This window comes from Corynebacterium crudilactis (assembly GCF_001643015.1).
Classification (GTDB): domain Bacteria; phylum Actinomycetota; class Actinomycetes; order Mycobacteriales; family Mycobacteriaceae; genus Corynebacterium; species Corynebacterium crudilactis.
In genome coordinates, this window is sequence record NZ_CP015622.1 from 519,044 (window position 1) to 1,441,789 (window position 922,746).

Below are 922,746 nucleotides of genomic sequence, written 5' to 3' on the forward strand. Positions count from 1 at the left end.
GGACTTATATTTTCTGTTATTTGTTTGATTCCAGCAGTGGGATTGCTTTACGCAGGCGGCACTGTCATTGAGGCCTTTACGCTGATTACCACGGTATCTTCGGTGCTGTTCATGGTGGTGTGGTCCTATATTTTGGTGGCTTATATTGTGTACCGCCGCACCAAGCCTGAATTACACAAAACGTCCGCATTCAAGATGCCCGGTGGCATCACAATGGCGGTGGTGGTGTTGGTATTTTTCGCAGCCATGTTGGTAGTGCTGTCCCTGGAACCCGATACTCGCGCAGCGTTGATTGCAACACCAGTATGGTTTGTTATTTTGGGTGCGGGCTGGCTGGCCATTGGCGGCGCAAAGGGTGCACAACGTCGCAGTCAGATTAGTTCTGGCACCGCTGGCCAAGACTCCCACTAATGCCTTCTGTGGACACTGGGTTAGACTGAAGCGCGTGGCTAAGGCATCTTTGGATAAGGACCCCTTCGACGTAGCGTCAATGTTTGATGACGTCGGAAAGAACTACGATCTCACCAATACGGTGCTTTCTTTTGGTCAGGATCGTATGTGGCGAAAGCGCACGAGGCAGCGCTTGGACCTCAAACCAGGGGAGCGGGTCTTGGATCTTGCTGCTGGAACTGCAGTGTCTACTGAAGAGCTCGCAAAATCCGGTGCATGGTGTGTCGCGTGTGATTTCTCCCAGGGCATGCTGGCTGCCGGCAAAGACCGCGCAGTGCCAAAGGTTGTGGGCGATGGCATGAAACTGCCTTTCGCAGACAACAGCTTTGACGCCGTGACCATCTCTTATGGTCTGCGTAATATTCATGATTTCCGCGCTGGTCTGCGGGAAATGGCACGCGTGACCAAACCTGGCGGACGCCTGACCGTGGCGGAATTTTCGACCCCAGTGATTCCGGTATTTGGCACTGTGTACAAGGAATACTTGATGCGTTTGCTGCCACAGGTGGCGCGCGCAGTGTCCTCTAATCCGGAGGCTTATATTTACCTCGCCGATTCCATCCGTGCATGGCCTGGCCAGGCGGAACTTGCCCGCGAGATCAACCTCAACGGCTGGTCAGATTGTGGCTGGCAGAACCTGACCTTCGGCATCGTGGCTTTGCACTCTGCCATCAAGCCGGAGAACTAGAGAGTCGAATCCCATAGCGGGGAGCCTTTGCGCGCCCAGCTGATGGTGGAACCTGCCGCCTGCCAACTGCGGGCGAGCAGGTCTTTATCTTCCTCAGTGATGAGATTGCCCATCAAACGCGCAGCTGCAGGCATGATGGCCTTTTGTAATGGCCCCCGGAATGCAAGTGGCCCGGTCATTGGCAAAAACTGCGGATAGGTAAGCAGTCGCGCCGCGGTGCGCGCCAACATAAACGTCTCACCATAAGCCGCGCGTAAAGCATCTGGCCAGACCAGCGTCAGATCGAGCTTGGGGTTTTCCACGAGCTTTTCGACGGCCATCGCTGCGGTTTCCATGCCATAGTCGATGCCTTCACCGTTGAGCGGATTCACACAGGCGGCGGAATCACCGATCAGCATCCAGTTCGCACCGGCCACATTCGACACCGCGCCGCCCATCGGCAGCAGGGCAGAGGCAACGTCGCGCTCTGGCCCAAGTTGCCATGCTTCTCGACGTTGCTGCGCATAGAAACTCAACAGTTTCTTGGTATTGATCTTGGCAGGACGCTTATCTGTGGATAGTGCACCACAACCTACATTCACTGTGCCGTTACCCAATGGGAAGATCCAGCCATAACCAGGTTGAACAGTGCCTTCCTCATCGCGCAATTCCAGATGTGAATGAATCCACGGCTCATCGGACAGCGGAGTTTCACAGTAGGCACGCGCTGCGATTCCATAGACCTCATCACGATGCCACTGTCTGCCCAGTTTTTTACCAAACGGTGAGCGCACACCATCGGCAACAATCACGTGCGCAGCTTTCACGGTTTTTTCTTCACCGCCGTGATTAATCACCACAGCGTCGATAGAATTTCCGCTCAAAATTGGGTCTTGAGCAACTGCATTTTCCCAGGTGGTTACTTCCTCATGGGATTGCGCCAGTCGGAAGAGTAGATCATCAAACTCTATGCGCGCCATCGCGGAGCCCTTATTAGTGAAATATGTCTCCGGCCATGGAGCTTCCACAGAGCCACCAAAGCCATGGAGTTTCAAACCTTTATTGAAGTAACTTCCCGTGACTTGATCCGCAATACCCAGTAGTTCTAGCTGGTGAATTGCTCGGGGAGTGAGCCCATCGCCACAGGTTTTATCCCGCGGGAAGGAGGAGGCGTCGATAAGCAATGTTTGAAGCCCTGCCCTGGCCGCATGGACGGCAGCACTGGCTCCGGAAGGGCCAGCACCGATAATCAACACATCAAAAGTTGTAGACACGTACTCCATTGTCTCAGGATTAAGCCCCGGAAGACTAACCCAAGGTGCTTCAAGGGGCTTCCGTGGACTACGGTTAATTGAAAAGCTTTATGTCCATTTCACTGGATTCACTTCAATTGAATCCACACTCGATTACCAAAGGTAGCGATGAATGAGTAGCGGCCGAACCGTTCCAACCCGTTCCCACGGGCTCGGAAAAGAAGGTGTTTCCACCAAAGGAGCATCTCAGGGCGAGTTTGGTGACCCCGAGCTAACGGCCAGGATCAACGATGCAATGGTGCAGGTAGAAAACCAACTGCATGCCGAGCTTTCCTCTGGGGAAGACTTCCTCGTAGACAAGATCATGCATCTAACACGAGCTGGCGGCAAACGATTCCGCCCGATGTTCGCACTCCTGGCATCCCAGTTCGGTGAGAAACCACTTTCCGATCAAGTCATCAAAGCTGCAGTCGTAGTCGAGGTCACACACCTAGCGACGCTCTATCACGACGATGTTATGGATGAAGCCACCATGCGTCGAGGCGTACCAAGCGCCAACGCACGCTGGGACAACTCTGTTGCCATTCTTGCCGGCGATATCTTGCTGGCACGTGCATCCCGCATCATGAGTGAACTGGGCACTGAAACCGTTGCACATTTCGCGGAAACCTTCGAAGAGCTCGTCACCGGACAAATGCGCGAAACCGTAGGACCACGTGACTCCGATCCAATCGAGCACTACACCAACGTTATCCGCGAAAAAACCGGAGTCCTCATCGCTTCTGCCGGCTACTTGGGCTCCATGCATGCCGGGGCAGCACCAGAACACATTGCTGCTCTGAAAAACTTTGGCTCCGCAGTTGGCATGATCTTCCAGATCGTCGATGACATCATCGATATCTTCTCCGAAACCCACGAATCCGGTAAAACTCCCGGAACAGATCTCCGTGAAGGTGTATTCACCCTCCCCGTGCTCTACGCGCTTCGTGAAGACAACCCTGTGGGCGAAGAACTGCGTTCCATCCTCACTGGACCAATCGAAGACGACGATACCGTTAATCACGTCCTAGAACTCCTCTCACAGTCCGGTGGACGCGAAGCAGCCCTCAAGGACATTCATCACTATATGGACGTCGCCAACGCCGAACTCGACCGCCTCCCAGATAATTCCGCCAAGGAAGCCCTCCGGGAACTAGCCAAACTTTCTATCAAGCGCGTCGGTTAACCCCTCATTTCCACCACTTAACCTGCCGATTTGCATTGTAGGCAGGGGTTCATAGTAAAGTATGAGGCGCACCAAATGAGGTGCTCGCCAGATTGCCCGAGCGGCCAATGGGAGCGGACTGTAAATCCGTCGGCTTGCGCCTACGTAGGTTCGAATCCTACATCTGGCACAATCACCCGCTGAACTTTCTTCGGAAAGTTCAGCGGGTTTTTGCATTCCGCTTTCAAGAAGGTCTGGACTGGGAATTTTTGTGTGTGGGCTTTTTTTATCTGCGGAAGTGCGGGATCTTGGCCTTAAGGAGCGCTCCGAGGACAATTCAGGGTCTTAGGGTTCGACTTCACAAGGAAAATCTGGAAAATCATACTGAAGTCGAGCGTTAGGGCCGGTATGGGCCACCATATGAACCTTGGGGCTAGTTGAGGGGAGGTTGCATCACTTCAAGAGGGTTGAAAAGTAGGGTTTAACCTGCAATTTTGTGTTTTATAAAGTTCGGGCTATTCTACTTAAGACTTCAACGGAACACAGCCTGACTGTTTTCATTAGAGGTTGATGCCCCCTTAGCTCAGTCGGTAGAGCGTTTCCATGGTAAGGAAAAGGTCAACAGTTCGATTCTGTTAGGGGGCTCTTTTGCATTTCTGGACTATCTTCCAGACCTTTTTAAGATACAAGGGGCGAAAGTGCTGATCTTAAGGATTGGTGCAGGAACCTGGAATCTTGATGGGTAGATTGCTGATGCAAAGCATTCGGGAGGGTTTTAGCCCGGAAAACCTATGGCTTCCTGCAGATTTGTGTTGCGGTAGCGGTTCGGGTTAAAGTTCTAAAGGCTTCAACGGAACACAGCCTGGCTGTTTTCATTAGAGGTTGATGCCCCCTTAGCTCAGTCGGTAGAGCGTTTCCATGGTAAGGAAAAGGTCAACAGTTCGATTCTGTTAGGGGGCTCTGTTGCTTTTAATCTCGCAAGAGATGTTGAGCAATGTGGCGGTGTAGCTCAGTGGTAGAGCAAGCGACTCATAATCGCTGTGTCGCGAGTTCAATTCTCGCCATCGCTACCGCGGAAGGTCTCAGTACTGAGATGGAGCCGCTTCTAACTACAAATTATTGAAGCTAGAAGCGGTATTTTCGCAAATTTGCAGGTTGGTGGTAACATCTCCTGTGTTGCAGAGGGGCGTAGCTCAATTGGCAGAGCAACGGTCTCCAAAACCGTAGGTTGCAGGTTCGATTCCTGTCGCCCCTGCAAAATAATCACCCTTGACCTGATTGAATCAGGTCAAGGGTGATTTGTTTTCTTCAGAGTTATTCGCACTTTATTCCCACAATTGGGATGAGCGGATAAGTGGCGTGCGGATGGAAACCTGGAAAGATTTGAGCTGTGATATTCACCGATATGCGCCCGTGAAATCACAGTGCAGATGTTTGCTAGATATTGCGAGGGTTCGCGGAATTAATGTACTCTCAAAGGTTGAACACAGGGCTGCGATTGTGCTGGATCATATGTCTGCACGAAAAACTCTTATCGCCCCTGGATGAGAAGTGATTTTTGAGGAGTGCTGTGAGCGACGAGCAGAATTCTGGCGTAGGCGGAACATCTCGCCCAACTGGTAAGCGCCAGCTGTCGGGTGCAGCTACTACCTCTACCTCCTCGTACGAGGCTAAGCAGGTATCTTCGCCAAAGAAGTCGTCTGATTCAAGCGATTCAAAGCCTGGTGGGGGCGTTGTCTCGTTCTTGCCTGAGGTTGTAGGGGAAGTCCGTAAGGTTATCTGGCCTACCGCTCGTCAGATGGTTATTTACACCCTGGTTGTTTTGGGATTCTTGGTTATCCTGACTGCTTTGGTCTCGAGCGTGGATTTCGTGGCCGGCCTTGGAGTTGAGAAGATTCTTAGTCCGTAGGTAGGATGTGTAACATCTTTTAAAAGTCCCGCTGGTTCCCTTGAGGAACCGGCGGGATAATTTATTGCTCAGGTGGTCGGTTCGGGGTAGTGGATGTAATTGGTTGTTTGTCGCAGTAGCATGGGACAAAAGCTGTAGATGACATGTTGCATCCCCTGCGTTGGCTGATTTTTAAGCTGGGTTGAGGGTCGATATATAGGTTTGGAGAACACGCATTATGAGCGATGAGAACATCAACGAGTTTGATCTTGCAGAAGAGTTTGCGCAGGACGAAGATTTTGATATTGCTGCAGGCTTCAGCGATGAATTCGAAGACGCTGACTTGGAAGCTGGCGAAGAAGCACTAGCAGAAGCGCCAGAAGAAGCACTTGAAGAGTCACTGGAGGAAGCGCCAGCAGAAGCTCCGGCAGAAGCGCCAGAAGAAGATGTTGAGGCTGACAGCCTTGCTCAGGCTGCTGCGGCTCTTGGTGATACCGAAGAGCAGGATGCTGACGCGGAGTACAAGGCTCGTCTGCGTAAGTTCACTCGTGAGCTGAAGAAGCAGCCTGGTGCTTGGTACATCATTCAGTGCTACTCCGGCTACGAGAACAAGGTGAAGGCTAACCTTGATATGCGTGCTCAGACCCTTGAGGTTGAGGATGACATCTTCGAGGTTGTTGTTCCTATCGAACAGGTCACTGAGATTCGTGACGGTAAGCGCAAGCTCGTTAAGCGCAAGCTGCTGCCAGGCTATGTTCTCGTTCGCATGGAGATGAACGACCGCGTGTGGTCTGTTGTTCGCGATACTCCTGGTGTGACCAGCTTCGTGGGGAACGAAGGCAACGCAACTCCAGTGAAGCACCGCGATGTTGCTAAGTTCCTGATGCCTCAGGAGCAGGCTGTTGTTACCGGTGAAGCTGCGGCTGCTGCTAACGAAGGCGAGCAGGTTGTTGCAATGCCTACCGATAATAAGAAGCCACAGATTGCTGTTGACTTCCAGGTCGGCGAGGCTGTCACCATCTTGACCGGCGCATTCGCTTCCGTGTCTGCAACGATTTCCTCTATTGACCCAGAGACCCAGAAGATTGAAGCACTTGTTTCCATCTTCGGCCGTGAGACCCCGGTTGACCTTAGCTTTGATCAGGTTGAAAAGGTCAGCTAGTCCGCAGCTTGTACATCTTTTTCAAGCCCGCACTTCCATGCCTACTTTTAAGGCTTTGGATGTGCGGGTTTTTGCGTGTAGGGTAGATAACCGCGTGTTTTTAAAATACGCTCAAAAACATTCATCCCCGGTGGCCCGGTTACATAAAGATCAACTTCCTCCAATCGAGGTAGTTGTAGTGGGACCGAGCATCCGGACGGTTACATATGGGGTTTCATCGTCCCAGGCGTAATCGGTAACACGGAAGCAGGTTAAACGATGGCTCCTAAGAAGAAGAAGAAGGTCTCCGGCCTCATCAAGCTCCAGATCAACGCTGGACAGGCAAACCCTGCTCCTCCAGTTGGTCCAGCACTTGGTGCTCACGGCGTCAACATCATGGAGTTCTGCAAGGCTTACAACGCTGCGACTGAAAACCAGCGCGGCAACGTTGTTCCTGTTGAGATCACCGTCTACGAAGATCGTTCATTCGATTTCAAGCTGAAGACTCCTCCAGCTGCAAAGCTTCTGCTCAAGGCTGCTGGCCTGCAGAAGGGCTCCGGCGTTCCTCACACCGATAAGGTCGGCAAGGTTTCCATGGCTCAGGTTCGCGAGATCGCTGAGACCAAGAAGGAAGACCTGAACGCACGCGACATCGACGCAGCTGCGAAGATTATCGCTGGTACCGCTCGTTCCATGGGCATCACCGTCGAAGGCTAATTAGCCACCTGGCTAGTTTCATCAAAGTTTCACGTGGCAGGGCCAGCTCCGGCCCGTTAAACCACAAAATTCCATGAAAGGGAATTTCTAATGAGCAAGAACTCAAAGGCTTACCGCGCAGCGGCAGAGAAGATCGACGCTGGTCGCGTCTACTCCCCAATCGAGGCTGCTGGCCTTGTCAAGGAGACCTCCTCCAAGAACTACGACGCTTCCGTCGACGTAGCTATCCGCCTGGGCGTTGACCCACGTAAGGCTGATCAGCTTGTTCGTGGCACCGTCTCCCTGCCAAACGGCACCGGTAAGACCGTTCGCGTTGCTGTGTTCGCACAGGGCGAGAAGGCAACCGAGGCTGAGGCTGCTGGCGCTGACTTCGTTGGCACCGACGAGCTCGTCGAGAAGATCCAGGGTGGCTGGACCGACTTCGACGTTGCTATTGCAACCCCTGACCAGATGGCTAAGATCGGCCGCATCGCTCGTGTCCTGGGCCCACGTGGTCTGATGCCAAACCCTAAGACTGGCACCGTCACCAACGATGTTGCTAAGGCTATCGAAGAGGTCAAGGGCGGAAAGATCTCTTTCCGCGTTGATAAGGCTTCTAACCTGCACGCTGCTATTGGTAAGGCTTCCTTCGACGAGAAGGCTTTGGCTCAGAACTACGGTGCTCTCCTCGATGAGATCATCCGTATCAAGCCTTCTTCTTCCAAGGGCATCTACATCAAGCGCGTTACCCTGTCTTCCACCACCGGTCCTGGTGTTGAGGTCGACACTCACGTAACCAAGAACTACGCAGGCGAAGCATAAGCTTCTTCCTCCGTTTAAGGCTCCCAATGCTTTGCATTGGGAGCCTTTTCTTTTTGCTTTTCTACGCGCTCCCTTCGGCGTAGCACCAAGAGGAATAAGCACCCAAGCGCACCCTATCCTCACTGAGGAAAGCCTGTACATGCTGGTCAAGAACCTTTTGCGGGAGGATAATGGGGGTTATGGACGCAAAGCTCAAAGCCCCAAACCCATGGTTGTTATTTATCCGATCCACTGATGGCATGATTACTGTCGCAGCGCTCATTGCGATAGCGGTGCACCTTATTCTTTGGTTGGCGGTAGGCGCAGAAGAAATTGACAAGAACTGGCCGTTAATCGCAATTGTTGTCATTGGTGGCATCCCGTTGATGTGGGATGTTGTGAAATCAGCAATTAAAACTCGTGGTGGTGCAGACACTTTAGCTGCAGTATCGATTATTACTTCGGTGCTGTTGGGGGAGTGGCTGGTTGCCGCGATCATTGTGCTGATGCTTTCTGGTGGTGAAGCACTCGAAGGAGCTGCTTCGAGAAGAGCAAGTGGCACGTTGGATGCTTTGGCTAGGCGTGCTCCCAGTACAGCTCATCGTCTGTTAGGTTCTTCCCTCCTTGATGGCGGAATGGAAGAGATAGCCGTTGCAGATATTGCCATTGGTGATGTGATGGCAGTGCTTCCACATGAGTTATGTCCCGTGGATGGTGAAGTGGTTGAAGGACACGGAACCATGGATGAGTCCTATCTGACTGGTGAGCCATATGTGGTGAGCAAGTCTAAGGGATCGCAGGCAATGTCTGGAGCGGTCAATGGTGATACTCCGTTGACCATCGTGGCAACAAAGCGTGCGCATGATTCGCGTTATGCACAAATCGTTGGTGTCTTGCATGAGGCAGAGGATAATCGTCCGGAAATGCGCAGAATGGCGGATCGTCTCGGAGCTTGGTACACCGTTATCGCGCTGGCATTGGGTGGTGTCGGCTGGATTATTTCAGGTGATCCATTGCGCTTTTTGGCTGTTGTGGTTGTTGCTACTCCATGTCCACTGCTTATCGCTGTGCCGGTGGCAATTATTGGTGCGATCTCTTTGGCTGCTCGTCGGGGCATTATTGTGAAAAACCCTGGCATGCTGGAAAACGCTTCAGAGGTGAAGACAGTGATGTTTGATAAAACTGGAACCCTTACTTATGGCAGGCCAGTCATTACTGATATTCATACGGCACCAGGCTTTGAAGAAGATCAGGTGCTTGCACTCGCAGCTTCGGTGGAACGCTATTCCAGGCATCCACTCGCGGAGGCGATTCGCGAAGGGGCACAAACACGGGAGCTTAATCTCCCTGATGTGGTGGAAGTGTCTGAACGTCCAGGACAAGGTCTGACTGGCATGGTTGGTGGGCATTTGATTCGCATTACTAACCGACGCAGTGCACTGGAAATCGATCCTGATAGCGGGAACCATATTCCGGTGACAAGTTCTGGAATGGAATCAGTGGTGCTTGTCGATGGTAACTATGCAGCATTGATTCGTCTGCGTGATGAACCGCGTGCATCTGCGGGAGAATTTATTGCGCACTTGCCTCGCAAACACAAAGTGGACAAATTGATGATCATCTCTGGTGATCGTGGTTCTGAGGTGCGCTACCTGGCAGACAAAGTGGGCATCGATGAAGTACATGCTGAGGCCTCTCCAGAGAAAAAGCTGGAGATTGTGAAGAAACACAATGAGCGTGGAGCCACGATGTTTCTTGGCGATGGCATCAACGATGCACCAGCCATGGCAGTTGCAACTGTTGGTGTTGCCATGGGTGCGAACTCGGATGTCACTTCGGAGGCAGCGGATGCTGTTATCTTGGATTCCTCATTGGAGCGTCTTGATGATCTGATCCATATCAGTGCACGGATGCGTCGAATAGCTTTGCAATCAGCCGGCGGTGGAATGGTTTTGAGCATCATTGGCATGATTTTTGCGGTCTTTGGTGTGCTGACTCCACTGATGGGTGCCATTGTGCAAGAGGTGATTGATGTCTTAGCGATTCTTAACTCCGCGAGGGTGGCGTTACCTAAAGGATCAATCAGTGATTTTGATACTCCAAATAAATCCTCCTAGTACGAATTATTAAATGGAGGAATGTATTATGAGGGCGTGACATTTCGAGATGAAGCCACACGTCAAAATGAATCCAAGCATGCAGTAATTGTTGGTGCTGGACCCAACGGATTAACTACAGCAGCATTGCTTGCTCAAGCAGGGTGGCAGGTAGATGTCTATGAGGCAGCAGCCGCTCCGGGTGGGGCGGCGAGATCTGAAAGTGTCCTGGGGGAGGGGACTATTACCGATTTGGGTGCCGCAGGGCACCCTTTTGGTGTGGCAAGCCCAGCTTTTCATTATTTAGGCCTGGAAGATTATGGTCTGGAATGGGCGCATTCTCCCTATGCGATGGCACACCCACTAGATGATGGCCGTGCAGGGTTGCTGGAAACCTCGCTGGTTGGGACTGCTGAGCGGTTGGGCGCAGACGCTCGGCATTGGAAAGTGCTTCATCGCAACCTAACGAAGAATATTGATCAGCATTTAGAAAACTTATTGAGCCCGGTGTTGAAATGGCCAGCGCACCCTCTGCGGATGGCACAGTTTGGTCCCCCTGCCTTGCTCTCTGCGCGGTGTTTAGCGGATATGGCTTTTGAAACTGAAGAAGCACGATCCTTATTTATTGGTTCAGCTGTCCATTCGGTAGCGCCGCCAACGAAACCAATGACGGCTGCTTTTGGGTTGTTATTTGGAGCCTTGGGTATGTCTCGAGGATGGCCAGTTGCTGTTGGCGGAAGTGGCAGCATCGTTAATGCTCTGGTGCAAGTTATTCATAAGCACGGTGGCCGGATTCATTGTAATGAACCGATTGATTCGCTCACTCCTTTTCGTAGTGCTGATGCCATCATCTTGAACCAAACCCCTTCTCAAGCCTTGAAGCTGCACGGCGTAGAACTGGACGCGAGAGTAACGCAGCGCATGCAGAAGTGGACAACTGGCCCAGGCTCTTACAAAGTGGATTATCTTCTGGATGGCCCAATTCCGTGGACTAATCCTGAGGTTGGAAAAGCTACCACGGTGCATGTGTGTGGAAATTCTCAGGAAGTTGCCTTCGCCGAAGCTGAGATTGCTGCAGGTAGGATGCCTAAGCGGCCGTTTATTATTCTGTGCCAGCAGCAGGTGGCGGATCCATCTCGTGCCCGGGAGGGCCACCACGTTGTGTGGGCGTACGCGCATGTGCCGCGGGGGTTCGTCGAAAAGCGAACTGCGTTGGCAATCGCTGAGCAGATTGAACGCTTCGCGCCTGGATTTAGGGATCGCATTGTGCATTCGGTGGAGACGAATGCGGTGAAATTGGAAGCGTGGAACGCTAATTTGAACGGCGGGGATATCACCGCGGGCACGGCACTGATGCGACGGATGCCATCCAAAATTGGTGAGAAAACATATATGGCCTCCGCATCCAACGCCCCGGGTGGGGGAGTTCATGGCATGCCTGGATGGTGGGCGGCACAGGCTGTTTTGGCGGATCATAAGTAGGATCGGCAGGCATGGAATCCTCCGTTCAAGCTAGCGCACGCCACACCAGCAAAATCACTGCAGACAAGTGGCTCATTCGCCTTTCTGCAGAGGCCCACGCGCACCCCAACGACGCGTATGCGCGCCGAGCTGAGGCTATTTCCACGATTAGCAGTGTGCTTATCGACGTCCCCCTCCGGCACGAACACATCACCGAAAACGCTGCATATGATGGCCAAATCAGTGCAGCCTGGCATGGTGAAATAACAGGAAACGTGGAGGAACTGGAAGTTGCCCGCGAGATTATCTCGCGGTTGGCAGCCGTCCCAGATGTGCAAATCGATGGCCCCCACTGGTCTTTGAGTCCGGAAGCTTCGGCATCAGCAACGGAACAAGCGCTTCGTGGCGCATCCGCAACCGCCAAACGCACCGCCACCACAATTGCGGAATCGATGGATGGTCGCTTAGGAAAACTTCTGCTTGCTTCCACCGAATCCAGAAGCTCCACCCCGCAACCGGTGCGCGCCGAAATGATGGCTACCCGCAGTGCCGCGCCGCCACGCACACTTGATCTAGAACTGCGCCCAGCAGAAGTAGAAGTCTCCGAAAACATCTCCGTGACCTTTGAATTCCTTGCTAATTAAACTGCGATTTGGTGTTTTAATGAAAGGTGCTCTAAAGTAAAACACCGAAGTTTGAATAACCAGTTTTTCTGGTTGTACTCAAGGTTCACCGAAGACCGTAGGTTATCCGCATCGCGGATCGAAGGTTTCCTTTCCCAGGAACGGCCCACGCAGGAGACACTTGATCGCCTTAGGTTCCTGTTATGGAATATATTGCGCCCTGTGCTCTTGCACGGGGCTTTTTTCATGGGTTTTCCCGTGGGGAAGCTCCGAGGATCAGTAGATTACACATAAGAGGAAGGAGGCGAAGTAATGGCAAATCCAAAGAACGAAGCAGCTCTGGCAGAGCTTAAGGTACGCTTCGCTGAGACCGACGCTGTCGTTCTCACCGAATACCGTGGCCTGACCGTGGCTCAGACCACCGAACTGCGTAAGGCACTGGGACATGATGTCCAGTACTCCGTCGCCAAGAACACCCTTGTTAAGATCGCCGCTAATGAAGCTGGCGTCGAGGGCCTTGATGATCTCCTGACCGGTCCAACCGCTGTTGCCTTCATCAAGGGCGAAGCAGTTGACACCGCTAAGGTGCTGAAGAAATTCGGCGAAGAGAACAAGGCATTCGTAGTCAAGGGTGGCTACATGGATGGCAACGCGCTGACCGCTGAACAGGTCAACGCAATTGCTGAGCTGGACAACCGTGAGACTACTCTCGCGAAGCTTGCCGGCGCCATGAAGGGCAGCTTGGCAAAGGCCGCAGGCCTGTTCAACGCTCCTGCTTCTCAGGTCGCACGCCTTGCGGTTGCGCTCCAGGAGAAGAAGGAAGCTTAAGTCGCCATCAGGCGCAAAAGTTTTACCCCAAATTTTTCGAGTGTGTTAAACACTCAACAACAGGAAGGACGCCATCATGGCTAAGCTCACAAAAGACGAGCTCATCGAGGCTTTCAAGGAAATGACCCTCATCGAGCTCTCTGAGTTCGTTAAGGAATTCGAAGACGTCTTCGACGTAACCGCAGCTGCTCCAGTTGCTGTTGCTGCTGCAGGCGGCGAAGCTGCTGCTGCTGTTGAAGAGAAGGACGAGTTCGACGTCGTTCTTGAAGATGCAGGCGCAAAGAAGATCGGCGTCATCAAGGCTGTTCGCGAGCTCGTCTCCGGCCTGGGCCTGAAGGAAGCTAAGGAGCTCGTTGAGGGCGCACCTAAGGCTATCATCGAGGGCGCAAACAAGGACGACGCTGAGGCTGCTAAGGCTAAGCTCGAAGAGGCTGGCGCAAAGGTCACCCTTAAGTAAGAACTTTCTTACACCTTTTCAAAACCCCACATCCTGGACACGTTCCAGGGGTGGGGTTTTGTGCTGTCTTGGGGCGGTTTTCTGGTGGAGTGGGTTTTGGGGCTCTGCGGGGGCTTGGGGGCGTTAACTTCGATTTCACGGTTTCGATTTCTCATGCTCAATTTCAGTCGGTTTTTGGTGGTTTTCCTAGTGGTCTCGAAGATAAGAAATTGAGTGCAAGGTATCGAATGTGTGATATCGAACTTAAGAAGGGGACACTGCCGCCTAAATATAGCTTCAGAAATCCTACAGTTCGACTTCGCGACAACGACTTCTCATGCTCAACTTCTCAAGAACGACTTCACTATGGTTTTTCGAAAATCCCGACTGAAGTCGACGACGAGAAGTCGAACATAAGAAGTCGCACTTAAGGGAAACCAGGACGGCATTTATCGATATCCTGATCCTGATCGGGGCTATACACTGACGGTATGCAGGAAAAAACACGGCTTTCAGATGAAGATCTTGTTTAGATCTTTGATGCTGACGGGACTTATCTTTGAATTTATTATTGTGTTGGTGTCAGTTCGTGGGGGAGGGTTTCCACTCGGGGTAGTGGCTTTTCCTCTTGTTCTAATACTGGCTGCTTTGGGCCTCTTGTTCAGCGGAATGGAACAGTATGTGGTTCATGGGCGAGTTCTCTGAGTAAAACTGCGCATAGATTTGGTGTCCCTAGAGCTGCGTTAGTATTGCTGGTTTCAGAGTTTCAATTAATTGCTTCGTTAACGAGGATTTTTGGTCGAGCTAAATCGGAACCTGAAGCTGAGATCCATACTGGATATAAGAATCTTCGGACCGTGCTATTCGTAATTATCGGCCTGGGTTTTGTAGAAATAGTTGTTGTACATTTAGCCGTACCCAGCGAAATCTGGAGAATCATTCTATTTGTCTGCAGCCTGTATGCGCTGGTTATATTGCTAGGATTTTATACTTCAGTCCGCTCGAACCCCCATGTTATTGATAATGTCGGTCTGAAAATTAGACATGGAAATAGATTGTCTTGTGTCATTCCATGGGAGCAGGTTCGCTCGTTAAAGGGGATCGGAGCTGGACGGGGCGGCGACATCTTTGTCAATGAAGATGGTGAATTGCGGATTCCAGTGCTCAGTGAGGTGAATCTTCGGCTTGAGCTGCATTCGCCTGTTGTGATTGAAGACCTGCATTTCGGGAAGGCTGAAATTACTGCGATTGATTTTTATTGCGACGATAAGAAAGCTTTGTTGGATTCGGTAGACCAGGGATTCTAAACGCCGATACCAATGCCTGGCTGGTGCTCCGGTAACATCGTCCGCATGCTGCCTAAATCCAGGATTTTCTCCGCGCTCTTGCTCGGAATTGGTGTGGCACTTGTGGTCTGGGGTCTTATTGCTCCGCGCTTTGTGCACGCTGATGGCCGTTTACCTCTTGATTTGGAGGCAACGACTTATATTCTTCATGACCCAGATGCTCAGACCACTATTAATTCTGATCCGTTGGCGGGTGTGGTGACTACGCCGGTGACTCGTCAGTTGCATTTTGAGGTGATGGATCCGGCGAGTGCTGATGATGCCACTATTCGTATTGGTGATTCGATGTTGCGTGGTAATCCTGATACTCAGGGCTTTGAGCAGGAGCGTCTCTTGAGTGCGTCGGTGTCGAGTTTCCGCATTGATCGTACTTCCGGTGAGGTTTTGTCTGATATTGCGCTCACTAATCAGTTGGCGAGTCCTACTGTGCAGTATGGCGTGGATGGTATTTGGTTGAAGTTCCCAACTGATGCGCAGGAGACTACTTATAATGTGGTGGATCCTGTGCTGCGGAAGGCTCTGCCGGCGGATTTTGTGGAGTCCACTGAGATTGAGGGCCGTGAGGTGCTGCATTATCGTCAGGTGATTGAGAATGCGAATGTTGCGGAGTCTTTTGCGGATCCGAATAACACCACCACTCTCACAAAAGAGGATGGTGGCACGACAACTGGCTACCTGTATCACAATGTGACTCGTGATTTTTGGGTGGATCAGCGCACTGGTTTGCTTGTTGATATAGCTGAAAATATCGATGATTTTTATGGCGACCGCAGCGGACAGAAGTACGAACAGACATTGCTTTTCGACGCCTCCCTCGATGAAGCGGCAGTGTCTGCGCTGGTCGCGCAGGCCGAAAACATCCCTAATGGGGATGTGAGCAAAATCGCAAATACCGTGGGTACTGTGATCGGTTCAATCTTGGCTCTTGTGGGTCTGGCCGGGTGTTTTGGGGCGTTTGGGAAGAAGCGTCGTGAAGCTTAACCTGCTGTTCAGATAGATTTTTCTTGTTTCGAATTGCGGAACCCCCGGGGTTGTTTGCTAGGGTGCCGTGTAGAAGGGAACAAGAAGATTTTTGGGAAACACGCCTGTGCAGTTCGTCCTAATAGCACGCGGATCACCAGATGGAAAATCTCCCCTTTACTTTCGCGCTCGATTGGTATACTCTGAGTCGTTGCGTTGGAATTCGTGACTCTTTTTCGTTCCAGTGGCTTTAAGACCTTGATCAAGGTGGTTTGGAAAAACCGATTTGACAAGGTCATTCAGTGCTATCTGGAGTTAAATGGGGGAGCGCGTTCCTCAGCAGACCAAATTGCTCAAAAATACCAGCGGTGTTGATCTGCACTTAAGGCCTTGACCAGCCTTGTGCAATTACCCGCGTGAGGTGCTGGAAGGACCCATCTTGGCAGTCTCCCGCCAGACCAAGTCAGTCGTCGATATTCCCGGTGCACCGCAGCGTTATTCTTTCGCGAAGGTGTCCGCACCCATTGAGGTGCCCGGGCTACTAGATCTTCAATTGGATTCCTACTCCTGGTTGATTGGTACGCCTGAGTGGCGTGCTCGTCAGAAGGAAGAATTCGGTGAGGGAGCCCGCGTAACCAGCGGCCTTGAGAACATTCTCGAGGAGCTCTCCCCAATCCAGGATTACTCTGGAAACATGTCCCTGAGCCTTTCGGAGCCACGCTTCGAAGACGTTAAGAACACCATTGACGAGGCTAAAGAGAAGGACATCAACTACGCGGCACCACTGTATGTGACTGCGGAGTTCGTAAATAACACCACCGGTGAAATCAAGTCCCAGACTGTTTTCATCGGCGATTTCCCAATGATGACGAACAAGGGAACGTTCATCATCAACGGAACTGAGCGTGTTGTGGTCAGCCAGCTCGTCCGCTCCCCGGGCGTCTACTTTGACCAGACCATCGATAAGTCCACCGAGCGTCCATTGCACGCAGTGAAGGTTATTCCTTCTCGCGGTGCATGGCTCGAGTTCGACGTCGATAAGCGCGATTCGGTCGGTGTTCGTATTGACCGCAAGCGTCGTCAGCCAGTCACCGTACTGCTGAAGGCTCTTGGCTGGACCACTGAGCAGATCACCGAGCGTTTCGGTTTCTCTGAAATCATGATGTCCACCCTCGAGTCCGATGGTGTTGCAAACACCGATGAGGCTTTGCTGGAGATCTACCGCAAGCAGCGTCCAGGCGAGCAGCCTACCCGCGATCTTGCGCAGTCTCTCCTGGACAACAGCTTCTTCCGTGCGAAGCGCTATGACCTGGCTCGCGTTGGTCGTTACAAGATCAACCGCAAGCTCGGCCTTGGTGGCGACCACGATGGTTTGATGACTCTTACCGAAGAGGACATCGCAACCACCATCGAATACCTGGTACGTCTGCACGCAGGTGAGCGCGTCATGACCTCTCCAAACAATGAAGAGATCCCAGTCGAGACCGATGACATTGACCACTTTGGTAACCGTCGTCTTCGCACTGTTGGCGAACTGATCCAGAACCAGGTTCGTGTTGGTCTTTCCCGCATGGAGCGAGTTGTTCGTGAACGTATGACCACTCAGGATGCGGAGTCTATTACTCCTACCTCCCTGATCAACGTTCGTCCTGTCTCTGCAGCTATCCGTGAGTTCTTCGGAACTTCCCAGCTGTCTCAGTTTATGGACCAGAACAACTCTCTGTCTGGTTTGACTCATAAGCGTCGTTTGTCGGCTCTTGGCCCGGGTGGTCTGTCCCGTGAGCGCGCTGGCATCGAGGTTCGAGACGTTCACCCATCTCACTACGGACGTATGTGCCCAATTGAGACTCCCGAAGGTCCAAACATTGGCCTGATCGGTTCCTTGGCTTCTTATGCTCGAGTGAACCCATTCGGTTTCATCGAAACTCCTTACCGTCGCATCATCGATGGCAAGCTGACCGATGAGATCAGCTACCTCACCGCTGATGAAGAAGATCGCTTCGTTGTTGCGCAGGCAAATACGCACTATGACGAAGACGGTGTCATCACTGATGAGACTGTCACTGTTCGTCTGAAGGACGGCGATATCGCCATGGTTAGCCGCACCGCGGTTGACTACATGGACGTTTCCCCTCGTCAGATGGTTTCTGTTGGTACCGCGATGATTCCATTCCTGGAGCACGACGATGCTAACCGTGCACTGATGGGTGCGAACATGCAGAAGCAGGCTGTGCCACTGGTACGTGCCGAGGCTCCTTTCGTGGGCACCGGTATGGAACAGCGCGCTGCATATGATGCTGGCGACCTGGTAATCACTCCAGTTGCAGGTGTTGTAGAAAACGTTTCCGCTGATTTCATCACCATCATGGCTGATGACGGCAAGCGCGAGACCTACTTGCTGCGTAAGTTCCAGCGCACCAACCAGGGCACCAGCTACAACCAGAAGCCTTTGGTTAACTTGGGCGAGCGCGTTGAAGCTGGCCAGGTTCTTGCTGATGGTCCAGGTACCTTCAATGGTGAAATGTCCCTTGGTCGTAACCTTCTGGTTGCGTTCATGCCTTGGGAAGGCCACAACTACGAGGATGCGATCATCCTCAACCAGAACATCGTTGAGCAAGACATCTTGACCTCGATTCACATCGAGGAGCACGAGATCGATGCCCGCGACACCAAGCTTGGTGCCGAGGAAATCACCCGCGACATCCCTAACGTGTCTGAAGAAGTCCTTAAGGACCTCGATGACCGCGGTATTGTTCGCATCGGTGCTGACGTTCGTGACGGCGATATTCTGGTCGGTAAGGTCACCCCTAAGGGCGAGACCGAGCTCACCCCAGAAGAGCGCTTGCTGCGCGCTATCTTCGGTGAAAAGGCTCGCGAAGTTCGCGATACCTCCATGAAGGTGCCTCACGGCGAGACCGGCAAGGTCATCGGTGTGCGCCACTTCTCCCGCGAGGACGACGACGATCTGGCTCCTGGCGTCAACGAGATGATCCGTATCTACGTTGCTCAGAAGCGTAAGATCCAGGACGGCGATAAGCTCGCTGGCCGTCACGGTAACAAGGGCGTTGTTGGCAAGATTCTTCCTCAGGAAGATATGCCATTCCTTCCGGACGGCACTCCAGTGGACATCATCTTGAACACCCACGGTGTTCCACGTCGTATGAACATTGGTCAGGTCTTGGAGACTCACCTCGGTTGGCTAGCATCTGCTGGTTGGTCCGTGGACCCAGAGGATCCAAAGAACGCTGAACTGGTCGATATCCTGCCTAAGGACCTTCTTGAGGTTCCTGCTGGATCTTTGACCTCCACCCCAGTGTTCGACGGTGCTTCTAACGAAGAGCTCCTCGGCTTGCTCGCTAACTCTCGTCCAAACCGCGACGGCGACGTCATGGTTAACGAAGACGGCAAGGCAATGCTTATCGACGGACGTTCTGGTGAGCCTTACCCGTACCCAGTTTCCATTGGTTACATGTACATGCTGAAGCTGCACCACCTTGTTGACGAGAAGATCCACGCTCGTTCCACTGGTCCTTACTCCATGATTACTCAGCAGCCACTGGGCGGTAAAGCTCAGTTCGGTGGACAGCGATTCGGCGAAATGGAGGTGTGGGCAATGCAGGCATACGGCGCTGCGTACACACTCCAGGAGCTGTTGACCATCAAGTCTGATGACGTGGTTGGCCGTGTCAAGGTTTATGAAGCAATTGTTAAGGGCGAGAACATCCCGGATCCAGGTATTCCTGAGTCCTTCAAGGTTCTCCTCAAGGAGCTCCAGTCCTTGTGCCTGAACGTGGAGGTTCTCTCCGCAGACGGTACTCCAATGGAGCTCGCGGGCGACGACGACGAGTTCGACCAGGCTGGTGCCTCACTGGGCATCAACCTGTCTCGCAACGAGCGTTCCGACGCTGACACCGCATAGCAGATCAGAAAACAACCGCTAGAAATCAAGCCACACATCCCCCGGACACTGAAGAAATGTTCAGGGGGGAAAGGGAGTTTTACGTGCTCGACGTAAACGTCTTCGATGAGCTCCGCATCGGCCTGGCCACTGCTGACGACATTCGTCGTTGGTCAAAGGGCGAGGTTAAGAAGCCGGAGACCATCAACTACCGAACCCTCAAGCCTGAGAAGGACGGTCTGTTCTGCGAGCGTATTTTCGGTCCAACTCGCGACTGGGAGTGCGCCTGCGGTAAGTACAAGCGTGTCCGCTACAAGGGCATCATCTGTGAACGCTGTGGCGTTGAGGTCACCAAGTCCAAGGTGCGTCGTGAGCGCATGGGACACATTGAACTCGCTGCACCAGTAACCCACATTTGGTACTTCAAGGGTGTTCCATCCCGTCTGGGTTACCTTTTGGACCTTGCTCCAAAAGACCTCGACCTCATCATCTACTTCGGTGCAAACATCATCACCAGTGTTGATGACGAAGCTCGCCACAGCGACCAGACAACTCTCGAGGCAGAAATGCTTCTGGAGAAGAAGGACGTTGAGGCAGATGCAGAGTCTGATATCGCTGATCGTGCTGAGAAGCTCGAAGAGGATCTCGCTGAACTCGAAGCAGCTGGCGCTAAGGCCGATGCTCGCCGCAAGGTTCAGGCTGCAGCCGATAAGGAAATGCAGCACATCCGTGAGCGTGCACAGCGCGAAATCGATCGTCTAGATGAGGTCTGGCAGACCTTCATCAAGCTTGCTCCAAAGCAGATGATCCGCGATGAGAAGCTCTACGATGAACTGATCGACCGCTACGAGGATTACTTCACTGGTGGTATGGGTGCAGAGTCCATCGAGGCTTTGATCCACAACTTCGACCTCGATGCAGAGGCTGAAGAACTGCGCGACATCATCAACAATGGCAAGGGCCAGAAGAAGATGCGTGCGCTGAAGCGCCTGAAGGTTGTTGCAGCCTTCCAGCGTTCCGGCAACGATCCAGCCGGCATGGTTCTGAATGCGATCCCAGTGATCCCACCAGAGCTTCGCCCAATGGTTCAGCTTGACGGTGGACGCTTCGCGACCTCCGACTTGAACGACCTCTACCGTCGTGTAATCAACCGCAACAACCGCCTCAAGCGCATGATTGAACTCGGTGCACCTGAGATCATCGTGAACAACGAAAAGCGCATGCTGCAGGAATCTGTAGATGCACTGTTCGATAACGGTCGTCGCGGTCGCCCAGTTACCGGACCGGGTAACCGTCCGCTGAAGTCTCTCTCCGACTTGCTCAAGGGCAAGCAGGGTCGTTTCCGTCAGAACCTTCTGGGTAAGCGTGTTGACTATTCTGGTCGTTCCGTAATTATCGTTGGTCCTCAGCTGCGCCTCCACGAATGTGGTCTGCCTAAGCTGATGGCTCTCGAGCTCTTCAAGCCTTTCGTTATGAAGCGCCTTGTGGAGAACGAGTACGCACAGAACATCAAGTCTGCAAAGCGCATGGTTGAGCGCCAGCGCCCTGAGGTGTGGGACGTCCTCGAAGAGGCCATCTCTGAGCACCCAGTGATGCTGAACCGTGCACCAACCCTGCACCGCTTGGGCATTCAGGCTTTCGAGCCTGTCCTTGTTGAAGGTAAGGCTATTCAGCTGCACCCACTGGCTTGTGAAGCTTTCAACGCCGACTTCGATGGTGACCAGATGGCAGTTCACCTGCCACTGTCCGCTGAAGCTCAGGCTGAAGCCCGCGTGCTGATGCTTGCATCCAACAACATTTTGTCCCCAGCTTCAGGCAAGCCATTGGCTATGCCACGTCTGGACATGGTTACTGGCCTGTACTACCTAACTCTGGAGAAGTCTGCAGAAGAGTTCGGCGGACAGGGCGCTTATGCTCCTGCGGATGAGAATGGTCCTGAAAAGGGCATTTACTCCTCCTTGGCAGAAGCAATCATGGCTTATGACCGCGGTGTACTTGGCCTGCAGGCTATAGTGCGCATTCGCCTCAACCACCTTCGCCCACCAGCAGAGGTAGAGGCAGCGCAGTTCCCAGACGGATGGAACCAGGGTGAAACCTGGCTCGCACACACCAGCTTGGGCCGCGTTATGTTCAACGAGATCCTGCCTTGGAACTACCCATACCTTGAGGGCGTCATGGTCCGTAAGGGTGGCGGCTCCGACAAGATCATGCTTGGCGATGTGGTTAATGACCTCGCAGCTAAGTACCCAATGATCACTGTGGCTCAGACCATGGACAAGATGAAGGACGCTGGCTTCTACTGGTCAACCCGTTCCGGCGTCACCATTGCTATGTCTGACGTTCTGGTTCTTCCTAACAAGGAAGAAATGCTGGACCGCTACGAGGAATCTGCACGCCAGATCGAAGTTAAGTACAACCGCGGTAAGCTCACCGGTCGTGAACGCTACGATCGTCTGGTCGAACTGTGGAAGGACGCAACCGACGAGGTTGGACAGGCTGTCGAGGATCTGTACCCAGACGACAACCCAATTCCAATGATCGTGAAGTCCGGTGCTGCCGGTAACATGCGTCAGATCTGGACCCTTGCAGGCATGAAGGGCATGGTTGTGAACTCGAAGGGTGATTACATCACCCGTCCGATTAAGACTTCATTCCGTGAAGGCTTGACCGTTCTCGAGTACTTCAACAACTCACACGGTTCCCGTAAGGGACTTGCCGATACCGCGCTTCGTACCGCTGACTCCGGCTACCTGACCCGTCGTCTTGTCGACGTCGCTCAGGACGTCATCGTCCGCGTCGAGGATTGTGGAACCCGCCAGGGTGTTCGCGTTCCTGTTGCAGCTGAAATCTTGGATGCAACTGGCGCTGTCACCGGTTACACCGGCCATGACCTGATCGAGACTTCTGTCTCTGGTCGTGTTCTGGCTGGCGATGCAACCAACGCTGCAGGAGAAGTTCTTCTCACCGCTGGCACCGACCTGACCGAGCTCAACATTGAGCTTCTGGTTGAGGCTGGCGTCAAGGATGTCAAGGTCCGCTCCGTACTTACTTGCCAGACCCCAACTGGTGTTTGTGCTAAGTGCTACGGCAAGTCCATGGCTTCCGGACAGCAGGTTGATATCGGAGAGGCTGTCGGCATTGTTGCTGCACAGTCCATTGGTGAGCCTGGTACCCAGCTGACCATGCGTACCTTCCACCAAGGTGGTGTCGGTGGCGATATTACCGGCGGTCTGCCTCGTGTTCAGGAGCTTTTCGAAGCACGTGTTCCTAAGAACTGTGCTCCAATCGCTTCTGTTGAAGGCGTTATCCACCTTGAGGATGAAGGCAACTTCTACACTCTGACCATCGTTCCTGATGATGGCTCAGACAACGTTGTCTACGAGAAGCTGTCCAAGCGACAGGGTCTTGCATCCACTCGCGTGGCTATGGAGTCCAACGCTGGTGCGTTCATCGAGCGCACCCTGACCGAAGGTGACCGCGTCACCGTTGGCCAGCGTCTGCTCCGCGGTGCAGCTGATCCACATGACGTGCTCGAGATCCTCGGCCGCCGTGGTGTGGAACAGCACCTCATCGATGAGGTGCAGGCTGTTTACCGTGCACAGGGTGTGGCCATCCACGATAAGCACATCGAAATCATCATTCGACAGATGCTTCGTCGCGGAACCGTCATTGAGTCCGGTTCAACTGAGTTCCTTCCAGGTTCTTTGGTTGACCTCTCTGAGGCGAAGCTGGCTAACTCCGAAGCTATCGGTGCAGGCGGACAGCCTGCAGAGTTGCGCTCTGAGATCATGGGTATCACCAAGGCCTCGCTTGCAACTGAGTCTTGGCTGTCTGCAGCGTCCTTCCAGGAGACCACTCGTGTCCTGACTGATGCTGCCATCAACAAGCGCTCCGATAAGCTCATCGGCCTGAAGGAGAACGTGATCATCGGTAAGCTGATCCCAGCTGGTACCGGTATCTCTCGTTACCGCAACATCTCCATCAAGCCAACTGAGGCTGCCCGCAACGCTGCGTACTCGATCCCAACTTATGGTGAGTCGATCTACGGTGACGATGGATTCGGTGAATTCACCGGCGCGTCCGTCCCACTGGATGAAGCATTCTAGAGCAAGGAACGCCTCTTCCAGCACAGCAATAATTGGTCGCTGAAAAGTTAAGACCCCACCGAGAAATTTCTCGGTGGGGTCTTTCCTCTTTTCATGACAATGTAGAACTGCAACAGGGGGATGGCGCTCACATGAGTCAAGTCAGGGTTAATTATTTAACGATGTGGCTGTGTGCTGATTTAAAGGATTGAATATTTAGAATGGGCGTTCGTATAAAACAGTGCCTATCAGGCGTTTAGGCGGGCATCTAGAGGGGATTATTTTTGGGGCATATGAAACTATTGAGAATCCTGTGAGATTCTGGTGCATCCACCGATTGAATTCGCCAGCGATGTGGAACGAGAATTTGCATCTTAAGCAAGCCGGGGGCCTAGCTCGAGTGTTTAACCAACTCCTGCACTCTTTATGGTGGTTAGAAATATCTAAACATAGGAAACTCTCCGTAATGGCTTCTATCTCAGCGATAAAAGTGCTGGCTTGTTCGATGTAATGCATGTGGCGGGATGATCTATATGCGGGTAACCCCAATCGTGCTGCTTTCTGGACTGATTTGAGTCAAGTTTGCACACAGACGTGGGGAATAAAATCCTTAACCCTCAAATCTTTAGGAAAACCCCCAGATCAAACCTACTTTTATAGATATGTGGAAACTATCTATTGGGATTGCTATTGGTGCTGTGTTGTTAGCTCTAGGGCTGTGGGGCACACATGCTGAGAACTCGGGTATCGCGATTGCTGGCTGGGTTGGTTCTTTTGCTGCTTTTGCCGTGTGGTTTTGGGTTATCTGGCGGGCAGCAGTGGGCAATGTGAAAAGCCCGCTCTAAGATGGCGATTTATGGAGGAGCTGCTGAAACAGGAAGTCAAAGATTTCCTCACTACAAGACGCGCGCGGATTACTCCGGCAGCTGCGGGGATAGAAACATCGTCGTGGAGTGATCGTCGTGTGCCGGGGCTTCGTCGGGAAGAAGTCGCGGATCTTGCGGGTATTTCTTTGGAATACTACATCCGTTTTGAGCGTGGAAACCTCAAAGGTGCGTCGACTGAAATTTTGCAATCTTTGGCGAAGGCTCTGCAGTTAAGTCCGATTGAACAAGAGCACCTTTATAACTTGGCGTATCGCGCAGAGCTCCCGCAAAGTGCACCGGTGCAGGAGAATCCGAGAGCGCCTCTGCAGAGCATCGTTGATGCGATCACTGCCCACCCTGCATGGATTCGCAATGAGCAGATGGATATTCTAGCCACCAATCAGTTGTGTGCGGAGCTGTATGCTCCAATTTTTGAGGATGTGCCGCATCGTCCGAACACTGCGCTGCATTGTTTTACTGGCGCGCATGCTGCAAAGTTTTGGGTTGATCGGGAGCATTTCAGTGCGGAGTTCGCGGCTAAATTACGCCTCGAGTACGCTCGGCGCCCTAGTGCGCCCGGATTAAAAGAGCTTATCGACGAGCTCCACCAGTCGAGTTCCGTTTTTCGCGAGAATTGGGCGTCTGCTGATGTGACATCTTTCGGCGCTGGAATCAAACGTTTTAGGCACCCAACATTGGGTGAAGTCTCTTATAATTACGAGACATTTAATCTCAATAGTGCACCAGGCTATGTGCTTAGCGTGTACTTTTGAGCGCAGAGGGAGACGTCGAAAAGCGTTTTAGTCGCGCAGTTTCGTGGTCACACTGACCCCGCCCATAAACGCTATGCCCTGGATGTGGACGGTAGGCGCATTGTTGGGCAGGCGAGTGGGGGGAAGTGTGACGGCCTTATCGACAGACTGCTCGAAGCCGCCAAAAATGCCGATGCCATCACAAATCACAACAACTCCTTCAGGCACGATGATCTCAATGCCACCCATGAGGGTATAAGCATTGATCTCAATATGGTCGCTTTCAAAGAAAGCATCGCGTAAATCGATCTGATTGCCGCCCATCACGGCGATGGAGGTGTGCGTATTAGGCACCAACCAATCGCCTTTGCGTGCAGAAGCACCCATGATGGAAATTGATATTTTAGAACCATGGGGATTGCCTGTGATGCGCTGGCGGATTAATGAGACAGCATCAGAGATAGTCGGATTAGCGGGGAAGTGCGTGGCTGTAGGTGTCAAAGTAGCGCCAGGGAAGTGCTGGCCGAGAAGGCTCTGCGGGTTGTCATGGACATCAGAAATGAGCTCAATCAGTGCATCTACATGTCTCGCATTCCATGCTTTTGCAGAACGTTCCTCAAATTCCTGGAGTGTTAATTGGCCACGGGAAACGGCTGCAGAAAGCTCATCTACCACTTGATTTCGGTTGAGATCAGTGGCGAGCTTCTTGATAGGTTCACGTTCATTTGGCCCAGTCATGCATCCCAGTGTAGGCCGGGATTTGTAGAAAGTGTGCCTAGCTGATAATGTGAACGGCTGAGTCCCACTCTTGTAGTTGGGAACTGACGGCACCTCGCTAACACGCGCTGGTACCGCCCCTGGTTTTCCGGGACGCGGTGGCGCATGTAGGCATTTAATAGGTTGTTCGTGACATGTTTGGTCGGGCCCCAAAGAGAGCCCCCTTTTTTGCGTGTCTGGACACTTTTTAAATTCTCGCGCCATCGACAAAGCTCAGCTTTCGTGTTCGTCCCCCGGGCGTCACGTCAGAAGACAAAAAGAACAACTCCGAAATAAGGATGGTTCATGCCAACTATTCAGCAGCTGGTCCGTAAGGGCCGCCACGATAAGTCCGTTAAGGTGGCTACCGCGGCACTGAAGGGTTCCCCTCAGCGTCGTGGCGTATGCACCCGTGTGTACACCACCACTCCTAAGAAGCCTAACTCCGCTCTGCGTAAGGTTGCACGTGTGCGCCTTACCTCCGGCATCGAGGTTTCTGCTTACATTCCTGGTGAAGGCCACAACCTGCAGGAGCACTCCATGGTGCTCGTTCGCGGTGGTCGTGTTAAGGACCTCCCAGGTGTTCGTTACAAGATCGTTCGTGGCGCACTGGATACCCAGGGTGTTAAGGACCGCAAGCAGGCTCGTTCCCGCTACGGCGCGAAGAGGGGATAATTAAAAATGCGTAAATCAGCAGCTCCTAAGCGTCCAATTGTTCTGGATCCAGTATACAAGTCTGAGCTCGTTACTCAGCTCGTAAACAAGATCCTTATCGGTGGCAAGAAGTCCACCGCAGAGCGCATCGTCTACGGTGCCCTCGAGATCTGCCGCGAGAAGACCGGCACCGATCCAGTAGGAACCCTCGAGAAGGCTCTTGGCAACATCCGCCCAGACCTCGAAGTTCGTTCCCGCCGTGTTGGTGGCGCTACCTACCAGGTGCCAGTGGATGTTCGCCCAGAGCGCGCAACCACCCTTGCACTGCGTTGGTTGGTAACCTTCACCCGTCAGCGTCGTGAGAACACCATGATCGAGCGTCTTGCAAACGAACTTCTGGATGCAGCCAACGGCCTTGGTGCTTCCGTGAAGCGTCGTGAAGACACTCACAAGATGGCAGAGGCCAACCGCGCCTTCGCTCACTACCGCTGGTAGTACTAGCACGACATGAATGCCCAATCACTTTTAAGATCAACGCCTGCCGGCGCACTTCATATTTGAATATGCTGGCGGTCTGCGTTACTTCAAAGTGACTGGGCTTTTAGTCTCATTAGTGCAGTTCACAGCTGTGAACTAGATAAATTTAAACACTGTTTCGGCAGTATGTTGCTGAAAAATCCATGTCACTTGTGTGGAGCGTGCTGCTTCAAACGCAAGTTAGTGGCAAAATGTAACAAGAGAATTATCCGTAGGTGAAAAACTTTTAAATACTTGGGTATCTGTCATGGATGCCCAAGTGGCTAAAAGGGAATCATCGCAAACTATCAAGTTGGGGTACCACTGTGGCACAAGAAGTGCTTAAGGATCTAAACAAGGTCCGCAACATCGGCATCATGGCGCACATCGATGCTGGTAAGACCACGACCACCGAACGCATCCTCTTCTACACCGGCATTAACCGTAAGGTCGGAGAGACCCACGACGGTGGCGCAACCACCGACTGGATGGAGCAGGAGAAGGAACGCGGCATCACCATTACCTCCGCTGCGGTTACCTGTTTCTGGGATAACAACCAGGTCAACATCATTGACACCCCTGGTCACGTTGACTTCACCGTTGAGGTTGAGCGTTCCCTCCGCGTGCTTGACGGCGCAGTTGCTGTGTTCGACGGCAAGGAAGGCGTTGAGCCACAGTCCGAGCAGGTTTGGCGTCAGGCTACCAAGTACGACGTTCCACGTATCTGCTTCGTGAACAAGATGGATAAGCTCGGTGCTGATTTCTACTTCACCGTTGGTACCATCCAGGATCGTCTTGGTGCAAAGCCATTGATCATGCAGCTCCCAATCGGTGCTGAAGACAACTTCGACGGCGTCGTTGACCTTCTTGAAATGAAGGCTCTGACCTGGCGTGGAGTTACCCCAATTGGTACCGAAGCTACCGTTGAGGAAATCCCAGCTGATCTCGTTGAGCGTGCTGAAGAGTACCGCGAGAAGCTGCTCGAAACCGTTGCAGAATCTGATGAAGCTCTCATGGAGAAGTACTTCGGCGGCGAAGAACTGACCATCGCTGAGATCAAGGCAGCTATCCGCAAGATGGTTGTTAACTCTGAGATCTACCCTGTTTACTGTGGTACTGCATACAAGAACAAGGGCGTTCAGCCTTTGCTCGACGCAGTCATCGACTTCCTGCCATCCCCACTGGATGTTGGCGAGACCCAGGGCACCGACGTTAAGGATCCTGAGAAGGTTCTGACCCGTAAGCCTTCTGACACAGAGCCACTGTCTGCACTTGCATTCAAGATTGCAGCACACCCATTCTTCGGTAAGCTCACCTTCGTTCGTCTGTACTCCGGCAAGGTTGAGCCAGGCGAGCAGGTTCTTAACTCCACCAAGAACAAGAAGGAACGCGTCGGCAAGCTGTTCCAGATGCACGCCAACAAGGAAAACCCTGTTGAGATTGCACACGCTGGTAACATCTACGCATTCATCGGCCTGAAGGACACCACCACCGGTGACACCCTGTGTGATGCTGCTAACCCAATCATTCTTGAGTCCATGGACTTCCCGGATCCAGTTATCCAGGTTGCAATTGAGCCAAAGACCAAGTCTGACCAGGAAAAGCTCGGCCTAGCTATCCAGAAGCTTGCTGAAGAAGACCCAACCTTCACCGTTCACCTGGACGATGAGTCCGGCCAGACCGTCATCGGCGGCATGGGCGAGCTCCACTTGGACGTTCTTGTTGACCGCATGAAGCGCGAGTACAAGGTTGAGGCAAACATCGGTGACCCACAGGTTGCTTACCGTGAGACCATCCGCAAGGCGGTTGAGTCCCTCAGCTACACCCATAAGAAGCAGACCGGTGGTTCCGGTCAGTTCGCTAAGGTCATCATCTCCATCGAGCCTTACGCACCTACCGCAGATGAGCTTGAAGAGGGCGAGTCCGCAACCTACAAGTTCAACAACGCTGTCAGCGGTGGTCGTGTTCCTCGTGAATACATCCCATCTGTCGACGCTGGTATCCAGGATGCAATGCAGTACGGCTTCCTCGCTGGCTACCCACTGGTTAACGTCAAGGCAACCCTTGAAGACGGCGCTTACCACGACGTTGACTCCTCTGAAATGGCCTTCAAGCTCGCTGGTTCCCAGGCGTTCAAGGAAGCTGTTGCAAAGGCAAAGCCAGTTCTTCTGGAGCCAATCATGTCCGTTGAAATCACCACTCCTGAGGAGTACATGGGTGAAGTCATCGGTGACGTAAACTCCCGTCGTGGACAGATTGCTTCCATGGATGATCGTGCGGGTGCCAAGATCGTCAAGGCTAAGGTTCCACTGTCACAGATGTTCGGTTACGTCGGTGACCTGCGTTCCAAGACCCAGGGTCGTGCAAACTACTCCATGGTCTTCGATTCCTACGCAGAGGTCCCAGCCAACGTTGCAGCAGATGTTATTGCTGAGCGCAACGGCACCGCTTCCTAAGACCTCTTAGGTCCAAAAGAAGCAAGCGTCGAAAAGCATTTGCTTTTCGACGCACCCCTCACCACCCCGCGCGTTATAGCGTGTCAGTAGGCGCGTAAGGTGGAGTAGGGTAGCGGCTTGTTAAGTATTTTGAAATCGGCTATAAGGCAAGATTCCGATGTATTTAGCTGGCCGTTACCCTGCGAATATCCACAGGGTAGCTGGTAGTTTGAAAATCAACGCCGTTGCCCTTAGGATTCAGTAACTGGCACATTTTGTAATGCGCTAGATCTGTGTGTAAAGCCTTCCGGTGGATCATGACAGTGAAAGCAAACCAATATCGTGGCTGCGAAAGTCGTAGCCACCACGAAGTCCAGGAGGACATACAGTGGCAAAGGCGAAGTTCGAGCGTACCAAGCCCCACGTTAACATCGGCACCATCGGTCACGTTGACCATGGTAAGACCACCACCACCGCGGCTATCACCAAGGTTCTGGCTGACGCTTACCCTGAGCTCAACGAGGCTTTCGCCTTCGACTCCATCGATAAGGCTCCAGAGGAGAAGGAACGTGGCATCACGATCAACATCTCCCACGTTGAGTACCAGACCGAAAAGCGCCACTACGCACACGTTGACGCTCCAGGCCACGCCGACTACATCAAGAACATGATCACCGGCGCTGCTCAGATGGACGGCGCAATCCTCGTTGTTGCTGCTACCGACGGCCCAATGCCACAGACCCGTGAGCACGTTCTTCTTGCTCGCCAGGTTGGCGTTCCTTACATCCTCGTTGCTCTTAACAAGTGCGACATGGTTGACGATGAGGAAATCATCGAGCTCGTCGAGATGGAAGTTCGCGAACTTCTTGCTGAGCAGGACTACGACGAAGAGGCTCCAATTGTTCACATCTCCGCTCTGAAGGCTCTTGAGGGCGACGAGAAGTGGGGCAAGCAGATTCTTGAGCTCATGCAGGCTTGTGACGACAACGTCCCAGACCCAATCCGTGAGACCGAGAAGCCATTCCTCATGCCTATCGAGGATATCTTCACCATCACCGGTCGTGGCACCGTTGTTACCGGTCGTGTTGAGCGTGGCACCCTGAACGTTAACGATGACGTTGACATCATCGGCATCAAGGAAAAGTCCACCTCTACCACCGTTACCGGTATCGAGATGTTCCGTAAGCTTCTTGACTCCGCTGAAGCTGGCGACAACTGTGGTCTGCTTCTTCGCGGCATCAAGCGCGAAGACGTTGAGCGTGGCCAGGTTATCGTTAAGCCAGGCGCTTACACCCCTCACACCGAGTTCGAGGGCTCTGTCTACGTTCTTGCTAAGGATGAGGGCGGCCGCCACACCCCATTCTTCGACAACTACCGTCCTCAGTTCTACTTCCGCACCACCGACGTTACCGGTGTTGTGAAGCTGCCAGAGGGCACCGAGATGGTTATGCCTGGCGATAACGTCGACATGTCCGTCACCCTGATCCAGCCTGTCGCTATGGACGAGGGCCTGCGTTTCGCTATTCGCGAAGGCTCCCGCACCGTTGGCGCTGGCCGTGTCACCAAGATCATCAAGTAATTTGATGCTCTAACTGTTGAAGCTTTTTAGGCTTTGACAAACTTACAGCGGTCCCAGAGGATAATTCCTCTGGGACCGCTGTTTTTGTATTTCGAGGGCCATGGCCTCGGGAGAGCATCCTTGGGGAACTACAATCAAGAGCCATGAAGGATCCTTCTCGCATTCCCCAGGTTCTCGCCCAGCTACAACGAGTCTGGGAGGCACAGCCAGATCTCACGTTGCCAACACTTTTCGGCATGCTAGGTAATCGGGGCATCGGTTGGGGGAACACCGATGAAGATCTTGTGGAAGCACTTCTTACTCTCTATCGAGAGAATCCCGGTGAGGTGCGTGGTTATGCTGCAGCTTGTGCTCCAATGTCTGAAGAGGTAGTCCGGGGTCGTTTTCTCGTTGAAACAGAATCACCAGCTTTTCGAGTGACTGTAGATCCATATCGCGTCAGCGTGCGAAGAATAAACAGGGAACAGCCGGCACCTCAGCCCGGAGTATGGGAATTTGAAAAGCTTCGACGCTGTCGCTCAGGCGAACCGCTAGTTATTACGGATACCGAAGGTGTCGAGCACCGGTTTGGAGTAGTCGTGCGTATTACTTTGCTCAATGAAAATCCAACCGCTGAGATCGAGAGCTTGACTGGAGTGCGTCGCAGAAAGTTGGGGGATAAGACTTATCAGCTTATTTTTGATGATGGAGATACTGCGTTACTCAATCATGGGCTCGAACTTTATCAATCCTCGCGGCGAACTGTGGAGCAGCGCAGTGTGAAGTGGGATCAACTGATCAGTGCTACTCCGGGGCAGACATTTAAAGTACAGGAAACTGGCAGTGGGGCAGTGATGGAACTAGGGATGCTGGAAAAGATTATTCCTCTAGAGGGCTGAACCTCGTAGGGGCGGGTGGGTTCTAACAATAGAGTTTCTTTGGCTAAGTGTGAAACATTTCACTTTGAACTTTCTGCGTGAAAGAGGAAAGTTTCTGCAGATAGGGGTTGTACTCCAGGTGGCTTTATGGTTAACTACTTGAGTTGCCTTAACACGGTGCGAATTAAACGCACCAGTTGGTAAGGCAAACATGACACCTTCAATTGAGGTCGAGGAACATGCAAGTGTGATTCAACTTCAGGGGGTATCCACTGTAGCCGGGTAACTGGTGAAGGCGGAACCGGAGAAGGGGCATGGTAAATAAACAGCGGCAGTTACGTTAGGGCCTAGATCACGCATTTTGGTCCCTTCCGATTTTCCTGATTTATATCGGGTTCATCGTGGCGCGTTTTATTTGCACAGCGCCCGTGATCCAATGTCAGACACATGTGACAGGTCAGGTTAAACACTGGCGTTGCGCCCGAGCCCCTAGCCCGGACAACGTTATAGAGTAAAGAATTAAGCGAATTCCCACCGCTTTTCCAATTATGGAAGATGTGGGACTAGCGAGGAAGAGGATAAGCGTGGCGGGACAAAAGATCCGCATTAGGCTCAAGGCCTACGACCACGAAGCGATTGATGCGTCTGCACGCAAAATCGTTGAGACGGTCACCCGTACGGGTGCCCGAGTCGTTGGACCGGTGCCTTTGCCTACCGAAAAGAACGTATACGCCGTTATTCGTTCTCCACATAAGTACAAGGATTCTCGCGAGCACTTCGAGATGCGCACTCACAAGCGCCTGATCGACATCCTCGACCCGACGCCGAAGACTGTTGATGCACTTATGCGCATCGACCTTCCGGCCAGCGTCGACGTGAATATTCAGTGATCGACGGAATTTTTGGCAGCGGAGAATAAATAATGAGTGAAAACGAGATCAAGGGCATTCTGGGCACAAAGCTCGGCATGACTCAGATCTTCGACGAGGAAAACCGCGTTATTCCGGTTACCGTCGTTGAAGCGGGTCCATGCGTAGTTTCCCAGATTCGCACCGTTGAGACCGATGGCTACAACGCCATCCAAATTGCTTACGGCGAAATCGACCCACGCAAGGTGAACCAGCCTTTGACTGGTCACTACAACAAAGCAGGCGTTACCCCCCGCCGTCACGTCACCGAGATTCGTATGGACGATATCTCCGGTTACGAGCTCGGCCAGGATGTTACCGTGGAGATCTTCAACGACATTAAGTTCGTTGACGTCACCGGTACCTCCAAGGGTAAGGGCTTCGCCGGCGCTATGAAGCGTCACGGCTTTGCTGGCCAGGGTGCTGGCCACGGTAACCAGGCTGCACACCGCCGCGTTGGTGGCATTGGTGCAGCTGCTACCCCAGGTCGCATCTTCAAGGGCAAGCGTATGGCTGGCCGTATGGGTAATGACCGCGTCACCACCCAGAACCTCAAGGTTCAGAAGATTGACGCCGATGCCAACATCATCCTTATCAAGGGCGCAATCCCTGGTAACCGTGGTGGCATCGTTACCGTTAAGACCGCAGTGAAGGGCGGTGCACACGCATGACGAATCTGAAGCTGGATGTTCAGACCGCTGATGGAAACATCAACGGTTCTGTAGAACTCCCTGCAGAGATTTTTGACCGTGAGGTTTCCGTCGCACTGCTGCACCAGGTTGTCAACGCACAGCTTGCAGCAGCTCGACAGGGCACCCACTCCACCAAGACCCGTGCTGAAGTAAGTGGCGGTGGCCGTAAGCCATTCCGCCAGAAGGGAACCGGTCGCGCTCGTCAGGGCTCGATCCGTGCACCTCACTTCACCGGTGGTGGCATTTCCCACGGCCCTAAGCCACGCGACTACTCTCAGCGCACCCCTAAGAAGATGATCAAGGCTGCACTTTACGGTGCGCTTTCCGATCGTGCACGCACTGCACGCATCCACGTCATCTCCGAATTGGTGCCTGGCCAGAAGCCTTCGACCAAGTCTGCAAAGGCTTTCATCGAGCGTCTGACCGAGCGTAAGTCCGTACTGCTCGTACTGAGCCGTGAGGATCTTAACGCCCAGAGGAGTGCTAACAACCTGCCTGGCGTCCACATTCTGGCCGCTGATCAGCTGAACACCTACGACGTTCTCAAGTCTGACGACGTTGTGTTCTCCGTTGAGGCTCTCCACACCTTCATCAACCGCGCTTCTGGTGCGGCACAGGAGGAGCAGAACTAATGGCTACTATCGCCAACCCACGCGACATCATCATCGCACCGGTCGTTTCTGAGAAGTCTTACGGCCTCATGGAGCAGAACGTTTACACGTTCTTCGTCTCCACTGACGCTAACAAGACTCAGATTAAGATTGCCATCGAAGAGATCTTCGGCGTCAAGGTTGCATCTGTGAACACCCTTAACCGTGCAGGTAAGCGCAAGCGCTCCCGCTCCGGCTTCGGTACTCGCAAAGCCACCAAGCGCGCTTATGTGACTCTTCGCGAAGGCAGCGACTCCATCGACATCTTCAACGGCTCCGTCGCTTAAGACGTCGATAGAAAAGGACACATTATGGCTATTCGTAAGTACAAGCCGACAACCCCGGGTCGCCGTCAGAGCTCCGTTTCCATGTTCTCGGAGATCACCCGCTCGACCCCTGAGAAGTCACTTCTTCGCCCACTGAGCAAGACCGGCGGACGTAACTCTCACGGCCACATCACCACCCGTCACCGCGGTGGTGGACACAAGCGTCGTTTCCGCGTCATCGACTTCCGTCGTAATGACAAGGACGGCGTCCTGGCGAAGGTCGCTCACATCGAGTACGACCCGAACCGTACCGCTAACATTGCACTGCTTCACTACTTCGATGGCGAGAAGCGTTACATCCTCGCACCGAAGGGCCTGACCCAGGGCACCGTTATCGAGTCCGGCGCTGCTGCGGACATCAAGGTTGGCAACAACCTTCCACTTCGCAACATCCCAACTGGTACCACCATCCACAACGTGGAGTTGAAGCCAGGCGCAGGTGCTAAGCTGGCTCGTTCAGCTGGTACTTCCATTCAGCTTCTTGGTAAGGAAGGCGCTTACGCAGTTCTGCGTATGCCATCCACCGAGATCCGCCGCGTAGACATTCGCTGCCGCGCAACTGTTGGTGAGGTCGGCAACGCCGATCAGATCAACATTCGCTGGGGTAAAGCTGGTCGTATGCGTTGGAAGGGCTGGCGCCCATCCGTCCGAGGTGTCGTAATGAACCCGGTCGACCACCCACACGGTGGTGGTGAAGGTAAGACTTCTGGTGGACGTCACCCTGTCTCCCCATGGGGACAGAAGGAAGGCCGCACCCGCAGCCCTAAGCGCTACAGCGATGACATGATTGTCCGTCGCCGTCGTGCTAACAAGAACAAGAAGCGCTAAGAGGAGGTAACGAAGAATGCCACGCAGCCTTAAAAAGGGCCCTTTCGTCGATGAGCACCTCCTCAACAAGGTAGACGCTCAGAACGAAAAGGGAACCAAGCAGGTCATCAAGACCTGGTCCCGCCGTTCCACCATTCTCCCCGATTTCATCGGTCACACCTTTGCCGTCCATGATGGACGCAAGCATGTGCCTGTATTCGTGGATGATGCCATGGTTGGCCACAAGCTGGGCGAATTCGCCCCTACCAAGACCTTCAAGGGTCATATCAAGGACGACAAGAAGGGACGTCGATAAGCGATGAGTGACAACATCACCTCCGCACGCGCGACCGCTCGCTTCGTCCGCGTCAGCCCTATGAAGGCTCGTCGCGTGATTGACCTCGTTCGCGGCAAGACTGTCGTCGAAGCACTGTCTATCCTGAAGTACGCGCCACAGGCAGCAGCTGAGCCTGTAGCAAAGGTTGTTGCATCTGCAGCAGCTAACGCTGAGAACAACTTCGGCCTGGATCCACGCACCCTGGTTATCTCCGAGGCTTACGTCGACGAAGGTCCAACCATGAAGCGCTTCCAGCCACGTGCTCAGGGACGTGCTTTCCAGATCCGTAAGCGCAGCAGCCACATCACTGTGGTCGTTGACAGCCAGAAGGAAGGAGCCAACTAGTGGGCCAGAAGATCCATCCACACGGCCTCCGATTGGGCATCACTTCCGACTGGAAGTCCCATTGGTACGCCGATAAGTCTTACGCAGCTTACGTTGCTGAAGACATCAAGATTCGCGAATTCCTGTCCAAGGGCCTCGACCGCGCCGGCATCGCCGACGTTGTCATCGAGCGCACCCGCGACCGCGTTCGCGTTGACATCCACACCGCTCGCCCAGGCATCGTCATTGGTCGTCGTGGCGCTGAGGCTGACCGCATTCGTCGTGAGCTCGAGAAGCTTTCCGGCAAGCAGGTTGCCCTCAACATCCTCGAGGTCAAGAACGTCGATGCTAACGCTCAGCTGGTGGCTCAGTCCATCGCCGAGCAGCTGACCAACCGCGTGGCATTCCGTCGCGCAATGCGCAAGGCTATCCAGTCTGCAATGCGTCAGCCACAGGTTAAGGGCATCAAGGTTGTGTGTTCTGGTCGTCTCGGCGGTGCCGAGATGTCCCGTACCGAGCGTTACCATGAAGGCCGCGTTCCACTGCACACCCTTCGCGCTGAAATCGATTACGGCACCTACGAGGCTCACACCACTTTCGGACGCATCGGCGTCAAGGTGTGGATCTACAAGGGTGACGTCGTTGGTGGACGTCGCGAGAGCGAGATCAATGCACCCGCAGAGCGTCGCGGCCGCGGCGACCGCAACGCACGTCCGCGTCGTGGTGGCCAGCGTCGTCAGCGTGCTGAGCAGAAGCAGGAGGGCTAAACATGCTTATTCCTAAGCGCGTTAAGTACCGTCGCCAGCACCGCCCAACCCGTAGCGGTATCTCTAAGGGCGGCAACCGCGTCACTTTCGGTGAGTACGGCATCCAGGCTCTCGAGCCTGCCTACATCACCAACCGTCAGATTGAATCTGCACGTATCGCAATCAACCGCCACGTCAAGCGTGGTGGCAAGGTTTGGATCAACATCTTCCCAGATCGCCCACTGACCCAGAAGCCACTCGGCGTTCGTATGGGTTCCGGTAAGGGTCCTGTGGAGAAGTGGGTTGCAAACATCAAGCCGGGCCGTATTCTCTTCGAGATGAGCTACCCGGACGAAGCAACTGCTCTCGAGGCACTTCGCCGCGCAGGCCAGAAGCTTCCATGCAAGGTCCGTATCGTCAAGAGGGAGGATCAGCTCTAATGGCTATCGGTACCCCAGCACACGAGTTCCGTGAGCTCAACGAAGAAGAACTGGTCACCCGCCTCAACGAGGCTAAGGAAGAACTCTTCAACCTTCGCTTTCAGCTTGCCACTGGCCAGCTGACCAACAACCGCCGCCTGCGCACCGTCAAGCGCGACATCGCCCGCATTTACACCGTTATTCGCGAGCGTGAGCTGGGCTTGTCTGTGGTTCCGGGAGCTGAGGCTTAATTATGAGTGAGGCAAACGTGAACAACCAGGAAAAGAGCACCCGCAAGGTTCGCACCGGCTACGTGGTTTCTGACAAGATGCAGAAGACCATTGTTGTCGAGGTCGAAGACCGCAAGCAGCACGCTCTCTACGGCAAGATTCTTCGCTCCGCGAAGAAGGTTAAGGCTCATGATGAGGAGCAGATCGCCGGAATCGGTGACTTGGTTCGCATCGAAGAGACTCGTCCATTGTCCAAGGACAAGAACTTCCGCCTGATCGAGATCATCGAAAAGGCTAAGTAATCTGGGCGTCATCTCGAATGATGACCTCTTGCTATTCGCTTAACGCGAATGCTTAACACCCCTGATGGAATTCCATCAGGGGTGTTTTCTAATTTCTACCTGTGTTCTGGGAACTCAGCTATACGAGGGATAGTCGAAGATGCCCATCGATACCTTTGGGAAGATCTCCACGCCCAGAGAGAACTCCATTATCGATGAAGAACGTAAATGTGTACTTTTCTGTGACGCCTTCTGCAGTTGCTCCGCCAGCATGACCATAAATTACTTGAAGCTCTGAATCTGAAATCCGAGTGACAGATTCCACCTCTTTCATTTCAAAAGGTGCAGGATGAGTGACTAGTTGTCCATTATGAAATAGCACGAGGGCATCGGAGATAGCAGAGCCAGTACCGGCTGGACCTAGCGTGCCACCATTAGAACCATTGAGTACGACATAACTTAATTCCGCACATGAGTCATACCCGTTTTCTCCCATTTGAAAATGGTAAAACATGTCAGGGATCTGAAGAACGGAGTCTGGTGTGGCACCTAGTTCACCAACAGGAGTCCGAGATTGTGCAAGGAACTGACCAAAATCAGAGGTGCGTGGATCCACGTTGCATTGCACAGGTGTTGTGGAAGCTGCTGTGGAGGAAGCAACAGTTTCAGGTTCTGGTGTGGGTGTAGCGGTAACCGTAGAGGTGATTGTCGAAGCAGGTTTACTTGACGTGTCGGTGGAGCGATCCTCAAGAGCAACGCATCCGCTGAGCAATGCTGTAATGAGTAGAGCCCCGCTTCCTATACTTAATACTCGGAACATGGGCATGGCATTTACCCCCTAGATTTGGTGGCTATCTGTACCACAGAAGATACAGGTGCGGGGAGCTGACAGGTATATCGGAAACTAGACCTATAGTGTTGCTTATTGAAGTGCAACTGGGATTTGTACTCGGGGGTAGAGATATGGTTAGATATACAGGTTGTCTGTGTAGGTCGGGCTCATGGTGCTTTTCCGAGTCATGTGTCCGAGACCCCTCGACGTAGCTGCAAAGCCATAGTTCGTTGCCCACTTCTGTGGAGTATGTAGACATCTGTAGGACAAAAGACCACGCGTGTTTGGGACGGAAATCCAGCACGCATTAATCCAGGTCAGGAGACCAGTAGTGATTCAGCAAGAATCGCGTCTGAAGATCGCCGACAACACTGGTGCACGTGAAATTCTGTGCATCCGCGTTCTTGGTGGATCCACCCGACGTTTTGCTGGCATTGGTGACGTTATCGTCGCCACTGTCAAGGAAGCAACCCCAGGCGGCAATGTTAAGTCAGGCGAAATCGTCAAGGCTGTCATCGTTCGCACCAAGAAGGAGACCCGTCGTGCTGACGGTTCTTACATCTCCTTCGATGAGAACGCTGCCGTAATTATCAAGAACGACAACGAGCCACGCGGCACCCGTATCTTCGGACCAGTTGCTCGTGAGCTTCGTGAGAAGAAGTTCATGAAGATCGTTTCTCTCGCACCGGAGGTGATTTAGGAATGAAGATCCACAAGGGCGATATGGTTCTGGTCATTTCAGGTCCAGACAAGGGCGCTAAGGGACAGGTCATCGCGGCTTTCCCTAAGTCCGAAAAGGTTCTCGTCGAAGGCGTTAACCGTATCAAGAAGCACGTAGCTAACTCCGCACCAGAGCGTGGCGCTGAGTCCGGCGGAATCGTGACCCAAGAAGCTCCGATCCATGTCTCTAACGTCATGGTCATCGATTCAGAAGGTAACCCAACTCGCGTTGGTTACCGTATCGATGAAAACGGCAAGAAGGTTCGCGTTTCTCGCCGCAATGGGAAGGACATCTAATGACTGAGAATTACACCCCTCGTCTGAAGAGCCGCTACCAGGACGAAATCCGCAACGCACTGCAGGTTGAGTTCGAGTTCGAGAACGTTATGCAGATCCCAGGCGTCACCAAGGTTGTCGTCAACATGGGTGTCGGCGACGCAGCTCGTGACTCCAAGCTCATCAACGGCGCTATCGAGGACCTCACCGCAATCACCGGTCAGAAGCCACAGCTTCGCCGTGCGAAGAAGTCCATCGCTAACTTCAAGCTCCGTGAAGGCATGCCAATCGGCGCAAAGGTTACCCTGCGCGGCGATCGCATGTGGGAGTTCCTGGATCGTCTGCTGACCGTGGCTCTGCCACGTATCCGCGACTTCCGTGGACTTTCTGATCAGCAGTTCGACGGCCACGGTAACTACACCTTCGGCCTCACCGAGCAGACCATGTTCTACGAAATCGACGTCGACAAGGTCGACCGTCCTCGTGGTATGGACATCACCGTTGTCACCACCGCTGTGACTGACGCTGAAGGTCGCAAGCTGCTCAGCGAGCTCGGCTTCCCTTTCAAGGGTGAAGACGGCAACCGCCAGAAGTAATTTGCACCTCAACTAAGCACTTACCTTTTAAGGTAGGTGCTTTTTTGCATCCTCCAACGTTTAGAACACTTGATAGGATACTGCTATCTGCTCTGGGGATTTTTCAACTACCTGTTGGACTCCTGAAGCTAACTGAAGTGGAGTTCTAACTGTGGTACGAAGAAAATTCCTGAATGTAGTTGGGGCTGCGATAGTAGCTATTTTCCTAGCCACTGGTATCCTTCCAGTTGCGCAGGGCCAAAGTCTTGGAAGTAGTGCTGTACAGAAGGCTGACTTTTTGCGTGGAGTGACCTCTTCTGAAGGAATCCCTGATGCTCAAGCTTTTGCCGGCGGTGCCAAAGTAGTAGTTTTTGGTGATTCCCATGCTTCAGGAACCAATGCACCTTTTCGTGTTGATGAACGCGGTTGTTTAAAAGGCCACTTGTCGTGGCCTGCGCAGCTGCAGGCCACTCAAGGCTTAGCTCAGGGGGATCTTATTGATCTTTCATGTAATGGAGCTTCTATTAATTCGACTGGTTTCCATTTCTCTGATGAAGTTCGCCATGCAGAGGCACTAGGGGCTATTGGACCAAAAACAGAGAATATCTTTATTCAGTTTGGCAAGAATGATCAATGGGGGCACTCATCTATCAACCTGCGGTATTCCGTGATTAATTGTCTTTTTGATCTGGTCAACGGGTGTGGCGAGAGGGCAGTGGCTGCTGGAACGATGCAGGATCCCGCTGCAGTAACTGGCGAAAATTATGCTGAGCGCATGAAACCAGTGATTGATTATTTGAAGTACTATGCTCCGAATGCTCACATCACCTTGCTGGGTTATCAAGAATATATGCCACGAACAGGCAGTGAGATTTGTGTGCGAATTGGCGGAACTGAGATGAGGAAACCAGATGCTGTTAATTTGGTCTCTTATATGAACCAGCTCGAAGCCGCAATCCGTGATGCCTCAGAGATTTTAGAAGTCCAGCACGTTGATCTGCGTGAAGCTACTGCCGGCCACAGCAGCTGTTCAGCAGATCCTTGGGTTAATGGGGTTCTGGATATGAGAGTAAACGCCGTGGGTGGCACATGGCATCCATCTCCCAAAGGTGACGCTGTTACCGCTGGTATGCTCAGCGCTCAATTGTAGGTGTTAAAAAGTTCGAAATGTTGAGCTGAATCGTGCTCGATATTCGGTGGGCGACATATGAAAACTTCTGGAAAATGCTCTTCTAAGATTCTCATCGCTACCAAATCCTGAGTGTTGAGCTGTCGCGGAGATAGTAAAGCCATCAAGGATAAATTTCTGAGCTCGAGACAACCGCATGCGCTCGATCCAACGCGCTGGAGTAATACCAAGTTCCTGTTGAAAGAGCCTACTTAGGTGGCGAGTACTGACGGAAACTGCATGAGCAAGTGAAACTAGAGTGTGTTCTCCAGTTGGGTCAGCATCGAAGATAGATATGGCTTTTTGGACTATGGAATTACTAGCTGGTGAATAGCTATAAGCACCCGTAAATTGTGATTGTCCACCTGGACGGTGCATGAATACAACCATTTCCTGAGCAATTTCTCGGGCAGCTGAAGCGCCATGGTCTTCTTCCACAATGGATAAAGCAAGGTCAATACCTGCAGAAATGCCTGCTGAGGTGATGAATTGACCATCATGGACGTGCAAGATATCTGCATCAACTCGGATTTTGGGATATCTACGCGCGAGATCTTGGGCATTTTTCCAATGAGTAGTCGCATGGCGCCCGTTGAGTAACCCAAGCTCAGCAAGAATAAATGCTCCGGTGCACACGCTAGCTATACGGTGCGTGCCTGTAGTAAGTATTCGTGCAGCTTCTATAAGACCGTCTGGCCAGGGGGAGCCCGGAAGTGCATCGGAGCCCGCGATAATGAGTGTGTCTAGGCTTTTTGTCAGCTCAAGATCAGGAATCAACGTGCCGGAGACGGAAAGACCACTGTTTGAGGAAATAGAGCCTCCAGTAGGTGAAAAGTAGACGAGTTCATAGTCAGTAGCTCTGCTAAGAACTTCCGCAGGGCCTGAGACATCGAGCATCGTCACATCATCGAATACCAGAAATCCGACTTTTCTCATGTCTGTTTTTGAGGTTTTATTGGCTTGAAAGACATGGCTTAACCATAAGCTACTTCGGCACAATTGGACATTAAGGTAATTAATTCCGATGGAGGAGAGCTACATGGCTGAAACTATTTCAGGTATCACTATCCCAGATTCCACTTTGGCCCGAGAAGCTACTGAGCTGGTTCGAGAGTTTGCTTCACCCCTGATTTATAACCATTCGCGTCGTGTTTTTATTTTTGGTGCCCTACGCGGTACACAGGATCAGATTTCATTTGATCCAGAGCTGCTTTATGTAGGAGCTATGTTCCATGACCTTGGGCTGACTGAGAAGTTTCGTCGTGAAGACCAGCGCTTTGAAATCGATGGTGCTGATGAAGCTCGACGTTTCCTGTTTTCTCATGGAATTGCTGATGCCGAGGCAACTAAGGTCTGGAATGCTATTGCACTACACACAACCCCAGAAATTCCATTGCATATGGATGCTGAAGTAGCTTTGGTGACCCGTGGTGTTGAGCATGATGTGCTGGGCATTGGATACGACACCATCACCGAGGAACAACGAGCGGAGATCACGCAGCTCCACCCACGACCTGATTTCAAGAAGCAAATCTTGGCAGCATTTACTGATGGAATCAAAGACCGGCCAGAAACCACCTTTGGAAATGTGAAAGCGGATGTTTTAGAGCGGTTCGTTCCTGGATTTGTACGAGGAAATTTTGTCGAAGTAATTGAGAACAACAAGTGGGCTGAATAGCTCCTCTTTGTTGGTATCTTCCAAGAAAATACAGAAAGAGCACACAATGTCTTCTAGAATTTCGAACGCTCAACTGGCCGCGAAGGTCATGTCTTCAGATGATGCTGCACAGTTTGTGAACCATGGGGATAAAGTCGGAATGTCTGGCTTTACTGGCGCTGCTTACCCCAAAGCACTACCCACATCCATTGCAAATCGCGCCACACAGTTTCATGATCGCGGTAACCCTTTTGCGATTGACCTATTCACAGGAGCTTCAACAGCACCTGATTGTGATGGCGTTTTGGCAGAAGCAAATGCCATTAATTACCGCATGCCGTATCAATCAGATCCAGTAATTCGTAATCGAATCAACGCTGGTGAAACTAAATATCAAGATATTCACCTCTCTCATTCTGCGATGCAAGTAGAACAAGGGTTTTTCGGGCAGCTAGATATTGCGATCGTTGAAGTTACTCGCATTACTGAAGAAGGCCATTTAATTCCTTCTTCAGGTGTGGGAAATAACCTGGAATTCTTGGATTCTGCGAAGCAGGTTATCATCGAGGTGAATTCCTGGCAGTCCCTTGAGTTAGAAGGGATGGCTGATATCTACCGTGTGCCACTTTTGCCTAATCGCACGCCGATACCAATCACTAAAGTAGGGGACCGCATCGGAACACCCTATATTGAGATTGATCTTGAAAAAGTGGTTGCTGTGGTGGAAACTGATGCACCTGACCGCAATAGTCCGTTCAAGCCTTTTGATGAGGTATCACGCCAGATTGCGGGCAACTTCCTTGATTTTCTTGAGGGAGAAGTATCTGCAGGCCGACTAACTTATGACGGATATATTATGCAATCCGGCGTAGGAAATGTGCCTAATGCAGTGATGGCAGGCTTGTTGGATTCCAAATTTGAAAATATTCAAGCCTATACAGAAGTCGTTCAGGACGGCATGCTGGATTTGATTGATGCCGGAAAAATGACCGTAGCATCTGCGACATCATTTGCACTTTCGCCTGAATACGCAGAGAAGATGAACCGAGAGGCAGCCCGGTACCGTAAGCACCTGGTAACCCGCCCACTGCAGATTTCTAATAGCCCAGAAGTTATTCGACGAATGGGGCTGATCGCCTCTAACGGAATGATTGAGGCGGATATCTACGGCAATATTAACTCCACTCATGTTGGTGGAAGTCGCATTATGAATGGTATCGGTGGATCGGGCGATTTCACGCGAAATGCTTTTGTGTCTAGCTTCATCTCGCCTTCGGTAGCAAAGGGCGATGCAATCTCAGCAGTTGTTCCTTTCGCTTCCCATATTGATCACACCGAACATGATGCGATGGTGGTCATTACCGAATACGGATATGCGGATTTGCGTGGTCTTTCGCCTCGCGATCGAGTGAGCAAAATGATCGCCGTGGCACACCCAGAATATCGACCATTGTTGGAGGAATATGTGGAACGCGCGTCAAAGAATGCGTTCCAACATACCCCACATGATCTGAAAACAGCTTTTGATTTCCACATCAATTTGCAAGAAAAGGGCTCGATGAAGGGTTAAAACTCTTCATAAACGGCCGGATCCTGATTCTTGATCCGGCCGTTTTCCTTTCCGAGAGCAGTGATCGCCTGGACGTCTTCGTCGATAAGCGAAATCTTTAGTGCTTCTAAGTTGCTGCGCTGCCGGTCGCGGTTGGTGGAACGAGGAATCGGAACGATTCCGCGGGCATGATGCCATGCCAGCGCAACCTCACCGCCGCCGACGCCGTAGCGAGCGCCGATTTCTTTGAGCAAAGGCTCATCGACGAGACCGCGACCATTGCTCAGCGGGCTCCAGGCCTCGGTGATAATGCCCAGTTCATCGTGGAATTTAACCTGCTCTACCTGCGGGAAATAAGGGTGCAATTCAATTTGATTAACCGCCGGGAGTTCACCAGTTTCACGCTGTAAACGGTTGATGTGCTCGGGCAAGAAGTTGGAGACACCGATGTTTTTCACCAGGCCTGCATCGCGGACCTCAAGGAGAGTTTCCCAAGCTTCGACATAGAGATCTTTGCTGGGATTCGGCCAGTGAATGAGGAGCAGATCAATATAATCAAGGTCGAGACGGTAGAGGCTTTCTTCAATGCGCACACGGCCTAAATCGCGGGCATGAAAGCGCCCGGGCAGTTTACTAGTAACAATCAGTTCCTCACGTGGCACGCCAGATTCTTGGAGAGCTTTGCCAACGGTGCCTTCATTTTCATAGTTGTAAGCGGTATCGATGAGCCGATAACCAGCATCAATAGCCGAGGAAATGGCTTTAACACCTGGAGCTCCATCAAGATGGACAGTACCGAAACCAATGGGGGGAAGTTTTAAGGTCATGACTGCCAGGGTAGCGAAAATTTAATCAGGTATGAGAGCAGTGAGGAACTGGAGATTAGGTTTTTCTGAAAAGACCTCAAAGAGGCACCCCACGCGAAGATCCCCAGGAACCTGCCCACGATTGTATTTCTGCCAGTCCATTGCGGAACCTACACGATAATCGACGTAGTAAAACCAATCGTCCAACGCGTGCCAGAGACAATCGTGGATCTGCTGTTGATTCAGTTCATTCCAGTCCTTGGGGAAAGATAATTCCACACCTGGAAAGTGAAAACTTCCAGGTTTATGGGCTAAAAGATCCTCAATGAGGGATGCGCAATCCACATACAGAGGGACAATAAAATCTTTGTCATCATAAATGAAATGAAAATCTGGAAAAAACCACTGCCGCGAAGAAAACTTCATAACATCCCCAAGCACAAAATCACGGTGCTCTGCTGCAGCAGATAACCACTGCGGGAAGATACGAAGAAGCTCACCTCTAGGATCAGTGCCCATTAGCCAAGCTCACCCGCATAATGATTGAATTTATTGCCGCGCACAAAACCAGCAAGGAAAATGCCTGAGTCTTGAGCAGCCTCAATAGCCAAAGAGGTGGCAGCTCCAACTGCAATCACACCGGAGATACCAGCCATCGCAGCTTTTTGCACAAGCTCAAATGAAGCGCGGGAGCTCATCACCAAAATAGTATTTTCTAAAGGCAATTTTCCGGCCATGAGCATATTGCCAATGACTTTATCCGCGGCATTATGTCGGCCCACATCTTCGCGAACAAGCAACATCTCACCATCAAGAGTGGCAAGCCCCGCCGCATGTACGCCACCAGTTTTATCAAAGAGTTTTTGCTGAGCTTTTAATTTATCCGGCAAAGATACGATCACTCGTGGATCGGGTGTGATCGGAGTGATCGGCCATCCTTTTTTGTGCATCAACTGCTCAATGGAGGTAGTTCCACACACTCCACACGCAGAAGTAGTGAGCAGATTACGCTGCACAGATACTAGGTTGAGCTCACGCAATGGTTCTTTAGGAAAGACATCTAATTCAAGAACGTTATAAGTATTTTGATTATCGGGTCCTACAGCTCCGGCGCAGTAACGAGCAGTAGAAAGCTCTGAGGCATCGGTGATCAGTCCTTCGGCCAACAAGAGGCCATGCACTAACTCGATGTCATGGCCAGGTGTACGCATAGTGGTAGTCAAAGCTGTGCCATTAACTCGGATCTCTAGAGGTTCTTCCACCGCAACGGTATCCGGACGAGTATTGACAAAGATTTCGGACTCTGTGGAGACAACACGTGGGACTTGTAAGTTTTGAGTGATCCGACCCATGGTTAATTATCCTCCGGATAGTTCTGAGCAATGATTTCTTGCAGATGGCGAGCGTTGAGCAACGTGGATTCTGACCAATCCTCCGTGCTTATTCCAGATCGACCTGCAGCAAGACCTAATAAAAATGATGTCATTGGTGCTGCTGGGCGAGAAGGCCCATGTGCAATATCTCGGGTGAGGTTAAGTAGATGTGGCACTACCTCGGGCAAGATTTCTGCATCGATATCCAGCTCTGCGCACACAGTGTTTAACCACTGGTACATTCGTTGCATTTTTTCTGCTTCATTATTGGAAGCACCTGAAGTGCTTGCAGAACTGTCCTTTTTAGGAGTGCTCAGCGGCGGTAGTGGGGGAGTACTCAAATTTCTAACTCTTTTCTCATGACAACCAAACCTTAAAAACCCGCTTCTTCGTTTAGTTAAACAAGGAAGCGGGTTAAGAAAATTCCCTGAGCTAGGACGTTAAGATGCACTACGTCCTGTTGCTTCAAGACGTACCACAACAGATTTAGAAACTGGTGTGTTGGACTTTTCTGCAACAGAATCCAGCGGAACCAACACATTGGCTTCAGGGAAATAAGTAGTGACACAATCTTTCGCGGTGTCGTATTTAACTACACGGAAATTAGGTGCACGACGCTCACCATCATCAAATACTGAGACAATATCTACAATATCGCCGTCTTTGAGGCCACGTTCTTTACAGTCCTGTGGATTTACAAATACCACGCGACGACCATTGCGGATGCCGCGATAACGATCATCAAGACCATAGATCGTGGAATTGTATTGATCATGAGAACGCACAGTGTTCATCAGTAAATATCCCTCAGGCAACTCGAGCACATTGGTCTCATTTACGGTGAGCTGAGCTTTGCCATCAGAAGTATCGAAGATCCGCTCACGTGGACCATTGGGAAGCAAGAAGCCACCAGGATTATTGATGCGACGGTTGAAATCATGGAAACCTGGGATCGTTGCTTCGATGTGATCACGGACCACATCGTAGTTATCGATCATCGGCTGCCAGAATGCATCGCCAAATGTGGCTTTTCCGATGCTTCCGATAATATCGCATTCAGATTTCAGGCTGAGGTCTTTATTAGCAGTGCGCTTTCCTGTGGACGCATGAACTGCACCGGCAGAATCCTCAACGGTGACGCGTTGCACGCCAGACTTTTGGATATCTTTATCAGTACGAGCGATCACTGGAAGAATGAGCGATTGTTCTCCAGGCCAGGCATGGGAACCGTTGGGCTTGGTGGATAAATGCACGGTGAGTTCATTTGATTCCATGCCCTTTTCCACAACTGAAGTATCAGAAGATACACGCACCAAGTTGCCTCCGAGTGAGAGGAAGAACTTCGTCGTGCCATCGCGCATGGCACGCAGTGAATCCACAGTGTCATAACCGTGTTTACGGGGAACATCAAAGCCAAATTCTTCTTCAATGGCAGCGAGGAATGACTCTGGAGCTTTTTCCCAGATACCCATGGTGCGATCACCTTGCACATTGGAGTGTCCACGAAGTGGGGCAGTGCCAGCGCCGGGCTTGCCGATATTTCCTGTGAGCAACAAGAAATTCACCATTTCTCGGATGGTGTACACCGCGTTTTTATGCTGGGTAACGCCAAGAGTCCAGGAGACCACCACGGTGTCAGATTTTTCTACCATGTCTGCGGCTTTTTGAATATCGGCAGCACTGAGGCCGCAACCTTTAAGCAAGACTGCATCATCTAGGGAATTGAGGTGCTCAATGGTTTCTTCCACACCGGAGCAGAATTTGTCTAAGAAAGCGTGATCGAGGGCATCTCGGCGGATAAGTTCTTTGTTCAATGCCTGGAAGAATGCACGATCGCCATCGAGTCGGATCTGCAGGTATTCATCAGCAAGTTTTTCGGAGAGATTTAATGCACCCTTGACTGATTGAGGTTCACGGAATTTCATCAATCCAGTTTCTGGCAGGGGATTAAGCGCTAGAATCTTTCCGCCATTTTCCTTTAGCTGCTTAAAAGCCGTCAGCGCACGTGGGTGATTTGTGCCAGGATTTTGTCCCACAGAGATCAACAGGTCGGTGTTATAGAAATCCTCCATCACCACAGAGCCCTTACCTAGGCCAAGTGTTTCGCCGAGCGCAGAGCCCGTGGATTCGTGGCACATATTGCCACAATCAGGGAGATTATTGGTGCCTAAACGACGGGCAAGAAGTTGCAGCATATATGCAGGTTCATTTGGTGCTCGGCCAGAGGTGTAGAACACCGCTTCATCAGGTTCGATCTCACGAAGCTTGGACGCGATGATCTCAAAGGCACGCTCCCAGCTAATCGGACGGTAGTGCCCATCGCCAGAAGAGCGATCATAATAAAGCGGTTCGGTAATGCGACCGCGTTTGCCCAACCAATGATCTGTTTTTTCGCGGAGATCAGAAATTGAGTGTTGCGCCCAGAAATCTTCGCCGGCGCGATCCGGCGTGGTTTCTTCTGCCACAGCTTTAGCGCCATTTTCACAGAACTCTACGACGCCTAGGTTCGCTGTAGAAGGCTCCGGCCATGCGCAACCAGGGCAGTCAATACCACCTGGCTTGTTCATGGTGAGCAAAGGCAACAATGCGCGATGCGGTATCGCGTGTTGTAGCGCATGTAAAACACCTGGGATACCAGCTGCGGAAGTAATACGCCGTCCCACATCCGGATCATCAAATTCATTCGCGGTGGGATTCACGTTCGAAATCTCAGTTGGAGGGGTCGTCATAGGGCACAGTCTAGACCCCACATTCGAACCCATGCCGAAAAAAGAATTCTTCAATCTATATGGGGGTATGTGGAAAACCGAAAATCAAGAGAACTCGCAGCACATGCGATAAAATCTCACATGTCGTTTGATACTGCAAAGTACCGAATCGCACTGTTAGTTTTTCAAGGGAAGCCGGTTAACAATCCGGCGCTGACCCGCAACCGTAGATCACCTTCGCCTGGAGTTTTCACGCAAAGGGGACAAGCCGGATTACTTGGAAAACTGACATTGACTTAGAACCTTTTCGTCGTGGACTACGAAAAGCTTGCATCTTCAAATTCTGCGCACAAAGTGTTCTAAGACGACGTCTGCCCATCGGCGCTCTAATGCACATTACAGCGTTTACAGAATTGAAAATGAAAGGTTCAAAGCCTTGACCATTACTTTTAGCCGCGTTGCTCTGACCACCCTCGCAGTCACTGCAACCACTTTGTCCCTGAGCACTGCTGTCAATGCACAGTCTTCCTTGTTGGATAAGACTCTTGATGCCCGTCAATGCATCGATGCAGACAACGTCTGGGTCTCAGTTGACTATGGTGCAGATTCCGAAAAAGAACCAGAGGGCGCATGTGCCACCGAGTTCACTGATGGTGTTGTAGCTCTTGAATCTGCAGGATTTGAGCTGACTTTTGAAGATTCCGAGTTTGGCAAATATTTGACCGGTATCAACGGAGTTGTTCCTGATTGGGTTGAAACTGAAACTTACTGGAGTTACTACTCTGGTGAAGTCGCAGATGATTACAGCGTGGACTACACCTATTACCAGGTCGGTGCATCTGATTCTCGACCTGAAGGCGGAACTGTTGAGGCTTGGGTTGTTGGCACCGGCGAGGAAACACCAGCACTCGAGACTCTTCCTGAAACTCCAGCAGCAACCGGATCTTCTGAAGATGGCGGCTGGATTGCAGTCATCGCAGGTCTTCTCGCACTGATCGGTGGTGGAGTTGCAGCTTTGTACCAGGGCTTGATCACTATCCCAGGTCTGGTTTTGCCTAAGTTCTAAACAACTTGAACTTAAGTACTTAAACCTAAAGTGCCCACCGATCTTGAAGGATCGGTGGGCACTTTAGGTTTGCGCCACTAAGCAAGCCAACAAAATCTTTAGACCCGAGGCACCGTGGCCTCCCCGAAATCGCGCTCGACTCCGAAAGCGGCGCGGCGGCTGGCGCGTCGTAAAGCACCTAAAACGGGTTTGGCTGTGAGCAGTAATAGCACTGAGGTGAAGAAGTCGCGGCCGAGATCCCAACCCATGGATGTGGTGAGGCAGAACAGCGCAAAGGTGTGGAGGTTTTCCAGGACGGGCGCGCCGGGCGTGAAGGAAAGCCCGCTGGTGACACCGATGGCGTAGGGCCAGAAGCTCATGTTCATCATGGTTCCGTAGCCGAGTGAGGAGACGATGGCGTAGAGGACGATGATGAGCATTTCTTTTTTGCCGCGTACTTGGGGGAGTAGTCCAGCGCCGAAGCTGACCCAGGCGGCTGCGAGCATTTGGTAGGGGAGCCACGGTCCGATTCCTGCGGTGAGCAGCGCGGATGCGAACAGTCCGGTGTTGCCGAGGATGAATCCGAAGCCGGGGCCGAAGGCTCGTCCGCCGAGGATGAGGACAAAGAAGACTGCTTCGAAGCCTGCTGCGCCGGCACCGAATGGTCGGACTACGGCAACCATGGCGGTGAGGACGCCGAGCATGGCTACGGCTTTGACGTCGAATCCGTTTTCACTGATTTCGGCGATGACAGCGGCCAGCACGAGGGGAATGACGATCGCAATGTAGAGGGGCGCTTGGGCTTTGTCGGACAGGAAGGATTCCGGGTTGACGATCAGCGGCCAGAAGAAAATCACGATGCTCAAAACCGCAAGGAAGCTTAAGGTGAGGAAGGTTTTGGGCTTTAGTGTGATGGCGTTGATCATGAGATTTCACCATGCCCTAGCGCAGCTTTCACGGCCGAGACTGTGAGCCAGTGTGATTCCTCTTGGATGCCGGCGGTGATTTTTGCGACTTGTGGGGCGTAAGCCGGTGATGCGGGAAGGATTTCTACGGCTGTGCCATCGGAGATGATCTTTCCAGAGGCCATAAACAACACTCGGTCGGCGCACAGTGCAGAGAATTCCACGTCGTGGGTGACCACCAAAATGGCGTGGCCGTCGTCTGCGAGTTGTTGGAAGGAGCGGGCGAGGGATTTCTTGCCGTCGTAATCTAGGCCGCGGGTGGGTTCATCGAAAAATACCACGCGGGGTTTCGCAGCGAGTTGGATGGACAGTGCGAGGGAAAGCTTTTGGCCTTCTGATAGATCACGTGGGTGGAGGTGGTCCGGAATATTAGGTACTAGTGAATCCAAGATCTCCCGCGTGGTGCCGGCGGGTGCTGCGGCATCTTTATCAGAGCGTGCGAGCTCTGCATGCACGGTTGATTCATACAAAATATCAGTCGGTGTTTGCGGAACCATGGACACAAGATTGCGCCGCTTGGCGGGCTTTAAAGTTTTGGGGTCTGTCCACGAAAATCCCGCGGCCTCATCAAGCACCTGCACCGAGCCTTGGTTTCTGGTCCCTGAACCTTGCAACGCCCACAGCAGGGATGATTTTCCGCAGCCGTTTCGGCCCATGAGCACGGTAATTTCACCGGCGTTGAGGTTCAAGTTCACGCCGTCAACGGCACGGATTTCGGGGAAATCAACCACGATATCTTCGGCGATCAAAAGTGGCTGGACAGCGTGGTTGTGTAATTTGTTCACCACTAAACCACGCTGATACAGGCGTTTGCGCATGTCAGCGGAGTGTGCGCGAGCATCGCGGATCGACAGCGGTAGGGGAGCCCAGCCAGCCCAGCGTCCTAATTCCACAATGGGTGGTGCCACATCAGAATCAGCCATGATTTCTTCCGGCGTCCCAACGGTGATGTGCCCATCAGCGCCCACATGCGCCACGCGGTCCACGTACTGCAGTACGCGCTCGATGCGGTGTTCAGCAAGCACTACGGTCATCGCCAAGTCATGAGCCAGCTTGGTTACGGTTGCCAGCACATCCTCGGCACCATTAGGGTCCAAAGCGCTGGTTGGTTCATCCAAAATAATCAGCGCGGGGCGAGTGGTCAGCACAGCGCCAATAGCCACGCGTTGCTGCTCACCACCAGATAGTTCCGCCAATGGCACGTATCGCAGTTCGGCGATACCTAAAAGATCAAGGGTTTCCTCTACGCGCTTGCGCATGACCGCAGGTGGGAGCCCTAATTGCTCCATGCTGTAGGCAAGTTCTTCTTCAACCGTGTTGGTGATAAAACTCGCCGCCGGATCTTGCCCAACGACGCCGACCACGTCGGAAAGCATGCGTGGTGGGAAATCACGCGTATCCCGGCCGACCACGCGCACGCGTCCATCAAGTCGGCCGCCGGTCGCATGCGGCATCGCGCCGGACATGGCGTTCAGCAGCGTCGATTTGCCGGAGCCGGTGCGCCCCACAACCAGCAGGATTTCGCCTTCAAAAAGCGTCAGATTCACGTCGCTGATCTGCGGCGCCGCCAGCGTGCGCTCGTCGTCATAATACGAGGCAGCGACGCTTTCCAGTTCCAGCACGGGGTCCGTCGACCACGCAGTGCGCGCGCTAAAAGGAGCACTCATTAAACTTCGGCCCTTTCTGGGCTATTTATTGCTTTTCGACGCTTGACCCTCACTTTGTTCTTCGGCAAGCGGGGCGTCAAGAATCCTGGCATCGTCGCCACAACAAGTCCTGCCACAACGAGCAACGGAACGGTGTCTGGCATATGCAAAGGAACCCAGGTGGTGATCATGGAACCTGGATCAAGGTATCGTGTCAGCGCAGCCATGAGCAGCGGAATCACACCTGTGATGCACACAAGCCATTCCGCAGCACCCCAAGGCAACTGATCAAAAGTGGTGGATGTTTTTCTATGTGAAGCAACGACCAACGAAATGATCAAGAAGCCGACGCCGGTAATAAACACAGGAACGGCAACGAACATCGGTGATGATGCATCCAAGACCACAAACAGACCAACAGTCACACCGAGAATTCCCAACGCACCAAAAATAGAGCTCACACGCTGTTGGAATTTGGATACATGAGCCTGCCTGCCATAACCACGGGCATCCATGGAATTAGCCAAGGCCAAAGACCTATCCAAAGTGTCCTGGAAAACCGGCATCAAAATCCGCGCGAAACCACGAACACCTCTGGCATCATCACCACGCAAGGTTCGTGCACGATTAATGCGGAACGCCGACTCAGCCATCTGAGGTGCAATGGAAATACCGATGACCACCGCAGTTCCCAATTCACCCAACGCACCAGGCAACGATTTGAGCAGCTTCTTGGGATCCGCCAAAGAGTTCGCAGCACCCACCGCCACGATCATCGTTCCAAGCGTTAAGCCTTGCGTCGTCGCGATGATCAACCCCTCGAGATACACCGTGCCAAACACGTGGATACCCGCAGCCCACTCCGGCAACTGCACCGGCGGGATCCGAAACAGTTCAATGGTGCCAATTTTTGCTCCCACCACAATGTGCATGACCAACCGGTACACAACGAGCCAACCCGCGATCATCAAATAGATCGGGAAAGCACGCGACCACGGCGATGACCCACGACGGTTAAACACCACAAAACACAACGTGGCAAAAGTGAGCGCCAAAATATAAGGATTGTTGGTCATGCTGGCACAACCAGCAATACCCAACGCCCACACCCACCACGCCCAAGGATGCACCATCCGCCGGGACAGCACATATCGCTTAATCCATTTCACGAAGCTTTAACCCTGGACCTCTGAACGACGAATCGCCCACGCCGCCACAGCAGACGCTGAAACCAAGGAAATGACAGCCAGTGCGAGTCCAATGATCCATCCCTGAGCAGAAGAATCCACCGTGCCTGTGGCGTACATCTGCTGCGTCGAACCCTCAGCCATGACGTCTCCATCTTGGCCCGCAGGCGCCATAAGAACCTGCGTGGTCATCGGATCAACTTCAGGAGCTTCTGCCACCGCTGTTGCCTGCGGTTGCCTATTTGCTTCACCAGCCCCAGCTGGGGCTTGGACAGCAGCAGTGGTCTTAGCGGCTGCTGCAGCAACCAAGTTCTCGTACTGACCTTTAGTAATCGAGTTTCCTTCAGAATCCTGATACACCAATACCTCATTAGGGTTCTCAGGGTTTACCTCAGCAGTGGGTTCAGCTGCTTGTCCTCTTGCCGAACCAGCTCCAGCCCCTGCGATAGGAGCTTCAGTAGTTTCAGTGGGCTCTTCGTCATCCCCTAAATCGGCGATAGGGGACTCGGAGGTTGGGGTTGTGGTGATGAAATCATTTGGATCAAAATCAATTTTGTAATCTGGATCCTCGGAATCAAAGCCGAGTTCAGCCTGGGTTTTACTCACTGGGATCGCACCTGGACGATCAGTGTCTCCCCAGTACCACGCTTCTACTGTGCCAGCTGCGGGGTAATAGAGGAAAGCTCCGAGGTTGCTGTATTCCCATTCGTCTCCGCCGAGGGGTGCATGCCAATAAGACCAATAAGCTTCAGCAGGAGACGCGGTCATACAATCATCCACACTAGGACCTGGAAAGCTGTTGATACGGCATAGAAACTCTGGAGATCCTACAACGGTCTCCACATCGAAACCAGCATCGAGCAGTGTTTGGTAGCCATTTCCACCTGGGTCAGCGCAGCCGATGGTAAAGCCCTCAACCATCACTGTTACTTGGTCGTCTTCGCATGGCGTGGTCAAGGCGTGTGCAGAAGGAACCCACGGAGATATGGCGAGAACAATCCACAGTGCGACCGCAGCCGCAAAAACCTTCAGTGACAGGTGAAAAGTTGAGGTTCGTGACATGACTGTACTTCTCTCAGATGTTAGAACTGCAGGTTAGCCAGCATTGGTCCCATGACACCAGCGATAGCGGCAAGGACAGCCAAGATAGCGATGATAATTCCAGCGCCACCAATTCCAGCGGTGGATCCGTCCGAATCAGCTGGAGGAGTTGGAACCTCTGGATCTGGGATGATGATCAGTTCAGCGTTGGCGTAGTTGCCTCCCGCAAAACCCAAGGCAGCTTGACTAGTTGCGCGTCGAATCTGATCGCTGAGAACGGGGCTATTTTCCGTACCTTTAGCGTTGAATGCGAATGCACCTTGAATAGATGGGTCTGCATCTTCGCCGAACTGAACTGATGCCAGGTAGCCACGAGCTTTAAGGTAGTTTTGTTTATCACCCGCAAGGGCAAAAGCAGAGCTGACAACTCCCGTGGAGTTGGAATTCACACCAGTAAATATATTTTTGACACCACCGGTTTCATCCATGGTGGTGACGAGATAATTAAGAGTGGCTTGTGTGGTTGGATCCTGCGCACCATTAGCAAGTGTCAAGGCTTGTGCAACCATTGCAGTGACATCGGAATCTGTGATGTTACAAGTGGGCTCAATGGCTGAAGCTAATTGGACACCACCATCGGGGCACACTTGAGTTTCAAGGAAGTCTGTTGCGCGCTCGGCTGCTTCAGTTTCACCGACGCGGTGCAAGGCTAGAACACCCCAAGCCTGACTGAAGTTATTGATTGCTGAGCTTGCTTCACCATTGTTCAGGTTTTTGATCTGACCGTTTTCTTGAACAGTGCTGACTAGCTGCGCAATAAAATCAGAATCCCGAACACCCAGGCTGGCCTGAAAAGCAACAGTCTTAGCTAGACGGTCACTTGAGATGGAATCAGCATTAGAAAAATAACCTTCTAACTCCGGTGCGATGGCACGATATGCTGAATCAATCTCTAAGGAATCAGGATTAAGGGCATGTAGCGACATCAACAGATCTTGATTGAGCCCAATATCTGGTGTGCCTGCAGGCCCAGGGATAAGCCCATTCGCTGCTGCAAATTCCTTTTCGATGAATTGCGTAGCCAATTGAACTTCCGCTGGGGCATCCTGTGCAGAAACAACCTGGGGAGCCAAAAAGGAAACACCGGTTGCTAAAGCCACGGTTGCGGCAGACCAACGAATAGTCCTCGTCCCACGTAGATGAGCCATGAAAACATATCCTTAAAAATGAATTGGGGAAATGTTCTGACCCCGCTTTAAGGCACACATGACTGCACTTCATTACGGGCTTCAGAACCGTAATCCTCGACGGTTTGGAGCCAAACATTTCCTCCTCAGGCGGTCCGACTTAATGCAGTGCCTGATTAAAGCAAGTGCATAATACGGTTGCGGGTCAGCTTCGGATTCTCACCGAAATTTCCCTGAAGAAGAACAGATGGTGTCTTACACCATAAAATCACCACCGGTGCTGGTCAAATGATAGCCCCCGGCAGGGGTGGTAGATAAAAGGTAAGTTTTTGTGAAGAGTTTTTAAGAATTCGCAGCAATCCCAAAGCGTCGCATTCCGCGGATAGTGGAATCATAAATTCCAGCGTACTTTTCGATGACGTTTTGTGATGTCCCGTTATCTTCTGCCACACACAGTAAAACTCTATCGATGCCCAGGTGGTGAGCTTCACGAACGCCGAGTTTGAGCGCTGCGGTTACCGCTTCTTTTCTGCGCGCAGACGGCCGTACTCCGTAACCAATGTGGCCTGCGACTTCCAACAGCTGCTGTTTTAGCTTCGTGCTTCAGCGTTAAGAATCCGACAAGAGCATCATCAACGATCCAGAAATAACTACAGTGCACAAGTTCTTCCGATGGTGACGCTGCGGGGTCGGCTGCTTCTGTGCGCTCTTGGAGATCGTGCTGGAAAGTAATTTCCAAAGCTTCTTTCTCGCATCTGGTATCCAGCGGCATGGGGTGCAACTAGTTTGTGCCTCGCACCAGGTTAGCATCGCTAAGCGGGGCTACCGCTGGACTGGTTTGGGAAGGCTGGTGGAGGGCGGCGTCGATAAGCATGCTAGGGGGTTGTGTTTTATGTTTACCTCCTGTACTCTGTCCGTTTGGACTTTCCACTCGAAAACTCTATAGAGCGTGACGGTGTTTTAAGCTCCATGTAATCGTATAAACCTACTTTGTTGTAGGCCCCCCGCCATGAATGGCGATCCGTGTGGGAAATGGCAGCGAGCAATCCGACTATTGAGTTCGGGGAGCGTTAAGTGGCCAGAAAACACACGGTTAACGTCCAAGGTGGGTAGGGAACCCCAACGAGAAAGGCATCAGGTCGTCTCTAATGACAATGACTGATCCAATCGCCGACATGTTGTCGCGCGTGCGCAATGCTAGCAATGCGCACCACGATACCGTGTCCATGCCATCCTCCAAGATCAAGGCAAACATCGCCGAGATCCTGAAGCAGGAAGGCTACATCGCTAACTACACCGTCGAGGATGCCAAGGTCGGCAAGACCCTGTCCCTCGAGCTGAAGTACAGCAACACTCGCGTTCGCTCCATTGCTGGTCTGCGCCGCGTTTCCAAGCCAGGTCTGCGTGTCTACGCAAAGTCCACCAACCTGCCACAGGTTTTGGGCGGCCTCGGTGTGGCTATCATTTCCACATCACAGGGTCTGCTGACCGACCGTCAGGCTACCGAGAAGGGCGTAGGCGGAGAAGTTCTCGCCTACGTCTGGTAATAGGGAGGATTGACTAAATATGTCACGTATCGGAAAAGAACCGATCACCATCCCAGCTGGTGTCGAAACCAAGATTGACGGACAGCTCGTCGAGGTCAAGGGTCCTAAGGGAACCTTGAACTTCAACGTTCCTGCACCAATCGCCGTTGCAGTTGAAGACGGCCAGATTGTTGTTACTCGTCCGGATGATCACCGTACAAACCGTTCCCTTCACGGACTGTCCCGCTCCATGGTTAACAACCTGGTCGTCGGCGTCACCGAGGGATACACCATCAAGATGGAAATCTTCGGTGTCGGTTACCGTGTCGCGCTGAAGGGCAAGGACCTTGAGTTCTCCCTCGGCTACTCACACCCAGTTCTGATTGAAGCTGGCGAAGGCATCACTTTCGCAGTTGATGGCAACACCAAGCTTTCAGTTACTGGTATCGACAAGCAGAAGGTTGGACAGGTCGCAGCAGTGATCCGCCGCCTGCGTAAGGATGATCCTTACAAGGGTAAGGGCATCCGCTACGAGGGTGAGCAGATCCGCCGCAAGGTCGGAAAGACGGGTAAGTAAGCAATGAGCAACACTGAAAACAAGCAGAAGCGCGTTTCCGTTGGTAAGGACATCGCGACTCGTCGTCGCGTTGCCCGTGCACGCCGCCACTTCCGCATCCGCAAGAACCTGCGTGGCACCCCAGAGGCTCCACGTTTGGTTGTCCACCGTTCTTCTCGTCACATGCACGTGCAGATCATCGATGACGTTGCAGGCCACACCCTGGCTGCAGCTTCTTCCATCGAGGTCGAGGTTCGCGCAACTGAGGGCGACAAGAAGGCTAAGGGCGCAAAGGTCGGTCAGTTGATCGCCGAGCGTGCCAAGGCTGCTGGTATCGAGCAGGTCGTTTTCGACCGCGCTGGTTACAAGTACCACGGCCGCGTTGCAGCTCTTGCTGACGCCGCTCGTGAAGGTGGTCTGAAATTCTAATGATGACCATTTCTAAGAACATCAACGGAAGGACTGCGTAATGCCGGGACGTGAACGGCGTGACGGCGGACGATCCGCCGACGAGAACAACAACAACAAGCAGAACGATCGCAACGATCGTCGTGGCGGAGGCCGCCGCGATGACCGTCGCAATCAGCAGCAGGACGAGCGCTCACAGTACATTGAGCGCGTCGTAACCATCAACCGTGTGTCCAAGGTTGTCAAGGGTGGTCGTCGCTTCAGCTTCACCGCACTTGTCATCGTTGGCGACGGCAAGGGAATGGTCGGTGTCGGTTACGGCAAGGCCAAGGAAGTTCCTGCAGCAATCCAGAAGGGTGCAGAAGAGGCTCGCAAGAACTTCTTCCGCGTCCCAATGGTCAACGGAACCATCACTCACCCAGTTCAGGGCGAAAAGGCAGCCGGCATCGTTATGCTGAAGCCTGCTGCACCAGGTACCGGCGTTATCGCTGGTGGCGCAGCTCGTCCAGTTCTGGAATGTGCTGGTATCCAGGACATCCTGTCCAAGTCCCTTGGTTCTGACAACGCTATCAACGTCGTCCACGCTACCGTGGATGGCCTGAAGCAGCTGGTCCGCCCTGAAGAGGTTGCAGCCCGTCGTGGCAAGACTGTCGAAGAGGTCGCACCAGCACGTATTCTGCGTGCACGCGCAGGTCAGGAGGCGTAAGAAATGGCGCTGAAGATTACCCAGATCAAAGGTACTGTGGGCACCAAGCCTAAGCATCGCGAAAATCTTCGTTCCCTCGGTCTAAAGCGAATCCGCCACTCCGTGGTCCGTCCCGATACCCCTGAGGTTCGTGGCATGGTCCAGGCAGTTCGCCACCTGATCGTCGTCGAAGAAGTGGCGGGGGAGTAGAACAATGAGCGAACCAATTAAGCTCCACGATTTGCGCCCAGCACCGGGCTCAAACAAAGCTAAGACCCGCGTTGGTCGAGGCGAAGCATCCAAGGGTAAGACTGCAGGTCGCGGTACCAAGGGTACCAAGGCACGCAAGCAGGTCTCTGCTGCATTCGAAGGTGGCCAAATGCCACTGCAGATGCGTCTTCCTAAGCTGAAGGGCTTCAAGAACCCTAACAAGGTTGACTACCAGGTAGTTAACGTTTCTGATCTTGCAGAGAAGTTCCCACAGGGCGGCGACGTAGCTATTGCTGACATCGTTGCATCCGGACTTGTCCGTAAGAACGAGCTCGTTAAGGTTCTTGGCAACGGCGATATCAGCGTCAAGCTGAACATCACCGCTAACAAGTTCTCCGGCTCTGCCAAGGAAAAGATCGAAGCCGCTGGCGGCTCCGTAACCGTGGCATAAGTTCTTAAGAACTTTCAAAAGTAACCCCCAAGGGAAACCTTGGGGGTTACTTTTTTGTGTTTTTATTGGGGTTGGGTCGGCTGGTCTCAGGGGCTTGGGGATTTTCAGAGCTTTATGGACGTTTATGGAGTGTTTGGGTTGGGGTTTGAGCCTGAAAATCTTGATGGTAGCTCGGGAGATTGTCGGGGAGCTGTCGGGAGGATGAAAGTCAGACTGGGTGACCAAGAATTCAGAAACTGAGAGGATTTTGGTCACCTAGTCTGGTTGGGCTGAAATTTGCTCCTAAACGCCAGAAAAAGTGCCTTCTTAGAATCAGGCCTAAGCATCGGGTAGGGCCGCTCCCATAGATCCACTGATCCTGAAGTAATGAGCTCTAAAGTGAGCTCGCACCTGGAATGCTTTTGTCCCACTCTAAAAAAACAAAGCACCCAGCACTTTAAAAGTGCTAGGTGCTTTCCTTCAGTCTTATGATTAACGTAAGCGCTGCAAAAACCAAAAACCTAAATAGTCCGGTGAATGCTCTTATACGTCAGATAGGCACTGAGACCTTCGATGCCGTATTCCACTCCCATGCCAGATTCATGGCGGCCACCAAAAGGCGCGGAGTGGTTGGATCCGAAGAAGTTGATGCCCACGGAACCGGAATCTACTTGGCGCGCAACTTCCAGTGCGTGCTCTTCATCTGCACCAAAGACTAGTCCACCGAGTCCGAATTCAGTGTTGTTGGCTAGTTCGATTGCTTCGGAAACCCCATTAGTGTCATCGTATTTCAGGATTGAGAGCACAGGGCCGAAGATTTCTTCACGGGAGATACGCATGTCTGGGGTGACATCGGCAAACACGGTTGGTTGGATAAACTCACCTGATTCTAACCCCTCTGAAATGCCGATTGACCGCGCTCCACCAGCAACTACTCGCGCGCCTTCTTCTAATGCAGAATCAATATAAGACATGACTGTTGCATACTGAGCAGCACTGGCAACTGGTCCAAATACAGTTGATTCATCAAAGGGATCGCCTTGTCTACCTGCAGTGATGGTGTTTGCCACAGTCTGGACGACTTCTTCGTAGCGTGAGCTAGGAGCGATGATTCGGGTGCTGATATAACAAGTTTGACCTGTGTTGCGCATACATGATCGGATCAATCGTTCTGAGAGCACGGACATATCGGCATCTGGTAACACGATGGCAGAGGATTTTCCACCGAGTTCTAGAGTGACGGGGCGGAGTAGTTCTCCACAGGCTGCAGCGATCTTTTTGCCCACTGGTGTGGATCCCGTGAATGCTACTTTGTCTACTCCAGCGTGGCGGACTAGCTCATCACCAAAGCGTCCTGATCCGGTGAGCAGGTTCACGACGCCTGCAGGAACTCCGGCGGCCTCGATAGCTTCAATGATGAAACGAATGGAAAGTGGAGTAGGGGAAGCAGGTTTGATGATGGTGGTGCAGCCGGCAAGAAGTGCTGGGGCTAATTTAATGACCACGAGGTTGATGGGGAAATTCCAAGGCGCAATTAAGCCACAGACACCGATGGGGTCTTTGTCCACGATGGACTCTGCACCACCCGCAGGGAATTCACGGATGTCTTCACTATCTAACCAGGGTGCAAGGCCCGCGAAATAACGGAAGATTCCAGCGGCATTGGACGCGGCACCGCGGGTTTCGGAGATGGGAGAGCCATTTTCTCGAGTGTTGGTGAGCGCGAGAACCTCTGCGCGGGTTTCAATTTCCATTGCGATTTTGAGCAGATATTCAGCTCGTTCTGCGCCAGAGAGCGCACCCCAAGTTTGTAGTGCAGCCCGTGCAGCACCAACTGCTAGATCTAATTCTGCGCTCGTGGCTTCTGGGACTGATCCCCATTCTTGGCCAATAGCAGGATCGACTACCGGATTGCGTTTAGTACCTGTGGCTTTCACCCAGGTGCCGTTGATGTAGAAATCATCAACGTGAGTGTAAGGGAGATTTAACTCAGCACGCTTAGTTACAGCATTCATTATCGAATCGTATCCGTTCTTAGCAGGGCTTTGGCACGGGTGAGATCTGCGGTGGCCATTTCATAAGCTGCTTCGGTGATAAGCTCTGGCAGGATTTCTCGGTCTAGGCGGTCGACATAATCGGAGACCGGCATGCCGAACCAGGAGCTGGATGCCATGATTCCGGCGCGGTCGAAACGCCAGAGTCGATCGGAATCTCGAACTAGTGCATCTTCTAGAGAATAGGCCACTTGTCGGGTGTCGTGGCCGTCAATGATGTCGCAGACTTGCTCGATAAAATCGGCAGCATATCCCAGTCCTGGAAGTACCCGACGTGCGACAATGCAACCTTCGGATTCGTGTTCAAAGCGGATCGCAGCTTTACGCCAATTACCGGAGAACCCTTCAGAGATAATGCGGGTTTCATCAACGTGAGCCCATCCAGTGTCATGCAAAATTGCGGCAACGAGAACCACTTCTTTGTTGGCTGCAGGGTATGCAGCACAAAGACGTTCTGCATATGCGGCCACGAGTGGAAGATGCACATCATTTGCACGGGTGCGGGTTTCCGGTTCGATGGCTTTCCATAATTGTTCAAATCCACGGGATGGAGCTGAGCAAATAGATTCTGTCACAATGGGGCCCACAGCTGGGATGGGTCGAATGCCAAAATTTTCCACAAAAGTTACTGCCCGGGGATCAGAAGCGTGAACGCTGGGGTCTGCTTTTTCCCAAGCGGGTAAATTACTGCGATTCATCGGGTAACCTCCAGGTCAACGGCTAGTTTTTTCAACGGCTGCGAGATATCGCCAGCTTGGTCAGCGGGGATGTTTTGGTTTTTGGAAAGTGCACCGCGCACAGCCATGAAATCTAGGGGCGCGTTGACGCAATCGGCGGCGATGATTTGTCCATCTCGGTAGTAGAGCACCGAGAATTTCTTTTTCTCTGCGTCTTCACGAATCACTGTGCTGTCATATCCCACAGTTAAACCAGCGATTTGCAGCTTGAGGTCGCCTTGATTAGACCAAAACCAGGGAATTCCTGCATATGCTTCGGGCTGGCCTACGAGAGAATAAGCTGCGATTTTGGCGTGTTCGATCGCATTGTTCACGCTTTCCAGGCGGATGCGCTCATCTGTTGGGGAACCCGGAATGGGGTTGGGAATGTTGGCAACATCGCCAATGGCAATGGTGGTGCCATCTGAAGCAACAGCATGTTTATCTACCACGATGCCGTTGTTGATCTCTAGTCCCATATCGGCGGCTAGTTCTGTATTCGGGATGACGCCGATTCCCACGATGACTAGTTGGGCTGGGATTACCTGACCATTTTCTAGTTCGACACCGCTGAGCTTGCCATTGCTGCCCACAAATTGTTTGATGCGGGCATCGAGCACGATATTTACGCCACGGGAACGGTGTTGCTCTAAGAAAAATGATGCGGTTTCTTCACCCACGGCGCGCCCGATCAGACGTGAACCATGTTCCAATACTGTGACATTTTTGCCGAGGTCATGAAGAGAACACGCAGCTTCCAAACCGATGAAGCCACCGCCGACAACCACTGCATCGGTCACAGAACCAATCATTGCTTTCAGCGCTAGGGCATCATCCGCATTACGCAGGTAGGTAACACCCTCTAATGAGGCGCCCGGGAGGTCAAGGCGCCGAGGTCGGGCGCCGACAGCTAGAGCGAGACGTCGAAAAGCAAATTCTTGACCGGCACCACCATAGGCAACGCCAGAGCCGTCTTCGTTTTTCTCAATGCGCTCAATGCGCACGCCTTTAACCAGCTTGATATTGTTGTCTTCCCAATATTGATTGGAACGAAAAATCAGGCGCTCTTTATCAATTTTGTCCTGGAGAAATTCCTTGGACAGCGCGGGGCGTTGATAAGGGCGATGATCCTCTTCACCAAGCAAAGTGATTGACTCGGTGAAACCAGTGGCACGCAAGGAGATCGCGAGCTGCACGCCAGATTGGTTCGCACCAATGATTAAAATTCCAGTTTCAGCTGCAGTATTCATAGCCACAACCTCACACTTGTGTTTCTGGAGTGGTCACTGACAGATCCATGCCTTCGGTGACCTTGATCTGGCAAGACAAGCGAGAGCAATCTTCCCGGTCAACGGCCGCACCCCATAGCATTTCATCTTCCATTTCTTCCATGGGGGAAAGCTCCGCATATTGTGCAGGATCCACGAAGACATGGCAGGTTGCGCAGGACAGGGAACCACCGCACTCCGCAACGATGCCAGGGACACCGTTGCGCACAGCGGTTTCCATAACTGAATCGCCAACATTTGCTTCGACAGTGCGGGTTTCTCCTGCATGATCAGTGAAATGAACGGTAGACATGATGTTCTCCTTGCTTAACAGTGGGTTAGATGAACTGCCGGCCGCCATCAATGATGAGCGTTTGGCCGGTGATATATTCCGCTTCAGCGGAGGCTAGGAAGATGGTGGCGCCAACGATGTCTTCGGGTTGGCTTGCGCGTTTGATGGAGCCGCGGGCCACACCATAAGTTTCGGCGTTATCCATGAGTCCCAAGCTGGCTTCGGTCAGTGTGAAACCTGGGGCGACTGCGTTGACGGTAATGCCACGATCGCCGAGTTCTTTTGCCAGCACTCGAGTCAAAGCAATCACTCCGCCTTTGGACGCAACGTAGTGTGCCCAGTGTGCGGAACCGGAAAATACGGTCGCGCTAGATAAATTGACCACGCGCGCATTGTCCGACAAGTATGGGCTGAGTGATCGGGTGACCAACCAGGGGCCTTTGAGGTTCACGCCCATCACCAGATCCCATTCCGCAGGATCGATATCCTCAAATGGTGCGCGGGTGACTGTGGCATAAACCGCGGCGTTATTAATAAGGACATCAACCTGGCCGCCACCAAATTCGGCGGCCCCTGCTGCTAGCGCAGCAGTTGATTCGAGCGACGTGACATCTACTTCAAAGGCTGCGGCTTGCGCGCCGGCAGCTTTGAGCTTTTCGACGGTTTCCTGCGCGCCGGCTAAATTAATGTCTGCAACCGCGATGCGATCGCCTTTAGCTGCGAACCCTTCAGCAAACGCTCGACCCAAACCACCTGCAGCACCTGTGATTAATATAGTGCGTGGCTTAGACATGAGAGTCCACTCCATGATCATGGGAATGACTGTGCGCTCCGGGTCCTTCGGTGCGTAGAGCATCCGGATCAACGATAACAACCTTGCCCTTGGTGCCATCGACCTTGAGGTAATCACCATTCTTGATGGTGGTAGATGCTGATCCAGTACCAGTAACCGCTGGTAGACCATACTCGCGGCAGACAATCGCAGCGTGGCTCATCATGCCACCAATATCAGTGACCGTGGCCTTGATCTTGCCAAAGATCGGACCCCATGAAGGAGCAGTTACCGGAGCTACAAGGATCTCATCCTGCTGAATTTCTGAGAGATCATCAGCGCTCAAGATCACGCGTGCATAGCCTTCCACAACACCTGGAGAGGCAGCCATACCCTTGAGGGTTCCTTCTTCAGCATCTTCATCATTGCCCAACCAAGATTGGACCTGCTCAGTGGTGATGCCCCAGAGCATACGAGTGAAAGGTTCCGTGATGGACTCTGGCGGAGTATTCAGGGCAGGAGCCGGACGGGCAGTCTTGAGTGCTGTCACAATTGCCTTGCGGCGTGCAATTTCTTCCGGCCACACAACCTTGCCAATTGGGCCATCTGGTGCGCCAACACCCCAAGCGGTAGCGAGATCGAACAGGACATCGCGTACTTCAGTGCGGTTGAGGTAGAGCAGATCATCTTCCTCTTCCCAGAAGCCGTATCCCTGCAGAGTGCGGGAGAGTTCCCGTACCTTGCGCCAGAAGACAGACATGGTCCAGTGCTCAATGTAGAAATTATGGTTTTCTACGTATGGGTAGGCAGTGGCCGCAAGTCCACATTTAGCGTCGAACTGCTCCAGCTGTTCACCATCGAGTAGATCGCGGTATTCCTCCACGACACGTTCTTTTTCTGCAATGAGCTCATCTTTTGGACGTGAGATGGTCTGGCCTTCATCAAGGCGGCGAATATAGTCCGCAATATAGCCCAGTGGCAGTTCGAGGTGCTCGATCCAGTACTTATCGTGGCCGTAGAAACCATTGCCCACGGTGAAGTTGAACCATGGATCCTGGGCTTCTTCCCAGCGGGCAATCCAAGTGGAGCCACCTTCAGCAGCCGCAATCGCTGCCAGTGTCGCTGTTGGATCATCTGGATTGGCAAAGTGAGCTTGAAGGCCTAGATCCACAGCCAGCTGTGCCAATGTCTTGAGCTCATCATCAGGGCGGAAAAGCTCCATATCAACACCCTGAACCATCATGGAAATGGACTGATCAGGAATATCTGGGAACACTTCCTTGCAGAAATTAAAGAAGTCCAGGTAAGCGATATAGCCCAAGTTGAGGAACTCAAAGTGATACTGCCAGTTTTGGTAGGCAAGCTGAATAAGTCGATCAAAGTTCTCCATCAGCACTTCGGTGCCGTCTTTGGCCTTTCCAGAGAGGATATCTTCCATCGGAACATACTCAGGCAAAGGCTTGAACTCTAGAGTTTCCAGCTCATTGATGGTGCCTAGGACGCGCTGCTTCCAATCAGCCAACATGGTGTCCCAGTTTTGGAAATAGTGAGTGATGCGTTCCTGGAACATCGGCACACGATCTGCAATTTGATCTTCTGGAACTGGAATAGGGGACATGTAGAGATATCCCAAGTGCACGCGGAATTCGATGCCATTGGCATTCGGGATCATCAGGTGACGTGCATTGTATTGACCCAAACACTTCACCGCGAATTCGCCGCCGATAGTTTCAAAAGGCTTGAACACAGTTGGCCAGTGCTGCGAGTCGCAGAACCAGAACTTTTCATTCTCCTTATCTATGAGTTTGTCCTGGAAAACGAGATAATAAGGATAGAGATCTTCCCAACCTTCTGCACCCTGCGGAACAGGTAGGTCTGAGGGCTTGGGGAAAGATTTATTAGCCATGATGAGAAACTCCTTAAATGCTTGCTTGTCGACGAAAAGATTCAGGTGGTTTTATTTGGTGCCGGTCATAGCGGCGGTGATGGAGCTGAAATCAAAAGCTCCAGGTGTTTTAGCTGCCTGTGGAGTTGGGGTTTCCTTTTTCACCCCATTCGAGTGGATGGTTTCTGGTCTAGACTGCAAGAGCAGAAGATTCTCACCATCAGGAAGATCAGCGTCCAAAGCCCACTCAATATCTTGTGGACACTTGTAATGCTTTTCTGCGCGCTTAGCCATATTGGCCACTGCCAGCATTTCTTCATCAGTGAGGCTGCGAATTTCTGCCCGCGCCGGGTCAACTGGTTTTTCGATGAGGCTGCCGCTCGTAGCATCGGGTATGAGCTCAGCGTGTTTACTGCCGATGTGTTCAGAAACTACCTGCAGGGTAATTTTGTCCAGCACGATATTATCTGGGGTCACTTCGCCGGAGACCACCATTTCACCAACTCCCCAGGAGGAGTCAATGGTGATTTTGGAGCGATCGCCATTGGAGGGGTTCATCGTGATGGCAACGCCTGCGACACGTGAGTTGACCATCTTCTGTACCACCACAGCCATGGAGAGTCCCTCATTGGGAATGTTATTTTTCAGGCGGTAGATGATGGCGCGGGAGGTAAACAAAGATGCCCAGCATTTTCGGATGTGCTCGGTCACCGCGCCTAGTCCAACTTGCCACAGGTACGTATCTTGTTGTCCTGCAAAAGATGCATCTGGCAGATCTTCTGCAGTGGCGGAGGAACGTATAGCAACAGGTACTTCGCCACCACAGAGTTTCATGAGGTCGTGGAAAGCCTGGTGAACTGCAACACGAGGATTTTCAGGTACTTCGAGGCTGCATAGTTCATCGCGAATGATGGCAGAAACACGATCGACTTCCTTGATATCTTCTGCATCAAGATCACTCAGAAGCTGTTCGATATGTGCTGCCACTCCCGCTTCACGGATGAATTCATCAAAGCTCGCAGTGGTGACCACAAAACCTGGAGGCACTGGCATTCCCGCATCTGTCATCGTGACAAGTGATGCGCCCTTACCGCCGAGAACTTCCAACACTGGGTCGAGTCCTTCGTCGAAACGCTGCACAAAGGGAATATTCAAACTGTTAGTCATGGCTCTTTTCCTTAACTCTTGGAGAGATCATGTGGAAGGTTCTTAGCTATTCCAGGTCACGGGAACCGAAGTGGGAACGCGGAAAGAGAGGTTCTCTCGGAAGCCGATCGGGGAATCTTGAATAAGCTGCAACGATGGGGCCAATTTGGTGACCTCTTCGAGGCAAATCTTTGCTTGCAATTTGGCCAGCATGTTGCCGAGGCAATAGTGGATACCAAACCCAAAGGACAGATGTTCACGAGCATTGGTTCGAGCGATATCGAATTCTTCGCTGTTTTCAAAACGCTCTTCATCGCGGTTGGCGGAGCCCATGAGCAGCAGGACTCCGTCGCCTTCCTTAATGGAAACACCACCGATTTCAGTGTCTTTCAGTGCTTTTCGACGCCATCCGACGATCGAACCTGAGTACCGCAACACCTCATCGACAGCACCTGGAATCAACTTGGGATTTTCAGTGATTGCAGCCCACTGCTCAGGGTGATCAAGCAAAACGCGGAAGCAATTAGAAATCAGCGTTGTGGTGGTCTCATGTCCGGCGAAAAGAAGCGAATAAAGCAGTGAAGCAATTTCGTGGTCAGTAATTTCTTGACCAGACTCTTGAGCTCGCACGAGATCTGCGGTGAGGTTATCGCCGCCGTGTTCATGAGCATGTGCAACCATGCGTTGGCATTCTTGCCAGTACTCCACCAGATTGTGAGCATGGGGGATTTGTTCTTCATCTGAAAGATCTCCCCATGTCATCGCTGCTCGAGAATCGGACCACCGCTTATAGGTGTCAACCATGGAGATATCTGCGCCGATGAGCGTAAGAATGGTGATGGTTGGAATGTCATAAGCAAGATCTGTGAACATATCTCCCGTGCAATCTTGGCTTTGGAGCATTTTTTCCACACGATCGATAACCATTGCTCGGATATCTGGCTCAAGTGCTTTGTATCTACGCGGAGTAAATGCTTTTTGCGCAATCGCTCGGATACGGGTGTGCTCTGGCGGAATACGCGCGGAGAGACCGGAGTACGCAGTAAAACCGCCATCATTCATGATTTGGGTTGCTTGTGGTCCACGTCCGCGAACTGGCGCTTGAGCATTTTCAGAGGAGAATGTCTCCCAATCGTCAAAGGTGGCCTTGATATCGTCGTACTTTGTGACAACCCAGTATCCAATGCGTTCATCAAACATCACCGGTTCTTCGCGACGAAGTTCTTGGTACGCAGGGAAGGGGTTCTCCATTTGGAATGGCTGATAGCCGTGATATTGATCGGTATCAGAACTTGCCGTGTGCCCGAAAGGGCAGCCACCGGTATTTGCTGTAGTTGGGTTTGCTTGTTGGGAAGTCATCTCATCTCCTGTCACTCTGGCTTATTTGAAAGCCGGCCACATATTGAAGCTTGAATCACTTTCTAATCAGCTTCGTGATTGCAATCACTTTTGGTGTGATTCAAAGTGTGCTTAAAATGGAGAAGAGATACGAATTCATATTCCACTCAGTGGAATCGGTTTCGGTTTATGCAGGTTAAGTGGTCGGTTCAGTAGCGCCTTTTCGTGCTGCATTTCGATGTGAAGCTAGAAGCGTGTCCAACGGAATGAGTGCGGTGTCTTTGGTGATCCTTTGGCTAGTTGCTTGCAGGATTGGTAAAAAGCGTTCAAGGTTCGCAGCCTGGGTGGTGGGAACTACTAATCCAAGTGCTGCTCCAAGCTTTCCGGTATGCCATACGGGAACTGCGATGGATGCACCTCCAATTCGTTGTTCATCGTGCGTGATGGCAAAGCCTTGGGATCGGATCTGTTTTAGTTGTCGATCCAAGATTTCTGGATCAGTAATTGTTTTTGGGGTGGAGGAGGGGAGGGGCAATTTTAAATAGGACTGCCTGATCCAAGGCTCGTCAAAGGCGAGGAGGATTTTTCCTACGGCAGTGGAATTAAGTGGTAATCGTCCTCCGACTCGTGCTGAGCGGGGCACTTTTTTAGTTCCATAGGCACGGTCAATGACTAGTGCTTCATTTTTATCGCGCACAACCAATTGCGAGGTTTCAGAAGTTAAGGAATAAAGCTCTTGAATAAACGGGCGCGCAGTATCGCGTAATTGGCGGCCAGTATTTTGCGCAAGTTCCCAAATGCGGAGGCCTAGTTGATAGCGCCCATCTGATTTTCTGCTGAGTAAGCCGCCATCTGTCAGTTCAGTTACTAGGCGGTGAGTGGTACTGGGGGGCAGATCGGCCAGATCTGCAATCTCGGTGAGGCCAAGGGGCCGCATGCTGTGTTCAAAGGCACCGAGAACAGCAATCACTTTAGAAGTGACTGTTCTTCCAGGCTCTCGGTTTCCTCCGGCCATTTTCTGGTGCTCCTTTAATCTTTCTGGTCCCGCTCTGCGATCGGATGGTGGGCAGTGTTAGTTAAGCGTAGCGTCAGCATCTTTATCCGGGGTGGGCGAAAAGGTTTCTAATCTGATACTTAAGTAATGCCGTGAAGGGGTATTTGAGGGCTATGAAACGGCTAACAATAATGGGTTGCCATGCGGTTCTTGGGTGAATACTGGTAGGGTAGACAAGTCAATCGTGTCTGATTCTTAATCGGGCCAGGATCTAAAGAACACATCTCCCGCCACCTCATGGATATAAATTTGGTTTGAGGTGCTGTGGAGTCCAGGAGGATAAGTGTCCGCCATTATTCAGGCATTCAAGGACGCCGATCTGCGAAAGAAGATTTTCTTCACCATCGCGATGATCGTTCTATACCGCATCGGTGCGCAGATCCCTTCCCCGGGAGTTGACTATGCAACGATTAGTGGTCGTCTACGTGACTTGACGCAGGATCAATCTAGCGTTTATTCGCTGATTAACCTGTTCTCAGGTGGCGCGCTTTTGCAGCTGTCTATTTTTGCCATTGGTATCATGCCCTACATTACGGCGTCGATTATCGTGCAGCTGCTTACTGTCGTTATTCCGCACTTCGAGCAGTTGAAGAAGGAAGGTCAATCAGGCCAGGCGAAGATGATGCAGTACACCAGGTACCTCACGGTTGCTCTGGCGTTGCTTCAGTCTTCGGGCATTGTTGCTTTGGCAGACCGCGAACAGCTGCTTGGTGCAGGTATTCGTGTGCTGGCAGCGGACCGCAACTTCTTTGACCTCATCATCTTGGTGTTTACCATGACTGCTGGTGCTGTTTTGGTGATGTGGATGGGCGAACTCATCACTGAAAAGGGTGTGGGTAATGGCATGTCGCTGCTGATTTTTGCCGGCATTGCTACCCGCCTGCCAACTGATGGCATGAACATTTTGGGTAACTCCGGTGGAGTTGTCTTCGCTGTTGTGTTGGCTTCTGTGCTTATCCTGGTCATCGGTGTGGTCTTCGTGGAGCAAGGTCAGCGTCGTATCCCAGTGCAGTACGCAAAGCGCATGGTTGGTCGTCGCCAGTATGGTGGTTCTTCCACCTACTTGCCTTTGAAGGTGAATCAGGCTGGCGTTATTCCAGTCATCTTTGCGTCTTCTTTGATCTACATGCCAGTGCTGATTACCCAGATCGTGAACTCTGGTTCCGTGGAAGTTTCGGATAACTGGTGGCAGCGCAATATCATTGCACACCTGCAGACTCCGTCTTCTTGGCAGTATATTGTTTTGTACTTTGCACTGACTATTTTCTTCGCTTATTTCTATGTTTCCGTTCAGTATGATCCAGCTGAGCAGGCTGACAACATGAAGAAGTACGGCGGCTTTATTCCTGGTATCCGCCCTGGTCGTCCAACGGCTGAATACTTGGGATTTGTTATGAATCGACTGCTGTTCATTGGTTCCCTATACCTGGCGCTCATTGCAGTTCTGCCAAACATTATGCTGGATCTAGGCGTTGATGCCGGTTCAGCCGGAGCCACTCCATTCGGCGGCACCGCAATCCTAATTCTTGTCTCTGTTGCACTGACCACAGTGAAGCAGATTGAGAGCCAGCTCCTGCAAAGCAACTACGAAGGACTTCTAAAATAATGCGACTCGTACTCCTCGGACCTCCTGGTGCTGGTAAAGGCACCCAAGCTGTAATTCTCTCTGAGAAGCTTGGCATTCCGCATATCTCCACTGGTGATCTTTTCCGCGCGAACATCGGCGAAGGCACCCCATTGGGTGTTGAAGCTAAGCAGTACATTGATGCTGGCAAGCTTGTTCCAACTGACGTCACTGCGCGCATGGTGGCATCGCGCCTTGCTGAGTCTGATGCAGCAGAGGGTTTCTTGCTGGATGGCTTCCCACGCACTGTGGAGCAGGCTGGCATCTTGGCTGATCTGCTTTCTGAAGCTGGTCAGAGCCTTGATGGTGTTGTTAACTACCAGGTTTCTGAGGACGTCGTTGTAGAGCGCATGCTCTCCCGTGGTCGTGCAGATGACAACGAAGCGACCATCCGTACCCGTCTTGGCGTGTACCGCGATGAGACTGCACCGCTGATCGATCACTACGGTGACAAGATCATCAACATTCAAGCTGAGGGCGAAGTTGAGGAAATCAGCGCACGTACCCTTGAGGCACTGGGCAAATAAGATTTCTTCTTCCACGTTCACTGAATCTACGATGATCAAGTAGATAACAAGCAGTGGCCAGAAGCACTCACCCCTAGGTGGCCGGGAACCGCATGCATTGTGCGGTGCCGGCCACCTTTGGTTTTATAAAGTTCAAATAATGAAGAAAGTGAAGTGGAAGCATGGGTTTCCGTTCTAAGAAAAAAGTCATTGCTGCCAAGACTCCGGCTGAGCTTGATGCAATGCAGGCTGCGGGAGAAATCGTCGGCAAGGCACTGCAGGCTGTGCGCGCAGAAGCTAAAGCTGGCATGAGCACGTGGGATCTTAACCAGATCGCTGAGCAGGTTATCCGCGATGCGGGTGCGATTCCTACGTTCTTGGGCTACCAGGGATTCCCAGGATCTGTGTGTGCCTCTGTCAATGAAGTGATCGTCCACGGTATTCCGTCAAAGGAAGTCATTCTGGAAGAGGGCGACTTGGTCTCTATTGACTGTGGCGCAACCTTCAACGGCTGGGTTGGCGATTCCGCGTGGAGCTTCGGCATCGGTGAGATCGATGAAGATGTGCAGGCGCTGAACCTGGCAACTGAGTGGGTGCTGATGGAAGGCCTCAAGGCCATGGTCCCAGGCAACCGCTTGACTGATGTTTCTCATGCTTTGGAAGTAGCAACACGCAAGGCTGAAGCAAAGTTCGGTGCAGCGCTGGGCATCGTGGATGGCTATGGTGGACACGGCATTGGCCGCCATATGCATGAAGAGCCATACTTGGCTAATGAAGGAAAAGCTGGCAAGGGACCAATCATCCAGGAAGGTTCTGTGCTTGCCATTGAGCCAATGCTGACTCTGGGCACTGAAGATTCCGCCGTTTTGGAAGATGATTGGACTGTTGTCACCCTCGACGGTTCTTGGGCTTCCCACTGGGAGCACACAGTTGCAGCCACCAAGGGTGGCCCACGCATCCTTACCCCGCGCTTTTAAAACTGCTGCTTTTCGACGCATCCTGCCGCCGTCGGGGCTAAAGGTTGCCCGGTTGAGCAAAGGTTTGCATCCTCCCTGGCTACCCGCCAGGGGGAGGGATTTTAAAACTTTTGTGCATTTTGAATATCATAATCATAAAACAGCCTTATATACTTCAAGCTATGGCGAAGAATTCCCGTACCCGATACAGCGCGTCCATCAAGCGTGGCGCAGCTGCGATCCTCACTGCTGGCGCTACTTCTCTCGCATTGCTTGCGGTGCCAGCCACCGCATCTGCACAGGATTTTGCGACTGGAAGTTCACAGATTCAAGCAGATGCACGTGAAGGTGCATGGGCAACCCGCACTAACCTGCAAAATCAGCTTTCTACAATTGGGCCTGCAGCGCTTCCTGTAAGAGCAGCTGTCGATGATGCTATTAATGGCCTCTTCCCAGGTCTTATTGATGAGAAGGTTGCGGCAGAACAAGAAGTTGCGCGCGCACAGGCAGAACGCGAAGCGGCTGCTGCGCGTGAAGCAGAAGCAGCTCGCGTTGCCTCTGAAGAAGCCGCACGCTTCAACCGTGGTTCTTGCCCTGTAAGCGCAGATGTCTGCGTTGACATTGATGGCGGACGCTCCTGGTTGCAGGAAAACGGACAGGTCGTCTACGGTGCAGTCCCAGTATCCTCCGGTGGCGTGGGACAAGAAACCCCTCGTGGCACGTTCTACATCAACCGCAAGGTAAAAGATGAGATCTCCTATGAGTTCGGCAATGCCCCAATGCCTTATGCCATGTATTTCACCTACAACGGACATGCATTCCACCAGGGTAATGTCGCAACCACTTCTGCAGGTTGTGTTCGTCTGAACCAGCAGGATGCGATCCACTACTTCAATAATGTTGGCATCGGCGACATGGTCTACATCTACTAATATTTTTGGATTCATTCCAACAGTGCTCTTAGTTCCTCCGCTTTCTGGCGAAGGAACTAAGAGCATTTTTCTTTTATAAAAGCCCAAATTTTCTATATCGAAACTGCTAAAATTATGTGATCTTATGAAGTTTTTCTAGTGCTTATTCCAGTTTCAGTTTTGAATCTAGAGAGTGAGAATCACAATGAAAATCGCTGTCGCAGGTCTTGGCTTTGTGGGCTCTTCTAATGCCGCGCTGCTCTCTAAGAACCATGAAGTCGTTGCTATAGACATCAACCAGGTTCGAGTAGATGCTATAAACAATTACTCGTCGCCGGTTGAGGATATAGAGCTCGAACGATATCTGGCAACAAAACCAGAGTCATTGCGTGCAACCACAGATACCAAAGATGCTTATGCAGACGCAGTATTCGTTATTGTGGCAACACCAACGGATTATGATCCCGAGACAAATTTCTTCAATACCAAGTACGTAGAAAATGTTATTTCTGAAGTACTAAAGGTAAACCCCAAAGCCAATATTGTTATCAAATCAACGATTCCAGTCGGCTTCACGCTACGCATGCGCGCACAATATCCGAATGCCATGATCTTCCCATCACCAGAATTCCTGCGTGAAGGCAGCGCTTTTTACGATAACCTGCACCCCTCACGCATTGTGGTCGGCGATCGCTCAGAAGTAGGACAGCAATTTGCACTGCTTTTGAAAGAAGGGGCCATGGATGAGGCGACGCCAGTGCTTTTCACTGATCCGACCGAAGCAGAAGCCATCAAATTATTTGCGAATACATATTTGGCCATGCGTGTTGCGTATTTCAATGAGCTAGATACATATGCAGCTACGCAGAGCCTAAATTCCAAACAAATTATTGAGGGCGTGGGCCTTGACCCTCGCATTGGCAATCAATACAACAATCCGTCCTTCGGCTATGGCGGATACTGCCTACCGAAAGACACCAAACAGCTTTTGGCTAACTATCACAGCGTGCCTCAAAAGATGATTTCTGCGATTGTTGAATCAAATGCCGTACGTAAAGACTTTATCGCAGAAGACATCCTGAAGCTTGAACCCAAAAATGTTGGGGTGTATCGCCTTGTTATGAAAGCAGGATCAGATAATTTTAGATCCTCATCAGTACAAGGAATCATCAAACGAATCCAACAAGCTGGTGTTTCTGTAGTGATTTATGAACCAACTTTGGACGCAGACAGTTACTTTGATTCACGAGTAATGAAAGATCTTGAAGAGTTCAAACAAAGCTGTGATTTGATCATCTCGAACCGTCCCACACATGAACTCGATGACGTTACAGATCGCGTGTATTCCCGAGATATTTTTGAGCGAGACTAGCACCTAAATTGAGGTTTTTCGCATGAGTATGAAACGAGTCGGACCACATCCACAGCCTTCACCCGTAGAACTTGAGCCAGGTGACATTCTTGAAATTGATAATGATCTAACAGGGCTGCTCACTGTCATTGCACATGGTGATGCTGAAAACCGGGTGCTGATTCGTCCTGTGAACAAGGAAAACTCTCTCAAACTTGATGGCTTAGTTTTACTCAATCCTTGTCATGTCACCGTGAGTGATCTCAACATTGAGACAACAGACTCTCATGATGGAATTTTAGTGTGGGCAACTCAAGAGAGCAGAGACATTCGGCTGGAGAGGCTTGCTATTAAAGGAGCCAAAAATGGCATCGCGATCGGCACGGACCTCCCTGGAGGCCTCCGCGAGGTGGTTGTTGATTCGTGTCTCGTCCGAGATTGTTTTCTGCAGGGCATACTTTGTTTTGGACCACAGCACCCAAACCATGGCTTGCACGATGTGAAAATTACAAAATGCAGGGTAGAAGGCACACGCGGTGATCCGAGGTTGGCTGATCAGCATTCTGGCTCAGGAATTATTCTCGGATCTGTCGATGGGGGAGAAATTACCGAATGCCATGCTGAGGGAAATGGAGCTGGGTGTGTTGCAACCGAAGGCCCAGAGGGCATTTTTGTTTATGATTGCCGTCGAGTCCGAATCAGTAGGTGTGCGTCGAAAAGCAATCGTACCGGCGGCCCTGTGGACGGCGGAGGCTTCGGCATTGATATTCGATGTGAAGACTGCAGTATTGAAGACTGCGACGCCGTTGACAATGATGGCGCAGGCATCCTTGTGTGGAATCTGCCGGGGATGATTGGCGGGGGACACCTTCTCCGCGGAAATCGCTTAAGCAATAATTGTCAGCGCACGATCTGGCACGGAGAAATTACCGTGACACCCTCGGCGGGGCACGTGGAAATTTCCACAAACACTATTAAATCCAAAGCAAATATAGGCGGAATTCTGAGGGGGATCGGAGCTAAAAACACTAAACTCAAAAATAATGTTTATCTCCAGAGTGCTGCTCCAGAGATCACAGAATGCCAGATGCCCCAGCACTAGTGCTATTTGCAAGTGAGAGTTTATAAATGAAGCGAATTTCATGTTTGGTTTTTGCTCCGCTAGCAACAATTGCTGTGCTGGGATTAGTCAGCTGCAGCAATCCACCTGTATCAGCTGGACCATTTACCTATTACGTATCTGCGGATGGTGATGATTCTGCAACGGGTTTGAAACGTGAATCTGCGTGGAAGACCTTAGAACGAGCTTCCGAGCATCATCTTCAACCAGGCGATACCATCATGTTGATTGGAATGAAGCCTCTTATAGGTGAGCTCTCATTAGATTCTGCGGATGCAGGTGATCCCGCTAAACCAGTACGTGTCACAGCGGACAAGGATTTTCCAGGCATCGAAGCAGAAGGTCCTGCCGGAATTACGATTATCGATACCTCAGGTGTCATTGTGGAAGACATTTCCGTATCAGTTGCCCATGATCATTCCGAAATACCCACAGATGGCATCCTGTTGCATGCCACAGAAGGCTCTGGATCACATTCAGATATCACTGTTCAAAGAGTACGAATTACGGGCGCGTACAACGGAATCGCTGCTTCTTCTGGAGGGGCCGGCGATGGATTTGATGAAGTGACAATCCAGGATGCAGTGGTATCAGATTGCATTCGCAATGGAATCATCACATATGGCCCGAGTGCGCCGGACTACGGACATAAGAATATCCATATCTTGGATTCTGTGGTGTCAGGAACAAAAGGTATTAATGGTATTGATAAAAATTCTGGCAGCGGAATTGTCATCGGATCAGTTGCAGACGCAGTAATCGAAAGAAACGAAGCATACAACAATGGTGTGCTCTCTAATGCGGATGAGGGACCAATTGGAATTTGGACGCATGACGCAACCCGCATATTAGTTCGGGATAACAGGTCATACGATAATAGTTCCCAACACTCGGACGGCGGCGGGTTTGGATTAGATATTGCAACGACAAATTCCACTTTGGAAAGGAATTACAGCTACAACAACGCTGGACCAGGATTCTTACTTATTGCTCATCAGGGGGGAAGTAGTTCTGGCGAAAATATTGTTCGCTATAACACTAGTATTGGAGATTCTTGGCTTAATGCGTATCACGGCGGAATTAGCGTGATCGGAGGTTTTTCATCTGCAGCATCTGAACCTCGGATCGAAGATACAAAAATTCATCACAATACAGTTTTTCCAGCTCCATCTAGTGGTGCAGCAGCCTTAAAGCTGCGAGGCAATCTCAATGGTATCTCTGTCCACCATAATATTTTTGATACATCTGCTGGTTATGCTCCTGCGGTTGCTGCAATTGATGTGTCTGCTGACTCAAAAGTTTCTTTTATTGCGAATCAATTGGCAGTAAATACATTTACTAGTTTGCCGGTCTTCGATTGGAATGGAGAATATATGCAAACTCCAGATCATGCTGAAACATTGCTTCCAGATTCTTTTGACAACTTTGAATACGCACCTATTTACCCTGGCGGATATGAGATTTCCACTGTTTTAGACACCATTGCATGGACTAAGCCGGTAGCAGTTTCATCAGCAGTACCGGCGGATAGTTCTCCCGCAACATTAGATCTGGCAGGAAATGCTGTAGAAGAACCAAATCCCTATGTCGGAGCGATCAATCCTGTATCTTCTGATCAAAACGCCAGGCGTCAGAACACATTTCAAAAACGTTGAATTCTGGAACCCAACCCCATTCAGTAGCCACTCGCTGGGCATCGGCCACGAGGACAGAGACATCTCCTGCACGCCGGGCAGAAGTGTTGTATGGAATCTTTTGGCCACTTGCTTTTTCCATTGTCGTGATGAGTTCAAGCACGCTTGTACCTACACCAGTCCCGACATTGAACACTTTGGCTTGACCTGATGTGAAGTGTTCAAGTGCACGAACATGAACCCGAGCTACATCGACCACATGAAGATAATCTCGGATGCAGGTACCGTCTGGAGTTGGCCAATCATCTCCATAGACATCAAGAGATTCTTTACGCCCGGCTGCGACATCAAGGAGCCACGGCATAATATTGAGAGGCCGTCCTAGACCTGATTCGCCGAGAATTCCTGATGGATGAGCACCAATGGGGTTGAAATATCGCAGCGAAATTGCAGACCAAGAATCATCAGCTTCTACTAAGTGGGAAAGCATGCGTTCACCCGTGAGTTTTGTGAAGGCATATGGATTTGCAGGTTGAGTAGGGGAATCTTCATTAAGCGGGGATTGCGTGGTTTCTCCATGAACAGAGCAGGAAGAAGAAAAGATAATATTACGAATCCCTGCATCATGAAGCGCATCCAATAACGTAGCTGTGCCACCGATATTGATGTTGAAATACATTGTGGGTTGTTCGACTGATTCCCCGACAGCCTTTTTTGCTGCAAAGTGTATTGCAGCACGCGGCTTGTATTGCGCAATAACTGAATCAAGAAACTGGCGATCTCTAATATCACCGATTTCTAATGGTGGTTTATTAGCGCCGGTGATTGCGGCTATCGAAGACAACACATCAGTGGTGCTGTTGGAAAGATCATCAATGAGAACAACTTGCTCACCAGCATGGAGAAGCTCGACAACAGTGTGGCTACCGATGAAACCAGTGCCACCGGTGACAAGCACAGGACCATTTACCAGACCCATTGGTAACCTCCGAAGAAAATTGCAATGTATAAAACTAAGGCCACAAGAGAAACCAAAAACATCACGAGGCCTGTAAGAAGCGGAAGAGCCACGGCACGAAAACGTTCCCCCAGAGTGCTCTGTGCAGAGGGCAATTCATGGAAGTGCATCCAAGGAACAAAGAAGCACACGAATCCATAAATAAGACCACCGAGTAGCGTCAGGCCTGCATAACCTGGAGAACGGTCATCAATCACACCCCAGACTCCGATAGCAATCATGGCGATTGTGAGGAAATGGTAGGGCAGCATCACGCGGAGGGAGATAGGCTGTACTCCCAGATCGCCCTTAGGGGTGACTTGGAAGTGAACTTCGTTGCGGAAAATAACCTGACGGAGACCTGCAAAGAAGCCTCGGACAACATAAGGCCATCGAACAATCTGGAATAATCCGCTTTCCCAGTTAATGACGGGGACATCATTTGGTCGAAGCAGCCCGGCTCTCCTAAGAATCCACAACATACCGACAAGCGGGAGAGAAACAACGGTGGTGAAGACAATAAAATTGAGCAAACTCATTGACATCCACTGTTGATCAAAAATTACGGCAAGCGGGGCAATAAGAAATCCTGCTCCTGTCATTAGCCCCATCGCTGGCATGACTAAAAGAGCAAAGAGAAACCTGAATTTTAAACGGGGACGGTACACATGGAGCGTCCTACCAACCAAAGTAAACAGCAATACTGTCAGACTGCGACACCATTGAAACTCTTGTGTAATCATCGCAGCAAACGTTGAGGGGCCTTGGCCATGTGCTTTTGCATCAATAGCGAATGCCCCATCGGCACCTGTCAATCGAATGACATAAGATGTCGAAAAATCTTCGGCGAGTTCAGGTCCAATACCACCTGCTTTCGCAAGGTCTGCGGTGCGTACTGCGTAGTGAGATCCAATACAAGTAGGTGTTAGCCCACCGTTATGCGCTGATTGGTGAGGGCCATGAATCATTGCTTCTGCATATAACCTGCCCCGGGCTGACCAGGAGTCTTTTTGGTTTAAATCGCACATGCTCGGCGCTGCAACGTATCCGACATTAGGGTCACTAAAAGGACGAAGGATCGCTTCGAGATAGTCTGGCTCAGGAATATGGTCGCAATCGAATTGGCCGACTATGTCGTAGTTTTCATAACCGTAATTGTCGTAGAAGTACGCAAGATTTCCCTCTTTACATCGAGTTCTTCTTGGCCAACTTGAGCGGTGGTAGTCCTCTTCGTTATGGCGCGTTGATATGTGGACTCCGTTGGTAGCGCACCACTGATAGATTTCGTCTGGTGGTGCTTCATCGCAAAGCCATACATCGTAGTCAGCTTGATAATTTTGGCGCAGCATCGCTTCAAGAGTGGGCTGAACTTCAGAAAAAGGTTCGCTTGGAGCTCTGGTTGTGACAAGAGCAACGCGAGCATCAGGGAGAGGTATCTCAGGGTTGATACGTCGAATTGCATGAATCCGTGACACAAAAGCGATTGGAAGTAGGAGAAGAAAGGCAGCCACAGAGGTGTTGAGAATTAGTCCTGTGCGAGTACCAACATGATCTGGTGTGAACCACCACACGATAAAACAAAGAACCAGTACCACCCAGAGCAGGACTGCAAAGTTTAGCCATCGCTGGGAGGTACGAGTTAAGGCGGGCGTAAAGAGCTCGTCACTGGCCTCACGGATTACTCGAGGAGTATCTGCGTCCAAAACTGGACCGGTAGGCCGGATATCAGCGACCCAGCCGCTGCTCAAAGTCTGAATTTTCGCAGCTAACTCTGCTGAGCCGAGATTCAAAGACTTTTTATGCCGGGGGTTGTGTGACACCTTGAATTGGGTTTTTTCAGCCCGCCGAACAGTCACGATATCTGCTCCGAGTACGTCCTTTGCATCTCGATCTGCCAATTAATTACTTGGCTTAGACCCTCGCCGATTCTAATGAGAGGTTCCCATCCGAGCTCTTCTTTGGCTTTGGAAATATCAGGACGACGTCGTACAGGATCATCTGAAGGCAGCGGAAGGAAAGTTATCTCAGAGGAAGAGTTCGTAGATTCTCTAATCAGATGCGCCATGCTTAGTACTGATTGCTCAACTGGATTTCCAAGGTTGATGGGGCCGGAATGATCTGCATTTCCCATGAGCCATAGACCGCGGACTAAATCTGAGACATAACAGAAGCTGCGTGTTTGAGACCCATCGCCGAAAACTGTGAGTGGCTCATTGTTAAGTGCTTGCCTGACAAATCCAGAAATAACTCGACCATCATAAGGGTGCATGCGTGGACCATAGGTATTGAAGATTCGGATGATTCCGGCGTTGAGTCCACGTTCTAGACGCATGGCAGACAGGAGCGCTTCAGCGAAGCGCTTGCCTTCGTCGTAGCAACTGCGCTCTCCAATCGGGTTGACATTGCCCCAGTGGTGTTCCCTTTGCGGGTGGCTGAGAGGATCGCCGTACACTTCGCTGGTTGATGCCTGGACGAGTCGAGCACCTTTAGCTAGGGCAAATTCAGCTACTTGAAGGACAGCTTCTGAGTTAATAAGAAGGCAGTCGACTCGACGTTGAGTATAAACAGGCGGGGAAGCGGGGCTGGCAAGGTTGAAAACGATATCGACGGGGCCGTCAACTTCAAACTTATTTCTCACATTTACAGTTTTGATCTGCAACCGAGGATTGCTGATTTGATGCACCAGATTGCGGAGAGAGCCTGTGCTGAGATCGTCTAAGACCACGACTTCGTGACCTTCGCTGAGAATGAGGTCTGTCAGATGGCTTCCCAGAAATCCGGCGCCACCGGTAATAACACAACGCATGTCGAGATCCTTTCAGGGACGATAATCATATTCTTATGACGGCCTAAGGTATATCTTTGTTTTTTCTAAGAAATGTGGGTTTCTAGTTAAATTTTCATTTTCCGACCCGGGTAAATATTAGAATCTATTAAGAATTCCATTCGGAATATTTCGATGAAAATAACCTATCTGTACAGCATTTTTAATAAAATCCAGATTTCTAAACGTGAAGCATATCACCGTACATTTCCATATCGTCACCACTTTAAGAACGACCTATTAAAGGGGTATTTAAAATGTATATATTTGGTGTTACTTTCATTAATTTCACCCTATTGAGGGGGTGCTTGAAATTATGGGAAGTTATTTAGGGCTGAAGTTGAGTAAGGGATTCCGTTATTTATGTACCCCCTTCTCATGCGTGCTCGATGCTTGAGTCGGTCAAGAATATGGTTTCCGAAAACTCTCGGACTAGGGGTAAAGGTCGGGACCTATTGATGGTGTGATAAAGAAATTTGGTTCTTAGCTGGCTGGTGTGTAGTGTTAGACGACGGTGTATGTGCATCTTGCATATCGCCCACTTTTTGCAGTGGAAATTTTTAAGGGATTGGCCTACGCGCCCTTCCCGGGAATGTGGAGGATATGGCTAAGGAAGGCGCTATTGAAGTTGAGGGTCGCATTGTCGAACCTCTGCCGAATGCAATGTTCCGTGTCGAGCTCGACAACGGACACAAGGTTCTTGCCCACATCAGTGGAAAGATGCGCCAGCACTACATCCGTATCCTTCCTGAGGACCGCGTAGTTGTAGAGCTGTCGCCCTACGATCTGACCCGTGGTCGCATCGTTTACCGCTACAAATAAAAAGCTTTAAGCCTCCATATATCAGAGCCAGTCAGGGATATCCTGGCCGGTCGACACACCTTCAGGCAACGATGGCTGAAGCCCTGCGAATCACAATCCACCTCCCGGTTTCCGTCCGGGGAAAGTATTGCTTGGCAGGGGCGATTATGGGGAAAACCATCGCAAAAACCGGAAAGGTAACTGCCACATGGCACGTCTAGCTGGTGTTGACCTCCCACGCAACAAGCGTATGGAAGTCGCTCTCACCTACATTTACGGAATTGGCCCAGCCCGTTCCGCGCAGCTGCTCGAGGAGACTGGAATCTCCGCAGACCTGCGCACCGACAACCTCACTGATGAGCAGATTGCTGCTCTTCGTGACGTTATTGAAGGCACCTGGAAGGTCGAGGGTGACCTCCGCCGCCAGGTACAAGCTGACATCCGTCGCAAGATCGAAATCGGTTGCTACCAGGGCATTCGCCACCGCCGTGGCCTACCTGTTCGTGGTCAGCGCACCAAGACCAATGCGCGTACTCGCAAGGGTCCTAAGAAGACGATCGCCGGAAAGAAGAAGTAAACATGCCTCCTAAAGCACGCACTAACGCGCGCCGCACAGGCCGCCGCGTTGTAAAGAAGAACGTTGCTAACGGCAACGCTTACATCAAGTCCACCTTCAACAACACCATCGTGTCTATCACTGACACCAACGGTGCTGTTATCTCTTGGGCTTCCTCTGGACACGTCGGATTCAAGGGCTCACGTAAGTCCACTCCGTTCGCTGCTCAGATGGCTGCCGAGAACGCTGCCCGCAAGGCAATGGATCACGGTATGAAGAAGGTTGACGTTTTCGTTAAGGGCCCAGGCTCCGGACGCGAAACCGCAATCCGTTCCCTTCAGGCTGCAGGCCTGGAGATCGGTTCAATCTCCGACGTGACCCCACAGCCACACAACGGCTGCCGTCCACCAAAGCGCCGTCGCGTTTAATAGGGAAGAAAGGTAATACATAATGGCTCGTTATACCGGCCCAGCAACCCGTAAATCCCGTCGTCTGCGCGTCGACCTCATTGGTGGAGACATGGCGTTCGAGCGCCGTCCGTACCCTCCAGGACAGGCTGGCCGTGCACGCATCAAGGAGTCCGAGTACCTGCTGCAGCTCCAGGAGAAGCAGAAGGCTCGTTTCATCTACGGCGTCATGGAAAAGCAGTTCCGTCGTTACTACGCCGAGGCTAACCGTCGCCCAGGCAAGACTGGTGAAAACCTGGTTGTCTTGCTTGAGTCCCGCCTCGACAACGTCGTTTACCGCGCAGGTCTGGCACGCACCCGCCGCCAGGCTCGTCAGCTTGTCTCCCACGGTCACTTCAATGTGAACGGCAAGGCAATCGACGTACCATCTTTCCGCGTTTCTCAGTACGACATCATCAATGTTCGTGAGAAGTCACAGAAGATGAACTGGTTCGAAGAAGCACAAGACAACACTGTCGACGCTATCGTTCCAGCTTGGCTTCAGGTTGTTCCTGAGACCCTTCGCATCCTCGTGCACCAGCTCCCAGAGCGCGCACAGATCGATGTACCACTACAAGAGCAGCTCATCGTCGAGCTTTACTCGAAGTAGTTTCTGCTTACCCGGCTGCCCCGGGTGCACAGGAATCTTCCAAATTTTATAGCATCCTTTATGGCTTTAATTGCCTTTACCGACGTCAAATAGCGGTCGTCACTCAAGGAGAGTTCAATGCTTATTTCACAGCGCCCAACCATCACCGAGGAATTTGTCGATAGTGCACGTTCCCGGTTCGTTATCGAGCCACTGGAGCCAGGTTTTGGCTACACCCTCGGTAACTCCCTGCGCCGTACCCTGCTGTCCTCCATTCCTGGAGCAGCAGTAACCAGCGTCAAGATTGATGGTGTACTCCACGAGTTCACCACCATCAGCGGTGTGAAGGAAGATGTCTCTGACATCATCTTGAACATCAAGGGATTGGTTCTGTCTTCTGATTCCGATGAGCCAGTTGTTATGCAGCTGGTCAAGGAAGGCCCAGGAGTTGTAACTGCAGGTGACATTCAGCCACCAGCAGGCGTGGAGATCCATAACCCGGATCTGCACATTGCAACCCTGAACGAGACCGCGAAGATTGAGATTGAGCTCATCGTCGAGCGTGGACGTGGCTACGTCCCAGCAACGGTTACTGCAACCGGTGGAGAAATCGGCCGTATTCCGGTCGATCAGATCTACTCCCCAGTACTGAAGGTCAGCTACAAGGTCGAAGCTACTCGTGTTGAGCAGCGCACCGACTTTGACAAGCTGGTCATCGACGTTGAGACCAAGAACTCTATTACTGCACGTGACGCTCTTGCGTCGGCAGGCAAGACCCTGGTTGAGCTGTTCGGACTCGCTCGCGAGCTGAACATCGCAGCCGAAGGCATCGAGATCGGACCTTCTCCACAGGAGACCGAGTACATCGCTGCTTACAGCATGCCAATCGAGGATCTGGACTTCTCTGTCCGTTCCTACAACTGCCTCAAGCGCGAAGACATCCACACCGTAGGTGAACTCGCAGAGCGCGCTGAGTCCGATTTGCTAGATATCCGCAACTTCGGACAGAAGTCGATCAACGAGGTAAAGATCAAGCTTGCTGGCCTGGGTCTGACCCTGAAGGATGCTCCTGAAGACTTCGATCCTTCAACTCTTGAAGGTTATGACGCCGAAACTGGTGGCTACATCGATGTTGAGGCGGAAGATTCCGAGTAAGTCGCATGGCCTATTTCTGGGCCGCGCTAAATCAACGTACAAGGAGTACATCTTATGCCTACCCCTAAAAGAGGCACCCGTCTCGGCGGATCTGCAAGCCACCAGAAGAAGATCCTTTCTAACCTGGCTGCATCCCTGTTCGAGCATGGCGCAATCAAGACCACTGATGCCAAGGCAAAGACTCTGCGTCCATACGCAGAGAAGCTGATCACCAAGGCTAAGTCCGGCACCGTTGCAGATCGTCGTAACGTTGCTGCACTGATTCCTAACAAGGAAATCGTTGCTTACTTGTTCAACGAACTTGCTCCTAAGTTCGAGAACCGTGCAGGTGGTTACACCCGTATCATCAAGCTGGAGAACCGTAAGGGCGACAACGCTCCTATGTCCCAGATCTCTCTCGTTCTCGAGGAGACTGTCTCCACTGAGGCTGCTCGCGCAACCCGCGCAGCTGCTTCCAAGAAGGCTGCTGAAGAGACTGAGACCGCAGAGGTCGCAGAGGCTCCAGCAGAGGAGATCGCAACCGAAGAGGCTGCAGAAGAGAAGTAAATTCTCTTACTCCGCATAAAATGCCCGTAGCGAACATTGTTTGCTGCGGGTGTTTTGCGTTTCCGCTCACAAGCGCTGCGTGGCAGGCACGTGGGGCGGCGTCGATAAGCAAAAATGGAAGGCAAAAATGACGGAAAATTCAACGGTGCGTATCCGCCTGGATCTGGCTTATGATGGCACAGAATTTCATGGTTGGGCCAAGCAGGGTACGAGTGATCTGCGCACGGTGCAAAAAGTGTTGGAAGACAATTTGAGCATGGTGCTGCGCGAGCCCGTTGAATTAACCGTTGCTGGTCGGACAGATGCTGGGGTGCATGCTGCTGGACAGGTTGCTCATTTTGATATTCATGAAGAAGCGTTGGCGCAGCGTGGCATTGAGGGCGATCCGCAGAAACTTGTGCGGCGTCTGGCACGGCTAGTGCCTGATGATATCCGTGTGCATGGCGTACGGTTTGCCGAGCCCGGCTTTGATGCGCGCTTTTCCGCGATGCGGAGGAACTACATTTATCGCATTACGACGCATCCTGCCGGCGCTCTCCCTACCCGCCGACACGATACCGCGCACTGGCCTAAGCCTGTGGAGCTTGAACGCATGCAATTAGCTGCCGATGCGTTGTTGGGCCTGCATGATTTCGTGGCTTTTTGTAAAGCTAAGCCACACGCAACCACAGTGCGAGAACTACAAAAATTTGCATGGCACGATGTGTCAACTGAGATAGAACCTCAGGTCTATGAAGCTCATGTCGTTGCTGATGCTTTTTGCTGGTCCATGGTGCGATCCTTGGTCGGTTCGTGCATGGCTGTTGGCGAAGGCCGTAGAACTACCGGATTTACCGCAGAGCTACTTGATGCAACGCAGCGCAGCCCCATGGTTCCGGTGGCACCCGCAAAAGGCCTGAGCTTGGTTGGCGTAGATTATCCTGCCGCTGATAAATTACAAGAACGAGCCGAGGAAACCCGCGCAGTTCGTGAGTTTCCCGAGCCTCATCTGCGAGCCTAAAACTCGATGATCTCTAAAAACGGCTAGACTCATCTCGGTAACTTTCAGTCATTTAAGGCTGTTTAAGAGTGGTGCATGAGCTGCGTTGATCTGCACAAGCACAAGAAAGTGAAGTGGGAACCTACATGCTGACGACATTATGGATTGCGGTATTGGTTTTTACCGTTCCTGGATTAGTCGTCTCTTGGGTCTCTGGGCTGAAACTGCCTTGGGCTATGGCGGCCTCAATTCCTGCCACCTTTGGTATTTATGGTCTGGCAGCGTGGGTGCTCGGCATCTTGGAGATGCGTTTTGATCTCCAATCTGTAGTAATTTCCACACTCATTTTTGCTGCCGTGGCATTAGTCTGGCGGTTATTTTTCGTGGGTGGCTGGTTGCTAGGCCGCAGAAAAACACGTATCCGTAAACAATCATTGGCAGATGAAGACGCTTCTGCTGAGGATATTTCTGTAGCAGAAGACCCTGTGGAGGCACCACAGCCTCAAGGTTTTTGGCGTTCTGTATGGGACTATCTGCGCAATGGTGGCATCCTAGATCACCGTTGGCTATTACCTGCAGCAGGTGCTTTGACTGGTTCTTGGCTCATTATTGATCGTGCGTTAAAACTTCTCTTGAGCACCGAGCATGGCTTGGGCGATATTGTCCAAGGCTGGGATGTGCATTGGCATGCCTCCACGGTGCGTTTCATTGATGAAACTGGCATTGCGTCCTCCACCATGATGGGGCAGCTGCGCAATATTGAAACACAGCAGGAACTGTTCTATCCAAGTGCCTGGCATGCTGGTGCTTGGGTGCTGTCAGATGTTGCGAATCTTTCTATCGTAGAAGCGACCAACTTAACTGGCATTGTGTTATCTGGTCTGTTGCTGCCTCTCGCGGTTGCGCTTATTGCGTGGCGGTTGGTTAATAACCGTGGCTTGACTGCACAGATCGGTGCAGGTCTTGCTGGCCTTATTACCATTGCATCTCCTGTCCTGTTCTGGGTAGGAAATTATGTGGGCGCATGGCCTTATGTTGCAGCGATTGGTGCTGCCGGCGTAGTGCTTGCTCTGTTCATGTCTACCCCTGCGGTTCCAGTGCGTATTTTTGCCGCTGCTTTGGCCTTTATGGGTATGTTCCAGCTGCACCCAGCTCCGGCGACCATCGTGATCATGGTGCTGTTGTTCTGGTGGCTGCTCAAACTTATCTGGGTACCAAGCCGCAAGGTGAAGGGCTCTAAAGCGGGACTCGGCATTCGCGTGAAGGATGTTAGCATTCTTGCTCTCACCGGAATTATCGGTGTGGCACTGATGCTTCCTCAGGTGATTTCTGGTTCGGAACAAACTGAAGAGGTGCTGTCTTATTCCGCCGAAGAACAAGTAACACGCAGTGAATCGTGGTTGATATCGATCTTCATGGATACCCGGCATGTGGATTTCTTCGGCACTATCGATATTCTTCCTGTGCTCATCTTTGCAGCCATCGGCGGAGTTATCGCGCTGGTGTGGCGCGGCAACCTGTGGGCACTTGTGTTCTATGGAGCAAGCGTTGCGCTCACTGCGAACTCTCTCAAACCTTTTGGTGAGCCGTGGGGAGATTGGCTCAACATCATCGGTGGTTTACATTATTCCACTGGACACAGGCTTATCATGCCGGTTGCCCTGTTTACGTTTGCAGCTGCTGGCATCGGTGCAGCCGCGGCGATTCGTGTGATTTGCTTGGGGCCAATCAAGAAATTTGCGGCAGTATCTGGAGTGGTTTCTGTTGTCATGGCGCTTGTCATTGCCGTGCCACTGCAGACATGGGCAAAGGATTTCGTACAGGAAGGCTCCGAAACCACTATCTTGGCGCCTCATGATGATCGCATGGTCAATGATAACGACCTTGCTGCCTGGGACTGGCTGATTCAACAACCTCGTGCGGCAGAGATGAACATCATGGGCGATCCAGCAGATGGCAACGGTTGGATGTATGCCTACAATGGTTTGCATTCTGTATCGCGTCACTATGCATGGCCGGCTGCCGGTGAAGGTTCTGCTACTGCCATGCTGTTCTGGTGGCCGCAGCTTCTTGGCACCGGAACTGATGGAAATCCAGACCAGATCAATGATGTAGATCTGGCTGCTCGTGATCTTAATGTCGGATACTTCATGATCAGCCCATGGACTTTTTGGGATTTCCAGATTCCGAATTTCCGCCAGATCGATTTGCTATGGGAAACGCCTGGTGTGACCCCTGTGTATAAAAAGGGCGATTCGGTGATCTTTGCGATCAATGATCAGTTCACTGATGCGGAACTTGATCAGATGCGCAAACCTGGAAATTCCCCAGAACTTCTTCCAGAGCTGTTAACCAAGGGTGAACTTGGGTTGGCGAAGGATGAAGATGAATTGGATCAAAATTATTACCACCGTCCAAGCACCCCAGCCCGTACCGAAGCAGTGCCCGCCAGCCCAGTGCTTTATGCTCCTGATCCGACAAAACCACATACAGTGCCCAACTAGCCTTATAGTTAGACTGCAAAATACACTATTTGGTTCCCTCTCAAGCATATTTTGAGAGTCTTCCCACTCCCACGCGCTGTGCGTTGTTATCCGAACTAGGATGGCTTAAGCAAAGGGGCTTGAGGGGGAAACAAGTGGCTGAAGGCATGCTGATGCCCACGACATCGGCGCAGGTATCGGGGCATAAATTTCTAGTTCGACGTATTGAACACGGCTTGGTCATGGGCGATGTCCGAATGATTCATGATCCATTGGGGCGCCGGCGCAGAGCACTGATTTTTGGGGTGGTTGCGTGTGTGATGTTGGCGGTGGGATCTGTAGCATTAGCGATGTTTCGGCCTGCGATGGATCCCGCCGATGCGTCACTGATCCGCGCTGAATCCGGTGCCTTATTTGTGCGTTTGGATCAGGCCGTGCATCCGGTGGCAAATGTGGCCTCGGCACGATTAATTGTGGGCGAGCCTGTAGAACCAGTTAATGCCAGCGATGCGATTATTGCGGATATGCCGCGCGGAGTGCCGGTTGGTTTAGCGGATGCGCCGGGGATTTTCAGCTTGAACAACCCTGACTCGGAGTGGTTTGTGTGCCAGGATGTGGGCTCGGGTGAATTACATGTTTTAGCAACATCCGGCGAACAGCAACCCACCCTGCTTGGGGAGGGGAAGGGATGGCTGGGGGCGTCGAAAAGTGAATCCGGGGAGGTCAGCTGGCACCTGATCACTGCGGAGGGACGCCGTGTACTGCCTGCTGCAGAGAGCCCACAGGGGCGCATTATGCGCCGCCATCTGCGCATTGATGAGGATACCCCGCGCCTTTACCTCACCACCGAGCTGCTCAACACGATCCCGGAGCGCGAGGAAATTCGCTTCCCAGATCCACTTCCAGAGCTTGTTGATGCCACACCCCGCAGTTGGCTGCGCACCGAAGGCAAGCTCACCGAGATCACCCCGCTGCAACGTGGACTGCTTATCGACGCCGGCTCCGTTGCTTCCCCCGACGCTACCGCACCTCTAGGCGTACACGTGGAAGGAAACAACACATTAGCGTTGCCTAGCATGGCAGTGGAGTGGCACAACCTAAACGGCGGTTTTGCCTGCGCAGATGGACAAGGCAAGATAGGTTTCTTGGAATCCATAGACTCAGGGGTGGCATTATCTGGCGATTCCCGCGCAGTAACTTTCAGCACCCAAGCTGGCGGTGCTGTGGGTGTAGACAGTGGATTTGGCTACTATGTGATTTCTGAATATGGACTCATGCACCCCGTTTCAACTGGCGATACGCTCTTATCCTTAGGAATTACCGAGGTAGATCAGGTGCCCTGGAGCATCTTAAGGCTACTGCCACAGGGAAGTGAACTCAGCAGAGAGACCGCGCTTACCCCTGCATACTGAGGAATATAGGCGCGGGGAGCGAGTAAACTCGGTGCTGTTCTTATGTCCTCTGCTCTGCAGCCGTTCAATAGTTCCAGGATGCATCTGTACTCATGTTTATTTTTGCTGATTTTCCCTTTTCCCTATGGGGATGTTGGGCTAACCCATGAGCACGATGCGAGAAATGGTCAGCGACCGCATTGACCGGCTACAAGATGCCCATGCGCGTTCCAAGCAAAAGAAATTCGGGTTTTTAGTTCGCCCCGGCACCTTGGCCCTTGGTTGGTTAGTGACGATCATCGGATTAATCACCATCCCGCTGCCTGGTCAAGGTTGGCTCACCACCTTCATTGGCGTGGGTATTTTATCCCTGGAGCAAAAGTGGGCGAAGAACCTGCTGGGCTGGGGAGTACACCAATATGACCGCTTTTTCACCTGGTATGGCAAGAAATCATTCCGTTTCCGCATGAGCGTATTGGCATTGATGATCCTGCTCATTTGGGCTGTTTTTATCGTGACGTTTTGGGCCTTGTGGTACACCGGGACGATCTCTTGGGCGGATGAATTTTTCACCTATCTGGGACTGAGCCGCTAGAGCTTGATTTAAGACCTCCAAATTTCAGAATGAGTGTTCGTATGATTCGAGCTTTCCGAGGCGCTTAGGCGCAGTTCTGAGAAGGCGCTTTTTTCGGGCTTTGGGTGCAGTTTTTAGCCAAACCAGACAGGGCTGCCCACGAAGCTGAAAAATCGACTCCGTGGGCCTCTGTGACCGGTTTTGAAGCCGAATAACCAAACCAGGCTGCCCACGATGCGGTTTTTTAGGATCGGTGGGCACTGTGGTTTGGTTTTAAAAACCCCTGCGCTGGCGGTGTCTGATTCCCACCACGATTGCCAATAACCCAAGGGCGCCACAGATCATAACGAGCACCGCAAGGCTTCGTTGACGCGGTGACTGATCAGAAGTATCAGGAATGCTTAGAGCGATCTCATGAATTACGGGATCGGCAGGATATATCTCCTGAGTCAGAGCTAGATAGGGGTCTATGGCCCCTCGTGCTGGGTCGATGCTGTTGAAAATCCGCAGACGAATTTCCTGAGGGGTAGCAAAAGGAAAGTGCTGTCTTAAAAGGGCAGCAGTGGCACTGACTACCGGTGCGGCAAAACTTGTTCCGGCAAAAGGGCTATCGCCTGATGTGGTGATCATATGGCTGGCGAAGCCGTCTCCGCGTGGAGATAATCCAGCGGGGATCTGACTCGGAGCGGAAAGCAGTTGTTGGTCCCCAGGCATGGAATAGTCGGCGAGGGTGTGGGAATCGAAACGCGCAGATACTGAAAGCACAGTATCGGAATGTGCGGGATAGACGGTGGAATCAGCGGGACAGTTTTGGCCCAGATTTCCTGCGGCAGCCACCACAATGGTTCCGTGTAATTCTGCACGGTTGAGCGCATCGGTTAAAGGTTGAAATCCATTCACATCTTCTGGCACATCAGAGAGACACGACACCACAGAAATATTGATTACGTGTGCACCGGCATCAAGTGCGCGGTGAATGGAATCCGCCAAGGTGCTTAACGTGCCGATGGTGGAGTTTTCGTGGGTGCGTATATAAGAACTGGTTTGTTTGATGGAGATAATTCCAGCATCGGGAGCCACTCCAAGGTAGGAATCGGCGGTGCCATCATAAGGCCAGCCTGATCCGGAGTTGTTTTGGGCGGCAATGATTCCAGCAACGATTGTTCCGTGTCCATCGCAATCGATAAGTTCGCCGGGCATATCTGGGCTTTGATGAGCACCAACAAAATCTCCACCAGGAACCAAATGGGGGAGCCGTGGATGAGGAGATACTCCTGTATCAATAACTGCCACCATGGTTCCAGCTCCAGTGGCGATGCGGTGTGCTTGCTGCAAAGACTGCGTTAGATGTTCATCCATGGTGGCTATGGAAGAGTCTGCGATGGCGACATCGGGGCATGCTAAAGCTTCAACTTCTTGGGAAAACGCAGCTGGAGTAGTAGCGATCAGCGCACAGAGCGCCAGGCCGAAGGTAAGAATCCGGCGCATTTATCCACCAAATCCAATATCCAGGGCACGCAGCATTCCAAAAATATCAAGTAAATGCAACGCTAACGGTAGGCTTATGGCCAGGCATAATGATTCCAATCGTTCCAACCACACGATGGTGGTGGGCTCGAGTGTAGGAATCTTATGGATCCACAAGGCAACACTGAAAAGTACCATCATGATCAGAGCAGTGGCAATGAGCGCAGCCACGGAATGCTGCCGGACAGTGGAAAGCGCAAGAGCTAAGAAACTGATTGCGGAGAGTGCCATTAAAGACCACGTGGGGATGGGCGCTTGATGGCGGTTTGCATGAAGAAGTGAAGACACTGCAATGCATAATGCAAAGATGGTGGTGCTCCACGTTCCAGGCGTGACCGACAGCAGCATCAGTGGCCCGCTTAACACAGTGAGCCCAAGGGTCTGGGCGTCGAAAAGCGTCTTTGTTCTCTGGATCTTTATTTGAGGATCCGCCATGGTGAGGTCGCTGACGGAGAGATCTTCGCCGGCGGTGGGCAGCGTTGGGACCCGAAGGCCTGCTAGCTGCGCTGCAATTTTTGGGGCGAAACACATGGTGATGGTGGTGCAGGCCGCGACAGTTAGCGCTGCGGGGCCACTGAAGGCTGAGTTTTTATCCCAAAGTGCCGTTGCTGCTGCGAGCACCAATAACCCAAATCCTGATGTGGATAGCGCTGCCGTGGTTAAAAGTGCAGGCCGATAAATCACATGAACCAGCAGACACGCAGCAAGCATCGCGCATGCACCGGCCAGAATTATCCATGTCATCCCTGTGTCGGGGACCGAAACGGAACCGCCAGAAACTATTAAAGATGCGCAGGCCCCAGCTCCGAGGATGAGTGCCACCGGCAAAAGAACTTTGAGAATTGGTGCGCGCCCACCTGGCAACCACAATAAAAGTAGTGCGCATAAAGCAAGGAAAAGCCCGATGCGTCCGGGTATCGCAAGTGGTGAAGCCACAGGGCTGGCCAATAAAGTTGCCACACCGCCAAGACCGGCGATGGTCATCAACTCAACGAGGTGTCCAGCACGGTGCTCGGAGGAGAACTCCACCAAAGCCTCTGCAACATCGCGCATTACCGGTGCTTCTAGATCTCGTTCAGGCGACAGCACAATGACGCTGCCTTGTCCCACCTGAGTATGTGACAACGGAATGCCACAATCAATGGGACTTCCAGCAGCAGTGTGGGCCACCCAAGGCCGAGAGATCCGAGGCGCATCCGTGAGTTCTAATACCTCATCCAAAATATCCGCGAGGCTCGAACCTGCTGGTAGTGATACATCTGCCACAGCTGCTGGGGTGTCCCCAACGGTGAGATCAATGCGGATGCTTAAGCGCAGTGCATTATCGATTGTCACAAGTTATCCCCCGAAAACTTTCACAAAATGTTCCCCAACAATGTGTCCTTGAGTATGCCAGCAATCTCTACAGCTAGCAGGGTTGGTGAGAATTCCCCCAGTTTTTAAAAGGAGGGAACCTTTTGGTGAGTTTTCCAGTCAAACCCTTATTGACAGCCCTTTTTATTTTTTGGCGGGGGACAACTGCAGGGGGAGGACGTATTCATGACAACATCGATGGAACAACACCAGGTTGATCAAAGTTTTGGGTTTATTGTGGATCCGGTGACGTGGTCGGAGCGTGATCCGGCTCCGCCTTTGCCTACGGAGCCACTGATTGCAGAAGCTGTGCCACAGGCGGTACGTCCAGCGCCGAAACCGCTATTTAAAGTGCTCATGCCGGTAATCATGGTGGCGTTGGTACTGGCAATGGTGGGTTTGATGATTCTTACCTCTGGGCAGCTCAATCCCATGGTGCTGATTTTTCCTCTCATGATGGGGATGAGTGTGTTGATGATGTTCGCGCCACCGGAAGGCGATGACACGGATGAAATCCGACGAACCTATTTACGCCACTTGAGTGCACTGAGGGTGAAGGCAACAGATCATGCCACGATGCAACGCAGACACGAATGGCATCGGCATCCGGATCCGGTGACCTTGTGGTCCATGCTGGGGAGTCGGCGCATGTGGGAGCGTGCACAAGATGATCAAGACTGTTTGGAGATTCGTTTTGGGTTGGGTGTAACCAGGCTTGATCCTGCGATAACTGTGAGTGATTCGGGCGCTCCAGAAGATCTTGATCCCGTGTGCGCAGTGTCTTTGCGCCACGCCATTAGAGATGTGGGTTCGGTGCAGAGCATGCCCGTATCGGTGCAATTGCAGGCGTTTCGGTTCATTGGTCTTAATGGTTCTGGCGCGCATGATCTAGCGCGGGCGATTGTGTTGCAGTTGTTGTATCACCATGGCCCTGAAGTGGTGGGAATCAAAGCGCTTGGAAACAGTGAGTGGGAATGGCTGAAATGGGTGCCGCATACCCGCGATCTGGAGAAAGCCGCCTTTCGGATTTTGCTGGTGGATTCGGTGCTGACCAACGGCACAGAAAGCTATATTGATGATCCCCAGTGGACCACAATCATCAATATCGGTGCCCAGACCAGCACCGCATTGGGCCAGCTGGCGGAGGATGAAGGGCTGCTGTTGCACGTCGATAAGCATATTCATGTGGCAACGGCCCACGGTGCCGAGGAGCTGGGCGCGCCGGATGCGGTGGCACCTGAGCTTGCGGCTGTTTTTGGCCGCCGGATGACTGCTTTTCGACGCGCGACCACTGCGCACTCAGCGCAGTCCGGCGAGTTGCTCTCGCTGCTGGGTATCGATGATGTGGAGCAGTTAACGCCGGAAACGCTGTGGATAACTAAGCGGGCGCATCCGCGATCGCGGCTGGCTGTGCCCTTGGGTTTGGACGCAATGGGGCGTCCGATGGTGTTGGATTTGAAAGAATCTGCACACGGCGGAATGGGGCCACATGGGTTGTGCATCGGCGCAACGGGCAGCGGAAAATCCGAATTATTGAGAACCCTTGTGCTCGGTTTGACGATCACGCATTCACCAGAAGAATTAAACCTGGTGCTGGTGGACTTCAAAGGTGGTGCCACCTTCCTAGGCTTTGAACAACTGCCCCACACGTCCGCGGTAATCACCAACTTGGAGGAAGAATCCATGCTGGTAGAGCGCATGCACGATGCTATTTCGGGGGAGATGAATCGCCGTCAGGAAGTGCTCCGCCAAGCGGGAGGGTGTGCCAATGTCGATGAATATAACAAGCGCCCGGATCTCAAACCGATGCCCGCGCTGCTCATTGTTATTGATGAATTTTCGGAGCTACTTGGCCAGCACCCAGATTTCGCGGATCTTTTTGTCGCCGTGGGACGACTGGGGCGTTCCTTGCATATTCATTTGCTGCTTGCCAGCCAAAGATTAGAAGAAGGTCGCCTGCGAGGTTTAGATTCCCATTTGTCCTATCGCATTGGTTTGAAAACCTTCTCCGCCTCTGAATCACGCCAGGTCCTAGGCATTACTGATGCCTACCAACTGCCCAGCCAACCGGGCGCGGGGTTTTTAAAATCAGACGTGGGTACCGTCACTAGATTCCAAGCCAGCTATGTATCCGGCCCCGTGCTCATCCGCCAAAATACGAACCCGCAGCACATACAAGTACGCCTGTTTAACGGTTGGGAAGAAGACCCCGCAGAAGTACTCATAGAACAAGGCACGGAATCGCTTATCGACGCCGTGGTTGCGCGCGCCATTAGCGCCGCTGGGCAGCGGCACTTAAGCGCTCATCGCATCTGGCTGCCACCGCTCCCGAAAGAAGTATCCATTGGTGCACTAGCCGATGAGGTTGGTGAGCTCAACGCAGTTATCGGCATGATCGATAGACCATATCAACAACGCCAAGATCCGCTGCTGATTAATTTTTCACTCAGCGGTGGCAGCGGACACTGGGCTATTTGCGGTGGACCACAAACTGGAAAATCCACTGCTTTGCGCAGCATCGTGGTCTCTTTAGCAGCCACCCACAGCACACAAGCCATCCGTTTTTATGTTCTTGATCTTTCCGGCAGCTCCCTAGAAAACCTCTCCCGCTTACCTCATGTTGCAGGTGTCGCAGGGCGTAAAGATCCAGAACGAGTCCGCCGTGTAGTCGATGAAGTGCAAGGTTTAATCAACAACCCAGAACCACGACACACTTTCCTCATAGTTGATGGCTGGCACACCATCACCCAAGAATTCGATGAGCTTTTTGATGCCTTTGTGGATATCGCAGCCAACGGACTTGCCGCAAAAGTCCACTTGGTTTTAAGTACTCAACGCTGGAGTTCCATCCGCCCAGCAGTCAGAGACCTGGTCACCGGAAGAATCGAACTGAAATTAGGCGAGGCGATGGATTCCGTCATTGATCGCAAAGCTCAGTTGCGTATTCCTCCACAACCTGGCAGAGGATTAAACCTGGACAAAGAACACATACTGATTGCGCACACCTCAAGCCAAGACATCGCCCAAGTATGCGTCATGGCACAAAGCAACAACTGGATGCCCGTTCCACAACTTAATGTGTTGCCAGCCGAGATTGCTCTTCATGAACTCACCCCAACTTCCGCGCCGGGAATCCCACTCGCGCGAGGTGGCGCGGAACTAGCTACCGTGACCTGGGATCCGGAAACAAGCCGACATCTTTTGGCATTTGGTTCCCAAGGCTGCGGTAAATCCACACTGATCAGCACAATCGTGACTGGCCTGAGCATCGTGGGGCGAGACAAAGCACGCTTGGTATTTTTCGATCTCCGCAGAACCCACTTGGGATTAGTGCCTGAAGATATGTTGGCTGCCTATTGTGCGACATCAGCGGCGGTGCACGACACCGTGAAAGACATTGTCGCCACGTTGTCGGCCCGCTTGCCCGGCCCCGATATCACTGCTGCGCAATTACGTGAGCGTTCTTGGTGGCACGGCCCGGATATTTATCTCATCATTGATGATTATGATCTGCTTCCCGCCGGTACGTTGCACCCGCTGCGCGAGATAATCCCACATTCCAGAGATATCGGATTACACATCGTGCTGGCTCGCAAAGCTGGCGGAGCATCGCGTGCGCTCTACGATCCGGTGCTCGCAGAGATCAAAGATCAATCACCGCACGTAGTGCTTTTCGACGCCGACCGCGACGAAGGTGCCATCTTAGGCATTAAACCCACAGCCCAACCACCAGGGCGCGCGTCGATGGTCATCCGTGGAGAAAACATTGGCGTTGCACAGATGGCACGGATTGGTGATGGCTTGTGACACTGCAGAAAATAACCATCACTGTGCTAGAAACCGCAACGATTTTTGATGGGTCAGAAACCATCTATCGTTATGACCTTGCTGCCGGAAGCATTCTGGACGGATGGGCGCTGCCAGCCATTTTGGATCAAGCAAAACAGATTGCTGCGGAAAACTGGCCAGATGCGGAAATAATCATCGATGGCACAGAAGAAGTAATCGAAGCATTAACCACAATGTTTGTATCCAAAGGGGTGAAATCAGCTCCGGTAGAACAAGAAATGCCAGAAGTCGCAGAAAATGAAGAAGCCCCGAAAATTAAACGGCCAACCAGTGGGAAACAGGTACGACATTTCTACGGAATCAAACCCGCGCATGTACTCCTTGCCAGTGTTTTAGTGGGCTCAATTTCTGGAGTGTGGTTGATTTCAGGGTTCATGCGCCCAGTAGATGCTCCACGAGTAGAACAGGTGGTGGATAAATCGCCGGAGGGTGCGTCGACAAGCATGCAGCCGACACCTCAACCGACCGTGCTGGTCACTGAAGACCTGCTCATTGAGGCCCCGTTTGGTTTTGAGCTTAAGAGCGATGGCGATGGGCCGGCGCGTTATCTGGAAGGCCCGGATCCAAATCTGCGGATTCATGTGAATGCTGATCCACTCCACGGTGCGGATGCAGCGCTGGTTCGTGAAGAGTTACAGCGCCTTATCGCGCAAGATCCCGTTTTGGAAGAATTACCGGCAGGGGAGTGGGGCGAGAAAACAACTATTGATTACCGCGAAACTCCCGGGGATGGTTCCAGTGTTTTTTGGGTGACCTGGTTTGAATCCGACCGACAACTCAATGTGGGATGCCACAGTAAAACTGCAGAAACCCTCGCTCACAAGGCACAATGCCGCAGCATCATTGAGCATCTCACATTGAAATAAAAAACTTTTGAAAAATAGGGAACCTAAACGTGGTTTTCACAGTCCAATATAAGTAGGAGGAGCAAAAAGCTTCTTCCGGGGGAACACCAGAAAAACTGGTGAACTAAACATCATTTCGTTCGAGGAGGGTCGAACCCAATGTCACAGCTTTTTAGGACAGAATCCGACGTCATGCTGGCCACTGCAGGCCAGGTAGACGATACAAATGACCAAGTTCAAAGCGAACTCAGCAGACTGCGCGGAGTCGTAGATTCCGTACGCGGCAGCTGGGCTGGCCAAGCACAAGTCAGTTTCGATGCATTGATGAACCGCTGGAATTCATCCGCACGTCAACTGCAGGAAGCATTGGCATCAATTTCTGACAACATCAGGCACAACGCGCGCAGCTTCGAAAACACCGAAGCAGACAACTCCCAGGCTTTCAACGCCGTCGGAGCTGGCGACAGCGGTGCTGGACTGTCTCTTTAAAAACACTGATTTCTGAAAAAGGATAAGGAATTTAAAAATGGATATGATCCGCTATGAATTCGGTGCCATTCAAGGTGCCTCAACCGATATCAACTCCACCTCAGGTCGTATCAACTCACTTCTTGATGGCCTCAAATCCCAGCTCCAACCAATGGTGGCCAGCTGGGAAGGTGAATCCAGTGAAGCCTACAACGAGGCGCAGTTGAAATGGGATCGCGCAGCAGCAGAGCTCAACACCATCCTGGCAACCATCTCAAACACCGTTGCCCAAGGTGCAGAGCGCATGTCTGATGTAAACCGCCGTGCTGCAGCAAGCTGGGGTGCATAACCTGACAGATTTGAAGGCGCGTGTCGGAATGAATGAGAAAATAAATTTTACAAAGGCGAAAACACACCCCGAACTTGTAAAAATCTTTTGACACGTTGCCACCCATATAGCAAAGAAGGTCATCAGTCTTTTGGCTGGTCACCTTCTTTTTTGTTTTTTCGGCCAGAAAGAGTACACTTTTATCTTTGTGTGTGGAGTCAAGCACGTCTTTTAAGGCACGCTTGGCAGCAGAGCGAATTCGGGTCACCACCGGCCGCCGTTTTCAGAGCTTTTCCTTAACACGTTTCTGGCTGGCAGTTCTAGACAGACTTATTTAAGGAGTCATAGTGTCTACTTACCACCCGAAGAGCGGTGACATCACCCGTAAGTGGTACGTCATCGATGCTGCTGACGTGGTCCTGGGTCGCCTTGCAACCCACGCCGCTGACCTGCTTCGCGGCAAGGGCAAGCCTTTGTACGCACCTAACGTTGACTGCGGCGACCACGTTATCGTGATCAACGCTGACAAGGTTGCAGTTACCTCCAACAAGCGCGAGCGCGAAATGCGTTACCGCCACTCTGGTTACCCTGGTGGACTTAAGTCCATGACCCTGGGTCGTTCCCTGGATCTGCACCCAGAGCGTACCATCGAGGATTCCATTGTTGGCATGATGCCACACAACAAGCTCACTGCTGCTTCCGCTAAGAAGCTGCACGTTTTCTCCGGTTCCGAGCACCCATTCGCTGCTCAGAAGCCTGAGGCCTACGAGATCAAGAAGGTGGCCCAGTAATGTCCGAGCCTATCCAGAACGAGAACGTAGAGAGCAACGTCGCAGACGCTGCTGACATCGCTGCAGCAGCTGCTGCAACCGAGGAATTCACCAACACCATTGGTGATGCAATCGCTGTCTCCTCCGAAGAAGAGACCATTGAGGCTGCTCCAGTAGTCCTCGAAGGCCCAATCCAGACCGTTGGTCGTCGTAAGCGCGCTATCGTTCGTATCCGCGTTGTCGCAGGATCCGGCGAGTTCAAGTGCAACGGCCGCACCCTGGAAGAGTACTTCCCTAACAAGCTGCACCAGCAGCTTATCAAGGCTCCTCTGGTCCTTCTGGACCGCGAGAACCAGTTCGACATCGTTGCAACCCTGAAGGGTGGTGGCCCAACCGGACAGGCTGGCGCATTCCGCCTTGCAATTGCACGTGCACTGAACGCATACAACCCAGCAGAGCGCGGCGAGCTGAAGAAGGCTGGCTTCCTCACTCGTGACGCTCGTGCAGTTGAGCGTAAGAAGGCTGGTCTGCACAAGGCACGTCGTGCACCTCAGTACTCCAAGCGTTGATATTTACTCATCGTTTGCGTCAAACCCGTTTCACCGAATTTTTTCGGTGGGGCGGGTTTTCCGCTTCTTTCAGGTCTTTTAAGGTTGGAGCCAGGCATTAATGTCGGGATGCAACCACATAGAAATCTCTTTTGAGTAATCGAGGAGCTCTTCTAGATTATTTGGGGTGCGGACATCATGGAAGGTACTTCCCCAATGAATGGTGTGCGGGGCATCGAGATCAATTTTTGAAATGAAATGATCACCGGCGATCGAACCCGCGTACATTAATTCCACTGCGCCGAATTCAATACTGGCAGGATTGTATCTGGGGAAGATTTGTGAAAAATAGGCCATAAAAGTGCTCTTCTCTCGTACTTCTACCCGAAACACAATCAAGATCAGATCTTCCTGGAGCCATGCTGCTGTCGTAGTAAGAGTCGGCCAATAGGTTTTGTCGTACATGTCGCCGTATCCGAAAGAATTCTCGGAAGGAATAAGATCTTCCAAGTATTGTGACATTCGGAAAACTACTTTTTCAAAGTCAAGATCATCAACTGGTTGATCATTCATCAATGCGCTGCTTTCTGTGAAACTACCCTGGCCACTAAATAAAAGTGTTCTTTAGTTCACATTTAACCAGCTTAGGCAAAGAAACTTTGGTGAACGGAGTTTTACTACCCAGCGATCTTTGCCAAGCGGTGCATAATTAACTGCATGACTCGACTTTTTGGAACTGATGGCGTCCGCGGACTAGCCAATGAAGTACTCACCGCACCTCTGGCTCTGAAATTAGGAGCAGCAGCTGCCCATGTACTCACTGCTGAGAAGCGCGTAAACGGCCGCCGCCCAGTAGCGATTGTTGGTCGAGATCCACGTGTCTCCGGAGAAATGCTTGCAGCAGCACTCGCAGCAGGTATGGCCAGCCAGGGCGTTGATGTAATCCGCGTTGGTGTTATCCCAACTCCTGCAGTTGCTTTCCTCACCGATGATTATGGTGCAGACATGGGCGTGATGATTTCCGCGTCGCATAACCCAATGCCTGATAACGGCATCAAATTCTTCTCTGCAGGTGGACACAAGCTCCCAGACCATGTGGAAGATGAAATCGAACGGGTCATGGACAGCTTGCCAGCGGAAGGCCCAACCGGTCATGGTGTTGGTCGCGTGATCGAAGAATCCCCAGACGCACAAGACCGTTACTTAGAGCACCTCAAGGAAGCTGTACCAACCTCTCTTGAAGGCATCACTGTAGTTGTCGATGCAGCGAACGGCGCTGCCAGCGTTGTTGCGCCGAAAGCATATGAAGCAGCGGGAGCCACTGTCATTGCGATTCACAACAAGCCAGACTCCTACAACATCAACATGGACTGCGGTTCTACCCACATTGATCAGGTACAGGCCGCAGTGCTGAAGCATGGTGCTGATCTTGGTTTGGCTCATGATGGCGATGCCGATCGTTGCTTAGCAGTAGATAAAGACGGCAACCTCATCGACGGTGACCAGATCATGGCTCTTCTCGCAATTGCGATGAAGGAAAATGGTGAACTACGCAAGAACACCCTCGTGGGCACTGTGATGAGTAACCTTGGTCTAAAAATCGCTATGGATGAAGCCGGAATTACTCTGCGCACCACCAAAGTAGGCGACCGCTACGTGCTCGAAGACCTCAACGCAGGCGGATTCAGCCTCGGTGGCGAGCAGTCTGGACACATCGTGCTTCCTGATTACGGTACTACTGGTGATGGAACTCTGACTGGTTTGTCGATCATGGCTCGCATGGCAGAAACCGGCAAGAGCCTCGCTGAATTGGCTCAGGCCATGACAGTGCTGCCACAGCTGCTGATCAACGTCCCTGTCTCTGATAAATCCACTATCGTTTCACACCCAAGCGTGGTTGCAGCGATTGCGGAAGCTGAAGCTGAACTTGGATCTACCGGCCGTGTATTGCTTCGTGCATCAGGCACTGAAGAACTCTTCCGCGTAATGGTTGAAGCCGGCGATAAGGAACAAGCACGCCGCATCGCAGGACGACTTGCAGCGGTGGTTGCTGAAGTCTAGTTCTTCCCATTCGTAGGCAGGTGAGGATTCACCATTTTGGAGCGGGGAGCTCAACAAAATGGTGAATCCTCACCTTTTTAGTGTCTAAAAACGTGGGGATCCCATTTTTCGAGGAGGGGTTTCGATAAATGGTAGATTGGCACACTTTGTCGGATGCACCATTTGTAGCACCTACAAAAGACCTGGAAAATAAACAGTATTTAAGAAAATCCAGTTATATGGGAACCTAAATGCCTTTGAAACAGTCAAACCTTAGTGGAGGGCAAAATCTTTGCCACATTTTCACAAGGGGGATTTTTAGGTGCTTGGGTTTGAATTAAAAATTGCAGAATCATTGTCGGCACTGAGCGGTTTAATCGGGGAAACCGCGCAACAACAGAGTATTCATCGTCAACGACAGCCTCATTTTCCACCCGCGGCCGCTGGCCGGGGGTTTAGCGCGCACGGCCAAGCCTTGGCGGAGATGCTTGAGAGGCTGCACGGGGGCGTCGACAAGCGTATTAATGCTTTTGCCCAAACCACCCAAGCCGCAGAGCTAGAAGTTCAACGATTTGAAGAAACTGATCGGATTTTTGGTGCAGGTTTTGATGGGATTGAGCATAAATGAGCGATCCATTAGCTGGCTATGGCGCAGCGATTTCTGCCCTGCAGGCTACAAGTCGTAGCGTATACCGCGGGCCTGCCAAAACTGAAGAGTTCTTGCGCGGAATATACCAAAGCATCGAAGGCCTTAATACTGGATCATTACGGGAAGCCGCCAAAGCCGCAGCCGGTGAAACCAATGAAGCAAGAATCCAAGGCTGGGTCGGCCCATTGCTGAAATTCTTTGGAACCGTCGGCGGAGGAATGATCGCGACAGAACTTGCACAACGAGCTGTCGATTGGTTCAAAAACCGCAATGATGCTGAAGAAGTCAGCGAAGCCGCAGGTAAAGCAGCAGACACAATCGATACCACGGTGGATGAATCTGACCAAGGCATGGTGCAGATTGTTCAGCAATTACTAGATATCGTATCGACATTAACGCAGGTCTTAGCAGGTATTGATCAGAGTAAATACCCACAGGAATTTAGAGAATGCGTGCAAGCAGGATCAGATTTAATCGATCAAGCAGGAGAGATGATTTATAGTCTATGCGCAGATCGAGATGAGGTTATTTCACAATGCTTTTCCGCGTTGACAGATCACGGAAAACAAGTCTGCGAAGCGGAACAAAAACCACTGTGTAGTGCTGCTTCATCGGAAAGTTCAGGCGGCACAGCCAGCTCAGGTGGAGCATCTAGTTCAACAGGCGGTTCCGGTGGTGCGACTTCTTCATCGAGCAGTTCCAGTAGTTCTGCGTCTTCAGATTCCTGGACTTCTTCTGAGACAAGTGAAAAACAAGATAAAACTAAACCTGCTGCAGCAGAAGAAACTGATTGTGAAGAGAACCCCAAGCCAGCACCTGAACCTAAACCTGAAAAGTGTAAGCCTGAGCCTGAACCAGAGGATTGCGAGCCAACGCCTGAGCCGGAACCAAAGCCTGAGCCGGAGCCTGAACCTGCTGAATGCGAACCCGAAGAACCCGTGGAGTGCGAACCGGAAGAAACTCCAGAAGAACCTGATGTAATTGGAAAACTTATTAAGGGAGCTATTGGAATCGGGATTGTGGTTGTTGGTGTTGGTTTGCTGGTGAATTTCCTGGAACAGTGCGTGCCTGTTATTGAAGAACCTCCAGTACCTGAGCCAATGCCGGAACCACTGCCTGAACCTGAGCCGGTTCCTGCGCCAATTTCAGAGAAGCCACCAGAAGCTGATTTGGATAAGGTGCCTGAACCTGCGCCGAAGCCGATTCCTCAAGCTAATTACACTGCTGCAGCTGCGACTAACTATTCGGCTCCAGTAATAGCTGAGGTTCCTGCACCTGTCTTTGATTCGAGTCCGAGTGTGAATGTGCAGAAAGCAGGCGGGTGGTAGCGGTGGAGTATGCAGAGTTTCTTCAAAAATTTCGGGAGCGTACTGCGCAGCGGATGGAGGAGTTTGAAAAATCATTGGCGTCCACTCAGCAAAAAATTAGCAGTGCTGCGATGGCTGTGGAAGTAGAAGAAGCAGATAAGAAAAAGCGTGTGACGGTATCGGATGTATCGGATAAGCCTGTTTCGATGATTCGACGATCTACCCGTAGTCGAGGGCCTGTGAAATCAGTGCTACGAGATGCTTGAGGGGCAGATGCCGGAAGACGCGTTTTTAGGCTTCGAGTTTTTAGAATAGATGTTTGTATCCCCCGGGGGTTGGGAGGCCCTTAGGATCGATTCTGTGAGGGCACTTTTTTCGTGTTTTGGATTGCGTTTTCGCCAGACCAGACAGGGAGACCCAGATTCCGTATTCCCCACTAATTTTGGTCGCCTGGTCTGGTTCCGAAATCACCAAACCAGACCAGGCGACCAAACGGTCAAGATAAATTGAGGTTCTTGGTCTCCCTGTCTGGTTTCGCACAGTGTGACCACTCAGTGCAACTAAAAAGCATGCCAGAATGAGAAAACAGGCTGGAACCATCACATCCTGTGACAATTTCAGCCTGTTTAATGCCAGATTACTTCTCGTTTAGAAAAGCGAATGGGGAAGTGTCTTTAGGGAAGGCATGATCTTGCAATTCCTGGCCAAAATAGGAGATAACTTTCTTGGCTTCAGCGTCTGGTTCGGAGAATGCTTTGTATTTCTTCTCACCGGCAAGTTGGTGGAGGAGGAATCCGGTGAGCAGGCCGCGGACGGTTTCTTGTGCTCCGGTCTGTGGGCTGCCGATTCCTGCTACCAATTTGAACATGGTGTCTTCGGAGAAGCCCTGTTGGTTGCCTTTTTCTGATTCGCGGTAGCAGATATCGCCGGCCCAGTTGGCGGCTAGTTTTGCTGGTTCACCGGATTCAAAAAGTCCCAGGCTGGAGGAGCCAATGACAAGGCCGGGTGCTTTTACTGCGAAAGCAGCATCGAGTGCTGCTGGGGAAGTTTTTGCTGGGTAGATTGCACCAACTGCACGGACAAGATCACGGTTTGCTGCGGCAAGTACTGCGGCACCTCCACCCATGCCGTGACCGATAACGCCAAGGCGAGCAGGGTTGACGGTGACTTTTCCGGAGCCGAGTTTGACGCCGCCGAGGATTTGCATAGCGGAATCGAGATCAGAGGCGAAGCCTTTATGATCTGGCATGAAGCCGGTCTCTGTATCGGGAGCTGCTACGGCGATACCCCAGGATGCGAGGTGGCGCAAAGTTTGGTGGTAGTACTTGATGGATTTCATCCAGTCGTGGCCGAAAGCGACACCTGGAATGCCGTTGCCTTCTGCTGGCGTGTAGATTTTGCCTGGAATTCCGGCGTAGTTCATATCGCCAACCAACACGCGGTGGGGGCCACGCTTGGATAGTTTGGACAGGTGTTTGTTCAGATTCTCAGCCACGTACCCAAGGATAGTTGAAAGCGGCTGCCAATACTGGCACTAACCCCGCCAACCTCGGCACCAATCGCAATTCTATCTTCTTGTGGTGGCAGAATAAGTGAATATGAACTTGCTGACCACTAAAATTGATCTGAATGCCATCGCACATAATACGAGAGTGCTGAAACAAATGGCGGGGTCAGCGAAACTTATGGCTGTGGTGAAGGCGAATGCGTATAACCATGGCATTGAGGAAGTGGCGCCGGTTATCGCTGCTCATGGTGCGGATGCATTTGGTGTAGCCACGCTTGCGGAAGCGCATCAATTGCGTGATTTGGGCATTGAACAGGAAGTCTTGTGTTGGATTTGGACTCCGGAGCAGGATTTCCGTGCTGCGCTTGATCGTGGCATTGATTTGGGTGTGGTTTCGCCGAAGCATGCGCGTGCGGTGATTGCCACGGAGGCTGAACATATTCGGGTCACTGTGAAGGTGGAGACGGGGCTGCATCGTTCTGGTGTGGATGAGGACGAGTGGGCGGAGGTATTTAGTGCCTTGGCTGCCGCGCCTCACGTTGAGGTTACGGGGTTGTTTACGCATTTGTCGTGTGCGGATGATCCGGCAGATCCGGAGACTGATCGTCAAGTAGCTGCTTTTCGACGCGCCCTTGCGCTTGCTCGCGAGCTCGGTCTTGAGTGCCCGGTCAACCATGTATGTAACTCGCCGGCGTTTTTGACTCGTGCTGATCTACATATGGAGATGGTCCGACCAGGGTTGGCTTTTTATGGGTTGGAACCTGTGGATGGTCTGGATCATGGATTGCAGCCGGCGATGAGCTGGACGGCGAAGGTGAGCGTCGTGAAGCAAATTGAGGCCGGGCAAGGTACGTCCTATGGTTTGACGTGGCGCGCAGAAGACAGCGGTTATGTAGCTGTGGTGCCTGCGGGTTACGCCGATGGCCTGCCACGGTTTGCGCAGGAGAAATTCTCCGTCACGATTAATGGCGTGGATTATCCGCAGGTAGGACGCATTTGCATGGATCAGTTTGTCATCTTTTTGGGCGATAATCCGCATGGTGTGGAGGCTGGTGCCGAGGCTGTGATTTTCGGCGAAAATGGCCATGGTGCCACTGATTTTGCGCAGCGTTTGGGCACCATCAACTATGAAGTGGTGTGCCGTCCAACTGGTCGTACGGTCCGCGAATATATTTAAGGAGCAGCAACAATGAAATCTGAATTTCCGGCTTCCGGCACGAGGCGTTTTGAACATGCCACTGACACACAAAGCTTTGGTGAAGATTTAGGAAAGCATCTGCAAGCGGGCGATGTCGTTATTTTGGATGGTCCTTTGGGTGCTGGCAAGACGACGTTTACGCAAGGAATTGCGCGTGGATTGCAGGTGAAGGGGCGGGTGACATCGCCTACTTTTGTCATTGCCAGGGAACACCGTTCTGAGGTTGGCGGACCTGATCTGATTCATATGGATGCGTACCGTTTGCTGGGCGAGGATAGCGATGATGCCGATCCGATTGGTGCGTTGGATTCCTTGGATTTGGACACTGATTTGGATTTAGCTGTGGTTGTTGCCGAATGGGGTGGCGGTTTGGTGGAGCAGATTTCCGATTCTTATTTGCTGATCACCATTGATCGGGAGACTGCTGTGCAGGAAGATCCGGATTCTGAGGCAAGGATTTTCCATTGGCAATGGCGTGAAGGTCGCTAAAAGGTTTTCCTCAATGAAATAGTGTGATTCTGTCTGAATCTGTTGTTTTAGTTTTGGATCTGCGGGATCATGGGAAGTAGTGAAAAGTGAATTTTAGTTCTGTGCTTTCTCTGCCCTTAAAGTGAGTTCTCGTTGGCATAACACACTCCTGGGGCAAGAAACGTCCTTGGATAAAAGGGAAGTGATTGTGCGTGCTTGATTTCTTAGCTGCAAACCCCATGATCGCCTTGGTGGTCATTTTGGCCATCGGTTTAGCATTGGGCCAGATTAAATTTTTGGGATTATCGCTTGGAGCCGCAGCAGTGCTGTTTGTGGCTTTGGGTTTTGCTACTGCGAACCCGGAGATCTCCATACCTGCCATTGTGTATCAGCTGGGCTTGGCGATGTTCGTGTACGTTATCGGACTATCTGCCGGCCCCGCATTTTTTAGTGAGTTTGCGAAAAAGGGCTGGAAACTCACCATTTTCATGATCCTGCTGTTGCTGACGCTCATTGGTTTAGCGTGGGTGCTAATCAAAGGCCTCGGGCTCAATGCAGCCATTGGCACAGGCATGTTCACCGGCGCATTGACCTCGACACCAGGAATGGCAGCCGTGGTGGAATTAATCGAAGGCATTGATCCAAGCCTTGCCAGTGAACCTGTTATTGGATACTCCCTGGCTTATCCCGGTGCCGTCTTGGGCTCAATTTTAGTAGCGGCAGTTGGTGCAAAACTACTGAAAGTAAATCACCGTGAAGATGCCCGCGAAGAAGGCCTGATCACCGCACCGTTGGTCTGGAAAGGTGTGCAACTTAAAGCTGGAATTACCGGCCGTGTGGGGGATCTTCCTCGCTTGGCTGGACAAAGTATCATTGCCACCAGAATCGTGGACGATCCACATTCGCACCGCCTCGCTGATCCAGAGTTACCCATCACCGAAGGCATGGAACTACTGATCAACGGCACTGAAGAAGCCGTAGACAACGCGATTAAAGCCCTGGGTGAAGAACGCGAAACCAAAATTGAAGATACCGAACTGATCTATACCCGCCTGACCGTATCGAACCCAGACGTTGCTGGTCGAACCGTTGCAGAACTCGATACTGTTACCCACGGTTTTATGATTGCGCGTATCCGCCAAGGCGATTCTGAAGTAGTGCCGAAGCCGGACACCGTGCTTAATTATTCAGACCGCATCCGCGTGGTGTCCGCGCCGGGACGTGTTGCGGAGGTCCGAAAATTCCTTGGTGATTCTGAAAAGTCTCTTGCAGATGTCAATCTGCTTCCTTTTGCCATTGGTTTAGCGCTTGGCTTATTAGTTGGTGCGATTCCGATTCCACTTCCGGGAGGAACCACCATGTCGCTTGGTTTTGGTGGTGGCCCAATCATCGTTGGCCTTATTTTGGGCGCGCTCAAGCACAGCGGTCCTGTGACATGGCAGATGCCATTTCACGCTAACCGTACTATTTCCACCTTGGGTTTGGCGCTATTTTTGGCGGGTGTGGGTACCTCTGCCGGTGCAGGGTTTAGAGCTGCGCTGACGGATTCTTCATCATTTATTTATATGGGCGGTGGCCTGTTGATCACGCTTGTGTCTGCATTGTTGTGTGTCGCGATTGGTGTGTGGGTGCTGCATCTAAAATGGGATGAAGCAATGGGAGTGGCTGCTGGTGCAACAACTAATCCAGCGATCATTTCCTATCTCAACGGACAAACCGGAACTGATCTGGCAAGCAGAGGATATGCCACCGTGTATCCCACTGCGATGATCGGTAAAATATTGGGCGCCCAGATATTGTTCTTGCTGCTCTAGGCCTATATTTTAGGTGGGGTAGGGGTGGTGTCTACCCCTGCGCGTAACCTTGGGAGCATGACAACAACACTGGGTTCGCTACAGCTCGAAGAAATCACTTTAACCCTCCCGCTTGCTGCAGACGTTACAGATGCGCGCACCATTGATGTGTTTGCACGGATTGCTACCCGTGTCGGTGGCGAGGACCTGCCATATTTGGTGTTCCTGCAGGGTGGTCCAGGAAATGAATCACCTCGGCCAAGTTTGCATCCCTTAAACCCAAATTGGTTGGGTGTTGCGCTGGAAGAATATCGTGTGGTCATGCTGGATCAGCGTGGTACCGGCCGCTCCACTCCAGTGGGCAATGAGATTTTGGCGAAGCCTACAGAAGACGTAGTGGAGTACTTATCCCACCTTCGTGCAGACGGCATTGTGCGTGATGCGGAAGCACTCCGTGAGCACCTAGGTATTGCGCAGTGGAATCTTTTAGGCCAGTCCTTTGGTGGCTTTACCACCTTGCATTACCTCTCCCGTCACGCAGACGCTTTGGACAATGTCTTTATTACAGGTGGCCTCAGCGCTATTGACCGCCCATCTGAGGATGTTTATGCCAATTGCTATAACCGCATGCGCCGTAATTCGGAGGAATTCTACCGCCGGTTCCCACAGCTGCGTGATACCTTCCGGGGTTTAGTCGATCGTGCTCGTGCCGGAGAAATTATCCTGCCCACCGGCGAGGTTGTCTCCGAATCACGGCTGCGTTCCTTAGGGCACCTGCTGGGTAGCAACGACGGCTGGTTTGATCTCTACAACCTGCTGGAATTAGACCCAACATCCAATGCCTTCACCCATGATTTGGCTGGACTTTTGCCTTTCGGCAATCGCAATCCGATCTACTATGTGCTCCATGAATCCTCCTATGCAGATGGTGTAGTGACCAATTGGGCTGCAGAACGTGTAGTGCCAGAAGATTTCCGCGAAGATGCCACCTTGCTCACCGGTGAACATGTTTTCCAAGAATGGACAGACACCGTTCCATCGCTGAAACCATGGAAAGAGGTGGCTTTGGCCTTGGCACAACAGGAATGGCCAAAGCTCTACGATGCCGCTGCATTAGAAAACTCCCAGGCTAAAGGTGCGGCAGCTGTCTATGCCAATGATGTCTTCGTGCCGCTGGATTATTCCCTAGAAACTGCCCAGCACCTGCCCGGCGTTCATGTTTTTATCACCAGCCAACATGAACACAATGGTCTTCGTGCCAGCTCTGGCACCGTATTGAAGCACCTTTTCGATCTTGCCCACGGCCGAGAGGTACGCTGATTCCTCGTGTTAGTACTAGCCCTAGACACCTCAACCCCTGATCTCATCGTTGGAATCGTAGATTCTGCAACGGGACTCACGCGTGCCGAAACCATCATCGAAGATACTCGCGCACACAATGAGCAACTCACGCCCACCGTCCAAAAGACACTCTCAGATGCCTCGCTTAACTTTGCAGACCTTGATGCAGTAGTCGTTGGCTGTGGCCCCGGACCTTTTACCGGCCTTCGCGTGGGCATGGTATCCGCGGCATCCTTCGGCGATGCTCTCGGAGTCCCAGTCTTTGGAGTCTGCTCCCTGGATGCCATCGCGCACAATATTGGTGCAGAAAAGCTTGAGCATGCACTGGTGGCCACCGATGCGCGCCGCCGTGAAATCTACTGGGCAACCTACCGCTCCGGTCAGCGTGAACTTGGACCAGATGTGATTGCACCTGCAAGCATTGCCATTGATGGGGATTTAGATGCCATCTCTATTCCTGAGCACCTGATGGAAAAACTTCCTGAAGAACTCCACACCACCACCATGCTCAAGGGCAAACCTGCCCCAGCAAGCTTGGTCGCAGTCGCTGATTTCAGCACTGAACCACAACCCTTGGTTCCGCTGTATCTACGCCGACCAGATGCCAAAGAACCAAAGCCCAAGCCTAAATCCGCAGCTATCCCAGAAGTGGATCTTTCATGAGTGAACAATTCGAACTAAGAGAACTACGCAGAGAAGATGCCCAACGCTGCGCAGACCTCGAACAGATGCTCTTTCCTGGAGATAATCCCTGGCCAAGAGATGTCTTCGCCGTGGAATTCTCCCACCCCACCAATTTCTACATCGGCGCTTTCGATGACACGCTCTTGGTCGCCTACGCAGGTCTAGCCATGATGGGCCCTGTCGATGATCCAGAATTCGAAATCCACACCATCGGCGTTGACCCGGAATACCAGCGCAAAGGCCTCGGCCGTGTGCTCATGGATCAACTGATGCATGCCGCTGATAGCCACGACGGTCCAGTTTTTCTGGAAGTGCGAACCGACAACGTGCCGGCAATCTCCATGTATGAAGCATTTGAGTTCCAACAGTTGGGTATACGGAAAAACTACTACCGCCCTTCCGGTGCAGATGCCTACACCATGCAACGACCACGCCTGAGCGATAGAAGAAAAGACCACACCACTGATACCGAGGGGACATCAAGCTAAACCATGATTGTTTTAGGAATTGAAAGCTCCTGCGATGAAACCGGCGTAGGTGTCGTCAAACTAGATGAACAAGGAAATCTTGAAGTCCTTGCAGATTCTGTTGCCTCCTCCATGCAGGAACATGCCCGTTTCGGCGGCGTCGTGCCAGAAATCGCCTCCCGTGCGCACCTGGAATCTATGGTCCCCGTGATGCGTGCAGCGCTGAAACAGGCGGGCGTCGAGAAGCCAGATGCAGTAGCCGCAACAGTCGGCCCAGGTTTGGCAGGCGCACTGCTGGTTGGCGCCAGCGCTGCCAAAGCCTATGCCGCAGCATGGAACGTCCCGTTTTATGCCGTCAACCACCTGGGTGGACACGTCGCTGTGGCCAACCTCGAAGGCGAAACACTGCCACACTCTGTCGCACTGCTGGTCTCCGGCGGACACACACAACTCCTCGAAGTAGACGCCGTCGGCCTACCCATGAAGGAATTGGGCTCCACACTCGACGACGCCGCCGGCGAAGCGTATGACAAAGTCTCCCGACTCCTCGGACTTGGCTACCCAGGCGGCCCCGTGATCGATAAATTAGCGCGCCGGGGCAACTCAGAAGCAATTGCTTTCCCGCGTGGTTTGATGAAGCGCTCTGATTCTCGCCATGATTTCAGTTTCTCTGGCCTGAAAACTGCCGTGGCGCGTTATGTGGAAGCATCTGAGCGCAACGGAGAAGTCATCTCTGTGGAAGATGTATGTGCATCTTTCCAGGAAGCCGTATGCGATGTACTTACCCGTAAAGCGGTGCGCGCCTGTGGCGATGTGGGTGCAAAGGTACTGCTTTTGGGAGGTGGCGTGGCTGCGAATTCGCGTTTGCGTGAGCTAGCTCAAGAGCGATGCAAGAATGCAGGCATTGAATTGCGGGTGCCACGATTTAATTTATGCACCGACAACGGTGTCATGATTGCGGCGTTGGCAGCCCAAAGGATCCATGAAGGCGCACAAGAATCACCTATTTCGGTGGGAACTGATCCTTCTTTGTCCGTTGAGACTCCTCAGGTGTTTTAAACATTTAGTATTAAATGCATGAAATCAGTCTTCTCCGTTGACCAGATCCGACGCGCAGAAAACACCCTTTTTGAGTTTCAAACAGATTCGGATGAGCTGATGATCTCAGCGGCATCAGCCGTTGCAGATGTAGCACTAGCCATGCTCGCGGGTCCCGCGCCTTCGCCCTCAAGCGAAGAATCCATCCTGCTTTTAGTCGGTCCGGGTGGCAACGGTGGAGATGCCTTGTATGCGGGTGCATTCTTAGCGGAGGAAGGCCACCACGTTGATGCTTTGCTGTTGGGAAATGGCAAAGTACATCAATCGGCATTGTCTTATTTTGAGTCTTTGGGCGGACGCGTCATCGCAGATTTTCCACTCCATTACATGTACCGCTTGGTCATTGATGGTTTGTATGGCATCGGTGGTCGGGGAGGGCTTTCCGTCGAGCTGGCGTGTTTGGTGGAGTCTTTTTCCTCCTCCGGAATACCCATTTTGGCCATCGATGTTCCTTCTGGGGTGCACGCTGATACCGGAGAGATCCCACCTGGGGTGATGATCACCGTTGATGGTTTTGATCAAGATGCTCCAATGGCTCGCCAGAAGGTACCCGCTCATATCAACGCTGAGGTCACTATTACTTTTGGTGGTTTGCGTCGGGCTCATGCGGTAAGTCCTGCATGCGGTGAAGTGTTGCTTGCCGATATCAATATTGCAGGTGGCGGTGGAAAATCTTTATCGGCGGAGCTGCTGCACATCCAGAATATCGATGAGACACCGCAGATATTTGCCTCTGCGGCGTGGCCCAAGGAGCAGTCGCTTTTTGAGCGTGCCAAGTTTGCTGAAACTGCGCCGCATATTCAGAAAATCGGCCAACATTTCATGATTTTAAACATGGAGCCAAGTCCGGATCATGATAAATATAGTGGCGGAATTGTTGGCATTGTAGCTGGCAGTGATATTTATCCTGGGGCTGCAGTGCTGGCTGTAAAAGCTGCGGTACGTGCGACGAGTTCGATGGTTCGTTATGTCGGACCTGCGGTGAATTTTGTGTTGCATGCGCAGCCGGAGGTCGTCGCAACGCAGTCCTTGCAGGACACTGGCCGTGTGCAGGCGTGGGTGTATGGGCCCGGGCGTGGGCTGGCTGCCGAGCAGCAGGCGGAGCTTGCGGAATTGCTTAACCAGCCAGAGCCTTTGCTTATCGACGCCGACGGCCTGTCTTTACTTGAGCGCTCAGCGGAGCTTCGGCAGGCGCTCAAGCAGCGCAGTGCACGAACTGTGTTGACACCACACAAAGGCGAATTTGAGCGCGTTGCGGATAGCTTGCGTATCGAGGGCGTGGAGATACCCGAAGCACACAAAGATCCCATTGGTGCTGCGCAAGCTTTATCTACAGAATTGGATTGCTGCGTGCTGCTCAAAGGCCGCTTCACCGTGGTTGCCGCACATGATTTTGTACATGTGATTAATTCCGGGCATTCCTGGTTGGCAACACCTGGTTCTGGGGATGTGCTGGCAGGACTTATCGGTGCGCATTTGGCACAAAGCTATGCGGAATTAAATCGGTTGCCTGAGTTTTTCCCAGACCTCGTGCTGTCTGATTCCGCGATTTATACTCAGGTAGCTCCGGCAGTCACCATTCATTCAGTTGCTGCAGCATTGGCAGCGCGTACGGAATTTGGTGCTGCGCCCACCTCAGCAGGGTTCATTGCCGATGCTATTCCTGCGGCAACAGCTAAGGTGGATTTAAAACGAATTGGCTAGCGTGGGGTGAATTCCGTATGAATTCTTGTCTTTCAAGTGGCTGAGTTTTAAGACACCAGGTTAATTGAGAGATATGACTCATGGATTTCTCGTCAACCCAGATCTTACCCACCGCGCGATTGACTTTGATCTAGAAGGAGCAGCCAAGTTCCTCGGCGGCACTGATGACGGCCGCGTTGCTGTGGCATTTCAAGAAGACGGCACCTTGTATGCAGCGTTGTACAGCGCAGAAGCTAGAGCAGAAGGTGCCGCAGCAAACCCTGTGGCATCTCTTGGGCGTAATGCTGCTGCCACCGGTGACGGTTCTTTCTTTTCTGATCCATCCACGGCTATTTGTGGCCCAGTGATTTTCGTTGGAGCAGAAGGTGAAGATATCACTCTTGATGAGATTGAACGCATTAAGGACGGTATCCGTGCTTCACGTAACTACCGTGATGATTATCCAGAAGAGTTTCACCTGTGGCGCAACGCTGTATATAACCTGCGTACGCCTTAAAGTGTGACCGCCACGTGAATTTTTAGCACCCTCAACAGTTGAGTGCTGGCACTCTCGGGGGTAGAGTGCCAAATAGGTTGTTTGACACACAGTTGTTCACCCGCGACGACGGCTGTGCTGGAAGCCCACAACCGGCACACATAAAATTTTTCTCATGGAGGGATTCACCGTGGCAAACGTCAACATCAAGCCGCTTGAGGACAAGATCCTCGTTCAGATCAACGAAGCAGAAACCACCACCGCTTCCGGCCTGGTCATTCCAGATTCTGCTAAGGAAAAGCCACAAGAGGCAACCGTTATCGCTGTTGGCCCAGGCCGCTTCGATGACAAGGGTAACCGCATCCCACTAGACATCAACGAAGATGACGTTGTTATCTTCTCCCGTTACGGTGGCACCGAGATCAAGTTCGGTGGCGTGGAGTACTTGCTTCTCTCCGCTCGTGACATTCTCGCAATCGTCGAGAAGTAGGGGATAAGTTCATGGCAAAGCTCATTGCTTTTGACCAGGACGCCCGCGAAGGCATTCTCCGGGGCGTTGACGCCCTGGCAAACACTGTCAAGGTAACCCTCGGCCCACGTGGTCGCAATGTGGTTCTTGATAAGGCATTCGGCGGCCCTCTGGTCACCAACGACGGTGTCACCATTGCCCGCGACATCGATGTCGAGGATCCTTTTGAAAACCTTGGCGCACAGCTGGTGAAGTCAGTAGCAGTTAAGACTAATGACATCGCTGGCGATGGCACCACCACTGCAACCCTGCTTGCTCAGGCACTCATTGCTGAGGGCCTGCGCAACGTTACTGCTGGTGCAAACCCAATCGAGCTCAACAAGGGCATCGCTGCAGCCGCAGAGAAGACCTTGGAAGAGCTGAAGGCTCGCGCAACCGATGTGTCTGACACCAAGGAAATTGCGAACGTTGCTACTGTTTCATCCCGCGACGAAGTCGTCGGTGAGATCGTTGCTGCAGCGATGGAAAAGGTTGGAAAAGACGGTGTTGTCACCGTTGAGGAGTCCCAGTCCATCGAGACCGCTCTCGAGGTCACCGAAGGTATTTCCTTTGACAAGGGCTACCTTTCCCCTTATTTCATCAACGACAATGACACTCAGCAGGCTGTCCTAGAAAATCCTGCAGTGCTCCTTGTACGCAACAAGATTTCTTCCCTTCCAGACTTCCTCCCATTGCTGGAGAAGGTTGTGGAGTCCAACCGTCCTTTGCTGATCATCGCAGAAGACATCGAGGGCGAGCCTTTGCAGACCCTGGTTGTGAACTCCATCCGCAAGACCATCAAGGTCGTTGCAGTGAAGTCCCCATACTTCGGTGATCGTCGTAAGGCGTTCATGGATGACCTAGCTATTGTCACCAAGGCAACAGTTGTGGATCCAGAAGTTGGCGTCAACCTCAACGAAGCAGGCGAAGAAGTTTTCGGTACTGCACGTCGCATCACCGTTTCCAAGGACGAAACTATCATTGTTGATGGTGCAGGCTCTGCAGAAGAGGTGGAGGCACGTCGCGGACAGATCCGTCGCGAAATCGCCAACACTGATTCCACTTGGGACCGCGAAAAGTCTGAAGAGCGTTTGGCTAAGCTCTCCGGTGGCATTGCTGTTATCCGTGTCGGTGCAGCAACCGAAACTGAAGTCAACGACCGTAAGCTGCGCGTCGAAGATGCCATCAATGCTGCTCGTGCAGCTGCACAAGAAGGTGTTATCGCTGGTGGCGGTTCTGCTTTGGTGCAGATCGCGGAGACTCTGAAGGCTTATGCAGAAGAGTTCGAAGGCGACCAAAAAGTTGGCGTTCGCGCGCTAGCTACTGCTTTGAGCAAGCCAGCATTCTGGATTGCTGCAAATGCAGGCCTCGACGGTGCTGTTGTAGTGGCTCGTACCGCTGCGATGGAAAACGGCGAAGGCTTCAACGCTGCAACTCTGGAATACGGCAACCTGATCAACGACGGTGTCATTGACCCAGTCAAGGTCACTCATTCCGCAGTTGTGAACGCAACTTCTGTTGCACGCATGGTTCTGACCACTGAGGCTTCTGTTGTTGAGAAGCCAGCTGAGGCAGTATCCGGCGGACACGAAGGGCATCATCACCACTAAGTGATTGATTTCTTTAAAACACCGTGAAGCTTTGTGCTTTACGGTGTTTTTCTATTGTGCTTTTTTGATTCTGCAAAAATTAAAGACCCGGCCTGTTTTTTAAAGGACCGGGTCTGCTCTTTTTAAACTGCTACTGGCTGCTTACGCTCGTTGTTACGAAGGATAAGCAGACGCTCGGACTCTGAAAGTCCGCCCCATACTCCATAAGGCTCTGCAACAGATAGCGCATGTTTGCGGCAAGATTCCAATACCGGGCAAGCTGCACAAATAGCCTTTGCGCGAAGCTCACGGCGCTGACGAGCGCGTCCGCGCTCACCGTCCGGGTGATAGAACACGTCGGAGGTCTCGCCGCGGCACGATCCGTGCAGCTGCCAGTCCCAGAAGTCTGCATTTGGCCCTGGAAGCTGGTGAGGCAATGTCATCTTCAAATACTCCCTATTTTCAGCTATTTGTTTAGCTTTGATCGCGTTCTCTGATGTGGGGTGTTCGCCCGAGAAAACAGTCTTGACCGCAATAGTGAACAAATTGTGACTAGTTAGTAACGCAGAGCTGTCCAAATGGTCATATGGAGAAGAACTCTTGCCAGTACGACCGTTCTGACCTGGGCTTATGTGCCGAGGTGAATCTCCGGTGAATTTTTGTAGTTAGGTTGTTTTTGCAGGTCAGAGTAGGGGTAAATGCTTAGGTATTACCAGTTTCGTTATATTGAAAGCAGGGGATTAACCGTTCTAGTTGCTAGGATGAGGAAAACTCATGGGTAATAAGCTCATTGGCGATTCACCCCTGCAAAAGTGCATGAGGGTTTTATGCTTGTCTTTTTATTAACCTTTAATCTTTGACGCAGGAAGGTGCGAGACCGTGGCTGACACTGAGCGTGAACTCGCTGACCTGGTACCGCAGGCAACAGCGGGCGATCGTCGAGCATTGCAAAGAATCATGGAGATCATTCATCCGGTAGTTTTGCGCTATGCTCGCGCGCGCATCGGAGGTGGACGGCAACCGACTGCTGAAGATGTTGCTCAAGAAATCTGTCTTGCAGTAGCCACCTCTATTAAAAACTTCGTAGACCAGGGCAGACCCTTCATGGCGTTTGTTTATGGCATTGCTTCCAACAAAGTCGCTGATGCACATCGTGCAATGTCTAGAGATAAATCGACTCCGATTGAAGAAGTGCCAGAGACCTCTCCTGACACCTTCACTCCGGAAGAATTTGCGCTGGTCAGCGATGGAAGTAACAGAGTGAGGGAACTTCTCGATCTACTGAGTGAAAAGGCACGCGACATTCTTATCTTGAGAGTAATCGTTGGTCTTTCCGCAGAAGAAACTGCAGAGATGGTGGGCAGCACCCCGGGTGCTGTGCGAGTGGCTCAACACCGAGCGCTCACGACACTTCGAAGCACACTTGAGCAGCAGGAGAACAAGTAATGACTCGACGTCTAAATGGTGGTGACCAGGATGGCCAAGATCTCGTCAAGGGGCAGCTGAAACAGCTGTTTGATGATGACGCATTTTTGACTGACCTGTCCCGTGGCGTTGATCCCTCAGAGGGTACTGATATCTTCGCTGGCCTCCTCCTCGATTTAACCAAGGAAGCACAGGAACCGCCGGCTGCAATGCCAGATTGGTCCACCTTACTCCCGGGTATTTTGGATCAGGATTCGCCAGTGGAAGCTACCTCGGACACCACGGTTATGCAGGACATTAGCCCTACAACCCAAGAATTCGCACCTGTTTCTCTTTCAGCTACCCCTGAGCACAACGCAGATACTTCCGCTACGGTTGTTCCTCTTGCTGCACGTCGTGAAAAGCGTGCCAGGAAGAACGCTCGCGGTACACACGTAGTGGCTGGTACTACAGCTAATCGTAAATCTCACCCATTCCTTAATGGTTTGGTGGGAGCTGCAGCTGCAACTCTTGTCATTGCAGGTGGTGGAACAGCGGTATATAACGCTGATGAAACCTCTCTGTTGTATGGCATGAACCAGCAGCTGTTCGGTAATCAAGATTCTCCAAGCGTGGTGGAACTTGCGTCCACTTTGGAGGAAGTTGATAGCCGAACTGCCAGCGGGGATGTTGAAGGTGCGCGTGCTCTCTTAGAGCAGGCCCGCGCAATGCTAGATGGCATGGAAAATAGTCGAAAGGCGCCAGCAGAAACCGTTATCCCAACTGAATCTGCTCCGCGCACTGAGACTTTGACTGCAACGGTTACTGAATCCTCAATGCCGGAACCACCGGTTACGGAAACTCAGACTGTTACCTCCACAGAGGTGCATACAGTGACAACTACAGCAGTAGCTCCACCGGTCTGGACACCAAACCCTGAGCCAATTCCTTCGATTACACCACCTACGGGTGTAGATCCGGAGGGACCAAGCCAGGGCGAAGATTCTGGGCTTGTGCCACCTCAGACTCCTGGAAACTAGGTCTACTAACAAAACTGCTAGCAACACCCCAGTTGCTAGCAGTTTTTATTATTTAGCTTCCAATCCATCGAGATAACCGATGCAGTAGTCCCACGGAACATAAGCGTTGATATTTGGTTGTGCACTTGGTTCATGCACTGGGCTTAACTCACCATTTAATGTCGCATGCATATTAGCTGCCATGATGTCCCAGTCGTAATAATGGAATTCCTCGCAGTCCTCGCACATAAAAAAGACGCCTTCTATGCCACGCGGCCCCAGCGTTGTCTTAAATTCCATCACGAGGCGAAGATCTTGTTGCACATGGATGCGTTCTTCTTCGGAGATGGGCTCAGCGTGATCAAACGGGTCATCGTCGGTGATAAACAATGCCGGATCGTTTGGATCATCAGCAAAGGGGTCACGGGGCATCATGGCATCAAAATTCACCTTCACCACCCTATTGCTCTACTCGAGTAAAACCCAACACAAAGCTAATTTTCGGGGCTAGGAATACCATCTGAGCTGCATCGGTTATCCGAATTGAGTACAAGCTACTAAAGTCAAGATAATTGTGGACACAAAATGAGGAGGAGCTGTCGCATATGACCACCCAGAGCCGAGTTTCTACCGGAGGAGACGACCCTAATAAGGTTGCTCTCGTTGGATTAACCTTCGATGACGTACTTTTGCTTCCAGATGCGTCGGATATTGTCCCGTCAGAGGTAGATACCTCTACGCAGCTAACGCGCAATATTCGTCTGAATACCCCAATTCTTTCTGCCGCAATGGATACCGTTACTGAAGCCCGCATGGCTATCGGCATGGCACGCCAGGGCGGCATTGGTGTTTTACACCGTAACCTGTCGATCCAAGAGCAGGCGGAAAATGTTGAGCTGGTGAAGCGTTCCGAATCTGGAATGGTCACTGATCCTGTTACCTGTACTCCTGACATGAGCATCCAAGAAGTGGATGATTTGTGTGCACGTTTCCGCATTTCCGGTCTGCCTGTTGTTGATGAGGCCGGAAAGCTCGTTGGTATTTGCACCAACCGCGATATGCGCTTTGAAAGCGATATGTCTCGTCGTGTCGCTGAAGTTATGACTCCAATGCCTTTGGTTGTCGCTGAAGAAGGTGTAACCAAGGACCAGGCTCTTGCGCTGCTTTCTGCCAACAAGGTGGAGAAGCTTCCAATCTTGGCAAAGGACGGCAAGCTTGTCGGCCTGATCACGGTGAAGGATTTCGTTAAGACTGAGCAGCACCCGAACTCCTCCAAGGATGCATCAGGTCGTTTGCTGGTTGCTGCAGGCATCGGCACCGGCGAGGAATCATTCCAGCGAGCTGGAGCGCTTGCGGATGCTGGCGTTGACATTTTGGTTGTAGATTCCGCACACGCCCATAGCCGTGGCGTGCTGGACATGGTCTCCCGCGTGAAGAAAGCATTCCCCGGAGTTGACATCGTGGGCGGCAACCTTGCTACTCGTGAAGCAGCACAGGCAATGATCGACGCTGGCGCAGACGCAATCAAGGTCGGTATCGGTCCTGGTTCTATCTGTACTACTCGCGTTGTTGCAGGTGTTGGTGCTCCGCAGATCACTGCGATCATGGAAGCATCTGTTCCAGCTCACAAGGCTGGCATCCCAATCATCGCCGATGGTGGCATGCAGTTCTCCGGTGATATCGCTAAGGCACTTGCTGCTGGCGCTAACTCCGTGATGCTGGGATCTATGCTCGCTGGTACCGCTGAGGCACCTGGTGAGACCATCACCGTGAACGGTAAGCAGTACAAGCGTTACCGTGGCATGGGCTCCATGGGCGCTATGCAGGGTCGTGGACTAAGCGGCGAGAAGCGTTCCTACTCCAAGGACCGTTACTTCCAGGCAGACGTGAAGAGCGAAGATAAGCTGGTTCCAGAAGGAATCGAAGGTCGCGTGCCTTTCCGCGGTGCTATCGAGGACATCATTCACCAGCAGGTGGGTGGACTTCGTTCCGCAATGGGCTACACCGGCTCTGCCACCATTGAAGATCTTCATAACGCTCGTTTCGCGCAGATCACCAGTGCGGGTCTGAAGGAATCTCACCCGCACCACATTCAGCAGACTGTGGAAGCTCCTAACTACCACTAAAAACTGCTCTTAAACAGCCTGATTTCCGTATGGAAATCAGGCTGTTTCTGGTTGTGTCGCGGGTCTCGGGTAAAGTCTTCGACGTATACGACCTATTTAAGGGAGGCTCCGTCACAATGCGTGACCACGTTGAAATTGGCATCGGCCGTGAGGCACGACGCACCTACACTTTGGACGATATTTCTATCGTTTCCAGCCGCCGTACCCGTTCTTCTAAAGACGTTGACACCACCTGGCACATTGATGCCTACAAGTTTGATCTTCCATTCATGAATCACCCAAGTGATGCCTTGGCAAACCCTGAGTTTGTCATTGAGATGGGCAAGCAGGGTGGCCTTGGTGTGATCAACGCTGAAGGTCTGTGGGGCCGTCACGCAGATCTGGATGAAGCGGTGGCTAAGGTTATCGCAGCATATGAAGAAGGCGACCAGTCGGCAGCAACCCGCATGCTGCAGGAACTGCACGCAGCGCCTTTGGACGTTGATCTGTTGAGCGAGCGTATCTCACAGGTGCGTGATTCCGGCGAGATTGTGGCTGTGCGTGTATCACCACAAAACGCTCGTGAAATTGCCCCTACCGTGATTAAGGCTGGCGCAGATCTGCTGGTTATCCAGGGCACTCTGATTTCCGCTGAGCATGTCAACACTGGTGGCGAAGCCCTGAACCTGAAGGAATTCATTGGTTCTTTGGAAGTCCCAGTTATTGCTGGTGGCGTCAATGATTACACGACTGCGCTGCACATGATGCGCACCGGTGCAGTGGGCATCATCGTTGGTGGCGGAGAAAACACCAACAGCTTGGCAATGGGTATGGATGTATCCATGGCTACTGCAATCGCTGATGTCGCAGCAGCACGTCGCGATTACTTGGATGAAACCGGTGGGCGCTACGTTCACATCATCGCTGATGGCAGCATCGACACCTCTGGCGATGTCGTTAAGGCTATTGCCTGTGGCGCAGATGCTGTTGTTCTGGGTTCACCTTTGGCACGTGCCAAGGAAGCAGCAGGCAAGGGCTACTTTTGGCCATCCGTGGCAGCGCACCCTCGTTTCCCACGTGGTGTGGTGTTTGAATCTGTGGAATTGGATGATGCGACTCCAAGCCTGGAGCAGATCCTGCACGGTCCATCCACCATGCCATGGGGTGTGGAGAACTTCGAAGGCGGCTTGAAGCGCGCGTTGGCTAAGTGTGGCTACACGGATTTGAAGAGCTTCCAAAAGGTAAGCCTTCACGTTAACTAGGTGGTGCTCGCGCGCCCCTTGCCGTGACTTGCGGTGGAGGGGCGCGTCGAAAAGCCTCTTTTTAAAGCGTTAAAAGCCCTTAAAGCTTTTCGACGAGTGCCTGGCGGTGTGGCCAAAGAATCTTATTTACTGACTCGTCTAGTAGAGTGATTCCTTGTGAGCCTTCAGACAAATCATCGCCCAGTACTCGTCGTTGACTTCGGCGCACAGTACGCGCAGCTGATCGCACGTCGTGTGCGCGAAGCCGGCATCTACTCCGAAGTCATCCCGCACACCGCTACAGCAGCCGATGTGCGCGCTAAAAACGCCTCCGCCCTTATCCTTTCCGGCGGCCCATCCTCCGTCTACGCTGAGGGAGCTCCTTCCCTTGACGCAGAGATCCTTGAGCTCGGCTTGCCAGTATTTGGCATCTGCTACGGCTTCCAGGCTATGACCCACGCGCTCGGTGGCACTGTTGCCAACACCGGTAGCCGTGAATACGGACGCACCGACATTAATGTTGCCGGTGGCGTTCTTCACGAGGGTCTAGAAACCTGCCACAAGGTATGGATGAGCCACGGTGACGCTGTCTCTGAAGCCCCAGCAGGCTTCGAGGTCACTGCGTCTTCTCAGGGTGCACCAGTTGCAGCCTTTGAAAACAAGGACCGCAAAATGGCTGGCGTGCAGTACCACCCAGAGGTACTGCACTCCCCACACGGACAGCAAGTGCTAACCCGCTTCCTCACTGAGATCGCAGGCCTGAAGCAGGACTGGACCGCAGCAAATATTGCTGAGGAACTCATTGAGAAGGTCCGTGAGCAGATCGGCGAGACCGGTCGTGCAATTTGTGGCCTTTCCGGTGGTGTGGACTCTGCAGTTGCAGGTGCCCTCGTGCAGCGCGCAATCGGTGACCGCCTCACCTGTGTCTTCGTCGACCACGGTCTGCTTCGTGCCGGCGAGCGCGAGCAGGTTGAAAAGGACTTCGTCGCAGCAACCGGTGCAAAGCTGGTTACCGTTGATGAGCGTCAGGCATTCCTGACCAAGCTTGCAGGCGTTACCGATCCTGAAGCAAAGCGTAAAGCAATCGGCGCAGAATTCATCCGCTCCTTCGAGCGCGCTGTAACCGGCGTCCTTGAGGATGCTCCAGAAGGTTCCACCGTGGACTTCCTGGTTCAGGGCACCCTGTACCCAGACGTTGTCGAGTCCGGAGGCGGATCAGGTACCGCAAACATCAAGAGCCACCACAACGTTGGCGGACTGCCAGACGATGTGGAATTCAAGCTTGTTGAGCCACTGCGTGATCTCTTCAAGGACGAAGTTCGTGCCGTTGGCCGTGAACTTGGACTTCCTGAGGAAATCGTTGGCCGCCAGCCATTCCCAGGACCAGGACTTGGCATCCGCATCATCGGTGAAGTCACCGAAGAGCGCCTAGAGATCCTCCGCCACGCTGACCTGATCGCTCGTACTGAGCTGACCGCAGCTGGCCTGGACGGAATCATCTGGCAGTGCCCAGTGGTTCTGCTTGCTGATGTCCGTTCTGTTGGCGTCCAGGGCGATGGCCGTACCTATGGTCACCCAATCGTCTTGCGTCCAGTGTCTTCTGAAGATGCCATGACCGCTGACTGGACTCGTCTTCCTTATGAGGTGCTAGAGAAGATCTCCACCCGAATCACCAACGAAGTTCCAAATGTGAACCGCGTGGTGCTGGACGTGACCTCCAAGCCACCAGGAACCATCGAATGGGAGTAAGCCTAAAATAATAGTTTAGGTTTAAAGCGGCAATCACTTGTGTGATTGCCGCTTTCCGCTTTTTAGGGCATGTGTAAAAGCGTATGCTGGGAATCGTTCTTTTCATCACAACAGAGCAGGAGAGTCTTCGATGAGCGAAATCCTCGAGACCTATTGGGCACCACATTTCGGATCCACCGATGAGGCCAGCGCATTAGTGTCCTACCTGGCACAAGCAACGAGCGATCCCATTGAGGTACATGCGTTGTTTGCTGATCTGGGTCTAGATAGACTCTCTGGAAATTACACCGACACAGAGCTAGACGGTTTCGGTGATGCGTTTCTCGTGGTAGCAGCACTGTCTGTGCTCATTGCAGAAAATAAAGCTGCCGGAGCTATAGATTTGGGACAGCTCGGTGGTGCACAGAAGACAGTGCGCCTGCATATGGATTCCAAAGAAAACACCCAGATAAATACTGCGTTGAAGTATTTCGCACTTTCACCAGAAGACCACGCCGCAGCAGAGCGCTTTGATGAAGATGACCTCACAGAGCTTGCCGATCTTAGTGAACAGCTGCGTGGCCAGCTGGATTAATCCAGGGAAACTAATTAGTTATCTTGATCGGCGAATACGACATCGACATCGCCAATACCTGAGCTCACGAAGATATTGAGCATCGGGCCTTCCAAACCATCATTGTGTTCAGCAAGGTTTCCGACATCACAATGAGTGGTGCCCACACCAGCAGAACATGTCAGGTTGATGGGCACATTATCAGGCAAAGTTACTTTTACTTCGCCGATGCCAGAACTGATCTGGACATTGCGTACCCGATCAAGTTCAGTCAATTGGCTGAAATCAAGATCCATTTCGCCAACACCTGAAGAGTAGTTATCGGCTAAATCTCCATTGGTAGGGGAGAGATAGACATCCCCGATACCGGAGGTGTCTTCTTCAAAATGCCCTGGATCTATGCCCATGACAATAACACCAGCGCCCACTGTGAGAACCGCGCCGGTTCCTACTACGCCACCGACAATCCACGGCCACACGCGGTGCTTTTTTGCAGGTGTTGGGGGAGCGACCTGCATATCCCAGGAGTTGTACTGGTTGTGGGCAAGTGGATCCCACTGAGGAGCATCTGCAGATTGCTGTGCAAAAGGCGCATAATAACCATCGACTGGGGTGATTTCGCTGAGATCGGGTTGGGGTTGCGGGTATTGATCTTCGTTTTTCATGGTGGGATCATCCTCGGGAATGGTGAATTCAGTGGTTAAAAGTCCGCGGGGTGGAATGGGTTGTTTTTTGTGCAAGGCCCACCACATGGTTAAAAGTGCGAGATAAGTAATTGCGGAGGCTGGGCCGAATAATTTCGTAGCGCCAGAACCTAAAATTCCAGAAAAAATTAGGAATGCGATGAGCAGCCACCAGCCGTGATTTCGATCTTTGGTATGCCCTGGGGTCCACAAAGCCTCAACCGGGGAGACGGGGACGGAATAGCGTGGCATACACATCCATGCGAGGAGATAAGCTGCAATACCGGCTCCGAAGACACCCGAAACAACAAAAAATAGACGAATGAGTACTGGATCTATTTGATAGCGAATGCCAATGCCTTCACATACGCCGGCGACTTTGGCATTGCCACCTTGTTTAGAAGGTAAACGAACTGGTCGGGTCTGCCACATTTGTTGCATCACACTATCGGAAAGCGTTGGTGCAGGAGATTGAAAACTAGGTTGTGCAAAAGGAATAAAACCGTGGTGGTTCTGTGACTCCTCAAAAGTACTCATAGCTTCTATTGTGAAGCGTCTTGTTATAAAAGTGAATGGGGGAAAGCCCTGAAAAATGGGCCTTCAGGGTGTTCCCTGATGGATCCGTGTCGCAGGGCCATGACATGATCAAAGACATGAGTAATACACCGGCACCTTATACTTCGCAGCCAGCGGGAAACATGGTGCCTTTATATCCAGCTTTTACTAGATCAAGAGATGGCAGAGTTGTTGCGGGTGTAGCTGCCGGCCTTGCCAAACACCTCAATGTGTCTGTGTTGTGGGTGCGTGCGCTGCTAATTTTGGCAGCACTGCTCAGTGGCGCGGGCGTTTTTGCCTATGCCTTGATCTGGACTTTTACGCGCATTGAGAAAAAGGGCAGTGGGGAGGCGTCGAAAAGCAGCCGCTGGATGTCCTGGGGCATGGTACTGCTGGCAGTCGGTGGTGCGGCTGCTTCGTTGATGCTGAGCACCGGCTTTGCGCTGGGCACTCTGGTGCCTATTGGTGTGGTGGGTATTGGTCTGCTGATGGTCTGGCTGGCCTATGACCGCGGAATTGATTCTGGGCCGAATGTGCTGATCATCGCCACCGGCGGTGTGTTGATGCTGGCTGCGATCGTATTGATCGTGATGAATTGGGGTACTCAGGACGGCTTTTTGATGGCGCTGGCCGCAGTGGTGCTCACACTGATGGGCGTGGCGGCGCTCGGTGTGCCGTTGTGGGTACGGATGTGGGATCAGTTGGGCGAAGAACGCGCTGAAAAAGCTGCAGCTGCAGAGCGCGCAGACATTGCCTCCCGCCTGCATGATTCGGTGCTGCAAACCTTAGCGCTGATTCAAAAGCGTGCTGATGATCCAGCAGAAGTCGCGCGCCTTGCCCGTGGACAGGAACGCGAGCTGCGCCAATGGCTGTTTGATTCTCAAGATAAAACACCACAAACAACAGGCACGGTGTTTACCGCCTTGGAACGTGCTTGCGGTGAAGTAGAAGATATTTATGCCCTGCGCATCGTCCCTGTAACAGTGGGAACTGATGAAGCTTTGACGGAGCAAACGCAGGCAGCCGTGATGGCAGCCAGGGAAGCGCTGGTGAATGTGGCCAAGCATGCCGGTGTAGAAACCGCCGATGTGTATGCCGAAATTATGCTCGGGGAGCTCAGCATTTTCGTACGTGATCGTGGTACAGGATTTGATCCGGATAACATTCCGGATGGACACCATGGCCTTGCCGAATCCGTGCATGGCCGGGTGGAACGAGCAGGCGGAAAAGTACGGATTAAATCCACCATTGGTGAAGGCACCGAAGTAGCTATCACCATGGATGTCTAGCTAGTCGTACGCGCTCGGCAGTGTCGTTGTAACCTGAAAGACATGGTTGATGTGTTTTTGGTCGATGATCACTCCGTGTTTCGTTCCGGTGTCAAAGCAGAATTAGGCGACGCTGTCACAGTAGTCGGCGAAGCCGGAACGGTGGCTGATGCCGTAGCCGGCATCAAAGCAAGCAAACCGGAGGTGGTGCTTCTCGACGTCCACATGCCCGATGGCGGCGGCCTCGCAGTCCTCCAGCAGATCAACGAATCCGATGTAGAAACCATCTTTCTGGCGTTGAGCGTGTCCGATGCAGCTGAAGATGTTATCGCGATCATCCGCGGCGGTGCCAGGGGATATGTCACCAAATCGATCTCTGGCGAAGAACTCGTAGAAGCCATCAACCGCGTTAACTCCGGCGATGCTTTCTTCTCCCCACGCCTCGCAGGCTTTGTTCTCGACGCTTTCGCAGCACCCGATTCCACCGCAGGTGCAGGCATCGTGGACGCACCCGAAAAAGACGCAGCCGTAGAATCAGGCAAGATTCTCGACGACCCCGTAGTTGATGCCTTAACCCGCCGTGAATTGGAAGTATTACGCCTTTTAGCCCGTGGATACACCTACAAAGAAATCGGCAAAGAGCTGTTTATCTCTGTTAAAACAGTGGAAACCCATGCCTCTAATATCCTGCGGAAAACCCAACAATCCAACCGCCACGCGCTTACCCGCTGGGCTCATTCAAGGGATCTTGACTAATGGCATCATCTAAAAAGAAGGGCGCTGGTTCGTCGGGCTCGCGGGCTCGGGCTGGGCGTGGGGCTGGTGGCTCTGAGCAGATTGATCAAAGCCAAGCGAAATTTACCTTCCAACCCACCAGAACACTGCTGTTCAGCATTATTTTCACCGTTCTAGTGATGTGGCAATCAGGCTTTTCCCTCTGGTATGCCATCCCGATGTGGTTCTTCGTTTGGGCGATCTTTATTCTCGGCCACAGTTTTTATAACTGGGCGAACCTCAAACTAATCCAGATGGGACGCCGCAACAAACAAGTCTTAGAAGAACAAGAACAGCAGAAAAAGAAGCGAGGATTCTAGACTTTTCTTCGGCCCGTTTGAGTGGCGAGCTTAGGCGTGCTGTTTGGGAATTTTGTCTAGGTATTTTTGCGAGGCTCTTGCGCAAACGCCAGCTTTCGGCTGCCATCCACATGGGGGAATGTGAGATAGGTCCAGCCGGCAGCTGCAATAAATACTAAAATTGTTGCCCACAGTGGCGCACCTGAAATAAGCGGTGTGAGCATTAGCGCCAACCACGTGAAAAACAGCGGCATGACTTGCCCGATAGTGGGGACCGGCGAAATATTGTGCTGGAAACGGTACATTCTCATTTCCCCACGATAAGGATGAGCAAACGCGATCAGTAGCGCAAGTGCCAGACCAATACCAGTGATAGAGAACTTCACGGTTGGAGCCAGGTCAGTGGTCAGAGCTGCAAGAGCTGCACCTACCAAGAATGAACAACTAATCCTTACACTCACAGGTGTTGGAATTGGAGTGACATGGGATTTCATATTGGAGTAGCTGTTCATCGGATCCATAGGTCTAAGAGTATCGCCTTCCGAAATCCCATGCCGCAGGAGTGCACTCTTTGAATTTAGACTTATGGTCCATAGACCCATTGGCCACCTGAGCACATCATCATATTTCCCGATGCATCTTGTCCACCAGCTTCGTATCCTTCACATGTCCCACCTGGTGTAGCAGTCCCGACTCCGAGAGGTTCTGGACCGTAGACCCAGATTGGGTTGGGGGTTCCTGCGTAAATACAGACTAAGTTTGAACCATCTGCAGCTTGACTTGGCTGCTGGAGCATTGAGACAGGGCAAGAAGCACCATAAGCAGGTGCCGCAGGAGCTGGGGCTACAGAAGTTTCAACGGTGTTTTGTGAGATTACAGTTTCCTGTGCTGGAGCTTGCAGAGGGGTGCTCGGATCGATTGGTGTTTCTTCTCGTGGAGTAGTTATTCCAGTGGCTGGCTTCGAATTGCTCAAATCATTGAGCGCAATCCAAGTTAGTTTCCCAGCACCGAGCTCACTATGCGAGAAACCAAATTGCTCTGCAGTGGCATCTTGAGGGATTTGGAATACCCAGGTCATTGGCGCATCGAAACCTGATCCCAAATGATGGTTGCATTCCGGGTTGCCAGGAATTAGGAATAAATCCCGTATTGGTTGGTATACGGCCTCTTGATCAGTAGAGATTTCCGTGTAGACAGTTGAACCAGTGGCTGCACAGGTGAGGTCCATATCTGCTCCACTTTCATTCTTTATAGTTGTTTCGACTACGACGAAGATTCCGTCTTCTCTAGACATCTCGGGTTGGATATCGCCAGAAGGCCTGTCTAGAGATTCCATATCTATAGAGCCTGTTGTGAAGGCGGAATTGATAGTGATCGTCACGCCGTCAGCTGATACTGCGGAGTTCATTTCAGGCAGAGTCGAGGTTGTTTCCGACGCAACACTAGACACTGTTGTTTCAGATCCATCAGTGTCTGCCGTGGAGGAACAGGCGGATAATCCTAGGCCCAAGGCGATTAATGCTGTGGCGAAGGTACCGGAGCGTTTAAACATGATTCGACTTTTCCTCAGCCTTTATTTGATTTCGTTTCGAGTAAAAAAACTCAATCTAACAGGTTTTGCTTCCATTGATGTTGAAATGGTTTTTGAAAAGTAGATAAGGGGGTAAAGCTTCGCTTGGGCGATGTGATGACGCGAGTGATGGTCTTGTGGTTTCCCGATTAGCCGGTGCAGGCGGTGCATTTGGATGAGGATGTACCTGCTCACAATAAATCTGTGGCTATTGCTGCGTATTTTAGTATTCAGGTGTGTGGCTTGGCTGCTTGGAAGCATGGTGTGCGCCGGGGGATGAAAATCCGTCAGGCGCAGGCGCTATGCCCTGAGCTGGAGGTTGTCGATGCAGATGTGGATCGTTGCCTCGCTCGGTGAGGTTACAGCCAGCATCGAAGTGCTTCGTCCAGGCAGGGTAGTCATTGATGAGGGTGCTGCTGCGCATTATCACGGTTCAGAAGATAGAGCTGTAGAAATGATTATCGACACCGCCCTATGCCAGGGCATTGACCTCTACGCCGGCGTTGCTGATGAGATTACGACGGCCGTTATTGCAGCGAGGTCGAATGGGGGGGGGGCGTCGAAAAGCTTTTTACTCCAGCAAGCGCTGCTGAGTTCTTCTCCTTATACATTATCGTGGGGTGCCACTAAATATCTGATCACCGGATGGGCGAGGCCGTGGCCTGTGGATGATCGATGGTGGGAGAAAACCGGCACAAAATATGCCCGATTCCAAGTGGTGGAGGCGGGCAGTATCTGAAGAAAGGCAGTTATGCGTGTGGCTTTTAATATGGAGGGAAAATAAGTGGCGTATCGAGGCCACTTATTAACCGCAGTTACTTCGCTAAAACATCGACAACCAGGCGTGGTGGATCTTGGAGCACATTGACAGAATAAGGGTGCTTGCCGTTGAGTCCGATGACAAATTGGGAGCGACCCTCAAAGGTGCCTGCGCTGATAACTTGGGAGACGATGCTGCCGGAGCCGTCGACAGTGCCGATGGCTGGATCTTCAAGGCCTAAATCAAAAGGATAAACAGTGCCATCGATATTCACATTGAGTGCGGTATCACCAGTGAATTTGATGGGGTTTCCGCTGCCTTGTTGGGTGGGGTTGGAGGTGTAATCAATGAACCAACCTGGATCGCCTTGGCCGGTGAGATCAAAGACTACTCGGTCAAAACCACTGTGTGAGCCGATCCGAACGCCGGTGACCATGAGCTGTGCAGGTGCTTCAGGTCGAAGAGTTTTCATGGCAACGTCTGCTTCACCGAGCGCGGTTGGGCCGGTGGAAGCTTGGTTGGAGAGCTGTGCGCCATCGGCAGTGGCAGACATTGTTTGGGTGGCAGAGCCTGCAGGGGTGGAGGATGTGGATGTTCCGCAACCGGCAAGAGCTAAGGCGCTGGCACTGAGGATGGCCAGAACACTGAAGCGGGCACGATGCTTTGATAGAGAGGTTGGCTGCACAATCATGCCCACACACTAACCCCGTTCAGCTACGGAAACCTAAGCAAGAAGCACTATTTTGCCTAATCGTGAACGAATTGTTGTAAAACATGCATAAAACACCAGGATGCTTCAGAATCTCGTGCACGTAGAAATGGTGCGATGACAACAACACTAAGCTGGTTGGCATGACTCTTCGCTGTTCTGATATCAATGTTGAACCCCTTCCCGGCACTGCTAAAACAGGCGCTGGTTTTGTGTTATTGGAACATGCTGGCCCCTGGAGCCACGATATTTTAGATGGTGGAACCTTTGATCTTGAGTTGACTGCTGCGTTGAAGAAGCATTTGAAAGCGTCCAACATGGGGTTGCAGTTGTTGAGGAAGCCGGGGCGGGAGGGACGAAACGTCGAAAAGCATAATCTTTTTCTTGTTTTTTCTGAAGCCTCAATTATTGAGCACTTGGAGCTCGATGCGCCGGCCGATATTTTGGACCTTGATTTAAGTGGGCCGGGGAAAAATAATGCACAGCGTATGGATGAGCCGATGTTGCTGATTTGCACGCATTCGAAGCGCGATGTGTGTTGTGCGCTCAAGGGGCGTCCATTGGCGGCGGCCGTGGAACCACAGTTTGGGCCGTTGCATGTGTGGGAGGCTTCGCACACCAAAGGTCACCGTTTTGCGCCATCGATGCTGCTTATGCCATGGAACTACTCTTATGGCCAGCTTAATGAGGCAGAAACCGTGCAACTTTTTCAAGGCGCGCTGGCTAATAAACTCTTCTTGCCTGGAAACCGTGGTCGAGGAACCTACGATGCCCGAGGACAAGTAGCAGAAATCGCTGTGGCAGAAGCCTTCGGTGAAGCGGTCCAACCTGCAAGTTTGCAAGTTCAACTCGAAGAAAACTCTGTTGTAGTCACCCACCCTGAAGGACGATCGTGGAGTGTTGAACTAGATCGCATCGAAGTGGAAGGCGTGGTGTCATCCTGTGGTGATCAGCCAAAAACCGGAAAGGCGTGGGTAGCTAGGCAGGTTACAGAACTGAGCGGATAAAAGTAGGGTTATATCTGATGAATTGCCATTAGCAGTATCGTTATCACAGCACCAACAAAGTAATTCAGCCAGAGGAAAACCTTCCAGCTGCGATTAGCCTGTTCACAAGTTTCATTTGTGATATTCCAAAATCGTGCAGCGTTAAACACGTAAGTTAGTATCGCAAGCCCAACGATCCACGCCGGATTTGGCAAGGTAGTGGCTAAAACAGCGGCTAGTAGATAAAGTACTACCGAAAAACGAATAGCCCCACGAGCACCAATCACAGTGGCAATCGAACTCAGCTCAGCTTCCCGATCAGCATTAACATCTTGCACCGCTCCAAGTATCTGGCTGGCCATACCCCACAAGAAAAAAGATCCCAGTGCTATCCACATAGCTGTTGAAAGGTTTGCGCCAGTAATCGTTGCACCAACTAATGCTGGTGAAGTGAAGTGGGTCGAGGATGTCAGAGCATCTAGAAAAGGACGTTCCTTAAAACGTAACTTTGGCGCTGAATAAGCAATTACCGCTAGTGCTGAGATTGTCAGCCATGTAGCCGACATCCATGTGCCAAATATGAAAAGAATAACTAGGAAAGGAACTGTTGAGATAGCAGAAGCCCATAACAGTGTGCTGTGGGAACTTTTCGGTAGTACAGCTCCCTCGACCCCTCCTTTACGAGGATTACGTATATCAGATTCGTAATCAAAAACATCGTTGATGCCATACATAGCAATGTTGTAAGGAATGAGAAAAAATATAATGCCTAACCAAAATAGCCAATCGATATCTCCTCCATTGAGTAGGTACGCAAGACCAAAAGGGTAGGCAGTATTAACCCAGCTAATGGGACGAGAGGATAATAAAATTAATCTTATTTTTTCAATCATGACTACGGTTTTTCCTGCTCGGAGTGTGCTGTGGTCGCATTAGTTGTGCTTTGAGCAGTCATGTTTGGGGATGAACGGCTCGTACCGCTTTTAAAGCTGCTGAATATATTTCCGGGCAACCATATAGAGGGAATCAGGAGTACGGCAAAGAGCGGATAGAAAAGATCTTCAAGGGGGATCAAACCGAGCCAGATACCAAGATGCTGGGTATCGCCATAGCCGAAGAAATCGGCCCAGACCATGAGGTTATCAAATATGATAGTTAAGGTGCATAGTATCAGAGCACTCATAACGGTGATTAGTAAAAGTTTAGGTGTCCCAGACCGAAGCTTTAACAAAAATAGGATCATTGCGACTGCTAAAAAAGGGATACTCATAAAAACATAAGTCATGGCTCAACCTCCGGAGTGATAGTTGATTGGGGAGTAGCGCTCTGTGAGGAACGAGGAGACTTTTTTTCTGGCTTTTTGGGCAAGGGTACTTTAAGCAATAACGCCACTGCGGAGGTCAGGTTTAGCGTGATATAGCAGAGGAAGAACAGGAAAAATAGTTCTTCAATTGGCATATGGGGCGCAAGATTAATACCGGACATGAATGCAGAATCTCCGCGGTAGAAAGTGCCAGTAATAATGCCAAAAATATCCCACAACAGAAATCCACAATATGCAGCGCCTAGCGAGACGATGGCTCGCACTGGATGACGGAAAAATGCAAGTTTCCAGCGGTGATCGCAAATTGCCATACAGCCGATGAGAACGAGTACCGAACCTAGATAAATAAAGGACATGAAAATATCGCTATCCTGCTTACTCTTTTGAAATATCAATGATTGGGATCAGAATTAATGATCGTATGAGGTTCTTTGAGAGGGCTTGGTCTTGTATGGCAAGGGCTCAGGCAGCGGTCCTGCAGTGGTATCTGCATGTAAACGTTTAATAATATTCTCGGCAGAAATTAAACACATGGGTATTCCTACGCCTGGGACGGTGGTAGCGCCAGCGTAAAAAAGGTTGTTTACCTTGCGTGAGCTATTACGTCCTCTTAAGAAGGCAGACTGCATGAGAGTGTGTGCTGGACCAAGCGCGCTTCCTACCCATGAATGGTAGCGGCGTTCAAAATCAGCAGGGCCAATTGTGCGTTTAACTACGATTCGGTCAGCCAGGTCAGCAATGCCAGCTTGCTTAGCGATTTGGTTGATAGCATATGACGCGATTGTTTCCACTGGCGATGAAGCCGCCTGCAGATAAGCATCACCGTGGCCTATGCTGCTGGAAGCCTTGGTTGGAATCAAAATGAAAAGATTCTCAAATCCAGCAGGTGCAACACCATCTTCCGAAGTGGAAGGCTTAGAGACATAAATGGAATTTGACGCATTGTTGGGACGGGTAGATTGAGGACCATCGAAGACAACAGCAAAATCATCTGTCCAGTCCTCGCTGAAGAAAAGATTATGGTGATCGAGCTGGGGTAAGTCACCTCTCACACCCAGCAGGATTAATACAGCTCCGATTCCAGGATTACGATTAGACCAGTATCGTTCGGGATAGGTCCGAAGTTTCCGGGGCAGTAGATTATTTTCTGTATGGTGTAAATCGCCTGCTGAAACCACAAGATCTGCATCTAGATTGTCTACTTGGCCATTGTGCAGCATGCTGACACCGGTGGCGGTAGTGCTGCCATGGACCGCGGCAGTGTTGATGGAAGTGACCTCAGTATCAAACTGAAACTTGACCCCGTTTTCCAGCGCCAGCCGATGCAATGCATTGACCACTGCGGTGAACCCACCTACAGGGTATTTAACTCCCTGCACCAAATCGGTATGGCTCATTAAGTGATACATCGATGGGGTAGTAGTAGGACGCGAAGAAAGAAATACTGCCGGATAGGTAAGGATTTGACGCAATACCAGACTGGTGAACTGACTATTGACGTAAGTTTCTAAAGAACGGGTCAGTAAGGAAACTAGCCGGCCAGCACGGGTGAGCACGTCATAATGCAGAAAAGGGCCTAGACTGGAGAAATTATTATAGAGAAATCTATCAATTGCGATGTTATAAGCATCGGCAGCACCGTCAAGATAATCTGATAGTTTTGCGCCCGCACCGGATTCGATGGATTCGAATAAAGCGATTGCTTTGTCACGTCCGGTGGATACATCCACAGGGTTTAGATCACCGGAAAAAACTCGGTAGCCAGGGGTTAAATCTACCAAATCGAAATAATCGGAGGTGCGGGCATCAAAGAGAGCAAAGAAGTGGTCAAAGGCCTCAGGCATGAGATACCAGGATGGGCCGGTATCCCACCGGAAACCGGCAAAACCTGCTATTTCGAGTGACCCGGCCCGACCACCGACATCACTGTTTTTTTCCAGCACAGTTACTTGCCAACCATCGCGAGCTAATAGCGCAGAGGTGGCTAGACCGGCAACACCTGCGCCGATGACTACTGCTGTACCTGGGGAATGTTGAGTTTTACTTTGCGCTGTCATCGAGATTTCTTTCTGTAGATACTCAAAGATAAGCCCTTCATTGTGGCGCTGGTGAGTATGCAGAGTTTGGTCTGCAGTGGAACTCTGATTCGTTTGTGCAACAGATCGGAGGCTGGTGTGACCTGAATGCGGTCGGTGAGTTTTTGAAAGAGCAAAGAAGCAGAGATTACTCCGATTCGAGCCTGTAGTGGTATCTCGGGAAATGCAGCATGTGCAGTTCCTAGATCTTGACGAATATCAGCGATGAGATAGTTTTTTTGTTCTTCGGTGAAAGTTCCCGGGGTGGTGTCAGGGAAATAAAAACGGCCCAAATTTTGCTGATCTTCTGCTAGATCACGGAGGAAGTTGATTTTCTGGAATGCTGCTCCCAATGCGCGTGCTCCGTTTTGCATAAGCTCTAGCCGTTCGGCGCTAATCGCCCTACCTTGATTGAAAACGCTTAGGCATAGCAGACCTATGACCTCGGAGGATCCGTAGACATACGTTGCGAAGCTATCTGAATCGTGCGTGTCAGCTATGAGGTCCTTGCGCATTGATGCAAAGAAGGCCACTATATGTTCCTGATCGAAGTCACAGCGCCGGGCGGTCTCACCATAGGCTTGCAAAATGAGATCTGTGTTGAAGCGTTGTTGTGGTGCTGTGAGAACGGCAACTTCATAAGTATCAAGGATTTCTTCAATTTTGGCAGTGGAATAACCAGCGGCATATGCAGTTCCATCGACAATCTCATCGGCGATACGAACCACCGCATAGAGATTGCGTATGTCTTTTCGTATGTGCGGTGATAGTAACCACGTAGACATACTGAAGCTTGTGGAGTATTTTTCAATCACTTTGTGTGAAGCCTTGAACGCTACCCGGTTGTAAAGTTGCAATGCGCGACTAAGAAAAATAGGTGAACGTTGGTGTGTCATAGCTCTAGCTGCTTCTGGTCTTTCTGCGTGGTCAGCTTCGAAGGCCACCAGATTTTTGGTCCGATGTCATAAAACAGCGCAGGTACTAAGAAGGCACGCACGAGCAAGGTATCAATAAGCACCCCGAAGGCGACGATAAAGGCAATTTGCGCTAGGAATAGAATTGGGATCACATAGAGTGCTGCGAAAGTTGCAGCGAGAACTACCCCAGCTGAGGTGATTACTCCACCTGTGACTGTCAAACCTCGAAGGATTCCCTGTCTTGTGCCGTGTGCTTTTGTTTCTTCACGGATTCGCGTGACTAAGAAAATGTTGTAGTCGATGCCCAAGGCCACCAAGAATACAAATCCATATAGAGGAACGGCGGGGTCTGCTCCGGGGAAGTTGAATACATGATTGAATAGCAAAGCAGCCACACCCAAAGCTGTAGCAAAAGACACCACAGTGGTGATGATCAGCAAAATTGGGGCGACAATGGAACGTAACAACAGTATGAGAATAACCAAAATCACCAGCAATACGATTGGGATGATCAGGTTACGGTCATGAAGAGAAGCATCGTTAGTATCTACGGAAGTGGCAGTGACACCGCCTACTAGTGCTGTTATATTTTCATCTGCTAATGCTTGACGGACTCTACGAATAGCATTTTGAGCTTCTTCGGAATCTGGTGCTTCAATTAGCGTTGCTTGTAATAGGACTTGTCCATCTACAACTATGGGGTTTGGTGCAGTGCCAGAACTCAATGGCATGATGCCATCAGCAGTAATTGGAGCTGAGCCAGACGGAGAGTCAGCACTGGATACAGTAACACCATCAAAATCGTCATTGTTGAGCACTACATCAGCAACCCGTGGTGCCTCTGTTTCATCAACGATGATATAAGCAGGGCTTCCGGAGCCGCCGGGGAAGTGTTCGCCTAAAGCTTGTTGGCCATCACGTGCTTCGGAGGCGCCTAGAATTAGGTCGGATTGGGAGACACCATCAGCATTCATCGTGGGGACAAAAGCCACACCCATTAGCAGCACGATAAGTGTGGATATCCAAATGGCACGAGGATGGTGCTTAACAAGGCGAGCTACTTTTGACCAGATTCCAGTGGCAGGGATGCCATTTTCAGCACGGACTACTTCAGGTTCATATTTTGGTCGCTTGGGCCAAAAGGCTACCCGACCGAATACAAACAACAGTGCTGGTAGGAGGGTAAGAGCAGAAAGCATAGCAAAGATGATGCCCACTGAAGCTACCGGGCCCAGGGTGGAGTTAGATTTCAAATCACTAAACAGTAGGCAGAGGAGACCGGCAATAACAGTGCTGCCCGAGGCAAGGATTGGTTCCACAGATGCCCGGATGGCTTTACCTGTGGCTAGTGCTTTGTCTTGGTGTACGCGAAGCTCTTCGCGGAAACGTGCAACGTATAGCAGTGAATAGTCGGTGGCAGCACCAATAACTAGGATGAACAAAATGCCTTGAGTCTGACCCGAAAGCAGCAGGATGTCCCACTTAGCTAGCCACCACACCACCAATAGAGCTACAGTCAGCGCAAACAAACTGGTGGCAAGCACGGCGATGGGCAGAATGAAGGAGCGATAGACGATGACAAGAATGACAAGGACGGCAGCCAAGGCGACTGCTAGGAGTAGCCCATCAATACCCGCGAAAGCTGCGCTGAGATCAGCGGTAAACCCAGCCGGTCCGGTCACATAGGTGCTCACATAGTCCGGCGTTTGCTGGGTCAAGGTCTCAGAGAGCTTCTCGACGCTTTCCGTCAGCTCCGCTGATGGATTGAGGGGGACAAACACTTGGACAGCTCTGCCGTCCTCGGATGGAATAGCAGGGGAGACTTCATCGGAAACTATGTCTAATTCTGAAAGCCCAGCAACAACTTCATTGAGTTGTGTGATGTCTTGCTGTGTTAAGGGTTCATCGCTGACCATTACGACAATGGCTGGGATGGATTCAGAATCAGTAAAATCTCCCAACTGTTCCTGTACTTGAGTGGCATCGGCAGATTCTGGCAGATATGTGGTCTGGCTGTTGGAGGAGACCTCACTAACCTTGCCAAAATAAGGACCGCCGACTCCAGCTCCTACAAGCCAAACTAAAATTAGCAAGGCGGGCAGAAAGATTCTCATCAAGCGAGGAGGACCAGATTTCTTCTTGTTCTCTGTTGTGATGCTAGTAGACATCAAATTCACTTCCGTTAAAGGCGTAAAGGTTAGTTCTAAGATTTGCGGCTGGCTAGTTGCTCAACTTGTTTAAGTAATAAATTTTGAGCCTTGGGATCTACCTGGCTGCTTAGTGTTTTGATCATCGAACGGCAGATATTTAAGTGGTTGGAGATGGCATTCAAGGAGTGATTCTTTGCTCCACACTGTATGAGAAGATGTTGAATTCGCTCTGCCTGAGAGGTGCTCAGATCTGCGGAGCCGAAGTTGTCTTGAATATCAGTCCATTTAGCAGTATCTCGAGCGAAGGCGATAATTGTAGTTTCTTTTCCTTCTCGAAGGTCAGAAAAGGCATCTTTGCCGTGTTCGGCTGCGTCACCAAAAGTAGATAAGTAATCGTCCTGCAATTGATAAGCGATGCCCAAGTTTGTGCCTATCTCACCTATCTTTGTTTCAATCTCCTGAGGTAGTTCCGCGAGAATTGCCGCTGCTCTCATTGGAAGTTCAAAAGTGTATGTGGCTGTTTTTAGCCGACTCATTTCTAGAGCAATGTCCATATTGGGGCTGATGGCTTTGCTGCTTAATCCCACATCAAGAAACTCACCCACAATAGTGTCATTTATCGTGTGGTTGAGTAAATCTAAAAGTCGAACCCGTTGGTGATGTGGAAGGTCAAGGCGCGCGAAGATTTGATGGGTGGCAGCAAGAAAAAGATTTCCCATAAGCAGTCCATTAGATTGTGCCCAATCTAGATGCTCTGGATCGCGCTGGATTTGTGCAAAACTTTCAGGTGTGCGATGCATGAGAATCTGCCCAATAAAATTAAGTTTGCCTCGGCGATAGAGGTCTCCGTCAATAACATCGTCATGAACCAAAAGGGAAAAATGCAGTAGTTCTAGAGCTACTGCTACCTGTAAAACGGTGTTGAGATTGACCTCAATGTCATCGTCTACAAGCGTGTTGTATAGCCCCAGTAGCATCCGAGGACGGATTAACTTGCCACCTCGCAAAGCTTGGAAAGCAGCATCTAGGCAGGTACGGAACTCTGGTTGATATGTGCTGCACTGTTGAGATAGCGAAGCGCAGATGCGGTTTAGTTCCCGATAAATCTCATCATTGAAATCAAGATCAGGATGAGTTGAATGTTCTGTGGTGATTGTCATGCCATTGTCCATTCGAATATCACACGGCCAGTTGTGTCACAAAAATTCCCGATCGTTGTATATGGCGCTTTATTTTAATGAAGTACGGAAAGTGTGAAATCGGGTTCAGAAAAATAATGTGCCTACAAGAAATTTATAGTATCCCATGAGTTAATATTTTTAAAAATAAACTTTATCTGACTTTGTAAAAGAATATGATTAATATACTGAATATGCAGGAACCAGATAAAATCCATGCGACAGAATCTACACTTCGTAATATTTATGACGTGAAAACTAGTGATCCCAGAAGTGAATTAGTTGATCGTTCTGGCATGTCGGAAGAAGACATTGCACAAATTGGGCGGCTAATGAAATCACTGGCGGGTCTTCGCGATGTGGAGCGTGGTATTGGTGAAGCATCGGCACGTTATATGGAGCTAAGTACCGTTGATATGCGAGCCTTGCACTATTTAATTGTGGCGGGCAATGCGGGCGAAGTGGTGACTCCGGGAATGCTTGGAGCTCACCTTAAGCTTTCCCCGGCATCTGTAACAAAGACGCTTAATAGGCTAGAAAAAGGTGGACATATTGTTCGTAATGTGCACCCCGTCGACCGCAGGGCTTTCGCCCTCACGGTGACTGATGCCACCCGTGGAGAGGCGATGCGGACGCTTGGTAAGCATCAGGCGCGTCGTTTTGATGCTGCTAAACGATTGACTCCACAAGAGCGTGAGGTGGTTATCCGATTCCTTCAGGACATGGCCCAGGAGTTATCCCTTAATAATGCACCATGGCTCAACGGGGAATAGATGACCATCTACGTTAATTAAAGTATGCAGAGCGGAGTGGCGGTGTTTAAGCCGCCTGTTGCTGGGACTGTAATGAATGCGCATGGCCACCATCCACGGTTTTCCGTGATGTTACGAATGTGAGACCATTGTTCACTGCTGAGGGTCGGTGTACGGGAAAGTATGAATCCTGAGGAGCGGCTTGGGCTGCCGACGATCGCCAGTGAATAGTCATCTTCGATATAGGTCACGCGGTAGTTTGCCTGATTGTCTTCACTCTGAAATGGAACGCCGGGGAAACTAACCTTTAGTGAAGCATTGGAAACTACTTTAGCGCTGCCTTCAATGACTGACGGTCCAAAAAGGGTGCCACAGCTGTTAGTCACGGAGATTGTACTTGAGTCGATCATGCCATATTCGGCGGTAGTGTCATGGGAGCACTGTAGTGAGTATGGCTGGGGAATGGCTGCTATTTGGTACCACGTGCCTTGGTAGCGTTCGAGGTCAATGCTGTTCTCAACTTCAGGCAGGGCTTGGTTTTCGGGTACTGAACTTAGGTTAGATACCTGCGAGGAGCCACCTGCAAGTCGTCCACCATCAAAAATGTCTTGGGCGTGTGCCGTGGCTATTCCGAAAATTGAAATGGCTGAGAGTAGTGCTGTGGTGACAAGTTTGCTTGAAATGCGCATAAACTAAATCCTTTCTTTATGTTTATATTAACTCAAGAGTTACTACTGCTAAAAGTATAGTACGTAGTTGTAGATGAGTGAAGAATTTCATAGAAATCGCAATTGATTCCCGAAAGACCCAAGAGAAAAATCGCACGATTTGCCTATACTTGCGCTCATGGATAATCAACTTCGCCCCACTTTGCATTATCAAGCTAAAAACCCGCACCAGCGAGTACTGGTCACCGGTGCGACAGGCTACATTGGCGGCAGGTTGATTACTGAATTACTTGCTGCCGGTTTCCAAGTTCGAGCCACCTCCAGGAAAAAAACAAGTCTTCAGCGCTTTGACTGGTACCAGGACGTCGAGGCAGTGGAAGCTGATCTGACTGACTCGACTGAGTTAGGTACCTTACTTAAGGATGTAGACGTTGTTTTCTATCTAGTGCATTCCATGGGAGGTAAGAATGTTGATTTTGAAGAGCAAGAGCAACGCACTGCTGAAAATGTAATCCAAGCTGCTGATCAAGCCGGGATAAAACAGATTGTCTACCTTTCCGGCTTACACCCGCGTAATCGAAAAATAGAAGAATTATCTAAGCATATGCGCTCGCGGGAGAAAGTTGCCCAGATCTTGCTGGCTGGCCAGACACCAGCATTAATTTTAAGGGCGGCCACCATCATTGGTTCCGGTTCTGCATCTTTTGAAATAATTCGTCATCTCACGGAGCGTTTGCCTAGGATGATTGCGCCTCAGTGGATCACTAACCAGATTGAACCTCTAGCGATACGTGATGTCCTGCATTACTTGATCTCGGCGGTCGATTTAGCAAATCCAGTCAACCACTCCTGCGATATCGGGTGTGGTAAATCCTATGAATTTGCGGAACTATTGCGTATCTATGCTGATGTCCGAGGGCTGAAACGTCATGTGAATTCAGTTCCCCTCAACCTGCCTATGGATAAGCTGTCTGGCCTGTGGATTAGTTTAGTTACACCTGTTCCATATCAACTGTCTTTTCCATTGGCGCAATCAATGGCAGAAGATGCCGTCACCGAAGAGCACAGCATCAAAGATATTATTCCAGATCCACCCGATGGATTTATTGAGTATCGGGAAGCAGTAGAACTGGCGTTAGCTGCGGAATCTGACCGTGGAGTCCCAACGTCCTGGGACCGTAGTTGGACCATACAACAGCCGTGGGCCAGCCAGCCGACTGATCCAGAGTGGGCAGGTAAATCAGTTTATGAAGATGTCCGCACGGAAGATACTGATCTTCAAGCAGCTCAAGTCTGGCCGATTATTGAAGGTTTGGGTGGCGCTAACGGCTGGCATTCTGCACCATTGCTATGGCGACTAAGAGGTATCGCTGACCGACTCATTGGTGGCCCAGGCCTGGGCGGACGGCGGGATCCCCGGCATTTGAAACTTGGTGATCGCATCGATTGGTGGCGTGTCACTGAAATCGATCCACCGAATAGATTAGTGCTCACCGCAGAGATGAAAGTAGATGGCGACGCTTGGCTTATCCTTGAAGTCAAGGACAATGAAGGCGGCGGATGTACTTATACCCAGCGCGCAGTGTTCGAACCAAAGGGGCTGCCCGGTTACCTCTATTGGTGGGTTGTCTCACCTTTCCATGCGATTATATTTCCTTATATGCGTTCGAATATTTTGAAAGCTGCGCATAAACTTATTTAATTGCCGTGTAGGCGTCTAAGGCGATTTGACGGGACTCTTTCAGATCTACGATGGGATCCGGATAGGCCGGTGTTCCATATTCGGGTATCCAGCGACGAATATAGGTTTCATCTGGATCAAATTTTTTCGCTTGGGTGGCAGGATTAAAAATACGGAAATAAGGAGAAGCATCATCTCCGCTGCCAGCGGCCCATTGCCAGTTAAAAGCATTAGAAGCAGGATCAGCATCTACTAGAGTTTCCCAAAACCATTCTTCGCCATGACGCCAATGGATCTGGAGATTCTTGGTTAAAAAACTAGCTACTACCATTCTGGCGCGATTGTGCATTGATCCGGTGGACCACAATTCTCGCATGCCCGCATCGACTAGCGGAATTCCTGTTTTTCCTGCACGCCATGCTGCTAAATCCTCATGGAATTGGTCAGCCTTGGTGGAAGTAAGAGGGGTGGATGGAGTGTTAAGTTTATCTTTTTCACTCGGGTCCCAGGACCATCCGAAACGATTAAATTGCGTACGAACGTTTTGCGTGTCCATGTGCGGCAGGGCGTAAAGTCGATGCCACGCAAAATCTCTCCAGAGAAGTTCTTTAAGAAATAACTCAGTTCCTTCAGAGTCTATTGCTGCAGTCTCTGCCCACACGCGGTGGATGCTGATCTCACCAAATCTTAGATGAGCAGATAATTTACTCGTAGCGGATCGAGCTAAGCTGTCTCGAGCTTGCGGGTAGTCCTGTAGATGTTCCAAAAAATCAAAGAGTTTTTCCGAAGCATTTTTTTCACCGGGAGCACAGTCCTTAACTAACTTTGTCGCCCAAAAAGGTTGCTCTATTTCTGGAATGCTTGGCAGCTCTACATGCTCTGGCCCTGTTAAGTGAGAGGGGACAGACACATTGTTTGTAGCAGTTTCATAGGCATTTGCTCTGGCTACTTCCCATGCTGCTTTAGAAAAAGGGGTATATACCTTGTAGGGAGTTCCAGTAGCGGTGCTGACTTCCCAAGGTTCAGTGAGTAAAAAACCTGGGTGGCTATGCACTTCAAGCCCCTGCTCGCGGAGATTTTTTTTGAGAGTGGCATCTACTTCACACAACGGTTGATGATAGCGTCGATTCCATGTGACGGCTTTGACTTCTATCTCGGATACTATTTTCGGCAGTATTTCAAGCGGGTTACCGATACGTCGTAGCAAAGGTACTCCGTAAGAAGAAAGATCTTGGGCTAAAGCATTAAGGCTTTGTTCCCGCCACCATCGTGCTGCGGCCCCAATGCTGCGATTGATGGTTTCGTCAATGAAGAGTCCAATAACAGGGCCATGATCAGCAGCCCATTTTAAGGCAGCATTATCACTTAGTCGGAGGTCATCGCGGAACCATAGAAGGGTGGGAGAGCTTTGTGGATCATGTATAGCTAATGAGTTTAAAATAAACACGCTTGCGTTTGCATTCATCCAACTGTGGAGAAAGCCAGATTTATGACAACCTCAATCCAACGCAGTATCAGTATCGTAATTCCATGTCTAAATGATGCGGTACTTCTAGAACAGTGCTTAAGCTCAATTGTTGCGCAGACTCTTCAACCTGAGGAAGTCATCGTCGTGGATAACGGTAGCACTGATAACTCAGTTGAAGTGGCAAATCGGATGGGAGCTCGAGTGGTTCATGAGCCACTTCAAGGCATCACTTGGGCTAGTGCCGCTGGATATAATTCTGCACGTGGAGATCTAATTGTCCGTTTCGACGCAGATTGTGTGATTGCTCCTGATTATCTAAGCCAAGTCAATGCCATTTGGAATCGTACAGAGGAGACACCTGGCCGCACTGTAGTTGCACTAACAGGTACCGGAAGTTTTGATATTCCTGGACGTATGGGAGAGTGGTTGGCTGCATGCTACCTAGGTGCCTACCGATGGTCCACGAAACAAGCACTAGGACACTATCCGATTTTTGGTTCGAATTCCGTTATTAGCAGGCAATGGTGGGAGGATGTAAAAGACCAAATTACGTTATCAGAAACTTTTGTGCATGAGGATATGTACTTTTCCTTCTTTGTCCGCCCACATGAGACAGTCTGGTTCCAAAAAAATTTAAAACTCATCATGCATCCACGTGCTTTGATGGGAGTCCGGCAGTCCTTTATCCGATTGGTGCGAGGATTTTATACTATTAAAATTGCTTGGAAAAGAGAACCAGTCCATCAGCGACTGGAATCTAGAAGAGATTGGACCTGACTTTTCTTTTTTTAGATTCCTAACATCCCCAACAATCTGGGGTTGGTAGCTCATCTGTTTATGGTGGTTAATCACAACACATCTCAGGGGATTAATTGCGTCTGAATCGATCAGAAAGCGCTGTAGCTCGATTCCTAGCCTATGCAAAAAGATTCAGCACAGAATTTTAGCGGCTTATAAACCCTGGTGCCTATGACTATTAGGGCTGTAGTAAGAAACATGGAAAGTCTAAGCCTAAAAGGAACTACATTGCGTCAGTATTGACCTGCGCTTTCTTTAGAAACCGAAGATCTTATGAAGCGGTACCGCAGATCCGATACGCAGAAAAGCGGTACTAAATAGCCGAACGCGTCAAAGTATTTGCTTTGCTTATGATCGTGTCCCTTGCGATTTTTGGCTTCATTGTTTTGCACAATAACCTTTTTTGGAGCACCCTGGTGGGTTTTCTGGTCTGGTATTGGTCTTGGGGCTGTATTAGTCGTAATCGGAATTTATGAGGTCATTGTCTAACCAGAACCTATGCTACTTATATTCCTTATTCCACTTGGCTTTGGATTCTGCTTAGGCGGTTTGGGAAATATTGCAAACTGGTTCTGGTTCGAAAAAGCCCAGGTAAATAGTTGAATTTATGAATTTTATAATCAAGCCATCCGACGCCGTTTGTTCGCCAGCACGATGAGCGCACACAGCACGGATCCAGCCACCATCGCGAGAACCGTTCCGCAGGAAATATCGCCTTGCAGTGGAGCCAATGCAGAGGTACTAGTGGCGGAACTGGCAACGAATCCTCCCAAGAATCCTCCCGAAACCGCACCGATAATGGCGGCGGGCAATGAGAGCGCGATCATTTCGATAGCCATCACAAGAATCTGGCCAGTTGATGTCAGACCGATGGTGCGCAGCAAATAGCGATCGCGGGCACGTTCAGAAATGGTGAGCGCTACTGTGTTGATCAAACCAACGGCGGCGATCGCTAAGGCCACAATGGCAAGCAGCGTGGACATCGTGGTGATGCGCGAAACCAGTTCGAAAGTGTTTTGGCGGGCGGAGAAGCCCTCGGTGATGGAGTATCGTCCGTCGAAAAGCGAAATAGTCTTGCGTACCGCTTGCGCCGTGGCGTTGTCGGGGGCCTGGTTGGCGTCGCCGTCGAGCAGGATTAGTACGTTGCGTGTGGTGCTGGGGCCGGTGGCGAGTGCTGGGTCGATCATGGAGAAGTAGTTGTCGCTGTGGAAGAGCTCGGCCTGTGTCGGGGTGTCCGCGACAGTGATGTCTGCAGCCTGGCCGGCCGGGTAAGCATCCTGGTCAGGGGCGTTTCTGCCCAAAACAAGGCCACCGATTGGTGCGCCAGTATCGCCTGCGCGCATCACGGAGACGCCGTCTTCTTCAGCGAGCATAAGCACAGAGAAGTTGCCGGAATCTTCCAACTCCACTGCTGTGGTGGCTGGCGCGATGGCGGTTTTCACGCCGTCGATGCCAGAAATTTCCTCCAACATTCCGGCCGGTATTTCCCCGTCGAGCGCGGTGACCATCAAATCGGTGCCGCCCATGCCTTTAGCCACGGACACCAAATGCGTGCCGATATGCGCTTGGCCATGCAGAACTGCGGAGCTTAATGCGGAACCGGCAAGAATCACAGCGATCAGTGCCGCCGAACGAGATTTCTGCTTTGCTGCAAACCCCAATCCCAACTGAATAGTGGGGACGGTGCCACCCAGAATCCTGGAGATTACGTGCAATAACCAGGGCACGAGCACCGCCGTGGCAATCAGTAACGCACACACCAAAGCGCCTGAACCGGCGATGGATAAAGCCACCGAACGCATGCCGCGGTAGTTCGAAGTTGCCCCATAAGCCCACATTCCGCCGGCGCTCACAATGCCCGCGAGCAGCAACCACAATGCGCCGAACCAGGGGGAAGTCCGTGAAATAGCAGGCGTACTCAGTGATTCCACCGCAGTTTTTCTGCACACGCTGTATACCGCCGGCAACGCAGCAATCACGGACATTACGACGCCGACGCCCGCGATGAGCCACATGGTGTTACTTGGTAGATCAATCACATCAATGGGCACGCGAATACCAAAACGTGTGGCATTATCCGCCAATAAACGCGCCGCCATCAACCCGGTGGGCGCACCAAAACCAGCAGCGACTACACCCAGTACACCAGCCTCAAAAATTACTGACCCTAAAATCTGCGGCGTCGATGCACCCACGGAACGAATCAGCCCAAACTCCCGAACCCGCTCACCAGTGAGCACCGAATATGCAGAAAACACCACCAAAAACGCCACGGCAGCAGCCACCGCCACAAACGCTGCGAGCAGCAAGAAATAGCGATCGCGCTGGCCTAAATAAGAATCAGCAAGCTTATCGACGTGCCCCTCCGCCGAAGCAACCACCACCGTAGCGTCGCTAAAGCTCGCAGCCTCTAGCGAGGCAGAGTCGGTTGTGGCGACCCGAAATTCGCCCCGCACGCTGGAAGAATTCCATTGTGTCAGTGCATCTGGTGAGGCCACAATGACAGGCGCGCCACCTAAAGTTTCTTGTGCCGCAGGCTCCACCACACCGACCACAAGGACATCAGTATCCTCAGTGTTTTGGGACAGCCGAATGGATACGTGCTCACCAACTTCAGGCGCATCAGGGGCGGTTGTTACTGCAATTTCACCAGGTCCTTGAGGCAATCGGCCTTCTATGATTGGCCGCCATTGCAGTGGACCTTCCGAAATTGATTGTACTGAAGTGCTGGCGTAAATCCCGTCTGATTGTTTTACAGAGGCTGCAAAATTTTGATCAAAAACCAGAGCTTCAACACCCGGTGTCGTAGCTAATTGTTGCTCAAAAGCGGCAAAAGAATCTTCGTTTTTCGCAGACACGGTAACCACAAGATCGGCGTTGTCATAGGGCTTAGCAAAAAGATCATTGACACTGGACACCAAAGAATTTGTCAATGCAGTGGTGCTAACAGTCAACGCAACCGAAGCGAAAATCGCGAAAAACAACGAAAAATAGCGCCCACCTCGTCGCCGAAGTTGAGCAAAAGCAAGCCTGAACATTAACGGCCCACCCGCAGATCTGAGGTTCCTATGATCTTGCCATCACGCATCGTGATCAACACGTCACCGCGGTGAGCTGCATCTTTATCGTGGGTAACAAACACAAGTGACTGTCCAAAATCATCAACAATGCTGCGGAACAAATTCAACACGGCATCGCTGGTAACGGAATCCAAACTTCCTGTTGGCTCATCCGCAATGACAATATCGGGCCTAGACATCAAAGCCCTGGCAATCGCAGCACGCTGCTGCTGACCACCCGATAGTTCGCTAGGCAAATGGCGCAAACGGTTATCAATTTTCAGCACACTGGTGATGTGTTCAAACCACTGCTTATCCACCTTTTGGTGAGCAAGCCGCAGCGGCAACAAAATGTTGTCCTTTACCGACAAAATGGGCACCAAGTTGAAATCCTGAAACACCATGCTGATGTGCGTGCGACGCAGCTTGGCGCGTTTATTCTCTGACAAGGAACTCAACGTGATGTTGTCTTTGCTCAGCGTCACAGTGCCCGAAGTTGGCTGCGCCAAACCTGAAATACACTGCAGCAACGTTGTTTTTCCTGAGCCTGATTGTCCCATGATCGAGGTCCATTGACCCGATTGAATCTGCACAGAAATGCCATCGAGAGCCCGAACTTCCGTTGAGCCCTTCCCGTAGATCATTGTTAAATCCTGAGCTGAGAGCACGGGTGGGGCATTGTCTGTGGCAGCGGTCAAGAGCATTCCTTTGGGCTTATCTATGGGGGGGGTGGACTAACAAGTCCACACTATATGGGCAGAGAAAAACCCGCGCTGTCTACTATCCAGTAGACAGCGCGGGTTTCTTACGCCAGCGAGTTTAGCGGCGCATGATCTTCTTGGACAGCCAGTTGCCCAGCAGCTGAGCAGCCTGAACAATGATGACGATAACCAGAACGGCAACGTACATGACTTCATTATCAAAGGCGCGGTAGCCATAAACAATGGCGAAGTCACCAAGGCCGCCGCCACCGATGTAGCCGACCATCGCAGACATATCCACGATCGCAATGAACAGGAAGGTGTAGCCAAGAACCAAAGGTCCGAGTGCTTCTGGGATGATCACAGTGCGAATTATGGTCAATGGTGCTGCACCCATGGAACGGGCAGCCTCAATGACACCTGGATCAATTGCCACAAGGTTTTGTTCCACGATGCGGGCAACAGAAAATGTTGCTGCGACCACCATGACAAAGATGCCGGCGTCTCGGCCAATGGAAGTACCCATCACCGATACGGTCAGTGGTTTCATTGCCGCGATCAAAATAATGAAGGGGATCGGACGAACAAAGTTCACCAGCAGGTTCAAAATGCCGTAGATGACTTTGTTCTTGAGGATTCCGCCTTCACGGGTGGTGTACAGCAACATGCCGACAGCCAAACCCAAGATGCCAGAAACGACCATGGTGATGCTGACCATCAGCAAGGTGTCGAGGATGGCGGTGGTGAATGTTGGTCCCAAACGACCCCAGTCAGCTGCGAGAATCATCTCGTTCATCGGGTGATCTCCTTGATGGTCGTAGTGGTGGACAAGGTGTTATAGAACTCTTCAATTGCAGCGGGACTGCCAGTGAGTCGGACAGTCATTTTGCCGAATGATTGGCGCTGCAAAGTGGTGACACCACCGTGCACAATGTTGATCTGTACACCTTGTTCAGCAGCTTTTGCGGAAGCAGTGAAGAATCCAGAAGTTTCGGTGAGATCAATGGTGAATAGGCGTCCCTCATGGCTGAGGAGATCTTCAGCTTCGACCTGATCTGGGGTGTTGCGCAAAGCGGTTGCCACAAAGCGTTGTGCAACGGGTGTTTGTGGATGAGAGAAAACGTCATAGACACTGCCGTATTCCACGACCTTGCCTGCTTCCATCACTGCCACTTTGTCAGCGATGGAGCGTACAACTTCCATCTCGTGGGTGATCACGACGATGGTGATGCCCAGTTCGCGGTTTACTTTTCGCAGTAGTTCCAATACCTCATGGGTGGTTTCTGGGTCTAGAGCTGAGGTGGACTCGTCGGCAAGCAAAAGCGTTGGGTTGGTGGCCAGCGCACGGGCGATGCCGACGCGCTGCTTTTGGCCGCCTGACAGCTGCTCTGGGTAGTTCTTACCCTTATCGCCCAGGCCAACAAACTCGAGCATTTCCTGCACGCGTGCTTTGCGTGCGGACTTGCTCATTTTGGCCAGTTCCAGCGGGTATTCAATGTTTCTCGCCGCGGTGCGGGATTGGAACAGGTTGAATTGCTGGAAAATCATGCCGATATTGCTGCGTAGTTTGCGCAGCTGAGATTCTGGCATGCCAACGATATCGGTGCCATCAAGCAGCAAAGATCCGCTGGTGGGGGAGTCAAGGCCGTTGATCATGCGGACCAGAGTTGATTTTCCGGCGCCGGAATAACCGATGATGCCAATTACTTCACCAGGTTCAACGGTGAGGCTGACTTCATCGAGAGCTGTAGTTTTAGCATTTTTGTTATTGCTAAAAACTTTGGTTACTCCGCGGAACTCCACGCGAGTGCCCGGGGTATGTGAGCGGTGCGTGGAGTTTTCCTCTGGCGTCGGGGTAGACGCGGTGTGTGACACAGCGGTGTCCTCAATTCAGGAAAGGGTCAGGGGACAAAAGTTGCAGACAAATAGTTTAACGCCCCGAGGAAGCGTATGCGACGTGGTGTTCGTCTAAAGATTCCATGCGGGGCGTTAAACATCACAACCAGGTATGAAACTGGGTTATGAAAAAGGGGGTTAAGCCTTCTGATCTGCTTCGAGGCGATCAAGGATTGCCTGAAGGTCAGCTGCTGGGCGATCAACTGGGACGGAGGTGCCCTTAGAGTCGCGGTCTACTGCATCGAGAACCTCTGGCGACTGCCAGATCTCAACGAGGCGAGCGATGTTTGCATCGTCCTTGTCTTCAGCCTTGGTGACGAAAACGTTGATGTATGGCTCTGCTTCTTCAGACTCTGGGTTGTCTTCGAAAACTGCCAGGTTCGGATCGATACCTGCGCGGTCAAGGAAAGAGTTGTTGATGATCGCAGGGCGACCTTCTTGGTATGCAGTTGGGGACTGAGCTGCATCAACCGGAATAACGGAAACCTTGGACTTCTCTGTATCGATATCAACAGGTGAAGGAGTGACCATGCCTGGAGTCTTTAGGGTAATAAGATCTGCCTGGACGAGAACGTTGATCGCACGGCCCTGGTTGGAAGGGTCGTTAGGGATAGCAACCTCTTCGCCTTCGATGCCATCGAGGGAATCGTGGTCCTTCCAGAACAATGCCAGTGGCACGATCTCGCTTGAGCCGATAGGGGTGAGTTCTGCGCCGGAGCCAACGTTGTACTCAGCGAGGAACTTGAGGTGCTGGAAGAGGTTAACGTCCAGCTGGTCCTGTGCGAGTGCTTCGTTTGGGGTGGAGTAATCAGAGAAAGGAACGATGTCTAGGGTGATGCCCTCTTCAGCGGCCTTATCCTCGAATACTTCCCAGGCTTCCTTGGCTGCATCGGTGGTACCGATGCGGATGGTGACGCCGTCGGTGCCTTCAGCAACGGTGGTGCTGCTTCCATCGGAATCGGAACCACAAGCAACAAGTGCGGTAGCTGCGAAGAGGCCAACGATAGCAGTGGTGGTAATGCGACGAAGTTTCATCTTTAAATACGTCCTTATTGGTGAATGGTCACTTAAGTAATTAGGAGATTAGCACTCTAGACCGCAATCTGTACAGCTTGGTCTATTTGCTTGTTTAAATGATGTTGAAAAAGTATTGGCAAATATGTTCTAAAAATGTATGACGGCCACCAGGTGAGGTGAGGTTTTAATAGCAGGTAGGGGTGGGGAAATGGTGCTTATAGGAAAGTGTTCCAGTCGGTGGCTAGTGGAGCTTCTTTGCATGTAGTTTGAGGTCGTTGCTCGGGGGAGTTTTACAGCCGAAGTACGCGGGATGATAGATAGTTTGGCAAAATAGATACCATGAGAAATAACCACGGACGTAACCCAGAACCACATGAGGGTATGAACCCCGTGTCGCCAAAATTGACTACAGCCCGGTATCTTGCACGCCTTCCATGGTTGGCGGTATCAGCTATTGTGTTCGGTGTCCTTGGATTTTTTGTATCTTCATGGTTTTACGCTGGTGTGGCTGTAATGGTTGTCCTGACAGCGTGGCAGATCTGGTTAATTCCGCAGCAAGTTAAACGTTTAGGCTGGTTAGAAACCTCAGATGAACTCCTGATTACTAAAGGAAAGCTCTGGCATAGTTTCACCGTTGTGCCGTATGGGCGTATCCAATTCGTCGATGTCACAGCAGGTCCCCTTGACCGTATTTTTGGTATGAAAAAAGTACAGTTGCACACCGCTTCTGCCTCCTCGGATTCCACCATTGAAGGCTTGCCCGCCTTGGAAGCTGATACTTTGCGTGAGCGTTTGGCAGAAAAGGCCCGTGAGAGGATGAGCGGACTGTGAGTGAAGTGCAATTTCGAAAAGTTCACCGCGCCACACCGTTGTTGCGTATCTGGACATTGCTCCTGGCCGTGCTGGCTGCATTCATTCTGAACGTTAATGCTTCTGCCGTTGCCTTCGTCTGGGGATTAATCAACGGCGAGCATACACTTGCGCTGGTTCCGATGCTGTTGACAATCGGCGGTGTCCTGCTCGCCGGAGTATTGATCTGGGGTTTAACTAAAATCTGGTGGAACGCCGTTGGTTTCCGCATCACAGCTGAAGAGGTGCAGCTCAAACGCGGAGTGGTCAGCAAAGACCTTCGCACCGCACGTTTTGATCGAATTCAAGCTGTTGACCTGGTGGAATCTTTTATTGCAAGAATTTTCCGCCTTGCAGAAGTGCGCGTGGAAACAGCCGGCGGTAGTGATTCGGCCATCAATATCGGGTTCTTAAAAAAGCACGAGGCTGAAGCCTTAAAAAGGGAGCTTCTCGACGCCTCCCAGTACCCCTCCCGCACGCCCGCGCAAGGACTGCGGGAGGAGGAGGCGGTGGAGGACGACGTCGATAAGCAATTCCTGGTTCCTAAAATCCCCGTGCAGCGCACCATCGCCAGTACACTGCTCTCGCTGACAACAATTGTTGCAGTCCTGGGCGCGATCATATTTTTCTTTACCCCATTGGGTATAAGTGCTGCGCTGCCATTTTTGGTTGGCATTGTGCCACCAGTGTGGAATCTGATTGATAAGTCATGGCAGTTCAACGCAGAGCTACACGACGATAGACTCAATGTCAGTTATGGACTGGCCAATCGACGCAAGCAGGCAATCCCGCTAGAGCGAATTCATGCCGTGAAACTGAAACAACCTTTGTTGTGGCGGCTTGTCGGATGGTGGACCGTCACCGTGACTGTGGTTGGTTATGGCGACACCACTCAAGGTGGCACCTCGAAGATCTTGCCGGTGGGTTCTAAAGAACTGGCCTTAAAAGTACTGGAAGCAGTAAGCCCTCTCAGCCGTGAAGATATTGCTACAGCAGCAGACCCAGCGCGTATAAGTCAGCCGAACTATGCTCCGCCTGAGGCCGCAAGATTTCTCACGCCAGTGGATCGCACTCGCCAAGGTGTCACCTTAATTGGTGCACAACCACATGCAGTGGTTCTTCATGAAGGTCGATTTGTGCCACGCATGGCAGTTATTGAAACTTCTCATATTCAAGAACTCACCCTCAAACACGGCCCCATTCAAAGAACACTGGGTTTATCCACAGTGGTACTCGACTTGGTTGCCGGACCAGTATCAATGTCGGCCTCTGATCTTGGCGCTGCCGATGGAAAAGAGCTTTTAGATATCCTTCGCCGCCGCCAGTTACCAGCATTGGAATCAACACCACTGGAGCAAAATAGCCTGGACTAAGGTGTAGGTCATGCACATCTCAGATCTTCCCGATAGATCCCAGGACTACCTGAAGACAATCTGGGACATCACTGAACTCCTCGATAATCAACCAGCAGCACTGGGAGATATCGCCGAAAAAATGAGTCAGAAAACCCCCACGGCCTCTGAAGCAATCAAAAAACTTGCAGCAAGAGGCCTCGTGCATCATGAAAAATATGCTGGAGTCACCCTCACCGAACAGGGCAAAGCATTAGCAATTGAAATGGTGCGCCGCCACCGACTCTTGGAAACATTCCTCCATGATGTCTTGGGCTATACCTGGGATGAAGTACATTCTGATGCTGACCTGTTAGAACACGCGGCATCAGATCAACTCATTGAGCGCATCGATGCGCATTTGGGGAGGCCTCGTAAAGATCCTCATGGGGATCCCATCCCCACCGCAGAAGGCATTATCGAGGAAGTCCCACGAACTACGCTCGCCGCAATCGGGGCAGGGGAGACCGTCACAATCTCTCGGGTGCAAGACATCGACCCAGAACTTTTGCGCTATCTCGCGCAATTTAAAGTGGCACCAGGCAGCAGGATCACTGTAGATTCCGGACCGCTAGCCGGCATGGTGCACGTGACGGTAGAAGAAACTCAAACTAAATTTCCACTTGCAGAAACCCAGTTGTCTTTAATTACCGTCCAAGACTAAGTAAATCCATCATGATGGCGCTCATATTTCCAGATGCCACCAAACCGATCTGAATAATCACCGCCACGGAGAAGACGAATAATAAAAACTTATCCGCAGGACCATCTGCACGAATGCTCAAAGCCTTAGGCAATTTTAGGTTCCACCAGCGTTTTCCCTTGAGGGGGACCAACGGTGCAAATGCTGGAATACCTGCCTTGGTAGCCATATCACCAGCCAAGTGAGTGAGACTACCGACCGTGATGGCAGAGCCTAAAATAATGCCGAAAGAACTTTCGGGAGCATAATTCCACACTCCCAATGCCAAGGCCGCCGAAGCACCAGTAACAAGAAGCCAATCTGCGTTCTTTGACCACTCCGGCAATAGGCCACGGATAGCAAGCCCTAGGAAGAAAAACAGCAAAGCAATTACTGCAGGTTTTCCAAAATAACTGATCAAAGCAGTAGCGCCTGCTCCTGAAGCAAGCGCACTCCACACAGTGTGTGTAAGCGTGCGGTGACCATTGTTGCACCGTTTATCTTTACGCCCTCTGGTCATGTTGACAAAGGCCTGGCACGTATTTTCCGTAAACCGTGAAATTGCCTGCGTAAAGGGGCCAAAAGAACGAGACACCGTGGCTGAAGGTGAATCAAGATCCGGAAGCAGAGCAGCACCTGCGGCAAGACCAGCATAGACAAAAGCTTCCGTTGAGGTAGTCACCCCGCCCCACTCTGCCGGCAGAATTTGAGCGACAGCAAGCCCCACGGCTGCTCCGCTCATAGCGTGGGTTGGCCCCATAACCACTTGTGCATCAACTACTTTCAAAAATAAAAAGGTTTGGCTTTAAGAATAAACTAAAGGCCGGACACTTATTCGAACGGGTGCTTGATTTTTATGAGTTGAGTTAAACCCTGCCATTTGACCAGAAATCGGGCTAGTTTTGAAGATATGAGCGAACGTCAGCTGGAAAAGTCTATTGAGCACGCCGTCGAATTAGCCCGTGAAGCCCGCAACATAGAAGTGTTTACCGGCGCTGGAATGAGCGCCGATTCTGGGCTCGACACATATCGCGATGAAAAAACTGGTGTGTGGAGCAACGTGGATCCACAAGCCATGGCAAGCCTCGAGGCCTGGCACAAAGATCCCGAACCCATGTGGGCCTGGTATCGCTGGCGCGCCGGGGTAGCAGCGCGTGCAGAACCTAATGCTGGTCACAAAGCCATTGCTTATTGGGAAGGCAGTGACACTGTAGAACACGTGCATATCACTACCCAAAATATCGATAACCTGCATGAACGTGCAGGATCGAGTGATGTGACACATCTGCACGGAAGCCTTTTTGATTACCGCTGCACTGATTGTGCACAGCCTTGGGAAGATGATAAAAACTATCCAATAGAACCCATTGAGCGGCTTAGCCCACCTCAATGCGTTAAATGCGGTGGGCTGATTCGGCCAGGTGTGGTGTGGTTTGGTGAAAACCTGCCGATGGATAAATGGGATATTGCCGAACAACGCATCGCTGAGGCAGATCTGATGATTATCGTGGGAACTTCGGGGATTGTGCACCCGGCAGCAGCATTGCCACAGCTTGCACAACAACGAGGTATCCCCATCGTGGAGATCTCACCAACTAGAACTGAGCTCAGCCGGATTGCTGATTTTACCTGGACATCCACAGCAGCTCAAGCTTTACCAGCATTGATGAGGGGATTGAGCGCCTAAGATGACCGAAGACGATTTAGATCTCCTGCACCGCACTGTAGAACTAGCTACTGAAGCATTGACATTAGGAAATAGCCCTTATGGTTCCCTATTAGTTGATCCGCACGGTGCTGTTGTCTTTGAAGATCACAACCGCGACGCCGATGGAGACCTAACCAGGCACCCTGAGTTTGCCATTGCTAAATACGCGATTGCGCATTACAGCCCTGAAGAACGAGCTGCCTGCACGGTGTATACCTCCACAGAACATTGCGCGATGTGTGCAGGAGGCCACGCTTGGGCTGGGCTAGGTAAAATTTACTGCGCCACAACTGGTGCTCAAACAGCTCAGTGGTATGCAAAGTGGGGAGCAGAAGCTGGACCATTAACGCCACTTTCTGCTGCCGAAGTGAGCCCGAATATTCAGATTGAAGGGCCCGCACCACGATTTGAAGAAGTGCTCTATGACTTGCATCGGTGGTTTTATTTAGGGGAACAGCAGAGTCAGTGATGCAAGGATCTGCCGCTTAAAAAGATCGAAAAGTTGCATCCTCATCTGCTCTGTCACACGCAGCGAAGGGACCTAGCTATGCTTTGCGGCTAGAAAATACGCTGGGCGGCAGGAAAGAGACGTCGAAAAGCAATATTTTTAAGCCCCGCCGATAAACCCGAGCTGGCGCCATGCCTCATAGGTGGCAACCGCTGCGGCGTTTGACAGATTCATCGAGCGGCGGCCCTCCAACATCGGGATGCGCAGCTCTGAGGTGATGCGGGCATGACCGATATGTTCTTGGGGAAGACCTGTGGGTTCGGTGCCGAAAAGCAAGGCATCGCCGGGCTCAAAAGCGATATCTGTGAAGCGCGTGGTTGCGGTAGTAGTAAAGGCAAATACGCGTCCGGGGACAGCTTTCATTGCTTCATCAAAGGTTGGATGCACTGTGACATCTGCCAAGTCATGGTAATCAAGGCCAGCTCGACGCAAGTGTTTTTCCGTCAGCTCAAAACCCAGCGGTTCAACAAGGTGCAGGTGAGCGCCTGTTCCAGCACACATACGGATGGCATTTCCGGTGTTTGGAGGGATAACAGGATTGTCAAAGATAACATGAAGTGGATGTTCCGGCATATGTTTGATTGTAAGGCCTTGGAAAAGGGTGGAATAATGACGGGTGTGACTGCAATCAAACTTGATGGAAACTTGTACCGCGGGGAAATCTTCGCCGACCTAGAACAGCGCGTCGCCGTGCTGAAGGAGAAAGGGATTGTGCCGGGCCTTGCCACTGTACTGGTGGGCGATGATCCAGCAAGCCACTCTTATGTGAAGATGAAGCACCGTGACTGTGAACAGATCGGTGTGAACTCAATCCGCAAAGACCTGCCTGCGGATGTCACCCAGGAAGAATTGTTCGCTGTCATCGATGAGCTGAACAACGATGATTCCTGCACCGGCTACATCGTCCAGCTGCCACTGCCTAAGCACCTCGATGAAAACGCTGTGCTTGAGCGCATCGATCCTGCCAAAGACGCCGATGGCCTGCACCCAGTAAACCTGGGCAAGCTTGTGCTCAATGAGCCAGCTCCACTTCCTTGTACCCCAAATGGTTCAATCAGCTTGCTGCGCCGTTTTGGCATTGAACTCAACGGTGCAAAGGTCGTTGTCATTGGCCGTGGCGTTACCGTTGGTCGTCCAATTGGTCTGATGCTGACCCGTCGTTCTGAGAACTCCACCGTCACCCTGTGCCACACCGGCACCAAGGATTTGGCTGCAGAAACTCGCGCGGCTGATGTCATCGTCGCAGCTGCTGGCCAGCCACATATGCTGACCGCAGATATGATCAAGCCAGGTGCTGCAGTGCTTGACGTCGGCGTTTCTCGCAAGGACGGCAAGTTGCTTGGCGACGTTCACCCCGATGTCTGGGAGGTTGCTGGCGCAGTGTCACCAAACCCAGGCGGCGTAGGCCCACTGACCCGTGCATTCCTAGTGCACAATGTTGTCGAGCGTGCAGAAAAGCTAGCTGGACTGTAAAACACATGACCAACCCCGGCCACGGCAAACAAGGCATTAGTGAAGAGCAACTTCTAGCAAATCCCCACGATGGCGGATTAGCCGCCTCGACGCTACCTCACAATGTGCAAAAAGCCGGGGTTATTTTCTTTGTGATCGCGGTAGTGGTCGCCACTATTTTTGCGCTCACAGAACACTGGCGCCGAGCCACGTTCACTTTAGGCGTATCGCTGCTGTATCTTGCTGTGCTGCGACTGACCTGTGATTCTAAGATCCTCGGCGTCTTATCTGTCCGCTCTAGGCGTTTTGATGCCATATACACCACAGTCCTTGGCGGACTGATGGTGTTTTTAGCGGCCTCAGTGGATTCTTTGGGAAGCTAATTATCCTGAACTGGGTTTCCTGAAGCTGGGTTTTCTGGCGCGGAAGAAGGAGCAACAGCGGAGTCGGCAGCGGAGAACGCTTCGCCGAAGGCCGTTCCTTGAGCTGTTCCGGTTACCCGTCCCTGGATGATTTCTGCCAGGTCAAGGCCAGTGGTTTGTTTGACGGATTCGATAATCGATTTCAAACCGAGCGCTTGTTCACCTGCGAAACGTGCTCCCACTGCATCGGCAGAACTATCTCCACCGGAGAGCACTGTCATGGATCCAATATTTGCGTAGCCAGCTGCAAAGTTACTCATAAGCTCCGGCAAGATTTCCATTGCTTGCTGCGCCAGCAGAGCGTCTTGGTTTTCGCGATAAGCTTCAGCCTTTGCCTTGATGGCATCAGCTTCTGCTTGTCCCTTCAAGCGCACAGCTTCGGATTCAGCCATGGCACGAACCTTTGCTGCGGTGGCTTCTGCCTCAGCGATTTCTACCTGAGCCTGTGCGCGTCGGGTTTGTTCGAAAGTATCTGCCTCTACTTGCTGCTTACGGCGGTAGCGCTCTGCATCGGCGACTTTGTTTACTTCGGCTTCAAGCTCAATCTGCTTGTTTTCAGCCTGCTGGCGGAGGACTTCTTGGCGAGCTTTTTCATCTGCGAGGCGTTCTGCTTGCATCGCTTGAGCGCGAGCTTCACCAACGCGGGCATCAGCGTCAGCCTTGTTTGAATCAAGCTGAGTCTGTTCAATAAGATCAGCTTCTTGATTCGCGATACGGGACTTAGCGATGGCGCGAGCTGCTTCAGTTTCTGCGATTTCTGCAGCTTGCTTCTTAGCCTGGATTTCTGGCGCACCCAAGGATTTGATGTATCCCACATCATCCGTGATGCCACGAATTTGGAAGGAATCTAGAATCAAACCTTGCTTTTCCAGCTCTGGAATAACAGTTTCCGCGATTTGCTCAGAGAACTTCTTGCGTTCACGCATCAAAGAAGTAACTGTCTGCTGCGCAACCACACCGCGGAGCACACCTTCCAATTGGTCCTGGGTGAACTGCGCGATTTCTTTGTCGTTTGAGGCAAAGCGCTGAGCAGCACGACGAATAAACGCAGATTCCGAACCGATCTTTACCAAAGCGACAGCTTCGACGTTGAGCGTGACATTATCATCGCTTTGCGCCGTGACCTGCATATTGACCTGGCGGGAACGCAAAGATATTTTCTGGTGCGTCTGCGTAATCGGCATCACCACGGCTTTGCCATGGACAATGACCTGAGATTCACCCTTCTTCTTCGCAGAGACAATGAGTGCTTCATCTGCAGCCGCGACCTTGATCCACGCGCGGGAAGTCAGGAAGAAAATACCTGCGACGACTGCCGCTGCGACCAGAATTATGACAACAACGATAATGAGGGCAAAAGCTTCCATATGTGGTTACTTGCTTTCTATACTGTTGGTTTTAATCAAAGGATTTAAATATAAGGACAGCTTTACTGTTTAAGAGCAAAATTTTTTCAGCGCAGACTCTCAGCCACTAGCTGGTGCAGGCAAACCATAGCGCGCGCAACCGCGTACTGAGAGAATATCCAAATATCCGGTATTAATTTTACCTAAGAATGTATTTTCGTGGAGCGTAAAACGGCTGCATAACTATAAAAGCGCAGATTTAAAGGCTTGTGAGCCGTGCATAAAAACTATGATTTGCAGTATCTTTGCGCAGGAAGCGGACTATAAAACCTTGATGGCATGAGCCATTTTTTGTAGTGAATTTAACTGGTGGATGCCCTTTAAGCCTTGAACGTTAGATTGACACCCCCCGGAAAATCTAAGGCTGCGCTATTTAAGGGATCTGGAATGACGTCTGGATATTTGGCACGCCTAGAGCAGAAAGCTCTTCGCCTTCAGGAAGGGTTTCTTCATATTTATATACCACTTCTGGGCCTTTAACCTGGAAGAAGGTGGAACCGTCAGGTTTTTCATCCCAGATGATGTAGGTGTCGTTGATGGTGTCGGTGATATCTTCTTGTTGGACAGATCCTGAATCGCCGCCTGCAGGAGCGATCCAGTTGGTAGTCATCTGGATGAAGAGACGTTTTTGTTCATCATTGAGTTGTGAACCACGCAGCCCAGAACCTCGCAGTGCAGATTGCTGAATATCATTCAAGCTGACTAGTAATTGTTCTGCAGATTTTTTAATTGGCGATTCTGTATAAGACAGATCCAAAGTTTCTGAAATACTCGCTACCTGTGCAGAAGTTAAGCCAACACGGGAGTCTTCGAAGGAGATTTGTCCATCGGGATCAAATTTCGCTTTTATCTCAACGGTGGGGCCCTCTAGTGTCATTTCCCAAGAATGTTCGGTGGAAGGTTCTGGGGAAAATTTGAGGAAATGGTGCAGATTATCGCCAGGTTCTTGTGCCACATGTTGAATCACGGCTGCCACCAATTGAAATGCATTCTCGTTAAAGAGTGATTCTAAAACACGCAACGCTGTTACCTGGTTTGCCCAGGACAGTGTGCTGATATCGAGGCCATCACCGAGCAACGCGGCGCGTTGCTCTTCATCAAGGTAATTCAAAAAGCCCAGCGCCGTCAGCGTTGTTTCGCGTGCTGCGTTGAAGTCGATGTCATTGCTTATCGACGTTTCCTTTGTTGTTGTCTGCATAGCGGCAGCAACTCTCGCCGGCGGTTCAGAAGAGCTTGTGGCACTGGGGGCAACGGAAGCACATCCGCCTAGTCCTAAAGTGCCAGCTACTAGCGTGGTGGCAAAGGCGCCAGCTGCTCGACGAGAATTCAACAAAGTCACAACTATTAATGTAGAGCTAGATTTTCTATTTATCCGGAAGATTGCCTGTGAATTCTTTAGTGATCTCTCATGATCTGTCGGATATACCTATTAGATGAAGAATTCGATGTAGGTGGAGGGATTATCTTCATCAGGGGAGATGAGGCTGAAGAAATTTCTGATGATGCGATCCATTTGACGGCTTTCGGTAAGGAACGCATCGTGGCCTACTGGTGAAACAATTTTAGCCATCGCAAGGAGGTTGCCCAGGTTTCGAGAGAGGTGTTCTTGTTGGTGGTAAGGGTACAAAATATCAGTATCTACACCGGCAACAAGCACTGGAACTTTAATGGCTTCAAGCGCCTTGTTTAGGCCACCTCGATCACGTCCAATATCGTGCCGGTTCAAGGCATCGGTGAGGATGACATAAGAACCAGCATCGAAACGTTTGACTAGCTTATCTGCTTGATAATCCAAATAGGATTCCACAGCGAAACGCTGGTCTGGGCTGCGATAAGCACCAAGGGGATTTTCATTCTTTTGGGCTTTGGTGCCAAAACGTTCATCAATTTCTAATTCACCACGGTAAGTAAGGTGGGCGATCCGACGCGCAGCGCTGAGGCCTGTGTCAGGGCTGCATCCGGATTCGTAATAATTTCCTTCATGCCAGTGGTGATCATTTTCAATGGCTTTGATCTGTGCTGATTGGATGCCAATCTGCCATGCGCTGGCACGTGCAGAAACTGCTAATACGGCGGCAGCTCCCACAACTTCTGGGTACATTGCAGCCCACTCCAGGGTGCGGGCACCTCCCATGGAACCGCCGAGTACAGCTGTGATTGTGGTGATTCCTAAAGAGTCGAGAAATTGCTTTTCAGCATTTACTTGATCGCGGATTGAGGTGGCGGGGAAGCGGTTACCCCAGAAATTTCCATCGGGGTGTGTGGAACCTGGCCCTGTGGAACCATTGCAGCCGCCGATGACGTTGGTGCAGATAACACAGTAAATATCAGTATTGATGGCTTTTCCTGGCCCTAAGAGGTCCGCCCACCATTCAGCGGCGTTGGAGTCGCCGGTTAAAGCATGTTCGATTAAGACAACATTGCTGCGCCCTTCGCTGTTAACGCGGTATTCTCCCCAGCGGTGATAGCCGATTACCGCATTGGCGATTGTTGTTCCGGCTTCGGTATGCACATCACCAATTGCTTGGATTGCACGTTGACCTATGGGGGCGAGGGTTGGCATTGGTTAAGACCGCCTGTTCTGGGTGGACAAGACTGAAACTTCGTACAGTGTATCTGGACAGCTCTGTCTAGTCTAGTTTGGATTCTTACTATTTTGGAAACACAAAACCCCAGTGCATGAGCACTGGGGTTGGTTGTGGAAAAACTTAGATGGCAGCGAAGCCAGCTTCGAGGTCTGCGATAATATCGGCGATGGTTTCAATGCCCACGGACAGACGGATGGTGGACTGGGTGATGCCTGCGCGTGCCAGACCAGCTTCATCGGACTGCGAGTGGGTGGTGGTTGCTGGGTGGACAACCAGGGAGCGAACATCACCAATATTGGCAAGGTTGGAGTGTAGCTTCAAGGCATCGATAAATGCCCATGCTTCACTCTGGCCACCATTGATTTCAAAGGTGAGTACGGAGCCGGTGTACTTGAGACCGAGCTTTTCCTTGGTTGCGTACCAAGGGGAGTCCTTCAGTCCTGCGAAGTTGACCTTTGCCACCTTGTCGTGGTTGTTGAGGAACTCTGCAACCTTGATGGCGTTTTCATTGTGGCGCTCGATGCGCAGAGGCAGGGTATCAATGCCCTGAACTGCAGCCCATGCGTTGAATGCGGAAAGGGTAGAGCCGGTGTCGCGCAGTAGACCGACGCGAACCTTGAGGCCGAATGCAGGAGCGCCAAGGTCTGCGTACTTCAAGCCGTGGTACGCAGCATCTGGGGTGACGAAATAAGGGAATACTGGCTTTCCATCGCGCTCGACGGTCCAATCGAACTTTCCGCCGTCGACAAGCACGCCGCCCAGGCCGGAGCCGTTGCCGGTGTAGAACTTGGTCAGGGAAGCAACAACGACGTCGGCGCCAAGCTCAAGTGGGCGCACTAGCGCTGCGGTGGCAATGGTGTTGTCGATAATTAGTGGCACGTTGTTGCGGTGTGCAACTTCTGCCACTGCAGGGATGTCGAGAACATCAGCCTGTGGGTTGGCGAAAGTCTCACCGAAGAAAGCTTTAGTGTTTGGCTTAACCGCTGCCTGCCAAGACTCTGGATCGTCTGGGTTTTCCACGAAGTCAACGTCGATACCCAGACGGTTAAGGGTAATGAGGAAAAGGGTTTCGGTACCACCGTAAAGGCGGGGAGAGGTAACGATGTGATCGCCCGCGCCTGCCAGGTTCAGGATGGCGTTGGTGGTTGCAGCCTGTCCGGAGGAAAAAGCTACGGCGTGGACGCCACCTTCCAGAGAGGCAATGCGGTTTTCTAGAGCCTCAACGGTGGGGTTGGTGAGGCGGGAGTAAACGGGTCCTAGATCTTCGAGTGCGAAGCGCTGCTTAGCGTGTTCTGCGGAATCAAAAACGAATGCAGTGGACTGGTAAATGGGGAGGTTGCGGGCACTGGCCTGTGTATCAACTGGCTGGCCGGCATGGATGGAACGGGTTTCAAAGCCCCACTGATCAGCGTTGGAATTATCGTACTTTGCCATGATTATTGTCCTTTAATTGATGCGTGAAAATGTTCTTTAAAGCACCCTACTGAACAGCTTTGTCTATTGCAATAGACTGTGCGGTATAAATTTATTCTTAGGGTTAATTTATGTTGCCCACTGAGGGAATCGTGGAATCGATTGCATGCAGTTAAGAGCATATATTCAAGAATGGGGGTGTGACTAGCCCCGCAGTTAATTGTTGTGGTGGTATAAAACATGTTCGAGTGTTACTTTTCCACTGTTAGAAAATTAAAAATCTCGGTCAATTTTCGCACACCTAGCCGTTAATGCTCCGAGAATCGGCACACAGAACCACCCTTATCTGGCCGGACTTTCCCTTTTTCTGTCGATAGAGAAAGCGTCCACGATCGTGACCATAAAACAGACTGACAACACCAATGATGATTTGGTGTATAGCAGTGCCACCGACCTTCCGGTTGGTGTGAAAAAGTCCCCGAAAATGTCTCCGACCGCTCGTGTCGGACTCCTCGTATTTGGCGTCATCGCAGCCGTTGGTTGGGGCGCAATTGCGTTTTCTCGCGGTGAAACCATTAACTCCGTGTGGCTAGTTTTAGCGGCGGTAGGTTCTTATATCATCGCCTTTACTTTGTACGCGCGTTTGATTGAATACAAGGTTGTTAAGTCTAAAGATCAGCGTGCAACCCCGGCTGAGTATGTCAATGATGGAAAAGACTTCGTTCCAACAGATCGCCGTGTTCTTTTCGGCCATCACTTTGCAGCAATCGCAGGTGCAGGTCCGTTGGTTGGTCCTGTTATGGCAGCTCAGATGGGCTATCTTCCAGGAACCCTGTGGATTATCCTCGGCGTAATTTTCGCGGGTGCAGTCCAGGATTACCTGGTGCTGTGGGTCTCTACTCGCCGCCGTGGCCGTTCACTGGGCCAGATGGTTCGCGATGAAATGGGTACTGTCGGTGGCGCTGCGGGTATCTTGGCCACCATCTCCATCATGATCATCATCATTGCTGTGCTGGCACTGATTGTGGTTAATGCTTTGGCCGATTCTCCATGGGGCGTTTTCTCCATCACCATGACCATCCCAATCGCACTATTTATGGGTGTCTACCTGCGTTACCTGCGTCCAGGTCGTGTGACAGAAGTATCCATCATCGGTGTCTTCCTGTTGTTGCTGGCTATCGTTGCAGGTGGTTGGGTTGCAGATACTTCATGGGGCGTTGAATGGTTCACCTGGTCCAAGACCACCTTGGCGTTGGCACTCATTGGTTATGGCATTATGGCCGCTATTTTGCCAGTGTGGCTGCTGCTCGCACCGCGTGATTACCTGTCTACTTTCATGAAGATTGGTGTCATTGGTCTGTTGGCAGTGGGCATCTTGTTTGCTCGCCCAGAAGTACAAATGCCATCTGTAACCTCCTTCGCGATGGAGGGCAACGGTCCAGTATTCTCCGGTAGCCTGTTCCCATTCTTGTTCATCACCATTGCTTGTGGTGCGCTGTCTGGTTTCCATGCGTTGATTTCTTCTGGCACCACGCCAAAGCTCGTGGAGAAGGAATCCCAGATGCGCATGATGGGCTACGGCGGCATGCTGATGGAATCTTTCGTGGCCATGATGGCGCTGATTACTGCTGTGATTTTGGATCGTCACCTGTACTTCTCCATGAATGCGCCACTGGCACTGACCGGTGGAGATCCAGAAACGGCAGCTGCGTGGGTTAACTCCATTGGTCTCACTGGCGCAGATATCACTCCAGAGCAGCTTGCTGCAGCAGCTGAAGGAGTAGGAGAATCCACTGTGATTTCCCGTACCGGTGGTGCACCTACCTTGGCTTTCGGTATGTCTGAGATTCTCTCCGGATTTATTGGTGGCGCTGGAATGAAGGCGTTCTGGTACCACTTTGCCATCATGTTTGAGGCACTGTTCATCCTCACCACCGTGGATGCCGGTACTCGTGTGGCTCGTTTCATGATGACCGATACTTTGGGCAATGTTCCAGGTCTGCGTCGTTTCAAGGATCCTAATTGGACCCTGGGTAACTGGATTTCCACAGTGTTTGTGTGTGCGCTGTGGGGTGCAATTTTGCTCATGGGTGTGACCGATCCACTGGGTGGCATTAACGTGCTGTTCCCACTGTTCGGTATCGCTAACCAGTTGCTTGCCGCAATCGCGCTGTCGCTTGTGCTCGTGGTTGTTGTGAAGAAGGGCCTGTACAAGTGGGCATGGATTCCAGGTGTGCCATTGGCATGGGATCTTATTGTCACGATGACTGCGTCGTGGCAGAAGATTTTCCACTCTGATCCGGCTATTGGCTACTGGGCGCAGAATGCGAACTTCCGCGATGCCAAGGCGCAGGGCCTGACTGAGTTTGGTGCAGCAAAAACACCAGAGGCCATCGATGCGGTTATTCGAAACACCACCATCCAGGGCATCTTATCGATTCTGTTTGCTGTGCTGGTGTTGGTTGTGGTCGGTTCTGCCATCGTGGTGTGCATTAAGGCTATTCAGGCGCGCTCTGCCGGTACTCCGCTGGAGACCACTGAAGAACCAGCCACGGAGTCTGCGTACTTTGCTCCAACTGGTTTCCTTGCTACAGCTCGCGACAAGGAAGTCCAAGAAATGTGGGATGAGCGTTACCCGGGTGGCGCACCGATTTCTTCGGGATCGCACTAAAAATGGCAACGCTTGCTGGTGCATTGTGGAAAATTCCACGAGCTGTGTGGTGGTACCTCACTGAGCTGATGGGGGATACCGCATATGCTAAATATGTTGTGCACCTGAAACACCACCACCCGGAGGCAGCCGTTCCCACGGAACGGGAGTATTGGCGGGCACGGTACGCGGAGCAGGATGCAAATCCTGGGGCTCGCTGCTGCTAGCTAAAAATAAAGGCGCGCTGATTCTTAAGAGGAGTCAGCGCGCCTTTGGGCGTCGAAAAGCAAAAGCTTGCTTCTCGACGCCTTCCTACTGCCCGTGCCTTGAGGTTTTGCGCGAGTTGCTCCAGGCTCTAATGCCTAGCACAATTACTGCCAAAGCCACCGCACCGCCGAGCAAAATATATTGCAACGGGAGCGGGCGCGCATCATCGATAGCATCAATGCAATGTTGAAAATCTTCCTGAAGCGCAACCTGGGATTCGTTATATTTTTGGGTGTGCTCAGCAAAAAACTCTGCTCGGATCTCCGCGGTGCGCGTGCCTGTGGATGCTGCTTGTTGTAATTGGTTCAACACATCTGCAGCAGGGTCTTGAGAAAAACCACTGACAATATTTGTGGCTTCATCATAGGTATATTCGGTTTGAAAACTGCCCTCAATATTTGGATCTGCCAGTGTGGGATCATCCGGCAGCAGCATCGCTAGGCCTTCGCCTGACTGCACTGCGTCAAGTCGAACCTGTAGCTCAGCAGCTGAAGGGGCTTCGGGGTCTTGGTTGATATAGCTTTCAATCGCGGTTTTAAGGCCAGGATCTTGGGTATCGAGCTCAGCAAGGCGTTGATTATGAACAGCATCCTCGATGAAATTCCAAAAAGATACCACCGCAGAATCATCAGTGTTGCTGGCGATGCATAATTCTTTGTCTGTATCAGCCGTTAGCGTTGCAGCAGATGCCGTGGGCATGCTCACAGCGGAGGCAAGAAGAAGTGCGGGAAGAACTCGAGAAAAACGCATATGCCCATTATTGCAATAAAAATATGAAAAGCGCTGTACTTCCATGTGAGGAAGCACAGCGCTTAACTGTGAAGTGATTACTTCTTCAGTGCGTCAACGATCTCGTTGAATTGCGCAACTGGGCGCATAACTGCAGAGGTCTTCTCTTCGTTTGGTGCGTAGTAGCCACCAAGATCAACAGCGTTACCCTGAGCTGCGATGAATGCAGCGTCGATTGCTGCTGCGTTTTCGTCCAGTGCAGAAGCAACTGGTGCGAAGGTAGCAGCAAGATCTGCATCCTCGGTCTGCGCAGCAAGTTCATCTGCCCAGAACTTGGTCAGCCAGAAGTGGGAGCCACGGTTGTCGATTTCGCCAACCTTGCGGGATGGGGACTTCTCTTCGTTTAGCAGCTTCTCAGCAGCCTTATCCAGAGAGTCAGCCAGCACGCCAGCCTTAGCGTTGCCGTTGTTGTTCAGCTCATGGCGGAAGGACTCGGACAGAGCCAAGAACTCACCAAGGGAATCCCAACGAAGGTGGTTTTCTTCAACAACCTGCTGGACGTGCTTTGGTGCGGATCCACCAGCGCCGGTCTCGAACAGTCCGCCACCAGCCATCAAAGGAACGACAGACAGCATCTTTGCAGAGGTGCCCAGTTCCAGAATAGGGAAGAGGTCGGTGTTGTAGTCACGCAGAACGTTACCGGTGACAGAGATGGTGTCCTCGCCACGACGGATACGGTCGATGGAGAGCTGAGTTGCCTCGACAGGGGAGAGGATCTGGATGTCCAGGCCTTCGGTGTCGTGGTCGCCCAGGTACTTCTCCACAAGGGTGATCAGGTTGCGGTCGTGTGCGCGCTCTGGATCCAACCAGAACACTGCAGGCATGCCGGAGAGACGGGAGCGGGTGACAGCAAGCTTTACCCAGTCCTGGATTGGGGCATCCTTGACCTGGCATGCACGCCAGATGTCGTTTTCCTCAACGTCGTGCTCGATGAGAACGTCGCCGTTGGAAGCAACAACCTGAACCTTGCCGTCAGCTGCGATGCGGAAGGTCTTGTCGTGGGAGCCGTATTCTTCAGCCTTCTGCGCCATCAGACCAACGTTAGGGACGGTACCCATGGTGGTTGGATCGAATGCGCCGTTCTTGCGGCAGTCATCGATAACAGTCTGGTAGACACCAGCGTAAGAGGAATCAGGAATGATTGCCAGGGTGTCCTGCTCCTGGTCATCCTTGTTCCACATGTGGCCGGAGGTACGGATCATTGCTGGCATGGAAGCGTCAACAATAACGTCAGAAGGAACGTGCAGGTTGGTGATGCCCTTTGCGGAGTTCACCATTGCAAGCTCTGGGCCTTCTGCCAGTCCCTTGTCGAAGGCAGCCTTGATCTCTGCGCCGTTGTCCAGGGAATCCAGACCGGTGTAAATTGCAGCCAGGCCGTTTTCGCCGTTGAGGCCAGCAGCCAAGAGCTGGTCACCGTACTGTGCGAAGACATCAGCGAAGTATGCGCGGACAACGTGGCCGAAGATGATTGGGTCGGAGACCTTCATCATGGTGGCCTTCAGGTGTGCGGAGAAGAGGATACCCTCTGCCTTTGCGCGAGCAACCTGCTCAAGAAGGAAAGCGTCCAGTGCCTTTGCGGACAAAACGGTGCCGTCTAGAACTTCACCCTGCTGCAGCTTGAGGCTGTCTTTGAGGATGGTTTCGGTGCCGTCAGCTGCGATGTGCTTAATCTGAACATTATCAGCTGCATCAAGGATGATGGACTTCTCGTTGTGGCGGAAGTCGTTTGCATCCATGGTTGCAACGTTGGTCTTGGAATCTGCAGACCAGACGCCCATGCGGTGAGGGAACTTCTTCACGAAGTTCTTCACTGCGATTGGTGCGCGACGGTCAGAGTTGCCTTCACGCAGCACTGGGTTCACAGCGGAGCCCTTGACAGTGTTGTAACGAGCGAGGGTGTCTTTTTCCTCGTCAGTGGTGGCGTTATCTGGCAGATCTGGGATGTTATAGCCCTGATCCTGCAGTTCCTTAATAACAGCCTTAAGCTGTGGAACAGATGCGGAGATGTTTGGAAGCTTAATGATGTTAGCTTCAGGGGTCTTAGCAAGCTCGCCGAGTTCTGCGAGTGCGTCGCCTACCTTCTGCTCTTCGGTGAGGCGATCCGGGAACTGGGCGAGGACGCGTCCAGCAAGAGAAATATCCCGGGTCTCGACCTCAATGCCCGCGGTAGCAGCAAATGCCTCGACGACCGGCTTCAGCGAGTAGGTCGCGAGCAGCGGTGCTTCGTCGGTGCGGGTCCAGATGATCTTAGCCATGAGTCTCCTTGGTTGATGGGCTCTTTTGTTCAGGTACCTAGAATACAGTGTTCTAACATTTGCTGAAGCCTATGGTGGCGGTTTTAACCCCGCATGGAAACACCGTGTTTCCAATAGCCCATAAATGCAACCTGAGAACGGGCTACACCTCTCTCTTTTATCAGGGAGCGACGAATATTGGTAACAACCCCACTTTCGCCCGCAATCCAGTAATAATCATCGTTTTTCGCGTGTATGTTTTGAAGGTTTTCACCTGCAGCAGAAAACGTAGGAGTTTCCCACACCATGTCTTCGGATATCACGGTTTCGCAATGATGAAGTGCGAGTTTTTCCATTAGGAGTTCGCCGTGTTTCCGGCCATTTCGAGGAAGCCAGGACACCTCTACCGAGGCGGGATTTTTGATCGGGAGCGCATCTTTAGAGGAGGGGATTTCAATCAGAGCTTTACCATGAATATCAGTATCTGCCAGGTCTTCTAGGATGCGCGCAATCGCAGGAGCCGCAGTTTCATCACCGACGAGGACAATGTTGGTGGCAGTGCCTGGATCAAATTCGATGCCTCCCATGGGTTCGGCATCTAGCCGTGGTGCGACAATCAAGATCTCAGCACCCGCAGTTGCAGCGGCAGCCCAGGTGGATGCAGGTCCAGTGCACCCCGGCGCGGTGTGGAGAACAAAATCGACGGTGAGTCGGGTGGCTTGTTCATCGCGTTCTAAAGATCGGATGGAATAGGTGCGCATTGTTCCGCGGGATGTGTCATGTAGCTGGGACCAGTGGTGGTACCAATTCACCCCTGGTGGGAAAACTGGAAGGGGGTTGCCTGGGGTGGGGAAGATTAATTTAATGCGTTGATCATAAAGGGGAGTGGTACTGCCCACCAGGTTAAGTTCGGGTCCGGAAAAGACAATCCTGATGAAATTGGGGCTGATCTGCGATACGGATTCAACGATGGCGGTGACTGGTGCAGGCATGTGGATCTCCTAATGAAGTGTGGCGATGTGGTGACGTCCCATGGGCATGACCAACGGTGCGCCTGAGACTGGATCTGACATGATGTGGGCATCGGTGGCGAAGACTTCGCGCATCATGGTTTCGGTAATGACTTCTTCGGGTGTTCCTTGGGAGTAGATGTGGCCGGTGTTCATAGTGATGAGGTGGTCGGAGTAGCGGGAGGCTAGTCCTAACTCGTGGAGCACCATCACAATGGTGGTGCCGTGTGTGCGATTGAGGTCAGTGAGTAGATCGAGTACTTCGAGTTGGTTGGCGATATCTAGGTAGGTGGTGGGTTCATCAAGAAGCAGGATGTCTGTTTCTTGGGCAAGTGCCATGGCTATCCACACGCGTTGGCGTTGGCCGCCTGATAGCTCATCAATGGGACGATTCGCCAGTTCAGTGGTGTTGGTCATCTCGAGTGCGTGGGCAACTACGTCATAGTCACGTGCAGACCAGCGACCCATGATTCCTTGGTGCGGGTGGCGGCCACGGCCCACTAAATCTGCCACGACGATGCCTTCTGGGGCGGTGGGAGATTGCGGTAACAATCCCAAGGTGCGGGCTAGTTCTTTGCCGGGCAGTAAACGCAAGGGGGAGGCGTCGAGAAGCGCTTGCCCGGAGCTGGGTTTAAGTAGGCGCGCAAAGGCGCGTAGCAACGTTGATTTGCCGCATCCGTTGGGCCCTACGATGGAGGTGATTTTGCCTGGGAGGATTTCGAGGCTGAGCGCATCGATGATGGTGCGCTCGCCATAGGACAGCGAAATTTCTTCGGCGGTGAGTTGATGATTGATGGTCATGAGTGCGCCCCCGCACGATTAGAATGGATGAGGAGATAGATAAGGAATGGGGCTCCGAACACACCGGTGACCACGCCAACGGGGTAGCGGGTGCCCAGAAAGTATTGGCCAATCAGATCAGCGGATAACACGAGCAATCCGCCAACACATGCGGAAGGGATGATTAACGATCCGCCAGTGCCGACAAGCCGTGTGGCAATAGGACCTGCAACAAAGGCCACAAAAGCGATCGGACCACAGGCTGCTGTCGCAACCGCAATGAGCGCGACTGCAGAAATAATGACGATGATGCGTGTGCGATTAGTAGCAACGCCCAAGCTCACTGCAGTATCCGCACCCAAACGCATAAGATCCACATTGCGCGCATTGGCAAGCAATATCGGAAACAGCACAATCGTGGTGAGCAGCAACGGCGAAGCCCTCTCCCACGTCGCACCATTGAGCGACCCCGTCAGCCACCGCGTCGCCGTGGGCAAATCCCAAGAATCAGCCTTCGACAGGGAATACGACACCACAGAATTCAGCATTGCCGCAATACCAATGCCCGTGAGAATCAACCGCGTGGCAGAAAAACCACCGCGATACGCCACCACATAAATCAACAACGCCACTAACAACGCAGCACACAACGCAACAGCTGAAACTGCAGACTGCGACATCTCAAAAAATACAATGCAGATAACACCCGCAGCTGACGCACCAGAAGAAATACCGATGATATCGGGAGAGGCCAATTGATTACGCAACAACGTCTGAAAAATCACGCCCGCCGCACCAAACGCCATTCCCGCGGCAAGACCCAGCACTGCCCGCGGCAAACGCAACACGCCGACGGTATAACTCGCGCCGGGCACCTGCTGGCCCGTGAGCACCTGAAACACCTGCGCAGGGCTATAAAATACCTCGCCCCACATCAATGAAAAAGCAAAAATACCTAGCGTGACGACGCCCAATGCCGCAACAATCAGCGCCCTGCGGGAGTTGCGCGCCCCACGCTGGCGCTTGAGTTGATCACTGATACTCATAGCTCTGCGACTTTCTGACGACGAATAATCCAGATAAACAGTGGCGCACCAATAATCGGCATGATGATGCCCACCGCAATTTCACTCGGGCGGGTCAGCACACGCCCACACGTATCAGCAGCAACGATCAGCACCGCGCCCGCCAATGCGGAAGATGGCACCAACCAGCGATGATCAGTGCCCACAACCAGGCGGGTTAGATGCGGCACTACCAGCCCAACGAAGGCGATGGGTCCGGCCAACGCGGTTGCCACGCCGCACAAAATAACAGCGCCTATCGACGCCACGATCCGTGTTCGAGGCACATGCTCGCCCAAACTGGTGGCTACATCATCGCCCAAAGCCAGTGCATTAAGCCCAGTGGACATAAGCAAACACAGTAAAAACCCGGTGGCGAGAAATGGAACAGCCAGCATCATGTGCTCCCATTCCGCACCACCTACGCCGCCGATCTGCCAAAAGCGGAATTTATCCATGACATCGATACGAGGCAATAACACAGCACTGACCAAGGAGGACAGCGCTGCCGTGGTGGCTGCACCCGCAAGAGCAAGCTTGAGTGGGGTGGCACCGCCACGTCCCAAAGATCCCACGCTGTACACAAACACAGCAGCAGCTGCAGCACCCAACACCGCCACGATCATCGTGGGAACTGCAGCCGACATTCCGAAAAATGACATACCAATAACAACAGCCAAGGATGCGCCGGATAACACACCAAAGATGCCTGGATCAGCCAGCGGATTCCTAGTCACAGCCTGCATGGTGGTTCCAGCAACTGCCAGTGCAGCTCCAATGATCAGCCCCAAGACCGTGCGTGGAATTCTTTTCAACGCAGCAGCTTGTTCCGTTGTATCAGCATGTCCCAGTAGTGCCTGAATCGCATCATGCGTACTGATGGAGCGCACTCCGAATTTCACAGAGCACACGCACACGAGAACCAACAGCATCAGCATGCTGCTGAGAAACACAATTTTTTTAGTCAGTGACATCAAGAACTTATTTCAAATTTATTTCAACGGCTCGGCAATTTTTGCCACATATTCGTCAATACCCCAAGGAATAGACAGCGGGGACTGATTAGCTGATGCCGCCAATGGGTTTGCACCTAAGAAAACCACCTTGCCATCAGCAATAGCCGGGATACGGGATAACAACGGATCGGACTGCATTTTAGACAGCAACTGCGCGTTGGCAGCAGCATCGTCCGTGCCATAAGTGATGATGACATCGACATCGCTGAAGGTCTCAGGAGTTTCTGCGGAAACTTGCTCAAAGAAACTTTTCGATCCAGCAAAACCCTTCAACACATCAGCTTCCTGCACGCCTGCATCAAGCAAGAACCTCATTCGAGGGTCAATGCTGGTGTACACACCAATCTGTGAGAAATCGCTTTCATCAAAGAACGCGAATAGTGGTTTAGCCTCCTTTAACTCCGGATTTGCGTCCATTGCAGTAGCAACTTGGGCATCAAGATCTGCACTGAGTTCTTTGCCCTCTTGTTCCAAACCAAGAGCTGTTGAATTCATACGGATCATCTCATCTAAAGAGGTTCCCCACGCCAGTTCTGGATAGGCCACCACTGGTGCGATACGGGAAAGCTGATCGTAATCTTCCTGAGTAATGCCGGAATAAGACGCTAAAATGATATCTGGCGCAGTGTTTGCGATTTCTTCAAACGGAATGGCATCGGTGGCATCAAAAAGAATCGGAGCATCTCCGCCGAGCTCATGCAAAGACTCTTCAACCCAGGGGAGTAAACCGTTGTTGTCATCATCGCCCCATGTGACTTTTTCAAAGCCGACTGGTTTTTCTCCCAGGGCCAGTGCCACTTCATGGTTAGACCAGCCGATGGTGGCGATGCGTTCAGGCTTGGACTCAATGGTGGTTTCACCAAACGCATGCTTGATGGTGACCGGGAACGCCTCGTTGGAGGTCTCAGCATCATGATCGCTAGAACTGGACGCGGATGGTGATGATGCTTGCGCCGGGGAGGTGTCCGCACTTGGAGAGCACGCTGCAAGGGAAACCGCGAGAGAGGCTGCCATCAGTCCGGCTAAAACGCGAGTGGTGCGCATATAAGATCCACTTTCTCAATATGGTTAGGTAAGGCTGGCCAATATGCTAGCACTGGATTTCTAATCTGGAAAATGTCTTAGGTCACAGTCTTTGATCTGATGGCTAAGTAGGCACATTTATTGTCTGTAATAGTGCTGGTGAGGGGCCTGTCCGATACTGTGGGCTTCCATGCGCGAATCTGGAAAATCCCCCGTAGAGCTTGTCGAGGCTTCAGCACCCCGAAGCCAAAGCGGACATTTAAAACGCCGTCAAATCCCTCGACAAACGGAAATTTCCGAGGTTCGTCGATATATCGTCATGACAGCCCTGGCATTAGGTGGCTTTGCCATTGGTGTTACGGAGTTTGTCTCCATGGGTCTGCTCAGTGCAATTGCTTCTGATTTTGCGATCTCTGAAGATCAAGCCGGGCTGATCATCACCATCTACGCATTGGGAGTTGTGGTGGGCGCTCCACTCATCACAGCATTCACTGGCAAGATTCCTCGTCGCCGATTGCTGCTCATCTTGGTGGCGTTCTTCGTTATCGGTAATGCACTTTCCGCTCTCAATACGTCCTATGAAGTGTTGCTGGCCGCTCGTTTCATCGCAGGCCTTCCGCACGGTGCGTATTTCTCCGTTGCGGGACTTTCTGCTGCATCCATGGCCCCAACCGGCCAGCGTGGACGCGCAATTGCCTATGTTGGAATGGGTCTTTCTGTAGGTACCGTTGCTGGTGTTCCAGCAGCCCAAGCACTGGGTGATGCATACGGCTGGTCCACGGCCTATGTCCTGGTTACCGTACTTGGCACCATGACTTTGCTCGCCTTGTGGTTCCTCATGCCACACATGACAGAGATGAAACCAACCAGCCCGCTGACTGAATTAAGCGCACTGAAAAACTCTCAGGTGTGGTTGACCCTGGGCATCGGTTCCATCGGATTCGGCGGCATGTTCGCTGTATACACCTACATTTCTTGGACCATGACCGAACAAGCTGGCATGCCAAGCTCCTTGATCTGGATCGTCCTGATGGCCTACGGCATCGGCATGATCGGTGGAAATTACGCTGGCGGACGCATCGCAGACTGGAACGTAGACCGAGGAATTCTCCTCGCACTCATCTGCATTGTGTTCACCTTGATCGGTTTCTATTTCACCTCTAACCACGCAATCTTGGGCATCATTAACTTTGGCCTCATCGGCTTCTTTGGTTCCACTCTGATTCCTTCACTGCAGATCCGACTCATGGACGTTGCTGGACGCGCGCAAACATTGGCCGCATCCCTCAATCAATCTGCACTCAACATTGGAAACGCACTGGGCGCTGCAATCGGTGGCGTTGTTATCGGTGCAGGTTATTCCTACAGCACTCCAGCACTAGCCGGTGCAGGTCTGGCATTCCTTGCCATCTTGGTGTGGTTCCCAATGGTCGGGCTGCGCAAAGAAAAGTAGAAACTTAAAGCCACATTGCCAACGAAGTCGGAGTTTCTGGCATCGTTGGCTTTTCGCTGTGCTGCACATGAGCATAAAAATTAGCCCTGTTTGGTGCTGGCTGGAATGGAGGATTACCTCAAAGAAGCACTAGTCTGACAAGCATGAGTTTTCACATCACAACCGTCAATGTCAATGGCATTAGGGCAGCTGTCAAAGAGCGAAGCGAGGAAAACCGAGGGTTTTTCCCGTGGCTGGAAGAGTCTCGCCCAGATGTTGTCCTCCTGCAAGAAGTTCGAGCAAGTGAGAAAGATACCGACAAAGCTTTGCAGCCTGCTTTTGATGCAGGATGGCACTATGTGGGAGCTCCAGCTGTAGCAAAGGGACGGGCAGGTGTGGGCATTTTGTCCCGGCACCCACTAGATGATGTAAAGATTGGTTTTGGTTCCTTCCTGGATTCGGGACGCTATATTGAAGCCACCATTAAGGACACCTCATTGGATGTTCCTGTCACTGTTGCTTCCCTCTACCTTCCGTCCGGATCTGCAGATACTGACAAACAAGATGAGAAGTACCGCTTCCTTGATGAATTTGAAGGGTTCTTAAGCGATAGTGCGAAAGAGCGCTCACACATGGTTATCGGTGGCGATTGGAATATTTGCCACCGCCGTGAAGATCTCAAAAATTGGAAAACCAACCAGAAGAAATCAGGTTTCTTGCCTGATGAGCGTGCCTTTATGGACGCCGTGTTTGGTACCTTCCCTGAGGACATCACTCAGGTTGCCGGCGCCGGTGACTTTATGGGCGCGGTGGACTATGACGGCAAGGGGAAGCGTCGAGAAGCAGCTGCAGATCCAGCGTGGTTTGACGTGGCACGTCGCCTACAGCCTGAAGGCGATGGCCCATACACCTGGTGGACCTACCGCGGCCAAGCTTTTGATACCAACGCAGGATGGCGCATCGATTATCAAGCGGCAACAGCCAGCATGCTCGAACGCGCTGAGCGCTCCTGGGTAGACAAAGACGCTGCCTACAATTTGCGCTGGTCAGACCATGCTCCTTTGAATGTGGTCTACTCCTAAGATGCTGCTCACAATTCTATGGGCTATCGGCATTACTGCCGAAGGCATGACAGGTGCGTTGGCGGCCGGCCGACAAAAGATGGACCTTTTTGGTGTATCCGTCATTGCGTGTGTCACCGCTATTGGTGGTGGCTCGATTCGCGATATGTTGCTTGGACACTATCCGCTGGTCTGGGTAGAAAAGCCACAGTTTCTTTTGCTCATCATCGGCGCTGCGATTTTAACCGTATCGATTTCCTTCCTCATGCAGCACTTTCGCGTGTTGTTCCTCGTGCTTGATGCGGTGGGCTTATCGGCATTTGCGGTGATTGGTACACAGATCGCACTCGAAATGGGCTATGGATTTATCATCGCGGTGGTGGCAGCCGTACTCACTGGTGTCTTCGGTGGCGTGATGCGTGATCTACTCTGTGACCGGATTCCATTAGTGTTCCAAAAAGAGCTTTATGCATCGATCGCATTCCTCGCGACCTGTGTGTATTTCGTCATGATGTACTTGGGAGCATCGGAAAACGTCACAGTCATTGTCTCCGTACTGGTGGCATTTGTCGTGCGACTTCTATCCATTTGGCGAGGTTGGAGTCTTCCTGTATTCGATTATCAAGAACGCGAATACAAAAGGGATCCAAAGCTACGGTTGTGGAGAATGTTCCGCAAATAGTAGGCTTGCCGAATATTTCTCCCCCTAATTGGGGAAGTTGCTTAAAAAACAGGTAAAGTCATTTCAGAAACTTTAATGAGGATGTATCAACTGTTTTGGTTGATATGAAACGTAAGGATTGCACATGGGTAAGGCATTCGCCCTTCTTGTTCTCGGCGCTATCGCCTTGGCTGCTGGTGTCTGGTACACCAATGAGGTTGGGCACTCTGTGATGGCTATTGTTGCTGGGCTGATCATGGCTGCTGGTGGTGGCATCATCACTTGGGGTCTTGCAGTTGCTGCAGATGTGCACTCTCCAACATCACGTAAGCTTTAACGCTTAAGAAGGCGCGTATCTACTTCATCTGCCATTGTGCAGGGGGAGTAGATACGCGCCTTTTGTTTATTTCGGGTGCTGCATAAGCCACAGCCGGACACAGCGACCAAACTTTCGAAATGTGGCGGGAACTTTGGTCACCTGGTCTGGTCCCGACTTTGCTTAACCAGACAGCGCGACCAAACGCTGCTCAGAAATCCAGATCTTGGTCGCTGTGTCCGGCGCAGCTGAAACTGGCTGAAAATCTCACCATAACTGTGGAAAAAGAGGGCCTTCAGAATCGATTTTAAGGGCCTCTCCGCACTCAGGTCATGCAAACACTCATTCTAAAAATATGCCCTCTTAAATCAGCGCTGAGGGCAGTTGTGCACAATAACTTTAGCTGATCATTTCTGCGACTTGCTGCAGGCCAGTAGTGATATCGGTTCCAGCGGTGACCCCAGTGGTGACAGTGTCTGCATAGAAAACTTTTCCATTAGCAATGGCTGGAACGCTAGCGAGTGCTGGGTTGGAAAGGAAATCGGCGAAGTCTTCGCGGCCTTTTCCTTGGAAATCTTGAATGATGATAATTTCTGGAGCCATGGCAACTACCTGCTCTGGGTCTGCAGTGATGGTGCCGGTTGCGCCGAGGGAATCTACAACTGGGGTGCCGCCGGCTTCGCGGATGAGTCCGTTAATCATTGAGGTTTCAGGCATCACCATTTGGCGTGGTCCGCGCTGCATCAAGGTCAATACCGTAGGAGATATTGCTGGTTTAGCGATTTCTACGCGGTTGGCATCGATTTCTGCGATGGCTTCAGCTGCTTTGTCTTCTTCGCCTACAAGCTCGCCGACGATATCTAGGTGTTTGGTGATGGCATCAATATCTGCCCATGCATCAGCATCGAAGTTGACCACAGGGACGTTAAGGCCTTCGAGAATGTCGATGGTTCCTTGTTCCGTGGCAAAGCGCGCGCTGACAATCACGAGGTCTGGATCAGCTGCGATTACTTGTTCTGGGTCGAGGCTGCCACCATTTTTGATTTGGTATTCCACTTGGGAAGCCAGCGCCGCAGTTTCTGCATCGGCGGTATCCATCTCAGCGGTCATGATGACACGTTCAGCTCCGGCGATAGGCAGTACCAGGGAGGCTGCTTCTGGGGTGAGGACTGCGATGCGCTCCGGCTTGGTTTCTAAAGTGATGGAAGAATCTTCCAACTCGATGGTGCGTGGGTACTCGCCGGTGGCTGGAGTCGCGCTGGTTTCAGTTGTCGGTAGGGCAGTTTCTGAAGTTTCCGAGGAGCAACCGCTCAAGACTAACGCGCAGGCAACAACGGCGATGAGAGACTTTTTCATGATGTTTCTTTCGTGGAGTTCAATGTGGAATATTAAGAAAGTGGATGCGGAATCACTCGAAGTGATTCAGTATCAGGATCATCCCGAACCGCAATGGGGAGTCCATAGACCCGTGACAAGGTGGATGGTTCCAAGACATTTGACACAGGTCCTTGGGAGACCACTTCGCCATTGGCCATCAGTACCGCATGATCGCACCATCTGGCCACATGGTTGAGGTCATGGAGCACCACGATCACGGTGGTGCCGGTATTTGCTCGGTCACGTAACAGCTGCAGCACGTCGACTTGATGGCGAAGGTCAAGGGCAGAGACGGGTTCGTCGAGAAGCACAACGGCAGTATCTTGGGCAAGTGCTCGGCCGATATGAATAAGCTGCTGTTGGCCGCCGGAAAGTTCGTTGACTGGTTGCTCTGCGATGTCTTGCGCATTGATGGCGCGCAGCGCGTCATCGGTGGCGCGGCGATCGGCGTCAGTTTCCACCGCGAAGCGTCCGCGGTGCGGATATCTGCCCATTGCGACGACGTCGCGGGCACTAAAACCAATGCGCAGCTCAGTGTTTTGCGGCACGAGTGAGAGGAGCTGGGCGCGGTTTTTAGCGCTTATCGACACCACCTCACGTCCGCCCACCACAACCTGGCCTGTGGAGGCCACAAGTCCTGCGATAGCTGAGAGAGCTGTACTTTTACCTGCGCCATTGGGGCCAATTAGCGCGGTTACTTGTCCAGCCGGTGCGCTAAAAGAGACATCTTTTACTGCATATTTTGTCGGGAATTCCACGTTGAGATTCCGCACTTCAACACGTTGAGGCATAGCTATTTCTACAGCCCCAATCCGCGTCGTTTGCGCATACTGAGCAGCAAATACAAAAAGATTGGTGAGCCAATAAACGCTACAACCACACCAGTTTGCAACACAATGGGGGAGAAGATCATGCGTGCCACAGTGTCGGCCACGATCACAAAAGTTGCACCCAAAATCGCAGCAGCAGGCAATAATGCTCGGTGATCTGCGCCCAACACAATGCGCACCAGGTGGGGAACCACCAAACCCACAAAGGAAATCGTGCCCGATACCGCAACCGCAGTGGCTGTTAGCAGCGCAGCTAAAGCCAACAAGATGATGCGTGCACGGTTGACATTGAGTCCGGAAGTTTGTGCCGTCGAATCGCCCAACAACAGCAAGTTCAGATCGCGGGAGCCACCGATCGCCAGGACCAATCCCACAATGATCGGCACAATTGCCACACCCACATGCTCCCAAGTGCGAGAGACTAGATCGCCGTTGAGCCAAAAAGTAACTGAACGCAGCTCTGAATCCTGGGGCGCATTGGCCGTTGCGCTGGCAATAATGGCACCCAAAAATGCGGTGATTGCCATGCCCACCAGGACTAAGGTGGCAGGATCTGCTCCGCGACCATCCATGGCTCGAGAGCTTGCGATCAAATAGACCACGGCAACAGTAACTAATGCGCCAACGAATGCAGCAAAAGGAACCGTCCACTGACCAAAGAAGCTCGCACCTGTGACAATCGCCAGTACTGCCGCGACAGCAGCACCCGAAGACACACCCACGATGCCTGGATCAGCAAGCGGATTATGGAACACCGTTTGCATGATTGCACCAGCAACCGCTAGTGCAGCTCCCACTAGAGCAGCGATGATGATGCGGGGCGTACGAATTTCGGTGACAATAGGATTGCTAGCTAGTTCATTAAAAGGGACTGTAACCGGACCCATCATGAGTGAGGCAATGAACGCAACAATCAACATGATGAGGGCGCCAATGATGACAACAGGAGCGGTGAGCTGTGGTTTTTTCTGGACACCGGTGCGCGACAAAACAACCCTTAATGAAAATTTCTATGGCTTAACTTACCCGTGTAATCCTAATCAACAGATTGAACAAAACCCTAAACTTTCGGCCGATAGTAGCCCCATAAGTTTTTGGGCTGTGATTTGATAATCGTTCCCTTACAGGAAAAGCTTCTTCTCAGGTGACTACACTGATACAGCATGACGACGCAGGATATTGATCTCACCGCACAAACCGCTTCCAGAGTTCTTTCTGGAATTCAGCCCACCGCCGATTCTTATCATCTAGGTAACTACCTCGGAGCGGTCAAGCAGTGGATTGACCTGCAGGAATCCTATGATGCTTTCTATTTCATCCCGGATCTCCACGCAATCACTGTTGATCAGGATCCAGAAGAACTCCGCAACCGCACTATTTCTGGCGCAGCCCAGCTCTTGGCACTGGGCATTGATCCAGAACGCTCCACTTTGTTCGTGCAGTCTCATGTTCCGGCACACGCAGAATTGTCTTGGGTGCTCACGTGCCTCACCGGTTTCGGTGAAGCATCCCGCATGACTCAGTTCAAGGATAAGTCTTCTAAGCGTGGCGCTGATCGCACCTCTGCTGGCCTGTTTACTTATCCAATGCTGATGGCAGCCGATATTTTATTGTACCGCCCACATCTCGTGCCAGTCGGCGAAGACCAGCGCCAGCACCTAGAGCTGACCCGCACACTCGCAGAACGTGTGAACAATCGTTTTGGCAAGGTTTTCGAAGTTCCAGAAGGCTTCATTCCACAGGGCGCATCCAAGATCTACGATCTGCAAAACCCAACTGCCAAGATGTCCAAGTCCGGTGATAACCCTAAGGGCATCATCAACCTGCTTGATGAGCCTAAGGTGTCTGTCAAACGCATCAAGTCTGCCGTGACTGATAACGATGGCGTGATTGCTTATGATCCTGAAAATAAGCCAGGCGTATCCAACTTGCTGGTCATCCAGTCTGCGCTGACCGGCACTTCCGTTGATGCGCTTGTCGACGGCTACCAGGGCGCTGGTTACGGTGCACTGAAGGGTGACACCGCCGAAGCACTTGAGGCATTTACTACTCCGCTGAAGGCTAAGTACGACGAGTACATGAATGATCGTGCGGAACTTGAGCGCGTCTTAGCAATTGGTGCTGAGCGTGCAAATGCCATTGCTAATGAAACTTTGGCAGATGTTTACGACAAGATCGGATTCTTGGCGCCTCGCCGCTAAAAAGCCTGCTCGATTATTACAATCCGGCTACCAAAGCAACATTGGTGGCCGGATTTTTCTATTCTGGTAGGTATTAATTATTTTCTAGGTTCGGAGGATTGCGCATGTCTACAAGAACGACACCCCAAGACCGACATACAGATGAATACGGTATTGAACGTATTAATCAAGACGAACCTGGGATGGTTGAAAAGCTGAGGGAAAAGCATAGCTGGTTTGATCACCTCATGCGGATGAACGAACGCTTTGGTGCGAAAGGCGGAAACCAACTCTCCGCCGGAATTACTTATTTTTCCGTGCTGTCTATTTTCCCGCTGGCAATGCTAGTTTTCGGTATCGCTGGTGTTATCCTCGCTGGAAACCCGGAAATTTTGGCAGATATCCAAGATCGGATTAATGGATCTGTAGACGGCGAAATTGGAAATACGATCAACGGAATCATCGATACGGCCATTGCTCAGCGTGGCGCTGTCTTAGGTATTGGTGGTTTAACCGCGCTGTGGTCCGGTTTGGGCTGGATGTCGAACTTACGTTTCGGTGTTTCTCGGATGTGGGCTATCGATCCGACAGAGGGCAATTTCCTGAAAAATAAGCTCACAGACCTCGTTGCTCTCATCGTGCTGATTCTGGCTTTGGGTGTGGCTTTTGGCGTTACTGCCATCGGTGCATCGGGACTTACCCAGAACCTTCTTGAGTTGGTTGGTCTGGGAGATTTCCCAGGCATTAGCTACATCACGTGGTTCGTGGCAGTGGTTGTTGGTGTGCTGGCCAACTTCTTAGTGTTTGGGTGGTTAATCTTTTCTCTTCCTCGTACCAAAGTCCCACTGCGCCCAGGTTTACAAGCCGCCTTGGTGGGCGCGATCGGTTTCGAAGTAGTAAAACAGGCTGGATCGCAGTTGGCTTCTAATGCGCTCGGAAACCCAGCCGGTGCTGCGTTCGGTCCGATCATCGGCATCATGGTTGTGCTGTATTTGAGTTGGCGCATCCTCATGTACTGCTCTGCGTGGGCAGCTACTAGTGAAGAATCATTGCGTTTGGCTGCTGTTCCGGCGCCAGAACCAGCAGTGATCAGAATTCGCCATGAAATTGATCCAAGCGGTGAAGTTTCGCAGTCAGCTCGAAAAGTAGGCATTGGAGTTGCCGTGGGTGCAGCGGTCGCAGGTGCATTTACTTTGCTGCGGAAAAAATAACGTACCCTGACTGCACTTTTAAGGGCATACCCCGATTCCATAGTGCCGATGCATTGTTTATGGTGGAGATATGAACACGAACCTACCCGATCTATACAATGCCTTTGGCCTAGATCGAAGCGAAACTTCTGAAGCTTTAGGCATTTCCCTTTCTGCGCGCGACCTTCGCCTAGAGCAAATGGGTATTCCGCAAGAAGATCCTCGCAGAGCCCAAACTGTGCAAGCGTTTGCGGTGCTGGCCGATCCTGCCAAGCGAGCTACCTATGATGCCCAATTGGCAACCGGCGTTCCGTTGACCTGGGCGCAGATCCAGCATTTGGGAAATTTCGGCACGCTGCCTAACTCACAGCCGTTTGCCTCACCGCAACCGCCACAACCAGCTGCAGAACCACAGCAACAGTGGAACAGTGGACAAACCTATGCTTACGGTGATCCGACCATGGATTACAACGCACAGCACAGCTACAACCCACTGCAGGATCAAACGCAGGCTTCCATGTATGGTCAGCAGCCGTTTTCTAGCGTGCCAGCGCAGCAGATGTATGGTGCGCAGACTTTTAATCGACCAACAGCAAGCACGCGGTTGTGGATGGCTATCGTGGACGGCATCATCGCTAGTATTGCGGGTTCAATTGTCGCGGGTATTTTTGGTTTTGGCTCAGAATTCTTAACAGCCATCATTGTGGCGCTGTTTACCATCTTCTACATTGTGGGTAGTGAATCTCTTCTGGGAGCCACCCCTGTGAAGAAGATCATGGGCTATGAAACCCGCGATGTGGATACTCATGCACGTTTGTCAGCCGGAGCAGCAGCAAAGCGAAATTGGTGGAAGCTGATTAGCGTCACTGGTATCGGTACCGTGGTGTCATTCATCATGGCTGCTGTCTATGGTTCTTCAATTAATGAAAACAACCAGATGCGCGGTGCACACGACCGTCTGGCAAACGCAGAAGTAGTGAAGAAGAACGCTTAATTTCGGCGTCTAAATGTCCATGCCAGTGCAGCAATTAAAAGCACTGCGATGACACCGAGCGCTACAATGATTTTGAGCATGGTGTCCTCAGATCCACCAATATCCTGGGTAGGGGTGTCGGTGGATTCTGGCATTTCTGGGACCGTAGTCGGCAGCTCTGCTGGCACGTTGCTGCCGAGCTGGCCCACACCGGACCCTGGAGGGGTGCGGAGGGAGGCGTCGATAAGCAAGCGTGCTTGTTCCCACGGACGAATATCTGTGACCGTGGAATCCAAGATCACGGCGGCCAGGCGCCTGCCACCTCGATCAAGGCCACCCACAAACGTGTGGTTGGCATCGTCGGTATAGCCAGTTTTGCCACCGATGCCATCGGGATCATTCATAAACAAAGCATTGTCATTCCAGACCTCAAAACCCTCATTATCGCCCCAACCTGGGAACGCAATGTGATCAGTGCCGATGATGGCCTTAAATGTAGGGTTTTGCCAAGCGTGCTGGTAGATCAAGGACATGTCATACGCAGAGGTAGACATACCTGGCGCATCCAAACCGGAATAAGTAGCAGCAAAGGTGTCTTGAGCACCGAGCTGCTTAGCCAGAGCATTGACCTTTTCCAACGCGATCTGATCCCCGCCAAGTTCTTGAGCCAACAGATACGCCGCATCATTTCCACTGGCTAACAGCAAACCGTGGAGTAATTGATCAACGGTATATTGTCCACCTTCGCCAACCCCCACGCGGGAACCTTCGATATCGGCAGCGTCGGCAGTGCCTGTCACGACAGCGAGGGGATCGAGTTCCTCCATGGCAACGAGACTCAACAACACTTTAATGATGGACGCCGGACGGTATCTGCCGTGAGGATCTTTGGCCGCCAGGATTTCGCCGGAATCGATATCAAACACCATCCACGCAGAAGCCGTGAGTTCTTTATCCGCCTGCGGTGGAAGCTCAAAGACGTCAGGAGCGATGACACCGCAGGCCGCCATCTGTTCGCCACCTGCCGGGACAGCGGGAACGGGTATTGCAACAGGTGTCTCCATACCCGGCGCGACTACTTCTGAGGTGGTGCGCGCCGGGGCAGGGGTGTGTTTATTGGGGCAGAGATCGGTGTTGGGTGCTGCTTCGCGCGTGGTGGGAAGGGCGCTGTCCTCGATGATGTCTTCGATCGATTCGGCATTATCGGCTGTGACTTCTGCTTCGATTGGCTCTTGTGCCAGGGCTGCTGTGGGTAGTAGTAGCGCCCATGCAGTTAGAAGTGCGGTGCAGCTGTGGCGAAGCGTTTTCCTCATGGGTTGGTCATAGTACCGACTGAAGTATTCTAGGAAAAACATCGGCAGGTGCTTAGAACAGGTTCTATTCAGGTTGCATGATGCCTACGGTGCGTTGGGCAGTGCGGTTTTATAGCTTGGGGTTGAATTTTCTCAAATGAGTGCCGAAAGTAACACGATTAATGAGGCGCAAAGATCACTATCTCGCCACATTGATGTGAATTACAGGGAGTAGATTGATCGCAGCTACCCACCTGATACTGAAAAATGAGGACCAACCATGCTCTCAAGGGGTTTAGCTACTTTTACTGGCTTGAACCGTGCAGGAGTTGGTGACGCATTCGAGCTAAGCCACAGGCGCGCTAAAGATGCAAATTCTCGTTCCAAATCGCTATTTTTTGCGAAAATGGGACAGATTTTTGCACCCACAGACCAGTGTTATGCAAATACTCGTTCGATTTACCAAGTTTCCGGCGGGATGGAACGGATCCTTGTATCGGAATCTCACAGGATTCCCAATAGTCCCATATGTATCAAAAATAACCTCTCTCAGACGTCCATCTAAGCGCCTGATAAGCACTGTTTGATACGAACACCCATTCTGGATATTCAATCCCTTAAATCAGTGCACAGCCACATCGGCAATATAATTACCCCTGACTTGGCTCCCATGAGTGCCGGAAAATTACCACTGGTCACACTAGTCAGCAAGTAAACACCGCACTGTCCATGTTTTTTTGGGCAGTGCGGTGTTGTAGTTTGTGCGAGGGAGTTTAGAACTTGCTGAAGCGCTTGGTCAGCATCTCTTCCAATTCACGCCAGCTGTCGGAGTGATCGTTAAATGGTGCGTGGGGGACGTATCCGGAAGTGTCGCCGCCACCGAGCATGTAGGAGATGTAGTCCTGCATGCGTGGGTTGGCAAGGAAGTAGGAGTTCATGGAGTCATCTCCAGCCCAGTCGGCGGTATCAGCCATGAGTTCGTAGGCGCGGCCCATTTGCTTGGTGTCTACGGCATCTACGGAGGTGTTGATGTCTTTGACGAGTCCGTTGAAGGAGTAGACGTTGTCGCTGTGGACGAGGAGTTCAGTTTCGCCAGCGTTGATACCCAGCATGAGATCGCTCCAGGTGGATGCGCGTGCGAGATCGTGGTCGTCGTGTTCAACGAGCCAGCGCAGGAGTGATTTTTGGCTGTTGAAGGTGAAGATTTCGCCGAATTTTCCAAGGAAGACTGGTTGTCCGCCGAGGTAGGTGCGTAGGGTGTAGACGGTGCGGCCATCGATGGATACCTTGATCGGATCAATGCCTGCGGCAGCCCATGGGGAGTTGTCATAAGGATCAACCTTGTCGGCTTCTTCCTTGGCAACCTGCTCTTCGGCTTCGCGAGCTGCCTGTACAGCTGCCTGTGCTTCCTGGATGCGGGTAGCAGCATCCTCGGTGAACAAGGTGTTTACTTCCTTGACTGTGATGACTTCATCAAGGGAGTCAACAACACCATTCCAGTTGGTGGCTACTGCGCGTCCAACTGAGGTCCATTCGCCCAGGCCATTAGGTCCGGAGTAGTGCTCAGAACCGCGATCAACATTGCTGAGAACAGAGTGGGTGGAGAAGAACACAGTTACTGGGGTAGCAGCGGTGACGTTGCCGAGGCTGCGCATGGCAGCGAAAATACGGGAGAGGGTTTTGACGTTGGCGTAGGAAGGTCGTTCTGCCAATAATGCTGGAGCGCCTACGATATCGAGCTCTGCATTGCTGCTTGGCACTACGCGTGCAGCATCGCCGGAGTTGAATTTCTTCCACTCTGGGTGGGAGGTGAGATCATGCTTATCCTCGGATTCGAGGAAGACGAGCAGTTCTTCCACAGAGTTGAAGACATAAAGGTCATCGTTCGCACCGAGAAACGCTTGCCATTCGTTGCCGCCTTCTCGCCAGCGTGGTGCCCACAGGGTATAGAAGTCACCTTCAGTGAGCGAGAGTTTAACGGGAACAATTCCTTTTTCAGCCATGGTGATAAATCCTAGCCGGTAGGGGTTTTCTTCGTCAGCCTGTGGGCCGAAAATAGCCGTGAAAAGACATTCCCATATTGGATGTGCGCACCGGATTCAGCTGGACGGGATCGCCGGCTTCGATAATTTGCCCGCTACCGGCATACATTGCGACATGTCCATCCCAGACCAAAAGATCACCTTCTTGCAGCTCATCATAGGTAACTTGCCTGCCTACTGCTTGCTGGTCGGCAATGCGTGGGATCTCCACACCGGCTTGTCTCCAGGCCCATTGGGTAAGGCCACTGCAATCAAAGCCCGATAACGTGGTGCCACCCCAAGAATAGGGCGTACCCAGGGCACCTTTTGCTGAGGCAACAGCTTGTTTGCCCACCTCGGCGCTGGCACTTGGCGGTTCAGCCACAGCCATATAGGCAGGTGTCGGCGTAGCTTCTGGGGTAGGGACAGAGGCAGAAGCAGGGCTGAGTTCTTCCACCTGAGCTAGCTTGTCGACGATCGGTTGTACCTGGCGCGCCATCTCTTCCAAACGTTGGGCAGCTTCGGCAAACAACATTCCAGGAAGAGACAGTAATTGTGTACGGGCGGAAAATGCTTCCGCAGGATTCACTGAGAAACTGCGGATGGCTAAGCCTGCGGCCTGGTGGAGATACTGCTGCGCAGTGGTGGCGATATCGTTCCGAGCTGAATTGATGATCGGTGCCGCTTCATTGAGGGAAGTGATCAGGAGGTGATGTTGATGTGAGGTGGCGTCGAAAAGCGATAACAGGGTGGTGGGATTGGTGCTGAGCTCGCGCCCGAGCGCGATGGCTGCGGAAATATCAGGCGCTGCAGGAATAGCTAAGTGCGGCAGTTGTGCAGGCTCTTGCGTGGCAAGGCGGGTGAGCGCGTTGAGTAATCCGATCACGTCAATTGCTCCAATGAACGTGCCAGTTGCGCATCGGTGTCCTCGATATCACTAAGGCTGTTCAATGTGCTGTGCCCTAAGGTTTCGGCTGTGTTTGCGAGCGCGGTGAGATTACGCCCATAGGTGGATAATGCGGTGGAAATAGCGTGGTGAATATCGAAATTAGTGCCATCTGGCATGGACAACGATGGGACGTCAGGCGTAGGCAGGTTGCAGAGCTCATGAGCGAGCTCTTTGGCATGGGGGAGATTTATCCTCATAACTGGTTGGACTGTAAAAGTGGCCATTTGGTTCCCACAATGCGCAAAATAGCTGGCGTGAATTTCTTTCAGGCCGGAATGATTTAACATGTGATGCTATGGACATCACCATCGTCAACCACCCACTCGTTGCTAGCCGCCTAACCTTGTTGCGTGACGAGCGCAGCGACAACGCTGCTTTCCGCGCAGCAGCCAATGACCTCGGCGCCATGCTGATCTATGAAGCATCCCGCGACCTTGAGATCGAACACTTCGACACCAAAACCCCCGTGGCCATCGCTGAAGGAACTCGCCTGAAGCAACCACCAATCATCGTTCCTATCATCCGTGCAGGTCTTGGCATGATTGACCCAGCTCTTTCCATGATTCCGGATGCTCAGGTTGGTTTCATCGGCCTTGCCCGCGATGAGGAAACCCACGAGCCTGTGCCATACCTGGAAGCACTGCCAAATGATCTGAGCAACCAGCCAGTATTCCTGGTTGATCCAATGCTGGCCACCGGCGGATCCCTGCTGCACGCCATCCGTTTGCTTGCTGCGCGCGGAGCTACCGATATCACCGCAATCTGCATGGTTTCTGCACAGCCTGGCGTAGACGCTTTGGAGCGCTCCGGTCTGCCAGTACGCCTGGTTACAGCAACAATTGATCCAGAGCTCAACGAAGACGCCTACATCGTTCCAGGTCTTGGAGATGCCGGCGATCGCCTCTACGGTCCACGTAACATCGACCTCTAAGGTAAAATTCTTGCCCACTATAGTGGGCGGTGGTTGGGCAAATTCATCGGCACAGTTGTCTGTGTGTCGAAGAGAATGTCGGATAAGCGCTGGTCAAGTTTCGGCCACGCTTTTTCGACCCGCCTGAAAAAACTCCGCACCCTGCGTGGTTTAAGCCAAGAAGAACTTTCCGATATCTCAGGCATCTCTCGAAACACCATCTCAAATTACGAACGCAACGAGAACAACAGCGGAAAATCAGTAGATCCAAAGCTCTCCAATATCTACAGGCTCGCGCAGGCGCTCGACGTGCCACCCATGGCGTTGCTGCCCGCCGGATCTGAGTCAGTCGCTGAAATCTGCGTTGATAAAACCGTTGCGATCGACGTCCGTTGGCCGTCCGAAAAAGATCCATTGCTTTTCGACGCTGACCTCCGGCTCACCCGCCACCGCGAGGAGCCGGGCAACTAGGCCTTTTACAGTCTTCCTAACCAGCCCTGGACTTCCTCTTCCAACTGGCTCAACAACTGCGCTGCCTCATCATGAGAGCTCGCCTGGCCTACCTCCAAATACAGTTTGGCTTTAGCCTCAGTGCCGGACACACGCGCAATCGCACGAATATGCACAGGACCCACCTGACCATGCAACGCAATACCCTGATTTTCAGGAAGCGTAAGGGGCAAGACAGCCACACCAATCAGCTCACTCGGAGGATGCGCAATCCAATTACCCACCAACTCCCGTGGATTAGTCGTGCGTACTGCAATCTGCGAAGACGCAAAATAGCCATAACGGCGATACAGCTCATGAAGTTTGTCCTGCAGGCTAGTGCCTTGAGATTTCAGCTCTGCCGCCCAAGCTGCCATGAAAAGAGCAGTAGCAATACCATCTTTGTCCGGCACCATATCAGGAGCAGGACACGTACCCACTGCTTCCTCATAAGCAAAACTTAACGGCCCGACATGCTCATCAGCAGCACGTGATAAGTTCTTAAACCCCGTGAGCGTCTCAGAATAATCCCAGCCCTTATCCTCCGCAATGATGCTGAGCAGCTGCGAAGACACCACAGTGGTGGCTACCACCGGACGCGGACCCACACCGGAGTATTCCGACACCAAACGCGTAGCCAACAATGTGCCCACCTCATCACCCGATAACATACGGTGACCACCATCGGCAGTGCGGATACCCACAGCACAACGATCAGCATCAGGATCAAGCGCAAATAAAATATCCGCGTTCTTTTCCCTAGCCCGCTCCAACAACAACTTAATAGCAGAAGGCTCTTCAGGATTCGGAAAAGGCACCGTAGGAAACGTCGGATCCGGATGCTGCTGAGCTTTCACCGAATGCGTATGTGGGAAACCCGCAAATTGGAAAGCATTCGACATCGCACGACCACCAACACCATGCATAGCGGTATAGACCACTCGCAAATTCCCACGCTCAGAATTCACCCGCAACAAATCAGCCTGATCCGGAGTCACCAACGACACCAACTCATCAACATAACGACGCAATTGATCCGCAGTTGGACGCACCGTCACCCGAGGCACTCGAATCGGATCTTCCACCGCATCGATATGTGCCTCAAGACCTTCCTCCAACTCGGAATACAACTGACGACCATTCGACAAAAACACCTTGTAGCCATTATCCGCAGCACCATTATGCGAAGCCGTAATCTGCACCCCCGCATCCAAACCATGCTTGTTCACCAACCATGGAATAAGCGGCGTCGGACTTGGCGTAGGCAACAACGTGACCTCAAACCCGGCCCCCGCAAAAACCTCCGCAGTAGTAGCCGCAAAAGTATGCGAACCATAACGAGCGTCATAGCCCACCACAACCCGCAACGGGCCATCCTGGGGGTACAAAGTCCTGCCGATTCCAGTCTCATCCTCAGGGACCAAATGCGGCACCGGATTAAGCGCAGCACGCTCCGCTAACCAACTAGCAAGACCTGCCGTAGTCCGAGTTACCTGCAAAACATTCATCTGATGGCGTGCTGGGCCAACAGGTGCACGCAAACCTGCAGTGCCAAAACTAAGCTGACGAGACTCGTCCATGAACACCCCGATCCTTTGTTTTTGTGGGATCACTATTAGACTTGACTCTACCGCGCTGTAGGTATTCCTGATATGCCTGCGGAAAAACAGAAAGGTATTTCACGTGATGGAAATTGGTGAGCAGGTTGTCGCATGGATGGACCGCCACCATGACGAGGTCATAGAGTGGCGTAGACATCTACACAGTCACCCTGAGCTTTCTCATATGGAATACCGCACCACTGAGTATTTGGCTTCAGTACTTAAAGCACATGGCCTCGATCCACACTTGTTCCCAGGCACCGGCCTGATGGTCGATATTGGGCCAGAGGGGGATTCCCGCCTGGCTTTCCGCGCAGATATTGATGCGTTGCCATTGGTTGAATCAACAGAGCTTCCCTTTGCCTCTCAAACCACCGGAGTAGCGCACGCCTGCGGACATGATGTGCATACCGTGATTGCGTTGGCACTTGCGTGTGCGCTCAGCACCATCGAGTTGCCCATTGGTATTCGCGTGATTTTCCAGCCTGCCGAAGAAGTAATGACCGGTGGTGCCACCGACGTTATTGCTCATGGAGGTTTGGATGGCGTCGACGCCATTTATGCCATCCATGTGGAACCTAAATTGAAGGTTGGACGCGTCGGAATTCGCGCCGGAGCGATCACTTCTGCCTCCGATGTGATTGAAATCAGAGTCAAGGGTGAAGGGGGACACAGCGCACGTCCTCACTTATCCGCTGATGTGGTCTACGCATTGAGCAAATTGGTAGTGGATCTTCCCGGACTTTTATCTAGGCGAATCGATCCGCGTACCGGAACTGTCTTGGTTTTCGGCACCATCAATGCGGGCTATGCGCCAAACGCAATTCCTGATTCCGGCAGTGTGTCCGGAACCTTGCGCACCGCCGATATTTCCACCTGGCGAGATATGCGTCCACTAGTCGCTGAGCTGGTAGAACAGGTGTTAGCACCCACTGGAGTTAACCATGAACTGATCTATAATCCAGGTGTTCCACCAGTGCTTAATGATGATGTAGCCACCGCTTTATTGGCCAGTGCCGCCCGCGATATGGACACCCAATCAGTGGTTCAAGCCCCTCAATCATCAGGTGGCGAAGACTTCTCTTGGTACCTCGAACACGTGCCTGGATCGATGGCTCGACTGGGGTGCTGGCCCGGATATGGACCACGCCAAGACCTGCATCAGAGTGATCTTGTGGTGGATGAACGGGCCATCGGGGTGGGTGTCAGACTGTTTGGATCACTGGTGCAGCAGTACAGCAGTCGGTCCGAAGCTTTCTTAAAGCCTTAATGGGGGTAGTGTGTAGGGCTGGCTCTAAAACGCTGACATGTCACCCAGGCCAAGTCAGTACTAATCATTTAGACTTGAAACCGCGCATCAGAGGTTTCAACTAGCATTCGCCCAGCTCACACGTGTGGAGGTGCCTTAATGGCAAAGAGGATCGTAATTATCGGCGGTGGACCTGCAGGCTATGAAGCCGCACTCGCAGGCGCTAAGTATGGTGCGGAAGTTACCGTTATTGAAGATATTGGAGTAGGCGGCTCTGCCGTCACCATGGACTGCGTGCCATCCAAATCCTTCATTGCGGGTACCGGAATCAAAACCGACCTCCGCCGTGCCGATGACATGGGACTAAACCGTGGTCTTGGCAAAGCTCACCTTGAGATCGATGCACTGAATTACCGCGTGAAGGCTCTGGCAAAGGCGCAGTCTGAGGATATTCTGGGACAGTTGCAGCGCTCAGATGTCCGCATGATTAATGGTGTTGGACGCTTCGACGATTACAACGTCAAGCAGACCACCCACTACATCAAGGTCACCCACAACGATGGCAGCGAAGAAACCATTGAGTGCGACCTTGTTCTGGTAGCAACCGGTGCAACACCTCGCATCCTGAAGGGCGCAGAGCCTGATGGAGAGCGTATCCTCACCTGGCGTCAGGTCTATGACATTGATGAACTTCCAACCCACCTCATCGTGGTTGGCTCCGGTGTGACCGGTGCTGAGTTTGTCTCTGCTTTTGCTGAGCTCGGCGTCAAGGTCACCATGGTTGCTTCCCGTGACCGCATTTTGCCTCACGATGATGCTGATGCAGCAGACGTGTTGGAAACTGTTCTGGCTGAGCGTGGTGTTTCTTTGGAAAAGCACGCTCGCGTTGAATCTGTCACCCGCACCGAAGATGGTGGTGTGTGTGTGCGCACCTCTGACGGCCGTGAAATCTTTGGCTCTCACGCACTGATGACCGTTGGTTCCATCCCTAATACCGCCGATCTGGGCATGGATAATATCGGTGTTGAGCTGGCACCATCCGGCCATATCAAGGTGGATCGTGTTTCTCGCACGAACATCCCTGGCGTTTATGCTGCAGGCGACTGCACAGATTTGTTCCCACTCGCTTCTGTTGCTGCAATGCAGGGCCGTATCGCCATGTACCACGCACTCGGTGAAGGCGTAAGCCCCATCCGTTTGAAGACTGTGGCAACGGCTGTGTTTACCCGCCCAGAAATTGCTGCTGTGGGTATTACTCATGCTCAGGTTGATTCTGGTGAAGTATCAGCTCGCGTGGTTGTACTGCCATTGGCTACTAACCCACGTGCCAAGATGCGTTCCTTGCGCCACGGTTTCGTGAAGCTATTCTGCCGTCGCAACTCTGGTTTGATCGTGGGCGGCGTGGTTGTGGCTCCAACTGCATCTGAATTGATTCTTCCGATTGCCGTCGCGGTTACCAACCAATTGACGGTCGCTGATCTGGCAGAAACTTTCGCAGTGTACCCATCCCTCTCTGGTTCTATTACAGAAGCAGCCCGCCAGCTGGTTCAGCACGACGATTTGGGATAAGTTCTGCCCTATTTATCGGACATTAACCCCGGGAACGCTTCATGCGTTCCCGGGGTTTTCTTGTGAAGACAGCCCCGAGGGAGTGAAATCTTGCAAAGTTTGCAAATGACTTCGGATGTCAGATGTCTGCAGGTGGGGTGTGTGAACGTGTCAAAGTTGGCCAAGTTTTAAGGTATTGCACGGGTCCAAAAGTGTAACGGGGCTAACTGTTGGGGGGTTTTATTTCACGCGTTACATTAAGCCCTTTCGCAGGTCAGCGGATTCTTGGTGGGAAACCTGAATTGGAAAGCAAAATGCGATGTCTGATTGAGTGGATTGGGGGTTACGATACTTGAATGAAGTGACTGCCATCACCCTTGGTGGTCTCTTGTTGAAAGGAACAATAACTCTCGTGTCGACTAACACATCCTCCACGCTTCCAGCATTCAAAAAGATCTTGGTTGCTAACCGCGGTGAAATCGCGGTTCGTGCATTCCGTGCAGCACTTGAAACTGGTGCAGCCACCGTCTCAATTTATCCTCGTGAAGATCGTGGATCATTCCACCGTTCTTTCGCTTCTGAAGCTGTTCTCATTGGTAAAGAAGGTTCGCCAGTTAAGGCGTACCTGGACATCGATGAAATTATCGGTGCAGCTAAAAAAGTTAAAGCAGATGCCATCTACCCGGGCTATGGCTTCTTGTCTGAAAATGCCCAGCTTGCGCGTGAATGTGCCGAAAATGGCATTACTTTTATCGGCCCCACTCCAGAAGTTCTAGATCTCACGGGAGATAAGTCCCGAGCGGTTACTGCTGCAAAAAAAGCGGGACTGCCTGTGTTGGCAGAGTCCACTCCGAGCAAAAATATTGACGACATTGTCAAGAGTGCGGAGGGGCAGACTTACCCGATTTTCGTGAAGGCAGTTGCTGGCGGCGGCGGACGTGGCATGCGTTTTGTTCCTAGCCCGGAAGAATTGCGTAAATTAGCTACCGAAGCGTCCCGTGAAGCTGAAGCTGCATTTGGCGATGGTGCTGTGTACGTTGAGCGAGCTGTGTTAAACCCGCAGCACATTGAAGTGCAGATCCTGGGCGATCACACTGGCGATGTCGTGCACCTTTATGAACGTGACTGCTCTGTGCAGCGCCGACACCAAAAAGTTGTAGAAATTGCACCAGCACAGCACCTGGATCCAGCGTTACGCGAGCGCATCTGTGCTGATGCGGTGAAGTTTTGCCGTTCGATTGGCTACCAAGGCGCAGGCACTGTGGAATTCTTGGTTGATGAACAGGGAAACCATGTGTTCATTGAGATGAACCCACGTATTCAGGTTGAGCACACTGTCACTGAGGAAGTGACCGAAGTCGACCTGGTGAAGGCTCAGATGCGTTTGGCAGCTGGCGCTACCTTGAAGGAATTGGGACTTACCCAAGACAAGATTCATACCCATGGTGCCGCACTGCAATGCCGTATCACCACTGAGGATCCTAACAATGGATTCCGCCCAGATACCGGAACTATCACCTCTTACCGATCCCCAGGCGGAGCTGGCGTTCGTCTTGATGGTGCAGCTCAGTTGGGTGGAGAAATCACCGCGCACTTTGATTCCATGCTGGTGAAGATGACCTGTCGTGGCTCCGATTTTGCAACTGCAGTAGCTCGCGCACAGCGTGCCTTAGCTGAATTCAATGTTTCTGGTGTGGCTACCAATATTGGCTTCTTGCGTGCACTTCTTCGTGAAGAAGACTTTACTTCCAAGCGCATTGCTACTGGTTTCATTGCTGATCACCCACATCTTTTGCAGGCGCCACCTGCTGATGATGAGCAGGGAAGGATCCTTGATTACCTGGCGGATATCACCGTGAATAAGCCTCATGGTGTGAGGCCAGTTGATGTGGCAGCGCCTATCGATAAGCTGCCAAATATCAAGGACCTGGCACTGCCACGCGGTTCCCGTGACCGTCTCAAGCAGCTTGGACCTGCAGCGTTTGCCCGCGATCTGCGCGAGCAAGATGCACTAGCAGTTACCGATACTACGTTCCGTGATGCCCATCAGTCGTTGCTGGCAACTCGTGTCCGCGCGTTTGCATTGATCCCTGCGGCAGAGGCCGTCGCAAAGCTGACTCCTGAGCTGTTATCCGTGGAAGCTTGGGGCGGTGCCACCTACGATGTGGCCATGCGTTTCCTCTTTGAGGATCCATGGGCAAGGCTCGACGAGCTGCGCGAGGCGATGCCGAATGTCAATATTCAGATGTTGCTTCGCGGACGCAACACTGTTGGCTACACTCCGTACCCAGATTCCGTTTGCCGTGCATTTGTGAAGGAAGCCGCCAACTCTGGTGTGGATATTTTCCGTATCTTCGATGCGCTCAACGATGTTTCTCAGATGCGCCCAGCAATCGACGCGGTGCTAGAAACCAACACGGCTGTGGCAGAAGTTGCGATGGCTTATTCTGGTGATCTTTCCGATCCAAATGAAAAGCTGTACACGCTGGATTACTACCTGAAGATGGCAGAAGAGATCGTCAAGTCTGGCGCTCATATTCTTGCGATTAAGGATATGGCCGGATTGCTCCGCCCAGCTGCGGCAACCAAGTTGGTCACTGCGCTGCGCCGTGAATTTGAGCTACCAGTGCACGTGCACACCCATGACACTGCCGGCGGACAGCTAGCCACCTACTTCGCTGCAGCTCAAGCCGGTGCAGATGCTGTGGATGGTGCTTCCGCGCCACTGTCTGGCACCACCTCACAGCCTTCACTATCTGCAATTGTGGCAGCCTTCGCACACACCCGTCGCGATACCGGACTGAGCCTTGATGCGGTGTCTGACCTTGAGCCATACTGGGAAGCTGTTCGTGGCCTCTACCTGCCATTTGAATCCGGTACCCCAGGTCCAACCGGGCGCGTTTACCGCCATGAAATCCCAGGTGGACAGCTCTCCAACTTGCGTGCACAGGCCACTGCGCTGGGACTTGCAGATCGTTTTGAACTGATCGAAGACAACTACTCAGCCGTGAATGAGATGCTGGGACGACCAACCAAGGTCACTCCATCATCTAAGGTCGTTGGCGATCTTGCGCTCCATCTTGTGGGCGCAGGTGTTGATCCAGCAGACTTTGCTGCCGATCCACAAAAGTACGATATTCCAGATTCTGTCATCGCATTCTTGCGTGGTGAACTTGGCAACCCTCCAGGAGGCTGGCCAGAGCCGCTGCGTACCCGCGCTCTGGAAGGTCGCTCTGAAGGCAAGGCACCGTTGACTGAGGTTCCTGCTGAGGAACAAAAACACCTTGATTCCGATGATTCTGCGGAGCGACGCAGCAGCCTCAACCGACTGCTCTTCCCGAAGCCAACTGAAGAATTCCTCGAGCACCGCCGACGCTTTGGCAACACCTCAGCGCTGGATGATCGTGAATTCTTCTACGGATTAGTAGAGGGCCGAGAGACTATTATTCGCTTGCCAGAAGTAAGCACCCCATTGCTGGTTCGTCTCGATGCGATTTCCGAGCCTGATGATAAGGGCATGCGCAACGTGGTCACCAACGTCAATGGCCAGATCCGCCCAATGCGTGTGCGTGATCATTCCGTTGAATCTGTCACTGCAACCGCAGAAAAGGCTGATACCTCCAATATGGGTCATGTTGCCGCACCATTTGCTGGCGTTGTCACCGTGACTGTCGCAGAAGGCGATGAGGTTAAGGCTGGAGATGCAGTTGCAATCATCGAAGCTATGAAGATGGAAGCAACGATCACAGCTTCCAGCGATGGCACGATCGAGCGCGTTGTTGTTCCTGCTGCAACAAAGGTGGAAGGCGGCGATTTGATCGTCGTAGTTTCTTAAGCGCCTGTTCTTAAAAGCTCCCGCTCTTCTTATGTGGAAAGAGAGCGGGAGCTTTTTCGTCTGTTTAAGGGGATGAAATTTTAGAATGAGTAAATTTGTGTGGGCGTGGCCTTATGAAGCGCTGAGGATCGATTCTGGGAAGGCGCTTTTTCAGGGACTCAAATGCAGTTTTTTGGCGGGCCTGGACAGGACGACCAAGGTCTGAGCAGGCATCATAAATCTTGGTCGCTTTGTCTGGTTTTGTTGTTGGAAGGCTATGGTGGCCTGTGTATATGACGAGATGGGCACGCAAAGTGGACCAATTAATGAAAAAGACTTTCAATAAAGCGTTGATCGGTGTATTCTCGTGATTCCCATCAAGTAGTTTTCGACTTTTAAGAGGAGTCCCTCGCATGTCACCCCTGCCAACTTCATCCAAATCCTCAGATCACATCATCGATGTAGCCATTGTCGGTGCTGGCCCGGCTGGGCTTGCTGCAGCAGTTGCTCTCGGCCGTTCTTTGCGCAGTGTAACCATCATCGACGCAGGTCAACCGCGAAACCGCTATGCTCATGCAGCGCACAATACGCTCGGCCAAGAGGGAATTTCCCCTGCTGAACTCCTCGAAAAGGGCCGCGCCGAAGCGCGTTCCTATGGCGTGAACATTAACTCCGGGCGTGTGGAAAAGGTGCAGCGTGGCAGCGACTCCTTCGCCATAACGCTTGACGACGCCTCCCTCCTTCACGCCCGGCGCATCATCTTGGCACACGGTGCCGTTGATGAATTACCAGAGATTGACGGTCTGATGGAGCTGTGGGGAACCAAGGTTTTGCACTGCCCTTATTGCCACGGATTTGAGGCTCGTGGCGCGGAGATCGTGGTGTTGAATACTTCGTCGATGTCTGGACATCAGGCTTTGATGTTTTCGCAGCTGTCACAGAAAGTGACGTTGGTGGGCATCATAGATCTTGAGGAGCACACCAGGGCGCTGCTTGAAAAAGCTGGTGTCAAGGTGGTTCGGGATGATGTTGTCAGCGTTGCTGCGGTAGGAGACGGCGTGGATATGACGCTCGCATCCGGTGACAGTATGCAGAGCGATTTCATTGTGGTTGCCACCCGTCCGATGGCAGATGACAGCTTGTATTCCCAATTGGGTGGAGAGATGGAAGAGGGGCCAATGGGGCGCTCGATTCCATCGTCACCAAGCGGTCGCACTCCAATTGAAGGAGTGTGGGCAGCTGGAAATGCTCAGGCAGCCAACTCGATGGTTTATGCTTCTGCGGCTCAAGGTGTGATGGCTGGTGCTGAGATTAACTTTGATCTGATTTTGGCAGATATCGCCGATGCGGATTCTCAGTAAGAAAATTGTGGCTTGGGGCACACAATCGGCCTAGGGTGGAGGTATCGAAGAATTATCGAGCAACCTGAGGAGCCCCTCGATGCGTATTCATGATGTTCGTAGTTATTTATCGGCGGAGAATTTTCCCAAATCAGAGCATCTTGCGTGGAAATTTGCGGAACTTGCCACTGATCCAGTGGAGGTAACGCCGGAAGTTTCGGAGATGATCATCAATCGGATCATCGACAACGCGGCAGTGTCTGCAGCCTCGGTGTTACGCAGACCTGTGAGCGTGGCAAGGCAACAAGCGCAAGCTCATCCCCGAGATAAAGGCGGGCAAGTTTTTGGAATTAAAGGCAGCTACTCAGCAGAGTGGGCTGCCTTTGCTAATGGGACGGCTGTGCGGGAACTTGATTTCCATGACACGTTCCTCGCTGCAGACTATTCGCATCCTGGCGATAATATTCCTCCCCTGGTGGCCGTTGCCCAGGCACAAAAAAGTTCAGGCCGTGATTTACTCCGAGGCATTGCCACGGCTTATGAAGTGCAGGTGGATTTAGTGAAGGGGATATGCCTGCATGAGCACAAAATTGATCATGTAGCGCACCTTGGTCCAAGTGTTGCTGCAGGTTTGGGCACGTTGTTGCGTGTGGACGAGGAGACCATCTATCAGGCAATTGGCCAGGCTTTGCACACCACGACGGCCACGAGGCAATCGCGAAAAGGTGAGATTTCCAGCTGGAAGGCGTTCGCACCAGCATTTGCCGGAAAGATGGCTATTGAGGCGATGGATCGAGCGATGCGTGGGGAAGGATCGCCAGCTCCGATCTGGGAGGGCGAAGATGGTGTTATCGCGTGGCTGCTATCGGGTAAAGATCATGTTTATCATGTGCCATTGCCGGAACGTGGTGAGCCCAAGCTGGCGATTTTAGAGACCTACACCAAGCAACATTCAGCGGAATATCAATCACAAGCACCGATTGATCTGGCGCGAAGGATGAAGCCTGCCGTTGATGCTGCAGGTGGAACGGAACACATCGCTGAGATCGTGCTGCACACCAGCCACCACACCCACTTCGTGATTGGTACTGGGGCGAACGATCCACAAAAGATGGATCCGCAAGCATCGCGCGAAACGCTGGATCATTCCATCATGTATATTTTCGCCGTTGCGCTGCAAGATGGCATGTGGCACCACGAATATTCCTATACGCGCAAACGTTCCACCCGCCCAGAGACCGTGGCATTGTGGCAGAAGGTGCGCACCGTAGAAGATCCAGAATGGACTCGTCGATATCATGCGCAAGATCCAGCAGAAAAGGCCTTCGGGGCAAAAGCTGTGATCACTATGGTAGACGGCACCGTCATCGAAGATGAATTAGCCGTTGCAGATGCGCACCCTCTAGGAAGCCAGCCTTTTGAGCGGGAAAATTATATCGGTAAGTTTCGTACGCTTGCGAAAAATACCGTGGCAGAAGCAGAACAGGAACGCTTCTTAAATGCTGTGCAAAGTTTGCCTGAGCTGGATGATTTGAGCGAACTGAACATTGAAGTGGACTTAAGCAAGCAAGCAGAGACAAAGGTAGGGTTGCTATGAATCTGTTCTCGAATGGCCAAGATGTGGGGAAGCGTCGAGAAGCGTTTAAAGTGGCACTGGCCGCACCTGAAATCGCACGCCTGCCCGGCGCATTCTCCCCGTTGATTGCGCGCTCCATCGAAGAAGCCGGCTTCGAAGGAGTCTACGTCTCCGGCGCCGTTGTCGCCGCTGATCTGGCACTTCCAGATATCGGCTTAACGACGCTGACCGAAGTCGCCTACCGCGCGCGGCAGATTGCGCGCGTCACGGAACTAGGCGTGCTTGTCGACGCCGACACCGGCTTTGGCGAACCCATGTCAGCAGCGCGAACAGTCTCCGAATTAGAAGACGCCGGTGTGGCAGGCTGCCATCTAGAAGACCAAGTAAACCCCAAACGCTGCGGACATTTGGACGGCAAAGAAGTAGTACCCACTGAGCTGATGGTGCGCAGAATCCGTGCCGCAGTCTCCGCACGACGCGACCCCAACTTTGTCATCTGTGCGCGCACAGATGCCGCAGGAATCGAAGGCATCGACGCCGCCATCGAGCGCGCACGCGCCTATCTTCATGCTGGCGCCGACATGATTTTCCCCGAAGCCCTGCACACAGAGGAAGATTTCCGTTATTTCCGCGCAGCCCTGCCCGAAGCCTGGCTACTGGCAAATATGACGGAATTCGGAAAAACCACGCTGCTCTCCGCCGAGCTTCTAGAAGACATTGGATACAACGCCGTGATCTATCCCGTAACCACACTGCGCATCGCGATGGGACAAGTGGAACAAGCACTTGCCGAAATCAAAGAACACGGCACCCAGGAAGGATGGCTCGACCGCATGCAACACCGCAGCAGGCTCTATGAACTCCTGCGATACGAAGACTACAACGTCTTTGACCAGAACATCTTCACCTACAAGAAAGGAGCAGACGATGCCTAAAAGGGAAGTCCACAAGGGCTTAAATGGTGTCATATCCGATTACACAAGCATCTCCAAAGTAATGCCAGAAAGTAACTCGTTGACCTACCGAGGCTACCGCGTCCAAGACTTGGTAGATACCTGCAGCTTTGAGGAAGTGATCTACCTATTGTGGTTTGGAGAGTTGCCCACTGTGGAGCAACTGCGCTCATTTAATAAATGCGGCCGCAGCTACCGATCCCTCGATGCTGGGCTGATTTCTTTGATCCACTCCCTGCCCACTGATTGTCACCCCATGGATGTGCTGCGCACCGCGGTGTCTTATATGGGAACGTTTGACCCTGATCCATTCACTCGCGATGCCGATCATATCCGCAACATCGGCCATAACCTGATGGCGCAACTTCCCATGGTGGTGGCCATGGATATCCGCCGGCGCAGTGGGGAAGAGATCCTTGCACCAGATCACAACAAAGGGATCGCCGAGAATTTTCTGTCCATGGTATTTGGCACCTCCGATGGTGGATCAGTGGCCAATTCAGCTGAAGACATTCGAGATTTTGAACGCTCCCTGATTTTGTACGCAGAACACTCTTTCAACGCCTCCACATTTTCTGCCCGCGTGATTTCATCGACAAGATCGGATGCGTACTCGGCGATCACGGGTGCGATCGGTGCTCTCAAAGGCCCACTTCATGGTGGCGCTAATGAATTTGTCATGCACACCATGCTTGAGATCGACGATCCTGCCCAAGCCGCAGACTGGATGGGTCGAGCGCTAGATCGTAAAGAACGCATCATGGGGTTTGGCCACCGCGTATACAAAAATGGTGATTCTCGAGTGCCATCAATGGAGAAATCTATGCGAGCACTTGCGATTAGACACAGAGGTCAAAAATGGGTGCACATGTATGAATCCATGCAAGAGGTGATGGATACCCGCACCGGCATCAAACCAAACCTTGATTTTCCTGCCGGACCTGCGTATTACATGCTCGGATTCCCCGTAGATTTCTTTACCCCACTATTTGTATTGGCACGGTTATCTGGTTGGACGGCGCACATCGTGGAGCAATTTGAAAACAACGCCTTGATTCGCCCACTATCTGCTTATTCTGGCGTGGAGGAAAGGGAAATCGTGCCAATTGAGCAGCGCTGATGGTTGTTGTGGCGCGAAAAACCTGACTTGGTTCTTTTGGTTTTTTGAGCAGCATGATCAGTGGTAATTTTTCGGCACTCATGGGAGCCAAGTCAGGAGTAATTATATTGCTGATGTGGCTGTGTGCTGATTTAAGGGATTGAATATCTGGAACAGGCTTTCGTGTCAACCAGCACCCATCAAGCGCTTAGATCGGCACCTGGGAGAGGTGATTTTCGGGACAGGTGAGGCTATTGGGAATCCTGTGAGATTCCAGTGCAAGGATCCGTCCCACCTCGCTGGAAACTTAGTAAATCGAACGAATACTTGCATAACATTGCCCTGTGGGTGCAAAAATCTGTTCCATTTTCGAAAAAATTAGCGATTTAGAACGAGAATTTGCATCTTCAGTGAGCCTGGGGCTTAGCTCGAGCGTGTAACCAACTTCTGCACGATTCAAGCCAGCAAAAGTAGCTAACCCCTTGATGGCATGGTTGATCCTCATTTTTCAGCACTAAGTGAGTAATTGCCGGTGATAAATTCCGCAGTCCCCTCGATTCGGAGGGAACTGTTCCGGCTCAGTTCTAAAAGTGAAAAACCCTCGGGCCGCCGCCTGAAAATCAGACAGTGCCCGAGGGAATTTTAGTGAAGTCAGAGACTACTTAATCTCGAGGAGAACAACGCCCTTGTTCACGCCTTCGCCTGCAGTGACAGCAAGACCAGTGACGGTACCGGACTTGTGAGCCTTTACAGGATTTTCCATCTTCATAGCTTCGAGGACAACGACGGTATCGCCTTCGTTGACTTCTGCGCCTTCTTCGACGTTGACCTTGATGACAGTGCCCTGCATTGGAGCTGCAACTGCATCGCCGGAAACGCCAGACTTAGCGCCACCTGCACGACGCTTCTTAGCCTTCTTCTTAGGGCCAGCGGAGCCACCCAGTGCAAGATCGCCTGGGAGTGCAACCTCAACACGACGGCCGTTGATCTCAACGATGACCTTCTGTGCTGGGGTGTTGTCTTCTTCATCGTCGAGCTCAGTGGTATCGAGATAAGGAGCGATTGGGTTATCCCATACTTCTTCGATCCACTTGGTGTAGATTTCGAAGCTTTCGCCGTTGCCAACGAATGATGGGTTTTCCACGATATGCTGGTGGAAAGGGATAACGGTTGGCATGCCCTCAACGATGTATTCGGAAAGTGCACGGCGGGAGCGCTGGAGAGCCTGCTCGCGAGTGTCGCCCCAAACGATCAGCTTAGCCAGCATGGAGTCGAACTGTCCGGAGATTTCGGATCCTTCAACAACACCGGAGTCCATGCGGACGCCTGGGCCCTGTGGCTCGCGGTAGCTGGTGATCTTGCCTGGTGCAGGCATGAAGTTGGATCCTGCATCTTCGCCGTTGATACGGAACTCGAATGCGTGGCCGCGTGGGGTTGGGTCTTCCTTGATGGAAAGCTCGTGGCCCTCAGCAATGCGGAACATTTCGCGGACCAGGTCGAGGCCGGTGGTCTCTTCGGTGACTGGGTGTTCCACCTGGAGACGGGTGTTGACCTCGAGGAAGGAGATTAGTCCGTCAGAGCCAACGAGATACTCCACGGTGCCTGCACCGTAGTAGCCAGCTTCCTTACAGATGGCCTTTGCGGAGGAGTGTAGACGCTCGCGCTGGTCATCGGTGAGGAATGGTGCTGGTGCTTCTTCAACAAGCTTCTGGAAACGACGCTGCAGGGAACAGTCACGAGTACCAGCGACAACAACGTTGCCGTGCTTATCGGCGATGACCTGGCACTCTACGTGGCGTGCCTTGTCTAGGTAGCGCTCAACGAAGCACTCGCCGCGACCGAAAGCAGAGGTTGCTTCACGGGTTGCAGACTCGAAGAGGTCAGCGACTTCTTCCATCTTGTAGGCAACCTTCATGCCGCGTCCGCCGCCACCGAATGCTGCCTTGATGGCGATTGGGAGACCGAATTCTTCAGCGAAAGCCACAACTTCTGCTGCGTCCTTCACTGGCTCCTTGGTGCCAGGTGTCATTGGCGCATTTGCAGTGTCTGCAATGTGGCGTGCGGTGACCTTGTCACCAAGGGAACGGATGGATTCAGGTGATGGTCCAATCCAGATGAGGCCTTCGTTGATTACTGCTTCTGCGAAGTCAGCGTTTTCAGCGAGGAAGCCGTAGCCTGGGTGAATGGCGTCTGCACCGGACTTGCGGGCAGCATCGAGGATCTTGTCAATGACGAGGTAAGACTCGGCGGATGTGTTGCCACCGAGAGCAAAAGCCTCATCAGCGTAGGTAACGAAAGGCGCGTCTGCATCTGGCTCTGCGTAGACAGCGACAGATCCGATGCCTTCATCCCGAGCTGCACGGAACACGCGAATTGCAATCTCACCGCGGTTAGCAACAAGAACCTTGGTGATCTTCCTAGTCTCGACTGACACTAAATACTCCTGATTTGAATTGATGGCTCAGTGGGTAGGCACATACTTGCCTGACCAATACTGATTATTCTTGCACACTCACCCGCGAAGAACTCAACCAGATATGAGGATTTACTCATATTCTGCAGATTTTCTTCTCGTTTAAGCAGCTAATCAAGTAATTGATCAGGCAAAAGAGGATATGCACATTCTAGGCACCGAATTGTTATTTTTTGGTGTTTTCGCCAGTTTTGATCGGCATGCGAACCATATTTCCCCATTCGGCCCAAGATCCGTCGTAATTTCGGACGTTTTCGAATCCGAGCAAGTACTTCATGACGAACCAAGTGTGGGCTGCACGATCGCCAACTTGGCAGTAGACAACAGTGTCGTCCTTTGGATTGAGCTCGGCGTAGATCTTGTCGAGCTCTGCTCGGGTGCGGAAATTGCCATTTGGTAGAACTGCTGCAGACCAATCCAAGTTGACGGCGCCTGGGATGTGGCCGCCGCGAAGCACACCGTTTCCGGCAGCTGGGATACCGTATTCATTGAGGCCGGAGAACTCCGCAGGGGTGCGGACGTCGACAAGCTTCATGCTACCGGCTGGGGTGAGCGAGCTGAGGACCTCAGCGACGAAGGCGCGCTGGCCTTCGTCGACACGCTCGACAACAGGGTAGTTGGCGGAAGGGTACTCAGGAACGACATAAGAAGTATCGCGTTCCTCAGCCATCCACGCATCGCGGCCGCCGTTGAGGAGGCGCACATCGGAGTGGCCGAAAAGTTCAAACACCCAAAGGGTGAACGCAGCCCACCAGTTGGACTTATCTCCATAAATAACGACGGTGTCATCGCGTGCAATGCCCTTGCGGTTCATTAATTCGGCGAAAGCTTCGCCGTCGATGAAATCACGAGTGAACGGATCGTTGAGGTCTTTTGACCAGTCAATACGGACTGCGCCCGGGAGGTGTCCGATGTCGTAGAGGAGGGAGTCTTCATTGGACTCGACGACCTTGAGGCCTGGGGAGCCTAGACGTGCGGAAAGCCAGGATGCAGAGACGATCCTTTCAGGGTGTGCGTATTCCTCAAAGGCGGGAAATGGGTCGAATGGTGCTGCCATGTGGGGGTCGCTGCCTTCCATAAATGTGTGAAAATCTAATACTGTATCCCAGCATATTGGTTTAAGGCCTTTGTGTCCTTAATTACTACTGGCTGGGTTGATCAGCATAGAACATGAATTGTGCTTTATTGTCTATCTTGTCAACGTGAAAATGCCCAATGTTTAAGTTCACTTTTTGGTGTTTTGAGATTAAAGGGTTTCCCACGTTGTACTTGTAAAAACGTGTTGAAAAGTTCAGTTTTTTAACGCTGCTGATCACCTCTTGAAGCGATCCACCTAACACGCTTCAAGTTATGAGAAAGTGAAATCCACCACCCATGAACAAAAGCATTGTTGTTTTTGAAGTCGAAGGCGGCTCTGACAAGCATTTCGATGGTCACCGTAAAGACACCATGCCCATCGTAAACTCAATTAAAGATGCCGGTTGGCACGCCGAGGTTGTGTACTACCGCCCCGAGTGGACCGAAAATCTTTTTGAGTATATTTCTGAAAAATTCGACGGATATATCTCACGCGTAAATCCTGGAAATATTCCTGGCGGCGAGCGCGGCTATTTCGATTTGCTCACGCGGTTGTCTGAAGCCGGCCTGGTCGGCATGTCCACACCAGAGGAAATGATGGCTTATGGCGCGAAAGATGCGCTGGTTAAGCTCTCAACAACTGATCTGGTGCCAACTGATACTCAGGCGTATTACGATGTGGAGACTTTCCACGAGGTATTCCCAGCTTCTTTGTCTTATGGTGAGCGCGTGCTTAAGCAAAATCGCGGTTCTACCGGTTCCGGTATTTGGCGCGTGCAGCTTGTTGATAAAGAGCTAGCTGCATCCATTGAGCCTGGCACCACATTGCCTTTGGATACTGAAATCAAATGTACTGAAGCCGTAGATAACCACACGGAGATTCGTCAGCTCGGCGAGTTCATGGATTTCTGCGATCAATACATCATCGGCGATAACGGCATGTTGGTTGATATGCGTTTCATGCCACGTATCATCGAAGGCGAAATCCGTATTTTGTTGGTTGGTCCGCATCCTGTATTTGTGGTGCATAAGAAGCCAGCCGAAGGCGGCGACAATTTCTCCGCCACCCTGTTTTCTGGTGCGAAGTACACCTATGACAAGCCAGAGCAGTGGCAGGAATTGGTTGACCTGTTTGCGAACGCGCGTCCGGTCATCGCAGAAAAACTTGGCGGCGATAATATCCCACTGATCTGGACTGCCGATTTCATGCTCGGCGATGTCGTTGACGGCCAGGACACCTACGTGTTGGGCGAGATTAACTGCTCCTGTGTTGGCTTCACTTCGGAGCTGGATATGGGTATCCAGCAGCTCGTCGCGTCCGAGGCGATCAAGCGCATTACTGCATAAAAAAATTCTGCTTATCGACGTCTCCCTCCCACACCTTGCTTGGCAAGGCGCGGGAGGGAGCTCGTTTTTTCTACTTGTCTAACAAAATTGCTACAGATGCTGGATCAGCATCCGAGAGCATCTGACGGCAACGATCGTACTCATTGTTCTCGCCGATCAGTTTCGCTGCGAGAGCCAGCGAAGCAATGGCTCTTAGAACACCTTGATTAGGTTCATGGGAGTAAGGGACTGGGCCCCAACCCTTCCAACCATTTGCACGCAAACGGTCAAGGCTACGATGATATCCCGTACGTGCAAATGCGTAGGCTTGGATTTTTTCTTCATCAGTTGATGCGGAATTAAGGAGATCCTCTGCACGGCATACCCACACCAAAGGGCTATCGGGATGAGCAATCGCTGTAGAGGTCAACGTTGGATCTGCGCCCTGTGCAGGATCCTCTGGAAGCTTCACTGGGGGAGGGGCAAGCATGTCATTGATTTGTACCATGCCCCAATCCTAACTTTAATGATCCATGTGAGAAGATCATTAGGCTATACAGGAAATTGAAAGAGGTTTTTAGTGGTATCGGCGAGGGGACTTTCTGAAGTTCTAAAAGAAGGACTTCAACGTGGCAAAGCCACTTCGCCTACCCAAAAAGTTCCGAGGTCTGGCTATCGCTATGACCTCGATGGACTCCGAGGAATCGCGATTGCTTTCGTGGTGCTCTTCCATGTTTTTGTTGGAAAAGTATCCGGTGGCGTCGATGTTTTCCTCCTCCTTTCTGGCTATTTTTTCCTTGGGTCGCAGCTGCGCTATGCAGACCGCCCCGACTCTTCTATTAACCCGTGGTGGCCTTTTTGGCGCACACTGCGGCGGTTGCTTCCCGCATTGGTGGTCGTCCTTGGCGTATCCATGGCCATCATTATGGCCTGGATACCACGCTTGCAAAGAATAGAAATAGCCAACCAAGCAGTAGCCAGCCTGTTTTATACCCAGAACTGGGAACTAGCAGCTCAGGGCGCCTCCTATGAGGCCGCATCCGCAGAAGTTAGTCCTTTCCAACATCTGTGGTCTATGGCTGTACAAGGACAGTTTTATCTGTTCGCCATTGCCTTGAGCATGGTGATCATCCTGATCCGCCGCTATCGCCCAGAATATGCGGCTCTCCAACTAGCCACACCTGTGCTGGCAGTACTCACCTCAGTGTCATTTTTCAGCGCAGTGGTTTGGCACTTTGTGGACCAATCCGTGAACTATTATTCCACGTTCACGAGGTTCTGGGAGCTGGGATTAGGCGCACTACTAGCTCTACATGCACCTCGGATTTTGCTGTCTGAAAAGACCAAATCAATCCTTGCAGCCGTGGGCTTATTCATGGTGCTATCCACTGGTTTCATCATGGATGGTGCGCAGACTTTCCCTGGAGCTCCAGCGCTGTATCCAATTCTGGGTGCCTGCCTGATCATTCTTGGCGACGGTAAAGTATCTGTATTCCTGTCCCGAAAGTGGATGCGCTGGCTTGGCGATATCGCTTATCCGTTGTATCTCTGGCACTGGCCTTTGCTGATCATGCTGACCGCTTATTTCAATCAAACTGAGCCCTCGATATGGCTAGGCATTGCAGTTATCGTGCTGTCTGTTGGCCTTGCACAGTTGACTAATAAATACATCGAAAAGCCCATGCAACAGCAAGGCAAGCGTCCCGTTTTTAGGGAATCACGCAGCGCGGAAGCTTTAAAGAAACTACGTTCTTCACGTCCCGCTCAATTGCGTGCTGTCGCAGGCATCGCTGTGGTTGTAGTCGGCATGTCAGTGAGTTCTTCTCCACAGGTGCTGTACCAACGCGTAGTGGATGCCCAAGCCACTAGTTTAGATCCTTCAATCTACCCTGGTGCACTGTCCTTGGCAGGTATGAGCTTCCCAGAAGCCGATCCCGAACCAAATCCTTATGTCCTTGCAGATACCGTCTCACCTGCGTGGGCGAAGGGCTGCATGTCAGTATTTGGCGATGATCCTTCTGAATTGGCGCCAGATAGATACGACCCAGAATTTTGTACCTTCGGAAATCCTGAATCTTCTGTAGAGGTATACCTGGTAGGCGGATCACACGCCGAGCAGTGGATCTCCCCACTAGATACCTTGGGGCAGCAGAACAATTTCAAAGTGATCCCACTGGTTCGCCAATCGTGCCCCACCTTTGTGGAAGATTTAGATGGTATCTTCAGCGAAGATTGCGCAGAGTTCAATGAGTATGTGATTGAACGTCTCGCAGAGGTCAAACCAGATCTAGTTGTGTCTAATTCCACGCGCCCGCTCTTAGAAAAGGGCCGTGGCATCGACGAGGTCCCAGAATCATATATCACGCTGTGGGACTTCCTTGAAGCAGAAAACATTCCGTTCCTGGGTCTGCGTGACAACCCATGGTTCATTCAGCCCAGCGGCGAAGGCTGGTTGGTATCACAATGCTATGAGGAAGAACGTTCCTTGGAGGATTGCTCAATCACCAGAGATAACTTCTATGCACTTGTTGATCCAGCAGCTGAAGAACTAGCAAGCCGACCTAATATGCTTGCCGTTGATACTTCCGCGTGGTTCTGCCCAGACGACATCTGCGTTCCAGTGATCGGAAATGTCTACGTCTACCGCGATGGCAACCATATGTCGGATGAATATGCGCAGTCTCTGACTCCACTGGTGTGGGGGAGCATGCGCAAGCTGCTGGGGCGCTAACCAATCCGATAGGGCTGCCAAGATTTAAAGAGAAACTACAACCTGACTTGGCTCAAGTTAGCGCCGAAATTAGCACGATTAATGAGGCTCAAAGATCTCTATCTCGCCACATTAACGTGAATTACATCGAGTCATTTGGCCCTAAATCTCCACCTTTATAATTGGGGTAGAAGTTATTTCGGAATACTCTCTCCGAACCTACCCACTTGATACCGAAAAACTACAACCAATCACTGATGATCAATATGCCATCAAAGACTTAGCTACTTTAGGGATTTCTAACTGGTTTGAAGAGCGCGATGGTTGGTTTAGGGGTGTGAGCTATGCGTCCGGCTTAAGGTGCAAATATCCACCACAACTCTGAACTCGCCATCCCGATCAAGTCGGTCAACAAGCCAAAATAGGCCAGGTTAGGTACTGAGGCGCTAGTAAACTAGCAGAGTGCGGGATTAGCTCCAAAAATCGCTGGCGTTAAAGCCCAGTTGATAAAGCGCGCGTCGTACAACAGGTAGCGACAACCCGATCACCGAAGAAGGATCGCCTTCGATAGAATCAATGAACCACCCACCGAGCGCTTCCAGAGTGAAAGCACCAGCGCATTCTAAAGGCTCGCCAGTAGCGGCGTATCGCTCGATGTCGATATCACTTGCTTCGGCGAAATGAATGGTAGTGGAGGAAGCCTCAACAATCACTTTGTCGCCGAAGATGATGGCGTGTCCAGTGATCAGTTTGGCCTGTTTGCCACGCTGTTGTTTCCATCTTTCGATGGTGGCTTCGCGGGTATGCGGCTTGCCCTGGAGGGTGGCGTCGATAAGCAGCATGGAATCGCCACCAATGATTACGTCGTCTGGGTAAGACGGCGCAATCACTTGTGCTTTAGCCAGCGCAAGCTGGCATACGATTTCCTCCGGCGCAGCTCCGTCAAGAGCGCGGATGAGTGCATCCTCATCGACATCAGCTGGACAAATGATGGGCTCAACGCCCGCCGAATTCAAAATTTGTCGGCGGGACGGAGACTGCGAAGCGAGAACGATGTGCATAGATTTTAAAAGAAATTCACATTCTGAAATGCACTGGGGTTGAACGTGGTGGGGCGACTCAGACGCTCCGTCAGGTTGCCCCATTGGTTGCGGTCATAGCTTGTCGACGCCTGCTGTGCTGCAGCAGACTTGGCCAAACCTGCAAACACCATGGTCAGGGCCGCAACCTCTTGATCAGATGGGTTGCCAGACACGATTTGCAGAAATGGCTTCGCTGCGGCCTTGGTGCCCTGGTTGGTCTCTTCAGACATGGTTCTCCTTGAAAAATCAGTGTTTATAGTGGAATGTTGCCGTGCTTTTTAGCAGGAACATTAACAACCTTGCGATCCAGCAGGCGCAGACCCTCAATGATCTGGCCACGGGTTTCAGAAGGTGGAATAACAGCGTCAACGAGGCCACGCTCTGCAGCGACATAAGGATTGACCAGAGTCTCTTCGTACTCGCGCTCGTAATCCTTCGCCACCTCAGCAACGTTCTTGCCTTCGGTAGCAGCCTGCTTGAGTTCCTTGCGGTAAATAAATCCAACAGCACCTGATGCACCCATGACGGCGATCTGCGCGGTAGGCCATGCGAATACGAGGTCAGCGCCCATATCCTTAGAGCCCATAACGCAGTATGCTCCGCCGTAAGACTTACGGGTGATCACAGTGATCTTGCCGACGGTTGCTTCAGCGTATGCATAGAGTAACTTAGCGCCACGACGGATGATGCCATCGAATTCCTGGTTGGTGCCAGGCAAGAAGCCAGGAACGTCCACGAACTCAACGATTGGGACGTTGAACGCATCGCATGTACGGATGAAGCGTGCTGCCTTCTCGGAAGCCTTGATATCCAAGCAACCTGCGTACTGAGTTGGCTGGTTGGCCACGATGCCGACGGAACGTCCCTCAACGCGGGCGAAACCACAGAGAATGTTCTCTGCGAAGCCTTCCTGGATTTCGAAGAACTCGCCCTCATCGACAATGCGGGAAATAACTTCCTTCATGTCATAAGGCTGGTTCGGGGAATCAGGAATGATGGTGTCCAATTCCAGATCCGTCGCATTGACGTTTTCCTTGATGGAACCGACCATGATGTCAGCTTCCTGGCGTGGAGCTTCCGCACGGTTGTTGGAAGGAAGGAACGTGGTAAGTTCGCGAACCCAATCCAGTGCATCTGCATCATCAGATGCGGTGTAGTGAGAAGTACCAGAAGTAGCCATGTGGGTGTGTGCACCGCCAAGCTCTTCCTGTGTGACATCTTCACCGGTGACGGTCTTGATGACATCAGGGCCGGTGATAAACATCTTGGAGGACTGATCCACCATGACGATGAAGTCGGTCAGAGCAGGGGAGTACACGTGTCCACCAGCACAAGCGCCCATGATCAGGGAGATCTGTGGGATCACGCCGGAAGCCTGGGTGTTGCGGTAGAAGATCTGTGAGTACAGACCCAAGGAGACAACGCCTTCTTGGATACGAGCGCCTGCGCCCTCGTTAATACCGATCAAAGGAACACCAGTCTTGATGGCAAGATCCATGACCTTGACGATCTTCTCACCATAAACTTCGCCCAAAGCGCCACCGAAAACAGCGCCATCCTGAGAAAAGACACAGACCTTGCGGCCATCGATGGTGCCGTAACCGGTGACAACGCCATCGGTGACAGGACGCTTAGCATCCAAACCAAAGTTCTTGGAACGGTGACGAGCGAGGGCATCGATCTCTACGAAAGAGCCTTCGTCGAGCAAGTACTCGATGCGTTCACGGGCAGTCTTCTTGCCAGCTTTGTGAGCTTTTTCTACATAAGCCTCGCCCATTGGAGCTTGAGCTTCTGCAAGACGGGAGCGAAGATCGGAGAGCTTGCCGGCCGTCGTGGTGAGGTCAGGTGTGGTCTGTGCTGCAGTCATAGTTTCTTAGTCTAAATCCTGAGGGGTGTGAGTGGATAATACGCATGGTCATGGCCAGTGAGCTTTCAAACATTAAACGAAGTCCGGAATGAACTTGTCTATGAAGAAAATCGACGCACTAAATGATTTAATCCCCTGGATGGGGATTAATTGATCTACTAACCGGTCATGTTAGTCGAGGGCCACCCTCATGTCTCAAAGTTTGGGTGTAAAGAGCTGCCAATTTATTTTGGAACCTCTTTACACCCAAATCTTTTACTGCTGACTGTTTTTACAGTGGCATGTTGCCATGCTTGCGGGCAGGGCGAGTGACATTCTTGTGCTTGAGGAGACGCAGGTTACGGGCAACCTGTCCGCGAGTTTCGCTTGGCAGGATCACAGCGTCAATCAGACCGCGCTCTGCAGCGAGATAAGGATTGAGCATCTGGTCTTCGTATTCGCGCTCGAAGGACTTAGCCAATGCGACAGTATCCAAGCCCTTGGCTCCAGCGGCCATGAGCTCCTTGCGGTAGATGAATCCGACTGCACCAGCAGCGCCCATGACGGCGATCTGAGCGGTTGGCCATGCAAGGTTCACGTCTGAGCCCAAGCCCTTGGAACCCATCACGCAATATGCTCCGCCGTAAGCCTTACGCATGGTGACGGTGATCTTTGGAACAGTTGCTTCGCCGTATGCATAAAGCAGCTTTGCGCCGCGACGTAGGATGCCACCGTATTCCTGGCCTGCACCTGGGAGGAAGCCGGGGACGTCGACAAGCATGACGATTGGGATGTTGAATGCATCGCAGGTGCGGACGAAGCGCGCAGCCTTCTCAGAGGAATCGATGTCGAGGCAGCCAGCAAACTGGGTTGGCTGGTTAGCAACGAAGCCCACAGACTGGCCCTCAATGCGACCGAATGCGATAACGACGTTTTCTGCGCGGTCTGCCTGGATTTCCAGGTATTCGCCATCGTCGGTGAGGCATTCGATGACGCTGCGGACATCATAAGGAACCGTTGCAGAATCAGGGATGATCTCATCGAGCTTGAGGTCATCAGCGGTGAGGTTTGCCTCAACGCCGCCCTCTTCTTCGTCGAAATCTTCTGCTGGCGCATAAGAGCGGTTGTTGGATGGGAGGAAAGAAACTAGATCCTGAACCCAATCAAGGGCTTCCTCATCGTTGGCAGCGGTGTAGTGGGAGTTACCAGCGGTAACCATGTGAGTGGTTGCGCCGCCGAGCTCTTCCTGGGTAATTTCCTCGCCGGTGACGGTCTTGATCACGTCTGGGCCGGTAACGAACATCTTGGAAGTCTTATCAACCATGACCACAAAGTCAGTCAGGGCAGGGCCGTAAGCATTGCCACCGGCACAAGCGCCCATGATGACAGAGATCTGAGGGATAACACCAGATGCCTGAATGTTTTGGTAGAAGGTCTGGGAAATGAAGTCCAGGGAGACCGCACCGTCTTGGATACGAGCGCCAGCACCTTCATAAAGACCGATCAATGGGCGACCGGTGTCGATTGCCAGTTCCATGATCTTGATCATTTTTTCGCCATAAACCTCACCAAGCGCACCACCGAATACGGTGCCGTCCTGGGAGAAGATACACACTTCGCGTCCATCAATGGTGCCCCAGCCGGTAACGATACCGTCTGTTGCAGGACGCTTGGCTCCGAGTCCGAACGCGGTGGTGCGGTGGCGTGCTAGTTGATCGGTTTCGATGAAGGAGCCTTCATCGAGGAGGTAATCGAGGCGCTCACGGGCAGTGAGGCGGCCAGCTGCGTGGACTTTCTCTACTGCCTTTTCACCCATCGGAAAGTGGGCTTCCGCGCGGCGAGCCTTTAGGTCGGCGATTTTGCCAGCAGTGGTGTTGATGTCTGGAAGGTTGGCGACGTCAATCAAAGGTGAGGAAATGGTCATGTTTTGGAATCGTAGCCGTAGGCGGGGGTAACGTCCACAATCTTTTCCCGGTGATTTACATCACTAAAAGGGTTTGTGCTGCTTGGGGGTGGTTTTGAAAGGTAAAACTTTTTGGGCGTGTCGCGCCGAAGGCACGCTTTTCGACGCGACCCCACTACATTGGCTTCCATGAACGTTGACATTTCACGATCCAGAGAGCCGCTAAACGTTGAGCTCCTGAGGGAAAAATTGCTCCAAAACGGTGACTTTGGCCAGGTCATTTACGAAAAAGTGACAGGCTCCACTAATGCTGACTTGCTGGCACTTGCAGGTTCTGGCGCTCCAAACTGGACGGTGAAAACTGTCGAGTTTCAAGATCATGCGCGTGGGCGACTCGGCCGCCCGTGGTCTGCCCCTGAAGGTTCCCAAACAATCGTGTCTGTGCTCGTTCAAATATCTACTGATCAATTGGATCGTATTGGCACCATTCCACTCGCGGCAGGTCTTGCTGTCATGGACGCATTGAATGACCTAGGTGTGGAAGGTGCCGGATTGAAATGGCCCAACGACGTTCAAATCCACGGCAAGAAACTCTGCGGCATCCTGGTGGAAGCCACCGGCTTTGATTCCACCCCAACAGTTGTCATCGGTTGGGGCACTAATATCAGCCTGACTAAAGAGGAGCTTCCTGTTCCTCATGCAACTTCCCTCGCATTGGAAGGTGTTGAAGTCGACAGAACCACATTCCTTATTAATATGCTCACACATCTGCATACTCGACTGGACCAGTGGCAGGGTCCAAGTGTGGATTGGCTCGATGATTACCGTGCGGTATGTTCCAGTATTGGCCAAGATGTTCGAGTGCTTCTACCTGGGGATAAAGAACTCTTAGGGGAAGCGATCGGTGTCGCGACTGGCGGAGAAATCCGCGTTCGTGATGCTTTGGACACTGTTCATACCCTGAATGCCGGTGAAATTACGCACCTTCGCCTGCAGTAAGGTGACCGTATGGGGAATTCACTTGAGAAACATATTGCAGAGGGAGACCGGATCCACGTCGATCTGACATCTCCTCTATCCGCAATGTTGTTCCCCATTTTTGAACTCATTGTGATTACTGGAATCTGTTGGATGGGCATCGGCTTTTTGGATCAGCTTCCAGGAATCGATGGCACCAACCCCGCCGATAGCTTCCCCGAAGGCACCCGCAACTTTCTCGTAGGTGTGTGGGCAGTACTTGCTGCATGGCGTTTCGGTCTGCCTTTAATAAGGCAACGTCGTTTCCGCGTGATCTTGAGCGACCGCAAACTGCTGGTCCGACGCGCGGGACTGCGCACCGGGTTTGATTCCATTCCACTGAGCTACATTCAGCGAGTCCAACGCCGGCGAAACACCCTGGTCTTAGGTGTTGGTGGACACCACAGACCCTACGTAATCAACCAGGTTCCCAAGGCTCGAAAAGTGGAAGCGCTGCTCAAAGATCTTACATTTTGGTGAAGGCGTTATAGTTAGGACTTGTGACTTCTACAGGAAACCAAGCCCACGCTCCAGGAATGCCCATCGTCGCAGTAATTGGTGACGGCCAATTAGCCCGCATGATGCAGACCTCCGCCATCGAACTCGGACAATCACTGCGAGTTCTAGCTGGAGCGCCGGATTCCTCCGCAGCTCAAGTAGCTGCTGATGTTGTTCTCGGCGATTACACCAACATTGATGATCTGCGCGTCGCCATCGAAGGCGCCGATGTGATGACCTTCGACCACGAGCACGTCCCCAACGAACACCTGCACCAGCTCATCGCAGAAGGCGTCAACGTGCAGCCACGCCCAGAAGCACTGGTCAACGCCCAAGACAAACTTGTCATGCGCAAGCGTCTACGTGAACTCGGCGCACCAGTCCCACCATTTGCTGCCATTGAATCAGTCGAAGATGCAGTGGGATTCTTCGAAGCAGTCGATGGCCAGGTTTGCCTCAAAGCACGCCGTGGCGGATACGACGGCAAGGGCGTATGGTTCCCGGCCGATGTAGCAGAACTTCAATCGCTTGTGGCAGAGCTTCTCGACGGCGGCACCCCACTCATGGCAGAAAAGAAAGTTGCCCTCAACAGGGAACTGTCCGCCATGGTTGCCCGCACCCCAAGTGGAGAAACCAAAGCGTGGCCAGTCGTAGAATCCGTGCAGAAGAACGGTGTGTGTGCAGAAGCAATCGCTCCCGCACCTGAACTATCCGCAGAACTGCAGGAATCCACCAGAGGATTGGCCCAGAAGATCGCCACGGAACTCGGCGTCACTGGTGTCTTGGCAGTCGAGCTTTTTGAAACCCTCGACCAAAACGGCCAGCCAGAGATCTTTGTCAACGAGCTCGCCATGCGTCCACACAACACCGGCCACTGGACTCAAGATGGCTGCGTGACCAGCCAATTCGAGCAGCACCTCCGCGCAGTCCTCGACTACCCACTGGGTGCCACCGACACTTTGGCTGATTACACCGTGATGGCCAACGTGCTCGGTGCCGACACCGACCCAGAGATGCCCATGGCAACCCGCATGGTGGAAGTATGGCGCAAATACCCAGATGCCAAGATCCACCTTTACGGCAAGGGACATCGACCGGGACGAAAGATCGGCCACGTCAACATGGTCGGATCCGACCTTGAAAAGACCCGAACCGAAGCCCTGGCCTGCGCATACTTCCTTGTCAACGCTCGCTGGGATTAGGTCTTTTCTGAGCGCTAGCATTTCTCCACTCAAAGGAGCATGCTTAACCGCATGAAAAGTGCGCGGCCAAAATCAGTCGCTCCAAAATCCGGACAAGCTTTACTCACTCTCGGTGCCCTAGGTGTTGTGTTCGGCGACATCGGCACCAGCCCCCTGTACTCACTTCACACTGCATTCAGCATGCAGCACAACAAAGTCGAAGTCACCCCGGAAAATGTGTACGGGATCATCTCCATGGTGCTGTGGACAATCACCTTGATCGTCACCGTCAAATACGTCATGCTGGTCACTCGAGCTGACAACCAAGGGCAAGGCGGCATTCTGGCGCTCGTTGCTTTGCTGAAAAACCGTGGGCACTGGGGAAAATTCGTAGCAGTAGCCGGCATGTTGGGTGCCGCATTGTTTTATGGCGATGTGGTGATCACCCCGGCGATCTCTGTTCTCAGCGCAACAGAAGGCTTGACGGTTATCTCCCCAAGCTTTGAGCGCTTCATTCTGCCCGTATCTCTCGCAGTTCTGATCGCTATTTTTGCAATCCAACCGCTCGGTACAGAAAAAGTCGGTAAAGCCTTCGGCCCCATCATGTTGCTGTGGTTTGTCACCCTTGCAGGATTGGGAATTCCGCAAATCATCGTACATCCAGAAATCTTGCAGAGCTTGTCTCCACATTGGGCACTGGGGTTGATTGTGGCTGAGCCTTTCCAAGCATTTGTGCTGCTTGGTGCCGTTGTCCTGACAGTAACGGGTGCGGAAGCGCTCTACGCTGATATGGGCCATTTTGGGGCGAGGCCAATTAGAGTGGCGTGGTTTTGCGTCGTCATGCCTGCTTTAATCTTGACGTATTTGGGGCAGGGCGCCTTGGTGATTAACCAGCCTGAAGCGGTGCGCAACCCCATGTTTTATCTCGCGCCGGAAGGTCTACGGATTCCGTTGGTTATTTTGGCGACCATCGCCACGGTGATCGCATCGCAGGCCGTGATTTCCGGAGCGTATTCATTGACCAAACAGGCCGTGAATTTGAAACTGCTGCCACGCATGGTGATCCGGCATACTTCCCGAAAAGAGGAAGGCCAGATCTATATGCCACTGGTAAATGGTTTGCTGTTTGTATCCGTGATGGTTGTGGTGCTGGTATTCCGATCCTCTGAAAGCCTCGCCAGCGCGTATGGACTTGCCGTGACCGGAACCTTGGTGTTAGTCAGCGTCTTGTATCTGATCTATGTTCACACCACCTGGTGGAAAACAGCGTTGTTCATTGTGTTCATCGGTATTCCAGAAGTACTTCTATTCGCCTCGAACACCACGAAAATTCACGACGGTGGCTGGCTTCCACTACTTATTGCGGCCGTGCTCATCGTGGTGATGAGGACCTGGGAGTGGGGAAGTGACCGCGTCAATCAGGAACGCGCAGAGCTGGAACTTCCCATGGATAAGTTCTTGGAGAAACTTGATCAGCCACACAATATTGGTCTGCGTAAAGTCGCCGAAGTGGCAGTTTTTCCACATGGCACCAGCGATACTGTGCCGTTGTCCTTGGTTCGGTGTGTGAAAGACCTTAAGCTTTTATACCGAGAGATCGTGATCGTTCAAATCGTCCAAGAACACGTTCCGCACGTGCCGCCAGCGGAACGCGCAGAAATGGAAGTGCTCCACCACGCCCCGATCAGGGTGGTTCGAGTAGATCTGCACCTTGGTTATTTTGATGAACAGAATCTGCCCGAAAATCTCCACGCCATTGACCCAACATGGGATAACGCCACCTACTTCCTGTCTGCACTGACTCTTCGGAGCAGGTTGCCTGGAAAGATCGCTGGATGGCGCGATCGTTTGTATCTTTCGATGGAACGTAATCAGGCATCTCGAACTGAGTCTTTCAAACTGCAACCAAGCAAAACCATCACGGTTGGAACAGAGCTGCACCTTTAATCAGGCAGTTGCTGGCCAACTGAGTTAGCCTAAAACGATGAAGAAAAATCCTTTGGTTGAATGGGTCTGGGTTATGGATGAACTCGGAGTTGGCTGGTGCCAATGCGAGAAAGATCCCATTACCGGAAAAGCACCACATCCCGTGAACAAACCACTGGTCACCAAATCAATCATCAGCGCTCTTGGTGATATCCCAGATGTAATGAGCAACCAGGACATCAGCCTTGTGGTGGTGGATTTGTGGAAATTCGATACCATTACTCCTCCAATCGCAGAATCTCTCATGCGTTCCGTAAAAGCTGTCAACGGCGAGATGCACCCGCAGTATCCCACCGCGACAGCAATGGCTGCGATCAAGCATTTCTCCAACACTTTTGATGGACAGATTAACGCTTAAAAGGCCTGTTATAGACTAATAAACCGATACGTAACTTTTAAGCTAAGGAGAATTTCAGTGGGTCCTCTAGTTGGTTTGATCATGGGTTCGGATTCGGATTGGGATACTGTAGCGCCAGCTGCAGAGGTACTCGCTGAGTTTGGCATTCCTTTTGAGGTCGGCGTTGTCTCTGCACACCGCACCCCAGAGAAGATGCTCAACTACGCAAAGACTGCGCATGAGCGCGGCATCAAGACGATCATCGCGTGTGCTGGCGGCGCTGCACACCTGCCAGGCATGGTCGCTGCAGCAACTCCACTTCCAGTCATCGGTGTTCCACGCGCATTGAAGGATCTTGATGGCTTGGATTCTTTGCTGTCGATCGTCCAGATGCCAGGAGGCGTTCCAGTTGCCACTGTCTCCATCGGTGGCGCGAAGAATGCAGGCCTCCTTGCCGTTCGTATTCTCGGTGCTGGTGATCCTTCTTTGGTCACGAAGATGGCTGATTACCAAGAGAATATGGCGAAGGAAGTTGAAGCCAAGGACGAAGCATTGAAGAAGCGCTTGCTCGGCTAATGAATCCGATTGTGGTGCTGGGATCCAAAGTTGTTGATGGTCAAGTCACTGACCTGTTGGCTTCAAGGCTGGAAAAGGCCATTGAGGTCTCATCTTTGACCCCAGAAGCACCCGTTGTGGTCAGCGGTTTCGGTGAAGCCACGGCCATGGCAGATTATTTACGCGCCCGTGGAGTAACCAACATTGTGGAAGAACCATGGGCCACCAGCACCAATGAGAATTTAGAAAACGCCCACGCATTATTTCCGGACACACTACAGTGGACTGTTGTGACCAGTGGCTTTCATGCCTGGCGCACCTATTTATGGGCTTGGCATTTGGGGATTCCCATCAAGGTGGTCACTGCTCGTACACCTTCAGCCGAGCGCCTAGGTATGGCTATTAGAGAGTGTTTTGCTCTGCCGCATTCCACACTTCGAGTGCTGTGGCGAAAACTCCGAGCCCCCAAGAACTAGTCCCAAGAACTAGCCTCCCAAAATTACTGATAGTAAGGTTTTCGCATGTCAACTGCATATTTTATTGCGTACGGAAATGATACGTACCGCCCAACGGAGCATTCCAGTGGTGCGTGGCGCGATGATGAACTCCACCTTGCACCGGTTGCCGGTTTGGTGATTCACCATATGGAACGCTGGCGCAGGGAAGTCGTCGGCGATGCTTTTGTGTTTAGCCGTTTCAGTTTGGAGGTCTTGGGCCAGATCGCTCGGGATGATGTCACCTTGAGAACAGAGATCGTTCGTCCCGGGCGCACCATTGAACTTATTGAGACGGTCGCTGAGATCAACGGCAGAGTGACGATTCGTGCACGCGCCTGGTTGCTGAAGACCTCTGATCTTGCCCATATTTCTGGCGATACTTTTGAAGCGTTGCCGTCAATGACTGAACTGGCAGATGTTCAGTCAGCTTTCCAGTGGTCTGGTGGCTTTATGGACAGCATTGTCTTTGTCGAGGATGCAGAGAAAATTCCGGGCAAAAACCGTGCGTGGATTACCGGCGATGTGCAGTTGGTCGAGGGCGAAGATTCTGAGCCCTTGGCAGAGTTTTCCAAATTCTTGGATGTGGCCAATGGCGTGGCGGTTCGAGAAGATCCAAAGACGTGGATGTTCCCGAATGTGGATCTTACTTTCCATCTGTTCCGCCAGCCGGTGGGCACCAAGGTGGGTTTTGATACCCGCGCGGCGTTCGGACCCAACGGCATCGGTTTGACCACTTCGGTGATTCACGATGCCGAAGGTCCTGTGGGCACGCTTAATCAATCATTGACAGTGCGCCCAATTGCTGAGTTAAACAAGTGACCTAGTTAAACAAGTGACCGCGCAGCGTAGTGTGGCTGTATTCTGTGCGGAATCGACCACGTCGCTGCAGCTCAGGGACTACTAAGTCAACAAAGTCGTCCAAACTGTGGGGGAGCATCGGTGGCATGAGGTTGAAGCCATCGGCACCGCCCTCGTCGATCCAGCGCTCGATTTCATCAGCGATGCTTTCCGGTGTGCCGATGAATGTGGCGTGCCCACCACCTGCTGCGAGGTAGCCCAGAAGTTCACGGACGGTTGGTGATTTAGATTCGATGATCCGCAGCACCGTTTCGTACCTGCCTTTAGGACCGGAAAACTCTTCTAGCGGTGGCAGTGGTGGGGGAGGTGCATCCAAATCCCACGTCGAGCAATCTTGCCCCACAAAGAAACTCAACTGATTTAGTGAGTCTTTGACCGGCAACAACGCGTTGAGAGCCTGCTGTTTTGCACGCGCTTCTTCCACGGTCGTGCCAACAAAGGTCACCAAACCAGGCAGCACCGGCATGGGTTCGCGACCCTGGGCAGTGGCACGAGCATGAATATCAGAGCGATAATCTTGTGCTTGCTCCAAATCCCAGGCCACGGAGTAAATCGCCTCGGCATACCGTGCAGCGATCTCCCGTCCCTGCGGTGAGGATCCCGCTTGGAAAATAACTGGCCTGCCCTGCGGAGTAGTGGGAATATTCAGCGGACCAGCGACTTGGAAGAACTCACCATCATGATGGATAGATTCAATGAGTGAGGAGTCCGCAAATTTTCCAGCACGATCCATCACCAAACTTTCCGCGGGCCACGAATTCCACAGCGCAGTGATGGTTTCAATAAATTCCGCAGCGCGCGCATAGCGAACATCATGACCCGGCAACGCATCCATCCCGTGGTTACGCGCCTCCGCATCAGTCATCGAAGTCACCACATTGATTCCAGCACGCCCACCTGAAATATGATCCAAGCTGGCGATCATCCGCGCTGCATGAAACGGCTGCCAAAACGTACTGGAAATCGTGCTGATCAACCCAATATTGTTCGTCGCCCGCGCCATCGCAGTCAACGCGGTCACCGGCTCCAAAAACCAGCCCGGCCCATTCTCCAGACCGACGGGATTAATCGCCTGCCCATCCGCCAAAAAGACCGCATCCAGCTTGCCCCGCTCAGCGGTGCGCGCGAGTTCCTCCCACCAGGAAATTAAACCCAGCTTTTCGACGCTTCCCTCCACCGCTCGCCACGCCGCCGCGTGGTGCCCGGCACCGAAAGCAAAAAGGTTGAGGTGTATTTCTTTCGGTGTCATTAGTTGAAAACCAGTCCTCCGTCGACGACCAAGTTTTGGCCTGTAACCGCGCGCGACCAGGGGGATGCGAAGAAGAGGGAGGCGTCGGCAAGCTCTTGCGGCGTGGTGACGGACCCCAGTGGGGTGCCGGCGGCGATGAAATCAAAGACTTCCTCGGGCGTGGCGGCGCTGGCGCCGGTGGTGCGCAGCAGGCCGCCGCTGACCATGTTGACCGTGATGTGGCGTGGGCCCAAATCCTTGGCAAACGTGCGAGTCAAGGACAGCAGCGCAGCCTTCGCAGCGGTGTAATCGTGGTAGGGGACCGTCGGATTCTGGAAAAGATTCGTGCCGATGTTAATCACACGACCACTTCCCACCTCCTCAAAACCAGGTAAAGCCTCCTGGATGGTGTTTAGCGCGCCCGCGATTGCGCTGGTGTACTGCTGGTTAAATCGCTCAATGGTGATGTCCTCCGCCTTGGGACGCGCATCGCCATCAAAGCTGAAATCCGCCAAAGCGCTGTTGACCACAGTGGTGATCGGGCTGCCGAAATGTTCCTTGGCCTGCGCAAACATGCTTTTCACCTGTTCGCGATCACGAACATCAGCCTGAATCGCCACCGCCTTTTCACCAGCCAACTCTGCGGCAGCATCAGCCGAACGGTGATAGTTCACCACAACACGAGCGCCCTCGCGCAAAAATGATTCAGACAATGCGCGACCAAGTCCGCGTGCACCGCCGGTGACCAAAACAATTTGCTCAGAAATATCAAGCATGAAAAAACGCCCTTCTTGGGTTGGGGCGAAGGGCAGAGGGACCTATCCCTTGGGAGGATGGGTCCAATGCGACAGTCCCTTCGCCAGTACTAACTGGATCAGGTTCGACGGGTGTAATCTCAGCGAAAGCTTTGTGAAAGTGCTTTTGCACCCCGTGTCACTAGTAGCCGAGGGTATCAGTTTGTGAGCGCGTGTGGGGCGAGTTGGTACAGAAGAGCAATTCAGGCCGACACCACAAACTTCGATCTAACAAAGTTTTGCGCTGCCGACTCTGGAGTTTGTCTCCTAGATAGACCGCTTGTAAAAGTATTACAGGTGGATACTGGTCTGCAGAAACGTTATACATATAACAAATCTGTAATCCCCTAAGGAGCACGATGAAAGATTGGTCTAGGCTTGCGGCCAAAAAGAATTATCCTGCTCGAGTATTTGTTTTACTTTTTCTCTTGTCTCTCGTAGTCGGGTGGATATTTGCTCTTGGGACTCCCTATCTAGGAGTAACTGCTCTAGGACTAACCGCTGGTTCAATTTTTGTTGGAGTTAGTTTTGCTGTAGCTGCAGTGGCTTGTGCCCTAACAAGAAGAGCTCCCTTGTGGCTTTTGGGGGTTTTAGGTGGTGTAGGAATCGTTCTTGTCTTGATGGGAATCTATTTCAGGGTAACTCAGCCTGATGGAATCCTAACTGGATATTTAATACCGATTGGTTTTGGATTTTTTCTCGCAGAAGCAGCTGTGGCAATAGAGCGTTATTGGCATCGTCGTCACTACGCACTGCGTTCTTAAAGGAAGAGCTTTCTGTCCAAAAAGCCGCAAATTAAACCCCTTAAATCGTCTCCAGAGTGATCTCGGTGAACTGCCCAACTTCGCGGACATTTACGGTGCGGAGCCGATCACTTTCGATCCGGCGAGGCATCGCTGGCTGCCCTTCATCGAGAAACACTGGCGCCATGGTCAAGATGATCCTATCGAGTGCACCCGCGTCAAAGAATTGACCCGCCAAATCGCCACCACCGACGATCCAAATATCAGTGTTCTCTGGATTCACTTCCAGTATGGCGGGGAGAACATCAGAGACATCTCCATTTACTACTTTGACGGGTTTTCCTTCTGGGGTTTCCAAGTTTCTGCTGCTGAATACCCATGTGGGGCGATCGCCATACACATCAGTCCACTTCTGGGGATCGCTGATGAAATCCAGATCCTTGAGCAGCCATTCATAGGTGGTGGATCCCATTACGATGGTGCCGACTTTTGAAAGGAAAGTACCAAAATCTTCAGAGGCACTGTCGCTGCCGGGGACATCGAAAAGCCATTGCAGGGAAGTGTCTTTGTCTGCGATGAATCCGTTGAGCGTGCTGGATGTGTTGTAGATGATCGCCATCACACGATGCTACCTACGATGGGGATCATGGGAATTAAACGTTTGGACAACGTGGCGATTGTGGTGGAATCGTTGGATGAAGCAGTCGGTTTCTTTGAGAAATTAGGGATGTCTCTAGATGGTCGAACACTGGTCCAAGGGGATTTTGCTGATCGGACCGTTGGTCTCAGCGGGATCAGATCAGAGATCGCGGTGCTGAACACTCCCGATGGGCATTCTCGGGTGGAGCTTACTCAATATCTACAACCGGAACCGATTGCAACCGCTCCATCTGCACCTAACCAGATTGGGATGCACCGGTTGATGTTTGCGGTGGATGATATTGAGGAAACGATCGCACATATCGGTGCGGAACCACTAGATGGGATCGCAAACTATGAGGACGTATTTCTGCTGTGTTATCTGCGCGGGCCGTCTGGAATTATCGTGGCGTTGGCGCAGGAACTTTAATTAAGGCGGCGCTTCCGCCAAGCCCGCCATACTGAGACGGTGGCGATTACCAAAACGAGCGCGAGAAGTGCTGGCCACACGGCAGGTTCGGGGCGTAACACGTTGATGATTGCCTGGATGACGGCGAGGAATGAGAAAAATCCCAGGAATCCGAGCAGCGCTTCGAGCTGAAGCCCTTTGCGTTGCGATTCGGATTGATCCTGGGATTTATCGGCACTCATGATTATCTAGTCTAGGCTTTCACGCCACCTGCGGTGAGTCCGGAGACGATGCGGCGTTGGAAGATGAGAACCATGATGATCAGTGGGATGGTCACCAATGCGCCGGCCGCCATGACCGAGGCGTAGGGGTATTCGAAGGAGCTTGGTCCGGTAAACCTGGCGATCGCAACGGTTACTGGCTCTGTGGAGGTGTTGGATAGTTGGCGGGCCAGCATGAATTCGTTCCACGTTGCGATGAATGCGAGGATCGCGGTGGTAAATAGTGCAGGCGCTGCTAGAGGAAGCAGGATCATCCGGAAGGCTTGGCCACGGGTGGCGCCGTCGACGCGTGCTGATTCTTCGAGTTCCCAGGGCAGTTGTCTGAAGAAGGACACGAGTGTGTAGATCGTCAGAGGTAGTGCGAAGGAAATGTTCGGGATAATCAGCGCTTGGTAGGTGCCGATCCAATTGAGGTCACCGAAGAGCTGGAACAAAGGCGTGACCAGGGCGATGCCGGGGAACATGGAGGCTGCCAAGATGATGCCGGTGACAATGCCTTTGCCGGGGAATTCCAGTCGGGCTAGAGCGTAGGCGGTGAACACTCCCACGAGAACAGCGATCGCTGTTGTCGTGACACTGATGATCAGCGAGTTGCCAATGGCTGCGAGGAAGTTATTGCCTTTGTCGGTGGCCAGCGCGTCACGGAAGTTATCCAAAGTGACGTGCGTTGGCCAAGGAGTGGTGTCAAAGGTGTGCTTGGAATCGCGTAGTGCGGTGATCACCATCCAGTAGAAGGGGGCTAGACCCCAGAACAGGATGAATACCACTCCGGCGTAGTTGAGGATAAGTCCTTTTGTTCGTTTAGTCATGGCTTAGCCACTTCCTTCACAGCAGAATCGGCCTTTACAACAGCATCCTTAGCGGTGGGTTTCTCATACTTGGTTCCGCCCAGTTTCTTTTTCTTCATCCCTCGTTGGCCCGAAACGTCTGCTCCGAGGAACCGGATCATGATGAACGCCACGAAGAAGATCAGTAGGAAGATCAGCGTAGAGAGTGCGGATGCGGAGTTGAAGTTGTTTTGGCGCATGTCTTCCACAACCAGCTGGGAGATAACAGCGGTGGGGGAGTTGGAGGAACTGGAGATCATGATGACGGGGAGGTCGTACATGCGTAGTGCATCGAGGGTACGGAAGAGTACTGCCACCATCAAAGCTGGGCGCACCAGCGGGAGGGTGATCTTGGTGAATTGCTGCCACGCGGTTGCGCCATCGACGCGGGCTGCTTCGTAGGTTTCCTTCGGGATCATTTGCAGACCGGCGAGGATAAGTAGCGCCATGAATGGTGTGGTTTTCCAGACGTCGGCCAAAATGACGGCGGCTCTGGCGGCCCACGGATCGGTTGTCCAACTGATACTAAGCCCAAACATGGAGTTGATGATGCCTTGTGGCGCGAAGATGAACTGCCACAGTTTTGCGGTGACTGCGGTGGGGATTGCCCAAGGGATAAGAATCGCTGCGCGAACAAGTGCGCGGCCGCGGAATTCTTTGTTCATGATCAGTGCCATGGCGGTGCCGAGGATGGTTTCCAAGCCGACGGTGACCACGGTGAAGAACAACGTGATGCGTAGTGCTGGCCAGAAGTCGGTGGCGAGTGTGCCGGGTGGGCAGGTACGGATGGTGCCGTCTGAACCCATGCATCGTTGGGTGAGCCAGTAAAGGTAGTTGTCTAGTCCTGCGAAGCCACCGTCGGTGAAGAGTCCTGTGGTGGGGTCGAGGCCTTTGTCGGCCTGGAAGGATAGCCAAATTGCTCGGACGATGGGATATCCGATCACCACTGCAAGGACCACCAGCGCAGGTGCGATCAGCCAGGCAGCGCTTCTGGCCTGTTTGAATGTGGCCATGTGTCGTCGCTCCTTTTGTCAGGTCAAAATAAGTTGATTGTCAGTTCTGTGAAACTGCACAGTCTTGTTACATGGATCATAATCCGCCGCGGAGAGTGATGGATACATTGGCTATTGCTTATAAAACCCGTCGCGGAGGTTCACTCCGTATTCCAGCCACGCTTTTAATGCAGAGAGCATGCCGGTCCATCCCATTTGGCTGCCTAGGGCCTCTTGGGCTCCCGCGGGGGTGAGTGGCCAGCTACCTTCGGTGATGGTGAGTTTTGTGCGGGTGAAATCTCTAAAAGGTTCGAATTCGAAATTGACGGAACGCAGCTCATTTGCTTGTCCCCAGCGGATTTCAATTTGTTTGGCTTGGGTAGCGGAGACAACTTGGACGGGAAACGCGCCGGGAAAATCAGCGAAGTCCCAATAGACAGTCGATCCGGTTTCGAGTCGGCCAGATACCCCGCCGGTGGCGAAGTAGCGTTCTAGTTGTCGGGGATCTGCGATTGCTTCGTAGACCTGCACGGGGCAGCGGGAAATGTAGCCAAATGTGGAAACTTGAAGATCTTTGCTGGAAGCCATCCGGACTCCTTTCACACAAGTTCAATTACACCCAACAATAGGACAAAACTCCGGCCACCTCGCGGGAATCCGAACAGGATTTCAAGAAGGTGGCCGGAGCGCAAACCTAAAGCATAAACCTTAAAGCCGAACTAGCTGGAAGCGTTTTCGATCGCTGCCTTCATGTCGGTGGTTGCCTGGTCAACATCGACGTTGCCGTTAAGGGCTGCGTAAGCGTTGTCCTGGATTGCCTTGGAGATGGCTGGATAGAAAGGAGACACTGGGCGTGGTGCTGCGTTTTCCAGGGATTCCTTCAGTGCTGGCAGGTATGGGTACTGCTCAACCAGTGATGCGTCATCGTAGATGGATGCGAGCACTGGTGGGAAGGAGTTGTCTGCGAACCAGGTCTGGTTTTCTTCGTTGATGATGAATTCAATGAAGTCGCGGGCGGTTGCCTTGTTTTCGGAGTTGACGTTGATGCCGTTGTTGTAGCCACCGAGGGTGGATACGCCGACGCCGTCTTTACCTACGAGTGGCTGTACTTCGAATTTGCCTGCGGTTGCTTCGGCTTCTTCGGAGTTGGTGTACATGTATGGCCAGTTGATGGCGTAGGCGGTTTGGCCTTCGGTGAAGGCGAGGTTGGTTTCTTCCTCGGTCGCTGCAAGCGATGCCTGGGAGATGGTGCCGTCGTCGAAGCCGTCGACCATTGCCTGGATGCCGGCCTTGGAATCGTCGCTGTCGACGGTGACGTTGCCGGAATCGTCTAGGACGCTGCCGCCCCAGCCTTCGATGAAGCCAATGGTGTTAACGGAAAGGCCTTCGTACTGCTTGAGCTGCGTAGTCAGGCAGTCAACGCCGGCTTCCTCAGCAAGCGTGCAGGAATCAACGAGGTCAGCCCAGTTTGCGGGTGCTTCTGGGATGATTTCGGTGTTGCGGAACAGCAGCTGGCCGTTGGTGTTCTGAGGCAGTGCGTAGAGGGTGCCGTTGTAAGTTGCGGAATCCACGGTGGATTGCAGCAGTCCGGAGGTGTCTACCTCGAGGTCGCCTTCAAGTGGTGCGAGCCATTGGTTTGCCGCGAAGTCTGCGGTCCAGATGACGTCGAGCGCCATGACGTCGTAGTCAGAGTTGCCGGCCTGCAGGGATTGCACGAGGGTTTCGCGCTGTGCGTCGGCTTCACCGGCGAGTTCGTTGAGCGTGACCTGCTCATCGGGGTGGGCTTCGTTCCAGCGGTCGATGATCGGAATGACTTTGTCGGTGTCGTTTTTGCCCATCGCAAAAGTGATGGGGCCGCGGCTGTCTGCGCCTTCGCTGGCGGTGGAATCTGTGGAGTCGGAGCTTGAGTCTGAACTACAACCGGCCAGTGCGATCGCTGCCAACAGTGTGGTGGCTGCAAGCGACGCGCCGGTCTTGCGGGAAATCGAGGACATAGGAAGTCACCTTTCTTAACAACAGATGACTCTTAATCTAATGACTTTGCCCACTTTTGTGCATAATTTTGCCTTAAATCACCCCCGTTAAGCGTCGAAAAGCATGCTTCTCGACGCCTCCCTCCACAACTCGGGGCTAAGCGATGCGGTTGCCGGTGTTTAGATCAAAGCGATGTGCTTGCGCAGGATCGTAGGAAAAGACCACCGGGGTGCCAGGAGAAGGCACCGGGCCTTCGATCCAACGAGCCACCAGGCGATGGCCTTCCCAAGTGGCATAAACATAGGACTCAGAGCCGAGCTCCTCGACGATATCCACCACAGCATCAATGGTCGCGAAACCTTCAGGGGTTTCATTGACCAGCATCTTCTCCGGGCGTATACCCATGGTGTAGCCATCGGTGGGGAAGAGATTCATGGACGGTGAACCAATGAAACCGGCAACGAAATCGTTGACGGGGGCGTCGTAAAGCTCCCTGGGCGGTGCTACCTGCTGCAGCAACCCGTCCTTTAATACTGCAACCCGATCGCCCATGGTCATCGCTTCGACCTGGTCGTGGGTGACATACACCGTCGTGGTGCCCAGGCGGCGCTGCAAAGCAGCGACCTCAGCACGAGTTTGCACGCGCAATTTCGCATCCAGGTTGGACAAAGGCTCATCCATGAGGAACACCTTCGGATCGCGCACCAGCGCACGCCCCATCGCCACGCGCTGACGCTGACCACCGGACAAATCCTTCGGCTTGCGATCCAAAAACTCCGTGAGCCCCAGGATCTCCGCAGCCTGATTCACCTTGGCATCAATTTCTGCCTGCGGCAGCTTCGCCAACTTTAACGCGAAGCCCATATTCTTCGCCACCGTCATATGCGGATACAACGCGTAGTTCTGGAACACCATTGCAATATCGCGATCCGCCGGCTCCTGACCAGTGACATCTTTGCCATCAATTTTGATCGACCCAGATTCCACACCCTCCAGGCCTGCCAAAGCGCGCAGCGTGGTGGATTTACCGCAGCCCGAAGGGCCGACGAGTACCAAGAACTCGCCATCTGCGATATCTAAATCAAGCTCATGAACTGTTGCACGTTCCGCGCCGGGGTATCGGATTGTGACCTTGTCGAATGTGACCGTTGCCATGTTTTATTAAATTACCAGCAGGCGTGCACAAAGTGGATTTAATGGGGCTAGATTGGGCTATCTATTACAGAGGTGATTTGAGGAAAGAAGCATCATCATGGCAGTCATTAAAGTGCATGATCGGTGGGAACAGCTCTTTTGGATTGGCATTATTCTAAAAGGGCTCAACGGTTTATTAGAACTAATCGGCGGAGGGCTGTTACTGCTTGTCAATCCTGAGCACCTACATCGGTGGGTGGTGGCACTTACCCAAAGCGAACTCAATGAGGATCCCAACGATGTCATCGCGAGTTTTTTGGTGCACAGCAGCGATTCAATAACCGGCCATGCCATGCTGTTTAGCGCTATATATCTCTTGGCACACGGCATTGTGAAAGTCGTGTTGGTTGGGGCAGTGCTCAAAAATAAGCTGTGGGCTTATCCTTGGATGATCGTGGTGCTCCTGGTATTCATCGGATATCAGCTCTACCAAATCGCACTTCAAGCCAGTGTTGGAATGATTGCGCTAACAATCTTTGACGCCTTCATCGTGGCGTTGACCTGGCGTGAGTACAGGATGAAGAAGGGTTAGAAGTCACTTATGTTTCCAGAGGAGAAAGTGATCTCCAATGATGATTGCCGACACACCCGATTAATAAGATCTACTGCCTGCACCAATCGCAAGCCTTTCGGAAGCTTCAGCACATGAATGTCGCCCAGAGCATCAAGTGCTTGCGTGCTGTCCATCTCAACGGTTTCCAAAGCTGCTAGGGCGCCCAATGCCTCCACGTTATAAAGCTTTTCGACGTTTTCCACCGTGATCATTCTCAATGTAGGATGCCCTGCAAGCGGTGCCAAATCAGCTTCTTTGAGATCAAGAAGTCGAAGCGATTGCAATGGAAGAAATTCGATTCCACTGAGATCGACAGCAGCAATATTGCGAAGGATCAGTGCTTTAAGTGGAAGATCATGCACCGCGGAAATCGCAAAATACTCTAGATTAAACAATCTTAAAGATTCAGTTTCTTCAGGAACTTCTGCGCGAATAAAAGGTTGTGGCGTCCCCGGGGGAATCACGTGATCAAGATAGGGAGCAGGCCAGTCATAGCGACGCTGCGCAAGATAATCAACTAAAGAATCCGCATGCCTAACTGGACCATCAACGAGATCGCGTCCATATTCAATGATCTGACCCGCGATACCGTGTGGTCCGGGTACCAGATCAATCCCCAAACAATTTCCTCCATGATCATGCGCGAAAGGGATCCATCCAGGATGCAGAAGACGTAGTTGGACCACACCAGGGATTCCTTGGTCAAAAGCTTCGCCAGTATAAGGACCATTAGCTGCAAGTTCTGCCCACTGTTTATGCCTTTGCATAATCTCTGCAGAGGAGAGAAAGGACCACCCTGCTGTGAGAGTTCCTTCTTCCACCTCAGCATCAAATTTCGCACCGTCGCTTAGCCTTAACAGTGCTTTCAATTGGGGAGGAATGGGAATCCCTAAATAAACAGCTAGTTTCTCCGCAGCATCAGCTGTCATTGGTGCTTGAACAGCGTAGCCACCAGATCCTTGCGCCCACAGCTGTGCTATTTCAGCTTCTTCTGCTGGCGTGATCGGAGGAAGCTGTATCCAAGGAGCATCGAATACTAGAGGATGTACAACTATCTGATCAAGGGTTGAAGTAACCTCCCTAGCCTCCCAAGTACCGGCAGGATTAAGAGAAATTTCGATGCTCAGTACCGGATCAATTTGCTCAGACTGCAAGGCATTGACTGCGTCATCAACAAGATCGAATGCCTCAAATCCAGTATCAACTCTTTCGCCATCTTTATCGAAACAATTGACCTGCATTGAACTAGATCCAGGTTCAAACGTGCAGCTTAAAATGGCGATTTGGGTTTCAGGAAATTCTTTTAAAACAGTTGCCAGAGAGTCGACTGCAAAGTGGATGGACGCCTGTGAAGAAGTCATACCCCTAATTATTACGATCAACACTCATATGTGCAGCAAAAACTTAGATCCGGTGAGTCACCTTTTCATTAGCAGCGATGTGCTCCAGGCGCTCTTGATCGGTGAGACCTGCAACGATCACAGCCGAACCACCAACGGAAAGTGGCTCCAACACTTGTTGTTTAAAGCCTTCAAAATCTGACCAGCCAGTGGCAAGGATGCGTGCTCCAGCAGGAATGGCTGAAGAAGTAACAATCTCTGGAAGGGCACGGGTGGGGTTGAAGAATTGATCTCCGTAGAAACGCACCGTGGGACCAAAATCGATCGCGCCTTGAGGTAAATCACCACCGCTTTCCACGATGCCACGACCAAAAGGATCTTCGCTGACAAGCAACACATCGCTATGTTCCTCATAAGACTTATAACGATCCAGGGAAGTAAACACCGCATCTGCTTCCGTGGTAATTCCGTTGGTAAATTCCACCTCAACTCCAGCAGCCAATGCGCCAAGCACAATGACTGAAGCTTGCCAGCTCACAGGAAGATCAACCGCGATGGTGGAGCCTTCTTCTAGATCGAGCTCATCAAGCAACATATTGCCTACTTTGGAGGCCCAATTGTCCAAAGTAATTGCCGAGAAATCTAAACGAGCACCCGTAGTTTCGTTATAGACAGTGAGTCGGGGAGTAGCTGGATCTAGCGCGAACAAATGAGAAAGAAGTTCCATAGCTCCCAAGAGTAATAAAACTGAAAGTTTTAGGTTTTTTTCTTATAAAACCAGCAACCCTCCGCGTACCTGAAAGGAATGCGGAGGGAGGCGTCGAAAAGCGAAAATCTTTTAGTTCACGCAGCGCGGACCGTCGCCGCCGGCATCGAACTCTGGGCTCTCGATCGGTGCGCCGATATCAGCGCCCGGCTGGCCAACAGTGCTAGACGTTACCGCATTGGACTCGGCGGTTGGGCCAGCGTAATCGCCGGAGGATACAACGATGACAGTATTAGCATCCAGGGAAGAATTCACCATGATCGGCAATCCGCCCAGCGCTTCAGAGATCGCTTCTGCCTGCTTGCTGTTGGCATCGCCAGCAAGGACCTGGGACTCGTAGTAGAGGCCTTCGGCTGCATTGCCGGTCTCCGCAATGGTGTAACCCATTTCCTGGAGGTGTGCTGCAATGCCGTTGGCTAGACCTTCTGTATAAGAAGCGTTGAGGACATGGACCTCAACCTCGCTGAGATCAGGACCTTGATCCTCGGCTGGTTGCTCATCGGAACCCGCTTCCACGGCAGGCTCAGATCCACCGAGGGCGTCATTGAAAAAGGTATGTACCTGGTTGACATCGACGGTGACCACGGACTCGCCATAATCGCCGGTGCCGTCGATAGAAGTAACTGGAATGGTGCCGAAAGTAACGTTGCCACCAGCGAGATTCTGCAGCTGGGTGGCAAAGCCCATGACATCCCAACCTTCATCGATAATGACAGAGCGAGTGACAGCATCAGCAAGTGCGCTGAGCTTTGAAGGATTAGTCAGTGTGCCAGAAGAAAGCACCTGGTTGACCAAAGAAGCCATGAAAGATTGCTGGCGAACGATACGGTCAAGATCGCCACGGGGGAGATCATGGCGCTGACGCACATAAGACAACGCATCCGGGCCACCCAAGAATTGGCGACCAGCCGGGAAGTTTGCACCAGACAGCGGCTCATCCACTGCATTATTAAGGCAGACCTCAACGCCACCGACAGCATCCGTGAGTAACACGAACCCTAAAAGACCAATTTCTGCATAGTGATCAACAGTGACACCAGTGAGATCAGAAACAGCACCAATCAGGCCCTCACGGCCAGATTCCTTGGCACGCTTTTCCAATTCAGATTCATTGGTGAAGCCCTGATTCATGAGCTCCCCGCGTCGGGCATCCTTGTGCGCGCCGTAGACACCGTTGATTTTCATATTTCCGTAGTCGGAATCATGAACATAAGTATCACGCGGAATAGACACCGCAGTGGCAGAAGAACCATCGTTCGGAATTCGAATCACCATGATGGTATCGGTGTTATCGTTTTCCTCATCGCCTGCGCGGAGCAGCGCCAACTCTTCCTCAGTCAGGGAATTACCCTGCGCATCGGAACGGGAATCAGAACCCACCAACAAAATATCGGTAGCACCGTCTTCCGCCTGGCCATCCAAAACACCCTTGCCACCACCGAGCGTGAGGTTACCGGCGTTTGCTACATCGCCGACCTTTCCCACGGCGAAATAACCGAGCCCGGAAACCAACAGCACCAACACCGAAACAAAAGCAATAACGCTTCGAAATATTGGGTGGCCTGCTTGTTTAATTGATTGCATTGCTGCCGGAGCAGGCTTAATGTCACGGACGGGGCGATACTTTTCAGTCACGTGCTGTTAACCCTTCGCGGATTGTGGTGGGTAATAATGGACAAGGAATGTGAAGCGAGCCGGGAACACACTTTAAAGAAGATTTAAAGAAAATACTGCTTCAAGTTTTATTTCTACTTCCTTGAAATTATGGAAAACCATACGTCCTGGACAATTCTAAGCCATGCATTGGAGTTTTCCTCAACGCTTGTCGGGAGTGGCGGATTCTTCTTGCAAACTTAAACCACTAAGCTTTCGCATCGTGAGTACTTTGAATTTCCCCATCGCTGTGATTACGGTGACCTATTCGCCAGGCAAGTACTTGGCGTCGTTCCTGGATTCGTTGCCAGGTGCGACTTCACAGGGCACCCACGTTGTGATGGCAGACAATGGATCTGTAGATGGCGTTCCTGAGCAGGCAACGAAGGAACGAAGCAATGTGGAGTTCTTATCCACAGGCGGCAACTTAGGTTATGGCACCGCAATTAATATTGCAGCAAAGTCTTTGCGTGCGCGCCGGGATGCAGGGGAGATCGACGGAGAGTTTTTCCTCGTCTCTAATCCTGATGTTGTGTTTGATGAAGATTCCATCGATCAATTAGTGGAATGTGCGAAACGTCACCCAAATGCTGGTGCTGTTGGGCCGCTGATTCGGGAAGCTGATGGTTCGGCGTATCCATCGGCTCGTGCAGTTCCCACATTGGCAAACGGCATCGGACACGCTTTGCTTGGCTCCGTGTGGAAATCCAATCCATGGTCTGCTGCATATCGTGATGATGATGACATGGAAACTGAACGCACCGCAGGTTGGCTGTCTGGATCGTGCCTTCTACTCCGATGGTCTGCTTTTGAGCAGATTGGTGGTTTTGATGAGCGCTACTTCATGTATATGGAAGACGTTGATCTTGGCGATCGTCTCACACGCGCAGGCTTTGACAATGTTTTTTGCCCAAGCGCGCAGATCACGCATGCAAAGGGACACGTTGCAGGTAAAAATCCAGAACATATGTTGCCCGCACATCATGAAAGTGCCTACCGTTTCCAAGCGGACCGATTGGCAAAACCATGGCAGGCACCTCTGCGTTTAGCCCTGCGCATCGGCTTGAAAGTACGCGCTGGAGTAGCAGTGGCGCTGTCAAAGGCTAAATCTAAAAGCTAAACCGCACTGAGACCTGAATGCAGACGAATGTAAAGTATGTCTAAACAATGGTCTTGAATAATAGCGGGGAATATCGTTTCAGCAGACGTTATCGCATCTGATGAAATCTGCTTAAACCTGATGAAATCTGCAAGCCCTAAATCGAGTGAAACAGGAACACATGACTTTTTCTGACAACAGCACAAACGTAGATGCTGTCATCTTGGTCGGTGGCAAAGGCACCCGACTTCGCCCACTGACCGTCAACACGCCAAAGCCAATGTTGCCAACTGCTGGTCATCCTTTCTTGACCCACCTCCTTGCGCGCATTAAGGCAGCAGGCATCACCCATGTCGTATTGGGCACCTCTTTCAAGGCCGAAGTGTTTGAAGAACACTTCGGCGATGGTTCCGACATGGGCCTGGAAATTGAATATGTTGTGGAAGATCAGCCACTGGGCACTGGTGGTGGTATCCGTAACGTTTACGACAAGCTGCGTCACGATACCGCGATTGTGTTCAACGGCGATGTGCTTTCCGGTGCTGACCTCAACAGCATCTTGGACACCCACCGTGAAAAGGAAGCGGATCTGACCATGCACCTGGTGCGTGTGGCTAACCCGCGTGCTTTCGGTTGCGTGCCTACCGATGCTGAAGGTCGTGTGAGTGAATTCCTAGAGAAGACGGAAGATCCACCAACCGATCAGATCAACGCGGGCTGCTATGTGTTCAAGAAAGAACTCATCGAGCAGATCCCAGCGGGTCGAGCTGTTTCCGTTGAGCGTGAAACTTTCCCTCAGCTACTGGAAGAAGATAAGCGAGTCTTCGGCCATGTGGATACTTCTTATTGGCGCGATATGGGTACCCCAAGCGATTTTGTTCGCGGCTCCGCTGACCTTGTGCGCGGAATTGCATATTCTCCCCTGCTTGAAGGCAAAACAGGAGAGTCGCTTGTCGACGCCTCCGCCGGCGTTCGCGACGGCGTTTTGCTGCTGGGCGGCACCGTAGTCGGCCGCGGCACCGAGATCGGTGCCGGCTGCCGCTTGGACAACACTGTTGTCTTCGATGGCGTGACCATTGAACCAGGTGCGGTTATTGAAAACTCCATCATTTCTTCGGGAGCTCGCATCGGGGCAAATGCGCATATCTCTGGCTGCGTGATCGGTGAGGGCGCACAAATCGGTGCACGATGTGAGCTGACTTCTGGGATGCGCGTTTTCCCAGGCGTGGTTATTCCAGACAGTGGAATTCGTTTTTCTTCTGACCAATAAGAGATGCTTTGGTGTCCAAACAGTTAATTAATTTAACTTTCTGTCCGGGCATTAATTTATTTCCGTTTTTGTGGCATTTGATGGTGAAAAGTAGTGTCCGCACTTGTGTCACGTGCTGATATTGTGGCAAAATCTGCTTTTATAAGATTCATGCCACAATATGTAGTACCCCTGTAAAAGACCCCCGGCAACGGGGTTTTGTGACTGATGTGAATATTGTGAATTAACCAGAGGAAGAATTGCACATTTTTTCCAGAACGGTTGACGGCGATATACAGGCACGTGTGTAATCACTTGAGAGCAAGGAAACTTTTCAGGAACCTGCTTGGGAATTAAATTATTCCAAATACGAACAGATATAACACGGCTTTGAAAGTGAGTAAGGGGGGCGAGAGATGGAAGATTCAGCAGGGGATGCATCTGCAAACAAGCACGCAGACCACACTCGCACCGCACTGGAGATGACATTGGATGATCTGTTCGGCGCGGTTGAACAAGAATGGCAGGAACAGGCACTGTGTGCACAAACTGATCCTGAAGCATTCTTTCCAGAAAAAGGCGGTTCAACCCGTGAAGCCAAGAGAATCTGCCAGGGTTGCCCAGTTCGGGATGACTGCCTGGAGTTTGCGCTTGAGCATGATGAACGCTTTGGCATTTGGGGCGGACTCTCAGAACGTGAACGCCGTCGTTTAAAGCGCGAGATTTCTTAAACCACACAACACAGTCAAGCGAACTCTTTAGAGTTCGCTTTTGTGCTTTCTAGAGGTCCTGGAATCCTGGATCGATATCTCGTGGATCAATATTGAGATAATTCGCCACCAACGAAGTCAGTACATGCGTGAGAAGTTCATGGCGTTCCACCGAGCTGGTTATTCTTTGTTCGATGGGCATCCGGAAAATAACGATGCGTGCTCTCGTAGGGTTTCCCTTGGTATCAATCGCTGGAGGGATAACACGGCCTAGGGGGACTGGGCCATCTGCGGTGATCTCGTCTGGAAGAACTGCGAGGTCTGCACTGAGACGCATGCGCGGGATAGTATCCACTGCGATATCCAGGTTTTTTAGTTCTTTTTGGTAGATCCCATACAAAGGGGAGTAGGCCTCAAGAACTGCGCGGTCGAATATTTTCCTTCGGGACGCATGGCGGGGAACTCCAGTTGGCAAAAGAGGTCCGCGGAGACCACGGCCGTGTCGATTGCGGAAAGTTCTCGTGTGCATGAAAAGAAATTCTAGGTGTGTTGAGCTGCAAAAAGGTATTGGCGCGCCGAGTGCGACTGTCAAAACCTCAACCAAAGGTCTAAACTTTGGGCTCGTGAGTCAGTTTCGTCGTTGTTCCCGCCCCGGTTGTGGCAAGCCCGCCGTTGCCACCCTCACCTATGCCTACTCGGATTCCACTGCGGTGGTCGGTCCGTTGGCGCCTGCTGCAGAACCACATAGCTGGGATCTGTGCGAGCACCATGCAGAGCGCATCACAGCGCCTCTTGGTTGGGAGATGCTGCGCGTCAATGGCATCCCAGTTGAAGATGATGAAGATCTCACCGCGCTTGCTCAAGCTGTTCGAGAAGCAGGACGCACTGTTAGTGGTCTCGTCTCTGAAGATGAAGTGGGGGGTAACCACCCAGTTAATCGGAGCGCACGGATCTCGGAACGCAAGATCCACCGCAAGGGCCACCTCTACGTTGTGCCTGATAGGGACGATTCCGAGGAATAGGCATTCGGAGTGGATGCGTTGTGAGGGTAGTATTGCATAAGTTATTTTTGTTGCCTACACCCTTCGAGGATTTATGCGTACCCGTGAATCTGTCACAGCTGTAATCAAGGCCTATGACGTCCGAGGCGTCGTCGGCGTCGATATTGATGCCGATTTCATTGCTGAGACTGGTGCTGCCTTTGGTCGACTCATGCGTGGTGAAGGTGAAACCACCGTTGCCATCGGCCACGATATGCGCGACTCTTCCCCAGAACTTGCCCAGGCTTTCGCAGCTGGTGTGACTGCCCAGGGGCTTGATGTTGTCCTTTTGGGACTCACTTCCACCGATGAGCTGTATTTCGCTTCTGGCACATTGAAGTGTGCGGGTGCAATGTTCACCGCTTCGCACAACCCTGCTGAGTACAACGGCATCAAGCTGTGCCGTACCGGTGCTCGCCCAGTCGGCCAGGATTCCGGTCTTGCCAACATCATTGATGATCTCGTTGAGGGCGTTCCGGCATTCGATGGAGAGCATGGCTCCGTCACCGAGCAGGATCTGCTGAGCGCATATGCTGCGTACTTGAACGAGCTGGTTGATCTCAACGGTATTCGTCCGTTGAAGGTTGCTGTGGATGCAGCAAACGGTATGGGCGGATTCACAGTTCCTGAGGTATTCAAGGGACTTCCACTTGATGTCGCACCATTGTATTTCGAACTTGATGGCAACTTCCCCAATCATGAGGCCAATCCTTTGGAGCCTGCGAACTTGGTTGATCTGCAGAAGTTCACCGTAGAAACCGGATCCGATATTGGCTTGGCTTTCGACGGTGACGCCGATCGTTGCTTCGTTGTTGATGAAAAAGGACAGCCAGTAAGCCCTTCCGCGATCTGTGCAATCGTGGCAGAGCGCTACCTGGCAAAGCTGCCGGGCTCAACCATTATTCACAACCTGATCACCTCGAAGGCTGTCCCTGAGATCATCGCGGAAAATGGTGGCACTGCAGTGCGTACCCGTGTGGGCCACTCCTTCATTAAGGCGATGATGGCAGAAACTGGCGCGGCATTTGGTGGCGAGCACTCTGCGCATTACTACTTCACTGAGTTCTTCAATGCAGATTCCGGCATTTTGGCTGCGATGCACGTGCTTGCGGCTTTGGGCGGACAAGATGAGCCATTGAGCGAGATGATGGCTAAATACAACCGATACGTTGCTTCAGGCGAGTTGAACTCTCGTTTGGCTGATGCACAAGCTCAGCAGGAACGTACTCAGGCAGTGTTGGATGCCTTTGCTGATCGCACCGCATCAGTGGATAACCTTGATGGCGTGACCGTGCAGCTTGAGGGAACTTCTGCATGGTTTAACGTTCGTGCTTCCAACACTGAGCCGCTACTGCGTCTGAACGTGGAAGCTGCGACCACTGAAGAAGTTGATGCTTTGGTTGCTGAGATCCTGGGAATTATTCGGGCGTAAGCGTATTTTCCAACAGGCAGCACGGGTTTTCCTTATCCTTAGAGGTTAACGCAAGGAAAGGACAATAATTCTCGTGGTGCAAGTGGACAATACCTTTTATGATGGTTCCTCCTATGACCCCGAAACCGTAAGGTTTTTTGATGTCGCGCAGGAAGGCGCACAGGTTCGTCTCATCGGCGGACTTGTTGCCCAAGGTGCGTTAAAAGCTTTTGAGGGGTTGCGTCCACGCAGCGTGGTCGTGATGGTTGAGGGGCAAATCAACCGCAGCTGTGTGAATTTGGTCGAGGTGCTACATTCGCCCATGCGACAACCACTGGTGATTACATCGACGCTGCCGCACTATATTGGCGCGCTCGATGTGCTCATCGTGATCACCGAAAATGGTGCAGATGACAAAGCGCTCAAGGCTTTGCTCACGGCAGCGCAGCGGGGCGTGGCCACGCTGCTGTTAGGCCCGAGTGCGGGCCCGCTTATCGACGAAGCCCCCAAGGACACCTTCGTCCTGCCAACCTTGCCTACCGCTGCTGGCTTGTCACCCGCCCGCATCGTGGCGTCGATAAGCACGCTTCTAGATCTTTTCGAATCAGATCCAAGTATCATTGCGGATCGTTTACAACACCTTTCTGATTGCATTGATGAAGAGGTGGAATCTTTATCGCCGGAACGTGATGAGCTGGTGAATCCAGGGCGAAAATTGCGCAGTTATGTGGAAAATTCTCGCATTGTTCATACCGGTAGAAGCGATATGGGACTGGCAATAGCCAATGTCATCGCGCCGCTATGGACTCGACGCGGTTTGGTATCGACTGTTCTAGATTATCCAGAGCTGATGGAGTCACTTCCAGAGTTACGCGGACCTGCTCCAATTGCTGATGATATTTTCCATGACCCATTCCTTGATGAGAGCCCAATGATGGTACCGTTTAGGGCTGTTGTCTGGGCCGAAGAGGAACCCGGAGTCCCCGATGCCATGGCGCAAAGCTGCGACGGACCTAGCAAAGGGGCGCTGACACAAGCACTGCGATTACTGGTGCGAGGCCAGTCAGCCACGACCTATTCCATTGAAGAAAAGGATTTGTAAATGGAGCTACTGGAAGGCTCATTGCGCACCTACCCTTGGGGTTCAAGGACGCTGATCGCTGAGCTCAAAGGCGAACAAACTCCTTCGGCTCGCCCAGAGGCAGAGCTTTGGTTTGGCGCCCACCCAGGATCCCCGTCAGCTGTTGGCGGGAGCGCACTCAACGATGTTATTGCAGCTGACCCTGAAGCCGCTTTGGGCTCTCGGGTTGCAACAGAGTTTGATAATGAACTTCCATTCCTCCTCAAGATTCTTGCGGCAGGAGCACCACTTTCTTTGCAAGCGCATCCATCTTTGGAGCAGGCTCGTGAAGGATTCGCCCGTGAAAATGCTGCGGGCATCAACGTAGCTGCATCGAATCGCAACTACCGCGATCCGAACCACAAACCAGAGTTGATCGTTGCTCTTACGGAATTCGTTGCGATGGCAGGTTTCCGTCCGCTGCACAAGACTCTGACCATCTTTGATGTCTTGGCGTGTGAACCTCTTGATCGCTACCGCAGCATGCTGACAGTTGATAATGAGAAAGAATCGCTGCGCGCACTATTTACCACCTGGATCACCATCCCGATTGGTAAGCGCCACGAACTCATTGATGCCCTCATCGCCGCAGCGCATGCATACCTTGAGACAAACGATCGGGATGAAGAGATCGCCTTCGTCTTGTCTAATGTCATCGAACTCAACGAACAATACCCAGGCGATGTCGGAGTTTTGGGCGCACTGCTCTTGAACTTCTACAAACTTGCCCCAGGCGAAGCACTGTATCTTGATGCAGCAAATCTGCACGCGTACATCAGCGGACTCGGCGTAGAAATCATGGCTAACTCCGATAACGTCCTTCGTGGTGGCCTGACCTCAAAATACGTCGATGTCCCAGAGCTTGTTCGCGTCTTGGACTTCAACTCCTTGTCCGATGCACGCGTGAACGCAGCTGTTGATGGTGTGAAAACTCACTACCCAGTGCCGATCAATGAATTCCAACTTGATCGCGTATCCGTACAAGGCACAGAACAAGCTGAACATGATGGTCCGATGATCATTTTGTGCACGAGAGGCACACTCACCTTGTCCGTAGGGGAGAAGACTGTAGAGATTTCTGCCGGCCATGCCGCCTGGGTCCCTGCGAGCGACCCGGCAATTGAGATGCGTTCTGATAATGCAGAGGCCTTCTTAGCGCGAGTATAAGATTCACGGCCTTCAAACACATTGTGCCTCACCTGAGATTTCAGGTGAGGCACAATGTGTTTAATTAGTTAAGTGCAGGTTCTAGTGAAGCTATAGACGGCTGATCTGGATTCAGCGGAGCTGTGGGTTCCTCGATGAAATCTGTTGGTGGAGCTTCAGGTTCTTCTGTCGGAGGAGTGCCTGTCGGTAGCTCGCTCGAAGGCTCTTCACTAGATGGCGTAGACGGAATTATTGGTGGGTTCGTTGATTCCGGAATGCTCGGATCGGTCGACTCTATAGGTTCTTCAGATTCTGATGGTTCTGAAGGCTCAGTAGTATCTGATGGCTCAGATGTGCCCGGCAGGGACACCGTCACAGGCGGGTTTCCGGAGTTGTCAGAAGTGTTGGGAACCGATGAGACATCGGTGTTGTTGTTGCCACCGGATTTCGTGGTGGTACTCTCTGCTGGTTCAGAAGGAACAAAAGATTGCGTTGTTGTAGTCGGAGAACCTAGTGAAATAGTTGGGCTGGAGGCAGCAGTGGTGCCTGGGCGGCGACCATTTCCTGGACGCACATAAGCATTTGGCGGAAGATAAGGATCTTCAGTGTTGATCGGTGCCAAAGTCTGGTTTTCTACGTCAGGTTCAACGGAAGTTGGCTCTGTATTACCTGGGTAAACATAGCTAGCCTGGGTTTGGGTGGTAGACGTAGTATTAGACATGGCAATATCAGAGGTGGTGGGTCTAGTTGGACTGGACATCTGCCAGACAATAAAACCTAAAGCGGCGGCGGCTAAGCAGCCAACCACGATAAAAGTAAGTGCTCGTTGAGTTTCTGTTTTCATCGTGGTTCACCTCCGAAGTGTAGTAATTGATTCAACGCTGGAAAATAACAAGTCAATAACAAACGATATCATGTCTTGGCTTCTATGAATAGGAAGAAAAGTAAAAATGCAGGTAAAGTCCTGTCTTTTAGATTTTCAACTGTGCTTTTTATTTATGAAGTCGTGTTGTGAATTGTTATAAACCAGATGTTTAACAAATTTTAAACTGGAATTAGAAAGGCTTTAAGAACATGGGCGCATGGGACGATACAATTTTGACTGAGGAAGTCAACATTGATTTTCTCGATGAAATCTCAGAACTGGATTCTCAGGACATCCTCGAAGCGTTGGAAGACGCATGTTTGCTGGTCGTAAATCAGGCAAACGCTACAGAAGATGAGCACCTGAACGGTCAGGCTGCTGCAACAATCGCTGCCATCATGTTCGGCGCACCTTATTCTGCAGGCCAGGTGCTGGAGAATTACCCATTTATCAGGGAACTAATTGGTGAAGGCTCTGAAGCTCTTCGCGGTGCCGCTGCACAGGTTTTGGAAGAGGCAGATGTGGAATATGACCTCGAGGCGTATTTAGAGGCGCTTAACTAAAAGATTCAATATTTTCGGTGCTTACGCCAGCAGGTAGAGTGGTGCGCGTCGAAAAAGTTTTCCTCATTTTTAACTTCTCATAAGGAGCTCGCCAAAATATGGCTCAGGTTACGGACTTCAAGGTTGCCGATCTTTCACTAGCAGAAGCAGGACGCCACCAGATTCGTCTTGCAGAATATGAGATGCCAGGTCTCATGCAGCTGCGCAAGGAATACGCAGAGGAGCAGCCACTGAAGGGCGCCCGCATTGCTGGTTCCATCCACATGACGGTCCAGACCGCCGTTCTTATTGAAACTCTCACCGCTTTGGGTGCTGAGGTTCGTTGGGCTTCTTGCAATATTTTCTCCACCCAGGATGAAGCTGCAGCTGCAATTGTCGTAGGCAATGGCACTGTAGAAGAGCCAACCGGTGTTCCAGTATTTGCTTGGAAGGGCGAATCCCTGGAGGAATACTGGTGGTGCATCAACCAGATCTTCAGCTGGGGCGAAGAGCTGCCAAACATGATTCTTGATGATGGCGGCGACGCAACCATGGCTGTTATTCGTGGACGCGAATACGAGCAGGCTGGTGTTGTCCCACCAGTTGAGGCGAATGACTCTGATGAGCACATCGCATTCCTCGGCATGCTGCGCGAAGTATTTGCAACTGAAGGTAGCAAGTGGGAAAAGATCGCTGAAGCTGTGCAGGGTGTTACTGAAGAAACCACCACTGGTGTCCACCGCCTGTACCACTTTGCTGAAGAAGGCGTTTTGCCTTTCCCAGCGATGAACGTCAACGATGCCGTGACCAAATCCAAGTTTGATAACAAGTACGGCACCCGCCACTCCCTGATTGATGGCATCAACCGCGCAACCGACATGCTCATGGGCGGCAAGAACGTGCTTGTCTGTGGCTACGGCGATGTTGGCAAGGGCTGTGCAGAAGCATTCGACGGCCAGGGCGCTCGCGTTAAGGTCACCGAAGCGGACCCAATCAACGCGTTGCAGGCGCTCATGGATGGCTACTCCGTGGTCACCGTTGATGAAGCTATTGAAGAAGCCGATATCGTGATCACCGCGACCGGCAACAAGGACATCATCTCCTTCGAGCAGATGCTCAAGATGAAGGATCATGCGCTGCTGGGCAACATCGGTCACTTCGATAACGAGATCGATATGCACTCCCTGCTGCACCGCGATGATGTCACCCGCACCACCATCAAGCCACAGGTTGATGAGTTCACTTTTTCTAACGGTCGTTCCATCATCGTACTTTCCGAAGGCCGTCTGCTTAACCTCGGCAACGCCACCGGACACCCATCATTTGTGATGTCTACTTCCTTTGCCGACCAGACCATCGCGCAGATTGAACTGTTCCAAAATGATGGACAGTATAAGAACGAGGTCTACCGTCTGCCTAAGGTTCTGGACGAAAAGGTGGCACTCATCCACGTTGAAGCACTCGGCGGAAACCTCACTGAGCTGACCAAGGAGCAGGCTGAATACATCGGCGTTGACGTTGCCGGCCCATTCAAGCCGGAGCACTACCGCTACTAATGATTGTCAGTATTGAGGGAATCGATGGCGCCGGCAAAAACACCCTGGTTTCGGCTTTAACGCAGGTCATTGATGTAAAAGTCCTTGCTTTCCCACGTTATGAAACCTCGATTCATGCCCAGCTCGCCGCGGAAGCCTTGCACGGCCGGATGGGCGACCTCACCGATAGTGCCTACGGCATGGCTACGCTTTTTGCCCTCGATCGCCATTTCGCGATCGAGGAATTAAACGCGCCTGGCGTGGTGCTGCTCGACCGGTACGTCGCCTCCAACGCGGCTTATACTGCCGCACGTTTGCTTGACGACGACGCCCCACAGTGGGTATCAGATCTAGAATTTGGACGACTCGGCATTCCGCGCCCTACGCTTCAAGTTTTGTTGGATACCCCCGCGGAGGTAGCGCAGGATAGAGCAAAACGTCGAGAAGCGCTTGACGCCTCGCGCACCAGGGACCGCTATGAATCGGATTCGGGGCTGCAGGAACGCACAGCTCAGCAGTATCGCCGCTTAGCTGCGCAAAACTGGGAATCACCGTGGATAGTGGCTGCCCCCGACGAAGATCCCGGCCACGTTGCGCAGAGAATCGCAGAATTCCTGGGTACTATTAATTAACCCCAACTAGCAGGAAGGATTCTCATGTCGCAGAAAATTCTCGTCGTTGATGATGATCCCGCAATCTCCGAGATGCTCACCATTGTGCTCAGCGCAGAAGGCTTTGACACCGTAGCTGTCACTGACGGAGCCCTCGCCGTGGAAACCGCTTCCCGGGAACAACCGGATCTGATTTTGCTTGACTTGATGCTTCCAGGCATGAATGGCATCGACATCTGTCGCGCAATTCGCCAAGAATCCGCCGTACCAATCATCATGCTCACCGCCAAGACCGACACCGTAGATGTGGTGCTCGGCTTGGAATCCGGTGCTGATGATTATGTGAACAAGCCTTTCAAAGCGAAAGAGCTTGTCGCGCGCATCAGAGCTCGCCTCCGCGCCACCGTTGAGGGGCCAAGCGAAATCATCGAGGTGGGCGATCTATCCATCGATGTTCCAGCACACACCGTCAAACGCGGCGGCGCTGAGATTTCCTTGACCCCACTGGAGTTCGATCTGTTGCTCGAACTCGCCCGCAAACCACAGCAGGTATTTACCCGCGAAGAATTGCTGGGCAAAGTGTGGGGCTACCGCCACGCATCCGATACTCGACTAGTAAATGTTCACGTTCAGCGTCTGCGCGCCAAGATCGAAAAAGATCCAGAAAACCCGCAGATCGTCCTCACCGTTCGCGGCGTCGGCTACAAAACTGGACTCAACGACTAAAACTAGTTCTTAAAAAAGGGGCAGTTTCTCATTCTTGCCTGGCTCAAGCGACTTCAACATCGCATTGTAGATAAATGGCGCACGTCACTGCAGGTTCGTGTGCTCGGCTCCATCTTCACAGCATCCGCCATCGTGATGCTGCTGCTGGGGCTGGGCATGTTGACCGTATTCACACAGCGATTAGTGGATCAAAAAATCGATATCGCAAGCTCTGAGATCGATCGAGCGCGAGTAATTGTCGAAGATCAGATCGCCGCATCCGGTGCCTCTACATCTGTGCAATCGCGAGTCAATTCAGCCCGTGCAGCCCTATCTAGTTTGGGCACCAGCGGTGGCACGGAAGCCAATGCCGCGTATGACCCCGTGGTGCTGATCAACAACGATGAAGTCGTGGTCTCGCCAGAAGGCTTTCAAATCCCGGAACGGCTGCGCTATTTCGTTTCGGAAAACCAAGTCTCATACCAATTTTCCAATATTGATCAAGGCGACGGATCGTCCTATCACGCGTTGATTATCGGTACGCCAACCGAAAGTGATATCCCAAACCTCCAGGTCTACCTGGTGTTTTCTATGGAAAGCGATGAAGCCTCCCTTGCTTTGATGCGAGGATTGCTCTCTGCGGCACTTCTTATCGTGGTGGTGCTTCTAGTCGGCATCGCGTGGTTGGCTACCCAACAAGTCACGGCTCCGGTGAGATCGGCGAGCCGGATTGCCGAGCGCTTTGCTCAAGGAAAACTCCGTGAACGCATGGTTGTTGAAGGCGAAGATGAGATGGCCCGATTAGCTGTGTCCTTCAATGCGATGGCTGAATCCTTATCTGCACAGATCGCGCAGTTGGAAGAATATGGCAATCTGCAAAGGCAGTTCACTTCCGATGTTTCGCATGAGCTGCGTACTCCACTGACAACGGTGCGTATGGCAGCAGATCTTATTGCCGACAGCGAAGATGAGCTATCTCCAGGCGCTCGACGCGCCAGCCAGTTGATGAATAGGGAATTGGATCGCTTTGAATCTTTGCTGAGTGATCTGTTGGAGATTTCTCGACATGATGCAGGCGTAGCGGAGCTCTCTGCTGCGAAACACGATGTGCGCATTCCAGTGCGTTCCGCATTGGAACAAGTCCAGCATTTGGCCACTGAGCTAGATGTCGAATTAGTGTTGGATATGCCAGAGGAATCCGTTTATATCCATGGAGATTCCCGGCGCATTGAAAGAATCATCCGCAATTTGCTGGCGAATGCGATCGACCACTCTAAAGGCCTACCAGTTGAGCTGAAGGTAGCTGTCAATGATGAAGCTATTGCGATCGCTGTTACCGATCATGGTGTGGGACTTAAACCAGGACAAGACGAATTAGTGTTTAACCGTTTCTGGCGAGCAGATCCTTCTAGAGTTCGACATTCTGGTGGCACCGGATTAGGTTTGGCAATCTCTCGGGAGGATGCTGTGCTACACGGCGGAAATCTCGATGCCGCCGGCACCATAGGTGTGGGATCAATCTTCAGGTTGGTGTTGCCGGTGCAGCCACATGGAAATTATCGTGCATCTCCAATCCCGTTAACCGCACCAGAAAAACCATGGGAAGGCGAGCAGCAATGAAGCGTAAATCTCTGACCGCAGTGCTTATGTCCATGACCCTGCTTGCAGGATGCTCGACGTTGCCTCAGAACACGGATCCGCAAGTACTGCGCTCGTTTGTCCCAAGCCAAAATATTCAAGAGATCGCAGGACCGACACCTAATCAGGACCCCGATCTGTTGCTGCGTGGATTTTTCAGTGCTGGAGCGTATCCAACACAACAGTATGAGGCAGCCAAGGCATATCTGACTGAGGATGCTCGAAACGAGTGGAACCCCACGGCGGAGATTCGCATTGTGGATCGTGTGGATTTGAATACGCTGCCTGGGTCAACGGACGAGGAACGCAATATTGCGATCCGCGGAACCCAAGTGGGATCCTTGGGCAGTGGTGGTGTCTATCAGCCCGATAACACTGAATATGAAGCAGCGATTACGATGCGCCGAGAGAACGGGGAGTGGCGTATCGATGCTCTTCCTGAAGGTATCGTGCTTGAGAGAAATGATCTGCGAAATCATTACTCTCCCCACGAGGTGTATTTCTTTGATCCTTCAGGCCAAGTGCTGGTGGGGGATCGCCGCTGGCTTTTTAATGAAGCGCAATCAATTTCTACTGTGCTGATGTCTTTGCTAGTCAATGGACCATCGTCTCCTATCGCACCAGGTGTGGTGAATCAGTTGTCTTCGGACGCTACTTTCGTTGGTTTTAATGAAGGCGAATATCAGTTCACCGGGTTGGGTAATTTGGATGATGGCGCACGGTTGCGTTTTGCTGCTCAGGTGGTGTGGACATTGGCCAAAGCAGATATTGCTGGCCCTTATTCACTGGTAGCTGATGGTGCGCCGTTGCTTGCCGAGTTTCCTACGTTAACCACAGATGATGTGGCTGAGTACAACCCCGAGGCATATACCAACACCGTATCGACGCTTTTTGCGTTGCAGGATGGATCTGTATCAAGGGTGAGCTCTGGTGCGCTCACCCCGCTACCGGCGGCCTGGAGTTCAGGCGATATTGATTCCATAGCGGTGTCTTCTTCCGCAAATGTTGTAGCTGCGGTGCGTCATAGGGGCGAAAATGTGGAGATGGCGGTGGGTTCCTTAGAGGGCGCCTCTACAGATGTGCTGTCTGGTGAAACAATTACCCGACCAACTTTTGAATATGCAGCCAATGGTTTGTGGGTCGTGCTGGATGGCGATACGCCGGTGCGCATTGCACGCTCTTCAACTACTGGCGAGTTGGTGCAGACGGAATCGGAAATTGTGCTTCCAAAGGATGTGACGGGTCCGATTTCGGAATTCCAACTGTCACGTACGGGGGTGCGGGCCGCGATGATCATTGATGGACGGGTGTATGTCGGCGTCGTAACGCGTCCTGGTCCGGGGGAGCGCCGCATCACAAATATCATGGAAGTGGCGCCGAGCTTGGGCGAGGCTGCGTTGTCGATCAATTGGCGTCCCGATGGCATTTTGCTGGTGGGCACATCCATTCCGGAGACACCGCTGTGGCGCGTCGAACAAGACGGATCGGCGATCGCGTCAATGCCGAGCGGGAATCTCAATGCGCCGGTGGTGGCGGTGGCAAGTTCGGCAACGACGATTTATGTCACCGATGCGCACGCCATGTTGCAGCTGCCGACTTCCGATAATGATATTTGGCGCGAGGTTCCAGGATTGTTGGGCACACGCGCCGCGCCGGTGGTTGCTTACTGATATGGAACTTTTCCTCCCGCGCGCATGCGGTGGTTGTGGGGCGCCGGGGGCGTCGCTGTGCACTGCGTGCCAACGCGTGTGGAGGGCTCCGCCTAAATTGGCGCGGCTGAATGTGGCTCTGCCGGTCTGGACGCTGGCGCCCTATGACGGGCCACATCGCAATGTGTTGATTGCGATGAAGGAGCGCGGCCGTGCGGACCTTGCGGACTTTGTGGCGGCGGCGGTCGGGGCGTCGATAAGCTATTTGGCTGCGCAGGGCGAAGTGGAACACGATATCACGCTGGTGCCCGCGCCCACGCGTGCAGTTTCTCAGCGCCGGCGAGGCGGCGATCCGGTGGAGCGTGTGTGCAGAAAAACACGCTTATCGACGTTTCCCTGCCTTCGAATTTCCTCCAGCACGCCTGACTCTGTTGGTCAGTCCGCACAACAACGCCGACTTAATATGCGGGTGGAATTATTACGTCAGCCTCAGACTCCAGTGCTGATAATCGACGATGTGGTGACAACGGGGGCAACCATTTCCGCATCAGCAAACGTTCTCCGCGCGGCAGGTGTGCAGGTCAGGGGAGCTTTGACCTATTGCCAGGCATAAAACTTGCATTAAAAGGGGGCCCTATTGGCAATGCGGTTATGACCAGAAGTAGTATAAGAAGTGAAGTTGATCGCGTCACCGTAGTAAGAGTAATTCCGCTCACACGCCAACGCGGTGACCACAATTTGGGAGGAGATGTAGCACGTGACTACACCTGCTGAGAACAACACCCTGAGCCCCGAGACCAAAGTAAGCATCACTGGTCGAAATGTTGAGGTTCCTGATCACTTTGCGGAACGAGTTAACACAAAGCTTGCAAAGATTGAACGCCTCGACCCAACGCTGACCTTCTTCCATGTTGAGCTGCAACACGAGCCAAACCCTCGTCGCGCAGAGCAAAGTGATCGTATTCAGATCACTGCCACCGGTAAGGGACACATCGCACGAGCAGAAGCCAAGGAAGACAGCTTCTACGCTGCGCTGGAAACTGCACTGGCAAAGATGGAGCGCTCCCTGCGCAAGGTCAAGGCACGTCGTAGCATTTCCCGCTCCGGCCACCGTGCACCACTAAGCACTGGCGAAGTTGGCGCACAGCTGGTTGCTGAATCCCAAGAGGCACGCGGTGCAGATGATTTGGGCAAATACGATGTTGATCCGTATGCGGACAAGATCGATGACGTCATGCCAGGCCAGGTTGTTCGAACCAAGGAACACCCAGCTACCCCAATGAGCGTCGATGATGCACTCTCCGAGATGGAGCTGGTAGGACACGATTTCTACCTCTTCGTAAATGAAGAAACCAACCAGCCATCAGTGGTTTATCGCCGACACGCATTCGACTACGGAATTATTTCACTGTCTGATGCATAAGTAATTAGTCTCTAAGTACCCGCTGCCCTCGTGGCAGCGGGTACTGTGTTTTAGGAACCCGTGCGTAGAGTATAGGTTCGTTATCAAATTTCCGTTTCGCTATTTTATAAGGACGACTACTCGTGTTTGGATTGTCCAAGGTGCTCCGCGTCGGCGAAGGCCGCGCCGTGAAGCGACTGCAGAAGATCGCTGATCAAGTCATCGCGCTGGAAGATCAGTATGCCAACCTGACCGATGAAGAGCTCAAGGCCAAAACAGCCGAGTTCAAAGAGCGCCTCGCTGGCGGCGAAGGCCTCGATGAGATCTTCTTCCATGCTTTTGCTACCGCTCGTGAAGCTTCATGGCGTGTCCTCGGACAGAAGCACTACCCAGTGCAGATCATGGGTGGCGCTGCACTTCACTTCGGCAACGTCGCTGAAATGCGCACCGGTGAAGGTAAGACCCTGACCTGTGTGCTTCCTGCATACCTCAACGCACTCGAAGGCAAGGGCGTTCACGTAGTGACCGTCAATGATTACTTGGCTAAGCGCGATGCCGAGATGGTAGGCCGTGTCCACCGTTACTTGGGCCTAGAAGTTGGCGTTATCTTATCTGAGATGCGCCCAGATGAGCGTCGCAAAGCATATACCGCCGACATCACCTATGGCACCAACAACGAACTAGGCTTCGACTACCTGCGCGATAACATGGCACGCTCCCTGAGCGACCTTGTCCAGCGCGGACACAACTACGCCATCGTCGATGAGGTTGACTCCATCCTCATCGATGAAGCCCGTACGCCACTGATCATTTCCGGTCCAGTAGACGGCACATCGCAGTTCTACAATGTCTTCGCACAGATCGTGCCACGCATGACCAAGGACGTTCACTACGAAGTAGACGAACGCAAAAAGACCGTCGGCGTTAAAGAAGAAGGCGTCGAATACGTCGAAGACCAGCTGGGCATCGATAACCTCTACGCACCAGAACACTCACAGCTCGTGAGCTACCTGAACAACGCCATCAAGGCTCAGGAACTATTTACCCGCGACAAGGACTACATCGTCCGCAACGGCGAAGTCATGATCGTAGACGGCTTCACCGGACGTGTCCTCTCCGGCCGCCGCTACAACGAAGGCATGCACCAAGCCATCGAAGCGAAAGAACGGGTGGAGATCAAAAACGAGAACCAAACCTTGGCTACCGTTACTCTCCAGAACTACTTCCGCCTCTACAGCAAGCTTTCCGGCATGACCGGTACCGCAGAAACCGAAGCAGCCGAGCTGAACCAGATCTACAAACTCGACGTCATTGCGATTCCTACCAACCGCAAAAACCAGCGCGAAGACCTCACCGACTTGGTCTACAAAACCCAAGAGGCAAAGTTCGCAGCAGTCGTAGACGATATCGCAGAGCGCATTGCCAACGGCCAACCAATTCTGGTCGGTACTGTCTCTGTTGAACGATCCGAGTACCTCGCTCAGCTTCTCACCAAACGAGGCATTAAACACAATGTCCTCAACGCAAAGCACCACGAGCAGGAAGCACAGATCGTGGCACAGGCAGGACTGCCAAGTGCAGTCACCGTTGCAACTAACATGGCGGGCCGCGGAACTGACATTGTGCTCGGCGGCAACCCTGAAATCCTCCTGGACATCAAACTTCGCGAACGCGGACTGGATCCTTTCGAAGATGAAGAAAGCTACCAGGAAGCATGGGACACCGAACTTCCTGCAATGAAGGAACGATGCGAGGAACGCGGCGATAAGGTACGCGAAGCCGGCGGACTCTACGTCCTTGGCACCGAACGCCATGAGTCCCGACGCATCGATAATCAGCTTCGTGGACGCTCAGCACGCCAGGGCGACCCAGGAGCTACCCGCTTCTACCTCTCCATGCGCGATGACCTGATGGTACGTTTCGTCGGCCCAGCCATGGAAAACATGATGAACCGACTCAACGTCCCAGACGATGTGCCAATCGAATCAAAGACCGTCACAAACTCCATCAAGGGCGCCCAAGCTCAGGTAGAGAACCAAAACTTCGAAATGCGTAAAAACGTATTGAAGTACGACGAAGTCATGAACGAACAGCGCAAGGTCATCTACGGCGAACGCCGCGAGATTCTCGAATCTGCAGATATCTCCCGCTACATCCACAACATGATCGAAGAAACCGTCAGCGCCTACGTCGATGGCGCTACCGCCAACGGCTACGTCGAAGACTGGGATCTGGAAAAACTGTGGAATGCCCTCGAAGCGCTCTACAATCCATCCATCGCTTGGACAGATCTTGTCGAAGGCAGCGAATACGGCAAACCAGGCGAGCTCTCCTCTGAACAGCTCCGTACTGCACTAGTTGAGGATGCGAAGAGCGAATACGCACGACTAGAAGAAGCCGTCTCCGCAATTGGTGGCGAAGCACAGATGCGCAACATCGAACGCATGGTGCTCATGCCAGTTATCGACACCAAATGGCGCGAACACCTCTACGAGATGGACTACCTCAAGGAAGGCATCGGCCTCCGCGCAATGGCACAGCGCGACCCACTGGTGGAATACCAAAAAGAGGGCGGCGACATGTTCAACGGCATGAAGGATGGCATCAAGGAAGAAACCGTTCGCCAGCTCTTCCTCCTACGCAAGCAGTTCATCAAGGAAGAAGCAGAAGTCGCTGAATAGAAAGTTCTGATTAGCTCAGAACTCTGAAGTTCAACATCCGCCATATGCCGCCCGATTCAACCAATCGGGCGGCATATGCAGTTCTCCTTAAACCCACAGAAATACTTCCGCACACCTCCGCAGTTTGCTCCCCAAGTTGGACATGGCAAGATAACAGATCCGCAGTCTGCGTAAAACCTTGCTTGCGGCGGGCGGAAACGTGGGCGCGGACGGCAGCGTCGAAAAGCTTCGGGTTTAAATGCGTTATCGGCCGCAGGCCGAACGCTGAATCTAAAGCTACTCTGATCAGCACTGATACCTCGCGCGGCACTTCCGTGCGTGCCTGGATTGCCCGAGGCAACGGATCGGGCACAAGATATAACAAATGTGCGAAACCAGGAATTGGAACAAGCACAACAAAACTCCTTGAGACAAAAACTCAAGGCAAAAAACAAGCCACCCCAATCTGTGCGACAATCAAACCACAGACTTAGGACTATTATGTCACGAGAGAACCAAAGAAAGGGATAAAATGCGCGGACTAATTGTTGACTACGCCGGAGTACTAGACGGAACTGATGAGGACCAACGCCGCTGGCGCAACCTGCTGGCTGCAGCGAAGAAAAATGGTGTCGGAACAGCCGTCCTCAGCAACGATCCAGGTGGAATCGGCGCAGCGCCGATCCGAGATCTCGAGAAAAACGGGGTAGTTGACAAGGTCTTGCTCTCAGGCGAAATTGGCGTCGAAAAGCCAGAAGAAGGTGCTTTCCAGGCCGCCGCAGACGCAATCGACCTGCCTATGCGCGACTGCGTGCTTGTCGACGATTCGATCCTCAACGTACGCGGCGCCGTCGAATCCGGACTCGTAGGTGTCTACTACCAGCAATTTGATCGCGCAGTCGTGGAAATCGTTGGCCTCTTCGGACTCGAAGGAGAATTCTAATCTTGCGAGTCTACATCCCAGCCACCTTCGCAACACTTCGCGGACTCAACGAATCACGAGTCATCACCGCACGCTCCGGATACGGCTTCGCCGTCACCCCAGCACTCCTCGACTTCTACGTTGACGGTGACGAAGAAGAAATCGCCCACGCCGCATTCCAAGACGCAGCAGAAGCATCCATTCGACTACTCGCCATCGGTGATGAGGAATCTTTCCCATACCGCCGAGTCGTTATCTCAGCAGATATCGATGAATCCGTGATCACCTACCAGCCTGAAAACGGCGAATCCGTGGTCAAACTCAGCCCCGCGCAGATCAATCTCATCGATATCGCCGCCATCCACATCGACGTCGAAGCCTCAGAAGCAGATACCAAAAAAGCCATCGAAGTCATCGACGAATCCGATCTCGGCGAAGAAGACGCCGAACTCACCGTCGGAGACGCACAAGACAACTTCATGGCCTGGTATGACCCAGAAGAGCTGCCGTTCCTAATCGAGCTCCTCTAAGCTCACATATCCCACGCGTCGTTGCTTCTCAGCGCAACCAACAACGCACGAACAGCCTCGACGCGACGAGCACTCGCACCCTCCAGCTGATCCAACGCACAACCAGGATCCGCTGGAGGACCCAGATGCGCACATCCACGAGGACAATCCTCAACAGCAACCGCCAAATCGTCGAACACACCAACAACAGTGTCAGCATCGACATGCGCCAAACCAAACGAACGAATACCAGGCGTATCAATAATCCAGCCATTATCAATGGCCAAGGCAACCGACTGAGTCGACGTATGCCGACCTTTACCCACACCTGAAACGACGCCAGTCTCACGATCAGCATCCGGCACCAAACGATTCACCAACGTGGACTTACCCACACCAGAGTGCCCAATCAACGCCGTGATATGCCCCTCAACGACATCCAACACAGGATCGAGAGGATCATCAACACCACACACCACAACTGGAACTTCAAGAGCCGCAAACTCTGCCGCAAACTCCGAAGGATCAGCCAAATCAGACTTCGTCAAACACAAAATTGGCTGCAGATTACCAACAAACGCAGCGATCAGAGCGCGTTCCACAAAACCCGCCCGAGGCGGCGGATCGGCGACAGCTGAAACAATAAGCAACTGATCAGCATTAGCAACGACAATTCGTTCAAACGGATCCGTGTCATCTGCCGTTCGGCGCAACACACTTGTACGCTCTTCCAAACGAACAATACGAGCCAATGAACCCGGACGACCAGACGTATCGCCAACGACACTAACTCGATCGCCCACCTCAATCGGCGTACGCCCCAACTCACGCGCACGCATCGTCACGATTGCTTTTTTTTGGCCGTCTAGAACTACACCCCAACGACCTCGATCCTTAGTGACGACCATTCCCACTAAAGCATCCTCATGGGAAGGCCTATCCTTTGTTCGAGGACGAGTGCCCCTACCAGGACGAACTCGAACATCGGATTCGTCATAACTTCTTTTAGCCAACCATTGCCTCCCAAATATTTTCAAAACCAGGGAAAGTCTTGGAAGTTGTTTGAATATCTTCAACCTGGACACCATCGACAACAAGACCGATGATTGCGCCAGCAGTAGCCATGCGATGATCCGCATAGGATTGCCACACAGCACCATGAAGGGAAGCAGGCTCGATACGAAGACCATCCTTAAGCTCGGTGCACTTTCCACCCAACTTGTTGATCTCTGAAGTCAACGCAGCCAAACGATCCGTTTCATGACCACGCAAATGGGCAATACCAGTCAACTTAGACTCGGTAGAAGACAAGGCAGCGAGCGCAGCGACCGTAGGTGTGAGCTCTCCGATATCAGACATATCGATCTCAATGCCCTTAAGCGACACTGGACCAGTCACTGACAGATCGTAGCTATCCCCACGCGCAATCAACTCAACTTCGCAACCCATACGCTCCAGAATCGAACGAATCGCATCGCCCGGCTGAGTGGTTTTAATCGGCCAATGCTTAATCTGAATCGTGCCACCAGTAACTGCTGCAGCTGCAAGGAACGGAGTCGCATTTGAAAGATCCGGTTCAATACGCCAGGTTTTACCGCGGATCTCTCCTGGATGAACTACCCACTGGTTTTCAGATTCATCAATGGTGATTCCTGCACTTCGGAGCATCTCAACAGTCATCTCGATATGCGGCATACTCGGCAGACGGCCACCGACGTGCTTTACCGTAACGCCATTTTTGAAGCGTGGAGCAGAAAGCAAAAGACCCGAAACGAACTGTGAAGATCCGGATGCATCGATCTCAACGATTCCACCTTCTGGAATTGCACCAGCTTTGACAGTAAAAGGAAGACTGTCATTATCTACATCAACTCCGAGAGTCCGCAGCGCATCCAAAATACTGGTCATCGGGCGAACTCGAGCTTGCGGATCTCCATCGAAATGGACTGAACCATCAGCGAAAGCGGCGACGGGAGGCAAGAATCGCATCACCGTACCAGCGAGGCCACATTCTACGGAACCAGCAGATATCTGCGCAGGCTCGACGTAGTATCGGTCTACCGCTTCTTCAGTAATAGCAATACCAAGACTGCGTAATCCTTCTGCCATGAGGTCGGTATCGCGACTGCGAAGGACATCAATAATGGTGGATGGAGTTGACGCAAGCGCAGCCAAAATGAGAGCGCGATTGGTAATTGACTTGGAACCAGGGATTGCCAGGTCCGAGACTATGGGGCCGCGAGCGCGCGGGGCATCCCAAATGGGCAAAGATGTAGACGAATCAGACACAAAGACCATAATAGATGGTATGTGTGGAAGATTTGTTTTGTTCACCACCGGTGATTCTCTAATCGAAGCTACCGAGACTGCGCTGGGACGATCCGTCGTGGCTCCACAGGGCACTCCAGAACCTCGCTATAACCTTGCTCCGACACAGATAATACCGATCGTCCGTCTCGGAGAAGAGATGCTTTTGGAGCCTGCGAGGTGGGGTTTGTTTCCGCATTGGAAGAAGGATGATTCGGGTCCTCCACTTTTTAATGCTCGTGGAGAGACTGTTGCAGAGAAGCCATCGTTCCGAGATGCTTTTAAACAGCAGCGTTGTTTGATTCCTTTGGATGGATATTATGAGTGGCATGAAAAGAAGCCGTATTTTGTATCTTTAGGTGACGGTTTGATGTGGGCTGCAGGGTTGTGGTCGACGGGGCTGGATCAACTGTCAACGACGATGGTTACTACAGAATCAGTGGAGCCTATAGCGTGGTTGCATAATCGACTGCCACGGTTCTTGGAGCAAGGCGAAATTGATCAATGGTTGTTTGGTTCTCCTGAAGATGCCAAGGAGTTGTTACATCCTGTTTCTCAAGAATGGGTGAAACGCTTGAGTGTTCGGGAAGTGTCTTCAGATGTAGGAAACGTACGCAACGATCATGTTGGTTTGTTGGATTAAGCGGCGATCTTGCGGTCCATGTATTTTCCAAATTTTGTTCCCCAGGTTTTATTCGATTGTGATAGGGGACCGTTTGGAACAGAGATAACGGGCAAGCCATCTATGAGGAAAAGAACGGTGCCATCAGGCAGCGGATAGCATTGTAATCTTCCCTCAGTTTTCTGGATGTGGTGGAAGATGCACAGCGGATGGAGATTCCAAGGCGTTGTAGGCCCGCCTTCGTCCCAGGGGATGATGTGGTCAAGTTGGCAGTTATCGGCATTCACACAGCAACCAGGGACGCTACAGGTAGTACGTAGACCTTTTACGTAGATTCTCATTTCTTTGGTCGGTTGATAAGCAGTTGTATAAGCAAATTGTGCGGCATCCATATCGCGTTCTGAGGTGACTCGGGTTTTCCAGAAGTCCGTCTGTTTCTTTGATAGCCAGGTTCCTCCTTCCAGATACTCTGGGCCGTCTGGTGAACCGTATGTGTTTAAGACGACTTTGGTGGGCAAGCCTCGAATGATGTGGAGGAGGGAAGTGCCAGGAGTGCAATCTTTGTCTTTGGACATTTGTTCCAGAGCAGCTTTGACTTCTGTTCCTTCGCTGGCGGTGCAATCGACGGTGATGCTGATGCCACCTTTTCTATTCCTGCGGTAGCGCATTGATTCTTCGGCTGTGACAGATGATGTTTCATCATCGGGACAATGTCTTGCTATAAATTTCCGCATCATTGCGGATATAGAGCTTGCTTGGGGCAAGCATTGTGCCTCCGCTTGAGGCGTCAGGTAATCGACGAGGTAGGCGTCGAAAAGCTCCCTTTTCTCGGTGGGTATTTTCGCGCCAGCTCTAGTGATGGCGTTGATGCGGGCCATATCGAGATGTCCAAGCTTTTCGACGAGTTTGTGGAAGTGCGGCAAATGGGGAAGAAAGCAAATGCTGAATAAGCAGGCAGCGATGAGTTTGCGGGATAAACCAGTACGTGTGCATATTTTGTTGACGGAAGTTGCTAGATCTTCATCATCATCTGGGCGAAGGCGCTGCCAAAATGCGAGGTCGCGCCTATTAGTTTCAATTATTTCAGTGCTTATGGGATCGTTTGGATTGCTGACTGTGAAATAAAACATTGTTTCCCCCTGGTTTTGAAGTGATACATATGTTCTAAACGATGGGGACGACACGCGGGGGTGGCGTAAAGTTTAAGCGACAGTTCAGGTACCTTTGCAGCTACCCCCGAAGGGTCAGTTTTACATCCGAAGTAGAATAGGCAACACGCATTTTCGAAAGGGGCCACATGGCTGAAAACCGAACCGGCACAGTCGATGAAGACGCGTTGGCTGCCCGCTTTGAAGAGGAAGCATTGCCACTCCTTGACCAGCTTTATGGCGGTGCCTTGCGCATGACTAGAAACCCCGCAGATGCGGAAGATCTCGTGCAAGATACTTACGTCAAGGCATTCCAGGCATTCGCTAGTTTTAGGCCAGGCACAAATCTTAAAGCATGGCTCTATCGGATCATGACGAATACCTACATCAACATGTACCGAAAGAAACAGAGACAACCATCGCAAACTTCGGCTGATGAAATCACCGATTACCAACTCGTTGAATCGCAATCGCATACTTCAACCGGATTGGAATCTGCCGAGGTTGCAGCATTGAAAAACCTGCCAGATGGGAAAATTGGGGATGCAATGAACCAACTCAGCCCGGAATACCGCATGGTGGTTTATTATGCCGATGTAGAGGATCTCGCCTACAAGGAAATCGCTGAAATCATGGATGTTCCACTCGGCACTGTCATGTCACGACTCCATCGTGGAAGAAAACAGCTCCGAGGAATGTTAAAGGAAGTAGCGAAGGAACAAGGCATTGGTCTTGAACATCCCGACATGAAGAAAAATTCGGAGGCATAACGATGACGAATCTCAACCGCAGCGACTCACAAGGTGATTGTGGCTGCCCTGAATTCTTCGACGACATGCATCAGCTACTCGACGATCAACTCGGTGAAGCTGCCTGCGAGCGATTAAGGATTCACGCTTCAGGCTGCCCTAAATGTAGGCAGTTGTTAGAAGCCGAATCGGAGTTTCGCAGTTTGTTACGCAAGTGCTGCTGTGAGTCGGCTCCTGTAGAGCTTAGGCAGCGGATCTCTTATCGCATTCGTGTGGAATATCGACAAGAATAGAAAAAACCGCCAGGAAGAAAAATTCTTCCTGGCGGTTACTCTTATTTAAGAGTTAGGGCGGCGTCCGTGGTTCGCGCCTTTCTTGCGGCGATCCTTACGCTTGCGTCCTCGCTTGCTCATGAGAGTCCTCCTTATAGTTCAAATGTTGATCAACTGTAGATACTTTAGCGGGTGCTCATCAGCGGTACAAAGATGAGGTTGCGCAGCGGGGGATATGTAGTTGTTAATGCAGCTTAAACAGCGATGCGTGCACGACCGCGGCCGCGGTTCTTGCGACGCTTCAGAGCGCGACGCTCGTCTTCGCTCATTCCACCCCAAACACCAGCATCCTGACCTGTCTCAAGGGCCCATGCAAGGCACTGTGAGGTAACTGGGCAGCGGTTGCAGACCATCTTTGCGGATGCGATCTGCGCGAGAGCCGGGCCGGAGTTGCCGACTGGGAAGAACAGTTCAGGATCCTCTTCGCGGCAGATTGCCTCGTGGCGCCAATCCATTTCGATAACTCCTTTTCGTAAAAGCCTGTTGTTGTCATAAGTCCGGGCGCGCAGGAAAATGAGACCATTAGATGGTCCGGAGAGTGGATGTCACAGCCCGCGATCGACAAAAACAGACGCATTTTGCGTCCTGTTATTTACCTGGGGTTCATCTTGCGCTGCACCGGTGTTAAGAATCAGTTTTTCCTGAGTTCTTTTTGGTACTTGGAAATAGTCTCATGTACACCCACTATTGGCTAGACCTAAGCCCCTTTTTGTGATGTAATTCACATATTTATGTCGAATTTAAGTCGACAATTGACCATTCCTTGTGGGGTGGAACACATTGAATTGTCTTTTGGGGCGTGTTAAAAGGCAGGCTACCTGTAGTTTCTTGAATCTGGAATGAAGCGCACTCGCATACCAAGTGTCAAATTTCTCACAAAACTTTCGTCGGCAAGTATTGTCATCTGGTGCAATCTGAAAGTTAACCAACAAGTCACCCAAAATGTTATTAAAGCCAGCTTCTCAAAGTTAACAGCTAGAATCATGCTCGTGACTTCTCCACATATGCCTGCATCAATCCGCTGGGGTGGCATTGTCGCCCTCATTCAATCCACCATCGGCCTCGGATACGCCTTTTTCCTCATTTACCGAGAGGCCACGGGCGAAACCGATTCAAGCATCGTCTATGAAACCGGCGATGCCAATACTTGGGTCGGTTACGGCACCGCGGTCTTTTTTATTATTGTATTTGGCACTGTTGCTGCAGGCGCCATAAACATGATGCGTGGGCACCGCTGGGGACGCGGAGCGGTTGTCATGCTCAACATCATTTTGGTGCCAGCAGCGTATTACATGTTCATCGAGGATCGGTTCTCCTGGGCTGTAATCACTGGAATTTCGGCTTTTTTCGTCTTGGGAGCACTGTTTAATAAGCGTGCTATCCATTGGGCTAATACCGAAATTTAACCAAGCGCGACAATCTGAGAACCCCGCTTTTCGACGAACACCTGCCCCACAACGCCGAGCGAAACTTCACCCTTGTAATCAGCTCGATCCACCGGGATGGTGCGAAGCACTTCCCCGGTGTTCCAATTAGCCACTGCGATTCCTTCTATAGTGGGGTAAAGCAATTTACCGTCTACGGCAATGCCGGTGCCTAAGGCATCGTTAAAGCTCTGTCTCACGTTGAGCTGCGAGGGAGACAACAGCACAAGACTCTTGCCATTAAACCAACTCATATGGTGTGGAAGGTCTGCAGTGTGGAGCTGGAAGGGCGCATCTGGAAACCCAACAGCCTCCACTGCATGTTCGCCAATCAATTCGCCATCGTCGTTGTATGAAAGGATTTTGGGCGAGGGTTCATTGACATATATTGCGGCTGCGGATTGGCCGATGGCAACGATCGTGCCATCGGCTATTTGTATGTCTTGGGTGATTTCAGGAGCTCGGGAATCCTCTGGCGTTGTATCCATAAATCGTAGGAACGCAGATCCATCAGGGCAGGTCTCAGTGATCGCCAGAAGCTCCTTTCGCGTCATCGCAGAGGTGATGGAGCATTCAGGGTGTGGTTGCTGCCCAGATTCTTGTGGAGCTTCCACATCGCCGTATTCGATGGTTCTCACTAAGTCGGATCGCCATAGTTCGACTCGTTCGTCTCCGAGAACACCGATCCGATCATTCGATATGATCGGTGCAACTTGATCGCTGGATATTGCGCTGCGGGTGGCTTTGTAGGTGCCGTCGTTGGCATTGATTGAAGTTACGTCGCCGCAGCCGATTCCGGTTTTGTATGTGGCGATGACAGCGTCAACACCTGAGGAGAAGGAGCAGAGCTCTTTGTCGCGTTTGTAGCTCCATAGTAGCGATCCGTCGGGGGTGTAGGTGTTGATGGTATTTCCATCAGCTGTGGAGATAACGCCACCGGTGATTGCTGGTTTATGGTTGTTTGAGGTATCGGTGATACGCCATTGTTCGTGGAGCTGGTTGGGGATGTGGTCGGTGGTTGCAGCTGCGACAAAGGGTTCTTGGGCTGGTGAGAGCTCAGTTCCGCGGATCGGTGCAGTTGCCCACACCGTGCCGATGCCGATAACTGCGAGTGCAGCTATGACACCGGTTGCGATGAAATCTTTTTTGGTGCGTCTAAGTGGAAGCTTTGAAACCATGGGTTATTTCCGGGGACGACGTGGTGGCCTAGGGGTTGTTCCACCGAGAACTTTGGTTGGGGGTCCGACGCGTTCGCTTGCACCTTCGGGGATTTCGAGTGCTTCGAGGAACTCAGGTGAGGTAGAGAACCACTGTGGTGGATTCGGTTGGCCGAGTTCGAGTTCGCTGTCGATGACGGTCCATTTTAAGGTTTCGTCGTAGCCGACAAGGGTAATGGCGGTTCCGTTGTGGCCTGCGCGTCCGGTGCGTCCAATACGGTGGACGTAGGTCATCGGATCGTCGGGGGTTTGGTAGTTGATGACGTGGGTGACGTCATTGACATCGATGCCTCGGGCTGCAACGTCGGTGGCTACAAGGATGTCGATTTTCCCGGTGCGGAATGCGTTGAGAGATTTCTCGCGGGCGGGTTGCCCCATGTCGCCGTGCACGGATCCGACGGAGAATCCTCGGGATGCGAGGTCTTCTGCAACTTGAGCGGCGGTGCGCTTGGTGCGGGTGAAGATGATTGTTTTGCCACGATCCTTCGTTTGGAGGATTTTCGCAGTGATGGCTTCTTTGTCCATTTTGTGCGCTTGGAAAACGATCTGTCGGGTTGTTTTGTGCGTTGCTGAGGAGTCTGATGTTTCGGCACGGATGTGTACTGGTTTGTTCAGGAAGCTGCGCGCAAGGGTAAGGATTGCGCCGGGCATGGTTGCTGAGAACAGCATGGTTTGGTGTTTGTGAGTGAGCGCTCGAAGTATTTTTTCGATGTCTGGCAGGAAGCCAAGATCGAGCATTTCGTCTGCTTCATCGAGGACTAGAATGGCTACGTTTTCAAGCGAGAGCGCGCCTCGTTTGTGTAGGTCCAGCAAGCGTCCAGGGGTTCCTACTACGACATCGACGCCTACTTTGAGCGCATCGATCTGTTCTTCGTAAGGAGTTCCACCGTAGAAGGTGAAAATTTTGAGAGGTAGGTTGGTGGAGGCTCTTTGGAGGTCATCGCCAACTTGGACCGCGAGTTCGCGGGTTGGCACGATGACGAGGGCGCGGGGAGTGCCGTCGAGTTCTGCGATGTCTGCGGAATCGAATACTCGATCAAGCAGGGGAACGCCGAATCCGTAGGTTTTTCCCATGCCGGTGCGGGCTTGGCCGATGAAGTCGAGGCCGTCGAGCGCGATGGGAAGTGTGTACTCCTGGATCGCGAAAGTTCGGGTGATGCCGAGGGCTTCGAGGGCGTCGGTAATTTCAACCGCAACGCCGAGCTCTGTGAACGTAGGTCGGGGGCTTTCAGAAGACACAACTTAGATACTATCGTTGCGCGGTTACAATAGGGTCATTCCACTACAACGATTCTTTTAGGAGAAGCATGGATATCAAGATCGGATTCGCCGATACTGCCCGTGAACTGGTTATTTCTTCTGCATTGCAGCAGGATGAGGCATCTGCGAAGGTTTCAGAGGCTTTGGCCAATGATTCTGGAGTTTTAGATTTGAGCGATGAAAAGGGTCGTCGCTACATTATTCGTAATAGCCGCATCGCGTATGTCGAGGTTGGCACGAGCACTCCTCGTACTGTCGGCTTCGCTGGCGCATAGGGGCATTTAGGTCAGTGTCGTCACAGGAACCTTTTTTGGTCCGCTTCGCGCGGGATTATGGTTGGCGTGCGTACGCCATCCCGGTGTTAACAGTCATTACTGTTTGGGTGCTTTTCGACGTATTCTCCGCCGATCAGCCAGCTAACGGGGCGAGTGAGGAGACGTCGAAAAGCTTATCGACGCCAATTTCCTCGCACCGCGCCGGCCCCGACCCCGCGCAGGCCGAACCGCAAAACGTTCCGCTGACGGAACTGCCGTCTGGCGGCGACTACACCGAACACGGTGCCGGCACCTTCCGTGAGGTTGGCGCTGCGCTGCCTCGCGTTGGCGTGGGGCACGAACAAACTTTTACTTATGTGATCGAAATTGAGGACGGCGTAAACACCGCAGCCTATGGCGGCGATGATGCCTTCGTGGCAGCAGTGGATGCGATCTTGTCTGATCCCAAAGGCTGGACCGCTGATCCTGCTTACGCCTTCGAGCATGTTTCGGGACAAGAGAACCCAGATCTGCGTATTCAGCTAACCTCGCTGAACACCACTCATGAACTGTGCGGCAATGACATTGAGATGGAAACGAGCTGTTTTTATGGCGATGGCGGTCGCGTGATGATCAATGAATCTCGGTGGATCCGCGGAGCTGCACCTTTTAAAGGCGATCTGGGTTCATATCGGCAGTACCTCATCAACCACGAAGTTGGACACGGACTCGGCTATGCCGCTCACGATTCCTGCGCTGCTCCCGGCGAGCTTGCCCCGATCATGATGCAGCAAACATTAAGCCTGAATAATTCAGAGCTCTACCGCATAGACCCCGGCGAGGTTTACCCTGATGACAACGCCACCTGCGAATTCAACTCATGGCCATATCCTCGCGGATTCTAGGAGAAACATGTCAAATCAACTGCCCGACCACGTCCGCGATGCTTTTCAAGTAGGAGCTGGACCTGCCGAACAACTCGGACAAGCATGGGATTACGGATTCCGCGTAGGTAATACCGTTTTTTCTAAAGTCATGGCTCCTGAAACTTCTGGTTGGTCATCGAAAACTCGCGAAACCCTCAAACCAGAAGGCGTACGAGTCGTACGACCGATCCGTTCCACCGACGGTCGCTTTGTGGTTGCTGGATGGCGCGCATCGGTGTTCTCTACAGGAATAATCAGTAAGAGGGTGGATGAAACAGTCGTCGCGGCACTTCGTCTTGCTGATGCCTTAATCGATGCGCATGCACCAGAGCCTGTGGACAATGTGTTCCACCGTGCCGATATTCAAGCGTGGGGCGAACAGCCAGGACGCATCGGAGAACTACTGCATACAATCGATCGTGTGAACCAGGTCGGCCATGCCGATATGTTGGCTACCACATTGTATTCAGGAACCCAGCCACCAGCTGTAACTGATCTGGTTCCAGTGCTGCGTCCACATGGATTTACTGCAGCGTTGGTCATTATCGATGGATTGCTTCTTGGCGCTGTCGACGAAGGAATCTTGCGGAGGTTTTCACATTTGCCAGATATTGAGCAGCTTGTCCTTCGTGCCTTTTTGTTCCGGCGTAACCTGCAGGAATTTTCTGAGAACAACGATCCGAATATTATTTCGAACCTAAACAGGGTGGAAATGGCACTCGTGTCATATGTTTCTGACAAACTTTGAGGTATGTCTGATTACAAACCACCAATTCCATCGGATCCACAAGTTCGGCTGATTAAGCCAACTTCGAAGCTTCGCCCTCGTTCTTGGGAGGGCGAAGCTTCGCATTTAGTTACTCAAGGCACCGGTTTATGGCGGGTGACTGGTGCGGCTGGCTCGGGGGTGAGCTCAGTTGTTGTCGATACTGTCATTGAGCGGATTCGCCAGGGGTGGGAACCATCATCGATGTTGGTTATTGCGACGTCGAAAGAATCCGCCAGCAGACTGAGACAAGAGATCTCAGAATATGTCTCCAAGATGGATTATGTGTCGGAAGGTCCGTTGGTGCGATCGGTGCACTCATTGGCCTTTGCTCTTATTCGTGATGCTTCTGATGAAGATATTCGGTTGATTACCGGTGCCGAGCAAGATGCGGTTATTAGAGAATTGTTACGCGGCCAAGCAGAAGACGGTCATGGCGGGTGGCCGCCAGAACAACGTGAAGGCCTTCGCATGGTGGGCTTTGCCAGGCAGCTGCGCGATTTTCTCCTGCGAGCGGTGGAACGTGGCGTCGGCCCGGATGAATTAGTGGCATTGGGCGAGCAATATGAGCACGCTAATTGGACGGCTGCGGGCAATTTTCTCCGGGAGTATAAGCAAGTGATGAGCCTTGCTGGTTCGCATAGTTTCTCTGCATCGGAGTTGGTTACCGAAGCGCTGCGAGGTCCGGAGCCAGCGGTGAAATACCGGGGCGTTTTTATTGATGATGCGCAGCATTTGGATCCGAAATCCGCCGAACTTATATCGAGGTTTTTCCCCGAAGCAGAGTTGGCTGTGGTGGCAGGAGATGCCGAGCAGTCGGTGTTTAGGTTCCGTGGTGCAAATCCGGATTTCCTCAACAAGTTGAATGCGGATCACGAATTGGTGTTGGAGTCGAAGAGGGAGGCGTCGACAAGCGTCGTCGTGGCAGAAACCGAATCGGCGCATGCGGACCTGATTGCTGACACGGTGCGCCGCGCACATCTGATTGATGGGCGCAGCTGGTCGGAGATCGCGGTGGTGGTGCGCTCTGCCGGCATGATTGCGCCGATCCGCCGCACCCTGCTTGCCGCGGGCGTGCCCGTGCACATCAACCCGACTGACGTGGTGCTGTCCGAACAACGCATTGTTGCCGCGATGATTTTGGGGCTACGCGCACTGACCGAATTGCTCAACCCAATCGAGCTGGAAGATCTACTCTTAGGGCCGATCGGTGGCGCCGATCCGGTGACTCTGCGCCGCCTGCTGCGTGGTTTGCGCCAGGCAGAGATGAAGATGGGCGGGCAGAGACGAGCGATCGTTGTTCTCGGAGACCTCCTTGAGGAAACTGATGCGGAAATGCTCGGATTTTTGACTGAGCGTGAGCTGAATTTGTTGGATCGGGTGCGTTCGGTGCTTGATTCAGGTCGCCAGGCGTTGGCGGATAAAGGCAGCATCGAAGAGGTGTTGTGGGCGCTGTGGTCGGCGACCGATCTGTCGAACTCCTTGTCAGCGATCAGCCTGCGAGGTGGCGCATCGGGTTCCCAAGCCGATCGCGATTTGGATGCAATGATGGCGCTTTTCGACGCCGCCGGCGACTACGTGGAGCGACGCCCCAGCGCGGGCGTGCGGAGTTTCATCCTCCATATTTCGGAGCAGGAACTGCCCACCGGCATGCGTGAGCGTCGTGGCGCGATTCCCGAAGCAGTGGAGGTGCTCACCGCGCACGGTACGACAGGGCGTGAATGGAAGCGCGTGATCGTGGCCGGTGTGCAGGAGGGAAGTTGGCCTTCACTGGGTGAAACCGGCACGTTGTTGGGGCAGGAAGAATTTGTGGATCTGGTCGATGAAGGCATCGATCCGGACATTATTATTTCTCGTTCCGTTGAACGTTTGGCTGAAGAGCGCCGCCTATTTTACCTTGCCACCACAAGAGCAACAGAAACACTGCTGGTGACAGCGGTAAATTCCCCAGACTCCGATGAAGTCCGCGAACCTTCGAGGTTTTTGGATTCGTTGAGACAACCGATCGTTGTTTTCGAGGGAGAAGAGACCAACCAGATCGCAGAGCCGGAAGAGCTTGGGAATCGGTTGTTGTCGATTCCTGCGATGGTTGCTGAGTTGCGGCGTGTGGTGAACGATCCGAGGGATCCGCGTCGCAAGCAAGCAGCGCGTCAGTTATCAAGGCTTGCTGAGGCGGAGATTCCGGGGGCGGATCCAAGTCAGTGGATGAGTCTGCGTGAGCCTTCGACTGAGGAGGTTTTGGTTGAGGGGCGTATTTTTCTGTCTCCGTCGAGGATCGAGAAATTGCTGAATTGTCCATTGCGTGCAGTGCTTGATCGTTTGGATAGCGAGGAGGAAACACCGATCGCGATGCTCAAGGGAACCTTGGTGCACGCGTACGCCGAAGCTGTCGCCGGCGGCGTGGATCCGAGCATCGCTGAAGAGAAGGTAACCAGCGCATACATGCAGCTGGCCAATGTGCCGGGCTGGTCGCACGAAAGCGCCGAAATCGCTTTTCGACGCATCCTCACCCGTACTCATACCTGGCTGCAGAATTCTCGTGCAGATTTCACGGAAGTCGGAACAGAGATGGACGTATCGGTCACCATCGATGACACCGTGTCGATCCGTGGGCGCATGGACCGCTTGGAACGCAATCGCTCTGAGGAGTTAGTGGTTGTCGATTTTAAAACTGGCAAAACTCAGATCGCAGTGAAAGACATGGCTGATCATCCGCAGCTCTCCGCATACCAATTAGCACTTTCCAGAGGTGTGCTGCGAAATGGCAAGATCAGCGATCCGGACGTTGGCGAGACCCCAGACCCAGTAGGTGGCGGATTGCTTGTTTACCCAGCCATCGATGCCAAGGCAGTGGGACAGAGGATGCAGGATCCGAAAACTCAAGAAGATCTTGATGAGTTTGCAGCTATGCTCCCCGGTTTGGCAGAGCATCTGCGTGGTCCTAATCTACTAGCCCGGGTTAATCCCACTTGTTCCAATTGTCCCGTTCGTAGTCTGTGCCCAGTTCAACCTGAAGGACGTGTGATCCATGCCTAAGATTTCTCCTCGCCTCCTCTCTCAATATTTGGGGCAAGAGCATGCACCGACTGAGCAACAGGCAGCGATCATCGGATCACAACCTGGTCCGCTTCTTGTTGTTGCGGGTGCCGGTGCGGGTAAAACTGAAACGATGGCTGCTCGTGTGGTGTGGCTTGTCGCAAACGGATTTGTGGCGCCCGATCAGGTGCTGGGCCTGACCTTTACCCGAAAAGCTGCGCAGCAGCTATCACAGCGTATCCGCCAACGTTTGGAAACACTCGCTGGTGTGCCGAGGCTGAAAGATATTGATCCGACCGGAAAACTAGAGCACAATCTCCAAGCAATTACTCCCACAGTGTCCACCTATGACTCTTATGCAGGCACCCTAATTAGAGAATACGGATTGCTGCTTCCTGTAGAGCCTTCTGCGCGATTGATTACGCAGACTGAGCTTTATCATATCGCCAGAAGCGTGGTGAACAATTACGAAGGAGAGCTCACCGCTACGCAAACTCCTGCGACAGTAACGGAATACCTGCTCAAATTGGTCTCCGAAATGGATAATCACATGGTCAGTGCCGAGGATATCCGCGAGGAATCGGATCCGTTCATTCAGCTTTTCGACGAGCTCCCCAAGGGCAAGGGACAACGCGATAACCTCAATGCCGAAATGACAAAGTGGCGGGATACTCAGATCGCTCGTCTCCAGTACTTGCCACTTGTGCAGGCGTTGAAAGAGGAATTACATCATCAATCGGTGGTGACTTTCGGTGAGCAGATGTCTAAGGCCGCGAAGCTTACATCGACGCATCCTCAAGTGGGCTATTCGCAAAGACGCAGGTTCCGCGTCGTGATGCTTGATGAGTACCAAGACACAAGCCACTCGCAGCGCGTGTTGTTGAGCAGTCTTTTTGGAGGGATCGATCCCGGATTAACAGTGAATGCTGTCGGCGATCCAATGCAAGCGATTTATGGATGGCGCGGAGCAACCGCTGCGAACTTGGAGAATTTTGTCGATGATTTCCCTCTCATTAACCTTGATGGCAAAACTCGTGCGCCGAAAAATGAGCTGACCACAAGTTGGCGAAATCCGCCCGAGGTACTAACCCTTGCCAACGCCATCTCGCGCGAAGTACTTGGATCGCCAGATTCGCCGACCCGAACTGTGCAACCGCTGCAGCCTCGTGAAGGTGCCCCAACTGGAGAGGTTTCTCTTGGGTGGTTTGGTACAGCAGCTGAGGAACGTACCTTTGTCGCTGACACTATGGAGAGGCATTGGAAAGCTCGTGAGGAAGCCGGGAAGTTTACTGCTGCGGTATTGGTGCGTAAGAAGCGACATTCTGCGCCGATGGCAGAAGAGCTGACTAAGCGCGGTATTCCGGTAGAGATCGTCGGTTTATCCGGATTGTTGGATATTCCTGAGATTGCGGATCTGATTTCTCTAGCAACCATGCTGGTGCGGCCTCAGGATAATAGGGCTGCATTGCGTATTTTGGCGGGGCCTCATGTGGGGTTGAGCGTTGCGGATTTGGAGCGCTTGCAAAGACGTGCGCGAAATATTGCTGGCCGTGTGTCGAGAGGCCACCGTGATAGATATGAAGATCCGATGACTGAGTTGGATGCGATTATTGAAGAAGCTACTGCGATTGAACCTGAAGCTGTGGTTGGTTTGGCTGATGCGGTATCGGATTTGGGTGAAGGCGATCGCTTCAGTGAGGAGGGCTTGAGCCGTTTGAGACGATTGGCCGGTCAGTTGAGGTATTTGCGCAAATATAGTTTGGGCCGATCGGTGGCAGATATTTTTGCTGATATTGAGACGGTGTTTAATATCCGTACTGAGGTGTTGGCTCGGCAGAATCCTTATGACGATGGTGCCGTGGGTACGGTGCATTTGGATAAATTCGCTGAAGAGGTGGCAAGCCATGGTGGTATTGGATTGCCGGAGCTCTTGGATTATTTTGAGCTCGCCAGAGAACAAGAGGAAGGACTGGAGCCAGGCGAGGTGACGGTGCGCAGCGATCGCGTCCAGATCTTGACTGTCCACAAGGCGAAGGGTTTGGAATGGGACATTGTGTCGGTGCTCCATGCCGATGCGTCGACTTATGATGCGAAGGCTTCGACGTGGCTGAAAAATGTCACGATGATCCCCTCGTCTCTTCGCGGCGATGCGGGTACCGGTGCGCCAGAGTTGGATACCTCTGGGGCGGAGGATCGTAAAGCTCTAGAAGATGCTGGCAAGGAGTACACCAATGAGGTGCGCGAGGGATTGAAAGAGGAGAACTCTCGGCTGTTTTATGTCGGCATCACCCGCAGCGAACGTGTGCTGATGGTTACCGGATCGGCGTTTGATGAAAGCGGCACCAAAGCAAAAGACCCCTATGGTCATTTGGAGATTTTGCGGGATAAAGCACCCGAGTCTGTTGTGGCGTGGTGGGAAGGTGAAGAGGGAGACGTCGAGAAGCAGAAACCTGCGGAAGGCATCTTCCCGCAGCTGAGCTCGGCAGACCGTTCCGGTGCGGATCTGGTGCGCGGCCCGCGCGCGGAAGCAAACAACGAGGGCGGGCTGGAAAGCCTGTGGGAAAAAGAGGTCAGCGCGCTTATCGACGAGCACCGCCGCCTGTCCAACCCCACCTTGGAGGTGGAAATTTCCCGCGAGCTCACCGCGACTGATCTGGTGTCTATGAAAAACAACCCAGAACAATTCGCACGACGGATGCGTCGCCCGGTACCGTTTAAACCCAACACCTACGCAAAACGCGGAACGATGTTCCACCAATGGCTCGAAGACCGCTTCGGAAAAACTGCGCTACTCGACGAATTTGAGCTCCCCGGCATCGACGAGGACTACTCAGACGATGCGTTCATCGAACTCCGCGATGCGTTCTTAGGCTCCGATTGGGAAAACCGCACACCAGAATTTGTGGAGCACCCTTTTGAAGTCACCATCGGCGAACACGTGATCCGCGGAAGAATGGACGCCGTTTTCCGCACCGATGGCACCTGGATGGTCATCGACTGGAAAACCGGCCGCACCCCAACCGGGCCAGAAATGAACGCAGCGATCATTCAGCTCGCCGTCTACCGACTCGCCTGGGCTAGGCTGCAAAACCTCAACCCCACAGAAGTACGTGCAGCTTTCCACTACGTCGCACACGACCACACCTTTGAGCCGACCGATCTGCCGACTCAAGAAGAACTGGCCCGGCTGCTGAGTCAGGAATAATGCGCCTATGATCAATCAAGAATGAAAGGACGGTGAACAATGGGCCGAACGAAAAACGACGGCGAGCTAGCCGATCTGCCGGATCATGCACTCTTAAGCATCATTCGCATCCCGCAAGCCGCCAAAAAAAGTCCCTGGGCACTGATCCTTCGACGAGTCATCTATGCGATGGTGTTGCTGATCTTAGTCACTTTGGTCGTCTATTTTGACCGCGATGGGTATTCCGAAGATCTCACCTTCATCGATGCGATGTACTATTCCACCGTCTCATTGACCACGGTGGGCTACGGCGATATCACCCCAGTGACACAATCGGCCCGCCTCATCAACATCATCGTCCTCACACCAGCACGCATCGGCTTCCTGATCTTGCTGGTCGGCACCACCTTGTCTGTGCTCACCGAAGAATCGCGCCGGGCACTGCAAATTCAACGTTGGAGAAAACGCATGCGCAACCACACCGTCGTTGTCGGATACGGCACAAAAGGGCGCTCCGCAGTCGCTGCACTGCTTGCCGATGGCGTGCCAGCCAATCAGATCGTTGTCATCGACACCGACCAAGTATCCCTCGATGCGGCCAACAACAGCGGACTTGTCACAGTGAAAGGCTCCGCCACAAAAGCAGATGTGTTGCGTCTCGCCGGTGTCGCCAGAGCGCGCGCTGTTGTAGTCGCACCAAACCTAGACGACACCGCAGTTCTGGTGACGCTTTCTGTCCGAGAAATCGCACCGCAAGCAATGATCGTTGCCAGCGTCCGCGAATCAGAGAACCAACATCTACTGGAACAATCCGGTGCGGACTCGGTAGTTATTTCCTCCGAAACCGCAGGACGAATGCTCGGACTCGCAACAGTTACTCCATCGGTTGTAGAGATGATGGAAGATCTGTTGTCCCCAGACGAAGGCTTCTCCGTTGCAGAACGCGCAGTCGGCGAAGACGAAATCGGATCAAACCCCCGACACTTGGCAGATATCGTCTTGGGCGTTGTCCGCTCCGGTGAGCTCTACCGCATCGATTCCCCAGAAGCAGAAACCGTGGAACCTGGCGATCGTCTGCTCTATGTCCGCCGAGTATTCAGCGAAGAGGTACAAGACAAATGAGAATTCTCCCTGTAGGCCCCAAAGACGAAATCGCAGTCAACGGAGCAATCGTTTTTCTTCCCACGCACCACGGAGACGTCGTATCGGTTTCCTCAAACCTGGGCACAGTGCGAGTAACTCTTGAAGAGATCACTGCACTGGGCACACCAACAGCACCCAGAGATCTCAGCTCTAGAGAAGTAGATGCCTGTGTATCGTTGCTGAGGAACCGTGAGTTAGTGCGATTCGACCCCCTCGATGGCAGCGAATTGACCTATCACGAACACAGCGTTGCCTATGGGGCGAGCGGCAAGCCACTGTTCCCACGATTGGATCCAGCGGTGATCGGCATCGTGGAGCTCCGTGGGGCAGATCGTTTGCTTCTAGGTATGAACGCACAAAAACGCCAACGCTATTCACTCATCGCAGGATATGTCTCTCATGGCGAATCGCTCGAAGATGCCTTTGCCCGGGAAGTATTTGAGGAAGCAGCGCGCCGGGTTTCTGAGATTTCCTATGTGGCGTCTCAACCGTGGCCGATCTCTGGTTCTTTGATGCTTGGCATGCAAGGCTATACCGAAGATGAAACACCGCAAGGGGAAACCGATGGGGAACTCGCGGAGACGATTTGGGCCTCGCCACTAGACATTATCGATCGCAAAATTCCGATCGCACCACCAGGATCAATCGCATACGACATGATTAATGCCTGGGCACGACATAAACAGAATTAAGGGAGCTTTTCACAGTGATCAATTTGCAGGACCTCGATGAGGATCAACGCATCGCCGCAACTGCACCTCGCGGACCAGTGTGTATTCTCGCCGGAGCCGGCACGGGTAAAACTCGAACGATTACTTATCGCATTGCACATCTGATTGATCAAGGTTTTGTGAGCCCGAACCGTGTGCTTGCGGTAACTTTTACATCTCGCGCAGCAGGTGAGATGCGACATCGCCTCAATCTCATGGGTATCGGCGGAGTGCAAGCGCGAACATTCCACGCGGCAGCGAGAAAGCAGCTGTTGTATTTTTGGCCGCAGGTTGCCGGTAATCTGCCGTGGCGGTTATTGGATAATAAATTCCAGCTGGTTGGTCGAGCGGTGCGTGGTGCGCACTTGGAATCGCAAACGGAAAAAGTTCGAGATATTTTGAGTGAAATCGAATGGGCGAAAGCCTCGTTGATCACTCCCGAACAGTATCCAGCAAGCCTCGGTACGCGTACTCCGCCAGCTCCAGCGGAGAAAATCGCTGAGGTATATCAGCGATACGAAAACATGAAGACAACGCCTGAGGGGATGTTGTTGGATTTCGACGATCTGTTGCTTCATACAGCTGGTGCGTTGGAGAACTCTCCGGCGGTGGCTGAAGAATTTCGACAGCAGTATCGCAGCTTCGTGGTCGATGAGTACCAGGACGTCACACCACTGCAACAGCGAGTGTTGGACGCATGGCTGGGAGAGCGCAATGATCTAACCGTGGTTGGTGATGCCAATCAGACGATTTATTCCTTTACTGGTGCAACACCGGACTATCTACTCAATTTCTCGCGGAAATACCCGGAGGGAACCGTCGTTAAGCTGCAGCGCGATTACCGCTCCACGCCGCAGGTCACCGGATTGGCAAATACCGTCATTGGCCAGGCACGGGGGCGCGTAGCAGGCACACGCCTGGAGCTTGAAGGTATGCGTCCAACCGGCCCGGAGCCGGAGTTTCGCGCCTACGACGATGAACCCACCGAAGCACGCCAAGTTGCGGGCAGTATTTTAACGCTGCTGAAAAAAGGCGTGCCGGCCTCCGAGATCGCTGTTCTCTACCGCATTAACGCGCAGTCAGCGGTTTTTGAGCAAGCGCTTGCCGACGCCGGGATCGTCTATCAAGTTCGAGGCGGCGAAGGGTTTTTCACCCGACCTGAAATTAGACAGGCCTTGAGTCAACTGATCCGCACCTCCCAACGAGACGTCGATGAAAGCGATCTGGTGCGTCTGACACAACGCACTTTGGTTCCCCTGGGATTAAGTTCTGAAGAACCAAGCGGTGCCCAAGAACGCGAACGCTGGCAATCGTTGAACGCATTGGTCGATCTTGTGAAAGATTTGGTCAAAGCCACACCCGATCTAGATTTCACTGGCCTGCTGCTCAAACTGCGTGAGCGCCAAGAAGCAAAGCACCCGCCGACTGTAGAGGGTGTCACCTTAGCCTCATTGCATGCTGCGAAAGGCTTGGAATGGGATGCCGTATTTTTAGTCGGCTTGGTTGATTCCACCCTCCCCATCAGTCATGCGATCAAAACCGGCGATGACGCGATCGAAGAGGAACGTCGACTGTTTTATGTCGGTGTGACGCGTGCGCGTGAACACCTCCACTGCAGCTGGGCATTAGCTAGGCAAGAAGGCGGAAGGAAATCCCGGAAGAGAAGCCGCTTCTTAGATGGCATTGTCATCGATACGACTTCCGAGTCTGGGACTCCACGCAGCAATCGCCCGCGCAACTGCCGAGTATGCGGATCGGTGCTCTCAAGCGCTTCGGAGAAATCCGTCGGCCGATGTGATAGCTGTCCGATCCAAGCGGAAGAGCATGTTTTCGAAGCATTGCGCACCTGGCGCAACGACACCGCGAAACGTGAAAACAAGGCTGCCTACATGGTGTTTAGCAACGCTACGTTGATGGCGATCGCTGAAATGAATCCCACCAACGAAAATGAGCTGCTGAGTGTGCCGGGCGTAGGACCGATGAAAATCGAGAATTATGGTGATGATGTGCTCGCTGTATTGGGCGCTCGTTAGTCACATCGGGTTCCAACACAACGGACATTTCGGGTGCACAGAAAATGTGTGCACCGAATTTGTCCGATCGTGCGGATTAACTTCTTCCACTGAACCAGACAGCCAAGAATCGGCAGTGACCCATGCAACCAACCGAGCCGCGGTAGCCATCTCTGTGACAGGATCAGGAAAAGACGGACCATTGGGTTGTTGATTCACGATCGCCAACCAATGCGGATCGATATCGCAACGGTGGAGATCGATGCACATGAGGCAAGGACCGACTCCATTACGGCGCCCCGGGCCAATGACACCTCGGCTATCAATGATTGAGGCACAAAGATATGTGGGCACTGCTTGATTGAGTAATGGTGCTAACCGTCGGGAATGTGCCAGGCGGTTCAGAATCAGTACATGTGAGGAGGGGAGTTCAAAAAATTCTCGGGCAGGTTCATTATTCATATGCGGGCGAGGAATAAAGCCAGAAGTTTCGAGAAGGAAGGCGGTGACGTCGACAAGTGAACCGTCCCCGAAGAGCAATACTTGCTCGCCTGCCGATTCGCGCACCACGCCAAATTCTAAAAGGTCTTCCAAAAGGCTCTGCGCAGCAGTCGGCGCAAGCCCCACAGAACCCAGATCGCGTACGACATCAACGATCGACCGTGCAGTGCGCAGATTACGCAGAATTGGCACCACCTGGGATGACAGTGCTGGGTCGATGTTTAACACCCCAGCGCGAGTGGCATCGACGCCAAATTGGATAGCTGAGTCTGGTCGAATGAGAACTTGAGCAGAGTTGGTTAAAGCGATTTGTGTCATCGAAAATTTCCCCCAAAACTTAAATCGACACCCCGATGCCACCATTTCAACACAGATACAATCTTCTGTCATGCAGGAAATCGAAGTTATTCGTTCACAACGACGCACCAAGACAGTTCAAGCACGCATCGTGGATGGAAAAATTCAGGTAAGAATTCCCGCGAGGATGACCAAAGCAGAAGAAGCAAAAGTGGTGGGGGAGGTCGTTGCAAAACTGGAACGACGCACCCGATCGTCTGTCTCAAGTGATGCCGACCTGATGTCTCGGGCACATCGGCTGAACACGATGGTGCTGGAGGGCAAAGCACGGGTGGAAAATATTCGGTGGGTGAGTAATCAGAACAGTCGGTGGGGATCATGCACGGTGGTGACTGCGGAGATTCGGATTTCGGATCGTTTAAAAAATGTGCCTGATTATGTGTTGGATTCGGTGTTGGTGCATGAGTTGGTACACACGTTTATTCCGGGGCATTCTGCGCAGTTTTGGGAGTGGGCAAACAAAACGCCCCTGGCAGAGAGGGCCAAGGGCTATTTGGAGGCGTATCAGCGGTGGGGCTGAGCCGTCTTATTTTTCAGTATCTGGCTCATCAGCATCTGGCTCTTCAGAGTCAGAATCATCTGAGTTCTTCTTTTCTGCTTCTTCTGCGAGTAGCTTTTCGAGAGCGTTGATTTCCGCGATTGGGTCGAAATCTTCACCGTCGGATTCACCGAGTAGTGCGTCGATGAATTCAGCTGGCTTGTCGATATCTTCGGCGGTTGGGAGGAAATCTGGGTGATCCCATACTGCGTCGCGACGTTCGACGCCCACGGCGTTTTCCACTCGACGCCACAGCTCGGCTGCTTCGGATACCTTTGGCGCACCGAGTTCAATGCCGACGACCTGTGAGAAGGCTTGTTCTGCGGATCCGCCAGTTACACGTCGGCGCTTCCAGGCTTCGTTCAGGGAGTTGGTGGATGGAATACGTTGGCTGAGTGCTTCGGTGACAACGATATCGACCCAGCCCTCTACCAGTGCGAGGAGGGTTTCCAAACGAGATACTGCGTTAGCGTTGCGGGAGCTGATGCGTGGAGAAAGATCCATGCCCTGCATCTCGCTCATCATTTCTTGCAGACGCTCAGGATCTGGGTTGTCCATCTGGAAGTTACCCATGGCTTCTTGGATGTGGGAAGTATCAATTTCCAGGCCGATGGCGTATTCCTCAACGGAGGAAACGATGCGTTCAACCAGCCAAGGCACATGCTTGAACAGACGCTGGCGGGCAGCTTCGCGGGCGCAGATATAAACAAGCATTTCTTGAGGCGCTACATCGAGGCCTTTAGAGATCTCCGCAAGGTTGCTTGGTAGGACTGCAGAAATACCGACGGGGGAGATTGGGAGTCCGAAATCAGAACCAGTCAGGGTCTGCTTGGCTAGATCTCCCAGTGCGTTGCCTAATTGAACTCCGAAGTTCATTGATGACATGGAGTTCATTAAAGAAGACATCGGTCCGAGCATCTCGCGGGCTTCCTCAGGAAGATTATCTAATTGAGCTTTATTCATCTGCTCAGCAACTGGGGAAACCAGACGCTTCCACACTGGAAGGGTGTTGTCTAGCCAATTTTCTGGGTTCCATGCTTCGACGCGGTGTCCGGAAGTAGGAAGCTGGGTGGCGTTATCTAGCCATAGCTCAGCGAGTCGAAGGGATTCTTCGACGGCTTCTTTTTCAGAAGCTTTAATTGGGGCAACGCGACCAATCTGCTGGCGTGCGATGCGTGCAGCTAAATCATAATTAACCGGCCCCGATGCCTCGGGGGAGTTCATGGAATCTCCCATGCCGGACAGCATCTGGCCAAATTGGTTCAAAATATCGCCTAATCCACCAGCTCCACCAGCTCCACCAGCACCGCCTGGGCCACCGAAGCCGAAGTTGCCACCGAAGAGGCCGAAGGGATCATTGTTACGATTTTTGTCGTCGTCATCATCGTTATTGCCGAATGAGAAACCAAAGCCATTAGAATTCATATTTACCAATCTACAAGGCACCTATTTCTTATTGCTATGATCCGAACAACGCTGATAGCGAACACAGGTTGTAGGGTGGATATTCGTGAACCGCCGAATCAAGACTCTGACATGGGGTGCTATCCCTTTGGTGCTGTTGGCATCATTGGTAAGCATTGACCGTATTCCGGGAACGAACATCAACTTGAGCGTGCCTTATGCAGCTGAAGGGCCGGGGCCAACGATCAATACTCTTGGTCAGGTTGATGGCGAGGATGTGATATCCATCCGCGGAGCGGACTTAGATGAGGCTGAAGGCAACCTCAATATGACAACGGTGTCGGTGCGCACTGGCATGACGTTGTCGCAGGTACTTTCGCGGTGGTTGTTTACCGATGACACGATTATTCCGATTGAACAAGTATTTCCTCCTGGCCAAAGTGCGGAGGAAGTAGAGGAATCTAACCGTTCTGCGTTCGTGTCTTCGGAGTCTTCCGCAACGATCGCTGCAATGAACTATCTCGACATTCCTGTTGAAGTTGAAGTAGTTGAAGTGCTCAAGGACAGCGCAGCAACGGGAGTATTTGAGGCCGGCGATAAGTTGCTCGACATCGATGGCACCGCGATTTCCACTCCAGGAGATGCACAAAAGATCGTGCGCTCAAAAGCACCTGGCGATGCCATCACGATTGGCTATGAGAGAAACGATCGGAAATCTCAAGAAACCATCACCTTGAGGGAACACCCGAGTGATCCTGCTGTGGCGTTGTTGGGTATTTCGATGATGTCTGTGCCGATGAGTGATATTGAAGTGGATTACAACTTGGAAGACATTGGTGGCCCAAGCGCTGGCATGATGTTTTCGTTAGCGGTCGTCGATAAGCTGTCGCCTGGTGCGCTCAACGGCGGCAAGTTTGTCGCTGGCACCGGAACTATCGCAGAGGACGGATCGGTTGGCCCGATCGGCGGTATTGCGCACAAGGTGCGCGCGGCGGAGGATGCTGGCGCGGAGGTGTTCTTAAGCCCGGCTGCGAACTGCGCTGAGGCGATGAGCGCGAAGCCGGAGAGCATAACGGTGCTCAAGGTGGATTCGTTGTCTCAAGCGATTGATCAGATGGCTGCGTACAACCAGGGTGCGGATTACCAAACCTGTAGCTAGTTTTTAGATGCGGTGGAAGTCTCTGTAGAGGTTTTCACCGTTTCTTCTTCTGGATCTTCCTTTGGCGTGGAGAGCCCGAGTTCGTAGATGCGTTCTTCCGGATCGATCTTGTCCGAGGAAACCATTTGTTGAAGCACCAGGCCTTCGTCGTTATCTACGACCGTGATGATGGACATGGTGCCAATCGTGGTCCAGCCCACCACCTTTGATCCGGAATCCTCAACCACCCGAGAGCTGCGTAATTCGGTGAGCAGCTGCGTGGTGCTTGTGGCCTTTGATGGATTATCAAAGAATTGGAACTGGCCCACTTCTAGGCCGGTGCAGGCATAGGAATCTTCGATGCCTGAGGGATCGCAGGTATCGAATTGCTCAAAAAGCTCGACCGGCGCGAGCGAGGCGAAAACTTTATAGGCGGCTTCAACGCCGTTGCCCATGCGAGGTTTGCTTGTCGACGTCTCCCCACTCTCTTCCGGCGATGTCTCGGAAGTCCTGGACTCTGTCGTTGGAGTCGTGGTGGGGGATGACGAAGAAGCTGTGGAGGTCACGGAGCTTGTTGTGCTCGTAGTACTCTCCGTAGCCTCTGTAGATTCGCCGCCTGAACATGCAGCTAAAAGAGGAATGAGCGCCACGAATCCCAGTGCAACGCGGACATGCTTGTATGGGGTGGTCGCCACAGTGAGAACTCCTCAGTAAAATTTTGGGCGGGGTTAACTTAATTTATCCTAGCGAAGACAAGTAAAAAGTCAGTTTTACATATCTTCTGGGTCTGCTTCGAGGGTGTAGCGCAGTGCTGCGATCACGCCAGGAGCAACGCCTGGGCCGCCACGAAGTTCGATTTCATCTTCCGCGAATGGACCGCGCTCGGCCAATTCTTCTTCAGTAGGGCGCAGCTGCAGCAAAGTGAGTTCAGTTTCTCCGCGCACAACACCGGAAAAAAGACGTGCAGGCTGAGGAGTTGCTCCTTGTACGGCCGAATCAGTGAACATGATTTCCTGGGCAAGGATGGCACCGGCGATCTCTGCAGGCCATGCCAAGCGGGAGACGTAATCTCCCAAGGCTTCGGATCCTGGAAGCAGGTTGTCCGGCAGGTTGTCTTGAACCACCAGTGTCAGTGGAGAATCGTCCTCAGCTGCATCATTGAGGGTATCTACCAACATTGCAGTGGGCACCAACGCGAACAAAGTAGGGCCAGCATCCCAGCCTTCAGCGTGGATAAATTCGACAGCTTCGAGCATCGCTTTGTTCAGGGCTTGGGGGCTGAAAATAGAATCGTTCATAATTTTTTCCTTTTGTACACGTACTTGTTGGCCTTTATAGGTGATTAAACCGTAGAGTAGGGGAGAAACGCAGAATCACGTAAAAAATAAGGATATTGTCTTGTCGACTGGTCTCACACCTCCGCCCCAACCGATAAAGCGACCTCCAAAGGCGGTGACGTGGATCTTCGCCATTATCGCGTTGATCATCCTTGTCGCCCCTATGAGCGTTGGCTTCTATACCGACTGGCTGTGGTTCGGTGAAGTAGACTTCCGAGGCGTATTCAGCAAGGTCATCGTCACTCGCATTGTATTGTTTGTGATTTTTGCCCTCATCGCCGCTTTTGTTGCATGGCTTGCTGGCTATTTTGTGACAAAGCTTCGCCCAGATGCGATGTCGGCTTTTGACACCGATTCACCGGTGTACCAATACCGCCAAATGATCGAAAACAGCCTTCGCCGTGTGATGGTTATCATTCCAATCTTCGTCGGTTTGATGGCTGGTCTCATCGGTCAGCGTTCATGGCGAACTGTTCAATTGTGGATGAATGGCCAAAGCTTCGGTGTTTCCGATCAACAATTTGGTCATGATTATGGCTTCTATGCTTTTGATCTTCCAATGCTGCGCTTGGTCGCTGACTCCCTGTCATTGTTCCTCATCGTTGCTTTCCTGATCGCTCTTGTGGGCCATTATCTGATGGGCGGCATTCGTGCAGGAAACCAGATGACTGGTCAAAAGTCCTTCGTCTCTCGCGGTGCACGTGCACAACTTGCTGTGACCGCTGGACTATGGATGCTTGTCAAGGTTGCAGGTTATTGGCTAGATCGTTTTGATCTGTTGACTAAGGAAAACTCCACTTTTACTGGTGCGAGCTACACCGATATCAACGCGCAGCTGCCTGCGAAGATCATCCTCATGGTCATCGCACTATTTGTTGCGATCGCCTTCTTCTCTGCCATCTTCCTCAAGGATCTTCGTATCCCAGGTCTAGCTGTGGTGCTTATGCTACTCAGCTCTGTGATCATTGGCGCTGCTTGGCCTTTGATGCTTGAGCGTTTCTCTGTGCAGCCAAACCGTGCAGAAAAAGAAGCCGAGTATATTTCCCGCAATATTGAATCAACACGGTATGCCTACGGAATTACCGATGATGATGTTACCTATGAAGAAAACTGGGGAGCAGGCGAGACCAGCAACGAAGAGGTCGCTGCCGATTCCGCAACGATTTCTAATATTCGTCTGCTGGATCCTCAGATCCTTTCTCCTACCTTCACCCAGCAACAGCAGCTGCGAAACTTCTATGGTTTCCCAGAACAGTTGGCAATGGATCGCTTTGAGGTAGACGGCGAGCTCCGCGACTTCGTCGTGGCAGCACGTGAACTTGATCCGAATGCTCTGCAGCAAAACCAGCAGGACTGGATTAACCGCCACACCGTATACACCCATGGCAATGGTTTCATTGCCGCACAGGCGAACCAAGTGGATGAAGTCGCCCGCGACGTCGGATCTACTCGTGGTGGCTACCCTGTGTACACCGTCTCTGATCTGCAATCCAATGCTCGTGCTGCGGAAAGCGACGATGCTGAAGAATTAGGCATCAAGGTCGATGAACCACGCGTGTACTACGGACCACTGATTGCTTCTGCCGCTGATGGCGCAGATTATGCAATTGTTGGCGATACCGGTGACGGCCCAGTTGAGTACGACACCGATAATTCGAGCTACACCTATGAAGGTGCTGGCGGAGTTGGCATCGGAAACATGTTCAACCGCGCTGCATTTGCTTTGCGCTACCAAGAAATGAACATGATCTTGTCTGATCGTGTCGGCTCAGAATCTAAGATTCTTTTCGAACGCGATCCACGTTCCCGTGTGGAAAAGGTAGCTCCTTGGTTGACCACTGATTCCAAGACTTACCCAACAGTTATCGATGGTCGCATCAAGTGGATCGTCGATGGCTACACCACCTTGAACAGCCTGCCTTATGCAACCCGTTCTTCACTGACGGAAGCTACTCAGGATGCTGTGATGCCAGATGGCACTCCACAGCCACTGATCACCGATCGCGTCGGCTACATCCGCAACTCCGTCAAGGCTGTTGTCGATGCTTATGACGGCAGCGTTGAGCTCTACGAATTCGATACCGAAGATCCGGTGCTCAAAGCATGGCGTGGCGTGTTCCCAGATACTGTGAAGCCTGAATCTGAGATCTCTGATGCATTGCGTGCGCACCTGCGCTACCCAGAAGACCTGTTCAAGGTACAGCGCGACATGCTGGCTAAGTACCACGTTGATGATTCTGGAACCTTCTTCACCAACGATGCTTTCTGGTCTGTCCCAGGGGATCCAACTGCAGCTGAAGGCCGCCAAGAGCTCAAGCAGCCTCCTTATTACGTTGTTGCAGCTGACCCAGAAACTGGTGAATCTAGCTTCCAGCTGATCACCCCGTTCCGTGGTCTCCAGCGTGAGTACTTGTCTGCGCATATGTCTGCATCTTCTGATCCAGATCACTATGGTGAAATCACCGTTCGCGTCTTGCCAACAGATGCTGTTACTCAGGGTCCAAAGCAGGCTCAGGATGCCATGATGTCTTCTGACCAGGTGGCACAGGATCAAACCTTGTGGCGTGGATCGAATGATCTGCACAACGGTAACCTGCTGACCTTGCCAGTCGGTGGCGGAGAAATCCTCTACGTTGAGCCGATTTACTCGCAGCGTAAGGATCAGGCTTCAGCCTTCCCGAAGCTGCTGCGCGTACTTGTCTTCTACAAGGGTCAGGTTGGTTACGCACCAACGATCGCTGAGGCACTGTCTCAAGTGGGTATTGATCCTAAGGCCGCTCAGGATTTGGAAGAAGTCGAAGGTGCTAAACCAGCACCAGAGACTCCTGAAACCGATCAGCCTGCAGAGCAAACCCCAACTGCTCCAGTGAGTGAAGCTGAAGGTATCGATGCCATTAACCAGGCACTGACCAACCTTGAGTCCGCTCGCGGCGGTTCCTTCGAAGAGTATGGTCGTGCACTCGATGCACTTGACCGTGCTGTCGAAAGCTACCAGTCTGCACCGTAGCGATTAACTAGATTTAAGCCCAGGAGTAATTCTCCTGGGCTTTTTTATTGAGACACCGCATCGGAAATTTCGGCAAGGATCCATTCCAGGGTGTCTTCATCGTGGGAGCCAAATCCGAAGACGATGCCGTTGTCTGCGCCATCGCCGCCCCAATAGTGGGAGAGTGCTGTGACGGAAAGGCCTCGTGAGGTAAGGGTTGCTGTGATTTCTTCTTGGGGTTTTTCGCAGATGAGTACTGCGTGGAGGCCGCCGTTGATGGGGCGTAGTTGTGCGGTGGGCAGATCTCCGAGGGTTTTTTGGACGATGGAGCGGCGGTGTCGGTAGAGGCGTCGCAAACGTTGGGTGCGGCGTCGTAAAGCTCCTGAGGCGAGGTAGGTGGCGAGCGCGTGTTGGGTGATGGCGCCGACTGGCTGGCCGAGAATCCCGCGAAGCTCGGTGAGCTGCTGCGCCAGCGCAGTTGGAGCGATGAGGTATCCGCATGCGACTTGCGGGGTGAGCACCGAGGAAAAAGTGCCGAGCAGGATGGTGCGATCGGGGGCGAGCGCACGCAGCGGTGGCAGTGGCATGCCGATATAGCGCAGTTCGGAGTCGAAATCGTCTTCAATCAGCAGCACATCGTGTGTCTCTGCCCAAGTAACCAGCGCGGTGCGGCGATCCGCCGGCAGCGAACCGCCGTAGGGATATTGGTGGCTAGGTGTGATCAGTAGTGCGTGCAGATTGCTGGGTAGGTCGCTGGGTAGGTCGCTGGGCACCAGGCCGGATTCGTCGGTGCGCACATCGATGGTCTCATGGCCAAGCACTTGCGGAATGCGCCGCAAGCTAGGGTACCCGGGAGATTCAACGCCGAGTTTTACGGGAAAATGATCCATCGCGCGCAGCAGCAAGCTGAGGCCTTCGCGCGCGCCTGCTGTGACGATGATTTGCTCCGGTTCGACCATGAGGCCACGCATCTGGCGTAGGTGGTCGGCGATCTCGACCCGGAGCTGTAAAAGACCCTGCGCAGGCATGCGAGTGGGGGGATTTGCGCAGGCCTCGCGCCACGCACTGCGCCACGCGGAATCTGCTAGCGTCGCCGTATCCGGGAGGCCGGGCCTCAGGTCAAGCAGTGGGGGAGGAGTGCTTATCGACGCCCCCTTCCTTTCACTTTTCACCGGTTTGAGCACATGCAGATCTGGGTTGACCGTGGTTCCTGATCCGTGCGCCGTACTGAGATAACCTTCGCCTGCTAATTGGTCATAAGCCGTCACGATACTTCCGCGCGATACCCCCAATTGGGTGGCAAGAGCTCTGGTGCTGGGTAGCGGATCCCCCGGAGTGAGTATGCCGCGAGTAATCAGACGGCGGATCTGATCGGTGAGCTGCGCGGGGATAGATGTGTGCGTATCGGAATTGAGCGTGATGGGAAGATCGGCGAGCATGGTCTCATCGTGCTCAAAAAAGTGGTCTAGTGCAAGTGTGTCAAAGTGGATCTATCTATAGTCCACTTTATGGCGTTTGATGATCACTCATGACCGAAAATCAAGAAACTTTCCAAGCCACCACTCGTGTAAAGCGCGGACTCGCAGACATGCTTAAAGGTGGTGTGATCATGGATGTGGTCACGCCAGAACAAGCGCGCATCGCCGAGGATGCCGGCGCCACTGCTGTCATGGCGCTTGAACGCGTGCCCGCAGATATCCGTTCTCAAGGTGGCGTTGCCCGCATGAGTGATCCGGATCTGATCGAAGGCATCGTCAACGCGGTATCCATCCCAGTCATGGCGAAAGCACGCATCGGCCATTTCGTAGAGGCGCAGGTTCTGGAAGCACTTGGCGTGGACTTTATTGATGAATCCGAAGTCTTAAGCCCAGCCGATTACACCCACCACATCAACAAGTGGAAGTTCGACGTACCGTTCGTCTGCGGTGCAACCAACCTCGGTGAAGCTTTGCGGCGCATTACCGAAGGTGCTGCCATGATCCGTTCCAAGGGTGAAGCAGGCACCGGTGATGTTTCCGAAGCTGTGCGCCACCTGCGCACCATTCGCGGTGATATCAACCGCCTGCGCTCCCTTGATGAAGATGAACTATTTGTCGCCGCTAAGGAATTCCAAGCGCCATACGATCTGGTCCGTGAAGTCGCTACCACTGGCAAGCTTCCCGTTGTCACTTTCGTCGCCGGCGGTGTGGCCACTCCAGCGGATGCCGCACTAGTGCGCCAAATGGGCGCCGAAGGCGTATTCGTCGGCTCAGGAATTTTCAAATCCGGCAATCCAGCCGCGCGCGCCACCGCGATCGTCAAAGCTGCAACGCTTTTCGACGATCCCTCCGTCATCGCCGAAGTCTCCCGCGGCCTAGGCGAAGCCATGGTCGGCATCAACGTCACCGATGTTCCAGCACCACACCGCCTGTCTGAACGCGGCTGGTGACAATTATTGGTGTCCTAGCTCTTCAAGGCGGTGTGGACGAACACCTCATTGCCTTGGAAACTCTGGGCGCACAGGCACGAAAAGTGCGTGTGCCCAGGGACTTAGAGGGACTGGACGGGATTGTTATCCCTGGCGGTGAATCTACCGTGCTGGATAAACTCGCTCGCGCATTTAACCTAGCGGAACCTCTGGCTGCTCTCATTCGCGAAGGCCTACCAATATTAGCCACCTGCGCCGGATTAATTTATCTGGCCAAGCATGTGGACAACCCAGCTAGAGGCCAGTGCACGCTTGAGACACTCGATGCGACGGTGCGTCGAAACGCATTCGGAACTCAACGCGCATCCTTCGACACCACCGTCGATGTGGGGTGGGGCAGTGCTGTATTTACGGGAGTACAAGCATCTTTTATCCGAGCCCCCATCGTCACTGAGGTTGGGTCTGCGGTGCAAGCGATCGCTGTTCTCAAGAGCGGGGAAGTCGTGGGCGTGCGCCAGGACAATATCATCGCGCTGTCTTTCCACCCAGAAGAAACCGGCGATTATCGCATCCACCAAGCCTGGCTCAATCTTATAAAGAACCATGCTGAACAGGTGATTTGATGTTTTCGGATGCGCTCTGTATAGTTTCTACTCGTTGCACAGAGCGCGAAAGCAATCAATGCAATAGATTAGATGGTTTATCAATCATCGCGTCGCGGGGTGGAGCAGCTCGGTAGCTCGCTGGGCTCATAACCCAGAGGTCGTAGGTTCGAATCCTGCCCCCGCTACTAAGTTCAAAAATCCCCCTCAACTTCGGTTGGCGGGGATTTTTGCGTTTCTAGGTTTGCGTATGCTGGGAGTACTTGTCGGCAGTGCTAATCGTGGGGAAGGAAACGATGGATAAAACTAAGCTCTATCGTTCTGTCGATAACTCTAATATCGTTGGAGTATGTGCCGGGGTGGCGAAATATTACGATCTCAAGAAGGAACAAAAGTAAAATCACTTGCGGCTAGTGGGTAAAATCTTTATAAGATTTTATTTCGATCGAGCTATTCGAGCATGAGATGCTTTGGTGATCGTAAATTTAGGAGTGCGCTCAGGGGAGAACGCTTGTGGTACCAGTTTTGTTAAATATTACATAGCGGCTTTGGCGGCTTTATTGGCAGCTTTGACAGCAAAGAGCAGGACTATAATTTCCACGGCCATCCCAGCTAGGGCGGTGAGAATTCCCCAGGGCTCACTGAAAGCTATCTGAGCAACTATTGCTAGAAGGACAGTGATTGCCGCTACCCATGCAATGTTGTTTACTAGCGGTAATGCTGCAGCATGCCCATCTTGCCAGGCAGCGTCGGAAGCCTGGGTGCGTCGGGTGCGAATTCCTACTGAGCTATTGCGGTCAATTTTTCCTTGAGCAGCCATGCAGGTGATTGCAACGCAGACTACCGCTACGAGTACTACTGAAAACAGCAACATGGCAACGCTGCTAGCACTTGAATCCATGGAATGCCTTTCTAGTTCACTGAGGTCTGTAAAGGCCTGCGCATAAGTTGTGAAGAATGTATTTTTCATAGATTGCTGAGCTAAGGGACAAAGTTAAAAGCTTCCTGCGATAGCAGCACCGTGAAACAGATAAGCATGGATAGCTTTGTTAACTGGGAAGACTACCCATTATTGGTGTGAACTCTTATCTAAGATAATTATGTTTCTCGTATTGCTTAACGAGTAAAAATCCACAGCATTATTTGTTGGAGTAAGCGTATTTCAGATAGCTTTACCAACCCTTTTGAGTCGGAGACAATTTTTACTCTTCCTGGTATTTTGAGTGCGGTAGTTAATTTTTTTAATTTTAAGTTCTAATTAATAGGAGAATTGCAGTGGGAACACCTTTTTATTCGCCGGAAAATGGTGCAGACGGCATGAATAATGATCCGAATCAGTATCCACAGTGGAATCAAGGACAGAAGCAAGGGGATCAGTCTCCTTATGGAGTTCAACCGGCCGCATCCTATGCTCCCGCACAGTTTGCTCAACAGCACCCGCAGCACTTCCAGCAGTATCCAGTCCAGCAAAAGAGCAAGGTTCTTGCTGCGCTCTTGGCATTTTTCCTCGGAACTTTGGGCGTTCATAACTTTTATTTGGGTTATACCAAGGCTGGCATTGCACAGCTCGCATTGACGGTTCTAGGTTATATTTTGACACTTGTCATCGTAGGAATTGGGCTGCTCTTTGTCGTCGGCGTGTGGGTTTTTATTGAGTTCATTCTGATTTTGGTGGGCAATGGCAAATACGCTGTTGATTCACAGGGAATCCCGTTGAAATAAGATTTCTCAAGCATTATTAAAACCGTGGAGTGCTGGTGCTTATTTACCAGCGCTCCACGGTTTTAATAATGCGTAAATGTTGACCTGTTCTGGCATGGAGTGCTCTCACACTGTTGAATATAGACATAACACCAATAAGTAATCACCCCTAAATGGGGGGTTGTGGAAAATTTAAACTCCGCCACCACTGGGTCCTAGGGGAGAATTAAAAACTAAAGTTTCCCCTGTTCACAACTTTAAATAAAGGGAAATTTCCAGAATTTCACAGGTCTTTTTAAACGTAGCGCTTAAGCGTCCCCCGTGAAAGTAAGTGAAATTTTCCAGGGCGAGAATTGCCTAGGTCACACTTGGATTTTATGCACGCCAAAGTTACCTCGCGCATGGCACTATGTAGTGCATTGCCCTTTTGCTGTTATGAAAGTGAACTAAAGATACTTATGCGCACATCGGTTTCACGCCGCGCCGTTTTTGCAACGTCCATTGTGGTGGCGGGGGTGAGCATCATGTCTCCTGCCGCTCATGCAGCAACAGCCCCGCAGTGGGTGGATACGACAGCGATCGTAGATCAAGCGAATGCTCAGCTTTCCCAGTTTGGCGTGAATATTGACCGGAGTGCTGCAGAAGTATTCGATGAACAAGCCAACACTCAGATCGATGCAGCTCTTGCTCCGTATGCAAATACGAAGGCAACTTCTGGGGGGCAGGTAGTAGAGCAAACTCTTCAGGTCGTGGAGCAAGAAGTCCAAAAAGCATTGCCTAATTATGAGGTGCGCACGGACATTCAGTCCCAGGTCATGGGCGCAACCTTGGGTGATGTTTTGCACCGAGTTCCCGGATCCTGGTTTGATGCACCAGCTGTGCCTGAAGAATCCCGGATTGTGGAAGAACAGGGTAAATCACTGTACGGACCGGGTACTCCGATCTATCTCAACGGTAATTCCATGTGCACTCTTGCGGTGACTGGAACGGATGCTGATGGCCGCAAGGTTGGCATTACTGCTGGTCACTGTGGTGACTCTGGCGATACGGTACGATCGGCTGATTCTTTCTGGGTGGGCGATTCTGGAACGGTTGTGTACAACGCACCGAATGCTGATTATTCCATCATTGAGTTTGGCTCCAATGCGGAATTGAGCAATTCCTACAATGGTGTCACCGCAAATGCTGTCGGTGGTGGCGTGGCCAATGGTCAGGAAGTGTGTAAGTCTGGCGTCGCTACTGGTTACACCTGCGGTTTGGTCTGGACTGCCGATGAGCGGATGACCATGTCTCAGGTGTGTGCAGGTCGTGGTGATTCCGGTGCGCCGTTGATTGCAGATGGTCGTGTGGTGGGTCTTGTTTCTGGAGGTGTGATTCCTGATTACAACTTGGCATGCACCACTCCTCTTCAGGGGCCGCTCTTTATGCCAACGCTGTCTGTGAATATGGATAGCATCATCACGGATCTGGATTCTCAGAATCTTCCTGGCCGTGGTTTCCAGCCAACAGCTGGATAGAAGCTAAAGATCCGCCGTTCCTATCAAGGAGCGGCGGATCTTTTGTGCCTGAGCACTAGGAAGCCTTTTAAGAGGCTGAAGTTTTCGGATGTGTATTTGTCTGGTCTCAGGGCTTTTGGGCGCTTCTGAGGGGTTAGTTTTTGGGCACGGACTTTAAGTTTTTGTGGGGTTTCAAGAAGGACCAGACTGTGCGACCAAAACCATCCAAAACTGCAGCTCTTTGGTCGCTGGGTTTGGTTTCGAAATCGCTAAACCAAACCCAGCGACCAAGAACCTCCGAAATATCGGTCGCTTTGGTCACTCGGTCTGGTTTTCTAAAACTTCCCTAGTCAGATCCTCAAAATCGACTGCCCACGGACGTAATCAAAAGAAAGATCCGCCGTTCCTCAACAAAGAACGCCGGATTTCTTAAATACAAAACATTAAACGCCAAAGACATCCAGAACTTCGTCGTGGAGGATTGAGTTGGTGGCAACGGCATCGCCGCCGTGTGGTCCATCAACTCCGGCAAGGGAAGTGAACTTTCCGCCGGCTTCGGTGATCAGGATGGAGAGGGGAGCTAAATCCCAGAGGCTTACTTCTGGTTCTGCTGCGATATCAACGGCACCTTCGGCGACGAGACAGTAGGAGAAGAAATCGCCGTAACCGCGTAGGCGCCAGGTGGTGTCGGAGAGGGAGACGAACTTGTCGCGCAAATCTCGTTCGGCCCATCCGGAGAGGGAGGAGAAGGAGAGGGAGGCGTCGGTAAGCTTGGATACCTGGGATACGGAGAGCTTGCGTGGGGAGCTGCCGTTGAAGGTGCGCCATGCGCCGGATCCTTCAGATGCCCACCAGCGGCGTGCGAGTGCTGGTGCGGAAATGACACCGGCGACTGGTTTGCCATCATCAAGAAGTGCGATCAGGGTGGCCCATACTGGGACGCCGCGGACGAAGTTTTTGGTGCCGTCGATGGGATCAATAACCCATTGGCGGCCGCTGAATTCTACGTCTCCGCCGAATTCCTCGCCCAAAACAGCGTCGGCTGGCCGTGAGATGGCGATCTTTTCACGCAGTGCTGTTTCAGTGGTGAGATCGGCATCGCTGACAGGTGTCATATCTGGCTTGGAGGAAACCTCCAGGTCAGTGGCCTCAAAGCGGTCGAGAGTGATGGAATCGGCCAGTTCGGCGAGTTCGAGGGCGAGGGCTAAATCATCGGCATAATTACTCATGGGTGTTTAGTCTAGTGCGCTTAAAGTTTCGGAGATCTCACTAACCGTCTGTGCGTTTCCTGCAACACACCATTCCACGCCGCCGGCAGCGACCTTGATGCAAGCTCCGCCGACGCCTTCGATGAGTGCACGGCCTGGCAGCCAGTCCCAATCGGCCACGCTGTGTTGTACCCAAGCGCCGACGCTTCCGTCAGCGATAGTGGCCAGATCGATGGAGCCGGCACCGAACATGCGCAGGGTGGCAGGTTTGGTGGCAACGCGCAGCCATGCAGCTCGGATTGCGTCTTCTTCCAACCGGGTGGGGTGGATGTAGGTGGCGAGAGAAACCTGATCGAGGGGGGCGTCGACAAGCATCTTGAGGTCCTGGCCGTCGCGCGTGGTCCGGATTCCCGGGCCACCGAACCAGGTATAACCCATGGCCGGGCGGTGCACGGCGCCGAAGTGCAGACGCGAAGGCGCCGCTGGATTGCCCTCTACCAGCGCAATCGCGGAGCACCAATAATCAGAGCCCTTGGTGAAGTTGTAGGTGCCATCGACCGGGTCAATGACCCAGGTTTTTCCGCTTATCGACGCACGGTTCGCGCCTTCCTCACCAAGCAGGCCATCTTCAGGTCGCAGCGCTTCAAGAACGCCTGCAACAAAAGCCTCCGCCGCACGATCCGCATCGGTGACCACATCTGACACGGAAGTTTTGTAATCCGTATCCACACCATTTTCGCGCATACGCCACGCCAAACGGCCAGCGTTGTATACAAGCGCCTGCGCAAGGTGCTCATCGGAATCTTGTTCATGGGCAATCACGAAAGTTTTGGTGATTGTTTTAATCATGTCTTCAAGGCTTGCTGCCGGATGTGTCTGCTGTGGATTACTCATGCCATCTATTGTGCATTGCTGAAGCTTCGTGTGCTGAATAAGGTCTCGTTCTAAGATTCGCTATTAATACGGGTAACATGTGCAAACATGCGTCCCGAATTTTCTGCAGAACTCTCCGAGCTAGACAGCACGCTTACCACCATTGAAAAAGTGCTGAACCCGGAAGAGATGTCTGACCGCGTCCGAGAACTGGAAGCTCAGGCAGCGGATCCTTCTCTCTGGGATGACCCCGATCATGCACAAAAAGTCACCTCTGAGCTGTCCCATGTGCAGGCAGAGCTGCGTAAAATCACTGATCTGCGCCAACGCATCGAAGATCTGCCCATCATGGTGGAGCTTGCGGAGGAAGAAGACGACAGTGATTTTTCCATCGCCGATGAAGAGCTTGCAGAGCTACGTACTCTGATTGACGCTTTGGAAGTAAAGACCATGCTTTCCGGCGAATACGATGCCCGTGAAGCTGTGATCAATATTCGTTCTGGTGCTGGCGGCATCGATGCTGCGGACTGGGCAGAAATGCTCATGCGCATGTACACCCGCTGGGCAGAAAAGAATGGTCACAAGGTAGATGTCTATGACATTTCCTATGCGGAAGAAGCCGGCATCAAATCGGCCACCTTCGTGGTGCACGGTGACTACATGTACGGCCAGCTTTCTGTCGAACAAGGCGCGCACCGCCTCGTTCGCATCAGTCCTTTTGATAACCAGGGCCGACGCCAAACCTCCTTTGCTGAGGTTGAGGTGTTGCCAGTGGTAGAAACAACTGACTCCATCGATATCACAGACAATGAAGTGCGCGTTGATGTGTACCGTTCTTCCGGCCCTGGTGGACAGTCTGTGAACACCACTGACTCCGCAGTGCGACTTACCCATATCCCAACCGGCATCGTGGTCACCTGTCAGAATGAGAAATCTCAGATCCAGAACAAGGCATCAGCGATGCGAGTTCTCCAGGCAAAGCTGTTGGAACGCAAGCGTCAGGAAGAACGCGCAGAGATGGATGCGCTTGGCGCTGGCGGCAATGCGTCTTGGGGAAACCAGATGCGTTCCTACGTTTTGCACCCGTATCAAATGGTGAAGGATCTTCGTACCAACTTTGAAGTTAATGATCCACAAAAGGTGCTGGACGGCGATATCGATGGCCTTCTGGAAGCTGGTATTCGCTGGCGCATGGCTGAAAGCCAAGTAGCGGAATAACTTTTTCTCGGGTGCAGTGATCGACGGCAGCGGGTGCAGCTAGCCGTTGCCCGAAACGCTGTCTGGGCGGTTGTCTGGGAAAATCCGGCGAGATTGCGGATAAGGTCCGACTAATTGGTCACTTCCGTTTCTCTAGCCACAGGAGTTTAGATAGAGTGTGAGCCGTGATTACCTTTGAGAATGTCACCAAGAACTACAAGACCTCAACCCGCCCGGCATTAGACAATGTGTCTTTACATATTGATAAAGGCGAGTTCGTCTTCCTCATCGGACCATCCGGCTCAGGAAAATCAACTTTCCTGCGTCTTATGACGCGAGAAGAAAAACTCAGCTCCGGTTCGTTGATGTTGGCAGATTTTCAGGTGAACAAACTCCGTGGAACGCAAGTAAATAAACTACGCCAACGCATTGGTTATGTGTTCCAGGATTTCCGACTTCTCAAAAACAAAAATGTCTACGATAACGTGGCATTTGCTTTGGAAGTCATCGGAAAGAATAAGGACAGGATCTCAGAACTTGTCCCAGAAACACTCGAAATGGTTGGTCTAGCTGGAAAAGCTAACCGCATGCCCAATGAACTTTCTGGTGGTGAGCAACAGCGTGTGGCCATCGCCCGCGCATTCGTGAACCGTCCTTTGGTGCTGCTTGCAGATGAACCTACCGGCAACCTCGATCCAGATACTTCCGATGAGATCATGATCCTTCTCAATCGTATTAACCGACTTGGTACTACCGTGATCATGTCCACCCATAATGCTCGTACCGTTGATGACATGCGTAAGCGCGTTATCGAATTGCATCTTGGCAAATTAGTCCGCGATGATGCCCACGGCGTCTACGGCGAAATGCGATAGGGGAGTAGCACTGATGGCATTTGGATATGTATTGCGCGAAGCCCTGCGAGGCATGGGCCGCAACCTCACGATGACGATGGCATTGATCATCACCACCGCTATTTCCTTGGCGCTTTTGGCTACGGGATTTTTAGTCACCAATATGACCGATCGCACCAAAGATATCTATCTGGATCGCGTGGAAGTAATGATCCAGCTGGATCAAGATACTTCTGCCAACGATCCAGAATGCACCGCCGAAGCTTGCCTCGAAGTTCGCGATACTTTGGAAGGTATTGATGGTATTGATTCCATCACCTATCGTTCCCGCGAAGCATCCTATGAACGGTTCGTAGAAGTATTCAAAGATACAGATCCTGTACTGGTTACAGAGACTTCTCCCGATGCACTACCCGCAGCATTTCACGTTCGGCTCGAAGATCCTCTAGCAGTAGAGATCCTCGATCCGGTCCGAGACCTTCCTCAGGTAAGTAATGTGATCGACCAAGTTGATGATCTGCGCGGAGCGACCGAGAACCTCGATTCCATCCGCAACGCCACCTTCCTGATTGCTGCAGTTCAGGTGATTGCTTCGATCTTCCTGATTGCCAATATGGTGCAGATCGCTGCGTTTAACCGCCGTGAAGAAACCGAAATTATGCGTATCGTTGGCGCATCGCGATTCTATACACAGGGCCCTTTCGTCCTGGAGGCGATTTTATCCACCCTGGTTGGTGCTGTTTTGGCCATCGGAGGACTTTTCCTGGGTAAGGAATTGGTTATCGATAAAGCACTCCGCGGCCTCTATGATTCCCAGCTCATTGCTCCAGTTACCACCACAGATATTTGGTTAGTCGCACCGATCATCTCAGGAATTGGCATTGTTGTTGCCGGACTTATTGCCCAGCTGACACTGCGCTATTACGTCCGGAAATAGACTCTTGTTCCTTGTGCCGTAGACTTGGAAAGACTATGGCCAAGAAGAAAAAGAAAGTCGACGACAACAACTCAGTTCTCGCGACCAATCGCAAGGCCCGCCATGACTACAACATCATTGATACGTGGGAGGCGGGCGTGGTGCTGTTAGGCACCGAAATTAAGTCCCTGCGCGAAGGAAAAGTATCCCTCGTGGATTCTTTCGCCACGATTGATAATGGAGAGATCTGGCTTCAGCATCTCCACATTCCGCAGTACTCCATGGGTTCCTGGACAAACCATACGCCTAAACGAACCCGTAAACTTTTGCTGCACCGCAATGAAATTGACTCGCTGATGGGTAAAGTCCGCGACGGCAACCGCACCTTGGTTCCGCTCAAGCTTTATATCAAAAACGGTCGCGTCAAGCTCGAACTCGGACTTGCTCAAGGTAAGCAGGATTACGATAAGCGCCAAGACATCAAGCGCCGCACCGAAGAACGCGAAGTTACCCGTGAACTGGGCCGTCGTATCAAGGGCATTAACGCTTAGATGGCTATTCATACCGCGAAAGTCCACGATGTCCTCAACGGGGCACGGACTTATGGCACCACCGTTTTAGTCGATCGGTTGTGGCCACGCGGTGTGAAAAAAGATGACCTTAAGCCAGAGCTCTGGCTCAAAGGCGTCGCACCAACTCCTGACTTACGGAAATGGTTCGGCCATGAGCCGGCTAAATTCGAGGAATTCCGCAAGCGCTATATCGCCGAGCTTGACGCCAGCGAAGAAAAAGATTTAACGCTGCTTCTCGACGCCTCCTCCCGCACCCCAGTCACCTTGCTTTACGGTGCTGCCGATCGCGACCACAATCACGCGATCGTTTTAGCGGAGTGGCTCGAGAAATAACTTCTTGCTTTTGTGTTCGTTTTTGAGCTATCATGAACCATCTTGTGGAACTCGCACGAGCCCACCGCAAGACATCAATGGGGCTGACATGGTTTCGACTACGTTGATTTAGCCAGGGGAAGCGTGCCGGTGAAGGCTGGAGACCACCGTGAGCGTCGCAGCAAACCAATAAGCGCCGAGAAGTCTCAGCGCGACTACGCCCTCGCTGCATAAGCAAGCGACCGCGTGTCTGTCAGCCTAGGGGAGTCCCTGACCTAGATCCTGGCATCGACTAAGGGACTTGCTGTTCAATCGCGTCAGCGGGGTTGAATGGGACTTTTACTGCTGACTGGGCTCATCATCCGGAAGTGTTCGTCCTAGCCGGAGGGCCGAGTAGAGATCCTTGCGCGGACTGCGCACGGAGAAGCCCTGGCGAGGTAACGTAGGACCCGGGTTCAATTCCCGGCAGCTCCACAGAAGGTAAAACCCCCGGTCATCACTGACCGGGGGTTTTGCTATATCCGTGCTGGTAGTGACCATGTTACTATGTTGCCTACAGTGGCCACAAGGGGCCATGAAGTGAAGTAGTTACGGGAAAGATACGGGAAGCAATTCCCGTTCCCGTCCAAGGTGGGAGGGCAACCCCATGGCAGGCAAACGACGTACCCGGCGCGCCTTTGGGACAGTGCGCGCTAAAGGCAAGCGGTTCTACGCGGAATACACCGGGCCCGATGGAGCTCAACACACCCCCGGGCATTCTTTTGCCAGTAGGACAGATGCTGATGGATGGTTAGCGACAGAACGCCGCCTCATCGACCTGGAGACCTGGAGTCCACCAGCTGTTCGGAAAGATAAGGCGGAGCAGGATACCACTACTGTGGGGCAGTGGTTGGAGCAGTACCACGTCAACCTGGAACATAGGCCGAAACCTCCGCGCCTGTCAACGATGCAGAACTACCGCCGTGTGACCACCAATCGGATCACCAACCCCTTATCGCCGGGGGATGTCATGCTGGATATCACCCGGTTAGCCTCCCTGCCCCTGGTGAAGCTGACCAAAGGGGATGTGTACCGCTGGTGGGATGGAGTGCAGCGTGCCTACCCCGATGCCCACACCATTAACCAGCAGGCCTTTAAACGCCTACGGGCAGCGTGTGAAGAGGCTACGCGCCGGGAAATGATTCCCACCAACCCTGTGGATGTGCCCGAGGCAGGCAAACGGGTGCAGACCAAGGAAAAGTACTTACCCGAGGATGGGGAACTTCATGCAATCCTGGAGGCCATGCCCGCGCAATACCGGGTGCTCACCTCATTGATGCTGTTTCACGGCCTGCGCATTGGTGAGGCCCTGGCTCTGGAGCAGAGGCACGTGCAGGTGGAGTACCTACCTGCCCCGTGGATGCCGCGGGTAGTGGTGAGGGTGGAGCAGAACGCCCAACGCCTTGGGGGAGATGATGGACGAACATTTATGTTTATCCAGCCGCCTAAGTCAGATGCTGGGTACAGGGAGGTTCCCATCATGGCTAGTCATGTGCCGTTGTTCCTGAAGCACCGCGCCCTGCACTTACCCGGCGCGCCCACGCTGGTGGAGACTTGGCAGGGCGCCCGGCGTGTGTCCTTGTTGACCGCTACGCGTACCGGGGGGTTGATGATGGACACTAGCTATAGAAGTGTGCTCAACCGGGCTAAGGAACGCGCCGGGGTGTCTATGGAGATTGACCCGCATTGTGGACGTAACTGGTTGATTACCCGCCTGGCAGAGCAAGGGGCGCACTTGAAAGAGATTGGTCGGTTACTCGGGCAGGAGGATGTGGCGACTATTTTGGATGTGTATATGAAAGTGCGAACAGGCCGTACGGCGACGTTAATGGAGAAAGTGAATTCAACATTGGAGTTTAAGAAGTGAGCAAGTTCAAGGATTTAGGTCTTCCCCGCACCGTTTATAACGGTATCCCCGATCCAGAGAAGTCCCTGGTAGAGCTTTTGATGCAAGATAAGCAGCGCTTTAAAAGAACCGCTCAGGTTGTTTACCGTTGCAAGAAGTGTGGCAAAAATCTGGGATTTGTCTATCCGGTCGTGATGCAAAATCCAGATGAGCCCGTGGAGTTTGGACAGCTCAACGATGAGGGGCACTTGGTGGTAAATGCGCCAGTATGTAGGACGGGAGATGGTGGGCATGTAATTCCGGAGCGTCCAACACCATTTGGGCCTTGGGTGGTCTGCAAGCCAGTGCCACCCGGTTACAGCATACGGACTTGGTGGTTATTCACCTATCGCAATATCGATCCCGAGTTTGTATTTGTGGACGATGCAACAGGTGATATTGCTTTTGCTCCCACGGGTGGGGTGAAGGGGCACCGTCCGGGTGAATCTGCGTCGGATGAAATTCACGCTGTGTCTTCGCCGGGAGAGATTACTGTGGCAGGCCAACGTGATGTCTGGGAAGTAACCGACCGCAATATATGGAGACAGGAGGAGAAAAATCCACCAGTGTTCTCCTTAGATAATCCCAGCGGTTTAATCATCTGTAGGGACTATGAGCAGGTGTTAACCTTTGCACAAGTAGAGGCAGATATCGCAAATTATGTGCCTGGACGACCGGTAAACCTCGATCCACCGATGTGCCCTCGGTGATGTCCTGATCCCGGTTCCGGGCGGGTCCGGAATTTTCGGGTAGGGGTGATCGCCAGATCACGTCTTGTTCTGGTTGTTCCACGAATTGTTGTCATCTCACGCCGAAAGCTCGGCTGGGTGGTCAGGGAGCTACCGGTTACGGTGGTGAATGGCCGTGATCAAACAGTTTCTGCCACTGTGGTTGCCACGTCCACCCCTCGGGAAGGTGGAGCACCAGTCGGCGGGACCTGCGGGCGACCCGGGCTGGAACGGCCATCAGTGTCCGCCGGATCGTCGCGGTGGTGGCCTTGGCCATCCCGCCTGCAGCGATAACCCCGGTGGCACGGGTGAGATTAAACGCCATGACCGCGCATACGAGCCAGGCACTGTTGGCGGTGAACGTCCCCGACGGCAGATGCGCCAACGCGCTTGCCTTCAAGTCTGCGTTGACCTGTTCAATGATCGCGTGCTGACGGTGGGTTTTATCCGCAGCAACAGTATCCAGCACGCCTGGGTCGGCGGTGGTGAAGACCGCATGGAAGCGGTGAAGATCAAACAAGCCCGGCTGATACACATCCTTCTTATTCAGCTCAGGAATCCGGCGTACCACCAAGCGTCCGGGAACATGGTCGGCCTTCTTCCGGGAGGTAAACGCGGTGAAAGGCACTTCGGCGACCTGGGCTAAGGAGATCCACGATTGTGATGCCTCATCGAAGATCGCATCGGTGTACTGAATCGTCTGCCACGCATCTTCCGGGATCGCGACGATCGCTTTCTTGACGTTCGGGGTCATCCGCACCGTGACGGACACATCCGCACCGGACCTTAGGGCCACACTGACACTGGGATGACCATAATACGCCGAATCTGCCCGGACGAGGATTTTCTTATCCTCCATCCCGGGCAGGCGCCTGGTGGTGGTCATCGCATCGGCGATCAGGCGGTGGGCCCCTCGTGGGGAACCACACGATCCTTTCCGCAATCGTTGGCCCACAATGATGGGGGCGGACTGTGCGGTGGTGACCGTGGCCAGCAAGGCGTTGAGTCCACGGATACCGGAGTAACCAAAGCCGGCACCTTGTTTGGTGTGGCCGTGGACTTCAATGATGGTGTCATCAACATCAACGAACACATACCCGTTACCGCCACTGCCTGCCGGTGGTGGTGGCACCAGGTGTGGTGCCTGCCTGGCCAGGTTGACCAAGAATCGGGAGGCCACAGCATCGAGTTGGCGTACGTGGCCGAAAGTGAAGGCCCGCAGAAAAGACCCCAATGTGGATGGGGCGTAGATCCGGTCGAAAAGTCGGCGCATACCTCCGTGGCGGAGTACATCCATGTCATCGATGGAATCAGCACCGGCGACCATGCCCGCGACTAGGGAGGCGATCTTCGCACCAGCATTGGCACCTTTATCACCGGTGATGCTCAACCGGTCCTGGGCCAAGGTGGACAGGCTGGCAGCATCGGCTAAGTGCATGGTTGGAACCAGTCCAGCAAGCGAGATGAGGTTGGGGTCATCAAAGGATGCGGACATCGCTGTGGGGTTGTGTAATAATTGCACCTGTGAGGTGCCTTTCTGGCAGGTGAATCAGGACTCTAAGCAAGCTTGATTCTTCCAGTTCAGGAGGGCATTTCCTATTTTCCCACGCCGTTACACCTGAATCACATCGGTGGATCCAGGGTAAATCTACCTCGATAAAATTAAATTGGCAGCGCCGGGCATGTCGGGTACAGTTGAGGCAACGCTGTCGGTTGATACCGTAGACCCAAACCTTGTCAAAGTGAGCGGCTGAGACACAACTCCGATTTATAAGGAGGTGTGTCTGTCGTGTCTAAGACAGCACCCATTTCCCGCCATGCGCGGATGATCACAATTCAGCAAGCTGCCGCCGAGTGGCAATTAGGTGAAAGAACATTGCGCCGGCACATTGCAGAGGGCAGGCTGACTGCATACCGTGCCGGACGTGTAATCCGGTTAAAACCCGAGGATGTAGACGCTCTTTTCACCCCTACCAACAAATGGGATGGGGGAGTAGCGTAATGCCTGCGAATTACACCGCCGTGGATGCATTAACCCACGCACGGGAATCATTGAAAAACACCCTGGATTGGGTACGTGAAGACCTGGCAGCTCACTACGGCCTGGAGTGGATCGATGGGGAGGAAAACCTACCCGGGCCCCTGAACGAGGTCATGGCAGCCCTGTACAGCATCACCGATGATGTGACAGATATGGCTGTGGACACCGGGGTCTATCACCGCAATAGTGATGGTGCCCTCATGCGCCCTGTCTACTACTCCAACCACCGTCCCGTGTACTCCCAGCGACTTACCGGGCCCGTGGGAGAGCAGATTGAATGCATCTACCTAGAGCACCCCAACGGCCAACCACACCCCGTGGTGGAGGCAGAGACCCGGCGCGCCGGGCTGCATGTTGAAGGCCGTGGCAGCAATGAATAAAGCCCCTACGGTGCAGGCAGGGGCAGTATCCGGAGTGGTCGATCATCTCCAGTGTAGCAAGCTTGCGGGTCGGAGTATCCCACTGGCGATTGATGGAACACCCGAGACCACGCCCCTCGAACTGTGGTTACCCACCGCTGCACAGCGGTATGCCCGACTCGGATTCAAGATAGGCCCGTTGAACGGAAAAGTGCCCATGACCCCCAACGGGTTCAAGGACTTCACCACCAACCTGGAGCAAATCACCACCTGGTGGGAGAAACACCCCGGCGCGAATATTGGTGCCACCCCACCACCCGGCATGGTGGTGCTCGATATTGATCCCCGTAACGGCGGGTGGGACACCTGGCAACGCCTTAATGCAGACCACCACGTACCGGATACGTTGATGATGCTCACCGGTTCTCATGGTCTGCACTACTGGTTCACGCTCCCTTATGCCGGTGATTTACGCGGTGTAGCTGGGGAGGGCGTGGATGTAAAGACTCACACCGGGTATCTGGTGATGCCCCCGAGTGTGCACCCCATCACCGGGTGGCATTATCTCATAGCGCATTGGTGTACCCCGGTGGAACTCCCCACCTGGTTACGTGCCCACGTTTACAAGCCTGTTCCTAAGCCGGCACTACCGCGCCGGGTAGTTCCTGGGGATAGTCCCGGCGCGGGGCTGGTGGCCACGGTGGAACAGGCAGGGGAGGGGCAGCGTAACAATGTGCTGCATTGGGCAGTGTGCCGGGCCCTGGAGGATGGGTTAGACCTCACAGCAGAGCTCACCACCGCTGCACAGTCCATCGGGCTAACTGACATGGAGATACAGCGCACGTTGACCAGTGCCGCCAACACCGTGGGGAGGGCAGCCTAGTGGCATTCATGCCGGAAAAGATTGACCTGAAACCAGCACCACCGGTGGCAGAGCGTATGGCCAACGGGGAAATTCAAGTACCCCCAGACCTCACACCACCCGCCGATACCATTGATGAAGAGGGAAACCTCGTGCCCCATGAGTGGGAAACCACCATGGATAACAGGGCACTACTGGCCATCTTCGCCAACCCTGCACTACGAGGCCTTGCCTACAATCAACTCGCAGAACGCCTAGATATCAAGCCCGGCGCGACACTGCCCTGGGCAGGTGGAAAAACGGTTAATTCTGCCACACGGGCAACGCTACGAATTTATCTGGGGTCTACTGCAGGAATCAGCAGTGCACGAATGGTTGATGAAGCATTGGCAGCGCTCCCCACATTCCGTTCCTTTCACCCTGTGCGCGACTACCTGGATAACCTACCCGCGTGGGATGGAGTGCAACGTCTGGACACCATGTTGGTGGACTACCTGGGGGCAGAAGATACCGCCTATACCCGTGCAGTGACCCGTAAGACGTTCATAGCAGCCATTAGGCGCGCTTACACCCCTGGTTGCAAGCATGACACCATGTTGGTGCTGTCCGGTCCCCAAGGACTAGGCAAATCAGAGTTAGTGCGCCGGGTGGCTAACGGCTGGTTCACCGACCAGTTGGGTATCTCCGATATGGATGATCCGAAAAAGGCGGCGGAAATAACCCTGGGTTCTTGGTTTGTGGAAGTGCCGGAACTGGTAGGGATGAACAAGACGGAAACCAATGCAGTGAAAGGATTCATCACCACGCAGGTTGATCGCTACCGGGCAGCGTATGCCGTGGATGCTACCGATCACCCGCGTGGCTATGTGCTCGTTGGCACCACCAACGATGATGAATATTTACGGGATGTGACGGGTAACCGTCGTTTCTGGCCGGTGAAATGCTCCCCCACGCGTCAACACAGCCCGTTCAGTCTCACCACGGAACACGTTGCCCTGGTGTGGGCAGAGGCCCTGCATTATCACCATGCGGGGGAGCCAACCTATCTCACTGATGAGTTGGTGGAGGTTGCCGAGCAGCGGCAGGGAGAGGCGCGACAGGTTGATGACTGGGAGGGCACCATAGGCCAATGGCTGGATAGGCCTGTATCCGAGGGGTGGGATGATATGCAGGAAAGTGAGCGTGACAGTTTCCGACAGCCCCCCGGTGCGACGGGCCGGCGACACAGGGTATGCGCCATGGAAGTGTGGCTAGAGTGCCTAGGCGGAAGTAAGGACAGCTACAGTCAGTACCGTCAGGGTAAGAGGATTACCAGCGCGTTGCAGGCCCTGGGGTGGGTTAAGCCCGATGGGGCTACCCGTGGCGCATACGGGGTTCAAAAGTATTGGCACCGCCCGAGCATGACCAAGTGACAGGGGCTGTAACCACTGGGAGCAGTCGGTTACACACCGGTTACACCCATCGGTTACAGCCCATAACCCCAGCTCAATACCTATATTTACCTTCATTGTAACCAATGTAACTAGTAAATCTTCAAAAGGTAATTAGATAGCTTATATAGAAAAACTGGTTTCAACGGTTACAAAAACACTGACAAATTCCCATTGACCTGCATAAACGAGGTGTAACCGACTAGGTGCACGTGCACGGTTACACAGCTATCGCCGGCCCTTCACCACCCGGCACGCCCTGGTGCTCGTGCACCTAGTCGCGCCGGGTGACCGATCACACCAACGATTGGGAGGCACCACCGCTGTGGACTTCACCACGCCCAGCCCCCGGGTACTGCAACACCCCCAAGGAATGATTAACTGCGTTCCTAGTGGGGGATCGACAACGGCACTACCCCAACCATGAAGGCAAGCTGATGCCGTACCCCACCCGCGTGGAGGAACCTCATATATGGCTGGCGACGTTCTACCGCATTGGTTACCGCAATGCCGCTGGCGCCGGCTTGACCGCCCCGACCAGATCATTTTTGTATCGTGGTGCCAGCATCCGTTTCCACCATGAAAATATATGTGGGAGCGGTATTGTTAACAGACCCGCCTCGCGCACGTAGAGGGTACTTAACGCACATCCGCGTGCCAACATAGAGATCATCAGATTGACTTTGAAAGACCGTCAACAACACCCACAGGATAACCTTAACTAGGTAATAATTGTTCGACAATGCATGCTGACTGGGGCCACGCCCTATGTGGGGTACGCATTTGTGAGACCATGAGTTAAGAAAACTATCGCTAGTGCCCGAGGATTACATCACCATGCAGACCCCGCTTGATCGTGCCGATATTAAACGTTACCTAGATGATTTCAGTTATGCATGGAGGACCCGGATCAACGGGTGGCGAGAAAGCGGACAAAAACACACAGAGAAGTCTTTTGCCCAGCAATATTGGTCAGATTTGTTGAAGTGTTTTGGTGTGATCCCGGAACGCATCGATTTGTTTGAACGTGACGCAGACCGAGCTAGCACAGGGAACACCGGTTACATGGATCTGTTTTGGTCTGGTGTGGTCTTGGGTGAAGCTAAAAGCCTCGGCGCTGACCTGAAAAAGGCTCACGACCAAGCCCTCGATTACCTATCCGGTGGTTCTATTGGACAACATGAGTTCCCTAAGTTCGTGCTCGTCTCTGACTTTGAAACCCTACGGTTAACCCAGCTGGGGGACGAAGCATGGACCCTAGAGTTCACGGTAGATGATCTAACAGATTACGTGGATCAACTGATGTTTTTAGCGGGCCATGAGACCGTTACCAAACAGGAAGAACGGGAAGCGTCTATCCATGCGTCCCGGCTTATGGCAAACCTATTTAATGCCATGCTGGGGGAGAATATAGATGAAGGGGTGGGGGAGGAAGCCCCGACCGACCCAGAGGAAGAAGATGAACGGGTACAGCGCACGTCTATGTGGATGACACGTTTGCTGTTTGTCATGTTCGGTGATGATGCAGGTCTCTGGGAAGAGGATCTATTTTACCGGTTCGTCCTATACGACACCACACCCGCTAACCTGGGTTCCCAGCTTAACGCGTTATTCCAAGTGCTGAACACCCCAGAAAACCAGCGTCGCCGCGTCCCAGCGTCTATGGAGAAGTTTCCTTACGTTAACGGCTCTGTATTCAGTGACCCGCTCCCCTTAGAGTTCTTTGATGAAGGCATGCGTGATGCCCTTCTCGCTGCGTGTCGTTTCCACTGGACACGTATTAGCCCCGCCGTCTTTGGTGCCATGTTCCAACTGGTGAAGTCCAAAGAAGCCCGGCGCGCTGATGGGGAACACTACACCTCTGAGACCAACATCTTAAAAGTCATTGAACCCCTGTTCTTAGATGAACTGCGTAAAGAAGCCAACCGGCTTATCGGCAATAAATCCACCCAGTCCAAGAGCTACGAAAATTCCGGGACAACCTGGCAGACATGGCTTTCTGCGACCCGGCCTGTGGCTGTGGAAACTTCCTCGTCGTGGCGTACCGGGAACTACGCACCATTGAAACTGATGTGATCGTGGCCCTACGTGAAAAAGAAGGACTCACCACAGCGTCCCTAGACGTGTCATTGGACCAGAAGTTACGCATTAGCCAGTTCCACGGATTTGAACTCAACTGGTGGCCTGCAAAGATCGCAGAGACCGCCATGTTCCTCGTGGACCACCAAGCCAACCGAGAACTAGCGCGACGGGTAGGTGATGCTCCCAACCGCCTACCAATTAAGGTCACCGCCAACATTGTCCACGGTAACGCTCTCCAACTGGATTGGCAGGAAGAAATACCGCCAGTGAAGGGGCAGACCTACATCTTTGGTAACCCGCCGTTTATCGGCCAATACACCAAGACAGAGGAACAAACCGCTGATATGCGGGCTGTGTGGGGGAAGGACTATGACGGGTATTTGGATTACGTCACCGGGTGGCATGCCAAGACTATGCAGTTACTTGCATCCCGGCGCGGTGAGTTTGCCTATGTGACCACTAACTCTATTACTCAAGGTCAGCCTGTTCCTGGTCTATTTGGTCCTCTTATCCGGGAGGGGTGGCGGATTAAGTTTGCCCACCGGACTTTCGCATGGGATTCAGAAGCACCGGGCAAAGCAGCTGTACACTGTGTCATCGTTGGTTTCACCCGCGACAGGGGAGTGAAGCAACGCCTATGGGATTACGAACATGTCAATGGTCCTGCTCATGAGATAACAGTGCGTACAGGAGTGAACGCCTATCTCGTAGATGGCGCAAATCTACTCGTAACGAAACGATCTAAACCGCTGTCCCCGGTTCTCTTACCCGTTATCTATGGGTCAAAACCTACAGATGGGGGTTTCTTAGTTCCTAAGGCAGGGACACCACTCCCAGAGTCAGACCCGACCGCAATGAAATATGTGCGTAGATTCGTTGGAGCAAAAGAACTTCTACAAGACACGTCACGGTGGTGTCTATGGATGAAGGTGGAAAACTTTGATCCTGCCGATGTTTCTAAGTCGCAATTCCTGAAAGAAAGAATTGAAAGCGTAAAAACCTTACGGGCGGAAAGCGGCAAAAAAGCTACCCGTGAAGCTGCGCATACACCCCATTTGTTTACAGAATTACGGCAGCCTGAGGTGGCTTATCTCTGCATTCCCAGCCATGTAAGCGAAACGCGCAGATATTGGACAGCACAGCGTTTTGGTGAGGATGTCATTTGTGGTAATGCGAACTTCCTAACGCCGGATCCTGATGGCTTTCAGTTCTCTTTAATTTCTTCCTCCATGTTCCTTGCATGGCAAAGGGCTATCGGCGGGCGTATTAAGTCAGATCTGCGATTTGCCAATACACTGACCTGGAATACTTTCCCAGTGCCAGAAGTAAATGATAAAACGCGTGCCGGGATCATTAAAGCCGGACGGGGAGTACTTGAAGTACGTGCGCATCATCCAGAGCGTTCTCTAGCAGATCAGTACAACCCTCTTGCTATGGACCCTGAATTGGTGAAGGCACACGATAAGCTGGACCGGGCTGTAGATGTTGCCTTTGGTGCGCCCCGTAAATTGACCACCGAAGAACAACGGTTAGAAATTCTGTTTGCTTGTTATTCTGCCCTGATTTAGAAACCCCCATATGCATCGTTTTCACCCACCCTATGTACGTGCCACCCTGTCCAAAGACCTCGGCATAAAATAATGATGTGAGCCAGTGCGATTGGGGTGCAGCAGCTATTTTTCGTGGTTGGATGAAAGCTATTAAAAGGAGCTACGGGAAAGTTACGGGAATGGCTCACCTTCCATCATAAAAAACCATGCCCTGAACAGGCATTATGGCGTGATCGGGGTGAGTCCCCGGCAGCTCCACCAAAACGAAGTTTCCCCACACCAAATGGCGTGGGGAAACTTCGTTTTTCTTTACTAGCAGCCGTATTTTTAAGGAATGGCCAGTTAAAATTTTAGTTTAATCTAATCCACTCGGGGGGAACTATTTAAATATGTGGAAAAGTTGTGAGTTTTATGTAAACATCCTTGGTATGAGAATTTTACGCAAATTTACAGCAGCCGTAATTGCTGCAACTATAACTTTTTCAGGAATTACTGTTGCTAACGCTCAGTCTTTCTCTAGTGGTAGTAGTGGCTCATCTTTTCTTGTTGATGATTCCCGTTACAGTGCTGAAGGGTTTTTGGCTGATTATAAGCAGCTTTATCTTGCTAAGGGATATACCTTCATTGATGCTCCTGAATTGATCGCAGAGTATTCAAGCAAAGCTCTGAATGAAAGGTATGTTTCTTACCTTCCTAACGGTAACGGTATCTTTGATGATTCTTTCGGACATATTTTTGAGGGGTACTCGCCGAAAGTTCAACGAATTAAGCATCATGGGCACAACATTCAGTTTGACCGTGAAAGTACAGTCCTTTCTCCTGCTGGCGAAGGGGAACGTGTAGCGATCGATATCATCAGTGACGATGTTTACTATTATATTGTGAGCATTGTGTTTAATGAGCGTTACCAGGGGTAAGGCTGGTTCATGGAGCCCTCAACTTATATGGTTGGGGGTTTTCTTTCGGGAATTGCCCCCGGGGTCTTTAAGCCAATAGCCCTGGGAATTTTCCAATAATTGGTAAAAAATAATAATGGGTGTACAGTGATCATCGAAGCAAACAGCGCAAGCATGTGGTTTCAAATATGTAGCAATACATAGCGTCGCGGGGTGGAGCAGCTCGGTAGCTCGCTGGGCTCATAACCCAGAGGTCGTAGGTTCGAATCCTGCCCCCGCTACTAAGTTCCAAGGATCCCCCTCAACTTCGGTTGAGGGGGATCCTTGCGTTTCTACATTTGGTTAGGCTGAGGCTACTCGTCGGCAGTGCTGACTTAAAGAAAATGCGTGTGAATAAACCACCAATCCACCACTATGGGCCCTTGTTTAGGGTTTATAAAAGCCTCGGAGCCGAGTTGCGATTATTTCTACATCTGGGTGGTTCTCGGCAATATCTATCACAAGATCAAACCAGTCATCATCGGTGATCAGACGATCGTCTATCCGTAGGCTCGTAGCAGCAATGAGCACAGCAGCACTCGGAGCCGTTTATTTCCGTCCAGAAGTGGATGGTTGGCTTCGATGCTGTCTAGCAGTGCTCCAGTTTTATTCCATACATCTGGGTAGAGATCATTGCCTCCGAATGTGGCCCAAGGGCGCTCCAGGGCGGAAGATAGTAGACCCCAATCACGGGAATGAAATCCATGTTCTTCCAGCCATGGACGTAGAACTTCAAGTTGGAAGAGTACTCGTGGGTTACTCATGCGTCTTTGAGTCGATCCATCAGTGAGCTTCTACTAGAGAAAATTTCATCCAAGGCGTGAGTTGCAGATTCTCGTGTCTGGGTGCGTTCCCATTGTTGCTGGATAAGTGCGGTAATTACTTGCTACTTTGACCGTCCTTCGAAAGATGCGAGGTCGGAAAGCTGTTGAGACTCTTCTGGTGTTAATCGGAGGTTGATAGCCATACTTAGTAGTACCGTTTTAGTACCACTAGTGTATAGGGAGATCGGATCTCTCCGTATGGGAGTCAAATCGTCATGACTATTTGACGCATGATCGGTGAAAGAAACAGTGCTCAAGAAGGTACAGAATTTCGCAGGTATAGACCCATAGCCCAGAGGCTGTAGGTCTTGGCTTAAGTGGGGACTCCCCGCGGGTGGAGGGGAGCGTCGAAAAGCAAAAAACCGGCACAACCGCAAAGGTTGCACCGGCGTGGATCGCTGGAATTCCTAGAACATGAAGCGGAATGACCACACTGCAGCGACTGCGAAAAGCAGTAGCCAGACAATTGCGATTGCCCACTTGTATTTATAAAGCGCGTTGACGAAAGCGCTATTGGAGCCGCTGAAAGTTTTCACGTTCCATGCGGTGACCACTGTAAATAGGATGATGCTTACTGTCCAAACGCCCATGCAATAAGGGCAGAGTGAGCGAATTATTGACATGGACTGGTAAGCCAGCCAGTGGCAGAACATCATCGCAAAAGTGAGCCCGATCTGTGTGCAGAACCAGAACCAGCCCCGGAAACGGCCACCGGCTAGAATTCCCGCGCCGATAATGGCAACTGCAGGAAAGCCGGCAATGCCGATGAGTGGATTCGGGATTCCGAAGGCGTTTGCTTGCCCAGATCGCATCACATTGCCACAGGCGAGAACCTCATTGAAATCGCAACTGGTGATGTGATCCGGGTTCTCTAGGATAAGCAGCTTTTCGGCCATGATGATGACCGACAAAATGAGACCGATGATTCCACCGATAAGTAACAACCAACCAAGCCACGTGGGAGCCTTGGGCGGAGCGATTTGGGTTTCGGTTGACACGAGGAGACCTCCGGAAAGAAAGCAATTGTTATTTGAGATCTAATCCTAATTCTATTCCTGGAAAATCTTGTGCTGTGAGCTGAAGTTCACAGGCTACCTATGTAGCTGGAGGGAGAATGTACAGGAATCTCGAAGAAATATGGTAACGGGCTTCACAATTGTAGGCCAGGGGTGATTGGGGGCTATTTTTGGAGGTGAATTTCCCTGGGATTGTTGCGATTCAAGTCACAAAGGTTTGGCTTAGTTAACTCGCTGTGTTAACTTTCTTCTTTAGGTAACCTAACCTCACTAAAACGGTGAAAGCACACTGGTGTGCACCTGAGGTTTTGGTGGAATATTGTATGAACTTTCAAAGGATGACATAGTGAAAACCCGATTCAAGCTAGTTTCAATCGCAACTGTTGCTGCCCTGGCACTGGTTGGCTGCTCTTCCACCGACAGCACTTCAACTGATGCTTCCGCTACTGACACTGCGGCTTCCGAAAGCGTCCTTACTGTTGAAGACAACCACGGCGCCGAAGAGATTTCACTGCCAATCGGAAGTGTTGCAGCAACTGATAACCGTGCATTCGAACTACTTGATCGTTGGGGAGTGGACCTTGTTGCCGCCCCTATCCAGCTCGTTCCATTCACCGTCGAGGGTTACAAGAACAATGAGGACATTGCGGACCTGGGCACTCACCGCGAGCCAAACCTCGAGGCATTAGCTGCGGCTCAGCCATCTTTGATCATTAACGGTCAGCGTTTTGCCCAGTATTACGATGATATTGCAGCTCTGAACCCTGATGCGACCGTGGTTGAGCTGGATCCTCGCGATGGCGAGCCTTTGGACCAGGAGCTCATTCGCCAGGCAGAAGTCCTTGGTGAGATCTTCGGTGAAGAAGAAGACGCAGCTCAGATCGTTGCAGATTTCAACTCTGCACTTGAGCGCGCAAAGACCGCATATGAAGCCATTTCCGATAAGAGCGTCATGGCAGTCAACGTCTCCGGCGGAAATATCGGCTACATTGCACCTTCTGTTGGGCGTACCTTCGGACCTATCTTTGACCTTGTTGGACTGAAGCCAGCGCTTGAGGTTTCAAATACATCTAGCGATCATGAGGGCGACGACATCAACGTCGAAGCAATCGCAGCTGCAAATCCAGATCTCGTGTTGGTTCTTGACCGCGATGGCGGCACCACCGCTCGTTCTGAAGCTGATTACCTTCCAGCGGAGCAGATCATTTCTGACAATGAGGCACTAGCTAATGTTGCTGCTATTACTGCCGGTTCTGTTTACTACGCACCTGCAGATACCTACACCAACGAAAACATCATCACCTACACCGAGATCCTCAACGGCATGGCAGATATGTTCGAGAAAGCCGCTAAATAGGGGATAGAATCCGAAATAAACTAACCCTTCAAAATTTCTTAGGTAAGGCTTTAGTATGAAAGGCTGTCTTGTAAGAACAGGGCAGCCTTTTCTCTTGTCTAAAACAAATAGGCAATTTAAGTAATAGGAATAGATCTAGTGGCCAGGTTTTTAGGTTATGAGACCTTGGCTTTAAAAAATTGTAGGAACCAGGTTTCGCGCATGTCACTCACTCGGTTGAATCAGGAAGGGGAGCAGCTCTGATGTCTTCGATGTCTACACCAACGTCGGCTCCTATTTCTGAACCACGTCTTAAACGCACCAGAGCAAAGCTTTTTGACTGGAAGCTTCTCATTGGCTTCCTTGTTGTGGCTGGACTCGTTGTGCTCTCGCTATTTACTGGTCAATATGACATTTTTGGTGGCGACGATGGTCAGCTGATGTTTGAGGCTGTTCGTATTCCACGAACAGTCTCGCTTGTCCTGTCCGGAGCTGCGATGGCGATGTGTGGTTTGGTCATGCAGCTGTTGACTCAAAATAAATTTGTGGAACCGAGCACTACTGGAACAACTGAGTGGGCCGGCCTAGGTCTGCTCTTTGTCCTTTACTTCATTCCAGCAGCAACTGTTTTGGATCGAATGATTGGTGCCGTGGTGTTTTCCTTCATCGGAACCATGGTGTTTTTCCTTTTCTTAAAGCGGGTCACACTGCGATCATCTTTGATCGTTCCGATCATCGGCATCATGCTGGGCGCAGTGGTTTCCTCTATCTCGAGCTTTTTTGCACTGCAATTCGATATGCTGCAGCAATTAGGCGTGTGGTTCGCAGGATCATTTAATACTGTTTTCCGAGGACAGTATGAAGTGCTGTGGATCGTGGTCATCGTCGTGATCGCAGTGTTCTTCTTCGCAGACCGGCTGACCGTAGCCGGGTTGGGCGAAGAAATTGCCACAAACGTTGGCCTTAACTACAACCGCATGGTCCTCATCGGAACTGGCCTCATCGCCATCGCAACTGGTGTGGTGACTGTCGTTGTTGGCAGCTTGCCGTTCCTTGGCCTTATCGTGCCAAACATCGTATCGATGTTCCGCGGCGATGATTTGCGCTCCAACCTTCCGTGGGTATGCCTCACTGGCATTGCCATTGTCACCATCTGTGATCTCATTAGCCGCACGATTATCGCTCCTTTTGAAATCCCAGTGTCTGTGATCCTGGGAATTGTTGGTGCAGTGGTATTTGTGATCATGATTGTGAGGCAACGTGGCCGTGGATAAAGATATTGAAAACCGTACTTCCGACCTATCCCGCTGGGAAACCATGCAAGAATCAGCATCAGTTGAAGGGCATGTTGATGTTGAACTAGCCCAAGCACCAAACACGCGACGTACGTCCGGTGCTTTCCAGACCGCACGTGCAAAACGCCGCTACTGGATCATCATGGCGGCCCTGATCGTTACCGCACTTGCCTTCACTTGGGGGCTCATCTGGTACAAAAACCCGATGCCCATTGGGCATCCATCATTCGCGCTTATCGCTGAGCGTCGCATGGAATCGGTTTTTGTCATGCTCATCGTTGCTGTTTGCCAAGGCTTTGCGACGGTAGCTTTCCAAACCGTCACCAATAACCGCATTATCACCCCATCAATCATGGGCTTTGAATCTTTGTACACATTGATTCATACCTCGACAATGTTCTTCTTTGGAGCCACTGCTTTATTAGCAACGAGAAACCTAGAGATGTTTGTCGGACAGCTCGTAGTGATGATCCTTTTAACGCTGGTCCTTTATACCTGGCTGCTTTCAGGAAAACGTGGCGATATGCACGCCATGCTGCTTGTCGGCATCATCATTGGTGGCGGACTCGGATCGATTTCTACATTTATGCAGCGCATCCTGACTCCATCGGATTTCGATATTCTTTCCGCGCGCCTATTTGGCTCAGTTAATAACGCAGAGACCGAATACTTCCCAGTTGCAGTTCCATTGGTAGTCGTTGCATCTGTTCTGTTGCTTTTAAGCTCCCGCAAGCTCAACGTCGTGAGCTTAGGTAAAGACGCAGCAACAAATTTGGGTATTAATCACCGACGCGCATCGATCTACACACTTATTTTGGTGTCTACTTTGATGGCAGTGTCTACAGCTCTGGTTGGCCCAATGACCTTCCTCGGATTCCTCGTGGCAACCTTGGCCTACCAGTTTGCTGATACCTATGATCACCGATACATCTTCCCGATGTCTGCACTCATCGGATTCGTTGTACTTTCTGGTGCCTACTTCGTCATGAACCATGTGTTCCGTGCACAAGGTGTTGTGTCCATCATTATTGAGATGGTCGGTGGCACCGTCTTCCTCATTGTCATCCTCAGAAAGGGCAGACTGTGATTACGTTAACCAACGTCCGCAAGGAATACTCCAGCGACGTAGCAATTGGCCCCGTCAACCTAGAAATCCCAGCCGGTGGAATCACTGCTTTGGTTGGCCCAAACGGAGCAGGCAAGTCAACTTTGTTGACCATGGTTGGCCGACTCTTGGGGATTGATGAAGGAAACATCACTGTTGCTTCCTATGATGTCACTTCTACTGCATCCAAAGATCTAGCAAAGATCATTTCGATCCTGCGCCAGGAGAACCACTTCGTCACGAAGCTCACTGTTCGACAGCTCGTTGGTTTTGGACGTTTTCCATACAGCAAGGGCCGATTGACTGAAGAAGATGAAGTAATCATCTCTCGTTATATCGACTTCCTGAATCTCACGGAACTCGAAGATCGCTATCTCGATCAGCTATCCGGCGGCCAGCGCCAGCGCGCTTATGTTGCGATGGTGCTGTGCCAAGAGACGGACTACGTGCTTCTCGACGAACCCCTTAACAATCTTGATATCGCGCACTCGGTAGAGATGATGAAACATCTTGAAAATGCTGCGGCCCAATTCGGACGCACCATCATTGTGGTTCTTCACGACATCAACTTCGCTGCTCGTTACGCCGACTACATCGTGGCGGTAAAGCACGGAAAGATTGAAAAAGAGGGAACACCCGAAGAAATCATGAAAGATGACATTCTCTCTGAAATCTTCAATACACCGATCGAGGTTATAGAAGGTCCATACGGAAAGATTGCTTGTTATCACTAGTAAATAAAGAAAAGCCGACAGTAACTGTCGGCTTTTCTTTATTTACTCATCAGTGAAAGCGCTGCGAAACTCTTAAAAGTGTGCAGACCTGGGGATTTGTAGAAAATCTAGGAGTGAAGTACATTTAAACGCACACCAGCAACGTGGCCAAGAGGTTACAAGCTGGTGAAGACATACAGAACGGTTCGAAAAGAGTTTTTGACTTTCTTAAAACCGCTGTGTAATGTTGATCAAGCTGCCAGGGGAGCAAGAACAAACATTGTATCTTGTTTTTCGGTGTGCGTATGTTGTTTGAGAACTCAATAGTGTGCCATTTATTTTATTTGTCACTACAACCAGGAACAGTGTTTTTGGTTGTGGGTCATGCCGGGTGGTGGATTGCCAATTGTATCCATCACTGTAAATAAAGCATAGTCATCATTTCGGTGGTGGGTGTGTAAATTTTGTTGGCATGATTATTTTTTGTGGGTCTTCTTGTTCCCCGTCAAGGGAAGAGGCCCATATATCTTCCATGCCCACGTTGTGGGTGTGGGTAATCATTAATTTTTTGATGAAATGTCAGCTACAACTAGTCGCACTGTGTGTGGGTGGTTGTTGTTGTTTTTTGTCAGGTTTGGGCTTTTCACGGCCTAAAAATGTTTTTCATTTTTGTGGAGAGTTTGATCCTGGCTCAGGACGAACGCTGGCGGCGTGCTTAACACATGCAAGTCGAACGCTGAAACTGGAGCTTGCTTCGGTGGATGAGTGGCGAACGGGTGAGTAACACGTGGGTGATCTGCCCTGCACTTTGGGATAAGCCTGGGAAACTGGGTCTAATACCGAATATTCACATCTTCGTAGGGAAGGTGTGGAAAGCTTTTGCGGTGTGGGATGAGCCTGCGGCCTATCAGCTTGTTGGTGGGGTAATGGCCTACCAAGGCGTCGACGGGTAGCCGGCCTGAGAGGGTGTACGGCCACATTGGGACTGAGACACGGCCCAGACTCCTACGGGAGGCAGCAGTGGGGAATCTTGCACAATGGGCGAAAGCCTGATGCAGCGACGCCGCGTGGGGGATGAAGGCCTTCGGGTTGTAAACTCCTTTCGCTAGGGACGAAGATGTATTTTGACGGTACCTGGAGAAGAAGCACCGGCTAACTACGTGCCAGCAGCCGCGGTAATACGTAGGGTGCGAGCGTTGTCCGGAATTACTGGGCGTAAAGAGCTCGTAGGTGGTTTGTCACGTCGTCTGTGAAATCCCGAGGCTTAACTTCGGGCGTGCAGGCGATACGGGCATAACTTGAGTGCTGTAGGGGAGACTGGAATTCCTGGTGTAGCGGTGAAATGCGCAGATATCAGGAGGAACACCAATGGCGAAGGCAGGTCTCTGGGCAGTAACTGACGCTGAGGAGCGAAAGCATGGGTAGCGAACAGGATTAGATACCCTGGTAGTCCATGCCGTAAACGGTGGGCGCTAGGTGTAGGGGACTTCCACGTCTTCTGTGCCGCAGCTAACGCATTAAGCGCCCCGCCTGGGGAGTACGGCCGCAAGGCTAAAACTCAAAGGAATTGACGGGGGCCCGCACAAGCGGCGGAGCATGTGGATTAATTCGATGCAACGCGAAGAACCTTACCTGGGCTTGACATGGACCGGATCGGCGTAGAGATACGTTTTCCCTTGTGGTCGGTTCACAGGTGGTGCATGGTTGTCGTCAGCTCGTGTCGTGAGATGTTGGGTTAAGTCCCGCAACGAGCGCAACCCTTGTCTTATGTTGCCAGCACGTTATGGTGGGTACTCATGAGAGACTGCCGGGGTTAACTCGGAGGAAGGTGGGGATGACGTCAAATCATCATGCCCCTTATGTCCAGGGCTTCACACATGCTACAATGGTCGGTACAGCGAGTTGCCACACCGTAAGGTGGAGCTAATCTCTTAAAGCCGGCCTCAGTTCGGATTGGGGTCTGCAACTCGACCCCATGAAGTCGGAGTCGCTAGTAATCGCAGATCAGCAACGCTGCGGTGAATACGTTCCCGGGCCTTGTACACACCGCCCGTCACGTCATGAAAGTTGGTAACACCCGAAGCCAGTGGCCCAACCCTTGTGGGGGGAGCTGTCGAAGGTGGGATCGGCGATTGGGACGAAGTCGTAACAAGGTAGCCGTACCGGAAGGTGCGGCTGGATCACCTCCTTTCTAAGGAGCTTTATTAACCACCGGCAACACTGTGTGTTGTGTGTGTGGTTGTTGGTGTTGGAACCCGTTCGTGGTTGCCATCAACACACTATTAATCGGGTGGAGATGACCCCTAGGGTGACAAAAGCTAAGACAACAGAGTTTTAGGTAATAGGTGGCATGCTGTTGGGTGTCTGGAATGACATCGCAAACATTACGGTAAGTAGTGTGTGTGGGTTGTTTCTACATCGAATACGATCAGCAAGAAATATGAGATACACAGTGTGTATTGATGTTTGTTGGTGGTGGTGTTGTGTTGTGTGAGAACTGTATAGTGGACGCGAGCATCTTTATTTTTTTGTTTTTTTGTTGTGTAACCGAACGCGCCAATCGCACTGTGTGTGGTTGGTAGTTTTTTGTGTTGTGTGTGTTGTTTTTTAGGGCACACGGTGGATGCCTTGGCATATCAAGCCGATGAAGGACGTGAGAGGCTGCGTTATGCCTCGGGGAGCTGCCAACTAAGCGTTGATCCGAGGATGTCCGAATGGGGAAACCCAGCTGCAGTAATGTGTGGTTACCTGCTGGTGAATATATAGCCAGTGTGGAGGTTTACACGGGGAAGTGAAACATCTCAGTACCCGTAGGAGAAGAAAACAATTGTGATTCCGTTAGTAGTGGCGAGCGAACGTGGATGATGGCTAAAACTTATGTGTGTGATACCCGGCAGGGGTTGCATGTAGGTGGTTGTGGGGCAATGGCGTTAACATTCTGCCGGATGTTGGCATGTGCTGCGTGATTAGTGGAAGTGGTGTGGAAACGCCTACCGGAGTAGGTGAGAGTCCTGTACACGAAGATCATGGTGGTGTGTGTGGTTGTTGATACCCCGAGTAGCAGCGGGCTCGTGGAATCTGCTGTGAATTAGCCGGGACCACCCGGTAAGCCTGAATACTTGATATGACCGATAGCGGATTAGTACCGTGAGGGAATGGTGAAAAGTACCCCGGGAGGGGAGTGAAATAGTACCTGAAACCGTGTGCTAACAAACCGTCAGAGCATCCTTGTGGTGTGATGGCGTGCCTTTTGAAGAATGAGCCTGCGAGTCAGCGGCATGTCGCGAGGTTAACCCGTGTGGGGTAGCCGTAGGGAAACCGAATCCTAACTAGGGTGAATTAGTGGCATGTCTTGGACCCGAAGCGGAGTGATCTACCCATGGCCAGTGTGAAGCAGCTGTAAGAGGTTGTGGAGGCGCGAACCCACTTAGGTTGAAAACTGAGGGGATGAGTTGTGGGTAGGGGTGAAAGGCCAATCAAACTCCGTGATAGCTGGTTCTCCCCGAAATGCATTTAGGTGCAGCGTCGTGTGTTTCTTGCCGGAGGTAGAGCTACTGGATGGTTTAGCGGGACTACAATCTTAGCGACATCAGCCAAACTCCGAATGCCGGTAAGTTAGAGCACGGCAGTGAGACTGCGGGGGATAAGCTTCGTAGTCGAGAGGGAAACAGCCCAGATCGCCGGCTAAGGCCCCTAAGGGTGTGCTAAGTGGAAAAGGAGGTGGGGTCGCGAAGACAGCCAGGAGGTTGGCTTAGAAGCAGCCATCCTTGAAAGAGTGCGTAATAGCTCACTGGTCGAGTGATTCCGCGCCGACAATGTAGTGGGGCTTAAGTACACCGCCGAAGCCGCGGCAATGATCTTTTTGAAGATTGTTGGGTAGGGGAGCGTCGTGCACGCGTTGAAGCAGTCTGGTGACGGGGTGTGGAGTGTGTGCGAGTGAGAATGCAGGCATGAGTAACGATTGATACGTGAGAAACGTATCCGCCGGATGACTAAGGGTTCCTGGGTCAAGTTAATCTTCCCAGGGTGAGTCGGGGCCTAAGGCGAGGCCGACAGGCGTAGTCGATGGATAACGGGTTGATATTCCCGTACCCGAGTATTGGCGACCATGGTGAATCAGTGATACTAACCGCCCATAAGCACCCATAGATGATCTTTGATTGTCGTGGTGTGTGGTTGCGTGGGACCTGATCTGGTAGTAGCTAAGTGATGGGGTGACGCAGTGAGGTAGCTTGGCCACTTATTGGATTGTGGTGTAAGCGTGTGGCACGACTGGTTGGTAAATCCGCCGGTTTTTTGTGTGAGGCGTGATGCGGAGCCCTTCGTGGGTGAAGTGAGTGATCCTGTACTGTCGAGAAAAGCCTCTAGCGATGTTGATATTCGGCCCGTACCCTAAACCGACACAGGTAGTCAGGTAGAGAATACTAAGGCGTTCGGGTGAACTGTGGTTAAGGAACTCGGCAAAATGCCCCCGTAACTTCGGGAGAAGGGGGGCCATGATATGTGAACAACTTTTCGTTGGGAGCGTGTTGTGGTCGCAGAGAATAGAGGGAAGCGACTGTTTACTAAAAACACAGGTCCGTGCGAAGACGTTTAAGTTGATGTATACGGACTGACGCCTGCCCGGTGCTGGAAGGTTAAGAGGACCGGTTAGCCGTAAGGCGAAGCTGAGAATTTAAGCCCCAGTAAACGGCGGTGGTAACTATAACCATCCTAAGGTAGCGAAATTCCTTGTCGGGTAAGTTCCGACCTGCACGAATGGCGTAACGACTTCCCTGCTGTCTCAACCACAGGCCCGGTGAAATTGCAGTACGAGTAAAGATGCTCGTTACGCGCGGCAGGACGAAAAGACCCCGGGACCTTCACTATAGCTTGGTATTGGTGTTTGATTCGGTTTGTGTAGGATAGGTGGGAGACTGTGATCATGTGACGCTAGTTGTGTGTGAGTCGTTGGTGAAATACCACTCTGATCGGATTGAATGTCTAACCTTGGCCCATGATCTGGGTTGGGGACAGTGCCTGGTGGGTAGTTTAACTGGGGCGGTTGCCTCCCAAAATGTAACGGAGGCGCCCAAAGGTTTCCTCAGCTTGGTTGGTAATCAGGTGGTGAGTGTAAGTGCACAAGGGAGCTTGACTGTGAGAGTGACAGCTCGAGCAGGGACGAAAGTCGGGACTAGTGATCCGGCACCAACTTGTGGTTGTGGTGTCGCTCAACGGATAAAAGGTACCCCGGGGATAACAGGCTGATCTTCCCCAAGAGTCCATATCGACGGGATGGTTTGGCACCTCGATGTCGGCTCGTCGCATCCTGGGGCTGGAGTAGGTCCCAAGGGTTGGGCTGTTCGCCCATTAAAGCGGCACGCGAGCTGGGTTTAGAACGTCGTGAGACAGTTCGGTCTCTATCCGCCGCGCGCGTTGAAACTTGAAGGAAGGCTGTCCCTAGTACGAGAGGACCGGGACGGACGTACCTCTGGTGTGCCAGTTGTTCCGCCAGGAGCAGGGCTGGTTGGCTACGTACGGAAGGGATAACCGCTGAAAGCATCTAAGCGGGAAGCCTGTTTCGAGATGAGGTTTCTTTTGAGGTTCCCTAGAGATTATGGGGTTGATAGGCCAGATCTGGAAGCACTGTAAGGTGTGGAGGTGACTGGTACTAATTTACCGATAACAACACCCACAACACGATTAGTGTGTGGTGTAACGCAACGTAACAAAGAGCAAATGAATATAAGCTCGCGTCCATTATGCAGTATCTGACACAACACAACCAACCTTATTGGTTGGTGTTTGGTGTGACACAAGGTGTGTCGGTGGTGATAGTAGCAGGGAAACGCCCGGTCCCATTTCGAACCCGGAAGCTAAGCCTGGTTACGCTGATGGTACTGCACTCGGGAGGGTGTGGGAGAGTAGGTTACCGCCGACCTAAAACTTAAAAAACAAGAAAGCAGCGAGAACAACCCAGGTTGTTCTCGCTACTTTCTTTGTTGTTATCTATGGGTAAGCGAGTGGGGGGATCACCTGTAACGGGTGGTGCTCCCACTCGCTTTTTTATGCCTAAAATAAATCTCCTAGCCCCGCACTGCTACTTTTGGGTCCTTCTGTCACCCAGTAAACGTGGATCAAATATAGTAGCTGCATGAGTAATGATTTCGTCGTTTCCCGGCTGCAGTCTTTTGGAGAAACGATCTTTGCCACCATGACCCAACGAGCTGTTGAAGCAGGTGCAATTAATCTTGGGCAAGGTTTTCCGGATGAGGATGGGCCTCGTCGGATGCTGGAGGTTGCTTCGGAGCAGATCCTCGGGGGAAATAATCAGTATTCGGCAGGGCGTGGGGATGCGTTGCTGCGGAGCGTGGTAGCGAAGGATCATCTGACTCGTTTTGGTTTGGCGTACAACCCAAATACAGAAGTGCTCATTACTGTGGGTGCCACTGAGGCTATTACTGCGACTGTGCTGGGGTTGGTGGAGCCAGGCGATGAGGTTATCGTTCTGGAGCCTTATTATGATGCTTATGCAGCTGCCATTGCTCTGGCTGGTGCTACACGTGTAGCGGTGCCTTTGGCGGAGGTAGATAACTCGTGGGATGTGGATGTAGAAAAGCTGCATCAGGCGGTGACGAAGAAGACGAAGATGATTATCGTGAATTCGCCGCATAATCCTACGGGTTCGGTTTTTTCTAAGAAGGCTTTGAAGGAAGTCGCTGGCATTGCTCGGGCGTATGACTTGTTGGTGCTTTCCGATGAAGTGTATGAGCACTTGGTGTTTGACGGTAGGAAGCACGTAAGCGTCGCAAAGCTGCCTGGTATGTGGGATCGAACCATAACGGTGTCTTCGGCGGCTAAGTCTTTTAATGTCACCGGTTGGAAGACGGGGTGGGCGTTGGCGCCTGAGCCTTTATTGGAGGCGGTGCTGAAGGCTAAGCAGTTTATGTCTTATGTTGGTGCGACGCCGTTTCAACCTGCGGTGGCGCATGCGGTTGAGCATGAGCAGCAGTGGGTGGAGCAGATGCGTGCCGGCATGGAGGTTAAGCGCGATATTTTGCGTACTGCCCTGGATGCGGCAGGTCTGCATACTCATGAGAGTAGGGGTACGTATTTCATCGTTGCAGATATTGGTGATCGTGATGGCGCTGAGTTTTGCTTTGATTTGATTGACAAAGTGGGCGTTGCTGCAATTCCGGTGCAGTCTTTTGTGGATAATCAAAGCGAGTGGTCATCGAAGGTACGTTTTGCTTTTTGTAAAAAAGAAGAGACGCTCCGCGAAGCCGCGAAACGTCTCAAGGGTTTGAAGGATTTATAGTTTGAACAAGTTGTTGGGGGTTTTCTTAACTTCATCCAACTTGTTGCGGTTTTTTTCTAGTTTTGCCCAGAGCTCGTGAGGGATTGTTTTCTCTGCGCTGCGGATGACGTCTTTGTCGGTGGTTCCCCAGGTGATGGGCATTGGGCTGATTTCATCCCAGTGGTTCTGGTCTTTGACGGTGCGTCGGCCAGTAACTGCTACTGAGGGGATTCTTTCACCGAGGCGTCGTTGGTGTGCTCCAACTCGGACGATGGTGCGGGTAGCTAGTGCCCATTCGGGTTTCATAGATGGGTCTGCGCTGCGGTTTACTAGTGCCAAGAGGAGGACATCGCGGGGATTAACTTCGGCGATGATCGCTGGGGCGAGTTCGTAGTTGTCATAGAGTGTTTGTGCATTGCCCATTTGACGGGGGATGACGGGGATCATGATGAAGCTGAGTAATGCGAGGAACACCATGACGATGGCGATCATCCACATCCAGACGGCACCATTGGAGAAGAGGTAAAGAGCTACGGCTCCTGCCACGAGAATTAAACCGAGGCACAGCGCGGAGATCTGTAGCCTTTTGGCGTCGCGGAGGATTTCGTTGTTCTTCTTGGCGTAGGATTCGTCTACGTCAAAGGAGAAGTTGTGCACGTTAGAGTTCTTCTTTCTTGGGTAGGGGGAAGAGGAGATCGTCTGCATCCATGATGCGGTAGGCATAGCCTTGTTCAGCGAGGAAGCGTTGACGGTGCGCCGCATAGTCAGTATCGAGGGTATCGCGGCTGACGATGGAGTAGAAGTGGGCTTCGCTGCCATCGTGTTTCGGGCGGAGCAGTCGGCCTAATCGTTGAGCTTCTTCTTGTCTGCTGCCAAAGGTGCCAGAAACTTGGATGGCAACGGAAGCTTCGGGCAGATCGATGGAAAAGTTAGCCACTTTGGAGACCACCAGCACGGAGAGTTCTCCGGCACGGAATTGATCAAAGAGTATTTCACGTTTTTTGTTGGGTGTTTTGCCGTCGATGACAGGTGCATCGAATTCTTTGCCCAGCTCTTCTAGTTGATCTAGATAAGCACCGATGATCAGAGTTGGTTTGCCCACGTGCTGTTCCAGGACTTTGCGTACCACTGCAACTTTTGTGTGGGCAGAAGCTGCCAGGCGATAGCGATCTGCTGACTCAGCAGTGGCGTACACCATTCTTTCGGCATCAGTCATGGTAGAGCGAATTTCCACGCAATCAGCGGTGGCGATGAACCCTTGAGATTCTAGATCTTTCCAAGGCGCATCGTAGCGTTTAGGGCCGATGAGGCTGAATACATCACCTTCGCGGCCATCTTCACGCACCAATGTTGCGGTGAGGCCAAGACGGCGTCGTGATTGCAGATCAGAGGTCATGCGGAACACTGGTGCGGGGAGGAGATGGACTTCGTCGTAGATGATCAGACCCCAGTCACGGGAATCAAAAAGCTCGAGGGCTTTGTATTCACCTTTGGTGCGTCTGGTTACCACTTGGTAGGTGGCGATGGTGACGGGGCGGATTTCTTTGCGTTCACCGGAGTACTCACCGATTTCTTCTTCGGTGAGTGTGGTGCGACGCAGCAGTTCATCTTTCCATTGCCTGCCGGCCACCGTGTTGGTGACAAGGATCAGCGTGGTTGCTTGTGCTTTTGCCATGGAGGCAGCACCAACCATGGTTTTTCCTGCACCGCAGGGCAGAACCACGACGCCGGATCCGCCTTCCCAGAAGGAATCTGCGGCCATTTGCTGATAATCGCGCAGTGACCACTCCTCCAATTCGGTGGAGAGCCCGATGGGGTGGGATTCACCGTCGACGTATCCAGCGAGATCTTCTGCCGGCCAACCGATTTTGAGTAGCTCTTGTTTGAGTCGCCCACGCTCTGATGGGTGCACGATGACAGTTTCTGCATCTACTTTTGCGCCCAGCATGGGTGTGATCTTTTTGTGTCTGGAGATTTCCACCAAGATGGCTGGTTCTGCGGATTCCAGGATCAAACCATGAGCTGGGTGGCGGTGGAGACGGACGCGACCATAGCGAGACATGGTTTCTGCGATGTCAATGAGCAATGCCTGCGGAACTGGGAAGCGTGAAAAACGCTCCAGCATATCCACCACTTGCTCAGCGTCATGGCCTGCGGCGCGCGCATTCCATAACGCTAGGGGAGTGATGCGGTAGGTGTGGATATGTTCAGGTGCACGCTCGAGCTCTGCAAAAGGTGCGAGTGCGATGCGTGCTTCACCTGCCAACGGGTGATCAATTTCTAGCAGGACAGTTTTATCGGATTGGACGATTAAGGGTCCATCGCCAAAAGCCACGAAATGCTTCTCCTAACGAAGTATAAACGTCCATTATGTCACCCTTTTCCTAGTTATCCACTATTACTTCTGTGATTCTGTGCAACATGAAACGATGCACGGCTCCGGTGGTTTCGTCTACGGCATCTACCTGTCCGGCATTGACAGTGAGTGGTTTAACAACGCGGTGTACAGCGATTCCTTGTTTATCTACAAATCCTAGGGTCACTGTTTTTTGTCCTCTTACGGCAGCTTGTAGTACTGCGAGTGTTGGTTGCTCAGAAACAGTTCCTTGGGCTGCGGAGTTTTCGCGTTTGATTGCTTTCACCGCTGCCTGTACTCGGCCTTCATCTAATACTGTTGGCTTTGGCGTAGGTGCAGCTGCTGGAATACGGGCTGGCGCTGGAGCGACATTAAGGCTTGCACCTTCGCCATCTTCGGCAACAGGCTGGAACCCTGCTTTGCGCAGCACCGTGATTACCTGCAGCAAGGGAGCTTGTGCGATGGCCACTGTTGGGGCGATCTGGCGTAGAGCCACATCAACGCCGGCTTCGACAGCGGAATGCAGCAAGGCAGGATCATCACTGCGGATATAAGACAACGCTGGGCCACCACGCAAAGTGCCGTGTTTTCTTGCGATATCACTGAGTAGATAGCCCACAGATTGTGGGAGCTCTGTGAGTGAATGTGTGCTCAGAAACTCAAGAATTTCAGGAGTCGTGAGACCAAGATCCAAAGCGTGCCGGATAGATTTTTCACTGAGGCGATACACGGAAGCTAAGCCAGAAGATTCCAAGAAGGCAATGGAATCCATGGTCTTTTGCATGGCTGGTGTCAGCGGGCCTGGAACCATAATGGTGAAATCGCCTTGCACGATGAAATTTTCCACTGGTGCAGGTGCAGTGATCACTTCCGCTGGATCGTCGCCAGCAACCAGAGCCTGGCCAGCCGTGGTTACGCCTTGTGCAAAAGCACCAATCCAGCTGGCCTCCTCAAGAACGTGGGCAATGGTGTCTGGGTTCATTCGGCTTGCCGCGAGCGGATAATGAAAGGCTAAATCTGCATGCAGCTCATCGGGGGAGACACGAGTGAGCGAGCTCAGAATCTTTGCTCGTGTATCAGGTAGAGATTCGATGATGCTTGATTTACTCAATACATGGATTGGTTTGTCTTTTTCATCAGCTTCTCCCACACGCCAGGAAGCGAAATTCTGCTTCCACCAACCGGCCATCAATGTGCCTAATTGCGCAGCGAGATCAGCTTCCATCCAATCATCAGCGATTGGCGTGGGAGCAATATAATCTCCGCCTTCATCATCGGTTGGCAAAGGATCTGGGACACCGCGTCGAAGCAACCCGCTTGCGACACCTAAACCACAGAGGCGCGCCACATCGTGCTCGTTCAGATCAAGCTCTTTGCTTAAACGAGAGATTACACGCACGCCGAGAGCGCCCACTTTTAATGTGGGTGCCGGAAGGTGGCTTAGGGCGTCGATAAGCAAGCGCATGTGCCGCACGACCTCTAAGCCGGCTGCAATGCCGGTGTCATCGGCACCTGGATCCGCGGAATAGGGAATCGGGCGTACCTGGGCGGGGAGTTGCTCCCGGCCTTCGATGACGCGCCGTACCAGCGCAGGTAAGCGCACCGTCTGCTCATCCACACGCGCCAAAAGACCCGCAGCAAGCAACTGCGGGATCGGACGCGTCGGATCAGCATCAATCGCCGCATCGCGCGTCAGACCGAAGCCGCCTGAAGCAGCCAGCGTGCCCAGCAGTTTGCGGTGTCGCTCAGAGAGCTTGTCGACGCTTTCCCTCACGTGTTCTTCACTAAGGCCATGATCGTTTAGTTCAGGAAGCAGCGTCCAATGAACAGGCAACGCCGACATTGTTTCTTGTGCAATCATGAGCTGCTCATCGCCATACAACAACGCATAGTTTTTGAGAGTGCTAATCGCGTTGAGGCAATCTTGAGATGAGGGAGTCTGCTCACCGAAAGCATTCTGCACATGTTCCACCACTTCGGGGGCAGCTACCGGGTGGAGCTCAGCGCCGATCTTGGCAGCTGCCTCCAATACCGCAAGCTCTAGTGCATTGAGTTTTAGCACAGCCCGAACCACCGAGGCTCGCAACTGCAAACGCGCAGCCAGAGACCCCAAATTGGGTGGTAATGGGAGGACTGTATCAGGTCGATTTTTTAAGATTATGGATAGCTGATCATCACTTTGAGTATCCAACCAACCCTTGAGGGTGGGGATGGGGGAGTCTATTTTCATGATGTTCTTAAGTTTAAGCCCTGTTGAGGTGACTTTTGTTCCCAGAGTTTGAAAGAATATAGAACATGGCAAACGTAGAGAAGAAGCACTTCGTCGATCCGGCTTGGCCGGAGCACAATCCAGCTGACGGTCACGTCGTTACTGAAATCATCTCCAAGCTCGCAGGCGCATCCAGCCCTTGGGGCGATGAGAAGGAATTCCCAGTTTCTGCTGTAGAGACCGGATACGTACACCCGTACACCCGCATCAACCGCTAAGCAGTTTTTAAAAGAGGCAGCCTCTCCGTGAAATACCGGGGGAGGCTGCTTCTTTTTGCGCGTATAAGAAAAATATCTCGGGCGGGAACCATGTGGTTCCCGCCCGAGATATTTTTGCGTTGTAGCTAGTGCTTAACCAACGATGGAGTTGTAATAAGCCTCAACTTCAGCTGGGACTGCAATGCCGTACTGAGACAAGGTACCGGTGACTGCACCGTAGGTAGCGTTGATGGTCTCCAGATCGGTGGAGCCGATAGCAATGTTGGCTGCTGGAGCATTGTATGCCGCGACAGGGGCAGCTGGAGCAGCAGATGCTGGAGCTGGTGCGGAAAGATTACGCTGGGTTGGAGCTGAGTTCAGTCCAAGGCTAGCGGAGCACGCAGGCCATGCGCCCCAGCCCTGGCCAGCCAAGGTGCGCTCTGCAACAGCGATCTGCTGGGCGCGGGTTGCCTGGTAAGCGTAAGTAGCGAATTCCTGTCCACCGTAGGCAGCCCAGGTGCCAGCGGAGAACTGCAATCCACCGTGGTAGCCGTTGCCCGTGTTGATTGCCCAGTTTCCACCGGACTCGCACTGCGCCAGGCGATCCCAATCGGAATCTGGTGCAGCGGAGGCGGAAGGAGCCATGATGGTTGCAGCAGCACCGAAAGCGATGGTGGAAGCTGCGATCTTGGTTAGTGCTGAGCTGGTCTTAACTGAGTGACGTCCCATGATGAAAAAGTTTCCTCTCATTTGTCGCCGTCGAGGTTAGCTGTCGGGTTAGAGCGTGAGGAGTTGCTCTGCCAGTGGATTCCTGGCTTCACCCCAAGGAGTTGGCCTCCGTGCCTTCTTAACTAAAAGATGGCGGGTGGTTTCCCCGTCCCTGTCTGCAATATGTCCCGCACAAGTGCGGGTGTTTGTGGTTTTTAAGTTCAATGCACCAAGCGGGTTGTTCTGCCTCCGACCCCAGACAGGGTTTGGCGATGAGCCGGATATATGGATGAACTGTTGCGGTGCCTGAGGTACACGGTAACTCGAAGGTCACGATTGTGTCACGTTATTTATGAAATCTATATGAATCCCAACTTGTGCTACCACTAAAATCGCAGGTCACCCCGGCGGAATTTGCGGGTGTGATTTGTGTTACATTTTGGTATATTTGGCGTTGTGATGTAACTTTCCGACAAGTTTTAGCAGCGATGTTCGCGGTGTATAATAACCTCTTCTGGTCAAAAACTAGTGATTGATCCAAATCAGCGAATGAAAGTGGTGAGGACAAGTGCCTGTCGGAACGGTTAAGTGGTACGACGCAGAGCGTGGTTTCGGCTTTGTCTCCAATCCAGGTGGTGAAGATTGCTTCGTTGGCAAGCAAGTTCTTCCCAAAGGAGTCACCGAATTAAGCAAGGGACAACGGATCGATTTTGATTTTGTTGCAGGCCGTAAAGGCCCCCAAGCACTTCGAGTGAGGGTTCTTGAAACTCCACGCAGGCGTCCACAGCGTAAATACAAGCCAGAAGAGCTCAATGGAATGATCTCGGACCTCATCACGCTTCTTGAAAGCGGTGTGCAACCGGGGCTAGCTAATGGGCAATACCCAGAACATAAATCTGGAGCACAGGTAGCAGAAATTCTTCGCGTTGTTGCGAAAGAGCTCGAATCCTAAAACAGTTAAGGAGAGGATCCACCATATTCGGATCCTCTCCTTAACTATTTGTCTAAGTGACTAGTTTTCAGGTTCACTCATCGTTGATAGAGACCACGTCACGGTGTAGGGAGCTTCTTCACCATTTTCATCTTGACCAATCATCACAGAAGAAATCTCCACGACTACTAGACGAGGACGTTCCCCACCTTCCTGGGTTGGATCAACTGATCCGGGCACAGTAGCTTCGGTAGCGTCATAGCTGGTGTGATAGAACTCATCATTGGCTGTAGGGTCATCGTAGATCGTCAGCAGATACCAATCATGATCGTGGATTGTTTCCGGAATGCTTAAATGCAGTTCTTCATCAGCACCGACGTCAAGCGTAGGTATGTCGTTCTCTTCACATTCCACGCCTGGCTCGCACAAGCTGAAAGGGAACACCTCCACTTCACCAGCTGGAGCACTTGCTGCGATGGAGATGTTCTGGGGGAGCGGCTCGGGGCGATTGTTCCACCATTGCTGGAACATCACCGAGACAATCACCACCAACACCACTGCAACAATGAGGCTGAGAATCTGAATGAGATTTTTACGCTTGGTCTTCCGGCTTGCCATGAGTCTTGAGTCTAGTCAGCCGGAACGAATCTGACCTCATAGAGGTCTGGCCAACGCTTGCCGGTGATATAAAAACGATCCGAATCTGGGATATGCGCAATACCGTTGAGCACATTATTTGTATCCGGGGCAGCATTATTATCAATTCCTGAGGCATCAATCACTGCGGTGACTTCTCCCCGTGAGGGGTCGATACGCATGATGTCTGTTTCGAGGAAAATATTTGCGTAGACTGCATCATCTACGCATTCGAGTTCATTCAAGGCCTGTACCGGTGTGCCTTCAAGAGTGACTTCGACAGATCCGGTTTCTGCAAATGTTTCCGGATCTCTAAACGTCAAGGTGGAACTGCCATCTGAAGTAATAAGGGAATCTTGAGTAGAGCAGATGCCCCAGCCTTCACCTTCGTAGCTGACCCGATCTAATTCTTCTAGAGTCTGTGCATCGCGTTTGAAAGCAATGCCTTCATTCCAGGTCAATTGCCACACCACAGCATTGTGTTTTGTGATGCCCTCTCCGAAAAACTCTGGATCAAGCGGTCGAGAGGTGGTTTCTTGGCCATCGATGGAACTGCGGTAGATGCGCGAGCCACCGTATTGTCCAGTTCCGATAATGAGCTCATCGCCATCTAGCTCTAATCCTTGAGTAAAGGACGTGGCATCAAAAGCATGAGTGGAAATAATTTCTGGGACTAGCCGTTCGACTGCCGCATCAGATGCAGTATCGGGAGCAGTACAGGAAGAGAGCGCAGCGCTGGAGAGGAGGGTTAAAGTAGCAAGCTTTTTCACAGTTTCGACAATAACAGTGCAGCCTTTTAGATTTGTTGTGCGTTCTTCCAGAGGTGGTCATTGACTTCGGAAAAAGTCGGTACGAATGATGCAACTGGACGTATTTCTGACACTGGGAACTTGGAGCCGTATTCCACCCAAGCGACAACTTGGCGGATTCCCGACAGGGAATCAACCAGCCATACTTCGGAAGAACGCAGATCATTGATATTAAATCCCTGTGGGCGAGGCTTGGCATGGCAGCCTTGGGCCTGCAAATATTCCACAACAGGTGCTTCTAGCACCGAAGGTAAAGAGCGGGGATGTGTGGAATGAAACACGGTGTCTCCCTTGATTGCCAAAAGGGAAGCGCCGATTGCCATGATCACCTGGCCGGATTCGTCGACAAGCAAGCCATCATCTGCGCCCTGGCGGCGGCTGTTTGCGGTGGCGGTGTTCTGCCACGCATGATCTAGGCCTTTAATATTTGGGTGCCGGCGTTCATCGCGGTGCCCGTGGGCATCGACAGTGACGTGCGCATTGAGCTTGCGAGGCGGGCGCAGCTCGACGTTATAGTGATTGTTTTCAATCGTGACGGAAGCCTGCACACTGCCTGGAGCTTCCCGTAATTGTGCGATGATGCGCTCGCGGAATTGCGGTGCTGTGGGGGCCGCCTTTTCGAGGCGATCAATGTGGCCCTGGAGGTTGCGGATATTACCGTCAACCATGAGAAAACTTGTGGTCACCACGATGTGCAGCCGGACCTTCCGAAGTCGTAACAACTATTGTTCTTGCCTTTAAATTGAGGTTATCACCCGAGTAATCAAACTGAGGATTCGAGGTGTCGCACCTTTGAGTTAGAGTGTGGGCATATAAAGAACTTGGTTTAGGCCACTGGGGTGGAAAAATGGTGGGTTCATCACTTTTGGCTGGTGGACTTGCCTCATCTGCTAGACAGGTGGAAAAATTCTGTTGCGCTAAAGGTTTCAGCTAAAAGGTGAATCCTTGATAGTGGAATGAGCTGACTTTTCCACGAGTTTTTCAGCTTTCTCACAACTTGAATAGAAAATAAGGTATCCGGCTATGACGACAGGGAATTCAACGAATACTAGGGGAGCCCTAGACCGATATTTCAAAATCTCGGAGCGTGGATCAAGCATTGGCACAGAAATCCGTGCAGGTGTGGTCACATTCTTTGCAATGGCCTACATCATCATTCTTAATCCTTTGATCCTTGGTACAACCCCTGACGTTGAGGGAAATACTCTAGGAATCGCACAGGTTGCAGCAGCTACAGCTCTTGCTGCTGGTGTTATGACTATCGCGTTTGGTCTGATCGCACGCTATCCATTTGGCATTGCTGCCGGTCTTGGATTGAACACCATGGTTGCCGTCACGCTGGTCTCTGGTGAAGGTCTGACTTGGCCAGAAGCGATGGGGCTTGTGGTTTTGGACGGTATCGTCATCGTCATTTTGGCGGTTTCAGGCTTCCGTGTTGCAGTATTCCGTGCGATTCCTACATCCATGAAAGCTGCGATCAGCGTGGGCATTGGCTTGTTCATCGCCATGATTGGCCTGGTTGATGCAGGTTTTGTGCGCCGCATTCCTGATGCTGCCGGCACCACCGTGCCAGTAACCCTGGGCATTGATGGATCGATCGCTTCTTGGCCAACTTTAGTGTTCGTGGTTGGCGTCTTGCTCTGTGGCATTTTGGTTGTGCGTAAAGTGCGCGGTGGTCTTTTCCTTGGCATCCTGGGAACCACCATTTTGGCAATTATCGCAGAGGCAGTCTTTGGCTCTGGAGCATCTTTCGAAAACGGCGAAGCAAATGCGGAGGGCTGGTCACTGGCTGTTCCTGCTCTGCCTGACTCCTTTGGTGGCATGCCAGATCTTTCCATTGTTGGTGCCGTAGATCTGATTGGCGCATTCAGTCGCATTGGCGTCATCGCTGCCACCCTGCTGGTCTTTACCCTCGTGTTGGCTAACTTCTTTGATGCCATGGGCACCATGACTGCACTCGGCAAGCAGGGCAACCTGGCTGATGCAGAAGGTAACCTGCCAGATATCAAGAAGGCATTGGTTGTTGAAGGCGCAGGTGCCATCGTCGGTGGCGCATTCTCCGCTTCTTCCAACACTGTTTTCGCAGACTCTTCTGCAGGTGTTGCCGATGGCGCTCGCACCGGTCTTGCCAACGTGGTCACCGGCTCCCTGTTCCTCGCAGCAATGTTTTTGACCCCGCTGTACGAAATCGTGCCAATCGAGGCTGCTGCACCAGTTCTCGTTGTGGTTGGTGCAATGATGATGGGGCAGGTCAGCGAGATTGATTTCTCCAAGTTCTACATCGCTTTCCCAGCTTTCCTGACCATCGTGGTTATGCCGTTTACCTACTCGATCGCCAACGGCATTGGTGTTGGATTCATCATGTACGCAGTCATGGCTGCAGCTGCCGGCAAGGCGAAGGAAGTGCACTGGCTCATGTGGCTGGTTGCAGGACTATTTGTGGTCTTCTTTGCCATCGATCCGATCATGGGCGCAGTCAGCTAATGTCCCAACGCATCGTAATTTCAGATTCTGCTGATCCACGGTTAGATGATGTCCGTGACCTCAACCATTCAGATTCTCGTCCGGATCTTCCCGGCGGCAAGGGTTTGGTTGTCGCCGAGGGCCCGTTGGTTGTCGGCAGGCTTTTGGAATCTCGTTACCCAGTGCGCGCAATCGTGGGCTTTGGCAACAAATTGGATTCCTTCTTCGAAAGCATTGATCCAGCCTTGGTTGCAGGCATCCCCGTGTATGAAGTAACCCGTGAGCTCCTCGCTGAGGTTGCTGGTTTTGACATGCACAGAGGGCTTCTCGCAACAGCTGATCGCACCGAAGAAGCATCGATTTCCGAAGTGCTGGAAAATGCACGCACCGTTGTTGTTCTGGAAGGCGTTGGCGATCATGAGAACATTGGTTCCATGTTCCGCAATGCCGCCGGAATGAGTGTGGATGCCATTCTATTTGGTAACGGCTGCGCTGATCCTTTGTATCGCCGCGTTGTCCGCGTCTCCATGGGTCATGTGCTGCGCCTCCCATTCGCGCATTTGGAAGGCACCTACACCACCTGGCAGCGCAGCCTGGAACAGCTGAAAGAAGCTGGTTTCCATTTGGTCTCGCTGACCCCTGATCCAGCAGCGGAACACCTCGAGGATGCACTTGCAGGCAAAGAAAAAGTTGCCCTGCTCGTAGGCGCAGAAGGCCCAGGCCTTACAGAACATGCGATGCGCGCAACCGATGTTCGCGCTCGCATTCCCATGGCACCTGGAACTGACAGCCTGAATCTGGCTACCTCAGCAGCCATTGCTTTCTACGAGCGAGATCGTTCACAACGATCCTAACGATCTGTATGGCGGAGTTTTTCCGCCATATTCGCTCCAAATTCGCGGCCGGCTCTCCACAAAGATGTACCCATCTTTTGTGCAGAGGTAGCCGCTTTTTTCACATTTTCGGTTACCCGTTTAGAAACAACGCGATCCGGCGCCTCATATTCCTCATAGTCGTCATAATCCGAGGATTCTCTAAAACCGAGCTTTTCGACGGCCGCTCGCGTCACTTCCTCTGAGCTAATGTGGCGGGGTGCCGCGATGCGCGGCTCCGGGCGTCCATCAATGGCGTAGGCGACGACATTGATATCAGGGGAGGTGGTGGCATCAAAGCCCAGCCACGCACGCTGTGCTTCGTGAACCAATTCGATGGGGTTAAAAGGCAAAGAAAGGGTAGTTTTGCGAGTGCCCTTTTTACCAGCCCAATACGGTGTCTCAAAACCACCTGGAATTCCATCATCTTCAAAGATGCGGTCTTCATAGGCGATGAAAGATCGTTTGATGGTGCCGTTTTCAATATGTGCGAAACCACCCAACGTGGTGCCCTCATTAACTGCAAAAATATAGACGTCAGAGGCTGGCACACTGCGTAGCAAGCGTGGGTTTAATTTGGAGAGAGAAGTGACATCTTCCAGCACTGTCTGAATGATGGTGATACCAGGGAAACCTGCGATATAAAACTCATTAGCACTGGCTGGAACTGACCTATTGAGGGCGAATTGGCCAATGGGAGTAATTGGCCATGAAGGGTTGAGCTGAGCTAATAGTTTTCGACCATAGCCACGATCCGCTCGAGGCTCTGAGCGGATGATGGATTGGGGGTCGGATGCGCTTACGAACCAGATGCTTACGATCGCCGCGTTTTCTCCCAAGTGACTTGGCATCAGCACTTCCTATTTCTTTGGGCGCTTTGTATTGGCGCGAACTCCTAAAAGAACATCCTCCCAGTGGGGAGTTACTGCTTTACGGCGCCTATTGCGTGGACCTTCGGCATTCTTATTTTCAGGAGTATCATCATTGGTCAGTTCGGAAGGGTCCTGGGGAGTTTTCTTCTCAGCAGTAGTGCGATCCTGAACTTCGTGGACGGAGTCAAAGATATCGGTCTCGTCTTCGTAGCGATCTTGAGGAGAACCAATGGAGGTTAAGGTACGAATCGGCTGAATGAACTCAGGATCGATAAGATCCGCGGCAACTGGGGTGCGTGGGTCTGAAGTAGGATTGCTGGTGTTGTGCATATTCAGTGTCCACTCTGCGTAGTTATCGCTGAGTCCAGCTTTCCAATCAACCCGGACAATCCACTGGTTTGTGGCGTCTTTGTAGGCATCCCATGTCGCAGTGGTGAGATCATGTCCGCGGGTAGCGAAAGCGGTGGCAAGGATCTCCCACAGAGTGAGTTTGGCAGGGCCATTTTCTCTGATGGGATGTGATTGTTTCGCGAGATCTGCAATGCGCGCACGCTCTAGTAATACGGGGTGGGCATAAGGTTCGATGCGAGCCTCAGTTACGCCGTTTTCTTCAGCGAGTTCTTCAATGGAAGCACCCGCGCGAACCCGAACTTGGATTTCGCGGGGGGACATCGTGAGGGGAGCACTGATCCGGGGATCTAGTTCTTTTTCCTCACGGGGTTCTTTGAGCTCAGCTACTGGTTCCAGTGCGACAGGTGTTTCCTTGGGAGAGGATTGAGACGCAGGAACGCTCTCAATTCTGGCTTTACCTGCAAGAATGGCGTGGAGTTCATCTGTAACCGCAATGAAAAATTCCTCAGCGCCATCCTGCTCGGAGGTCTTGAAAACCAAGGATGATTCGGTGGAATCACCGCTGACCAGGAATATTTCCTGCATGTTGACTCCTTCTGGCTGGGTTGATGATCACCTAAGCTTAACCAAAAAACACCCTGTACCGGTGTAAGGGTACAGGGTGTTTTTTAAAGCGGGGGTATTACTTCTTAGCAAAGCCGCCATCGAGGATGAAGTCGATTGCGCCGGTGAGCTTCTCAACATCGGTGGATTCGATAGCTGGGAACATGCCGATGCGCAGCTGGTTGCGACCCAGCTTGCGGTAAGGCTCGGTGTCCAGGATGCCGTTTGCGCGCAGGATCTTTGCGATCACTGCAGCATCGATCGAATCATCAAAGTCGATGGTGCCAACCACGAGGGAGCGCTTTGCAGCGTCTGCAACGTAAGGGGAAGCCTCTTCGCGCGCTTCAGCCCAGTTGTACAGTGCAGAGGAGCTTGCAGTGGTGCGAGCAACCATTCCGTCGAGGCCACCGTTGGAGTTCATCCAGTTGACCTGGTTCTCCAGCATTAGCAGGGTGGAAACAGCTGGGGTGTTGTAAGTCTGGTTCTTCAGGGAGTTATCTACTGCGGTCTGCAGGTTGAGAAACTCAGGGATGAAGCGATCGGAAGCGTTGATCTTCTCGATGCGCTCGAGAGCTGCTGGGCTCATAGCTGCAAGCCAGAGGCCACCATCGGAAGCGAAGCACTTCTGTGGGGAGAAGTAGTAAACATCGGAGTTGGTGATGTCTACAGGAAGTCCGCCAGCGCCGGAGGTTGCGTCGATGGCAACCAGGGAGCCTTCAGAACCTTCTGGGCGCAGGACTGGAACCATTGCGCCGGTGGAGGTTTCGTTGTGTGCCCATGCAATAACATCGGCGCCTTCGAAAGCTTGTGGTGCTGGAGCGTCGCCGGTTGCTGCGGTAACGATCTCTGGTTCATCTAGCCAAGGTGCAAGCTTGGAAGCCTTAGCGAACTTGGAGGAGAACTCACCAAAGGAAAGGTGGCCGGACTTCTTCTCGATGAGTCCGAAGGTTGCAGCATCCCAGAATGCGGTAGCGCCGCCGAGGGATAGGATAATCTCGTAGCCTTCTGGCAGGGAGAAGAGGTCGGAGAGACCTTCGCGGATTGATCCCACGACATTTTTTACTGCCGGCTGGCGGTGTGAGGTGCCGATGACGGAAGCTGATCCGTCGACAATAGCCTGAATCTGTTCCGGACGAACCTTGGAAGGTCCACAGCCGAAGCGGCCGTCGGTAGGGAGGAATTCAGCGGGCAGGGTGGGGAAGTCGGTCATGTCTTCGGGCAACTTTCTGCGCTTGGAAGTAAAAGGGCCAGGGATCTTTAACGATCTGACCCAACAACTATAACCCTGATGCTGTTAGTTCCTATCACCCCAGTTTCTGTAAGGAACGAAAATTATTGGCTTTATCGTTGGAGCTGCATGAGGGGATAGGTGAAAATAGTTGACCAGTCACCAATATGGGGGTGGTTTAAAGTTTTGCAAAGTTTTCAGTTTCATGATTGTTAATATCCCCTGAGGTTGCGTTATGGAGTGGGTGTTTACGTGGGAAGGTGTGCCACCCACCCGCGCTTGTCGTGTGCATCACAAACTTTGCTAAACTGTGCACTGCTCCACTATTCGTGGGATTTTTATTGGCTTAACCGGCGGTATTTTCACCCTCAGGTGGGGTCAAATCATGTCTGGTTGGGTATAGAACTAAATAGCAGCGCATCGGCACATTCAACAGAGTTCTTTAGGCGTGACCGCATCTACTGATTACGGTGGCTGTGGGTGGCCACCGAATGATGTGACCAACGTGAATGTGGGGGAAATGGCTCTCACGTCGGATATGGCTAAACTGCATTTATCGGTATAGCGTGTTAACCGGACCTAATTGGGAAAGAAATGTGTCGAGAAGTTAAAACTGACATGCGATCGGCGCATCCCAGTTGGTAAGAATATTAACGGGACTACTTCCGTAATCCGGAAGAGTTTTTCCGAACAAATAAGTTTGAAAGGGATATCGTGGCTACTGATAACAACAAGGCTGTCCTGCACTACCCCGGTGGCGAGTTCGAAATGGACCTCATCGAGGCCTCTGAGGGTAACAACGGTGTTGTCCTGGGCAAGATGCTGTCCGAAACCGGACTGATCACTTTTGATCCAGGCTATGTGAGCACCGGCTCTACCGAGTCGAAGATCACCTACATCGATGGCGATGAAGGAATCCTGCGTTACCGCGGCTATGACATCGCTGATCTGGCTGAAAACGCCACCTTCAACGAGGTGTCCTACCTACTTATCAACGGTGAGCTACCTACCCCAGAAGAGCTCCACAAGTTTAACGATGAGATTCGTCACCACACCCTTCTGGACGAGGACTTCAAGTCCCAGTTCAACGTGTTCCCACGCGATGCTCACCCAATGGCAACCCTGGCTTCCTCAGTAAACATTTTGTCTACCTACTACCAGGATCAGCTGAACCCACTGGATGAGGCACAGCTGCACAAGGCAACCGTTCGCCTGATGGCTAAGGTTCCAATGCTGGCTGCGTACGCACACCGTGCACGCAAGGGCGCGCCTTATATGTACCCAGACAACTCCCTGAATGCGCGCGAGAACTTCCTGCGCATGATGTTCGGTTACCCAACCGAGGCATACGAAGTTGACCCAATTATGGTTAAGGCTCTGGACAAGCTGCTTATTCTGCACGCTGACCACGAGCAGAACTGCTCCACCTCCACCGTTCGTATGATCGGTTCTGCACAGGCAAACATGTTTGTCTCTATTGCTGGTGGCATCAACGCACTGTCCGGTCCATTGCACGGTGGCGCAAACCAGGCTGTTCTCGAGATGCTCGAAGACATCAAGAACAACCACGATGGCGACGCAACCGAGTTCATGAACAAGGTCAAGAACAAGGAAGACGGCGTCCGCCTCATGGGCTTCGGACACCGCGTCTACAAGAACTACGACCCACGTGCGGCTATCGTTAAGGATCTTGCACACGAGGTTCTTGAGCACCTCGGTGGCGACGATCTTCTGGATCTGGCTATCAAGCTGGAAGAGATTGCACTGGCTGATGATTACTTCATCTCCCGCAAGCTCTACCCGAACGTAGACTTCTACACCGGCCTGATCTACCGCGCAATGGGCTTCCCAACCGACTTCTTCACCGTATTGTTCGCAATCGGTCGTCTTCCAGGCTGGATCGCTCACTACCGCGAGCAGCTCGGCGCACCAGGTGCAAAGATCAACCGCCCTCGCCAGGTCTACACCGGCGAAGTTGCGCGTAAGTTTGTGCCACGCGAAGAGCGCTAAAATATAACAACATTTCGTTGTTCAACTTCGGTCGAAGCCACTAAGTCTGCCATAATGGCAGAGATGGTTTCGGCCGTTTTTGCGTGAAACCAAAAAATACGATTTTCAAGGAGCATGTACAGCACATGGAAAAGCCACAGATTGAGCAACAGGTCGGTTCAGCGCCAGAAGATCTCGTAATCCTGGACATCATCGTCGGTGAAGGTGCAGAAGCACGCCCAGGCGGAGAAGTTGAGGTCCATTATGTGGGCGCTGATTTCGAAACTGGTGAAGAATTTGACTCTTCCTGGGATCGTGGAGAGACCAGCCAGTTCCCTCTCAACGGCCTCATTGCAGGTTGGCAAGAAGGAATCCCAGGCATGAAGGTTGGCGGACGCCGTCAGCTGACCATTCCTCCAGAGGCTGCTTATGGCCCAGAAGGATCCGGCCATCCACTGTCCGGCCGTACCTTGGTCTTCATCATTGATCTGATCAGCGCTTAAGCTTTATCGAGCTAAACGTTCAAAGCGTTTAAAGCGACTTTCACGTCCCGCCCTCTCTGGATTGCTAGCCAATTCGGAGAGGGCGTTGCTGATGGTGCCAAGTACTTCCTCCACAAAGGGGACAGCTTCAGAGATGATGCCGTCGATAAGCCCCTGCGATAAAAGCGTTTGCGCTTGCACGCCTTGTCGCTCCATGATTTCCGCAGCATGATCGGTGCTGCGGAATAAAATGGCAGAAGCGCCTTCCGGGGGAAGCGCGGAAAGCCATGCATTTTCGGCCGCATAGACCTTGTCTGCGGGCAGCATAGCCAGCGCACCACCGCCAACGCCCTGCCCAAGAATGACCGACACGGTGGGCAGGGGAGCGTCGATAAGCTTGGCTAGGGTACGCGCAATCGAGCTTGCAATGCCGAGCTCCTCGGCATCCTGCGACAGCTCCGCCCCAGAAGTATCGATGATGGATACGATGGGCAGATTGAGCTCACGCGCCAGGGAAATACCGCGCCGGGCAAAGCTTAAATCCTGCGGCCCTAGAGCAAAGTGGCGATCCTGCCCGATCAATACCACTGGGCGCCCAGCAAGCCGCGCTAAACCAACCCGGACAGCGCGCATTGCGGTGCCACGACGCGCGCCAGAGAGCTTTACGACGTCTTCCCCCAATGTTTCTATAATCTCCCCGATACCAGGTCTGCGTGGATCTCTAGAACGGGCAATCGCCTCCATTACCGGCAGCCCACTACCTGGTGCAGTGGTGGGGAAGTGTGCTCCAAGTACAGCTGGCTGAAGAACCTTCACAGTCTTAGATACCGCTGCGCGTAATTGCATTGGAGACACTATCCCATCAATGACGCCACGTGCCACCAAATTTTCCGCCTGCTGCACGCCCTCCGGCAGCGGCTTTCCAGTGCTTAACTCCACTACGCGAGGGCCTAAAAAGCCGATTTGCGCGCCGGGTTCGGCAAAAGTGATATGTCCTGAAGAGCCCCAAGATGCCATCGCTCCACCCATTGTTGGGTTGCGTAGATACACCAAGAACGGCAAATGAGCTTCGCGGTGACGCTGCACAGCGGCAGTAATGGAGACCATTATGACAAAAGCACGATTATCTTCCTGCATGCGCGCACCTCCCGAAGCCGGAGAGACGAGCAGCGGCATTTTTCTTTCAGTTGCGCGGTGAATTGCGTTCATAATGCGCATGGAGGCCACGGTGCCCAAAGATCCGCCGAGGAAGGAAAAATCGGACAAAATAACGGCTACCGCAATGCCGTCTACGGTGCCTTCGCCGGTGATGATTGATTCATTGCATTCAGATTTACTCCGAGCTTTGGCAAGAGTTTCGGCATACTTCGGATCAATATTTCCGTATCGGGGTGGTGTATCCCAGGAAGCAAAGCTGTCAGAATCAAGGACGGTATCAATGAGTGAGAGAGCTGAAGTATATGCCATGGCTCACACCATAGTTCGAAAACTTGGGTAATGGATGTTTGTGTGTGGTAGCCAGAAACCAAGGTGTTTTATTGAACTTTCTTATCCATTATCTCGCACTTTCAGATGATGCGATATCGATCGTTTAGGTTATCGATTGCGTAGCGGATCTGTGGCAGATGTTTTGGGGTATGAAAGTAGAAAAGCCCAAAAGTTCCGAAGATAGCGCAAAGTTGGAGTAAATGGCGGTCTGTGAAGCCCGTTAACTATTGCAGTTAGCTATTTGCAATCTTTGCAAAAGGGGTAGTTGATGGGATTGAGGGGGTAGATCGGGAACTTTTATAAATGCAGTATATAGATGGTTTCTTGGCAGATTTTAAGATATTGGGGGGAGAGAGTTTTTCTAATCGCTATCGCATTGCAATGTGAGTTAGGTAACTTCACATTCACACGTTTAGCTGTGATCGACAACATACTTCGCGGTCGTCGGCGAGATGTTGTGCAGAACATTCGGTTGCCAGGGAAGCCGGCACTTCCTTATGTAACCGGTTACCAACTCCCTGCTCGAGGGATATGAAAGCGAGATGAATTTCCAGTGAGTGCAGAACCTACTACCCAGGGGCGTCGACAGCCGACAGCTCAAGAATTCCGGGAAATGCAAGCAAGTCCGGAATTCGGAGAACTCCGTAGCAAATTCCGTTCCTTTGCCTTCCCTATGACTGTTGCCTTCTTCGTGTGGTACATCGTCTACGTTCTGGTTGCGACTTTCGCATCAGAGTGGATGGCTACCCCAGTATTTGGAACCATCAACATTGGCCTGATCTTTGGCCTACTTCAGTTCGTTACCACATTTGCAATTACCTATATTTACATCATATTTGCGAACAAGAACCTGGAACCACGTCAGGTTGCTATTCGTAAGAAGATGGAAGGTTAAACACCCATGAATTCCACTATTCTCCTCGCGCAGGACACTGTCCACGAGGGCGTCGGTAACCCGATTCTTAATATCGCTGTCTTCGTTGTCTTTATTCTTGTCACCATGACTGTGGTGCTTCGCGTTGGTAAGACCACCAGCGAATCCACTGACTTCTACACCGGTGGTGCTTCCTTCTCCGGTACTCAGAACGGTCTCGCCATTGCCGGTGACTACCTGTCTGCGGCATCATTCCTCGGCATTGTCGGTGCGATTGCACTGAATGGTTATGACGGATTCTTGTACTCCATCGGCTTCTTCGTTGCATGGCTGGTAGCTCTGCTTCTCGTTGCTGAGCCACTGCGTAACGTTGGCCGCTTCACCATGGCGGACGTGCTGTCCTTCCGCCTGCGTCAGAAGCCAGTTCGCGTTGCTGCAGCCTGCGGTACCCTCGCTGTGACCTTGTTTTACCTCATCGCGCAGATGGCCGGTGCGGGTTCCCTCGTGTCCGTTCTGCTTAACATCCACGAGTTCAAGTGGCAGGCGCTTGTCGTCGGCATCGTTGGTATCGTCATGATCGCCTACGTTCTTCTCGGTGGCATGAAGGGCACCACTTATGTCCAGATGATCAAGGCTGTTCTGCTTGTCGGCGGCGTTGGCATCATGACTGTCCTGACCTTCATCAAGGTCTCTGGTGGTATGAGCACCCTGCTGGATGCGGCTGTGGAAACCCACGCTGGCTCCCAGAACCTGATCGATAAGGGCTACGAAGCAACTCAGATCCTTGAGCCTGGCCTGCAGTACGGTGCAACCCTGACCACCCAGCTGGACTTCATCTCCTTGGCTATCGCCCTGGTTCTTGGTACCGCTGGTCTGCCACACGTTCTCATGCGCTTCTACACCGTGCCAACCGCACGTGAAGCACGTAAGTCCGTTACCTGGGCAATTATCCTCATTGGTGCTTTCTACCTGATGACCCTGATCCTCGGTTACGGTGCAGCGGCACTGGTTGGTCCAGACCGTATCCTCGCGGCTCCAGGTGCAGCTAACGCTGCAGCTCCTCTGCTTGCTTTCGAGCTCGGCGGCTCCATCTTCATGGCGCTGATCTCCGCAGTTGCTTTCGCTACTGTTCTTGCCGTGGTTGCAGGTCTTGCTATCACCGCTTCTGCAGCTGTCGGCCACGATATCTACAACGCTGTTATCCGCAACGGCGAGTCCACTGAGGCTGAGCAGGTTCGCGTTTCCCGCATCACCGTTATCGTCATCGGCCTGATCTCCATTGTCCTGGGTATTCTTGCTATGACCCAGAACGTTGCCTTCCTGGTGGCTCTGGCCTTCGCAGTTGCTGCATCTGCCAACCTGCCTACCATCCTGTACTCCCTGTACTGGAAGAAGTTCAACACCACTGGTGCAGTTGCCGCTATCTACACCGGCTTGATCTCTGCACTGCTTCTGATCTTCCTGTCTCCAGCAGTCTCCGGTAACCCAGGAGCCATGGTTCCAGGCGCTGACTGGGCTATCTTCCCACTGAAGAACCCAGGCCTCGTTTCTATCCCATTGGCATTCCTTGCTGGTTGGATTGGCACTATGGTTGGTAAGCCAGACAACATGGATGATCTTGCAGCGGAAATGGAAGTTCGTTCCCTCACCGGCGTCGGCGTCGAGAAGGCTGTCGATCACTAAGATTCACCCATATTTTTAAGCTAACCGCCTATTCTCGAGCTAGAGGGTAGGCGGTTTTCTTATGCAGTACTATTAGTGGACGTGTCAAGAACTTTGAAGGTTCACCCGGGATGGCGGGTGTCCACGATCCTGCTGCTCGGAGCGGTTATCACAGGCGGAGTCTTTGTCGTTGCCCCAAACAATGACAATTCTTCTGCTGTTCCTCCGGCTCAGGCAACTACATCGACTACTTCTGCGCCTCGTCCAACGATGGCGCTAGAAGATAGTCCGTTCGCTGAGTTTATTGAGAACTCCACGGGCTCCCAGGTGTCATTTATGAGCCTTGAAGATGGATTCCACACTGGAACTTCAACAGAGCGGTTTGCGCGACCAGCGCTGAGTCTATCGAAGCTCTATATAGCGGAGTACGTCTTAGAAAACGGCACCGCCAATGAAAAAAAGCTTGCTTTAGAAATGATCCGAGATTCCTCTGATGTTTCTGCAGAGATTCTTTATGAAACTTATCCGGATTCCATTGAGGAAATTGCTGATGAATTCGGCCTATTATCCACTAAAGGGGATGCGCACTGGGGATACTCAGTGACTTCCACCTATGATCTCGTGAAATTCATCGCGACACTTCTTACTGAGGAACCGGAATCGCCAATTCTAGAAGCAATGCGTGACGCTAATCCGATTGCTGCTGACGGTTATCCGCAAGACTGGGGGACAGCGGTGCTTGATGGGGCGGAAGGGTCCAAATGGGGATGGTCCGATGATCTCATGCTGCACTCCTCTGTAACCTTTGGTGAAGACTACGTTGTCGCAGCTGCCGTGACGGGGTCAAAAGAAGACCTCACCCAATTGGTGGAAAACCAATTGGGTGAGGTTGTGAGTCAGCACGGCTAGTTTAGCTAGATAGGGTGCCAAGAATCTTGATTACTTGGTTGATGGTGTCAGCATCAATTCCGGTGTCAGTTCCTGTGTTGGAGTTTCCGGGGATGGTGGGGATGACATTGTCAACCGCATTGCCTGGGGTCCACTGACCCCAGTCGTCTGCATAGACATTGTTCATGTCGATGCCGACTCCGTCGAGGGTGTCCGTATCAGTGCGGATCTGGTGGATGGTGGTGCGTGGGTGGATCTTTCCTTCTGATCCCCAGTTGTGCATCCAGAAGAATTCTCCAAGGCCGTCGGCGATAGCCCAATCAATGACGTTGTAGTTGCCGTAGACACCTAACTGGTAGCCGGCAGCAGACAGCGCAACATTGAATGCCTGGAGGTAGGGGCGAATCTGATTGGTGTATTCAGACCAGCTTGGGTTGTCGTCGATCGCCACGTAGATGGGGCGATTTTTAGGGCCACCAGCTGCCACGTGAAGCGCAATTGCCTGTGGAGCATGGGTTGCCGCTCCTGCGGCGCCGTTCTTCCAATCGGCGGTCTCTTCCTTTCCGTATTGATAGACGGATGCGGTTTTGAGGCCGTTTTGTTCAAAAGCTCGGGTTTCTGCCAGTGTGACTGGCTTGCCGATCATCCAGGATTCAGTGCCGGGGCGTCGCTGTGACACGTAACGGACAGCTCCAAGGTGCCCTGCATTTTTAATGGATGCTGCGCTGGGGACGCCTGCTGCGTAGTCGATGACGGTGCCCTTGATTGCTCCAAGGGCGTTGGCCTTTGGCATAAACATGCTGGCAGCGCCGATAGTGGCAAGTCCTGCGGTGGCTTTTAAGAAGCCTCGGCGGTTTATTTGCATGTCCAAAAGTTCTCCCAAAAATAAGTATTAATCCCACCAGTAACAGTGGTTAACAATAACAACACTCATTTAAAAGGGCTAGGGGTGGGATTTTTCGACCTGTAGCGACACCGTTATCTTGTGATGTTGCTCACGGTGAAAGGTTTGTTTCCTGCAAAAACAAGAAATTGCCAGAAAAACATGAGGGTTTAGTCATCTATTTCGGCTACGCTCACGTAACCTACGCATTCGTAAGTGGTCATGGGTCCTATGAACCCATTCCAAGACTTAGGAGCTTTATTTCGTGAGTATTTCTTCACTGACACCGCTGCATTCTTTCAAAGAACCAGCAATTCTGTACGCCGGTCAGGCTTCCGCCTGGCAGCAGGTGATCGCTGATTCCAGCGAAGACCACATCACCGCTACGCATTTGCGTGAGCTTTTGTCTCGCTCACGTGCAAAGACTGCGCCTTTTGCACGCCAAATCACCTCCATCGTGCCTGGTTCCCTTGCACGCCTTGAGGAACTTACTCGTGAAGATGCACAAATCGGTGCAGATATCGATGCTCAGCCAGCAGTATCCATCCCAGGCATCCTGCTTGGACAGATCGCCGCTACTCGTCAGCTGCGCGACCTTGGACTTGATGTCACCGCCGCTACTCGCCTTGGGCACTCCCAGGGCATTTTGGGCGTTGAAGCAGTAGACAATGAAGAAGACGTTCTAGCTTTCGCTATCCTGCTCGGCGCGGCTGCATCCCAGTTCGCTGGCAAGGGTGCACACATGCTCTCTGTTCGTGGACTTTCCCGCGACATCATCGAAGCCACCATCGCTGGTGTCGATGGGGTAGAGGTTTCCCTGCGCAATGCTCGCGCACACTTCGTTGTTTCCGGTAAGCCAGAAGCACTGAAAAAGGCTGCTGCTGCACTTCAGCACGCAGCTGATGCTTACAACGAAGACATCAATGAAAAGCGCAAGGGTGGATCCCTGGCAGAGCCTAAGTTTGATTACTTGGACGTTGCTATCCCATTCCACCATTCCTCCATGCAGGAAGCAGCCGACCTGGCTGTGGAATGGTCCACCACGTGTGGTCTTAACGTAGATGCTCGCGCACTTGCTGATGCAATTTTGGTCAACTCAGGTGACTGGGTTGAGCAGATCGCAAACCTCAAGGCAGATTATGTTCTCTCCCTTGACGCTGGCGTTAGCCGCTTCACTGCTCCTTTGCTTGATGGCCGTGGAGTTTCCCTCGTCCCAGCATTTTCTGCTGCAGAGCGCGATAACTTGGCTCGCCCAGGTTTCCAGGTCCCGACCGCAGAAGACTGGTCGGAGTTCGCTCCTAAGCTAGTTAAGCTTCCTACCGGCGAGCTCAAGGTTCTGACCGGATTCTCCCGCCTGACTGGTTATTCCCCAATCGTGCTGGCTGGTATGACCCCAACCACCGTGGATCCTGAAATCGTTGCAGCTGCTGCGAACGCTGGATACTGGGCGGAAATGGCCGGTGGCGGACAGTACTCCGAAGAGGTCTTCACCAAGAACAAGGAAAAGCTTGTTTCCTTGCTGAACGTTGGACGTTCCGCACAGTTCAACTCCATGTTCTTCGACCGTTACATGTGGAACCTTCAGTTCGGTGCACAGCGCATCGTTTCTAAGGCACGTGCAACCGGTACTTCCATCAACGGTGTTGTCGTCTCCGCTGGTATCCCAGAGGTAGAAGAAGCAACCGAGCTGATCCGCGATCTCAATGCAGATGGCTTCCCATACATTGCATTCAAGCCAGGCACCGTGGACCAGATCCGTGCAACCCTGAAGATTGCTGATGCAAACACTCAGACCAAGATCATCATCCAGATCGAAGATGGCCACGCAGGTGGACACCACTCTTGGGTCAACCTGGACGATCTGCTGCTGACCACCTATGCAGAACTGCGTGCACGCAAGAACGTTATCGTCATGATCGGTGGCGGCATTGGCACCCCTGCTAAGGCTGCTTACTACCTGACCGGTGAATGGGCTAAGGATCTGGGCTTCCCAGCAATGCCTGTGGACGGCATCCTTGTTGGTACTGCTGCAATGGCAACCAAGGAAGCAACCACCTCACCTCAGGTCAAGCAGGCTCTTGTGGATACCCCAGGTGTGGATCCTCAGGATGCTGGCGGCTGGGTTGGCCGTGGCGATGCCCGCGGTGGCGTGACCTCTGGTCTGTCTCACCTACATGCTGACATGTACGAGATGGACAATGATTCCGCTGCAGCTTCCCGTCTGATCTCTTCCATCGATTCTGATGATTACGCAGATCACCGCGAAGAACTGATCGAGGCTATCAACAAGACCGCTAAGCCTTTCTACGGCGAGGTCGAAGAAATGACCTACGCAGAGTGGATCGAGCGCTGGGTTGAACTTGCATACCCAACTCAGGATCCAACCTGGGATGATCGTTTCCTCGACTTGGTTCACCGCATCGAGGCTCGCCTCAACAATGCTGAGCACGGTGCTATCACCACGCTGTTCCCAGATCTTGCATCTGTAGCAAACGAAGAGGAAGCCGTCGAAAAGCTTCTTGCTGCCTACCCACAAGCCCGCGAGATCAAGGTTTCCGCGCGCGATGCTGCGTGGTTTATTGGTCTGTGCCGTAAGCATCACAAGCCAATGCCGTGGGTACCTGCAATTGATGCAGACCTGGCTCGCTGGTGGGGTCTTGACACCCTGTGGCAGTCCCAGAACGAGCGCTACGCTGCAAGCTCCGTTCGCGTTATCCCAGGACCAGTGTCCGTTGCGGGCATCGACCGTGTTGATGAGCCAGTTGCAGAACTGCTCGGCCGCTTCGAAGCTGCATGTACTGAAGCTCTTGATGGTGATGCAGAAGCAATCTTCGCTCGCCTCAACGAGTCCAAGGACGAGCGCGAATTCCTGCTTGCTACTCCACACATCGTGTGGCACGGCAACCTGATCGACAACCCAGCTCACGTCCTTAACGAAGGTGCTTTCGAGCTCATCGAAAAGGACGGCTACTGGATCATTCGCATCCTCGCTGATTCCTACTTCGATGAAATCCCAGTAGAGCAGCGCCCATACTTGGTGCAGCAGGTTGATATCCCAGTTGAACTCGGCGATGCTGTGGCAACTGGTGGCTCTCCAGTAGTTTCCCGCGAGAAGCTGCCTGAGTCTGTCTTCGCACTGCTTGCAGGCGTTGCCGGTGTTGGTTCTGTCTCCGCTGCAGGCGATGAGATCAAGGCACTTCCAGAGGCAGTCCAGGATGGCACCCCATTTGGCACTGTCCGCGATTCCTTCACCTTCCCTGCATCCCTGCTGACCGCGCACACCGCAGTCAGTGGCGCAGCACTGGAAGAGCACAACCTTGGCACCCCTGACGTCCTCATGGGCGCTTGCTGGCCAGCAATTTACGCTGCACTGGGCACCGGTACCCTCAGCGATGGCTACCCAGTCATCGAAGGCCTGCTCAACGCTGTCCACCTGGATCACCTCTTGGATCTGCGTATCCCACTCGAGGAGCTGGCTAATGGCCGCACCATCGACGTGGAAGCACGCACCGATTCCATCGAAGAGTCCGCATCCGGACGCATTGTTACCGTTCGTATCGTGTTGACCACCGAAGGCGAAGTAGCTGCGAAGCTGGTTACCCGTTTCGCAATCCGTGGACGCATCACCACCAACGAGATGGCTGCACCTGCAGATGCTTATGGCGCACGCGATGAAGTTATCGAGGCAACCCCACGTTCCTTCGTTCGCCAGGCAACTGTTTCTGCACCTGCAGATATGACCCCATTCGCCATGGTTTCCGGCGACTACAACCCAATTCACACCTCTGACAACGCTGCAAAGCTTGTCGGCCTGGACGCAGCACTTGTGCACGGCATGTGGCTGTCCGCCACTGCACAGCACCTTGCTGGCGTCGGTTCTGAGGTCATCGGTTGGACCTACTCCATGTACGGAATGGTTCAGCTCAACGATGTTGTGGATATCACCGTCGAGCGCATTGGCCGTGCAGGTCTGAAGCCTGCATACGAGGTCACCTGCCGCATTGATGGCAATGTTGTCTCCCGCGGTCAGGCGCTGCTGAAGGCTCCTTCCACCGCTTATGTGTACCCAGGCCAGGGCATCCAGGCTCAGGGCATGGGCCAGGGCGATCGCACTGCAAGCGCTGAGGCACGTGCAGTCTGGGAGCGTGCAGATGCACACACCCGTGCTAACCTTGGTTTCTCCATCCAGCAGGTTATTGATGAAAACCCAGTGGAGCTCAAGGTCGGCGAGACCACCTTCGTGCACCCAGCAGGCGTACTGAACCTCACCCAGTTCACCCAGGTGGCACTCGCTGTGGTTGCTTATGCTCAGACCGCACGTCTTGAGGCTGCAAACGCAATTGTCGAGGGCTCCCTCTACGCAGGACACTCCCTCGGCGAGTACACCGCACTGGCATCCCTTGGCAACATCTTCGAACTCGAAGGTGTCATCGATGTCGTGTTCTCCCGTGGCTCTGCAATGCACTCCCTGGTCCCTCGCGATGAGAAGGGTCGTTCCAACTACGGCCTGGCAGCATTCCGTCCGAACATGATCAACGTCGAAGCCACTGAGGTAGAGAACTGGGTTGACCGTGTCGCTGCTGAATCCGGCGAATTCCTGCAGATCGTTAACTACAACGTTGACGGCCAGCAGTACGCAGTCGCAGGTACTTTGAAGGGCCTGAAGGCTCTCAAGGCTTCCGCATCTGCAAACCCACGTGCATACGTGAACATCCCAGGCATTGACGTGCCATTCCACTCCAGCGTGCTGCGCCCAGGCGTTCCTGCTTTCGCAGACAAGCTGGATGAGCTGCTTCCAGAGATCATCGATATCGATGCACTCCGCGGCCGCTACATTCCAAACCTGGTTGCTCGCCCATTCGAGCTCACCCAGGACTTCGTGGATTCCATCCTCGCAGTGGTTCCATCTGAGCGTCTGAAGGACGTCAAGGTAGACAACACTGATGAGAACACCCTGGCACGCCTGCTGCTCATCGAGTTGCTGTCTTGGCAGTTCGCTTCTCCTGTGCGTTGGATTGAAACCCAGGCATTGGTCATCGACTCTGTCGATCAGATCATCGAGGTCGGCTTGGCAGCATCGCCAACCCTGACCAACCTGGCACTGCGCACCATGGATGTCATCGGTCAGTCCCGCCCAGTATTCAACGTTGAGCGCGATCAAGACACCGTTATGCTCAACGATGTTCGCCAGGCACCAGTTGCTGAGGTTGAAGAAGACGCACCAGCAGAATCTGCAGCAGCACCAGCAGCTACTCCTGAGCCAGCTGCGGCGGCACCAGTTGCAGCAGCTCCAGCGGCAGCGCCTGCACCAGTTGGCAACGCACCTGAACTGAAGTTCAACGCTGCTAACGCCATCATGGTTCTCTTCGCGGTACAGAACAAGATCAACATTGATCAGATCACCGCAGCAGATACCTCTGAAACTCTGACCAACGGTGTTTCTTCTCGCCGTAACCAGATGCTCATGGACATGTCCACCGAGCTTTCCGTCCCAACCATTGACGGTGCAGCAGACGCTGACGTGGCTACCCTGCAGGGACGCGTTGTTACTGCAGCTCCTGGCTACAAGCCTTTCGGACCAGTTCTGTCCGAGTCCGTGCGAGCACGTCTGCGAGCACTGACTGGTGCAGCAGGTCTAAAGACCTCCTACATCGGCGATCGTGTCACCGGCACCTGGGGTCTTCCAGAAAGCTGGATCGCACACGTTGAGGTTGAATTGCTGCTCGGCACCCGCGAAGGCGAGTCCGTCCGCGGTGGCAACCTCGGCAGCCTGCCTGCCAACGCGTCCAGCAAGGGCGATGTCGATGCGCTTATCGACGGCGCCGTGCAGAACGTTGCAGCAGCCAATGGCACCAACGTCTCTATGTCTTCCGGTGGCGCAGCCGCAGGTGGCGGAGTTGTTGACTCTGCAGCACTTGATGCTTATGCCTCCACTGTCACCGGTGAAGAAGGTGTCCTAGCAAATGTTGCTCGTGGCATCCTGAGCCAGCTTGGTCTAGATACCAAGAATGACGTCGAAGGCGCAGAGATCGATACCGAACTCTACGACGCTGTCGAAGCAGAGCTTGGCACCGGTTGGTTGAAGCTGGTCACTCCAGTATTCTCCGCTGATCGTGCCATCTTGTTCGATGACCGTTGGGCTTCTGCTCGTGAAGATCTGGCACGTCTGGCCAACGGCGAGGATATTGCCGTCGAGCGCTTTGCTGGAACGGGGGAGACCGTCGTTAAGCAAGCTGCTTGGTGGGCTGACCACGTTGAAGACGCCGACCTCGCTGCAACCTTGAAGCAGGTCGCGGATGTAGCTGCGAAGCCAGCTACCGAAATCCACGCAGACGATGTTGCGCTGGTTACCGGTGCAGCTCCTGAGTCCATCGCCGGTGCTGTTGCAGCTCGCCTGCTGTCCCAGGGCGCGACTGTCATCATGACCGCATCGAATGTGTCCCAGGCACGTAAGGAATATGCACGCAAGCTCTACGCTGAAAATGCATCCCCTAACGCAAAGCTGTGGATCGTTCCTGCGAACATGTCCTCCTACCGCGATGTCGATGCAGTCATCGATTGGATCGGCAACGAGCAGCGCGTCACCGTTGGCAGCACCGTCACCGTGACCAAGCCAGCTCTCACTCCAACCCTTGCGTACCCATTCGCAGCACCTTCTGTCTCCGGCACCTTGGCGGATGCAGGCCCACAGGCGGAAAACCAGGCACGTTTGCTGCTCTGGTCCGTGGAACGCACCATCGCAGGTCTGGCAGATCTGTCTTCCCGTGGTGTTGACGGTCGCGTTCACATCGTGCTGCCAGGTTCCCCGAACCGCGGCATGTTCGGTGGCGATGGCGCTTACGGCGAAGTCAAGGCTGCATTCGACGCAATCCTTGCCAAGTGGGGTTCAGAGACCGGCTGGCCACAGTTCGTTTCCCTCGCACAGGCTCGCATTGGTTGGGTTGCAGGAACCGGCCTCATGGGCCGCAACGACGTGCTGATCCCAGCAGCTGAAAAGCTCGGCATCCACGTATACACCCCTGAAGAGATCTCTTCTGAACTGCTGGGACTTGCATCTGCAGAATCCCGCGTGAAGGCTCTGGAAGCACCGATCGATTATGATCTGACCGGTGGACTTTCCGGTGGCGTTTCCATCGCAGCACTGGCAGCTTCCCTGGAGAACGATGCAGCAGAGACCACCTCTGCAGTAGCGGACACCATCAAGGCGCTTCCTTCACCGAAGCACCCTGAACAGGCAGTTGGCGCTCCAGTCGGCGATGTCAAGACCGATATCGAAGACATGGTTGTTGTCGTTGGTGTAGGCGAAGTTTCCTCATGGGGCTCCGGACGTACCCGCTTCGAAGCTGAGTACGGCATCCAACGCGATGGCTCCGTCGATCTCACCGCCGCTGGCGTGCTTGAGCTCGCATGGATGATGGGTCTTATCTCCTGGAGCGAAGATCCAAAGCCAGCTTGGTACGACGCTGATGGCACCGAGGTTCCTGAAGAGGAAATCTACGAGCGCTTCCGCGATGAAGTCATTGCACGCTGTGGCGTCCGTGAGCTTGTCGACGACGCATTCCTCGTCGATGGCGGATCCCTTGACGCAGCAGAAGTCTTCCTTGATCGCGATATCTCCTTCACCGTTACCTCTGCAGAAGATGCACAGTCCTACGTTGATGCAGATGCAAGCGTGACCGTTGAAGAAGTTGACGGCGAATGGATCGTGACCAAGAAGAAGGGCTCCACCTCCTTCGTGCCACGCAAGGCAACCCTGACCCGCTCTGTTGCCGGCCAGCTGCCAACCGATTTCGACCCAGCCAAGTGGGGCATCCCAGCCTCCATGATCGATGCGCTCGACAACATCGCAGCATGGAACCTGGTCACTGCCGTGGACGCATTCCTGTCCTCCGGCTTCAGCCCAGCAGAACTTCTACAGTCCATCCACCCAGCTGATGTGTCCTCCACCCAGGGCACCGGCATCGGCGGCATGCAGTCCCTGCGCAAGCTGTTCGTGAACCGCTTCCTCGGCCAGGATCGTCCATCCGACATCCTCCAGGAGACCCTGCCAAACGTTGTGGCTGCACACACCATGCAGTCCTACGTCGGTGGCTACGGCCAGATGATCCACCCAGTGGCAGCATGTGCAACCGCAGCTGTTTCCGTGGAAGAAGGCGTAGACAAGATCCGTCTGCACAAGGCTGATTTCGTTGTCGCCGGTGGTATCGATGACATCCAGGTTGAATCCCTGACCGGCTTCGGCGACATGAACGCTACTGCTGATACTCAGGCAATGCTGGACAAGGGCATCGACCCTCGCTTCATCTCCCGCGCAAACGATCGTCGTCGCGCAGGCTTCCTTGAAGCAGCAGGTGGCGGTACTGTTCTCCTGGCTCGCGCATCCGTTGCTGCGGAACTGGGACTTCCAGTTCTGGCAGTTGTTGCACACGCACAGTCCTACGCCGATGGTGCTCACACCTCCATCCCAGCACCAGGACTTGGCGCACTGGGTGCCGCACGCGGTGGTAAGAAGTCCGTCTTGGCTCGCGAGCTGACTAACCTGGGTCTGACTCCAGATGATGTTCGCGTAGTGTCCAAGCACGACACCTCCACCAACGCTAACGATCCAAACGAGTCTGAGCTGCACAACCTGCTGTGGAAGACCATTGGCCGCGAGACCGACAACCCAATGTTCATCGTCTCCCAGAAGTCTTTGACCGGACACTCAAAGGGTGGCGCAGCGCTCTTCCAGATCGGTGGACTTGTCTCCATTCTGGAAACCGGCAAGCTGCCACAGAACGCATCCCTTGACTGTGTTGACCCAGAGATGGAAGCAAAGGGCGAGAACTTCGTTTGGCTGCGTAAGCCACTCGACCTCGGTGCAGGCTCCATCAAGGCTGGCGTACTGACTTCCCTCGGCTTCGGCCACGTGGCAGCAGTCGTCGTTCTCGCAACCAGCGGTATCTTCGAGCAGGCAATGCGTAATGCAGGCCTCGACGTTGATGCATGGCGTACACGCGCAACCCAGCGCCTGCGCACCGGTGCAAACCGTCTGGAAGCTGGCATGGTTGGCCGAGCACCACTGTTCGAGCAGATCGACGGACGTCGCCTGCCAGAGCACGGCGCTCACCAGGCAGAGATCAACCTGCTTATCGACGCTGACGCTCGCCTCAGTGCTGACGGCACTTACCAGAGCTAAAGCTTCATAGCTTGAAAAAAATTGCCCTCCCAAATACTTGGGAGGGCAATTTTTCTTTCTCCTGCAAAGTTAATCTCCATGTGTTTTACTTAAATGCAATTTAAGTCGACCATGGGAGATTCGTTGAAACTTTTTAAGTATGTCGCAGCTGGAACCTTCGCATGTGCCCTTGTGGGCTGTTCACAAACTGATTCACTAGTTGCCACAACTGAGGTCGCGCCTGTTGACGCCGCAGTTGCTGAAACTTCAGTTGTTGAAACTGAAGCTAATCAGACATCTGCTTTCGCACTGTCCGTAGGCGAATGCTTTAACGACACCGCAGACGCAGAGATCGCTGATGTACCTGTCGTAGAGTGCGCAACGCCTCACGACAATGAAATTTTCCACCTCTTTGACCTGCAAGGCGATTACCCAGCCGATGTCACTCAAGCAGGCTTTGACGGATGCCTTGCTGAATTTGAAAATTTTGTGGGTGGACCATTTGAAACCTCTATCTATCAGGTATATCCCATGACCCCAACCGAAGGATCGTGGGCAAACGGAGACCGTGAAGTCGTGTGCTCTGTGTGGATTGATGGAGAGAAGATGACAGGATCTGCTGCAGGCACTGCACAGTAGGAGTGCTGTTTGGAGTTCTGTGCTAGATTGTCGGCAGGTAGTCTGAAACTGCCACTCTCCGAGCTTGATTTCCCACGTAAATGACAGCACTGAGGACAACCGCCGGTGCGGATTTCTCCACCTGAGTGCTGATTTTTCTATCTCTATATATCAGAGCAGGTAGGCGTGGGCTGCTGTGCTCGGAATATGAGTTAGACATGCCGAACCGTGTCTTGAATAGCCTTTATCCGCGGAATCCAATAGCGCCAGCGCAAGCATATAAACCATCACGTGCACAGCAACAAGACGCACGGGAATGGGCAAAATTAACCGGTATCAATTACACCGCTGCGTTGCACCAAATGATGTCACCACGAGCACAGGGATTCTTGGGGCCGCGCATTAGAGTTCGTGACCTCATCAGTGCTCTCAACAATGACAAACTCATTGGCCTAGGACTAAGCGATCTCACCGGAGCTGAGCCGGGCTGTAATGAATACGGTAAACCCCGCGGAAAGCTGGAGAACCCATGGGAATTTAACGGAAAAAACGATTATGTACAGCTCGCACTCATAGTAGATTTCCTGCGTATGTTCACCGTGGTGGAAAAACGCGAAGAAGCAGAAGTACACAGTGGGCATTTACGCGCTGCCGCTGCAAACCTTATTATGGGACAGGAATGCCGTTCCACCTCGCGTGGCAAAATCTTGTGGGCTGCGGCAGCACTGGGATTGCCTTTGTGGGCTGCCACCGGAGACGATCCTCTGAATGTGCTGATTGGTGTGTCAGTTCACGAATATAACTACATCGCGCACATGGTAAATTCCGGGAATGCAGCACCTCGAGTAGACCATTCACAGCCTTCTGTAAACGATGCCAGGCCCGCAGCATATGACTATCTCATGCACGCACAAACACGTGCTTTGAGAGGTGAAATGATCACTGATAGGTGGCAGCCTAAGCTCACAGCGCCGACAAAAGACCTGAGACCATTTCATGATTGGCTCTTGACTCAGACAGTAGGGGAGTCGGTCATCAGTACGTTTGCTCGCCGTTATGAGCACGATGTGTTCACTGGCATTTATGGGGCTGCAGCACAAGCACGAGACCTGCTGGATGCATTCCGCGAACTTGCTTCATACCGTGTGGTGGTAGAAGCGATTCGGCAATTTTATATGGATCATCCTGATGCTGAACCTATCCGCACACATCTTTTACACACCCGCATTGAACAAGATGGTGGCACCGAATTAGATATTTATAGCTGCCCGTGTGGGCACAGTGAGATTCTAGAGACGGTTTATACCAGTTCCGCTTCGGATAGGGCACCGTTGGTGATTAACTGCGATACCTGCAGTAAAGATTGGGAGATCACTGTTCTACGTAAGGATTCAGTGTGGGCACTGGTCCCGAGTGGGGCGCAGCTGTAGTTTTCTAGAGCGTGGAATCTAATTGATGAATTCCCAGACGTTGTTCTTCGAGTTGAAGTTGAATTTGAACGCAGCGTCCGTGGAGCGAAAGGATATATCGTAGTTCGATGTTGCAGGACACAGATCCACGACTTTGGTTCTGCTGAACCTGATCCAGGTGGTGTCAGTATTAGTGGATTTTAGAACTAACATGCTTTGGCTCTCATCAAGGCCAAATTTAGGTATAGGCGCGTCCTCTAAATAAAGCTCTGCCTCAACAGTGTCTTTTGGTGCATACGGGCAGACAATAGCGAATTCAGCCCATTCATCGCCGTAAATATTTTGAAGACTTAGGGACTCATAAGATGAGGGGTCTGCTGAGCTTAGATAGCTCTCCAAAGTATTACTCTCGCTACAACTAGCGAGAGTAAGAGCTGTTAAGGGGATGAATGCTAGTCGCTTATTTAGCATTAAAGGGCCTCTTGCTTATTTTAGAGTGTCTCTAGTCTGCCTAGATTTGTCCAGATTACATACCCCTGGCGCTTAACCCGGATTGCAGAAACGTTTAAACCCCATCGACACAGGTCAATGGGGTTTATTAGTGCCCTGAACAGGAATCGAACCTGCGACACCCGCTTTAGGAGAGCGGTGCTCTATCCACTGAGCTACCAAGGCGTACCGAACTAGATTACAACATGTATAGCTGGGAAGAAAAAGTGGGGCAGTTTTTACGTCGAGAATTATTTTCCATGGGTAAGGTGGAATGTAATACTTCCCGACCTTAAGGAGTGGAAATGACCAGGTATAAGCCTTCATTCCATGATGTGCAGCGTCGCCCAATTGTGGTTCATCAGATCACGAAAGATAATGTTCCAGTGCTGGCAGTTGATGAGATCCAAGATGATGGAACTCCTCGTCGTATTTTGCTGCTGAACAAATATGATGCCAAGCAGTTAAGCGCTGCGTGTGATCATTATCTGCAGGAGATTTTCTCGGCCACATTTGCGGGAGTCAATACGGATTTGTCTCCTGAAGATATGGCGAAACTGTTTGATGAGGAATAAGTAAAAAAGAGCCTTTCGGCTCTTTTTCTTATTTCTAGGCTAGAGCATCCATCTTTGCGATGACGTCTGCAGCTGGGGGATTAGTTGCATGGGTGCCATCTGAATAACGGACCGTAGGGACGATGCGATTGCCATCGTTTACTGATTTAACCCACTCGCCGGCTTCTTCATCCTGATCGACATCGATGAGGTCATATTCTTGGCCTTCGAGACCTTTGAGGAGGGATCGGCAATAAGGGCACCAGTCGGTGGCATAAATGGTTACGTTGCTCATGTTCTTGCTCCTTAAACCTTTGTGTAGCGCTGGAACTTATAACGGTACTCGCCTGAGGTCATCCATTCGGATTCTTCATCGAGGCGGAAGTTCTGCGGAATTTCGGGTGCGTAGACGGGAGTAGGAACGTCGAAGGTGGCGTCGATAAGCGTTATCTCTAAGACGTTGGCGCTGCCGACGGTGGCCTTGTAGACTTCGCCGCCACCCATGATCCAGCCGCTTTTAGGTATTTCGGTGATAACAGTGGCGCCGTTAGACCAGTCGCCGGGCTCGCGGGAGGATAAGACGAAGTTCTCGCGGCCAGGCAGTGGCTTGAATGGCAAGGATTCCCAGGTGCGACGACCCATGATGACCGGCTGGCCCATGGTGATTGCTTTGAAATGCTTGAGATCTTCCGGGATATGCCACGGCATATCGGAGCCGTCACCAATCACACCATTAAGCGATTGCGCCCAGATTGCACCGATCATACGGCGACCTTGCCACGGATTAGTGGGTGTGGATCGTAGCCAGAGACAGCGATGTCCTCGAAGTCATACTCAAACATGGACGCAGCCTTGTTGAGCTCCAACGTAGGATAAGCGCGAGCCTCGCGGCCCAGCTGCTCTGCGACCTGCTCCTTGTGATTGTCATAGATGTGGCAATCGCCGCCGGTCCACACGAACTCGCCAACTTCTAGGCCTGCCTGCTGCGCAAACATGTGGGTGAGCAGAGCATAAGAAGCAATGTTGAATGGCACACCGAGGAACATATCGGCAGAACGTTGGTAGAGCTGGCAGGAGAGCTTTCCATCAGCTACATACAGCTGGAAAAGCAGGTGGCACGGTGGAAGGGCCATGTTTTCCAGCTCGGAAACATTCCACGCCGAGACAATATTACGGCGGGAATTAGGGTTGTTGTGCAAAGTCTCTAAAGCGCCAGCGATCTGGTCAATGTGGCGGCCGTCAGGGGTTGGCCAAGAACGCCATTGCACGCCATAAACAGGGCCGAGCTCACCATCTTCATCAGCCCATTCATTCCAGATGCGGATGTTGTTATCCTGCAGCCACTTCACGTTGGAATCGCCGCGCAGGAACCATAAAAGTTCACCTACGACGGAGTGGAAATGGACCTTTTTGGTGGTTAGTAGCGGGAAACCCTCGTTGAGATCAAAGCGGATTTGTTGTCCAAACAACGAGGTAGTGCCGGTGCCGGTACGGTCGTCCTTGTGGGACCCTTCTTCAACAATCTTCCGAAGAAGGTCTTCATATGGCGTTGGAACAGTCATGCCCACTATCTTAAGGATCGACCTTAATAAGTGCCATTCTCAGCGTAGAACGCAGCGCACATCGCTAGAATTTCCTCTGCAAGCTCGGGGCGGCAGATCAAAATATCGGGCAGATAGGTGTCTTTTTTGTTGTAGATGAGCTCAGAACCATCAAGTCTAGAGCAGTGCAGTCCGGCAGCTTTACAGACACCAACAGGTGCGGCAGAATCCCATTCGTACTGGCCGCCAGCATGAATATAGGCATCATAATCTCCCAAAAGAACATGCATGGCTTTCGCCCCAGCAGAGCCAAGGGCTTTGGTTTCGAAGCCGAGTTGTTCTGCGCATTGCATCGCAACCTTTGGCGGGCGGTTATGCGAAATAGCAATGACCTTAGAATATGGGCCAGTTACTGCACGAGCATCAGAAGAATGGAACACCACGCCTAAGTCTGGGAGACCAACTGCTGCATGTGTGGGAACCCCGTTTTCTACCAGAGCGATATGTACGGCCCAGTCCTGGCGACCTGTGGCAAACTCGCGGGTGCCGTCTAGTGGGTCGATGATCCACACGCGGTCTTTTGTCAGACGATCTGGGTTATCGGCTGCTTCTTCAGATAAGACACCATCTTCAGGGCGGTGTTGCTCTAGAACTCGGGAGATCCAGCTTTGTGCAAGTTCGTCGCCGGCATCACCGAGACTACGACCTCTTAAGACTCCAACGTTGCGGACACCTTTAAGGATTTCTCCTGTGCCTTGGGCGAGACGATGGGTGAGGATCGAATCATCAATCTGAGCAGTCATACCTTCAACTCTAGATGTTTGGTTACATTGGGGCATGGCTAAAAGCATTCTTTCCCGATTTCGTCCACAAGTAGCGGAGTGGTTCCGGGATGTCTTCGCAGCACCAACCCCAGTTCAGGAAGGAACTTGGGAGGCGATTTCTGAGGGAAAAAATGCTTTAGTTGTCGCACCGACCGGTAGCGGAAAGACCTTGGCTGCTTTCTTGTGGGCATTGAATTCGCTCACCGAACAATCAGGTCAAACAGTTTTAGACACTGGTACACCGGTTGCTGTTCGCGGTGGAAAAGTAAAAGTGCTCTATATTTCACCGCTCAAAGCACTCGGCGTGGATGTGGAAAATAACCTGCGTGCACCATTGACTGGAATCGCCCGCACAGCAGTGAAAATGGGCTTGGATGTGCCCAATATCACGGTGGCAGTTCGCTCAGGTGATACCCCTCCAGCAGAGCGTGCGCGGCAGGTGCGTAAGCCACCAGAAATTTTGATCACCACCCCGGAATCAGCGTATTTGATGCTTACCTCTAAAGCCGGGGCGATCTTGTCAGATGTTGATGTGGTGATCATCGATGAAATTCATGCCATGGCGGGGACGAAAAGGGGAGTCCATCTGGCACTGACCTTGGAAAGATTAGAACAGCTGGTTGGTCGGTCTGTACAGCGAGTTGGGCTTTCTGCCACTGTGCGTCCGCTAGAAACCGTAGCTGGATTCTTAGGTGGAGGTCGTCCGGTAACAATCGTGGCGCCGCCTGCTGAGAAGAAGTGGGAACTTACCGTCACTGTGCCGGTGGAAGACATGTCTGATTTGCCGGTACAAGAACCGGGTTCCACGATCGGGGAATTAGTCATTGATGATCCGTTGGGGATCACTGGTGAATCTGCACTACCTGCACAAGGTTCTATTTGGCCACATATTGAGCAGCAGGTGTACAACCAAGTGATATCGGCGAAATCGACTATTGTCTTTGTGAATTCGCGGCGCTCTGCAGAACGATTAACCAGCCGCCTCAACGAGATCTGGGCTCTGGAACATGATCCGGAGTCCTTGTCCCCTGAACTGCGCAGAAATCCGGCACAGATAATGGCGTCATCGGATGTCTCAGGAAAAGCTCCCCAAGTAATTGCCCGTGCACACCATGGTTCCGTCTCTAAAGATGAACGTGCGATCACAGAAACAATGCTGAAAGAGGGGCGTCTGCGTGCAGTAATTTCTACCTCTTCACTGGAATTGGGCATCGATATGGGTGCCGTTGATCTGGTGATTCAAGTGGAATCACCGCCGTCCGTGGCAAGTGGGCTGCAGCGCGTGGGGCGTGCGGGGCACACGGTGGGGGCGACGTCGATAGGCTCTTTCTATCCCAAGCACCGCTCTGATCTGGTGCAAACTGCAGTGACCGTGCAGCGGATGAAAGAAGGGCTGATCGAAGAGATCCATGTGCCTAAAAACGCGCTTGATGTATTAGCACAGCAGACCATAGCTGCCGTATCGATCAAAGATGTCTCGGTCGAAGAGTGGTACGAGACCGTACGCAAGGCCTATCCATATCGAGAATTAGCCCGGGAAGTATTTGATTCCGTTATTGATCTCGTCAGCGGCGTTTATCCTTCAACCGATTTCGCAGAGCTTAAACCACGAGTGGTCTTTGACCGAGTCTCCGGAATACTAGAAGGGCGACCCGGCGCGCAGCGTGTTGCAGTAACCAGCGGTGGCACCATTCCCGATCGAGGAATGTTCGGAGTATTCCTCATCGGTGATGGGCCTAGGAGAGTTGGTGAACTAGATGAGGAGATGGTGTACGAATCCCGCGTTGGCGATGTGTTTACCCTCGGCGCCTCAAGCTGGAGGATTGAAGAAATCACCCGCGACCAAGTTATCGTGACACCCGCGCCGGGACATACTGGAAGGCTGCCCTTTTGGACAGGCGACTCTGCAGGAAGGCCTGCAGAATTAGGCAAAGCACTCGGCGCATTTAGGCGCACCACGCTGAGTGATCCCAGCAGTTCTGGACTAGAGAGCTGGGCTCATGACAACCTCATTGCCTTTTTGACAGAACAAGAAGAAGCCACCGGAGTGCTTCCCGATGAGAAAACATTGGTGCTAGAACGCTTCAAAGATGAGCTGGGTGATTGGCGTATTGTGCTGCACACCCCATTTGGGCGCGGAGTAAATGCTGCCTGGGCATTAGCCGTTGGTGCGAAAATCGCTGAAGAAACCGGCATGGATGCACAAGCCGTAGCTGGCGATGATGGCATTGTGCTGCGGTTACCGGAAGGCGATGAAGATCCAAGCGCAGCGCTGTTCATATTCGACGCGGAAGAAATCGACACGATCGTGACACAACAAGTGGGCAATTCTGCATTATTTGCCAGTCGCTTCCGCGAGTGCGCGGCACGTGCATTACTCTTGCCACGGCGCAACCCAGGTAAACGCGCACCACTGTGGCAACAACGACAACGCGCAGCACAATTACTAGATGTCGCACGGAAATATCCCAGCTTCCCCATCATCTTGGAAACCGTGCGCGAATGCCTCCAAGACGTTTATGATCTTCCCGCGCTTAAATCAGTGATTGAAGATCTTCACTTAAGAAAAGTGCGGATCGCAGAAGTCACCACCCAACAACCCAGCCCTTTTGCCTCCGCACTGCTGTTTAACTACACCGGCGCATTCATGTACGAAGGCGATAGCCCACTCGCTGAAAAACGCGCTGCAGCACTGGCCCTAGATCCCACACTGCTAGCCAAACTGCTGGGAGAAGTTGAACTCCGCCAGCTCCTAGATCCCGACATCATCGCAGAAGTGCATGAACAATTACGCCGACAAGGAGATCGCGCAGCCAGAAACAACGAAGAATTAGCTGACTCTTTGCGCATCCTCGGCCCGATTCCATTGGAGGAACTCGGCCAGCACATCACCTTTGAGAACCCCGATCTGGGAGATCGCGCCATGCGGGTGCGTATCAATGGATATGAACATATCGCCCAAACACTTGATGCACCGCTGCTGCGTGACGCACTGGGCGTACCAGTACCGCCGGGAGTACCGGCACAAGTCGAAACAATCACGGATGCATTAGAACAATTAGTCAACAGATGGGTACGCACGAGAGGCCCCTTCACCGCTGTTGAACTAGCCGAAGCCTTCGGCCTGGGCATCTCCACAGCGCTCACTGCACTACAGAGCGCACCAGTAACTGAAGGACGCTACCGCCAAGGAATCGACGCTCAGGAATACTGCGCCACCGACGTACTCTCCATCATTCGACGCCGCAGCTTAGCCGCCGCCAGAAAACAAACACGCCCAGTATCCCAATCCGCCTATGCACGCTTCCTCATGGACTGGCAACAAATCGCGCCAGTTGGTTCCGCGCCCAAACAGCGCGGAGTGGATGGCACCTACGCTGTCATTGAACAACTCGCCGGCGTGCGACTCCCCGCCAGTGCATGGGAAGACCTCGTGTTGCCGCGCCGGGTTGATTATTCACCACTCCATTTGGATGAACTGACCGCTAATGGTGAAGTCCTCATCGTGGGTGCTGGCCAAGCTGGAAGTCGCGATCCGTGGATTAGTCTGCTGCCCGTAGATTATGCGGCGCAGTTGGTGGGGGAGGCGTCGACAAGCATGAGCCCGTTGCAGGACGCGGTGCTGGAACAATTGCGGGCGGGTGGCGCCTATCTCTTTTCCGATATTCTCGCAGAGAATTTTGGCTATACCGCAGCTCAGCTGCAAGAAGCGATGTGGGGTTTGGTGGAAGCCGGGTTGGTCAGCCCTGATAGTTTCGCGCCGATCCGCGCGCGTTTGGCCTCAGGAACCACCGCGCATCGAGCGAAACGTCGACCAGCAAGATCTAGGCTGCGCACCCGCACCAGCTTCAGCAGCGATGTGCCACCTGATATGCGCGGACGGTGGACGCTATCTGTGCAACCCGCCGATGCCACCAGCCGCTCAGTCGCACACGGCGAGGCCTGGCTGGATCGCTACGGCGTCCTGACCCGAGGCAGCGTGGTCGCCGAATACATCGTCGGTGGTTTCGCGCTTGCCTACAAAGTCCTCTCCGGCTTCGAAGAAGGCGGCAAAGCGATGCGTGGCTACTTCATCGACGGCCTCGGCGCCGCGCAATTCTCCACGCCTGCGATTATCGACCGCCTGCGTGGACACGACGACTCACCAGACGTCGAAGGCTGGCCCTCAGGTGACACCGACCCAGAAATCTTCCTGCTCGCCGCAGCCGACCCCGCCAACCCCTACGGCGCAGCGCTTCCCTGGCCAGCGCAGGGGCCCAGCAGAGCGGCAGGAGCCATGGTCGTGCTTTGCGACGGCCTCCTCCTCGCTCACCTCACCCGCGGCGGGCGCACCCTCACCGTATTCCACGACATCCCTCGGATCGTCACAGCACTGACCACCTACGACCGTCTCACAGTGGAGAAAATCAACGGAGAAAGCGTTTTCGACTCCCCGCTACTTGAAGAATTCCGCAAACACGGCGCCACTATCACTCCGAAGGGAATGCGATTCAAACCACCAATAACACGCGAAACCTCAACCCCAGATATTCCCACCAGGCCATTTCGTGGTGGCTTTGGTCGGCGTTAATCTAGAGCTATGCCAGAAGGTGATTCCGTATTCCAGCTCTCCCGCAGACTCCAGTTCATGCGGGGAAGAGAAGTGCTGGAAACTTCATTACGTGTGCCATCTGTGGCACTTTATGATTTCACTGGCCAAACCGTACACAGAGTATGGCCCTATGGAAAACACCTCTTTATGCAATTCGGTGAAGAAATCCTGCACACCCACCTCAAAATGGAAGGGACATGGGCAGTCCACCGCAAAGGTGACCGCTGGAGAAAACCAGGTCACACCGCACGCGTGGTGTTGGTGCTATCGGAAAATATCGAAGTGGTGGGGCATTCCCTCGGCTTCGTGAGAGTATTTCCCGCAGCGAATTACCTGGAAGAAATTGCCCACCTCGGCCCCGATGTTTTAGCCGAACAATTTGATATTGATACAGCTCGGAACAATATTGCTGCGCAGCCTTCACGAAGCATCGGAGAGGCACTGTTAGATCAATCCAACCTCGCGGGAGTGGGAAATGAATACCGAGCTGAAATTTGCTTCCTATTGGGTGTTCATCCGGCCACGCCAGTAGCCGCTGTCGACCTTGAAAAGGCCCTGAAGATTACTCGAAGACTCATGTGGGAAAATCGCAATTCTCCCATCCGAGTTACTACCGGAGTACGTAGAGCAGGGGAATCCACCTATGTTTTTGGACGTAACCACAAGCCCTGTCGCAGGTGTCGGACCACAATTGTCAAAGCTGAGCTGGGTGAGCGAATCATCTGGTGGTGCCCTTCCTGCCAGCCACTAAGCTCTTAAACTATGAGACTTCTACTCAATCTAATTTGGTTATTTTTCGGTGGGATTTGGCTAGCGCTGGGATACGTATTCTTCGGTATTATTGCCTGCATTTTCATCATCACAATTCCTGCAGGTATCGCCAGTTTCCGGATGGCTAATTACGCCCTGTGGCCTTTCGGAAGAACAGTTGTCCGCACCCCGAAAACCGGAGGATTTTCCACCTTTAATAACGCAGTATGGTTCGTAATCGCCGGATTGTGGCTAGCCATTGGACACATCACTACTGCAGCAGCTCAAGCAATTACCATCATTGGAATTCCACTTGCTATCGCCAACGTCCGCATGATTCCCGTGACGTGCTTCCCGTTTGGAAAAGAAATCGTGGATAGCAACAATATCCCTTATGGCTATGAACCGATGGTTAAGTTCTAATTCGACGACGAATCAAAAAGAACAGAACATAAGCCAAAATCAAGGCGATGACCGCGTAAATCACTGTGGAATAGCGTTCAAACCACAGTGACACGGTCTCCCATTCTGCGCCCAGCATTACGCCGGACCAGATGAGGATTGAGTTCCAAATTGTGCTGCCCACTGCGGTGAGAGCTCCGAAGAGCAGGGGATTCATCTTATCGACACCCGCAGGGATCGAAATAAGACTTCGGACACCTGGAACCAACCGCCCGAAAAACACGGAATACTTACCATATTTATCAAACCAAGCTAGGGATTTGTCTACATCGGAGGCGTCGACAAGCCACATCTTGTCGGCGATCTGCCGCAATCTGGCAGCACCGATGACGCGCCCCAGCCCATAAAGTAAATAAGCACCCGTGACCGAACCGATCACCGAGCAAATAAGCGCCGCCCACACATTGAGATCACCCTGTGTAGTGGTGAAACCCGCGAGGGGGAGTACCACTTCGCTGGGAATTGGTGGGAAGACGTTTTCCAAAAATACGGCAACACCCACGCCGAAAGCCCCGAGCGCTTCCATCATAGAGATGATCCAATTCATGATCATCGGCGCACCTGCTCAACTTGAGCAACCGCTGCCCGCATAATCATCGGGAACAATACGAATAACGCCCAGGCCCATTCGATATGAAAAACCCAATTTGCTATCGCAAGCGCCGATAGAAAGAGCAAGATTGCAATAATGCTGATGGCATCAGCACTCCAGAGAAGGGGTTTTTGCTGCATGCGACCATCCTAGCTACGCAAAAGCTTTTCGACGTACACCGGCCGCGTAGCAAAGTAGCCACCGCCAATCACAAAGAGTGTTGCTATTGCGAAAAGTATAGATATACTGCGGAAACTTCCAGTTTCATCCACAATAAAACCTGTTAATAGTGGCCCAAAACACGCAATGGTATAACCCAAACCTTGGCCAAAAGAGCTCAGTGCAGCAGCACCTTCACTGGTTTGAGCCCGAATATTAATCAAGGTCAAGGCCATCGGGAAAGCCAGTGGCCCAAGCCCTGACATCGTTGCCCATAACCAAGGTGCCGCACCTGGAGCCACACAGAGCCCAGCGTTACCAATGAAGAATACGATGCCTGCGATGACAACCATTGGGAAACAATTTTGGAAACGTGCAACCAGCCACGGTCCTAAAATATTAAGTGGCAAGCCCAGGATTGACCACCAGCCTAACAGCACCGCTCCGAACTGAGCATCACCCACCATTTGTGGCATGAAACCCATGAGGATATACGTGGCAAAGGAAGAAAAACCGAACATTAATCCCAAACCAACGCCGACGGAAGTCTTCCATACAGGTAAAGAGATCTGAACAGTCGGTGAGGCTACTCGGGCACCCTGCTTACTAAAGAGCGGAATCCACGCAATAGCTGCAGCCAGACCTAAAAGTGCCCATGTACCAAGCGATACGCGCCACCCAGTTAATCCCATATGCGCAGCCCACTGAGAAATCGGCACAGCCAACATTGGTGAAATAGCCTGAACCATTTGGGAAGATACCAAATAAGTTGTCGACATCCCTGCCAAATGCCTCGGGAAGTATTCTCGGACTGCGAGAGGCATCAAAGCATTGGTGATGCCAATGGCGAACAACGCGAAAATAGAACCAATCGGCAAGAACAGTGTCGGCCCAACCACTCGAAGAATCTGCCCGGCAGCAGTGAGCAGCATGGCGAACATCAGCAACTGGGAAGTGCTGAATTTACGTTTAAGTGTGGGCAGCGTAAAAGCTGCTATTGCAAACATGGCGGTGGGGATCATGCCCAGCAAGCCAATGAAAGAAGCACTGACTCCCAAGTCATCCTGGATCTCGGATACCAGCGGAGCCAAAGCTGTAATGGCTGTGCGCAGATTGAAGGAGGTCAGAATAATAGCAGTCAGTGCTATAAGGCGAGGATGTTTCACGCCCCAATCATATAGAGCTATGTATTACCTATTTTCGCGGTACCACTTAATCAACTCATCAGTCGAAGAATCTCCGGAAGCAACAGGGACTTCACCAGAGACAGCAGGAACCAGATCAGTGGCCTGTTGTTTGCCTAGCTCAACGCCCCACTGGTCAAAAGAGTTGATATCCCAAATGACACCCTGAACCATCACGATGTGTTCGTACAAAGCGATCAAGGCTCCGAGAATTGAAGGGGTGAGTTCCTCAGCCAAAATGGTGGTAGTTGGACGGTTTCCTGGCATGACCTTGTGGTTTACCAATTCAGGCGCAACATCTTCTGCAGCGATTTCTTCAGCATTCTTACCAAAAGCAAGCACCTTGGTTTGTGCGAAGAAGTTACTCATCAGAAGATCATGCATGGTGCGTTCGCCGGCAGGGAGATCCTGCTTTGGACGTGCAAAACCGATGAAGTCTGCAGGAACGAGGCGAGTGCCCTGGTGGATCAGCTGGAAAAACGCGTGTTGACCGTTGGTACCAGGTTCACCCCAGTAGATTTCGCCGGTACCAGTGGAAACAGGGGAACCATCACGGTGCACAGACTTGCCATTGGATTCCATGGTCAGCTGCTGCAGGTAAGCAGCGAAACGGCTGAGATCTTCGGAATATGGAAGTACTGCGTGGGTTTCTGCACCGTAGAAATCGGAATACCAGACACCGAGCAGCGCCATGAGAACAGGAACGTTTTCTTCGAACTTTGCGGTGCGGAAGTGTTCATCCATTGCGTGGAAACCACCGAGGAAGCGCATAAAGTCACGTGGACCGATCACTGCCATGAGGGAAAGTCCCACTGCGGAATCAACGGAATAACGGCCACCGACCCAATCCCAGAAGCCGAACATGTTCGAGGTGTCAATGCCGAATTCTGCGACCTTTTCCGCATTGGTAGACACAGCGACGAAGTGCTTTGAGACAGCTTCTTCACCCAGCTTTTCTACCAACCACGTACGAGCAGCATGAGCATTGGACAAAGTCTCTTGGGTGGTGAAAGTCTTCGAAGCAATCACGAACAAGGTGGATTCTGCATCAAGGTTTTCCAACACAGAAACGAGATCTGCTGGATCAACATTGGAGACGAATTCAGCAGTAATACCAGCGGTAGCGTATGCACGAAGAGCCTTCGTTGCCATAGCTGGACCAAGATCAGAGCCACCGATGCCAATGTTGACGATTTTCTTAATGGTGCGGCCAGTATGACCCAACCAGTTGCCAGAGCGCAGGGCAGTGGCAAAATCTCGCATGCGCCCCAGGACTTCGTGGACATCCGCTGCAATGTCTTGGCCGTCTACTTCCAAATGACCCTCGGCAGGCAAACGCAGAGCGGTGTGCAGGACGGCGCGATCCTCAGTGTTATTGAGGTGCTCGCCAGCAAACATGGCGTCGATACGCTCGCGTAACCCAGATTCTTCGGTGAGGGCGAGGAGGCGCTGGAGGGTGGCGTCGTCAAGCAAATTCTTTGACAGATCGACGCGCAGACCCGCAGCGGAGAAAGTGAGTTGCTGCGCGCGGTTGGTGTCTTTAAACAAGTCACGCAGGGTTGTGGATTTGAAGTTTGAATAATGATCGGTCAGGTCTTGCCAAGCCTGGGTAGTCGAAATGTCCGCCATGAAAACTCCTTCAGTGTCGTTAAATAACATCTTCAGGTTAGCCTGCTTTTGTGGCCAAGTGCACCGAAGTAGGGGCATAGTGGGAAACATGACAGATTTACGTGAATTTATTGCATCGGTTCCGAAGGGAATCTTCTTCGGAGGCCAATTCCACGATCGGGAAGAAACCTTCGACGTGATCAACCCTTCCGATGGAAGTGTGCTCGCGAAAGTGGCGTCGGCAAGCGAAGAAGACGCTGCAGAAGCGCTAAATTTAAGCGTCGGCACCCAAGCTGCGTGGGCAGCCACGCCGGCACGCGAGCGCGGGGAGATCCTACGCAGGGCGTTCGAGCTGCTTATCGACGCCACCCCTCATCTCACCCTCCTCATGTCCGCAGAACTGGGCCGTGCGCTCCCGGACTCACGAGCAGAAGTCACCTATGGCGCGGAATTCTTCCGTTGGTTTTCCGAAGAAGCTGTTCGCATCCGAGGCGATTACCGACACAACCCTGCAGGCAACGCCCGCACCATCGAAATCAAACAGCCCGTTGGCCCCAGCTTGGCTATTACTCCCTGGAATTTCCCACTCGCAATGGGCGCCCGAAAAATTGCTCCAGCATTAGCAGCCGGCTGCACCATTATTGTGAAACCAGCGTCGAAGACTCCGCTGACCATGTTGTACTTAGCGAAGATTCTTCAAGAAGCGGGCCTACCTGAAGGAGTTCTCGCAGTACTTCCAACGGCGAAGTCTTCGAGGATTTCTGCACTTCTTGATGATCCTCGCCTCCGTAAATTTACATTCACTGGATCCACCGAAGTCGGACAAGCTCTGGCAGCTCAAGCGGCGGGACACTCACTCAAAACCAGCCTGGAACTTGGTGGAAACGCACCTTATATTGTGTTGGAAGATGCGGATCTTCCCACAGCCATCGATGCCATGGTGACAGCCAAAATGCGTGGAGCCGGACAAGTATGTATCGCAGCGAATCGATTCTTGGTGCATTCTTCAATCAAAGATGAGTTCATCGCCGGATGTGTGGAGAAGCTCAAAGAATTCACAATCGGAAATGCCACTGAAGAAGGCGTGACAGTAGGACCACTTTCTGGTGAAGATCAGCTCGAGATTGTGAACACTCTTGTCTCAGATGCCGTAGCAAAGGGCGCCACGAAACACTTCGGTGAACTTCCCGAAGGCCTTGAGCCGGGGTTCTACTATCCACCATCTGTGCTATCCGATATCCCGGCAGAAGCAGCTATTGCTTCTAGTGAAATCTTCGGACCTGTCATCGCCGTGACGACTTTTGATACGGATGAAGAAGCTATCCGGATGGCCAATGACACCCCATTCGGATTGGCTGCTTATGTATTCTCGGAAAATCTCACTCGAGCGCTATCCACTGCTGAAGCAATCGAAGCAGGCATGGTTGCTATCAACAAGGGTGCATTATCTGACCCGGCGGCGCCTTTTGGCGGAGTGAAAGAATCTGGCCTTGGGCGAGAAGGTGGATTCCAAGGTATTGAAGAGTTCTTGGAGACGAAGTTTATTTCGCTTCCTCTTTAGTCCAACGCTTATGGTGGCGCGCACGATGCTGCGCCACTGTTTGCGCCCATCTTGCATTTTTGGGTGTGAGCGGACCCGAGGGTTCTGAGACTGCCCATGTTCCATCTCCCATGAGCCACACGATGATTCCGGAGAATGGATCGAGAAGATAAGTGACCCTGCCATCTGTTTTCATGTTGTGGTGGTGTTGGCAGAGACATCCGAGTCCTCCGAGGCAGGTTATTCCGCCTTCTTCGTAGGGGATGCGGTGGTCGGCTTGAGTTTTTAGCGCAGGGACAGAACAGCCTGGGAATCGGCAGGTGCCGTCGCGACCAATGAGGGCGGTACGAAGGGGATGCGGTGGATCGTGTTTCTGCGTGTTGATTTTTACTGCCTCATCCATGTCTTGTTCTGTTGTGGCTTTTTTTGACCAGAAGGAACCTGTTTTTGCATCCAACCAGCCGATTCCGCTGGCCCATACTGGAGCATTAGCGAGGTCTTTGGCGGAATAGAGGTTGAGGATGACTTTGACTTGGATGTTGTTGCGCATGATGTCACTGAACGCTTCGCCGTAGGTGAGGTCATTTTTCTTCGCGTGTTGGGTCACTGCGTCGTTGATGATGTGTCCGTCTACTGCATCGACAGAGGCACCGATTTCGGCTGTGCCATCAGGGTTGAAAGACACCCCAAAGCTGGAGTCATCTTGGGAGCCCCTGGAACCGGTAGCTCGGGCGTCGTCAAGCAGGTCTCTGATCTCTTTAATCTTGCGTCCAATGGATGCTGGGCTTGGCAGGACCTGATTGGGGCTGGTGGCCGTGAGATATTCGGTGAGGAGTCCGTCGGCGTCTTCGAGATGATCTGGGTTGATGCCTGCGATCTCGTTGCTGATGGTGATGAGACGGGAGAGATCGAGGTGATGCAGACTGTGCTGCAGTGCGCTTAGAAGCGGGAGATCTGCGAGGGTTGCAAAGGCGATGGAGATCCGAGAAACCTGCGCTTTGCTCAAACCTGTGGCGATAGCCAAAGCAGAAATATGGCTCGAATGATCATCGTCGTCTTTGGGAAGGTGTGTGTGCCAGAAGTGATGCTCCAGCTGTCGAAGCTTAGTTTTTTGGACGGCTAACGGACTATTCGGGTTGTTGACTGCGAAAAAATTGCTGAACATGGGCACCTCCAATCAGGGATTCTGCCCTGAAACTTATCCGCAATTCCTGAGTTAGGAAATCAACCCACTCTCACATCTGTGGATAACTTAGCCACCGCAATGGGAAAACCCTGACCAAAACTAAACGCCCTGGTCAGGGTAGGTGAATTTATTTTTACCTGTGGATAACTTAACCGAGTTTTCCTCGGCCCATGCGGAGAAGAATGCCGGCCAACGCAGGGCCTTCTTCGCCGATTTCTTCGCGGAACTGGTTGATAATTGCTACTTCGCGAGTATGCACCAGACGTGTTCCACCTGAGCTCATGCGTGTTTTTCCGATGGTTTGTGAAATCTTCGTGCGGCGCTTGATGGCGTCGATGATTTCACGGTCTAGGCGGTTGATCTCCTCGCGATACTTTTGGATCTCCGCATCGGACAAAGGGTCATCCGTGCCTGAAGGCATCCTGATCTCGAAGCTGTCACCTGCATTAGTCATGTATCTATTCTGCCATGCGGAGCTTGGCACTATGTGTGTCCGCCCCACCTAGTAGGTTAGTGGGGTAATGAATACTTCTCCTTTTACCCCAAGTTCCCCAGATTTAACCCACAATTCCACCTCAGATCTAGCCACCAATGAGTTCACCAATGGTCTTAATGAGCAGCAGCGGGCTGCGGTTGAGCATATTGGTTCTCCGTTGTTGATTGTTGCCGGTGCTGGTTCAGGCAAGACCGCTGTGTTGACCAGGCGTATTGCTTATTTGATGCGTTTTCGTGGTGTGCATCCGCAGCAGGTTTTGGCTATTACTTTTACCAATAAGGCTGCCGCGGAGATGCGTGAGCGTGTGAGTCAGTTGGTTGGTCCTGTGGCGGAGCGCATGTGGGTGGCTACGTTCCACTCGGTGTGTGTGCGTATTTTGCGTCAGCAGGCGCAGTTGGTGAAGGGGCTGAATACGAACTTCACCATTTATGATTCTGATGATTCCAGGCGTTTGCTCACGATGATTGCGAAGGATCTGGATTTAGATATTAAGAAGTTCTCTGCGCGTACGTTGTTGGGGTCTATTTCTAATTTGAAAAATGAGCTTGTTACTCCGCAGGAAGCTCTCGCGGAGGCGGAGCGTACGCATAATCCTTATGAGACTGTTATCGCCAGGGCGTTTGTGGAGTATCAGAGCAGGCTGCGTCGGGCTAATGCGGTTGATTTTGATGATCTTATTGGGGAGACTGTTCGGATTTTCCGGGAGCATCCTCCTGTTGCGGAGTATTACCGCAGGCGTTTCCGCCACGTGTTGATTGATGAGTATCAGGACACGAACCATGCTCAGTATGAGCTTATTTCTACTTTGGTCGGAACACCTGAGCAAGATCCTGCAGAGTTGTGTGTTGTGGGTGATTCAGATCAGTCGATTTACGCTTTCCGTGGCGCGACGATCCGCAATATTGAAGAGTTTGAGCGTGATTTCTCTAATGCGCGCACTATTTTGTTGGAGCAGAATTATCGTTCCACTCAGACCATTTTGTCTGCAGCTAATGCGGTGATTTCGCAGAATGAGAATCGTCGTCCGAAGAATTTGTGGACTGCGTTGGGTGAGGGCGAGCAGATCATTGGTTATGTCGCGGACAATGAGCACGATGAGGCTCGTTTTATTGCGAGCGAAATCGATACTCTTGTTGATCACGGCATGAATTATTCAGAGATTGCGATTATGTATCGTACGAATAATGCTTCGCGTGCTCTGGAAGATGTCTTCATGCGTACTGGTGTGCCTTATAAAGTGGTCGGCGGCACGAAGTTCTATGAGCGCAAAGAAATTCGCGATATCATCGCTTATCTGCGTGTGTTGGAAAACCCGGATGATACGGTCAACCTTCGCCGTATTATCAATACCCCAAAGCGCGGTATCGGCGATCGCGCACAGGGTTTCATCGCGTTGCACAGCGAGAACCAGCAAATCAGCTTCGGGCAGGCGCTTATCGACGCCGGCGCCGGCAAAGTGGACCTGCTGGGCACGCGCGGCAAGAACGCGGTGCTCAAGTTCAATGAGCTTTTCGACGCCCTCCGCCACGAAGTTCCTACCATGATCAACGAGGTCACAGGTCTTCTTGATATCGGCCAAGTGATCAGCCGCATTCTGGATATCACCGGCTATAAGGAAGAACTGGAAGCTTCCAATGATCCTCAAGATGGTGCACGCTTGGATAACTTGAACGAGCTCGTGTCTGTGGCCCGTGAGTTTTCTTCCGATGCAGCTAACCGCATGGTGGAGGAGATCGCAGAAGGTGAAGCGCAGCCAGGAAGTTTGCAGGCATTCTTGGAGCGTGTGTCGCTTGTTGCCGATGCAGATCAGATCCCAGATTCCGAAAACGGTGTGGTTACTCTCATGACCTTGCACACCGCAAAGGGACTGGAATTTCCTGTGGTGTTCTTAACCGGTTGGGAAGATGGACAGTTCCCGCATCTGCGTTCTTTGGGAGACACACAGCAACTCGCAGAGGAACGCCGTCTGGCCTACGTTGGCATTACTCGTGCGAGGAAGCGTCTCTACATGACTCGGGCGATGCTGCGTAGTTCTTGGGGCAACCCGGTAACCAACCCGCCGTCACGGTTCCTTCAGGAAGTGCCGCAAGAGCTCATTGAGTGGCGTCGCGAGGAACCACAGATGTCTTCTGCATGGGCTCCTCGACCTACTTCCCGAACCCTCCCAACCAAAACTCGCAGTAACAATAAACAGCTGGAGCTTTCGGTGGGAGACCGCGTCAATCACGATAAGTACGGGCTGGGCACGGTGTTGTCTTCGGATGGCAGCGGCCCTCGCGCCACTGTCACCATCGACTTTGGTTCCTCCGGCAAGGTTAGGCTGATGCTTCTTGGTGGCGTTCCAATGGAGAAGCTATAGCCCCAATCACCGCGCACACTAGTGGGGCAACTATGAGTAGTCCCACCAGTGTGGTCCAGGGCAGCATCATGTGTTCAAGCGTGCCGTATTTCAAGATTGTTCCATCAACAATCTCATCTGTTGTGCCGGAGAATAGTACTGCGATCCATCCGGAAACAATGCCCATGATTCCTCCGACGAGGGCAAGCAGCGCCGCATTGAGTGCGTTGACTTTGCGGATTGTTCGTGGTGCTGCACCGATCGCATGCAGGGTGGCATGTTGGCGTCTCCGGTTGGATAGCATCAGCACGAGAGCAACCACCACGATTGTCACCACAACGAGCATGGAGCCGTAAGGCGGAAGCGGATTGTCGCTCCTGAATGGGCTCAGCTCTGCATCTTCAGATTGCTTAATTTTCTGAATAGTTTTTTCATCTAGCTCATCAGGAAGCACGATTGTTCCGAGAAATTCTTCGTCCCCGCCTAGTGCCGTAAATGTTTCCGGGCTGAGGAGAAAATGGGGGTATAAGGCAGGAAGTACCGTGACGGTGTCAATCCTGTGGGTGTTGTTGTCTGGATATGTCATATACTCGCGCAGCCCTGGAGTATAGGACGAAGGGGCATAAATATCAGCTTCTTCGGTTATTTCAAACATCTCTAAAATTTCAGGCGTTGCGATGATAGTTTTTGCTTCGAAAAGTGATGTTAGTGGTGGTGCAGTTTGTTCTAGATGGTAGTTTTCATCCATTAGGTACAGATCAAGTGTTTTGCTACCCATAACATCAATTTTCTGCCCCATCAACCCTGGTATCTGAGTATCACTACGAACAAATACAGCTTCAGAATATACCGATGCGTAGGCTTCTTGATTGCTGATTCGTTTCGCCTGGTCTGTTGTTTGAATGAAAGTACCAAGCATGATGACGGCAGCCAGGGCACCAATTGCTGGAACTGAGTGCATTGAGCGGCGCAGCATATCGCGCGTTGCGAGCTTAAATATTAAGCCTGGCAGGCGCCCAAGCGCCCACAACACCGCAGGTACGGAGGGTGTCAGGGCAAGAACAGCAACCAGGAAACATAATTGCTTTACGACGTCTCCCCACTCTCCATCACCCGCCAGGAAAGCTGCCACCACAGCTAAGATGAGCACTATCGGACCGATGAGCATCAAGGGGGTCCAGCGAATAATTTTATCTGAGACACCTCCGTGAATGCCATTGATGATGCTGGATCTACTCGCAAATATTGCAGGTAAGAATGCTGCCGCTGTGGAGGCAAGAACAGCCATTACCCAAAAACTGGCAAGGGTTATCCATGGAACAACGAGTGGGAACTCCGGATAAGAATATGTCCACCAGCTAATTATGCTGATGAGCCCCAGCACGAAGCCAAGAGCTGCACCGATCAGCCCTGCAAAAGCTCCGTAGACTAATACTGCCCACCGAATATGCCGCGGTGTTGCGCCTTGTGAAGCTAGTAGCGCAAAGTTCCTGGTTTGTCGTGAAGCTGCGATGGTGAACACCGGTGAGATCAACATCAAGGCCACAACCGCCAGGATGGTCAGCGAGAGAATGCCCATCAAATACCCCGGAACTGCACTCAGTGTAAATGCGGAGGAACCGGTGTCGAAGCCATAGACTTCAAAACCCACAGCCTCTAAATCTTTGGCATCTTGTTCAGTGAATTCACGCGGTCCAGAAAATGTCCACGTGCCGAAGAATGTGTCATCTTCACTAAAATTTTCTGGGTCAAATAGTGTTCCTTCAGGCAGCATGATGTCTGAAGGAGACAATGCTTGAATCTGCACAGGTATGCCCTGAATGAAAATAGTGTCACCGATATCTGCATTCAGTTCAGATAACACTGCGCGCGGTACTGCCACTTGTTGAGCACGGGGAGATTGCATAACAAAAGTATGTGCTGTCTTAGCACCATGAGAAATATCTGTAATACCAATTACTGTGAGCTCAGCGTGAATACCTTCATGCAGAGTTTCTTCCAGCAGCTCGTAGGCATTTTCTCCTGAATAGTGCGCTTGGATTGGAGCAGTTGGAGAATAGGACGCGTTACTACGTGACTCATTCTCAGTGAGGAAGAAACTCACCAAAAACATCGGTACAGCCACCAATAAGATGGCAGCTAAGGAACGACCAGGGCGTTGAATAGCATCGCGCCGGGTAGGGCGGGTTGCTGCAAGCAGTGTGATCATTGGATTTCACCGTCTCTCAGCATGATAGTGCGGTCGGCCCAGGCGGCGAAGCGTGGTTCGTGGGTAACAAGGAGGCCAGCAGCGCCGGTATCGATTCTTTGGCGTAGTACGCGGAGTACCGCATCACCCGTGGAGGTGTCGAGGGCGCCGGTGGGTTCGTCGGCAAGCAAGATTTTTCGGGGCCCGATGAGTGCGCGGGCTATGGCTACTCGCTGGGCTTGGCCACCGGAGATTTCTTCGGGGAAGCGGTCTTCGAAGTCTTCGAGACCAACTTCGGCTAGGGCGATGGAGATGGCTTGGTGGTCTGTTTTGCCGTCTAGCTCTAGGGGTAAACCAACATTCTCACCCACGGTGAGGGTGGGGATGAGGTTGTAGTTTTGGAAGACTACGCCGATGTGGCGGCGTCGTGTTTGGGCCGCGCGCTTGGGGTTGAGATCTGAGGCGTTGGCGCCGTCGATAAGCACTCTGCCAGAACTGGGACGCTGCAGGAGTCCGGCGACGTTGAGTAAGGTGGATTTTCCGGAGCCGGATGGTCCCATGATAGCGACGAGTTCGCCGGGTTTGATGGCGAGGGAGACATCGTTTAGAGCGGCGACGCGACGTGCTCCTTCACCGAATGCGCAGGAGATATTGTGGAGTTCGAGGGGGAGGGGCGAGTGTGTCATATTATTTGTCCAATGCTTCGATTCGGTCGAGCCAGCGGGCTTGGGCTTCTAGTTCAAAAATTCGCTTTTCTACGAGTAATCGCTGAGTGTTTCGGTTTTGGGGGAGGTCACGGCTGGATTTGTTGAGCGTGCGTAGCTCAGCCATGACGGTGTTGCGTTGGGTATCGAGGAGGGGGATTACATCGATGCCGCGGGCCTCTGCGATGGCTATTTTGGTAACCAGCTCATCGCGTTCGGACAGTGTGATGGTGACGGGGCTGTTAAACCACGTGGTTATTTCTTCGCGTCCGGCCGGAGTGAGTTGGAAGGTGTCTACTGTGCGGCCGTTGGAACTGATGGCGGTGCCTGCGGTTTCGACGAGACCATCGCGTTGCAGGCGTTGGATGGTTTGGGTGACTTGGCCGATGTTGAGCTGCCAAATTCCTATGGTTTCTTCGAACTTGGTTTGCAGCTGGCTTGCCGAGCTCGGTTCATCCAGCATGAGTACGAGGAGTGCGTGTTTTATGGACATGGTTCCCCTTAATTAGGAGTTCATTACCCAGTAACATACTGGGTATGTAACTAAACCGCAAGAGGGCGACCCCTGAAGGTCGCCCAAAAAAGAATTACTTAAAGAGTGATGCCACGTTCTGCAAGCCAAGGTGCTGGGTCAACAGCTCCGCCGCCAGCTGGGTAAACCTCAAAGTGAAGGTGGGAGCCGGTGGAGAAGCCACGGTTTCCCATACCTGCAATGCGTTCGCCAGCCTTGACGATCTGACCCACTGCAACCTCAACGGTTTCCATGTGTCCGTAAACAGTGATGGTGCCGTCTGCATGCTGCAGGCGTACCCAGTTTCCAAAGCCGGAAGCGGGACCCGCATCAATAACGGTGCCATCCATGGCTGCAAGGATCGGGGTGCCAATTGCATTAGCGATATCTACACCGTTGTGGTTGGTGCCCCAACGGGCGCCGAAACCGGAAGTGTAAGAGCCCTCAGCAGGGCGAACGATAGATGGTCCACGTGCGTCCAAATCAGCCTGAATGCGATCAGCATTATACTGAATGGTCTTGGCGATCTGATCGCCCAGGTTCACAACTGGCTTGAATTCAGCGATGGAAAGAATCTGCGGGGCAGAGCTTCCAGTGATCAAGTCAGTGGCTGCATTTGCGGTAAGTTCGTAATCAACCTCAACTGGCTGATTGGAAGCCTGTGCGGCAACTGCTCCACCTGCGCCTGCGGTAGACACTGCTCCAGTAGCTACGGCAACGAAAGCGACACCACCCTTAGTTACTGGGGAGGTAGTCTGCTTGCGGTGCTTGCCACCCCGAGTGTGCTTCTGCAATTTCGCCTGCTTCCAATTTTTGCCACATCACTTTTCGAAGCAGCTACATTACGCTATCGAAGTTTAATTGTGACCATCTTGTTATCTACCGGAAGTAACACTAGCCGGATAATCTCGATCGGGCAAGCGAAAAGCCAAAATTTGATAACTTTTTAGCTAAGTGTGCAAAAAGTAACACTTTGCTCTAAGCGTTAGGTCTTCGACGTGCCATCGACAAAAGTGTCGCAATTAGTGGCACAGTTGTTTATTGATGAGCAAGAAAAATAGTTCGCAGACACGACCCGGGCAAATCCGACGTCGCCGGCCAAAACCGCAGGAACCTGCGCAAACGCCGAAGAAAGAAGTTCAGCAATCCCGTTTGCTGCGCTTCCTTCCAACCGTGTTGATTCCACATGCAGTAGCGCTGCTGTTGGTGATAATCCTTGCGGTTGCTTCATTAATGTTCACAAATTCTTCGATGGTGAATCTTTCGGCAACGATTGCACAGCTCTGGTTATCGCTGAATCTCGGAGCGATTTCCGGCAGCGGGGAAGTGATCTCGGTGTTACCGACACTCCCGAGCTTCATTTTCCTATGGGCCATTGCCCTACGCGTGCACCGTGTTGTGAAAGATCGCGTCAGCATTGCAGATCTCGGCGCCCTCACGGGGCTTATTGTCGGTATCCCGCTTGTGCTCACCGGCATCGCAGCATTCATGCTTTTCGACGCCGCCAGCGTCCTTAGCGTCAACGTCCCGCCAGTAGTGCTCCTGCTGCGCATTGTGTTGTTCCACTTGAGCGCGCTCTTTCTAGGCATGGGGCCACGGCTGTGGCAAGCGTTGGCGCGCCGCTACGGCGCTCCAGAATGGCTTATCGACGCCATCACCCAAGCTTTCCGATTCCTTATCGCTTTTGCCTTAGTCGCGTTGCTTGTCGTGCTTGTGTTGATCGCTGTCAATTACAGCGTCTTTACCGCAACGTTGTCTGGCTACGAGGATCAGAGCTCCGCTGTCGCCTTGATCGTGATGAGCCTTTTGTATCTTCCCACCATGACAATCTTCGCGATGGGCAACCTCGTGGGCGCACCCTTGTACTTTGGTGAAGCCTCTATCAGCGTCTTCAGTGTGCATTCGGTTCCGCTACCACCGTTGCCTATCTTGGCAGCATTACCCAGCGAAGCACCTGCATGGGCTGTGGCATTCCTGGTTATTCCCGCGATCATCGCCACGTGGGTGTGTGTGAGAAACCCCATGCGACTTGCCGTAAATGTTTCGGCTGCGGCTCTTTCTGCGCTGTGTTTCCTTGTGTTGGCAGTTTTTGCTGGTGGAACTTTAGGCGTATATAACTACGTCGGTCTGAACCTGCTTGCCACTACAGGGCTGGTATTTGCGCACGTTGTTATCGTGGCGCTGTTGGTTGCCGGAATCGATAAGCTACGCAACCCAGTTGTGGTGAAACCAGTGCCTGAACCAGCGGCTGTTGTTCCGGAAGAACCTGCCGATAACGAAGAAGAACCTCAAGAAAATGAAGATATTGAGGATATTGAGGAAGAAGTAGATACCCCAGAAGCTGAAGAAGAAACTGATGCTGACACTGATATCGAAACCGAAGAAGTAGTTTCGGAAGAAGAACCAGACGGGGGTACAGAAGTTTCAGAAGAAGAAACTGAACAGGAAGAATCTGCAGAAATAACTGAGCCTGAGGAAACCAATGATGGTTCCAAGGCCGAAGACCGTTAACATGTCTTTTGTGAATTCTGACTCTACGACCACCATTGTCGTGCTTGCTTCCGGAACAGGTACTCTCCTTCAATCACTCATTGAAGCCCAAGGTACTTATTCAATTGTGGGCGTCGTTTCTGATGTTGAATGCCCAGCACTTGCAAAAGCTACTGAAGCTGGAATTAACACTCATATCGTTCCACTTAGCCAAGATCGGGGACAGTGGAACATTGAGCTCGCTGATGCAGTTGCAGCAAGCGATCCAGACCTGGTGGTCTCTGCAGGATTCATGAAAATATTGGGCGAAGGTTTCCTCTCAAGGTTCCCATCCCGAATCATCAACACCCACCCAGCTCTGCTGCCATCTTTCCCTGGAGCACACGCTGTGCGAGATGCTTTGGCATACGGTGTGAAAATTTCAGGGTCAACAGTGCATCTTGTAGACGCTGGTGTGGATACTGGGCCAATTATTGCTCAACGAGCAGTCTCAGTAGAAGTGAATGATGATGAATCTAGCCTGCATGAAAGAATCAAGCAGGTGGAGCGTAAACTCATTGTAGAAGTCCTGAACAGCGTCGAATTTTCGCGTCAGGGTGGCGTACAACTCAACTGGAGAGGCTAATCCTTCATGAGCGATGATCGTAAGGCAATTAAACGCGCACTAATTAGCGTGTATGACAAGACTGGCCTGGAGGATCTAGCCCAGGCACTTCACCGCGCAAATGTGGAAATTGTTTCCACCGGTTCCACTGCGGCGAAGATTGCTGAGCTTGGTATTCCTGTTACCCCGGTTGAAGAGCTCACCGGTTTCCCTGAGTGCCTTGAAGGCCGTGTGAAGACACTGCACCCTAAGGTTCACGCAGGAATTTTGGCGGATACCCGTAAAGAAGACCACTTACGCCAGCTGCAGGAGCTAGAGGTTGCTCCATTCCAGCTTGTTGTAGTGAACCTGTACCCATTTGCGGAGACAGTTGCTTCCGGTGCAGATTTCGATGCGTGCGTTGAGCAGATCGATATCGGAGGACCTTCCATGGTTCGTGCCGCTGCTAAGAACCACCCATCTGTTGCAGTCGTGGTTTCTCCAAACCGTTACGAAGATGTGCAAGAAGTACTCAACACGGGTGGATTCTCCCGTGCAGAGCGCACCAAGTTGGCTGCGGAGGCTTTCCGCCACACTGCAACCTACGATGTCACCGTAGCGACCTGGATGAGCGAGCAGCTTGCTGCAGATGATTCCGAGACTGAGTTCCCAGGTTGGATCGGTACCACCAACACCTTGTCCCGCAGCCTGCGTTATGGCGAGAACCCTCACCAGTCTGCAGCTTTGTACGTTGGTAACACTCGTGGTCTTGCACAGGCTAAGCAGTTCCACGGCAAGGAAATGAGCTACAACAACTACACCGATTCTGATGCTGCATGGCGTGCCGCTTGGGATCATGAGCGTCCTTGTGTAGCTATCATCAAGCACGCGAACCCTTGTGGCATCGCTGTGTCCGATGAGTCCATTGCTGCTGCACACCGTGAAGCACATGCTTGTGACTCTGTTTCTGCATTCGGTGGCGTTATTGCTTCTAACCGCGAAGTTAGCATCGAGATGGCTAACCAGGTTGCAGAAATCTTCACTGAGGTTATCATTGCTCCTTCTTATGAAGAAGGTGCTGTAGAGATCTTGAGCCAGAAGAAGAATATTCGTATTCTCGAAGCTGAAGCTCCAGTGCGCAAGGGCTTTGAGTCTCGTGAGATCTCTGGTGGTCTACTGGTTCAGGAACGCGATCTGATTCACGCTGAAGGCGACAACTCCGCAAACTGGACCCTTGCTGCAGGCGAGGCTGTTTCCCCAGAGCTGTTGAAGGATCTTGAATTCGCATGGACTGCAGTTCGTTCTGTGAAGTCCAATGCAATCCTATTGGCTAAGGACGGCGCGACAGTTGGCGTAGGCATGGGCCAGGTCAACCGTGTTGATTCTGCTCGTTTGGCTGTTGACCGTGCGGGTACAGAGCGCGCTACTGGTTCTGTTGCTGCATCCGATGCTTTCTTCCCATTCGCTGATGGCTTTGAGGTCTTGGCAGAAGCCGGTATCACTGCTGTTGTTCAGCCTGGCGGATCCATTCGCGATAACGAGGTCATTGAGGCTGCCAACAAGGCTGGCGTCACCATGTACCTGACTGGTGCGCGACACTTCGCTCACTAATCTTTTTTAAAAAACGTACGAAGGCAGACCACAAGGTCTGCCTTTTCGCGTATGAATGAGTACATGTCTGAACTTATTTATGGACCGGCTATTCTCTTTGCACCTGCAGGACGCGCAGAGATCATTCCAAAGGCTGCACAGCGCGCCGATATGGTCATTGTGGACCTTGAGGATGGAGCGGGGGATGTAGACCGGGAATTGGCCTACAAGAATATTAGAGAGTCTGGTCTTGACCCACAGCGCACCATCGTGCGTGTTGTCGGACCGAGTGACCCTAACTTCTGTGCAGATGTGGAGATGGTGAAATCCACTCCGTTCACACTCGTCATGGTGCCCAAAGTTTTAGATAGCGTGCCAGAGATTCTGGATGGGCTAGATATCATTGCGATGATTGAAACCCCACAAGCAGTGATCAATATTCCACAGATCGCGGCTGATCCGAAAGTCGTAGGCATGTTTTGGGGAGCAGAAGATTTAACTCACTTGTTGGGTGGCACTCACTCCAGATTTCTCAAGGATGAAACCAAAGAAGGATCGTACCGGGATACAATGCGGCTCACACGAGCACTCATGCATATTCATGCGGCAGCGAACGGAAAATTTACTATCGATGCTATTCATGCTGATTTCCATGATGAAGCAGGACTTTATGGTGAAGCTGTGGACGCCGCACACATGGGCTTTGCTGGCACAGCATGTATTCACCCAAAACAGGTGGATACTGTGCGACGCGCATATCAGCCAGAGTCTGCGCAATTGGAGTGGGCGCAGCGCGTAGTAGAGGAAGCAAAAAACCATCCAGGTGCGTTCAAACTGGATGGTCAGATGATCGATGCGCCGCTGATTTCTCAGGCGCAAATGATTATTTCTCGTCAGCCTGCTTGATCAACTCAAGGGTCTTTTCTACGCGGTCTTGGGGCAGTGGCGCGCCCAGAACGGCGAGGGAGGCGTCGGCAAGCATGATTGCGGTGTCCGGCAGGCTATCAGCCGTCAGTGGATTGGGAACGTGGCCGTCGTTGCGGCGCATCTCAATCACCGACATGGTGATGTGGAAGGGAAGCTCAGCGCGGGGGTCATTGCCAACAATCTCTGTGGCTAAGCCGCGGAAGATATTGGTGAGGGCTTCGCGCTGTGAATGATATTCGGCGAATTCTTCAGACCCCACAATGGGGAGTTGGTACAGGCGGCCGACATTCCACTTGGTGGACAGCAACAATCGTACTTCTGAAGCAACGATTGCCCAGAGGCGAAGTTCTGGTCCAGCATCAAGCGAGCTGAGGTCTTCTGCAAGCACCATGGAGGGCTCTACTGTGGACTTCAGCAAGGTAAGGAAGATTTCTGTCTTGGACGGGAAGTGGTAGTACAGCGAAGCCTGACGGATTCCTACCGCATCAGCAATTTGATGCGTGGAGGTAGTTGCAAAGCCTTGACGGGTAAAAAGCTCAGCAGAGGCGTCAAGAATCTCTTCACGAGGGTTCTTGCCTGCCCGTCGCGGAGCGGATCTCCGGGGGCGTCCCACTGCTCCTGCCATAGCGTAATTCTACTTCCTTATGTTTTTCGGCCAATGATCTCAAAAGATTGTAGCCAGTAACTGTACAGAGTTCCTATTTGGTCGTTATTTCGCGTGCTTCAATGGAGCTTAAGACTTCAGAAAGCAATCTGGCGGAAGCCCCAAAAGTGGCGCGTTGCAGCGCGGGGAGCTCCCAAGCAGTGGTTTCTTGGTCATGGATATGATCCATCCAGCGCTTGGATTGCAAACTCAGTGCGGAAGTCCACACTTGCGTAAGAGCATCGGCTTCGTCATTGCTGAGCACACCTCTGGCATCAATGAGACGCTGCGCGGTAGTAGGCGCTAGCGATCCAGCTTTGTGTGCTGCCCACCGCGCAATTTTCACCGTGGGGATCATGAGGTTTTTACGGATATTAACCACCATGTCCAAAGAAGGCAGCCCCTCATAAGTTTCCACAGCTGGTGGACGTGAGGCTAGTGCATCACGAAGCAGAGCTTGCTCATCTACTTGCGCGATGGCTGCCACCCAGGTGCCTGCATCTAAAAATGTGGCAGGGTCTTCGCCAGCGCGAGCTTGTGCTTCCCACTGCGCGCGCGTAGCCGCACCAATAGGTTTTGCGATGAAACCAGTTTCGGTCAACAGTGCGGTGATCTCCGCATTGGGATCTTCTTGGCTATCGACGACCGCTAGCCATCTCACAGGTGAGGTCGGTAGTGCGTCTCCACGCCCCACGGGGCCAGTGAGCACCACATGAGCATCAAGGCCAGGGGAGTGCAACGCATCCGTAATAATCTTGGAAAGCCATCCTGCCAGCTCTGCTGGATCTTCACCGTGGTCCAAAGCATTGCCGAGCAGTTCAAGTGATTCCTTCAGCACACCGCGAACAGTGGCAAGGTCCTGTGCATGAGGAGCGTTTTGTGCAAGCTCATTCAGTGAGGGGTGAAGCACGAGTGAGTTCCTTCCGATTTACTAATACTTCTAAAAATACACCGAAGGGGTGACATAGAAAGAACCACCCACACTCAAAAAGATTTGAGTGCAGGTGGTTCTTAAGAAGTCGCTGTTACGTTATTCCCAGTCTTAGCGGCTGGTGAACGGCAGGAGAGCCATTTCGCGTGCGTTCTTCACGGCGGTTGCAACCTCGCGCTGCTGCTGCGGGGTCAGACCGGTGACACGACGTGAACGGATCTTGTGGCGGTCGGAGATGAACTGACGAAGGGTGTTGATGTCCTTGTAGTCCACCTTCTCGATGCCCGCTGCCTTCAGCGGGTTCTTCTTTGGGCGGCGAGTCTGCTCAAGGCGGACGCGCTTAGCGTTGTTACGCTGCTTCATTGGTAAAAACTCCCTTACCAGCTGGACTTACGAACGCCCGGAAGCTCACCACGGTGAGCCATCTCGCGCATACGGACACGGGAAAGACCGAACTTACGAAGGTAGCCGCGTGGGCGACCATCGTGTGAGTCGCGGTTACGAACGCGAATAGCAGCAGCATCACGTGGCTGGCTGTTCAGTTCGAACTGTGCATCCAGACGATCCTCGTCAGAGGTGTTTGGGTTACTGATAATAGCCTTGAGCTCAGCGCGACGCTCCGCGTAGCGGGCGACGATTTCCTTGCGCTTCTCATTCTTGGCGATCTTTGACTTCTTAGCCATTGATTATCGCTCCTCGCGGAATTCGACGTGCTTACGGACTACCGGATCGTACTTCATAAGAGAAATGCGGTCTGGATTGTTGCGCTTGTTCTTACGGGTGACATAGGTGTAACCAGTGCCAGCAGTAGACTTCAGCTTGATAATTGGACGGATATCATTACGTGCCATCTTTAGATCTTCTCCCCACGTGCGCGGATCTGTGCAACAACAGCTTCGATGCCGTCGCGGTCGATGACCTTAAGACCCTTGGTGGAAACGGTCAGAGTGATGGTACGGCCCTCGGAAGGGACATAGAACTTACGACGCTGCACGTTGGGATTCCAACGGCGGGAAGTGCGTCGGTGCGAGTGTGAGACCGTCTTGCCGAAACTCGGCTTACGTCCCGTTACTTGGCAATGTGCCGACATAACTTACTTTCTCCTAGCCGCCCACATTCAGTTAGAAGACGCGCCGCACCGGGTGACCGGGGCGCGAGCATGCCAGCTGACGGGGCGATAACGAATATTTACGACAACAGCAAGGGACAAGTTTACATAGCTTGCCCCAAAACACCTAATCGCCTATTCAGTGCGGGTTTCGAATGGCCGGAAAGTATCAACTTTTATCGATTTTAACGTGTTTTCGCGCATGTTCAACCGCAAGAGGCATGTTTTCGAAAAGGTGGTTTTCGTGTCTCAATGATCTGATTGCGCCCAGCACGCCAAGCACATGGATATGCTCTTTTTGGATGCCCTTAATTAGTACAGTGACATTTTTTCGCTCTAGTGCATTGACAAGTTCCGTGAGTTGGTGTGCTCCCGTGGCGTCGATCATCTGGATGTGGGAGAGGCGAAGGATCACGACTTCAAGGTCGTCATAATCAAGAATTTGTTGCAGTAGTTGCTCTGCTGCACCAAAAAACAATGCGCCCTCGATACGGAAAAGGCCGATCTTTTCGTCGTTAAGCGTGGCCGGTTCGGGCAAGGTTTCGCGGTAGACGCCGGCGTTCATGCTCATGCGTCGCAGGATGAAAAACGCCGCCACGGCGATGCCGATGCCGACTGCAATCACGAGGTCAACGCTGATGGTCACGATCGCTGTGATGATAAACACGATTGCATCAGAGCGAGTGGAGCGCAGGACGCGCGAAATCACTTCAAATGACACCATGCGGGCAGCGGTCACCATGAGCACGCCAGAGAGCGCTGCAAGTGGAATGACAGCTACGATGCTCGCGGCTACATAGACAACGCCAAGTAGTACAAGGGCATGCACAATCGAGGCCATTCGTGTGCGCCCACCGGAGCGGACATTTACCGCAGTGCGCGCGATGGCGCCCGTTGCTGGCATGCCACCAAAAAAGCCGGCGCTTATCGACGCCAACCCCTGGCCGATCAGTTCCCGGTCTGCGTTATACGGCCCAGTATCTGCCATTGAGGCGGCTACTCGAGCTGAGAGTAATGACTCAATCGCAGCCAGCGCAGCCACTGCGAACGCTGGCCCCAATAGGCTTGTGAACAGTTCCCATGTGACATCTGGAAGGTGGGGAGCCGGTAGGGAATTGGGTAATGCGCCGATAAGATCAACCGGAAGTTTCAGTACAGCAACACCAATTGATACGACAAGAATTGCGATAAAGCTTGCTGGTAATTTCGGCGCGAACTTGCCCAAAAGGATCATGATGGATGCAGTGACCGCGATGATAAGCAGCGGTAGAAATGCATCTTTGGTGGCATGGGAAACGGTATGAATCGCAGCGAGTAGCGCGCTAGTGGGCAATTGTCCGGTGTAACCAAAAGCGGCGGGGACTTGTTGAAGGAAGATGATCACGCCGATACCCGCAGTGAATCCTTCGATCACCGGCCAGGGGATAAAGCTCACGGTGCGTCCAAGTCGGAGCATTCCGGCAACAAGAACGATAGCTCCAGCCATGAGACTGAGAAGGGCCACAGCGCCGACTCCGTATTGCATGACGATGGGGGCGAGGACAACGACCATGGCTCCGGTAGGGCCAGACACTTGGACATTCGATCCGCCGAAGATCGCTGCGACTAATCCAGCAATGATTGCTGTGACAATTCCGGCTTCTGCACCGACGCCTGAGCTCACGCCAAAAGCTAGCGCAAGTGGTAGTGCAACAATGCCCACGGTGATGCCCGCAGCGAAATCCATCTTCCACGTGACTCGCAGGAGCCGGTAATCATCCATGGAAGGAAGAAGGTCACGCATGTTCGCCCGCCATCCGATTGAGTAGTGAACGGCTAACGAGGAGGAAATCGGCCACTTCGGGGAAAGCGAGTCGGTATAAGACTGTCAAGCCTTCGCGCTGGGAAGAGACTAAACCAAATTTTCTTAAGACCTTAAGGTGTTGCGATACGTGAGATGCCTCTAGATCCATCTCTTTAACTATTTGCCCTGCAGAAACTTCGCCATGAGTATCAATTATTTCCAAGGCTCTAATGCGGTAGGGGTGTGCCAATCCTTTAAAAAGGTCAGCTTTGCGCTGATAGATTGGCAGGTCGGTGGTGCTCAACATTTTCCCTCCATGACTAGGTTAGATGATGAATCCATCATATAGTTTTTGGGGGAATTTGACTTAAGTTGAAGAGATTCCATAGTGAATTTTTAGTTCAGGCGCAACAGGTGTAAGGTATTGGAGGTTCATTGCCAAATCATGGCAATGCATACTTACCGAACCCAACTCGGGCACGATCCACATCTAATGAGGAACCGACCTGAAGTTTCAATCCTGAGGGAATCGAGAGTAAATGAAAAAGGATATTCACCCTGGCTACCATGCGGTAGTCTTCCAGGACGCAGGCACTGGCTTCCAGTTCCTGACCAAGTCCACTGCTTCCAGCGACCGCACCGTGGCCTGGGAAGATGGTAACGAGTACCCACTGATCGTCGTTGACGTTACAAGTGAGTCTCACCCATTCTGGACCGGCGCTCAGCGTGTCATGGACACCGCTGGTCGTGTTGAGAAGTTCGAGCGTCGCTTCGGTGGCATGGCTCGTCGCAAGAAGAAGGCATAGGAGGGAAACCCATGGCAGTTCCAAAGCGCCGTATGTCCCGCGCAAACACCCGCACCCGTCGTTCCCAGTGGAAGGCTGACAATGTCGCCCTTCAAGAGGTCAAGATCGACGGTCAGACCGTTCGCATCCCACGCCGTCTGGTTAAGGCAGCTCAGCTCGGTCTAGTAGACGTAGAGCAGTTCTAAACCCCGAATTCTTAACCTGCACTTAAGTGTAGGTTAAGAGTTTATTAAGAGCCGGTTATCTTCCTTTAAATAGGGGAGGTAACCGGTTTCTTTGTGCGATAAAGGTGTTAGCATAATCGAAACAAGTTTCTACGTGTAGGATTTTCTAATGTAGAAAAGACTGTCACGCCCTGATGAAGCGAAAAGGGTATAGATGAAAATTTTGGTTGTGGATGATGAGCAAGCAGTACGTGACTCACTGCGTCGCTCTCTCGCGTTCAACGGATATACCGTAGTTCTGGCGGAAGATGGTATTCAGGCTCTCGAAATGATTGAGCGTGAGCAGCCAATCTTGGTGATCCTTGATGTCATGATGCCTCGCATGGATGGGCTTGAAGTATGTCGTCATCTTCGTAGCGAAGGCGATGACCGCCCTATACTTATCCTCACGGCCAGGGATAACGTCTCGGATCGCGTGGGCGGATTAGATGCAGGAGCTGATGATTATTTAGCAAAGCCTTTTGCACTCGAAGAGTTGCTTGCACGTGTGCGTTCTTTAGTTCGACGTGCTGCTGCCGAGGCAAACCAGATTTCTCACTCTGATCGCTCGGAGCTGTCCTGTGGAGATTTGACGCTGAATCCTGAGACACGCGATGTGAGCCGAAGCGGCCGTTATATCAGTCTTACTCGAACTGAGTTTTCACTGTTGCAGCTGCTCTTGAAAAACCAGCGAAAAGTACTGACCCGAGCCCAGATCCTTGAAGAGGTATGGGGCTATGATTTCCCAACCTCTGGAAATGCGTTGGAAGTCTACATTGGCTATCTTCGACGTAAAACTGAGCAGGAAGGGGGAATCGCCTGATTCACACGGTTCGCGGCGTTGGATACGTCCTGCGAGAGACTGCCCCGTGACATTAAGGCGGATTAGCTCCGGGACTAATAACCGGAGCCCGCGCACGACAATTGACGGCATGGAAGATGGCTCCATGTCCTTGCGTTGGCGGCTTGCACTGCTGAGCGCAACTTTGGTGGCCTTTGCCGTGGGAGTTATTACTGTTGCTGCTTATTGGTCGGTTTCTAATTATATAACGACCTCTATCGACCGTAATCTCGAGGATCATGCAGATGTGATGCTCGAGCGTGCGAGTGCGCCAGGTTTTTATGCCAGTGCTGAAGCTGAGATTGACGTCTTGAGTGATTATTTCCAAGATGTTCGCATCGCTTTGAAGCCACCGGGCTGGGAATACGTGGTCGGGGAGAGTGTTGCTTTGCCGAGATCAGATTTTTTCAATCAAGGTGGTGTCGGCTCTGAAATAATAAGCGCCAACTCTGAAAAAATCCTGATTAAGCGTGATCACACTGGGGCTATTGTCATATTGGTAAAAGACATGGTCATGACTGAAAAACAGCTCACCGGCCTTGGCGTAATTCTTCTGTTGATCGGTGGCTGTGGTGTGTTGGCTGCGATTCTTCTGGGATTTTTCATTGCTAATGAAGGGCTTAAACCTCTAGCTCGGTTGCAGCGGGCAGTGGAAGATATTGTGCGCACTGATGAGCTTCGTTCTATTCCAGTCATGGGTAATGATGAATTTGCTAAATTGACTCGAAGCTTCAACGATATGTTGAAAGCATTGCGTGAATCGCGTGCTAGACAGTCTCAATTAGTCGCTGATGCAGGGCATGAGTTAAAAACTCCATTGACTTCTATGCGCACAAACATTGAACTGTTATTGATGACGTCCAAAAATGGAAATCACAGCATTCCGGAAGAAGAACTAGACGGGCTTCGTGAGGATGTCTTGGCTCAGATGTCTGAATTGTCAGACCTAATTGGTGATCTGGTTGATTTGGCTCGTGAAGAAAGTACAGAAGTTTCTGAAACAGTAAACTTGAATCAAGTTCTTGAGATTGCGCTGAGTCGAATTGAAAGCCGACGTTTAACCGTGGACTTGGATGTCTCTGAGGAAGTTGAATGGCAACTTCAAGGTGATGATTTTTCACTTACTCGAGCGTTGGTTAATGTGCTGGATAATGCCATAAAATGGTCACCAGAAAATGGCACAGTTATGGTGTCTATAGCCCAACACAACAATGAAACTGTTCGTATTGTTATTGAAGATTCCGGCCCAGGTATCGCTGAAGCCGAAAGAGCATTAGTCCTCGAGAGGTTTTATCGTTCTGTTAATTCACGTTCTATGCCGGGATCTGGCCTTGGCTTAGCTATTGTGCACCAAGTGGTGAAACGGCATGGAGGGGAATTAGTGGTGGATGAATCAGACGATGGAGGGACTAGGATCATCATGGACCTACCAGGAGAGCCCATTGTCAGTGGGTTCAAAAATGTAGCTGATTAAACCACTAATCAGCTCACAGCAAGTGTTCAGATTTCTTAAAGTAGCCCGCCAGCCAGGGAGTTCATAATCGAATCATGACAAATCAATTCCCCACACACAACGGTGAGAATCCAGATCGCTCATCTGAGAACCCAGTAGAACCAAATTCCTTTGAACAAGTGCGCAGTTCATATCCGCAGTGGGGTGCTAGTACCTCAAACCAAAACCCTTATCCAAATGCCACTTTTAATAGCGAGCAACGTAGTGAACAACCAGCACCAACGTGGACTAGTTGGGACAGCGAGCCATTAAGCACTGATGTAAAACCTGCTAAAGAAAAACGAAAAGTAGGAATTGGCACTGCACTCGCATTAATGCTGGTTGGCTCAATTGCTACAGGCAGCGTTGTTGGTATTGCCACAACCCAATTAGGTTCAGATTCTTCCAGCCCTCTTAATGCGCTTGAACAACCAAGTGTCCAGCGCACTACGAATGCCGAAGCAGGATCTGCCGAACAGGTTGCTGCTGCTGTATTGCCTTCCGTGGTTTCAATTCAGGCTATTACACAGACCTCTGCTTCTGAAGGATCTGGCTCAATCATTTCTTCTGACGGCTATGTGATGACCAACAATCACGTTGTTGCAGGCATTGAGCAAAGTGGTGTTCTTGAAGTGAGTTTTTCTGATGGCACTACAGCAAAAGCTGATTTTATAGCGGGAGATCCTTCTACAGATATCGCTGTGATCAAGATTAGGGATGCCCATGATCTGCCAGTTATCCAGTTTGGTGATTCAGATACATTAGGTGTGGGACAGGACGTTATGGCAGTGGGCTCACCATTAGGTCTGAGCTCTACCGTAACTACCGGCATCGTATCGGCAATGAACCGTCCGGTGCGTGCCTCTGGTGATGGTGGAGAGTCTTCTCTTATTGATGCTATTCAGACTGATGCTGCGATTAACCCCGGAAACTCAGGCGGTCCGTTGGTAGATATGGAAGGGCGCCTGATCGGTATGAATTCCGTGATTGCTTCCATTTCTAGTGGTAGCGATTCCGCTGGTTCTATTGGGTTGGGCTTCGCTATTCCTTCTAATTTTGCCAAGCGTGTGGCTGATCAACTGATTACTAGCGGCAAAGTGTCTCAGCCAATGCTTGGAGTCCAGGTTGGCATGGATAATTCCGTGGCGGGTGCAGTTATTGCAAGCGTTCAGGATGGTGGTCCCGGAGCTGAAGCAGGATTGCAGCCAGGAAATATCGTGACCAAGCTGAATGATCGAATCATCGATAGCCCCGATTCTTTGATTGCTGCTGTGCGCTCTCATGATTTCGGAGAGACAGTGACTCTGACAATTACTCAGCCAGATACCTCGCAGACGAGAGAAGTAGAGGTTACTCTGACGAGTGAGTAAGTTTTAAAAGAAGTAAAAGAATCATTAACAGTAGCTAAGCATGAGTGAGGAACTATGAGCAAGGATCCGTTGGGAAGTCTTACCGAGGTTGTAGATACACGAGTTCCGCTTCCGGATGTTGAGCCGGATGCTGAATTTTTGATGGCTACAGAGCAAGAGTTCTCGATGTCCACTCAAAAGCGAGCGCTTGTAGTTTTGGTCGGCGATCATGTTACTGATGCCGAGAGCACTGGCCGTTTGGTGACAGAGTTGCTTTTAGAAGCTGGTTTCAATGTGGACGCCGTTGTTGGTGTGCGCTCTAAGAAATCACAGATTAGACAAGCCATTGAAACTGCCGTTGTTGGTGGCGCAGACCTCGTGCTGACTATCGGCGGCGTGGGCGTAGGTCCGAGGGATAAAACCCCTGAGGCAACCCGCGCAGTATTAGACCAAGATGTTCTGGGCATTGCCCAAGCTCTTCGTTCTTCTGGCTTGGCTTGTGGCGCAATAGATGCCGGTGTTTCCCGTGGAGTAGCAGGTATCTCTGGTTCCACAGTAGTGGTCAATCTTGCGCATTCTCGTTCGGCAATTCGCGATGGAATGGCAACTCTTGTTCCACTAGTTGATTTCGTTGTGGATCAGCTTCGAACTTCTGTGGTTTAAGAGAAGCAACGTGAGTAGACAACGAAGGAGAGCTTTTCGGGCTTCCGATGCTGTGGATTATGACAGGACAGCGGATCAACCGGTAGCAACCTCAACGAATGATGAGAGTCGCGAAGTATCCTTAGATCCTGAACAAGATGACCTGCCAACTGGCATGGAATTTTGGAAAGAACAACAGCCACCGCACCACGGTTAAGTTTGTGGCAATAAAAATGCGTCTGAGAGTAAAACTCAGACGCATTTTTATATGTGCACAGATACTTATTGCTGGAGGCGCTTCTGCTCCTGCAGGAGGTCACGGATCTCAGTGAGAAGTTCAGCTTCGATGGAAGCTGGTGCTTCTTCTTCCTCTTCAACGCCCTTGCGCTTTGCTAGTGCTTCGTTCAGCTTGTTCATTGGAGCAACAAGAATGAAGTAAACGATGCCAGCAACGATGAGGAAGTTGATTGCTGCAGTGATGACTGCACCGAAATCAACAAAGGTTGCTTCATTGCCAGAGCGGATGTAGAAGCCGAGGCCTTCTACGTCAGTGCTGCCAATAGAGGCGATGAGGGGGTTGATGATGGAGTCGGAAAATGCAGTCACGATTGCAGTGAAAGCGGTACCGATGACCACAGCAACTGCGAGCTCGATGACATTACCGCGGAGGATGAAATCTCTAAAACCTTTAAGCATGGTTGTTACTCCTGACAATATTGTGGACAGTGTGATCGACAAATGCACCTTAGCGGAAAGTTCACTTTTTTGAACAGGGAACTATTCTTCGGCTATGTTATTGTGCGCGCGATCCCCAGTGAGAACTACTGCGAGGGGAGTGTTGAGCGACCTAGCTGCAACGTTTTCTGCGATTGTTTTTGGAAGCGCTATCAAGATAGTTGAAGGGTCGTCTCCTCCTGCCAGAATTACCTTTCCACCTGCAGCGATAGTCTCTGGGAGACCGCTGTCTGAGTCTTGGGAGACAACAGAGATTGTGTCTCCATGCTGAAGGAGCGGGATGACAGAGGGTTCCGCCAAAGTGAGTGGAACCATGTTAATTTCCTCGGACAAAGAATCTTCAGTGACGTTAGACACAACTGAGTTTATCAATTCTGTTCCTACGAATCGAGGTTTCGTGGCGATTTCCCCGGAACTCAGCGTAGAGGCTGCAACTAAGCCAATCACGTCATCTTCTGTAGTGAAAGCATTTTTGGGTAAGTGGGGGCTCGGGATCTCGCGTAGCCCTATATCGGTTGCTTCCACTTTTGACCCCGCAGCAATATCTTGTAAAACCACTACTACCTGCGGGTCTTGTTTTATTAAGGAATGCACGAACATGAGTGCAGCAATTCCGAGCAGGATGCTTGCGATAATTCTTCTTAAAACGAGAGTTCGGTGCCAGCTTGGGGTGGTGAGAGTCTTTTTTAAGTCCATACTTAGTTGGACTGATTTTTAGGCTCCGAGGTTCCGTACTCCTGCGGGGGTGATGATGGCATTGACAGGGAGATCGTGTTCTTCGGTGGAAATATCATCTCGAATTTCACCATTGAACAACAAAGTAACTATGTCAGCCTTGACTCCTGTGGCGAGTGCACGATCGTAGAAGCCGCCGCCTTTTCCTAAACGAACTCCATCGGGGGTGCAGGCTAATGCTGGGGCGATGACGAGATCGCAAAAATTGAGGGCTTCTGGCCCAAGTCTGGTTCCGCTTGGCTCTTGGATGCCAAAAGCACCTGGAATTAAGCTGGTAGGGCCTTCATAAAGCGCCCAGTCCAGCCGACGATCTTCGAGCGAGACTGGCAGGATGAGCGCGGGCGTTGCGGCGTGGAGGGCGTCGAGAAGCAATCTGCCGCCTGGTTCGGTACGAACCGGCACATAAGCAGCAATCCTTTTGGGCTGTTTTGAGCGGATGTAATAAGAAACATTGGCAATGATGGCTGCGTTTTCCCGTGAGCGGGTGACTTCGTCCATATTGGCGCGAGCATCAAGGAGCTTGACGCGCAGTTCCTGCTTAGTTTGGCTCATAAATATAAGGATAACCGTTATTTTCGGAGGGGCACGATGTTTGGTGATTCATTGGCGGGTAATGTTGTCTGCATGAGTTTGCCTATCGATGAGCACGTGAACGCGGTAAAAACCGTTGTGGTGCCTGCTGCAGGAATGGGAACCCGATTCCTTCCAGCCACGAAGACCGTACCCAAGGAGCTTCTTCCAGTGGTAGATACCCCTGGTATTGAGCTAATTGCTGCTGAAGCTGCTGACCTTGGTGCAACCCGCTTGGCTATAATCACCGCGCCGAATAAGGCGGGTGTACTTGCACACTTTGAGCGTTTTCTGGAATTAGAGGAAACTCTTACAGAGCGTGGCAAGACTGAGCAGGTGGCAAAGATTCGTCGCGCTGCTGATTTAATTGATGCTGTTCCAGTGACTCAGGAGAAGCCTTTGGGCTTGGGTCATGCTGTTGGCTTGGCGGAATCTGTGCTGGATGATGATGAAGATGTCGTCGCAGTCATGCTGCCAGATGATCTTGTGCTGCCAACTGGTGTGATGGAACGCATGGCGGAAGTGCGCGCTAAATTGGGCGGTTCTGTGCTGTGCGCCGTTGAGGTTGCAGAGGAAGATGTCTCCAAATACGGCATTTTCGAAATCGAAGCGGATACCGCAGATGATGATGTGAAAAAGGTCAATGGCATGGTGGAAAAGCCTGCCACCGCTGATGCGCCGTCCCGCTTTGCTGCAACTGGTCGCTACCTGCTTGACCGCAAGATCTTTGATGCGCTGCGTCGCATTACTCCAGGTGCTGGCGGCGAGCTGCAGCTCACCGATGCAATTGATTTGCTTATCGACGAGGGCCATCCGGTTCATATCGTGATTCACAAGGGCAAGCGCCACGATCTTGGCAACCCTGGTGGATACATTCCAGCTTGTGTTGATTTTGGGTTGTCTCACCCTGTTTATGGACCTCAGCTCAAGCGCGCCATTAAGCAAATTTTGGCTGAGCATGAGGCTCTTGACGATTCTCAAGTAAAGTAGCTGCCTGGTTCCGATTAGGAGGTCCGTAGTGCGATCAGTCGAACAACAGCTATCCCTTGTCACTCAGGCAGCGGTAGCTCCCGAACCAGTACGCATCGCTATTGCTGAAGCGCTCGGTTTGATGTGCGCGGAAGAGGTTCAAGCCACTCGAGCTTTGCCCGGTTTCGCGCAAGCAGCGATTGATGGTTACGCGGTACGAGCGGTTGATGTCGGGGGCGAGAAATCGCTGAGTCAGCAGCTGCCCGTTGCTCCTCCGGAGAAATCTTTGCCTGTGGTGGGTGAAGTAGCTGCAGGTTCTCAGCAACCTTTACGTTTGCAGCCAAAGCAGGCAGTGATGGTTCATACTGGTGCGCCATTGCCAATGCTTGCTGATGCGGTTTTACCGATGGCATGGTCAGATCGTGGTCGAAAGCGTGTGACCGCGCAGCGTCCTGTTCGTTCCGGCGAATTCGTGCGTAAAGAGGGCGATGATATCCAGCCTGGAGACATCGCAGTCAGCGCTGGAGCCGTGCTAGGACCCGCTCAAATTGGGTTGCTTGCTGCTGTCGGCCGCTCCAAAGTACTGGTTTATCCACGTCCGCGGATGTCAGTGATTTCAGTTGGCGCAGAATTAGTTGATATCGATCGCCAGCCAGGCCTTGGCCAAGTATTTGATGTGAATTCTTATTCTTTAGCTGCTGCCGGTAGGGAAGCTGGAGCGGATGTCTATCGCTACGGCATCGCTGCTGGTGAACCTCGGCGTATCAAAGAGATCATTGAATCTCAGATGCTGCGTTCTGAAATCATTGTGATCACTGGGGCAGTCGGTGGTTCTGGTTCTGCAGATGTGCGCCAAGTTCTCAGCGAACTTGGCGAGATCGATACGGAACGGGTAGCAATGCACCCTGGGTCGGTTCAAGGTTTCGGGCTTTTGGGTGAGAACAAGACACCATGTTTCTTGTTGCCATCTAATCCTTTGGCCTCCCTGGTTATTTTTGAAACTTTTGTCCGCCCGTTGGTTCGGATGAGCCTGGGCAAGAGCAATGCAGCACGCCGAGTGGTGCGTGCTCGTGCTCTCAACCATGTGGTGTCTGTCGCTGGGCGAAAAGGTTTTATTCGATCTCGTCTTATGCGCGATGCAGAAACTCAGGATTACCTGGTGGAAGCATTGGGAGGTGCCACAGGTGCTCCTTCCCATCTTTTAGCTGGACTTTCTGAGGCGAACGGCATGATTCGTATTCCAGAAGATGTTACGGAAATCCGACCAGGCGATGTTGTAGACGTGATCTTCCTTGCCCAAGGCAGATAGTTTAATGCGTAATGCCCCGTCTGTGCCGACGCATTTTCGCCACCCCGGATGGCCAGAATCAACCCCCACTGTCACGTTGCCAGATGGGGGAGTGCTCCGGTTACGGCCTTTGAAGCGCCGTGATTTCCGCGCCTGGTCAGATTTGCGCATGCGGGATAAGGAATTTCTGAAACCCGTGGAACCGACAGTTCCCACCTCGTGGCGCGAGGCTCATTCGCGTTTAGCCTGGTGGGATAACGTGAGTTATCTCTTGAAAGCGGCGCGCCAAGGCACCGTAGTTCCGTTGGTCATTGAGCTGGATGGTCGCTTTGTTGGGCAATTAACAATCGGAAATATCCAACACGGTGGCATCTCAGATGCCTGGATTGGTTATTGGGTATCGAGCACGGTGACGGGGCGGGGTATCGCCACCGCCGCCTGCGCGCTCGGCGTTGATCATGCTTTTCGACGCATCGGTCTGCATCGTTTAACCGCGACCTATTTGCCCAGCAACCCAGCTTCCGGAAAAGTACTAGCTCATAGCGGTTTCCGGGAAGAAGGATATCTCATCCGTAATTTGCATATCGATGGAAAATGGATGGACCATCATTTCGTAGCGGTGCTGGCAGATGAGTATTCCATTACTGCAGTGGAGCGTTTAACACGTGAAGGCAGACTACGCCGTTGACTTTTAATGCAGTTAGTTTTTCGGCGTGGCACTCAGTGTGCTATTAAGTTTGCCGATACCCTCGAGATCAGTTTTAAAATTTGCACCCATACGGGAAGGTTAGGTGCTCCACGTGTCCGGATTCCTTGTGATCGGCCTGATTGTGGTGGTGTGGCTTGTAGTGCTCGCACCACTGCTTCTTCGTGGCCAAAAGCCAATTGTTAAGGCTGGCGAAGCCTTCGATGACACTCGTGTCATTTCTGAAGGTGGAAGCAATATTCCTGCGCCTCGACGTCTCGGCGTCAGCCCTGATCACGCAGATGAAGATGAAGAATCAGATGAACTTGTAGATGACTACGAGATCGTCGATTCTCCAAGTATTTTCCGTCCGCGTAAAGAAGAGCGCTTCGAAGAAGACCTCGATGCGGATATGGAAATGGATGACGATATTGAAGTCTCCCTTGAAGACGAAGAATATGTTGAGCCAGCTCCCGTTGTAGAAGTATCTCAGGAATGGAACGTGGAAGAGCATTATGACTTGGATGATGCTCACACCACTCCACTTGATCAGCTACACCCTGCAGCTCGAGCACGTGCCTATGAAGACTATCGCTCAGAAGAACAAGCACAACCAGTCGCTGAAGAATACGAAAGCGATTCGGAACTGACTGAGGAAGACGTTGCTTTTGCAGCACGTCGCCGTGGTCGTGGCTATTACGACCCAGAAGCCGATCGAGAGTTTGCTGCCTCGCAGTACATCCGTCGCCAGCGCACATTGCTGGGGCTTGTCGCAGCCGTGGTTATCACTGTCATTTTAGGATTCGTCTTCGGCGGTGGAGTATGGGCACTGACAGCGATTGCCGCTGCATCTACAGTCGTGTACCTGATGGCATTGCGCAGCCAGGTGCGTGCAGAAAATGAATTGCGTGCACGTCGTATTCGTAGACTACGTCGTTCCAGGATGGGTGTTCGTAGCCCTGAAGATCTGCCGTCACGGCTGCGTCGTCCGGGTGCTGTGGTCTTGGAAATTGATGATGAATCACCAGACTTCGAAGGCCTTGCTACCGTATCTTTGGCAGAAGAAACTCATTACCAAGAGCCAGGCCGCAACGTTCGACACCTAGGTCAACGTCGAGTGAGCTAAGTTCAGGGTAAGGTTGCGGGCTATGCCCAGAACTGCAACCAAGCTTAAAGTTTTTACCTTTTTAGCTGTCCTTGTGGCAGCTTTTAATTTACGCTCTGCCATTGTCTCTGTGGGCGCAGTTCTTGATGAGCTGGTCCAAGCCTTTGATGCATCCGGTGCTATCGCCGGAATTATTACAGCCATACCAGGAATTGCCTTTGGCATTTTTGGTGTGGCTGCTGTGCCTTTAGCCAAGAAAATTGGCCTCAGTGGTGCCCTTACATCCGGCATGGTGGTGGGGTTGATAGGCCTTGCGATCCGTCCTTGGGTGGGCGATATTTGGGCGTTTATTTTCCTGACTGGTTTCGTGGTCATGGGCATAGCTATCGCAAATATTTTGCTTCCTGCATGGATTAAACTGCATGGTGGGAAAAACACAGTTGCCCTCATGACTGTCTACACCACGGTGCTGGGCGTGGGTTCTACATTGGGGCCATTGTCCACTTTGTTGTTTAACGGTTCGGATGCGTGGCGCTGGGCCATTTTCATCTGGGTTATACCAGCTGCATTGCAAGTGGTTATTTGGCTGCCCATGTGGTGGAACAAGAAATATGATTTTCCTGCTCAAACTGTCACAATAGGATCAGTAGCTAAGATTTGGACATCTCCCACAGCCTTTTTCATCATGCTGTTTTTCGGTTTGCAATCCATGAATGCTTATATCCAAATGGGATGGCTGCCAAAGATCTTCATCGATGCAGGTGTCAGCCCAGCTCATGCATCCATCGGGTTATCCATCGTGGGCATCATGGGCATTGTCGGTGGTATCACGATGCCATTTGCTATTGCGCGAACACGAAATAAAAACTTGGTGTGGTTCCCCGTAGTCTTCGGGATTTCGATGTTCTTGGGCTACGTAGGCACCTGGTTATGGCCAGCACAGGGCTGGTTCTTATGGTCTTTCTTCTTAGGCTTTGGAGGTTTGTGCTTCCCAATGGCTATTGCCTTGATCCCAGCACGGACACGAGACCCGAGAATCACTGCAAGTTTGTCCGGTTTTGCACAGCCAGTGGGATATATTCTTGCCGCCCTGGGACCTTTGGCCGTGGGAGCTATTTATCAAGCACTTGGATCATGGTCTGAAATCCTTATTGGCCTAGCATTAGGAACTATTGTGCTGTCCATTGTGGGCTTTAGAGCAGCACGAAATCTGATGGTCGATGATGAACTAGCGATCCCAAATTAAGCGTCAAGATAAGAATGAGAGTCAAGGCTGATGTACGCTGTCAACCATGGATAAACCGGTCGTGAGGGATGCAGCCCTGCTGATTTTCCGTGCTGTGATTGGTGTGATTTTTGTGGCGCACGGGTGGGAAAAGCTATTTATTTCTGGAGTGACGCAAGCAACAGGGCAGTTTTCGGCCTGGGGTGTGCCTCAGCCCAAGTTGTCAGTATGGATTGCCTCCATTGCTGAACTGCTGGGAGGAGCTTTCCTCGTGGTAGGTCTGCTCACCACATTTGTTGCTGGAGCCTTGGCTCTACTTATCGCAGCTGCCATCTATTTCGTGCATTTAAGCTCAGGATTTTTCACCGTAGATAACGGCATTGAATTCCCCTTGCTCATCATCGTGTCTTTGCTCATGATTGTGGTGTTCGGATCTGGCAGAGCAAGTGTTGACGGGGTGCTCACGCGTGGTTGACTGTAGTGCCATTCAAGCTGCTTTATCGGCAAAATTGGATGGGGAGCCTCCTGGCCTGGAGGACACCGTAATCGAAGCACACTTAGCTAATTGCGAGGAGTGCCGAAATTACTACAACCGTGCCGCCGAGTTGAACAGAATGCTCAACTTTTGTGTTGCCGAACCACGGACATTAACTCCACCGGATCTCTCTGCGATTATTTTGGCAGAGGTGGAGCCGGAGTGGCGTAAGCATGCCAATGCCAGAGTCATTGGGGCCATGTTGTCTCGAGTGGTGCTGGTAATTTTAGGCGTGGCATATTTGGCGTGGGGAGTAATCCAGCTGGGGGACACGACGTCGATAAGCGTGCAAGAAGACCCGCTTACCTCGCGGCTTGTCGCAGAGGCCGTGGCCTTCCGCTTTGGTCTTGCTGTCGGCCTGTTTTTCGCGGCGTGGAAGCCTAGAATTATTGCTGGCTTGCTGCCTGTTTTTGCCACGATGTGGACATTTAGTGCTGGTTTTGCAGCCCGTGATCTGGTGTTTGGTGTGGCGGATTCGCAGACTGGATGGTCGCTTGCGCTGCTTCTTATTTCTACCGTTGTACTGGCATTGGCCTGGGTGAACAGTTTTGGAACAGGCGTTTTCCGTCGCACATGGAATTCATTAAACGCCACACCCGCCTAAGCTGGGGGCCATGAGTTTTGCTGAACACGCAATCATTTGGCAGGTCTACCCATTAGGAGCCTTGGGTGCTCCGATTAGGCCTGAAGCCCCAGAACCTGTCACGCACCGCTTACCCAATCTCGCTAGCTGGCTGGACTACCTCGTGGGCTTGGGGTGCAACGCGTTGATGCTGGGGCCCGTGTTCGCCTCCGTAAGCCACGGCTATGACACGCAAGATTTCTACCGCGTGGATCCACGGCTGGGCACCGAAGCTGACATGGATGAATTACTGGCTGCTGCGCAAAGCCGTGGCATCGGGGTCATTTTAGATGGCGTGTTCAACCATGTATCCAACACCTCAAAATACGAAGCTTTAACCACCGGATCTTCCTTTGAAGGCCACGATATTTTAGCGGAGCTAGACCATAACAATCCGGCTGTAGTTGCTCTCGTAGTCGATGTGATGAATTACTGGCTGGATCGTGGCATTGCTGGTTGGCGGCTCGATGCGGTGTATGCCGTTGCTCCCGAATTTTGGGCGAAGGTGTTGCCACAGGTGAGACAACAGCACCCAGATTCCTGGATCTTAGGCGAGATGATCCACGGCGATTATGCGGAATATGTGCAATCTTCAGGCATTGACTCAGTGACTGAATATGAACTGTGGAAGGCAATCTGGAGCAGCATTAAAGAAAGCAATTTCTTTGAATTGGAATGGACTCTAGGAAGGCACAATGAGTTCTTAGAGACCTTTGTGCCACAGACATTTATCGGCAATCATGATGTCACCCGTATTGCCACCCAAATTGGCCAAGAAAAAGCGATTCTTGCTGCAGTAATCCTCTTTACCGTAGGTGGCGTTCCAAGCATTTATTATGGCGATGAACAAGGGTTTACCGGCCTCAAGGAAGAAAATATTGCTGGCGATGATGCCATCAGGCCACCTCTGCCAGCAGAGTTTTCTCCCTTGGGAAAGTGGATCGAGAATATTTATAAAGCCTTGATTGCCATTCGTAGGCAGCACCCTTGGCTGCATCAGGCGCACACCGAGGTCGTAGAGATTGAAAATGAATCCTTGACTTATAAAGCTGTGGGAGCAGAAGGCCAGGAACTGCTGGTGCAGCTAGATCTCCAAGCTGTCTCCGCACGCATTTCTGAAGGAGAGACGGAGCTGTTTAGTTACACAGCTTCTTAGCCGGATAGAGCCATACCGCAGATAGGGTTCATCATTTTTTGGGAGACGGAATTCCTGGCCATTTAAAGGCCTTATATTTCCCAAGGCCTAAAAAATATGTCAGGGGAGCTTAGTTAAGCGCTTAAATGGCGTTCTACGGAGGGGTGTTTTTGGGAGATTGGTGCCTGCTTTTAACGTTTTGTGAGGATTTACCATTTCTTCAGGGGTTGCCCGAAGAAATGGTAAATCCTAACGCGCTACAACAAACGTGCATAAAGCGGCCTGAAAAGTGAGGCTCTGTGTAGCGATTTCAGGAGATAGCAGCTATCGCCAGCTTGGGAACCACATCAGTGAATCGTAGACATAATCGGGAATGACAAAGCCATAAAACAGTGGTGAGAAGGCAATGAACATCATGACCACCACAGAAACATAAATAACTACTGCCATGGAGCCGCGGCTGAGTCCTGTCTTGGTTATTTTTCCGCGTCCCCATAATTCACCACAGGCAAGTGCCAGCATGATGATCGTAAAAGGTACCAACGCAGTGGCGTAGAAGAAGTACATTTGGCGGTCATAAGCAGCAAGCCATGGTAAGAATCCGGCAGCAAAAGCCACCAACGGCACCATATAGGAACGATGCTTGCGGATAAACAGTGACCACAAAGCCCACAAAATAACGGGGACGGTGAGCCACCAGATGGCAGGGGTTCCGAAGAGATAGATCATGCGTCGGCAGGTGCCGCCGATCTCGCAGGAGATGTCTGTGGAGGAGAAATACAGGATGGGTCGGCCGGATACGAGCCATGACCAGGGTTTGGAATCCCAGGGGTGGCTGTGACCACCAGAAGTAGTTAAAGAGCCGTGGAATTCCAACACACTTAGGTGATAGTGCAACCAGCCGGCAATGGATTCTGGAAGTAATTGGAGGGCAGAATCTTCGGGGATGGTGCCATCGGATTGGGCGTGGCGGTAGACGGATGTTTCCGAGGCGAACCATGCGCGCCAGCTCCAGATATAGAGCAGCGCTGGGATCACCACTAAGGATCCAAGAGCTGGGAAAGCATCAAATTTTAAGGTGCCTGCAATATAGCGGCGTACGCCGTAGCGTTTGCGTAGCCAGAGGTCTAAAAATACGCTGGTGAGGCCGAAAAACGCGATGTAGTACAGCCCTGACCATTTCACTGAAAGCGCAAGGCCCAAGAAGATACCAGTGGTGAAACGCCACCAGCGGAAACCGAACCGGGGGCCAAAATCATCGGTGATGTGGCCTATTTCCAAGAGATGATCGTTGAACCGGCGGTGCATTTGTTGGTGGTCTCGGATCAGCGCCCATGCAGCTGCGGTGATGAAGAAGACTTGGAAGATATCCAGCATGCCAAAACGTGCGGAAACCAATAAGACACCGTCGGAAAGCGCGAGGATACCCGCGATGAACGTGACCACGGTGGATCCGCTGAGACGGCGAGTGATCGCCATGATGGCAAAAATGGTCAAGGTGCCAAAGATCGCGGTCATGATGCGCCAGCCCAGGGGAGTGTAGCCAAAGACCCATTCGCCGAGTGCTTCAATTTGTTTGGCCAGTGGTGGGTGGACCACTAATCCATAGCCGGGGTTGGATTCGATACCGCCGGTGATGGGGTTAATCCACGAGCGCACCATGTCCCAGGCTTGGGGAACATAGTGTTTTTCATCAAATACGGGTGTTCCTGATGCAGTTGCGCTGCTCAGGCCAGTAAATCGTGTGACTAAGGCAAATAATGCAATGATCGCCCAGGTATAGGTATCTAGGCGAGTCCACGAAAATTTAGGCGGTGCAGGCGGGAGGGTACCAGCGAACATTCCCTGGTCCCGCCCCTGATCACGAACAGGTAGGGCTTGGCTCACTTGGTTGATTGTAGAGCCTTGGTGGAGTTTTGTGGGAAGCTATATGCATGCATGTTGCTGAATTATCTTTGCCCACTGGAATTATTATCGCGGCTACCCCGCTCGGCAACATTGGAGATGCCTCCCCGCGCCTGGTAGAAGCCCTTGCGAATGCGACTGTTGTGGCGGCGGAGGATACTCGCCGTACGGCTTCTTTGGCGTCTGCCCTGGGAGTGGAAATTAAGGGACAATTGGTCTCCAACTTTGACCATAATGAGCAGTCACGCGTCGGCAAGCTTATTGAAGCCGCGCGCACTGGCACGGTGCTGGTGGTCAGCGATGCCGGTATGCCTGTGGTGTCTGATCCAGGTTTTGCGCTCATTGATGCGGCACATGACGCCGATATCCCGGTAACGTGTTTCCCTGGGCCTTCAGCAGTGCCAACGGCATTGGCCCTGTCTGGGCTGCACGTTGGACGTTTCGCTTTCGATGGGTTTGCGCCACGCAAGCACGGCGCGCGCATCACGTGGCTGGAATCCTTGAAAACCGAAAAGCGCGCAGTCTGCTTCTTCGAATCCCCACACCGCATTGTCGATACGCTTGCCGATGCCGCCGAGGTCCTTGGCGATCGCCGCGCAGCAGTGTGCCGCGAGTTGTCCAAAACCTATGAGCAGGTCAAGCGTGGCACGCTGCCTGAATTGGCAGAATGGGCTAAAGACGGTGTGCGCGGAGAGATCACCGTTGTCATCGAAGGTGCGGGCGATATCGCAGCCGATGTTGATTCGCTTATCGACGCCGCCCAGCAGCGCGTCGATGCCGGCGAGCGACTCAAGGCAGTATGCGCTGATCTCGCGAAAATTCATGGAGTGAGCAAAAACGAACTCTATGATGCGGTTATTTCTGCACGAGAAAACTAATCGTTACACCATTGTGATTGAGCTGTGCACTTAGTACAGGCTTACTGCATTATCTCAAGTAACAGTCTTATAAAAGCCCAGGTGGCCACTGGGCGTTTTGAAGGCTTAAGGCATTTCTCAGTTTGCTTTCCAGGTTTCCCCAAGCAAAGGTGAGTTTTATGACTACATCTGACCCAAATTCGAAACCGATAGTGGAGGATGCTCAGCCAGAGCAGATCACCGCAACCGAAGAACTGGCGGGTTTGCTGGAGAACCCAGATTCCTTGGAAGACCAACTGGCTGCAGCACAAGAGGACATCGTCCTTGAAGGTGAAGAGGACAATAACTCTCTGAACTGGACAGTCATTATCCCAGCACTGGTGGTTGTGTTAGCCACAGTAGTCTGGGGTATTGGATTTAAAGACAGTTTTACTAATTTTGCAAGCTCAGCCCTGTCAACAGTCGTTGACAATCTTGGCTGGGCTTTTGTTCTTTTTGGCACAATATTTGTGTTCTTTGCCGTGGTTATCGCTGTCAGTAAATTCGGTACGATTCGCTTAGGCCGCATTGATGAAGCACCAGAGTTTCGCACGGTGTCATGGATTTCCATGATGTTTGCTGCAGGTATGGGTATTGGTTTGATGTTCTACGGAACCACAGAACCTTTAACCTTCTACCGCAATGGTGTACCTGGACATGATGAACACAATGTTGGCGTTGCTATGTCCTCGACAATGTTCCACTGGACCTTGCATCCATGGGCTATCTACGCAATTGTGGGCCTAGCCATTGCCTATTCGACCTTCCGAGTGGGCCGTAAACAGCTTCTAAGCTCTGCATTCGTGCCACTCATTGGTGAAAAAGGTGCAGAAGGATGGTTGGGCAAGCTCATCGACATCCTGGCGATTATCGCCACAGTATTCGGCACCGCATGTTCCCTTGGCCTGGGTGCGCTGCAGATCGGTGCAGGACTTTCCGCAGCCAACATCATTGAAGATCCAAGCGATTGGACCATCATCGGCATTGTGTCCGTGTTGACCCTGGCCTTCATTCTGTCTGCTATTTCTGGTGTGGGCAAGGGAATCCAGTACCTCTCCAACGCCAACATGGTTCTGGCAGCTCTGCTCGCGATTTTCGTGTTCGTTGTCGGACCAACCGTGTCGATTTTGAACCTGCTGCCAGGTTCTATTGGCAACTACCTGTCCAACTTCTTCCAAATGGCAGGCCGCACTGCCATGAGTGCCGACGGCACAGCAGGTGAGTGGCTAGGTAGCTGGACCATCTTCTACTGGGCATGGTGGATCTCTTGGTCACCATTCGTAGGAATGTTCTTGGCACGTATTTCCCGTGGCCGCTCCATCCGTGAGTTCATCCTGGGCGTGTTGCTCGTCCCAGCAGGTGTGTCCACCGTATGGTTCTCCATTTTTGGTGGCACCGCAATCGTATTTGAACAAAACGGCCAGTCCATCTGGGGTGAGGGTGCTGCTGAAGAGCAGCTCTTTGGATTGCTTCATGCACTTCCAGGTGGGCAAATCATGGGCATCATCGCCATGATTTTGCTGGGTACTTTCTTCATTACCTCTGCTGACTCTGCTTCCACCGTCATGGGCACCATGAGTCAGCACGGCCAGCTGGACGCCAACAAGTGGGTGACAGCTGCCTGGGGTGTTGCTACCGCAGCAATTGGTCTGACTCTGCTGCTCTCTGGTGGAGATAACGCCTTGAGTAACCTACAAAATGTCACCATCGTGGCTGCAACACCATTCCTTTTTGTGGTGATTGGCTTGATGTTTGCTTTGGTGAAAGACCTGAGCAACGATGTGATTTACCTGGAATACCGCGAACAGCAGAAGTTCAATGCACGCTTGGCTCGTGAGCGTCGTGTGCACAATGAACACCGCAAGCGCGAATTGGCAGCAAAGCGTCGCAAGGAGCGGAAAGCGAGCGCGGTGGGGAAGCGTCGATAAGCATTTTCAACCCCTGATACCTCCTTTAGGCCAGGCATAAATTAAGGTGGTACGCATGACGAAGAACGTGCTCGTATCTGTTGCCTGGCCGTATGCCAACGGACCCCGTCACATTGGACATGTGGCGGGGTTTGGTGTCCCCTCTGATGTATTCGCAAGGTTCCAGCGAATGTCTGGCAACAACGTGCTCATGGTGTCTGGCACCGATGAGCACGGCACGCCACTTCTTGTGCAAGCCGACAAAGAAGGTGTCACTGTCCAAGACCTGGCAGATAAGTACAACCGCCAGATCGTGGAAGACCTCACCGGCCTAGGCCTGTCCTATGACCTATTCACCCGCACCACCACCTCCAACCACTACGCAGTCGTGCAGGAGCTGTTCCGCGGGCTGTACGACAATGGTTACATGATCAAGGAAACCACCCTCGGTGCGATTTCCCCATCTACCGGACGTACCCTTCCAGACCGTTATATTGAAGGCACCTGCCCAATCTGTCACGCAGATGGCGCGCGTGGCGATCAATGTGACAACTGTGGCAACCAGCTTGATCCAGCAGACCTGATCAACCCAGTGTCCAAGATCAACGGTGAAACCCCGAACTTTGTAGAAACCGAGCACTTCCTGCTCGATCTGCCAGCTCTGGCTGAATCACTCACTGAGTGGCTTAAGGGCCGCGAAGACTGGCGTCCAAATGTGTTGAAGTTCTCCCTCAACCTGCTCGATGATATTCGCCCTCGCGCTATGTCTCGCGATATCGACTGGGGTATCCCAATCCCAGTTGAAGGTTGGCAGGACAACAACGCCAAGAAGCTCTACGTCTGGTTCGACGCTGTTGTGGGTTACCTCTCTGCATCCATCGAGTGGGCATACCGCAACGGTGACCCAGAAGCATGGCGTACCTTCTGGAATGATCCAGAAACCAAGTCCTACTATTTCATGGGCAAAGACAACATCACCTTCCACTCCCAGATCTGGCCAGCGGAACTGCTCGGCTATGCCGGCGAAGGCTCTAAGGGTGGAGAAACTGGCGATCTCGGCGTGCTGAACCTGCCTACCGAGGTTGTCTCCTCAGAGTTCCTCACCATGTCAGGCTCTAAGTTCTCCTCCTCTAAGGGCGTTGTCATCTACGTCAAGGACTTCCTCAAGGAATTCGGACCAGATGCACTGCGCTATTTCATCGCTGTTGCAGGCCCAGAAAACAATGACACTGACTTCACCTGGGATGAATTTGTCCGCCGCGTAAACAACGAGCTGGCAAACGGCTGGGGCAACCTAGTCAACCGCACCGTCTCCATGGCGCACAAGAACTTCGGTGAAGTTCCAGTACCTGGCGCATTGGAAGAATCCGACAAGAAGATCCTTGATCTTGCTACCTCTACCTTTGATTCCGTGGCAGCGAACCTGGATCAGTCCAAGTTCAAGGCCGGCATCACTGAGATCATGCATGTCGTCGGTGAAGCTAATGCGTACATCGCTGAGCAGGAACCTTGGAAGCTTGCCAAGGATGACACCAAGCGCGAGCGTCTTGCTACCGTCTTGTGGACCGCACTGCAGGTTGTCTCTGACTGCAACACCATGCTGACCCCATACCTGCCACACACCGCGCAGAAGGTCCATGAGACCTTGGGTCGTGATGGCATCTGGGCAGCTTCTCCTCAGATCGTGGAAGTAACCAATGATTCCCCACGTCAGCCAATCGGTGTGGGTCTGCCTGATCCAGCACACACCTACCCAGTGATCATGGGAGATTACAAGACCCAGCTGGCTAAGTGGCAGCGCATTGATGTTATTCCAGGAACCAACTTGGAAAAGCCAGCACCGCTGATTGCCAAGCTGGATCCTGAACTGGGCGAGACTGGCCCAGAATGGGCACCAGTGCAGAAATAACAGCACTTTTAGTGTTGCTTTGAGTGCTGCTTAAAGTGTTGCTTTTAGTATGGCGGGCAGGTTGATCAGAAAACTCTGATTGACCTGCTCTTTTCCTTTCGTGGGGGTGGTGCGGGGGAGAGCGTGTCGTGGCAGTGGTGTTAGGTGGAGGACATGAACGCAACAAGAGAAGAAGCCAACGAACTATTAGCTGGTATTGCAGGTCCTGGCGCACAGCTACGCGATGACCAATGGATTGCCATTGATGAATTAGTTAATCAACGCAAACGCATGCTGGTGGTGCAAAGAACCGGTTGGGGTAAATCAGCTGTCTATTTCATCGCGGCAAAACTCCTGCGTGCTCGCGGTGCAGGTGCTGCCGTTATTATTTCTCCCTTGCTTGCACTGATGCGAAACCAGGTTGCTTCAGCAGAACGCGCAGGTATTAAAGCCGCAACGCTCAATAGCGCCAACATGACCGAATGGGATGCCATCCAAGAACAGGTTGTATCCGGTGGCGCAGACGTGTTGTTGATTTCACCAGAGCGCCTTAATAATCCCGATTTTAGGGACACCATTTTGCCCCGACTGGCTGCGGAAACCGGTCTGGTGGTAGTTGATGAAGCCCACTGTATTTCAGACTGGGGCCATGATTTCCGCCCAGATTACCGCCGTATCCGGGATCTGCTTGCCGGACTATCCCCAAATATTCCAGTGTTGGCAACTACCGCAACAGCCAATGACCGCGTTGTCGAAGATGTACGAGCTCAATTAGGCGAGGGTACCGGTCTGTTGCGAGGTGGACTAGACCGCGAGTCTTTGCACCTATCCGTGATGAACCTGCCGAACCCTACGCAGCGTCCTGCATGGTTGGCCACGCACCTGAAAGAATTAACTGGATCTGGCATTATCTATTGCCTCACGGTATCTGCTGCCCATGATCTAGCTGATGCATTGAATTCCATTGGGTGGAATGTAGCAGCGTACACCGGCAGAACCGAAGCAGGGGAGCGCGAACGCCTAGAACACGCACTGATCAATAATGAGATCAAAGCCTTGGTGGCCACCTCTGCACTAGGCATGGGCTTTGATAAACCCGACCTTGGATTTGTTGTGCACATGGGCAGCCCCAGCTCACCAGTGTCCTACTATCAGCAAATCGGCCGTGCTGGCCGTGGCACTGACCGCGCTGATGTCATTTTGCTGCCAGGAACCGAAGACAAAGAAATCTGGGAATACTTCGCATCAGTATCCTTCCCACAAGAAGGCGTAGTCCGACAACTGCTTGCTGTCTTAACCGATGAGGCACAATCCACCGTCAAACTAGAATCCCAGGTGGATCTCTCCCGATCACGCCTAGAACAAGTACTCAAAGTGCTCGATGTAGATGGCGCCGTGAAACGAGTCCGTGGCGGATGGATTACCACCGGACAAGAATGGTTCTACGACGCAGCACGCTACGCAGGCCTCGAACGGGCGCGGGAAATTGAACAGCAAAGCATGATGGACTACCAAAACACCACCGAATGCAGAATGCTGTACCTCCGCAAAGAACTCGATGACGTGGAAGCAACCACACCGTGCGGACGCTGCGATAACTGCACCGGCAAAACCTGGAGCATGGACACAGACGCTTCAGTTGCCTTGAAGGTAGATGAGCAGCTCCAAACACCTGGGGTAAAAATTGCCCCACGCAAAATGTGGCCCAGCGGAATCAGCATCCGAGGAAAAATCACTGGCATGGAAGAAGGCCGCTCACTTGGCCGACTCAACGACATCGCTCGAGGTCCAGCACTAAAGAACCTGTTAGACAGTGGAACTTACTCCGAGAACACATGGATGCCACACATCATCGAAGTACTAAAAAACTGGGACTGGGAAAACCGACCAGCCAACGTAGTAGCACTTGGCAACACCAATGCAGCATCAACCGAAATGATCATGAACGTAGCGCAATCAATCGCAGCTGTCGGACGAATGAACTTCGCCGGCCTACTCCCCGCCGCGCCGGGTGCCGAAGAAGTAATGGCTCAGAACTCCGCCTACCGAGTAGAAGCTCTACTGAAACAATGGGATTGGTCCCAAGGGCTGCAATTAGTTCCGGGACCGATTTTGCTGGTGACCGATCTGATTGATACTGGCTGGTCCGTAACAGTGGCCGGAAATGGCATTGCTCAGAGAACCTCAGAAAACGTACTGCCATTTGCCCTAGCTAGCAGGGGATAAGTCCTCTGGAACCAAAGCAATCGGGCGCACTGGAAAACTAGCCCCGCCTTTTGGAATAGGCCAGGGACAAGCGATCATTGCGCCAGTAGCAGGAACCTTATCTAAGTTAGTGAGGTTTTCAATCTGCCAATGGTCATGGCACAGCCACCAACGCTGTGCCTCCAATGACGGATCAGTATCGGGCAGGTCATGGCCAATGGCGATTACTCCACGATCATGAAGAATTTCCAAAGCTTCAATAGACCAACCTGGGGCAACGCCTTGCCTGCCCCACACCCAACCGGTATGGAGCGCCACAAAAGATCCCGGGAGGATTTGGCCGTGTGCATGTTCAAAAGCTGCTATATCAGCAGCTGTGCATAGGTCTGGGCGTGAAAATCTCAGGCAGTAGAGGGACAGATAAGTTTCCTCAACTGGGATTTGATCAAGCGTGTGTCCTTGAGGGGCGAAATGCGCAGGTGCATCCACATGAGTTCCCCACGGACCCACTAGTTTGTATTGATGCATCAAGAAGCCATCATGTTCAATCGTTGAGATCTGTTTAATTTCTTGATCTGGATCGCCAGAGAAGTGGGGTTGTCCGGGCGCGAACGCATGAGAGAGATCAATGATCTGCATGAATTAAAGGTATCGGAAATTTGTCGAATTCTAGTGTGGTGACGCTTCAAGCAGTCGAGGCTTCCTAAGTATGACGGAGGTGACCATGTGAGCACAATGTTGAAATGGATCTGTCATTTGGTTCGCTATCAGCACCAACGTGAACAAGATTAATCACTGACACTGCTGCTGTTAGGCGCTCTGCGTGGTGGGATAGGTGTGAAGAGAGCGTGTCATGTCTACTATTTTTGTTGATCATCAGGTGCTGTTGCAAAGTTGGGCGGAGAGCAGCGAAGACTCAGTTTCTCATTCCCTGATGGCCGCTGCGTGTGGGCGTTCTCAGGCCGTCTCGAAGACCCGGTTGACGATCACCGCGTCCGGGTTCGGTTGCCCGTGAGGTCAACATCGTGCCTTGCCCTTTCCGCAATGAGTGCATCGCCTCCATCTCTTTCAACGTCCGATATGCAGATGTCCGGTTCTTAAACGCGCCTTTCGGCCCGAGGATCCGCTTCAGCCGACCATGGTCGCCTTCCAGGATGTTGTTAAGGTATTTCACCTGCCGGTGTTCCACTGTTGGCGGGCAGATTCCCTCTGACTTCAACTCGGCGATTGCCCTGGCTAGGGAGGGTGCTTTATCGGTGTTGATCACTCTGGGATACCCGGCTGACGCATTGGATTTGAGGGCCTTGGCCAGGAAACGCTTCGCTGCGGCGACGTTACGCTTTGGGGACAGGTAAAAATCCAGGGTATGCCCGCCCGCGGTGATCGCCAGATCAGAGGTAGCACCACCTGCCGCCGACCCGGATATAGGTCTCATCCACCCGCCAGGAACTGGCCTGCCAGTCAGGTACCTGCCGGTACCACCGTGCTTGCTTGTCCAGCTCAGGGGCGTATTTCTGGACCCAGCGGTGAGAATCGTGGTGTGATCGACCGGCACGCCCCGCTGAAGTCATCATTTCCTCCAAGTCGCGGTAGCTCACCCCGTAGCGGCAGTACCACCGGACCGCCCACAGGATGATTTCACGGGGGAAATGACGACCGGAGAAGATACCCATGGCTGTGATTATTTCACGCAGGTCTTCCTGTCGCCCGAACTTTGCAACAGCACCCCTCAGAGTGTGTTGACGCCTCCGGACCGGTGCTCGAAGGTGTGGAAGGATGCAGCTCGTGGACCCCCAACTGTTGTCTCCCAAAGCGGTGGCGGCTCTGCGCGACGCAGCCTTCACGTACGGCAACGTTGGCGGCACAGGCACGTTCGGCTCCGGGCCTCCGAGCGGGTACACGCATCTCCTACGGCAGACCGAACTGGGGAGCGGGGCCTCGCGATTAGATGAGGCCGTCCAGACTTTGCTGGGTTGGGACATGCAGCGGCGCGCGGGCCTCAACGTGCAGGCATCTGACCCGACGGTGGTCGATGGGGCGGTCGCGATTTTGCGGCTCGGGATCGGAAGGCTGAGCGTCCCAGCTCCTGTCCGGGTCGTGTACGTCGTCGATGAGCCGCTTCGGAAGGGATTCGCCTACGGCACCCTTCCCGGGCACCCTGAGAGCGGCGAGGAGTTGTTCGTCCTGGAGCTCCACAACGGGGGTGAAGTCACCTTCACCATCAGCGCGTTCTCCCGCCCGAACTCCCTCCTCGCCCGCATCGGAGGCCCCCTAACCCGCGCCGTTCAGTCGTCAATCACGAGCCGCTACTTGCGCTCGGTCTGACGGAGAGACGCACTGCAGAAAACACGGACTCGCCATCTCGAACATCCCGTCATGCCGCATCAACGGCCTTGGGTCAGATCTGTCCGACTCAGCCGTTGGGCATCTCCTCGGCTAGCCACGCGGAAACGAGCGTGCGGGCCAACTCGACGCCGACCACCTTCGCGCCCATGCACAGCACCTGGGCCCGGTTGTTGGAGATCGACGTCTGCACGGAAAAGATGTCGTCCGCAGTCACGGCGGCAACTGTCTCGACCGAGTTCGCTGCGATGGCGACCCCGAGTCCGTTGCCGCAGAACGCCAGGCCACGGTCGGCCATGCCGGCAGCGACGTGGTTGGCGACCTGGACGGCCACACCGACATGGTCGTTGGAGGTGTCGCCGGGACTGTTGACGCCCACGTCGAGCGTCTCATCGACCAAGGGGCTCTCGTGGAGCAGGTCAACGATGGCTGATTTCAACTGGAAGGCGCCCTGATCTGCGCCGATGGCAATACGAAGACCCATGTTTCTGAACTCCTGGATACGGGTGCGGGTGGGAGCCGGAGCGGTGCGTTGCTGGCACCGCTCCGGTGTTGGCGATGACGTCAGGCTACGACGAGTGCTTCCGTCTCGCGGCGCAGCTTGATGGCGGTCTCCAGCTGGGGATTGATCTCGATGTCGTCCCAGCTGACGATGTCACCCTGCTTGACGCTGTTCTTCAGCTTCACCGAGTGGGCTAGCGCGACCGGTAGCGCGTTCAGCTGACGCGAGTAGCCGGCCGAGACCAGCTTGCCCCAGACTGCGTAGCCGCCCTCACCGTCGAGGACCTCACCCTCTGCGAGGTCCTTCTTTGCGGTGGCTACCACGTCGGCGTAGAAGCCGGTCGGGTGTCCGGTCGAGATCCCGCGGAGAACGGCGTTGGCGATCGACACATTCAGCTCGAGGCCGATGTAGTGGTAGGGGCGGTAGAGCGCGGCGTAGCGACCCGTCGGGTCCGTGTGCCAGGGGTACTCCTGGAAGCAGGACGCGACGTAGTCGTTGGTCGCCTCGACGACCACGAAGACACCCTCTTGGGTGTTGTTGGGGATCCAGTCGCCCTCGCGCGTCACGCTCGACATGACGTCGACCGACCCGTTATTGGCAAGCACGCCACCGATGCTCCCGGGACGGCAGATCGTCGCGATCTCCGTGACGTCACCAGGAGTGAAGGTCAGCCCGTCGTCCGAGGGCGTCAGCCCGGCTGCGTTGGCAACAGCTGCCATCTCGATGGCCGCCTTGGTGCCGTCACGGAAGGAGGTGTGCATGCGTGGATTGAGCTGCCCGGAGTCGGTGAGCTCCTTGGAGAACTCCCAGAACTCCCAGACGTTGTCGGGATTCATCTGGTGGTAGGTCGGGAGGTACTTCGCTCCCTTGCCCGCGCACACGACCTTGAAGCCGGAGGTACGCGCCCAATCGACAAGCTCCCAGATCAGCGCAGGCTGGTCGCCGTACGCCATGGAGAATACGACGCCCGCTGCCTCCGCACGCTTCTGCAATGCGGGTCCAGCCAGCGCGTCGGCCTCGACCGTAACCATGATGACGTGCTTCTTCGTCTCGATAGCCTTGAGTGCGTGGTCGATGCCGGCAATCGGGTTCCCGGTGGCCTCGACGATGACGTCGATGTCGGCGTTGAGCAGCTCGTAGGCATCGGTCACCAACGCGGTCTTGCCGGACGTGAGCGCCTCGTCGACCGAGTCGACGACGCGGTCAGCCGGCCAATCGACCAGCCTCAGCGCGTCCTGCGCGCGCTTCTTGTTGAGGTCGGCGATTCCGACGACGTGGACGCCGGGGATGTTGTTTGCCTGGGCCATGTACATGGTCCCGTAGCGGCCTGCGCCGATGAGGCCGACCTTGATCTTCTTGCCATCGGATTCCCGCTGTTTCAGCAGTTCGTGGAGGTTCATCTTGGGTTGGTCCTTTCAAGGGTTCTAAGGTTTGGTGGGTTCTGGAATCAGCCGAGGGCGATGACGTCAGGCTACGACGAGTGCTTCCGTCTCGCGGCGCAGCTTGATGGCGGTCTCCAGCTGGGGATTGATCTCGATGTCGTCCCAGCTGACGATGTCACCCTGCTTGACGCTGTTCTTCAGCTTCACCGAGTGGGCTAGCGCGACCGGTAGCGCGTTCAGCTGACGCGAGTAGCCGGCCGAGACCAGCTTGCCCCAGACTGCGTAGCCGCCCTCACCGTCGAGGACCTCACCCTCTGCGAGGTCCTTCTTTGCGGTGGCTACCACGTCGGCGTAGAAGCCGGTCGGGTGTCCGGTCGAGATCCCGCGGAGAACGGCGTTGGCGATCGACACATTCAGCTCGAGGCCGATGTAGTGGTAGGGGCGGTAGAGCGCGGCGTAGCGACCCGTCGGGTCCGTGTGCCAGGGGTACTCCTGGAAGCAGGACGCGACGTAGTCGTTGGTCGCCTCGACGACCACGAAGACACCCTCTTGGGTGTTGTTGGGGATCCAGTCGCCCTCGCGCGTCACGCTCGACATGACGTCGACCGACCCGTTATTGGCAAGCACGCCACCGATGCTCCCGGGACGGCAGATCGTCGCGATCTCCGTGACGTCACCAGGAGTGAAGGTCAGCCCGTCGTCCGAGGGCGTCAGCCCGGCTGCGTTGGCAACAGCTGCCATCTCGATGGCCGCCTTGGTGCCGTCACGGAAGGAGGTGTGCATGCGTGGATTGAGCTGCCCGGAGTCGGTGAGCTCCTTGGAGAACTCCCAGAACTCCCAGACGTTGTCGGGATTCATCTGGTGGTAGGTCGGGAGGTACTTCGCTCCCTTGCCCGCGCACACGACCTTGAAGCCGGAGGTACGCGCCCAATCGACAAGCTCCCAGATCAGCGCAGGCTGGTCGCCGTACGCCATGGAGAATACGACGCCCGCTGCCTCCGCACGCTTCTGCAATGCGGGTCCAGCCAGCGCGTCGGCCTCGACCGTAACCATGATGACGTGCTTCTTCGTCTCGATAGCCTTGAGTGCGTGGTCGATGCCGGCAATCGGGTTCCCGGTGGCCTCGACGATGACGTCGATGTCGGCGTTGAGCAGCTCGTAGGCATCGGTCACCAACGCGGTCTTGCCGGACGTGAGCGCCTCGTCGACCGAGTCGACGACGCGGTCAGCCGGCCAATCGACCAGCCTCAGCGCGTCCTGCGCGCGCTTCTTGTTGAGGTCGGCGATTCCGACGACGTGGACGCCGGGGATGTTGTTTGCCTGGGCCATGTACATGGTCCCGTAGCGGCCTGCGCCGATGAGGCCGACCTTGATCTTCTTGCCATCGGATTCCCGCTGTTTCAGCAGTTCGTGGAGGTTCATCTTGGGTTGGTCCTTTCAAGGGTTCTAAGGTTTGGTGGGTTCTGGAATCAGCCGAGGGCGACGATGTCTTTGACCCAGGTCTGGACCCGCTCAGGCATGGACTTGATGACAGGCTGAGTGGCCTCGACCCATGCGTCGCGGTCGGAGAGCTCGTGGAAGGTGGCGCCGTCGGCCTCCATCTGGGCCCGGTAGTCGGCCTGGTCCTCCTGGATCGCCTCGGTGTATTCCTGGCCGACGATGGTCGCTGCATCGAGCACCGCTTCACGATCCGCCTCGTCGAGATCCTGGAGTGCTTCTTCCCACATGATGAAGTGGAAGTTCGCGTAGACGTGCGAGGTCATCGTGATCTCCGGGGCCACCTCGTGGATCGAGGCGAAGAGGATCGAGCTGAACGGGTTCTCCTGACCGTCGAGGACTCCTTGCTCCAGCGCCGAGTAGACCTCGTCCCAGGGCATCGCTTCGGCGCGGGCGCCGAGCGCCTCCCAGGTGGCGAGCATCGTCGGCGCAGAGGGCGTCCGGATCGTCAGACCCGACAGGTCGTCGATGCTGGTCACGGGAGTGTTGGTCGAGAGTTCACGAGCGCCCCGGAACATGTTTCCTGCGAGCGTGAAGCCGGTGTCCTCGGTGATCGCGTCGCGGATCTCCTTGCCAATCTCACCCTCCCAGACGGTGGTGAAGTGCTCGACGTCGGTGTAGATGAACGGTGCGGTCTCGATACCTGCGAGGGGCGAGTAGGACTCGAGGGTCAGGAGCGACTCGATGACGATGTCAGTAGATCCGAACTGCAGGCCCTCAATCATCTGCTCCCAGTTGCCGAGGGTCCCGTTGGGGTGGATCTCGATCGTGATTCGGCCCTCTGTCTCGTCCTCGACGAGTTCCTTCAACCGCAGGGCGGCGGTCTGGCGGGGGTCTTCCTCGTTGCCCTCGTGGCCGAGGATGAGGGTGGTCATGGCGGCGTCGTTGGCTTCGCCGTTGCTGGCGTCGTCAGTGGACGCTCCGCCACAGGCGGAGAGCGCCAGGGCCAGCACAGCAGCGGTGCCCAGCACGGTCGTTCGCTTGAAGATGGACATGGTTTCCTCCAGGGTTTCGGGTGTGTCTTTTTCGGGGAATGGGGTTGCGCTACATCAGTAGCTGCGGGAGCCACAACGAGATGGCGGGGACGTAGGTGATCAGCATCAGGAAGGCGATGATCGCGATCATGAACGGCAGCAGCGTCTTGAGCGTCTGCAGGACGTTCATCCCCGCGATCTCCGCCGACAGCAGCAGCGTCAGGCCCACCGGCGGGGTCACCAGGCCGATTCCGAGGTTGACGACGATGATGATGCCGAGGTGGACAGGGTCGACGCCCAGGTCGAGCGCGATGGGCAGCAGGATCGGCACCAGGATGATCAACGCCGCATTGGCCTCGATGAACATGCCGACGAAGAGCAGCAGCAGGTTGATCAGCAGTAGGAGGAGGACCGTGTTGCTGGTGAGGTCGAGCATCCCTTGTGCCAGTGCTTGGGGGATGCGCTCCGAGGTGAGCGCCCACGAGTAGAGCTGTGCCGCGGACATGACGAGCATGATCAGGCCAACCAGCTGGACGGTGCTCTTCAGCGACTCGATGAGCCTCTCGAGGTTCAGCTCGCGGTACAGGAGGAAGCCGCAGACTAGCGAGTAGACGACCGCCATCGCCGCTGCCTCGGTGGGGGTGAAATACCCGCCGCGGATGCCGACCAGGATGAGGATCGGCAGCATCAGTGCGGGCAACGAGGAGAACAGGGACCGCCAGAATGGCGGGACCTTACGCTCTGCGAGAACCGGATCTTCCTGTCCAGCGGCCGGCTGGACGAAGCCGATGCGGTTAACTGTCAGGTGCACGGTCGCCATCAGGACGGCGACGAATACGAACGCCGGGATGATCCCTGCAAAGAACAGCTCACCGATCGAGGTGCCCGTGACCACTCCGTAGAGGATCAAGGTGATGCTGGGCGGCAGGATGGGGGTGATGATCGCGGTAACGGCCGTCACAACAGCGGAGTAGGCCGCCGTGTAGTTGCGTTCCTTCATTGCCGGGATCAGGATCCGGCCCAGGCTTGATACGTCGGCGACTGCCGAGCCGGAAAGCCCGCCGAAGAAGAGCGATGCGAGGACATTCGTCTGTGCCAGGCCGCCTCGGACCCTGCCGACGATGGACTCGGCGAGGTCCAGCAGCCGACGGCTGATACCGCCGTAGGTCATGAGCGCGCCAGCCAGCACGAACAGCGGGATGGCGAGAATCGGGAACGGCGTGATGCCCGCCACAATGCGTTGCGGTGCGATGTTCAGCGGGACGTCCGTGAAGAGGAGGAGTCCGATGATCGAGGCCAGCGCTAGGGCGTAGCCGATCGGGATCCGGGCGATGACGCCGCCGATGAATCCTCCGAGCAGTGTTCCACCCATGTCAGCGCACCTCGCCATCGTTGACGTCGGCAGTTTCCTCGAGGATGAGCTGGACCTCGCTCTTCGTGTTGGCGCCGTCACGCGAGAAGACGCTGCGCGCCCAGTTCTCGATGCCGAAGACCATGCAGAGGGCAAACCCGACGGGGACAGCGAGGAACATCCAGCCGGTCTCGATTCCCAGCGCCGGGAATACCCGACGGAAGCTGATCGACAGCGAGTCGTAGCCGTACCAGGCCAACACTCCGCTGACGCCGACAACCGCGATGGCAGCGACCGTGTCGAGGATGACGTGGAGTCCGCGGCTCTTTACGCTGCTGAAGGCGTCTACAACCATGTGCCGGCCCTCCCGAACACCAGCCGCGATGGCGAAGATCGCGGTCCAAACGAAGGCCAGCTGTGCGACTTCGGGCGCCCAGGAGGCTGATGTTCCCGCGACGTAGCGCGAGAACACCTGCCAGGAGACAACGACCACAATCACGCTCAAACCAAGCATTGCCACCGCGACTGTGGCTTTGAAGAGCGCTTCGAGCGCTCCATTCACCAAACGTAAGGGACCAGACGAACTGACTGTCATTGTTTTCGGACTCCGATCTCGGATCGCCCTCGGCTGCGAGGGGTGGTTGCTGAGCCGCATCTGTCAAAGCGATGCAGATGAATTGAGACGTCGCCGACTTTGCGACGTTCGGTGTGAGCGAACCCACATGAGGAGCAAACCACGGAAACGAGCAGTTGTCAACCGCTGACGCCGCCGGTCGGAGGTGAACCGTCGACCGTCACCTGTCGACCTTTCAGCGCAGTATGTGCTTTAATAGATGCATGACAACGACGCACCAAGCGAATGTGGCCCCCTTGGCCGCTCTCGAATTCACCAACCGACGCGAGGTAGTCCTGAAGGCACTGCGGGACGGCATCGTGATTGGAAGCCTTCCGCAGGGAATGGTTCTGGTCGAAACTCGGCTGGCCGAACAACTCCAGGTCAGCCGTGGCACTGTGCGGGAAGCGCTGCTCGAACTGCAGCAGGAACAGTTGGTGTCGAACGGCCCCACCGGGCGCCCGCAAGTCCGTACCCTTGATTCCAAGACCGTGCTGGACCTCTTCCAGGTCCGAGCCTCGCTGGAGAGCCTGGCCGTCCAGCTCATCGCGGCCAGCCCGGAAGCCGAGGACAAGAGGGAACAGTTACGAGAGCTGCTCATCCCCCTCGGCGACGACGCCGGCGCGGTGCTCGTGGACCGGGTCGACGCGGACATGACTTTCCATCGCACCCTGTGCGAACTCTCGGGCAATGAGGTGCTGCTCAACACCTGGGCTTCGATAGAGGGTCCGGTTCGGATGGCGATCATGCACGCAGGCAAAGACATCGCGTTGTCCAACATGACCGCCCATTCGCACGAGCCCTACATCGCCGCGCTCGACCCCGATTGCGATGACCCGGGTGCCCTGATCTTCGCGACCCTCGTCACCACGGCCTCGGACCTACTGGCCGCGACCGAGCATCCCCAGCAGGACAAGAAGTGACCCCGGTGGATCGGCAGGCCATTGGACTGATCGGCAGTGGATCCATGGGGGTCCCGATGGCGCGGCGATTGCTCGAAGCTGGTTGCGATGTCGCCATCCACTCCCGCTCGAAGCGCAAGGAGCTCACCGATCTCGGCGTCGCCTATGTGGCTACGCCTCTGGAGCTGGCGCAACAGGCCAGCCGAATCCTCGTCATGCTGCCGGATCTGCCACAGCTCGAGCCGATGCTCGAGGGGCCCGACTCCCTGCTGGCTGCCGGCCAGGAACTGCTGATCATGGTGGGATCGACCTCGTCAGCCGTGCGTCTTCGCGCGCTGGCGGACGGCGTGGTCAAAGCCAGCGACGGCCTCGTCGAGATCATCGACTGCCCTGTGTCCGGCGGGGTGGAGGGAGCCCGGCGAGGGACCCTGTCCATCATGGTTGGCGGACGCGACGACCAGTACGCAAGGGCACAGTCCGCGCTCTCACCCTGCGGAACCGTGCACCATCTGGGCCCCCTGGGAGCTGGAGAAGTGACGAAGGCGTGCAATCAGATGATCGTTTCGGCAACGATGCTGGCCCTCGGGGAAGCGACCGTACTCGCAGAGCGCTCCGGCATTGAGCCGGCGAAGCTCCTGGAGGTGCTGGCGGGGGGATACGCCGGCTCCACGCTGCTGGATTCCAAGAAGGACAAGCTGATCGCAGACTCGTACGAACCAGGCGGCATCGCGGCGTACATGGTCAAGGACCTCGGGTTCGCCGCCGACATCGCCGAAGCGACCGACACCGTCACCGTGTTGCTGCCTCAGCTGCAGGCCGCCTATACGGAACTCGTCGATGCCGGGATGGGAGACGAGGACCTCGCCGTGGTCCGCAAGTTCATCTCCCGGAGGGCAACCTGACGAGGCAAGAGCACCGGGCTCACCGCTGGGCCAGGTTCAAATCCTGTCAGCCCGACGAGTGAAGGTCCTTGTCACACTGCAAATGGTCGAGATCGTCGGGGGTCTCGTGCCAGATTTGTGCCAGATGCTGTGGGCCTTCCTGCTGTCGGCGGGGAAGGCACTCAGGCAGTGGCTGCGGTAGTTGGACCGATGGGGCTGGACTGGGTTAGGGAGTGGTCCAACCGGTCCAATTAGTCCAACCCAGGTCAGGGGGTGTTTTCGGTGGTCCAAAAGTGGTCCAACTCAGGTCCAACAACGGGCTAACTGGCTCTTCACGATTTAGAGTGCGTTGATCTTCCCCTGCAGCTGCCCGGAGTGGATCAGTGACCGCAAGATGTAGTGGTTGAGGTTCCGGAACCCCAGCGCGATGCCGCGTAGGTGCTCAAGCCGTCCGTTGATGGCTTCGACCGGGCCGTTGGACGCCCCGATATCGAAGTAGGCGAGCACGTCCTCACGCCGGCGCCACAAGGTGCGCCCCAGTTGGGCGAGCTCCTCCAAGCCTTTCGGTAAGCCCTTGCGCAGGGTGTTGATGATCCGGTCCATCAGCTTCTTCCCCTCCGATTTCTTCGGATGCCCGTACGCCGCAATCATGTCCTGGTAAAAAAGCCACGTCACCTCGAGTGCCACGTAGTCATCGTCGGTGGCCCACAACAGGTCCAGCCACCTGTTCTGCCGCGTCGTGAGGTAGTTCCTCCTGGTCAGCAAGGTGCGTCGGTACTTGTACAACGGATCATCCTTACGCCCACGCCGCCCCGAGGTTTCACGTTGCAGGCGTTGCCGACAGCAGGTCGAGCTTGTCCGCGGCCAGGTGCACGACATGGAAGGGATTCATGACCTTTCTCGCCTGAGGGAGCGCCTGGTCCACCGCGGTGGCGTAGCCGGCGAAGCCATCCATGGTCACTACCTGCACTTTCTCCTGAACTCAGGGCTGCGTTCCTGCAGCCAGGAGCTCAGTACCTGCGCACTGCGTCCCGGGCGCATGTCCAGCAACCGGGCAGGACCTGCCCCGGTGACCAGGGGTGTGAGGTCCACCAGGACCGTCACAAACGACGATGGCTGGCCCGGGCGGCGGGTGTGCTTCCAGACATGCTCGTCCACACCGAGGATGCGCACCCCTCCAGGTGGGAGGGGTTGTCGTAGACCAGCTTGCGGCAGGCGTCGACGGCAACCTGGTTGACCAGCTCCCAGCCCACCCCGAGTGCTTTCGCCGTGGCGGACACACTCATGCGGTCGACTGCCAGGCGCTGGAGGACCCAGCGGGTGACCCGGTGGGTCAGCTTCGCACCATCATCGGCGCAGGTCAGGGAGGTCTGGAAGATCTTCCTGCCGCAGGCTGGATAGCTGCAGGTGAACCTCGGGACACGGACATGAAGGCGGGTGGGGAACCCCACGACGGGAAGGTCGACCAGTGTCCGGACGATGTGGTCCCGTAGCTTTCCGGGATTTCCGCACTCGGGGCAGAGTCCGTCCACGGTCACGGGTGCGGCGTCGATGATGGTGAGGGTGCGGCGTCGATGATGGTGAGGGTGCCGGCGTCGGCGGCACCGGTGATCGTCAGTCCGATTTCCGCGGTACGGCAGATGGTGTCGGCCACGAGGTTGCCAGTAGTAGGCTGCACAGTAGGGTCCTGGTTCGGTCAGATGGAAGCTTCGCAACTCTCATCTTGTACCGGCCAGGACCCCTATATGTTGTGCCACCCCGAACTCCACCCTGGGCTCACCTACGCACTCCGAAACGCGAAGAGCCGATTTAGCCTGTTGGAATAAGACTGCGCCAATTCCAGTAGTAAGTGCCCCTAAGGATCCTGATGTAATTCCAATGGAAATAGCGCCGAATAATGTGCCGATGACGGCTCCAAATATCACCAGGAGCCCTACCACAATTGCGACAAGTGAAATGATTCGGTGATGGTGTGTCTGACGCTGACCTCCCTTTATGTGTTCTACATAGAAATTAAGCTGGTCTGTAAGGAGGGCATCAATCTCACTGTTGAAGCTAGCTGCGAGTTCATGAGTGGGGTCTACCCATACTGAGTTGCCATCCTGATCCGATTCTTTCCCTGGGCTGCTTGAATTAAGATCATCACTTTTCCCTGATGATTCTTCTAGGGAAGTGCTAATTTTAAGTAAATTTTCCTTTTCCCGTTCACGCCGGCTCTCAAGCTTGGACACCATATCTTCGATGGCATGAACTTCCCTCTTGCGCTGTTTTTGGAGTGCTCTTGAGGCTGATGTGGCAACTCCAGCTGCAGCGAGAGCTGTCGATAAAACAGCGAGGGGGAGGGCAATTTCTTCTGGGAACTGGAAAGCGGATTGAGCAAGGATAAAAGAGGGGTTCATAAATAGATCTTCCTATGCAAATGCATAATTTACTGATTCATCAGGGATAAGAAGAAAACGCTATGGGCGCCTAGATATTTTTCCATCTGATGTCTCGGCGTTAGCCCTAAGGCCTGATCTGGTTCAAATAATTTAACAAATGCAACTGTCTCAGTAGGGTATACCCTATGGAGCCACTATTATTTGCGTCATTTTCGCTGTCTCACTAAGTCTAAATCCTTAGTTTTGATTCACTGTGCGTAAGAACTAATAACCCTATTAAGACAGTATGCGGATGCGTCGTCACGCTATGACACCCTCCTCGGTCTCCATGACAAACTGATGGGTGGTGTCATCATTGTGTGTAAAAGCTTAAACACCATTCGCATGAAAATTTCCTACCTGGATCAGCCGGGTTTTATTCCTTATGGGGTACGTGTCCAAATAGATAGCTAACAGACCATCGATCTGTAGTGCAGCATTCTCTTGGATACCTAAAGCGAAGCCAAACTAAAAACACCGAGTCCAAGCCTGTTTGAAGTTGATTCAAGCCACGCTTCGATAGTTTCACCTCAGTACCGTTAGACCACGGCTAGAATATGAAACCTATGTCTAAGAAAAAGCCACGCCCAATTCCTGTTCCTGCTCAATTTATCCCTGGTCTCATTGATGCTCATACACATTTGGCATCGTGTGGGGGAGATCTCGCTGAGTTGGTGGGGAGGGCGAAAGGGGCGGGCGTCGAAAAGCTATGTACCGTCGGCGATGGTTTGGCTGAAGCGGAGCTGGCGCTGGAGGCGGCGCAGGAGTTTGGCAATGTTTTTGCTGCGTGCGCGATTCACCCCACTAAGGCTGATCAGTTGGATGGGGCTGCGCGTGAGCGGTTGACGCAGATGGCTGCAGATCCCAATTGTGTGGCCATTGGTGAGACTGGTTTGGATACGTATTGGATCAAGCATGATCCGGAGAATACTGCTTCTTTGGAGGTTCAGGAAGAGGCGTTGCGGTGGCATATTGATTTAGCGATCAGTGTGAACAAGCCGTTGATGATTCACAATCGGGAAGCGGATGCGGATTTGATGCGGGTGTTGGCGGATGCTCCGGCACCACAAGATACGATTTTGCATTGTTTTTCTTCGCCGTTGGATGTGGCTAAGGAAGCATTGGATCGCGGTTATATATTGAGTTTTGCGGGCAATGTGACTTTTAAGCGGAATGAGGAGTTGCGGGAGGCTGCTCGTCTTGCGCCGATTTCCCAGATCCTGATTGAAACCGATGCGCCGTATATGACACCGGAGCCGTTCCGTGGTGGGCGAAATGAACCGTCGTTGATTGGTCATACTGCGCTCTGCATCGCTGAGGCGAAGGGGATGGCTGTGGAAGAGTTGGCCCAGGCGTTGAATGAGAATTTTGATCGGGTTTATGGGATCGCAAACTAATAATGTGAGGTAGCTCTCATTTGATCTGTTGTTCGTGGTCAGTGGTGAGAGCTGGGGTGGGTGTGGCTGGAGTTTATGAAGTTGCATACCACGGCGTTTTGGTGGTGGACGGGGGTGGTTTGTTACCGTATTGTGACTAATTGTTAATTTCCCCGAGAGTTAAGAAGTTTTACATGGCGCCCCATCAAAAGTCACGGATCAACCAGATCAACAGCACCCGCTCGGTGCCGTTGCGGTTGGCAACCGGTGGCGTGCTTGCCACCTTGCTCATCGGAGGCGTCACCGCCGCTGCCACTAAAAAAGATGTCATTGTGGATGTCAATGGTGAGCAGATGTCCTTGGTGACAATGTCTGGCACTGTTGAATCCGTGCTGGCACAAGCAGGCGTTGAGCTTGGCGATCAAGACATCGTGACCCCTGCGCTGGATTCCGCTATTAGTGATGAAGAAACCGTCACGGTGCGCACTGCAAAGCAGGTTGCGCTCGTCGTGGAAGGCCAGACCCAAAATCTGACCACCACTGCGGTATCTGTGGAGGATCTTCTTCAGGAAGTTGATGGGATCACCCGCGCAGATGCTGTTGATTTGGATCTTTCGGAAGCTATCCCAGCATCCGGTCTGGAAGTAAAGATCACTAAGCCAAAGATCGTTTCCATCAATGATGGCGGCAAGGTCACCTATGTTTCTGTGGCTGCACAGACCGTGGAAGAAGCTCTCCAGCTGCGAGATATTGAGGTTGGTTTCCAAGACCGCCTGAACGTTGCTTTTGATGAGAAGCTGAAAAATAATGCTCAGATCCAGATTGATCGAGTAGAAAATCAGGATGTCACCGAAACTGTGCCATTCGATGCAGAACCAACTTATGTGGATGATCCTGAGGCACCAGCAGGGGATGAAACAGTTGTGGAAGAGGGCGCGCCGGGAACCAAGGAAGTTACCCGCACGGTGACCCTGGTTAATGGACATGAAGAAGCATCCACTGTGATCAATGAAGTTGAGGTCACTGCGGCGAAGCCTGCAACGATTAGCCGTGGTACCAAGACTGTTGCTGCGAATTCTGTTTGGGATCAGCTGGCACAGTGTGAAGCTGGCGGAAACTGGGCAATTAATACTGGTAACGGTTTCTCTGGTGGCCTGCAGTTCCACCCACAAACCTGGCTTGCATACGGTGGCGGAGCGTTTTCTGGACAAGCTTCAGGAGCAAGCCGTGAGCAGCAAATTTCCATCGCAGAAAAGGTTCAGGCGGCACAGGGCTGGGGAGCATGGCCTGCCTGCACCGCCAGCTTGGGCATCCGATAGTAGAAATCTGGCATCCAATAGGTAGATTGGGATGCTATGGAAGAACCTTCAGGTGCACAGCTGCTCGGCCCGGTAGAAATCCGTGCGCTGGCAGAAAAGCTCGATGTCACACCAACGAAGAAGTTGGGGCAAAACTTTGTTCATGACCCCAACACAGTCCGCCGCATTGTTGCCGCGGCAGAATTGACCCCCGATGATCACGTTGTAGAGGTCGGACCAGGGCTGGGTTCCTTGACCCTTGCTCTGGTGGAATCTGCAGCAACGGTTACTGCAGTGGAAATTGATCCACGCCTGGCGGCAGAACTGCCGGAGACATTTCAGTGGCGTGCTCCCGCACTTGCTCACAAATTGAGCATTGTGTTGAAAGATGCCCTCAAGGTGCAGCAATCCGATATGGCAGTACAGCCAACCGCGTTGGTTGCTAACTTGCCGTACAACGTATCTGTGCCAGTGCTGCTTCATATGATGGAAGAATTCCCGACCATCAACAAGGTCTTGGTGATGGTTCAGGCGGAAGTTGCTGATCGTTTGGCAGCAGACCCAGGCTCCAAGATCTATGGCGTGCCAAGCGTGAAAGCCTCCTTCTACGGACCTGTTACCCGCGCGGGTTCCATTGGCAAGAATGTATTTTGGCCTGCTCCGAAGATTGAATCCGGATTGGTCAAGATCGTTCGTGAAGATACGCCGTGGGCACAAGATGATGAGACCCGCAAGAAGGTGTGGCCTGTGATTGATGCTGCGTTCTTGCAGCGTCGTAAAACCCTCAGGGCTGCGCTTTCTGGACATTATGGATCGGCTCCAGCTGCCGAAGAAGCATTGCGCGCTGCTGATATTGACCCAACACTTCGTGGCGAAAAGCTCGATGTGACTGATTATGTGCGCCTTGCCGGGGTGTTGCAGAACAAGGATCAGCAGTGAGAATAACGGCCAAGGCGTGGGCGAAAACTAACCTGCATTTAGGGGTTGGGCCGGCTCGTGAAGATGGTTTTCATGAGCTCATGACGGTGTTTCAGACAATTGATTTATCTGACACCGTTACCTTGACTACCCACGATGAAGAGTTGGTGGAGCAGGGGAGCGTCGTTAAGCAATTATCTGTGACCGGGGCACGCGGTGTGCCTGAAGACGCCAGCAATCTTGCGTGGCGCGCAGTTGATGCGTTGGTGGCGCGGTGTCCGGAAAAGTTGCCGCTTCCGGCTGTTTCTGTGCACATTCAAAAAGGCATTCCCGTTGCTGGCGGCATGGCGGGCGGCTCTGCGGATGCGGCAGCCACCTTGCGTGCGGTCGATGCGTGGATCGGCCCTTTTGGCGAAGATACACTGCTAGAGGTTGCTGCAGAGCTTGGCTCTGATGTGCCGTTTTGCCTGCTTGGTGGCACCATGCGTGGCACTGGCCGGGGCGAGGTGCTGGTAGATATGCTCACTCGCGGGAAATTGCATTGGGTGGTTGCCGCGATGGCGCATGGTTTGTCCACGCCTGAGGTTTTCCGCAAGCATGATGAGCTGAATCCACCATCACATATGGATATCAGTGCGCTCAGCGAGGCCCTGTTGTCTGGCAACTCGCACGAAGTCGGGCAGCAGCTGCACAATGATCTCAGCGGCGCGGCCTTTAGTTTACGCCCGGAGCTGCGTAGCGTGATCCAAGAAGGAATGCACGCTGGTGCGCAGGCTGGAATCGTATCCGGCTCTGGCCCCACGACGGTATTCTTGTGCGATAATGCGCAACAAGCTCAAGACATTAAAGATGCGCTTCTCGACGCCGGCCAGGTGTACGCTGCTTACACAGCCACCGGACCTGCAGCATCGTCCGCTGAGCAACGTGGCGCACATATTTTGACAATAGAAAAATAAGAATCGGAGTCGAAGAAAAAGCACAATGGCCAATCTGATTAATCTCGAGAACGTCTCCAAGACTTGGGGATTAAAAACGCTTCTCGACGGTGTCTCCTTAGGTGTTCAAACCGGCGACCGCATCGGCGTCGTCGGACTCAACGGTGGTGGCAAAACCACCTTGCTAGAAGTTCTCACCGGCATCGAGCCACCGGATCAAGGCCGTGTATCTCACAACTCTGACCTGCGCATGGCTGTGGTAACCCAGCGTGCAGAACTCAATGATGACGACACCGTTGCCGATGTGGTGCTTGGACCTTTGGGTCTAGAAGTCTTTGAGTGGGCTTCCAATGCCACCGTTCGTGATGTCTTGGGCGGCCTGGGCATTGTTGATCTTGGATTGGATACCAAGGTGGGCAACCTTTCCGGTGGCGAGCGCCGACGTACCAACCTGGCGGCGGCACTTGTCCGCGATCTTGACCTGATCGTGCTGGACGAGCCAACCAACCACCTTGACGTTGAAGGTGTGCAATGGCTGGCGTCTTATCTGCTCTCACGTCGCATTGCCATCGTGGTTGTCACACACGACCGTTGGTTCCTCGATACCATTGCTACTACCACTTGGGAAGTCCACGATGGTGTAGTTGATGCTTATGAAGGTGGCTACAACGATTGGACCTTTGCCCGCGCAGAGCGTACACGCCAATCTGATGCCATTGAGCAACGCCGACAAAACCTGGCCCGCAAGGAGCTCGCATGGCTGCGTCGTGGAGCACCAGCGCGTACCTCGAAGCCGAAGTACCGCATCGAAGCCGCAGAAGCTTTGATTTCAAATGTCCCAGAACCACGTGACAAAGTGGAGCTCATGGCATTTTCTAAGTCACGCCAGGGACGTGTGGTTATTGAATTAGAAGATGCCACCGTTGCCACTCCTGATGATCGCATCTTGGTCGAAGACCTCACCTGGCGCTTGGCACCAGGCGAGCGCATCGGTCTGGTCGGCGTTAATGGTTCCGGTAAAACTACGTTGCTGCGCACTCTGGCAGGCGAGCACCCACTGACCGCCGGCAAACGCATTGAAGGCCAAACCGTAAAGCTTGGCTGGTTGCGCCAGGAACTTGATGATCTAGATCTCAAGCGCCGCCTGATCGATTGTGTGGAAGACGTTGCTTCCTATGTAATGATGGGTGACAAGCAAGTATCCGCATCTCAGCTGGCTGAGCGTCTGGGCTTCTCACCTAAAAGGCAGCGCACTCCAGTGGGAGATCTTTCCGGTGGCGAGCGCCGCCGACTCCAGCTCACTCGCGTACTAATGGCTGAGCCAAATGTGTTGCTGCTCGATGAGCCAACAAACGACCTCGACATCGATACCCTGCAAGAGCTGGAATCTTTGCTTGACGGCTGGCCTGGCACCATGGTGGTTATTTCCCACGACCGTTACCTCATCGAACGCGTCACGGATTCCACCTGGGCACTATTCGGCGATGGCAAACTCACCAACCTGGTCGGTGGCATCGAAGAATACTTGCAGCGCCGTGCAGCACAAGCAGCAGCTGCCGATAATGGTGTGCTGAACTTGGGCATGGCGAATGAGATGTTCGCTGCAGAAGAAGTCATAGAAGCAGCACCGGCTATTTCTGCCCAGGAACGCCACCGCATCACCAAAGAAATGAACGCGCTTGAGCGGAAGATGGGCAAGCTTGACCAACAAGTGGAAAAGCTCAACAAGCAACTCGCTGATGCTGCAGAAGCTATGGATACTGTAAAACTCGCGGAACTAGATACCAAGCTCCGCGCAGTGCAGGATGAACACAGCGAATTAGAAATGCAGTGGATGGAGCTCGGCGAGGAAATCGAAGGCTAGCTGAACATGGCTGTCGGGGAAATTATGGACCAACGCGGCGAATTAGAGTTTGACCAGCGCCGCGCTGATGTCGTGATGATCGGCAGCCAGGTGGTTTATGGCTCAATAGGGCTGAGCGCCGCTGTTCCAGTGATGCACAAAGAAGACCTCCGCGTGATCACTATTCCGACTGTGCTCTTAAGTTCGATGCCGCGCTACGCCAGTTCGCACCGTCAGCCAATGTCAGATCAGTGGCTTGCTCAGTCGCTTATAGATCTGGTGGATCTGGGCATCATTGATGAAGTCTCCACAATTTCTACCGGCTACTTTGCCTCAGCCTCCCAGGTTCAATTAGTAGCTACATGGCTGCGGGGAATCCGCGAAACCCATCCGCATGTGCGCATCGTGGTGGATCCCATCATGGGAGATAGCGATGTCGGAATTTATGTCGCTGCAGAGATCGCCACCGCAATTTACCAGCAGTTATGCCCACTTGCTACCGGAATTATTCCGAATGGTTTTGAGCTTTCCCATATGGTTGGTAGCGAGGATGCGCGTTCTTTGCTGGGGGAATACGGTGAATGGATTATTGTCACCAGCGCTGCAGAAACTGCTGACACGACGGTCAACCGCCTGATCACTCGTGACGATGTGCAAGAAATCTCCTCCGCCACGGTCGAAACTCACGTCAAAGGCGCAGGCGATGTTTTCGCTGCAACATTAATCGCCGCACTGCATAAAGATTTTCCGCTTATCGACGCCGTCACCCACGCCTCCAACGCCGTCCGCGCCGGACTGCAGACCAAAGCGCTCTAGGCGGGTTCTGAAAGCAAACTTCCCAGCAACAACCCCAATACGAAATCATCGACTTGGCCAAATTGCACCTGGCGGATGCGACCTTTCCGGTCCGCCAAAATAATGCTGGGAGTGCCTTCTAGACGGTATTTCTTCATGGTTGAAGGAATCCGTTGGCCTTCCCGTGGCTGATCAATTGCCACCGGAAACTTGATCCCGAACTCACTAATAAACACCTTTAAAGCTTCCGGTGTCATTACGTCATGATGCTCGAAAACGCTATGCAATCCAATGACTTGCACCTGGGATTGGTCAATCATGCGGTGAATTTTCTGTGCCTGCGGAACTCCGTGATTAACACATCCAGGGCAAAGCATTTGAAAAACTTCAACCAGCACAACTTTTCCACGTAGATCTTCAGTGCTTAAACCTTCGTGGTTTACCCATTCTTGAATATCTAATTCCAGCAATGGGGCATTATCGAGCGAACTCATTGTGGCACTCCCATCAACAGTACTAGTGCCAGCCTAGTTGATAAGTGACTGTACAATCGGGATCGTGATTTTGATTAACGTGAAATTCAAGCCATTGCCAGAGTACGTTGCCACTTTCCGTGAAGAGGTTGCAGAGTTCACAGAAAAGACCCGTGCAGAAGAAGGAAACATCTTCTTCGATTGGTCCATCAACACCGATAACCCTAATGAATTCATCCTTCTTGAAGCGTTCCAAGACGATGCTGCAGAAGCACACGTCAACAGTGATCACTTCAAGGCTGCATGCGAGATGTTCCCAAAGATTCTGTCTGAAACCCCAGAGATCATTAACACTCTCATTGAGGGCAAGACCGAATGGGATCGCATGGCTGAATTCGCAGTCAACTAAGTAACACCTTTGCTGGTTGGCCAATTTTCATTCGCAGTTTTGTGAAACAAAGTAAGCTTGAAGTATGCATATCGTCAATATTCGCTTCAAGCCCAAGGCCAAGTACGTGGATACTTTCCGCTACACAGTCGATAAATTCACTGAGTCAACCAGGACAGAGGAAGGCTGCCTGTATTTTGATTGGTTCCGCAACACTGATTATCCGGGTGAATACCTAGTAATCGGCGTATGGACAGATGATGGCGCGAAGGAACATATTAAGAGCGAGCATTATCTGCGCGCTCAAGAAACTCTTCCGCCGTTGTTGCAACAAACTCCGCAGATTATTCAGAGTGAGTTTGCCAAGAAAAAGGGATGGGAACGCTTCAGCGATTTCACCGTCTACTAATCCAGCCCAACTGGCTTTGCTGCTCGGAAATTTTCCAGGCAGCAAAGCTTTTTGTCTGCACAAGGTCAAAAGAAATTAGAAATTTTAGATAATCCAAGCCCATAGACCTTGTACGCTTAAATCATGGGAAAGAAAACTGCAGACAAAGACCTTCCAGATTTCCGGAAGAACCCGCCAAAGTTGGATAAAAAAGCTTATGAAAAAGAATTAAAAAGGCTTCAAGCCGAACTTGTTGATTTGCAGCAGTGGGTTGTAGAAACCGGTGCCCGCGTGGTCATCGTCATGGAAGGCCGCGATGCCGCTGGTAAAGGTTCTGCCATCAAGCGCATTACCCAGTATCTCAACCCACGATCCGCACGGATCGAAGCGCTGCCCACCCCAAGCTCAAGGGAAAAAGGGCAGTGGTACTTCCAGCGTTATATTGAAAAACTTCCTACCGCGGGCGAAATCGTCATTTTTGACCGCTCCTGGTACAACCGTGCAGGCGTGGAACGCGTCATGGGCTTTTGCACCTCGCAGGAGTACCGTCGATTCCTTCACCAGGCGCCTATCTTTGAGCGCCTTCTTGTAGAAGATGGTATTCACCTGCGCAAATACTGGTTCTCTGTATCCGATGATGAGCAGATTGAGCGCTTTGAAGATCGTTTGAGCGATCCGTTGCGTCGTTGGAAGCTCTCTCCAATGGATTTGCAGTCCATCACTAAGTGGGAAGATTATTCTCGCGCCAAAGACGAGATGTTTATCCACACCGATATCCCTTCAGCGCCATGGTATACCGTGGAATCTGAAGACAAGAAGCGTTCTCGCATCAACGTGATCTCACATCTGTTGTCGACGATTCCTTATGAGAAAATCGACCGCGCATTGCCAGAGATCCCGGAGCGTCCAGATTCTGAATCTGATTATCAGCGTCCGCCTCGTGATGAATTCCGTTATGTACCAGATATCGCGGCGCATCTGGAAGAAGATCGCATTAAGGCCAAGAAGGATAAGAAAGACAAGAAGAAAAAGAAGTCCAAGAAGTAGATTGGACGCCCTCGGCTGCTAGAGGCCGGGGAAACCAAACCAGCGTGCCCATGAACTCCGAATTTGCGGTTCGTGGGCACTCTCATTTGGTATTGAAGCCTTGAAACCGGTCACAGAGACCCACGGAGTAGATTTTTCAGCTTCGTGGGCATACCTGTCTGGTCGGGTGAATAAAACTATATAAAGCCTGAAAAGGTACCCCTCTAAAATCGCTTTTAAGCGCCTTTCGGGGCGACATCCCTACAAATAGGCATTCGGGAATTTGGTGCCGTTAAACAGGCTTTAATTCGACCCGAGAAGTTTTGCCAATACAGTAATCACGCCTTCTTCTTTATTCGAAGGAGCGATCTCATCGGCGATGGCCAAAATATCTGGGTGCGCATTAGACATGGCATAAGACTTGCCCGCAGCTTGGATTAATTCGGTGTCATTGAGGTAATCACCGAACACTAGAGTCTCGGATTCTTCCAACCCTAGGGCATCGCGAAGTTTTGCTAATGCCTGCCCCTTATTTGCTGCAGGATCCATGACATCAACCCAGTGTTGTCCGGATACCACAACATTAGCGTTGGGTGAGGCTGCGCGAATGATGGGAGCGCAGTCTTTTTCAGCGTCCTGGAAGGTGAAAATAGCGACCTTGATAACCTCGCCGTTGACTACCTCGTGGAGGTCGGTTACTTCCTTCAAAGAGACATAGTATTTAAGTCCCTCGGTGCGGAAAGCTTCGTCATTGCGTTCTACATAAGCGCATTCTGGGCGGCAGACAACAACTCCCATATCGATATCTGAAGCACGTACGGTATCGATGATGGAGTGCACGATATCACTATCAATGGTGGTCAGAGAGATGATTTCGCCATTGTGGACTACCACGGTGCCGTTTTCTGCAATGAAAGAAATAGGTTCGCCGGCGCGCTCAAATTGCTTTTGCAGTGTGGCTAACTGTCGGCCACTGGCTGGTGCGAATGCAATGTTTTTGGCGCGCATGTGTTCGAGGAGGTCCCAAAACTTCTCTGGTACTTCGTGGTGGGAATTGAGCAGAGTGCCGTCCATGTCGGTTGCGACGAGGCGAAAGTCCATTTAGGTGGATTCCTTTCCGTTTATGTCTTGATCGTCCATTCTGTCATATGCAAGTTTGTTAAACACCCGCACAAGATTGCTGTGATGTGCCACACTGGTTTTCATGTCTCATGTAGTTAATACTTTCATTCAACATTCCACCGGAGTGGTTGAGCTCAATCGCCCCAAAGCGCTGAATTCTCTGAATCAAGAGATGATCGATATCGTCCGGGCTGCACTTGATTCGTGGATTGATGATGATCGAGTGGAACAGGTGCTTATTTATTCCACGTCGGATCGTGGTTTTTGCGCAGGTGGTGATGTTCGTGCGGTGCGGGAAAGCGTGCTGGCGGGGGATGTTGCGGCGGGGGATCGTTATTTCACTGAAGAGTTTGAGATGAATGACGCGTTGGGGAATTACCCAAAGCCGATTATTTCTGTCATCAATGGTGTGGTCATGGGTGGTGGTTTGGGAATTTCGATGCATGGTTCGCATCGCGTTATTACGGAAAAAGCTTTTGCCTCAATGCCTGAGATGGCTATTGGTTATGTGCCTGATGTGGGCTTTACTTATTTTGGGCAGCGGGCATCTTCGCTGGCTATCGCTACTTTCCTTGCGGTTACTGGATGGCGCATGAGTCCTGCAGATATGTTGTGGGCAGGGGTGGCTACACATGTCATTGATTCTGAAAACTTAGAGGATTTCACCGCAGAAATCCTCAATGGCACCTTGGCGGCGGCGTTGGAAAAATTTGCTACGCAACCCACAAGCAGCAGCGAGCTGGCCGGCCTTGCCAGCCAGATTGAGGAGACCTTTGGGCACAGCTCTTGGGAGCTTATCGACGCTTCCCTCCGGTCTCACCCTGATACTTCATTTGTCTCTAAAACTCGTGAGTTGATGTTTTTGGCTGCCCCAGCGTCGGTTGTTGCAACTGTAGAGCTCATGCATTCAAATAGTGAAGCCACCACCCTTCGGGAAGGGCTGGACAATGAATTGGTGATGTCGCTTTATATGATCCGCCAACCGGATTTCGCAGAAGGCGTGCGAGCAGTTTTAGTGGATAAAGACCGGCAGGCGTCATTTTCACCGGCCACTTTTGAGGAGGTTGATGAATCTCGTTATGCGGCTTTGCTTCGTCGCAGTTAATAAAGTGCCAACCTTTTTGATAGCGTAAGCATGGCCCTTTCGTTGGATAGGGTCGTGTTGTATGAAGCTTGAGGAAGGGTAGGCCGTGAAGCCGCTAGGCAAGATCGCCGTTCCCTGGGCATGGCACCTGGGAATTGTTGGGATCATCATCTTTGACGTGGTTGCTGCAATCACGATGCTGACATTGATGCCAAACAGCATGCCGGCACGAGTCAACAGCGGGCTGGTGGCGTTGGGTGGTTCTTATGCGCCACCCATGAGCCAGGAAAGTTTAATCGCTAAAGTGATCGCTGGAGCAGTGCTGATCCTCGTGATTTCGGTGGGCATCTCAATGCTGATCTCTGAGCAGTCGAAAAGTCTTGCCGCAGATCATCCAGAAGCATCAGCCGTCCAAATCGCAAGACGCTGGGCTTCACTGAACAATATTCAAAGCTGCATTGGCTGGTTCAGTTTCTTCCTCGCAGCAATTTTGAGCATTTCTTCACTGCGGCTGAATAGCCCAGGTATGACTAGTAATTTTGAAATGGCCGCGTACGTCATTGCCGTCATAGTCCTAGCCTGGACACTGATGGTTTCTCTGCGGCGTGGTCAGCTGATTATCGATCGCGCCATTCCCGTTGGTGAAGATGATTCAGAACTGAAATGGGGCATTATCTATCACGATGCTTCTGATAAACGTATTTTTGTTGAATTAGATGATGGATACACAACCGTTGTCAACATGGCACGCGGGGGAGCGTGGGTGCTCCTCGCCGTTATGGTTTTGCCTGCGATTGCGATTGTGGGTTGGGTACTGCTGGAAAGCTAGTGCACTTTGGTGATGCGATCGCCATCAAATTCCACGTTGACATGCTTGCCATCCACCGTGAGTGCGAAGCCATCAAAGGGCACATTGCGGTGCGCTGCATAGGACACCACCGCACGACGAGCATCAATATCGCGAGACAACTGATGGTAGAGGGTCGCTTCCACAGCCAGATGCGAAGCAGGTGGTAGCTGCAAGCGTGGATGATCAAGCAACACCACCACCGCAGAACCATCCTCTTGCCTGATGATCGCATGCGTCCATATGTTGAGTACCTGTTTAGCGATATCAATTAAATCAAAGGATTGAGCTTCTTCGACTGTAATTTCAGCGTTGGTCAGAAGTAATAACCCATTATCGAAACCAAAGCGGGCAAGACCTTCGGTTGCTTGTCCATTGAGCTCTCTTAAAGACCATGTCCATACCCAGCGGGATCCATCGATAACCGCTAGTGGAATGGCGCGCACTTGGTGTTCATTTTCTACAGTTGCAGTGTTGAGCTGAGGATTAAACGTGACGTTGTGCGACGGGGAGAGAGCGTCGAAAAGCAATTGGTGCTCAGCGGACATGAACGCTGCATCCGCGCGTACATCGCGCAGGCTCAGACCACCTGCGATTTCGATTGCGCGATCGTTGCGGAGCAACAGGGAAGTGCCGTCGCTGAAAGCAATGCGATTGCTGTCGAAGCGAATGCCCAGATCGCGGAATGCTGCAAAAGAGCTCAGCGCCCGTTTAAAATCGGTGCCGGGAAGCATATTCGGCAGCCCCTCGATGAGACTGTGGCGGACGTCGATAAGTTGTGGCATGTGATGAAGCGCAACTAAAGCCTTGCGTCCATCGACAAGTGGAGCGATGAATGCCGGCGCATTGTTGTAGAGAGTGCGAGCCGCCGTGATGAGATCATCACTGAGCGGCTGAGTGCCCTGCAATACTTCAATATCGAGGTCTTGTCCACGCGTGCTCACCCACTCGAATTCCTGATTATTGATCCACGCGATAATTTCTCCCGCAGTATCAAAAGGGCTTCCTGAGGCACGATTAATGCGCACGTTGACTGCGGTGGTGTCTTCAGAAAGGTTGAATTCCACCCCAGTAACACGCCCTAATTGGGCAGCAAACGCCTGGTCAACACAAGCTTGGCCCAAGATGCCATCGGTGATTACATCAAACAGGGATGAGGGACGCGGGATTTCCATACCCCTAAGGATATTCATTGAGGAAAGTTTTGGGGATTTTAGGGCAGCTTGTTACAAATTCACTTATCTGTGACGATAGGAGATATGCATGTGGAAAATTATGCATATCGAACAGGAAGAGTTAACAGTGCGTAAAGGAATATCCAGCATCCTCACGGTTGCGGTTGCTTGCTCAATTGGATTCGGAACTGCCTTCACTGGCACCAGCATCGCAGTGGCTCAAGATTCTGCTTATGACTACGGCATGGATCCAAATCAACGATACAACCCGATCGACGATATTAAAGATCGTCCAGAAGGGCTATCAAACCTTCCATACTTTGGAAGCAAACTAACTTCCTGGGGTTCTTCGGATGCAACCGCTTCATCCGGAATCGTGACTTCTGGGCGTCCGCAGTACACCGACCCACGGTACCCAAACGGTAAAGACAACTTGCCTAAAGCAACCATCGATATGAATCCAGAGGTTCTCACACGCCTCGAGCGTTTCGTCGGCGTAGATGGGGACCGCATCCGCCAGATCAACGCGTATTCTCCTTCGATGGAACGCACCATTCCACTGATCTGGGTTGTCCCTGAGGACAATTCAGTACCAGGACCAACCGTATATGCCCTAGGCGGCGGTGACGGTGGACAAGGCGGAGAAAACTGGGTTACCCGCACTGACCTCGATGAGTTGACGAGCGAAAATAACATCAACCTCATCATGCCAATGCTTGGCGCCTACAGCTTCTACGCCGACTGGGCGGGAGAAAGCGAAGACATGGGAGGCAAGCAGCAGTGGGAAACCTTCCTCATGCACGAACTTCCTGAGCCACTCGAAGCAGCAATCGGTGCTGATGGACAGCGCAGCATCCTGGGTATGTCCATGTCCGGCGGTTCTGTTCTCAACATGGCATCACACGACCCTAACTTTTACTCCTCTGTTGGTTCCTTCTCCGGATGCGCAGAGACCAACTCTTGGATGGGACGTCGCGGTATCGCCGCCACCGTATTCAACGGCAACGTCGTGCCAGAACAAATTTTTGGTGATGTAGACAGCGACTACTCTCGCTACAACGATCCTTTGCTCAATGCTGAAAAGCTCGGTGAACAGGACAACCTCTATATCTTTGCGGGTTCAGGAGTGTTCTCTGAACTCGATGTTATCGGTGAGAATGCCCCACTCGATGAAGACGCCTTCAAAAACCGCGTCCTCGTTGGTTTCGAAATCGAAGCAATGTCCAATACTTGCACTCACAACCTCAAGGCTGCAACGGACCAAAAGGGCATCGATACCATCAACTATGATTTCCGAGCCACTGGCACTCACGCTTGGGATTATTGGAATGAAGCCCTGCACCGCTTCTATCCTTTGATGATGCAAGGCTTTGGCCTAGATGGTGGACCGATTCCGATCTATAACCCCAACGGGGTCTCCTCAAGTGAAAGCTCATCCGAGCTGTCCTCTGATGTGAGCCTCGGTACTGTAGTTGGTAGCGTGACAGGCAGCACCGGAAGCGGAAGCAGCGCCGTGCGTGAATTCATCGCAGGCAGCTCCGGTTCCAGTGAATCTGCTGGTAGCTTCTACGGATAAGAAAAATATGGTGTGTTTCAACTGATTGCTTAGTTGAAACACACCATATTTTTATTTTGCTAGAGCCTGATTAACTACAGCTTAATTAAGCGACAGGCTCGTTTAACCATGGAAACCGCAATTTCTACATCACGAGGCTCAGGCATCTTGTAATAGGTCTGCAAAGAGATCGCGATAGCAGCGGCATGCAAATGAATGAACACCATCGCTTCAAATTTTTCCAGATTCGGATCTCGATCCATGAGGAATTGGAGCATCGGAGTAATGATCACATCTGCATCGATCGCACAGGACGGGGCACCGAGAGTGCTTAAAATCTCCCCAATGCGAAACATTGCGCTGAATGAATCCAGCTCATCGTCGCCCTCTCTTAAATGATTGATCACCATTTCTTCGATGGCAACCCGGTGATCAATATCTTGTGGCAATTCGTTTAACTGCGCAGAGAGCTCCTGAACACGAATGTTCATGAATTCAAACAACGCGTCTTCCCTAGACGGGAAGTAGTTATGGAAAGTTCTAGCCGAAACCCCGGCTGCCGCTGCAACAGTAGCAACCGTAAGAGCTTCTGGCCCATCCGTTAAAGCAATTTGTGCTGCAGCACGGGACAATGCTGTTCGCGTAGCTGCTTTCTTAGTTTCTCGAAGCCCCGACACTAGCTTTTTCCTTCAGCTCCTGGGTGCGAGTCTCATCTAAATCGCTAAGACCTTCACCTTCGACATCAACGTTTGGAAGAATCTTATCCAACCACTTAGGTAGCCACCAAGCTTTGTCATCCAGCAAGAACATCGTTGCAGGAATAATCATCATGCGCACAAAGAAAGCATCGAAGAAGACAGCAACTGCCAAGGCGAAGCCCATGGTCTTAATGAAGGCCATGTCTTGAGCCATGAATGCTGCAAAAACGGACACCATGATCAAAGCGGCAGCTGTGACCACACGAGCGCCATGTTTGAAGCCGTTTGAGGTTGCATTTCCAGCAGTTTTACCCTTTGTGAAACCTTCACGCATGCGTGTGACCAGGAAGATTTGGTAGTCCATGGCAAGTCCGAAGACCAAACCAATGAGCATGATTGGGAGGAAGGACAGCAATGGCTGAGGATCCTCGATGATGCCAAATGCGCCTTCTTGGAAGATGGCCACTGTGGCACCGAAAGTTGCGAGAACAGACAAACCGAAGCCTAGAGCGGCAATAAGCGGCACCCAAATGGAACGGAAGACGAGCAATAGAACGAGGAACGCTAGCAACAAAACAATAAGGACATAAGGCACAAGTACATCGCCGAGGCGCTCAGAAATGTCATCGTAAATTGGAGTGACACCAGTGATACCGTATGTCGCACCAGTCTCATCAGCGAAAGACGCAGCATCTGCGCGGAGGGAAGACAACGTATCGGATGTCCGCTCATCGATTGCATCAAACTCAGGCGTGATGAGAATCTGTGCCGTATCGAAGTTTTCAGTGGTTTGCGTGATCTGAGCGTTCTGCACACCGTCAGTGCCCAAGAACTGCTCTACTGCTTGGCCGTAGACCAGCGGGCGTTCCTGCTCCGGCACCTCGGTGGCGTCGATAAGCGCAATCATAGGAGCATTGCGGCCTGGCCCGAACGCATCCGCCGTCATATCGTAGGCCGTGCGTGGGGCAGTACCCAGGGCAGATGTGCCGTCCGTCGGCATAGCAAGGCGCATATTGGTCGCAGGAATTGCGATAGCACCGAGCAAGACGACGCCCACCAACAGGTAAGCAATCGGCATCTTGCGGACCAAACGGACCCACTTGAGACCCATGGTTGGCTTTTCATCCTCTGGGTCCGGAACCTTTGGTCCAGGAGCACGAGCAGCAAAGATACGAGTGCCGAGCAGCCCGAGAAGTGCAGGCAGGAAGGTCAACGCAACAAGAACTGCAATTGCAACGGTAATTGCAGCAGCAATAGCCATCACGGTGAGGAATGGAATATTGATAATTGACAGAGCCACGAGCGCAATAAGCACTGTGGTGCCTGCGAAAACAACCGCAGAACCAGCAGTACCCACAGCCATACCCATTGCATGCGCACGCGTTGCCATCGGCATTGTGCGCAGTCGCTGAGCTAGCTCCTTAGGCTCTAGGTCGTTAGAACCAGTCTGGGAAATAAGCTCATTTCGGAAGCGTGACACAATAAACAGGGCGTAGTCGATGCCAACTGCCAGACCGATCATGGATGCCAGTGCAGGTGTCATGTCATTGACCGAATCAGAAAACGCAGTGGCCAATTGAATACCCATGATGCCGATGCCGACACCAATAATTGCAGAGATCAATGGCATACCAGCTGCAATGAAAGAACCAAAGGTCACAATGAGCACAACAGCTGCGACAAGAAGTCCGATAACTTCCGAGGTCATGTTCAAGCTTGTTGCAGCAGCGCCAAAGACGTTGCCGTTATAAACAACTGTGAGATCGCCAGCGTCATATTCATCGAGAATATTAGTGACCTTTTCGCGATCTTCTGCAGAAACATCCATGGCAGAGCTCACATCAAAAGTCATGGAGATAATGCCCGTGGTCTCATCAGCACTTAGTGGGCTGACAGAAGCAATATCGGCTGCGATTTTCTCGGCAGGAACACCCTGAGCCTCGAGCGCGGGGGACATCTGTGCAGTTAGCCCTTGGGATGCCATAACTGGATCCACGAGAGTTTCGGGATCCTTCAGAACACCAGTTGCTTTAATATCTTCGAGCATTTGGTTGACTTCAGCTGCAATGTCAGAATCAGCGAGAGTCGCACCTTCTGGAGCCTGGATAACAACTGAACCGGAAGGGGTAGATGTTGCATCTTCGGAACCAGGGAATCGTTCCTGCATCTTTTCCATCGTGGTGACGGAATCTAGGCCAGGGATGGAGAAACTACTAGAAGTTGGCTTGGAGTACAGACCTGCCAGTGTAGTTATTCCGATGAGGATAATAAGCCAGACCGCAAGAAACGGCCATTTCTTTTGATAGGCCGTTGAGCCTAATTTGTAGAGGAACTTTGCCACGATTGTCCTTAAATGATTGATAAAACAAGACAAATCTCTACTGCTAATTCAGGTATTTAACTAAAAGCAGTGAAGATTTTTCACATGGAGGGCAATTTTGCACAACGTGTGCAAGTTTAACTTTCTTGGAGCTGCAGTTTGAAGTTTGCGGGTTTGAATGTGAGTAACTCGATAATCCTGTGAGCATGTGGGTCGCATCTCTTGAATTTCCTGCAAAAGCGGGACAATCGTACTGGTGGAGTTCTATGCTGTGGACATGACCCAAAATTTCCCACAATTTATTGCCACGGCAGATCTTGTCGACATTATCGGTGAAGATGCACAATCTTGCGATAGTCAATTTCGAAACTTTGGAGGGCTTATTGATTTCCATGGTCCGATCACGACAGTGAAATGTTTTCAGGACAATGCGCTTTTAAAATCCATTTTAAGTGAAGATAGTGAAGGTGGAGTGCTGGTCATCGATGGTGCAGGATCAATCCATACCGCGTTGGTCGGTGACATAATTGCAGGGCTCGGAAAAGATCATGGATGGTCTGGGGTCATCGTCAACGGTGCAATTCGTGATTCTGCAGTGATCGGAACCATGGACTTTGGCTGTAAAGCGTTAGGGAGTAATCCACGCAAATCTACCAAGACTGGTGCGGGGGAGCGGGATGTAGTTGTGACGATCGGCGGCATTGATTTCACTCCTGGACATTATGCCTATGCAGACTCTGACGGAATTATTGTTGTGGAATCCCCCGTGCAACAGTAACGAATTTAGGGATTGTGGCCGATTCTTCATGCAAGGGTAATGTCGAAATATCTAGGCAACCTGATATGTAGTTCCTTGCTTATTTTGAAAATCGCTGTCGATCAAAGGTGTTCCAATTGCTTCATGCCGTGAGTTTTGCATTACTGGACTCTGTAAATGTCCTGCTCATTGGCATTATTGTTGCAATTGCAGCGTTATTGCCCAGGAATGGAAAATTCAGTCGAATCGCCACGCTTTTGATCGCGGGCGATTGGTTGGGTGTTTTCATACTCAGTATCTTCGTCATGCTTATTTTTGATGGCGTTGAAGATGTCGTGCAATCCTTTTTGCATTCAATTTGGTTTGGCATCATCTTGATTGCAACGGGCGTGGTTTCATTTCTGGCAACGCTGCTATCTAAGTCTGATGGTGGAACTCGAAAAATAGATGGCTTTCTCACTCCTGTGAAAAACCCCAGCTGGAAAACTGTCGGAGCTGGTTTGATCTTGGGAATTGTGCAGTCTGCAACGTCAGTCCCGTTTTTTGCTGGACTGGGCTACCTGAGCATTGGAAATTTTGGTCCTGTCATTAGCTATGGCGGATTGGTTGTGTACGCGACCTTGGCACTGAGCTTGCCGATTATTGTTGCCTTCCTGGTAGGGATGGTTCGTAGATATCCGGAAAGCCCAGTTGGCCGGTTGTTTGAACTAATTGGGGAAAATAAAGAAAAAGTGACGAAGTGGTCTGGCTACCTCGTCGCTGTAATTTTGTGCATTATCGGTATTAGCACGCTTCTATAAGTCTCTATTAGTGGAAATGTCCATGCGTTGCGAGCATCCAACTATTGATCCTTAAATCGGCCTCTTTCGAAGAGATGCCGTTTGTATAGTCCTGAAATATGGTTGTTTCCTCTTCGAGTGGCTGAAAATGTGGGTGCATATCTTCGTGTTTCACTGTTAGTAAAACTGGTGTTCCATAAGCATCCTCGAGGCCAGGAAATTTACTAGCTAGAAGTCCAGGTATGCGAACTTTTCTCATGTGATTCCGATAATTCAGATATGTGATCAGATCAGAATGCGTAACTTCTACCCAGCCTCCATAGTCAAGTTTTTTCCTGCCCGCATCAATGGAGATTTCAATATTTGATTTGATGAAATGGCGTTTCGGCTTGGGATAGAGGATTTGGCACACTGATGATCCTGTAGAAACTCGATAACCACACGCTTGTGCCTCAATTATCGGATCGGGGAGTTTCAGATTGAGGGCAGGTGCTCCGAAATGTGCAACGCCACAGTGTTCGCAGTGAAAATGGCCAGGTTTCATGATTTCTCCTTAAATTTAGAGTCTGAGACACCCATAGGTTAGGAGGAAATAGGGGGAATGGTGTTTTTGGGGCGGCTGATGTTGTGGACAACTATTTTGACGAATGGAATACCTGTGGATAACTCTGCTTGACCTGGCAGATTGGAAGGATTTGGGGGAGTATTGGGCGTAACTCTGACCTGACCTACTATCGAGTAAGTGTTTTAATAACACCCTTGTATTCGAATGTGTGAGCGAGTAGTGTGGGTGGTGACAACACGGGGACTGAAACGGAAAAAAAGGGGGGGGAGGCACTATGAGTATCACTACACACGTTCAGGAACTCACCGCAGCACTCCATGCCATCGATAACCGCCTCACCGGCATGCTCGCTGGTCCCGCTGCGGTCACCCCTGCCGAGTACACAGCACTCGAACCCGACCTCATCGCCCTCGAAAAAGCCATCAATCACCACGCCACCATCGCAGCCCAAGCTGCTGCCCTGGCAGAGCGAACCAATGCCGCCCACACTATCGGTTCCACACACCTCATCGACTACCTCACCACCACCTTCGGTCTCTCCAAAGCACGCGCCCACCACCGCATCACCCTCGCACACTCCCTCTATCCCAAACCGACCACGCCTAGCCCTGGCAGTAACGGTGATAAGTCAAATGGCGGACCTGACGGTAGCTCAAATGATGATGACTCGGGTGATGATGACCCCGACCCAGAACCCGAAGCTGAACCCGGACAGGAGCCTGCATCAGGGTCTGAACCTGGAACTTCTGGTGGCGCTGGTACTCCTGAGCCCACTCACCCCGGTGGAGCACATATCAGCGCCGAAAAACACGCCATCATCACCGACGAACTCACACACCTCAACCCCAACACCACACCCAGTTATAAGGACCTACGCGACCAAGCGCTGGGCCAAGCCATCTGGCGCACCCCAGAAGACCTCCGCACCTGGCTGCGCCACCAAATCACCACAGCCAACACTGTCTACCCCAACCCCATCACCGCCATGGGCAAACGCTACCTCGCCCTGAGCAAACCCGATGCCAACAACATGGTCCGCATCCACGGACTCATCCCAGCAAGCACCGCAGCACTAATCACTGCGAACACTGCACCGCTGACCAAACGTGGTGACCTGGTCGATATCCCCGCAAGTGATGACACCCGTAACCGAGGGCAACGCTACGCCGATGCACTGCACCACATCATGGACACCTACAACCACGGCATTGTCACCCCAGCACGCGGAGGCACAGCCAGCATTATCATCTCCATGACCACTGATGATATTGATGACATCAACCACAGTGATGACTCTCGTAAAGGTGATACCAGCCCGTTGAACACGCTCTACCCCACCAACACCGGCTACTCCTTGAACCTAGCAGAGATCATGAACCTCATCGCCGCGAAATACGACTTCGCTGTATTACTGGACGGGGCTACCGGGCAGCCACTTAATGTCCACCGAATGCAACGCAATGCGAACCTGACCCAACGCATCGCCGTGTTCGCCTCAGAACTAGTGTGTTCTGCACCGAACTGTGACAGACCTCAGTTAGAGTGCGAGATCCATCATCTTGATCCCTGGATTCGAGGTGGGCTAACCAACCTAGTCAACCTGACGCAGCAGTGTTTTAACCATCATCCGCGCAATGATGACACGCGCAGTGGAGTCAATGGCAAGGGATTTATGGATCGTGATCCTGTGACTGGTCGAGTAGGGCATTATCCACCCGGTGGGGATAATGGTCCGGTGTTTAATCGCTCGGCGGCCGCTGATGCATCGGGTGGTGCGTGGGCGAGACACAAACACCACGGACCGCCAAATCAACCACCACCAAAACCGCCGGATACATCCAGCCCACCACTGCATGGGCCACTGAGATCTGAACCGAGTCTGGCTGATGATGATCGGCTGTTCTAGCCACGCCTCATGTCTACCTTCGAAATGCTGTTGTGCCTGTTGTCAGTTGCCCCGGTGTATCCGATACCGGGCACACACCCATGCACACAGCGGCACACCAGTGAACTGGCCCGCCAGAGCCACCAGGAACCTGACGTCGACAAGTAAACAGCTCTTCGGCTACCAACTCAAGCAGCCGAACAGTCTAGAAAACTACTCAGCTACCAAAGAATCCAGTACGAAATCTGGGTGTTCCTTCTCGATGAAGGACAGGCGCCACTTATCACTGAACAGAGCAATTAGCTCGCCATCGGTGCGGGTGAAGATTTCTACGCCACGCTGCTTTGCTAGTTCTGAAGCGGATTCCGCAGTGGTACGGCGTGCCACGGAGTATGGAATTGGATCGGCGATGGTTTCCACGTTGTATTCGACTTCCATGCGGGCTTGCATGACTTCGAACTGCATTGGTCCGACTGCAGCCATGACTGGGTTAGCATCGCCACGAATATCGTTTTTGAGGATCTGGACAACGCCTTCGGAATCCAGCTGCTCCAGAGCCTTGCGGAATTGTTTGTATTTGCCCAGGGACTTGGCGCGCAGGATGCGGAAGTGTTCTGGTGCGAATTTTGGCATTGGTGCGTACTGGACTTTGCGGCCTTCGAAGATGGTGTCGCCTGGGGCGAGGGAACCAGCGTTCACGAGGCCAACGATATCGCCAGGGAAGGCGGTTTCCACGGTGGAGCGGGTACGGCCGAAGACAGTCAGGGCGTATTTGGTGGAGAAGCTACGGCCTGATTGAGAGTGTGTGATCTGCATGCCACGGTCGAATTCACCGGAGACAACGCGCATGAATGCTAGGGTGTCGCGGTGGTTTTTATCCATGCCGGCTTGCACCTTGAAGACAACTCCGGAGAAGTCATCGGTGGTGTCGCGGTGGTCATCCATTGCGGAGGTTGCTGCTTCGAGTGCCTTTGGATCGGCGTTGCGTCCGGCTGGAGCTGGTGCGAGTTGGCACAGGGTATCCAGGATTTGGTGGACGCCGAAGTTCAGCATGGCAGAGGCGAAGATGAGTGGGGAAGTGGTGCAGTTGAGGAAGAGTTCCTGGTCGTGGACTGCGCCATCGGCAGCAAGAAGTTCGGCTTCTTCTGTTGCGTTTTCCCAGACGTCACCTTCGCGAGCAGCGGCTTCTTCAGGGGTGTAGAAATCTTCTGGTGCGATGGTGGAACCACCGGCGGTGCGGGTGAAGTGGATGTATTCGTCGGCTTCGCCGTCGTTGTTGATGCGGGCTAGGCCGCGGAAGTCGCCGGCTTCACCAACTGGCCAGAACAGTGGGGTCGGTTGGAGTTCGATTTCTTTGACGATTTCGTCGACGAGCTCGAGTGGGGTGCGGCCGACGCGGTCCCATTTGTTGATCACGGTGATGATTGGCAGGCCGCGGGCTTTGCAGACGCGGAAGAGCTGGAGGGTTTGGGGTTCGAGGCCTTTGGCGGCGTCGATAAGCATGACTGCTGCGTCGACAGCCATGAGGACGCGGTAGGTGTCTTCGGAGAAGTCGGCGTGGCCTGGGGTGTCCACGAGGTTGATCATGAAGGGTTCGCCTTCGTGGCCTTCTGGTGCGTACTCGAATTGGAGTGCGGAGGAGGCGATGGAGATGCCGCGGTCTTTTTCCATTTCCATCCAGTCGGAAACGGTGGCTTTGCGGCCTGCTTTGCCGTGGGTGGCGCCGGCTTCGGAGATGATGTGTGCATGCAGCGCCAATGCCTCGGTGAGGGTGGATTTACCGGCGTCGGGGTGTGCGATTACGGCGAATGTTCTGCGGCGATGTGCCTCGGCGGCGGTGGTGTCGGGATTGGCGTTGCTCATGGGTATTAAGAATAGCGGGTTGTGGGCGCTGGGCCATAGTCGCCCCAGCTCAGCGAAGTTGTACGCCGGCGTTGCCTGCTTGTCGACGTTTTTTGCCACTTCCCTTAATTCGGGGGTGGCTGAAATGTAAGACACGTCACTACATTTAAGCTCAAAAACAATTACCTATAGGCTGACAGAAACTCTAAAAACTATAGAGCTATAGAAACCTTAACTTCGGAGGTATTCATGTCCCGTCCAATCGTTAAACAAGCATTCACCGTCACCGCAGTCACCGCGATGGCTTTTGCCCTGGCATCATGCACCCGCGCAGTGGATGCAACCTCCGCAGATGGAACCGCGAGCAACACCGCAGCTTCCTGTGTGGATACATCCGGCGACACCATCAAAATCGGCTTCATCAACTCCCTGTCCGGCACGATGGCTATCTCTGAAACCACGGTGAACCAATCCCTGCACATGGCAGCCGATGAAATCAACGCAGCCGGCGGCGTTTTGGGCAAGCAGTTGGAGATCTCTGAAGAAGACGGCGCCAGTGAACCCGCCACCTTCGCCGAGCGCTCCCAGCGCCTCATCCAGCAGGAATGCGTTGCAGCCGTGTTTGGTGGATGGACCTCCGCCTCCCGCAAAGCAATGCTTCCCGTCTTTGAGGGCAATAACTCCCTGCTGTTCTACCCGGTGCAGTACGAGGGCATGGAATCCTCGCCGAATATTTTCTATACCGGCGCCACCACCAACCAGCAGATCATCCCGGCTCTTGATTACCTGCGTGAAAACGGCCTGAACCGCCTTTTCCTTGTCGGTTCCGATTATGTTTTCCCACGCACTGCAAATTCCATCATCAAGGACTACGCCGAAGCCAATGGTATGGAAATCGTCGGCGAAGACTACGCGCCGTTGGGATCCACCGACTTCACCACCATCGCCAACCGCATGCGTGATTCCAACGCAGATGCCGTGTTTAACACTTTGAATGGCGATTCCAACGTGGCGTTCTTCCGCCAGTACAACAGCCTCGGCTTCAATGCAGACACCCTTCCGGTGATGTCAGTATCCATTGCGGAAGAAGAAGTCGGAGGCATCGGCACCGCAAATATTGAGGGCCAGCTGGTGGCGTGGGACTACTACCAAACCATTGACACCCCAGAAAACGAGACCTTCGTGGAGAATTTCAAGGACCTCTACGGCCAGGACAAAGTGACCTCTGACCCGATGGAAGCTGCTTACACTAGCCTCTACCTCTGGAAAGAAATGGTAGAGAAGGCCGATTCCTTTGATGTCGCCGCAATTCAAGCAGCCGCCGACGGAACCACTTTTGATGCACCAGAAGGAACCGTGGTGGTTGACGGCGATAACCACCACATCTCCAAAACACCGCGCATCGGTCGAATCCGCCCGGATGGATTGATCGACACCATTTGGGAAACCGATTCCCCAGTTGATCCGGACCCATACCTGTCTTCCTATGACTGGGCCAAGACCACCGCTGCGACTTCCTAAGAGATAAAAATCATGGACATTTTGCTCAATCAGCTCGTAGCCGGGCTTTCAGTTGGATCGGTCCTTCTATTGGTCGCAGTGGGATTGTCACTGACCTTTGGACAGATGGGCGTTATTAATATGGCGCACGGAGAGTTCATCATGGTCGGCGCATACACCGCATATGTGGTGCAGCTGGTCGTCGGTTCTGCCGGTTTATCCCTACTGATCAGCATTCCGCTGGCGTTTACTATCGGTGGGCTTTTCGGAGTTCTCCTCGAACAATTCCTGCTGAAGTATCTTTATCACAGGCCACTAGACACGCTGCTGGCCACATTCGGTGTCGGTTTGATTCTTCAGCAGCTGGCCCGAAACATTTTCGGAGCTCCCGCAGTGGATGTCAGGGCACCGGAATTTCTCCGCGGAAACGTCGAAGTTCTAGGCGTCTTGGTGCCGACCGCGCGACTATTCATCCTGGCGCTGGCCATCGCATCAGTGACTGCACTAGCTGTGTTCCTAAATCGCACTGCCTGGGGCCGACGCATCCGCGCCGTGGTTCTGAACCGCGACCTCGCGGAAACCGCAGGTATTGATACCCGAGCTACTGACCGAATGACGTTCTTTGTGGGCTCCGGTCTTGCCGGAATCGCCGGGGTAGCTATCACATTGATTGGCGCGACCGGCCCCACCATCGGTCAGAACTACATCGTGGATGCCTTCCTTGTTGTTGCCGCCGGTGGCATCGGCCGGGTGAAGGGCGCTGTGATCATGGCTTTCGTGCTGGGAATTACTCAAGCATTCGTGGAATATACGACAGGTGCGAGCATCGCGAAGTTCATCGTGCTCATCGCTGTTGTTGCCTTCCTGCAGTTTAGGCCTCAAGGACTCTTCCAAACCCAAACTAGGAGCCTCGTATGAGCACTCAACTCAAGCTGAAGAAGCCCGCAAAGAAGAAAACTACGCCGAAACTTAGCGTCGTAAATGCTCCCACGCTGCGCACTGCGGCGTTGGGCCTGGCCGCGCTTGCTGCGGTATTGCTGTGCGCCCCGCTCTTTTTATCCACATTCCAGCTGACGTTGATGTCGCGCTTGGTGTGTTATGCGATCGTCGCAGTCGGCATCGGGCTGGCGTGGGGCAGAGGCGGCATGCTCACGCTGGGGCAGGGCGTGTTCTTTGGCATCGGCGCGTACATCATGGCCATGCATATGCTGTACAGCGATTCGCAGATTTTTGGGACTACAGTTCCGCAATGGTGGTCCATTTTTGCCAACCCGGCAGTCGCACTCATCGCAGTTGTGGCGCTTCCCGGCATCGTGGCTTTTGTGCTCGGCTTCTCCATTTTCAAACGACGCATCAAAGGCGCCTACTTTGCCATCGTGAACCAAGCGCTCGCCGCAGCTGTCGTGGTGTTGCTGGTCGGACAACAAGATTCCCTTGGAGGTTCCAATGGTCTTTCCGGATTTCGATCGTTCATGGGTTTTGCCGTCTACGACCCCATCAACCGCATCATGTTTTACTTCACCGCAGTGGGAGTTCTCTTGGCTTTGGTGGCTATCTCATATTGGCTCATGCGCAGCCGCTATGGAGAACTGCTCGTGGCCACCAGAGATGCAGAAGAACGCGTCCGATTCCTCGGATATGATCCCGCATTGATCAAAACCGCCGCATATGTCATTGCTGCGATGATTGCCGGAATCGCCGGAGCGCTGTTCGTGCCGATCGTGGGCATCATTTCACCCGCAGAAATCGGCGTGGTGCCATCAATCGTGTTCGTGATCGCCGTCGCCGCTGGTGGCAGGGCATCCCTATTCGGTCCCGTAGTTGGCGCGCTGGTGCTGGGCTGGGTGGAATCCACACTTGCTCAAACTTTCCCCAGCATGTGGTCCTATTTCCAGGGTGCGATCCTGGTTCTCGTGATCGTGTTGCTGCCGGGCGGAATTGCTTCAATTAAACTTTCCGCGCTCAAAAATAAAGCCAGGAAGGCCAGAAAGGCCACCTCATGAGCCTTAAAATCACCAACCTCAAAGTCGCTTTCGGGTCGTTCATCGCCGTGAATGAGATTAGTTTTCAGGTGCTGCCCGGTGACGTCCACTTCCTCATCGGTGCCAACGGTGCAGGTAAAACCACCTGCATTGACGCGATCAGCGGGTTGGCGCCGGGGCAGGGATCAGTGCAGTTGGATGGCACTGAGATTCTAGGAACCCCTGTGCACCGCATTGCTCGGATGGGTGTGGGGCGAACGTTTCAGACCGCCAGCGTGTTTGAAGAATTGTCTGTGTTGCAGAATCTGGATATTGCGTGCGGGATTCATCGTCCGTTGCGGGCACTTCTCGGGGTGCGTCATCGGATTGATCCCCGAATTGAACACGCCCTGGAGGTCACGGGTCTTGCTGATCTGGTGAATGCTCAGGCGGGAACCTTGTCGCATGGGCAGAAACAGTGGCTGGAAATTTCAATGTTGCTGGTGCAGGATGCGCAGGTGCTCATGCTTGATGAGCCGGTGGCGGGCATGAGTGAGGAGGAGCGTGTCGCAACGGGTGAGCTTTTGCAGAGGGTTGCGCGGGGACGGGTGGTGTTGGTGGTGGAGCACGATATGGAGTTCATGCGTCGTTTTGCCACTCGCGTCACTGTGATGAATCGCGGCACGATCTTGTGTGAGGGGTCGGTCGATGAGATTCAGGCGAATCCGGATGTGCAGTCCATTTATTTAGGTACGGCAGGGAAGTGAGTTAGTCATGTTGGAAATCACTAATTTGTGTGCAGGTTATGGCCGCACGCAGGTACTTCATTCTCTTTCAATCTTCACGAGCAGCAACGGCATCCTGTCGATCCTTGGCCACAATGGCGCTGGTAAATCTACATTGCTGCGAACCGCAGTGGGCCTGATTAAGCCGACTTCGGGAACGGTCAAACTTTTTGGACAGGATGTCACCTCGTTGTCCACGCATGAGCGAGTAAAGCGCGGGATGGCTTATGTGCCGCAGGGCCAGCAGTCTTTTACGCAGCTTAGTTGCATGGAAAATTTGCAGGTGGTGGCGGATCTGCAGGGTCGTGTGGGCAAGGCACGCATCGCGGAGGCGCTTGATCGCTTTCCGGCGCTGACCCAGGTGCTGGACCGCCAAGCCGGCCTGTTGTCGGGTGGTCAGCGTCAGCAGCTTGCCATCGCCCGCGCGCTGATCACGGCGCCAAAGCTGTTGCTTCTCGACGAACCCACCGAGGGTATTCAACCTTCGGTGGTCGCTGAAATTCAGCAGACCATCATCGATTTGGCTAAGGACGGCATGAGCATTGTCCTGGTGGAGCAAAACATTGGTTTTGCATTGGATGCTGCAACAAGCTACGCCATTGTGGCGCGTGGCCAGATAGTGGAATCGGGGCAAGGCGCTGAAACTACCGCGGAGAAGCAGAATAAGGTGCGAGAATCCTTGGCAATTTAGCGGCTGTGAATGGTGTTTTGGGCAGCGGATAGTCCTTCGGCCAGCAGCAAATCCACTGCCTCGGCGGCCAGCTCAATGCCTGGCTGGTCGTGATCGACTGGTTCTAAAACATAGTCGGGCACGGCCATCCCTGCTGGAGGTCGTGAAATTCCGATGCGAACCCGCAGGTAATCTCTGGTGCCAAGTTCTTCCGTGAGGGATTTCAGGCCGTTGTGACCGTTTTCGTTTCCGCCCTTTTTCAGGCGTACTTTTCCAGCGGGCAGATCGAGCTCGTCGTGGATCACGATGATGCGCTCTGCCGGGATACCCAACGCTGCGGCGATCGGCGCGACACCTTGGCCGGAGTGGTTCATAAAAGTGGTGGATCGAACGGCGAGCACCCCTGGTGCGAGCTGCGTTGTTAGGGCCTTGTAGCCCGTGGCGGGGGTAAGGGGCTGCTGCTGGTGGGCGTCGATAAGCATGTCTTGGCACATGTAACCGACGTTGTGCCGGGTGGATTCGTACTTGGCGCCGGGGTTGCCCAGGCCCACGACCAGCCATTTGGCGGCGGGAAGTTCAGGCTTGGGGGCAAACAGTGCTTGGATTTTAGACAAAAAACTCACGGAAGTCATCCTATGGCAGGCGCGCCTAGGATGGTGCCATGAGCATCCTTGACACGTTGAAAACTCCCGTGATTGTCGCCCCGATGGCTGGCGGCCCGTCCACTCCCGCGTTGGTCAATGCAGCAGCAGAGGCAGGTTCCCTCGGGTTCTTGGCTGGTGGCGTCATGCCTCTTGAGCAGCTGAAACAGGAATTGTCAGAGGTAAAAGGCGTCTTTGGTGTCAACCTGTTTCGCCCGCAGACGGATGCGCCTAAGCCTTCAGACATTGATGAGCTGGCGGGATTGTTGTCCTCGGCGTTTCGGCAATTTGGCCTCGATGAGCCGACGGTGCCTACGCCGGATTTGAGCAATGGATGGGACGCTAAATTTGAGGCAGTTCTCGCCGCTAAACCCGCCGTTTTCTCCTGCACCTTCGGTATTTTTAGCGCTGAAGAATTTGCCCGGATCAAGGCCGCCGGAATCGAGGCGTGGGTGACGGTGACCAATCCGGAGGACGCGCTGGCTGCGCAGAAAGCTGGCGCCAACGCGCTTGTCGTGCAAGGCCCCGAGGCGGGTGGGCACCGCTCTACCTGGTCCATTGAAGTGGAGCCGGACGAGCGCGATCTGAAAACCCTCCTCGCAGCTGTCAAACAAGCAGGCGTTTACCTCCCGCTCATCGCAGCCGGCGGCCTTTCAACCTCCGCCGACGTGGCAGAAATTTTGGAGGCCGGCGCCAGCGCTGCATCCTGTGGTTCCGCCTTTTTGCTTAGCGACGAAGCCGGCACCAGCTCACTTAACCGCGAGATCTTGGACGCCGCCCCAGCGCTTGGTTTGGAATCGGTGTCCTCTCGCGCATTTTCGGGCCGTTATGCAAGGGGAGTGGAAACCAGGTTCACCCGTTCGAACGAGGGGTTACCCCCGTTGTACCCATACCTCAACCCAATGATCACATCTTTACGTAAGGCGGCGGGAAGTGCAGGGAACTGGGATTACGCCTACTGCCTGGTAGGAGTAGGACTGGAATCGATTGCGAAGGGTAGTGCAAAGCAGATACTGGAATCATTAACACCTTCTGCTTTGGGCTAATGTTGGGGGGAGTGCTTTCAACTATCCACGAGAGCTGCCCAGTGATAAACCCCGGGTTAACCCCACGCCTAAGTCAGTGAAGGACTTTTTATGACGCACAACCACAAGGACTGGAACGATCGCATTGCAGTTGCGGAGGAAATGGTTCCCCTCATCGGGCGCCTGCACCGCAACAACAACGTGGTGGTTTCCGTATTCGGTCGTCTCCTTGTGAATGTCTCAGATATCGATATCATCAAGTCTCACCGCTATGCTCGCCACATCATCTCCAAGGAACTTCCACTGGAAAGCTCCTTGGCTATTTTGCGTGAGCTAGTTGAACTGAACCTTGGTACTGCATCGATTGACCTGGGACAGCTGGCCTATAATTTTGAACAGTCCGAAAGCACTGATCTGCGTGCGTTCTTGGAAGAATCTCTGACCCCAATCATTGGCGCAGAAACTGAAAGCAAACCAACAGATATCGTACTGTACGGCTTTGGTCGTATTGGTCGTCTGCTTGCACGCATCCTGATCTCCCGCGAAGCTCTTTATGATGGTGCTCGTCTGCGCGCCATTGTGGTTCGCAAGAACGGTGAAGAAGATCTGGTCAAGCGCGCTTCCTTGCTGCGCCGCGATTCTGTCCACGGGGGCTTTGATGGCACCATCACCACTGATCATGACAACAACATCATCTGGGCAAATGGCACCCCAATTCAGGTGATTTACTCCAATGATCCAGCAACCGTTGATTACACCGAGTATGGCATCAATGACGCAGTTGTTGTGGATAATACCGGACGCTGGCGTGACCGTGAGGGCCTGTCCCAGCACCTGCAGGCCAAGGGTGTGGCCAAGGTTGTGCTCACCGCACCTGGCAAGGGTGATCTGAAGAATATCGTTTACGGCATCAACCACACTGATATCACCGCTGATGATCAGATTGTTTCTGCAGCATCATGCACCACCAACGCAATTACTCCTGTGCTTAAGGTGATCAACGATCGTTATGGCGTTGAATTCGGCCATGTGGAAACCGTGCACTCCTTCACCAATGACCAGAACCTGATCGATAACTTCCACAAGGGTTCCCGTCGTGGACGCGCAGCAGGCCTTAACATGGTTTTGACCGAAACTGGTGCAGCAAAGGCAGTGTCCAAGGCGCTTCCAGAGCTGGAAGGCAAGCTCACCGGCAATGCGATTCGCGTTCCGACCCCAGATGTTTCCATGGCAGTGCTCAACCTGACCCTTGATAAGGAAGTCGACCGCGATGAGGTCAACGACTACCTACGTCGCGTGTCTTTGCACTCCGACCTGCGCCAGCAGATTGATTGGATCCGTTCCCCAGAAGTTGTGTCCACTGACTTCGTGGGTACTACTCACTCAGGTATCGTCGACGGCCTTGCTACCATCGCTACCGGCCGCCACCTGGTGCTTTATGTCTGGTACGACAACGAATTCGGCTACTCCAACCAGGTAATTCGCATCGTTGAAGAAATCGCAGGCGTACGCCCCCGAGTTTACCCAGAGCGCAAGCAGTCCGACGCGTTGTAAATTGCTCTACTTAGGCTTGGGGAGTTACTGCCAGTATGCGGAAAATGGTAGGTAAACCAAGCCTAATACCGTACGATTAGATATATGAGCAAGCGTAAATCACGGGTTAAGGTCACCCACAATCCGCTGGGCATGAAAATTAAGTCCACCTGCTGCCGCAAAACTCCGCGCTGCGTCGGCTGCCCTGTGGTTTACACTCGCTTGCTCAAATCTGGCGCCCTAGAAAGCGATGACGCTGATCTGCCGCGTCGCCTCAAAGAGGCACGCCGTAAGTAGCTAGCCCTGCAGATGCTTTTCGACGAGATCTGCAGCGTCCGCAGCCATGATTGGGATATCAGCTAGTTCCTGTTTGCCAAAAGGCTTCAACACAAAAGTAGCTGGATCCATGCGTCCCGGTGGTCGACCAATGCCCACACTTAGCTTCCAATAATCCTTGGTGCCCAAAGACTTGGATATGGATTTCAATCCATTATGTCCATGATCACCGCCACCTTGACGAAGCTTGATAGAGCCGAAATCAAGATCCAATTCATCGTGGACAACGAGGACATTAGCCGGAGCAATTTTAAAGAAATCACACAGCGCCCGAATGGGAGTTCCCGAAAGATTCATAAAACTCCGCGGCTTAGCCACAATTAAACCAGGCAATTGCGCAATTTCAGTGTTGGAGCGTTTATGCACACTGAAGGAAGCAAAGTTGCGTGAGGCTAATTCTTCTGCAACCTCGAAGCCAATATTGTGGCGTGTGCCAACGTATTTCGGGCCGGGATTTCCCAGGCCAACAACTAAAAGAGGAGAGTTATTCACATTCTCATCCAACCATGAGATGTGGGTAAGCAAAAACGGGCCCTCCGTCTCCAGCGCGGTAGGCGATGATCGTGCACTTCATCACCTTCCACACTGGAAGCGGGGAACCCGTTTAAAAAGTATGCTTTTTAAAAAAGCTTACTCAGCTGCTTCTTCAGCATTCTCATCGGTCTCTTCTGCTTCAACTGCAGGAAGAACGATGTTGACGATGAGGGTCTCAGGATCCTCGATCAGGGTGGTATCTGCATCAAGAGCAACGTCAGCAGCGGTGATCTGTGCACCGAGCTCGAGGCCTTCGATGGAAACCTTGAACTCTTCAGGGATGGAGAGAACGTCAGCCTCAACCTTGATGGTGTCAGCATCCTGAACAGCCATGGTACCTGGAGCGGACTCGCCCTCAACGATGACTGGAACGTCAACCTCAACCTTTTCGCCGCGCTTGATAGCAAGCAGGTCGAGGTGGTCGATGTTGAAGGTCAGAACGTTCTGATCAATGTGCTTGATCATGGTGAGCTGCTTCTGGCCCTCGATGTCAAGCTCAACAACAGCGTTGACGCCCTCGTTGCGGACTAGGCCAGCAAAGGTGCGGTGGTCAACGGTGACGTGCAGGTTGGTCTCAACGTCTGCGCCGTAGATAACAGCAGGGATCTGGCCAGCGACGCGTGCGCGACGTGCGGAACCCTTGCCGAACTCGGAGCGGACAGCAGCCTCAATGGTTTGGTACTTTGCCATAGTGAATTCTCCTCATGGATAAAGATGGACACTCGGCCGCGAAAATAAAAAATGCCCGCGACCGACTCGAATGTCTTGGTCGAGTCTTCGCAGGCAGTACACAAAAAGTGCACTAAAGAAGTCTGGATCGCGTCGATAACGGTGAAGCACAATTGGCTTTACCCTCGCCGAGACTCAACCATGCTAGCACGCAGCTGTACTCAGATTCAAAACTTCTCTCTGAAAAAAGGAGCATACTGGGGGAGGACCGCATAACAGAGAATCTGGAAGAAAGCGAAATAACTATGGCACGCCTGCAACATGACATGATTTTTATCAATTTGCCAGTTACTGATCTGGCCACCTCGAAGCGTTTCTATGCTGGTTTGGGTTTCAAAGAAAATGAGATCTTCCGCGATGAGCACACTGCATCTTTTGAAGTCAGTGATGTCATTGTGGTGATGCTTTTGGAAACAGAACGCTTTAACAGTTTCACCAAACGCCCTGCGGTGGAAAGCAACGGTTCTCGAGAGGTACTCAATTGCCTTTCTGTCTGTTCTACTGAGGATGCGGATGAATTGGTACGGCGTGCTCAAGAATTCGGTGGCGTGGTCACCAGAGAACTTGCTGCTGAGGGGCCAATGTATGGTGGCGCTTTTGATGATCCAGATGGCCACGGCTGGGAATTGATGTATTTCGATCCAGAGGCATTGGCCCAGCTTCAGGCGGAATAAGACTTAAGCTTAAACGCTTAAGTTTTTGAGAGCTTCCCGGCGGCTTAGTGGTGCAAGATCTGTGGCATCCACAAAGGCTCGGACCCAGCTGGGGTCATGTCGGGCGAAATCCCGCAAGGCCCAACCGATGGCTTTGTTGATGAAAAATTCGGAAGATCCAAGGTTATGCTCGATGATCCAGGCCAGTAGGGCAGCGTCAGTGTTCTTTTTACGCCCCAATTGGTGAATGATCGCGATGCGTCGCACCCAGAAGTCTTCATCCAATGCCCAGTCTCGCATGAGAGCATCGTTGTGGTTAGCGCCGATGGGTTTCGCCAGTGAATCAACAGTGTCCCACCAGGATTTGGTTTGGACTAAAGCTTTAGCAAACCCTAGATCGGTAATGCCAACACGTTTGATGTGATCGCAGGCCACGTATTGGTATTCCCGTTCTGTGGCGTGGAAACAAGCAGAGACAAAGTCTGTGTCCAACTCTTTGAGCGCATACAGCACAGGTTTGCAGGCATCCTGGCGCGGTGTTGCAGGGATACCTAGAAAAGAAAACTGATCCCGCATGTAGCCAGCCATTCCGGTGGCACGTGCGGGATCAGCGAGAGGCTCCAATGCACACCGGACGCGGTTAAATGCGTCCGATACGATCATGGGGTTTTATGCCTCGCCCTCAAACAGGGTGGTTACTGAGCCGTTTTCGAAGATCTCGTTAATGGTGCGAGCCAGCAGTGGCGCGATCGACAAGACAGTCAGGTTGCTCCAGCCCTCAGTGGACTGTGGCAGGGTGTCGGTGGTGATAACTTCTTCAGCACCGCAATCGGACAGGCGCTCGCGAGCTGGGTCGGAGAACACACCGTGGGTACAAGCGATAACGACTGACTTTGCGCCAGCTTCCTTCAGGACACCCACTGCACCGGCGATGGTTCCGCCAGTGTCGATCATGTCGTCGAGAAGCACGCAATCCTTGCCGTCGACGTCGCCGACGACGCGGTTGGCAACAACCTCGTTGGCAACCTCAGCGGAGCGGGTCTTGTGGACGAATGCCATTGGAGCATCGCCAAGGGTGTTTGCCCACTTTTCTGCAACCTTGACGCGGCCAGCGTCAGGGGAGACAACGCAGATGTTGTCGAGGTTGTAGTTCTGCTTGATGTGATCGGTCAGGATCGGCATCGCATGCATATGGTCGACTGGGCCGTCGAAGAAGCCCTGGATCTGATCGGTGTGCAGATCCACAGAAACGATGCGGTCTGCGCCAGCGGTTAGCATCAGGTCAGCGATGAGGCGAGCTGAAATTGGTTCACGTCCACGGTGCTTCTTGTCCTGGCGCGCGTATGGGTAGAACGGCAGGATCGCGGTGATGCGCTTTGCAGATCCACGCTTCAATGCGTCAATCATGAGCAGCTGTTCCATCAACCACTTGTTCAATGGCTGGGTATGGGACTGCAACACAAAGCAGTCGGAGCCACGAACTGATTCTTCAAAGCGGACGTAGATTTCACCGTTGGCGAAATCGCGTGCCGTCATTGGGGTTACCTCGACACCGAGCTCTTTAGCTACAGTTTCGGCTAGTTCTGGGTGCGCACGACCCGAAAAAAGCATGAGGTTTTTTTGGTTTTGTTTCCAGTGAGCAGTCATGTGAAGTCTGCTTAGCCTTCCTGGTTGAGGACGTTTTGGGCTGCTTCTGCGGCTTGCGCTGCAGGGGTTCCCGGGCGCTTGTTTTGCACCCAGCCTTCGATGTTTCGTTGGCGTCCACCGGACACGGCAAGGGCTCCTGGCGGAACATCGTCTTTGATTACTGTACCGGCTCCGGAATATGCTCCATCACCCACGGTCACTGGAGCGATAAACATGGTGTCAGAACCAGTGCGAACGTGGTCTCCGATGGTGGTGTGATGCTTGTTCACGCCGTCATAATTAACGAAGACAGAAGAGGCACCAATATTGGTGTCTTCGCCGATTGTTGCGTCACCAACGTAGGTGAGGTGTGGCACCTTGGAGCCACGTCCGATGGTGGCTTTTTTGGTTTCTACGAAGCCACCGAGCTTTCCTTCTGCGCCCAGTGTGGTTCCTGGACGAATGTAGGTGAAGGGTCCAACGGTGGCATTTTCACCGATGGTAGATTCTGAGCCGTGGGTGCGGATCACGGATGCACCATTACCAATGACCATATCGGTCAAGGTGGTGTCAGGACCAAGCTCAACACGATCACCGATGACGGTTTCGCCCTTGAGCTGAGTGCCTGGGTTGATGATGACATCACGACCGATGGTGACCTCAACGTCGATCCAGGTAGTTGCAGGGTCCACGATGGTGGCGCCACCGCGCATAGCAGCGATAACGGTACGGCGGTTTAACTCAGCGCCAGCTTCAGCCAATTGCACGCGGTCATTTACACCAGCAAGTTCTCGGGCATCAGCAGCAGTGTAGGCGCGAACTGGGTGGCCTTCATTGCGTGCGATTCCCAAGACATCAGTCAGGTAGAGCTCACCCTGGGCATTGTCTGATTTGAGTTCGGACAATGCAGAACGCAGGATGGCAGCGTCAAAAGCGAAAACGCCAGAGTTCACTTCGTCGATGGCACGGATGTCTTCGGAAGCATCCTTTTGCTCCACGATTGCTGTGACTTCGCCTTCTTCGTTGCGCACGATGCGGCCATAACCGGTTGGGTCATCAAGTCGCATGGTCAACACAGTTACTGCGGTAGGAACCGTGGTGTGTGCTTCTAAAAGAGCAGACAAGGTATCTGCAGTCAGCAGCGGAACATCGCCATTGGTGACAATGATGGTGCCCTCGAAGCCTTCCAACTGATCCATTGCGCATTGCACAGCGTGTCCGGTGCCGTTTTGTTCTTCCTGGATAGCGGTGAGAACTTCGCGGTCCAATTTATTGGCAACCTCTACAACAGCAGGGCCTACCTGATCGCGTCCATGCCCAATTACTGCAACGATGTGCTGAGGATCTAGTCCAGCAGCAGCATGCAGGCTATGGGAGATGAGGCTGCGTCCACCGATACTATGCAAGGTCTTTTGTAAATCAGATTTCATTCGGGTTCCGGCGCCAGCTGCCAAAACGACAACTGCGCTGGAGAAATCGCTTGCGGTCAAGATGATCTCAAATCCTTAAAAGTTTTTGCGGGGCACTTATACCAAAGCAAGCATAATGCCCGTGGGCACAAAACCTGCGCATTTGGGTAGAAAATTTATGGGACTAGCCCGCGGATACCTCTTTCAGGCCTCGTGCACTTACCGTGCCAAGCAGGCCGATTGCCGCTAAAAAGAGCAAGGCTACTTCATTGCCGAAGATGGAGATCAGGCCAGAGAGCGCACCGACAATCAGCAAAACCACACCCATTAGTGTGTTGGCATCTGCAACATAGCGGGTGCGTAGATCTCCCTCCGCCATATCCATCACATATGTTTTACGCGCCACACGGATAGCAGTATGGGCGAGGTTAATGAGGAAAAAGCTTAGGGGAAAAACCACCGTATTAAGCGCATTGGAAGAAAACGTGGAACTTAAGACCACCAGAATCAGCACCATGGAGCCTAAAAATGAGCCTGCTGCCATGACATTTTTAGAGGAGCGGTCAGACCAGATTCCTGAAATTCTTCCACCGAGAATGGACGCTAAGCCGGATGCAATGAGAAAGAAGCCCAAGGATTGAATACTTTGTCCTGCTTGTGCAGAGAGCGCCACAATAAATGACGTAGACAGTGCAGTCACCAGCATCATAGAACGAACAGTGACGAAGCGTCGAAAAGCTTTATCTTCTTTTAGCGCGGTGAGGCAACGCCGAACCCAGGCATTATCGGTGGGCGCAGGCTGCGGGCTTTTAGTCTCGGGGAGCTCTATCCGCGCGAAGACCAATGATGCCAGCAGCCAGCTCAAAGAACTCACAGTCACAATTGCGGCGAGCAACCACGTGGGGGAATCCGCGCTTAAAAATACTGCGATCATAAGGCCCGCCAGCAGACCCATGACTCCGCCAATAACTGTGGCCCGGCCGGTTACCATCCCTCGTTTGCCTTTAGAAATAGCCTGGCCTTGCACATCTTTTGACGCAATCGAACACATGGAACGAAAGAGAGACAACGCTGCCAACAACACAATAATCGTGATGCCGAGCGCCCAACCACGTAAAAACAATGCAGCAATTCCCATGGCAGCCGCCGAAAGGAACTGGCCGTTGGAACCAATCACCCATACTTTGCTTCTCGACGTTTGCCTCAACACCCACCCGGTGATGGCAGCTTGCGGCAGCATCGATCCCGCTTCGCGGATCGGCACCAACAGAGCAAGCAAGAACCCCGGCGCGCCGCCTGCCTGGAGTAACCAGGGCAGCACCGTTTTGGCAGCGACGATTTGGTCGCCGATATTTTGCAGCCCGTTGGCCCAAATTAAACGCCGTGCATTGCGTTGTTCTGTGGGATTAGTCATGGAGTAAAGCTTAGAAGAGCATATGATGATGGGTGAATTTAATATCTTGATTGAGGAGTGAGTGCATCAATGGTGGGCCTGCCGGAGTTGAATCGTCGAACTTTTTTCAAAGGGGCTGGAGCGCTGGCAGCAACTGCGGTGGGTGCGCAGTTGCTTGTGGGCTGTAATGCTTCGAAAGTTCGGGGATATGGGGGTTCACCTCGAGCGTTGCCTATTCCGCCTGTAGAGCTGGGTGTTCGGGAGGGGAACAAAGTTCATTTCACCTTGGTGGCTCAGGCTGGCGATACGCAGATTTTGCCCGATGTGACAACTCACACCTGGGGTTTTAACGGCACGCATTTGGGCCCAACATTGGTGATGAAATCCGGCGATGAGGTCAGTGTTGATGTCACAAATGGTTTAGATGAGATGACCACTGTGCATTGGCATGGCATGAAGCTGCCAGCAGTTGCTGATGGTGGCCCGCATTCTCCCATTGGGGCTGGTCAGGTGTGGTCGCCGGAGTGGACTGTGGCTAATGAGGCCGCTACCTTGTGGTATCACCCGCACACTCATGGACTCACTGGATTACATGCATATCGGGGTTTGGCGGGCATGATTATTGTGGAAGATGAGGCAGCGACAGCGCTTGATCTGCCACAAGACTATGGCGTGGATGATATTCCCTTGGTGCTGATGGACCATCGCTTCTTAGAAGATGGATCACTTGATGAAGAAGATCTGCCAGATCTAGGCCTGCTGGGTGATACCCCTACGGTTAACGGCATCACGAATGCCCATTTTGCAGCAAGCACGCGCCGGGTGCGGTTTCGTCTGCTTAATGGTTCCAATATGCGATTTTTCAATATGGCGTTTTCTGATGGCAGGCAATTCCAGGTGATTGCTAGTGATACAGGATTGCTTGATTCGCCCTATGAGATGAGCAACTTGGCAATTGGTCCTGGTGAGCGGTGGGAAATTCTGGTGGATCTGGAACCAGGGGAGGACGTCACTCTAGAGTCTGTGGGTTTTGCAGATAATTTTGGTGTGCCAGATGATGAATTTGTGCCTGATTTTGGCATGGGGGATTCTTTCCAGCTGCTCACCATCACAGGTCCTGCAGAAGATGCTGCGACAGCGCCGGCGCTGCCAGGGCTATTGGTGAAATCCACTGTGCCGGACATTATCGATGCGCCGGAACGTTCCTTTGTGCTCAATACTTTTTCTATTAATGACCAACAGATGGATATGCAACGAGTAGATGTGATCATTGATCATGCTGAGCCGGAAATCTGGAAGGTGACCAATGATAATTCTGATTGGCCACATAATTTCCATATCCACGATGCTCGTTTCAAAGTGGTGAGCTTTGAAGGCACGGATGTGGAGCTATTCAATGAAGGTTGGAAAGATACGGTGGGTCTGCCTCCTGGAGCAACAGCAACGCTGGCAGTAGAATTTGGGCACTACCCAGATCCCACATGGCCGTATATGTATCACTGCCATATGCTCTACCACGAGGATCAGGGCATGATGGGACAATTTGTCATCGTTAATCCGGGCGATAAGCCCGCTGTACACTTGGGTTCTGGTGCTGCCGCTGCAGGGCACGAACACTGACATCGTGGGTGGCGCGTCGATAAGCATCATGACATTTGTCATTAAAAATATGTGAAGAGTGCAGAAAAACTCCTGACATATGGCTCTACCAGCGGGAACCTGAAATAGGCAGACTAGTACCTATGACAACGACACCCGCTATTGAAGTAACAGATCTGACAAGAACCTACGGCGATTACCACGCAGTCAAGGGTTTGAACTTTCACGTAAACCGCGGCGAAGTATTCGGATTGCTGGGCACTAATGGCGCTGGCAAGACCTCCACGCTGGAAGTCATCGAAGGGCTCGCTGCGCCAAGTGCTGGCACCGTGCGCATCTCTGGCCTGGACCCAGTTGCAGATCGCAGCATCCTGCGCCCAGAACTGGGCATCATGCTGCAATCCGGTGGGCTGCCCTCACAGCTCACCGTCGCCGAAACCATGGCTATGTGGCACGGCACCTGCGCGTACCCGCGCGATATTAAAGAAGTGCTTGCCGACGTCGACCTCCTGCACCGCGAAGACGTCAAGGTAGGCGCGCTTTCAGGTGGCGAACAACGTCGACTTGATCTTGCATGTGCGCTGCTGGGCGATCCTTCGATTCTTTTCCTCGATGAACCCACCACCGGCCTTGACCCAGAATCACGACGCCACACCTGGCAGCTACTGCTCGAATTGAAACAACGTGGCGTGACCATGATGCTGACCACTCACTATTTGGAAGAAGCCGAATTCCTCTGTGATCGCATCGCCATCATGAATGCTGGTGAAATTGCAGTGGAAGGCACCCTCGAAGAACTGGTGACACGCGAGAAATCCCTCATCAGCTTCGTGTTACCTGCAGAGGTGGAACTACCAATCCTTGTTGGCGCGGAGATCGTGCGCGATAACAATCACGTTCGTATTGCTACCTCCACCCTGCAGCAACACACCTTGGAAGTGCTCAACTGGGCTAATGAAGCTGGTGTGCACTTAGAAAACTTTGCCGCCAAACCAGCAACCTTGGAATCCGTTTTCATGGAGCTTGCAACACTGCAAAACGCAGGAACTATTTAAATCGCCTTTTAAGCCGCTGAAATCTTATTGAAGGAGTCTTCCATGACTATCTCTGCCTCCGCCGCATCCGACAACATCCGCGCTACTGTGAAGCGACGCAAATCTTCGATGCTTAAAACATCATTATTTAAAGCCGAATGGCTCCAATTCCGCAGAAACAAAACACTGTTGTTCATGGCCACAGTTTTCCCAGTCGGAATTCCGCTGCTGCTATTTCTCATCGGTTCAGGAACCGCAACACAATCTGCGAATTCCTTTGACTACTTTGTCTTGTACACACTGCTGTTTGTGCAGTTCTACACCGTGCTATCCATGGCAACAACGCGACGTGATGAACGAGTTCTGAAACGACTCCGCACCGGTGAAGCACGTGATATCGATATTGTGGGCGCAATCTGTTTCCCTGGCGCGCTGCTGACCATCATTTTTACTGTTGCCATCATTCCGCTGTTGATGGTTCTTGGCGCACCCGCACCAGTGAATCTGATTCCGATGGTGCTGGCCGTGCTCATTGGTTTGGTGCTGTGTAGTGCTCTGGCCTTTTTAACAAGTGGCTTCACCAAGAATGCAGAAGCAGCGCAGCTGACCTCAATGCCAGTGTTTATTCTCGCGATGGGTGGACTGGGATCAATGCGACCAATTTTCGGAGACAGCATTATCGCCGATATTATTGCCTTCACTCCCTTCGCCGCGATTAGCGATTTGGTGCAACTAGGTTGGGCTGGACTGACATTTACGGATGCGCTCAATGGTGATGAGGCTGCTAACTTTGCAGGAGTTTTGCAAGACATGCTCCCTCCATTGGGAATTTTGGCAGCCTGGACAGTGCTGGCTCTGTGGGCTGCGAACCGCTACATGCGATGGGATTCCTACCGCTAGCATTGGATAACAATGACTAAAAAATCTGGGCTTTCATTTTTGGCAACTCCCGTTATGGTTCCTTTCAAGACCTGGCGGGGGTTGCCTAGTCTTGCTAAATACACGCTTTACACAAGGGTCTCGTTGCAATCGACTCCCGTTGTGTTGTTGTGTGCTTATTTTTTTGCTGTTGCTGCTAACACCGGCGGGTTTAACCTGTCATTTTGGGTGATGTTCCTTGGTGCAGTGGTTATGTTGGTTTTTGCGGTGTTGGTGTATGAATTTCATCCTTCGCTTAACTCCCGTCCGCGAAGAAATGTGCAACCGTTTTTTATCACTGGTTTAGTGCTCACTCTTTTAGGCCTTGTTAGCTACCTGGTGATGCTGCTCCCAGCGCTTAATGGCTATATTTCAGAAAGTATGCGGCCGATAGTGCTGGTATTTGCTGTCTCCTGTGTTTTATTATTAGCAATTGCTTATGTGCCGTGGATGAATTATCGCTGGCTATGGGTGATTGCACTGTCTGCATTGTCGTTATGTGCCAGCACATTGTTTGTGATCATGCCAGTGCTCATGGTTGGAACAGTCCGCCTTTCTGTGTGGACCATTGATGTGATGAAAGAAGTTGAGCGTTCTCGCGAATTAGAGGCGTCACTGCGTGTTACTGAAGAGCGTTTACGTTTTGCTCAAGAACTCCATGACACCCTCGGTCAACATTTGGCTGCCATGTCAGTGAAATCTGAATTGGCCATCGCATTAGCCAAACGCGGTGATGATCGCTTGGAAAATGAACTCAGAGAACTGCAAAAACTCACCCGTACCTCCATGTCGGAAATGCGTGAGGTGGTGTCCGGCTACAGGTCTATCAACCTAGCCACGGAAATCGAAGGGGCAAGAAGCTTGCTTGCCGACGCCCGCATCCAACTTTCTGTCAACGGCACATCTACGGGCATCTCACCCGCGGACCGGGAAATGTGCGCATGGCTGGTCCGCGAAGCCACCACAAATATTTTGCGACACTCCGATGCAACCACCGCCACCCTCACCTTAAATAGTAAGGAAGTGCGCATGGACAATAATGGAGTACACCAAGACATCGGCAAACTATCCGGATTGAGCGCATTGCGAGCTCGTGCCGAAGCAGCAGGAATGACCTTGATGGTCTCCCGAAATGGCACACAGTTCAGCGTCACCATGCTCTTGAACCACGCCGGAGAAGAATAGAGATGACTCATATGATCAGCATTACAATCGCAGACGATGAAGCCTTGATCGCCAGCTCACTGTCCACTTTGCTGAACCTGGAAGAAGACCTAGATGTGCGCCATGTGGCAGGATCTGGGGAAGAAATCTTGGAATGGTGGCAGAGCCCTGAACACCGAACAGACGTCTGCGTTCTTGATCTCCAGCTTGGTGGCATCGATGGCATTGATACTGCAGCAAAGCTTATGCAACAGACTCCGAACTTGGCTGTACTTATCGTGACAAGCCACGCCATGCCTCGACAACTGAAACGTGCACTCAGTGCCGACATCTTAGGCTTTTTGCCTAAAACCTCCACCGCAGATGAATTCGCTACAGCAATTCGAACCGTGCATGCAGGCAGGCGCTTTATTGACCCAGAACTTGCTGCACTCACCATCAGCGCAGGGGAATCACCACTGAGTAACCGAGAAGAAGAAGTCCTAGAACTTGCCGGACAAGGCCTAAGCGCAGAAGAAATAGCGGTTGCTGCACATCTCGCACCGGGGACGACTCGAAATTATCTCTCCCAGGCTATGGCAAAAGTAGGCGCGCAGAACCGCTTTGAAGCGTTCACGCGCGCCAGGGAAATGGGCTGGTTGTAGGGGGATTAGAACGATAGCACCGCCAAGATGGTGGATCCGACGAATGCTGGCACGAAGGTCTCTCTGCCGAGGCCTGTCATGTTTACCCAGTTGGTGGTGCTCCACTCGAACCAGTGGTTGACGATTGAAACGATATCCATGAGCACTGCTTCCTTTGCGTGACGTGCGAACGGTTCTAAACTTTCCGCCCACAATTGATGGTGACTTAGCTCATATTGTAGAGAAAAGTAATTACTCTATGACGGAATTATTCATAACTGTTGTTATTTTGTAACTATTCGACACGATATTTTCCTCCAGCTTTTGCAGCCTCGTGTGTCATGATAAATGCGTGGTACAGCCCCAGGAACACCTCGACGCAACATTGATTGCCGCAGATACGCATGGAGATCTTGATGATGGATCCCGTGATCAGCGGCAGCCTCTTGGCGTACAAGGTTGGAAATATGCGCTCAAACGCGCTATCGGAGATATTTTTCCAGATAGTTTGCTTGATTTAGCAGCGCTTTTAACTTTCTTCTCAATTTTATCGCTCGCTCCGGCGTTGCTGCTGGGCTATTCCGTGATCACGCTGTTCTTGGCCAATGATTCCATTGAGATTCTCGGACGCGTGAGGGAATTGGTTCCGCAGTATTTCCCAGAAGAACAAGCCCATGTTGTTTTAGGGGTTATTGATTCGGTAGCTGGCTCTTCGACTGGCGGCCGGGTTGGTGTTGCAGTGGGTGTGCTTGTTGCGCTGTGGACATCATCGGCTTATGTTCGAGCATTTTCCCGCTGCGCCAATGCTGTTTATGGACGAAGCGAGGGAAGAACCTTATTGAAGCAGTGGGGAATGATGCTTCTGCTGAACTTTGGATTGCTCCTTGGCATTGTGATTATTTTGGTCTCTTGGGTGCTCAATGAAACCCTTGTTATGGGGCTGCTTGCGCCAATCGCAGAGCCTTTGCACTTGGCGGAGGAGCTCAGTTTCCTCACCGATAAGTTCATGCCTATTTGGAATTGGGTGCGGTGGCCAGTGATTGTGGTTGCGCTCATTGTGTTTGTGGCGACCCTTTATCACTGGGCGCCTAACGCTCGTCCGTGGAAATTCCGCTGGTTAAGTTTTGGTGCTTTCCTGGCCATCGTGGGCATTATTCTTGCGGGAATGGCGCTGAACCTGTATTTCTCATTGTTCGCTACTTTTAATTCTTATGGTGCCGTGGGGTCGATCATTGCGGTGATCGTGGCATTATGGATTTTCAATATGTGCCTGGTCATGGGGCTGAAATTTGATGTAGAGATCAGCCGGGTGCGCCAATTGCAGGCCGGCATGCCTGCCGAGGACTACAGCCTGGTGCCGCCTCGGTCTATTACCGCGGTGGCGAAAATGAAGCAGCGTCAGCTAAGCCTTGCCGAGCAGGCGCGGGCGTTTAGAGGCGAAGATTAAAAGATTGCTTTTCGACGCCCACTCAAGGATTTTCCCATTAGGTGTAACGTGAGGGTTATCACAAAATTAGGAAAGGTTGAACAATGAAGATTCGTCAGCGTGCGCTCATTGCATGTCTCGCAGCGGTTTCATTAGTAGGAGCCCCTGGTGTGATAGCTACTGCCAAGTCGCAAGATTTGACCCAAGCATCCGTTTCGTCATCCTATGACTTGCTCCAGAATCCCATCACCGCTCCGATCGGATTGGTAGTGACTTTGTCATCGATGAGTCTGCACTATTTGATGTGGTGTCCATTTGCGAAAAGCGTGGGCTGGATTGAGCCTGGGGCACAGCAGTGTGTTTTCTAGGGTTAGTGCATTTGGGAACTAATCCTTCTTGCCGCCTGGAGTACTAGGGATTGGTGCTCGAGGATGGCGTCACCGTTGATGATGCCGTCGTGTCCAGCGATGGTGAGTGATGCAATAACATCATCGTGGCCATTTCTGATGGGGGCAGTCATGCTCACTGTTCCACGGCTGCGCTCTGAAGTACTGATAAAAAGGCCATCTGTCCGGATATTTTCCAGATCCTTTTTGAGCGATTCTGATGATTGTATGCGTCCATCGGCTAGGTCGATGGATGCATATTCGTTGACTATTGCGTCTTGGGAATCTGTGTCCATGTAGGCCAGTAGTACCTTTCCTCCGCCGAGAGTTAAGGACAGTATTTGGCCAATGGGGAATTGGTAACCAAGGGCGTTGGGGGCTTCGACTCTGGAGATAAGTACTCTCTGGTCATTTGAGGCAACGAATACGGAGGAGGTGAGGGAGGAGATTGTTGCTACCTCCCTCAAGATGGGAGGTGAAATTAGCGCGAGACGATCTTGTAGTTGAAATGCGTGGGCATGGGGGAGCACTCGGGGGCCAAGTGTGTATCCGGTGGGGGAAGCCTTTAGGTAATCACGTTTTTCAAGTGTGCCAAGAATGCGTTTTGTTGTGGCGATGTGTAAACCTGTCGCCCTAGAGATCTGTGTGAGGGTGAGTGGATCGGTGGAAGTGGATACACTTTCGATGACATCGAGTGCTCGCTCTAGTGTTCGACCTTGATTTCCTTCAGAAATTTTATGCCTCCTTTAAGCGTGGACGTGTTCTAAGTATGATCCACTTCCCTGTGCGAAACAAGGTCTCACTAAAAGATAAAAGATTTCAGAATTTCCATTGACAATCCCTTGAGTCCTACGTCACAATGTCATACATCACTTCGTTAAGTGATAGTAATTATCATCTAGTGATAGAGGGGTTATGAAAGTAGCAGTTTTAGGCCTGGGAGAAGCTGGAATCATGTACTCGAGTGCTTTTGCACAAGCAGGGTGTGAAGTCCAAGGATTTGATATTCGGGAAGTTCCGGTACCTGAAGGAGTTGTTTTTGCATCTTCTGTGGAGGAGGCAGTGCAGGATGCTGAGCTTATTTTGAGCTTGGTAACATCCCGTGGAGCTGTTGCTGTGGCGGAAAAAACACAGGGTAAAGCAAATGATGGGGCAGTGTATATTGATCTAAATTCGGCATCGCCAGCCAAAAAGAATGAGGTCAAGGATGCACTCGGTGAAAAAATTAAAATGGTTGATGGCGCAGTCATCGGGTCTGTCATGCAATTTGGTGCGAAAGTTCATCTTCTGCTTGCCGGTAGTTATGCAACCGACGCTGCTGAAGCTTTGTCTGTAATTGGGGCGAAGACTGAGCCAATTGGAGGGGAAATCGGTGACGCTTCCCAGCGTAAGTTGCTTCGTAGCGTGTTCATGAAAGGGCTCGGAGCATTGATCTCAGAGTCCATGCAGGCTGGCGAGCAAACCCACCAGGTGGAATGGATGCGTGCACAAATTGCTAATGAACTTGCTCATGGTGAAGATGCATTAGATCGACTAAACGATGGCACCAAGCTGCATGCTTTGCGACGTTCCAATGAGTTGCAAGACAGCCTGGAGCAACTTCAGCATAAGGCGGATTCTGCACTTAATTGGCCAGTTACTCGAGGCGCGGTCGATGTGCATAAATACTGGGCACGTTCCCGTGAACTCACTATTACAGAGCAACTAGCGCAGGTTCCCACTGCAGCTCTTGGAGATGGCGGAGATCGTCTTGGACTTGTGCATTCTTCCATTAAGCAAACATGGAAATCACAGGCTATAGCAGGCAAGGCGTTTACCGTGTACACCAGGGAAGGAGATAACCAAGCTATCCACCGAGCGCTTAAAGAAGCAGCTCCCGGCGATATTTTAGTAATTTCCGGAGGTGGTTTTACCGAGCGTGCTCTGATGGGAGAGCTCATTGCACAGCGGGCGCAAAATGCAGGAATCAGCGGAATGGTCATTGACGGAGCTGTGCGAGACGTTGATGAGCTTCAGAAGCTTGATTTTCCAGTTTGGGCTGCAGGCGTTTCGCCGGCAGGTCCTTATAAGCATGGTCCAGGACGATTAGGCGTTCCAGTATCTATTGGTGGAGTGGTTTGCCAGCATCGAGACTTTATTGTGGCGGATGCAGATGGAGTTGTCGTTATTCCTGGCGAGAGTGCTGAACAACATTTGCAAGCTGGATTGGCCGTGGTAGCTGATGAAGCATCCCGCCGTGAACAAATCCAGGCAACTGTTCCGATTACCTAAATCCCCAAGAACGAAAGGAGGAAACCCATGCCTATTGCGCTGATTGCTCTTGCTGTATTTATCGCTGTCATTGTTGTGTGGAATGTTGTCTTTAAACGCAACATGGCAGAAGCAATGATTGTTGGATTTCTCGCCACTTTATTATTTGCAGGCGTTGATGCCCCACGGTTCGTTGTTGATGCACTGTCGGATGCAATTGAAAATGAAGTTCTTTTTGCCGCAGCAGCTTTTGTTTTCATGACATATTTTGTTCAAAAAACAGGGGTCATGGACCGTTTGGTGGGGATCCTCAGTTCCCTTCTGGGGCGTCTCCCAGGTGGCCCTGCGTTGGTTGATACCGTGGCTTCTGGCGCAATGGGCGCATTGGCAGGAGGATCAAACACCGGTAATGCCGCAGCTAGTGGATCAATCACTGGACCGTGGATGGTAAAAACTGGTTGGACTCCGCATCGTGCAGCCACGGTCATTGCTGGAAATGCAGGTCTTGGGGCAGCGTTGCCACCCAGCGCTTCAATGATTATCATGATCGGTTTTGCTGGAACATTAGTCACAACAAGCCAGGTCTATATGGCTTTGTTGGTAGCTGGTCTTTACCAAGTGGTCTATCGTATTTTTCTCACTGGTTGGTTTGTGTACCGTGATGGCATCAAAGCTGAACAAGGAGGAGATCATGTTCCTCTTCGTCAGTCATGGAAACAGGGTTGGCCCTCTACTTTGATTTTCATTGGTGCTGTTCTTCCAATTCTTTTAACTGTTGGTCCGTTAGCTAATTTCCTCGAATCAACTAAGATCGGCGAAGCCATGGGGGATATTTCGTTGATCATGTGGATTCCACTGCTTATTATCTTTATTTCTGGAGCAGTGGCCTGGCGGCAGTTACCGAAAACTCCTAAAGCCTGGTGGACATTTATGGGCGATGGAGTGCCTCAGTTCTACACCATTGGCACAATTTTGTTCTTCGCCATCATGGCCAGTGAAATTCTTGCTTCTTTAGGGTTAGATCGTGATGTCAATATGGTTTTGGAAGGGCTTAGCCTTCCCCTTTGGCTACTTGTTGTTTTGGTCGGCATGTTGGTTGTTCTCGTTGCGGGACCGCTGTCTTCATCTGCAACACTGAGTGCAGTTGGCCAGGTATCTTTGTTCGCCTTGGTTGGAGCTGGAGTGGAACCAATCCTGGCTTTGATTGCTATTTTGGTTTTTGCATCAACAGAAGGTGCGTCTCCTCCGGCCTCAGGATCGATTTTCGTTGCTTGTGGTATCACTGGAGCGAAACCCGAAAAGACATTTATTCCGCTTGTTATTTACTACGTTATTCCGTTCTTTTTCCTCGGTACGTTTATTGCCCTGGGAATAATTCCCGTGCCAACAGGAGGCTAGGCCATGAAAAAGTCAGTTAATAGCGCAACTAAATTCTTATTTACACTCTCAATCAGTATTTTCTTTGTGTTGGGCTTCTTGATCGTTGGTGGGCAGGCACTGGGTCTGATTATTCAGAATTCAGACCTCATTTCTAGTTCCTATGCTCTGTTGGCCAAACCATCTATTGCCATGGCAGTCATTGCTGGCTTGATGGGATATATCAATTACAACACCATTGATAAGTCTGGCTTTAAAGAGGAAGACGACGATTAACAGCTGTCGTGGCGCAGTGCTGAAGAAAAAATAGACGACCGCTAATCAGAGGAAACGAACTCCTCTGATTAGCGGTCTGTTGTTTTCCGCGGTGGTATTTTAGCCGCCTAGAACCACACCTTCTCGGCGTGGATCTGCGCCACCAATAATGGTGTCGCCGTTTTTCACTAGGGCGGATAGTCCACTTGATTGCTCAGCCACATTAACTTCGTGACCCTTGTCTTCAAGGTTGGATACTAGCGCATCGGAGTTATTGGCGATCAGTGGATGCTCGCTGCCGATTCCTGTTTTGGGCTGGTTCATTGCACCGAAATTGGGTGCTGAAACTGCTTGCTGTGGATCCATGTCCCAATCGATGATATTGACCAAAGTCTTCACCACAAATTGAATAATCAGGGAGCCGCCAGGGGAGCCGAGCACCATATTGAGATCTGAGATCTCTCCGGTGTCATTGGCATTAAAGACCAACATTGGAGACATCGATGAACGTGGGCGTTTTGCCGATTCCACTCGGTTGGCCACTGGCTCGCCCTCGTCATTTAGTGGCTCTGCAGAGAAGTCAGTGAGCTGATTATTCAAAATGAAACCGCGAGTGAAATGGAATGAACCAAAAGCAGCCTCCACACTAGTGGTCAGTGATGCGGCATTGCCGTAGGAATCGATGATGGAAATATGGCTGGTGCCGTTTTCTGGCAGGGGAGCCATGGCAGGTGCGCCAGTGAGTCCAGCTTGAGCTTCACCCATGGAGTTTTCAGGATCGATCAGGCTAGCACGTTGCTGTGTGTAGTCCTCACTGATGAGTTCATTTACGCCGCCACCAGGAACATCGACGAACGCAGGATCACCGATATAGGCATCGCGGTCTGCATAGGCAAGACGCTCTGCCTCTGAAATTAGATGAATTGCTTCTGGATCGGGAAGTCCACCGTCAAGACCCACTTCAGTTGGCGGATATTGGGAAAGGTCAAAGGTGTCCAAGATACCTAGTGTTTCCATCACTGTGACGCCACCGGAAGAAGAAGGTGGCATGCCGCACACAACCTTGTCACGATATGGAGCGCACAAAGCTTCGCGAGTTTCTGGGGTATAAGCAGCCAGATCAGCAGTGCTCATGAGGGATGGAGTGAATCCATCTACCTCCCGGGTTGCGCGTTCAACGATGTCTGCTGCGATCTCGCCTGTGTAAAACGCATCTGGTCCGCCCTCTGAAATAAGACGAAGAGTTTCTGCGTAGTCAGGATTTTGGAGAAGAGTTCCAGGGGATTTCGCTTCGCCTTCGGTGTTAAGGAAATATGCTGAAGCTTCTGGGTCATGGGAAAGATCTTCGGCGGAATTAGCAATAGAAGCGGACATGCGTGGGCTGATCGCAAAACCTTCGGTGGCTAATTGCTGGGGACTGGCCAAAACGTCTTGCCAGGAGGTTTGTCCGAAAGAATCATGCAATTGTCCGAGTGCTGCAACGATACCGGGGACTCCGATTGATCTGCCGGAACGTCGGGTATCGGGAGTTGGAGTGGATTGATCTTCTGCAGAAACATGGATGAGGTAGTTTTCATCTGCTGCGACTGGTGCAGTTTCGCGCCCATCAATGGCAGTTACGGCATTAGATTCTGCGTCATAGTACAGAATGTAGCCACCGCCACCGATTCCTGAGGATTGTGGTTCTGTCAGACCTAGAACGAATTGGGCGGTGACCAGGGCATCAGCGGCAGTTCCACCCTCGCGAAGAATGGTACAAGCGGCTTCTGAGGCCAGGGGATTGGCAGTTGCTACTGCATAGCCTTGGGTTTGTACGGGTGTCATTCCTTCGCGGAAGCCGGTGGCAATTTCGGGCGCGACGGAAATGTCTTCACCTGTATGGGTTCCTTCGACAGCTTTGTCGGAGGTCGCCTCTGCAGGTAATTCGCAGGGAGCAAGTGGAGCAGGGGCTTCGGATGTTGTTGCAGTTTCGGAAGCACTTGTTGAAGTGTCTTCATCGGTGGAACAGGAAGCAATGGTCAGGGTCAAGGCTGCCACAGTGAACGTAGCCATCGGTTTAAAGATTGTGCTTTGGGTCACTTTCATTTCTTGAGCCTATCAGGGAATTTTTATGTCCGGCGATATTTTTCCCAAAGAAAATTAATTGGTAATGACCAATGATTGATGACTTGCAATTACTTTCTAATTCATCTAAGGTTAATTCTTGGTTAACAAAAAGAGTTCTAAAGGTGAACTCAAGCGATCGGGTGGGGAATTCATCCACGAGTTACCGAAACTCCTTCGAGGGCAAGCCTGAAGGGACACTTCTTGCGAGAAGGAAAGGAAGAAACACTGTGAAAAGCATTCATCAGGAAATTAGCCGTATTGAGCGCAGCCACGATTATCTGTGGAGCGTTCGCGAAGACCTACATGCACGATTCGACTCCAAGCTAAAGTCACACATCGTTGACAGTGTCCTGGATAGTGTCGCAGAAGGTTACGAGGGACGTATTAATCGTTTCCGCAAAATCTTTATTGAAATGAAAGCGGTCGAAGAGCTACGTACTTTCGAAGCCTCCCGCCCAAGCCATCTGATGGCTGCATAAAAAACCTAAAAATAAAGACGTTGGACAGCATTGGGAAATGCTGTCCAACGTCTTTTGGTGTTTTTAGTGGTTATTCGCAGGCCACTCCGTCTCCGTCGCGGTCAAGCTTGGAGCTGTATCCAGGTGAGCCTCTATAGAGAGGTGCTGCTCCTGCTGCGCGAACTGCTGCACAGTTGGCGTAGGAAGCCTGGGCAGGAGCAGGAGCAGGAGCAGGGGCCGGTGCCGGAATCGCGGCAAATCCACGTGGGGTGTTGATGTTGTTATCGGGTTCTGAATGGCTTTCGGCAGCTGCAGGCTCCACAGCTTCCTGAACAGGTTCTTCCTCGGTGGAGGACTCGGTAACTGTTTCGGTAATGGTAGTGGCTTTTTCCGTGGTTGTCATAGTTGAGGTAACCGTTTGAGTAACAGTTGGTCCTGGCACCTCGACCTCAACGGTGTCTGCCCCGCAGGAGGTAACAAGTCCCATAAAGATAAGGAAGGAGGAGCCAAGAATTGCCCCCCATTTTATACAGCCCGAGCCGCGCTTAGCAGGCGTTTCGGGATGGGACGGGGAGGAGCTGTCATAGGGGAGAGTCATGGCGCCTTAGTGTGTAGAAGATTTTATATACGCTCATGAGCTAATACTAGATTTTCGATAGGAAAGACCATTGTGAGCAGCGACTCCTGGGAGGTACCCCTTTAAGGGGTTTTAAAGGATGGGCCTCAATGCAAGAGTTCACACTTATTGCAGAGGTGTATTCTTTGGCTCACTTCAATATTGGACGTGGCAGGAACATGCAGGTCAAAGCAGTGTGAGAAAATACGAAAACACCCGCTGATTAGCATTAAAAACGCTGGTCAACGGGTGTTTCTTCGTGCTTCCCCACCAGGACTCGAACCTAGAATGACGGTACCAAAAACCGTAGTGTTGCCTATTACACCATGGGGAACTGCAGTAATTAGCTGCACTGACAAAGTTTACATCATTGTCTTAAAAAACCAATTATTGGGGTCCGGTTAGCTGAGATAGTGTTGTTGACATGGTGCGACAGCGGATGACCGGCAAAGAACGTCGGCAGCAATTAATCTCTATTGGGCGTGCGGTTTTCGCTGAACGCGGGTTTGATGGTGCCAGTGTGGAGGAGATCGCCGCGCGGGCGAATGTGTCCAAGCCGGTGGTCTATGAACATTTTGGCGGCAAAGAAGGCCTGTATGCCGTTGTGATTGATCGGGAGATGATCAAACTTGAGGCAATGATTACGCAATCGTTGCAGCATGGCCGTTCGCGGTATCGCATTGAACGGGCGGTGCTTGCGCTGTTGACGTACGTGGAGGATGAAACGGACGGGTTTCTTATTCTGGTCCGCGATATGCGGCCTGGCGAGAGTCGTTCTTATGGCACTTTGCTTAACGACGCCACGACGCAGGTCTCGCACATCCTGGGCAATGCCTTTACCCGCTCGGGGCTGGATGATGAGTACGCAAACCTTTATGGTCAGGCTCTGGTGGGCATGGTCTCGATGACGGCACAATGGTGGTTGGATGAGCGTACTCCGCCGAAGGAAGAAGTGGCTGCGCATATTGTTAACCTCTGTTGGAATGGTCTAACAGGGATGGAAGCTGAGCCGAAGTTGACTCCTTTTAGTGCTACTGAGGGAGCTATTTTTGGTCAGGATAAAGAAGCTGATAAGGAGATTGGCGCGTGACACCGATGCTCGCAGGATTGTTGAAAATTGCTGCAACTGACCCTAAATTGAAGGGGCTCATATCGAATGTGGGGCAGCAGCACCTGCATATTACTGGCATCGATCAGGCACGCCCCTGGGTATTGGGGGCGCTTGCACATCACGCACCGGTACTCGTGGTTACTGCGACGGGGCGTGAGGCTGAAGATCTCACTGCTGAATTGAAAGCGATGATGGGGGATAAAGTCGCGTGGCTTCCATCCTGGGAGACTTTGCCCCATGAGCGTTTGAGTCCTGGCGTGGATATTGTGGGTAAGCGTGCTCAAGTACTCAATCACTTGGGGGATCTGAGCATTGTTGTCGCTGCTGCCCGAGCTTTTTGCCAGCCGGTGCTTAAAGATGCAGAAGGTCGTGCTCCTTTAGTTCTTGCAGAAGGCGCAGAGTTTGATTTCTCCTCTTTGACCAATGAACTGGTATTTCGTGCGTATAAGCATGTAGATATGGTGGCTAAGCGAGGAGAGTTTGCTACTCGCGGTGGCATTTTGGATATTTTCCCCACCACGTTGGATTATCCAGTGCGTGTGGAGTTCTGGGGCGATGAAGTTTCTGATATCCGACAGTTTTCGGTAGCCGATCAGCGCACCATCCCAGAAATTACTATTCAGCGCATTGAGATCTTCCCGGCGCGTGAACTGCTTATTACTGAAGATGTTGCAGCCCGTGCAGAAGCACTCATGGTGAAACACCCTGGTAATCCCACGTTGGTGGAGATGCTGTCTCGTATTGCTGATTCCCAAGATGTGGATGGCATGGAAGCGCTGATTCCAGCGTTGACGGATACTCCGATGATCCCGATGCTGGAGCTGATGCCACCACATACGCATGTTGTGGTGATTGCTCCAGAAAAGGTACGCAGGCGCATTGCTGATTTAGAGGCAACTGATGCTGAGTTCTTAATGGCAGGGTGGGAAGCTGCTGCCATGGGTGCTGATGGTCCGATAGCTGCAGAGGGCTTGGACTTGGAAGCTTCTAGCTATCGCAGTTATGAAAGTTTGGGGGTCTCTGCGTCGAAAAGCGATATGCGCTGGTGGACTTTCGCGCCTCCGGGCATGTTTGAGGCGTCGGAGGATGCGACGCTGCCGCTAGAGTTTGAACCTGGACCTGCGCCGCGCGGTGAGCTGCCGAAAATCGACGAGATGATGGCTCAGCTGCTCGCGCACACTTTGGCTGGTGGTCGTGCGGCTTTTATTGCGCCGACGCAGGGCGCAATCAAGCGCATGGTGGAACGCTTCGCAGAGAAGGGAATTCCCACTCATGTGGCGACTCCTGGCTGGGAGCCGACGCCTGGTCAGGTGACGCTTTATCATGCGCTGAGCCATGGCGGATTGGTGCTTCCTAAAGTGCGCAAACACCGTGATGGTGCCGCGATGCCACTGGTGATTATTACAGAAACTGATCTCACTGGTAACCGCGTGGGCGATATTGCGGGTGCGAAACGCCGACCTGCAAAGCGCCGCAACAAGGTTGATCCGCTGGCGCTGGAACCTGGTGATTTGGTTGTTCATGAAACCCACGGCATTGGTCGTTTTGTGAAAATGACAGAACGCACCATTTCCGCAGGTGATGAAACCTCAAGGCGCGAATATATCGTGTTGGAATACGCGCCATCCAAGCGCGGGCAGCCTGGAGATCAGCTCTACGTTCCGATGGATGCGCTGGATATGTTGAGCCGCTATGTCGGTGGCGAAAAGCCCACCCTATCCAAAATGGGTGGCTCTGATTGGAAGAACGCCAAAACCAAAGCACGTGCTGCGGTGCGCGAAATCGCAGGTGAATTGGTGGAGCTCTATGCCAAGCGCCAATCCGCGCCGGGTCATCCTTTTGCGCCGGATACTCCGTGGCAAAAAGAGATGGAAGATAACTTCCCCTACGTGGAAACTGAAGATCAGATGCTGGCGATCGATGCGGTGAAGGAGGACATGGAAAAAAGTGTTCCTATGGACCGCGTGATCATTGGTGATGTTGGCTACGGAAAAACTGAAGTGGCGGTGCGTGCAGCATTCAAAGCTGTACAAGATGGAAAACAGGTGGCAGTTCTCGTACCAACCACTTTGCTTGCGCAGCAGCACCACTCCACTTTTGAAGAGCGCATGGCGGGTTTCCCGATCACTATTAAGGGCTTGTCGCGCTTTACATCGACGGCAGATTCTAAGGAAGTCCTGGCAGGACTTGCAGCGGGATCCGTGGATATTGTCATTGGTACGCACCGCTTGCTGCAAACTGGTGTGCAGTGGAAAAACTTAGGCCTTGTCATCGTGGATGAGGAGCAGCGTTTTGGAGTGGAGCACAAAGAACATATCAAGGCATTGCGCACCCACGTGGATGTGTTGACTATGTCTGCAACTCCGATTCCGCGCACCTTGGAAATGTCTATGGCGGGTATCCGTGAAATGACCACGATGCTGACCCCGCCTGAGGATAGGCATCCGATTTTGACCTATGTCGGCCCTTATGAAGATAAGCAGGTTGCAGCATCGATTCGCCGTGAATTGCTGCGCGATGGCCAGGTCTTTTTCATTCACAACAAGGTTGCCGATATTGAGAAGAAGGCGCGCGAGATCCGTGACCTTGTTCCAGAAGCCCGCGTGGTGGTTGCTCATGGACAGATGAATGAAGATTTGCTTGAGCAAACTGTTCAAGGGTTCTGGGATCGTGAATATGATGTGCTGGTGTGTACAACAATTGTGGAAACTGGTTTGGATATCGCCAATGCCAATACCTTGATTGTGGAAAATGCACACCACATGGGCTTGTCCCAGCTGCACCAGTTGCGAGGACGTGTGGGCCGTTCCCGCGAGCGTGGCTATGCCTATTTCTTGTATCCAAAGGGTGCTACGTTGACGGAAACTTCTTATGATCGATTGGCAACCATTGCGCAGAACAATGATTTGGGTGCCGGCATGGCAGTGGCCATGAAGGATCTGGAAATGCGCGGTGCCGGCAATGTCTTAGGTGCTGAACAATCAGGACATATCGCGGGCGTTGGTTTTGATCTCTATGTTCGCCTCGTCGGTGAAGCCGTTGAAGCATATCGCGCGCTTGCTGATGGAAAAGCAGTGGATGGCACAGTGAAGGGGCCAAAGGAAATCCGCGTGGATCTTCCCGTGGATGCGCATATTCCGGAAAAGTACATCAACGCCGAACGTTTGCGCCTAGAGATCTATCGCAAGCTTGCACAGTCTGAATCTGAAGTAGATTTGCGCCTTGCAGTCGAAGAAATGGAAGACCGCTACGGTCCAATCCCTGAAGAAGTCTCACGCTTGCTGTCTGTGTCGCGCTTGCGCCATCTCATGCGGGAAGCACACTTGACAGATATTGCCGTGCAAGGAACCCGCATCAAGGTCCACCCTGTGGATCTGGCGGATTCCCAGCAAGTTCGCCTCAAGCGCCTGTTCCCAGGCGCCACCTACCGGGCTGCAGCTAAAGCTATCCAGCTGTCTTTCCCGAAGGCAGGCAAGAAGGTGACAGATCCTTTGCTTCGCGACGTCGACCTGCTCCAGTGGGTCGCGGACTTTATTTCCAACATGTTTAATTTGGAAGAAATCGATGTCCGCGGACCACAACCTGGAAAGCCTAAGAAGAAATCAACGGTGATCTCCGTCAGTACTTAAATCTGACTCAATGATGGAGGGGGCGTTGAATTGGGAGTTGTATAACGTCCAATACGCCCCCTTCTTCGCCATCAATTCACGATGATTTCCCTGCTCCACGATCTCTCCGTCTTTCATCATCAAAATGAGATTGGCATCGCGGATAGTGGACAGTCGGTGTGCGATAACAAAAGCAGTGCGGTCTTGGCGCAATTTCGACATGGCGCGCTGAATCAATAATTCTGTACGCGTATCTACTGACGAGGTTGCCTCATCCAAGATCAACAACCGCGGGTTTGCCAAGAATGCGCGAGCAATGGTGACCAACTGACGTTCTCCTACAGACAGGTTCACTGCTTCATCATCTAATACAGTGTCGTAGCCATCGGGGAGTGAACGCACAAAACGATCCACATAAGCAGCCTTGGACGCATTAAGCATCTCGTTCTCGGTTGCTTCCGGCCGGCCATAAAGGATATTTTCCCTAATCGTTCCAGCAAACAACCACGTATCTTGGAGCACCATACCGGTGCGTGAACGCAGATCCTCGCGGGTCATATCCTGAATATCAACGGCCGTATCTGCGGTGCGGCCCAAAGTAATGGAACCACTGTTGAGGTCATAGAAACGCATGATCAGGTTCACCAGCGTGGTTTTACCAGCACCAGTAGGGCCCACGATGGCAATCGTACTGCCGGAGCGAACTTCGAGATCTAGATTATTGATCAACGGGCGCTCTTCTGTGTAGCCGAAGGTGACGTTCTTAAATTCCAAACGATTGGCATCATCTGCAACAGTTTCAGGCTGCGCAGGATCACTGTCCTGTTCCTTTTCGTCGAGAAGCTCAAACACGCGCTCGGCGCTGGCCACGCCGGACTGCAGCAGATTGGCCATGGAACCTAATTGCGACAGCGGTTGGGTAAATTGGCGGGAATATTGGATGAAGGATTGCACGCCACCGATAGACAAAGAACCAGAAGCAACTTGCAAACCACCCACCACAGCGATGGCCACATAGCTTAAATTACCCACGAACATCATGGTGGGCATGATGATACCGGAAATAAATTGAGCTCCGAAGCTGGCTTTATAAACAGCCTGGTTTTCTTCTTCAAAAGCTTTTTGCGCTTCCTTTTGGTGCCCAAAAACCTTTACCACCGCATGGCCGGAATAGGTTTCCTCCACGCGTGCATTCAAGATTCCTGTTTGTTTCCATTGCTCCGCAAACAGCTTTTGCGAGCGGCTCGCTACTAAAACAGTGACTAGGACAGTAACCGGAATAGATACCAGCGCAACCAAAGCAAGCAACGGGGAGATGATAAACATCATCACCAACACGCCCACGACTGTGAGTAGGGAAGTGATTGCCTGCGACAACGTCTGTTGCAAGGACTGCCCAATATTATCTACGTCATTGGTAACACGGCTGAGCAAATCACCACGTTTGATGGAGTCAAAATAGCTCAATGGCAAACGGTGAATCTTTTCCTCCACCTCCATGCGCAGGCGGTGCATTGCTCCTTGCACAATGCGGTTTAAGATACGAGCCTGGAATAATGCCAGCACGCTACCGAAAAGATAAGCGGCTATCACGAATCCCAAAATCATGGCTAATTTATCAAAATCAATGCCTGACCCTGGAACAATATGCATATCTTCCAGCATGGATGCCTGATTATGCTCACCGGCAGCTTCCAACTGTGCAATTACTTGCTCTTTGGAACTACCGAGGGGCAAGCGCTTGGACAGGAAGCCTTCAAAGACTACGTTGGTGGCTTTACCTAATAGCCATGGACCCAACACCGTGAGACCAACGCTAAGAATTGCCAGAATAAGCACAAAGATCAACGTGTTTCGGTCTTGGCTGAGCAATCCAAAAAGCCTTTTTGCGGAAGGCTTAAAATTCTGTGCCTTTTGATTCGGTGCAGTTTCACTGCTTCTGGAACGTCCATGGTGACTCATGATTGGGCCTGCGCAGTCTCTTGAGAATCCACAATTTCTTTATAGGTGGTGCACGTTTTTAATAAGTTCTCGTGATTGCCAATCCCTGCGATTTCTCCATTCTCAAGCACCACAATTTGATCAGCATCTCGGATGGTACTGACACGTTGCGCCACAATCAGCTTGGTGGCATTCGGCAAATGAGTACTCAAAGCTCTACGAAGTGCTGCGTCAGTGCTGACGTCCAATGCAGAGAAAGAATCATCAAAGATATAGATCTCAGGCTGCTTCAATAATGCTCGAGCGATTGCTAAGCGTTGTCGTTGTCCACCGGAGACATTGGTGCCACCCTGCGCGATCTCGGAATCAAGCCCATCAGGTAACTCACGAACGAAATCTGTTGCCTGGGCAATAGCGAGAGCTTCCCAGAGCTGCGCGTCGGTTGCTTCTTCATTGCCGTAGCGCAGGTTGCTGGCGATCGTTCCAGAAAAGAGGAAAGACTTCTGCGGAACCAAACCAATTCGTGACCATAGCTCCAGTGGCTCAAAATCACGCACATTGGTGCCATCGACAGTGATAACGCCTTCGGTGGCGTCGAAAAGCCGCGGTACCAGGCCGATCAGCGTTGACTTGCCCGCACCCGTGGAACCAATGATTGCTGTGGTGCTGCCAGGTTTCACCTGGAAGCTGACACTGTTGAGTACTGGTTCATCAGCGCCGGGGAAAGCGAAAGTAGCTTTGTTAAAGACAATCTCTCCGGTGCTTTTTGCTGGTGTAATTGGTTTCTCAGGTGCTTTGACAGACAGCGTGGCATGAAGCACTTCACCAACACGATCAGCTGATACAGCAGCGCGGGGCACCATGACAAACATGAAGGCCGCCATCATCACACCCATGAGAATCTGCATGATGTACTGCAAAAAGGCGAAAAGCGTGCCAATTTGCGTTTCGCCGGATTCCACTTGGAAAGCGCCAAACCAAATAACGGCAACTGCCGAAAGGTTCATCACCAGCATCACTGCGGGAAACATCAATGCCATGAGATTACCGGTGCGAAGACCAATCTCCGCGACGTTCTTACTCGCGGTAGTAAAACGCTCATGCTCTTCATCCTCACGGACAAAAGCACGGATCACACGGATACCAGTGAGCTGCTCTCGCATGATCTGATTAATACGGTCGATGCGCTTTTGCATAAGTTGGAACATGGGCACCATGCGCACAATAATCAGCGACACAATGATGATGAGCGCTGGAATACTGACCACCATGAGCCACGACAAACCCAGATCTTGGCGAACAGCCATGATAATGCCGCCGATAGCCAGCATCGGTGCAGAAATCATCAAGGTGGATGTCATCTGAACCAACATCTGGATTTGCTGGACATCGTTGGTATTGCGGGTGATCAGTGATGGAGCACCAAATTGACCCATCTCGCGTTCGGAGAAGTTCACCACTTTGTCAAAGATTGCCGCACGCAGATCGCGGCCCACACTCATGGCGAGCTTGGAACCGAAATAAACACCGGCAATGGCGCAGGCAACTTGAATTAAAGTAAGTGCCAGCATGATGCCACCAGTGCGCCAAATATATCCGATATCGCCTGTGACCACACCATTGTCAATGATGTCTGCGTTGAGCGTTGGCAACCACAGTGAGGTAATTGATTGCGCTAATTGAAAAATAATGACCGCTAAAATTAACGGCCATGCGGGTTTAAGAAACCTCACTAATAAAGACCACAGCATGAATGAATTCCTTATGGGTGAGAGGCTGGATATTCACTGACATTCCAGTCAATGGTTTCTCACCTAGGTTACGCGTTTATTCAGCTGTGGATTGTGGCTCGAGTTGTTGTCTTTTTCAACCAGCTTGGTAGGGGAAATTCATTGAGATAACATGCAGCAACACCAAGCCCAATTCCAGGCAACGCTAGTTCATCTCGGTAACACAGATACCAACCGTGGTGTTCGGGGTGAAACTTATTTTTGGACGCTGCTAAGGAACGGAAACCATAAAACGGCTCCATTGCTCGGCCCAAGAGCTCTAGAATGGCGCTGATGGTGCCACCACCATCATCTTCCACACCTTTAGGCGTGCTTAACGGCGCACCCGATAGGGACATCCATTCCAGATCATGATCTCTGGCGAACACTACAGCCTCGGAAATCAAGAATTCAATGACAGATTTGAAGCCTTGTGGATCTCTGCGCATTACATCGAGTGTGTAACCAACAATGCGGCCGCTTTCATATACCGGCAACCAACTGGTCACACCGTGGAGATAGCCTTCGTCATCGATTGCGAGAAGAAGATAAGTATCTGGATCGGATAGCTCATTGACAGTTCCAAGCGTAAAACCCATTTCCGGCAAAGCCTTCTCAGACACCCATTCTTCAGAAAGAGCAATGATCTTGTGCTGCATTTCTACACCGAGTTCATCCCATGATGACCACGTAGATGTCACTCCAGCTTTGGCAGCACGGTTGCGAGCGGTACGCACATTTTGAAAGTTTTTTCCTTTAAAGTCCGCATTGGCAGAACTTAAAACAGCTTCCTCAGCAACCCTAAGTCTATGATGCCCTGCTGTTACTCGATTTTCTGCGAATTTTTCACCCACCGAATACCATGCGACTACCCAGCCTTGGCTGTAGGCGAAGTCTTCAAAAAGAGAAGCGAGCTCATCCTGAGAGCCCGAAACCCTACCTGCCATAACAGGTTCACCAAGGGTAATCGCTACTCCTTGTTTCACTCTATAAGCAACATAACCTGAGTCTTCTGGCGCCCACCAATAGGTATTTCCACTCCAGATAGTCATCCAGGAGAGATGATCTCCACTGCCGGAACGTAGTACAGATGCCGCTTTTATCTGATCTTGCTGTGCTTTCAGATTAGGCACACCCATGAGTAAGTGATAGAGCACTGCAGCTGTGACTAGCCAAAATAGAGTCCCGGTCCATTCAAACACTGCCCATCCTGCAGGGCTTTTAGGAAAGAGCTGGTGGTTGAGCACCGTGTCGATAGTGGGTGGTAAATAACGAAATGGCAGTTCTTTGAATGCAAGACTGAACGTGGGGTGTGGATGGAACGCATGGGGGAGAAATAGCGTGGCAAGAAGCCAGAACACGGCGGTAAGAACCCAAGTGGAAATAAGAACAAACACTGACTTGGAAATCCTTGTGGTGTCAATTTTTACTTTGAATGCCGGGCGTGAAATAAGCAAGATAAAAAGCGCAAACAGCCATGGAATAATCACACTGAAAACATTGACTGACCACAATAGATCCGTTGTATCTGCTGAGAGCTTAGTAAGTTGGAAAACCAACACTGCAATTGACAGGATTTGAGCAAGTACTGCCAAAATCCAGGCTGCTCGACGTCCCTTACTTAAACCCAACGCAAGAATTACAGTAAGAATTAGAGGAATGAGGTTCGCTACCGAAGGGCCAAAGCCATGTTGCTGAAGCTGAATGAGTGCATTTTGGCACGCATCAGAATTCGCATCAGCATGACAGAGGTGATGCATATTCTCTTCAGTTACTAGAGGCTGCCAAATTAATTCCGTTGACATGGAAAAAGGCCCATGCGTTAGTGGATTTAATGCTGCCAAAACAGGTCCAGCTGCCACAATAGTAATCAAAATAGCTGTCAGGATGCGCGCTTCGCGCACTGTAAAGGATCCCGGCAACCAGGTTGCGGAAGTTAAGCGATGCCGGCGTATTTCTCCTGCAATGCTGCCGATGATGGTGGCGGTGAGCATCGTGACGTCGGCAAGCGTGCCAGTGTAAAGCAATAAGGTCAGCCCAACGCTAAAGAGCACTAGCCGTGTGCGCCGGCGCCATAAAAGTGGCATAGAGCCAGAAGCGAAAGCTGCAACGCCAAATACCCAGAAATCTGGGGTGAGCAAAACATCTGATAGGAGATCATTACCCCAGCGATTGAGATCGGCCTCTTCAATGAGATGCGCGATACCGATCCCCAGTGGTATTGAGCTTAAATGCACCACAATTACAGCGCAGAAAAAGCGAAGGCTGCCAAGGACTCTTTCAGAAGGAACTGCCAGCACCAATATCCATAAAGTAGACATTAACGCCGATGTTGTAGTGGCTGAGCTTAAACTTGCAGTGAAAAACCGAGGATCATTCAGAGCCCAAGGCAGAGTGAGACCCAGGTGCTCCACCATCGAATGATTGGTGGGATCTTCTGCACCAAAAACTACCCGTAATCCCCACATCAAGGCGATTAAGAGGAGGCTAATGGGCGCAAAGCGGAGAGACTTGCCCAGCCAATTAATAACAAACAGAAGGTATGCCTGTGCGGCCGTTGTTGAATTTTTCATTTCACACCGGCAGTCCGCCACGCTGTGCAACCCAATCAAAAGTGTTAGCTAATGCAACTCTCCACACCTGGAAAGAGTGCCCTCCAGTGACCGTATCAAAGGTGGTGGACATGCCTGCCTGGTTACTTAAATCATTGAGATGAGTCAGCGCACGCACTGCATTCTTGTCAGAACCTCCGGCGATAAATTTTCCAGCAATCCCGCTAAAAGTAGTTGCCTTAGAATCAATAGCCTGGTTGAGGAGATCTTCTGGATTGACGGCTTTAAATGCTTCTTCATCGCCGCCGAAAAGCTGATTAACGGTGTCTTGGTGCTTACCTAAGGTGGGCTCTTCTTGACCGGAGAAATTGAGAAATGATCCATAAGATTCTGGATGGTTAGTCATAATCTGCAAAGCACATGTTCCGCCGTAGCTTAAACCACCAATTGTCCAGGCACGTTGATCAGGATTTACTCGAAATTTCTCTTTGATCAACATTGGGACATCTTGAGAGAGATAACTCATAACAAGCTGAGCATCCGAATCCACACAGGCTGGGTTTCCGCTAAAAGAGCCAGTTCCATCAACGCTGATAACAATTGGACTGATTCCGTCATGGGTAGCTTGAAAATCATCTGCAATCTGTCCAGCATTTCCACTGCTAAACCATTGGTCGGGTTGCCCTGGATTTCCGGGAAGCAAAACTAACACGGGAAGTTGCGAGTTGGGGTTATTCCAATAAGCAGGTGGAATATATGCGTAGGCATCGCGGGCATTAAAATCTGATACTGAATTATCAGTTGTCCCAGCCATGGGAACCTGTACGAGAGCTCTAACTTCACGATTATCTAATGTCGGTGCAGTTTTCTGTGCTTGAAAATCTGCGTAAGTCATGGGCACTGTGGTCGGGGCTGCATTGAAAGAACCCACAGTGGGGTAAGGCTGGTAAATCATATTGACCACTAGCGCAGTGTTGAGCAAGGCAATGACAGTGAGTACCAGCATCACAACTTTTGTTCGACCCTGGCGGAAAAAGATGCTCAAAAGGGAAAATACTGCGATGCCACCAGCAGCATAAATTGTCCACGGGTTAGCATCAGGAAACGGCTTCCAGAGCTTTTCAATAAAGAGCCACACACCACCAGTGAACACGATGGATAGCAGCAAGGACCACAGCGTGCGCTTGCGGGAGTGAGCAGAAAACACTCCAAGCAAAGCCACGATGAGAGTGAGAGCTGCTATACAAATAATCACGGCCAGAGCAGTGCTATCTATAAGCGATATCGTTCGCCATTCATTCACACAGTTATTATTCTCTTCTAATTTCCAAGAAAGAGAGGGAAAACTGACGAGGTAACAGTTAATTAGTTGTAAGAACTACGTGGAATTGCTGTAAAAACAGCAGGCACATTTTTAGAGCGACAGCGTGCCGTTGGCCAAACCAATAGCTCCTGCGCTGGCTGCAATAACGAGAACAACCACTACGCCTACCTCAAAGCGGTTAAAAACTTGTTCGCGGCGATAAAGGCGGGTCCAGACATAAGGGATCAAACCAGTCAGCATAGCCATCGCACCAAAGAGCACATACTGCGGTTCAGCGGCATAAAACAGCCATACTGAATAAACTAGAGCCACGATACCCACAATTAAGTGTTTGCGGTTTTCCTGACTAGAAATCTCTGGGCCGGAATCATTAAAACGAGTACCAGCATGTGGATGCGTAATGCCTTTTCCGCGAGTAGCAAGCAGAACTAGATAGATCGCAGAGAACAGATAAGGCACAAGATAAAGATTTGTGGCCAACTGAACCATAGAGACATAGGTGGTCTCGTTGAAGAAGAACACAATGACAACGATCTGGATAACGATGGTCGAAATCAGTTGAGCCATCCATGCTGCACCACGGCGATTAATAGCACCGATTTTCTTTGGAATTAGCCCATCCATTGCCATCAATGCAAGCGGTTCCGCACACAGCATCTGCCAGGACACATATGCACCCAGCACAGAAAGGCAGAGGCCGAGAGAAATCAACGCTGCACCCCAAGGGCCAACCACAGCTTCTAGGACAGAGGCCATGGAATTATCTGGCAGTGCTGCCAATTCAGCTTGAGTAAGAACACCGAAGCTCAACGAAGAAATAGACACCAATAACAGCAAGACCGCAACAAAACCAATGATGGTTGAGCGACTGACATCGCTGCGGGAGCGTGCTTGTCGGGAATAGACCGATGCACCTTCAATACCAATAAAGACCCACACGGTATACACCATGATGCCCTTGACCTGATCAAAAATACTGCCCACATCGCCGTCACGTGCCCAAAAATCAAGCGTGAACTTTTCCCAGCTAAAGCCTAAGAAAGCCACCAAAATGATAAAGCACAGCAGTGGAAGGATCTTGGCCACTGTTGTAACAGTGGTTAAGAATGCTGCCTGGCTAATTCCCCTAGACACCACTCCGAAAACCAACCATGTCAAAGCACTCACTGCGAGCGCTGAGATAAAAGGGTGATCCGAGGAAAACAGCGGCACATAATGGCCGACCGTAGAGAAAAACAATGTGGCATAGCCGACCTGCGCGATGACAGAACCAAGCCAATATCCCCACGCAGAGGAAAAACCTACGTAATCACCTAAGCCCACACGCGCATATGCGTACACGCCGGAATCTAAATGAGGTTTCCTTCGCGCAAGGACGTGGAACACGAAGGCAACGGAAAGCATACCCACGCCTGCGATTAGCCAGCCGATCAGCATCGCGCCGGGTCCGGCAACTGATCCAATATTTTGGGGGATGGAGAAAATTCCAGCGCCGACAGTTGATCCAATGATCAGCGCGATAAGGGTTCTGATAGATACAGTGCGGCTTGTGGCCGCTGCTTCGCTAGAACTAACAGCATTTTGTTGATTATGCACTCATTTAAGGTAGTTGACCTTTAACGTTTGCGCGAAACTTCGAGTACCCTCGGCCTTGCAAAATAGTGGCAGGTGAACTGCTAAAGAAAGGTAGGAGACCTCTCATGGGTATCTTCGATAATGTTACAAATAAAGCAAATGACTTCCTCAATTCCGAGGCTGGCGAGAAGAAAACAGATGAGATCTTGGACAAGATCTCAGATGCTGCTCGTGGTCGCCTTGGCGAGGATAAAGCCGATCAGATCAACAAGGTTCGCGATGCAGTAGATGAGCGCATTGGAAAGACCGATAGTAACTAGAATAAGGCGTTATGCGCGTTATTTTTGTTGATCCGAAGCACCCCGTCTTGCCGGTTCCTTTTGTGGAAGCTGTGTTCGGACGGGGTGAATCTGTTTTTGTAGACCCAGATTTTCCGGTCGATATTGAAAAATGGGGGATTGAAGCGTCGACAAGCGCTCAGTGGCTGGTTACCGCAAACCCGAGCCTGACAAGCATGCTTATCGACGCGCCCCTTGATCCTTTGCTTGAGGCAGTCGGCGTGATGCAGGCGGCTGTGAGCCGCGGTGAATGGGAGCGGGAACAAACCCATGAGAGCTTGATTCCGTATTTGGAAGAGGAATCGCAAGAGTTTATTGAAGCGATTGAGATAGGCAACGACAAAGAAATGAAAAATGAGCTTGGGGATGTGCTGCTCCAGGTCCTTTTTCATGCAGAAATCGCCGCCCGTCAAGGTCGATTCGATATTTTTGACGTGGCGGCGAGTTTCGTTGCGAAAATGAAATCGCGTTCACCGTACTTGTTCGATGGTTCTACTGGGATTGTGGATTCCGAAGAGCAAGAACGGCTCTGGGCTATGGGGAAAGCCCAGGAAAAATTAGGAAGATAGGTTAGAAGAGAACTGCTGCAGCTGAGCCATGAAGTCCTGTGGGTCTTCCTTGACAATGCCACAGGTCAAAGCGCGGTTTGCGATGCGCTCGGAATAAGCAGTGGCGACAAGGTTCAAAGGAATCTCTAGCTGGCTGACTGCTGCGGAATTACGGAGGTTGGCTGCAAGTTCAGCACGGGTGGAATTCTCGTGTGCAAGACCTGTGGTGTAGACCGTGGTGCGCAGTACACCACAATCGAAGTTGTCGATGATGGCGCCAAAATCCTGTGCTGAAGCAGAGGGGGTAAGGCCAGCAGCAAGCGCGACAGTAGCGGCAGCAATGGTTACAAGACGCAGTTTCTTCATGGGTTTTCCTTAAGTGAGAGATGTTAAATACATAGAAAAAGTCACAACAGTTCAGATCATACGTTAATGAAGTGACTGTTGTGACTAGTGTTACTAATGGGGTTGCCCCCGGGATTACTTAAGAGGAGAAGTTAGCGGAGAACTCAGAAAGGTAGGTATCAGCCTTTACGAGGCCACAAGCCTGCGCGCGGTCAGCAAGGGATGCTGCCTGGCCAGCATTCCACTCGCCAACCTGTGGGAACTGCTGGGTCAATCCACTTTCACCCTTTGCGGTAATAGCTTCAGCGAGCTCACGGTTGTACTGGCCCTCTTCCAAAACATCAGCAGAGTTGAGCCCAATTTCGAGTACGCCGCAAGGCATCCAGTCGTACTGGGTAGATAGTTCCTTGTTGATGGAGGAAAGGCTTGCGAAATCAGATGCAGATGCTGGTGCTGCCAAAGCTGCAACAGCAACGCCAGCGGTGGCGCCAATGATGGCAATACGGCGTGAAAGCTTCATGGGTCTAGATCTCCTTTGGTTGGGAAATTGCTCTGCCTACAGGAAAAGTTGGCAGAACTTTCCTTAAATTGTAGTTTTGTGACTAATTTCATCGAATTCGCTACCATTCGATGGGACTCTTTGAAACAGTAGGAAACATTGCCTTGACACTGTCTATGTGAATGCTCTGCCAATTGAATTGGAACTTGAATTAGTCTGAATTTCTTATGTATTTCTGCACTTTAAAGAAATATTTTCAAGGGAAAATCTTTTCATTATCGGCAGGGTTTTTCTTTAAAATGCTGGAGTTTGGGGCCTAGCCGGTACTATCGACCCCCATGAGTTCAGGGGTTAAAAAAGCGTTCGGATGTGGCTGCGGTTCGGTGTTGGCCGTAGTCATGGTGGTCTCATTTGTTGGTTGGGCGCTGAGCTTCATGGATGGAACGGCTCCTATTCGCCAGCTTCAGCCAATCCCTGATGATGTTCCCCCTGTACATGGTGAAATGGTTCCGCAGATTGATACTGGGGCTGAGGGGCGCACATCGGATCAATTGCGTTTTTGGGCTGAACCTTTAGCTCAAGACATCGGTGTCTCAGTTCAGGCAGTTGCCGCTTATGGCAATGCGGAGCTTATTGCTGCACTCGCGTGGCCTGGGTGCAATCTTTCATGGAATACATTGGCCGGTATTGGTCAGATTGAAACACGGCACGGAACATACAACGGCAAGATGTTTGGTGGCAGCTCATTAGATGAAAATGGTGTTGCAACTCCGCCGATTATTGGCGTGCCTTTGGATGGTTCTCCAGGATTTGCGGAGATTCCGGATACAGATAACGGTGAGCTAGACGGTGATACGGAATATGACCGGGCAGTAGGACCAATGCAGTTTATTCCAGATACCTGGCGTCGATTGGGCTTGGATGCCAATGGTGATGGGGTAGCGGATCCGAATCAAATTGATGATGCGGCCTTAAGTGCTGCGCATCTTTTGTGTTCCTATGAACGTGACCTGGCAACTCCTGAAGGGTGGACTCAAGCAGTGCACTCTTACAATATGTCCAATCAGTACCTCAAGGATGTTCGAGATGCCGCAGCTTCCTATGCTTTGCGACAGCCAGCGATCTAAAACCCAACATCGGAACCTCCGAATTTATGGCAATGTGTCTGATCAAACACGCTCGGGCTGGGGGTTTAAGTAGTGTTAGCCACAAATTTGAACTGATTGCTTCATCGAAACAAGATTCATGCAACAATTGGTCTTAGACGTGATCGAAAACATTTTATTGCTTTTCGATTGCGTGAATAATTCTGGTTAGCTCCCAAGTTGGCATAGGAGGCCATAGTGGCTGAAATCATGCACGTATTCGCTCGCGAAATTCTCGATTCCCGCGGTAACCCAACCGTAGAGGCAGAGGTTTTCCTGGATGACGGTTCCCACGGTGTCGCGGGTGTTCCATCAGGCGCATCTACCGGTGTCCACGAAGCTCACGAGCTGCGTGACGGTGGCGATCGCTACCTGGGCAAGGGCGTTTTGAAGGCTGTTGAAAACGTCAACGAAGAAATCAGCGACGAACTTGCAGGCCTTGAGGCTGATGATCAGCGCCTCATCGACGAAGCAATGATCAAGCTTGATGGCACTGCAAACAAGTCCCGCCTCGGCGCAAACGCCATCCTTGGTGTATCCATGGCTGTTGCAAAGGCTGCTGCGGATTCCGCAGGTCTGCCACTGTTCCGCTATATCGGTGGACCAAACGCACACGTTCTTCCAGTTCCAATGATGAACATCATCAACGGTGGCGCACACGCTGACTCCGGCGTTGACGTCCAGGAGTTCATGATCGCTCCAATCGGTGCAGAGAGCTTCTCCGAGGCACTTCGCCAGGGCGCAGAGGTTTACCACGCACTGAAGTCCGTCATTAAGGCTAAGGGCCTATCCACCGGACTTGGCGACGAGGGTGGATTCGCTCCTTCCGTGCCATCCACTCGTGATGCACTTGACCTGATCGTTGAGGCTATCGAAAAGGCCGGATTTGCCCCAGGCAAGGACATCGCTCTTGCTCTAGACGTTGCATCTTCTGAGTTCTTCAAGGATGGTGTCTACCACTTCGAGGGTGGACAGCACTCCGCAGATGAGATGGCAAATGTTTACGCTGAGCTCGTCGAGGCGTACCCAATTGTGTCCATCGAGGATCCACTGCAGGAAGACGATTGGGAGGGTTACACCAACCTGACCGCCAAGATCGGCGACAAGGTTCAGATCGTTGGCGATGATTTCTTCGTCACCAATCCTGAGCGTTTGAAGGAGGGTATTGCCAAGAAGGCTGCCAACTCCATCCTAGTCAAGGTCAACCAGATCGGTACCCTCACCGAGACTTTCGATGCTGTGGATATGGCTCACCGTGCAGGCTACACCTCCATGATGTCCCACCGTTCCGGCGAGACCGAGGACACCACCATCGCTGACCTCGCAGTTGCACTTAACTGTGGTCAGATCAAGACTGGTGCACCAGCACGTTCCGATCGTGTTGCAAAGTACAACCAGCTTCTCCGTATTGAGCAGCTCCTTGGCGACGCAGGCGTTTACGCAGGTCGCAGCGCATTCCCACGTTTTCAGGGCTAAATAATTGCGCTTTTCGACGCCCGGTAGCCGCAAGGTTGCCGGGCGTCGTTGCCTTCTTACTGTTACTGGTGTGACTATGATCGAGGATTATGGCAAAGCAGAAGAAAACTCATAAAGGCATCGTTCCTGTCTCAAGTAGGGAACGCGCTTCAGAGTCAGTTTCTGCCACCCGTGCCCCTTTCCAATTGGGCGCGGTAGGAATTGGTGCGATTGCACTTGTCATCCTTTTAATTTTATTTGTTATCGCCATACCAGTGCGAAACTATTTCCAATTGCGTTCTGATATCGCCCAAACTGAAGCCTCAATTTCTGCTAAAGAAAAGCAGATCGATCAACTCGAATCGGACCTTACTAGGTACCAATCCGAGGCATACATCCGAGAACAAGCACGACTGCGTCTCGGCGTAATTGAGCCAGGCGAAACGGCTTTCAGAATTGTAGATCCAGCCTTGCGCACAGATACCTCTGTTACCTCAGATGGCACTGAGGTTGAGCCTCTTGATCCTTGGTATGAAAATCTATGGAATTCCGTCACCGAACCAGAAGCACTTGGTGAGGGAGAATTAGAACCACCAGTTCTTGAAGGAGAAGTGCCAACTATTGCGCCAATAGAGGAAGAACCTGTGCAATAGCGCTTCAGGCGCAGACTCATGACAGAATAGAAACCATGAGTGTGAATGATGCAGATCTGAAAGCTGTCGAAGAGCAATTGGGAAGGGCTCCACGTGGAGTCCTCGAGATCTCCTACCATAGCCCCGATGGGGTACCGGGTGTTGTGATGACCACCCCAAAGCTTGATGATGGCACCCCATTCCCAACCCTGTATTACTTAACTGATCCACGCCTGACCACCGAAGCATCTCGTTTGGAAGTTGCTTTGATCATGAAGTGGATGACAGAGCGCCTTGCTACCGATGAAGAACTCCGTGCGGATTACCAGCGCGCCCACGAGCACTTTCTTGCTAAGCGCAATGCTATCGAAGACTTGGGTACCGATTTCTCTGGCGGTGGCATGCCTGATCGCGTGAAGTGCCTCCACGTCCTCATTGCCTACGCATTGGCCGAAGGTCCAGAGCATTTCCGTCTCGGTACTGAAGCTGTCGCAATGGCTGCAGAACACGGCAACCTGCGCGGAACCGCCATCCCAGAGGATTGGCCAACTGTGCAGGAACTCGGCATCAACATGGAGGACTTCGATTTCTCCCGAGCAGGTGGCGCTTAATGACCCGCTACGCGGCTATTGATTGCGGAACAAACTCTATCCGCCTGCTGATAACTGAAGTTACCCCTGAAGGTTTCAAAGAAATCACTCGCGAAAACATCATTGTTCGACTTGGCAAAGGTGTAGACGCCACAGGACAGCTAGATCCCGAAGCAATTAAGCGCACTCGCGTAGCGCTGGAAACTTATGTCGAGCTCATGGAAAAGCATGAGGTAGAAACCGTCCGGATGGTTGCGACTTCCGCAACGCGTGACGCCTCCAACCGTGAACTGTTCTTTTCCATGACTCGTCAGCTGCTCTCCCGAATTCGTCCGGGGTATCAAGCTGAAGTAATTTCTGGTGAAGAAGAAGCCCTCTTGTCCTTCCGAGGTGCAATTGTGGATCTCCCTGCAGATCAAGGACCTTTTTGTGTCATTGATCTTGGTGGCGGATCCACAGAATTTATCGTAGGCACCTACGAAGGCGAAATTCTGGGATCACATTCCACGCAAATGGGATGTGTCCGCCTGACCGAAAGGATCATGCGGAGCGATCCACCTACCCCTACTGAGGTAGAAATCGCTCGGGACTATGTTGCTGAGCGTATTCAGGATGTTAAAGCCATCGTTCCAATTTCAAAGGCAAAAACCTTTGTTGGATGCGCGGGTACTTTCACCACCATCTCTGCATGGGTACAAGGCCTAGAAAGCTATGATCGCGCTGCGATTCACCTTTCTGCGCTCAATTTCGATGCATTGCGTGTTGTTACAAATGAGATCATTTCAGAATCAGCTGCCCAACGCGTGAGCAATCCGGTTGTAGACGCCGGCCGTGCTGATGTCATTGGTGGCGGATCTGTAGTTGTGCAAGCAGCCATTGACCTTGCTGAGTCAGAAGCTGGTGTTGATTACATCATCATTTCGGAAAAAGATATTCTCGACGGCCTCATTCTTGGCCTGGTAGAAGCTAGTTCTTAAGTGAATTGAGACCCTATTTTAAATGTCTAGGGCATCATGTTCTATGATGTTTAAGCAGCAAGAAAATAGCATTGAAAGAATACATATGTATCCTTACAATGCGGCTTGCCCCCATAGCCCAATCGGCAGAGGCGGTTGACTTAAAATCAATACAGTGTGGGTTCGAGTCCCACTGGGGGCACCATAAGGCCAGGTCAGAGAATTTCTGACCTGGCCTTTTTGCATGAACCCTACAAAAACCCCACAGAAAATAAATGGAACAGTTCTGATCGTTGCAGGTCAGGTCTATCGAAATTTTTACGTTAAGGGCTGTTTTCTCTGGTTTGGATATTATTTGGACATCATTGATTGCTCTACTGGACGGAAGTGTGGGAGTAAAAAATTCTGCTCTCCAGAAAGTCTCCATAAAAGAAATCCTCCATCGTTGTAAAGGCGGTGGAGGATTTCTTCATGCCGATAAATCCGGAGATGAATTAGTCTCTTGCAATACCTTGCTAGGGGACTGTAACATCACACCAGAAGATAAGGTAAGCGTAGCCTAAATTAACAATTTTTGGTGAGGGTGCAATATGAAGTCTGCCAGCTTGTTGTGGTGTCATTCCGGAGTAGCGACAGTTCATTTAGATAAGATGATTTTCACTCTTGTTGCAGGTGATTTACTGTTTGCGCCAGAAGCAGCATTCATTGATGATGATTCTCAAGGTCTTGTACTAGATATTTGCTTTGAGAAATTAGCAATAACTGGTCCAGCGCGTCGAATCCATCTTGGACAGACCTGGAATGACCGTTTGACCTTTGAGTACAGCCGTTCTCTTTTGGGTAAAGATACGCTATCGGCAGATATCGTCAAGCTTTTTACTGACCGTGTGCCGACCCCGCCGCTTCCATCTCCTCGGAAAGCTCGCGCTGTGGCACAGGTTTTGGTGTCTAATCCAGCTGATCAAACTAGTTTGGATGAGTTTGCGGTACTACATCAGATTTCGGGGCGCACGCTGCAGCGTCAATTCCTCAAATCCACAGGGTATACGTTCAGTGAGTGGCGTGCTGCCCAGCGTGTATGCGTCGCAGCGAGCCTGCTGGCTCATGACTTCAGCATTTCAGTGGTTGCGAACCTCGTCGGGTTCGCCGCAACGAGCAGCTTGACCAGAGCTTTTCGACGCCACACTGGTGCAACTCCCTCCGCCTTTACTAATGGGCAGATCGGCATGGGCACTGTAGGCCAACCATCACTTATTCCAGCGACAACAACTTTTGCCCAATTAGCCCAGGACCAACAGTTGTGGATTTACAGTGGCACTGCAACGGTGACGACGCCAGGATATTGTAGGTTCTTAGGCCAAGGCGATATGGTCACGATTCCAGCTGCAACTCATACTCGTATTGATATCGCAGCTGGATCTATCGCGCTCCCTGTACCTGTTGGATTTGATGAGCGGGAGATGGAACTCCCGCGTGTGGTGGCTGCTCATAATCAGCACCGGAAACCTTTGCGAGTCCTTGAGGAATCTGAATGGAAACAGCTAAGTGAGGAACTTCTTAATACTCCAGTACCTGTGCAGATCTAAGAGGTAGTAAACAGATAAAAATAGTTCTTAACGTGGGGAACTATACTGATCCTTGATGCGTTATTTGATTGAATAGCGAAAATCTAACTGAAAGGATCGGGGACCCCGTGCGAAGCAGCAATCCCGTTTTTAGTTCCCTTACGGAAACCAAACGTCCACAAGGCCAGAACCCATACGGTGGTTACGACAACTTCGGTGGTGCCTACCAGCAAAACGTAGCTCCGCAGAAGGCGGAGCGCCCAATGACCGTCGATGATGTGATCACCAAAACTGGTATCACTCTCGCGGTTATTATTGTTTTTGCCCTCGTCACCGCCGGCACATGGCTGTTTATTAGTCCTGGTCTCGGTATGATCCTGACGATTGTCGGTGCTATCGGCGGATTTATCACTGTTTTGGTCAGTACTTTTGGTAAGAAGTATGGATCTGCAGCCGTCACCTTGATTTACGCTGTGTTTGAAGGCCTTTTTGTTGGTGGCATTTCACTGTTGCTTTCTGGTTTCACCGTTGGCAATTCTAATGCTGGTGGACTCATCGGGCAGGCAGTTCTTGGCACTATCGGTGTGTTCATCGGAATGCTCTTTGTGTACAAGACTGGTGCCATCAAGGTCACCCCTAAGTTCAACCGCATCATGACTGGCATGATGGTCGGCGTTTTGGTGCTTGTCTTGGGTAATGTTGTCTGGGCATTGTTCACTGGTGGTGCAAGCCCACTGCGTGATGGCGGAGTAATCGCGATTGTTTTCTCCCTCTTCTGCATCGGCCTGGCAGCGTTTAGCTTCCTTTCTGATTTTGATGCAGCTGACCGTCTCGTACGTGAAGGTGCACCAGCAAAGATGGCTTGGGGCGTTGCGCTCGGCCTGGCCGTGACCTTGGTGTGGTTGTACACCGAGATCCTGCGTCTGCTGAGCTATTTCCAGAACCGCTAAATACTGAAAAACAATAATGGCTCCGACTTGAAAAAGTCGGAGCCATTATTGTTTGTCTTTATTTAAAGAAAGACAACCTGTCCATCTACAGTGACCTGGGTAAATACTAGGCCTTGGGAAGACTGGGTAGGGAAGGAGAGCTTAACCGCAACGTCTTCAGTTTCGGTCTCTTCACCAGTGTCTGAAACTACTACGCGGGTACCGGTTCCAGTTGCAGAATCAGCAGTCCACGCACTCCAAGAAATATCAGTCAGCTGGTCAATGTCCATGGCGCAGTTGAGGGAGATTTCAGAAGGCTGCTGAGTAGGTGCAGCCACGCAATCGATGTAGCCTGGTGCATCCGTTGCTGCTGCAGTGGAAGTGCTCTTTGCTGGGGCTTTGACACCAGTTGCGGTTGCAACCTTCAGATCAGAGTCATTCTGATTTGGTGGGGTACATGCAACGAGAGCGATTGCAGCCAGAGCGGTGGCGCCAGTGGCGAAGAACTTACGAGAAAGAGTAGTCATTTTTAAACTATGAATCCTTGGTTAGTTATTGCTGCGCAGTGCAGCTGCCTTTGCAGAGTTGTATGGTTCTGCAGACACGACGGTCACAGAGATTACGGAACCATTTGGTGAGTTGTACTGGCGAGTTTCGCCTTCCTGAGCGCCGAGAATGGCAGCACCTAGTGGAGACTGCTCAGAGTAGGTCTCAAGATCTGGGTTCTCAGATGCGCCAGCGCGGGTACCGATGAGGAAGGTTTCCTTATCGCTGTGGTCACCGTCGTAGTAGACGTGAACAACGGAACCTACGTGTGCAACACCTTCGATGATGCCTTCACGCTCAGTGGTGGCGTTTGCAAGCAATTCAGAGATCTGCTTGATGCGAGCCTCTTCTTGGTCCTGCATTTCACGAGCTGCATCGTAGCCAGCGTTTTCTTTGAGGTCGCCCTCTTCGCGGCGCTCATTGATTTCTGCAGCAACTGCAGGGCGGTTTGCGATGAGAGCGTTGAGCTCTTCCTCTAGCTTGGCCTTGGTTTCTGGTGTGATGTATTGCTTGCTTACACTTGCCATAATTACTTACCCTCCTGGGGAACAGTAGAGGTGGATCATCGGAAAAACAGAGAATAAAATCATAAGATTGGCCCCGGCTGTCCGGGGCCAATAGGCTTAACTTTTACGGTAACTATTTACCGACGATGTCAACGTACGTTTCTGCTGCAAATTTTAGCACAGCAAATTTTTCTAGTTTTTGAGGTTCATATGAGACGGGATGACGGAGGAACAACCGTAGACACCACCGGAAACTGCTGGTTCACGAGTGGGGATCAATGTGGAGATACGTACCGTTGAATGCTCGCTCGGCTCCACGAGAACTTCTCGGCGCCCAACCTCAGCGTGTGAGTAGTCTTTCGCGGTGACAATGCAATAAGCGACTTGGCTTGGATCATCACGGGAGACATCGACCTCGAAACGCAATGTGTCATCGTCGATACGCTCGAAAGCTCCCATTTGACCCGATACGGTCTGGGCTTCACGATTTTTCAAGAAGTTTGCGCCGACAATCACAATAGCGATTACCAACAACACTCCTACGACAGCAATGATTTTTCCGCTGATGTTTCTTCCAGCAGCAGCCTCTGGTCGACGAGCATTGTATCGATCAGCAGGGCGTTGGGTGTTTGGAATGTTCGATGAACTTGAAGTGTTGGATGGAGAGTTGGAATTAGTGCTCATGATGGAAGTGTGTCTACATCCTCTTCAAAGGCCGAATCGAGTTGGTCCTTATACATCTTAGTCAATGTAGGAAAAACTGTTAACCGAGGTCTATGCGTGCGAAATGAGGCATGGGATTGGAAACGACTATCATGAATGCAATACACATCAACTAAACCCTGTAGAAGCATTTGGTGCTTCAAGGAAGGATGAGACACGTGAGTGGTTTACGCCTACTGGCGATCCACGCCCACCCTGACGATGAGTCGAGCAAGGGGGCAGCAACCATGGCGCAGTACGCCGCTGAAGGTAACCGAGTAATGGTTGTGACCTGCACAGGTGGAGAGCGTGGAGACATTCTCAACCCTGCAATGGATAAGCCTGGAATCTTAGATAATATTTCTGCGGTTCGTCAGGAAGAGATGGCTAAAGCGATGGAAATCCTTGGCACCGAGCACAAGTGGCTGGGTTATGAGGATTCCGGATTACCCCAAGGTGATCCTTTGCCACCTCTACCAGAGGGCTGCTTTGCACTAGAGGACTCGGAGAAAGTTACCCGAGATCTAGTGAAAATTCTTCGTGAGTTCCGCCCGCACGTCATTATTACTTATGACGAAAACGGTGGATATCCGCACCCAGATCACCTCAAGGTGCATGAGGTTTCTATGCTTGCCTGGGAAAAATCAGGGGATGCGGCTTTTGCCCCAGAGCTTGGTGCTGCATGGGAACCATTGAAGTTGTACTACACCCATGGCTTTATCCGCCAGCGCATGGAGATGTTCCATAATTTGTTGCTGGAGCAGGGAAAGCCAAGTCCATATACTCCGATGCTGGAGAGGTGGCGGGCTAATCAGGCTGACATCATGGCTAGGGTAACTACTCAAGTTCCAAGTGAACGCTTCTTTGATCAGCGTGATGATGCACTCCGTGCGCATGCAACACAGATCGATCCAGCAGGTGCTTTCTTTGGCACTCCAGTTGAAGTGCAGCGTCGACTGTGGCCAACTGAGGAGTTCGAATTAGCCAAGACTCGGGTGAAAACTTCGATCCCTGAAGATGACCTGTTTGCCGGAATCGCACCCGATACAGAATAATGCAGTTAGACCACATCCTTTAGGAAGGACCTTTTCGGCGTGATTGACCTTAGCTCTGTATTCACTACAGCTGCCGGCATGTATAACGACACCACCATGACTATCTTGGCTCAACAGCAGCAAGGTGGACCGCTTGGACCAGAATTCGGAAAGGCCTCGCCGGTTGGTTTATTGCTAATTATCGCGATGCTGGTTGCCGTGCTTGTTCTGGGCTGGGCATTCCATCGACGCTGGTCTCGTATGAATCGTCGGCGTATCTTCGCAGAGCGTAATGGGCTTGATCCATTTGATATCGAGGGCGTGCGTATTGCCATGGCAGAAGCAGGCTTGAATGAAAATTCCAAAAAGGGCTTCCTTTAAAAAGAAACTGTGTTAAGGTCGGAAACTATGTTCGCAGCACGATTTTATTTTATGACCGGCTCCGGGGCCTCCCCGCGCAAGCTGGCCATTAATTGTGCCAGCTAAAACGCGAACAACATCCGGAGTCGAGCAGCACCTCCCCGCAAGGGTAGAGGGGCTGCTTTTTTGTTACCTAGATAAATTAAGTCCCTTAAGAAAGACATACACCATGAGTTCTCCAGTATCACTTGAAAATGCGGCGTCAACCAGTAATAAGCGCGTCGTTGCGTTCCATGAGTTGCCTAGCCCGACAGCTCTGATTTCTGCTAATCCATTGACTCCGAAGCAAGCAACCAAGGTAGAAAAGGATCGTCAGGACATCGCCGATATTTTCGCTGGCGATGATGACCGCCTTGTCGTTGTTGTGGGGCCGTGTTCTGTGCACGATCCAGAAGCTGCGATCGATTACGCAAACCGCCTGGCTCCATTGGCTAAACGCCTGGATCAGGATCTGAAAATTGTGATGCGCGTGTACTTCGAGAAGCCACGCACTACCGTGGGCTGGAAGGGCTTGATCAACGATCCTCACCTCAACGAAACTTACGATATTCCTGAGGGCCTGCGCTTAGCGCGCAAAGTGCTTATCGACGTTGTGAACCTGGATCTTCCAGTCGGCTGCGAATTCCTCGAACCTAATAGCCCTCAGTACTACGCAGATACCGTGGCGTGGGGCGCAATCGGCGCTCGCACCACTGAATCGCAGGTGCACCGCCAGCTGGCTTCAGGAATGTCCATGCCAATTGGATTCAAAAACGGCACTGACGGCAATACTCAGGTGGCAATTGATGCTGTGGAAGCAGCGAAGAACCCACACTTCTTCTTCGGCACCTCTGATGACGGCGCGCTCAGCGTCGTGGAAACCGCTGGCAACAGTAACTCGCACATCATTTTGCGCGGCGGTACCTCCGGCCCGAATCATGATGCTGCTTCGGTGGAGGCCGTCGTCGAAAAGCTGGGTGACAATGCTCGTCTCATGATTGATGCTTCTCACGCTAACTCTGGCAAAGACCATATCCGCCAGGCGGAAGTTGTGCGTGAAATTGCCGCACAAATCGCGGGTGGATCCGATGCTGTGGCTGGCATCATGATTGAGTCTTTCCTCGTGGGTGGCGCGCAGAACTTGGATCCTGCAAAACTGCGCATTAATGGAGGCGAAGGTTTGGTCTACGGCCAGTCTGTAACCGATAAGTGCATTGACATTAATACCTCAATTGATTTGCTGGCAGAGTTGGCGGCAGCAGTAAGGGAGCGTCGAACAACAGCTCAGTAAGCAAGGGCGCTAGACTAATAGATGTGTTAAACCTGCCCAGATTGCTGTACCCGGTTTATGAGCGTCGTCTCCTAAAAGAACTAGACGGCGCTAAACAGCCCGGTCATGTTGCCATTATGTGTGATGGCAACAGACGTTGGGCCAGAGAAGCAGGATTTACAGATGTCAGTCATGGGCACCGCGTCGGCGCTAAGAAAATCGGTGAAATGGTACGCTGGTGTGACGATGTCGATGTCAACCTAGTGACCGTCTATTTGTTGTCGATGGAAAATCTTGGACGTTCCTCAGAAGAACTACAATTGCTTTTCGATATCATCGCTGATGTCGCGGACGAACTCGCACGACCTGAAACCAATTGTCGGGTTCGTCTCGTTGGGCACCTAGATCTCCTCCCGGATGCTGTTGCTTGCAGGTTGCGAACAGCCGAGGAAGCCACTGCAGAACACACAGGTATCGCAGTGAATATGGCTGTTGGCTACGGCGGACGTCAAGAAATCGTGGACGCAGTGCAAAAGCTGTTGACCATGGGAAAAAATAACGGTTTGGGTGTTGATGAACTCATCGAATCCGTCGCAGTAGATGCGATCTCCACCCATCTGTACACCTCTGGCCAGCCGGATCCAGATCTTGTTATCCGAACTTCTGGCGAACAGCGGCTCTCTGGATTTATGCTGTGGCAGTCAGCGTATTCAGAAATCTGGTTCACCGATACTTATTGGCCAGCTTTCCGACGCATCGACTTCCTCCGCGCCCTCCGTGACTATTCTCAGCGCAGCAGAAGATTCGGAAAATAATTATTCTCAAGGAGAAACATGTCTGACTTCATCGTTGCATTTGAATCTGCGTATGGTTCCACACAGCAATATGCCGAAGCACTGGCGAAACGCTTCGGAGTAAAAGCTCTGAGCCTTGACCAAGCACGAGCTGAACTTGTTGGGAAAACAGATGCACGTGTTGTTGTATTGAGCTTTGTTCACGGGCCATTAAATCCAGGTGCAAAATTCATCGTGGATACCGAACTTTCCGGACATCGCGTAGCACTATGCACAGTCGGCATGACCTTGGATGATGTTGCGCAAAAGAAAGACGGGGTAGCGAAATCTTTGGGCCGTAAAGCTGATCAAGTCACGCGTTTCTACCTACCCGGCCGACTTAATTACTCAGAGCTTTCCACCGCGCACCGCAGCACCATGTGGACCATTGTCAACATGCTGAAAGCTAAGCCTTTTAAAAACGACAATGAAAAAATGATGATCGACACTTTTGATAAAGATGTGGACCGCGTGGATCTGAGTAACTTAGATGCTGTAGAAAAGTGGGCGCGCAGCTAGTTTTTGCATACTGGGGGCTTGCTTCTGGTGCTGTTTCAGTGCTTGATGGTGAGGGGCCAAACCACAGTGCCCACGAGTCAGGTTTTATGGTGTGGTGGGCATCCCTGTGTGGTCTGGTGGAAAGTCGCTTTCAATGCCCAGAAAAAGTGCCCTTCCAGAATCGTTTTTAAGCGCCTCTGGACACCTTCTCCATACAAACCTCATTTTAAAATCTGAGGGCTGTTAAACAGGCTTTTGCACTAGCTCGCAAGCCGCAGTTAAATTTTGCGCATCCGCACCCGCTCCACGAGGTGATCACTGCCTTTTTTGAGCACCAAAGACGCTCGAACTCTGGTGGGGAGAATATTTTCTACCAAGTTGGGCAGGTTGATGGATTGCCATAATTCACGTGCAACTTTTGAGGATTCTTCATCAGCCATATCGGCATAGTGGGAGAAGTGCGCGCCAGGCCGACGGAATGCAGTATCGCGTAGTTGAAGGAAGCGGTCGATGTACCATTTTTCGATGTCTTCGGTGCGGGCATCTACGTAGACGCTGAAATCGAAAAGGTCACTGACCATCAACGTTGGGCCGGTTTGTAGAACGTTAAGGCCTTCTACGATGAGAATGTCTGGCTGTCGGACGGTAGTGAACTCACCGGGGACGCGGTCATAGGCAGTGTGGGAATATACCGGAGCATCAACGGCGAGTTTTCCAGATTTTACGTCGGTGACAAATCGAAGGAGAGCTCGTTGGTCGTAGCTTTCTGGAAAACCTTTTCGGGCCATCAAACCACGACGGGTTAATTCTGTGGCGGGGTAGAGGAATCCATCGGTGGTGACTAGATCAACCCGGGGGTGGGAATTCCAGCGCTGTAAAAGTACCTGTAGCAAACGCGCGGTGGTGGATTTTCCAACAGCAACAGAACCTGCCACACCAATGACAAATGGGACAGATGCGGATGGGGAAGTGCCAAGGAAGGTTTCGGTGGCTGCGGTAAGTTTCTGCCGGGCTGCGACCTGTAGGTGGATTAGACGAGAGAGTGGAAGATAGACTTCGGCTACTTCTTCCAGATCAATATTTTCACCGATTCCGCGCAGCTCAATGACCTCTTTTTGGGTCAACACCTGAGGCATTGAGTTTCGAAGCTCACGCCATTGTGCGCGATCGAAATCAAGATAGGGGCTGAAATCTGGGGTGCGCGGTGAGTTTTTTACACCATGTGTTCCTGCAGCAATTCGCTCTGCCATGAATCCATTGTGCACCGTGGCTACTTAGAAAGTGTGATCGGGGTTAATTTTTCACTTTGAGAGATAGCTAAATGGCAAGGAAAGAGGAGGCTTTTAAGCTGAGTTTAAGCCCACACTTTTCTATCTGGGTGCCAGAGGTCTATGCTTGGGGGCGTACCTGTCCCGCGAGTGAGGTCTTACGCGCGGGATTCGTCTTGTGAAAGGTTAGCTGACCTGATGACCGATGCCCACCAAGCGGACGATGTCCGTTACCAGCCACTAAGCGTGCTTGATCCTGAGGTGGCTGCTGCCATCGCTGGGGAACTTGCCCGCCAGCGCGATACTCTTGAGATGATCGCGTCTGAGAACTTTGTTCCCCGTTCTGTTTTGCAGGCGCAGGGTTCAGTTCTTACCAACAAGTATGCCGAGGGTTACCCCGGTCGCCGCTACTACGGTGGTTGCGAACAAGTAGACATCATTGAGGATCTTGCACGTGATCGTGCGAAGTCACTTTTTGGTGCTGATTTTGCTAACGTTCAGCCTCACTCAGGTGCGCAGGCTAATGCTGCTGTCCTGATGACCTTGGCTGATCCAGGCGACAAGATCATGGGCCTATCTTTGGCTCATGGTGGTCACCTGACTCACGGAATGAAGTTGAACTTCTCCGGAAAGCTGTACGAAGTTGTAGCTTACGGTGTTGATCCTGAGACCATGCGTATCGATATGGATCAGGTTCGTGAGACTGCTCTGAAGGAACGGCCAAAGGTTATTATCGCTGGCTGGTCTGCGTACCCTCGTCACCTCGATTTCGAGGCGTTCCAGGCAATCGCACAAGAAGTTGGAGCGAAGCTGTGGGTTGATATGGCTCACTTCGCTGGTCTTGTTGCAGCTGGTCTGCACCCAAGCCCAATTCCTTACGCTGATGTTGTTTCCTCCACTGTTCATAAGACTTTGGGTGGACCTCGTTCCGGAATTATCCTGGCTAAGCAGGAGTACGCGAAGAAGCTGAACTCTTCTGTATTCCCAGGTCAGCAGGGTGGTCCTTTGATGCATGCGATTGCTGCGAAGGCTACTTCTTTGAAGATTGCCGGCACTGAGCAGTTCCGCGATCGTCAGGAGCGCACTTTGGAAGGTGCTCGCATTCTTGCTGAGCGTCTGACTGCTTCTGATGCTAAGGCAGCTGGCGTGGATGTCTTGACTGGTGGCACTGATGTGCACCTAGTTTTGGCTGATCTGCGTAATTCCCAGATGGATGGCCAGCAGGCGGAAGATCTGCTGCACGAGGTTGGCATCACTGTTAACCGCAATGCAGTTCCTTTCGATCCTCGTCCACCAATGGTTACTTCCGGTCTGCGTATCGGTACTCCTGCGTTGGCTACCCGTGGTTTCGATGCAGCTGGATTCACTGAAGTCGCTGATATCATCGGTATTGCATTGGCTAATGGTAAGTCCGCAGATGTGGAAGCACTGCGTGGCCGTGTAGCAAAGCTTGCTGCAGATTACCCACTTTATGAAGGCCTGGAAGACTGGACAATCGTCTAAGTTTTCTTAAGTTTTACAAGAAGGCATCGTCGGCTTCGGCCGGGCGGTGCCTTTCTCGTTGTCGGAGGATGTTTCTCATGCGTGTTTTAATAATCGATAATTATGATTCTTTCACTTTTAATCTGGCCACTTATGTGGAAGAAATAACTGGTCAGGCGCCTACTGTGGTGCGCAATGACGAACGCATAGATGAGACGCTTTTCGACGCCGTCATCCTCTCACCCGGTCCTGGCCACGCCGGAGTTGCGGCAGATTTTGGTATCTGTGCAGGGATTATTGAGCGCGCCCTCGTGCCGATTCTTGGGGTGTGTTTGGGCCATCAGGGTATTGCGTTGGCACATGGTGGAACTGTGGGGTTAGCACCTCGTCCGGTGCATGGTGAAGCATCAGAAATCACGCATAGTGGAGCTGCGCTTTTTGCAGATATTCCGACACATTTTCAGGCGGTGCGCTATCACTCCATGGTGGCCACGCAAATACCAGATTCGATTACAGTGACAGCCACCAGTGAAGATGGTCTAGTGATGGCGTTAGAACATAAATCTTTGCCACAGTGGGGAGTCCAATTCCATCCAGAATCCATCGGTGGGCAGTTCGGGCATCAGATCATTAGAAATTTCCTTAATTTAGCACGCAATTATACGTGGGAAATTTCAGAGAAAACCATCAGCCTCAAGGTTGATCCTGCGGCAGTGTTTGAAACATTGTTTGCAAATTCTACACATGCATTTTGGCTTGATGGTGCAACCGGAACTAGCTATCTTGGCGATGCCAGTGGACCATTGTCACGGATAAAAACCCACCATGTTGGAGATGATGATTTCTTTACCTGGCTCAAGGACGATCTTGCCGCAAATGCTGTGTCTCCTGGGCAAGGTTTTCGTTTGGGGTGGGTAGGCTACCTCGGCTATGAAATGAAGGCGGAAAGTGGCGCAGCGGTGCACCATAAATCTTCCTTGCCTGATGCACATTTCATTTTTGCAGATCGTGCTATTGCGGTGGAATCAGATCATGTTCGACTCATGGCGATCGGGGAGCAGGAGCAGTGGTTTGCAGAAACTATTGAGCAGCTCCAAGCGCTGAAGGCTCCACGCAGTCCTTATGCCGGCGAGATTGATTTAAAAGTGCGGGATTCAGAATCAGATTATCTTGCTAAAATCCGGCGTGCACAAGAACTCATTACTCATGGTGAATCCTATGAGATCTGCTTGACAACACAGCTAAGTGGTACCACTGACGCAGATCCTTTAGCTGCATATCTGGCGTTAAGGAAAGCGAATCCCACCGCATATGGCGCCTTCCTTCAACTCGGTGACGTGGTTGTTTTAAGTTCTTCTCCTGAAAGATTTATCACCATCGATGCTGCAGGGCACGTGGAATCTAAGCCGATTAAAGGCACTCGACCACGCGGACACAGCGCAGCAGAAGATCAAGCAATCATCGCTGAGCTGCGTGCGAATCCTAAAGACCGCGCAGAAAACCTGATGATCGTTGATCTTGTGCGAAATGATTTAGCACGAGGCGCGCAGCCTAGCAGCGTTAAAACTTCAAAGCTTTTCGACGTCGAAACCTACGCCACTGTCCATCAGCTAGTGAGCACTGTTTCTGCAGAGCTGGGTCATAAAAACGCTATTGATTGCGTGCGTGCAGCTTTTCCAGGCGGTTCGATGACTGGAGCTCCAAAACTGCGCACGATGGAAATTATCGATGAGCTAGAAACTGGACCGCGAGGTATTTACTCAGGAGGCCTGGGGTATTTTTCTCTGGATGGTTCTGTTGATTTATCCATGGTGATTAGAACTCTTGTTATGCACAATAATCATGTGGAATATGGCGTTGGAGGTGCGATTCTTGCGCTGTCTGATCCTCAAGCGGAGTGGGAAGAAATCCGCGTAAAGTCTAGGCCGTTGCTCAACCTGTTTGGAGCTAAGTTCCCATGACTTATTTGCTGTGGGATGGAGATACCCTGTATAAAGGCGCATCGCAGAGATCGCCTCAAGTTGTAGATTCCTATTTGGTTCAGGATAAACACGTGGTGCGTTGGGATCTTCATGAAAAAAGATTTGCCGCAAGCAGCACTCCAGAAGCGTGGCCATTTTTAAGTGAAGTGCGTAAAGCAATTCCAGAAAAAGGAGCATGGTTTCCTCGTGTTGAGTGGCATGGTGCCGATAATTTTGCCGTCGCTCTTCGACCCGCTCCGCCATTGCGTAAAACAAGTTCCCTGTGGCTTCCAGAATCACCTGACCCACGCACATTCCCCACGATTAAAGGACCAGACCTCAAAGTTTTAGCCTGGTTGCGGAGTCGAGCTCATGATAATGGTTTCGATGATGCGCTTTTAATAAGCCCTGATGGCACCATCATGGAAGCTGCTAACGCCGCAGTAGTTTTTTGGGCAGATAAGAAGACTGTGATCTTGCCTAAGCAAGAGGTGTTGCCGTCCATAACGGTTGCAGCCACATTGCCGCTGTGGGAAAAGGACGGCATTACCATCATCAGAGAAGATATCCGGCGCATTGATATTCCTGCGTGGTGTGGAAGTTCTCTTCATGGCTGGACGCCTGTGGTGAGTTGGGGCAGAGGTTTAGGCAGAATTGCTGCTGCCCAAGCTCCGTCGGTAAAGCCATGGAATACACAACTGCGCCCGTTCCTTTAAGGAATCGAGCGCAGTAGGGGAATTAAGCTTCGGTGGTTTCTTCAGTTTCTTTAGTTGCGGTGTCGCGACCTTCAGCAAGCTGAGTGCGTGCAGCGCGCAACCATTCTGGCTGATTTTCCAGAAGTGCCTTGATATCGGCGGTGGTTAGCGGTTTGTCCAATTCGTTCTTTTTTAGAGCCGCGATGGTGATGCCCAATTTTTGAGCTACCACTGGACGAGGGTGTGGACCTTCGCGACGTAGTGTTTGGAGCCACTCCGGTGGATTTTCCTGCAGGTTTTTGAACTCTTGATGAGTTACTGCACCTGTTTGGAACTCCTCTGGCGTGGCGGGCAAAAACAGACCGAGCTTCTTAGCGGCAGTCTGTGGCTTCATAGCCCGGCCCGATGGCTGGCGTACAGATTCTTCGTTCACGCCCATAACGGTAGCATTGTTTTCATGCTGACCTTAAGTTTCATCACTGGCACCGAGCCAGGAAAGTGGTTTACCCGTTTCCGGGATCGGACACATCATGGTCGATTTGAGACGATTGATTCGGATGATGCACTTGGTGAGATGCTTGCTGGCCAGGCACAACTCGCATTAAGTCGGCTCCCAGACGCGCGTATCGACGACTCCCTTCACGTGGTTAAACTGTATGAAGAAAGTCCCGGTATCGCTTTTCCCAAAGACTTCTTTTTAAGTGCTGAAGAAGGTGCCGTGGACCCGGCTGAATTAGATGGGGAGATCATTAACTGGCAGATGCCAGACTCCGGAGAAGTTGATACTGCAGCCGTGCGGGATGCCCTCCAAATCGTTGCGGCAAACGTTGGTGTCGTTATTGCTCCACGTCCGTTGCTGAAAGTGTTGAGCAAGAAATTAGTTGAACACAGAGAGCTCAAAGGCGGGATAGAAACAACCATCGCGTTGGTATGGAAAAAAGACGAGGATTCTGAGGAAATTCAGGACTTCGTGGGAATCGCTCGCGGTCGAACCCGTAATTCCAGCAGGAAACCTACGGTAAAGCTCAGCGCTCGTGAGAAATCTCTGGCAAAACAGGCCCGCAGACAGGGGGAGAAACCAAAAACCCAAAAACGGACTCCACCTAGAAAACGGCCTCAAAAACGGCGATAAGGTTCACCCATTCTTTTCCGGTTGCCGATTGAAGTAATTATCTGGACAATTGCGGGCATGGTTGAAAAAGACTTCACTATCCGACCAATCCGCGAGGGTGATTTCCCTCAGGTGAGGGACATCTACGAATTGGGACTGGAAACGGGACATGCGTCTTATGAGACTTCTGGTCCCACGTGGGAGCAGTTCACCCAAATGAAAATTATGGATACCGTTATGGTCGCGGTAGAAAACAATGACCCCAACTTCATTCTTGGATGGGTATCTGCAGCACCGATTTCAACAAGGCAGGTTTTTCACGGAGTGGTGGAGGATTCTATCTATATCCACCCTCAAGGCCAGGGGCGCGGTGTCGGAGGCGCTTTGCTTAATGCACTGATTGAGTTGTGTGAAACCAGCGGAGTGTGGTCTATCCACTCGTGGATTTTCCCCGAAAATTCAGGCTCTGCGAAGCTTCATGAATCTCGGGGGTTTGTGAAAGTAGGCACCATGCATCAAATGGCTCGTATGCCTTATGGCGAAATGGAAGGACAATGGCGCGATTGCGATCTGTGGGAACGCCTCTTGTCCGTTCCAGCGCAGGTTTAAGCCAAAGTAAATCTAACTCGGTCGCCTGGTAAAAGTTGTGCAGACCTATCGCAAGATTCGGAAGTTAACACGGCAATGACTGGGTAACCACCAGTCACAGGGTGATCGGGGCCAAACACCACGGGGTTTCCGCCAGGAGGGACTTGGATGGAACCCCGAACCATTCCTTCACTTTTTAATTCTCCTCTCATCCGTCGCTCCAGCGGTATTGCGGAATTCAACCGCAAACCAATGCGATTGGAATCATTACTCACGGTGAAAATTTGAGTGAAGAAGCTATCCAAGGATTCCGGTGTAAACCATTTATCACGTGGACCACGAATGACATTGAGTGTTTCTATATGCCGCTGTTGCCAAGCCACAGGAAGCTGGCGCAGCTTGGGCCACCACTGAGAATCAGCAATGTCGGTGGCAAGGGAGATAACATCATCTATTTCAAGCGGTGGTGGTCCCATGCGTGAAATCAGATCTGTGGAGGCAGACCCTAAAGTTTTCTCTACGGCAAACCCACCTCTTGCTGCGAAATAGGCACGCATACCTAAAGCAGCAGGCTCGAGTCGAATGCAATCGCCAGGTGCCACATCAATGATGGTGTTGGTGGTTGCATTTTTAGAGTGGCCCGCAGCTGTTCGTACAGAAACGGCAGCCTCTGTTCCGGTAAAAATAATTGAGGTGATGGCTTGTGCTTCTATCTCAAACCCGCCGAGCAAAATTTCTACGACGGTTGCATTGGGATCGTTGCCCACGGCGTGGTTAGCGCGAGCTGCAGAGAGCCGATCAAAGGAACCAGAAGTACCTACACCCGAGCTGGCAAACCCAAAGCGACCGCGATCTTGAAAGATTGCCTGGGGGCCAGTGGATATTACTTTGAAACTCATTTTTTCACCTGCACAAATTTGACAGAATCACCGGGTTTGAGAAGCGAGGGCTGCCACCGATCGACATCCCACATGGGGATTTTCGTGGTGCCAAGGAGCTGCCAACCGCCAGGAGATTGCTGTGGGTACACCGCGCTGAACTCACCTGCCACGGCGACGGAACCCGCCGGAATTTTGGTGCGAGGTGATTCTAATCGTGGAATATCCCACAGTGGGCTCTGGGGGATTAAGTAGTAGAAACCGGGAGCGAATCCGCCAAAAGCAGCAGTCCATAGAGTGTTTGAGTGCTGTTCAATAACTTGTTCAACGCTTAATCCGGTGTGTTTTGCTACTGCCTCTAAATCCGGACCATCATAAACAACTGGTATTTCCACAGTTTCAGATGCCTTTTCCGCGGCCCCTGAAGGAGTCAACCGAATGGAATCGACGATCTCCGCGAATCTGCTCGGAGTGATCTGCGTGGTATCGAAAGTAACCAAGAGCGTTTGGGCAGCGGGAACCGTATCAATAATTCCCGGCACTTGCATGCCAACCAAGGATCGATTAAGCGCCAAAACAGCATCTAAGACACTTCCTCTAACAGCAGTAGCATCTTCTGTAAGGAAATCAATGATGACAGCCTGATCGCCACACGGTCTAATGAGCATAGGAAACCTGCACATCATGTGCGCTTAGCGAAGACACGATTTTTTGAACCAAGGCTAAAGCCTGCGGGTTGTCACCATGCACACAGATGGAGTCGGCGTCGACAAGCACGCTTTCACCGGTGATTGCAGTGATGGGGCGGCCGGTCGCAAACGCCAAGGCCTGCGTGGCTGCGGTTTGTGGGTCGTGGTGCACCGCGCCGGGCAGCTTGCGGGAAACCAGCTGGCCGTCGGCGGTATACGCGCGGTCGGCGAAGGTTTCTTGTTCCACCTGAAGGCCGGCGACACGCGCTTGTGCGACAATCTGTGAACCTGCCAATGCCATCAGCGTTAATGAAGGATCAACCAATAGGATGCCTTCAATGACAGCGGCAGCCTGGGCTTCATTAACCGCAATGGTGTTGTACAAAGCGCCGTGGGGTTTTACATAGTCCACGGTTGCACCGCTTGCTGTCGCTGCCGCCTTGATAGCTCCAATTTGATAGATGGTTTCAGCAACCAGGTCATCGTGGGCGTAATCGATGTTCCGGCGCCCAAAACCTGCAATGTCGTTGTAACCAATGTGGGCGCCAATGCGCACCCCGCGAGCATGTGCCGCGCGCACTGTTTTCAGCAATACTGTGGCATCACCTGCGTGGAAACCGCACGCAATATTTGCGCTGGAGACAAGGTCAAGAACGGCTTCGTCGTTGCCCATGATCCAGTTGCCGTAGCTTTCGCCGAGGTCGCTGTTGAGATCGATGGTGGTCATGAAAATTGTCCTTTCAAAACTTTTAACTACTGAGCAGATCGAAAACTCCACCGAAGGAGATATACGCCAGGAACCACGCGATGATCAGGCCAATCACACCGACAATAATGAGCCATAAGGGGTATTTATAACCCTTGAGGAGATCTTTTTGTCGGAAGATCGCCACATAGACCATGAGGGTGAATCCGATGGGGAGCACGAGGCCGTTAAACGCTCCGGCGAAGACCAAGAGGGTTGCTGGGGCAGTGCCGAGGAAGATGAAAACGGAGCAAGAAATAAGGATGAATGCGATGGTTACCCAGTTTTGCAGACGCTGTTTTTCTGGCTTGTTTTCCACCAGGAAGGTTGCTGAGGTGTAGCTGGCGCCGATCACTGAGGAGATGGAAGCAGCCCACAAAACAGCACCAAAGATGCGGAGTCCGATATCACCGGCAGCGTGCTGGAATGCTTCTGCAGCTGGGTTTCCATCGGTGGATAGGGTTACGCCACCAGCGACAACGCCAAGTACGGCGAGGAACAGAACAACGCGCATGAGACCGGTGATCAAGATTCCGGTGATAGAAGAGTTAGACACAGATTTAACATGATCGGGACCAGTCAGGCCGGAATCAAGCATGCGGTGGGCACCAGCGTAAGTGATATAACCGCCAACAGTGCCGCCGACAAGGGTGGTGATAACTAGCCAGTTGATGGTGTCGGGAAGAACTGCATTTTTCAGTGCCAAACCAACAGGAGGCTGGGAGACAAAGGCAACGTAGATGGTCAGTGCGATCATGACGACGCCGAGAACGACGAGGAATTTATCCAGTGCTGCACCGAGTCGTTTGAATAAGAAGATGGCAATGGCGATGGCTGCGGTGATGACACCGCCGACTTTCACATCCCAACCCAGTAGGGCGTTCAGACCTAAGCCGCCACCGGCGATGTTGCCGATATTAAAGACTGCGCCACCGATGCAGACCAGCACCGCCAAGACCCAGCCCAAGCCAGGAACAACAGTGTTGCCCAGTTCTTGTGCGCGCATGCCGGAAATTCCGATGATGCGCCACACATTTAACTGCACGGCGATATCAATGAGGATGGAAATAAGGATGGCGAAAGCAAAGGCGGCGCCGAGCTGATTTGTGAATACTGCAGTTTGAGTGAGGAAGCCCGGGCCGATTGCAGAGGTTGCCATCAAGAAGATGGCACCCATCAGTGCACTGCGGCCGGAGGCGCTTACTGCGGCTTGTTTCAGAGACGGTGCATTCGCTTTGGCGATTGCTTGGGCATCGTGTTGTTCATGGGAAGAATCCACTATCGCACTCCTTTCATCCAGGGGAAGATTGTTGAACAATCTTGGTGAGCTGAGGATGAGTTTAGACTGAATGTGTTGTGCCACACAATCTTTTTGTTCAATATTGAGGTGCGGATCAAGCCCAACCACCCCCGCTGATAGTTGATCTACTAAAATCAGCGACATGACGCAGGCAATTGCAGTATCTCTGGATTTGGCGGCGCGCATCACTGCAAAGATTGACCGGGGAGAACTCACCCCAGGTACCCGGCTTTCAGAAGTTGCGCTGGCGGAGGAACTAGGTGTTTCTAGAAATACCCTGCGGGAAGCATTCCGAGTGTTGATGCGGGATGGATTGGTTGATCACATCCCTAACCGTGGTGTTTTTGTCCATACTTTTACACGGGCAGATGTTGAAGATCTGTATGCCTATCGCATGTTTATAGAGATCTCTGCAATTCGTGCAGCGCGCCACAAGTCTGAGATCCTTGAGAAATCATTGGATACAATGCGGGAAGCTTATGAGCGGGGTGCAGCAGCAAATGCTGTGGGGGATTGGCAGACTGTTGGGTCCGCTAATAGTGCATTTCACCTGGCCATTGTGGATTTGGCGGGGGTGGCACGTTTATCTGCAGATGCCCGAAAAGTGTTGGCGCTTGCACGCATTGGCTTCATGGCTACCTACAATGTGGAAACTTTTCACAGCATCTATGTGGAAATGAATCATCAGATCTTGAAGTATCTGGTTGCCAAGGAATTTGAGGAGGCGGAAAAGTACGTGGAAAAATACTTTGAATACTCACGCCGTGATCTTTTTGAGCATCTACCAGAAAATTAGAATTACGCTAGGATAGGTGCCTTAAGTGTCACAACCAGCGAGATCTTGGTTGTAGCGCCAGGGAAGGAGGCTCACCCCATGGCATTTGGATTTTTTGGTCGTAAAAAGGAAAGAAAAGATCGTCATAGTGGCGATCCAGAACGGGATTCTAAAAGTCGGCTTACTTCAGCAGATTTATTGCCGGATACAGATCTGCCACAGTTGAATCGTTCACGCGCAAATATGTTGCGCCAAGAATTGGAATACCGCTTTGCGCTGCAGGATGCACACATTAATATCGATGGTCATTCCGCAATGGTGCAGCGTGCTGATGGTGGGGCAGCGCATGTTTCATTGCGTACGCTCGCAATGAATGCGGCTGGGCTGGAAAATTTTGATCAATTGCCTGAGCTGGTGGAGAATTTCGTTCACGGCACCCTTGCTGATGCGACGTTGAAGGATCTTTCCACGGCGGACCTTTATAAGGCACTGCGCCTTCGGTTGTTGCCAACACCAAGTGAAAATGATGAGCTGGCGGAGTATGGCTTAACTATTGAGAGCAAAATCCGCGATGACTCCATTTTGCGTACTTTCACTTCTGATATGTCGATTGCGCTGGTGCTCGATACTGAGCATGCTATTCGCATCCAGCCGCTCAAAGAGCTCGAGCGCTTTGATGACCTCGGCGCCCTAGAGCGGGCTGCGGATCGCAATACTTGGCAGGAGCTTTACGACGCGTCCGTGGACGTTACCTTCGTCGACGCCGAATCAGACAGCGAAGGTTCATCATTTTGGACCTTTGAATCCAACTCGTATTACCTCGGTAGTGCTCCGTTGTTCCTTGGCGATCTGCTCGCTAAGTGGGCACCAGATTTGGATCAGAGCGATGGGGTGATTTTTGCTGTTCCAGATCGTGACCTGTTAATCGCACGGCCTATTTCCACTGGTGAAAACCTGATGAATGGCATCACTGCGATGGTAAGAACTGCGATGCGCTTTGGCCTCGGGAACCCGACGTCGATAAGCCCGCGCTTGCACATGCTGCATGACAATCAGGTGATTACCTTTACCGACTACCGCATCGTCTCTCCTGAAATGGAGGCGGAGTGGGAAGAAAATTCTTTCGACGCGCCACCTGCTGGTGCCATCGGCATCGAAGTCCGCCCAGACCCCTACTTGATGGAGAGACTCCAACAGGGCGGGTTTGGGGATTTCGGTGATTTCGGAAAACCGCGCGATTTAGGGATGTAAAAAAAGGGAGGAGACTTAAAGTCTCCTCCCTTTTTACAAACTAGAAGTTGTTCTTGCGCTCGGTGTGAGCCATAGCGAGAACGTCGAGGCGCTTGTCCAGCTCTTCCTCCGTAAGCTTCACGCCATCAACCAAGCCCATATCAATGACAGTCTGGCGGATGGTCTTGCCCTCTGCCAGAGCGGTTTTAGCGACCTTCGCAGCAGCTTCGTAGCCGATTGCGGAGTTCAGTGGGGTGACGATGGAAGGTGAAGACTCAGCGAGCTGCTTCATGTGCTCTTCGTTTGGCTCGATGCCATCTACAAGGCGGGTAGCGAACACGCGGGAGGTATTAGCCAGCAGGCGAGCAGACTCAAGCACGTTGCGAGCCATCACTGGGATGAACACGTTGAGCTCGAACTGGCCCTGGGTACCGGAGAATGCAACAGCTGCATCGTTGCCGATAACCTGAGCGGAAACCTGGGTAGCGGTTTCGCACAGAACTGGGTTGACCTTGCCTGGCATGATGGAAGAACCTGGCTGCAGATCTGGAAGACGAATCTCGCCAAGACCGGTCAGTGGGCCAGAGCCCATCAGACGGATATCATTAGCGATCTTGTACAGGGAAACAGCGATAACACGCATTGCGCCGGAGAACTCAACAAGAGCATCGCGAGCAGCCTGAGCCTCGAAGTGGTTCTCAGCCTCCTTGAGCTCCTTGACCTCAGTGAGGTTGATGAGCTCAGCAACGACCTTGCCGCCGAAATCAGCGGAGGTGTTGATACCGGTACCAGCAGCGGTGCCACCGATTGCCAGCTCGCCCAAGCGAGGAAGAGTTGCCTCAACGCGCTCGATACCAAGCTGAATCTGGCGAGCGTAACCACCGAATTCCTGGCCTAGGGTAACTGGAACAGCATCCATGAGGTGGGTACGGCCGGATTTTACAACCTCAGCCCACTCATTCGCCTTCTTAGCCAAGGACTCGTGCAAGACCTTCAGGCCTGGAATGAGGTCATTGACAGCAGCTTCGGTTGCAGCAACGTGAGTTGCAGTTGGGAAGGTGTCATTGGAGGACTGGCCCATGTTCACGTGGTCATTAGGGTGAACCTCAACGCCGTTAGCCTTCGCGATGGAAGCGATAACCTCATTGGTGTTCATGTTGGAGGAAGTACCGGAACCAGTCTGGAACACATCAATTGGGAACTCTGCATCGTGCTTACCGGATGCGATTTCCTTGCCTGCTGCGATGATGGCATCTGCCTTATCGCCATCCAGCGCACCAGAATCCTTGTTTACCTGTGCACATGCTGCCTTCAGCAGGCCCATTGCACGGATCTGTGCAGATTCCAGACCGCGACCAGAGATCGGGAAGTTCTCCACTGCACGCTGAGTCTGTGCTTGCCACAGAGCCTTTGCTGGGACCTTCACTTCACCCATGGTGTCGTGTTCAATACGGAATTCCTGCTCGGTCATGAAATCACTCATTTCTTACTGAGAATTAAATCGGCTGTCACAAGCTTACCTTCCTCGTAAGTGATAAACACCAGGGTACCCACCAAAAGTGGGGTAGCTCCCTAAAGAGAGGTCTTAAATACTTCGTAGCTAAACTGAGTTAGAGTGTTCTTTCCTTATATTTTGCAACAAACTCAACCAAAAAAAGGGGTCATAATGCATGATTCTGAAGATCTTTCGGGCGCAGTGTCTTTGACTAATAATGCTGCGAATCAGGAACTATTCCGTGACAATATGCGCGCTTTGTTGGTTCGTAGTTTGGGAGTGCGAGATCGTGAAGATTCTCTCGTCGCTCAAATCGCCGGAGACGTCGGTATGCGGATCATTGAAGGTGAACTCTTGCCTGGTGATGAAGTGAATTCTGTTGGATTAGCAAAGCAATTTGGCACCAGTAGAACTCCCGTCCGTGAGGCATTATTGCTTTTGGAAAAGCACCGGATGGTGGAAGTTCCCGCGCGCCGTCGGCCACGGGTCTCTGAAGTCCATGATGTTTCAATTAAAGAGCTCTATCACGCGCGAGCATTGCTCACTGGTTATATGTCTGCGGCAGTGTGTAATAACTGGTCAGGTAATGATTTAGAGCCAGTGCGGGAAAAGATCTCGCAAATGGTTCAAGCTTGTGAAGCCAACGATGTAAATGCGTTTTTCTGGGCGAATATCACCATGGGAGAAATTGCTACGAACATTGCTGGCAATAGTATTGTTGCTGGATTTATTGATTCTGTTGGCTTATCTAGCCTGCGTTTACGTCGAAAGTCAATGACATTACCTGGAAGGATGCAGGAATCTACGCGAGATCATGAGCGCTTGTTGCTTGCTTTTGAGCGCCGTGACGGACAGCTAGCTAAGGCTTTATCCATGGGGATTATCCGAGATGCGTATCTCGCTCTGACTAAAGATGATCCGCGGAATTGGAATATGTCTTAAGGCATGAGAAAAGGTGGCAGGGAAGTATCCCTGCCACCTTTTTAGTCTTCTAGTCCACCGAAACCTTTTGCAGTGGCGCTGTCACGATGCCTGCGGAAAGTAGGTTATCGATTTCCTCGGGGGTTTTGCCCAGCACAGTCTGCAAGATGTCGGCAGTGTGCTCACCGAGAGCTGGTGGGAAGGTATCCGAACCGCGAGGAGCACGAGATAGCTTAATTGGGTTGCCGAGGGTCTTCACGGAAGTTCCGTTGTCATCTGCAAGTTCAACAACCATGTCGCGGTGCAAGACTTGTGGGGAAGTCAAAGCTAGGTCAAGGGTATTAACCATTCCTACTGGGATGCCAGCTTCGTTGAAAAGTCGGACCCATTCTGCGGCTTCTTTGGTAAGGAATGCCGGTTCGATAATGCTCCACAGTGCTTCTTTGTTTTTCAGTCGATCGCGGTTGAGTGTGAAGCGAGGGTCTTCAAGAAGCTCTGGGTGTCCCAGCACCTCTGCCATGGCCTTCCACATACGCTCGGTGTTAGCGGTGGTGACAATGTCGCGCCCATCGCCGGCGGTGAACTGGCGGTAAGTAGGAATCGCATCGTGTCCGCTACCTTGGAGTCCCGGTACAGCGCCAGATTCTAGGTAGTAAGTGCCCTGGTAGGACAGCATTGTCACCAGGCAGTCGAGCATGGAGATGTCGATGAATTCTCCTTGGCCGGTTTCTTTGACGTTGTGCAGTGCTGCCAAAATGCCGATGACGGCGTGCAGTCCTGCAGCCAGGTCGCCGACAGGGATGCCGGTGCGCACTGGGTGTCCGCCGCGTTCGCCTGTCTACGTCTAGCGCATTCAGTGTAGGGAGCATCACAGGAACACTGAGCAGCATCAGTGAGATGGGGTCCATAAACATGCCAAGCACGATCATGATGATGAGAGCTGCGATGACGAACTGGGTACTGGATAGTCCCATGGATTCGATCCACTCGGTGAACAGGAATGGGATGCCACTTAACGCCAGCATTCGGGTGACAAATGCTGCACCAATCAGGAGGAAGAACACGCCGCCGGTGGCATAAACGGTTCCGGCAAGAGCGCTACCGATGGTGGATAGGAACTCGCGGCCTTTGTACGCCATAGCAATCAGTATGGCACCGATACAGCCGACTGCTGCAGCTTCTGTGGCGGTAAAGAAGCCGCCATACATGCCACCAAGGATGATTGTGACCAGAATTGGCAAAGGCCAGACCTGGCCAAGTGATACCCAACGTGCTTTCCATCCAACAGCAGGTAATTTTTCTCCAGCAACTGATGGAAATGCAATGGCCAAGATGATGATAGCTGCGTTAACTACTAGGGCCAGGAGGATTCCGGGAATAACACCGGCGAGCAACTGTGGGCCAACCGGAAGGTTTGCAATTCCGGCATAAACTACCAGTAAGAGGCTAGGTGGGATCAGCTGACCAGGAAGGCCTGCCATGATCACAGAACCCAGGGCCAGGCGCTTGTCGTATCCAGATTTCAACATTTCAGGGATACCAATTCGGCTAATCGCATAAGCAATGCCAATGGTAGATCCACTGGCAGCGGCCAAACCTGCACCGGCCATATTGGTGGTAACTGCAAGTCCACCCGGCAGCCAATTTAGCCAGGCACGTGCAGCATCGAAAATGCGTGTTGTGGCTCCACTTTTCCATAGCAGCAGACCCATGAAAATGAACATGGGAATGACTGAAAGTGACCAGCTTGCTCCATTGGCTGCAGGGAGATCGACCAGGCTGCGTTCTACTACTGATGATCCACTAATGCGCCAGATACCGAGGATTCCAGCGATGCCCATGGCGACGGCGATAGGAACTTTCCAGGCCATCAGGGTGAGGAGCAAAACTAGGCAAACACCGGCTACTTGATATTTTGTGGTCAAAAGACCTGAGAAAATCAGCCCTACTTCTCCGAGGAGAATGACGGCCATGATGGTTAGCGTGATTGACGTAGGTTTGCTGGACTTTTTAAGAGAGCCTAAAGCTGCATTTTCGACGCTAGGTGTCGGTTTTGTTTGCACTGCTAAAGTCATTTGTTTGTGCTCCTTTCAGAAGAGTCTTCTGCCACCAGTTGTGTTTCTAGATCTGCCAATACATCAGCTTCTTCACCAGTAGCGTCCATTTCAGCGGAAAGTACGGCGTCTTTATTGACTAATAATTGGATGATGTTGGCGACGACGACGAGGAAGAAAGCGAGGCAGGCTAGTGGGATCGCAAAGCGAGGAGGCCACACGGTGACACCGGTGGAGGAGTCATACTCTCCCACAGACATCTGTTCGAGAGCATTGTTGAAACCAGCCCAACCGATCATTAATACGAAAATGCCGGTGAATGTTAATGCCACGATGGACATAATTTGCTGTCCGCGAGGAGTGAGACGCTCGTAGACGAGTGGGAGATCGGTATGCTCACCGTAGTGTTGTGCTGCTGCAATCCCAAAGAAGACGAGTGGAAGCATCCACCAGAAGGAAACAAACTGGTTGGTGCCTTGAATTGGCATGTTGAGGCCGAACCGTAATGCCACATCCAAAAACACATTTATAACCATTCCAAAGGCTGCCACCGCACCTAAGACAATGGAAAGACGGATGAGGATTTTGACCGATAGATCAATTCCACGGATCAAAGAACTTGGTTGCTCTGCCTGAGTCTTAAGTGTGCTACTCATGTCTATCCTTTAATGGTTGCGGGATTAGGAGAGTGTGTTGAAGATTTCTTCATCGAGCTTGTCTGCCCATGGCTGGAGATCTACAGAATCTGTGCCAAGGGATGTTGCCCAATCCTGGTGATTGGCGTATCCGCCGTCGTAGCCAAGGTCTTCGACGATGCCGACCCACTTTTCACGGAGCTGCTCGTATTCGGTGACTGCCGCATTGGAATCAGAGACTGCTGCTGGTGGGTTATCAATCATGTCCTGGCGAACTTGTGCGAAGTGGGAATCTAACGCTTGCTGTAGATCTGCCGCTGGCTCGTGGTAATTCAGTGCCATGGCATCCTGCTCTTGGTGGAAACGCTTCTGTTCATCGAAGTAACCGGTGTAGTAGATCTTGAGGAATTCAGCGCGGTTATCGTCGAAAGCAGCTTTTTGCTCTGCGGTCAGGGAATCCATGAAGTTATTGGAGGAAGCTAGGGAGATAGAACTCCAACCAGGGAAATCGACCTTGGTGAAGTTCTTTCCAATTTCCCAGAGGCCAAGGCCAGTCATGTCGGGTTCTGCGCCAACGAAGCAGTCGACGACTCCACGTTCAAAGCCTTCATAAATTTCTGCGCCGGACAGGGTTACGGGAGTCATTCCTAGAGCGGTGACTGCCTTGGAGTACATTTCGCCACCGACACGGACTCGTTTACCGCGTGTATCTTCGAGAGATTCCACGGGCTCTTTGCAAAGCATCTGGTAGTTATCATGATTTTGGAAACGTGGGATAAGCGGATAAATACCCTGGTCACTTAGTTCGTTAGATACCTCAGGGTGGTTATATGCCCATTCAATGGCAGCAGCGGCATTGGCCAGGAGACCCACGACAGGTCGATCATCGCCGCCGTATCCAAGCTGGGCTGCCCAAGCATCAATTGGGAAAGACGCGGGAGTGTAGGCCATTCCTAGATAGCCAAGATCGATGATTCCACCGGTGATGCTGGTGGCAACCTCAGGTTGTTTGACGAGGGAATCGGCGAAGTAATGCTCGAATGTCAGCTCACCATTGGATGCTTCAGAGACGACATCGCCGAACTGTGTCATAGCCGTGCTCATCATATGATCGGGACCATATGGTGGGTTTGCCTTAACCACTACGTTGGCGCCGGGGTCTGCGGATCCTTCAGCAGCTAGACCGCCACCACCACAAGCTGTAAGAGCCAATGCGGAGACAAGCGCAGTTGTGGATAAAAAGCCACGCTTAATACAGCGGGAGTGGAGCGCTGACGTAAAACCAGAAACCATGTGATTCCCCTTTGGGTTGTAAACCAAAACTATTATGTGTCGACAGTTTAAGTTTGACCCAATATTAAGACAAGTGTTTCTCCTCACTTTATTTGAATCATGTTACCCCCATCTCTTAATATTTTTGCTGCTAAATTCAGGGAATAAAAACGGGGAGTAGTCTTTTATTTAAGCTAAAGAAGCTTCAACCTTGGTGTATGGGAATATTCATTGTGTGTACTCCCAACTTTTAAAGACTGGGAGTTTGTATAAATTCTGGGGGTAATGAGTGATGTTGGAAGTTGGGCGACTATCCCTTAAAGTCGACACAATTCTATATTGGTAACTTTTAAGAACGCATAAAAATAACCCCCTGTCACCTCATGAAAAGGTAACAGGGGGCTCTAAAACCCTGGAAAGGTTTAGGTAGTAGTGGTGTAATCCACTACGGAGTATTCCTGGAGCTTAGCGAGCTGGTGCACAGACTCAATGTGGCGGATGGTTCCAGACTTGGAACGCATAACCAATGAGCGAGTGGTGGCGCCGTTAGCGCGGTAGGAGACACCACGAAGCATGTCACCGTTGGTGACACCGGTTGCTACGAAGTAGCAGTTGTCGGAGCTGACGAGGTCATTGGTATGCAAGACTTTGTTGAGCTCGAGGCCTGCATCGGCTGCCTTCTGGCGTTCGAAGTCATTCATTGGCGCCAGGATTCCCTGGATTTCGCCACCCATGCACTTCATTGCACAAGCGGTGATGATGCCTTCTGGGGTACCACCAGTGCCCATCATCATGTCTACAGAGTTGGAAGCCTGTGCTGCTGCAACTGCACCTGCAACGTCGCCGTCAGAGATGAGACGAACCTTTGCTCCTGCACGGCGAATGTCAGAGATCAATTCGATGTGGCGAGGGCGGTCAAGGACAATAACGGTGACATCGGAAGCATTGATGCCCTTGGCTTTTGCCACTGCGTTGATGTTGTGTGCAACTGGAGCTTCAATATCAACCTTTCCAGCAGCTTCAGGTCCAACGGCCAGCTTTTTCATGTAGAAAACTGCGGAAGGATCGTACATGGAGCCACGCTCGGCAGCTGCAAGTACGGAAATTGCGTTGGGACGGCCTTCGGCCATCAAGGTTGTTCCATCAACTGGGTCAACTGCGATGTCTACTTCAGCGCCAAAGCCGGTTCCGACCTCTTCGCCGTTATACAGCATTGGAGCTTCGTCTTTTTCGCCTTCACCGATGACAACGACGCCGCGCATGGCTACAGAGTTGATGAGTTGACGCATGGCATCGACAGCGGCACCGTCACCTTCGTTTTTCATACCGCGTCCAACCCAGCGTCCGGAAGCCAAGGCTGCAGCTTCCGTAACTCGCACCAGTTCCATTGCGAGGTTACGGTCCGGCATTTCGGCGTTAAGGTTCATGTGAAGGGCCTCCTGGGGGCACTTGATCCGACCTAGGGTAACTAGGCGCGTTATTGAAGTATCGACGCTTGGGTGTTTCACCCGCACTTTATCCATTGTTGCACTTTTGTGTCCGTAGTTTTGGTTTCTGGACACCCAAAAGGGGGACTGGGGGCAAAGTCATGCCATACTATGCGAGTGGCTGAGAAACGACCGAAAATATTTGATGGCAGTCGAGACATGATTATCTCGCTCGTGGTGTCCGCAATCATCATGTTGTTAGCGGTGGGTTTTACGGGAATGTGTTCATTCAACACCGGAACCCCAGAAAATGGGCAAGTACCGTCAGTTGATGCTTCTACTTTTATGTCCATGGAAGCTCGCGCGATGGCTGATGATCATGCCACCCGTTTGCCAGAAACTCCTGAAGGCTGGACTACAAATTCAGCTCGACGCACCATGGTGGATGATTCCCCTGCGTCAGTAATTGGATATGTCACCGCGCAGGAAGGCTATATTCAGCTGACCCAAACTGGTGAAAACATTGAAGATTCAGTTGTTGGATATGACTCTCGTTGGCGTGATCTTTCTGATTCTTATGATCTTGATGGGCATCCAGTGGGTATTTATACCTCTCAAGAATCTGATGTGCGTGATCTGCGGGTGATGGATCTGGGCGATGCTCGCGTGATGGTTTCTGGAGCAGCAACAGATGAGGAGTTCAATGAACTTCTGAGTGCTGTTGCCGCTACGCAGCCACTGCCAACCAACTAATTTAGAGATGCTTTTCGACGCAAACCCAAGGCGATAATCGCCAGGATTAAGCCGAATGAAGTCATGAGGCCTCCAACTATTCCAACGGATGCGAGTCCTAAGGAAGTGGAAATAGTCGCACCGGCTAACCAGGCAGCGATCGCGTTTCCTAAGTTGAACGCTCCAATGTTGAGTGAAGACGCCAGCGTTGGGGCGCCGGAGGCATATTCGAGGACCACTGATTGTAGGGGTGCAATGGTGGCCATGCCGAAGAATCCTATAAAGAAGACTGTGGCTAGCGACAGTAAAGAACTATGGGCAGTGAATGTCAGTGCGAATAGTGAGATTGCTAGAAGAAGCAGCATTCCGAGCACTGTGTGCATTAGTGAGCGATCTATGAGCTTTCCACCTGTCCAGTTTCCTGTGAACATGCCAATTCCGACGATGATCAAAATCCAGCTCATGGAGTTTTCGGAGAAGCCGGCTACCTCGGTCATGATGGGGGTGAGGAAGGTGAGTGCTGCAAAGACGCCACCAAATCCGAATAAGGTCATTAGTAAGGCAAGAATTACTTGTGGGTGACGCAGTGCCTTGATTTCTCGCTTGATGTTGACATCTTTGGGCGAGTGTAGATGTGGAATGAATAAGGCGATCGCCGCGGTTGTGAACGCGCTAAGGGCTGCGATAATAAGGAATGTAGTGCGCCAATTTGTTACTGTGCCGATCCATGTTCCGATTGGGACACCGATGAGGTTGGCCAGGGAAATTCCGCTGAACATATAGGCTACGGCGGCGCCTCGTTGGCCAGGTGCTGCGAGCTCCGCGGCTACAACGGTGCCGATTCCGAAGAATGCGCCGTGGGTGAACGAAGTGATGACGCGTCCCAGGATAAGAAGGGCGAAGTTGGGTGCTAGGGCGGAGAGGAGGTTGCCGGCAATAAGCAGCATCGTTAAAAAGAGCAGCATCTGCTTTCGGGGGCGCCTGATGCTGAGCAGTGTCATGATTGGGGCGCCTATCGTGGCTCCGGCTGCGTAGGAAGAAATTACCCAACCAGTAACGGGGATGGAGGTTTCAAAGGTGTGCGCAATTTGGGGGAGGAGTCCGACTGGAACGAATTCAGTGACCCCTACAGCGAATACGCCTAATGCTAGAGCGGTGAGTTGAATGGATTTACTTGCAGGCGCGTTATATTCGCTCATGCAAGGAGAATTTAGTTGCAGGCGCGTGATATTGCAAGTGTTAGTATTATTGAAGAAGATTTGAGGAGGTGAGCCATGACAAAGATGGAAACCGGACTTGCGCAACGGTGGTGTGCGCTCAAAGTTATCCATGACCGGATTGAGACTCATGTAGAAAAGGATTTACAGGCACACCACGGAATCAGTGTGCGGGAGTTCTCATTGCTCAGAGTGTTGAGCCGGCAACATGATGGGGAAGATGGTCACCTCACCATGGCGGCACTTGCTAAGTCTGTGGCACTAAGTCAAAGTGCAACGACTCGGTTGGTCTCGCGATTAGAGGAGCGCGGACTGCTCACAAGGTATATTTGCGCGACGGATCGTCGCGGAATCTATACCGATATCACCACTTTTGGCAGTGAATTGCTGGAGGACGCAACACCAACAAATGATGCGTCCTTGGAAGTAGTGTTAAATATTTTGCGCGATGAACCCGAATTAACACCGTTCATCGCGGTTATGGAGTCCTAAAAGGAGCCGTCGATAAGCGTTATTCTGCGGTCTTTAAGGCTTGCTCGACGCGCGCTGAGGCGCCGGCGAGATGCTCTTCGCAGCGCTTGGCTAGGGCTTCGCCACGCTCCCAGTATTTGAGAGATTCATCGAGGCCCATTTGGCCGAGCTCCAAAATTTTAACAATTTCCACGAGCTCATCGCGGGCGCGTTCGTAGGAAAGCTGTGCAACAGATTCAAAAGAGTCGTTGCCGCTGCCGGAACCAATAATATCTGGATTGGTCATTTTAATATCTCCTAAATTATTAGTTTGCTTGCTGGACGCCCATGGACGCTGCGGTGATGGAGCCGTCTGCAACGCGGATGCGTAGCTGGCTGCCGGGAGGGGACTGCTCAATAGTGGTCACAACTTCAGCTGGACTACCGTCGCGGGGCAGTACCTGAACCACGGAATAGCCGCGGGCCAATGTTGCTGAAGGTCCCAGCGCAGCAACCTGGGCGCGCAAGGAGGTAACCATGGCTTGTTCGGTGCGCACAAGATGCGTGACATCGCGCCTAATCAAGTTCACGGCCTGGTTTATTTCTTCACGTCGGCGATTAATCGGAGTCATCGGATCAGAAAGTACGGGCCGAGACCGGATCGCGGTGAGCGCTTGCTGCTCTCGCTGCACCCAACCACGCAATGCAGCAGCACTTCGGCCACGAAGCTGTGCGATCAGCAGGCGTTCTTCTGCAACATCAGGGACTACCCGTTTCGCAGCATCCGTAGGAGTGGCAGCGCGCAGATCCGCCACATTATCTAGCACTGGCGTATCAGGTTCATGACCAATGGCGGATACCACTGGAGTCTGGGTTGCCGCTACGGCACGCTGCAGAGCTTCCTCAGAGAAAGGAAGTAGATCCTCCACAGAACCACCACCACGGGCAATGATGATGACATCAACGCGCGGATCTTGATCCAGGATGCGTAGCGCATCGATAATTTCCGGAACAGCAGATGCACCTTGGACCGCAGTGTTGATGACCTCAAATTGGACCTCAGGCCAACGATCCTGCGCCACACTCAATACATCGCGCTCTGCAGCAGAACCACGGCCAGTGATCAGACCAACACGATTGGGAAGGAAAGGTAAGCGCTTTTTGCGAGAAGGATCAAATAGTCCCTCTGCAGCAAGTTTCTTACGCAGCTCTTCAATACGTGCAAGCAGCTCACCGATACCCACTGGGCGGATATCGGTTACCCAGAGAGAAAAGGTGCCACGGCCAGCAAAAAATGCTGGTTTGCCGTACACAATTACTCGATCGCCATCTTTTAGCGGGGTAGGACGATTGCGGATGATATCGGTTGGGCACGTCAGCTGCACGGAAACTTCTTGTTCAACATCACGCAAAGTGAGATAAGAAAGCTTCCAATTCGGCTTGACATTGATTTGAGCTAATTGTCCTTCCACCCAGAGGTGGCCCAGCCGTTCAATCCATTGTTTAACTTGGGTATTTACTTCCCGTACTGGCCAGGGGGCTTCGGGGGTTGATTTCGCAGACGGCACAGGCGTGTGATTCTCCTTCTTCCAAGCGGTTGCTTTCCCCAGTCTAGGTGTTTGCCCTCAAGGTTGGATACGCTGGGAGGCATGAGCTCACCAGTTATTAGCCCTAAAATTAAAACCGGAAAGAAGATCCTGCTTGCAGCCCCTCGCGGATACTGCGCCGGCGTGGACCGCGCAGTGGAAACCGTAGAGCGCGCATTGGAAGAATACGGTGCACCAATCTATGTCCGTAAAGAAATTGTGCACAACCGCTACGTTGTAGATACCTTGGCGGAAAAGGGCGCAATCTTTGTCAATGAAGCATCTGAAGCTCCAGAAGGTGCCAACATGGTATTTTCTGCGCACGGCGTGAGCCCAATGGTCCACGAAGAAGCAGCTGCCAAAAATATCAAGGCGATCGACGCAGCGTGCCCGCTGGTAACTAAGGTGCATAAGGAAGTGCAGCGCTTTGATAAGCAGGGCTTCCACATTCTTTTCATCGGCCATGAAGGCCATGAAGAGGTAGAAGGCACCATGGGCCATTCTGTAGAGAAGACCCACTTGGTTGATGGCGTTGCAGGTATCGCATCTTTGCCGGAGTTCTTGGCAGATGAGCTGAACCTGATTTGGTTGTCCCAGACCACGCTGTCAGTGGATGAGACGATGGAGATCGTCCGCGAGCTCAAGGCCAAGTACCCGCAGCTGCAGGATCCACCATCAGATGATATTTGCTATGCCACCCAGAACCGCCAGGTTGCAGTCAAGGCCATTGCAGAACGTTGTGAGCTGATGATTGTGGTGGGTTCACAGAACTCCTCCAACTCAGTTCGCCTGGTAGAAGTTGCTAAACAAAGCGGTGCAGACAACGCCTACTTGGTGGATTATGCTCGCGAAATTGATCCAGCGTGGTTTGAAGGCGTAGAAACTATCGGCATTTCCTCTGGCGCTTCTGTTCCAGAAATTCTCGTGCAGGGAGTCGTTGAGCGTTTGGCGCAATACGGCTTCGACGATGTTGAGGAAGTTACCTCGGCCGCAGAGAAGATCGTGTTCGCGCTGCCTCGCGTGCTGCGCCACAAGAACTAAAAAAATCCCCGCCAATGAGCGGGGATTTTTTAGCTATAAAGGTCATCGTCCAGCGAGCTGCGGCGGCGAGGCGCTTGTCGACGCTCGGTCGCTTCAGGCGCCCTCGGGCGTGGCTTGGGTGGCGGCACAACAGGATGACGTTGCCCAACGTGCTGACGGCGCTCTTGGCTCCTCTTGATCAACTCATCAACAGTTACCTGTGAACCTTCACCAGCAGGCTGTGCACGGCGACTTCGCACCTTGGTGGATTGTGCACGAGCACGACGCGCTGCCGCTTGATTAGCTTGTTCAGCTTCACGTTGCGCACGCCTCGTGCGTTCTCCAGAAACTTGTTGAGTCTCCTGATTCCTCCGTAGCAAAATGATTCTGATGACTGCGATCAGCGCCGCCACGAGTGTCACCATGATCAATGTGGGGAAGAGCTGCGCCAACGGGTAGATAGCCGTGAGGATTTCTGTGGCAGAAACTCCGGGGGAGGCACTAGATACAGAGCCTTTTTGGGATACAAACCACGCAGTAAGCGGTGTGAAAATGCCAAATAGGAGTGGAATAGACGCGACTGTTAAAAAGAGTCCGCGGGCTTCAACCAACAATGTCACGCCGAGCGTGGCAATGATGAAAACCAGCTGGAAGGGCAGTCCAATCACACCCATCAACAAGCTGATAAGCATTCCCGTAATAAGGGACGCGAAAACAACTGAAGGGCCAGACCATGTGGGCAAACCTATGAATGCAGTTTGCTGTGATGGCTTGGAGCTTCTCCTCGACGATGCTGATCCATGTGACACGTGTGATTACTTTACCGGTCTAATAGCTATTTACTAATTAAGTCGACTTGAATATCTAGTTCTTTTTGCGCATTTTATCTAATGTCTGCCGTGCAGAGGTGAATCTTCGTTTTAATTCTCTGCGCCGGACCTCATTAGGATCCAAGGACTCAGGATCTACATCCACAAAATCCGGAAGATTGAGGTCATTGCCCTCCGCATCGCCAAGGAGATTCTGGTAGTAGCGTTTGCGGAACAACTCTCCATCGGCTTCCATGGCATGCCCCGCTGCCTCGCCATAAGTGCTCGCGAATGTCATATCAGCTGCCATTTTTTCACCGGCACGCAAAGAAGTCATGTCCTGGAAATAACGGAAGACCACAGCAATCATCGCAGCTACTGGCACTGCGAGGAAGGCGCCAATAATATTAAAGAGTGTGCCGCCAACGGTGACTGACAATAAGACCAGAACGGGGTGCAAATTCATCGCCTTGGATTGCAACAGCGGAGACAAAATATTGCCTTCCAATTGCTGTACGGCAACAACAATGACCAAAACAATGACAGCTTCGGTGAATCCTAAGGAAACTAAAGCAACTAAAACTGCGAGAGCTCCTGCGGTGAATGCTCCAATGATGGGGATAAAACCAGCAACGAAGGTAATCACTGCGAGAGCCAACGCCATAGGCACTCCGACAATTAATAAGCCGATGCCAATGAAAACCGCATCAACCGCAGAAACTACAGCTTGGGCTCGAATGAAACCCGACAGGGTAGTCCAGGCACGAGTGAGCAATTCAGTGGCGTGCCAACCGGAATTTTCGCCACCAATCTTACGGACCCAGGGTAAGAAACGGTGCCCATCTTTAAGGAAGAAGAACGTCAGCACCAACACCACACCAAGGGTGATGATGACGCTGGTTGCAGCACCCAAGCCTGAGAAGATCTCACCAGCAATCGTGCCAGCCTGGTTTTGCAACCACGCCGCAGCCTCATTGAAATAGCTATTGAGATCTTCTGAATCTAGGTTCAGTGGGGGACCTTGGAGCCATAACTGAATGCTCAAGATACCTTCAAAAGCTTGGAAATATAACACCTGAGACTGCTGCGCGATACTTGGCGCAATCACCCACATGACAGCACCCATGATGGCGAAAAAGGTGCCAATGGTAATTAATGCCGCCAGTGCGCTCGGTACTCCGTGCCTACGCAGCCAAGAGTTCGGAGAAGACAACACCGTGCAAATGATAATCGCGAGAGTAACCGGCAAAATACCTTGCCAAAATCTTCCAATTACCCACCACACAACGAAAGCTGCTGCAGCTACGAAAACCAAGCGCAAGCTCCACATGGAGATGCTTTTGAAATAATCGCTAATAACAACAGCACGGTCAATGCGGTCTATGCGACTGCCTGATTGCGCTTTCTCGGTTGATTCACCGGTTGAGCTGTCAGGGTCTTGAGTGAAGTCATCCATTGTTGCCACGATTATCTATTTTGCATGGTTATTGTCTTTAAAGCACGAAACACTCTTAAAGGAGTGCTTTTAAACGTTTGATGGGCGTTCAAATTCTTGTTCAATAAGAACCGTGTCGGTGGCATAAGGAGAAGCTCCAAACAAGCCGACCTTCTCATCAGGGGAGCGGCGCAGTGCCAACGTGCTGTACACCAGGCCACCCCAAATGATGACTATGAACAACACCATCATGATGATTGCAGTAGTACTCATTATGACTCCTTAGCTTCAGGGTTAGTGACTGCAATGGTAGGGAAGCGGGAAGCGTCTTCTGTGGCATCGAAGGGCACGATCGGATCCGTAGACGCCCAACGGCGAGGTCGGTGCAATGAACGCTTGAACTCCGGCAGGACGCCAAAATCGGAGCCAGGTGGGCCGTCGACAAGCGTGCCCTTTGGCCAAGCCACTAATGGGAGCAGGAATGCTGCCACCAAGATCACTCCGAGCACACCCCAGCCAAACAGGCCATTTTGTAGCACCGTATAACCGCCGTAAGGCTCATTGATAAGAGAGATGAGCTCAAGTGCCAGGGTAGAGCCCAGAACCAACGTGGTGATGTTGACTACAGAAATGCGCCAAATTGTGTTCACCTTGAATGCTGAGATCGCATTGAGGTGCGTGGAGAATTCATCGATGCGACGCAGCACCCAGTCAATGGTGACCACAGCGATTAAAGCCACCGCCACGATGCCGATATTGTTGGTGAATTTATCCATGATGTCGAGTGTCGCCAAACCAGAGGTAGTGGAGAACAGTGCGAGAGACAAAATGGCCATGAAGATACCCACACCAATAGCTGCAGTTTTACGCGGCAACCCAAATTTATCCTTGACCGCAGAGACCACAACTTCCAACAGTGAGAATAGGGAAGTAAAGCCAGCAATGGTCAGCGAGCTGAAGAACAAGAAACCAAACAGCGCACCAAAAGGCATCTCATTGATGATGGCCGGGAAAGCTACGAAGGCAAGACCAATACCCGAAGTAGCAACCTCATCCACACCTACGCCAGCATTAGCAGCCATAAAACCAAGTGCTGCGAAAACACCGATACCGGCAAGAACCTCAAAAGAAGAGTTAGCAAAACCAGTAACAAGGCCTGTGCTGGTGAGATTTGTACGTGGCTTGAGATAAGAGGAATAGGTGAGCATGATGCCGAAACCAACAGACAAGGAGAAGAAAATCTGCCCATACGCAGCAATCCACACCGTTGGATTCTTCAGCGCTTCCCAGTTAGGGGTAAACAGCGCATCCAAACCAACCTCCGCGCCGGGGAGTAAAACAGCCTGAACGACCACGATGATGAAGATAATGACCAGCAGAGGCATGAAGACCATGTTGACTCGGCCAATGCCCTTATCCACACCAATGGCAAGAACCACAACGGCCGCGATCCATACGACAAACAGCGCGATTGCGATCTGCGGAACAATATCGAGAGACACCACAGCAGCGGAATCAAACTTCAAGAAGTCGGCGAAGAAATAAGTATCGGGATCATCTCCCCATGCTTTATTCAATGATTTGAAAGCATAAAGCCCAGCCCAACCGATGATCGCTGCGTAATAAATGGTGATAAAGAATGCGATTCCGACCTGGATCCAACCGATGGTTTCGGTTTGCTTTTTAAAACGTCGAAAAGCAAGGGGCGCTGAGCCCCTATAACGGTGACCGAGTGCGAAATCTAAGAACAACAGCGGGATACCCGCAGTGAGCAGGGCGATGGCATAAGGGATGAGGAAGGCACCGCCACCATTGTCATAAGCGACATAAGGGAAACGCCAAATATTGCCCAGACCGACCGCAGAGCCAATCGCAGCAAGGATAAACACAGAACGGGAAGAAAATACTTCGCGGCGCTCGCCTTTTGGGGCAGTTGTTGAGGCCGCATGTTGTGGAGTTGACATATTTAAGAGCGTCTCCAGTCATGCATGAAGGATTAATAAGAATGCCCCAAGCATCAGAACAGTCCTGTGTGTGGTCCGAACCTAACGCTCTCCTCGTTCTACGCCTGGTGTGGCCGTTGTCTGGAAAATCGGGGGTGATCAAAATTAAGCTGAAATTATCTTAACAGTGCAACAGGTAGAAGTTCTCAAAAGTTTGCTACCTAATTTTCTACCGCGTTATTTAGGTTCCCTCAAGAGGATTGATAGGATATGTGCCTGTGACCCTTACTCTTGGAATTGTCGGACTGCCCAACGTTGGCAAGTCCACCCTGTTCAATGCACTGACCCGCAACGATGTGCTTGCAGCGAATTACCCATTCGCCACCATCGAGCCAAACGTGGGACTCGTTGAGCTCCCTGACTCCCGCTTGAACCGTCTTGCGGAAATCTTTGGCTCCGAGCGCATTCTGCCCGCAACCGTGTCTTTCGTGGATATCGCAGGCATCGTCAAGGGTGCTTCCGAGGGGGAAGGAATGGGTAACGCCTTCCTCGCTAATATCCGCGAAGCTGACGCCATCTGCCAAGTTGTGCGCGCTTTCTCTGACGAAAACGTTATCCACGTTGACGGTGAAGTTAACCCGGCAACCGATATTGCGGTGATTAACACCGAGCTGATCCTCGCGGATCTACAGACGGTGGAAAAGGCGCTGCCACGCCTTGAGAAGGATGCGCGCAAGGATAAGGCGCTTCTCGACGTCGTCTCGGAGACAAAGAAAGCTCTCGATATCTTGAGCGATGATCGCACCCTGTTCTCTGCAGAAAAGAGCGGTGACATCGATCTTGCACTGCTCCGCGACCTGCACCTGATGACTGCGAAGCCCTTCCTGTACGTCTTCAACTCCGATGAGGGAGTACTGACCGATGATGCGAAGAAGGATGAACTCCGCGCATTGGTTGCACCAGCTGACTGTGTCTTCCTTGACGCTCAGACTGAGACTGAACTTCTTGAACTCGAAGAAGATGAAGCTGCTGAACTTCTAGAAGGCGTTGGCCAGACTGAGCCAGGACTGCACTCTCTCGCACGCGCAGGCTTTGAGACCCTAGGGCTGCAGACCTACCTCACCGCCGGTCCTAAGGAAACACGCGCATGGACCATCAACAAGGGTGATACCGCTCCTCAGGCTGCAGGCGTTATTCACTCTGATTTTGAGCGTGGCTTCATCAAGGCAGAAATCGTGTCCTTCACAGACCTCGACGCTGCTGGCTCCATGGCTGACGCTAAGTCACAGGGCAAGGTCCGCCAAGAAGGCAAGGACTACGTTATGGCCGATGGTGACATCGTAGACTTTAAATTCAACGTCTAGGAACAAAAACCAAGAGTTTTTATTGACTCTCTGACCCACACTTATTTTCAAGTGTGGGTCATTTTTGTGTAAAAATTATGTTTTTAGCACCCCTTAGTGGAGGGCTACTTATTTCTGTGTTTTTCAGGATGGTTTAGTGCATGAGTAATTGTAGATATCTTGCTTGTAATGCTCTGAGCTGTTCAAAGAATGTACTGTGGGCTGCAGGTTTCACTCGAATTGTGATTGTGCAATTAGGTATGACCTTGTAATTCTGTTCTGTACCCTTGTGCATTGGGGCGTTGTGTGCCTACCATGCTGTGGTTGGCTCTGCAATCCGCTCGACTTTGAGACCTGCATATTCTGTGGCACACTAGATGGTGGTCGCGGTTTCTGTGCGCAGTGTCTAGTCGCTCGCGGGAGATGCATACGCGTGCGCCTAGTTTTCCTCATCTGTGCAGTAACTGCAGAAGTTGATGGTCGACGAGGAGTTCCAACGACCCGGACGCTAGTGAACTATGCTGGTGGCCGTACATGATCTCATTAGAAAAAGGTAATACATATGGCACAGGGAACTGTTAAGTGGTTCAACGGCGAAAAGGGCTTCGGCTTCATCGCTCCAGCTGACGGATCTGCTGATCTTTTCGTTCACTACTCTGAGATCCAGGGTGGCGGCTTCCGCACCCTCGAAGAGAACCAGCCGGTTGAGTTCGAGGTCGGCGAGGGCGCTAAGGGTCCTCAGGCTCAGCAGGTTCGTGCGCTCTAAGCCACTAGCTTGTAAAGAATAACCGCCACACCGTGAGGTGCGGCGGTTTTTTCATGCCTTGAGGCTTTGCTCTGGGCTAGTTTTATACATTGAGCCATAACTCTTCGTAGTATTTAAGCCGCTCTTGGGGAAACGCAATGAGATATCTGCCCTCAGGAACCCGCTTACGAAATCCTGTGACCAGAAAGCCGAGCTTCGGGAATAATACGCCGGTGTTGCCTATACCTTCTGTGGTTTGCTCCCGTTCACACAGCAACTCGAACCCATCTTTATCGAGGATCTCGATCTCATCGTGAAATACTGGCACATAGGGTACTTTTCCTAGCTGTTCACGGATAGCCTTTCCGCGGCCTGGCTTGTACACCAAAATGGCAATGAGCGTGCCAGTGTCATCATCGAACTTAAACTCAGAGGCACCGTATTGTGCAAAGGTCAGATTAACGATGTCCTCGTGTCGTACTTGGTCTGGTGTGCCGAGCACCTGTGTGACTTGTTCAAGCGTCATACCGAATCGAATATCATCGATACCTTTGTACGGAATGAGTAGATGTTGTGCACTCATAATCTCGCCTTACTGTGGTGTTTTTTGACACAATATCACCCAGCTAGATATGACGCTTGATGACTATTTCGAGCTGATTCCGAAGGCCTTGTGCACGATTATGGGATCGCTCAACACCTGAAGCATGAATGCGGCTAGATCATGGCGTGAAATTGATCCATTAAGCCGGCCTGCTTCTCCAACTTCTAAAGCTATCCAGCTGCCAGTGCCAGGTTTATTGTTTAGACCAGTGCGTCGAACGATATTCCACTCTAAGCCAGATGCTTGTACGAGCTCTTCTTGAGCAATGTGATCTGTGAGAGGCTTGGCGAGCAGTACCTTTGTTATGAATCCGATAGCGCCTGGTAGCTGACTGATGGAATCACCAGCCCCCAGGGAAGACTGCACCGATGACAGTTTCAGTGACGTGTGAGCGAGCATTCTTCACCCCTTTAGAGCCACCCACAGTGATGGCTACCGCATCGGCACCGTGAATCGCTGAAGTGATGAAGCCCGGATCAGAAGCATCGCCGTTGAGCTGTTTAATGCGTGGGTCTGCAGTGGTTGATCCGCTGCGCGAAACAACAGTCACCTCATGTGATTGTGCGAGAGCAGCTTCTGCAAGCAGGGCGCCCGTACCACTGTTTCCGCCAATAATTAAAAGTTTCATGTATTCCTTTGAACAGATTGTTGCTTGATCTTATGGACATCTAGCCAGGGCTTGCTAAATGATCCTATAAATTTGCTCTGGAATGTTTACGCAGGATGAATACACCGACTAGGGGAGACGTCGACAAGCAATTAGCTTCGTGCCTGTGGCACGCTCAGTGGTCTAACCTGAACAAATGAGTTTTAATGCGTTTGAGGAATATGCAGCCCACATCGGAATGATGGCTGAGGTGATGTCGGAAACGCAAAATAGTGATTATGAATCAGGCATCGCCAAGTTCGGAAATGAAATGTGGCATATTCGCACGTCGAGAAATACTCCAACTAAACCCGGTGCCTTTGTGGCCTTCTGGACACGGGAGCAAAGTGGAGACACCGGACCGTTTAACAGCGAGAATGTGCACGCAGGACTGTTTGTATTTGTAGAACAATTGGGCAAGCGTGGAGTTTTTCGCTTTACCGCGAAGCACTTGGATCAGCTGGGAATTATTTCGGGGCAACGTTCCGGCAAGCGAGGTTTTCGTGTTTATCCCAGCTGGTGTGTCCAACTGAATCCGCAAGCACAAGCTACTCAAAAAGCTCAGGCTCCTGCCTTTCAGGAGTACTGATTAAAGTTGCAGGTGGGAAATATTCGGCATGAATAGAGGAGTGAGACACAATGGCATCGCCTGAAAATATCTTGCTGTATCTTGATCCTGCAGAGGAGAAATATATACGAGAAATTTTCGATCGTTTGGAAGAGCGTGGTTTTCCTCGGCAGAATCAAACACCTCATATCACCATCACATTTTCACCAATGATGCCAGCAGATGTTGTGCAGCGCGCAGCCACGTTGCTTCCTTCTGAGATTCCAGCCCGCTTTGCGCGGGTCGGGACTGTGGTCTTCGGGACCAAAAGAAAACAGACGGTTGCATGGTTGCTTGAAGCTTCTGAAGAGCTGGAAGCTGCTGCTAGGGAACTTAGCGGTCTTAATCCGGATGGTCGAGGCAGACGGTGGACACCTCATTTGACCATGGGACTGCGGCTGCCAAAAGAGATTGTTCCAGAGTACCTTTATGCATTGAATGAGGTAACATCGACGCATTTCAAAGAGATTACGGCTGTCACCGCAGCTTATTGGAAACCTCAAACCCAGGAACTCAGGGTTTTTAGCGATTCAGAGGTGTCTTGAAAGAATTGATTTTAGCTTCTTAAAACACCTTTTGACGTGAGTTTTCTAGGTACGTTATAGAGCATGAAGGAGAAGCTAGGTCGTATTTTTCCAGGGGTTACCGCTTTGCGAGAATATCAACGTTCCTGGTTTAAAGGTGATGTCATTGCCGGCTTAACAGTGGCGGCTTATCTCATTCCGCAGGTGATGGCTTATGCCGTTATTGCAGGTCTTCCTCCCGTTGTTGGGCTCTGGGCAGTTCTCATGCCGATGATTGTGTACTTTTTTCTGGGTACCTCGAGAAAACTATCCATCGGGCCGGAATCCACCACTGCACTGATGGCAGCAGCAGGCGTTGGCGCATTAGTTGGTGCTGCAGGTGGACCAGAAAGATATGCGGAAGTAGCTGCAATCATGGCGATTGCAGTGGGAATAGTCTGTATCGTAGGTTTTGTTAGTCGTCTGGGATTTTTAACCAGATTGTTGTCTCGACCAGTGCTGATTGGTTATCTCATTGGCATTGCACTGTTGATGATCGTCAGTCAATTGTCCAAAGTGACACAAGTTGACGTATTAGGGGACAATACGTGGCAAGAGTTGCGTTCATTTTTCCAACAGGTGCACTTAGTTCATATTCCGACATTAGTCATGGCTGGCGCAGTTTTAATCATGCTGTATGCCGCGAAGTGGAAATTTCCCAAAGCCCCGACCTCGTTATTTGCGCTGCTTTTAGCAGCCGGGGCAGTGGCTATTTTCGGGTTAGACAAGTTCGGTTTGGATGTTATCGGGGAAGTGCCTCGAGGGTTGCCTACATTAAGAGTCCCCAATTTCGGTGATGTAGAGATCTGGTCTTTGTTGCCTTATGCGATTGGTATTGCCGTGGTGGGATTCTCAGATAATATTTTGACCGCCAGAGCATTTGCTTCTGGTAAGGGGGAGGTCATTGATTCCAATCAAGAGTTATTGGCTTTAGGCGCTGCCAATATTGCCAATGGCTTCTTTCAGGGATTTCCGGTCTCTTCTAGCGGTTCGCGCACCGTGTTAGGAGATACTGCTGGCGCACGCACACAAATTCATTCTTGCGTGGTGATCATGCTGGTGGTGATGGTTCTAGTATTTGCGGGACCGATCTTAGAAACTTTTCCAGTTGCGGCGTTGGGTGCATTAGTGATTTATGCTGCTACGCAACTTATTGATGTGGCAGAAGTTAGAAGAATTGCACATTTCCGGAAAAGTGAGTTGATCATTACTGCTGGTACTGCGGTTGCAGTAGTGTTTTTTGGCGTTTTGGCTGGTATCGGAGTGGCAGTGGCGATTTCCATTTTGGATCTCATTCGAAGGATTACAAAACCCTATGCTGATGTATTGGGGTATGCACCTGGAATAGCTGGAATGCATAGCTTGCAGGATTATTCTGATTCCATTCCAGTCGAAGGGTTAGTGGTGTTTAGATATGATTCGCCACTATTTTTTGCCAATGCTGATGATTTCTTTGCACGTGCAATTGAGGCAGTAGATAACTCTGAACAGCCTGTGCACTGGTTTTTATTGAATGCTGAGGCAAATACTGAAGTTGATCTCACCGCTGTAGATGCTTTAGAAAAATTGCGCTCAACTTTTGCAGATCAAGGAATTAGATTTGCTATGGCACGTGTGAAACAAGATCTGCAAAGAAGTTTAGATCCAACAAAGTTTACTGACAGGGTTGGGGAACAGTTTATTTTCGCAACGCTGCCCACTGCAGTACAGGCCTATGTTCAGGAGTTTCGATCCAAGGAAGGACGAAATCCAGAAGGTGTGCCAGAAGAAATTTTGGATGCTTGAAATCCAGACCACATCAGCCATATTAAGAGGATCACTTCGCCGATAAAGGTGAACTCAGACAAGGTGATGGTCTCAATATTGAGAAACACCATCAGTGCATCAAAAGCATATCCGCCGCCGGCTAACACTAATAAGATGCCAATTGGTGTGGGGAGGTTAGGTGAGCGCCAGAGCGCGATGCCACAGAGGAGTAAATGTAGACCAAAGATTCCTAAGATGCGGTCCCAGAGGAATATAAACTGCCCGCCATCAGAACTAGCAATCAAAATGATTGTGGCTATGTAGAGACCGATTGAATAGATGATTCTCAATAAGGAAATGACTATTGAGAGTAGGAAACCCCCGCTTTTGAGAATCGGGAACAGCAATAATGCGACGGCAATGTCTAAGGTAGCAACGATAAAACCGACAATAGCTGTGAGACTAAAAAGGCCTTGTGGCAAGGCAACAAGGAAGCCGATGGGAGAAATAATTGCCATGGTGAGAAGAGAAAAACCTGCAGCAAGACGGAAAGCCGACTGATGGGTATCCATGACTAACCAGCGTTGTGATCTGGCTGGTGGATTCCAAAAACATTTCCATCTAAGTCAAGGAAATATCCTTGCCAAGCCATTCCAGGGAGTGCGTATTTTTCTAGTGCTACAGTTCCACCAGCAGTGAGGATTTTTTCTGCGCAGGCATCAAAATCTTCAACTCCCATGGTTAATACAGCACCATTTATGGGTCCGCCGGCCGCTGCAGCTGTGCCTTTTCTTTGCGTAAGAGCACCATTTATTCCGGGCTCATTTTCAGATCCTGTGAGGATTCCGAAATAAGGCATTCCAGCAAAAGCAGAATAGTCTTCGTATGTCCAACCAAATATATCTGCATAGAATGTGGCTGCTTTGGGAACATCGTTGGAATGGATTTCAAAGTGGATTGGTCTAGACATTATCCCTCATTATCAACGGCGGAATTCCACACCATTATGACAGTAAACCGAGATTAGTGCCTGTAATGCAGGTATTCCTCCACTACGGCGGCACCTAAACCATCTAGATCAGGTGCTACTACTCGGCCAGCTACGCGGTCTGCTAATTGATTGAGGAATTTCTGCAGACCGTAATCATGGCCCAATCTGAAAAAAGTCGTGCGAGTGCCACGTTTGGTCACTTTATCTAATTGGGTGATCGTAGTGGATAGAGTCTCTTGATCAGTTGGCCAATTAAACCATGCGTGTCCATCGGGTTGTAGGAAAGCTGTGGGTTCGCCGTCTGTGACAATCAGCAGTGTGGGTTGCATAGACGGGTGTCGTGCAAAAAACCTTTCAGCCAAGAGCAATCCATGATGAAGATTGGTGCCTTGTTCATGAACTGGGGGAAGGACAGTGAGCTGATTAATATCGGTGGTTAGCGCATGTCTGCCGAAAGTGATCAGGGCTAGTTCATCATTGCGGAATCGAGTGCTGATCAGATGATGCAATGCTAGAGCAGTTTGTTTCATGGGAACCCAGCGACCTTCGGCCGCCATGGAATAGCTGGTATCTACTAGTAACGCGACTGCATTTTGGGTGCGTTGCTCAGTTTCTACGACTTCGATGTCGTTGAGGTGAATCTTTAAGGCTTCATTAGTGTCTGCGCTAGCCGTTCTAGTTATTGCGTTGGTGATTGTGCGTGTGACATCCCACGGCTGGGTATCACCAAATTCATAGGGGCGTGAGCTGCCTGTTTGTTCTCCACTGGTACCGGTGATGCGGGAATCGCGGGCTCCGGAGCGGGAGGAAAGCTGTTCTGTAGCGCTATCTAAAAGTGCTTTTCCAAGGCGACGCATGGCTTGTGGACTTAGTTTTAAGGAGCCGTCAGGGGAGCGTCCCAACAGTCCGCTGTCTTGCAGTGCTTTATCAATGCTGTTGAGCAGCTCTGCGGAAACTGCTGCCTCTTGGCCAAGCTGACGTTTTACTGCATCAAGATCGAGATCAGTATGTGAATGGCGCAGCTGTTCCGCGAGGTTATCTAGCTCAGCTAAATCTTGCATCGCACCGGTGCCATCACCAAGTCCCATTCCTTGGTCACCGGAGAACTCTTCAGAGCTATTCCAATCGAGTTCTGGGCGCAGCCCTTGGAGATTTCCAGCCAGATCTCCGAGTAGTTCCTGGAGCTGTGGGCTGCCAAAAGCTTCGGCAGAAAGCTCTAAGAGTTCTCTGCGTTGTTCTTCCGACATGGAGTTAAGCATGCGTTGAGCCGCGGCAGATCTCGCAGCCAAGGTATCAATGAGTTCGTCTATAGTGCGCGGATTCTCCGGGAAGTGTGCACCATGTGCAGCCATGAAATTGGCGAAATCAGTGGGTGTGTCTGTGCCTGCTCGGTGTTTATTAAGGAGAGCATTAAGGTCGTGCAGCATCTGTGCAATTGCTGCTTTATCTTCTTCGGTGGCTCCTTCCAGTGCCTGTTTCATTCCAGAGAATTGTTGGTCCAGCATTTCACGGCCAAGTAAGTCTCGGATCTGCTCAAATTTCTGGCGAGCTTGCTCCGATTGCCAGTCGTAGGAGTTCAGTTCAGATACTGCTGCTGGGGTGGACTCTGGGAGGTTGCTGATCTGCATTTCTTTGAATGCGCGGTCAGTGTCATCGAGGTCGATGTCTCTGGCAAGTTGTGCACGTTCCAGCTTCAGGGCGTCGTCAAGCAAAGCTTTGACCTCGCGCAAGGTGCCGCCAAGATTATTGCGCTGCAGCAATTCTTGGCGTTTTTGTGCAGCTTGCCACGCGAGCTCATCAAACCCATCAGACCCCTTGGTACCTCGCCGCAGATATTCGCGTAGAGCCTGCTCAGGGGAGTATCCAGCCATGACATCCTCTGCAATTTCACGCAGCGCATCGCTGAGATCTACCGGTGGGGCGAGTGGATCTGGGCCACCGGTGTATCTGCTATACCGGCTTCTACGGGGACCTAGGGGGTGGGTCATGGGAAAACTCCTTAGCCGTAAATGGTTTCGCCTTCGCCAGAATCCTTGGCAATTTTCCTAGAGAGGAACAACCCTTCTAAAGCCAGCTCGATGGCGTTGGCGCGGGCACCTTCGGAGATTGCACCAAAGGCGGTGGCGATGTCATCATAGAGCGTGGTTTCGCCGAGATCTGGCAGGCCATTGAGGAACTCTTCGGCTGAGACATTCGCGCCGGTTGATACCGTGATACTGCCGTCAAGCGCTGCGATAAGCGGATTAAGATCCAGGGAACGGAGTGTCGATCGTAGCGCTTCAGCAGTGGAGGTGCGAAGGACATAATCCAGGATTTCCCATTCGCGGCCTTCCTCACCGGATTCAAACTCAATTTTTCCGCCGAGAACTTCTACGGCTGATTCCACATCAACAAGTCGGGCAACAGCTTCTGATTCACCACGAATACTTGCGCGGTGCAGGGCAGCAGCTGCAATAGTTTCTGCTCCAGCGATGGCAAAACGAGCAGAAACACCAGAGCGTTGGTTAACTGCAGGGGATTGCCTCAACGACCGGGTATAGCGTGCCAGGATCTCTAAGAGCACCTTTGGCACATCAGCTACCAAATGGGCTTCCTGGGAGATAACCGCAATTTCATCTTCTAATTCAAGTGGATAATGCGTGCGGATTTCTGCACCGAAGCGATCTTTCAACGGAGTGATAATGCGGCCTCGGTTGGTATAATCTTCTGGGTTTGCGGAGGCAACAACCAGCACATCAAGTGGTAGACGCAGCATATAGCCACGAATTTGGATGTCGCGTTCTTCCATGACATTGAGCATGGATACCTGGATTCTTTCAGCCAGGTCAGGTAGCTCATTGATCGCAACGATGCCTCGATTAGAACGTGGGATCAGACCAAAGTGGATGGTGTCAGGATCACCAAGGCGTCGGCCTTCGGCCACACGCATGGGATCTACATCTCCGATTAAGTCAGCCACTGAAGTATCTGGAGTAGCAAGCTTTTCGGAGTAGCGATCATCGCGGTGAATCCAGGTGATGAGGTGGTCATCGGTGATCTCAGTCTGTGTAACGGGTGCCAAAGGATCTTCGCGCAATTCGGAATCAGCCAAGGCGGGGATCCACTCGTCGAGAAGCGAAGTAATCGCGCGGAGCAGCCGCGTTTTACCCTGGCCGCGCTCGCCGAGCAGCACAATATCGTGCCCGGCTATCAGCGCGCGTTCTACCTGCGGGATAACCGTGTGCTGCAATCCGTGGAGGCCAGGCCAGGGATCTTCGCCGTTTCGGAGTTTGCTCAGCAGGTTTTCGCGGATTTCCACGCGCAGAGGGCGGTATTGGTAGCCGGCGGCCTTCAGCTCACCGACAGTGGAGACATTTGGGGACACATTAGGCAGGAGGCTCACACCTTTACAGCCTAATCATTTATGTGAGCTGGGGTATGCTGGCGAGGCATGACGCAGGCTGAAGAAGCGCAGAAAAGCACCATTGTCTTGCTCATCCGCCATGGGCAAACTCCAACCACCGGACAGGTATTGCCCGGCCGGACTCCTGGGTTGCACCTTTCTGATCAGGGACATGCTCAGGCGACAGATGTTTCAGGCAGATTGGCCGGGCTTGAGCTAGCTGCTTTGTATGCATCTCCGATGGAACGTGCTCAAGAAACTGCAGCTCCCACAAGCAAGTCGCATAATCTTGAGATCTTGACTGAGCAAGGCCTTGTGGAATGCGATTTTGGGCAGTGGACTGGGCAGAAACTACTCGATCTCAACAAATTGGAAGAGTGGAAAGAAGTCCAAAAATCTCCATCTACCTTCAGGTTTCCTGAAGGTGAAAGCTTTGTAGAGATGCAAAACCGCATGGTTACAACAGTCGAACAGCTTGCGCACCGCCATGAAGGCGAAGTGATTGCAGCCTTCAGTCACGCAGATACGATCAAAGCCGCCGTGGCATATTTTGTGGGCACGCCCTTAGACTTATTTCAGAAGATCCATATTGATACGGCATCAATATCTGCCGTGGAATTCCAGAGCACGGGCACTCGGATGCTTGTCACGAATTCCCGCACTGGGTCTTTGGAATATTTGAGGCCACAGCAGTGATTACTTCACCTTTTGAGCGTGAGCTGAAATTGCTGAGAGAAGGCGATTTAGGCATTGTTGAGCAATTAGTGGAGTCCAGCAACGTTGGTTTTATTGTTGATCTGGAATTAGCCGATGATTATGCGTGGGCTGTCTATAAACCTGAATTGGGTGAGCAACCGCTATGGGATTTTCCTCCGGGACTTTATCGACGGGAACGCGCTGCCTTTGTGCTCAGTGAGTTTTTAGGCTGGCATCTTGTGCCACCAACCATCATTGTGGAGGATGCCCCCGCTGGGGTGGGCTCCATGCAGTGGTTTGTGCATAACAATGGGGAGCATTATTTCCAGCTTTTTGATACCCGCCCAGATCTGCATCAACAGTTTGTGCGCATGGCTGTGTTTGATTTGTTGTGTAACAACACTGATCGAAAATCAGGGCATGTGCTGTTGGAAGAAGATCATATTTGGGGCATTGATCATGGATTGTGTTTTTCAGTAGAGCCTAAATTACGCACGGTGATATGGGATTTCGCGGGCTGCACAATTTCAGATGAATTGATTACAGCGGTGGAGCCGTTGCTTGATGAGGTTCCTGCAGAATTAGGAGAACTTTTACATCCAGTAGAAATTGAAGCTTTGCAGCGGAGAGCGTCAAGGATTCAGCGATTGCCATTTTTGCCTCAGGCGAGATCGCATCGTCAGTTCCCGTGGCCGCTTGTTTGAGTAGGGTGGCAGTTATACGCATTGCCACAAGCCAAAACTTTTAAGGAGCACGATATGTCTCATCTTCAAACATTGGCGGCTGATTTTGCCAAAGCCCACGAATCCGGAAAATTACTCGTCCTGCCCACTGCTTGGGATACCTGGAGTGCAGGGGTTGCGGAGGAAGCAGGTTTCCCCGGTCTGACAGTGGGCAGTCATCCAGTGGCAGACGCAATCGGCAGTTCAGATGGCGAAAATATGGATTTTGTGGAGTACCTCAACGTGGTCAAAAAGATCACTTCTGCGGTAGCTCTCCCAGTGAGCGTTGATGTGGAATCCGGTTATGGTCTTGATCCTGCGGAGCTGATTGAGCGACTTCTTGAAGCTGGCGCAGTTGGTGCGAATATCGAAGATGTTGTGCACCGCGAGGACAAACGAGTCCGTGAGGCCCAAGAACATGCAGATTATATTGCGGCTGCGCGAGAAGCTGCAGATACTGCTGGTGTGGAGTTTGTGATCAACGGCCGAACTGATGCGGTAAAACTTGGGTCAGAGGTATTCGATGATCCGATGGTGGAAGCTATCAAGCGCATCAAGTTGATGGAACAGGCAGGCGCCCGCTCGGTATATCCGGTGGGGTTGACTACTGCAGATCAAATAGAACGCCTGGTCGCGGCAGTATCGGTGCCTGTTAATGTTACTGCTCACCCCGTCGATGGACACGGCGCGGGAGGGCTAGCTACGCTTGCCGGGCTCGGCGTGCGCCGCGTGACCTTCGGCCCGCTCTGGCAAAAATGGCTGAGCGCCACCTCGGCGCAGCAGTTCAAGGCATGGGCTTAATAAATTGCTTATCGACGCCTAGTGTCACAATAGATCCATGACTGAAACCCTTGTGGTGCAAAACCTCTCCGGTGGCTACGGACACCGCACACTCTTTAACAACGTGAACCTCACCGTTGCCGCCGGAGATATCGTTGGCGTGGTGGGTGTAAACGGCGCAGGTAAATCTACTTTTTTGAAGATCCTCGCCGGTGTGGAAAACCCACAGGCTGGATCCATTGCGCTGTCACCTCCTGATGCATTTGTGGGTTACCTTCCACAGGAACACAGTCGCCGTGCTGATGAAACAATCGCAGACTATATTGCACGACGCACAGGATGCGCCGCAGCAACTACTGCCATGGATGACACGGCTGAAGCATTTGGCGTTGATCCAGAAAACACAAAGCTTGCCGATGATTACGCCGAAGCTCTTGATCGTTGGATGGCCAGTGGCGCAGCAGACCTCGAAGATCGTATTCCTCAGGTGCTTGCAGAACTTGGTTTCGAGCTCCCCATTGACACCATGATGGCAGGGCTATCTGGTGGACAAGCCGCCCGAGTAGGCTTAGCCGCACTCTTGCTGTCGCGGTTCGACATTGTGCTTCTTGATGAACCCACCAACGACCTTGACCTTGATGGCCTAGAAAAATTGGAGAACTTTGTCCAAGGCCTGCGTGGGGGAGTAGTACTGGTCAGCCACGACCGTGAGTTTCTCTCCCGCTGTGTCACCACCGTGCTGGAACTTGATCTGTACCAAAACTCCCACCAAGTCTATGGCGGTGGATACGATTCTTATTTGGAAGAACGCGCAGTACTTCGCCAACACGCCCGCGATCAATATGAAGAATTCGCTGACAAGAAAAAAGACCTTGTCGCACGCGCAAGAACACAACGCGAATGGTCTAGCCAAGGTGTGCGCAATGCCATCAAAAAGGCGCCAGACAACGATAAAATCCGCCGCAAAGCAGCCACCGAATCCAGCGAAAAGCAGGCTCAAAAAGTCCGCCAAATGGAAAGCCGTATTGCTCGCCTAGAAGAAGTGGAAGAGCCACGCAAAGAATGGAAACTCCAATTCAGCGTAGGTAAAGCACCACGATCTAGCTCCGTTGTTGCCACACTCAACAACGCAAGCTTTACCCAAGATGATTTCACTTTGGGTCCAGTCTCCATCCAAGTAAATGCTGGCGATCGCATTGGCATTACCGGACCCAACGGCGCTGGAAAATCTACACTGCTGCGAGGCCTTTTAGGCCACCAAGAACCAACAAGCGGTAGCTCCACCATGGGTACCAGCGTGGCAATTGGTGAAATTGATCAGGCCCGCGCATTGCTAGATCCACAATCACCACTGCTTGACGCATTTGAAAAGTATGTTCCAGACCTTCCTATCAGCGAGGTCCGCACACTCCTGGCAAAATTTGGGCTCAATGATAACCATGTGGAACGAGACGTCGAAAAGCTTTCTCCAGGCGAGCGCACGCGCGCCGGGCTTGCGCTGCTGCAGGTCCGCGGTGTCAACGTGCTTGTTCTTGATGAGCCCACCAACCACCTGGATCTGGAAGCGATCGAGCAACTAGAGCAGGCCTTGGAATCCTATGATGGGGTATTGCTGCTGGTTACCCATGACAGGCGGATGCTGGATGCGGTGCAGACCAACCGCCGTTGGCATGTGGAAGCCGGAACAGTTAAGGAACTATAACTGTCTGAGTGTTAATGCCGTTGTGAATTGACCGTTTGATGGCACATAAACGGTCAATTTTCTTTGCCGTGCTTGCCAGGAGTTTGTCTTGGGCAGCGGGGTCTAGGCCTTGTAGATCAACCTGTAGCTGAAACAATAAATCAGTAATCAATCCTGCCGACTCGGTGGAATCAACAGTGGCGGTTGCTTGAAAATCTGGCCCCAAATGGTGCGCAAGCTGAGCTTCTGCAGATAAAGAAGCACAACCTGCAACTGCAGCTTGTAATAGTTCAGCAGGGGAGAAGGTTCCTGGAACACCAGGTGTACTGATGTGTAACTGCGCGCCAGAATCATTAACCACAGTATAAGTATTAGGGCTTGTGCGAGTGGCTTTAATCGAAGTCATGCTCGCAGGCTAACAGAAAGAGTGCTTTTTGTGCTGTGACCAGTAAGATCAGCTAGAATCCTATATTTATGTCTGACAATCAATTAGCCCCTTGCCCTGAGTGCAGCAGTGAATACACCTACGAAAATGGCGGCGTCCTTGTTTGCCCAATGTGTGCCCATGAATGGGTAGAAGGCGAAACCGTCGAAGAAACCGCAGCAGTTATCAAAGACTCTGTAGGAAACGTCCTGGTCGATGGCGATGCCGTGTCCATCGTGAAAAGCCTGAAAGTTAAAGGTGGCGGTGCCATCAAGATCGGTACCAAGGTAAGCGGCATTCGCCTTTTGGAAGAGCCAGTTGACGGCCACGATATCGAAGCCAAGGTTCCAGGATTTGGTCAAATGCGACTCAAGTCCAGCGTGGTGAAAAAGGCTTAAGCCCTTTATTCCGTCTCGAAGGAATCTGTACTAGCGACCACCAGGGTTAATGCCGAAAGGGCTAAAAGCGCTGCAAGTGTCGTTGGTGCGGCTTTCATTAAAGTCCCCCTTGCCAAATAATTAAGGTTTTCTTAATAGATCTTTTATATCATTGGGGAATGAAGAGTGGAAGTAATGTAGTCACATAACTTCTACAGGGTTAAGGACGTGGCCACTTCAGGTCAAGATAGTTCTCTAGGCTCTCGTTGTGCTTGCGCATGAACTCGGTATGAAGTTTGATGTCTTCTGGATCCCAACCCTCAAGGATTCTGGAAAGATCCTGCTGACGCGCCTGTAGCTCTTGTTGGAGCTTTTCTTTTCCTAAAGTTGTGGGGCGATGCAACTTTGCAGGTGATGCGGGATCTTCCACGACCTCGATGAGACCATTGGTGATCGCAGCTTTAAGCTGTCGATGAATGGTTGACACATTGAGTCCGAATCCTTCTGCCAACTCATTTACTGTCATAGGTCCCTGGGCATCCAAACGGGCAAGCAGAATAAGGGCACTGCGATCCATGATGGCTTCACGGTTTCTTGTTGGAGTATTTTGCACTCCATATCGGGTGAGCAAAATGATCTCATAGGTGAGTTGATCGAGGGCGTCGTTATTGTCGAACTCTGCTGGATCTGCGTGCACTATGGTAATTCGCTCCCTTGGGTGGATTCTTAAGTGAAATCAAAGAATTAATTCATTCTAGCAGGGCAGTTGCATAGTGCAATATACATGGTAGTTTTATTGAGTAATTAGAATTGCATAATGCAAAAGTGTTTTTAAAGGAGAATAGTGCCCGTAACTGAAGATGGGAAACTCTTTACACCAACATTTGTTATGGGTTGGATCGCCAACTTTTTACAATTTCTGGTGTTCTACTTCCTCATCACAACCATGGCTCTTTACGCAATCAAAGAGTTTCAAGCCTCTGAAACGGCAGCAGGTTTTGCCACCAGTTCGATTGTGATTGGTGCAGTGTTCTCCCGATTCTTCTCTGGCTATATTATTGACCGCTTTGGCCGCCGCAAGATCGTCCTCATCTCTGTTATTGTCACCACGATTACCTGCGCGCTGTACATCCCCATTGATTCTTTGCCACTGCTGTACGTGAATAGGTTTATTCACGGCGTGGGATATGCATTCGCCGCGACAGCAATTATGGCGATGGTTCAAGAACTGATCCCAGCTGCACGACGTTCAGAAGGCACCGGCTACCTTGCGTTAGGAACCACTGTTTCTGCAGCATTGGGACCTGCACTTGCGTTGTTTGTTATTGGAACCTTCGACTATGGCATGTTGTTCATCGTTGTTTTCGCAACGGCGATTCTGTGCCTGATTTCTACTGTGCTCATGTACTTCAAAACAACAGACCCGGAACCAACTGGCGAACGTGCAAAATTCAGCTTTAAATCAATCCTCAATCCGAAAATTGTCCCAATCGGATTCTTTATCCTCTTGATCTGTTTCGCCTATTCAGGTGTGATTTCATATATCAACGCCTTTGCGGAAGAACGAGATTTGATCACCGGTGCAGGACTGTTCTTCATCGCCTACGCGGTCTCGATGTTTGTGATGCGCAGTTACCTTGGCAAACTACAGGACCGTCGTGGCGATAATATTGTGGTCTATTTTGGTGTGTTCTTTTTCGTTATCTCGTTGATTATTTTGTCCTTGGCTACTGCAAATTGGCACGTTGTTGTCTCTGGCATCATTGCAGGTCTTGGCTATGGAACCCTTATGCCGGCAGTGCAATCCATTGCAGTTGGTGTAGTGGATAAGGCCGAATTTGGCACCGCCTTTTCCACGCTTTTCCTCTTCGTAGATCTTGGTTTCGGCTTTGGACCAATTATTCTTGGTGCCGTATCGGCCATGATTGGTTTCGGGCCAATGTATGCAGTGCTTGCAGGCCTTGGCGTAGTTGCCGGAATCTTCTACCTCTTTACCCACGCTCGTACTGATCGGGCTACAAAGGGATTTGCGCAGGCCTAAAGCTTCTTTTTAATTTCTAGTGTAAGTGCCGGATTCAGTAATGAATCCGGCACTTTTGTTTGTGGTGCGTGATTTTAGGTATTCACTGGCTTAAAAATAACTTGGTTGTTAATACGTTTTTACGTACTATCGTAGGTATGGGTGATGAAACAGTACTGAACGAACTTCGGCAAGAGATCCGAGACCTCGCGATAAGAGTGGCCTCATTGGAAAGTACAACTGCAAAAGAGCAGCCCGATCAGGCTGATTCAGAGTCATCTATACCACAAACAAATGATGATTTTTGGGCTCTGTCGGGATTGCGGTCCAGGTTGGGGGAGCACGCATCAACAGAACAAGGGGCGGTGACGCTGGTGGGTGCGGTAACACTCCCAACTGGCGCTCCGGTCTCCTGGCAACAAACAGCAGGAACTACTGGTCTCTTCGAAATAGAGTGGGAAGAGCGTGCAACAGCATTTGCTGCGCTGGGTCATCCAATGCGCCTGGAGCTCTTGCGACATATTCTTTCTGGTATTCACTCCACAGCAGAACTCACATCAATTGAATCTTTAGGTACGACGGGGCAGCTTCATCATCACCTCCGGCAGTTGTTATCGAGTGGGTGGCTTAAACAGAGCGGCCGGGGCAGTTATGAAGTCCCACCGGCTCGGGTAGTGCCTTTGTTAGCCTGCATTGTTGCTTCGGACCACTGATGAATTTTCTTATAAGGCTTTACCGCGTGCGAGGAGTTATTCTTTTCGTCGCCATTGTGCTGTGTCTGCTTGGAGCATTTCGCCGATTTATCCCTCAGTCAGAGGCGCTTGACATGATCTTTCTGGGGCTACCGTGGCTGGGTATTACTGGCATGCTCATTGCTATGCTCGTGGCCGTGCTGGTGCCGAAGTGGCTACCAGTAAGCGAAACAATCAGTATCGTTCCTCCTGTGGATGGGCGGTGGCTAGGTATGAATAGCCCCGTCAATAAGGTGCCCAGTCACGGAGTTCGCGCTTATGGACAGTCCTATGCAATTGACCTGGTTTATGAGCCAGTAGATCAGAAACGGCCAACGTTTGGGGTCGGTCCAGTTATGAGACGCCCCGAGGACTATCCCGCATTTGGTCAGCCTGTTCGTGCAATGATCGATGGTCAGGTTGTTAGTGTGTTGGACGCGCTGCGTGATCATCGGGCACGTTCAGGTACTCTCAGCGTCTTGTACATGCTGGTCGAAGGTGCGCTTCGTGAGTTGGCTGGGCCCAAGTTCATCATCGGCAACCATGTGACTATCCGCAGCGATGATGGTGTTTTTGCTGTAGTTGCACATCTTAAAAGTGGATCAGCGCTTGTTGCCGTAGGAGATAGAGTTCATGCGGGCCAAGTGATTGCCGAATGCGGAAATTCAGGTAACAGTAGTGAGCCCCATGTGCATGTGCAGTTGATGGATCGACGTTCGTTCTGGACTGGGCAGGGAGTGCCTTTTGTCTTCGCAGATGTGCAGATTGGTGATGCTGATCTGCTGCAAAATGCGCTCCCTGGCAACCTTCAACATGTGAAAATATTAGCTCTGCAGCAACCTTCTAAGAATTCAAAGGAATAGATAATGGATCCAGTATCGTTAATCTTTGGTGCAGCTATTGCGTCTGTTGCATGGATATGTCTTTTACCGCGAACCCGAAAAAAATGTTCGAAATGCGGTTCGACCGATCTCTGCTAAAAGCAGCCGAATGCATGTCTTCTTCCATTTTCTCTTTGCCTAGTACTGGCTGTCTCGACATGATCTTAAGTACGTGAAATAACCGCAACTGCCTCCGCTAGTGCGGCAGCCGCAATGCGTGCATCTTCTTCGTTGTGGTTCGTGTTGAAAGTACAGCGCACAGCAGTTCTTGCGGTGTCTTCATCAAAACCTAAGGCCAAGAGCACATGGGAGACTTCGCCGGATCCACAAGCTGAACCAGGGGAGCAGACAATGCCGTGGCGTTCTAATTCGAGCAGGACTGTTTCTGAGCCGATGCCTTCAAAAAGAAATGAGGCATGTCCGGCTAGTCGATGTGTGGGATGTCCTGTCAAACTTGCTCCGGGAATCTCTAATACTGAAGAAATGAATTCACTGAGGTCTAGGTAGCTTTCTTGGCGTGCTATTTCTAAAGCTGTGGCAAAAGCTACAGCGCCTGCAACGTTCTCTGTGCCGCTGCGTTTGCCGTTTTCTTGTCCACCGCCATGGACGAGGGGTTCGAGGGGAAGTTTTGACCATAAGACACCGATGCCTTTGGGGGCTCCGAATTTATGGCCGGACAAACTCAATGCATCTATACCTAGGTCAAAGGGGAGGTGAGCTGCTTGAACAGCATCAGTATGAAATGGTGCTGTGCTGGTTCGAGCTAATTCAACGAGTGGTTGGATGGTGCCTATCTCATTGTTGGCATAACCGATGCTGACCAAGGTGGTGTCTGGTCTGAGTGTGGCTGCAAGATCCTGCGGGGAGATTAATCCGCTACGATCTGGGCGGAGATAGGTGATCTCGAAAGCATGGAAGCGTTCTAGATATTGCGCTGCGTTGAGGATGCTGTCGTGTTCAATGGTGGTTGTGATGAGGTGTCGGCCCTTGGGGTTGGCTAGGCAGATGCCCTTGATGGCTAGATTGTTGGCTTCAGTTCCACCTGAGGTGAAGATGATCTGTGAGGGCCGTCCCCAGATAATGCGTGCCACTCTGTTTCGAGCATCTTCTAATCCAGCAGCAGCAAGTTTTCCTGGTTCATGTGGGCTAGAAGGATTGCCAAAAGCTCCAGTGAGATAGGGCCACATGGCTTCGAGTGCTTCTTTGCGTACGGGGGAGGTGGCAGCATTATCGAGGTAGAGCATTAGTAGATATCCAGTCCTAGATCTAGGGCTCGCACAGAGTGGGTGAGTGCGCCGACGGAAATGATATCTACGCCGGTTGAGGCGATTTTTCCGACAGTGTTGAGATTGACGCCACCAGAAGCTTCAATGAGTGCGCGTCCGGCAATGAGTTCTACGCCTTCGATGAGCTGGTCGATGGTGAAATTATCTAACATGATGGTGTCTACGCCAGCTGCAAGGACGGGTTCGATTTGTTCAATGCGATCAACTTCCACTTCCACGTGGGTGGTGTGAGGAAGCTTCGCTTTCATCGAAAGTAGCGCTTCAGTGATTGAGAGACCTTGGGAGGCAATTGCTGAGAGGTGGTTATCTTTCACCATGACAGCATCGGACAGGGTAGCGCGGTGGTTGAATCCGCCACCGTCGCGTACTGCTTGGCGCTCAATAATTCTTAAACCCGGGGTGGTTTTGCGGGTATCCACAATGCGAGCTTTAGTACCGGTTACTTCTGCCACATAGCGTGAGGTTAACGTGGCGATACCTGAAGTTCTTTGCACAAAGTTCAGAGCAATGCGTTCGGAACGAAGAATGCTTCTGGAATTTCCGGCGACGGTTCCCAAGACATCGCCTGCATCAAAACGTTCGCCATCAGAGACCTCCAGCACAACCTTCACAGAAGGATCAACCAGATGGAAGGAAACGTCGAAAAGCGCCTGCCCGCTAAAGATGCCCGGTTCTCGGGCAACAACCTGTGCGCTCAGCTGCGCGTGGCCGGGGATAAATATCTCTGAGGTGGTATCGCCCCAGGGTGCGTCTTCGGCAAGGGCTGCGCTGACGATACGGTCAATTGGAGTGAGCATTTTAAGCTTTCTTGGTTGAAGGAACAACAGAGAGCATGCGTTCAAGAGCAACGCGCGCAGGCGAAGCCACAGCCTGAGAGACGGAAATCTGGTTGATCACATTGCCTGCGACCAACTCTTCTAACACCCAGGCGAGGTAGCCAGGGTGGATGCGATACATCGTGGAACACGGGCAGATAACCGGATCAAGGCAGAAAATGGTGTGCTGCGGATATTGCGCGGCCAGGCGCTGCACCAAATTGATCTCAGTTCCGATAGCAAAAGTAGAACCAGCAGGCGCTGCCTGAATCGCCTTGACGATGAAATCGGTGGAACCGGAAGAATCTGCGGCATCCACAACTGCCATGGGGGATTCTGGATGCACAATCACGTGCACATCAGGGAATTCTGCGCGAGCCTTGTCGATTTGTGCGACACTAAAGCGCTTATGCACGGAACAAAAACCATGCCAGAGCAGCACTTTCGCATTCTCTAGCTCTGCTACAGTATTTCCGCCGAGAGGCTTATTCGGATTCCACAAGGGCATCTGATCAAGGCTAATACCCATGGCTTTTGCCGTATTTCGGCCTAGATGTTGATCAGGGAAGAACAGCACGCGCTGACCACGCTCAAAAGCCCACTCCAGCACGGCGCGCGCATTAGAAGAGGTGCAAACAATGCCACCGTGCTCTCCGACGAATCCCTTAAGCGCCGCGGAGGAATTCATATATGTCACGGGGATGATGGTTTCATCGCCATAAATTGCAGTGAGTTGCTCCCAGCAATCCTCCACAGAATCAAGATCAGCCATATCCGCCATGGAACAACCGGCAGCCAGATTCGGAAGAATCACTGATTGCTCAGCAGTGGATAACAGATCAGCGGTTTCTGCCATAAAATGCACACCGCAGAACACAATGGCCTCTGCCTGGGGTTTAGTTTTGGCAGCGCGGGCAAGCTGAAAAGAATCTCCCACAAAATCCGCATGCTGGATTACTTCATCGCGCTGGTAGAAGTGTCCAAGAATAACCACGCGGTCACCCAGCGTAGCTTTTGCCGCGCGGATCTTTTCGTGTAGTTCTTCATCGCTGGCGCGTTGATAGCGCTCGGGCAGGACTTGCTGGCGCGGCGTCTGCGCTGGAATGAGATCGCTTTGCGACGCGCCGGGCCCGTAGGTATCCGGCATCTCAGGAAGATCAAGCAGCCAGGGGCCCTGCTGAAGTTCGCTATTGCAGCTTTGCGTATTTTGCAGGGCGAGGTTTACTGAGGGAGTAATTGACGTAGTCATGGTGTGGTCCTTTTATGGCGATTAGCGCTGGAATCGGAATAGTTTTGGTGGCCGGTGCGGGGTTCCCGCGAGCACTTCGCCAGTGTCGATGAGATCGGGTGAGGTGGCCACGGATCTTCGAAAATTGGCGGCATCGAGTTTTTGGCCCAGCACTGCTTCATGCACGGAACGCAGCTGTGCGATGGTGAATTTCTCTCCGAGGAAAGAGTGCGCGATCTCTGCGTATTCCACCTTGGTGCGCAGGCGTTCCAGCGCATAGTTGACGATGTCATTGTGGTCGAAAGCCAGCTCTGGAAGGTGATCAGCGGGAAACCACTGCACATTTTCACCTGGTATTGCTTTAAGTGCTTCATCGGCGCGCACCAAAGCCCAATACACCACGGAAATAACTCTTCCGGTGGGGGAGCGGTCTACACCACCAAAGGTATAGAGCTGCTCTAAATAGCTGGGGTGTAGGCCGGTGGTTTCTGCCAAGGTGCGTGCTGCGGCATCTTCTAGTTCTTCATGTGGTGGTAGCCAACCGCCAGGCAGTGCCCATTTGTTTAAATGTGGCTCTCTGGTGCGTGGGACAAAAGGGGTCCACAAGCTGGGAAGATCTTGTGGGCCTGGGCGCAGCGCAAAGATGATCGTGGACACGGCCACCTGGATTTCCGGTGAAGCGGGCAAAGAACCACCTTAAGGTCAATCTGACTTTAACTTGGAGGCTATCTTATAGTCATTTTGACTTTAAGGGAAGAGTTTCACAGGTTCTGTCAGCGGTCTACTATGGCTCAAGGTTTTAAAATAATTGCGTTGGAGAGGCGAGAAACTCATGCTTGCAGTGCTATTCGGAGTGATGGCCGGAGCCATTATGCCTTTCCAAACGTCAGTGAATAATAGGTTGCGCCAGTCTGTGGGAGCGCCACTCCTGGCATCATTTATCTCCTTTGTGGTGGGCACATTTTCACTCATCATTGCCACCTGGATAACCAGCGGACAGCCCTATCCTTCCTTGGGAAACACTTCAGATGAACCGTGGTGGATTTTTACCGGTGGCATGTTGGGCGTGGTGCTCTTAACCGGAAATATCTTATTATTCCCGCGGGTAGGAAGCGTCCAGACTGTTATTCTGCCGATCACTGGGCAAATCCTCATGGGCCTGATTATTGATTCTTTCGGCGTGGCCTATGCTCCCCAAACTCCTTTGACGCTGGTGCGAATCTTAGGTGCACTAGCTGTGCTTTTCGGCGCGCTTGCCGTTGTGGGAGTGTTCTCTAAAACCACCACTGGCCAGGGACAAGCTCAAGGAGCATCGGTTTGGCTCTGGAGACTTCTCGGTGTGGTGATGGGCATGTGCCAAGCCACGCAGGTGGCAGTCAACGGTTATTTGGGCACAGTGCTGGGATCTGCCATTGAATCAGCCTTGGTATCTTTTACTGTTGGAACCACAGTGCTTTTTGTCTTACTTGTGCTCACTCGAACCAAATGGCGCGGAATCAATGGCGCTGGCGAGAAAAACCCATGGTGGATGTGGCTTGGTGGTGTCATTGGCGCAACGGTTATTTTCAGCACCGCCTACTTAGGACCTGTTATCGGTACTGGCGTAACAGTGGTGGTCATGCTGTTGGGCATGATGCTTGCCAGCCTGCTGATCGATATCTTTGGATTTTTGGGCAGCCCACGCCGTCGCATTCACCTTGCGCAGCTCATTGGCCTGTTGGTAATTATCGCGGGTGTGGCGCTGATCAGAATCTAGAGCAGAATCTAGATTTCTACCGATTCTCCCTCACCTAGTGCTAAATATTGCGAACCATAAGCCTCAGCGAGTGCGGTGAGGAACTTCTTATTAATCGCCAAGCCACGTTCATTCATGATGCCGTCATGGATACCAATGAAACGCTGCGGCGGAAATTTCCTTAAATAGTCCTCTACATCCAGCATTTTTACCCAAGGACCATTGACCGGCAGCAGGCTTAATTCTACCTTTTTCAACGGCTGAAAAGCATCGCCAGGATGGAGAACTCGGCCGTTGATCAAGTACCCAACATTTTCAGCTACGGCAAGCGCATGGCTGATCAACGCATGTTCGGAACCTAGAACTTCCACGTTTAGGGAACCAACTGTGAAATTTCGGCCGTGCTCCACGATGTGGCATTCCACCGGAATGGCGTGAGCTACGGAGCGAGGTGCATAAATCGACATCCCAGGTTTGAGCACTGCGGGATCAACATGGTCTGGATGATTATGGGTAATCAAAATTGTGGCACCCTCAAGATTCGGGGCGCCAAAAGTGCCGGGATCAATGATGATGCGATTACCGTGATCTTCGATTTCCACACAGGCATGAATATGTCGAGTGATTTTCATGCCATCCATTGTGCGCTACATCAAGGTCGTTTGGAGGCCGGCAAACTAGAAACCACCAATTGATAGGACTCTTCCACTAGTCCTTCTATCAAATCTTCTGTGATTCTTTCCCCCGCACTCACACTGATCCAATGCACTTTATTCATGTGATAACCGGGCACAATAGTGGGAAAAGTAGTTCTTAATGATGCCCCAATTTCTGGGTCAGATTTCAGCGTGATGATGGCTTCACCGCGCAGCACAGTGAGCAGCAGGAACACCTTGCCGCGAATTTTATAGACTTCGTGTTCCGGACCAAAGGGGAATTCTTTGGTGCTCAATGGCAAGGTTTGTGCATGTTCGGAGGCGACGTGATGAAGATCCATGGACATCTACTGAACTCTCTTTGTCCATTCTTCGGTGGCGTATTTGGTTTTCACCAGTTCGTGAACCACAGCAAAATCTTCGTCACTGAGTTCAGCGTCGGTGGCGCCATAGCGATTAGCGAAGGTGGTTTTGAGGGTATCGATAATTTGTTCACGGGAGGCACCAGTTTGGCGGCGCAGCGGATCCACGCGCTTCTTTGCGCTGCGCAAACCCTTATCGGAGATCTTGACCTTGCCGATGCGCAGCACCTGAGTCATCATATCGGCATCGATGTCATAAGACATGGTCACATGGTGAAGCACTGCACCGCTGCGACGTTTTTGGGCTGCGCCACCAATTTTTCCGCCGGTTGAGGTGATGTCATTGATCGGTACGTACCACGCATCCACGCCGTGTTCTTTCAGCGCTGCGAGCACCCATCGATCCAGATATTCATAGGATTGTTCATAACTTAAACCAGACACCAGAGATTCCGGCGCGTAGAGGGAATAGGTGATGCAGTTGCCACCTTCCATAAACATTGCGCCACCACCGGACATGCGGCGGACAACGGTGACACCATGTTCATCGACGCCTTCTTGGTTGATTTCATTGACATAAGACTGAAAGCTGCCAATGACGGTGGCGCGATCGTCCCAATCCCAAATGCGCATGGTTGGTCCACGTTGGCCTTTGGCTACTTGGTCCAGAATAAGTTCATCTAAAGCGACATTTACCGGAGTAGGCAGGATTCCTGGATGTAGAATCTCCCAGTCAAAATCGGTGAAATCTTGTGCACCAGTAACAGCTCGACGCACTGCTAAAGCGATGTCGGCAGTGCTAAAACCTTGCAGCTCCACATCATCGAATTCCGCTAAAGCCGCATCCATTTTTGCCTTCAGACGGTCAGTTGTATCACCAACTGACGCGCCTTGAAGGGCACGGCCAAGGGCGAAAAATGCCTCATCAGGTTCAATGAAGAAATCGCCGGAAATCTTCACATCTGCGATGGCATCCAAATCTGTGGAGACATCAACTACGACAAGTTTTCCGCCGGGGACTTTGAGTTCAAAGTGATTATTCATTGCCCCACAGTAACTGAGATGCTTGTCGACGCGCCCCGCCACCTCGCACTTGCCACCGTGGGCGGGCGTGCTTAAAGCACGTAGAATCGACCATAAGGAAAATTCCGAACCTTGCTCTAGGGAGAAAAACATGGCTGGCACTATTTCCACCTACGTTACTTTCAATGGATATACCTCTGAAGCACTCACGCATTGGCAAGAAATTTTTGGCGGTGACCTCAACCTTCTGACTTATGGTCAAACCCAGATGGAAGGCATGCCGTTTGAACCCCCAGCTGATGCCTTGGCTCATGGCGTGCTCACTTTTCCTGGTGGCGCCCTGATTTCTGGTGGTGACTCAATAGGAGAGGAACTCCCCATCAAAGACACTGCATATTCCATGTTGTACAACGCGGAATCGGTGGAAGATGGACGCGAGAAGATCGATAAAATTGTCGCAGCTGGTGGCGCAGAAACCATGAAATTTGAAACTGCTCCGTGGGGTGGATCCTATGGGCAGGTCTTTGATAAATATGGTGTGATGTGGAGTATTTCTGCAGAATAACCACAAGGTGGCGATGATCTCAGAAAGATCATCGTCACCTTTAATGTGGAAGCCTAAACCTCAAAACGTGGGAGATCGAGTCCAACGTATTGTTCTGCGAGGTAGCGCTGTCCAGACTGGGAATCCAGGACGGAACGCAGTTCCGCGAATCGGCGCTGGGTAGCAAAGTGATCTTCACCAGGGACAGCGTGCAGCATGGAGCTCATCCAATAAGAGAAATGCTGTGCCTTCCAAACGCGGGGAACTGCAAGGGAAGTGTAGCTATCTAGTAGTCCGGTGTCCTTCTTTTTCAGTGCGCGCACAATGCCTGGTGCAAGAACGGACACATCGGCGACTGCCAAGTTGAGACCCTTTGCACCAGTTGGTGGCACGGTATGTGCAGCATCGCCAGCGAGAAATAGTCGGCCCTTTTGCATTGGTTCAGTTACAGCAGAGCGGAAGCGGAGCACGGCTTTGTCAAAGATGCGTCCTTCAGAAACCGTGATTCCTGGGGAGTCTGCGCGCAGATGTAGCTGATCCCAAATGCGATCATCGGACCACATATCTGGGGTATCTTCAGGATTACACTGCAGGTAGTAGCGCTGAATTTCATCAGTGCGGGTAGAAATCAGAGCAAAGCCCTCAGGGTGGGTGGCGTAGATGAGCTCTTTTTGGGTTTTTGGTGCTTCCACCAAAATGCCGAACCATGCATAAGGGTATTCATGGCGGGCGCGGACACCACCATCTTCGGTAATCAGCTTGCGGTATGGCGAATTGGAGCCATCGGCTGCAATGACATAGTCGGTAGTAATGGTGGTGGAAGAGCCATCTGCTTCGGTGTAGGTGACCTTTGCCAGATCGCCTTCGTAGTTTTCTACTGAATCTACGGTGGTGCTAAATAGTAATGCGCCACCATCTTCAATGCGCTTGGCAATGAAGTCCTTGAGGTATTCATGCTGTGGGTAGATGGCGACTTTGTGGCCAGTGAGCTCAGTCAGTGGAATACGGGTGCGTTCATTGTTGATAGAGATATCGATTGCTTCATCGTGATCGGCTTCTGCTTCCATGCGCGCGCCGACTCCAGTTTCCCGCATTAAGTTCAGGGTGCCTTGTTCAAGTATTCCTGCTCGAACTGTTTCTTCTACTTCTTTGCGAGTGCGGGATTCAAAGACAATTGATTCCACTCCCTGCAGGTGGAGGAGGTGTGCGAGGGTAAGGCCTGCTGGGCCGGCACCGATGATTGCGACTGGCACGTGATTCATGGAAAAGCTCCTTTTAACTCTCAACGGAAGATGAACTTCGTCAAATATTTCACATATAGTGATTTGGGCCTCAATCTAAGGGAAAGTATGTCCCGCCACAACCTGTTCGCAGTGTGAACGTGGTTTAAGTTGAAGTCGGGCTCACAGCCAGCAGGAAAGTCATTTAATTCAGATTACAAGGGTGTGGCTAGGGGTGTGATTCAGGGGTTCTGAGTTACGTAGAAGTAGAAACTAGTGCTTTCTTTTTCGCGATACTATGTTTTCCCTATTGATTAAGCTAAGGTGAACGCGTACTTAACTTGATATGCACGGGTGCTCGGTGAAAAACCGGGCTGAGATCTGGCAGAGCCACGACCGTAGAACCTGATCCGGATAATGCCGGCGATAGGGAGGAAAAATATGGCAAATCTCGCCATGCAAAAAAATACTCAGCAATCTTCTTGGCGTGTGATTGATATTGTCATCGCATCTGTTTTGGGTGTTGCCTGCGGATTAATTTTCATCGTATGGAATTCCATCGGATACGCCTGGACTACTGCTTTTCATGCACTAACTCCAGGCCTTGGTGGCGTGGCCATCGGAATCTGGTTGTTGGGCGGCGTGCTCGGCGGGCTTGTGATTCGTAAACCAGGTGCTGCACTCTTTGTAGAAGTTGTTGCTGCATGTGTGTCCGCAGCGTTGGCTTCTCAGTTTGGTATTTCCACTATTTATTCCGGTCTTGTCCAAGGGCTTGGCGCAGAAATCATCTTTGCATTGTTCCTTTACCGTCGCTTCAACCTGCCCATCGCCATGCTTGCCGGGGCCGGTGCTGCTGTGGGTGGCATTATTCTTGAGCTGTTCTTCTATGGAAATCTCGCGAAGACGCTCTCCTTCAACATTATTTATTCCACTACTTCGGTGATTTCTGGCATGATTTTGGCAGGATTACTCAGTTGGTTCTTGGTTCGCGCTTTGGCACGAACTGGCGCCCTGGATCGTTTTGCTGCTGGTCGGGAAATGAAATGACCACAGCTTTAGGCACGCGCGTTGTTGCGCGTAATTTTGGTTACCGGCATGCATCGCGGGAAAATCCTGCGTTAGAAAATATTAACTTTGAGATCGCACCAGGTGAGCGCATCTTGCTCACCGGCGCCTCAGGCGCAGGAAAATCTACGCTGCTCGCCGCACTCGCCGGCGTTCTAGGCGGTCCAGATGAGGGCGTGAGTACTGGCGAATTGCTTGTCGACGCCCCCTCCATTGGCCTTGTTCTCCAGGATCCAGATTCACAGGTTATTGCTTCCCGCATCGGCGATGATGTGGCATTTGGTTGCGAAAACCTCAAAGTTCCTCGCGCAGAGATTTGGCCACGAGTGGAGAGGGCCCTGCAACTTGTGGGGCTAGAGCTGCCACTGCACCATCCCACGAAGTATCTTTCTGGCGGTCAAAAACAACGTCTGGCTTTGGCTGGTGTCATTGCGATGGGTGCACGTTTAATTTTGCTCGATGAGCCAACCGCAAATTTAGATCCCCAAGGACAACGAGATGTCGTTGCAGCTGTGGATCGGGTAGTCCGTGAAACTGGTGCTACACTTATCGTTGTGGAACACCGCCATGAGCTGTGGTTAGACACCATTGATCGCATCATCAGCATTACTGATGGATGTGATGTTTTACCGGAAGAATTATTAAAAGTGGGCCAGTTGCCTGTGGCGCAGCCGTCGATAAGCAAGCCAATCTTGTGGGCTGACAACCTGTTGTGCAGCTGGGGTGCCGTGCGTAGTTTTGTGGTGCCTGAAGGTGCTTCGACGGTGATTACTGGCCCGAATGGTGCTGGAAAATCTACACTTGCGCTGACCATGGGTGGCTTGATTCCACCTAAAAAGGGGCGCCTGGAATTATCTGAAGCAGTGCGCGGTGGTTTGAACTCGCCGCCGCACAAGTGGCGTTCTGCGGAACTTGCTGCACGAATCGGCACTGTGTTTCAGGATCCTGAGCATCAATTTGTGGCGCGCACCGTGCGTGATGAGCTGGAGATCGGCCCGAAAATCATGAAAGTTCACGCACAAGATCGCGTTGAGGAACTTTTAGATCGCTTAAGGTTGCGGCATTTAGAGCACGCTAATCCTTTTACGTTAAGCGGGGGAGAAAAGCGTCGACTTTCTGTGGCAACAGCGTTGGTTGCAGCGCCTAAATTAGTGATTTTGGACGAACCAACATTTGGGCAAGATCCAGAAACCTTTACTGAACTAATCTTATTGCTACGCGAACTGACTGAAGCTGGAATTAGCGTTGTCTCAGTCACCCATGATCCAGATTTCATCGCAGCACTTGGTGATCATCACATCGAGGTAAACCCACGATGATGACAGTGAATCTTTTAAGCACAATCAACCCCGTCACCCGCATTATCGCGCTCATGGTGTTGACCACGCCTTTATTACTGAGCGTGGATGTGATGTCAGCGGCAATCGCGCTGGCAGCAACCATTATCTTGTCTCCTTTTGCTGGTGTGAGCTGGAAAATGTTGCTGAAACGTGGCTGGCCTTTGCTACTCATGGCACCGATAGCTGCACTTTCTATGGCGTTATATGGCCGGCCGGAAGGCACTGAATATTTTAGCTTCCTGCTCATCCATGTCACAGATAATTCCCTTGCTCTAGCTGCTGCCATTGGGCTGCGCGTCTTGGCTATCGGCATGCCAGTGGTGGTGTTGATTGCACGGATTGATCCCACTGATTTGGGTGATGGGTTAGCTCAGATTCTGAAACTTCCTGAGCGTTTTGTTATTGGAGCAGTAGCGGGAAGCCGGCTTATGACATTGTTCCGCGAGGACTGGTATTCCATGTCCAGAGCGCGGCGTGCGCGCGGCATCGCAGACCAGGGCAGGATTAAGCATTTTTTCACCATGACTTTTGGTCTTTTAGTCCTCTCACTACGCCGTGGTTCCAAGTTGGCAACCGCCATGGAAGCTCGTGGTTTTGGGCGCTCGCCAGATGGTCGAACGTGGGCACGTGAATCTAGTGTAGGTATTCGCGATGTCCTGCTCATTGTGGTGTGCGCAGCTATTTCAGCCTTAGCCATCGTGGTGTCCATTCAGACTGGTTTCTTCAGGTTTTTGGGCACATGAAAATTGTGTTGATCGATGGGCAATCTGGTGCAGGTAAAACCACCCTGGCAGAAGACTTGAGCTCCTATACCGGGTTTGATGTGGTGCACTTGGATGATTTCTATCCAGGATGGACCGGACTTGCACAAGCCTCTGAGATTGTTGCCCGCGATATTTTGGTGGCAGATAATCCGGGATATTTTTCTTGGGATTGGCACGAAAATTGCCGCGGGGAATGGGTGTCGCTTGAACCCGGAAAAAGCCTGATCATTGAAGGCTCTGGTGTAATAACGGCCGAGACCATTCAACGCGCCACTACCCTGGGTGATGTAGTGACCGTTCGTTTAACCGCACCGGAGTCTTTAAGAAAACAACGCGCCTTAGATAGAGATCCGGACTATGCACCATTTTGGGAGTTGTGGGCTGCGCAAGAACGAGTGCACTTTGCCCAGGGCATTGAGGCAGATCATGAGATTGTGCTAGGTTCGAATGAAGCTGCGGGACGACCCGTCGCACTCTATGACAGTCTGGGAACGGCCCAGAGTTCTTAAGAAAGTTTGACCAGAGAACATGCCGTTTTCTTTGTTAAAGCCAATTGATTACGCCCGCATCATTATCGGATGGGCGTCCATAGTTATTCTTCCTCTCTTGGCCCTGCCGTCGATTATCCAACTTGGCTTGATTATCGCCATCATTTTGTTCTGTGCGTTTGGCGTGGTCAAAATGGCAGAGCGCTTAGCCCATATTTTGGGTGATCCTTTTGGCTCTCTCATCCTCACGCTGTCCATTGTGATCATTGAAGTCATTTTGATTTGTGCAGTGATGTTGGGGCCAGCAGAAAGTGCCACCGCTGGCAGGGATTCTGTGATGGCTGTATCCATGATCATCATGGGCTTAGTGGTGGGATTATGTCTGCTTATCGGTGGACTAAGGCATGGCAGCATGCCACACAATGGCCTGGGTACTCCTACCTATTTGGTACTGATTGCAACTTTTTCAGCAGTCGCTTTTGCCGTACCGGCACTTTTAGGGGAGTACAGCACCGGACAAGCCATTGTTATTGCCACGTTGACAGCAGTTGTTTATGGATTCTTCCTTTACCGACAAATGGGTGCACAAGCACAAGAATTTCAAGAAGTAGAAGTAGCGGAAAAAGCCGGAAATGCTGCGCGGTGGGAGGTTCCTTTTCGCGGGGCAGTGTTGATCGTGACTGTTCTACCTATTGTCTTGCTTTCCCACGATATGGCTACGGTGATGGATGAGGTGCTTGCATCACTTGGTGCACCGGTAGCGATGGCAGGATTAATCATTGCCACGATTGTCTTCTTGCCAGAAACAATTACATCCTTGAAAGCTGCCTGGACTGGGGAAATCCAACGAGTGAGCAATCTGGCACATGGTGCTCAGGTATCCACCGTAGGACTGACCATTCCAGCTGTTCTCATCATTGGCATTATCACCGGACAAGACGTGCAATTAGGCGAGACCCCCATCAATTTATTGCTGCTTGGAACCACGATTGCAGTTACTGCCATTGCGTTTAGCTCTAAAAAAGTAAATGCAGTGCATGGATCCGTGTTGTTGATGCTGTTTGTCGTCTACATGATGAGCATGTTTGGCTGATTTGGGTAGCCTGGTGGGCATGAATGCATTAGAGACTTTGCAATGGCAAGACTGGTCAAGCGTTTTAGTTGTTGTAGCCCACCCGGATGATCCAGAATATGGGCTTTCCGCAGCGGTGAAAGAATGGACGGATGCTGGGGTAGAAGTATCCTATTTGCTTCTGACTCACGGTGAAGCAGGAATTCAAGGACTAGACCCGGCAGAAACTGGACCGCTTCGTGCCGCAGAACAAAGGGCTGCCTGTGATCAGGTGGGCGTGAAAAACCTCACCATCCTTAATCACCCAGATTCCATGCTTGTTTATAACCTGGAGCTGCGTAAAGATATTGCCCGAGAGATTCGGGTGCGGAAACCAAATGCCGTGGTTGTTACCAACTTTGAGGTGGAAGCATACGGTGGACTAAACCAAGCAGACCACCGAGTTGTTGGTCTAGCAGGTGTTGATGCCACCCGTGATGCTGCTAATCCTTGGGCACAGACAGAGCTTTTGGAAGAAGGCCACCAGTCGTGGGGTGCTGATGTTATCGTGATTGCAGGACATCCAGAGCCAACGCACACCATGGAAGTATCTCAGGAATCTGTCGATGCCGGTGTAGCTTCTCTGCAAGCACATAAAAAATATTTAGAAGCATTGCCAGATCACCCTAAGCCAGAAGAATTTATTCCGGAAACATTGGCAGTTGATGGTGGTTATGCTGCATCTTTCCGGGTCTTTGGACGGTAAGAAACCGGTATTTTATTGATCAGATAAGACCATAGCGTCCACGTGACAGAGAGAATCAGTACTTCCGCGACAATATAAAATGGCCATCCTCCTAGCAGCGCCAGAATTGATGTTGATTCTGGCTCTGTAGAGAGATAACCGTAGTTGGTGCCCAACAATGTGTTGATGACAAGACACAAGATTCCCCAGCTAATCGTCACCGTGAAAGCTACTACGACGCCGGAGGAACCAGGTTTTTCTCCGAAGCTAAATACCAGCATAATTGCGGCAATAAAGACTGCGATATGTAAGAACCAATACATCAAAAATTCAAGCCGCGGGATCTGTTCATACTGTAGATCTGGGGTAATCAGTGACATTACGTTGATAGTGGTGCCCCATAAAATGGTCACCGATACTGCCCAGCGTGCACGGGTTATTAGAGCGATGGCAGCAATGACACGAAGTGCATCTGAGAAATGGAATGGCCAGGAACCTTCCACGCTGTAGTTACCAGGTAAAAATCCCCATACCATCCAGAATATTGCAGCGCTAAGTAACACCCATCCAAAAGCTGATGCGAAATTATATCGGCGAGCAAGTGGAACCACGGCTATCGACAAAACAAGAACGGCGATGAGCATTGAAATATGCTCGACTCCATACTGGGGCATGGCGCCGAGGTCAATGGTGTTATCCATAAATACTTAATTTACATAACTTTTTAAGTGATTACCTGTAAAAGTATTAGTTTTGCTGAGATCAGTCGGAGTTCCTTCAAAAACAACTCGACCACCATCTGAGCCCGCACCAGGGCCGATATCAATGATGTGATCCGCGTGCGCGAGTACTCCCAAATGGTGTTCAATGACGATGACGGATTTTCCTGCATCAACAAGCTGGTCGAAAAGGTTGAGCAAAGTTTTTATGTCCGCCAAGTGCAAACCAGTCGTGGGCTCATCCAAAATAAAGGTGGTGGCCTTGTCAGCCATGTGGGTCGCTAGCTTCAAACGCTGACGTTCACCGCCCGACAATGTAGTTAGTGGCTGGCCGAGAGTGATATAACCGAGGCCGACGTCGACAAGCCGTTGTGCGATCTTTGCCGCAGGCAAAATCTTGGAATCTGGAGCAGAGAAGTACTCATGCGCTTGGACTGCCGATAACCCCAGCACTTCTGCGATATTCTTGCCACCAAAGTGATAGTCCAAAACAGACTCATCAAAACGCTTGCCTTCACACACCTCACACGGTGAAGAAACCCCAGCCATCATGCCCAAATCCACATAGACAGATCCCGCGCCCTTACAGTTCGGGCATGCTCCTTCTGAATTTGGGGAAAATAGCGCAGGTTTAACCTCATTAGCCTTGGCAAAAGCTTTGCGAATGGAATCTAACATGCCTGTATAGGTAGCAGGGTTGGAACGGTTTGAACCGTGAATCGCTGTTTGATCAACGAACACTACTGATTCATCGCGCGGAATTTCGTGAATTAACGAGGATTTTCCAGAACCAGCCACGCCTGAAATCGCGGTGAGCACACCTAATGGAATGTCCACATCGACATTGTTCAAATTATTTCGGTTGGCCCCGCGAACCTCCAGCGCGCCTTGTGGCGCACGCACAGATTCCTTCAATGACGCACGGTCAGCAAAATGGCGGCCGGTCACGGTGTCGCTGTCTTTAAGCTTTTCGACGCTTCCCTCAAATTTGATCTCACCACCGGCTGAACCAGCTCCCGGACCGAGATCAATAACATGATCTGCGATAGCAATAGTTTCTGGCTTATGCTCCACGACGAGCACAGTATTGCCCTTATCTCGCAGATTGAGCAGCAGCTTATTCATGCGTTCAATATCGTATGCATGCAAACCAGCGGTGGGTTCATCAAAGACATAAGTGACATCGGTGAGCGCTGACCCCAAATGGCGAATCATCTTTGTGCGTTGCGCTTCGCCACCAGACAAAGTGCCTGCAGGGCGATCAAGTTGGATATAGCCCAAACCAATCTCGACGAAATTATCAAGCGTTTCAGTCAAGGCTGTGAGAAGCGGAGCAACGGATGGGGCTTCGACAGTTTTCATCCACTGTGCTAAATCACGAACTTCCATGGCGCACAGTTCCGCAATATTTTTGCCATTGATCTTAGAATCCAAAGCATGTTGCGCCAGGCGAGTGCCACCACACGCTGGACAGGGAATAAAGGTAACTGCACGATCCACGAAGGTGCGGATATGTTTTTGCATTCCTTCGCGGTCTTTAGACAGCATTGATTTTTGAATACGAGGGATCAAACCCTCATAAGTCATATTGATGCCCGCGATTTTCATCTTGGTGGGTTCAAGATAAAGGAAGTTGTGGCGTTCCTCATCAGTGAAATCTTTGATGGGTTTTGTTGGGTCGAAGAGCCCTGATTCGGAATACATGCGATAATTCCATCCGCCCGGTGTATAGCCGGGGATGGTGAGGGCGTCTTCGTTGAGGGAGAGGGAGGCGTCGAAAAGCTCGTTGAGGTCGATGTCTGAGGCCCGGCCCATGCCTTCGCACGCCGGACACATGCCACCGGTGCGTTTGAAGTTAGCCTTTTCTCGTTTGGATTTTCCAGCCTTTTCAACTGTGATGGCGCCAGCTGCAGATACCGAAGGAACGTTGAAAGAATACGCACCAGGGCCACCGGCGTTTGGTGCGGCGATACGAGAGAACAAAATGCGCAACATAGCTGTTGCATCTGTAGCCGTTCCAACCGTGGACCTAGGATTAGCGCCCATCTGTTCTTGATCCACGATGATCGCGGTGGTGATGCCTTCCAGATGATCCACATCGGGACGTGCCATCGAGGGCATGAAGCCCTGCACGAAAGTACTATAGGTTTCATTAATCAACCGGCGTGATTCCGCAGCGATGGTGCCAAAAACAAGGGAAGATTTACCCGAACCTGACACACCAGTGAACACCGTCAGGCGCCTTTTTGGGATGCGAACAGACACATTTTTTAGATTGTTTTCATTGGCCCCATGGACTGTAATCCAATCGTGGGAATCAGCTTTTTGCATGTGCTCTAGAGTACCAATTTCTGGCAGGTTACAGCTTTTCTAGCACCAAAACAAAAGTCTCCCTAGTATGGGATCCATGGCAAAAACACATTTTCAAGGAAACGAAACTTCTACCTCCGGCGAACTGCCACAGGTAGGCGATAATTTGGCAGACTTCACTCTGGTTAACACCGATCTCGGAGAGGTCTCTGCACAGGACTTCCAGGGTCGTAAGCTTGTTTTGAACATCTTCCCATCAGTAGATACTGGCGTTTGTGCAGCATCTGTCCGCAAGTTCAATGAAGAAGCAGCAAGCCTAGAAAACACAACTGTGCTGTGTGTGTCCAAGGACCTTCCATTCGCACTGGGTCGTTTTTGCTCTGCAGAAGGCATCGAAAACGTCACTGCAGCATCCGCATTCCGTTCCACCTTCGGTGAGGACAACGGCATTGTGCTCGAAGAATCTCCACTAAAGGGCCTTTTGGCTCGCACCGTCATTGTTGCTGATGAAAACGGCAAGGTTGTTTATACTCAGCTGGTTGATGAAATCACCACTGAACCTGATTACGATGCAGCACTTGCTGCGCTGAACTAAATTACGTTCAAAGAAGGGCTACAGACAGCTACTGCTGTTTGTAGCCCTTCTTTTCTTATCTAACCCAGATGAAAATCTCTTGGCTAGTAACCTCTTCAGAATTTTCTACAGGATTACCTGAGGGTTCTTGCGGTTCTGTGCTGGACTTAGAGTCAGTTTTTTGAGGAGCGAAATTCGAGGTTGTCGAAGGCTCCGCGGACATATCAGAGGGATCTATGCTCTCTGGAGGTTTTTGGTTCTGTGGGCTCTGGAGATTTTCCTACATGGTCCCCGTCTAGAGGTGGTGGAGGCGGTGCCTTAATGAAGGTAGGGGGAGATAGCAGCGGTGGGGGTGTGGCAACCAGAGTTGGGGCTTCTTCGGGAGAGAAGTCATTTCTCTCATTGTTATCATTACCTCCAACAGTAGCCTCGCTGGTGGGGGGAATCTGTGATGGAGCAGGCGACAAGAATTCTGGGGGAGCGCTAGATACTGACGTTATGGGTGCGCTGATCTGAAGCTCTACAGAAGGAACGCGTGTGGAGTCTACCGGAGGATTTCGGTTCTCGAAGGCAAAAACTTTTGCTCCAGTCTCACCTTGTAACCCAGTACTTCCCAGAGAATCTGGAACGGAAGCCGGAGTAGTGGGAATATCACTAGGTGTCAAAGGTGCATTCGCTAAAGTAGTAAATATTGTAGATTCTTCAGTATTAATGACTACATCAGCAGAGCCCAGATAGTTATTTGCGGACACGAAGATAAAAGCTGGTAGTGAGGCCATTAATCCAACGGAAGAAAATAGATTCCAGAATTGGGAATGTCCAGTCAGATTCTTCGCGAATAAAACCACTGTGGTAAGAGCAGCCAGAATCAATCCAATGATGAAATAGGACAGTCTGCTTTGACTGATAAAAGCTGAAGCTACAAGGCTTGTACCTCCAGCAGCCAGAGTCACATAGGGGCTGTACTTTAAGGCTTTGTCTGCAAAGCTAAGTGCTTTTTTCTTTTTTGAACACTCAAAAAGAGCTTGGGAGAGGCGTCGAGTTCCTTCACGATAGCTTTCCGGATGCTGGTGGTATGAGACAAGCGTTGGAATCTCTAAAAGTTGCAGTCGCCGTTGCTTTTTGGACCATAACTCAAGAGGTAGAGCATCAATTTCTATAGAGACACTAGCGTCAGTGCGCGTTACGTAGCCACGGACTAGGGGATGGACTCCTCGGTCATAGGAATAACGCACTGCAGATGAAAGCGCGTCGGCGGTTTCGATATCTAGCACTCCGCATTCCGTGCCGTTGTAGAACACAGTGAGGACAGATTGCATTTCATGGAGTTCTAGGATGACCGCGGATCGAGGCAAAAAATTCTTAAATGGAGAATTAGCTGTTGGTTCAACTTGCCACGTTGTGCCACCAGCTAAAAGGCTACTGGTGGAATGCGGAACTTTATTCATGATCACTGCGAAATCAAGATCAGGCAACATGATTGAGGCTAGAACTCCACGGCTGGGGGTTAAATGGAGTTTGCAGCCGATGAGATGGCCAGAGGCAAAAATCCGCAGTAATTGAGAATTCAGCAGAATCTCGGGATGCTTAATTGTGCCGATATAGGTTTTTTGTGTCCACACACCTAGTTGCGTTCCAGAGTTCAGCGGAGCAAGAACTGCTTCAACAAAACGTTCTTGGTGCTCTGGATTGATCAAGGTCGCCAAGGCTGATCGATCGACGTTTTCTAAGTCGAAGTGATGAGTGGGGAAAGTTGAGGATGTTGCATGCAGATAGTAGATTTCTCCCTCGAAACTAAGCTGAGGAAAATCTGAGCGGAGGATTGGTGTGTTGATTTTGTTAGCCCCCTTTCCTTACTAACCTCTTATCATATACGGTAGTAGAGGCGATATCTGCGAATTTCAACAATCGTAGCCTTAAGGAATCATAATAGCTACGTAAAATTATTTATGTGCCCTGAATCTCAAAAGTGGTTATATTTTCTAATTCTTTTTTGAAAAGATCCTCTTAGCTGTGAGGATAATAGTTGTAATGATGGCGCCCCACGCTAGACCGAAAACTAGGGATCCAAAAGTATTACCAAACCATCCTAGAGTGCTACCTCCAATGCCCTGGGCCCAGGTCTCTAAATCGTGAACAAGATGATAAGGAAGAGTCCAGCCGAGCTCTTCTGTACCCACGACCATGATGTGACCACCGACCCACAACATGGCAAAAACGCCAAGAACAGAAATGACTTGAAGAACAATAGGCATGGCTTTGACAAGTCCACGACCAAATTTTTGAGCAGCAGAAGAATTACGTTGAGTTAATGCCAGGCCAGCATCATCCATCTTCACCAGAATGCCCACAACACCGTACACCAGCGCGGTAATGCCAACACCAACGATGAACAGCACACCAGCCCGCATCCATATGGTTTGATCAGAAATTTCATTAAGTGAAATCACCATGATCTCTGCGGACAAAATTAAGTCAGTTGTAATGGCACTTTTGACCAACTGATCTTCGGACTTGGGGCTCTCCTGAGATTTTGGAGTGGTGCTGTGTTCTTCGCCTTTGATCCTTTGATGAATGGAATGCCAGATTTTCTCTGCACCCTCAAAGCACAAATAGGTACCACCAAGCATGAGAATGGGGGTAAGAGCCCACGGGGCGAATGTAGAAAGGAGTAGGGCGATGGGCAAAATGATGATGATCTTGTTTACCAGCGAGCCCTTGGCAATGCGCCAGATCATCGGTAATTCTCTGGCAGGTTTAACACCCTGAACGTATTGCGGAGTAACTGCAGCGTCATCGACAACTACACCTGCTGCTTTGATGCTGGTTTTTCCAGCCATTGCAGTGACATCATCGAGACTGGCGGCAGCCGCTCGAGTAATGGCTGCAACATCATCCAACAGTGCTGCTAATCCACCAGCCATGGGAAGCTCCTTAAAATGTGAGGGGTAATGATCATAAATTTTAACTGCATTAAGGCAAGATGGCTGTTATGAAAATAGCTATCGTTGGTGTTGGTGCAGTGGGCGGGTATTTCGGGGCATTGCTTCAGGAATCTGGAGCTGATGTCACACTTGTCGCACGAGGTAGAACATTAGAATCTTTGAAGTCTAAAGGCATACGGGTTAAAGACGCCAATGGGGAACGCATTGTTTTTGTTCCTGCAGTTGCTCACGTGCAAGATCTGCAGGACGTGGATGTGGTGATGATTGCGACGAAAGCGCTGTCTGGGGCTGTAGATCCGCGTGAAATGTTGCGTGGCCTACCTGAAAAAGCTGTTGTTGCAATAACTCAAAACTCGGTTGAATCGGCGGGTATTGTGGCGGAAATCTTAGGGCAGGATCGAGTGTGGCCTGGGGTCATTCGAGGATTTTTTGTTCACGATGGCCCCGCGCAGGTGTCTTATCATGGTGGGCCGCTGTCTTATACGTTTGGTGATACCGGAGAGCTGTCACAGAGTTTTGCACAAACACTTGAACGCGCTGGCATTGATGGTGTTTTGCATCCCGATATTTTGGTCGATGTCTGGGAGAAAGCTATGTTCGTGGAAACATTCGGCGGGTTGGGGGCTTTCGTCGAAAAGCAATTAGGTGTCTTACGCACGCATTTTAGGGCTTCCCTGGAAGCTTTGATGGAAGAAGTCGCAGCGGTGGCTCGTGCCACTGGTGTTGATTTGCCTAGAGATTCGGTTGAACGGACGATAGCTTTTGCAGATCGGATGCCGGCGGAATCAACTAGTTCCATGCAGCGCGATATTGCGGCGGGCATAGACAGTGAACTCGAGGCACAGACCGGTGCAATTGTGCGTGCTGCACGTAAAGCGGGAGTGGAAACCCCACTTCATGATCTCATCTATGCAGGTCTACGACTGAAAGAAGAGGATTAGCCGCTTTGGCGATAGAATCAGGATCCATGATCGTTACCTCTACCGCGCGCGTCAAATCTGATCGCCCCTCTCGTTACGCAAAACAGCTAACCAATCACCTGGGTGAAAAGCTAAGCACAACGTGGGATCCTGAAGAGAAACGAGGCTCTGTTGTTTTGCTGGGTAAAGGTGTTGACCATGAAGATCAGCGTTTTGCTTTTGATGGTTCGGCCACCTGTGACCTTATCGCAGGCGATGGCGTGTTGCTGCTTCATATTGAGTCCCCAGCTGAGCTGATTGAGCGCTTTGAGCAAGTTCTTGGCGGGCACCTTGTCGGTTTCGCGAGTCGGGAAGAGATGAAGATTGCTTTTCGACGCGGCGATGGATCAGAAGGGCTCTACTTTGAGTCCGTCTAGCGCAATTCGTATCGCAGCGGTGGTTTTCCAGAATGAAAACTATGAAGTTCTTAGTGTGCGTAAAGCAGGAACCTCAGCGTTTATGCTTCCCGGTGGAAAATTAGAACTCGGAGAATTACCTCAAGCTGCAGCCATCCGAGAAGTCGCAGAAGAGCTACACATTGCGCTTGAACCTGCCTCATTGAGTCATCTTGGTAGGTTTCAAGCACAGGCAGCAAATGAAGCTGGCCGAGATGTTGATTGCGATGTTTTCATTGCAGATATACAGCTCCATGGCATTCCGCCAGTGTATGAAGAAATCGTTGAGGCAGCGTATTTCCCTCTTGACTCGCATTCCCCAAAGCTTGCACCCTTGAGCTTGCAGATTTTCCCACAGCTTTAGCGCCGGAAATTAAGCAACAAAAAAGAGCAGCGGAACAGCCATGCACACCATGAGGCCACCTATTAACACGAGGAATATCCTCAAGGTGGCATCTCTGCGGGCAGTGAGTCGCCTGACCTGAGTGGAATCATCCTTGTTTACGAGCAAAGGCATTTTCACGCCTTTTGTGGTAATCGGTTTAGGGCTGGATTTAGGCAAGACTCCAAATACGTCATGATGATCCCACTCAAATCTGTATTGCATCAAAAAGCGACCATCTTCTACTTCTAGAAAACCAGTCACTTCAGCATCAACCTCGATGGCGTTGGCTTTAAAACGTCGGTCTCGGTAGATGAAATAGACTCCTGTGTAGATGTAGACTACTCCCAGAATAAGGACTACCAACAGGGGAATCAGCATATTTTAGAAGCTGCTTACAGCCCACACATTGTCAGAAGATGTTGGTGCGTGCAGCTGCGGAGCTGGAATGAACGTAGGGTGCGCAGTGGCATCAACAAGTGGTGCTGGGGCGCTAACTATTGGCGGGATTGGCTTGCCGGTGTGGCGCGCAATCCAATCAGCGTGTTCTGCAACTGGAATATACCAACCAACAGTTCCAGCTTGGGAAGCGTTGTGCTCATCAGCTGTAGACATGCTCAAAACGCCGGCTAGCTGCCCATTGATATACAAAGGCCCACCGGAATCACCAGGCATGAGGCGTCCATTGGCAACGGTTCCTTCCAGCATGACAGCACCACGGTCTGGGCTTGGAACATTAGTTACGCGACGCTGGACCTGGACATCTGCAGCTTGTACAACCTGCTGTCCGAGCGCAGAGTATCCGCCCCAACCTGAAGCCTGACCTCTTTCACCAGGTTGTACATGAGCGCCGTAGAGATCGACGGTGCTGGCATTTATTTGGTTTGGTAGCTGAACAAGAGCTAAGTCTGCAGTGGGGTGAATGATGGCCTGAGCCACTGGCTGTAATGGGCTCAATGTGCTGGAACCAACAGCGGCACCCGCATTGCCAGATTCTGGGATGCAGTGGCGTGCAGTGAGCGCCCACGATGAAGTGATCATGGTTGCTGAACATGCAGTCTGCCCAATCTGAAGTCGCACCATGGCATCAGAGGTTGCGCTAGATCCAGTGGCGTTGCGTGCGTTCGCCAAAGCCTGTGCTGGTGCTGCTGCCACTAACGCAGAAGAGGCAAGAGCAAAAGCAGTGAGCACGGACAAAGCTTTGGTGGTAAATGACGCAGGAGACATAAAGGACAGTCTAGATGGTTGCTCTATAAAATGCTGTCAACCACATCGATTGTTGGGCGCGCAATGCGCGCTCCTTTGGCCGTCACCACAATGGGACGCTGAAGAAGCTTGGGATGGGCGAGGATGGCGTCGATAAGCTCAGGCTCTGGCATTTCGGCGGAAAGACCTAGTTCCTTATACTCGGCCTCGCGTGTTCTGATGCCGTCATGGACGGGGATGCCAAGCGTAGTGAATAATTCTCGGAGTTCTTCCGCAGTGGGGGTGTCTTTCAAATACTGAATAACTTCCGGCTCAATGCCCTTTTCGCGGAGATAAGTGAGGGTATTTCTGGAGGTGGAACAACGCGGATTATGGAATAAAGTGACGGTCATAAAGATCAGCCTACTAAGGTTTGTTCCATGATTATTCAAATCCTAAGAGTGGCATTTGCCTTCGTCGGTATCATTATCGGCGCAGGTTTCGCATCAGGTCAAGAGGTGATGCAGTATTTTGTTTCCTTTGGCGTGGATGGAATATGGGGCGTTATTGTCTCTGCAGTCATCATGGCCGTGATGGCGCTGATTATTTTGCAGCTGGGTAGCTATTTCAACGCAGGAGAGCACGGCGAGGTTTTTCGCCGGGTAAGTCATCCGGTCTTTTCTAAAATTTTGGATATCGGTGTCGTGGTGACACTGTTCTCTACTGGTTTCGTGATGTTTGCTGGTGCAGGATCCAACCTGAATCAGCAGTGGGGCCTTCCATTATGGATCGGCTCAGTGTTGATGGTGTTCCTCGTAATAGCAGCTGGCATGCTCGACGTGGATAAGGTCACCACTGTTATTGGTGCAATTACCCCGTTCATCATTGTATTTCTCACTATCGCATCGATTTATACCTTGATGAAGGGTGATTTCAGCCCAGTTGAGCAACTGGATGCTGCGGCTCTAGCTGTGGGCACAACGTTGCCCCATTGGGCGGTTGCTGCAGTTAACTATGTGGGCTTTAACTTGATGGTTGCTGTCTCCATGGCAGTTGTGATCGGCGGATCTATGTTTAACCCACGAGTTGCTGGCCGAGGTGGCTTAGTCGGCGGAGTAATTCTAGGATTCCTGATCATCATCAGCGCTTTGACGCTGTTTGCTGCAGTGGAAGAAGTTGGGCAAGACGATATGCCTATGCTGACGATTATTAACAATTTGAGTCCAGTAGCAGGCCAGGTAATGGCAGTTGTTATCTATGGAATGATTTTCAATACTGCACTGGGCATGTTCTATGCTTTGGGCCGCCGATTGACCGCGAAGAACCCTGAGCGATTCCGCTTGGTTTATGTCATCACGGTAGTAGTTGGATTCGTGTTGAGCTTTGTGGGCTTCAAGAATTTGGTTGGCTATGTGTATCCAGTACTCGGTTACATTGGCCTGCTGCTTATTGCCGTCATGATGGTGGCATGGGTCCGCGGTCGAGTTCGCATTTACAACGAATCTGACCGCCGTATGCGCATTGCGGATCTGCTGCAGATCGGACACGACGGCGCATTGAGCGAAGCCGAGCAGGCAGTGTTGCGTCAAGAAATCCAAGATTCAAACTTGGATGAGGAGCAGATTAAGGCTGCTGTTAAGAAATAACAGCTTATTCTGCTTATTCTGCAGGGACGAGCTCTACTTGGCTGGCGTCAGCCCAGGTGAGTTCGATCCCTTTGGAACGTAGCCATTGCATCGGGTCATCGCCGTGACGAGTGATTCCTTCGACTGCATTCAATGTTGCATCAATGGCGCGTTCTGCATCATCTGCAGTGATCAAACCTGCAGAGGTGGCAGCAGCCAATTCATCGATGTCCATGACGGTCACAGGCTCACCGCATACGGAGACAAGATCAACGTAGAGATCTCGCGTGGTCCAAATATTATCTTCGACCATGATTTCAGCGACATCAATGTAGAAATCTTGGCGTTCGTTGACACCTTTGCGGAAGTGGAAAATATTGGCACGTAGGCCAAGATCGGGGAGGAGCCAGCTTTCCAAATATCCAAACTTTGGGTGGTTGGCACCGCGTGCCATGTAGAGGCCAAAATCGGTTACTTTAAAAATATCGACTTCGCGGAGGAAACCTTTAGGATCGGTGTTTACGGATTCCTCAGTGTTGAAGATCTCTTGTTTGACAGGATGTAGATCAACCATGATTTCTTTACCTCACATCGAATACGACAGCAGTCGGGATGAAATTGCAGTTTGCGGAGCCGGTGTCCGTGGATGTGGTGAGACCGCCGGACAAAAGCGCAACGATGATGCCTCGTCCGGTATCTGCCACACCTGAAATCGTTGAAGGACCATCATGATTGATGCCCGTATTGCTCAACGTTGTGGTGCCATGGGTGAAGTTGCTGAGGTTTGCCCACTGAACAGTCATCGCGGTGTTTTGCTGTTCTGCAAGTGGCCCAGTGCCGAGTGCTGTAAACACAAAAGAAGATTGGCCTTCGCGTGCACCAGGGAGGGGGAGGCCTGCAGGTCCTGGGACTGCGAATGCGGATCCTAGGGCTGCTGAATTTCCGTTGATGCAGTTTTCTGCGCGGGTAGGCCAGAAGAACTGGGCGATGCGTGGTGCATCTGCAGGAACTTCAATGTCTCCGCCCTGGCTGCCATCACCGGTAATAAAGCCCATGGCTTGGGAAACGATGTTTTTGATTTCTTGCGGTACCCAAGGCTGATTTATTGCCAGTTCAATTTGTTGGCGCAATTGCTCATTAGGGCGGCCCCATTGATCGACGGGAAGTCCACTAGAAAGATTCGAAGATGTGTTGAAGGCCTGCTCCACGGGAGTGACAGCCGAAGCTACCGGGACCGGAGTAGCCGGAATTGCTACGGCGAGAGCTGCAGCGACTGCAAAGAGTCGGGGGAGTGTCTTTGTCACTTGAGTTTTACGTACCTTTCAACGAGACAACGGGAGGAAATAACATTAGTCACATTAGCAACTTCAGTTAACAACTTTTCCTCCTGTCACATTAATCGCAGAATATTTGCTGTCAATAAGAATCAAAGTGAATTCCTGGGTTTATTTGAAAGAAACGGCCAGAAACACGCCCATAGAATCAAAATCGAACATCGTTTACTTCTTTAACTTGTCGTGAGTTGATATGGATTCGTTACAAAAATTGCTGAAGAATAGTAAAAAATCTTGAGATTTGTCTCACAATGTGCGGAACGGGCGCTAAAGCGAGTACAGTGATACCGTTCTAAAACAATGGACTCGTCAAACAAGTCCTCCATATTCTTTATCCGGCAGGAGAATGCCCGCAGTGACCCACCCAGAGTTTCGTAACGTAGCGATTGTCGCGCACGTTGACCACGGTAAGACCACACTTGTTAATGCCATGCTTGAACAGTCTGGTGTATTCAGTGACCACGGTGAAGTAGCCGACCGTGTGATGGACTCCGGTGACCTGGAAAGGGAAAAGGGCATCACCATCCTGGCTAAGAACACCGCTATCCGCCGTAAGGGCGCTGGCAAGGGCGGCAATGACTTGATCATCAACGTCATTGATACCCCAGGCCACGCTGACTTCGGTGGCGAAGTTGAGCGCGCTCTTTCCATGGTTGACGGCGTTGTTCTTCTCGTTGACGCATCTGAAGGACCACTGCCTCAGACCCGTTTCGTTCTTGGCAAAGCACTCGCTGCCAAGATGCCAGTCATCATTGCAGTAAACAAGACTGACCGCGCTGACGCTCGTATCGCAGAGGTCGTCGAAGAAGCTCAGGACCTGCTCCTCGAGCTCGCATCTGCACTTGATGATGAAGAGGCAGCACAGGCTGCTGAGCAGCTTCTTGATCTGCCAGTTCTGTACACCTCTGGCCGTGAAGGCAAAGCATCTACAGAGAACCCAGGTAACGGCAATGTTCCTGACTCTGAAGACCTCATGCCTTTGTTCGACACCCTCTACGATGTCCTCCCAGAGCCAAATGCTGATGTTGATGGCCCTCTGCAGGCTCACGTCACCAACCTTGATTCCTCAAGCTTCCTTGGTCGTATCGGCCTGGTTCGCGTGCACGCAGGTACCTTGCGTAAGGGTCAGCAGGTTGCATGGATCCACTATGACGAAGATGGCAATGAGCACACCAAGACTGTAAAGATTGCAGAGCTGCTAGCTACCGTTGGTGTTGCACGTGTTCCAGCAACTGAGGTTGTCGCAGGCGACATCGCTGCTATCTCCGGCATTGAAGACGTCATGATCGGCGATACCCTTGCCGATCCTGCCAACCCTGTGGCATTGCCACGTATCACCGTTGATGAGCCAGCACTGTCCATGACCATCGGTGTGAACACCTCACCAATGGCTGGCCGTGGTGGCGGAGACAAGCTGACCGCACGTGTGGTTAAGGCTCGTCTTGAGCATGAGTTGATCGGTAACGTTTCCCTCAAGGTCAACCCAACTGAGCGCCCAGATACCTGGGAAGTTCAGGGTCGTGGCGAAATGGCACTGTCCATCCTCGTTGAGACCATGCGCCGCGAAGGCTTCGAGCTGACCGTTGGTAAGCCACAGGTTGTTACCCAGACCATCGATGGCAAGCTGCACGAGCCATACGAGATCATCGTCATTGATGTTCCTTCCGAGTACCAGGGCAACGTTACCCAGCTGCTAGCAACCCGCAAGGGCCTCATGCAGGCTATGGCAACCACCCCAGGTTCTGACTGGATTCGTATGGAATTCCGTATCCCAGCTCGTGGCCTGATTGGTTTCCGTACTCAGTTCATGACTGAGACCCGCGGTACCGGTATCGCTAACTCTTACTCTGATGGCCTGGATGCATGGGCTGGCGAAATCAAGGGCCGTGCACACGGTTCTTTGGTTGCTGACCGCTCTGGCAAGATCACCGCTTTTGCGTTGACCCAGCTGGCAGACCGCGGTACCTTCTTCGTTGAGCCAGGCACCGAGACCTATGAAGGTGTCGTTGTCGGTTTGAACAACCGCGAAGAAGACATGGACATCAACCCAACCAAGGAAAAGAAGCTCACTAACATGCGTGCAGCTTCTGCGGATACCACCGTTACCCTTGCAAAGGCTCAGAGCCTCTCCCTGGATGAGGCCCTGGAGTTCTGTGGTGTTGACGAGTGCGTCGAGGTTACCCCAGACGTTTTGCGTATCCGTAAGCTGATTCTGAACGCTACTGATCGTGGTCGTGCACGTTCCCGCGCGAAGAGCCTGAACAAGTAATTTTCTTGTAATAGGAGTTGCTCTGGCCCGCTGTATCCCTTGGATGCAGCGGGCCAGTAGTATTTTGAGGGTGAGAATAAGGTTTGGAATTCTAAGCGTCGTCGCCTGCACTGTCTCCTTGGTGGCTTGTCAGGCTAATCCGGGTCCTGCACCTGTTGAGGAGCCCACTCAATCCACCACGGTAACTGCGACTACGACAACGACCGTAGAAGAAGAAACCCCGAAACAGGATCGAGAGACCATCAGTATTGGCATTGATCCGATTCGCAATGGGTTTAACCCCCATTTGTTGGCTGATGATTCGCCGTTGGTGCGTGATATTGCATCGCTAGTATTGCCCAGCGCTTTTGAAGACAATCAGTTGAATTATGATTTGCTGGATAATGTTGAGCAGCTTGATGAACATACGATTAGATACACCATCGCTCAAGAGGCTCAGTGGAGTGACGGCACGCCTATTACTGGTTCTGATTTTGAGTACTTGCGGAAATCCGTCGTGTCAGCTGCAGGTGCATTGAATGAATCTGGGTATGCGGCGATTACGCAGATCAAAACATCCGGTGGTGGAAAAACCGTTGAGGTAATTTTTGACAAGCCGATCGCTGATTGGCATCTGCTTTTCCAAAATCTCTTACCCAGCCACTTAATTACAGGTAATGCGACGTTCAAGACGGCGTTCTATGATTCAATTCCGGCTTCTGCTGGCCGTTATATGGTTCGTTCCATTGATCGCCAACGCGGGGTTATTACCTTGTCGCGCAATGATCGTTTCTGGGGTGAAAACCCAGCTCATGTGGAGATGTTGCAGTTTAATACGGTGGCATCAGCATCGCGGGCAGGGGAGTACCTGCGTACTGGTCAGAGTTCTTTTATGAACCTGAATCCGCAGGAAACTTTGGTGGATACGTTGAGTCTTGTTCCAGATACTGAGGTAAGAGTTTCTGATACTTCGCGCACGCTGGAGCTGGTATTTAACGCCGAAGTGCTGGCACCACAGCAGCGTGCGTATTTAACTTCGCTTATCGACGTCCCCCTCACCGCTCGGTTAGCAGGTGGACGCAGTGCAAACTTGGGTGTGCCCGAAGTGATGGATGTAAGCGTCGAGAAGCAAGAAATCCCTGAGCTGCGCCTGGCGGCGGATCCCGCCGACGATGCTGGATTGGCTGCGGCAAGGGCGATCGTCGATATGCTGGCTGCGGCAGGCGTGAAAGCTCAGGTGGTGACAACTGATTTGGCATCGGCAATCGATGGTGATTTTGATGCGGTTGTGGCGTGGACGCGAAACGCTGCGGATTCTGTGGCGCTGGCGGACCGCTTTAGCTGTGGTGTGAACTTGGCAAAATGGTGTGCGGAGGGCAGTAGTGAGTACATCAACGGCGTTTTAGCTGGTGATATCGCTTTTGATCCGGCCTGGGAGAAGCAATTTAATGCGGAGAATCATCTTCGAGTGCCGCTGTTGAGGGAAACTCGGGTAGAGGCGAAAAATAACGGTATTCTCGGGGTCGCAGATGGCTGGCCGGGAGGAATTTCAAGTGCGGCAAGTTGGAGGAAAAACGATGTTGCAGAATAACAATGAGCTATCCGGAGCTCGCGTCGTAGCAGTACATGCGCACCCTGATGATGAGGCGATCACCACCGGTGGTGTGCTGGCCGATTTGGCCGCTCGCGGAGCTGATGTCACGGTCATTACCTGTACTTTAGGTGAGCAAGGTGAGGTCATCGGTGATACCTTTGCCCAGCTTGTCAATGGTGATGCAGATCAGCTTGGTGGGTTTAGAATCCATGAACTTTATGCCTCTTTGGAAATCCTCGGCGCGCGTGGCATTCACCTCGGTGGCGCTGGTTGCTGGAGGGATTCTGGCATGGTGGGAGATCCAGCGAATGAGCATCCACGTGCTTTTATTCACTCTGCTGACCGCGCAGTAGAACAATTGACTGCTTTGCTGCAGGAGTTGCGCCCACACGTTTTGCTTACTTATGGCCCAGACGGTGGCTATGGGCATCCCGACCATATTCGCGCGCATGAAATTACTCATGCAGCAGCGGCAGAGGTTGGGGTTGAGAGGATTTTGTGGGCTGTCAGCGACCGTGAAGAGCTTGAAGAAGGCCAGCGCAGCATCACCCAGCTTCCGCGGGGCTGGAGCCACGGGGAGTTGGCAGCAGTTGATGCTGTGGACTTGGCCGTTGAACTATCCGATGAGGCTTATGCCACAAAGGTGGAATCCATGCGTGCCCATGCGACCCAATTATGGATTGCTGATGGCTCTGTATCGCGCACCAACCCAGCAGCAGCATATGCGGTGACCATTCAGGCTGATGTGAAAGTGTGGGCGCTATCGAACCTGATTGCACAGCCGATTATGCGCAGAGAGCATTACCAATTGGGCTTTGGCGCACCATTGCCCGCAGATGCTTCTGGTGTTCTTGACGGCGTGGAGTTCTGACACAAGTCATGGCAGAATCACAGCGCATTCAAAACAAGAGTTTCATTCACCAAAACCTTGGAACTGGGGAGGTGATTGGAGGTCTGTTTTGGCTGAGCCTTGGGGCATTAATTTCAGTGCTTTTAGAGGTAATATATCTAGGGGCTCGGGCTACTTTACCTGGTGGTGCTTCCATTGCAATTCCTTATACAATTATCATTGCATTCTTGTTCAATATGGTTTTGACCAGGACTTCTATGCTGTGGACTAATCATTGGCTTGCCAAATTTACATCACTGATTGTGTGGGCTTTAGGCTTTATGGCATTGCTGGTGTGGTCGGTGGCGGTAGGGGATCAATTGGTCCCGAATAATATCCGTACAGTACTGCTACTTTTTGCTGGTTGTGCAGGCGGAATTTGGCCAGCCGTTAAGGGGAAGTAGCATAATAAACCTAGAGCTTTCCTATATTTACCCTAAATCTATTAGCTTTCTATGTTCACAGGAGTAAACGAAATCCCATGACCTACACAATCGCACAGCCCTGCGTTGACGTCTTGGATCGTGCCTGCGTTGAAGAATGCCCAGTTGACTGCATCTATGAAGGCAAGCGCATGCTGTACATCCACCCGGATGAGTGCGTTGACTGTGGTGCATGTGAACCGGCTTGCCCTGTTGAGGCAATCTTCTACGAAGACGACGTCCCAGACGAGTGGATTGATTACAACGATGCCAACGCCGCATTCTTCGACGATCTGGGTTCTCCAGGTGGCGCTGCACGGCTTGGTGCGCAAGATTTTGATCACCCATTGATCGCTGCGTTGCCACCTCAGGCATAATTTAAGGCATGACAACCTCTCGTACCCCGCTTGTTTCTGTTCTTCCTGATTTTCCATGGGATTCGCTTGCTTCTGCAAAAGCTAAAGCTGCGTCTCACCCGGATGGGATTGTAAATCTTTCTGTTGGCACTCCGGTTGATCCGGTTGCACCCAGCATTCAGATTGCATTGGCAGAAGCAGCGGGGTTTCCGGGTTATCCGCAAACCGTAGGCACCCCAGAACTCCGCGCAGCCATTAAGGGCGCGCTTGAGCGCCGCTACAACATGACCAAGCTTGTCGACGCCTCCCTCCTCCCTGTCGTGGGAACCAAGGAGGCCATCGCGTTGCTTCCGTTCGCTTTGGGAATCACCGGCACAGTTGTTATCCCAGAGCTTGCCTACCCAACGTATGAGGTAGCTGCCGTGGCCGCAGGATGCACCGTGATGCGTTCTGATTCGCTGTTTAAGCTCGGTCCGCAGATTCCATCAATGATGTTTATCAACTCACCTTCCAACCCCACTGGCAAGGTGCTGGGCATCCCACATCTACGCAAGGTCGTGAAGTGGGCACAGGAAAACAACGTCATTTTGGCAGCAGATGAATGCTACTTAGGGCTTGGTTGGGATGATGAAAACCCACCGATCTCAATTTTGGATCCACGTGTGTGTGATGGTGATCATACCAACCTGATTGCGATCCATTCTTTGTCCAAGACATCCAACCTTGCTTCCTACCGCGCAGGTTACCTTGCTGGCGATCCTGCTCTGATTGGTGAACTCACTGAGGTCCGTAAAAACTTAGGCCTCATGGTTCCATTCCCAATTCAGCAGGCAATGATTGCAGCGCTGAATGATGATGATCAAGAAGCAGGGCAGAAGCTTATCTATGCACTGCGTCGCGCTAAGTTGATGCGTGCGCTTTTGGAATCCGGTTTCCAGGTAGATAATTCTGAAGCCGGACTTTACCTCTGGGCAACGCGTGAAGAACCATGCCGCGATACTGTCGATTGGTTTGCTGAGCGTGGAATTCTGGTAGCGCCAGGAGACTTTTATGGCCCTCGTGGCGCACAATATGTGCGTGTAGCAATGACTGAAACAGATGAGCGCATTAGCGCCTTTGTTTCTCGCCTGAGCTAAACACGACTAAGCTTATTTTGTTTAATCTTGTCCGTTGTTGAAAGAGGCCATTTGAGTTCCGAGCAAAAAACCTGGGGTAGTCGATTCCTTCACACCTCTCGGCAGTTCATCAAGTTCGGAATCGTCGGAGGCTCTGGAACCTTGGTCAACTTGGCAGTGGCTGCACTGTCCAAGAAGATTGCCGGATGGACGGCAGGGATCCATGAGAGCGATGCGTTCATGAACCTTCTAGGCTCCGCGTTTCATATCCGCTGGTTTCACGTCTTTATGACCATTGCATTCCTTGTGGCGAATATCTGGAACTATCAGCTCAACCGAATGTGGACTTTCAAGACGGCAACAATTGTTTCCTGGTGGAGGGGCTTTTTCCCATTCTTGGCTACAGGACTCGTTGCGTTTATCGTGAGCCAGGTGGTGGCAACGCTGCTCATGAACGAGACTTCTCCGATTGCTTTGTCCTCTGAAATTTTTGATGACTCCTCGGGCTTCCGGACCAAGTTCTACTGGGCACTGGTAATTTCCATCTTGGTTTCAATGCCGGTGAACTACATTGTGAACAAGTACTGGACCTTCAAGAAGCCTAAAACACGGGTTATTCTGGAGACCGAACCTTCTTAAAGTAAATTCCCCATATTCAGAGCCGTATTACCGTGTTCTGGTGTGGGGTTTTTATTACCCACATGTTCGAACACCTGTGTGAATATATTGTTGTGCGTGTCCCACGGTCGCTGCATAATGGTGGGTAGACAACATGATCACTCCAGGGGGAATTATGATCACTGACATCTACTTCAGTCACAACAACCCACACGACCCATACACCCACCACACCACCGAACTCAACCGAGATACCCACCAACTCTGGGTCATCCTCACCACCGACTCCGATGACTTTGACTCGGATTCTTTTATCACTGAAGCCATCCGTATCACCGGCTACTCCCGCCACGAAGTCAACAACGGCCTACATGCAATGGCTGCTATGACTAACCTCCCGCATCTACGCGCGATTCAAGAGCGCTATTACTTCCTGGGTATCCGCTATCTGGCCTCCATTATGATTGCGGTGGCTAAAGCAGATCCCGCCCTGTGGGAGGAGCTTGATCTGCGCATTACAGACGCGTTGACTCCAGTTACTGATGGGGAAGTTATGATCCAATCCTCCACTCTGGCTAAGCGTATTGCCATGTGGATTAAAGAACTCGATCCTGCCCCTGCCTCTGATCCATCATCCCAACAGGATTATGTCCAGGTCCACACCACTGATGAGGCCACCTATGTGCGTATCAAAATCAGCGGCTCCAACCGACACCTACTCAATGATATTTTCACCCAGCTCGCTGAGGTTGATACTGGTTTGCCTGAAGCGTTGATGGCGTTGTTGGCGGAGAAAACCACGGTGAAGGTCACTAAGTATCTTTATTCCCCGCATCATCATCCTGAGCAGTTATGGTCGCCTGATGATGGTGATATTGATCCTGATGCCTATGCCAATTGCGTGGTGGAGTGCGTGAAGGATCTTGATGGGGTTGCTGAGACCACGGAGAAGAGCTACACCCCGAGTGAGAAGATGAAAGCACTGATCCGGGCGAGGGATGGGCATTGTCGTTTTCCGGGGTGTTGTGTGAAGGCGAGTAAGTGCCAGGTGGATCATATTATTCCGTGGGATCAGGGTGGTCCGACTGCTGCGTGGAATCTGCAGTTGTTGTGTCAGCGGCATCATAATATGAAAACTGATGGTCGTTATGTGGCGGAGGCCAATGGGATGGCGGAGGTTCGCTGGGTTGGGCCGATGGATGTGCCGGCGGTGACGCGGCCGTCGGGTCCGTTGGTGAAGGAGATGCCGCGGGGTGTGTGGGGGCAGTTGTTGCGTAATCGGTTGCAGGCCCGTTTTGAACGGATCCGCGACCGAGCCCTCAATAAAGAAGACTAGTTGGAGTGCAAATCAGTGTTAAGCGCCACCACCTTGGTGTTGGTGACTGCGACAACTTGGCCACTGACTGAATCGCGCCTAAATACCAAGCTGTTTGTCCCTGCGAGGGCGGATGCTTTGACGAGGGATCCGTCGATAAGCACTTTGGTGCCTGCGGTGATGTAGAGGCCGGCTTCAATGATGCAGTCATCGCCGAGCGGTATGCCGCAACCGGAATTTGCGCCGAGCAGGCAGCGCTTGCCGAGCGAAATGACGTGTTGGCCACCGCCGGACAAAGTGCCCATGATGGATGCGCCACCACCAACATCTGTGCCGTCATCGACGGTAACACCTGCCGAGATGCGGCCTTCGACCATGGAAGCGCCCAATGTGCCTGCGTTGAAATTCACGAAACCTTCGTGCATGACAGTGGTGCCTTCCGCAAGGTATGCGCCGAGTCGGACGCGGTCGGCATCGCCAATGCGCACGCCCGAGGGAATCACGTAATCCACCATGCGTGGAAATTTATCGACGCTAAACACTGTCACCTGGCCACGACGTGACAGGCGGGCTTTGGTGAGTGCGAAGCCTTCTACAGCACAAGGTCCAAAATTGGTCCACACGACGTTGTTTAAGAGTCCGAAGAGTCCATCGAGATTAATTGTGTGCGGGCGGAAAGTTCGATAGGAGAGGAGGTGAAGGCGAAGCCATGCATCGTAGGAATCGACAGGGGGAATGTCGGTTTCGATGGTGGTATTCACGATCTTGCGAGTGACACCGCGATCTTCATCAACACCTTCAAGTGGGGTGAGCGCGGAGTGATCGGTGGTACCGATTTCGGGGTACCACACGTCAAGGACAGCACCAGTGGAGGACAGGGTTGCAATTCCGGTTGCGGAAGCAGTAGTCATGACCTCCAGAATAATTTCTATAGGGCTATCAGTTCAAGTCGGAAGTTTTACGTCCACCTCTAAAAGGGCTATTCACCGTGGCAAAAGACAGCAAAATTAGGAAGCCGTAGACGATAGCAACAGAGTAAACCTGGCCGCGAGAAGCAGTATCGCCGAGCATGAGGAGAACCAAACCTGTGAGCAATACCAACGTAATGATGCCTAACCAAGGGTGTGCCCACATACGCACTGTGGAAATCTCGCTGTTTGCTTCAAGCACTTTACGTAATTTCAGCTGTGACAACGCGATCATTGCCCAGACGACAATCAAACAGCCACCCACAGCGTTGAGGAGAAAATCAAGGAGTCCAGCTGGATTCCAGTATTGGAGACCGACAGAGACGAAAGCGAAGAACATGGACAGCAGCACAGCATTGGTAGGAACGCTGCTGGAACTCAGCTTGCCGAATACGCGAGGGGCATCCTTCCGGTTAGCCATGGAAAATACCAGGCGGGAGGTTGCGTAAATCTGAGCGTTGAATGCAGACAGCAATGCGAGGACAATGATTGCTTCCATGAAGCCCACCGCACCTGGAATATTAGCCATTGCCAAAATCTGAGTGAATGGGGAATCCGCAGCAGTGTCTGCGCCATTGATGGATTCGAAGGGCATGAGGAAAGTAATCACCAAAACAGAACCCAAATAGAAGACTGAAATGCGCCAGATCACTGCACGTACCGCGAGGGAAATTGCTTCGCGTGGCTTATCAGATTCCGCAGCAGCGATGGTGACAATTTCTATGCCGCCGAAGGCGAATGCCACAGCCAAAAGACCAGCAGCAACACCAGGAATACCATTCGGCATGAAACCATGATCGCCGATAAAGTTCGAAGTTCCCACAAACGTAGTGCCGGGCAGCAGTCCGAAGATCAAAGCGATGCCAATGAGCAGGAAGACCGCAATCACAGCAACTTTGATGAAGGCGAACCAGTATTCGAATTCACCAAAACCACGAACTGCAGCGAGATTTACTACGGCAAAAAATACAACACACACCAGAGATGGAATCCAAGGAGCAATTCCAAACCAGGCTCCCATGATTGCAGCGGCACCGGTCATTTCTGCACCCATCACCATGATGAGCATGAACCAGTACAACCAACCAAGGGAGAAGCCAGCCCAGTGTCCGAAGGCATCTTCGCCATAGCGGGAAAAGGATCCGGAGGCAGGACGTGCTGCGGCCATTTCGCCGAGCATCTGCATGACAAGGACAACGATTACTCCAGCGATGATGTACGCCAAGAGCACAGCAGCACCGGCGGCGCGGATGCCGACGCCGGTGCCAAGGAACAGTCCGGCGCCGATTGCGGAGCCGAGTCCCATCATTGTCAGGTGGCGGGTCCGTAGTCCGGTTCCCAGCCCTTCATTAGTTTTAGATGAAGCAGTTTTGGTGGAAGCCATGAATTAACCGTAAACCCACATGCCACTAGTTATGAAAAGCGGTCAGGATTTTTGACGTGCAACAGGCTCGTGGTATCCAATTTCGCGCCTGATTGACCAGTTATCTTGGCCTTCGATTGAATTCACTGTGCGGAATTCTTCATCGGCTGCAAACCAAATGGGGGTATCGGAGTCTAAGACGATGTTGTTTCCAATATCGCAGTTGTCTCCGAGGCTGACTCCCACGACTCCGGAGCTCACACCAAAGTGGCAGTTCTTTCCGATACTCAGCGGCAACCGTCGTTGTTTTTCATCACGAGGTGACATGACGATGGAAGATAATCCGATGTCAGAGTTTTCACCAATAACTACTCCGGAACTGAGTCGGCCTTCAATTTTGGCTGCACCGAGGGTGCCTGAGTTAAAGGAGACAAAGCCTTCGCGCAGCACAGAGGTACCCGGCGCGAGATAAGCGCCCAAACGTACTCGTTCTGCTTCGGAGATGCGGACTCCTGCAGGGACGACATAATCGACCATGCGGGGGAGGCGGTCCACGCAGTAAACGTGGATTAAGCCGCGGGAGCGCAAGGCACCGCGGACCCATTCAAAGTTTTCTGGCAAGCAGGGGCCTTTGTTTGTCCACACAACGTTGGAGAGTAGCTCTAGGCAGTTGCTCATGTGTAATTCGTGTGGGCGGACAAGTCGGTGTGACAGCAAATGGAGACGCAGGTATACATCGTGGGCGTCAATCGGTGGTTGTGAAAGGTCTGGGATGATTGTGCGAACCGCAACTTGTTCCACGAGGCGGTCTTGATCAAGTTTGACCAATTGCAGCATGCGTGGGGTTAATTCATTTGCGCCTAGGCGGGTGGTGCCAACTTCCAGGGGATAGCGTTCTGCCCATTGTTCTGGGTTGAACTTCTGCGGGTCTGGGTACCAGGTGTCCAAAACGGTTCCGTCCATTGCGATATTGGCAATGCCGATCGCTTGGGCTCCGCGAATGTTCTCACTCAATTTTTCTTGACCGCTTTCAGGGTGCGTTAAAAAGACTTGTGTAGAAAAAGGTTTGTAGGCTTGCACCTGTGAATCATCAACATCTCAACTCTGAACATGCGCCAGAGCTAGATCTTTTCGGCGACCCAATTATCCTTACTCAACGCCTGGTAGATATACCGAGCCCTTCGGGTGAGGAGAAACAGATCGCAGATGCAATCGAAGGTGCCCTTCGAAAACTAAATCTACCTGGTGTGGAGGTGCTTCGCTTCAATAACAACGTTCTTGCGCGAACCTCTCGAAATTTGTCTTCGCGGGTGGTGTTGGCAGGTCATATTGATACGGTGCCTATCGCGGATAATCTTCCTAGCCGGTTGGAAGATGGAATCATGTATGGCTGCGGCACTGTGGACATGAAATCAGGCTTGGCTGTCTATTTGCATACTTTTGCCACGTTGGCGGTTTCTCCAGAGCTTCGCCATGACCTCACTTTGATTGCTTATGAATGTGAGGAGGTTGCGGATCACCTTAATGGGCTTGGTCATATTCAGGCTGCGCACCCAGGTTGGTTGGAGGCGGATTTGGCTTTGCTGGGTGAGCCTACCGGGGGTTGGATCGAGGCGGGGTGTCAGGGCAATCTGCGGATCAAAGCTACTGCGCATGGTGTACGTGCGCACTCTGCCAGAAGCTGGTTGGGGGATAATGCGATGCATAAACTAGCTCCGCTTATCTCTGAGATCGCGGCGTATGAACCAATCAATGTCAACATTGATGGCTTGACTTATCGAGAGGGAATGAACATCGTTTTTTGCGAATCTGGTGTGGCCAACAACGTTATTCCAGATCTTGCCTGGATAAATATTAATTTCCGTTTCGCACCAAACCGGACTCTCGATGAAGCGATTGCACACGTAGCCCAGGCGCTTGACCTTGATGGCTATGAAGGCATCGAATGGGCGGTGGAGGACGGCGCGGGTGGTGCCCTTCCGGGCTTGGGCAAGCAGGTGACAAGCGGGCTTATCGACGTTGTTGGTCACGGAAAAATTCGCGCAAAATTTGGCTGGACCGATGTGTCACGATTTTCTGCCATGGGAGTGCCAGCGCTTAACTTTGGTGCAGGTGATCCAAGCTTCGCACACAAGCGCGATGAGCAATGCCCAGTGGAGCAAATTACTGAGGTAGCAGCAATGTTGAAGCATTACCTGAGCGCGTAACAACTTTCGGGGCTATCGTGGGGCTTTATAAAAATATGTCACTTACCGGGAGGAAACACGATGGCTCCTAAGCAAACCCCTAGCCCTGAGAAAAATCGCAACCTGGTGGGACCAGTGTTGCAGCGCCGGCAGTCTGAAGGAACTTTTGATCAGCGCTTGCTGGAAATGCGTTCAGATCACGATTGGAAGCATGCAGATCCTTGGCGCGTACTGCGTATCCAATCTGAATTCGTTGCCGGATTTGATGCCCTCCATGAGATGCCAAAAGCCGTCACTGTTTTTGGGTCTGCACGCATCCAAGAAGGACATCCTTATTATCAAAAGGGTGTGGAACTCGGCGTGAAGTTGGCTGAAGCTGACTACGCAGTTGTCACCGGAGGGGGCCCAGGGCTTATGGAAGCACCCAACCGTGGTGCTGTTGAAGCGCAGGGGCTTTCGGTCGGGTTGGGCATTGAGCTTCCTCATGAGCAGCACCTGAACCCTTATGTCGATTTGGGTCTCAACTTCCGGTACTTCTTTGCCCGCAAGACAATGTTTTTGAAGTATTCCCAGGCATTTGTGTGCTTACCTGGTGGTTTCGGAACACTAGATGAGCTGTTCGAAGTCTTGTGCATGGTCCAAACCGGCAAAGTAACCAATTTCCCGATTGTGTTGATCGGCACGGAATTTTGGGCTGGGTTGGTCGATTGGATTCGTACCCGTTTGGTGGACGAAGGCATGATCGATGTGAAAGATGTGGACCGCGTCTTGGTTACCGATGACCTCGATAGCGCGGTTAATTTCATCATTGATGCGCACAGTGGACTGGACGTAGCGCGCCGTCACGATTAAGCAGTGGCTACATTAGTGTCATGAGTTCTTTGCCGGTCATCATGGCCATCGTCAATCGCACCCCAGATTCTTTCTATGACAAGGGTGCGACATTTGAGGATACTGCTGCTCTTAATCGGGTCGCGGAAGTTATCACACAAGGTGCTGGCATTGTAGATATCGGTGGTGTGAAAGCTGGTCCCGGTGACTTTGTGTCAGCGAAAGAAGAAATCGATCGCGTGGTCCCCATCATTGCTGCGGTGCGTGAACGATTCCCCGATATTGATATTTCCGTGGATACCTGGCGCGCATCGGTGGCAGATGTGGCAGTTGCGCATGGAGCAACCTTGATTAATGACACCTGGGCAGGCCACGATCCAGAATTGCTGGAAGTCGCAGGCGCCCACAAGGTGGGATATGTGTGTTCGCATACCGGGGGAGTCATTCCACGAACAAGGCCGTTTCGTGTCCATTTTGATGATGTCGTGGCAGATATGATCGCAGAGACCACCAAATTGGCGGAGCGGGCTGTGTATGCCGGGGTTCCGGAAGAGCGGGTGTTTATTGATCCGACGCATGATTTTGGAAAGAATACGTTCCATGGGCTCGAATTGTTGCGTCGCATTGATGAAGTAGTTGCAACGGGGTGGCCTGTGTTGATGGCCTTGAGTAATAAGGATTTTATTGGGGAAACGCTGGATAGGGGCGTCGATAAGCGGGTCTCTGGCACGCTTGCGGCCACTGCTTGGGCTGCGGCGCGCGGCGTGGCGGCTTTTCGCGTCCATGAAGTCGAGGAAACCTTTGATGTTTTGCAGATGACCGCGGCCATCATGGGCGATGCGGCACCGCTTAATACTGTGCGGGGGCTGGTGTGAATTCGGTAAGCGTGGTGATCCCTGCGCTTAATGAAGCCCCAACCGTGGCACAAGTAGTGGAGGCGGCGCTCGCTGACGGCCCTTTGGAAGTGTTGGTCATCGATGCTGATTCCACAGATGCCACAGCCAAAGAAGCGGCAGCAGCAGGCGCAACTGTGCTGAATTGGCGGGAGATCCTTGAGATAGATCCCATTGCTGGCAAGGGAGAATCCCTATGGCGAGGCGTTGCTGCAGCGCGCGGCGATATCGTGGTGTTTGTAGACGCCGATCTCACGAGTTTTCGCTCAGGCATGGTGAACCAACTCGTTGCACCTTTTGACAATGATGAGATTCACCTGGTCAAAGCGGATTATGTGCGGACCTTTGGGGATCATACAACTGGCGGTGGGCGCGTCACGGAACTCACCGCAAAACCACTCCTGCGCGTGCTTTTCCCCGGCCTGAGCCATATCCGCCAGCCACTAGGCGGCGAATACGCCATCCGCCGAACCACCGCGCGTGCCCTGCCATTTGTCTCCGGGTACGGCGTTGAAGTGGGGCTGCTTATCGACGTCGCCTCTCAGTTTGGCATTTCGTCCATTGCTCAAATAGACCTTGGAAGCAGAAGCCATAACCACCAATCTTTGGAAGCTCTTGGATCCATGGCTGATATTGTGGCTTCAACTATTTTGCAGCGTCACGGCCATGATATTCCGCTGCTGCAACGAGAGCCATTGGACATCTACTAGACTAGGAAACCATGCTGACCTGGATAATCATGATCATTGTGTTGCTCGCGCTCATCGTGATTTTCACATGGGTGTTTGCCAAACTTTTTGGTCGGGGAGAAGAGACCCAACCGTTGCCTGCAAGCAATGAGATTGTGGAGCACAACCGGCAGGCTGTCGGTGATGGAAACATCGATAACATCATGTTTGATACTGTGATGCGTGGCTACCGCCAAGACCAGGTTGATGATGTGATTGCTCATCTAAAGTGGCAGGTTGATTCCCTAAATGCTCAGCTTGATCAAGTACGCTCACGGGCAGGAAATTTCGAAACCAGGTAAAATGGGATGTTAGCCGCGTTTAGTCGCGGATTTTATCGTTGTGAGGAGATGGAATCAATATGGCAGCAATGAAACCTAGGACCGGAAGCGGACCAATGGAAGCGGTTGAGGAAAGTCGCAAGATTGTCATGAGGATTCCATCAGACGGTGGCGGTCGCCTGGTAGTGGAACTCAATAAAGAAGAAGCAGCCGAGCTTGGAGCTTTACTATTGGAGGCATCCGAATAGTCCCTGTGTGAATGCACTGGGTAGTATTTGTTTAACCATCCACCGCAAGGAGTAATACGCACGTGCTTTCCCACATCATTGATGTCCTAGCAGACCCGATCGATGGCACCCCACTTGTAGGCGCCGATGATTTTTCAAGGCTGATGTCTGAATCTGGGCATTCCTACGATGTTGCTCGTCAAGGGTATGTCACCCTGGCTGGTGGCGCTGGACTGCGCTACTCCGGCGATGACGCACAGATGATCGCTGACCGAGAGACATTCCTAGCTGGTGGACATTTCGCCCCCTTCGTAGAAGCTGTCTCTGACCATGTTCACGATGTCGTTGAGCAATCAGATCTGAGCGATGAAGCACAGCCAGTTATCTGTGAAATCGGAGCGGGAACCGGCTATTACTTGTCTCATACACTCGATTCTGTTGCAGAATCACGAGGCATTGGCATTGACGTATCTGTCCACGCAGCAAAGCACTTAGCAAAGTGCCACCCTCGTGTTGGTGCAGTAATCGCTGATGCGTGGGCGCGCCTACCTATTGTGGATAGCTCTGTGGACGCTATTACTGTCATTTTCGCACCACGCAATGCTGCAGAATTCGCACGTATTTTGAAGCCAAAGGGTCAAGTGATCGTGCTGACAGCAGACACTGGACACCTAGCTGAACTGCGCGAGCCACTGGGCATCATTGATGTAGAATCCGGCAAAGTTGATCGAATGATCGAACAAGCTGCAGGTCATCTCAAACCAGTGGGAGAGAGTGATCTGGTGGAGTTTGAGATGGTTTTGGATCAACAGTCCATTGCAACTCAGATTGGTATGAGTCCTTCTGCGCGCCACATTAAGCCTGAAGCTTTGGCAGAGCGCATCGCCGCTCTTCCAGAACAAATGAAGGTGACAGCCCGAGCAAAGATCACCAGGCTGGAACGCATCTAGTTTCTGTAGTTAAAACTAGTGTGCCCTGACCTCAGTAAAAGCTGAGGCCAGGGCATACTAGTTTTTTTACCTTACTGGGCCTTCGTGAGGTTCGTCCTCATTGAACTCAGTGAGATCATCGATATCTAAGGCTACTGAACTGAAATCATCCGGAAAATGATTTTCCTGGCGGACAATGCTCGCGCCACCTGTTGTTGTGACCTCGAAGTTACTGAACGGGCCGTTGTTGAAATAGACCCGGCTGGCCATAGAGACGTAGCCGCCATCAGCAAAGACCTCAACTGTTGAGCCATCAACGACAATGAAAAGTGAATCGGTGTCATCATCAGTCAAAGGCGCAATCGCATGAGGATCACCAGCATGGTTGGGGTTCATGGAACGATCAATAACTAGCTGATTGTGTCGGTGTGTGATGGTCGCAGCGATTTCTCCTGCTTGATCCTTCAAGGCTACTTCTACTGCACTATTTGATGGGATCTCACACAGTCCGGTCCATCCTGCAGCAGCGTCTGATTCATGGATGGCATCCAACAGTCCTTCTGGTGGGGTTTGGAAGACAGTGCCATCCTGCAGGGTCACGACGCGTGGGAAAGAAATCGCGTTGGCCCAGCCTTCCGCTGTCCAGCTGAGATGCTCAGTAGGAGAGTCGAGGCGACCCACACCATTCATAAGCCCGAAGATATGCGCGGAATCATAATCAATGGTTTCTTCCGCATAGTTGGTGTTGCGGGGGCGAGAGAAATCATGACCGAAGTCAATACGAGTAAATGGAGTTTTCACATCAAACTCATGACCATTGAGCTGCCCGACTAGGTATCCAGAGATATCAATGCCATCTTGTTCAATGGTGACAATAACGACATCGTAGATTTCATGGTCAACTTCATCGCGCAGACGAATCATACGAGGCGCAACGAGAACTTCATCTGCTTCTAATCCAGACAGGCTGTTGAATGTTAAAGGACCTTTGATGGACCACTCGCGGCCATCAGCGGAATCTAAGACCACAACAGTAGGTGCTTCCACAGAGCCCGTGACTGCGAGCATAAGCCAACCTGAGTGGCCTTCATCCCGGTTTCCTTGATTCTCCCAACCAGGAATGACACACGGGGAACGGAATTTAACGTAGCCGTCAGTATCTCCAACTACTTCACCAATGCGTGAGATATCAGGATCTAATTCGAGCTCATCCTCATTGATCAACTCGATGGTTCCGCGAATGTTATTGATGTGCGCAAGCTGAATGGTGGATGTAGCTCCGACAACGGAAGTGAAATAAAGATCCACACCGCCATTATTGGACACAACAGAACCTGCACGAACCTGGGTTTCATCGCCTTCAGGGGCTAGTACATCATCGCAAATATCCCACACAAAAGGGGTACGCTCTGCGAATTGATGCGCCCAGCGTGGGCCATGATCCGGGGAAGGGCGATACTGGTGGAAGAAATGCCACGTCCCACTGTCCAGGAGGACTCCTGCGGGTGCAAACAAAACTCCATTTTCAGCGGTGATGTGTAGCTCTGGCCGATGATGCCCGGAAACGTTCGCCATCTCTATTATGTCCTGCCTTCATTCAAACGTTGGTGTCTTTGATTCAGGGTAGCGATTCCACCGCGTACAGGTGAGTAACCCCAGGTGAAGGCAGGTTAACCCCGATAAGAAAAGCCGGGGTGATGTTCCCCGGCTTAGTTACTACATCAAGGATTTATACACATCAACGGTCTGCTGAGCGATGGTTGCCCAGGAGAAATCATTGATTGCGCGGTTTCGTCCAGCGAGACCAAATTTAGCTGCAGCTTGACGGTCTGCGACCATCTTATTCACTGCTTCTGCGATATCACGCTCGAAGGTTTCCACATCATTTTCGTCGTAGTGCACCAGGGCACCTGTGGAGCCATCGACAACAACCTCAGGGATGCCTCCGACATCAGAAGCAACCACAGCCGTATTACATGCCATAGCTTCCAAGTTCACGATGCCCAAAGGCTCATAAATAGATGGGCAGACGAAGGTATCAGCAGCAGTCAGGATCTCTTGAATCTTGTCTTTGCCAAGCATGTCCTGCACCCAGAAGATGCCTTCGCGTTTTGCTTGCAATTCCTCGACGAGAGCCGTGGTACGAGTTGCAATTTCTGGAGTATCTGGCGCGCCGGCACAGAGTACAAGCTGCACGTCCTCGTCGAAAAGCGCTGCTGCCTTGATGAGGTGCTCGACGCCTTTTTGGCGGGTGATGCGTCCGACGAACGCAACAATAGGCCGTGCCGGATCAACGCCGAGCTTGCGCAGGACTGAATCTTCCGCATCATCGAAAGTTGGGCGAGGCTGCCAGAGCTCGGTATCGATACCATTGAGCACCACACGAACATTATCTGGCTCGATGCGTGGATATGCCGCGAGGATGGAATCTTTCATCCGCGCCGACACAGCGATGACTGCATCTGCGTTTTCCATGGCATTTTTTTCAGACCAAGAAGAGACATCATAACCGCCGCTCAGCTGTTCGCGCTTCCAAGGGCGATCAGGCTCTAAAGAGTGCGCTGTAGCGATATGCGGGATGCCGTGAAGCTTGCCCGCAAGATGCCCACCCAGACCGGCGTACCAGGTGTGGGAATGCACGACATCCACGTTATTAGCAGCCTCAGCCATGCGAAGCCCAGTGGATAGTGTCTTAATCGCAGGATTTGCGTTTTCCAAGGCAGGATCGATGCCGTGAACAAAAACGCCTTCCATATCTCGAGGTGCACCCATGCAGTGGACATCTACTTCAGTGATATCGCGCATGAAACGGGTGAGTTCGGTGACGTGAACTCCGGCGCCACCGTAAACCTCTGGCGGATACTCTCTTGTCATCATTCCAACTCTCATAATTCAAAAGATTAGCCATCTAAAAACAGTTGTGCAGCGATACTGAAGTGGGGGCAACAAAAGGGGCTATTAAAAGGCCTAGGACAAGGGCTTGGACAATTTGTTACCTTGCTTTCATGCGGGAGAGTAATTTTGCCTTTATGGTTGAGGGTGTGAAGGGTAGACCAAATGTTTTAGCAATCGTTCTCGCAGGTGGCGAGGGCAAACGACTTTTTCCGTTGACGGAGGACCGAGCTAAGCCTGCGGTGCCGTTCGGCGGAACTTACAGATTGATCGACTTTGTTTTGTCGAACCTGGTGAATGCCGGATTCCTCAAGATCGCTGTGTTGACGCAGTACAAGTCGCATTCATTGGATAAACATATTTCGCTGTCGTGGAATGTGTCTGGTCCAACAGGGCAGTACATTGCTTCCGTTCCTGCGCAGCAGCGCTTGGGCAAGCGGTGGTTTACTGGTTCTGCGGATGCAATTTTGCAGTCACTCAACCTGATCTCTGATGAGAAGCCGGATTATGTCATCGTCTTCGGCGCGGACCACGTGTACCGCATGGATCCGAGCCAGATGCTGGATGCGCACATTGCATCCGGTCGCTCTGTGTCCGTGGCAGGTATTCGCGTTCCACGCGTGGAAGCAACTGCGTTTGGTTGCATCCAGTCTGATGATCAGGGCAACATCACTGAGTTCTTAGAAAAGCCAGCGGATCCTCCGTCCACTCCGGATGATCCAGACGTAACCTTTGCATCAATGGGTAACTATATTTTCACCACTGAAGCGCTCATCAAGGCGCTGAAGGATGATGAAAATGATGAAAATAGCGACCATGACATGGGCGGAGATATTATTCCATACTTTGTCTCCCGCAAGGATGCGCATGTTTATGATTTCTCCGGAAACATCGTCCCTGGTGCTACAGACCGTGACAAGGGCTACTGGCGTGACGTCGGTACCATCGATGCGTTCTACGAGTGCCACATGGATCTGATTTCTGTGCATCCGATTTTTAACCTGTACAACGCGGAATGGCCAATTCACACTACTTCTGAGGGCAACTTGCCACCAGCAAAGTTTGTTCGTGGTGGCATTGCGCAGTCTTCCATGGTGTCTTCCGGCTCCATTATTTCTGCAGGTACTGTCCGCAACTCTGTGCTTTCTAACGATGTCATCGTGGAAGAGGGGGCAACGGTTGAAGGTGCAGTGCTGATGCCAGGTGTACGTATCGGTAAGGGCGCTGTGGTCAGGCATGCAATCTTGGACAAGAACGTTATTGTCCGTGATGGTGAGCTTATCGGTGTCGATCCAGAGCGCGATGCTCAGCGCTTTAAGGTAAGCGCTGGCGGCGTGGTTACCGTAGGTAAAAACAAAGTAGTTTAGCGGAGCTGAGTTACAAATAAGAAAGGGACCTTAAAAGGTCCCTTTTTTCTCTTTTCGACGCCAACCTTAGGCTATTTTTGTCACCAAGGTGAGGCCAGCACCAAGAGGTAAACGCGCAATGTGTGCGCCTTCGATGGAACGAATGTATTCGTCAGCTTCACGTGCTGCAGCGGTGTCGCGGTCTTTGCGAGTTAGATCGGCGATGGTGCCGTCTAAAAGCGCATCGGCGAGCACCAGCGTGCCGCCAGGTCGCAGGAGAGGCCAAGCGGCGTCGACAAGTGCCTTCAGATCCATGGGGGAGACCTGGCCGAAGACGAGCTGATAGCTGTCATTAGCTAGCCTGCTCATGACATCGAGTGGGCGAGACAGCAAGAAACGAACGCGACTAGGGGAATATCCAGCCTCGCGGAAAAGCGCCTTCGCTTGGCGTTGATGCTCGGATTCTGGATCAATGCACGTTAGCGTAGTGTCATCGTTTAGCCCGCGCAGAATGTAAAGACCGACCAACCCGGCTGCGGGTGTAATGACAATAGCGCCGGTTGATCCTGCGCTGTTTGTGGTTGTGGCCAGGGTTGTTAGAAGCTGGCCAGTCATCTCATCCGGGGCGGGGAGGCTGAATTCTGCGGCGTCTTCACGAGCGCGCGCTATAGTTGCGTCGGTTTCAGTAGTGGACTCGACATAGGTGCGAAGATACTCGAAGGCGTTACTCACGCGTTACAGTTTAGGGCCAGCTGGCTTAATGTGAAGTACCTACACGCAATAAGTGTGAATGAATTCGCAATTCCCAGAAGATGCACAGCATGTAATCTAGCTTTCCCAAGTTCAGTGGGGCAAAATAAGTTATATGAAAAAGCAGTCCCGAGATAACGCACCCGCCGTAATCGACACCTTTCAAGCAGAACATGCTGAAGAACTCACGGGCACCGCAGCATTTGATGCTGGCCAAGCTGAAATGCCAACGTGGGGTGAACTTGTAGCAGAACATGCAGACAGTGTTTACCGCCTTGCGTATCGCCTTTCCGGAAACCAGCACGATGCAGAAGACCTCACTCAAGAGACATTTATGCGTGTCTTCCGCTCCCTGAAGAATTATCAACCAGGAACCTTTGAAGGTTGGCTGCACCGCATCACCACGAACCTTTTCCTTGATTTAGTTCGCCACCGCGGAAAAATTCGCATGGAGGCGCTACCGGAGGATTATGAGCGTGTTCCAGGAAATGATGTCACCCCAGAGGAGGCATACACCGAGGCCAATCTTGATCCAGCACTTCAAGCTGCATTGGATGAATTGAGTCCAGATTTCCGTGTGGCAGTTATTCTTTGTGATGTTGTAGGTATGAGCTACGACGAAATCGCAGAGACTCTAGGAGTGAAGATGGGCACGGTTCGTTCCCGTATCCACCGTGGTCGTAGTCAGCTGCGCGCAAGCCTTGAAGCTGCTGCAATGACCAGCGAGGAAGTTTCTTTGCTCGTTCCAACCCATTAGTGTTGGTGTGTTTTCTGACACGGTGACTAGTTGTCTGATGTCATTGTTGCAGTTCAATTTAGTGTTTTCGCAAACTTCATGGGATTTAAGGCGGTCTGGGAACTTATTGCAGGCGACATCCGTTTTGAGTAGTAGGTATCTTGGATAACAGTTATCTACATCCTTAAAGTCGAGACACAGGAGGTTACCGGAACTATGTTCAATTCCGACACCACCGCGAATCTCCAGGCAAGAAGTCGAGATCGTGCAGGATCTAAAGCAAAGCGCAGCAAGCCGATTTTTGATTCAGTAGCTCGGGATGTTTTGGAGGCACGGGTAAAGCTTCAGCAAAAGTCCCAGGCTAAAACTGCGAAAATTAAAAATAAGGCTAAAGAGTTTTCCTCTGTAGACCATCTGTCTGTAGATGCTGCAGCTATGTTTGTGGACAATGAGCTATCCCGTGGTGCAATGCACCGTGCCCGGTTGCACATTATTCATTGTGCTGAATGCCGGGATGAGATTAATCGTCAACGTGAAACGGTTAATTATCTCCGTAAGGAATGTACGAATAAAGAAGTTTCTGCACCGATGGATCTCAAAGCCAGGTTGGCAAGTTTAGCCACTGAGTGCGTCCCAGGTCCAGGAGCTGAAGACTTAGCAATGCAACGCCCAGAGTCTTTTGTGGCTAAAGTTGAATCCGTGGTGCGAGCGGTTCGCAAGAACCAAGGCCGCTAAGAGTTTTATTCGTTTTTCCTACATTATCGAAAGACCGGTTTAATGTTTTCTAGCGTGGGTTGGGGAGAGATCCTCCTTTTAGTCATTGTGGGCCTTGTCGTTATTGGCCCAGAACGGTTACCTCGTTTGATTCAAGATGCTCGCGCAGCGCTATTTGCGGCCCGTACGGCTATAGATAATGCAAAACAAACGTTAGATAATGATTTCGGCTCGGAATTCGATGAGATCCGCAAGCCACTTTCTCAGGTAGCTCAATACAGCCGCCTGAGTCCTAAGACTGCGTTGACCAAAGCACTCTTTGATAATGATTCTGCGTTCCTCGATGATTTTGATCCGAAGAAGATCATGGCAGAAGGCACTGAGGGTGAAGCTCAGCGTAAAAATCAGGCACCTGAAAACAACGCCAATGTGGTGGAGCGTCCAAAGCAAAACGATCCAAAAGACGGCCCGAATTACTCAGGCGGTGTCTCTTGGACCGATATTATTTAAGAGCTTTTATTTAACGCCAAGCCCTAGTGTTTTACCGACGATTGATACCTTGCGCTTAGCAAGGTGATCAGCGATTTCATTGATTGCTGCAGCAGTCGGGGAGTTAGGCTCAGATACTGCAATTGGGTTGCCGAGGTCTCCACCAATGCGCAGGTTTGGATCTAGTGGCACAGAGCCAATAACCTTGACTTCTTCACCAGTAACAGCAGTCAGACGGTCAGCGATCTTTTGTCCACCGCCAGAGCCGAAGACATCCATGGTAGATCCATCCGGAAGAACCATGGCTGACATGTTCTCAATGACGCCGGCTACCTTTTGGTTAGTCTGCACGGAAATGGTTCCGGCACGTTCTGCAACCTCGGCAGCAGCAGCCTGTGGGGTAGTGACAATCAGCAACTCAGCATTAGGGATGAGCTGGGCAACTGTGATCGCAATATCGCCAGTTCCTGGAGGAAGATCCAGCAGCAAGATATCTAGGTTGCCCCAGAAAACATCAGTGAGGAACTGTTGAATAGCACGGTGCAGCATTGGTCCACGCCAGACAACTGGAGCATTGCCCTCGGTGAAGTGAGCGATGGAAATCATCTTCACACCATGTGCTTGTGGAGGCATGATCATGTCATCAACCTGGTGTGGTCGCTGATCAGAACCCAGCATGCCAGGCACGGAGTGTCCGTAAATATCAGCGTCCAAAATGCCCACAGACAAGCCACGCTTAGCCAGTGCAGCAGCAAGGTTCACAGTCATAGACGATTTGCCCACGCCGCCCTTGCCGGAAGCAACCGCATAAACCCGGGTTGTGGAACCTGGCTGAGCAAAAGGAATGACTGGCTCTGAGGTGTCGCCACGAAGGGAAACGCGCAGTGCGCGGCGCTGTTCATCGCTCATCACATCGGTGGAGACATGGACGTTGCCAACGCCTTCAATATCCTTGATGGCTGCTTCAGTGTTGGTGACGATGGTGGTTTTCATCGGGCAAGCCGCGATCGTCAGGTAGATCTCCACCTGAACATCAGCGCCGTCAATGGTCACAGATTTGACCATGCCGAGCTCTGTGATGGGCTTACCGATCTCTGGATCCTCTACGCGGGATAGCGCGCTGCGGACAGCGGATTCGGTTACTTGAGACATCACCTAAAGATAATAGTCCCAAGATATGCGAGTCCCTAAAAATCCTCCGCTACATCACCCTGAGTGGGGTCAGAAAGATCAGCGGCACCAGATCCGCGCTGTTCATGACGCTCTGCAATACGAGATGCGGATTCATCATCGAGTTTGGCTTCAATGCGTTCTAGAAGACCACGGAGGTCTTCTAATTCATGACGTAGATAGTCACGTGTGACGGTATCTCCCAGCGCTAGACGCACACCAGCTAGTTCTCGAGCTAGGAATTCTGTATCCGCCTTGGTTTCTTCAGAGCGCCTTCGATCGGACAAAATGGTGTGCTTATCGCGGTCTTCTTGGCGGTTTTGGGCAAGCAGGATCAGCGGAGCCGCGTAGGCGGCCTGGGTGGAAAATGCGAGGTTAAGCAGAATGAAAGGGTAGGGATCCCAGCTCCACCACGCCCAGCCGCCAATATTGAGAAAAATCCACACAATCACGAAGATGGTCTGCCAGAACAAATATTGGCCAGTGCCGAAGAAGCGCGCGACTTTTTCGGCATAGGCACCGATTGCATCATCATCAAATTTGAAGCGCTTGCGGGTGCCAAAGAGCGGGCTGTCTAATTCTGAACGGTTAAAATCAGCCATGGGTGGTCTCCTTTACTGGCCGGATTCCAGCATCACGCCAGTCTTCTGGAAGCATATGGTCAATCAAGTCATCGACAGCAACGGCACCGATCAAATGGCGGTTTTCATCTAATACGGGGCCACACACCAAGTTGTATGTAGCAAAAAAGCGTGCCGCAGTTTCCTGAGAATCATTGGCATACAACGGTGGTAGATCTGGGTCCAAGATGCCACCAATCAAACTTGAGGGAGGCTCCCGAAGGAGTTTTTGCAAGTGCACGCAGCCCAAATATTTACCCGTGGGAGTCGCGGTAGGTGGCCGCACCACAAAAATTAGTGATGCCAGTGATGTTGGTAAATCCGGGTTGCGTGCCATCGCCAATGCCTCCGCCACAGTGGTGGCTGGATCCATGATCAATGGCTCCGGGGTCATCAACGCACCAACGGTGTCAGGAGAAAACACCATGAGACGGCGAACCGGTGCGGATTCTTCTGGATCCATAAGTTCCAGCAAGACATCTGCTTTATCGTCAGGAAGTTCTCCCAACAAGTCAGCGGCATCATCTGGATCCATTTCTTCCAAAATATCGGCAGCGCGCTCAATATCTAATTCTTCAATCAATTCGGCTTGGCGGTCCTCGGACAATTCCTGGAGGATATCTGCCAGCTTTTCGTCGTCAAGCTCTTCGGTGACTTCGGTGCGCTGCGCTGTAGGCAGCTGATAGAGCTGCTTTGCGACGTCCGCAGGCCTCATATCCTCAAACCCTGCGATAAGTTCAGCGGTGTGATTGGATCCGCCGACACCACCTGCGGTGATGCCGTGGATATGGTTCCACGGAATAGCATGCAGCACAGGACGACGACCAAACTTTGGGCGTTCGCCTATAACTGCCACTCGAGTGATAACCCAGTCGCGGGTACGGGACAACTCCAATTCCACATCCGCGATTTCCACGGCACGACCGTGAAATTTATCTAATTCAGGATCATCGGTGTGTACTTTTGCACCCACAATATCGCCCATTACCTGCAGCTCGCCAGTGCGAACACGGAAGGATCGAAGGGACACTGAACCAGTGACTAGGGTGATATCTTTTGGTTCAATTGCAGCGATGCGAAGCATAGGGACAAAAATACGACGTTTATTATTTATGAGTTCAATAATTAAACCCAACGCGCGGGAATCGTGACCATTCGGTCGAATATTAACCACAACATCACGGACGCGGCCAATTGCATCCGTATCAGGTCCTCGAACCACCATGCCAGCGAGGCGTCCCACATAAAAACGGGTAATTCCACTCATGAACGCCCAGTTTACGGGAACCATTTGCGCAGCGTGAACGTTAGAAAACCTGAACGTAAAAAATAATTAAAGGAAGCTGATAAAGATGTCTGAACCACGGCCTGACACCAAAGCTGTGTCGCTGGAAAAGAAACGCCCAGAAGGATGGCCGGTGGGAAGTTTTCAAACTTATTCAGAAGCCCAAGCAGCGGTAGATCTGTTGAGTGATAATAAATTCCCAGTCACAGACATCACTATTGTGGGCGTGGATCTGATTGAAGTGGAACGCGTGACAGGCCGACTTACCTGGGGTCGAGTGATTGCTGGTGGTGCTGCTTCTGGTGCTTGGTTGGGTCTTTTCTTTGGCATTCTCATGGCGTTGATGTCTGCGACGTGGTTCCAGTCCATCGTGGCAGGTATCCTCATGGGCTTGGTGTTTGGCATCGTGGGCGTGGCTGTTCCTTATGCGGCGTCTCGTGGAAAGCGTGATTTTACTTCTTCGACCCAAATTGTGGCTGGACGCTACGATGTCATCTGTACACCGGAACGAGCTCGAGAGGCACGTGACATGATTGCCCTGAAGGCTCGGAATTTTGCATCGTAAGTTAGACTGGCAGCCATGAAAAATGTGGGGAAGCAGGTTTTTATCCTTGCACTTGTAGGTAGCTTATTGGCGGGATGTTCTTCGCTTTCTCAAGAACCTGCCCCACCGGTTCCTTTGGGAAATATGGATACTGTCCAGATCATTTCTCCCAGTGGAAATGCTGAAGCTTTCTTTTTGGGCAAGTTGTATGAAACGGCACTTGTGGATCGTGGTCGATCAGCTACGTTGCAATTAGTTGATGGCGGCACACTGGATATGCAATTAACTCGGCTGCGTGAGGATAGCACTGACCTTGTTATTGCCTGCTCCGGAGAGCTGTTGGAGTATTACAATCCTGATTTAGCTCAGGAATTGAAAGCTGAGTACGCCACTTTGAAATTAGTTGATAAAAACTCCGGGGAGTGGCGCGAAAAGATCTATGATGCAGTGCAAGGATCGCTGCCTAATTCTTTGGTAGCTACGGATCCATCAAATGCAGTTGGTTGTGAAAACAATGAATCACTGCCGCAAAATATTGTGCCGATTTACCGGAAACCTAATTTAGCACGTGGTGATCGGGAAACTCTCAACTTAGTCAGCGGTGCGTTAAGCACTGAGGATCTAAAAACTCTGGTGGAAGAAACTCGGAGCTCAGGAGTTACCTCTGAATCTTCTCTGGCGTTTTTGCGTTCTAAAGGTTTTTAAAACAAACGCGTGGTGGTGATGCAGGTGGGGGCATCACTGTCAGTGGAAATAGGCTGAGTAGCTGTCAATCCTTCATACTCAATGGTGAGGGTGCCGTGTAGATTTCGGGGCAGCCACATGCCGATGAAGCCATTATCAAAAGTAGTGGTGGATTTATCGATGATTGTGTCACCACTATCGGAAATAATTGTGACCGTGATTGGAGCATTGGATAGTTCACCTGTGCATGTGGTCAGGCTGTGATAAAAGCAGTCATGGGTTTGTGAAGTATAGGGAGCCACAGAAACATAGAATTTGTCTGCTGGCATCTCGATACTGATTTGTTCAGACTGATCAGACAAGATGAGTTCATCAGCGTGAATTGATGCTCTGAAGGTTGTTGCTCGCTCCGTAACAGGGGTCTGATCTAGTTCTTCGATAATTTCTTCTGCAGAACGCCCGTCAAAAGCAGCCAACCCGTTTGCCGTGGATGAACATGCACTGGTGAACAGGGCAGTAGCCATCAGCAATACCGAGGAAGCAACACGAAGTTTCATAAGTTTAACCTTAAACAGGTTAGAGCAATAAGAAGTGCCTTTGCAATGTGATACACATTGCAAAGGCACTTCTTTAGGTTAAAAGTTTAGCTTATGAGTTGAAAGCCTCGTCGATAAGCTGCTTCTCCTCCAACTGGTGCACCTTGGCGATACCAGTTGCGGTGGAGGACTGAGCGCGGCGGGAAACGCGACGCATGGTTGGCATGTTCGGAATCAAGGTAGGCAGGTGCTCTTGGTAGAACGGCCATGGGCCCTGGTTTGCTGGCTCATCCTGAACAAAGAGGACTTCCTCAGCGTTAGGGTAGCCGGCAAGAGCATCCGAGATGCGGTTGAACGGAATTGGGTGGAGCATTTCGATACGAACGATCGCGATGTCATCGCGGCCATCCTTCTCCTTGCGCTTAGCCAATTCGTAGTACAGCTTGCCGGAGACCAGCATGACCTGCTTGACCTTAGCTGCATCAGCAACGTTTGGATCGTTGATCACGGACTGGAACTTGGTGGTCTCAGTGAAGTCTTCTGGTGCAGAGGCAGCAGCCTTGTTGCGCAGCATGGACTTTGGAGTGAAGACAACCAAAGGACGCTTCAGATCGGACAGAGCGTGACGACGCAGCAAGTGGAAGTGGTTTGCTGGGGTAGATGGCTGTGCAACAGTCATGGAACCCTCAGCACACAGCTGCAGGAAGCGCTCGATACGTGCGGAAGAGTGGTCTGGGCCTTGTCCTTCGTAGCCGTGTGGCAGAAGGAGAACAAGCTTGGAGGTCTGGCCCCACTTAGCTTCACCGGAGGAAAGGTACTCATCGATGATGGTCTGTGCGCCGTTGGCGAAGTCGCCGAACTGTGCTTCCCAAGCAACGACAGAATCTTCGTTGCCCACGGAGTAGCCGTACTCGAAGCCCATGCCTGCATACTCAGTTAGAGCGGAGTTGTAGACAAGGAACTTACCGTTGTTGCCCTTGGACTGTGCAAGCTCGTGAAGTGGGTTGAACTCTTCAGCAGTGCTTGGGTCGATGGACACAGCGTGGCGCTGGGTGAAGGTACCACGACGGGAATCCTCACCTGCAAGGCGAACCAAGCGGCCGGAGTTTGCCAGAGAACCGAAAGCAAGGAGCTCGCCCCATGCCCAGTCGATGCCACCTTCAGTGACAGATGCGATGCGCTTCTTAGCAACTGGTGCCACACGTGGGTGGTAGTTGAAGCCTTCTGGAGTGTTGGCAAATGCCTGACCCAGTTCGAGGAGCTCTTCGCGGGAGATGTTGGTGTTCAGACCGTGTGGAAGCTTCTGGGAGCCGGTGATGCCAGTCTGTGCTTCAGCCTGCTTCTTGCCGCCTTCCTTGACTTCGTTGAAGACAGATTCCATCTGATCGTGGAAGTCGCGGACGACTGCTTCTGCATCTTCAGAGGAGAGGTCTCCACGGCCGAGCAGATCCTCGGTGTACTGCGCACGAACGGTCTCGCGACCGGTGATGAGCTCGTACATCTTTGGCTGGGTCATGGAAGGGTCATCAGCTTCGTTGTGGCCGCGCAGGCGGTAGCACACGAGGTCAATGAAAACGTCCTTGCCGAAGCGACGACGGTACTCGGTTGCCAGCTGACCAACCCAGACAACTGCCTCTGGGTCATCACCGTTGACGTGGAAGACTGGGCAGCCGAACGCCTTGGCGTAGTCGGTTGCGTAGTGCATGGAACGGCTGGAATCTGGGGTAGTGGTGAAGCCGATCTGGTTGTTCACCACGATGTGGATGGTGCCTCCGACATCGAAGCCACGCAGGGAAGCAAGGTTGATGGTTTCTGGAACAATGCCCAGGCCAGCGAATGCTGCGTCACCGTGAAGGAGCAGTGGCACGACAGTCTTGCCGTCTACGCCCTTGTCCAGGATGTCCTGCTTAGCGCGGACGATACCTTCCATGACTGGGTTAACAGCTTCGAGGTGAGATGGGTTTGCGGTCAGGGAAACCTTGATTTCGCCGTCGCCGAACATCTGAATGTGCTCGCCTTCGGAACCCAGGTGGTACTTCACGTCACCGGAGCCACCGATTTGGCCCTGCTCCATTTGGCCTTCAAACTCGTTGAAGATGGATGCTAGTGGCTTGCCCACGATGTTGAACAAGACGTTGAGGCGACCACGGTGAGGCATGCCGATGACAACTTCGTCGAGGCCTTGGCCTGCCGCGGTGTCGATTGCGGAGTCCATCAGTGGGATAAGTGCTTCTGCACCCTCAAGGGAGAAGCGCTTCTGGCCGACGTACTTGGTCTGCAGGAAGTTCTCGAATGCCTCAGCAGCATTCAGCTTCTGCAGGATGTACTTTTGCTCAGCCTGGGTTGGCTTTGGCATACCTGCTTCGAGGCGATCCTGAAGCCAGGTGCGCTCGTCGCGGTCCAGAATGTGGGTGTACTCGGAGCCAACCTTGAGTGTGTACGCAGCACGCAGGCGGGAAAGAACCTCGCGCAGAGTCATGGACTCCTTGCCACCGAAGCCACCGACGCTGAAAGTACGGTCCAGATCCCAGATGGTCAGGCCGTGAGTCTCGATGTCGAGGTCGCGGTGATCTGGAACTGGCATACCTGGCTGTACCCATGCGAGTGGGTTGGTATCAGCGATGAGGTGTCCACGGGAACGGTAAGCCTCGATGAGCTGCATAACGCGGGTGTTCTTATCAACACCGGTGTTTGGAACGTCCTGTGCCCAACGCATTGGGGTGTAAGGAACGTTCATTGCTTCGAAGATTTCATCCCAGAAGGAATCATCGGTAAGCAGCTTGGACATGGTGCGCAGGAACTCGCCGGACACAGCACCCTGGATCACGCGGTGATCGTAGGTGGAGGTGATAGTGACGAGCTTGCCAACGCCGAGTTCTGCGAGGCGATCTTCAGAAGCGCCCTGGAACTCTGCTGGGTAATCCATGGAACCGACACCGATGATGGTGCCTTGGCCCTTGGTGAGACGTGGAACAGAGTGGCGAGTACCAATGCCACCTGGGTTGGTCAGGGAAACCGTGACGCCCTGGTAGTCATCCATGGTCAGCTTGCCCTTGCGGGAGCGAGCCACGATGTCTTCGTAAGCTGCGAGGAAATCGGAGAAGTCCATGTTCTCGGTTTCCTTGATGGCTGCTACAACGAGGGCGCGGGAGCCATCTTTTTGTGGCAGATCGATTGCGAGGCCAAGGTTGACGTGCTCAGGCACGATCAGGGTTGGCTTGCCGTCGATGACATCGTAAGAGTTGTTCATGTCCGGGTGGGCTACAACTGCCTTCACCATGGCGTAGCCAATGATGTGTGTGAAGGAAATCTTGCCACCACGGGTGCGCTTCAGCTGATCATTGACCATCGCGCGGTTTTCGAACATGAGGCGAGCTGGCATATCACGGACCGAAGTTGCGGTCGGGATTTCCAGGGAGAGATCCATGTTCTTCGCGATGGACTTGAAAATACCCCTGATTGGGGTTTGTCCTGGCTCTGGAAGCTTAGGTTGCTGTGGCACTGAGGACTCCTTGGCCTTAGGGGCGGCCTTAGCGACCGGCTTTGTTTCTACGCGAGGTGCTGCCTTCGCTGCAGGGGCAGCCTTAGGCGCTGGTTTCGCAGTCTCTTTCGGTGCGGAAGCCTTCGCTTCAGCGGTAGCGGGGGTAGCCTCAGGGGCCCCCTGCGCCTCAAAGAGTTCTCTCCATTCCTTGTCCACGGACTTGGGGTCCTGTTGGAACTGCTGGAACATCTGGTCTACCAGCCACGCATTCTGGCCGAAAGTACTAGCGCTGCTCACGGCAGGTACTCGCCTCTTTTCCTTGCTTCTTGAGGGTTTTATTGAGCTTGTTTTATCTACTGTAACGCTGGTTGTTGGCTATTGACGCCTAGCATCCCAGTTGTAGCATTAATTTGTTGACAGTTCTCCTAAAAATAACGTGTCACGCCATTAAATGCCACATGCGGGCGTAGATGTCATTAACAGACAACAACGCATCATGAGATCCGTCCTCAATGATACGTCCTTGGTCAACAACAAGAATACGGTCAGCCCTCTTAGCGGTTGCTAATCGGTGTGCCACAATTATGCTTGTGCGTCCTTTGGTCACTCGATCGGATGCATTGAGGATCACGGCTTCGGTCGCTGGATCAAGCGTGGAGGTCGCTTCATCGAGCAACATGATGGCCGGCTCGATGAGCTCAGCACGAGCCAGGGCGATCAGTTGTCGCTGTCCGGAGGACAGATTGCGCCCGCGTTCACCGACTTGATGGTTGAAACCATCAGGGATGGCCGCGATAGCGTTTAGGGCACCGACGCGGCGCGCTGCAGCTTCAATAGTGCTTGTCGACGCATCCCTGCATCCGTAGCCAATGTTTTCTGCAATCGTGCCACTAAACAAATGCGCTTCTTGCGGAACATGACCAATCATGCGGCGCCAATCTTTGGTGGGGAAGTCTTTAATATCAATCCCGCCAGCTTGTACGGACCCTTCACTTGGGTCGTAGAGACGAGACAGTAGCTTCACCACGGTGGATTTTCCAGCGCCAGTAGGGCCGACAATAGCGACAGTTGTGCCAGGCTCAATCTGCACGGAGACATGTTCCAGAATCGGGGTGTCGGTGTAGCCGAAGGTGACGTCGTTAAGCATTAAAGGCTGCCGTGCAGCCAGCTTGGCCTGCCTGTTGACGCCGAGATCTGGGACGCTGGGCTGTGTCGACAATAATTCTGTGATGCGACGGAAGCCCACGGCGGCTTGTTGATAGGAATCGAAGATTTGGCTGAGCTGTTGGATAGGGCCGAACATCAAACCCATGTACAACACGAATGCGACAAGCACGCCGGTGGAAATATCTCCACGGGTAACTTGCATTGCACCGAAGCCTAATACGAGGGCTTGCGCGATTTCAGAGAGGGCACCAAGGCCGGGGAAGTAGATCGCGATGGCTGTTTGTGATTTCACGCGAAGGCGTCGGTATTCCTCTGCTTCCATGGCGTAGCTGCTATAAACATCATCTTCCATGCGGTGCATTTGCGATGTGCGCAATCCTGCGATGGCTTCATGGAACACCGCATTAACCTGACTGGATTGCTCGCGGGCTTCGGTATAAAGCCGGGAACTGATGCGTCGGAAAATTAAGGTGAGCACGATGATGATAGGGACAACAGACAACGCCACCAATGCTAATTGGGCATCGGTGATCAGCAGCATAGTGATCACACCGATGAGCGTCCCAGCCGAGACAACAGTTTGTGCAAGCCCCGTTTGGAGGAATGAGGAGAGGTTATCGATATCTGTGGTCATACGCGTCATGATGCGACCGGACATGGTGCGTTCGAAATAGCTCATGGACAGTCGCAACAAGTGCACAAAGGACCTCAACCGCAGGCCATAGAGCAGACGTTCACCCGTGCGTGCAGTGATGATGGTATTGAGTGCTGCGGCTGCCCAAGATACTAAAACAACGACACCGCCGAGGATGGCAATCCACCATAATGTGGTGGTGGATTGTGCCTGTACACCGTTATCGATGGCTGTGCGCATCAGCGTTGGAAACGCGAGATCGGCTGCCACACCAACTAAAAGCAGTGCGATAACCCCTGCGATCAGCCAGCGCACCTGTTTGAACAGGCTGAGTAATTTAAACCCATCTGTGGTGGTGCGTAAGCGATCTACATCAACGCGTGGCGTTTCTGTTGCAGCAGGCAGTGCCTCAATTTGTGCAAGTAATTCAGGTGTTGCAGGCATAGACATGCCACGTCCGCGACCTTGTCCAGGAGCCAGGATTTTATACTGCTTTTCTGTCTCAATATCTGGCCATAATTGCTCATGGGAAGGCACCGCATTGCCATTATCTAAAGTGAATTCTGGGCTTGTTGCTTCCTGGAAATCTAAAGCCATGAGATGGGAAAAACGAGCATTGTCACGCATCTGAGGCAATGAGCCCAGCGCGGTTACCGTGCCGTTTTCCACCAGACCTACGCGATCACCCAGCTCTAATGTGGAATGGCGGTGCGCGATGATCAACAGGGTGACATCGTGCAAGGCCTCACGCAGTGCCTGGAAGATCCGGTCTTCTGTAGAAGCATCAATAGCAGAGGTAGCATCATCTAGAACTAATACCTTCGGGTGTGCCAGGAATGCGCGTGCCAGGGCGATTCTTTGGCGTTGTCCACCAGAAAGAGTGAGTCCGCGTTCGCCAATTACTTCGCCGTAGTGGTTGGGGAGCTGGCTAATAAACTCATGTGCCTGCGCTAATTTCGCGGCATCTTCTACCTGCGCATCTGTGACATCCAAGCCCATCGCGATATTGTCGCGGATGGATGTGGAGTAGAGGAAAGGTTCATCGAAAACTGCCACTACATTGGCGCGGATATCACTGTGGGTGAGATCAGCAAAGTCAGTTTTATCGCCATTATGAATAAAAGAAATCTGGCCTTGTTCCGGCTGATAAAAGCTGCCAGCAAGTTGTACTGCCATGGTTTTTCCAGCACCCGGTGGGCCGACTAAAACAACAGTTTCCCCAGGTTCAACCTCAAGATCAAAATTGTTGAGAATGCCACGGAAATCAACATGATCGAAAGCCAATCCGAGAGGCGTGTTGGGGAGTTTCTTTGGACGCTGTGGATCTTGGTGGTGTGGAGCAAGATCAATGACTTCAAAAATGCGCTCCACCGAAGACAATGCGAGTTGGATCCGCATTAGCATTCCAGATAGAGACCTAGCCACTGCAGAAAGGCTGGTCAGATAAGCAGAAAACGCCACAAACGTACCCACGGTGATTTGCCCAGTCATAGCCAGATAACCACCGCCGACGATATTGATCACCAAGGCCAACTGCGGTAATTGTTCCACCATGGGGATGAACTTGGCGGTCAATTTTGCAGTGCGCATGCGCTGGGCAAAAAGCTCCCGGGCAGTGAGATCAAGTTTGTCAGTTTCGCGATCTTCTTGTGCAAAGGCTTTCACCACGCGAATACCGGTGACCGTTTCTTCCACATGTGTGGTGAGGTCTGCGGCTTTTTGCTGAGCTGACCAGGTCGATGCAAAGAGTGCTTTTCTGGAATAGGCCACAGCCCACAACAGCAATGGCACCAGCACTGCAGCGATGATGGTCAGCGGTGGGGAAATCGCCAGCATGATCACGAGCGTGAGCACCAGCTTGACCACATTTCCGATCAGCATGGGCAACATCGCGATAATGCCTTGCACCATGTTGATATCGGAGATAGACCGGCTTACTACCTGGCCTGTGCGGATGGAATCTTGGCCAGGGCCATCAAGTTTTTGCAAAGAGTGCATCGTTTGCAGGCGAATATCATGCTGCACCCCGATGCTGAGCTTGCCGGCGGTATAGCGTCTGCCAAATTGGCTGGCATAGCGAAAGAGCGCAAGGATCACGATAAGAGCGATAACACTTGTCAGGACACTGATTCCGCTGGGACTAAAACGATCTAGCAAATCAGTAGTCAAGGTATCGCCGGTGTTGCCAAGTGCAATATCGATGGCGCCACCGGTTAGAAGGGGGAGAGTGAGCTCAAACAGTGTGGCAGCTAAAGCTGTCAGGACTGTGAGCGAAGTAAGCCAAGGTCGTTGCCACGCCACCTGAACTAATTGACGGATACGACGTGGCTTTTGAGGTTGCTCGGAGTTCATGGAGAGGAGCCTTTCAGTTTTTAATGATGAGCCTGTTGGAGGATTAATCCTTTCTGTGAGTTTTTATGAGTAGAGGCAGATGTGTTTAAAAGTGGGTGGGGAGTGGGCCTAAAGAATCGTGTGCGTTGCCGACGGTCTTCTTGGCGATTTTGCGGTTCGCCATTGTGCCCAGAACAGCACCAATGCCAAAGGGGAGAATTTTGCCGATCCATGCAGTGCGGAAGCGTTTGTTTACTTCCTTGACTGCGAATTTCAAGAGCTGGCCGTTGATTTCCATCAGATGGCCGATACTGAACCTGGAAATTGCGACTCCAGGCACGCGGTTTTTGCGTGAAAGATCGCCCACGCCGGCATCGACAATCGCTTTACCAGCGGTGCCGAGCAAGACCACCAAGATTAAGCCGCGCCTGCGCTCTGGATGGCGAATATCAATGCCACGCAAATGAGCTGAAGCCATGGTGTAAAAAGCAGCAGCATCCAAAAACACTAAAGATTCAGCGCCCACGGCAAGAGCACCCGTGACAAAACCGATACCTGGTACAGCAGCAGCCAAGCCGACTCCTGCACCGGTGCCAGTAGCAAGGCGCATAAAATGCTTGTCGATAAGTACCTGCAGCTGCGCTGGAGACCTATCCGGGTGCTGTTTCCGCAGCCACGAAACATATCCCTCGATGGCACCAGTTTGCATATGAACGGCCTTGTCCAACGCCTTGATGAGGTACTTTCCGCTCATCCCAGCGTTATCTTCCAATACCGCAGGATCTGAATGCACTGCGTCGGTAATGATGGTGGTGTTCATGTTTGTAGCCATGTGGTGCCTCCTTGAAATAAGGGGAGTTGTTTATTTAGAGAACTCTTCCGCGGCAATGATCTGCTCGCTGGTTGGTCGGACTCCGGTGTAAAGATGGAACTGTTCTGCTGCCTGAAGGGCGGCAACTTCTCCACCGTCGATGGTGTGCTTGCCCTTAAGCTTGGACAATTTGATCAGAGGTGTCTCGACGGGAAAAGCAACGCAATCAAAAACTACGTCGGCTCGGTCTACTTCATCCTCACCAAAAGATACAACGTCTTCATCAGGTCCATTCATTCCCATTGGCGTCACATTCACCAAAATTTTTGTATTTTCCGGCACAGTTGCGGAGTAATCCCAGTTGTATCGGGACGCTAGCGCAGAGCCTGTGGTGTGGTTGCGGGCAACCACGGTGCCGTGCAAGCCATAATCTGCGAGAGCTGCGACAACCGCATTAGCCATGCCGCCTGAACCCTTGATGGCAACAGGTGCGTTTGGATCCACGCGGTGTGCTTCCAACAGGTTGAAAACGGCGGTGTAATCAGTGTTGTAACCAGTTAAATGTCCGTCATTGTTCACGATGGTATTGACTGAACGAATGCGCTCTGCAGAAGGATCAAGCTCATCAATCAACGGAATGACATCACCTTTATAAGGCATAGATACACCCGCTCCGCGGATATCTAAACCGCGAATTCCCGCCACTGCTGCCGTGATATCAGTAGGAGCGACAGCCTTGTATAGATAATTCAGACCAAGCTCAGCGTAAAGCCAGTTGTGGAAACGGACTCCATGGTTGGATGGGCGAGCTGCGAGAGAAATGCACAGGGTTGTTTCCCTGTCGACGTGATTAACCATGGGAGCAATTTTATACTCTTCCAGGATAAATATTGGGGATGATGTCTGATTGCGTGGGTTAGTGTTGGAATTTTTGCGTAGATCTCACCATAACCGCAGCGCACTTGTTTTGGAGTTAGAGGAATGTATCAATTTTGTGTCCGTATTGATATAGATTTAATACAGTACTCAAGCACACATTGTCCTTTAAAGATCCTCTCGAGCGTTGCCGGTGGGAAGCTTCGTGCCTAGCCTGGGGGTATGAACGGTTCGACGTGGACTCCGCGAAATTCCCTGCAGATGGCCAATAGCGCTGCAGGCTCGGTGTTGGCGGATGAGATGGTGGTACCGACCGCCTCTGGCTTTGTTAAAGGTGTCAAAGGGCCAGGACTTAAAACCTGGCGCGGGATTCCCTATGGCCGAAACACCGGAGGCAAGTACAGGTTTCGTGCACCTAGACCTGCAAAAAAGTGGGACGGCGTGCGTGATTGTTCCATGTTCGGCGAGGTCGCTTCACAGCCAACCTATTCCTGGACTGACAAAATCCGTGGTTCCGAAGACTGCCTTAACTTGGACGTAGTGCGACCCGACTCTGAAGAAAAGCTACCCGTGGTGGTGTACCTCCACGGCGGGTCCTACATCATGGGATCCTCCAGCGAAAAAGCACTGCGCGGATACAACTTAGTCAAGAACATGAACGTGGTTTATGTCTCCGTAAATTTTCGGCTCGGAGCACTGGGATACCTAGATCTACGAACCGTGGGAGAAGATTGCGTAGCCAACCCCGCGCTGCATGATCAGCTCCTTGCCCTGCAATGGGTCAATCGAAACATCGAAGCATTCGGCGGAGACCCACACAATGTCACATTGATGGGCGAATCCGCAGGAGCTGCAGCCGTAGTGGCCTTAATGTGTGTTCCCGCAGCCGGAGGGCTCTTCCACCGAGCTATCGCACAGTCCGCTCCGGTGATCTCTGTGCATTCCTCAACACAAGCCAAATTTTGGGCACGCGAATTGATCTACCGCATGGCACTGCCCAGAGAAACCACACTTGATGAATTACGCCAAGAATCAGCCGATGATTTAGTGCGCGCCGGGCAGTCCATGATGTGGCGTTCTGGTGAGCTGATTCAGTTGAACTCGTGTTATGGCCCAACCGTTGATGGATCTTTGCTACCAGACCATCCGTTGACCATGTTTGAACAAGGACGACAACACCGTGTCCCGCTGATGATCGGCACCAATGACGGCGAAACCTCTTTTTCCAAGGCATTTTATTTGAGGAGCTCAGCCAGGCGACGGTCAGCGCTGCGTATGCTGTCTGTGTTTGATCCAGAGAATGCGCCTCAAGTAGTTGGCGCTTATGGGGGAGCAGAGGCACGAACTGATTTCTCCGAGTTGCTTGCGGATGCGCTGTTTTGGGCGCCTTCGATCCGCTTGGCACAGTCACATGCCCGAAATGATGAAGATACGTGGATGTATCGCTTCGATTATGCGCCGCAGTCGATGCGAAAATTAGGTTTGGGCGCGATCCATTCCTTTGAGCTCAATGCAGTATTTGGCGATCACGAATCTTCCCGGTCGATGAATATCGCAAAAATGGCCGGAGGCATGGATCATTTGGAACAGGTCACAGAGCTTGTTCAAGAGCATTGGCGCCATTTTATTTATCACGGCCGACCAGGCGATGAATGGAAGGCTTACCGCGGAAGAAGCGATACAGAACCGGGCAGGGCCACATTTGTTATTGATACTAATTCCCGAATTGCCTGGGATCCTCGGCAAAACAAACGCATGGCATGGGAGAATTACGACATGTTGGAATGGGGGACAGGTCGCCCTGATCTAGCTAATGAGCTTGATTTCATAGAGCCCGATGATGTGGAAGATGTAGCTCAGCTGAAGTGGATGGGCCTGATGCAATTTTTTGGGAGTAGATAAATGAGTGTTTGGAATCGCCTTCTTGTGCGATACCCGCGCTTCGCCGACACCTTGGTGTGTGGCCCGCATGCAGAAGTAATCACGCTTGAGCAGCTGGCTAATCCTGGACTGCTCCGCGAAGCAATTGTTAAAGGCCAGGAAATCTTTGGCATTGAGCAGCAAAAACATGCCGGCCAGTTGTGGTTTCATTCCTTATGCACCGCGGTGGTTGGTCCGGCAGTTACTGCGATGGTGGAATTTGATGTCACACCAAGCCTCGACTTGCGCCGAGGTCAGCTGCACAGCATCGACGGTTATTGGTTTGGCTTCAGGCCTCAGGAGTTGCTTGTCGACGCCACCCTGCAGGCGTCGGGTACTCAATTCGGCGAGTCCATTCGTCCGGTGATTGATGCGCTGTGCCTGGCCACTGATCTTCGACCCGCACCATTGTGGGCAGTTGCTTCAGATGCGCTTGGTATTGCCGCAAGTGGAGCTGGTGTGGAAGCTTTTGAAGAGGAGCGCGCTCGCGAGGTGGCCGAAGGTTTAATTGAGGGCATGGCCAATGTTTATGCTGTTCCTTCTCCACGGTTTAATGAGGATGATTATTTCCACAGGGCTGGGTGTTGCATGATTTTTCATTCACCGCGGGCTGACTTTTGTACTTCCTGCCCTCAAAAGAGGTGAAATGTTAGGCACGAAAACGTTGTGGACGCTAGGCTTGTCGGCAGTGTCTGAGGGGACGTCCCCAGCACAAACCAGATGGAAGGTCATCAGAACATGAGCTTTTTTGAGGACATCGCGGCCGGACTTGATAACGACGGTATCGAGTCTCGTGTTAACGGCGATACAATGTTCGTTCCGATCACCTCTGACTTGGAAATCCAGTTCGTGGAGATCGATTCCCTCCTACCTGCAGCGAACGTTTATATCGCTGCAGCAAATGTTGATGAAGATGATGAAGATTTCGAGGCTGTTTTAGTTTCGGTGGTCTTCTCTGTTGAGGATGCTGTCACAGCTGTTGCTAAACACGTTGCTACTGATCAGGTAGTGACTGTGCTGCGTGACCTCCTTGAGGGAACTGATGAACGCATTCAGGATTTAGAATTTTACCAAGATGCCGTAAATGCAAATTTGGTTCGTGCAGAAGTCGGACAAAACTCTGAGCTACAGGTTTTGGTCGAAGTAGAAGATGGCGTCCCAACCGCTACAGTGAACTTCATTGCGATCGGCGAGTCTTTTGAAGATTTGATTGATCAGGCAATTGAAGAGCTGTGGGAATCAGACGGAGATGCAGTGCTATCCGATGAGGATCGTCAGCGCATGTTTACCGATTTGACCTCTGAGCTGGAGTTTATCACTGATGAAGTGCTTGATCTGGGCACCTTCACAGATTTTGACCGCCTTTTCGATATTCTCTCTTTGGCTGATGATCAGGCAGAAGATTGGGAAGCTCAGCTGGTTCCTTTTGATGATGAGGAATTCGACGAGCCAGACGTTTATGATCTTTTCGTTGATGATTCAGATGACGATGAATCAGACGAAGACGATGATCTAGATGATGATGACCTAGACGGGGATGATGATGACTTTGATGAGGAAGACAAAGACAATTAGCGTGTAGATCTTGTGTTAAGCCCTGGATAGTTTATCCAGGGCTTTCTTCATAATTATGCGGCGTTTTTGTTGGAGTATTCGAAAAGGCTGGAGGGGGAAGGCACCGGATCAAAGTGGGCGTCGATAAGCCAGCAGAAGGTCGGCGTAGGCTCATCGGTGAGCTGGTGCACGGTGCTGCTTTTAGTGGACCCAAGTATGGCCCGGACCCAGCCTTCTGCAATGCGGTTGGATACCTTGTATCCCATTGGGTTGGTGATCCGCACCGTGATCAAATACGCCGGTTGGCGGTTTTCACCGAATTCTCGGACGATTTTGCGGGCAGCGGGTCCTGCACGGTGGCGGGACAATGTCAGCACGAGGGGATCTTCACCTGGTGGGGGAGGCAATTGGATGCTGGGAGGACGCCACGTGGGGATTGATCTGGCTAGTGAACGCGGATGGCGCATCATGGAGGCAATATCTGTGAGTGCAGTGGGGAAGACACTGGTGAAGTGGGCTGCGTAACGGTGCGCGGGGAAAATGGAAGACATTAGGCGGCTGCGGTGTTTGATCATAATAAGCAGTGTAGAACATCTGAGCGACATTGTTCGACTATATGTTCTAAAAAATGGTGTTAATCCTGGTCAGCTAGATATAAAAAGGGTACAGGGCTAGCCTGGGTGTGAAATGTTAAATAAAAAAACAGAATCAGAGGCTAAACCAAAGATCCCGGAAGAAATCTGGGTTTTGGTTGTTGCCGCATTTATTATTGCGCTGGGTTATGGCCTGATCGCGCCGATTTTGCCACAGTTTGTGGTGGGTTTTGATGTAAGTTTTGCAGCTGCCAGCGCAGTGGTGTCCATTTTTGCGGGAGCCAGATTAGTTTTTGCGCCGATGTCGGGAAGTTTGATCGATAAGATCGGCTCGCGGCGGGTGTATTTAACTGGGTTGATTACCGTGGCGATCACCACGGGCTTGGTTGCGTTAGCGCAGGAATACTGGCAAATTTTGCTGCTGCGTGGCATCGCGGGCATTGGTTCGACGATGTTCACGGTCTCTGCGATGGGGCTGATTGTGAAGATGGCTCCAGCCGAGATCCGTGGCAGGTGCTCCTCTGTATATGCCAGCTCATTTTTGTTTGGCAATATTATCGGCCCAGTAGTGGGTGCTGCATTATCGGGACTTGGGATGCGGTGGCCTTTCGCCATTTATGGAGCATCAGTGGGTTTGGCAGCTTTCGTGGTGTGGTGGCGGATGCCAAAGATTAATGATTCGCTGCGCAACTCGGGTAGCAATAGTATCCCTCCGTTGAGATTTGCAGAGGCCATCAAGGATTCTGCATATAGATCAGCTCTCATTGGTGCTTTTGCCAATGGTTGGACAAACTTTGGTGTGCGTGTGGCAACATTGCCACTTTTTGCTGCTGCGGTATTTAGCAATGGTGGTGCAGCAGCAGGTTTCGCCATGGCGGCTTTTGCTGCAGGAAATGCTTTGTGTCTGCAGTTTTCCGGTGATTTATCAGATCGAGTTGGGCGCAAACCGATGATCATTGCGGGTTTGATTGTCAATGCAATTTTCACCTCCTTGATTGGTTTCGGGCAAGAACTGTGGATTCTTATTGTCGTATCGGCCCTGGCTGGTGCAGGAGCTGGATTATTAAACCCAAGCCAGCAAGCAGTGTTGGCTGATGTGATTGATTCGCGTCCGGGTGGAAAGGTGCTTGCTAATTTCCAAATGGCGCAGGATTTCGGTGCGATTGTGGGTCCGATTATTGTCGGTATGATCGCTCAGCAGATGGGCTTCCACTATGGATTTATGCTGTGTGGTGTCATCAGTTTATTGGCTGCCGCTGCGTGGCTGTTTGGCCGCGAAACACTTCCAACTGCAAAGGTTGAACAAGTTTAAATGGTGACAATTGCAGAAAATAGGGCGTGGAAAGCTCTAGGTGCGTTGAGCGTAGGGCTGTTTTTAACTCTTCTGGACCAATCTTTGGTGGCGGTGGCGCTGCCGAAGATTCGAGAAGATCTGGGCGCAAGCCTTAACCAAGCGGTGTGGGTGTCTGCGATTTATCTGCTTACTTTTGCAGTTCCTTTGCTAATCACCGGACGCCTTGGGGATCGTTATGGGCAAAGAAATATCTACCTCGTCGGTATGGCTGTATTTACTTTTGCAGCTTTGGCTTGTGTGTTTGCCCCAAGTATTGAATGGCTCATTGCAGCTCGTGCTGTTCAAGGCGTGGGCGGAGCACTGCTCAATCCTCAGCCGCTGAGTATTATTCACCGGATTTTTGCCCATAATAGAAGGGGAGTGGCAACCGGAGTGTGGAGTGCGGTTGCCTCGTCCGCAGGACTGTTTGGGCCTGTGGTGGGTGGCGTTCTTGTCGGGTGGATTAGCTGGCGAGCAGTTTTTGTGGTCTATGTTCCACTTGGCTTAATTTCACTTTTCATGGTCGCGCGTTATGTGCCCAAACTCCCCACTGGAACTGTCAAAATTGATTGGCTTTCTGGTTTTGTGTCCCTGGTTGCAGTGCTGGGAATCGTGCTGGCACTGCAACAAGGGCCAGAACTTGGCTGGAGTAGCTTGATTTGGGTATCACTTGGCGCAGGAATCGCTGCAGCGGTGCTCTTTATTTGGATGCAAACTAAATCTCGCGCTCCGTTGATGCCTCTGAGATTGTTTCACACACGCAATTTCTCCATTGGTGCTTTTTCTATTTTCAGCCTCGGCTTCACGGTGTATTCCGTTAATTTACCGATTATGCTTTATCTGCAATCAGGCCAGGGGCTCTCTTCGTAGCTTGCCGGGCTGATGCTGGTGCCAATGGGCATTATTTCTGTGGTGATGTCACCGATTATTGGTCGCTTGGTGGATAAGCTGGCACCTGGCATGATCTCCAAGATCGGATTTTCTTCGCTGATCTTCTCGATGCTGTTGATGGCTATCTTTATGCTTGCCAACGTGTCGCCGTGGTGGCTGCTGCTTCCCATTATTTTATTTGGCGTAGCTAATGCCATGAGTTTTGCACCGAACTCTGCGATCGCTTTGCGTGATGTGCCGCAAGATTTGGTGGGTTCTGCTTCTGGTTTCTACAACACATCGAGGCAGGTGGGTGCGGTGCTGGGCGCCGCTACTTTAGGTGCGGTTATGCAAATGGGTGTGGGCACGGTGTCCTTTGGAGTTGCCATGGGTTTGGCAATCCTGGTGACACTCGTGCCCCTGACCTTCGGTTTTATTGCGGTGACAAGGTTTAGATAGACGCTGCCAGGTGCGCGCGGGCCTGGTGGGCAGCACTCACAAGCACCTTTAGTGCTGCTTCAACTTCTGGCCAGCCACGGGTTTTCAGACCACAGTCTGGGTTTACCCACAGCTGACGAGGCGACACTGAGCGCAACGCTGCATCCAACAATCCGGACACTTCTTGTGCTGAAGGAACGCGAGGGGAGTGGATATCCCACACACCCGGTCCAACGCCCAACTCAAATCCAGAGGACTTTAGTGCGGACAGGACATTCATATCTGAGCGCGCAGCCTCGATGGTGGTGACGTCGGCATCCAGCGCAATCACCGATGAGATCACCTCATTGAACTCGGAATAGCACATGTGGGTGTGGATTTGAACGTCGTCGGGCGCGCCGGCAGTCGCTAGGCGGAAGGCATCCACGGACCACTGCAGATAAGCATGCTTATCGACGTCTCGTAGCGGCAACAATTCACGAATCGCAGGCTCATCTACCTGGATGATCTGCGCGCCAGCGTCGATGAGATCCGAGATTTCATCGCGAAGCGCCAATGCAACTTGGTCAGCGGTGGTAGCCAGTGGCTGATCATCACGAACGAAGGACCATGCGAGGATGGTGACTGGTCCGGTGAGCATGCCCTTAACGTGCTTCTGGGTCAGGCTCTGTGCGTACTGGAACCACTTGACAGTCATTGGTGCTGGACGGGAAACGTTTCCAAAGAGCACTGGTGGACGGACACAGCGGGAACCATAGCTTTGTACCCAACCATTGGCTGTGGATAAGAAACCATCCAGCAGCTCTGAGAAGTACTGCACCATGTCATTGCGCTCTGGTTCACCGTGCACCAACACATCAAGACCAAGCTCTTCCTGTTTGGTGATGACAAGATCGATCTCTTCACGCATTGCAGCCTCGTACTGCTCCAGCGTGATAGATCCCTTGCGAAGCTGAGCACGTGCAGCACGAATCGATGGAGTTTGAGGGAATGAACCAATCGTGGTGGTGGGCAGGGCTGGAAGCTCCAGTGCCTTCTCCTGCAGCGCAACACGAGTGTCGAAGGATCCGCGACTACGGCCAGGGAGTTCCTGCGTGGTGGGTTTGGTTCGTGGGGAGGTGCGCCTGGAAGCAATCGCTATGGACGCCGCATCGAACGCAGCCGCGTCGATATCGCCGGCGAGGGCGTCGGCAAGCAGCTTGACCTCGGTGATTTTCTCCGAGCCGAAGGCGAGCCACTCACGGACCTCGGGATCGATATTTTCAGCGTCAAGAGAATAAGGAACGTGTAGCAGTGAACAAGAAGTAGACACTGCAATTGGGCCACGAGCCGCCAGGCGCTTTAAGGATGCAAGAGCAGCGCAGAGATCGGTGCGCCAAATGTTACGACCATCAACGATGCCCGCAACTAGTAGCTCCTCACCCTTCCACGCAGCCAGTTCAGTGACACCATGGGTGACCAAATCAACGCCAATCGCGCCAAGACCAATTCCAGCCAGTGTGTGCACAGCCTGATCGCCTGAACCGAAATACGTATTGACAAATACACCCCCACGCGCTGCTAATGTGCCATAACCAGCGCGAACCTGAGCCAACACCTCCGGAGCGACATCCGCGACCAAAGCAGGCTCATCGAGCTGCACCCACTCAGCATCAATCGACTTGAGGAGGCGCTCATACACCGCAAACAGCGTTGGCAAATGATCCAAGGGATCAGAACCATCAACCGTGCGGGCAAGAGACAGGAACGTTAACGGTCCAACCAACACCGGACGCGCATTTATGCCACGAACCTGCTGGCAGTGCAGATCCTGCAACAACGAAGATGCATTCAACACGAAACGAGTATCCGCAGACAACTCCGGAACAAGATAATGATAATTAGTATCAAACCACTTGGTCATTGCCTGCGCGGGGAGTTTCTCTGTACCGCGAGCCGCCGCGAAATAACGATCAATCCACAGTGGAAGACCATCGTTTTCATGATCAGCGATCTCATCAAAACGTGCAGGCAGCACACCCAAAACAGCTGCCGTATCCAGCATTGCATCATAATAAGAACGACCTGCAAACGGAACAGAATCCAATCCCGACACAGAATCCGATGCAGTATTAACCAATTGGCGGGCAGTCTGCGCCAATGCGCGACCTTCAATTGATCCGTCCCAATAGCCTTCGAGCGCGAATTTCAGTTCACGCTTCGCTCCAATACGAGGAAGACCAGCGACAGTGGAAGAAAAATTAGAAGTCATGTGAAAAGACTTTCTGCTTGAGCCGAACGTGCGGATCCCGGCTAGGACGCACGGCAATCTTCTGACGATGTTTAAGGTTCGTGAAATCGCCGGGTATGCAGAAAGCTGCCCCGGGGTTTCCTCGCCTTTGTGTTATCGAGGTCGTCCCACCTAACGCGCGCTATTTCTGTGAAAGATTTCGCGGGCGTTCCTCATCATCCGGGGCTCCAGGGAGAGGATTAAAAGTGAACCGATTGCATTTTCAACCAAACCCTAGACTGCTTGGTCTGTCAAGAGATTTTGGGAGATTAAATTCATAGTGCTGCTTTGGCCGGATTCCGACCGTGTGGATGATGGTTGGCTCTTAAAGGTGGCCAAACTCATAGTCAAGTCACAATGGGTATCGAAGTCGCAGTTTACCCCCGTAACTGCGGTATAAATCTAATTCACCTGGTCTTTTGCAATGTGCAAGGTGGTGACGTGAAATTACACCCACCAAGGCTTGGGTGGTGGGTCACAGTTGAAAAAATGCCGTTGAGGATTACGGCAAAATTGAATTGAAAGTACCTAAAGAACATGTCACCCTAGGAAGCGTGATAATCATTGCTAGCGTTGTTTTCCTCCTCGTTGGCGCATTGTTGGCGAATGTTGCCGCTGCGCTCTTCAGTGGCAGCGAACCATTCGGACGCATTACTTACCTCATTGGCCTTCCCGAAGAAGACGATTTTGTAGCGTATTCACTTCGCTTCATTTCCTTCTTCCCACTCATGCTTTCCTCCGCCATGGCAGCATCTTTCTTTGGTGTATGGGCAGTGCTGCTCATCCCATTCGGATACTTCCCATCCATGATGATGGTGCGTAAGCATAATAAGCAGGTGCAGAACGCGTGGGATTCCATCTCTGTCGCTGACTTCTACGAAGATTCTTCCCGTCTGGTTTAATTTTCCAGAGTTTATTTTTCTGGATGTAATTTGCCGCTTTTCACCCGTATTTTTTGGGGTGGGGAGCGGTTTTTTGTTGCCCTTTTTGGTTCGGGGATGGGAATTTGCTAGTGGGATCCGAAAAATAGGGGGTTGGGCTCCCCTTGTGGCGGTTTGGGCTTGGGGCAAGCGGGGGATCAGACTAGGTGACCAAAACTTGGGTGAGAAGCGCTGTCTTTGGTCACCTGGTCTGATTTAAAAAATTCACACCAGACCAGGTGACCGAAATAGTGGAAAATGATCTCTGCTTGGTCGCTCTGTCTGGTTGGGGTTAAGGGGATGGAAAAGTTAACCCACCGCTTTGAAAAAGACCCTGCCTAGAATCGATTTTAAAGGCCTATTTAAGCCTTATTGATGGGGGAGCTGCCTATTTGAAAAACTAGGCCTCTTAAATTGCCTTGTAGAGCTTTTCTGAAATCTTCTCAATCTGCCACATATCAGTGGTTGACCCCATGCAATCAATAAAGAGTAAAAACTTATTTAGTTTCATGCTAAAAGTATCAAACCCAAGCATTCACCTGCGCTTTTAATGACAAACCCCACACTGTTTAACTCAATTAAATAGGTAATAAATATAAAAAACTAGCCAGTCCTGAATTAATCTGTTAAAGTTCTACCTGGACTTCCGGGAAAATTAACCGGAGTTTTTCAAAATTTTTGAGTAGTCCGAGTACGCCATCATCCAGGTGGCGCCCCGAGTTGGATTTGTAGTGAATCCTTAATCGAGTGAGGCCCTGATCTATTCGGATAGAGGATATCGCGTGGTTTTGGCACGTGATTTTTAAGTACGTGGTCTGTGGCTTGCAAAGCATTACGGCTCAACGTGATGTGAAGCGATTTTGCCCTGCCATGCTGGTGTTTATGGCTGCCGCCTTTTGCGGATGAATGGGTATTGGAGGCATTCTCATGGAGTTGGTTATGAAGAAGAAGCGCGTTGCGATTATTGGTGCAGGCCCAAGTGGAATTGCCCAGTTGAGAGCTTTCGAATCTGCGGAGAAGCAGGGACACGAGATTCCTGAGTTGGTGTGCTTTGAAAAGCAGGATAATTGGGGAGGTCAGTGGAACTATTCTTGGCGTACTGGAACAGATTCCTATGGTGAGCCGGTGCATTCAAGTATGTACCGAAACCTGTGGTCAAATGGGCCAAAGGAAGTTCTAGAGTTTGCTGAGTACAGTTTCGATGAGCACTTCGGAAAGCCTATTTCTTCCTACCCTCCACGTGAAGTGCTGTGGGATTACATCGCAGGTCGTGCAAAGAAGTCGAATATAGAAAAGTACATCAAGTTTGCCCATGTGGTGCGTTGGGTTAATTATGACGAAGAGACTCAGCTCTTTACTGTAACCGTAGAAAATCTCCGCACAGGAGAAACCAGCAGCGAAACTTATGACAACGTGATTGTTGGCGCTGGACACTTTAGTTTCCCAAATGTCCCAGATTTCAAGGGTGTGGAGACTTTCCCAGGTCAGATCATGCATGCTCATGAGTTCCGTGGTGCTGAGATGGTAGCGGGTAAGGATATTTTGCTGATTGGCGCGAGCTATTCTGCAGAAGATATTGGTACTCAGGCTTATAAGATGGGTGCTCGTTCGGTTACGTTCTCTTATCGTTCAAATCCAATGGGTTATGAGTGGCCTGAGGAGATGACTGAACTTCCTTTGGTTGAGCGTTTCGATGGCTCTGACGTGCACTTTGTGAATGGGGAGAAGCGCACGGTAGATATTGTCGTGTTCTGCACGGGCTACCTCCACCATTATCCGTTTATGCCTTCTGAGCTGTCTTTGAGCTCACCGAATAACTTGTACCCGGATACTTTGTACCGTGGTGTGGTTTCAGAAGCGAATAATCAGTTGTTCTGGTTGGGATCTCAGGATCAGTGGTTGACCTTTAATATGTTCGATGCTCAGGCTTGGTATGTGCGTGACATTATTTTAGGGCGCATCGCACTTCCGTCAGTGGTTGAGCAGCGCAAGCATATGGATCAGTGGCTGTCACGTTTTGAAGGTGTGAAGTCGGAAAATGATCAGATCGATTTCCAATGTGACTATGTTGAGGATCTGATCGAGCAAACTGATTATCCTTCATTCGATTTGAAGGAAGTCGCCACCATCTTGAAGGGCTGGGTGAAGTCTAAGGAGGAAGATATCCTCAACTACCGTGATTACACCTACACCTCAGTGATGACGGGAACTACCTCCGTTGAGCACCACACTCCGTGGATGATTGAGCTTGACGATTCCCTGGAGCGTTACCTCAGTGAGCCTGAGGAAGATGAGGCACGTGAAGTTTATCGAGGCAAGCAAGTGCGCGATAAGGCATAAATTAGCCATTGCGTCACATAGCGATGTGCTGCCAGAATTAGCACATGACAATCATCGCGAGCGTTGTGTTCCTTGTTATCGGAACAATTCTCGCAGCCATCGCTACCGCTCGGTGGAGTGTGCTTGAGCCGTATGGGCTCATTCCGCATTTCATTGGGCAAGACATTGATTTTGAGCGCGAGGGCCAGTTTGCAGTCTATTTTCTCCGGGCTGCAGGCTTTTTCGTCCTTTTCATTGCCGCCTCTTTTGCCCAACCTTTCTTTGGTTTGTGGGCATTGTTGCTCCTTGTTGTCGGTGGTTTTCCGTCGAGCATGATGGTGCGTCAGCATAATCAGCGAGTGCGCATCATGTGGAGGCCCAGAGAAATTTAAAGCGACTAGGATTGAGTTCATGCCACAAATTCCTGCCCAAAATTTTGATGATGTTGCTTTGATCATTGAGGGCGGTGGTACTCGAAATTCTTATACTGCAGCGTTGATTGATCAGCTGATCGCGCACAATATTCATTTCGGTTGGGTCGGGGGAGTCTCCGCTGGAGCTTCGCACACTGTTAATTATCTTTCTGCGGACCGCTTCCGCACGACATCATGCTTTGTGGACTTTGCTGCCGATCGCCGTTATTCAGGAATCCCGCATCTGATCAGGGGCAGGGGTTATTTCAATGCGGTAGATCTTTATGAGACCTCCACGCGGGCTGATCAGGAATTCCCTTTTGATTTCGCTAGTTTTTCAGCGAACCCCACGCCATTTCTACTCTCTGCGGTGCGTGCCGATACTGGTGAAACGAAGTATTGGGGCAGGGAAGATACTCCTGATTTAAGTTCTTTGATGAAGCGGGTGCGGGCATCCTCTACGATGCCTGGTTTCATGCCCATTACCTATATTGATGGGCATCCTTATGTCGATGGCGCAGTCGGGGAGACCGGTGGGCTGATCCTGCAGCCGGCGATTGATGCGGGCTTCACCCGCTTTATGGTCATCGCCTCCCGCCCGCGCGATTATTGGCGCAAAGAGATTACGCGCCCGGGTTTTATCAAAGCTGCTTTACGACGCTTCCCTGCAGTCGCCGACCTCACCATCGCGCGTCCTACACTGTATAACTCCGTCAAACAGCAGATCCTTGACCTAGAGAAACAGGGCAGTGCCTATGTGTTTTTCGCGGATAATATGAACATCCAGAACACGGAAACCAATCTGAAGAAACTCCGCGCTTCTTTTGATGCTGGTATGCAACAAACTCAGAAGGACTGGCCGGGGATTATGGAGTTTCTCAAGCAGAGCAAATAACCAGACGGCCATTTAAGAGGTCAGATTTTTCTGATGTGTATTTGTCTGAACGCGGGGCTTTGAGTCGCTTAGAGACGATTCTGAGAGGCTACTTTTTCAGCCGCTGACTTTAAATTTTACAGTATCTCTTGGTAGACCAGACCAGGCGACCAAGCGCATCTCTTTTTGCTGACCATTTGGTTAAATACGAGGTTAACTCAGTTCAATGACCAGACCAGGCGACCAAGAACCTCCAAAATATCGGTGTCTTTGGTCGCCTGGTCAAGTTTCGAGAGACTGCCCGAGCCAGATCGAAAATTACCTCACATGTCTCACGATCACCACAGTTCGCTGTGTGCGTTTACCTGGTAGTTCATCCGAGGCAAGTAGAGACAAAATCTCGGAAGAACCTGCCGAGTCGAGATGTTCCGTGGGTTCGTCGAGAAACAGAATCGGTGCGTCGCTGAGTAACACGCGGGCTAGAAGAAGTCGGCGGCGTTGGCCTCCCGAGAGACTACCTGCACCTGAATCAAGCACGGTTCCTAAGCCTTCGGGTAATTCTGCGACCCACTTAGCCAACCCAACTTCCCGGAGAATTAACATCATTTCCGCATCTGTTGCATCCGGTGCGCCGAGTGCGAGATTATCCCGCACGGTGGTGGCAAAGATGTGGGCGTCTTCTGGGCTAAATAGCACGGCTTTTTTCAGTAGGGAAGGATCGACACCATCAATGAGAACCTGTCCTCCACGAGGCTCCACAAGCCCTGCAAGTGTGAGCAACAGGGTAGTTTTACCAGTTCCAGACGGCGCGCTGATTTCATGTCGAGCCCCAAACGGTAGCTCTAGATTGCTTAGACCAAGGTCACTGTCCCACCCATAAACTAAGTTGTCTGCACGCAATACCGGCTGCTCAGAAACTTCAATTAGTTCATCAGGAGAAGCCTCTGGCAGAGCAGAAATTTCCGCAAGCCTTTTGGCCGCCCCAGCAGCACGAGTGTGTGCAATTGCAGCATCAGGAAGAACGCTTACTGACTCAAATGCTGCTAGTGAAAGCAGCACCAACACACCAAACCACTGTGGTGAATGACCACCATCGGCATACAAAGACGCAGCTACGATGAGCACACCGATGACAGTAAAACCATGAATCCATAATGAGCTCGCTGCACCACTTGCAGTATCTTTCGCACCAGTTTCCAAAGCAGAGGAATAGGAACGTGCAGCCTCATTGGCCTGGGATAGCGCACCTGGCATATCACCTCGTACACGTAGTGCAGCTTGATCAGAGAGCACCAGATCCAAGACGCTCATGTAGGTTTCGCTTGATTCCGCGCGCCGGGCTTCGGCAACTTTGACCCCTCGGGCGGCAAGTAGGGGAGGGATAATGGCTGCTGCGATCAAACCGACTGCCAGTACAAGTGCCGTTTTAGGGCTAAGAATTGCGGTGAAGATGATTGCGAAGAGGCCGGTGAATAGCGCGACTCCGGCGGGGATGATGGCTCGTACGATGACATCGGAAACGGAATCAATATCGGCACCAAGCCGACTTAACAGCTCTCCGCGGCGCATTGATAAGACAGATGTGGGAGATGATGCTAAGCGTTGATATGCAGTTGAGCGCGCTCGGCTGGCAGCTTTAAGCGCTAGATCATGCGAGACAATTCTTTCCATATATCGGAACACTGCACGGCTAATGCCTAAAGCACGCACTGCAGTTACTGCTACGGTCAGATCCATCACGGGTGGCATTTCCCAAGCTTTGGTGATCAGCCACGCAGATACCACAGTAAGAGTGATGGAGGCGATCATGGTGACGCTACCTGCAACAACGGCAGGAATTAGTTCCCGGATGCGAAGTTGTACCAGGGTGTTCATTTAACCTCCACCACTTCATCAGCAGCCGCGCGTAGCAGGGGATCATGCGATACTGCGAGTACTGTGGTGCCCAGGCGGGCTTCTGCCTGCAATTGCTCAATCATAATCTGGGCGTTGTCAGGATCCAGGTGCGCAGTGGGTTCATCAAGCAGTAACAGCTGTGCCCTGCCAAGCTCACGTTTCAACGCAAGCCGTTGTCGCTGGCCAAGCGAAAGGGCAGCAAAATCAGTGACACTTTCGGCATCAAGTACCGGGCGCTGTGGCAAATATGCGCAATACTCCCACAACGAGCTGCCTTGAAAGTGCTGGCCGGAAGCATCGCGAATGGAAATCTCACCCGAGATTCCTTCCGTGGCCAATCCCAATACTGCAAGCAATGCAGTAGATTTACCGCTACCATTTGGTCCCCATAGCACAGTCAACTGCCCAGGTTGGGCGGTGAACGATAACTCAGCAGGCCGCGGGCCATCGCGTCCATCAGCACGAAGCTTTTCGACGTTCACCTCCAGCCCGCCTGCAACGCTGCGGGGTGAGAGGGAGGGCGCGTCGATAAGCGGAGAAGCACTGAGTAATTTTAAAACCTCATCAGTGGCAACCAGCCCGTCTTGGGCGTCGTGGAAGCGGGTGCCGACGTCGCGGATCGGTGCGTAGACCTCCGGGATAATGATCAGAACGGTCAGACCGATGGCGAGGGTGAGATCGCCTGCGAGCAGCCGAAATCCGATGCTGACCGCGACCAATGCGACTGATAGCGTGGCTAAAAATTCCAACACGAAGCTGGAGAGAAATGCGATTTTCAGCACGCTTAATGTCGAACTGGCGTGTTGGGAAGACAATCGCGTGACTTGGGCAGCCATATCTTGGTGTCGTCTGAACGCGCGCAAGGTGGGTAGACCTGCAATGAGATCAAGCAGCTGAGCACCCAAAATCGCGAGATCGCTCAGGCGTTGTTCCGTGCGCCCGGCAGTAAGCGTGCCGACAAGCCACATGAACACCGGAATCAGCGGCAGCGTGATAATCGCGATGACCATGGATCCCACATCAAGCCAACCAACTACCGCGAGCATCACAGGAGTGGCAATGATCGTAGAAGCCAGCGCCGGTAAAAATCCAGTGAGATACGGCCCCAAACCATCAAGACCTGAGGTGAGACGAGTGCGCCAGAGTGCTTGATCGATAGTTCGCGGATCGCTATGTGCCAGGTGACGTAGCGTTTTCTCTCTTAAATCAATAATCACCTGGCTTGATGCACGCTCTGCGAATCGAGCCTGCGCCCATGCCAGAAGTCCGCGCACACCCACCGTGACAGCCAACGCGATGAGCTCAGCGCGAGGTAAAGAACTTCCTGGAACCTCAATAATTCCCGCAGCCATGTGGCCAATGAGCAAGCCCATTGCCACTGTTGCGAGAGTTTTTAGCGCGGTGAGAAATCCGGCGAGCAGTACCCACTGGCGAGTAGCAGGGGAAAGGCGCAATAATCGCGGATCAATGGGACCGGTGCGTTTGATAGTCATAATTGTGCAGCGTTGTTAGAAGCTGTGGCAAGCGGTTCTGCGTGCAGCCTCTTGCGAAACACCCAGTAAGTCCAGCCTTGATACAGAACAACCAGCGGTGCAATGACTGCGGCACTCCAAGTCAAAATGTTTAAGGCATAAGGACTTGCTGCTGCATTCCATATATCGAGGCTTGTGCCATCTGCCAATGTTGTGGGCATGACATTGGGAAATAGCGAACTAAACAGCAGTGCAACTACACCGATAACAGCAAGGGACGTGGATAAGAAACTCAGTCCATCGCGGTTTTTGAGCAGCGCAAAAGCTCCGCCAAGAACTGCAGCGATGATAAGCGCTGCAAGGACCCAGGACCAGGATCGACCGTAGGAGAACGCTGCCCACAGCACGAAAGGACCTCCGGTGAGGGCAGCAAGAAGTGTGACGACTGGAGCTACTTTCGCAGCATCCTTACGCACCCGACCAGCAGTTTTCAACCGGATAAATGCTAAACCGTGGAGAGCGAACAGTGCAGTGAAGGCCAGCGCGCCAAGAATAGCAAAGCCGTTGAATAATCCTGGTAGGGCAGCAGCTGCATCAATGGTGTGATCCGCTTTAATGGGCAGACCCCGCAGGATATTGGCAAAAATGAATCCCCACACCAGCGGTGGAGTCCACGATCCAATAGCGATTGCCTTATCGGACCATGTCAGCCACCGCGGATCATCAACTTTCTTGCGCCATTCAAGGCCAACCACCCGGATGATAAGCGCCACTAGAACGAAGAACAGCGGCAAGTACATTCCAGAGAACATGGTGGCGTACCACTCAGGGAACGCCGCAAAAAGTGCGCCACCAGCAACAATCAGCCACACCTCATTGCCATCCCACACAGGGCCAATGGTGCGGACAATCGTATTTTTAGCTGCCACATCCTTTCCAATAATCGGTGCGAGGATACCCACTCCGAAATCAAAGCCTTCAAGAAGAAAATAGCCGGCGAACAAAAACGCGATGACAAGAAACCAAAAGGTATTAAGATCCATGGCTATTCCTTCTCAGCGGTCGTTGTCGCAGTGAACTGCAGGGGTTTCATGGGCATATCCGATCCAATCGGTGTCGATGGTCCAGTCTTTGCCTCCGCTGATGGAGCGCCTTCTTCTGGAGGTCCGAGCAAAACTGCACGACGAATCAGCCACACCCACACCACAAACAGCACCAAATAAAGAATCGTGAAACCAACAAGCGTCAGCAACACTTGCCATGGCGCATGTTCAGAAACTCCCATATCAACAGTCATCCGGATCATCTCTGTTCGGGAATCACCTGCAGATTCAGGATTTGGATGCACCACCCACGGCTGACGACCCATCTCAGTGAAGATCCAACCAGCGGAATTAGCCAAGAATGGGAACGGAATTGCCACGAGGCTACCGATTTGGAACAGACGAGCAATTTTTCCAGTGGGGGTGCGCTTTTTACGCAGCAAGAACCACGAAATCGCAGCGATGGCCAAAGATCCAAGCATCAGGCCAATCATGGCGCGGAATGACCAATAGGTAACAAACAAGTTAGGGGAGTAATTACCTGGACCATATGCCTGCTCTGCGGCAGCTTGCAGTTGATTAACTCCCTGCAAAGTCACCCCGGAGAATTTTCCTTCAGCCAAAAACGGAAGCACAAACGGCACATCAATCAGGTGAGTTACCGCATCACAGTTGTTGTGTGTACCGATGGTCAGAATTGAGAAATTCGGATCGGTGGTCGTTTCACACAGCGACTCGGCCGAAGCCATCTTCATCGGTTGCTGCTGAAACATTAACTTTGCCTGGATATCGCCAGTGATAAACAAGCCGATTGATGCAACAACAGTAGTCCACCAACCGACCCACAGTGCAGGCCTGTGCATTGAATGCCGTGGCTCGATCTCGGTGCCAGCTTTCTTTGCCTGACGGTGCGCACGAATAAGCCACCAGCCGGAGATACCAAGAACAAACGTGCCAGCTGTTAAAAAACCACCGGCAACTGCATGAGGAAAAGCAGCCAGCGCGGTGGAATTAGTCAGCAAAGCCCAGAAATCAGTGAGCTCCGCACGTCCCGTCTCCGGGTTGTACTCAGCACCCACGGGATGCTGCATAAATGAGTTGGCCACGATGATGAAATAGGCAGAAATATTCGTCGCAATAGCCACGATCCAGATAGACGCTGTGTGCAACCATCCAGGGATTTTCCCCCATCCAAAAATCCACAGCCCAAGGAACACAGACTCTAAGAAGAACGCGATAAGCCCTTCCAAAGCCAGCGGTCCACCGAAAACATCACCAATGAAACGTGAATATTCCGACCAGTTCATACCAAACTGGAATTCCTGGACAATGCCTGTGGCCACACCAACCGCAAAGTTGATGAGCAACACAGTGCCAAAAAATCTAGTGGCCCGATACCAGTGCTCTTTGCCGGTAACTTGCCAAAAAGTCTGCATAATTGCGACCAAAGGAGCTAAACCAATGGTCAGTGGGACAAAAATGAAGTGATAGACGGTGGTAATTCCGAATTGCCACCGTGCGATGTCGACGACATCCACGCAAAACACTTCCTCTTCCATAGCCGGTTAACAGGAACAGCATTATTGGAATGGATTAATGATCATATTTAACTATCCAAATCTTAAAACCAATAAGTGCTTCTTAAGGTTTGTCGCAGTAGCTATGTCCAAAGTTCCCGCTCACAGGGGAACTTTATAAAGATCAACCCCCGTTTTAGGTCGATCTTTTCCTGTGAGGAGGGGGTTTTAAAAGGCACAAAGCGCCAAAAGCAATTGCTTTTCGACGCTTGGTTGCGGTGGTTATTTCTTTGCAGAGAGGTCTGTACTCAGGTACTCAAACAGACTTTGTTCGACAGGAGTGTCGAATTGCAAGTCCATGGTGACAACAGGCTGCTCAACGCCTTTGTTTCCAGGCATTGATGACTGCGTGCTGTTTTCAGAGTGCGCTTGACCAAGATAAAAGAAGTCAAGGCCTTCAGCATCGTCTTTTTTCACAAAAACATGAAGGTCAACAGCATTCTCAGCGATAGGCTTGATTTCGTTCGATGTGATCTTTCGATTGCCACGGGAATACCAATGAAGCGTATTCGGATCGACTAGTTCATCCTGGTAGCGAGTACTTTCGGAAACATCATCAGCCTTATGATAAGTCACAAAGATGGGGCAAGTGGAGGTGAAACTATCCACTTTATATCCATAAATAGTGCTCTCGTTGTTTCGTTCCCAATTGAGAATCCGGCAGACATCTCGTCTGGAATAGCGCTCACCGACAACGAGGTTTCCTTGCCAGAATCCACTATGCCTGGCGATAAACAATCCAGCATCAATGATGTCTTGGACATGAGACCTAAAATTCTGTGCCGCATCATGTCGGTTGGATGCTGCTGGACTTAGGTCGAGAGCATTACGGAAGGCAGGAGTAAATGAGTAAACGCCATCTTGTATAGAGAGAATCGGATGCTCGCCAAACTTCTTCCTGTTTGGCGCTGTATAGAATTCTTGACTCAAGATTCTTTCAACCGAATTGATTGTTTGCTCGTCTGAACTCGTTGCTTGAGCTTCTAAAAGTATACGGAACTCATTAGCTGAAGTCTCAGGCTTTTTCAGCAGCTCTTTAATCAACAAAAGCTCGTGAGGGCGCTTGCCATTGAGCAGCTCGCCGGAAAGGAAATCAAGAAATTGCTTTTCTGATTCAGTAGGAGACTTTTTGACAAATTTCAATGATTTAAGCAGCGACCAATAGTTACCAGAATATGTGGCAAGGATAAACGGATCAACAGTATTGAATCGAGCAAAATCCAAGAGCGCTGGTATCTGATTCAGACGGTCTTGGAGTTGAACAATATCTTGCTTGAACTGTGCTCTCGAATCCAATTTCGCGGCTTTCAGAGCCGCGAAAATTCTCTCCTGAGCAATGGGGTCGAAGTTCACACTAGAAACCCCAGAGATCGTTCCATCAATGTCGTTCTCGATCAGGCGGCGTCTGATGCTGTTCTTATTGCGAGAATTATCGCCAAATAAGGCAATGGGAATGAGATAGTTGTTCGCATAATTTCCAATGAAATCGATAACACGAAGGTGGTCTTTGCCAGCTGCTTTGCGCAGACCTCGGCCGAGCTGCTGAGTAAACACAATGCTTGATTGTGTACTGCGGATCATCACGATCTGATTGACCGAAGGAATATCAATTCCTTCATTAAAGATATCGACCGTCAAAATATAGTCCAGCTCGCCGGACTCCAACTCAGCAACAACCTCTTCACGGTGGGGAATCGAGTCTTTTGCCGAAAGCGCTTTGGTTTTCAGGAGCTTCCCATTGAAGAACGATTTATTGAGCAGCCTTGATAATTCTTCTGCTTCTTCAGTTTTAGAGCAGAAAATAAGGCCACGAACATTTTCTGGGTGCCCATAAGTTTTAAGAGCCTCCAATATGTGATGGACTCTTTCTTTACTCACCAATGAACTCAATTGGGAGGCATCGGTGATGGTTGTTTTAGAATCAAGCGTGAAATCTGTGACACCGTAATAATGAAATGGCACAAGCATGTTGGATTCTAAAGCTGCTTGCAGTCGGATTTCATAGGGAACGTTAAAATCGAATAACTCATAAATATTGAATCCATCAGTACGCTCTGGGGTAGCAGTCAAGCCCAGCAAGAACTTCGGCTGAAGATGATCAAGCAAGGTGAGATAAGATTCCGCGCCAGCTCGATGGACTTCATCCACAATGACTAAATCAAAGTCAGTAGGGGAGATCTGAGAAAGCGTAGCTTCCTTAGTCAGTGTTTGGATTGTGCCGAACACAAACGGCTTATCCAGTTCCTTGGTCGATCCAGACATCTTTCCGAAGTCTTCCACCGGGCGTTCTAAAACTTTGATGAACTCGGATCTCGCCTTATCTAGAATTTGTTCGCGGTGCACGACGAATAAGACTCGTTCTGGCTTAAGCATCCTGGTAGCCAGCGCCGCCAGAATAGTCTTTCCTGTTCCCGTGGCGGAAATAATAACGCCACGTTTTTCACCCTTCTCCGTTAATGAGAGCAAAGCCGCGAGGGCTTCTTCCTGCATAGCATTTGGAATGATTCGCCCAGCATCACTTTGATCTTCCAACGGAATATTCTGAGACACCAAACGTTCAGGAACTCGTCTAGTTGCCTCGTACTCTGTGATCCACTCAGCAGTTAGTGGAATAGACCGCTCAAGCTGGCAATTAATTGCATCATTAAGTTGAAAAGCAATATCGCCATTTGGGCTGGCAGAGAACTTTAAGTTCCATTCACGATTAACCAACAGCGCATTATCTGTGAGGTTCGAACTACCCACCACCGCGGTGATCCCAACATCGTGCTGGAAAACGTAACCCTTGGAGTGGAATCCTTCGCCTTGATGGATGAGGACTTCTACACCTTCCAAGGTGAGAAGCTCACGAAACATCGTTGGATCGTTGAAATCAAGGTAGCGGGACGTAATAATTCGTCCTTTACCTTTAAAATCCAACAATGCTTGCTTTAGCAAAGCTATGCCTTTGCTGGAGATGAAAGCGACTGAAAAAGTAAATGAACTTGCGGTGCGAAGCTCCAACTTGATCGCTTGCAACATCGTGTGCTGATCCTCATTGGAGATCAACATAGGATTTAGCAGTTGCTGAGAAGCAGTCGCCTTATTAAGGAACCCAAAGTGAGTATCACGACCAAGCTTGGAATCGAACGGGCTCATTAAGCAAGCTGCTCAACAAGAAGTCTCACTGCAGGAATATCAGCAGGAGCCCACTCCAATGATTCCAATTCATGCGGTGCCACCCAGCGAATTTCGGCATGCTCTGTGAGCTGTGGTTCCATGTCATTTAATGTGCAGAAATAGGTGGAAAGCACGACGATTCCGAAGTCGTATTCATGCTCTGTAGTGGTGAGATGTTCGCCAACAGTAGCGTCGCAAAGCAATTCTTCTTGGAGCTCTCTTGCAAGGGATGCTTCTGGAGTTTCACCTTGCTCAATTTTTCCTCCCGGAAACTCCCAGTATCCAGGAAGTGACATCTCTGGACCACGTTGTGCTGCAAGGATTAAGTTTTCCTTGACTAAGACGGCGCCGGTTACATTGATGCGTTTCTTCACGATTCTCCTCAGAAGTACTGGTCAGAAACTTAATGCTAACAGCAAAGCGTTAGCGCAAAGAGTTAGACCTAACGGGTAGGAGAAAGCCTAAGTGTTTCTTGGTGTCTGTAAGTTATAAATCATACTTTTTGAATTATGAGGGATGGGGACTAAAGAATGTCACTTAGGAAGAGCGTAAGTGTAATTGGAATCGTGGTTGCAATTAGTTTAATTGTTTACATTATTTGGGGGTTCTTAGGTTCAAATAATGATGTCTCAAATGAGTCTCAAAATATATCGATGAGGGATGCATCCGGCGATATGGGTTCAGATAGTGAGGAGGCTGTTTCTAGTGCAGATGGTGCACAGGTTGAAATTGTTGATTCAGGGTTTGGTCAGGACTCGAATTCAGCAAGGGCAGTTGTTATTGCTAAATCTTCTGGTGGAAGCCTTACCGGAGAGTTTGTTACAGCGACGGTGAATTTCCTCGATGAAAGTGGTGCTATTTTAGCGACTGAAGAGCGAGTAGAAGGGCTCGATTGGGAAGGCCAAGAATTGGCATTGCCAGTGTTTCATTACAAGGAAGATCCAAATAGCCCAGAAATTGCAAGTATTGAGGCTTTTCTCTCAGTAAGTGATTTCGGCTTAAGTCAGTCAGATAAAACGGTATTGCCAGTCTTGGAAACTACCGAAATTTCTAATCCATATATTGACAGTTATACCGCGTCATTTGGATTCAAAAATGATTCTGCAGAAGACTTTAAAAACTTGAGAGTTAGCGTTGCGTGTTACAACGAGCACGCTGACATTATTGGTGGTGGTGACGTATACCCAACGCTAGTTCCTGCTGGTGGGAGTATTCGAATGGATGTTATCGTGACTGTCTCCGAAATGCCTGCTTCTTGTAAGGCTTATGTGGGCCATTAGTAGAAACCTAAAAGGCGGTACCACTTCCAAAACTGGAAGTGGTACCGCCTTTATTAGTGGGAGTTTAGATTAGTCACGCCGTGGATCTAGTTCTTCATAATTGATCGGCGCGATAGCCTTTGGTCGACCAGTGGCGTAGTACAGGATCGTCATGATGACGAGGAATCCAATGCCGACGGCTAGTGGGAGATGGTAGTTGTCGTACCAGACCATGATTCCGAAGGTGAAGGCGATGAAGAGGATCGCGAAGTACTGTCCGAAGGGATAGAAGGGAACAGGGAACTTCAGTGATTTGGTCTCTTCAGCAGACATCTTTCGTCGGGAGCTGACCTGTGCGAGCAGGATCATCAGCCAGACGTAGACAGTGGCGAAGGTCGCAAGGGATGCAACGATCTCGAAGACGCGCTCTGGAAGGAGTGCGTTGAGGATAATGCCGAAGGCCAGCACGACAAGCATGATGGCGGTGGTCATTACTGGTACACCGTTTTTGGCGACCTTGCCCATTGCTTGAGGTGCAAGGTTTTCCTTGGCTAGGCCAGTGAGGACTCGGCCGGCACCGAAGAGGTCAGCGTTGATAGCAGACAGTGCTGCGGTGATGACCACAGCGTTAAGAAGGCCAGCAGCCCAGTTGACTCCGAGGGTGTCGAAGATCTGGACAAATGGAGACTCTTCGCCAGTGATGGATGGCCATGGGTTGAGTGCCAAGATCACGAGGATGGCACCAACATAGAAGAGCAAGATGCGAAGCGGGACAGTATTAACTGCCTTCGGAATCGATTTTTCTGGATCTTCAGCTTCAGAACCTGCAACACCGATGATCTCAGTGCCACCGAAGGCAAAGAGAACGAGGATGAACGCTGCGATCATGCCCTCAACACCGTTGGGGAAGAACCCGCCGTGCTCCCACAGGTTGGAGACACCCGCAACCTCAGGGCCTGAGCCAAGTCCGAATGCGAGGATTGCTGCGCCACCGACGATCATGGCAATAACAGCAGTCACCTTAATAATGGTGAAAACGAATTCAAGTTCACCAAACCAACGCACGGAAGCGAGGTTGGCGCCGCCGACAATTAAGAGTGTGGCAACAACCCACGTCCATTGTGGAGTGTCTGGGAACCAGAAACTCATATAAATGCCAATGGCAGTGAGGTCGGCAAGACAGACGATGAGCATCTCAAAGGCGAACATCCAGCCCGTGATGTAGCCAGCCCAGCCGCCAAGGTGGGCGCGGGTATAAACAGCGAAGGAGCCGCGGACGGGATGATGGACTGCCATCTCTCCGAGTGCGCGCAGCATGAAATACACCACGGCTCCGCCGAGAATGTAGACCAAGAGTACAGATGGACCAGCTGCTTGGATCGCGCCAGCAGAGCCATAGAAGAGGCCGGTGCCAATTGCAGAACCCAGTGCGATGAAGTGAATGTGTCGCGCCCGCAATCCTTTAAAAGATCGGGTTGGGGCAGGGGAGGCATTCATCGAGATGCTGACCTCGTTTCGGGTGATTAATGGACATTTTTTAACGCAGATCACCTTACTCTGGCATGAGAGAAAACTATGTGTCGGTGCACTTTTGTATAAGTTTGGTTGCGGAGTTTAAAGACTCAAAGTGGCTTATTGGTGTCTTGCATCACTGGAATCGGGGCGGAATGGTACGAAAGTGGGCGTCGAGAAGCATTTTTTGAGACATTTATGTGAGGAAAGTCCCATTTTCCCAGTTCACACGCTCGGGCTCGGCGATAAAAGCGGAATCGCATATGGAGTTTCGGGAAAATTTAGCGTAGCTTAAAGGAACAATGAGTAATACCGAGAACGTCAACGGCGACGTAGAACAGCCGGATAACGTAATTTTGTCGGAATCTCAGGAAACCCCGCAGGGTGACTCAGCATCAGCTGACTTCGCTCTCGAGACCCCATCCAATGAGGGTAGCGAAGAGATCACCAGGGACGCGGATACTTCTGAGGACGCCGACTCTGCAGATGCAGACAACGCGAGCAATGTAATCAATGAGAATGAGGACTCCTCGGAAGGCGCTAACCAGCCTTCAACCGAGTCATCCTCTACGGAAGCCAAGTCCGGCTTCGATGCACTCGGACTGCCAGAGCGTGTTCTTGACGCTGTGCGCAAGGTGGGTTACGAAACTCCTTCCCCTATTCAGGCACAAACTATCCCAATCCTCATGGAGGGTCAGGATGTTGTTGGTCTAGCACAGACCGGTACCGGTAAGACCGCAGCTTTCGCGCTGCCAATTCTTTCCCGTATTGACAAGTCCGTGCGCAGCCCACAGGCACTTGTGCTTGCCCCTACCCGTGAGCTGGCACTTCAGGTTGCTGACTCCTTCCAATCTTTCGCTGACCACGTCGGTGGCCTGAACGTTCTGCCAATCTATGGTGGACAGGCTTACGGCATTCAGCTTTCCGGTCTGCGCCGTGGCGCTCACATCGTTGTGGGTACCCCAGGTCGTATCATTGATCACCTGCAGAAGGGCTCACTGGATATTTCCGGTCTGCGCTTCCTCGTGCTCGATGAGGCTGATGAGATGCTGAACATGGGCTTCCAGGAAGACGTCGAGCGTATCCTCGAGGACACCCCAGAGAACAAGCAGGTTGCACTGTTCTCCGCAACCATGCCAAACGGCATTCGTCGCCTTTCCAAGCAGTACCTAAACAACCCTGCTGAAATCACCGTTAAGTCCGAAACCAGGACTAACACCAACATCACCCAGCGTTTCATCTCCGTTGCACACCGCAACAAAATGGATGCGCTTACCCGCATCCTCGAGGTAACCGAGTTCGAAGCAATCATCATGTTCGTGCGCACCAAGCACGAAACTGAAGAAGTTGCTGAGAAGCTTCGTGCACGCGGATTCTCCGCAGCAGCTATCAATGGTGACATTGCTCAGGCACAGCGTGAGCGCACCGTCGACCAGCTCAAGGATGGCCGCCTGGACATCCTCGTTGCGACTGACGTTGCAGCACGTGGCCTGGACGTTGAGCGTATTTCCCACGTGGTTAACTACGACATTCCAAATGACACCGAGTCTTACGTTCACCGCATTGGCCGTACCGGCCGTGCAGGACGTACCGGCGAGGCAATCTTGTTTGTCACCCCACGTGAGCGTCGTATGCTCCGTTCCATCGAGCGTGCAACCAACGCACCGCTCAACGAGATGGAACTGCCTACCGTTGATCAGGTCAACGAATTCCGCAAGGTTAAGTTCGCTGGCTCCATCACCAAGTCTCTTGAGAACAAGCAGATGGATATGTTCCGCACCTTGGTGAAGGAATACTCCGAAGCTAATGATGTTCCTCTCGAGGACGTTGCAGCTGCACTTGCAACTCAGGCACACACCGGCGACTTCCTGCTCAAGGAGCTCCCACCAGAGCGCCGTGAGCGCAGCGATCGCCGTCGTGACTTCGATGATCGTGGCGACCGCGGTGGACGTGGACGTGACCGTGATCGTGGCGACCGCGGAGATCGTGGAGATCGTGGCTCCCGCTTCGATCGCGATGATGAGAACCTGGCAACCTACCGCCTCGCAGTGGGCAAGCGCCAGCACATCCGCCCAGGTGCAATCGTTGGTGCACTTGCTAACGAAGGTGGCTTGAACTCCAAGGACTTCGGACGCATCACCATTGCAGCCGATCACACCCTTGTTGAACTGCCAAAGGACCTCCCACAGAGCGTTCTTGACAACCTGAGCGACACTCGTATCTCCGGTCAGCTGATCAACATTGAGCGCGATGCAGGTGGACGCCCACCACGTCGCTTCGAGCGCGATGATCGTGGTGGACGCGGACGCGAAGACCGTGATGGTGGCGATCGTGGTGGACGCGGTGGATTCCGCGGAGACCGTGACCGCGGTGGCGATCGTGGAGGCCGTGGAGGCTTCCGCGGTGGACGCGAAGACCGTGGCGGCGATCGTGGTGGACGCGGTGGATTCCGCGGAGACCGTGACCGCGGTGGCGATCGTGGAGGCCGTGGAGGCTTCCGCGGTGGACGCGACTAGTCTGTCACAGGAACTTTAAGTTCTGAATAAAAATCCGTTGTTCTCTCTGATGAGAGGGCAACGGATTTTTTGTGCTTTCTGGGGGAGGTTTGATGGGAGAGCAGGGGATTTCTAGAAAGGACACAACGGGGCGCGAGGTAGTGGACTATAAAGGTTGGTGTCTCTCATTGCTATATCTTGATCCTCTAGGAGAAACTGATGTCTTTAAAATTTTCTCATGAAACTCTCGGACAGCGAGTACTTTTTGGTACAAAGCAGGCATCTCAGTATCTCATTGCAGAAATTATGCGATTAGAAGCCCAAAATGTCATGGTGATTGCCAGCAATTCGGGCCTTTTCTCGGCCCAGGAGATTGCTGCTGATATTGATGTCAAAGTGTGGCACTCTAATGTCAAAATGCATGTTCCAATGGAAACTGCAATAGAAGCACGAGCTATAGCGGTTGACAATGATATTGATGTCATTGTTTCTGTGGGCGGTGGATCCGCAGTTGGTTTAGCTAAAGCAATCGCTCTGACCACATCCATACCTATCATCGCTATTCCGACTACTTATGCGGGCTCAGAAGCTACCAATGTATGGGGTATCACAGAATCAGCACGTAAAACTACTGGTGTTGATAACAAAGTAGTGCCAACAACGGTTATTTATGATTCATCTTTAACCATGTCGCTACCAGTAGAGATGTCTGTGGCTTCAGGTCTTAACGGCATGGCTCACTGTATTGATTCTTTGTGGGCACCGCATGCTGATCCGATTAATGCTCTGATGGCTGCAGAAGGTATTCGTGCGCTTTCTGCAGGTTTGCCAAAAATTGTTGCAGACCCTCAAGATATCAGCGGTCGTGATGAGGTTCTTTATGGAGCCTATTTTGCTGCAGTATCCTTTGCCTCTGCAGGATCGGGTTTACACCATAAAATCTGCCATGTTTTAGGCGGAACTTTTAATCTTCCTCATGCTCAAACACATGCAACGGTGCTGCCTTATGTGCTTGCTTTCAATGCGCCTTTTGCTCCAGACGCAGAACAGAGAACTGCAGCGGCTTTTGGGACAGACACCGCGCTAGAGGGACTGCAGAAACTGCGAGCTCAGGTAGGTGCTCCACAGCGATTGTCGGATTATGGATTTACTGAGGAAGGAATTCCTGAAGCAGTATCGATTATTTTAGAAAAGCTTCCGGCACATAATCCACGAGAAATAACTGAAGAGAACCTCACCGCGTTGTTGGTGGCAGCTCTCAACGGTAACGATCCAGCAACTCTGAATTAGAAGGACACAAGATGGCAATTTCAGCACAACAACAAGCAGTGGAAGAAGAACTCGTTCAGCGCGTCCTGAGTTCCTATGGCAACTGTGAAGATCCTCGGCTCAAGCAGATTATGCAGTCTCTAACTGTCCATCTCCATGATTTCATTCGGGATGTTCGGCTCACGGAAAAAGAGTGGGATTATGCGATAGATTTCTTAACCAAAGTTGGTCATATTACTGATGATAAACGTCAGGAGTTCGTGCTACTTTCTGATACTTTGGGTGCATCTATGCAGACTATTGCTGTTAATAATGAAGCGTATGAAAATGCTACTGAAGCAACAGTTTTTGGTCCGTTCTTTGTTGAGGATGCACCATTAGTGCAAAACGGTGAAGATATTGCTTTTGGGGCACCTGGGCAGCCTGCTTGGATTGAAGGAACCGTCAAAGATACTGATGGAAACCCAATTCCACATGCTCGCATTGAAGTATGGGAATGCGATGAAGATGGCCTTTATGATGTGCAATATGGAGATGAACGCAATGCTGGCCGAGCACATCTCTATTCAGACGAAAACGGAGAATATAGATTCTGGGGTCTAACTCCTGTGCCGTATCCGATTCCTCATGATGGTCCAGTAGGGCAGATGCTCCAGGCTGTGGGGCGTTCGCCGGTACGCTGCGCACACCTTCACTTTATGGTGACAGCGCCGGAGAAAAGGCCGTTAGTAACCCATATTTTTGCTAAAGGAGATCCTCAGCTTGGCATCGGTGATTCGGTGTTTGGTGTGAAGGATTCATTAATTAAGGAATTTTCAGAACAACCTGCAGGAAGCACGACTCCAGATGGACGAGACCTCGGCGATAAGACCTGGTCGCGTGCTCGATTTGATATTGTTGTCGCTCCAGATAACGCCTGAAAAATAGAGCAGGGGTTTAGAGGGAATTAAAAAACCCACCAAGAAAACTCTTGGTGGGTTTTAGCTATATCTAGGTTCTAGATGAACATCAGTACTGCGATGATGACCCAGAGAAGAGCCCAGATGCCAGCGAACATAGACAGCTGGCCCTTTGCCTTGTTCCAATCGGCGATTTCGTAGGACTGTGCAGCCTGCTCATCGGACTCCAAGAGACCAAGAGCACCCATCATCTTCTTCTGGCGTGGGAAGATGACGAAGAGAAGCAGAGCCCAGGTGATTACGCTGAGTGCGATTGCTGCGTGGAACTGGCCTTGGGACTTGTAGGTGGACCAATCAAGAAGCATGATTGCGATACCCAGCAAAGGCACGATCAGGGAGAGTAGGCCGTAGGACTGAGAAATTTTGAAAAGTGTCTTTGCGGAGCCAGCGGCTTGAGCATTGCCGTTGTGAGCGTCCAACGCGCGGACGTGGAACTGAGAGTTAGCAACCGTTGCTGGTCCTAGGAAAAGGATTGCTGCGATAGCGTGAATTGCGATCATGATGGTGGTCACGGGCTGGTGGACCTTTCAATTATTGTTGGGCAAAAAGAAAAATGCTTAATATATACACTAACTAGATCACCAGAGTTTGGCGAACCCACACTGTTTTCTACTCACCCGGATATCCTCTTCTGGCAAGGGCAGCTCATAGGCGTTGGCCACGGAAAATAATCGGGAAACATACCAACAGCGCACACTGCGATCAGAGGGGAGCCATTGGCTGGGGAGTTGGTCAGATTTTTCTTGGTTTTCAGCCCGAGAGACCAGCACAAGGTTTAAAGGATCATTGGCAAACTGGATTCTTTCGCCAGCGCTCCAGCTGTGTGCTCCCAAATCCCATGCCGCGCTGAGCGGGAAAATATGGTCTACTTCAGCATCCGAGATATCTAAAGCATCGCCGGCATAGGGGTCTATGTCATCTGCTTCGGCCACGATTGCTTCTCGCACACCACCTAGCCAGCCGCCGAACATGGAGGCTCTGTCATAGCCCAAGACTGTGGCTCTTTGCGGTACTGCTGTGACTGGGGCAAGGCTTTTTTGTTCTTGGCTGAGGTAAGGAATTGCGGTGTAAATGCAGAGAAAAACACTAAAGGCGATGAGCATCCGAATAAAGATCTTCATACTCGGGTTAGACTCATCGCCTAAGCATTTGGTTCCCTAAAGCAGTTAATTTTCTTTTGAAATCTTCTTAGCTGCTTCTGCGAAGTCCACATCTTCGTTGTTATCAACTGCGGAAGCAAGCTTCTTGGCAGTTTCAAATTCATTGAGGATTTCTTGGGATGGTTCCTTTGTCATCAAGGAGACTGCGAACATCACGATGGTGGCGAGGGCGAAGCCTGGGATGATTTCGTAGAGAACATCTCCAAGAGGGGACATACCCCACGCGATAGAGACCACAGCGCCAGTGATCATGCCGGCGATAGCACCTGTCGCATTCAATCGCTTCCAGTAGAGGGATGCCAGCACGATTGGGCCGAATGCGGATCCGAATCCTGCCCAGGCAAAGCCCACGAGACCAAGGATGGAATCAGATGGGTTAATAGCCATTGCTGCTGCAATGATGGCCAAGACGATGACCGTGCCACGAGAGAGCATGATCAAGGTGCGCTCGCTCAGGGATTCCTTCTTGGCGACCTTGAGCAGATCCTCAATCAGAGAAGACGCGGTGACCAGCAGCTGTGAAGACATCGTGGACATGATGGCTGCAAGTACGGCAGTCAGGATCAGGCCAGCGATCAGTGGGTGGAAGAGCACACGCGCAAGGTCGAGGAAGATGGACTCATAAGCCCTGGTGTCAGTGATGCTGTATTGGGTGTTTTGTGCGAAGAACACGGTCGAGATGATTGCTGTCAGTGTTGCGCCGATCAAACAGAAGACCATCCAGGAGATGCCGATGCGGCGACCTTGTTTTGCTTCAGCAGGTGTACGCAAAGCCATGAAGCGAACCACGATGTGTGGCTGTCCGAAGTAGCCAAGTCCCCAGCCCAAGTTGCCAATGATGGCAGCTGCGGACACTCCACTGATCAGTGAGAAATACGTGGGGTTACCGATGCCATCGGTGTGTGGGCCGTAATCATTAGAGGTGGCAAAGCTCCAGATATCTGCAGGATTAGACAGTGTGAAATAAGCCATGACAGGGACGATGATCAGTGAGAAGAACATGATCGAACCCTGGACAACGTCGGTGTAGGACACTGCGAGGAAGCCACCAATGAAGGTGTAGAGCACGGTTACTCCGGCAACCACTGCCATGCCGAGAAGGTAGTCGCCGCCGAAGGTGGATTCCCAGTACACGCCACCGGCAACCATGCCAGAGGAGATGTAGAAGGTGAAGAACACAATGATGATCAGTGCTGCAACAATGCGGAGGATGCGGGATTTATCGCGAAGTCGGTTTTCAAAGAAGGATGGCAGCGTGATGGAATCGCTAGATACTTCAGTATAAGAACGTAGGCGCGGGGCGACCCACATCCAGTTGGCCCAAGCGCCGATGGTGAGGCCGACGGCGATCCAGAGCTCGGACATGCCTGTGACAAACAGTGCGCCAGGCAAGCCCATGAGCAGCCAACCGGACATATCTGATGCGCCTGCAGACATTGCGGCAACAAAAGGGTTAAGCCCGCGGCCTGCGAGCATGTAGTCGTCGTATTTTTCAGTCTTCCGGTAGCTCCAGTAGCCGATGAGCACCATGATCAACATGTAGATAACGATGGCTATGATAAACCATGTGTTATCGCTCATGAGGTTCTCCTTTTGGGTTGTGGACAAATGTGCAAGTAATAAGTGTTGTGAATTACAACACTAATGGATTCAGCATCACTTATATACATAGGCATTCAAAAGCACCCCTATCTGCGCAGGCAATCCAGCATCGCAGCGCCTGTGCCTGGCGGAGGAGGGTGGCGTCGATAAGCAATATTTTTTAATCTGTGGTGAATTGGAAAATAACCGGTAGGCTGGAGTACTTGTCCAATGGTTTCGCACAAGGTTACGAGAAACCACTCTTCAACATAGGTGAAATGAGTTCATGACTTCTCACTTGCTTCACGGTCTCTGGATCAAAGATCGCGGTCTGCAATTGTGGATTGAACAGGTCGAAGGCCACCGAATTGTGCTTCCTGAGGTTGTAGAAAGCGGTACATTCCCGCCGGTGGTGGATCAGATTCTGCAAGGAAAAACGTTCCGGCCACGCATGAATGTGCATTTGCGCACGCCGAAAGGCCGCCATGTTGAGCTGCCTACTCCGACTGCAGCTTTTACCCCTGAAGAGGCGGTGACGGTTTTCTCGCAGTTGAGTTTTTTGAAGGCGGAAACTCCAGCAGCCACTCGCGCTCAACGGGCATCCATTGCGCCTGATTTGTGGTGGCTGATTTCCATGTATCAAGGCCTGGCGAGGTTTGTGCAGGCCGGCCGTGTCACGCTGCGCACAGTGATGATTGATAATGCCTGGTGGCCGCAGTGGCAGCTGTCTGCAAGTTTGTCTGAGCGCGGCTGGCTTGCGGAAATGAACCACGCAGCACCGGGAATCTTGCGGATTAATGGTGGCCGTGATTTGGCGGGAAGCATGTCTAATGAACTGCCGCATTGGATCGCTAATGCAATTTTGCGTGATTATCGCGATGAAACTATGCCTTATGCGCGCCATGAGTTCATTGATTCTTTGCTGTATAACCATTCTTTGCGCAAGGGTTCCACGATGCTCACGCATGCGCTTAATCAGTGGAAAAACACCATCACTTCGGCTTCGTTACAATTGGTGATTTTGGTGGAGGAACCACCTGCAGAATCAGATTATGAAGATCCAATGGATTCTGTGTGGCCGGTGCGCTTGATGGTGCGTACCGGAGTGGATGCGCCACAGGCCATTCAAAAGGGCTCGATTGATAGTGGCGGAATGGAGCAGCTTCGTTCACAATATGAATCTGCCAAGACCACATCATTTTTGCTTGATCCCGCTCGCGATGACGCCATGTTAGGGCATATGGTCGATATCGCCCAAAACGGTGATTGGGATATTTTCTTAACCACAGAAGAAATAGTCAGCTTTATTTCTCATGACGTAGCAAAACTCCGCAAAGCTGGCATCCCGGTCATGCTGCCCAAGGCGTGGAGTACCTATGAAACGCGCGCACAGGTAGAAGCACGCACTCCTGGCGATGGTGCAGATTCAACGACGAAGGCGATTATTGGCCTTGACCAGCTGGTTGAGTACAACTGGCGCATCAGCGTCGGCGATATCACGCTCTCAGATGAAGAGATGCGGGAACTCATCGATTCCAAAACAGGCCTCATCCGCCTGCGCGGCGACTGGGTCATGGCCGACCAAGATGCTTTACGACGGATCACCAGTTACATGGATGAGCTGTCGAAGTCCTCAGAAAAGCGTGCTCGCACTGAGATGGAAAAAGTGGCCATGGAAGCCAAACTTGCAGAAGCAAGTGGGGCAGAAGGCTGGCAATTGCTGGCTGCCAAAGCAGAAACGCTCCGTAAAGAATTTAATGAGAAGTTCAGCGGCGATGGTCATGGCGAAGTAACTCTTGCTGAACTGCGTGAAATCGCATTGAAAGCAGCAGAAAATGAGCCAGTAGAATTTACTGGATCGCAGTGGTTTAACTCTTTGCTGGGTGGCACTGAAACTCCTGCTCCAGTCCGAGTTGATATCCCTGACACTGTGCATGCAGAGCTGCGCGAATACCAGCATCGCGGAGTCGATTGGCTGTACTGGATGTCGGAAAACAACCTCGGTGCTGTCTTGGCTGATGATATGGGATTGGGCAAGACACTCCAGCTGTTATCCCTGTTGGCTGTCGAACGCGCCAAAGCACCTGATGTGGTCCGCAGCCCAACGCTTGTGGTGTGCCCGACCTCTGTGGTGGGTAACTGGGCAGCTGAAGCGCAGAAGTTTGTGCCTTCGCTCAAAGTCTTGATGCACCATGGCCCACAGCGGTTAAATGATGAAGAGTTCTTGATTAAAGCCAAGGGCATGGACTTGATTGTCACCTCTTATGGCGTGGTTACCCGCGATTTCAAACTCATAGGAGAAGTTGGTTTTGAACGCATTGTGCTTGATGAAGCCCAAGCGATTAAGAACTCTTCTACCAGAGTGTCTAAAGCAGTGCGCTCGCTGCCGTCACGCCACCGAGTTGCTCTGACCGGTACCCCAGTGGAAAACCGTTTGTCTGAAATGCGCTCCATCCTAGATTTCTGTAACCCAGGAGTTTTAGGTTCCGCATCGTTTTTCCGTAATCACTTTGCCAAGGCAATTGAACGCGAACAAGACGACACCATGACAGAGCGTCTACGCCAGCTCACCGCACCGTTTATTTTGCGCCGCCTGAAAACAGATCCATCCATCATTGATGACCTACCGGAGAAAACCGAGAAGATCATCCGCGTAGATATGAGCACCGAACAGGCTTCCTTGTACAAAGCCTTGGTGGAAGATGTGCAAAAACAGCTGGATGAGCGCCAAGGGATGTCGCGTAAAGGCCTCGTGCTTGCCACCATCACACGCATTAAACAGATCTGTAATCACCCGGCACACTTCTTGGGTGATGGTTCTGATGTGACCTTGAAGGGCAAACATCGATCCGGCAAGGTAGAAGCGCTGATGGAATTGATTGATGCAGCGGTGAAAGAAGAGCGTCGCATGTTGATTTTCACCCAATATGCAGCATTTGGACGTATTCTTTCACCTTATTTGTCTGATCGATTGGGCACCACTATTCCGTTTCTCCACGGTGGCGTGACCAAACCTGGACGTGACCGCATGGTGGCAGACTTCCAATCAGAAGATGGCCCACCAGCGATGATTTTGTCATTGAAGGCCGGCGGTACTGGCCTCAACCTCACTGCTGCATCGATTGTGGTTCATATGGATCGCTGGTGGAATCCTGCCGTGGAAAACCAAGCCACTGACCGCGCTTTCCGCATTGGTCAGCAAAAAAATGTTGATGTGTACAAAATGATCACAGCAGGCACCATGGAGGAATCTATTCAAGATATTCTCGATGGAAAAATGCATCTGGCCAGTGCCATCGTTGGTGAGGGCGAAGGTTGGATCACAGAGCTTAACCCTGAAGAATTGGCTATGCTGATGAGCTACCGCGAAAGGGAGGGCGCAGATGACTGAATCACGCCGCGTGAAAATGGATAACGTGATTTATGCCAATTTTGGCAATAAGAAACGCGTATCCACGCCCGAAGATCGCGTTCAAGTGATCAATAAATCGCGCGATAAACAGTTCAGCCCTGCCGGTCACCGTACCGTGATGTTGACGGAGAAAAACGCAGATAGCGGTAGGCGTTCCCGCGGTGAACAGTATTACCGCAACGGAAATGTCACGGGTATCACCGTGATGGAAGGCCGAGTGGAGTGCACCGTGGCAGGCTCTCAAAATGAGCCGTTTACCACCACTGTGACTTTTCCCTATAGAAGCTCGGATAAGTTGCGAGAAGCCTATGCAGCCATTGCGGATACTCCCAATGGCCTGCGTTTAGTACGCGAGGGGCATTTGACCTCATCCATGCTGGATCATCTGGTGGGTAATCCAGAGGAATCAATTTATTTTGATTGCACCTGCCCGGATCGTTCCTTGGTGTGTAAACATGCCGTAGCAAGCGCATATTATGTGGCTGAGAAAATGACCTCTAATCCTGCGTTGATCCTCGATATCAGGGGCCAAGGATTGGCAGGTTTAGAAGCGCTGATCCGGACTTATCACACCAAGGTGGATACGGAACCGGAAGATAATGACAGCTTCTGGAACGGCAAGGAACTACCAAGCTTGCCTGATCCAAAGATCGCTTCTGCCATAGATGATTCCGATATTAACTATCTGCACAAGGCCTTGCGTCTGATTTCCTATACCTCGCTTGAGCAGTTGCGCGCAGTGAGCGATATCGAAGATATGTATGAAATTTTGGTGTCTAATCACCCTGATAATCAACGGGTGTATGAGGAAGAAGATACGGATTAAACTGGTGTTTTAGGCATTGATTACCCCCACAGGGGAAGTCTGTGTCGACCGTGCATGATGAGATGAGCGCTATGAATACAACAGTTAAGTTTTTACACTCTTCAGATCTTCAAATAGGAATGACGCGGTGGTTCTTATCCGATGAAGCCCAAGCGCGTTTTGATGATGATCGCATTAGGGCCATCGAAAAGATGGGCAGGGTAGCGCGTGAGTATGCTTGCGAGTTCATTGTGCTTGCAGGCGATGTCTTTGAGCACAATTCTTTAGAGCAACGCACTACAGGCCGTGCGTTAGAGGCATTGCGTTCACTCAAAATGCCGGTGTATTTGCTGCCAGGAAACCATGATCCGCTGACCGCAGATTCACTGTTTTATCGGGCTAAAGATATTGCTGGCGTGACCATTTTGGCAGATACTCAAACCCATCAGATCAGCCCAGGCGTAGAAATTATTGGTGCGCCGCTACAACATAAAATTGCTACTTCTGATCTTGTCGCAGATGCCTTAAAAGATTTAGAACCTACCGATAGTATCCGTATCGCAGTGGGGCATGGGCAGGCAGAAGCTCGCACAACGCACCACCGCGCAGATTTGATAGATCTGCACAATGTGGAAGCAAAATTGGCTGAGGGCATCATTGATTACCTTGCGCTTGGTGATACCCACTCGGCACAGCCCGTGGGAACAAGTGGCAAAGTGTGGTTTTCTGGTGCTCCGGAGACCACGGATTTTCACGATTTAGACCCAGAGCGTGTGGGCGGTGAAGTTAATTCCGGCAAAGTATTAGTAGTGACAGCCTCCAAAGAAGCGGTGGAGGTGGAAGAAATTGAAATAGGGAAGTGGACTTTCCAGGCCTTTTCTCGAGATATTTCTTCCACGGAGGATGTACAAGAATTTTTGGATACTTTGCGTGCTTACCCGGATAAATCGCGCACAGTTATTAAATATGGCTTGCGCGGAACTATTACTTTGGAACAAAACAGGCTGTTGGAAGAAGGCATTGCAGAGCTAGAAGATGTTTTTGCCTCGTTGAAACCTCGAGAACGCACCACGGATCTTGTGTTGGAACCTGGGGAAGAGGAACTAGCCAATTTAGATGCCACAGGTTATGCCGCCGAAGTATTGCGAGAGCTAGCGGATTCCGTGGTTAATGGTGCAGCTCCTGAGGAAGATAGAGATGCCTTGAACCTACTGTTCCGCCTGAGCCGGGAGGTTTAACAGATGCGTATACATGAAATAATTATTGAGAATTTCCGAGCACTTGAGCATTTAGAATTGCGTGATATTCCTGATCGCGGTGTCATTGTCATCCACGGTGACAATGAGCAGGGAAAGTCTTCCATCCTTGAAGCCATCAATCTTCTTCTGAGCACCAAGAGCACAAGTAGAAGCGGAAAAATTAAAGTTACCCAACCTGTGGATCGGGATGTTCCGGTCAGCATCACCCTTGAGGCAACGGTGGGTACTGTCAGGTTTCGGATTCTGAAACGCTATCTCAAAACGCCTGCCACTGAACTGCAGATTATGGAGCCGCGTCCGTCGAACCACCGTGGTGAAGATGCAGAGACGAAGTTTGCAGAGGTCTTGGAAAGCCACCTCGATACCACGTTGTTGGATACCTTGTTTATGAAGCAGGGTGAGGTCCAAGCGGGTATTAATGCTGTGGGAATTCCTGCATTGACCAGCGCGCTTAATGCCCAAAATGGCAATACCGAGGATGCAGCTGAGGACACGGAACTCATGGCTGCGGTGGAGAAAGAATACGCAAAGTTCTACACCACTACTGGAAAAGCCAATAGTCGTTTTGCTCAGTTCACTAAACAGGTGGATGGGCTGCGCGCGGATCTTGATGATGCCAGCGCGGAGGTTGCGAAACTCTCCTCTCATGTTGATCGGGTATCTCGCTTGGAGCGCGACCGGGATCAAGCTCATACCAAGCTGCCACAGGCAGAAGAGGAGCTTGCTTCTCGACGCTTCGAGCTAGACGCCGCGCTCAAGGTAAAGACCGAAGCTGAAGAAGTCCGTGCACAGTTTGCCCGTGCACGGGAACAACTAGAACACGCCGAAGCTACGCAGCACCAACGTGGAGAACTTCAGCGCAGGGTGGAATCAGCACACCACACTGTGGAACAAGCTGTTGTAGGACAAAAAACTGCACAGGAAGCGGCAGACCGTGAAGAGGAAGAGCTCCAGATTTTAACGGAGCGTTTAAAAGCTACTCGGCGAAGTGAAACCACAGCAATTGAGACGGTTAAGCAAGCCCGCCAAGCTGTAGCCAGCATAAAAAACCGTGAACGCAAAGATGATCTCACAGCGCTTCTTGCTGAGCTGGAGGGCATTGGAGAAAACCTCCATGCATTACGGACCGCTCAAAGTACTCTGGCGCGGGTAACTCAGCGTGATATTGATGCACTGCAAAAGGCCAGTACAGAAGTTGATATTCAGAAGAAACTCGTGGAAACGCGGCAGGGAAGCATCACTCTGAGTGCTTCTGTGCCGACCGATATCCGCGTGGGCGAAGAGTCCATTTCAGCTTCAGCTGATGAGGAAAGCTTTAGTCTTGATCGAGAGCTGTCCATAGTTATTGGTGATGTCACACTGGTGATCAACCCAGGTAAAACAGCTGCGGAAAGCCGTACTGATCTGGAATCTGCGGAAGCCGCTTTGGCGGAACTTTTAGATCATCTTGATGTCGTAGATATCGAGCAGCTGCGAGAGCGTTTCAACACCCAGGAAAAACGTGCTGCTGATATTGCTGCTTTGTTAAAAGAAGAGCAAAGAATCAGCGGGGGAACAGAGATCGCTGTACTGCGAGCTGAGCTAGATGGGTTACAGATCGCAGAAGAGTTTGATCCTGACTTAAGTCTTGAAGATGCTCAAGTGGCTTTGGATGAGGCGGAGGATTTACGTGAACAAGCTGGCGAGGCACAAAAATTGGCCGCTGCTGCTCTGGATGGAGTGAGTGCGCGCCCAGCGGATACAGCGCTGACCATTCTTAATGCTCGGTTAGGAGAGCTCAACAGCAATGTAGTTGCTGCCCAAACAGAGCTTGATGCTGCACTGGCAGAAACATCCACTGAGGATATAGATGCATTAGTTTTACAACGCGTGGAAGCTCTGGCTGCTGTTGCTCTCCAAAAAAAGCAGGTAGAGGAAGCTCTAGCGCAGACCAACCCAGATATGGCAGCACGGCTTCATGATGCGGCAGAAGCTAATCTGAAGTCCTATAAGTCTGCGATTTCAGAGGCGAATACTGAACTCGTGCGCCTTGAAGGGCTTATTGGCGTTGCTGCTGGTGCGAAAGAGCGTTTCGATAAAGTACAGGCAGCGTTAAAAGGTGCAGAAAATAGGCTGGAATCAGAACAGCGTCGAGCTCATGCTGCACGCAGGCTTCATGAGCTCATGGTCTTTTACCGAGATGAATCCCGAAAACGATACGCAGCTCCATTCGCCGATAAACTATCTCGGCTGGCAGCATCTGTATTTGGGGAAAACACAGACTTTGATCTTGATGATCAGCTCTCGATTGCGAGTAGATCAATTGGTCCTCGAACTGTCGATATTGATCATTTATCCGGTGGTGCGCAAGAACAGCTTGCGATTTTAACTCGGTTTGCCATTGCAGAGCTGGTGGCAGAATCTTCGGCGCAGGGAGCTGTGCCGGTATTTATTGATGATGCCCTGGGCAGCACTGACCCGGAACGATTAACACGTATTTCCACGCTGTTTAGCGATGCCGGAAAAGAATCCCAAGTGTTTGTCTTGACCTGTGTGCCAGATAGATACAACTATGTGGAAGTAACACAAAAGCGCAGCATTGAATCGTTGAAAACTACCAACGTTTTGCTTTAAATAAATGGAGGGGTCTCCCTAATGAGTGTGCATCCAGAGGCGCAGAATTTTCTCGTACTTACAGCTCAGGCTCCTGAGCTAGATACACGCACACCTGCAGAAAACCGGGCAGCTAATGAAGCTAGCCAGCATCTCATGGGGGAGCAGACTCCAGTGGCAGTAGTCAAAGATGTGCTCATCAGGGATGTTCCAGTCCGCATCTATAATCCCTACCCTGGTCGTGATAGGCAGCCAGTATTCCTTTATTTCCACGGTGGAGGATGGGTTTTAGGAGATCTTGACACAGTTGATTCCACTGTTCGAGATATTGCGGCGACTTCAGGTGCGCTGTGCATCAGTGTGGATTATCGTCGTGCACCGGAGCATCCTTTTCCGGCAGCTTTAGATGATTGTCTCGCAGTGACAGCGGCGGTCTTGGAGGGAGAAGTCCAAGGCGTTGATTCACATATGGTTGCAGTAGGTGGAGATAGTGCCGGTGGAAATATCGCAGCAGTGATTGCCCAAGAACTCCGAGATGTTATTGCGCACCAAGTGCTCATTTATCCGGTGATGGATCTGTCTAGTTTTCAGACACCAAGCCATGAACAATACTCCGCTGGCTATTTTCTGAGCCGGAAGCGCTTGGAGTATTTCTACGATAGTTATGCCCAAGCGCATGATCGGCGGGATCCTCGGTTGTCACCGGGATTGAACAAGGACTTAGAAGGTATGCCTCCAGCCACGATTATTTCCGCAGAGTGTGATCCGTTGGCAGATGAGGTCAGTGCATATGGCGAGGCTCTGCAACATGCTGGAAATGTGGTGAGCCATGTGCAATTTAAAGGCCAAGTGCATCCTTTTGTACAGATGTCGAGCATTATTTCTGACGCCCTTGTTGCCAGGAGGTTGATCGCTGGGGAGCTGGCAGAAGTTTTTCTAAGAACCTAAAATAAATAGACTATTATTTTTGTAGATTTCTACAAATTTCATCCGAAAATTTTAGAGAATTTAGTGTAGACCACAGACCTTTAGAAACGTAACTTAGATCATATAAATTGATCGTATTCGTTTAGGGGGAGGTCCCTTTGTCAAAGGTCTCAAGCAATATTGAAGAGCAGCTCCGCGCAGAGCTATTCGATGGCATGACTATCGCTGCTGGTGGTTTTGGAGTATGCGGCATTCCAAGCACCTTGATTGATATCGTGCGCGATGCTGGGGTGAAAGATCTTACCGTGGTGTCCAACAACCTGGCGATTGATGGAGTTGGTCTCGGCAGATTGCTCGAAGGCGGACAGATCACAAAGGTCTTGGCCTCTTATATCGGAGAGAACAAACTCTTCATGGAGCAGTACCTCAGCGGAGCTGTCGAAGTGGAGTTTGTCCCACAGGGAACTCTTGCTGAACGCATGCGAGCTGGCGGAGCTGGCATCGCGGCCTTTTATACACGTACAGGTGTAGGCACTGAAATTGCAGAAGGAAAGCCAACTGCAGAGTTCGACGGCGAGATCTACCTCCAGGAGCGTGCAATCCAAGCAGATGTATCCCTTGTACATGCACACACATCTGATGTGGAGGGTAACCTGCGATATCGACTTGCAGCTCGAAACTTCAATCCAGTTGTAGCGCAGTGCGGAAGAGTCACTTTTGCAGAAGCCGAGCACATCGTGGAGCGCGGCGAACTAGGTCCAGATGATATCCATACCCCGTGTGTGTTTATCCATCACCTCACTCAAGCGCTTATTCCAAATGAAATTGAACAGATCGTTAACCGCCCACGACCAGCTACTTTGCAGGAGGCCTAAAGAACATGGCTTGGACACGAGATGAAATGGCTGTTATTGCGGCCTCTGAATTAGAAGACGGCGATTACGTCAACTTAGGAATCGGAATTCCGACGTTGATTGCTAATAATTTGCCCGAGGGTGTGTTCGTCAATATTCAAAGCGAAAACGGAATCCTCGGCATGGGTCCAAACCCTTATCCAGGTGAAGAAGACGCAGATCTGATCAACGCTGGTAAACAAACCATCACGCTTCTTCCTGGTGCCGTGATCTTTGATTCAGCAACGTCCTTCGCCATGATTCGCTCCGGAAAAATGAAAGCAGCATTTTTGGGGGCGATGGAAGTCTCTGGATCAGGAGACCTCGCCAATTGGACGATCCCTGGAAAATTAGTCAAAGGCATGGGCGGTGCCATGGACCTGGTTGCTGGAGCAAAGCGCGTTGTCGTGCTGAGCGATCACACCTCTAAAAACGGCAAGCCAAAAATCGTCACCACGTGCTCACTCCCACTCACTGGTGTTGGAGTAGTGAACCGCATTATTACTGAGCTGGCTGTCTTCGATATTGCAGATGGTCAGTTGATTTTGCGCCAGATCGCGCCGGGAGTCACGGAAGAAGAAATTCGGGAGAAGACCGAAGCTACGTTCACTGTGGATATTGATGAAGCTATTCAAGGAGTAATGCAATGAGTGTCATCGTCGCTGGCATTGGTGAAACCCTTATGGGAAAGTACCCGGATCGCAGTATTTACGAGATGATTCGGGAAGCTGGGCATGCAGCTCTTGATGAGGCAGGCATTGATTCCAGCCTTATTACCGCAGCATATATCGGTAATTTCAATGGTCAACAGCTTCTCGGCCAGGGACATTTTGGTCCGTTGGTGATGGAAACGCTGGGGATGTCGCATGTTCCGGCCATGCGTGTTGAAGGTGCCTGTGTCTCAGGTGGATTGGCGCTTCTCCAGGGCGTGGAGGCGATTCGTTCCGGTAGACACCAAGCAGTGTTGGTGGGCGGTGTGGAAAAGATGACCCATCAAACCACTGCTGCTGTTACCAGTGCTCTTACCTCTGCGATGGATATTGAATTCGAGGCGCATTCAGGTTTGAGCTTCCCGGGCAGTTTTGCACTCGTTGCGCATCGTTATTTCCATGAGTTCCGCAATGTGCAGCGCGAAATGGCACAGGTTGCAGTCAATGCTCATGATAATGCGTTGCTTAATCCTACCGCGCAGATGCACAAGAAAATTGATATCGACAAGGTGCTGAATGCACCGCGTATTGCGGATCCACTAGGACTTTATGATTGCTCCCTAGTTACTGACGGTGCAGCATTTATAGTTCTTGTTTCTGAGGAACTAGCGCAACAGCTTGATGATGGTGCGGAGCGACATCGCCAGGTTCGTATCATTGGTTCTGGTCATGGCGGCGATGCATTGACGCTGCATGGAAAAGCTTCGATGACCACCTTTGGTGCAACTATTCGCGCAGCAAAACAGGCTTATGCTCAAGCCGGAGTGGAAGCTTCTGATATCGATTTGGCTGAAGTCCATGATTGCTTCACAATCACCCAAATCATTAATACGGAAGATCTGGGCTTCTTTGAGAAGGGCCATGGCGGAGATGCCGTTGCCGAGGGTAGAACTGCCCGCGATGGTGATATGCCCATTAATGTTTCAGGTGGCCTAAAAGCCAAGGGACACCCCATTGGTGCCACTGGAATCAGCCAGGCCATTGAGGTAATTACGCAAATTCGTGGTGGAGCAGGCGAGCGTCAAAGCAATAAGGTCGATACCGGATTGACCCATAACTTGGGTGGAACTGCCGGTACCTGTGTGATCAATATCTTCCAAGGGGCTTAAAACTTATGACTGCAGAAATTCTTACTTACACCATTATTCGCACACCACCAGCTGGTTTTGATGGCGCACCGTACTGTGTTGCCGTGATCGATAACAACGGCACTGCAGAGACTGCTCGCGTGGCTGGATATGTAGACGGTCAAGATGTCCATATCGGTGATACCGTGCGCGCATTGGAAGAACCTGATCAATTTGGCGCAACTTTCCGCTTCGAGATCTAAATAATCCACAACCCGCACCAGATCTCGCCTTCCGCAATGGCGCTTGTGCCATGATGCGGAAGGCGGCGTCGACAAGCAGCTTTTTAAGGATTTGACGTGAGCTCTGCACAAAAGACTGCAACCAAGCAGTCGTTCATGGATCGATATTTAGCGTGGTTTATCAGGTGGATGCCTGAATCCTTTGTTATCTGCCTCGCCTTGACAGTTTTTGTCGGAATTTTTGCGCTGGTAGCCACAGAAACACCACTGTGGAGCATGGACCCAGAAACCACCAGCGTGGTGAGCGCATGGGCGGATGGCTTCTGGAGCCTTTTGGCCTTCACAATGCAGATGACAATTCTGCTGTCTACCGGTAGCGCTGTTGCATCTTCGCCACCTGCACAACGGGTGCTAACTAAGATCGCAAGCATTCCAAACTCCAAGGTCCAAGCGATTTTGCTCGGATCAGTCTCGGCAGTATTGCTGGGATATTTGCACTGGGGCTTGGGCATGATGGCTGCGATTGTGCTGGGCAAGGAGATCCTCGCGCAATCTCGCATCAAGGGTTATGACCTGCACCCGCCAGTGATGATTGCGGCATTATTTATGGCGTTCTTGCCATCGTCGGCAGGTATTTCCGGTGCAGCGGTGCTTTATGCTGCGACTCCGGGATATCTCAAAGACATGGTTCCGGAAAGCTACCAGGATCGTGTGCCAGATGCTGTTCCATTAACCGATTCCGTTTTGCGCCCAGATTTCATCATCTTGCTGGTGATTTGCTCCATCATCACTACAGGCTTCGCGCTGCTCATGCACCCTAAGAGTAAAGAGAAGACCGAAACGATTTCCGATGAGTTGTTCGCGGAAATTCAGGCAGGTAGTGAAAAGATCGAAATTCCACGGTCAACACCAGCTGAGAAATCTAATGCCAGCCGTTGGATCATGTATCTGGTTGGCGGAATTGGCTTGCTTTATAGCTTCTTCAGTTTGTGGACCGGCGGAGTCACAGGGCTAACGCTTAACTCCTTCAACTTCCTGTTCCTTTCCTTAGGGATGGTGCTCACCGCTAACTACGGTCCGGAATACTACGCCAAACTTATCCGCGAGGGCATTCAAGGAACCTGGGGATTCATCCTCCAATTCCCGTTCTACGCAGGTATTTTCGGCCTGATTTCTTTCACCGGACTCGGCGTGGTGATCTCCGGATTCTTTACCTCGATCTCCACGGCAACAACCTGGCCTGTTATCGCATTCCTTTATTCCGGTTTGCTCAATATCGCAGTGCCTTCAGGCGGTTCAAAATTTGTCATCGAAGCACCGTATATCATTCCAACCACGATTGATCTCGGCGCCGATATGGGCTTGGTTCTGCAGGCATATCAAATGGGCGATGGCGCAACCAACCTGCTGATCCCATTCTTTGCATTGCCATATTTGGCCAACTTCAAAATCAAATTCAGCCAAGTGGTGGGCTATACCGTTCCACCTGTGCTTGTCGTTATTGTGGTGACCTGCATTTATCTCTTTGTCAGGGCATCAATGATTTAAAAGATGCTTCTCGACGCCAAAAGCCGCGGCCCTCCACTGATTTCAGGGAGGAGCCGCGGCTTATTGCGGTGTGAGACTTAAGCCTGCTTGATAGCGGAGCCGTCGATCTCGATCTTGATCTTCTCAGAAACAAGGACGCCACCGGTAGAAAGTGGAGCCTGGAAATCGATACCGAAATCCTTGCGGTTAACTTCGGTGGTTGCTTCGAAGCCAAGACGGATGTTGCCGAATGGATCCTCAGCAACGCCACCAACCTCAACGTTCAAGGTGACGGACTTGGTGATGTCACGAATGGTGAGGTCACCGGTAACGGTACCTTCGTTCTCGTTCTTGATAACGAAAGAAGTTGCCTCAAAGGTCATCTCTGGGAACTTCTCAACTGCGAAGAAATCATCAGCCTTAACGTGAGCATCACGATCAGCGTTGCCGGTGGTAACAGAAGCGGTCTTGATGACAACCTTTGCAGAGGAGTTCTCTGGGTTCTCAGCGTCTACCACGATGGAATCGGTGTACTCAGTGAACTCACCGCGAACCTTAGTGACCATTGCGTGGCGTGCAACGAACTTAATTTCAGTGTGTGAAGGGTCAAGGGTCCAGGTGCCAGTCAAGTTGCTCATAGTAAATCCTTTTCAAAAGTGAATGTGTTTCGTTTCAAACGGTACCGACACTTTTGCATCTCTGCATTTTGTGTGGCTTCGTGTGCTTCGAGATCCATATTAACCACTTTTAGTGACATGTCAACAACTTTCTAGAAAAGCTTGCTGTGTAAACTAAAATTACCTGGTGGGAGCGTGAATAAAATTGAATTCTTGCTTGGATAGTCAAATTTTTTGGATGTTAGGGGCAGATTTGGCAACTTTGGGATCTTTGAATTTACCTTTCAAATCAGGCTAGGGTAAGTGGTATGACAACACCACGATGGCTTTCCACAGAAGAGCAACAGCTCTGGCGCATGATCTTGTCAGCAGTCCGAAAAATGGAACGCACATTAGATGAGACCCTCGTGGAAAAGCACCAATTAACCACCTCTGAATACGCAGTTTTAGTAACGTTATCCGAAGCAGGGGACCACGATATGCGTCTTCGGGATATGTGCCAAGCACTTGACTGGGATCGCAGCCGCACCTCCCACCAAATCACTCGCATGGACAAAAAAGGCTTGGTGTCCAAGGTTAAATGCGCAGGTGACGCCCGTGGTGTGATCGTGGAAATTACTCCAGAAGGTGAACGTCGACTTAAAGATGCTGTACCCGCTCATGTAGAAGTTGTGCGCAAGCTTATTTTTGATCCGATGGAGGAAGGCCACCTGGAAGGCATGCATTCGTACCTCACGGCGGTATTGAACTCTGGCAGCTGCGTGGAGATAAACGACAAGCGAAGTGCAGAGCTTTAGCTCAAAATTTTAGAGGGCGACTCAGGGATTTGTCGGGGTTAAAGTCGGGGTGAAATCGGGGTCAAGTGAAGGGACTTCCCCGATGTGCCAGCCAATTCTGAAAGGCATGATTGAGGAAGAAGAAAGCAAACAATCTTAAAGCCACTCAGAAGGAGCTTGATCCCCATGACTTTTCCAACACAATCTCGACGCCTTGCCCGCAGCACTACTGACAAGTGGGTTGGTGGCGTTGCAGGTGGACTCGCAGAAACTTACGGTTGGAATCCTGCCTATGTCCGCCTTGCTTTCGCTGCGTCACTGCTGCTTCCAGTTCCGGGATCTCAACTTCTATTCTACGGTTTGGCCTGGTTGGTTATCCCATCACGCGATAACCTGCGCTAATCACGTAAAATGAAGAAAAGCCTGCACATTGATTGTGTAGGCTTTATTGATTTTAATTAGCTAAAAGTCGCGCGAAACAGCGGGAAACCTGAGCGAGGCCATCGTTATCGTTGCTGTAAAGCTCAGACAGTGGCCAGCTGCGCTTTGGCGTGTGGATTTCCAGCAGTGAATGAGCTGCTTCGCCGCTGGTGTGGTCCAACGCGTTGATTCCAATATTGTCTAGCGTAACTACAGACAGCGTGAAATTAGATGGGGAAATAACGGGGATCATCACTCGTGTTGCGCCATTATTAATGTGCTCTTGAGCATCTGCCCGTAATTCTGCTACAGAAGTTCTTGTGGTGATAGGAATGACTGGAGCAAGAGGGTCAATTTTTAGTGACACATCAGAAGCGGTACGAAGTGCTTTGAAATATACCGTGGCAGTTAGTAGCCGAAGTTCATTAGCTTTTTTGGTTTCAACCGTTTGTGCTTTCATGTTCATCCTTCTCAACAATCAGTAAATCCCGCTAGTGACTTTTTGGATCGCCGGTTAGGGAATTCTGACACATGATGCTCAAGCGATACCGATTCGAATCCGTTTTCAAAGTCTATTGTCAAGAAATCCTAATTGAATTCTTAGAAATTGGAACCTTAAGCAGTCAAACGTGACCAACACCATGCTATGTATAAGTCTTTGTATGTGCTTGACCAGCAGAAATTAAATATCAGCTGAAAAATTTCTTGCATATTACTCTTGTCTAATATAGGAAACTAGGCTAATTACGATGCATAGTGCTCTTCCTGGCTAGCATTGGAGTCATGACTCAGATGACACAGAATCCCGTGAGGAAATCCTGTGCCCAACCGCATTCCTGTTCGCAGGAAGTGCGTTTGAAAGCCATGAACTCTTCTACGCTTACTAAAGATTTAAACCCGCAAGAGCAACTTGAGCTGGATAGCTTAATCAGCGCTTGGTCGTGGTCTGAAGGCGATCCCATTTTCTTTGCTGGTGAACAACTAAGCGGTAGTTATCTCATCGTTGCCGGCCGAGTGCGAGTTGCCAGAGATACTGTTGATGGTCGAGAAATCACCGTAGATATAGCGACTCCCGGCGATATCATCGGAGTAATTGACTCCAAACCAGGTGCAGCACAAGATTCCGCGTGGGCGATGGAAACAACATGCGCTCTATATCTCCCCGCGGATGCTCTCGCCGATATTGTGGCAGATCACCCAAAACTCGCGTTAGCGTTAATCCGCATGCAGCAACAGCGCTTGGAAATAGCTCGTGACAGAGAAATTAGCTTGAGCACAGCACCCGTCGAACAACGGGTAGCTGCAGCAGTAAAAGCACTCGGAGAAAAAATCGGCCAACGACAACGCAATGGCAATGTGCTCATTCAAGTACGAATACGCCGCGAAGATATCGCAGGCCTAGCAGGAACTACCGTGGAATCTACTTCTCGAGTGCTGGCTCGATTGAAAAAAGAAGGCGTGATTGACAGTGGTAGAGAATGGATCGCAATTGTTGATGAAGCACAGTTGGGCAGCCTCAGTAAAGATTTCTAGTTACTTGATCTGGATCAAGGAACCTTAAACGGCCAGCTCTTAAAGTTAAAGGTACACAGAGAAACAACACCTAATACTGAAAGGGCTGGATTATCATGACCACCTCAAACACCTTGAAGAAGACCACACTTCGTTCCGATGAGTTTACCTGCCCATCGTGTGTAGCCAAGATCGAGAACAAACTCAATGGGATGGATGGAGTAGAAAACGCAACCGTTAAGTTCTCCTCTGGACGCATCCTGGTCGATCATGATCCCACAAAAGCAACTGTGAAAGATCTAGTCGATGCAGTAGCTGAAGTTGGATACACAGCGAAACCATCTGCCATTTAAATACCTTGCCTTCCCAAGAACCTCCTGTCGCTTTTCAGTGACAGGAGGTTCTTTTTTATTGCTGGGAGCTTTTCGCCGATCTTTGATCTAGCTCAAGGTACTTCAAAGCTGCACGTCATAGCGTTAAAGATGAAGGAATTTGAAAGAGGAAGGGAAAACCATGAAAACTTGGAAGACCTGGGGTGTCGCAGGAATCTCAGGATTATTAATCGTCTTATCTTGGCTAAGCACTTTGTTATGGACAAATGCGATAAGCCCACTGTTGGCAGATGCCTTTATGATCGCTGCAGCAGTTGTAGCAGGCTGGCCGATCGCTAAATCTGCTTATCAGGCTCTGCGCATTCGCATGATTTCGATTGATTTACTCGTTGTGGTGGCAGCTGTTGGAGCTCTTTTTATCAACAACTTTTGGGAATCAGCCGCAGTGACATTTCTATTTGCCCTCGGAAAAGCGCTCGAGCAAGCGACGATGAATCGTACTAGAAAATCACTGTCCGACCTGGTTGATTCAGCTCCAGAAACAGCAACCAAATTAAACGCAGATGATTCAACTACCACTGTGGAACTCTGGGAACTTAACCCCGGCGATATCGTATTAGTGCGCAATGGTGAGCAGATCCCAGTCGATGGAAAAGTAATTATTGGCGCAGGTGGAGTAGATGAAGCCACTATTACTGGTGAGTCTATGCCTGCTGAAAAAACACCTGGCTCTGAAGTTTTTGCGGGAACCTGGCTGCGTTCTGGTGTCTTAAGAGTTGAAGCAACTGGAATTGGTTCTGATTCCACATTGGCAAAAATTATTCACCGAGTAGAAGACGCTCAGGATGATAAAGCCCGTACCCAAACATTCCTAGAAAAGTTCTCCGCTTGGTACACACCTGGTGTCATGATTTCCGCAGCGGTTGTCGGACTGATCACCATGAATGTGGAATTGGCCCTTACCCTGTTGGTCATTGGTTGCCCGGGCGCTCTAGTTATTTCGATTCCAGTGTCCATCGTGGCAGGTATTGGCAGAGCAGCACGTGATGGTGTGCTGATTAAGGGTGGCGAATATTTAGAAACCGCCGCGAAGGTAGATGTTGTCGTGGTCGATAAAACAGGAACATTAACTACTGGGCAACCTCAGCTCACTGACGTGGAATCCCTGGATGCAACTTTTAGCACCGATAAGATCCTGGAACTAGCAGCACGTGCAGAAACAGCTTCGGAACACCCACTAGCTGAAGCAATTATTCGTGGTGCCGGAGAACGTGGATTATCTACTGAGCTTGTTTTTGACGCACGCAATGTCACTGGCCGAGGCATCATCGCAGACGTTGACGGTCAAGAAATCGCCGTTGGCTCAGCTGCATTGCTTAATCACACCCCCGATTCAGCCAAAATCCTTGCGCTCAATGAACAAGGAAAAACAGCCATGTTTGTTGGAGTCGATGGGCGAGCGGTAGGGATCGTTGCGGTGGCAGATGCGATTCGATCTGATTCTTTATCTGCGATTAAGGCACTGCACCGAGCCGGAATTGAAGTCATCATGGCGACCGGTGACGCAGATCGAGTGGCACAAAATGTTGGCATGGAACTTGGCGTAGATGATGTGCGCGCTGAACTGCTTCCGGAAGACAAACTAGAAATTGTTCGTGAATTGCAAGCAGCAGGAAAAACCGTGGCAATGGTTGGCGATGGAGTCAATGACACCCCAGCACTGGCTGCTGCAGACATTGGTGTCGCGATGGGAGCAGCCGGCTCACCCGCTGCAATTGAGACCGCGGATATTGCCCTCATGGCAGACCGACTCCCACGATTGGCTCATGCCGTGACACTAGCCAAGCGAACCGTGAACACCATGAGGATCAACATCGCCATTGCCCTAGTTACCGTGGTGGTATTGCTCGCCGGAGTGCTGTTCGGAGGCGTCACCATGTCCGTCGGAATGTTGGTACATGAAGCAAGCGTGCTGTTAGTCATTGGTATCGCGATGCTCTTGCTGCGACCAACGTTGAAAGAAGAACCAGCCGTAATGAGCAAGAAGAGTGTGGATCGAGTGAATGCGTAAGGGGTAATTTAGAACAGAGAGGATAGATTCTTCTTCACTTGGATTCTGCCGAGATACCTGATGAAGAGGAATGCTTCTTTGCTGTTTTATCAGCGTGAAGTAGTTCTGCTGATGTTGAATAAAACCTAATGCTCCCGTCTTCTTATGACGGTGGGACATTTTCTTATTTTAGCCACCCGGCGACGGTTGGTTCTGACCGCTCAGTGACTTTAGGCATTCGGTATTTTGTAATTCCGGCTTCGTTGGCAGCTTTTGCTGTTTGGGTGCGCTCTTCTTTTGCGCTCTTTAGTTCGGATTCAAGCCTGCGAACTTTGTGTTCTGTGTTCTCAAGGTTCTTCAGTAGTTCGTTGGTGGCGTTCATGGTTTCCTTTTAGTTATATGATCTATTACTAAATCATTATTAGTAATAATAATTCGGGGATAGTCTACTTTTGTCTCTTTTCTTATTTGATGGTCGCCACTGCATTTACCTCGCAATTAAAAAACTGCTGTCATCTATGCCAAATCGACGTTTGAATTAGGATTTAGCAGCTTCACTCGGTCATCTAAAAGCCACGACAATCCCACAACATCCGGTCTATATTCCAGACATTACGAGGCATTGCCAGACACTACGGAGAAAACCAAAACCTCCAACACGCTGCAGAAACAGCATGTTGGAGGTGTTGTGAAAAGTGCCCCCGATAGGAGTCGAACCTACGACCTTCGGTACCGGAAACCGGTGCTCTATCCACTGAGCTACGGAGGCGAACCGCTGCCTTCACCGAATTGGTGATGACAACGGTGTAACTCTATCACCATTTGTTAATCGGAAAGCAATTAGCCAGCTGTAATTGGGGTAGGGGTGTATCCCTCAACACTGGTGGCGGTGGCGTGTCCGGTGCGGAGGTAGTCCACGACGATGTTGTTGACTGCCTGGTTGTTTCCGCCGTATGCCTGGCCGTGCCCTGGGCCGTTTACGGTGACTACGTGTGCGTTCATGGAACGTGCGAGGTCCCCGTGGGTCCAGTATGGGGTTTGTGGGTCGCTGGTGCCTTGGAGGAGGAGCGGACGGACGGCGAGTTGGGAGCCGTCGGTTGGCTGTTGTCCGCTGGACGGGTTGATGCCGGAGCAGGCTTGGCCGGAGCTGAATTTCACGGAGTAGACGTCGAAGACATCGCCGGTGACAAAGCCGGTCCAGGCCATGCGGGCTATGGCAACTGGGTCTGGGGCGACGGTGTTTTCGTTGCACATGACCAGGCGTTGCATGTTGACGCTGGCGTTCATGCTTTCGATGACATAAGGGTCATCGCCAGTTTCGGAGACATCTGGGATCGGGGTGTGGCCGGCGATAGCGTCGGCAAGCATTGGCCATGTGGTTGGCTGCGGGATCAAAGCGCGGGAGGCATTGAGTAGTGGGCTCATGGATTGGTTGGATCCTGGGTTCAAAAGCTGGGATGCCAGACCTTGGATCTGCACGGATGCTGGGTTGGTGGCAGTGATAACATCTGCGCCTGTTTGTCCTGCCCAGGCGAATGCTGGTGGGATATCGCCAACTTGTGCTGGTGGTGGCGCAACGGTTGGGTTGGTGCCGGTTTCAGCCACGATTTTGTTGGACCAGTTTTGGTAGACCGCCAGTGGGGTAGCGCCGAGGTGATAGGTGTCATTGTTGGCTGCGACCCAGTTGAAGAAGTCATTCAGGGAGTTTTTGTAGCCCTGTTCTTGGGAGGCCATAATGCCGTTCCATGCGAGGTTGGGGGACATCGCGGAATCAAGGACAACTTTGTCGGTGTGCTGTGGGTAGCGGGACGCATAGACGGAGCCTAGGTAGGTGCCGTAGGAGAGTCCGAAGATGGAGATCTTGTCTTCGCCGAGGGCTTGACGGACGCGTTCCCAATCGTTGGCGGTGTTATCGGTGGTCAGGCTGGAGGTGTATCCCGGGGTGCCAATTTCACAGGAATCTTTAACAAAGGCACCTTCGCGTGTGAGCATGGACAGTGGATCATATCCAGGTGCGATGTTGTTGCAATCGACTGGAGTGGATCCCACCATACCGCGGGGCTGTACTGCTACGAGATCAAATTCTTGGTACATGGCAGCAGGCCAGTTCATGGCTTGGTTTCCGAAGAAGCTGTAGGCATCACCGCCTGGTCCGCCTGCGTTGCCGAAGACGGTTCCGCGTTTTTGTCCTTGGGCGGGTACTTTGACAAAACCCACGCTGATATCGCCAAGTGATGGATCTGAGTAGTGCATTGGAACATCAATGCGACCGCACTGTGCTGAGGCAATATCTACCTGGGGTGGGCATTCTTCCCACGTGATGTTTTCTTGCGCTGCAGCCAGGGGAGTGGAGATTAAAAATGGGCTGAGTGCTGTGGTGGCAGCCAGTACTGCCAACATCTTTTTCATTGTCGTACGGGGCATAGGGGCTCCAAGGACTTTCTGGTTAAAGTTTTATTTTCGCTACATAGCCTAGTGATTTTTGAAGAAAAAGGCAGGAAATTCTTATAACTGTGGGTCATATTCTGTATGACGGGTGTACCTCGGCTAGAATTTCTCCCCATGACACCAGCAGATCTCGCAACATTAATTAAAGAGACCGCAGTAGAGGTTTTGACCTCTCGCGAACTCGATACTTCTGTTCTTCCGGAGCAGGTAGTTGTAGAGCGTCCGCGTAACCCTGAGCACGGTGATTACGCCACTAACATTGCATTGCAGGTGGCGAAAAAGGTGGGCCAGAACCCTCGCGATTTGGCTACATGGCTTGCAGAGGCTTTGGTTGCCAATGAGGCCATTGATGAGGCTGATATTGCAGGCCCAGGCTTTTTGAACATTCGCCTTGCAGCTGCCGCTCAGGGCGAGATTGTAGCCAAGATTTTGGCTCAGGGAGAGGCTTTCGGCTCTTCCGATCACCTTTCTCACTTGGACGTGAACCTCGAGTTCGTTTCTGCGAACCCTACCGGACCGATTCACTTGGGTGGCACTCGTTGGGCTGCCGTCGGTGATTCTTTGGGTCGTGTGCTGGAAGCAGCCGGCGCCAAGGTGACCCGTGAATACTACTTTAACGATCATGGTCGACAGATTGACCGTTTCGCTTTGTCTTTGTTGGCTGCTGCAAAGGGCGAGCCAACCCCAGAAGACGGTTATGGCGGCGAATACATTAAGGACATCGCGGGGGCAGTCGTCGACAAGCATCCTGAAGCGTTGACTTTGGAGCCTGCCGCAACCCAGGAGCTTTTCCGCGCTGAAGGCGTGGAGATGATGTTCGAGCACATCCGCTCTTCCCTGCATGAATTTGGCACTGACTTTGATGTCTACTTCCACGAGAACTCACTTTTCGAGTCCGGTGCGGTGGACAAGGCCGTGCAGGCGCTGAAGGATAACGGCAACCTGTACGAAAATGAGGGCGCATGGTGGCTGCGTTCCACCGATTTCGGTGATGACAAGGACCGTGTTGTGATCAAATCCGATGGCGATGCGGCCTACATCGCTGGCGATATTGCCTATGTTGCGGATAAGTTCTCCCGCGGACACAACCTCAATATCTACATGCTTGGCGCTGACCACCACGGTTATATCGCACGTCTGAAGGCTGCAGCTGCAGCGCTTGGTTACAAGCCTGAAGGTGTGGAAGTTCTCATTGGTCAGATGGTTAACCTGCTTCGTGATGGCAAGGCAATGCGCATGTCCAAGCGCGCTGGCACCGTGGTGACCCTGGATGACTTGGTGGAGGCAATCGGCATTGATGCTGCGCGCTATTCCCTGATCCGTTCCTCCGTGGACTCTTCCCTGGATATCGACCTTGGTCTGTGGGAATCCCAGTCTTCCGACAACCCTGTGTACTACGTGCAGTACGGGCATGCTCGTCTGTGCTCCATCGCACGCAAGGCGGAGACCGTGGGCGTTACTGAAGAAGGTGCCGATCTGGCTCTGCTGACTCATGACCGCGAAGGCGATCTGATTCGCACCCTCGGTGAATTCCCAGCAGTGGTGCGTGCTGCAGCTGACCTGCGTGAACCTCACCGCATTGCACGTTACGCTGAAGAATTGGCTGGAACTTTCCACCGTTTCTACGACGCGTGCCACATCCTGCCTAAGGCTGATGAAGAAACCGCACCAATTCACTCAGCACGTTTGGCACTGGCCGCAGCAACCCGTCAGACACTTGCTAACGCTTTGCACCTCGTTGGCGTTTCCGCACCGGAGAAGATGTAATAATGGCAACAGTTGAAACTTTCAATGAACTGCCGGCCCATGTATGGCCACGCAACGCTGTCCGCCAAGAAGATGGCGTTGTCACCGTTGCAGGCGTGCCTTTGCCGGATTTGGCTGAAGAATACGGCACTCCATTGTTCGTAGTCGATGAGGACGATTTCCGTTCTCGTTGCCGCGACATGGCTACTGCCTTCGGCGGTCCTGGAAATGTGCACTATGCATCCAAAGCATTTCTCACCAAGACTGTTGCACGTTGGGTTGATGAAGAGGGCTTGGCGTTAGACATTGCGTCCATCAACGAGCTTGGCATCGCCTTGGCTGCAGATTTTCCAGCAGAGCGCATCACCGCACATGGCAACAACAAGGGCGTGGATTTCCTCCGCGCTTTGGTCCAAAACGGTGTCGGCCATGTGGTGCTAGATTCCGCGCAGGAATTAGACTTGCTGGACTATGTTGCAGCTGGTGAAGGCAAAGTTCAAGATGTTTTGATCCGCGTTAAGCCGGGCATTGAGGCTCATACCCATGAGTTCATCGCAACCAGCCACGAAGATCAGAAGTTTGGTTTCTCCCTGGCTTCCGGTTCCGCATTTGAGGCAGCGAAAGCAGCTCACAACGCCGAAAACCTTAACCTTGTTGGTTTGCATTGCCACGTGGGTTCCCAGGTATTCGATGCTGAAGGTTTCAAGTTGGCAGCGGAGCGAGTCCTTGGACTTTATTCCCGCATCCACAGCGAACTCGGTTTGACCCTGCCGGAACTGGATCTTGGCGGCGGATATGGCATTGCCTACACCGCAGCTGAAGAGCCACTCAACGTGACTGATGTCGCTGCTGACTTACTCACTGCAGTGGGCAAGATGGCTGCTGAACTGGGCATCGAAGCACCGACCGTGCTTGTTGAGCCTGGACGTGCGATTGCCGGCCCATCTGCCGTCACCATTTATGAAGTGGGCACCACCAAAGATGTCCACGTTGATGATGATAAGACCCGCCGCTACGTCGCAGTTGACGGCGGCATGTCCGACAACATCCGCCCAGCGCTATACGGCTCTGAATACGATGCCCGCGTGGTTTCTCGCTTCACCGAAGGCGAAGCCGTGAACACTCGCATCGTGGGATCTCACTGCGAATCCGGCGACATTTTGATCAATGATGAGGTCTACCCAGCAGATATCACCGCTGGCGATTACCTCGCATTGGCTGCCACCGGCGCATATTGCTACGCCATGAGCTCCCGCTACAACGCATTCACTCGCCCAGCCGTGGTGTCTGTCCGCGCTGGTAGCTCGCGATTGATGCTGCGCCGCGAAACGCTTGAGGACATCTTGGCGCTCGAAGCCTAAAAGATTTTTGCTTTTCGACGCGCCCCTCCGCCCTTCACAGAACTTGTGGAGGGCGGTTTTGTTTAAGCTCTTAAAGTTCGACTTCGCATATTCGACTTCCCGTGGTCGACTTCAGTACGATTTTTCGAATTTCCATAGTGAAGTCGTTGTTAAGAAGTTGAGCATGAGAAGTCGCTCCTGTGAAGTCGAACTTAACAAGGGGGAGTATTTGATGAAGGCTTTTTGAATTAGCATGATGTTCCACCGCTGGTTATGAGACAAAAACTAAAGAATTGAATTGAATTTTGAGACTTTACGGCAAAAATGAACAGCTTGGTCTATAGTGGCTTAGTACCCTTTTTGTTTTTGTCCCCTGTAGGGTGGCGAAGCAAAGTAATAGGACAACAACGCTCGACCGCGATTATTTTTGGAGAATCATGACCTCAGCATCTGCCCCAAGCTTTAACCCCGGCAAGGGTCCCGGCTCAGCAGTCGGAATTGCCCTTCTAGGATTCGGAACAGTCGGCTCTGAGGTGATGCGCCTGATGACCGAGTACGGTGATGAGCTTGCGCACCGTATTGGTGGACCACTGGAACTGCGTGGTGTTGCTGTTTCTGATATTTCTAAGCCACGTGAAGGTGTCGCACCTGAGCTGCTCACCGAAGATGCATTCTCACTCATTGAGCGCGATGATGTTGACATCGTGGTGGAAGTTATCGGTGGCATTGACTACCCACGCGAGGTTGTCCTTGCTGCGTTGAAGGCTGGCAAATCTGTTGTTACCGCTAATAAAGCACTTGTGGCAGCACATTCTGCAGAGCTTGCCGATGCCGCTGAAGCAGCAAACGTAGATCTTTATTTTGAAGCAGCTGTTGCAGGAGCCATCCCCGTTGTTGGTCCACTGCGCCGCTCCCTGGCAGGTGATCAGATTCAGTCCGTGATGGGCATCGTTAATGGCACCACCAACTTCATCCTTGATGCGATGGATTCTACCGGCGCCGATTATGCAGATTCCTTGGCTGAAGCAACTCGCCTAGGTTACGCAGAAGCTGATCCAACAGCAGACGTGGAAGGCCACGACGCCGCGTCAAAGGCTGCTATTTTGGCATCCATCGCTTTCCACAGTCGCGTTACCGCAGATGATGTTCATTGCGAAGGCATCAGCAACATTACCGCTGAAGATATCGAAGCAGCGCAGCAAGCCGGACACACCATCAAGCTGCTGGCTATCTGCGAGAAGATTACTAATAAGGAAGGAAAGTCAGCTATTTCTGCTCGAGTACATCCGACACTGTTGCCTGTATCCCACCCTTTGTCGTCGGTTAACAAGTCCTTTAATGCAATCTTCGTGGAAGCAGAAGCTGCCGGTAGCCTCATGTTCTACGGCAACGGTGCAGGCGGAGCTCCAACCGCATCCGCTGTGCTTGGCGATGTTGTTGGTGCTGCTCGCAACAAGGTGCACGGCGGCCGTGCACCAGGTGAATCCACCTATGCAAACCTGCCTATCGCTGATTTCGGTGACACCACCACTCGCTACCACCTCGACATGGAAGTGGAGGACCGCGTGGGTGTTTTGGCTGAATTGGCTAACCTCTTCTCTGAGCAAGGAATTTCCCTGCGTACAATCCGACAGGAAGAGCGCGATGATAATGCACGACTGATCGTTGTTACTCACTCTGCGCTGGAATCTGATCTTTCCCGCACTGTTGACCTGCTGAAGGCTAAGTCTGTCGTGAAGACAGTCAACAGTGTGATCCGCCTCGAAAGGGACTAGTTTTACTCACATGGCAATTGAACTGAACGTTGGTCGCAAGGTAACCGTCACGGTACCGGGATCTTCTGCAAACCTTGGACCTGGATTTGATACTCTCGGATTGGCGTTGTCGGTATATGACACCGTAGAGGTGGAGATTATCCCTTCAGGCCTCGAAGTGGAAGTTTTTGGCGAAGGCCAAGGAGAAGTCCCACTCGATGGATCACATCTCGTGGTCAAAGCTATTCGGGCGGGTTTAAAGGCGGCCGATGCTGATGTTCCTGGTCTGCGCGTAGTCTGCCACAACAACATTCCACAGTCCCGCGGTTTGGGCTCATCTGCTGCAGCTGCAGTAGCTGGTGTCGCAGCCGCTAATGGTCTGGCAGATTTCCCTTTGACACAGGACCAGGTTGTTCAATTGGCTTCTGCTTTCGAGGGCCACCCAGATAATGCTGCGGCCTCCGTTTTGGGTGGAGCAGTAGTGTCGTGGACTAACTTGTCTGTGGATGGCAAGAGCCAGCCTAAGTACGCTGCGGTTCCTATCAACGTGCATGAAGATATTCGTGCTACTGCGTTGGTTCCAGATTTCCATGCATCTACGGAAGCTGTGCGTCGAGTGTTGCCTACTGAGGTCACTCATATTGATGCACGGTTTAATGTCTCTCGTGTTGCAGTGATGATTGTTGCTCTTCAGCAGCGACCTGATCTGTTGTGGGAGGGGACTCGGGACCGTTTACATCAGCCGTATCGTGCAGAGGTGTTGCCAGTGACTACTGAGTGGGTAAACCGCTTGCGTAACCGCGATTATGCAGCCTACCTATCAGGTGCTGGCCCAACCGCCATGGTGCTTTCTACCGAGGCAATTCCAGACAAGGTGTTGGAAGATGCACGCGAAGCTGGCATTAAGGTGCTCGAGCTTGAGGTTGCTGGACCAGTCAAGGTTGAAGTTAACCAGCCGTAATATTTTTTAAAGGGCCTTTCGAGTTACTAAAAATAGTGGATTGAAAGGCCCTTTTTATGTGCCAGGCTGGTGAGGAGATAAAAACCAGACACAGATGCAGGAAGCCGAAAAAGCTAAGCCGTGGGCACGGTGGTTTGGTATCTGCGCCCGAAACCGGTCACAGGTGCCCACATCTTGGAAAATAGGGCTTCGTGGGCATGCTCATTTGGTCGAGATAAAAATCCTGCTCAAAGCTGAAAAATAGAGCCTTCACACAGCGCGATTTAAGTGTCGATCAAGGTGTGGTCTATACAAACACTCATTCTGAAATCTGAAGGCCTTAAATAGGCGTATCGCACTTATTTGTTGAGCACATGCACTTTGCAGGTTCCCGGCGCGTTGAGGGGTTTGAGCTCTAGGTGAATTTGGTTGTTGCTGCCGAGGCTTTCTTGGATGAAGCCTGCATGGATGGCGCAGACAAATGAGGATGGGCGTTTGTCATTGACAACGAATGGGCAGCTGTGGAGGGCGAGGGATGCTTCTGCTTCGTTTGTGTTTTCTGTGGTGGTGGGATCGAAGCCCATTTCGCGGAGGCGGGTGATTAAGGGGGAGAGGGCTTCGTCGAGTTCTGCGGCTTCTGCGTGGTCAATGCCCATGATGTGTGCCCATTGGGTGCCGATTTCTCGTGCTTTGGTGCGCAGTGCGGGGTTTGTTAAAGCGTCGTCTTCTACATCGCCGAGCATATTGGCCATGAGCTCGATGAGCGTGATGTACTCTTTTGCGACTGCTTTGTTGTCGGGGACGCGTGTCTGGAAGATGAGGAAGGGGCGGCCTCGGCCTTTGGCTGCTGCGGTGACTACTCGGATGGCTTCTTTGGCTACGAGTTCTTCGAGGTGTCCGCGTGCGGTGTTGACGTGGAGGTCGAGTTTTTTGGCTATGTCTTGGGCGCGTGCACCGTCGGGGAACGTCTGTAAAACATCTAAAACTTCGCGTTGCTTTGGGCTGAGTTTGTAGGACTCGGCAAAAAGTTCTGTTGCCGCGGTGGGGGCGTCTTGTTGTTTCACGTCAGGCTCGCTTTTATGGTTTTCTCCGCTGTGATGACATTTTTGGCTGCATTAGCAGATGTTATAAAGAAAAGTGGGTGATTCTACTAAATAAATACCCAAAATCATAACATATTTAGTACTGGTAAACCCTAAACAATTTTTTACTGTCCACGTGCAAAGCGAAGCCTCCTTGCTAAAACGTTTATGTTTTTAGCAAGGAGGCTTTTGAGAGGGAAGTGTTTAGGCTCCGTGCCAGCGGGAGTTGTTGTCTAGTTGGTTTTTCACGGATCGAACTGGTTCCCAGGCCACGTTTTGTCGGGCTGGTTCTGAGGTCGTGTCGCGGGTGCGGTAGACAACGTAGGGGCGGGTGAGATATCCGACTGGGGCGGAAAATGCGTGGACGAGGCGGGTAAATGGCCAGAGTGCGATGAGTGTGAATCCGGCGATGATGTGGACTTTGAATTCCCATGGGACATCGGCCATGAGTTCAGGTTGAGCGTTGAAGATGAGGAGTTGGCGGAGCCATGGGGAGATGGTTTCGCGGTAGTCGTAGCCGTGTGCGCCGCCGAATATTTGGGTGGAGACGGTTGCGATGAAGCCGGAGAAAATTGCAGCTCCCAGCAGGACGTACATGACTTTGTCGGATTTAGAGGTGGAGAGGAAGACGGTTTTGTTAATCACGCGTCGTACGATCAATCCGATGAGGCCAAGGACTGCGGCGATACCGGCAATGGTGCCGGGGATAGTGGCGATAAGGTGATAGGCGGCATCGGAAATTCCTACTGTTTGGGTCCAGCTTTTGGGGATGGCAAGTCCCATGAGATGGCCGATGACGACAAAGACCATGCCCCAGTGGAAGAGCGGGGAGGCGATGCGGAGCAGTTTGGATTCGTAGATTTGGGAGGAGTGGGTGGTCCAGCCGAATTGATCTGCGCGCCAGCGCCAAGAAATGCCGATGATATAGGCTGCGATGCATAGCCAGGGGTAGGCAACCCAGAGGAACGTTTCAAAGTTTGACATAGCGTGTCCTAATGAATGTCCGGTTGTGATGTGGGAAAGGGGAGGGGCGTGCCGATGCCCACCATTTCTGCTGGTGGACCGCTCGTAATGAGTTCGAGATAACTGTTCGCGGTTTCCTCGGTGATTTCTGGCAAGGCTTGGCAAAGCGAGGTTACGAGGAATCGGTACGGGGAGTCGAGGTTGTCTAGTGCTGCGCGCAGCACTTCGATGCCGTCGCGGTGGGCGGCAAGAACCTCGGTGGCGGCGTCGAAAAGCGAAGGTTCGGCGAGTGCTGCGGCTTCAAGCACGACGCAGAGGTGGTCCGGCAGCTCATCGCGTTGGGATTCAAAGCCCAGCTGTTGCAGGGTTTGGCGGAAGGCGAGGATCGCGGTGCCGCGTTGTCGGGTATCGCCGACGGCGTAATAAGACAGGAAGAGCGAGCAGCGTCGGCGCTGGTCAAAGGTCTCCACATAGGTTTCCTGCATCGCGCGTGGCCCACTGATGCGTGCCGCATCGATAAACTCGACCACTTGTGCGGCGACGGGAAGCGGGAGGGCATCAAGTTGTGCCTCGACGGCATCAAGCTTGTCGACGAATCCTTCTTCTGGATAATCCAACAACAAACTATTCAGCATGAACACAATGCGACGCTGTGCCTCAGTCATGGAAATGCGAGGAACAAAGTGCTCTGGGACTTTACCGACATGTGTGCGCATCGTTTTAGTCCTTCCTTGGTGGGAACATGGATGCGGGGCGTTCGCCGATATTCCAGGAGGTCAAGCTCACGCGCCCACCGGTAGTTTCCGCATCGCTGCCGCAACCACCATCACCACAGGCCTCTGGTGCGCCTTCACCCAAGCCAGCATTGAGCTGTTCTGCGGCTCGCGCTGGATCAACATCGCCAAAAGGATCCAGGGAAGAAATTCCGCGTGGGGTTTCTGGGGAGGTCGTGGGGATAACATAGCGATCGTCATATTTCGCGATAGCTAGGATGCGATACATTTCCTGCATGACCTTGCCCGTCATGCCTACTGCCTGGGCGATGTCTTCCTGAGGCTCGCGCCCCAAGCTGATATCGCGCATATAGGAACGCATAGCAGCTAGTCGCCTTAAAGACTTCTCCACAGGTCGGGTATCGCCGGCGGTAAAAAGGCCTGCCAGATATTCCAAAGGGATACGCATGGTAGAAAGAGCAGTGAGTAAGATCTTATGGTCTTCGCCGTCGTTGCCCGATGCGGTGACCTCATCAACGATAGGGCTTAGTGGCGGGATGTACCAGACCATTGGCAAGGTGCGGTATTCCGGATGCAGCGGCAACGCCACTTCATATTTGAAGATGAGATCATGGATCGGAGAGTTCTGGGCTGCCTCAATCCAGGAATGCGGAATGCCGTTGCGCTGTGCATCAGCAACTACTTGAGGATCATGCGGATCGAGGAACAGTGTCTTTTGGGCTTCGAAAAGATCTTTCTCGTCCGGTGTCGCAGCGACTTCGGCGACGCGGTCGGCGTCGTAAAGCAATACTCCTAGGTAGCGCAAGCGGCCCACGCACGTCTCGGAGCACACCGTTGGCTGGCCAACTTCCAAACGTGGATAGCACAGCGTACATTTTTCGGCCTTACCGGATTTATGGTTGAAATAGACCTTCTTATACGGGCAACCTGAGACACACATGCGCCAACCACGACATTGATCCTGATCCACCAAGACAATGCCATCTTCCGCACGCTTGTACATTGCGCCGGAAGGGCACGAGGACACACACGTTGGGTTGAGGCAGTGTTCACAAATACGAGGCAAATAGAACATGAAGGAATCTTCGATTTCTTTTTGCACTGTGAGGTTCATTTTCTCCAGCACAGGATCTTGATCAAGCGTGGTGGTAGAACCGCCCAAGTTGTCATCCCAGTTGGAAGACCATTCAATTTTATCGATAGGTCGGCCATCCAGCTGGCTGATTGGACGCGCAGTGGGCTGTGTTTTCTGACCAGCTGGCGCAGAGAGCAGCTTGTCGTATTCATACGTCCACGGCTCATAATAATCTTGAATTGTAGGCAGCTTCGGATTGTGGAAAATCGTGGCCAGCTTCTTCAACCGGCCACCAGCCTTGGGCTTCAACTTGCCAGAATTGGTACGGATCCAACCTCCTTCCCATTTCTCCTGGTCCTCCCAACCACGGGGATAACCCACACCTGGCCGGGTTTCCACATTGTTAAACCAGATGTATTCCGTGCCTTGACGGTTGGTCCATGCCTGCTTACACGTGACAGAACACGTATGGCAGCCAATGCACTTATCCAAGTTCATGATCATTGCGATCTGAGCCATGACCTTCATTAGTACTGCACCTCCTGGGAGCGGCGACGGATTCTGGTGACCTCATCGCGGTTGTTTCCTGTAGGTCCGATGTAGTTGAAGCCATACGTTAAGTGGCCATAGCCACCGGCAACATGGACCGGCTTAATCATGATTCGGGTAAGGGAGTTATGCGTGCCACCGCGACGTCCGGACTTTTCATTAAGCGGGGTGCCAGCGGTGCGTTCCTGAGCATGGTTCATAAACACCGTGCCTTCTGGAATACGGTGGGAGACAATCGCACGGGCAGAGACCACACCATTGCGGTTATAAGCCTCAATCCAGTCATTGTCCGCGATGCCAAGTTTTTCGGCATCCTTATTAGACATCCAGATCACCTGTCCACCTCTAGAAATAGACAGCACGTGGAGGTTGTCGTAATACTGCGAGTGAATAGACCACTTGTTGTGGGTGGTCAGATAACGCACGGTTACTTCTGGTTCGCCATCAGCACCAGTGATGGATTCGCCCGGTCCTACTTCACCGTTGATGTGGATCTTGTCCAGTGGGGGTCGGAAGATAGGCAATTGCTCGCCATAATCAATAAACCAATCATGATCGAGGTAGTAGTGCATGCGACCAGACAGCGTGTGCCATGGCTTGTCATATTCCAAGTTGATGGAAAACGCCGTGTAGCGTCGCCCATCCTTTTTGGAGCCCGTCCATTCCGGAGAAGTAATGACCTCCATCGGGCGTTCCTTGACCTGATCCCAATTGATGCGGGTGCCTTCATGATCTGCAATGAGATCCATCATGTCAGTGCCCACGCGTGCGCCTTGGTTCTTAAAACCTTCTGCAGCAACTTCACCATTAGACACACCGCTGAGGTGAAGAATCATCTCAATAGCCTTGATGGCAGAATCCAGCTGTGGGCGCTCACCTGCAGATTCCGTCATGGAGGTGCCGTTGATCAACGCGAGCTCGTCCACCTGCTTGCTCACATTGAAAGCCGTGCCATGGGTACCAGTGCCAGCCTTGGCCGTTAGTGGCCCCAAGTGCGTCCACTTTTCATACACCTTGGAGTAATCGCGTTCGACCGGAATGATCTTGGCCATGGTCTTGCCAGGGATCAAACCTACGTCCTTAATATCCGGCACGATGCCACCGGGCATATTCAGCTCATCTGGCGAATCATGCGCGATAGGTGCAGTGACTACATCAGTCTGGGTACCCAACCAGGTTTCGGCCTGGGCGGAGAACTCCTTGGCCAGATCGTGGAAAACTTCCCAGTCAGTGCGGGTTTCCCACGGTGGGTTGATGGCTGCGTTAAAGGAATGAATGAACGGGTGCATATCTGTGGTAGACAGATCGTGTTTTTCATACCAGGTAGCTGCCGGCAGGACGATATCTGAGACCAAAGTGGTGGAAGTATTGCGGAAATCCGTGGTCAGCATGAGATCGAGTTTTCCTTCTGGAGCCTTCTCCCTCCAGACAATGGATTCTGGTCGATCTTCAGGTGCATTTTCTTGCGCAGAATCATCAGAATCAACACCAAGCATATGGCGGAGGAAAAACTCTGTGCCCTTAGCTGAAGAGCCCATCAAGTTGGTGCGCCAGTTAAGCAAAATACGAGGCCAGTTTTCTGGTGCATCGGGGTCTTCGCACGCGAACTGCAATTCACCATCAGTGAGCTGCTGGACAATATGATCCGATACCGACACACCCTTTTCCTCAGCCTCCTGAGTAAGGAGAAGCGGGTTGCGATTGAATTGCGGGAAGGATGGCATCCAACCACGCTTCATGGATTCCACTAGCGTATCTGCCGTCATCTTATCCCCCACGGTGCCACGATTAGCCAGTGGAGAAGCAAGACGGTTAGCGCGAGTGTTGTCATATCTCCACTGGTCAGTGGTCAGATAATAGAAACCAGTGGTGATCATCTGGCGAGGAGGGCGCTGCCAATCTGTGGCAAAAGCATACTGTGCCCAGCCATTCATCGGGCGGAGCTTTTCTTGGCCAACATAGTGCGCCCAACCGCCACCATTGACACCTTGAGTGCCACACATGGAGGTCAGCGCCAGGAAGGTGCGGTAGATGGAATCCGCGTGGAAGTAGTGGTTCACTCCAGCGCCCATGATGATCTGGGAACGTCCCTTGGATTCTTCAGCATTGTGAGCGAATTCGCGGCCTAAACGGATGGCCTGATTAGCTGGTACGCCTGTGAGCTCTTCCTGCCAGGCAGGTGTGCCCATCACTGGGTCCTGGAAATCCTTCGGCCATTCACCAGGCAGATTTAGCTCTTCACGGTTCACACCGTAATGGGCAAGCAAGACATCAAACACGGTGGTGAATTTCCGACCATTCAAGGTGATAGTTGGTACGCCACGGCTGATAGTGCCAGCGCCGACGGGACCTTCTTGGGCTGCCGTTGCTGGAAGATCAAAGCGTGGGAAAAGAACTTCGGCAGTATCAGTCTGTGCAGTTTCGACCTCTGCAATAGACATGACAGGATCCACTCCATCTAGGCGCAGATTCCATTTGCCCATGCCTTCTTCGCCCCAACGGTCTGCCACCGTGCCACCGGGATCAACAACAGAGCCATCTTTTTGCAACACAAGAAGACGGTGAGTGGCATTTGGAGTAGTAGCTAAAGCCGGTGAGATATCAGCGGCACGGTCAGCAGTAAGGAATTTTCCAGGTGTATAGCCGCCATCACCGTGCTCATCCAATTCGATTAAGAACGGAGAGTCAGTGTATTTGCGCATGTAATCCATGAAATATGGAGTCTTTTTAGCAACATGGAATTCCTTTAAGATCACATGCCCCATGGCAAAAGCTAAGGCGCCATCCGTTCCGGGGTGGATGCGAGCCCATTCATCGGCAAATTTCGTGGAGTCGGCGAAATCCGGGGAGACCACAACAACCTTGGTGCCCTTGTAACGAGCTTCCACCATGAAGTGGGAATCAGGAGTACGGGTAACCGGGATATTAGAACCCCACATCATCAGGTAACTGGAGTTGTACCAATCACCAGATTCGGGGACATCGGTTTGATCACCGAAGGTTTGTGGGGAAGCAGGTGGGAGATCTGCGTACCAATCATAGAAGGAGAGTGCGACTCCGCCGATGGTCTGCAAGAAGCGGGTACCAGCACCATAGGAGACTTGGGACATTGCTGGAATGACCGTGAATCCGTGGATGCGATCCGGGCCATATTGGCGGATGGTGTACACATGGGCTGCTGCAGCAATTTCCATGGCTTCTTCATATTGGACGCGGATAAGCCCGCCTTTGCCTCGCTGTGACACATAGGCGTTGCGCTTTTCAGGTGTTTCTACAATCTCACGCCAAGCTAGAACTGGGTCGCCGAGGCGTTGTTTTGCCTCACGGTACATATCAACGAGTACGCCACGGATATAGGGATACCGGATGCGAGTAGGGGAATAGGTGTACCAAGAAAATGAGGCTCCGCGAGGGCAACCGCGTGGTTCATAATCAGGCATATCGGGGCCGGTGCTGGGATAGTCCACAGCCTGGGATTCCCAGGTGATCACGCCATCTTTGACGTAGACCTTCCAGGAGCAAGAGCCAGTACAGTTCACGCCGTGAGTGGAACGCACGACTTTATCGAATGCCCAACGATTGCGGTAAAACACATCAGCTTGGCGTCCGCCCTGCAAAAAGATCTGCTGACCTTCAGCACCAACGGTGCCTTTTCTTAAGAAACTGCCGAGTTTAAAAAGGGGATTAGTGTTGTCCGATGACGGGGAGGACGAGGTGGACTGCGACGTGGAAGTAGTCATGAATTAGCCTTTCGAGTTATCCCGGGAATGGAGCATTCGGGCGCGCATAGTAGATCCAGGTCAAAGCGGTAGCGATGATGAAAAACACCACGCAACCCCAGAAGAAAGCCACGGTTGGGGTGGCTGAGAGCAAGACACCGACGATGAAGGGGCCAAAAGCTCCGATTGCACCTGTCCAGCCAATGACGCCGCCAGCTTGGCGTTTCGGCAAGATCATCGGCATTTGTTTGAAGGTGCCGGCGTTGCCTAAACCGGTGAAGAAGAACAGTGCAAGCATGGACCATAAAAATGGCCAGAAATCATCGGGAGTCTGGGCTTTATTGAGGAAGACCGCAGCGGCTGCAGTGGAGATGATCATTCCGATACCACTGATAAAGGTCCAGATGGCGCCGCCAAAACGGTCACACAGTGGTCCCCATGCCGCGCGCACCAAAGCTCCGATCAATGGCCCAAGGAATGCGTAGGTAGCGCCAGCGTGGAGCATTTCTGCTGGATAAGACTCTCCCATCGGGGAAGCGATACCGAAGTTGTTGTTGATAATAAGGCCGAATTGCGCGGCGAAACCTGCGAAAGCACCGAAAGTCATCAAATACACAACGGAAAGAATCCACGTGTTCTTATTGCCAAAGATATCGATTTGCTGACGGAAGTTTGTTTTGATGGGGATGTCTTTAAGGAAGAGAAACGCCAACACAGCAGCAAGAATTGTCCATGGCACCAACACAATTGCGGCATTGTGCACAAATACTGTGGAGCCTTCCGCAGTGCGCTGTGGGCTAAGAAAACCGATGCCTAGAAGACCAAAACCCATGACCCAGGGGCCCATGAATTGGATGATGGACACACCCAAGTTGCCGATACCTGCCTGAACGCCCAGTGCAGTTCCAGATTTAGCTTTGGGGAAGAAAAAGCCGGTGGAAGGCATGTATCCAGAGAAGATACCTCCGCCGATGCCAGTAAGTGCTGCAAGGGTGAGCAACCACCAATAAGGAGTGGAAGCATCCTGAACCGCGAGAAACCAACCAAACATGGGGATGAGGAAGAGCGCTGAGGAGATGCCCACGAGTTTGCGAGTGCCGAGCAGCGCGGGAAGGAACATGTAGATCAAGCGGATTAAACCGCCAGCAAGTCCTGGGATGGAAACAAGCCAATAAAGCTGTGCGGAGGAAAGATCGAATCCGATGCGATTGAGCAGAGGAGCGATGGCGGAAACCAAATACCAAACGCAGAAACCAATAATCATGGAGAAGGTGGTGATCCACAGTGTTCGCCATGCAATTTTTGAGTCCCAATGGTCAGGATCTTCGGGATCCCACCCTTGGAGAACAACGCCTTTTGTGTTGAGTTGTGTCACGTGATGCCTCTTCGTGTGTAAGCGGAAGGGCTTTCCAACAAGCCCACCCTACGGCTGTGATAAGACTTAATTTAACAGCTCTGACCTGCGACTGTCTATTTAAATACGGAAATTCCCGTACTTAATTACGCAACACTTTTGTAGCTTAATTCGCTTTATGCAGGTAGATGAATTTGTGCTTGTATCAACATTCATAAGTTCATAAATTTATTTACACTGGAAATAGGGTATTAAATACCCCCGCCTGAGGAGGGAAAGATGCTTACACAAACAAAGAAGCTTCACGGTTGTGTCATTATCGTGTCCGATCGAATAATTTCTGGAGAGCGAACAGATAAAGCGGGCACAATTGCCACAGAACTTTTAGTAGAAGCCGGCGTTAAGCTTTCTAAGGTCACCATTGTGGAAGAAGGCTTTGAAGCAGTCCATCGCGAATTAGGTGAAGCACTGGCGCGCCGGGATCGCGTGATCGTGACAATCGGCGGAACTGGGGTGGGGCCACGTAACCGCACCCCAGAAGCCACGGAGTCCTATATCGATACGTTACTTCCAGGTCTCATGACACAGATTTTATTTTCTGGTTTATCCAATACCGCACAGGCAGGCTTGTCCCGTGGCTTAGTGGGCTTGAGCGCCCGCGATTCCAGCGCCAGCCTTATTATCAATGCACCCAGCTCGGCAGGGGGAGTGCGAGACGCGCTCAGCGTGGTCTGCCCGCTTTTAGGGGCTATTTTTGAGCGCCTTTAAAATTGCTTTTCGACGCCTCCCTTCGGCGTAGCCGCATTATAAAAAGTCCCTATGACATGGGAATATCATAGGAACTTTGAGATGTGAGATGAAAATTTAGAGGCGGAACATTTCCTTGATGGCAGGTGGGAGGCCAAACTGGGTAATAGCTCCAAAGATGAGAGCTGCAATGCCTCCAAGACTAGCTAGAATAGTGAAGATTCCACCAGTGGAGGAACCTGATTCTTTATCATCGTTAGGTGTATCGGATGTCAGTAGAACTGATCCATTTTCATAGCTGACAGAAATATTATCGATACCGTCAACGATCACATTATCGAATTCACCTGAAGTGGATGCTGCATTAAGTGCCACAAATCCGGTGGAAAGATCTGCATTATCAGGAAGAGATACCTGCAAGGTGCCGTCTAATGCTGCAGAGCCAGTAATCGAGATAGGCTGGTTTAGCTTGAGTGTTGCATCGGCTCCGATATGGAGGTTTCCAGATCCTAGGGCTTGTGGGGAAGCCGCAGCCAAAGTACCTGCATTAATGGTGGTGCCACCGGTATAGGTATTGTCTCCAGACAAAGTGAGCTCGCCGGAGCCATTCTTAGTGAGGCTTCCTGCTCCTTCAATATCATTTTGCCAATTATCGGCAGCGGAGTATCCACCAGTGGATGCATCCATGTTTACTTCAACATTGGTATCAAAGGCACTGTATCCCGCTTGTGCTGCATAAAGATTGAGACGACCCCAGCCTTCGACATCATCAAGGATAGGAAAACCAGATTCAAGTCCAGTGGAATGCAGAACCCAACGACGTTGATCGTCGTTAAGGTAGGGGAGCCTGGTCTCTAGAAGGGCTTCGGCACCTTTGGGGACGCGCATTGCTTCGGAGGTGTCACCTGATTGTTCAAAGCCAAAGGTGAGGTAAGAGGTGTATTCGGCGAGTTGTTCATCAAAATTGCGGTTATTTGGCGTGATGTCGTTTTGGTTACTCAGCCAGAGCTGGGCATCATCAAAAGCTTGAGTCTTAATCGAATCGAGGGATGGATCGTTGAGCGCACCTGCAGTAATTGCAGTGGAGAGGACACGTCCACCGATAACGTCAAGTGGGGAGTGCATACCGAGTTGGATACGGCTTTCACCGATTTCCGCAGAGGTCATGAGAAGTTCATCAAATTGTTGTGGGAATGCGTATGCAAGTCCGTTGGTCGCCATTCCTCCTGCGGATGTGTGACCAGATGGGAAGCCACCATCGCCTGAAGCTTCGGCTTCAGATTTGCGTAAAGGATAAGCGTAAACGGGCATATCTACGCCCTCGCCCCACAGTTCTGGTTCAATCGATTCGGTCCAGCGGTATGGGCGTGGATATTGGTAAAAATTCTTGGCGTTGTTACTGGTTGCAGAGTGTCCACGGATGGCTTCGATCAGATCAACTGTGGAGCCGACCTCGCCGCCAGATTCCGCCCAATTGCCATTGGCGTTACCTTCATCGCTGTGCTTAATGGTGTGTGCATCATCAGGCACTGTGCTCGGGATGGATGTTCCGACCTGAGCGGAGGTGCGGTAGCGGTCAGCGTAGGCGCCAAGTCCATCAGTTGCGGTGTAGTTCTGGTTGCGACGATCAATTACCCAGGCTCGTTCTTGTTCTGCATCGGTTGCCTGGCGAGAAATAGCGATGGATTGTGCAATGTTGGAATCTAACACGGAGGCATTGAGCTTAGTGCCAGTATTCCATTCCGAACCTGGAGTCCACAGTGTGAGCATCTCACTTAAGACACCTACGGCTGCATTATGTGATGGAGTGAGGTCAGTAGGCACATTGGTATGCCAAGCATCGACATAAAATCCGTAATCTGCTACATGTGGGACGATTGCACTGGAATCAAGGAGCATTGGTTCTTGAGCGGTTGCCAGTGGGGTGCTGATTGTAGCTGCCAGTGGGGTGCAGAGGAGGAGTCCAAGTAATCGGGGAGAGGTGCGCATTTTTCTTTCAATGTGACATGGCTTCACAATGTGCCTGTTGAGTTTTTAGATAGGCTAAGAGATAAGGCCAAATTAATGGGGGAAAGAACTCTTAAAATCAGGTTCAGCTGATTAAATTAAGCGCACGAGATGTCTAGAAAGTTAATTTGGAAAGTCTTGTTAATTAACTTGTGAATTTTGCACAACCACAACGTGCATGTCCATGAGACAAGGCGGGATATCAATAACCTTGATATCCCGCCTTTTAATCATTGATTGCTTAAGCCGTAGCGGGCCACATGTATCCCAGCAAAATATCCCAGGAAATCACACCGAGGACCGCACTACTACCACCCTCAGTAGAGATAACCGCAGCAATCTGTTCACTATGTTGGCGCATCATATCCAAGGTTTCCTGCAGGGTAGTATCCGCAGAAATACTCAGGATTGGCCGTGACCATTGGATGGCTTGTTCATCTTCAGCAGCAGCCAAGGTGTCGCGGACGTGCACAACGTGAGGGATTGCGCCGGAGGGGACGTCGATAAGCACGCGCAATTGACCGGAGCGCTTAGCTGCGGCCTGTACCTCAGCAACTGTGGCGCTGGTGCTTACTGTGATGGGCGCAGTATCAGTATGTGCGAGAGCTTCGCCAACAGTGGTTTTCTCCAACTTGATAATGCCACTGATTTGAGCGGCGGATTGTTGATCCAACGCACCGGTTGATCGGGAATGTTCCACCAACGTAAACAGCGTATCGGCATCGTATCCACCTGCTGCAGCTCGATCAACTGGAGTTTCACCAGTTTTGCGCACCAACGCATTAGCCATTTTATTAATCCACTGTAATAAGGGACGCAAAAGATTAATAAACCCACGCGCAGGCAAAGCAATAGCGCGCAGAGCGGTCTCCGGATGCGCAATTGCCCACGATTTAGGCGCCATTTCACCAATGACCAAGTGCAAGAAGGTCACAATAAACAAGGACAAAATAAATGCAATGATGTCAGCGGCAAGCAGCGGGATATGAGCCCACTCAAAAAGCGGCATTAGCGCATGGTGCACCCAGGGTTTCGTCACTGCACCCAGTGCGAAAGTAACTACAGTGATGCCCAATTGTGCACCAGCGAGCATGAGCGTGAGTTCATTGAGACTACGTAGAGCTGCGCGGGAAGATCGGGAGGTTTCTACAGTTTCTTCCAAACGATTTCGCCGTGCAGCAAGCAAAGCGAATTCAATGATGACAAAGAATGCGGATAAAACAATAAGCAGAACAGTGACGGGGAGAACGATATACCATTCATTCATCTTTAACGGGTCTCCTCTGGCTCAACCGAATTACCATCTGTGTGCGCAGCAGGTTCGCTTAATTCTGTTAATTGCAGTGCCAACTTGGTGGGTACATTTTTCTCAACATCCAAGACGGTGATCTGCACAATGCGCTGTTTAAGGGCAGCATTATCGATGTAGTCTTCAGGCTCCAGGTCTAAGACAATCTCAAAGACCTCACCTTCTTCAACTAATTTGTTCGCATGATCAAAAAGCAATCCGGATATTGTTTCAAAATCACCGTCGGGCAGGGCGTAGCGAATAGCGCGTTCCACCTCGTCCAATGGAGTATCGCCATCGATGAGCCATTCATCAGTTCCGGTAAGCGTGATTTTTTCTGAAGAAGTAAAATCATGCTCGTCATTAACGTCACCGAGGATTTCTTCTGCTAAATCTTCCATGGTTACGATGCCGATAAAGCCACCGTATTCATCAATCACACAGGCCAGTTGTTCACCTTTACTGTCTAGTTCTGCAACCACCTCAGGTAGTGCCATAAATTCTGGTACGACTACTGGTTGTCGCATGAGCTGGGTAACTGGTGCATCATGTGCAATATCCGTGCCAAGGATATCCAACAGGTGAATCACACCAATGGGCACATGCTCATCATCGACAATGGGATAGCGGGTGTGTGCCCCGGCCATGAGTGCTCGAATCTGCGCAATGGTGGTTTCCGGGCTCACCACATCCGCGCGAGAACGCGGGGTCATAGCATGACCGACATCATGCGTGGGGAAATCGAGGAGGCGATCAAGGGACAACGATGTTGAATCCCGTAAATAGCCACTATCTCTCGAAGAAGCAACAATATGGGGGAGATCTTGGGTGGTAGCAGAAGAATCAATATCTTCCACTGGCTCAATGCGGACAAGTTTTAGCAAGGCATTAGAGGAGAGATCGAAAAATCGAATTAACCAGCCAGTGATTTTGAGATACCACGTAGTAGACGGCGCTAGTGCCAGAGCAGACTTCAACGGGGCTGCAATGGTGTAGTTCTTCGGAAAAAGCTCGCCGAAAATCATTTGGATAACTGTAGATAAAGCCAATGCAAGAAGTGTGCCCACCGTAATGGAGACCGCTGGCGGAATACCGACTCCACCCAACAACACACCAAGCGCATTTCCCACCAGCGGTTCAGCAACAAAGCCAACTAATAGGCCTGTTACGGTGATACCCAATTGTGCCCCAGAGAGCATAAATGACGTGCGAGTGGTGATCTGAAGTGCACGTTTGGCTTTCTTATCGCCAGAATCTGCTAGTTGTCGCAGTTCATTGCGATCAACAGACATATAGGCAAATTCTTGGGCAACGAAATATCCATTGAGGACGATGATCACCCCAATGATCAACAATCCAGCAATTAAAGTTAGTACAGCTGTTAACAAGGTTTCACCTGACTCAACACAAATAAAATATCAGTGTGGACAGGCCAAATAGATCGTGCTGGAGGCTCCATACGGAGTCTAAACCTCATTCATAAAAGTCTGTGGTGGCTTCCTAGATTTTTGTACTCTGGGAAGATTCCATGACATGGAATGTGATTGAGTGTACTAAAAATCCGCACTCTGTAGCATCAAAGATATGCTCCTGCTAAGCGTTAGGGACTGTCACTTCTCCCAAAACCTGCAGCTCAGCTACGGTGTCATAGTCTTTTTCAGAGCCATTTCCCGGAACTTCAATTAATTGTGTTGCTTGTTGAATAAGCGCTTTTGCCGGTCGATTTCGCGTCCTGCCCAGATTCGCTAACGCAGCTTCCAAACTGGTGCTGCGCCACAGAGCGCACAGTGGTTGCATCCAGCCATCGAGGCCAAGGGTGACTGCTGCATCGGCCTGCCCAATAGCCGTGGCCAGATGAGGCAACATCGCAGCAGAATGGGGAGCATCCACAGCCAGTACTGCAGTGTATTCATGTGTTGTAGCAAAGGTTGAAAAACCAACCTCAATCCCTGCAACCGGGCCACCGAGTGGAGGGTTTTCACACACAGTGATGTGTCCAGGAATGGCAGCGGGGGAGACCACAACAACCTCATCCGCTGGGTCTAGCTGAGACACTAAAATATCCAATAGTGTGCGACCATTCACGGATACGGCTGCTTTGTTCACACCACCCATACGTTTGCCCTCGCCACCAGCAAGAATGATGATATTCATTTAAATTCTCCCCAATACGACATGGCATAACCCGCCTTCGGGAACTGACTCGCCAGAGACCAGAGCAATACCGGCGCAGCCAGCTAACGCACCAACCATATGTGAACGATGGGCTACCGAATGCGCAGTCTGTGTGGCCCAGTCGATCTCTACAGGAATCGCCAACACGGTGCCCTCCCGAGCGGGGAGCGCCCGGGGAGTGCGCAGCTGCACTGCTGGCAGTTCGCTCATCCAGTCCACCCGCTTCGCTCCACCCAACCTATTAATTACGGGTATAATAAATAGCCTGAAACTCACCCATGCTGCTACTGGATTACCTGGCAGGCAGACAACCTTTGTGCCCTTCCACCTTCCATGTCCTTGCGGCTTTCCAGGCTGCATGGCAACGGGGAAGAACTCAAACCCGCCAGCTTGTGCGCCCAAGGCTTTCACCACATCGAATGCGCCTGCAGAAATTCCGCCAACGGTAATGATCAGGTCAGATTCCTTAGCTGATTGATCAAAAACTTCTGCGAGCGCTCCTACATCATCATGTGTATGCATGCATCGTGGATTTTGGATGCCTAAGCGCTGGAGTTCTGCCATGAGCATCGGCCCATTGGAATTAGGGATGCCCCACTTGTTGCTCGTGGCTAATTCATCACCAGTGGTAATCACCGTGACTCGCGGGCAGGGATGCGCTGAAACCTCAGATACACCCACTGAAATTAACGTGGCCACTGTGCCAGCATCCAGTGGAGTTTGAGCAGAAACCGCACTATCGCCAATGTGAAGGTGTTCGCCTTCGATGCGGATATTATCGCGCCCACCAGGGTGCTGATTAATCGTGATCTCATCTGGCAGGCTGTGATCAGCTGGCGCATTGGTCAATTCCACAGGAATCACGGTGAGTGCTGCAGAGGAAAGAGGAACGGGTCCACCAGTCATGACTCGGATGGCTTGACCAAGGCTTATGCTTTGGGGTGCAGCACCAGCGGGAGTGTCTCCAACTACTGGGAAGGTCCAGGGGGCACCATTCCCCTGCAGATCCGTAGTGAGCACAGCAAATCCATCGACCGCAGAATTATCGAATTTTGGGATAGGAAGTGCTGCCTGAATATCTTCTGCCACATGGCTCAAGGGATTACTGTCAAGAACAGGAGTTACCACTGGCGTGAGCGGACCAACACTGTCCATCAAATCACTCAAATATTGATCAATGTCACGCTTGTGCGCCACAGAAAACTCCTTTAAAGAACTGGTTAACCACCAATAGCAGACATTGGACGATCTGGCTGCAAAAAGCCTTCATCATCAATCCCGTGCCCAGGCTTTTTCTCCCACATAGCACCAGCCCATAGCTCAGCTAGTTCCACATCTGTGGCGCCCTCACGCATCGCATCGCGCAGAGGAGTCTCCGTGCGCGAAAACAGGCAATTCCTGATCGTGCCATCCGTGGTTAAACGAGAACGATCACAATCACCACAAAACGGATGAGTCACCGAAGCAATGATGCCCACCTGGCCAGAGATCGTTGGATCAGATTTATCTACGGCATTCCACAACGCGGCCGGCGCCGCCCCACGAGGTTCTTTAGCCGGGCTGAGCTCAAAGCGTTGTGCTAACCGCGCCAAAATATCTTCAGCGGTCACCATATCGCCACGTTTCCACTGCTCACGCGGACCAAGTGGCATCTGTTCAATAAAACGCAACTGCGCGCCCTTAGCAATGCAATACGCAGCTAAAGGCACAATATCTACCTCATTGACCCCCGGCATCACTACCGCATTGATCTTCACCGGATGCAGATCAGCGGTAACTGCAGCATTTATGGATTTCAACACGCCGGACAAACGATCGCGCCGGGTTAATGCCAGATAGCGTTCCGGATCAATGGTGTCGAGGGAAATATTGACTCGATCAAGCCCGGCTGCTTTTAACGCTGCGATCCGTTTGTCTAAACCAAGCCCGTTAGTGGTCAACGCAATACGTACTTTTTCGCCTTCATCAGTGCGAAGAGCAGCGGTGCCCGCGATGATGTCTTCTAAATTTTTCCGCAACAGCGGCTCACCACCAGTGAAACGAATTTGACGAATGCCCAGCTGTTCCACCGCAATGCGGATGAGACGTAGCACCTCGGCGTCGTTAAGCGTGTGCTCGGTGGGCAACCACTCTAGCCCTTCCTCGGGCATGCAATAAGTGCAGCGCAGATTGCACTTGTCCGTAAGTGATACCCGCAGGTCGCGGGCGATGCGCCCAAAGCGATCAACAAGCACGCGCTGCCCGTCTGCCTGCGCAGCGGGAAGGTCTTCAGGTACCTGGCGCGGCAGATAAGCATCATGTTTGATGCTTGGGGAAACACTTTTCGACGCATCCCCCCGCTCGTGTGGGGACTTAGGCTGCATCGGCTGAAGATAGAGGCGAGTAGTCATCATCTTCCTGCCCATCCTAGAAAGCGCTGTGGAATAAAGCCAATAAAACCCGGAAAAAAATAACTTCAGTTATTTCTCACCTGGACCTTTAAGTTTAATTACCTCGAAATCGCCATTACGCAGGTGTTCGCGCAGATCCTTTTTGTCGTATTTACCCACCGAAGTTTTATCGATCTCATCCACAAAAGTCCAGTACTCAGGCAACATCCAATTCGGAAGGCGATCACGCAGCTGATTGCGCACACGTTCCGCAGTTTCCCGGCTACGTTCAACACCTGGATACAGCAAGGTGACCGCAAGTGGACGTTCCACCCATTTATCATCAGGGAAACCAATAACAGCACATTCCACAACATCTTCTGTGGCAACGATGAGGTTTTCCAGCTGGCTGGAATAGATCCACTCACCACCTGAGCGAATGACATCTCGTGCACGATCCTGGATGGTCAAGAAACCATCACTGGTCACAGAGCCCACATCGCCGGTACGCAACCAACCATCTGCAGTGAACAGTTCATCTTGTGCATCAACATCCGTGTCACGGAAAGTGGAGGCCAACCCGCCTTCCTGTTCCGCCTCGGAATGGAAATAACTTGCGGTCACCCACGGGCCACGAACCTGAATTTCGCCTTCATTTCGGTCCGTAGAAGCCATAACTTGGCCGTCATTAACAATGCGGTACTGCAATGATGCGGGGAAACGTCCCTGTGAAACGCGGTAACTCCACCTCGTTTCACCTGATACACCTGATGGTGGGCGAGATACCGTGCCTACAGTGGAGGTTTCTGTCATGCCCCAGACATGCACCACATCCACGCCGTAGCGCTGTTCCCACATGGTGATCACGATTGGTGGAACCGCGGAACCACCCACGTACAGCTCACGCAGGGACATTCTTTCCGGAGGATTTTTCAAATAATGAACCATCAGCTGAATCCACAACGTCGGCACACCGTGAGCAACACGGGGGAGTGTGGTGGAAATAATTTTAGCCAATGTTGGTGCCGAAAGGTCTGGACCAGGCAGGACCAAGGGAGTACCCGACATGAAAGCCGCGATGGGAACACCCCAGCTGAGCACGTGATAAATAGGAACACAGCACAGGAAAGTCTCACCATGTTCCACAGCCAAAGAATCCGTAGTGCGCAGGCTCAAAGATTGCAGATAAAGCGAACGGTGTGAATAGACCACACCTTTTGGTGGTCCTGAGGTGCCAGTGGAATAGCAAATGGCAGCTGCAGTGCGCTCATCTTGGACAGGCCACTGATAAACAGTGGAACGACCATCTAACAGCGCTTCATAGGAGTAGAGCTGAACCGTTTCTGGCATATACGTTGCCGCGTGGGAAAAATCATTTGGCCCAATAAACACCACGGCACGAACCTTGGGAGCACCTTTGAGTACCTCGCCTAATTGTTCTGCCATGCGCGGATCTGCAATAACCACTTCAGCTTCTGAGTGGTTCAAAATAAACGTAATCTGATCATTCATCAGCTGCTTATTGAGGGGATTAAATACTGCACCCATGCATGCCACAGCAAACATAGCCTCCATATGCTCGGCGCAGTTATAGAGCATTGATGCCACCCGCTGATCGCCAGTGATGCCGAGAGAGTCATGCAAAGCATGGGCGAAAGCTGCAGCTCTAGCACCTAAAGCGCTAAAAGATAGCTGAGTCTGTTCGGGGCTGTCTGAACTACCCCACGTGGTGATTAACGTGTCACCGTGAACAGTGGAGCCATATTCAAGGATTCTGGAAAGTGATAGCGGAACGTCCTGCATCGTGCTGAGCATGCAATCAACAATAGCGGGGGTATGCGACATATAGCCGGTGTGTCGCAAACACAGGAGAAAAGTCTGGATTTTGAGGAGAGTTTTAGGGAGGGGGAATGAGACAGATAGCAACACTATGCGCTAGAATTATCGACCAAGGCTGGGATCAACTTCCCGGTGCGCATGAATCCCCAGGAAAACGTACAAATTAACGTGCAGCGAAACCATTTAACTTTTCGCATGACTGGGAATTTCTTAAAGGGGCACCCGGAGGGTGTGAAACTTAAAAATCTCTTTTAATTTTTAAGGTCATTTCCTCAGTCTGGAAGAAAACACACTAATACGCAAGTCTATGCATATCAGATGCGTGGCCTTCCTAATTGTGTCATCCTGCGCGAGATCGCTTTAATGTGCGTAACTAATTCGCATGTGCGACCACCAGTAGAGATGCCACGTTCAATTACACAGAAGCCGCGTTCAGCCATTTTATCCGTGCATATGGCACTGGGTATAGCACCACAGCTTGGTCTGAACTGCAATGAAAGGAAATCTGTGACAACCACAGACAACACCGCAGCGAATCAGGGCGAACTGACCGCTCTTCGACTGCCGGATCTGCGCAAAATTGCTGCTGACCTTGGACTCAAGGGCACTTCAGCATTGCGTAAAGGCGATCTGATCAGCGCTATTTCTGCAGCCCGTTCCGGGAAACCTACCGCCGCTGCGAAAAACACTTCTCCACGAAAGGCTGCTCCTGCATCTGCAGCACAGCCTTCTGCACCGGTTGAGCCAGCACAGGCTGCTCCCGCACAAACTTCCGCTGTTCCGGTTTCTGCATCACAGACGGAAGCTCCCGCAGCACCAGCTCGCCGTGGTCGTCGCCGTGTGACCACTGCTGCAACCACTCCTGAAGCTGCTGCACCCGCGCAGTCAGTACCAAGCCAGCAGTCAGAGACTCCTGCTGCAGCTCCAGAGGCAGCACCTGCACAAGAAGCACCTCAGGGCGATGATCAGGATGATCGCTTCGAGTCTCGTTCCGCAGCTCGTCGCGCACGCCGTAACCGCCAGCGCCAGATCCACCGCGATGGCGATGGTCAAGCAACTGAGAACGTAGAAGCAACACAGATTCCAGCTTCTGCTGAGGCTGTTGCTGAAAAGCCAGCTGAGCAGGCTTCCACACCAGTAGAAGCAGCAGAGCGCAGTCAGGACAACTCTCAGGATTCAAGCGATAACAGCACTGAAACCCGTGAGTACAATGGCGACAACAACCGCCATAACAACCGCCGTGAGCGGGGCAACCGTCGCAACAACCGTAATTACCGCGACAATCGTGAAAATCGTGAGAACAACGATTCCACCGAAAACGCTGCTCAGGTAAGCACTGTTGATTCAGATAACAATGCAGAAAATAACACTGCACAGTCTGAAGACAACAATGACGATCGTCGTTCACGCTATGACCGTAACGATCGCAACAACCGCAACACCCGGAACAACGATCGCAACGATCGTGACAACGACAACAATGACGATAACGATGATCGTCGTGGACGCCGTGGTCGCCGTAACCGTCGTGGACGCAATGATCGTGATCAGCAGGATAACCGCAACAATCGCGATAACCAGGACCACAATGAGGGCGAAAACACCACCTCACATGAGGATCAGCTGCAGCCTGTAGCGGGCATCCTAGACATCGTGGACCACAACGTCGCATTTGTGCGCACCACTGGTTACCACGCGGCACCTTCTGACGTCTTTGTCAGCAACCAGCTGATTCGTCGCATGGGTCTTCGTTCCGGAGACGCTATTGAAGGTCAGATCCGTATGAACCAGGGTGGTGGCAACCACAACAACCATGGTCGCAACCGCCAGAAGTACAACAACCTGGTGCGCGTGGAAGTAGTCAACGGACTTCCAGCTGCGGAAACCCGCAACCGTCCTGAGTTCGGCAAGCTGACTCCTCTGTACCCGAACCAGCGTCTGCGTTTGGAAACTGAGCAGCGCATTTTAACCACCCGCGTCATTGACTTGATCATGCCTATTGGTAAGGGCCAGCGCGCGCTGATCGTTTCCCCACCAAAGGCCGGCAAGACCACCATCTTGCAAAACATTGCCAATGCAATCTCCACCAATAACCCAGAGTGCTACCTCATGGTTGTCTTGGTTGACGAGCGTCCAGAAGAAGTGACCGATATGCAGCGCTCCGTGCGTGGCGAGGTTATTTCCTCTACCTTTGACCGTCCACCATCAGAGCACACTGCAGTGGCAGAGCTGGCGATTGAGCGTGCAAAGCGCCTGGTAGAGCAGGGGCAAGACGTTGTTGTCCTGCTTGACTCCATCACTCGTTTGGGCCGTGCTTATAACAACAGCTCACCAGCATCGGGACGTATTCTTTCCGGTGGTGTGGATTCCAATGCGCTTTACCCTCCAAAGCGTTTCTTGGGTGCTGCTCGCAATATCGAAAACGGTGGTTCTTTGACCATCATCGCAACCGCAATGGTAGAAACCGGTTCTGCTGGCGATACCGTGATCTTCGAAGAGTTCAAGGGCACTGGCAACGCGGAGCTGAAGCTGGATCGTAAGATCTCTGAGCGTCGTGTATTCCCAGCTGTGGATGTGAATCCTTCCGGCACGCGTAAGGATGAGCTGCTGCTTAACCCTGACGAAGCTCGCATCATGCATAAGCTGCGTCGTATTCTGTCCGCACTTGATAACCAGCAGGCTATTGATCTGTTGCTCAAGCAGCTGAAGAAGACCAAGTCCAATGCAGAGTTCCTCATGCAGGTTGCGTCTAGCGCGCCAATGGCTGGGGCTGACAAAGAAGAGGATTACTCCTAATGGCATCGCAGGTATCTGCAGTTGACGATATTTTGTCGGAGTACCACGGCCTGGAGCAGCAAATGGCTGATCCAGAGTTGCACAATGATGTGGCAGCTGCACGACGAGTAGGTAAGCGCTACTCCGAGCTGCAGCCAATCATTAATGTGCACCGTGAGCTCGTTGCTGCTCAAGAAGATCTTGAGGCAGCTCGTGAAATGGCACATGAAGACCATGAGTTCCAAGCTGAGGCAGAACGCCTTGAGGTGGAAGTTGTGGAGTTGGAAGAAAAGCTTGCTGATCTTCTTGCACCTCGCGATCCTCATGATGGCGAAGACATCGTGATGGAGATCAAGGCTGGTGCAGGTGGCGACGAAGCTGCTCTGTTCGCTGGTGATCTGCTGCGCATGTACCAGAAGTTTGCGGATAAGCACGGTTTTGTTATCGAGGTTTTGGACTCTGCGGAATCAGATCTTGGTGGCGTGAAAGACATCACCTTGTCTATCCGTTCCAAGAAGCCTTCCCTGGATGGCGCGTGGAGCCAGTTCAAGTTTGAAGGTGGCGTGCACCGCGTGCAGCGTGTGCCAGTGACTGAATCTCAGGGACGTATCCAGACTTCTGCAGCTGGTGTTTTGGTCTACCCAGAGCCAGATGAGGTCGAGGATGTGGAGATCGATGAGAAGGAAATTCGCGTCGATGTTTACCGTTCTTCCGGTAAGGGCGGTCAGGGTGTTAACACCACTGACTCCGCTGTGCGTATTACTCACTTGCCAACTGGTTTGGTAGTGACCTGTCAGAAAGAACGCTCTCAGATCCAGAACCGCGCTCGCGCGATGCAGGTGCTGGCAGCTCGTTTGCAGGCGATGAAGGAAGAGGAAGCAGCTGCTGAGGCTGCAACTGGTCGTGCTGCGCAGATCCGCACCATGGACCGCTCTGAGCGCATCCGTACCTACAACTGGCCGGAAAACCGCATCAGCGATCACCGCATTGGTTTCAAGGCTAATAATCTTGATTCTGTTCTCGATGGCGAGTTGGACGATTTGTTCACCGCACTGCAGGCCGCTGAGCGTGCAGAACGTCTCGAGGCCGAGGGCTAAAATGCTGACCCTCGGGGAAGCTTTGCGCGACGCCACCACTGTCCTGGAAAGGGCTGGGGTGGCGTCGCCACTTGTTGATGCCCGCCTCATCGCCGCGCATCTTTTGGGATGTAGCCCGCTTAATATTGCGCTTTATATGCGTGATGAAGTGCCGGCTGGCTTTGCCGACGCCGTTCAGCGTCGTGCCACGCGCGAGCCGTTGCAGCACATTCTGGGCACCGCGCCCATGGGCTCGTTGGACTTGCATGTCGGCCCGGGCGTGTTTATTCCGCGCCCGGAAACAGAGGTGCTCGCTGACTGGGCCGTGCGGCAGGCGGGAGGCGTCGACAAGCAAAAAATTGTTGACCTCTGCACCGGGTCCGGCGCCTTAGCCGCCTATATTGGCCATGAGCTTATCGACGCGACCCTTTATGCTGTTGAACTCGACCGCGGGGCAGCAACCTGGGCGCAGCGAAACTTTGATGAGTTTGCGCCTGGTGTACAACTTATTCACGGGGACGTGACAGATCCAACGCTGCTGTCTGATGTGCATGGAACAATCGACATCGTGGTGTCTAATCCGCCGTATGTGCCGGAAACGCAAGATCTAGATCCAGAGGTCTACCAAGATCCTCACATGGCTGTTTTTAGTGGAGCAGATGGCATGGATGTGATCAATGAAATGGTTCACCTTATTTTCAATCTGCTGCGTTTCGGTGGAGTAGTGGGCGTAGAACACGATGACACCACCTCAGAGGCCGTACAACAGGTTTTCCAGGATCATGGAGGATTTGACACTATTGAGGTGCTCAAAGATCTCACCGGTCGGGCACGTTTTGTGACAGCGCGTAAACTCTAAACTTGTAAATTTTTTGATAATCCGTACACCTAATTGAGGAGAAAAACAGTGAGCAGAATCTATAATTGTGCGGACCAAGACTCCCGTGCAGCTGGGCTCAAGGCAGCTGTCGATGCGGTCAAGGCCGGTCAGCTCGTTGTCCTTCCCACGGATACCCTTTACGGCCTTGGCTGCGATGCTTTCAACAATGAGGCTGTAGCCAACCTTTTGGCCACTAAACACCGTGGACCTGATATGCCAGTGCCAGTGTTAGTGGGTAGTTGGGATACCATTCAAGGCCTTGTGAACAGCTATTCTGCACAGGCAAAAGCACTGGTCGAGGCATTTTGGCCTGGTGGTCTCTCCATCATTGTCCCTCAGGCGCCAAGCCTGCCGTGGAACCTAGGTGATACCCGTGGCACCGTGATGCTGCGCATGCCGCTGCACCCAGTCGCCATTGAATTGCTCCGCCAAACCGGCCCAATGGCAGTATCATCTGCCAATATTTCCGGACACACCCCACCAAGCACCGTGACGGAAGCACGCCAACAGCTTAACCAAAATGTTTCTGTCTATCTCGATGGTGGAGAATGCGCGATTGGTCAACCATCTACAATCGTAGATATTTCTGGTGCTACTCCAAAGATCTTGCGAGAGGGTGCCATTAGCGCTGAACGCGTTGGCGAAGTACTTGGAGTGACGGCAGAAAGCCTGCGCTAAATGGGAGTCGGTTTCGCGGGTATTCCGCTGCGCGAATTGGGATTGGTCATCCTCGTTGCAGCCGCCATCACGTATCTCACCACAGGCATCATCCGCACCGTCATGGTCAAAAACGGACGCCTTAATGAGATCCGAGAAAGAGATGTCCATGTCATCCCCAAACCACGCCTTGGTGGAGTGGCGATGTTCAGTGGATTTCTCGGGGCAGTATTTCTCGCAGACCAGCTCCCGGCCTTGACTCGTGGGTTTATGCCTATCACTCCGGAGATGAATGCCGTCATTTGGGCGGGATTTGTCATCGTTGTGGTGGGAGCCTTGGATGATCTTTTTGATCTGGATGCCATCACAAAATTAGTGGGGCAAATCTTAGGCGCAGTTACCATGAGCCTATTGGGTCTGACCTGGTCAATTTTATATTCCCCATTTGGTGGGGGAACAACATTACTTCTTGATCAAGTCCAGTCAACACTCTTGACTACCTTGTTTACCGTGGCTTTAATCAATGCACTGAACTTTGTGGATGGCCTTGATGGTCTCTCTGCCGGCGTAGGCTTAATTGCTGGAGCGGCGATTCTGCTGTTTTCGCTCACCATTCTTTTTGATCAAAATGGTGCTGTTTCGGCCTATCCGCCAGCTATTATTGCAGCTGCATTGGTGGGTATTTGTGCTGGCGTATTGCCGCATAATTTCGAACCCTCCCGTATTTTTATGGGTGATTCCGGATCCATGCTCATTGGCCTGTTGTTGGCGGCAGCATCCACCTCAGCATCAGGAAAAATCAACATGAGCCTGTATGGTGCAGCCGATATCATTGCGTTGATTTCACCCATCATCGTGGTACTTGCGGCAGTGGCCATCCCCCTGCTTGACCTCGTGTTGGCAGTGATTCGCCGTGTGGGTAGGGGAGAATCGCCATTTTCTCCCGATAAAATGCACCTGCATCACCGTTTGCTTGCTATTGGTCATACTCATAGGCGAGTGGTGTTAGTGCTGTACACCTGGGCGGCTGCTGTGGCATTTGGAGCAGTGAGCTTTTCCGTAGTCCCACCACTTTTTGCTACTGGATTAACCATTGTCGGAATACTGATAGCGGTGTCTGTCACCGCAGTTCCTGTGATGAAAAGCCGGCGAGACGCTCACTTGCCTTAAGCGATTGTCGCATTCGGCAATTAAACCGGTAGAATTCCCCTTCGTGAGCGCCGAAAATACCGAAAACCCTGATTCCCCGTTTGAGATCTCCGAATTCGATGACCATCGACGACCCCTGCAAAGAGCCGTTAAATTTGGCTCCTATGCGCTTCTAGCCTTCACCCTAATTTCTTTGGCAATTTGGGGTGCTACCCGAGGCCTTCCTGGAGTATGGGGAGTGGTGATCGGCGCTGCTGTTGGTGGTGGCTTCGTCCTTCTTACCGCGCTGAGTGTGTTGTTTACTGCCAACTCCAATGTCACTACGACTGGCGCTGTCGTGCTTGGTAGCTGGCTGCTGAAGATCGTTATCTTAGTGATTGTTCTGGCCGTAATCAAAGACATGACCTTTTATGACAACACAGCCCTTTTTGTCACAGTGGTGATTGCGCTTGTGGTGGTCTTGATGACTGAGGTCTGGGGAGTGCTGACCTCTCGCGTTACTTATATCGGATAAATTTCGGTACATTCCTTGCCCCCACATCCCTGTGAAACAGGGGAGTGGGGGCATTTTTGTATATAGCGCTTTCGTCCCTGAAATAAGGGTAGGTTGCAGGGGTAGATGAAATTAGTGATTCAGTTCACAGGGGATGGCAGTGGGAGAGCTGAACCGCAGTAAAAGGCCATGGTGTGAGCGCTGCTTGGGGGCGGGGTACTGGCAAACAAACGGGTAACTTTTAGGGATTGGCCACCTAATTGCTGGCAAATTTCTGATGAAATTTCACTGCCAAACCCACACTAACTACCCCCGTTTGCCCTCAAAGCGGGCGTTGTGACACACATAACACCCCCTGATCGTACCCGCTCACGCGCTATTTTCGACGAACCGCCCACTCGTGGCAACGAATGCCCCCGCCCCGCTTGGATAAAAGACGAAATCACCTGTTAATCTATAACGCGGGTTGAACCGAGAAACCTCCCACGGCAGCAGACAATAGCCATAAGGGGTTTTGCGGAGCACGTCCCCTGTGATCGTTGCGCTGATGTGCGACGGAGTCCGTAGCGATTGCAGCGAGTTTTTCAGACGTCCATCGCACCGTGCACAACAACATTTCAGGTGCACGGCCCGAACACGGGAGAGAACGCTGAGCGTTACAACACTGTCCATGAAGGGCGAATTCCACGCCCCCGATTTGGACAAAGAATTTTTCCCGGGGCACGTAACCGATAATGGTGAAGTCGTGAACATGCTGTTCACCGATTTTGCTAATGGTTGGTTCGCAATGGACCGCATCGTATTGATCCGTCTGCTTATGACGGCACTCGTTGTGGTCTTCTTCCTTTGGGCTATGCGTAAGCCAAAGCTTGTCCCGCATGGCGTCCAGAATTTTGCAGAGTACGCACTTGATTTCGTTCGTATTCACATCGCTGAAGACATCCTCGGAAAGAAGGAGGGTCGTCGGTTCCTGCCGATCCTGGCCACCATCTTCTTCGCGGCCCTTTTGATGAATCTTGCAACGATTATCCCGGGACTAAACATCTCACCTAACTCACGTATTGCATTCCCAATCGTGATGGCGGTAGCTGGTTATATCGCGTTTATCTACGCAGGTTCTAAGCGTTACGGTTTCTTCAAATATGTGAAGTCATCGATCGTGATTCCGAACATTCCACCAGCACTTCATATTTTGGTGGTTCCAATTGAGTTCTTCTCTACATTCATCTTGAGGCCAGTCACCCTGGCACTGCGTTTGATGGCCAACTTCCTAGCTGGTCACATCATCTTGGTTCTGCTTTTCTCCGCAACGAACTTCTTCTTCTTCCAGTTCAACGGATGGACAGTAATGTCCGGCGTAACCATCTTGATGTCAGTACTCTTCACGGTCTACGAGCTCATTGTTATCTTCCTTCAGGCATACATCTTTGCTCTGCTGGTTGCTGTTTACATTGAACTTTCACTCCATGCGGATTCTCACTAGATGAACAAAAGGTCGCTGAGAGAGTTTCTTGCACAAGATGCTTAAACAGCGAGCGGACCACTCGGTCAACTGAATAACCCCACTTAACACTTCACAGCCCGATACCCGGGCACCAGAAAGGGAACGACACCTCATGAACGAGATCATCCTGGCACAGGACGCAACTGAGTCCACCATCACCGGCCTTGGCGCTGTCGGCTACGGCATCGCAACCATCGGACCAGGCCTCGGCATTGGCATCCTGGTTGGTAAGGCACTTGAGGGCATGGCACGCCAGCCTGAGATGGCCGGACAGCTCCGCACCACCATGTTCCTGGGCATTGCATTCGTTGAGGCCCTGGCACTGATCGGCCTCGTTGCTGGCTTCCTGTTCTAATCAGCTAACTTAACCGAAAGCTGGTAAACCATGGCGAATTCGATTTACAATTTGGCGCACGCTAACGCGGATGCGCTTCCTCTGGAGGGCGGAAACTCTATTCTGTTCCCTCCTCTGTATGACATCGTCTGGTCCCTCATCCCGTTTTTGATCATCCTGCTTGTATTTTGGAAGCTTGTTCTTCCAAAATTCCAGGAAGTCCTGACCGAGCGTGAGGACCGGATCAAGGGAGGCATTCAGCGTGCCGAAGCCGCTCAGGCTGAGGCCAAGGCTGCCCTTGAAAAGTACAACGCACAGCTCGCTGAGGCCCGTACCGAGGCTGCAGAGATCCGTGAGCAGGCGCGCGAGCGCGGCAAGCAGATCGAGGCAGAACTGAAGGACAAGGCCAACGAAGAGAGCAACCGCATCATCGAGTCCGGTAGCAAGCAGCTTCTGGCACAGCGCGAGCAGGTCGTTAACGAACTGCGTCGCGAAATGGGCCAGAACTCCATCAACCTTGCCGAGCACCTTCTTGGAGATCAGCTCTCCGATAACGTGAAGCGCTCTGGCACGATTGATCGCTTCCTCGCCGATCTCGATACCGTGGCACCGAACGGAAAGTAGGCGACATGCACGCAGCAAGCCGCGAGGCACTGGCAAAGGTTACGTCCGATCTGGACGCTGCTCTAGCAGCAGATAACACCATGGCAGTTGCCGCCCAGGCTGGAACTGAGCTTTTCGACGTCGTCGATGTTCTCGACGGCGACCGAGCTCTGCGTGTTGCTGTTGCAGACTCTTCAAAGGACGCACACAGCCGAGTCGGCCTCATTGAGGCTGTATTCGGTGGCAAGGTGAGCCCAGCTGTTCTCGAAGTCCTCAAGGACGCAGCAGAACAGACTTGGTCCACTCCACGCGAGTTTCGCGCTGGACTAGTCCAACTTGGCCGTCGCTCCCTTCTTCGCTCTGCGGAGAAACAAGGGCAGCTTGGCCAGGTCGAAGACGAACTGTTCCGACTAAGCCGCATCCTGGATCGTGAAAGCAAGCTAACTCAGCTGCTCTCTGATCGCACTCAGGAAATTGGCGGACGACGTGACCTTTTGGCGAAGGTGCTCTACGGCAAGGTAACTTCTGTTACCGAAGCCCTGGCACTGCAGGCAATTGGTCGTCCAGAGCACAACCCAATTGATGACATTTCTGCATTGGCTGGAGCTGTAGCGCAGCTACAGGGCCGTTCTGTTGCACATGTTGTTTCTGCGGTTGAACTCAACGAAGGACAGCAACAAGCGCTAGCTGAAAAGCTGGGACGTATTTATGGTCGTGCGATGAGCATCCACTCCGAGGTTGATACCAGCCTCCTCGGTGGAATGATCATCCGCGTCGGAGACGAAGTAATTGACGGCAGCACCTCGGGTAAACTCGAGCGACTGCGGACAACCTTCGCGTAAAGACACGACGAATTAGACAACATTAGTAATGCTGGAAGAAACAACCGAGAGCAGGAACAACATGGCGGAGCTGACGATCTCCTCCGATGAGATCCGTAGCGCGATTTCGAACTACACCTCGAGCTACTCCGCGGAGGCCTCCCGTGAGGAGGTCGGCGTGGTTATTTCGGCCGCTGACGGTATCGCCCAGGTTTCGGGCCTCCCGTCAGTAATGGCGAATGAGCTCCTCGAATTCCCGGGCGGCGTTATCGGCGTCGCGCAGAACCTTGAAGCTGACCGAGTCGGCGTCGTGGTTCTGGGTAACTACGAGCTACTTAAAGAAGGCGACCAAGTTCGTCGTACTGGAGACGTTTTGTCTATCCCAGTCGGCGAAGCATTCCTTGGCCGCGTTATCAACCCCCTTGGCCAGCCGATTGACGGCTTGGGCGAAATCGCAGCTGAAGAGGACCGCGTCCTCGAGCTTCAGGCACCAACTGTGCTTGAGCGTCAGCCAGTCGAAGAGCCTTTGTCAACCGGTATCAAGGCTATCGACGCAATGACCCCAATCGGTCGCGGTCAGCGTCAGCTGATCATTGGTGACCGTAAGACTGGCAAGACCGCAGTCTGCGTCGATACCATTCTTAACCAGAAGGCTAACTGGGAGACCGGCGACAAGACGAAGCAGGTTCGCTGCATCTACGTCGCAATCGGCCAGAAGGGCTCCACCATTGCAGCCCTGCGTAAGACTCTTGAGGAGCAGGGCGCTCTTGAGTACACCACTATCGTGGCTGCACCAGCTTCCGATGCTGCAGGCTTCAAGTGGCTTGCACCATTCGCAGGCGCTGCTCTCGCACAGCACTGGATGTACCAGGGCGACCACGTCCTGGTCATCTATGATGATCTGACCAAGCACGCTGAAGCATACCGTGCCATCTCCCTCTTGCTCCGTCGTCCACCAGGCCGCGAAGCATACCCAGGTGACGTCTTCTACCTGCACTCCCGTCTGCTGGAGCGCGCCGCGAAGCTGTCCGATGAGCTAGGTGCAGGTTCTGTTACTGCACTGCCAATCATTGAGACCAAGGCAAACGATGTTTCCGCCTTCATTCCTACCAACGTGATTTCCATCACCGATGGTCAGGTATTCCTTGAGTCCGACCTGTTTAACCGTGGCGTTCGCCCGGCTATCAACGTCGGTGTCTCCGTCTCCCGTGTTGGTGGCGCAGCTCAGACCAAGGGCATGAAGAAGGTTGCCGGTTCACTCCGTCTGGACCTGGCTGCATTCCGCGATCTGGAAGCATTCGCTACCTTCGCATCTGACCTGGATGCTGCATCCAAGTCTCAGCTTGAGCGTGGCCAGCGCCTCGTTCAGCTGCTAGTTCAGGCTGAGAACGAGCCACAGGCTGTTGAGTACCAGATTATTTCTCTGTGGCTCGCAGGCGAAGGCGCATTCGACAACGTTCCTGTTGAAGATGTCCGTCGTTTCGAGGCAGAACTGCACGAGTACCTCGGCTCTAACGCCGCTCAGGTTTACGCGCAGATCGATGGTGGTGCACAGCTATCCGACGAGTCCAAGGAAACCCTTCTTAAGGCAACCGAAGACTTCAAGGGCGCTTTCCAGACCACTGATGGCACCCCAGTCATCAACGAGCCTGAGGTTGAAGCACTCGCCGCAGGCCAGGTCAAGAAGGACCAGCTCACCGTTTCCCGCAAGGTCAGCAAGAAGTAAAAGGCAGCGAGCCTACACTAAATGACTGTCCAAGCAACTGAAGGGAGGCGTGTGAACCATGGCAACAATTCGTGAATTGCGTGACCGAATTCGTTCGGTTAACTCAACCAAGAAGATCACCAAGGCTCAAGAGCTCATCGCCACCTCTCGCATCACCAAGGCACAGGGTCGCGTCGCGGCAGCTGCACCGTACGCCGAGGAAATTCAGCATGTGCTGGAGCGCCTCGCGTCGGCAAGCTCTCTCGACCACCCAATGCTGCGTGAGCGTGAAGGCGGCAAACGAGCTGCCGTGCTCGTGGTTACTTCTGACCGCGGCATGGCTGGTGGCTACAACCACAACGTACTGAAGAAGGCAGCGGAGCTGGAAAAGCTTCTTGCTGAAAGCGGCTACGACGTGGTTCGTTATGTCACCGGCAAAAAGGGCGTCGACTACTACAAGTTCCGCGAAGATGCTGTAGCAGGTGCCTGGACTGGATTCTCACAGGATCCAGACTGGGCAGCTACTCACAACGTGCGTCGCCACCTCATTGAGGGCTTCACTGCCACCTCTGAAGGCGAAGCTGCATGGCGCGAGGGACTGAACCAACCAGAAGGCCAGGATATCCAGGGCTTCGACCAGGTTCACGTGGTCTACACCGAGTTCATCTCCATGCTGACTCAAAACCCAGTGGTGCACCAGCTGCTCCCAATTGAGCCAGTTATCGAAGATGAAATTTTCGAAAAGGGCGAGGATCTGCTGTCCTCTTCCGGCGATGTCGAACCCGATTATGAGTTCGAGCCGGATGCAGACACTCTGCTTGAGGCACTGCTTCCGCAGTACGTCTCACGCAGGCTGTTCTCCATTTTCTTGGAGGCCGCAGCTGCAGAGTCCGCTTCACGTCGAAACGCGATGAAGTCTGCAACTGACAACGCAACGGAATTGGTCAAGGACCTATCCCGTGTGGCCAACCAGGCACGTCAGGCACAGATCACCCAGGAAATCACAGAGATTGTTGGCGGCGCTGGCGCGCTTGCCGACAGCGGAGAAAGTGACTAATTATGACTACAGCTCTTAATGAGCAGAACGCACAGCTGGCAGCTACTGCTGGCCGTGTCGTGCGTGTCATTGGTGCGGTCGTCGACGTGGAGTTTCCCCGCGGCGAACTGCCAGCACTGTACAACGCACTGACTGTTGAGGTAACCCTCGAATCAGTCAAGAAAACCGTTGTTCTCGAGGTTGCTCAGCACCTCGGCGACAACCTGATCCGTACCATCGCTATGGCTCCTACCGACGGACTTGTCCGCGGTGCTGCTGTAACCGACTCCGGACGCCCAATTTCCGTTCCTGTTGGCGATGTTGTTAAGGGCCACGTATTCAACGCTCTGGGCGATTGCCTGGACGATGTTTCCCTCAACACCAACCCTGACATCGAGCGTTGGGGCATCCACCGCGAGCCACCAGCTTTCGACCAGCTCGAGGGCAAGACCGAGATCCTGGAAACAGGCATCAAGGTTATCGACCTTTTGACCCCTTACGTTAAGGGCGGAAAGATCGGCCTTTTCGGTGGTGCAGGTGTTGGTAAGACCGTTTTGATCCAGGAAATGATCACCCGTATCGCTCGCGAATTCTCCGGTACTTCCGTATTCGCTGGCGTCGGTGAGCGTACCCGTGAAGGCACCGACCTCTTCCTTGAAATGGAAGAAATGGGCGTTCTTCAGGACACCGCCTTGGTGTTCGGTCAGATGGATGAGCCACCAGGAGTCCGTATGCGCGTTGCGCTGTCCGGCCTGACCATGGCGGAGTACTTCCGCGATGTTCAGAACCAGGACGTGCTGCTGTTCATCGATAACATCTTCCGTTTCACCCAGGCAGGCTCTGAGGTTTCTACCCTTCTGGGTCGTATGCCTTCTGCCGTGGGTTACCAGCCAACCTTGGCTGACGAGATGGGTGTTCTTCAGGAGCGCATTACCTCCACTAAGGGCCGTTCGATTACTTCTCTGCAGGCCGTTTACGTCCCTGCCGATGACTACACCGACCCGGCTCCAGCGACCACCTTCGCTCACTTGGATGCGACCACCGAGCTTGACCGCTCTATTGCTTCCAAGGGTATTTACCCAGCAGTGAACCCACTGTCCTCCACCTCTCGTATTCTCGAGCCAGCTATTGTTGGTGAGCGTCACTACGAAATTTCTCAGCGTGTCATCGGCATTCTGCAGAAGAACAAGGAACTTCAGGACATCATCGCCATCCTTGGTATGGATGAGTTGTCTGAAGAGGACAAGATCACGGTTGCTCGTGCACGTCGCCTCGAGCGCTTCCTTGGTCAGAACTTCTTCGTCGCAGAGAAGTTCACCGGTCTGCCAGGCTCTTACGTGCCACTGACCGACACCATCGACGCTTTCGAGCGTATTTGCAACGGCGATTTCGACCATTACCCAGAGCAGGCCTTCAACGGCCTCGGTGGTTTGGACGATGTCGAAGCTGCATACAAGAAGCTGACCGGAAAGTAAGGTAGAGACACATGGCTGAAATCACCGTTGAACTGGTGTCTGTAGAGCGCATGCTGTGGGCCGGCGAGGCTTCCATCGTGACTGCACAGACCACCGAGGGTGAGATCGGCGTGCTGCCCGATCACGAGCCTCTTCTCGGCCAATTGGTTGAGAACGGCGTTGTGACCATCCAGCCGATCGACGGCGAAAAGCTTATCGCTGGCGTTTCGGGTGGATTCCTCTCCGTATCGAAGTCAAAGGTGACGATCCTCGCGGACTTCGCCGTCTGGGCGAATGAGGTTGATACCGCATCCGCCGAGACTGACCTTAATTCGGACGACGAGCTAGTCAAGGCACATGCCGAGGCTGGGCTGCGCGCGGTCCGCCGCAGCAGCGAAGGTCTCTAAACCTCCGTTTAGCTGATGTACGAGAAGGCCCGCTGGAACCGTAAAGGTTCCAGCGGGCCTTTTGTTTTACCCTATGGAAAGGCTCTATAGCTAAGACCCGAAGAATTAAGAAGCGGATATGATAATCCTAAGCTTTTAGCCCCGCTGTGGGGTAGCTTTGCAAGGTGAGTAGGGCTTTGACAACCTATGATCCTTGACCAAGCAGTAGAGGCTCCTCAGCGGTTTCGTGTCGGACGACATTGTGAGTAGGATCGTCTAAAATCGTTTTCTTTGCAGGGAGGACTTCAAAAGCCGTGGAATTTATTACCTGGGCAGTGGTAGTTGTTGCAGTGCTGGCAGTAATCCTTCTTGCTGCGTGGCGCTTTTTTACACTGCGCTCCAAGGGGACCAGCGTCATCCTGCGTGAACTTCCTCAAAACGGGGTACATGGTTGGCGGCACGGCTTGTTTCGCTACAACGGAAATAAACTGGAGTACTTTAAGCTGCGCTCCTTATTACCTATGTCTAACCTCACTCTAGACCGCCTTTCGGTTACTTTGCTTGATCGTAGAGATCCAGTTTCCGACGAGGCGGTTTTCATGTCTAAAGGGGTCAAGGTGTTGCATATTCAATCCAACGATGACCATATTGAAATTGCTTTGAATACGCACAGTGAGATGGCTTTTACAGCGTGGCTTGAGGCCGCACCAGATGCACGTGCAGAACATACTCTTAATGCACGGGACTTTAATCGATTTCGGCCAGGCAAAGACACCCGTAAAAACCGTTAGCGCAGTGTCATTGTTATGGTGGGTGCATGCGTTTAGTTATCGCCCGTTGCTCAGTTGATTATGTTGGCCGTTTGGAAGCTCATCTTCCCTCCGCTGACCGCCTTTTAATGGTTAAGGCAGATGGCTCTGTCTCCATCCATGCAGATGATCGTGCCTATAAGCCACTTAACTGGATGACTCCGCCTTGTTCGTTAACGGAAAGCCCTATTACCGATGAAGATGGTGAGGCAACAGGGGAGAGCCTGTGGGTAGTGGAAAATAAAAAGGGTGAACAACTTCGCATTACTGTGGAAGAAATTCATTCAGAGCAAAGCTTTGAACTTGGCCAAGATCCAGGTTTGATTAAGGATGGCGTAGAAGACCATCTGCAGGAACTCTTGGCAGAGCACATCACCACGCTAGGTGATGGATATACCTTGATTCGACGTGAATACCCGACCGCCATTGGTCCTGTCGATATTTTGTGCAGGAATTCAGATGGTGAGACTGTGGCTGTTGAAATCAAGCGTCGTGGTGGTATTGACGGCGTTGAGCAGTTGACTAGGTACCTAGAATTGCTTAACCGTGATGAGCTACTGAAGCCAGTACATGGTGTGTTTGCTGCTCAGGAGATTAAGCCGCAAGCTAAGACACTTGCAGAAGATCGTGGTATTAAATGTGTGACACTGGATTATCAAGTACTTCGTGGCATTGAATCCAATGAACTCACGCTATTTTAAGTAGCTGTGCACTATGGCTCGAAAAAATCGTAGAAGTAATATTCAGCCGGCGAGAGATCTGCCAGTTGATGGAACATCCTATTGGGGAACCCAGTCTCAGGAGGGACCCAGCTGGACGTTTGGTGAGCCCTATTTAGTTCGTCAGATGGGTTCCTCAGCGGCAAAGAAATTCTATATTTGCCCTGGATGTAATCAGAACATTCCACCAGGTGTGGCTCACATTGTGGCGTGGCCTAAAGAAGCTGGTGGGGGCGCTGATGACAGGAGGCATTGGCACAAACCGTGCTGGGAGCGTCGATAAGCTTTTTAAGCTTGTGGCTGCGTGATTTCCAGCAGCACGCCGCCTGCATCCTTGGGGTGCAGGAAGTTGATGCGGGCGCCGCCGGTGCCAATCTTCGGCTCAGGGTACAACAGGCGCACGCCTTGGCTGCGGAGGTGCTCTGACAGCGCATCAATATCATTGGTGCGCAGACACATCTGCTGGATGCCGGCTCCCTTTTTCTCAAGGAACTTAGCAATTGTAGATTCTTCATTGAGCGGGGCAAGTAGCTGAATCATGCCGTCAGTGCTCTTTAGATCTTTCGGGCCGATCATAGCCTCTGTGACACCTTGTTCCTCATTGGTTTCTTGATGGTGATTCACCCAGCCAAATGCGGAGCGGTAGAACTCGATGGCTTCCTCGAGGTTTGGTACGGCGATGCCCACGTGATCGAGGCAGACAACGTACTCATGGGGAATATTCAGAGACTGTGGATTAGGCATGCTTTGATTTTAAGCAGAAGACGTTTCAGAAATATGTGGTTTGGTAACACAATTCACGAGAAACTAACCCCAGGGTAGGGTGGCAGATATGATTGTTGCATTTTCCGTTGCTCCCGCTGTTACCGATAATCCTGATGCAGAGATGGCAGATGCCGTCACTGAAGCGATCCGCGTCGTCCGTGCCTCCGGTCTGCCAAATGAAACCAATGCCATGTTCACACTCATTGAAGGTGAATGGGATGAAGTGATGGCTGTGATTAAAGAGGCTACGGAGGTAATTTCTACCGTTGCTCCGCGCACATCACTGGTGATTAAAGCAGATATTCGCCCAGGATATACCGGCCAATTGACTCGAAAAGTAGAAGCTGTAGAAGAGCGCCTGGCTAGAGATTAGCTTTGTGCATAGACTTAAGTTTTTGAGTTTTATTAAGTGCTAAAGATTAAAGGCTAAAAAGAAAGCGTGAATTAAGTCGTGACTACACCGAATCGTTTTGTTAGTGGCGCTATTGATTTAGGTGAGGTAAAAGCGCGTGCAGATGCACGCCAAAAGGCCCATGAACAGGGTCCAGCTTCTCAGGGCATTGCAACTTCTATTGAGGTCACCATGGAGACCCTGGAAAATGAGGTATTGCGTCGGTCTACTCAGGTTCCAGTGATAGTGCTGGTTGGTACACCGCGTAGCCCTGATTCTGAGCAGCTGAAATCAGATCTCAGCGCGCTTGCTGCACAAAGTGAATTGAAGTTTATTTTCGCTTATGTCAATGCTGATACTGATGCTGATGTAGCTCAGGTATTTGGTGTGCAGGGTCTTCCATCTGTGATTGCAGTGGCAGCAGGACGTCCACTTGCTGATTTTCAAGGCGGACAGCCGGCAGAAGCTCTCAAGCAGTGGACTGATCAGGTCATCCAAGCAATCAGTGGACAATTAGAAGGCTTGCCAGCACAACCTTCTGGTAAAGACGCTGACGAGGAAGTAGAAGTGGAAGATCCTCGGTTTGATGCAGCAACTGATGCCCTGAATCGGGGTGCTTTTGATGAAGCAATTGCTGTCTATGATGCGATCTTGGCAGAAGAGCCAGGACATGCAGATGCAAAGCAAGCACGTGATACTGCCAAGCTGTTAGCTCGACTAAGCGAAGTAGATTCAGCAGTAGACGTGATTGTTACTGCTGATGCAGATCCTCAGTCTGTGGATAAAGCTTTCGCTGCCGCTGATGCTGCTGTTGTCGCAGGTAATCCTGAAGCGGCATTCGATCGCCTGGTGGCTTTGTTGATGATTAGTGCTGGCGCACAGAAAGATCAGGTTAAAGAGCGCCTATTGGAACTTTTTGGCATGTTTGAGGCTGCTGATCCACGTGTGCTCCAAGCGCGAGGAAAAATGGCCAGCGCTTTGTTCTAGGAGATAAAAAACACGTGCCAACGAAAGCTTAAGAAAAAGCTTTGTTGGCACGTGTTTTGTTTTTAAACTTATCCCTGAAGTGCGTAGAATTGTGCACTCATCGCTGGGATATGCAGCTTAACTGACTGCTGGAAACCATCACGTGGCTGCGCAACCGTGTGCACTGATTGTGCAATGCCGTTGTTCGCACCCATGAATTCTGATTCATCGGTGTTGAGAACAAGCTTCCATTCGCCCTCGGCTGCTGTTCCACATTCATAATCTGGTTGTGGAGTGCCAGACAGATTGAAGACACACAGCATCTGGGAGCCATCGCTGCCGAAACGCGTAAACGCCAAAATATTGTTGCCGGCATCATCGCCCTTATTCCATGCGAATCCTTCACCAGTGAAATCTTGAGTGTGGAGCGCAGGAGAGTCGGAATAAACATTGTTGAGGGACCTGGTCAGGCTACGAATTGCCTCGTGGTATTCACCTTGCCAACCATCAACGATATTCCACGGAAGGCCATGTGCTTCAGACCATTCTTCAGGCTGGCCGAATTCTTGGCCCATGAACAGCAGTTTCTTTCCAGGATGCGCCCACATGTAGGCAAGGAAAGTGCGCAGGCCTGCTGCCTTGTTCCAAGTATCTCCAGGCATACGATCCCACAGTGAGCCCTTGCCATGAACTACTTCATCGTGGGAGATAGGCAAAGTAAAGCGCTCAGAGAAGGCATAAACCAAAGAGAATGTGAGCTCATTGTGGTGGAACGCGCGGTGCACTGGGTTCTTGGAGAAATACTCCAAGGTATCGTTCATCCAGCCCATATTCCACTTGAGTGAGAACCCTAAGCCACCGTCCCAAGTGGGAGCCGTAACGCCCGGCCAAGAAGTAGATTCCTCTGCGATGGTCAGAGCACCAGGGTGGAGACGAAGAACAGTGGCATTCATTTCCTGCAAGAACTGCACTGCTTCCAGATTCTCGCGGCCACCGTAGATATTTGGCTCCCATTCGCCGTGCTCACGGGAGTAATCTAGATACAACATGGAGGCTACAGCATCGACGCGTAAGCCATCGATGTGGAATTCCTCAATCCAGTACAACGCATTGGCAACGAGGAAGTTGCGGACTTCATTACGGCCGAAGTCAAAGACAAGAGTGCCCCAGTCTTTTTGCTCGCCGCGCTTCCAGTCTGGGTGCTCGTAGAGAGCTTCGCCATCAAAGCGGGCGAGTGCCCAATCATCTTTAGGGAAGTGGGCTGGAACCCAGTCCATGATGACACCGATGCCACGGGCATGGAATGCATCAATCAAGGCACGGAACTGATCTGGAGTGCCCCACCGAGAACTCGGTGCGTAATAACCAGTGACCTGGTAGCCCCAAGAACCGCCAAAGGGATGTTCTGCGACAGGGAGGAACTCCACATGGGTATAGCCAAGGTCTGCGACATAATCCACAAGCTCAGTGGCGAGATCTTCGTAGTTTTTGCCCCACCGCCATGAACCCAAGTGGACTTCATAAACACTCATTGGCTTGGACGCGACATCAATGTTTGTGCGTTCACGTAGCCATGAAGAATCCTGCCATTGATAATCAGAAGAAGCGATGATGGAGCCTGTGGCTGGGGCAAGCTCAGCGCGACGAGCCATCGGATCAGCTTTATCGCGGCGTTGGCCATCTTTAGTCTGAAGGGCGAACTTATAAACTTCACCTTCCACAACATCTGGGATAAACAATTCCCACAGGCCAGAACCACCCATGGAACGCATTGGATGGGCAGAAGCATTCCATCCGTTGAAACCACCTACCACCGCGCAACCAATAGCATTTGGAGCCCACACTGTGAAAGCGGTGCCGCGGACTGCTCCCAGAGCAGTTTGGTACGTTTTGATATTTGCACCGAGAACTTCCCACAGGCGCTCGTGGCGACCTTCGGAGAACAGATAAATATCCATTTCGCCGACGGTGGGGAGGAAGAAATACGGATCTGCCTTGATCTGTGGTTTTTGATCCGGCCAGGTGACCTCAAGACGGTAGTCAGCGTGTGCACGGCGACCTAGATCAATAGCAAAGATATCATCGCCGATGGAAGACATCGGCAGGGAGGTGCCGTCGATAAGCAATTGAACCTCCGTTGCGCCGATCTGGCGCGTGCGGACAACCGCACCAGCTTGGGTCTCATGCCACCCGTAGAAACCATGAGGATCGTGGTGGTTGCAATGGCGCAGGCGGGCCAAATCTGCCTCAGGAATGGTGATGTGGCTCGCGGGATCAACGGTCATGATTATCGTCCTTGATAGATGAAACGGGGGAAAACATAAGGAAACTATGCGCGGTAGGTTTTGATATCGCGCCAGGCTAGACGCTCGCGGCACGCTGCTGGAAGTTCTGGCAGCACGAAGACATGAGCGACATCGCGTAACGGCTCCAAGCGGACAAAATTAGTGTCAGTCCACAGGTAACGGGAACCTGTGATGGCATCGCGGACCTCAAATTGAGCACCCGCTTCAAGGCCAAGAGCTCCAAGATCAAGGCGCACAGTTGCCTCGCGAGCGCTGCGCGGATCAAGGTTAACCACCACGAGCACAGTGTTTCCGGTCAGGGCATCAACCTTGGAGTACGCAAGGATCTGATCGTTATCTGCATCGTGGAAGTGGATATTGCGCAACTGCTGGAGAGCCGGATTCGCGCGACGAACCTGGTTGAGCAGGCCGATATAATCCTCCAAGGAATCTCCACGCTCACGGGCGCCTTCGAAATCACGAGGGCGAAGCTCGTACTTTTCAGAATCCAAATACTCTTCTGAACCTGGCTTCACAGCCTGATGCTCAAATAGCTCGTAGCCGGAGTACACACCCCACACAGGCGACATCGTTGCTGCCAATACGGCGCGAATAGCAAACATCGCGCGTCCACCGTGCTGCAAGGACGCATGCAAAATATCAGGAGTGTTCACAAAGAGGTTTGGACGAGACACATCCGCCATCTGAGCGATTTCAGTGGCAAATTCAGTAAGCTCCTCCTTGGTGACCTTCCACGTGAAGTAGGTGTAGGACTGTGAGAAGCCAATCTTGGCCAAGCCGTAGAGACGAGCTGGACGAGTGAAAGCCTCCGCGAGGAAAATAACCTCAGGGTTGGTTTCGTGGATTGCAGCAATGAGCCACTGCCAGAAATTCGCAGGCTTGGTGTGCGGGTTATCCACACGGAAGGTAGTAACACCTAGATCTACCCAGAACTTCACCACGCGGTAAACCTCCGCATAGATTTTCTCAGGAGCATTATCAAAATTGATTGGGTAAATATCCTGGTACTTCTTAGGCGGATTTTCTGCGTAGGCAATGGTGCCATCAGCTAGAACAGTGAAAAACTCGCGGTGCTCATTTGCCCATGGGTGATCTGGTGCAGCTTGGAGGGCTAAATCAAGAGCAATTTCAAGGTTCAGCTCGCGAGCACGGGCAATCAGAGCCTGGAAATCTTCGACAGAACCTAAACGTGGGTGAGTCGCATCATGTCCACCATCGTTGGAACCAATAGCCCAAGGAGATCCGACATCATGTGATTCAGGAGTAAGAGTGTTGTTGCGTCCCTTGCGGTTGACTTCACCGATGGGGTGAATCGGAGGGAAATAAACGGTATCGAAACCCATTTTGGCAACCCGTTCCAACGCCTGGGCAGTGGTAGCGAAAGTGCCGTGGACGGGGGTACCTGAATCATCCCAGCCGCCAGTCGAACGAGGGAAAAGTTCGTACCAAGAGTTAACTAAAGCATCCCGGCGCTCTACGCGAACCTGCAGATTTTCACCCATGGTGACCAATTGGCGCAACGGGTTGAGCTCTAGAAGCTGAGTAACATCTGACCGCAGTGCTGGGGCGAGTCGTGCGCGTACATCGCCGCCGCGACGCAGTGAGGAGGCGACATCGAAAAGCGTGGTTCGATCTTCTCTGGGCAAATCCGCTGCAGCCTCTTCGAAAAGCTGGGCGCCGTGCTCAAAGTCGTTGTACAACTCCTCAGAACCCTGACCGGCTTCAATCTTGGTGGTTATCGCATGACGCCAAGTAGCCAGTGGATCCGACCACGCATCCACACGAAATGTCCAATCACCTGGGACATCAGGAACGAAAAACGCATTAGCCTGATCCTGATTATGTGGGGTAGGGCGCATATGAATCTGAATAGGCTCTGCAGCCACCGAAGAATCATCTGGACCATGCACATTTAATGTCGCCGCGATGGCGTCATGGCCTTCACGCCAGACCACCGCAGACACAGGGACAATTTCACCCACTACTGCTTTTGCTGGATTTCCATCCAAAATCCGGGGACGAACATCATCGATTCCGAGACGGCCAGTCACAGTTTTCTCCTCAACATGCGGTGTGAAGTGCGGGTAAGCGCACACAAGCTTAAAGATCTTCTATACAGACACACTGGCAAACGCGCCGGGGGTATGTCTCCTAACGAAAGCTTAATGGAGCTGTGTCACTTCCACACGGAAGCGGAGAAATCAGTCAAGATAGGAGGTGTGACTAACACCTTTAATAACTCCGCTCCTGCCCCTATTCCAGCTGTTGGCCTGGAACCGGAAGACTTCAATGAAGATCTACTCATCGATTTTCAAGGAGTGTTCTTCAAACGAGACGGACGAAACCTCGTCGGCCCCCTTGATTGGCAAGTTGAGCTGGACGAGCGTTGGGTAATTATCGGACCTAATGGTGCCGGAAAAACCACCTTGATTCGCATGGCTGCGGCTGAGGAATTCCCTTCTGGCGGTCACGCTCGCCTCATGGGAGAAAAAATCGGCAAAACTGACATGCGTGATCTACGCTCCATGATCGGTGTGAGCTCTTCCGCATTAGGCAACCGCATCCCAGGTGAGGAAAAAGTATCCGACCTCGTTATTTCTGCAGGATATGCCATTTTAGGTCGCTGGCGCGAAGAATACAGCGAAATGGATTTTGGCCAAGCAACCGAGATCCTAGAACAAGTTGGCGCCATGCACTTAGCAGACCGCACCTGGGGCACTCTTTCCGAAGGCGAGCGCAAACGTGTCCTCGTTGCACGCGCTTTGATGACAAACCCAGAACTACTCATCCTTGATGAACCAACCGCCGGAATGGACCTTGGTGGACGTGAAGATCTCGTTGGTTACCTCGGCGAACTCGCCATGGATCCTGACGCACCCGCCATCGTGATGATCACTCACCACGTAGAAGAAATTCCTGCCGGTTTCACCCATGCCATGCTGCTGGACGAAGGCGGAGTCGTGGCACAGGGACTGATTAACACCGTGATGACCAATGAGAATCTATCCAAGGCCTTCCACCAGCCCATTCAGGTAGACCGCATTGGAGAGCGTTACTTTGCTCGCAGGGTGCGTACAGCTAGAAGCCACAGGGCTTAACCCGCTGGGATCGTTGGGGGTAAGTTCGACTTCGCATAAACGACTTCTCAGGAGCGACTTCTTATGTTCAACTTCTTAACAACGACTTCACTAGGAAATTTTGAAAAATCGTACTGAAGTCGAACCTGAGAAGTCGCTCCTGAGAAGTCGACCGCGTGAAGTCGAACTTGAGAAAGCTCCCAGCCCCTGCCTCAAATCCTTAACCCACGTACCAAATCTACGCACTGCAGATTCAAGTAATGAGGATTAGATCACACATTTTCGTGCGGACTGGGCACAGAATCCATAGACTAGGTCACAGAAGTTTTAGTGTGGAATTGCTTCACGCGAGGCTTTAACAAGCTTTACAGAAAGTCAGGGTGCAGCAATGGTGATGCAGGGCATTGGTGGAAGGAGACTAGCCGCAACGGTGCTGCTAGTTCGGGATAGGATCATCAATGGACAGTCTGATGTAGAGGTCTACATTCAGGAGCGTGTGTCAACCATGGCAAACTTTCCTCGTGCCACTGTGTTTCCAGGCGGGGGAGTAGATTCTCGAGATTTTGCGGATGGGCATGGGAAAGAAGTGTGGAGGGGGCCTAGTGCCGAGGACTGGGCTCTTCGTTTGGGTGTGGAACCGCATGTAGCTTATGCCTTGGTTTTTGCTGCCATTCGGGAGCTTTTTGAAGAAGCTGGAACGCTGCTTGCTGAATATACGGATGGTTCTGGTTTGGTGAAAGATACCAGCCATTTTCATGATTACCGTGCGCAGTTGGAAACTCATGAAATTTCACTCACGGATATGTTGCAAAAAGAAAACCTTGCCATTCGTAGTGATCTGATTGTCCCTTTTGCCAGGTGGGTGAGCCCAGAGGGCAATAAGGGGCAGTTTGATACTTTTTCTTTTATCGCCGAAGAACCAGAGGGGCAATGGGTTGATGGAGATACTTCTGAGGCTTCTTCAACTGGCTATTTCCCGGCACGGCTCATTCTTGATGGGTGGCGCGCCGGGTTGCTCAGGTTAGTTATTCCGACCTGGGCTTCGCTGTTTGAGCTCTCACAATTTCGTACTGTGGCGCAGCTCATGGAGTTCACGGAAAATATTACAGTCGAGCCGATGTTTAATGAGGCTATTGATAATCCTCGGTATGCGGAGTTCTATCAAGCATTGCGGAAAGAACGGTTCTAACTTACCCGTTATATGTGCTAACTCTGATGTGTGGTTTAAGGTTCAGTCATGAGTTTTAGTGCAGATGAGGTGCGTTTCCTGGCACAGGCAGAACAGGAAATCGTTGAGGCTACCGTCAATCTTGACCTCAATAAGAAGACCATGATTTCCGATGTGGCCAGGCTCCGCAAGCACTTTGGTGATTGCGGTCGGGCTGTTGCAGAACTAGCAGCAGCTCGGCGCAGCGCGGAGGGGAAGCTGCCGCAGCAGTGGCTGATGTGTCAGGAATCGGCTCAGCAAACTACCCCGCCAGCAATTTCAGCCGAACGCGCCCGCAGGCTTCACACTGCTTTAGGTAGCAACGCTGTGGTCCATGATGTCACCTGTTCTATCGGTACCGAAGGGCATGAAATCATTGGAGCTGGCTTGCGCTATTTGGGCTCAGATCTAGATCATTCACGCCTGCTGATGGCTGCACATAACCTCAAAGGCCAGAAAGCATTAGTATTCCGCGCCGATGCGCTGACACCAGCCAGCACCGGCGCCAATGTCATCATTGCGGACCCCGCCAGACGTAGCGGGGGCAAGCGCATTACCAATCCGGCTCAGCTCCTGCCGCCCCTGCCTTCGCTTCTCGACGCCTGGAGCAACCAACCAATCGCCGTCAAATGCGCACCCGGACTAGATTTCTCCGAATGGTCCGGACTGGTCAGTGTGGCAAGCGTAGAGGGCGGAGTAAAAGAAGCCTGCCTCTATAGCGCAGATCTCAGCGATGGCGAGACCCGAGAAGCCGTCATCATCAAAGACGGACACGTAGACCGCGTGACTGATCTCTTAGACGATGCCCCAGAACAAAACCTTGCCGCAGCACCAGGAGAGTTCATCATTGACCCAGACGGTGCCATCGTGCGCGCCGGGTTGGTGCGCCACTATGCGGTACGGGAACAGTTGTGGATGTTGGATGAGCGTATTGCTTATCTCACCGGCAATAGGATCCCTGCTGGAACCAGTGGTTTTCCTTTCCTGGAAGAAGTGCCGTTGAAGAAACTGAAATCTGCCATGGCTGCTCATGGTGCAGGTTCGGTGGAGATTTTGGTCCGTGGCGTGGATGTGGATCCAGATCAGCTGCGTAAAAAATTACAGTTGAAGGGCACTAAAGCAATGTCGGTGGTGATCACTCGCATTGGTAGTCGGGGAGTGGCACTGGTGTGTGGGCCACGCCAATGGGCATAAGCATCATTAATAAAATGACCTCCAGAATTGTGCACAGCGCACTGAATTGCTTAGTCTAGAGTTTATAGACTGATTAGTCTGCCGCCGTGGATTCGCAGAGATACTAAGGGCCGACGGTAGTGGGCGTCGAAAAGCAATGGGCGAAGCCCGCGTATTATGGGCGGGCAACGCCAAAAATCGTGAATTGAAAGGTGAGTGTGGATGTCCACAATCGTGGTTCTGGTTAAAAATGTTCCAGACACCTGGTCTAAGAGGACTCTAGAAGCTGATTTCACCATGGACCGTGAAAGTGTGGATCGGGTCCTGGATGAGATTAATGAGTTTGCCCTTGAGCAGGCACTGCGCTTGCGGGAATCCAATCCGGATGCCGCTTACCGCGTTGTTGCTCTCAGTGCGGGCCCAGCTGGCGGAGAGGAAGCATTGCGTAAGGCTTTGTCGATGGGTGCGGATGAAGCCGTTCATCTTAGCGATGATGCTCTAGCAGGATCCGATCTTTTGGGCACTGCATGGGCGTTGAATAACGCTATCAACACCATTCCAGACGTGGCACTTATCGTGACTGGCTCTGCTTCTTCTGATGGTGCGATGGGTGCGCTGCCAGGCGTGTTGGCGGAATACCGCCAGGTTCCTGCGCTGAGCAATCTCTCTGCGCTAAAGATTGATGGCTCTGTTATCACTGCCACCCGCATTGATAACCGCGGCACTTATGAACTTCAAGCTGCGGCTCCAGCGGTTGTATCTATCTCCGATAAGGCTGATAAGCCACGTTTCCCTAATTTCAAGGGCATCATGGCAGCGAAGAAAGCTGAGATTAAAAAGCTCACTTTGGCTGAGATCGGTGTTACTCCAGAGCAGGTCGGTTTGGCGCACGCGGCCACTGCGGTGACTTCTGCAGCGGATCGTCCAGAGCGTGTTCAAGGTGATGTCATTGGCGGATCCGGAGCTGCGCAAAAGATTGCTGATTTCCTCGCTTCTGAAAACCTGATCTAGCCACTATCTTCACAAAGGGGAACATTTACCATGTCTATTTCTTATGTGCTGGTTGAGCAGCTAGATGGCCGCCCAGAACCAGTAACTCTTGAACTGATCACCGCTGCTCGTACACTCGGCGATGTCATTGCTGTTGTTGTTGGCGAGCCAGGTGCGGGCGCTGCTGTCGCTGCAGAACTTGGCACTTGGGGTGCTGCTCAGGTCGTTTCTGCTGAAGCTGCTGGTGCTTCCAACCGACTGATCTTGCCTGCAGTAGATGCACTGCACATGCTTGCAGCTAACAACCCAGGGCCAATCGTTATCGCAGCAACTGCGAGCGGTAATGAAATTGCAGGCCGTCTGGCTGCACGTTTGGCCTCTGGTGTGCTCACTGATGTTGTGGGCATTAATGCTGATCGCACTGCTCAGCAGTCCATTTTCGGCGATACCATCCAGGTTGCCGCAGCAGTTGGTGGCGCAGCTCCGCTGTACACCCTGCGCCCAGGTGCTGTTGAGGGCGTTGCTGTTGCTGCCGCTGGTGCTGTGGCAGTCATGGAAATTCCAGGTGCCACCGCGAAGGATGTCACCATCACTTCCTTCACCCCAAGCACCCAGAGTGCGCGACCAGAATTGCCTCAGGCAAAGGTTGTTATCGCCGGTGGTCGTGGTGTGGGAAGCGAAGAAAACTTCCGCAGCCTTGTCGAACCACTTGCTGATGCTCTTGGCGGCGCTGTTGGCGCTACCCGTGACGCAGTTGATTTGGGCTATTACCCAGGCGAATACCAGGTTGGCCAAACTGGTGTGACTGTCTCCCCAGATCTCTACATCGGTCTTGGCGTTTCTGGCGCAATTCAGCACACATCTGGAATGCAGACCGCAAAGAAGGTTATTGTGATCAATAACGATGAGGACGCGCCAATTTTCCAGATCGCGGACCTTGGCGTTGTCGGTGACCTCTTTGAGATCGCTCCACAGCTCATCGAAGAGATCAACAAACGCAAGTAGGAGTTTTGGACACTTTTTATCTGGACCATGCAGCCACCACACCGATGCGTGAGGTGGCCGCAGCCGCATGGATGGAACATGCACAGGCACTAAACCCAGCGAGCCAATATGGTTCGGGGCGTAAAGCACGCAGCGTTGCGGATTCTGCTCGCGAAGAGATTGCTTCTTTGCTGGGCTGCGAACCGATTGAGGTTGTGTTCACCGCGTCCGGTACTGAGGCGGATAACCTCGCTGTACAGGGTTTATATCAGGCATCACCGCTTAATCGGATCGTTTCAACTCCGATTGAGCACCCTGGAATTCTAGAAACCGTCAATGCTCTAGCTCTGGGTGGGGCAGAGATGGATTTGTTGCCGATTGGTCCAGATGGTCGAGTGTCTTCTTTGGCAGCGCTGGAGATACCTGCTGCTGTTGCCACGATGATGTGGGCAAACAATGAAACCGGTGCAATTCAACCGGTTGCGGAGTTTATCGCTGCAGCGCAAGCTTCTGGCACACCGACCCACATCGATGCGGTTCAGGTGGTGGGCCATTTGCCGGTTAATTTTGCGGAACTCGGCGCCACTACCTTGGCGGCATCCGCGCATAAATTCGGTGGACCCCGTGGCGTCGGTTTGTTACTAGCCAGGCGCTCACCAGCACCGTCTGCAGTCTTGCACGGCGGTGGCCAAGAACGCGGCATCCGCCCCGGCACCTTAGATGTTGCCGGCGCAGCTGCCACCGCAGCCGCATTGCGCGAAGCAGTGGCAGAGCTTGAGAGCGAAGCCACCCGCCTGAGCGGTCTTAAAAAGACGCTTCTCGACGCCATTCTCCAGCGCATCCCCAACGTCCTAGTCCACACCACCGAACCAGCACTGCCAGGTCACTTGCACCTGTCTTTCCCTGGGGCGGAGGGCGATAGCCTGATCATGCTGCTTGATTCTTTGCGGATTGAAGCATCGACTGGTTCGGCCTGTTCCAATGGCGTGAACCGTGCCAGCCACGTGTTATTGGCCATGGGGATTACCGAAACTGATGCTCGCGGTGCCATTCGATTCACCTTGGGCAGAACAACCACGCAAGAATCAATCGAGGCAGTACTTGCTGTGATTGAAGATGTGGTGACTAGAGCTCGCACTGCTGGAATGGCTTTTTAACGGCCATATATCTGGTAGTGCAGGTCTGTTGCAATCGGACAGAGTAGCTGCTGATGCGACAGTGTCACAGTGTGGCACTCACCCACATAAGGTGTGCCGGTGGAAAGAATGACCGCACCAAAAAATCCCTGCAAAAGCACTGTTTCTTGAGCACGGTTAAGTCCAGTGGAAGTCATGGTAGGTCCAGCGGGATCCACCATGTCATTGGCCGGGAAATTAGAAGAAGCTGCTTGAGCAGTTGGGGCGAAAAGAACAGAGCCTGCAATAGTAGCTGCAGCAATGGTGGATAAGTATTTTTTGATCATTGTGAAGACCTTAATGGCCTTTGTGGGGTCTTTCAGCGCAATGTGAGGTTTTTGAAAACCAGCCCATATGACCAAGAATCTAAATTTTCGGAGTTTCTTGGTCATATGGGCTGGTTTCGATCTTTGCTAACCAAACTAGTCGACCGAGGAAGACTTGGATAGAGGGTTTTCGGTCACCTGGTTTGGTCCGTGAACACCAAATTAGATTCCCCAAGCGCTTCGACGGTGTTTGAGAACTCTAGTGAGGTCTCGAATTACCCGTGTATCAAAAGTTCCTGAAGCAAGAATTGTTTCGGCAGCGTTTTCTGTAGCCAACAGCGCCGCGTGTGCAACCGACGTGGCAGTTTTTTCTGGTAGACCGATGGATGCACAGAATTTTAAGAACTTCTTTTGGCTGAGATCCTTTTTGGATCCTTGGATTTCTAAGGCCATTGTGGTGTCGCCGTACACTGCGGTGGAGGGAATGTCATAGATCGGGCTGACCTCGAATCCGCGGCCCTTGTTGATGATGGAGATATTTTTGGCATGAAGATCGCCATTGCCGCTGAGCCAAGCGACTGCGATTTGGAAGGCAAGATTGCGCATCGCAAAGATTGGGGAAGCACACACTGTGGTGAGAGCCTGCGCGATTTCCTCATAGCTCACTGAATACTTATCTGCTGGCCAGATGCCCAGAACTTGTCCTGCATCCTCGACTGGGATTTTGCCCTGGGGTGTGCGATCAAAGCGGTGGACTAGGAGACCGGACCTACCGTGTTTATCACGGAGGACCTCGATTTTAGAAAGCCCAATGCGAAGCTTATTCTGGGCCAACAATTGATAGCATGCTGCTTCGTTTTCTACTAAAAAAGGATATTCAGGCGGGGAGAGTTTCAAGATGGTATCGCTTGCAACTGGGACGGCGATGGTACGTGCAGAGGCTTTGTCTTGGACGCCAGCGAGTGCGACGGGATCAGCGATTCCAGACTCGTTTAGCGCAGCTGAGAAATCGAGATCTTTATCAAACTGAACTGTGGGTTGTGCAGGCTGTGGATTCTCACCATGGTGGAAAATTGATACTGCACCAACGGGGTCAGCGCCAACGGCTAGAAGGAGGGAAAGTTCATCATCGGCAGAAGCCTTGATGTTTCTTCGGAGTGAACTTAAGCGACGACCTTCGGGGAGCAGTCCAGCGAAAAATGGTGGGATTGCCCCGGAGCGAGTAATTACGGGTGCAGAACTGATGGGCAGGGACGTGGCAATCGGAGGGCCTGTGTAATCATTTGCGTAAAAAAATGTGGTTTTGTCGCCGTCACGAGTGAAATGAGCAGCCAGGGTGTCTTGGAACCAAATATCGGCGATGCGGGTCATTGATTAACCTTGAGTGGATCATGAATTCCTACGGAAAGCTCGAGTCCAAGGATGCTAAGAACATCGATTACTTTGTCTAAGCGGACGGTAGTTTTCCCTTTTTCGACATCGCGGATGAATCGTTCGGAAACCCCTGCCAAGTCTGCGAGTTCTCCTTGCCTAAGACCGAGTTCTTTACGGCCGTGGAGTAGTGCCCTTCCGATCTCTTCTGCTTTCATGTACATCTCCTGGATCCAATTTTCGGCATGATCGTGCCGTTTTCCGTAGTATACAAGTATATTTGAGCTTCAACAATAAAAATCGGCATGATCGTGCCGGAAATGATGAATGTGTGGGTGCGGACTAGGGTTGGAGAGGTGAAGCGGTACGATCATGCCGGTTTTATTTTGTTGGTATTCTCGGATTTTATGACTACATTCCACATTCGGGCAGAAGAAGCACACGATATCAGTGCGATTTATGATGTCACCGAAGCGGCCTTTATGGGAATTGAGCATTCGGATGGCGCAGAGCAAGATCTCGTCGATAAGCTTCGTGCGGCAAAGGCGCTGAGCCTTTCCCTTGTCGCTGAAGCTGAAGGCGAAGTTATTGGCCATATTGCCGCCTCCGAGGTGCTGATCGGCGGTGGTGCGCACGGCTGGTTCGGCATTGGACCAGTGAGCGTGCGTCCAGATCGTCAGCAGCAGGGCGTCGGCATTGCGCTCATGGGCAGTGCTTTGGATCAGCTTCGTGCAGAAAGTGCTGCCGGCGTCGTGCTCTTGGGCGATCCGGGCTATTATCGACGCTTCGGTTTTGAGGTCGTGCCCGGCCTTGTCTATCCGCATGCACCAGCCGAGTACTTCATGGCTATATGCCTGAATGCTCCGGAGTTTCCGCAGGGGATTGTGGAGTATCATTCGGCGTTTGGTGGGTAGCCACCTCATCGTGATTAGGCTGCGCACCTGAGGCGAATTTCCGCACCCAATCCTCATCTTTGTATTGAGCCGGAACGCCACCGCCAAGCAGCTCCCGAGTAATCGCAGAAGCCTCGATGCTGGTAGAGCTAAAGAACTCAGTATCCGAACCCATTAAAATGATATTTCCGTAGCGTCTGCCTTTAAGCATTGGCGGATCTGCGATCACAGCAACATGTTGGAAAACCTCCATCATACCGGCCAGTTCTGCCTTGGCACCGCGCAAATCAGAATGATCACCACAGTTGGCTACATAAAGCCCACCTGGTGCTAAACCACGGTGGCAGTGCTGGAAAAACTCCACCGTGGTGAAATTCTGCGGAGTAACAGCGCCCGCAAACACATCACGAATAATGACATCCCGGCTTTCAGGCGCGAAAGACTCAGCGACTACGCGAGCATCATCCACTCGAATTTTCACCCGTGGGGCACGCGGAATATCAAACCATTCACGAGCTAAACGCGCGAGCTCTGCATCCAATTCCACAACAGTATTGCGCGATTGTGGGTAGACATCCGCAAAATACCGTGCCATCGTGCATGCGCCACCGCCGAGGTGAGTAATGCGAAGCTTGGACGCATCCTGATGGGCATCAATAAACGCACGTGCACCGGTAGCGATCCACCGCATGTACTCAAATTCCAATGCCTGTGGCTCACCCATCACGATATGTGAGCTGGGCACCCCATTGACACTGATCAGCCAACCATCGGCGGTATAGGAATCTGCCTCCAATTCAATGACAGAGTATTCCCCTTCATAGGTGCCAGCGATGGGAACATTGGCAGCTTGTTGGGAACGAGATGGTTCAGACTTATTTTTCTTGCGGGCCACGAAAAAACTTTCTTGGGTTGGTAGGGGATTGGGGGTCTTAAGCTATGGGGCGGTGTTGCGGGCTGCTCAGTAGATGCTCGCGCATATAAGGCAGTGTGAAGTTGAGATAACCGTATTTTGGAACCTCCACTAAACCTCTACTTAAAAGTTGCTTTCTCTGCATTGACAAGGCATTGGGCTTGACATTCATGAGGTGTGCGATGTTACCGGTGGATACCATCTCGCCATCGGTAGAGAGCTGGGCGATCGCGTACAAAATATGCAGCTCTCCATCGGGAACATGATGCAAACTAGGCTCATGGACTTGCATACCCATGCGTCGAATAACTTCAGCGCGAACAGCCTCAACCTGGGTTGCCTGGATTGTATCGGAATTATCAAGGGTACTTTGCGCCCAGGCTAGGGAACCGGTCAGCTGCATAGAGTAGGGATAGCCCTTGCTGATATCTGCTGCGAGTTCGGCTGCATCCGAAGCCATCTGACGCTGGCCTTCAGCAGTGGTCTCAATAAACATATTCACCGAGTCCTGGTAGCTCACAGGATTAAGTAGGATGCGCTCGGCTCTGCGGATAAAAGTGGTGCCCTCATGCTGGAGCAATCTATCAATGCCTTCGGGAAGACCAGCTGCCACAAGGGCGATATCAAAATCATCACGCAGGAGATCTTGAACTGCCGTGGCCAAGATGTGTAGTTGTTCTACATCAGCGCTTTGGAGTTCATCAAGAGTGATTAGGATTCCAGAACCATGTTTTTGCAGAGTGGTGGCGAGTTCGCGCAGCCGCGAAATCAGCGTCGGGGTGGGGTCTTTTTTGGTGGGATCCGCGATGGTCGTGACTGCAGCGATTCCTGAAATTGAGACGCTGCTGAGCATTCGTTTGGATTGGGGTCCATCTAGCTTTTGGAGTGCCTCTGGGATTGCGGAGTTCATGAGTGCTTGAACCATTGAGTTATCCGGGTAGGCACGCAGTGTGATCCAGCCTTGAGATGAAGCGGCATCTTCAAACTCATTTAATAAGACGGTTTTACCCATGCCGCGAGAACCGGAAATAAGGAGCGCTCGGAAAGGGCTGCCGGGACCTTCTGCGAGGCCAAGCTTGAATGACTGAAGAAGCGAGTCGCGGCCTGCAAGTATGGTGGGGGAAACGCCGAAAGTTGGGCGGAATGGATTGCGAGCTGACATAAAGGCACCTTTCCTGGCTAGATTTTAGATCTTTTAGAAGTCTAGCGTGAATTTAGATCTGTTAGAACCTTTGTTGTGGGTTAGATCCTTTAGAACTTTCTATGCCAGTGGATGGATAACGCCCATGAATGTGAGAATCAAGGCAATGAGTGCACAAACGGAGTATGTGGAGCAACTTTATGTATTTTCCACAACTCAACAAGCGCAAGAGATTTCTGCGGAACTGTCGAATGAGTTTTTAAAAGAAAATCCTGGCATTTTAAACCATGAAATATCGGTACAGCACTCAGTAGAAGACCCATATGAAGTCGAAAAAAGCTGGGTTGACATAGCGTTGATATTCACGATCGCACAATATCGCTCATTGAATACAGCTTCACGGTCAATTCCAGTGAAAACAAAGACGTAGATGAACTAGGTATGAGCATTTATGCGGTTATCCGAGTGCTCATTAAGAAACATTCGGCGGTGGAATACTTCAGCATGTTTATGCGCGCATCGGATTTAGGGGAAGAGTGAATCATAAACCTTGTCCCTAGGGAAATCTCCCTAATTAAAAGAAATTCGGGATTTCGGGAACATGCGGATACGCTACGGTGTTGAGATTAATTAAATAAACATGGGTAGAAAGCTTTGTAGAGGGGAGATCATGCGGGTTCTTGCAGCAATGAGTGGAGGCGTTGATTCTGCCGTCGCAGCATCACGTGCTGTCGCGGCAGGTCATGAGGTGGTTGGCGTGCATTTGGCACTGTCGCAGGATCCACAAACGGTGCGAGAATCCTCGCGTGGTTGCTGTTCCCTGGAAGATTCCGCTGATGCGCGTCGCGTATGCGATAAATTGGGTATCCCATTTTATGTGTGGGATTTCTCGGATCGTTTCAAAGAAGATGTTATTGACAACTTCATTGACTCCTATGCAATTGGTGAAACCCCAAACCCATGCTTGCGCTGCAATGAGAAAATCAAGTTTGCGGCCTTGCTTGAGCGTGGAATCGCCCTTGGTTTCGATGCTGTCGTTACCGGCCACTACGCACGTTTAACGCAGCCAGCTGATGGCGGAGATGGCTACTTGCGTCGCGGAGTTGATCCCAACAAGGATCAGTCTTACGTGCTTGGTGTGCTTGGCGCTCATGAGATCGAGCACTGCATGTTCCCAGTCGGCGATACCATCAAGCCTGAAATCCGTGAAGAGGCCAGTGCTGCAGGTTTCTCTGTGGCAAAGAAGCCAGACTCCTACGACATTTGCTTCATTCCGGATGGCAACACCCAGGCGTTCTTGGGCAAGCACATCGGTATGCGTCCGGGCATGATCGTGGATCAGGAAGGCACGCAGCTCCGTGAGCACGCTGGTGTCCATGAATTCACCATTGGTCAGCGCAAGGGCCTTGACATTAAGGCTCCAGCAGCCGATGGTCGTCCACGTTACGTCACCGATATTGATGCCAAGACCGGCACCGTCACCGTTGGTACTCGCGAAAACCTAAAGATCAGCACCATCCACGCCGATCGTTTGAAGTTCCTCCATCCAGCGATGGACGGACAGATCGATTGCGAAGTCCAGGTCCGCGCACACGGTGGAGTAGTTTCCTGCTCTGCGACGATTGATCGTGACGCTGATTTCATGGTGCTTAACCTCAAGGAACCTCTTCAGGGTGTTGCTCGCGGCCAGGCAGCAGTGCTGTACCTGCCTGACGCGGATGGTGACATCGTTCTTGGATCAGGCACCATCTGCCACACGGAGTCTTAAGAAAATTGGGCGCTTATGGTTTAGGTGAGCTTCCTGGAAAATCCGCCGCGGAAGCCGCCGACATTATTCAGGGTGAAACGGGCGATCTTCTCCATATTCCTCAGCTTCCGGCGCGAGGTTTGGGTGCTGATCTGATCGGTCGAACCGTCGGTCTGCTGGACATGATCAACGTTGATCGCGGGGCCCGATCTTGGGTGATGAGCACACGCCCCAGCAGATTGACGCACCTGACCGGCGATTTCCTGGACATGGATTTGGATGCGTGCGAGGAAACCTGGGGAACGGGCGTCGACAAGCTAAAAATCCAAGTTGCTGGTCCCTGGACTTTAGGTGCGCGCATTGAGCTGGTCAATGGGCACCGCGTTCTTACCGATCGCGGTGCGATGCGCGATCTCACGCAAGCGCTAATCGCGGGCATTGACACCCATGCACGCGAGGTTGCGCGGAGATTCCGCGCCGAAGTGCAAGTACAAATTGATGAGCCGGAGCTGCGTTCGCTTATCGACGGATCCCTCCCCGGTACTTCCACTTTCGATATCATCCGTCCCGTCAACATCGCTGATATCAATGAGCGTTTGCAGCAGGTCTTTAGCTCAATCGAGGGGATGACTTACCTCAACCTCACGGACCAGATTCCTTCGTGGGAGGTGGCCCGAGGTGCTGGTGCTCGTACCGTTCAGGTATCGATGGATAAAGTTCGCGGCAATGAACACCTCGATGGATTTGGCGAGACGATTACTTCAGGTATCCGCCTTGGCTTAGGCGTGACAAGCAGCAGTGATGTTGTGGATGAATTGTTAGAGCGTCCTCGTGAAAAAGCTGTTGAGGTGGCTCGCTTCTTTGATCGTTTGGGCGTGAATCGAAGCTATCTCGTGGATGACATTGATATCCATCCGCGTGGATCCTTGGCGGAGGGCACTGCAGCTGCCACCACTATCACGCAAGCAGCCCAGGCCTACCGGATGGCGCATGTGATGGCAGGGATGCTGGCTAAAGATTCTGGTGATCTTTAAAACCTCTAAGATTTCTTTACTGCGGACTTAGTCTGTGCGGTATTGCTGGCCATTAGTGAGGCCACAATGCCGATGATAAGAACGGCTGCAGCGAGTAGGAGTGCTTGGCCAAAAGCAGCACCTTCGGCACCTGTGGCAAGGCGAATTTGCATTACAGCACCAATCGCAGCAGCGCCGATGACAGAGCCTAGTTGCCTCGTGGTGTTGAAGACTCCAGAGCCTGCACCCATAAACTTAGGTGGTAAATCGCGCATGGTGGATGTGGAGTTAGGTGCCCACACAAAGGCATTACCAATACCCAATAACGTCATTGCAACAAGTGCCCAGACTAGACCCAAGTCAAAAATCATGGTCAGTGCGAGCCCTAAAATAGAAAGAGCTACAGCGCTAAAACCAAGGGCTGCAAGCCTGCCGGGGTTGGAACGATCAACAAGTTTGCCTACATATGGTGACAGCACGGCAGCCATGAGAGCTTGGGGAACCATCATGAATCCAGCTTCCATGGCATTCATTCCATGAGCCTGCTGGAAGTACAACATGATCGGCAATGGTGTGCCTGCCACAGTAAATCCCATGGCAACAATGCAGATATTGCCGAGGCTGAAGTTCCGTGATTTAAAGATCTGCAGTGGAACCAGGGGATCATTTCCAGATTTCTCCGCACGGCTTTGTTGGAAGATAAACCACGCAAAAAGAACAACCGCTGCAATGATCATGATCCAAATCCACGCAGCCCATCCCGCGCTTTCTCCTTGTTGAAAAGCAAAGACGAGGAAGAAGACCGCTGCAATGGATAACACAATGGACAGGGGATCCAGTGGGCGAGTGAGTGGAGGGAACTCAGGCACAAACTTTAAGACTGCAATTACGGAGAGCACACCGATGGGCAGATTGATATAGAAGACCCATTGCCAGCCCCAGTTCTCTGTGATGACACCACCCAAGATTGGACCTGCAAGCGATGCTAAACCAGCGGTGGAACCCCATACGCCCAGAGCTGCGCCGCGGCGCTCAAAAGCGAAGATTCGGTTGATAGTAGCCATGGTTTGCGGCGTTAATAATGCGGCACCTAAGCCTTGGACACCACGGGCAATGATCAACGTCAACATGTCAGGTGCCAGACCACAAGCAAGTGAGCTCAAGGTGAAAATAATCATGCCAGTGACATAGACATTCTTGGGTCCGTATTTATCGCCCAACCGACCAGTCACCAACAGTGGAACCGCGAAGGTCAGCAGATAAATCGAGGTAACCCAAATGACTTCGTTATAGGAAGCACCCATGTCTGCCTGCAGCGCTGGCGTGGACACTGCCACGATGGTTTGATCCAACAGGATCATAAAGAACCCGATGCACAGAGCAATCAGTGCTGGCCATGCCTGCTTTTCTGGAAGTGGCATGGCTGGGTATGCTTTGGGTGCAGTTTCTAGAGCCTCCTGTGAGGAGAGATTCTGCTTGTTGTCAGACACGTTGAGTTTTCCTTCACACGCGTGGATGGTGGTGGCTCGAGAAAAGGGAAAGTACTTGGCGGGAAAGCAGCTGGGCGCTAAGCAGTTGGTCCTGTTTGTACAGGCCAGGAGGTATTTACATCAGAGCCGTCTTTGCCTTGGCCAATGAGGTATTTTTGGAAGTTCTTTTGCTGCTCGTAGTACTTCACTGCTTGAAATTCCATGAGCTCTTCACCGGTCATGGAGGTGAGCTCTGGCCACATACGGGCCTGCTTCCACGCAATACGTGCTGCAGCGAGTGCATCTGAGGTGGCTTCGTGAGCGTTGCCCAGCTGTACCTCATAATGAGCACACATATCAGTCAGGGTGCGCTTTCCCTTGCGGTAGCGATCCTTAATCTTGTCAATGACAAACGGATCATAAACCAAGCCATCGATGGTGAAGCTTGGATCGTGGCTGCGCAGTACGGTTAGATCATAAGACGCATTGAACACAATCACCGCGAGGCCAGCTTCCCACCCGGCGCGCAACCTTGCGATTGTTTCATTGAGGACTTCTGCGTGGGGTTGACCGTTGGCGCGAGCATATTCGGTGGTGATGCCGTGGACTGCGGTGGCGCCTTCGGGAATCTCAATGCCTGGATCAGCGAGGAGTTCTAGAGGTTCTGCGCCCTTGCTGGTGATGGTCACCATGGCTGAGGTGACGATGCGGGTGTCCAAGGGATTGACTCCGGTGGTCTCCAGATCGAAGGAGAGCATTTTGGCAGGATCAAAGCTCGGTACTGCAGTAGAGGCGTTGTTTTGTTGGTTCATGGTTTCTAACCCTAATAGTCGTATGCGACAGCGGGTGCCCCCGGTAGCTTTTTATGGGGTGTGTTTATAGAAAGTCGGTGTTCATAACTGGGCCTGTTTTGCCTGAACATCTGTGCGAAGAGTGTTCGTGTCGGCCCCAAAGGTTAGAATCGGGAACCGTGACTGAAGATAATGCTCAATTGCGTAGAACGTGGAATGAACTGGCCGAACAGGTTCGATATCACCGTGATCGTTATTACAACGAACAGCCGGAGATCACGGATGCTGATTTTGATGCGCTTTTCAAGCAGCTTCAGCAGTTGGAGGAAGATCATCCGGAGCTGGCTGTACCGGATAGCCCAACGATGGTTGTTGGTGCTCCAGTGGCGGAGCAGTCTAGCTTTGACAATGTTGAGCACCTAGAGCGCATGCTCAGCTTGGACAATGTTTTTGATGAGCAGGAGCTGCGTGACTGGTTGGCCAGAACTCCTGCCAAGCAGTACTTAACTGAGTTGAAAATCGATGGTCTGTCTATTGATTTGGTGTATCGAAACGGTCAGCTGGAGCGTGCCGCTACTCGTGGTGATGGTCGGGTCGGCGAGGACATCACGGTGAATGCTCGCGTGATTGAAGATATCCCGCATGAACTGAAAGGCACTGAGGAATATCCAGTGCCGGCAGTATTGGAAATCCGCGGTGAAGTTTTTATCACGGTGGAGGATTTCCCAGAGGTTAATGCACAGCGTATCGCCGATGGTGGAAAGCCGTTTGCTAATCCACGCAATGCTGCGGCTGGTTCTTTACGTCAGAAAAATGTGGAGGATGTCAAGAAACGTCGTCTGCGAATGATTAGCCACGGACTTGGTTTTGCTGAAGGTTTTAATCCTGTATCGCAGCATGATGCGTATTTGGCGTTGGCTGCGTGGGGTCTGCCTACATCGTCATACACAGAGGCTGTCACGGATCCAGAAGAAGTGGTGAAAAAGGTCAGCTATTGGGCTGATCATCGCCACGATGCGTTGCATGAGATGGACGGCCTGGTGATCAAGGTCGATGATATTGCTTCGCAGCGTGCGTTGGGCTCTACGAGCCGTGCGCCGCGTTGGGCTATTGCGTATAAGTATCCTCCAGAGGAAGTCACCACCAAGCTGATAGATATTCAGGTTGGTGTGGGCAGAACTGGTCGCGTGACCCCATTTGCCGTGATGGAGCCTGTGCTGGTTGCAGGTTCTACTGTGTCTATGGCAACGCTGCACAACCAGAGCGAAGTGAAACGCAAGGGTGTGTTGATCGGTGACACCGTGGTCATTCGTAAAGCCGGCGAGGTTATTCCCGAGGTTCTAGGACCTGTCGTGGAGCTACGTGATGGCACTGAGCGGGAATATATTTTCCCAACACTATGCCCAGAATGTGGTACTCGTTTGGCTCCGGCGAAGGTTGATGATGTGGATTGGCGCTGCCCCAATAATCAAAGCTGCCCAGGTCAGTTGTCCACTCGCTTGACCTATCTTGGTGGCCGTGGAGCTTTTGATATTGAAGCATTGGGCGAAAAGGGTGCGGAGGATCTTATCCGCACGGGCATTTTGGCTGATGAGTCTGGCCTATTTGACCTCACTGAAGAGGACCTGCTGCGCTCCAAGGTATACACCACCAACGCCGGCAAGGTAAACGCCAGCGGCAAGAAATTGCTGGATAACCTCCAAAAGTCCAAGAGCACTGATCTGTGGCGCGTCCTCGTTGCGCTGTCGATCAGGCACGTAGGTCCCACCGCAGCGCGCGCCCTTGCAGGTCGCTACCATTCCATCCAGGCGCTTATCGACGCTCCCCTCGAGGAACTCTCCGACACCGATGGTGTGGGCACGATCATTGCCCAGTCGTTCAAAGACTGGTTTGAGATTGAGTGGCATCAAGCAATCGTGGAGAAGTGGGCAGCAGCCGGTGTCACGATGGAAGAAGAAGTAGGGGAGGTGGCTGAACAAACTCTCGAAGGTCTCACCATCGTGGTCACTGGAGGTTTGGAAGGATTTACGAGGGATTCTGTCAAAGAAGCCATTATCTCTCGTGGTGGAAAAGCATCCGGATCTGTCTCTAAGAAAACTGACTATGTCGTCGTTGGCGAGAATGCAGGTTCTAAGGCGACAAAGGCGGAAGAACTGGGATTGCGTATTTTGGACGAAGAAGGATTTGTTCGTTTGCTTGCCACCGGATCGGCTGATGAGTAATTAAAAATTCCCCAAGGAAAAATATCCTTGGGGAATTTTTTATGCCAGACCAAGCGACCAGCACTGTGCTAAAAAGTAGCGGCTTAGAGATTGCGCGGATAGGGTGTGAAGGTGGGGTAATGAAATAAAGCAGACACGAGGCCTGATAGATATGAATTCGACCAAGAAAACATACAACACCCAGGAGCACTCGTGCCTGCCCTGCCATCATCTATCATCGACCCCCTCTGGCACCAATTCTCCAGGTTAATCCCACCACTGATCGACACCCACCCACTACGCTGTCACCGCCCACGCATCAGTGACCGGATCATCTTCGACAAACTCATCGCAGTTCTCGTCCTCGGTGCCTCCTATCTCAAGATCTCTGATTCCACCTGCTCAGCGACCACACGTCGGGCACGCCGGGATGAATGGATCACCGCCGGAATCTTCCACAAGTTGGAACAGATCTGCCTAGAGTCCTACGACCGTATTATCGGATTAGCCCTGGACAACATCAGTGTTGATGGGTGCATCGTTAAAGCACCGTGTGGTGGTGAGATAGCTGGAAGGTCTCCTGTTGACCGGGGAAAACAGGGCACGAAACGCTCCCTGATGGTTGATGGTAACGGGATTCCTTTGGGGTGTGTGATTGCTGGGGCGAATCGGCATGATTCAATTTTGCTGGTCCCAACATTAAAGACATTATCGAGGTTTGGGGATCATCTACCTGGTCGCATTACGGTGCATTTGGATGCTGGGTACGATTCGAAGAAAACCAGGAGTCTGCTGAGCGAACTCGGTTATGACTGGGTAATTAGTGCCAAGGGGCAGCCTTTGCAGGCTGGGGCTCGGTGGGTGGTGGAACGCACGAATTCCTGGCCCACCAGAGGTTTCAAGAAATTGGGGATCTGTACTGAGCGTCGGGGTCGGGTTGTTGAGGCGTTTATTGCGTTAGCTAATGCGGTGATCATTATCCGCAGGCTGATCCGGGAAGCATGGATCACCTATTGCTGGGACACCCGTTCGACACGTCGGCCTTAACCTATCCGCGCAATCTCTTATACGCTTATTTAAGGCATTCGATTTTTAGAATGAGTATTTATATGAAGTAATTGTTTTAAGGCTCTTAAAATCGATTCTGGGAGGGCACTTTTTTCGTACTTTGGTAGCAGGATTTAGCCACACCAAACGACAGTGCCCACGGACCCTCAAAACCTGATCCGTGGGCACCTATGACCGGTTATCTGCTTGGATAACCAAACCACAGTGCCCACGGAGAGCTGAAATCTACACTATGGGCACCTGTGGCCGGTTTTAAGTATAGAAGTAACCGATGAGGCGCCTGTGATGAGGTTCTGTGACACTCAACCGATCAAGAAGAGCCAGGAACAGCCAAGAAGACTTTGCTCTTGGCCACCTGGTCTTGCCACTACGTACTACTTGTGCAGCATTGCTCCGATGATGGTGCCTAGCTGGCCGAGGTGTTCTACTTCGCTGGCGAGAAAATCAGGGCCACCCGGGCGACCGATGATTAATGCGAGACCATGCTTGCCAATGGGGGCAATGGCCAGGGAAGAATCCAACAAGGACCAGGATTCCGGAACCCAGGATTCGTTTTCTGGGTTGAGGAGGCGAGCTTCTGAGAGCTCGATGTTTTCTGGAACGGTGCCATCATCTTCGGGTGCGGCTTGGGAACCGGCGATGCGGGCGATAGTGCCTTTGAGATCTATCACCAGTGCCCAGCCGGATGTCATGGTGCGTGGAATGACATCGACCATTTCTTCCATTGCACGGGTGACATTTCGGCGCTGCTGGGCAACGGATGCGAGCATGTGGATTTGTCCACGTCGATCAACTGTTCCAGAAAATGGGCGAATGGAATCCACTTCCACGCCGTCGACTTCTTCAGCGGCGGTGATGATGGTGTCGGCCATGACATCGCGTGGGATTGAGATCACCAGGTCGTCCATGACGGTGCCATTGGGGAAGCGTTCCACCACATCCACGGACTGAATATTAGCCTCAACTAGTCCTAGAGCTTCTGCCAATAAGGCCAGGCTGCCAGGGGTATCGGACAACAGGACGCGGATCAGGAATGACATTGGATCGCTTCCTTCTTTTCAAAACTAGGGGACAATTAGTTTCGACAGTACCACCGTTTTTTTATGCCAGGACAAAAATCTCCCAATTGAATATCCTGATGGTTGCACCCTCGCCGATGTGTGTCCATCGCGTGCAGTAAGATAGACCAACAGTTACGCACGCGTGCGTAAGTTAAATCATTTTATACCCATTGTGACTAGCGAAGAGGACCAGAAACCAAGTGCCTGAGATTTCGCGCGACCAGGTCGCTCACCTTGCCAAACTTTCCAGACTGGCGCTCACCGAAGAAGAGCTCGAGCAGTTCGCTGGACAGATCGACGATATTGTTGGATATGTGTCCGCAGTTCAAAACGTTGACGCGGCAGGGGTTGAGCCTATGAGCCACCCGCACAGCATTGCCACCACCATGCGTGAAGATGTCGTGCACAAAACCCTCGATGCTGCAGCTGCTTTGGATCAAGCGCCAGCTGTTGAGGATGGACGTTTTATGGTTCCGCAGATTCTGGGTGAGGGCGACTAATTATTATGACCAACAAGTACCTGGTTGAAGGCTCTGAAAACGAGCTGACCACAAAGACCGCCGCTGAACTGGCTGGTCTTATTCATTCTCGCGAAGTAACTTCTCGCGAAGTTACCCAAGCGCACCTTGATCGCATCGCAGCAGTCGACGGCGACATTCATGCCTTCCTGCATGTCGGCAACGATGCAGCTTTGGCGGCGGCGGATGACGTCGATAAGCGTCTAGACGCTGGAGAGGCACCTGCCTCGGCTTTGGCTGGCGTGCCGCTTGCGCTGAAGGATGTCTTTACTACCACTGATGCGCCAACTACGGCAGCATCGAAGATGCTTGAGGGCTACATGAGCCCTTATGACGCAACTGTGACCCGCAAGATCCGTGAAGCTGGTATCCCAATTTTGGGCAAGACCAACATGGATGAGTTCGCAATGGGTTCTTCTACAGAGAACTCTGCTTATGGCCCAACCCATAACCCATGGGACCTGGAACGCACCGCTGGTGGTTCCGGTGGCGGTTCTTCTGCAGCACTTGCTGCAGGGCAGGCGCCGTTGGCTATTGGTACTGACACTGGTGGATCCATCCGTCAGCCAGCTGCATTGACCAATACTGTTGGCGTGAAGCCAACCTATGGCACGGTGTCTCGCTATGGTTTGATTGCATGTGCTTCTTCCCTGGATCAGGGTGGCCCAACCGCACGTACCGTGCTAGATACTGCTTTGCTCCACGAGGTTATTGCAGGCCACGACGCTTTCGATGCAACTTCAGTTAACCGCGCTGTGGCACCAGTTGTGCAGGCAGCTCGCGAAGGCGCGAATGGTGATCTTAAGGGCATTAAGGTCGGTGTGGTTAAGCAGTTTGACCGCGATGGCTACCAGCCTGGCGTGTTGGAAGCTTTCCACGCTTCTGTTGAGCAGATGCGTTCCCAGGGTGCAGAGATCGTGGAAGTGGATTGCCCACACTTCGATGATGCACTGGGTGCTTACTACCTGATTCTTCCTTGTGAAGTTTCCTCCAACCTTGCTCGTTTCGACGGCATGCGTTACGGTCTGCGCGCTGGTGATGATGGAACCCGTTCCGCGGATGAAGTTATGGCTTATACCCGTGCGCAGGGATTCGGACCTGAGGTGAAGCGTCGTATCATTCTTGGTACTTATGCTTTGTCTGTGGGTTACTACGATGCGTACTATATCCAGGCGCAGCGCGTACGTACCCTTATCGCCCAGGATTTCGCTAAGGCATATGAACAGGTAGATATCCTCGTTTCACCAACCACTCCAACCACCGCGTTCAAGCTAGGGGAGAAGGTTACTGATCCGCTGGAGATGTACAACTTTGACCTGTGTACGCTGCCACTGAACTTGGCTGGACTTGCTGGTATGTCCCTGCCTTCCGGTTTGGCATCTGATACCGGTTTGCCAGTCGGCCTGCAGTTGATGGCTCCTGCATTCCAGGATGATCGTCTGTACCGCGTTGGTGCAGCGTTCGAAGCTGGTCGTAAGTAAATAGCGTTTAAACGTAAGGCCTCGGTCTTTTCTGCTCAATGCAGGAAATGCCGGGGTCTTTCTTGTTTCCTCCAAATTTGTTAGGCTTACCTAGGTTAGTTAAAGATGTATCGATAAGAGGGGATATGAATCCATGGGATCTGTAGAAGCTGCGCAAGCGCCACGGAAAAAGCGTGAGATGAAAATGAAAACTGCGACCGTGACGGGTGTCCAGCAGCTGTCCCCAGATCTTATCCGCCTGAGTTTCGAGTGCCCAGAGGTTATTGGCGCTGAACTTCCCTTTAGTGATCACTACATCAAGATCCTGTTCGTTCCACAAGGTGCAGATTATTCTTGGCCTTTTGATCCGGCAGAAATCGCTGCAACGAAGCCTCGGGAGCACTTGCCTGTGCGACGCACCTATACCTTGCGCACCGTGGATACTGTCCAGGGAGCCTTCGATATTGATTTTGTTGCCCATGGCGCAGACGGATTGGCTGGACCATGGGCACAGCAAGCAGCCGTGGGGGATATTATCGCTTTCGGCGGCCCAGGTGGCGCATGGAAACCTGAAACCGGTTATGAACATTTCGTGTTCGCCGGCGATGAAGCCGCAGCACCTGCCATTTTTGCCGGCCTAGAACAATTGCCCGCAGGCACCACGGCAAAGGCTTTTATTGAAATCTCCACTGCCTCTGCGCTTTTCGACGCCCCCACCAGCGAGTCAATTGAGGTTGTTTGGGTGCCCCGCGATGGCGCTACACATGGCACTTTGCTTATCGACGCCCTCCGCCAGGACGGTTATCCCACCAAGAAGACATCGTGGTTTATTCATGGTGTTGCAGAAATGGTGAAGGAAACCCGAAAATTCCTCTTTGTGGAAGGAGAGGTATCCAAAGCGGATGCTTCTATTTCCGGCTACTGGAGGCTCGGCATGACTGAAGATCAGTGGCAGGCGTCCAAGCGGGAATTCAACGAACAAAATGAGGCGGAAGAACAAAGCCTGGCTAAGTCTTAAAAAATAATGGAGGGCGGCAGTCTGTATTTGGCCGCCGCCCTCCTAATGTTCTACCGAGGTGCTACTGAGTCTTTACTGGGAATCAGAAACTGCGTACGCGATCGCAGCCGCTCCAGCAGTTACGGTAAGAACTGCTGGCCATGCACCGATCTTCTTCGCTAGTGGGTGGGATAGCCCAAATGCACCGATATAGGTGGTCAAGAGACCAGCTGCGACAGCCGGTCCCTTCTTTTTATTCCAGCTACGCACTGCCAATGCGCCTGAAGCTGCCAATGGGATGGTGCCCAATGGGCGGATGCCTGATTCACGGGCAGTCAACCAGCCACCGATAAGACCTGCTGCAACAGCAGTTGCGGTACTAACTTGTGATGCTTTCTTAAGTTTCATATCCATGCTGAGCCAGTTTAGAGAGAAAAATTATTCTGGTGGCGTTCCGGAAACCCTTTTGGGGAAATTTCTGCATAATTCTTGCTCAGCTCTTGCCCGATCAAAAATTGTGTAGTACAACACATGTCCGCTCGGGCAAGATTCATTTGTTGCTAAAACTGCAGCTCTTGCGTTTAAAAAAGGTGGTCAGGGCTATTTTTTTCTGTCCGCCAGGGGGTGTGTTCAGTTATTTTTGGATGATTGTTCCGGCACAGGTGTTGTGATGGGTTTAATATGGAAGATATGCGAATTGCCACTCTCACGTCAGGCGGCGACTGCCCCGGACTTAACGCCGTTATCCGAGGAATCGTCCGTACAGCAAGCAATGAGTTCGGTTCCACCGTCGTGGGGTATCAAGATGGTTGGGAGGGACTACTAGCCGATCGTCGTGTACAGCTTTATGACGACGAAGATATTGATCGAATCCTCCTTCGCGGTGGCACCATTTTGGGTACTGGTCGTCTGCATCCAGATAAGTTCAAGGCGGGCATTGATCAAATCAAGGAAAACCTGGCTGATGCTGGTATTGATGCACTGATCCCCATTGGCGGCGAAGGCACCCTCAAGGGTGCTAAATGGCTCTCTGATAATGGTATCCCTGTTGTAGGTGTTCCAAAGACCATTGACAACGATGTGAACGGCACAGACTTCACCTTCGGTTTTGATACTGCGGTAGCTGTTGCTACTGATGCAGTGGATCGCCTGCATACCACTGCAGAATCCCACAACCGCGTCATGATCGTTGAGGTCATGGGCAGGCATGTTGGTTGGATTGCCCTGCATGCTGGTATGGCGGGTGGAGCTCACTACACGGTGATCCCTGAAGTTCCTTTTGATATTGCTGAAATCTGCAAAGCCATGGAACGTCGTTTTCAGATGGGTGAAAAATACGGCATTATCGTCGTGGCTGAGGGTGCACTTCCACGTGAAGGCACCATGGATCTGCGTGAAGGTCATATCGACCAATTTGGGCATAAGACTTTTACTGGAATTGGTCAGCAGATCGCTGATGAAATCCATGCTCGTCTTGGCCATGATGTGCGCACAACTGTGCTTGGGCATATCCAGCGCGGTGGTACCCCAACGGCTTTTGACCGTGTGCTGGCAACTCGTTATGGCGTGCGTGCAGCTCGTGCTTGCCACGAGGGAAACTTTGACAAGGTTGTGGCCCTTAAGGGGGAAAGCATTAAGATGATTTCTTTCGAAGAAGCCGTGGGCACTCTTAAAGAAGTTCCACTTGAGCGCTGGGTGACAGCTCAGGCAATGTTCGGATAGTCTCCTGTCTTTTGAGGTCAGATCCTCATTTATTACAGCCCTTTCGCAGATATGGCGGAGGGGCTGTATTTTTATGTCTGCATTTAAATAAGTGTCTCAAGTCAAACTGTGCATAAACTGTGACTTGGGCGTCTTGACTTGCCTGGGGTGGGCGGGATAAGTTCAACTTAAACACAATGCAATCGTTTGCATCAAGTTCTTATCCCACAATAGGGGTACCTTTCCAGAAAGGTGGTGAGGAAATGGCTTCCGAAACCCCAATGCCTAAGAAGCGAGCTACAACGCTCAAGGATATCGCGCACGCAACGCAGCTTTCTGTTAGCACCGTGTCGAGGGCATTGGCCAATAACGCAAGCATTCCGGAATCCACACGTCTCCGTGTGATTGAGGCAGCTCAAAAGCTGAATTACCGACCCAATGCTCAAGCCCGTGCCTTGCGTAAATCTCGGACTGACACCATCGGTGTCATCATTCCCAACATTGAGAACCCATATTTCTCTTCATTGGCTGCGTCGATTCAAAAAGTGGCACGTGAAGCCGGAGTATCCACGATTTTGTCCAACTCTGAAGAAAACCCAGAGCTACTTGGGCAAACGTTGGCCATCATGGATGATCAGCGACTCGACGGCATCATTGTGGTTCCACATATTCAATCTGAAGACCAAGTAAGTGATCTGATCAACAGGGGAGTGCCTGTGGTCTTGGCTGACCGTAGCTTTGCCAACGCCTCGATTCCTTCAGTTACCTCTGATCCAGTGCCAGGCATGACCGAGGCTGTTGATCTACTTGTGGCTGCTGATGTGCAATTGGGCTACCTTGCTGGTCCTCAAGACACCTCTACTGGGCAATTGCGTCTCAACACTTTTGAAAAGCTTTGTGTTGAACGAGGAATTATTGGAGCTGCTGTCTATTACGGCGGATACCGCCAAGAATCTGGCTATGACGGCATCAAAGTGCTGATTGAACAGGGCGCAAACGCCATCATTGCGGGTGATTCCATGATGACAATTGGTGCATTGCTAGCGATTCATGAGATGAATCTGAAAATCGGCGAGGATGTCCAACTTATTGGATTTGATAACAATCCAATCTTCAGGCTCCAAAACCCACCGCTGAGCATTATTGATCAGCATGTGCAAGAAATGGGACGGCGTTCTTTCGAGATGCTGCAGAAATTGATTGCTGGAGAATCCGTGCAGGAATCGGTTGTGATTCCAACACGCCTCAATATTCATGGATCAACGGCCGTGTCTCAAAAAGCTGCCGAAAAGGCCGCTGCAAAAGCTGCGCGTAAAGCGAACCAGGGGTGATTATTGATGGAGAGCATGAACCATACTCTGCATAATGATGATCCCGCGCCCATCCTGCAGCTAGACAAAGTATCTAAATCTTTTGGTCCTGTGAATGTGATCAACCAGGTCAGCATTGATGTGCGTCCAGGTAGAGTGCTGGCTCTGTTGGGCGAAAATGGTGCTGGTAAATCAACACTGATCAAGATGATGTCTGGCGTATATCAGCCAGATGGTGGTCAGATTTTAGTGGATGGAAAGCCAACCACTTTGCCAGATACGAAGACTGCAGAATCTTATGGCATTGCCACCATTCACCAGGAATTAAACCTGGTGCCCACCATGACAGTTGCAGAAAACGTCATGCTGGGACGCACCCCGAAAAAGTGGGGGCTTGTTAATTTCAAACATCTGCGCAGGCAGGCGCAAGCTGCGTTGGATCTTATCGGCGTTGATGTTGATCTGAATGCTCAAGTGGGCTCCCTGGGCATTGCCAGGCAGCAGATGGTGGAAATCGCCAAAGCGCTGTCGATGAATGCACGCATCCTCATCTTGGATGAACCTACTGCGGCTCTGACCGGCCGGGAGATTGAACAGCTGTTCAAGGTGGTCGATGAGCTGAAGGCCAAAGGCGTGGCCATGGTGTTTATTTCACACCACTTGGATGAGATTGCACGCATTGGCGATACCGTCTCTGTGTTGCGTGATGGTCAATTCATTGCGGAGCTTCCAGCCGATACTGACGAAGATGAACTTGTTCGTCTCATGGTTGGGCGAAGCATTGAAAACCAATATCCACGCAGTGCTCCACCAATCGGCGAACCACTCCTGGAGGTAAAAAACCTTAATGCGGCAGGACGATTCAGCGATATTTCCTTGACCGTCCGAGCAGGCGAAGTGGTTGGCCTGGCGGGCCTCGTTGGTGCAGGGCGCACAGAAGTGGTGCGTTCTATCGCTGGTGTGGATCGGGTGGATTCCGGAGATGTGATTGTTGCTGGCAAGAAATTGCGCGGTGGCGATATTGCGGAAGCAATCAAACATGGTATCGGGCATATTCCAGAAGACCGTAAAGCGCAGGGCTTGGTGCTAGGTTCCTCTGTGGAGGACAACCTTGGGCTTGCCACGATGGGATCAACCGCCAAAGCAGGTTTGGTTGATCGCTCCGGCCAACACCGACGCGCGATGGAAGTAGCAGAAAAACTGCGCATCCGGATGGCAAACATCAAACAGCCGATCCGCGATTTATCGGGAGGCAATCAGCAAAAGGCCGTGTTCGGCCGCTGGGTGCTTGCAGGTTCCAACGTGTTGCTTCTCGACGAACCGACCCGTGGCGTTGATGTCGGCGCCAAAGTAGAGATTTACAACATCATCAATGAGATCACCGAAAAGGGCGGCGCCGTGTTAATGGTGTCCTCCGAACTACCGGAAGTCCTAGGCATGGCAGACCGCATTTTAGTGATGTCAGGTGGACGCATCGCAGGAGAAATTCCTGTAGAAGGTACGACTCAAGATGATGTCATGGCATTAGCCGTATCCCAGGTGGAAGATTCCATCACTGATGAAGCAGCTGCAGAAATCGAGCTTATGAAGGAGGACCGTTGAGTACTGCAACCGTTACTCGAAATAAGTCCACAACTGCATCCAAAATTGGACATTGGATGCTCAACAATGGTGCTTTAGTTGGACTTATCGCGTTGTGCATTGGCTTGTTCATTGCCACGCCGCACTTTCTCACTATTCCAAACCTCGTTAATATCGGCATCCAATCTGCAACTGTGGCGATCCTTGCGTTCGGCATGACTTTCGTCATTGTGACCGCAGGTATTGACCTCTCCGTGGGATCAGTTGCAGCATTAGGCGCAATGACCTCGGCCTATTTCTTCGCAGAGGTGGGCCTACCTGGTTGGATCACACTAATTATTGGCCTGCTCATTGGTCTTTTAGCTGGTGCGATCTCTGGCATCTCGATTGCGTATGGCAAGCTGCCTGCATTTATCGCAACGTTGGCCATGATGTCGATTGCGCGTGGTATCACCTTGGTTATTTCCCAAGGCTCACCGATTCCTAGTGCTCCTGCTGTTAATGCTTTGGGTCGTACTTACTTTGGCATCCCGATGCCCATCCTCATGATGGCGTTGGCTGGAATCGTGTGCTGGTTCATTTTGAGCCGCACAGTACTTGGCCGATCCATGTATGCCATTGGCGGCAATATGGAAGCTGCGCGTCTCTCGGGTCTGCCCGTGAAGAAAATCCTGGTCATGGTCTACGCGCTGGCTGGAGTATATGCAGCGCTGGCAGGTCTGGTGATGACTGGCCGCTTGTCCTCTGCACAGCCACAAGCAGGTGTTGGTTATGAACTCGATGCGATCGCCGCTGTGGTGATTGGTGGAGCATCACTGGCCGGAGGTACGGGTAAAGCAACAGGAACCTTGATTGGTGCAATCTTGTTGGCCGTGATCCGCAATGGCTTGAACATTTTGAATGTGTCCTCTTTTTGGCAACAGATCGTCATCGGCTGCGTCATCGCACTCGCGGTGGGCTTCGATGTCATCCGAAACAAAACTTCCAAATAATTCCTGAAAGGAATATCTCACATGTACGCTCGTAAACTCATTGCTCTGTCCGCATCTGCAGTCTTGGCTTTCAGCTTGACCGCCTGCAACCGTGACTCTTCCGACACCAGCGCAGACGGCGATGCCACCGGTGGTTCCATTACCCTGGCGCTGTCCACCCAGACCAACCCATTCTTTGTGCAGCTTCGTGATGGCGCTCAGGAGAAAGCTACTGAACTTGGCGTGACCTTGAATGTTCAAGATGCATCTGATGATGCAGCAACTCAGGCGAACCAGCTTAACAACGCCATTACCACCGGCGCCGGCGTGGTCATCGTGAACCCAACTGACTCTGATGCTGTTGTTCCATCCGTTGAAGCACTCAACCAGGCTGATATTCCAGTTGTAGCAGTGGATCGTTCCGCAAGCAGTGGAGACATCGCATCCTTCGTGGCATCTGACAATGTTGCTGGTGGCGCACAGGCTGCCGCAGCTCTGGCAGAAGCAATTGGCGGAGAAGGAGAGATCCTCATGTTGCAAGGTATTGCTGGTTCTTCTGCATCACGTGATCGTGGCAAGGGCTTCGAAGAAGAAATTGCGAAGCATGAGGGGATTACCATCGCAGCAAAGCAGACCGCTAACTTTGACCGCGGCGAGGGTCTTGATGTGGCAACCAACCTGCTGCAGGCACACCCTAACGTGAAGGCTATTTTCGCTGAAAATGATGAAATGGCTCTCGGCGCAATCGAAGCTCTAGGCGCACGTGCTGGTCAAGACGTTATCGTTGTCGGATTCGATGGTACCAACGATGGCCTCAAGGCTGTGGAAGATGGTCGCATGCTGGCCACCATTGCGCAGCAGCCAGAAGAACTCGGCGCCAAGGCTGTGGAAGAAGCAGCCAAGTTGCTCAAGGGTGAAGACGCGGAAGAAGAAGTTCCAGTTGAGGTTGTCACCGTCAAGCTCGATAACGTCGCAGAGTTCAAGTAGATCCTGATGAAACGATCTGGCTTACTCAACCCGGACCTGTGTTATGCCATCGCACGTCTTGGTCATACTGATACGTGGGCCGTGGCAGACTGTGGACTACCTATTCCAGATCACGTGGAGATCATTGATCTTTCATTAGTGTTTGGTATTCCAAGTTTCGAGCAAGTTATTGCAGCTTTAAAGCCAGAAGTAGTTGTTGAAGGCGCACTCATTGCCGATGGCACACCCAAACACATCCGCGATTTGCTGGAGGTTTCTCATGAGGTGATTGATCATGAGGAGCTTAAAGCGCGACTGTCTGACTGTGCATTTGTGGTGCGGACAGGGGAGACCACTGCATATGCCAATGTGATCTTTAAAGCAGGCGTGGCTTTCTAGGAAACTGTCAGTTTTTGTGCACCTGTTTTACAGCGCTCCAAGCGCTGTGGAACAGGTGCACTTAAGCGTCGAAAAGCAATGAATTTAATAGTTTTAAACTGTGCCTTTGCCGAAAATAGGACAAAACGCAATTCTATGACTATATTCATCTCATGCAACTCGCTGAAAACCCGCGTCTGGCGAACGACGCGGTGATCCTCGAGCCACTGTCACATCAGTGGACTCAAGATCTCCAAGAAGCTGTCGCCTCACAAGAATTGTGGCGTCATTGGTTCGTCGCTCTACCCACCCCAGATGGAATGGCCGAAGAAATCGACCGCAGGCTGGCGGAACATGAAGATGGATTATGTGCGCCCTGGGCAATCATTTCCTCTGCAACTGGCCGCGCCGTTGGAATGACTGCATTCCATACCCTTGACCATGCAAATAAACGGCTTGAAATTGGGCGCACCTGGATGGCTGCCCATGTTCAAGGAACCGGCATTAACCCTTCCGTGAAATTCTTACAGCTTCAGCGAGCTTTTGAAGTTCTTGGAGTTAATGCCGTGGAATTTCGCACCAACTGGCATAATCATCGCTCCCGCGCGGCTATTGAGCGACTCGGGGCGAAACAAGATGGTGTGTTGCGCAAGCATCGCATTCATCCCGATGGCACCGTGCGCGATACGGTCATCTACTCCATCACCAATGATGAGTGGCCTGCTGTAAAGCTCACCTTGCTGGAGCGGCTCCACCGCCGCTTGCAAGTTCCCACCATCCCCAACGAGGCATCGCTTTTCGACGCCAGCTAGTCCGTAGAATCCGTTTAAACCGGCTCCACTGTGATTTTTGAATTCATGGTGGCGTCGGTTTCTTCCTTTTCTAAGTGGCTGGGAATTGGTGATTGCGCCAATTATCGGGGGTGTTATTAAAAGCGGTGTGGGATAGCTGTTTTGCATCATAATCTGCACCGCTAAGCATCATTGCTATTACCTCGTATGGGATGGAATGGGGTTAGGGGGATCCTGGAGAAGATCCTGAGTGTTGGGTGGTCTGAATGTTTCCTTAGGCCTTGTGGTGGCAGCGCTGGGAGGGGATGGGGGGGGGAGTGCTGGCCTAGCGAGGCTGGGGTCTTGGTGGCTGCGGGGGGAATTATTTGCATCAAATAAATAATTTGAGACAAAATTATGAAAACATCTCATACCTTGGGAAATTGTTTAGGTTAGGGCTAAGGGAGCTAATGAGTACTCAAGTTGAACTCAAGACACCGAAATCAGAAGACAGAGCGGCATATATTGCTGCGCTAGGTTTTCCGGTTTTGGTCATTATCGGTGGCATAATCGGCTTCACTGCCTCAGACGTGGTGCTCAATATTTCCTCATGGGTCAATCCATTGCTCGGAATCATCATGTTTGCCATGGGCCTGACCCTAAAGCCAGTGGATTTCGCGCTTGTTGCTAAACGTCCACTACCAGTCCTAATTGGTGTGGTTGCACAATTTGTCATCATGCCGTTGACTGCATTGCTTGTGGTGTGGATGCTGCAGCTGCCGGCAGAGATTGCCGCTGGTGTTATTTTGGTCGGTTGTGCACCTGGAGGTACATCCTCCAACGTTGTGTCCTATTTGGCGCGCGGAGATGTCGCACTGTCTGTCACCATGACATCCATCTCCACATTGTTGGCACCACTTCTGACACCTTTGCTCACTCTTTGGTTGGCGGGGCAGTACATGCCACTTAATGCTGCAGACATGGCAGTATCGATCGTTCAGGTTGTGCTGATCCCAGTTGTGGGCGGACTTGTTGTGCGTTTGGTTTTCCCAACCCTCATCGGCAAGATTTTGCCTTTATTGCCATGGATCTCGGTCGTAGCAATTTCCCTAATCGTTGCCATCGTGGTTGCAGGTTCTAGGGACAAGATCCTTGAAGCTGGACTGCTTGTACTTGCTGCTGTGATTATTCACAACACTCTGGGCTATTCCCTTGGTTATCTCGCCGCAAAATTCACTGGTCAGCCAGCGGCCGCTCGACGTACCACCGCAATTGAAGTTGGTATGCAAAATTCTGGTCTTGCTGCCGGACTTGCCTCACAGTATATGTCGCCAATGTCTGCGTTGCCTGGTGCTATTTTCTCTGTATGGCACAACCTTTCTGGCGCGCTTCTTGCGGCAGTGTGCCGAGCTGCCGATAAGCGGGCGGCACAAAAGGGGCAAGAGATTTCTGCTTCATCTTCTGGAGAAACTTCGGTATAAAACGATGTCTTTCCTCGTTGGCCCGCTTGGTTTTTATCTATAAGCCAAGCGGGTTTTTCTGTGCATTTGAATGCTGATTTAGCGGTGCTATTAGTCCAGGTGGACAACTGTGGTGCTTAGCGTGCCACCCCATAGCAACATGCTTGCTTAATGATGACTAGAATAATGATCCATGACTGCAGCCTTTTATGATCTGATGGACTTCGATGAAGTTCTAGAGAAATATGACCCGGTGATGGGACTTGAGGTCCACGTCGAACTGGGCACTGAGACGAAGATGTTCTCCGCTTCTTCTGCACACTTTGGCGCTGAGCCTAACAGCAACGTTGACCCGGTTTCCTTGGGACTTCCGGGCGCTCTTCCAGTAGTAAACGCCAGGGGCGTGGAGTGGGCAATTAAAATTGGACTGGCGCTGAACTGCAGCATCGCTGAGTCCTCACGATTTGCGCGTAAGAATTACTTCTACCCAGATCAGCCAAAGAACTACCAGATCTCCCAGTATGATGAGCCAATCGCGTATGAGGGTTACTTGGATGTTGTGTTGGAAGATGGAACTGAGTGGCGTGTAGAGATCGAGCGCGCTCACATGGAAGAGGATACCGGCAAGCTCACTCACTTGGGTGGCACTTCTGGCCGTATCCATGGCGCGACTGCCTCTTTGGTTGACTGTAACCGTGCGGGCATCCCATTGATTGAGGTTGTGACCAAGCCTATTGAGGGTGCTGGTGCTCGTGCTCCAGAGATCGCCAAGGCATATGTTTCCGCGCTGCGTGATCTTGTTAAGGCACTTGGTGTTTCTGATGGCCGCCTTGATCAGGGCTCAATGCGCGTTGATGCCAACCTGTCCCTGCGCCCAATTGGTCAGGAAGAATTCGGTACTCGTACAGAGACCAAGAACATCAACTCCTTGAAGTCTGTTGAGCAGGCCATTACTTTTGAGATGCAGCGCCAGGCTCAGGTGTTGGACAACGGTGGAATTATCGACCAGGAAACTCGCCACTACCAGGAAACTGATGGAAGTACCTCCAAGGGTCGTCCAAAGGAGACCGCTGAGGATTACCGTTACTTCAACGATCCTGATCTGCCTCCAGTTATTGCACCACGCGAGTGGGTTGAAGAGATTCGTGCAACCCTTCCAGAGCTTCCGTGGGTTCGTCGCGCGCGCATTCAAGAAGAGTGGAAACTGTCTGACGCTGAAATGCGTGACCTGATCAACGCTAACGCGCTTGATCTGATCATCGAGACCGTTGAAGCTGGCACCACTCCAGATGAGGCTCGTGCATGGTGGGTTTCCTACATCTCTCAGAAGGCAAACGAGACCGGTGTTGAACTAGATGCGTTGGGCGTTGCTCCAGCTCATGTGGCTCGCGTGGTTGCGCTTGTTTCCGAGAGCAAGCTGACCAACAAGTTGGCTCGTCAGGCTATCGATGGCGTTATTGCTGGCGAAGGCGATGTAGACGCAGTTGTGGCTTCCCGTGGACTCGAAGTTGTTCGCGATGACAGTGCAATTGAGAAGGCTGTCGATGATGCTTTGGCTGCAAACCCAGATATCGTAGAAAAGTACCGTGCTGGCAACACCAAGGTTACTGGCGCTATCGTCGGTGCCGTGATGAAGGCAACTCGTGGCAAGGCTGACCCAGCTCAGGTTAACCAGCTGATCGCTAAGAAGCTAGCTTAGTTTTACTGGCTGCTGAGCTGTTAAACGCATTCAGTAGCCAAGTTAGAGAATCGCTCCCTTTGAGACGGGGAGCTTTTCTTTTAAGTAAATTACTTGACATGTCAAGCAATTTAGGTCTAATGTGAATCTCATGATCAAAGAATTGCTCAGCAAGCTCTTCGGAAATAAGCAAGTTTCCAAAGCCATGACACCCACTGAAACCATTTCACACAAGGAGAACAACACAATGACTACTTACACCATTTTCGGCCGCGGCAATATGGCAACTGCAATTGCAGGCATTTTGACCAATGCCGGTGCCACCGTAGAACACATTGGATCTGCAGACTCAGATACAGCCACAATTAACGGTGACGTTATCGTTCTAGCTGTCCCTTACCCAGCAGTGGAATCCATTATTGAAACTCACAAGGAAGCTTTCGCCGGAAAGACGGTTATCGATATCACCAACCCATTGAACTTCGAAACTTTTGATTCCCTCGTTGTTCCTACTGGTTCTTCCGCGGCTGCAGAGATCCAAGCCAAGCTTCCAAGCTCTCGCGTTTTGAAGGCATTCAACACTAACTTCGCTGCTACTTTAGCTTCTGGCACGGTCGGGGATATTGTCACCACCGTTTTAGTTGCAGGCGATGATGCGGAAGCAAAGAGCGCTCTGATTGCAGATGTGAACGCAGGTGGCGTAGACGCTCTTGATGCGGGATCTTTGAAGCGTGCGCATGAGCTTGAAGCAGTTGGATTCCTGCAGCTCACACTCGCTGGCTCTGAGAAGATCGGTTGGACCGGCGGCTTCGGTCTGGTCAAATAAGTCTGGATAAATAAGTCTGGATAAATAAAACCCGGCCAGATAAGAAAAGCAGTCAATCCGCTTGAGGATTGGCTGCTTTTCTTCGTATGCACCACGCGTTGTGGCAGGAACACCACAAACTGAGGACAATGGCAGTCATGGCATATCAACCAGCAGACAATCGCTATGACTCAATGATTTATCGTAAGGTGGGAAATTCTGGGCTGAAGCTGCCCGTAGTCTCACTTGGACTGTGGCACAACTTCGGTGATGATAAACCGCTGTCCACGCAGCGCAGCATCATTCACCGCGCGTTTGATAGGGGAGTAACGCACTTCGATTTGGCCAATAACTATGGTCCACCAGCAGGTTCTGCGGAAACTAATTTTGGAAGAATCTTAAACGAGGATCTTAAAGGCCATCGCGATGAGTTGATCATTTCTTCTAAAGCTGGCTGGGATATGTGGCCTGGCCCTTATGGCTTTGGCGGTTCGCGTAAGTATCTGATGAGTTCGCTTAATCAGTCTTTGGAGCGTCTAGGCGTGGATTATGTGGATATTTTCTACCATCACCGACCTGATCCAGATACCCCTCTGGAGGAAACAATGTATGCGTTGCGTGACATTGTTGCTTCTGGAAAAGCGCTCTACGTGGGAATTTCTTCCTATGGCCCAGAGCTGACTGCTGAGGCTGCGGAGTTTATGGCGGAAGAGGGGTGTCCGCTGCTTATTCATCAGCCAAGCTATTCCATTGTGAATCGTTGGGTGGAAGAACCTGGCGATGATGGTGAGTCTTTGCTGCAGTCGGCCTCGAATAATGGTTTGGGCGTTATTGCCTTTTCGCCGCTTGCGCAAGGGCTGCTCACCGATAAATACCTTGATGGTATTCCGGAGGGCTCCCGTGCAAGCCAGGGCAAATCTTTGTCCGAGGGCATGTTGAATGTGGACAATATTGATATGGTGCGCAAGCTCAACGATATTGCTCAGGAGCGAGGTCAGACGCTTGCGCAGATGGCATTGGCGTGGGTATTGCGTGAGCAGGGCGAATACAATGCAGATACCGTGACCAGCGCGTTGATCGGTGCATCATCGGTGGAACAGTTGGATAACAGCCTTGATGCGTTGAATAATCTAGACTTTAGCGCTGCCGAGTTGACGGCGATCGATGAGATTTCCCATGATGCCGGCATCAATATTTGGGCGAAGGCCACGGATTCTAAAACTCGGGAAAACTAGCCCATTGCTATCAGTTTGATCGCCAATGCGGTCAATACGATGGACACACCGACATTGATCCAGCGCCAGACTTTGGGACTGGACAGCGGGCGCGATAGTGCCGCTGCGCCGTAGCCCACTAAGGGGAACCAGATCAGGCTGGCGCACAATGCGCCAGCTGCGAATACCCAGCGGCCTATTTCGCCGTATTGCGCGCCCACGCCGCCGATGAACACGAATGCATCCAAGTAGGCATTCGGGTTGAGCCAGGTTAGTACAATCGCCATGAACATGGGCTTTACCCACACCCGCTGCTTATCGACGCTTACCTTCAGCGGCACGTGCCTTGTCGCAGTGGTCACCGCCGAACCGGAAGAGCTTCCCATAGGGGTGGCCTCATTCGCGGTTGGTTCCGTGTTTTCGATAATGGTCACGGGTTCAGTTTTTGCTTTGAAAGCATCCTTGGCAGCAAGGGTAGCGAACCAAAGCAGGTAGACGATGCCACACCAGCGCAAAATATCGAGCACAATTGGTGCGGCGTCAGAGATAATGCCAACGCCTAGCGTTCCTGCAGCAAAGAGCACGATATCGGATAAGAGGCACACGATGATGACAGCCGTGATGCCTTCACGCTTAATTCCTTGTTTAATCACCAGTACATTCTGCGGGCCAATGGCCAGCAATAAACTGGCCCCCAAAAGCAGACCTGTCATGAAGATTTCCATGACTCCCATCGTGATGGATGAGAGTACTTAAGTAAAATGATTGGTTCTTAACATGGTTTAATATAGCTTCATGAACCCTCTTCACCTGGAAACTTTGCTCTCTATCATTGATGAAGGCAGCTTTGAAGGCGCCTCGCTAGCGCTCTCTATTTCACCTTCGGCAGTAAGTCAGCGTGTCAAAGCGCTGGAACATTCTGTGGGCCGCGTCTTGGTGTCTCGCACACAACCGGCACGAGCCACGGAAGCTGGGGAGGTGTTGGTGCAAGCAGCGCGAAAGATGGCGTTGCTTCAGGCAGAAACTCGCGCGCAACTATCTGGGCGGCTTGCGGAAATTCCTCTGACAATCGCTATTAATGCTGATTCATTATCAACCTGGTTCCCGCCAGTTTTTGCAGAGGTTGCATCATGGGGTGGCGCAACATTATCGCTTCGATTAGAAGATGAAGCCCATACATTATCGCTGTTGCGCCGAGGTGATGTGCTGGGAGCAGTGACTCGTGAGGCCAATCCAGTGGCTGGTTGTGAAGTAATTGAGCTTGGCACCATGCACCATTTGGCGGTGGCTACACCTGCATTGCGCGATGCCTATCTAGTGGATGGCGCCCTTGATTGGGTGGCTATGCCGGTGCTGCGCTTTGGGCCTAAAGATGTCTTGCAGGATGGTGATCTCATCGGCCGGGTAGCTGAGCCCGTGGGCAGACGTAGAGTCTCAATTGTGCCTTCTGCAGAAGGTTTCGGGGAGGCAATCCGCCGGGGCCTTGGGTGGGGTCTATTGCCTGAAGCTCAAGTTGCGCCAATGTTGGCAGCTGGGGATGTTGTGATCCTGGATGATGGGCCGATTGAAACACCACTTTTTTGGCAACGTTGGCGCCTGGAGTCGAGGTCTCTCGCTAGACTCACAGACGCTGTCGTTGAAGCAGCAATTGAGGGATTGCGTCCTTAGTTACTGCTGAAATACCTCTGGGTTTTTCACTTCTTCACCTGCTGGAATTGGTCCTGGGAGGGTGACGCCATCTTTGAATGGGGATCCACCGAGCTTTTCACGACCATGAGGTGTGGCGAAACCGGAAAGGTCTGGTCCAACAGGCACGATCTGGGTGGGGTTTACCTCTGCATGAGTGATGTAATAGTGCTGCTTGATCTCAGTGAAATCAGTGGTATCGCCAAAGCCTGGGGTTTGGAAAAGATCCCTTAGGTAGCCCCAAAGGTTCGGCATTTCCGTAATCTTGTTGCGTCCACATTTAAAGTGTCCGTGATAAACGGCATCGAAACGCACCAAAGTGGGGTAGAGGCGGATATCCGCCTCGGTGATGTGATCCCCCATGAGGTAACGGCGCGTCGATAAGCGTTCTTCTAGCCAGTCTAATGCGACCCAAAGTCGCTCGTAGGCCTCGTTGTGTGCCTCCTGACTACCGGCAAAGCCGGTCCGGTAAACGCCATTGTTTACCTCGGTGAAAATACGCTTCATCACCGGAGCCATTTCTTCACGAAGCTCCTCCGGATAAAGTTCTGGGGCACCTTCGCGGTGGTATTTCTTCCATTCCAGATTGAAGTCTACCGTGATGGATGGGTAATCATTGGTGACCACCTTCTTGGAAGATTCCTCTACAAGCGCGGGGACGGTAATTCCGCGAGGGTAGTTAGGGAAGCGATTGAAATAAGCATCCTGGAGACGCGGGATCTGCAGTACTGGATCCAAGTGATTCGGATCAAGATCGAAAGTCCAGGAACGAATATCGTGAGTTGGACCGGTCAATCCTAGAGAAATCACGTTTTCTAGACCAAGTAGACGGCGTGTAATAACAGTGCGATGTGCCCATGGGCATGCACGTGCTGCAACAAGGCGGTAACGGTCGGCTTCAACTGGCCAGTAGAAAGTGCCGTCTTCCTGCGCAATCGGGGCGGATCCTTCTGGAACATCGGAGACGATGCGGTCGGTGATGTAGTTGGTATCGCGGACGAATTCTCCGTCCGAAGAGGCGTTTTGTGGGGCTCCAACCCAATCTGAGGAAGTGTTTGTCATGGCGATGTGTCCTCTCAAGGAAATTTAGATGATACATCAACAATATTATGGAATGTGTGAAAAATCAATGAGGGAACAGCTGTTCGGGGTTATGTTGGGGCGCTCGCGTAGGTGTTGCTAAGGTTTGAGATCATCATGGCTCGATCACAAACTAACTCAACTAACCGCAGGTCAGCGAAGAAAATTAAAAGCACCATTTCCGGAATTATCACAATTATTGTGGCTGTTATCGTAGTCGTCACAATTGTGCTGGACTGGTATGACGATCGATTTTCAACCTCACCTACAGAGCATTCCACAGCTGCTGAATACCGAGAACTCTTAAACGGTCTCGATCAGAAAGGCCGTGCTCCTAAAACTGCATACGATAGAGAGAAGTTTGGCTCGGCGTGGACCGACGATGTCACAGTCGAATTCGGCAAAAACGGGTGCGATACCCGCAATGACATTCTGCAGCGCGATCTTGTGAATTATGAATTCCGCGAAAGCGACAAGCAATGCCTCATTGGCACTGGCACGCTCTATGATCCATTTTCTGGCGAAACGATTGCATTTGCGCGGGGTGAACGATCCAGCGAAGTGCAAATCGATCACATTGTTCCCCTGAAAGATGCATGGGTCAAAGGTGCATGGCGCTGGAGTGATCAAAAGCGAAAAGATTTCGCCAATGATCCCGATAATCTTTTAGCAGTAAAAGGCTCACTGAACCAGCAAAAGGGAGCAAGCGATGCAGCTACTTGGCTGCCACCGAATGACGCGTTCAGATGTGATTACGCAAAGAAAATCATCACCATCAAAGATCGCTATAAAGTGTCGGTCACCAAAGCAGAAGCTACTGCGCTACATGAGCAACTAGACACCTGCCCTGCATAACAGTCAGATAAGCATTTAGGGCGCGCCGAAGATATATCCACCTTGTGGCACTTAATTCGCATATTCTGGGGCACATGACTGACAACTCGCGAAATTCAAATCAGAATTATGAGCAACCGGACTTGAGCGATCTCGATGATGATTCAGCCATCCCAACCTATAAGGGAACATCACCATCCGCGAATTCCGCCAATGCGTCAGAACGCCTCGGTAATTTGTACGATCGCTCCGGCAGAGCTGCACCACAAAATATTCCTGCCGGAAATCCTGTAGCCTCTGCCTCTGAAGCTACTGAAACTACCGCTTTTGAACGGCCAGATAACCAGGCAACCAAGCCTGCATTTACAGAAGCGCCAACCACTGTAAATGGGGTAGCTCAGAAGCATGAGGGATCTTTAGCTTCTGATGCACCAACCTCCTATGTGCAGGCGCAGCCAGCTCCACCTACTGAGGTCACCCGCCAGTTGAACCGACCAGAAGAGCCTGTTCAACCACCGCAGCCTGTTTATTCTGAGCCGTATACTGACTCTGATTTTGCGCCAGCCGGTGCTGCTGCAGCTGCGGCAGTCGCTCCCGTGGAACAGCCTATATTTGCTGAACAACCTCAGATTATCGAAGACACCCGACGCGGCACCTTAGATTTTGGTTTGCTCATTATCCGCGCTGTCATTGGTGTGTACCTCATTGTTCGAGGAGTATTTACTTTCTTCACCCTCGGCGGCTCTACCGGTCTTACAGGGCTAGAAGCTGAGTTTGCTGGATATCAGTGGCCAGAAATTCTGGCAATCTTGTTGCCCTCCATTGAACTTGCAGCTGGCGTATTCCTCTTGCTCGGTTTGATGACACCTGTGGCAGCTGCAGTGGCGATGGTAGCTACCTCATTTACCACCCTGCACCAGGTGAATACTCATGAAGGTGGCTGGGGTCAGCTTAGCGAACCACTGATGCTGGCACTGATCCTCACCCTTGTTGTAGTCGGATTGCAGTTCACCGGACCGGGCAAGATTTCCCTTGATTCTGGTCGCGGTTGGGCAAAGCGTCCATTGGTGAGCTCCTGGATCTTTGTGATCTTGGGAATCGCCGGCGCAGTTTTGCTGTGGTGGTTTGGAGCAGCAGTTAATCCAATCGCCTAAAAGCTAATGTGGTGAGAAAATATGATGACCCTCTTGTAGGGTCATTTTTCATTTCAGAGCATGTATGGAGTTCTGCACCCGTTTTAGTTCTCAATGAGTTTTGCATGGATGAGGTCTTGAAAACCGCTGAGAATCGATTCTAGGGGAGCACTTTTCTGGGGTGTGGGTGAGATTTTTTATCGGACCAAACCAGAGTGCCCACGGCAAGCTAAAACATATCCGTGGGCATTTGTGGCTGGTTTCAAGACAGAGAAACCAGCCACAGATGCCCATATCTTGGAAAATATAGCTCCCTGGGCACTCTGGTTTGGTCTGTTTCTTAGCGCTCGGAGTGGCACTCGTTCAAGCCAAATAAAAAGCACCGGCGCCCTAAAAATAGGGAACCGGTGCTTAAAACATCCTAGAGATTAGTCGACTTGACGGACTGCACCCTTATCTGCGGAAGTAGCGAGCTTTGCGTAAGCGCGAAGTGCAGTGGTGACAACACGATTACGGTTAGCTGGCTGCCAAGGCTTTTCGGAAGCATCCATTGCCTCACGGCGACGCTGGAGTTCTTCATCGGAAACCTCAACCTCGAGGGTGCGGTTGTGCACATCGATGGTCACGATGTCGCCGTCCTCGATCAGGCCGATTGCTCCACCGTGTGCTGCTTCAGGGGAGACGTGGCCGATGGACAGTCCTGAGGAACCGCCGGAGAAACGACCATCGGTGATCAGCGCGCACTTCTTGCCCAGGCCGGATCCCTTGAGGAATGCGGTTGGGTGAAGCATTTCCTGCATACCTGGGCCACCTGATGGACCTTCGTAGCGGACGACAAGAACTTCGCCAGCCTGGATGGTCTTGGTCAGGATGACAGAAACTGCCTCTTCCTGACTTTCGACAACGCGTGCTGGTCCGGAGAAGTGCCACAGCTCTTCTTCGATACCAGCAGCCTTGATCACTGCGCCATCTGGAGAGATGTTGCCACGAAGAACCGCGAGTCCACCATCAACGGTGTACGCGTGCTCGATGTCGCGGATGCAGCCCTTTGCAGCGTCAGTATCTAGCTCGTCCCAGCGGTTCTCGGTGGAGAATGCTTCGGTGGTGCGGATACCACCTGGTGCTGCGTGGAAGAGTTTGCTTGCTTCTTCAGAGGTCTTGCCGGAGCGGATATCCCACTCATCAAGCCAGCCATCAAGGTCGGTGGAGTGGACTGAGTGGACATCCTTGTTCAGCAATCCACCGCGGTTGAGCTCACCGAGCAGTGCGGGAATGCCACCGGCGCGGTGGACATCTTCCATGTGGTAATCGGAGTTTGGTGACACCTTGGACAGGCAAGGCACACGCCTGGAAAGCTCATCGATATCAGTGAGATCGAAGTCTACGTCACCTTCCTGCGCAGCCGCGAGGATATGCAGGATGGTATTCGTGGATCCGCCCATGGCCATATCTAATGCCATCGAGTTTTCGAAAGCCTTCTTGGTGGCAATGTTGCGTGGCAAAGCTGATTCGTCTTCTTCACCGTAGTAACGACGGCACAGCTCGACAACGGTTTCGCCGGCCTTCTCGAAGAGCTCGCGACGAGCAACGTGAGTTGCCAAGGTAGAGCCATTGCCGGGGAGAGAAAGTCCCAGTGCTTCAGTCAGGCAGTTCATGGAGTTCGCGGTGAACATGCCAGAGCAAGAACCACAGGTTGGGCAGGCAGCTGCTTCAACAGCTGCGAGGCCTTCATCATCGACTGCATCGTTTGCGGATGCGGAGATCGCGGTGATCAGGTCGGTTGGTGCGTGTGCAACGCCATCAACAACAACGGCCTTGCCGGCTTCCATTGGTCCACCGGAGACAAAGACAACTGGGATGTTCAAACGCATTGCGGCGTTGAGCATACCTGGGGTGATCTTGTCACAGTTGGAGATACAGACCATGGCGTCAGCGGTGTGGGCATTAACCATGTATTCGACAGAGTCGGCGATGATTTCACGGGAAGGCAGGGAGTACAGCATGCCGCCGTGCCCCATGGCGATGCCGTCATCGACAGCGATGGTGTTGAATTCTTTGGGAACGCCACCAGCCTTGCGCACTGCATCCGCAACAATGTCGCCGACGTTCTTGAGGTGAACGTGTCCGGGCACGAATTGGGTGTAGGAGTTCACAATGGCAACGATTGGCTTGCCAAATTCGTTTTCCTTGGTGCCGGTTGCGCGCCATAGTGCGCGGGCTCCAGCTGCATTGCGGCCGACGGTGGTGACTTTTGAACGAAGTGGGATCATGATGCGCTTTTCAAATCTGCTCTAAAGAGCGACGGATGGATGTCAAGAATCAACGGCACTTTTAAAAACTTGGGTGAGTTTTTACTCGTGCGGAGATGTGGACCTTTGGTTCGGACAACTATTTTAAACTTTAGTGCTGTGACGCGGGGTTATCACGATGTGAGGATTCAGACGCGACTTGTTGTGCCTCTTGAGATACAACACTAGGGGTAGGTGCTGTATTCCCAGAGTCTTGAGAATTCTCATCGAAGTTCAACTGGACTGGTTTACCCAGAGCCTTTTGGCGCTCCAAGTATTCTTCCTTGGTCATCATTACGGAGTAGCCATCTTCCTTCACAACAACAACTTTGCCGTCGGCAGCCTCATGGCTTGCTGTGATCGCATCTGGGATGCGGCCGTAGGAAGCTTTGTCAAGGCGTGGAAGTGAGTTAAAAGTAACGCCTGGAAGGGTGATTTCTTCATCCGAAATGGTGCGGGCAAAAGTGCGAGCACCTTTAAAACCGATTCCGGCGAGTTCTTCCCAGGCGACAAACTTTTTACCTCTGAATGCGTATTGTGCAGCGATGCCATGTTCATCAACCACTGTGGATGATTTAAGAACCCAGTAGATGAAGATGATAGGGAAAGCGAGCAGCCAAAACAGATACTGTGGTGCAGCCCCGATGACCAACAATGAGATCAGTCCAAGGATGATTGCCCCCAAGATGTGGGTGCGTTCTGGGTGAAATTTTTCTGAAAGCTCCACTGATGCCTTTTTTGCGTCTGAACTCATAGTTTCCAATAGTAGTAAAGAAATGGGACCCGTCTGTAATCAGTGTCTTATGGGGTGGACATTGGTGTTGCTGTTTCTTGGGCTGGAGAGGAGGTTTCGGGTGTCTGCGGCGTGGTTTCTGGAACCGTCGTTGATGGTGTGGTTGATGGCTGCTCCTCCGTAGGCTCCTCGGTTTGCTCAGCGGTGCTACGGGGCTGGGAGGTTGCGGTTTCAGGCTGCGTTTCGACGCTTGACTCCACCGTTGGGGACACCGGCACGCTGGGGGAAACTATCGAGCTTGACGGTAGCTGCGTAGGAGTTTCAGAAGTGGTTGTGGTTGATTGCGGAGCGAAGCGGCCAGTGGAATTTTGCCAATTTTCATTAGGTTCAATCATCAACACCTTGGTCAGCGACAACACCATTAATGCAGCAAGCAGTAGGGACGTACTCATGCGGACGCGGCCTCCCAGGGACAAGATCTTTTGCCAACGCTTGGGGTAGAAATCGGTACGGAAAAACTTTTGCAGAGAAGCGTGTTCCTCGGGCGTATCTTCTTCAACGGAAAGCTCCTGTTCCATCACCTCGGAATCAAGACCCTTTTCTGGATTTCCTGGACTGATCACTGTATTAGCAGCGTCATCGTTAGATGATGCTGCTAGCGATGCGACCGTCGCGGCAGCTTCCGGCTTCGGTTCCTGCAAAGCGTTGGGAGAGGCGTCGATAAGCGGATTCTTTTCCTGAACCACGCTGAGGGAATCGATCAGCGTACCGGATGTGGTGGTGGCGCTGCCATATTCTTCCCAAAATTCGCTGATGATTTCGGTGCGGATAGCGCGTTCGACAAGCCATTGATTACCTGCGGTGACCTGGACGAGGAAACGCATGGTCACCATCCAGGGCATGCCAACGACAGAAGGCGGCGTGACATCGATGGCGGGGTGCACATCAAGCTCGCCCAAGATCTCAGGTGCGATTATTTCCTGCGTAAGTGCACGACGAGTCGCAGCTTCAGAACGTGCAATAACATCAGTGATGTTGTCTGAACCAAGCATCGGAATCGGCATGAGCACAACGGCACGCGACCAGCTGTTGGAGTTATTAATGCACACCTTGGCCGTGGAGTTAGGGATGATCACCGTTTGTTGAGCAATCGTGCGGATTTTTGTGGCACGCATGGTGATTTCAATGACAGTGCCTTCAACGATGATGCCGTTGCCTTCGAAGCGCACCCAGTCACCTACACCAAATTGTTTTTCCGTCAGGATGAAAAATCCAGCCAAGAAATCCGCAACGATGGATTGCGCGCCTAGACCAATGGCAGCAGAAGCAATGGTGGCGGGGATGGCGGCACCTGCCAGAGAGAAACCAAAGAGCTGCATCGCTGCAATTGCAAGCATGAAAAATGCCACGATTTGTGCGATATAAAGGCCTACGCCCGCAAAGGCGAGTTGGTTTTTGGTCGTGTCAGTATCGGCGGTGGATTCCACTCGGCGTTTGATAATCCGCATGCCAATCCGGCCGAAACGAGGGATTAAAAAGCCAAGAACCAGGATGATTGCAAGGTCAATGCCTGTATTTGTAATCCAATTCCACAATGAATAAAGAAGGAAAGAGATGCGTTCACCTAAAATCATGAACCCAGGTTAACCCTGAAAATTACAGAGATGCTGTTTGGAATTTGTGAGAACCCTGTTTCCTTGCGAGGTGGGGGAGCAGCTTGGGGGTGAAGGAAAAATGTGCGATGTGGATTTGAAATGACCATGTGTGTACCATGACACACCATGACCATTATTCGACTTGTACTAGTAACCGCGCGGCGCCTGCCGTAACGGCCTTCCAAGTCGTCTCGTCAAGCGCCCTCGACAACACTCACCATAGTGTTGGACCGAGGGCTTTCTTGTTGGATATGACCCGAGTAGCCAACATTGCAACAGACATCTGTCGCACTGCGTGCACACGCATCCGCGTCGGAACAATTTAAAGAAGACGAACCTTTGAAAGAGCTGGATTCAGCTCGATTAAAGCTAGTCCCGTGAAAATCCTTATGTAGTAAAGGAGCCAGAAAGTCGTGAATGTGGCAGCTTCTCAACAGCCCACTCCGGCCACGCTAGCAAGCCGTGGTCGATCCGCCGCACCTGAGCGGATGACAGGTGCACAGGCAATTGTTCGATCGCTCGAGGAGCTTAACGCCGATATTGTATTCGGCATTCCTGGTGGTGCGGTTCTACCTGTATACGATCCGCTATATTCCTCCACAAAGGTGCGTCACGTTCTTGTTCGACACGAGCAAGGTGCTGGACACGCAGCAACTGGCTACGCCCAGGTCACTGGTCGTGTTGGTGTATGTATTGCGACCTCTGGTCCAGGTGCAACCAACTTGGTTACTCCAATCGCAGATGCCAACCTGGATTCCGTTCCAATGGTGGCCATCACCGGTCAGGTCGGCAGTACTTTGCTGGGTACTGATGCTTTCCAGGAAGCGGATATCCGCGGCATCACCATGCCAGTGACCAAGCACAACTTCATGGTCACCAACCCGAATGATATTCCACAGGCATTGGCTGAGGCATTCCACCTTGCCATTACTGGTCGCCCAGGCCCCGTTTTGGTTGATATCCCTAAGGATGTTCAAAACGCTGAACTAGATTTCATCTGGCCTCCAAAGATTGACCTACCGGGCTACCGCCCAGTATCTATTCCGCACGCACGCCAAATCGAACAGGCTGTCAAGCTGATCGGTGAAGCTAAGAAGCCAGTTCTTTATGTCGGCGGCGGCGTTATCAAGGCAGATGCGAATGAAGAGCTTCGTGCATTTGCTGAGCACACTGGAATCCCAGTTGTTACCACCTTGATGGCATTGGGAGCTTTCCCTGAGTCGCATGATCTGCACATGGGCATGCCAGGCATGCACGGCACCGTGTCCGCTGTTGGTGCACTTCAGCGAAGCGATTTGCTGATTGCTATCGGTTCCCGTTTCGATGATCGTGTGACCGGTGAAGTGGATAGCTTCGCCCCTGATGCCAAGATCATTCACGCTGATATTGATCCTGCCGAAATTGGCAAGATCAAGCAGGTTGAGGTGCCAATCGTGGGGGACGCACGCGAGGTTCTTGCTCGTCTGCTGGAAACAGCCAAGGCAACCTCTGCGGAGTCTGAAGATATCTCAGAGTGGGTTGGCTACCTCCAAAACCTCAAGTCACGTTTCCCACGTGGCTACGACGAGCAGCCAGGCGATCTGCTTGCGCCTCAGTTCGTGATTGAGACACTGTCCAAGGAAGTTGGACCGGACGCCATTTACTGTGCCGGTGTTGGCCAGCACCAGATGTGGGCTGCTCAGTTTGTTGATTTTGAAAAGCCGCGCACCTGGCTGAACTCCGGCGGTCTAGGCACCATGGGCTACGCGGTTCCTGCGGCCCTTGGCGCGAAGGCTGGCGCTCCAGATAAGGAAGTTTGGGCAATTGACGGCGATGGCTGTTTCCAGATGACCAACCAGGAACTGACCACTGCAGCAGTGGAAGGTTTCCCCATTAAGATCGCCCTAATTAACAATGGTAACCTGGGTATGGTCCGCCAATGGCAGACCCTATTCTATGAAGGAAGGTACTCAAATACTAAACTTCGTAATCAGGGCGAATACATGCCCGACTTTGTCACCCTTTCTGAGGGACTTGGCTGTGTTGCCATCCGCGTCACCAAAGCGGAGGAAGTACTGCCAGCCATCCAAAAGGCTCGAGAGATCAACGACCGCCCAGTAGTCATCGACTTTATCGTCGGTGAAGACGCGCAGGTGTGGCCAATGGTGTCCGCTGGATCATCTAACACTGATATCCAGTACGCACGAGGCTTGCGCCCGTTCTTTGACGGCGATGAATCAGCTGCAGAAGATCCTGCCGATATTCATCAAGCTGTTAGCGAACCAGATGCCGCCGTTGAATCGACCGAGGCATAAGGAGAAACAAGATGGCTAATACTGACGTCACTCGACACATCTTGTCCGTCCTAGTTCAGGACGTTGACGGAATTATTTCCCGCGTTTCAGGTATGTTTACCCGACGCGCATTCAACCTCGTGTCCCTGGTATCTGCAAAGACCGAGACACATGGCATCAACCGCATCACGGTTGTTGTCGACGCCGACGAGCTCAACATCGAGCAGATCACCAAGCAGCTAAACAAGCTGATCCCGGTGCTCAAAGTCGTGCGACTTGATGAAGAGACCACTATCGCCCGCGCAATCATGCTGGTCAAGGTCTCTGCGGACAGCACCAACCGTCCGCAGATCGTCGACGCCGCGAACATCTTCCGCGCCCGAGTCGTCGACGTGGCTCCAGATTCCGTGGTTATTGAATCCACGGGTACCCCAGGCAAGCTCCGCGCTTTGCTTGATGTGATGGAACCATTCGGAATTCGCGAACTGATCCAATCTGGTCAGATCGCACTCAACCGTGGTCCTAAGACCATGGCTCCGGCAAAGATCTAAACAGCAATCTTGATTGCATCTACTATGTAAGTGTGACCAGTCAAACACTGGCTTGTTGCATGTGTGTGGTAGAACAATAATGTAGTTGTTTGTCCTGTAAACCTTGTTGAGTCTTTACGGGCCAAACATCTTTTCACCAAAATTTTTACGAAAGGCGAGATTTTCTCCCATGGCTATTGAACTGCTTTATGATGCTGACGCTGACCTCTCCTTGATCCAGGGCCGCAAGGTTGCCATTATCGGCTACGGCTCCCAGGGCCACGCACACTCCCAGAACCTTCGTGATTCCGGCGTTGAGGTTGTCATTGGTCTGCGTGAGGGCTCCAAGTCCGCAGAGAAGGCAAAGGAAGCAGGCTTCGAGGTTAAGACCAGCGCTGAGGCTGCAGCTTGGGCTGACGTCATCATGCTTCTGGCTCCAGATACCTCCCAGGCAGAAATCTTCACCAACGACATCGAGCCAAACCTGAACCCAGGCGACGCACTTCTGTTCGGCCACGGTCTGAACATCCACTTCGATCTGATCAAGCCTGCTGATGACATTATCGTTGGCATGGTTGCACCAAAGGGCCCAGGCCACTTGGTTCGTCGTCAGTTCGTTGACGGTAAGGGTGTTCCTTGCCTCATCGCTGTTGACCAGGATCCAACCGGAACCGCTCAGGCTCTGGCACTGTCCTACGCGTCTGCAATCGGCGGCGCTCGTGCAGGCGTTATCCCAACCACCTTCGAAGCTGAGACTGTTACCGACCTCTTCGGTGAGCAGGCTGTTCTTTGTGGTGGCACTGAGGAACTGGTCAAGGTTGGCTTCGAGGTTCTGACCGAAGCTGGCTACGAGCCAGAGATGGCATACTTTGAGGTTCTTCACGAGCTCAAGCTCATCGTTGACCTTATGTTCGAAGGTGGCATCACCAACATGAACTACTCTGTTTCTGACACTGCTGAGTTCGGTGGCTATCTCTCCGGCCCACGCGTTATCGATGCAGACACCAAGTCCCGCATGAAGGACATCCTGACCGATATCCAGGACGGCACCTTCACCAAGCGCCTCATTGCTAACGTTGAGAACGGTAACACCGAGCTTGAGGGTCTTCGCGCATCCTACAACAACCACCCAATCGAAGAGACCGGTGCTAAGCTCCGCGATCTCATGAGCTGGGTCAAGGTTGACGCTCGCGCAGAAACCGCTTAAGTTTCCGCTTGAGTTTTAACTTCGGTTTTAACTAAAAGATGCCCTCCGGATTTTTTGATTCCGGAGGGCATCTTTTTGTTGTGTGTAGATTATGGGGGTCTGTGAACCACACCTTATTTTCAATAAGCTTTCAATAAGGTGAAAAGTGTGCTTAGCTGAACACATGGAAAACCATGATCAACGGCACGGCCATCAACATCATGCACACGGTAGTGAAGGGCCTAGCGATGGCAGCCATGCCGGACATAGCCATGATGGTGATGGCGGGCTGGGCCATTCTCATGCGCCTAGTTCTCTCAAAGCCTTGCTGGCTGTCATTGTTTTCACTTCCGTCATCTTCTTTGCAGAATTAATTGCGGGCCTTATTTCTGGCTCTTTGGCTTTGCTGGCAGATGCCATGCATATGCTGTCCGATTCCACGGGGTTGATTATCGCGGCGATCGCCATGCTGATTGGCCGCCGACCTCGGAGCACCCGTGCCACCTATGGCTATAAACGCACGGAAGTGCTGGCTGCAATGCTTAACGCAACAGTTGTTTCTGCGCTGTCTGTATGGATCGTTATTGAGGCCATCATGCGTTTGGGTAAAGATGTAGAGATCCAAACTGACCTGATGCTGATTGTTGCAGTCATTGGCTTTGTCACCAACGGTATTTCAGCATTGGTGTTGATGCGTCACCAAGATGGCAATATTAATATGCGCGGAGCTTTCCTCCATGTTCTCAGTGACATGCTGGGCTCTGTTGCCGTGATTATTGCTGGTTTGGTTATTCGCTACACCGGATGGATGCCGGCGGATACTATTGCCTCCATTGCTATCGCAGCAATTATTATTCCGCGCGCCGTCAGTCTCCTCAAAGAAGCTCTTAATATTTTGCTGGAGAGGGTTCCGGCACATGCTGAACCTGCCAAGGTTGATGAAGCACTGCGAACGATTCCTGGTGTCAGTGATGTTCACGATCTCCATATTTGGAGTATTGATGGAAAAGAAATCTTAGCCACAGTGCATTTAGTGGTGGAATCTTCTTCTACGCAGCTGTATAGCTGTGGTGTGTTGGATCGGGCAGAAGCGGAACTATCCAAACTTGGGATCTTCCACTCAACGATTCAATTGGAAAGCGTAGATCACAGTGATCATGAGAGTGTGTGCTGATATAGAGTGTGAGCCATGGGGTTTTCCACACCAAGCTATCCGCTAAATGATCTGTTCGCCCGCATTGACCGAGGCGATATCCAACTTCCCGATTTTCAACGGGATTACGCTTGGGATGTTGATCGCATTCGAAGCCTAATAATTACCGTTCTACGGGGTTTTCCAGTGGGTGTTCTGATGGCACTAGACACCCGTGGAGAAGAGATGCGCTTTAGGCCACGCGCGTTGTCTGGAGCGCCGGATACCGGCAAGGATCCAGGATTATTGCTTCTCGACGGTCAACAGCGCCTCACCACTCTTTATCATTGCTTCAGTGGCGATGGCTATGTGAATACGGTGGATTTCCGATCAAAGAAAGTCATCCGGAAGTTTTATATCGATGTGGCCAAGGCCGTTGAATCTCCGGTTATGTCTGATGAGGCAGTATTTTCTGTTGATGAAAGTGGCCAAATCATCTCGCACTTTGGACCCGTCGTGGAAGGTGGCATCGTTGATTTAACTACCGCGCTGGAAAATGGTTGCCTACCAGTCTCCGTGTTGTTGGATGATCAAGGTACTGACCTTCTCTTTGATCTGGCAGATGTTGCAGGCGAGGGAGCTCGTGAACATGCAAAGCGCTTCCAATCGCAAATTGTGAAAACTTTGAGCAGCTATGACATTCCCATGATTCGCCTTGATCGTGAAACTGCGAAGGGCGGAGTGGGTTCAATCTTCGCCCAGGCCAATAGCTCTGGGCTGCAAATGGATGTCTTTGATTTGCTGACAGCTGTGTTTGCCGCTGATGAAACTGCGGGTACGGAATTTTCCCTCCGTGAAGATTGGGGGCGCATTGATCGTCATCTGCGCCAGCACTCCGCTTTAGATGGCATTGGCAGCACGGAATTTCTTACCGCAGTTGCGTTGTTGGTGAGTGCTCGTAAAGGCCATGCCTCGGGTTATCGCGAAGATATTCTCAATTTGACCTTGGCTGAGTATATTCCTGCAGCAGATGAAATACTTGAAGGCTTTGATGAAGCTGCGGAATTTTTACGTCAACGCTGCATTCTGAGTGTGGATCAGGTTCCGTATACCGCTCAGATTGTTCCATTAGCTGTGATTCTTACGTTGTTGGAATCGCAAGACTTGGCTAGTGCACGTTCGTGGGATCGTCTTAACCAGTGGTTCTGGAGCGGCGTATTAGGAGAGCTGTATGGCTCACCTGCAGTGATTGCTCGATCCGGCCGTGATACCGATCAGGTGGCTGCATGGATTCGTGAAGGCATCGGTGAAACTGCGGTGGTGCCAAAAACTATTCGGGACACGGTATTCCACGAGTCCAGGCTGCTGAGTGCAACAGAGGGCACAGGCGTGTGGAAAGGTATCTTTGCCTTGCTGATGGGCAGGGGAGCGCGTGACTGGCGGACTGGCCAGCAGTTTGATCGCTGGACTTTTGATGAGCTGGGATGTAATTTTCACCAGATTTTCCCTACCAAATGGTGCAAGGAACGCGGCATTGATCCAGTGCTGACCGAATCTGTTCTCAACCGCACACCAATGGGACGCCGTACCGAAGTAGTTATTGGTGATACTCCTCCATCACGGTATCTATCACGTGTGCAGTCCAAATCCCTCATGGGTGATGAGGAATTCGATCGAATGCTGGATACACACCTGTTGAGTGCTGAGGATTTGCATAGTTCCAATACCACGCATTTCTTTGCGGATCGCCGTACTAATTTCATCGCAATGGTTGAAGACGCGATCGGTAAAACAGTGGTGAGAGATGTTAACGAAGCTGATCTGACCGGTGGGCATGATGGCCCGGATGCCTTTGAAGATACCGCGGAGGAATAGTAACTAGCGAAGTCGGTTAGGATTGTCCAAAACGATAGTTACCTGAAAATCCAAGGGAAGGGCATCCATTTGGCACGTCTAAAGTCTCCTGTACAGCGCATTATTGCGTCAACTACAACAGCTGTAGTTGTATTGAGCCTGGTTTCCTGTTCTGCGGATGCAGACCGTGAAGGCGCCATGGGCGCTGCGGAGGTAGCCACGGAGGGCGCGTCGATAAGCGAGTCTGCCAGTGATTCTCCATACCGTGAGGCGCATACAGAGAATGTGGCGCGCGTGGTGGCGGAGAAGTTTCCAAGCACACCGACTGTGATCGGTGATGCGGGCTATTCCGGAATCGCTGCCAGCAAGATGTTTTTCGATAGCTCGGACACCGTAGTTGTTTCCGGATCGGGTATTGCGAATGAACTGCGCGCTGCGTCCATTGGCGTGGTCGCACATGCGCCTGTATTGCATGCACCGGGCACTAATGATGCTGAAGTGATTGCAGAGATTGACCGCCTCGGCGCCTCCACGGTGCTGCTGGTCGGTGCTGCGCTGCCGAATTTTGATGAAAATGAAAAAGCCACCAAAATAATTCAAGATAACGGCACTGAAGAAGGGCTCGCGCACTTGACTGCATTGCAATTTGAGACACAGAACGTCGATGATGTTTCAGACCTTGCCCGCTCCACAGCCAGCTTGAATGCTGATGCACAGACTTTGCTGGTGCCATCCTGGGAATCAGTAACGCCTATGTCCAATGACGCAAAGGTGGAGGCTTTTCCCATCCACACCAAACGCGATGGTGAGATGGCTCCCATCGTGATCGCCAGCCCAGAAAGTGGCATTTCTGCAGTTGCTACAGCACGTGCCTATGGTGCAGATATCCGATTCATGGATTACCCCGACCCACGCCTTAACTCTGAGACCATGAAAATGGTTGCAGGCCTTGCAGATCGCCCACTTTTGGCCTTGGGCGAACAATTCGGCACCGGTGAATTGCTTGCTGAAAAAATCGAACGTGGCGAAGAAATAACCACCGAACTTCCAGGCGGTGGTGGCTTGGTTTTCCCAGGACGTCGCATGGTAGCGCTCTACGGACATCCATCTGGACCAGCACTGGGCGCAATGGGCGAACAACCCGCAGCTGAAGCAGTAGCTCGAGTCACGGAATTAGCCCAGCAATACCAGCCTTTTGACGATCAACCAGTGATCCCAGCATTTGAAGTAATCGCCACCGTAGCCTCTGAATATCCAGGTGAGGACGGCAATTACTCCAATGAATTCGCAGAAGAAGATCTGCTGGAATACGTCGATGCCATCACCAACGCTGGCGGTTACGCCGTACTAGATTTACAACCTGGTCGTGCCAATTTCCTGGAACAAGCCAAAAGGTATGAAAACCTACTCAAGCGCCCCAATGTTGGATTAGCACTAGACCCAGAATGGAAAATTGGGCCTGATGAACAACCAATGATGCGCGTAGGCTCCGCCGAAGCTGCAGAAATCAATGAAGTATCACAGTGGTTAGCTGATTTAGTTGCAGAGAATAAGCTGCCACAAAAAGCATTTGTCCTGCACCAATTCCAAACCCAAATGCTCCAAAACAGAGAGCAAATTGATACCTCTCATCCAGAGCTAGCTTTTGTATTACATGCAGATGGACATGGTGCTCCAGGTGATAAATATGCCACCTGGAATATGCTGCGCGAAGGGCTAAGCCCAGATTTCTTCATGGCTTGGAAGAATTTCTATGATGAAGATTTCCCAACCTTCACCCCGCAACAAACCTATGAAGAGATTGATCCTCGTCCATGGTTTGTGTCCTATCAGTAATTTCTCTGCGGGGTTTCCAGGTAATGCTTGAGCGTTTATATGCTGGGGCTCCCTGCCTGTCAGGATTTAGACCCCGTCCTGGCCATTAAGAGCGCGTTGGCTGGGGGAGTTCCCACGAACCAGACTGGGCGACCAAAGGCTACGGATTTTTCAGTAGTCTTGGTCGCCCAGTCTAGTTTCCGAATTCTGGCACCAGACCAGGCGACCAAATGTTCATAGATTGAGAGACTCTCGGTCACCTAGTCTGGTTGGTGAATGGTTCGTGGGAAATCTCGCCTCAAGCCCAGAAAAAATGACCCTCCAGAATCGTATTTAAGAGCCTTACGCCCCTGGATCCGCACATATGCTCATATCAGGTTTTTAGCCTCTTAAATCGCCACTGGGAAGGGTTCGTCTTGGGCACTGCGGATTCCAAATTTTCCGAGATGAGATGAGAGAGTACGGAGGGTGGACCGGAGTGCGGACGGGAATGAAAGTGACGCACTAGAATCCCGGGGAAGTATCCAGTAAATAAAATTCGGGGGAAGTATGCCTGGGGAAATAAGTACTTTTTGCGTGGTGAGACACTTTTGGGGGTAAATCTCACACCATGAATCACTGGGTTGTATGACTTAACCGAGGGGGTTGGGTTTAGAATGTTTTTAGTCGCACGCCAAAACCCGGCGTGGACACGTCTGCAGCCGACGCGGTCGTGCCTGTTGTAGGCGGACATTCCTAGTTTTTCCAGGAGTAACTTGTGAGCCAGAATGGCCGTCCGGTAGTCCTCATCGCCGATAAGCTTGCGCAGTCCACTGTTGACGCGCTTGGAGATGCAGTAGAAGTCCGTTGGGTTGACGGACCTAACCGCCCAGAACTGCTTGAAGCAGTCAAGGAAGCTGACGCACTTCTCGTGCGTTCTGCAACCACCGTCGATGCAGAAGTCATCGCCGCTGCCCCTAACTTGAAGATCGTCGGTCGTGCCGGCGTGGGCCTGGACAACGTTGACATCCCTGCTGCCACCGAAGCTGGCGTCATGGTTGCTAACGCACCGACCTCAAACATTCACTCCGCTTGTGAGCACGCAGTTTCTTTGCTGCTCTCCACTGCACGTCAAATCCCTGCAGCAGATGCAACTCTGCGCCAGGGTGCGTGGAAGCGTTCTTCTTTCAACGGTGTGGAAATCTTCGGAAAAACTGTTGGAATCGTCGGTTTCGGCCACATTGGTCAGCTGTTCGCACAGCGCCTTGCAGCTTTTGAGACCACCATCGTTGCTTATGATCCTTACGCAAACCCAGCACGTGCAGCTCAGCTGAATGTGGAATTGGTTGAGCTGGATGAGCTGATGAGCCGTTCCGATTTTGTGACTATTCACCTTCCAAAGACCAAGGAAACTGCTGGCATGTTCAATGCTGAGCTCCTTGCTAAGTCCAAGAAGGGTCAGATCATCATCAACGCTGCACGTGGCGGTCTTGTCGATGAGCAGGCATTGGCAGATGCTATCGAGTCCGGTCATATCCGTGGCGCTGGCTTCGATGTGTACTCCACCGAGCCTTGCACCGATTCACCACTGTTCAAGCTGCCACAGGTAGTTGTTACCCCTCACCTGGGTGCATCCACTGAGGAGGCACAGGATCGTGCTGGTACTGACGTCGCTGATTCCGTGCTTAAAGCACTTGCTGGCGAATTCGTTGCAGACGCTGTGAACGTTTCCGGTGGCCGCGTAGGCGAAGAAGTTGCACTGTGGATGGAACTGTCCCGCAAGCTTGGCCTTCTGGCTGGCAAGCTTGTCGACGCGGCTCCTGTCGCCATTGAGGTCGAAGCACGTGGCGAGCTCTCCTCTGAGCAGGTCGACGCACTTGCACTGTCTGCAGTTCGTGGTCTGTTCTCCGGAATCATTGAAGAGTCTGTCACCTTCGTTAACGCACCTCGCATTGCTGAAGAGCGTGGCCTTGAGGTCACTGTGAAGACCAACTCTGAGTCTGTCACTCACCGTTCCGTACTTCAGGTCAAGGTCATCACCGGCGAAGGCGCAAGCGCTACCGTCGTGGGTGCGTTGACTGGTCTTGAGCGTGTTGAGAAGATTACTCGTATCAACGGCCGTGGTCTGGATCTGCGTGCAGAGGGTCTGAACCTCTTCTTGCAGTACGCTGATGCTCCTGGCGCACTGGGAACTGTTGGTACCAAGCTTGGTGCTGCTGGCATCAACATTGAGGCTGCCGCACTGACTCAGGCTGGAGACGCCGATGGTGCAGTTCTGATCTTGCGCGTTGAGTCTGCTGTTCCAGAAGCTCTGGAAGCAGAAATCAACCTTGAGCTCGGCGCTGTTTCTTTCCAGGTTAACTTGGATTAATCCAGCTTTTTACAACCGCCTTTCTACTTTGGGATGACCACCGGAGTGGAAAGGCGGTTTTTGCTATTTTTCGGTGTGGAAGCAGGTAGATTAGGAGAAGCTATTTCCCCTATGAAAGGTCTTTTATCATCATGCTTCCAGCAACGCTGTCTACTGTGCTGACTTCTGCGGGACTTGAGCCACACGTGCACAATGATTCCATTGTGGTTGATACTCCTCATTTTAAATTGACCTTTGAGTGGAATGAATGGCTCCGCGCAACAGCCACGTGGGTGGGGGAGCTGAGTGCAGCGGATTATGTGCGTTCTATCGTGGCGATCAACTCCGCCCTTGATGCTTGCGTAGCTCCGAAAATGGTGTTGGATGCTCCTGGCGGATTAACTGGGGTGCTCAAGGCGGATAAGGGAGCCGTGGAAGCGCATGCAATTCAGGCGGTGCCTATTGGTGAGGGGCTGAGCGAGTCACAGGTGGCAGGTTTTGTGGCTGCAGCTTTCGATGGCGCGATTGAGCTCACGCGGGAATTCCATGCGCTCTATCCGGAGCGCTCACCGCGTCAGCGCGGCGCCCTGCTAAATATTAAGCTTGTCGACGCCACCTCCCACACTCAGGTAACCCCCGTGCGAGTGGCTAACTGGTTCATGGATCAAGGCGTGGAAGAGGTTCCTTATGACGCTGCTTCAGGCCTGATTAGTTTTGAGCTGGGGGATACGCCAGTGGACGTGATGTTGAATGATCCAGAGTTGTTGAAGATCCAAGCGGTGGTGACATCCGATCGGAGTGTAGAGGCAACCGAAGTGTTGCATTTGTGTAATCGGGCAAACCTGGATTCAGATCATTCCACGATTTTTATGCGTTTGGACGGTGATGATGTGAACTTTGTGGCCACTGTTGCTGTCCCTATTCGTGCTGGTCTTAACGATTTACAGTTGAGTCAAGCCCTGCAAAATGGGGTAGTGGGCGTGGTGGGACAAGTAACTGCAGTGATTAATCAGCTACACTAGTGAAGTCCATATAGTGAGAAGGGAATCCCACAACATGAAACTTGCTGTTATTGGTGGAGACGGAATCGGCCCAGAGGTTACTGCAGAAGCCCTCAAGGTCTTAAACGCTGTCCGCGACGACATTGAGACCACTGATTATGATCTTGGCGCCCGCCGTTACCTCAACAACGGCGAGCTACTTACCGATGAGGATCTTGCATCACTGCGCGAGCATGACGCTATTCTCCTTGGTGCAATTGGTGCGCCAGGTGCTGTTCCTCCAGGAATCCTCGAGCGTGGTTTGTTGCTCAAGATGCGCTTTGCACTTGATCATCACGTAAACCTGCGCCCATCCAAGCTGTATGAAGGCGTGGAGTCTCCACTGCGTAACCCCGGCAAGATTGATTTCGTGGTTGTCCGCGAAGGCACCGAAGGTGCATACACCGGCAACGGTGGCGCAATCCGCGTGGGCACCCCTCATGAAATTGCCAATGAAACCTCCGTCAACACCCGTTACGGAGCAGAGCGAGTTATTCGCTACGCTTTCGATTTGGCTCAAAGCCGCCGCAAGAAGCTTACCCTTGTGCACAAGACCAATGTGTTGGTTCACGGTGGCGGCCTCTGGCAGCGCACTGTTGATGAGGTAGCAAAGGAATACCCAGAGGTGGCTGTTGATTACAACCACATCGATGCAGCAACCATTTACCTGGTTACTGACCCTTCCCGTTTTGATGTGATTGTGACCGATAACCTCTTCGGCGATATTCTTACTGATGAAGCAGGTGCTGTCTCTGGCGGTATTGGTTTGGCTGCATCCGGTAATATTGATGCCACTGCCACCAACCCATCCATGTTTGAGCCAGTCCACGGTTCTGCGCCTGATATTGCTGGACAGGGCATTGCGGATCCAACCGCAGCTATTTTGTCCGGAGCAATGCTGCTGCGTCACCTCGGTGATGAAGACAATGCAGTGCGCATTGAAAGGGTAATTGCTGCCGATGTTGCTGGCCGTGACAATTCTCAGCCAATTTCTACCACTGACGTAGGCGACCGCATCGTCAAGGCTCTTCAGGGCTAAAACTCAGTATTAGAAAGCCCTCCTTAATTTATTGAGGAGGGCTTTTAGTCTCGAAAATAAGGATTGAACTCATTGGTATAGACCTGGCTGAGATCCACTGCGTTAACGTGAAGTTTTTGTTCAGCCCACTCTGACCAGATCTGGAAATCTTCCGCATCCATTAAGCCGCCGGTGGTAGTCACGCCAGAGCTTTGCCACCCTGTAAAGGCGGGGATCCGGGAAGCTTGACCAATATCTTCGAGGTAATCGCTATAAACCTCACGTACTTCCATAGAGGTGTGAGTTTGTTCGAACTCAAGTGCACGTGCGATTCCATTTACTAGGGTCTCTACTACTTCTGGATCGGAATCAATAAGGCTTTGTTTCACCACGACGCTTCCGGTGTTGCGGTGTCCAATAATATCCACATCTTCAGCTAAGGCAGTGAACTGGTCTAAAGCAAGCGCTCGCTGTTTAATATTATCGTTTACCCAAATCGCATCCACCTGCCCTTGAAATAGTCTCTGTTCGATAACATCTACTGGAATAGGGCGAAGTCGGATGCTGGCTATTTCTGCGGCGGTGAGACCAGCTTGTTCAAAATATAGTTCTAGAACTGCGCTTCCCAGTGCGCCTACATTGTTCATTCCTATCTTTTTCCCCACAAGATCTTTCACGCTCATGATGTCTTCGTCTTTGCGCACTAGCAATGCGGAGGTGGTGTTTCCTGCGGTTCCGGAACATGCTGCAACTGCGGTGATGGGGAAACCCGAGTTGACCTCGGTGATGATTAATCCATTGAAAGGAATGATGGAAAAATCAGTGCGATCATTTTTCATAGATTCAATGGCATCGATGCCACCTTGGGCTCTGCCGACACTGTGCAATTTAATATTCTCTAAATAACCGAGAGCATCTGCTAATTCAACCACGTTGAGGTCAAAGCCGGAGGTTTCGTATCGCAGAATTTTCGTATCTTGTGTATATGTTTTTGGGGGATTCGGGGCGCACGAACTCACCACTACAATGCTTAATAAAGTAGCTAAAGTACGAATGAAAGTGGTGTGAAATGATCGTCGGCGCATGATAGTAGAGGAAACTTTCAGATTCAAAACTACTGTGAATGGATTGAGTTTATAAAATCAGACCTATTAATAAAATACAGTACCGAATTTTTGACTTCTTATGAGGTAAATTTCACTGCGTTTCCTATTCGGGCGAAAGTCAGCAGTTTTTCTTTTATGGTTAAGTGATGTCGGTTGAACTCGAAGAAATCCGAGATTTCTTAGCAGGATTTGAACCTTTTGCTCAGCTCCCAGATGAAGAGCTTGATCAAGTCCCAGGAAAAATGAGCATGCGATATTTCCGGCGGGGTGAAGAAATCGTACCCATCGGTGTGCCTAATCATTTCATGGGCGTGATTAGATCCGGAGCAATTGATGTTCTGGATGAAGAAGATGTTTTGCTTGATCGCCGTGATGCAGGCAGATCTTTTGGGTATTCCACAATGGGTGCTGAGAGCACGTCCCAATACCGCATGGTTGCCGTTGAAGATTCTTTGGTGCTGAGACTCTCGCGTGAAGATTTTGATCAGTTAGCCAAGCGAAATCCTGATCTTAATCGTTATTATTCCAGCTGGTCAAAGCGTATTCGTGCGGCTGCTGATCAATTGCGCCAAGAGTCCAGCACAAAAGTGTTGCGCACTAAATTGGGCGAGTTCAAGATCGCCAATCCAATTTCTTGCAGTCCAGAAACCGCCATTATGGATGCGGCGAAGAAGATGGATGAGCATGGAGTTTCTTCGTTATTGGTGCAAACTAACGGAAAACTCAAAGGCATTGTGACAGATCGGGATATGCGCAGCCGGGTGGTGGCTAAGAATTTGGATATCCAGCGGCCCGTGTCAGATGTGATGACGGTAGATCCACGGTGTGCAACATCTCAAGGGTTGGCCTTTGAAGCAATGCTGCTTATGTCGGAGTTGCGCATTCACCATTTGCCAATTGTAGATGATGGCAAAATCTCCGGAATTGTCACGGCTGCGGATATTATGCGATTACTGCGTCACGATCCGATTTATTTAACTGCTGATCTTTCCCGAAAAAACACTGTGGAAGAGTTGGCCAATACGTTCCAATCTGCGGCAGAAGTGGCATCGCGGTTTATTGATCGGGGAGCCTCCTCCGAAGAGGTCAGTAGCTTGCTTACTGTGGCTGCGGATTCTTTGGCCAGGAGATTGTTGGTCTTGGCGGAGAAAAAATTTGGCGAGCCTCCGGTGCCATATTGCTTTGTGGTGGTCGGCTCCCAGGGGCGCAAAGAGTTGGGGTTAGCCTCTGATCAGGACAATGCGCTTGTGTTGCACAATTCTTATGATCAGCGCGAGCACGGGCAGTACTTTGCCGCGTTGGCAGAATTTGTGTGTCAAGGATTGGATCGGGCTGGTCAAGTGCTGTGCCCGGGAGACATGATGGCATCTAATCCCGAATGGCGTAAAACCACGGATCAGTGGATTTCTACATTCCACTCGTGGATCACAGCACCAGAACCAGATGCGCTGCTTCATGTACAGACTTTCTTCGATTTCCGTGGCATTTATGGGGATATCGAGATGGCACAGCAAGTGCATCAAAGTGCTGTCAATATGGCCAGGGGCGCGCGTCGAATGCATGCTCATCTGGCAAGTCTTGCCGCTAGAAGGGATCCTCCGCTGGGATTTTTCCGTGGTCTTGTGGTGGAACGCTCCGGTGAATATGGCGCCACCTTGGATGTGAAAAAGGGCGGTACCGCAGGCATCGTGCAGATGGCCAGGCTGTATTCTTTGGCTACCGGAAGTGATGCCATCGGCACCCGCGAACGTCTAACAGCCGCAGCTGGACACGGGCAGGTGTCCAAACGAGGTGCGCAGGATCTTTTGGATGCTTTTGATTTCTTATCCTCGATTGCGTTCCGCCATCAAACACAGCTGATCAAAGTGGGGGAGATACCCAATTATCATATTGATCCAAAGACGTTGGGCAAGATGGATCGAGAACATTTGCGTGATGCTTTTTCCATCATTAAGGACATGCAATCAGCGTTGGCTACCAAGTACCCCGTGAGGAATATCTAGTGTTACTGGGGCGTCGAAAAGCGAAAATACGGCGCGCAACTGGCGCATTGCAGGAGTTTTACCAAGTGCCGCGGCCGGAGGCGTCGACAAGCATAAAAGACCTGAAATTGCTGGCCGTGGATGTGGAAACTACGGGCCTGAAGCCGCGCGAGCATCAGATCGTCTCGATCGGATGGGTGCCAATTAACGGCGATGTGATCGATTTAAGCGGTGCTGGATACGCGGTCATTCACGGCAATGAGGGTTTTTCCGTGGGCTCATCCGCGGTGATTCACCAGCTCACCGACGATGAAATCGCCGCCGGCATCAGCATGGAGGACGCGCTGACCCAACTGCTGGCAGCGCTTCAAGGACGCGCCATGCTGGCGCATTTTTCCCCCATCGAGCGCGATTTTATTTCGGCCGCATGCCTCAAACATTTCGGAACGCTTCTCGACGTCCCCCTCGTGGATACCTTCGCCATGGAACGCCGCCATATGGAGCGCATGTCCACCTACCCACGCGGTGAAGACCTCCGCCTGGCACGCGTTCGCCAACGGTATGGACTTCCCAATTATTCCAACCACCAAGCCCTGACCGATGCTCTTGCCTGCGCCGAAGTGTATTTGGTGCAGATCGCTCACCTGCGCGCACAATTCCTCAAAGACATTTGGGAGTAGGGGTCATCGTGCAGGACCCCACCCGAACCGCGTAACATAACGATCATGCGTTTTGGACGAATTGCCACCCCAGATGGAATGTGTTTTTGCTCTATTGAAGGCGAAGGAGATGATGTAGCCAACCTCACCGCGCGTGAGATTGAAGGCACCCCCTTCACCGAACCAAAGTTCACCGGCCGTGAGTGGCCGCTGAAGGACGTGCGCCTGCTTGCACCAATGTTGCCAAGCAAGGTTGTTGCGATTGGCCGTAACTACGCCGATCACGTTGCTGAGGTGTTCAAAGAGTCCGCAGACTCCCTGCCACCAACCTTGTTCCTGAAGCCACCAACATCTGTTACCGGTCCAGAGTCCCCAATCCGTATCCCTTCCTTTGCAACCAAGGTTGAGTTCGAAGGCGAGCTCGCAGTTGTTATCGGCAAGCCTTGCAAGAACGTCAAGGCAGCGGACTGGAAGTCTGTCGTTTTGGGCTTCACCATCATTAACGATGTCTCCTCCCGTGACCTTCAGTTCGCTGATGGACAGTGGGCACGCGCCAAGGGTATCGACACCTTCGGCCCAATCGGACCTTGGATCCAAACCGATATCAACTCCATCGATCTGGACAACCTCCCAATCAAGGCACGCCTGACCCGCGACGGCGAAACCACCCTGAAGCAGGACTCCAACTCAAACCAGATGATCATGAAGATGGGTGAAATCATTGAATTCATCACCGCATCCATGACCCTGCTGCCAGGCGATGTCATTGCAACCGGATCTCCAGCAGGAACCGAGGCAATGGTCGAAGGCGATTACATCGAAATTGAAATCCCGGGCATCGGTAAGCTCGGAAACCCAATCGTGAATGTCTAATATGAGCCACGAACACGAACACCAGCATCGGCCACACGACCAAGTCACTCCAGAATCCATGGAGCACCAATACACCTCCGCAGAGCAAATCTGGAGCGGCAACCCCAACCAAGCACTTGTTGCCTACCTGGGAACACACCCTGCACCACATGGAACTGCACTCGATATCGGATGCGGCGAAGGCGCAGACCTCGTGTGGCTTGCAGCCCAAGGATTTGAGACCACCGGCATTGACTTTGCGCCCACCGCAGTCACGCGAGCAAAGCACAACGCCCCTGATTCGGAAGTCCTGTTGGTAGCATTCACCGAATTTTCCATTGAATCTGGCCGTCAATTTGACGTAGTCAGCTGCTCATATGGCCAAATTCCAGCCAATGACATCTCCGTCGGACACCTGGAAAACCTCGTTGCACCAGGCGGCACCCTGCTGTTTACTCACCATGACTTTGACTCAGAATCCGCAGCCACCCCAAAATGGCTCGCAGAACACCTGAGCTCAAACTTCACGGTAGAAGTACTGGAATCTTTTGAACGTGACATAAAAACCGGAGCCGGCGCACACCACCATGTGGATATTGTGCTCAAGGCGAAGAAGGTTTCTTAAGCTTTAGGTTTCGTTGAAGTATTAGCCCCGCAAGGCATTGGCTTTGTGGGGCTGTTGCTTTGCCTGGGGGTCTCTGGTGGGCTATTTAAGAGTTTTAGGGATCTTAAGTTCGATATCGCAAGGTCAATTTCTTATCCTCAATTTCGCATTACCGAGATCAGTCGGATTTTGGGCAAAAGTGACCGGTCTCGAGGATATGAAATCGGTAATGCGAAATCGAAGTCAAAGGGCTTCTTGAGCACTGGGAGTGTTTCTGAGTCTTAGAGCCCTAGAGTTCGACTTCACGGGAGCGACTTCGCATGCTCAACTTCTCAACAACGACTTCACTACAGAAATCTGGAAAATGATACTGAAGTCGAAGGTGAGAAAGCCACACATGCGAAGTCGAACGTGTGAAGTCGCCCTTTAGCCACGGACAACTATCACCAACACACCCAAAGGTCTCTGAAGGCCCCTTAAAGTCCCAGTGACCTCATGATTGTTTGGAGTTTCGCGGTGGTTTCATCAAATTCTTCTTGGGCGTCTGAATCGGCAACGATGCCGCCACCGGCCCATGCTCTGGCCCAGGTTCCATCTCCAGAGACTTCTGCGCAGCGGATAGCCACCATGTATTCGCCGTCGCCTGTGGAATCGCACCAGCCGACTGCTCCGGCATAGAAGTTTCGTGGTGATTCGGCTTCCACAATAAGTGCTTCTGCTGCGTCAGTGGGGGTGCCACAGATGGCAGGGGTGGGGTGGGTGCGAATCGCTAGTTCCAGGGCGGTGATTTGTGAGTCTTTGAGAGTACCGACGATAGGGGTTGCAAGGTGCCACATTTCGTTGGTTTTGGTGAGCTCTGGGATCACAGAAGCATCTAATTGTGAGCACAATGGCGCCAACACAGTGCGCAGATGGTTGACTACATAGGAGTGTTCTTCTAGGTTTTTCGCACTGGCAAGAAGTTGTTCTCCTTGGGCTTTATCGCGTGCTGGATCGGTCAGTCGTGGGGCAGATCCAGCCAATGGGTATGCGGTGATGGTGGAGCCCTGGCGCTTGATCAACACCTCTGGGGAGGATCCAACCAGCATGTGGCCGTCAAATTCGGGGCCTGCTGGGGTGAGATCCGCGATGAAGCCATCCTTGTTGTGGGATTTATCAATCAAGCGCGCTGCCACCAACAGAGGATCGACTGGTGGATCAAAGGAAATATCTACAGCACGTGCGAGGACAACTTTGTTCAGGACAGTGTTGTTGATGGTGTTAATCGCTGCATTGACACGTCGTAAATGCTCAATCGGTGAGGGATCGAGCCCTGCAACCGAGGCGCCCAGCACCGCGCCGGGTCCGAACCTGTAATAGGCGTGGGGCTCCAGCGGGCCTTCTTCGCGGATGATGGCCTTGGGCACGGTGAGTGCTGCGGGTTTATCGCGTTCGAAGGGGAGAGCGCCAACCACCATGGCTACGCGGCCTTCTTTGAGTGCGTCGACTGCTTTCCAAGGATCGGTGAAGTTCTCTTGCGATCCTTGGGTGCGCACAGACCCATGACCTCTGGATAAGAGGAAATCTGGGGCGGTGGACGGGGCAGATAGATCGCGGTGGGCAGACATGGTTAGTCATTCTAATCTCAGTAGTGGCGGGGTAAACGCGCGGGCAGTGGGTGTGGGCGATTATCATGGCCTCCATGACTGATGTTCGTGTTCGTTTCTGCCCATCACCTACCGGCACCCCTCACGTTGGACTAGTGCGTACTGCGCTGTTCAACTGGGCATATGCTCGTCACACTGGTGGCAAATTGGTTTTCCGTATTGAAGACACCGATGCTGCTCGTGACTCTGAAGAGTCTTATGCCGCTATTATCGATTCCCTGCGTTGGTTGGGAATGGACTGGGATGAGGGCGTCGAAAAGGGCGGCCCTCATGAGCCTTACCGCCAGTCACAGCGCAAGGACATCTACCAGGACGTTTTGAAGCAGCTTATCGACGCCGGCGAGGTGTACCCTGCCTACTCCACCGCGGAAGAGGTTGAAGAGCGTCACAAGGCTGCTGGTCGCGATCCAAAGCTGGGGTATGACAACTATGACCGTGAGCTGACTGAAGAGCAGGTTGCGGCATTTGAAGCTGAGGGCCGCAAGCCTGTGTGGCGTCTGCGCATGCCAGACCAGGATTGGAAGTGGACTGACTTGGTCCGCGGCGATGTGGAGTTTAAGTCTTTCACTCAGCCTGACTTCGTTGTGGCACGTTCCAATGGTGAGCCTTTGTACACCTTGGTCAACCCAGTTGATGATGCATTGATGGACGTTACTCACGTGCTGCGTGGCGAGGATCTGTTGCCATCTACTCCTCGTCAGCTTGCACTGTATGAAGCACTGAAGAAGATTGGTGTTGCGAAGGCAACTCCAACCTTTGGTCACCTTCCATTCGTGATGGGTGAGGGCAACAAGAAGCTGTCCAAGCGTGATCCACAGTCCAGCTTGTTCAACCACCGTGACAACGGCATCATCCCTGAGGGCATGCTCAACTACCTGGCGCTGCTGGGCTGGTCCCTGTCTGCGGATCAGGACATTTTCGGCGTGGATGAGTTCATTGCCAACTTTGATGTTGCCAACGTTTTGGGCAACCCAGCGCGTTTCGATCAGAAGAAGCTGGAAGCCATCAACGCGGATCACATCCGTTTGCTGGAGCCAAAGGATTTCGAGGCTCGTCTGCGCGCGTACATGACGCAGTACACCGAATTCCCAGTTGATTACCCAGCTGAGAAGTTTGCGGTCGCTGCTGAGCTCGTGCAGACTCGCATCAAGGTCCTGAGCGAAGCATGGGATCTGCTGAAGTTCTTGGTCACTGCAGATGAGGATCTGGTGCTCAATGAGAAGGCAGCCAAGAAGAACCTCAAGGAGACCGCTATCGAGCCACTAGACGCTGGTATTGCTGCGCTAGAGGCTATCGAGGAGTGGAACACACCAAATATCGAGGCAGCCCTGAACAAGGCGCTTATCGAGGATCTCGGCCTGAAGCCACGTGTGGCATTCGGTGCACTGCGCATTGGTATCTCCGGCGAGGCTATCTCTCCACCACTATTTGAGTCCATGGATCTGCTGGGCAAGGAGTCCACATTGGTTCGCCTCAAGGCAACTCGTGAGCAGACCCCTTTCGTGGTCGCTGAGTAGTTTTTAGATACAAGAAAGCCCGTTGTCTCGTTCTGAACAAGAACGGAGCAGCGGGTTTTTTGATAGATAATGAACTAGACGGAGGCGTCGAAACGCAAAATGTCTCCGGGCTGGCAGTCAAGCTCCCGGCACAGCGCCTCTAAGGTGCTAAAGCGAATGGCTTTGGCGCGGCCGTTTTTCAGCACGGACAAATTCGCTGGGGTGATGCCGATTTTTTCTGCGAGTTCGCCGACACCCATTTTGCGGCGTGCCAGCATGACATCAATATCGACGATGATGGCCATTTAAATCACCGATTCTAGTTCGGTGGAAAAGCTGATTGCTCGGACCAACAGGGTACGCATGATATTAACCAGCAGAGCAACGCCGGTGATGAGCATCGCGAGGATAAGGCTGAAGATGATTGCACCTGGTGCGTCATCAACTTCGGCGATGATATAGCCCATGGGGATCAGTATCGCGGCGCCTGCTGCAATGGCGATAGTGATGCGATCAACCCAGGAAATGGATTGGGTATTGAAGATTTCATCTCGTTCTACAAATTTCAGGAGGTAAAACAGACACACGATGATGAATTGCACAAGGCCAAATCCGATGATCACGAAGCTTGCCAGGATGATAAGCGGGAGCGGGGAAAGCTCGCCGGAGCTCAAATTATCGCGCACTATTTTGGTGATCAGCAAGATTTGCAGAACCAAGAGCGCAAGAAAAGCTGCACCAAAAATGATGCGGAGAAGCATGAGGATGCGGGGATTCACAAAAGAGCCTTTCTGCTCACAATTACGATGAAATATCGTTTCAAGATGTAAATCTATCGAAAAACGATATATGTGCGCAAGTGGAAAGGCGCTGAAACTTTCGATGGTGGAGATTAGTTCTGCTCGATGAGTGCTTTCAGCTGGCGGTTGGAGGATTCTTTAATGCGGCTAATACTGGCCAGGAATGGCACGCCAGGGGAGAGGAGGCCACTAAAAGACATGGACTGCTCAACTTCAGTGCGCCCATCCTCTAGAGGGCGCAACTTAATGGTGTCGGTGACGGACAGTAACCAGCGAGCAATGATTTTGGTGGACCAGGTCAGTTCACGATTCACGCGCACAACATCAAGCGTGGGCCGGATATTCATGGTCAGGCGTTCTGTTTCTGGGTGCCGAGTTTTCATTTTCAGCCGCATGCCCTCAGAAAGCTCTCCTGCGGCCTGCGCGCGCACAATATGCTCATTCCATTCAGGAAGGCGCTCTGTCTGCAGGATGAAATTCCAGACATCATCCACCGGCGCATCAATCTCGATGGAATTGTCGGCGCGAAGGGGGAGCGCACGGCTGACGGCCCAAGAAGACATCGCAGCGATTCCTGTCCAAAAAATTAGCGGTAATAACAGCGCTGGAAACGGCATTGGGGGAGTATCCCTTCCATCAATTAGTCTTTGCCCTCAGCTTAGCTTCTTCAACGCAGCTTGCGCTGCTTATTAATGCTTATCGACGCACCCCTCCTTCTTGAAAATCTTTCCGCGCGCCTAATGTGTTTGGTCTGGTATTTGCACGCTATCGACCTGCAGATTTGGCTGTATTGCACGGTTGTGGTTATAGTATTCCTCGTTGAACAGCGCGCCGTACAAACAAATACGAAGTGCATGTTGAATGATTGGCCTATGGTGTAATTGGCAACACAGCGGTTTCTGGTACCGTCGTTCTAGGTTCGAGTCCTGGTAGGCCAGCTGCGATCAGCTGGAAACAAATTGATCGTGTTCTAATGCCCCGTTCGTCTAGCGGCCTAGGACGCCGGCCTCTCACGCCGGTAACACGGGTTCAAATCCCGTACGGGGTACTCCGCATCATATAAATTGCGGGAAGTTTTTAAGTTTTACAAGGTTAACAATCTTGAAAAACGATTGGCCTATGGTGTAATTGGCAACACAGCGGTTTCTGGTACCGTCGTTCTAGGTTCGAGTCCTGGTAGGCCAGCTGCGATCAGCTGGAAACAAATTGATCGTGTCCTAATGCCCCGTTCGTCTAGAGGCCTAGGACGCCGGCCTCTCACGCCGGTAACACGGGTTCGAATCCCGTACGGGGTACTTTTAAAAGCATCCACCTTCAGAATCTGAAGGTGGATGCTTTTGTGTTTGCCAGCACATCAGACATCACCCCTTCCCAGGACAAATGTACGGGGTTGCTAAGGTGGCGATTCTTAAAAACCGGGGGTGGGGGACCTCCAGCAGTTGCGGGCAGAAAACGCAAAAGCCTTTACCGGAAATTAGCTTCAGGTTAAAGTCAGGTTCATACAGAGAAGTTCATAGCCGATCACCAACAAGTTGTTGCTCTAACCAGCATAAATGCAACTTTGGAGGCTTCGGAAAGGGCGCTCTGGAGTCAATGGAACCGACCAGTTAAAGGAGAGTGTATGGCAGTAAGTGAAAAGAAGACGAAGTTCGGACACAACGAAACCGTCCTCCCGGCAGCTGGCATCGCCATAACCAAAGATTCCAAGCGCTAGAGATGCGTGAATCAGGAGCTCGCCTCGAAATGACGAATCGTTGCAGTCAACTGACACCCAACTTCTCCACCTTCAACAACCCACACTCGGCACCTTAAGCCCACAAAGGGTTCAGCGGACGCAACGACGAGAACAATTAACTCGAGTTGACGAAACTTCCGCAACATAGCCGGAAAGCGGTGGCAGCAGGTTGAAGCCACTGAGGGAAGTTGAGAGGGTCAGTTAAGAACACACACCGACCCAGATGGATATCCTGGCACCTTCCTCTCGAAGAAAAATTTCGAGGAAGGTGCCCTTACATTTTTGAGTAATGCTCAGGCTGGGCAATCTGGGATATAGGGGGTGGGGGAGTCTTTCTAGATCCAGTAACTGCTCCAGTGGTGAACCCAGAAGGTCTAGTATTTAGAAGCTCAATGAGATTGCTCCTCTGGCGGAACTTCACATTTAGAATGTATTCAAAAGTGTCTTGTGACCTTGCAATTTGTGAGAAAAGCCTTCAGTGGTTTATTGTTATCAAGTCGTAAAAACACGAACGCGCCCCGTTCGTCTAGCGGCCTAGGACGCTGGCCTCTCACGCCGGTAACACGGGTTCAAATCCCGTACGGGGTACCATTGTGTTCTTACACATACGAGTTAGTGATTTAACAGAGGTAGCCAGGTCTTCGGACCTGGCTTTTTCTGTTTCTTGGGGTAAATCCACCCCTGTGGCCAGGTTCTCGTCCGGTTTGAGTCCTGGTACTGGTTCTGCGTGATGCTGCAAACCGATCGACTCATTCTCGGCGATGTTGGTGGTGCGGAAGACTAGCGTCCACGGTTCTAGATGAGCGTGGACATGGTGCTCTTTGTTACCTACGGAGCAGATGAGGACCTTCTCGAAGAAGATCTGGTTGAGAAGGCGCTTTTGGCCGTCCGAGGCTTTGAGGTAGGTGGAGTAGCAATTGGTGGCAAGGCTAAGCGCGGTTTCTAGCAGTTCGTCTTGCTGGACATCACTGCCTTCGAAAGATTTGAGACGGCGCTCCACCTGGGCCAAGCTTTGTTCCAGCTGCTTCTGCTCTCTGGCCATCAGATCCATGGGTAGAGCCTGGTCATAGAAGGCTTCGAGTAGTTTTTCTTGCTTGCGCCGGATAGCTAGTTCCTGGGCCTTGAGTTGGTCACGTTCTTCATCTCGGGAGGAGTTATGGAGATGCAGTTGTTCCTTGAGCCGGGGGCGCATCAATTCAAGAACTCCCGGCGGTACTTGGATGCGGCGGTAGAGCTCTTCCATCTCACCTTCTAACCATTCCACTGGTACGGCGGATATACGGCAGGTGGTGCGCTTGGAGAGCCGGCCGTTACAGACGAAGTAGTCGTACTGCAGGCCTTGGTGGTTGGTTGGTCGTTGGAGGATGAGACGAGAGCCGCAGTCGCCACACCAGACGGTGGATTTGAGGAAGTGGTCGTGTTTGCGGCGGCGTTCACCTTGACGGCGGCTGCTAAGTGTCTGTTGCACTCGGTCGAAGAGACCTTGAGCGATCAGGGGCTCATGGTTTCCGGGGTACTCCACCCCACAGTAGGTCGTGATGCCCAGGTAGTACTTGTTAGACAACATGGCGTGAATGTAGCGCTTGCTGACGGCCTTTGAGGGGTAGACCCGGGTTGGCACGGTGGTAAGGCCTCTGGCGGCCAGCTCGTCGGTGAGATCGGCTACAGAGATGTTTCCTTCGGCGTAGCGTTCGAACGCCCACTGCACCAACGGGGCCCGTTCGGGATCTACCTCGACGGTGCGGGTTTCCACTCCCGTCTCGTAGATCCGAGTGTTGAGATAACCCAAGGGAGCTTTGCCGGCGGTGCCTCCAGAGCGAACCTTCTGGTTCATGCCCTTGGTTACTTCGTTGGCCAGGTTCTTAGAGTAGAACTCAGCGATGGAGCTCATGATGCCATGCATCAGGAGGCCACCAGGGGTTTGGTCGATGTTCTCGCTTGTAGAGACCAGGCGGACGCCGAACTCATCGAACTTGGCGTTGATCGCTACGTCGTCGGCCCGGTTACGAGCCAGGCGGTCAATCTTGTGGACGATGATGTAGTCGATATTGCCCTGTTCTTCTTCAAGGTAACGCAGCAGGGCTTTGAGAGCTGGGCGGTTAGTGCTTGTGCCGGAGACTCCACGTTCAACGAATTCTTTGGCCACTACTGCGCCCAGGCTCTGGGCTTTCTTCCTGTTGGCGTCTCGCTGGGCGGGAATGGAGAAGCCTTCAGATTGCCCACCCTTGGTGGCTTGCTCGCTAGTCGAGACTCGGAGGTACGTGACTGCTCGCTTGGGGGTCATGCTTTCTGCGAAGGCAGCCATGGGGTTGAGATCGGTCATTACTTTTCCTTTCTGTAATCGCGTGTGCGTTTAAGTGGTGTACACCCATTGACGCTTAATAACCTCGACAAGTCCAGGACTGGTTTGTGTCCTGGCACCTGCGATTTTCTGGTGGCTATTTAGTGCTTAAGTCTGAAAGACATGGATCCGACCGCCCCGCGATATCAATACAAATCCCATGCTGTCTTGGGCCCATTCCAGGAACTTATCTATGTCGAAATTTAGGATGTCTTCGGGGATTCCAGCCTTGCTGCGTGTTTCCTCAACGGCTTCGCTCCATCCCAGAGCATCGAAGGACTCCAGAGCCCATTCTTCGGGGTTGGCGTAGCTTCCTACGAAGATGGAATCGAAGTCCTCTTCTAGGCTCTCCAAAATCTCTGGAGCCTGTCCTTCATAGAAGCGATCCAGGTAAGCCAGGAAGGCATGAGGCTCACGTGAGATTAAGCGCCGAGCTGCTGGTAGATGTTCTTGAGCTAGAGGATGGTGGCGGTGCTCCCATTCCTTAAGCGCGGCACTAGCCTTGTTTCCTTGCTCTATCTGAGCCTGGATATAGGTCGGCATGAAGGCGTGGAATAGGCCACCGTCTTCCTCAATCACCATGCCGAGGCTTTGGCTGAACTTCACCGCTGCCTCTGGATTCCAGGTGAGCAGGTCCTGGGGCCACTCATTTTCTTCCTGGAGGCGTTGGAGGTTTTCCTGTCCTCCAATGAGTTCGAAGAAGTCTTCGGCCCAGTGGTCTATGGTTTGGTAGCTTCCCAAGTAGGAGCTATCAAAGTGAGCGGTTATATCCTCGGGCTGATCTGGCAGATAGCAGGCCTTGAGGTATAGGCCGAAAGCACTCGTATTATCCTCTAGAATCAACTTTGCTTCCGGGAGATGTTCAGGCCGCACGTTCTGTAGCCACTCGCGGGCCTGATCTGGGGTTGGATTAGCGGTTTCATCTAGATCGAGGTGATTGGGCAGCGCTAACCCTTCAAGGTTAGAAGGGCGGAATCTCAGGTCGGCTTGGTTAGTGACCATCACTTCGCTTAGGTTGCGATTACGGCTACGGCTGGAATACATGGAGCTGCCCTCTAAAGGAGTAGATCTGGAAGCGTTGGTATTTCTTGGCCCAGTGGATGAAGTAGTCAACACTCCATTCCAGCGCGCCCTCGGGGATGTTGTGCTCGTGCATCATGCGTTCGACTGCTTCGACCCAGCCAAGCTCTTGGTAAGATTCCATCACCCAGTCAAAAAGGCTGTCGTAGGATCCGATATAGGTTGAGTAGAAGTCTTCTTCAATATCGGCGGCACCATGTTGGTAGTGATGCTCCAGATAGAGCAGAAAACCTGCGCCGTGCTTTCGGCGAAGCTGCTTGGCAACGTCGCGATGCTCGGCAGGGAGATGTTCTGCCCATCCCTCTTGTGTAACTGGTCCACCGGCAGTTTCAGGGACATCGACTAAGAACAGTGACCTGGTTGGGGTGATATCGTCCGATAGTTCAGGTGTCTGATGTGTCACCTCTGCCTCTCGGTGCTCAAATGGTTGCTTTTTAGATTGTTCACACATGGCTACCGTTCCTCCCTAGGCTCACGGCTAAATACTGTTACTTGACCGCCCTGGAAGATGAAGTCCAGGTCATCCTTGAGTCGGTCGACTAACGCCATTTCTGCCAATGACATGTGTTTTTCGAGATGACCGAGCGCATTTAATAGCGTCTCCACCGCCTCCATTGGCTCCATGTGATAGGCCCAGTTCTGAGTGAACTCGTCTACCGAGTTGTAGGTACCCCAGTAGTTTTCATCGAAGCGCTCCACGGATTGTTCATCATCGGAAGCTATTTGATGGTGTTGTCGGTAGAGCTCGTAGGCTGCTAGTTCATCGGAGTTGAGCTCGTCGAGATGATGACCGTGTGGCTCGTCCTCCTCTTGAGTTGATGAAGCCATAGCTGCTGACTCATACAGTTCAGTTAGTGTGTAGCGTTCGAGGCTTTCTTGGTCAGGGTTGTCGGAGTTCGGGGTAGGCCCGAATTTTTCAGGATTCTTGTTCATGATGAATCCTCCTTTCGTTATTGCATTTAGCTATAGTTTTTGAGTTATATCCACTCATTTGTTCGAAATGAGGGAAGTTTTTTTGGGTGGTGCCGAGCTTTCCCACTACTTGGTAGGTAGTGGTCTGCTCGGCACCGATTCCAGGTACTTAGTTTTCTTTCGACACGAGGGGCTCTCGGCGGAAGATGAACCAGTTTCTTGGGCCTTCTACGACGTGGAAGTCCGCAAGCAACCTATTCCAGAGCACGACCACATCGACGACCGGAGGAACGTCATGAGGGTCGTCCTGATCCAGCCAGATCGGTTCGATCTCTCCTCGGGCTTCGAGCAGTTCCAGCAAGGCGTAGATGGCCTCATCTTTCGTCGCCGCCTCAACCAGGTAGGAGCCCAGAAGATCCTTCTCGAGGTTGACTGGGTCCCACATTGGCCGTGGCTGGCAGATCAGATAGGCCACCAGGGCCTCGGTGTATGACTGCCGGTAGAGCCGTTCAGCGATTTCGAACCACGCTGGATCTTGGATCAGCCGCTCCAATAGCTGTCCTACTTGCTTCGTCGAGACGGTCGCCTCGAAATCGGCATGCAGAGGGTTGTTATTGTTTGTCATGATGTCCTCCTTTCGTTTAGTTGATGGGTCATGACTCCGGTGGAATCACCTTCTTTTCCCACTGGTAGTAGGACGAGGATGGGTTCCAGTACCGGGTTTGGGGAGATGCCTCAGGTGCGCTGTTGCTGAAGACGAGCTGCAACTAACTGGGGGCACCAGGTCTATGGCGGAGGAGCGACACCGAGGTAGTTTTCGGGACCATCGCGAACTAGATGTGGAAGATCCTCCAGAGTTAAGACGATCCAGAGATCTCTCGGTAGTTCAGGCTCCTCGCTCAAATACCGTCGCAGCTGATCGCGGCGTTTCTCAGTAGGCACTAGCCAGAGGATGGCGGGAAACATACCGGTCTTTTCTTGCTCCACTCCACTCCTGAGGTAGTCGCCATACACTCTGGTTTTTCTTACGACTCGAGCGGGATTTTCGGTCGCCCGGTCAACCTCCACGAAGTAGCGGTCGGTGAAATCTGGCCCAGTAATCTCGACCGCTAAGTCAGGCTTGAGAGTGATGACTTGTCCGTGGGCTCCGACGTAATCGCGCCAGCAGGCTGGCTCCTGATAGATACCGACCTTCCATCTATCCATTCCTTGGATGGTTTCGGTGAACACGAGGCTTACCTCAGTGGCGGCCAGGAGATGTCCAAGAAAGGTGGTTGAAATTTCCTGCGGTCGTTGGCGTCGGGAAGTACCTGACACCACCCGATATCCAGAGGTGCTTAGCGCCCAGATTGATACCGAGGAACCTCCCTGCCACCCACCGATCCGCCTCTCCAGTCGCACGACTAACTCTTGGCTTTCGAGTTTCTGAAGGTGTCTAAGCGTTTGTCGCAACCCAGAGCGTTTAGAGCTGTAGTGATGGGCGGTAAAACGCGATAGCTGATGAGTCGTGGCGAAGCGGTGGGTCTGCAGTCGTTCGAGCAGTTCTTGATGAACCGGATAGGAAGGGGTCAAGAAGTTTGGGAAGTTCATGACATGACTCCTGCTTGGTTGGCCTGGCAGTTGGACTGGGGGCGGTGACCCCGATTAAGGGGGTCAGTCACCGGCGGGGTTCGGGGCTTTCGGCGCATGTCCGGCAGATCTAGTGGATAACTCACCAGAGCCAAACGTCTAGCGAACCGTCTCGATATTTCACTGCGGTTGGATCGAAAACTCGCGGAAATCATGAGATATCCTCCTCGTCCGAGGCTGGCTGCACGGGCGCGGTACGTATCCGACCGACCTTCGGTTTGGGGGTCTCTGAGCGCTTGCCTGGTTCTGGTCCTGATCCTGGCTTGGGTGGAGCTTCGGTAACGGTGTCGGTTTGCGCCGGCGTGTCAGCTGCTGAACTGCGAGCTGTTCTCACCCGCCCGACGGGAGCAGCTGGAGTCTCGGGTAGACGAAGCCGAGTCAGTTCGACCAGCGTGGCTTCTGTCTCCGAAGCACTCACCCCGTAGCGTTCGTGGCTGTGGAGATAGACAACCGAGGGGTCTTGTAGCGGTCGAGAGGGCGGCAGCGTCGAGACTGCGAACCAGTCCGTTCCCTGCCCCTGGTGCATGAGGTTGACGTAGGCGTGGTATTTAGGCAGAAGCTGGAAGTCCGCTGCTTCCAGCTTGTTGGTGGTCTTGGCTAGGTAGCTGGCATCGGCACCGTTTAGACCGAAGACGATCTTGCTTCTGGTGTTGGAGTCAATGGCTGCTTGCATCGCTGGAGTCAGCTGGGAGCGATACTGGTTTGCCAAAGTGAAGGCTGCGCCTAGAGAGCGAGCCTGAGCTAGGGCGTCCGCCAGATCGCCGGGGATCCCGGAGATGAAATCGTGCACTTCGTCGATGTAGATGCCTACGATGTGCCGGCGCTCAGGTGGGTCGGATTGGCGAGCGAGGATACGAGCCCAGAGCTGACCTACCAGTAGCGAACCAAGTAACCTGGCTGCTTCAGCTCCGAGCAGGCCCTTGTTGAGCGAGAGCACCACGATCTTTTTCCTCGAGAATAAGTCCTCGAGATCGAACTTCGGTTTCGGTTGGCCAAGCATGGCTCGAAGCGTTGGGCGGAGGATGAGTTGGCGCAGTTTATTTAGTACCGGCGCAATTTCTTGGGCTTGTCGATCGGGTTTCTTGGCATCGTACTGCTCCCAGAAACTATCGACTCCTAGCGGATCGTTACTTCCCTTGAGTGCTTCTTTGCGAAAAGCTGGATTGGTTAGGAGCGGAGGAAGCCACAGCAAGTTGGCCTCGGGGATTCTGGCCAGTGTCAGGAGTGCAGCGCTTAGAACATCGGCTGTTCTGATTCCCCAGTTCTCATGGAACAGTGCCTCGAAGGTTGATAGGAGCGTATCGGCGGTAACGTGCTCTAATCTCTTTGGCCCAGCTAGCGGATTGAAACCGACCGGGCTGGTACTACTGGGATCGAGGATGACGACATCGCCGTGACGCTTTATCGGTACCCGAGACAAGACATCTGTAGCCAGATCACCTTTGGGGTCGATAACCAGCACCCCTCTGCCGGCATTGATATCTTCCATAATGAGGTTGAGCATGACGGAGGATTTGCCGGAACCGGTGGGCCCGAGCAGATGGGTGTGAAAAGCGGCATCTCGGATGGGAATGCCGATCATCTGGGTGTGCCCGGGGGCGGCTGCCTTAGCGAAAATGCGGTCCATCCGTCCGAGCGATGGTGGTGGCAGCATTCGTGGATGGAGGTTACCGATGACGGGCATGGGAGGTTCACCAACTGGCCAACCGGACAGTCCGACCAGATCGTAGCTGCGTAGCCGCAGTGGCCAACGGCGGGGGAGCGATACTCGATTGAGATGGACTGGTGCTTCCCTCTCCAGTCGGATGCGAGACTCGGTTGTCTCGAGGACACGCAGCGCCCCGAGAACCTGATTGCCAAGATATCTGGCCCGAGCATCCCCCGCCCCAGCGATACCGACTCGCAGGTTGGCGTGGGCTCCATGGAGATCAGCTGAAGCCCGATACTGAGCTGTCTGTGCTGATAATTCCTTTGGCCTCCCTGTTGGTGGACCTAAGACCGCGCCGGCTAGTAATTCGAGCCAGCTTGGGGAGATAGGACGAGCATGGACCGGAGGCAGGATGCGCCGGCCAACCAGGAGCTGAAGTGTCACCTCCTCACCCTTCTGAAGACGCGAAAGCGTGCCATAGAGACCCCGGATGGCTGCTACCACTCGCTCCGGTTGAGTTGAAAGAGTACCGTTGGTGATTTTGATCTTTCCAACGAACTCGACGTCTTCTCGAGGTCCAGCTTCCGTCTGGTGAACATCCAAATGGGTGGACAACAAGCCGGTGATGGAACTGACCTTCGTCTCCGGTGCACCGACCAGCCAGCGGATACCGGCGGTAGTAGCCCGGAGCTCAATCACAACACTGCCGAGCATGCCGTTAGAACATAGATGTTCAAACGCAGTGGCAGCGCCTGAGGGAGTAATCATCTCGGAAAAGAAGATTTCTTCCCAAAAAATCGGTGGGCGATTCGTAGTGAGCCGCTTCATGATGAGTCTCCTTTCTTGGATTTGGTGTGGCGGGCCTGGCGTTTGGTCTTGGGCTTCTGAGCCTTGGCTTGGTGGATAGTCTCGGCGATCAGCACGAGTGCTTTGGCGAACTCATCGGGGTCAACTGCCGGTGTCCACTGTGGGGCGAGGTAGTGAGCCTGGCCGGTAGAATAGTCCGGTTGCTTAGCTGGTGAGGCAGTCATCGGACTCCTCCCCGGTGGCGATGCTGGAGGCGGCCTACCAGTTCTGTCTCTGACGCAGCCACCAGATAACGCTCACAACTCCGGTGACAATAACGGCGATGAGTAGCACCCAAGGCCAGATCGCAAGGATCAGCTCCAAACTGATCTGGAGACAAATGACGCCGCCGAGTATGAGTGCGCTCCCACGGAAGAACCTCGCCGGCCATGAGCTTGGATTGGAATTGGTGGGCATGCTTTACACCTCTCATGACTGATCTCCGGTTTGAGACCGAACCTCAAGTTGGTCGCTGGGGACTTCAAAACCCCAGCGCGCGAGCGAGATGGTGGCATCGACCTCGTTACCCCAAACATCCCAGTGGGCGCGAGACGGTGCCCTGCGCCGGGCAAACAGCTCCAGGAACCGGCCCTCACCCGCCAGGCGCTCGACAATGTGATGGACTTCTTCAGGTTTATGCGAGTGCTCCTGAAGTGGATGGAAGCCCCAGTTGGGCTGGGAGCGGAAGGCGACCTTGGTGCCTTTACCTCGTACTCCGAGAAGTAGGAGCTCGCCGGCGTTACGGAAGGTGTTACCGAGCGTGAAGCGCGGCTTGGCCCAGAAATAAAAACTGGTGTAGCGAAAACCCCAGGATTCAAGAACCCTGAGGCCATCGGGCACGGTGGCGTTGGTGACCCAGAGGAAGCAGAAGGAGTTATCAGATGCGATTTCTCTAATTCCCGCACCCATGGCGCAGATGCGGTCGGTGGTCATAAGTTCATAGTGCTGGGAGGCTCCATATTTGCCCTTTTGCGACGGCACCCATGGCGGGTCGGCGTAGATCGCGGTGTAGGTCCCAGCTGCTGGGGTAGGTGGCGGAACGCTGGCGGCAGAGCCCTGGTGGTTGGTGTTGATAGTCATGATTCGATCTCCTTTGAGGAAGAGGGGTTAGTGGTTCGTGAGCGTGGAGCAGGTCGCAGGAAATCTCCTGGTTGGCTGGCTCTGGCCCTATTACCCGATAAACGGTGTGGAATTAAAAGATGTGGAAAAATGTCGCTGCGCTCGATCCGACACCGCCAGACCCTTAAGAAGTGGTCAAAGTGGTGCCGGCTAGCTACCGGTGTGGAATTAACAACGATGCAGCGCTGAGAGGATTTAACAGATGTGAAAGAGGTTGGGATTGTCAAGGGATAAGCGAATGTCATCGCTGGTGTGCCTATGATCTGAGCCTCGGTAATCGCCGGCAATCCCCTCACCTTTTTCCTTGGCCTGGCCCGTGCTGATCGTCATCCCAGATCCCATCGTCTGGGTGGTTGAACAGGTAGTTGTAACTGTGGCCCACCTCATCAATTTTCCGACGGGCTTCGAGGTAGTCCTGAAACAGCTCGAACGAGGGATTGGAGGGCGTCTCTTGCCTTGATTCTCTGGGCGTGTCTTCGAGCAACATGAGGCCGCAGATCCCGAAATAGACCGCGAATACCCCGAGAGCGAGAGCAAGAAGAGGCCGGTGATTGACCCCTGCTAGAACCGCTGGGATGAAACAGGTGTAGGCGAGGAGGAATAGAAACCGGCTCATTTGAATCGCCGCCCTGAAACCCGATTGGCTGCGGACTGGGCGTAGTTGGCAATGATGGGCTCGATGTAGCGCGCTACCTCAGGGGTGCGCTCGCAGTGCTCCTTTGCTCGACTGACCAGTGCGGCGGTGTGGTTCATTGCCTGATCAGCCAATGCGGCTTGGGAGTAATCCTCGAACATCTCAAGCTCTGCTTGAGACTTAATCTTGGCGGCTTCTAACCGAGTCTGGTGATCGAGTGCTTCGAATGGGTTGGTGGTTGCAACCTGACGGTTACTGCTAAAGAACGGTACGAGGTTAGACATGTCTAGCTTCCTTTCTGAAGTTGGGAGGTTGGTTTCCTCCCTGTCTGAATAAGAAGTTATTTGCCCGCCGGGTTACTGCGTGAAAAGTGGAACAAAGTTGGAATACTCTAGAAAGTTGGAACGGATATAAGTTGCTTATTGGCACATAGGAGCTCGTGGTAATGGAATATTTCAGTAGCGTTGATCTCCTCTCTGATCTGGAGTTACTTCGGAAAAACGAAGGAGCGACCGCCTCGAGGATGGCGATCGCTGGTGCTGTGAGTATGGCTCTAGGGGACCCTGATGAGGATGCCCAAATTAAAGTAGAGAGATTGATCTCTGCCATTCAATCGTTAGACAGAAATCAGGCAGAAGTGTTGATGTTTGCTTTCGGGCTCTCACCAGAGACTGCTGGGGCTAAGAATCTAAAGGCTCGACGAGAGATTTACGGAGCTCGGGTTCAAAGAGGAATCGACACAGTAGCGGCGCGAGAAAAACCGGCGCTAGAGCAACTCCGGATTCAGCTCCTAACGGGTTGGTATCCTGCTTCTCCAATACCCGGTCGAGTGCCGGAGCTCCACAACAGCGTCATTAACGAATATGTCTCGGTGACAACTATCGTTGCTGACGGCCGTTGGATGGAGTCACGCCACCAGTACAGAATGCTGGCGCTTTTTGATAAGGCAGACTACTACGCAATCTCAACCAGTTATCCAATGCAAACGACCAGCTACAACGGGTGGAGATCAGAACAATGGCAGACTGAAGGCGGGTTCCAATTAAGGTTCTTTCCTCCAGAGCCAATGAGGCGTGGAAATTTCTATGATCTACAGTTCAAATTGGAGGCTCCGCCCGGCGATCCAGATGATTTAGGTGCAGTGCAGGTGATCTCTGAAGAGAGTTTGGCGTTTCATGAGCGAACCTTGCAATCCAAGTTCGAGGTTGTTTTCGTGGGGAGAAAGCCTGAACTCGTCTTCCGGTACCGTGGCCTGACCTCGACGGAACGCCCCGGTCGACCACGCTCCGATAATATTATTGATTTCGAGGAACGAACCTCAGTGGTGGCTCAGTTCCACGATTTATATGGCGGGCTCTTTGCTGGATTGGCATGGAAGTGGTGACCCTGCAAAAAGCAGTGACTTGGTAAAGACCCTAGTTGCGAGGCTATATAGCCTGGCGTTTGAGCTTTGTGAGGCACTCTTCGTAGAGGTCTATAGCTTTCCGCGTGTCTGGAAAGCTGGGCGCTCTGGGCGACGCGTTCAACTTCATCAGGGCTGTGATGTTCGACTAGATAATCGAGAGTCTGAAGCACTCTAGCGCTATCTGACTTGTCAGCTTTAGCCATTTCAAGTTGTCCGAATCCGCTACCTAGCTTGGCGTCTAGTTTCACTGTTGCTGCGGAAATATTATTTAGTTGTTCGTCGTTCGTCACTCTTCATTATGAGGCAAGGCTAGATCCGGGGAAAGAGTGAAAGCTACGTCACTTACCTTTCTCACCACACTTGAGCCCACTGCCTCCGATAAATCGCGCCGCCTCCGGTTTTAGCGGAGAGTTCTCGGGCCTCTTCTTCGGTGGCGAGATCTTCGGACCATGTTCCACAGCTTCTGTCGAAAAAGATCCAGTCTACGTAGCCATCGAGGTCGGGGCCGTGGGTGAAATCACTCATGTCGAAAACCATATCCGCGTAGACAGAGCGCCTGGCGGAGTTCATGCCCACTGGATTGGGCAGTGAGGTATTCGGCTGATGCGTTGCATAGGGTAGTGCGGTTTCGAACACCGGTGTTACTACTTTGGTACTTCCAGTCAGGGCGTGTCTTCTATAAAATACCAGGTCATGTCATAATATAAGCCATATGGCCCATCGATAACGGCTCACGAGTTTCTAGAACGTCACCCACTGAATGTCTGGCCAAAAGACTACGGTGCAAGTTGACCTCTAGGAGGACGTGAGTCGCCACCTTGGGCTTGCAAAAATAACGTGCCTTACTTGGCGCAGGAGATTAAGAGAAAGTGATTCCCAAAGTGAAAGAAGCACAACGCGCAGAGCTGCATAAGACAATCTGGCGGATAGCCAATGACCTGCGTGGCAGTGTGGATGGATGGGACTTCAAGTCCTACGTCCTGGGGATGTTGTTCTACCGATACATTTCCGAAAACCTGGCCGAGTACCTTAACCGCCAGGAACGGGCTGCGGGAGCTCCAGACTTTAGTTTTGCCGATCTCACCGATGAGCAGGCGGAGTTTGGCCGCGAGACTACCGTGGCGGAGAAGGGTTTCTTTATTCTCCCTTCTGAACTGTTCGAGAACGTCCGTATCAAGGCGAGGAAGAACGAAAACCTCAACGAGACCCTCGAAGCAGTCTTCAAGAACATTGAAGGTTCAGCTGTCGGCACCGATAGTGAGGACGACCTCAAGGGTCTGTTTGATGACCTTGATGTCAACAGCAGCCGTATTGGAAATACTGTCACGAAGCGAAACGCCACGTTGGTAAAGCTATTGGAGGCTATTGGAGACCTGCCGCTAGGTGACTTCGAGGACAACACCATCGATATCTTCGGCGACGCCTACGAGTACCTGATGGGCATGTATGCATCCTCAGCTGGCAAATCCGGTGGAGAATACTACACTCCTCAAGAGGTCGCAGAGCTTCTCGCACGCATCACGGTGGTCGGGAAGACCAGCGTCAACAAGGTCTATGACCCAGCGGTGGGTTCTGGCTCCTTGCTCCTGAAATTCGACAAGATTCTCGGCAAGGACGGCGTTCGCCAAGGATACTACGGTCAGGAGATCAACCTGACCACCTACAACCTTGCGCGCATCAACATGTTCCTGCACAACATCAACTACGAGAAATTTGATATCGCGCTAGGCGACACCCTGATTGACCCAGCTCATTGGGATGATGAACCGTTCGAGGCGATCGTATCCAACCCTCCCTACTCTATTAAGTGGGAGGGAGATGCCAATCCTTTGTTGATTAATGATCCACGTTTTTCGCCAGCCGGTGTGCTTGCCCCGAAGTCGAAGGCTGATTTGGCCTTTACGATGCATATCCTGTCTTGGCTTGCGGTCAACGGCACAGCAGCGATCGTTGAGTTCCCCGGCGTCCTCTACCGTGGTGGTGCAGAAAAGAAGATCCGCAAATATCTCATCGACAACAACTACGTTGATGCAGTGATTCAGCTACCACCGGACCTGTTCTTCGGTACGACCATCGGCACCTGCATTATCGTTCTGAAGAAGTCCAAGACGGATAATTCCGTGCTCTTCATCGATGGATCAGCGGAATTCAAGCGATCCGGAAACAAGAACAAGCTCACCCAGGAGAACCAGGATAAGATCCTAAACTCTTTCACCGAGCGTGAGGATGTCGACCACTTCGCCAAGGTGATCTCGAACGAGGAAATTGCTACCAACGACTATAATATCGCTGTTTCCTCCTATGTCGTTGCAGAAGACACCCGGGAAGTCGTCAATATTCAGGAACTAAACGCAGAAATCGAGCAGATTGTTGTTCGACAGTCTGAATTGCGTCGATCTATTGATGTGATTGTAGATGGTTTGGAGGGATCTAAGTGAGCCATCTCAACGAATTAATTGAAGTTCTTTGCCCTCACGGTGTCGATTATATTCCAATGTGGCAGATAACAACTTGGGACAAAAAGTTTAACGCGGTAGACCGTGCGAAGCAGCCTGAAGTAAGGAAGTATGAATATCTGCTAGCTAGTGAAATTAAAGATCTCAATGTCAACGGAGGAGACGTTAAACTTCTAACGACTAACGAGTCGGACCTATGGACTACACAATTGGTAGCAGACAGGACTATTTACGACGCCGAGATTATAGCGATTCCTTGGGGTGGCAATGCAATTGTCCAGCACTATAATGGCAAATTCATAACATCAGACAACCGCATAGCAATCGCGCGCAACCCTAAAGTCCTGGATATGAAGTTCTTGTACTACTTCATCAGTAATCACCTCGATGTCCTCGCTACTTTCTACCGAGGTTCAGGTATTAAGCATCCAAATATGGCAAAAGTGTTGGATTGGCCAATTCCAGTTCCACCTATCGAAGTGCAGCAGGAAATCGTTCGCATTCTCGACAACTTCACTGAGCTGGAAGCAGAGCTGGAAGCAGAGCTGGAAGCGCGGAAGAAGCAATATGACTATTACCGACAAGAACTCCTAAGCTTCGATGACGCTATTCCATTGCGGACGGTGGGTGAATTATGCGAAGTAACACGTGGTCGAGTGATGTCGAAGGACTATCTAGCGGCGAACGCAGGGCAGTATCCTGTTTACTCATCTCAGACCGCAAACAGTGGTATTTTCGGCTGGATTGATACCTATGATTATCAAGACGAGTCGATTACTTGGACGACAGATGGAGCTAATGCTGGGTCTGTTTTTTACCACATTGATAAGAAATTCAGTATTACTAATGTTTGCGGCTTACTGAGAATAAAGCCTGGTGCAGACGTTACTACTAAGTATCTTTATCATTGCCTGTCGATAATGACTAAGAGACATGTCTCGGCGGGAATGGGAAACCCAAAACTAATGAGCACTGCAATGAAAAAGATAAAAGTTCCTATTCCCTCACGAGCTGAGCAAGAGCGTGTGGTTAAAGTACTAGACAAGTTCGATGCTCTCGTCAACGACCTCTCCTCCGGTCTCCCTGCCGAGATCGCTGCTCGTCGGAAGCAGTACGAGTACTACCGAGACCAGTTGCTGACCTTTAAGGAGCTAGCGTCATGAGTGATTTAACTCCGCGTAAATATGACCCTATTGCCATCAGCAGCGAGAGCACGGTCGTTGCTGAATACGAGGCGGATAACAACAATGGATCCGCTTACCAGTCGGAGGATCAGCTTGAAAAGGAGCTGATCCGACTACTGCAGTCTCAGGCGTATGAGTACCTGCCGATTACCTCCGAGTCTCAGCTGGAGGAGAATCTTCGCCAGCAGCTTGAGATCGTCAATCAAATCCAATTCTCGGATGTTGAGTGGAAGCAATTCTTCTCAGAGCGTATTGCCGGCAGCAACGACGGCATCGTGGAAAAGACAGTACGAATCCATGAGGACCACATCCAGCTGCTTCGCCGCGATGATGGATCGACGAAGAACATCACGCTGATCGATAAAACCAGCATCCATAACAACCGTCTCCAGGTGATCAATCAATATGAGATCGCCCAGGGTGAGGGTGGGGCGAAGCATGCCAATCGCTATGACGTAACCATTCTCGTCAATGGGTTACCTATGGTGCATGTTGAGCTCAAGCGGCGTGGCGTAGATATCCGTGAGGCGTTTAACCAGATCAATCGCTACCAGAGGGAGAGCTTCTGGTCGGGTTCCGGACTCTTTGAGTATGTGCAGCTGTTCGTGATCAGTAACGGCACATTGACGAAGTACTATTCCAACACCACCCGTCAGCTTCACCTAGCCGAGGCTGCCGGTAAAGCCAGGGGTAAAAAAACCTCCAATAGTTTTGAATTCACCTCGTGGTGGGCGGATGCACAGAACAAACCTATTACGGATCTAACGGCGTTTGCCAAGACCTTCTTCGCCAAACACTCCTTACTTAACATCTTGACTAAGTACTGCGTCTTGACTGCGGACCGCACACTGATGGTGATGCGCCCGTACCAGATTGTGGCTACCGAGCGAATCCTGCAGCGCATTGAGGTTGCAGATAACTACAAACGCCTGGGCACCATTGGCGCTGGTGGCTACATCTGGCACACCACAGGCTCAGGCAAGACCTTAACGTCGTTTAAGACAGCTCAGCTGGCCTCGAAACTACCGAGCGTAGATAAGGTTTTATTTGTCGTGGATCGCAAAGACCTCGACTACCAAACTATGCGTGAATATGACCGCTTTGAGAAGGGTGCTGCCAACTCCAATACCTCAACAGCGGTGCTGAAGAAGCAGCTGGAGGATCCGAACGCCCGGATCATTATTACCACCATCCAGAAGCTCTCCACCTTCATCAGCGGGAACAAGGGCCATTCGATCTACAACGGGCATGTGGTCATTGTTTTCGATGAGTGCCATCGTTCCCAGTTCGGGGATATGCACCAGGCGATTACCAAGGCTTTTAACAAGTACAACCTGTTTGGGTTTACCGGTACGCCGATCTTCGCGGAGAACGCTGGCAGTAGTGGCAAGCCACAGCTGCGGACAACTGAACAGGTCTTCGGTGAGAAGCTGCACACCTACACCATCGTTGATGCCATCACTGATAAGAACGTGCTGCCGTTTCGGATTGATTACGTCAATACTGTCAAGGTCGGCAACGTCGTTGACAAGCAGGTTTCCGCCATTGATACGGAGAAAGCGCTGCTGTCTGAAAAGCGCATTCGTGAGATCGTGAAGTACACGCTTGAACACTTCGATCAGAAGACCAAGCGCTCTAGTAGCTACCAGCATTCGATTATCTCCAATGTTGCTCAGGTCGCCGGCGGCAAGAACAAGATTATTGAAGAGAAAAGTCGTAGTCGCGTCCGAGGTTTTAACGCGATCTTTGCTACCGCCTCCATCGATGCAGCCAAGCGCTACTATTTAGAGTTTGCTCGTCAGCAAGACGGTCTGTTGCCGGATCAGCGTCTGAAGATCGGGGTGATCTTCTCCTATGCTGCTAATGAGGCAGAGAGTGAGGACTATCTCGATGAGGAAGGCTTTGAGACCAGTGGTTTGGATGCATCATCGCGAGACTTCCTGGAGTCGGCGATTGCTGACTACAACCAGATGTTCGGGACGAGCTATGACACCTCTTCGGATAAGTTCCAGAACTATTACAAGGACCTTTCACTCCGGTTGAAGAACCGCGAGCTGGACATGGTCATCGTGGTCAATATGTTCCTCACCGGTTTCGACGCCACCACCTTGAACACGTTGTGGGTGGATAAGAACCTGAAGTCTCATGGCCTGATTCAGGCTTACTCGCGTACTAACCGTATCCTGAACTCAGTCAAGACTTACGGCAACATTGTCAGCTTCCGCGATTTGGAAGAGCAGACCAATGATGCGATTGCGCTTTTTGGTAATAAGGATGCTCGGGGAGTGGTGCTACTTAAGCCATACCGCGAGTATTACGACGAGTATGCCGAGAAGGTCGGCGATCTACTCGATGACTTCCCTCTGGGAATGCAGATTGTTGGAGAGCAGAAGCAAAAAGAGTTCATCGCGCTGTATGGTGCGGTGCTACGACTGCAGAACATTCTCACCTCGTTTGATGATTTCCAGGGCAACGCTATCCTGACCGAGCGTCAGGACCAGGATTACCGCAGCGTCTACCTCAACTTCTACGCTGAGTACCGCAAGGATGCGGACGCTGAGAAGGAAGAGATTAATGATGATGTTGTTTTCGAAATTGAGCTGATCAAGCAGGTCGAGATCAATGTCGACTACATCCTCATGCTGGTGCAGAAGTACCGCGAGCAGCGTGGTGACGGTGACGATAAGGAGATCCGAGCGGAAATCTCCCGGGCGGTGGATGCCAGCCCGAGCCTGCGCAACAAGAAGGACTTGGTTGAAGCCTTTGTCGATTCAGTTTCAGCCAGTGGCGAGATTGACGAGGAGTGGCGCGTGTTTATCGCAGTTCGAAAGGAAGTGGAGCTCTCCCACATCATTGAAGACGAGAGCCTCAAGCCGGCTGAGACGAAGGTCTTCGTTGAGACGGCCTTCCGTGATGGAGCGATCCAGACTTCGGGTACAGCTGTAACAAGGATCCTGCCGCCGGTTTCTCGCTTCGCGCCGACTGGAGGCCACGGGGAAAAGAAGAGCCGTGTACTCAAAAAGCTCGGGGAATTCTTTGATCGGTTCTTCGGGTTAAGTAGCGGAGGTCCCGATGCTACTTAAACGCCTCTCCGTAGATGGGTTTCGACACTTCAGCGGTCAAGAATTATTGTTTGAATCAGGGACAACTGTGTTGGCCGGAGCCAATAACAGCGGAAAGACATCTCTAATTGACCTGCTCAGGGTAACGCTTAAAGCCGGAAGTGACTTTGGAATCGAGGATTTCAATGCTACCGAGCGACACATTTGGTCTCAGGAAATTCTTGCCGCATTCATTGAGGGGGATGAAAAAGTCAAGGAGGTACTCTCAGAAGGAAATCTGAAAGAAAACTCTCCTAAGATCAAAGTCTATTTTGAAGTGGAATATGATCCGGAGAAGGATGACATCAGGGAATTTGCAGATTTCTTGATGGATCTAGATCTATCCCAGAACTCTTTCTACTTTGTTTACACTTTTGAACCTCGTATAGACCTCCTTCAAACCAGTCTCGAGAAGCTAAGCATTGACATACAGACAGCAATTAGCGAAAAGAAATGGACGACGCTGCCGGAAACTGGACAAGATTTGCGGATCGTTCGCGCATTACAATCGCGCCTCTGCAAAGTATTCCACGAGGCATGCACCCCACAAGTTGCCTTTTCAGACAGTACTTTCCAAAGCAATATAAAGATGGAACGGACGCGTTTTCAAAGCTTGTTCAATATGCATCTTGTTAAAGCATCGCGTCCCCTTGACGATACAATTGACGACAAATCCGGTGCTATGAGCGCGAAGTTTGTCAAAGCAATGAAGGGAGATAAAGACTGGGATAAGGTCATCAATTCGCTTCCCGAAAGTGTAATCGATGCGATTGAACAAGCCGGCATCGGCGGGGTTGCAACTGAAGCCGCGATTCAGAGCTTAAATGAAACCATTAAATCTATATCAGAAACTAACGGTCAGGCTCGGGCTGATATTTTTCTAGATTTTCAACTGTCGGAGGCAGACGCATTGCTAATCGTAGCAAAAGCTCTGCAGGCCCGATACTTGGGTGAAGGCCTCCCGTTAAGTGAAAACTCTCAAGGTCTGGGTTATAGCAACCTAATGATTTTACATCTTGAACTAGAGGCATTTCTGCGAGCTGCAAACCAGCCCGAGAACACTTATTTGGTCAACCTAGTTGTAGTCGAAGAGCCTGAATCGCACATGCATCCTCAAATGCAAAATGCTTTCATTAAACACCTTTTTCGAAAGGTCGAGGAAAGCGCGCGGTTTCAAGCATTGGTTACTACCCACTCAAGCGAGATAGTGCGTTCCAGTAGTATTCGGTATTTACGAGCTTTAAAGGTGTTCGGTGGAAATGCGAATATTATAGACCTTCAGAAGTTCCATTCTGAGTATGTCGCGTCGAAATTACCGGAAGAACAGCGGCTCTTTAGCCTCCTGTACTCAATTAACTTTGCAGATGTGTTATTTGCCGACAAGGTCGTCATGTACGAGGGGGATACCGAAAGGATGTACTTCCAAGCATTGATCCAGGAGAGCCCTTCTCTTGCAAAACTTAGATCACAGTATGTCTCGTACGTTCAAGTCGGCGGAGCTCACGCTCACGTTTATCTGCCTCTTATTGTGGATACCTTGAAAATCAAGACTGTCATAATTACAGATATTGACTACAAAAATGGAGCCACTGCTTCGACACCGGATAAAATACAGCAACTTGAAACTTCGAATGCGACGCTGAATTTCCTATTCGCGCAATCGGTGCCGCCAGCTGATCGAGCTGAGGACGGTAAAAGTGAACGGCCGCCTCTCCTTGGTGAAATTTTTGCACGGAAAGACAACACAGAGAAAATAGCCCTTTTTGATGAGCGGCCAAATCTTGCGGTTAGTTTTCAGTCCGAGGCTGAAGGCTTCGCTCGAACGCTGGAAGAGGCGGTACTTTCCAAGCTAAATAATCTAGAGGTGTGGAAGCTTCAAACTCGCCAATGGTGGTCAGATTATCGAAAAAATTCCGAGCTCGATTTTTCAATCCCAAATAAAAAACCCAGTATTTCCATCCGTGAAATAGTAGTGTCCACTTCAAATAAAAAGACTGATTTCATGTATTCGCTGATACTGGGAGCGAATTTTCACCAGAAAGCGCCAGACTATGTTACTGATGCTTTGGGATGGTTAAGTGATGTCTAGGTTTAAGATATTCAACGCACCCGCTGGTAGTGGAAAGAGTACTGAGATCAAAGCCCGGGTGCGTGAATGGTCTGATCAATTTCCTCGAGATCATATGCTGTGTGTAACCTACACCAACCGCGCAGCAGATGAACTCAAGGCAGGAATCAGCGCTGACAATGTCGATGTTTCAACCATTCACTCCTTCTTGGCAGAATTCATGGAGCCTATGTTCGTGCTACCTGAAATTGTCGATCTGTACCTTGAAGTTTACAGAAAAGATATCGAAAATCGGATTGCGAACCAGGAGAATTGGCCTCATATCGAAAAAAGCAACGCAAAATATAGAGAGAAGCTTGGGGAGCCACTAACATTCAAACTAATCGGCGAATCGATCAAAACTCTTCACTATAATGAGATGCAGTTTAACTCGCCGCTCGCAGGCGGTTTATCTCATAATGATCTGCTTTCGTTCGCCGCTATTTGTGCGGAGAGCTTTCCAGCATTGCGAAAGCGGATCAGTTCAAAATACCAGCAAATAATCATCGATGAATATCAAGATACAAGCGCGGGCGTCTTGGAGTTCTTCGTGGATGCAGTTAGCGAATCAGAGACATCTTTACATCTCTATGGTGATCCTATGCAGCAGATCTATCAACTGAGTTCGGATCGCCTTAGGTCTATCCTTGATCGGTTTGAGGCGGATAAGCGAACCATCATCAACTACAGGTCGTCATCTGCGATTGTTAAATCTCTAAATCGGATATATAACGACCCATCCCTCGAGCAAGAAGCCGACGACAAGGTAAAGTCTTCTTTACCAAGAATCCACTTGACTAACAGTCCTCTGGAGATGGTAAATGATATCGCAGACGAGGAAACCCTAGTGCTGAGTGTCCGGAATATGACGATATTTGACAATATAGGGGCGACAGCCCTTTTTAAAGCGTTCGATTCAATGCCTGACCATAACTATAGCTCTAGGTACCGCGCACTGGATGTTCTCATGGAGCCGCGTTGGCTTGAAGTAAAAAATTCGCTCTTGCAATTGATGTTCGGGATTCTCTACCTCGAAGACTCCTACAAGAAATTTGAGTATGGCGAAATCATCCAGGCGTTGAGGAAACATTCTTCCATATTCGGTTTTCTCTCCATACAGAATCATTCTGATAAAGGTAGATTGAGGCAAGAGCTGGAAGACTTATTTGAGTTCGTTGGTTCCGATGAAGTAACGATACGTCAGGTCATACTATACCTAGTTTCAGCGGGTCATTTAAAAGCTTCGATCGCGGGGGAGTACCTAGAAAATGAGGATTATTACCCTGTTCTTGAAGTTCCATACCTGCAAGTGCGAAAAATGTATCTGTTCAACCAACGTCCGAACTGGTCCACCCAGCATGGCGTTAAGGGTGAAAGCCATAACAGAGTTATTTTCCTGGCAGAAAACAGTACCGGAACACCCTCTGTCCATATCGATAAACTCTTCAATCTTTGGTCAGTAATTCCCTTCAACCTCCACATGCTAGAAGAGACTTACGTGAAAATTTCGGCACAGTTCGAACAATCTCGCGAAAAGGCTGCCGATTATTTCGATAATCCTCGTAAGAGTTCTTACGATAAAAACGCAGATGTGATCATTACTGAAGCGAGGTCAATTGTAGCGACTTACTCTCATTTGCCCTTATTTAAGTTGCTTTACGGTGAGGTTTTTGACACCTATTTTAATAAGTTAAATACAAGTTCTGCATCAAAGCTTTTTAAAGTTTCGGCTATAGAAGGATTGCTAACGGCCTATCGCCTTTTTTATGTAGGTTGTTCACGAGCGAGACAAAATCTGGATGTAATTGTTAATGCCGAGAAAATCGTCGACAGTCAGGCATTCTCTCGCAAGTTCGAAAACCTTGGGTTTGAAGTTATATCCCATAATGATTTATAGCTAAATTGCATCAATTTTATTGGAAAAGTTATATAGGGATACTCAAATGGTAGAGAAAAAGCAGAAGCAATCATCAATTATTAAAGTAGTATATTTCGACCAGGACACGGCGTCTGACTACTTGGATATTGCTGCAGGAGGAAATCTTGAAGTAATTAAAGAAGGTATACGTAAACGCGCTGATGAAACCCAAATTAATGTAGAAGCGAGTCTCATTGCTAAATTGAGCTGGCTGCCTTTCTTAGGAGGTTCGGGCGAACTCAGGAGCGGAGCAGAAGCTTCCTTGGCGGGAGAAAGTGTGCTGAGTAAGACGCTTTCAAATACGATTTTAACTGATTATTTAAACGCGGCGAGCGAAAGCTTGCAGATTAATAAACTGAGGGGATTTCGAGTTTATCCAGCAGAAAATTCGATGGCTTTTATGAAGATGTTCACGCCATACATGATAGCTGCCCGTACGGAAGACGCTGATTTTAATATTGCGTTAATGGATGAGGCGCTCGAAAAGGCCAAGGGTTATTACGAACTCATTGGCGAAGACGACAATCGCAAGAAAATTGTATTGCGATTTAACATTCGTGCCTTTCGGAACAGTTACGGGCTCTCGGACCTCTCACGAATGAACCTAGTTTTTCATGGAATTAAGGTCGGTCATACTACGGAGCTGAGTTTAAGTATCGAGTCGGAATTAGCCCAAAACTCCTCCCCGGATCTCAAACTCGCTAGCTTCATCGAAGAACCGCACTCTGATTCATCCGGAGTCTCTGGCGACAACAAGCTGCCGGTTTACGACATCATCCTGGCCGGTGTAGAGAGCGGTGCGTAATGGCGACCCATGATATGAAGGCTTATATTTACTATGGACCTTCATCCTGGTTTAAAGCAGAGACAGCAGGGCTGGAAGCGGAATCGTTACTAGATATCGTTTACGAGCGCGACAATCTCAATAGACAGATCAGTATCGTGGATAAACGCGCCTCCATCCCCTCGGAGACAGAGCCTGAAGATGTCGAGGAAGGCCCGGAGCATGTTTTGGCAGAATCTGGAGACTACGCCAGTCTGACAGAAGCAACGATCTCAAATTTTGCCGGGTTAGTGCGGTCAATTGGTCCGAAGAATATCTATTTAAATAATCCTCCCGAGCTCGTTAGATCGCACCTTGAACGAGTAGCCGACGTTGAGGAAGTTTCTTACGAGCTGGGCAGTTTTGATGCGCAAGTGCTGCGAAATTTCAACGCTGATTTCCAAGACCACCTCGTGGGCCAAGACTCGGTTAAGAGCGAGCTTCTTGCTGCGATGTATCAGTTGACGCGTCAGAATGTAGATGGACCCGTTGTGGTGATGTTTTATGGGCCATCAGGGGTAGGAAAAACAGAGACTGCGAAGTTTATCAGTCGCCTCACCGGAGGATTACTTTTCCGGAAGCAATTTTCAATGCTACATAGCGAAAAATTTGCCTCCTATGTTTTCGGAGGAAGTCACCAAGAACCCTCGCTCGCACTGGACCTGATGGAGAGAGAATCAAGTGTGATTCTCTTTGATGAGTTTGATAAAGCAAGTTCAGTTTTCCATAGCGCCTTCTATGAGCTGTTTGACGAGGGTGTGTTGGAAGACAAGAACTATAGAGTCGAGGTTGGCAGGCCGCTAATTATCTGTACGTCGAATTACGGTTCGGAGAGTGCAGTGAAAAATGCGCTAGGCGAAGCGCTTTACTCTAGGTTCGATGCCTTTATCGAGTTCCATCCGTTAAGCAGTTTCGAGGTGGATACCATTATCGACCGGTTGGTCGATGCGAAGTTCGAAAAGCTTACTCCAGAAGAAGTATCTATCCTCAATGCTGATGAACTCAAACTAAATCTTAAGAGCCACTCGAAGCAGCTCGGTAATATTCGAAAACTGAGTAGCGTGATTGATCAGATTATTGGTCACAGATTAGCGCTGGATCTTCTGGAGACAGTGGAATCTGTAGATCCTAAGTCATCGTAGCTCTGGTGTTCTCTTATAACGCCCGCCGATCGCTAACGGGGAGAGCGCTGGCTGTATCGCGGGCTAAGAAGTCTGTCACGCTGATCGGTAGTAGCGCCTCAGTAAAACTGCAGTAGATAATTTTATGTCAGAGATTGCGCGCGCGCGGCACGCCTTGGGGTAAAACCCAAGGCGTGCCGGTCAATGTTGCCACACTCCGTGCCCTCTCACCCCTATGATGGACTCAGATTACGTAATGACGTTGGTTAGACAGAGCTACGAAATGAATCGGTAACCTCCCTTCTCGCTTGGCTGTGTGATTGCTACTCCTGATCTCCACCCCGCTGTCCACCTGGCTTAGTAGACTGGAAGCCAGCCAGCGGATCCGCTATTGGCGGGTTTTACCGGGGACAGATGAGGAGTTAATCATGGACGACGAGAGTGGCCCGATCGAAGCCAAGGAAGTGTTCGACCAGGGTGACGAACCTGGCGATACCACCGACGCTACTGAGACTGGTCAGACGGCAAATTCTGTCTCTGCAGAGGAGTCTGAGGATCATACCCTGATTAGCGAGGATGATGATCCCTCCGAAGATAGTCAGGCTACTCTGGAAGTTGAAGTGGTTCTACGCGATGATGAACTCATGGTCTTTGGCGATGAGCTGGCTGTCCAGGAATTTATAGACTCTCTAGTCATTTCTGAAAAGAAAACAACCAAAATAGACAACATCCTCCTTCGTGACCTAAATGGGCAGTTGAAAAAGAGCGGCACTGTACTACAGGGTGCGTCTGGGATTGCAGAGAATTCTGGCTACTACATCAAGCTCACGAAGGAGAGCGCTGCGCTGGTCAAAAAGCACGGGCTGTATGAGACCAAAGGTGGCATCACCTATGCGATGATCGAAAAGCTTGGAAAGCCTGGAAAGACCGGTAAATGGCTGCAGGTTGACAAAGGTTTTGGATCTTTGCTTACTAATCCGGCCGTGTTGTCGGGCATAGGCGGAGTTATTACGCAGGCGGCGCTGCAGCAGTCTTTGGCTGAGATTACTGCCTACCTCCAGACTATTGACCACAAGCTTGATGAAGTCATTAGGAAGGTAGATGAGGCCCAAGAGTCCAAGCTTTGGGGACTTTTGGCAACCCTTAGGGAAACCAAGATCAGGTATGAGCTTGAAGAGATCGTCGATTCTCACTTCATGAACAAGCTTATTGACTTTCGCAACACGGTGAAAGAAGTTGAAAGCTATGGGTGGGAACAGATCAATGCTATACGCGGAGACCTTGGCAAAATACAGGGACTTAAACCGATGATGCTCGCTACTGAAGAAGCTCAGCGAGAAATTTCTCAGTGGCTGGGTTTTCTTGCCAATGCTTACCTAGCCGAATGTCGTCTGGATGATTTCAAGCTTAAAGAGAAGCGAGAAGAATCCCTTGAGGCATACAACGAAGAACTTAAGACGCTCCGCGTACTACAAGCTGATCGAGACCGGAAGCGTGCGACAAGGGTTCATGATCTGTACGAGACGGCTCATGAAGTGGCGAAGTTTGCAGACAAAAAGTTGCTTACGAATCGGGCTGCCGCCGAGGCGCTGAATCAGCGAGCAAACGAGATGGCTGAGCTGGCTTATAGCTTTGCCGAAGCAGTGCAGTTGACGGTTGAACGAAAGAGCATCCCAATAGAAGAGCTGGGTATGTTTGCAAACTTTGCTTCCCGCTCTATCCAAAAACTTCCAGAAGCAGCTTTAAATCTCGCGATTACTGAGGGAACCAAGACCATAGTTACCCATAGCCCTAAGGTAGTAAAGTTCCTGAAGGGGTTTGACTTAAGTAAAATTAGGTAGCTCAGCTCGTGCTCTTACAATTCATCATTGCTTATGTTTAAATAGACTTAAACTTTGATAAATATAATTAAATAGAGAAATAGTAATTAGATATATGAAGAAGCAAACCCTGCGTATCGGAAACTACTTTAATGGGAAAGTCCAGCTTAGGGATAATAGACTTCCTGGTTTTACGATTGTTGAGTTGCTGATTGTAATTGTAGTAATTGGTATTTTAGCTGCTATCTCCATAGTTGCGTATAACGGTGTCCAAATTAGGGCGACAGATAGTACCACCAAGTCAGATACCAGCAATGCTGGCAAGCAACTGGAATTAATAAAAGCTACAGAAGAAACCTCTCCACCAGATACTGGCGGCCTCAAGAAATCTGAAAATACCAAATATATCTACACAAGCGGCGGAGGTAGCTACCAGCTGACTGCTTATTCGGATAGGCCTGGTACTAAATCATATTGTGTTACGAGTGAAAAAAGTCGGTAGCAGAGGGGGCTTGTTCTGGGCATAGTGTACCTGTAGCGGGAGGCGATGGAAACCCAGTCGCAACTACAGATAGTTGCTTTAGGACTCGAGATGTCCCGGGAGGGGTAACAATTGCTGAGTACTTCGGAGGCGAACTTGTTCCGGGTTTTGAAGAGGATACCACCCAGCCGCTGAAAGCTGAATGCCCTAATGATGTAGTGATTCCTAACCGGATTAATGACAAGGCGGTGGTGGCGATTGGCGGAAACGCCGAGCCTCCATCCGGTACTGATTATGCATTCATTGGAAGGTCGATCACCTCAGTCACTATCCCTGACTCGGTGACGAGTATTGGGAGTTATGCGTTCCTTAACAACCAGCTAACCAGTGTCACCATCCCGAGTTCGGTGACAAGTATTGAGTTTGAGGCGTTTGCCAACAACCAACTAACTAGCGTCAACATACCTAATTCAGTGACGAGTATTGGGAGTGCGGCGTTTTATGGCAACCAGCTAACTAGTGTCACCATCCCGAGTTCGGTGACAAGTATTGAGGGCTCGACGTTTGGGTATAACCAGCTAACTAGTGTCACTATCCCGAGTTCGGTGACGAGAATTGGGGGCTATGCGTTTCATGGCAACCAGCTTACTAGTGTCACTATTCCTAATTCGCTGAGGTATATCGAAGTTGGTACGTTCTGGGACAACCAGCTAACTAGCGTCACCATCCCGAGTTCGGTGACGAGTATTGAGAGTGATGCGTTCCGTGGCAACACCGGAATCAATTGTAGAGTCCCCAACTCTGCCCCATATAATCCGTATAGCCCCAATATTAACTGCACCACTATCGAGAGATACTAGACAGTACTAAGCCTCACGCCACCCAGTGCACTGTCGACCCTCCAGGTCTATTACCTGGGAGATAGAGAGGGTTGCGCTTGAACCTCTTGGTCGTATAAGTTTCGTCCGCTATGCTCGTTTCGTGACGGAGATGCCACCAAAGTGAGCTAATTTAGCATCGGAGACTGTCTGAGTTTAGGATGAGATATTTATCTCATTAGCCCTGGTAGCTGGGTAGCTTTGAAGGGCTCATCTGCACTTGACAGCACCTCGTATATGTTGCGTGATGCCTGGCGTACTTTTAAAAGCATCCACCTTCAGATTCTGAAGGTGGATGCTTTTTTGTTGTGATTAACCGGCTAGTCAGTGGACTGCTCGTGTTTCGGTTGCTGTCGCCGGCTGAATTCAGTAGGTACTCGTACTCTTTTTCTGGATGGCATCACCATTAGGGCAGAGAGTAGAAACGTACGATGTTCGTTCTTGGCGCTAGCTGTGTGGAGGATTTTCGTTGACTCTAGCGCTAGTGCTTGTTAGCATCTGCCGCATGGGTACTTTGAATAAGTAGAACGGGACATTGTGTAGAGCTTCGCTCCACAGTGGGTCCTCAGCACGCTAGATGTAGTTCTCGGCGTGAGGCGAACCTGTTCCTTAAATGTGCTTGATGCACATCTCATGAGGTGGCTTTGAGGTATTTATGCTCGGCTGCCGGAGACGAGAATTCCATGACCCCATCTGCTGAATATTTCCCAAACCCGAAAAATGCGAGGACCTGCGAGATCCACGGAGGTATTGTCCGATTTGCGGATCGACTCGTGCTGTCAGAAATTGACCTCGCTATCGGGCCACATGAACGAATTGCTGTCATCGGTGATAACGGTGCAGGCAAGTCAACCTTGCTTGGCGTGATCGCCGGTACCGTACCGCTCACCAATGGCAAACTCACAGTAAATCTGCCAGGCGGGATTTCTCTCGCCGAGCAAAGCCCGAACTATCCTCTGAAAGCGACAGTCGCGGAAGCGCTCGATATGTTGCTTGCCGACGTTCGACAGCTCGAATCGGAAGTCACTGCGTTATCTGAACGATTAGCCAGTACTCCGGAAGCGGAACAAGAACCAGTGCTAGACCAGCTTGCAGCAGCGATAGATCAATGGGAAGCACGCGATGGGTACAACCTCGACCAAAGGCTGGAGTCGGCTTTGGAGAAGCTTGGTCTTGGTGAACTCCAACGAGATAGATTGGTTGACTCCCTGTCCGGCGGAGAGCGAGCTCGACTTGCCCTTGCCGCCGCGCTGTCCTCCGAGGCAGAGCTTTTGTTACTTGACGAACCCACCAACGACCTCGATGACGCTGCCATTTTGTGGTTGGAAAACAGAATCGCAGTTCATCGTGGCGCGCTGGTTGTTGTGACACATGACCGCGCATTTCTTGACCGAGTTGCAACCGATATTGTGCATCTTGAAAGTGGCTCGCTGCGCCGGTATGGCAACGGCTATTCAGGCTTTCTGAAAGCACGGGAGACTGAACGCCAGAAACTGATTGCAACGTATGCAGCATGGCGACAAAACCTTGCTCGGCAGAAACAACTTGTGTCATCGAACTCTGTCCGGCTCGATACCATCCCACAGAAAATGGAAAAGTCTGGCTTCGGGCATGGCGCATTCAGGGCGCGAGGGCGGGCCCACGGGGCGATGAGCAGGATTCGTATGGCAAAACAGCAGGTGTCGAGGCTTCTGGATGAACCGGCGAAACTTCCAACGGATCCGCTTTCCTTCACACCACCATTTGAGTCCATCGATGACGCTGCCGATTCTTCCAGGCTGCATGTAGAACCACTGCTGTCCGCACGGCACCTTCGTCTCGGCGAAGACTGCGGAGGTCAGCCGCTGTCCCTTGACCAATTAGATATCGGCGCTGGTGCCCGAATCCTTGTAACTGGCCCCAACGGAGCCGGAAAAACAACGCTGCTTCGGGTACTTGCTTGCGAAATAACACCCGAACAAGGAACCGTGGAGCATCGAACTGGGCTTCGCATTGGTTGGTTACGGCAGGATCTCGATGCCTATGGCAGGCTCACACTACAGGAGACTTTCGCCGCTGCCACGCATGAGTACTTGGATGAGGCTGTTGAACATTTATTATCGTTCGGCCTATTTCGACCAGAAGATCTAGATATTCAGCTCGGAGCCCTATCTGTAGGTATGCGCCGACGGTACGAACTCGCTGTTGCCCTTGCTGCACCTTGTGATCTTCTACTCCTAGATGAGCCGACGAACCATCTTGCACCGGAGCTTATCGAACAGTTGGAAGATGCTCTGGATAATTACGATGGTGCCGTTATCACAGTGACACATGACCGTAGGTGGAAGCAACGAGCATTGAAGAACCCTCAAACCATGCATCTCACTGTGGAGTTAGACAGAGTTCGTACAGATGTAAATGCGAAGGAGTAAATCCTGCTTAAGAGAAGTATGGATTCGGATGTGAGTAGCTGATTTGCAGTTGCTCATCTTGCTGAGATTGGATCTAGATGTCCGAGAGTTTGCCTGAAGCGTTCTACTGGCCTACTTGGCAACACCTGAAAAGTCAGATGGTAAGTTGCGTAAATCTGTGTAACGGATCTAAAAGCTTCTGATTTAACCCTATTTAGGGGTGGTTTGTGGTGGGTATGTCCTGGAAAAAGTTTTGCTAAAGAAAATGGGTAGACATATGTCCAGTACTTCCGGCATAGTGTGCGCAATCACGAAAGTGGTTTACCGCACAATCTGGAGGAGTTTTAATGTGGATCTCAAGGTGACGGTGTAGATATTGCGAGAATTAATGCCATTGCGAATCGATGTCTTGAGGTGTATTTCTTCGTGAAAGCGCATTAAGTGTATGCACTCAGTGGGTCCTGGGGATCCTTGACTATGTATGAGATAACGCTAGTTCACGGCAATAAAGTGCACGGAAAACTTCAAAATCCATCAGCGTCACTGGAGCGTACAGCCCAAAACTGCCAGGGCGTCACATGGTTGAACAACATCAACCACACGATGCAGATTTGTGTGTCATCCGCTGAAGGCACGTGCCCGAAGCTTGTGTTCTACCCCTTTAAAAATTCCTTCATAATCCTTTTCCCCTTACTTCAAGGAGACCTTTATGCGTTTTAACGGACTGATCATCCCTGCAGCTGCGGCTCTTACCGCGGTGTTCACACTTGCTGCATGCACACCTAGCGAGGCGGAATCCACCGCTGATGCAGAGGCATCGACATCCTCTGCTACTGAGGCCACTGAAACCTCCGTAGAGCAGGTCTCTTGGACTGAGACTCTCCTTGATGGTCCTACGAAGCCGGAGGATCTGGTTTTGTTGGAGTCTGGCGTGGTCTTCCTCAGCGGAATGTCAGAGAACCCAGGTGATGATGACGGTGGCGCAGGCAGTCTGCATGCTGTCAACACAGACTCCGGTGGGCTTACTAATGTCTGGACTGCAGAGAACATCACTGAAGCGCATGACACCGAAACCTTTGGTACCTGCGATGGCCCATTGGATGCTTCTGTTGCAGCGCCGCATGGGCTTGGTACTGAAGTTTCAGAAGACGGCACCGAGTACCTCTATGTGGTCAACCACGGTGGTCGTGAAAGCATTGAGGTATTTACTGTCGATGGGGAAGCTTTGACCTGGGTTGGTTGTGCGGTGCTACCAGCTGCAAGCATGGGCAATGGTGTTGTTCCAGATCCTGATTCCGATGGATTCTATGTGACCAACTTCCTGGATCCAACCAATATGGAAGCTAGCTTTGAGAAGGCTTTCGCTGGGGAGAATACCGGTGAAATTCTCCACTGGACTCCGGCCGAGGGTTGGTCAGTTGTTGAGGGTTCAGAGATGTCTACCCCTAACGGCATCGCAATTTCTAAGGATGGTGGATCCATCTATGTAGCTTCGTGGGGCGGACGTGAACTAGTGGAACTAGATCGCAGCTCTGGTGAAAGGCTAAATACTGTTGCGCTTGAGATCATGCCGGATAACCTTCGCTACACTGAGGATGGAAAACTCCTGGTGACCGGTCAGGTTATTGATTCCTTTGAGACTTTCGTTGGTTATGAATTTGGGGATCTAGAGCCAGAAGATCGTTACGATGTTTTCGCACTTGCCCCTGAGGCATTCACCGTTGAGACAGTTGCTGCAGGTAAGGTTGCAGGCTTCGGAAATCCAACTACTGCTTTGGAAGTTGGAGACAAGATCTTCGTTGGCAGTGTCGCAGGAGATAAGATTCTTCAGCTCGAGCGCGCATAAGAAGTGCAAAAATTAACCGTTTCAGCCACTCTCTATTGGGTGTATGAAACGGTTTTTGTATTTCATATTTCTGTTCTGACCTGCAGTTTTTTGATATGATGGCGCCGCGTATTCAAATATCTACAATCAGAAGAAGAGGAAGCACCATGGAACTCAGCATGGATAAAGGAAACCAATTTGTGGAGGAGACACAGTCTCCGGAAGGCGCAGCTGCCTGGAAGAAACAACTAGATGAGTTTGCGCCAGGTTCCTCAGATTGGGTTGTCGGCGCAGTATTTGGTGGCACGTATCAGCGAGAAGGTCTTGAGCTTCGTGATCGCCAGATACTGAACATGGCAGCGCTAGCAGCAATGGGTGGAGTTGAACCACAACTGACTGGGCATATTAAAACTGCAGTGGATGTTGCAGGAATGAGTAAAGAAGAAGTCGCAGAGTGCTTTGTTCATTTAATGCCGTATATCGGTGTGCCTAAAACTCTTGCTGCCATGCGCTGTATGAAGGCCGTTTTTGATGATTAGCAGCCTTAGTTATTGAGCTTAAGCAGTCTGTTTCTTCAAGTAGTCCACTAAGATTTCAAATCCTGCAAGGCCATCTTCATCAAGAACAAACTGATTCTCATGGGGGAGTGCTGGTGTGTGATCCTCTGGATAAAACAGTGTTGTGACGTCTGTGCCCAAGCTTTCTAACTTTTCAGCAAATGGTACTGATTGGACATTGGTCAGAGGATCGCCATTTCCACCACTGATAAAAGTTGTCGGAAAATCACTTGTGACGTGGTGGAAAGCAGATATTTGATGGATTGTCGCGCTATCTCGATTATTACGGGTTCCAGTCAATGACCATACCGCTGTGCGGTTTCCCCAACTGAGGATCTTGGAGAGAGTAGGTTCTGGTTCTGCCAAATGTTCTATTTTATAGATGCCGCAGTACAGGATGAGAGCTGTAATATCTGACTTTTCTAGCTGCGGTTCGATATTCATCTCTTGGGCATAACCAGGATTTGTAGTGATCGCAGCTAGTTGGCTTGTCATCTGAGCACCGGCAGAATCTCCTGCGAGAATGATCTTGGACGTATCGCCCTGATAATCCGCAATTTCATTTTTCACATATCCATATGCATCGTTGAGCTGATGGATTTGTGTTGGGTAGGACTGTTCTGGAGCAAGGCTGTAATTGAGGGACACTACGACAAAGCCTCTGTTAGCCAGTTCCTTGAAATAAGGAGCAGCATCGGTTTTATCGCCAGAGATCCACGCTCCACCATGCATCCAAATGATTACAGGTAGTGATGAATCGGTAGTTTGTGGCTGATAGATATCAAGTTTTTCATCGCTACTTTTGGTGCCGTAGGAAATATCTGAATGAACGATGACATCGTCATTCTTATCGCCGAGTATTTGTTGCATGTCGTCATGCTTATTACGGGCATCGGCATCAAAGAGCGTTTTAATAACTTTCGCGCCGGGAACAGGACTCAAAGCGAATGAGGCGACGGCTATGGCAACAAGCCCAACCAGGACAGAGAGTGTTCTAACTAAAATCTTTTTGGAGTGCCTTTTTCCGGCGGGCTTATCCATAGTTAAAATTGCATCCTTAAGCTAAAAACAGCAGTATTTACTTTTACAAGTAAATACTGCTGCAAAACTATTGTTGCGCTGGTGCCTGGTACTCAGGTGCCTCGGAAGAAATACTGGTGTCATAAGACAGGTAGGCTCCGCCACCAGAAAGCAATCCTAAAACGGCGAGTCCCGCAATGATCGGGACGGTGAGTTTTTCGTTGACCGACGTGATAACTATTTGTATTTGATCATTGATGGTATCTAGCATGTGTGCTCCAATTCAGCTCTATGGTTCTATAGGTCAAATTATAATCCACCTGACCAGGGAAAAATTAGAATGCTGGTTTATTTAGTCAAATCATGAATTTCTCGACGTGCACGAAGGATCCATACGTCACCACCTAGGGTGAAGCCACCGAAAGCAAGGAGAAGAACACCCAGAATTGAGCTCACAGCTAGTGCTGCAGAGCCAGGATTATTGAAGAAGATGCCCGCCACGATGAACAGCACACCACTGATGCCGACCATGATGCGAGTTGATGTTGGAAGCGGTGCACATGCGGGCACAATGCTGGATACGCCACGAACCATCAACCAAATGCTCAAGATTAGTGCAACTGCTGCAGCGCTTTCCATTGTGTGGAAGATGACGAATGATCCCGTGATGATGCCAAGGATGCCCATGAGAAGGAGGTATCCTTTGGATTTTCGGTTTTCAGGTCGGAAAGCGGCGACGAGCTCGAGGGCTCCGTCGATAAGCGCATACCAACCCAAATGAGGACCAGCGTAACTGCAGCGCTGACCGGATAAGCAAACGCGATGATGAGAACGGTGGCTGAGCGTTTTGCAAATTCGAGCGTATGTTTCCTTGGGCTAAGTTATTGAGATTATTTAGAGTGGCCCATATATGCATATATATGTATAAAAAGAGGGGTATGAGGGAACTTTTATTGAAGATCTGAGAGCTCTGTAGATGATCTGCCACCTTGAGGCTAGTGAGAATTTTCCTCATGGGATGATGAGGGGATATCAAAGTGGCGATAAACAGGAGGACATCAAGATGGTTAAGCGTTGGATGACAATATCGGGGATCATTCTGGCAGCGGGACTTGCTGCCACAGGGTGCTCGTCTCCAGAAATAGAAGCAACTAATGACACCACCACAACGGTTACATCATCTTCTCCTGCAGAGACCACCGCGCCGGGTTCATCAGAGCCTTCGACCACTGCAACTTCCCAGACCACCGTGGGCAAGCCTGCCTCCTCTACTAACGTGGACACTGCAGACGCGATGACGGTTTTAGGCTTCCTGGAAGTGAAAGGTAGAGCGCCAAAGACTGGATATGATCGCCTAAACTTTGGGCCTGCCTGGGCTGATACTGATCACAATGGTTGCGATACCCGTAACGACATTCTTGCCAGAGACTTAGAATCGGAAACTTTTCGGCCAGGCACGAACGATTGCGTAGTACTCACGGGAGTATTGCATGAGCCTTACACCGCGACGGTGATTAATTTTGTTCGTGGCCAAGATACCTCTGGGGCCGTGCAAATTGATCACGTGGTAGCTCTATCTGATGCATGGCAAAAGGGCGCTCAACAATTAGATGACGCTGAGCGCCTCGCATTTGCCAACGATCCATTAAATCTGCTGGCAGTTGATGGACCTGCGAATATGCAAAAAAGTGATGGCGATGCCGCAACCTGGCTTCCCGCAAACCGAGCATTCCGTTGTGAATACGTCGCCCGCCAGATTGGCGTGAAAGCTGCGTACGGATTGTGGGTAACTGCTGCAGAAAAAGATGCAATGGTCAGAGTATTAGAAGCGTGTCCTGGCCAGGAAGTTCCTGTTGGTGATGCTGCAGGCACTGAGGGAGTAGACAAAGAGAGCTGGTCACTGGCTCCTGTTCTACCAGCAGCGGTGGAGCCTTCTGCGCCGGTAGTTGTACCTGAGCCTGCTGTGGTTCCTGCACCTGAAGGAGAGGGCTTAGATCCTCGATTTAGCAGCTGTAAGAAAGCAAAAGCAGCTGGTCTAGGGCCATACGTTGCAGGCGTTGATCCCGAGTACCACTGGTACGGCGATGGAGATAATGACGGCATTAACTGTGAGTAGGGTTTTCCGTGGGTGGGATATAAAGGTGCGCGTATCTGATGTGATCATCTCATGAGCAGTTAGAGCGATCTATACATTGAGGTTTATGGTTCAGAGGTTCTTTATATTATTTGTATAGAGCGGTGTTGTGTCCTGGTTTTCAGGAAATGTATTAATCCCGTAGAGGTGCCGACACCATAGGTAGTTATGCCCATGTTGCAAATCTCGGTAGGTAAGTATTGTGATTTACAGCACTTAATTACCGAGTTGAAGGGTGGAACATGATATCTCGAACTGATATTCCTTGGATGCAAGCCACTGAGATTGTAGAACTGACAAGTACCGGTCAGCTAGCAGTCTCGGAAATAGCGGAAGCAATGATTTCCAGAGTTGAATCGGTGAACCCAACAATCAATGCCATTGTTGATTTTGACCCTGATCAGGTTCGTAGGGACGCTGAAGCGCTGGATCAGAAGCTAGCGCGAGGTGAAAATGTAGGCCCCTTATTTGGAGTGCCTTTCACCATTAAAGATCTAACTGCGGTTAAAGATCGAAAATTAACATTTGGTATGGCTCCCATGAAGGATAATGTTGCTGATCATGATGCAGTAATTGTTAAACGACTCCTCGGCGCTGGTGGGCTTTTTCTGGGTAAGACAAATACTCCGGAAAGTGGTTACTACGGAGGCACTGATAATCATCTTTTCGGCCCAACTCATAATCCATGGAAGATTGGATACACCGCCGGCGGTTCTTCCGGAGGTGCGGCTGCAGCTGTGGCAGCAGGATTAGGGCCGATCGCAGAAGGTAGTGACGGCGCGGGGTCAGTTCGAATTCCAAGTGCGATGTGTGGAGTAGTGGGGCTCAAACCATCTACTGGACGTATCCCACAGACTATTCTGCCCGGAAGGTACTTTGAATGGGCTTATCATGGCCCGATTACAAGAAGCGTCACAGACAATGCGCTCATGCTTGATGTGGTTAGTGGTTTTGATAATGCTGATCCTATGAGTTTGCCTGATCCAAGCGTGTCATACGTTGCTGAAGTTTCTAGAGGAGTTTCAGGGTTTAAGATCGCATGGTCTGAAAACCTTGGAGTTGGTGAAGTTGATCCCGAGGTTGCTGACATAGCTAGAAATGCGCTTAATCTGCTGACTCAGGCTGGAGCAACTATTAAGGAAGATCAACCTGATTGGGGATTTCCTGAAGATGCGATGTGGCAGGGTATTTGGGTTCCCGGCTTTGCTTCGGAGTATGACTTGCTTGATTGGGATTCTGAGAGTGGCAACGTTGATGAGAATTTGATTGCGATCATGAAGGAAGCGGAAAACACTACTGCTGTCGATTATGGGCGTGCACAGGAATTTCGAGGAAGAATGTGGGATACGTTCAGTTCATTCATGGAAGATTACGACATTCTTGCATCTCCGACATTGGGCGCAGCAGCTTTCCCGCTTGAACAGTTTGCTCCTAGCTGGCTTGAAGGCAAGCCACTTCGGTCTCAGGTATTGCAATGGCTATTTACCTACCCTTATAACATGATGACCACTCCAGCGATTACAGTGCCAGCAGGCTTTACTTCTGATGGCCGACCAGTTGGTCTTCAGTTGGCTAGTCGTTTACATGATGACGCGGCTGTACTACGGGCTGCATGTGCTGTCGAAAAGCTAAATCCATGGGCTCAGTATCGTCCGGAAATTAGCTAAAACTCGTATAAGGGGAAAATCAAATTGATAGGGTGGTGTGACTCGCAATGAATATTCTGGAGGAGAGATGCAAATTCATTCGGGTCTCACCCCTATTTTTGAGGCGTTTGGGATCATAAAGGTAATTGAAAGATTTACCTCAGCTCATGGAATAGCCCTGTTTAATTACAACTCTCAAATTGAGGAGTATGAACAGATTTTTTCTTCAGGTTATCCTGATGCACTTTTAACCTATTTAGCGCATGATTTTTTTGAAGGCTCTCCAGAAGTCAAAGCGATGGAAAAGGTTCTCAACGCTAATAACTGTTGGGAGGACGTGCCAAGATTTCGGGAAAGTCAGGCAGTTGAAGAATGGTTTCGCCCAGCTGGTATCTCAGAGGGAAGCTCGATGTTTTTTCACGATGAAAGGGGGAAGCTGATTGGCGTTTTACACGTTAGCGTAGGTGCTGACAGATTTCTTCCTTACTGGACACAATTGTTGGAGGCAGCACGTCCAGAATGCGAAAAACTGATTCGTGGGCATCGACAAATGTCTGCTTATGGACTGACGAATAGGGAACGTGAGATTTTGAATCTGGTTTCGCATGGTAAAAAGAATTCATCGATTGCGAGACAATTAGGTTTATCTACTAGCACAGTTAACAACCATGTAGAGAGCTTGTTGCGGAAGCTGGACGCGTCTTCTAGAACAGAAGCTGCAATAAAAGTACAGGCACTTAATCTGGGTAAAGAAAGCCGCTAAATCAGGTTTCTGGGGAGGCCTCGCAGAGTATTACGACTTTGGACTATACGGAACCGCATCTGCGGTTATTTTCCCAACAGTATTTTTCGGTGGGGCAGAAAACGCATACTTAGCTAATATCGCCTCATTGGCATCTTTCGGTGTTGCATATTTGGCTCGCCCGCTTGGCGCTATCGTCCTAGGGCGATTGGGAGATAGCTGGGGTAGAAAGAACACTCTCTTCCTCACTCTAGGATTGATGGGATTTGCGACCCTAGTTATCGGATTCCTACCAAGCTACGCTCAAATTGGACCAGCAGCAGGAATCATTTTGGTCATCATGCGATTGATTCAAGGTTTTTCTGCCGGTGGAGAGCAAGCAGGATCAAATACTTTGACATCAGAATGGGCACCACCTGAAAAACGTGGTTTCTACACAGCCTTCACCATGCACGGATTAGCATTGGGACAGCTGCTCGCTTTGGGTGCATTTATCCCATTCTCAGGCTCAGATTCATTCCTCTTTAGCTGGGGCTGGCGAATCCCATACTTCATTGCGATTCCTGTCATTCTCTATGCCATTTATGTACGCACTAAAGTTACCGAGCCACCGCGCCGGGTTGTGCCAGAAGCTGAACAAACAGCTCATAAAGCTGGACTATCTACATTGTTCCGCTTCCATTGGAAAAATGTGCTGCGCATTATTTTCATGGGACAATTTGCGATTACTGGTGTTCTTCTTACCAACTATTCGCTTAATTACGGTGTGACCGCATGGAATATGGAAAAGAGTCAACTGCTTACGCTTGCAACCGTGAGTATGGTTGTGGGACTTCTAGTACAGCCATTGTGGGCATCGCTATCTGACAAAATTGGTCGCCGACCTGTGTATATCACTTCAATGGTTGGTCTAGTGCTCTTGTTCCCAATTCTCTTTTATTCCCTTACCACTGGAAATGTGTTTTTCATGGCCGTAGTTTATGTGCTGCTTGGCCTGATTTCTACGGGTGGAAATGTCGTTCAAGCACCGATGTACACGGAAATGTTCCCAACGGAAGTGCGCATGACTGGATATGCACTGAGTACGCAGCTCGCAAATATCGTTGTCGGATTTACACCAATGATTGCAGCCATGTTGGTTAAACCAGGTGAGCTGGGATGGGTTCCAGTGTTGGTGTTCACTTCCATCATGATGGGCTTGGGTATTCTTTCCTGCATTAGTAATAAGGAAACTAAAGGCAGTGTGATTGTGTAAGGGGTTAAGAACTAGGTTAGCTCCCAGCGCTTCCCATTAGTGTGGTGCCCATGCTGATCCTGAATAAGCGACTTCGATTCGCAATTAATACCGCAGCCACTGCTCATCGTGATCACTCGCGAAAGGGCAGTGGTATTCCTTATGTGTCTCATCTTTATTCGGTGATGTTTTTGCTCAGTCAGGTCACTGATGATGAGGATGTGCTGATTGCTGGTTTATTGCATGACACCTTGGAAGATGTGCCAGAGCGCTACAGTGCAGCTCAGTTAGAAAAAGATTTTGGGCCGCGGGTGTTGGCTTTGGTGGAGGATCTCACGAAAATTGAGCATCCTAGCTGGCAGGTGCGGGCTGATGCTTATATTGAGCATTTGGAGTTTCATGCATCAAAGGAAGCTGTACTGATTTCTACTGCCGACAAGCTGCACAATCTCATGTCTATCTTGGATGATTTAGATGAGATTGGGGAGTCGTTGTGGGAGCGGTTTAACTCGGGTAAAGAAAATCAGCTGTGGTGGTATACGGAAATTTTGCGGGTTTCCATTAAGAGATTGGGTGAAAACGGGTTGAATGAACAGCTGAGGGGAGGCGTCGAAAAGCTAATCGGCAAGCTAAAGGAGAGCGCCTAGGCGCTCGGCGGCGTCGATAAGTTCGGTGCCCCACATGGCTGCCGGATGTGGCCTGAGGCGTTCTGCCACGCCGGAGATGGAGATCGCCGCGATCATGGAGCCGTTGGAATCGAAGACGGGGGAGCTGAGGCTTGCTAGGCCGAGTTCGCGTTCGCCGACGGATTCCGCCAGGCCGGTGGCGCGGATCTGATCGAGCTCTTCGCGGTCAAAGGCTGCTGCGGAGTCGATGGGGAGGTAGGCGGCGAAAACTCGGGCGGCGGAACCAGCATTGAGTGGCATGCGGGTGCCAACGGGCACGACGTTTTTGAGGCCATATTGTGGCTCTTGGCTGGCTACGCAGGTGCGGGTGGTACCAGTGAGGCGGTAGAGCTGGACGGATTCGCCGGTGCGTTCCATCAGATCGGTCATGATCGGCACGGCGGTATCGATGAGCGTATCTGCGCCGCGTGCACCCAGTGAAGCCAAGCGTGCACCGATGGTCCACCTATTATCGCGCGAACGTGCCAGCATGCCATGGACTTCCAGTGCGGAGGCCAGGCGGTGAGCAGTGGCGCGGGGGAGGTCGGTGGCTGCAGCGAGCTCTGCGAGTGAGCGTGGTTGTTCTGCAATCACGTTGAGGATTAATACCGTGCGGTCCAAAACCTTAATTCCGCTTTCGGTGGTGTCCTCTGCATATTCTTGCTGTCCCATACTTTGAATTTAGCATTTCATACTGTGAGACGTATGTAAGAGTGCTCATGTTGATGGTTTGATGCCTGATGTTTTGAAAAAACTTAAGCGCGGGACGTGACAAAGTGGTTCCACTTTGGGCTATACTGTCTCATGAAACGAAATATTAATCCCACATTGTGAGATTCCCTAGATTTTTAGGGAAGCTAGAAATATTAAGGACGGTGAGTTCCATGACCAGCCCCGTGGAGAACAGCACCTCAACTGAGAAGCTGACCCTGGCAGAGAAAGTGTGGCGCGACCATGTCGTGTCCAAGGGAGAAAACGGCGAACCCGATCTCCTCTACATCGATCTGCAGCTGCTGCATGAAGTAACCTCACCACAGGCCTTCGACGGCCTGCGCATGACTGGCCGCAAACTGCGCCACCCAGAATTGCACCTGGCCACCGAAGATCACAATGTGCCAACCGAAGGCATTAAGACTGGCTCACTGCTGGAAATTAATGATAAAATCTCCCGCCTCCAGGTGTCCACCCTGCGCGATAACTGTGCAGAATTCGGCGTGCGTCTGCACCCAATGGGCGATGTCCGCCAGGGCATCGTGCACACCGTTGGTCCACAGCTGGGTGCAACCCAGCCAGGCATGACCATTGTGTGTGGCGATTCCCATACCTCCACCCATGGTGCGTTCGGTTCGATGGCATTTGGTATCGGTACCTCTGAAGTTGAGCACGTCATGGCTACCCAGACGCTGCCCCTGAAGCCGTTTAAGACCATGGCCATTGAAGTTACCGGCGAACTGCAGCCAGGTGTCTCCTCCAAGGACCTGATTCTGGCGATCATCGCCAAGATTGGCACCGGCGGTGGACAGGGTTATGTGCTGGAATACCGTGGCGAAGCAATCCGCAAGATGTCCATGGATGCCCGCATGACCATGTGCAACATGTCGATTGAAGCAGGCGCTCGCGCCGGCATGATCGCACCTGACCAGACCACCTTTGACTACGTTGAAGGCCGCGAAATGGCACCAGCTGGCGCTGACTGGGATGAAGCAGTTGCCTATTGGAAGACGCTGCCAACCGATGAGGGCGCGATCTTCGACAAGGTTGTCGAGATCGACGGCTCCGCGCTGACTCCATTTATTACCTGGGGTACTAACCCAGGTCAGGGTCTGCCACTGAGCGAATCTGTCCCAAGCCCAGAAGATTTCACCAACGACAATGACAAAGCAGCAGCTGAAAAGGCTCTGGAGTACATGGACCTGGTTCCGGGCACCCCACTGCGTGATATTAAAATCGATACTGTTTTCCTGGGATCATGCACCAACGCCCGCATTGAGGATCTGCAGATCGCTGCCGATATTCTGAAGGGCCAGAAAATTGCCGACGGCATCCGCATGATGGTCGTTCCTTCCTCCACCTGGATCAAGCAAGAAGCCGAAGAGCTGGGTCTGGACAAGATCTTCACCGACGCTGGCGCAGAATGGCGTACCGCTGGCTGCTCCATGTGCCTGGGTATGAACCCAGATCAGCTGAAGCCAGGCGAGCGCTCCGCATCGACTTCCAACCGAAACTTTGAAGGCCGCCAAGGCCCAGGAGGCCGCACCCACCTGGTCTCCCCAGCAGTCGCCGCCGCCACCGCAATCCGTGGCACCCTGTCCTCACCTGCAGATATTTAAAGGAAGGCCATAACACAATGGAAAAATTTACTACCTACACCGGCGTCGGCGTTCCACTGCAACGCTCCAACGTAGACACTGACCAGATCATCCCAGCGGTCTACCTCAAGCGCGTTACCCGCACCGGCTTTGAAGACGGACTGTTTTCCAACTGGCGCAAAAACGATCCAAACTTCGTGCTTAACACTGACACCTACAAGAACGGTTCCGTTCTTATTGCAGGTCCAGATTTCGGTACCGGCTCCTCCCGTGAGCACGCTGTATGGGCACTGATGGACTATGGCTTCCGCGCTGTATTCTCCTCCCGCTTCGCCGATATCTTCCGCGGCAATTCAGGCAAAGCAGGCATGCTCACCGGTATCATGGAACAGTCTGACATCGAACTTCTGTGGAAGCTCATGGAACAGACCCCAGGCCTAGAACTCACCGTTAACCTGGAAAACCAGCAGGTTATCGCAGGCGAAGTAGTCATCAGCTTTGAAGTTGATCCCTACATTCGCTGGCGTCTGCTTGAAGGCCTTGATGATGCAGGCCTGACCTTGCGCAAGCTTGATGAGATTGAGGCTTTTGAGGCTAAGCGTCCTGCGTTTAAGCCAAGCACCAACGCTTAAAGTTTTTTCACGCATTGATAAAAAACACCCCGCGAGAGTTTTCGCGGGGTGTTTTTGGCTTGTTGGGTCCATCGTAAGTTTCGGGGGTCGTGGAAACGCCTGATCTGATTTATGGTTTGTTAGCTTATGAAATTCAGCCACTATAATTGTTTCGTTTATTTCGTTTGTTCGGTAATGTGGGGATATGACATATCTACAAGACAACGAAATCGCTAATACTGCAGCCACAGCCCGCGAGGCTTTGCAGAAAATTAACCGTGTGCTTGGTAGTACCGCCAGCCATGAGGATGTCCATGTCATAGTGGAACAGTCTGATGAGGTTATCCGCTTACCCCGGGAAGTAGCCACCGTGCTGCGGGAGATCCTGGTTAATTCAGCGGCTGGAAGGTCGGTGGGAGTTATTCCTATGCGGGCAGAACTGACCACTCAGCAAGCTGCGCACCTGCTCAATGTTTCTCGTCCACATGTTGTTAAATTGATGGATGAGGGTATCTTGCCTGGTCATAAGGTTGGTACTCATCGACGGATATATGCTGCTGATGTGCAGGCATACAAGCATCAACAAGATATTGATGCACGTGCTGCTGCTGATGAACTTACTGCTCTTACTGAAAACATGGGGCTTTACGAGTGAGTGGCTTTACCGTTATTTATGACGCCAATGTGCTTTACCCCAATATGCTGCGTGACATTCTTATTCGTCTGGCTGGCACAGGTATTTCCAAGCACGGTGGACTGATGCCATCTTGGATGAGGTCTTTCGTAATCTCCAAGCCAATAGACCAGACCTGGATCCACATAAATTACGTCGAACTCGGGAGTTAATGTGCCGAGCTGTGGATGATTGCCTTGTGACAGGATATGAAGAGTTAATTGATTCATTGTCCCTGCCGGATCCGGATGACCGGCATGTTCTTGCCGCAGCAATCAGATGTGGTGCTCAAGTAATCGTTACTGAGAACCATCGGGATTTTCCTCAGGACATCATGGGCAGATATGGCATTGAGATACAAAGCGCTGATGAATTTTTATGTGATCAGATTGATCTGTTTGGTATTCGTGTCCACCAAGCGGTCACTTATGCGGCAGCAGCTTTCAAAAATCCACCCAGAACTATCGATGATGTGCTTGATGCATTAGCTAAGTCGGGAGCTCCTTCTGCTGCAGACTTGCTTCGACGATAGAGAATTTTCCCGCAGTTGCCCATTTTAGAATTCCAACGCCTTAACGTGAAGCCTTAAACCAGCATTAAGACGCCAGCGCCAAAATTCTAAAGTCAGGGGAAAACTACTTAACCGGCAGGGAGCTCGCGAGGTAATCGGCGCCGGTGAGGATCCCGTCATGGAAGCTTAAGACCCACACGCTGCCTTTTTTAGCTTTGATTTTTTCATCGATGGGCAAGGTGCCGCTGTCGGAGAGCCATTTGATCATTTCCGGCACGATGGTGCCTTGTCCGACGATCATGGGCACGCCGCCTTGTCTGACCACATCGGTGAAGCGTTTCTTGCAGGCTTCTGGGTCGGTTTCCCAGGAATCATCGCCGAAGAGGCGATTTACGGACACATCGAGGCCCAGCTCGTCGGCAAGGGGAAGCGCGGTTGTCTGGCAGCGGTCGGGGACCGCCGAGTAAATTGAGGTTGGCTTGAAGGGCAACAACATGGGCACCAGCATTTCTGCTTGTCGACGTCCCTTTTTATCCAGTGGACGTTTATTGTCATCCCCAGCCCAGGTCTGGCGACCATGTGCATGTGCATGGCGAACATAAAGGACTCGGGTGGTGGTGGCAGTGCGGAAACGCTTGGCTGCTTTGGCTAATACTTCTGTATCTACCTGATAGCTCAAGAGTTCGCTGGCTTCATCGACGGGCAGCCAACGGATCTCATCTACTTCATCATTGGGAACAAATTCGCCACCGAGTAGTTGCGCAGTCCAGTAATAAACTACTTTGGTGCGGCCTTGAACTGGGTAGGTGACCTTGCCGATCAGCTTTCCAAGACGGATGTCGTAGCCGGTTTCTTCTAAAATTTCGCGTGCTGCGGTGGTTGGAATGGATTCTCCGGGATCGACTTTGCCCTTGGCCAGTGACCAATCGTCATAGTGTGGTCGGTGGATAACAGCGACTTCGATGTTGTCTGGATCGTCGATATCACCGCGCCACAGCACAGCGCCGGCAGCAAGGGTAGGGCGAGTAAATTCCTCCGTTGGGCGGGCCGGAATTTGCTGTAAACGACCATTGATCAGCATGGCTGAATCTTGGTCTTTGTCCACCTCATGGGCCTTATTGTTCTTGTTTGCCATTGGGTGCGCTTCACCTTTCGCATTGTGGTGCACACAAACCTTGGTAGAAACCTAAGAGAAAAACGCGCACATAAGTGAATGAAAAACTACTTCCTCCCATTGTCCACCAGTGGCCCCTGCAATGCAGTGTTTGGGGTCGGCGTGTGGCGTTTTTCTTAAGGCTAATTGAAAGAACTTCAAGCGCTATGGCAGGTTTGCATGCGGTTGCTGTTAATCATGGGCTAACCTGAGACGGTTAAATATTGCTGTGGAAAGGTAGGTTGCGCGTGGTTTCTGTAAGCGTGATGGGTGCAGGTTCTTGGGGAACCACGTTGGCCAAGGTCTTCGCTGATGCTGGAAACACCGTGACGTTGTGGGCTAGGCGGGAAGAATTGGCTCAGACCATCCGTGAAAGCCACGAAAACGAAGGCTATCTACCAGGCATTGTTTTGCCAGAGGCACTGATTGTGACATCTTCTGCAGAAGAAGCTCTGGAAAACGCTGCGATTGTGGTGTTGGCTATCCCGTCACAAGCATTGCGTGGCAACTTGGCGGAGTGGAAGGATTCCATTCCCTATGATGCCACCTTGGTGTCTTTGGCAAAGGGTATTGAAAAGGGCACTCATCTGCGCATGAGCGAGGTTATCGCGGAGGTTACCGAGGCAGATCCATCTCGTATCGCTGTGTTGTCTGGGCCCAACCTGGCTCGTGAGATTGCAGAAGGTCAGCCAGCGGCAACAGTTATTGCATGTTCAGATGAAAATCGCGCGAAGCTGGTTCAGGCTGCAGTGGCTGCGCCGTATTTCCGCCCGTATACCAATACTGATGTGGTGGGCACTGAACTTGGCGGTGCGTGTAAAAATGTTATCGCGTTGGCCTGTGGTATTTCTCATGGTTTCGGTCTGGGTGAGAATACTAATGCGTCGGTGATTACTCGTGGTCTTGCAGAGATTGCTCGTCTGGGTGAAGCGATGGGTGCTGATTCCCGCACCTTCGCAGGTCTAGCCGGCATGGGTGACCTGGTGGCTACATGTTCTTCTCCACTATCACGCAACCGGAGTTTTGGTGTGAGTCTTGGCCAGGGTGGATCACTTGCTAAAGCGCGTGAGGCTACGAATGGTCAGGTAGCTGAGGGTGTTATTTCTTCCCAATCTATTTTTGATCTGGCCACCAAGCTGGGTGTAGAGATGCCAATTACCCAAGCTGTTTATGGTGTCTGCCATCAGGATATGAAAGTTACGGACATGATTGTTGCTCTCATGGGCAGGTCGAAGAAGGCTGAGTAGTTTTAGGTTGTAAGCTTCTTTCCTGTGAGCAACTCTAATTCCGGAAAAGTCCGCGTAGCAGTAGTCTATGGTGGTCGCAGTTCTGAGCATTCTGTCTCCTGCGTATCCGCCGGTGCCATCATGGCGCATTTAGATCCTGAGAAATACGATGTGATCCCCGTCGGCATTACTGTCGATGGCGCGTGGGTTGTCGGTGAATCTGATCCAGAAAAACTCACTCTGATTGATCGTATGATGCCTGAGGTCGAACACCGCGAGGAGGTTCGTCCAAGCCTGGATCCTGCACACCGCGGAGAATTCCACTTTTCCGATGGCAGCTTGTATGCCACCGCCGATGTGATTTTCCCAGCACTGCATGGTCGTTTTGGCGAAGATGGCACTGTGCAGGGCTTGTTTGCACTGTCAGATATCCCAGTTGTGGGACCTGGCGTGTTGGCTTCTGCTGCAGGCATGGATAAGGAATACACCAAGAAGCTCATGGCAGCGGAAGGTCTTCCAATCGGCCGCGAAGTAATTTTGCGTGATCGTGCAGAACTGACCGATGTGGAAAAGAACATGCTGGGTCTTCCAGTGTTCGTTAAGCCTGCACGTGGTGGTTCTTCCATCGGTATTTCTCGTGTTACTACCTGGGCAAATTTCCCTCAGGCTGTTGAGCTTGCTCGTGAACATGATGAGAAGGTCATCGTGGAATCTGAGATCGTGGGCGCTGAGGTGGAATGTGGCGTGCTGCAGTACCCAGATGGCCGCATCATCGCATCCGTTCCAGCTCTGCTCTCTGGTACAGAATCAGGCGCTGGTGGATTCTATGACTTTGACACCAAGTACCTAGACAACGTTGTCACTGCAGAGATCCCTGCTCCACTTGATGAAAAGACCACTGAGTTGATTCAGTCGCTCGCTGTGGAATCTTTCCAGGCGTTGGCATGTGAAGGCCTTGCTCGTGTGGATTTCTTTGTTACCGCCAATGGCCCCGTGCTTAATGAAATCAACACCATGCCAGGATTTACCCCAATTTCCATGTACCCACAGATGTTTGCTGCCTCTGGTGTCTCTTATGAGGAATTGCTTGATGTGCTGGTACAGCAAGCAGTACACCGTGGCACCGTCTAAGAACAGCGCATAAAAATATCGCCCCCACCGCACAAAGAGCGGGAGGGCGATATTTTTATGCCTTATTCAGCTGGAATAGCATCTTCAATGAACCCAGAAATGGTGATCAAAGAAGAAGCTGCAGCCTGTGGCAGATCTACTGCAGTATCAGTTTCTCGACCCAAGGCGTACCAGGTGGATGATGTCGTGCCAGAGGCAAGCAAAGTGTCCTCAAACCACGGGATGCCATCAATTTGCTGGAGCATGGCACCAGCCGCATAGTTTTCAGAAGGGGCAACGCCACAACGAATCACAATCGGCTCCAAGCCCGGCGCGTCCCAGGCGAAGGCATCGGCAGTATATCCAGCGGACTTCATACGGGCATCATCGATGCGGTTGTATGTTGTGCCATCTTCGCCGCCGACCTTGAGTTGCTGAGGGAGGGCGTCGAAAAGCGTTGTGCATGATTGAGGGCTGCTTGCTGAAGCAAGCGTGACAAGGGGGGCGTCGAAAGGCGTGCCTTCGCGCTGCTCTAGTTGCGCTACTGCCGTGCTGAATGGGGCAACTGGGTTGTCAGCGTTTCCGGTGCTGGTGTCATCGGCGGTGATCGCGACGACAGGGAAGCGGTTGACGGAATACCAGGTCTGGAGGGAGGAACCTGGGGTCATATCGGAAATCGGCAGCCAGGTGGTGCCCTCTACCTCAACGGTGTTGGCCAGTGCGGAGTATTGGAAAGGCATATCCACACCGCAGCGCAGCGTGACGCGTTCTAATTCAGTGGTGGACCAGGCTGCCGCGCCGGGAGGAACTGGATCCATGATGGCTGCGCGGGTGTGCCCGAAAGCTTCGTTGGGTAGTGCTTCTACCAAGGCTGCGCATTCTGCGGAGTCTGCTTCGGCTGCGGGGAGTGCACTCATTGCGATTTGTTGCTGGCCGGCGGGGCCTAAGAGGACGCGGGCGCCGACAAGCACCGCCAGCACCAAAACAATAGACAAAATTAGGGCAATAATCATGGGGGTTTTGTTGATTTCCCCGGTGGCTGGTTGACCAGCGCTGTTCACGGCACTCATGTGTCCTGAGCCTACCTGTGGGGCGATAGACTAGAAAAATACTGACCAAAACCCAAGGAGTTGACATTGGTGTATTCACTGACGTTCCCCGATTCGCTAAGTGACGGACCCACCGTTGGAGATCTTGGGGAGTTTGAAGTGATTCGGGTGATCACAGAGCAAGCTGGATCTGCACTCAACGGTGATGATGCGGCGGTGTTGCGGCATGCATCGCCTAATTCTCGGGCGGTGGTGACCACGGATATGTTGGTTGCGGGTCGGCATTTCCAATTGGATTGGTCTACGCCTGAGCAGATTGGGCAAAAGGCTATTGTGCAAAACTTTGCCGATATTGAGGCCATGGGTGCGCGTCCGGTAGCGGTGTTATTGGCTATTTCTGCGCCGTCTTATACTCCGGTGGAGTTTGTGCGCGGGTTGGCTAGGGGTATGAATCAACGCTTGGAGGAATACTCCGCTGAGCTCGTTGGTGGCGATATCACTGGTGGGGATTCCCTCGTGGTGTCTGTGACTGCGATTGGGCAATTAGGCGGTTCGCTTCCAGAACTGACATTGGGGCGTGCACGTCCTGGCCAAAGCGTAGTGGCCCATGGCCGGATTGGTTATTCCGCAGCCGGTCTTGCCTTGTTGCAACATTTTGGCCCCGATAAGGTGCCAGCGCATCTTCGCCCTCTCGTTGATGCCCATTGCGCTCCTGTGCTTAGTCCAGGCCGCGGCATGGTTGCGCGCGCTACGGGCGCAACTGCCATGACAGATAACTCTGATGGATTGATCGTGGATCTTTCACAAATGGCTAAAAAATCTGGTGTGCGCATCGATGTGGATTCCTCCAGCATTGGCCCTGATGAACTACTCAGCGAAGCAGCCTCCGTATTGGGCACTGATGCATGGCGGTGGATCTTAAGCGGTGGGGAAGACCACACCCTATTATCCACCACCTTTGGTGATGCTCCCTCCGGCTTTAGGACGATTGGCAAAGTCACCAAATCTCGCCTTGATGATCTTGTCACCGTGGATAAGAAAACACCTGCCTACTCTGATGGTTGGAGGAGTTTTTAAACACCATGACCACTGAAACCCTGTGGAGCTCCATCGATGAGCTACCCATCCACGATTCCTGGAAGCCCGTTTTAAAACCAGTAGAAGACACCATCATTGGCATCGGCGCCTACCTGGTTCAAGAAGTCCAAGAAGGCCGAGGATTTCTTCCAGCCCAAGAAGATATCTTCAAAGCCTTTAGCTATCCTTTTGAATCAGTAAAAGTGCTGATCATGGGACAAGATCCCTATCCCACCCCAGGCCATGCCATGGGCTTGAGCTTTTCCACCCAACCAGGGGTTCGGCCACTGCCACGCAGCTTGAACAATATCTTCAAAGAGCTAAGCAGCGACATTGGCAGCGCAGTATCCGAGGCCGCATCCGCTGACACATCCTCCAACGCAGACAATGCAGCTAGAGAAAACCAGCAAGGCACCTTAGACCTCGGCCTCACAGCCATCCCAGTTACCTCGGAGGCTACTCCCGCACAACAGCTGCCTGTGGACGGCGACCTGAGAGCCTGGAGTAACCAAGGTGTCGCACTATTTAACCGCGTCCTTACGGTTTCTCCTGGACAAGCAGGAAGCCATAAAGGCAAAGGCTGGGAAATCGTGACAGAACAAGCCATCACCGCCCTAGCCCAAAGACCACAGCCACTGGTCGCCATCCTGTGGGGTAAACAAGCCCAAGAAGTACAGAAATTCTTAGGCGATACTCCCACTATTTGCTCGGTACACCCCTCGCCACTATCGGCATCACGCGGTTTTTTCGGCTCGAAGCCATTTAGTCAAGCGAACGAAATTTTAGACAACCTCGGTACCACCAAGATCAACTGGCAACTGTAAGGTATGTGATTATGTCCAGTTCCGAAAGCTCGCAACCTGAACACCGTGTCCTACCACTTGAAATGGACGGCACCGGAGTTCTTGAATGGGCTCGAACTGCCGTAGAGCAGCTTTCGGAACGCCGCGCAGAAATCAATGCACTCAATGTTTTTCCCGTTCCGGATGCAGATACCGGTTCGAATATGGCATACACCATGACTGCTGCGTTAGATGAAGCAGTAAAGCTGGAGGATACGGATAACGTAGCCCGCATTACTGAAGCACTGGCTGTAGGTTCTGTCCGAGGCGCCCGGGGTAACTCTGGCGTTGTCCTGAGCCAAGTACTGCGCGCCATTGCTCAAGCCGCAGCAGACGGGGTTATTGATGGGCGCACCATCCAACAAGCCCTGGCTATTGCACGCTCACTTGTCGATCGCGCCATCACAGATCCAGTTGAAGGCACCGTCGTTACGGTGCTGCGCTCTGCAGCCATCGAAGCAGAACACCTCGTAGATGCTGGCACCACCGAACTCCCAGATGTGGTTAACGCCGCCGTGACTGCAGCGCGCACAGCACTTGCCAGAACACCATCCCAACTCGCAGTGCTCCGCGAAGCAGGTGTCGTAGATGCCGGAGGCCAAGGCCTCGTTATCCTCCTCGAAGCATTAGCTGCACAAATCATGGGAACACATTCTGCCACCAGCCCACACAACCCTGGCGAACTCGACGAAGAACCCACATTCCACGGCAAAGTCGGCGACCTAGAAGTGATGTTCTACATCGAATGCATCTCAGGCGAGATCCTTGACACCCTCCACAAAGAACTCGAACCACTGGGCGATAGCCTCCTCATTGCCCGCGAGACAGACTCCCGCGCCACCATCCACATCCACTCGCGCCGGGCGGGTGAAGTAATCCAGCATGCAATCAGCGCAGGCCACATTAGCGATCTCCGTATAGAAATCCTCCCAGAACCTGCAGGCAGATTCGCTGAAGAACCGCGCCGGGTTCTCATGGCGGTAGCTCCTGATGGATTAGTAGCAGAACTCTACCGCAGCGCCGGTGTGAAAGTTGTGGCCCGCAATGTGGCTCAACTGTTGGCGGAGGATCCCTCCGATGACATTGTGGCCAAGATTGTCTCCATCGCGCGCAAATCTGATGCTGATGAAATTATCTTGCTGCCCAATGGATTACTAAACAAGCGTGAGTTGGTCTCTATTGAGCGCTCTAGCCATGCCTTTGAGCAAAGTGTGGTCATTTTGCCTACCTCCACGCTAGTGGCCGGTATTGCAGCAGTTGCAGTGCATGATCCCGCGCAGCCGGTGGCCGTGGATTCCTATGCCATGTCAGAAGCAGCAGGTGCCATGCGCACGGCCATGATCCGAAGCGCAACCAGTGCTGCGCTCACCCAAGCAGGCGCGTGCTCCAAGGGTGATCTGCTGAGCTTTATCGGACAGGAGATAGTCCTGGTTGCAGAAGAACTCAACGATGCGCTTTCGCGCACCACATACAAGCTTCTCGATGGCTCCAGCGAGCAAATTACTCTCCTCATTGCTCAAGACCGCCGCTTTGATTTTGATGAAGACCTTTTCCGCCGTGGCCTGGGCACTCATACCGATGTAGAGATCACCGTCTATCCTGCAACTGGAATGGAGAATCTGGTCGAGATCGGGGTGGAGTAAACACATGTTGGGTTGGCATGATGAGCGTTTGCTCAAAGATATCCTTCCGGCAAAGGAAGCCACAGCGATTAAAAAGGCGTTGGGGTACACCACTGCGGAAGAATTGCTTCGCCATAATGTGCGCAAATATTCCCACCACGGCTCCGGCGTTGGCATAGGCGATGCCAATGAAGGCGATCTTGTCACCATGGTTGGCCAGGTCGCTTTTGCCAAACAGTCCTATACCCAATCCGGAAAACTCCTGTACAAGGTCACAGTATTAACGGAGACAGAACGCATCGGCATTTCTTTCTTTGGCGCAAAGCATATTCCGCGGATCCTCCCAGAGGGTACCCGTGCGTTGTTTACCGGCAAGGTGAAGTTTTTCCGCAATGAGCCGCAGCTCTCGCATCCAGAGTTCATTGTTATTCCAGATCCAGGCTCCGGGAAGAAGCTCACCACTACTGGTGGCATGAAATCTTTGGCGGCATATGGCGATGTGGAAGAAGTTGCGCTGCGGTTAGTAGATCGCGAATACATTCCGATCTATTCGGGCACGGCATCGATGACCACATGGCGGATTATGGCGGCGGTCCAACGTGTGTTGGAAACCATGCCGGTGATCAAAGAACCGCTTCGTGTGGTGCCCAAGGGGATGCCGAGTTTTGATGAAGCAATCCGCGGCATTCATGATCCAGGAAATCAGCCACCCAGCACGTTTATTAATCGCCTGAAATACAATGAGGCGCTGTCACTGGCTACCGTGATGGCGATTCGGCGTGCCGATACGAAAAACCGCAAAGCGCCACCGATGCCACGAGCACTCAACGGGCATCAACATATGCTCATTGATGCGCTTAATTTCCAGCTCACCGCAGGACAAAAGCAGGTTATTCGTGAGATCAGCGCGGATATTGAACAACGTGCCCCGATGTCTCGGTTGCTTCAAGGTGAGGTGGGTTCTGGTAAAACCATCGTGTCATTGATTGCGATGTTGCAGGCTATTGATTCTGGCCGGCAATGTGCGATGCTGGCGCCTACGGAAGTGTTGGCTACTCAGCATGCACGCAGCCTGTCCAAAACGCTGCGCGATGCAGGCCTAGATATCAACGTTGTGCTCTTGACTGGCTCGATGCCCACCGCGGTGAAAAGGGAAGCACTCCTGGAAATTATCGCCGGTGACGCCGATATCGTGGTGGGCACGCATGCGCTTATTCAAGATGCTGTGGAGTTCTTTGACCTTGGACTGGTGGTGGTTGATGAGCAGCACCGTTTCGGCGTGGAACAGCGCGATCGTCTGCGCACCAAAGGTAGGGAAGGCCTCACCCCGCATCTCTTGGTCATGACAGCGACCCCCATTCCGCGCACCATCGCCATGACCGTATTCGGCGATCTGGCAGTGTCCACATTGAAAGAACTCCCCGGTGGGCGCCGCCCCATCCAAACCTCGGTGATCCCTGATTATAAAACCGGCTGGGTCAAGCGCGGCTGGGAGCGCATTGGAGAAGAAGTCCTTGCCGGACGCCAGGCCTATGTGGTGTGCCCGCGCATCGAAGGCGAGGGCGGCGTGTTAGAAATCCACGCATATCTAGAAGATCAAGTATTCCCAGGCCTCAACGTGGGCATGCTGCACGGACGCATGGATACTGAACTCAAAGATGCCGTCATGCAGGAATTTGCTCAAGGCGATATCGATATTTTGGTAGCCACCACTGTCATCGAAGTTGGTATCGACGTTGCCAACGCCACCGTCATGCTCATCCGTGAGGCCGAACGCTTTGGCGTCTCGCAGATTCACCAGCTGCGCGGACGTGTTGGCCGTGGCAATCATGATTCCCTTTGTCTGCTGCACACCACCTTCGAGGAGGGCTCCCCACAGGGGCAGCGTTTGGCTGCAATTTCCACCACAACAGACGGTTTTCAACTCTCTGAGCTTGATTTATTGGTGCGCCAAGAGGGAGATGTCTTAGGAACACGACAATCCGGCAGCGATACTAAACTGCGCCACCTCTCCTTCATCAGTGATCAAAAAATCATTGAACAAGCACTTATCGACGCCGCCGAGCTGGTTGCCGCTAGCCGCAGCAGGGCGCTTGAGTTGGTCAGCGATATCGCCATGATCAACCAGGAGTACCTGGAAAAGAGTTGATATTGATAGGGTTTAAGCCATGAAGATCTTCGCACCCTTTGCCGGAATCGTCCACTATTTTGTTGACGAAGGCGATCCTGTAACAACCGGCATGCAGCTGGGCACGGTAGAAACAATCAAGCTCGAAGCTCCCATCATGGCACCAGGACCTGGCATTGTTGCTAGCCTTGCCTGTGATGATTTCTCCGACGTCACCGGTGGCGATGAACTCCTTGAGCTGGAGGCAAAAAACTAATGGGACAAACTCGAATCATTGCCGGCGATGCCCGCGGCCGAAAGCTTGAAATACCACCAGAAGGTACGCGTCCAACCTCTGACCGTGCACGCGAAGGCCTCTTTTCCTCCCTGCAGGTACGGTTTGGTTTCGAAGGCCAACGCGTCCTCGATATCTTCGCCGGCTCCGGTGCATTGGGCTTGGAAGCTGCCTCACGTGGTGCAGAAGAAGTAGTGCTCGTTGAATCGAATCCGGCGGCCGTGGAGATTATCCGCCGGAACGCAGACGTCGTGAAGCATCCGCACGTTGTTGTCGCAGAGATGAAGGCGTCCACCTACCTTGCGTCCGCACCCGATAAGTTTTTCACGATGGTGCTCGCCGATCCACCCTATGAGCTTGCCGATGACGCTGTGACCAGCATGCTCGCAGCACTGACTCCAAAGCTTCTCGACGGCGCCGCCGTGGTCATCGAGCGCCACGTAGACTCGCCTGAAACCGCCTGGCCTGCCTGGCTGGTACCAACCACACAAAAGCTGAAAAAACGCACCTATGGCATTGCCCGCATGGACATGGCCGTATTTGATGAATCTCTGCTGGAGGACTAAACAATGAAAGCAGTTTGCCCAGGCTCCTTTGACCCCATCACCTTGGGACATTTGGATATCGTTACCCGCGCTGCCTCGCAATTTGAAGAAGTCACCATCCTGGTCACCGCCAACCCCAATAAGAACACCGGCCTGTTCACCGTGGAAGAGCGCATGGATCTTATCCGAAAATCCACCGCACACTTACACAATGTGAAAGTAGATACCTGGGCCTCATTGCTGGTGGATTACACCACTAAACACGGCATCACCGCACTGGTTAAAGGCCTGCGCAGCTCGCTTGATTATGAATACGAACTGCCCATGGCGCAGATGAACCGCAGGCTCACCGGCGTAGATACCTTCTTCCTTCTCACCGATGAAAAATACGGCTATGTCAGCTCCACCCTCTGCAAAGAAGTAGCACGTTTTGGTGGCGATGTCTCCGGCCTGCTTCCAGACTTGGTGACACAAGCACTCATCGAAAAATATAGCCAAAACTAATGCTCGATCTGGTCAGCATCGGTGCCATCGTCTTCTTTGGCGCCACTCTGCAACGAGTATCAGGCCTCGGGCTTGGACTTGTTGCCGGACCCGTGCTAGCCGTCATCTTAGGGCCTATTGAAGGCATTTTCGTCGTCAATGTCATCTCTACGGTCAATGCCTTACTCAATACCCTCAGCACACGCTCAGCCGTGGATTGGAAAAAGACCAAATTAATCGGCGGAGTGCTGATCTTTGGTTCCATCCCCGCTGCTGTGCTGTTAAACCTTGTTCCCGTAGCCGCAATATTGTCCCTGGTGGGCGTGCTCCTCATCATCGCCCTTGGTGTGGTGACATTCGCCCAAGACAAAGTACCGCAGGTAACAGGACGTTTACCCGCCGTACTTGCAGGTGTCGGCGCCGGATTCATGAATACCCTCACCGGTGCCGCCGGCCCCGTACTTACTGTGTATGGCCAAGCAAGCAGGTGGGAACAACGCTCCTTCTCTGCATCCCTCCAACCACTATTCCTCATTGCTGGGGCTATCTCCGTAGCCGTGAAAATAGTGCTGGGCACAGCCACCCTCTCCCACACCAGCATCTGGGTATGGCCACTATCGGCAGTGGCGATGATCTTGGGAATCTTCATGGGATCGTGGTTGAGCAAGCACATATCTAAAGCAGTCGCACGGAAATTCGCCCTACTGGTGGCACTCGCCGGATCCATCTCAGTGCTTTACAAAGGAATTACTGGCTTGATGAGCTAATGCAGCCTAGACTCTAAAACTTAACTTGTCACAGACACGTGAAGAGGAGGTGACAGCGATATGGGTGTGGACCGACGTATGTGGAAAATGAGTCCTGAACGATTACAGGAACATCTACAACTGAAAAACCGCGCACGACAAATCCCGGACAAGAAGAAACAAAACAATAAAAGGGCCTGCCGAGAAGTTTCTCGGCGGGCTTCCCGCATTTTTAGGGGTCTTGCGGAGATTTCGGGTATAGAAAGTCCTGGAAAAGATTATCGCTGGACGTACTGTGGGCGAGTACCAGACTGGGGGACCAAAACTCGATGTGCGGCTATGGATTTGGTCGCCTGGTCTGGTTTGAGATTTGGGCAACCAGACCAGGTGACCAAAAGTGCATATAGTGGAGTCAATTTTGGTCAGCCTGTCTGGTGAGACAGAGAAGCTCTGGCTAGAGGCTCAAAGAGTGCTCTCTCAGAATCGTTTTTAAGAGCATTGCAGCATCTTTCCGATACGAAGATTCATCCTGAAAACTCGAGGTCTTAAACAGGTGCACGTGGACATAGAAAAACCTGCGAGTCGAAAATGACTCGCAGGCAGTAGAGCGTGAGATTTAGTTAGAGCAGCGAAGACAAGAATTCTTTGGTGCGCTGTTCCTTCGGATTATCCAGCACCTGTTCTGGGGTACCGGCTTCTACGACAACGCCATCGGCCATGAAGACAACCTGATCGGCAACTTCATGAGCGAAGCCCATTTCGTGGGTGACAACCAACATGGTCATGCCGTCGTCAGCAAGCTGCTTCATCACGCGTAGCACCTCACCGACAAGCTCAGGGTCTAGGGCGCTGGTGGGCTCGTCGAAAAGCATGAGCTTTGGTTCCATAGCCACAGCACGGGCAATTGCCACACGCTGCTGCTGGCCACCGGAAAGCTGCACTGGGTAAGCATCTGCCTTGTGGGCGAGGCCAACCTGCTCAAGCAACTCCATGGCACGTGCGCGGGCAACACTTTCAGGCTGCTTCTTCACATGGATGGGTGCTTCGATGATGTTCTCGATCACCGTGCGGTGAGGGAAAAGGTTGAAGTTCTGGAAGACCATGCCGATATCGGAGCGCTGCTTGGCGGCGTCCTTCTCGGCGATTTCGTAGAGCACGCCATCGCGCTCACGGTAGCCAATCAGATCGCCATCAACATAAAGACGACCAGCATTGACTTTTTCCAAGTGGTTCACACAACGCAGCATGGTGGACTTACCGGAACCAGAAGGACCGATCAAACATGTCACAGTACCTTTTGGCACCTGCAAATCAATGCCTTTGAGCACTTCCAAACGACCAAAGTTTTTGCAGACCTGCTCGGCGTGGATCATCAGTTCAGACATTTACTTGTCCTCCTTGGAAATTTCAGGAACAACGGTGACATTGCCAGGGATAGCACCCTCAGCGTCAGCAAGAGCTGCAAGTTGACGAGCAGTCAACGTACGAGTGCTGCCCTTTTCAAAGTGCTTCTCCAGGTAGTACTGAGCAACCATGAGAACCGAAGTGATAACCAAGTACCAGCTCGCAGCAACCAGAAGCATCGGAACTGGCTCAAACAGGGAATAAGCAATATCCATGCTGCGGCCGTACAGCTCCAAAGAATAAGGAATCGCAACAACCAGGGAAGTGGTCTTCAGCATGGAGATCAGCTCATTGCCGGTTGGTGGAATGATAATCCGCATCGCCTGAGGCAAAATGGTGCGGCGCATAGTCATGGACCACTTCATGCCCAAAGCTTTCGACGCTTCCATCTGTCCTTCTGGCACAGCCTGGATACCAGAACGCACGATTTCAGCCATATAAGCAGCTTCGTTCAATCCAAGGCCAATGACGGCAAGCAAGAACATATTAGACAGCAGGCTCTGGAGATCAATTTCGGCAAAACCTAGATTGATGGACTGGTAAAGCGAACCCAATAGTCCCCAGAACACCAACTGAACATAGATTGGAGTACCACGGAAAATCCACAGGTAAAGCCATGCCACGCCCTGCATCACTGGGTTTCCAGACATACGCATGACCGCCAAAATAGCGCCCAAAACCACACCCATGATCATGGACAAGACAGTTAAAGCAATAGTGTGCAATGCAGCTGTAGCAACGCGAGTATCAAAGAGATAAGCGCGGTAGGTATCCCAGCCGTAGGCTTCATTGTTGAAAGCCCCGATGAGGAACCACGCAAGCAAAGCGAGCAGGATTGCTGCTCCGACCCAGCGTCCAGGATGACGCAATGGTTTTGCTTCTATCGGTTTTGGTTGGTGGTGGGCCAATGATGTTTGAGGCCCTGGGTTGAGCTCTGACATAGGTGTTGTAATCCTTAAAATTTTGCTAGTTAAAAGGGTTGTTCTTAGCTAAGAGGCTTTTCGTTGATGAGGGCCTCATCAAGAAGACCTTCTTCAATGCCCCATTGGGTCAAAATACGCTGGTAATCACCAGTATCGATGAGATGCTGGAATGCTGCAGCAGCTGCAGGGGTGAGGTCTGATTCCAGAGGGAAGGCAAAACCAAAAGGTGCAGCGAGGTAAATATCGCCAACCACTTCAATGCGACCCTCTGAGCGTTCCGCAGCCCATGCAGAGACAGGGGAGTCAGCAGCAAGCGCATCAGCACGTCCCAAAATCAGGGCCGTAGCAGCAGTATCTGCAGTTTCATAGGACAAAATGGTGATGGGTTCTTTACCTGCAGCGACACATTCTTCAGACCGCGGCCGGACATCATCTGTTTCGGCCACTGTTGTCCGCTGCACGGCAACCGTGAGACCACAAGCATTATCCGGATCAACGGGAGTATCCCGATCAGTTGCTTGTACCCACTGGACACCTGCATAGAGGAAGTCAATGAAATCAAAATTTGCACGACGTTCTTCATTATCCGTAAAGCCAGAAGCACCAACATCAATGGTTCCAGCTTGAACGGATGGAAGAATCAGGGAGAAATCTTGTTCCTGAGGGGTGAAATCCAAGCCCATAACACCAGCCATGGCGCGGACAAGATCCATCTCCACACCAATGATCTGACCGTCTGAGTCCTTAAACTCAAAAGGTGGGAATGGGGGATTAGCTCCCGCAGTGAGCACACCACGTTGTGCTAATGCTTCTGGTACGAGAGCCTGAATTTCTGGTACTGGAGCCGGAACGATCTGCTCCCAGCCTTCTGGTGTGCCATCTTCTACATTGGTCACACAAGAGGCGAGAGTGAAAGAGGTTGCCACGATGCCGATAGTTGCCACTAAAGCGCGCTTGTGGAACTTAGGGAAACGCAAGGTACTGTGCAGCAGCTTATCCATGGACCTTGTGGGCCGTTTTTGGGGCTGCTTTCGCAATCGGGTGAAACTCTCAATCATGGGCAAAATACTACCTGCCGAGGTGTGATTACCTTAAGTTAGGTTGGTTTCTGTCTATTTCCAATACCTTAGGTAGAAGAAGCTCTAAAATCATTTACTATGTCGAGCGAACAATCCGTCTTCATTATCGTGCTGTTTGGTGCTGTGATTTTATTTAGCATCGTGGTTATCTCCGCGGCATTTCGAACAAGAAAAAGACGCGCGACAGCCCGTGCGCAAGGCATGGCTAACCCGCATAATCCCATATCGAATGTGCCGTGGCGACGGTTCGCAGGCGCATTAGGAGCGATCTATGCACGATCTGAGTGGCATAAATCGCGAGGGGCAAAACGTGTTTATACAGCCGAACAGACTTATTTTGGGTGTGTATCAGCGTTCTCCCTAGGAATGGTGCGCAATATGCTTCGGACTGATTGGGGAGTGAAAAATTCAGCGCAAGCTGTAGCTCAACTCACTAAGAGCATGGAATCAATCAGCATGGTTGCTGCAGCGACTTGGAGAGGCAGTGGGGTATCGCCTGATCAAGTGGAAGAAATTGGAACTGAATTAGTTAAAGAAGGTTTAGCCAAGGAGCATTTTCTTCATTTTCATATGCTTCTCCAACACGTAGATCCAAGTGCAGAATACGATGTGGATGTTTTGGCATTTGATATTGCGCGTGTAGCAAATTTTGTCCGTTGGGCAGGTTATGCAGATTATTTGATTCCTGCCGAAGCACGCTGGTTTCAAGACCAATTGGGAATTGCTGCAGCTGTGTCATTTGAAAGCTGGGAAGAATATGGCGAGGGATATGTCCGTGGTTTAAAAAAGAACTTTAGAGGCGGAAACAAGCCGTATATCAGCGCAGAACAGTGGTTGAACACGGAAGCAGACAGCCCGTGGAAAACCCAGAAGTGGATTAGTGGTTAAAAGATAAAGAAAATCGCCTCAAGCTAGCAGTGTATGCAAGATTGAGGCGATTTTACTATTGGTGTGAAGCTTTTAGCGTGGTTGTTCCTCTAGAACGATCTCAGATTCAGCATTCTTAGAAGAAATCCGCTCAACAAACATGAGGGCAGCAACGATTGCACCACCAAGGAAGACAAGGCCGAAGATCATTACTGCGTTATCGCCTGGTGCGAGCAGATTAGCGTCCGTATCCTGCCAAGGCCACAGAGCACGGAGAGAACCCAACATCAGTCCTGCCATGATGGTCAACGTGATGGTGCGGTGGTATTCCAAAACATAGGACAACACCTTCACAAACAAGATGACACCAGTGAGTGCACCTGCGATAAAGACACCGATGACGGTCCAATCGCGATCAGACAAAGAAGCCATAATTGGGGCGTACAAGCCAACTGCCAGTAGGAAGAAAGAACCAGAGACACCAGGAAGCACCAGTGCACACACTGCAATAGCAGCACAAACAAAGATCAAGATCAGAGAAGGATCAGTACGCGGTGCACTGGTAAAGGAAGTGCCAAAGAAACCAAGGAAAGCACACAGAATAAACAATGGAACCACAACTGCCAGGCGCTTTTTCGCATCACGCATATCCATCATGCCGAGTGGAACCAAAATGGAAACAGCAACCATGCCCAAGAACAATCCACGAGTGATCTCTGGATAGTCATCGACAACAGTGTGCAAAATTGAAGACATAGAAAAGACCATGACCACCATGCCCACTGCAACGGCACCAAAGAACCACCAGTCAATTTTCGCCGCAGCTTCCTTGAGCTTGGAACGATCCTTGATCAACACCTTGATCAGGTCGATGAGCAAGTTACCATTATGCAACGCACGCTCGTAGAGGCCAAGCACCAAAGCAACAGTGCCACCGGAAATTCCGGGCACCAACTCAGCCATTCCAATCAATCCTCCGCGGATGATATTGAAAATCACCGCGAGTGGAGTCTTTTTAGTCTTGGTCGGGTAGACGTGGTGTACGTCTGGGGCGTCCGCGTTGGTGGCGCTCATAGGAATCCAATTATCTTTCTTAGGCTCTGGGCAAAACGCCTCTCACTATACGTGTTACTAAAGATAAGTGGGTAGCTGGTGAAGCGTGATTATTGTTTCGTGCGCCAATTTAAATGGACACTTTTAGATGCTGGTGCAAATTTCAGGTGGAGAGCTATGATGCTCGTTATCTGTCATTCTCCGATACTGGCTGTATGGCAGTGTTCTTGGGAAGTTGCATAATGACTGTAGGTAGTCAGATCTTATCTATATGCGGAGAATGAAAGAGCTTGAGCGATTTCTACGAAGATTTTCGTGGTGATATCAAGTTCTGAAACTTGTTTATTTATTGAGTTCTTATAATTCAGGAGAATGCATTTCAACTTGGAATAAGCTGAAATTCATTTATATGCCCCTTGATTTAATGCCGTGGGAGTTGATTTGAAATGCATAATCGCGAGCTTGGAAATGCGACCCTTCGATAATTTATCCCGTTGATCAGAAATCGGTTTCTCTTGACGCAGTTAGGAAGTCGGCAAAGGCTGTTTTCAAAGAATGGGGAGGAAGTTAATAAGGCAGCTCTGTTTATAGGAGAACTCAGGGTGAGAGAGTTCGGAGGAGAATGGTCCTCTTATATTTCAACGGATAGTGATTTGGAAAAGCTTTGGAATTCTTCGTGATTTCTGGCGCTAGTGATCCTGAAGGTTTATCCGCAGTAGGCAACTGGACTCGAATGGCAAATGAAGGAACGATACCTGGCCCGCTTTCTGACCTTGTTTCTTGCCTCTAAGGACTGAGACGAATTTGAGTACTTGTCTTAACTATGCGTAGTCATAGGTTTTTACAGTCACGTACTAAAGGCTTCTTGTGTTCTTTCAGCGTGTAATGACGGTGCACTGGTATAAACCTTTCAAGTTTCCGTCTGCACACCCTTTCCCCGAAATTAGCCACGACAATTCCACGACATGTGGGACAGATATAGGGCTTTATTACGCTGCGTTGAAAAAATAAAACCTCCGACACACTGTATAAACAGTGTGTCGGAGGTTTTAAGTGGTGCCCCTGGTCGGACTCGAACCGACACTGGACGGGTTTTGAATCCGTTGCCTCTGCCAATTGGGCTACAAGGGCATTAATCAATAACAAAACAAGCTCAAGTGTTTTCTGAGCGCGTCTTGCTGACTGGAAATAATATTAGACCATTAGTGATTCGGAATGGAAATTGGGGCTCTGATTTGGGTGAATGTGTCGTGGGTTTTGGCTCTCGCCTACACTCGGGAGGCGTGACTGAGAAGACTGACCAGACCTTAATGCTTATTGATGGCCACTCCATGGCCTTCCGTGCGTTCTTTGCTCTTCCTGCAGAGAATTTCTCTACGTCGGGAGGGCAGGCCACTAATGCTGTCTATGGCTTTCTCTCGATGTTGTCCACGTTGTTGAAGGAAGAAAAGCCTACGCATATCGCTGTGGCTTTTGATGTGGGACGTAAGACCTTCCGTACGGATATGTTTCCGGCGTATAAAGCGCAGCGTGATGCCACTCCGCCTGAGTTCAAGGGTCAAGTGGAGATCCTTAAAGAGGTGTTGGCCACGTTGGGTATTACGACTGTGGAGAAGATTGACTTCGAGGCGGATGACGTTATCGCAACTCTTGCTGTTGCGGCGAAGCCGTTGGGCTTCAAGACGTTGATCGTGACCGGTGACCGTGATTCCTTCCAGTTGGTCAATGGCACCACCACGGTGCTGTATCCGATGAAGGGTGTGTCGGTTCTGCACAGGTTTACTCCTGAAGCAGTTGAGGAGAAATATGGTTTGACGCCGCAGCAGTATCCGCAGTTTGCGGCGCTTCGTGGTGATCCTTCCGATAACTTGCCTAATATTCCTGGTGTCGGTGAAAAGACCGCGACAAAGTGGATTATTCAATATGAAACTTTGGATAACCTGCTGGATCATGCTGATGAGATCAAGGGCAAGGTCGGCGAGAACCTCCGTGAACGCATTGAGCAGGTGCGGATGAACCATCGTTTGACGGAAATGGTGAAGGATCTGGAACTGCCTGTTGGCCCTGATGATATGGAGATGAAACCAGCTCAGGTGGCAGAAGTGGCTGCCAAGTTCGATGATCTGGAATTTGGTACTAATTTGCGTGAACGCGTTCTTGCGGTGGTGAAAACCGAGGGAACAGTAGCCCCAGTGGTGGAGGTTGAAGCGGAACAGGTGGTCGTCGATACGCAATCTTTGGCGCAATGGCTGCCGGCGCGTGCTGGCCAGGCGCTTTCGCTGGCGCTGACTGGCGTGGCTAAACCTGCAGGTGGCGATACCTATGCGGTGTCGATTGCCGATACGCAGCGCCACGCGGTGCTGGCTGATCTAGCCGATATTTCCGCCGAAGACGAGCAGGCCTTGGCAACGTGGTTGGCATCTGAGGATCCGAAACTGTTGCACGGCGCTAAAGCCGCCTATCACATGCTCGCTGGTCGCGGTTTTGATTTGCGCGGCGTGGTCCATGACACGGCCATCGCGGCTTATTTGCTGCGTCCAGGGCAGCGCACCTACGAGCTTGCCGACGTCTACCAACGGCATCTTCAGCGACAGCTTTCCACCAATGACAATGGTGGACAATTGACTTTGCTCGATGCTGCCGATGATCAATCTTTAGTAGACGATGCCATTGCGATTTTGGAATTGTCTGAAGAACTCACCAAGCAGCTTCAAGATATTAAGGCTTTTGAGCTTTATTATGACCTGGAAATTCCGCTGTCGGGAATTTTGGCGCGCATGGAATCCATTGGCATCGCTGTTGATGTGGAGACTCTTGAAGAGCAGCTCAAGACATTTATTAGTCAAGTTGCACAGGAAGAAGAAGCAGCCCGCGAGCTCGCTGAAGATCCAACCCTGAACCTGTCTAGCCCGAAGCAGCTGCAAGTTGTACTTTTTGATACCTTTGGCATGCCAAAGACCAAGAAGACCAAGACGGGCTATTCCACGGCAGCAGCGGAAATCGAAGCTCTGGCAATCAAGAATCCACACCCATTCTTGGATCACTTGTTGGCGCACCGCCAGTACCAAAAGATGAAGACCACCCTGGAAGGTCTCATCCGTGAAGTCGCTCCTGATGGACGCATTCACACCACGTTTAACCAAACAGTCGCATCTACCGGCCGTTTGTCTTCAACGGACCCTAATTTGCAGAACATTCCAGTACGCACGGAAGCTGGACGCAAGATTCGTTCTGGATTTATTGTTGGCGAAGGCTATGAAACCCTGCTCACCGCCGACTACTCCCAGATTGAAATGCGCGTGATGGCGCACCTTTCCCAGGACCCAGGTTTGATTGAGGCCTACCGCGAAGGCGAAGACCTCCATAACTATGTGGGCTCCAAGGTGTTTAATGTGCCTATTGATGGCGTGACACCTGAGCTTCGTCGTCAGGTCAAGGCTATGTCTTATGGTCTTGTTTATGGTTTGTCTGCGTTTGGTTTGTCTCAGCAGCTCAGCATTCCTGCTGGTGAAGCGAAGAAAATCATGGAGTCTTATTTTGAGCGCTTCGGTGGTGTGCAGCGTTACCTGCGCGAAATTGTGGAAGAGGCCCGCAAGGCTGGCTACACCGAAACGCTCTTTGGGCGCCGCCGTTACCTGCCAGAGCTCACCTCAGATAATCGCGTTGCCAGGGAGAATGCAGAACGTGCTGCGTTGAACGCTCCGATTCAGGGCACTGCCGCAGACATTATTAAGGTGGCGATGATTCGTGTTGATCGTTCCCTCAAACAAGCTGCCGTGAAATCTCGCGTCCTACTGCAGGTTCACGATGAATTGGTCGTGGAAGTAGCAGCCGGCGAGTTAGAACAAGTACGCGAAATTTTGGAGCATGAAATGGATAGTGCCATCAAACTATCTGTTCCTCTAGAAGTTTCCGCAGGCGATGGCACTAACTGGGATGCCGCAGCACACTAAGGGCGAAATTTAGCCCTCAAGTGTGGCCACGAAAATGGCCGTACCGGGGAAAAGCTTGCCACGAAGTGGTGACCACTGTCCCCAGTTGTCCTTCAGCTCATCGGGCCATTCTGGTTCGATGAGCTGATCGAACCGGAAGGAGGCGTCGATAAGCTCCTTAATCCGCGCGCCCATGGTGCGGTGCTGTTCCGCATAGCTCAAGGTACCGGTGTCCTCATCTTCTTCGACATAGCCGCTTTGATCGAAGTAGTTGGTGATTACAGTTAGCCCTGCGGCGCCTGGATCGTCGAGGAAAATCCAGCGCATCGGGTGCGTGATGGAGAAAATAAGGCGTCCGCCCGGTTTGAGGACACGCGCAATTTCCTTCATCAGTGCTCCGGAATCCTCCACGAAAGGGATCGCTCCGAAAACGGAAAAGACAACATCAAAAGAGTTATCAGCGTAGGGGAGTGACATCGCATCGGCTTGGACCAGGTGTGCTCCATGATCTTGACCTGCATAGCTCAGCATCTGGGCGGAAATATCAAAAGCGGTGACAAAAGCTTCGGGAACCTCATTAGCGAGCCAACGCGCACAAGGGGCGGAGCCGCAGCCGATTTCAAGAAGTTTCTTGTTCGCAAGTTCTTCCGCTGTGCCAAGTAGGCGGACGTCTTTTTCGTGGAGCATCTCCGGGCACCAATAAAATTCGCCATGAGGAGAATCATTTCCGAGATACTCCGGATGGCGGGTGTGATAATCATCAGCGTCTATGTCCCACCAATATCTATTGGCCTGAGAAAAGTCGCTCAATTGTGGTGCAGAAGATTTCTCATGTGTCCCATTGGTATCGTACGTGCGCATTGTTGCAATTCTATTTGCTCTAGCTGCATAAACGGCGTACTGTTTATAGGGCGTGTCGTTGCGTCATGTATCGGTGTGTTCTTGTAGGAAAACATATCGAACGTGAACGTGAGATCAAAACCCCGTCTACACAGGGCATTTGAAAGACATTGCCTCCTGTCCATTTTCGAATTTCCTATCCATTTCGGAGCAATTTACACATGCCCACCAATAATGCACCTCAGGTAGCCATCAACGACATTGGCTCTGCTGAGGACTTCCTTGCAGCAATTGACGCAACCATCAAGTACTTCAACGATGGCGACATCGTCGAAGGCACCGTGGTTAAGGTCGATCGTGACGAGGTACTTCTCGACATCGGATACAAGACCGAGGGTGTTATCCCATCCCGCGAGCTTTCCATCAAGCACGATGTCGATCCAGACGAGGTTGTCGAAGTCGGCGACCAAATTGACGCTCTTGTCCTCACCAAGGAAGACAAAGAAGGCCGTCTAATCCTTTCCAAGAAGCGTGCTCAGTACGAGCGTGCTTGGGGCGCCATCGAGGAGCTCAAGGAAAAGGACGAGCCTGTCACCGGTACCGTCATCGAGGTCGTCAAGGGTGGCCTCATCATCGACATCGGACTGCGTGGCTTCCTGCCTGCTTCCCTCGTCGAGATGCGCCGCGTCCGCGACCTGGATCCATACATCGGCCAGGAGCTCGAAGCTAAGATCATCGAGCTGGACAAGAACCGCAACAACGTTGTTCTGTCCCGTCGCGCATTCCTCGAGCAGACCCAGTCTGAGGTCCGCTCCGAGTTCTTGCACCAGCTTCAGAAGGGCCAGGTCCGCAAGGGCGTCGTCTCTTCCATCGTCAACTTCGGCGCATTCGTCGATCTCGGCGGTGTCGACGGACTGGTTCACGTTTCCGAGCTTTCTTGGAAGCACATTGACCACCCATCCGAGGTTGTCACCGTTGGCGACGAAGTCACCGTTGAGGTTCTCGAGGTCGATCTCGACCGCGAGCGCGTATCCCTCTCCCTGAAGGCAACTCAGGAAGATCCATGGCGCGTCTTCGCACGCACCCACGCTGTGGGCCAGATCGTGCCAGGCAAGGTCACCAAGCTCGTTCCATTCGGTGCGTTCGTTCGCGTCGAAGAGGGAATCGAAGGCCTCGTTCACATCTCCGAGTTGGCTCAGCGCCACGTTGAGGTCCCTGACCAGGTCGTCGCAGTTGGCGAAGAAGTCATGGTCAAGGTCATCGATATCGACCTCGAGCGTCGTCGTATCTCCCTCTCCCTCAAGCAGGCTGACGAAGATTACACCGAAGAGTTCGACCCATCCAAGTACGGAATGGCTGACTCTTACGACGAGCAGGGTAACTACATCTTCCCTGAGGGCTTCGATGCAGAGACCAACGAATGGCTCGAAGGCTTCGACGAGCAGCGTCAGGCTTGGGAAGCACGCTACGCAGAGTCCGAGCGTCGCTACCAGTCTCACACCGCTCAGATCGAGCGTCGCCGCCAGCAGGCTGAAGAGGCTGCAGCTGAGGCTCCAGCAGGCAACTACTCCACTGATTCTGCAGAAGATGCACCTGCAGCAGAAGCAGTTGAAGAGACCGCTGGCTCCCTCGCTTCCGATGAGCAGCTCGCTGCTCTTCGCGAGAAGCTTGCAGGCAACTAATAGTTGCTGCACCTCTAAGAGGTTTTGCTGACGTTGACAGCAACACTTCTTAGAGTTTGCTCCGCATAAACACCCCACACTTTCCCTTTGTTAAAAAGGGCGGAGTGTGGGGTGTTTTGTTATGCGTGGGTTTTTTGCGGGTAGCGGCGTGAAGTCCTATTGTTTGAATTTGTGGGGATTAACTTTAGGGCCTTGCCGTGGACTGGGGATCGGCAGCGGGGCAGTGCTGTGTGGAAAAAGTATTTTCCGTAGGAGGGATTATTTACTGCTTAGGCACCTCAAGGGGAGTTTAAAGCCTGATTGCGGGCGGTCTTAGGTGGGCGGAATTGGCTATTTGATTAGAGCTCCGGCGTAAGGACGTTTTGAAGGGGTTTTTCTTGTCATTCATATGTGAATTAGATCAAAAAAGTGTGTCAATTTATTGCCATATTAATTGTATTTATTACCTTATATATTTTCCGAGCCGCCAGCGCGGGCAGTGGTGCAGGTCACATTAAATTACTTAAACCTGAAATATCACAGAGGTTAAAGAAGTGTTCCCCGATTTTTTCATCGGGTAGGGTGGGGCCCGGCTTTAGGGCGGAGCGTGCTCATATTATTGGGGCGGTTTTGGGTTACTGGGAAGTGTGTTGCTGTTGTGCATTTTTCAGAGTTGCAGGTCGGGCGCACTCAAACGTATTACCTTTTTGGTTTGTATGTATTCAGCTTGTTTTGCATTTGCTTCGGGCATATTATGATGGGTGACTTATCGCTTAATTGAAAATGAGTGTGATCCATCACAGTGTTCTTGTGGTGGAGCTCGGGCTGCCGAGTAAAAAATTTTACCTGTTATGCAATCGTTTTCACGCATAAAGGGGCATTGCCAGTTAAGTGATAGGCGCTGAGGAATTGAACCCGATTCTTTTTCGGCCCATTTCGTAAGGGCGTGCCTCTGAAGTGGATAAGGCACATGACCCCTTCAGAAGACAGGCCCTACGTTTAGAAAGGTTTGACATGGCGTCCAAACTAACGACGACATCGCAACATATTCTGGAAAACCTTGGTGGACCAGACAATATTACGTCGATGACTCACTGCGCGACCCGCCTTCGCTTTCAAGTGAAGGATCAATCAATTGTCGATCAACAAGAGCTAGATTCTGATCCAACGGTCCTCGGGGTTGTACCTCAAGGATCTACAGGAATGCAGGTTGTAATGGGCGGCTCTGTTGCCAATTATTACCAAGAAATCCTGAAGTTGGACGGTATGAAGCACTTCGCTGACAGCGATAGCGAGGAGAGCTCATCAAAGAAGGAATACGGCGGAGTCCGTGGCAAATACTCATGGATTGACTATGCCTTTGAGTTCTTGTCTGATACTTTCCGACCAGTTCTGTGGGCATTGCTTGGTGCCTCACTAATCATCACTTTGCTGGTACTCGCTGATACTTTCGGCATGCAGGACTTCCGTGCACCAATGGATGAGCAGCCATCCACCTATGTGTTCCTGCACGCTATGTGGCGTTCGGTGTTCTACTTCCTACCCATCATGGTAGGTGCTACTGCAGCTAGGAAGTTGGGAGCCAATGAGTGGATCGGTGCAGCTATCCCAGCAGCGCTGTTGACTCCAGAGTTCTTGGCTTTGGGAGCTGCAGGCGATTCCGTTACCGTCTTTGGTCTGCCGATGGTTCTTAATGATTACTCCGGCCAGGTATTCCCACCGCTGATTGCAGCTGTTGGATTGTACTGGGTGGAAAAGGGTCTTAAAAAGATCATTCCAGAAGCCGTCCAGATGGTATTCGTGCCATTCTTCTCACTGCTGATCATGATCCCAGCAACTGCTTTCTTGCTCGGACCATTCGGTATTGGTGTGGGTAATGGTATTTCGAACGTGCTGGAATCAATTAATAACTTCAGCCCATTCATTCTCTCTATCGTGATTCCGCTGCTTTACCCATTCTTGGTTCCTCTTGGACTGCACTGGCCTTTGAACGCCATCATGATTCAAAACATCAGCACCTTGGGATATGACTTCATCCAGGGCCCAATGGGTGCATGGAACTTTGCCTGCTTTGGCCTCGTAACTGGCGTATTCCTGCTCTCTATCCGTGAACGAAACAAGGCCATGCGCCAGGTTTCCCTCGGTGGTATGCTAGCTGGCTTGCTTGGCGGTATTTCCGAGCCTTCCCTCTACGGTGTGCTTCTTCGATTTAAGAAGACCTACTTCCGTTTGCTGCCAGGCTGTTTGGCCGGCGGTATCGTAATGGGAATCTTCGATATCAAGGCATACGCCTTCGTGTTCACCTCCTTGCTCACCATTCCTGCAATGGACCCTTGGTTGGGATACACCGTCGGTATTGCTGTTGCGTTCTTCACCTCAATGTTCCTCGTATTGGCACTCGATTACCGCTCTGATGCAGAACGTGACGAAGCCCGTGCCAAGGTAGAAGCAGAGAAGAAGTCAGAAGAAAATACTGTAGCTCCAGCACAGGTTCCAGTTGCTGCAGCTGGTACCACCGCTGCAGCAACGGCTGTTGCAGCCAAGCCCAAGTTGATAGCTGGTGAAATGGTAGAAATCGTTTCTCCACTTGAGGGTCGTGCTGTGCCGTTGTCTGAAGTCCCAGACCCAATTTTTGCAGCAGCGAAGCTTGGCCCAGGTATCGCCATTGAACCAACTGGAAACACTGTTGTAGCACCAGCTGATGCCACCGTTATCCTGGTGCAGAAATCTGGTCACGCTGTGGCATTGCGTTTGGACAGCGGCGTTGAAATCCTCATCCACGTTGGCTTGGATACTGTCCAGCTTGGTGGAGAAGGCTTTGAAGTTCATGTTGTACGCAAACAACAAGTTAAAGCAGGAGATCCTTTGATCACCTTTGATGCAGACTTCATTCGCTCAAAGGATTTGCCTCTTATCACCCCGGTTGTAGTATCAAATGCTGCAAAATTCGGCGACATTGAAGGTATTCCTGCAGCTCATGCAGATTCTTCCAGGACTGTAATTAAGGTCAACGGCAAGAACGAGTAATCTGGGATCCATGTTGCGAATTGGATTAACTGGAGGGATCGGCAGCGGTAAATCTACCGTTGCCGATCTTTTGTCATCTGAAGGATTTATTATCGTCGATGCAGATCAAGTTGCTCGCGATATCGTCGAACCTGGTCAGCCAGCATTAGCAGAGCTTGCTGAAGCTTTTGGCCAGGACATTCTCAAACCTGACGGCACTTTGGATCGTGCAGGTTTAGCCGCCAAAGCATTTGTTAGCGAAGAACAAACAGCGCTGTTAAATGCGATTACCCACCCTCGAATCTCTGAAGAATCAGCCAGCCGCTTCAAGGAAGCCGAAGCTAATGGAGAAAAAGTTGCGGTATACGATATGCCGCTGCTTGTAGAAAAGGGGCTCGACCGCAAGATGGATCTTGTGGTTGTAGTTGACGTTGACGTAGAAGAACGCGTCCGCAGATTAGTGGCAAAACGAGGCCTAACGGAAGAAGACGTCAGGCGTCGAATTGCCTCTCAAGTTCCAGACGATGTGCGCCTTAAAGCTGCAGATGTTGTTGTGGATAATAATGGATCTCTAGAGGATCTACGTAAAGAAGCAGACCGCCTCATTGCAGAAATTCTTGGTCGAGTGAACTAAAAATAACCCACCGTCACATAAAATGACGGTGGGTTATTTAGATTCGGCTATGCTCACTTTTTCTTGTCTTCAAGGAATCAATAAGTGAGGAGAGCTGATCATTGCAGGAGTTTATTTCCTGTGTTAACTCCGTGAGTATGTCGTGGGGCAGTGTCGTTGTATTAGTAGCAGCAAGACGTTGTTCAGTTTCAAGCGCAGAGTCTCGGACCTGTTCAAGCTGTAGCGCGAGCTCTGCCGCGGTACGAAGAATATCTGTGTTATTGCCTGTTGACGTGAGGAATTCAGACCATCTTCCCAAGACAGACGTGAGATGGTTTTGCTCTTTGAAAATAATGTGTCGGAGCTTTTCTAATTGGATATGAAGGCTCGGGGAGTCAATTGCTGAGGGGATAGTTAAAAACCGTGGGGAAATTGCACCACGACTGAGGTCACTGTGCTTTTCATCCGCCAATTGATGAAGTAAGGAAGTCAGCGCCATGTGGGTGACTGGTTCCCATCTGGCTTCGAGTTGGCGTTGATGAAAACGGTTAATAAATACTGTTGTGAGTAAGAAAGAAACGAGACCTGCTGCCAGTCCGGAAAGAATCACCATCTCTTGCCAGAGGGTGGTGGAGATGTCGATCCAAATAATGATCAAAATTAGAGCAAGTGCCCCAAGTATGGTGCCGACTTGTAGTACATCACGAAAAAACGGGGATGTGGTTCTTTTAGGGCCGCGCATGATGAGTCTCTCATTTCATCTGGAATTTTTAGCTGGTTAAACAGGTCTAACCTCTGACTTTAACGGAATGTATGTCCGGGTGATGAAGGATGTCGAAACTTGGGGTGAGACGTCGAAAGCATCTGTTTGCGTGTGGTTTTGCGGCGGCCCGCAACGTGTCGCCCCTGTGGCGTATCCTTGAATGCATGGCTTTTGCTGCTGAACAACCTGTCCTGTCCCATTCTGAGCATCGCCCGGTGGGTGATATTGAGCGTAGTGATGACGAATTTGTCGTCGTTAGTGAATTCCAGCCTGCGGGTGATCAGCCGGCGGCTATTAAAGAACTCGATGAGCGCTTAGACCGCGGTGAACGTGACGTGGTGTTGATGGGTGCTACTGGTACGGGTAAATCAGCGACGGCTGCGTGGTTGATCGAAAAGCAGCAGCGTCCCGCTTTGGTAATGGCGCCGAATAAGACGTTGGCTGCGCAGTTAGCCAATGAGTTGCGGCAGCTGTTGCCCAATAACGCGGTGGAGTATTTCGTGTCTTATTACGATTACTACCAGCCAGAAGCGTATATCGCGCAGACTGATACTTATATTGAAAAGGATTCCTCGATCAATGAGGATGTGGAGCGTTTGCGTCACTCTGCAACGTCTAGTCTGTTGAGCCGGCGTGACGTCGTGGTGGTGTCTTCGGTGTCGTGTATTTATGGCTTGGGCACACCACAGTCTTATTTGGACCGCTCTGTGGTTTTAAATGTTGGCGAGGAGATTGATCGGGATCGTTTCCTACGCTTGCTGGTAGATATTCAGTACGAACGCAATGATGTGGGCTTTACTCGAGGTGCGTTCCGCGTCAAGGGCGATACCGTGGATATCATTCCGGCCTATGAAGAGTTAGCGGTGCGCATTGAATTTTTCGGCGATGAAATTGATGCGCTGTACTATATCCATCCGCTTACTGGCGATGTGATCCGCAATGTGAAAGAGATCCGCATTTTCCCGGCAACTCACTATGTTGCAGGTCCTGAGCGTATGGAAAAAGCGGTCGCAGATATTAAGGCGGAACTGGAAGATCGCCTCGCTGATCTTGAAAACCGCGGCAAGCTGCTGGAAGCACAGCGTCTTCGGATGCGTACTGAATATGACCTGGAAATGATTGAACAGGTTGGTTTTTGTTCAGGCATTGAGAACTACTCGCGACATATTGATGGCCGTGGGCAGGGCACTTCGCCTGCGACATTGATTGATTATTTCCCAGAAGATTTCCTCACCATCATCGATGAGTCCCATGTGACCGTCCCACAGATCGGCGGCATGTTCGAGGGCGATATGTCCCGTAAGCGCAACCTGGTGGAATTCGGTTTCCGCCTGCCATCCGCGATGGATAATAGGCCATTGACCTGGGAAGAATTTGATGAGCGCCGTGGACAAACAGTCTTTATGTCTGCAACTCCAGGCAAGTTTGAGATTGCTGCCGCTGAGGGTGAATTCGTGGAGCAGGTAATTCGTCCAACCGGTCTTGTGGATCCAAAGGTCACCGTGAAGCCTACGAAGGGGCAGATCGATGATTTGATTCATGAGATCCGCCTGCGCACAGATAAAAATGAGCGTGTCCTGGTCACTACGTTGACCAAGAAGATGGCTGAGGACCTCACAGATTATCTGCTGGAAAATGGCATTCGGGTGCGTTATCTACACTCCGATATTGATACGTTGCAGCGAGTTGAACTGCTACGTCAGCTGCGCTTGGGTGAATATGATGTGCTGGTTGGCATTAACTTGCTGCGTGAGGGCCTGGACCTGCCAGAAGTCTCTCTTGTCACGATCTTGGATGCCGATAAGGAAGGTTTCCTGCGTTCTACCACCTCACTGATCCAGACCATTGGCCGTGCTGCCCGAAATGTGTCCGGTGAAGTAATCATGTACGCCGATAAAATCACGGATTCAATGCAGAATGCCATCGAAGAAACTGATCGACGCCGCGAAAAGCAGGTGGCCTATAACAAGGAGCACGGCATTGATCCGCAGCCACTTCGCAAAAAGATCGCCGACATTCTCGACCAGGTGTATGATAACGCTTCTGAATCATCTGGTGCATCCGTGTCGGGAGACACTGCCGTTGTTAGCAAACCAGATGTCTCCAGCATGCCGGAAAAAGAAGTGCAAAAGCTTATCGACGACCTCAGCGCTCAGATGGCTGCGGCCGCACGTGAGCTCAAGTTTGAGCTCGCTGGTCGCTTACGCGATGAGGTCTTTGAGCTCAAGAAAGAACTGAGAGGTATCAAGGATGCAGGCATCTAAGTCTGCTTGCTCACTTAAACCCATGAAAACAGTACTTAAGCTTTCATTCTTTTGTTAGACTTGGGCACTAATTACAGATATACAGGGGTCTCGTTCTTCAGGGCCCCTGTCATAAGTATTTGGGAAGGTCACATGAGCGAGAATTACAGCAAGATTGTCGTTGGCACTGATGGATCCAAGTCATCCCTTTTGGCGGTTGAACGGGCTGCACGGATCGCTGCGGCTTTTGATGCCACCTTGATCATCGGATGTGCGTATTACGAAAGCAAGGAAGATGCTTCTAAGACTTTGCGTCAGGATTCTGTGACCATCCTTGGCGATGATCCTGCTCGTGAGAACCTGGAAAAGGCATCTGACGCTGCACGTGCAGTTGGCGCAAACTCCATTGAAACTGAAGTTCGTTCAGGCACCCCAGTTGAAGCACTGATGGCGATCGTTAATGATCACCAGGCAGACCTTCTCGTTGTGGGTAACCGTGGTATCAACTCCCTGACCGGCCGTTTGCTGGGATCCGTTCCTGCAGATGTCGCGCGCCAGTCTGATTGTGATGTCATGATTGTGCACACAGTGAGCTAAATATTCTCGCATAAAACCGGTGTTTTCCTCCTAATGTGGAGGGTGGCGCCGGTTTTTGGGTTTAAGGGGTGCTATTTATCGGTTATTTTTCAGATATTGGGTTCTCTAAGTAGTAAAACCAAACGACAGTGCCCACAGTAGGGAAAAATTTGATCCGTGGGCATCTGTGACCGGTTTCTAGACTTCGAAACCAAACCAGGCTGCCCAGGAAGTCTAAAAGTCGGTGTCGTGGGCACTGTCGTTTGGTCCAGTGGAAAATCCTACCCAAACCCCAGAAAAAGTGACCTCTCAGAATCGCTTTTAAGCGCCTGGTAAGACTTAACCCATATAAATACTCATTCTAAAAACTTAAGGCTTCAAACAGGAACGTATGCCCTTGGGATCCGAGAAAGTACGGAAATTTAGATTAATCGGCGTGCTGCTTATCAAATTCCTCTTGGGCGTGAAGTATCTGCTCTAGTTCCTGTTCCACAGTGTTAATTAAGGTGAGAAGTGGTTCAGCGATCTTATTCCCGAGCGGTGTAAGTGAATAATCAACGTGTGGGGGAATGGCGCTATGCATTGTTCGGGTAGCCATTCCGTCTCGTTCTAATTGTGCAAGAGTCTGGGATAGCATTCGATCACTAATGCCATCTACTTTTCGCCTCAACTCAGCAAAACGCATGGGGGTGTCACTTAATTTCAGCGCAACCATAGTGAGGCCACCCCAACGGCTAGTGACATGGTGCAATGCGCCGCGTGATGAACATGCGGAAGAGAAAACATTTGCGGGGAGCTTTGCAGGGGAAGTGGACATGGTTTCTTATCTTATCCCCAACATTGATCTAACAAAAGTATTGTACTTACTTTTAGTTAGTGCTATCTTCGAGTTGTACCGCAAACAACACGAGTGGAGTAAAAATGCGTATTGCAGTAACTGGAGCAACCGGATCTTTGGGTGGATTTGTCATTGACAATCTTTTGGAGAAGGGAATTGCCGCATCTGACATCGTGGCAATTGTTCGAAATGAAGAAAAGGCGGCAGAGCTCAAAGCACGTGGCATTACTCTTGGTGTTGCATCTTATGAAGACCAAGCAGCATTGACCTCTGCACTTGACGGTGTAGATCGTTTGGTATTGGTTTCCGGTAGCGAGGTGGGGCAGCGCATTGCACAGCACACTAATATCATTAGTGCAGCTAAGGCTGCCGGCGTAAAATTCATTGCGTACACAAGCTTGCTCAACATTGAGACTTCGGAGCTTGCACTTGCTCCAGAACATGTGGCAACTGAAAAGCTGCTTGCAGAAAGCGGACTTGATCACGCTTTGCTTCGTAATGGTTGGTACTGGGAAAACTATGAAGCATCAATTGGTGCGGCCAAGGCAACTGGCAAGTTCTTTGGAGCGGCTGCCGGAGCTCGTGTCTCAGGTGCTGCGCGTAAGGATTTTGCAGAAGCTGCAGCGGTTGTTATTACCAGTGAAAACCAGGCAGGCAAGGTATATGAGCTCGCTGGTGCTCCTGCGTTGACCTATCCAGAAATCGCGCACGCAATTGCTGAGGTTATTGGCGTGGAAGTTGAATACGCTGATCTTTCAGTGGAGGAGTACCAAAAGGTCCTGGAAGGAGCTGGAGTTCCAGCAGATTTCGCAGGACTACTTGCTGGTATGGATCCAATTATTGCTCAGGGTGCGCTGTATTCTGAGAGCACTGACCTGCAGGATCTCATTGGTCGTCCAAGCACCTCATTTGTTGAGGCACTTGGTTAAAGATCTCCAATGATGGTGAGACTCTGCGTTGCACGGGTTACTGCAACGTAGAGATCTTGCAGACCCTGCGGGGATTCTTCGATAATTCCTGCAGGATCTAGCACGATGACATGGTCAAATTCTAGGCCCTTGATATCATCCACTACATAGAAATTATCTCTATGGTGTTCATATGAGGAGATCACAGCAACTGTTCGCCGTGGATCTTCTTCGGTTAAGCGCTGGATAACCTCATCCACATCGGCATCGATGGGCAACTGCAGCACCTCACGGCCAGATTCTCGAATAGCCATCGCCGGCGCGATGTTTGGATTGATGTCTTCCAGCAGCTTATTGGCCACAGTCATGATCTCGGCGGGGGTGCGATAATTGACGGTGAGTTCGTGGTGCCTGAAACGCTTTTCGACGAAAGGCCACAGGGACTCTGCCCAATCATCAACACCGGCTGGTGAACCAGTTTGAGCAATATCTCCAACTAGTGTCATCCACCGAGACGGACTGCGTCGAAAGACCATGCGCCATTCCATCGGACTGAGTTCTTGGGCTTCGTCAACAATGACATGCCCATAAGCCCACTTGTGATCTGCTTGGGCACGTTGCGCAGTCGTGCGATTATCTGTCACGGTTTGACGCTGCGCGAGTGTTTCAGCATCGATGACGTCGAAAGCGGAGAGAACTTCGGCTTCGATGTCATCATCAATATCGGAAGACTGTGAAGAACTGAGAACATCGAGCACTTCCTGCGCATCCTCAATTTGTTCACGCCACTTGGCATCTGCTTTTTCGCGTGCTTCTTCGGGATCAGGAAGCCCGACGAGTAGTGCTAATTCATCTAAAAGTGCTGCATCTGTTGGTGCCCACGGATCGAGCTCACCACGCAGTAGAGAAGATCTAGTTTCTTCGTCATATCCCGCAGCAGCTACATCTATGCGTTCTTCTGAGGTGAGGAGGTCGTACAGGACATCTTGAGGCCGCAGCTCCGGCCAAAAATCGTCGATGATGGTCAGTAGGGCCGCGTCGTCAAGTAAATCATCATGAAGCTGATCGATATCGGCTGCGGAGAGCAGATTTTTGCCCCCCAGTGGATCAGCGCCGATGATCTGCGCCATTTGGTGGGCGAGTTGTTCTATCAAATGCTCGCGGAAAATGGGGCGAGCCATATTATGCGGTTGTCGAGCCCGGCGTGCACGCGTGCGAGATTTGGCGACGGTTTTTTCATCGATGGAAATCTCAATGCCATCGACAGTGATAAAGATTGTTCGTTCAGGAGTGACCTGGTACGCCTTCACTGCCTCGGCAAGGATATTGGCCATCTCTTCGCTGCCTTTAATTTCCCGGGTCAAAGCGCTTTCTTTGCCTGTTGGTTCAATTCCAGGAAAGAGCTCTCCGATAGTAGAGAGGACCACGCCGGTTTCACCAAGCTCAGGCAAAACGTGGGAAATATATTCCAAAAATGTCTTATTTGGACCAATGATGAGGACACCAGTTTTAGCCAGCTGATCACGCCATGTGTACAGCAAATAAGCCACGCGGTGCAGTGCAACAGCAGTTTTGCCAGTTCCAGGTCCGCCTTGAACCACCATGACGCCACGGGTGGTATCACGGATAATTTCATCTTGCTCTCGCTGAATTGTCTCAACAATATTGCGCATATGGCCACTGCGGGCCTGCTCAAGAGCTTGATGGAGCACAGATTCGGAACCGACACCACCTTGTTCGAGAGCTTCGGAAGAATTGCCGGACAGCACTTCATCATCGACGCCAGTGACAACACGGCCGCGCGTGCGGATGTGGCGGCGCATGTGCACGCCTTCAGGTGAGACCGTGGTGGCCAGATAAAAAGGCCTGGCCATCGGGGAACGCCAATCCAGCAACAGGGTGCGATAGTTGTCTTCTCGCACATCTAGACCCATGCGTCCGATATAGCGACGATCTAATCCGGGGTGACCTACGACAGGGTTTTCGGCATCTTCTGCCACGGACTCCACATCGATACGACCAAAAACCAATCCAAGTTGGGCAAGATTTAGTCGGTCCAGCTTCTGGTTAAGTCCGTGGTATTCGGTCTCACGACGAACCAAAGCTTCTGGATCGGGATTGTATGGATCGACGTCTTTCATAACCTCTGCGAGGCGTTGATTAGACCTGGTTACTTCATCGTCAAGGCGACCAAAAAGTACATCAACATAAGCCTGTTCCTGGCTGATTGCGATGGCGGGAGCGTTGTGGATATCTGATCCTGACTCAGAATTCCTGGTGGTGGTCACTCCGGGAGGCCTCCTATTTCCTGATGTGGTGCAAGTGTGAAGAGTGTTTTAGCTGGAATAGATACAACACTTAAGAGCTATCAATCATTCCAGATGCCATATGAACCCGGACGAAAGGGTGAAAAACCGCCACGCTGTCCCATGGAGAAATGGGCAACGTGGCGGAAAAGGTTTCACGTAAAAAGATGGACTTAGCTGTTGAACTGCTTCAATTTATCCTGAGCTCGTCCGATTGCTTTGTCAGCCTGCTTTTGTAGCTTGTCGTAATTCTTGGTGGCTTTCTTCTGCGTACGGCCGGTGGTTTCTTCTGCAACCTGCAAGGCAAAGTTTGCCTTGTCTTGTGCTTTTCCAGCTGCCTTCACTGCAGACTTACGAGCAGTCTTAGCATTGGCCTGTGCTGATTCTAGCCACTCACCGCTGGTTTCTTCGAGGTAAGAAGAAGCCTTGTGCGCATAGTCGCTGACAGAGTCAGCTACTTTGTGAGCGGTATCGGTAGCGCTCTTGATCCAGTCATCTTTATTCTCGCCAACAAAATCCTGTGCGGTGTGCGCGTACTCCGTCACCTTTTCAGAGGTATCAGAGAACCAATCAGTAGCTTTGTCCCCAAATTTTTCTGTTTCAGATTTGGTTGGCAGTGCTTGCTGAAGCTGCTTCTTGCTGCGCTTTGCAGCGTTGGTGGCGCGCCACTTCACACCTGGCTTACCTTCAGTGTCGGCAGAAGTGATGAACAGGCCGCCTAGAAGAGCAATGTTGGTGAGGAATCCATTGCGACGATTACGCTTTTCCTCTGCATCTTGGGTTTCCCAGAACGCATTTCGGGCCAAGATAGTTGGGATAGTCAGGATGGCCAGGGTAGCAGCGGAGGTACGTGGTGCACGCCCGATTGCTAGAAGTGAACCTGCGCCAACCTTGGTTCCGCCAATGGCTCGAGCGACAAGTGCTGGATCCTTAGAAATGAGCTTTGCGTACTTACGGGGAAGGACATAACGAATGCGATCCAGAACGAGCTGCGTGCCTTCGACGTGCGCGCTGGTATTCAATACTATTTCTGCGCCATCAGCGATGTAGAACGATGCAAGCATTGGTCGAGCAAGTTTACGGATCATTATGGTGATGCTCCAATCAAAATACTGTTGTCCAGCTTAAGGTGGCTGAATATGCCAACTGGATCGATTTCAGATTTTTCTCCTCAATCGATGGTACCTAGGTAATGGGCTATGCGTTGGCTGCTTGGACTCTTTTAAAGGAAATTTTCAGGAAATTACCTGGAAGGAGTGCAGCTATTGACAAGTTGGTTGGCAAGGTGTGTTCTACCAACGTCGTTCCCACCAAATTTCAAGCTGTGGACGCTCTGCGCCGAGGGTAGTGTTGGTGCCGTGACCTGGCCAAACAATGGAATCATCAGAGTAGATGTCAAAGACGCGTTCTTTGGCATCGTTGAATAGTCGAACAAAGTCGCCTTCGCTGCTTGTTTTTCCTAAACCGCCGGGGAATAAGCTGTCACCCACGAAAAGGTGAGTTTTCCCATCAATTTCAGCGGTGAGCATCGCGCCACCTGGAGTATGTCCACGAAGAATGCTGATAGGGAATACATATCCTTCGAATTCGATTGAATCTCCATGATGCAGTTCCACATCGACTGCCGCAGGTAGTGCGGGAACTTCTAGGAAAGGCGCATAGTGAGTTGCACCAGTTGCCTGGAGAATTTCCGGCAGTGCACGAACGTGATCTGCGTGGCGGTGAGTGGTGAGGATCTTGGTGATGGTGACGCCGGCATCTTCGGCTAGTTTGAGTAGAGCAGGTGCGTCATCTGCTGCGTCGATGAGTAAACCGTTTCCATTAGCCGCCAAAAGGTAGCAATTATTGTCCATTTGGGACACGGAAATATGGTGCAGAGTGAGATCGTTAGTCATAGGATTCAGACTAGCGGAAACACCTTGTTCGATGCTATGTTCGAAGTTGTATTGAGGATATCTAACCCGATTATTGAAGGGCAGTTGAGCAGTGGCTGATCGGCTAGTAGTGCGCGGAGCGCGTGAACACAACCTTAAAGGTGTGGATATTGACCTGCCACGTGACTCGATGGTGGTGTTCACCGGATTGTCTGGCTCAGGTAAATCATCCCTGGCATTTGACACTATTTTTGCCGAAGGTCAGCGTCGATACGTCGAATCACTGTCAAGTTATGCCCGCATGTTTTTGGGCCAGATGGATAAACCGGATGTTGATTTAATCGATGGATTATCACCAGCTGTCTCCATTGATCAAAAATCAACTAACCGTAATCCGCGTTCTACGGTGGGCACTATCACGGAGGTCTATGATTACCTTCGCTTGTTGTACGCCCGCGCGGGAACAGCACACTGCCCAGTCTGTGACGCTCCTGTGCAACGGCAGACACCACAGCAGATGGTTGATCAGATCTTGGAGATGGAAGAAGGGCTGAAATTCCAAATCTTGGCGCCAGTGGTGCGTACTCGAAAAGGTGAATTTGTTGATCTTTTTGCAGATCTAGCATCCCAAGGCTATTCCCGTGTCCGGGTCGATGGGGAAGTGCATCAGCTCTCTGATCCACCTAAGCTGGAAAAACAAATTAAGCATGATATTGATGTCGTGGTTGATCGTTTGCAGGTTAAGGCAACCCAGAAGCAACGCCTGACTGATTCCATTGAAACTGCCCTGCGTTTGGCTGATGGCGTGGCAGTGCTGGAATTTGTGGGGCTTGCTGAAGATGATCCCAATAGGCTCCGCCGATTCTCTGAAAAGATGAGCTGCCCTAATGGCCATGCACTATCTGTAGATGAGCTGGAACCTCGTGCATTTTCTTTCAACTCGCCATATGGTGCTTGCCCTGCGTGTGATGGCTTGGGCGTGCGCACTGAAGTTGATATTGATCTGATCATCCCAGATCCAGATGCGCCAGTAACAAAAGCTGTGCAGCCATGGAACTCTAGCCCTAATCACTCTTATTTCGAGAAGTTAATTGAAGGCCTTGCCAAGGCTTTAGATTTTGATCCAGAAACGCCTTATAGCACGCTGACTGCCGCGCAGAAGAAGGCATTAGTTTATGGCTCTAAAGAAGAAGTAAGTGTTCGCTATAAGAATAGGTATGGCCGCGTTCGTTCATGGACGGCTCCTTTTGAGGGAGTCATGGGGTATTTTGATCGAAAATTGGAACAGACTGATTCTGAAACCCAAAAAGATCGCCTGCTGGGCTACACCCGTGAAGTGCACTGCAAAACCTGTAAAGGTGCTCGTCTCAAGCCGGAAATTTTGGCGGTTCGCCTAGATTCTGGCAGCCATGGAGCACTGTCTATTGCCGGATTAACAGCCCTGTCTGTACATGAAGCTTTCGAATTTTTGGATAACCTCACCCTGGGTAAGCGCGAAGAAATGATTGCGGGTGCCGTACTGAGGGAGATTCACGCTCGCCTCAAGTTCCTACTTGATGTGGGTCTTGCGTACCTCACCCTGGATCGTGCTGCTGGCACGCTCTCAGGCGGTGAAGCTCAGCGCATCCGCCTAGCAACCCAGATTGGTTCCGGTCTAGCTGGTGTGCTTTATGTCCTTGATGAGCCTTCAATTGGCTTGCATCAACGAGATAACCAACGCTTGATTACCACTCTCGAGCACCTTCGAGATATCGGAAATACCTTGATCGTTGTTGAACACGATGAAGATACAATCAGGCGCGCTGATTGGCTTGTTGATATCGGGCCACGTGCTGGTGAATTCGGTGGAGAAGTAGTCTACCAGGGTGAACCGCAGGGAATCCTGGACTGCGAGGAATCCCTGACAGGTGCTTATCTCTCGGGGCGTCGTACACTCGGAGTTCCAGATAACCGACGTGAGATTGATACTGATCGACAACTCAAGGTCGTTGGAGCACGAGAAAATAACCTCCAAGGAATTGATGTAAAAATTCCACTCGGAGTGTTGTGCTGCATCACTGGTGTGTCCGGTTCAGGTAAATCCACGCTGGTAAACCAGATTTTGGCAAAGGTACTGGCTAATAAGCTGAACCGCGCTCGTCAGGTGCCTGGACGCGCAAAACGTGTCGAAGGTCTTGAACACTTGGACAAATTAGTTCAGGTAGATCAATCGCCAATTGGTCGAACCCCCCGGTCAAACCCGGCAACATATACCGGCGTTTTTGATAAAGTCCGTGCCTTGTTCGCAGAGACCACAGAAGCGAAGGTACGTGGCTATAAGCCCGGCCGTTTTTCTTTCAATATCAAGGGCGGACGCTGTGAAGCATGCCAGGGCGATGGCACCTTGAAAATTGAAATGAATTTCCTCCCAGATGTGTATGTGCCATGTGAAGTATGTGATGGACAGCGCTACAACCGTGAAACCCTTGAAGTGAAATACAAGGGGAAAAATATCGCTGAAGTGTTGAATATGCCGATTTCTGAGGCAGCAGACTTCTTTGAGCCCATCACATCAATTCACCGTTACTTGGCAACGCTTGTTGATGTTGGTCTTGGTTATGTGCGTTTGGGTCAAGCTGCAACGACCCTGTCTGGCGGTGAAGCTCAGCGCGTGAAGCTTGCAGCTGAGCTACAAAAACGCTCCAACGGACGCACCATTTACATCTTGGATGAGCCCACTACTGGTTTGCACTTTGAGGATATTCGCAAGCTCATGATGGTGATCCAGGGCCTAGTGGATAAGGGTAACTCTGTGATCATCATCGAACATAACCTTGATGTGATCAAGGCTGCCGATTGGATTGTCGATATGGGTCCTGAAGGTGGATCCGGAGGCGGAACCGTGGTGGCAGAAGGAACTCCTGAACAAGTCGCCGAGGTTAAGGGATCCTACACCGGTCAGTATCTTAAAGAGTTACTGTAGGAAGCCTTAGCCAGGAAGCCTTAAAGCAGTGAAGCTGTTAGCTTAAAGCTCCACTGCTTTAAGGCTTAGTTTGTTTCAGCGACGTGATCCTGAGCCTCAGTCACGGAACCCGGTTGCTCTTGAGCGATGGCATGTTCTGCCACATGATGTTCAGAGGTGCGGCGGCCACGCATAGCCGCGATAGTGAGTAGTGCAATACCAGACAAGAGGAAGGCGATGGCGCGGGGAACTCCTGAAAGCGCTACTAAATCGAAGAAGACCAACTTGACGGTGCCGGCAACTGCTAGGCCAACGCCAGTCCATAGGGCTCCGGGGGCATTGAGAAGCTTTCGATTAAGCATGAGTGCTGCAGCAATAACCATCCAGAGGATAGATACAGTGGCGTGTCCGATGAGGAAGCCCAGCATCATGCCTGCATTGCCGGCGATGAGATTGCCCATAAACGTTGTGATAGTCACGATGGCAATGGCAGATAGCGTGAGAAGTGTTAGCCCGACCAGGATTTGGAGCCAGAGTTTGTGTCCATAGAAGTTGCGTCGGGCTTGTACGGTTGCTGCGATAAACACGAGGATTAGTAGTGCTTGAATCAGCGCTGGCATATCGGTGAGCCATAGTGGGGAAACGCTCACTACATTGCGGAGCAGTACGCCAGCCATTGCAACGGCTGCTATAAGCCAGGCAACCCATGGCACAACTCCTAGTTGACGTTCTGCAGGAATTGTTCGAAGCCAGATAAAGAGTGCAGCACCTACGGCGAAGAATCCAATGACGAATTCCGGTTTGGTAGGTAGTTCGTAATAGAACAGTTGGACAAAAGTGCCAGCTACAAGCGCAAGGCCAACCACGGAGGTAAGGCGGGCGATGCGCTGTGTTTCCACAGCTGAAGCATCGGTGGAGTAGAGGGCGATAAATCCGAGTATGGCCATTCCTGCCACGACTGGTATTGCTAGCCATGGCAAAGCCATGAAGGCAAAAATGTTGGTTGTGAACACCAAGATTAATGCTGGGGCGACAATGCCTGACCAGGTGGATACAGGGTTGGTTTCGAATCCTCGCCAGTACTCTGCAATCGCAATTTCTTTACGGTTGAGTGCGGTGATTTTGAGGGGATCCCACAAGGTGAGCGCGATAAGTAGTAGTGCTCCGATGACGCCTGTGAGTGCTGCCGGCCAGGAGTAAAATTGCCATGCTCCATTGAGAATGAACTGGAGGAGCACAGCGAATACCGCGATGGTTCCACGGATGATATTGGTGGAGATGCGGTAGGACATGAGCAATGCGGCGATGACAGACAGGATCGGCCACCAGGCTTGTTCCGTGATTGCAAAGAGCAATGTTGAGATACCTGAGACAATGATGGCGCCCACAAAGACTGCGTGGCCTTCTTTAATTGCTCTCTCGGTTTTAGAGAGACTCCACAGCCGGCCCAGCATCAAGAACGCTAGATTTCCGATAAGGATCGCGAGGGAGCCAAGACCAGGCGGCCACCAATCAAGAATAAATATGATGGCGCTGGTGGTAGCGATAAAAGTAATCTGGGCGGTCACTGTCAAAGCGACGATAGCTTCGGTCCGTGTTCCGCGTTTGCGAACATAGGAAGCCGCGGTAGTAAAAGCGATCGCAAGGAGATATGCGCCAATTACTCGGCCGAGCGGTCCCAGCCAACCACGCTGGATTGCCACGGAGACAAGCAAAATCACACCGGCCACAGTGATGATGCCACCGCCGATGGCAACGCCACGCATGATCTTTTCCTCTGAGGTCATCGGCGGCTTTGCCGGACGAGCCGGTCTGACCGGGCGCGGGTAGGCAGGTGCTTGCGCAGATCGCTTATCGACGCCTAACGGCCAGCCTGCACTCGCGGGATCTAAAGTGCGGTGGCGTACATAGCGAGGAATGCGATTACTGCGTGCCTCTATTAACAGCGAAGGCCGTGCCGATGACGTTGCATACGTTAATGGTTCGACGAGCCTTGGCTCGGCAGCGGCGTTGATCGTGGAAGGGGCGGGGGCCGCGTCGATAAGCGGAGTTGTGTGGCTGTCTAAGCGGGCAACGAGATCTTTAATATCGTTGCTCGCAGAGGCCATAGCTGTGGCCGATGCAGAAAGCTTTTCCAGTGCGGAGTGGAGAGCCATTCTGTCTGAAGGGTTCAGGTCCATATGCATAAGGTTATGTTGGTGGGAGCGCTTATACAGCTGGAATATCCCAGTGAAGCGAATTTGTTATACAGATGCACTGCTTTGATGGCGTATGAGCAGCAGTTTTGTGTTTCATTGGGGAGGGTGTTAGAGTTTATGGCACTACCGCCCGACATTTAGTTTTCTAGATGTGGGTCGCAAGAGGAGATCTTCCCACCTAAGGCCGCCAATTAATTTTGGTTGGATACAGGTAAAGCAAGTAGTGATGACACGGAACTAGTGCCCGTGGATAACTCTTGAAAGTCAGATCTCCCGTTCACCCTTTTAGGTGAACGGGTTTTTGGTCTGCATAGGGGCAATCATCTTAAGTGGTTCGGTACGTCAAATTTTCCCGCACTGCAAACAGAGGAGTCCACATCAGCGCTGAAGCTCGCATTAATGAGCGCATCCGAGTTCCCGAGGTCCGTCTAGTCGGACCTAACGGTGAGCAGGTTGGCATTGTTCGTATTGAAGATGCCCGCAAGCTCGCTTTCGACGCAGACCTAGACCTGGTCGAGGTCGCACCCAACGCCAAACCTCCGGTCTGCAAGATCATGGACTACGGAAAGTTCAAGTACGAAGCGGCCCAAAAGGCTCGTGAGTCACGCAAGAATCAGCAGCAGACCGTGGTCAAGGAGCAAAAGCTTCGTCCCAAGATCGATGATCATGATTATGAGACGAAGAAGAGCAACGTGATCCGCTTCCTTGAGAAGGGATCAAAGGTCAAGGTTACGATCATGTTCCGTGGTCGTGAGCAAGCCCGCCCAGAGCTTGGCTACAGACTCCTTGAGCGCTTGGCAAACGATGTCGTAGACTTCGGCATCGTGGAAACTCGCGCAAAGCAGGACGGACGAAACATGACAATGGTTCTCGGTCCGGTGCGCAAGGGCAAGAAATAATCACGAATAGGGTTTAAGGACAACTTTCATGAAGAACAAGACCCACAAGGGCACCGCAAAGCGCGTTAAGGTGACTGGTTCCGGCAAGCTCGTTCGCGAGCAGGCTAACCGCCGCCACCTTCTCGAAGGCAAGGCATCCACCCGCACCCGTCGCCTGAAGGGCATCGTTGAGGTTGACAAGGCCGACACCAAGCGCATGAAGCGCCTGCTCGGCAAGGCTTAGTTTAAAACCTTCGCCTAAACCCCTCCACCTTTCAAGTCAAGATTTAAGGAAGTACCACCGTGGCACGTGTCAAGCGGTCAGTCAACGCCAAGAAGAAGCGTCGCGAAATTCTAAAGTCCGCAAAGGGCTACCGCGGCCAGCGCTCACGCCTTTACCGTAAGGCTAAGGAGCAGTGGCTGCACTCCATGACTTACTCTTACCGCGATCGTCGCGCCCGTAAGAGCGAGTTCCGTAAGCTATGGATCCAGCGTATCAACGCTGGTGCCCGTATGAACGGCATCACTTACAACCGTCTCATCCAGGGCCTGCGCCTTGCTGAGATCGAAGTTGACCGTAAGATCCTTGCTGATCTCGCAGTCAATGACTTCGCAACCTTCTCCGCAATTTGCGAAGCTGCTAAGGCTGCACTTCCTGAGGACGTTAACGCTCCAAAGGCTGCTTAAGCTTAAAGCACTTTAAAGACCTGTATTCTGTCACCTTCGTGGTGGCGGGGGACAGGTCTTTTTCTGTTTTTAAGGTACTTAAGCACAAAAGAAACCCGCTGTACTAGCAAGCTAGTACAGCGGGGTTTCTCAATTTTACAGGTTTTTAACCTGTTTTCTGATCCCTACCGTATTTTGGCAGTAAGCATATTATCAATGTACTAGGAAATCTGTGCTTCAACTATCCAATGTTTTTGTACGGTCTGATTCGCACGGTTCTTTCTGATTCCATGATTACGCGCGCAATAATATATAGCCAGGTAGGGGAATTTCAAGGAAAAAGTTCTTCAAAAGGACAGTGTTCACCTAATGGTCATTTCTTTTATGTGGGAAGTTTTCCTCTAGCTCCAACAATTCAATTGAAAAACACTGATAGGACATTTTGCCCGCATAATATTTCTGCTCGTGTCCACATTAATCGCAGAACCAGAGGTGGATAAGCTACGCAAAAAGGCCAAGAGATCACGGCGGACTGAATGGTGGCTTGCCGCTGCACTTCTAGCTCCTAACTTGCTTCTTTTGGCAATTTTTACGTACCGACCACTGTTAGATAACTTCCGGTTGTCTTTTTTCAACTGGAATATTTCTTCACCCAACTCAACTTTCATCGGGCTGGATAATTACATCGAGTTTTTCACTCGAGATGACACAGTCCAAGTAGTGCTCAACACTCTCATCTTCACGGCATGCGCTGTGATTGGATCGATGGTGCTCGGCTTGCTGCTGGCCATGCTTTTGGATCAGAAGCTGTTTGGCCGTAACTTTGTTCGTTCTATGGTTTTCGCACCGTTTGTTATTTCTGGTGCTGCCATTGGTGTTGCTTTTCAGTTCGTCTTTGATCCAAATTTTGGTTTGGTTCAGGATTTACTAGGCAAGATTGGTGTAGATTCACCGCAGTTCTATCAAAGTCCTGGTTGGGCTTTGTTCATGGTGACCTTTACTTTTGTGTGGAAGAACCTTGGATATGCCTTCGTTATTTATCTTGCTGCTCTGCAGGGATTGAATAAGGATTTGGCGGAGGCCGCAGCGGTAGATGGCGCAAATGCGTGGACACGATTTTGGAAGGTTACTTTTCCACAGCTGCGCCCAACTACATTCTTCCTGTCGATTACTGTCACGCTGAACTCTGTGCAGGTCTTCGACATCATTCACACCATGACTCGTGGTGGCCCGTTAGGAAATGGCACGACCACGTTGGTCTACCAGGTCTATACCGAAACCTTCACTAACTATCGTGCGGGATACGGCGCGACGGTCGCAACGATTCTCTTCTTGTTGCTGCTCATTATCACCGTTATCCAAGTCCGCTATATGGATAAGGAGAACAAGCAGAAATGATCGGAACAGATAAAAACATTTTAGTGAAGATCATGGGCTATGTTGGCATGATTGCTGCCATCTTGTTCATTGGTCTACCACTGGTGTTTATCATTTTGACCAGTTTTAAGCAGCAGTCTGAGATTTACACTCAGCCAGTAACGTGGTTTCCTTCGGAATTTAACTTTGACAATTACATCAATGTTTTTGAGAGGGTTCCGTTCTTAGATTACTTCCGGAACTCCATCATCATCACAATTGTATTGTGCATTCTGAAGATTATCCTCGGTGTTATTTCCGCATATGCATTGTCGATTTTGCGTTTCCCAGGACGTAACCTCGTGTTCTTGTTGGTGATTTCTGCGCTGATGGTGCCATCAGAAGTAACCGTTATTTCTAACTACGCATTGGTTAGCCAGCTTGGATGGCGTGATACGTATCAGGGCATCATCATTCCACTGGCAGGCATTGCTTTTGGCACCTTCCTCATGCGAAATCACTTCATGTCGATTCCATCAGAACTTATCGAAGCAGCTCGCATGGATCACTGCGGACACTTCCGACTCCTCTGGCAAGTATTGCTTCCTATCTCCATGCCCACGTTGGTCGCGTTCTCCATGATCACTGTGGTCAACGAATGGAATCAGTATCTCTGGCCTTTCCTCATGGCAGAAACTTCAAATTCAGCAACTCTGCCAATTGGTTTGACCATGCTTCAAAACAATGAAGGTGTTTCCAACTGGGGACCTGTTATGGCGGCAACAATCATGACTATGCTGCCAGTGCTTGTGATGTTCTTGGCACTGCAGCAGTACATGATCAAGGGCCTTATCTCTGGCGCCGTCAAGGGATAAAACTTCCCCAACACGCGGCTCCACAAAGGCTTCAACAAGAAGCCTTCACACACTTTAAGCTTCTCTCAACTTTTAAAAGGATTGAAAATGGCTCAGATTTCTCGTCGTTACTTCCTGGCTGCAGCTTCTGTTGCAAGTGCAGGCGTTACTTTGGCTGCATGTGCAGGCACTGGCGGAAGCACTTCTTCCTCTTCTAATTCAGGTGCTGAAGGTGACACCAACACCATCGTCTGGTGGTCTAACCACCCAGCGAACTCCAAGGATGTCGAGCTGGAGTTGATCTCCCGCTTTGAGGCGGAAAACCCAGATCTTAAGGTTCAGCTGGTAGATGCAGGCGCAAACTACGCTGAGGTTTCTCAGAAGTTCAATGCTGCGCTGTCCGGTGGAGACCTTCCTGACCTCGTGGTGTTGTCTGATACCGAGTGGTTCAACTTCGCTATCAATGGTGCAACTGCAAATATTGATGAGCTGGCAAAGCGCAACAACATTGATACCTCTAGCTACGTTGACTCCCTGTTCAATGACTACTCCCACGATGGTGGACATTACGGTCTACCATTTGCTCGCTCCACCGTCCTGTTCTACTACAACAAGGATCTATGGGCTAAGGCTGGCCTTGAAGATCGTGGACCTAACTCTTGGGAAGAATTCACCGAGTGGGGACCAAAGCTGCAGGAAGCAATGGGCAGCGGTTTCGCACACGGTTGGGGAGATGCAACCAGCTACCTTTCTTGGACTTTCGAAGGCCCAATGTGGTCCATGGGCGGAAACTACTCTGAAGGTTGGGAGTCCCGCCTGACTACTCCTGAGACCATCCGCACTGTTGAATGGTTGAAGTCCACTGTTGATGATGGTTACGCAACCATTTCCACCGATGTCACCAACGAGTTTGTCACTGGCCTTATCGGTTCTTGCATCCAGTCCACTGGTGATCTTTCCTCTGTTTCCGGTGCTGCAACCTTCGATTGGGGTGTGGCAGCAATGCCTAACCCAACCGGCGAAGGTGCTTGCCCAACCGGTGGTGCAGGTCTAGGTATCCCAGCTGGTATTTCTGAGCAGCGCCAGGACAATGCCATTAAGTTCGTTGATTTCCTTACCAATGCGAAGAACACCGGTTTCTGGTCCCGCGAGACCGGCTATGTTCCAGTGCGTAAGGATGCAGCCGAAGATGCAGATCACGCAGCATTCCTGAAGGAAAACCCTGCTTACAACGTTGCTGTTGAGCAGCTTCCAGATACTCGTTCCCAGGATAACTTCCGCGTGCTCCTGCCAAATGGTGACCGCACCATTGGTGATGCACTAGAGAAGATTTGCCTGACCGGTGCAGATATTGATGTCACGCTTGCAGAAGTTGAAGAGAAGCTCAACACCATCTACACCCGCGACATCAAGTCACTGATCTAAGTTTTCTTTCACAACTTTTAAGGAGGCCGTGACATGGCGTCAATCGTCTTTGAAAACGTCACACGTAAATACTCTCCGGGTGCACGCCCGGCCGTCGACAAGCTCAATTTGGAAATCACCGATGGTGAATTCCTTGTGCTTGTGGGTCCATCGGGCTGCGGAAAATCCACATCTTTGCGCATGCTTGCAGGTCTTGAGCCCATCGACGAGGGACGTCTGCTCATCGACGGTAAAGACGCCACTGAACTGCGTCCACAAGACCGTGATATCGCGATGGTTTTCCAGAGCTATGCGTTGTACCCAAATATGACCGTTCGGGACAACATGGGTTTTGCATTGAAGAACCAGAAGATTGCTAAAGCAGAGATCGAGAAGCGTGTTGCTGAGGCTTCTCGTATTCTGCAGCTTGATCCTTACCTTGATCGTAAACCAGCTGCACTGTCTGGTGGTCAGCGCCAGCGTGTGGCCATGGGGCGTGCGATTGTGCGTGAGCCTTCGGTTTTTTGTATGGATGAGCCATTGTCTAACTTGGATGCAAAGCTGCGTGTGTCCACTCGTGCGGAGATCTCTGCTTTGCAGCGCCGCATGGGCGTGACCACGGTATATGTTACCCATGATCAGGTTGAGGCGATGACCATGGGTGATCGTGTGGCTGTGCTGTTGCTTGGTGTACTGCAGCAGGTGGATACGCCACAGAATCTTTATGATTACCCAGCTAATGCGTTCGTTGCCAGCTTCATTGGTTCTCCTTCCATGAATCTCATTGAGGGCACTATCCGTGGCGATAAGGTGGCTTTGGGTACTGGCATTGAGATTGCTGTACCCGATGAAGTAGCAGCGGAAGTGCGCAATAACCCAAGCCATTTTGAAGGCCGTCCGGTGATTGTGGGTGCTCGCCCCGAGCACATGTATCTCACCTCTGAGAATGAAAGTGGCGCCGTCTCAGCTGAGGTCAGCCACATTGATGAGCTGGGTGCAGATTCTATGGTGTACGTCAAGGCTACTGGCGTGAAAAACCCTAATACCGATCTATTGGGTGAAGGCATTCCAGAAGATATGCGCGTAAAAGTCATTAACGCAGCAGACACCGATACTGCACAGCTGGGTGTGCGCGTAGAGCGCCATCATGGCTTGCAGGCTGGCGATAAGGTGCACATTGTTGCGGCACCTAGTGATGTGCACCTTTTCGACGGTCTTGATGGCCGCCGAATCGGAGCATCTGTGTTGGCTCCAGCCCATGAACTGCAGGCTTAGGGCTTTAATTTTTCTACCAGTGCAGCTCGCCAGCAGGGGAGCTTGCTAAAAATCGAGTGGGATCGCTAACAGTGGCGTAATCAACGCCAGCTTGTTGTGCGATCCCAAACGCATTTTCATCCCGAATTGTCCAGCAACCAACCTTGATTCCCTTGGTATGCAGATCAGCAATTGATGCCAGGTTTAGTGCCTTCCATGACGGCAAAATAGCCCCAACGTTCTTCAATGGAATGTGATCGAGAATGCGCAGATCCTCCATGGAAGTATCCCGGAGAATACCCACGCGCGCTTCCGGGAGCCGGTCTACGATTTCTACCAATGCAGCGTCAATGAAGCTGATAAACAGCAGACGCTCCAGGTGTTCTGGATATTTGTGCAAGAGGGTAGCAGCTGCGGGGACAGCGCCTGCCGATTTGATTTCCACCTGGATGGGCAAGGTGGTCTCCAGAAGTACCTCTTCTAGAGTTGGTACGGGGGATCCGTCGATAAGCGTTATTTCTTTGATCTGCTCGGCGCTTAAGCGCGCGACTGGCGTATCGCGGTGAGGTGAACCCGGCGCGGCGACACGCGCTGCGGTGCGGTCGTGGATGACGATGGCGTGGTTATCGGCTGTGGCGTGGATGTCCAGCTCAAATGCATCAGCAGGGGAGGCGGCGCGGAACGCAGCCATGGTGTTTTCTAGGTGCAGATCTTCGGCACCACGGTGGGCAACAATGTGCATATTTTCCTTCATTCTTTTCTCGGGGCTTTTTAAGGATAGGGAGCAAAGTTGACCAGCTGGTTAACTGTTAGTGTTAGGGATATGGCATTGGACTTTACTGAGGCGTTTACCGAACGCACTCCGCGCATTGTTAACGCAGCTAAATTGCATCGCGCAGCACAGCGCAAAAAAGATAAGCGTTTTCTTGTTGAAGGCGAGAATTCTGTTGAAGCGGCAGTAGCAACCGGCGCTGCTACCGACCTTTTTGTTACCGAAGCAGCTGCGGATCGCTTTGAGGCGATCGTTCGCACAGCTGGTTATATGAACGTCTACACCCACGCAATTACAGATAAAGCCGCGAAGCACCTCAGTGATACCGTCACCAGCACAGGCATTTTTGCGCTTTGCGACGACGTCCTGTGGTCAGTCGGCAAGGCGATCACCGGGCAACCACGCCTGGTGAGCGTTCCAGTTGAGACCCGCGAGCCGGGCAATGCTGGCACTCTCATCCGTGTGTCGGATGCAGTTGGTGCTGATGCTGTTATTTTCGCTGGTGAATCTGTCGATCCACTGGGTGCTAAAGCCGTACGTTCTTCCGCTGGTTCCTTATTCCACGTTCCAGTGGCACGCAACAACAATATTTCTGACGTGCTTGGACAGCTGCGCTCCAAGGGTCTGCAGATTCTGGCTACTTCCGCTGATGGTGAAGTAGACCTCGATGATGCGGCAGAACTGCTGTCCAAGCCAACCGCATGGCTTTTCGGCAATGAAGCACACGGTCTTGATGAAAAGCTGCTTGCTCAGGCGGATCACCGAGTGCGTATCCCAATCCGGGGCCGTGCAGAATCACTTAATTTGGCAACAGCAGCATCAATTTGTCTCTACGAATCCTCTAAAGCGCTTTTCGCTGGTGAGTAAACCCTGATTCATGCCCAGCGGGTATGATTGCGGGGTTAGTTGACTTAACAATAAACATGAGGAAAGGGCTGGACTACACGGTGTCCGAAATTCAGTTGACCGAAGCCAGTTTGAACGAAGCGGCTAACGCTGCGATCACGGCTTTCGATGGTGCACAAAACCTTGAGGAACTCGCTGCACTGCGCCGCGATCACCTTGGAGATGCCGCACCTATTCCGCAGGCGCGTCGCTCACTGGGAACTATCCCTAAAGATCAGCGCAAAGATGCGGGCCGCTTTGTCAACATGGCGCTTGGTCGTGCAGAAAAGCACTTTGCCCAGGTGAAAGTTGTATTGGAAGAAAAGCGTAACGCAGAAGTTCTTGAGCTTGAGCGCGTTGACGTCACCGTTCCAACCACCCGTGAGCAGGTCGGTGCACTGCACCCAATCACTATCCTCAACGAGCAGATTGCTGATATTTTCGTGGGCATGGGTTGGGAAGTATCCGAAGGTCCAGAGGTGGAAGCAGAATACTTCAACTTCGATGCGTTGAATTTCCTTCCAGATCACCCAGCTCGTACGTTGCAGGATACTTTCCACATTGCTCCGGAAGGTTCCCGTCAGGTACTGCGTACCCACACCTCCCCAGTTCAGGTGCGCACCATGCTTGATCGTGAAGTCCCTATTTATATTGCCTGCCCTGGTCGTGTGTTCCGCACCGATGAGCTTGATGCAACCCACACCCCGGTCTTCCACCAGATCGAAGGTCTTGCAGTGGACAAGGGCCTGACCATGGCTCACTTGCGTGGCACCTTGGATCATCTGGCTAAAGAGCTTTTCGGTCCAGAGACCAAGACTCGCATGCGCTCGAACTATTTCCCATTCACCGAGCCTTCTGCAGAAGTAGATGTCTGGTTCCCTAACAAAAAGGGCGGCGCTGGCTGGATCGAGTGGGGCGGTTGCGGCATGGTCAACCCAAATGTGCTCCGCTCAGTGGGCGTTGATCCAGAAGAATACTCCGGCTTTGCATTCGGCATGGGCATTGAACGCACCTTGCAGTTCCGCAATGGCTTAAGCGATATGCGCGACATGGTTGAGGGCGATATTCGCTTCACTCTCCCATTCGGTATTCAGGCTTAAAGCATCCCGCACACGATTTATATATAGGAGCTAAATCCACCATGTTGATTGCACAAAACTGGGTCACGGGACTGCTTGGCCACGCAAATGAAGGCTGGAAGGTACCTTCCTCCGACCTGGATTCAGGTTATGTCCGAGTAGGTTTTGAAACTGAAGGTTTCTGGTCCATTCCAGAGACCACCGGCCCGTTGGTTATTGGCCGTGTAGAAACCATCGAAGAGCTCACTGAGTTCAAGAAGCCAATTCGCCACTGTCACGTCAATGTTGGCGATGCCAACGGCACCGGCGAATTGCAGTCCATCGTTTGTGGCGCTCGCAACTTCGCGGAAGGCGACACCGTTGTGGTGTCCCTTCCAGGAGCTGTGCTGCCTGGCGATTTCGCTATTGCAGAACGTGAAACCTATGGACGTATGTCTGCCGGAATGATTTGCTCCGCTGCAGAGCTTGGTTTGGCAGATAAGCAAAACTCCGGAATTATCACCCTTGATCCTTCCTATGGCGAGCCAGGACAGGATGCCCGTCAAGCACTGGGACTTGAAGATACCGTTTTCGATGTTAATGTCACCCCGGACCGTGGCTACGCGCTGTCTGCTCGTGGCTTGACTCGTGAACTGGCTTCCGCATTCGAGCTGTCTTACACCGATATCGCTGCAGAGCCTGCGGTTGCCGGCATTGACGTGAAGGTTCCAGCAGTTGAAGGCTCCTTGATTAACGTTGAGCTGCGTGAAGAGACCAAGGCTGTGCGTTTTGGCCTGCGTAAAGTCTCTGGCATTGATCCAGCTGCGGAAACCCCATTCTGGATGCAGCGTGAACTCATGCTGTCTGGCCAGCGACCAGTCAATGCAGCCACCGATGTCACCAACTACGTCATGGTGCTGCTCGGTCAGCCAATGCATGCTTTCGATGCGGACAAGGTTGCTGGCGATCTCGTTGTTCGCAATGCAACTGCCGGCGAAAAGTTTGAGACCCTTGACCACGTCAAGCGCACCCTGAACGAAGAAGACGTTGTCATCACCGATGACAACGGCATTCAGTCTTTGGCTGGTGTCATGGGCGGAGTGACCTCTGAGATTTCCGATACCACCACTGAGGTGTACTTCGAGGCAGCCACCTGGGACACCATCACCGTTGCGCGCACCTCACGTCGCCACAAGCTCAGCTCTGAGGCTTCTCGACGTTTTGAGCGTGGCGTTGATCCTGCGATTGTCGAAGTTGCTCTTGATATCGCAGCGACCCTCCTCGTTGAGATTGCAGGCGGCACCGTAGCTGCTGGCCGCACTTTGGTCGGCGAGGTCCCAGCAATGCCAGTGATCTCTATGAAGGTCACCCGTCCTTCTGAGCTCGCCGGTGTGGAGTACTCTGCCGAAACTGTGATCAGCCGTTTGGAAGAAGTGGGCTGCACCGTTGTTGCCACTGGTGACATGCTGGAGGTTACTCCTCCAACCTGGCGTGGCGATCTCACCATGTCTGCAGACTTGGTGGAAGAAGTGCTGCGTTTGGAAGGTCTGGAAGCAATTCCAACCATTATCCCAACTGCACCTGCAGGCTGTGGACTTTCTGATGCACAGAAGCGTCGCCGTGCAGTAGGTCATGCATTGGCATACGCGGGTTACGCCGAAATCATCCCGAGCCCATTCGTGGACCCAACTGTTTTTGATGTCTGGGATCTGCCAGCTGATGATGCCCGCCGCAAGACTGTCGGTGTGCTCAACCCTCTCGAGGCAGAGCGCAATGCACTGAGCACCTCCTTGCTTCCTTCCATGCTGGAAGTCGTCAAGCGCAATGTGGCACGTGGGCACAATGATTTCTCCATCTTCGGCCTCCAGCAAGTTGCCTTCGAGCAGGGATCTGGCGTTTCACCAATGCCTTCCGTTGCACAGCGTCCTGAGCAGGATGTTGTTGCAGAACTAATCGGATCGCTTCCAGCACAGCCACTGCATGTGGCAACTGTTGGTACCGGAAACATTGAGTTCGAAGGACCATGGGGCAAGGGTCGTGATTACACCTTTGCCGATGCCATTGAGTCTGCGCGTTCTGTTGCCCGCGCAGCAGGCGTGACCTTGGAGCTGGCCAACGCGGATGCGCTGCCTTGGCACCCAGGTCGCTGCGCGGCATTGCTTGTCGACGGGAAAACCGTTGGTTTTGCCGGCGAACTTCACCCACAGGTACTAGAAAAGTTAGGTCTTCCTGCACGCACCTGCGCAATGGAACTTGACCTTAGTGCATTGCCATTGGTGGAAAACCTTCCTGCACCTGTGCTCTCTGCTTTCCCAGCGTTGCACCAGGACATCGCTTTGGTTGTCGATGAATCCATCCCAGCCGAAGATGTTCGCGCAACAGTAGAAGCTGGCGCTGGCGAACTCATCGAATCCGTTGAACTATTCGATGTCTACCGCTCCGAGCAGCTTGGTGAAAACAAGAAGTCTCTCGCGTTTTCCCTGCGCTTCCGCGCAACTGACCGCACCCTGACTGATGAGGAAGCCAACGAGGCTCGTCTTCAGTCGGCAGAATTGGCTAAGCAGAAATTCAATGCTGAAATGCGTGGCTAGTTCCACATAGTTTTTAGGCGCCTTAGATGGTTAATTCCATCGGAGGCGCCTTTTGCTGTGTTGAGGGCTCTATCACCGACTTCACGTGGTCGACTTCAGTACGATTTTCTAGATTTTCCTAGTGAAGTCGTTGGTGTGAAGTCGAACTCTAAGACTCTGGTTTGCTCTCCGAATCCCGGCTCCCTGTGCTCTCCTTAAGTTCGAGATCGTATACTCGATACCTCGAGCTCAATTTCGTGAAGTTTTTGATGGTTTTCCTAGCAGTATCGAATATATGAAATTGAGTCCAAGGTATTGAGTATGTGAAATCGGTACCGTGATCTCGAATTTCCGAGTTGTGGTGGTGGGGTAGCTGAATAAACACTTAGTTTTTGCTTAAGCACCCAAAATACAGTGACTGATGTTACTGTTGTGACTGAAGTTAATTGATTGGCATGCAAATGTACTTGTAGGCATGTTTGCCTGTTATGGTTTTGTACGTCAAATAACAGTCCCACAACAGTTCCCGGGAAATGATGAACGGGAAAAGGAGAAGACACATGGCTCAGCGAAAACTGACCTCCATGATTGGTGCTGCACTTGCCGCATCTGCTCTATTGGCCGGATTGGCGACTCCCGCAGCAGCTCAAAGTAGCGGGAGCTCCTCAACTGACATCACTCGAGCAATCACATCAAGTGGAGGTGTCGCTGATAGCCATGCACCAGAAGGTGGTGCAAAGGTTGTCGTATTCGGAGACTCCCACACCTCTGGAACAAATGCACCGTTTCGCACTGATGAGCGCGGTTGCCTCAAGGGTGCCAACAACTGGGCAGATCAGCTGCAAGCGCAACTTGGTTTAGGCAGGGGAGAGCTCATTGATGTCTCCTGCTCTGGCGCGTCGATTAATTCTGATGGATTCCATTTCTCCGATGAAGTCCGCCACGCAGAAGCTCGGGGAGCAATTGGCCCCAACACTACTGATATCTTTGTTCAGCTAGGTAAAAACGATCAGTGGGGCTTGTCTGGCGTTAACCTTTTGCAATCTGTGCAAACCTGCTTGATTGACCTTGCCGCCGGATGTGGCGATCGTGCCGTCGCAGCTGGAAAAATGCAGGATCCTAATGCCGTGACTGCAGAAAACTATGCATCACGAGTTAAGCCGGTTATTGATTACCTGAAGTACTACGCTCCAAACGCAGAAATTACTTTGGTGGGATACCAGGAATACACCGCTCGTGGCGGAAGCCAGGTGTGCGTCCGTTTGGGTGGAACACCTTTGGTAAAAAATGATGCTCCTGCATTGGTCTCCTTTATGAACCAGCTTGATATGGCCATTGATGGTGCGGCTGGCATCTTGGGTGTGAGCCACGTCGATCTACGTACTGCTACGCAAGGTCATGGCAGCTGCTCCAATGATCCTTGGGTGAACGGCGTATTGGATGCTCGTGCAGAAATGATTGGTGGACCTTGGCATCCATCTGTCAAGGGTGACTCTGTCACTGCGGGTATCCTGCGAGATCGAGTTAACGCCTAAAGATGTCGTCGATAAGCGTTAACGGTAAGCGCCCGAACCTGCCGTCGCTCACTGGGGCGCGGTGGCTCGCAGCGCTTGCTGTCTATTTATTGCATGCACTGGTTTTCTTATCGGTGTACCCATTCCAGCAATCGGAACTTTTTGCCACCATTCATAAATTTGTTCCGATGCAGCTGGGCTCTGCTGGTGTGACGTTCTTTTTCATTTTGTCTGGATTTTTGATCTATTGGTCAAATAGCCAGCTCAAAGGATTTAAGAATGTGCTGTATTACTGCAAGCGTCGGGTGACCAAGATTTATCCGATGCATCTCATCGCGTTGGTCATGTTTATTGTGGCTTCGGCGAAATTTACGACAACCGGCATTGCCTGGGTACTAGATTTTACGCGGCTTGAATTATGGCTTCCCAATGCGTTGCTCATTCACACATGGAGTCCGGATTGGGTGACGTTGGGTGGATTGAATGTGCCTTCCTGGTCGCTCGGTGCTGAAATGCTGTTCTACCTGACGTTCCCCCTTTTTATCCCGTTGGTGAGAAAAGTGAAGGGAGTGGGGAACTGGTGGGCATTTGGCATTACATTTGCGCTCAGTCTCGCGCTGATCACTGTGATCCACTTTTATGCAGAGGGGCCGAAAGGCATTGAGAACTTCTTCGTTCCACGACTCTGGGATACTAATGTATCGCCAGTAGCGGAAGTTCATGCAGACCCAGTGTGGTTTATGCAAGAAGAAATCCCGGTGCTGGAATCATATTGGCTGTCTTATTATTTCCCATTGACCAGGCTCATTGAGTTCTATTTGGGCGTGTTTGGTGCAAAGCTTGTGGCTGAAGGCATGTTCAAGAACACGAATATCAACATTCCACTGGTTGCTTTGGCACTCTCCTTCGCGGCTACCTGGTTTGTGCCTTTGGCGTTCAAGATGTCTGTCATCATGTCTTTGCCTATGGCATTTGTGGTGGCAACGCTGGCAGTGCGAGATATCGAAGGCAAGAGCGGAGAAATTGCATCACCAAGAGCAGTGCTTTTGGGAAATATTTCCTTTGCTTTCTACATGGTGCAATTCCCCGTGATGGTATTCATACAGCGATATTTCATTGCTGGAAAGGAATTCGGATTCCTAGGCTGGGCATTCTTCGCAGTAGTGTGCTTCCTCTTGTCGGTGGCCTTGGCTTGGGTGCTGTTCACTTTTGTGGATGATCCTTTGATGAAAGCCACTGCACGTAAAAAGGGCACCCGGTATAAAAAGCAATCCAGCGTTCTTAGTCGAGATCTCAAAGTTCTTTTCGGGAAGAATTCAGAAAAGCCCGAAAAGCTTAAAAAGGCTGAAAAATCTGTAAAAGTAGAGACTCGCGTTGAAGAACCCACAGAAACTACCGATGCTCCCGCTAAGGTAGCAACCGGAAATAAATATTAGGGAAGGAAAACATATGACTATTTACCGTAAGCTCGCTGCATCCGCTGCAGCTTTGGCACTGTCCGCATCTCTCGTCGCTTGTGGCGATTCCGAGGAGAGCACCGAAGAAACCACCACCACCCCTTCTTCTTCGACTTCTAGCTCTTCCACATCATCCAGCGAAGCAGCTCCTGTAGAGGAGTCTCCGGCAGTGGAGGAACCTGAGGCAGAAGCTCCTGCGGAACAGGCTCCCGTTGAGGAAGCGCCAGCACCGGCACCAGCGCCAGTAGTGGAACAGGCTCCAGCACCTGCGCCGGCACCTGTTGAGCAAGCTCCGGCACCAGCGCCAGCACCTGCACCAGTTGAGCAGGCACCGGCCCCGGCGCCAGCCCAAGACGCTCCACCTGCATTGCCAGGTGGCGGTGGCGGACACGCAGGCTACTAAAGCTTTCCCGCTTTATTAAAGGCCCACATTTTCAGTTTCTTATGGAATGTGGGTCTTTTTGCATGTCTGGAGTAAATCTCTATGCAGGTCCACGAACATCAAAATGCACAGAAGTGCATAAACTAAGGAAAATACGTCGTAAATCAGGAAAATATGCATGAATAATTTGCATGATTATGCATAACGTGTATGGTGTAACTATGACAATCAAGGTTGCAATCGCAGGAGCTAGTGGATACGCCGGTGGAGAAATCCTCCGCCTCCTCCTAGGTCACCCAGCTTATGCATCTGGTGAACTAGAGATCGGAGCGCTCACCGCAGCGTCAACAGCTGGCAGCACTTTAGGTGAACTAATGCCACATATCCCTCAATTGGCGGATCGTGTCATTGAAAGTACTACACCTGAAACTCTAGCCGGACATGATGTTGTATTTCTCGGACTTCCACACGGATTTTCTGCAGAAATTGCGCTTCAATTAGGACCAGATGTCACAGTGATTGATTGTGCTGCGGATTTCCGTTTGCAAAATGCTGCAGATTGGGAAAAGTATTACGGCTCCAAGCATCAGGGAACATGGCCTTATGGTATTCCAGAGATGCCTGGGCACCGTGACGCGCTTCGTGGAGCAAAGCGTGTTGCAGTTCCTGGATGTTTCCCCACTGGTGCAACGCTTGCTCTTCTTCCCGCAGTGCAGGCGAATCTTATTGAGCCAGATGTCTCTATTGTTTCTATTACCGGAGTCTCAGGAGCTGGCAAAAAGGCTTCTGTTGCACTCTTAGGCTCAGAGACTATGGGTTCCCTGAAGGCGTATAACACCACTGGTAAGCACCGCCACACTCCAGAAATTGCGCAGAATCTCGGTGAGGTTACTGATCTGCCTGTGAAGGTGAGTTTCACTCCAGTGCTTGCACCTTTGCCACGAGGCATCTTGACTACTGCTACAGCACCTCTTAAAGCAGGAGTTTCTGCAGAGCAGGCGCGCGCAGTATATGAGGACTTTTATGCACAGGAAACTTTTGTGCATGTGTTGCCGGAAGGCGCCCAGCCACAAACTCAAGCAGTACTTGGTTCAAATATGTGCCATGTACAGGTGGAAGTAGATGAAGCTGCAGGAAAGATTCTGGTTACTTCAGCAATCGACAACCTCACCAAGGGCACTGCTGGCGCAGCTGTGCAGTGCATGAATTTGAGTGTTGGTTTTGAAGAATCAGCTGGTTTACCTCAAACCGGTGTTGCACCTTAAATAGCATTTTTAGAATACGAAAAATAGTAGGAGTTCATCATGGCAGAAAAGGGCATTACCGCACCTGCGGGATTTGTTGCCTCCGCAACTACTGCGGGAATTAAAGCTTCCGGAAATCCAGATATGGCTTTGGTGCTAAACCAAGGTCCTGAGTTTTCTGCAGCTGCGGTTTTCACTCGCAACCGGGTATTTGCAGCACCAGTGAAGGTAAGCCGTGAAAACGTTGCAGATGGCCAATTGAAGGCTGTGCTGTTCAACGCTGGAAATGCGAATGCATGCAATGGTGTGCAAGGTGAAAAAGATGCTCGAGAAACCGTTACCAACGTAGCGAAGAACCTGGGCCTTCAAGAATCTGATATCGGTGTCTGTTCCACAGGTCTTATTGGTGAATTATTGCCAATGGACAAGCTCAATGCAGGAATTGGCGAGCTGACCAAGCAAGGCGCCTTGGGAGATAACGGCGCTGCGGCTGCCAAAGCAATCATGACCACTGACACGGTTGATAAAGAAACTGTTGTCTTTGCAGATGGTTGGACTGTCGGAGGCATGGGTAAGGGTGTTGGCATGATGGCACCATCACTAGCCACCATGCTGGTGTGCCTGACTACCGATGCATCGATCACACAGGACATGGCTCAGATCGCGCTGTCTAATGCGACTGCCGTTACCTTTGACACTCTAGATATTGATGGATCCACCTCCACCAATGACACCGTGTTCCTTCTTGCTTCCGGCGCTAGTGGAATCACCCCGAGCCAAGATGATTTAAACGATGCAGTTTATGCTGCGTGTTCTGATCTGGCAGCAAAGCTGCAGGCAGATGCCGAAGGTGTGACCAAGCGGGTTGCCGTTACTGTTACCGGTACAACCAACAATGAACAGGCAATCAGCGCTGCTCGTACTGTTGCTCGTGACAATTTGTTCAAGTGCGCAATGTTTGGCTCTGATCCAAACTGGGGCCGTGTGCTGGCAGCTGTCGGCATGGCAGATGCTGATATGGAGCCAGAAAAGATCTCTGTGTTCTTCAATGATCAGGCAGTGTGTCTTGATTCCACAGGTGCGCCTGGTGCTCGTGAAGTTGATCTTTCCGGTGCGGATATTGATGTCCGTATTGATTTGGGCACCGGCGGGGAAGGCGAGGCTACTGTCCGCACCACTGACCTCAGCTTCTCCTACGTAGAGATTAACTCCGCATACAGCACCTAAAAAATCTCGATCACGATAACAACCTTTAAGAAACAGAGCACAGATATGAATGACTTGATCAAAGACCTCGGCTCCGAAGTACGCGCAAATGTCCTCGCTGAGGCACTGCCTTGGTTGCAGCATTTCCGCGATAAGATTGTTGTCGTGAAATATGGCGGAAACGCCATGGTTGATGATGAGCTGAAGGCTGCTTTTGCGGCTGATATGGTGTTTTTGCGAACCGTAGGCGCAAAGCCAGTAGTTGTGCACGGCGGTGGCCCTCAGATTTCTGACATGCTCAACCGTGTTGGTCTGCAGGGAGAGTTCAAGGGCGGCTTCCGCGTGACCACACCAGAGGTCATGGATATTGTCCGCATGGTGCTCTTTGGTCAGGTGGGCCGTGATCTTGTTGGTTTGATCAACTCACATGGTCCTTATGCGGTGGGTACTTCTGGTGAGGATGCCGGATTATTTACTGCTGAAAAGCGGCTGGTCAATATTGATGGGGTAGCCACCGATATCGGCTTGGTGGGAGATATTGTCAATGTCGATGCCTCTTCCTTGATGGATATCATTGAGGCTGGTCGCATTCCTGTCGTGTCCACTATTGCTCCCGGCGAAGATGGACAGATTTACAATATCAATGCAGATACCGCGGCAGGTGCTTTGGCTGCAGCCATCGGTGCAGAGCGCTTGCTGGTTCTTACCAACGTGGAGGGTCTGTACACCGATTGGCCAGATAAGAGCTCACTGGTGTCCAAGATTAAGGCCACTGAGTTGGAAGCTCTGTTGCCAGGACTTGATTCCGGCATGATTCCAAAGATGGAGTCTTGCCTCAATGCGGTTCGTGGGGGAGTAAGTGCCGCGCACGTTATTGATGGTCGTATCGCTCACTCAGTGTTGCTTGAGCTGTTGACCATGGGCGGTATTGGCACGATGGTGTTGCCAGATGTCATTGATCGGGAAAATTATCCTGAGGGCACAGTGTTTAGAAAAGATGATAAAGATGGGGACCTGTAACAGATGAATACGCTAGAAACTTGGCCAGAAGTAATCATTAATACCTATGGCACTCCGCCGGTTGAGTTGGTCTCCGGTAAGGGCGCTACTGTCACCGATGATCAGGGAAATGTCTACATTGATCTTCTCGCGGGCATTGCGGTCAATGCTCTCGGACATGCGCATCCTGCGATCATCGAAGCGGTAACCAACCAGATTGGTCAGCTTGGTCATGTCTCCAATCTTTTTGCCTCTCGGCCGGTCGTTGAGGTTGCGGCCGAGCTCATTAAGCGTTTTTCGCTTGACGACGCCGCCCTCGCCGCGCGCACCCGCGTTTTCTTCTGCAACTCAGGCGCCGAAGCAAACGAGGCGGCATTCAAGATTGCTCGCTTGACTGGTCGCTCTCGCATTCTGGCTGCTGTCCATGGTTTCCATGGCCGCACCATGGGTTCGTTGGCACTGACCGGTCAGCCTGATAAGCGTGAAGCTTTTACTCCGATGCCAAGCGGTGTGGAATTTTATCCTTATGGCGACACTGAGTACCTGCGCACGTTGGTCGAAACCAACCCGGGCGATGTGGCTGCCATTTTCCTGGAACCAATTCAGGGCGAAACTGGCGTGATTCCTGCGCCGGAAGGATTTCTTAAGGCTGTGCGCGAGCTCTGCGATGAGCATGGCATTTTGATGGTTACCGATGAGGTACAAACTGGCGTGGGTCGTACTGGTGATTTCTTTGCCCATCAGCATGATGGCGTGGTGCCAGATGTGGTGACCATGGCCAAGGGACTTGGCGGTGGCCTTCCAATCGGTGCGTGTTTAGCTACTGGTCGTGCCGCTGAGCTGATGACCCCGGGCAAGCACGGCACCACATTCGGTGGAAACCCCATTGCTTGTGCTGCTGCCAAAGCTGTGTTGTCTGTTGTCGATGATGCGTTCTGCGCTGAAGTCACCCGCAAGGGTGAGCTGTTCAAAGAACTTCTCTCCGAAGTGGACGGCGTTGTAGAGGTCCGTGGCAGGGGCTTGATGTTGGGCGTGGTGCTGGAGCGCGACGTCGCAAAGCAAGCTGTTCTTGATGGTTTTAAGCAGGGCGTTATTTTGAATGCTCCGGCGGATAACATCGTTCGTTTGACCCCGCCGCTGGTTATTACCGATGAAGAAATTGCAGACGCTGTCAAGGCTATTGCCAAGACAATCGCATAAAGGAAGTTATTTACTATGACATCTCAACCACACGTTCGCCATTTCCTGGCCGATGATGACCTCAGTCCAGCTGAGCAGGCAGAAGTTTTAACCCTTGCGGCGAAGCTTAAGGCGGCGCCTTTTTCAGAGCGTCCGCTAGAGGGCCCGAAATCTGTTGCGGTGCTTTTTGATAAGACCTCGACGCGTACCCGTTTTTCCTTTGATGCTGGCATCGCGCAGCTTGGCGGGCACGCCATTGTGGTGGATTCAGGCAGCTCACAAATGGGCAAGGGCGAAACACTGCAGGACACGGCGGCGGTGTTGTCTCGTTATGTGGAAGCAATCGTGTGGCGCACCTATGCCCATGATAATTTCCATGCGATGGCAGAAACCTCCACGGTGCCACTGGTGAATTCACTATCTGATGATTTGCACCCATGTCAGATTTTGGCTGATTTGCAGACCATCGTGGAAAACCTTTGCCCAGAGGAAGGCCCAGCCGGCCTCAAGGGTAAAAAGGCCGTGTACCTCGGTGATGGCGACAACAATATGGCCAATTCATACATGATTGGTTTTGCTACCGCTGGAATGGATATTTCCATCATCGCCCCTGTTGGATTCCAGCCTCGTGCGCAATTCGTGGAGCGTGCCACCACGCGCGGCGCGGAAACCGGTGCTCAGGTTGTTGTTTCTGACAGCCTGGATGAAGTTGCTGGCGCAGATGTTGTGATCACCGATACCTGGGTATCCATGGGCATGGAAAATGATGGCGTTGATCGCAGCACGCCTTTCGTTCCTTATCAGGTCAATGATGAAGTCATGGCACAGGCAAATGAGGGCGCAATCTTCTTGCATTGCCTGCCTGCTTACCGTGGCAAAGAAGTATCCGCATCTGTTATTGATGGACCATCCTCCAAAGTGTTCGATGAAGCAGAAAATCGTCTGCATGCACAAAAAGCATTGCTGGTGTGGCTGCTAGCTAACCAACCGGAGTAAAACATGTCTTTGAGCGAAACTTCCGATAATTCTGCACCGGTCACCCGCACCACCCGCCAAGCGCTGATTTTGCAGATCTTGGATAAACAAAAAGTCACCAGCCAGGTGCAGTTGTCTGAATTGCTTCTTGATGAAGGCATCGACATCACCCAAGCCACCTTGTCCCGTGATTTGGATGAATTGGGCGCACGGAAAGTACGTCCCGATGGTGGACGTGCCTTCTATGCAGTTGGTCCAGTGGACAGCACAGTGCGTGAAGATCTGCGCGGACCTTCGGAAAAGCTTCGTCGGATGCTTGATGAACTTCTCGTATCCACGGACCATTCTGGAAATATTGCGATGCTGCGCACCCCACCCGGGGCCGCTCAGTATCTGGCCAGTTTTATCGATAGGGTGGGACTCAAAGAAGTCGTGGGCACAATCGCAGGTGATGACACTGTATTTGTGCTCGCCCGTGATCCCCTCACAGGTAAAGAACTTGGCGAATTATTGGGCAGGCGCGCAACCTAGTTCAAGCCTTGTTAATGCAGGCAGGTAAGGTATACCCCGAGTGTTTTATCGAGGTATAGCAAGCCTTTCAACACAGTAAAAATCTTTAAATATCCTTTTGGCACAAGCGCTCAAAAGGACCATATAAATGAAGGAGTACACCTTAATATGACTAACCGAATCGTACTTGCTTACTCTGGCGGTCTAGATACCACCGTGGCAATCCCATACCTGAAGAAGATGATCGAGGGCGAAGTTATCGCAGTATCCCTCGACCTTGGTCAGAGCGGTGAGAACATGGAAAGCGTTCGCCAGCGTGCATTGGATGCCGGCGCAGCTGAGTCCATCGTTGTTGATGCAAAGGATGAGTTCGCTGAGGAGTACTGCCTGCCAACTATCAAGGCAAACGGCATGTACATGAAGCAGTACCCACTGGTTTCTGCAATTTCTCGTCCACTGATCGTCAAGCACCTCGTTGAGGCCGGCAAGCAGTTCAACGGTACCCACGTTGCACACGGCTGCACCGGCAAGGGCAACGACCAGGTTCGTTTTGAAGTTGGTTTCATGGACACTGATCCAAACCTTCAGATCATCGCACCTGCTCGTGACTTCGCATGGACCCGCGACAAGGCTATTGCCTTTGCTGAAGAGAACAACGTGCCAATCGAACAGTCTGTCAAGTCTCCTTTCTCCATCGACCAGAACCTTTGGGGTCGTGCAGTTGAGACCGGTTACCTGGAAGATCTGTGGAATGCTCCAACCAAGGACATCTACGCGTACACCGAGGATCCCGCTCTGGGCAATGCTCCTGATGAGGTCATCATCTCCTTCGAAGGTGGCAAGCCAGTTGCTATCGACGGCCGTCCAGTTACTGTGCTGCAGGCAATCGAAGAGCTGAATCGCCGTGCAGGTGCACAGGGCATCGGCCGCCTCGACATGGTTGAGGACCGTCTCGTCGGCATCAAGTCCCGCGAAATCTACGAAGCTCCAGGTGCGATCACATTGATCAAGGCACACGAGGCTTTGGAAGATGTCACCATCGAGCGCGAACTTGCTCGCTACAAGCGCGGCATCGATGCTCGCTGGGCAGAAGAAGTATATGACGGCCTGTGGTTCGGCCCACTGAAGCGTTCCCTTGACGCTTTCATCGACTCCACCCAGGAGCACGTCACCGGCGATATCCGCATGGTTTTGCACGCAGGTTCCATCACCGTTAACGGTCGTCGTTCCAGCCACTCCCTCTACGACTTCAACCTGGCTACCTATGACACTGGCGATACCTTCGACCAGACCCTAGCTAAGGGCTTCGTGCAGCTGCACGGCCTGTCCTCCAAGATCGCCAACAAGCGCGACCGCGAAGCTGGCAACAACTAAGCTGCCACCTGGGGGTCCTCATTGTGGACCCCACCCAGCAAGTAGATTTTCATCGAATTTAAGAAAGTAGAAACAACACATGGAACAGCACGGAACCAATGAAGGTGCGCTGTGGGGCGGACGCTTCTCCGGAGGACCTTCCGAGGCCATGTTCGCCTTGAGCGTCTCCACCCATTTCGACTGGGTTTTGGCCCCATATGATGTGTTGGCCTCAAAGGCACACGCTAAGGTCTTGCACCAGGCAGAGCTACTTTCCGATGAGGATCTGGCCACCATGCTGGCAGGCCTTGACCAATTGGGCAAGGCTGTTGCAGATGGTACTTTTGGTCCGCTGCCATCCGATGAGGATGTTCACGGAGCGATGGAACGCGGTCTCATTGACATCGTCGGCCCAGAGGTCGGTGGCCGTTTGCGTGCTGGTCGTTCCCGCAACGACCAGGTAGCAACCCTGTTCCGCATGTGGGTGCGCGATGCTGTGCGCGATATCGCGCTTGGCACCACAGAGCTTATCGACGCCCTGAGCACCCAGGCCAAGGCCCATGCAGATGCCATCATGCCAGGTAAGACCCACTTCCAGGCTGCTCAGCCTGTATTGTTGGCGCACCAGCTGTTGGCTCATGCTCAGCCTTTGCTGCGCGATATTGATCGTATCCGCGATCTGGATAAGCGCCTGGCTATTTCTCCTTATGGCTCAGGCGCATTAGCTGGATCTTCACTCAAGCTCAACCCAGAAGCTATCGCTGAAGAGCTGGGCTTTGATGCTGCTGCAGATAACTCCATTGATGCAACCAGCTCCCGTGACTTCGCATCTGAAACTGCATTCGTGCTGGCACAGATCGCTGTGGATATGTCCCGCTTGGCTGAAGAGATCATCGCATGGTGCACCCCAGAATTTGGGTACATCACCTTGTCTGATTCGTGGTCAACTGGCAGCTCGATCATGCCGCAGAAGAAGAACCCTGATGTGGCTGAACTTACCCGTGGTAAGTCTGGTCGTTTGATCGGTAACCTCACTGGTCTGCTGGCTACCCTGAAGGCACAGCCTTTGGCATACAACCGCGACCTGCAAGAAGATAAAGAGCCAATCGTGGATTCGGTAGCACAGCTGAACCTGCTGCTTCCTGCCATGACTGGTTTGGTCTCCACCTTGACGTTCAACACTGAGCGCATGCGTGCACTTGCACCAGCTGGTTTTACCCTTGCCACCGATTTGGCTGAGTGGATGGTGCGCCAGGGCGTTCCATTCCGTGAAGCACATGAGGCTTCTGGCGCATGCGTGCGCATCGCAGAGACCAGGGGAGTAGACCTTATTGATCTCACCGATGAAGAACTTCACGGTGTGGATGCACGTCTTACTCCTGCAGTTCGCGAAGTGCTCACCATTGATGGAGCTGTTGCTTCTCGTGCAACACGCGGTGGTACCGCAGGCGTGCGCGTTGCGGAGCAACGCGCACGCGTGGAAACCGCAAGTACGGCTCATGCGCAGTGGGCACGTGCGGGGGTACGTCGATAAGCAGTAATTTATGGCCTGTGTTGCTCTCCGATTGCGGGAGTATCACAGGCCATTTATTATCAATGCATGAATAGCTCCCCTGATAACTCGCAAAGTACTCGAGGCAGGGGATTTTCTGTATTAATTGGCATCTTATTGCTGGTTATTGCAGTATTAGCAGTTTTGGTGGGGCGGGGAAATATAGGCATCCCAAGCTTTGGACAGTCGAAAGATCTAACGGAAATTCGAGCTGTTATTGGATCTGAGAAGAAAGAATTTTTCGACGATCCAGAGGTGCAAGAAGCATTCGCTGCACATGGCTTTGAGGTAAAAGTAGACACTGCAGGGTCGCGCAGAATTGCCACCGACGTGAACTTGAGCGCATATGATTTTGCGTTTCCCTCATCTGCACCTGCAGCACAGAAAATTGCTGAAGAAAACACCAACACTGATCGCTTCACGCCATTTCATTCACCGATGGCAGTAGCTACCTTTAAGCCAATCAGTGACATGCTGGGCAGTCGCGGAATCGTCACAAACTCCACGATTGATTTAGAACAACTACTAAGTGAAACCCAGGCGGGCACACGGTGGAGCGAATTAAGCCCTAACTATCCATCAAATCGTGTGGTGCAGATTTCCACGACAGATGTGCGCACTTCAAACTCTGCTGCGATGTATCTCTCCATGCTGGCCTGGGTGAAAAATGATGGAAAAACAGTCGGCAATATCGCTGAAGTGGATGCCATGATTCCAGAATTAAGTCAACTATTTGTGGGCCAAGGCTATACCGAAAGCACCTCTGCCGGGCCTTTTGATGAATACCTCTCCCAGGGCATGGGGGCAAAACCACTGGTGATGATTTATGAAGCGCAATTTCTTGCGGAACAAAACAAGGATAATTCGCGGATTACTGCAGATATGGAATTGCTCTATCCCAGCCCAACGGTTTATAGCACCCACACCGTTGTCAGCTTGAGTGAAGCCGGCGCAGAGGTGGGAGCACTGCTAGAAAATGATGAGAATTTGCAAAGGCTTGCCGTCAAACATGGATTTAGGCCGAAAAATGCTGCGCTCATCGCAGAGGAAGGCATGAGCGATCGCATGCCGAGCGCTCTGAATATTATCGATCCACCTGATTATGACTTCCTGGAACGACTAATTGATGGCGTGGGCGCCTCCTATAGCGCCGCGCCGACAGAAGAGGACACAGACCTATGAAAACTCTTTTTAAAGGTGCAGTACTCAGCTTGAGCGTGGTGTTGCTTGGGGGCTGTTCTTCTGTGTCAGATTCTTTAAGCGGCATTGGAGGTTCCGCGGAGCCGTTAAAAATTGTGGCGGCAACGGAATTAGAAGATCTTCAGCCTGCGATTGAGCGCGCATCTGATGAATTGGGTTTTGATATTCAACTGAGTTTCCCAGGAGGCACGCTTAGCAACAGCCAGGCGCTCAAAGAGGGCGCTTTTGATCAAGAGTTTGATGCCACTTGGTTTGCCACCAACCGTTATGTTGATCTGATTGGTGCCTCCGGAAAACTGGGGGAGACCACTAAAATAGCAACCTCGCCGGTAGCCTTCGGAGTCAATTCCGCGATGGCACAACAATACGGTTGGGATCAGCGTCAACCCACCTGGGTGGAATTGGGGGAAGCCTCACAGAGCGCTGATTTCACATTCGGCATGACAGATCCAGCAACATCTAACTCCGGTTTTTCGGCTTTGGTGGCGATGGCCACAGCCTATGCAGACACCGGGCAGGCATTAACGGAAAATGATATTCCAGCAATCGCGTCGCCCATGTCCACGTTTCTTGCTGGCCAAACAATAACGTCGGGTTCTTCTGGCTGGCTCAAAGACACATTTTTGGAACAGTCCAATCGCGCAAACGCCATCATTAACTATGAATCGGTGCTAAATACCATGGTGGAGGATGAAGGAGCCGATATCACGGTAGTTGTACCTGCTGATGGTGTGGTGAGCGCTGATTATCCGCTGTCCACCATCAACGGCTCTGAGCAGCAGGACCAAGTGGCAGCGCTTGCGCAGTGGTTTGCTGAGCACCCAGAAACACTCACAGACACTTTTCGACGTCCGACCACTGCGAACTCCACGCTTCCAGCGGCCTTAAGCCGCCAAAGCATCATCGAAGCTCCCTTCCCAGGGAGCAAAACAATTACAGACGCGCTCATTGATGCCTACACCAACCAATTCCGTGTCCCAGGTGAAACCACATTCGTACTTGATGTTTCCGGCTCCATGGAAGGTGAACGCATCGCATTATTAAAAGAGACCATGTCAGATCTCATCACTGGTGATGCCACAACCGAACTGGCCAATGTCTCACTACGAGACCGTGAAAAAGTATCCATCATTCCATTTAGCTTTGGCCCACATGAGGTGATCAACGAAACCTTAAGTGCTGTGGGAAGCCCAAGCCGAAACCATGTGCAACAGCAAATTGAAACGTTGCACGCAGATGGTGGAACAGGCATTTACGATGCAGTTTTGGCAGCGTATGGAGAATCAATCGGTGGCGAGTATATTCCTTCCATTGTTCTTATGACTGATGGAGAGCTCACCGCCGGACGAAATTATCAAGATTTCCTAGCCGAGTGGAACGCTCTTCCTGACACGATTCGAGCCATCCCGATATTTATCATCCTTTATGGCGAAGCGAATGTTGCTGAGATGGAAGAACTAGCCAAAACTACTGGCGGAAAAACATTTGATGCCATCAACGGCGATCTAGATGAAGCGTTTAAGGAGATTCGTGCCTACCAATAATCGAGGATCCTTCTTTTTCTCCCGGAAGAATGCGGCCGGTATAGCTATTGCCACGTTGCTCATTGCGGTGCATTTGATCATTGGTCTTGGTGCGTTTTGGCCACTGGTAGCCGTTGCCGGATATGGTGCTGCTGTCGCACTAATACCGAGTACACCGGCTCGTCGTACTTCGGCGCTTCCACCAGTACGGACTCCACTGGAAGTGGAAGGGCCGGGGAGGTTATCTGTGCATTCCAAAGAGCTAGTATCCACGCTCTACCGGCATGGAGCAGCTGCACCTGCAGTAGAAGCATTGAAAGGGTTAAATAAATCACTTCAATTAGTCATCGATAATTGGTCAAGCCTGGAAAATTTCCCAGAACACCAAGTGACAATTCGCTCCATCATTAACCAGTACATTCCGGGAATTATTGATGCATATTTGAAGATCCCCACCCGGAATGATCCTCGTGCAATCCAGGACATGGTGGAATCCTTCGGTTTGCTGAATGCTGAAACAACCAAAATTTTTAATGCCATCCAAAAAGAAGGCTTAAGTAATTTGGAAGATCATGGTCGAGCGTTGCGTATGCAATTTGGGCAACTACCTGAAGAATTTAGGGAATAGTCCCTGAATGCAGCACAGGTTTGAAGGACAAGTAGGATAGTGCGTATGAGTCTTGATCCACAGCTTCTTGAAGTCCTGGCCTGCCCCAAGGACAAGGGCCCACTTCGATATCTGGAGAGCGAACAGCTCTTGGTCAACGAACGTTTAGGCCTGGCCTATCGTATTGATGACGGAATTCCGGTGCTTCTCATTGATGAAGCCACCGAGTGGACCCCCAACAACTAGAAGCAAGTCAAGGACTTTTAACACATGAACATCATTGATGAACTTTCCTGGCGCGGACTAATCAACCAGTCAACTGACCTGGAAGCACTGCGCGAAGAAGCAAACACCCCAATCACCCTGTACTGCGGATTCGATCCAACTGGACCATCCCTGCACGCAGGTCACCTGGTTCCCCTGCTTATGCTGCGTCGTTTCCAGCAGGCCGGACACAACCCTATCGTTCTTGCAGGTGGAGCAACCGGCATGATCGGTGACCCTCGCGATGTTGGCGAGCGCACCATGAACTCCGCTGACACTGTCTCCGATTGGGCAGACCGTATTTCTGGTCAGCTCAGCCGGTTCGTTGACTTTGATGGTGAGCATGCGGCACGTCTCGTAAACAATGCAGAGTGGACCAACGAGATGTCTGCTGTATCTTTCCTCCGCGATGTTGGAAAGCACTTCTCCCTCAACACCATGCTTGCACGCGATACTGTCAAGCGACGCCTTGAGTCAGACGGAATTTCTTACACAGAATTTTCCTACATGCTGCTGCAGGCAAACGACTACGTGGAACTAAACAAACGTTTCGGTTGCACCCTTCAGGTTGGTGGCGGAGATCAGTGGGGCAATATCGTTTCTGGTGTTGATCTCAACCGTCGTGTTAACGGTGCTTCTGTACACGCAGTTACTGTTCCTTTGGTAACTGACTCTGAAGGCAAGAAGTTCGGAAAGTCCACCGGTGGCGGAAGCTTGTGGCTTGATCCAGAAATGACTAGCCCATACGCCTGGTACCAGTACTTCATTAACGCTGCTGATGCTGATGTTATCCGTTACCTTCGTTGGTTCACCTTCCTTACTCAGGAAGAACTTGCGGAATTGGAAGTTGAAGTTGCAGAGCGCCCATTCAAGCGCGAAGCACAGCGTCGCCTTGCTCGTGAGATGACCAACTTGGTTCACGGTGCAGACGCTACTGAAGCCGTAGAGCTTGCAGCACAAGCATTGTTCGGCCGTGCGGATCTCCGCGACTTGGATGAAAAGACCTTGGCAGCATCAGTTTCCGAAACTGAAGTTGCAGAGATCAAGGCAGGGGAGCCACGCACCATTATTGATCTCTTGGTTGCCAGTGGACTTGCAGATTCCAAGGGTGCAGCAAAGCGTGCAGTTAAAGAAGGCGGTGCATACGTAAATAACGAACGCATCGAATCTGATGACTGGGAGCCATCTGCGCAAGACCTTCTTCATGAATCATGGCTTGTCTTGCGTCGTGGCAAGAAGAACTTTGCAGGAGTCCAGATTCTGGGTTAGTTCTAGATAAAGATCTACAGATCCGGGTTCCTCACCACTTTTTATTGTGGTGAGGAACCCGGATCTTTAATTTTAGCTATTATTTTGCCTCTGACCTGCTTATTTGTACTTGTCTGCAGGGGTGTGTAAATTAATTCGAGTCGCCAAGAGAGCGCAAGAACTTCTAGCAAGAAGGGAAAGCATATCGAGGTGACAGAGAGATTAATTCGAAGTTGACTTCAAATTGCAAATCAACTAGGATATTTCTTCAGCTACTGCAGAGATTAAGATGCATATAATGCCTTGATTGAACAGTGTGCGTATGTTGTTTGAGAACTCAATAGTGTGCCATTTATTTTATTTGTCACTACAACCAGGAACAGTGTTTTTGGTTGTGGGTCATGCCGGGTGGTGGATTGCCAATTGTATCCATCACTGTAAATAAAGCATAGTCATCATTTCGGTGGTGGGTGTGTAAATTTTGTTGGCATGATTATTTTTTGTGGGTCTTCTTGTTCCCCGTCAAGGGAAGAGGCCCATATATCTTCCATGCCCACGTTGTGGGTGTGGGTAATCATTAATTTTTTGATGAAATGTCAGCTACAACTAGTCGCACTGTGTGTGGGTGGTTGTTGTTGTTTTTTGTCAGGTTTGGGCTTTTCACGGCCTAAAAATGTTTTTCATTTTTGTGGAGAGTTTGATCCTGGCTCAGGACGAACGCTGGCGGCGTGCTTAACACATGCAAGTCGAACGCTGAAACTGGAGCTTGCTTCGGTGGATGAGTGGCGAACGGGTGAGTAACACGTGGGTGATCTGCCCTGCACTTTGGGATAAGCCTGGGAAACTGGGTCTAATACCGAATATTCACATCTTCGTAGGGAAGGTGTGGAAAGCTTTTGCGGTGTGGGATGAGCCTGCGGCCTATCAGCTTGTTGGTGGGGTAATGGCCTACCAAGGCGTCGACGGGTAGCCGGCCTGAGAGGGTGTACGGCCACATTGGGACTGAGACACGGCCCAGACTCCTACGGGAGGCAGCAGTGGGGAATCTTGCACAATGGGCGAAAGCCTGATGCAGCGACGCCGCGTGGGGGATGAAGGCCTTCGGGTTGTAAACTCCTTTCGCTAGGGACGAAGATGTATTTTGACGGTACCTGGAGAAGAAGCACCGGCTAACTACGTGCCAGCAGCCGCGGTAATACGTAGGGTGCGAGCGTTGTCCGGAATTACTGGGCGTAAAGAGCTCGTAGGTGGTTTGTCACGTCGTCTGTGAAATCCCGAGGCTTAACTTCGGGCGTGCAGGCGATACGGGCATAACTTGAGTGCTGTAGGGGAGACTGGAATTCCTGGTGTAGCGGTGAAATGCGCAGATATCAGGAGGAACACCAATGGCGAAGGCAGGTCTCTGGGCAGTAACTGACGCTGAGGAGCGAAAGCATGGGTAGCGAACAGGATTAGATACCCTGGTAGTCCATGCCGTAAACGGTGGGCGCTAGGTGTAGGGGACTTCCACGTCTTCTGTGCCGCAGCTAACGCATTAAGCGCCCCGCCTGGGGAGTACGGCCGCAAGGCTAAAACTCAAAGGAATTGACGGGGGCCCGCACAAGCGGCGGAGCATGTGGATTAATTCGATGCAACGCGAAGAACCTTACCTGGGCTTGACATGGACCGGATCGGCGTAGAGATACGTTTTCCCTTGTGGTCGGTTCACAGGTGGTGCATGGTTGTCGTCAGCTCGTGTCGTGAGATGTTGGGTTAAGTCCCGCAACGAGCGCAACCCTTGTCTTATGTTGCCAGCACGTTATGGTGGGTACTCATGAGAGACTGCCGGGGTTAACTCGGAGGAAGGTGGGGATGACGTCAAATCATCATGCCCCTTATGTCCAGGGCTTCACACATGCTACAATGGTCGGTACAGCGAGTTGCCACACCGTAAGGTGGAGCTAATCTCTTAAAGCCGGCCTCAGTTCGGATTGGGGTCTGCAACTCGACCCCATGAAGTCGGAGTCGCTAGTAATCGCAGATCAGCAACGCTGCGGTGAATACGTTCCCGGGCCTTGTACACACCGCCCGTCACGTCATGAAAGTTGGTAACACCCGAAGCCAGTGGCCCAACCCTTGTGGGGGGAGCTGTCGAAGGTGGGATCGGCGATTGGGACGAAGTCGTAACAAGGTAGCCGTACCGGAAGGTGCGGCTGGATCACCTCCTTTCTAAGGAGCTTTATTAACCACCGGCAACACTGTGTGTTGTGTGTGTGGTTGTTGGTGTTGGAACCCGTTCGTGGTTGCCATCAACACACTATTAATCGGGTGGAGATGACCCCTAGGGTGACAAAAGCTAAGACAACAGAGTTTTAGGTAATAGGTGGCATGCTGTTGGGTGTCTGGAATGACATCGCAAACATTACGGTAAGTAGTGTGTGTGGGTTGTTTCTACATCGAATACGATCAGCAAGAAATATGAGATACACAGTGTGTATTGATGTTTGTTGGTGGTGGTGTTGTGTTGTGTGAGAACTGTATAGTGGACGCGAGCATCTTTATTTTTTTGTTTTTTTGTTGTGTAACCGAACGCGCCAATCGCACTGTGTGTGGTTGGTAGTTTTTTGTGTTGTGTGTGTTGTTTTTTAGGGCACACGGTGGATGCCTTGGCATATCAAGCCGATGAAGGACGTGAGAGGCTGCGTTATGCCTCGGGGAGCTGCCAACTAAGCGTTGATCCGAGGATGTCCGAATGGGGAAACCCAGCTGCAGTAATGTGTGGTTACCTGCTGGTGAATATATAGCCAGTGTGGAGGTTTACACGGGGAAGTGAAACATCTCAGTACCCGTAGGAGAAGAAAACAATTGTGATTCCGTTAGTAGTGGCGAGCGAACGTGGATGATGGCTAAAACTTATGTGTGTGATACCCGGCAGGGGTTGCATGTAGGTGGTTGTGGGGCAATGGCGTTAACATTCTGCCGGATGTTGGCATGTGCTGCGTGATTAGTGGAAGTGGTGTGGAAACGCCTACCGGAGTAGGTGAGAGTCCTGTACACGAAGATCATGGTGGTGTGTGTGGTTGTTGATACCCCGAGTAGCAGCGGGCTCGTGGAATCTGCTGTGAATTAGCCGGGACCACCCGGTAAGCCTGAATACTTGATATGACCGATAGCGGATTAGTACCGTGAGGGAATGGTGAAAAGTACCCCGGGAGGGGAGTGAAATAGTACCTGAAACCGTGTGCTAACAAACCGTCAGAGCATCCTTGTGGTGTGATGGCGTGCCTTTTGAAGAATGAGCCTGCGAGTCAGCGGCATGTCGCGAGGTTAACCCGTGTGGGGTAGCCGTAGGGAAACCGAATCCTAACTAGGGTGAATTAGTGGCATGTCTTGGACCCGAAGCGGAGTGATCTACCCATGGCCAGTGTGAAGCAGCTGTAAGAGGTTGTGGAGGCGCGAACCCACTTAGGTTGAAAACTGAGGGGATGAGTTGTGGGTAGGGGTGAAAGGCCAATCAAACTCCGTGATAGCTGGTTCTCCCCGAAATGCATTTAGGTGCAGCGTCGTGTGTTTCTTGCCGGAGGTAGAGCTACTGGATGGTTTAGCGGGACTACAATCTTAGCGACATCAGCCAAACTCCGAATGCCGGTAAGTTAGAGCACGGCAGTGAGACTGCGGGGGATAAGCTTCGTAGTCGAGAGGGAAACAGCCCAGATCGCCGGCTAAGGCCCCTAAGGGTGTGCTAAGTGGAAAAGGAGGTGGGGTCGCGAAGACAGCCAGGAGGTTGGCTTAGAAGCAGCCATCCTTGAAAGAGTGCGTAATAGCTCACTGGTCGAGTGATTCCGCGCCGACAATGTAGTGGGGCTTAAGTACACCGCCGAAGCCGCGGCAATGATCTTTTTGAAGATTGTTGGGTAGGGGAGCGTCGTGCACGCGTTGAAGCAGTCTGGTGACGGGGTGTGGAGTGTGTGCGAGTGAGAATGCAGGCATGAGTAACGATTGATACGTGAGAAACGTATCCGCCGGATGACTAAGGGTTCCTGGGTCAAGTTAATCTTCCCAGGGTGAGTCGGGGCCTAAGGCGAGGCCGACAGGCGTAGTCGATGGATAACGGGTTGATATTCCCGTACCCGAGTATTGGCGACCATGGTGAATCAGTGATACTAACCGCCCATAAGCACCCATAGATGATCTTTGATTGTCGTGGTGTGTGGTTGCGTGGGACCTGATCTGGTAGTAGCTAAGTGATGGGGTGACGCAGTGAGGTAGCTTGGCCACTTATTGGATTGTGGTGTAAGCGTGTGGCACGACTGGTTGGTAAATCCGCCGGTTTTTTGTGTGAGGCGTGATGCGGAGCCCTTCGTGGGTGAAGTGAGTGATCCTGTACTGTCGAGAAAAGCCTCTAGCGATGTTGATATTCGGCCCGTACCCTAAACCGACACAGGTAGTCAGGTAGAGAATACTAAGGCGTTCGGGTGAACTGTGGTTAAGGAACTCGGCAAAATGCCCCCGTAACTTCGGGAGAAGGGGGGCCATGATATGTGAACAACTTTTCGTTGGGAGCGTGTTGTGGTCGCAGAGAATAGAGGGAAGCGACTGTTTACTAAAAACACAGGTCCGTGCGAAGACGTTTAAGTTGATGTATACGGACTGACGCCTGCCCGGTGCTGGAAGGTTAAGAGGACCGGTTAGCCGTAAGGCGAAGCTGAGAATTTAAGCCCCAGTAAACGGCGGTGGTAACTATAACCATCCTAAGGTAGCGAAATTCCTTGTCGGGTAAGTTCCGACCTGCACGAATGGCGTAACGACTTCCCTGCTGTCTCAACCACAGGCCCGGTGAAATTGCAGTACGAGTAAAGATGCTCGTTACGCGCGGCAGGACGAAAAGACCCCGGGACCTTCACTATAGCTTGGTATTGGTGTTTGATTCGGTTTGTGTAGGATAGGTGGGAGACTGTGATCATGTGACGCTAGTTGTGTGTGAGTCGTTGGTGAAATACCACTCTGATCGGATTGAATGTCTAACCTTGGCCCATGATCTGGGTTGGGGACAGTGCCTGGTGGGTAGTTTAACTGGGGCGGTTGCCTCCCAAAATGTAACGGAGGCGCCCAAAGGTTTCCTCAGCTTGGTTGGTAATCAGGTGGTGAGTGTAAGTGCACAAGGGAGCTTGACTGTGAGAGTGACAGCTCGAGCAGGGACGAAAGTCGGGACTAGTGATCCGGCACCAACTTGTGGTTGTGGTGTCGCTCAACGGATAAAAGGTACCCCGGGGATAACAGGCTGATCTTCCCCAAGAGTCCATATCGACGGGATGGTTTGGCACCTCGATGTCGGCTCGTCGCATCCTGGGGCTGGAGTAGGTCCCAAGGGTTGGGCTGTTCGCCCATTAAAGCGGCACGCGAGCTGGGTTTAGAACGTCGTGAGACAGTTCGGTCTCTATCCGCCGCGCGCGTTGAAACTTGAAGGAAGGCTGTCCCTAGTACGAGAGGACCGGGACGGACGTACCTCTGGTGTGCCAGTTGTTCCGCCAGGAGCAGGGCTGGTTGGCTACGTACGGAAGGGATAACCGCTGAAAGCATCTAAGCGGGAAGCCTGTTTCGAGATGAGGTTTCTTTTGAGGTTCCCTAGAGATTATGGGGTTGATAGGCCAGATCTGGAAGCACTGTAAGGTGTGGAGGTGACTGGTACTAATTTACCGATAACAACACCCACAACACGATTAGTGTGTGGTGTAACGCAACGTAACAAAGAGCAAATGAATATAAGCTCGCGTCCATTATGCAGTATCTGACACAACACAACCAACCTTATTGGTTGGTGTTTGGTGTGACACAAGGTGTGTCGGTGGTGATAGTAGCAGGGAAACGCCCGGTCCCATTTCGAACCCGGAAGCTAAGCCTGGTTACGCTGATGGTACTGCACTCGGGAGGGTGTGGGAGAGTAGGTTACCGCCGACCTAAAACTTAAAAGTGAAATAGACAGAAAGAGTGTGAGTCAATTGTAGAGGTATTTAAAGTCCTCCTATTGACTCACACTCTTTTTGTCGTTCTATAATAAAAGTCTTTACACAGTTCTCAACTTCAAGGAACAACATGGCTGAAAACTTCGATCGCACTCGTGATAATGATCGCTCCGGCAACCGTGCACCTCAGGGTGGACGTGGAAACTACCGTCAAAACCGAGATAGTGAATCACGAGATCGCGGTGGCTTCCGCGGCGATCGTCGTGACAACCGCTCAGGCGAATATCGTCAGCGTGACGATAGGCGTGATGATCGTAACAACAGCGAGCGTCGCGGCGGATATCAATCCGAACAGCGAAACTCAGACGACCGTGGTGGCTACCGTGGCGATCGCCGAGATGATCGTAGGGATGACCGCCGTGGTGGCGATCGCCCATACGGTCACAATGATCGCGACGGTCAGTCACGCGATTCACGAGATTCTCGTGGCGGCTACCGTGGCAACGATCGTAATGACCGCCGTGAAGATAACCGTGGTGGCGAGCGTCGTTATGAAAAGCGCGATGACAACCGTCGTGGTGGTGGACAGGGTCGTCCAGGTTCTCGCGATGGTGGCGATCGCCAGCACGCAAACCGCGGTGGCCGTGATCAGCAGCGCGATGCTTTGCACCCACAGCGTGCAGGTTTCCGTGAAGAGCGTTTGAACACTCGACTCAACGAGCCTGATCTTCCAGGCGATATCGATGTCAAGGACTTGGATCCTTTGGTACTTCAGGATCTTCGCGTGCTGTCCAAAGACAATGCGGATGGCGTCGCAAAGCATATGATTATGGCTGCTACTTGGCTGGCCGATGATCCTCAATTGGCACTTCGCCATGCTCGCGCTGCGAAGGATCGCGCAGGACGCGTATCTGTGGTTCGTGAAACCAACGGCATTGTTGCATATCATGCTGGTGAGTGGAAAGAAGCACTCTCCGAATTGCGCGCTGCACGCCGTATGTCTGGCGGACCTGGTCTTATTGCAGTCATGGCTGACTGTGAGCGCGGCTTGGGTCGCCCAGAAAAGGCAATTGAGCTAGCTCGCAATGAGGATTTGAGCTCTTTGGATCAAGAGAACTTGATCGAATTGGCCATCGTTGTTGCTGGCGCTCGCCATGATTTGGGTCAGCATGATTCCGCAGTTGTGGAACTGCAGAAGGTTAACCCAAGCCTGAAGAGCACCGGTTTGACCCATTGCCGTTTGTCTTATGCTTACGCTGATGCACTTGTTTTGGCTGGTCGCAGCGATGAATCACGTGAGTGGTTCCAGCACGCAGCCGATCTGGATGAGGATGGTTTCCTCGATGCAGCCGAGCGTATCGCACAGCTAGATAAGGGTAACAACTAGACTAGTACTCTATGAGTGTAATAACGGAGTATGACAGCCTTCTTCTCGATTTAGATGGCACCGTCTATGAAGGCGGGCGAGCCCTTGACCATGTAATTTCCGCAATTAATGGTTCGGGCTTGCCCGTCATGTATGTCACCAATAATGCCTCGCGTGCTCCGGAGGTGGTGGCGACACAACTCCGTGACATCGGTCTAGAATCAGCCCAAGCTAGTGATGTCATGACATCTGCACAGGCTGCGTGCCAAATGGCAGCCGAAAAAATTCCTGTAGGCTCAAAAGTGTATGTTTTGGGCACTGATTCTTTCAGGGATTTAGCTCACGTTGCGGGGTTTGAGGTTGTTGCATCAGCTGATGATCATCCCGTAGCCGTGTTGCACGGACATAATCAAGAAACTGGTTGGGCTCAATTGAGCGAAGCAGTGTTGTCTATCAATGCTGGTGCTCAGTACTTTGCCTCTAATTTAGATTCCACGTTGCCGATGGAACGCGGTCGACATATCGGTAACGGTTCCATGGTGGCAGCAGTTGTGCACGCCACGGGGGTGAGTCCGTTATCTGCAGGAAAACCAGGCCCAGCTATGTTCCATGCAGCTGCTAAAACACTCAAATCCACTCGACCTTTGGCCGTTGGTGACCGCTTGGACACAGATATCGCTGGTGGCAATGCCGCTGGCATGGATACTTTTCAAGTGCTGACAGGCGTGAGCGGCTATTACGATTTAGTGTTCGCAATACCTGAAGAACGCCCGACCTACGTGGCAACATCTTTGCAAGATTTTTACAGCGATGCAGCCAGCCTAAGACCTGGTGTTCAAGGCGGTTTTACAGCGCTTATCGACGGCAGCACCCTTGTCATATCTGGAGGCGCGTCCACTGCAACTCCGGTTGAAGCTTTGCGAACCGCACTGGCTGTAGCGTGGTCTTCCACACAGACAGTGACTGATGTTCGTGCTGATTCTCCGGCAGCAGCCACCGCGCTACAGAGCTGGTGGTAATCCGATATGGACCCTGTAAAACCACATGATCCGCGGGCAACTTCTGCTGATCCAGAAGAAGTTGTGGCACAGGTCAATGAAGTACTTGGCCGGACAGCTGAGTCTTTAAAAGAGGAAGCATTAAATCTTGAGCAAGCCCACGGGATCCTCAACGAAGCTTTATCTTAGAAAAAATCATTATTCGTACACATGAAAGAAGAACACCTCCAGATGGTTGCACGCAGAAGACTGGATGCAGAACTTGTTCGTCGAAAGATCGCACGATCAAGGGAACACGCGGTTGACATGATCCGTGGCCGCCGTGTCTTTGTCGCGGGAATGCTTGCTCTCAAGCCTGCGACAGTGGTGGAACCAGAGGTTTCAATTCGTGTTGAGGAAGACGCAAGCGAAGGTTGGGCATCGCGTGGTGCCCATAAACTCATTGGTGCTTTGGAAGCTTTTGAGCCTTTGGGTCTTGATGTGAAAAACCGCCGCGTTTTAGATGCCGGCGCTTCGACAGGCGGATTTACGGACGTTTTGCTCCGTCGAGAAGCATCTGAAGTTGTGGCCGTGGACGTGGGATACGGCCAGCTTATTTGGCGCCTGCAAAATGACGATCGGGTTCGGGTCGTAGATCGCACCAATATTCGTTATATGACGCTTGAAGATACCGGCGGAACGTGCGACATGATGGTGGGCGATCTTTCCTTCATCTCTTTAAAACTCACGCTTCCAGCTATTGCACAAGTACTCAGCGATGGCGCCGATCTATTGCCTATGGTCAAACCACAATTTGAAGTAGGAAAAGAACGCTTAGGCAGCGGTGGTGTCGTACGCTCACCAGAGCTGCGTGCTGAAGTAACTGCAGATGTCGCAAAATTTGCGGCCACATTGGGGCTTAGCCTCAAACAAGTTGTGGCTTCTCCACTACCTGGGCCTTCCGGCAACGTAGAATACTTCCTATGGCTGGTCAAAGATGGTGGCGCAACGATGCCAGATGACGAGCAGCTTTCGGCAATGATCAGCACGGCTGTGAAGGAAGGTCCGCAATAATGTCTGTATCTTCGTCCAGGGACACTGAGGTTCAACGACGTGTCTTATTAGTTCCGCACACTGGACGTTCCTCGAATATTGAGTCCGCTATCTTGGCAGCAACACTGCTTGATGATGCGGGCATCGATGTGCGAGTGTTGATTAATGATGCAGATGATCCCATTGCAGAGCATCCAGTTCTAGGGCGTTTTACTCATGTGAGGCATGCCGCAGATGCCGCTGAGGGAGTAGAACTGGTTCTTGTCCTGGGCGGAGATGGTACCTTTTTGCGTGCTGCAGACATGGCTCATGCGGTGGACCTCCCTGTCCTTGGCATCAACCTGGGACATGTGGGTTTCTTGGCGGAGTGGGAGTCTGATTCACTGGAAGAAGCACTCAAACGTGTGATCGATCGTGATTACCGAGTGGAAGACCGCATGACCTTGGATGTGGTTGTTTTTGATGGTGGTGCAGAAGAAATCGGTCGCGGGTGGGCATTGAATGAAGTGAGTATTGAAAACCTCAATCGTCGAGGTGTTTTGGATGCCACTTTAGAAGTAGATGCGCGCCCTGTGGCATCCTTCGGCTGTGATGGAGTACTGATCTCTACGCCAACTGGATCGACTGCTTATGCGTTTTCTGCGGGCGGTCCGGTGCTGTGGCCAGAGTTGGATGCCATCTTGGTGGTGCCCAACAATGCCCACGCGCTTTTTACAAAACCACTGGTTGTGAGCCCAAAATCAGCAGTGGCCGTGGAATCTAATTCTGATACTTCAGCTGCAATGGCTGTGATGGACGGTTTCAGGCCGATTCCCATGCCTCCAGGATCTCGAGTGGAAGTAACTAGGGGAGAGCGCCCAGTGCGCTGGGTTCGCTTGGATTCCTCTCCATTTACCGACCGTCTTGTCAGCAAATTGCGGCTTCCGGTAACAGGGTGGCGTGGTCCGCACAAGCCCTTCGATGGAGAAGATCCCAGCTCAGCTCGGTAAATCGAAAATCATTCGAACAATTTTCTTTACTTAGAAAAAACGTTCGCATGGTATCGCGGGTTTGTTGTACACTTTGAGGCATGCTCGCAGACATCGCTATTGAGAACCTCGGAGTGATCCCAGCCGCCTCAGCTGAGTTTAGCTCGGGTTTAACAGTGCTCACCGGTGAGACCGGAGCTGGAAAGACCATGGTAGTTACTGGTTTACGGCTTCTTTCCGGTGGCCGCGCTGATGCATCTCGTGTTCGTACCGGATCTCCGCAGGCTGTCGTAGAAGGTCGCTTTGTTACTACTGGTGTACCAATTGACATTGTCGAA

840 protein-coding genes, 16 tRNA genes, 6 rRNA genes, 1 other RNA gene, 8 pseudogenes and 4 riboswitches (2 of these 875 only partly in view) are annotated in these 922,746 nt (G+C 51.8%); of the genes and pseudogenes, 539 read left to right on the plus strand and 332 right to left on the minus strand.

Annotated features, from left to right (window positions below; all coding sequences use genetic code 11):
• Both cycA and ccrud_RS02450 read left to right on the plus strand, forming a co-directional pair.
• Window positions 1–411, plus strand: partial view of a D-serine/D-alanine/glycine transporter gene (gene cycA, locus ccrud_RS02445; RefSeq protein ID WP_074025386.1) — the 3' end only. Its footprint begins 1,032 nt before the window's first position; 411 of the gene's 1,443 nt are visible here — the last part of the coding sequence; its start codon lies beyond the left edge, outside the window; the stop codon is at window positions 409–411.
• A 34-nt stretch (window positions 412–445) separates the two neighbouring features.
• The gene (locus tag ccrud_RS02450; RefSeq protein WP_066564382.1) at window positions 446–1,138 is read left to right on the plus strand and encodes a demethylmenaquinone methyltransferase; all 693 of its coding nucleotides are present in this window, start codon (window positions 446–448) and stop codon (window positions 1,136–1,138) included.
• Here the strand turns inward: ccrud_RS02450 and ccrud_RS02455 are convergent.
• Window positions 1,135–2,400, minus strand: coding sequence for a geranylgeranyl reductase family protein (locus tag ccrud_RS02455; RefSeq protein ID WP_066564384.1), 1,266 nt, complete (start codon window positions 2,398–2,400; stop codon window positions 1,135–1,137). The genes ccrud_RS02450 and ccrud_RS02455 overlap by 4 nt on opposite strands.
• Before the next feature lie 142 nt (window positions 2,401–2,542).
• Here ccrud_RS02455 and ccrud_RS02460 point away from each other — a divergent pair, with 142 nt between their 5' ends.
• The 21 genes from ccrud_RS02460 to ccrud_RS02565 all read left to right on the plus strand — a co-directional run bounded on the left by ccrud_RS02460 (window position 2,543) and on the right by ccrud_RS02565 (window position 25,472).
• On the plus strand, window positions 2,543–3,595 hold the full coding sequence (locus tag ccrud_RS02460) for a polyprenyl synthetase family protein (RefSeq protein ID WP_066564386.1): 1,053 nt from the start codon (window positions 2,543–2,545) through the stop codon (window positions 3,593–3,595).
• Window positions 3,596–3,681: 86 nt separating this feature from the next.
• A tRNA-Tyr gene (locus tag ccrud_RS02465) sits at window positions 3,682–3,764 on the plus strand.
• A 382-nt stretch (window positions 3,765–4,146) separates the two neighbouring features.
• A tRNA-Thr gene (locus ccrud_RS02470) sits at window positions 4,147–4,219 on the plus strand.
• A 242-nt stretch (window positions 4,220–4,461) separates the two neighbouring features.
• Window positions 4,462–4,534: transfer RNA gene (locus ccrud_RS02475), tRNA-Thr, on the plus strand.
• 38 nt (window positions 4,535–4,572) lie between these two features.
• Window positions 4,573–4,644 (plus strand) — tRNA-Met (locus tag ccrud_RS02480).
• Window positions 4,645–4,756: 112 nt separating this feature from the next.
• Window positions 4,757–4,829 (plus strand) — tRNA-Trp (locus ccrud_RS02485).
• A 315-nt stretch (window positions 4,830–5,144) separates the two neighbouring features.
• Window positions 5,145–5,483, plus strand: coding sequence for a preprotein translocase subunit SecE (gene secE / locus ccrud_RS02490; RefSeq protein WP_066564387.1), 339 nt, complete (start codon window positions 5,145–5,147; stop codon window positions 5,481–5,483).
• Between the two features lie 217 nt (window positions 5,484–5,700).
• Window positions 5,701–6,624 carry a transcription termination/antitermination protein NusG gene (nusG, locus tag ccrud_RS02495; protein WP_066564388.1) on the plus strand — a complete coding sequence of 308 codons (924 nt, stop codon included), beginning with the start codon at window positions 5,701–5,703 and terminating at the stop codon, window positions 6,622–6,624.
• Window positions 6,625–6,882: 258 nt separating this feature from the next.
• Window positions 6,883–7,320 carry a 50S ribosomal protein L11 gene (gene rplK / locus ccrud_RS02500; protein WP_066564391.1) on the plus strand — a complete coding sequence of 146 codons (438 nt, stop codon included), beginning with the start codon at window positions 6,883–6,885 and terminating at the stop codon, window positions 7,318–7,320.
• Window positions 7,321–7,410: 90 nt separating this feature from the next.
• Complete coding sequence (gene rplA, locus ccrud_RS02505) at window positions 7,411–8,121, plus strand: 50S ribosomal protein L1 (RefSeq protein WP_066564394.1); 711 nt, start codon at window positions 7,411–7,413, stop codon at window positions 8,119–8,121.
• Window positions 8,122–8,300: 179 nt separating this feature from the next.
• Window positions 8,301–10,217 carry a heavy metal translocating P-type ATPase gene (locus ccrud_RS02510; protein WP_066564398.1) on the plus strand — a complete coding sequence of 639 codons (1,917 nt, stop codon included), beginning with the start codon at window positions 8,301–8,303 and terminating at the stop codon, window positions 10,215–10,217.
• Window positions 10,218–10,238: 21 nt separating this feature from the next.
• Window positions 10,239–11,678: a phytoene desaturase family protein gene (locus ccrud_RS02515; RefSeq protein ID WP_099092685.1), complete on the plus strand. Its 1,440-nt coding sequence runs from the start codon at window positions 10,239–10,241 to the stop codon at window positions 11,676–11,678.
• A gap of 11 nt (window positions 11,679–11,689) precedes the next feature.
• Window positions 11,690–12,301, plus strand: coding sequence for an SIMPL domain-containing protein (locus ccrud_RS02520; protein ID WP_066564399.1), 612 nt, complete (start codon window positions 11,690–11,692; stop codon window positions 12,299–12,301).
• A gap of 291 nt (window positions 12,302–12,592) precedes the next feature.
• Window positions 12,593–13,108 (plus strand): 50S ribosomal protein L10, encoded by a 516-nt coding sequence (gene rplJ, locus ccrud_RS02525; protein WP_066564408.1) that lies wholly within the window; start codon window positions 12,593–12,595, stop codon window positions 13,106–13,108.
• A gap of 76 nt (window positions 13,109–13,184) precedes the next feature.
• On the plus strand, window positions 13,185–13,565 hold the full coding sequence (rplL, locus tag ccrud_RS02530; RefSeq protein WP_066564412.1) for a 50S ribosomal protein L7/L12: 381 nt from the start codon (window positions 13,185–13,187) through the stop codon (window positions 13,563–13,565).
• Window positions 13,566–14,401: 836 nt separating this feature from the next.
• Entirely contained in the window at window positions 14,402–14,851 is a 450-nt protein-coding gene (locus ccrud_RS15410; RefSeq protein ID WP_157776006.1) for a hypothetical protein, read from the plus strand.
• Between the two features lie 45 nt (window positions 14,852–14,896).
• Window positions 14,897–15,871 (plus strand): cell envelope lipid trafficking protein PgfA, encoded by a 975-nt coding sequence (gene pgfA / locus ccrud_RS02545; RefSeq protein ID WP_066569427.1) that lies wholly within the window; start codon window positions 14,897–14,899, stop codon window positions 15,869–15,871.
• 400 nt (window positions 15,872–16,271) lie between these two features.
• Complete coding sequence (gene rpoB / locus ccrud_RS02550) at window positions 16,272–19,769, plus strand: DNA-directed RNA polymerase subunit beta (protein ID WP_066564422.1); 3,498 nt, start codon at window positions 16,272–16,274, stop codon at window positions 19,767–19,769.
• Between the two features lie 83 nt (window positions 19,770–19,852).
• Entirely contained in the window at window positions 19,853–23,854 is a 4,002-nt protein-coding gene (locus ccrud_RS02555; protein WP_066564425.1) for a DNA-directed RNA polymerase subunit beta', read from the plus strand.
• Window positions 23,855–24,495: 641 nt separating this feature from the next.
• Window positions 24,496–24,678 (plus strand): hypothetical protein, encoded by a 183-nt coding sequence (locus ccrud_RS02560; RefSeq protein ID WP_066564436.1) that lies wholly within the window; start codon window positions 24,496–24,498, stop codon window positions 24,676–24,678.
• 11 nt (window positions 24,679–24,689) lie between these two features.
• A complete protein-coding gene (locus ccrud_RS02565; RefSeq protein ID WP_066564438.1) occupies window positions 24,690–25,472 on the plus strand; it encodes a helix-turn-helix domain-containing protein in 783 nt (260 codons plus the stop codon).
• 27 nt (window positions 25,473–25,499) lie between these two features.
• On the opposite strand, the gene ccrud_RS02570 is transcribed toward ccrud_RS02565, so the two are convergent.
• On the minus strand, window positions 25,500–26,189 hold the full coding sequence (locus ccrud_RS02570; protein WP_066564440.1) for a DUF1707 SHOCT-like domain-containing protein: 690 nt from the start codon (window positions 26,187–26,189) through the stop codon (window positions 25,500–25,502).
• A 324-nt stretch (window positions 26,190–26,513) separates the two neighbouring features.
• Between ccrud_RS02570 and rpsL the strand changes: the two genes are divergently transcribed.
• The 16 genes from rpsL to rpsQ all read left to right on the plus strand — a co-directional run bounded on the left by rpsL (window position 26,514) and on the right by rpsQ (window position 37,989).
• Window positions 26,514–26,882 carry a 30S ribosomal protein S12 gene (rpsL, locus tag ccrud_RS02575; protein ID WP_066564442.1) on the plus strand — a complete coding sequence of 123 codons (369 nt, stop codon included), beginning with the start codon at window positions 26,514–26,516 and terminating at the stop codon, window positions 26,880–26,882.
• 6 nt (window positions 26,883–26,888) lie between these two features.
• On the plus strand, window positions 26,889–27,356 hold the full coding sequence (gene rpsG, locus ccrud_RS02580) for a 30S ribosomal protein S7 (protein ID WP_066564445.1): 468 nt from the start codon (window positions 26,889–26,891) through the stop codon (window positions 27,354–27,356).
• Window positions 27,357–27,703: 347 nt separating this feature from the next.
• A complete protein-coding gene (gene fusA, locus ccrud_RS02585; protein WP_066564447.1) occupies window positions 27,704–29,833 on the plus strand; it encodes an elongation factor G in 2,130 nt (709 codons plus the stop codon).
• Window positions 29,834–30,200: 367 nt separating this feature from the next.
• Window positions 30,201–31,391: an elongation factor Tu gene (gene tuf, locus ccrud_RS02590; RefSeq protein ID WP_066564449.1), complete on the plus strand. Its 1,191-nt coding sequence runs from the start codon at window positions 30,201–30,203 to the stop codon at window positions 31,389–31,391.
• 143 nt (window positions 31,392–31,534) lie between these two features.
• Complete coding sequence (locus ccrud_RS02595; protein WP_066564452.1) at window positions 31,535–32,269, plus strand: hypothetical protein; 735 nt, start codon at window positions 31,535–31,537, stop codon at window positions 32,267–32,269.
• Between the two features lie 563 nt (window positions 32,270–32,832).
• Window positions 32,833–33,138, plus strand: coding sequence for a 30S ribosomal protein S10 (gene rpsJ, locus ccrud_RS02600; protein ID WP_003854291.1), 306 nt, complete (start codon window positions 32,833–32,835; stop codon window positions 33,136–33,138).
• Window positions 33,139–33,170: 32 nt separating this feature from the next.
• Window positions 33,171–33,827 carry a 50S ribosomal protein L3 gene (gene rplC, locus ccrud_RS02605; RefSeq protein ID WP_066564456.1) on the plus strand — a complete coding sequence of 219 codons (657 nt, stop codon included), beginning with the start codon at window positions 33,171–33,173 and terminating at the stop codon, window positions 33,825–33,827.
• Entirely contained in the window at window positions 33,824–34,480 is a 657-nt protein-coding gene (rplD, locus tag ccrud_RS02610) for a 50S ribosomal protein L4 (RefSeq protein ID WP_066564466.1), read from the plus strand. Before rplC ends, rplD begins: the two co-directional genes overlap by 4 nt.
• Window positions 34,480–34,785 carry a 50S ribosomal protein L23 gene (gene rplW / locus ccrud_RS02615; protein WP_066564468.1) on the plus strand — a complete coding sequence of 102 codons (306 nt, stop codon included), beginning with the start codon at window positions 34,480–34,482 and terminating at the stop codon, window positions 34,783–34,785. The genes rplD and rplW overlap by 1 nt, the downstream gene beginning before the upstream one ends.
• A gap of 24 nt (window positions 34,786–34,809) precedes the next feature.
• Window positions 34,810–35,652 carry a 50S ribosomal protein L2 gene (gene rplB, locus ccrud_RS02620; protein WP_066564470.1) on the plus strand — a complete coding sequence of 281 codons (843 nt, stop codon included), beginning with the start codon at window positions 34,810–34,812 and terminating at the stop codon, window positions 35,650–35,652.
• Window positions 35,653–35,668: 16 nt separating this feature from the next.
• On the plus strand, window positions 35,669–35,947 hold the full coding sequence (gene rpsS / locus ccrud_RS02625; RefSeq protein WP_015650392.1) for a 30S ribosomal protein S19: 279 nt from the start codon (window positions 35,669–35,671) through the stop codon (window positions 35,945–35,947).
• 3 nt (window positions 35,948–35,950) lie between these two features.
• On the plus strand, window positions 35,951–36,313 hold the full coding sequence (rplV, locus tag ccrud_RS02630) for a 50S ribosomal protein L22 (RefSeq protein WP_066564472.1): 363 nt from the start codon (window positions 35,951–35,953) through the stop codon (window positions 36,311–36,313).
• The gene (rpsC, locus tag ccrud_RS02635) at window positions 36,313–37,059 is read left to right on the plus strand and encodes a 30S ribosomal protein S3 (protein WP_066564474.1); all 747 of its coding nucleotides are present in this window, start codon (window positions 36,313–36,315) and stop codon (window positions 37,057–37,059) included. The genes rplV and rpsC overlap by 1 nt, the downstream gene beginning before the upstream one ends.
• A gap of 2 nt (window positions 37,060–37,061) precedes the next feature.
• Complete coding sequence (gene rplP / locus ccrud_RS02640) at window positions 37,062–37,478, plus strand: 50S ribosomal protein L16 (protein ID WP_003854302.1); 417 nt, start codon at window positions 37,062–37,064, stop codon at window positions 37,476–37,478.
• Window positions 37,478–37,708, plus strand: a complete 231-nt coding sequence (gene rpmC / locus ccrud_RS02645; protein ID WP_003854304.1) for a 50S ribosomal protein L29 — start codon at window positions 37,478–37,480, stop codon at window positions 37,706–37,708. Before rplP ends, rpmC begins: the two co-directional genes overlap by 1 nt.
• Window positions 37,709–37,710: 2 nt before the next feature.
• Window positions 37,711–37,989, plus strand: a complete 279-nt coding sequence (gene rpsQ / locus ccrud_RS02650) for a 30S ribosomal protein S17 (RefSeq protein ID WP_066564481.1) — start codon at window positions 37,711–37,713, stop codon at window positions 37,987–37,989.
• A 118-nt stretch (window positions 37,990–38,107) separates the two neighbouring features.
• On the opposite strand, the gene ccrud_RS02655 is transcribed toward rpsQ, so the two are convergent.
• On the minus strand, window positions 38,108–38,794 hold the full coding sequence (locus tag ccrud_RS02655) for an LppP/LprE family lipoprotein (protein WP_066564484.1): 687 nt from the start codon (window positions 38,792–38,794) through the stop codon (window positions 38,108–38,110).
• A 337-nt stretch (window positions 38,795–39,131) separates the two neighbouring features.
• Between ccrud_RS02655 and rplN the strand changes: the two genes are divergently transcribed.
• The 4 genes from rplN (at window position 39,132) to ccrud_RS02675 (ending at window position 41,521) form a co-directional block, all read left to right on the plus strand.
• Window positions 39,132–39,500 carry a 50S ribosomal protein L14 gene (rplN, locus tag ccrud_RS02660; RefSeq protein ID WP_066564487.1) on the plus strand — a complete coding sequence of 123 codons (369 nt, stop codon included), beginning with the start codon at window positions 39,132–39,134 and terminating at the stop codon, window positions 39,498–39,500.
• Between the two features lie 2 nt (window positions 39,501–39,502).
• Window positions 39,503–39,817, plus strand: a complete 315-nt coding sequence (rplX, locus tag ccrud_RS02665) for a 50S ribosomal protein L24 (protein ID WP_066564488.1) — start codon at window positions 39,503–39,505, stop codon at window positions 39,815–39,817.
• Entirely contained in the window at window positions 39,817–40,392 is a 576-nt protein-coding gene (gene rplE / locus ccrud_RS02670) for a 50S ribosomal protein L5 (RefSeq protein WP_066564491.1), read from the plus strand. Before rplX ends, rplE begins: the two co-directional genes overlap by 1 nt.
• A 151-nt stretch (window positions 40,393–40,543) precedes the next feature.
• A complete protein-coding gene (locus tag ccrud_RS02675; protein ID WP_066564494.1) occupies window positions 40,544–41,521 on the plus strand; it encodes an SGNH/GDSL hydrolase family protein in 978 nt (325 codons plus the stop codon).
• A 3-nt stretch (window positions 41,522–41,524) separates the two neighbouring features.
• Here the strand turns inward: ccrud_RS02675 and ccrud_RS02680 are convergent, their stop codons facing one another.
• Window positions 41,525–42,475 carry a GlxA family transcriptional regulator gene (locus ccrud_RS02680; protein WP_066564497.1) on the minus strand — a complete coding sequence of 317 codons (951 nt, stop codon included), beginning with the start codon at window positions 42,473–42,475 and terminating at the stop codon, window positions 41,525–41,527.
• A 103-nt stretch (window positions 42,476–42,578) separates the two neighbouring features.
• Between ccrud_RS02680 and ccrud_RS02685 the strand changes: the two genes are divergently transcribed.
• Complete coding sequence (locus tag ccrud_RS02685) at window positions 42,579–43,217, plus strand: HD domain-containing protein (RefSeq protein ID WP_066564500.1); 639 nt, start codon at window positions 42,579–42,581, stop codon at window positions 43,215–43,217.
• Between the two features lie 46 nt (window positions 43,218–43,263).
• Window positions 43,264–44,766, plus strand: a complete 1,503-nt coding sequence (scpC, locus tag ccrud_RS02690) for a succinyl-CoA:acetate CoA-transferase ScpC (RefSeq protein ID WP_066564503.1) — start codon at window positions 43,264–43,266, stop codon at window positions 44,764–44,766.
• Here the strand turns inward: scpC and ccrud_RS02695 are convergent.
• The 5 genes from ccrud_RS02695 to ccrud_RS02715 form a co-directional block, all read right to left on the minus strand.
• A complete protein-coding gene (locus ccrud_RS02695; protein WP_066564506.1) occupies window positions 44,763–45,572 on the minus strand; it encodes an aldo/keto reductase in 810 nt (269 codons plus the stop codon). The two genes, scpC and ccrud_RS02695, sit on opposite strands and share 4 nt — an antisense overlap.
• 21 nt (window positions 45,573–45,593) lie before the next feature.
• Window positions 45,594–46,070: a hypothetical protein gene (locus ccrud_RS02700; RefSeq protein WP_066564508.1), complete on the minus strand. Its 477-nt coding sequence runs from the start codon at window positions 46,068–46,070 to the stop codon at window positions 45,594–45,596.
• Window positions 46,070–46,903, minus strand: a complete 834-nt coding sequence (fdhD, locus tag ccrud_RS02705) for a formate dehydrogenase accessory sulfurtransferase FdhD (RefSeq protein WP_066564510.1) — start codon at window positions 46,901–46,903, stop codon at window positions 46,070–46,072. Before fdhD ends, ccrud_RS02700 begins: the two co-directional genes overlap by 1 nt.
• Before the next feature lie 2 nt (window positions 46,904–46,905).
• Window positions 46,906–47,175 carry a DUF6457 domain-containing protein gene (locus tag ccrud_RS02710; RefSeq protein WP_066569430.1) on the minus strand — a complete coding sequence of 90 codons (270 nt, stop codon included), beginning with the start codon at window positions 47,173–47,175 and terminating at the stop codon, window positions 46,906–46,908.
• A 189-nt stretch (window positions 47,176–47,364) separates the two neighbouring features.
• Window positions 47,365–49,653 carry an FdhF/YdeP family oxidoreductase gene (locus tag ccrud_RS02715; RefSeq protein ID WP_066564512.1) on the minus strand — a complete coding sequence of 763 codons (2,289 nt, stop codon included), beginning with the start codon at window positions 49,651–49,653 and terminating at the stop codon, window positions 47,365–47,367.
• Between the two features lie 415 nt (window positions 49,654–50,068).
• Here ccrud_RS02715 and ccrud_RS02720 point away from each other — a divergent pair, with 415 nt between their 5' ends.
• Window positions 50,069–50,698 carry a hypothetical protein gene (locus ccrud_RS02720; protein ID WP_066564514.1) on the plus strand — a complete coding sequence of 210 codons (630 nt, stop codon included), beginning with the start codon at window positions 50,069–50,071 and terminating at the stop codon, window positions 50,696–50,698.
• 98 nt (window positions 50,699–50,796) lie between these two features.
• Here the strand turns inward: ccrud_RS02720 and ccrud_RS02725 are convergent, their stop codons facing one another.
• From ccrud_RS02725 to ccrud_RS15630, 6 genes are all read right to left on the minus strand, one after another.
• Window positions 50,797–51,603, minus strand: coding sequence for an ECF transporter S component family protein (locus ccrud_RS02725; protein ID WP_066564517.1), 807 nt, complete (start codon window positions 51,601–51,603; stop codon window positions 50,797–50,799).
• Entirely contained in the window at window positions 51,600–53,309 is a 1,710-nt protein-coding gene (locus tag ccrud_RS02730; protein ID WP_066564519.1) for an ABC transporter ATP-binding protein, read from the minus strand. The genes ccrud_RS02725 and ccrud_RS02730 overlap by 4 nt, the downstream gene beginning before the upstream one ends.
• Window positions 53,309–54,421 carry an energy-coupling factor transporter transmembrane component T gene (locus ccrud_RS02735; RefSeq protein WP_066564521.1) on the minus strand — a complete coding sequence of 371 codons (1,113 nt, stop codon included), beginning with the start codon at window positions 54,419–54,421 and terminating at the stop codon, window positions 53,309–53,311. The genes ccrud_RS02730 and ccrud_RS02735 overlap by 1 nt, the downstream gene beginning before the upstream one ends.
• Window positions 54,422–54,463: 42 nt before the next feature.
• Window positions 54,464–55,537, minus strand: a complete 1,074-nt coding sequence (locus ccrud_RS02740; RefSeq protein WP_066564525.1) for an oxidoreductase — start codon at window positions 55,535–55,537, stop codon at window positions 54,464–54,466.
• Window positions 55,538–55,557: 20 nt separating this feature from the next.
• Window positions 55,558–56,724: a prenyltransferase/squalene oxidase repeat-containing protein gene (locus ccrud_RS02745; RefSeq protein ID WP_066564527.1), complete on the minus strand. Its 1,167-nt coding sequence runs from the start codon at window positions 56,722–56,724 to the stop codon at window positions 55,558–55,560.
• A 74-nt stretch (window positions 56,725–56,798) separates the two neighbouring features.
• Window positions 56,799–56,960, minus strand: a riboswitch (adenosylcobalamin (AdoCbl) riboswitch).
• An 85-nt stretch (window positions 56,961–57,045) separates the two neighbouring features.
• The gene (locus ccrud_RS15630; RefSeq protein WP_245670355.1) at window positions 57,046–57,282 is read right to left on the minus strand and encodes a GNAT family N-acetyltransferase; all 237 of its coding nucleotides are present in this window, start codon (window positions 57,280–57,282) and stop codon (window positions 57,046–57,048) included.
• A 569-nt stretch (window positions 57,283–57,851) separates the two neighbouring features.
• On the opposite strand from ccrud_RS15630, the gene rpsH reads away from it, so the two are divergent.
• Genes rpsH through rplO form a run of 6 tightly spaced genes read left to right on the plus strand, consistent with a single transcriptional unit; the run spans window position 57,852 to window position 60,539 of the window.
• Window positions 57,852–58,250 carry a 30S ribosomal protein S8 gene (gene rpsH / locus ccrud_RS02755; protein WP_066564529.1) on the plus strand — a complete coding sequence of 133 codons (399 nt, stop codon included), beginning with the start codon at window positions 57,852–57,854 and terminating at the stop codon, window positions 58,248–58,250.
• Between the two features lie 19 nt (window positions 58,251–58,269).
• A complete protein-coding gene (rplF, locus tag ccrud_RS02760; RefSeq protein ID WP_066564531.1) occupies window positions 58,270–58,806 on the plus strand; it encodes a 50S ribosomal protein L6 in 537 nt (178 codons plus the stop codon).
• A gap of 3 nt (window positions 58,807–58,809) precedes the next feature.
• Window positions 58,810–59,214 (plus strand): 50S ribosomal protein L18, encoded by a 405-nt coding sequence (gene rplR, locus ccrud_RS02765; protein ID WP_066564534.1) that lies wholly within the window; start codon window positions 58,810–58,812, stop codon window positions 59,212–59,214.
• Between the two features lie 40 nt (window positions 59,215–59,254).
• Window positions 59,255–59,899, plus strand: coding sequence for a 30S ribosomal protein S5 (gene rpsE / locus ccrud_RS02770; protein ID WP_066564536.1), 645 nt, complete (start codon window positions 59,255–59,257; stop codon window positions 59,897–59,899).
• 3 nt (window positions 59,900–59,902) lie between these two features.
• A complete protein-coding gene (gene rpmD / locus ccrud_RS02775) occupies window positions 59,903–60,088 on the plus strand; it encodes a 50S ribosomal protein L30 (RefSeq protein ID WP_066564538.1) in 186 nt (61 codons plus the stop codon).
• Between the two features lie 4 nt (window positions 60,089–60,092).
• Window positions 60,093–60,539, plus strand: a complete 447-nt coding sequence (gene rplO, locus ccrud_RS02780) for a 50S ribosomal protein L15 (RefSeq protein ID WP_066564541.1) — start codon at window positions 60,093–60,095, stop codon at window positions 60,537–60,539.
• Between the two features lie 500 nt (window positions 60,540–61,039).
• Here the strand turns inward: rplO and ccrud_RS02785 are convergent, their stop codons facing one another.
• The 9 genes from ccrud_RS02785 to ccrud_RS02825 all read right to left on the minus strand — a co-directional run bounded on the left by ccrud_RS02785 (window position 61,040) and on the right by ccrud_RS02825 (window position 71,004).
• Complete coding sequence (locus ccrud_RS02785; RefSeq protein WP_066564543.1) at window positions 61,040–62,533, minus strand: aldehyde dehydrogenase family protein; 1,494 nt, start codon at window positions 62,531–62,533, stop codon at window positions 61,040–61,042.
• Window positions 62,533–63,270, minus strand: a complete 738-nt coding sequence (locus tag ccrud_RS02790) for an HD domain-containing protein (RefSeq protein ID WP_066564545.1) — start codon at window positions 63,268–63,270, stop codon at window positions 62,533–62,535. Before ccrud_RS02790 ends, ccrud_RS02785 begins: the two co-directional genes overlap by 1 nt.
• A complete protein-coding gene (locus ccrud_RS02795; protein WP_066564547.1) occupies window positions 63,267–64,538 on the minus strand; it encodes an NAD(P)/FAD-dependent oxidoreductase in 1,272 nt (423 codons plus the stop codon). The genes ccrud_RS02790 and ccrud_RS02795 overlap by 4 nt, the downstream gene beginning before the upstream one ends.
• A 10-nt stretch (window positions 64,539–64,548) precedes the next feature.
• Window positions 64,549–64,869: a 2Fe-2S iron-sulfur cluster-binding protein gene (locus ccrud_RS02800; protein WP_066564549.1), complete on the minus strand. Its 321-nt coding sequence runs from the start codon at window positions 64,867–64,869 to the stop codon at window positions 64,549–64,551.
• Window positions 64,870–64,894: 25 nt separating this feature from the next.
• Entirely contained in the window at window positions 64,895–65,641 is a 747-nt protein-coding gene (locus ccrud_RS02805) for an SDR family NAD(P)-dependent oxidoreductase (protein WP_066564553.1), read from the minus strand.
• Window positions 65,634–67,526 (minus strand): PEP-utilizing enzyme, encoded by a 1,893-nt coding sequence (locus ccrud_RS02810; RefSeq protein ID WP_066564556.1) that lies wholly within the window; start codon window positions 67,524–67,526, stop codon window positions 65,634–65,636. Before ccrud_RS02810 ends, ccrud_RS02805 begins: the two co-directional genes overlap by 8 nt.
• 51 nt (window positions 67,527–67,577) lie before the next feature.
• Window positions 67,578–68,672 (minus strand): PEP/pyruvate-binding domain-containing protein, encoded by a 1,095-nt coding sequence (locus ccrud_RS02815; protein ID WP_066564559.1) that lies wholly within the window; start codon window positions 68,670–68,672, stop codon window positions 67,578–67,580.
• 42 nt (window positions 68,673–68,714) lie between these two features.
• Window positions 68,715–70,010 (minus strand): cytochrome P450, encoded by a 1,296-nt coding sequence (locus ccrud_RS02820; protein ID WP_066564562.1) that lies wholly within the window; start codon window positions 70,008–70,010, stop codon window positions 68,715–68,717.
• Window positions 70,011–70,185: 175 nt separating this feature from the next.
• Window positions 70,186–71,004, minus strand: a complete 819-nt coding sequence (locus ccrud_RS02825; protein ID WP_066564566.1) for an IclR family transcriptional regulator — start codon at window positions 71,002–71,004, stop codon at window positions 70,186–70,188.
• 322 nt (window positions 71,005–71,326) lie between these two features.
• Here ccrud_RS02825 and secY point away from each other — a divergent pair, with 322 nt between their 5' ends.
• From secY to ccrud_RS02860, 7 genes are all read left to right on the plus strand, one after another.
• Window positions 71,327–72,649 carry a preprotein translocase subunit SecY gene (gene secY / locus ccrud_RS02830; RefSeq protein ID WP_066564569.1) on the plus strand — a complete coding sequence of 441 codons (1,323 nt, stop codon included), beginning with the start codon at window positions 71,327–71,329 and terminating at the stop codon, window positions 72,647–72,649.
• Complete coding sequence (locus tag ccrud_RS02835; protein WP_066564572.1) at window positions 72,649–73,194, plus strand: adenylate kinase; 546 nt, start codon at window positions 72,649–72,651, stop codon at window positions 73,192–73,194. The genes secY and ccrud_RS02835 overlap by 1 nt, the downstream gene beginning before the upstream one ends.
• Before the next feature lie 161 nt (window positions 73,195–73,355).
• The gene (gene map / locus ccrud_RS02840) at window positions 73,356–74,150 is read left to right on the plus strand and encodes a type I methionyl aminopeptidase (RefSeq protein WP_066564576.1); all 795 of its coding nucleotides are present in this window, start codon (window positions 73,356–73,358) and stop codon (window positions 74,148–74,150) included.
• A 161-nt stretch (window positions 74,151–74,311) separates the two neighbouring features.
• The gene (locus tag ccrud_RS02845) at window positions 74,312–75,061 is read left to right on the plus strand and encodes a L,D-transpeptidase (RefSeq protein ID WP_066564580.1); all 750 of its coding nucleotides are present in this window, start codon (window positions 74,312–74,314) and stop codon (window positions 75,059–75,061) included.
• Between the two features lie 184 nt (window positions 75,062–75,245).
• On the plus strand, window positions 75,246–76,412 hold the full coding sequence (locus ccrud_RS02850) for a nucleotide sugar dehydrogenase (protein WP_066564583.1): 1,167 nt from the start codon (window positions 75,246–75,248) through the stop codon (window positions 76,410–76,412).
• Window positions 76,413–76,434: 22 nt separating this feature from the next.
• The gene (locus tag ccrud_RS02855; RefSeq protein WP_066564586.1) at window positions 76,435–77,493 is read left to right on the plus strand and encodes a right-handed parallel beta-helix repeat-containing protein; all 1,059 of its coding nucleotides are present in this window, start codon (window positions 76,435–76,437) and stop codon (window positions 77,491–77,493) included.
• 26 nt (window positions 77,494–77,519) lie between these two features.
• The gene (locus ccrud_RS02860; RefSeq protein WP_066564589.1) at window positions 77,520–79,166 is read left to right on the plus strand and encodes a right-handed parallel beta-helix repeat-containing protein; all 1,647 of its coding nucleotides are present in this window, start codon (window positions 77,520–77,522) and stop codon (window positions 79,164–79,166) included.
• Here ccrud_RS02860 and galE read toward each other — a convergent pair.
• From galE to ccrud_RS02875, 3 genes are read right to left on the minus strand one after another with little or no spacing between them, the layout of a single operon-like run.
• Window positions 79,108–80,124: a UDP-glucose 4-epimerase GalE gene (gene galE / locus ccrud_RS02865; protein WP_066564593.1), complete on the minus strand. Its 1,017-nt coding sequence runs from the start codon at window positions 80,122–80,124 to the stop codon at window positions 79,108–79,110. The two genes, ccrud_RS02860 and galE, sit on opposite strands and share 59 nt — an antisense overlap.
• Window positions 80,112–82,040: a glycosyltransferase family 2 protein gene (locus ccrud_RS02870; protein ID WP_245670356.1), complete on the minus strand. Its 1,929-nt coding sequence runs from the start codon at window positions 82,038–82,040 to the stop codon at window positions 80,112–80,114. The genes galE and ccrud_RS02870 overlap by 13 nt, the downstream gene beginning before the upstream one ends.
• Window positions 81,995–82,948: an NAD-dependent epimerase/dehydratase family protein gene (locus ccrud_RS02875; protein WP_066564596.1), complete on the minus strand. Its 954-nt coding sequence runs from the start codon at window positions 82,946–82,948 to the stop codon at window positions 81,995–81,997. The genes ccrud_RS02870 and ccrud_RS02875 overlap by 46 nt, the downstream gene beginning before the upstream one ends.
• Before the next feature lie 621 nt (window positions 82,949–83,569).
• Here ccrud_RS02875 and infA point away from each other — a divergent pair.
• The 10 genes from infA (at window position 83,570) to ccrud_RS02925 (ending at window position 92,507) form a co-directional block, all read left to right on the plus strand.
• Complete coding sequence (infA, locus tag ccrud_RS02880; RefSeq protein WP_003854422.1) at window positions 83,570–83,788, plus strand: translation initiation factor IF-1; 219 nt, start codon at window positions 83,570–83,572, stop codon at window positions 83,786–83,788.
• Between the two features lie 187 nt (window positions 83,789–83,975).
• Window positions 83,976–84,344 carry a 30S ribosomal protein S13 gene (gene rpsM / locus ccrud_RS02885; protein ID WP_066564599.1) on the plus strand — a complete coding sequence of 123 codons (369 nt, stop codon included), beginning with the start codon at window positions 83,976–83,978 and terminating at the stop codon, window positions 84,342–84,344.
• A gap of 2 nt (window positions 84,345–84,346) precedes the next feature.
• Window positions 84,347–84,751 carry a 30S ribosomal protein S11 gene (gene rpsK / locus ccrud_RS02890; protein WP_003854428.1) on the plus strand — a complete coding sequence of 135 codons (405 nt, stop codon included), beginning with the start codon at window positions 84,347–84,349 and terminating at the stop codon, window positions 84,749–84,751.
• 22 nt (window positions 84,752–84,773) lie between these two features.
• Window positions 84,774–85,379, plus strand: coding sequence for a 30S ribosomal protein S4 (gene rpsD / locus ccrud_RS02895; RefSeq protein WP_066564601.1), 606 nt, complete (start codon window positions 84,774–84,776; stop codon window positions 85,377–85,379).
• 117 nt (window positions 85,380–85,496) lie between these two features.
• Window positions 85,497–86,513, plus strand: coding sequence for a DNA-directed RNA polymerase subunit alpha (locus ccrud_RS02900; RefSeq protein WP_066564602.1), 1,017 nt, complete (start codon window positions 85,497–85,499; stop codon window positions 86,511–86,513).
• Between the two features lie 54 nt (window positions 86,514–86,567).
• Complete coding sequence (rplQ, locus tag ccrud_RS02905; protein ID WP_066564605.1) at window positions 86,568–87,059, plus strand: 50S ribosomal protein L17; 492 nt, start codon at window positions 86,568–86,570, stop codon at window positions 87,057–87,059.
• Between the two features lie 127 nt (window positions 87,060–87,186).
• Entirely contained in the window at window positions 87,187–88,059 is an 873-nt protein-coding gene (gene truA, locus ccrud_RS02910; RefSeq protein ID WP_066564608.1) for a tRNA pseudouridine(38-40) synthase TruA, read from the plus strand.
• Window positions 88,060–88,184: 125 nt separating this feature from the next.
• Window positions 88,185–90,542 (plus strand): DUF6541 family protein, encoded by a 2,358-nt coding sequence (locus ccrud_RS02915; protein WP_066569435.1) that lies wholly within the window; start codon window positions 88,185–88,187, stop codon window positions 90,540–90,542.
• 134 nt (window positions 90,543–90,676) lie between these two features.
• Entirely contained in the window at window positions 90,677–91,933 is a 1,257-nt protein-coding gene (gene eccB / locus ccrud_RS02920) for a type VII secretion protein EccB (RefSeq protein ID WP_066564610.1), read from the plus strand.
• A 145-nt stretch (window positions 91,934–92,078) separates the two neighbouring features.
• Entirely contained in the window at window positions 92,079–92,507 is a 429-nt protein-coding gene (locus ccrud_RS02925) for a TIGR02611 family protein (RefSeq protein ID WP_066564613.1), read from the plus strand.
• Window positions 92,508–92,759: 252 nt separating this feature from the next.
• Here ccrud_RS02925 and mycP read toward each other — a convergent pair whose 3' ends face one another.
• Window positions 92,760–93,974: a type VII secretion-associated serine protease mycosin gene (mycP, locus tag ccrud_RS02930; RefSeq protein ID WP_066564623.1), complete on the minus strand. Its 1,215-nt coding sequence runs from the start codon at window positions 93,972–93,974 to the stop codon at window positions 92,760–92,762.
• Entirely contained in the window at window positions 93,975–95,348 is a 1,374-nt protein-coding gene (gene eccD, locus ccrud_RS02935; RefSeq protein ID WP_066564626.1) for a type VII secretion integral membrane protein EccD, read from the minus strand.
• 204 nt (window positions 95,349–95,552) lie between these two features.
• Between eccD and eccCa the strand changes: the two genes are divergently transcribed.
• From eccCa to rpsI, 6 genes are all read left to right on the plus strand, one after another.
• On the plus strand, window positions 95,553–99,173 hold the full coding sequence (gene eccCa, locus ccrud_RS02940) for a type VII secretion protein EccCa (RefSeq protein WP_066564629.1): 3,621 nt from the start codon (window positions 95,553–95,555) through the stop codon (window positions 99,171–99,173).
• A complete protein-coding gene (locus ccrud_RS02945) occupies window positions 99,170–100,081 on the plus strand; it encodes a type VII secretion-associated protein (RefSeq protein WP_066564632.1) in 912 nt (303 codons plus the stop codon). Before eccCa ends, ccrud_RS02945 begins: the two co-directional genes overlap by 4 nt.
• Before the next feature lie 138 nt (window positions 100,082–100,219).
• Complete coding sequence (locus ccrud_RS02950; RefSeq protein WP_066564634.1) at window positions 100,220–100,549, plus strand: WXG100 family type VII secretion target; 330 nt, start codon at window positions 100,220–100,222, stop codon at window positions 100,547–100,549.
• A gap of 37 nt (window positions 100,550–100,586) precedes the next feature.
• Window positions 100,587–100,877, plus strand: a complete 291-nt coding sequence (locus ccrud_RS02955; protein WP_066564636.1) for a WXG100 family type VII secretion target — start codon at window positions 100,587–100,589, stop codon at window positions 100,875–100,877.
• Window positions 100,878–101,203: 326 nt separating this feature from the next.
• Window positions 101,204–101,647, plus strand: a complete 444-nt coding sequence (gene rplM / locus ccrud_RS02960) for a 50S ribosomal protein L13 (RefSeq protein WP_066564638.1) — start codon at window positions 101,204–101,206, stop codon at window positions 101,645–101,647.
• The gene (gene rpsI, locus ccrud_RS02965) at window positions 101,647–102,195 is read left to right on the plus strand and encodes a 30S ribosomal protein S9 (protein WP_066564641.1); all 549 of its coding nucleotides are present in this window, start codon (window positions 101,647–101,649) and stop codon (window positions 102,193–102,195) included. The genes rplM and rpsI overlap by 1 nt, the downstream gene beginning before the upstream one ends.
• A gap of 78 nt (window positions 102,196–102,273) precedes the next feature.
• Here rpsI and ccrud_RS02970 read toward each other — a convergent pair whose 3' ends face one another.
• Complete coding sequence (locus tag ccrud_RS02970; protein WP_066564644.1) at window positions 102,274–102,747, minus strand: hypothetical protein; 474 nt, start codon at window positions 102,745–102,747, stop codon at window positions 102,274–102,276.
• Between the two features lie 144 nt (window positions 102,748–102,891).
• Here ccrud_RS02970 and glmM point away from each other — a divergent pair, with 144 nt between their 5' ends.
• The 4 genes from glmM (at window position 102,892) to ccrud_RS02990 (ending at window position 106,436) form a co-directional block, all read left to right on the plus strand.
• Complete coding sequence (gene glmM, locus ccrud_RS02975) at window positions 102,892–104,235, plus strand: phosphoglucosamine mutase (protein ID WP_066564648.1); 1,344 nt, start codon at window positions 102,892–102,894, stop codon at window positions 104,233–104,235.
• A gap of 301 nt (window positions 104,236–104,536) precedes the next feature.
• Window positions 104,537–104,842: a hypothetical protein gene (locus ccrud_RS02980; RefSeq protein ID WP_066564651.1), complete on the plus strand. Its 306-nt coding sequence runs from the start codon at window positions 104,537–104,539 to the stop codon at window positions 104,840–104,842.
• Window positions 104,839–106,191, plus strand: a complete 1,353-nt coding sequence (locus tag ccrud_RS02985; RefSeq protein WP_066564654.1) for a hypothetical protein — start codon at window positions 104,839–104,841, stop codon at window positions 106,189–106,191. The genes ccrud_RS02980 and ccrud_RS02985 overlap by 4 nt, the downstream gene beginning before the upstream one ends.
• Before the next feature lie 74 nt (window positions 106,192–106,265).
• Window positions 106,266–106,436, plus strand: a complete 171-nt coding sequence (locus ccrud_RS02990) for a hypothetical protein (protein ID WP_245670357.1) — start codon at window positions 106,266–106,268, stop codon at window positions 106,434–106,436.
• Between the two features lie 371 nt (window positions 106,437–106,807).
• On the opposite strand, the gene ccrud_RS02995 is transcribed toward ccrud_RS02990, so the two are convergent.
• Window positions 106,808–107,665, minus strand: coding sequence for a poly(ethylene terephthalate) hydrolase family protein (locus ccrud_RS02995; RefSeq protein WP_066564661.1), 858 nt, complete (start codon window positions 107,663–107,665; stop codon window positions 106,808–106,810).
• A gap of 103 nt (window positions 107,666–107,768) precedes the next feature.
• On the opposite strand from ccrud_RS02995, the gene alr reads away from it, so the two are divergent.
• From alr to groL, 11 genes are all read left to right on the plus strand, one after another.
• On the plus strand, window positions 107,769–108,854 hold the full coding sequence (gene alr, locus ccrud_RS03000) for an alanine racemase (RefSeq protein ID WP_066564663.1): 1,086 nt from the start codon (window positions 107,769–107,771) through the stop codon (window positions 108,852–108,854).
• A gap of 12 nt (window positions 108,855–108,866) precedes the next feature.
• Window positions 108,867–109,364 (plus strand): tRNA (adenosine(37)-N6)-threonylcarbamoyltransferase complex ATPase subunit type 1 TsaE, encoded by a 498-nt coding sequence (tsaE, locus tag ccrud_RS03005; RefSeq protein ID WP_066564664.1) that lies wholly within the window; start codon window positions 108,867–108,869, stop codon window positions 109,362–109,364.
• Window positions 109,365–109,555: 191 nt separating this feature from the next.
• A complete protein-coding gene (locus ccrud_RS03010; protein ID WP_066564665.1) occupies window positions 109,556–111,157 on the plus strand; it encodes an aspartate:alanine exchanger family transporter in 1,602 nt (533 codons plus the stop codon).
• A gap of 57 nt (window positions 111,158–111,214) precedes the next feature.
• A complete protein-coding gene (locus ccrud_RS03015; protein WP_066564668.1) occupies window positions 111,215–112,456 on the plus strand; it encodes an alpha/beta fold hydrolase in 1,242 nt (413 codons plus the stop codon).
• A 6-nt stretch (window positions 112,457–112,462) separates the two neighbouring features.
• Entirely contained in the window at window positions 112,463–113,140 is a 678-nt protein-coding gene (gene tsaB, locus ccrud_RS03020; RefSeq protein WP_066564670.1) for a tRNA (adenosine(37)-N6)-threonylcarbamoyltransferase complex dimerization subunit type 1 TsaB, read from the plus strand.
• Window positions 113,137–113,649 carry a ribosomal protein S18-alanine N-acetyltransferase gene (rimI, locus tag ccrud_RS03025; protein WP_066564672.1) on the plus strand — a complete coding sequence of 171 codons (513 nt, stop codon included), beginning with the start codon at window positions 113,137–113,139 and terminating at the stop codon, window positions 113,647–113,649. Before tsaB ends, rimI begins: the two co-directional genes overlap by 4 nt.
• Window positions 113,650–113,652: 3 nt before the next feature.
• Window positions 113,653–114,687, plus strand: a complete 1,035-nt coding sequence (gene tsaD, locus ccrud_RS03030) for a tRNA (adenosine(37)-N6)-threonylcarbamoyltransferase complex transferase subunit TsaD (protein WP_066564675.1) — start codon at window positions 113,653–113,655, stop codon at window positions 114,685–114,687.
• Window positions 114,688–114,705: 18 nt separating this feature from the next.
• Window positions 114,706–116,430, plus strand: coding sequence for a bifunctional ADP-dependent NAD(P)H-hydrate dehydratase/NAD(P)H-hydrate epimerase (locus tag ccrud_RS03035; RefSeq protein WP_066564678.1), 1,725 nt, complete (start codon window positions 114,706–114,708; stop codon window positions 116,428–116,430).
• 73 nt (window positions 116,431–116,503) lie between these two features.
• Entirely contained in the window at window positions 116,504–116,926 is a 423-nt protein-coding gene (locus ccrud_RS03040) for a hypothetical protein (protein ID WP_066564681.1), read from the plus strand.
• A 169-nt stretch (window positions 116,927–117,095) separates the two neighbouring features.
• Entirely contained in the window at window positions 117,096–117,395 is a 300-nt protein-coding gene (gene groES / locus ccrud_RS03045; RefSeq protein ID WP_066569438.1) for a co-chaperone GroES, read from the plus strand.
• Between the two features lie 11 nt (window positions 117,396–117,406).
• On the plus strand, window positions 117,407–119,023 hold the full coding sequence (groL, locus tag ccrud_RS03050) for a chaperonin GroEL (RefSeq protein ID WP_066564685.1): 1,617 nt from the start codon (window positions 117,407–117,409) through the stop codon (window positions 119,021–119,023).
• 122 nt (window positions 119,024–119,145) lie between these two features.
• Here the strand turns inward: groL and whcB are convergent, their stop codons facing one another.
• Entirely contained in the window at window positions 119,146–119,445 is a 300-nt protein-coding gene (whcB, locus tag ccrud_RS03055) for a WhiB family transcriptional regulator WhcB (protein WP_066564691.1), read from the minus strand.
• Window positions 119,446–119,881: 436 nt separating this feature from the next.
• On the opposite strand from whcB, the gene ccrud_RS03060 reads away from it, so the two are divergent.
• A complete protein-coding gene (locus tag ccrud_RS03060) occupies window positions 119,882–120,448 on the plus strand; it encodes a sigma-70 family RNA polymerase sigma factor (protein WP_066564696.1) in 567 nt (188 codons plus the stop codon).
• Complete coding sequence (locus ccrud_RS03065; protein WP_066564699.1) at window positions 120,448–121,446, plus strand: hypothetical protein; 999 nt, start codon at window positions 120,448–120,450, stop codon at window positions 121,444–121,446. The genes ccrud_RS03060 and ccrud_RS03065 overlap by 1 nt, the downstream gene beginning before the upstream one ends.
• A gap of 48 nt (window positions 121,447–121,494) precedes the next feature.
• On the opposite strand, the gene ccrud_RS03070 is transcribed toward ccrud_RS03065, so the two are convergent.
• The gene (locus ccrud_RS03070) at window positions 121,495–121,875 is read right to left on the minus strand and encodes a DUF5319 domain-containing protein (protein WP_066569440.1); all 381 of its coding nucleotides are present in this window, start codon (window positions 121,873–121,875) and stop codon (window positions 121,495–121,497) included.
• A gap of 155 nt (window positions 121,876–122,030) precedes the next feature.
• Here ccrud_RS03070 and guaB point away from each other — a divergent pair, with 155 nt between their 5' ends.
• The 4 genes from guaB to ccrud_RS03090 all read left to right on the plus strand — a co-directional run bounded on the left by guaB (window position 122,031) and on the right by ccrud_RS03090 (window position 127,094).
• The gene (gene guaB / locus ccrud_RS03075; protein ID WP_066564701.1) at window positions 122,031–123,551 is read left to right on the plus strand and encodes an IMP dehydrogenase; all 1,521 of its coding nucleotides are present in this window, start codon (window positions 122,031–122,033) and stop codon (window positions 123,549–123,551) included.
• A gap of 116 nt (window positions 123,552–123,667) precedes the next feature.
• Window positions 123,668–124,792 carry a GuaB3 family IMP dehydrogenase-related protein gene (locus ccrud_RS03080; protein ID WP_066564704.1) on the plus strand — a complete coding sequence of 375 codons (1,125 nt, stop codon included), beginning with the start codon at window positions 123,668–123,670 and terminating at the stop codon, window positions 124,790–124,792.
• 156 nt (window positions 124,793–124,948) lie between these two features.
• Window positions 124,949–126,520 (plus strand): glutamine-hydrolyzing GMP synthase, encoded by a 1,572-nt coding sequence (gene guaA, locus ccrud_RS03085; protein ID WP_066564706.1) that lies wholly within the window; start codon window positions 124,949–124,951, stop codon window positions 126,518–126,520.
• 130 nt (window positions 126,521–126,650) lie between these two features.
• A complete protein-coding gene (locus ccrud_RS03090) occupies window positions 126,651–127,094 on the plus strand; it encodes an imm68 putative immunity domain-containing protein (RefSeq protein WP_066564710.1) in 444 nt (147 codons plus the stop codon).
• Window positions 127,095–127,108: 14 nt separating this feature from the next.
• Here ccrud_RS03090 and ccrud_RS03095 read toward each other — a convergent pair whose 3' ends face one another.
• Window positions 127,109–128,293, minus strand: coding sequence for a PspC domain-containing protein (locus ccrud_RS03095; protein ID WP_066564712.1), 1,185 nt, complete (start codon window positions 128,291–128,293; stop codon window positions 127,109–127,111).
• Window positions 128,294–128,457: 164 nt separating this feature from the next.
• Here ccrud_RS03095 and ccrud_RS03100 point away from each other — a divergent pair, with 164 nt between their 5' ends.
• Genes ccrud_RS03100 through ccrud_RS03110 form a run of 3 tightly spaced genes read left to right on the plus strand, consistent with a single transcriptional unit; the run spans window position 128,458 to window position 130,673 of the window.
• Complete coding sequence (locus tag ccrud_RS03100) at window positions 128,458–129,600, plus strand: ATP-binding protein (protein ID WP_245670400.1); 1,143 nt, start codon at window positions 128,458–128,460, stop codon at window positions 129,598–129,600.
• A gap of 42 nt (window positions 129,601–129,642) precedes the next feature.
• Window positions 129,643–130,335 (plus strand): two-component system response regulator EsrR, encoded by a 693-nt coding sequence (gene esrR, locus ccrud_RS03105; RefSeq protein WP_066564714.1) that lies wholly within the window; start codon window positions 129,643–129,645, stop codon window positions 130,333–130,335.
• On the plus strand, window positions 130,335–130,673 hold the full coding sequence (locus ccrud_RS03110) for a hypothetical protein (RefSeq protein WP_066564716.1): 339 nt from the start codon (window positions 130,335–130,337) through the stop codon (window positions 130,671–130,673). The genes esrR and ccrud_RS03110 overlap by 1 nt, the downstream gene beginning before the upstream one ends.
• A gap of 56 nt (window positions 130,674–130,729) precedes the next feature.
• Here the strand turns inward: ccrud_RS03110 and ccrud_RS03115 are convergent, their stop codons facing one another.
• Together ccrud_RS03115 and ccrud_RS03120 are read right to left on the minus strand one after the other, a co-directional pair.
• Window positions 130,730–131,173, minus strand: coding sequence for a hypothetical protein (locus ccrud_RS03115; RefSeq protein ID WP_066564718.1), 444 nt, complete (start codon window positions 131,171–131,173; stop codon window positions 130,730–130,732).
• Window positions 131,174–131,235: 62 nt separating this feature from the next.
• Complete coding sequence (locus tag ccrud_RS03120) at window positions 131,236–132,204, minus strand: DUF4352 domain-containing protein (protein ID WP_245670358.1); 969 nt, start codon at window positions 132,202–132,204, stop codon at window positions 131,236–131,238.
• A 189-nt stretch (window positions 132,205–132,393) separates the two neighbouring features.
• Between ccrud_RS03120 and ccrud_RS15635 the strand changes: the two genes are divergently transcribed.
• Together ccrud_RS15635 and ccrud_RS15640 are read left to right on the plus strand one after the other, a co-directional pair.
• On the plus strand, window positions 132,394–132,579 hold the full coding sequence (locus tag ccrud_RS15635) for a Y-family DNA polymerase (RefSeq protein WP_245670359.1): 186 nt from the start codon (window positions 132,394–132,396) through the stop codon (window positions 132,577–132,579).
• The gene (locus ccrud_RS15640; protein ID WP_245670360.1) at window positions 132,554–132,961 is read left to right on the plus strand and encodes a DNA polymerase Y subunit UmuC family protein; all 408 of its coding nucleotides are present in this window, start codon (window positions 132,554–132,556) and stop codon (window positions 132,959–132,961) included. The genes ccrud_RS15635 and ccrud_RS15640 overlap by 26 nt, the downstream gene beginning before the upstream one ends.
• A gap of 76 nt (window positions 132,962–133,037) precedes the next feature.
• On the opposite strand, the gene ccrud_RS03130 is transcribed toward ccrud_RS15640, so the two are convergent.
• Window positions 133,038–133,673: an AMIN-like domain-containing (lipo)protein gene (locus ccrud_RS03130; protein ID WP_066564723.1), complete on the minus strand. Its 636-nt coding sequence runs from the start codon at window positions 133,671–133,673 to the stop codon at window positions 133,038–133,040.
• A 161-nt stretch (window positions 133,674–133,834) separates the two neighbouring features.
• Between ccrud_RS03130 and ccrud_RS03135 the strand changes: the two genes are divergently transcribed.
• The gene (locus tag ccrud_RS03135) at window positions 133,835–134,698 is read left to right on the plus strand and encodes a ferredoxin family protein (RefSeq protein WP_066564725.1); all 864 of its coding nucleotides are present in this window, start codon (window positions 133,835–133,837) and stop codon (window positions 134,696–134,698) included.
• An 8-nt stretch (window positions 134,699–134,706) separates the two neighbouring features.
• Here the strand turns inward: ccrud_RS03135 and ccrud_RS03140 are convergent, their stop codons facing one another.
• From ccrud_RS03140 to ccrud_RS03170, 7 genes are all read right to left on the minus strand, one after another.
• Complete coding sequence (locus tag ccrud_RS03140; protein ID WP_066564727.1) at window positions 134,707–135,570, minus strand: prenyltransferase; 864 nt, start codon at window positions 135,568–135,570, stop codon at window positions 134,707–134,709.
• A 2-nt stretch (window positions 135,571–135,572) separates the two neighbouring features.
• Complete coding sequence (locus tag ccrud_RS03145; protein WP_066564729.1) at window positions 135,573–135,962, minus strand: lycopene cyclase domain-containing protein; 390 nt, start codon at window positions 135,960–135,962, stop codon at window positions 135,573–135,575.
• Entirely contained in the window at window positions 135,959–136,357 is a 399-nt protein-coding gene (locus ccrud_RS03150) for a lycopene cyclase domain-containing protein (protein ID WP_066564730.1), read from the minus strand. The genes ccrud_RS03145 and ccrud_RS03150 overlap by 4 nt, the downstream gene beginning before the upstream one ends.
• Before the next feature lie 54 nt (window positions 136,358–136,411).
• On the minus strand, window positions 136,412–138,058 hold the full coding sequence (locus ccrud_RS03155) for a phytoene desaturase (RefSeq protein WP_066564731.1): 1,647 nt from the start codon (window positions 138,056–138,058) through the stop codon (window positions 136,412–136,414).
• The gene (locus ccrud_RS03160) at window positions 138,055–138,972 is read right to left on the minus strand and encodes a phytoene/squalene synthase family protein (RefSeq protein ID WP_066564734.1); all 918 of its coding nucleotides are present in this window, start codon (window positions 138,970–138,972) and stop codon (window positions 138,055–138,057) included. The genes ccrud_RS03155 and ccrud_RS03160 overlap by 4 nt, the downstream gene beginning before the upstream one ends.
• On the minus strand, window positions 138,969–141,107 hold the full coding sequence (locus ccrud_RS03165) for an MMPL family transporter (RefSeq protein WP_074025574.1): 2,139 nt from the start codon (window positions 141,105–141,107) through the stop codon (window positions 138,969–138,971). The genes ccrud_RS03160 and ccrud_RS03165 overlap by 4 nt, the downstream gene beginning before the upstream one ends.
• An 89-nt stretch (window positions 141,108–141,196) precedes the next feature.
• Entirely contained in the window at window positions 141,197–142,315 is a 1,119-nt protein-coding gene (locus tag ccrud_RS03170) for a polyprenyl synthetase family protein (RefSeq protein ID WP_066564740.1), read from the minus strand.
• Between the two features lie 191 nt (window positions 142,316–142,506).
• On the opposite strand from ccrud_RS03170, the gene ccrud_RS03175 reads away from it, so the two are divergent.
• Window positions 142,507–143,094 carry a MarR family transcriptional regulator gene (locus ccrud_RS03175; RefSeq protein ID WP_074025575.1) on the plus strand — a complete coding sequence of 196 codons (588 nt, stop codon included), beginning with the start codon at window positions 142,507–142,509 and terminating at the stop codon, window positions 143,092–143,094.
• Between the two features lie 17 nt (window positions 143,095–143,111).
• Here ccrud_RS03175 and ccrud_RS03180 read toward each other — a convergent pair whose 3' ends face one another.
• Window positions 143,112–143,762 carry a lipocalin family protein gene (locus ccrud_RS03180; RefSeq protein WP_066564748.1) on the minus strand — a complete coding sequence of 217 codons (651 nt, stop codon included), beginning with the start codon at window positions 143,760–143,762 and terminating at the stop codon, window positions 143,112–143,114.
• A gap of 157 nt (window positions 143,763–143,919) precedes the next feature.
• On the opposite strand from ccrud_RS03180, the gene ccrud_RS03185 reads away from it, so the two are divergent.
• Complete coding sequence (locus ccrud_RS03185; RefSeq protein WP_066564750.1) at window positions 143,920–145,443, plus strand: SDR family oxidoreductase; 1,524 nt, start codon at window positions 143,920–143,922, stop codon at window positions 145,441–145,443.
• Here the strand turns inward: ccrud_RS03185 and ccrud_RS03190 are convergent.
• Window positions 145,436–146,887, minus strand: a complete 1,452-nt coding sequence (locus ccrud_RS03190) for a cryptochrome/photolyase family protein (protein WP_066564754.1) — start codon at window positions 146,885–146,887, stop codon at window positions 145,436–145,438. The genes ccrud_RS03185 and ccrud_RS03190 overlap by 8 nt on opposite strands.
• 24 nt (window positions 146,888–146,911) lie before the next feature.
• Between ccrud_RS03190 and crtX the strand changes: the two genes are divergently transcribed.
• The gene (gene crtX, locus ccrud_RS03195) at window positions 146,912–147,667 is read left to right on the plus strand and encodes a C50 carotenoid glucosyltransferase CrtX (RefSeq protein ID WP_066564755.1); all 756 of its coding nucleotides are present in this window, start codon (window positions 146,912–146,914) and stop codon (window positions 147,665–147,667) included.
• A gap of 641 nt (window positions 147,668–148,308) precedes the next feature.
• Here crtX and ccrud_RS03200 read toward each other — a convergent pair.
• The 5 genes from ccrud_RS03200 to ccrud_RS03220 form a co-directional block, all read right to left on the minus strand.
• Window positions 148,309–150,621: an FtsX-like permease family protein gene (locus tag ccrud_RS03200; protein WP_245670362.1), complete on the minus strand. Its 2,313-nt coding sequence runs from the start codon at window positions 150,619–150,621 to the stop codon at window positions 148,309–148,311.
• Window positions 150,622–150,725: 104 nt separating this feature from the next.
• Window positions 150,726–151,445, minus strand: a complete 720-nt coding sequence (locus tag ccrud_RS03205) for an ABC transporter ATP-binding protein (RefSeq protein WP_099092703.1) — start codon at window positions 151,443–151,445, stop codon at window positions 150,726–150,728.
• Between the two features lie 121 nt (window positions 151,446–151,566).
• Complete coding sequence (locus tag ccrud_RS03210; RefSeq protein WP_066564759.1) at window positions 151,567–152,244, minus strand: methionine ABC transporter permease; 678 nt, start codon at window positions 152,242–152,244, stop codon at window positions 151,567–151,569.
• Complete coding sequence (locus ccrud_RS03215; protein ID WP_066569451.1) at window positions 152,241–153,251, minus strand: methionine ABC transporter ATP-binding protein; 1,011 nt, start codon at window positions 153,249–153,251, stop codon at window positions 152,241–152,243. Before ccrud_RS03215 ends, ccrud_RS03210 begins: the two co-directional genes overlap by 4 nt.
• A gap of 231 nt (window positions 153,252–153,482) precedes the next feature.
• Window positions 153,483–154,379, minus strand: coding sequence for a MetQ/NlpA family ABC transporter substrate-binding protein (locus ccrud_RS03220; RefSeq protein WP_066564761.1), 897 nt, complete (start codon window positions 154,377–154,379; stop codon window positions 153,483–153,485).
• 363 nt (window positions 154,380–154,742) lie between these two features.
• On the opposite strand from ccrud_RS03220, the gene ccrud_RS03225 reads away from it, so the two are divergent.
• From ccrud_RS03225 to ccrud_RS03235, 3 genes are read left to right on the plus strand one after another with little or no spacing between them, the layout of a single operon-like run.
• A complete protein-coding gene (locus tag ccrud_RS03225) occupies window positions 154,743–155,192 on the plus strand; it encodes a PH domain-containing protein (RefSeq protein ID WP_066569453.1) in 450 nt (149 codons plus the stop codon).
• Window positions 155,189–156,583 (plus strand): PH domain-containing protein, encoded by a 1,395-nt coding sequence (locus ccrud_RS03230; RefSeq protein ID WP_066564763.1) that lies wholly within the window; start codon window positions 155,189–155,191, stop codon window positions 156,581–156,583. Before ccrud_RS03225 ends, ccrud_RS03230 begins: the two co-directional genes overlap by 4 nt.
• Before the next feature lie 10 nt (window positions 156,584–156,593).
• Window positions 156,594–157,265, plus strand: a complete 672-nt coding sequence (locus tag ccrud_RS03235) for a metal-dependent transcriptional regulator (RefSeq protein WP_066564765.1) — start codon at window positions 156,594–156,596, stop codon at window positions 157,263–157,265.
• On the opposite strand, the gene ccrud_RS03240 is transcribed toward ccrud_RS03235, so the two are convergent.
• Window positions 157,249–158,043, minus strand: coding sequence for a metal-dependent hydrolase (locus tag ccrud_RS03240; RefSeq protein WP_211271327.1), 795 nt, complete (start codon window positions 158,041–158,043; stop codon window positions 157,249–157,251). The genes ccrud_RS03235 and ccrud_RS03240 overlap by 17 nt on opposite strands.
• Before the next feature lie 150 nt (window positions 158,044–158,193).
• Between ccrud_RS03240 and ccrud_RS03245 the strand changes: the two genes are divergently transcribed.
• Window positions 158,194–158,970, plus strand: a complete 777-nt coding sequence (locus tag ccrud_RS03245; protein ID WP_066564770.1) for an SIR2 family NAD-dependent protein deacylase — start codon at window positions 158,194–158,196, stop codon at window positions 158,968–158,970.
• 1 nt (window position 158,971) lies between these two features.
• Window positions 158,972–159,460 (plus strand): nucleoside deaminase, encoded by a 489-nt coding sequence (locus tag ccrud_RS03250; RefSeq protein ID WP_066564772.1) that lies wholly within the window; start codon window positions 158,972–158,974, stop codon window positions 159,458–159,460.
• A 138-nt stretch (window positions 159,461–159,598) separates the two neighbouring features.
• Here the strand turns inward: ccrud_RS03250 and ccrud_RS03255 are convergent, their stop codons facing one another.
• Window positions 159,599–160,072, minus strand: coding sequence for a tRNA (cytidine(34)-2'-O)-methyltransferase (locus ccrud_RS03255; protein ID WP_066564773.1), 474 nt, complete (start codon window positions 160,070–160,072; stop codon window positions 159,599–159,601).
• A 45-nt stretch (window positions 160,073–160,117) separates the two neighbouring features.
• Here ccrud_RS03255 and ccrud_RS03260 point away from each other — a divergent pair, with 45 nt between their 5' ends.
• Window positions 160,118–160,972, plus strand: a complete 855-nt coding sequence (locus ccrud_RS03260; RefSeq protein ID WP_074025576.1) for a bifunctional methylenetetrahydrofolate dehydrogenase/methenyltetrahydrofolate cyclohydrolase — start codon at window positions 160,118–160,120, stop codon at window positions 160,970–160,972.
• A gap of 5 nt (window positions 160,973–160,977) precedes the next feature.
• Window positions 160,978–161,334, plus strand: coding sequence for a DUF3017 domain-containing protein (locus tag ccrud_RS03265; RefSeq protein ID WP_066564777.1), 357 nt, complete (start codon window positions 160,978–160,980; stop codon window positions 161,332–161,334).
• Here ccrud_RS03265 and ccrud_RS03270 read toward each other — a convergent pair.
• The 4 genes from ccrud_RS03270 to ccrud_RS03285 all read right to left on the minus strand — a co-directional run bounded on the left by ccrud_RS03270 (window position 161,331) and on the right by ccrud_RS03285 (window position 166,801).
• Entirely contained in the window at window positions 161,331–162,740 is a 1,410-nt protein-coding gene (locus tag ccrud_RS03270; RefSeq protein ID WP_066564779.1) for an SPFH domain-containing protein, read from the minus strand. The two genes, ccrud_RS03265 and ccrud_RS03270, sit on opposite strands and share 4 nt — an antisense overlap.
• Window positions 162,741–163,152: 412 nt before the next feature.
• A complete protein-coding gene (locus tag ccrud_RS03275) occupies window positions 163,153–164,118 on the minus strand; it encodes a hypothetical protein (RefSeq protein ID WP_245670364.1) in 966 nt (321 codons plus the stop codon).
• A 90-nt stretch (window positions 164,119–164,208) separates the two neighbouring features.
• On the minus strand, window positions 164,209–165,342 hold the full coding sequence (metX, locus tag ccrud_RS03280; protein ID WP_066564782.1) for a homoserine O-acetyltransferase MetX: 1,134 nt from the start codon (window positions 165,340–165,342) through the stop codon (window positions 164,209–164,211).
• Window positions 165,343–165,487: 145 nt separating this feature from the next.
• Window positions 165,488–166,801 carry an O-acetylhomoserine/O-acetylserine sulfhydrylase gene (locus tag ccrud_RS03285; protein ID WP_066564786.1) on the minus strand — a complete coding sequence of 438 codons (1,314 nt, stop codon included), beginning with the start codon at window positions 166,799–166,801 and terminating at the stop codon, window positions 165,488–165,490.
• Window positions 166,802–167,174: 373 nt separating this feature from the next.
• Here ccrud_RS03285 and ccrud_RS03290 point away from each other — a divergent pair, with 373 nt between their 5' ends.
• Together ccrud_RS03290 and ccrud_RS14870 are read left to right on the plus strand one after the other, a co-directional pair.
• On the plus strand, window positions 167,175–169,451 hold the full coding sequence (locus tag ccrud_RS03290; RefSeq protein ID WP_066564789.1) for a carbon starvation CstA family protein: 2,277 nt from the start codon (window positions 167,175–167,177) through the stop codon (window positions 169,449–169,451).
• A 2-nt stretch (window positions 169,452–169,453) separates the two neighbouring features.
• Window positions 169,454–169,657, plus strand: coding sequence for a YbdD/YjiX family protein (locus ccrud_RS14870; RefSeq protein ID WP_074025394.1), 204 nt, complete (start codon window positions 169,454–169,456; stop codon window positions 169,655–169,657).
• Between the two features lie 85 nt (window positions 169,658–169,742).
• Here the strand turns inward: ccrud_RS14870 and ccrud_RS03295 are convergent, their stop codons facing one another.
• From ccrud_RS03295 to ccrud_RS03325, 7 genes are all read right to left on the minus strand, one after another.
• Window positions 169,743–170,447 carry a hypothetical protein gene (locus tag ccrud_RS03295; RefSeq protein ID WP_066564791.1) on the minus strand — a complete coding sequence of 235 codons (705 nt, stop codon included), beginning with the start codon at window positions 170,445–170,447 and terminating at the stop codon, window positions 169,743–169,745.
• Between the two features lie 77 nt (window positions 170,448–170,524).
• Window positions 170,525–172,741 carry an NADP-dependent isocitrate dehydrogenase gene (locus tag ccrud_RS03300; RefSeq protein WP_066564793.1) on the minus strand — a complete coding sequence of 739 codons (2,217 nt, stop codon included), beginning with the start codon at window positions 172,739–172,741 and terminating at the stop codon, window positions 170,525–170,527.
• An 83-nt stretch (window positions 172,742–172,824) separates the two neighbouring features.
• Window positions 172,825–173,712 carry a siderophore-interacting protein gene (locus tag ccrud_RS03305; protein ID WP_066564795.1) on the minus strand — a complete coding sequence of 296 codons (888 nt, stop codon included), beginning with the start codon at window positions 173,710–173,712 and terminating at the stop codon, window positions 172,825–172,827.
• A 9-nt stretch (window positions 173,713–173,721) separates the two neighbouring features.
• Window positions 173,722–174,531: an ABC transporter ATP-binding protein gene (locus ccrud_RS03310; protein ID WP_066564797.1), complete on the minus strand. Its 810-nt coding sequence runs from the start codon at window positions 174,529–174,531 to the stop codon at window positions 173,722–173,724.
• The gene (locus ccrud_RS03315; RefSeq protein ID WP_066564800.1) at window positions 174,528–175,556 is read right to left on the minus strand and encodes a FecCD family ABC transporter permease; all 1,029 of its coding nucleotides are present in this window, start codon (window positions 175,554–175,556) and stop codon (window positions 174,528–174,530) included. The genes ccrud_RS03310 and ccrud_RS03315 overlap by 4 nt, the downstream gene beginning before the upstream one ends.
• Complete coding sequence (locus tag ccrud_RS03320; RefSeq protein WP_066564802.1) at window positions 175,553–176,548, minus strand: FecCD family ABC transporter permease; 996 nt, start codon at window positions 176,546–176,548, stop codon at window positions 175,553–175,555. The genes ccrud_RS03315 and ccrud_RS03320 overlap by 4 nt, the downstream gene beginning before the upstream one ends.
• 18 nt (window positions 176,549–176,566) lie before the next feature.
• Window positions 176,567–177,634 carry an iron-siderophore ABC transporter substrate-binding protein gene (locus ccrud_RS03325; RefSeq protein ID WP_066564804.1) on the minus strand — a complete coding sequence of 356 codons (1,068 nt, stop codon included), beginning with the start codon at window positions 177,632–177,634 and terminating at the stop codon, window positions 176,567–176,569.
• A gap of 169 nt (window positions 177,635–177,803) precedes the next feature.
• On the opposite strand from ccrud_RS03325, the gene ccrud_RS03330 reads away from it, so the two are divergent.
• From ccrud_RS03330 to ccrud_RS03345, 4 genes are all read left to right on the plus strand, one after another.
• Window positions 177,804–179,066 carry an MFS transporter gene (locus ccrud_RS03330; protein ID WP_066564806.1) on the plus strand — a complete coding sequence of 421 codons (1,263 nt, stop codon included), beginning with the start codon at window positions 177,804–177,806 and terminating at the stop codon, window positions 179,064–179,066.
• A gap of 143 nt (window positions 179,067–179,209) precedes the next feature.
• Window positions 179,210–180,127 carry an exodeoxyribonuclease III gene (locus ccrud_RS03335; RefSeq protein WP_066564808.1) on the plus strand — a complete coding sequence of 306 codons (918 nt, stop codon included), beginning with the start codon at window positions 179,210–179,212 and terminating at the stop codon, window positions 180,125–180,127.
• A 1-nt stretch (window position 180,128) separates the two neighbouring features.
• On the plus strand, window positions 180,129–180,788 hold the full coding sequence (locus ccrud_RS03340; protein ID WP_066564810.1) for a trimeric intracellular cation channel family protein: 660 nt from the start codon (window positions 180,129–180,131) through the stop codon (window positions 180,786–180,788).
• A gap of 124 nt (window positions 180,789–180,912) precedes the next feature.
• Window positions 180,913–181,104, plus strand: coding sequence for a hypothetical protein (locus ccrud_RS03345; protein WP_066564811.1), 192 nt, complete (start codon window positions 180,913–180,915; stop codon window positions 181,102–181,104).
• 378 nt (window positions 181,105–181,482) lie between these two features.
• Here the strand turns inward: ccrud_RS03345 and ccrud_RS03350 are convergent, their stop codons facing one another.
• Genes ccrud_RS03350 through ccrud_RS03360 form a run of 3 tightly spaced genes read right to left on the minus strand, consistent with a single transcriptional unit; the run spans window position 181,483 to window position 184,279 of the window.
• Entirely contained in the window at window positions 181,483–182,439 is a 957-nt protein-coding gene (locus ccrud_RS03350) for an ABC transporter substrate-binding protein (RefSeq protein WP_066564813.1), read from the minus strand.
• A gap of 32 nt (window positions 182,440–182,471) precedes the next feature.
• Entirely contained in the window at window positions 182,472–183,251 is a 780-nt protein-coding gene (locus ccrud_RS03355) for an ABC transporter ATP-binding protein (RefSeq protein ID WP_066564814.1), read from the minus strand.
• 8 nt (window positions 183,252–183,259) lie between these two features.
• Complete coding sequence (locus ccrud_RS03360) at window positions 183,260–184,279, minus strand: FecCD family ABC transporter permease (RefSeq protein ID WP_066564815.1); 1,020 nt, start codon at window positions 184,277–184,279, stop codon at window positions 183,260–183,262.
• A gap of 174 nt (window positions 184,280–184,453) precedes the next feature.
• On the opposite strand from ccrud_RS03360, the gene trpS reads away from it, so the two are divergent.
• From trpS to ccrud_RS03375, 3 genes are all read left to right on the plus strand, one after another.
• A complete protein-coding gene (gene trpS, locus ccrud_RS03365; protein WP_066564819.1) occupies window positions 184,454–185,491 on the plus strand; it encodes a tryptophan--tRNA ligase in 1,038 nt (345 codons plus the stop codon).
• A gap of 104 nt (window positions 185,492–185,595) precedes the next feature.
• On the plus strand, window positions 185,596–186,681 hold the full coding sequence (locus tag ccrud_RS03370) for a YhjD/YihY/BrkB family envelope integrity protein (RefSeq protein WP_066564821.1): 1,086 nt from the start codon (window positions 185,596–185,598) through the stop codon (window positions 186,679–186,681).
• Between the two features lie 70 nt (window positions 186,682–186,751).
• Window positions 186,752–187,654: an RDD family protein gene (locus ccrud_RS03375; protein ID WP_066564822.1), complete on the plus strand. Its 903-nt coding sequence runs from the start codon at window positions 186,752–186,754 to the stop codon at window positions 187,652–187,654.
• On the opposite strand, the gene ccrud_RS03380 is transcribed toward ccrud_RS03375, so the two are convergent.
• The 4 genes from ccrud_RS03380 to ccrud_RS03395 form a co-directional block, all read right to left on the minus strand.
• Window positions 187,651–188,946 carry a D-alanyl-D-alanine carboxypeptidase family protein gene (locus ccrud_RS03380; RefSeq protein ID WP_066564823.1) on the minus strand — a complete coding sequence of 432 codons (1,296 nt, stop codon included), beginning with the start codon at window positions 188,944–188,946 and terminating at the stop codon, window positions 187,651–187,653. The two genes, ccrud_RS03375 and ccrud_RS03380, sit on opposite strands and share 4 nt — an antisense overlap.
• 752 nt (window positions 188,947–189,698) lie before the next feature.
• A complete protein-coding gene (locus ccrud_RS03385) occupies window positions 189,699–190,928 on the minus strand; it encodes a hypothetical protein (RefSeq protein ID WP_066564826.1) in 1,230 nt (409 codons plus the stop codon).
• 34 nt (window positions 190,929–190,962) lie between these two features.
• On the minus strand, window positions 190,963–191,832 hold the full coding sequence (locus tag ccrud_RS03390; protein ID WP_066564832.1) for a C40 family peptidase: 870 nt from the start codon (window positions 191,830–191,832) through the stop codon (window positions 190,963–190,965).
• Entirely contained in the window at window positions 191,829–192,092 is a 264-nt protein-coding gene (locus ccrud_RS03395) for a hypothetical protein (protein ID WP_066569455.1), read from the minus strand. The genes ccrud_RS03390 and ccrud_RS03395 overlap by 4 nt, the downstream gene beginning before the upstream one ends.
• Window positions 192,093–192,190: 98 nt before the next feature.
• Here ccrud_RS03395 and upp point away from each other — a divergent pair, with 98 nt between their 5' ends.
• Both upp and ccrud_RS03405 read left to right on the plus strand, forming a co-directional pair.
• Complete coding sequence (gene upp, locus ccrud_RS03400) at window positions 192,191–192,826, plus strand: uracil phosphoribosyltransferase (protein ID WP_066564834.1); 636 nt, start codon at window positions 192,191–192,193, stop codon at window positions 192,824–192,826.
• A 63-nt stretch (window positions 192,827–192,889) separates the two neighbouring features.
• A complete protein-coding gene (locus ccrud_RS03405) occupies window positions 192,890–193,276 on the plus strand; it encodes a helix-turn-helix domain-containing protein (protein ID WP_245670366.1) in 387 nt (128 codons plus the stop codon).
• Between the two features lie 5 nt (window positions 193,277–193,281).
• On the opposite strand, the gene ccrud_RS03410 is transcribed toward ccrud_RS03405, so the two are convergent.
• Complete coding sequence (locus tag ccrud_RS03410) at window positions 193,282–194,874, minus strand: phospho-sugar mutase (protein ID WP_066564847.1); 1,593 nt, start codon at window positions 194,872–194,874, stop codon at window positions 193,282–193,284.
• Between the two features lie 106 nt (window positions 194,875–194,980).
• Here ccrud_RS03410 and ccrud_RS03415 point away from each other — a divergent pair, with 106 nt between their 5' ends.
• The 7 genes from ccrud_RS03415 to ccrud_RS03445 all read left to right on the plus strand — a co-directional run bounded on the left by ccrud_RS03415 (window position 194,981) and on the right by ccrud_RS03445 (window position 206,495).
• Window positions 194,981–196,165, plus strand: a complete 1,185-nt coding sequence (locus ccrud_RS03415; RefSeq protein ID WP_066564849.1) for a M20 family metallopeptidase — start codon at window positions 194,981–194,983, stop codon at window positions 196,163–196,165.
• 138 nt (window positions 196,166–196,303) lie between these two features.
• Window positions 196,304–197,713, plus strand: a complete 1,410-nt coding sequence (locus tag ccrud_RS03420; RefSeq protein WP_066564850.1) for an NAD(P)H-quinone dehydrogenase — start codon at window positions 196,304–196,306, stop codon at window positions 197,711–197,713.
• 391 nt (window positions 197,714–198,104) lie between these two features.
• Window positions 198,105–201,527 carry a pyruvate carboxylase gene (locus ccrud_RS03425; protein ID WP_066564851.1) on the plus strand — a complete coding sequence of 1,141 codons (3,423 nt, stop codon included), beginning with the start codon at window positions 198,105–198,107 and terminating at the stop codon, window positions 201,525–201,527.
• A 392-nt stretch (window positions 201,528–201,919) separates the two neighbouring features.
• Window positions 201,920–202,867 (plus strand): NAD(P)/FAD-dependent oxidoreductase, encoded by a 948-nt coding sequence (locus tag ccrud_RS03430; RefSeq protein ID WP_066564852.1) that lies wholly within the window; start codon window positions 201,920–201,922, stop codon window positions 202,865–202,867.
• A 79-nt stretch (window positions 202,868–202,946) separates the two neighbouring features.
• Window positions 202,947–204,443: a 2-methylcitrate dehydratase PrpD gene (prpD, locus tag ccrud_RS03435; RefSeq protein WP_066564854.1), complete on the plus strand. Its 1,497-nt coding sequence runs from the start codon at window positions 202,947–202,949 to the stop codon at window positions 204,441–204,443.
• A complete protein-coding gene (gene prpB, locus ccrud_RS03440; RefSeq protein ID WP_066564856.1) occupies window positions 204,440–205,357 on the plus strand; it encodes a methylisocitrate lyase in 918 nt (305 codons plus the stop codon). Before prpD ends, prpB begins: the two co-directional genes overlap by 4 nt.
• Window positions 205,350–206,495, plus strand: coding sequence for a bifunctional 2-methylcitrate synthase/citrate synthase (locus ccrud_RS03445; protein WP_066564858.1), 1,146 nt, complete (start codon window positions 205,350–205,352; stop codon window positions 206,493–206,495). The genes prpB and ccrud_RS03445 overlap by 8 nt, the downstream gene beginning before the upstream one ends.
• Before the next feature lie 637 nt (window positions 206,496–207,132).
• On the opposite strand, the gene ccrud_RS03450 is transcribed toward ccrud_RS03445, so the two are convergent.
• Window positions 207,133–208,908: an acetyl/propionyl/methylcrotonyl-CoA carboxylase subunit alpha gene (locus ccrud_RS03450; RefSeq protein WP_066564860.1), complete on the minus strand. Its 1,776-nt coding sequence runs from the start codon at window positions 208,906–208,908 to the stop codon at window positions 207,133–207,135.
• Window positions 208,909–209,113: 205 nt separating this feature from the next.
• Window positions 209,114–210,004: a sulfurtransferase gene (locus ccrud_RS03455; protein ID WP_066564862.1), complete on the minus strand. Its 891-nt coding sequence runs from the start codon at window positions 210,002–210,004 to the stop codon at window positions 209,114–209,116.
• 317 nt (window positions 210,005–210,321) lie between these two features.
• On the opposite strand from ccrud_RS03455, the gene ccrud_RS03460 reads away from it, so the two are divergent.
• The gene (locus tag ccrud_RS03460; RefSeq protein WP_066564864.1) at window positions 210,322–211,371 is read left to right on the plus strand and encodes a Cj0069 family protein; all 1,050 of its coding nucleotides are present in this window, start codon (window positions 210,322–210,324) and stop codon (window positions 211,369–211,371) included.
• A gap of 70 nt (window positions 211,372–211,441) precedes the next feature.
• Here the strand turns inward: ccrud_RS03460 and ccrud_RS03465 are convergent, their stop codons facing one another.
• Window positions 211,442–211,858 (minus strand): DUF3151 domain-containing protein, encoded by a 417-nt coding sequence (locus tag ccrud_RS03465; protein ID WP_066564867.1) that lies wholly within the window; start codon window positions 211,856–211,858, stop codon window positions 211,442–211,444.
• A 72-nt stretch (window positions 211,859–211,930) separates the two neighbouring features.
• Between ccrud_RS03465 and ccrud_RS03470 the strand changes: the two genes are divergently transcribed.
• A complete protein-coding gene (locus ccrud_RS03470; RefSeq protein WP_066564869.1) occupies window positions 211,931–214,081 on the plus strand; it encodes an acyltransferase family protein in 2,151 nt (716 codons plus the stop codon).
• Window positions 214,082–214,530: 449 nt separating this feature from the next.
• Here ccrud_RS03470 and ccrud_RS03475 read toward each other — a convergent pair whose 3' ends face one another.
• From ccrud_RS03475 to ccrud_RS03490, 4 genes are all read right to left on the minus strand, one after another.
• Window positions 214,531–215,121 carry a Maf family protein gene (locus ccrud_RS03475; RefSeq protein ID WP_066564870.1) on the minus strand — a complete coding sequence of 197 codons (591 nt, stop codon included), beginning with the start codon at window positions 215,119–215,121 and terminating at the stop codon, window positions 214,531–214,533.
• A gap of 5 nt (window positions 215,122–215,126) precedes the next feature.
• The gene (locus ccrud_RS03480; protein WP_066564871.1) at window positions 215,127–215,372 is read right to left on the minus strand and encodes an acyl-CoA carboxylase subunit epsilon; all 246 of its coding nucleotides are present in this window, start codon (window positions 215,370–215,372) and stop codon (window positions 215,127–215,129) included.
• A 23-nt stretch (window positions 215,373–215,395) separates the two neighbouring features.
• Complete coding sequence (locus tag ccrud_RS03485; RefSeq protein ID WP_066564873.1) at window positions 215,396–217,009, minus strand: acyl-CoA carboxylase subunit beta; 1,614 nt, start codon at window positions 217,007–217,009, stop codon at window positions 215,396–215,398.
• A gap of 271 nt (window positions 217,010–217,280) precedes the next feature.
• Window positions 217,281–218,912 (minus strand): acyl-CoA carboxylase subunit beta, encoded by a 1,632-nt coding sequence (locus ccrud_RS03490; RefSeq protein WP_066564879.1) that lies wholly within the window; start codon window positions 218,910–218,912, stop codon window positions 217,281–217,283.
• A gap of 111 nt (window positions 218,913–219,023) precedes the next feature.
• On the opposite strand from ccrud_RS03490, the gene ccrud_RS03495 reads away from it, so the two are divergent.
• Genes ccrud_RS03495 through ccrud_RS03530 form a run of 8 tightly spaced genes read left to right on the plus strand, consistent with a single transcriptional unit; the run spans window position 219,024 to window position 225,781 of the window.
• Complete coding sequence (locus tag ccrud_RS03495; protein WP_082868779.1) at window positions 219,024–219,890, plus strand: biotin--[acetyl-CoA-carboxylase] ligase; 867 nt, start codon at window positions 219,024–219,026, stop codon at window positions 219,888–219,890.
• Window positions 219,891–219,899: 9 nt separating this feature from the next.
• Window positions 219,900–220,388 (plus strand): hypothetical protein, encoded by a 489-nt coding sequence (locus ccrud_RS03500; protein ID WP_059288845.1) that lies wholly within the window; start codon window positions 219,900–219,902, stop codon window positions 220,386–220,388.
• A 20-nt stretch (window positions 220,389–220,408) separates the two neighbouring features.
• Window positions 220,409–221,608 carry a 5-(carboxyamino)imidazole ribonucleotide synthase gene (locus ccrud_RS03505; protein WP_074025396.1) on the plus strand — a complete coding sequence of 400 codons (1,200 nt, stop codon included), beginning with the start codon at window positions 220,409–220,411 and terminating at the stop codon, window positions 221,606–221,608.
• Between the two features lie 39 nt (window positions 221,609–221,647).
• Window positions 221,648–223,534: a potassium transporter Kup gene (locus ccrud_RS03510; protein ID WP_066564884.1), complete on the plus strand. Its 1,887-nt coding sequence runs from the start codon at window positions 221,648–221,650 to the stop codon at window positions 223,532–223,534.
• A gap of 37 nt (window positions 223,535–223,571) precedes the next feature.
• A complete protein-coding gene (locus ccrud_RS03515; RefSeq protein ID WP_059288857.1) occupies window positions 223,572–223,931 on the plus strand; it encodes a hypothetical protein in 360 nt (119 codons plus the stop codon).
• A 57-nt stretch (window positions 223,932–223,988) separates the two neighbouring features.
• Window positions 223,989–224,486: a 5-(carboxyamino)imidazole ribonucleotide mutase gene (gene purE, locus ccrud_RS03520; RefSeq protein ID WP_003858249.1), complete on the plus strand. Its 498-nt coding sequence runs from the start codon at window positions 223,989–223,991 to the stop codon at window positions 224,484–224,486.
• Window positions 224,486–224,941, plus strand: a complete 456-nt coding sequence (locus tag ccrud_RS03525; RefSeq protein ID WP_059288859.1) for a YdcF family protein — start codon at window positions 224,486–224,488, stop codon at window positions 224,939–224,941. Before purE ends, ccrud_RS03525 begins: the two co-directional genes overlap by 1 nt.
• Window positions 224,942–224,986: 45 nt before the next feature.
• Window positions 224,987–225,781: a thioesterase family protein gene (locus ccrud_RS03530; protein ID WP_066564886.1), complete on the plus strand. Its 795-nt coding sequence runs from the start codon at window positions 224,987–224,989 to the stop codon at window positions 225,779–225,781.
• Window position 225,782: 1 nt separating this feature from the next.
• Here the strand turns inward: ccrud_RS03530 and ccrud_RS03535 are convergent, their stop codons facing one another.
• Both ccrud_RS03535 and ccrud_RS03540 read right to left on the minus strand, forming a co-directional pair.
• Window positions 225,783–227,069 carry an LLM class flavin-dependent oxidoreductase gene (locus tag ccrud_RS03535; protein WP_066564889.1) on the minus strand — a complete coding sequence of 429 codons (1,287 nt, stop codon included), beginning with the start codon at window positions 227,067–227,069 and terminating at the stop codon, window positions 225,783–225,785.
• Window positions 227,069–227,824, minus strand: a complete 756-nt coding sequence (locus ccrud_RS03540; RefSeq protein WP_060564180.1) for a 3-oxoacyl-ACP reductase — start codon at window positions 227,822–227,824, stop codon at window positions 227,069–227,071. Before ccrud_RS03540 ends, ccrud_RS03535 begins: the two co-directional genes overlap by 1 nt.
• A gap of 57 nt (window positions 227,825–227,881) precedes the next feature.
• A riboswitch (TPP riboswitch) is annotated at window positions 227,882–227,989 on the minus strand.
• Window positions 227,990–228,201: 212 nt separating this feature from the next.
• Here ccrud_RS03540 and ccrud_RS03545 point away from each other — a divergent pair.
• Entirely contained in the window at window positions 228,202–228,606 is a 405-nt protein-coding gene (locus tag ccrud_RS03545; RefSeq protein ID WP_038583020.1) for a hypothetical protein, read from the plus strand.
• A 40-nt stretch (window positions 228,607–228,646) separates the two neighbouring features.
• Here ccrud_RS03545 and ccrud_RS03550 read toward each other — a convergent pair whose 3' ends face one another.
• Window positions 228,647–229,204, minus strand: a complete 558-nt coding sequence (locus ccrud_RS03550) for a dihydrofolate reductase family protein (RefSeq protein WP_066564890.1) — start codon at window positions 229,202–229,204, stop codon at window positions 228,647–228,649.
• 27 nt (window positions 229,205–229,231) lie between these two features.
• Between ccrud_RS03550 and ccrud_RS03555 the strand changes: the two genes are divergently transcribed.
• A complete protein-coding gene (locus tag ccrud_RS03555; protein WP_066564891.1) occupies window positions 229,232–229,654 on the plus strand; it encodes a VOC family protein in 423 nt (140 codons plus the stop codon).
• Here ccrud_RS03555 and ccrud_RS03560 read toward each other — a convergent pair.
• The 6 genes from ccrud_RS03560 to ccrud_RS03585 form a co-directional block, all read right to left on the minus strand.
• Window positions 229,651–229,875 carry a hypothetical protein gene (locus ccrud_RS03560; protein WP_059288866.1) on the minus strand — a complete coding sequence of 75 codons (225 nt, stop codon included), beginning with the start codon at window positions 229,873–229,875 and terminating at the stop codon, window positions 229,651–229,653. The two genes, ccrud_RS03555 and ccrud_RS03560, sit on opposite strands and share 4 nt — an antisense overlap.
• 11 nt (window positions 229,876–229,886) lie before the next feature.
• Window positions 229,887–230,723: a carbohydrate ABC transporter permease gene (locus ccrud_RS03565; RefSeq protein WP_065366696.1), complete on the minus strand. Its 837-nt coding sequence runs from the start codon at window positions 230,721–230,723 to the stop codon at window positions 229,887–229,889.
• Entirely contained in the window at window positions 230,720–231,754 is a 1,035-nt protein-coding gene (locus ccrud_RS03570; RefSeq protein WP_066564892.1) for a carbohydrate ABC transporter permease, read from the minus strand. The genes ccrud_RS03565 and ccrud_RS03570 overlap by 4 nt, the downstream gene beginning before the upstream one ends.
• 111 nt (window positions 231,755–231,865) lie before the next feature.
• Window positions 231,866–232,321: an SRPBCC family protein gene (locus ccrud_RS03575; RefSeq protein ID WP_066564893.1), complete on the minus strand. Its 456-nt coding sequence runs from the start codon at window positions 232,319–232,321 to the stop codon at window positions 231,866–231,868.
• Window positions 232,322–232,452: 131 nt separating this feature from the next.
• On the minus strand, window positions 232,453–233,727 hold the full coding sequence (locus tag ccrud_RS03580) for an ABC transporter substrate-binding protein (protein WP_066564894.1): 1,275 nt from the start codon (window positions 233,725–233,727) through the stop codon (window positions 232,453–232,455).
• Between the two features lie 136 nt (window positions 233,728–233,863).
• Window positions 233,864–234,862: an ABC transporter ATP-binding protein gene (locus ccrud_RS03585; protein ID WP_066564895.1), complete on the minus strand. Its 999-nt coding sequence runs from the start codon at window positions 234,860–234,862 to the stop codon at window positions 233,864–233,866.
• 97 nt (window positions 234,863–234,959) lie between these two features.
• Between ccrud_RS03585 and ccrud_RS03590 the strand changes: the two genes are divergently transcribed.
• Window positions 234,960–235,433 carry a DUF2127 domain-containing protein gene (locus ccrud_RS03590; protein ID WP_066564896.1) on the plus strand — a complete coding sequence of 158 codons (474 nt, stop codon included), beginning with the start codon at window positions 234,960–234,962 and terminating at the stop codon, window positions 235,431–235,433.
• Here ccrud_RS03590 and ccrud_RS03595 read toward each other — a convergent pair.
• From ccrud_RS03595 to lcpA, 3 genes are all read right to left on the minus strand, one after another.
• Complete coding sequence (locus ccrud_RS03595; RefSeq protein WP_066564897.1) at window positions 235,430–236,815, minus strand: SMI1/KNR4 family protein; 1,386 nt, start codon at window positions 236,813–236,815, stop codon at window positions 235,430–235,432. The two genes, ccrud_RS03590 and ccrud_RS03595, sit on opposite strands and share 4 nt — an antisense overlap.
• Window positions 236,816–236,858: 43 nt before the next feature.
• Window positions 236,859–237,521 (minus strand): TIGR03089 family protein, encoded by a 663-nt coding sequence (locus ccrud_RS03600; RefSeq protein ID WP_066564898.1) that lies wholly within the window; start codon window positions 237,519–237,521, stop codon window positions 236,859–236,861.
• 111 nt (window positions 237,522–237,632) lie between these two features.
• On the minus strand, window positions 237,633–239,195 hold the full coding sequence (gene lcpA, locus ccrud_RS03605; RefSeq protein WP_066564899.1) for an arabinogalactan--peptidoglycan ligase LcpA: 1,563 nt from the start codon (window positions 239,193–239,195) through the stop codon (window positions 237,633–237,635).
• A 241-nt stretch (window positions 239,196–239,436) separates the two neighbouring features.
• On the opposite strand from lcpA, the gene ccrud_RS03610 reads away from it, so the two are divergent.
• From ccrud_RS03610 to ccrud_RS03620, 3 genes are all read left to right on the plus strand, one after another.
• On the plus strand, window positions 239,437–240,333 hold the full coding sequence (locus tag ccrud_RS03610) for a glycosyltransferase family 2 protein (RefSeq protein ID WP_425394205.1): 897 nt from the start codon (window positions 239,437–239,439) through the stop codon (window positions 240,331–240,333).
• A 160-nt stretch (window positions 240,334–240,493) separates the two neighbouring features.
• Entirely contained in the window at window positions 240,494–241,582 is a 1,089-nt protein-coding gene (gene manB / locus ccrud_RS03615; RefSeq protein WP_066564900.1) for a mannose-1-phosphate guanylyltransferase, read from the plus strand.
• 395 nt (window positions 241,583–241,977) lie between these two features.
• Window positions 241,978–242,292, plus strand: a complete 315-nt coding sequence (locus tag ccrud_RS03620) for a WhiB family transcriptional regulator (RefSeq protein WP_066564901.1) — start codon at window positions 241,978–241,980, stop codon at window positions 242,290–242,292.
• A 49-nt stretch (window positions 242,293–242,341) separates the two neighbouring features.
• Here ccrud_RS03620 and ccrud_RS03625 read toward each other — a convergent pair whose 3' ends face one another.
• A complete protein-coding gene (locus ccrud_RS03625; protein ID WP_066564902.1) occupies window positions 242,342–242,800 on the minus strand; it encodes a metallopeptidase family protein in 459 nt (152 codons plus the stop codon).
• A gap of 94 nt (window positions 242,801–242,894) precedes the next feature.
• Between ccrud_RS03625 and ccrud_RS03630 the strand changes: the two genes are divergently transcribed.
• The 4 genes from ccrud_RS03630 to manA all read left to right on the plus strand — a co-directional run bounded on the left by ccrud_RS03630 (window position 242,895) and on the right by manA (window position 247,009).
• Window positions 242,895–243,293: a DUF3499 domain-containing protein gene (locus ccrud_RS03630; RefSeq protein WP_066569460.1), complete on the plus strand. Its 399-nt coding sequence runs from the start codon at window positions 242,895–242,897 to the stop codon at window positions 243,291–243,293.
• 73 nt (window positions 243,294–243,366) lie between these two features.
• Window positions 243,367–244,743 carry a phosphomannomutase/phosphoglucomutase gene (locus tag ccrud_RS03635; protein WP_066564903.1) on the plus strand — a complete coding sequence of 459 codons (1,377 nt, stop codon included), beginning with the start codon at window positions 243,367–243,369 and terminating at the stop codon, window positions 244,741–244,743.
• A 73-nt stretch (window positions 244,744–244,816) separates the two neighbouring features.
• Window positions 244,817–245,824, plus strand: coding sequence for a hypothetical protein (locus ccrud_RS03640; RefSeq protein ID WP_066564904.1), 1,008 nt, complete (start codon window positions 244,817–244,819; stop codon window positions 245,822–245,824).
• Entirely contained in the window at window positions 245,825–247,009 is a 1,185-nt protein-coding gene (gene manA, locus ccrud_RS03645) for a mannose-6-phosphate isomerase, class I (protein WP_066564905.1), read from the plus strand.
• Window positions 247,010–247,073: 64 nt separating this feature from the next.
• On the opposite strand, the gene ccrud_RS03650 is transcribed toward manA, so the two are convergent.
• Entirely contained in the window at window positions 247,074–247,832 is a 759-nt protein-coding gene (locus ccrud_RS03650) for a hypothetical protein (RefSeq protein ID WP_066564906.1), read from the minus strand.
• Window positions 247,833–248,062: 230 nt separating this feature from the next.
• Here ccrud_RS03650 and ccrud_RS03655 point away from each other — a divergent pair, with 230 nt between their 5' ends.
• The 9 genes from ccrud_RS03655 to secA all read left to right on the plus strand — a co-directional run bounded on the left by ccrud_RS03655 (window position 248,063) and on the right by secA (window position 258,616).
• Entirely contained in the window at window positions 248,063–248,416 is a 354-nt protein-coding gene (locus tag ccrud_RS03655; RefSeq protein WP_066564907.1) for a hypothetical protein, read from the plus strand.
• A gap of 98 nt (window positions 248,417–248,514) precedes the next feature.
• Complete coding sequence (gene ahcY / locus ccrud_RS03660; RefSeq protein WP_066564908.1) at window positions 248,515–249,951, plus strand: adenosylhomocysteinase; 1,437 nt, start codon at window positions 248,515–248,517, stop codon at window positions 249,949–249,951.
• Complete coding sequence (locus tag ccrud_RS03665) at window positions 249,951–250,562, plus strand: dTMP kinase (protein WP_066564909.1); 612 nt, start codon at window positions 249,951–249,953, stop codon at window positions 250,560–250,562. Before ahcY ends, ccrud_RS03665 begins: the two co-directional genes overlap by 1 nt.
• Before the next feature lie 24 nt (window positions 250,563–250,586).
• Entirely contained in the window at window positions 250,587–251,267 is a 681-nt protein-coding gene (gene mtrA, locus ccrud_RS03670; protein ID WP_066564910.1) for a two-component system response regulator MtrA, read from the plus strand.
• A 63-nt stretch (window positions 251,268–251,330) separates the two neighbouring features.
• Window positions 251,331–252,866, plus strand: coding sequence for an MtrAB system histidine kinase MtrB (mtrB, locus tag ccrud_RS03675; protein WP_211271328.1), 1,536 nt, complete (start codon window positions 251,331–251,333; stop codon window positions 252,864–252,866).
• Entirely contained in the window at window positions 252,863–254,554 is a 1,692-nt protein-coding gene (gene lpqB / locus ccrud_RS03680; protein WP_211271313.1) for an MtrAB system accessory lipoprotein LpqB, read from the plus strand. The genes mtrB and lpqB overlap by 4 nt, the downstream gene beginning before the upstream one ends.
• 97 nt (window positions 254,555–254,651) lie before the next feature.
• Window positions 254,652–255,146, plus strand: coding sequence for a ComF family protein (locus ccrud_RS03685; protein ID WP_245670368.1), 495 nt, complete (start codon window positions 254,652–254,654; stop codon window positions 255,144–255,146).
• Between the two features lie 144 nt (window positions 255,147–255,290).
• Window positions 255,291–255,956 (plus strand): ribosome hibernation-promoting factor, HPF/YfiA family, encoded by a 666-nt coding sequence (gene hpf / locus ccrud_RS03690; protein ID WP_066564914.1) that lies wholly within the window; start codon window positions 255,291–255,293, stop codon window positions 255,954–255,956.
• Between the two features lie 122 nt (window positions 255,957–256,078).
• Window positions 256,079–258,616, plus strand: a complete 2,538-nt coding sequence (secA, locus tag ccrud_RS03695) for a preprotein translocase subunit SecA (RefSeq protein WP_066564915.1) — start codon at window positions 256,079–256,081, stop codon at window positions 258,614–258,616.
• A 10-nt stretch (window positions 258,617–258,626) separates the two neighbouring features.
• Here secA and ccrud_RS03700 read toward each other — a convergent pair whose 3' ends face one another.
• Window positions 258,627–259,010, minus strand: coding sequence for an Rv3235 family protein (locus ccrud_RS03700; RefSeq protein ID WP_066564916.1), 384 nt, complete (start codon window positions 259,008–259,010; stop codon window positions 258,627–258,629).
• A 117-nt stretch (window positions 259,011–259,127) separates the two neighbouring features.
• Between ccrud_RS03700 and ccrud_RS03705 the strand changes: the two genes are divergently transcribed.
• Both ccrud_RS03705 and ccrud_RS03710 read left to right on the plus strand, forming a co-directional pair.
• Window positions 259,128–259,538, plus strand: a complete 411-nt coding sequence (locus ccrud_RS03705; protein ID WP_066564917.1) for an HAD family hydrolase — start codon at window positions 259,128–259,130, stop codon at window positions 259,536–259,538.
• Window positions 259,539–259,540: 2 nt separating this feature from the next.
• Entirely contained in the window at window positions 259,541–260,047 is a 507-nt protein-coding gene (locus tag ccrud_RS03710; protein ID WP_066564918.1) for a DUF6912 family protein, read from the plus strand.
• Between the two features lie 2 nt (window positions 260,048–260,049).
• Here the strand turns inward: ccrud_RS03710 and rsgA are convergent, their stop codons facing one another.
• The gene (gene rsgA, locus ccrud_RS03715) at window positions 260,050–261,039 is read right to left on the minus strand and encodes a ribosome small subunit-dependent GTPase A (RefSeq protein ID WP_082868780.1); all 990 of its coding nucleotides are present in this window, start codon (window positions 261,037–261,039) and stop codon (window positions 260,050–260,052) included.
• A complete protein-coding gene (gene aroA / locus ccrud_RS03720; RefSeq protein ID WP_066564919.1) occupies window positions 261,032–262,324 on the minus strand; it encodes a 3-phosphoshikimate 1-carboxyvinyltransferase in 1,293 nt (430 codons plus the stop codon). Before aroA ends, rsgA begins: the two co-directional genes overlap by 8 nt.
• A gap of 10 nt (window positions 262,325–262,334) precedes the next feature.
• Here aroA and ccrud_RS03725 point away from each other — a divergent pair, with 10 nt between their 5' ends.
• Complete coding sequence (locus ccrud_RS03725) at window positions 262,335–262,976, plus strand: SOS response-associated peptidase (RefSeq protein ID WP_066564920.1); 642 nt, start codon at window positions 262,335–262,337, stop codon at window positions 262,974–262,976.
• Here ccrud_RS03725 and ccrud_RS03730 read toward each other — a convergent pair.
• Window positions 262,973–264,085 (minus strand): HNH endonuclease signature motif containing protein, encoded by a 1,113-nt coding sequence (locus ccrud_RS03730; protein ID WP_066564921.1) that lies wholly within the window; start codon window positions 264,083–264,085, stop codon window positions 262,973–262,975. The two genes, ccrud_RS03725 and ccrud_RS03730, sit on opposite strands and share 4 nt — an antisense overlap.
• Window positions 264,086–264,252: 167 nt before the next feature.
• Between ccrud_RS03730 and ccrud_RS03735 the strand changes: the two genes are divergently transcribed.
• Window positions 264,253–264,873 (plus strand): sigma-70 family RNA polymerase sigma factor, encoded by a 621-nt coding sequence (locus ccrud_RS03735; RefSeq protein ID WP_066564922.1) that lies wholly within the window; start codon window positions 264,253–264,255, stop codon window positions 264,871–264,873.
• 2 nt (window positions 264,874–264,875) lie between these two features.
• Window positions 264,876–265,145 carry a mycothiol system anti-sigma-R factor gene (gene rsrA / locus ccrud_RS14875; RefSeq protein WP_074025399.1) on the plus strand — a complete coding sequence of 90 codons (270 nt, stop codon included), beginning with the start codon at window positions 264,876–264,878 and terminating at the stop codon, window positions 265,143–265,145.
• A gap of 45 nt (window positions 265,146–265,190) precedes the next feature.
• Here rsrA and ccrud_RS15865 read toward each other — a convergent pair whose 3' ends face one another.
• Both ccrud_RS15865 and whcE read right to left on the minus strand, forming a co-directional pair.
• Window positions 265,191–265,265: a 50S ribosomal protein bL37 gene (locus ccrud_RS15865; RefSeq protein WP_020948532.1), complete on the minus strand. Its 75-nt coding sequence runs from the start codon at window positions 265,263–265,265 to the stop codon at window positions 265,191–265,193.
• Window positions 265,266–265,378: 113 nt separating this feature from the next.
• A complete protein-coding gene (gene whcE / locus ccrud_RS03740) occupies window positions 265,379–265,639 on the minus strand; it encodes a WhiB family transcriptional regulator WhcE (RefSeq protein ID WP_003858159.1) in 261 nt (86 codons plus the stop codon).
• 528 nt (window positions 265,640–266,167) lie between these two features.
• Here whcE and ccrud_RS03745 point away from each other — a divergent pair.
• A complete protein-coding gene (locus ccrud_RS03745; RefSeq protein WP_066564923.1) occupies window positions 266,168–266,590 on the plus strand; it encodes a hypothetical protein in 423 nt (140 codons plus the stop codon).
• Here ccrud_RS03745 and ccrud_RS03750 read toward each other — a convergent pair.
• Both ccrud_RS03750 and ccrud_RS03755 read right to left on the minus strand, forming a co-directional pair.
• Window positions 266,587–267,786, minus strand: coding sequence for an Rv3212 family protein (locus ccrud_RS03750; protein WP_066564924.1), 1,200 nt, complete (start codon window positions 267,784–267,786; stop codon window positions 266,587–266,589). The two genes, ccrud_RS03745 and ccrud_RS03750, sit on opposite strands and share 4 nt — an antisense overlap.
• A 3-nt stretch (window positions 267,787–267,789) precedes the next feature.
• Window positions 267,790–269,064: a DEAD/DEAH box helicase gene (locus ccrud_RS03755; protein WP_066564925.1), complete on the minus strand. Its 1,275-nt coding sequence runs from the start codon at window positions 269,062–269,064 to the stop codon at window positions 267,790–267,792.
• 68 nt (window positions 269,065–269,132) lie between these two features.
• On the opposite strand from ccrud_RS03755, the gene ccrud_RS03760 reads away from it, so the two are divergent.
• The 8 genes from ccrud_RS03760 to ccrud_RS03795 are packed head-to-tail and all read left to right on the plus strand — an operon-like array spanning window position 269,133 to window position 281,137.
• Window positions 269,133–269,360 (plus strand): DUF3107 domain-containing protein, encoded by a 228-nt coding sequence (locus ccrud_RS03760; protein ID WP_066564926.1) that lies wholly within the window; start codon window positions 269,133–269,135, stop codon window positions 269,358–269,360.
• A gap of 14 nt (window positions 269,361–269,374) precedes the next feature.
• Window positions 269,375–270,244, plus strand: a complete 870-nt coding sequence (locus tag ccrud_RS03765; RefSeq protein WP_066564927.1) for a DUF3152 domain-containing protein — start codon at window positions 269,375–269,377, stop codon at window positions 270,242–270,244.
• Between the two features lie 7 nt (window positions 270,245–270,251).
• A complete protein-coding gene (locus ccrud_RS03770; RefSeq protein WP_066564928.1) occupies window positions 270,252–271,013 on the plus strand; it encodes a TIGR02569 family protein in 762 nt (253 codons plus the stop codon).
• A gap of 3 nt (window positions 271,014–271,016) precedes the next feature.
• Window positions 271,017–274,067: an ATP-dependent helicase gene (locus ccrud_RS03775; RefSeq protein WP_066564929.1), complete on the plus strand. Its 3,051-nt coding sequence runs from the start codon at window positions 271,017–271,019 to the stop codon at window positions 274,065–274,067.
• Window positions 274,060–277,272: an ATP-dependent helicase gene (locus ccrud_RS03780; protein ID WP_066564930.1), complete on the plus strand. Its 3,213-nt coding sequence runs from the start codon at window positions 274,060–274,062 to the stop codon at window positions 277,270–277,272. Before ccrud_RS03775 ends, ccrud_RS03780 begins: the two co-directional genes overlap by 8 nt.
• Before the next feature lie 39 nt (window positions 277,273–277,311).
• Window positions 277,312–278,373, plus strand: coding sequence for a potassium channel family protein (locus ccrud_RS03785; protein WP_066564931.1), 1,062 nt, complete (start codon window positions 277,312–277,314; stop codon window positions 278,371–278,373).
• A complete protein-coding gene (locus ccrud_RS03790) occupies window positions 278,370–279,086 on the plus strand; it encodes an NAD(+) diphosphatase (RefSeq protein WP_066564932.1) in 717 nt (238 codons plus the stop codon). The genes ccrud_RS03785 and ccrud_RS03790 overlap by 4 nt, the downstream gene beginning before the upstream one ends.
• A gap of 14 nt (window positions 279,087–279,100) precedes the next feature.
• Window positions 279,101–281,137, plus strand: coding sequence for an ATP-dependent DNA helicase UvrD2 (locus ccrud_RS03795; protein ID WP_066564933.1), 2,037 nt, complete (start codon window positions 279,101–279,103; stop codon window positions 281,135–281,137).
• Here the strand turns inward: ccrud_RS03795 and ccrud_RS03800 are convergent, their stop codons facing one another.
• On the minus strand, window positions 281,138–281,935 hold the full coding sequence (locus tag ccrud_RS03800) for a hypothetical protein (RefSeq protein ID WP_066564934.1): 798 nt from the start codon (window positions 281,933–281,935) through the stop codon (window positions 281,138–281,140).
• A 70-nt stretch (window positions 281,936–282,005) separates the two neighbouring features.
• Here ccrud_RS03800 and ccrud_RS03805 point away from each other — a divergent pair, with 70 nt between their 5' ends.
• The gene (locus tag ccrud_RS03805) at window positions 282,006–282,494 is read left to right on the plus strand and encodes a M48 metallopeptidase family protein (RefSeq protein ID WP_066569478.1); all 489 of its coding nucleotides are present in this window, start codon (window positions 282,006–282,008) and stop codon (window positions 282,492–282,494) included.
• A 6-nt stretch (window positions 282,495–282,500) separates the two neighbouring features.
• On the opposite strand, the gene ccrud_RS03810 is transcribed toward ccrud_RS03805, so the two are convergent.
• Window positions 282,501–283,937, minus strand: coding sequence for a zinc-dependent metalloprotease (locus tag ccrud_RS03810; RefSeq protein WP_066564935.1), 1,437 nt, complete (start codon window positions 283,935–283,937; stop codon window positions 282,501–282,503).
• Between the two features lie 85 nt (window positions 283,938–284,022).
• On the opposite strand from ccrud_RS03810, the gene ccrud_RS03815 reads away from it, so the two are divergent.
• The gene (locus ccrud_RS03815; protein WP_066564936.1) at window positions 284,023–285,075 is read left to right on the plus strand and encodes a YlbL family protein; all 1,053 of its coding nucleotides are present in this window, start codon (window positions 284,023–284,025) and stop codon (window positions 285,073–285,075) included.
• On the opposite strand, the gene ccrud_RS15645 is transcribed toward ccrud_RS03815, so the two are convergent.
• Both ccrud_RS15645 and ccrud_RS03830 read right to left on the minus strand, forming a co-directional pair.
• Window positions 285,072–285,749 carry a hypothetical protein gene (locus tag ccrud_RS15645; RefSeq protein ID WP_245670369.1) on the minus strand — a complete coding sequence of 226 codons (678 nt, stop codon included), beginning with the start codon at window positions 285,747–285,749 and terminating at the stop codon, window positions 285,072–285,074. The genes ccrud_RS03815 and ccrud_RS15645 overlap by 4 nt on opposite strands.
• A 75-nt stretch (window positions 285,750–285,824) precedes the next feature.
• On the minus strand, window positions 285,825–286,352 hold the full coding sequence (locus ccrud_RS03830; protein ID WP_066564939.1) for a PPA1309 family protein: 528 nt from the start codon (window positions 286,350–286,352) through the stop codon (window positions 285,825–285,827).
• A gap of 100 nt (window positions 286,353–286,452) precedes the next feature.
• Here ccrud_RS03830 and ccrud_RS03835 point away from each other — a divergent pair, with 100 nt between their 5' ends.
• Entirely contained in the window at window positions 286,453–289,398 is a 2,946-nt protein-coding gene (locus ccrud_RS03835) for a UPF0182 family protein (protein ID WP_066564940.1), read from the plus strand.
• A gap of 44 nt (window positions 289,399–289,442) precedes the next feature.
• On the opposite strand, the gene pdxR is transcribed toward ccrud_RS03835, so the two are convergent.
• Window positions 289,443–290,816: a MocR-like pyridoxine biosynthesis transcription factor PdxR gene (pdxR, locus tag ccrud_RS03840; RefSeq protein ID WP_066564941.1), complete on the minus strand. Its 1,374-nt coding sequence runs from the start codon at window positions 290,814–290,816 to the stop codon at window positions 289,443–289,445.
• Window positions 290,817–290,905: 89 nt separating this feature from the next.
• On the opposite strand from pdxR, the gene pdxS reads away from it, so the two are divergent.
• The 4 genes from pdxS to ccrud_RS14880 all read left to right on the plus strand — a co-directional run bounded on the left by pdxS (window position 290,906) and on the right by ccrud_RS14880 (window position 292,784).
• Complete coding sequence (gene pdxS / locus ccrud_RS03845; protein WP_066564942.1) at window positions 290,906–291,805, plus strand: pyridoxal 5'-phosphate synthase lyase subunit PdxS; 900 nt, start codon at window positions 290,906–290,908, stop codon at window positions 291,803–291,805.
• A 2-nt stretch (window positions 291,806–291,807) separates the two neighbouring features.
• Window positions 291,808–292,407 carry a pyridoxal 5'-phosphate synthase glutaminase subunit PdxT gene (pdxT, locus tag ccrud_RS03850; protein ID WP_074025579.1) on the plus strand — a complete coding sequence of 200 codons (600 nt, stop codon included), beginning with the start codon at window positions 291,808–291,810 and terminating at the stop codon, window positions 292,405–292,407.
• 93 nt (window positions 292,408–292,500) lie between these two features.
• Window positions 292,501–292,574: transfer RNA gene (locus ccrud_RS03855), tRNA-Met, on the plus strand.
• Between the two features lie 108 nt (window positions 292,575–292,682).
• A complete protein-coding gene (locus tag ccrud_RS14880; RefSeq protein WP_082868781.1) occupies window positions 292,683–292,784 on the plus strand; it encodes a PspC domain-containing protein in 102 nt (33 codons plus the stop codon).
• A 137-nt stretch (window positions 292,785–292,921) separates the two neighbouring features.
• Here ccrud_RS14880 and ccrud_RS03860 read toward each other — a convergent pair whose 3' ends face one another.
• A complete protein-coding gene (locus tag ccrud_RS03860; protein ID WP_066569482.1) occupies window positions 292,922–293,287 on the minus strand; it encodes an SdpI family protein in 366 nt (121 codons plus the stop codon).
• A 374-nt stretch (window positions 293,288–293,661) separates the two neighbouring features.
• On the opposite strand from ccrud_RS03860, the gene ccrud_RS03865 reads away from it, so the two are divergent.
• Window positions 293,662–294,108, plus strand: coding sequence for a TM2 domain-containing protein (locus ccrud_RS03865; RefSeq protein WP_245670370.1), 447 nt, complete (start codon window positions 293,662–293,664; stop codon window positions 294,106–294,108).
• Between the two features lie 437 nt (window positions 294,109–294,545).
• Window positions 294,546–295,604 carry a S1 family peptidase gene (locus ccrud_RS03870; RefSeq protein ID WP_066564943.1) on the plus strand — a complete coding sequence of 353 codons (1,059 nt, stop codon included), beginning with the start codon at window positions 294,546–294,548 and terminating at the stop codon, window positions 295,602–295,604.
• Between the two features lie 422 nt (window positions 295,605–296,026).
• On the opposite strand, the gene hisN is transcribed toward ccrud_RS03870, so the two are convergent.
• Entirely contained in the window at window positions 296,027–296,812 is a 786-nt protein-coding gene (gene hisN, locus ccrud_RS03875) for a histidinol-phosphatase (protein WP_066564944.1), read from the minus strand.
• A 6-nt stretch (window positions 296,813–296,818) separates the two neighbouring features.
• Window positions 296,819–297,694: an inositol monophosphatase family protein gene (locus tag ccrud_RS03880; protein ID WP_074025401.1), complete on the minus strand. Its 876-nt coding sequence runs from the start codon at window positions 297,692–297,694 to the stop codon at window positions 296,819–296,821.
• A gap of 78 nt (window positions 297,695–297,772) precedes the next feature.
• Between ccrud_RS03880 and prfB the strand changes: the two genes are divergently transcribed.
• From prfB to ccrud_RS03920, 8 genes are all read left to right on the plus strand, one after another.
• Window positions 297,773–298,882 carry a peptide chain release factor 2 gene (prfB, locus tag ccrud_RS03885; protein ID WP_066564946.1) on the plus strand — a complete coding sequence of 370 codons (1,110 nt, stop codon included), beginning with the start codon at window positions 297,773–297,775 and terminating at the stop codon, window positions 298,880–298,882.
• A gap of 164 nt (window positions 298,883–299,046) precedes the next feature.
• Window positions 299,047–299,736, plus strand: a complete 690-nt coding sequence (ftsE, locus tag ccrud_RS03890) for a cell division ATP-binding protein FtsE (protein WP_066564947.1) — start codon at window positions 299,047–299,049, stop codon at window positions 299,734–299,736.
• A 13-nt stretch (window positions 299,737–299,749) separates the two neighbouring features.
• Window positions 299,750–300,652 carry a permease-like cell division protein FtsX gene (ftsX, locus tag ccrud_RS03895; protein WP_066564948.1) on the plus strand — a complete coding sequence of 301 codons (903 nt, stop codon included), beginning with the start codon at window positions 299,750–299,752 and terminating at the stop codon, window positions 300,650–300,652.
• 35 nt (window positions 300,653–300,687) lie between these two features.
• Window positions 300,688–301,182, plus strand: a complete 495-nt coding sequence (gene smpB, locus ccrud_RS03900; RefSeq protein ID WP_066564949.1) for an SsrA-binding protein SmpB — start codon at window positions 300,688–300,690, stop codon at window positions 301,180–301,182.
• Window positions 301,183–301,536 (plus strand): DUF488 domain-containing protein, encoded by a 354-nt coding sequence (locus ccrud_RS03905; RefSeq protein WP_066564950.1) that lies wholly within the window; start codon window positions 301,183–301,185, stop codon window positions 301,534–301,536.
• 79 nt (window positions 301,537–301,615) lie between these two features.
• Window positions 301,616–301,992: a transfer-messenger RNA gene (gene ssrA, locus ccrud_RS03910) on the plus strand.
• Window positions 301,993–302,161: 169 nt separating this feature from the next.
• A complete protein-coding gene (locus tag ccrud_RS03915) occupies window positions 302,162–303,421 on the plus strand; it encodes a tyrosine-type recombinase/integrase (protein ID WP_066564951.1) in 1,260 nt (419 codons plus the stop codon).
• Window positions 303,418–304,149, plus strand: a complete 732-nt coding sequence (locus tag ccrud_RS03920; RefSeq protein WP_066564952.1) for a hypothetical protein — start codon at window positions 303,418–303,420, stop codon at window positions 304,147–304,149. Before ccrud_RS03915 ends, ccrud_RS03920 begins: the two co-directional genes overlap by 4 nt.
• Before the next feature lie 136 nt (window positions 304,150–304,285).
• Here ccrud_RS03920 and ccrud_RS03925 read toward each other — a convergent pair whose 3' ends face one another.
• Window positions 304,286–305,689 carry an IS1380-like element IS1677 family transposase gene (locus ccrud_RS03925; RefSeq protein ID WP_010991835.1) on the minus strand — a complete coding sequence of 468 codons (1,404 nt, stop codon included), beginning with the start codon at window positions 305,687–305,689 and terminating at the stop codon, window positions 304,286–304,288.
• A gap of 267 nt (window positions 305,690–305,956) precedes the next feature.
• Between ccrud_RS03925 and ccrud_RS03930 the strand changes: the two genes are divergently transcribed.
• The 8 genes from ccrud_RS03930 to ccrud_RS03960 all read left to right on the plus strand — a co-directional run bounded on the left by ccrud_RS03930 (window position 305,957) and on the right by ccrud_RS03960 (window position 313,668).
• Window positions 305,957–306,169, plus strand: a complete 213-nt coding sequence (locus ccrud_RS03930) for a helix-turn-helix domain-containing protein (protein ID WP_066564953.1) — start codon at window positions 305,957–305,959, stop codon at window positions 306,167–306,169.
• Complete coding sequence (locus ccrud_RS03935; protein ID WP_066564954.1) at window positions 306,169–306,588, plus strand: hypothetical protein; 420 nt, start codon at window positions 306,169–306,171, stop codon at window positions 306,586–306,588. The genes ccrud_RS03930 and ccrud_RS03935 overlap by 1 nt, the downstream gene beginning before the upstream one ends.
• The gene (locus tag ccrud_RS03940; protein ID WP_066564955.1) at window positions 306,581–307,450 is read left to right on the plus strand and encodes a bifunctional DNA primase/polymerase; all 870 of its coding nucleotides are present in this window, start codon (window positions 306,581–306,583) and stop codon (window positions 307,448–307,450) included. Before ccrud_RS03935 ends, ccrud_RS03940 begins: the two co-directional genes overlap by 8 nt.
• An 8-nt stretch (window positions 307,451–307,458) precedes the next feature.
• The gene (locus tag ccrud_RS03945) at window positions 307,459–308,841 is read left to right on the plus strand and encodes a virulence-associated E family protein (protein ID WP_245670403.1); all 1,383 of its coding nucleotides are present in this window, start codon (window positions 307,459–307,461) and stop codon (window positions 308,839–308,841) included.
• 834 nt (window positions 308,842–309,675) lie between these two features.
• Window positions 309,676–310,935, plus strand: coding sequence for a type IIL restriction-modification enzyme MmeI (locus ccrud_RS15845; protein ID WP_342669913.1), 1,260 nt, complete (start codon window positions 309,676–309,678; stop codon window positions 310,933–310,935).
• Window positions 310,851–312,509, plus strand: coding sequence for a DNA methyltransferase (locus tag ccrud_RS03950; protein ID WP_342669914.1), 1,659 nt, complete (start codon window positions 310,851–310,853; stop codon window positions 312,507–312,509). The genes ccrud_RS15845 and ccrud_RS03950 overlap by 85 nt, the downstream gene beginning before the upstream one ends.
• Before the next feature lie 410 nt (window positions 312,510–312,919).
• Entirely contained in the window at window positions 312,920–313,408 is a 489-nt protein-coding gene (locus tag ccrud_RS03955; RefSeq protein ID WP_066564957.1) for a hypothetical protein, read from the plus strand.
• Window positions 313,409–313,594: 186 nt separating this feature from the next.
• Window positions 313,595–313,668 (plus strand) — tRNA-Met (locus ccrud_RS03960).
• Between the two features lie 258 nt (window positions 313,669–313,926).
• On the opposite strand, the gene ccrud_RS03965 is transcribed toward ccrud_RS03960, so the two are convergent.
• Window positions 313,927–314,190, minus strand: a complete 264-nt coding sequence (locus ccrud_RS03965) for a Fic family protein (protein ID WP_066564958.1) — start codon at window positions 314,188–314,190, stop codon at window positions 313,927–313,929.
• Window positions 314,191–314,657: 467 nt separating this feature from the next.
• Window positions 314,658–315,248 carry a vitamin K epoxide reductase family protein gene (locus ccrud_RS03970; protein ID WP_066564959.1) on the minus strand — a complete coding sequence of 197 codons (591 nt, stop codon included), beginning with the start codon at window positions 315,246–315,248 and terminating at the stop codon, window positions 314,658–314,660.
• Window positions 315,249–315,609: 361 nt separating this feature from the next.
• Here ccrud_RS03970 and ccrud_RS03975 point away from each other — a divergent pair, with 361 nt between their 5' ends.
• The 8 genes from ccrud_RS03975 (at window position 315,610) to ccrud_RS04010 (ending at window position 327,012) form a co-directional block, all read left to right on the plus strand.
• Window positions 315,610–316,623 (plus strand): siderophore ABC transporter substrate-binding protein, encoded by a 1,014-nt coding sequence (locus ccrud_RS03975; protein ID WP_066569491.1) that lies wholly within the window; start codon window positions 315,610–315,612, stop codon window positions 316,621–316,623.
• A 251-nt stretch (window positions 316,624–316,874) separates the two neighbouring features.
• Window positions 316,875–317,876 (plus strand): ABC transporter permease, encoded by a 1,002-nt coding sequence (locus ccrud_RS03980; protein WP_066569498.1) that lies wholly within the window; start codon window positions 316,875–316,877, stop codon window positions 317,874–317,876.
• Window positions 317,869–318,984, plus strand: coding sequence for an iron chelate uptake ABC transporter family permease subunit (locus ccrud_RS03985; protein ID WP_066564960.1), 1,116 nt, complete (start codon window positions 317,869–317,871; stop codon window positions 318,982–318,984). Before ccrud_RS03980 ends, ccrud_RS03985 begins: the two co-directional genes overlap by 8 nt.
• Window positions 318,981–319,736: an iron ABC transporter ATP-binding protein gene (locus tag ccrud_RS03990; protein ID WP_066564961.1), complete on the plus strand. Its 756-nt coding sequence runs from the start codon at window positions 318,981–318,983 to the stop codon at window positions 319,734–319,736. Before ccrud_RS03985 ends, ccrud_RS03990 begins: the two co-directional genes overlap by 4 nt.
• Window positions 319,737–320,383: 647 nt before the next feature.
• A 16S ribosomal RNA gene (locus ccrud_RS03995) occupies window positions 320,384–321,906 on the plus strand.
• 405 nt (window positions 321,907–322,311) lie between these two features.
• Window positions 322,312–325,389: ribosomal RNA gene (locus ccrud_RS04000) — 23S ribosomal RNA — on the plus strand.
• Between the two features lie 129 nt (window positions 325,390–325,518).
• Window positions 325,519–325,635 (plus strand): 5S ribosomal RNA (gene rrf, locus ccrud_RS04005).
• The 16S, 23S and 5S rRNA genes sit together here, the layout of an rRNA operon.
• A gap of 213 nt (window positions 325,636–325,848) precedes the next feature.
• A complete protein-coding gene (locus ccrud_RS04010) occupies window positions 325,849–327,012 on the plus strand; it encodes a pyridoxal phosphate-dependent aminotransferase (protein WP_066564962.1) in 1,164 nt (387 codons plus the stop codon).
• Here ccrud_RS04010 and ccrud_RS04015 read toward each other — a convergent pair.
• From ccrud_RS04015 to ccrud_RS04025, 3 genes are read right to left on the minus strand one after another with little or no spacing between them, the layout of a single operon-like run.
• Window positions 327,007–327,648: a DUF3239 domain-containing protein gene (locus tag ccrud_RS04015; RefSeq protein ID WP_066564963.1), complete on the minus strand. Its 642-nt coding sequence runs from the start codon at window positions 327,646–327,648 to the stop codon at window positions 327,007–327,009. The two genes, ccrud_RS04010 and ccrud_RS04015, sit on opposite strands and share 6 nt — an antisense overlap.
• A gap of 1 nt (window position 327,649) precedes the next feature.
• Complete coding sequence (locus ccrud_RS04020; protein ID WP_066564964.1) at window positions 327,650–329,326, minus strand: DNA repair helicase XPB; 1,677 nt, start codon at window positions 329,324–329,326, stop codon at window positions 327,650–327,652.
• Between the two features lie 49 nt (window positions 329,327–329,375).
• Window positions 329,376–331,577 carry a helicase-associated domain-containing protein gene (locus ccrud_RS04025; protein WP_066564965.1) on the minus strand — a complete coding sequence of 734 codons (2,202 nt, stop codon included), beginning with the start codon at window positions 331,575–331,577 and terminating at the stop codon, window positions 329,376–329,378.
• 65 nt (window positions 331,578–331,642) lie between these two features.
• On the opposite strand from ccrud_RS04025, the gene ccrud_RS04030 reads away from it, so the two are divergent.
• Complete coding sequence (locus tag ccrud_RS04030; RefSeq protein ID WP_066564966.1) at window positions 331,643–331,834, plus strand: hypothetical protein; 192 nt, start codon at window positions 331,643–331,645, stop codon at window positions 331,832–331,834.
• Window positions 331,835–331,966: 132 nt separating this feature from the next.
• On the opposite strand, the gene rpf1 is transcribed toward ccrud_RS04030, so the two are convergent.
• Window positions 331,967–332,542 carry a resuscitation-promoting factor Rpf1 gene (gene rpf1, locus ccrud_RS04035; protein WP_066564967.1) on the minus strand — a complete coding sequence of 192 codons (576 nt, stop codon included), beginning with the start codon at window positions 332,540–332,542 and terminating at the stop codon, window positions 331,967–331,969.
• A 9-nt stretch (window positions 332,543–332,551) separates the two neighbouring features.
• Window positions 332,552–332,736: riboswitch (cyclic di-AMP (ydaO/yuaA leader) on the minus strand.
• Window positions 332,737–333,089: 353 nt separating this feature from the next.
• Between rpf1 and ccrud_RS04040 the strand changes: the two genes are divergently transcribed.
• Window positions 333,090–333,473, plus strand: coding sequence for a cold-shock protein (locus tag ccrud_RS04040; protein WP_066564968.1), 384 nt, complete (start codon window positions 333,090–333,092; stop codon window positions 333,471–333,473).
• 60 nt (window positions 333,474–333,533) lie between these two features.
• Here the strand turns inward: ccrud_RS04040 and ccrud_RS04045 are convergent, their stop codons facing one another.
• From ccrud_RS04045 to ccrud_RS04055, 3 genes are read right to left on the minus strand one after another with little or no spacing between them, the layout of a single operon-like run.
• Complete coding sequence (locus ccrud_RS04045; RefSeq protein ID WP_066564969.1) at window positions 333,534–334,070, minus strand: DUF2771 domain-containing protein; 537 nt, start codon at window positions 334,068–334,070, stop codon at window positions 333,534–333,536.
• 11 nt (window positions 334,071–334,081) lie between these two features.
• Complete coding sequence (locus ccrud_RS04050; protein WP_066564970.1) at window positions 334,082–334,858, minus strand: glutaminyl-peptide cyclotransferase; 777 nt, start codon at window positions 334,856–334,858, stop codon at window positions 334,082–334,084.
• A 26-nt stretch (window positions 334,859–334,884) separates the two neighbouring features.
• Window positions 334,885–335,586, minus strand: a complete 702-nt coding sequence (locus ccrud_RS04055; RefSeq protein WP_066564971.1) for an aminotransferase class IV — start codon at window positions 335,584–335,586, stop codon at window positions 334,885–334,887.
• Window positions 335,587–335,920: 334 nt separating this feature from the next.
• On the opposite strand from ccrud_RS04055, the gene ccrud_RS04060 reads away from it, so the two are divergent.
• The gene (locus ccrud_RS04060) at window positions 335,921–337,381 is read left to right on the plus strand and encodes an NCS2 family permease (RefSeq protein ID WP_066564972.1); all 1,461 of its coding nucleotides are present in this window, start codon (window positions 335,921–335,923) and stop codon (window positions 337,379–337,381) included.
• Window positions 337,381–338,214 carry a TrmH family RNA methyltransferase gene (locus tag ccrud_RS04065; protein ID WP_066564973.1) on the plus strand — a complete coding sequence of 278 codons (834 nt, stop codon included), beginning with the start codon at window positions 337,381–337,383 and terminating at the stop codon, window positions 338,212–338,214. Before ccrud_RS04060 ends, ccrud_RS04065 begins: the two co-directional genes overlap by 1 nt.
• On the opposite strand, the gene ccrud_RS04070 is transcribed toward ccrud_RS04065, so the two are convergent.
• From ccrud_RS04070 to serC, 3 genes are all read right to left on the minus strand, one after another.
• The gene (locus ccrud_RS04070; RefSeq protein ID WP_066564974.1) at window positions 338,211–339,083 is read right to left on the minus strand and encodes a DUF6928 family protein; all 873 of its coding nucleotides are present in this window, start codon (window positions 339,081–339,083) and stop codon (window positions 338,211–338,213) included. The genes ccrud_RS04065 and ccrud_RS04070 overlap by 4 nt on opposite strands.
• Window positions 339,084–339,092: 9 nt before the next feature.
• Complete coding sequence (gene sepH / locus ccrud_RS04075) at window positions 339,093–340,040, minus strand: septation protein SepH (RefSeq protein WP_066564975.1); 948 nt, start codon at window positions 340,038–340,040, stop codon at window positions 339,093–339,095.
• A 97-nt stretch (window positions 340,041–340,137) separates the two neighbouring features.
• Window positions 340,138–341,268 (minus strand): phosphoserine transaminase, encoded by a 1,131-nt coding sequence (serC, locus tag ccrud_RS04080; RefSeq protein ID WP_066564976.1) that lies wholly within the window; start codon window positions 341,266–341,268, stop codon window positions 340,138–340,140.
• 732 nt (window positions 341,269–342,000) lie between these two features.
• On the opposite strand from serC, the gene ccrud_RS04085 reads away from it, so the two are divergent.
• Together ccrud_RS04085 and fkpA are read left to right on the plus strand one after the other, a co-directional pair.
• Window positions 342,001–343,296, plus strand: coding sequence for a citrate synthase (locus ccrud_RS04085; RefSeq protein WP_074025403.1), 1,296 nt, complete (start codon window positions 342,001–342,003; stop codon window positions 343,294–343,296).
• A 125-nt stretch (window positions 343,297–343,421) separates the two neighbouring features.
• A complete protein-coding gene (gene fkpA / locus ccrud_RS04090) occupies window positions 343,422–343,778 on the plus strand; it encodes an FKBP-type peptidyl-prolyl cis-trans isomerase FkpA (RefSeq protein WP_066564977.1) in 357 nt (118 codons plus the stop codon).
• A gap of 3 nt (window positions 343,779–343,781) precedes the next feature.
• Here the strand turns inward: fkpA and ccrud_RS04095 are convergent, their stop codons facing one another.
• On the minus strand, window positions 343,782–345,224 hold the full coding sequence (locus ccrud_RS04095; RefSeq protein WP_066564978.1) for an acetyl-coenzyme A carboxylase carboxyl transferase subunits beta/alpha: 1,443 nt from the start codon (window positions 345,222–345,224) through the stop codon (window positions 343,782–343,784).
• A 634-nt stretch (window positions 345,225–345,858) separates the two neighbouring features.
• Between ccrud_RS04095 and ccrud_RS04100 the strand changes: the two genes are divergently transcribed.
• From ccrud_RS04100 to ccrud_RS04110, 3 genes are all read left to right on the plus strand, one after another.
• Complete coding sequence (locus tag ccrud_RS04100) at window positions 345,859–346,140, plus strand: DUF485 domain-containing protein (RefSeq protein WP_066564979.1); 282 nt, start codon at window positions 345,859–345,861, stop codon at window positions 346,138–346,140.
• A gap of 6 nt (window positions 346,141–346,146) precedes the next feature.
• Window positions 346,147–347,802, plus strand: a complete 1,656-nt coding sequence (locus tag ccrud_RS04105) for a solute symporter family protein (protein WP_066564980.1) — start codon at window positions 346,147–346,149, stop codon at window positions 347,800–347,802.
• Between the two features lie 81 nt (window positions 347,803–347,883).
• Window positions 347,884–348,690 carry a hypothetical protein gene (locus ccrud_RS04110; RefSeq protein WP_425394206.1) on the plus strand — a complete coding sequence of 269 codons (807 nt, stop codon included), beginning with the start codon at window positions 347,884–347,886 and terminating at the stop codon, window positions 348,688–348,690.
• Between the two features lies 1 nt (window position 348,691).
• Here ccrud_RS04110 and ccrud_RS04115 read toward each other — a convergent pair whose 3' ends face one another.
• Window positions 348,692–349,534, minus strand: a complete 843-nt coding sequence (locus tag ccrud_RS04115; protein ID WP_066564982.1) for a DUF1906 domain-containing protein — start codon at window positions 349,532–349,534, stop codon at window positions 348,692–348,694.
• 283 nt (window positions 349,535–349,817) lie between these two features.
• On the opposite strand from ccrud_RS04115, the gene ccrud_RS04120 reads away from it, so the two are divergent.
• The 3 genes from ccrud_RS04120 (at window position 349,818) to ccrud_RS04130 (ending at window position 360,757) form a co-directional block, all read left to right on the plus strand.
• Window positions 349,818–358,730 (plus strand): type I polyketide synthase, encoded by an 8,913-nt coding sequence (locus ccrud_RS04120; RefSeq protein WP_066564983.1) that lies wholly within the window; start codon window positions 349,818–349,820, stop codon window positions 358,728–358,730.
• A 123-nt stretch (window positions 358,731–358,853) separates the two neighbouring features.
• Complete coding sequence (locus tag ccrud_RS04125) at window positions 358,854–359,348, plus strand: septum formation family protein (protein ID WP_066569509.1); 495 nt, start codon at window positions 358,854–358,856, stop codon at window positions 359,346–359,348.
• Window positions 359,349–359,545: 197 nt separating this feature from the next.
• On the plus strand, window positions 359,546–360,757 hold the full coding sequence (locus tag ccrud_RS04130) for a hypothetical protein (protein ID WP_066564984.1): 1,212 nt from the start codon (window positions 359,546–359,548) through the stop codon (window positions 360,755–360,757).
• A 581-nt stretch (window positions 360,758–361,338) separates the two neighbouring features.
• On the opposite strand, the gene ccrud_RS04140 is transcribed toward ccrud_RS04130, so the two are convergent.
• A tRNA-Arg gene (locus ccrud_RS04140) sits at window positions 361,339–361,411 on the minus strand.
• A 119-nt stretch (window positions 361,412–361,530) separates the two neighbouring features.
• On the opposite strand from ccrud_RS04140, the gene ccrud_RS04145 reads away from it, so the two are divergent.
• Window positions 361,531–361,800 (plus strand): cg0963 family protein, encoded by a 270-nt coding sequence (locus ccrud_RS04145; RefSeq protein WP_066564986.1) that lies wholly within the window; start codon window positions 361,531–361,533, stop codon window positions 361,798–361,800.
• A gap of 34 nt (window positions 361,801–361,834) precedes the next feature.
• Here ccrud_RS04145 and ccrud_RS04150 read toward each other — a convergent pair whose 3' ends face one another.
• The 4 genes from ccrud_RS04150 to ccrud_RS04165 are packed head-to-tail and all read right to left on the minus strand — an operon-like array spanning window position 361,835 to window position 364,123.
• The gene (locus tag ccrud_RS04150; RefSeq protein WP_066564987.1) at window positions 361,835–362,074 is read right to left on the minus strand and encodes a mycoredoxin; all 240 of its coding nucleotides are present in this window, start codon (window positions 362,072–362,074) and stop codon (window positions 361,835–361,837) included.
• Window positions 362,075–362,085: 11 nt separating this feature from the next.
• Window positions 362,086–362,544, minus strand: coding sequence for a dihydrofolate reductase (locus ccrud_RS04155; protein WP_066564988.1), 459 nt, complete (start codon window positions 362,542–362,544; stop codon window positions 362,086–362,088).
• Entirely contained in the window at window positions 362,541–363,341 is an 801-nt protein-coding gene (locus ccrud_RS04160) for a thymidylate synthase (protein WP_066564989.1), read from the minus strand. Before ccrud_RS04160 ends, ccrud_RS04155 begins: the two co-directional genes overlap by 4 nt.
• 23 nt (window positions 363,342–363,364) lie before the next feature.
• Window positions 363,365–364,123 carry a 3'(2'),5'-bisphosphate nucleotidase CysQ gene (locus ccrud_RS04165; RefSeq protein ID WP_066564990.1) on the minus strand — a complete coding sequence of 253 codons (759 nt, stop codon included), beginning with the start codon at window positions 364,121–364,123 and terminating at the stop codon, window positions 363,365–363,367.
• A 34-nt stretch (window positions 364,124–364,157) separates the two neighbouring features.
• Here ccrud_RS04165 and ccrud_RS04170 point away from each other — a divergent pair, with 34 nt between their 5' ends.
• Genes ccrud_RS04170 through ccrud_RS04180 form a run of 3 tightly spaced genes read left to right on the plus strand, consistent with a single transcriptional unit; the run spans window position 364,158 to window position 369,908 of the window.
• Entirely contained in the window at window positions 364,158–368,714 is a 4,557-nt protein-coding gene (locus tag ccrud_RS04170) for an ATP-dependent helicase (protein ID WP_066564991.1), read from the plus strand.
• 9 nt (window positions 368,715–368,723) lie between these two features.
• Entirely contained in the window at window positions 368,724–369,494 is a 771-nt protein-coding gene (locus tag ccrud_RS04175; protein ID WP_066564992.1) for a DNA-formamidopyrimidine glycosylase family protein, read from the plus strand.
• A 3-nt stretch (window positions 369,495–369,497) separates the two neighbouring features.
• Entirely contained in the window at window positions 369,498–369,908 is a 411-nt protein-coding gene (locus ccrud_RS04180; RefSeq protein ID WP_066564993.1) for a YccF domain-containing protein, read from the plus strand.
• Here ccrud_RS04180 and ccrud_RS04185 read toward each other — a convergent pair.
• The 4 genes from ccrud_RS04185 to pgi are packed head-to-tail and all read right to left on the minus strand — an operon-like array spanning window position 369,898 to window position 373,511.
• Window positions 369,898–370,500, minus strand: coding sequence for a DedA family protein (locus ccrud_RS04185; RefSeq protein ID WP_066564994.1), 603 nt, complete (start codon window positions 370,498–370,500; stop codon window positions 369,898–369,900). The genes ccrud_RS04180 and ccrud_RS04185 overlap by 11 nt on opposite strands.
• Window positions 370,497–370,679: a hypothetical protein gene (locus ccrud_RS04190; RefSeq protein ID WP_066564995.1), complete on the minus strand. Its 183-nt coding sequence runs from the start codon at window positions 370,677–370,679 to the stop codon at window positions 370,497–370,499. The genes ccrud_RS04185 and ccrud_RS04190 overlap by 4 nt, the downstream gene beginning before the upstream one ends.
• 9 nt (window positions 370,680–370,688) lie before the next feature.
• Window positions 370,689–371,864: a CynX/NimT family MFS transporter gene (locus ccrud_RS04195; RefSeq protein ID WP_066564996.1), complete on the minus strand. Its 1,176-nt coding sequence runs from the start codon at window positions 371,862–371,864 to the stop codon at window positions 370,689–370,691.
• A 24-nt stretch (window positions 371,865–371,888) separates the two neighbouring features.
• Window positions 371,889–373,511 (minus strand): glucose-6-phosphate isomerase, encoded by a 1,623-nt coding sequence (gene pgi, locus ccrud_RS04200; RefSeq protein ID WP_066564997.1) that lies wholly within the window; start codon window positions 373,509–373,511, stop codon window positions 371,889–371,891.
• Between the two features lie 88 nt (window positions 373,512–373,599).
• Here pgi and ccrud_RS04205 point away from each other — a divergent pair, with 88 nt between their 5' ends.
• A complete protein-coding gene (locus ccrud_RS04205) occupies window positions 373,600–375,051 on the plus strand; it encodes an NAD-dependent succinate-semialdehyde dehydrogenase (RefSeq protein WP_066564998.1) in 1,452 nt (483 codons plus the stop codon).
• On the opposite strand, the gene ccrud_RS04210 is transcribed toward ccrud_RS04205, so the two are convergent.
• Together ccrud_RS04210 and ccrud_RS04215 are read right to left on the minus strand one after the other, a co-directional pair.
• Window positions 375,032–376,195: an HNH endonuclease signature motif containing protein gene (locus ccrud_RS04210; RefSeq protein WP_245670372.1), complete on the minus strand. Its 1,164-nt coding sequence runs from the start codon at window positions 376,193–376,195 to the stop codon at window positions 375,032–375,034. The two genes, ccrud_RS04205 and ccrud_RS04210, sit on opposite strands and share 20 nt — an antisense overlap.
• 169 nt (window positions 376,196–376,364) lie before the next feature.
• Window positions 376,365–376,670: a chorismate mutase gene (locus ccrud_RS04215; protein ID WP_066565000.1), complete on the minus strand. Its 306-nt coding sequence runs from the start codon at window positions 376,668–376,670 to the stop codon at window positions 376,365–376,367.
• Window positions 376,671–376,737: 67 nt separating this feature from the next.
• Here ccrud_RS04215 and pcrA point away from each other — a divergent pair, with 67 nt between their 5' ends.
• A complete protein-coding gene (gene pcrA / locus ccrud_RS04220; RefSeq protein WP_066565001.1) occupies window positions 376,738–379,071 on the plus strand; it encodes a DNA helicase PcrA in 2,334 nt (777 codons plus the stop codon).
• On the opposite strand, the gene ccrud_RS04225 is transcribed toward pcrA, so the two are convergent.
• The 4 genes from ccrud_RS04225 to ccrud_RS04240 form a co-directional block, all read right to left on the minus strand.
• Window positions 379,028–381,259 (minus strand): FtsX-like permease family protein, encoded by a 2,232-nt coding sequence (locus tag ccrud_RS04225; protein ID WP_066565002.1) that lies wholly within the window; start codon window positions 381,257–381,259, stop codon window positions 379,028–379,030. The two genes, pcrA and ccrud_RS04225, sit on opposite strands and share 44 nt — an antisense overlap.
• Window positions 381,256–381,924 carry an ABC transporter ATP-binding protein gene (locus ccrud_RS04230; protein ID WP_066565003.1) on the minus strand — a complete coding sequence of 223 codons (669 nt, stop codon included), beginning with the start codon at window positions 381,922–381,924 and terminating at the stop codon, window positions 381,256–381,258. The genes ccrud_RS04225 and ccrud_RS04230 overlap by 4 nt, the downstream gene beginning before the upstream one ends.
• Before the next feature lies 1 nt (window position 381,925).
• Complete coding sequence (locus ccrud_RS04235; protein WP_066565004.1) at window positions 381,926–382,435, minus strand: PadR family transcriptional regulator; 510 nt, start codon at window positions 382,433–382,435, stop codon at window positions 381,926–381,928.
• Between the two features lie 98 nt (window positions 382,436–382,533).
• On the minus strand, window positions 382,534–383,247 hold the full coding sequence (locus ccrud_RS04240; RefSeq protein ID WP_066565005.1) for a M23 family metallopeptidase: 714 nt from the start codon (window positions 383,245–383,247) through the stop codon (window positions 382,534–382,536).
• A 250-nt stretch (window positions 383,248–383,497) separates the two neighbouring features.
• Between ccrud_RS04240 and ccrud_RS04245 the strand changes: the two genes are divergently transcribed.
• The 4 genes from ccrud_RS04245 (at window position 383,498) to ccrud_RS04260 (ending at window position 388,022) form a co-directional block, all read left to right on the plus strand.
• Window positions 383,498–384,964: a cell division protein PerM gene (locus ccrud_RS04245; protein ID WP_245670373.1), complete on the plus strand. Its 1,467-nt coding sequence runs from the start codon at window positions 383,498–383,500 to the stop codon at window positions 384,962–384,964.
• Window positions 384,939–385,568: a phosphoribosylglycinamide formyltransferase gene (gene purN, locus ccrud_RS04250; protein WP_211271329.1), complete on the plus strand. Its 630-nt coding sequence runs from the start codon at window positions 384,939–384,941 to the stop codon at window positions 385,566–385,568. Before ccrud_RS04245 ends, purN begins: the two co-directional genes overlap by 26 nt.
• Before the next feature lie 6 nt (window positions 385,569–385,574).
• Window positions 385,575–387,137 carry a bifunctional phosphoribosylaminoimidazolecarboxamide formyltransferase/IMP cyclohydrolase gene (purH, locus tag ccrud_RS04255; protein ID WP_066565008.1) on the plus strand — a complete coding sequence of 521 codons (1,563 nt, stop codon included), beginning with the start codon at window positions 385,575–385,577 and terminating at the stop codon, window positions 387,135–387,137.
• Window positions 387,138–387,200: 63 nt separating this feature from the next.
• Window positions 387,201–388,022, plus strand: a complete 822-nt coding sequence (locus tag ccrud_RS04260; RefSeq protein WP_066565009.1) for an HpcH/HpaI aldolase/citrate lyase family protein — start codon at window positions 387,201–387,203, stop codon at window positions 388,020–388,022.
• Here the strand turns inward: ccrud_RS04260 and amtR are convergent.
• From amtR to ccrud_RS04300, 8 genes are all read right to left on the minus strand, one after another.
• A complete protein-coding gene (gene amtR / locus ccrud_RS04265; protein WP_066565010.1) occupies window positions 388,000–388,668 on the minus strand; it encodes a TetR/AcrR family transcriptional regulator AmtR in 669 nt (222 codons plus the stop codon). The two genes, ccrud_RS04260 and amtR, sit on opposite strands and share 23 nt — an antisense overlap.
• A 73-nt stretch (window positions 388,669–388,741) precedes the next feature.
• A complete protein-coding gene (locus ccrud_RS04270) occupies window positions 388,742–389,596 on the minus strand; it encodes a putative nucleotidyltransferase substrate binding domain-containing protein (RefSeq protein ID WP_066565011.1) in 855 nt (284 codons plus the stop codon).
• A 132-nt stretch (window positions 389,597–389,728) separates the two neighbouring features.
• Window positions 389,729–389,980 (minus strand): 30S ribosomal protein S18, encoded by a 252-nt coding sequence (gene rpsR / locus ccrud_RS04275; RefSeq protein WP_003858407.1) that lies wholly within the window; start codon window positions 389,978–389,980, stop codon window positions 389,729–389,731.
• 14 nt (window positions 389,981–389,994) lie between these two features.
• Complete coding sequence (gene rpsN, locus ccrud_RS04280) at window positions 389,995–390,300, minus strand: 30S ribosomal protein S14 (RefSeq protein WP_066565012.1); 306 nt, start codon at window positions 390,298–390,300, stop codon at window positions 389,995–389,997.
• A gap of 3 nt (window positions 390,301–390,303) precedes the next feature.
• Window positions 390,304–390,468, minus strand: a complete 165-nt coding sequence (rpmG, locus tag ccrud_RS04285; RefSeq protein WP_003858439.1) for a 50S ribosomal protein L33 — start codon at window positions 390,466–390,468, stop codon at window positions 390,304–390,306.
• A 2-nt stretch (window positions 390,469–390,470) separates the two neighbouring features.
• On the minus strand, window positions 390,471–390,707 hold the full coding sequence (gene rpmB / locus ccrud_RS04290; protein ID WP_066565013.1) for a 50S ribosomal protein L28: 237 nt from the start codon (window positions 390,705–390,707) through the stop codon (window positions 390,471–390,473).
• A 187-nt stretch (window positions 390,708–390,894) separates the two neighbouring features.
• Window positions 390,895–392,508, minus strand: coding sequence for a SulP family inorganic anion transporter (locus tag ccrud_RS04295; RefSeq protein WP_066565014.1), 1,614 nt, complete (start codon window positions 392,506–392,508; stop codon window positions 390,895–390,897).
• Window positions 392,501–392,815, minus strand: coding sequence for an ArsR/SmtB family transcription factor (locus ccrud_RS04300; protein WP_066565015.1), 315 nt, complete (start codon window positions 392,813–392,815; stop codon window positions 392,501–392,503). The genes ccrud_RS04295 and ccrud_RS04300 overlap by 8 nt, the downstream gene beginning before the upstream one ends.
• 232 nt (window positions 392,816–393,047) lie before the next feature.
• Here ccrud_RS04300 and ccrud_RS04305 point away from each other — a divergent pair, with 232 nt between their 5' ends.
• The 7 genes and pseudogenes from ccrud_RS04305 to ccrud_RS04335 all read left to right on the plus strand — a co-directional run bounded on the left by ccrud_RS04305 (window position 393,048) and on the right by ccrud_RS04335 (window position 398,058).
• Entirely contained in the window at window positions 393,048–393,314 is a 267-nt protein-coding gene (locus ccrud_RS04305; RefSeq protein ID WP_066565016.1) for a type B 50S ribosomal protein L31, read from the plus strand.
• An 11-nt stretch (window positions 393,315–393,325) separates the two neighbouring features.
• Complete coding sequence (gene rpmF, locus ccrud_RS04310; protein ID WP_066565017.1) at window positions 393,326–393,499, plus strand: 50S ribosomal protein L32; 174 nt, start codon at window positions 393,326–393,328, stop codon at window positions 393,497–393,499.
• 193 nt (window positions 393,500–393,692) lie between these two features.
• Window positions 393,693–394,390, plus strand: a pseudogene (locus ccrud_RS04315) (response regulator transcription factor).
• A gap of 74 nt (window positions 394,391–394,464) precedes the next feature.
• Window positions 394,465–395,832, plus strand: a complete 1,368-nt coding sequence (locus ccrud_RS04320; RefSeq protein WP_066565018.1) for a HAMP domain-containing sensor histidine kinase — start codon at window positions 394,465–394,467, stop codon at window positions 395,830–395,832.
• A gap of 74 nt (window positions 395,833–395,906) precedes the next feature.
• Window positions 395,907–397,220 carry a S1C family serine protease gene (locus ccrud_RS04325; RefSeq protein ID WP_066565019.1) on the plus strand — a complete coding sequence of 438 codons (1,314 nt, stop codon included), beginning with the start codon at window positions 395,907–395,909 and terminating at the stop codon, window positions 397,218–397,220.
• A 54-nt stretch (window positions 397,221–397,274) separates the two neighbouring features.
• Complete coding sequence (locus tag ccrud_RS04330) at window positions 397,275–397,862, plus strand: MogA/MoaB family molybdenum cofactor biosynthesis protein (protein ID WP_066565020.1); 588 nt, start codon at window positions 397,275–397,277, stop codon at window positions 397,860–397,862.
• A gap of 10 nt (window positions 397,863–397,872) precedes the next feature.
• Window positions 397,873–398,058 carry a hypothetical protein gene (locus tag ccrud_RS04335; protein WP_066565021.1) on the plus strand — a complete coding sequence of 62 codons (186 nt, stop codon included), beginning with the start codon at window positions 397,873–397,875 and terminating at the stop codon, window positions 398,056–398,058.
• Window positions 398,059–398,123: 65 nt separating this feature from the next.
• Here the strand turns inward: ccrud_RS04335 and mscL are convergent, their stop codons facing one another.
• The 3 genes from mscL to ccrud_RS04350 all read right to left on the minus strand — a co-directional run bounded on the left by mscL (window position 398,124) and on the right by ccrud_RS04350 (window position 399,863).
• Window positions 398,124–398,537 carry a large conductance mechanosensitive channel protein MscL gene (gene mscL / locus ccrud_RS04340; protein ID WP_066565022.1) on the minus strand — a complete coding sequence of 138 codons (414 nt, stop codon included), beginning with the start codon at window positions 398,535–398,537 and terminating at the stop codon, window positions 398,124–398,126.
• Between the two features lie 81 nt (window positions 398,538–398,618).
• Window positions 398,619–399,272: an SAF domain-containing protein gene (locus ccrud_RS04345; protein ID WP_066565023.1), complete on the minus strand. Its 654-nt coding sequence runs from the start codon at window positions 399,270–399,272 to the stop codon at window positions 398,619–398,621.
• Window positions 399,273–399,290: 18 nt separating this feature from the next.
• Window positions 399,291–399,863, minus strand: coding sequence for a 5-formyltetrahydrofolate cyclo-ligase (locus tag ccrud_RS04350; protein WP_066565024.1), 573 nt, complete (start codon window positions 399,861–399,863; stop codon window positions 399,291–399,293).
• 72 nt (window positions 399,864–399,935) lie between these two features.
• Between ccrud_RS04350 and ccrud_RS04355 the strand changes: the two genes are divergently transcribed.
• The 8 genes from ccrud_RS04355 (at window position 399,936) to ccrud_RS04390 (ending at window position 407,466) form a co-directional block, all read left to right on the plus strand.
• A complete protein-coding gene (locus tag ccrud_RS04355) occupies window positions 399,936–400,871 on the plus strand; it encodes a UTP--glucose-1-phosphate uridylyltransferase (protein WP_066569511.1) in 936 nt (311 codons plus the stop codon).
• A gap of 28 nt (window positions 400,872–400,899) precedes the next feature.
• Complete coding sequence (gene glp, locus ccrud_RS04360; RefSeq protein ID WP_066565025.1) at window positions 400,900–402,159, plus strand: molybdotransferase-like divisome protein Glp; 1,260 nt, start codon at window positions 400,900–400,902, stop codon at window positions 402,157–402,159.
• Between the two features lie 4 nt (window positions 402,160–402,163).
• Window positions 402,164–402,826: a GNAT family N-acetyltransferase gene (locus ccrud_RS04365; protein ID WP_211271314.1), complete on the plus strand. Its 663-nt coding sequence runs from the start codon at window positions 402,164–402,166 to the stop codon at window positions 402,824–402,826.
• 112 nt (window positions 402,827–402,938) lie between these two features.
• Window positions 402,939–403,949, plus strand: a complete 1,011-nt coding sequence (gene sepX / locus ccrud_RS04370) for a divisome protein SepX/GlpR (protein ID WP_066565026.1) — start codon at window positions 402,939–402,941, stop codon at window positions 403,947–403,949.
• Window positions 403,950–403,971: 22 nt separating this feature from the next.
• Window positions 403,972–405,174, plus strand: coding sequence for a CynX/NimT family MFS transporter (locus ccrud_RS04375; RefSeq protein WP_066565027.1), 1,203 nt, complete (start codon window positions 403,972–403,974; stop codon window positions 405,172–405,174).
• Between the two features lie 46 nt (window positions 405,175–405,220).
• Window positions 405,221–405,628: a DoxX family protein gene (locus ccrud_RS04380; protein WP_066565028.1), complete on the plus strand. Its 408-nt coding sequence runs from the start codon at window positions 405,221–405,223 to the stop codon at window positions 405,626–405,628.
• A complete protein-coding gene (locus ccrud_RS04385; protein WP_066565029.1) occupies window positions 405,621–406,292 on the plus strand; it encodes a zf-HC2 domain-containing protein in 672 nt (223 codons plus the stop codon). The genes ccrud_RS04380 and ccrud_RS04385 overlap by 8 nt, the downstream gene beginning before the upstream one ends.
• Before the next feature lie 10 nt (window positions 406,293–406,302).
• Window positions 406,303–407,466: an alpha-amylase family protein gene (locus tag ccrud_RS04390; RefSeq protein WP_066565030.1), complete on the plus strand. Its 1,164-nt coding sequence runs from the start codon at window positions 406,303–406,305 to the stop codon at window positions 407,464–407,466.
• A gap of 303 nt (window positions 407,467–407,769) precedes the next feature.
• Here the strand turns inward: ccrud_RS04390 and ccrud_RS04395 are convergent, their stop codons facing one another.
• Window positions 407,770–409,332, minus strand: a complete 1,563-nt coding sequence (locus ccrud_RS04395) for a dolichyl-phosphate-mannose--protein mannosyltransferase (RefSeq protein WP_066565031.1) — start codon at window positions 409,330–409,332, stop codon at window positions 407,770–407,772.
• A gap of 47 nt (window positions 409,333–409,379) precedes the next feature.
• On the opposite strand from ccrud_RS04395, the gene rsmI reads away from it, so the two are divergent.
• From rsmI to ccrud_RS04415, 4 genes are all read left to right on the plus strand, one after another.
• Entirely contained in the window at window positions 409,380–410,228 is an 849-nt protein-coding gene (rsmI, locus tag ccrud_RS04400) for a 16S rRNA (cytidine(1402)-2'-O)-methyltransferase (RefSeq protein WP_066565032.1), read from the plus strand.
• A 158-nt stretch (window positions 410,229–410,386) separates the two neighbouring features.
• Window positions 410,387–412,174: a glycine betaine transporter BetP gene (gene betP / locus ccrud_RS04405; RefSeq protein WP_066565033.1), complete on the plus strand. Its 1,788-nt coding sequence runs from the start codon at window positions 410,387–410,389 to the stop codon at window positions 412,172–412,174.
• Between the two features lie 55 nt (window positions 412,175–412,229).
• Window positions 412,230–414,062 carry a methionine--tRNA ligase gene (gene metG, locus ccrud_RS04410; RefSeq protein WP_066565034.1) on the plus strand — a complete coding sequence of 611 codons (1,833 nt, stop codon included), beginning with the start codon at window positions 412,230–412,232 and terminating at the stop codon, window positions 414,060–414,062.
• A gap of 153 nt (window positions 414,063–414,215) precedes the next feature.
• A complete protein-coding gene (locus tag ccrud_RS04415; protein ID WP_066565035.1) occupies window positions 414,216–416,267 on the plus strand; it encodes a RecQ family ATP-dependent DNA helicase in 2,052 nt (683 codons plus the stop codon).
• Here the strand turns inward: ccrud_RS04415 and ccrud_RS04420 are convergent.
• Together ccrud_RS04420 and ccrud_RS14895 are read right to left on the minus strand one after the other, a co-directional pair.
• Entirely contained in the window at window positions 416,250–416,885 is a 636-nt protein-coding gene (locus ccrud_RS04420) for a cyclase family protein (RefSeq protein ID WP_066565036.1), read from the minus strand. The genes ccrud_RS04415 and ccrud_RS04420 overlap by 18 nt on opposite strands.
• Window positions 416,886–417,203: 318 nt before the next feature.
• A pseudogene (locus tag ccrud_RS14895) lies at window positions 417,204–417,919 on the minus strand (IS6 family transposase).
• Between the two features lie 103 nt (window positions 417,920–418,022).
• Here ccrud_RS14895 and ccrud_RS04430 point away from each other — a divergent pair.
• Window positions 418,023–418,571: a DUF1990 domain-containing protein gene (locus ccrud_RS04430; protein ID WP_066565037.1), complete on the plus strand. Its 549-nt coding sequence runs from the start codon at window positions 418,023–418,025 to the stop codon at window positions 418,569–418,571.
• A gap of 88 nt (window positions 418,572–418,659) precedes the next feature.
• On the opposite strand, the gene ccrud_RS04435 is transcribed toward ccrud_RS04430, so the two are convergent.
• The 6 genes from ccrud_RS04435 to ccrud_RS15870 all read right to left on the minus strand — a co-directional run bounded on the left by ccrud_RS04435 (window position 418,660) and on the right by ccrud_RS15870 (window position 424,950).
• On the minus strand, window positions 418,660–419,073 hold the full coding sequence (locus tag ccrud_RS04435; RefSeq protein WP_066565038.1) for an RpiB/LacA/LacB family sugar-phosphate isomerase: 414 nt from the start codon (window positions 419,071–419,073) through the stop codon (window positions 418,660–418,662).
• 80 nt (window positions 419,074–419,153) lie between these two features.
• Window positions 419,154–420,491: an NAD(P)H-dependent oxidoreductase gene (locus ccrud_RS04440; RefSeq protein ID WP_066565039.1), complete on the minus strand. Its 1,338-nt coding sequence runs from the start codon at window positions 420,489–420,491 to the stop codon at window positions 419,154–419,156.
• Between the two features lie 66 nt (window positions 420,492–420,557).
• Window positions 420,558–421,895: an NAD(P)H-dependent oxidoreductase gene (locus tag ccrud_RS04445; protein ID WP_066565039.1), complete on the minus strand. Its 1,338-nt coding sequence runs from the start codon at window positions 421,893–421,895 to the stop codon at window positions 420,558–420,560.
• 47 nt (window positions 421,896–421,942) lie between these two features.
• Complete coding sequence (locus ccrud_RS04450; RefSeq protein WP_066565040.1) at window positions 421,943–422,965, minus strand: TRAP transporter substrate-binding protein; 1,023 nt, start codon at window positions 422,963–422,965, stop codon at window positions 421,943–421,945.
• A gap of 49 nt (window positions 422,966–423,014) precedes the next feature.
• Window positions 423,015–424,316, minus strand: coding sequence for a TRAP transporter large permease (locus tag ccrud_RS04455; protein WP_066565041.1), 1,302 nt, complete (start codon window positions 424,314–424,316; stop codon window positions 423,015–423,017).
• 1 nt (window position 424,317) lies between these two features.
• Window positions 424,318–424,950, minus strand: a complete 633-nt coding sequence (locus ccrud_RS15870; protein WP_082868784.1) for a TRAP transporter small permease — start codon at window positions 424,948–424,950, stop codon at window positions 424,318–424,320.
• 182 nt (window positions 424,951–425,132) lie between these two features.
• On the opposite strand from ccrud_RS15870, the gene ccrud_RS04465 reads away from it, so the two are divergent.
• Together ccrud_RS04465 and ccrud_RS04470 are read left to right on the plus strand one after the other, a co-directional pair.
• Complete coding sequence (locus ccrud_RS04465; RefSeq protein ID WP_066565043.1) at window positions 425,133–425,831, plus strand: GntR family transcriptional regulator; 699 nt, start codon at window positions 425,133–425,135, stop codon at window positions 425,829–425,831.
• A 5-nt stretch (window positions 425,832–425,836) separates the two neighbouring features.
• Window positions 425,837–426,712 carry an NAD(P)-dependent oxidoreductase gene (locus ccrud_RS04470; protein ID WP_425394207.1) on the plus strand — a complete coding sequence of 292 codons (876 nt, stop codon included), beginning with the start codon at window positions 425,837–425,839 and terminating at the stop codon, window positions 426,710–426,712.
• 318 nt (window positions 426,713–427,030) lie between these two features.
• On the opposite strand, the pseudogene ccrud_RS15200 reads toward ccrud_RS04470, so the two are convergent.
• Window positions 427,031–428,369, minus strand: a pseudogene (locus ccrud_RS15200) (ISL3 family transposase).
• Window positions 428,370–428,409: 40 nt separating this feature from the next.
• Window positions 428,410–429,090 (minus strand): TRADD-N-associated membrane domain-containing protein, encoded by a 681-nt coding sequence (locus ccrud_RS04485; protein ID WP_066565044.1) that lies wholly within the window; start codon window positions 429,088–429,090, stop codon window positions 428,410–428,412.
• Between the two features lie 587 nt (window positions 429,091–429,677).
• Between ccrud_RS04485 and ccrud_RS04490 the strand changes: the two genes are divergently transcribed.
• The 6 genes from ccrud_RS04490 (at window position 429,678) to ccrud_RS04515 (ending at window position 436,297) form a co-directional block, all read left to right on the plus strand.
• The gene (locus ccrud_RS04490; protein ID WP_066565045.1) at window positions 429,678–430,508 is read left to right on the plus strand and encodes a TatD family hydrolase; all 831 of its coding nucleotides are present in this window, start codon (window positions 429,678–429,680) and stop codon (window positions 430,506–430,508) included.
• Between the two features lie 173 nt (window positions 430,509–430,681).
• On the plus strand, window positions 430,682–431,806 hold the full coding sequence (gene rpf2, locus ccrud_RS04495; protein ID WP_066565046.1) for a resuscitation-promoting factor Rpf2: 1,125 nt from the start codon (window positions 430,682–430,684) through the stop codon (window positions 431,804–431,806).
• A gap of 36 nt (window positions 431,807–431,842) precedes the next feature.
• Window positions 431,843–432,724 (plus strand): 16S rRNA (adenine(1518)-N(6)/adenine(1519)-N(6))-dimethyltransferase RsmA, encoded by an 882-nt coding sequence (gene rsmA, locus ccrud_RS04500; RefSeq protein WP_066565047.1) that lies wholly within the window; start codon window positions 431,843–431,845, stop codon window positions 432,722–432,724.
• Window positions 432,721–433,659, plus strand: a complete 939-nt coding sequence (locus ccrud_RS04505) for a 4-(cytidine 5'-diphospho)-2-C-methyl-D-erythritol kinase (RefSeq protein ID WP_066565048.1) — start codon at window positions 432,721–432,723, stop codon at window positions 433,657–433,659. The genes rsmA and ccrud_RS04505 overlap by 4 nt, the downstream gene beginning before the upstream one ends.
• A 25-nt stretch (window positions 433,660–433,684) precedes the next feature.
• A complete protein-coding gene (locus ccrud_RS04510) occupies window positions 433,685–435,502 on the plus strand; it encodes an ABC-F family ATP-binding cassette domain-containing protein (protein WP_066565049.1) in 1,818 nt (605 codons plus the stop codon).
• A gap of 6 nt (window positions 435,503–435,508) precedes the next feature.
• Window positions 435,509–436,297, plus strand: a complete 789-nt coding sequence (locus ccrud_RS04515; protein WP_066565050.1) for a PfkB family carbohydrate kinase — start codon at window positions 435,509–435,511, stop codon at window positions 436,295–436,297.
• Here ccrud_RS04515 and ccrud_RS04520 read toward each other — a convergent pair.
• On the minus strand, window positions 436,294–436,770 hold the full coding sequence (locus tag ccrud_RS04520) for a peroxiredoxin family protein (protein WP_066565051.1): 477 nt from the start codon (window positions 436,768–436,770) through the stop codon (window positions 436,294–436,296). The two genes, ccrud_RS04515 and ccrud_RS04520, sit on opposite strands and share 4 nt — an antisense overlap.
• Window positions 436,771–436,834: 64 nt before the next feature.
• Between ccrud_RS04520 and ccrud_RS04525 the strand changes: the two genes are divergently transcribed.
• The 3 genes from ccrud_RS04525 (at window position 436,835) to ppk2 (ending at window position 438,572) form a co-directional block, all read left to right on the plus strand.
• Window positions 436,835–437,158, plus strand: coding sequence for a putative quinol monooxygenase (locus ccrud_RS04525; RefSeq protein ID WP_211271316.1), 324 nt, complete (start codon window positions 436,835–436,837; stop codon window positions 437,156–437,158).
• A 64-nt stretch (window positions 437,159–437,222) separates the two neighbouring features.
• On the plus strand, window positions 437,223–437,546 hold the full coding sequence (locus ccrud_RS04530; RefSeq protein ID WP_066565052.1) for a putative quinol monooxygenase: 324 nt from the start codon (window positions 437,223–437,225) through the stop codon (window positions 437,544–437,546).
• Window positions 437,547–437,669: 123 nt separating this feature from the next.
• Window positions 437,670–438,572, plus strand: a complete 903-nt coding sequence (gene ppk2 / locus ccrud_RS04535; protein WP_066565053.1) for a polyphosphate kinase 2 — start codon at window positions 437,670–437,672, stop codon at window positions 438,570–438,572.
• A 282-nt stretch (window positions 438,573–438,854) separates the two neighbouring features.
• On the opposite strand, the gene ccrud_RS04540 is transcribed toward ppk2, so the two are convergent.
• A complete protein-coding gene (locus tag ccrud_RS04540; protein WP_066565054.1) occupies window positions 438,855–439,652 on the minus strand; it encodes a Cof-type HAD-IIB family hydrolase in 798 nt (265 codons plus the stop codon).
• Window positions 439,653–439,755: 103 nt separating this feature from the next.
• Here ccrud_RS04540 and ccrud_RS04545 point away from each other — a divergent pair, with 103 nt between their 5' ends.
• Together ccrud_RS04545 and ccrud_RS04550 are read left to right on the plus strand one after the other, a co-directional pair.
• Window positions 439,756–440,778, plus strand: coding sequence for an enoyl-CoA hydratase/isomerase family protein (locus ccrud_RS04545; RefSeq protein WP_066565055.1), 1,023 nt, complete (start codon window positions 439,756–439,758; stop codon window positions 440,776–440,778).
• 85 nt (window positions 440,779–440,863) lie between these two features.
• Entirely contained in the window at window positions 440,864–441,586 is a 723-nt protein-coding gene (locus ccrud_RS04550) for a hypothetical protein (protein ID WP_066565056.1), read from the plus strand.
• On the opposite strand, the gene ccrud_RS04555 is transcribed toward ccrud_RS04550, so the two are convergent.
• Window positions 441,583–442,779 carry a DUF6882 domain-containing protein gene (locus ccrud_RS04555; protein WP_066565057.1) on the minus strand — a complete coding sequence of 399 codons (1,197 nt, stop codon included), beginning with the start codon at window positions 442,777–442,779 and terminating at the stop codon, window positions 441,583–441,585. The genes ccrud_RS04550 and ccrud_RS04555 overlap by 4 nt on opposite strands.
• A gap of 127 nt (window positions 442,780–442,906) precedes the next feature.
• On the opposite strand from ccrud_RS04555, the gene ccrud_RS04560 reads away from it, so the two are divergent.
• On the plus strand, window positions 442,907–444,355 hold the full coding sequence (locus ccrud_RS04560) for an alpha/beta hydrolase (RefSeq protein WP_066569525.1): 1,449 nt from the start codon (window positions 442,907–442,909) through the stop codon (window positions 444,353–444,355).
• A gap of 74 nt (window positions 444,356–444,429) precedes the next feature.
• On the opposite strand, the gene ccrud_RS04565 is transcribed toward ccrud_RS04560, so the two are convergent.
• Both ccrud_RS04565 and ccrud_RS04570 read right to left on the minus strand, forming a co-directional pair.
• Complete coding sequence (locus ccrud_RS04565; RefSeq protein ID WP_066565058.1) at window positions 444,430–445,011, minus strand: TetR family transcriptional regulator; 582 nt, start codon at window positions 445,009–445,011, stop codon at window positions 444,430–444,432.
• Window positions 444,989–447,373 carry an MMPL family transporter gene (locus ccrud_RS04570; RefSeq protein WP_066565059.1) on the minus strand — a complete coding sequence of 795 codons (2,385 nt, stop codon included), beginning with the start codon at window positions 447,371–447,373 and terminating at the stop codon, window positions 444,989–444,991. The genes ccrud_RS04565 and ccrud_RS04570 overlap by 23 nt, the downstream gene beginning before the upstream one ends.
• 250 nt (window positions 447,374–447,623) lie before the next feature.
• Between ccrud_RS04570 and rraA the strand changes: the two genes are divergently transcribed.
• Together rraA and ccrud_RS04580 are read left to right on the plus strand one after the other, a co-directional pair.
• Entirely contained in the window at window positions 447,624–448,130 is a 507-nt protein-coding gene (gene rraA / locus ccrud_RS04575; RefSeq protein ID WP_074025586.1) for a ribonuclease E activity regulator RraA, read from the plus strand.
• Window positions 448,131–448,258: 128 nt separating this feature from the next.
• On the plus strand, window positions 448,259–448,909 hold the full coding sequence (locus tag ccrud_RS04580; RefSeq protein ID WP_211271317.1) for a hypothetical protein: 651 nt from the start codon (window positions 448,259–448,261) through the stop codon (window positions 448,907–448,909).
• A 7-nt stretch (window positions 448,910–448,916) separates the two neighbouring features.
• Here ccrud_RS04580 and ccrud_RS04585 read toward each other — a convergent pair whose 3' ends face one another.
• On the minus strand, window positions 448,917–449,432 hold the full coding sequence (locus ccrud_RS04585; protein WP_066565061.1) for a DUF2199 domain-containing protein: 516 nt from the start codon (window positions 449,430–449,432) through the stop codon (window positions 448,917–448,919).
• A gap of 295 nt (window positions 449,433–449,727) precedes the next feature.
• Here ccrud_RS04585 and ccrud_RS04590 point away from each other — a divergent pair, with 295 nt between their 5' ends.
• Entirely contained in the window at window positions 449,728–451,359 is a 1,632-nt protein-coding gene (locus ccrud_RS04590) for an HNH endonuclease signature motif containing protein (RefSeq protein WP_066565062.1), read from the plus strand.
• Between the two features lie 192 nt (window positions 451,360–451,551).
• On the opposite strand, the gene ccrud_RS04595 is transcribed toward ccrud_RS04590, so the two are convergent.
• Window positions 451,552–453,201, minus strand: a complete 1,650-nt coding sequence (locus ccrud_RS04595) for a peptide chain release factor 3 (protein WP_066565063.1) — start codon at window positions 453,199–453,201, stop codon at window positions 451,552–451,554.
• Between the two features lie 228 nt (window positions 453,202–453,429).
• Between ccrud_RS04595 and urtA the strand changes: the two genes are divergently transcribed.
• The 5 genes from urtA to urtE are packed head-to-tail and all read left to right on the plus strand — an operon-like array spanning window position 453,430 to window position 458,117.
• Window positions 453,430–454,701, plus strand: coding sequence for an urea ABC transporter substrate-binding protein (gene urtA, locus ccrud_RS04600; RefSeq protein WP_066565064.1), 1,272 nt, complete (start codon window positions 453,430–453,432; stop codon window positions 454,699–454,701).
• Between the two features lie 12 nt (window positions 454,702–454,713).
• Window positions 454,714–455,598: an urea ABC transporter permease subunit UrtB gene (urtB, locus tag ccrud_RS04605; protein ID WP_066565065.1), complete on the plus strand. Its 885-nt coding sequence runs from the start codon at window positions 454,714–454,716 to the stop codon at window positions 455,596–455,598.
• The gene (urtC, locus tag ccrud_RS04610; RefSeq protein ID WP_003856682.1) at window positions 455,595–456,683 is read left to right on the plus strand and encodes an urea ABC transporter permease subunit UrtC; all 1,089 of its coding nucleotides are present in this window, start codon (window positions 455,595–455,597) and stop codon (window positions 456,681–456,683) included. The genes urtB and urtC overlap by 4 nt, the downstream gene beginning before the upstream one ends.
• The gene (gene urtD, locus ccrud_RS04615; RefSeq protein WP_066565066.1) at window positions 456,680–457,408 is read left to right on the plus strand and encodes an urea ABC transporter ATP-binding protein UrtD; all 729 of its coding nucleotides are present in this window, start codon (window positions 456,680–456,682) and stop codon (window positions 457,406–457,408) included. The genes urtC and urtD overlap by 4 nt, the downstream gene beginning before the upstream one ends.
• 7 nt (window positions 457,409–457,415) lie before the next feature.
• Window positions 457,416–458,117 carry an urea ABC transporter ATP-binding subunit UrtE gene (gene urtE, locus ccrud_RS04620; protein WP_066565067.1) on the plus strand — a complete coding sequence of 234 codons (702 nt, stop codon included), beginning with the start codon at window positions 457,416–457,418 and terminating at the stop codon, window positions 458,115–458,117.
• Here the strand turns inward: urtE and pth (ccrud_RS04625) are convergent.
• A complete protein-coding gene (gene pth / locus ccrud_RS04625) occupies window positions 458,114–458,728 on the minus strand; it encodes an aminoacyl-tRNA hydrolase (protein ID WP_066565068.1) in 615 nt (204 codons plus the stop codon). The two genes, urtE and pth (ccrud_RS04625), sit on opposite strands and share 4 nt — an antisense overlap.
• 29 nt (window positions 458,729–458,757) lie before the next feature.
• Here pth (ccrud_RS04625) and ccrud_RS04630 point away from each other — a divergent pair, with 29 nt between their 5' ends.
• The 3 genes from ccrud_RS04630 (at window position 458,758) to ccrud_RS04640 (ending at window position 461,592) form a co-directional block, all read left to right on the plus strand.
• Entirely contained in the window at window positions 458,758–459,783 is a 1,026-nt protein-coding gene (locus ccrud_RS04630; protein ID WP_066565069.1) for a nitronate monooxygenase, read from the plus strand.
• A 90-nt stretch (window positions 459,784–459,873) separates the two neighbouring features.
• Window positions 459,874–461,316, plus strand: coding sequence for a glyceraldehyde-3-phosphate dehydrogenase (locus tag ccrud_RS04635; protein WP_066565070.1), 1,443 nt, complete (start codon window positions 459,874–459,876; stop codon window positions 461,314–461,316).
• A gap of 84 nt (window positions 461,317–461,400) precedes the next feature.
• The gene (locus ccrud_RS04640) at window positions 461,401–461,592 is read left to right on the plus strand and encodes a hypothetical protein (protein ID WP_066565071.1); all 192 of its coding nucleotides are present in this window, start codon (window positions 461,401–461,403) and stop codon (window positions 461,590–461,592) included.
• Here the strand turns inward: ccrud_RS04640 and pth (ccrud_RS04645) are convergent, their stop codons facing one another.
• Together pth (ccrud_RS04645) and ccrud_RS04650 are read right to left on the minus strand one after the other, a co-directional pair.
• On the minus strand, window positions 461,593–462,123 hold the full coding sequence (pth, locus tag ccrud_RS04645) for an aminoacyl-tRNA hydrolase (protein ID WP_066569532.1): 531 nt from the start codon (window positions 462,121–462,123) through the stop codon (window positions 461,593–461,595). It lies immediately after the preceding gene.
• 138 nt (window positions 462,124–462,261) lie between these two features.
• Entirely contained in the window at window positions 462,262–462,855 is a 594-nt protein-coding gene (locus ccrud_RS04650) for a 50S ribosomal protein L25/general stress protein Ctc (protein ID WP_066565072.1), read from the minus strand.
• Window positions 462,856–463,139: 284 nt separating this feature from the next.
• Here ccrud_RS04650 and ccrud_RS04655 point away from each other — a divergent pair, with 284 nt between their 5' ends.
• The gene (locus ccrud_RS04655; RefSeq protein WP_066565073.1) at window positions 463,140–463,568 is read left to right on the plus strand and encodes a VOC family protein; all 429 of its coding nucleotides are present in this window, start codon (window positions 463,140–463,142) and stop codon (window positions 463,566–463,568) included.
• 9 nt (window positions 463,569–463,577) lie between these two features.
• Here the strand turns inward: ccrud_RS04655 and ccrud_RS04660 are convergent, their stop codons facing one another.
• The 4 genes from ccrud_RS04660 to ccrud_RS04675 all read right to left on the minus strand — a co-directional run bounded on the left by ccrud_RS04660 (window position 463,578) and on the right by ccrud_RS04675 (window position 467,996).
• Window positions 463,578–464,210 (minus strand): DNA alkylation repair protein, encoded by a 633-nt coding sequence (locus ccrud_RS04660; RefSeq protein WP_066565074.1) that lies wholly within the window; start codon window positions 464,208–464,210, stop codon window positions 463,578–463,580.
• A gap of 6 nt (window positions 464,211–464,216) precedes the next feature.
• A complete protein-coding gene (locus tag ccrud_RS04665) occupies window positions 464,217–465,194 on the minus strand; it encodes a ribose-phosphate diphosphokinase (RefSeq protein ID WP_066565075.1) in 978 nt (325 codons plus the stop codon).
• A gap of 11 nt (window positions 465,195–465,205) precedes the next feature.
• Window positions 465,206–466,663 (minus strand): bifunctional UDP-N-acetylglucosamine diphosphorylase/glucosamine-1-phosphate N-acetyltransferase GlmU, encoded by a 1,458-nt coding sequence (gene glmU, locus ccrud_RS04670; protein WP_066565076.1) that lies wholly within the window; start codon window positions 466,661–466,663, stop codon window positions 465,206–465,208.
• A gap of 103 nt (window positions 466,664–466,766) precedes the next feature.
• Complete coding sequence (locus ccrud_RS04675) at window positions 466,767–467,996, minus strand: MFS transporter (RefSeq protein ID WP_066565077.1); 1,230 nt, start codon at window positions 467,994–467,996, stop codon at window positions 466,767–466,769.
• 72 nt (window positions 467,997–468,068) lie between these two features.
• Between ccrud_RS04675 and ccrud_RS04680 the strand changes: the two genes are divergently transcribed.
• The 5 genes from ccrud_RS04680 to ccrud_RS04700 all read left to right on the plus strand — a co-directional run bounded on the left by ccrud_RS04680 (window position 468,069) and on the right by ccrud_RS04700 (window position 473,334).
• Entirely contained in the window at window positions 468,069–469,595 is a 1,527-nt protein-coding gene (locus ccrud_RS04680) for a multicopper oxidase domain-containing protein (RefSeq protein ID WP_066569536.1), read from the plus strand.
• 122 nt (window positions 469,596–469,717) lie between these two features.
• A complete protein-coding gene (locus ccrud_RS04685) occupies window positions 469,718–470,629 on the plus strand; it encodes an ABC transporter ATP-binding protein (RefSeq protein ID WP_066565078.1) in 912 nt (303 codons plus the stop codon).
• A 42-nt stretch (window positions 470,630–470,671) separates the two neighbouring features.
• Window positions 470,672–471,508 (plus strand): ABC transporter permease, encoded by an 837-nt coding sequence (locus tag ccrud_RS04690; RefSeq protein WP_066565079.1) that lies wholly within the window; start codon window positions 470,672–470,674, stop codon window positions 471,506–471,508.
• 123 nt (window positions 471,509–471,631) lie between these two features.
• Window positions 471,632–472,711 carry a sensor histidine kinase gene (locus ccrud_RS04695; RefSeq protein ID WP_245670377.1) on the plus strand — a complete coding sequence of 360 codons (1,080 nt, stop codon included), beginning with the start codon at window positions 471,632–471,634 and terminating at the stop codon, window positions 472,709–472,711.
• A gap of 11 nt (window positions 472,712–472,722) precedes the next feature.
• The gene (locus ccrud_RS04700) at window positions 472,723–473,334 is read left to right on the plus strand and encodes a response regulator transcription factor (protein WP_066569539.1); all 612 of its coding nucleotides are present in this window, start codon (window positions 472,723–472,725) and stop codon (window positions 473,332–473,334) included.
• 5 nt (window positions 473,335–473,339) lie between these two features.
• Here the strand turns inward: ccrud_RS04700 and ccrud_RS15795 are convergent, their stop codons facing one another.
• A complete protein-coding gene (locus ccrud_RS15795; protein WP_281181364.1) occupies window positions 473,340–473,474 on the minus strand; it encodes a hypothetical protein in 135 nt (44 codons plus the stop codon).
• A 191-nt stretch (window positions 473,475–473,665) separates the two neighbouring features.
• Between ccrud_RS15795 and ccrud_RS04705 the strand changes: the two genes are divergently transcribed.
• Window positions 473,666–474,760 (plus strand): YihY/virulence factor BrkB family protein, encoded by a 1,095-nt coding sequence (locus tag ccrud_RS04705; RefSeq protein ID WP_066565081.1) that lies wholly within the window; start codon window positions 473,666–473,668, stop codon window positions 474,758–474,760.
• A 349-nt stretch (window positions 474,761–475,109) separates the two neighbouring features.
• Here the strand turns inward: ccrud_RS04705 and ccrud_RS15875 are convergent, their stop codons facing one another.
• Complete coding sequence (locus ccrud_RS15875) at window positions 475,110–475,859, minus strand: IclR family transcriptional regulator (RefSeq protein ID WP_066565083.1); 750 nt, start codon at window positions 475,857–475,859, stop codon at window positions 475,110–475,112.
• A 181-nt stretch (window positions 475,860–476,040) separates the two neighbouring features.
• On the opposite strand from ccrud_RS15875, the gene ccrud_RS04720 reads away from it, so the two are divergent.
• The 3 genes from ccrud_RS04720 to ccrud_RS04730 are packed head-to-tail and all read left to right on the plus strand — an operon-like array spanning window position 476,041 to window position 479,028.
• Window positions 476,041–477,396 carry an RraA family protein gene (locus ccrud_RS04720; RefSeq protein ID WP_066565084.1) on the plus strand — a complete coding sequence of 452 codons (1,356 nt, stop codon included), beginning with the start codon at window positions 476,041–476,043 and terminating at the stop codon, window positions 477,394–477,396.
• A 27-nt stretch (window positions 477,397–477,423) separates the two neighbouring features.
• A complete protein-coding gene (locus ccrud_RS04725; RefSeq protein WP_066565085.1) occupies window positions 477,424–478,773 on the plus strand; it encodes a TRAP transporter large permease subunit in 1,350 nt (449 codons plus the stop codon).
• Window positions 478,774–478,776: 3 nt separating this feature from the next.
• Window positions 478,777–479,028 (plus strand): hypothetical protein, encoded by a 252-nt coding sequence (locus ccrud_RS04730; protein WP_066565086.1) that lies wholly within the window; start codon window positions 478,777–478,779, stop codon window positions 479,026–479,028.
• A gap of 99 nt (window positions 479,029–479,127) precedes the next feature.
• Here the strand turns inward: ccrud_RS04730 and ggt are convergent, their stop codons facing one another.
• Together ggt and ccrud_RS15415 are read right to left on the minus strand one after the other, a co-directional pair.
• Window positions 479,128–481,092, minus strand: a complete 1,965-nt coding sequence (gene ggt / locus ccrud_RS04735) for a gamma-glutamyltransferase (protein WP_066565087.1) — start codon at window positions 481,090–481,092, stop codon at window positions 479,128–479,130.
• A complete protein-coding gene (locus ccrud_RS15415; RefSeq protein WP_157776008.1) occupies window positions 481,064–481,270 on the minus strand; it encodes a hypothetical protein in 207 nt (68 codons plus the stop codon). Before ccrud_RS15415 ends, ggt begins: the two co-directional genes overlap by 29 nt.
• A 70-nt stretch (window positions 481,271–481,340) precedes the next feature.
• Here ccrud_RS15415 and ccrud_RS04740 point away from each other — a divergent pair, with 70 nt between their 5' ends.
• A complete protein-coding gene (locus tag ccrud_RS04740; RefSeq protein ID WP_066565088.1) occupies window positions 481,341–481,592 on the plus strand; it encodes a hypothetical protein in 252 nt (83 codons plus the stop codon).
• A gap of 70 nt (window positions 481,593–481,662) precedes the next feature.
• Here the strand turns inward: ccrud_RS04740 and ccrud_RS04745 are convergent, their stop codons facing one another.
• Window positions 481,663–482,058 carry an excalibur calcium-binding domain-containing protein gene (locus ccrud_RS04745; protein WP_211271318.1) on the minus strand — a complete coding sequence of 132 codons (396 nt, stop codon included), beginning with the start codon at window positions 482,056–482,058 and terminating at the stop codon, window positions 481,663–481,665.
• A 553-nt stretch (window positions 482,059–482,611) separates the two neighbouring features.
• Here ccrud_RS04745 and ccrud_RS04750 point away from each other — a divergent pair.
• Both ccrud_RS04750 and mfd read left to right on the plus strand, forming a co-directional pair.
• Window positions 482,612–483,277, plus strand: a complete 666-nt coding sequence (locus ccrud_RS04750; protein ID WP_066565089.1) for a TetR/AcrR family transcriptional regulator — start codon at window positions 482,612–482,614, stop codon at window positions 483,275–483,277.
• 5 nt (window positions 483,278–483,282) lie between these two features.
• Window positions 483,283–486,927, plus strand: coding sequence for a transcription-repair coupling factor (gene mfd, locus ccrud_RS04755; protein ID WP_066569546.1), 3,645 nt, complete (start codon window positions 483,283–483,285; stop codon window positions 486,925–486,927).
• On the opposite strand, the gene ccrud_RS04760 is transcribed toward mfd, so the two are convergent.
• The 5 genes from ccrud_RS04760 to ccrud_RS04780 all read right to left on the minus strand — a co-directional run bounded on the left by ccrud_RS04760 (window position 486,901) and on the right by ccrud_RS04780 (window position 496,088).
• Complete coding sequence (locus ccrud_RS04760; protein ID WP_066565090.1) at window positions 486,901–488,868, minus strand: ABC transporter ATP-binding protein; 1,968 nt, start codon at window positions 488,866–488,868, stop codon at window positions 486,901–486,903. The genes mfd and ccrud_RS04760 overlap by 27 nt on opposite strands.
• A complete protein-coding gene (locus tag ccrud_RS04765; protein WP_066565091.1) occupies window positions 488,865–490,598 on the minus strand; it encodes an ABC transporter ATP-binding protein in 1,734 nt (577 codons plus the stop codon). The genes ccrud_RS04760 and ccrud_RS04765 overlap by 4 nt, the downstream gene beginning before the upstream one ends.
• An 80-nt stretch (window positions 490,599–490,678) precedes the next feature.
• On the minus strand, window positions 490,679–493,189 hold the full coding sequence (locus ccrud_RS04770; RefSeq protein WP_066565092.1) for a bifunctional lysylphosphatidylglycerol flippase/synthetase MprF: 2,511 nt from the start codon (window positions 493,187–493,189) through the stop codon (window positions 490,679–490,681).
• Window position 493,190: 1 nt separating this feature from the next.
• Complete coding sequence (locus ccrud_RS04775; RefSeq protein ID WP_066565093.1) at window positions 493,191–494,471, minus strand: alpha/beta hydrolase-fold protein; 1,281 nt, start codon at window positions 494,469–494,471, stop codon at window positions 493,191–493,193.
• Between the two features lie 111 nt (window positions 494,472–494,582).
• The gene (locus tag ccrud_RS04780) at window positions 494,583–496,088 is read right to left on the minus strand and encodes an amino acid permease (RefSeq protein WP_066565094.1); all 1,506 of its coding nucleotides are present in this window, start codon (window positions 496,086–496,088) and stop codon (window positions 494,583–494,585) included.
• Window positions 496,089–496,192: 104 nt separating this feature from the next.
• On the opposite strand from ccrud_RS04780, the gene ccrud_RS04785 reads away from it, so the two are divergent.
• Both ccrud_RS04785 and ccrud_RS04790 read left to right on the plus strand, forming a co-directional pair.
• Window positions 496,193–496,387: an antitoxin gene (locus tag ccrud_RS04785; protein WP_066565095.1), complete on the plus strand. Its 195-nt coding sequence runs from the start codon at window positions 496,193–496,195 to the stop codon at window positions 496,385–496,387.
• A gap of 11 nt (window positions 496,388–496,398) precedes the next feature.
• Entirely contained in the window at window positions 496,399–496,974 is a 576-nt protein-coding gene (locus ccrud_RS04790) for a MazG nucleotide pyrophosphohydrolase domain-containing protein (protein WP_066565096.1), read from the plus strand.
• Here the strand turns inward: ccrud_RS04790 and ccrud_RS04795 are convergent.
• Window positions 496,963–497,319 (minus strand): hypothetical protein, encoded by a 357-nt coding sequence (locus ccrud_RS04795; RefSeq protein WP_066565097.1) that lies wholly within the window; start codon window positions 497,317–497,319, stop codon window positions 496,963–496,965. The genes ccrud_RS04790 and ccrud_RS04795 overlap by 12 nt on opposite strands.
• A gap of 118 nt (window positions 497,320–497,437) precedes the next feature.
• Complete coding sequence (locus ccrud_RS04800) at window positions 497,438–497,818, minus strand: porin (protein WP_066565098.1); 381 nt, start codon at window positions 497,816–497,818, stop codon at window positions 497,438–497,440.
• A 317-nt stretch (window positions 497,819–498,135) separates the two neighbouring features.
• On the opposite strand from ccrud_RS04800, the gene ccrud_RS04805 reads away from it, so the two are divergent.
• The 8 genes from ccrud_RS04805 (at window position 498,136) to ccrud_RS04840 (ending at window position 505,090) form a co-directional block, all read left to right on the plus strand.
• A complete protein-coding gene (locus ccrud_RS04805; protein ID WP_066565099.1) occupies window positions 498,136–498,924 on the plus strand; it encodes a lytic transglycosylase domain-containing protein in 789 nt (262 codons plus the stop codon).
• Window positions 498,925–499,140: 216 nt separating this feature from the next.
• Window positions 499,141–500,418 carry a phosphopyruvate hydratase gene (gene eno / locus ccrud_RS04810; RefSeq protein ID WP_066565100.1) on the plus strand — a complete coding sequence of 426 codons (1,278 nt, stop codon included), beginning with the start codon at window positions 499,141–499,143 and terminating at the stop codon, window positions 500,416–500,418.
• An 89-nt stretch (window positions 500,419–500,507) separates the two neighbouring features.
• The gene (locus ccrud_RS04815; protein WP_066565101.1) at window positions 500,508–501,050 is read left to right on the plus strand and encodes an FtsB family cell division protein; all 543 of its coding nucleotides are present in this window, start codon (window positions 500,508–500,510) and stop codon (window positions 501,048–501,050) included.
• Window positions 501,051–501,085: 35 nt separating this feature from the next.
• Window positions 501,086–501,640 (plus strand): DUF501 domain-containing protein, encoded by a 555-nt coding sequence (locus ccrud_RS04820; protein ID WP_066565102.1) that lies wholly within the window; start codon window positions 501,086–501,088, stop codon window positions 501,638–501,640.
• On the plus strand, window positions 501,640–502,596 hold the full coding sequence (locus ccrud_RS04825) for a Ppx/GppA phosphatase family protein (protein ID WP_066565103.1): 957 nt from the start codon (window positions 501,640–501,642) through the stop codon (window positions 502,594–502,596). The genes ccrud_RS04820 and ccrud_RS04825 overlap by 1 nt, the downstream gene beginning before the upstream one ends.
• A gap of 107 nt (window positions 502,597–502,703) precedes the next feature.
• A tRNA-Leu gene (locus tag ccrud_RS04830) sits at window positions 502,704–502,780 on the plus strand.
• A gap of 385 nt (window positions 502,781–503,165) precedes the next feature.
• Window positions 503,166–504,161, plus strand: coding sequence for a helix-turn-helix transcriptional regulator (locus ccrud_RS04835; RefSeq protein ID WP_066565104.1), 996 nt, complete (start codon window positions 503,166–503,168; stop codon window positions 504,159–504,161).
• A 107-nt stretch (window positions 504,162–504,268) separates the two neighbouring features.
• Window positions 504,269–505,090 (plus strand): Bax inhibitor-1/YccA family protein, encoded by an 822-nt coding sequence (locus ccrud_RS04840; RefSeq protein ID WP_066565105.1) that lies wholly within the window; start codon window positions 504,269–504,271, stop codon window positions 505,088–505,090.
• A 62-nt stretch (window positions 505,091–505,152) separates the two neighbouring features.
• Here ccrud_RS04840 and ccrud_RS04845 read toward each other — a convergent pair whose 3' ends face one another.
• The 3 genes from ccrud_RS04845 to ccrud_RS04855 form a co-directional block, all read right to left on the minus strand.
• Entirely contained in the window at window positions 505,153–505,596 is a 444-nt protein-coding gene (locus ccrud_RS04845; RefSeq protein WP_066565106.1) for a hypothetical protein, read from the minus strand.
• Window positions 505,597–505,617: 21 nt separating this feature from the next.
• Window positions 505,618–506,142: a transcription elongation factor GreA gene (gene greA, locus ccrud_RS04850; protein WP_066565107.1), complete on the minus strand. Its 525-nt coding sequence runs from the start codon at window positions 506,140–506,142 to the stop codon at window positions 505,618–505,620.
• Window positions 506,143–506,313: 171 nt separating this feature from the next.
• Window positions 506,314–506,805, minus strand: a complete 492-nt coding sequence (locus ccrud_RS04855; protein WP_074025407.1) for a DUF4307 domain-containing protein — start codon at window positions 506,803–506,805, stop codon at window positions 506,314–506,316.
• Between the two features lie 197 nt (window positions 506,806–507,002).
• On the opposite strand from ccrud_RS04855, the gene mca reads away from it, so the two are divergent.
• The 5 genes from mca (at window position 507,003) to ccrud_RS04880 (ending at window position 510,878) form a co-directional block, all read left to right on the plus strand.
• Window positions 507,003–507,878 (plus strand): mycothiol conjugate amidase Mca, encoded by an 876-nt coding sequence (mca, locus tag ccrud_RS04860; RefSeq protein WP_066565108.1) that lies wholly within the window; start codon window positions 507,003–507,005, stop codon window positions 507,876–507,878.
• Between the two features lie 39 nt (window positions 507,879–507,917).
• Window positions 507,918–508,238 carry a hypothetical protein gene (locus tag ccrud_RS04865; RefSeq protein ID WP_066565109.1) on the plus strand — a complete coding sequence of 107 codons (321 nt, stop codon included), beginning with the start codon at window positions 507,918–507,920 and terminating at the stop codon, window positions 508,236–508,238.
• Between the two features lie 208 nt (window positions 508,239–508,446).
• Window positions 508,447–509,547 carry a 3-deoxy-7-phosphoheptulonate synthase gene (locus ccrud_RS04870; protein ID WP_066565110.1) on the plus strand — a complete coding sequence of 367 codons (1,101 nt, stop codon included), beginning with the start codon at window positions 508,447–508,449 and terminating at the stop codon, window positions 509,545–509,547.
• A gap of 23 nt (window positions 509,548–509,570) precedes the next feature.
• A complete protein-coding gene (locus tag ccrud_RS04875; protein WP_066565111.1) occupies window positions 509,571–510,341 on the plus strand; it encodes an isoprenyl transferase in 771 nt (256 codons plus the stop codon).
• 18 nt (window positions 510,342–510,359) lie between these two features.
• Window positions 510,360–510,878 carry a flavodoxin domain-containing protein gene (locus ccrud_RS04880; RefSeq protein WP_066565112.1) on the plus strand — a complete coding sequence of 173 codons (519 nt, stop codon included), beginning with the start codon at window positions 510,360–510,362 and terminating at the stop codon, window positions 510,876–510,878.
• 257 nt (window positions 510,879–511,135) lie between these two features.
• Here ccrud_RS04880 and coaA read toward each other — a convergent pair whose 3' ends face one another.
• A complete protein-coding gene (gene coaA / locus ccrud_RS04890) occupies window positions 511,136–512,107 on the minus strand; it encodes a type I pantothenate kinase (protein WP_066565114.1) in 972 nt (323 codons plus the stop codon).
• Between the two features lie 216 nt (window positions 512,108–512,323).
• Here coaA and glyA point away from each other — a divergent pair, with 216 nt between their 5' ends.
• The 3 genes from glyA (at window position 512,324) to ccrud_RS04905 (ending at window position 516,284) form a co-directional block, all read left to right on the plus strand.
• Window positions 512,324–513,628 (plus strand): serine hydroxymethyltransferase, encoded by a 1,305-nt coding sequence (gene glyA, locus ccrud_RS04895; protein WP_066565115.1) that lies wholly within the window; start codon window positions 512,324–512,326, stop codon window positions 513,626–513,628.
• 77 nt (window positions 513,629–513,705) lie between these two features.
• Entirely contained in the window at window positions 513,706–515,568 is a 1,863-nt protein-coding gene (pabB, locus tag ccrud_RS04900) for an aminodeoxychorismate synthase component I (protein ID WP_066565116.1), read from the plus strand.
• A complete protein-coding gene (locus ccrud_RS04905; RefSeq protein WP_066565117.1) occupies window positions 515,565–516,284 on the plus strand; it encodes an aminotransferase class IV in 720 nt (239 codons plus the stop codon). Before pabB ends, ccrud_RS04905 begins: the two co-directional genes overlap by 4 nt.
• A 22-nt stretch (window positions 516,285–516,306) precedes the next feature.
• Here the strand turns inward: ccrud_RS04905 and ccrud_RS04910 are convergent, their stop codons facing one another.
• Window positions 516,307–516,702: a DUF5997 family protein gene (locus tag ccrud_RS04910; protein ID WP_066565118.1), complete on the minus strand. Its 396-nt coding sequence runs from the start codon at window positions 516,700–516,702 to the stop codon at window positions 516,307–516,309.
• Window positions 516,703–516,720: 18 nt separating this feature from the next.
• Between ccrud_RS04910 and ccrud_RS04915 the strand changes: the two genes are divergently transcribed.
• Both ccrud_RS04915 and ccrud_RS04920 read left to right on the plus strand, forming a co-directional pair.
• Window positions 516,721–517,395, plus strand: a complete 675-nt coding sequence (locus ccrud_RS04915; RefSeq protein WP_066565119.1) for a LysR family transcriptional regulator substrate-binding protein — start codon at window positions 516,721–516,723, stop codon at window positions 517,393–517,395.
• A 57-nt stretch (window positions 517,396–517,452) separates the two neighbouring features.
• Window positions 517,453–517,983 carry a GNAT family N-acetyltransferase gene (locus ccrud_RS04920; RefSeq protein WP_066569552.1) on the plus strand — a complete coding sequence of 177 codons (531 nt, stop codon included), beginning with the start codon at window positions 517,453–517,455 and terminating at the stop codon, window positions 517,981–517,983.
• On the opposite strand, the gene ccrud_RS04925 is transcribed toward ccrud_RS04920, so the two are convergent.
• The 4 genes from ccrud_RS04925 to ccrud_RS04940 are packed head-to-tail and all read right to left on the minus strand — an operon-like array spanning window position 517,980 to window position 521,451.
• Window positions 517,980–518,861 carry a 5-oxoprolinase subunit C family protein gene (locus ccrud_RS04925; RefSeq protein WP_066565120.1) on the minus strand — a complete coding sequence of 294 codons (882 nt, stop codon included), beginning with the start codon at window positions 518,859–518,861 and terminating at the stop codon, window positions 517,980–517,982. The genes ccrud_RS04920 and ccrud_RS04925 overlap by 4 nt on opposite strands.
• The gene (pxpB, locus tag ccrud_RS04930) at window positions 518,858–519,508 is read right to left on the minus strand and encodes a 5-oxoprolinase subunit PxpB (protein ID WP_066565121.1); all 651 of its coding nucleotides are present in this window, start codon (window positions 519,506–519,508) and stop codon (window positions 518,858–518,860) included. The genes ccrud_RS04925 and pxpB overlap by 4 nt, the downstream gene beginning before the upstream one ends.
• Entirely contained in the window at window positions 519,498–520,256 is a 759-nt protein-coding gene (locus ccrud_RS04935) for a 5-oxoprolinase subunit PxpA (RefSeq protein ID WP_066565122.1), read from the minus strand. The genes pxpB and ccrud_RS04935 overlap by 11 nt, the downstream gene beginning before the upstream one ends.
• A gap of 22 nt (window positions 520,257–520,278) precedes the next feature.
• On the minus strand, window positions 520,279–521,451 hold the full coding sequence (locus ccrud_RS04940) for an NRAMP family divalent metal transporter (protein WP_169816484.1): 1,173 nt from the start codon (window positions 521,449–521,451) through the stop codon (window positions 520,279–520,281).
• A gap of 265 nt (window positions 521,452–521,716) precedes the next feature.
• Here ccrud_RS04940 and ccrud_RS04945 point away from each other — a divergent pair, with 265 nt between their 5' ends.
• Together ccrud_RS04945 and ccrud_RS04950 are read left to right on the plus strand one after the other, a co-directional pair.
• Complete coding sequence (locus ccrud_RS04945) at window positions 521,717–522,370, plus strand: GntR family transcriptional regulator (RefSeq protein ID WP_066565123.1); 654 nt, start codon at window positions 521,717–521,719, stop codon at window positions 522,368–522,370.
• Between the two features lie 78 nt (window positions 522,371–522,448).
• Window positions 522,449–523,600 carry a hypothetical protein gene (locus ccrud_RS04950; protein WP_066565124.1) on the plus strand — a complete coding sequence of 384 codons (1,152 nt, stop codon included), beginning with the start codon at window positions 522,449–522,451 and terminating at the stop codon, window positions 523,598–523,600.
• 40 nt (window positions 523,601–523,640) lie between these two features.
• On the opposite strand, the gene ccrud_RS04955 is transcribed toward ccrud_RS04950, so the two are convergent.
• On the minus strand, window positions 523,641–525,050 hold the full coding sequence (locus tag ccrud_RS04955) for a class II fumarate hydratase (RefSeq protein ID WP_066565125.1): 1,410 nt from the start codon (window positions 525,048–525,050) through the stop codon (window positions 523,641–523,643).
• A 195-nt stretch (window positions 525,051–525,245) separates the two neighbouring features.
• On the opposite strand from ccrud_RS04955, the gene ccrud_RS04960 reads away from it, so the two are divergent.
• Entirely contained in the window at window positions 525,246–526,016 is a 771-nt protein-coding gene (locus ccrud_RS04960) for a GntR family transcriptional regulator (RefSeq protein ID WP_066565126.1), read from the plus strand.
• Between the two features lie 49 nt (window positions 526,017–526,065).
• Here the strand turns inward: ccrud_RS04960 and ccrud_RS04965 are convergent, their stop codons facing one another.
• The 5 genes and pseudogenes from ccrud_RS04965 to glpX form a co-directional block, all read right to left on the minus strand.
• Complete coding sequence (locus tag ccrud_RS04965; RefSeq protein WP_082868786.1) at window positions 526,066–526,809, minus strand: CaiB/BaiF CoA transferase family protein; 744 nt, start codon at window positions 526,807–526,809, stop codon at window positions 526,066–526,068.
• Between the two features lie 31 nt (window positions 526,810–526,840).
• Window positions 526,841–528,070 (minus strand): annotated as a pseudogene (locus tag ccrud_RS15665) (TRAP transporter large permease); the annotation flags it as partial.
• Complete coding sequence (locus ccrud_RS04975; protein ID WP_066565128.1) at window positions 528,067–528,705, minus strand: TRAP transporter small permease; 639 nt, start codon at window positions 528,703–528,705, stop codon at window positions 528,067–528,069. The pseudogene ccrud_RS15665 and the gene ccrud_RS04975, both read right to left, overlap by 4 nt.
• Before the next feature lie 24 nt (window positions 528,706–528,729).
• Window positions 528,730–529,977 (minus strand): C4-dicarboxylate TRAP transporter substrate-binding protein, encoded by a 1,248-nt coding sequence (locus ccrud_RS04980; protein ID WP_082868787.1) that lies wholly within the window; start codon window positions 529,975–529,977, stop codon window positions 528,730–528,732.
• Between the two features lie 401 nt (window positions 529,978–530,378).
• Window positions 530,379–531,383, minus strand: a complete 1,005-nt coding sequence (gene glpX / locus ccrud_RS04985; protein WP_066565129.1) for a class II fructose-bisphosphatase — start codon at window positions 531,381–531,383, stop codon at window positions 530,379–530,381.
• Between the two features lie 171 nt (window positions 531,384–531,554).
• Here glpX and ccrud_RS04990 point away from each other — a divergent pair, with 171 nt between their 5' ends.
• Window positions 531,555–532,136: a DUF4245 domain-containing protein gene (locus ccrud_RS04990; protein WP_074025414.1), complete on the plus strand. Its 582-nt coding sequence runs from the start codon at window positions 531,555–531,557 to the stop codon at window positions 532,134–532,136.
• Here the strand turns inward: ccrud_RS04990 and ccrud_RS04995 are convergent.
• The gene (locus ccrud_RS04995) at window positions 532,133–533,314 is read right to left on the minus strand and encodes an MFS transporter (RefSeq protein ID WP_066565131.1); all 1,182 of its coding nucleotides are present in this window, start codon (window positions 533,312–533,314) and stop codon (window positions 532,133–532,135) included. The two genes, ccrud_RS04990 and ccrud_RS04995, sit on opposite strands and share 4 nt — an antisense overlap.
• Before the next feature lie 75 nt (window positions 533,315–533,389).
• Here ccrud_RS04995 and ccrud_RS05000 point away from each other — a divergent pair, with 75 nt between their 5' ends.
• Window positions 533,390–533,824, plus strand: coding sequence for a MarR family winged helix-turn-helix transcriptional regulator (locus ccrud_RS05000; RefSeq protein WP_066565132.1), 435 nt, complete (start codon window positions 533,390–533,392; stop codon window positions 533,822–533,824).
• Between the two features lie 19 nt (window positions 533,825–533,843).
• Here ccrud_RS05000 and ccrud_RS05005 read toward each other — a convergent pair whose 3' ends face one another.
• Both ccrud_RS05005 and xseA read right to left on the minus strand, forming a co-directional pair.
• Window positions 533,844–534,089, minus strand: coding sequence for an exodeoxyribonuclease VII small subunit (locus ccrud_RS05005; protein WP_066565133.1), 246 nt, complete (start codon window positions 534,087–534,089; stop codon window positions 533,844–533,846).
• Window positions 534,090–534,108: 19 nt separating this feature from the next.
• Window positions 534,109–535,350: an exodeoxyribonuclease VII large subunit gene (xseA, locus tag ccrud_RS05010; protein ID WP_066565134.1), complete on the minus strand. Its 1,242-nt coding sequence runs from the start codon at window positions 535,348–535,350 to the stop codon at window positions 534,109–534,111.
• 81 nt (window positions 535,351–535,431) lie between these two features.
• On the opposite strand from xseA, the gene ccrud_RS05015 reads away from it, so the two are divergent.
• Entirely contained in the window at window positions 535,432–536,409 is a 978-nt protein-coding gene (locus ccrud_RS05015; protein ID WP_066565135.1) for a 4-hydroxy-3-methylbut-2-enyl diphosphate reductase, read from the plus strand.
• A 29-nt stretch (window positions 536,410–536,438) separates the two neighbouring features.
• On the opposite strand, the gene ccrud_RS05020 is transcribed toward ccrud_RS05015, so the two are convergent.
• The 4 genes from ccrud_RS05020 to ccrud_RS05035 form a co-directional block, all read right to left on the minus strand.
• Window positions 536,439–537,197 (minus strand): DUF6542 domain-containing protein, encoded by a 759-nt coding sequence (locus ccrud_RS05020; protein ID WP_342669917.1) that lies wholly within the window; start codon window positions 537,195–537,197, stop codon window positions 536,439–536,441.
• A gap of 55 nt (window positions 537,198–537,252) precedes the next feature.
• Window positions 537,253–538,653, minus strand: a complete 1,401-nt coding sequence (locus tag ccrud_RS05025; RefSeq protein WP_066565136.1) for an AI-2E family transporter — start codon at window positions 538,651–538,653, stop codon at window positions 537,253–537,255.
• Between the two features lie 69 nt (window positions 538,654–538,722).
• Complete coding sequence (gene metS, locus ccrud_RS05030; RefSeq protein ID WP_066565137.1) at window positions 538,723–538,905, minus strand: methionine/alanine import NSS transporter subunit MetS; 183 nt, start codon at window positions 538,903–538,905, stop codon at window positions 538,723–538,725.
• Entirely contained in the window at window positions 538,905–540,596 is a 1,692-nt protein-coding gene (locus tag ccrud_RS05035) for a sodium-dependent transporter (protein ID WP_066565138.1), read from the minus strand. Before ccrud_RS05035 ends, metS begins: the two co-directional genes overlap by 1 nt.
• A 257-nt stretch (window positions 540,597–540,853) precedes the next feature.
• Here ccrud_RS05035 and ychF point away from each other — a divergent pair, with 257 nt between their 5' ends.
• The gene (gene ychF / locus ccrud_RS05040; RefSeq protein ID WP_066565139.1) at window positions 540,854–541,939 is read left to right on the plus strand and encodes a redox-regulated ATPase YchF; all 1,086 of its coding nucleotides are present in this window, start codon (window positions 540,854–540,856) and stop codon (window positions 541,937–541,939) included.
• Between the two features lie 541 nt (window positions 541,940–542,480).
• Window positions 542,481–542,684 (plus strand): cold-shock protein, encoded by a 204-nt coding sequence (locus ccrud_RS05045; protein WP_066565140.1) that lies wholly within the window; start codon window positions 542,481–542,483, stop codon window positions 542,682–542,684.
• Window positions 542,685–542,766: 82 nt separating this feature from the next.
• Here ccrud_RS05045 and ccrud_RS05050 read toward each other — a convergent pair whose 3' ends face one another.
• Both ccrud_RS05050 and ccrud_RS15880 read right to left on the minus strand, forming a co-directional pair.
• Window positions 542,767–543,246 (minus strand): hypothetical protein, encoded by a 480-nt coding sequence (locus tag ccrud_RS05050; protein WP_066565141.1) that lies wholly within the window; start codon window positions 543,244–543,246, stop codon window positions 542,767–542,769.
• 63 nt (window positions 543,247–543,309) lie between these two features.
• A pseudogene (locus ccrud_RS15880) lies at window positions 543,310–543,895 on the minus strand (NAD(P)-dependent oxidoreductase).
• A 175-nt stretch (window positions 543,896–544,070) separates the two neighbouring features.
• Between ccrud_RS15880 and ccrud_RS05065 the strand changes: the two are divergent.
• The 3 genes from ccrud_RS05065 to ccrud_RS05075 all read left to right on the plus strand — a co-directional run bounded on the left by ccrud_RS05065 (window position 544,071) and on the right by ccrud_RS05075 (window position 546,868).
• A complete protein-coding gene (locus tag ccrud_RS05065; RefSeq protein WP_066565144.1) occupies window positions 544,071–544,502 on the plus strand; it encodes a MepB family protein in 432 nt (143 codons plus the stop codon).
• Between the two features lie 50 nt (window positions 544,503–544,552).
• A complete protein-coding gene (locus tag ccrud_RS05070; protein ID WP_066565145.1) occupies window positions 544,553–545,065 on the plus strand; it encodes a 2'-5' RNA ligase family protein in 513 nt (170 codons plus the stop codon).
• A gap of 63 nt (window positions 545,066–545,128) precedes the next feature.
• A complete protein-coding gene (locus ccrud_RS05075) occupies window positions 545,129–546,868 on the plus strand; it encodes a SulP family inorganic anion transporter (protein WP_066565146.1) in 1,740 nt (579 codons plus the stop codon).
• On the opposite strand, the gene ccrud_RS14915 is transcribed toward ccrud_RS05075, so the two are convergent.
• From ccrud_RS14915 to ccrud_RS05095, 4 genes are read right to left on the minus strand one after another with little or no spacing between them, the layout of a single operon-like run.
• Complete coding sequence (locus tag ccrud_RS14915; protein ID WP_074025417.1) at window positions 546,802–547,401, minus strand: DUF4386 domain-containing protein; 600 nt, start codon at window positions 547,399–547,401, stop codon at window positions 546,802–546,804. The genes ccrud_RS05075 and ccrud_RS14915 overlap by 67 nt on opposite strands.
• A gap of 2 nt (window positions 547,402–547,403) precedes the next feature.
• Window positions 547,404–547,799 carry a VOC family protein gene (locus ccrud_RS05085; protein WP_066565148.1) on the minus strand — a complete coding sequence of 132 codons (396 nt, stop codon included), beginning with the start codon at window positions 547,797–547,799 and terminating at the stop codon, window positions 547,404–547,406.
• Window positions 547,800–547,852: 53 nt separating this feature from the next.
• On the minus strand, window positions 547,853–549,808 hold the full coding sequence (locus ccrud_RS05090) for a vWA domain-containing protein (RefSeq protein ID WP_066565149.1): 1,956 nt from the start codon (window positions 549,806–549,808) through the stop codon (window positions 547,853–547,855).
• An 11-nt stretch (window positions 549,809–549,819) separates the two neighbouring features.
• A complete protein-coding gene (locus ccrud_RS05095) occupies window positions 549,820–551,202 on the minus strand; it encodes a sigma 54-interacting transcriptional regulator (protein ID WP_074025419.1) in 1,383 nt (460 codons plus the stop codon).
• A 48-nt stretch (window positions 551,203–551,250) separates the two neighbouring features.
• Here ccrud_RS05095 and ccrud_RS05100 point away from each other — a divergent pair, with 48 nt between their 5' ends.
• The 4 genes from ccrud_RS05100 to ccrud_RS05115 are packed head-to-tail and all read left to right on the plus strand — an operon-like array spanning window position 551,251 to window position 555,102.
• Window positions 551,251–551,898: a histidine phosphatase family protein gene (locus ccrud_RS05100; protein ID WP_066565150.1), complete on the plus strand. Its 648-nt coding sequence runs from the start codon at window positions 551,251–551,253 to the stop codon at window positions 551,896–551,898.
• Window positions 551,895–552,602: an SCO1664 family protein gene (locus tag ccrud_RS05105; protein WP_066565151.1), complete on the plus strand. Its 708-nt coding sequence runs from the start codon at window positions 551,895–551,897 to the stop codon at window positions 552,600–552,602. Before ccrud_RS05100 ends, ccrud_RS05105 begins: the two co-directional genes overlap by 4 nt.
• Before the next feature lie 54 nt (window positions 552,603–552,656).
• Window positions 552,657–553,421 carry an isocitrate lyase/PEP mutase family protein gene (locus ccrud_RS05110; protein WP_066565152.1) on the plus strand — a complete coding sequence of 255 codons (765 nt, stop codon included), beginning with the start codon at window positions 552,657–552,659 and terminating at the stop codon, window positions 553,419–553,421.
• Window positions 553,422–553,458: 37 nt separating this feature from the next.
• Complete coding sequence (locus ccrud_RS05115) at window positions 553,459–555,102, plus strand: ABC-F family ATP-binding cassette domain-containing protein (protein WP_066565153.1); 1,644 nt, start codon at window positions 553,459–553,461, stop codon at window positions 555,100–555,102.
• Here ccrud_RS05115 and ccrud_RS05120 read toward each other — a convergent pair.
• Window positions 555,089–555,487, minus strand: a complete 399-nt coding sequence (locus ccrud_RS05120; protein ID WP_066565154.1) for an OsmC family protein — start codon at window positions 555,485–555,487, stop codon at window positions 555,089–555,091. The two genes, ccrud_RS05115 and ccrud_RS05120, sit on opposite strands and share 14 nt — an antisense overlap.
• Window positions 555,488–555,555: 68 nt before the next feature.
• Between ccrud_RS05120 and ccrud_RS05125 the strand changes: the two genes are divergently transcribed.
• A complete protein-coding gene (locus ccrud_RS05125) occupies window positions 555,556–555,903 on the plus strand; it encodes a zinc ribbon domain-containing protein YjdM (protein WP_066565155.1) in 348 nt (115 codons plus the stop codon).
• 199 nt (window positions 555,904–556,102) lie between these two features.
• Here ccrud_RS05125 and ccrud_RS05130 read toward each other — a convergent pair whose 3' ends face one another.
• Window positions 556,103–556,579, minus strand: a complete 477-nt coding sequence (locus ccrud_RS05130) for a MarR family winged helix-turn-helix transcriptional regulator (protein ID WP_066565156.1) — start codon at window positions 556,577–556,579, stop codon at window positions 556,103–556,105.
• Between the two features lie 147 nt (window positions 556,580–556,726).
• Between ccrud_RS05130 and ccrud_RS05135 the strand changes: the two genes are divergently transcribed.
• From ccrud_RS05135 to ccrud_RS05145, 3 genes are all read left to right on the plus strand, one after another.
• Window positions 556,727–557,923 carry an MFS transporter gene (locus ccrud_RS05135; RefSeq protein ID WP_066565157.1) on the plus strand — a complete coding sequence of 399 codons (1,197 nt, stop codon included), beginning with the start codon at window positions 556,727–556,729 and terminating at the stop codon, window positions 557,921–557,923.
• Between the two features lie 68 nt (window positions 557,924–557,991).
• Window positions 557,992–558,615, plus strand: a complete 624-nt coding sequence (locus ccrud_RS05140) for an ArsR/SmtB family transcription factor (RefSeq protein ID WP_211271320.1) — start codon at window positions 557,992–557,994, stop codon at window positions 558,613–558,615.
• Window positions 558,616–558,641: 26 nt separating this feature from the next.
• Window positions 558,642–559,496: a M23 family metallopeptidase gene (locus tag ccrud_RS05145; RefSeq protein WP_211271321.1), complete on the plus strand. Its 855-nt coding sequence runs from the start codon at window positions 558,642–558,644 to the stop codon at window positions 559,494–559,496.
• Window positions 559,497–559,678: 182 nt separating this feature from the next.
• Here ccrud_RS05145 and ccrud_RS05150 read toward each other — a convergent pair whose 3' ends face one another.
• The 4 genes from ccrud_RS05150 to ccrud_RS05165 are packed head-to-tail and all read right to left on the minus strand — an operon-like array spanning window position 559,679 to window position 563,530.
• Window positions 559,679–560,758, minus strand: a complete 1,080-nt coding sequence (locus ccrud_RS05150; protein ID WP_066565159.1) for a cysteine desulfurase family protein — start codon at window positions 560,756–560,758, stop codon at window positions 559,679–559,681.
• Window positions 560,758–561,597 carry a carboxylating nicotinate-nucleotide diphosphorylase gene (nadC, locus tag ccrud_RS05155; RefSeq protein ID WP_066565160.1) on the minus strand — a complete coding sequence of 280 codons (840 nt, stop codon included), beginning with the start codon at window positions 561,595–561,597 and terminating at the stop codon, window positions 560,758–560,760. The genes ccrud_RS05150 and nadC overlap by 1 nt, the downstream gene beginning before the upstream one ends.
• Window position 561,598: 1 nt before the next feature.
• A complete protein-coding gene (nadA, locus tag ccrud_RS05160) occupies window positions 561,599–562,864 on the minus strand; it encodes a quinolinate synthase NadA (RefSeq protein ID WP_066565161.1) in 1,266 nt (421 codons plus the stop codon).
• A 21-nt stretch (window positions 562,865–562,885) separates the two neighbouring features.
• Window positions 562,886–563,530 carry an NUDIX hydrolase gene (locus ccrud_RS05165; RefSeq protein ID WP_066565162.1) on the minus strand — a complete coding sequence of 215 codons (645 nt, stop codon included), beginning with the start codon at window positions 563,528–563,530 and terminating at the stop codon, window positions 562,886–562,888.
• A gap of 145 nt (window positions 563,531–563,675) precedes the next feature.
• Here ccrud_RS05165 and ccrud_RS05170 point away from each other — a divergent pair, with 145 nt between their 5' ends.
• The gene (locus ccrud_RS05170; protein WP_066565163.1) at window positions 563,676–564,599 is read left to right on the plus strand and encodes a DMT family transporter; all 924 of its coding nucleotides are present in this window, start codon (window positions 563,676–563,678) and stop codon (window positions 564,597–564,599) included.
• Between the two features lie 8 nt (window positions 564,600–564,607).
• On the opposite strand, the gene ccrud_RS05175 is transcribed toward ccrud_RS05170, so the two are convergent.
• From ccrud_RS05175 to lplB, 3 genes are read right to left on the minus strand one after another with little or no spacing between them, the layout of a single operon-like run.
• Complete coding sequence (locus ccrud_RS05175; protein WP_066569561.1) at window positions 564,608–565,210, minus strand: MBL fold metallo-hydrolase; 603 nt, start codon at window positions 565,208–565,210, stop codon at window positions 564,608–564,610.
• Between the two features lie 20 nt (window positions 565,211–565,230).
• Window positions 565,231–565,581, minus strand: a complete 351-nt coding sequence (locus ccrud_RS05180; protein WP_245670379.1) for an MmcQ/YjbR family DNA-binding protein — start codon at window positions 565,579–565,581, stop codon at window positions 565,231–565,233.
• Window positions 565,582–566,640 (minus strand): lipoate-protein ligase small subunit, encoded by a 1,059-nt coding sequence (lplB, locus tag ccrud_RS05185; protein ID WP_066565164.1) that lies wholly within the window; start codon window positions 566,638–566,640, stop codon window positions 565,582–565,584.
• Between the two features lie 130 nt (window positions 566,641–566,770).
• Here lplB and ccrud_RS05190 point away from each other — a divergent pair, with 130 nt between their 5' ends.
• Window positions 566,771–567,184: a VOC family protein gene (locus ccrud_RS05190; RefSeq protein WP_066565165.1), complete on the plus strand. Its 414-nt coding sequence runs from the start codon at window positions 566,771–566,773 to the stop codon at window positions 567,182–567,184.
• A gap of 53 nt (window positions 567,185–567,237) precedes the next feature.
• On the opposite strand, the gene ccrud_RS05195 is transcribed toward ccrud_RS05190, so the two are convergent.
• Complete coding sequence (locus ccrud_RS05195; protein WP_066565166.1) at window positions 567,238–568,425, minus strand: 4-hydroxybenzoate 3-monooxygenase; 1,188 nt, start codon at window positions 568,423–568,425, stop codon at window positions 567,238–567,240.
• A 298-nt stretch (window positions 568,426–568,723) separates the two neighbouring features.
• Window positions 568,724–568,833, plus strand: a riboswitch (TPP riboswitch).
• On the opposite strand from ccrud_RS05195, the gene ccrud_RS05200 reads away from it, so the two are divergent.
• From ccrud_RS05200 to ccrud_RS05225, 6 genes are all read left to right on the plus strand, one after another.
• Complete coding sequence (locus tag ccrud_RS05200; RefSeq protein ID WP_066565167.1) at window positions 568,825–569,430, plus strand: ECF transporter S component; 606 nt, start codon at window positions 568,825–568,827, stop codon at window positions 569,428–569,430. (Overlaps the previous riboswitch by 9 nt.)
• Window positions 569,427–570,767 (plus strand): ABC transporter ATP-binding protein, encoded by a 1,341-nt coding sequence (locus ccrud_RS05205; RefSeq protein WP_066565168.1) that lies wholly within the window; start codon window positions 569,427–569,429, stop codon window positions 570,765–570,767. The genes ccrud_RS05200 and ccrud_RS05205 overlap by 4 nt, the downstream gene beginning before the upstream one ends.
• 5 nt (window positions 570,768–570,772) lie before the next feature.
• Entirely contained in the window at window positions 570,773–571,531 is a 759-nt protein-coding gene (locus ccrud_RS05210) for an energy-coupling factor transporter transmembrane component T family protein (protein WP_066569563.1), read from the plus strand.
• Window positions 571,528–572,061 carry an AAA family ATPase gene (locus ccrud_RS05215; RefSeq protein ID WP_066565169.1) on the plus strand — a complete coding sequence of 178 codons (534 nt, stop codon included), beginning with the start codon at window positions 571,528–571,530 and terminating at the stop codon, window positions 572,059–572,061. Before ccrud_RS05210 ends, ccrud_RS05215 begins: the two co-directional genes overlap by 4 nt.
• A gap of 19 nt (window positions 572,062–572,080) precedes the next feature.
• Window positions 572,081–573,133 carry a calcium:cation antiporter gene (locus tag ccrud_RS05220; RefSeq protein ID WP_066565170.1) on the plus strand — a complete coding sequence of 351 codons (1,053 nt, stop codon included), beginning with the start codon at window positions 572,081–572,083 and terminating at the stop codon, window positions 573,131–573,133.
• 19 nt (window positions 573,134–573,152) lie between these two features.
• Entirely contained in the window at window positions 573,153–573,857 is a 705-nt protein-coding gene (locus ccrud_RS05225) for a PIG-L deacetylase family protein (protein WP_066569566.1), read from the plus strand.
• On the opposite strand, the gene ccrud_RS05230 is transcribed toward ccrud_RS05225, so the two are convergent.
• Together ccrud_RS05230 and ccrud_RS05235 are read right to left on the minus strand one after the other, a co-directional pair.
• Window positions 573,824–574,537, minus strand: coding sequence for a YwaF family protein (locus ccrud_RS05230; RefSeq protein WP_066565171.1), 714 nt, complete (start codon window positions 574,535–574,537; stop codon window positions 573,824–573,826). The genes ccrud_RS05225 and ccrud_RS05230 overlap by 34 nt on opposite strands.
• 6 nt (window positions 574,538–574,543) lie before the next feature.
• Window positions 574,544–576,886 carry an ATP-binding cassette domain-containing protein gene (locus tag ccrud_RS05235; protein WP_066565172.1) on the minus strand — a complete coding sequence of 781 codons (2,343 nt, stop codon included), beginning with the start codon at window positions 576,884–576,886 and terminating at the stop codon, window positions 574,544–574,546.
• 76 nt (window positions 576,887–576,962) lie between these two features.
• Here ccrud_RS05235 and tpx point away from each other — a divergent pair, with 76 nt between their 5' ends.
• Complete coding sequence (tpx, locus tag ccrud_RS05240; RefSeq protein ID WP_066569568.1) at window positions 576,963–577,460, plus strand: thiol peroxidase; 498 nt, start codon at window positions 576,963–576,965, stop codon at window positions 577,458–577,460.
• Between the two features lie 203 nt (window positions 577,461–577,663).
• On the opposite strand, the gene ccrud_RS05245 is transcribed toward tpx, so the two are convergent.
• Both ccrud_RS05245 and ccrud_RS05250 read right to left on the minus strand, forming a co-directional pair.
• Window positions 577,664–579,136: a hypothetical protein gene (locus tag ccrud_RS05245; RefSeq protein WP_157776009.1), complete on the minus strand. Its 1,473-nt coding sequence runs from the start codon at window positions 579,134–579,136 to the stop codon at window positions 577,664–577,666.
• Between the two features lie 285 nt (window positions 579,137–579,421).
• Window positions 579,422–580,363 (minus strand): DUF808 domain-containing protein, encoded by a 942-nt coding sequence (locus tag ccrud_RS05250; RefSeq protein ID WP_066565174.1) that lies wholly within the window; start codon window positions 580,361–580,363, stop codon window positions 579,422–579,424.
• Between the two features lie 68 nt (window positions 580,364–580,431).
• Here ccrud_RS05250 and ccrud_RS05255 point away from each other — a divergent pair, with 68 nt between their 5' ends.
• Genes ccrud_RS05255 through ccrud_RS05265 form a run of 3 tightly spaced genes read left to right on the plus strand, consistent with a single transcriptional unit; the run spans window position 580,432 to window position 582,102 of the window.
• Window positions 580,432–581,325: a 2-dehydropantoate 2-reductase gene (locus tag ccrud_RS05255; RefSeq protein ID WP_066569576.1), complete on the plus strand. Its 894-nt coding sequence runs from the start codon at window positions 580,432–580,434 to the stop codon at window positions 581,323–581,325.
• Between the two features lie 26 nt (window positions 581,326–581,351).
• The gene (locus tag ccrud_RS05260; RefSeq protein ID WP_066565175.1) at window positions 581,352–581,720 is read left to right on the plus strand and encodes a DUF2218 domain-containing protein; all 369 of its coding nucleotides are present in this window, start codon (window positions 581,352–581,354) and stop codon (window positions 581,718–581,720) included.
• On the plus strand, window positions 581,686–582,102 hold the full coding sequence (locus tag ccrud_RS05265) for an NUDIX hydrolase (RefSeq protein ID WP_066565176.1): 417 nt from the start codon (window positions 581,686–581,688) through the stop codon (window positions 582,100–582,102). The genes ccrud_RS05260 and ccrud_RS05265 overlap by 35 nt, the downstream gene beginning before the upstream one ends.
• Window positions 582,103–582,111: 9 nt before the next feature.
• Here ccrud_RS05265 and ccrud_RS05270 read toward each other — a convergent pair whose 3' ends face one another.
• The 3 genes from ccrud_RS05270 to arsC are packed head-to-tail and all read right to left on the minus strand — an operon-like array spanning window position 582,112 to window position 583,718.
• Window positions 582,112–582,501: a DUF3592 domain-containing protein gene (locus ccrud_RS05270; RefSeq protein ID WP_066565177.1), complete on the minus strand. Its 390-nt coding sequence runs from the start codon at window positions 582,499–582,501 to the stop codon at window positions 582,112–582,114.
• Between the two features lie 3 nt (window positions 582,502–582,504).
• Window positions 582,505–583,347: a S1 family peptidase gene (locus ccrud_RS05275; RefSeq protein WP_066565178.1), complete on the minus strand. Its 843-nt coding sequence runs from the start codon at window positions 583,345–583,347 to the stop codon at window positions 582,505–582,507.
• A gap of 23 nt (window positions 583,348–583,370) precedes the next feature.
• Entirely contained in the window at window positions 583,371–583,718 is a 348-nt protein-coding gene (gene arsC / locus ccrud_RS05280) for an arsenate reductase (glutaredoxin) (protein WP_066565179.1), read from the minus strand.
• A 27-nt stretch (window positions 583,719–583,745) separates the two neighbouring features.
• On the opposite strand from arsC, the gene ccrud_RS05285 reads away from it, so the two are divergent.
• Window positions 583,746–584,951: a YkvI family membrane protein gene (locus ccrud_RS05285; protein ID WP_066565180.1), complete on the plus strand. Its 1,206-nt coding sequence runs from the start codon at window positions 583,746–583,748 to the stop codon at window positions 584,949–584,951.
• 13 nt (window positions 584,952–584,964) lie between these two features.
• Here the strand turns inward: ccrud_RS05285 and ccrud_RS05290 are convergent, their stop codons facing one another.
• Together ccrud_RS05290 and ccrud_RS05295 are read right to left on the minus strand one after the other, a co-directional pair.
• Complete coding sequence (locus tag ccrud_RS05290; RefSeq protein ID WP_066565181.1) at window positions 584,965–585,504, minus strand: ribonuclease FAU-1 family protein; 540 nt, start codon at window positions 585,502–585,504, stop codon at window positions 584,965–584,967.
• A gap of 7 nt (window positions 585,505–585,511) precedes the next feature.
• A complete protein-coding gene (locus ccrud_RS05295) occupies window positions 585,512–586,234 on the minus strand; it encodes an Rv1157c family protein (protein ID WP_066565182.1) in 723 nt (240 codons plus the stop codon).
• Window positions 586,235–586,619: 385 nt separating this feature from the next.
• On the opposite strand from ccrud_RS05295, the gene typA reads away from it, so the two are divergent.
• The 8 genes from typA (at window position 586,620) to ccrud_RS05335 (ending at window position 594,842) form a co-directional block, all read left to right on the plus strand.
• Window positions 586,620–588,533, plus strand: coding sequence for a translational GTPase TypA (gene typA, locus ccrud_RS05300; RefSeq protein WP_066569579.1), 1,914 nt, complete (start codon window positions 586,620–586,622; stop codon window positions 588,531–588,533).
• 70 nt (window positions 588,534–588,603) lie between these two features.
• Window positions 588,604–590,103, plus strand: a complete 1,500-nt coding sequence (locus tag ccrud_RS05305) for an ABC transporter family substrate-binding protein (protein WP_245670381.1) — start codon at window positions 588,604–588,606, stop codon at window positions 590,101–590,103.
• Window positions 590,090–590,977 carry an N-acetyl-1-D-myo-inositol-2-amino-2-deoxy-alpha-D-glucopyranoside deacetylase gene (gene mshB, locus ccrud_RS05310; RefSeq protein WP_066565183.1) on the plus strand — a complete coding sequence of 296 codons (888 nt, stop codon included), beginning with the start codon at window positions 590,090–590,092 and terminating at the stop codon, window positions 590,975–590,977. Before ccrud_RS05305 ends, mshB begins: the two co-directional genes overlap by 14 nt.
• An 8-nt stretch (window positions 590,978–590,985) precedes the next feature.
• Window positions 590,986–591,399, plus strand: a complete 414-nt coding sequence (locus ccrud_RS05315) for a hypothetical protein (RefSeq protein ID WP_066565184.1) — start codon at window positions 590,986–590,988, stop codon at window positions 591,397–591,399.
• 77 nt (window positions 591,400–591,476) lie between these two features.
• Window positions 591,477–591,794: a ferredoxin gene (fdxA, locus tag ccrud_RS05320; RefSeq protein WP_066565185.1), complete on the plus strand. Its 318-nt coding sequence runs from the start codon at window positions 591,477–591,479 to the stop codon at window positions 591,792–591,794.
• An 8-nt stretch (window positions 591,795–591,802) separates the two neighbouring features.
• Window positions 591,803–592,909, plus strand: a complete 1,107-nt coding sequence (dapC, locus tag ccrud_RS05325) for a succinyldiaminopimelate transaminase (protein WP_066565186.1) — start codon at window positions 591,803–591,805, stop codon at window positions 592,907–592,909.
• A gap of 51 nt (window positions 592,910–592,960) precedes the next feature.
• The gene (locus ccrud_RS05330) at window positions 592,961–593,527 is read left to right on the plus strand and encodes a GtrA family protein (protein WP_066565187.1); all 567 of its coding nucleotides are present in this window, start codon (window positions 592,961–592,963) and stop codon (window positions 593,525–593,527) included.
• A gap of 133 nt (window positions 593,528–593,660) precedes the next feature.
• Window positions 593,661–594,842: an HNH endonuclease signature motif containing protein gene (locus ccrud_RS05335; protein ID WP_245670382.1), complete on the plus strand. Its 1,182-nt coding sequence runs from the start codon at window positions 593,661–593,663 to the stop codon at window positions 594,840–594,842.
• Here ccrud_RS05335 and dapD read toward each other — a convergent pair.
• From dapD to ccrud_RS05350, 3 genes are read right to left on the minus strand one after another with little or no spacing between them, the layout of a single operon-like run.
• Window positions 594,839–595,732: a 2,3,4,5-tetrahydropyridine-2,6-dicarboxylate N-succinyltransferase gene (dapD, locus tag ccrud_RS05340; RefSeq protein WP_066565188.1), complete on the minus strand. Its 894-nt coding sequence runs from the start codon at window positions 595,730–595,732 to the stop codon at window positions 594,839–594,841. The genes ccrud_RS05335 and dapD overlap by 4 nt on opposite strands.
• Before the next feature lie 28 nt (window positions 595,733–595,760).
• The gene (gene aroP / locus ccrud_RS05345; RefSeq protein WP_066565189.1) at window positions 595,761–597,173 is read right to left on the minus strand and encodes an aromatic amino acid transport protein AroP; all 1,413 of its coding nucleotides are present in this window, start codon (window positions 597,171–597,173) and stop codon (window positions 595,761–595,763) included.
• Between the two features lie 42 nt (window positions 597,174–597,215).
• Complete coding sequence (locus tag ccrud_RS05350) at window positions 597,216–598,166, minus strand: DapH/DapD/GlmU-related protein (RefSeq protein WP_066569587.1); 951 nt, start codon at window positions 598,164–598,166, stop codon at window positions 597,216–597,218.
• A gap of 68 nt (window positions 598,167–598,234) precedes the next feature.
• Here ccrud_RS05350 and dapE point away from each other — a divergent pair, with 68 nt between their 5' ends.
• The 7 genes from dapE (at window position 598,235) to ccrud_RS05385 (ending at window position 603,248) form a co-directional block, all read left to right on the plus strand.
• Complete coding sequence (gene dapE / locus ccrud_RS05355; RefSeq protein WP_066565190.1) at window positions 598,235–599,359, plus strand: succinyl-diaminopimelate desuccinylase; 1,125 nt, start codon at window positions 598,235–598,237, stop codon at window positions 599,357–599,359.
• Between the two features lie 60 nt (window positions 599,360–599,419).
• On the plus strand, window positions 599,420–600,190 hold the full coding sequence (locus tag ccrud_RS05360; protein ID WP_066565191.1) for an LOG family protein: 771 nt from the start codon (window positions 599,420–599,422) through the stop codon (window positions 600,188–600,190).
• Window positions 600,191–600,210: 20 nt separating this feature from the next.
• Window positions 600,211–601,044 carry a dihydropteroate synthase gene (gene folP / locus ccrud_RS05365; RefSeq protein WP_066565192.1) on the plus strand — a complete coding sequence of 278 codons (834 nt, stop codon included), beginning with the start codon at window positions 600,211–600,213 and terminating at the stop codon, window positions 601,042–601,044.
• A gap of 11 nt (window positions 601,045–601,055) precedes the next feature.
• Window positions 601,056–601,772: a glucosyl-3-phosphoglycerate synthase gene (locus ccrud_RS05370; RefSeq protein WP_082868790.1), complete on the plus strand. Its 717-nt coding sequence runs from the start codon at window positions 601,056–601,058 to the stop codon at window positions 601,770–601,772.
• An 11-nt stretch (window positions 601,773–601,783) separates the two neighbouring features.
• On the plus strand, window positions 601,784–602,092 hold the full coding sequence (locus ccrud_RS05375; RefSeq protein ID WP_066565194.1) for a DivIVA domain-containing protein: 309 nt from the start codon (window positions 601,784–601,786) through the stop codon (window positions 602,090–602,092).
• Window positions 602,093–602,151: 59 nt separating this feature from the next.
• A complete protein-coding gene (locus tag ccrud_RS05380) occupies window positions 602,152–602,319 on the plus strand; it encodes a DUF3117 domain-containing protein (protein ID WP_066565195.1) in 168 nt (55 codons plus the stop codon).
• Between the two features lie 62 nt (window positions 602,320–602,381).
• Window positions 602,382–603,248, plus strand: coding sequence for a methyltransferase domain-containing protein (locus tag ccrud_RS05385; protein WP_066565196.1), 867 nt, complete (start codon window positions 602,382–602,384; stop codon window positions 603,246–603,248).
• 66 nt (window positions 603,249–603,314) lie between these two features.
• On the opposite strand, the gene ccrud_RS05390 is transcribed toward ccrud_RS05385, so the two are convergent.
• Window positions 603,315–604,802: a glycoside hydrolase family 32 protein gene (locus ccrud_RS05390; RefSeq protein ID WP_066565197.1), complete on the minus strand. Its 1,488-nt coding sequence runs from the start codon at window positions 604,800–604,802 to the stop codon at window positions 603,315–603,317.
• 141 nt (window positions 604,803–604,943) lie between these two features.
• Window positions 604,944–606,116 (minus strand): glycogen synthase, encoded by a 1,173-nt coding sequence (gene glgA / locus ccrud_RS05395; RefSeq protein WP_066565198.1) that lies wholly within the window; start codon window positions 606,114–606,116, stop codon window positions 604,944–604,946.
• Between the two features lie 140 nt (window positions 606,117–606,256).
• On the opposite strand from glgA, the gene glgC reads away from it, so the two are divergent.
• Complete coding sequence (gene glgC, locus ccrud_RS05400) at window positions 606,257–607,486, plus strand: glucose-1-phosphate adenylyltransferase (protein WP_066569592.1); 1,230 nt, start codon at window positions 606,257–606,259, stop codon at window positions 607,484–607,486.
• A gap of 66 nt (window positions 607,487–607,552) precedes the next feature.
• Here glgC and ccrud_RS05405 read toward each other — a convergent pair whose 3' ends face one another.
• Window positions 607,553–608,197, minus strand: a complete 645-nt coding sequence (locus ccrud_RS05405) for an O-methyltransferase (RefSeq protein WP_066565199.1) — start codon at window positions 608,195–608,197, stop codon at window positions 607,553–607,555.
• 133 nt (window positions 608,198–608,330) lie between these two features.
• Between ccrud_RS05405 and sigE the strand changes: the two genes are divergently transcribed.
• The 3 genes from sigE (at window position 608,331) to tatB (ending at window position 610,175) form a co-directional block, all read left to right on the plus strand.
• Window positions 608,331–608,972, plus strand: a complete 642-nt coding sequence (sigE, locus tag ccrud_RS05410) for an RNA polymerase sigma factor SigE (protein ID WP_066565200.1) — start codon at window positions 608,331–608,333, stop codon at window positions 608,970–608,972.
• 195 nt (window positions 608,973–609,167) lie between these two features.
• Window positions 609,168–609,686: a hypothetical protein gene (locus tag ccrud_RS05415; protein ID WP_066565201.1), complete on the plus strand. Its 519-nt coding sequence runs from the start codon at window positions 609,168–609,170 to the stop codon at window positions 609,684–609,686.
• Window positions 609,687–609,728: 42 nt separating this feature from the next.
• A complete protein-coding gene (tatB, locus tag ccrud_RS05420; protein WP_066565202.1) occupies window positions 609,729–610,175 on the plus strand; it encodes a Sec-independent protein translocase subunit TatB in 447 nt (148 codons plus the stop codon).
• Window positions 610,176–610,181: 6 nt separating this feature from the next.
• On the opposite strand, the gene ccrud_RS05425 is transcribed toward tatB, so the two are convergent.
• The 3 genes from ccrud_RS05425 to ccrud_RS05435 are packed head-to-tail and all read right to left on the minus strand — an operon-like array spanning window position 610,182 to window position 613,211.
• On the minus strand, window positions 610,182–611,306 hold the full coding sequence (locus ccrud_RS05425; protein ID WP_066565203.1) for an Mrp/NBP35 family ATP-binding protein: 1,125 nt from the start codon (window positions 611,304–611,306) through the stop codon (window positions 610,182–610,184).
• A 35-nt stretch (window positions 611,307–611,341) separates the two neighbouring features.
• Window positions 611,342–611,926, minus strand: coding sequence for a DUF1003 domain-containing protein (locus tag ccrud_RS05430; protein ID WP_066565204.1), 585 nt, complete (start codon window positions 611,924–611,926; stop codon window positions 611,342–611,344).
• On the minus strand, window positions 611,919–613,211 hold the full coding sequence (locus ccrud_RS05435; RefSeq protein WP_066565205.1) for a magnesium transporter MgtE N-terminal domain-containing protein: 1,293 nt from the start codon (window positions 613,209–613,211) through the stop codon (window positions 611,919–611,921). Before ccrud_RS05435 ends, ccrud_RS05430 begins: the two co-directional genes overlap by 8 nt.
• A gap of 85 nt (window positions 613,212–613,296) precedes the next feature.
• Between ccrud_RS05435 and ccrud_RS05440 the strand changes: the two genes are divergently transcribed.
• Together ccrud_RS05440 and ccrud_RS05445 are read left to right on the plus strand one after the other, a co-directional pair.
• Window positions 613,297–613,794 (plus strand): YflT domain-containing protein, encoded by a 498-nt coding sequence (locus tag ccrud_RS05440; RefSeq protein WP_066565206.1) that lies wholly within the window; start codon window positions 613,297–613,299, stop codon window positions 613,792–613,794.
• Between the two features lie 15 nt (window positions 613,795–613,809).
• Window positions 613,810–614,478, plus strand: coding sequence for a type 2 periplasmic-binding domain-containing protein (locus tag ccrud_RS05445; RefSeq protein ID WP_066565207.1), 669 nt, complete (start codon window positions 613,810–613,812; stop codon window positions 614,476–614,478).
• On the opposite strand, the gene ccrud_RS05450 is transcribed toward ccrud_RS05445, so the two are convergent.
• The 5 genes from ccrud_RS05450 to ccrud_RS05470 form a co-directional block, all read right to left on the minus strand.
• Window positions 614,475–615,014: a CueP family metal-binding protein gene (locus ccrud_RS05450; RefSeq protein WP_066565208.1), complete on the minus strand. Its 540-nt coding sequence runs from the start codon at window positions 615,012–615,014 to the stop codon at window positions 614,475–614,477. The two genes, ccrud_RS05445 and ccrud_RS05450, sit on opposite strands and share 4 nt — an antisense overlap.
• Before the next feature lie 91 nt (window positions 615,015–615,105).
• Window positions 615,106–618,771, minus strand: a complete 3,666-nt coding sequence (locus ccrud_RS05455; protein ID WP_066565209.1) for a multifunctional oxoglutarate decarboxylase/oxoglutarate dehydrogenase thiamine pyrophosphate-binding subunit/dihydrolipoyllysine-residue succinyltransferase subunit — start codon at window positions 618,769–618,771, stop codon at window positions 615,106–615,108.
• A 142-nt stretch (window positions 618,772–618,913) separates the two neighbouring features.
• Window positions 618,914–622,627, minus strand: a complete 3,714-nt coding sequence (locus tag ccrud_RS05460; RefSeq protein WP_066565210.1) for an ABC transporter ATP-binding protein — start codon at window positions 622,625–622,627, stop codon at window positions 618,914–618,916.
• A gap of 85 nt (window positions 622,628–622,712) precedes the next feature.
• The gene (locus tag ccrud_RS05465) at window positions 622,713–623,438 is read right to left on the minus strand and encodes a hypothetical protein (RefSeq protein WP_066565211.1); all 726 of its coding nucleotides are present in this window, start codon (window positions 623,436–623,438) and stop codon (window positions 622,713–622,715) included.
• Between the two features lie 30 nt (window positions 623,439–623,468).
• The gene (locus ccrud_RS05470) at window positions 623,469–624,275 is read right to left on the minus strand and encodes a shikimate 5-dehydrogenase (protein ID WP_066565212.1); all 807 of its coding nucleotides are present in this window, start codon (window positions 624,273–624,275) and stop codon (window positions 623,469–623,471) included.
• A 279-nt stretch (window positions 624,276–624,554) separates the two neighbouring features.
• Between ccrud_RS05470 and ccrud_RS05475 the strand changes: the two genes are divergently transcribed.
• The 3 genes from ccrud_RS05475 to ccrud_RS05485 all read left to right on the plus strand — a co-directional run bounded on the left by ccrud_RS05475 (window position 624,555) and on the right by ccrud_RS05485 (window position 627,788).
• Window positions 624,555–626,195: a carboxylesterase/lipase family protein gene (locus ccrud_RS05475; RefSeq protein ID WP_066565213.1), complete on the plus strand. Its 1,641-nt coding sequence runs from the start codon at window positions 624,555–624,557 to the stop codon at window positions 626,193–626,195.
• Entirely contained in the window at window positions 626,196–626,858 is a 663-nt protein-coding gene (locus tag ccrud_RS05480) for a (2Fe-2S)-binding protein (protein ID WP_066565214.1), read from the plus strand.
• 93 nt (window positions 626,859–626,951) lie between these two features.
• Window positions 626,952–627,788, plus strand: a complete 837-nt coding sequence (locus ccrud_RS05485) for a hypothetical protein (protein ID WP_066565215.1) — start codon at window positions 626,952–626,954, stop codon at window positions 627,786–627,788.
• A 53-nt stretch (window positions 627,789–627,841) separates the two neighbouring features.
• On the opposite strand, the gene ccrud_RS05490 is transcribed toward ccrud_RS05485, so the two are convergent.
• A complete protein-coding gene (locus ccrud_RS05490) occupies window positions 627,842–628,342 on the minus strand; it encodes a hypothetical protein (protein ID WP_066569595.1) in 501 nt (166 codons plus the stop codon).
• A gap of 112 nt (window positions 628,343–628,454) precedes the next feature.
• On the opposite strand from ccrud_RS05490, the gene ccrud_RS05495 reads away from it, so the two are divergent.
• On the plus strand, window positions 628,455–629,672 hold the full coding sequence (locus ccrud_RS05495; protein ID WP_066565216.1) for an MFS transporter: 1,218 nt from the start codon (window positions 628,455–628,457) through the stop codon (window positions 629,670–629,672).
• Window positions 629,673–631,022: pseudogene (locus ccrud_RS05500) on the plus strand (DHA2 family efflux MFS transporter permease subunit).
• On the opposite strand, the gene metE reads toward ccrud_RS05500, so the two are convergent.
• On the minus strand, window positions 631,015–633,252 hold the full coding sequence (gene metE, locus ccrud_RS05505; RefSeq protein WP_066565217.1) for a 5-methyltetrahydropteroyltriglutamate--homocysteine S-methyltransferase: 2,238 nt from the start codon (window positions 633,250–633,252) through the stop codon (window positions 631,015–631,017). The pseudogene ccrud_RS05500 and the gene metE overlap by 8 nt on opposite strands.
• Before the next feature lie 572 nt (window positions 633,253–633,824).
• Here metE and ccrud_RS05510 point away from each other — a divergent pair.
• From ccrud_RS05510 to ccrud_RS05525, 4 genes are all read left to right on the plus strand, one after another.
• A complete protein-coding gene (locus ccrud_RS05510; RefSeq protein WP_066565218.1) occupies window positions 633,825–634,172 on the plus strand; it encodes a hypothetical protein in 348 nt (115 codons plus the stop codon).
• Window positions 634,173–635,117: 945 nt separating this feature from the next.
• Complete coding sequence (locus ccrud_RS05515; protein WP_066569610.1) at window positions 635,118–636,530, plus strand: NAD(P)-binding domain-containing protein; 1,413 nt, start codon at window positions 635,118–635,120, stop codon at window positions 636,528–636,530.
• 44 nt (window positions 636,531–636,574) lie between these two features.
• The gene (locus tag ccrud_RS05520) at window positions 636,575–636,901 is read left to right on the plus strand and encodes a hypothetical protein (protein ID WP_066565219.1); all 327 of its coding nucleotides are present in this window, start codon (window positions 636,575–636,577) and stop codon (window positions 636,899–636,901) included.
• Window positions 636,902–636,920: 19 nt separating this feature from the next.
• Window positions 636,921–637,817: a patatin-like phospholipase family protein gene (locus ccrud_RS05525; protein ID WP_066565220.1), complete on the plus strand. Its 897-nt coding sequence runs from the start codon at window positions 636,921–636,923 to the stop codon at window positions 637,815–637,817.
• 297 nt (window positions 637,818–638,114) lie between these two features.
• On the opposite strand, the gene cydC is transcribed toward ccrud_RS05525, so the two are convergent.
• From cydC to ccrud_RS05555, 6 genes are all read right to left on the minus strand, one after another.
• A complete protein-coding gene (gene cydC, locus ccrud_RS05530) occupies window positions 638,115–639,671 on the minus strand; it encodes a thiol reductant ABC exporter subunit CydC (RefSeq protein WP_066565221.1) in 1,557 nt (518 codons plus the stop codon).
• A complete protein-coding gene (locus tag ccrud_RS05535) occupies window positions 639,668–641,185 on the minus strand; it encodes an ABC transporter ATP-binding protein/permease (RefSeq protein WP_211271322.1) in 1,518 nt (505 codons plus the stop codon). The genes cydC and ccrud_RS05535 overlap by 4 nt, the downstream gene beginning before the upstream one ends.
• Window positions 641,182–642,207, minus strand: coding sequence for a cytochrome d ubiquinol oxidase subunit II (gene cydB / locus ccrud_RS05540; protein WP_066565222.1), 1,026 nt, complete (start codon window positions 642,205–642,207; stop codon window positions 641,182–641,184). The genes ccrud_RS05535 and cydB overlap by 4 nt, the downstream gene beginning before the upstream one ends.
• A 2-nt stretch (window positions 642,208–642,209) precedes the next feature.
• Window positions 642,210–643,745, minus strand: coding sequence for a cytochrome ubiquinol oxidase subunit I (locus tag ccrud_RS05545; protein ID WP_066565223.1), 1,536 nt, complete (start codon window positions 643,743–643,745; stop codon window positions 642,210–642,212).
• A gap of 261 nt (window positions 643,746–644,006) precedes the next feature.
• Entirely contained in the window at window positions 644,007–646,922 is a 2,916-nt protein-coding gene (locus tag ccrud_RS05550; RefSeq protein ID WP_066565224.1) for a DEAD/DEAH box helicase, read from the minus strand.
• Complete coding sequence (locus ccrud_RS05555; protein WP_066565225.1) at window positions 646,922–647,317, minus strand: (deoxy)nucleoside triphosphate pyrophosphohydrolase; 396 nt, start codon at window positions 647,315–647,317, stop codon at window positions 646,922–646,924. Before ccrud_RS05555 ends, ccrud_RS05550 begins: the two co-directional genes overlap by 1 nt.
• Before the next feature lie 192 nt (window positions 647,318–647,509).
• Between ccrud_RS05555 and ccrud_RS05560 the strand changes: the two genes are divergently transcribed.
• A complete protein-coding gene (locus ccrud_RS05560; protein ID WP_245670383.1) occupies window positions 647,510–648,223 on the plus strand; it encodes a hypothetical protein in 714 nt (237 codons plus the stop codon).
• A 69-nt stretch (window positions 648,224–648,292) separates the two neighbouring features.
• Here ccrud_RS05560 and ccrud_RS05565 read toward each other — a convergent pair whose 3' ends face one another.
• Entirely contained in the window at window positions 648,293–649,699 is a 1,407-nt protein-coding gene (locus ccrud_RS05565) for an amino acid permease (protein WP_066565227.1), read from the minus strand.
• Between the two features lie 317 nt (window positions 649,700–650,016).
• Here ccrud_RS05565 and ccrud_RS05570 point away from each other — a divergent pair, with 317 nt between their 5' ends.
• The 3 genes from ccrud_RS05570 to ccrud_RS05580 all read left to right on the plus strand — a co-directional run bounded on the left by ccrud_RS05570 (window position 650,017) and on the right by ccrud_RS05580 (window position 654,398).
• Window positions 650,017–652,230 carry a DEAD/DEAH box helicase gene (locus tag ccrud_RS05570; RefSeq protein ID WP_066565228.1) on the plus strand — a complete coding sequence of 738 codons (2,214 nt, stop codon included), beginning with the start codon at window positions 650,017–650,019 and terminating at the stop codon, window positions 652,228–652,230.
• Between the two features lie 198 nt (window positions 652,231–652,428).
• Window positions 652,429–653,499, plus strand: a complete 1,071-nt coding sequence (locus ccrud_RS05575) for a maleylacetate reductase (RefSeq protein WP_066565229.1) — start codon at window positions 652,429–652,431, stop codon at window positions 653,497–653,499.
• An 11-nt stretch (window positions 653,500–653,510) separates the two neighbouring features.
• Entirely contained in the window at window positions 653,511–654,398 is an 888-nt protein-coding gene (locus tag ccrud_RS05580; protein WP_066565230.1) for a dioxygenase, read from the plus strand.
• Between the two features lie 77 nt (window positions 654,399–654,475).
• On the opposite strand, the gene ccrud_RS05585 is transcribed toward ccrud_RS05580, so the two are convergent.
• The 3 genes from ccrud_RS05585 to putP all read right to left on the minus strand — a co-directional run bounded on the left by ccrud_RS05585 (window position 654,476) and on the right by putP (window position 657,178).
• On the minus strand, window positions 654,476–654,949 hold the full coding sequence (locus tag ccrud_RS05585) for a DUF2269 domain-containing protein (RefSeq protein WP_066565231.1): 474 nt from the start codon (window positions 654,947–654,949) through the stop codon (window positions 654,476–654,478).
• Window positions 654,950–655,015: 66 nt separating this feature from the next.
• A complete protein-coding gene (locus ccrud_RS05590) occupies window positions 655,016–655,558 on the minus strand; it encodes a GmrSD restriction endonuclease domain-containing protein (protein WP_066565232.1) in 543 nt (180 codons plus the stop codon).
• Window positions 655,559–655,603: 45 nt separating this feature from the next.
• Window positions 655,604–657,178, minus strand: a complete 1,575-nt coding sequence (gene putP / locus ccrud_RS05595) for a sodium/proline symporter PutP (RefSeq protein ID WP_066565233.1) — start codon at window positions 657,176–657,178, stop codon at window positions 655,604–655,606.
• Window positions 657,179–657,464: 286 nt separating this feature from the next.
• On the opposite strand from putP, the gene ccrud_RS05600 reads away from it, so the two are divergent.
• The 10 genes from ccrud_RS05600 (at window position 657,465) to ccrud_RS05645 (ending at window position 670,633) form a co-directional block, all read left to right on the plus strand.
• Entirely contained in the window at window positions 657,465–660,569 is a 3,105-nt protein-coding gene (locus ccrud_RS05600; RefSeq protein ID WP_066565234.1) for a DEAD/DEAH box helicase, read from the plus strand.
• Window positions 660,562–661,416 carry an SWIM zinc finger family protein gene (locus tag ccrud_RS05605; protein ID WP_066565235.1) on the plus strand — a complete coding sequence of 285 codons (855 nt, stop codon included), beginning with the start codon at window positions 660,562–660,564 and terminating at the stop codon, window positions 661,414–661,416. The genes ccrud_RS05600 and ccrud_RS05605 overlap by 8 nt, the downstream gene beginning before the upstream one ends.
• Window positions 661,417–661,457: 41 nt before the next feature.
• Window positions 661,458–662,633 (plus strand): metallophosphoesterase family protein, encoded by a 1,176-nt coding sequence (locus ccrud_RS05610; protein ID WP_066565236.1) that lies wholly within the window; start codon window positions 661,458–661,460, stop codon window positions 662,631–662,633.
• 3 nt (window positions 662,634–662,636) lie between these two features.
• On the plus strand, window positions 662,637–665,267 hold the full coding sequence (locus ccrud_RS05615) for an AAA family ATPase (protein ID WP_066565237.1): 2,631 nt from the start codon (window positions 662,637–662,639) through the stop codon (window positions 665,265–665,267).
• A 21-nt stretch (window positions 665,268–665,288) separates the two neighbouring features.
• Window positions 665,289–666,194 (plus strand): alpha/beta hydrolase, encoded by a 906-nt coding sequence (locus tag ccrud_RS05620; RefSeq protein ID WP_066565238.1) that lies wholly within the window; start codon window positions 665,289–665,291, stop codon window positions 666,192–666,194.
• A gap of 137 nt (window positions 666,195–666,331) precedes the next feature.
• Window positions 666,332–667,048: a CoA transferase subunit A gene (locus tag ccrud_RS05625; RefSeq protein WP_066565239.1), complete on the plus strand. Its 717-nt coding sequence runs from the start codon at window positions 666,332–666,334 to the stop codon at window positions 667,046–667,048.
• Window positions 667,049–667,053: 5 nt separating this feature from the next.
• Window positions 667,054–667,716, plus strand: coding sequence for a 3-oxoacid CoA-transferase subunit B (locus ccrud_RS05630; protein ID WP_066565240.1), 663 nt, complete (start codon window positions 667,054–667,056; stop codon window positions 667,714–667,716).
• Window positions 667,713–668,885: a thiolase domain-containing protein gene (locus ccrud_RS05635; RefSeq protein WP_066565241.1), complete on the plus strand. Its 1,173-nt coding sequence runs from the start codon at window positions 667,713–667,715 to the stop codon at window positions 668,883–668,885. Before ccrud_RS05630 ends, ccrud_RS05635 begins: the two co-directional genes overlap by 4 nt.
• 5 nt (window positions 668,886–668,890) lie before the next feature.
• Entirely contained in the window at window positions 668,891–669,106 is a 216-nt protein-coding gene (locus ccrud_RS05640) for an OB-fold domain-containing protein (protein WP_066565242.1), read from the plus strand.
• 96 nt (window positions 669,107–669,202) lie between these two features.
• On the plus strand, window positions 669,203–670,633 hold the full coding sequence (locus ccrud_RS05645; RefSeq protein WP_211271323.1) for a TIGR00366 family protein: 1,431 nt from the start codon (window positions 669,203–669,205) through the stop codon (window positions 670,631–670,633).
• Between the two features lie 77 nt (window positions 670,634–670,710).
• Here the strand turns inward: ccrud_RS05645 and ccrud_RS05650 are convergent, their stop codons facing one another.
• Window positions 670,711–671,250, minus strand: coding sequence for a YceI family protein (locus tag ccrud_RS05650; RefSeq protein WP_066565243.1), 540 nt, complete (start codon window positions 671,248–671,250; stop codon window positions 670,711–670,713).
• Between the two features lie 287 nt (window positions 671,251–671,537).
• Here ccrud_RS05650 and ccrud_RS05655 point away from each other — a divergent pair, with 287 nt between their 5' ends.
• Together ccrud_RS05655 and ccrud_RS05660 are read left to right on the plus strand one after the other, a co-directional pair.
• Complete coding sequence (locus tag ccrud_RS05655) at window positions 671,538–672,026, plus strand: MarR family winged helix-turn-helix transcriptional regulator (RefSeq protein WP_066565244.1); 489 nt, start codon at window positions 671,538–671,540, stop codon at window positions 672,024–672,026.
• A 165-nt stretch (window positions 672,027–672,191) separates the two neighbouring features.
• Window positions 672,192–672,407, plus strand: a complete 216-nt coding sequence (locus tag ccrud_RS05660; protein WP_066565245.1) for a PspC domain-containing protein — start codon at window positions 672,192–672,194, stop codon at window positions 672,405–672,407.
• 52 nt (window positions 672,408–672,459) lie between these two features.
• Here ccrud_RS05660 and ccrud_RS05665 read toward each other — a convergent pair whose 3' ends face one another.
• Entirely contained in the window at window positions 672,460–672,885 is a 426-nt protein-coding gene (locus ccrud_RS05665) for a hypothetical protein (RefSeq protein WP_066565246.1), read from the minus strand.
• A 404-nt stretch (window positions 672,886–673,289) separates the two neighbouring features.
• Between ccrud_RS05665 and ccrud_RS05670 the strand changes: the two genes are divergently transcribed.
• The 3 genes from ccrud_RS05670 (at window position 673,290) to ccrud_RS05680 (ending at window position 676,340) form a co-directional block, all read left to right on the plus strand.
• The gene (locus ccrud_RS05670) at window positions 673,290–673,958 is read left to right on the plus strand and encodes a Crp/Fnr family transcriptional regulator (protein WP_066565247.1); all 669 of its coding nucleotides are present in this window, start codon (window positions 673,290–673,292) and stop codon (window positions 673,956–673,958) included.
• Between the two features lie 95 nt (window positions 673,959–674,053).
• Window positions 674,054–674,290, plus strand: coding sequence for a heavy-metal-associated domain-containing protein (locus ccrud_RS05675; RefSeq protein WP_066565248.1), 237 nt, complete (start codon window positions 674,054–674,056; stop codon window positions 674,288–674,290).
• A gap of 160 nt (window positions 674,291–674,450) precedes the next feature.
• A complete protein-coding gene (locus ccrud_RS05680; protein WP_066565249.1) occupies window positions 674,451–676,340 on the plus strand; it encodes a heavy metal translocating P-type ATPase in 1,890 nt (629 codons plus the stop codon).
• A gap of 163 nt (window positions 676,341–676,503) precedes the next feature.
• On the opposite strand, the gene ccrud_RS05685 is transcribed toward ccrud_RS05680, so the two are convergent.
• From ccrud_RS05685 to ccrud_RS05695, 3 genes are all read right to left on the minus strand, one after another.
• Window positions 676,504–676,701, minus strand: a complete 198-nt coding sequence (locus ccrud_RS05685) for a hypothetical protein (protein WP_066565250.1) — start codon at window positions 676,699–676,701, stop codon at window positions 676,504–676,506.
• Between the two features lie 314 nt (window positions 676,702–677,015).
• A tRNA-Arg gene (locus ccrud_RS05690) sits at window positions 677,016–677,088 on the minus strand.
• A 71-nt stretch (window positions 677,089–677,159) separates the two neighbouring features.
• Window positions 677,160–678,719 carry an alpha/beta hydrolase gene (locus ccrud_RS05695; protein ID WP_066569617.1) on the minus strand — a complete coding sequence of 520 codons (1,560 nt, stop codon included), beginning with the start codon at window positions 678,717–678,719 and terminating at the stop codon, window positions 677,160–677,162.
• 162 nt (window positions 678,720–678,881) lie between these two features.
• Between ccrud_RS05695 and argS the strand changes: the two genes are divergently transcribed.
• From argS to thrB, 4 genes are all read left to right on the plus strand, one after another.
• Window positions 678,882–680,534: an arginine--tRNA ligase gene (gene argS / locus ccrud_RS05700; RefSeq protein ID WP_066565251.1), complete on the plus strand. Its 1,653-nt coding sequence runs from the start codon at window positions 678,882–678,884 to the stop codon at window positions 680,532–680,534.
• A 2-nt stretch (window positions 680,535–680,536) separates the two neighbouring features.
• Entirely contained in the window at window positions 680,537–681,874 is a 1,338-nt protein-coding gene (gene lysA / locus ccrud_RS05705; RefSeq protein WP_066565252.1) for a diaminopimelate decarboxylase, read from the plus strand.
• A 416-nt stretch (window positions 681,875–682,290) separates the two neighbouring features.
• A complete protein-coding gene (locus ccrud_RS05710; RefSeq protein ID WP_066565253.1) occupies window positions 682,291–683,628 on the plus strand; it encodes a homoserine dehydrogenase in 1,338 nt (445 codons plus the stop codon).
• Window positions 683,629–683,638: 10 nt separating this feature from the next.
• Window positions 683,639–684,568, plus strand: a complete 930-nt coding sequence (gene thrB / locus ccrud_RS05715; protein ID WP_066565254.1) for a homoserine kinase — start codon at window positions 683,639–683,641, stop codon at window positions 684,566–684,568.
• 338 nt (window positions 684,569–684,906) lie between these two features.
• Here the strand turns inward: thrB and ccrud_RS05720 are convergent, their stop codons facing one another.
• The 6 genes from ccrud_RS05720 to ccrud_RS05745 form a co-directional block, all read right to left on the minus strand.
• Entirely contained in the window at window positions 684,907–685,611 is a 705-nt protein-coding gene (locus ccrud_RS05720) for a helix-turn-helix transcriptional regulator (protein ID WP_066565255.1), read from the minus strand.
• 222 nt (window positions 685,612–685,833) lie between these two features.
• The gene (narI, locus tag ccrud_RS05725; protein ID WP_066565256.1) at window positions 685,834–686,613 is read right to left on the minus strand and encodes a respiratory nitrate reductase subunit gamma; all 780 of its coding nucleotides are present in this window, start codon (window positions 686,611–686,613) and stop codon (window positions 685,834–685,836) included.
• A gap of 8 nt (window positions 686,614–686,621) precedes the next feature.
• Window positions 686,622–687,308, minus strand: a complete 687-nt coding sequence (gene narJ / locus ccrud_RS05730; RefSeq protein ID WP_066565257.1) for a nitrate reductase molybdenum cofactor assembly chaperone — start codon at window positions 687,306–687,308, stop codon at window positions 686,622–686,624.
• Window positions 687,309–687,312: 4 nt separating this feature from the next.
• Window positions 687,313–688,929: a nitrate reductase subunit beta gene (gene narH, locus ccrud_RS05735; protein WP_066565258.1), complete on the minus strand. Its 1,617-nt coding sequence runs from the start codon at window positions 688,927–688,929 to the stop codon at window positions 687,313–687,315.
• Window positions 688,929–692,690, minus strand: coding sequence for a nitrate reductase subunit alpha (locus ccrud_RS05740; RefSeq protein WP_066565259.1), 3,762 nt, complete (start codon window positions 692,688–692,690; stop codon window positions 688,929–688,931). The genes narH and ccrud_RS05740 overlap by 1 nt, the downstream gene beginning before the upstream one ends.
• Window positions 692,691–692,706: 16 nt before the next feature.
• Entirely contained in the window at window positions 692,707–694,044 is a 1,338-nt protein-coding gene (locus ccrud_RS05745) for a nitrate/nitrite transporter (protein WP_066565260.1), read from the minus strand.
• Window positions 694,045–694,302: 258 nt separating this feature from the next.
• Here ccrud_RS05745 and ccrud_RS05750 point away from each other — a divergent pair, with 258 nt between their 5' ends.
• Window positions 694,303–694,791 (plus strand): MogA/MoaB family molybdenum cofactor biosynthesis protein, encoded by a 489-nt coding sequence (locus ccrud_RS05750; RefSeq protein ID WP_066565261.1) that lies wholly within the window; start codon window positions 694,303–694,305, stop codon window positions 694,789–694,791.
• A gap of 96 nt (window positions 694,792–694,887) precedes the next feature.
• Here the strand turns inward: ccrud_RS05750 and ccrud_RS15800 are convergent, their stop codons facing one another.
• The 7 genes from ccrud_RS15800 to ccrud_RS05785 form a co-directional block, all read right to left on the minus strand.
• A complete protein-coding gene (locus ccrud_RS15800) occupies window positions 694,888–696,759 on the minus strand; it encodes an acid phosphatase (protein WP_066565262.1) in 1,872 nt (623 codons plus the stop codon).
• Window positions 696,760–697,018: 259 nt separating this feature from the next.
• On the minus strand, window positions 697,019–698,044 hold the full coding sequence (locus tag ccrud_RS05760) for a CNNM domain-containing protein (protein ID WP_066565263.1): 1,026 nt from the start codon (window positions 698,042–698,044) through the stop codon (window positions 697,019–697,021).
• A gap of 2 nt (window positions 698,045–698,046) precedes the next feature.
• Complete coding sequence (locus ccrud_RS05765; protein ID WP_066565264.1) at window positions 698,047–699,453, minus strand: hemolysin family protein; 1,407 nt, start codon at window positions 699,451–699,453, stop codon at window positions 698,047–698,049.
• A 205-nt stretch (window positions 699,454–699,658) separates the two neighbouring features.
• Window positions 699,659–700,219 (minus strand): molybdenum cofactor guanylyltransferase, encoded by a 561-nt coding sequence (gene mobA / locus ccrud_RS05770; RefSeq protein ID WP_066565265.1) that lies wholly within the window; start codon window positions 700,217–700,219, stop codon window positions 699,659–699,661.
• Window positions 700,220–701,437: a molybdopterin molybdotransferase MoeA gene (locus ccrud_RS05775; RefSeq protein ID WP_066565266.1), complete on the minus strand. Its 1,218-nt coding sequence runs from the start codon at window positions 701,435–701,437 to the stop codon at window positions 700,220–700,222. It lies immediately after the preceding gene.
• Between the two features lie 23 nt (window positions 701,438–701,460).
• The gene (moaA, locus tag ccrud_RS05780; protein WP_066565267.1) at window positions 701,461–702,630 is read right to left on the minus strand and encodes a GTP 3',8-cyclase MoaA; all 1,170 of its coding nucleotides are present in this window, start codon (window positions 702,628–702,630) and stop codon (window positions 701,461–701,463) included.
• A 69-nt stretch (window positions 702,631–702,699) separates the two neighbouring features.
• Window positions 702,700–704,424, minus strand: coding sequence for a long-chain fatty-acid--CoA ligase (locus tag ccrud_RS05785; RefSeq protein ID WP_066565268.1), 1,725 nt, complete (start codon window positions 704,422–704,424; stop codon window positions 702,700–702,702).
• Window positions 704,425–704,955: 531 nt separating this feature from the next.
• Between ccrud_RS05785 and rho the strand changes: the two genes are divergently transcribed.
• The 17 genes from rho (at window position 704,956) to ccrud_RS15680 (ending at window position 721,132) form a co-directional block, all read left to right on the plus strand.
• On the plus strand, window positions 704,956–707,244 hold the full coding sequence (gene rho / locus ccrud_RS05790; protein ID WP_066565269.1) for a transcription termination factor Rho: 2,289 nt from the start codon (window positions 704,956–704,958) through the stop codon (window positions 707,242–707,244).
• A complete protein-coding gene (gene prfA, locus ccrud_RS05795) occupies window positions 707,244–708,320 on the plus strand; it encodes a peptide chain release factor 1 (protein ID WP_066565270.1) in 1,077 nt (358 codons plus the stop codon). Before rho ends, prfA begins: the two co-directional genes overlap by 1 nt.
• 1 nt (window position 708,321) lies before the next feature.
• Window positions 708,322–709,158 (plus strand): peptide chain release factor N(5)-glutamine methyltransferase, encoded by an 837-nt coding sequence (gene prmC, locus ccrud_RS05800; protein ID WP_066565271.1) that lies wholly within the window; start codon window positions 708,322–708,324, stop codon window positions 709,156–709,158.
• A gap of 48 nt (window positions 709,159–709,206) precedes the next feature.
• The gene (locus ccrud_RS05805; protein ID WP_066565272.1) at window positions 709,207–709,857 is read left to right on the plus strand and encodes an L-threonylcarbamoyladenylate synthase; all 651 of its coding nucleotides are present in this window, start codon (window positions 709,207–709,209) and stop codon (window positions 709,855–709,857) included.
• A complete protein-coding gene (locus tag ccrud_RS05810) occupies window positions 709,858–711,006 on the plus strand; it encodes an MraY family glycosyltransferase (protein ID WP_066565273.1) in 1,149 nt (382 codons plus the stop codon).
• A 43-nt stretch (window positions 711,007–711,049) separates the two neighbouring features.
• A complete protein-coding gene (locus tag ccrud_RS05815; RefSeq protein ID WP_066565274.1) occupies window positions 711,050–711,499 on the plus strand; it encodes a Cg1360 family ATP-synthase-associated protein in 450 nt (149 codons plus the stop codon).
• A gap of 649 nt (window positions 711,500–712,148) precedes the next feature.
• The gene (gene atpB / locus ccrud_RS05820; protein WP_066565275.1) at window positions 712,149–712,961 is read left to right on the plus strand and encodes a F0F1 ATP synthase subunit A; all 813 of its coding nucleotides are present in this window, start codon (window positions 712,149–712,151) and stop codon (window positions 712,959–712,961) included.
• Window positions 712,962–713,094: 133 nt separating this feature from the next.
• Window positions 713,095–713,337, plus strand: a complete 243-nt coding sequence (locus ccrud_RS05825) for an ATP synthase F0 subunit C (protein WP_003854855.1) — start codon at window positions 713,095–713,097, stop codon at window positions 713,335–713,337.
• 30 nt (window positions 713,338–713,367) lie between these two features.
• Complete coding sequence (locus ccrud_RS05830) at window positions 713,368–713,940, plus strand: F0F1 ATP synthase subunit B (RefSeq protein WP_066565276.1); 573 nt, start codon at window positions 713,368–713,370, stop codon at window positions 713,938–713,940.
• Window positions 713,941–713,945: 5 nt separating this feature from the next.
• On the plus strand, window positions 713,946–714,761 hold the full coding sequence (locus ccrud_RS05835) for a F0F1 ATP synthase subunit delta (protein ID WP_066565277.1): 816 nt from the start codon (window positions 713,946–713,948) through the stop codon (window positions 714,759–714,761).
• A 61-nt stretch (window positions 714,762–714,822) separates the two neighbouring features.
• Window positions 714,823–716,466, plus strand: a complete 1,644-nt coding sequence (atpA, locus tag ccrud_RS05840) for a F0F1 ATP synthase subunit alpha (protein WP_066565278.1) — start codon at window positions 714,823–714,825, stop codon at window positions 716,464–716,466.
• Between the two features lie 58 nt (window positions 716,467–716,524).
• Window positions 716,525–717,502 carry a F0F1 ATP synthase subunit gamma gene (locus ccrud_RS05845; RefSeq protein ID WP_066565279.1) on the plus strand — a complete coding sequence of 326 codons (978 nt, stop codon included), beginning with the start codon at window positions 716,525–716,527 and terminating at the stop codon, window positions 717,500–717,502.
• Between the two features lie 2 nt (window positions 717,503–717,504).
• Complete coding sequence (gene atpD / locus ccrud_RS05850) at window positions 717,505–718,956, plus strand: F0F1 ATP synthase subunit beta (RefSeq protein WP_066565280.1); 1,452 nt, start codon at window positions 717,505–717,507, stop codon at window positions 718,954–718,956.
• 11 nt (window positions 718,957–718,967) lie between these two features.
• Window positions 718,968–719,342 carry a F0F1 ATP synthase subunit epsilon gene (locus ccrud_RS05855; RefSeq protein ID WP_066565281.1) on the plus strand — a complete coding sequence of 125 codons (375 nt, stop codon included), beginning with the start codon at window positions 718,968–718,970 and terminating at the stop codon, window positions 719,340–719,342.
• Window positions 719,343–719,635: 293 nt separating this feature from the next.
• Window positions 719,636–720,112, plus strand: a complete 477-nt coding sequence (locus tag ccrud_RS05860) for a DUF2550 domain-containing protein (protein WP_066565282.1) — start codon at window positions 719,636–719,638, stop codon at window positions 720,110–720,112.
• Between the two features lie 26 nt (window positions 720,113–720,138).
• Window positions 720,139–720,831 (plus strand): endonuclease NucS, encoded by a 693-nt coding sequence (gene nucS / locus ccrud_RS05865; protein WP_066565283.1) that lies wholly within the window; start codon window positions 720,139–720,141, stop codon window positions 720,829–720,831.
• Between the two features lie 13 nt (window positions 720,832–720,844).
• Window positions 720,845–721,132: a hypothetical protein gene (locus tag ccrud_RS15680; protein ID WP_074025425.1), complete on the plus strand. Its 288-nt coding sequence runs from the start codon at window positions 720,845–720,847 to the stop codon at window positions 721,130–721,132.
• Between the two features lie 5 nt (window positions 721,133–721,137).
• On the opposite strand, the gene mce is transcribed toward ccrud_RS15680, so the two are convergent.
• Window positions 721,138–721,593 (minus strand): methylmalonyl-CoA epimerase, encoded by a 456-nt coding sequence (mce, locus tag ccrud_RS05870; protein WP_066565284.1) that lies wholly within the window; start codon window positions 721,591–721,593, stop codon window positions 721,138–721,140.
• An 88-nt stretch (window positions 721,594–721,681) separates the two neighbouring features.
• Between mce and ccrud_RS05875 the strand changes: the two genes are divergently transcribed.
• Window positions 721,682–721,987 carry a thiamine-binding protein gene (locus ccrud_RS05875; protein ID WP_066565285.1) on the plus strand — a complete coding sequence of 102 codons (306 nt, stop codon included), beginning with the start codon at window positions 721,682–721,684 and terminating at the stop codon, window positions 721,985–721,987.
• A 78-nt stretch (window positions 721,988–722,065) separates the two neighbouring features.
• A complete protein-coding gene (locus ccrud_RS05880; RefSeq protein WP_066565286.1) occupies window positions 722,066–722,992 on the plus strand; it encodes a tetratricopeptide repeat protein in 927 nt (308 codons plus the stop codon).
• A 68-nt stretch (window positions 722,993–723,060) separates the two neighbouring features.
• On the opposite strand, the gene glgB is transcribed toward ccrud_RS05880, so the two are convergent.
• Window positions 723,061–725,256 (minus strand): 1,4-alpha-glucan branching protein GlgB, encoded by a 2,196-nt coding sequence (glgB, locus tag ccrud_RS05885; protein WP_066565287.1) that lies wholly within the window; start codon window positions 725,254–725,256, stop codon window positions 723,061–723,063.
• A 44-nt stretch (window positions 725,257–725,300) separates the two neighbouring features.
• Window positions 725,301–727,328, minus strand: coding sequence for a maltotransferase domain-containing protein (locus ccrud_RS05890; RefSeq protein WP_066565288.1), 2,028 nt, complete (start codon window positions 727,326–727,328; stop codon window positions 725,301–725,303).
• Window positions 727,329–727,487: 159 nt separating this feature from the next.
• Between ccrud_RS05890 and ccrud_RS05895 the strand changes: the two genes are divergently transcribed.
• The 6 genes from ccrud_RS05895 to ccrud_RS05920 all read left to right on the plus strand — a co-directional run bounded on the left by ccrud_RS05895 (window position 727,488) and on the right by ccrud_RS05920 (window position 733,865).
• Window positions 727,488–728,375: an ABC transporter ATP-binding protein gene (locus tag ccrud_RS05895; protein WP_074025593.1), complete on the plus strand. Its 888-nt coding sequence runs from the start codon at window positions 727,488–727,490 to the stop codon at window positions 728,373–728,375.
• 367 nt (window positions 728,376–728,742) lie between these two features.
• Window positions 728,743–729,543: an NUDIX hydrolase gene (locus ccrud_RS05900; RefSeq protein WP_066565289.1), complete on the plus strand. Its 801-nt coding sequence runs from the start codon at window positions 728,743–728,745 to the stop codon at window positions 729,541–729,543.
• Between the two features lie 48 nt (window positions 729,544–729,591).
• Window positions 729,592–730,755, plus strand: a complete 1,164-nt coding sequence (locus ccrud_RS05905) for a THUMP-like domain-containing protein (RefSeq protein ID WP_066565290.1) — start codon at window positions 729,592–729,594, stop codon at window positions 730,753–730,755.
• 201 nt (window positions 730,756–730,956) lie between these two features.
• Complete coding sequence (locus tag ccrud_RS05910; protein ID WP_066565291.1) at window positions 730,957–731,745, plus strand: electron transfer flavoprotein subunit beta/FixA family protein; 789 nt, start codon at window positions 730,957–730,959, stop codon at window positions 731,743–731,745.
• Window positions 731,746–731,775: 30 nt separating this feature from the next.
• Entirely contained in the window at window positions 731,776–732,729 is a 954-nt protein-coding gene (locus ccrud_RS05915; RefSeq protein ID WP_066565292.1) for an electron transfer flavoprotein subunit alpha/FixB family protein, read from the plus strand.
• Window positions 732,730–732,734: 5 nt separating this feature from the next.
• Window positions 732,735–733,865: a cysteine desulfurase family protein gene (locus ccrud_RS05920; RefSeq protein ID WP_066565293.1), complete on the plus strand. Its 1,131-nt coding sequence runs from the start codon at window positions 732,735–732,737 to the stop codon at window positions 733,863–733,865.
• Here ccrud_RS05920 and ccrud_RS05925 read toward each other — a convergent pair.
• From ccrud_RS05925 to ccrud_RS05935, 3 genes are all read right to left on the minus strand, one after another.
• Entirely contained in the window at window positions 733,862–734,170 is a 309-nt protein-coding gene (locus ccrud_RS05925; protein WP_066569619.1) for a hypothetical protein, read from the minus strand. The two genes, ccrud_RS05920 and ccrud_RS05925, sit on opposite strands and share 4 nt — an antisense overlap.
• A 201-nt stretch (window positions 734,171–734,371) precedes the next feature.
• Entirely contained in the window at window positions 734,372–735,520 is a 1,149-nt protein-coding gene (locus ccrud_RS05930) for a type II toxin-antitoxin system HipA family toxin (protein ID WP_066565294.1), read from the minus strand.
• Complete coding sequence (locus ccrud_RS05935; protein ID WP_245670384.1) at window positions 735,517–735,738, minus strand: helix-turn-helix transcriptional regulator; 222 nt, start codon at window positions 735,736–735,738, stop codon at window positions 735,517–735,519. The genes ccrud_RS05930 and ccrud_RS05935 overlap by 4 nt, the downstream gene beginning before the upstream one ends.
• 189 nt (window positions 735,739–735,927) lie before the next feature.
• Between ccrud_RS05935 and ccrud_RS05940 the strand changes: the two genes are divergently transcribed.
• On the plus strand, window positions 735,928–736,434 hold the full coding sequence (locus tag ccrud_RS05940) for a GNAT family N-acetyltransferase (RefSeq protein ID WP_066569620.1): 507 nt from the start codon (window positions 735,928–735,930) through the stop codon (window positions 736,432–736,434).
• Here ccrud_RS05940 and ccrud_RS05945 read toward each other — a convergent pair.
• Window positions 736,367–737,308: a spermidine synthase gene (locus ccrud_RS05945; protein ID WP_066565296.1), complete on the minus strand. Its 942-nt coding sequence runs from the start codon at window positions 737,306–737,308 to the stop codon at window positions 736,367–736,369. The two genes, ccrud_RS05940 and ccrud_RS05945, sit on opposite strands and share 68 nt — an antisense overlap.
• A gap of 37 nt (window positions 737,309–737,345) precedes the next feature.
• Window positions 737,346–738,488 carry an AAA family ATPase gene (locus ccrud_RS05950; protein WP_066565297.1) on the minus strand — a complete coding sequence of 381 codons (1,143 nt, stop codon included), beginning with the start codon at window positions 738,486–738,488 and terminating at the stop codon, window positions 737,346–737,348.
• 145 nt (window positions 738,489–738,633) lie between these two features.
• On the opposite strand from ccrud_RS05950, the gene ccrud_RS05955 reads away from it, so the two are divergent.
• From ccrud_RS05955 to ccrud_RS05965, 3 genes are all read left to right on the plus strand, one after another.
• A complete protein-coding gene (locus tag ccrud_RS05955) occupies window positions 738,634–738,897 on the plus strand; it encodes a hypothetical protein (protein WP_245670385.1) in 264 nt (87 codons plus the stop codon).
• Window positions 738,898–739,137: 240 nt separating this feature from the next.
• The gene (gene mnmA / locus ccrud_RS05960; RefSeq protein ID WP_066565298.1) at window positions 739,138–740,235 is read left to right on the plus strand and encodes a tRNA 2-thiouridine(34) synthase MnmA; all 1,098 of its coding nucleotides are present in this window, start codon (window positions 739,138–739,140) and stop codon (window positions 740,233–740,235) included.
• A gap of 5 nt (window positions 740,236–740,240) precedes the next feature.
• Window positions 740,241–741,248, plus strand: a complete 1,008-nt coding sequence (locus ccrud_RS05965; protein WP_066565299.1) for a uroporphyrinogen decarboxylase/cobalamine-independent methonine synthase family protein — start codon at window positions 740,241–740,243, stop codon at window positions 741,246–741,248.
• A gap of 5 nt (window positions 741,249–741,253) precedes the next feature.
• Here the strand turns inward: ccrud_RS05965 and ccrud_RS05970 are convergent, their stop codons facing one another.
• Both ccrud_RS05970 and ccrud_RS05975 read right to left on the minus strand, forming a co-directional pair.
• The gene (locus ccrud_RS05970; RefSeq protein WP_074025427.1) at window positions 741,254–742,717 is read right to left on the minus strand and encodes a DHA2 family efflux MFS transporter permease subunit; all 1,464 of its coding nucleotides are present in this window, start codon (window positions 742,715–742,717) and stop codon (window positions 741,254–741,256) included.
• 77 nt (window positions 742,718–742,794) lie between these two features.
• Window positions 742,795–743,508, minus strand: a complete 714-nt coding sequence (locus ccrud_RS05975) for a 3'-5' exonuclease (protein WP_066565301.1) — start codon at window positions 743,506–743,508, stop codon at window positions 742,795–742,797.
• A 158-nt stretch (window positions 743,509–743,666) separates the two neighbouring features.
• Here ccrud_RS05975 and ligA point away from each other — a divergent pair, with 158 nt between their 5' ends.
• Window positions 743,667–745,709 carry an NAD-dependent DNA ligase LigA gene (gene ligA, locus ccrud_RS05980; RefSeq protein ID WP_066565302.1) on the plus strand — a complete coding sequence of 681 codons (2,043 nt, stop codon included), beginning with the start codon at window positions 743,667–743,669 and terminating at the stop codon, window positions 745,707–745,709.
• 192 nt (window positions 745,710–745,901) lie between these two features.
• Complete coding sequence (locus tag ccrud_RS05985) at window positions 745,902–746,735, plus strand: IS5 family transposase (protein ID WP_066563802.1); 834 nt, start codon at window positions 745,902–745,904, stop codon at window positions 746,733–746,735.
• Between the two features lie 395 nt (window positions 746,736–747,130).
• Here ccrud_RS05985 and ccrud_RS05990 read toward each other — a convergent pair whose 3' ends face one another.
• Window positions 747,131–747,796: an ACT domain-containing protein gene (locus ccrud_RS05990; RefSeq protein WP_066565303.1), complete on the minus strand. Its 666-nt coding sequence runs from the start codon at window positions 747,794–747,796 to the stop codon at window positions 747,131–747,133.
• 221 nt (window positions 747,797–748,017) lie between these two features.
• Here ccrud_RS05990 and gatC point away from each other — a divergent pair, with 221 nt between their 5' ends.
• From gatC to ccrud_RS06005, 3 genes are all read left to right on the plus strand, one after another.
• Entirely contained in the window at window positions 748,018–748,317 is a 300-nt protein-coding gene (gene gatC / locus ccrud_RS05995) for an Asp-tRNA(Asn)/Glu-tRNA(Gln) amidotransferase subunit GatC (protein WP_003854761.1), read from the plus strand.
• A 5-nt stretch (window positions 748,318–748,322) separates the two neighbouring features.
• On the plus strand, window positions 748,323–749,816 hold the full coding sequence (gene gatA / locus ccrud_RS06000) for an Asp-tRNA(Asn)/Glu-tRNA(Gln) amidotransferase subunit GatA (protein WP_066565304.1): 1,494 nt from the start codon (window positions 748,323–748,325) through the stop codon (window positions 749,814–749,816).
• A 133-nt stretch (window positions 749,817–749,949) separates the two neighbouring features.
• The gene (locus ccrud_RS06005) at window positions 749,950–750,813 is read left to right on the plus strand and encodes a siderophore-interacting protein (protein ID WP_066565305.1); all 864 of its coding nucleotides are present in this window, start codon (window positions 749,950–749,952) and stop codon (window positions 750,811–750,813) included.
• A gap of 72 nt (window positions 750,814–750,885) precedes the next feature.
• On the opposite strand, the gene ccrud_RS06010 is transcribed toward ccrud_RS06005, so the two are convergent.
• Window positions 750,886–751,206 (minus strand): hypothetical protein, encoded by a 321-nt coding sequence (locus ccrud_RS06010; protein WP_066565306.1) that lies wholly within the window; start codon window positions 751,204–751,206, stop codon window positions 750,886–750,888.
• Window positions 751,207–751,482: 276 nt separating this feature from the next.
• Between ccrud_RS06010 and ccrud_RS06015 the strand changes: the two genes are divergently transcribed.
• The 11 genes from ccrud_RS06015 (at window position 751,483) to mgrA (ending at window position 763,647) form a co-directional block, all read left to right on the plus strand.
• Window positions 751,483–752,514 carry a 6-phosphofructokinase gene (locus ccrud_RS06015; protein WP_066569621.1) on the plus strand — a complete coding sequence of 344 codons (1,032 nt, stop codon included), beginning with the start codon at window positions 751,483–751,485 and terminating at the stop codon, window positions 752,512–752,514.
• Between the two features lie 242 nt (window positions 752,515–752,756).
• Window positions 752,757–753,824: a LacI family DNA-binding transcriptional regulator gene (locus tag ccrud_RS06020; protein WP_066565307.1), complete on the plus strand. Its 1,068-nt coding sequence runs from the start codon at window positions 752,757–752,759 to the stop codon at window positions 753,822–753,824.
• Between the two features lie 15 nt (window positions 753,825–753,839).
• A complete protein-coding gene (locus ccrud_RS06025; protein WP_245670386.1) occupies window positions 753,840–755,405 on the plus strand; it encodes a sugar ABC transporter ATP-binding protein in 1,566 nt (521 codons plus the stop codon).
• A complete protein-coding gene (locus ccrud_RS06030; protein ID WP_066565309.1) occupies window positions 755,402–756,376 on the plus strand; it encodes an ABC transporter permease in 975 nt (324 codons plus the stop codon). The genes ccrud_RS06025 and ccrud_RS06030 overlap by 4 nt, the downstream gene beginning before the upstream one ends.
• 21 nt (window positions 756,377–756,397) lie before the next feature.
• Window positions 756,398–757,342 carry a D-ribose ABC transporter substrate-binding protein gene (locus ccrud_RS06035; protein ID WP_066565310.1) on the plus strand — a complete coding sequence of 315 codons (945 nt, stop codon included), beginning with the start codon at window positions 756,398–756,400 and terminating at the stop codon, window positions 757,340–757,342.
• 6 nt (window positions 757,343–757,348) lie between these two features.
• Window positions 757,349–757,720, plus strand: coding sequence for a D-ribose pyranase (gene rbsD / locus ccrud_RS06040; RefSeq protein ID WP_066565311.1), 372 nt, complete (start codon window positions 757,349–757,351; stop codon window positions 757,718–757,720).
• Between the two features lie 152 nt (window positions 757,721–757,872).
• The gene (locus tag ccrud_RS06045) at window positions 757,873–758,511 is read left to right on the plus strand and encodes a GNAT family N-acetyltransferase (protein ID WP_066565312.1); all 639 of its coding nucleotides are present in this window, start codon (window positions 757,873–757,875) and stop codon (window positions 758,509–758,511) included.
• Window positions 758,512–758,939: 428 nt separating this feature from the next.
• Window positions 758,940–759,950 (plus strand): bile acid:sodium symporter family protein, encoded by a 1,011-nt coding sequence (locus ccrud_RS06050; protein ID WP_066565313.1) that lies wholly within the window; start codon window positions 758,940–758,942, stop codon window positions 759,948–759,950.
• A 172-nt stretch (window positions 759,951–760,122) separates the two neighbouring features.
• Window positions 760,123–761,628 (plus strand): Asp-tRNA(Asn)/Glu-tRNA(Gln) amidotransferase subunit GatB, encoded by a 1,506-nt coding sequence (gatB, locus tag ccrud_RS06055; RefSeq protein ID WP_066565314.1) that lies wholly within the window; start codon window positions 760,123–760,125, stop codon window positions 761,626–761,628.
• A 226-nt stretch (window positions 761,629–761,854) separates the two neighbouring features.
• Entirely contained in the window at window positions 761,855–762,433 is a 579-nt protein-coding gene (locus ccrud_RS06060; protein ID WP_066569623.1) for an NADPH-dependent F420 reductase, read from the plus strand.
• A gap of 128 nt (window positions 762,434–762,561) precedes the next feature.
• Window positions 762,562–763,647, plus strand: a complete 1,086-nt coding sequence (gene mgrA / locus ccrud_RS06065; protein WP_066565315.1) for an L-glyceraldehyde 3-phosphate reductase — start codon at window positions 762,562–762,564, stop codon at window positions 763,645–763,647.
• Here the strand turns inward: mgrA and lysE are convergent.
• Window positions 763,644–764,360, minus strand: coding sequence for an L-lysine exporter (gene lysE, locus ccrud_RS06070; RefSeq protein ID WP_066565316.1), 717 nt, complete (start codon window positions 764,358–764,360; stop codon window positions 763,644–763,646). The genes mgrA and lysE overlap by 4 nt on opposite strands.
• 61 nt (window positions 764,361–764,421) lie before the next feature.
• On the opposite strand from lysE, the gene ccrud_RS06075 reads away from it, so the two are divergent.
• A complete protein-coding gene (locus ccrud_RS06075; RefSeq protein WP_066565317.1) occupies window positions 764,422–765,294 on the plus strand; it encodes a LysR family transcriptional regulator ArgP in 873 nt (290 codons plus the stop codon).
• Here the strand turns inward: ccrud_RS06075 and ccrud_RS06080 are convergent, their stop codons facing one another.
• Entirely contained in the window at window positions 765,295–766,374 is a 1,080-nt protein-coding gene (locus ccrud_RS06080; RefSeq protein WP_066565318.1) for a glutathione S-transferase family protein, read from the minus strand.
• Between the two features lie 135 nt (window positions 766,375–766,509).
• Between ccrud_RS06080 and ccrud_RS06085 the strand changes: the two genes are divergently transcribed.
• Together ccrud_RS06085 and ccrud_RS06090 are read left to right on the plus strand one after the other, a co-directional pair.
• A complete protein-coding gene (locus ccrud_RS06085; protein ID WP_066565319.1) occupies window positions 766,510–767,247 on the plus strand; it encodes an HNH endonuclease family protein in 738 nt (245 codons plus the stop codon).
• 74 nt (window positions 767,248–767,321) lie between these two features.
• Window positions 767,322–768,380, plus strand: a complete 1,059-nt coding sequence (locus tag ccrud_RS06090) for a DoxX family protein (protein WP_066565320.1) — start codon at window positions 767,322–767,324, stop codon at window positions 768,378–768,380.
• A gap of 407 nt (window positions 768,381–768,787) precedes the next feature.
• On the opposite strand, the gene ilvD is transcribed toward ccrud_RS06090, so the two are convergent.
• The 3 genes from ilvD to ccrud_RS06105 form a co-directional block, all read right to left on the minus strand.
• The gene (gene ilvD / locus ccrud_RS06095; RefSeq protein WP_066565321.1) at window positions 768,788–770,629 is read right to left on the minus strand and encodes a dihydroxy-acid dehydratase; all 1,842 of its coding nucleotides are present in this window, start codon (window positions 770,627–770,629) and stop codon (window positions 768,788–768,790) included.
• A 130-nt stretch (window positions 770,630–770,759) separates the two neighbouring features.
• Entirely contained in the window at window positions 770,760–771,401 is a 642-nt protein-coding gene (locus ccrud_RS06100; protein WP_066565322.1) for a PH domain-containing protein, read from the minus strand.
• Between the two features lie 47 nt (window positions 771,402–771,448).
• Window positions 771,449–773,014 carry a mechanosensitive ion channel family protein gene (locus ccrud_RS06105; RefSeq protein ID WP_066565323.1) on the minus strand — a complete coding sequence of 522 codons (1,566 nt, stop codon included), beginning with the start codon at window positions 773,012–773,014 and terminating at the stop codon, window positions 771,449–771,451.
• 434 nt (window positions 773,015–773,448) lie between these two features.
• Between ccrud_RS06105 and ccrud_RS06110 the strand changes: the two genes are divergently transcribed.
• The 3 genes from ccrud_RS06110 (at window position 773,449) to ilvC (ending at window position 777,045) form a co-directional block, all read left to right on the plus strand.
• Window positions 773,449–775,329, plus strand: a complete 1,881-nt coding sequence (locus ccrud_RS06110; RefSeq protein ID WP_066565324.1) for an acetolactate synthase large subunit — start codon at window positions 773,449–773,451, stop codon at window positions 775,327–775,329.
• 11 nt (window positions 775,330–775,340) lie between these two features.
• Window positions 775,341–775,859, plus strand: coding sequence for an acetolactate synthase small subunit (gene ilvN / locus ccrud_RS06115; RefSeq protein WP_066565325.1), 519 nt, complete (start codon window positions 775,341–775,343; stop codon window positions 775,857–775,859).
• 169 nt (window positions 775,860–776,028) lie between these two features.
• On the plus strand, window positions 776,029–777,045 hold the full coding sequence (ilvC, locus tag ccrud_RS06120) for a ketol-acid reductoisomerase (RefSeq protein ID WP_066565326.1): 1,017 nt from the start codon (window positions 776,029–776,031) through the stop codon (window positions 777,043–777,045).
• 151 nt (window positions 777,046–777,196) lie between these two features.
• On the opposite strand, the gene ccrud_RS15805 is transcribed toward ilvC, so the two are convergent.
• Entirely contained in the window at window positions 777,197–777,322 is a 126-nt protein-coding gene (locus ccrud_RS15805; RefSeq protein WP_281181371.1) for a hypothetical protein, read from the minus strand.
• Window positions 777,323–777,349: 27 nt separating this feature from the next.
• Between ccrud_RS15805 and ccrud_RS06125 the strand changes: the two genes are divergently transcribed.
• The 6 genes from ccrud_RS06125 to ccrud_RS06150 all read left to right on the plus strand — a co-directional run bounded on the left by ccrud_RS06125 (window position 777,350) and on the right by ccrud_RS06150 (window position 786,233).
• Entirely contained in the window at window positions 777,350–778,198 is an 849-nt protein-coding gene (locus ccrud_RS06125) for a cation diffusion facilitator family transporter (RefSeq protein WP_245670387.1), read from the plus strand.
• Window positions 778,199–778,213: 15 nt separating this feature from the next.
• Window positions 778,214–780,031, plus strand: a complete 1,818-nt coding sequence (locus tag ccrud_RS06130) for a GmrSD restriction endonuclease domain-containing protein (RefSeq protein ID WP_066565328.1) — start codon at window positions 778,214–778,216, stop codon at window positions 780,029–780,031.
• A 69-nt stretch (window positions 780,032–780,100) separates the two neighbouring features.
• Window positions 780,101–781,846 (plus strand): cell wall-binding repeat-containing protein, encoded by a 1,746-nt coding sequence (locus ccrud_RS06135; RefSeq protein WP_066565329.1) that lies wholly within the window; start codon window positions 780,101–780,103, stop codon window positions 781,844–781,846.
• A 736-nt stretch (window positions 781,847–782,582) separates the two neighbouring features.
• Entirely contained in the window at window positions 782,583–784,175 is a 1,593-nt protein-coding gene (gene serA, locus ccrud_RS06140; protein ID WP_066565330.1) for a phosphoglycerate dehydrogenase, read from the plus strand.
• Window positions 784,176–784,306: 131 nt separating this feature from the next.
• Complete coding sequence (locus ccrud_RS06145) at window positions 784,307–785,176, plus strand: YbjN domain-containing protein (protein WP_066565331.1); 870 nt, start codon at window positions 784,307–784,309, stop codon at window positions 785,174–785,176.
• A 34-nt stretch (window positions 785,177–785,210) separates the two neighbouring features.
• The gene (locus ccrud_RS06150) at window positions 785,211–786,233 is read left to right on the plus strand and encodes a 3-isopropylmalate dehydrogenase (RefSeq protein ID WP_066565332.1); all 1,023 of its coding nucleotides are present in this window, start codon (window positions 785,211–785,213) and stop codon (window positions 786,231–786,233) included.
• Between the two features lie 44 nt (window positions 786,234–786,277).
• On the opposite strand, the gene ccrud_RS06155 is transcribed toward ccrud_RS06150, so the two are convergent.
• Window positions 786,278–787,297 carry an ABC transporter substrate-binding protein gene (locus ccrud_RS06155; protein WP_066565333.1) on the minus strand — a complete coding sequence of 340 codons (1,020 nt, stop codon included), beginning with the start codon at window positions 787,295–787,297 and terminating at the stop codon, window positions 786,278–786,280.
• Window positions 787,298–787,464: 167 nt separating this feature from the next.
• On the opposite strand from ccrud_RS06155, the gene ccrud_RS06160 reads away from it, so the two are divergent.
• Genes ccrud_RS06160 through ccrud_RS06175 form a run of 4 tightly spaced genes read left to right on the plus strand, consistent with a single transcriptional unit; the run spans window position 787,465 to window position 791,436 of the window.
• Window positions 787,465–789,321: a CBS domain-containing protein gene (locus ccrud_RS06160; protein WP_066565334.1), complete on the plus strand. Its 1,857-nt coding sequence runs from the start codon at window positions 787,465–787,467 to the stop codon at window positions 789,319–789,321.
• Window positions 789,322–789,326: 5 nt separating this feature from the next.
• Window positions 789,327–789,980 carry an exonuclease domain-containing protein gene (locus tag ccrud_RS06165; protein WP_066569626.1) on the plus strand — a complete coding sequence of 218 codons (654 nt, stop codon included), beginning with the start codon at window positions 789,327–789,329 and terminating at the stop codon, window positions 789,978–789,980.
• 45 nt (window positions 789,981–790,025) lie between these two features.
• Window positions 790,026–790,832: a fumarylacetoacetate hydrolase family protein gene (locus tag ccrud_RS06170; RefSeq protein ID WP_066565335.1), complete on the plus strand. Its 807-nt coding sequence runs from the start codon at window positions 790,026–790,028 to the stop codon at window positions 790,830–790,832.
• Window position 790,833: 1 nt separating this feature from the next.
• The gene (locus ccrud_RS06175; RefSeq protein WP_074025435.1) at window positions 790,834–791,436 is read left to right on the plus strand and encodes a class I SAM-dependent methyltransferase; all 603 of its coding nucleotides are present in this window, start codon (window positions 790,834–790,836) and stop codon (window positions 791,434–791,436) included.
• A gap of 455 nt (window positions 791,437–791,891) precedes the next feature.
• Here the strand turns inward: ccrud_RS06175 and ccrud_RS06180 are convergent, their stop codons facing one another.
• A complete protein-coding gene (locus ccrud_RS06180; RefSeq protein WP_066565337.1) occupies window positions 791,892–793,022 on the minus strand; it encodes an isochorismate synthase in 1,131 nt (376 codons plus the stop codon).
• 65 nt (window positions 793,023–793,087) lie between these two features.
• Between ccrud_RS06180 and gltX the strand changes: the two genes are divergently transcribed.
• Window positions 793,088–794,578 (plus strand): glutamate--tRNA ligase, encoded by a 1,491-nt coding sequence (gene gltX, locus ccrud_RS06185; RefSeq protein WP_066565338.1) that lies wholly within the window; start codon window positions 793,088–793,090, stop codon window positions 794,576–794,578.
• A gap of 74 nt (window positions 794,579–794,652) precedes the next feature.
• On the opposite strand, the gene ccrud_RS06190 is transcribed toward gltX, so the two are convergent.
• The 3 genes from ccrud_RS06190 to ccrud_RS06200 form a co-directional block, all read right to left on the minus strand.
• Complete coding sequence (locus ccrud_RS06190) at window positions 794,653–794,862, minus strand: helix-turn-helix domain-containing protein (protein ID WP_066565339.1); 210 nt, start codon at window positions 794,860–794,862, stop codon at window positions 794,653–794,655.
• Window positions 794,863–795,336, minus strand: a complete 474-nt coding sequence (locus ccrud_RS06195) for a DUF2975 domain-containing protein (protein ID WP_066565340.1) — start codon at window positions 795,334–795,336, stop codon at window positions 794,863–794,865.
• A 113-nt stretch (window positions 795,337–795,449) separates the two neighbouring features.
• Window positions 795,450–795,974 (minus strand): SRPBCC family protein, encoded by a 525-nt coding sequence (locus tag ccrud_RS06200; RefSeq protein WP_066565341.1) that lies wholly within the window; start codon window positions 795,972–795,974, stop codon window positions 795,450–795,452.
• Between the two features lie 249 nt (window positions 795,975–796,223).
• Between ccrud_RS06200 and ccrud_RS06205 the strand changes: the two genes are divergently transcribed.
• The 6 genes from ccrud_RS06205 to ccrud_RS15685 all read left to right on the plus strand — a co-directional run bounded on the left by ccrud_RS06205 (window position 796,224) and on the right by ccrud_RS15685 (window position 798,038).
• Window positions 796,224–796,295: transfer RNA gene (locus ccrud_RS06205), tRNA-Gln, on the plus strand.
• Between the two features lie 37 nt (window positions 796,296–796,332).
• A tRNA-Glu gene (locus ccrud_RS06210) sits at window positions 796,333–796,405 on the plus strand.
• Window positions 796,406–796,470: 65 nt separating this feature from the next.
• Window positions 796,471–796,542, plus strand: a tRNA-Gln gene (locus ccrud_RS06215).
• A 37-nt stretch (window positions 796,543–796,579) separates the two neighbouring features.
• A tRNA-Glu gene (locus tag ccrud_RS06220) sits at window positions 796,580–796,652 on the plus strand.
• A 955-nt stretch (window positions 796,653–797,607) separates the two neighbouring features.
• Window positions 797,608–797,683: transfer RNA gene (locus tag ccrud_RS06225), tRNA-Glu, on the plus strand.
• 208 nt (window positions 797,684–797,891) lie between these two features.
• Window positions 797,892–798,038: a hypothetical protein gene (locus ccrud_RS15685; RefSeq protein WP_245670388.1), complete on the plus strand. Its 147-nt coding sequence runs from the start codon at window positions 797,892–797,894 to the stop codon at window positions 798,036–798,038.
• A 354-nt stretch (window positions 798,039–798,392) separates the two neighbouring features.
• On the opposite strand, the pseudogene ccrud_RS15885 reads toward ccrud_RS15685, so the two are convergent.
• The 8 genes and pseudogenes from ccrud_RS15885 to ccrud_RS06270 all read right to left on the minus strand — a co-directional run.
• A pseudogene (locus ccrud_RS15885) lies at window positions 798,393–799,415 on the minus strand (recombinase family protein); the annotation flags it as partial.
• Window positions 799,416–799,541: 126 nt separating this feature from the next.
• Complete coding sequence (locus ccrud_RS06240; protein ID WP_157776010.1) at window positions 799,542–800,477, minus strand: hypothetical protein; 936 nt, start codon at window positions 800,475–800,477, stop codon at window positions 799,542–799,544.
• Entirely contained in the window at window positions 800,461–800,964 is a 504-nt protein-coding gene (locus ccrud_RS06245; RefSeq protein WP_066565345.1) for a hypothetical protein, read from the minus strand. Before ccrud_RS06245 ends, ccrud_RS06240 begins: the two co-directional genes overlap by 17 nt.
• Before the next feature lie 2 nt (window positions 800,965–800,966).
• Window positions 800,967–801,446: a hypothetical protein gene (locus ccrud_RS06250; RefSeq protein ID WP_066565346.1), complete on the minus strand. Its 480-nt coding sequence runs from the start codon at window positions 801,444–801,446 to the stop codon at window positions 800,967–800,969.
• Between the two features lie 148 nt (window positions 801,447–801,594).
• Window positions 801,595–802,050 carry a hypothetical protein gene (locus ccrud_RS06255; protein WP_066565347.1) on the minus strand — a complete coding sequence of 152 codons (456 nt, stop codon included), beginning with the start codon at window positions 802,048–802,050 and terminating at the stop codon, window positions 801,595–801,597.
• A 161-nt stretch (window positions 802,051–802,211) separates the two neighbouring features.
• Window positions 802,212–803,015: a replication-relaxation family protein gene (locus tag ccrud_RS06260; protein ID WP_066565348.1), complete on the minus strand. Its 804-nt coding sequence runs from the start codon at window positions 803,013–803,015 to the stop codon at window positions 802,212–802,214.
• A gap of 190 nt (window positions 803,016–803,205) precedes the next feature.
• Window positions 803,206–805,530 (minus strand): type IV secretory system conjugative DNA transfer family protein, encoded by a 2,325-nt coding sequence (locus ccrud_RS06265; RefSeq protein WP_066565349.1) that lies wholly within the window; start codon window positions 805,528–805,530, stop codon window positions 803,206–803,208.
• A complete protein-coding gene (locus ccrud_RS06270) occupies window positions 805,527–805,733 on the minus strand; it encodes a hypothetical protein (protein ID WP_066565350.1) in 207 nt (68 codons plus the stop codon). Before ccrud_RS06270 ends, ccrud_RS06265 begins: the two co-directional genes overlap by 4 nt.
• Before the next feature lie 98 nt (window positions 805,734–805,831).
• Between ccrud_RS06270 and ccrud_RS15570 the strand changes: the two genes are divergently transcribed.
• Window positions 805,832–805,987: a hypothetical protein gene (locus ccrud_RS15570; RefSeq protein WP_157776012.1), complete on the plus strand. Its 156-nt coding sequence runs from the start codon at window positions 805,832–805,834 to the stop codon at window positions 805,985–805,987.
• Here ccrud_RS15570 and ccrud_RS06280 read toward each other — a convergent pair.
• From ccrud_RS06280 to ccrud_RS06290, 3 genes are all read right to left on the minus strand, one after another.
• A complete protein-coding gene (locus tag ccrud_RS06280; protein WP_082868792.1) occupies window positions 805,978–806,628 on the minus strand; it encodes an MT-A70 family methyltransferase in 651 nt (216 codons plus the stop codon). The genes ccrud_RS15570 and ccrud_RS06280 overlap by 10 nt on opposite strands.
• A 331-nt stretch (window positions 806,629–806,959) precedes the next feature.
• Window positions 806,960–807,283, minus strand: a complete 324-nt coding sequence (locus ccrud_RS06285; RefSeq protein ID WP_066565352.1) for a hypothetical protein — start codon at window positions 807,281–807,283, stop codon at window positions 806,960–806,962.
• Window positions 807,280–807,585 (minus strand): hypothetical protein, encoded by a 306-nt coding sequence (locus ccrud_RS06290; protein WP_066565353.1) that lies wholly within the window; start codon window positions 807,583–807,585, stop codon window positions 807,280–807,282. The genes ccrud_RS06285 and ccrud_RS06290 overlap by 4 nt, the downstream gene beginning before the upstream one ends.
• A gap of 161 nt (window positions 807,586–807,746) precedes the next feature.
• On the opposite strand from ccrud_RS06290, the gene ccrud_RS06295 reads away from it, so the two are divergent.
• Window positions 807,747–808,685 (plus strand): hypothetical protein, encoded by a 939-nt coding sequence (locus ccrud_RS06295; RefSeq protein WP_066565354.1) that lies wholly within the window; start codon window positions 807,747–807,749, stop codon window positions 808,683–808,685.
• A 372-nt stretch (window positions 808,686–809,057) separates the two neighbouring features.
• Here the strand turns inward: ccrud_RS06295 and ccrud_RS06300 are convergent, their stop codons facing one another.
• A complete protein-coding gene (locus tag ccrud_RS06300) occupies window positions 809,058–809,342 on the minus strand; it encodes a hypothetical protein (protein ID WP_066565355.1) in 285 nt (94 codons plus the stop codon).
• A gap of 233 nt (window positions 809,343–809,575) precedes the next feature.
• On the opposite strand from ccrud_RS06300, the gene ccrud_RS06305 reads away from it, so the two are divergent.
• The 13 genes from ccrud_RS06305 to ccrud_RS06370 all read left to right on the plus strand — a co-directional run bounded on the left by ccrud_RS06305 (window position 809,576) and on the right by ccrud_RS06370 (window position 829,349).
• Window positions 809,576–811,144, plus strand: a complete 1,569-nt coding sequence (locus tag ccrud_RS06305; protein ID WP_066565356.1) for a type I restriction-modification system subunit M — start codon at window positions 809,576–809,578, stop codon at window positions 811,142–811,144.
• Window positions 811,141–812,325: a restriction endonuclease subunit S gene (locus ccrud_RS06310; protein WP_066565357.1), complete on the plus strand. Its 1,185-nt coding sequence runs from the start codon at window positions 811,141–811,143 to the stop codon at window positions 812,323–812,325. Before ccrud_RS06305 ends, ccrud_RS06310 begins: the two co-directional genes overlap by 4 nt.
• Entirely contained in the window at window positions 812,322–815,429 is a 3,108-nt protein-coding gene (locus ccrud_RS06315; RefSeq protein WP_066565358.1) for a type I restriction endonuclease subunit R, read from the plus strand. Before ccrud_RS06310 ends, ccrud_RS06315 begins: the two co-directional genes overlap by 4 nt.
• Window positions 815,419–817,536: an AAA family ATPase gene (locus ccrud_RS06320; RefSeq protein WP_066565359.1), complete on the plus strand. Its 2,118-nt coding sequence runs from the start codon at window positions 815,419–815,421 to the stop codon at window positions 817,534–817,536. Before ccrud_RS06315 ends, ccrud_RS06320 begins: the two co-directional genes overlap by 11 nt.
• Window positions 817,529–819,451, plus strand: coding sequence for a UvrD-helicase domain-containing protein (locus ccrud_RS06325; protein WP_066565360.1), 1,923 nt, complete (start codon window positions 817,529–817,531; stop codon window positions 819,449–819,451). Before ccrud_RS06320 ends, ccrud_RS06325 begins: the two co-directional genes overlap by 8 nt.
• A 46-nt stretch (window positions 819,452–819,497) precedes the next feature.
• Window positions 819,498–820,277 carry a DUF6414 family protein gene (locus tag ccrud_RS15700; protein ID WP_066565361.1) on the plus strand — a complete coding sequence of 260 codons (780 nt, stop codon included), beginning with the start codon at window positions 819,498–819,500 and terminating at the stop codon, window positions 820,275–820,277.
• Window positions 820,277–821,437 carry an AAA family ATPase gene (locus ccrud_RS06335; protein WP_066565362.1) on the plus strand — a complete coding sequence of 387 codons (1,161 nt, stop codon included), beginning with the start codon at window positions 820,277–820,279 and terminating at the stop codon, window positions 821,435–821,437. The genes ccrud_RS15700 and ccrud_RS06335 overlap by 1 nt, the downstream gene beginning before the upstream one ends.
• Window positions 821,438–821,844: 407 nt before the next feature.
• Complete coding sequence (locus ccrud_RS06340) at window positions 821,845–823,257, plus strand: hypothetical protein (protein ID WP_066565363.1); 1,413 nt, start codon at window positions 821,845–821,847, stop codon at window positions 823,255–823,257.
• 94 nt (window positions 823,258–823,351) lie between these two features.
• The gene (locus tag ccrud_RS06345; RefSeq protein ID WP_066565364.1) at window positions 823,352–823,738 is read left to right on the plus strand and encodes a type IV pilin protein; all 387 of its coding nucleotides are present in this window, start codon (window positions 823,352–823,354) and stop codon (window positions 823,736–823,738) included.
• 230 nt (window positions 823,739–823,968) lie between these two features.
• Complete coding sequence (locus ccrud_RS15890) at window positions 823,969–824,577, plus strand: leucine-rich repeat domain-containing protein (RefSeq protein ID WP_425394213.1); 609 nt, start codon at window positions 823,969–823,971, stop codon at window positions 824,575–824,577.
• Window positions 824,578–825,278: 701 nt separating this feature from the next.
• The gene (abc-f, locus tag ccrud_RS06355; protein WP_082868794.1) at window positions 825,279–827,006 is read left to right on the plus strand and encodes a ribosomal protection-like ABC-F family protein; all 1,728 of its coding nucleotides are present in this window, start codon (window positions 825,279–825,281) and stop codon (window positions 827,004–827,006) included.
• A 688-nt stretch (window positions 827,007–827,694) separates the two neighbouring features.
• The gene (locus tag ccrud_RS06365) at window positions 827,695–828,831 is read left to right on the plus strand and encodes an SMP-30/gluconolactonase/LRE family protein (RefSeq protein WP_066565367.1); all 1,137 of its coding nucleotides are present in this window, start codon (window positions 827,695–827,697) and stop codon (window positions 828,829–828,831) included.
• A 146-nt stretch (window positions 828,832–828,977) separates the two neighbouring features.
• On the plus strand, window positions 828,978–829,349 hold the full coding sequence (locus tag ccrud_RS06370) for a carboxymuconolactone decarboxylase family protein (protein ID WP_066565368.1): 372 nt from the start codon (window positions 828,978–828,980) through the stop codon (window positions 829,347–829,349).
• Between the two features lie 18 nt (window positions 829,350–829,367).
• On the opposite strand, the gene ccrud_RS06375 is transcribed toward ccrud_RS06370, so the two are convergent.
• The 3 genes from ccrud_RS06375 to ccrud_RS06385 all read right to left on the minus strand — a co-directional run bounded on the left by ccrud_RS06375 (window position 829,368) and on the right by ccrud_RS06385 (window position 831,164).
• The gene (locus ccrud_RS06375) at window positions 829,368–830,408 is read right to left on the minus strand and encodes an alpha/beta hydrolase (protein ID WP_066565369.1); all 1,041 of its coding nucleotides are present in this window, start codon (window positions 830,406–830,408) and stop codon (window positions 829,368–829,370) included.
• A 67-nt stretch (window positions 830,409–830,475) separates the two neighbouring features.
• Window positions 830,476–830,658 (minus strand): hypothetical protein, encoded by a 183-nt coding sequence (locus ccrud_RS06380; protein WP_066565370.1) that lies wholly within the window; start codon window positions 830,656–830,658, stop codon window positions 830,476–830,478.
• Window positions 830,659–830,735: 77 nt separating this feature from the next.
• Complete coding sequence (locus ccrud_RS06385; RefSeq protein ID WP_074025437.1) at window positions 830,736–831,164, minus strand: HdeD family acid-resistance protein; 429 nt, start codon at window positions 831,162–831,164, stop codon at window positions 830,736–830,738.
• Window positions 831,165–831,450: 286 nt separating this feature from the next.
• Between ccrud_RS06385 and ccrud_RS06390 the strand changes: the two genes are divergently transcribed.
• From ccrud_RS06390 to ccrud_RS06410, 5 genes are all read left to right on the plus strand, one after another.
• Entirely contained in the window at window positions 831,451–832,503 is a 1,053-nt protein-coding gene (locus ccrud_RS06390) for a GmrSD restriction endonuclease domain-containing protein (protein WP_066565372.1), read from the plus strand.
• Window positions 832,504–832,763: 260 nt separating this feature from the next.
• Window positions 832,764–834,188: an amidase gene (locus ccrud_RS06395; protein ID WP_066565373.1), complete on the plus strand. Its 1,425-nt coding sequence runs from the start codon at window positions 832,764–832,766 to the stop codon at window positions 834,186–834,188.
• 37 nt (window positions 834,189–834,225) lie between these two features.
• The gene (locus ccrud_RS06400; RefSeq protein WP_157776013.1) at window positions 834,226–834,930 is read left to right on the plus strand and encodes a helix-turn-helix transcriptional regulator; all 705 of its coding nucleotides are present in this window, start codon (window positions 834,226–834,228) and stop codon (window positions 834,928–834,930) included.
• Window positions 834,908–836,164 carry an MFS transporter gene (locus tag ccrud_RS06405; protein ID WP_066565375.1) on the plus strand — a complete coding sequence of 419 codons (1,257 nt, stop codon included), beginning with the start codon at window positions 834,908–834,910 and terminating at the stop codon, window positions 836,162–836,164. Before ccrud_RS06400 ends, ccrud_RS06405 begins: the two co-directional genes overlap by 23 nt.
• Window positions 836,165–836,214: 50 nt before the next feature.
• The gene (locus ccrud_RS06410) at window positions 836,215–836,790 is read left to right on the plus strand and encodes an HD domain-containing protein (protein ID WP_066565376.1); all 576 of its coding nucleotides are present in this window, start codon (window positions 836,215–836,217) and stop codon (window positions 836,788–836,790) included.
• On the opposite strand, the gene ccrud_RS06415 is transcribed toward ccrud_RS06410, so the two are convergent.
• A complete protein-coding gene (locus ccrud_RS06415) occupies window positions 836,773–837,480 on the minus strand; it encodes an IclR family transcriptional regulator (protein WP_066565377.1) in 708 nt (235 codons plus the stop codon). The genes ccrud_RS06410 and ccrud_RS06415 overlap by 18 nt on opposite strands.
• A gap of 212 nt (window positions 837,481–837,692) precedes the next feature.
• On the opposite strand from ccrud_RS06415, the gene leuC reads away from it, so the two are divergent.
• The 4 genes from leuC to ccrud_RS06435 all read left to right on the plus strand — a co-directional run bounded on the left by leuC (window position 837,693) and on the right by ccrud_RS06435 (window position 840,933).
• On the plus strand, window positions 837,693–839,138 hold the full coding sequence (leuC, locus tag ccrud_RS06420; protein ID WP_066565378.1) for a 3-isopropylmalate dehydratase large subunit: 1,446 nt from the start codon (window positions 837,693–837,695) through the stop codon (window positions 839,136–839,138).
• A gap of 17 nt (window positions 839,139–839,155) precedes the next feature.
• On the plus strand, window positions 839,156–839,749 hold the full coding sequence (gene leuD / locus ccrud_RS06425; RefSeq protein ID WP_066565379.1) for a 3-isopropylmalate dehydratase small subunit: 594 nt from the start codon (window positions 839,156–839,158) through the stop codon (window positions 839,747–839,749).
• Between the two features lie 184 nt (window positions 839,750–839,933).
• Window positions 839,934–840,383, plus strand: coding sequence for a helix-turn-helix domain-containing protein (locus tag ccrud_RS06430; protein ID WP_066565380.1), 450 nt, complete (start codon window positions 839,934–839,936; stop codon window positions 840,381–840,383).
• Window positions 840,384–840,495: 112 nt separating this feature from the next.
• On the plus strand, window positions 840,496–840,933 hold the full coding sequence (locus tag ccrud_RS06435) for a PIN domain-containing protein (RefSeq protein ID WP_245670389.1): 438 nt from the start codon (window positions 840,496–840,498) through the stop codon (window positions 840,931–840,933).
• Window positions 840,934–841,036: 103 nt separating this feature from the next.
• Here the strand turns inward: ccrud_RS06435 and ccrud_RS06440 are convergent, their stop codons facing one another.
• Window positions 841,037–842,047, minus strand: coding sequence for an NUDIX hydrolase (locus tag ccrud_RS06440; protein WP_066565381.1), 1,011 nt, complete (start codon window positions 842,045–842,047; stop codon window positions 841,037–841,039).
• Window positions 842,048–842,313: 266 nt separating this feature from the next.
• Between ccrud_RS06440 and ccrud_RS06445 the strand changes: the two genes are divergently transcribed.
• Both ccrud_RS06445 and ccrud_RS06450 read left to right on the plus strand, forming a co-directional pair.
• Window positions 842,314–843,312, plus strand: coding sequence for an NAD(P)H-dependent glycerol-3-phosphate dehydrogenase (locus tag ccrud_RS06445; protein WP_066565382.1), 999 nt, complete (start codon window positions 842,314–842,316; stop codon window positions 843,310–843,312).
• Between the two features lie 24 nt (window positions 843,313–843,336).
• The gene (locus ccrud_RS06450; RefSeq protein WP_066565383.1) at window positions 843,337–844,422 is read left to right on the plus strand and encodes a D-alanine--D-alanine ligase family protein; all 1,086 of its coding nucleotides are present in this window, start codon (window positions 843,337–843,339) and stop codon (window positions 844,420–844,422) included.
• Between the two features lie 62 nt (window positions 844,423–844,484).
• On the opposite strand, the gene ccrud_RS06455 is transcribed toward ccrud_RS06450, so the two are convergent.
• Complete coding sequence (locus ccrud_RS06455) at window positions 844,485–845,471, minus strand: DUF3515 domain-containing protein (protein ID WP_066565384.1); 987 nt, start codon at window positions 845,469–845,471, stop codon at window positions 844,485–844,487.
• 66 nt (window positions 845,472–845,537) lie between these two features.
• Here ccrud_RS06455 and ccrud_RS06460 point away from each other — a divergent pair, with 66 nt between their 5' ends.
• The 9 genes and pseudogenes from ccrud_RS06460 to ccrud_RS15705 form a co-directional block, all read left to right on the plus strand.
• Window positions 845,538–846,527, plus strand: a complete 990-nt coding sequence (locus ccrud_RS06460; RefSeq protein ID WP_074025439.1) for a thiamine-phosphate kinase — start codon at window positions 845,538–845,540, stop codon at window positions 846,525–846,527.
• Window positions 846,528–846,532: 5 nt separating this feature from the next.
• Window positions 846,533–847,351 carry a uracil-DNA glycosylase gene (locus ccrud_RS06465; protein ID WP_066565386.1) on the plus strand — a complete coding sequence of 273 codons (819 nt, stop codon included), beginning with the start codon at window positions 846,533–846,535 and terminating at the stop codon, window positions 847,349–847,351.
• Window positions 847,352–847,413: 62 nt separating this feature from the next.
• On the plus strand, window positions 847,414–849,012 hold the full coding sequence (locus tag ccrud_RS06470) for a DAK2 domain-containing protein (RefSeq protein WP_074025598.1): 1,599 nt from the start codon (window positions 847,414–847,416) through the stop codon (window positions 849,010–849,012).
• Between the two features lie 4 nt (window positions 849,013–849,016).
• A complete protein-coding gene (locus ccrud_RS06475; protein ID WP_066565388.1) occupies window positions 849,017–851,140 on the plus strand; it encodes an ATP-dependent DNA helicase RecG in 2,124 nt (707 codons plus the stop codon).
• A 19-nt stretch (window positions 851,141–851,159) separates the two neighbouring features.
• Window positions 851,160–851,375 carry an acyl-CoA carboxylase biotin carboxyl carrier protein subunit gene (locus tag ccrud_RS06480; protein ID WP_066565389.1) on the plus strand — a complete coding sequence of 72 codons (216 nt, stop codon included), beginning with the start codon at window positions 851,160–851,162 and terminating at the stop codon, window positions 851,373–851,375.
• Entirely contained in the window at window positions 851,375–851,959 is a 585-nt protein-coding gene (locus ccrud_RS06485) for an RsmD family RNA methyltransferase (RefSeq protein WP_066565390.1), read from the plus strand. Before ccrud_RS06480 ends, ccrud_RS06485 begins: the two co-directional genes overlap by 1 nt.
• A gap of 3 nt (window positions 851,960–851,962) precedes the next feature.
• Window positions 851,963–852,442: a pantetheine-phosphate adenylyltransferase gene (gene coaD / locus ccrud_RS06490; protein WP_066565393.1), complete on the plus strand. Its 480-nt coding sequence runs from the start codon at window positions 851,963–851,965 to the stop codon at window positions 852,440–852,442.
• A complete protein-coding gene (locus tag ccrud_RS06495; RefSeq protein ID WP_066565396.1) occupies window positions 852,442–853,188 on the plus strand; it encodes a sulfite exporter TauE/SafE family protein in 747 nt (248 codons plus the stop codon). Before coaD ends, ccrud_RS06495 begins: the two co-directional genes overlap by 1 nt.
• A gap of 60 nt (window positions 853,189–853,248) precedes the next feature.
• Window positions 853,249–853,371, plus strand: a pseudogene (locus ccrud_RS15705) (PTS nitrogen regulatory IIA subunit); the annotation flags it as partial.
• A 416-nt stretch (window positions 853,372–853,787) separates the two neighbouring features.
• On the opposite strand, the gene ccrud_RS06505 reads toward ccrud_RS15705, so the two are convergent.
• The 3 genes from ccrud_RS06505 to ccrud_RS06515 are packed head-to-tail and all read right to left on the minus strand — an operon-like array spanning window position 853,788 to window position 856,552.
• Window positions 853,788–854,552, minus strand: coding sequence for an amino acid ABC transporter ATP-binding protein (locus tag ccrud_RS06505; RefSeq protein WP_066565399.1), 765 nt, complete (start codon window positions 854,550–854,552; stop codon window positions 853,788–853,790).
• Window positions 854,553–855,512 (minus strand): amino acid ABC transporter permease, encoded by a 960-nt coding sequence (locus tag ccrud_RS06510; protein ID WP_066565401.1) that lies wholly within the window; start codon window positions 855,510–855,512, stop codon window positions 854,553–854,555.
• 44 nt (window positions 855,513–855,556) lie between these two features.
• Window positions 855,557–856,552, minus strand: a complete 996-nt coding sequence (locus tag ccrud_RS06515) for an ABC transporter substrate-binding protein (protein ID WP_066565403.1) — start codon at window positions 856,550–856,552, stop codon at window positions 855,557–855,559.
• A 99-nt stretch (window positions 856,553–856,651) separates the two neighbouring features.
• Here ccrud_RS06515 and ccrud_RS06520 point away from each other — a divergent pair, with 99 nt between their 5' ends.
• Window positions 856,652–857,461 (plus strand): DUF1266 domain-containing protein, encoded by an 810-nt coding sequence (locus ccrud_RS06520; RefSeq protein WP_066565404.1) that lies wholly within the window; start codon window positions 856,652–856,654, stop codon window positions 857,459–857,461.
• A 72-nt stretch (window positions 857,462–857,533) separates the two neighbouring features.
• On the opposite strand, the gene ccrud_RS06525 is transcribed toward ccrud_RS06520, so the two are convergent.
• Together ccrud_RS06525 and ccrud_RS06530 are read right to left on the minus strand one after the other, a co-directional pair.
• Window positions 857,534–858,514, minus strand: a complete 981-nt coding sequence (locus ccrud_RS06525) for a DUF368 domain-containing protein (RefSeq protein WP_066565406.1) — start codon at window positions 858,512–858,514, stop codon at window positions 857,534–857,536.
• A gap of 1,033 nt (window positions 858,515–859,547) precedes the next feature.
• Window positions 859,548–859,624 (minus strand) — tRNA-Leu (locus ccrud_RS06530).
• A gap of 179 nt (window positions 859,625–859,803) precedes the next feature.
• On the opposite strand from ccrud_RS06530, the gene polA reads away from it, so the two are divergent.
• On the plus strand, window positions 859,804–862,446 hold the full coding sequence (polA, locus tag ccrud_RS06535) for a DNA polymerase I (RefSeq protein WP_066569632.1): 2,643 nt from the start codon (window positions 859,804–859,806) through the stop codon (window positions 862,444–862,446).
• 9 nt (window positions 862,447–862,455) lie between these two features.
• Here polA and ccrud_RS06540 read toward each other — a convergent pair whose 3' ends face one another.
• Entirely contained in the window at window positions 862,456–863,235 is a 780-nt protein-coding gene (locus ccrud_RS06540; RefSeq protein ID WP_074025441.1) for a class I SAM-dependent methyltransferase, read from the minus strand.
• Window positions 863,236–863,486: 251 nt separating this feature from the next.
• On the opposite strand from ccrud_RS06540, the gene rpsA reads away from it, so the two are divergent.
• The 3 genes from rpsA to coaE all read left to right on the plus strand — a co-directional run bounded on the left by rpsA (window position 863,487) and on the right by coaE (window position 868,566).
• Window positions 863,487–864,947, plus strand: a complete 1,461-nt coding sequence (gene rpsA / locus ccrud_RS06545) for a 30S ribosomal protein S1 (protein WP_066565408.1) — start codon at window positions 863,487–863,489, stop codon at window positions 864,945–864,947.
• Window positions 864,948–865,940: 993 nt separating this feature from the next.
• Window positions 865,941–867,953 carry a glucose PTS transporter subunit IIA gene (locus tag ccrud_RS06550; RefSeq protein ID WP_066565409.1) on the plus strand — a complete coding sequence of 671 codons (2,013 nt, stop codon included), beginning with the start codon at window positions 865,941–865,943 and terminating at the stop codon, window positions 867,951–867,953.
• A 10-nt stretch (window positions 867,954–867,963) separates the two neighbouring features.
• On the plus strand, window positions 867,964–868,566 hold the full coding sequence (gene coaE, locus ccrud_RS06555; protein ID WP_066565413.1) for a dephospho-CoA kinase: 603 nt from the start codon (window positions 867,964–867,966) through the stop codon (window positions 868,564–868,566).
• A gap of 37 nt (window positions 868,567–868,603) precedes the next feature.
• On the opposite strand, the gene ccrud_RS15710 is transcribed toward coaE, so the two are convergent.
• Entirely contained in the window at window positions 868,604–869,287 is a 684-nt protein-coding gene (locus ccrud_RS15710) for a hypothetical protein (protein WP_099092688.1), read from the minus strand.
• Between the two features lie 185 nt (window positions 869,288–869,472).
• On the opposite strand from ccrud_RS15710, the gene uvrB reads away from it, so the two are divergent.
• Together uvrB and ccrud_RS06575 are read left to right on the plus strand one after the other, a co-directional pair.
• Window positions 869,473–871,572: an excinuclease ABC subunit UvrB gene (gene uvrB / locus ccrud_RS06570; RefSeq protein WP_066569635.1), complete on the plus strand. Its 2,100-nt coding sequence runs from the start codon at window positions 869,473–869,475 to the stop codon at window positions 871,570–871,572.
• 132 nt (window positions 871,573–871,704) lie between these two features.
• Entirely contained in the window at window positions 871,705–872,148 is a 444-nt protein-coding gene (locus ccrud_RS06575; protein WP_066565416.1) for a universal stress protein, read from the plus strand.
• Window positions 872,149–872,554: 406 nt separating this feature from the next.
• Here ccrud_RS06575 and ccrud_RS06580 read toward each other — a convergent pair whose 3' ends face one another.
• The gene (locus ccrud_RS06580; protein WP_066565418.1) at window positions 872,555–872,944 is read right to left on the minus strand and encodes a winged helix-turn-helix transcriptional regulator; all 390 of its coding nucleotides are present in this window, start codon (window positions 872,942–872,944) and stop codon (window positions 872,555–872,557) included.
• A 104-nt stretch (window positions 872,945–873,048) separates the two neighbouring features.
• Between ccrud_RS06580 and ccrud_RS06585 the strand changes: the two genes are divergently transcribed.
• On the plus strand, window positions 873,049–873,894 hold the full coding sequence (locus ccrud_RS06585; protein ID WP_066565420.1) for an SDR family oxidoreductase: 846 nt from the start codon (window positions 873,049–873,051) through the stop codon (window positions 873,892–873,894).
• Here the strand turns inward: ccrud_RS06585 and ccrud_RS06590 are convergent.
• The 3 genes from ccrud_RS06590 to ccrud_RS06600 form a co-directional block, all read right to left on the minus strand.
• Entirely contained in the window at window positions 873,891–876,161 is a 2,271-nt protein-coding gene (locus ccrud_RS06590) for a HelD family protein (RefSeq protein ID WP_066565421.1), read from the minus strand. The two genes, ccrud_RS06585 and ccrud_RS06590, sit on opposite strands and share 4 nt — an antisense overlap.
• Before the next feature lie 191 nt (window positions 876,162–876,352).
• A complete protein-coding gene (locus tag ccrud_RS06595) occupies window positions 876,353–877,267 on the minus strand; it encodes a DoxX family protein (RefSeq protein WP_066565422.1) in 915 nt (304 codons plus the stop codon).
• Between the two features lie 204 nt (window positions 877,268–877,471).
• Window positions 877,472–878,074, minus strand: coding sequence for an MBL fold metallo-hydrolase (locus ccrud_RS06600; protein ID WP_066565423.1), 603 nt, complete (start codon window positions 878,072–878,074; stop codon window positions 877,472–877,474).
• A gap of 91 nt (window positions 878,075–878,165) precedes the next feature.
• Between ccrud_RS06600 and uvrA the strand changes: the two genes are divergently transcribed.
• Complete coding sequence (gene uvrA, locus ccrud_RS06605; protein ID WP_066565428.1) at window positions 878,166–881,015, plus strand: excinuclease ABC subunit UvrA; 2,850 nt, start codon at window positions 878,166–878,168, stop codon at window positions 881,013–881,015.
• Between the two features lie 65 nt (window positions 881,016–881,080).
• On the opposite strand, the gene ccrud_RS06610 is transcribed toward uvrA, so the two are convergent.
• Window positions 881,081–883,174 carry a DUF2339 domain-containing protein gene (locus ccrud_RS06610; protein ID WP_245670390.1) on the minus strand — a complete coding sequence of 698 codons (2,094 nt, stop codon included), beginning with the start codon at window positions 883,172–883,174 and terminating at the stop codon, window positions 881,081–881,083.
• 347 nt (window positions 883,175–883,521) lie between these two features.
• Between ccrud_RS06610 and infC the strand changes: the two genes are divergently transcribed.
• The 7 genes from infC (at window position 883,522) to ccrud_RS06645 (ending at window position 889,625) form a co-directional block, all read left to right on the plus strand.
• Entirely contained in the window at window positions 883,522–884,091 is a 570-nt protein-coding gene (gene infC, locus ccrud_RS06615) for a translation initiation factor IF-3 (protein WP_003861579.1), read from the plus strand.
• A 28-nt stretch (window positions 884,092–884,119) separates the two neighbouring features.
• Complete coding sequence (gene rpmI / locus ccrud_RS06620) at window positions 884,120–884,314, plus strand: 50S ribosomal protein L35 (protein WP_053544783.1); 195 nt, start codon at window positions 884,120–884,122, stop codon at window positions 884,312–884,314.
• A gap of 59 nt (window positions 884,315–884,373) precedes the next feature.
• Entirely contained in the window at window positions 884,374–884,757 is a 384-nt protein-coding gene (gene rplT / locus ccrud_RS06625; protein WP_066565430.1) for a 50S ribosomal protein L20, read from the plus strand.
• 444 nt (window positions 884,758–885,201) lie between these two features.
• Entirely contained in the window at window positions 885,202–886,134 is a 933-nt protein-coding gene (locus tag ccrud_RS06630) for a carbohydrate ABC transporter permease (RefSeq protein WP_066565433.1), read from the plus strand.
• Window positions 886,131–886,967 (plus strand): carbohydrate ABC transporter permease, encoded by an 837-nt coding sequence (locus ccrud_RS06635; protein WP_066565437.1) that lies wholly within the window; start codon window positions 886,131–886,133, stop codon window positions 886,965–886,967. The genes ccrud_RS06630 and ccrud_RS06635 overlap by 4 nt, the downstream gene beginning before the upstream one ends.
• A gap of 87 nt (window positions 886,968–887,054) precedes the next feature.
• Entirely contained in the window at window positions 887,055–888,371 is a 1,317-nt protein-coding gene (locus ccrud_RS06640) for an ABC transporter substrate-binding protein (RefSeq protein WP_066565438.1), read from the plus strand.
• 33 nt (window positions 888,372–888,404) lie between these two features.
• Window positions 888,405–889,625 (plus strand): ABC transporter ATP-binding protein, encoded by a 1,221-nt coding sequence (locus tag ccrud_RS06645; protein ID WP_066565439.1) that lies wholly within the window; start codon window positions 888,405–888,407, stop codon window positions 889,623–889,625.
• A 13-nt stretch (window positions 889,626–889,638) separates the two neighbouring features.
• Here the strand turns inward: ccrud_RS06645 and ccrud_RS06650 are convergent, their stop codons facing one another.
• Window positions 889,639–890,346 carry a glycerophosphodiester phosphodiesterase gene (locus ccrud_RS06650; RefSeq protein ID WP_066565442.1) on the minus strand — a complete coding sequence of 236 codons (708 nt, stop codon included), beginning with the start codon at window positions 890,344–890,346 and terminating at the stop codon, window positions 889,639–889,641.
• A gap of 81 nt (window positions 890,347–890,427) precedes the next feature.
• Between ccrud_RS06650 and ccrud_RS06655 the strand changes: the two genes are divergently transcribed.
• The 28 genes from ccrud_RS06655 to recN form a co-directional block, all read left to right on the plus strand.
• Window positions 890,428–891,243, plus strand: coding sequence for a TrmH family RNA methyltransferase (locus ccrud_RS06655; RefSeq protein ID WP_066565445.1), 816 nt, complete (start codon window positions 890,428–890,430; stop codon window positions 891,241–891,243).
• Between the two features lie 56 nt (window positions 891,244–891,299).
• Window positions 891,300–892,361, plus strand: coding sequence for a phenylalanine--tRNA ligase subunit alpha (gene pheS / locus ccrud_RS06660; RefSeq protein WP_211271324.1), 1,062 nt, complete (start codon window positions 891,300–891,302; stop codon window positions 892,359–892,361).
• 41 nt (window positions 892,362–892,402) lie between these two features.
• A complete protein-coding gene (gene pheT, locus ccrud_RS06665; RefSeq protein WP_066565450.1) occupies window positions 892,403–894,910 on the plus strand; it encodes a phenylalanine--tRNA ligase subunit beta in 2,508 nt (835 codons plus the stop codon).
• A gap of 539 nt (window positions 894,911–895,449) precedes the next feature.
• Window positions 895,450–896,424: an SGNH/GDSL hydrolase family protein gene (locus ccrud_RS06670; RefSeq protein ID WP_066565452.1), complete on the plus strand. Its 975-nt coding sequence runs from the start codon at window positions 895,450–895,452 to the stop codon at window positions 896,422–896,424.
• A gap of 2 nt (window positions 896,425–896,426) precedes the next feature.
• Window positions 896,427–897,839 (plus strand): acyltransferase family protein, encoded by a 1,413-nt coding sequence (locus tag ccrud_RS06675; RefSeq protein WP_066565455.1) that lies wholly within the window; start codon window positions 896,427–896,429, stop codon window positions 897,837–897,839.
• A 13-nt stretch (window positions 897,840–897,852) separates the two neighbouring features.
• Window positions 897,853–898,263: a hypothetical protein gene (locus ccrud_RS06680; RefSeq protein ID WP_066565457.1), complete on the plus strand. Its 411-nt coding sequence runs from the start codon at window positions 897,853–897,855 to the stop codon at window positions 898,261–898,263.
• A 200-nt stretch (window positions 898,264–898,463) separates the two neighbouring features.
• On the plus strand, window positions 898,464–899,507 hold the full coding sequence (argC, locus tag ccrud_RS06685; protein ID WP_066565460.1) for an N-acetyl-gamma-glutamyl-phosphate reductase: 1,044 nt from the start codon (window positions 898,464–898,466) through the stop codon (window positions 899,505–899,507).
• Between the two features lie 39 nt (window positions 899,508–899,546).
• Window positions 899,547–900,713: a bifunctional glutamate N-acetyltransferase/amino-acid acetyltransferase ArgJ gene (argJ, locus tag ccrud_RS06690; RefSeq protein ID WP_066565462.1), complete on the plus strand. Its 1,167-nt coding sequence runs from the start codon at window positions 899,547–899,549 to the stop codon at window positions 900,711–900,713.
• A 45-nt stretch (window positions 900,714–900,758) separates the two neighbouring features.
• Window positions 900,759–901,712 (plus strand): acetylglutamate kinase, encoded by a 954-nt coding sequence (gene argB, locus ccrud_RS06695; protein WP_066565466.1) that lies wholly within the window; start codon window positions 900,759–900,761, stop codon window positions 901,710–901,712.
• A gap of 3 nt (window positions 901,713–901,715) precedes the next feature.
• Window positions 901,716–902,891 carry an acetylornithine transaminase gene (locus ccrud_RS06700; RefSeq protein WP_066565468.1) on the plus strand — a complete coding sequence of 392 codons (1,176 nt, stop codon included), beginning with the start codon at window positions 901,716–901,718 and terminating at the stop codon, window positions 902,889–902,891.
• A gap of 15 nt (window positions 902,892–902,906) precedes the next feature.
• The gene (argF, locus tag ccrud_RS06705) at window positions 902,907–903,866 is read left to right on the plus strand and encodes an ornithine carbamoyltransferase (protein ID WP_066565470.1); all 960 of its coding nucleotides are present in this window, start codon (window positions 902,907–902,909) and stop codon (window positions 903,864–903,866) included.
• Window positions 903,867–903,869: 3 nt separating this feature from the next.
• Window positions 903,870–904,376 carry an arginine repressor gene (locus ccrud_RS06710; protein ID WP_066565472.1) on the plus strand — a complete coding sequence of 169 codons (507 nt, stop codon included), beginning with the start codon at window positions 903,870–903,872 and terminating at the stop codon, window positions 904,374–904,376.
• A gap of 147 nt (window positions 904,377–904,523) precedes the next feature.
• Window positions 904,524–905,729: an argininosuccinate synthase gene (locus ccrud_RS06715; RefSeq protein ID WP_066565474.1), complete on the plus strand. Its 1,206-nt coding sequence runs from the start codon at window positions 904,524–904,526 to the stop codon at window positions 905,727–905,729.
• 79 nt (window positions 905,730–905,808) lie between these two features.
• Entirely contained in the window at window positions 905,809–907,242 is a 1,434-nt protein-coding gene (gene argH / locus ccrud_RS06720) for an argininosuccinate lyase (RefSeq protein ID WP_066565476.1), read from the plus strand.
• Window positions 907,243–907,308: 66 nt separating this feature from the next.
• On the plus strand, window positions 907,309–908,442 hold the full coding sequence (locus ccrud_RS06725) for a hypothetical protein (RefSeq protein ID WP_066565478.1): 1,134 nt from the start codon (window positions 907,309–907,311) through the stop codon (window positions 908,440–908,442).
• On the plus strand, window positions 908,439–910,004 hold the full coding sequence (locus tag ccrud_RS06730; protein WP_066565480.1) for a vWA domain-containing protein: 1,566 nt from the start codon (window positions 908,439–908,441) through the stop codon (window positions 910,002–910,004). Before ccrud_RS06725 ends, ccrud_RS06730 begins: the two co-directional genes overlap by 4 nt.
• Window positions 909,991–910,611 (plus strand): hypothetical protein, encoded by a 621-nt coding sequence (locus tag ccrud_RS06735; RefSeq protein WP_066565483.1) that lies wholly within the window; start codon window positions 909,991–909,993, stop codon window positions 910,609–910,611. The genes ccrud_RS06730 and ccrud_RS06735 overlap by 14 nt, the downstream gene beginning before the upstream one ends.
• A gap of 45 nt (window positions 910,612–910,656) precedes the next feature.
• On the plus strand, window positions 910,657–910,836 hold the full coding sequence (locus tag ccrud_RS06740; RefSeq protein ID WP_066565485.1) for a Trm112 family protein: 180 nt from the start codon (window positions 910,657–910,659) through the stop codon (window positions 910,834–910,836).
• A gap of 24 nt (window positions 910,837–910,860) precedes the next feature.
• Entirely contained in the window at window positions 910,861–912,123 is a 1,263-nt protein-coding gene (gene tyrS / locus ccrud_RS06745) for a tyrosine--tRNA ligase (protein ID WP_066565487.1), read from the plus strand.
• 664 nt (window positions 912,124–912,787) lie between these two features.
• Window positions 912,788–914,310, plus strand: a 16S ribosomal RNA gene (locus tag ccrud_RS06750).
• Window positions 914,311–914,715: 405 nt separating this feature from the next.
• Window positions 914,716–917,793: ribosomal RNA gene (locus ccrud_RS06755) — 23S ribosomal RNA — on the plus strand.
• 129 nt (window positions 917,794–917,922) lie between these two features.
• Window positions 917,923–918,039: ribosomal RNA gene (gene rrf / locus ccrud_RS06760) — 5S ribosomal RNA — on the plus strand.
• 135 nt (window positions 918,040–918,174) lie between these two features.
• Window positions 918,175–919,431 (plus strand): hypothetical protein, encoded by a 1,257-nt coding sequence (locus ccrud_RS06765; protein WP_066565489.1) that lies wholly within the window; start codon window positions 918,175–918,177, stop codon window positions 919,429–919,431.
• A gap of 11 nt (window positions 919,432–919,442) precedes the next feature.
• A complete protein-coding gene (locus ccrud_RS06770) occupies window positions 919,443–920,429 on the plus strand; it encodes an HAD hydrolase-like protein (RefSeq protein ID WP_066565491.1) in 987 nt (328 codons plus the stop codon).
• Between the two features lie 6 nt (window positions 920,430–920,435).
• Window positions 920,436–920,597 (plus strand): hypothetical protein, encoded by a 162-nt coding sequence (locus tag ccrud_RS15515; RefSeq protein WP_074025450.1) that lies wholly within the window; start codon window positions 920,436–920,438, stop codon window positions 920,595–920,597.
• 42 nt (window positions 920,598–920,639) lie between these two features.
• Entirely contained in the window at window positions 920,640–921,461 is an 822-nt protein-coding gene (locus tag ccrud_RS06775; protein ID WP_066565493.1) for a TlyA family RNA methyltransferase, read from the plus strand.
• Complete coding sequence (locus ccrud_RS06780) at window positions 921,461–922,429, plus strand: NAD kinase (protein ID WP_066565495.1); 969 nt, start codon at window positions 921,461–921,463, stop codon at window positions 922,427–922,429. Before ccrud_RS06775 ends, ccrud_RS06780 begins: the two co-directional genes overlap by 1 nt.
• Before the next feature lie 80 nt (window positions 922,430–922,509).
• Window positions 922,510–922,746: the beginning of a DNA repair protein RecN gene (gene recN, locus ccrud_RS06785; RefSeq protein ID WP_066565496.1), read on the plus strand. Its footprint extends 1,545 nt past the window's final position; 237 of the gene's 1,782 nt are visible here — the first part of the coding sequence; it begins with the start codon at window positions 922,510–922,512; its stop codon lies beyond the right edge, outside the window.

What these genes read in the sequence shown, in the direction of transcription:
- ccrud_RS05650 (WP_066565243.1), bottom strand. Translation starts at nt 671,250, where the DNA reads ATGAGCAACTTGACTGGCACCTGGACCCTTGACCCTTCACACACTGAA.
- ccrud_RS05035 (WP_066565138.1), bottom strand. Translation starts at nt 540,596, where the DNA reads ATGTCAACTCCACAACATGCGGCCTCAACAACTGCCCCAAAAGGCGAG.
- ccrud_RS03535 (WP_066564889.1), bottom strand. Translation starts at nt 227,069, where the DNA reads ATGACACCGAAAGAAATACACCTCAACCTTTTTGCTTTCGGTGCCGGG.
- ccrud_RS02955 (WP_066564636.1), top strand. Translation starts at nt 100,587, where the DNA reads ATGGATATGATCCGCTATGAATTCGGTGCCATTCAAGGTGCCTCAACC.
- rplO (WP_066564541.1), top strand. Translation starts at nt 60,093, where the DNA reads ATGAGCGAACCAATTAAGCTCCACGATTTGCGCCCAGCACCGGGCTCA.
- ccrud_RS04955 (WP_066565125.1), bottom strand. Translation starts at nt 525,050, where the DNA reads ATGACCGAGCAGGAATTCCGTATTGAACACGACACCATGGGTGAAGTG.
- ccrud_RS03135 (WP_066564725.1), top strand. Translation starts at nt 133,835, where the DNA reads ATGACTCTTCGCTGTTCTGATATCAATGTTGAACCCCTTCCCGGCACT.
- ccrud_RS05635 (WP_066565241.1), top strand. Translation starts at nt 667,713, where the DNA reads ATGAGTGTCATCGTCGCTGGCATTGGTGAAACCCTTATGGGAAAGTAC.
- ccrud_RS06245 (WP_066565345.1), bottom strand. Translation starts at nt 800,964, where the DNA reads ATGTGTGAACAATCTAAAAAGCAACCATTTGAGCACCGAGAGGCAGAG.
- tatB (WP_066565202.1), top strand. Translation starts at nt 609,729, where the DNA reads ATGTTTTCTAGCGTGGGTTGGGGAGAGATCCTCCTTTTAGTCATTGTG.
- betP (WP_066565033.1), top strand. Translation starts at nt 410,387, where the DNA reads ATGACTACATCTGACCCAAATTCGAAACCGATAGTGGAGGATGCTCAG.
- ccrud_RS05930 (WP_066565294.1), bottom strand. Translation starts at nt 735,520, where the DNA reads ATGACCCGCATCGCCGATATTTGGTTCCAAGACACCCTGGCTGCTCAT.
- argS (WP_066565251.1), top strand. Translation starts at nt 678,882, where the DNA reads ATGACACCAGCAGATCTCGCAACATTAATTAAAGAGACCGCAGTAGAG.
- dapD (WP_066565188.1), bottom strand. Translation starts at nt 595,732, where the DNA reads ATGACTACTGCTTCCGCAACCGGAATTGCAACCCTGTCCTCCACTGGT.
- ccrud_RS05360 (WP_066565191.1), top strand. Translation starts at nt 599,420, where the DNA reads ATGGCTCCTAAGCAAACCCCTAGCCCTGAGAAAAATCGCAACCTGGTG.
- ccrud_RS05485 (WP_066565215.1), top strand. Translation starts at nt 626,952, where the DNA reads ATGAGCTTTTTTGAGGACATCGCGGCCGGACTTGATAACGACGGTATC.
- ccrud_RS03430 (WP_066564852.1), top strand. Translation starts at nt 201,920, where the DNA reads ATGTCACCCCTGCCAACTTCATCCAAATCCTCAGATCACATCATCGAT.
- ccrud_RS03270 (WP_066564779.1), bottom strand. Translation starts at nt 162,740, where the DNA reads ATGGAAGCTTTTGCCCTCATTATCGTTGTTGTCATAATTCTGGTCGCA.
- ccrud_RS03560 (WP_059288866.1), bottom strand. Translation starts at nt 229,875, where the DNA reads ATGAGTGCCGATAAATCCCAGGATCAATCCGAATCGCAACGCAAAGGG.
- ccrud_RS03760 (WP_066564926.1), top strand. Translation starts at nt 269,133, where the DNA reads ATGGATATCAAGATCGGATTCGCCGATACTGCCCGTGAACTGGTTATT.
- prmC (WP_066565271.1), top strand. Translation starts at nt 708,322, where the DNA reads ATGCTGACCCTCGGGGAAGCTTTGCGCGACGCCACCACTGTCCTGGAA.
- ccrud_RS06485 (WP_066565390.1), top strand. Translation starts at nt 851,375, where the DNA reads ATGGGACAAACTCGAATCATTGCCGGCGATGCCCGCGGCCGAAAGCTT.
- ccrud_RS04785 (WP_066565095.1), top strand. Translation starts at nt 496,193, where the DNA reads ATGGGTATCTTCGATAATGTTACAAATAAAGCAAATGACTTCCTCAAT.
- ccrud_RS04175 (WP_066564992.1), top strand. Translation starts at nt 368,724, where the DNA reads ATGCCAGAAGGTGATTCCGTATTCCAGCTCTCCCGCAGACTCCAGTTC.
- ccrud_RS03330 (WP_066564806.1), top strand. Translation starts at nt 177,804, where the DNA reads ATGCGCGAATCTGGAAAATCCCCCGTAGAGCTTGTCGAGGCTTCAGCA.
- ccrud_RS03800 (WP_066564934.1), bottom strand. Translation starts at nt 281,935, where the DNA reads ATGACACAAATCGCTTTAACCAACTCTGCTCAAGTTCTCATTCGACCA.
- ccrud_RS03655 (WP_066564907.1), top strand. Translation starts at nt 248,063, where the DNA reads ATGGGCGCATGGGACGATACAATTTTGACTGAGGAAGTCAACATTGAT.
- ccrud_RS04520 (WP_066565051.1), bottom strand. Translation starts at nt 436,770, where the DNA reads ATGAGTTCGCTCGATAATGCCCCATTGCTGGAATTAGATATTCAAGAA.
- ccrud_RS03120 (WP_245670358.1), bottom strand. Translation starts at nt 132,204, where the DNA reads ATGTTTAAACGCTCCGGTACCTTCGCCACAGCATTAATCGCCTTGGGC.
- rpsA (WP_066565408.1), top strand. Translation starts at nt 863,487, where the DNA reads ATGCCCACCAATAATGCACCTCAGGTAGCCATCAACGACATTGGCTCT.
- rsrA (WP_074025399.1), top strand. Translation starts at nt 264,876, where the DNA reads ATGACGAATCTCAACCGCAGCGACTCACAAGGTGATTGTGGCTGCCCT.
- rpsI (WP_066564641.1), top strand. Translation starts at nt 101,647, where the DNA reads ATGTCCGAGCCTATCCAGAACGAGAACGTAGAGAGCAACGTCGCAGAC.
- ccrud_RS04585 (WP_066565061.1), bottom strand. Translation starts at nt 449,432, where the DNA reads ATGAAACCTGGCCATTTTCACTGCGAACACTGTGGCGTTGCACATTTC.
- ccrud_RS06085 (WP_066565319.1), top strand. Translation starts at nt 766,510, where the DNA reads ATGGCTCGATCACAAACTAACTCAACTAACCGCAGGTCAGCGAAGAAA.
- ccrud_RS02900 (WP_066564602.1), top strand. Translation starts at nt 85,497, where the DNA reads ATGCTTATTTCACAGCGCCCAACCATCACCGAGGAATTTGTCGATAGT.
- ccrud_RS05195 (WP_066565166.1), bottom strand. Translation starts at nt 568,425, where the DNA reads ATGAATCACGTGCCAGTCGCAATCATCGGTGCCGGCCCAGCAGGCCTT.
- ccrud_RS05000 (WP_066565132.1), top strand. Translation starts at nt 533,390, where the DNA reads ATGACAAAGATGGAAACCGGACTTGCGCAACGGTGGTGTGCGCTCAAA.
- ccrud_RS15515 (WP_074025450.1), top strand. Translation starts at nt 920,436, where the DNA reads ATGGACCCTGTAAAACCACATGATCCGCGGGCAACTTCTGCTGATCCA.
- galE (WP_066564593.1), bottom strand. Translation starts at nt 80,124, where the DNA reads ATGGGTCTGGTAAATGGTCCTGTGCTTGTCACCGGTGGCACTGGTTTC.
- ccrud_RS06700 (WP_066565468.1), top strand. Translation starts at nt 901,716, where the DNA reads ATGAATACGCTAGAAACTTGGCCAGAAGTAATCATTAATACCTATGGC.
- ccrud_RS02925 (WP_066564613.1), top strand. Translation starts at nt 92,079, where the DNA reads ATGAGCACGATGCGAGAAATGGTCAGCGACCGCATTGACCGGCTACAA.
- rplP (WP_003854302.1), top strand. Translation starts at nt 37,062, where the DNA reads ATGCTTATTCCTAAGCGCGTTAAGTACCGTCGCCAGCACCGCCCAACC.
- ccrud_RS02730 (WP_066564519.1), bottom strand. Translation starts at nt 53,309, where the DNA reads ATGAGTGCTCCTTTTAGCGCGCGCACTGCGTGGTCGACGGACCCCGTG.
- ccrud_RS05115 (WP_066565153.1), top strand. Translation starts at nt 553,459, where the DNA reads ATGACTGAAACCCTTGTGGTGCAAAACCTCTCCGGTGGCTACGGACAC.
- ggt (WP_066565087.1), bottom strand. Translation starts at nt 481,092, where the DNA reads ATGAAAGTGACCCAAAGCACAATCTTTAAACCGATGGCTACGTTCACT.
- ccrud_RS02735 (WP_066564521.1), bottom strand. Translation starts at nt 54,421, where the DNA reads ATGGTGCATCCTTGGGCGTGGTGGGTGTGGGCGTTGGGTATTGCTGGT.
- pgfA (WP_066569427.1), top strand. Translation starts at nt 14,897, where the DNA reads ATGCTGCCTAAATCCAGGATTTTCTCCGCGCTCTTGCTCGGAATTGGT.
- ccrud_RS03590 (WP_066564896.1), top strand. Translation starts at nt 234,960, where the DNA reads ATGGCAGTCATTAAAGTGCATGATCGGTGGGAACAGCTCTTTTGGATT.
- ccrud_RS14880 (WP_082868781.1), top strand. Translation starts at nt 292,683, where the DNA reads ATGGATAAAACTAAGCTCTATCGTTCTGTCGATAACTCTAATATCGTT.
- ccrud_RS04975 (WP_066565128.1), bottom strand. Translation starts at nt 528,705, where the DNA reads ATGAGTAGCACACTTAAGACTCAGGCAGAGCAACCAAGTTCTTTGATC.
- ccrud_RS03570 (WP_066564892.1), bottom strand. Translation starts at nt 231,754, where the DNA reads ATGGCCACATTCAAACAGGCCAGAAGCGCTGCCTGGCTGATCGCACCT.
- ccrud_RS05915 (WP_066565292.1), top strand. Translation starts at nt 731,776, where the DNA reads ATGTCTATTTCTTATGTGCTGGTTGAGCAGCTAGATGGCCGCCCAGAA.
- rplA (WP_066564394.1), top strand. Translation starts at nt 7,411, where the DNA reads ATGAGCAAGAACTCAAAGGCTTACCGCGCAGCGGCAGAGAAGATCGAC.
- ccrud_RS04445 (WP_066565039.1), bottom strand. Translation starts at nt 421,895, where the DNA reads ATGAACCTCCACGAACTGCTGAAACAGCGGGAATCCGATGGCAAGAAG.
- ccrud_RS03170 (WP_066564740.1), bottom strand. Translation starts at nt 142,315, where the DNA reads ATGGACAATGGCATGACAATCACCACAGAACATTCAACTCATCCTGAT.
- ccrud_RS04515 (WP_066565050.1), top strand. Translation starts at nt 435,509, where the DNA reads ATGGCTGTCGGGGAAATTATGGACCAACGCGGCGAATTAGAGTTTGAC.
- ccrud_RS05005 (WP_066565133.1), bottom strand. Translation starts at nt 534,089, where the DNA reads ATGACCAATCCAGATATTATTGGTTCCGGCAGCGGCAACGACTCTTTT.
- ccrud_RS03115 (WP_066564718.1), bottom strand. Translation starts at nt 131,173, where the DNA reads ATGGATCCGATGAACAGCTACTCCAATATGAAATCCCATGTCACTCCA.
- ccrud_RS02855 (WP_066564586.1), top strand. Translation starts at nt 76,435, where the DNA reads ATGAGTATGAAACGAGTCGGACCACATCCACAGCCTTCACCCGTAGAA.
- ccrud_RS06105 (WP_066565323.1), bottom strand. Translation starts at nt 773,014, where the DNA reads ATGATTTTAGGTGAACGCATCTCTTTCCTTCTTTATTCATTGTGGAAT.
- mobA (WP_066565265.1), bottom strand. Translation starts at nt 700,219, where the DNA reads ATGAATATCATCATTCTTGCTGGTGGCGAGGGCAAACGTATGGGTGGT.
- ccrud_RS04905 (WP_066565117.1), top strand. Translation starts at nt 515,565, where the DNA reads ATGACTTATTTGCTGTGGGATGGAGATACCCTGTATAAAGGCGCATCG.
- prpB (WP_066564856.1), top strand. Translation starts at nt 204,440, where the DNA reads ATGAATCTGTTCTCGAATGGCCAAGATGTGGGGAAGCGTCGAGAAGCG.
- ccrud_RS06190 (WP_066565339.1), bottom strand. Translation starts at nt 794,862, where the DNA reads ATGGCCATCATCGTCGATATTGATGTCATGCTGGCACGCCGCAAAATG.
- ccrud_RS05605 (WP_066565235.1), top strand. Translation starts at nt 660,562, where the DNA reads ATGACTGAATCACGCCGCGTGAAAATGGATAACGTGATTTATGCCAAT.
- manA (WP_066564905.1), top strand. Translation starts at nt 245,825, where the DNA reads ATGGAGCTACTGGAAGGCTCATTGCGCACCTACCCTTGGGGTTCAAGG.
- ccrud_RS05200 (WP_066565167.1), top strand. Translation starts at nt 568,825, where the DNA reads ATGGCAAATCTCGCCATGCAAAAAAATACTCAGCAATCTTCTTGGCGT.
- ccrud_RS02875 (WP_066564596.1), bottom strand. Translation starts at nt 82,948, where the DNA reads ATGCGTTGTGTTATTACCGGTGGCGCCGGATTTCTGGGAAGCCATCTG.
- ccrud_RS04150 (WP_066564987.1), bottom strand. Translation starts at nt 362,074, where the DNA reads ATGAGCAACGTAACCATTTATGCCACCGACTGGTGCCCTTATTGCCGA.
- scpC (WP_066564503.1), top strand. Translation starts at nt 43,264, where the DNA reads ATGTCTTCTAGAATTTCGAACGCTCAACTGGCCGCGAAGGTCATGTCT.
- ccrud_RS03730 (WP_066564921.1), bottom strand. Translation starts at nt 264,085, where the DNA reads ATGTTTTATTTCACAGTCAGCAATCCAAACGATCCCATAAGCACTGAA.
- glgB (WP_066565287.1), bottom strand. Translation starts at nt 725,256, where the DNA reads ATGACCGTTGATCCCGCGAGCCACATCACCATTCCTGAGGCAGATTTG.
- ccrud_RS06635 (WP_066565437.1), top strand. Translation starts at nt 886,131, where the DNA reads ATGATCGGAACAGATAAAAACATTTTAGTGAAGATCATGGGCTATGTT.
- ccrud_RS03475 (WP_066564870.1), bottom strand. Translation starts at nt 215,121, where the DNA reads ATGCACATCGTTCTCGCTTCGCAGTCTCCGTCCCGCCGACAAATTTTG.
- tyrS (WP_066565487.1), top strand. Translation starts at nt 910,861, where the DNA reads ATGAACATCATTGATGAACTTTCCTGGCGCGGACTAATCAACCAGTCA.
- ccrud_RS05250 (WP_066565174.1), bottom strand. Translation starts at nt 580,363, where the DNA reads ATGGCTGGTGGATTAGCAGCACTGTTGGATGATGTTGCAGCCATTACT.
- ccrud_RS04805 (WP_066565099.1), top strand. Translation starts at nt 498,136, where the DNA reads ATGAGTTCAGGGGTTAAAAAAGCGTTCGGATGTGGCTGCGGTTCGGTG.
- ccrud_RS06770 (WP_066565491.1), top strand. Translation starts at nt 919,443, where the DNA reads ATGAGTGTAATAACGGAGTATGACAGCCTTCTTCTCGATTTAGATGGC.
- ccrud_RS03285 (WP_066564786.1), bottom strand. Translation starts at nt 166,801, where the DNA reads ATGGCAAAGTACGATAATTCCAACGCTGATCAGTGGGGCTTTGAAACC.
- ccrud_RS02725 (WP_066564517.1), bottom strand. Translation starts at nt 51,603, where the DNA reads ATGATCAACGCCATCACACTAAAGCCCAAAACCTTCCTCACCTTAAGC.
- ccrud_RS05620 (WP_066565238.1), top strand. Translation starts at nt 665,289, where the DNA reads ATGAGTGTGCATCCAGAGGCGCAGAATTTTCTCGTACTTACAGCTCAG.
- rplD (WP_066564466.1), top strand. Translation starts at nt 33,824, where the DNA reads ATGACGAATCTGAAGCTGGATGTTCAGACCGCTGATGGAAACATCAAC.
- ccrud_RS05290 (WP_066565181.1), bottom strand. Translation starts at nt 585,504, where the DNA reads ATGGTTGATCTACATCCTGTCAAACAAGAGATCTTCAACACTGAGGAA.
- ccrud_RS05380 (WP_066565195.1), top strand. Translation starts at nt 602,152, where the DNA reads ATGGCAGCAATGAAACCTAGGACCGGAAGCGGACCAATGGAAGCGGTT.
- ccrud_RS02460 (WP_066564386.1), top strand. Translation starts at nt 2,543, where the DNA reads ATGAGTAGCGGCCGAACCGTTCCAACCCGTTCCCACGGGCTCGGAAAA.
- ccrud_RS03040 (WP_066564681.1), top strand. Translation starts at nt 116,504, where the DNA reads ATGACTCATGGATTTCTCGTCAACCCAGATCTTACCCACCGCGCGATT.
- rpsK (WP_003854428.1), top strand. Translation starts at nt 84,347, where the DNA reads ATGCCTCCTAAAGCACGCACTAACGCGCGCCGCACAGGCCGCCGCGTT.
- lysE (WP_066565316.1), bottom strand. Translation starts at nt 764,360, where the DNA reads ATGGGAGTCATGGAAATCTTCATGACAGGTCTGCTTTTGGGGGCCAGT.
- ccrud_RS04380 (WP_066565028.1), top strand. Translation starts at nt 405,221, where the DNA reads ATGGATAAACCGGTCGTGAGGGATGCAGCCCTGCTGATTTTCCGTGCT.
- gltX (WP_066565338.1), top strand. Translation starts at nt 793,088, where the DNA reads ATGGCCTCCATGACTGATGTTCGTGTTCGTTTCTGCCCATCACCTACC.
- ccrud_RS15795 (WP_281181364.1), bottom strand. Translation starts at nt 473,474, where the DNA reads ATGGATATCGTTTCAATCGTCAACCACTGGTTCGAGTGGAGCACCACC.
- ccrud_RS03245 (WP_066564770.1), top strand. Translation starts at nt 158,194, where the DNA reads ATGAGCGAACGTCAGCTGGAAAAGTCTATTGAGCACGCCGTCGAATTA.
- polA (WP_066569632.1), top strand. Translation starts at nt 859,804, where the DNA reads ATGCTTATTGATGGCCACTCCATGGCCTTCCGTGCGTTCTTTGCTCTT.
- ccrud_RS06150 (WP_066565332.1), top strand. Translation starts at nt 785,211, where the DNA reads ATGAAACTTGCTGTTATTGGTGGAGACGGAATCGGCCCAGAGGTTACT.
- ccrud_RS03935 (WP_066564954.1), top strand. Translation starts at nt 306,169, where the DNA reads ATGCCTGCGAATTACACCGCCGTGGATGCATTAACCCACGCACGGGAA.
- whcB (WP_066564691.1), bottom strand. Translation starts at nt 119,445, where the DNA reads ATGACATTGCCTCACCAGCTTCCAGGGCCAAATGCAGACTTCTGGGAC.
- ccrud_RS04205 (WP_066564998.1), top strand. Translation starts at nt 373,600, where the DNA reads ATGACAGATTTACGTGAATTTATTGCATCGGTTCCGAAGGGAATCTTC.
- ccrud_RS03530 (WP_066564886.1), top strand. Translation starts at nt 224,987, where the DNA reads ATGTCAACTGCATATTTTATTGCGTACGGAAATGATACGTACCGCCCA.
- ccrud_RS02835 (WP_066564572.1), top strand. Translation starts at nt 72,649, where the DNA reads ATGCGACTCGTACTCCTCGGACCTCCTGGTGCTGGTAAAGGCACCCAA.
- ccrud_RS03150 (WP_066564730.1), bottom strand. Translation starts at nt 136,357, where the DNA reads ATGTCCTTTATTTATCTAGGTTCGGTACTCGTTCTCATCGGCTGTATG.
- ccrud_RS06335 (WP_066565362.1), top strand. Translation starts at nt 820,277, where the DNA reads ATGGCGACCCATGATATGAAGGCTTATATTTACTATGGACCTTCATCC.
- ccrud_RS04765 (WP_066565091.1), bottom strand. Translation starts at nt 490,598, where the DNA reads ATGCTGTGGTCTTTATTAGTGAGGTTTCTTAAACCCGCATGGCCGTTA.
- ccrud_RS04935 (WP_066565122.1), bottom strand. Translation starts at nt 520,256, where the DNA reads ATGACCACCATCGATCTCAACAGCGACCTCGGCGAAAGCTACGGCAAC.
- ccrud_RS04030 (WP_066564966.1), top strand. Translation starts at nt 331,643, where the DNA reads ATGGCAAACGTAGAGAAGAAGCACTTCGTCGATCCGGCTTGGCCGGAG.
- cydC (WP_066565221.1), bottom strand. Translation starts at nt 639,671, where the DNA reads ATGAACACCCTGGTACAACTTCGCATCCGGGAACTAATTCCTGCCGTT.
- ccrud_RS06610 (WP_245670390.1), bottom strand. Translation starts at nt 883,174, where the DNA reads ATGGACCTGAACCCTTCAGACAGAATGGCTCTCCACTCCGCACTGGAA.
- ccrud_RS06775 (WP_066565493.1), top strand. Translation starts at nt 920,640, where the DNA reads ATGGTTGCACGCAGAAGACTGGATGCAGAACTTGTTCGTCGAAAGATC.
- ccrud_RS06240 (WP_157776010.1), bottom strand. Translation starts at nt 800,477, where the DNA reads ATGTATTCCAGCCGTAGCCGTAATCGCAACCTAAGCGAAGTGATGGTC.
- rplV (WP_066564472.1), top strand. Translation starts at nt 35,951, where the DNA reads ATGAGTGACAACATCACCTCCGCACGCGCGACCGCTCGCTTCGTCCGC.
- ccrud_RS03080 (WP_066564704.1), top strand. Translation starts at nt 123,668, where the DNA reads ATGCGTGACCACGTTGAAATTGGCATCGGCCGTGAGGCACGACGCACC.
- ccrud_RS03460 (WP_066564864.1), top strand. Translation starts at nt 210,322, where the DNA reads ATGAACAAAAGCATTGTTGTTTTTGAAGTCGAAGGCGGCTCTGACAAG.
- pdxR (WP_066564941.1), bottom strand. Translation starts at nt 290,816, where the DNA reads ATGCTCGCCGATCTTCCCATCACGCTCAATTCCGATACGCACACATCT.
- ccrud_RS03750 (WP_066564924.1), bottom strand. Translation starts at nt 267,786, where the DNA reads ATGGTTTCAAAGCTTCCACTTAGACGCACCAAAAAAGATTTCATCGCA.
- rplF (WP_066564531.1), top strand. Translation starts at nt 58,270, where the DNA reads ATGTCACGTATCGGAAAAGAACCGATCACCATCCCAGCTGGTGTCGAA.
- ccrud_RS03485 (WP_066564873.1), bottom strand. Translation starts at nt 217,009, where the DNA reads ATGACTGCAGCACAGACCACACCTGACCTCACCACGACGGCCGGCAAG.
- ccrud_RS02800 (WP_066564549.1), bottom strand. Translation starts at nt 64,869, where the DNA reads ATGTCTACCGTTCATTTCACTGATCATGCAGGAGAAACCCGCACTGTC.
- ccrud_RS05235 (WP_066565172.1), bottom strand. Translation starts at nt 576,886, where the DNA reads ATGCAAAAAGCTGATTCCCACGATTGGATTACAGTCCATGGGGCCAAT.
- ccrud_RS03315 (WP_066564800.1), bottom strand. Translation starts at nt 175,556, where the DNA reads ATGAGTATCAGTGATCAACTCAAGCGCCAGCGTGGGGCGCGCAACTCC.
- ccrud_RS05390 (WP_066565197.1), bottom strand. Translation starts at nt 604,802, where the DNA reads ATGGCGAACGTTTCCGGGCATCATCGGCCAGAGCTACACATCACCGCT.
- ccrud_RS03785 (WP_066564931.1), top strand. Translation starts at nt 277,312, where the DNA reads ATGGGCCGAACGAAAAACGACGGCGAGCTAGCCGATCTGCCGGATCAT.
- ccrud_RS06495 (WP_066565396.1), top strand. Translation starts at nt 852,442, where the DNA reads ATGCTCGATCTGGTCAGCATCGGTGCCATCGTCTTCTTTGGCGCCACT.
- rpsQ (WP_066564481.1), top strand. Translation starts at nt 37,711, where the DNA reads ATGAGTGAGGCAAACGTGAACAACCAGGAAAAGAGCACCCGCAAGGTT.
- rpsD (WP_066564601.1), top strand. Translation starts at nt 84,774, where the DNA reads ATGGCTCGTTATACCGGCCCAGCAACCCGTAAATCCCGTCGTCTGCGC.
- ccrud_RS02520 (WP_066564399.1), top strand. Translation starts at nt 11,690, where the DNA reads ATGGAATCCTCCGTTCAAGCTAGCGCACGCCACACCAGCAAAATCACT.
- lplB (WP_066565164.1), bottom strand. Translation starts at nt 566,640, where the DNA reads ATGAATAATCACTTTGAACTCAAAGTCCCCGGCGGAAAACTTGTCGTA.
- ccrud_RS06650 (WP_066565442.1), bottom strand. Translation starts at nt 890,346, where the DNA reads ATGCACATTGTTGCCCACCGTGGTGCCGAAGATCTGCACCTAGAAAAC.
- ccrud_RS03650 (WP_066564906.1), bottom strand. Translation starts at nt 247,832, where the DNA reads ATGAAAACAGAAACTCAACGAGCACTTACTTTTATCGTGGTTGGCTGC.
- ccrud_RS05575 (WP_066565229.1), top strand. Translation starts at nt 652,429, where the DNA reads ATGTCTTTAAAATTTTCTCATGAAACTCTCGGACAGCGAGTACTTTTT.
- prfB (WP_066564946.1), top strand. Translation starts at nt 297,773, where the DNA reads ATGCGTCCCGAATTTTCTGCAGAACTCTCCGAGCTAGACAGCACGCTT.
- alr (WP_066564663.1), top strand. Translation starts at nt 107,769, where the DNA reads ATGAACTTGCTGACCACTAAAATTGATCTGAATGCCATCGCACATAAT.
- ccrud_RS04100 (WP_066564979.1), top strand. Translation starts at nt 345,859, where the DNA reads ATGCAAGCAAGTCCGGAATTCGGAGAACTCCGTAGCAAATTCCGTTCC.
- map (WP_066564576.1), top strand. Translation starts at nt 73,356, where the DNA reads ATGGGTTTCCGTTCTAAGAAAAAAGTCATTGCTGCCAAGACTCCGGCT.
- ccrud_RS03410 (WP_066564847.1), bottom strand. Translation starts at nt 194,874, where the DNA reads ATGGACGAGTCTCGTCAGCTTAGTTTTGGCACTGCAGGTTTGCGTGCA.
- rpmB (WP_066565013.1), bottom strand. Translation starts at nt 390,707, where the DNA reads ATGTCGGCACATTGCCAAGTAACGGGACGTAAGCCGAGTTTCGGCAAG.
- ccrud_RS05470 (WP_066565212.1), bottom strand. Translation starts at nt 624,275, where the DNA reads ATGGTTAATCACGTCGACAGGGAAACAACCCTGTGCATTTCTCTCGCA.
- ccrud_RS05950 (WP_066565297.1), bottom strand. Translation starts at nt 738,488, where the DNA reads ATGTCAGCTCGCAATCCATTCCGCCCAACTTTCGGCGTTTCCCCCACC.
- ccrud_RS03320 (WP_066564802.1), bottom strand. Translation starts at nt 176,548, where the DNA reads ATGTCACTGACTAAAAAAATTGTGTTTCTCAGCAGCATGCTGATGCTG.
- ccrud_RS15870 (WP_082868784.1), bottom strand. Translation starts at nt 424,950, where the DNA reads ATGCGGCTCAGCAACCACCCCTCGCAGCCGAGGGCGATCCGAGATCGG.
- folP (WP_066565192.1), top strand. Translation starts at nt 600,211, where the DNA reads ATGAGTTCTTTGCCGGTCATCATGGCCATCGTCAATCGCACCCCAGAT.
- rplW (WP_066564468.1), top strand. Translation starts at nt 34,480, where the DNA reads ATGGCTACTATCGCCAACCCACGCGACATCATCATCGCACCGGTCGTT.
- rpmD (WP_066564538.1), top strand. Translation starts at nt 59,903, where the DNA reads ATGGCGCTGAAGATTACCCAGATCAAAGGTACTGTGGGCACCAAGCCT.
- ccrud_RS02745 (WP_066564527.1), bottom strand. Translation starts at nt 56,724, where the DNA reads ATGGCTCATCTACGTGGGACGAGGACTATTCGTTGGTCTGCCGCAACC.
- ccrud_RS05230 (WP_066565171.1), bottom strand. Translation starts at nt 574,537, where the DNA reads ATGGATAACACCATTGACCTCGGCGCCATGCCCCAGTATGGAGTCGAG.
- ccrud_RS06290 (WP_066565353.1), bottom strand. Translation starts at nt 807,585, where the DNA reads ATGTCTAACCTCGTACCGTTCTTTAGCAGTAACCGTCAGGTTGCAACC.
- ccrud_RS05075 (WP_066565146.1), top strand. Translation starts at nt 545,129, where the DNA reads ATGAAGGAGAAGCTAGGTCGTATTTTTCCAGGGGTTACCGCTTTGCGA.
- ccrud_RS03545 (WP_038583020.1), top strand. Translation starts at nt 228,202, where the DNA reads ATGAAAGATTGGTCTAGGCTTGCGGCCAAAAAGAATTATCCTGCTCGA.
- mscL (WP_066565022.1), bottom strand. Translation starts at nt 398,537, where the DNA reads ATGCTTAAAGGTTTTAGAGATTTCATCCTCCGCGGTAATGTCATCGAG.
- ccrud_RS06580 (WP_066565418.1), bottom strand. Translation starts at nt 872,944, where the DNA reads ATGTCCACTTCCCCTGCAAAGCTCCCCGCAAATGTTTTCTCTTCCGCA.
- ccrud_RS06475 (WP_066565388.1), top strand. Translation starts at nt 849,017, where the DNA reads ATGTTGGGTTGGCATGATGAGCGTTTGCTCAAAGATATCCTTCCGGCA.
- ccrud_RS04170 (WP_066564991.1), top strand. Translation starts at nt 364,158, where the DNA reads ATGGCTAAAAGCATTCTTTCCCGATTTCGTCCACAAGTAGCGGAGTGG.
- ccrud_RS03235 (WP_066564765.1), top strand. Translation starts at nt 156,594, where the DNA reads ATGCACATCTCAGATCTTCCCGATAGATCCCAGGACTACCTGAAGACA.
- ccrud_RS06395 (WP_066565373.1), top strand. Translation starts at nt 832,764, where the DNA reads ATGATATCTCGAACTGATATTCCTTGGATGCAAGCCACTGAGATTGTA.
- ccrud_RS03480 (WP_066564871.1), bottom strand. Translation starts at nt 215,372, where the DNA reads ATGTCTGAAGAGACCAACCAGGGCACCAAGGCCGCAGCGAAGCCATTT.
- moaA (WP_066565267.1), bottom strand. Translation starts at nt 702,630, where the DNA reads ATGACTACTCGCCTCTATCTTCAGCCGATGCAGCCTAAGTCCCCACAC.
- glgC (WP_066569592.1), top strand. Translation starts at nt 606,257, where the DNA reads ATGGTTGAGGGTGTGAAGGGTAGACCAAATGTTTTAGCAATCGTTCTC.
- ccrud_RS06585 (WP_066565420.1), top strand. Translation starts at nt 873,049, where the DNA reads ATGCGTATTGCAGTAACTGGAGCAACCGGATCTTTGGGTGGATTTGTC.
- ccrud_RS02560 (WP_066564436.1), top strand. Translation starts at nt 24,496, where the DNA reads ATGTGGAAACTATCTATTGGGATTGCTATTGGTGCTGTGTTGTTAGCT.
- ccrud_RS03395 (WP_066569455.1), bottom strand. Translation starts at nt 192,092, where the DNA reads ATGAGGATAAATCTCCCCCATGCCAAAGAGCTCGCTCATGAGCTCTGC.
- ccrud_RS04595 (WP_066565063.1), bottom strand. Translation starts at nt 453,201, where the DNA reads ATGAGCAACGCCAATCCCGACACCACCGCCGCCGAGGCACATCGCCGC.
- ccrud_RS03525 (WP_059288859.1), top strand. Translation starts at nt 224,486, where the DNA reads ATGAATCCGATTGTGGTGCTGGGATCCAAAGTTGTTGATGGTCAAGTC.
- ccrud_RS06525 (WP_066565406.1), bottom strand. Translation starts at nt 858,514, where the DNA reads ATGAGCGCCACCAACGCGGACGCCCCAGACGTACACCACGTCTACCCG.
- thrB (WP_066565254.1), top strand. Translation starts at nt 683,639, where the DNA reads ATGGCAATTGAACTGAACGTTGGTCGCAAGGTAACCGTCACGGTACCG.
- ccrud_RS06345 (WP_066565364.1), top strand. Translation starts at nt 823,352, where the DNA reads ATGAAGAAGCAAACCCTGCGTATCGGAAACTACTTTAATGGGAAAGTC.
- pabB (WP_066565116.1), top strand. Translation starts at nt 513,706, where the DNA reads ATGCGTGTTTTAATAATCGATAATTATGATTCTTTCACTTTTAATCTG.
- ccrud_RS04145 (WP_066564986.1), top strand. Translation starts at nt 361,531, where the DNA reads ATGACCAGGTATAAGCCTTCATTCCATGATGTGCAGCGTCGCCCAATT.
- ilvN (WP_066565325.1), top strand. Translation starts at nt 775,341, where the DNA reads ATGGCTAATACTGACGTCACTCGACACATCTTGTCCGTCCTAGTTCAG.
- ccrud_RS06550 (WP_066565409.1), top strand. Translation starts at nt 865,941, where the DNA reads ATGGCGTCCAAACTAACGACGACATCGCAACATATTCTGGAAAACCTT.
- ccrud_RS06180 (WP_066565337.1), bottom strand. Translation starts at nt 793,022, where the DNA reads ATGTCTGCCCACCGCGATCTATCTGCCCCGTCCACCGCCCCAGATTTC.
- ccrud_RS06710 (WP_066565472.1), top strand. Translation starts at nt 903,870, where the DNA reads ATGTCTTTGAGCGAAACTTCCGATAATTCTGCACCGGTCACCCGCACC.
- aroP (WP_066565189.1), bottom strand. Translation starts at nt 597,173, where the DNA reads ATGGCTTCCACCAAAACTGCTTCATCTAAAACTAATGAAGGGCTGGGA.
- ccrud_RS03805 (WP_066569478.1), top strand. Translation starts at nt 282,006, where the DNA reads ATGCAGGAAATCGAAGTTATTCGTTCACAACGACGCACCAAGACAGTT.
- ccrud_RS06080 (WP_066565318.1), bottom strand. Translation starts at nt 766,374, where the DNA reads ATGACAAACACTTCCTCAGATTGGGTTGGAGCCCCACAAAACGCCTCT.
- ccrud_RS06370 (WP_066565368.1), top strand. Translation starts at nt 828,978, where the DNA reads ATGGAACTCAGCATGGATAAAGGAAACCAATTTGTGGAGGAGACACAG.
- ccrud_RS03340 (WP_066564810.1), top strand. Translation starts at nt 180,129, where the DNA reads ATGCTGCTCACAATTCTATGGGCTATCGGCATTACTGCCGAAGGCATG.
- ccrud_RS15800 (WP_066565262.1), bottom strand. Translation starts at nt 696,759, where the DNA reads ATGCGCACCTCTCCCCGATTACTTGGACTCCTCCTCTGCACCCCACTG.
- ccrud_RS04190 (WP_066564995.1), bottom strand. Translation starts at nt 370,679, where the DNA reads ATGCAGCAAAAACCCCTTCTCTGGAGTGCTGATGCCATCAGCATTATT.
- ccrud_RS06260 (WP_066565348.1), bottom strand. Translation starts at nt 803,015, where the DNA reads ATGAACTTCCCAAACTTCTTGACCCCTTCCTATCCGGTTCATCAAGAA.
- ccrud_RS04065 (WP_066564973.1), top strand. Translation starts at nt 337,381, where the DNA reads ATGTCCCAACGCATCGTAATTTCAGATTCTGCTGATCCACGGTTAGAT.
- ccrud_RS04815 (WP_066565101.1), top strand. Translation starts at nt 500,508, where the DNA reads ATGGCAAAGCAGAAGAAAACTCATAAAGGCATCGTTCCTGTCTCAAGT.
- ccrud_RS02715 (WP_066564512.1), bottom strand. Translation starts at nt 49,653, where the DNA reads ATGACGACCCCTCCAACTGAGATTTCGAACGTGAATCCCACCGCGAAT.
- ccrud_RS04225 (WP_066565002.1), bottom strand. Translation starts at nt 381,259, where the DNA reads ATGATCACACTGCTTGCAGCAACCCGCCCTACCCGGCGCGATGCTATT.
- ccrud_RS06050 (WP_066565313.1), top strand. Translation starts at nt 758,940, where the DNA reads ATGAGTACTCAAGTTGAACTCAAGACACCGAAATCAGAAGACAGAGCG.
- rpsR (WP_003858407.1), bottom strand. Translation starts at nt 389,980, where the DNA reads ATGAAGCAGCGTAACAACGCTAAGCGCGTCCGCCTTGAGCAGACTCGC.
- ccrud_RS03705 (WP_066564917.1), top strand. Translation starts at nt 259,128, where the DNA reads ATGCGCGGACTAATTGTTGACTACGCCGGAGTACTAGACGGAACTGAT.
- ccrud_RS05175 (WP_066569561.1), bottom strand. Translation starts at nt 565,210, where the DNA reads ATGAAAATCACTCGACATATTCATGCCTGTGTGGAAATCGAAGATCAC.
- ccrud_RS05120 (WP_066565154.1), bottom strand. Translation starts at nt 555,487, where the DNA reads ATGACTTCGATTAAAGCCACTCGCACAAGCCCTAATACTTATACTGTG.
- mgrA (WP_066565315.1), top strand. Translation starts at nt 762,562, where the DNA reads ATGGCAGTCATGGCATATCAACCAGCAGACAATCGCTATGACTCAATG.
- ccrud_RS03160 (WP_066564734.1), bottom strand. Translation starts at nt 138,972, where the DNA reads ATGACACACCAACGTTCACCTATTTTTCTTAGTCGCGCATTGCAACTT.
- mtrA (WP_066564910.1), top strand. Translation starts at nt 250,587, where the DNA reads ATGTCGCAGAAAATTCTCGTCGTTGATGATGATCCCGCAATCTCCGAG.
- ccrud_RS04155 (WP_066564988.1), bottom strand. Translation starts at nt 362,544, where the DNA reads ATGATCGGTGCAATCTGGGCGCAATCGCTTAATGGTGTGATTGGTGAC.
- ccrud_RS04650 (WP_066565072.1), bottom strand. Translation starts at nt 462,855, where the DNA reads ATGGCAAAGTACCAAACCATTGAGGCTGCTGTCCGCTCCGAGTTCGGC.
- ccrud_RS04105 (WP_066564980.1), top strand. Translation starts at nt 346,147, where the DNA reads ATGAATTCCACTATTCTCCTCGCGCAGGACACTGTCCACGAGGGCGTC.
- ccrud_RS04345 (WP_066565023.1), bottom strand. Translation starts at nt 399,272, where the DNA reads ATGGACTTAAAAAAGACTCTCACCACCCCAAGCTGGCACCGAACTCTC.
- ccrud_RS04210 (WP_245670372.1), bottom strand. Translation starts at nt 376,195, where the DNA reads ATGTTCAGCAATTTTTTCGCAGTCAACAACCCGAATAGTCCGTTAGCC.
- ccrud_RS03445 (WP_066564858.1), top strand. Translation starts at nt 205,350, where the DNA reads ATGCCTAAAAGGGAAGTCCACAAGGGCTTAAATGGTGTCATATCCGAT.
- ccrud_RS05695 (WP_066569617.1), bottom strand. Translation starts at nt 678,719, where the DNA reads ATGTTGGCAGTACTGGCTGCCACCACAGCACTCAGCCCATTTTTAATC.
- ccrud_RS06155 (WP_066565333.1), bottom strand. Translation starts at nt 787,297, where the DNA reads ATGCGCCGACGATCATTTCACACCACTTTCATTCGTACTTTAGCTACT.
- dapC (WP_066565186.1), top strand. Translation starts at nt 591,803, where the DNA reads ATGACAACCTCTCGTACCCCGCTTGTTTCTGTTCTTCCTGATTTTCCA.
- ccrud_RS05750 (WP_066565261.1), top strand. Translation starts at nt 694,303, where the DNA reads ATGCTTACACAAACAAAGAAGCTTCACGGTTGTGTCATTATCGTGTCC.
- ccrud_RS05535 (WP_211271322.1), bottom strand. Translation starts at nt 641,185, where the DNA reads ATGACTATCAAACGCACCGGTCCCATTGATCCGCGATTATTGCGCCTT.
- ccrud_RS06670 (WP_066565452.1), top strand. Translation starts at nt 895,450, where the DNA reads ATGGCTCAGCGAAAACTGACCTCCATGATTGGTGCTGCACTTGCCGCA.
- ccrud_RS05640 (WP_066565242.1), top strand. Translation starts at nt 668,891, where the DNA reads ATGACTGCAGAAATTCTTACTTACACCATTATTCGCACACCACCAGCT.
- ccrud_RS04045 (WP_066564969.1), bottom strand. Translation starts at nt 334,070, where the DNA reads ATGGCAAGCCGGAAGACCAAGCGTAAAAATCTCATTCAGATTCTCAGC.
- ccrud_RS03065 (WP_066564699.1), top strand. Translation starts at nt 120,448, where the DNA reads ATGACTCGACGTCTAAATGGTGGTGACCAGGATGGCCAAGATCTCGTC.
- ccrud_RS03540 (WP_060564180.1), bottom strand. Translation starts at nt 227,824, where the DNA reads ATGCTTGATATTTCTGAGCAAATTGTTTTGGTCACCGGCGGTGCACGC.
- ccrud_RS05520 (WP_066565219.1), top strand. Translation starts at nt 636,575, where the DNA reads ATGACAATCATCGCGAGCGTTGTGTTCCTTGTTATCGGAACAATTCTC.
- rplQ (WP_066564605.1), top strand. Translation starts at nt 86,568, where the DNA reads ATGCCTACCCCTAAAAGAGGCACCCGTCTCGGCGGATCTGCAAGCCAC.
- prfA (WP_066565270.1), top strand. Translation starts at nt 707,244, where the DNA reads ATGGCATCGCAGGTATCTGCAGTTGACGATATTTTGTCGGAGTACCAC.
- ccrud_RS05225 (WP_066569566.1), top strand. Translation starts at nt 573,153, where the DNA reads ATGAATGCATTAGAGACTTTGCAATGGCAAGACTGGTCAAGCGTTTTA.
- ccrud_RS04825 (WP_066565103.1), top strand. Translation starts at nt 501,640, where the DNA reads ATGACCCGCTACGCGGCTATTGATTGCGGAACAAACTCTATCCGCCTG.
- guaB (WP_066564701.1), top strand. Translation starts at nt 122,031, where the DNA reads ATGACCACCCAGAGCCGAGTTTCTACCGGAGGAGACGACCCTAATAAG.
- ccrud_RS04115 (WP_066564982.1), bottom strand. Translation starts at nt 349,534, where the DNA reads ATGCAAATAAACCGCCGAGGCTTCTTAAAAGCCACCGCAGGACTTGCC.
- ccrud_RS05825 (WP_003854855.1), top strand. Translation starts at nt 713,095, where the DNA reads ATGAACGAGATCATCCTGGCACAGGACGCAACTGAGTCCACCATCACC.
- ccrud_RS03370 (WP_066564821.1), top strand. Translation starts at nt 185,596, where the DNA reads ATGTCTACAAGAACGACACCCCAAGACCGACATACAGATGAATACGGT.
- ccrud_RS03790 (WP_066564932.1), top strand. Translation starts at nt 278,370, where the DNA reads ATGAGAATTCTCCCTGTAGGCCCCAAAGACGAAATCGCAGTCAACGGA.
- ccrud_RS05830 (WP_066565276.1), top strand. Translation starts at nt 713,368, where the DNA reads ATGGCGAATTCGATTTACAATTTGGCGCACGCTAACGCGGATGCGCTT.
- ccrud_RS03980 (WP_066569498.1), top strand. Translation starts at nt 316,875, where the DNA reads ATGTCTACACCAACGTCGGCTCCTATTTCTGAACCACGTCTTAAACGC.
- fkpA (WP_066564977.1), top strand. Translation starts at nt 343,422, where the DNA reads ATGGAAAAGCCACAGATTGAGCAACAGGTCGGTTCAGCGCCAGAAGAT.
- ccrud_RS04990 (WP_074025414.1), top strand. Translation starts at nt 531,555, where the DNA reads ATGCGAGTGGCTGAGAAACGACCGAAAATATTTGATGGCAGTCGAGAC.
- atpD (WP_066565280.1), top strand. Translation starts at nt 717,505, where the DNA reads ATGACTACAGCTCTTAATGAGCAGAACGCACAGCTGGCAGCTACTGCT.
- ccrud_RS04530 (WP_066565052.1), top strand. Translation starts at nt 437,223, where the DNA reads ATGCATATCGTCAATATTCGCTTCAAGCCCAAGGCCAAGTACGTGGAT.
- ccrud_RS03870 (WP_066564943.1), top strand. Translation starts at nt 294,546, where the DNA reads ATGCGCACATCGGTTTCACGCCGCGCCGTTTTTGCAACGTCCATTGTG.
- ccrud_RS05675 (WP_066565248.1), top strand. Translation starts at nt 674,054, where the DNA reads ATGACCACCTCAAACACCTTGAAGAAGACCACACTTCGTTCCGATGAG.
- rpf1 (WP_066564967.1), bottom strand. Translation starts at nt 332,542, where the DNA reads ATGGGACGTCACTCAGTTAAGACCAGCTCAGCACTAACCAAGATCGCA.
- ccrud_RS03385 (WP_066564826.1), bottom strand. Translation starts at nt 190,928, where the DNA reads ATGGCTGAAAAAGGAATTGTTCCCGTTAAACTCTCGCTCACTGAAGGT.
- mfd (WP_066569546.1), top strand. Translation starts at nt 483,283, where the DNA reads ATGCTCGCAGGATTGTTGAAAATTGCTGCAACTGACCCTAAATTGAAG.
- ccrud_RS06375 (WP_066565369.1), bottom strand. Translation starts at nt 830,408, where the DNA reads ATGGATAAGCCCGCCGGAAAAAGGCACTCCAAAAAGATTTTAGTTAGA.
- ccrud_RS04630 (WP_066565069.1), top strand. Translation starts at nt 458,758, where the DNA reads ATGAGCATCCTTGACACGTTGAAAACTCCCGTGATTGTCGCCCCGATG.
- ccrud_RS05090 (WP_066565149.1), bottom strand. Translation starts at nt 549,808, where the DNA reads ATGACCCACCCCCTAGGTCCCCGTAGAAGCCGGTATAGCAGATACACC.
- ccrud_RS04880 (WP_066565112.1), top strand. Translation starts at nt 510,360, where the DNA reads ATGTCTGACTTCATCGTTGCATTTGAATCTGCGTATGGTTCCACACAG.
- ccrud_RS04355 (WP_066569511.1), top strand. Translation starts at nt 399,936, where the DNA reads ATGAGTTTGCCTATCGATGAGCACGTGAACGCGGTAAAAACCGTTGTG.
- ccrud_RS03945 (WP_245670403.1), top strand. Translation starts at nt 307,459, where the DNA reads ATGCCGGAAAAGATTGACCTGAAACCAGCACCACCGGTGGCAGAGCGT.
- ccrud_RS04130 (WP_066564984.1), top strand. Translation starts at nt 359,546, where the DNA reads ATGCCGAACCGTGTCTTGAATAGCCTTTATCCGCGGAATCCAATAGCG.
- rplJ (WP_066564408.1), top strand. Translation starts at nt 12,593, where the DNA reads ATGGCAAATCCAAAGAACGAAGCAGCTCTGGCAGAGCTTAAGGTACGC.
- ccrud_RS04295 (WP_066565014.1), bottom strand. Translation starts at nt 392,508, where the DNA reads ATGCGTGACCTTCTTCCTTCCATGGATGATTACCGGCTCCTGCGAGTC.
- ccrud_RS04800 (WP_066565098.1), bottom strand. Translation starts at nt 497,818, where the DNA reads ATGAAGCTTTCACGCCGTATTGCCATCATTGGCGCCACCGCTGGCGTT.
- ccrud_RS15685 (WP_245670388.1), top strand. Translation starts at nt 797,892, where the DNA reads ATGAGCGTGGACATGGTGCTCTTTGTTACCTACGGAGCAGATGAGGAC.
- ccrud_RS02815 (WP_066564559.1), bottom strand. Translation starts at nt 68,672, where the DNA reads ATGACTAACAGTTTGAATATTCCCTTTGTGCAGCGTTTCGACGAAGGA.
- rpsN (WP_066565012.1), bottom strand. Translation starts at nt 390,300, where the DNA reads ATGGCTAAGAAGTCAAAGATCGCCAAGAATGAGAAGCGCAAGGAAATC.
- ccrud_RS04700 (WP_066569539.1), top strand. Translation starts at nt 472,723, where the DNA reads ATGATCAGCATTACAATCGCAGACGATGAAGCCTTGATCGCCAGCTCA.
- ccrud_RS04665 (WP_066565075.1), bottom strand. Translation starts at nt 465,194, where the DNA reads ATGACTGCTCACTGGAAACAAAACCAAAAAAACCTCATGCTTTTTTCG.
- ccrud_RS04325 (WP_066565019.1), top strand. Translation starts at nt 395,907, where the DNA reads ATGACAAATCAATTCCCCACACACAACGGTGAGAATCCAGATCGCTCA.
- ccrud_RS04165 (WP_066564990.1), bottom strand. Translation starts at nt 364,123, where the DNA reads ATGACTGCTCAGATTGATGATTCGATCCTCACCCATCGTCTCGCCCAA.
- ccrud_RS06100 (WP_066565322.1), bottom strand. Translation starts at nt 771,401, where the DNA reads ATGAGTTCAGACGCAAAAAAGGCATCAGTGGAGCTTTCAGAAAAATTT.
- ccrud_RS04685 (WP_066565078.1), top strand. Translation starts at nt 469,718, where the DNA reads ATGACAACGACACCCGCTATTGAAGTAACAGATCTGACAAGAACCTAC.
- ccrud_RS06730 (WP_066565480.1), top strand. Translation starts at nt 908,439, where the DNA reads ATGAAAACTCTTTTTAAAGGTGCAGTACTCAGCTTGAGCGTGGTGTTG.
- fdxA (WP_066565185.1), top strand. Translation starts at nt 591,477, where the DNA reads ATGACCTACACAATCGCACAGCCCTGCGTTGACGTCTTGGATCGTGCC.
- ccrud_RS06480 (WP_066565389.1), top strand. Translation starts at nt 851,160, where the DNA reads ATGAAGATCTTCGCACCCTTTGCCGGAATCGTCCACTATTTTGTTGAC.
- ccrud_RS05680 (WP_066565249.1), top strand. Translation starts at nt 674,451, where the DNA reads ATGAAAACTTGGAAGACCTGGGGTGTCGCAGGAATCTCAGGATTATTA.
- ccrud_RS04490 (WP_066565045.1), top strand. Translation starts at nt 429,678, where the DNA reads ATGTCTAAGAAAAAGCCACGCCCAATTCCTGTTCCTGCTCAATTTATC.
- ccrud_RS03295 (WP_066564791.1), bottom strand. Translation starts at nt 170,447, where the DNA reads ATGCGTTTTTCTCGAGTTCTTCCCGCACTTCTTCTTGCCTCCGCTGTG.
- ccrud_RS06045 (WP_066565312.1), top strand. Translation starts at nt 757,873, where the DNA reads ATGCAACTCGCTGAAAACCCGCGTCTGGCGAACGACGCGGTGATCCTC.
- ccrud_RS06575 (WP_066565416.1), top strand. Translation starts at nt 871,705, where the DNA reads ATGAGCGAGAATTACAGCAAGATTGTCGTTGGCACTGATGGATCCAAG.
- ccrud_RS02510 (WP_066564398.1), top strand. Translation starts at nt 8,301, where the DNA reads ATGGACGCAAAGCTCAAAGCCCCAAACCCATGGTTGTTATTTATCCGA.
- ccrud_RS05170 (WP_066565163.1), top strand. Translation starts at nt 563,676, where the DNA reads ATGCTTGCAGTGCTATTCGGAGTGATGGCCGGAGCCATTATGCCTTTC.
- ccrud_RS05375 (WP_066565194.1), top strand. Translation starts at nt 601,784, where the DNA reads ATGCTGACCTGGATAATCATGATCATTGTGTTGCTCGCGCTCATCGTG.
- ccrud_RS06465 (WP_066565386.1), top strand. Translation starts at nt 846,533, where the DNA reads ATGACCACTGAAACCCTGTGGAGCTCCATCGATGAGCTACCCATCCAC.
- ccrud_RS04835 (WP_066565104.1), top strand. Translation starts at nt 503,166, where the DNA reads ATGAAGTCTGCCAGCTTGTTGTGGTGTCATTCCGGAGTAGCGACAGTT.
- ccrud_RS04365 (WP_211271314.1), top strand. Translation starts at nt 402,164, where the DNA reads ATGCGTAATGCCCCGTCTGTGCCGACGCATTTTCGCCACCCCGGATGG.
- nadA (WP_066565161.1), bottom strand. Translation starts at nt 562,864, where the DNA reads ATGACTACGTCAATTACTCCCTCAGTAAACCTCGCCCTGCAAAATACG.
- eccCa (WP_066564629.1), top strand. Translation starts at nt 95,553, where the DNA reads ATGACAACATCGATGGAACAACACCAGGTTGATCAAAGTTTTGGGTTT.
- ccrud_RS06090 (WP_066565320.1), top strand. Translation starts at nt 767,322, where the DNA reads ATGACTGACAACTCGCGAAATTCAAATCAGAATTATGAGCAACCGGAC.
- ccrud_RS03250 (WP_066564772.1), top strand. Translation starts at nt 158,972, where the DNA reads ATGACCGAAGACGATTTAGATCTCCTGCACCGCACTGTAGAACTAGCT.
- ccrud_RS06145 (WP_066565331.1), top strand. Translation starts at nt 784,307, where the DNA reads ATGCTTCCAGCAACGCTGTCTACTGTGCTGACTTCTGCGGGACTTGAG.
- fdhD (WP_066564510.1), bottom strand. Translation starts at nt 46,903, where the DNA reads ATGGGTCGGATCACTCAAAACTTACAAGTCCCACGTGTTGTCTCCACA.
- ccrud_RS03600 (WP_066564898.1), bottom strand. Translation starts at nt 237,521, where the DNA reads ATGGAACTTCTTTCTCATTTGTTCGCGCTAGATCCAGCTACTCCCCGA.
- ccrud_RS05100 (WP_066565150.1), top strand. Translation starts at nt 551,251, where the DNA reads ATGACGCAGGCTGAAGAAGCGCAGAAAAGCACCATTGTCTTGCTCATC.
- ccrud_RS04060 (WP_066564972.1), top strand. Translation starts at nt 335,921, where the DNA reads ATGACGACAGGGAATTCAACGAATACTAGGGGAGCCCTAGACCGATAT.
- rpsH (WP_066564529.1), top strand. Translation starts at nt 57,852, where the DNA reads ATGACAATGACTGATCCAATCGCCGACATGTTGTCGCGCGTGCGCAAT.
- ccrud_RS04245 (WP_245670373.1), top strand. Translation starts at nt 383,498, where the DNA reads ATGAGCAAGAAAAATAGTTCGCAGACACGACCCGGGCAAATCCGACGT.
- hisN (WP_066564944.1), bottom strand. Translation starts at nt 296,812, where the DNA reads ATGAGTAATTATGCCGATGATTTAGCCCTCGCCCTCGAACTCGCCGAA.
- ccrud_RS04855 (WP_074025407.1), bottom strand. Translation starts at nt 506,805, where the DNA reads ATGAGCACTAATTCCAACTCTCCATCCAACACTTCAAGTTCATCGAAC.
- ccrud_RS14870 (WP_074025394.1), top strand. Translation starts at nt 169,454, where the DNA reads ATGGCAACGCTTGCTGGTGCATTGTGGAAAATTCCACGAGCTGTGTGG.
- ccrud_RS04845 (WP_066565106.1), bottom strand. Translation starts at nt 505,596, where the DNA reads ATGACTACTCTTTCTCGTAAGTTCTTCGCCACTGGCGCCACCGCTCTG.
- argH (WP_066565476.1), top strand. Translation starts at nt 905,809, where the DNA reads ATGGAACAGCACGGAACCAATGAAGGTGCGCTGTGGGGCGGACGCTTC.
- ccrud_RS04950 (WP_066565124.1), top strand. Translation starts at nt 522,449, where the DNA reads ATGGCATTTGGATTTTTTGGTCGTAAAAAGGAAAGAAAAGATCGTCAT.
- ccrud_RS04450 (WP_066565040.1), bottom strand. Translation starts at nt 422,965, where the DNA reads ATGTCCATCTTCAAGCGAACGACCGTGCTGGGCACCGCTGCTGTGCTG.
- ccrud_RS05660 (WP_066565245.1), top strand. Translation starts at nt 672,192, where the DNA reads ATGACTTTTCCAACACAATCTCGACGCCTTGCCCGCAGCACTACTGAC.
- ccrud_RS05315 (WP_066565184.1), top strand. Translation starts at nt 590,986, where the DNA reads ATGGCAGAATCACAGCGCATTCAAAACAAGAGTTTCATTCACCAAAAC.
- ccrud_RS03565 (WP_065366696.1), bottom strand. Translation starts at nt 230,723, where the DNA reads ATGACTAAACGAACAAAAGGACTTATCCTCAACTACGCCGGAGTGGTA.
- ccrud_RS03355 (WP_066564814.1), bottom strand. Translation starts at nt 183,251, where the DNA reads ATGCCTCAACGTGTTGAAGTGCGGAATCTCAACGTGGAATTCCCGACA.
- ccrud_RS04010 (WP_066564962.1), top strand. Translation starts at nt 325,849, where the DNA reads ATGAGTAATGATTTCGTCGTTTCCCGGCTGCAGTCTTTTGGAGAAACG.
- groL (WP_066564685.1), top strand. Translation starts at nt 117,407, where the DNA reads ATGGCAAAGCTCATTGCTTTTGACCAGGACGCCCGCGAAGGCATTCTC.
- truA (WP_066564608.1), top strand. Translation starts at nt 87,187, where the DNA reads ATGACGGAAAATTCAACGGTGCGTATCCGCCTGGATCTGGCTTATGAT.
- ccrud_RS03265 (WP_066564777.1), top strand. Translation starts at nt 160,978, where the DNA reads ATGACCAACCCCGGCCACGGCAAACAAGGCATTAGTGAAGAGCAACTT.
- metS (WP_066565137.1), bottom strand. Translation starts at nt 538,905, where the DNA reads ATGAGTACTACTGCAATCATCATGATGGTGTTGTTCATAGTCATCATT.
- ccrud_RS06005 (WP_066565305.1), top strand. Translation starts at nt 749,950, where the DNA reads ATGGGATCTGTAGAAGCTGCGCAAGCGCCACGGAAAAAGCGTGAGATG.
- urtC (WP_003856682.1), top strand. Translation starts at nt 455,595, where the DNA reads ATGAGCACTCAACTCAAGCTGAAGAAGCCCGCAAAGAAGAAAACTACG.
- coaA (WP_066565114.1), bottom strand. Translation starts at nt 512,107, where the DNA reads ATGGCAGAGCGAATTGCTGCAGGAACACATGGTGTAAAAAACTCACCG.
- ccrud_RS05435 (WP_066565205.1), bottom strand. Translation starts at nt 613,211, where the DNA reads ATGAGTGGAATTACCCGTTTTTATGTGGGACGCCTCGCTGGCATGGTG.
- glgA (WP_066565198.1), bottom strand. Translation starts at nt 606,116, where the DNA reads ATGAGAGTTGGAATGATGACAAGAGAGTATCCGCCAGAGGTTTACGGT.
- ccrud_RS03090 (WP_066564710.1), top strand. Translation starts at nt 126,651, where the DNA reads ATGAGCGAAATCCTCGAGACCTATTGGGCACCACATTTCGGATCCACC.
- ccrud_RS05740 (WP_066565259.1), bottom strand. Translation starts at nt 692,690, where the DNA reads ATGACTACTTCCACGTCGCAGTCCACCTCGTCCTCCCCGTCATCGGAC.
- narJ (WP_066565257.1), bottom strand. Translation starts at nt 687,308, where the DNA reads ATGCGCACACATGTCGGTAAAGTCCCAGAGCACTTTGTTCCTCGCATT.
- ccrud_RS05285 (WP_066565180.1), top strand. Translation starts at nt 583,746, where the DNA reads ATGATTATTCAAATCCTAAGAGTGGCATTTGCCTTCGTCGGTATCATT.
- pth (WP_066565068.1), bottom strand. Translation starts at nt 458,728, where the DNA reads ATGACTTCCGTGAGTTTTTTGTCTAAAATCCAAGCACTGTTTGCCCCC.
- argC (WP_066565460.1), top strand. Translation starts at nt 898,464, where the DNA reads ATGACAATCAAGGTTGCAATCGCAGGAGCTAGTGGATACGCCGGTGGA.
- ccrud_RS03830 (WP_066564939.1), bottom strand. Translation starts at nt 286,352, where the DNA reads ATGAACGATTCTATTTTCAGCCCCCAAGCCCTGAACAAAGCGATGCTC.
- ccrud_RS04415 (WP_066565035.1), top strand. Translation starts at nt 414,216, where the DNA reads ATGAACGCAACAAGAGAAGAAGCCAACGAACTATTAGCTGGTATTGCA.
- tpx (WP_066569568.1), top strand. Translation starts at nt 576,963, where the DNA reads ATGGCAAAAACACATTTTCAAGGAAACGAAACTTCTACCTCCGGCGAA.
- ccrud_RS05600 (WP_066565234.1), top strand. Translation starts at nt 657,465, where the DNA reads ATGACTTCTCACTTGCTTCACGGTCTCTGGATCAAAGATCGCGGTCTG.
- smpB (WP_066564949.1), top strand. Translation starts at nt 300,688, where the DNA reads ATGGCCAAGAAGAAAAAGAAAGTCGACGACAACAACTCAGTTCTCGCG.
- ccrud_RS15680 (WP_074025425.1), top strand. Translation starts at nt 720,845, where the DNA reads ATGGCTCGAAAAAATCGTAGAAGTAATATTCAGCCGGCGAGAGATCTG.
- ccrud_RS04750 (WP_066565089.1), top strand. Translation starts at nt 482,612, where the DNA reads ATGGTGCGACAGCGGATGACCGGCAAAGAACGTCGGCAGCAATTAATC.
- ccrud_RS04725 (WP_066565085.1), top strand. Translation starts at nt 477,424, where the DNA reads ATGCCTATTGCGCTGATTGCTCTTGCTGTATTTATCGCTGTCATTGTT.
- mshB (WP_066565183.1), top strand. Translation starts at nt 590,090, where the DNA reads ATGTTGCAGAATAACAATGAGCTATCCGGAGCTCGCGTCGTAGCAGTA.
- metX (WP_066564782.1), bottom strand. Translation starts at nt 165,342, where the DNA reads ATGCCAACCCTCGCCCCCATAGGTCAACGTGCAATCCAAGCAATTGGT.
- ccrud_RS02825 (WP_066564566.1), bottom strand. Translation starts at nt 71,004, where the DNA reads ATGGCCGGAGGAAACCGAGAGCCTGGAAGAACAGTCACTTCTAAAGTG.
- mycP (WP_066564623.1), bottom strand. Translation starts at nt 93,974, where the DNA reads ATGCGCCGGATTCTTACCTTCGGCCTGGCGCTCTGTGCGCTGATCGCT.
- ccrud_RS02515 (WP_099092685.1), top strand. Translation starts at nt 10,239, where the DNA reads ATGTATTATGAGGGCGTGACATTTCGAGATGAAGCCACACGTCAAAAT.
- ccrud_RS06160 (WP_066565334.1), top strand. Translation starts at nt 787,465, where the DNA reads ATGTCGGTTGAACTCGAAGAAATCCGAGATTTCTTAGCAGGATTTGAA.
- greA (WP_066565107.1), bottom strand. Translation starts at nt 506,142, where the DNA reads ATGGCAAGTGTAAGCAAGCAATACATCACACCAGAAACCAAGGCCAAG.
- ccrud_RS05515 (WP_066569610.1), top strand. Translation starts at nt 635,118, where the DNA reads ATGGAGTTGGTTATGAAGAAGAAGCGCGTTGCGATTATTGGTGCAGGC.
- ccrud_RS06320 (WP_066565359.1), top strand. Translation starts at nt 815,419, where the DNA reads ATGCTACTTAAACGCCTCTCCGTAGATGGGTTTCGACACTTCAGCGGT.
- prpD (WP_066564854.1), top strand. Translation starts at nt 202,947, where the DNA reads ATGCGTATTCATGATGTTCGTAGTTATTTATCGGCGGAGAATTTTCCC.
- ccrud_RS05045 (WP_066565140.1), top strand. Translation starts at nt 542,481, where the DNA reads ATGGCACAGGGAACTGTTAAGTGGTTCAACGGCGAAAAGGGCTTCGGC.
- ccrud_RS03620 (WP_066564901.1), top strand. Translation starts at nt 241,978, where the DNA reads ATGGAAGATTCAGCAGGGGATGCATCTGCAAACAAGCACGCAGACCAC.
- ccrud_RS03375 (WP_066564822.1), top strand. Translation starts at nt 186,752, where the DNA reads ATGAACACGAACCTACCCGATCTATACAATGCCTTTGGCCTAGATCGA.
- ccrud_RS05450 (WP_066565208.1), bottom strand. Translation starts at nt 615,014, where the DNA reads ATGAAACTTCGTGTTGCTTCCTCGGTATTGCTGATGGCTACTGCCCTG.
- ccrud_RS04510 (WP_066565049.1), top strand. Translation starts at nt 433,685, where the DNA reads ATGGCCAATCTGATTAATCTCGAGAACGTCTCCAAGACTTGGGGATTA.
- coaD (WP_066565393.1), top strand. Translation starts at nt 851,963, where the DNA reads ATGAAAGCAGTTTGCCCAGGCTCCTTTGACCCCATCACCTTGGGACAT.
- tsaD (WP_066564675.1), top strand. Translation starts at nt 113,653, where the DNA reads ATGATTGTTTTAGGAATTGAAAGCTCCTGCGATGAAACCGGCGTAGGT.
- ccrud_RS02680 (WP_066564497.1), bottom strand. Translation starts at nt 42,475, where the DNA reads ATGAGAAAAGTCGGATTTCTGGTATTCGATGATGTGACGATGCTCGAT.
- ccrud_RS04640 (WP_066565071.1), top strand. Translation starts at nt 461,401, where the DNA reads ATGAGCAAGCGTAAATCACGGGTTAAGGTCACCCACAATCCGCTGGGC.
- ccrud_RS03500 (WP_059288845.1), top strand. Translation starts at nt 219,900, where the DNA reads ATGGGGAATTCACTTGAGAAACATATTGCAGAGGGAGACCGGATCCAC.
- ccrud_RS06515 (WP_066565403.1), bottom strand. Translation starts at nt 856,552, where the DNA reads ATGATTGAGAGTTTCACCCGATTGCGAAAGCAGCCCCAAAAACGGCCC.
- rpsM (WP_066564599.1), top strand. Translation starts at nt 83,976, where the DNA reads ATGGCACGTCTAGCTGGTGTTGACCTCCCACGCAACAAGCGTATGGAA.
- ccrud_RS06455 (WP_066565384.1), bottom strand. Translation starts at nt 845,471, where the DNA reads ATGAGTGCCGTGAACAGCGCTGGTCAACCAGCCACCGGGGAAATCAAC.
- ccrud_RS15805 (WP_281181371.1), bottom strand. Translation starts at nt 777,322, where the DNA reads ATGGCCCAGCCCGCCATCACCATCATGGCTATGTCCGGCATGGCTGCC.
- ccrud_RS04790 (WP_066565096.1), top strand. Translation starts at nt 496,399, where the DNA reads ATGCGCGTTATTTTTGTTGATCCGAAGCACCCCGTCTTGCCGGTTCCT.
- ccrud_RS03580 (WP_066564894.1), bottom strand. Translation starts at nt 233,727, where the DNA reads ATGTCCTCGATTTCCCGCAAGACCGGCGCGTCGCTTGCAGCCACCACA.
- ccrud_RS05940 (WP_066569620.1), top strand. Translation starts at nt 735,928, where the DNA reads ATGACTACATTCCACATTCGGGCAGAAGAAGCACACGATATCAGTGCG.
- ccrud_RS05260 (WP_066565175.1), top strand. Translation starts at nt 581,352, where the DNA reads ATGATCGTTACCTCTACCGCGCGCGTCAAATCTGATCGCCCCTCTCGT.
- ccrud_RS05480 (WP_066565214.1), top strand. Translation starts at nt 626,196, where the DNA reads ATGAGTGTTTGGAATCGCCTTCTTGTGCGATACCCGCGCTTCGCCGAC.
- ccrud_RS04920 (WP_066569552.1), top strand. Translation starts at nt 517,453, where the DNA reads ATGGTTGAAAAAGACTTCACTATCCGACCAATCCGCGAGGGTGATTTC.
- ppk2 (WP_066565053.1), top strand. Translation starts at nt 437,670, where the DNA reads ATGGGAAAGAAAACTGCAGACAAAGACCTTCCAGATTTCCGGAAGAAC.
- ccrud_RS06725 (WP_066565478.1), top strand. Translation starts at nt 907,309, where the DNA reads ATGAATAGCTCCCCTGATAACTCGCAAAGTACTCGAGGCAGGGGATTT.
- ccrud_RS03380 (WP_066564823.1), bottom strand. Translation starts at nt 188,946, where the DNA reads ATGAGGAAAACGCTTCGCCACAGCTGCACCGCACTTCTAACTGCATGG.
- ccrud_RS06645 (WP_066565439.1), top strand. Translation starts at nt 888,405, where the DNA reads ATGGCGTCAATCGTCTTTGAAAACGTCACACGTAAATACTCTCCGGGT.
- ccrud_RS06250 (WP_066565346.1), bottom strand. Translation starts at nt 801,446, where the DNA reads ATGAACAAGAATCCTGAAAAATTCGGGCCTACCCCGAACTCCGACAAC.
- rpf2 (WP_066565046.1), top strand. Translation starts at nt 430,682, where the DNA reads ATGGCGCCCCATCAAAAGTCACGGATCAACCAGATCAACAGCACCCGC.
- ccrud_RS05665 (WP_066565246.1), bottom strand. Translation starts at nt 672,885, where the DNA reads ATGAAAGCACAAACGGTTGAAACCAAAAAAGCTAATGAACTTCGGCTA.
- ccrud_RS03155 (WP_066564731.1), bottom strand. Translation starts at nt 138,058, where the DNA reads ATGACAGCGCAAAGTAAAACTCAACATTCCCCAGGTACAGCAGTAGTC.
- pheS (WP_211271324.1), top strand. Translation starts at nt 891,300, where the DNA reads ATGAGGAAAGGGCTGGACTACACGGTGTCCGAAATTCAGTTGACCGAA.
- ccrud_RS04375 (WP_066565027.1), top strand. Translation starts at nt 403,972, where the DNA reads ATGCCCAGAACTGCAACCAAGCTTAAAGTTTTTACCTTTTTAGCTGTC.
- ccrud_RS04925 (WP_066565120.1), bottom strand. Translation starts at nt 518,861, where the DNA reads ATGAGTTTCAAAGTAATATCCACTGGCCCCCAGGCAATCTTTCAAGAT.
- ccrud_RS03725 (WP_066564920.1), top strand. Translation starts at nt 262,335, where the DNA reads ATGTGTGGAAGATTTGTTTTGTTCACCACCGGTGATTCTCTAATCGAA.
- gatA (WP_066565304.1), top strand. Translation starts at nt 748,323, where the DNA reads ATGACCAACAAGTACCTGGTTGAAGGCTCTGAAAACGAGCTGACCACA.
- ccrud_RS04025 (WP_066564965.1), bottom strand. Translation starts at nt 331,577, where the DNA reads ATGAAAATAGACTCCCCCATCCCCACCCTCAAGGGTTGGTTGGATACT.
- urtE (WP_066565067.1), top strand. Translation starts at nt 457,416, where the DNA reads ATGTTGGAAATCACTAATTTGTGTGCAGGTTATGGCCGCACGCAGGTA.
- ccrud_RS04485 (WP_066565044.1), bottom strand. Translation starts at nt 429,090, where the DNA reads ATGAACCCCTCTTTTATCCTTGCTCAATCCGCTTTCCAGTTCCCAGAA.
- ccrud_RS03950 (WP_342669914.1), top strand. Translation starts at nt 310,851, where the DNA reads ATGGCTTTCTGCGACCCGGCCTGTGGCTGTGGAAACTTCCTCGTCGTG.
- ccrud_RS06675 (WP_066565455.1), top strand. Translation starts at nt 896,427, where the DNA reads ATGTCGTCGATAAGCGTTAACGGTAAGCGCCCGAACCTGCCGTCGCTC.
- ccrud_RS04540 (WP_066565054.1), bottom strand. Translation starts at nt 439,652, where the DNA reads ATGGACTTTCGCCTCGTCGCAACCGACATGGACGGCACTCTGCTCAAT.
- ccrud_RS05925 (WP_066569619.1), bottom strand. Translation starts at nt 734,170, where the DNA reads ATGATCAAAAAATACTTATCCACCATTGCTGCAGCTACTATTGCAGGC.
- urtB (WP_066565065.1), top strand. Translation starts at nt 454,714, where the DNA reads ATGGACATTTTGCTCAATCAGCTCGTAGCCGGGCTTTCAGTTGGATCG.
- ccrud_RS03350 (WP_066564813.1), bottom strand. Translation starts at nt 182,439, where the DNA reads ATGAAAAAGTCTCTCATCGCCGTTGTTGCCTGCGCGTTAGTCTTGAGC.
- pxpB (WP_066565121.1), bottom strand. Translation starts at nt 519,508, where the DNA reads ATGCTCATTAGACCGTGTGGCGATCAGGCTGTCATCATTGATTTCCTT.
- ccrud_RS04320 (WP_066565018.1), top strand. Translation starts at nt 394,465, where the DNA reads ATGTCCTTGCGTTGGCGGCTTGCACTGCTGAGCGCAACTTTGGTGGCC.
- coaE (WP_066565413.1), top strand. Translation starts at nt 867,964, where the DNA reads ATGTTGCGAATTGGATTAACTGGAGGGATCGGCAGCGGTAAATCTACC.
- ccrud_RS05265 (WP_066565176.1), top strand. Translation starts at nt 581,686, where the DNA reads ATGGATCAGAAGGGCTCTACTTTGAGTCCGTCTAGCGCAATTCGTATC.
- ccrud_RS05070 (WP_066565145.1), top strand. Translation starts at nt 544,553, where the DNA reads ATGGCATCGCCTGAAAATATCTTGCTGTATCTTGATCCTGCAGAGGAG.
- ccrud_RS06295 (WP_066565354.1), top strand. Translation starts at nt 807,747, where the DNA reads ATGGAATATTTCAGTAGCGTTGATCTCCTCTCTGATCTGGAGTTACTT.
- metG (WP_066565034.1), top strand. Translation starts at nt 412,230, where the DNA reads ATGACGAAGAACGTGCTCGTATCTGTTGCCTGGCCGTATGCCAACGGA.
- ccrud_RS04465 (WP_066565043.1), top strand. Translation starts at nt 425,133, where the DNA reads ATGACAACGACGCACCAAGCGAATGTGGCCCCCTTGGCCGCTCTCGAA.
- ccrud_RS03325 (WP_066564804.1), bottom strand. Translation starts at nt 177,634, where the DNA reads ATGCGCACCACTCGCGTTTTAGCCGGACTGATGGCAGCCTCTCTCGCG.
- ccrud_RS04655 (WP_066565073.1), top strand. Translation starts at nt 463,140, where the DNA reads ATGGCACGCCTGCAACATGACATGATTTTTATCAATTTGCCAGTTACT.
- rplK (WP_066564391.1), top strand. Translation starts at nt 6,883, where the DNA reads ATGGCTCCTAAGAAGAAGAAGAAGGTCTCCGGCCTCATCAAGCTCCAG.
- ccrud_RS06780 (WP_066565495.1), top strand. Translation starts at nt 921,461, where the DNA reads ATGTCTGTATCTTCGTCCAGGGACACTGAGGTTCAACGACGTGTCTTA.
- ccrud_RS03015 (WP_066564668.1), top strand. Translation starts at nt 111,215, where the DNA reads ATGACAACAACACTGGGTTCGCTACAGCTCGAAGAAATCACTTTAACC.
- ccrud_RS03575 (WP_066564893.1), bottom strand. Translation starts at nt 232,321, where the DNA reads ATGGCTTCCAGCAAAGATCTTCAAGTTTCCACATTTGGCTACATTTCC.
- ccrud_RS04730 (WP_066565086.1), top strand. Translation starts at nt 478,777, where the DNA reads ATGAAAAAGTCAGTTAATAGCGCAACTAAATTCTTATTTACACTCTCA.
- ccrud_RS03810 (WP_066564935.1), bottom strand. Translation starts at nt 283,937, where the DNA reads ATGAATTCTAATGGCTTTGGTTTCTCATTCGGCAATAACGATGATGAC.
- ccrud_RS05205 (WP_066565168.1), top strand. Translation starts at nt 569,427, where the DNA reads ATGACCACAGCTTTAGGCACGCGCGTTGTTGCGCGTAATTTTGGTTAC.
- ccrud_RS03745 (WP_066564923.1), top strand. Translation starts at nt 266,168, where the DNA reads ATGCTCGTGACTTCTCCACATATGCCTGCATCAATCCGCTGGGGTGGC.
- ccrud_RS03635 (WP_066564903.1), top strand. Translation starts at nt 243,367, where the DNA reads ATGCGTACCCGTGAATCTGTCACAGCTGTAATCAAGGCCTATGACGTC.
- serC (WP_066564976.1), bottom strand. Translation starts at nt 341,268, where the DNA reads ATGACCGACTTCCCCACCCTGCCCGCTGAATTCCTCCCTACCGACGGC.
- infA (WP_003854422.1), top strand. Translation starts at nt 83,570, where the DNA reads ATGGCTAAGGAAGGCGCTATTGAAGTTGAGGGTCGCATTGTCGAACCT.
- ccrud_RS05710 (WP_066565253.1), top strand. Translation starts at nt 682,291, where the DNA reads ATGACCTCAGCATCTGCCCCAAGCTTTAACCCCGGCAAGGGTCCCGGC.
- ccrud_RS05415 (WP_066565201.1), top strand. Translation starts at nt 609,168, where the DNA reads ATGTTCAATTCCGACACCACCGCGAATCTCCAGGCAAGAAGTCGAGAT.
- glmM (WP_066564648.1), top strand. Translation starts at nt 102,892, where the DNA reads ATGACTCGACTTTTTGGAACTGATGGCGTCCGCGGACTAGCCAATGAA.
- rplC (WP_066564456.1), top strand. Translation starts at nt 33,171, where the DNA reads ATGAGTGAAAACGAGATCAAGGGCATTCTGGGCACAAAGCTCGGCATG.
- ccrud_RS03965 (WP_066564958.1), bottom strand. Translation starts at nt 314,190, where the DNA reads ATGAGTAACCCACGAGTACTCTTCCAACTTGAAGTTCTACGTCCATGG.
- ccrud_RS05785 (WP_066565268.1), bottom strand. Translation starts at nt 704,424, where the DNA reads ATGCTCAGCACGATGCAGGACGTTCCGCTATCACTTTCCAGAATCCTT.
- ccrud_RS05900 (WP_066565289.1), top strand. Translation starts at nt 728,743, where the DNA reads ATGGTGATGCAGGGCATTGGTGGAAGGAGACTAGCCGCAACGGTGCTG.
- rplL (WP_066564412.1), top strand. Translation starts at nt 13,185, where the DNA reads ATGGCTAAGCTCACAAAAGACGAGCTCATCGAGGCTTTCAAGGAAATG.
- ccrud_RS04870 (WP_066565110.1), top strand. Translation starts at nt 508,447, where the DNA reads ATGAGTTCTCCAGTATCACTTGAAAATGCGGCGTCAACCAGTAATAAG.
- narH (WP_066565258.1), bottom strand. Translation starts at nt 688,929, where the DNA reads ATGAAGGTCATGGCTCAGATCGCAATGATCATGAACTTGGATAAGTGC.
- ccrud_RS06715 (WP_066565474.1), top strand. Translation starts at nt 904,524, where the DNA reads ATGACTAACCGAATCGTACTTGCTTACTCTGGCGGTCTAGATACCACC.
- ccrud_RS05615 (WP_066565237.1), top strand. Translation starts at nt 662,637, where the DNA reads ATGCGTATACATGAAATAATTATTGAGAATTTCCGAGCACTTGAGCAT.
- ccrud_RS03775 (WP_066564929.1), top strand. Translation starts at nt 271,017, where the DNA reads ATGTCTGATTACAAACCACCAATTCCATCGGATCCACAAGTTCGGCTG.
- ccrud_RS06285 (WP_066565352.1), bottom strand. Translation starts at nt 807,283, where the DNA reads ATGAGCCGGTTTCTATTCCTCCTCGCCTACACCTGTTTCATCCCAGCG.
- ccrud_RS03310 (WP_066564797.1), bottom strand. Translation starts at nt 174,531, where the DNA reads ATGACCATCAATCATCAACTCACCGCCGAAGAAATTTCGCTGTCCTAT.
- ccrud_RS05975 (WP_066565301.1), bottom strand. Translation starts at nt 743,508, where the DNA reads ATGAACCAACAAAACAACGCCTCTACTGCAGTACCGAGCTTTGATCCT.
- ccrud_RS06255 (WP_066565347.1), bottom strand. Translation starts at nt 802,050, where the DNA reads ATGACAAACAATAACAACCCTCTGCATGCCGATTTCGAGGCGACCGTC.
- aroA (WP_066564919.1), bottom strand. Translation starts at nt 262,324, where the DNA reads ATGGTCTTTGTGTCTGATTCGTCTACATCTTTGCCCATTTGGGATGCC.
- ccrud_RS05670 (WP_066565247.1), top strand. Translation starts at nt 673,290, where the DNA reads ATGAACTCTTCTACGCTTACTAAAGATTTAAACCCGCAAGAGCAACTT.
- ccrud_RS05125 (WP_066565155.1), top strand. Translation starts at nt 555,556, where the DNA reads ATGTCTGACAATCAATTAGCCCCTTGCCCTGAGTGCAGCAGTGAATAC.
- ilvC (WP_066565326.1), top strand. Translation starts at nt 776,029, where the DNA reads ATGGCTATTGAACTGCTTTATGATGCTGACGCTGACCTCTCCTTGATC.
- ccrud_RS05475 (WP_066565213.1), top strand. Translation starts at nt 624,555, where the DNA reads ATGGCCAATAGCGCTGCAGGCTCGGTGTTGGCGGATGAGATGGTGGTA.
- ccrud_RS03240 (WP_211271327.1), bottom strand. Translation starts at nt 158,043, where the DNA reads ATGGGGCCAACCCACGCTATGAGCGGAGCAGCCGTGGGGCTTGCTGTC.
- ccrud_RS05215 (WP_066565169.1), top strand. Translation starts at nt 571,528, where the DNA reads ATGAAAATTGTGTTGATCGATGGGCAATCTGGTGCAGGTAAAACCACC.
- ccrud_RS03770 (WP_066564928.1), top strand. Translation starts at nt 270,252, where the DNA reads ATGTCAAATCAACTGCCCGACCACGTCCGCGATGCTTTTCAAGTAGGA.
- ccrud_RS04260 (WP_066565009.1), top strand. Translation starts at nt 387,201, where the DNA reads ATGTCTGAACTTATTTATGGACCGGCTATTCTCTTTGCACCTGCAGGA.
- rpsS (WP_015650392.1), top strand. Translation starts at nt 35,669, where the DNA reads ATGCCACGCAGCCTTAAAAAGGGCCCTTTCGTCGATGAGCACCTCCTC.
- ccrud_RS15710 (WP_099092688.1), bottom strand. Translation starts at nt 869,287, where the DNA reads ATGCGCGGCCCTAAAAGAACCACATCCCCGTTTTTTCGTGATGTACTA.
- ccrud_RS03940 (WP_066564955.1), top strand. Translation starts at nt 306,581, where the DNA reads ATGAATAAAGCCCCTACGGTGCAGGCAGGGGCAGTATCCGGAGTGGTC.
- ccrud_RS06595 (WP_066565422.1), bottom strand. Translation starts at nt 877,267, where the DNA reads ATGATCCGTAAACTTGCTCGACCAATGCTTGCATCGTTCTACATCGCT.
- ccrud_RS03095 (WP_066564712.1), bottom strand. Translation starts at nt 128,293, where the DNA reads ATGAGTACTTTTGAGGAGTCACAGAACCACCACGGTTTTATTCCTTTT.
- ccrud_RS06130 (WP_066565328.1), top strand. Translation starts at nt 778,214, where the DNA reads ATGGGGTTTTCCACACCAAGCTATCCGCTAAATGATCTGTTCGCCCGC.
- ccrud_RS05150 (WP_066565159.1), bottom strand. Translation starts at nt 560,758, where the DNA reads ATGCTCTACCTCGATAATGCTGCCACCTCCCCCGTACGCAAAGAAGCA.
- ccrud_RS05190 (WP_066565165.1), top strand. Translation starts at nt 566,771, where the DNA reads ATGGCTGGCACTATTTCCACCTACGTTACTTTCAATGGATATACCTCT.
- ccrud_RS04545 (WP_066565055.1), top strand. Translation starts at nt 439,756, where the DNA reads ATGTCTCATGTAGTTAATACTTTCATTCAACATTCCACCGGAGTGGTT.
- ccrud_RS06020 (WP_066565307.1), top strand. Translation starts at nt 752,757, where the DNA reads ATGGCTTCCGAAACCCCAATGCCTAAGAAGCGAGCTACAACGCTCAAG.
- purN (WP_211271329.1), top strand. Translation starts at nt 384,939, where the DNA reads ATGGTTCCAAGGCCGAAGACCGTTAACATGTCTTTTGTGAATTCTGAC.
- ccrud_RS02970 (WP_066564644.1), bottom strand. Translation starts at nt 102,747, where the DNA reads ATGAATGATCAACCAGTTGATGATCTTGACTTTGAAAAAGTAGTTTTC.
- ccrud_RS05835 (WP_066565277.1), top strand. Translation starts at nt 713,946, where the DNA reads ATGCACGCAGCAAGCCGCGAGGCACTGGCAAAGGTTACGTCCGATCTG.
- uvrB (WP_066569635.1), top strand. Translation starts at nt 869,473, where the DNA reads ATGGCTTTTGCTGCTGAACAACCTGTCCTGTCCCATTCTGAGCATCGC.
- ccrud_RS06640 (WP_066565438.1), top strand. Translation starts at nt 887,055, where the DNA reads ATGGCTCAGATTTCTCGTCGTTACTTCCTGGCTGCAGCTTCTGTTGCA.
- ccrud_RS06380 (WP_066565370.1), bottom strand. Translation starts at nt 830,658, where the DNA reads ATGCTAGATACCATCAATGATCAAATACAAATAGTTATCACGTCGGTC.
- ccrud_RS05425 (WP_066565203.1), bottom strand. Translation starts at nt 611,306, where the DNA reads ATGTCTCAAGTAACCGAATCCGCTGTCCGCAGCGCGCTATCCCGCGTA.
- ccrud_RS05685 (WP_066565250.1), bottom strand. Translation starts at nt 676,701, where the DNA reads ATGAACGCCACCAACGAACTACTGAAGAACCTTGAGAACACAGAACAC.
- ccrud_RS04795 (WP_066565097.1), bottom strand. Translation starts at nt 497,319, where the DNA reads ATGAAGAAACTGCGTCTTGTAACCATTGCTGCCGCTACTGTCGCGCTT.
- ccrud_RS06015 (WP_066569621.1), top strand. Translation starts at nt 751,483, where the DNA reads ATGCGAATTGCCACTCTCACGTCAGGCGGCGACTGCCCCGGACTTAAC.
- ccrud_RS06270 (WP_066565350.1), bottom strand. Translation starts at nt 805,733, where the DNA reads ATGACTGCCTCACCAGCTAAGCAACCGGACTATTCTACCGGCCAGGCT.
- ccrud_RS06470 (WP_074025598.1), top strand. Translation starts at nt 847,414, where the DNA reads ATGGACGGCACCGGAGTTCTTGAATGGGCTCGAACTGCCGTAGAGCAG.
- pgi (WP_066564997.1), bottom strand. Translation starts at nt 373,511, where the DNA reads ATGGCGGACATTTCGACTACCCAGGCTTGGCAAGACCTGACCGATCAT.
- ccrud_RS04230 (WP_066565003.1), bottom strand. Translation starts at nt 381,924, where the DNA reads ATGACACACTCGCCCCTCCCCCTCGAACTCCACAATATCTCCTGCGCA.
- ccrud_RS04915 (WP_066565119.1), top strand. Translation starts at nt 516,721, where the DNA reads ATGCTGACCTTAAGTTTCATCACTGGCACCGAGCCAGGAAAGTGGTTT.
- ccrud_RS05440 (WP_066565206.1), top strand. Translation starts at nt 613,297, where the DNA reads ATGTCTGAACCACGGCCTGACACCAAAGCTGTGTCGCTGGAAAAGAAA.
- ccrud_RS05905 (WP_066565290.1), top strand. Translation starts at nt 729,592, where the DNA reads ATGAGTTTTAGTGCAGATGAGGTGCGTTTCCTGGCACAGGCAGAACAG.
- ccrud_RS05855 (WP_066565281.1), top strand. Translation starts at nt 718,968, where the DNA reads ATGGCTGAAATCACCGTTGAACTGGTGTCTGTAGAGCGCATGCTGTGG.
- ccrud_RS03780 (WP_066564930.1), top strand. Translation starts at nt 274,060, where the DNA reads ATGCCTAAGATTTCTCCTCGCCTCCTCTCTCAATATTTGGGGCAAGAG.
- pheT (WP_066565450.1), top strand. Translation starts at nt 892,403, where the DNA reads ATGTTGATTGCACAAAACTGGGTCACGGGACTGCTTGGCCACGCAAAT.
- rpsG (WP_066564445.1), top strand. Translation starts at nt 26,889, where the DNA reads ATGCGTAAATCAGCAGCTCCTAAGCGTCCAATTGTTCTGGATCCAGTA.
- putP (WP_066565233.1), bottom strand. Translation starts at nt 657,178, where the DNA reads ATGAGCGATAACACATGGTTTATCATAGCCATCGTTATCTACATGTTG.
- ccrud_RS03130 (WP_066564723.1), bottom strand. Translation starts at nt 133,673, where the DNA reads ATGATTGTGCAGCCAACCTCTCTATCAAAGCATCGTGCCCGCTTCAGT.
- ccrud_RS04095 (WP_066564978.1), bottom strand. Translation starts at nt 345,224, where the DNA reads ATGGCATATACTTCAGCTCTCTCACTCATTGATACCGTCCTTGATTCT.
- ccrud_RS02915 (WP_066569435.1), top strand. Translation starts at nt 88,185, where the DNA reads ATGCTGACGACATTATGGATTGCGGTATTGGTTTTTACCGTTCCTGGA.
- rplB (WP_066564470.1), top strand. Translation starts at nt 34,810, where the DNA reads ATGGCTATTCGTAAGTACAAGCCGACAACCCCGGGTCGCCGTCAGAGC.
- lysA (WP_066565252.1), top strand. Translation starts at nt 680,537, where the DNA reads ATGGCAACAGTTGAAACTTTCAATGAACTGCCGGCCCATGTATGGCCA.
- ccrud_RS03110 (WP_066564716.1), top strand. Translation starts at nt 130,335, where the DNA reads ATGGCATCATCTAAAAAGAAGGGCGCTGGTTCGTCGGGCTCGCGGGCT.
- ccrud_RS04940 (WP_169816484.1), bottom strand. Translation starts at nt 521,451, where the DNA reads ATGGGTGCCATCTTCTTGATGGCAACCTCTGCAATCGGCCCGGGCTTC.
- ccrud_RS15700 (WP_066565361.1), top strand. Translation starts at nt 819,498, where the DNA reads ATGGTAGAGAAAAAGCAGAAGCAATCATCAATTATTAAAGTAGTATAT.
- rplE (WP_066564491.1), top strand. Translation starts at nt 39,817, where the DNA reads ATGACTGAGAATTACACCCCTCGTCTGAAGAGCCGCTACCAGGACGAA.
- ccrud_RS02795 (WP_066564547.1), bottom strand. Translation starts at nt 64,538, where the DNA reads ATGAATACTGCAGCTGAAACTGGAATTTTAATCATTGGTGCGAACCAA.
- ccrud_RS03305 (WP_066564795.1), bottom strand. Translation starts at nt 173,712, where the DNA reads ATGCCTGCACCAGTCACCGCCATCGTTGAATCCGTATCGCAGATCAGC.
- ccrud_RS04590 (WP_066565062.1), top strand. Translation starts at nt 449,728, where the DNA reads ATGAGTATCACTACACACGTTCAGGAACTCACCGCAGCACTCCATGCC.
- ccrud_RS03220 (WP_066564761.1), bottom strand. Translation starts at nt 154,379, where the DNA reads ATGAAACTTCGTCGCATTACCACCACTGCTATCGTTGGCCTCTTCGCA.
- sepH (WP_066564975.1), bottom strand. Translation starts at nt 340,040, where the DNA reads ATGCAGGAAATATTCCTGGTCAGCGGTGATTCCACCGAATCATCCTTG.
- ccrud_RS04070 (WP_066564974.1), bottom strand. Translation starts at nt 339,083, where the DNA reads ATGCCAAGTCACTTGGGAGAAAACGCGGCGATCGTAAGCATCTGGTTC.
- ccrud_RS05570 (WP_066565228.1), top strand. Translation starts at nt 650,017, where the DNA reads ATGAGTAATACCGAGAACGTCAACGGCGACGTAGAACAGCCGGATAAC.
- ccrud_RS05495 (WP_066565216.1), top strand. Translation starts at nt 628,455, where the DNA reads ATGTTAAATAAAAAAACAGAATCAGAGGCTAAACCAAAGATCCCGGAA.
- ccrud_RS05550 (WP_066565224.1), bottom strand. Translation starts at nt 646,922, where the DNA reads ATGAGCCCGTTCGATTCCAAGCTTGGTCGTGATACTCACTTTGGGTTC.
- ccrud_RS04215 (WP_066565000.1), bottom strand. Translation starts at nt 376,670, where the DNA reads ATGACTAATGCAGGTGACAGCTTCGAGATCAGGATGCCTTCAGGCACG.
- ccrud_RS05110 (WP_066565152.1), top strand. Translation starts at nt 552,657, where the DNA reads ATGTCTCATCTTCAAACATTGGCGGCTGATTTTGCCAAAGCCCACGAA.
- ccrud_RS04235 (WP_066565004.1), bottom strand. Translation starts at nt 382,435, where the DNA reads ATGTCCATAAAACACGCACTCCTCGTACTCATGCTGGATGAACCGAGC.
- ccrud_RS03140 (WP_066564727.1), bottom strand. Translation starts at nt 135,570, where the DNA reads ATGATTGAAAAAATAAGATTAATTTTATTATCCTCTCGTCCCATTAGC.
- ccrud_RS04555 (WP_066565057.1), bottom strand. Translation starts at nt 442,779, where the DNA reads ATGGAAATCCCGCGTCCCTCATCCCTGTTTGATGTAATCACCGATGGC.
- ccrud_RS03180 (WP_066564748.1), bottom strand. Translation starts at nt 143,762, where the DNA reads ATGCGCATTTCAAGCAAACTTGTCACCACAGCACTACTCTCAGCCATT.
- upp (WP_066564834.1), top strand. Translation starts at nt 192,191, where the DNA reads ATGGACATCACCATCGTCAACCACCCACTCGTTGCTAGCCGCCTAACC.
- ahcY (WP_066564908.1), top strand. Translation starts at nt 248,515, where the DNA reads ATGGCTCAGGTTACGGACTTCAAGGTTGCCGATCTTTCACTAGCAGAA.
- esrR (WP_066564714.1), top strand. Translation starts at nt 129,643, where the DNA reads ATGGTTGATGTGTTTTTGGTCGATGATCACTCCGTGTTTCGTTCCGGT.
- rpsE (WP_066564536.1), top strand. Translation starts at nt 59,255, where the DNA reads ATGCCGGGACGTGAACGGCGTGACGGCGGACGATCCGCCGACGAGAAC.
- ccrud_RS02455 (WP_066564384.1), bottom strand. Translation starts at nt 2,400, where the DNA reads ATGGAGTACGTGTCTACAACTTTTGATGTGTTGATTATCGGTGCTGGC.
- ccrud_RS06010 (WP_066565306.1), bottom strand. Translation starts at nt 751,206, where the DNA reads ATGGATATGAAACTTAAGAAAGCATCACAAGTTAGTACCGCAACTGCT.
- ccrud_RS04910 (WP_066565118.1), bottom strand. Translation starts at nt 516,702, where the DNA reads ATGGGCGTGAACGAAGAATCTGTACGCCAGCCATCGGGCCGGGCTATG.
- ccrud_RS04160 (WP_066564989.1), bottom strand. Translation starts at nt 363,341, where the DNA reads ATGACTGTTCCAACGCCATATGAAGACCTTCTTCGGAAGATTGTTGAA.
- metE (WP_066565217.1), bottom strand. Translation starts at nt 633,252, where the DNA reads ATGACTTCTAATTTTTCTTCCACTGTCGCTGGTCTTCCTCGTATTGGA.
- ccrud_RS03595 (WP_066564897.1), bottom strand. Translation starts at nt 236,815, where the DNA reads ATGACTTCTTCACAGGCGTCCATCCACTTTGCAGTCGACTCTCTGGCA.
- rsmI (WP_066565032.1), top strand. Translation starts at nt 409,380, where the DNA reads ATGCATGTTGCTGAATTATCTTTGCCCACTGGAATTATTATCGCGGCT.
- arsC (WP_066565179.1), bottom strand. Translation starts at nt 583,718, where the DNA reads ATGACCGTCACTTTATTCCATAATCCGCGTTGTTCCACCTCCAGAAAT.
- ccrud_RS03665 (WP_066564909.1), top strand. Translation starts at nt 249,951, where the DNA reads ATGATTGTCAGTATTGAGGGAATCGATGGCGCCGGCAAAAACACCCTG.
- ccrud_RS06265 (WP_066565349.1), bottom strand. Translation starts at nt 805,530, where the DNA reads ATGAAGCGGCTCACTACGAATCGCCCACCGATTTTTTGGGAAGAAATC.
- ccrud_RS02710 (WP_066569430.1), bottom strand. Translation starts at nt 47,175, where the DNA reads ATGCAACGAATGTACCAGTGGTTAAACACTGTGTGCGCAGAGCTGGAT.
- ccrud_RS04420 (WP_066565036.1), bottom strand. Translation starts at nt 416,885, where the DNA reads ATGCAGATCATTGATCTCTCTCATGCGTTCGCGCCCGGACAACCCCAC.
- ccrud_RS03915 (WP_066564951.1), top strand. Translation starts at nt 302,162, where the DNA reads ATGGCAGGCAAACGACGTACCCGGCGCGCCTTTGGGACAGTGCGCGCT.
- ccrud_RS06200 (WP_066565341.1), bottom strand. Translation starts at nt 795,974, where the DNA reads ATGCCGTTTCCAGCGCTGTTATTACCGCTAATTTTTTGGACAGGAATC.
- abc-f (WP_082868794.1), top strand. Translation starts at nt 825,279, where the DNA reads ATGACCCCATCTGCTGAATATTTCCCAAACCCGAAAAATGCGAGGACC.
- sigE (WP_066565200.1), top strand. Translation starts at nt 608,331, where the DNA reads ATGAAAAAGCAGTCCCGAGATAACGCACCCGCCGTAATCGACACCTTT.
- ccrud_RS04180 (WP_066564993.1), top strand. Translation starts at nt 369,498, where the DNA reads ATGAGACTTCTACTCAATCTAATTTGGTTATTTTTCGGTGGGATTTGG.
- ccrud_RS03190 (WP_066564754.1), bottom strand. Translation starts at nt 146,887, where the DNA reads ATGAATGCAAACGCAAGCGTGTTTATTTTAAACTCATTAGCTATACAT.
- cydB (WP_066565222.1), bottom strand. Translation starts at nt 642,207, where the DNA reads ATGGATCTTAATACCTTTTGGTTTCTTGTCATCGCGTTTTTGTTCGCC.
- ccrud_RS02740 (WP_066564525.1), bottom strand. Translation starts at nt 55,537, where the DNA reads ATGTCACGAACCTCAACTTTTCACCTGTCACTGAAGGTTTTTGCGGCT.
- ccrud_RS05845 (WP_066565279.1), top strand. Translation starts at nt 716,525, where the DNA reads ATGGCAACAATTCGTGAATTGCGTGACCGAATTCGTTCGGTTAACTCA.
- ccrud_RS02695 (WP_066564506.1), bottom strand. Translation starts at nt 45,572, where the DNA reads ATGACCTTAAAACTTCCCCCCATTGGTTTCGGTACTGTCCATCTTGAT.
- ccrud_RS04635 (WP_066565070.1), top strand. Translation starts at nt 459,874, where the DNA reads ATGACGCACAACCACAAGGACTGGAACGATCGCATTGCAGTTGCGGAG.
- ccrud_RS03465 (WP_066564867.1), bottom strand. Translation starts at nt 211,858, where the DNA reads ATGGTACAAATCAATGACATGCTTGCCCCTCCCCCAGTGAAGCTTCCA.
- leuC (WP_066565378.1), top strand. Translation starts at nt 837,693, where the DNA reads ATGACCAGCCCCGTGGAGAACAGCACCTCAACTGAGAAGCTGACCCTG.
- ccrud_RS05810 (WP_066565273.1), top strand. Translation starts at nt 709,858, where the DNA reads ATGGGAGTCGGTTTCGCGGGTATTCCGCTGCGCGAATTGGGATTGGTC.
- ccrud_RS06365 (WP_066565367.1), top strand. Translation starts at nt 827,695, where the DNA reads ATGCGTTTTAACGGACTGATCATCCCTGCAGCTGCGGCTCTTACCGCG.
- ccrud_RS05015 (WP_066565135.1), top strand. Translation starts at nt 535,432, where the DNA reads ATGAGCTCACCAGTTATTAGCCCTAAAATTAAAACCGGAAAGAAGATC.
- argB (WP_066565466.1), top strand. Translation starts at nt 900,759, where the DNA reads ATGAATGACTTGATCAAAGACCTCGGCTCCGAAGTACGCGCAAATGTC.
- ccrud_RS05460 (WP_066565210.1), bottom strand. Translation starts at nt 622,627, where the DNA reads ATGAACTCCGAGCAACCTCAAAAGCCACGTCGTATCCGTCAATTAGTT.
- ccrud_RS06025 (WP_245670386.1), top strand. Translation starts at nt 753,840, where the DNA reads ATGAACCATACTCTGCATAATGATGATCCCGCGCCCATCCTGCAGCTA.
- ccrud_RS02805 (WP_066564553.1), bottom strand. Translation starts at nt 65,641, where the DNA reads ATGTCTAAGCCACGCACTATATTAATCACAGGTGCTGCAGGTGGTTTG.
- ccrud_RS05220 (WP_066565170.1), top strand. Translation starts at nt 572,081, where the DNA reads ATGCCGTTTTCTTTGTTAAAGCCAATTGATTACGCCCGCATCATTATC.
- rpmG (WP_003858439.1), bottom strand. Translation starts at nt 390,468, where the DNA reads ATGGCACGTAATGATATCCGTCCAATTATCAAGCTGAAGTCTACTGCT.
- ccrud_RS04330 (WP_066565020.1), top strand. Translation starts at nt 397,275, where the DNA reads ATGAGCAAGGATCCGTTGGGAAGTCTTACCGAGGTTGTAGATACACGA.
- ccrud_RS05445 (WP_066565207.1), top strand. Translation starts at nt 613,810, where the DNA reads ATGAAAAATGTGGGGAAGCAGGTTTTTATCCTTGCACTTGTAGGTAGC.
- ccrud_RS02845 (WP_066564580.1), top strand. Translation starts at nt 74,312, where the DNA reads ATGGCGAAGAATTCCCGTACCCGATACAGCGCGTCCATCAAGCGTGGC.
- ccrud_RS02655 (WP_066564484.1), bottom strand. Translation starts at nt 38,794, where the DNA reads ATGCCCATGTTCCGAGTATTAAGTATAGGAAGCGGGGCTCTACTCATT.
- ccrud_RS04305 (WP_066565016.1), top strand. Translation starts at nt 393,048, where the DNA reads ATGAAAAAGGATATTCACCCTGGCTACCATGCGGTAGTCTTCCAGGAC.
- urtA (WP_066565064.1), top strand. Translation starts at nt 453,430, where the DNA reads ATGTCCCGTCCAATCGTTAAACAAGCATTCACCGTCACCGCAGTCACC.
- nucS (WP_066565283.1), top strand. Translation starts at nt 720,139, where the DNA reads ATGCGTTTAGTTATCGCCCGTTGCTCAGTTGATTATGTTGGCCGTTTG.
- pdxS (WP_066564942.1), top strand. Translation starts at nt 290,906, where the DNA reads ATGACCGAAAATCAAGAAACTTTCCAAGCCACCACTCGTGTAAAGCGC.
- atpA (WP_066565278.1), top strand. Translation starts at nt 714,823, where the DNA reads ATGGCGGAGCTGACGATCTCCTCCGATGAGATCCGTAGCGCGATTTCG.
- ccrud_RS05655 (WP_066565244.1), top strand. Translation starts at nt 671,538, where the DNA reads ATGACAACACCACGATGGCTTTCCACAGAAGAGCAACAGCTCTGGCGC.
- ccrud_RS04720 (WP_066565084.1), top strand. Translation starts at nt 476,041, where the DNA reads ATGAAAGTAGCAGTTTTAGGCCTGGGAGAAGCTGGAATCATGTACTCG.
- ccrud_RS04675 (WP_066565077.1), bottom strand. Translation starts at nt 467,996, where the DNA reads ATGACTAATCCCACAGAACAACGCAATGCACGGCGTTTAATTTGGGCC.
- ccrud_RS06765 (WP_066565489.1), top strand. Translation starts at nt 918,175, where the DNA reads ATGGCTGAAAACTTCGATCGCACTCGTGATAATGATCGCTCCGGCAAC.
- ccrud_RS06600 (WP_066565423.1), bottom strand. Translation starts at nt 878,074, where the DNA reads ATGACTAACGATCTCACTCTGCACCATATTTCCGTGTCCCAAATGGAC.
- ccrud_RS03420 (WP_066564850.1), top strand. Translation starts at nt 196,304, where the DNA reads ATGGCAAAGAGGATCGTAATTATCGGCGGTGGACCTGCAGGCTATGAA.
- ccrud_RS15570 (WP_157776012.1), top strand. Translation starts at nt 805,832, where the DNA reads ATGAGTAGCACCCAAGGCCAGATCGCAAGGATCAGCTCCAAACTGATC.
- ccrud_RS02860 (WP_066564589.1), top strand. Translation starts at nt 77,520, where the DNA reads ATGAAGCGAATTTCATGTTTGGTTTTTGCTCCGCTAGCAACAATTGCT.
- mce (WP_066565284.1), bottom strand. Translation starts at nt 721,593, where the DNA reads ATGCCTAATCCACAGTCTCTGAATATTCCCCATGAGTACGTTGTCTGC.
- ccrud_RS02565 (WP_066564438.1), top strand. Translation starts at nt 24,690, where the DNA reads ATGGAGGAGCTGCTGAAACAGGAAGTCAAAGATTTCCTCACTACAAGA.
- ccrud_RS03860 (WP_066569482.1), bottom strand. Translation starts at nt 293,287, where the DNA reads ATGGATTCAAGTGCTAGCAGCGTTGCCATGTTGCTGTTTTCAGTAGTA.
- rplR (WP_066564534.1), top strand. Translation starts at nt 58,810, where the DNA reads ATGAGCAACACTGAAAACAAGCAGAAGCGCGTTTCCGTTGGTAAGGAC.
- ccrud_RS06520 (WP_066565404.1), top strand. Translation starts at nt 856,652, where the DNA reads ATGTCGAGCGAACAATCCGTCTTCATTATCGTGCTGTTTGGTGCTGTG.
- ccrud_RS03455 (WP_066564862.1), bottom strand. Translation starts at nt 210,004, where the DNA reads ATGGCAGCACCATTCGACCCATTTCCCGCCTTTGAGGAATACGCACAC.
- ccrud_RS06170 (WP_066565335.1), top strand. Translation starts at nt 790,026, where the DNA reads ATGCGTTTTGGACGAATTGCCACCCCAGATGGAATGTGTTTTTGCTCT.
- rpmF (WP_066565017.1), top strand. Translation starts at nt 393,326, where the DNA reads ATGGCAGTTCCAAAGCGCCGTATGTCCCGCGCAAACACCCGCACCCGT.
- ccrud_RS06430 (WP_066565380.1), top strand. Translation starts at nt 839,934, where the DNA reads ATGACATATCTACAAGACAACGAAATCGCTAATACTGCAGCCACAGCC.
- ccrud_RS03490 (WP_066564879.1), bottom strand. Translation starts at nt 218,912, where the DNA reads ATGACCATTTCCTCACCTTTGATTGACGTCGCCAACCTTCCAGACATC.
- rpsL (WP_066564442.1), top strand. Translation starts at nt 26,514, where the DNA reads ATGCCAACTATTCAGCAGCTGGTCCGTAAGGGCCGCCACGATAAGTCC.
- ccrud_RS04960 (WP_066565126.1), top strand. Translation starts at nt 525,246, where the DNA reads ATGCATGATTCTGAAGATCTTTCGGGCGCAGTGTCTTTGACTAATAAT.
- ccrud_RS03210 (WP_066564759.1), bottom strand. Translation starts at nt 152,244, where the DNA reads ATGAACGAGATGATTCTCGCAGCTGACTGGGGTCGTTTGGGACCAACA.
- urtD (WP_066565066.1), top strand. Translation starts at nt 456,680, where the DNA reads ATGAGCCTTAAAATCACCAACCTCAAAGTCGCTTTCGGGTCGTTCATC.
- ccrud_RS02570 (WP_066564440.1), bottom strand. Translation starts at nt 26,189, where the DNA reads ATGACTGGGCCAAATGAACGTGAACCTATCAAGAAGCTCGCCACTGAT.
- ccrud_RS04745 (WP_211271318.1), bottom strand. Translation starts at nt 482,058, where the DNA reads ATGGGACTTGTTACCTCCTGCGGGGCAGACACCGTTGAGGTCGAGGTG.
- ccrud_RS03415 (WP_066564849.1), top strand. Translation starts at nt 194,981, where the DNA reads ATGGAAATTGGTGAGCAGGTTGTCGCATGGATGGACCGCCACCATGAC.
- ccrud_RS03510 (WP_066564884.1), top strand. Translation starts at nt 221,648, where the DNA reads ATGCTTAACCGCATGAAAAGTGCGCGGCCAAAATCAGTCGCTCCAAAA.
- ccrud_RS03225 (WP_066569453.1), top strand. Translation starts at nt 154,743, where the DNA reads ATGAACCCCGTGTCGCCAAAATTGACTACAGCCCGGTATCTTGCACGC.
- rimI (WP_066564672.1), top strand. Translation starts at nt 113,137, where the DNA reads ATGAGTGAACAATTCGAACTAAGAGAACTACGCAGAGAAGATGCCCAA.
- ccrud_RS05955 (WP_245670385.1), top strand. Translation starts at nt 738,634, where the DNA reads ATGAGTGCACAAACGGAGTATGTGGAGCAACTTTATGTATTTTCCACA.
- ccrud_RS02790 (WP_066564545.1), bottom strand. Translation starts at nt 63,270, where the DNA reads ATGAATCGCAGTAATTTACCCGCTTGGGAAAAAGCAGACCCCAGCGTT.
- ccrud_RS03905 (WP_066564950.1), top strand. Translation starts at nt 301,183, where the DNA reads ATGGCTATTCATACCGCGAAAGTCCACGATGTCCTCAACGGGGCACGG.
- ccrud_RS06325 (WP_066565360.1), top strand. Translation starts at nt 817,529, where the DNA reads ATGTCTAGGTTTAAGATATTCAACGCACCCGCTGGTAGTGGAAAGAGT.
- ccrud_RS04390 (WP_066565030.1), top strand. Translation starts at nt 406,303, where the DNA reads ATGAGTTTTGCTGAACACGCAATCATTTGGCAGGTCTACCCATTAGGA.
- ccrud_RS14915 (WP_074025417.1), bottom strand. Translation starts at nt 547,401, where the DNA reads ATGGATACCCATCAGTCGGCTTTCCGTCTTGCTGCAGGTTTTTCTCTT.
- ccrud_RS04185 (WP_066564994.1), bottom strand. Translation starts at nt 370,500, where the DNA reads ATGATCATGAATTGGATCATCTCTATGATGGAAGCGCTCGGGGCTTTC.
- ccrud_RS05630 (WP_066565240.1), top strand. Translation starts at nt 667,054, where the DNA reads ATGGCTTGGACACGAGATGAAATGGCTGTTATTGCGGCCTCTGAATTA.
- rpmI (WP_053544783.1), top strand. Translation starts at nt 884,120, where the DNA reads ATGAAGAACAAGACCCACAAGGGCACCGCAAAGCGCGTTAAGGTGACT.
- ccrud_RS03555 (WP_066564891.1), top strand. Translation starts at nt 229,232, where the DNA reads ATGGGAATTAAACGTTTGGACAACGTGGCGATTGTGGTGGAATCGTTG.
- ccrud_RS06410 (WP_066565376.1), top strand. Translation starts at nt 836,215, where the DNA reads ATGCTGATCCTGAATAAGCGACTTCGATTCGCAATTAATACCGCAGCC.
- ccrud_RS03515 (WP_059288857.1), top strand. Translation starts at nt 223,572, where the DNA reads ATGAAGAAAAATCCTTTGGTTGAATGGGTCTGGGTTATGGATGAACTC.
- ccrud_RS06740 (WP_066565485.1), top strand. Translation starts at nt 910,657, where the DNA reads ATGAGTCTTGATCCACAGCTTCTTGAAGTCCTGGCCTGCCCCAAGGAC.
- ccrud_RS05935 (WP_245670384.1), bottom strand. Translation starts at nt 735,738, where the DNA reads ATGAAAGCAGAAGAGATCGGAAGGGCACTACTCCACGGCCGTAAAGAA.
- ccrud_RS04760 (WP_066565090.1), bottom strand. Translation starts at nt 488,868, where the DNA reads ATGAGTCACCATGGACGTTCCAGAAGCAGTGAAACTGCACCGAATCAA.
- ccrud_RS05050 (WP_066565141.1), bottom strand. Translation starts at nt 543,246, where the DNA reads ATGAGTGCACAACATCTACTCATTCCGTACAAAGGTATCGATGATATT.
- gatB (WP_066565314.1), top strand. Translation starts at nt 760,123, where the DNA reads ATGACTGCAGCCTTTTATGATCTGATGGACTTCGATGAAGTTCTAGAG.
- lpqB (WP_211271313.1), top strand. Translation starts at nt 252,863, where the DNA reads ATGAAGCGTAAATCTCTGACCGCAGTGCTTATGTCCATGACCCTGCTT.
- ccrud_RS06035 (WP_066565310.1), top strand. Translation starts at nt 756,398, where the DNA reads ATGTACGCTCGTAAACTCATTGCTCTGTCCGCATCTGCAGTCTTGGCT.
- ccrud_RS04995 (WP_066565131.1), bottom strand. Translation starts at nt 533,314, where the DNA reads ATGAGCGAATATAACGCGCCTGCAAGTAAATCCATTCAACTCACCGCT.
- ccrud_RS05180 (WP_245670379.1), bottom strand. Translation starts at nt 565,581, where the DNA reads ATGTCCATGGATCTTCATCACGTCGCCTCCGAACATGCACAAACCTTG.
- ccrud_RS05760 (WP_066565263.1), bottom strand. Translation starts at nt 698,044, where the DNA reads ATGAATGAATGGTATATCGTTCTCCCCGTCACTGTTCTGCTTATTGTT.
- ccrud_RS06655 (WP_066565445.1), top strand. Translation starts at nt 890,428, where the DNA reads ATGGCATTGGACTTTACTGAGGCGTTTACCGAACGCACTCCGCGCATT.
- ccrud_RS03345 (WP_066564811.1), top strand. Translation starts at nt 180,913, where the DNA reads ATGGGTAAGGCATTCGCCCTTCTTGTTCTCGGCGCTATCGCCTTGGCT.
- ccrud_RS06415 (WP_066565377.1), bottom strand. Translation starts at nt 837,480, where the DNA reads ATGGGACAGCAAGAATATGCAGAGGACACCACCGAAAGCGGAATTAAG.
- ccrud_RS03145 (WP_066564729.1), bottom strand. Translation starts at nt 135,962, where the DNA reads ATGACTTATGTTTTTATGAGTATCCCTTTTTTAGCAGTCGCAATGATC.
- ccrud_RS05525 (WP_066565220.1), top strand. Translation starts at nt 636,921, where the DNA reads ATGCCACAAATTCCTGCCCAAAATTTTGATGATGTTGCTTTGATCATT.
- ccrud_RS06280 (WP_082868792.1), bottom strand. Translation starts at nt 806,628, where the DNA reads ATGACTATCAACACCAACCACCAGGGCTCTGCCGCCAGCGTTCCGCCA.
- narI (WP_066565256.1), bottom strand. Translation starts at nt 686,613, where the DNA reads ATGTCAAACTTTGAAACGTTCCTCTGGGTTGCCTACCCCTGGCTATGC.
- ccrud_RS04690 (WP_066565079.1), top strand. Translation starts at nt 470,672, where the DNA reads ATGACTATCTCTGCCTCCGCCGCATCCGACAACATCCGCGCTACTGTG.
- argJ (WP_066565462.1), top strand. Translation starts at nt 899,547, where the DNA reads ATGGCAGAAAAGGGCATTACCGCACCTGCGGGATTTGTTGCCTCCGCA.
- ccrud_RS06680 (WP_066565457.1), top strand. Translation starts at nt 897,853, where the DNA reads ATGACTATTTACCGTAAGCTCGCTGCATCCGCTGCAGCTTTGGCACTG.
- ccrud_RS06075 (WP_066565317.1), top strand. Translation starts at nt 764,422, where the DNA reads ATGAACCCTCTTCACCTGGAAACTTTGCTCTCTATCATTGATGAAGGC.
- ccrud_RS06440 (WP_066565381.1), bottom strand. Translation starts at nt 842,047, where the DNA reads ATGGCAAACAAGAACAATAAGGCCCATGAGGTGGACAAAGACCAAGAT.
- mnmA (WP_066565298.1), top strand. Translation starts at nt 739,138, where the DNA reads ATGCGGGTTCTTGCAGCAATGAGTGGAGGCGTTGATTCTGCCGTCGCA.
- ccrud_RS03185 (WP_066564750.1), top strand. Translation starts at nt 143,920, where the DNA reads ATGGATAATCAACTTCGCCCCACTTTGCATTATCAAGCTAAAAACCCG.
- nadC (WP_066565160.1), bottom strand. Translation starts at nt 561,597, where the DNA reads ATGCTCACTCCAATTGACCGTATCGTCAGCGCAGCCCTTGCCGAAGAC.
- ccrud_RS05490 (WP_066569595.1), bottom strand. Translation starts at nt 628,342, where the DNA reads ATGATCAAACACCGCAGCCGCCTAATGTCTTCCATTTTCCCCGCGCAC.
- ccrud_RS06505 (WP_066565399.1), bottom strand. Translation starts at nt 854,552, where the DNA reads ATGTCTGAACTGATGATCCACGCCGAGCAGGTCTGCAAAAACTTTGGT.
- ccrud_RS03335 (WP_066564808.1), top strand. Translation starts at nt 179,210, where the DNA reads ATGAGTTTTCACATCACAACCGTCAATGTCAATGGCATTAGGGCAGCT.
- ccrud_RS03255 (WP_066564773.1), bottom strand. Translation starts at nt 160,072, where the DNA reads ATGCCGGAACATCCACTTCATGTTATCTTTGACAATCCTGTTATCCCT.
- ccrud_RS03955 (WP_066564957.1), top strand. Translation starts at nt 312,920, where the DNA reads ATGAGAATTTTACGCAAATTTACAGCAGCCGTAATTGCTGCAACTATA.
- ccrud_RS05465 (WP_066565211.1), bottom strand. Translation starts at nt 623,438, where the DNA reads ATGGCTACAAACATGAACACCACCATCATTACCGACGCAGTGCATTCA.
- ccrud_RS05565 (WP_066565227.1), bottom strand. Translation starts at nt 649,699, where the DNA reads ATGAATGCCTCCCCTGCCCCAACCCGATCTTTTAAAGGATTGCGGGCG.
- ccrud_RS05335 (WP_245670382.1), top strand. Translation starts at nt 593,661, where the DNA reads ATGATCACTCCAGGGGGAATTATGATCACTGACATCTACTTCAGTCAC.
- ccrud_RS05025 (WP_066565136.1), bottom strand. Translation starts at nt 538,653, where the DNA reads ATGGATGACTTCACTCAAGACCCTGACAGCTCAACCGGTGAATCAACC.
- ccrud_RS02985 (WP_066564654.1), top strand. Translation starts at nt 104,839, where the DNA reads ATGAGCGATCCATTAGCTGGCTATGGCGCAGCGATTTCTGCCCTGCAG.
- ccrud_RS04770 (WP_066565092.1), bottom strand. Translation starts at nt 493,189, where the DNA reads ATGAAAAATTCAACAACGGCCGCACAGGCATACCTTCTGTTTGTTATT.
- ftsX (WP_066564948.1), top strand. Translation starts at nt 299,750, where the DNA reads ATGGCATTTGGATATGTATTGCGCGAAGCCCTGCGAGGCATGGGCCGC.
- ccrud_RS15640 (WP_245670360.1), top strand. Translation starts at nt 132,554, where the DNA reads ATGTGGATCGTTGCCTCGCTCGGTGAGGTTACAGCCAGCATCGAAGTG.
- ccrud_RS02700 (WP_066564508.1), bottom strand. Translation starts at nt 46,070, where the DNA reads ATGGGCACTGATCCTAGAGGTGAGCTTCTTCGTATCTTCCCGCAGTGG.
- ccrud_RS02820 (WP_066564562.1), bottom strand. Translation starts at nt 70,010, where the DNA reads ATGACTTCCCAACAAGCAAACCCAACTACAGCAAATACCGGTGGCTGC.
- ccrud_RS05990 (WP_066565303.1), bottom strand. Translation starts at nt 747,796, where the DNA reads ATGTCATTCCTGATCCGCGTCCTGTTGTCCGATACCCCTGGCAGCCTG.
- ccrud_RS05875 (WP_066565285.1), top strand. Translation starts at nt 721,682, where the DNA reads ATGATTGTTGCATTTTCCGTTGCTCCCGCTGTTACCGATAATCCTGAT.
- argF (WP_066565470.1), top strand. Translation starts at nt 902,907, where the DNA reads ATGACATCTCAACCACACGTTCGCCATTTCCTGGCCGATGATGACCTC.
- ccrud_RS03585 (WP_066564895.1), bottom strand. Translation starts at nt 234,862, where the DNA reads ATGGCAACGGTCACATTCGACAAGGTCACAATCCGATACCCCGGCGCG.
- ccrud_RS04430 (WP_066565037.1), top strand. Translation starts at nt 418,023, where the DNA reads ATGCAGCTCGTGGACCCCCAACTGTTGTCTCCCAAAGCGGTGGCGGCT.
- ccrud_RS02810 (WP_066564556.1), bottom strand. Translation starts at nt 67,526, where the DNA reads ATGGCTAATAAATCTTTCCCCAAGCCCTCAGACCTACCTGTTCCGCAG.
- crtX (WP_066564755.1), top strand. Translation starts at nt 146,912, where the DNA reads ATGACAACCTCAATCCAACGCAGTATCAGTATCGTAATTCCATGTCTA.
- rbsD (WP_066565311.1), top strand. Translation starts at nt 757,349, where the DNA reads ATGAAACGATCTGGCTTACTCAACCCGGACCTGTGTTATGCCATCGCA.
- whcE (WP_003858159.1), bottom strand. Translation starts at nt 265,639, where the DNA reads ATGGATTGGCGCCACGAGGCAATCTGCCGCGAAGAGGATCCTGAACTG.
- ccrud_RS04440 (WP_066565039.1), bottom strand. Translation starts at nt 420,491, where the DNA reads ATGAACCTCCACGAACTGCTGAAACAGCGGGAATCCGATGGCAAGAAG.
- ccrud_RS04945 (WP_066565123.1), top strand. Translation starts at nt 521,717, where the DNA reads ATGACGCAGGCAATTGCAGTATCTCTGGATTTGGCGGCGCGCATCACT.
- ccrud_RS06175 (WP_074025435.1), top strand. Translation starts at nt 790,834, where the DNA reads ATGAGCCACGAACACGAACACCAGCATCGGCCACACGACCAAGTCACT.
- rplX (WP_066564488.1), top strand. Translation starts at nt 39,503, where the DNA reads ATGAAGATCCACAAGGGCGATATGGTTCTGGTCATTTCAGGTCCAGAC.
- ccrud_RS03300 (WP_066564793.1), bottom strand. Translation starts at nt 172,741, where the DNA reads ATGGCTAAGATCATCTGGACCCGCACCGACGAAGCACCGCTGCTCGCG.
- ccrud_RS04350 (WP_066565024.1), bottom strand. Translation starts at nt 399,863, where the DNA reads ATGAGCCAAACTAAGCAGGAACTGCGCGTCAAGCTCCTTGATGCTCGC.
- ccrud_RS05580 (WP_066565230.1), top strand. Translation starts at nt 653,511, where the DNA reads ATGGCAATTTCAGCACAACAACAAGCAGTGGAAGAAGAACTCGTTCAG.
- ccrud_RS06510 (WP_066565401.1), bottom strand. Translation starts at nt 855,512, where the DNA reads ATGTCAGAGCTCAACCCAGGGCCTCAAACATCATTGGCCCACCACCAA.
- ccrud_RS05590 (WP_066565232.1), bottom strand. Translation starts at nt 655,558, where the DNA reads ATGAAGATCTTTATTCGGATGCTCATCGCCTTTAGTGTTTTTCTCTGC.
- ccrud_RS04660 (WP_066565074.1), bottom strand. Translation starts at nt 464,210, where the DNA reads ATGATCGTATCGGACGCATTTAACCGCGTCCGGTGTGCATTGGAGCCT.
- ccrud_RS03625 (WP_066564902.1), bottom strand. Translation starts at nt 242,800, where the DNA reads ATGCACACGAGAACTTTCCGCAATCGACACGGCCGTGGTCTCCGCGGA.
- ccrud_RS04435 (WP_066565038.1), bottom strand. Translation starts at nt 419,073, where the DNA reads ATGGGTCTTCGTATTGCCATCGGCGCAGATCAGGGCGCCTTCCAGTTG.
- ccrud_RS05065 (WP_066565144.1), top strand. Translation starts at nt 544,071, where the DNA reads ATGAGTTTTAATGCGTTTGAGGAATATGCAGCCCACATCGGAATGATG.
- ccrud_RS02685 (WP_066564500.1), top strand. Translation starts at nt 42,579, where the DNA reads ATGGCTGAAACTATTTCAGGTATCACTATCCCAGATTCCACTTTGGCC.
- rpmC (WP_003854304.1), top strand. Translation starts at nt 37,478, where the DNA reads ATGGCTATCGGTACCCCAGCACACGAGTTCCGTGAGCTCAACGAAGAA.
- ccrud_RS05270 (WP_066565177.1), bottom strand. Translation starts at nt 582,501, where the DNA reads ATGCTGATTCCCCTGTTGGTAGTCCTTATTCTGGGAGTAGTCTACATC.
- nusG (WP_066564388.1), top strand. Translation starts at nt 5,701, where the DNA reads ATGAGCGATGAGAACATCAACGAGTTTGATCTTGCAGAAGAGTTTGCG.
- purH (WP_066565008.1), top strand. Translation starts at nt 385,575, where the DNA reads ATGAGCGATGATCGTAAGGCAATTAAACGCGCACTAATTAGCGTGTAT.
- pcrA (WP_066565001.1), top strand. Translation starts at nt 376,738, where the DNA reads ATGAATACTTCTCCTTTTACCCCAAGTTCCCCAGATTTAACCCACAAT.
- ccrud_RS05910 (WP_066565291.1), top strand. Translation starts at nt 730,957, where the DNA reads ATGTCCACAATCGTGGTTCTGGTTAAAAATGTTCCAGACACCTGGTCT.
- manB (WP_066564900.1), top strand. Translation starts at nt 240,494, where the DNA reads ATGACTTTTTCTGACAACAGCACAAACGTAGATGCTGTCATCTTGGTC.
- ccrud_RS03165 (WP_074025574.1), bottom strand. Translation starts at nt 141,107, where the DNA reads ATGAGAATCTTTCTGCCCGCCTTGCTAATTTTAGTTTGGCTTGTAGGA.
- ccrud_RS03550 (WP_066564890.1), bottom strand. Translation starts at nt 229,204, where the DNA reads ATGGCGATCATCTACAACACATCCAGCACGCTCAACGGATTCATCGCA.
- ccrud_RS05255 (WP_066569576.1), top strand. Translation starts at nt 580,432, where the DNA reads ATGAAAATAGCTATCGTTGGTGTTGGTGCAGTGGGCGGGTATTTCGGG.
- ccrud_RS05430 (WP_066565204.1), bottom strand. Translation starts at nt 611,926, where the DNA reads ATGGCTGATTTTAACCGTTCAGAATTAGACAGCCCGCTCTTTGGCACC.
- ccrud_RS06390 (WP_066565372.1), top strand. Translation starts at nt 831,451, where the DNA reads ATGGTTAAGCGTTGGATGACAATATCGGGGATCATTCTGGCAGCGGGA.
- ccrud_RS06315 (WP_066565358.1), top strand. Translation starts at nt 812,322, where the DNA reads ATGAGTGATTTAACTCCGCGTAAATATGACCCTATTGCCATCAGCAGC.
- tsaE (WP_066564664.1), top strand. Translation starts at nt 108,867, where the DNA reads ATGAAATCTGAATTTCCGGCTTCCGGCACGAGGCGTTTTGAACATGCC.
- ccrud_RS03735 (WP_066564922.1), top strand. Translation starts at nt 264,253, where the DNA reads ATGGCTGAAAACCGAACCGGCACAGTCGATGAAGACGCGTTGGCTGCC.
- ilvD (WP_066565321.1), bottom strand. Translation starts at nt 770,629, where the DNA reads ATGATCCCACTTCGTTCAAAAGTCACCACCGTCGGCCGCAATGCAGCT.
- ccrud_RS02950 (WP_066564634.1), top strand. Translation starts at nt 100,220, where the DNA reads ATGTCACAGCTTTTTAGGACAGAATCCGACGTCATGCTGGCCACTGCA.
- amtR (WP_066565010.1), bottom strand. Translation starts at nt 388,668, where the DNA reads ATGGCAGGAGCAGTGGGACGCCCCCGGAGATCCGCTCCGCGACGGGCA.
- ccrud_RS05275 (WP_066565178.1), bottom strand. Translation starts at nt 583,347, where the DNA reads ATGTCTCCTGCGTCATTTACCACCAAAGCTTTGTCCGTGCTCACTGCT.
- ccrud_RS04455 (WP_066565041.1), bottom strand. Translation starts at nt 424,316, where the DNA reads ATGGGTGGAACACTGCTCGGAGGATTCATCGGCGGCGTCATCGCCCGG.
- leuD (WP_066565379.1), top strand. Translation starts at nt 839,156, where the DNA reads ATGGAAAAATTTACTACCTACACCGGCGTCGGCGTTCCACTGCAACGC.
- glyA (WP_066565115.1), top strand. Translation starts at nt 512,324, where the DNA reads ATGACCGATGCCCACCAAGCGGACGATGTCCGTTACCAGCCACTAAGC.
- ccrud_RS02595 (WP_066564452.1), top strand. Translation starts at nt 31,535, where the DNA reads ATGAAGGATCCTTCTCGCATTCCCCAGGTTCTCGCCCAGCTACAACGA.
- ccrud_RS02785 (WP_066564543.1), bottom strand. Translation starts at nt 62,533, where the DNA reads ATGAATGCTGTAACTAAGCGTGCTGAGTTAAATCTCCCTTACACTCAC.
- rsmA (WP_066565047.1), top strand. Translation starts at nt 431,843, where the DNA reads ATGGAAGAACCTTCAGGTGCACAGCTGCTCGGCCCGGTAGAAATCCGT.
- atpB (WP_066565275.1), top strand. Translation starts at nt 712,149, where the DNA reads ATGAAGGGCGAATTCCACGCCCCCGATTTGGACAAAGAATTTTTCCCG.
- ccrud_RS04300 (WP_066565015.1), bottom strand. Translation starts at nt 392,815, where the DNA reads ATGTTGAGCACCACCGACCTGCCAATCTATCAGCGCAAAGCTGACCTT.
- ccrud_RS06340 (WP_066565363.1), top strand. Translation starts at nt 821,845, where the DNA reads ATGGACGACGAGAGTGGCCCGATCGAAGCCAAGGAAGTGTTCGACCAG.
- ccrud_RS03035 (WP_066564678.1), top strand. Translation starts at nt 114,706, where the DNA reads ATGAAATCAGTCTTCTCCGTTGACCAGATCCGACGCGCAGAAAACACC.
- glpX (WP_066565129.1), bottom strand. Translation starts at nt 531,383, where the DNA reads ATGAACCTTAACGCCGAAATGCCGGACCGTAACCTCGCAATGGAACTG.
- ccrud_RS02850 (WP_066564583.1), top strand. Translation starts at nt 75,246, where the DNA reads ATGAAAATCGCTGTCGCAGGTCTTGGCTTTGTGGGCTCTTCTAATGCC.
- ccrud_RS05085 (WP_066565148.1), bottom strand. Translation starts at nt 547,799, where the DNA reads ATGTCTAGACCAATCCACTTTGAAATCCATTCCAACGATGTTCCCAAA.
- ccrud_RS04820 (WP_066565102.1), top strand. Translation starts at nt 501,086, where the DNA reads ATGAGTGTGAATGATGCAGATCTGAAAGCTGTCGAAGAGCAATTGGGA.
- ccrud_RS04980 (WP_082868787.1), bottom strand. Translation starts at nt 529,977, where the DNA reads ATGGTTTCTGGTTTTACGTCAGCGCTCCACTCCCGCTGTATTAAGCGT.
- ccrud_RS06060 (WP_066569623.1), top strand. Translation starts at nt 761,855, where the DNA reads ATGACTACTTACACCATTTTCGGCCGCGGCAATATGGCAACTGCAATT.
- trpS (WP_066564819.1), top strand. Translation starts at nt 184,454, where the DNA reads ATGACGACGCAGGATATTGATCTCACCGCACAAACCGCTTCCAGAGTT.